Annotated in this window: 803 protein-coding genes, 7 tRNA genes, 3 other RNA genes, 9 pseudogenes, 2 riboswitches and 2 other annotated features (1 of these 826 running past the window's edge); of the genes and pseudogenes, 427 read left to right on the forward strand and 395 right to left on the reverse strand. The window is 55.4% G+C overall.

The window, feature by feature from the left end:
* Nucleotides 1-169: 169 nt before the first annotated feature.
* Nucleotides 170-1,012 carry a DMT family transporter gene (locus ACL2XO_RS14000; protein WP_413742988.1) on the forward strand — a complete coding sequence of 281 codons (843 nt, stop codon included), beginning with the start codon at nt 170-172 and terminating at the stop codon, nt 1,010-1,012.
* 253 nt (nt 1,013-1,265) lie between these two features.
* On the forward strand, nt 1,266-2,426 hold the full coding sequence (locus ACL2XO_RS14005; protein ID WP_413742989.1) for a serine hydrolase domain-containing protein: 1,161 nt from the start codon (nt 1,266-1,268) through the stop codon (nt 2,424-2,426).
* Here the strand turns inward: ACL2XO_RS14005 and ACL2XO_RS14010 are convergent.
* The 4 genes from ACL2XO_RS14010 to ACL2XO_RS14025 are packed head-to-tail and all read right to left on the reverse strand — an operon-like array spanning nt 2,392 to nt 11,503.
* Entirely contained in the window at nt 2,392-3,834 is a 1,443-nt protein-coding gene (locus ACL2XO_RS14010; RefSeq protein WP_413742990.1) for an efflux transporter outer membrane subunit, read from the reverse strand. The genes ACL2XO_RS14005 and ACL2XO_RS14010 overlap by 35 nt on opposite strands.
* A complete protein-coding gene (locus tag ACL2XO_RS14015; RefSeq protein WP_132921755.1) occupies nt 3,831-7,133 on the reverse strand; it encodes an efflux RND transporter permease subunit in 3,303 nt (1,100 codons plus the stop codon). Before ACL2XO_RS14015 ends, ACL2XO_RS14010 begins: the two co-directional genes overlap by 4 nt.
* Nucleotides 7,130-10,246, reverse strand: coding sequence for an efflux RND transporter permease subunit (locus tag ACL2XO_RS14020; RefSeq protein ID WP_413742991.1), 3,117 nt, complete (start codon nt 10,244-10,246; stop codon nt 7,130-7,132). The genes ACL2XO_RS14015 and ACL2XO_RS14020 overlap by 4 nt, the downstream gene beginning before the upstream one ends.
* An 18-nt stretch (nt 10,247-10,264) precedes the next feature.
* On the reverse strand, nt 10,265-11,503 hold the full coding sequence (locus ACL2XO_RS14025; protein ID WP_413742992.1) for an efflux RND transporter periplasmic adaptor subunit: 1,239 nt from the start codon (nt 11,501-11,503) through the stop codon (nt 10,265-10,267).
* Nucleotides 11,504-12,072: 569 nt separating this feature from the next.
* Between ACL2XO_RS14025 and ACL2XO_RS14030 the strand changes: the two genes are divergently transcribed.
* The 4 genes from ACL2XO_RS14030 to ACL2XO_RS14045 all read left to right on the forward strand — a co-directional run bounded on the left by ACL2XO_RS14030 (nt 12,073) and on the right by ACL2XO_RS14045 (nt 18,526).
* Nucleotides 12,073-12,519, forward strand: coding sequence for a GNAT family N-acetyltransferase (locus ACL2XO_RS14030; RefSeq protein WP_132921752.1), 447 nt, complete (start codon nt 12,073-12,075; stop codon nt 12,517-12,519).
* A gap of 349 nt (nt 12,520-12,868) precedes the next feature.
* The gene (locus ACL2XO_RS14035; protein WP_413742993.1) at nt 12,869-16,597 is read left to right on the forward strand and encodes a hypothetical protein; all 3,729 of its coding nucleotides are present in this window, start codon (nt 12,869-12,871) and stop codon (nt 16,595-16,597) included.
* A gap of 193 nt (nt 16,598-16,790) precedes the next feature.
* Nucleotides 16,791-17,357: a hypothetical protein gene (locus tag ACL2XO_RS14040; RefSeq protein WP_413724353.1), complete on the forward strand. Its 567-nt coding sequence runs from the start codon at nt 16,791-16,793 to the stop codon at nt 17,355-17,357.
* Nucleotides 17,358-17,503: 146 nt separating this feature from the next.
* On the forward strand, nt 17,504-18,526 hold the full coding sequence (locus ACL2XO_RS14045) for an LLM class flavin-dependent oxidoreductase (RefSeq protein ID WP_132921749.1): 1,023 nt from the start codon (nt 17,504-17,506) through the stop codon (nt 18,524-18,526).
* A 421-nt stretch (nt 18,527-18,947) separates the two neighbouring features.
* Here the strand turns inward: ACL2XO_RS14045 and ACL2XO_RS14050 are convergent, their stop codons facing one another.
* Nucleotides 18,948-20,102: a cobalamin-independent methionine synthase II family protein gene (locus ACL2XO_RS14050; RefSeq protein ID WP_413742994.1), complete on the reverse strand. Its 1,155-nt coding sequence runs from the start codon at nt 20,100-20,102 to the stop codon at nt 18,948-18,950.
* A gap of 456 nt (nt 20,103-20,558) precedes the next feature.
* Here ACL2XO_RS14050 and ACL2XO_RS14055 point away from each other — a divergent pair, with 456 nt between their 5' ends.
* Nucleotides 20,559-22,013, forward strand: a complete 1,455-nt coding sequence (locus ACL2XO_RS14055) for a DASS family sodium-coupled anion symporter (RefSeq protein ID WP_132921747.1) — start codon at nt 20,559-20,561, stop codon at nt 22,011-22,013.
* An 11-nt stretch (nt 22,014-22,024) separates the two neighbouring features.
* Here the strand turns inward: ACL2XO_RS14055 and ACL2XO_RS14060 are convergent, their stop codons facing one another.
* Complete coding sequence (locus ACL2XO_RS14060; protein ID WP_413724355.1) at nt 22,025-22,933, reverse strand: SDR family oxidoreductase; 909 nt, start codon at nt 22,931-22,933, stop codon at nt 22,025-22,027.
* A 391-nt stretch (nt 22,934-23,324) separates the two neighbouring features.
* Between ACL2XO_RS14060 and ACL2XO_RS14065 the strand changes: the two genes are divergently transcribed.
* Complete coding sequence (locus ACL2XO_RS14065) at nt 23,325-24,176, forward strand: PA4780 family RIO1-like protein kinase (RefSeq protein ID WP_132921745.1); 852 nt, start codon at nt 23,325-23,327, stop codon at nt 24,174-24,176.
* Between the two features lie 23 nt (nt 24,177-24,199).
* Here ACL2XO_RS14065 and fsa read toward each other — a convergent pair whose 3' ends face one another.
* Nucleotides 24,200-24,862: a fructose-6-phosphate aldolase gene (fsa, locus tag ACL2XO_RS14070; protein ID WP_413742995.1), complete on the reverse strand. Its 663-nt coding sequence runs from the start codon at nt 24,860-24,862 to the stop codon at nt 24,200-24,202.
* A 355-nt stretch (nt 24,863-25,217) separates the two neighbouring features.
* Here fsa and ACL2XO_RS14075 point away from each other — a divergent pair, with 355 nt between their 5' ends.
* From ACL2XO_RS14075 to ACL2XO_RS14085, 3 genes are read left to right on the forward strand one after another with little or no spacing between them, the layout of a single operon-like run.
* Nucleotides 25,218-27,515 carry a formate C-acetyltransferase gene (locus tag ACL2XO_RS14075; protein WP_413742996.1) on the forward strand — a complete coding sequence of 766 codons (2,298 nt, stop codon included), beginning with the start codon at nt 25,218-25,220 and terminating at the stop codon, nt 27,513-27,515.
* The gene (locus tag ACL2XO_RS14080; protein ID WP_203521557.1) at nt 27,481-28,359 is read left to right on the forward strand and encodes a [formate-C-acetyltransferase]-activating enzyme; all 879 of its coding nucleotides are present in this window, start codon (nt 27,481-27,483) and stop codon (nt 28,357-28,359) included. Before ACL2XO_RS14075 ends, ACL2XO_RS14080 begins: the two co-directional genes overlap by 35 nt.
* A gap of 28 nt (nt 28,360-28,387) precedes the next feature.
* Nucleotides 28,388-28,732, forward strand: a complete 345-nt coding sequence (locus tag ACL2XO_RS14085) for a PTS fructose-like transporter subunit IIB (protein WP_413742997.1) — start codon at nt 28,388-28,390, stop codon at nt 28,730-28,732.
* 50 nt (nt 28,733-28,782) lie between these two features.
* Here the strand turns inward: ACL2XO_RS14085 and ACL2XO_RS14090 are convergent, their stop codons facing one another.
* The 4 genes from ACL2XO_RS14090 to ACL2XO_RS14105 form a co-directional block, all read right to left on the reverse strand.
* Nucleotides 28,783-29,649, reverse strand: a complete 867-nt coding sequence (locus tag ACL2XO_RS14090; protein WP_413742998.1) for a helix-turn-helix transcriptional regulator — start codon at nt 29,647-29,649, stop codon at nt 28,783-28,785.
* A gap of 203 nt (nt 29,650-29,852) precedes the next feature.
* The gene (locus ACL2XO_RS14095; protein ID WP_413742999.1) at nt 29,853-30,620 is read right to left on the reverse strand and encodes a phytanoyl-CoA dioxygenase family protein; all 768 of its coding nucleotides are present in this window, start codon (nt 30,618-30,620) and stop codon (nt 29,853-29,855) included.
* Between the two features lie 245 nt (nt 30,621-30,865).
* Nucleotides 30,866-31,270, reverse strand: coding sequence for a nuclear transport factor 2 family protein (locus tag ACL2XO_RS14100; protein ID WP_413743000.1), 405 nt, complete (start codon nt 31,268-31,270; stop codon nt 30,866-30,868).
* Between the two features lie 24 nt (nt 31,271-31,294).
* On the reverse strand, nt 31,295-31,834 hold the full coding sequence (locus ACL2XO_RS14105; protein ID WP_413743001.1) for a nuclear transport factor 2 family protein: 540 nt from the start codon (nt 31,832-31,834) through the stop codon (nt 31,295-31,297).
* 128 nt (nt 31,835-31,962) lie between these two features.
* Here ACL2XO_RS14105 and ACL2XO_RS14110 point away from each other — a divergent pair, with 128 nt between their 5' ends.
* Complete coding sequence (locus ACL2XO_RS14110) at nt 31,963-32,856, forward strand: LysR family transcriptional regulator (protein WP_413743062.1); 894 nt, start codon at nt 31,963-31,965, stop codon at nt 32,854-32,856.
* A gap of 53 nt (nt 32,857-32,909) precedes the next feature.
* On the opposite strand, the gene ACL2XO_RS14115 is transcribed toward ACL2XO_RS14110, so the two are convergent.
* Nucleotides 32,910-33,383 carry a winged helix-turn-helix transcriptional regulator gene (locus ACL2XO_RS14115; protein WP_203521542.1) on the reverse strand — a complete coding sequence of 158 codons (474 nt, stop codon included), beginning with the start codon at nt 33,381-33,383 and terminating at the stop codon, nt 32,910-32,912.
* A 262-nt stretch (nt 33,384-33,645) separates the two neighbouring features.
* Here ACL2XO_RS14115 and ACL2XO_RS14120 point away from each other — a divergent pair, with 262 nt between their 5' ends.
* The 4 genes from ACL2XO_RS14120 to ACL2XO_RS14135 all read left to right on the forward strand — a co-directional run bounded on the left by ACL2XO_RS14120 (nt 33,646) and on the right by ACL2XO_RS14135 (nt 36,432).
* Complete coding sequence (locus tag ACL2XO_RS14120; RefSeq protein ID WP_413743002.1) at nt 33,646-34,584, forward strand: SDR family oxidoreductase; 939 nt, start codon at nt 33,646-33,648, stop codon at nt 34,582-34,584.
* A 72-nt stretch (nt 34,585-34,656) separates the two neighbouring features.
* Nucleotides 34,657-35,298, forward strand: a complete 642-nt coding sequence (locus tag ACL2XO_RS14125) for an NADPH-dependent F420 reductase (protein WP_413743003.1) — start codon at nt 34,657-34,659, stop codon at nt 35,296-35,298.
* 232 nt (nt 35,299-35,530) lie between these two features.
* Entirely contained in the window at nt 35,531-35,902 is a 372-nt protein-coding gene (locus ACL2XO_RS14130) for a hypothetical protein (RefSeq protein WP_413743004.1), read from the forward strand.
* The gene (locus ACL2XO_RS14135; RefSeq protein ID WP_413743005.1) at nt 35,899-36,432 is read left to right on the forward strand and encodes an RES family NAD+ phosphorylase; all 534 of its coding nucleotides are present in this window, start codon (nt 35,899-35,901) and stop codon (nt 36,430-36,432) included. Before ACL2XO_RS14130 ends, ACL2XO_RS14135 begins: the two co-directional genes overlap by 4 nt.
* A gap of 337 nt (nt 36,433-36,769) precedes the next feature.
* On the opposite strand, the gene ACL2XO_RS14140 is transcribed toward ACL2XO_RS14135, so the two are convergent.
* Nucleotides 36,770-37,507 (reverse strand): metallophosphoesterase, encoded by a 738-nt coding sequence (locus ACL2XO_RS14140; RefSeq protein WP_413724368.1) that lies wholly within the window; start codon nt 37,505-37,507, stop codon nt 36,770-36,772.
* Between the two features lie 318 nt (nt 37,508-37,825).
* Nucleotides 37,826-37,901, reverse strand: a tRNA-Asn gene (locus ACL2XO_RS14145).
* A 440-nt stretch (nt 37,902-38,341) separates the two neighbouring features.
* On the opposite strand from ACL2XO_RS14145, the gene nifH (ACL2XO_RS14150) reads away from it, so the two are divergent.
* The 5 genes from nifH (ACL2XO_RS14150) to ACL2XO_RS14170 all read left to right on the forward strand — a co-directional run bounded on the left by nifH (ACL2XO_RS14150) (nt 38,342) and on the right by ACL2XO_RS14170 (nt 43,351).
* Nucleotides 38,342-39,226, forward strand: a complete 885-nt coding sequence (gene nifH / locus ACL2XO_RS14150; RefSeq protein ID WP_132921731.1) for a nitrogenase iron protein — start codon at nt 38,342-38,344, stop codon at nt 39,224-39,226.
* Between the two features lie 80 nt (nt 39,227-39,306).
* Entirely contained in the window at nt 39,307-40,755 is a 1,449-nt protein-coding gene (gene nifD, locus ACL2XO_RS14155; protein WP_413743006.1) for a nitrogenase molybdenum-iron protein alpha chain, read from the forward strand.
* Between the two features lie 58 nt (nt 40,756-40,813).
* A complete protein-coding gene (gene nifK, locus ACL2XO_RS14160) occupies nt 40,814-42,385 on the forward strand; it encodes a nitrogenase molybdenum-iron protein subunit beta (protein WP_413743007.1) in 1,572 nt (523 codons plus the stop codon).
* Nucleotides 42,386-42,434: 49 nt separating this feature from the next.
* Complete coding sequence (gene nifT / locus ACL2XO_RS14165) at nt 42,435-42,671, forward strand: putative nitrogen fixation protein NifT (RefSeq protein ID WP_132921728.1); 237 nt, start codon at nt 42,435-42,437, stop codon at nt 42,669-42,671.
* Nucleotides 42,672-42,673: 2 nt separating this feature from the next.
* Nucleotides 42,674-43,351, forward strand: a complete 678-nt coding sequence (locus tag ACL2XO_RS14170) for a NifB/NifX family molybdenum-iron cluster-binding protein (RefSeq protein ID WP_413743008.1) — start codon at nt 42,674-42,676, stop codon at nt 43,349-43,351.
* 67 nt (nt 43,352-43,418) lie between these two features.
* Here the strand turns inward: ACL2XO_RS14170 and ACL2XO_RS14175 are convergent, their stop codons facing one another.
* Nucleotides 43,419-45,548, reverse strand: coding sequence for an ankyrin repeat domain-containing protein (locus tag ACL2XO_RS14175; RefSeq protein ID WP_413743009.1), 2,130 nt, complete (start codon nt 45,546-45,548; stop codon nt 43,419-43,421).
* A 313-nt stretch (nt 45,549-45,861) separates the two neighbouring features.
* On the opposite strand from ACL2XO_RS14175, the gene nifE reads away from it, so the two are divergent.
* The 10 genes from nifE (at nt 45,862) to nifM (ending at nt 54,506) form a co-directional block, all read left to right on the forward strand.
* Nucleotides 45,862-47,232 carry a nitrogenase iron-molybdenum cofactor biosynthesis protein NifE gene (gene nifE / locus ACL2XO_RS14180; RefSeq protein WP_413743063.1) on the forward strand — a complete coding sequence of 457 codons (1,371 nt, stop codon included), beginning with the start codon at nt 45,862-45,864 and terminating at the stop codon, nt 47,230-47,232.
* Between the two features lie 18 nt (nt 47,233-47,250).
* Nucleotides 47,251-48,630: a nitrogenase iron-molybdenum cofactor biosynthesis protein NifN gene (gene nifN, locus ACL2XO_RS14185; protein WP_413724372.1), complete on the forward strand. Its 1,380-nt coding sequence runs from the start codon at nt 47,251-47,253 to the stop codon at nt 48,628-48,630.
* Nucleotides 48,627-49,094 carry a NifB/NifX family molybdenum-iron cluster-binding protein gene (locus ACL2XO_RS14190; RefSeq protein ID WP_132921725.1) on the forward strand — a complete coding sequence of 156 codons (468 nt, stop codon included), beginning with the start codon at nt 48,627-48,629 and terminating at the stop codon, nt 49,092-49,094. The genes nifN and ACL2XO_RS14190 overlap by 4 nt, the downstream gene beginning before the upstream one ends.
* A gap of 151 nt (nt 49,095-49,245) precedes the next feature.
* The gene (locus ACL2XO_RS14195) at nt 49,246-49,587 is read left to right on the forward strand and encodes a hypothetical protein (RefSeq protein ID WP_132921724.1); all 342 of its coding nucleotides are present in this window, start codon (nt 49,246-49,248) and stop codon (nt 49,585-49,587) included.
* A 15-nt stretch (nt 49,588-49,602) separates the two neighbouring features.
* Nucleotides 49,603-50,454, forward strand: coding sequence for a Fe-S cluster assembly protein NifU (nifU, locus tag ACL2XO_RS14200; protein WP_413743010.1), 852 nt, complete (start codon nt 49,603-49,605; stop codon nt 50,452-50,454).
* Between the two features lie 9 nt (nt 50,455-50,463).
* Nucleotides 50,464-51,675, forward strand: coding sequence for a cysteine desulfurase NifS (gene nifS / locus ACL2XO_RS14205; RefSeq protein ID WP_413743011.1), 1,212 nt, complete (start codon nt 50,464-50,466; stop codon nt 51,673-51,675).
* A gap of 16 nt (nt 51,676-51,691) precedes the next feature.
* Complete coding sequence (gene nifV / locus ACL2XO_RS14210; RefSeq protein ID WP_413740906.1) at nt 51,692-52,852, forward strand: homocitrate synthase; 1,161 nt, start codon at nt 51,692-51,694, stop codon at nt 52,850-52,852.
* 1 nt (nt 52,853) lies between these two features.
* Nucleotides 52,854-53,219, forward strand: coding sequence for a nitrogenase-stabilizing/protective protein NifW (locus ACL2XO_RS14215; protein WP_413740907.1), 366 nt, complete (start codon nt 52,854-52,856; stop codon nt 53,217-53,219).
* Entirely contained in the window at nt 53,216-53,659 is a 444-nt protein-coding gene (locus ACL2XO_RS14220) for a nitrogen fixation protein NifZ (protein ID WP_132921719.1), read from the forward strand. Before ACL2XO_RS14215 ends, ACL2XO_RS14220 begins: the two co-directional genes overlap by 4 nt.
* A 16-nt stretch (nt 53,660-53,675) precedes the next feature.
* Nucleotides 53,676-54,506, forward strand: coding sequence for a nitrogen fixation protein NifM (gene nifM / locus ACL2XO_RS14225; RefSeq protein ID WP_413740908.1), 831 nt, complete (start codon nt 53,676-53,678; stop codon nt 54,504-54,506).
* Between the two features lie 36 nt (nt 54,507-54,542).
* Here the strand turns inward: nifM and ACL2XO_RS14230 are convergent, their stop codons facing one another.
* A complete protein-coding gene (locus ACL2XO_RS14230) occupies nt 54,543-54,878 on the reverse strand; it encodes a hypothetical protein (RefSeq protein WP_132921717.1) in 336 nt (111 codons plus the stop codon).
* 557 nt (nt 54,879-55,435) lie between these two features.
* Here ACL2XO_RS14230 and ACL2XO_RS14235 point away from each other — a divergent pair.
* The 8 genes from ACL2XO_RS14235 (at nt 55,436) to ACL2XO_RS14270 (ending at nt 81,111) form a co-directional block, all read left to right on the forward strand.
* The gene (locus ACL2XO_RS14235; RefSeq protein WP_413740909.1) at nt 55,436-56,734 is read left to right on the forward strand and encodes a condensation domain-containing protein; all 1,299 of its coding nucleotides are present in this window, start codon (nt 55,436-55,438) and stop codon (nt 56,732-56,734) included.
* Between the two features lie 461 nt (nt 56,735-57,195).
* A complete protein-coding gene (locus ACL2XO_RS14240) occupies nt 57,196-62,814 on the forward strand; it encodes an SDR family NAD(P)-dependent oxidoreductase (protein WP_413740910.1) in 5,619 nt (1,872 codons plus the stop codon).
* Nucleotides 62,807-68,119 carry a type I polyketide synthase gene (locus ACL2XO_RS14245; protein WP_413740911.1) on the forward strand — a complete coding sequence of 1,771 codons (5,313 nt, stop codon included), beginning with the start codon at nt 62,807-62,809 and terminating at the stop codon, nt 68,117-68,119. Before ACL2XO_RS14240 ends, ACL2XO_RS14245 begins: the two co-directional genes overlap by 8 nt.
* 99 nt (nt 68,120-68,218) lie before the next feature.
* Nucleotides 68,219-71,566, forward strand: a complete 3,348-nt coding sequence (locus ACL2XO_RS14250; protein WP_413740912.1) for a non-ribosomal peptide synthetase — start codon at nt 68,219-68,221, stop codon at nt 71,564-71,566.
* Between the two features lie 13 nt (nt 71,567-71,579).
* Nucleotides 71,580-75,743, forward strand: a complete 4,164-nt coding sequence (locus ACL2XO_RS14255; protein WP_413740913.1) for an SDR family NAD(P)-dependent oxidoreductase — start codon at nt 71,580-71,582, stop codon at nt 75,741-75,743.
* On the forward strand, nt 75,740-77,467 hold the full coding sequence (locus ACL2XO_RS14260) for a beta-ketoacyl synthase N-terminal-like domain-containing protein (protein WP_413740914.1): 1,728 nt from the start codon (nt 75,740-75,742) through the stop codon (nt 77,465-77,467). The genes ACL2XO_RS14255 and ACL2XO_RS14260 overlap by 4 nt, the downstream gene beginning before the upstream one ends.
* Nucleotides 77,468-77,497: 30 nt before the next feature.
* Nucleotides 77,498-79,351 carry an aminotransferase class III-fold pyridoxal phosphate-dependent enzyme gene (locus ACL2XO_RS14265; RefSeq protein WP_413740915.1) on the forward strand — a complete coding sequence of 618 codons (1,854 nt, stop codon included), beginning with the start codon at nt 77,498-77,500 and terminating at the stop codon, nt 79,349-79,351.
* 242 nt (nt 79,352-79,593) lie between these two features.
* Complete coding sequence (locus ACL2XO_RS14270; protein WP_413740916.1) at nt 79,594-81,111, forward strand: MFS transporter; 1,518 nt, start codon at nt 79,594-79,596, stop codon at nt 81,109-81,111.
* 72 nt (nt 81,112-81,183) lie between these two features.
* Here the strand turns inward: ACL2XO_RS14270 and ACL2XO_RS14275 are convergent, their stop codons facing one another.
* The 12 genes from ACL2XO_RS14275 to rsxA (ACL2XO_RS14330) all read right to left on the reverse strand — a co-directional run bounded on the left by ACL2XO_RS14275 (nt 81,184) and on the right by rsxA (ACL2XO_RS14330) (nt 90,546).
* Nucleotides 81,184-81,948, reverse strand: coding sequence for a creatininase family protein (locus ACL2XO_RS14275; protein WP_413740917.1), 765 nt, complete (start codon nt 81,946-81,948; stop codon nt 81,184-81,186).
* A gap of 1 nt (nt 81,949) precedes the next feature.
* Nucleotides 81,950-82,834, reverse strand: a complete 885-nt coding sequence (locus ACL2XO_RS14280) for a dihydroorotate dehydrogenase (protein ID WP_203521520.1) — start codon at nt 82,832-82,834, stop codon at nt 81,950-81,952.
* A gap of 91 nt (nt 82,835-82,925) precedes the next feature.
* Entirely contained in the window at nt 82,926-83,672 is a 747-nt protein-coding gene (locus ACL2XO_RS14285; RefSeq protein WP_413726931.1) for a thioesterase II family protein, read from the reverse strand.
* Nucleotides 83,662-84,270, reverse strand: coding sequence for a DUF1062 domain-containing protein (locus ACL2XO_RS14290; protein WP_413726932.1), 609 nt, complete (start codon nt 84,268-84,270; stop codon nt 83,662-83,664). The genes ACL2XO_RS14285 and ACL2XO_RS14290 overlap by 11 nt, the downstream gene beginning before the upstream one ends.
* Before the next feature lie 403 nt (nt 84,271-84,673).
* Nucleotides 84,674-85,204, reverse strand: a complete 531-nt coding sequence (locus tag ACL2XO_RS14295; RefSeq protein ID WP_413740918.1) for a flavodoxin — start codon at nt 85,202-85,204, stop codon at nt 84,674-84,676.
* A 115-nt stretch (nt 85,205-85,319) separates the two neighbouring features.
* Nucleotides 85,320-85,580, reverse strand: a complete 261-nt coding sequence (locus ACL2XO_RS14300; protein WP_132921705.1) for an RnfH family protein — start codon at nt 85,578-85,580, stop codon at nt 85,320-85,322.
* Entirely contained in the window at nt 85,580-86,353 is a 774-nt protein-coding gene (locus tag ACL2XO_RS14305; protein WP_253073600.1) for an electron transport complex subunit E, read from the reverse strand. The genes ACL2XO_RS14300 and ACL2XO_RS14305 overlap by 1 nt, the downstream gene beginning before the upstream one ends.
* Nucleotides 86,350-87,006 carry an electron transport complex subunit RsxG gene (gene rsxG / locus ACL2XO_RS14310; RefSeq protein WP_243701405.1) on the reverse strand — a complete coding sequence of 219 codons (657 nt, stop codon included), beginning with the start codon at nt 87,004-87,006 and terminating at the stop codon, nt 86,350-86,352. Before rsxG (ACL2XO_RS14310) ends, ACL2XO_RS14305 begins: the two co-directional genes overlap by 4 nt.
* Nucleotides 87,003-87,980 carry an RnfABCDGE type electron transport complex subunit D gene (locus ACL2XO_RS14315; protein ID WP_132921704.1) on the reverse strand — a complete coding sequence of 326 codons (978 nt, stop codon included), beginning with the start codon at nt 87,978-87,980 and terminating at the stop codon, nt 87,003-87,005. The genes rsxG (ACL2XO_RS14310) and ACL2XO_RS14315 overlap by 4 nt, the downstream gene beginning before the upstream one ends.
* Nucleotides 87,974-89,422, reverse strand: a complete 1,449-nt coding sequence (gene rsxC, locus ACL2XO_RS14320) for an electron transport complex subunit RsxC (protein ID WP_132921703.1) — start codon at nt 89,420-89,422, stop codon at nt 87,974-87,976. Before rsxC (ACL2XO_RS14320) ends, ACL2XO_RS14315 begins: the two co-directional genes overlap by 7 nt.
* Nucleotides 89,415-89,960 carry an RnfABCDGE type electron transport complex subunit B gene (locus tag ACL2XO_RS14325; RefSeq protein ID WP_132921702.1) on the reverse strand — a complete coding sequence of 182 codons (546 nt, stop codon included), beginning with the start codon at nt 89,958-89,960 and terminating at the stop codon, nt 89,415-89,417. Before ACL2XO_RS14325 ends, rsxC (ACL2XO_RS14320) begins: the two co-directional genes overlap by 8 nt.
* 7 nt (nt 89,961-89,967) lie before the next feature.
* On the reverse strand, nt 89,968-90,546 hold the full coding sequence (rsxA, locus tag ACL2XO_RS14330) for an electron transport complex subunit RsxA (protein WP_132921701.1): 579 nt from the start codon (nt 90,544-90,546) through the stop codon (nt 89,968-89,970).
* A gap of 342 nt (nt 90,547-90,888) precedes the next feature.
* Between rsxA (ACL2XO_RS14330) and nifL the strand changes: the two genes are divergently transcribed.
* The 5 genes from nifL (at nt 90,889) to ACL2XO_RS14355 (ending at nt 98,614) form a co-directional block, all read left to right on the forward strand.
* Nucleotides 90,889-92,397: a nitrogen fixation negative regulator NifL gene (gene nifL, locus ACL2XO_RS14335; RefSeq protein WP_413724391.1), complete on the forward strand. Its 1,509-nt coding sequence runs from the start codon at nt 90,889-90,891 to the stop codon at nt 92,395-92,397.
* The gene (nifA, locus tag ACL2XO_RS14340) at nt 92,397-93,983 is read left to right on the forward strand and encodes a nif-specific transcriptional activator NifA (RefSeq protein ID WP_413724392.1); all 1,587 of its coding nucleotides are present in this window, start codon (nt 92,397-92,399) and stop codon (nt 93,981-93,983) included. The genes nifL and nifA (ACL2XO_RS14340) overlap by 1 nt, the downstream gene beginning before the upstream one ends.
* A 437-nt stretch (nt 93,984-94,420) precedes the next feature.
* The gene (locus ACL2XO_RS14345) at nt 94,421-96,385 is read left to right on the forward strand and encodes an ArnT family glycosyltransferase (protein ID WP_413740919.1); all 1,965 of its coding nucleotides are present in this window, start codon (nt 94,421-94,423) and stop codon (nt 96,383-96,385) included.
* A gap of 274 nt (nt 96,386-96,659) precedes the next feature.
* Entirely contained in the window at nt 96,660-98,069 is a 1,410-nt protein-coding gene (gene nifB, locus ACL2XO_RS14350; RefSeq protein WP_413740920.1) for a nitrogenase cofactor biosynthesis protein NifB, read from the forward strand.
* On the forward strand, nt 98,069-98,614 hold the full coding sequence (locus ACL2XO_RS14355; protein WP_413740921.1) for a nitrogen fixation protein NifQ: 546 nt from the start codon (nt 98,069-98,071) through the stop codon (nt 98,612-98,614). The genes nifB and ACL2XO_RS14355 overlap by 1 nt, the downstream gene beginning before the upstream one ends.
* A gap of 221 nt (nt 98,615-98,835) precedes the next feature.
* On the opposite strand, the gene hutG is transcribed toward ACL2XO_RS14355, so the two are convergent.
* The 3 genes from hutG to hutC are packed head-to-tail and all read right to left on the reverse strand — an operon-like array spanning nt 98,836 to nt 101,681.
* Nucleotides 98,836-99,636 (reverse strand): N-formylglutamate deformylase, encoded by an 801-nt coding sequence (gene hutG, locus ACL2XO_RS14360; protein WP_413740922.1) that lies wholly within the window; start codon nt 99,634-99,636, stop codon nt 98,836-98,838.
* 44 nt (nt 99,637-99,680) lie between these two features.
* Nucleotides 99,681-100,901, reverse strand: a complete 1,221-nt coding sequence (hutI, locus tag ACL2XO_RS14365) for an imidazolonepropionase (RefSeq protein ID WP_413740923.1) — start codon at nt 100,899-100,901, stop codon at nt 99,681-99,683.
* 30 nt (nt 100,902-100,931) lie between these two features.
* Nucleotides 100,932-101,681 (reverse strand): histidine utilization repressor, encoded by a 750-nt coding sequence (hutC, locus tag ACL2XO_RS14370; RefSeq protein ID WP_132921693.1) that lies wholly within the window; start codon nt 101,679-101,681, stop codon nt 100,932-100,934.
* Nucleotides 101,682-101,824: 143 nt separating this feature from the next.
* On the opposite strand from hutC, the gene ACL2XO_RS14375 reads away from it, so the two are divergent.
* The 8 genes from ACL2XO_RS14375 to ACL2XO_RS14410 all read left to right on the forward strand — a co-directional run bounded on the left by ACL2XO_RS14375 (nt 101,825) and on the right by ACL2XO_RS14410 (nt 109,820).
* Entirely contained in the window at nt 101,825-103,198 is a 1,374-nt protein-coding gene (locus tag ACL2XO_RS14375; RefSeq protein ID WP_413740924.1) for a formimidoylglutamate deiminase, read from the forward strand.
* Nucleotides 103,195-103,815, forward strand: a complete 621-nt coding sequence (locus tag ACL2XO_RS14380; protein WP_413740925.1) for a HutD family protein — start codon at nt 103,195-103,197, stop codon at nt 103,813-103,815. Before ACL2XO_RS14375 ends, ACL2XO_RS14380 begins: the two co-directional genes overlap by 4 nt.
* Before the next feature lie 65 nt (nt 103,816-103,880).
* Complete coding sequence (locus tag ACL2XO_RS14385; protein WP_413740926.1) at nt 103,881-104,063, forward strand: hypothetical protein; 183 nt, start codon at nt 103,881-103,883, stop codon at nt 104,061-104,063.
* 72 nt (nt 104,064-104,135) lie between these two features.
* Nucleotides 104,136-105,113: an ABC transporter substrate-binding protein gene (locus ACL2XO_RS14390; protein WP_132921690.1), complete on the forward strand. Its 978-nt coding sequence runs from the start codon at nt 104,136-104,138 to the stop codon at nt 105,111-105,113.
* An 11-nt stretch (nt 105,114-105,124) separates the two neighbouring features.
* Complete coding sequence (locus ACL2XO_RS14395) at nt 105,125-105,988, forward strand: ABC transporter permease (protein WP_132921689.1); 864 nt, start codon at nt 105,125-105,127, stop codon at nt 105,986-105,988.
* The gene (locus ACL2XO_RS14400; RefSeq protein WP_203521503.1) at nt 105,985-106,770 is read left to right on the forward strand and encodes an ABC transporter ATP-binding protein; all 786 of its coding nucleotides are present in this window, start codon (nt 105,985-105,987) and stop codon (nt 106,768-106,770) included. Before ACL2XO_RS14395 ends, ACL2XO_RS14400 begins: the two co-directional genes overlap by 4 nt.
* Before the next feature lie 241 nt (nt 106,771-107,011).
* A complete protein-coding gene (hutU, locus tag ACL2XO_RS14405; RefSeq protein ID WP_413740927.1) occupies nt 107,012-108,697 on the forward strand; it encodes a urocanate hydratase in 1,686 nt (561 codons plus the stop codon).
* Between the two features lie 37 nt (nt 108,698-108,734).
* Nucleotides 108,735-109,820 carry an iron-containing alcohol dehydrogenase family protein gene (locus ACL2XO_RS14410; RefSeq protein ID WP_413740928.1) on the forward strand — a complete coding sequence of 362 codons (1,086 nt, stop codon included), beginning with the start codon at nt 108,735-108,737 and terminating at the stop codon, nt 109,818-109,820.
* A 59-nt stretch (nt 109,821-109,879) separates the two neighbouring features.
* Here the strand turns inward: ACL2XO_RS14410 and ACL2XO_RS14415 are convergent, their stop codons facing one another.
* On the reverse strand, nt 109,880-110,737 hold the full coding sequence (locus tag ACL2XO_RS14415) for a DMT family transporter (protein WP_413724401.1): 858 nt from the start codon (nt 110,735-110,737) through the stop codon (nt 109,880-109,882).
* Between the two features lie 215 nt (nt 110,738-110,952).
* Between ACL2XO_RS14415 and ACL2XO_RS14420 the strand changes: the two genes are divergently transcribed.
* Together ACL2XO_RS14420 and ACL2XO_RS14425 are read left to right on the forward strand one after the other, a co-directional pair.
* The gene (locus tag ACL2XO_RS14420; protein WP_413740929.1) at nt 110,953-111,633 is read left to right on the forward strand and encodes a metallophosphoesterase; all 681 of its coding nucleotides are present in this window, start codon (nt 110,953-110,955) and stop codon (nt 111,631-111,633) included.
* 172 nt (nt 111,634-111,805) lie between these two features.
* Complete coding sequence (locus ACL2XO_RS14425) at nt 111,806-112,060, forward strand: GlsB/YeaQ/YmgE family stress response membrane protein (protein ID WP_413724403.1); 255 nt, start codon at nt 111,806-111,808, stop codon at nt 112,058-112,060.
* A 255-nt stretch (nt 112,061-112,315) separates the two neighbouring features.
* Here the strand turns inward: ACL2XO_RS14425 and ACL2XO_RS14430 are convergent, their stop codons facing one another.
* Both ACL2XO_RS14430 and ACL2XO_RS14435 read right to left on the reverse strand, forming a co-directional pair.
* Complete coding sequence (locus tag ACL2XO_RS14430; RefSeq protein WP_132921684.1) at nt 112,316-113,470, reverse strand: ABC transporter ATP-binding protein; 1,155 nt, start codon at nt 113,468-113,470, stop codon at nt 112,316-112,318.
* A gap of 665 nt (nt 113,471-114,135) precedes the next feature.
* Entirely contained in the window at nt 114,136-115,626 is a 1,491-nt protein-coding gene (locus tag ACL2XO_RS14435) for a PLP-dependent aminotransferase family protein (RefSeq protein WP_413740930.1), read from the reverse strand.
* Nucleotides 115,627-115,755: 129 nt separating this feature from the next.
* Here ACL2XO_RS14435 and ACL2XO_RS14440 point away from each other — a divergent pair, with 129 nt between their 5' ends.
* The 8 genes from ACL2XO_RS14440 to ACL2XO_RS14475 all read left to right on the forward strand — a co-directional run bounded on the left by ACL2XO_RS14440 (nt 115,756) and on the right by ACL2XO_RS14475 (nt 125,144).
* Nucleotides 115,756-117,024 carry a 4-aminobutyrate--2-oxoglutarate transaminase gene (locus ACL2XO_RS14440; RefSeq protein ID WP_413740931.1) on the forward strand — a complete coding sequence of 423 codons (1,269 nt, stop codon included), beginning with the start codon at nt 115,756-115,758 and terminating at the stop codon, nt 117,022-117,024.
* 23 nt (nt 117,025-117,047) lie between these two features.
* Complete coding sequence (locus ACL2XO_RS14445; RefSeq protein WP_413740932.1) at nt 117,048-118,508, forward strand: NAD-dependent succinate-semialdehyde dehydrogenase; 1,461 nt, start codon at nt 117,048-117,050, stop codon at nt 118,506-118,508.
* 300 nt (nt 118,509-118,808) lie between these two features.
* On the forward strand, nt 118,809-119,837 hold the full coding sequence (locus ACL2XO_RS14450; protein WP_413740933.1) for an ABC transporter substrate-binding protein: 1,029 nt from the start codon (nt 118,809-118,811) through the stop codon (nt 119,835-119,837).
* A gap of 34 nt (nt 119,838-119,871) precedes the next feature.
* Nucleotides 119,872-121,146: an ABC transporter permease gene (locus tag ACL2XO_RS14455; protein ID WP_413726933.1), complete on the forward strand. Its 1,275-nt coding sequence runs from the start codon at nt 119,872-119,874 to the stop codon at nt 121,144-121,146.
* 14 nt (nt 121,147-121,160) lie between these two features.
* Nucleotides 121,161-121,985 (forward strand): ABC transporter permease, encoded by an 825-nt coding sequence (locus ACL2XO_RS14460; protein WP_132921680.1) that lies wholly within the window; start codon nt 121,161-121,163, stop codon nt 121,983-121,985.
* 40 nt (nt 121,986-122,025) lie between these two features.
* Entirely contained in the window at nt 122,026-122,757 is a 732-nt protein-coding gene (locus ACL2XO_RS14465) for an SDR family NAD(P)-dependent oxidoreductase (protein WP_132921679.1), read from the forward strand.
* 53 nt (nt 122,758-122,810) lie between these two features.
* Nucleotides 122,811-123,854: a phosphotransferase gene (locus ACL2XO_RS14470; protein ID WP_413740934.1), complete on the forward strand. Its 1,044-nt coding sequence runs from the start codon at nt 122,811-122,813 to the stop codon at nt 123,852-123,854.
* 12 nt (nt 123,855-123,866) lie between these two features.
* Nucleotides 123,867-125,144 (forward strand): aspartate aminotransferase family protein, encoded by a 1,278-nt coding sequence (locus ACL2XO_RS14475; RefSeq protein WP_413740935.1) that lies wholly within the window; start codon nt 123,867-123,869, stop codon nt 125,142-125,144.
* Between the two features lie 7 nt (nt 125,145-125,151).
* Here the strand turns inward: ACL2XO_RS14475 and ACL2XO_RS14480 are convergent, their stop codons facing one another.
* Nucleotides 125,152-125,826 (reverse strand): GntR family transcriptional regulator, encoded by a 675-nt coding sequence (locus tag ACL2XO_RS14480; protein WP_132921676.1) that lies wholly within the window; start codon nt 125,824-125,826, stop codon nt 125,152-125,154.
* A gap of 290 nt (nt 125,827-126,116) precedes the next feature.
* Here ACL2XO_RS14480 and ACL2XO_RS14485 point away from each other — a divergent pair, with 290 nt between their 5' ends.
* The 7 genes from ACL2XO_RS14485 (at nt 126,117) to ACL2XO_RS14515 (ending at nt 133,452) form a co-directional block, all read left to right on the forward strand.
* Nucleotides 126,117-127,124, forward strand: coding sequence for a zinc-binding alcohol dehydrogenase family protein (locus tag ACL2XO_RS14485; RefSeq protein ID WP_132921675.1), 1,008 nt, complete (start codon nt 126,117-126,119; stop codon nt 127,122-127,124).
* 79 nt (nt 127,125-127,203) lie between these two features.
* Nucleotides 127,204-127,773, forward strand: a complete 570-nt coding sequence (locus ACL2XO_RS14490; RefSeq protein ID WP_132921674.1) for a TetR/AcrR family transcriptional regulator — start codon at nt 127,204-127,206, stop codon at nt 127,771-127,773.
* A gap of 75 nt (nt 127,774-127,848) precedes the next feature.
* Complete coding sequence (locus ACL2XO_RS14495) at nt 127,849-128,703, forward strand: SDR family NAD(P)-dependent oxidoreductase (RefSeq protein ID WP_413724411.1); 855 nt, start codon at nt 127,849-127,851, stop codon at nt 128,701-128,703.
* 138 nt (nt 128,704-128,841) lie between these two features.
* Nucleotides 128,842-130,533, forward strand: coding sequence for a LytS/YhcK type 5TM receptor domain-containing protein (locus ACL2XO_RS14500; RefSeq protein WP_413724412.1), 1,692 nt, complete (start codon nt 128,842-128,844; stop codon nt 130,531-130,533).
* Nucleotides 130,534-130,564: 31 nt separating this feature from the next.
* Nucleotides 130,565-131,290 (forward strand): two-component system response regulator BtsR, encoded by a 726-nt coding sequence (gene btsR / locus ACL2XO_RS14505; RefSeq protein ID WP_413740936.1) that lies wholly within the window; start codon nt 130,565-130,567, stop codon nt 131,288-131,290.
* A 174-nt stretch (nt 131,291-131,464) separates the two neighbouring features.
* Nucleotides 131,465-132,508, forward strand: a complete 1,044-nt coding sequence (locus ACL2XO_RS14510) for an aldo/keto reductase (RefSeq protein WP_203521487.1) — start codon at nt 131,465-131,467, stop codon at nt 132,506-132,508.
* Between the two features lie 173 nt (nt 132,509-132,681).
* Complete coding sequence (locus ACL2XO_RS14515; protein ID WP_413724414.1) at nt 132,682-133,452, forward strand: N-acetylmuramoyl-L-alanine amidase; 771 nt, start codon at nt 132,682-132,684, stop codon at nt 133,450-133,452.
* Between the two features lie 41 nt (nt 133,453-133,493).
* Here the strand turns inward: ACL2XO_RS14515 and ACL2XO_RS14520 are convergent, their stop codons facing one another.
* Nucleotides 133,494-134,426 carry a LysR family transcriptional regulator gene (locus ACL2XO_RS14520; protein ID WP_413740937.1) on the reverse strand — a complete coding sequence of 311 codons (933 nt, stop codon included), beginning with the start codon at nt 134,424-134,426 and terminating at the stop codon, nt 133,494-133,496.
* Nucleotides 134,427-134,542: 116 nt separating this feature from the next.
* Between ACL2XO_RS14520 and ACL2XO_RS14525 the strand changes: the two genes are divergently transcribed.
* Both ACL2XO_RS14525 and ACL2XO_RS14530 read left to right on the forward strand, forming a co-directional pair.
* The gene (locus ACL2XO_RS14525) at nt 134,543-135,307 is read left to right on the forward strand and encodes an SDR family NAD(P)-dependent oxidoreductase (RefSeq protein ID WP_413740938.1); all 765 of its coding nucleotides are present in this window, start codon (nt 134,543-134,545) and stop codon (nt 135,305-135,307) included.
* Nucleotides 135,308-135,458: 151 nt separating this feature from the next.
* A complete protein-coding gene (locus tag ACL2XO_RS14530) occupies nt 135,459-135,893 on the forward strand; it encodes a GNAT family N-acetyltransferase (protein ID WP_413724416.1) in 435 nt (144 codons plus the stop codon).
* A 137-nt stretch (nt 135,894-136,030) separates the two neighbouring features.
* On the opposite strand, the gene ACL2XO_RS14535 is transcribed toward ACL2XO_RS14530, so the two are convergent.
* Nucleotides 136,031-136,495, reverse strand: a complete 465-nt coding sequence (locus ACL2XO_RS14535; protein WP_413740939.1) for a nuclear transport factor 2 family protein — start codon at nt 136,493-136,495, stop codon at nt 136,031-136,033.
* A 107-nt stretch (nt 136,496-136,602) separates the two neighbouring features.
* On the opposite strand from ACL2XO_RS14535, the gene ACL2XO_RS14540 reads away from it, so the two are divergent.
* Nucleotides 136,603-136,998 (forward strand): winged helix-turn-helix transcriptional regulator, encoded by a 396-nt coding sequence (locus ACL2XO_RS14540; protein ID WP_413726934.1) that lies wholly within the window; start codon nt 136,603-136,605, stop codon nt 136,996-136,998.
* 43 nt (nt 136,999-137,041) lie between these two features.
* Here ACL2XO_RS14540 and ACL2XO_RS14545 read toward each other — a convergent pair whose 3' ends face one another.
* Complete coding sequence (locus ACL2XO_RS14545; protein WP_413740940.1) at nt 137,042-137,671, reverse strand: TetR/AcrR family transcriptional regulator; 630 nt, start codon at nt 137,669-137,671, stop codon at nt 137,042-137,044.
* Between the two features lie 76 nt (nt 137,672-137,747).
* Here ACL2XO_RS14545 and ACL2XO_RS14550 point away from each other — a divergent pair, with 76 nt between their 5' ends.
* Complete coding sequence (locus ACL2XO_RS14550; RefSeq protein WP_413724419.1) at nt 137,748-138,482, forward strand: SDR family oxidoreductase; 735 nt, start codon at nt 137,748-137,750, stop codon at nt 138,480-138,482.
* 162 nt (nt 138,483-138,644) lie between these two features.
* Nucleotides 138,645-140,543 (forward strand): pentapeptide repeat-containing protein, encoded by a 1,899-nt coding sequence (locus tag ACL2XO_RS14555; protein WP_413724420.1) that lies wholly within the window; start codon nt 138,645-138,647, stop codon nt 140,541-140,543.
* 74 nt (nt 140,544-140,617) lie between these two features.
* On the opposite strand, the gene ACL2XO_RS14560 is transcribed toward ACL2XO_RS14555, so the two are convergent.
* From ACL2XO_RS14560 to pth, 9 genes are all read right to left on the reverse strand, one after another.
* Entirely contained in the window at nt 140,618-141,295 is a 678-nt protein-coding gene (locus ACL2XO_RS14560; protein ID WP_413740941.1) for a DUF1989 domain-containing protein, read from the reverse strand.
* Nucleotides 141,296-141,308: 13 nt separating this feature from the next.
* Nucleotides 141,309-141,974, reverse strand: coding sequence for an amino acid ABC transporter permease (locus ACL2XO_RS14565; RefSeq protein WP_132921664.1), 666 nt, complete (start codon nt 141,972-141,974; stop codon nt 141,309-141,311).
* Nucleotides 141,974-142,627: an amino acid ABC transporter permease gene (locus tag ACL2XO_RS14570; protein ID WP_413724422.1), complete on the reverse strand. Its 654-nt coding sequence runs from the start codon at nt 142,625-142,627 to the stop codon at nt 141,974-141,976. The genes ACL2XO_RS14565 and ACL2XO_RS14570 overlap by 1 nt, the downstream gene beginning before the upstream one ends.
* A gap of 3 nt (nt 142,628-142,630) precedes the next feature.
* Complete coding sequence (locus ACL2XO_RS14575; protein ID WP_413724423.1) at nt 142,631-143,278, reverse strand: urea carboxylase-associated family protein; 648 nt, start codon at nt 143,276-143,278, stop codon at nt 142,631-142,633.
* Nucleotides 143,262-143,891, reverse strand: a complete 630-nt coding sequence (locus ACL2XO_RS14580; RefSeq protein WP_413740942.1) for a DUF1989 domain-containing protein — start codon at nt 143,889-143,891, stop codon at nt 143,262-143,264. The genes ACL2XO_RS14575 and ACL2XO_RS14580 overlap by 17 nt, the downstream gene beginning before the upstream one ends.
* Before the next feature lie 3 nt (nt 143,892-143,894).
* Nucleotides 143,895-144,731 carry a transporter substrate-binding domain-containing protein gene (locus tag ACL2XO_RS14585; RefSeq protein ID WP_203521475.1) on the reverse strand — a complete coding sequence of 279 codons (837 nt, stop codon included), beginning with the start codon at nt 144,729-144,731 and terminating at the stop codon, nt 143,895-143,897.
* 251 nt (nt 144,732-144,982) lie between these two features.
* Entirely contained in the window at nt 144,983-145,834 is an 852-nt protein-coding gene (locus tag ACL2XO_RS14590) for a MurR/RpiR family transcriptional regulator (RefSeq protein WP_132921659.1), read from the reverse strand.
* Between the two features lie 147 nt (nt 145,835-145,981).
* Entirely contained in the window at nt 145,982-147,073 is a 1,092-nt protein-coding gene (gene ychF, locus ACL2XO_RS14595; protein ID WP_132921658.1) for a redox-regulated ATPase YchF, read from the reverse strand.
* A gap of 135 nt (nt 147,074-147,208) precedes the next feature.
* The gene (gene pth / locus ACL2XO_RS14600) at nt 147,209-147,793 is read right to left on the reverse strand and encodes an aminoacyl-tRNA hydrolase (protein ID WP_203521473.1); all 585 of its coding nucleotides are present in this window, start codon (nt 147,791-147,793) and stop codon (nt 147,209-147,211) included.
* A 671-nt stretch (nt 147,794-148,464) separates the two neighbouring features.
* Here pth and ychH point away from each other — a divergent pair.
* Nucleotides 148,465-148,743: a stress-induced protein YchH gene (gene ychH / locus ACL2XO_RS14605; protein ID WP_132921656.1), complete on the forward strand. Its 279-nt coding sequence runs from the start codon at nt 148,465-148,467 to the stop codon at nt 148,741-148,743.
* Nucleotides 148,744-148,920: 177 nt separating this feature from the next.
* On the opposite strand, the gene prs is transcribed toward ychH, so the two are convergent.
* The 3 genes from prs to lolB all read right to left on the reverse strand — a co-directional run bounded on the left by prs (nt 148,921) and on the right by lolB (nt 151,444).
* The gene (prs, locus tag ACL2XO_RS14610) at nt 148,921-149,868 is read right to left on the reverse strand and encodes a ribose-phosphate diphosphokinase (protein WP_132921655.1); all 948 of its coding nucleotides are present in this window, start codon (nt 149,866-149,868) and stop codon (nt 148,921-148,923) included.
* 95 nt (nt 149,869-149,963) lie between these two features.
* Nucleotides 149,964-150,824 carry a 4-(cytidine 5'-diphospho)-2-C-methyl-D-erythritol kinase gene (ispE, locus tag ACL2XO_RS14615; RefSeq protein WP_413740943.1) on the reverse strand — a complete coding sequence of 287 codons (861 nt, stop codon included), beginning with the start codon at nt 150,822-150,824 and terminating at the stop codon, nt 149,964-149,966.
* Nucleotides 150,821-151,444 (reverse strand): lipoprotein insertase outer membrane protein LolB, encoded by a 624-nt coding sequence (lolB, locus tag ACL2XO_RS14620; RefSeq protein ID WP_203521472.1) that lies wholly within the window; start codon nt 151,442-151,444, stop codon nt 150,821-150,823. The genes ispE and lolB overlap by 4 nt, the downstream gene beginning before the upstream one ends.
* Before the next feature lie 242 nt (nt 151,445-151,686).
* Between lolB and hemA the strand changes: the two genes are divergently transcribed.
* The 5 genes from hemA (at nt 151,687) to kdsA (ending at nt 156,886) form a co-directional block, all read left to right on the forward strand.
* Nucleotides 151,687-152,973 carry a glutamyl-tRNA reductase gene (gene hemA / locus ACL2XO_RS14625; protein ID WP_132921652.1) on the forward strand — a complete coding sequence of 429 codons (1,287 nt, stop codon included), beginning with the start codon at nt 151,687-151,689 and terminating at the stop codon, nt 152,971-152,973.
* Between the two features lie 32 nt (nt 152,974-153,005).
* Nucleotides 153,006-154,088: a peptide chain release factor 1 gene (prfA, locus tag ACL2XO_RS14630; RefSeq protein WP_132921651.1), complete on the forward strand. Its 1,083-nt coding sequence runs from the start codon at nt 153,006-153,008 to the stop codon at nt 154,086-154,088.
* Nucleotides 154,088-154,921: a peptide chain release factor N(5)-glutamine methyltransferase gene (prmC, locus tag ACL2XO_RS14635; protein ID WP_132921650.1), complete on the forward strand. Its 834-nt coding sequence runs from the start codon at nt 154,088-154,090 to the stop codon at nt 154,919-154,921. Before prfA ends, prmC begins: the two co-directional genes overlap by 1 nt.
* Before the next feature lie 184 nt (nt 154,922-155,105).
* Nucleotides 155,106-155,915, forward strand: a complete 810-nt coding sequence (gene sirB1 / locus ACL2XO_RS14640) for an invasion regulator SirB1 (RefSeq protein ID WP_203521469.1) — start codon at nt 155,106-155,108, stop codon at nt 155,913-155,915.
* Nucleotides 155,916-156,031: 116 nt separating this feature from the next.
* A complete protein-coding gene (gene kdsA / locus ACL2XO_RS14645; RefSeq protein ID WP_413724427.1) occupies nt 156,032-156,886 on the forward strand; it encodes a 3-deoxy-8-phosphooctulonate synthase in 855 nt (284 codons plus the stop codon).
* Nucleotides 156,887-157,089: 203 nt separating this feature from the next.
* On the opposite strand, the gene dauA is transcribed toward kdsA, so the two are convergent.
* Nucleotides 157,090-158,802, reverse strand: a complete 1,713-nt coding sequence (gene dauA, locus ACL2XO_RS14650) for a C4-dicarboxylic acid transporter DauA (RefSeq protein WP_413724428.1) — start codon at nt 158,800-158,802, stop codon at nt 157,090-157,092.
* Between the two features lie 199 nt (nt 158,803-159,001).
* Nucleotides 159,002-160,093, reverse strand: a complete 1,092-nt coding sequence (gene chaA, locus ACL2XO_RS14655) for a sodium-potassium/proton antiporter ChaA (RefSeq protein WP_132921646.1) — start codon at nt 160,091-160,093, stop codon at nt 159,002-159,004.
* Between the two features lie 396 nt (nt 160,094-160,489).
* On the opposite strand from chaA, the gene chaB reads away from it, so the two are divergent.
* Complete coding sequence (chaB, locus tag ACL2XO_RS14660) at nt 160,490-160,720, forward strand: putative cation transport regulator ChaB (RefSeq protein ID WP_413724429.1); 231 nt, start codon at nt 160,490-160,492, stop codon at nt 160,718-160,720.
* A 347-nt stretch (nt 160,721-161,067) separates the two neighbouring features.
* Complete coding sequence (locus ACL2XO_RS14665; protein ID WP_132921644.1) at nt 161,068-161,769, forward strand: gamma-glutamylcyclotransferase; 702 nt, start codon at nt 161,068-161,070, stop codon at nt 161,767-161,769.
* A 106-nt stretch (nt 161,770-161,875) separates the two neighbouring features.
* Here the strand turns inward: ACL2XO_RS14665 and ACL2XO_RS14670 are convergent, their stop codons facing one another.
* On the reverse strand, nt 161,876-163,171 hold the full coding sequence (locus tag ACL2XO_RS14670) for an acyltransferase family protein (RefSeq protein ID WP_132921643.1): 1,296 nt from the start codon (nt 163,169-163,171) through the stop codon (nt 161,876-161,878).
* A 682-nt stretch (nt 163,172-163,853) separates the two neighbouring features.
* Between ACL2XO_RS14670 and astA the strand changes: the two genes are divergently transcribed.
* The 4 genes from astA (at nt 163,854) to osmE (ending at nt 167,645) form a co-directional block, all read left to right on the forward strand.
* Nucleotides 163,854-164,900, forward strand: coding sequence for an arginine N-succinyltransferase (gene astA / locus ACL2XO_RS14675; protein ID WP_413724430.1), 1,047 nt, complete (start codon nt 163,854-163,856; stop codon nt 164,898-164,900).
* Nucleotides 164,901-164,920: 20 nt separating this feature from the next.
* Nucleotides 164,921-166,246, forward strand: coding sequence for an N-succinylarginine dihydrolase (gene astB, locus ACL2XO_RS14680; protein ID WP_413740944.1), 1,326 nt, complete (start codon nt 164,921-164,923; stop codon nt 166,244-166,246).
* Between the two features lie 366 nt (nt 166,247-166,612).
* Nucleotides 166,613-167,104: an ATP-independent periplasmic protein-refolding chaperone Spy gene (spy, locus tag ACL2XO_RS14685; protein ID WP_132921640.1), complete on the forward strand. Its 492-nt coding sequence runs from the start codon at nt 166,613-166,615 to the stop codon at nt 167,102-167,104.
* A gap of 208 nt (nt 167,105-167,312) precedes the next feature.
* A complete protein-coding gene (gene osmE / locus ACL2XO_RS14690; protein ID WP_413740945.1) occupies nt 167,313-167,645 on the forward strand; it encodes an osmotically-inducible lipoprotein OsmE in 333 nt (110 codons plus the stop codon).
* Nucleotides 167,646-167,732: 87 nt separating this feature from the next.
* Here osmE and katE read toward each other — a convergent pair whose 3' ends face one another.
* The 4 genes from katE to kduI form a co-directional block, all read right to left on the reverse strand.
* The gene (gene katE, locus ACL2XO_RS14695) at nt 167,733-170,009 is read right to left on the reverse strand and encodes a catalase HPII (RefSeq protein ID WP_413724433.1); all 2,277 of its coding nucleotides are present in this window, start codon (nt 170,007-170,009) and stop codon (nt 167,733-167,735) included.
* Nucleotides 170,010-170,201: 192 nt separating this feature from the next.
* Nucleotides 170,202-170,783, reverse strand: a complete 582-nt coding sequence (locus ACL2XO_RS14700; protein WP_132921637.1) for a metal-dependent hydrolase — start codon at nt 170,781-170,783, stop codon at nt 170,202-170,204.
* Between the two features lie 278 nt (nt 170,784-171,061).
* Entirely contained in the window at nt 171,062-171,823 is a 762-nt protein-coding gene (gene kduD, locus ACL2XO_RS14705; RefSeq protein ID WP_132921636.1) for a 2-dehydro-3-deoxy-D-gluconate 5-dehydrogenase KduD, read from the reverse strand.
* Nucleotides 171,824-171,907: 84 nt separating this feature from the next.
* The gene (kduI, locus tag ACL2XO_RS14710) at nt 171,908-172,744 is read right to left on the reverse strand and encodes a 5-dehydro-4-deoxy-D-glucuronate isomerase (RefSeq protein ID WP_132921635.1); all 837 of its coding nucleotides are present in this window, start codon (nt 172,742-172,744) and stop codon (nt 171,908-171,910) included.
* 238 nt (nt 172,745-172,982) lie between these two features.
* On the opposite strand from kduI, the gene ACL2XO_RS14715 reads away from it, so the two are divergent.
* Nucleotides 172,983-173,318: a cupin domain-containing protein gene (locus ACL2XO_RS14715; protein WP_132921634.1), complete on the forward strand. Its 336-nt coding sequence runs from the start codon at nt 172,983-172,985 to the stop codon at nt 173,316-173,318.
* 23 nt (nt 173,319-173,341) lie between these two features.
* Here ACL2XO_RS14715 and hxpB read toward each other — a convergent pair whose 3' ends face one another.
* Nucleotides 173,342-174,007, reverse strand: coding sequence for a hexitol phosphatase HxpB (hxpB, locus tag ACL2XO_RS14720; protein WP_413724435.1), 666 nt, complete (start codon nt 174,005-174,007; stop codon nt 173,342-173,344).
* A 169-nt stretch (nt 174,008-174,176) separates the two neighbouring features.
* Here hxpB and ACL2XO_RS14725 point away from each other — a divergent pair, with 169 nt between their 5' ends.
* Nucleotides 174,177-174,722: a YniB family protein gene (locus ACL2XO_RS14725; RefSeq protein ID WP_132921632.1), complete on the forward strand. Its 546-nt coding sequence runs from the start codon at nt 174,177-174,179 to the stop codon at nt 174,720-174,722.
* A 46-nt stretch (nt 174,723-174,768) separates the two neighbouring features.
* Here the strand turns inward: ACL2XO_RS14725 and ACL2XO_RS14730 are convergent, their stop codons facing one another.
* The 3 genes from ACL2XO_RS14730 to ACL2XO_RS14740 all read right to left on the reverse strand — a co-directional run bounded on the left by ACL2XO_RS14730 (nt 174,769) and on the right by ACL2XO_RS14740 (nt 178,587).
* Complete coding sequence (locus ACL2XO_RS14730; RefSeq protein ID WP_132921631.1) at nt 174,769-175,641, reverse strand: fructosamine kinase family protein; 873 nt, start codon at nt 175,639-175,641, stop codon at nt 174,769-174,771.
* 348 nt (nt 175,642-175,989) lie between these two features.
* Nucleotides 175,990-176,931: a 6-phosphofructokinase II gene (pfkB, locus tag ACL2XO_RS14735; protein ID WP_132927743.1), complete on the reverse strand. Its 942-nt coding sequence runs from the start codon at nt 176,929-176,931 to the stop codon at nt 175,990-175,992.
* A gap of 723 nt (nt 176,932-177,654) precedes the next feature.
* On the reverse strand, nt 177,655-178,587 hold the full coding sequence (locus tag ACL2XO_RS14740; protein ID WP_413740946.1) for a hypothetical protein: 933 nt from the start codon (nt 178,585-178,587) through the stop codon (nt 177,655-177,657).
* Between the two features lie 341 nt (nt 178,588-178,928).
* On the opposite strand from ACL2XO_RS14740, the gene ACL2XO_RS14745 reads away from it, so the two are divergent.
* The 15 genes from ACL2XO_RS14745 (at nt 178,929) to ACL2XO_RS14815 (ending at nt 192,897) form a co-directional block, all read left to right on the forward strand.
* On the forward strand, nt 178,929-179,102 hold the full coding sequence (locus ACL2XO_RS14745; RefSeq protein WP_413743064.1) for a YnfU family zinc-binding protein: 174 nt from the start codon (nt 178,929-178,931) through the stop codon (nt 179,100-179,102).
* 496 nt (nt 179,103-179,598) lie between these two features.
* On the forward strand, nt 179,599-181,527 hold the full coding sequence (gene thrS / locus ACL2XO_RS14750) for a threonine--tRNA ligase (RefSeq protein WP_203521458.1): 1,929 nt from the start codon (nt 179,599-179,601) through the stop codon (nt 181,525-181,527).
* Nucleotides 181,528-181,530: 3 nt separating this feature from the next.
* Nucleotides 181,531-182,073, forward strand: coding sequence for a translation initiation factor IF-3 (gene infC / locus ACL2XO_RS14755; RefSeq protein WP_132921627.1), 543 nt, complete (start codon nt 181,531-181,533; stop codon nt 182,071-182,073).
* Between the two features lie 97 nt (nt 182,074-182,170).
* On the forward strand, nt 182,171-182,368 hold the full coding sequence (rpmI, locus tag ACL2XO_RS14760) for a 50S ribosomal protein L35 (RefSeq protein WP_132921626.1): 198 nt from the start codon (nt 182,171-182,173) through the stop codon (nt 182,366-182,368).
* A 42-nt stretch (nt 182,369-182,410) separates the two neighbouring features.
* Entirely contained in the window at nt 182,411-182,767 is a 357-nt protein-coding gene (gene rplT / locus ACL2XO_RS14765; RefSeq protein WP_132921625.1) for a 50S ribosomal protein L20, read from the forward strand.
* Between the two features lie 107 nt (nt 182,768-182,874).
* Nucleotides 182,875-182,998 (forward strand) — a sequence feature (Phe leader region).
* On the forward strand, nt 182,880-182,924 hold the full coding sequence (pheM, locus tag ACL2XO_RS14770; protein ID WP_106120997.1) for a pheST operon leader peptide PheM: 45 nt from the start codon (nt 182,880-182,882) through the stop codon (nt 182,922-182,924). It overlaps the preceding feature by 45 nt.
* A gap of 94 nt (nt 182,999-183,092) precedes the next feature.
* Nucleotides 183,093-184,076 (forward strand): phenylalanine--tRNA ligase subunit alpha, encoded by a 984-nt coding sequence (gene pheS, locus ACL2XO_RS14775; RefSeq protein ID WP_132921623.1) that lies wholly within the window; start codon nt 183,093-183,095, stop codon nt 184,074-184,076.
* Between the two features lie 15 nt (nt 184,077-184,091).
* The gene (pheT, locus tag ACL2XO_RS14780) at nt 184,092-186,479 is read left to right on the forward strand and encodes a phenylalanine--tRNA ligase subunit beta (RefSeq protein WP_413740947.1); all 2,388 of its coding nucleotides are present in this window, start codon (nt 184,092-184,094) and stop codon (nt 186,477-186,479) included.
* A 4-nt stretch (nt 186,480-186,483) separates the two neighbouring features.
* Nucleotides 186,484-186,780 (forward strand): integration host factor subunit alpha, encoded by a 297-nt coding sequence (ihfA, locus tag ACL2XO_RS14785; RefSeq protein WP_011411244.1) that lies wholly within the window; start codon nt 186,484-186,486, stop codon nt 186,778-186,780.
* Nucleotides 186,781-187,003: 223 nt separating this feature from the next.
* On the forward strand, nt 187,004-188,227 hold the full coding sequence (locus ACL2XO_RS14790; protein ID WP_413740948.1) for a DUF2502 domain-containing protein: 1,224 nt from the start codon (nt 187,004-187,006) through the stop codon (nt 188,225-188,227).
* A 170-nt stretch (nt 188,228-188,397) separates the two neighbouring features.
* Nucleotides 188,398-189,399, forward strand: a complete 1,002-nt coding sequence (btuC, locus tag ACL2XO_RS14795; protein WP_413740949.1) for a vitamin B12 ABC transporter permease BtuC — start codon at nt 188,398-188,400, stop codon at nt 189,397-189,399.
* Nucleotides 189,400-189,459: 60 nt separating this feature from the next.
* Nucleotides 189,460-190,011, forward strand: a complete 552-nt coding sequence (locus tag ACL2XO_RS14800; RefSeq protein ID WP_132921620.1) for a glutathione peroxidase — start codon at nt 189,460-189,462, stop codon at nt 190,009-190,011.
* Nucleotides 190,012-190,065: 54 nt separating this feature from the next.
* Entirely contained in the window at nt 190,066-190,860 is a 795-nt protein-coding gene (gene btuD / locus ACL2XO_RS14805) for a vitamin B12 ABC transporter ATP-binding protein BtuD (protein ID WP_413724440.1), read from the forward strand.
* Nucleotides 190,861-190,909: 49 nt separating this feature from the next.
* Entirely contained in the window at nt 190,910-191,380 is a 471-nt protein-coding gene (locus tag ACL2XO_RS14810; protein WP_132921618.1) for an NlpC/P60 family protein, read from the forward strand.
* Between the two features lie 65 nt (nt 191,381-191,445).
* Nucleotides 191,446-192,897 carry a protein adenylyltransferase SelO gene (locus ACL2XO_RS14815; RefSeq protein WP_413740950.1) on the forward strand — a complete coding sequence of 484 codons (1,452 nt, stop codon included), beginning with the start codon at nt 191,446-191,448 and terminating at the stop codon, nt 192,895-192,897.
* A 19-nt stretch (nt 192,898-192,916) separates the two neighbouring features.
* Here the strand turns inward: ACL2XO_RS14815 and ACL2XO_RS14820 are convergent, their stop codons facing one another.
* From ACL2XO_RS14820 to ACL2XO_RS14835, 4 genes are all read right to left on the reverse strand, one after another.
* The gene (locus ACL2XO_RS14820) at nt 192,917-198,835 is read right to left on the reverse strand and encodes a hypothetical protein (RefSeq protein WP_413740951.1); all 5,919 of its coding nucleotides are present in this window, start codon (nt 198,833-198,835) and stop codon (nt 192,917-192,919) included.
* 75 nt (nt 198,836-198,910) lie between these two features.
* On the reverse strand, nt 198,911-204,748 hold the full coding sequence (locus ACL2XO_RS14825; protein WP_413740952.1) for a hypothetical protein: 5,838 nt from the start codon (nt 204,746-204,748) through the stop codon (nt 198,911-198,913).
* Between the two features lie 277 nt (nt 204,749-205,025).
* On the reverse strand, nt 205,026-206,072 hold the full coding sequence (locus ACL2XO_RS14830) for a 3-deoxy-7-phosphoheptulonate synthase (RefSeq protein ID WP_203521439.1): 1,047 nt from the start codon (nt 206,070-206,072) through the stop codon (nt 205,026-205,028).
* A gap of 107 nt (nt 206,073-206,179) precedes the next feature.
* Nucleotides 206,180-207,001, reverse strand: a complete 822-nt coding sequence (locus tag ACL2XO_RS14835; protein WP_132921612.1) for a pyruvate, water dikinase regulatory protein — start codon at nt 206,999-207,001, stop codon at nt 206,180-206,182.
* Between the two features lie 148 nt (nt 207,002-207,149).
* Between ACL2XO_RS14835 and ppsA the strand changes: the two genes are divergently transcribed.
* A complete protein-coding gene (gene ppsA / locus ACL2XO_RS14840; protein ID WP_413740953.1) occupies nt 207,150-209,528 on the forward strand; it encodes a phosphoenolpyruvate synthase in 2,379 nt (792 codons plus the stop codon).
* Between the two features lie 142 nt (nt 209,529-209,670).
* Here ppsA and rprA read toward each other — a convergent pair.
* An RNA gene (rprA, locus tag ACL2XO_RS14845) (antisense sRNA RprA) lies at nt 209,671-209,775 on the reverse strand.
* A gap of 309 nt (nt 209,776-210,084) precedes the next feature.
* Nucleotides 210,085-211,185: an AI-2E family transporter YdiK gene (gene ydiK / locus ACL2XO_RS14850; RefSeq protein WP_132921610.1), complete on the reverse strand. Its 1,101-nt coding sequence runs from the start codon at nt 211,183-211,185 to the stop codon at nt 210,085-210,087.
* 269 nt (nt 211,186-211,454) lie between these two features.
* Here ydiK and ACL2XO_RS14855 point away from each other — a divergent pair, with 269 nt between their 5' ends.
* Together ACL2XO_RS14855 and ACL2XO_RS14860 are read left to right on the forward strand one after the other, a co-directional pair.
* The gene (locus ACL2XO_RS14855; RefSeq protein WP_413740954.1) at nt 211,455-214,508 is read left to right on the forward strand and encodes an FAD-binding and (Fe-S)-binding domain-containing protein; all 3,054 of its coding nucleotides are present in this window, start codon (nt 211,455-211,457) and stop codon (nt 214,506-214,508) included.
* A complete protein-coding gene (locus ACL2XO_RS14860) occupies nt 214,508-214,927 on the forward strand; it encodes a hotdog fold thioesterase (RefSeq protein WP_413724446.1) in 420 nt (139 codons plus the stop codon). The genes ACL2XO_RS14855 and ACL2XO_RS14860 overlap by 1 nt, the downstream gene beginning before the upstream one ends.
* Before the next feature lie 27 nt (nt 214,928-214,954).
* On the opposite strand, the gene ACL2XO_RS14865 is transcribed toward ACL2XO_RS14860, so the two are convergent.
* The gene (locus tag ACL2XO_RS14865; protein ID WP_413740955.1) at nt 214,955-216,166 is read right to left on the reverse strand and encodes an MFS transporter; all 1,212 of its coding nucleotides are present in this window, start codon (nt 216,164-216,166) and stop codon (nt 214,955-214,957) included.
* Between the two features lie 770 nt (nt 216,167-216,936).
* Between ACL2XO_RS14865 and sufA the strand changes: the two genes are divergently transcribed.
* From sufA to ACL2XO_RS14900, 7 genes are all read left to right on the forward strand, one after another.
* Entirely contained in the window at nt 216,937-217,308 is a 372-nt protein-coding gene (sufA, locus tag ACL2XO_RS14870; protein WP_132921606.1) for a Fe-S cluster assembly scaffold SufA, read from the forward strand.
* Nucleotides 217,309-217,322: 14 nt separating this feature from the next.
* Complete coding sequence (sufB, locus tag ACL2XO_RS14875; protein ID WP_132921605.1) at nt 217,323-218,831, forward strand: Fe-S cluster assembly protein SufB; 1,509 nt, start codon at nt 217,323-217,325, stop codon at nt 218,829-218,831.
* A 66-nt stretch (nt 218,832-218,897) separates the two neighbouring features.
* Nucleotides 218,898-219,644 carry a Fe-S cluster assembly ATPase SufC gene (sufC, locus tag ACL2XO_RS14880; protein ID WP_132921604.1) on the forward strand — a complete coding sequence of 249 codons (747 nt, stop codon included), beginning with the start codon at nt 218,898-218,900 and terminating at the stop codon, nt 219,642-219,644.
* Nucleotides 219,619-220,917: a Fe-S cluster assembly protein SufD gene (sufD, locus tag ACL2XO_RS14885; RefSeq protein ID WP_132921603.1), complete on the forward strand. Its 1,299-nt coding sequence runs from the start codon at nt 219,619-219,621 to the stop codon at nt 220,915-220,917. The genes sufC and sufD overlap by 26 nt, the downstream gene beginning before the upstream one ends.
* On the forward strand, nt 220,901-222,124 hold the full coding sequence (gene sufS / locus ACL2XO_RS14890) for a cysteine desulfurase SufS (RefSeq protein ID WP_413724448.1): 1,224 nt from the start codon (nt 220,901-220,903) through the stop codon (nt 222,122-222,124). The genes sufD and sufS overlap by 17 nt, the downstream gene beginning before the upstream one ends.
* Nucleotides 222,125-222,151: 27 nt before the next feature.
* The gene (sufE, locus tag ACL2XO_RS14895) at nt 222,152-222,571 is read left to right on the forward strand and encodes a cysteine desulfuration protein SufE (protein WP_413724449.1); all 420 of its coding nucleotides are present in this window, start codon (nt 222,152-222,154) and stop codon (nt 222,569-222,571) included.
* 400 nt (nt 222,572-222,971) lie between these two features.
* Nucleotides 222,972-224,003 carry a L,D-transpeptidase family protein gene (locus tag ACL2XO_RS14900; RefSeq protein WP_413724450.1) on the forward strand — a complete coding sequence of 344 codons (1,032 nt, stop codon included), beginning with the start codon at nt 222,972-222,974 and terminating at the stop codon, nt 224,001-224,003.
* Between the two features lie 205 nt (nt 224,004-224,208).
* Here ACL2XO_RS14900 and ACL2XO_RS14905 read toward each other — a convergent pair whose 3' ends face one another.
* From ACL2XO_RS14905 to ACL2XO_RS14925, 5 genes are all read right to left on the reverse strand, one after another.
* Nucleotides 224,209-224,445 (reverse strand): major outer membrane lipoprotein, encoded by a 237-nt coding sequence (locus tag ACL2XO_RS14905; RefSeq protein WP_413724451.1) that lies wholly within the window; start codon nt 224,443-224,445, stop codon nt 224,209-224,211.
* Nucleotides 224,446-224,884: 439 nt separating this feature from the next.
* Complete coding sequence (pykF, locus tag ACL2XO_RS14910) at nt 224,885-226,297, reverse strand: pyruvate kinase PykF (RefSeq protein ID WP_203521431.1); 1,413 nt, start codon at nt 226,295-226,297, stop codon at nt 224,885-224,887.
* Between the two features lie 508 nt (nt 226,298-226,805).
* Nucleotides 226,806-226,882 (reverse strand) — tRNA-Val (locus tag ACL2XO_RS14915).
* A gap of 8 nt (nt 226,883-226,890) precedes the next feature.
* Nucleotides 226,891-226,967: transfer RNA gene (locus tag ACL2XO_RS14920), tRNA-Val, on the reverse strand.
* A gap of 166 nt (nt 226,968-227,133) precedes the next feature.
* Nucleotides 227,134-228,507 (reverse strand): MATE family efflux transporter, encoded by a 1,374-nt coding sequence (locus ACL2XO_RS14925; RefSeq protein ID WP_413724453.1) that lies wholly within the window; start codon nt 228,505-228,507, stop codon nt 227,134-227,136.
* A gap of 252 nt (nt 228,508-228,759) precedes the next feature.
* On the opposite strand from ACL2XO_RS14925, the gene ACL2XO_RS14930 reads away from it, so the two are divergent.
* Complete coding sequence (locus ACL2XO_RS14930) at nt 228,760-229,413, forward strand: riboflavin synthase subunit alpha (RefSeq protein WP_413740956.1); 654 nt, start codon at nt 228,760-228,762, stop codon at nt 229,411-229,413.
* A gap of 101 nt (nt 229,414-229,514) precedes the next feature.
* Here the strand turns inward: ACL2XO_RS14930 and cfa are convergent, their stop codons facing one another.
* Together cfa and purR are read right to left on the reverse strand one after the other, a co-directional pair.
* Nucleotides 229,515-230,666, reverse strand: coding sequence for a cyclopropane fatty acyl phospholipid synthase (gene cfa / locus ACL2XO_RS14935; protein WP_132921597.1), 1,152 nt, complete (start codon nt 230,664-230,666; stop codon nt 229,515-229,517).
* Between the two features lie 427 nt (nt 230,667-231,093).
* Nucleotides 231,094-232,110: an HTH-type transcriptional repressor PurR gene (gene purR, locus ACL2XO_RS14940; RefSeq protein ID WP_413724455.1), complete on the reverse strand. Its 1,017-nt coding sequence runs from the start codon at nt 232,108-232,110 to the stop codon at nt 231,094-231,096.
* Between the two features lie 199 nt (nt 232,111-232,309).
* Here purR and ACL2XO_RS14945 point away from each other — a divergent pair, with 199 nt between their 5' ends.
* Complete coding sequence (locus ACL2XO_RS14945) at nt 232,310-232,399, forward strand: YnhF family membrane protein (RefSeq protein ID WP_132921595.1); 90 nt, start codon at nt 232,310-232,312, stop codon at nt 232,397-232,399.
* A gap of 25 nt (nt 232,400-232,424) precedes the next feature.
* Here ACL2XO_RS14945 and ACL2XO_RS14950 read toward each other — a convergent pair whose 3' ends face one another.
* A complete protein-coding gene (locus ACL2XO_RS14950; protein ID WP_413740957.1) occupies nt 232,425-233,321 on the reverse strand; it encodes a C40 family peptidase in 897 nt (298 codons plus the stop codon).
* Nucleotides 233,322-233,402: 81 nt separating this feature from the next.
* Complete coding sequence (locus ACL2XO_RS14955) at nt 233,403-233,582, reverse strand: hypothetical protein (protein WP_413740958.1); 180 nt, start codon at nt 233,580-233,582, stop codon at nt 233,403-233,405.
* A 131-nt stretch (nt 233,583-233,713) separates the two neighbouring features.
* Between ACL2XO_RS14955 and ACL2XO_RS14960 the strand changes: the two genes are divergently transcribed.
* Nucleotides 233,714-234,061: a Grx4 family monothiol glutaredoxin gene (locus tag ACL2XO_RS14960; protein WP_132921592.1), complete on the forward strand. Its 348-nt coding sequence runs from the start codon at nt 233,714-233,716 to the stop codon at nt 234,059-234,061.
* A 126-nt stretch (nt 234,062-234,187) separates the two neighbouring features.
* Here ACL2XO_RS14960 and rnt read toward each other — a convergent pair whose 3' ends face one another.
* Together rnt and gloA are read right to left on the reverse strand one after the other, a co-directional pair.
* Nucleotides 234,188-234,853, reverse strand: a complete 666-nt coding sequence (gene rnt / locus ACL2XO_RS14965; protein WP_132921591.1) for a ribonuclease T — start codon at nt 234,851-234,853, stop codon at nt 234,188-234,190.
* Nucleotides 234,854-235,104: 251 nt separating this feature from the next.
* Nucleotides 235,105-235,512 carry a lactoylglutathione lyase gene (gene gloA, locus ACL2XO_RS14970; protein ID WP_203521428.1) on the reverse strand — a complete coding sequence of 136 codons (408 nt, stop codon included), beginning with the start codon at nt 235,510-235,512 and terminating at the stop codon, nt 235,105-235,107.
* Between the two features lie 167 nt (nt 235,513-235,679).
* On the opposite strand from gloA, the gene ACL2XO_RS14975 reads away from it, so the two are divergent.
* Together ACL2XO_RS14975 and slyA are read left to right on the forward strand one after the other, a co-directional pair.
* Nucleotides 235,680-235,925: a DUF1289 domain-containing protein gene (locus ACL2XO_RS14975; RefSeq protein WP_413724457.1), complete on the forward strand. Its 246-nt coding sequence runs from the start codon at nt 235,680-235,682 to the stop codon at nt 235,923-235,925.
* Between the two features lie 525 nt (nt 235,926-236,450).
* Entirely contained in the window at nt 236,451-236,885 is a 435-nt protein-coding gene (gene slyA / locus ACL2XO_RS14980; RefSeq protein ID WP_132921588.1) for a transcriptional regulator SlyA, read from the forward strand.
* Nucleotides 236,886-237,030: 145 nt separating this feature from the next.
* Here the strand turns inward: slyA and ACL2XO_RS14985 are convergent, their stop codons facing one another.
* Nucleotides 237,031-237,498 carry a glycine zipper 2TM domain-containing protein gene (locus ACL2XO_RS14985; protein ID WP_132921587.1) on the reverse strand — a complete coding sequence of 156 codons (468 nt, stop codon included), beginning with the start codon at nt 237,496-237,498 and terminating at the stop codon, nt 237,031-237,033.
* Nucleotides 237,499-237,825: 327 nt separating this feature from the next.
* Here ACL2XO_RS14985 and anmK point away from each other — a divergent pair, with 327 nt between their 5' ends.
* The 4 genes from anmK (at nt 237,826) to tyrS (ending at nt 241,349) form a co-directional block, all read left to right on the forward strand.
* On the forward strand, nt 237,826-238,929 hold the full coding sequence (gene anmK, locus ACL2XO_RS14990) for an anhydro-N-acetylmuramic acid kinase (RefSeq protein ID WP_413740959.1): 1,104 nt from the start codon (nt 237,826-237,828) through the stop codon (nt 238,927-238,929).
* 43 nt (nt 238,930-238,972) lie between these two features.
* On the forward strand, nt 238,973-239,299 hold the full coding sequence (locus ACL2XO_RS14995) for an MliC family protein (RefSeq protein ID WP_413724459.1): 327 nt from the start codon (nt 238,973-238,975) through the stop codon (nt 239,297-239,299).
* 58 nt (nt 239,300-239,357) lie between these two features.
* Nucleotides 239,358-240,008 carry a pyridoxamine 5'-phosphate oxidase gene (gene pdxH / locus ACL2XO_RS15000; RefSeq protein ID WP_413740960.1) on the forward strand — a complete coding sequence of 217 codons (651 nt, stop codon included), beginning with the start codon at nt 239,358-239,360 and terminating at the stop codon, nt 240,006-240,008.
* A 66-nt stretch (nt 240,009-240,074) separates the two neighbouring features.
* The gene (tyrS, locus tag ACL2XO_RS15005) at nt 240,075-241,349 is read left to right on the forward strand and encodes a tyrosine--tRNA ligase (RefSeq protein ID WP_132921583.1); all 1,275 of its coding nucleotides are present in this window, start codon (nt 240,075-240,077) and stop codon (nt 241,347-241,349) included.
* A gap of 49 nt (nt 241,350-241,398) precedes the next feature.
* On the opposite strand, the gene gstA is transcribed toward tyrS, so the two are convergent.
* From gstA to ACL2XO_RS15065, 12 genes and pseudogenes are all read right to left on the reverse strand, one after another.
* The gene (gstA, locus tag ACL2XO_RS15010) at nt 241,399-242,019 is read right to left on the reverse strand and encodes a glutathione transferase GstA (RefSeq protein ID WP_132921582.1); all 621 of its coding nucleotides are present in this window, start codon (nt 242,017-242,019) and stop codon (nt 241,399-241,401) included.
* A 138-nt stretch (nt 242,020-242,157) separates the two neighbouring features.
* The gene (gene nth / locus ACL2XO_RS15015) at nt 242,158-242,793 is read right to left on the reverse strand and encodes an endonuclease III (RefSeq protein ID WP_203521421.1); all 636 of its coding nucleotides are present in this window, start codon (nt 242,791-242,793) and stop codon (nt 242,158-242,160) included.
* Nucleotides 242,790-243,482: an electron transport complex subunit E gene (locus tag ACL2XO_RS15020; protein WP_132921580.1), complete on the reverse strand. Its 693-nt coding sequence runs from the start codon at nt 243,480-243,482 to the stop codon at nt 242,790-242,792. The genes nth and ACL2XO_RS15020 overlap by 4 nt, the downstream gene beginning before the upstream one ends.
* On the reverse strand, nt 243,475-244,110 hold the full coding sequence (rsxG, locus tag ACL2XO_RS15025; RefSeq protein ID WP_413724462.1) for an electron transport complex subunit RsxG: 636 nt from the start codon (nt 244,108-244,110) through the stop codon (nt 243,475-243,477). The genes ACL2XO_RS15020 and rsxG (ACL2XO_RS15025) overlap by 8 nt, the downstream gene beginning before the upstream one ends.
* A gap of 10 nt (nt 244,111-244,120) precedes the next feature.
* Entirely contained in the window at nt 244,121-245,173 is a 1,053-nt protein-coding gene (gene rsxD / locus ACL2XO_RS15030) for an electron transport complex subunit RsxD (RefSeq protein ID WP_413740961.1), read from the reverse strand.
* Between the two features lie 27 nt (nt 245,174-245,200).
* Nucleotides 245,201-246,853 (reverse strand): annotated as a pseudogene (gene rsxC, locus ACL2XO_RS15035) (electron transport complex subunit RsxC); the annotation flags it as partial.
* Nucleotides 246,846-247,421, reverse strand: coding sequence for an electron transport complex subunit RsxB (rsxB, locus tag ACL2XO_RS15040; RefSeq protein WP_413724464.1), 576 nt, complete (start codon nt 247,419-247,421; stop codon nt 246,846-246,848). The gene rsxB and the pseudogene rsxC (ACL2XO_RS15035), both read right to left, overlap by 8 nt.
* Entirely contained in the window at nt 247,421-248,002 is a 582-nt protein-coding gene (gene rsxA / locus ACL2XO_RS15045; RefSeq protein ID WP_132921576.1) for an electron transport complex subunit RsxA, read from the reverse strand. The genes rsxB and rsxA (ACL2XO_RS15045) overlap by 1 nt, the downstream gene beginning before the upstream one ends.
* Before the next feature lie 146 nt (nt 248,003-248,148).
* The gene (locus tag ACL2XO_RS15050; protein WP_203521416.1) at nt 248,149-248,619 is read right to left on the reverse strand and encodes a DUF2569 domain-containing protein; all 471 of its coding nucleotides are present in this window, start codon (nt 248,617-248,619) and stop codon (nt 248,149-248,151) included.
* The gene (gene ydgT, locus ACL2XO_RS15055) at nt 248,601-248,816 is read right to left on the reverse strand and encodes a transcription modulator YdgT (protein ID WP_132921574.1); all 216 of its coding nucleotides are present in this window, start codon (nt 248,814-248,816) and stop codon (nt 248,601-248,603) included. The genes ACL2XO_RS15050 and ydgT overlap by 19 nt, the downstream gene beginning before the upstream one ends.
* Before the next feature lie 145 nt (nt 248,817-248,961).
* Nucleotides 248,962-250,467, reverse strand: coding sequence for an L-arabinose isomerase (gene araA / locus ACL2XO_RS15060; protein ID WP_413740962.1), 1,506 nt, complete (start codon nt 250,465-250,467; stop codon nt 248,962-248,964).
* A 72-nt stretch (nt 250,468-250,539) separates the two neighbouring features.
* Nucleotides 250,540-252,225 carry a ribulokinase gene (locus ACL2XO_RS15065; protein ID WP_413740963.1) on the reverse strand — a complete coding sequence of 562 codons (1,686 nt, stop codon included), beginning with the start codon at nt 252,223-252,225 and terminating at the stop codon, nt 250,540-250,542.
* A gap of 377 nt (nt 252,226-252,602) precedes the next feature.
* Here ACL2XO_RS15065 and ACL2XO_RS15070 point away from each other — a divergent pair, with 377 nt between their 5' ends.
* The 7 genes from ACL2XO_RS15070 to ACL2XO_RS15100 all read left to right on the forward strand — a co-directional run bounded on the left by ACL2XO_RS15070 (nt 252,603) and on the right by ACL2XO_RS15100 (nt 261,058).
* Nucleotides 252,603-253,583: an arabinose ABC transporter substrate-binding protein gene (locus tag ACL2XO_RS15070; RefSeq protein ID WP_132921571.1), complete on the forward strand. Its 981-nt coding sequence runs from the start codon at nt 252,603-252,605 to the stop codon at nt 253,581-253,583.
* Between the two features lie 174 nt (nt 253,584-253,757).
* Nucleotides 253,758-255,287: an L-arabinose ABC transporter ATP-binding protein AraG gene (gene araG, locus ACL2XO_RS15075; RefSeq protein ID WP_132921570.1), complete on the forward strand. Its 1,530-nt coding sequence runs from the start codon at nt 253,758-253,760 to the stop codon at nt 255,285-255,287.
* A gap of 17 nt (nt 255,288-255,304) precedes the next feature.
* Nucleotides 255,305-256,288: an L-arabinose ABC transporter permease AraH gene (gene araH / locus ACL2XO_RS15080; RefSeq protein ID WP_132921569.1), complete on the forward strand. Its 984-nt coding sequence runs from the start codon at nt 255,305-255,307 to the stop codon at nt 256,286-256,288.
* A 118-nt stretch (nt 256,289-256,406) separates the two neighbouring features.
* The gene (gene araC / locus ACL2XO_RS15085; RefSeq protein ID WP_132921568.1) at nt 256,407-257,342 is read left to right on the forward strand and encodes an arabinose operon transcriptional regulator AraC; all 936 of its coding nucleotides are present in this window, start codon (nt 256,407-256,409) and stop codon (nt 257,340-257,342) included.
* A gap of 94 nt (nt 257,343-257,436) precedes the next feature.
* Nucleotides 257,437-258,483: an oxidoreductase gene (locus ACL2XO_RS15090; RefSeq protein ID WP_413740964.1), complete on the forward strand. Its 1,047-nt coding sequence runs from the start codon at nt 257,437-257,439 to the stop codon at nt 258,481-258,483.
* Nucleotides 258,484-258,551: 68 nt separating this feature from the next.
* A complete protein-coding gene (locus ACL2XO_RS15095) occupies nt 258,552-259,568 on the forward strand; it encodes a bile acid:sodium symporter family protein (RefSeq protein WP_413724468.1) in 1,017 nt (338 codons plus the stop codon).
* Between the two features lie 428 nt (nt 259,569-259,996).
* The gene (locus ACL2XO_RS15100; RefSeq protein WP_413740965.1) at nt 259,997-261,058 is read left to right on the forward strand and encodes a hypothetical protein; all 1,062 of its coding nucleotides are present in this window, start codon (nt 259,997-259,999) and stop codon (nt 261,056-261,058) included.
* A gap of 208 nt (nt 261,059-261,266) precedes the next feature.
* On the opposite strand, the gene add is transcribed toward ACL2XO_RS15100, so the two are convergent.
* The 3 genes from add to manA form a co-directional block, all read right to left on the reverse strand.
* Entirely contained in the window at nt 261,267-262,277 is a 1,011-nt protein-coding gene (gene add / locus ACL2XO_RS15105; protein WP_413740966.1) for an adenosine deaminase, read from the reverse strand.
* Nucleotides 262,278-262,396: 119 nt separating this feature from the next.
* Nucleotides 262,397-263,920 (reverse strand): YdgA family protein, encoded by a 1,524-nt coding sequence (locus ACL2XO_RS15110; RefSeq protein WP_413740967.1) that lies wholly within the window; start codon nt 263,918-263,920, stop codon nt 262,397-262,399.
* Between the two features lie 151 nt (nt 263,921-264,071).
* Nucleotides 264,072-265,250, reverse strand: coding sequence for a mannose-6-phosphate isomerase (gene manA, locus ACL2XO_RS15115; RefSeq protein ID WP_413740968.1), 1,179 nt, complete (start codon nt 265,248-265,250; stop codon nt 264,072-264,074).
* A 155-nt stretch (nt 265,251-265,405) separates the two neighbouring features.
* Between manA and fumC the strand changes: the two genes are divergently transcribed.
* The gene (gene fumC / locus ACL2XO_RS15120) at nt 265,406-266,806 is read left to right on the forward strand and encodes a class II fumarate hydratase (RefSeq protein ID WP_132921561.1); all 1,401 of its coding nucleotides are present in this window, start codon (nt 265,406-265,408) and stop codon (nt 266,804-266,806) included.
* Between the two features lie 19 nt (nt 266,807-266,825).
* On the opposite strand, the gene tus is transcribed toward fumC, so the two are convergent.
* Entirely contained in the window at nt 266,826-267,758 is a 933-nt protein-coding gene (tus, locus tag ACL2XO_RS15125) for a DNA replication terminus site-binding protein (protein WP_413740969.1), read from the reverse strand.
* Nucleotides 267,759-267,870: 112 nt separating this feature from the next.
* Nucleotides 267,871-269,085: an MFS transporter gene (locus ACL2XO_RS15130; RefSeq protein ID WP_413743065.1), complete on the reverse strand. Its 1,215-nt coding sequence runs from the start codon at nt 269,083-269,085 to the stop codon at nt 267,871-267,873.
* 155 nt (nt 269,086-269,240) lie between these two features.
* Between ACL2XO_RS15130 and ACL2XO_RS15135 the strand changes: the two genes are divergently transcribed.
* The 4 genes from ACL2XO_RS15135 to bioD all read left to right on the forward strand — a co-directional run bounded on the left by ACL2XO_RS15135 (nt 269,241) and on the right by bioD (nt 273,553).
* The gene (locus tag ACL2XO_RS15135) at nt 269,241-270,149 is read left to right on the forward strand and encodes a LysR family transcriptional regulator (protein WP_132921558.1); all 909 of its coding nucleotides are present in this window, start codon (nt 269,241-269,243) and stop codon (nt 270,147-270,149) included.
* 212 nt (nt 270,150-270,361) lie between these two features.
* Nucleotides 270,362-271,579, forward strand: a complete 1,218-nt coding sequence (locus ACL2XO_RS15140) for an ROK family transcriptional regulator (RefSeq protein ID WP_132921557.1) — start codon at nt 270,362-270,364, stop codon at nt 271,577-271,579.
* A 171-nt stretch (nt 271,580-271,750) separates the two neighbouring features.
* Nucleotides 271,751-272,605 carry a hypothetical protein gene (locus ACL2XO_RS15145; RefSeq protein WP_413740970.1) on the forward strand — a complete coding sequence of 285 codons (855 nt, stop codon included), beginning with the start codon at nt 271,751-271,753 and terminating at the stop codon, nt 272,603-272,605.
* A 258-nt stretch (nt 272,606-272,863) separates the two neighbouring features.
* Nucleotides 272,864-273,553, forward strand: coding sequence for a dethiobiotin synthase (bioD, locus tag ACL2XO_RS15150; protein ID WP_132921556.1), 690 nt, complete (start codon nt 272,864-272,866; stop codon nt 273,551-273,553).
* A 125-nt stretch (nt 273,554-273,678) separates the two neighbouring features.
* Here the strand turns inward: bioD and ACL2XO_RS15155 are convergent, their stop codons facing one another.
* Both ACL2XO_RS15155 and ACL2XO_RS15160 read right to left on the reverse strand, forming a co-directional pair.
* Nucleotides 273,679-273,942 (reverse strand): DUF1161 domain-containing protein, encoded by a 264-nt coding sequence (locus tag ACL2XO_RS15155; protein ID WP_132921555.1) that lies wholly within the window; start codon nt 273,940-273,942, stop codon nt 273,679-273,681.
* A gap of 99 nt (nt 273,943-274,041) precedes the next feature.
* Nucleotides 274,042-274,389, reverse strand: a complete 348-nt coding sequence (locus ACL2XO_RS15160; protein ID WP_203521396.1) for a DUF1283 family protein — start codon at nt 274,387-274,389, stop codon at nt 274,042-274,044.
* A gap of 155 nt (nt 274,390-274,544) precedes the next feature.
* Here ACL2XO_RS15160 and ACL2XO_RS15165 point away from each other — a divergent pair, with 155 nt between their 5' ends.
* Nucleotides 274,545-274,874: a YnfA family protein gene (locus ACL2XO_RS15165; protein ID WP_413724476.1), complete on the forward strand. Its 330-nt coding sequence runs from the start codon at nt 274,545-274,547 to the stop codon at nt 274,872-274,874.
* 120 nt (nt 274,875-274,994) lie between these two features.
* Here the strand turns inward: ACL2XO_RS15165 and ydfG are convergent, their stop codons facing one another.
* Together ydfG and ACL2XO_RS15175 are read right to left on the reverse strand one after the other, a co-directional pair.
* Nucleotides 274,995-275,741 carry a bifunctional NADP-dependent 3-hydroxy acid dehydrogenase/3-hydroxypropionate dehydrogenase YdfG gene (gene ydfG, locus ACL2XO_RS15170; protein ID WP_132921552.1) on the reverse strand — a complete coding sequence of 249 codons (747 nt, stop codon included), beginning with the start codon at nt 275,739-275,741 and terminating at the stop codon, nt 274,995-274,997.
* Nucleotides 275,742-275,806: 65 nt separating this feature from the next.
* Nucleotides 275,807-276,865, reverse strand: coding sequence for an aldo/keto reductase (locus ACL2XO_RS15175; RefSeq protein ID WP_132921551.1), 1,059 nt, complete (start codon nt 276,863-276,865; stop codon nt 275,807-275,809).
* A gap of 394 nt (nt 276,866-277,259) precedes the next feature.
* Between ACL2XO_RS15175 and guaD the strand changes: the two genes are divergently transcribed.
* On the forward strand, nt 277,260-278,588 hold the full coding sequence (guaD, locus tag ACL2XO_RS15180) for a guanine deaminase (RefSeq protein ID WP_413743066.1): 1,329 nt from the start codon (nt 277,260-277,262) through the stop codon (nt 278,586-278,588).
* Here guaD and ACL2XO_RS15185 read toward each other — a convergent pair.
* On the reverse strand, nt 278,572-281,562 hold the full coding sequence (locus ACL2XO_RS15185; RefSeq protein ID WP_413740971.1) for an autotransporter outer membrane beta-barrel domain-containing protein: 2,991 nt from the start codon (nt 281,560-281,562) through the stop codon (nt 278,572-278,574). The genes guaD and ACL2XO_RS15185 overlap by 17 nt on opposite strands.
* Nucleotides 281,563-281,787: 225 nt before the next feature.
* Between ACL2XO_RS15185 and ACL2XO_RS15190 the strand changes: the two genes are divergently transcribed.
* The 3 genes from ACL2XO_RS15190 (at nt 281,788) to dcp (ending at nt 285,149) form a co-directional block, all read left to right on the forward strand.
* Entirely contained in the window at nt 281,788-281,916 is a 129-nt protein-coding gene (locus ACL2XO_RS15190) for a hypothetical protein (RefSeq protein WP_279433130.1), read from the forward strand.
* On the forward strand, nt 281,909-282,958 hold the full coding sequence (locus tag ACL2XO_RS15195; RefSeq protein WP_413740972.1) for an NAD(P)-dependent alcohol dehydrogenase: 1,050 nt from the start codon (nt 281,909-281,911) through the stop codon (nt 282,956-282,958). Before ACL2XO_RS15190 ends, ACL2XO_RS15195 begins: the two co-directional genes overlap by 8 nt.
* 130 nt (nt 282,959-283,088) lie before the next feature.
* A complete protein-coding gene (gene dcp / locus ACL2XO_RS15200) occupies nt 283,089-285,149 on the forward strand; it encodes a peptidyl-dipeptidase Dcp (RefSeq protein ID WP_413740973.1) in 2,061 nt (686 codons plus the stop codon).
* 99 nt (nt 285,150-285,248) lie between these two features.
* Here dcp and ACL2XO_RS15205 read toward each other — a convergent pair whose 3' ends face one another.
* Entirely contained in the window at nt 285,249-285,521 is a 273-nt protein-coding gene (locus tag ACL2XO_RS15205) for a DUF3811 domain-containing protein (RefSeq protein WP_203521390.1), read from the reverse strand.
* Between the two features lie 109 nt (nt 285,522-285,630).
* On the opposite strand from ACL2XO_RS15205, the gene ACL2XO_RS15210 reads away from it, so the two are divergent.
* Both ACL2XO_RS15210 and ACL2XO_RS15215 read left to right on the forward strand, forming a co-directional pair.
* Nucleotides 285,631-286,524 (forward strand): PhzF family phenazine biosynthesis protein, encoded by an 894-nt coding sequence (locus ACL2XO_RS15210; RefSeq protein WP_413740974.1) that lies wholly within the window; start codon nt 285,631-285,633, stop codon nt 286,522-286,524.
* A 461-nt stretch (nt 286,525-286,985) separates the two neighbouring features.
* Nucleotides 286,986-289,403, forward strand: a complete 2,418-nt coding sequence (locus ACL2XO_RS15215; RefSeq protein ID WP_413740975.1) for a GNAT family N-acetyltransferase — start codon at nt 286,986-286,988, stop codon at nt 289,401-289,403.
* Nucleotides 289,404-289,789: 386 nt separating this feature from the next.
* Here the strand turns inward: ACL2XO_RS15215 and ACL2XO_RS15220 are convergent, their stop codons facing one another.
* Nucleotides 289,790-290,755, reverse strand: a complete 966-nt coding sequence (locus ACL2XO_RS15220; RefSeq protein ID WP_413740976.1) for a LysR family transcriptional regulator — start codon at nt 290,753-290,755, stop codon at nt 289,790-289,792.
* A gap of 176 nt (nt 290,756-290,931) precedes the next feature.
* On the opposite strand from ACL2XO_RS15220, the gene ACL2XO_RS15225 reads away from it, so the two are divergent.
* From ACL2XO_RS15225 to ACL2XO_RS15235, 3 genes are all read left to right on the forward strand, one after another.
* Nucleotides 290,932-291,636, forward strand: a complete 705-nt coding sequence (locus tag ACL2XO_RS15225; RefSeq protein ID WP_413740977.1) for an SDR family NAD(P)-dependent oxidoreductase — start codon at nt 290,932-290,934, stop codon at nt 291,634-291,636.
* A 129-nt stretch (nt 291,637-291,765) separates the two neighbouring features.
* Nucleotides 291,766-292,254: a hypothetical protein gene (locus tag ACL2XO_RS15230; protein WP_413740978.1), complete on the forward strand. Its 489-nt coding sequence runs from the start codon at nt 291,766-291,768 to the stop codon at nt 292,252-292,254.
* A 56-nt stretch (nt 292,255-292,310) separates the two neighbouring features.
* Nucleotides 292,311-292,589 (forward strand): hypothetical protein, encoded by a 279-nt coding sequence (locus ACL2XO_RS15235; protein WP_214514101.1) that lies wholly within the window; start codon nt 292,311-292,313, stop codon nt 292,587-292,589.
* Nucleotides 292,590-293,036: 447 nt separating this feature from the next.
* Here the strand turns inward: ACL2XO_RS15235 and ACL2XO_RS15240 are convergent, their stop codons facing one another.
* The 4 genes from ACL2XO_RS15240 to ACL2XO_RS15255 form a co-directional block, all read right to left on the reverse strand.
* Entirely contained in the window at nt 293,037-293,945 is a 909-nt protein-coding gene (locus ACL2XO_RS15240) for an EamA family transporter (protein ID WP_132921545.1), read from the reverse strand.
* Between the two features lie 324 nt (nt 293,946-294,269).
* Nucleotides 294,270-295,292 carry a sugar kinase gene (locus tag ACL2XO_RS15245; protein ID WP_413724488.1) on the reverse strand — a complete coding sequence of 341 codons (1,023 nt, stop codon included), beginning with the start codon at nt 295,290-295,292 and terminating at the stop codon, nt 294,270-294,272.
* Nucleotides 295,293-295,421: 129 nt separating this feature from the next.
* Nucleotides 295,422-295,958, reverse strand: coding sequence for a cytochrome b561 (gene cybB / locus ACL2XO_RS15250; protein WP_413740979.1), 537 nt, complete (start codon nt 295,956-295,958; stop codon nt 295,422-295,424).
* A gap of 142 nt (nt 295,959-296,100) precedes the next feature.
* Nucleotides 296,101-297,582, reverse strand: coding sequence for a mannitol dehydrogenase family protein (locus ACL2XO_RS15255; protein ID WP_413740980.1), 1,482 nt, complete (start codon nt 297,580-297,582; stop codon nt 296,101-296,103).
* 337 nt (nt 297,583-297,919) lie between these two features.
* Between ACL2XO_RS15255 and ACL2XO_RS15260 the strand changes: the two genes are divergently transcribed.
* The 7 genes from ACL2XO_RS15260 (at nt 297,920) to ACL2XO_RS15290 (ending at nt 310,974) form a co-directional block, all read left to right on the forward strand.
* Nucleotides 297,920-298,678, forward strand: coding sequence for an FCD domain-containing protein (locus tag ACL2XO_RS15260; protein ID WP_132921540.1), 759 nt, complete (start codon nt 297,920-297,922; stop codon nt 298,676-298,678).
* A gap of 78 nt (nt 298,679-298,756) precedes the next feature.
* Nucleotides 298,757-299,947: a mannonate dehydratase gene (gene uxuA, locus ACL2XO_RS15265; protein WP_203521380.1), complete on the forward strand. Its 1,191-nt coding sequence runs from the start codon at nt 298,757-298,759 to the stop codon at nt 299,945-299,947.
* A 313-nt stretch (nt 299,948-300,260) separates the two neighbouring features.
* Nucleotides 300,261-302,468 (forward strand): glycoside hydrolase, encoded by a 2,208-nt coding sequence (locus ACL2XO_RS15270; RefSeq protein WP_413740981.1) that lies wholly within the window; start codon nt 300,261-300,263, stop codon nt 302,466-302,468.
* Between the two features lie 177 nt (nt 302,469-302,645).
* A complete protein-coding gene (locus tag ACL2XO_RS15275) occupies nt 302,646-303,701 on the forward strand; it encodes an alkene reductase (RefSeq protein WP_132921537.1) in 1,056 nt (351 codons plus the stop codon).
* A 202-nt stretch (nt 303,702-303,903) separates the two neighbouring features.
* Nucleotides 303,904-305,523, forward strand: coding sequence for an SrfA family protein (locus ACL2XO_RS15280; protein ID WP_413740982.1), 1,620 nt, complete (start codon nt 303,904-303,906; stop codon nt 305,521-305,523).
* Nucleotide 305,524: 1 nt separating this feature from the next.
* On the forward strand, nt 305,525-308,512 hold the full coding sequence (locus ACL2XO_RS15285) for a virulence factor SrfB (RefSeq protein ID WP_413740983.1): 2,988 nt from the start codon (nt 305,525-305,527) through the stop codon (nt 308,510-308,512).
* Nucleotides 308,509-310,974 (forward strand): virulence factor SrfC family protein, encoded by a 2,466-nt coding sequence (locus ACL2XO_RS15290; RefSeq protein ID WP_413740984.1) that lies wholly within the window; start codon nt 308,509-308,511, stop codon nt 310,972-310,974. The genes ACL2XO_RS15285 and ACL2XO_RS15290 overlap by 4 nt, the downstream gene beginning before the upstream one ends.
* A gap of 192 nt (nt 310,975-311,166) precedes the next feature.
* On the opposite strand, the pseudogene ACL2XO_RS15295 reads toward ACL2XO_RS15290, so the two are convergent.
* The 6 genes and pseudogenes from ACL2XO_RS15295 to ACL2XO_RS15320 form a co-directional block, all read right to left on the reverse strand.
* Nucleotides 311,167-311,499, reverse strand: a pseudogene (locus ACL2XO_RS15295) (helix-turn-helix domain-containing protein); the annotation flags it as partial.
* Nucleotides 311,500-311,923: 424 nt separating this feature from the next.
* A pseudogene (locus tag ACL2XO_RS15300) lies at nt 311,924-312,235 on the reverse strand (helix-turn-helix domain-containing protein); the annotation flags it as partial.
* Nucleotides 312,236-312,326: 91 nt separating this feature from the next.
* A complete protein-coding gene (locus tag ACL2XO_RS15305; protein ID WP_132921529.1) occupies nt 312,327-313,658 on the reverse strand; it encodes an LLM class flavin-dependent oxidoreductase in 1,332 nt (443 codons plus the stop codon).
* 80 nt (nt 313,659-313,738) lie between these two features.
* On the reverse strand, nt 313,739-314,923 hold the full coding sequence (locus ACL2XO_RS15310; RefSeq protein ID WP_413740985.1) for an MFS transporter: 1,185 nt from the start codon (nt 314,921-314,923) through the stop codon (nt 313,739-313,741).
* 141 nt (nt 314,924-315,064) lie between these two features.
* Nucleotides 315,065-315,970: an NADP-dependent oxidoreductase gene (locus tag ACL2XO_RS15315; RefSeq protein ID WP_413740986.1), complete on the reverse strand. Its 906-nt coding sequence runs from the start codon at nt 315,968-315,970 to the stop codon at nt 315,065-315,067.
* A gap of 22 nt (nt 315,971-315,992) precedes the next feature.
* The gene (locus ACL2XO_RS15320) at nt 315,993-316,631 is read right to left on the reverse strand and encodes a TetR/AcrR family transcriptional regulator (protein WP_413740987.1); all 639 of its coding nucleotides are present in this window, start codon (nt 316,629-316,631) and stop codon (nt 315,993-315,995) included.
* 138 nt (nt 316,632-316,769) lie between these two features.
* Between ACL2XO_RS15320 and ACL2XO_RS15325 the strand changes: the two genes are divergently transcribed.
* Nucleotides 316,770-317,963 (forward strand): TCR/Tet family MFS transporter, encoded by a 1,194-nt coding sequence (locus ACL2XO_RS15325; protein WP_132921525.1) that lies wholly within the window; start codon nt 316,770-316,772, stop codon nt 317,961-317,963.
* Nucleotides 317,964-317,972: 9 nt separating this feature from the next.
* Here ACL2XO_RS15325 and ACL2XO_RS15330 read toward each other — a convergent pair whose 3' ends face one another.
* The 22 genes from ACL2XO_RS15330 to pocR all read right to left on the reverse strand — a co-directional run bounded on the left by ACL2XO_RS15330 (nt 317,973) and on the right by pocR (nt 338,655).
* Nucleotides 317,973-318,560: a TetR/AcrR family transcriptional regulator gene (locus ACL2XO_RS15330; RefSeq protein WP_132921524.1), complete on the reverse strand. Its 588-nt coding sequence runs from the start codon at nt 318,558-318,560 to the stop codon at nt 317,973-317,975.
* Between the two features lie 200 nt (nt 318,561-318,760).
* On the reverse strand, nt 318,761-320,305 hold the full coding sequence (locus ACL2XO_RS15335) for a DHA2 family efflux MFS transporter permease subunit (protein ID WP_413743067.1): 1,545 nt from the start codon (nt 320,303-320,305) through the stop codon (nt 318,761-318,763).
* Nucleotides 320,306-320,349: 44 nt separating this feature from the next.
* Complete coding sequence (locus tag ACL2XO_RS15340; RefSeq protein ID WP_413724501.1) at nt 320,350-321,432, reverse strand: HlyD family secretion protein; 1,083 nt, start codon at nt 321,430-321,432, stop codon at nt 320,350-320,352.
* Nucleotides 321,433-321,441: 9 nt separating this feature from the next.
* Nucleotides 321,442-321,984, reverse strand: coding sequence for a winged helix-turn-helix transcriptional regulator (locus ACL2XO_RS15345; protein ID WP_132921521.1), 543 nt, complete (start codon nt 321,982-321,984; stop codon nt 321,442-321,444).
* 299 nt (nt 321,985-322,283) lie between these two features.
* Nucleotides 322,284-323,339, reverse strand: a complete 1,056-nt coding sequence (gene cobT, locus ACL2XO_RS15350) for a nicotinate-nucleotide--dimethylbenzimidazole phosphoribosyltransferase (protein WP_413740988.1) — start codon at nt 323,337-323,339, stop codon at nt 322,284-322,286.
* Between the two features lie 20 nt (nt 323,340-323,359).
* The gene (locus ACL2XO_RS15355) at nt 323,360-323,959 is read right to left on the reverse strand and encodes an adenosylcobalamin/alpha-ribazole phosphatase (protein ID WP_413740989.1); all 600 of its coding nucleotides are present in this window, start codon (nt 323,957-323,959) and stop codon (nt 323,360-323,362) included.
* A 16-nt stretch (nt 323,960-323,975) separates the two neighbouring features.
* The gene (cobS, locus tag ACL2XO_RS15360) at nt 323,976-324,725 is read right to left on the reverse strand and encodes an adenosylcobinamide-GDP ribazoletransferase (protein ID WP_132927740.1); all 750 of its coding nucleotides are present in this window, start codon (nt 324,723-324,725) and stop codon (nt 323,976-323,978) included.
* Nucleotides 324,726-324,768: 43 nt separating this feature from the next.
* Complete coding sequence (cobU, locus tag ACL2XO_RS15365; protein ID WP_413740990.1) at nt 324,769-325,338, reverse strand: bifunctional adenosylcobinamide kinase/adenosylcobinamide-phosphate guanylyltransferase; 570 nt, start codon at nt 325,336-325,338, stop codon at nt 324,769-324,771.
* A complete protein-coding gene (locus ACL2XO_RS15370) occupies nt 325,335-326,855 on the reverse strand; it encodes a cobyric acid synthase (protein WP_413740991.1) in 1,521 nt (506 codons plus the stop codon). Before ACL2XO_RS15370 ends, cobU begins: the two co-directional genes overlap by 4 nt.
* 58 nt (nt 326,856-326,913) lie before the next feature.
* Nucleotides 326,914-327,630: a cobalt-factor II C(20)-methyltransferase gene (locus ACL2XO_RS15375; protein ID WP_413740992.1), complete on the reverse strand. Its 717-nt coding sequence runs from the start codon at nt 327,628-327,630 to the stop codon at nt 326,914-326,916.
* The gene (gene cbiK / locus ACL2XO_RS15380; RefSeq protein ID WP_413740993.1) at nt 327,627-328,415 is read right to left on the reverse strand and encodes a sirohydrochlorin cobaltochelatase; all 789 of its coding nucleotides are present in this window, start codon (nt 328,413-328,415) and stop codon (nt 327,627-327,629) included. The genes ACL2XO_RS15375 and cbiK overlap by 4 nt, the downstream gene beginning before the upstream one ends.
* A 3-nt stretch (nt 328,416-328,418) precedes the next feature.
* Nucleotides 328,419-329,207, reverse strand: a complete 789-nt coding sequence (cobK, locus tag ACL2XO_RS15385; protein WP_413740994.1) for a precorrin-6A reductase — start codon at nt 329,205-329,207, stop codon at nt 328,419-328,421.
* 20 nt (nt 329,208-329,227) lie between these two features.
* On the reverse strand, nt 329,228-329,965 hold the full coding sequence (locus ACL2XO_RS15390; RefSeq protein WP_132921513.1) for a precorrin-3B C(17)-methyltransferase: 738 nt from the start codon (nt 329,963-329,965) through the stop codon (nt 329,228-329,230).
* Nucleotides 329,965-331,038 (reverse strand): cobalt-precorrin 5A hydrolase, encoded by a 1,074-nt coding sequence (cbiG, locus tag ACL2XO_RS15395; RefSeq protein WP_413740995.1) that lies wholly within the window; start codon nt 331,036-331,038, stop codon nt 329,965-329,967. Before cbiG ends, ACL2XO_RS15390 begins: the two co-directional genes overlap by 1 nt.
* Nucleotides 331,019-331,792, reverse strand: coding sequence for a cobalt-precorrin-4 methyltransferase (locus tag ACL2XO_RS15400; RefSeq protein WP_132921511.1), 774 nt, complete (start codon nt 331,790-331,792; stop codon nt 331,019-331,021). Before ACL2XO_RS15400 ends, cbiG begins: the two co-directional genes overlap by 20 nt.
* Entirely contained in the window at nt 331,789-332,361 is a 573-nt protein-coding gene (locus ACL2XO_RS15405) for a decarboxylating cobalt-precorrin-6B (C(15))-methyltransferase (RefSeq protein WP_413724510.1), read from the reverse strand. The genes ACL2XO_RS15400 and ACL2XO_RS15405 overlap by 4 nt, the downstream gene beginning before the upstream one ends.
* A complete protein-coding gene (locus ACL2XO_RS15410; RefSeq protein WP_413740996.1) occupies nt 332,351-333,031 on the reverse strand; it encodes a cobalt-precorrin-7 (C(5))-methyltransferase in 681 nt (226 codons plus the stop codon). The genes ACL2XO_RS15405 and ACL2XO_RS15410 overlap by 11 nt, the downstream gene beginning before the upstream one ends.
* The gene (gene cbiD, locus ACL2XO_RS15415) at nt 333,028-334,149 is read right to left on the reverse strand and encodes a cobalt-precorrin-5B (C(1))-methyltransferase CbiD (protein ID WP_132921508.1); all 1,122 of its coding nucleotides are present in this window, start codon (nt 334,147-334,149) and stop codon (nt 333,028-333,030) included. The genes ACL2XO_RS15410 and cbiD overlap by 4 nt, the downstream gene beginning before the upstream one ends.
* Nucleotides 334,149-334,793 carry a cobalt-precorrin-8 methylmutase gene (locus ACL2XO_RS15420; RefSeq protein WP_413740997.1) on the reverse strand — a complete coding sequence of 215 codons (645 nt, stop codon included), beginning with the start codon at nt 334,791-334,793 and terminating at the stop codon, nt 334,149-334,151. The genes cbiD and ACL2XO_RS15420 overlap by 1 nt, the downstream gene beginning before the upstream one ends.
* A 23-nt stretch (nt 334,794-334,816) precedes the next feature.
* Nucleotides 334,817-335,785: an adenosylcobinamide-phosphate synthase CbiB gene (gene cbiB / locus ACL2XO_RS15425; RefSeq protein ID WP_413743068.1), complete on the reverse strand. Its 969-nt coding sequence runs from the start codon at nt 335,783-335,785 to the stop codon at nt 334,817-334,819.
* Between the two features lie 85 nt (nt 335,786-335,870).
* Complete coding sequence (locus ACL2XO_RS15430) at nt 335,871-337,235, reverse strand: cobyrinate a,c-diamide synthase (protein WP_413743069.1); 1,365 nt, start codon at nt 337,233-337,235, stop codon at nt 335,871-335,873.
* A gap of 128 nt (nt 337,236-337,363) precedes the next feature.
* Nucleotides 337,364-337,547: riboswitch (cobalamin riboswitch) on the reverse strand.
* Between the two features lie 181 nt (nt 337,548-337,728).
* Entirely contained in the window at nt 337,729-338,655 is a 927-nt protein-coding gene (gene pocR, locus ACL2XO_RS15435) for a transcriptional regulator PocR (protein ID WP_413724513.1), read from the reverse strand.
* A 540-nt stretch (nt 338,656-339,195) separates the two neighbouring features.
* Here pocR and pduA (ACL2XO_RS15440) point away from each other — a divergent pair.
* The 22 genes and pseudogenes from pduA (ACL2XO_RS15440) to ACL2XO_RS15545 all read left to right on the forward strand — a co-directional run.
* The gene (gene pduA / locus ACL2XO_RS15440; RefSeq protein WP_132921504.1) at nt 339,196-339,480 is read left to right on the forward strand and encodes a propanediol utilization microcompartment protein PduA; all 285 of its coding nucleotides are present in this window, start codon (nt 339,196-339,198) and stop codon (nt 339,478-339,480) included.
* Nucleotides 339,477-340,286, forward strand: a complete 810-nt coding sequence (gene pduB, locus ACL2XO_RS15445) for a propanediol utilization microcompartment protein PduB (protein WP_132921503.1) — start codon at nt 339,477-339,479, stop codon at nt 340,284-340,286. Before pduA (ACL2XO_RS15440) ends, pduB begins: the two co-directional genes overlap by 4 nt.
* A gap of 18 nt (nt 340,287-340,304) precedes the next feature.
* Nucleotides 340,305-341,969, forward strand: coding sequence for a propanediol dehydratase large subunit PduC (gene pduC, locus ACL2XO_RS15450; protein ID WP_413740998.1), 1,665 nt, complete (start codon nt 340,305-340,307; stop codon nt 341,967-341,969).
* 12 nt (nt 341,970-341,981) lie between these two features.
* Complete coding sequence (locus ACL2XO_RS15455; protein ID WP_413740999.1) at nt 341,982-342,725, forward strand: propanediol/glycerol family dehydratase medium subunit; 744 nt, start codon at nt 341,982-341,984, stop codon at nt 342,723-342,725.
* 64 nt (nt 342,726-342,789) lie between these two features.
* Complete coding sequence (gene pduE, locus ACL2XO_RS15460) at nt 342,790-343,308, forward strand: propanediol dehydratase small subunit PduE (protein ID WP_413741000.1); 519 nt, start codon at nt 342,790-342,792, stop codon at nt 343,306-343,308.
* Nucleotides 343,309-343,380: 72 nt separating this feature from the next.
* On the forward strand, nt 343,381-345,207 hold the full coding sequence (locus ACL2XO_RS15465; RefSeq protein ID WP_413741001.1) for a diol dehydratase reactivase subunit alpha: 1,827 nt from the start codon (nt 343,381-343,383) through the stop codon (nt 345,205-345,207).
* Complete coding sequence (locus ACL2XO_RS15470) at nt 345,204-345,560, forward strand: glycerol dehydratase reactivase beta/small subunit family protein (RefSeq protein ID WP_413741002.1); 357 nt, start codon at nt 345,204-345,206, stop codon at nt 345,558-345,560. The genes ACL2XO_RS15465 and ACL2XO_RS15470 overlap by 4 nt, the downstream gene beginning before the upstream one ends.
* 48 nt (nt 345,561-345,608) lie before the next feature.
* The gene (pduA, locus tag ACL2XO_RS15475) at nt 345,609-345,899 is read left to right on the forward strand and encodes a propanediol utilization microcompartment protein PduA (protein ID WP_132921497.1); all 291 of its coding nucleotides are present in this window, start codon (nt 345,609-345,611) and stop codon (nt 345,897-345,899) included.
* A gap of 15 nt (nt 345,900-345,914) precedes the next feature.
* Nucleotides 345,915-346,397: a BMC domain-containing protein gene (locus ACL2XO_RS15480; protein WP_413741003.1), complete on the forward strand. Its 483-nt coding sequence runs from the start codon at nt 345,915-345,917 to the stop codon at nt 346,395-346,397.
* Nucleotides 346,397-347,026, forward strand: coding sequence for a phosphate propanoyltransferase (locus ACL2XO_RS15485; protein WP_132921495.1), 630 nt, complete (start codon nt 346,397-346,399; stop codon nt 347,024-347,026). Before ACL2XO_RS15480 ends, ACL2XO_RS15485 begins: the two co-directional genes overlap by 1 nt.
* 2 nt (nt 347,027-347,028) lie before the next feature.
* A complete protein-coding gene (gene pduM / locus ACL2XO_RS15490) occupies nt 347,029-347,577 on the forward strand; it encodes a PduM family microcompartment protein (protein WP_132921494.1) in 549 nt (182 codons plus the stop codon).
* 2 nt (nt 347,578-347,579) lie between these two features.
* A complete protein-coding gene (locus tag ACL2XO_RS15495; RefSeq protein ID WP_132921493.1) occupies nt 347,580-347,852 on the forward strand; it encodes a EutN/CcmL family microcompartment protein in 273 nt (90 codons plus the stop codon).
* A gap of 19 nt (nt 347,853-347,871) precedes the next feature.
* Nucleotides 347,872-349,041 carry a cob(I)yrinic acid a,c-diamide adenosyltransferase gene (locus ACL2XO_RS15500; protein WP_413741004.1) on the forward strand — a complete coding sequence of 390 codons (1,170 nt, stop codon included), beginning with the start codon at nt 347,872-347,874 and terminating at the stop codon, nt 349,039-349,041.
* On the forward strand, nt 349,041-350,429 hold the full coding sequence (locus ACL2XO_RS15505) for an aldehyde dehydrogenase family protein (protein ID WP_413741005.1): 1,389 nt from the start codon (nt 349,041-349,043) through the stop codon (nt 350,427-350,429). Before ACL2XO_RS15500 ends, ACL2XO_RS15505 begins: the two co-directional genes overlap by 1 nt.
* 31 nt (nt 350,430-350,460) lie before the next feature.
* Nucleotides 350,461-351,570, forward strand: a complete 1,110-nt coding sequence (locus ACL2XO_RS15510) for a 1-propanol dehydrogenase PduQ (RefSeq protein ID WP_413741006.1) — start codon at nt 350,461-350,463, stop codon at nt 351,568-351,570.
* 17 nt (nt 351,571-351,587) lie between these two features.
* Complete coding sequence (gene eutS / locus ACL2XO_RS15515; protein ID WP_132921489.1) at nt 351,588-351,938, forward strand: ethanolamine utilization microcompartment protein EutS; 351 nt, start codon at nt 351,588-351,590, stop codon at nt 351,936-351,938.
* Nucleotides 351,939-351,941: 3 nt separating this feature from the next.
* Nucleotides 351,942-352,370, forward strand: coding sequence for a EutP/PduV family microcompartment system protein (locus tag ACL2XO_RS15520; protein WP_413741007.1), 429 nt, complete (start codon nt 351,942-351,944; stop codon nt 352,368-352,370).
* Between the two features lie 16 nt (nt 352,371-352,386).
* The gene (locus ACL2XO_RS15525) at nt 352,387-353,574 is read left to right on the forward strand and encodes an acetate/propionate family kinase (RefSeq protein WP_413741008.1); all 1,188 of its coding nucleotides are present in this window, start codon (nt 352,387-352,389) and stop codon (nt 353,572-353,574) included.
* 42 nt (nt 353,575-353,616) lie between these two features.
* The gene (gene cobA / locus ACL2XO_RS15530) at nt 353,617-354,348 is read left to right on the forward strand and encodes a uroporphyrinogen-III C-methyltransferase (protein WP_132921486.1); all 732 of its coding nucleotides are present in this window, start codon (nt 353,617-353,619) and stop codon (nt 354,346-354,348) included.
* 13 nt (nt 354,349-354,361) lie between these two features.
* The gene (gene cobD / locus ACL2XO_RS15535) at nt 354,362-355,441 is read left to right on the forward strand and encodes a threonine-phosphate decarboxylase CobD (protein ID WP_413741009.1); all 1,080 of its coding nucleotides are present in this window, start codon (nt 354,362-354,364) and stop codon (nt 355,439-355,441) included.
* A gap of 121 nt (nt 355,442-355,562) precedes the next feature.
* The gene (locus ACL2XO_RS15540; protein ID WP_413741010.1) at nt 355,563-356,423 is read left to right on the forward strand and encodes a GHMP kinase; all 861 of its coding nucleotides are present in this window, start codon (nt 355,563-355,565) and stop codon (nt 356,421-356,423) included.
* A gap of 581 nt (nt 356,424-357,004) precedes the next feature.
* Nucleotides 357,005-357,313, forward strand: a pseudogene (locus ACL2XO_RS15545) (fibronectin type III domain-containing protein); the annotation flags it as partial.
* Between the two features lie 28 nt (nt 357,314-357,341).
* Here ACL2XO_RS15545 and ACL2XO_RS15550 read toward each other — a convergent pair.
* The 7 genes from ACL2XO_RS15550 to ACL2XO_RS15580 all read right to left on the reverse strand — a co-directional run bounded on the left by ACL2XO_RS15550 (nt 357,342) and on the right by ACL2XO_RS15580 (nt 365,501).
* Nucleotides 357,342-357,518: a hypothetical protein gene (locus ACL2XO_RS15550; RefSeq protein ID WP_413743116.1), complete on the reverse strand. Its 177-nt coding sequence runs from the start codon at nt 357,516-357,518 to the stop codon at nt 357,342-357,344.
* A gap of 579 nt (nt 357,519-358,097) precedes the next feature.
* On the reverse strand, nt 358,098-358,811 hold the full coding sequence (locus ACL2XO_RS15555; protein WP_413724525.1) for an RES family NAD+ phosphorylase: 714 nt from the start codon (nt 358,809-358,811) through the stop codon (nt 358,098-358,100).
* Nucleotides 358,805-359,209: an MbcA/ParS/Xre antitoxin family protein gene (locus ACL2XO_RS15560; protein WP_132921481.1), complete on the reverse strand. Its 405-nt coding sequence runs from the start codon at nt 359,207-359,209 to the stop codon at nt 358,805-358,807. The genes ACL2XO_RS15555 and ACL2XO_RS15560 overlap by 7 nt, the downstream gene beginning before the upstream one ends.
* 86 nt (nt 359,210-359,295) lie before the next feature.
* A complete protein-coding gene (locus ACL2XO_RS15565) occupies nt 359,296-362,514 on the reverse strand; it encodes a hypothetical protein (RefSeq protein ID WP_413741011.1) in 3,219 nt (1,072 codons plus the stop codon).
* Between the two features lie 431 nt (nt 362,515-362,945).
* Nucleotides 362,946-363,722: a trans-aconitate 2-methyltransferase gene (gene tam / locus ACL2XO_RS15570; RefSeq protein ID WP_413741012.1), complete on the reverse strand. Its 777-nt coding sequence runs from the start codon at nt 363,720-363,722 to the stop codon at nt 362,946-362,948.
* Nucleotides 363,723-363,804: 82 nt separating this feature from the next.
* On the reverse strand, nt 363,805-364,371 hold the full coding sequence (smrA, locus tag ACL2XO_RS15575; RefSeq protein ID WP_413726942.1) for a DNA endonuclease SmrA: 567 nt from the start codon (nt 364,369-364,371) through the stop codon (nt 363,805-363,807).
* 215 nt (nt 364,372-364,586) lie between these two features.
* A complete protein-coding gene (locus ACL2XO_RS15580; RefSeq protein ID WP_413741013.1) occupies nt 364,587-365,501 on the reverse strand; it encodes an L-lactate dehydrogenase in 915 nt (304 codons plus the stop codon).
* A gap of 205 nt (nt 365,502-365,706) precedes the next feature.
* Here ACL2XO_RS15580 and fnr point away from each other — a divergent pair, with 205 nt between their 5' ends.
* Both fnr and uspE read left to right on the forward strand, forming a co-directional pair.
* Nucleotides 365,707-366,459, forward strand: coding sequence for a fumarate/nitrate reduction transcriptional regulator Fnr (fnr, locus tag ACL2XO_RS15585; RefSeq protein WP_132927736.1), 753 nt, complete (start codon nt 365,707-365,709; stop codon nt 366,457-366,459).
* A 125-nt stretch (nt 366,460-366,584) separates the two neighbouring features.
* Nucleotides 366,585-367,538 carry a universal stress protein UspE gene (gene uspE, locus ACL2XO_RS15590; protein ID WP_203521337.1) on the forward strand — a complete coding sequence of 318 codons (954 nt, stop codon included), beginning with the start codon at nt 366,585-366,587 and terminating at the stop codon, nt 367,536-367,538.
* Nucleotides 367,539-367,750: 212 nt separating this feature from the next.
* Here the strand turns inward: uspE and pntB are convergent, their stop codons facing one another.
* Nucleotides 367,751-369,139 carry a Re/Si-specific NAD(P)(+) transhydrogenase subunit beta gene (gene pntB, locus ACL2XO_RS15595; RefSeq protein ID WP_132921477.1) on the reverse strand — a complete coding sequence of 463 codons (1,389 nt, stop codon included), beginning with the start codon at nt 369,137-369,139 and terminating at the stop codon, nt 367,751-367,753.
* Between the two features lie 11 nt (nt 369,140-369,150).
* Nucleotides 369,151-370,680 (reverse strand): Re/Si-specific NAD(P)(+) transhydrogenase subunit alpha, encoded by a 1,530-nt coding sequence (gene pntA / locus ACL2XO_RS15600; RefSeq protein WP_132921476.1) that lies wholly within the window; start codon nt 370,678-370,680, stop codon nt 369,151-369,153.
* Between the two features lie 327 nt (nt 370,681-371,007).
* On the opposite strand from pntA, the gene ydgH reads away from it, so the two are divergent.
* Nucleotides 371,008-371,964 (forward strand): DUF1471 family protein YdgH, encoded by a 957-nt coding sequence (gene ydgH / locus ACL2XO_RS15605; protein WP_132921475.1) that lies wholly within the window; start codon nt 371,008-371,010, stop codon nt 371,962-371,964.
* A 135-nt stretch (nt 371,965-372,099) separates the two neighbouring features.
* Here ydgH and ACL2XO_RS15610 read toward each other — a convergent pair whose 3' ends face one another.
* The gene (locus ACL2XO_RS15610; protein ID WP_132921474.1) at nt 372,100-372,525 is read right to left on the reverse strand and encodes a hypothetical protein; all 426 of its coding nucleotides are present in this window, start codon (nt 372,523-372,525) and stop codon (nt 372,100-372,102) included.
* A gap of 253 nt (nt 372,526-372,778) precedes the next feature.
* Between ACL2XO_RS15610 and rstA the strand changes: the two genes are divergently transcribed.
* From rstA to ACL2XO_RS15630, 4 genes are all read left to right on the forward strand, one after another.
* Complete coding sequence (gene rstA / locus ACL2XO_RS15615; RefSeq protein ID WP_413724529.1) at nt 372,779-373,504, forward strand: two-component system response regulator RstA; 726 nt, start codon at nt 372,779-372,781, stop codon at nt 373,502-373,504.
* Nucleotides 373,501-374,814 carry a two-component system sensor histidine kinase RstB gene (gene rstB, locus ACL2XO_RS15620; RefSeq protein WP_203521332.1) on the forward strand — a complete coding sequence of 438 codons (1,314 nt, stop codon included), beginning with the start codon at nt 373,501-373,503 and terminating at the stop codon, nt 374,812-374,814. Before rstA ends, rstB begins: the two co-directional genes overlap by 4 nt.
* A gap of 218 nt (nt 374,815-375,032) precedes the next feature.
* The gene (gene asr, locus ACL2XO_RS15625; RefSeq protein ID WP_132921471.1) at nt 375,033-375,371 is read left to right on the forward strand and encodes an acid resistance repetitive basic protein Asr; all 339 of its coding nucleotides are present in this window, start codon (nt 375,033-375,035) and stop codon (nt 375,369-375,371) included.
* 397 nt (nt 375,372-375,768) lie between these two features.
* Nucleotides 375,769-376,632: a trypsin-like serine peptidase gene (locus ACL2XO_RS15630; protein WP_413724530.1), complete on the forward strand. Its 864-nt coding sequence runs from the start codon at nt 375,769-375,771 to the stop codon at nt 376,630-376,632.
* Between the two features lie 528 nt (nt 376,633-377,160).
* Here the strand turns inward: ACL2XO_RS15630 and hrpA are convergent.
* The gene (gene hrpA / locus ACL2XO_RS15635) at nt 377,161-381,045 is read right to left on the reverse strand and encodes an ATP-dependent RNA helicase HrpA (protein WP_413741014.1); all 3,885 of its coding nucleotides are present in this window, start codon (nt 381,043-381,045) and stop codon (nt 377,161-377,163) included.
* A gap of 230 nt (nt 381,046-381,275) precedes the next feature.
* Here hrpA and ACL2XO_RS15640 point away from each other — a divergent pair, with 230 nt between their 5' ends.
* Nucleotides 381,276-381,878 carry an FMN-dependent NADH-azoreductase gene (locus ACL2XO_RS15640; protein ID WP_132921468.1) on the forward strand — a complete coding sequence of 201 codons (603 nt, stop codon included), beginning with the start codon at nt 381,276-381,278 and terminating at the stop codon, nt 381,876-381,878.
* Nucleotides 381,879-381,930: 52 nt separating this feature from the next.
* On the opposite strand, the gene ACL2XO_RS15645 is transcribed toward ACL2XO_RS15640, so the two are convergent.
* Nucleotides 381,931-382,164: a YnbE family lipoprotein gene (locus ACL2XO_RS15645; RefSeq protein ID WP_413741015.1), complete on the reverse strand. Its 234-nt coding sequence runs from the start codon at nt 382,162-382,164 to the stop codon at nt 381,931-381,933.
* Nucleotides 382,161-384,812 carry a YdbH family protein gene (locus ACL2XO_RS15650; protein ID WP_413724533.1) on the reverse strand — a complete coding sequence of 884 codons (2,652 nt, stop codon included), beginning with the start codon at nt 384,810-384,812 and terminating at the stop codon, nt 382,161-382,163. Before ACL2XO_RS15650 ends, ACL2XO_RS15645 begins: the two co-directional genes overlap by 4 nt.
* Nucleotides 384,813-384,885: 73 nt before the next feature.
* On the opposite strand from ACL2XO_RS15650, the gene ACL2XO_RS15655 reads away from it, so the two are divergent.
* Entirely contained in the window at nt 384,886-385,878 is a 993-nt protein-coding gene (locus ACL2XO_RS15655) for a 2-hydroxyacid dehydrogenase (RefSeq protein ID WP_132921465.1), read from the forward strand.
* A gap of 315 nt (nt 385,879-386,193) precedes the next feature.
* On the opposite strand, the gene ACL2XO_RS15660 is transcribed toward ACL2XO_RS15655, so the two are convergent.
* Both ACL2XO_RS15660 and ACL2XO_RS15665 read right to left on the reverse strand, forming a co-directional pair.
* Complete coding sequence (locus ACL2XO_RS15660; RefSeq protein ID WP_132921464.1) at nt 386,194-386,460, reverse strand: DUF333 domain-containing protein; 267 nt, start codon at nt 386,458-386,460, stop codon at nt 386,194-386,196.
* 139 nt (nt 386,461-386,599) lie between these two features.
* A complete protein-coding gene (locus tag ACL2XO_RS15665) occupies nt 386,600-387,247 on the reverse strand; it encodes a hypothetical protein (RefSeq protein ID WP_413741016.1) in 648 nt (215 codons plus the stop codon).
* Between the two features lie 191 nt (nt 387,248-387,438).
* Here ACL2XO_RS15665 and nifJ point away from each other — a divergent pair, with 191 nt between their 5' ends.
* From nifJ to ttcA, 3 genes are all read left to right on the forward strand, one after another.
* On the forward strand, nt 387,439-390,966 hold the full coding sequence (gene nifJ / locus ACL2XO_RS15670; protein ID WP_413724536.1) for a pyruvate:ferredoxin (flavodoxin) oxidoreductase: 3,528 nt from the start codon (nt 387,439-387,441) through the stop codon (nt 390,964-390,966).
* Nucleotides 390,967-391,083: 117 nt separating this feature from the next.
* Nucleotides 391,084-391,563: a hypothetical protein gene (locus ACL2XO_RS15675; protein ID WP_413724537.1), complete on the forward strand. Its 480-nt coding sequence runs from the start codon at nt 391,084-391,086 to the stop codon at nt 391,561-391,563.
* 106 nt (nt 391,564-391,669) lie between these two features.
* Nucleotides 391,670-392,605, forward strand: a complete 936-nt coding sequence (gene ttcA, locus ACL2XO_RS15680; protein WP_413743070.1) for a tRNA 2-thiocytidine(32) synthetase TtcA — start codon at nt 391,670-391,672, stop codon at nt 392,603-392,605.
* Between the two features lie 29 nt (nt 392,606-392,634).
* Here the strand turns inward: ttcA and ACL2XO_RS15685 are convergent, their stop codons facing one another.
* The 4 genes from ACL2XO_RS15685 to ACL2XO_RS15700 form a co-directional block, all read right to left on the reverse strand.
* Nucleotides 392,635-392,832: a hypothetical protein gene (locus ACL2XO_RS15685; protein WP_203523182.1), complete on the reverse strand. Its 198-nt coding sequence runs from the start codon at nt 392,830-392,832 to the stop codon at nt 392,635-392,637.
* 376 nt (nt 392,833-393,208) lie between these two features.
* Entirely contained in the window at nt 393,209-394,192 is a 984-nt protein-coding gene (zntB, locus tag ACL2XO_RS15690; RefSeq protein ID WP_132921458.1) for a zinc transporter ZntB, read from the reverse strand.
* A 24-nt stretch (nt 394,193-394,216) separates the two neighbouring features.
* The gene (gene corA, locus ACL2XO_RS15695) at nt 394,217-395,188 is read right to left on the reverse strand and encodes a magnesium/cobalt transporter CorA (RefSeq protein ID WP_413724539.1); all 972 of its coding nucleotides are present in this window, start codon (nt 395,186-395,188) and stop codon (nt 394,217-394,219) included.
* Between the two features lie 35 nt (nt 395,189-395,223).
* Nucleotides 395,224-396,840: a peptide ABC transporter substrate-binding protein gene (locus ACL2XO_RS15700; protein ID WP_413741017.1), complete on the reverse strand. Its 1,617-nt coding sequence runs from the start codon at nt 396,838-396,840 to the stop codon at nt 395,224-395,226.
* A 201-nt stretch (nt 396,841-397,041) separates the two neighbouring features.
* Between ACL2XO_RS15700 and mpaA the strand changes: the two genes are divergently transcribed.
* A complete protein-coding gene (gene mpaA / locus ACL2XO_RS15705; RefSeq protein ID WP_132921455.1) occupies nt 397,042-397,749 on the forward strand; it encodes a murein tripeptide amidase MpaA in 708 nt (235 codons plus the stop codon).
* A gap of 24 nt (nt 397,750-397,773) precedes the next feature.
* Here mpaA and ycjG read toward each other — a convergent pair whose 3' ends face one another.
* Nucleotides 397,774-398,742: an L-Ala-D/L-Glu epimerase gene (gene ycjG, locus ACL2XO_RS15710; RefSeq protein ID WP_132921454.1), complete on the reverse strand. Its 969-nt coding sequence runs from the start codon at nt 398,740-398,742 to the stop codon at nt 397,774-397,776.
* A 149-nt stretch (nt 398,743-398,891) separates the two neighbouring features.
* Here ycjG and tpx point away from each other — a divergent pair, with 149 nt between their 5' ends.
* A complete protein-coding gene (gene tpx / locus ACL2XO_RS15715) occupies nt 398,892-399,413 on the forward strand; it encodes a thiol peroxidase (protein WP_132921453.1) in 522 nt (173 codons plus the stop codon).
* A gap of 54 nt (nt 399,414-399,467) precedes the next feature.
* On the opposite strand, the gene tyrR is transcribed toward tpx, so the two are convergent.
* The 6 genes from tyrR to pspA all read right to left on the reverse strand — a co-directional run bounded on the left by tyrR (nt 399,468) and on the right by pspA (nt 405,192).
* Nucleotides 399,468-401,039, reverse strand: coding sequence for a transcriptional regulator TyrR (tyrR, locus tag ACL2XO_RS15720; RefSeq protein WP_413741018.1), 1,572 nt, complete (start codon nt 401,037-401,039; stop codon nt 399,468-399,470).
* 137 nt (nt 401,040-401,176) lie between these two features.
* Complete coding sequence (locus ACL2XO_RS15725) at nt 401,177-402,283, reverse strand: YcjF family protein (protein WP_413741019.1); 1,107 nt, start codon at nt 402,281-402,283, stop codon at nt 401,177-401,179.
* Nucleotides 402,280-403,665 carry a YcjX family protein gene (locus tag ACL2XO_RS15730; RefSeq protein ID WP_413741020.1) on the reverse strand — a complete coding sequence of 462 codons (1,386 nt, stop codon included), beginning with the start codon at nt 403,663-403,665 and terminating at the stop codon, nt 402,280-402,282. Before ACL2XO_RS15730 ends, ACL2XO_RS15725 begins: the two co-directional genes overlap by 4 nt.
* Before the next feature lie 111 nt (nt 403,666-403,776).
* Nucleotides 403,777-404,136, reverse strand: coding sequence for an envelope stress response membrane protein PspC (gene pspC / locus ACL2XO_RS15735; RefSeq protein ID WP_413724545.1), 360 nt, complete (start codon nt 404,134-404,136; stop codon nt 403,777-403,779).
* 1 nt (nt 404,137) lies between these two features.
* Complete coding sequence (pspB, locus tag ACL2XO_RS15740) at nt 404,138-404,371, reverse strand: envelope stress response membrane protein PspB (protein WP_132921449.1); 234 nt, start codon at nt 404,369-404,371, stop codon at nt 404,138-404,140.
* A 155-nt stretch (nt 404,372-404,526) separates the two neighbouring features.
* On the reverse strand, nt 404,527-405,192 hold the full coding sequence (gene pspA / locus ACL2XO_RS15745) for a phage shock protein PspA (RefSeq protein WP_132921448.1): 666 nt from the start codon (nt 405,190-405,192) through the stop codon (nt 404,527-404,529).
* A gap of 196 nt (nt 405,193-405,388) precedes the next feature.
* Between pspA and pspF the strand changes: the two genes are divergently transcribed.
* The 7 genes from pspF (at nt 405,389) to fabI (ending at nt 412,875) form a co-directional block, all read left to right on the forward strand.
* Nucleotides 405,389-406,378 carry a phage shock protein operon transcriptional activator gene (gene pspF, locus ACL2XO_RS15750; protein ID WP_413724547.1) on the forward strand — a complete coding sequence of 330 codons (990 nt, stop codon included), beginning with the start codon at nt 405,389-405,391 and terminating at the stop codon, nt 406,376-406,378.
* A 227-nt stretch (nt 406,379-406,605) separates the two neighbouring features.
* Nucleotides 406,606-408,258, forward strand: a complete 1,653-nt coding sequence (gene sapA / locus ACL2XO_RS15755; protein WP_203521317.1) for an ABC transporter substrate-binding protein SapA — start codon at nt 406,606-406,608, stop codon at nt 408,256-408,258.
* Nucleotides 408,255-409,220, forward strand: coding sequence for a putrescine export ABC transporter permease SapB (sapB, locus tag ACL2XO_RS15760; protein WP_203521316.1), 966 nt, complete (start codon nt 408,255-408,257; stop codon nt 409,218-409,220). Before sapA ends, sapB begins: the two co-directional genes overlap by 4 nt.
* A complete protein-coding gene (gene sapC / locus ACL2XO_RS15765) occupies nt 409,207-410,097 on the forward strand; it encodes a putrescine export ABC transporter permease SapC (RefSeq protein WP_132921444.1) in 891 nt (296 codons plus the stop codon). Before sapB ends, sapC begins: the two co-directional genes overlap by 14 nt.
* A complete protein-coding gene (sapD, locus tag ACL2XO_RS15770) occupies nt 410,097-411,089 on the forward strand; it encodes a putrescine export ABC transporter ATP-binding protein SapD (RefSeq protein ID WP_132921443.1) in 993 nt (330 codons plus the stop codon). Before sapC ends, sapD begins: the two co-directional genes overlap by 1 nt.
* Before the next feature lie 2 nt (nt 411,090-411,091).
* Nucleotides 411,092-411,904 carry a putrescine export ABC transporter ATP-binding protein SapF gene (gene sapF, locus ACL2XO_RS15775; RefSeq protein WP_132921442.1) on the forward strand — a complete coding sequence of 271 codons (813 nt, stop codon included), beginning with the start codon at nt 411,092-411,094 and terminating at the stop codon, nt 411,902-411,904.
* Between the two features lie 182 nt (nt 411,905-412,086).
* Entirely contained in the window at nt 412,087-412,875 is a 789-nt protein-coding gene (fabI, locus tag ACL2XO_RS15780; RefSeq protein ID WP_132921441.1) for an enoyl-ACP reductase FabI, read from the forward strand.
* Nucleotides 412,876-412,893: 18 nt separating this feature from the next.
* Here fabI and ACL2XO_RS15785 read toward each other — a convergent pair whose 3' ends face one another.
* Together ACL2XO_RS15785 and ACL2XO_RS15790 are read right to left on the reverse strand one after the other, a co-directional pair.
* Nucleotides 412,894-413,808 carry a LysR family transcriptional regulator gene (locus tag ACL2XO_RS15785; protein WP_413741021.1) on the reverse strand — a complete coding sequence of 305 codons (915 nt, stop codon included), beginning with the start codon at nt 413,806-413,808 and terminating at the stop codon, nt 412,894-412,896.
* A 208-nt stretch (nt 413,809-414,016) separates the two neighbouring features.
* The gene (locus ACL2XO_RS15790; protein WP_132927733.1) at nt 414,017-415,615 is read right to left on the reverse strand and encodes a PTS transporter subunit EIIC; all 1,599 of its coding nucleotides are present in this window, start codon (nt 415,613-415,615) and stop codon (nt 414,017-414,019) included.
* Nucleotides 415,616-415,922: 307 nt separating this feature from the next.
* Here ACL2XO_RS15790 and ACL2XO_RS15795 point away from each other — a divergent pair, with 307 nt between their 5' ends.
* Nucleotides 415,923-418,229 (forward strand): FdhF/YdeP family oxidoreductase, encoded by a 2,307-nt coding sequence (locus ACL2XO_RS15795; RefSeq protein ID WP_413741022.1) that lies wholly within the window; start codon nt 415,923-415,925, stop codon nt 418,227-418,229.
* Nucleotides 418,230-418,372: 143 nt separating this feature from the next.
* On the forward strand, nt 418,373-420,307 hold the full coding sequence (locus ACL2XO_RS15800) for an exoribonuclease II (RefSeq protein WP_413724550.1): 1,935 nt from the start codon (nt 418,373-418,375) through the stop codon (nt 420,305-420,307).
* Nucleotides 420,308-420,702: 395 nt separating this feature from the next.
* Here the strand turns inward: ACL2XO_RS15800 and ACL2XO_RS15805 are convergent, their stop codons facing one another.
* The 3 genes from ACL2XO_RS15805 to araD form a co-directional block, all read right to left on the reverse strand.
* Nucleotides 420,703-420,987 carry a hypothetical protein gene (locus ACL2XO_RS15805; RefSeq protein ID WP_413741023.1) on the reverse strand — a complete coding sequence of 95 codons (285 nt, stop codon included), beginning with the start codon at nt 420,985-420,987 and terminating at the stop codon, nt 420,703-420,705.
* A 285-nt stretch (nt 420,988-421,272) separates the two neighbouring features.
* Nucleotides 421,273-422,274 carry a 2-keto-3-deoxygluconate transporter gene (gene kdgT, locus ACL2XO_RS15810; RefSeq protein ID WP_413724552.1) on the reverse strand — a complete coding sequence of 334 codons (1,002 nt, stop codon included), beginning with the start codon at nt 422,272-422,274 and terminating at the stop codon, nt 421,273-421,275.
* Between the two features lie 420 nt (nt 422,275-422,694).
* Complete coding sequence (gene araD, locus ACL2XO_RS15815) at nt 422,695-423,390, reverse strand: L-ribulose-5-phosphate 4-epimerase (RefSeq protein WP_413724553.1); 696 nt, start codon at nt 423,388-423,390, stop codon at nt 422,695-422,697.
* Nucleotides 423,391-423,634: 244 nt separating this feature from the next.
* Here araD and ACL2XO_RS15820 point away from each other — a divergent pair, with 244 nt between their 5' ends.
* Nucleotides 423,635-423,844, forward strand: coding sequence for a glycine zipper 2TM domain-containing protein (locus ACL2XO_RS15820; protein ID WP_132927732.1), 210 nt, complete (start codon nt 423,635-423,637; stop codon nt 423,842-423,844).
* A gap of 29 nt (nt 423,845-423,873) precedes the next feature.
* On the opposite strand, the gene yciH is transcribed toward ACL2XO_RS15820, so the two are convergent.
* The 4 genes from yciH to ACL2XO_RS15840 all read right to left on the reverse strand — a co-directional run bounded on the left by yciH (nt 423,874) and on the right by ACL2XO_RS15840 (nt 426,677).
* Nucleotides 423,874-424,197: a stress response translation initiation inhibitor YciH gene (gene yciH / locus ACL2XO_RS15825; protein WP_132921434.1), complete on the reverse strand. Its 324-nt coding sequence runs from the start codon at nt 424,195-424,197 to the stop codon at nt 423,874-423,876.
* A complete protein-coding gene (pyrF, locus tag ACL2XO_RS15830) occupies nt 424,187-424,939 on the reverse strand; it encodes an orotidine-5'-phosphate decarboxylase (protein WP_413724554.1) in 753 nt (250 codons plus the stop codon). The genes yciH and pyrF overlap by 11 nt, the downstream gene beginning before the upstream one ends.
* Before the next feature lie 250 nt (nt 424,940-425,189).
* On the reverse strand, nt 425,190-426,359 hold the full coding sequence (lapB, locus tag ACL2XO_RS15835; RefSeq protein WP_413741024.1) for a lipopolysaccharide assembly protein LapB: 1,170 nt from the start codon (nt 426,357-426,359) through the stop codon (nt 425,190-425,192).
* A gap of 6 nt (nt 426,360-426,365) precedes the next feature.
* Nucleotides 426,366-426,677 carry a LapA family protein gene (locus ACL2XO_RS15840; protein WP_132921431.1) on the reverse strand — a complete coding sequence of 104 codons (312 nt, stop codon included), beginning with the start codon at nt 426,675-426,677 and terminating at the stop codon, nt 426,366-426,368.
* 280 nt (nt 426,678-426,957) lie between these two features.
* Here ACL2XO_RS15840 and ACL2XO_RS15845 point away from each other — a divergent pair, with 280 nt between their 5' ends.
* Nucleotides 426,958-427,911 carry a sugar-binding transcriptional regulator gene (locus ACL2XO_RS15845; protein ID WP_203521305.1) on the forward strand — a complete coding sequence of 318 codons (954 nt, stop codon included), beginning with the start codon at nt 426,958-426,960 and terminating at the stop codon, nt 427,909-427,911.
* Between the two features lie 401 nt (nt 427,912-428,312).
* Here the strand turns inward: ACL2XO_RS15845 and ACL2XO_RS15850 are convergent, their stop codons facing one another.
* From ACL2XO_RS15850 to pgpB, 9 genes are all read right to left on the reverse strand, one after another.
* A complete protein-coding gene (locus ACL2XO_RS15850) occupies nt 428,313-429,740 on the reverse strand; it encodes an L-fucose/L-arabinose isomerase family protein (protein ID WP_413724555.1) in 1,428 nt (475 codons plus the stop codon).
* A gap of 4 nt (nt 429,741-429,744) precedes the next feature.
* Nucleotides 429,745-431,244, reverse strand: a complete 1,500-nt coding sequence (locus ACL2XO_RS15855) for an FGGY family carbohydrate kinase (protein WP_413741025.1) — start codon at nt 431,242-431,244, stop codon at nt 429,745-429,747.
* Between the two features lie 2 nt (nt 431,245-431,246).
* Nucleotides 431,247-432,191 carry a transketolase family protein gene (locus tag ACL2XO_RS15860; RefSeq protein ID WP_413724557.1) on the reverse strand — a complete coding sequence of 315 codons (945 nt, stop codon included), beginning with the start codon at nt 432,189-432,191 and terminating at the stop codon, nt 431,247-431,249.
* Nucleotides 432,184-433,014: a transketolase gene (locus tag ACL2XO_RS15865; protein WP_413726946.1), complete on the reverse strand. Its 831-nt coding sequence runs from the start codon at nt 433,012-433,014 to the stop codon at nt 432,184-432,186. The genes ACL2XO_RS15860 and ACL2XO_RS15865 overlap by 8 nt, the downstream gene beginning before the upstream one ends.
* Before the next feature lie 190 nt (nt 433,015-433,204).
* Nucleotides 433,205-434,308, reverse strand: a complete 1,104-nt coding sequence (locus ACL2XO_RS15870) for an ABC transporter permease (protein WP_132921426.1) — start codon at nt 434,306-434,308, stop codon at nt 433,205-433,207.
* A gap of 1 nt (nt 434,309) precedes the next feature.
* The gene (locus ACL2XO_RS15875; protein WP_132921425.1) at nt 434,310-435,830 is read right to left on the reverse strand and encodes a sugar ABC transporter ATP-binding protein; all 1,521 of its coding nucleotides are present in this window, start codon (nt 435,828-435,830) and stop codon (nt 434,310-434,312) included.
* Entirely contained in the window at nt 435,827-436,489 is a 663-nt protein-coding gene (locus ACL2XO_RS15880) for a DUF2291 family protein (RefSeq protein ID WP_413741026.1), read from the reverse strand. Before ACL2XO_RS15880 ends, ACL2XO_RS15875 begins: the two co-directional genes overlap by 4 nt.
* 48 nt (nt 436,490-436,537) lie before the next feature.
* A complete protein-coding gene (locus tag ACL2XO_RS15885; protein WP_132921423.1) occupies nt 436,538-437,479 on the reverse strand; it encodes a D-ribose ABC transporter substrate-binding protein in 942 nt (313 codons plus the stop codon).
* A gap of 215 nt (nt 437,480-437,694) precedes the next feature.
* The gene (gene pgpB, locus ACL2XO_RS15890; RefSeq protein ID WP_203521299.1) at nt 437,695-438,450 is read right to left on the reverse strand and encodes a phosphatidylglycerophosphatase B; all 756 of its coding nucleotides are present in this window, start codon (nt 438,448-438,450) and stop codon (nt 437,695-437,697) included.
* Between the two features lie 266 nt (nt 438,451-438,716).
* Here pgpB and ribA point away from each other — a divergent pair, with 266 nt between their 5' ends.
* Nucleotides 438,717-439,307 carry a GTP cyclohydrolase II gene (ribA, locus tag ACL2XO_RS15895; RefSeq protein WP_132921421.1) on the forward strand — a complete coding sequence of 197 codons (591 nt, stop codon included), beginning with the start codon at nt 438,717-438,719 and terminating at the stop codon, nt 439,305-439,307.
* Between the two features lie 69 nt (nt 439,308-439,376).
* On the opposite strand, the gene ACL2XO_RS15900 is transcribed toward ribA, so the two are convergent.
* The 4 genes from ACL2XO_RS15900 to topA form a co-directional block, all read right to left on the reverse strand.
* Complete coding sequence (locus tag ACL2XO_RS15900) at nt 439,377-440,678, reverse strand: HAAAP family serine/threonine permease (protein ID WP_413724559.1); 1,302 nt, start codon at nt 440,676-440,678, stop codon at nt 439,377-439,379.
* A 498-nt stretch (nt 440,679-441,176) separates the two neighbouring features.
* Nucleotides 441,177-443,849, reverse strand: coding sequence for an aconitate hydratase AcnA (gene acnA / locus ACL2XO_RS15905; RefSeq protein WP_413724560.1), 2,673 nt, complete (start codon nt 443,847-443,849; stop codon nt 441,177-441,179).
* Between the two features lie 135 nt (nt 443,850-443,984).
* A complete protein-coding gene (gene cysB, locus ACL2XO_RS15910; protein ID WP_132921418.1) occupies nt 443,985-444,959 on the reverse strand; it encodes an HTH-type transcriptional regulator CysB in 975 nt (324 codons plus the stop codon).
* Between the two features lie 306 nt (nt 444,960-445,265).
* Nucleotides 445,266-447,854 (reverse strand): type I DNA topoisomerase, encoded by a 2,589-nt coding sequence (gene topA / locus ACL2XO_RS15915; RefSeq protein ID WP_413724561.1) that lies wholly within the window; start codon nt 447,852-447,854, stop codon nt 445,266-445,268.
* A gap of 423 nt (nt 447,855-448,277) precedes the next feature.
* On the opposite strand from topA, the gene ACL2XO_RS15920 reads away from it, so the two are divergent.
* Nucleotides 448,278-448,529, forward strand: a complete 252-nt coding sequence (locus ACL2XO_RS15920; RefSeq protein ID WP_132921416.1) for a YciN family protein — start codon at nt 448,278-448,280, stop codon at nt 448,527-448,529.
* 40 nt (nt 448,530-448,569) lie between these two features.
* Here the strand turns inward: ACL2XO_RS15920 and sohB are convergent, their stop codons facing one another.
* Nucleotides 448,570-449,616: a protease SohB gene (sohB, locus tag ACL2XO_RS15925; protein ID WP_413724562.1), complete on the reverse strand. Its 1,047-nt coding sequence runs from the start codon at nt 449,614-449,616 to the stop codon at nt 448,570-448,572.
* A gap of 306 nt (nt 449,617-449,922) precedes the next feature.
* Here sohB and ACL2XO_RS15930 point away from each other — a divergent pair, with 306 nt between their 5' ends.
* Nucleotides 449,923-450,681, forward strand: a complete 759-nt coding sequence (locus tag ACL2XO_RS15930; RefSeq protein WP_132921414.1) for a YciK family oxidoreductase — start codon at nt 449,923-449,925, stop codon at nt 450,679-450,681.
* 15 nt (nt 450,682-450,696) lie between these two features.
* Entirely contained in the window at nt 450,697-451,287 is a 591-nt protein-coding gene (cobO, locus tag ACL2XO_RS15935; RefSeq protein ID WP_132921413.1) for a cob(I)yrinic acid a,c-diamide adenosyltransferase, read from the forward strand.
* A 176-nt stretch (nt 451,288-451,463) separates the two neighbouring features.
* Here cobO and rluB read toward each other — a convergent pair whose 3' ends face one another.
* Complete coding sequence (gene rluB / locus ACL2XO_RS15940; protein WP_413741027.1) at nt 451,464-452,351, reverse strand: 23S rRNA pseudouridine(2605) synthase RluB; 888 nt, start codon at nt 452,349-452,351, stop codon at nt 451,464-451,466.
* A 502-nt stretch (nt 452,352-452,853) separates the two neighbouring features.
* On the opposite strand from rluB, the gene ACL2XO_RS15945 reads away from it, so the two are divergent.
* The 9 genes from ACL2XO_RS15945 to ACL2XO_RS15985 all read left to right on the forward strand — a co-directional run bounded on the left by ACL2XO_RS15945 (nt 452,854) and on the right by ACL2XO_RS15985 (nt 460,819).
* Entirely contained in the window at nt 452,854-453,843 is a 990-nt protein-coding gene (locus ACL2XO_RS15945) for a hypothetical protein (protein WP_413741028.1), read from the forward strand.
* Nucleotides 453,844-454,298: 455 nt separating this feature from the next.
* Nucleotides 454,299-455,051 (forward strand): GntR family transcriptional regulator, encoded by a 753-nt coding sequence (locus ACL2XO_RS15950; protein WP_165934100.1) that lies wholly within the window; start codon nt 454,299-454,301, stop codon nt 455,049-455,051.
* Nucleotides 455,048-455,971 (forward strand): carbohydrate kinase family protein, encoded by a 924-nt coding sequence (locus ACL2XO_RS15955; RefSeq protein ID WP_413741029.1) that lies wholly within the window; start codon nt 455,048-455,050, stop codon nt 455,969-455,971. The genes ACL2XO_RS15950 and ACL2XO_RS15955 overlap by 4 nt, the downstream gene beginning before the upstream one ends.
* Before the next feature lie 17 nt (nt 455,972-455,988).
* Entirely contained in the window at nt 455,989-456,840 is an 852-nt protein-coding gene (locus ACL2XO_RS15960) for a BtpA/SgcQ family protein (protein ID WP_413724565.1), read from the forward strand.
* On the forward strand, nt 456,837-457,571 hold the full coding sequence (locus tag ACL2XO_RS15965; protein ID WP_413741030.1) for a hypothetical protein: 735 nt from the start codon (nt 456,837-456,839) through the stop codon (nt 457,569-457,571). The genes ACL2XO_RS15960 and ACL2XO_RS15965 overlap by 4 nt, the downstream gene beginning before the upstream one ends.
* A gap of 9 nt (nt 457,572-457,580) precedes the next feature.
* Entirely contained in the window at nt 457,581-457,904 is a 324-nt protein-coding gene (locus tag ACL2XO_RS15970; protein WP_413724567.1) for a hypothetical protein, read from the forward strand.
* Nucleotides 457,885-458,649, forward strand: a complete 765-nt coding sequence (locus tag ACL2XO_RS15975) for an ATP-binding cassette domain-containing protein (RefSeq protein ID WP_413741031.1) — start codon at nt 457,885-457,887, stop codon at nt 458,647-458,649. Before ACL2XO_RS15970 ends, ACL2XO_RS15975 begins: the two co-directional genes overlap by 20 nt.
* Complete coding sequence (locus ACL2XO_RS15980) at nt 458,646-459,845, forward strand: ABC transporter permease (RefSeq protein WP_413741032.1); 1,200 nt, start codon at nt 458,646-458,648, stop codon at nt 459,843-459,845. Before ACL2XO_RS15975 ends, ACL2XO_RS15980 begins: the two co-directional genes overlap by 4 nt.
* Before the next feature lie 23 nt (nt 459,846-459,868).
* Nucleotides 459,869-460,819 carry an ABC transporter substrate-binding protein gene (locus ACL2XO_RS15985; RefSeq protein ID WP_413741033.1) on the forward strand — a complete coding sequence of 317 codons (951 nt, stop codon included), beginning with the start codon at nt 459,869-459,871 and terminating at the stop codon, nt 460,817-460,819.
* A 181-nt stretch (nt 460,820-461,000) separates the two neighbouring features.
* On the opposite strand, the gene ACL2XO_RS15990 is transcribed toward ACL2XO_RS15985, so the two are convergent.
* Together ACL2XO_RS15990 and rnm are read right to left on the reverse strand one after the other, a co-directional pair.
* Complete coding sequence (locus ACL2XO_RS15990) at nt 461,001-461,621, reverse strand: L-threonylcarbamoyladenylate synthase (RefSeq protein WP_132921402.1); 621 nt, start codon at nt 461,619-461,621, stop codon at nt 461,001-461,003.
* Nucleotides 461,622-461,677: 56 nt separating this feature from the next.
* Nucleotides 461,678-462,577, reverse strand: coding sequence for an RNase RNM (rnm, locus tag ACL2XO_RS15995; protein ID WP_413724571.1), 900 nt, complete (start codon nt 462,575-462,577; stop codon nt 461,678-461,680).
* A gap of 245 nt (nt 462,578-462,822) precedes the next feature.
* Nucleotides 462,823-462,926 (forward strand) — a sequence feature (Trp leader region).
* A gap of 24 nt (nt 462,927-462,950) precedes the next feature.
* Here rnm and ACL2XO_RS16000 point away from each other — a divergent pair.
* The 6 genes and pseudogenes from ACL2XO_RS16000 to ACL2XO_RS16025 all read left to right on the forward strand — a co-directional run bounded on the left by ACL2XO_RS16000 (nt 462,951) and on the right by ACL2XO_RS16025 (nt 469,912).
* Nucleotides 462,951-464,513, forward strand: a complete 1,563-nt coding sequence (locus ACL2XO_RS16000; RefSeq protein ID WP_132921401.1) for an anthranilate synthase component 1 — start codon at nt 462,951-462,953, stop codon at nt 464,511-464,513.
* Nucleotides 464,513-466,106: pseudogene (trpD, locus tag ACL2XO_RS16005) on the forward strand (bifunctional anthranilate synthase glutamate amidotransferase component TrpG/anthranilate phosphoribosyltransferase TrpD). Before ACL2XO_RS16000 ends, trpD begins: the two are co-directional and overlap by 1 nt.
* 3 nt (nt 466,107-466,109) lie before the next feature.
* Nucleotides 466,110-467,468: a bifunctional indole-3-glycerol-phosphate synthase TrpC/phosphoribosylanthranilate isomerase TrpF gene (gene trpCF / locus ACL2XO_RS16010; RefSeq protein ID WP_413741034.1), complete on the forward strand. Its 1,359-nt coding sequence runs from the start codon at nt 466,110-466,112 to the stop codon at nt 467,466-467,468.
* A gap of 33 nt (nt 467,469-467,501) precedes the next feature.
* Nucleotides 467,502-468,692 (forward strand): tryptophan synthase subunit beta, encoded by a 1,191-nt coding sequence (gene trpB, locus ACL2XO_RS16015; RefSeq protein ID WP_132921397.1) that lies wholly within the window; start codon nt 467,502-467,504, stop codon nt 468,690-468,692.
* A complete protein-coding gene (gene trpA / locus ACL2XO_RS16020) occupies nt 468,692-469,498 on the forward strand; it encodes a tryptophan synthase subunit alpha (RefSeq protein WP_132921396.1) in 807 nt (268 codons plus the stop codon). Before trpB ends, trpA begins: the two co-directional genes overlap by 1 nt.
* A 99-nt stretch (nt 469,499-469,597) precedes the next feature.
* A complete protein-coding gene (locus ACL2XO_RS16025; protein WP_413741035.1) occupies nt 469,598-469,912 on the forward strand; it encodes a BON domain-containing protein in 315 nt (104 codons plus the stop codon).
* A 231-nt stretch (nt 469,913-470,143) separates the two neighbouring features.
* Here ACL2XO_RS16025 and ompW read toward each other — a convergent pair whose 3' ends face one another.
* Nucleotides 470,144-470,779, reverse strand: coding sequence for an outer membrane protein OmpW (gene ompW, locus ACL2XO_RS16030; RefSeq protein WP_132921394.1), 636 nt, complete (start codon nt 470,777-470,779; stop codon nt 470,144-470,146).
* Between the two features lie 267 nt (nt 470,780-471,046).
* Here ompW and ACL2XO_RS16035 point away from each other — a divergent pair, with 267 nt between their 5' ends.
* Genes ACL2XO_RS16035 through yciA form a run of 4 tightly spaced genes read left to right on the forward strand, consistent with a single transcriptional unit; the run spans nt 471,047 to nt 473,323 of the window.
* On the forward strand, nt 471,047-471,454 hold the full coding sequence (locus ACL2XO_RS16035) for a YkgJ family cysteine cluster protein (RefSeq protein ID WP_413741036.1): 408 nt from the start codon (nt 471,047-471,049) through the stop codon (nt 471,452-471,454).
* 46 nt (nt 471,455-471,500) lie between these two features.
* Nucleotides 471,501-472,256 carry a YciC family protein gene (locus tag ACL2XO_RS16040; protein ID WP_132921392.1) on the forward strand — a complete coding sequence of 252 codons (756 nt, stop codon included), beginning with the start codon at nt 471,501-471,503 and terminating at the stop codon, nt 472,254-472,256.
* Nucleotides 472,257-472,295: 39 nt separating this feature from the next.
* Nucleotides 472,296-472,841 carry a septation protein A gene (locus ACL2XO_RS16045; RefSeq protein WP_203521270.1) on the forward strand — a complete coding sequence of 182 codons (546 nt, stop codon included), beginning with the start codon at nt 472,296-472,298 and terminating at the stop codon, nt 472,839-472,841.
* A 56-nt stretch (nt 472,842-472,897) separates the two neighbouring features.
* The gene (gene yciA, locus ACL2XO_RS16050) at nt 472,898-473,323 is read left to right on the forward strand and encodes an acyl-CoA thioester hydrolase YciA (RefSeq protein ID WP_413741037.1); all 426 of its coding nucleotides are present in this window, start codon (nt 472,898-472,900) and stop codon (nt 473,321-473,323) included.
* A gap of 45 nt (nt 473,324-473,368) precedes the next feature.
* Here the strand turns inward: yciA and ACL2XO_RS16055 are convergent, their stop codons facing one another.
* Nucleotides 473,369-474,109: a TonB family protein gene (locus ACL2XO_RS16055; protein ID WP_413724574.1), complete on the reverse strand. Its 741-nt coding sequence runs from the start codon at nt 474,107-474,109 to the stop codon at nt 473,369-473,371.
* Nucleotides 474,110-474,339: 230 nt separating this feature from the next.
* Here ACL2XO_RS16055 and ACL2XO_RS16060 point away from each other — a divergent pair, with 230 nt between their 5' ends.
* A complete protein-coding gene (locus ACL2XO_RS16060; RefSeq protein WP_132927729.1) occupies nt 474,340-474,636 on the forward strand; it encodes a YciI family protein in 297 nt (98 codons plus the stop codon).
* A gap of 588 nt (nt 474,637-475,224) precedes the next feature.
* A complete protein-coding gene (locus ACL2XO_RS16065) occupies nt 475,225-475,467 on the forward strand; it encodes a hypothetical protein (RefSeq protein WP_413741038.1) in 243 nt (80 codons plus the stop codon).
* 102 nt (nt 475,468-475,569) lie between these two features.
* Here the strand turns inward: ACL2XO_RS16065 and ACL2XO_RS16070 are convergent, their stop codons facing one another.
* Nucleotides 475,570-475,746, reverse strand: coding sequence for a YciY family protein (locus ACL2XO_RS16070; RefSeq protein WP_132921387.1), 177 nt, complete (start codon nt 475,744-475,746; stop codon nt 475,570-475,572).
* A 196-nt stretch (nt 475,747-475,942) separates the two neighbouring features.
* On the opposite strand from ACL2XO_RS16070, the gene cls reads away from it, so the two are divergent.
* Nucleotides 475,943-477,403 (forward strand): cardiolipin synthase, encoded by a 1,461-nt coding sequence (gene cls, locus ACL2XO_RS16075; RefSeq protein WP_132921386.1) that lies wholly within the window; start codon nt 475,943-475,945, stop codon nt 477,401-477,403.
* Between the two features lie 36 nt (nt 477,404-477,439).
* Complete coding sequence (locus ACL2XO_RS16080) at nt 477,440-477,763, forward strand: HI1450 family dsDNA-mimic protein (RefSeq protein WP_132921385.1); 324 nt, start codon at nt 477,440-477,442, stop codon at nt 477,761-477,763.
* Between the two features lie 87 nt (nt 477,764-477,850).
* Here ACL2XO_RS16080 and oppF read toward each other — a convergent pair whose 3' ends face one another.
* The 5 genes from oppF to oppA all read right to left on the reverse strand — a co-directional run bounded on the left by oppF (nt 477,851) and on the right by oppA (nt 483,484).
* Nucleotides 477,851-478,867 (reverse strand): murein tripeptide/oligopeptide ABC transporter ATP binding protein OppF, encoded by a 1,017-nt coding sequence (gene oppF, locus ACL2XO_RS16085; RefSeq protein WP_132921383.1) that lies wholly within the window; start codon nt 478,865-478,867, stop codon nt 477,851-477,853.
* On the reverse strand, nt 478,864-479,883 hold the full coding sequence (locus ACL2XO_RS16090; protein WP_413743071.1) for an ABC transporter ATP-binding protein: 1,020 nt from the start codon (nt 479,881-479,883) through the stop codon (nt 478,864-478,866). Before ACL2XO_RS16090 ends, oppF begins: the two co-directional genes overlap by 4 nt.
* Before the next feature lie 17 nt (nt 479,884-479,900).
* Nucleotides 479,901-480,809, reverse strand: coding sequence for an oligopeptide ABC transporter permease OppC (gene oppC, locus ACL2XO_RS16095; protein ID WP_132921381.1), 909 nt, complete (start codon nt 480,807-480,809; stop codon nt 479,901-479,903).
* A 16-nt stretch (nt 480,810-480,825) separates the two neighbouring features.
* Complete coding sequence (gene oppB / locus ACL2XO_RS16100; protein WP_132921380.1) at nt 480,826-481,746, reverse strand: oligopeptide ABC transporter permease OppB; 921 nt, start codon at nt 481,744-481,746, stop codon at nt 480,826-480,828.
* A 100-nt stretch (nt 481,747-481,846) separates the two neighbouring features.
* Entirely contained in the window at nt 481,847-483,484 is a 1,638-nt protein-coding gene (gene oppA, locus ACL2XO_RS16105; protein ID WP_413724577.1) for an oligopeptide ABC transporter substrate-binding protein OppA, read from the reverse strand.
* A 1,212-nt stretch (nt 483,485-484,696) separates the two neighbouring features.
* Here oppA and adhE point away from each other — a divergent pair.
* The gene (adhE, locus tag ACL2XO_RS16110) at nt 484,697-487,417 is read left to right on the forward strand and encodes a bifunctional acetaldehyde-CoA/alcohol dehydrogenase (protein WP_413724578.1); all 2,721 of its coding nucleotides are present in this window, start codon (nt 484,697-484,699) and stop codon (nt 487,415-487,417) included.
* A gap of 585 nt (nt 487,418-488,002) precedes the next feature.
* On the opposite strand, the gene ACL2XO_RS16115 is transcribed toward adhE, so the two are convergent.
* The gene (locus tag ACL2XO_RS16115; protein ID WP_413724579.1) at nt 488,003-488,635 is read right to left on the reverse strand and encodes a thymidine kinase; all 633 of its coding nucleotides are present in this window, start codon (nt 488,633-488,635) and stop codon (nt 488,003-488,005) included.
* 560 nt (nt 488,636-489,195) lie between these two features.
* Between ACL2XO_RS16115 and hns the strand changes: the two genes are divergently transcribed.
* Nucleotides 489,196-489,603 (forward strand): histone-like nucleoid-structuring protein H-NS, encoded by a 408-nt coding sequence (hns, locus tag ACL2XO_RS16120; protein WP_132921376.1) that lies wholly within the window; start codon nt 489,196-489,198, stop codon nt 489,601-489,603.
* 305 nt (nt 489,604-489,908) lie between these two features.
* On the opposite strand, the gene ACL2XO_RS16125 is transcribed toward hns, so the two are convergent.
* The 4 genes from ACL2XO_RS16125 to rssB form a co-directional block, all read right to left on the reverse strand.
* Nucleotides 489,909-490,916: an NAD-dependent epimerase gene (locus ACL2XO_RS16125; RefSeq protein ID WP_413741039.1), complete on the reverse strand. Its 1,008-nt coding sequence runs from the start codon at nt 490,914-490,916 to the stop codon at nt 489,909-489,911.
* A gap of 7 nt (nt 490,917-490,923) precedes the next feature.
* Complete coding sequence (locus tag ACL2XO_RS16130; protein ID WP_132921375.1) at nt 490,924-492,267, reverse strand: UDP-glucose dehydrogenase family protein; 1,344 nt, start codon at nt 492,265-492,267, stop codon at nt 490,924-490,926.
* A gap of 46 nt (nt 492,268-492,313) precedes the next feature.
* Nucleotides 492,314-493,222, reverse strand: coding sequence for a UTP--glucose-1-phosphate uridylyltransferase GalU (galU, locus tag ACL2XO_RS16135; RefSeq protein ID WP_132921374.1), 909 nt, complete (start codon nt 493,220-493,222; stop codon nt 492,314-492,316).
* 211 nt (nt 493,223-493,433) lie between these two features.
* Nucleotides 493,434-494,447, reverse strand: a complete 1,014-nt coding sequence (gene rssB / locus ACL2XO_RS16140; protein ID WP_132921373.1) for a two-component system response regulator RssB — start codon at nt 494,445-494,447, stop codon at nt 493,434-493,436.
* 458 nt (nt 494,448-494,905) lie between these two features.
* Here rssB and ACL2XO_RS16145 point away from each other — a divergent pair, with 458 nt between their 5' ends.
* From ACL2XO_RS16145 to xthA, 6 genes are all read left to right on the forward strand, one after another.
* Nucleotides 494,906-495,370: a YchJ family protein gene (locus ACL2XO_RS16145; RefSeq protein WP_413724581.1), complete on the forward strand. Its 465-nt coding sequence runs from the start codon at nt 494,906-494,908 to the stop codon at nt 495,368-495,370.
* A 68-nt stretch (nt 495,371-495,438) separates the two neighbouring features.
* Nucleotides 495,439-496,287, forward strand: coding sequence for a formyltetrahydrofolate deformylase (gene purU, locus ACL2XO_RS16150; RefSeq protein ID WP_132921371.1), 849 nt, complete (start codon nt 495,439-495,441; stop codon nt 496,285-496,287).
* Between the two features lie 187 nt (nt 496,288-496,474).
* Nucleotides 496,475-496,559, forward strand: a tRNA-Tyr gene (locus ACL2XO_RS16155).
* A 43-nt stretch (nt 496,560-496,602) separates the two neighbouring features.
* Nucleotides 496,603-496,734: non-coding RNA, RtT sRNA (locus tag ACL2XO_RS16160), on the forward strand.
* Nucleotides 496,735-496,777: 43 nt separating this feature from the next.
* A non-coding RNA gene (locus ACL2XO_RS16165) (RtT sRNA) lies at nt 496,778-496,893 on the forward strand.
* A 27-nt stretch (nt 496,894-496,920) separates the two neighbouring features.
* The gene (xthA, locus tag ACL2XO_RS16170; RefSeq protein ID WP_413741040.1) at nt 496,921-497,727 is read left to right on the forward strand and encodes an exodeoxyribonuclease III; all 807 of its coding nucleotides are present in this window, start codon (nt 496,921-496,923) and stop codon (nt 497,725-497,727) included.
* A gap of 207 nt (nt 497,728-497,934) precedes the next feature.
* On the opposite strand, the gene ACL2XO_RS16175 is transcribed toward xthA, so the two are convergent.
* Together ACL2XO_RS16175 and ACL2XO_RS16180 are read right to left on the reverse strand one after the other, a co-directional pair.
* On the reverse strand, nt 497,935-499,866 hold the full coding sequence (locus ACL2XO_RS16175; RefSeq protein WP_413741041.1) for a DNA topoisomerase III: 1,932 nt from the start codon (nt 499,864-499,866) through the stop codon (nt 497,935-497,937).
* Between the two features lie 48 nt (nt 499,867-499,914).
* Entirely contained in the window at nt 499,915-500,466 is a 552-nt protein-coding gene (locus ACL2XO_RS16180) for an NAD(P)H nitroreductase (protein ID WP_132921368.1), read from the reverse strand.
* 249 nt (nt 500,467-500,715) lie between these two features.
* Here ACL2XO_RS16180 and sppA point away from each other — a divergent pair, with 249 nt between their 5' ends.
* The 3 genes from sppA to pncA all read left to right on the forward strand — a co-directional run bounded on the left by sppA (nt 500,716) and on the right by pncA (nt 504,414).
* Nucleotides 500,716-502,566: a signal peptide peptidase SppA gene (gene sppA / locus ACL2XO_RS16185; protein ID WP_413724584.1), complete on the forward strand. Its 1,851-nt coding sequence runs from the start codon at nt 500,716-500,718 to the stop codon at nt 502,564-502,566.
* Nucleotides 502,567-502,747: 181 nt separating this feature from the next.
* A complete protein-coding gene (gene ansA / locus ACL2XO_RS16190) occupies nt 502,748-503,782 on the forward strand; it encodes an asparaginase (RefSeq protein WP_203521254.1) in 1,035 nt (344 codons plus the stop codon).
* Nucleotides 503,779-504,414, forward strand: a complete 636-nt coding sequence (pncA, locus tag ACL2XO_RS16195; RefSeq protein WP_413724585.1) for a bifunctional nicotinamidase/pyrazinamidase — start codon at nt 503,779-503,781, stop codon at nt 504,412-504,414. Before ansA ends, pncA begins: the two co-directional genes overlap by 4 nt.
* 136 nt (nt 504,415-504,550) lie before the next feature.
* Here pncA and ACL2XO_RS16200 read toward each other — a convergent pair whose 3' ends face one another.
* The gene (locus ACL2XO_RS16200; protein WP_132921365.1) at nt 504,551-504,829 is read right to left on the reverse strand and encodes a YeaC family protein; all 279 of its coding nucleotides are present in this window, start codon (nt 504,827-504,829) and stop codon (nt 504,551-504,553) included.
* A 74-nt stretch (nt 504,830-504,903) separates the two neighbouring features.
* Nucleotides 504,904-505,317 carry a peptide-methionine (R)-S-oxide reductase MsrB gene (msrB, locus tag ACL2XO_RS16205; RefSeq protein WP_203521251.1) on the reverse strand — a complete coding sequence of 138 codons (414 nt, stop codon included), beginning with the start codon at nt 505,315-505,317 and terminating at the stop codon, nt 504,904-504,906.
* Nucleotides 505,318-505,667: 350 nt separating this feature from the next.
* Here msrB and gapA point away from each other — a divergent pair, with 350 nt between their 5' ends.
* A complete protein-coding gene (gene gapA, locus ACL2XO_RS16210; protein WP_165934099.1) occupies nt 505,668-506,666 on the forward strand; it encodes a glyceraldehyde-3-phosphate dehydrogenase in 999 nt (332 codons plus the stop codon).
* An 83-nt stretch (nt 506,667-506,749) separates the two neighbouring features.
* The gene (locus ACL2XO_RS16215; RefSeq protein WP_413741042.1) at nt 506,750-507,625 is read left to right on the forward strand and encodes a D-hexose-6-phosphate mutarotase; all 876 of its coding nucleotides are present in this window, start codon (nt 506,750-506,752) and stop codon (nt 507,623-507,625) included.
* Nucleotides 507,626-507,750: 125 nt separating this feature from the next.
* On the opposite strand, the gene ACL2XO_RS16220 is transcribed toward ACL2XO_RS16215, so the two are convergent.
* The 3 genes from ACL2XO_RS16220 to ACL2XO_RS16230 all read right to left on the reverse strand — a co-directional run bounded on the left by ACL2XO_RS16220 (nt 507,751) and on the right by ACL2XO_RS16230 (nt 510,786).
* A complete protein-coding gene (locus tag ACL2XO_RS16220) occupies nt 507,751-508,887 on the reverse strand; it encodes a DUF4765 family protein (RefSeq protein ID WP_413741043.1) in 1,137 nt (378 codons plus the stop codon).
* A gap of 203 nt (nt 508,888-509,090) precedes the next feature.
* On the reverse strand, nt 509,091-509,939 hold the full coding sequence (locus ACL2XO_RS16225; RefSeq protein WP_132921360.1) for an aldo/keto reductase: 849 nt from the start codon (nt 509,937-509,939) through the stop codon (nt 509,091-509,093).
* A 97-nt stretch (nt 509,940-510,036) separates the two neighbouring features.
* Nucleotides 510,037-510,786 carry a MipA/OmpV family protein gene (locus ACL2XO_RS16230; RefSeq protein ID WP_132921359.1) on the reverse strand — a complete coding sequence of 250 codons (750 nt, stop codon included), beginning with the start codon at nt 510,784-510,786 and terminating at the stop codon, nt 510,037-510,039.
* Nucleotides 510,787-511,224: 438 nt separating this feature from the next.
* On the opposite strand from ACL2XO_RS16230, the gene yeaG reads away from it, so the two are divergent.
* On the forward strand, nt 511,225-513,159 hold the full coding sequence (yeaG, locus tag ACL2XO_RS16235; RefSeq protein WP_132921358.1) for a protein kinase YeaG: 1,935 nt from the start codon (nt 511,225-511,227) through the stop codon (nt 513,157-513,159).
* Between the two features lie 36 nt (nt 513,160-513,195).
* A complete protein-coding gene (locus ACL2XO_RS16240; protein ID WP_132921357.1) occupies nt 513,196-514,470 on the forward strand; it encodes a YeaH/YhbH family protein in 1,275 nt (424 codons plus the stop codon).
* 144 nt (nt 514,471-514,614) lie between these two features.
* Here the strand turns inward: ACL2XO_RS16240 and ACL2XO_RS16245 are convergent, their stop codons facing one another.
* The gene (locus ACL2XO_RS16245) at nt 514,615-516,003 is read right to left on the reverse strand and encodes a diguanylate cyclase (RefSeq protein WP_413724589.1); all 1,389 of its coding nucleotides are present in this window, start codon (nt 516,001-516,003) and stop codon (nt 514,615-514,617) included.
* Between the two features lie 477 nt (nt 516,004-516,480).
* Between ACL2XO_RS16245 and ACL2XO_RS16250 the strand changes: the two genes are divergently transcribed.
* Entirely contained in the window at nt 516,481-518,208 is a 1,728-nt protein-coding gene (locus tag ACL2XO_RS16250) for a potassium/proton antiporter (protein WP_203521247.1), read from the forward strand.
* Between the two features lie 2 nt (nt 518,209-518,210).
* On the opposite strand, the gene ACL2XO_RS16255 is transcribed toward ACL2XO_RS16250, so the two are convergent.
* Both ACL2XO_RS16255 and ACL2XO_RS16260 read right to left on the reverse strand, forming a co-directional pair.
* Nucleotides 518,211-518,645 carry a MarR family winged helix-turn-helix transcriptional regulator gene (locus ACL2XO_RS16255; RefSeq protein WP_132921354.1) on the reverse strand — a complete coding sequence of 145 codons (435 nt, stop codon included), beginning with the start codon at nt 518,643-518,645 and terminating at the stop codon, nt 518,211-518,213.
* Nucleotides 518,646-518,754: 109 nt separating this feature from the next.
* Nucleotides 518,755-520,041, reverse strand: coding sequence for a D-amino acid dehydrogenase (locus ACL2XO_RS16260; protein WP_413741044.1), 1,287 nt, complete (start codon nt 520,039-520,041; stop codon nt 518,755-518,757).
* 313 nt (nt 520,042-520,354) lie between these two features.
* Here ACL2XO_RS16260 and ACL2XO_RS16265 point away from each other — a divergent pair, with 313 nt between their 5' ends.
* Nucleotides 520,355-521,890, forward strand: a complete 1,536-nt coding sequence (locus ACL2XO_RS16265) for a SpoVR family protein (protein WP_413724591.1) — start codon at nt 520,355-520,357, stop codon at nt 521,888-521,890.
* A gap of 72 nt (nt 521,891-521,962) precedes the next feature.
* Here the strand turns inward: ACL2XO_RS16265 and fadR are convergent, their stop codons facing one another.
* Nucleotides 521,963-522,682, reverse strand: a complete 720-nt coding sequence (fadR, locus tag ACL2XO_RS16270) for a fatty acid metabolism transcriptional regulator FadR (protein WP_132921351.1) — start codon at nt 522,680-522,682, stop codon at nt 521,963-521,965.
* Nucleotides 522,683-523,054: 372 nt separating this feature from the next.
* Between fadR and dsbB the strand changes: the two genes are divergently transcribed.
* Nucleotides 523,055-523,585 (forward strand): disulfide bond formation protein DsbB, encoded by a 531-nt coding sequence (gene dsbB / locus ACL2XO_RS16275; RefSeq protein ID WP_413741045.1) that lies wholly within the window; start codon nt 523,055-523,057, stop codon nt 523,583-523,585.
* A 205-nt stretch (nt 523,586-523,790) separates the two neighbouring features.
* Nucleotides 523,791-524,882: an acyltransferase family protein gene (locus ACL2XO_RS16280; protein WP_413741046.1), complete on the forward strand. Its 1,092-nt coding sequence runs from the start codon at nt 523,791-523,793 to the stop codon at nt 524,880-524,882.
* 13 nt (nt 524,883-524,895) lie between these two features.
* Here the strand turns inward: ACL2XO_RS16280 and ACL2XO_RS16285 are convergent, their stop codons facing one another.
* The gene (locus tag ACL2XO_RS16285) at nt 524,896-525,315 is read right to left on the reverse strand and encodes a hypothetical protein (protein ID WP_413741047.1); all 420 of its coding nucleotides are present in this window, start codon (nt 525,313-525,315) and stop codon (nt 524,896-524,898) included.
* Between the two features lie 682 nt (nt 525,316-525,997).
* On the opposite strand from ACL2XO_RS16285, the gene ACL2XO_RS16290 reads away from it, so the two are divergent.
* Together ACL2XO_RS16290 and ACL2XO_RS16295 are read left to right on the forward strand one after the other, a co-directional pair.
* Nucleotides 525,998-526,333, forward strand: coding sequence for a hypothetical protein (locus tag ACL2XO_RS16290; RefSeq protein ID WP_413741048.1), 336 nt, complete (start codon nt 525,998-526,000; stop codon nt 526,331-526,333).
* Nucleotides 526,330-526,689: a hypothetical protein gene (locus ACL2XO_RS16295; RefSeq protein ID WP_413741049.1), complete on the forward strand. Its 360-nt coding sequence runs from the start codon at nt 526,330-526,332 to the stop codon at nt 526,687-526,689. The genes ACL2XO_RS16290 and ACL2XO_RS16295 overlap by 4 nt, the downstream gene beginning before the upstream one ends.
* Before the next feature lie 71 nt (nt 526,690-526,760).
* Here ACL2XO_RS16295 and ACL2XO_RS16300 read toward each other — a convergent pair whose 3' ends face one another.
* From ACL2XO_RS16300 to ACL2XO_RS16320, 5 genes are all read right to left on the reverse strand, one after another.
* Nucleotides 526,761-527,207, reverse strand: coding sequence for a YcgN family cysteine cluster protein (locus ACL2XO_RS16300; protein ID WP_413726948.1), 447 nt, complete (start codon nt 527,205-527,207; stop codon nt 526,761-526,763).
* Between the two features lie 108 nt (nt 527,208-527,315).
* Nucleotides 527,316-527,765: a YcgN family cysteine cluster protein gene (locus ACL2XO_RS16305; RefSeq protein ID WP_413741050.1), complete on the reverse strand. Its 450-nt coding sequence runs from the start codon at nt 527,763-527,765 to the stop codon at nt 527,316-527,318.
* A gap of 88 nt (nt 527,766-527,853) precedes the next feature.
* Nucleotides 527,854-528,510: a fumarylacetoacetate hydrolase family protein gene (locus ACL2XO_RS16310; protein WP_132921345.1), complete on the reverse strand. Its 657-nt coding sequence runs from the start codon at nt 528,508-528,510 to the stop codon at nt 527,854-527,856.
* A 93-nt stretch (nt 528,511-528,603) separates the two neighbouring features.
* Nucleotides 528,604-529,674 (reverse strand): lytic transglycosylase domain-containing protein, encoded by a 1,071-nt coding sequence (locus ACL2XO_RS16315; RefSeq protein ID WP_413724598.1) that lies wholly within the window; start codon nt 529,672-529,674, stop codon nt 528,604-528,606.
* A 119-nt stretch (nt 529,675-529,793) separates the two neighbouring features.
* Complete coding sequence (locus tag ACL2XO_RS16320) at nt 529,794-530,066, reverse strand: YcgL domain-containing protein (RefSeq protein ID WP_132927726.1); 273 nt, start codon at nt 530,064-530,066, stop codon at nt 529,794-529,796.
* Between the two features lie 134 nt (nt 530,067-530,200).
* Here ACL2XO_RS16320 and minC point away from each other — a divergent pair, with 134 nt between their 5' ends.
* From minC to minE, 3 genes are read left to right on the forward strand one after another with little or no spacing between them, the layout of a single operon-like run.
* On the forward strand, nt 530,201-530,881 hold the full coding sequence (gene minC, locus ACL2XO_RS16325) for a septum site-determining protein MinC (protein ID WP_413741051.1): 681 nt from the start codon (nt 530,201-530,203) through the stop codon (nt 530,879-530,881).
* A gap of 22 nt (nt 530,882-530,903) precedes the next feature.
* Entirely contained in the window at nt 530,904-531,716 is an 813-nt protein-coding gene (gene minD, locus ACL2XO_RS16330) for a septum site-determining protein MinD (RefSeq protein WP_413741052.1), read from the forward strand.
* A 3-nt stretch (nt 531,717-531,719) separates the two neighbouring features.
* The gene (gene minE / locus ACL2XO_RS16335; protein WP_132921341.1) at nt 531,720-531,989 is read left to right on the forward strand and encodes a cell division topological specificity factor MinE; all 270 of its coding nucleotides are present in this window, start codon (nt 531,720-531,722) and stop codon (nt 531,987-531,989) included.
* A 123-nt stretch (nt 531,990-532,112) separates the two neighbouring features.
* On the opposite strand, the gene rnd is transcribed toward minE, so the two are convergent.
* The 5 genes from rnd to ACL2XO_RS16360 all read right to left on the reverse strand — a co-directional run bounded on the left by rnd (nt 532,113) and on the right by ACL2XO_RS16360 (nt 538,591).
* Nucleotides 532,113-533,267, reverse strand: coding sequence for a ribonuclease D (rnd, locus tag ACL2XO_RS16340; protein ID WP_413724599.1), 1,155 nt, complete (start codon nt 533,265-533,267; stop codon nt 532,113-532,115).
* A 115-nt stretch (nt 533,268-533,382) separates the two neighbouring features.
* Nucleotides 533,383-535,050 carry a long-chain-fatty-acid--CoA ligase FadD gene (gene fadD / locus ACL2XO_RS16345; RefSeq protein ID WP_413726949.1) on the reverse strand — a complete coding sequence of 556 codons (1,668 nt, stop codon included), beginning with the start codon at nt 535,048-535,050 and terminating at the stop codon, nt 533,383-533,385.
* A 149-nt stretch (nt 535,051-535,199) separates the two neighbouring features.
* Nucleotides 535,200-535,808, reverse strand: a complete 609-nt coding sequence (locus ACL2XO_RS16350; protein ID WP_413724600.1) for a Slp family lipoprotein — start codon at nt 535,806-535,808, stop codon at nt 535,200-535,202.
* Between the two features lie 60 nt (nt 535,809-535,868).
* A complete protein-coding gene (gene tsaB / locus ACL2XO_RS16355) occupies nt 535,869-536,570 on the reverse strand; it encodes a tRNA (adenosine(37)-N6)-threonylcarbamoyltransferase complex dimerization subunit type 1 TsaB (RefSeq protein WP_413724601.1) in 702 nt (233 codons plus the stop codon).
* Between the two features lie 119 nt (nt 536,571-536,689).
* Nucleotides 536,690-538,591 (reverse strand): ATP-dependent DNA helicase, encoded by a 1,902-nt coding sequence (locus ACL2XO_RS16360; protein ID WP_132921337.1) that lies wholly within the window; start codon nt 538,589-538,591, stop codon nt 536,690-536,692.
* Nucleotides 538,592-539,121: 530 nt separating this feature from the next.
* Between ACL2XO_RS16360 and ACL2XO_RS16365 the strand changes: the two genes are divergently transcribed.
* On the forward strand, nt 539,122-539,466 hold the full coding sequence (locus tag ACL2XO_RS16365; protein ID WP_132921336.1) for a RidA family protein: 345 nt from the start codon (nt 539,122-539,124) through the stop codon (nt 539,464-539,466).
* 69 nt (nt 539,467-539,535) lie between these two features.
* Here ACL2XO_RS16365 and ACL2XO_RS16370 read toward each other — a convergent pair whose 3' ends face one another.
* Nucleotides 539,536-539,793, reverse strand: coding sequence for a YoaH family protein (locus tag ACL2XO_RS16370; protein ID WP_413741053.1), 258 nt, complete (start codon nt 539,791-539,793; stop codon nt 539,536-539,538).
* A 164-nt stretch (nt 539,794-539,957) separates the two neighbouring features.
* On the opposite strand from ACL2XO_RS16370, the gene pabB reads away from it, so the two are divergent.
* The 3 genes from pabB (at nt 539,958) to ACL2XO_RS16385 (ending at nt 543,768) form a co-directional block, all read left to right on the forward strand.
* Nucleotides 539,958-541,328 (forward strand): aminodeoxychorismate synthase component 1, encoded by a 1,371-nt coding sequence (gene pabB, locus ACL2XO_RS16375; protein WP_132921334.1) that lies wholly within the window; start codon nt 539,958-539,960, stop codon nt 541,326-541,328.
* The gene (locus ACL2XO_RS16380) at nt 541,315-541,899 is read left to right on the forward strand and encodes a CoA pyrophosphatase (RefSeq protein WP_413741054.1); all 585 of its coding nucleotides are present in this window, start codon (nt 541,315-541,317) and stop codon (nt 541,897-541,899) included. Before pabB ends, ACL2XO_RS16380 begins: the two co-directional genes overlap by 14 nt.
* Before the next feature lie 507 nt (nt 541,900-542,406).
* Nucleotides 542,407-543,768 carry an L-serine ammonia-lyase gene (locus ACL2XO_RS16385; protein ID WP_413741055.1) on the forward strand — a complete coding sequence of 454 codons (1,362 nt, stop codon included), beginning with the start codon at nt 542,407-542,409 and terminating at the stop codon, nt 543,766-543,768.
* A gap of 33 nt (nt 543,769-543,801) precedes the next feature.
* Here the strand turns inward: ACL2XO_RS16385 and ACL2XO_RS16390 are convergent, their stop codons facing one another.
* Nucleotides 543,802-545,340 carry a TerC family protein gene (locus ACL2XO_RS16390; protein WP_413743072.1) on the reverse strand — a complete coding sequence of 513 codons (1,539 nt, stop codon included), beginning with the start codon at nt 545,338-545,340 and terminating at the stop codon, nt 543,802-543,804.
* Between the two features lie 560 nt (nt 545,341-545,900).
* On the opposite strand from ACL2XO_RS16390, the gene manX reads away from it, so the two are divergent.
* The 5 genes from manX (at nt 545,901) to mntP (ending at nt 550,114) form a co-directional block, all read left to right on the forward strand.
* Entirely contained in the window at nt 545,901-546,869 is a 969-nt protein-coding gene (gene manX, locus ACL2XO_RS16395) for a PTS mannose transporter subunit IIAB (protein ID WP_413724604.1), read from the forward strand.
* 90 nt (nt 546,870-546,959) lie between these two features.
* Nucleotides 546,960-547,763 (forward strand): PTS mannose/fructose/sorbose transporter subunit IIC, encoded by an 804-nt coding sequence (locus ACL2XO_RS16400; RefSeq protein ID WP_413741056.1) that lies wholly within the window; start codon nt 546,960-546,962, stop codon nt 547,761-547,763.
* Between the two features lie 12 nt (nt 547,764-547,775).
* Nucleotides 547,776-548,618 (forward strand): PTS mannose transporter subunit IID, encoded by an 843-nt coding sequence (locus tag ACL2XO_RS16405; protein ID WP_132921329.1) that lies wholly within the window; start codon nt 547,776-547,778, stop codon nt 548,616-548,618.
* Nucleotides 548,619-548,679: 61 nt separating this feature from the next.
* Complete coding sequence (locus ACL2XO_RS16410) at nt 548,680-549,141, forward strand: DUF986 family protein (protein WP_413743073.1); 462 nt, start codon at nt 548,680-548,682, stop codon at nt 549,139-549,141.
* 391 nt (nt 549,142-549,532) lie between these two features.
* Nucleotides 549,533-550,114, forward strand: a complete 582-nt coding sequence (mntP, locus tag ACL2XO_RS16415; protein ID WP_132921327.1) for a manganese efflux pump MntP — start codon at nt 549,533-549,535, stop codon at nt 550,112-550,114.
* Here mntP and rlmA read toward each other — a convergent pair whose 3' ends face one another.
* Nucleotides 550,115-550,933: a 23S rRNA (guanine(745)-N(1))-methyltransferase gene (gene rlmA, locus ACL2XO_RS16420; protein ID WP_413741057.1), complete on the reverse strand. Its 819-nt coding sequence runs from the start codon at nt 550,931-550,933 to the stop codon at nt 550,115-550,117.
* Nucleotides 550,934-551,081: 148 nt separating this feature from the next.
* A complete protein-coding gene (ftsI, locus tag ACL2XO_RS16425) occupies nt 551,082-552,845 on the reverse strand; it encodes a peptidoglycan glycosyltransferase FtsI (RefSeq protein WP_132921325.1) in 1,764 nt (587 codons plus the stop codon).
* Between the two features lie 189 nt (nt 552,846-553,034).
* Here ftsI and pgeF point away from each other — a divergent pair, with 189 nt between their 5' ends.
* Nucleotides 553,035-553,736 (forward strand): peptidoglycan editing factor PgeF, encoded by a 702-nt coding sequence (gene pgeF, locus ACL2XO_RS16430; protein WP_413741058.1) that lies wholly within the window; start codon nt 553,035-553,037, stop codon nt 553,734-553,736.
* Between the two features lie 158 nt (nt 553,737-553,894).
* On the opposite strand, the gene cspE is transcribed toward pgeF, so the two are convergent.
* From cspE to kdgR, 7 genes are all read right to left on the reverse strand, one after another.
* Nucleotides 553,895-554,104 (reverse strand): transcription antiterminator/RNA stability regulator CspE, encoded by a 210-nt coding sequence (cspE, locus tag ACL2XO_RS16435; protein WP_005968829.1) that lies wholly within the window; start codon nt 554,102-554,104, stop codon nt 553,895-553,897.
* A 23-nt stretch (nt 554,105-554,127) separates the two neighbouring features.
* Nucleotides 554,128-554,262 carry a DUF2627 domain-containing protein gene (locus tag ACL2XO_RS16440; RefSeq protein ID WP_413724609.1) on the reverse strand — a complete coding sequence of 45 codons (135 nt, stop codon included), beginning with the start codon at nt 554,260-554,262 and terminating at the stop codon, nt 554,128-554,130.
* An 815-nt stretch (nt 554,263-555,077) separates the two neighbouring features.
* Nucleotides 555,078-556,064 (reverse strand): MBL fold metallo-hydrolase, encoded by a 987-nt coding sequence (locus ACL2XO_RS16445; RefSeq protein WP_413741059.1) that lies wholly within the window; start codon nt 556,062-556,064, stop codon nt 555,078-555,080.
* Nucleotides 556,065-556,274: 210 nt separating this feature from the next.
* Nucleotides 556,275-556,547, reverse strand: coding sequence for a YebO family protein (locus tag ACL2XO_RS16450; protein ID WP_132921321.1), 273 nt, complete (start codon nt 556,545-556,547; stop codon nt 556,275-556,277).
* Nucleotides 556,548-556,706: 159 nt separating this feature from the next.
* The gene (locus ACL2XO_RS16455) at nt 556,707-556,799 is read right to left on the reverse strand and encodes a PhoP/PhoQ regulator MgrB (protein ID WP_132927723.1); all 93 of its coding nucleotides are present in this window, start codon (nt 556,797-556,799) and stop codon (nt 556,707-556,709) included.
* Between the two features lie 213 nt (nt 556,800-557,012).
* Complete coding sequence (locus ACL2XO_RS16460; RefSeq protein WP_413724611.1) at nt 557,013-557,261, reverse strand: DUF2766 family protein; 249 nt, start codon at nt 557,259-557,261, stop codon at nt 557,013-557,015.
* A gap of 21 nt (nt 557,262-557,282) precedes the next feature.
* A complete protein-coding gene (kdgR, locus tag ACL2XO_RS16465) occupies nt 557,283-558,074 on the reverse strand; it encodes a DNA-binding transcriptional regulator KdgR (RefSeq protein WP_132921319.1) in 792 nt (263 codons plus the stop codon).
* 211 nt (nt 558,075-558,285) lie between these two features.
* Between kdgR and ACL2XO_RS16470 the strand changes: the two genes are divergently transcribed.
* Nucleotides 558,286-559,677, forward strand: coding sequence for an MFS transporter (locus ACL2XO_RS16470; RefSeq protein WP_132921318.1), 1,392 nt, complete (start codon nt 558,286-558,288; stop codon nt 559,675-559,677).
* A gap of 4 nt (nt 559,678-559,681) precedes the next feature.
* Here ACL2XO_RS16470 and htpX read toward each other — a convergent pair whose 3' ends face one another.
* From htpX to ACL2XO_RS16490, 4 genes are all read right to left on the reverse strand, one after another.
* Nucleotides 559,682-560,563 carry a protease HtpX gene (htpX, locus tag ACL2XO_RS16475; protein ID WP_203521221.1) on the reverse strand — a complete coding sequence of 294 codons (882 nt, stop codon included), beginning with the start codon at nt 560,561-560,563 and terminating at the stop codon, nt 559,682-559,684.
* Between the two features lie 158 nt (nt 560,564-560,721).
* Nucleotides 560,722-562,773, reverse strand: coding sequence for a carboxy terminal-processing peptidase (gene prc / locus ACL2XO_RS16480; protein ID WP_413741060.1), 2,052 nt, complete (start codon nt 562,771-562,773; stop codon nt 560,722-560,724).
* Between the two features lie 19 nt (nt 562,774-562,792).
* Nucleotides 562,793-563,494 carry an RNA chaperone ProQ gene (proQ, locus tag ACL2XO_RS16485; RefSeq protein WP_132921315.1) on the reverse strand — a complete coding sequence of 234 codons (702 nt, stop codon included), beginning with the start codon at nt 563,492-563,494 and terminating at the stop codon, nt 562,793-562,795.
* 95 nt (nt 563,495-563,589) lie between these two features.
* Complete coding sequence (locus ACL2XO_RS16490) at nt 563,590-564,087, reverse strand: GAF domain-containing protein (protein ID WP_413726951.1); 498 nt, start codon at nt 564,085-564,087, stop codon at nt 563,590-563,592.
* A gap of 233 nt (nt 564,088-564,320) precedes the next feature.
* On the opposite strand from ACL2XO_RS16490, the gene yebS reads away from it, so the two are divergent.
* From yebS to ACL2XO_RS16515, 5 genes are all read left to right on the forward strand, one after another.
* Nucleotides 564,321-565,568, forward strand: coding sequence for a membrane integrity lipid transport subunit YebS (gene yebS / locus ACL2XO_RS16495; protein WP_413724613.1), 1,248 nt, complete (start codon nt 564,321-564,323; stop codon nt 565,566-565,568).
* The gene (locus ACL2XO_RS16500) at nt 565,540-568,167 is read left to right on the forward strand and encodes an MlaD family protein (RefSeq protein WP_413741061.1); all 2,628 of its coding nucleotides are present in this window, start codon (nt 565,540-565,542) and stop codon (nt 568,165-568,167) included. The genes yebS and ACL2XO_RS16500 overlap by 29 nt, the downstream gene beginning before the upstream one ends.
* 128 nt (nt 568,168-568,295) lie before the next feature.
* Complete coding sequence (locus ACL2XO_RS16505; protein WP_132921312.1) at nt 568,296-568,541, forward strand: DUF1480 family protein; 246 nt, start codon at nt 568,296-568,298, stop codon at nt 568,539-568,541.
* Between the two features lie 174 nt (nt 568,542-568,715).
* Nucleotides 568,716-569,291 (forward strand): hypothetical protein, encoded by a 576-nt coding sequence (locus tag ACL2XO_RS16510; protein ID WP_413741062.1) that lies wholly within the window; start codon nt 568,716-568,718, stop codon nt 569,289-569,291.
* An 81-nt stretch (nt 569,292-569,372) separates the two neighbouring features.
* Nucleotides 569,373-569,585, forward strand: coding sequence for a KTSC domain-containing protein (locus ACL2XO_RS16515; RefSeq protein ID WP_413724616.1), 213 nt, complete (start codon nt 569,373-569,375; stop codon nt 569,583-569,585).
* Nucleotides 569,586-569,720: 135 nt separating this feature from the next.
* Here the strand turns inward: ACL2XO_RS16515 and fbaB are convergent, their stop codons facing one another.
* Nucleotides 569,721-570,773: a class I fructose-bisphosphate aldolase gene (gene fbaB, locus ACL2XO_RS16520; RefSeq protein ID WP_413724617.1), complete on the reverse strand. Its 1,053-nt coding sequence runs from the start codon at nt 570,771-570,773 to the stop codon at nt 569,721-569,723.
* 356 nt (nt 570,774-571,129) lie between these two features.
* Between fbaB and ACL2XO_RS16525 the strand changes: the two genes are divergently transcribed.
* On the forward strand, nt 571,130-571,372 hold the full coding sequence (locus ACL2XO_RS16525) for a DUF6429 family protein (RefSeq protein ID WP_413741063.1): 243 nt from the start codon (nt 571,130-571,132) through the stop codon (nt 571,370-571,372).
* A gap of 216 nt (nt 571,373-571,588) precedes the next feature.
* Here the strand turns inward: ACL2XO_RS16525 and ACL2XO_RS16530 are convergent, their stop codons facing one another.
* The 8 genes from ACL2XO_RS16530 to ACL2XO_RS16565 form a co-directional block, all read right to left on the reverse strand.
* Nucleotides 571,589-571,885: a hypothetical protein gene (locus ACL2XO_RS16530; RefSeq protein WP_413741064.1), complete on the reverse strand. Its 297-nt coding sequence runs from the start codon at nt 571,883-571,885 to the stop codon at nt 571,589-571,591.
* A 127-nt stretch (nt 571,886-572,012) separates the two neighbouring features.
* Entirely contained in the window at nt 572,013-572,888 is an 876-nt protein-coding gene (locus ACL2XO_RS16535) for an SDR family oxidoreductase (protein ID WP_413741065.1), read from the reverse strand.
* A gap of 78 nt (nt 572,889-572,966) precedes the next feature.
* Nucleotides 572,967-573,266, reverse strand: a complete 300-nt coding sequence (locus ACL2XO_RS16540) for a hypothetical protein (RefSeq protein ID WP_132921306.1) — start codon at nt 573,264-573,266, stop codon at nt 572,967-572,969.
* A gap of 379 nt (nt 573,267-573,645) precedes the next feature.
* A complete protein-coding gene (locus ACL2XO_RS16545; protein ID WP_413741066.1) occupies nt 573,646-574,167 on the reverse strand; it encodes a hypothetical protein in 522 nt (173 codons plus the stop codon).
* Between the two features lie 969 nt (nt 574,168-575,136).
* On the reverse strand, nt 575,137-575,403 hold the full coding sequence (locus tag ACL2XO_RS16550; protein ID WP_413741067.1) for a hypothetical protein: 267 nt from the start codon (nt 575,401-575,403) through the stop codon (nt 575,137-575,139).
* Nucleotides 575,400-577,511, reverse strand: a complete 2,112-nt coding sequence (locus ACL2XO_RS16555) for a hypothetical protein (protein ID WP_413741068.1) — start codon at nt 577,509-577,511, stop codon at nt 575,400-575,402. The genes ACL2XO_RS16550 and ACL2XO_RS16555 overlap by 4 nt, the downstream gene beginning before the upstream one ends.
* Before the next feature lie 781 nt (nt 577,512-578,292).
* Nucleotides 578,293-578,502: a hypothetical protein gene (locus ACL2XO_RS16560; protein ID WP_413741069.1), complete on the reverse strand. Its 210-nt coding sequence runs from the start codon at nt 578,500-578,502 to the stop codon at nt 578,293-578,295.
* Between the two features lie 145 nt (nt 578,503-578,647).
* Complete coding sequence (locus ACL2XO_RS16565; protein ID WP_413741070.1) at nt 578,648-580,321, reverse strand: phage tailspike protein; 1,674 nt, start codon at nt 580,319-580,321, stop codon at nt 578,648-578,650.
* Between the two features lie 352 nt (nt 580,322-580,673).
* On the opposite strand from ACL2XO_RS16565, the gene ACL2XO_RS16570 reads away from it, so the two are divergent.
* Complete coding sequence (locus ACL2XO_RS16570; RefSeq protein WP_413741071.1) at nt 580,674-582,692, forward strand: hypothetical protein; 2,019 nt, start codon at nt 580,674-580,676, stop codon at nt 582,690-582,692.
* A 622-nt stretch (nt 582,693-583,314) separates the two neighbouring features.
* Here ACL2XO_RS16570 and ACL2XO_RS16575 read toward each other — a convergent pair.
* Nucleotides 583,315-583,467 carry a hypothetical protein gene (locus tag ACL2XO_RS16575; protein WP_413741072.1) on the reverse strand — a complete coding sequence of 51 codons (153 nt, stop codon included), beginning with the start codon at nt 583,465-583,467 and terminating at the stop codon, nt 583,315-583,317.
* Nucleotides 583,468-584,026: 559 nt separating this feature from the next.
* Between ACL2XO_RS16575 and istA the strand changes: the two genes are divergently transcribed.
* Together istA and istB are read left to right on the forward strand one after the other, a co-directional pair.
* The gene (istA, locus tag ACL2XO_RS16580) at nt 584,027-585,049 is read left to right on the forward strand and encodes an IS21 family transposase (protein ID WP_413741073.1); all 1,023 of its coding nucleotides are present in this window, start codon (nt 584,027-584,029) and stop codon (nt 585,047-585,049) included.
* Entirely contained in the window at nt 585,046-585,828 is a 783-nt protein-coding gene (gene istB, locus ACL2XO_RS16585) for an IS21-like element helper ATPase IstB (protein ID WP_413743074.1), read from the forward strand. The genes istA and istB overlap by 4 nt, the downstream gene beginning before the upstream one ends.
* A 49-nt stretch (nt 585,829-585,877) precedes the next feature.
* On the opposite strand, the gene ACL2XO_RS16590 is transcribed toward istB, so the two are convergent.
* Nucleotides 585,878-586,030: a hypothetical protein gene (locus ACL2XO_RS16590; RefSeq protein ID WP_413741074.1), complete on the reverse strand. Its 153-nt coding sequence runs from the start codon at nt 586,028-586,030 to the stop codon at nt 585,878-585,880.
* Nucleotides 586,031-586,414: 384 nt separating this feature from the next.
* Here ACL2XO_RS16590 and ACL2XO_RS16595 point away from each other — a divergent pair, with 384 nt between their 5' ends.
* The 4 genes from ACL2XO_RS16595 to ACL2XO_RS16610 all read left to right on the forward strand — a co-directional run bounded on the left by ACL2XO_RS16595 (nt 586,415) and on the right by ACL2XO_RS16610 (nt 588,087).
* Nucleotides 586,415-586,552, forward strand: coding sequence for a hypothetical protein (locus ACL2XO_RS16595; protein WP_413741075.1), 138 nt, complete (start codon nt 586,415-586,417; stop codon nt 586,550-586,552).
* Nucleotides 586,553-586,705: 153 nt separating this feature from the next.
* Complete coding sequence (locus ACL2XO_RS16600) at nt 586,706-586,915, forward strand: tyrosine-type recombinase/integrase (protein ID WP_413743075.1); 210 nt, start codon at nt 586,706-586,708, stop codon at nt 586,913-586,915.
* 492 nt (nt 586,916-587,407) lie between these two features.
* Nucleotides 587,408-587,677, forward strand: a complete 270-nt coding sequence (locus ACL2XO_RS16605; RefSeq protein ID WP_413741076.1) for a hypothetical protein — start codon at nt 587,408-587,410, stop codon at nt 587,675-587,677.
* Entirely contained in the window at nt 587,677-588,087 is a 411-nt protein-coding gene (locus ACL2XO_RS16610; protein ID WP_413741077.1) for a type II toxin-antitoxin system death-on-curing family toxin, read from the forward strand. Before ACL2XO_RS16605 ends, ACL2XO_RS16610 begins: the two co-directional genes overlap by 1 nt.
* Nucleotides 588,088-588,285: 198 nt before the next feature.
* Here ACL2XO_RS16610 and ACL2XO_RS16615 read toward each other — a convergent pair whose 3' ends face one another.
* From ACL2XO_RS16615 to ftnA, 6 genes are all read right to left on the reverse strand, one after another.
* The gene (locus tag ACL2XO_RS16615; RefSeq protein WP_413741078.1) at nt 588,286-589,152 is read right to left on the reverse strand and encodes an RES domain-containing protein; all 867 of its coding nucleotides are present in this window, start codon (nt 589,150-589,152) and stop codon (nt 588,286-588,288) included.
* Nucleotides 589,153-589,285: 133 nt separating this feature from the next.
* The gene (locus ACL2XO_RS16620) at nt 589,286-589,768 is read right to left on the reverse strand and encodes a hypothetical protein (protein WP_413741079.1); all 483 of its coding nucleotides are present in this window, start codon (nt 589,766-589,768) and stop codon (nt 589,286-589,288) included.
* Nucleotides 589,769-589,776: 8 nt separating this feature from the next.
* Nucleotides 589,777-590,643 carry a helix-turn-helix domain-containing protein gene (locus ACL2XO_RS16625; RefSeq protein ID WP_413741080.1) on the reverse strand — a complete coding sequence of 289 codons (867 nt, stop codon included), beginning with the start codon at nt 590,641-590,643 and terminating at the stop codon, nt 589,777-589,779.
* Between the two features lie 379 nt (nt 590,644-591,022).
* Nucleotides 591,023-591,364 carry a YebY family protein gene (locus ACL2XO_RS16630; protein WP_413741081.1) on the reverse strand — a complete coding sequence of 114 codons (342 nt, stop codon included), beginning with the start codon at nt 591,362-591,364 and terminating at the stop codon, nt 591,023-591,025.
* 42 nt (nt 591,365-591,406) lie between these two features.
* Nucleotides 591,407-592,291, reverse strand: a complete 885-nt coding sequence (gene copD, locus ACL2XO_RS16635) for a copper homeostasis membrane protein CopD (protein ID WP_413741082.1) — start codon at nt 592,289-592,291, stop codon at nt 591,407-591,409.
* Nucleotides 592,292-592,621: 330 nt separating this feature from the next.
* Nucleotides 592,622-593,137, reverse strand: coding sequence for a non-heme ferritin (gene ftnA, locus ACL2XO_RS16640; protein ID WP_413724714.1), 516 nt, complete (start codon nt 593,135-593,137; stop codon nt 592,622-592,624).
* A 368-nt stretch (nt 593,138-593,505) separates the two neighbouring features.
* Between ftnA and ACL2XO_RS16645 the strand changes: the two genes are divergently transcribed.
* Both ACL2XO_RS16645 and exoX read left to right on the forward strand, forming a co-directional pair.
* Complete coding sequence (locus ACL2XO_RS16645) at nt 593,506-593,733, forward strand: DNA polymerase III subunit theta (RefSeq protein WP_203521207.1); 228 nt, start codon at nt 593,506-593,508, stop codon at nt 593,731-593,733.
* Nucleotides 593,734-594,150: 417 nt separating this feature from the next.
* The gene (gene exoX / locus ACL2XO_RS16650) at nt 594,151-594,834 is read left to right on the forward strand and encodes an exodeoxyribonuclease X (RefSeq protein ID WP_413741083.1); all 684 of its coding nucleotides are present in this window, start codon (nt 594,151-594,153) and stop codon (nt 594,832-594,834) included.
* Between the two features lie 26 nt (nt 594,835-594,860).
* On the opposite strand, the gene ACL2XO_RS16655 is transcribed toward exoX, so the two are convergent.
* Both ACL2XO_RS16655 and ACL2XO_RS16660 read right to left on the reverse strand, forming a co-directional pair.
* Entirely contained in the window at nt 594,861-596,903 is a 2,043-nt protein-coding gene (locus tag ACL2XO_RS16655) for a S9 family peptidase (RefSeq protein WP_413724715.1), read from the reverse strand.
* Nucleotides 596,904-597,153: 250 nt separating this feature from the next.
* Nucleotides 597,154-597,990, reverse strand: coding sequence for a YebF family protein (locus tag ACL2XO_RS16660; protein ID WP_413741084.1), 837 nt, complete (start codon nt 597,988-597,990; stop codon nt 597,154-597,156).
* 230 nt (nt 597,991-598,220) lie between these two features.
* Here ACL2XO_RS16660 and purT point away from each other — a divergent pair, with 230 nt between their 5' ends.
* The gene (gene purT / locus ACL2XO_RS16665; RefSeq protein ID WP_413724717.1) at nt 598,221-599,402 is read left to right on the forward strand and encodes a formate-dependent phosphoribosylglycinamide formyltransferase; all 1,182 of its coding nucleotides are present in this window, start codon (nt 598,221-598,223) and stop codon (nt 599,400-599,402) included.
* Nucleotides 599,403-599,620: 218 nt separating this feature from the next.
* Here the strand turns inward: purT and ACL2XO_RS16670 are convergent, their stop codons facing one another.
* Both ACL2XO_RS16670 and zwf read right to left on the reverse strand, forming a co-directional pair.
* Nucleotides 599,621-600,262, reverse strand: coding sequence for a bifunctional 4-hydroxy-2-oxoglutarate aldolase/2-dehydro-3-deoxy-phosphogluconate aldolase (locus ACL2XO_RS16670; protein WP_132921285.1), 642 nt, complete (start codon nt 600,260-600,262; stop codon nt 599,621-599,623).
* 48 nt (nt 600,263-600,310) lie between these two features.
* Complete coding sequence (gene zwf / locus ACL2XO_RS16675) at nt 600,311-601,786, reverse strand: glucose-6-phosphate dehydrogenase (RefSeq protein WP_413724718.1); 1,476 nt, start codon at nt 601,784-601,786, stop codon at nt 600,311-600,313.
* 327 nt (nt 601,787-602,113) lie between these two features.
* Between zwf and ACL2XO_RS16680 the strand changes: the two genes are divergently transcribed.
* Entirely contained in the window at nt 602,114-602,983 is an 870-nt protein-coding gene (locus ACL2XO_RS16680; protein ID WP_132927720.1) for a MurR/RpiR family transcriptional regulator, read from the forward strand.
* Between the two features lie 199 nt (nt 602,984-603,182).
* A complete protein-coding gene (gene pyk, locus ACL2XO_RS16685) occupies nt 603,183-604,625 on the forward strand; it encodes a pyruvate kinase (RefSeq protein ID WP_132921283.1) in 1,443 nt (480 codons plus the stop codon).
* A gap of 83 nt (nt 604,626-604,708) precedes the next feature.
* Here the strand turns inward: pyk and lpxM are convergent, their stop codons facing one another.
* From lpxM to znuA, 3 genes are all read right to left on the reverse strand, one after another.
* The gene (gene lpxM / locus ACL2XO_RS16690) at nt 604,709-605,665 is read right to left on the reverse strand and encodes a lauroyl-Kdo(2)-lipid IV(A) myristoyltransferase (RefSeq protein WP_413724719.1); all 957 of its coding nucleotides are present in this window, start codon (nt 605,663-605,665) and stop codon (nt 604,709-604,711) included.
* A 130-nt stretch (nt 605,666-605,795) separates the two neighbouring features.
* A complete protein-coding gene (gene mepM, locus ACL2XO_RS16695; RefSeq protein WP_413724720.1) occupies nt 605,796-607,124 on the reverse strand; it encodes a murein DD-endopeptidase MepM in 1,329 nt (442 codons plus the stop codon).
* Nucleotides 607,125-607,136: 12 nt separating this feature from the next.
* Nucleotides 607,137-608,081, reverse strand: coding sequence for a zinc ABC transporter substrate-binding protein ZnuA (gene znuA / locus ACL2XO_RS16700; protein WP_413724721.1), 945 nt, complete (start codon nt 608,079-608,081; stop codon nt 607,137-607,139).
* A gap of 74 nt (nt 608,082-608,155) precedes the next feature.
* On the opposite strand from znuA, the gene znuC reads away from it, so the two are divergent.
* Nucleotides 608,156-608,914: a zinc ABC transporter ATP-binding protein ZnuC gene (gene znuC, locus ACL2XO_RS16705; RefSeq protein ID WP_413724722.1), complete on the forward strand. Its 759-nt coding sequence runs from the start codon at nt 608,156-608,158 to the stop codon at nt 608,912-608,914.
* On the forward strand, nt 608,908-609,693 hold the full coding sequence (gene znuB, locus ACL2XO_RS16710; protein ID WP_132921278.1) for a zinc ABC transporter permease subunit ZnuB: 786 nt from the start codon (nt 608,908-608,910) through the stop codon (nt 609,691-609,693). Before znuC ends, znuB begins: the two co-directional genes overlap by 7 nt.
* A gap of 66 nt (nt 609,694-609,759) precedes the next feature.
* Here znuB and ruvB read toward each other — a convergent pair whose 3' ends face one another.
* From ruvB to aspS, 6 genes are all read right to left on the reverse strand, one after another.
* A complete protein-coding gene (ruvB, locus tag ACL2XO_RS16715; protein ID WP_132921277.1) occupies nt 609,760-610,767 on the reverse strand; it encodes a Holliday junction branch migration DNA helicase RuvB in 1,008 nt (335 codons plus the stop codon).
* A gap of 8 nt (nt 610,768-610,775) precedes the next feature.
* On the reverse strand, nt 610,776-611,393 hold the full coding sequence (gene ruvA / locus ACL2XO_RS16720) for a Holliday junction branch migration protein RuvA (protein WP_132921276.1): 618 nt from the start codon (nt 611,391-611,393) through the stop codon (nt 610,776-610,778).
* Between the two features lie 320 nt (nt 611,394-611,713).
* Complete coding sequence (gene ruvC, locus ACL2XO_RS16725) at nt 611,714-612,235, reverse strand: crossover junction endodeoxyribonuclease RuvC (RefSeq protein ID WP_132921275.1); 522 nt, start codon at nt 612,233-612,235, stop codon at nt 611,714-611,716.
* Nucleotides 612,236-612,281: 46 nt separating this feature from the next.
* On the reverse strand, nt 612,282-613,025 hold the full coding sequence (locus tag ACL2XO_RS16730) for a YebC/PmpR family DNA-binding transcriptional regulator (protein ID WP_413741085.1): 744 nt from the start codon (nt 613,023-613,025) through the stop codon (nt 612,282-612,284).
* A 23-nt stretch (nt 613,026-613,048) separates the two neighbouring features.
* Complete coding sequence (gene nudB, locus ACL2XO_RS16735) at nt 613,049-613,492, reverse strand: dihydroneopterin triphosphate diphosphatase (RefSeq protein ID WP_413741086.1); 444 nt, start codon at nt 613,490-613,492, stop codon at nt 613,049-613,051.
* Nucleotides 613,493-615,283, reverse strand: coding sequence for an aspartate--tRNA ligase (gene aspS / locus ACL2XO_RS16740; RefSeq protein WP_413741087.1), 1,791 nt, complete (start codon nt 615,281-615,283; stop codon nt 613,493-613,495).
* Between the two features lie 383 nt (nt 615,284-615,666).
* Between aspS and ACL2XO_RS16745 the strand changes: the two genes are divergently transcribed.
* The 4 genes from ACL2XO_RS16745 (at nt 615,667) to cmoB (ending at nt 618,961) form a co-directional block, all read left to right on the forward strand.
* A complete protein-coding gene (locus tag ACL2XO_RS16745; RefSeq protein ID WP_413724726.1) occupies nt 615,667-616,236 on the forward strand; it encodes a hydrolase in 570 nt (189 codons plus the stop codon).
* Nucleotides 616,237-616,278: 42 nt separating this feature from the next.
* Nucleotides 616,279-617,094 (forward strand): DUF72 domain-containing protein, encoded by an 816-nt coding sequence (locus ACL2XO_RS16750; protein WP_413743076.1) that lies wholly within the window; start codon nt 616,279-616,281, stop codon nt 617,092-617,094.
* A 143-nt stretch (nt 617,095-617,237) separates the two neighbouring features.
* Nucleotides 617,238-617,993: a carboxy-S-adenosyl-L-methionine synthase CmoA gene (cmoA, locus tag ACL2XO_RS16755; protein WP_132921270.1), complete on the forward strand. Its 756-nt coding sequence runs from the start codon at nt 617,238-617,240 to the stop codon at nt 617,991-617,993.
* A complete protein-coding gene (gene cmoB / locus ACL2XO_RS16760; protein ID WP_132921269.1) occupies nt 617,990-618,961 on the forward strand; it encodes a tRNA 5-methoxyuridine(34)/uridine 5-oxyacetic acid(34) synthase CmoB in 972 nt (323 codons plus the stop codon). Before cmoA ends, cmoB begins: the two co-directional genes overlap by 4 nt.
* Nucleotides 618,962-619,047: 86 nt before the next feature.
* Here cmoB and cutC read toward each other — a convergent pair whose 3' ends face one another.
* On the reverse strand, nt 619,048-619,806 hold the full coding sequence (gene cutC / locus ACL2XO_RS16765) for a copper homeostasis protein CutC (protein WP_413724727.1): 759 nt from the start codon (nt 619,804-619,806) through the stop codon (nt 619,048-619,050).
* A gap of 98 nt (nt 619,807-619,904) precedes the next feature.
* Here cutC and ACL2XO_RS16770 point away from each other — a divergent pair, with 98 nt between their 5' ends.
* The gene (locus ACL2XO_RS16770) at nt 619,905-621,047 is read left to right on the forward strand and encodes a MalY/PatB family protein (RefSeq protein WP_413741088.1); all 1,143 of its coding nucleotides are present in this window, start codon (nt 619,905-619,907) and stop codon (nt 621,045-621,047) included.
* A 56-nt stretch (nt 621,048-621,103) separates the two neighbouring features.
* Here ACL2XO_RS16770 and ACL2XO_RS16775 read toward each other — a convergent pair whose 3' ends face one another.
* The gene (locus ACL2XO_RS16775; RefSeq protein WP_413743077.1) at nt 621,104-621,664 is read right to left on the reverse strand and encodes a VOC family protein; all 561 of its coding nucleotides are present in this window, start codon (nt 621,662-621,664) and stop codon (nt 621,104-621,106) included.
* A gap of 707 nt (nt 621,665-622,371) precedes the next feature.
* Here ACL2XO_RS16775 and argS point away from each other — a divergent pair.
* Complete coding sequence (argS, locus tag ACL2XO_RS16780; protein WP_413724729.1) at nt 622,372-624,102, forward strand: arginine--tRNA ligase; 1,731 nt, start codon at nt 622,372-622,374, stop codon at nt 624,100-624,102.
* Nucleotides 624,103-624,594: 492 nt separating this feature from the next.
* Here argS and ACL2XO_RS16785 read toward each other — a convergent pair whose 3' ends face one another.
* On the reverse strand, nt 624,595-625,236 hold the full coding sequence (locus tag ACL2XO_RS16785; protein ID WP_413724730.1) for an HD domain-containing protein: 642 nt from the start codon (nt 625,234-625,236) through the stop codon (nt 624,595-624,597).
* Between the two features lie 118 nt (nt 625,237-625,354).
* On the opposite strand from ACL2XO_RS16785, the gene ACL2XO_RS16790 reads away from it, so the two are divergent.
* Nucleotides 625,355-626,380, forward strand: coding sequence for a GlxA family transcriptional regulator (locus ACL2XO_RS16790; protein WP_413741089.1), 1,026 nt, complete (start codon nt 625,355-625,357; stop codon nt 626,378-626,380).
* An 18-nt stretch (nt 626,381-626,398) separates the two neighbouring features.
* On the opposite strand, the gene murJ is transcribed toward ACL2XO_RS16790, so the two are convergent.
* The 4 genes from murJ to rimJ form a co-directional block, all read right to left on the reverse strand.
* Nucleotides 626,399-627,934, reverse strand: coding sequence for a murein biosynthesis integral membrane protein MurJ (gene murJ / locus ACL2XO_RS16795; RefSeq protein ID WP_413724732.1), 1,536 nt, complete (start codon nt 627,932-627,934; stop codon nt 626,399-626,401).
* Nucleotides 627,935-628,079: 145 nt separating this feature from the next.
* Complete coding sequence (locus ACL2XO_RS16800) at nt 628,080-636,599, reverse strand: GH36-type glycosyl hydrolase domain-containing protein (protein ID WP_413741090.1); 8,520 nt, start codon at nt 636,597-636,599, stop codon at nt 628,080-628,082.
* Between the two features lie 423 nt (nt 636,600-637,022).
* A complete protein-coding gene (locus tag ACL2XO_RS16805; RefSeq protein WP_413724734.1) occupies nt 637,023-637,928 on the reverse strand; it encodes a Gfo/Idh/MocA family protein in 906 nt (301 codons plus the stop codon).
* A 17-nt stretch (nt 637,929-637,945) separates the two neighbouring features.
* On the reverse strand, nt 637,946-638,530 hold the full coding sequence (gene rimJ, locus ACL2XO_RS16810) for a ribosomal protein S5-alanine N-acetyltransferase (protein ID WP_132921261.1): 585 nt from the start codon (nt 638,528-638,530) through the stop codon (nt 637,946-637,948).
* A gap of 304 nt (nt 638,531-638,834) precedes the next feature.
* Here rimJ and mdtH point away from each other — a divergent pair, with 304 nt between their 5' ends.
* Together mdtH and ACL2XO_RS16820 are read left to right on the forward strand one after the other, a co-directional pair.
* Nucleotides 638,835-640,040: a multidrug efflux MFS transporter MdtH gene (gene mdtH, locus ACL2XO_RS16815; RefSeq protein ID WP_413724735.1), complete on the forward strand. Its 1,206-nt coding sequence runs from the start codon at nt 638,835-638,837 to the stop codon at nt 640,038-640,040.
* A gap of 126 nt (nt 640,041-640,166) precedes the next feature.
* Nucleotides 640,167-640,733, forward strand: a complete 567-nt coding sequence (locus tag ACL2XO_RS16820) for a lipoprotein (protein WP_413741091.1) — start codon at nt 640,167-640,169, stop codon at nt 640,731-640,733.
* Nucleotides 640,734-640,769: 36 nt separating this feature from the next.
* Here the strand turns inward: ACL2XO_RS16820 and ACL2XO_RS16825 are convergent, their stop codons facing one another.
* Both ACL2XO_RS16825 and ACL2XO_RS16830 read right to left on the reverse strand, forming a co-directional pair.
* Nucleotides 640,770-641,318: a molecular chaperone gene (locus ACL2XO_RS16825; RefSeq protein ID WP_413724737.1), complete on the reverse strand. Its 549-nt coding sequence runs from the start codon at nt 641,316-641,318 to the stop codon at nt 640,770-640,772.
* A gap of 89 nt (nt 641,319-641,407) precedes the next feature.
* Nucleotides 641,408-642,349 (reverse strand): 2-hydroxyacid dehydrogenase, encoded by a 942-nt coding sequence (locus ACL2XO_RS16830; RefSeq protein ID WP_413741092.1) that lies wholly within the window; start codon nt 642,347-642,349, stop codon nt 641,408-641,410.
* A 967-nt stretch (nt 642,350-643,316) separates the two neighbouring features.
* Between ACL2XO_RS16830 and ACL2XO_RS16835 the strand changes: the two genes are divergently transcribed.
* From ACL2XO_RS16835 to ACL2XO_RS16850, 4 genes are all read left to right on the forward strand, one after another.
* Nucleotides 643,317-644,033, forward strand: coding sequence for a winged helix-turn-helix domain-containing protein (locus ACL2XO_RS16835; protein ID WP_413724739.1), 717 nt, complete (start codon nt 643,317-643,319; stop codon nt 644,031-644,033).
* 446 nt (nt 644,034-644,479) lie between these two features.
* On the forward strand, nt 644,480-645,790 hold the full coding sequence (locus ACL2XO_RS16840) for a flippase (RefSeq protein WP_413741093.1): 1,311 nt from the start codon (nt 644,480-644,482) through the stop codon (nt 645,788-645,790).
* Nucleotides 645,771-646,619: an ATP-grasp fold amidoligase family protein gene (locus ACL2XO_RS16845; protein WP_413741094.1), complete on the forward strand. Its 849-nt coding sequence runs from the start codon at nt 645,771-645,773 to the stop codon at nt 646,617-646,619. The genes ACL2XO_RS16840 and ACL2XO_RS16845 overlap by 20 nt, the downstream gene beginning before the upstream one ends.
* A 622-nt stretch (nt 646,620-647,241) precedes the next feature.
* Nucleotides 647,242-647,331: transfer RNA gene (locus ACL2XO_RS16850), tRNA-Ser, on the forward strand.
* 71 nt (nt 647,332-647,402) lie between these two features.
* Here the strand turns inward: ACL2XO_RS16850 and phoH are convergent.
* Nucleotides 647,403-648,194 carry a phosphate starvation-inducible protein PhoH gene (gene phoH / locus ACL2XO_RS16855; protein WP_203521181.1) on the reverse strand — a complete coding sequence of 264 codons (792 nt, stop codon included), beginning with the start codon at nt 648,192-648,194 and terminating at the stop codon, nt 647,403-647,405.
* A gap of 66 nt (nt 648,195-648,260) precedes the next feature.
* On the reverse strand, nt 648,261-648,509 hold the full coding sequence (locus tag ACL2XO_RS16860; RefSeq protein WP_413741095.1) for a hypothetical protein: 249 nt from the start codon (nt 648,507-648,509) through the stop codon (nt 648,261-648,263).
* 391 nt (nt 648,510-648,900) lie between these two features.
* Here ACL2XO_RS16860 and putA point away from each other — a divergent pair, with 391 nt between their 5' ends.
* Nucleotides 648,901-652,971 carry a trifunctional transcriptional regulator/proline dehydrogenase/L-glutamate gamma-semialdehyde dehydrogenase gene (gene putA / locus ACL2XO_RS16865; RefSeq protein WP_413741096.1) on the forward strand — a complete coding sequence of 1,357 codons (4,071 nt, stop codon included), beginning with the start codon at nt 648,901-648,903 and terminating at the stop codon, nt 652,969-652,971.
* Nucleotides 652,972-653,307: 336 nt separating this feature from the next.
* On the opposite strand, the gene fliZ is transcribed toward putA, so the two are convergent.
* The 3 genes from fliZ to ACL2XO_RS16880 all read right to left on the reverse strand — a co-directional run bounded on the left by fliZ (nt 653,308) and on the right by ACL2XO_RS16880 (nt 656,576).
* The gene (gene fliZ, locus ACL2XO_RS16870; RefSeq protein ID WP_132921252.1) at nt 653,308-653,817 is read right to left on the reverse strand and encodes a flagella biosynthesis regulatory protein FliZ; all 510 of its coding nucleotides are present in this window, start codon (nt 653,815-653,817) and stop codon (nt 653,308-653,310) included.
* A gap of 98 nt (nt 653,818-653,915) precedes the next feature.
* Nucleotides 653,916-654,638, reverse strand: a complete 723-nt coding sequence (locus ACL2XO_RS16875) for an RNA polymerase sigma factor FliA (protein WP_413726955.1) — start codon at nt 654,636-654,638, stop codon at nt 653,916-653,918.
* Between the two features lie 246 nt (nt 654,639-654,884).
* On the reverse strand, nt 654,885-656,576 hold the full coding sequence (locus ACL2XO_RS16880) for a flagellin (protein WP_413724744.1): 1,692 nt from the start codon (nt 656,574-656,576) through the stop codon (nt 654,885-654,887).
* 280 nt (nt 656,577-656,856) lie between these two features.
* Between ACL2XO_RS16880 and fliD the strand changes: the two genes are divergently transcribed.
* The 4 genes from fliD (at nt 656,857) to ACL2XO_RS16900 (ending at nt 659,854) form a co-directional block, all read left to right on the forward strand.
* Nucleotides 656,857-658,341 (forward strand): flagellar filament capping protein FliD, encoded by a 1,485-nt coding sequence (gene fliD, locus ACL2XO_RS16885; protein ID WP_413724745.1) that lies wholly within the window; start codon nt 656,857-656,859, stop codon nt 658,339-658,341.
* Nucleotides 658,342-658,384: 43 nt separating this feature from the next.
* Nucleotides 658,385-658,777, forward strand: a complete 393-nt coding sequence (gene fliS / locus ACL2XO_RS16890) for a flagellar export chaperone FliS (RefSeq protein WP_413724746.1) — start codon at nt 658,385-658,387, stop codon at nt 658,775-658,777.
* A gap of 140 nt (nt 658,778-658,917) precedes the next feature.
* A complete protein-coding gene (fliT, locus tag ACL2XO_RS16895; protein WP_413724747.1) occupies nt 658,918-659,295 on the forward strand; it encodes a flagellar protein FliT in 378 nt (125 codons plus the stop codon).
* Between the two features lie 304 nt (nt 659,296-659,599).
* Nucleotides 659,600-659,854 (forward strand): CsbD family protein, encoded by a 255-nt coding sequence (locus tag ACL2XO_RS16900; protein WP_413724748.1) that lies wholly within the window; start codon nt 659,600-659,602, stop codon nt 659,852-659,854.
* Between the two features lie 49 nt (nt 659,855-659,903).
* Here ACL2XO_RS16900 and ACL2XO_RS16905 read toward each other — a convergent pair whose 3' ends face one another.
* Nucleotides 659,904-660,134 carry a hypothetical protein gene (locus ACL2XO_RS16905; RefSeq protein ID WP_413724749.1) on the reverse strand — a complete coding sequence of 77 codons (231 nt, stop codon included), beginning with the start codon at nt 660,132-660,134 and terminating at the stop codon, nt 659,904-659,906.
* 640 nt (nt 660,135-660,774) lie between these two features.
* Here ACL2XO_RS16905 and ACL2XO_RS16910 point away from each other — a divergent pair.
* Nucleotides 660,775-661,017 carry a general stress protein gene (locus ACL2XO_RS16910; RefSeq protein ID WP_132921246.1) on the forward strand — a complete coding sequence of 81 codons (243 nt, stop codon included), beginning with the start codon at nt 660,775-660,777 and terminating at the stop codon, nt 661,015-661,017.
* A gap of 105 nt (nt 661,018-661,122) precedes the next feature.
* Here ACL2XO_RS16910 and ACL2XO_RS16915 read toward each other — a convergent pair whose 3' ends face one another.
* Nucleotides 661,123-661,962: a hypothetical protein gene (locus ACL2XO_RS16915; protein ID WP_413724750.1), complete on the reverse strand. Its 840-nt coding sequence runs from the start codon at nt 661,960-661,962 to the stop codon at nt 661,123-661,125.
* Nucleotides 661,963-662,107: 145 nt separating this feature from the next.
* On the opposite strand from ACL2XO_RS16915, the gene ACL2XO_RS16920 reads away from it, so the two are divergent.
* Entirely contained in the window at nt 662,108-662,323 is a 216-nt protein-coding gene (locus ACL2XO_RS16920) for a hypothetical protein (RefSeq protein ID WP_413724751.1), read from the forward strand.
* Between the two features lie 166 nt (nt 662,324-662,489).
* On the opposite strand, the gene fliE is transcribed toward ACL2XO_RS16920, so the two are convergent.
* On the reverse strand, nt 662,490-662,804 hold the full coding sequence (fliE, locus tag ACL2XO_RS16925; protein ID WP_413724752.1) for a flagellar hook-basal body complex protein FliE: 315 nt from the start codon (nt 662,802-662,804) through the stop codon (nt 662,490-662,492).
* A gap of 235 nt (nt 662,805-663,039) precedes the next feature.
* On the opposite strand from fliE, the gene fliF reads away from it, so the two are divergent.
* The 13 genes from fliF to fliR all read left to right on the forward strand — a co-directional run bounded on the left by fliF (nt 663,040) and on the right by fliR (nt 674,083).
* Entirely contained in the window at nt 663,040-664,740 is a 1,701-nt protein-coding gene (gene fliF, locus ACL2XO_RS16930) for a flagellar basal-body MS-ring/collar protein FliF (protein WP_413741097.1), read from the forward strand.
* Entirely contained in the window at nt 664,737-665,729 is a 993-nt protein-coding gene (gene fliG, locus ACL2XO_RS16935; RefSeq protein WP_413724754.1) for a flagellar motor switch protein FliG, read from the forward strand. Before fliF ends, fliG begins: the two co-directional genes overlap by 4 nt.
* The gene (fliH, locus tag ACL2XO_RS16940) at nt 665,722-666,411 is read left to right on the forward strand and encodes a flagellar assembly protein FliH (protein WP_413741098.1); all 690 of its coding nucleotides are present in this window, start codon (nt 665,722-665,724) and stop codon (nt 666,409-666,411) included. Before fliG ends, fliH begins: the two co-directional genes overlap by 8 nt.
* Nucleotides 666,411-667,769: a flagellar protein export ATPase FliI gene (fliI, locus tag ACL2XO_RS16945; RefSeq protein ID WP_413741099.1), complete on the forward strand. Its 1,359-nt coding sequence runs from the start codon at nt 666,411-666,413 to the stop codon at nt 667,767-667,769. The genes fliH and fliI overlap by 1 nt, the downstream gene beginning before the upstream one ends.
* A gap of 18 nt (nt 667,770-667,787) precedes the next feature.
* Nucleotides 667,788-668,228 (forward strand): flagellar export protein FliJ, encoded by a 441-nt coding sequence (gene fliJ / locus ACL2XO_RS16950; RefSeq protein WP_413741100.1) that lies wholly within the window; start codon nt 667,788-667,790, stop codon nt 668,226-668,228.
* Entirely contained in the window at nt 668,229-669,761 is a 1,533-nt protein-coding gene (locus tag ACL2XO_RS16955) for a flagellar hook-length control protein FliK (RefSeq protein WP_413741101.1), read from the forward strand.
* Between the two features lie 148 nt (nt 669,762-669,909).
* Nucleotides 669,910-670,392 carry a flagellar basal body-associated protein FliL gene (gene fliL / locus ACL2XO_RS16960; RefSeq protein ID WP_413724759.1) on the forward strand — a complete coding sequence of 161 codons (483 nt, stop codon included), beginning with the start codon at nt 669,910-669,912 and terminating at the stop codon, nt 670,390-670,392.
* A gap of 5 nt (nt 670,393-670,397) precedes the next feature.
* Nucleotides 670,398-671,399, forward strand: a complete 1,002-nt coding sequence (fliM, locus tag ACL2XO_RS16965; RefSeq protein WP_132921236.1) for a flagellar motor switch protein FliM — start codon at nt 670,398-670,400, stop codon at nt 671,397-671,399.
* Nucleotides 671,392-671,811 carry a flagellar motor switch protein FliN gene (gene fliN / locus ACL2XO_RS16970; protein ID WP_132921235.1) on the forward strand — a complete coding sequence of 140 codons (420 nt, stop codon included), beginning with the start codon at nt 671,392-671,394 and terminating at the stop codon, nt 671,809-671,811. Before fliM ends, fliN begins: the two co-directional genes overlap by 8 nt.
* Nucleotides 671,812-672,222, forward strand: a complete 411-nt coding sequence (fliO, locus tag ACL2XO_RS16975) for a flagellar biosynthetic protein FliO (protein WP_413741102.1) — start codon at nt 671,812-671,814, stop codon at nt 672,220-672,222.
* On the forward strand, nt 672,219-672,992 hold the full coding sequence (gene fliP, locus ACL2XO_RS16980) for a flagellar type III secretion system pore protein FliP (protein WP_413741103.1): 774 nt from the start codon (nt 672,219-672,221) through the stop codon (nt 672,990-672,992). Before fliO ends, fliP begins: the two co-directional genes overlap by 4 nt.
* Before the next feature lie 33 nt (nt 672,993-673,025).
* Nucleotides 673,026-673,295: a flagellar biosynthesis protein FliQ gene (gene fliQ, locus ACL2XO_RS16985; RefSeq protein ID WP_413724762.1), complete on the forward strand. Its 270-nt coding sequence runs from the start codon at nt 673,026-673,028 to the stop codon at nt 673,293-673,295.
* A 2-nt stretch (nt 673,296-673,297) separates the two neighbouring features.
* Nucleotides 673,298-674,083, forward strand: coding sequence for a flagellar biosynthetic protein FliR (gene fliR / locus ACL2XO_RS16990; protein ID WP_413741104.1), 786 nt, complete (start codon nt 673,298-673,300; stop codon nt 674,081-674,083).
* Between the two features lie 104 nt (nt 674,084-674,187).
* Here fliR and flgL read toward each other — a convergent pair whose 3' ends face one another.
* From flgL to flgB, 11 genes are all read right to left on the reverse strand, one after another.
* The gene (flgL, locus tag ACL2XO_RS16995) at nt 674,188-675,168 is read right to left on the reverse strand and encodes a flagellar hook-associated protein FlgL (protein ID WP_413741105.1); all 981 of its coding nucleotides are present in this window, start codon (nt 675,166-675,168) and stop codon (nt 674,188-674,190) included.
* A 44-nt stretch (nt 675,169-675,212) separates the two neighbouring features.
* A complete protein-coding gene (gene flgK, locus ACL2XO_RS17000) occupies nt 675,213-676,889 on the reverse strand; it encodes a flagellar hook-associated protein FlgK (protein ID WP_413724765.1) in 1,677 nt (558 codons plus the stop codon).
* Nucleotides 676,890-677,107: 218 nt separating this feature from the next.
* Complete coding sequence (gene flgJ, locus ACL2XO_RS17005) at nt 677,108-678,103, reverse strand: flagellar assembly peptidoglycan hydrolase FlgJ (protein WP_413724766.1); 996 nt, start codon at nt 678,101-678,103, stop codon at nt 677,108-677,110.
* Nucleotides 678,103-679,230 carry a flagellar basal body P-ring protein FlgI gene (locus tag ACL2XO_RS17010; RefSeq protein WP_413741106.1) on the reverse strand — a complete coding sequence of 376 codons (1,128 nt, stop codon included), beginning with the start codon at nt 679,228-679,230 and terminating at the stop codon, nt 678,103-678,105. Before ACL2XO_RS17010 ends, flgJ begins: the two co-directional genes overlap by 1 nt.
* A gap of 16 nt (nt 679,231-679,246) precedes the next feature.
* Complete coding sequence (locus tag ACL2XO_RS17015; RefSeq protein WP_413726956.1) at nt 679,247-679,909, reverse strand: flagellar basal body L-ring protein FlgH; 663 nt, start codon at nt 679,907-679,909, stop codon at nt 679,247-679,249.
* A 242-nt stretch (nt 679,910-680,151) separates the two neighbouring features.
* Complete coding sequence (gene flgG, locus ACL2XO_RS17020; protein ID WP_413724768.1) at nt 680,152-680,934, reverse strand: flagellar basal-body rod protein FlgG; 783 nt, start codon at nt 680,932-680,934, stop codon at nt 680,152-680,154.
* A 21-nt stretch (nt 680,935-680,955) separates the two neighbouring features.
* Nucleotides 680,956-681,714, reverse strand: a complete 759-nt coding sequence (locus tag ACL2XO_RS17025) for a flagellar basal body rod protein FlgF (protein WP_413741107.1) — start codon at nt 681,712-681,714, stop codon at nt 680,956-680,958.
* A 19-nt stretch (nt 681,715-681,733) separates the two neighbouring features.
* Nucleotides 681,734-682,978: a flagellar hook protein FlgE gene (flgE, locus tag ACL2XO_RS17030; RefSeq protein ID WP_413724770.1), complete on the reverse strand. Its 1,245-nt coding sequence runs from the start codon at nt 682,976-682,978 to the stop codon at nt 681,734-681,736.
* Nucleotides 682,979-683,040: 62 nt separating this feature from the next.
* Complete coding sequence (flgD, locus tag ACL2XO_RS17035; RefSeq protein ID WP_413724771.1) at nt 683,041-683,718, reverse strand: flagellar hook assembly protein FlgD; 678 nt, start codon at nt 683,716-683,718, stop codon at nt 683,041-683,043.
* 12 nt (nt 683,719-683,730) lie between these two features.
* Nucleotides 683,731-684,135, reverse strand: a complete 405-nt coding sequence (gene flgC, locus ACL2XO_RS17040) for a flagellar basal body rod protein FlgC (RefSeq protein ID WP_413724772.1) — start codon at nt 684,133-684,135, stop codon at nt 683,731-683,733.
* Nucleotides 684,136-684,138: 3 nt separating this feature from the next.
* Nucleotides 684,139-684,552: a flagellar basal body rod protein FlgB gene (gene flgB / locus ACL2XO_RS17045; protein WP_413724773.1), complete on the reverse strand. Its 414-nt coding sequence runs from the start codon at nt 684,550-684,552 to the stop codon at nt 684,139-684,141.
* Nucleotides 684,553-684,821: 269 nt separating this feature from the next.
* On the opposite strand from flgB, the gene flgA reads away from it, so the two are divergent.
* The 3 genes from flgA to ACL2XO_RS17060 all read left to right on the forward strand — a co-directional run bounded on the left by flgA (nt 684,822) and on the right by ACL2XO_RS17060 (nt 686,420).
* Complete coding sequence (gene flgA, locus ACL2XO_RS17050) at nt 684,822-685,526, forward strand: flagellar basal body P-ring formation chaperone FlgA (RefSeq protein WP_413724774.1); 705 nt, start codon at nt 684,822-684,824, stop codon at nt 685,524-685,526.
* A 135-nt stretch (nt 685,527-685,661) separates the two neighbouring features.
* Nucleotides 685,662-685,964 (forward strand): flagellar biosynthesis anti-sigma factor FlgM, encoded by a 303-nt coding sequence (gene flgM, locus ACL2XO_RS17055; protein WP_413724775.1) that lies wholly within the window; start codon nt 685,662-685,664, stop codon nt 685,962-685,964.
* Between the two features lie 12 nt (nt 685,965-685,976).
* A complete protein-coding gene (locus ACL2XO_RS17060) occupies nt 685,977-686,420 on the forward strand; it encodes a flagella synthesis protein FlgN (RefSeq protein ID WP_413724776.1) in 444 nt (147 codons plus the stop codon).
* 53 nt (nt 686,421-686,473) lie between these two features.
* Here the strand turns inward: ACL2XO_RS17060 and ACL2XO_RS17065 are convergent, their stop codons facing one another.
* Nucleotides 686,474-686,806 (reverse strand): flagellar protein FlhE, encoded by a 333-nt coding sequence (locus tag ACL2XO_RS17065; RefSeq protein ID WP_413741108.1) that lies wholly within the window; start codon nt 686,804-686,806, stop codon nt 686,474-686,476.
* Nucleotides 686,807-686,921: 115 nt separating this feature from the next.
* Here ACL2XO_RS17065 and ACL2XO_RS17070 point away from each other — a divergent pair, with 115 nt between their 5' ends.
* Entirely contained in the window at nt 686,922-687,137 is a 216-nt protein-coding gene (locus ACL2XO_RS17070; RefSeq protein ID WP_413741109.1) for a hypothetical protein, read from the forward strand.
* Nucleotides 687,138-687,382: 245 nt separating this feature from the next.
* Here the strand turns inward: ACL2XO_RS17070 and flhA are convergent, their stop codons facing one another.
* The 16 genes from flhA to otsB all read right to left on the reverse strand — a co-directional run bounded on the left by flhA (nt 687,383) and on the right by otsB (nt 707,042).
* On the reverse strand, nt 687,383-689,464 hold the full coding sequence (gene flhA, locus ACL2XO_RS17075) for a flagellar biosynthesis protein FlhA (protein ID WP_413724779.1): 2,082 nt from the start codon (nt 689,462-689,464) through the stop codon (nt 687,383-687,385).
* Nucleotide 689,465: 1 nt separating this feature from the next.
* On the reverse strand, nt 689,466-690,608 hold the full coding sequence (gene flhB, locus ACL2XO_RS17080; protein WP_413724780.1) for a flagellar biosynthesis protein FlhB: 1,143 nt from the start codon (nt 690,606-690,608) through the stop codon (nt 689,466-689,468).
* Between the two features lie 238 nt (nt 690,609-690,846).
* The gene (cheZ, locus tag ACL2XO_RS17085; protein WP_413724781.1) at nt 690,847-691,482 is read right to left on the reverse strand and encodes a protein phosphatase CheZ; all 636 of its coding nucleotides are present in this window, start codon (nt 691,480-691,482) and stop codon (nt 690,847-690,849) included.
* Between the two features lie 12 nt (nt 691,483-691,494).
* Entirely contained in the window at nt 691,495-691,884 is a 390-nt protein-coding gene (gene cheY, locus ACL2XO_RS17090) for a chemotaxis response regulator CheY (RefSeq protein WP_203521154.1), read from the reverse strand.
* Between the two features lie 38 nt (nt 691,885-691,922).
* The gene (locus ACL2XO_RS17095; RefSeq protein WP_413724782.1) at nt 691,923-692,969 is read right to left on the reverse strand and encodes a protein-glutamate methylesterase/protein-glutamine glutaminase; all 1,047 of its coding nucleotides are present in this window, start codon (nt 692,967-692,969) and stop codon (nt 691,923-691,925) included.
* The gene (gene cheR / locus ACL2XO_RS17100; protein ID WP_203521152.1) at nt 692,966-693,826 is read right to left on the reverse strand and encodes a protein-glutamate O-methyltransferase CheR; all 861 of its coding nucleotides are present in this window, start codon (nt 693,824-693,826) and stop codon (nt 692,966-692,968) included. The genes ACL2XO_RS17095 and cheR overlap by 4 nt, the downstream gene beginning before the upstream one ends.
* A 33-nt stretch (nt 693,827-693,859) precedes the next feature.
* Nucleotides 693,860-695,479 (reverse strand): methyl-accepting chemotaxis protein, encoded by a 1,620-nt coding sequence (locus ACL2XO_RS17105; protein ID WP_413743078.1) that lies wholly within the window; start codon nt 695,477-695,479, stop codon nt 693,860-693,862.
* Between the two features lie 41 nt (nt 695,480-695,520).
* Entirely contained in the window at nt 695,521-697,215 is a 1,695-nt protein-coding gene (locus ACL2XO_RS17110) for a methyl-accepting chemotaxis protein (RefSeq protein WP_203521150.1), read from the reverse strand.
* 243 nt (nt 697,216-697,458) lie between these two features.
* The gene (cheW, locus tag ACL2XO_RS17115; RefSeq protein WP_132921207.1) at nt 697,459-697,956 is read right to left on the reverse strand and encodes a chemotaxis protein CheW; all 498 of its coding nucleotides are present in this window, start codon (nt 697,954-697,956) and stop codon (nt 697,459-697,461) included.
* A 163-nt stretch (nt 697,957-698,119) separates the two neighbouring features.
* Complete coding sequence (gene cheA / locus ACL2XO_RS17120; RefSeq protein ID WP_203521149.1) at nt 698,120-700,276, reverse strand: chemotaxis protein CheA; 2,157 nt, start codon at nt 700,274-700,276, stop codon at nt 698,120-698,122.
* Nucleotides 700,273-701,736, reverse strand: coding sequence for a flagellar motor protein MotB (gene motB / locus ACL2XO_RS17125; RefSeq protein WP_413741110.1), 1,464 nt, complete (start codon nt 701,734-701,736; stop codon nt 700,273-700,275). Before motB ends, cheA begins: the two co-directional genes overlap by 4 nt.
* Nucleotides 701,733-702,620: a flagellar motor stator protein MotA gene (motA, locus tag ACL2XO_RS17130; protein WP_132921205.1), complete on the reverse strand. Its 888-nt coding sequence runs from the start codon at nt 702,618-702,620 to the stop codon at nt 701,733-701,735. Before motA ends, motB begins: the two co-directional genes overlap by 4 nt.
* A 129-nt stretch (nt 702,621-702,749) precedes the next feature.
* Complete coding sequence (flhC, locus tag ACL2XO_RS17135; RefSeq protein WP_413741111.1) at nt 702,750-703,331, reverse strand: flagellar transcriptional regulator FlhC; 582 nt, start codon at nt 703,329-703,331, stop codon at nt 702,750-702,752.
* A gap of 2 nt (nt 703,332-703,333) precedes the next feature.
* On the reverse strand, nt 703,334-703,684 hold the full coding sequence (gene flhD / locus ACL2XO_RS17140) for a flagellar transcriptional regulator FlhD (protein WP_132921203.1): 351 nt from the start codon (nt 703,682-703,684) through the stop codon (nt 703,334-703,336).
* Nucleotides 703,685-704,835: 1,151 nt separating this feature from the next.
* Entirely contained in the window at nt 704,836-706,257 is a 1,422-nt protein-coding gene (otsA, locus tag ACL2XO_RS17145) for an alpha,alpha-trehalose-phosphate synthase (RefSeq protein WP_132921202.1), read from the reverse strand.
* Complete coding sequence (gene otsB / locus ACL2XO_RS17150; protein ID WP_413741112.1) at nt 706,254-707,042, reverse strand: trehalose-phosphatase; 789 nt, start codon at nt 707,040-707,042, stop codon at nt 706,254-706,256. Before otsB ends, otsA begins: the two co-directional genes overlap by 4 nt.
* Before the next feature lie 1,020 nt (nt 707,043-708,062).
* Here otsB and rcsA point away from each other — a divergent pair.
* Entirely contained in the window at nt 708,063-708,695 is a 633-nt protein-coding gene (rcsA, locus tag ACL2XO_RS17155; RefSeq protein ID WP_132921200.1) for a transcriptional regulator RcsA, read from the forward strand.
* A gap of 121 nt (nt 708,696-708,816) precedes the next feature.
* Here rcsA and dsrB read toward each other — a convergent pair whose 3' ends face one another.
* Entirely contained in the window at nt 708,817-709,014 is a 198-nt protein-coding gene (dsrB, locus tag ACL2XO_RS17160) for a protein DsrB (protein ID WP_132921199.1), read from the reverse strand.
* Between the two features lie 203 nt (nt 709,015-709,217).
* On the opposite strand from dsrB, the gene ACL2XO_RS17165 reads away from it, so the two are divergent.
* The 4 genes from ACL2XO_RS17165 (at nt 709,218) to ACL2XO_RS17180 (ending at nt 712,627) form a co-directional block, all read left to right on the forward strand.
* Nucleotides 709,218-709,451, forward strand: a complete 234-nt coding sequence (locus ACL2XO_RS17165) for a DUF2525 domain-containing protein (protein ID WP_132921198.1) — start codon at nt 709,218-709,220, stop codon at nt 709,449-709,451.
* 506 nt (nt 709,452-709,957) lie between these two features.
* A complete protein-coding gene (locus ACL2XO_RS17170; RefSeq protein WP_413741113.1) occupies nt 709,958-710,785 on the forward strand; it encodes a mannosyl-3-phosphoglycerate phosphatase-related protein in 828 nt (275 codons plus the stop codon).
* 45 nt (nt 710,786-710,830) lie between these two features.
* A complete protein-coding gene (locus tag ACL2XO_RS17175) occupies nt 710,831-712,051 on the forward strand; it encodes a glycosyl transferase (protein ID WP_132921196.1) in 1,221 nt (406 codons plus the stop codon).
* Nucleotides 712,052-712,252: 201 nt separating this feature from the next.
* Nucleotides 712,253-712,627, forward strand: coding sequence for a helix-turn-helix domain-containing protein (locus ACL2XO_RS17180; RefSeq protein ID WP_413741114.1), 375 nt, complete (start codon nt 712,253-712,255; stop codon nt 712,625-712,627).
* 375 nt (nt 712,628-713,002) lie between these two features.
* Here ACL2XO_RS17180 and ACL2XO_RS17185 read toward each other — a convergent pair whose 3' ends face one another.
* The 8 genes from ACL2XO_RS17185 to ACL2XO_RS17220 form a co-directional block, all read right to left on the reverse strand.
* The gene (locus tag ACL2XO_RS17185; protein ID WP_279433127.1) at nt 713,003-713,134 is read right to left on the reverse strand and encodes a hypothetical protein; all 132 of its coding nucleotides are present in this window, start codon (nt 713,132-713,134) and stop codon (nt 713,003-713,005) included.
* Nucleotides 713,135-713,551: 417 nt separating this feature from the next.
* Complete coding sequence (locus tag ACL2XO_RS17190) at nt 713,552-713,905, reverse strand: DUF305 domain-containing protein (protein WP_413726959.1); 354 nt, start codon at nt 713,903-713,905, stop codon at nt 713,552-713,554.
* Between the two features lie 177 nt (nt 713,906-714,082).
* Nucleotides 714,083-715,144, reverse strand: a complete 1,062-nt coding sequence (gene apbE, locus ACL2XO_RS17195; RefSeq protein WP_203521144.1) for an FAD:protein FMN transferase ApbE — start codon at nt 715,142-715,144, stop codon at nt 714,083-714,085.
* A 272-nt stretch (nt 715,145-715,416) separates the two neighbouring features.
* A complete protein-coding gene (locus tag ACL2XO_RS17200; RefSeq protein WP_132921192.1) occupies nt 715,417-715,719 on the reverse strand; it encodes a hypothetical protein in 303 nt (100 codons plus the stop codon).
* 182 nt (nt 715,720-715,901) lie between these two features.
* A complete protein-coding gene (locus ACL2XO_RS17205) occupies nt 715,902-716,078 on the reverse strand; it encodes a general stress protein (protein WP_132921191.1) in 177 nt (58 codons plus the stop codon).
* A 482-nt stretch (nt 716,079-716,560) separates the two neighbouring features.
* Complete coding sequence (locus ACL2XO_RS17210; protein ID WP_413724788.1) at nt 716,561-716,983, reverse strand: DUF6515 family protein; 423 nt, start codon at nt 716,981-716,983, stop codon at nt 716,561-716,563.
* Nucleotides 716,984-717,512: 529 nt separating this feature from the next.
* Nucleotides 717,513-718,421, reverse strand: coding sequence for a cation diffusion facilitator family transporter (locus tag ACL2XO_RS17215; RefSeq protein WP_203521143.1), 909 nt, complete (start codon nt 718,419-718,421; stop codon nt 717,513-717,515).
* 214 nt (nt 718,422-718,635) lie between these two features.
* Entirely contained in the window at nt 718,636-719,016 is a 381-nt protein-coding gene (locus ACL2XO_RS17220; protein WP_413741115.1) for a S24 family peptidase, read from the reverse strand.
* A 291-nt stretch (nt 719,017-719,307) separates the two neighbouring features.
* Here ACL2XO_RS17220 and ACL2XO_RS17225 point away from each other — a divergent pair, with 291 nt between their 5' ends.
* Nucleotides 719,308-719,643, forward strand: a complete 336-nt coding sequence (locus tag ACL2XO_RS17225) for a hypothetical protein (RefSeq protein ID WP_413741116.1) — start codon at nt 719,308-719,310, stop codon at nt 719,641-719,643.
* 140 nt (nt 719,644-719,783) lie between these two features.
* On the opposite strand, the gene ACL2XO_RS17230 is transcribed toward ACL2XO_RS17225, so the two are convergent.
* Nucleotides 719,784-719,873 (reverse strand) — tRNA-Ser (locus ACL2XO_RS17230).
* 93 nt (nt 719,874-719,966) lie between these two features.
* Between ACL2XO_RS17230 and mtfA the strand changes: the two genes are divergently transcribed.
* The 4 genes from mtfA (at nt 719,967) to ACL2XO_RS17250 (ending at nt 721,442) form a co-directional block, all read left to right on the forward strand.
* A complete protein-coding gene (gene mtfA, locus ACL2XO_RS17235) occupies nt 719,967-720,776 on the forward strand; it encodes a DgsA anti-repressor MtfA (RefSeq protein ID WP_413724790.1) in 810 nt (269 codons plus the stop codon).
* 145 nt (nt 720,777-720,921) lie between these two features.
* Nucleotides 720,922-720,997, forward strand: a tRNA-Asn gene (locus ACL2XO_RS17240).
* 162 nt (nt 720,998-721,159) lie between these two features.
* Complete coding sequence (locus ACL2XO_RS17245; RefSeq protein ID WP_413741117.1) at nt 721,160-721,366, forward strand: Arm DNA-binding domain-containing protein; 207 nt, start codon at nt 721,160-721,162, stop codon at nt 721,364-721,366.
* On the forward strand, nt 721,341-721,442 hold the full coding sequence (locus ACL2XO_RS17250; protein WP_413741118.1) for a hypothetical protein: 102 nt from the start codon (nt 721,341-721,343) through the stop codon (nt 721,440-721,442). The genes ACL2XO_RS17245 and ACL2XO_RS17250 overlap by 26 nt, the downstream gene beginning before the upstream one ends.
* A 66-nt stretch (nt 721,443-721,508) precedes the next feature.
* Here the strand turns inward: ACL2XO_RS17250 and ACL2XO_RS17255 are convergent, their stop codons facing one another.
* A complete protein-coding gene (locus tag ACL2XO_RS17255) occupies nt 721,509-722,060 on the reverse strand; it encodes a TetR/AcrR family transcriptional regulator (protein ID WP_413741119.1) in 552 nt (183 codons plus the stop codon).
* A gap of 82 nt (nt 722,061-722,142) precedes the next feature.
* On the opposite strand from ACL2XO_RS17255, the gene ACL2XO_RS17260 reads away from it, so the two are divergent.
* Nucleotides 722,143-723,183 carry an aldo/keto reductase gene (locus ACL2XO_RS17260; protein ID WP_413741120.1) on the forward strand — a complete coding sequence of 347 codons (1,041 nt, stop codon included), beginning with the start codon at nt 722,143-722,145 and terminating at the stop codon, nt 723,181-723,183.
* Between the two features lie 267 nt (nt 723,184-723,450).
* Here ACL2XO_RS17260 and ada read toward each other — a convergent pair whose 3' ends face one another.
* The 6 genes from ada to ACL2XO_RS17290 all read right to left on the reverse strand — a co-directional run bounded on the left by ada (nt 723,451) and on the right by ACL2XO_RS17290 (nt 726,777).
* A complete protein-coding gene (ada, locus tag ACL2XO_RS17265) occupies nt 723,451-724,515 on the reverse strand; it encodes a bifunctional DNA-binding transcriptional regulator/O6-methylguanine-DNA methyltransferase Ada (RefSeq protein ID WP_413741121.1) in 1,065 nt (354 codons plus the stop codon).
* A 48-nt stretch (nt 724,516-724,563) separates the two neighbouring features.
* Nucleotides 724,564-724,887 (reverse strand): hypothetical protein, encoded by a 324-nt coding sequence (locus ACL2XO_RS17270; protein WP_413743079.1) that lies wholly within the window; start codon nt 724,885-724,887, stop codon nt 724,564-724,566.
* Nucleotides 724,797-725,285: a methylated-DNA--[protein]-cysteine S-methyltransferase gene (locus ACL2XO_RS17275; protein WP_413741122.1), complete on the reverse strand. Its 489-nt coding sequence runs from the start codon at nt 725,283-725,285 to the stop codon at nt 724,797-724,799. The genes ACL2XO_RS17270 and ACL2XO_RS17275 overlap by 91 nt, the downstream gene beginning before the upstream one ends.
* A gap of 65 nt (nt 725,286-725,350) precedes the next feature.
* Nucleotides 725,351-725,545, reverse strand: a complete 195-nt coding sequence (locus tag ACL2XO_RS17280) for an alpha-ketoglutarate-dependent dioxygenase AlkB (RefSeq protein ID WP_413741123.1) — start codon at nt 725,543-725,545, stop codon at nt 725,351-725,353.
* A gap of 90 nt (nt 725,546-725,635) precedes the next feature.
* Entirely contained in the window at nt 725,636-726,208 is a 573-nt protein-coding gene (locus ACL2XO_RS17285) for a 2OG-Fe(II) oxygenase (RefSeq protein WP_413741124.1), read from the reverse strand.
* The gene (locus ACL2XO_RS17290; RefSeq protein ID WP_413741125.1) at nt 726,205-726,777 is read right to left on the reverse strand and encodes a methylated-DNA--[protein]-cysteine S-methyltransferase; all 573 of its coding nucleotides are present in this window, start codon (nt 726,775-726,777) and stop codon (nt 726,205-726,207) included. Before ACL2XO_RS17290 ends, ACL2XO_RS17285 begins: the two co-directional genes overlap by 4 nt.
* 276 nt (nt 726,778-727,053) lie before the next feature.
* On the opposite strand from ACL2XO_RS17290, the gene ACL2XO_RS17295 reads away from it, so the two are divergent.
* Complete coding sequence (locus tag ACL2XO_RS17295; RefSeq protein ID WP_413741126.1) at nt 727,054-727,437, forward strand: ester cyclase; 384 nt, start codon at nt 727,054-727,056, stop codon at nt 727,435-727,437.
* Between the two features lie 405 nt (nt 727,438-727,842).
* Here the strand turns inward: ACL2XO_RS17295 and ACL2XO_RS17300 are convergent, their stop codons facing one another.
* The 9 genes and pseudogenes from ACL2XO_RS17300 to ssuD form a co-directional block, all read right to left on the reverse strand.
* Entirely contained in the window at nt 727,843-728,649 is an 807-nt protein-coding gene (locus tag ACL2XO_RS17300) for an ABC transporter ATP-binding protein (RefSeq protein WP_413741127.1), read from the reverse strand.
* 23 nt (nt 728,650-728,672) lie between these two features.
* On the reverse strand, nt 728,673-729,509 hold the full coding sequence (locus ACL2XO_RS17305; protein WP_413741128.1) for an ABC transporter permease: 837 nt from the start codon (nt 729,507-729,509) through the stop codon (nt 728,673-728,675).
* Between the two features lie 8 nt (nt 729,510-729,517).
* Nucleotides 729,518-730,483, reverse strand: coding sequence for an aliphatic sulfonate ABC transporter substrate-binding protein (locus tag ACL2XO_RS17310; RefSeq protein WP_203523196.1), 966 nt, complete (start codon nt 730,481-730,483; stop codon nt 729,518-729,520).
* A 227-nt stretch (nt 730,484-730,710) separates the two neighbouring features.
* Nucleotides 730,711-731,547 (reverse strand): hypothetical protein, encoded by an 837-nt coding sequence (locus ACL2XO_RS17315; protein ID WP_413741129.1) that lies wholly within the window; start codon nt 731,545-731,547, stop codon nt 730,711-730,713.
* 501 nt (nt 731,548-732,048) lie between these two features.
* Nucleotides 732,049-733,287 (reverse strand): acyl-CoA dehydrogenase family protein, encoded by a 1,239-nt coding sequence (locus tag ACL2XO_RS17320; protein ID WP_413741130.1) that lies wholly within the window; start codon nt 733,285-733,287, stop codon nt 732,049-732,051.
* Nucleotides 733,284-734,744: pseudogene (locus ACL2XO_RS17325) on the reverse strand (MFS transporter). The gene ACL2XO_RS17320 and the pseudogene ACL2XO_RS17325 overlap by 4 nt, the downstream one beginning before the upstream one ends.
* Before the next feature lie 271 nt (nt 734,745-735,015).
* Nucleotides 735,016-736,446 carry an LLM class flavin-dependent oxidoreductase gene (locus ACL2XO_RS17330; protein WP_413741131.1) on the reverse strand — a complete coding sequence of 477 codons (1,431 nt, stop codon included), beginning with the start codon at nt 736,444-736,446 and terminating at the stop codon, nt 735,016-735,018.
* A 103-nt stretch (nt 736,447-736,549) separates the two neighbouring features.
* A complete protein-coding gene (locus ACL2XO_RS17335; protein WP_413743080.1) occupies nt 736,550-737,980 on the reverse strand; it encodes an FAD/NAD(P)-binding protein in 1,431 nt (476 codons plus the stop codon).
* Complete coding sequence (gene ssuD / locus ACL2XO_RS17340; protein WP_413741132.1) at nt 737,980-739,152, reverse strand: FMNH2-dependent alkanesulfonate monooxygenase; 1,173 nt, start codon at nt 739,150-739,152, stop codon at nt 737,980-737,982. The genes ACL2XO_RS17335 and ssuD overlap by 1 nt, the downstream gene beginning before the upstream one ends.
* A 312-nt stretch (nt 739,153-739,464) precedes the next feature.
* Between ssuD and ACL2XO_RS17345 the strand changes: the two genes are divergently transcribed.
* Nucleotides 739,465-741,384, forward strand: coding sequence for an aliphatic sulfonate ABC transporter substrate-binding protein (locus ACL2XO_RS17345; protein WP_413741133.1), 1,920 nt, complete (start codon nt 739,465-739,467; stop codon nt 741,382-741,384).
* A 211-nt stretch (nt 741,385-741,595) separates the two neighbouring features.
* On the opposite strand, the gene ACL2XO_RS17350 is transcribed toward ACL2XO_RS17345, so the two are convergent.
* The 8 genes from ACL2XO_RS17350 to nifH (ACL2XO_RS17385) form a co-directional block, all read right to left on the reverse strand.
* Nucleotides 741,596-742,579, reverse strand: coding sequence for a sulfonate ABC transporter substrate-binding protein (locus tag ACL2XO_RS17350; protein WP_203523202.1), 984 nt, complete (start codon nt 742,577-742,579; stop codon nt 741,596-741,598).
* Between the two features lie 323 nt (nt 742,580-742,902).
* A complete protein-coding gene (locus tag ACL2XO_RS17355) occupies nt 742,903-743,889 on the reverse strand; it encodes an ABC transporter permease (protein WP_413741134.1) in 987 nt (328 codons plus the stop codon).
* Nucleotides 743,882-744,913, reverse strand: a complete 1,032-nt coding sequence (locus ACL2XO_RS17360) for an ABC transporter permease (RefSeq protein ID WP_203523203.1) — start codon at nt 744,911-744,913, stop codon at nt 743,882-743,884. The genes ACL2XO_RS17355 and ACL2XO_RS17360 overlap by 8 nt, the downstream gene beginning before the upstream one ends.
* A complete protein-coding gene (locus ACL2XO_RS17365; RefSeq protein WP_413741135.1) occupies nt 744,910-746,463 on the reverse strand; it encodes a sugar ABC transporter ATP-binding protein in 1,554 nt (517 codons plus the stop codon). Before ACL2XO_RS17365 ends, ACL2XO_RS17360 begins: the two co-directional genes overlap by 4 nt.
* Complete coding sequence (locus ACL2XO_RS17370; RefSeq protein WP_413741136.1) at nt 746,453-747,478, reverse strand: sugar ABC transporter substrate-binding protein; 1,026 nt, start codon at nt 747,476-747,478, stop codon at nt 746,453-746,455. Before ACL2XO_RS17370 ends, ACL2XO_RS17365 begins: the two co-directional genes overlap by 11 nt.
* A gap of 158 nt (nt 747,479-747,636) precedes the next feature.
* Nucleotides 747,637-748,995: a nitrogenase component 1 gene (locus tag ACL2XO_RS17375; RefSeq protein ID WP_413741137.1), complete on the reverse strand. Its 1,359-nt coding sequence runs from the start codon at nt 748,993-748,995 to the stop codon at nt 747,637-747,639.
* A gap of 12 nt (nt 748,996-749,007) precedes the next feature.
* Nucleotides 749,008-750,534, reverse strand: a complete 1,527-nt coding sequence (locus tag ACL2XO_RS17380; protein ID WP_413741138.1) for a nitrogenase component 1 — start codon at nt 750,532-750,534, stop codon at nt 749,008-749,010.
* Nucleotides 750,535-750,623: 89 nt separating this feature from the next.
* A complete protein-coding gene (gene nifH, locus ACL2XO_RS17385; protein WP_413741139.1) occupies nt 750,624-751,475 on the reverse strand; it encodes a nitrogenase iron protein in 852 nt (283 codons plus the stop codon).
* Nucleotides 751,476-751,905: 430 nt separating this feature from the next.
* Here nifH (ACL2XO_RS17385) and ACL2XO_RS17390 point away from each other — a divergent pair, with 430 nt between their 5' ends.
* The 4 genes from ACL2XO_RS17390 (at nt 751,906) to ACL2XO_RS17405 (ending at nt 758,390) form a co-directional block, all read left to right on the forward strand.
* Nucleotides 751,906-753,204, forward strand: coding sequence for an O-acetylhomoserine aminocarboxypropyltransferase/cysteine synthase family protein (locus ACL2XO_RS17390; protein ID WP_203523209.1), 1,299 nt, complete (start codon nt 751,906-751,908; stop codon nt 753,202-753,204).
* A 13-nt stretch (nt 753,205-753,217) separates the two neighbouring features.
* Nucleotides 753,218-754,279: a homoserine O-acetyltransferase family protein gene (locus ACL2XO_RS17395; protein ID WP_413741140.1), complete on the forward strand. Its 1,062-nt coding sequence runs from the start codon at nt 753,218-753,220 to the stop codon at nt 754,277-754,279.
* Nucleotides 754,280-754,311: 32 nt separating this feature from the next.
* Nucleotides 754,312-755,895 carry a nif-specific transcriptional activator NifA gene (gene nifA / locus ACL2XO_RS17400; protein ID WP_413741141.1) on the forward strand — a complete coding sequence of 528 codons (1,584 nt, stop codon included), beginning with the start codon at nt 754,312-754,314 and terminating at the stop codon, nt 755,893-755,895.
* A 110-nt stretch (nt 755,896-756,005) separates the two neighbouring features.
* Complete coding sequence (locus tag ACL2XO_RS17405) at nt 756,006-758,390, forward strand: DMSO/selenate family reductase complex A subunit (RefSeq protein WP_413741142.1); 2,385 nt, start codon at nt 756,006-756,008, stop codon at nt 758,388-758,390.
* Between the two features lie 73 nt (nt 758,391-758,463).
* On the opposite strand, the gene ACL2XO_RS17410 is transcribed toward ACL2XO_RS17405, so the two are convergent.
* Genes ACL2XO_RS17410 through ACL2XO_RS17425 form a run of 4 tightly spaced genes read right to left on the reverse strand, consistent with a single transcriptional unit; the run spans nt 758,464 to nt 763,296 of the window.
* Nucleotides 758,464-759,708, reverse strand: coding sequence for an LVIVD repeat-containing protein (locus ACL2XO_RS17410; protein WP_413724877.1), 1,245 nt, complete (start codon nt 759,706-759,708; stop codon nt 758,464-758,466).
* A 9-nt stretch (nt 759,709-759,717) separates the two neighbouring features.
* The gene (locus ACL2XO_RS17415) at nt 759,718-760,782 is read right to left on the reverse strand and encodes a sugar ABC transporter substrate-binding protein (RefSeq protein ID WP_413724878.1); all 1,065 of its coding nucleotides are present in this window, start codon (nt 760,780-760,782) and stop codon (nt 759,718-759,720) included.
* A gap of 19 nt (nt 760,783-760,801) precedes the next feature.
* Complete coding sequence (locus ACL2XO_RS17420) at nt 760,802-761,797, reverse strand: ABC transporter permease (RefSeq protein ID WP_413724879.1); 996 nt, start codon at nt 761,795-761,797, stop codon at nt 760,802-760,804.
* Nucleotides 761,794-763,296 carry a sugar ABC transporter ATP-binding protein gene (locus ACL2XO_RS17425; RefSeq protein WP_413741143.1) on the reverse strand — a complete coding sequence of 501 codons (1,503 nt, stop codon included), beginning with the start codon at nt 763,294-763,296 and terminating at the stop codon, nt 761,794-761,796. Before ACL2XO_RS17425 ends, ACL2XO_RS17420 begins: the two co-directional genes overlap by 4 nt.
* A gap of 162 nt (nt 763,297-763,458) precedes the next feature.
* Here ACL2XO_RS17425 and ACL2XO_RS17430 point away from each other — a divergent pair, with 162 nt between their 5' ends.
* The gene (locus tag ACL2XO_RS17430; RefSeq protein ID WP_413724881.1) at nt 763,459-764,574 is read left to right on the forward strand and encodes an oxidoreductase; all 1,116 of its coding nucleotides are present in this window, start codon (nt 763,459-763,461) and stop codon (nt 764,572-764,574) included.
* A 215-nt stretch (nt 764,575-764,789) separates the two neighbouring features.
* Here ACL2XO_RS17430 and ACL2XO_RS17435 read toward each other — a convergent pair whose 3' ends face one another.
* The 4 genes from ACL2XO_RS17435 to ACL2XO_RS17450 all read right to left on the reverse strand — a co-directional run bounded on the left by ACL2XO_RS17435 (nt 764,790) and on the right by ACL2XO_RS17450 (nt 768,033).
* Nucleotides 764,790-765,710 carry an alpha/beta hydrolase gene (locus ACL2XO_RS17435; RefSeq protein WP_203523777.1) on the reverse strand — a complete coding sequence of 307 codons (921 nt, stop codon included), beginning with the start codon at nt 765,708-765,710 and terminating at the stop codon, nt 764,790-764,792.
* Between the two features lie 121 nt (nt 765,711-765,831).
* Nucleotides 765,832-766,560, reverse strand: coding sequence for an SDR family oxidoreductase (locus ACL2XO_RS17440; RefSeq protein WP_413724882.1), 729 nt, complete (start codon nt 766,558-766,560; stop codon nt 765,832-765,834).
* Nucleotides 766,561-766,760: 200 nt separating this feature from the next.
* Nucleotides 766,761-767,555: a siderophore-interacting protein gene (locus ACL2XO_RS17445; protein ID WP_413741144.1), complete on the reverse strand. Its 795-nt coding sequence runs from the start codon at nt 767,553-767,555 to the stop codon at nt 766,761-766,763.
* 64 nt (nt 767,556-767,619) lie between these two features.
* Nucleotides 767,620-768,033 (reverse strand): GlcG/HbpS family heme-binding protein, encoded by a 414-nt coding sequence (locus tag ACL2XO_RS17450; protein ID WP_132921044.1) that lies wholly within the window; start codon nt 768,031-768,033, stop codon nt 767,620-767,622.
* Nucleotides 768,034-768,157: 124 nt separating this feature from the next.
* Between ACL2XO_RS17450 and ACL2XO_RS17455 the strand changes: the two genes are divergently transcribed.
* On the forward strand, nt 768,158-769,054 hold the full coding sequence (locus ACL2XO_RS17455) for a LysR substrate-binding domain-containing protein (RefSeq protein ID WP_413724884.1): 897 nt from the start codon (nt 768,158-768,160) through the stop codon (nt 769,052-769,054).
* Between the two features lie 154 nt (nt 769,055-769,208).
* Here ACL2XO_RS17455 and ACL2XO_RS17460 read toward each other — a convergent pair whose 3' ends face one another.
* Genes ACL2XO_RS17460 through ACL2XO_RS17480 form a run of 5 tightly spaced genes read right to left on the reverse strand, consistent with a single transcriptional unit; the run spans nt 769,209 to nt 773,977 of the window.
* Entirely contained in the window at nt 769,209-770,102 is an 894-nt protein-coding gene (locus ACL2XO_RS17460) for a MurR/RpiR family transcriptional regulator (RefSeq protein WP_413741145.1), read from the reverse strand.
* Nucleotides 770,103-770,114: 12 nt separating this feature from the next.
* Nucleotides 770,115-771,062, reverse strand: a complete 948-nt coding sequence (locus ACL2XO_RS17465; RefSeq protein WP_413741146.1) for an ABC transporter substrate-binding protein — start codon at nt 771,060-771,062, stop codon at nt 770,115-770,117.
* 16 nt (nt 771,063-771,078) lie between these two features.
* On the reverse strand, nt 771,079-772,131 hold the full coding sequence (locus ACL2XO_RS17470) for a FecCD family ABC transporter permease (protein WP_413724887.1): 1,053 nt from the start codon (nt 772,129-772,131) through the stop codon (nt 771,079-771,081).
* Entirely contained in the window at nt 772,128-773,153 is a 1,026-nt protein-coding gene (locus tag ACL2XO_RS17475; RefSeq protein WP_413724888.1) for a FecCD family ABC transporter permease, read from the reverse strand. Before ACL2XO_RS17475 ends, ACL2XO_RS17470 begins: the two co-directional genes overlap by 4 nt.
* On the reverse strand, nt 773,153-773,977 hold the full coding sequence (locus tag ACL2XO_RS17480; RefSeq protein ID WP_413724889.1) for an ABC transporter ATP-binding protein: 825 nt from the start codon (nt 773,975-773,977) through the stop codon (nt 773,153-773,155). Before ACL2XO_RS17480 ends, ACL2XO_RS17475 begins: the two co-directional genes overlap by 1 nt.
* Nucleotides 773,978-774,500: 523 nt before the next feature.
* On the opposite strand from ACL2XO_RS17480, the gene ACL2XO_RS17485 reads away from it, so the two are divergent.
* On the forward strand, nt 774,501-776,627 hold the full coding sequence (locus ACL2XO_RS17485) for a TonB-dependent siderophore receptor (RefSeq protein WP_413724890.1): 2,127 nt from the start codon (nt 774,501-774,503) through the stop codon (nt 776,625-776,627).
* 15 nt (nt 776,628-776,642) lie between these two features.
* On the opposite strand, the gene ACL2XO_RS17490 is transcribed toward ACL2XO_RS17485, so the two are convergent.
* Nucleotides 776,643-777,314, reverse strand: a complete 672-nt coding sequence (locus tag ACL2XO_RS17490; protein ID WP_413724891.1) for a TetR/AcrR family transcriptional regulator — start codon at nt 777,312-777,314, stop codon at nt 776,643-776,645.
* Between the two features lie 180 nt (nt 777,315-777,494).
* On the opposite strand from ACL2XO_RS17490, the gene ACL2XO_RS17495 reads away from it, so the two are divergent.
* The 3 genes from ACL2XO_RS17495 to ACL2XO_RS17505 all read left to right on the forward strand — a co-directional run bounded on the left by ACL2XO_RS17495 (nt 777,495) and on the right by ACL2XO_RS17505 (nt 780,506).
* On the forward strand, nt 777,495-777,764 hold the full coding sequence (locus ACL2XO_RS17495) for a hypothetical protein (RefSeq protein ID WP_413741147.1): 270 nt from the start codon (nt 777,495-777,497) through the stop codon (nt 777,762-777,764).
* Between the two features lie 137 nt (nt 777,765-777,901).
* Entirely contained in the window at nt 777,902-779,137 is a 1,236-nt protein-coding gene (locus tag ACL2XO_RS17500; protein WP_413741148.1) for a hypothetical protein, read from the forward strand.
* 13 nt (nt 779,138-779,150) lie between these two features.
* The gene (locus ACL2XO_RS17505; protein WP_413741149.1) at nt 779,151-780,506 is read left to right on the forward strand and encodes a peptidase; all 1,356 of its coding nucleotides are present in this window, start codon (nt 779,151-779,153) and stop codon (nt 780,504-780,506) included.
* A gap of 2 nt (nt 780,507-780,508) precedes the next feature.
* On the opposite strand, the gene ACL2XO_RS17510 is transcribed toward ACL2XO_RS17505, so the two are convergent.
* A complete protein-coding gene (locus ACL2XO_RS17510; RefSeq protein ID WP_165934086.1) occupies nt 780,509-780,988 on the reverse strand; it encodes a PadR family transcriptional regulator in 480 nt (159 codons plus the stop codon).
* Nucleotides 780,989-781,643: 655 nt separating this feature from the next.
* Here ACL2XO_RS17510 and ACL2XO_RS17515 point away from each other — a divergent pair.
* The 9 genes from ACL2XO_RS17515 (at nt 781,644) to ACL2XO_RS17555 (ending at nt 792,356) form a co-directional block, all read left to right on the forward strand.
* Nucleotides 781,644-782,777: an efflux RND transporter periplasmic adaptor subunit gene (locus ACL2XO_RS17515; protein WP_413741150.1), complete on the forward strand. Its 1,134-nt coding sequence runs from the start codon at nt 781,644-781,646 to the stop codon at nt 782,775-782,777.
* Nucleotides 782,777-785,896: an efflux RND transporter permease subunit gene (locus ACL2XO_RS17520; RefSeq protein ID WP_413741151.1), complete on the forward strand. Its 3,120-nt coding sequence runs from the start codon at nt 782,777-782,779 to the stop codon at nt 785,894-785,896. The genes ACL2XO_RS17515 and ACL2XO_RS17520 overlap by 1 nt, the downstream gene beginning before the upstream one ends.
* A gap of 6 nt (nt 785,897-785,902) precedes the next feature.
* The gene (locus ACL2XO_RS17525; RefSeq protein WP_413743081.1) at nt 785,903-787,273 is read left to right on the forward strand and encodes an efflux transporter outer membrane subunit; all 1,371 of its coding nucleotides are present in this window, start codon (nt 785,903-785,905) and stop codon (nt 787,271-787,273) included.
* Between the two features lie 258 nt (nt 787,274-787,531).
* Nucleotides 787,532-787,789, forward strand: a complete 258-nt coding sequence (locus ACL2XO_RS17530) for a 5'-nucleotidase (protein WP_413743082.1) — start codon at nt 787,532-787,534, stop codon at nt 787,787-787,789.
* Nucleotides 787,746-788,108 carry a 5'-nucleotidase gene (locus ACL2XO_RS17535; protein ID WP_413741152.1) on the forward strand — a complete coding sequence of 121 codons (363 nt, stop codon included), beginning with the start codon at nt 787,746-787,748 and terminating at the stop codon, nt 788,106-788,108. The genes ACL2XO_RS17530 and ACL2XO_RS17535 overlap by 44 nt, the downstream gene beginning before the upstream one ends.
* Nucleotides 788,109-788,486: 378 nt before the next feature.
* A complete protein-coding gene (locus tag ACL2XO_RS17540; protein ID WP_413741153.1) occupies nt 788,487-790,049 on the forward strand; it encodes a PTS sugar transporter subunit IIA in 1,563 nt (520 codons plus the stop codon).
* A gap of 27 nt (nt 790,050-790,076) precedes the next feature.
* Nucleotides 790,077-791,096 carry a PTS fructose transporter subunit IIC gene (locus ACL2XO_RS17545; protein WP_413741154.1) on the forward strand — a complete coding sequence of 340 codons (1,020 nt, stop codon included), beginning with the start codon at nt 790,077-790,079 and terminating at the stop codon, nt 791,094-791,096.
* A gap of 19 nt (nt 791,097-791,115) precedes the next feature.
* On the forward strand, nt 791,116-791,970 hold the full coding sequence (locus ACL2XO_RS17550) for a helix-turn-helix domain-containing protein (protein WP_203523227.1): 855 nt from the start codon (nt 791,116-791,118) through the stop codon (nt 791,968-791,970).
* Nucleotides 791,970-792,356, forward strand: coding sequence for a PTS fructose transporter subunit IIB (locus ACL2XO_RS17555; RefSeq protein ID WP_253073338.1), 387 nt, complete (start codon nt 791,970-791,972; stop codon nt 792,354-792,356). Before ACL2XO_RS17550 ends, ACL2XO_RS17555 begins: the two co-directional genes overlap by 1 nt.
* Here ACL2XO_RS17555 and ACL2XO_RS17560 read toward each other — a convergent pair.
* The 3 genes and pseudogenes from ACL2XO_RS17560 to ACL2XO_RS17570 all read right to left on the reverse strand — a co-directional run bounded on the left by ACL2XO_RS17560 (nt 792,343) and on the right by ACL2XO_RS17570 (nt 793,468).
* Nucleotides 792,343-793,107, reverse strand: a complete 765-nt coding sequence (locus ACL2XO_RS17560; protein ID WP_413741155.1) for a phosphatase — start codon at nt 793,105-793,107, stop codon at nt 792,343-792,345. The genes ACL2XO_RS17555 and ACL2XO_RS17560 overlap by 14 nt on opposite strands.
* 122 nt (nt 793,108-793,229) lie before the next feature.
* Nucleotides 793,230-793,328, reverse strand: a pseudogene (locus ACL2XO_RS17565) (hypothetical protein); the annotation flags it as partial.
* Nucleotides 793,329-793,342: 14 nt separating this feature from the next.
* A complete protein-coding gene (locus ACL2XO_RS17570) occupies nt 793,343-793,468 on the reverse strand; it encodes a hypothetical protein (RefSeq protein WP_413741156.1) in 126 nt (41 codons plus the stop codon).
* Nucleotides 793,469-793,874: 406 nt separating this feature from the next.
* Between ACL2XO_RS17570 and ptsP the strand changes: the two genes are divergently transcribed.
* From ptsP to atzF, 11 genes are all read left to right on the forward strand, one after another.
* The gene (gene ptsP / locus ACL2XO_RS17575) at nt 793,875-796,385 is read left to right on the forward strand and encodes a phosphoenolpyruvate--protein phosphotransferase (RefSeq protein WP_413741157.1); all 2,511 of its coding nucleotides are present in this window, start codon (nt 793,875-793,877) and stop codon (nt 796,383-796,385) included.
* Nucleotides 796,386-796,427: 42 nt separating this feature from the next.
* Nucleotides 796,428-796,748 carry a fructose PTS transporter subunit IIB gene (locus ACL2XO_RS17580; RefSeq protein ID WP_203523231.1) on the forward strand — a complete coding sequence of 107 codons (321 nt, stop codon included), beginning with the start codon at nt 796,428-796,430 and terminating at the stop codon, nt 796,746-796,748.
* A gap of 156 nt (nt 796,749-796,904) precedes the next feature.
* Entirely contained in the window at nt 796,905-798,008 is a 1,104-nt protein-coding gene (locus ACL2XO_RS17585) for a PTS fructose transporter subunit IIC (RefSeq protein ID WP_203523232.1), read from the forward strand.
* 9 nt (nt 798,009-798,017) lie between these two features.
* Nucleotides 798,018-799,277 carry a class II D-tagatose-bisphosphate aldolase non-catalytic subunit gene (locus ACL2XO_RS17590; protein WP_413741158.1) on the forward strand — a complete coding sequence of 420 codons (1,260 nt, stop codon included), beginning with the start codon at nt 798,018-798,020 and terminating at the stop codon, nt 799,275-799,277.
* A 452-nt stretch (nt 799,278-799,729) separates the two neighbouring features.
* A riboswitch (guanidine-I (ykkC/yxkD leader) is annotated at nt 799,730-799,847 on the forward strand.
* Nucleotides 799,848-799,915: 68 nt separating this feature from the next.
* Complete coding sequence (locus ACL2XO_RS17595) at nt 799,916-800,983, forward strand: putative urea ABC transporter substrate-binding protein (RefSeq protein WP_203523234.1); 1,068 nt, start codon at nt 799,916-799,918, stop codon at nt 800,981-800,983.
* A 15-nt stretch (nt 800,984-800,998) separates the two neighbouring features.
* The gene (locus ACL2XO_RS17600) at nt 800,999-801,811 is read left to right on the forward strand and encodes an ABC transporter permease (RefSeq protein ID WP_132921029.1); all 813 of its coding nucleotides are present in this window, start codon (nt 800,999-801,001) and stop codon (nt 801,809-801,811) included.
* A gap of 10 nt (nt 801,812-801,821) precedes the next feature.
* Nucleotides 801,822-802,601: an ABC transporter ATP-binding protein gene (locus tag ACL2XO_RS17605; protein ID WP_132921028.1), complete on the forward strand. Its 780-nt coding sequence runs from the start codon at nt 801,822-801,824 to the stop codon at nt 802,599-802,601.
* 21 nt (nt 802,602-802,622) lie between these two features.
* Nucleotides 802,623-803,423, forward strand: coding sequence for an urea amidolyase associated protein UAAP1 (locus ACL2XO_RS17610; protein ID WP_413724900.1), 801 nt, complete (start codon nt 802,623-802,625; stop codon nt 803,421-803,423).
* Nucleotides 803,416-804,054 (forward strand): urea amidolyase associated protein UAAP2, encoded by a 639-nt coding sequence (locus ACL2XO_RS17615; RefSeq protein ID WP_132921026.1) that lies wholly within the window; start codon nt 803,416-803,418, stop codon nt 804,052-804,054. Before ACL2XO_RS17610 ends, ACL2XO_RS17615 begins: the two co-directional genes overlap by 8 nt.
* A 175-nt stretch (nt 804,055-804,229) precedes the next feature.
* Nucleotides 804,230-807,844, forward strand: coding sequence for an urea carboxylase (gene uca / locus ACL2XO_RS17620; protein WP_413741159.1), 3,615 nt, complete (start codon nt 804,230-804,232; stop codon nt 807,842-807,844).
* An 87-nt stretch (nt 807,845-807,931) separates the two neighbouring features.
* Complete coding sequence (gene atzF / locus ACL2XO_RS17625) at nt 807,932-809,740, forward strand: allophanate hydrolase (RefSeq protein ID WP_413724904.1); 1,809 nt, start codon at nt 807,932-807,934, stop codon at nt 809,738-809,740.
* Here the strand turns inward: atzF and ACL2XO_RS17630 are convergent.
* Nucleotides 809,727-811,355 (reverse strand): sigma 54-interacting transcriptional regulator, encoded by a 1,629-nt coding sequence (locus ACL2XO_RS17630; protein ID WP_413741160.1) that lies wholly within the window; start codon nt 811,353-811,355, stop codon nt 809,727-809,729. The two genes, atzF and ACL2XO_RS17630, sit on opposite strands and share 14 nt — an antisense overlap.
* Before the next feature lie 274 nt (nt 811,356-811,629).
* Between ACL2XO_RS17630 and ACL2XO_RS17635 the strand changes: the two genes are divergently transcribed.
* The 12 genes from ACL2XO_RS17635 to ACL2XO_RS17690 all read left to right on the forward strand — a co-directional run bounded on the left by ACL2XO_RS17635 (nt 811,630) and on the right by ACL2XO_RS17690 (nt 822,274).
* Nucleotides 811,630-812,433 (forward strand): ABC transporter ATP-binding protein, encoded by an 804-nt coding sequence (locus ACL2XO_RS17635; RefSeq protein WP_413741161.1) that lies wholly within the window; start codon nt 811,630-811,632, stop codon nt 812,431-812,433.
* Nucleotides 812,430-813,206: an ABC transporter permease gene (locus ACL2XO_RS17640; RefSeq protein ID WP_203523241.1), complete on the forward strand. Its 777-nt coding sequence runs from the start codon at nt 812,430-812,432 to the stop codon at nt 813,204-813,206. Before ACL2XO_RS17635 ends, ACL2XO_RS17640 begins: the two co-directional genes overlap by 4 nt.
* A 24-nt stretch (nt 813,207-813,230) precedes the next feature.
* Entirely contained in the window at nt 813,231-814,214 is a 984-nt protein-coding gene (locus ACL2XO_RS17645) for an ABC transporter substrate-binding protein (RefSeq protein WP_413741162.1), read from the forward strand.
* Between the two features lie 6 nt (nt 814,215-814,220).
* Nucleotides 814,221-815,888 carry a carbon-nitrogen hydrolase family protein gene (locus ACL2XO_RS17650; protein WP_413741163.1) on the forward strand — a complete coding sequence of 556 codons (1,668 nt, stop codon included), beginning with the start codon at nt 814,221-814,223 and terminating at the stop codon, nt 815,886-815,888.
* Between the two features lie 403 nt (nt 815,889-816,291).
* Complete coding sequence (locus ACL2XO_RS17655) at nt 816,292-817,287, forward strand: ABC transporter substrate-binding protein (protein ID WP_413724909.1); 996 nt, start codon at nt 816,292-816,294, stop codon at nt 817,285-817,287.
* Nucleotides 817,284-818,081 (forward strand): ABC transporter permease, encoded by a 798-nt coding sequence (locus ACL2XO_RS17660; protein WP_413741164.1) that lies wholly within the window; start codon nt 817,284-817,286, stop codon nt 818,079-818,081. Before ACL2XO_RS17655 ends, ACL2XO_RS17660 begins: the two co-directional genes overlap by 4 nt.
* Nucleotides 818,082-818,083: 2 nt before the next feature.
* Nucleotides 818,084-818,839 carry an ABC transporter ATP-binding protein gene (locus ACL2XO_RS17665; RefSeq protein WP_132921017.1) on the forward strand — a complete coding sequence of 252 codons (756 nt, stop codon included), beginning with the start codon at nt 818,084-818,086 and terminating at the stop codon, nt 818,837-818,839.
* Nucleotides 818,840-818,861: 22 nt separating this feature from the next.
* Nucleotides 818,862-819,542, forward strand: coding sequence for a nitrile hydratase subunit beta (nthB, locus tag ACL2XO_RS17670; protein WP_413741165.1), 681 nt, complete (start codon nt 818,862-818,864; stop codon nt 819,540-819,542).
* An 11-nt stretch (nt 819,543-819,553) separates the two neighbouring features.
* Nucleotides 819,554-820,171 (forward strand): nitrile hydratase subunit alpha, encoded by a 618-nt coding sequence (gene nthA / locus ACL2XO_RS17675; protein WP_413724912.1) that lies wholly within the window; start codon nt 819,554-819,556, stop codon nt 820,169-820,171.
* Nucleotides 820,168-820,554, forward strand: a complete 387-nt coding sequence (locus ACL2XO_RS17680; protein ID WP_413741166.1) for a nitrile hydratase accessory protein — start codon at nt 820,168-820,170, stop codon at nt 820,552-820,554. Before nthA ends, ACL2XO_RS17680 begins: the two co-directional genes overlap by 4 nt.
* The gene (locus ACL2XO_RS17685) at nt 820,551-821,276 is read left to right on the forward strand and encodes a cysteine hydrolase family protein (protein ID WP_132921013.1); all 726 of its coding nucleotides are present in this window, start codon (nt 820,551-820,553) and stop codon (nt 821,274-821,276) included. The genes ACL2XO_RS17680 and ACL2XO_RS17685 overlap by 4 nt, the downstream gene beginning before the upstream one ends.
* 41 nt (nt 821,277-821,317) lie before the next feature.
* Entirely contained in the window at nt 821,318-822,274 is a 957-nt protein-coding gene (locus ACL2XO_RS17690) for a LysR family transcriptional regulator (RefSeq protein ID WP_132921012.1), read from the forward strand.
* Between the two features lie 100 nt (nt 822,275-822,374).
* On the opposite strand, the gene ACL2XO_RS17695 is transcribed toward ACL2XO_RS17690, so the two are convergent.
* Nucleotides 822,375-823,394 carry a LacI family DNA-binding transcriptional regulator gene (locus ACL2XO_RS17695; protein WP_413724915.1) on the reverse strand — a complete coding sequence of 340 codons (1,020 nt, stop codon included), beginning with the start codon at nt 823,392-823,394 and terminating at the stop codon, nt 822,375-822,377.
* A gap of 318 nt (nt 823,395-823,712) precedes the next feature.
* Between ACL2XO_RS17695 and ACL2XO_RS17700 the strand changes: the two genes are divergently transcribed.
* Genes ACL2XO_RS17700 through ACL2XO_RS17710 form a run of 3 tightly spaced genes read left to right on the forward strand, consistent with a single transcriptional unit; the run spans nt 823,713 to nt 825,734 of the window.
* Nucleotides 823,713-824,156 carry a PTS sugar transporter subunit IIA gene (locus tag ACL2XO_RS17700; protein WP_413741167.1) on the forward strand — a complete coding sequence of 148 codons (444 nt, stop codon included), beginning with the start codon at nt 823,713-823,715 and terminating at the stop codon, nt 824,154-824,156.
* A gap of 19 nt (nt 824,157-824,175) precedes the next feature.
* The gene (locus ACL2XO_RS17705) at nt 824,176-824,442 is read left to right on the forward strand and encodes a PTS sugar transporter subunit IIB (protein WP_132921010.1); all 267 of its coding nucleotides are present in this window, start codon (nt 824,176-824,178) and stop codon (nt 824,440-824,442) included.
* Nucleotides 824,443-824,474: 32 nt separating this feature from the next.
* Nucleotides 824,475-825,734 carry a PTS ascorbate transporter subunit IIC gene (locus ACL2XO_RS17710; protein WP_132921009.1) on the forward strand — a complete coding sequence of 420 codons (1,260 nt, stop codon included), beginning with the start codon at nt 824,475-824,477 and terminating at the stop codon, nt 825,732-825,734.
* Nucleotides 825,735-825,904: 170 nt separating this feature from the next.
* On the opposite strand, the gene ACL2XO_RS17715 is transcribed toward ACL2XO_RS17710, so the two are convergent.
* Nucleotides 825,905-826,210 (reverse strand): hypothetical protein, encoded by a 306-nt coding sequence (locus ACL2XO_RS17715; RefSeq protein WP_413741168.1) that lies wholly within the window; start codon nt 826,208-826,210, stop codon nt 825,905-825,907.
* Between the two features lie 92 nt (nt 826,211-826,302).
* Here ACL2XO_RS17715 and ACL2XO_RS17720 point away from each other — a divergent pair, with 92 nt between their 5' ends.
* The 7 genes from ACL2XO_RS17720 to ACL2XO_RS17750 all read left to right on the forward strand — a co-directional run bounded on the left by ACL2XO_RS17720 (nt 826,303) and on the right by ACL2XO_RS17750 (nt 833,585).
* The gene (locus ACL2XO_RS17720; protein WP_203523253.1) at nt 826,303-827,034 is read left to right on the forward strand and encodes a GntR family transcriptional regulator; all 732 of its coding nucleotides are present in this window, start codon (nt 826,303-826,305) and stop codon (nt 827,032-827,034) included.
* 335 nt (nt 827,035-827,369) lie between these two features.
* Nucleotides 827,370-828,257, forward strand: a complete 888-nt coding sequence (locus tag ACL2XO_RS17725) for an ABC transporter substrate-binding protein (RefSeq protein ID WP_413741169.1) — start codon at nt 827,370-827,372, stop codon at nt 828,255-828,257.
* Nucleotides 828,258-828,364: 107 nt separating this feature from the next.
* The gene (locus tag ACL2XO_RS17730) at nt 828,365-829,414 is read left to right on the forward strand and encodes an ABC transporter substrate-binding protein (protein WP_413741170.1); all 1,050 of its coding nucleotides are present in this window, start codon (nt 828,365-828,367) and stop codon (nt 829,412-829,414) included.
* Nucleotides 829,411-830,331: an ABC transporter permease gene (locus tag ACL2XO_RS17735; RefSeq protein ID WP_413741171.1), complete on the forward strand. Its 921-nt coding sequence runs from the start codon at nt 829,411-829,413 to the stop codon at nt 830,329-830,331. The genes ACL2XO_RS17730 and ACL2XO_RS17735 overlap by 4 nt, the downstream gene beginning before the upstream one ends.
* Nucleotides 830,328-831,134: an ABC transporter ATP-binding protein gene (locus tag ACL2XO_RS17740; RefSeq protein WP_132921004.1), complete on the forward strand. Its 807-nt coding sequence runs from the start codon at nt 830,328-830,330 to the stop codon at nt 831,132-831,134. The genes ACL2XO_RS17735 and ACL2XO_RS17740 overlap by 4 nt, the downstream gene beginning before the upstream one ends.
* On the forward strand, nt 831,134-832,015 hold the full coding sequence (locus tag ACL2XO_RS17745; RefSeq protein ID WP_413741172.1) for a carbon-nitrogen hydrolase family protein: 882 nt from the start codon (nt 831,134-831,136) through the stop codon (nt 832,013-832,015). Before ACL2XO_RS17740 ends, ACL2XO_RS17745 begins: the two co-directional genes overlap by 1 nt.
* 25 nt (nt 832,016-832,040) lie before the next feature.
* Nucleotides 832,041-833,585 (forward strand): amidohydrolase family protein, encoded by a 1,545-nt coding sequence (locus ACL2XO_RS17750; protein WP_413741173.1) that lies wholly within the window; start codon nt 832,041-832,043, stop codon nt 833,583-833,585.
* A 43-nt stretch (nt 833,586-833,628) separates the two neighbouring features.
* On the opposite strand, the gene ACL2XO_RS17755 is transcribed toward ACL2XO_RS17750, so the two are convergent.
* Nucleotides 833,629-834,651: a LacI family DNA-binding transcriptional regulator gene (locus ACL2XO_RS17755; RefSeq protein ID WP_413726967.1), complete on the reverse strand. Its 1,023-nt coding sequence runs from the start codon at nt 834,649-834,651 to the stop codon at nt 833,629-833,631.
* A 430-nt stretch (nt 834,652-835,081) separates the two neighbouring features.
* On the opposite strand from ACL2XO_RS17755, the gene ACL2XO_RS17760 reads away from it, so the two are divergent.
* Together ACL2XO_RS17760 and ACL2XO_RS17765 are read left to right on the forward strand one after the other, a co-directional pair.
* Complete coding sequence (locus ACL2XO_RS17760) at nt 835,082-836,278, forward strand: L-talarate/galactarate dehydratase (RefSeq protein WP_413724921.1); 1,197 nt, start codon at nt 835,082-835,084, stop codon at nt 836,276-836,278.
* Nucleotides 836,279-836,390: 112 nt separating this feature from the next.
* Nucleotides 836,391-837,689 carry an MFS transporter gene (locus tag ACL2XO_RS17765; protein ID WP_413724922.1) on the forward strand — a complete coding sequence of 433 codons (1,299 nt, stop codon included), beginning with the start codon at nt 836,391-836,393 and terminating at the stop codon, nt 837,687-837,689.
* 38 nt (nt 837,690-837,727) lie between these two features.
* Here ACL2XO_RS17765 and ACL2XO_RS17770 read toward each other — a convergent pair whose 3' ends face one another.
* The 5 genes from ACL2XO_RS17770 to ACL2XO_RS17790 all read right to left on the reverse strand — a co-directional run bounded on the left by ACL2XO_RS17770 (nt 837,728) and on the right by ACL2XO_RS17790 (nt 843,563).
* Complete coding sequence (locus ACL2XO_RS17770) at nt 837,728-838,486, reverse strand: ABC transporter ATP-binding protein (RefSeq protein WP_413724923.1); 759 nt, start codon at nt 838,484-838,486, stop codon at nt 837,728-837,730.
* Nucleotides 838,483-839,379, reverse strand: coding sequence for an iron chelate uptake ABC transporter family permease subunit (locus ACL2XO_RS17775; protein WP_413726968.1), 897 nt, complete (start codon nt 839,377-839,379; stop codon nt 838,483-838,485). Before ACL2XO_RS17775 ends, ACL2XO_RS17770 begins: the two co-directional genes overlap by 4 nt.
* Nucleotides 839,380-839,476: 97 nt before the next feature.
* Nucleotides 839,477-840,439 carry an ABC transporter permease gene (locus tag ACL2XO_RS17780; RefSeq protein WP_132921109.1) on the reverse strand — a complete coding sequence of 321 codons (963 nt, stop codon included), beginning with the start codon at nt 840,437-840,439 and terminating at the stop codon, nt 839,477-839,479.
* A gap of 22 nt (nt 840,440-840,461) precedes the next feature.
* The gene (locus tag ACL2XO_RS17785; RefSeq protein ID WP_413726969.1) at nt 840,462-841,403 is read right to left on the reverse strand and encodes a siderophore ABC transporter substrate-binding protein; all 942 of its coding nucleotides are present in this window, start codon (nt 841,401-841,403) and stop codon (nt 840,462-840,464) included.
* A gap of 231 nt (nt 841,404-841,634) precedes the next feature.
* A complete protein-coding gene (locus ACL2XO_RS17790; protein WP_132927697.1) occupies nt 841,635-843,563 on the reverse strand; it encodes a bifunctional 5-dehydro-2-deoxygluconokinase/5-dehydro-2-deoxyphosphogluconate aldolase in 1,929 nt (642 codons plus the stop codon).
* A gap of 442 nt (nt 843,564-844,005) precedes the next feature.
* Here ACL2XO_RS17790 and ACL2XO_RS17795 point away from each other — a divergent pair, with 442 nt between their 5' ends.
* Nucleotides 844,006-845,517 carry a CoA-acylating methylmalonate-semialdehyde dehydrogenase gene (locus ACL2XO_RS17795; RefSeq protein WP_413741174.1) on the forward strand — a complete coding sequence of 504 codons (1,512 nt, stop codon included), beginning with the start codon at nt 844,006-844,008 and terminating at the stop codon, nt 845,515-845,517.
* Nucleotides 845,518-845,577: 60 nt separating this feature from the next.
* Here ACL2XO_RS17795 and ACL2XO_RS17800 read toward each other — a convergent pair whose 3' ends face one another.
* Complete coding sequence (locus ACL2XO_RS17800; RefSeq protein ID WP_413741175.1) at nt 845,578-846,747, reverse strand: iron-containing alcohol dehydrogenase; 1,170 nt, start codon at nt 846,745-846,747, stop codon at nt 845,578-845,580.
* A gap of 486 nt (nt 846,748-847,233) precedes the next feature.
* On the opposite strand from ACL2XO_RS17800, the gene iolB reads away from it, so the two are divergent.
* Nucleotides 847,234-848,070 carry a 5-deoxy-glucuronate isomerase gene (gene iolB / locus ACL2XO_RS17805; protein ID WP_132927694.1) on the forward strand — a complete coding sequence of 279 codons (837 nt, stop codon included), beginning with the start codon at nt 847,234-847,236 and terminating at the stop codon, nt 848,068-848,070.
* Nucleotides 848,071-848,167: 97 nt separating this feature from the next.
* Here the strand turns inward: iolB and ACL2XO_RS17810 are convergent, their stop codons facing one another.
* Nucleotides 848,168-849,031 (reverse strand): MurR/RpiR family transcriptional regulator, encoded by an 864-nt coding sequence (locus ACL2XO_RS17810; RefSeq protein ID WP_413724925.1) that lies wholly within the window; start codon nt 849,029-849,031, stop codon nt 848,168-848,170.
* A 750-nt stretch (nt 849,032-849,781) separates the two neighbouring features.
* Between ACL2XO_RS17810 and iolD the strand changes: the two genes are divergently transcribed.
* From iolD to ACL2XO_RS17840, 6 genes are all read left to right on the forward strand, one after another.
* Nucleotides 849,782-851,722 (forward strand): 3D-(3,5/4)-trihydroxycyclohexane-1,2-dione acylhydrolase (decyclizing), encoded by a 1,941-nt coding sequence (gene iolD, locus ACL2XO_RS17815; protein WP_413741176.1) that lies wholly within the window; start codon nt 849,782-849,784, stop codon nt 851,720-851,722.
* A 595-nt stretch (nt 851,723-852,317) separates the two neighbouring features.
* On the forward strand, nt 852,318-853,331 hold the full coding sequence (locus ACL2XO_RS17820) for a Gfo/Idh/MocA family protein (protein ID WP_413741177.1): 1,014 nt from the start codon (nt 852,318-852,320) through the stop codon (nt 853,329-853,331).
* Between the two features lie 83 nt (nt 853,332-853,414).
* Nucleotides 853,415-854,311 (forward strand): myo-inosose-2 dehydratase, encoded by an 897-nt coding sequence (gene iolE, locus ACL2XO_RS17825; protein ID WP_413741178.1) that lies wholly within the window; start codon nt 853,415-853,417, stop codon nt 854,309-854,311.
* Between the two features lie 117 nt (nt 854,312-854,428).
* Complete coding sequence (locus tag ACL2XO_RS17830; RefSeq protein WP_413741179.1) at nt 854,429-855,550, forward strand: Gfo/Idh/MocA family protein; 1,122 nt, start codon at nt 854,429-854,431, stop codon at nt 855,548-855,550.
* Nucleotides 855,551-855,753: 203 nt separating this feature from the next.
* Nucleotides 855,754-857,157 (forward strand): sugar porter family MFS transporter, encoded by a 1,404-nt coding sequence (locus ACL2XO_RS17835; RefSeq protein WP_413724929.1) that lies wholly within the window; start codon nt 855,754-855,756, stop codon nt 857,155-857,157.
* 53 nt (nt 857,158-857,210) lie between these two features.
* On the forward strand, nt 857,211-857,642 hold the full coding sequence (locus tag ACL2XO_RS17840; RefSeq protein WP_132927687.1) for a PTS sugar transporter subunit IIA: 432 nt from the start codon (nt 857,211-857,213) through the stop codon (nt 857,640-857,642).
* A 260-nt stretch (nt 857,643-857,902) separates the two neighbouring features.
* Here ACL2XO_RS17840 and ACL2XO_RS17845 read toward each other — a convergent pair whose 3' ends face one another.
* The gene (locus ACL2XO_RS17845) at nt 857,903-859,801 is read right to left on the reverse strand and encodes a DNA/RNA non-specific endonuclease (protein WP_413741180.1); all 1,899 of its coding nucleotides are present in this window, start codon (nt 859,799-859,801) and stop codon (nt 857,903-857,905) included.
* Between the two features lie 774 nt (nt 859,802-860,575).
* On the opposite strand from ACL2XO_RS17845, the pseudogene ACL2XO_RS17850 reads away from it, so the two are divergent.
* Together ACL2XO_RS17850 and ACL2XO_RS17855 are read left to right on the forward strand one after the other, a co-directional pair.
* Nucleotides 860,576-861,021: pseudogene (locus tag ACL2XO_RS17850) on the forward strand (transaldolase family protein); the annotation flags it as partial.
* 77 nt (nt 861,022-861,098) lie between these two features.
* Nucleotides 861,099-861,182: pseudogene (locus ACL2XO_RS17855) on the forward strand (hypothetical protein); the annotation flags it as partial.
* A gap of 532 nt (nt 861,183-861,714) precedes the next feature.
* On the opposite strand, the gene ACL2XO_RS17860 reads toward ACL2XO_RS17855, so the two are convergent.
* Nucleotides 861,715-862,650, reverse strand: coding sequence for a quinone oxidoreductase family protein (locus ACL2XO_RS17860; RefSeq protein ID WP_413741181.1), 936 nt, complete (start codon nt 862,648-862,650; stop codon nt 861,715-861,717).
* A 63-nt stretch (nt 862,651-862,713) separates the two neighbouring features.
* Between ACL2XO_RS17860 and ACL2XO_RS17865 the strand changes: the two genes are divergently transcribed.
* A complete protein-coding gene (locus ACL2XO_RS17865; protein ID WP_413741182.1) occupies nt 862,714-863,196 on the forward strand; it encodes a MarR family winged helix-turn-helix transcriptional regulator in 483 nt (160 codons plus the stop codon).
* On the opposite strand, the gene ACL2XO_RS17870 is transcribed toward ACL2XO_RS17865, so the two are convergent.
* Complete coding sequence (locus ACL2XO_RS17870) at nt 863,165-863,842, reverse strand: SDR family oxidoreductase (RefSeq protein ID WP_413743083.1); 678 nt, start codon at nt 863,840-863,842, stop codon at nt 863,165-863,167. The genes ACL2XO_RS17865 and ACL2XO_RS17870 overlap by 32 nt on opposite strands.
* A 239-nt stretch (nt 863,843-864,081) precedes the next feature.
* On the opposite strand from ACL2XO_RS17870, the gene ACL2XO_RS17875 reads away from it, so the two are divergent.
* A complete protein-coding gene (locus ACL2XO_RS17875; protein WP_413741183.1) occupies nt 864,082-864,417 on the forward strand; it encodes an AraC family transcriptional regulator in 336 nt (111 codons plus the stop codon).
* A 1-nt stretch (nt 864,418) separates the two neighbouring features.
* Here the strand turns inward: ACL2XO_RS17875 and ACL2XO_RS17880 are convergent, their stop codons facing one another.
* A complete protein-coding gene (locus ACL2XO_RS17880) occupies nt 864,419-865,408 on the reverse strand; it encodes an aldo/keto reductase (protein ID WP_413724937.1) in 990 nt (329 codons plus the stop codon).
* A gap of 693 nt (nt 865,409-866,101) precedes the next feature.
* Here ACL2XO_RS17880 and ACL2XO_RS17885 point away from each other — a divergent pair.
* Together ACL2XO_RS17885 and ACL2XO_RS17890 are read left to right on the forward strand one after the other, a co-directional pair.
* A complete protein-coding gene (locus tag ACL2XO_RS17885; RefSeq protein WP_413741184.1) occupies nt 866,102-867,331 on the forward strand; it encodes an MFS transporter in 1,230 nt (409 codons plus the stop codon).
* Nucleotides 867,332-868,024 (forward strand): cyclase family protein, encoded by a 693-nt coding sequence (locus ACL2XO_RS17890; RefSeq protein ID WP_132927667.1) that lies wholly within the window; start codon nt 867,332-867,334, stop codon nt 868,022-868,024.
* A 3-nt stretch (nt 868,025-868,027) separates the two neighbouring features.
* On the opposite strand, the gene fhuB is transcribed toward ACL2XO_RS17890, so the two are convergent.
* The 7 genes from fhuB to ACL2XO_RS17925 form a co-directional block, all read right to left on the reverse strand.
* Nucleotides 868,028-870,019 carry a Fe(3+)-hydroxamate ABC transporter permease FhuB gene (fhuB, locus tag ACL2XO_RS17895; RefSeq protein WP_413741185.1) on the reverse strand — a complete coding sequence of 664 codons (1,992 nt, stop codon included), beginning with the start codon at nt 870,017-870,019 and terminating at the stop codon, nt 868,028-868,030.
* 23 nt (nt 870,020-870,042) lie between these two features.
* Entirely contained in the window at nt 870,043-870,939 is an 897-nt protein-coding gene (gene fhuD / locus ACL2XO_RS17900) for a Fe(3+)-hydroxamate ABC transporter substrate-binding protein FhuD (RefSeq protein ID WP_132927665.1), read from the reverse strand.
* A gap of 17 nt (nt 870,940-870,956) precedes the next feature.
* The gene (gene fhuE / locus ACL2XO_RS17905; RefSeq protein ID WP_413741186.1) at nt 870,957-873,146 is read right to left on the reverse strand and encodes a ferric-rhodotorulic acid/ferric-coprogen receptor FhuE; all 2,190 of its coding nucleotides are present in this window, start codon (nt 873,144-873,146) and stop codon (nt 870,957-870,959) included.
* 239 nt (nt 873,147-873,385) lie between these two features.
* Nucleotides 873,386-874,276 (reverse strand): oxidoreductase, encoded by an 891-nt coding sequence (locus tag ACL2XO_RS17910; RefSeq protein WP_413726971.1) that lies wholly within the window; start codon nt 874,274-874,276, stop codon nt 873,386-873,388.
* Between the two features lie 94 nt (nt 874,277-874,370).
* On the reverse strand, nt 874,371-875,198 hold the full coding sequence (locus ACL2XO_RS17915) for an EamA family transporter (RefSeq protein WP_413741187.1): 828 nt from the start codon (nt 875,196-875,198) through the stop codon (nt 874,371-874,373).
* Nucleotides 875,199-875,272: 74 nt separating this feature from the next.
* Nucleotides 875,273-876,178, reverse strand: coding sequence for a transcriptional regulator GcvA (gcvA, locus tag ACL2XO_RS17920; protein WP_413741188.1), 906 nt, complete (start codon nt 876,176-876,178; stop codon nt 875,273-875,275).
* A gap of 130 nt (nt 876,179-876,308) precedes the next feature.
* Nucleotides 876,309-876,974: a helix-turn-helix domain-containing protein gene (locus tag ACL2XO_RS17925; protein ID WP_413724943.1), complete on the reverse strand. Its 666-nt coding sequence runs from the start codon at nt 876,972-876,974 to the stop codon at nt 876,309-876,311.
* A gap of 143 nt (nt 876,975-877,117) precedes the next feature.
* Here ACL2XO_RS17925 and ACL2XO_RS17930 point away from each other — a divergent pair, with 143 nt between their 5' ends.
* From ACL2XO_RS17930 to ACL2XO_RS17960, 7 genes are all read left to right on the forward strand, one after another.
* Nucleotides 877,118-878,584, forward strand: a complete 1,467-nt coding sequence (locus ACL2XO_RS17930) for a M81 family metallopeptidase (protein ID WP_413741189.1) — start codon at nt 877,118-877,120, stop codon at nt 878,582-878,584.
* On the forward strand, nt 878,581-880,158 hold the full coding sequence (locus tag ACL2XO_RS17935; protein ID WP_413741190.1) for a serine hydrolase domain-containing protein: 1,578 nt from the start codon (nt 878,581-878,583) through the stop codon (nt 880,156-880,158). Before ACL2XO_RS17930 ends, ACL2XO_RS17935 begins: the two co-directional genes overlap by 4 nt.
* An 18-nt stretch (nt 880,159-880,176) precedes the next feature.
* Nucleotides 880,177-881,745 (forward strand): ABC transporter substrate-binding protein, encoded by a 1,569-nt coding sequence (locus ACL2XO_RS17940; protein WP_413724946.1) that lies wholly within the window; start codon nt 880,177-880,179, stop codon nt 881,743-881,745.
* Between the two features lie 62 nt (nt 881,746-881,807).
* A complete protein-coding gene (locus tag ACL2XO_RS17945; protein ID WP_413724947.1) occupies nt 881,808-882,731 on the forward strand; it encodes an ABC transporter permease in 924 nt (307 codons plus the stop codon).
* A 10-nt stretch (nt 882,732-882,741) separates the two neighbouring features.
* Nucleotides 882,742-883,635 (forward strand): ABC transporter permease, encoded by an 894-nt coding sequence (locus tag ACL2XO_RS17950; RefSeq protein WP_413724948.1) that lies wholly within the window; start codon nt 882,742-882,744, stop codon nt 883,633-883,635.
* 9 nt (nt 883,636-883,644) lie between these two features.
* A complete protein-coding gene (locus ACL2XO_RS17955) occupies nt 883,645-885,471 on the forward strand; it encodes an ABC transporter ATP-binding protein (RefSeq protein ID WP_413741191.1) in 1,827 nt (608 codons plus the stop codon).
* 15 nt (nt 885,472-885,486) lie between these two features.
* Nucleotides 885,487-886,623 carry an alanine racemase gene (locus tag ACL2XO_RS17960; protein ID WP_413741192.1) on the forward strand — a complete coding sequence of 379 codons (1,137 nt, stop codon included), beginning with the start codon at nt 885,487-885,489 and terminating at the stop codon, nt 886,621-886,623.
* Here the strand turns inward: ACL2XO_RS17960 and tehA are convergent.
* Complete coding sequence (tehA, locus tag ACL2XO_RS17965; RefSeq protein WP_413741193.1) at nt 886,616-887,611, reverse strand: dicarboxylate transporter/tellurite-resistance protein TehA; 996 nt, start codon at nt 887,609-887,611, stop codon at nt 886,616-886,618. The genes ACL2XO_RS17960 and tehA overlap by 8 nt on opposite strands.
* A gap of 418 nt (nt 887,612-888,029) precedes the next feature.
* Here tehA and ACL2XO_RS17970 point away from each other — a divergent pair, with 418 nt between their 5' ends.
* The 5 genes from ACL2XO_RS17970 to ACL2XO_RS17990 all read left to right on the forward strand — a co-directional run bounded on the left by ACL2XO_RS17970 (nt 888,030) and on the right by ACL2XO_RS17990 (nt 895,148).
* Nucleotides 888,030-888,560 carry a pyridoxamine 5'-phosphate oxidase family protein gene (locus tag ACL2XO_RS17970; protein ID WP_413741194.1) on the forward strand — a complete coding sequence of 177 codons (531 nt, stop codon included), beginning with the start codon at nt 888,030-888,032 and terminating at the stop codon, nt 888,558-888,560.
* 93 nt (nt 888,561-888,653) lie between these two features.
* Entirely contained in the window at nt 888,654-890,207 is a 1,554-nt protein-coding gene (locus ACL2XO_RS17975) for an amino acid adenylation domain-containing protein (RefSeq protein WP_413741195.1), read from the forward strand.
* Between the two features lie 65 nt (nt 890,208-890,272).
* Nucleotides 890,273-893,305, forward strand: a complete 3,033-nt coding sequence (locus ACL2XO_RS17980) for an amino acid adenylation domain-containing protein (RefSeq protein WP_413741196.1) — start codon at nt 890,273-890,275, stop codon at nt 893,303-893,305.
* A 137-nt stretch (nt 893,306-893,442) separates the two neighbouring features.
* Nucleotides 893,443-894,207: a class I SAM-dependent methyltransferase gene (locus tag ACL2XO_RS17985; protein ID WP_413741197.1), complete on the forward strand. Its 765-nt coding sequence runs from the start codon at nt 893,443-893,445 to the stop codon at nt 894,205-894,207.
* Between the two features lie 176 nt (nt 894,208-894,383).
* Entirely contained in the window at nt 894,384-895,148 is a 765-nt protein-coding gene (locus ACL2XO_RS17990) for an SDR family NAD(P)-dependent oxidoreductase (RefSeq protein WP_413741198.1), read from the forward strand.
* Between the two features lie 275 nt (nt 895,149-895,423).
* Here ACL2XO_RS17990 and bcsC read toward each other — a convergent pair whose 3' ends face one another.
* The 5 genes from bcsC to bcsR form a co-directional block, all read right to left on the reverse strand.
* Nucleotides 895,424-898,894, reverse strand: a complete 3,471-nt coding sequence (gene bcsC / locus ACL2XO_RS17995; protein WP_413743084.1) for a cellulose synthase complex outer membrane protein BcsC — start codon at nt 898,892-898,894, stop codon at nt 895,424-895,426.
* A 71-nt stretch (nt 898,895-898,965) separates the two neighbouring features.
* Nucleotides 898,966-901,239 (reverse strand): cellulose biosynthesis cyclic di-GMP-binding regulatory protein BcsB, encoded by a 2,274-nt coding sequence (gene bcsB / locus ACL2XO_RS18000; protein WP_413741199.1) that lies wholly within the window; start codon nt 901,237-901,239, stop codon nt 898,966-898,968.
* A 16-nt stretch (nt 901,240-901,255) separates the two neighbouring features.
* Nucleotides 901,256-903,865 (reverse strand): UDP-forming cellulose synthase catalytic subunit, encoded by a 2,610-nt coding sequence (bcsA, locus tag ACL2XO_RS18005; RefSeq protein WP_413741200.1) that lies wholly within the window; start codon nt 903,863-903,865, stop codon nt 901,256-901,258.
* Nucleotides 903,862-904,599: a cellulose biosynthesis protein BcsQ gene (gene bcsQ, locus ACL2XO_RS18010; protein WP_413724956.1), complete on the reverse strand. Its 738-nt coding sequence runs from the start codon at nt 904,597-904,599 to the stop codon at nt 903,862-903,864. Before bcsQ ends, bcsA begins: the two co-directional genes overlap by 4 nt.
* 3 nt (nt 904,600-904,602) lie before the next feature.
* Entirely contained in the window at nt 904,603-904,833 is a 231-nt protein-coding gene (gene bcsR, locus ACL2XO_RS18015; RefSeq protein WP_132927649.1) for a cellulose biosynthesis protein BcsR, read from the reverse strand.
* 178 nt (nt 904,834-905,011) lie between these two features.
* Here bcsR and bcsE point away from each other — a divergent pair, with 178 nt between their 5' ends.
* The 16 genes from bcsE to ACL2XO_RS18095 all read left to right on the forward strand — a co-directional run bounded on the left by bcsE (nt 905,012) and on the right by ACL2XO_RS18095 (nt 920,474).
* A complete protein-coding gene (gene bcsE / locus ACL2XO_RS18020) occupies nt 905,012-906,589 on the forward strand; it encodes a cellulose biosynthesis protein BcsE (protein WP_413741201.1) in 1,578 nt (525 codons plus the stop codon).
* Complete coding sequence (gene bcsF / locus ACL2XO_RS18025) at nt 906,586-906,780, forward strand: cellulose biosynthesis protein BcsF (protein ID WP_132927647.1); 195 nt, start codon at nt 906,586-906,588, stop codon at nt 906,778-906,780. Before bcsE ends, bcsF begins: the two co-directional genes overlap by 4 nt.
* Complete coding sequence (gene bcsG, locus ACL2XO_RS18030) at nt 906,777-908,417, forward strand: cellulose biosynthesis protein BcsG (protein WP_413741202.1); 1,641 nt, start codon at nt 906,777-906,779, stop codon at nt 908,415-908,417. Before bcsF ends, bcsG begins: the two co-directional genes overlap by 4 nt.
* 143 nt (nt 908,418-908,560) lie before the next feature.
* Nucleotides 908,561-908,929 carry a YidH family protein gene (locus ACL2XO_RS18035; RefSeq protein ID WP_132927645.1) on the forward strand — a complete coding sequence of 123 codons (369 nt, stop codon included), beginning with the start codon at nt 908,561-908,563 and terminating at the stop codon, nt 908,927-908,929.
* Nucleotides 908,930-909,253, forward strand: coding sequence for a DUF202 domain-containing protein (locus ACL2XO_RS18040; protein ID WP_132927644.1), 324 nt, complete (start codon nt 908,930-908,932; stop codon nt 909,251-909,253).
* 675 nt (nt 909,254-909,928) lie between these two features.
* Nucleotides 909,929-911,071 carry a cupin domain-containing protein gene (locus ACL2XO_RS18045; RefSeq protein WP_413741203.1) on the forward strand — a complete coding sequence of 381 codons (1,143 nt, stop codon included), beginning with the start codon at nt 909,929-909,931 and terminating at the stop codon, nt 911,069-911,071.
* Between the two features lie 10 nt (nt 911,072-911,081).
* Nucleotides 911,082-912,212: an LVIVD repeat-containing protein gene (locus ACL2XO_RS18050; protein ID WP_413724961.1), complete on the forward strand. Its 1,131-nt coding sequence runs from the start codon at nt 911,082-911,084 to the stop codon at nt 912,210-912,212.
* A 9-nt stretch (nt 912,213-912,221) separates the two neighbouring features.
* Nucleotides 912,222-912,617: a RidA family protein gene (locus tag ACL2XO_RS18055; protein WP_413741204.1), complete on the forward strand. Its 396-nt coding sequence runs from the start codon at nt 912,222-912,224 to the stop codon at nt 912,615-912,617.
* A complete protein-coding gene (locus tag ACL2XO_RS18060) occupies nt 912,610-913,239 on the forward strand; it encodes a glutathione S-transferase family protein (RefSeq protein ID WP_413741205.1) in 630 nt (209 codons plus the stop codon). Before ACL2XO_RS18055 ends, ACL2XO_RS18060 begins: the two co-directional genes overlap by 8 nt.
* 29 nt (nt 913,240-913,268) lie before the next feature.
* On the forward strand, nt 913,269-914,087 hold the full coding sequence (locus ACL2XO_RS18065) for an ABC transporter ATP-binding protein (protein ID WP_132927639.1): 819 nt from the start codon (nt 913,269-913,271) through the stop codon (nt 914,085-914,087).
* Nucleotides 914,084-914,908 (forward strand): ABC transporter permease, encoded by an 825-nt coding sequence (locus ACL2XO_RS18070; RefSeq protein ID WP_132927638.1) that lies wholly within the window; start codon nt 914,084-914,086, stop codon nt 914,906-914,908. Before ACL2XO_RS18065 ends, ACL2XO_RS18070 begins: the two co-directional genes overlap by 4 nt.
* Nucleotides 914,909-914,963: 55 nt before the next feature.
* Nucleotides 914,964-915,995 carry an ABC transporter substrate-binding protein gene (locus tag ACL2XO_RS18075; RefSeq protein ID WP_413724964.1) on the forward strand — a complete coding sequence of 344 codons (1,032 nt, stop codon included), beginning with the start codon at nt 914,964-914,966 and terminating at the stop codon, nt 915,993-915,995.
* 86 nt (nt 915,996-916,081) lie between these two features.
* A complete protein-coding gene (locus ACL2XO_RS18080) occupies nt 916,082-917,584 on the forward strand; it encodes an aldehyde dehydrogenase family protein (protein ID WP_413741206.1) in 1,503 nt (500 codons plus the stop codon).
* 3 nt (nt 917,585-917,587) lie between these two features.
* Nucleotides 917,588-919,234 carry a GMC family oxidoreductase gene (locus ACL2XO_RS18085; RefSeq protein WP_413741207.1) on the forward strand — a complete coding sequence of 549 codons (1,647 nt, stop codon included), beginning with the start codon at nt 917,588-917,590 and terminating at the stop codon, nt 919,232-919,234.
* 24 nt (nt 919,235-919,258) lie between these two features.
* Nucleotides 919,259-919,708 carry a hypothetical protein gene (locus ACL2XO_RS18090; protein ID WP_413741208.1) on the forward strand — a complete coding sequence of 150 codons (450 nt, stop codon included), beginning with the start codon at nt 919,259-919,261 and terminating at the stop codon, nt 919,706-919,708.
* A gap of 55 nt (nt 919,709-919,763) precedes the next feature.
* Nucleotides 919,764-920,474, forward strand: a complete 711-nt coding sequence (locus ACL2XO_RS18095; RefSeq protein WP_413724968.1) for a FadR/GntR family transcriptional regulator — start codon at nt 919,764-919,766, stop codon at nt 920,472-920,474.
* Between the two features lie 26 nt (nt 920,475-920,500).
* Here ACL2XO_RS18095 and ACL2XO_RS18100 read toward each other — a convergent pair whose 3' ends face one another.
* Together ACL2XO_RS18100 and ACL2XO_RS18105 are read right to left on the reverse strand one after the other, a co-directional pair.
* Nucleotides 920,501-921,694 carry a CdaR family transcriptional regulator gene (locus tag ACL2XO_RS18100; RefSeq protein ID WP_413741209.1) on the reverse strand — a complete coding sequence of 398 codons (1,194 nt, stop codon included), beginning with the start codon at nt 921,692-921,694 and terminating at the stop codon, nt 920,501-920,503.
* Between the two features lie 465 nt (nt 921,695-922,159).
* A protein-coding gene (locus ACL2XO_RS18105; RefSeq protein ID WP_413743085.1) for a glycerate kinase crosses the window boundary here: on the reverse strand, nt 922,160-922,746 show its 3' portion. The gene runs 553 nt beyond the window's last position; the window shows 587 of its 1,140 coding nt (coding positions 554-1,140); its start codon lies beyond the right edge, outside the window — the gene reads right to left on this strand; it ends in the stop codon at nt 922,160-922,162.

Raw genomic sequence — 922,746 nt, forward strand, 5'->3', positions numbered from 1 at the left:
GAATGGCGAACGTGGGCCAGCGATGCTTCGGGCGGTAAATCAGCCCCATCAGACCCATTACTACAGTGAGACGTCTCGATGATGTATTCCTATGGCTGCGTCCGTAACAAAACGTTATCTTATATGCCGTTGTTGAAATTTTTTTTGCCGATACGGTCAATCAGGATTTATGATGGCAATATTAATGGGATTGCTTTCAGCACTGTGCTGGGGCGGTACGGATTTTTTGGCGGGCTCCGCCGCTCGAAAAATAGGTGTTTATAAATCGCTTTTTTTCAGTCAGATTTTTGGTCTGCTGCTGCTTTCCATCATTGTGCTGTGTTCGTATAAGCCGGTTAGCGCCAGCGTAGCAAGTCTGTCAATATGTATCGCCGCATCCCTTTGTAATCTTGCCGCCATGGTCTTTCTCCTGAAGGCCCTATCTATTGGTAAAGCCGCTGTTGTTGCTCCAATAGCGTCGCTTTATGGCGCCATAACCACGCTGCTTTCCCTATTTTCCGGAAATTCCCTTTCTTCCTTGACGCTGTTCAGCCTGATTTTATGCGTGCTGGGGGCCTGCCTGACCAGCATCCCGAAATCTGGGGATGGCAAGCGTGAAACGCCGGCATCCATTATTTTTGCATTTCTTTCCGCAGTACTGTTTGGCGCGGGATTTTGGCTACAGGGCGAGTTTGCGGTGCACGCTTTTGGCGTGATAATCGCCTTATGGATTTATTATTGTACTGCGGTGATCCTGTTATTCATTTATTTATCCGTGAAAAGAGACTTCGCCGCACCGCCTGTGTCTCTGTTGTCTTTGCTTTTCTCAATCAGCTTTTTTAGCTTGGTAGGGTTCTTCTCATTGGCCTATGGCGCAAAATCAGGGCATGTGGCAATAGTGACTGTTTTAAGCTCCCTGGCCAGTGGAGTGACTGCGCTATTAGGTTTTTTTATACGAGGGGAGCGCCTTAGCCGATTGCAGGGAGTAGGGTTGGTGGTGATCATTACCGGCGTTATGCTGTTAAAAGTGTAGCAATGATCGCTGTTTCCCTTTGTTAAAGGCCAGTGGAGCGGCGTGAGTCGTTTGCGGATAACTATTGCTGTTTATAAGGGACCGGCATTGGATTATCATGCTGCCGATTCCCGTTCTCCTGTTCCGGCTCATTTTGGCCGATGGCGTTTCAGTTGGCGTATTTGATTGCTCGGAAATAATGATAAAAATAATATTATTTGCATCGATGTTTTGCGGCGCTTTATTGCTCTCTGCCTGCGGAACGCTATCCCGCATGCCCGTGGATACCTCCAGCGCCGCCGGCCGGGATTTCGCCGCCAACGGAAACCTGCGGGCACAGGTGGACAGCCTGGCCCGGCCTTTACTGGCCGCAAAACAGATGCCGGGGCTGGTGGTGGGGGTGCTGCGGGGGGACGGCACAAAAACGACTTTTAGTTACGGTGTCACTGACGCGGAACGCGGTTATCCTATCACCGGCGATACGCTGTTTGCCGTCGGTTCGGTCAGCAAGGGTTTTATTGCCGAAATCACGGAGATCCTGGTGCGCAAAGGCGTGTTTCGCTGGGATGAGACGTTGCAGACCCTGCTGCCTTCCACCGTGCGCCTCAGCGCCGATGCGCGCAAGATTACCCTGCTGCAGCTGGCGACCCATACTTCCGGCCTGCCGAGGCAAATGCCCTCGATGGCAATATTAACCGCCTTTATTGACTATCTGTTTACCGGTGAAAATTTCTACCATTCCTTGGATAATGACAGCATGCTGGATTATCTGGCGGATTTTCATAAGCCGGGGAAAGCTGAGCCGCGCTATTCCAATCTGGGATATGCTTTGTTGGATTATATCCTGCAAAAACGTACCGGTAAAAATGTCAATCAGCTACTGGCGGAGAATATTACCGGGCCGCTGGGGTTGACCCATACCGGCTACGACCCGCGGCTGCTGCCGGGGTATTCCCGGCGCGCCATCGGCCATGCCGGCGACCAGCCCAAATTTATCCGCCGCGGGCAGCCGGTGCCCGATTGGTGCTTTTCCTCCTCCATGGTGGGCGCCGCGGGCCTTTACACCAATGCGAACGACTTGCTGTCCTATGCCCAGGCGCATATGCGGGCCACGGGCAATCCGGCGCTGGATGCGGCGTTGCGGGATTCGCTGAATGTGCGTTTCCATCGCAGCCAACAGGCGGCGGCCATTGCCTGGGTTGTCGATAACGTGGGCCGGCAGCGCATTACTTACCAGGTGGGATTTATCGGCGGCTACTCCAGCTATATCGGCCTTGATACCCGGCATAAGACCGCGGTGGTGGTGCTGCAAAACAGCTTTAACTGGACAAATACCATCGGCCATCGCTTGTTGCAGCGAATGGGGGACGCCGCCGATGCAAAGGCGGCATCGGATCAACTCAGCGTTTCGCCAGCGCATGGGCCGTATCGTTAAGGGCATCGGCCGACCAGCCGCCCCCCATATCCCCTATCAGCGACACCGAATCCAGCAGACGCTGTTCCTGTACGCTCAGCGCGTTTTGCTCTGCGCTCAGCTGCGTCACCTGGGCGGTGGCGGCGGTGGTGTAATCCACCGTGCCCACCTGATACTCATTGAAGGCGATCTGGGCGCCGCGGGTGGCGTCGGTAACCGCGCTGTCCAGCACCGCCGCCTGCTGGGCGAGAATATGCAAACCGGACAGATCGTCTTCCACGTTCTGGAACGCCGTCAGCACGGTGCCGCGGTAATTGGCCACCGCGCCGTCATAAGCGGCCTTGGCGGCGGCGACCTGGCCTTCACGGGCGCCAAAATCGAACACCGTATCATCCACCTCGGCGCCCAGAGACCAGATATGGTTGGCGGCATGCAGCAGGCCGCTGAGCGGCGTTTGGGAAAACCCATCGGCGGCGGACAGGGAAAGCGTGGGATAATAAGCCGCCTCGGCAACCCCCACCGCGGCGTTTTGCGCCGCCATCTCGCGTTCGGCCACGGCGATGTCCGGCCGCCGCTGCAGCAAGGTTGAGGGCACCACCAGCGGAACGGTGGGCAGCGTAGGCATGGGGGCGGATTCGATGGTCAGGTCTTCCGGGTTCTTGCCCACCAATACCGCAATGGCGTGGGCGTATTGGGCGCGCGCCACGCCGAGGGCGATGAGACTGGACTGGGCGTTCTCCAACTGGGTTTTCGCGGTGATGACATCGGACGGCTTCGCGGTGCCGAGGGCGCCCTGATTGGTCAACACCCGCAGGTACTCTTGATAGGCCGCCACCGTTTTTTGCAGCAGGGCAATATTGGCATCGCTGGTGCGCAGTTCAATGATGGCGCTGGCCAGGGCGGTCTGCTCGGACAGGGTGGCATTGGCCAGCGTGGCTTCGCTGGCCTGGGCGTTGGCCTTGTTCTCTTCGATGGTGCGGCGAACCTTGCCCCACAGATCGATTGACCAGCTGGCGCTGCCTTCCAGCGCGCCCGAATTGCTCACGGCGCCGGAGCCGCCCAGGCTGCTGGCGCCGGCGGTGCGCTGCCGGGTTGAGGAACCGGTGACGCCTATCGTGGGAAACAGGCTGCTGCGGGCGGTTTCCACGTCGGCCAGGGCTTCCCGGTAATTGGCGTAATCCTGGCGCACGGTCTGGTTGGAGACCGACACCGCCGGTTCCAGCCGGTTTATCAGCGGGTCGTTAAACACCGTCCACCAGTCGCCCTTGGGGGCCTCGGCGGAGGGCGCCGCCACGGTCCAGCCGGGCAGCGGTTTGAATCGGGCCGGTACCGGCACCTGCGTGCGATGGTAGTCGGGGCCCACCATACAGCCGCCGAGCAACAGCGCAAGGGAGGTCATCAGGGCGATGTGGGACATTTTCATATTCATAGGCTCGCGTTCGTTTTATTCCACGGCAGGCCGGCCGACCACTTGGCGAGTCTGGCGCGCAAACGGTCGAGATAGAGATAAATAACCGGTGTTGTATACAGCGTAAAGACCTGGCTGAAAATCAGGCCGCCCATCACGGTAATGCCCAGGGGCTGTCGCAGGGATGCCCCCTGGCCGATGCCGATGGCCAGCGGCACCGCCCCCAGCACGGCGGCGGCGGTAGTCATCATGATGGGCCGCAAGCGCATCACCGCCGCCCCGTGAATGGCTTCCCTCGGGGTATAGCCCTGATCCCGCTGCAATGTAATGGCAACGTCAATCATCATAATGGCATTCTTTTTTACGATGCCAATCAGCAAAATAATGCCGATAAGGGCGATAACCGAGAACGGCGTACCGAACAGCAGCAGCGCCAGCGTAGCCCCGATGCCGGCGGACGGCAGGGTGGAAAGTATAGTGACGGGATGTATCGTATTCTCATACAGTATGCCCAGCACGATATAGACCGCCGCCAGCGCCGCCAGGATCAGCAGCGGCATGGTGGACATGGATTGGCCGAATGCCTGCGCGGCGCCGGCGAAACCGCCGTGAATGGAGGCAGGCACCTTGAGTTCCCGCATGGTCTGATCGATGGCCGCGCCGGCGGCGCTCAGCGAGCCGTCGGGGGGCAAATTGAAGGAAATGGTGGCGGCCACCAGGCCGTCCTGATGGTTAACCTGGGTGGCGGTATGGTTTTGCGTATAAGAGGCCAGCGCCGGGAAGGGCACCAGGCTCTCGGCGGAGGTGCTGTCGGCGCTGCCGCTGGAGCTGCCGCCCCGGGAGTTGGAAATGGCGTTTGTCAACTGGTTGGCTTCGGCATCGGCATTCAGGGCGTTGGTGGAGGTAGACGAACCCTGCGCGGAGGTTTGCGTGGCGCCACTCACCAGGCTTGACGACATCTGGGTTTGATCGGTGCCGCTGGCATTTCCCGCCGCCGGGCTGAAACGGATGCGATTGAGCATTTGCGGATACTGCCAATACTGCGGCGCCACTTCCATCACCACATAATACTGATTGAGGCCATTGTAGATGGTGGAAACCGCACGCTGGCCAAACGCATCATAGAGCACGCTGTCCAGCTGATTGGGGGCGAAGTTATAGCGGGCGGCGGTAGCGCGGTCGAAATGAACATAGGCCTGCAGGCCGTTTTGCTGCAAATTCGAGTTCACGTCCAGCAAGCTGCCGCGGTGTTTAGCCAGCGCGGTCACCAGCCGCGGTACCCAGGTATAGAGCGCCTGGGCGTCGTCGCTGGTCAGGGTATACTGATACTCCGCCGCGGACTGGCGTCCGCCGATGCGCAGATCCTGCGCCGCCTGCAGGAACAGCCGCGCGCCGGATACGCCGTTGAGTTTTGGCCGCAGCCTTTGCGCCACCCCGGCGGCGGATATTTTACGCTCCGCCAGCGGTTTGAGCTCGATAAACACATTGGCGGTGTTAAGGGCGCGGCCGCCGGTGAACCCGGATACCGAGGCCACCGCCGGATCCCGTTGCACAATGGCCTCCAGCCGCGTGAGCTTTTCCTTCATGGCCTGGAACGAAATGCTCTGGTCGGCGACTATCTGGCCAATCATCACGCCATTGTCCTGCTCCGGGAAAAAGGTCGAGGGCACCAGCTTGATGAGAAAAACATTAAGCACGATAAGCCCCACCAGCGTCAGTCCCACCAGCAGCGCATGATCCAGCACCACCGTCAGCGAACGGGCGTAGGCATGTTTGAAACGCTCAAACTGACGTTCGCACCACAGCGACCAGCGCGCCTTGCCCTTGGCGCCCGCGGCCTGTTTGCGCCTGAGCACGCAGGCGGCCAGGGTCGGGGTAATGGTGAGGGAGATGAGCAGCGAGAACAGAATGGCGATGGAGAGCGTCATGGCGAATTCGTGAAACAGCCGTCCGACGATGCCGGGCATCAGCAGGATCGGCAGGAATACCGCGATAAGCGACAGGCTCATGGAGATCACGGTGAAGCTCACCTCGGCGCTGCCGCGCAGCGAGGCCTCGCGGACGCTCATGCCCGATTCAACATGGCGGACGATATTCTCCAGCACCACCACCGCGTCGTCCACCACAAATCCGGTGCCGATGGTCAGCGCCATCAGCGAAAGATTGTCCAGGTTATAGCCCAGCAGATACATCGGCCCAAAGGTGCCGATGATGGAGAGCGGCAGCGCCACCGTGGGCACCAATACCGCCCGGGGCGACTGCAGGAACACGAACACCACGCCGATAACCAGCAGCACGGCGATAAACAGGGTCCGTCCCGTATCGCCGACCGCGGCTTTAACCGATTGCGACAGATCGATGGCGATATTGAGATGGATATTGCCCGGCAGGGTCGCCTGGATCGACGGCAGTACCTTGCGGATCTGCGCGACGGTATTCACCACATTGCCGCCGGGCAGCGGGTAAACGATGACCAGCACCGATGACTTGCCGTTGTACAGCCCGGCGTTGCGAAGGTTTTCCGCCGAATCCTGAACGCTGGCCACATCCCCCAGCATGACCGGCGCGTTATTGCGATAGGCAATCACCAGGTTGCGGTAGGGTTCCGCTTTGCTGAGCCGATCATTGGACATGACCTCGTAACGCTGGCCGTTCTGGTCGATATGTCCTTTAGCGCTGTCGGCGTTGGCGGCGCTGATGGCGGCGCGCACGTCTTCCAGGCCGATGCCGTAACTGTTCAATTGATCCGGCTGCAGCTCAACGCGCACCGCGGGCAGGGCGCTGCCGCCAAGGGTAATTTCACCCACGCCGCTCACCTGCGACAACTGCTGTAAAATCACCGAATCCGCCGAGTCATAGAGCTGGGCGCGGGTCAGGGTGTCGGAGGTGAGCGCCAGGACCATCAGCGGCGTACTGGCCGGATTGTACTCGCGATAAATCGGGTTGTTGCGCAGCGTGGTGGGCAAATCGGCGCGCGCCGCCTGGATGGCGGCCTGCACATCACGGGCGGCGCCGTTGATATCGCGATTCAGCCCGAACTGAATGACGATCATGGCGGAACCCACATAGCTGGTGGAGGTCATTTCCGTCACGTCGGCAATGGTGCCCAGCCGCTTTTCAAGGGGCTCGGCCACGGTGGAGGCCATAATGTCCGGACTGGCCCCCGCCATGTTCGCCTGCACCACGATAACCGGAAACGCGACATTGGGCAGCGACGACACCGGCAGGTGAAAAAACGCCAGCGTTCCCGACAGCAGGATGGCCAGGGCCAGCAGCGCGGTGGCCACCGGCCGGCGGATAAACAGGGCGGAAATATTCACCGGGTCTCACCCCGGCCGCCGTCGGCTAACTGCGCGGGTTGGCGGCGAAAGCGTTTTGCCAGGCGATCGAAGCACAAATAAATTACCGGCGTGGTAAACAGGGTCAACAGCTGGCTTAAGCTCAGCCCGCCGATGATGGCCAGACCCAGCGGACGGCGCAGCTCCGAACCGGTGCCGGACCCCAGCAGCATGGGCAGGGCGCCGAGCATGGCGGCCAGCGTGGTCATCAGTATCGGCCGAAAGCGCAGCAGCGAAGCCTCCACTATAGCTTCCGCCGGCGATTTGCCGTGCTCCCGTTCCGCCTCCAGCGCGAAGTCCACGATCATGATGGCGTTTTTCTTCACGATGCCTATCAGCAGCACGATGCCGATAATGCCGATAACGTCCAGATCCCCTCCCACCAGCATCAGCGACAGCAACGCGCCGATGCCGGCGGAGGGCAGGGTGGACAGAATGGTCACCGGGTGGATAAAGCTCTCGTAAAGCACGCCGAGCACGATATAGACCGCCACCAGAGCCGCTATCAGCAGATAGACTTCACTGGACAGGGAATCTTTGAACGCCTGTGCCGCCCCCTGGAATGAGGACGTGATGGAAGGGGGCAGATTCACCGCCTTTTCGGCCTGGTTGATTTGATCCACCGCCTTGCTCAGGGAGGCTCCCTGCGCCAGATTGAACGAGATGGTCACCGAAGGGAATTGCGACAGGTGGCTTATTACCAGCGGCGACCTGGTGATGTTGATTTTGGCAATGGCGCTCAGCGGCACCTGGCCGGTGCTGCTGGTTTGACTGGGCAGGTAGAGTTCACCCAGGGATTGCAGGGTCGGCAGCTTTTCCGGTTTGGCCACCAGGATCACCCGGTACTGGCTGGACTGATCGAAAATGGTTGAGACAATGCGCTGCCCCAGCGCGTCGTAAAGGGCATTATCGATAGTGGCCGCGGTGATACCGAAGCGCGCCGCCAGCGGCCGGTTCACCTCGACATTCACGCTCAGGCCGTCATTGTTCAGGTCGCTGGTCACGTCGCGGATGGACGCGATCGCCTTCATGCGATCGATAAGCGCCGGTACGTACTGCTGGAACGCCTGCTGGCTGGGCCCGCGCAGCACAAACTGATACTGGTTCGGCGACACGGTGGTATCCAGGGTCAGATCCTGTTCCGGCTGCAGGTAGAGCTTGATGCCCGGCACGTTGCCCGCCTCGGTCTGAATCCGGCGGGCGATGGCTTCCGCGCTCTGGGAGCGCTGGGCGTTGGGCTTGAGGTTAATCAGGAACCGGCCGTTATTGAGCGTGGTATTGGTGCCGTCGATGCCGACATATGAGGTGAGATTATCCACGTCGGCGTCCTTGAGAATCGCCTGGGCCAGCGCCGCCTGCCGGTCAACCATGGTGCCGTAGGAAACGGAATTGTCGGCGGTGCTGATGGCCTGGATAACCCCGACATCCTGCACCGGGAACAGTCCCTTGGGGATGGTGATATAAAGGGCCACGGTAATGACCAGGGTAACGGCGAAAACAATCATGGTGAGGGTCTGGTGGCCCATCACTACCCGTAATCCGCGCTCGTAGGCCGCGAGGATTTTGTTGAACATCCCCTCGCTGACGCGTTCGAAACGGCTCGGGCGGCGATCGGCCCGGGCGCGCAGAAGGCGGGCGCACAGCATCGGCACCAGGGTCAGCGAAACCACCCCCGACAGCACGATGGTAATGGCCAGCGTCACGGCGAATTCGCTGAACAAACGGCCGATAACGCCGCCCATGAACAGCAACGGGATCAGCACCGCTATCAGGGAGACCGTCAGCGACAGGATGGTAAATCCAATCTGCCCGGCGCCGTGCAGGGCGGCGTTGAGGGGCGACTCACCCTCCTCCAGGTAGCGTACGATATTCTCGATCATCACAATGGAATCATCCACCACAAAGCCGGTGGCAATGATTAACGCCATCAAGGAGAGATTATCGATGGAGTAGTTCAGCTCATACATGATGGCCAGCGTGCCGATAAGGGACACCGGCACCGAAATACTGGGAATGATGGTCGCCGGCAGATTGCGCAAAAACACAAATATCACCAGCACCACCAGTATCACCGACAGGATAAGCTCGAAGGCGGCATCGGTGACCGAAGCGCGGATCACCCCGGTGGAATCGGACACGATCCGGACATTGACCCCCGCCGGCAGGGTGGATTCCAGCTGCGGCAGTTCCTGTTTGATGCGCGCCACCGTGGCGATGACGTTGGCCCCCGGCTGGCGCTGCACATTCAGCACAATGGCCGGGGTATGATTGTACCAGGCGCCCTGCTCGTTATCCTGGGCGGCCAGGGTCACCCGGGCAACGTCGCGCAAATAGACCGGCGCGCCGTTTTTATAGGAAACCACCGTATTAAGGTAATCGTTGGGATCCTGGATCTGGTCGTTGCCGTTAATGGTGTAGTCAAGCTTGGGCCCGTCGAAATTGCCTTTGGGCTGGCTGACATTCACCTGTGCGATAAGTGATCGGAGATTGTCAATGGAGAGCCCATAGGCCGCCAGCTTCTGCGGATCGGCCTCGATCCTCACCGCCGGAACATTGCCCCCCGCCGGCGTCACCAGACCGACACCGGGGACCTCCGAAATTTTGGTTCCCAACCGGTTGTTGGCCACGTCTTGTAATTGAGGCAGCGACATGGAGCGGGAAGTGATGGCCAGCGTCATAATGGGCTGGTCCGCCGGGTTGACTTTCGCGTAGGTCGGCGGCGAGGGCAGGCCGCTTGGCAACAGGCTGTTGGCGGCATTGATGGCTTCCTGCACATCCTGCTCGGCCACATCCAGATTCAAGGAAAGATCAAATTGCAGCGTAATAATTGAGGCGCCGGCGGAGCTGTTGGAGGTCATCTGCTGCAGCCCCGGGATTTCACCCAGCTGCACTTCCAGCGGCGCGGTCACCGTGGTGTTCATCACATCCGGACTGGCGCCGGGATAAAAGGTTTTGACCTGAATCGTGGGATAATCCACGCTGGGCAGGGACGAGACCGGCAAAAAGCGCACCGCCACCAGACCTAACAGCACCAGAGCGATCATGATGAGCGACGTGGCCACCGGCCTCATAATGAACAGGCGGGAAATATTCATGGCAAAGGCACCTGTCCGTTATGATTGTGCGTGAGAAGAGCCATGGCCCCGTTTCCCGCCATGGCGCTGCGTCGTTGCAGCGGCGGGAGCCTGCGCGCTTCCCGCCGCGTCAGGCTGCGCTACTTTGATCCTGGCGCCGTCGCTCAGGCGGTCCATGCCGTCCATCACCACGGTTTGACCCGCCTGAAGGCCGGAAAGAATGACGGTATTCCGGCCGTCGCTCGGCCCGGGCGTGACCTTATGCACCGAGACGGTATTATCGGCATTCACCAAATAGACAAAATCGCCCGGCGCCCCGGTCTGTATCGCCGGCGTCGGCACCAGGACCGCGTTTTGCAGCGTATCCACCAGCAACTGCACATTCACGAACTCGTTTGGATACAGTTGCTCGTCGTCGTTGGGAAACGTGGCGCGCAGCGTCACCGTGCCGGTGCTGGTAGCCATCTGGTTGCCGATGGCATACAGCGCGCCGACGGCCAGCTGTTTGCTGTTATCGCTGTTGTACACCGTTACCGGCAGTTTTGCGCCGGCGCCGAACTGTTCCAACACCTTACCCAGGGCATTTTGCGGTACGGTGAATTGCACGGTGGTGGGTTTCATGCTGGTGATCACCACAATACCCGTGGAGCTGGATTCGGTGACATAATTGCCCACGTCCACCAGCCGTAGGCCGACGCGTCCGTCAATGGGCGCGGTAATACGGCAATAGGCCAAATCGAGGTCGTACTGGGCGATACTGGCCTCATCGGCCTTTACCGCCGCCGCGTCCTGTTCAACGGTGAATTTCTGATCGATAAAGGTCTGTTCGGCGATGGACTTTTGGGCATGCAGCTGAGTATAAAGCGCCATGTCGGCACGCGCCTGGTCAAGACTGGCCTGATCCTTGGCTAACTGCGCCTGGGATTGCTGCTTGTCAATCTGGTATTGCCGCGGATCGATTTGAGCAAGAAATTGCCCTTTTTTGACATCCTGGCCTTCCTTATAGCCCACCTCAGTAAGATAGCCGCTTAGCTGGGGCAGCACGGTTACCGTGGAAACCGGCGTCACCGTGCCCAGTTCGTTGAGCATTTCCGGCATGCTGCCCAATGTCGCGGCGGCGGCGCTCACCACCTGCGGCGGCAGACCGGTTCTTTGTTTCTTGCCGTTAAGGTGATGGTACAAAATGACGATGACCAGCACGACAATGACAACCACGGCTATTATCATGCCGCGCCTTTTGTGACCCTGTTTGCCTACTGTCGGGCCGTTGGTACTCATATATCCTCTCCCGGGAAATGATAAAAAACGCCGCGCTGTTCCTCTCTTCGGCCACCGCCGGAACGGCTCTCAAACTATCCGCATGCATTGAGGCGGTCAAATTATTAAAATGCTTATTTATGTCATGCCTTTACTATTTTCTTTGCCGCCAGATCGTCCGCTGCCCGTATTTATCGCCGGGAACGCCGGCTTCTCTCCTTACGGACTTAAAACAAATTTCCAGGCTGCACAAGGCTGTAATACCCGGCAATCCGCCGGCAGAGGCGCTATCGGATGACCTGCCTGACCCGGTAAAACGGCCCGCGGCGTTTACAAGCAAAAGTCATTAATGTTTACATTTGCAATATCGAATGCGCTTCCCATTAAGAGCCTATGCTGGAATGGTATAATCTGGAGAAAACATAGCGGCAGCCTGGTGCCAGGTTTATGATCCGACTAAAACAACACAGCAGGAGGCAGATAATGGACTCGGCCTCAAAAGAGCCGGCGGGGCTGTTTGATCCTGCAAATGCACGTGCCGATGCTTCGCGCATCCACCGTTTGACATTGACCAAGAGGAGTCGCGGCATATGACAATGCGGCGGGCGACGGCGCAGGATGTACCGGCCATCCTGGCATTGACGTGCGCCGCTTATGCCAAGTGGATTCCGGTGATTGGCCGCAAGCCCAAACCCATGGTGGCCGACTACGCCGCCGCCGTCAGCGAACATTTTATCGATTTGTTCTATACAGGCGCCACCCTGGCCGCGTTGATTGAAACGATACCGGCGTCTGATCATCTGCTCATTGAAAACATCGCCGTCGCGCCGGAGCAGCAGGGTAAAGGGTATGGACGCCAGCTTATGGGCCATGGAGAGAAATTAGCACTCTCCCTCGGGGTAAAGGAGATCAGGCTATACACAAACCAGCTCTTCAGGGAAAATGTGAGATTCTATTTGCGGTTAGGCTACCGATTGGACCGTGAAGAGCCTTTCAGCGGCGGCGTTGTGGTTTATATGAAAAAATCGCTCTGTTAACACCGGCTATTGCGGCGTTATTTTTTTTACGATGACGTAATTTCTGGTATAGGGCTATATTTCATATTATAATTTTCACCCTAAAAAGACCAATTAATTACGTAAATAATTACTAAATAAATTGAATGCAAAGCATTGTTTCTCCAATGGATATCTATGTCATAATAATATTCTCAAACTCACTTAATAGATGTGAATAATATGGATAGTATTGGTAATGCAAAAAAACCATTACGCCTATATTTGGCTTGTTAATGAAAAATGAGAAAACGGGAAACTTTCTGGGATCACGGAAAATATTCGGCTAGCAAAGACTCAAATGGAATGGCAATGATATTAAGGAACGTTGATGAATTCATTGAATATGCCGGTTTGGAAAAAATATTCGGAAATTGAACAGCAGCTGTTATCCAATGATATGTCGCCACAAGGGCAGCAGGAAATGGAGCTATTGTTCGGCGTACTGCGGCATGCGCGCAATGAGCCCCGGCGGCGAATCGCGTCCTCGGCTCCTGATACCGCCGTCAGTGGCAAGGGCATCTTTATGGGCTTGCTTTATGCCGGCGGCCTGCTGGGACGGATGGGCCGGGTTTCCGAGGCATGGTCATCCATTGCCGGAAAAGAAAACGGTTCGGGCGGGTTAATGAACCCGACGACGGAGCCGATGGCGGAACATGGCCCCTATACCGCCTGGAGCGGCCTGCACAAGGACATTGATGGTCCCGGCCCGGTAATAGCGGCTCCTGCAGCCGCCGCGGCGTACCGGGAGCGTCGCGAAACGGCGCGAGGGCATCGCTTTCCCGCGCCGGATGTGACGCGGCAGAATAATCATATCGCCCGATTACTGAATTTGACGACGGCGGCCGGCAACGGCAAGGCACAGAATCGTTCCGAGCCGGACAATCCTTATATACTGGTGAAACGCGCGGCGGGATCGCTTGCGGGCAGACCTGAAGGGTTGGCCAAAATGGCCTTTACCTTATTACAGGGGTCCGGTCTATATGGCGCTTCTCCCGGCGAAAAAATGACGCAAAACGTCATGCATAAAATCGTTAATGATTGGAGCATGAATAATTTGTTCGGCTCCTCCGTTGAAACATTTGTGGTGCGGCAAATGGCGGATGTCATTGCCGCACAAGTTAACGGCCACCGGCAAACCATCATCGCTTTTGATATCAAAACCTGCCGTGACGCGGTATTTAAAAAGCTCTTGCCGTTACAGGACGTTGGAGCAGAGGAGGATGGCAAGAGCAATCCGGCTTATCAATATGTGCTCGACAAGATTATTGTCCCGTCGCTGCCCACGCTGTTTTTTGCCGGAGGCGATAGCATGGAAATGGGCACTCTGGACTGGTGCTATCTGCATATCGGACTCGCTTTTGCCGCCAAAAACGCGGTAGACATCGGCGATATGGCCCTGCGGGACGTCATTGAAATCGGCTGTTCAATATCGGCCATGCTAATGATGGGTTCATTGCCGGCCGGAGTAATAGAACTTTTTGGCTTCCCGGCGGTGCTGCATTATCTCAAATCAGGTCTTGATAAAGATAAAATCGCCGACCTGCTTATTGATTGGCGAGATGAAGACATTAAGCAGATCGCGCTGCAGCACTTTTTTTCCGCGGGGGAAACCAGGGAGTATGCGGTTAATCCATTCAGGCAATTCGGCAAAGCTATCAGCGGCTATAAATCACGCACGGAACTGGCCAAGGAGATATTGACAAAGCTCTGTGGCGAGCTGAAGCCGGAGGAATTTACGACCTTGGTGGAAAATTATAAAACCAACGCGAAAGATTATCATTGTCCCTCCGCGTTACACCACAACGGGCACCATCCCTCAACTTGTCTGCCGAATCTCAATCAGGCCTTTGATCAACAAAATGAAGTTATTACCGCGAAATTTGTCGTTATCGATCGGCTAATGATTCTGGATGTCATGGCGCAGCTCTCCGAGGATGAGAAGCAATTTCTTATCATGTCGACGATCAGGACGGCAGGAGCGGATTTCTCACGGCTAAATTATCTGACCGGGTTGCCGGAGGAATATTTTATCAACGGAGCGAAACCGGCGGTGCAGCTCTTGCCGGGCATCGACCTCTTTTTGGCCTCCACGGCGAAAGCGGAGCATATCTTTGCCCTCGGTCGCGATGAGTCGGGCTATTGGCTCAAACGTATCGATCGGCGGCTGGAAAACTATTTTCCGCTGATGGAAAAGAATGTGGCGGGAGAGTATCGATTCTATCGACTTAACATTTATTCCAGCGAGGGAACAGGGGGTGTTTATAAGACCGCGGGTAAAGACGTGGATGCTCTCTGTGAAGCCCTTGTCGCGCTGCACGGTAAAAAACTGTCAACGCAGCTTTATACCCGGGGTTATGAAGAGACCACCCGTGAAGCCTTCAACCATTTCATGCTGTCATTTATTCCTTTTTATCACTGTGCCGCCTGGGACCCCCACCGGCGGGAACAGGCGTTGATATCGTGCGTAACGGACGGCCTCACTCTGGTACCGCTGGCCAGTCAGGTCGCCAGCCAGTCCATGCGCATTCTGTTGAAAACCGGGTTGGGCGGCGCGGCTTCCCTGCGGGCGGGCGCGGCGGGCCTGAAGGCAGGTTATACCGTGGGCGGCGCCTTAAACACCGTTTTCCGGACGTTTGTTGAACTTGCCCTGGTATCGGCGTCGGAAGAGCTGGACCGCCAGATGCTGACCGGTTTGCTGCTGGATCTGGCCCGGGCCTTCGATCCCGGCATCGAGGCGGCAGGCATGCTGGGCCAGGCTGCGTTCCGCCAGACGCAACAAGCTATCAGGCTATTGCGTAACCATAGCCCGTCCATGGAAAAGTTTTTTTTGAAAATGGACCATGCCGCACCGGCTGATAAGCTGCCTGTCGGTCCGGAGGGGTATACAACCGCTCGTCTGGCGGGCTTAAATGATGATATTCCCATCGTGATGCTGGGGGGTGACCGGTATCTTGACCAGCCGGTGTACGCCAGGATAAGTCCCCATACCGGCGACGTTATCGGCAGAAAGTATACTTTATCCGCAGATAATCAATTGGCGGCCATCCCCACGCCGGCGGCAGTGCGCTTGAGGAATATTTTATCTCATGGATTGAGCGGGCGGGGCGCCTCGGCGGCGGCCAGGGTTTGGCAACAGCAGAAAAGCATCGACACCCTGTCCCAGGTGCATCTGAACGGTGTGGAATGCACAGCGCATATATCGCGGTACGGCGAGCCGGGGGGCGAACATTTGCTGTTTCCCGAGCAGGGTATTCCGTTGGCTCAGGAATCGCTGGATATAGACGCTTATGTGCGAATGGTGAAGGCATTGCCTGCGAGGGAGAGGATGGCATTGCGTTTTTGGACATGGCACAACGAAGACAGTATTAGTTATATTGAGGGTTCAATGACGATTGAACTGACGGGGAATATGCCCTCCAAGAGAAGGATAAATGAAAATCTCTGGCACGACATCCCGGTAAACGATTGGCAATTTTCCGACAAACACAGTTATTTATCTATGGTTAACTTAATTAAACGTTCGCTCCCCCGGCAATCAGGAAATTATCTGGGTATGGGGCAATATCCTTTAGGGTTTACTATTCCATGGGGCGAAAGTATTGGTCCTGGTGATATCGTCACCAATTACCCTACCTTTTTAACCGTTCACGCGCGAGATCTTTATGCAAAAAAATTTACCGCCCTAACCGATGGTGAAGGACTATCGGGTAAGAAACACAGGCAGGCTTTGCTCTATTTTAAAATCGAGAATGGACGGCAATGTATTCCCCTGCTGAGCGATACCGTTACCGCCGACGGCGAATTGACCCTCAATGGCTACGATATCAACCTTAGGGAATATTTATATCCGCCCAATACATTTTTCCGCGTCAAAAGTATTGCTACCGCTTATATGATTGAAGGAGAAATGCACCCGGCGCAGCGTATCGGCGTGGTGCTGGAAGAACTTACCGGTCCGGTAAACGAGGCGAAAAATATTCATACCGGCGAAAGTGTGCCGGTGACCAGCGAGGATTGGACAAACATGGTCAAACAATACCATATGTCGCTCATATAGGCAGCAGATGTGGTCAATCTCCGCGATGGTCGGCAGGATGCTAAGTTGACTTAGATTAAGGCTTGACGGGCTGAAATTACACCAGCCCTCAATAACTGTTATCACAACACTCTGGATGATGTCCGGAAGAACGTTTTTATAGAATCACTGTGGACGGCAATCGACAGTTTCAGCTATTTAATGGATGGTAATTTTGATCATATCAGACGTGAAATCAACAAAATCCGAATACAGTACGAAAATCAATGAAAATAGACAGCAGGATAACGTTTTATCAACGTTATTGCGGGTTAATGCCTCGGATGTCTGTTTTCATCCCACCAAGGCAATATACTCAAGCACTCCAGGATTAGGCGAAACAGAATGGTTTTTCCATGAGAGCGGGGCAAGTATGGTGAATCTTGCCCTAAGGCAATTTCATGTTAAACATCTTTGTAAAAAATTCACGCCCAGTACCGCGTCATTTATGATCTCGTATGAAAAAAACTCGCGCCCGCCGTTTATTGAGGTTTATGGCAGAGGCAGAATGATGCCCTACGCTGAAGGAGAAATTATCGTGCTGAATACCGAAGCGATGGCTATCACCTTTTGGGCAGGGGGTATCTATAAAATGCGAAACGTCACCGGCATTGAGCTTTTTGGCCTAGAGTGCGAGACGTCCCGCTTTTCAGAACAAAAGCTGTCCGGGCCATGCTCTGGTCAACCGTGGGTTGAATCCGACGGCCTTGACGTTACCGTCCGCCAATGGCGGCAACCGTGATTTGCGCTTCAGAGGGGGGGGCTTTATTATCGGGACAACAGTGCTTAACCGGTATGTTGCGCCGGACTGGCGGTTATAGGTGGGCCCGGTTTCAGCAGTAGGGCCTCATACATTAATAAGCCAATGATAATAAGGGCCTTAATTCCATGAAGAAAATCGGTTTTTTGTCGTTCGGCCATTGGACTCCTTCACCGCAATCCGGTACCCGCTCCGCCGCTGACGCGCTGCTGCAATCCATTGAACTTGCCGTGGCCGCGGAGGAGTTGGGGGCGGACGGCGCCTATTTCCGGGTGCATCACTTTGCCCGCCAGCTCAGTTCCCCCTTTGCCCTGCTGGCGGCGGTGGGCGCCCGAACCAGCCGCATCGAGATTGGCACCGGCGTTATCGATATGCGCTATGAAAATCCCCATTACATGGCCGAAGACGCCGGCGCGGCCGATCTTATCTCCGGCGGACGCCTGCAGTTGGGCATCAGCCGCGGCTCCCCGGAACAGGTCATAGACGGCTGGCGCCATTTTGGCTATCAGCCCGCCGAAGGCGAGTCGGACGCCGACATGGGACGACGCCATACCGAGGTCTTGCTTGACCTTCTGCGAGGGGAGGGTTTCGCCAAGCCCAACCCGCAGCCGATGTTCCCGAACCCACCGGGCTTATTGCGCCTCGAGCCCTTTTCCGCCGGCCTGCGGGACCGGATTTGGTGGGGCGCCGGCTCCAATGCCACCGCGGTCTGGGCAGCCAAATTGGGTATGAATCTGCAAAGTTCAACGCTTAAGGACGACGAAACCGGGGAACCTTTCCACATTCAGCAGGCCAAGCAAATTCGGGCCTACCGTGCCGCGTGGCGGGAAGCCGGTCACGCGCGCGAGCCCAGGGTGTCGGTGAGCCGCAGTATCTTCGCCCTGATGGATGAGCGGGATCGCGCCTATTTCGGCAATAGCAGCCGCGATGGCGACCAAATCGGTTTTCTTGATGAAAAGACCCGGGCTATATTTGGCCGCGGCTACGCCGCCGAACCGGATGTCCTGATCGCGGAGCTAAAACAGGATGAAGCCATAGCCGAAGCCGACACCTTGCTGTTGACCGTGCCTAACCAATTGGGGGTCGACTATAACGTTCACGCCATCGAGTCAATCCTGACCCATGTGGCGCCCGGCCTGGGATGGCGCTGAACGATAAAAAAAAGCGGCCAACAGATCTCTGTTAGCCGCGAAAGCGTTGCCTGGCGTCAGGCCTGGTCTAGCGTCTTTCGATAACGACGGGGTGATGTCTTTTAATCGGGTGTTTTACCACATGATGGCGATGCTTATGGACCACAACGACCTTTTCATGCCTGACGGGAGCTGCCCAGCTTATGGTGGTTATCGGCAGCGTAAAAACGGCTAAAGCCAAGCAAAGTGCAATTTTCTTCATGGTGTTCTCTGTTGAAGATAGTTAAGAAAGTTGATTATAGATCGTAATGCGTTTTTGTATGCCGGACTATTCCTTATTTTAATTCAGGTTCCATAAAATTTACCGCCGCCGCCGCCGCCGCCGCCGCCGCCGCCGCCGCCGCCGCCAGTGCCGCCGGCGGCGATCTGGGTATTTTTTATTTTAACGCCGCCATAATTTCTTGCTGGCGATATCCGCCCCGGCCCGCAGTGCCCTGAACTTCTCCCGGACGATAGTGGGATGCACCTCGGTTTTATAGGTTGCCTGTGAAGAGAAGCCGCAATCAGCTCCTGCCAGCACATTGTCTCTTCCGACGCGCTCAGCGAAACGAATCAAGCGTTCAGCGATGAGCTCAGGGTGTTCGACGGTATTACTGGCGTGGCAGATAACCCCCGGGATGAGGCGTTTCCCTTCCGGCAGTTTCACCTGTTCCCATATATGGTATTCATGTTCATGGCGAACATTCCCGGCTTCAAAGGAGTAATCCGAGACATTAAGATCCAGCATATAGCGTACAAATTCGATAAAAGGCACGTCATGGATACGCGGCCCCTCATTGATGCTATAGCAGGTATGATAGCGTATTTTTTCCTGGGGAATTCCGCGCAGCGCATGATTCAGAATGGTGACATAATCAGTGGCTTTCTGACGGATCTGGACGCTGGTGAGATGCCGGTCGGCAAAAAGATCGGGTAAAAAGGGATCGTCAATCTGCAGGGTAAATCCGGCATCGATAATGGCTTTATATTCGACTCGCAGGGCTTCGGCAATAGCTGACAGATAGTCCCCCTCATTTTCATAAAAAGCGTTGCTGCCGACGCCTGTGGGCGCCACCGAAGGAACAAAGGCGGAATGAGCGGGAGTGATTTTCAGCGCATCCGCCAGATTGCCCAGATCGCGCTTGAGCTGCGCGACGCCATGATAGGACACCGGCCCGGTACAGACGACCGGAACAAAAGGCACCAGGTTTCCTCCCAGCATTGCTTTGCCGAAATACTCGCTGTAATACTCGGGAAACGCTTCGACTTCAGCTTCAAAAGCGGCATAACCCGCTCCCGGACGAGGCTCGAAACCGGAGATACGATCGCGGACGTAGGCGAAAAAACCCACTTTGGACATTTCGCCGTCCGTGACAATATCAATCCCATCAGCCAATTGCTGCTGAACTGACTCGATCACCGATTCCCGGATGCAATTTTCAAGTTCGGCCCGATTGTCCGTGCCTTCGATATTGGCCTTCATAAGATCCAGCAATCGAGTCGGGCGCGGCAGGCTGCCGACATGGGTGGTTAAAATGCGAGGTTCTTGTTGCGACACGTGCAGACTCCTCTGAGATAATTTTTTCTATTATGAGTGGATGAAACCACCGCGGTTATTCTAGGGGAGGAAGGGTGAATTGTCGACCGCCAATAATACCGGGACAGCGTCACGGTGATGTTAATAACAGAGATTCACGGAACGAATTCAATCGCATTTAATCATGACGGATAATTAATCGCCGCCGGCCATTTATTGCGAAGGAGGGTAGGGGAAATAATCTTTCCCTTAAATAGGGCGTTGCCGGCCGCAACAATAGGCGATGAAAGTCCACCCATCAAAATGAATTATTGATAAGTGACTTGATCAAGATCAATAAAAAAATAATGCTTTCTAATTAATGAATAATTGTCATGTTCAGGGTTTATCCTGTCTTATAATGGTAAATATCCGCAATACAGGCGCCGTTCTAAGGGAATAGACTGAAATCCTAACGTTAAACAAAGGGATCGTCCGTTGAAAATCAAAACATCCTATGGTCTGAGTTGGCTGTCGCTGGCCGTCATTGTCGTGGCCGGCCTGGCGCTGTGGCGGGTTGTGCCCCCCACCGGACTCAGTGTCCACGCCTGGCATTCAGCGGTGATATTTGTGGCCACCATTATCGCCATTGTGGCTAACGTCCTGCCCATCGGCGCCATAGGCATTATCAGCATCACTCTTTTTGCGCTGACCTATGCCGCCGGCGACAAGAGCGCCGAAGGCGCCATCGTTACGGCGCTAAGCGAACTTAACAGTTCTCTGATTTGGCTTATCGTCGTGGCCTTTATGATTGCGCGCGGGTTTATCAAAACCGGCCTCGGGCGACGGCTGGCCCTGATGCTGATTCGGCTGCTGGGAAAACGTACCCTCGGCCTGGCTTACGGGCTGGCGTTCGCCGATCTGCTGCTGGCGCCGGCAATGCCCAGCAATACCGCGCGCTGCGGCGGGGTAATTTATCCCATCGCCGATTCGCTGGCGCGCAGCTTTGATTCTCATCCCGATAACGCATCGCGCAGTAAAATCGGCACGTTCCTGATCGTTTGCATCGGCAATGTCAACGATATCACCTCCGCGCTGTTTATGACCGCCTATACCGGCAACCTGCTGGCGGTGAAACTGGCAGCCGACGCCGGCGTGTCTATCTCTTGGTTCGAATGGTTTCTCGCCGCCGTGGTGCCCTGCGCGGTGTCGCTCGTCATTGTGCCGCCATGCGTTTATTTCCTGGTGCGCCCGGAGATTAAAAAGACGCCGGATGCGCCTAAGTTCGCCGCCGCCGAGCTGGAAAAAATGGGCCCGCTGGGCCGTTCGGAGTGGCTGATGGTCGTCACGGTATTACTGCTGCTGATACTGTGGATTTTTGGCTCAACCCTCGGGGTGGATCCCACCACCGGTTCGTTTGTCGGCCTGTCGTTTCTCTTGCTGACCGGCGTGTTGACCTGGGAAGATATCAAAAGCGAAAAGGGCGCCTGGGACACCCTGGTATGGTTCGCCGCATTGCTGATGATGGCCAACAAGCTGAAGGATCTGGGATTCACTACCTGGTTCGGCAATGTGGTAGGCTCGAATATCGGCCATCTGATGTCCGGCACGCATTGGGTGTGGGTGTTGCTGCTGTTAAATGCCGCCTATATGTACACCCATTACTTCTTTGCCAGCGGCAACGCGCAGATCGCCGCGCTGTATGCGGTGTTTCTGGCCGTCGGCATAGAGCTTGGCATTCCGGCGCTGCCGATGGCCTTTATGCTGGCATTTACCAGCAGCCTGTATTGCTCCCTGACCCAATATACCCATGCGCGCGGTCCCATCCTGTTTGGCGCCGGCTATGTGCCCACCAATGTCTGGTGGCGCACCGGTTTTATCATCAGCATAATCAACCAGGCGATATTCATGGCGGTGGGACTGGCCTGGTGGCGGATTCTAGGACTGTTTTAGCCGGCGATTGATTATTGATGTCCGCCCGCCGGCAGCGAATAGTCCATCCGCTTCAGATCGTCCAGCAGCCCCGGGCCGGTCGGCTCCCAGCCGAGCTGTTCGCGGGTCCATGCGCCGGAAGCCCGCAGGTCCATGCCCGCGAACATGGCGAACCAGCCGAAATGCTGCGGCGCCTGTTCGGGCGATAGGGACACCACCGGCACACCGAGTCCTGCTCCTACCACCTCCGTTATGATGCGCGCGCAAACGCCCTCCTCGGCAACGGCATGATACCTGTCCCCCCGGCGCCCCTGGTCCAGGACCAGCGCATAGAGCTTCGCCACATCCAGCACATGGGCCGCCGGCCAGCGGTTGGCTCCTTCGCCGACATAGGCCGCCACGCCTTTCTCCCGGCAGATCGCGATGAAGGGCGAGATAAGCCCCTGCTTGAACGTATCGTGGACCTGCGGAAGCCGCACCACGCGCACGTCGACGCCGGCCGCCAGCAGTGTATTGCCCTCCAGCTCGGAGGCCACGCGCGGATTGGGGTTGTTGGCGTTGAACACGTCTTCCGTCGCCGGCCGGCCCAGTCCGGCATCGCCCATGCCGGTTCCGGATGTTATGATGAGGGGCCGGGCGGAGCCTTTGAGAACGGAACCCAAGGCGTTAATGACCCGCCTGTCCTTTTCGCAATTGGCCACAAAGCGCGAAAAGTCATGATCGAATGCGGTATGAATAACCGCATCGGCCTTGGCCGCGCCGTCGCGAAGGCTGTCCAGATCCTCCAGATCGCCGCGATGCGCTTGCGCGCCGGCGGCCTCCAGGGACCGGGCGCCGGCATCCGATCTCGCCAGACCGAGGACGTGATGCCCGGCGGCAAGCAGTTCGGGTACGATGCGTGATCCGATGAAACCGGTCGCACCAGTAAGAAATACGCGCATAGAATACCTCCAGTGTTGTGTGAAGGAAGTGTTGCCTGAAAGCGGCCGCTATAAAAGTAGTGAGTTTATCGTAGTATAAATAGCAACAGGATCGCGTCGCCGGAGGGATTGCCACGGGGCGGGCCATCAACGTAAAAACGCCCGGAATCCGGCGATTTTCAGGGCGTTAGCCCATCGGCTCCCACCCTGGCAGCGATAACCGTCTTGATTGACACCGAATACACTACGCGGATATTGCCCAGTAACAATAAATAGTGTGGCATAATGGAGGCAGTCTGGCATATGCGAGATAACAGATAAAGCGACTCATCAGTGCTACAAGATAGATCCTTCGCGGCAAATATAGTGCGCAGGTCATTCCCTCATGCGCTGAAATAAGGTACAAGGCTGCATGAAAATACCAAATAGAATCCAACCGCTGGTGGCTGACGGTCTGATAGACGATGTGGTCCGTCGATTGAAAAGCGGCAAAGAAGCCGACGTTTACACTGTGTTATGCGGTGAAGAGATCCGTTGCGCCAAAGTTTACAAAGAAGCCACGCAGCGTAGCTTCAAGCAGGCCGTGCAGTATCAGGAAGGCCGTAAAGTCCGTAACAGCCGCAACGCGCGGGCTATGCAAAAAGGCACAAAGTTCGGCCGCAAGCAGCAGGAAGAGTCCTGGCAGACGGCGGAAGTCAATGCGCTATTCCTGCTGGCGGATGCCGGGGTGCGGGTACCGCAGCCCTATATCTGTCTGGACGGAGTGCTGCTGATGGAGCTTATCACCGACGCCGACGGCGTGGTCGCGCCGCGTCTGAGCGAAGTGATTCTGACGGAAGATGAAGCGGTAGCCGATTTCGACACCATGATCCGCAATATCGTACGAATGCTGTGCGCCGGTATCGTGCATGGGGATTTATCAGAATTCAACGTGCTGATGGACGCCAAAGGGCCGGTCATTATCGACCTGCCCCAGGCGGTGGATGCCGCGGCGAACAACCACGCCGAATCCATGTTCGAACGGGATGTCAACAACATGACCGAATACTACGGCCGGTTCGCGCCGCGGCTGCTGGAAACCCGTTATGCGAAAGAAATCTGGGCGCTGTATGAAGACGGGAAGCTGACACCGGAAACCATTCTCACCGGGCGGTTCGCTGAAAATACCCAGAAAGCCGATGTGGATTCATTGCTCGATGAAATCATTTCCGCTGAATATGAATACTACGATCGCCAGCGGGCACAGAAGGAGCGCGACCTTTAAAGCCCGCCGGGATGCCGCCTTGTTTATAGGTTCAGGTTTCCAAACGCACCACTCCAATCATGCTCGAATTTATCGATGGCGGCGTCCACCGCCGGAGAACTGATTAATTGTTGCGCCACGTCCAAAGGCAGGGTAATGGCCTCACAGCCTGCCAACAGGCAATCCAGCGCCTGGCGCGGGGTTTTGAAACTGGCGGCCAGCACTTTACAGCGCGGCGCGTGCAGGTCGAGAAGCGCCTGCAATTCCTGTACGGTTTTGATCCCGTCGCCGCCTTGCGCATCTACCCGGTTGACATAAGGGGCAACATATTCCGCGCCGGCCAGTGCGGCCAGCAGTCCCTGCGCCGGGCTGTAAACCGCGGTGCCCAGGGTTGTAATCCCGCCGGCGGTTAAAAGCTTGATGGCGGCGAGTCCTTCTGAGGTCACCGGGACTTTTACCACAATTCCCGGAATGCGCGCCACCAATTGCTTCGCCTGAGCAACCATTGTTGCCGCGTCGCGGCCCAATACCTGAGCAAACAAACGGCCATCTTTTCCCACGGCTTCCCGCAGGCGCGGCAAGACTTCCCATAACGGGACCTTACTGGCGGCAACAATGCTTGGATTGGTGGTAACGCCGGCAAGGGGGAATATACGCGTCAGTCGTTCTACTTCCGCGACATTCGCGGTATCCAGATAGAGTTCCATCGGTTTTCCTTTCATTCAATCGTCATAGTCACTTTCACGTTCGCGCTGATGCCAGATTAAAAAACATGGCGCTATTAAGCTATGCGTCAAAAGTGTCAAACACTGGATAAATGTATTCAACGCAATAAAACGTGCTTCAAGTCACACTTCGCATTGGATTTGACTTGAGTCCCTATGGGCAAGAGGGTTGAGCAAGCTCGCATTTTTATTTTAACAGTACAAAAGTCCAGTAAATGCCCTTTTTCTCGTCTGTCATCTTCCGTGGCGTATGCCTATTGTTTAAAGCGCCGGCTACCTTGAAAAAGCGGCCGGCCTGGTGGGTGTTTTCACGCCATTCTTTTAATGAGGGGTCTTCATGACGAATCGAGTCCAACAGCTGAAAAGCGCAATGCTGGCCCATCCCCGCGAAATTTCGCTTGAGAGGGCATTGCTCTATACCGCCAGCCATCGACAAACGGCGGGGGAGTCGGTGTTAATGCGTCGCGCCAAGGCAACCGCCTATATTCTTGATAACGTTGATATCGCAATTCGTGATGGCGAATTGATTGCCGGCAACCGCACCGTAAAACCGCGGTCCGGGATTATCTCTCCGGAAATGGATCCTTATTGGCTGCTTACCGAGCTGGATCAATTTTCCTCTCGCCCTCAGGATCGTTTTGACATCAGTGACGAAGATAAACAGATTTATCGCGAGCAGCTTTATCCTTATTGGATAACGCGATCGATGAAAGACTTTATTAATGGTCAGATGAGCGACGAGGTTAACGCTGCCGCCAGTACGCAGATTTTCAGCATAAACCAGACCGATAAAGGCCAGGGCCATATTATTATTGATTATCCGCACCTGTTGAATAACGGCCTGGCGAAGCTTATTGCCGAGATGAAAAGCCGCTGCGCCGAGCATCAGGATAACGTCTTCTTTCAGGCCGGCTTGCTATTACTGGAAGCATCACAGCGACATATATTGCGTTATGCCGCCTTGGCCGACCAATTGGCGGAAAGGTGCACAAACGATACCCGCCGTAAGGAGTTGCGGTCGATTGCGGATATTTCCCGTCATAATGCACAGTATCGCCCGGAAGATTTCCGGCAGGCCTGTCAGTTGTTTTGGTATATGAACGTAATATTGCAATATGAATCTAACGCCAGCTCTTTATCACTGGGGCGTTTTGACCAATACATGCTGCCATTTTACCAGTCCTCTTTGAGCCGTGGCCACAGTCCGGCGTTGCTAAAAGAGTTGCTGGAATCACTGTGGGTAAAATGTAATGACGTAGTATTGTTGCGTTCAGCCGGCAGCGCCCGCTATTTTGCCGGATTCCCAACGGGTTATACCGTGATATTAGGCGGCTTGACGGAAAATGGCCGCAGCGCGGTGAATATACTCTCTTTCCTGTGTCTTGACGCCTATCAAACCGTTCAGCTTCCGCAGCCGAATATCGGCGTACGGGTAAATGAATTTATCGATCGTCCGTTCTTGCTGAAAACGGCGGAAACCATCCGGCTGGGAACCGGCATTCCGCAGATCTTTAATGATGAAGTGGTGGTGCCCGCGTTCCTGAATCGGGGCGTTTCACTAGAGGATGCTCGCGATTATGCGGTGGTAGGCTGCGTCGAGCTTTCTATTCCCGGCAGAACCTACGGTTTGCATGATATTGCCATGTTCAATCTGCTTAAAGTCATGGAGATTGTCTTGCTGGAAAATGAAGGCAGCGCGGTTATCACCTGGGACAGCCTGCTAAGGCAGATACGCGATAAGATTCGCCACTATATCAAGCTGATGGTGGAAGGCAGCAATATTTGCGATATCGGCCACCGCGACCGGGCGCCGGTGCCGCTGCTTTCTTCGTTTATCAGCGATTGCATGGCGAAGGGCAAGGATATAACCGAAGGCGGCGCGCGCTATAATTTCTCGGGTGTCCAGGGCATTGGCATCGCTAATCTCAGCGATTCGTTACACGCCTTGAAAGGTATGGTATTTGATCAACAGCGTCTGAGCTTTGATGAGCTTCTGGCGGTGCTGAAAGCGAATTTTGCCACTGCGGACGGGAAAAATATCCGGGCCCGGCTGATTAACCGCTTTGAGAAATACGGCAATGATATTGATGAGGTGGATAATATCAGCGCTGATTTACTGCGCTTCTATTGCAAAGAAGTCGAAACCTGGACCAACCCCCGCGGCGGGCATTTCTCGCCGGGGTCTTATACCGTATCCGCCCATATACCCTTGGGTGCGGTGGTCGGGGCAACGCCGGACGGACGTCTCGCGAGTGAACAGCTGGCCGACGGCGGGCTATCGCCGATGCTGGGGCAGGACAGCAATGGACCTACGGCGGTATTAAAATCAGTCAGTAAACTGGACAACTATTTGCTGTCGAACGGTACGCTGTTAAATGTGAAATTTACCCCGGCTACGCTTGCGGGTGACGGCGGGCTTAATAAACTCAGTGACTTTTTGCACGCCTTTACCAAACTGAAACTGCAGCATATCCAGTTTAACGTGGTGAATGCCCAAACGCTGCGGGAAGCACAGCAGCGTCCGCAGGATTTTGCCGGCCTGGTGGTTCGCGTTGCCGGTTATAGCGCCTTCTTTGTGGAGTTGTCGAGGGAGATTCAGGATGACATTATCCGCCGCACGGCGCATCAATTGTAAATGCATTGACTATCCGGCCGATGAAACGGCCCGCATTTTCAATATCCAGCGCTACTCCCTTAACGATGGACAAGGGATCCGTACGGTGATTTTTTTCAAGGGATGCCCGCATCGCTGTCCATGGTGCGCCAACCCTGAATCCATTTCCGGCAGTATTGAAACAGTGCGCCGTGAAAAAAAATGCCTCCATCGCGCTGTCTGTCTCAATGATGCGGATGAATGTCCCTCCGGCGCATTGGCGCGTATCGGCCGCGACGTGACGCTGGATGGTTTGGAAAAAGAGGCACTGAAGGATGATATCTTCTTTCGTTCATCGTCCGGCGGAGTGACGCTTTCGGGGGGAGAAGTATTAATGCAGGCTGAATTTGCCACGCGTTTTCTTGCCAGGTTGCGGCGATTGGGAATCAATACCGCGATTGAAACAGCCGGCGATGCGCCTGCCGCTCGTTTACTGCCCCTTGCGCGTCAATGTGATGATGTGTTATTTGATCTGAAAATCATGGATGAAAAACAGTCAAAAGAAGTGCTTCATATCAATCTGCCGCGGGTGCTGAAAAATATGCGCTTACTGGTGGCTAACGGTATCCACGTTATTCCGCGCATTCCTTTGATTCCGGGATATACAATGACGCGGGAGAATATGTGCCGGGTACTGGATGTGTTGGCGCCTTTGGCAATAGATGAATTACATTTATTGCCTTTCCACCCCTACGGAGAGCCCAAGTATTCTCTGTTAGACCGGCCATGGCAGATGAAAGGCGTGCCTGCGCCGGATGAAAGCGACATCGCTCCGTTGCGATTAATGGCTGAATCCGCCGGCTATCGTATTAAGGTCGGCGGCTAGTCCGCTAAGAGGATAGGAAGGTGACAGAATGACGCGTTATCTTGTTGCGGTAACTGCCTGTATAAGCGGCGTCGCCCATACGTATATGGCGGCGGAACGTTTCGAAAAATTATGCCAGCAGGAAAAATGGTCCGTGAAGGTTGAAACGCAAGGCGCATTAGGCACGGAAAATGCCATAACGGCGGAAGATATAGCGAGAGCAAATGTGGCGGTGCTTATCACTGACATTGTCATTGACGGCGCGGAACGGTTTGCAACGTGCAGAAGCGTTCAGACCACCACCCGCATTTTTTTGTTAGAACCCCATAAAGTCATGTCAGTAGTTGAACAAGCGTTTAATGTGCCCAATGGCACACATCTTAGAGTGAGCTGAAGAATAGGTAATATAAAGGGATGTGATAGGAATGGCGGTATCCATACCCTTCATCGGGGAGATATGTCGTGACTCTCTTTATTGTCACATTGGCTTCGCCACTGGCTTCTGTATTGGGTTGGGGATCGGGCCGTACTTTTACGAAAAATACGACAAAAATAATTACTGTCGATGAAACCACAGCTGCTCGCGATTTCTTTAACCTTCATATCATAACCTTTAAGTAATAACTTAGCGCGTTCCAGACGAACGTGGTTAAGGTATTCGTTGAAACCAATGCTGCCGGTTTTTCTAAATAGATGTGAAAGATAATTGGGAGAAATATGAAAACGTTTAGCAACATCATCGCGGGTGAGTTGAAACGAGGCGTTATCGTCAATATATTCCTGAATGACCTCAAATAACGCCCGGCTGGGGGTTAATTTTTGCGCCTGGTTGATGAGTTGGTCTGAGCAGTGGCTCAGCAAGCCGGCGAGAACCAATCGCGCTGTTTGCTGATCGTCCAGGTTGGAAACAATCTCATTCATCGCTTGCAGCAGAAAAGAACCGACCCGCGGGCCGAGGCGGGCGACGTTTTGTTTATCAACGTAGATGAGGTTATCGCCATCCCATTGCTGAATGCTAAAGCCTAATTTATTTTTGCTAAATAGAATGCTTAATAATGTCGCAGGACGGGTCCAGCTTATCAAATTCCATTTGCCCGCGGGTATATAAAGCGCATTGTATTTTTTTAGAATTCCTTGGGCCTCCGGCAGACTTTTATCTTGAACTTCTCCTTCTATCACAATTTCGAGACGAGGAAAGCTTACTACGCTAGCCAAAGGCGGAGCAGGGAGCGAGTTATTCGGGAATTTTAAAGTCATTGCATGATGACGGGAAATCAACCGAGCAATGATGTCTATAACGTCTTGCTGCATAGCCAGATCTCTTTTAAACGATAACGGGGATCTTAAAAGGTTTCATGAGGTCTTTCAAGCGAGACAGGATGGGTCATTTTATGATTAAGAGCCTGAAGAAAACCGTCAGGCCCGTGAACAATGAAACCGAACATTTAGCCTCAGGGCCGCAGTCATCGTTAATAACAGGCTTGGGACATAAAACTATGGCTATCCCCTGTCTTTTATAAGACATCAAGCAGCCACTTTTGCGCCGGCGTCAGACGGGAGGCGGTTTCCGGCTTCAGCCATTTGCGTTGATCCTGCTGCTGCGCATCCTCGCGATCGCAATATAAGCCATGTAAAACTCTGCGCCGGGTACCCACGGTATTGGTGGTCCCGCCATGCCAGGCATGGGCGTTATAAATCATCACGCTGCCCGCCGGCGCTGCAAAAATGGCTTCATCAGGATGCGGTAAGGCGGGGTCGGGCAAGATATCTTCGGGCAATTCCGGTCGACGGTGGGTACCGGGAATAATACGCGGCGCGCCGTTGGCCGCGCTCAAGTCATCTATGGCCCAGATTGCGTTGACCAGATGGACCTTTGGAAAATCGGGCCGGGGTTTTTTCCAGTCCGCATGCAGGGGCTGATGGCCGCCATGGTGAAGCGCTTCTCTGCCATTCAGGCTGGAGACCTTAAATGGTCCCTGGAAAATATGGCGGCATACCGACAGAACAACCGGATGTGCCCAGACTTTCTCCCATACCGTGCCTTTGTTGATCATGTTGGCAATCCGGGTGGCGGTCTCTTCCTGGTGATGCTCTATCGCGAGATTATCTCCCTCCTTTTTTACCAGCCCGTCAAACGCCGCACGCATATCTTCCAGCCAGTCCGGGTCAATAACATCGCGGATAACGACGTAGCCCTTGGTCTCCAACTGGTCAATCATATCGCGGGATAAATCAGCAGTGGCGCCAAGAGCCTCAAGATAGCTTTCAGATTGGGTTTTCATATTAGCTCCTTCATTTTCACGTTTTTGTAACGTATTAAAAAATACGCGATCATGAGCAATAAAGAAGCAGGCTAATGCAACGAAAATCTGGACATATGTGGCATGGCGGCAAAAATGTGATTTATATTGGAAATCCACTCATGGGACAGTGCGGCAACATCCGCAGAACATCGCGGCTAAAACGCCAGTCCTTTGCGCTTTGCCATATCAATAAAAGCCCATAGCATTCGAGAGTGAGATTGTTATTATATGTTAAAAAGCTCATTCATCTTGAATGCATCGTAATACCCCCATATTTTTGTAATCTGCTGATTCTCGATATGTAGCACCCAGCAATAGCTCATATTAAAATCCGCACCGTTTTTTCCCTTTCCACCTGTAGCATGGAATTGCAGGCAGGCAAGGTTGCCATCGACGATCATCGTATCGATTATTGGGACAGGCCAGGATTCCAGCTTGTCATCAAGTCGTTTAATAAGTTGACTACGGTAAGCCTCTTTCCCTTGGTAGGTCCCGGATAAGGGCGAAGTTCCCATTGCATTGAACTCCAGATCTTCATGCAGTGCAGACATAAAATTATCTCCCCATCCCTGGCTTGCAATCGTCTGGAATAGGGACGTCAGAAACCGGCGATTTTTTTCGCTCATCATTTTCCTCGTAACTGTAGATGATAATTAGCGTGCGGCTTTGAGAATATCTGAGAGGCCGCGTGTTAATAACTGGCGTGGCGCATCGGTCCCATCGACCGGAAGAAGGGTTCTGCTGCGTATTTTCCAGCGCCCCGCATGGCGTTCGAGCTCCCAACGGTTAACCACAACCCGGTGGATACGGTACCCGGTTGATAAGCCATGATTAGCCATCTCGCGCATTTCACCCTGTTTATCCAGCTGTAAAAGTTGCAAGTAGGAGGTGACAATAGCCTTATCGCCGCGTAGGTCGATTAGCGGTAACCCGGCAAAGTGTGCCAGTCCGCCTTTGATTGCCTCCTCATGGGCTTGCCTGATAATAAATGCCGCGATAGCCTCCACGCCTTTTGCTCCATCCAACCCCTCTCCGCGATTAAAAACCCCATCCTCCATATAGACAGCAGCGGTATATTCGGCGAGGCCGGTATCAGCGCTGGGAGGGTGAGAAGCGACAAGTTCATAAATGGCTAATGTATCCTCTATCATCTGCAGCCGCTGCTCTACGGTAGGCTGATTTTCATCGGTCATTGGTTCTCTCTCCTGTTTTTTACAAGCTTGCCTGAAGCGGAAGCTACATTATAATTATTCTTTCAAATTACATAATCCCGCATAAACTAAGTGCAGTGATTATCCATGCTTAACAATAAGGGCAATTGATGATTGAAGGTTCGGATTTTTTGGCGCTAAAAACATTTATTTTGGTCGCGGAGAAATTGAACTTCAGGGCTGTCGCTGCCATGTTGGGCATTTCCGCGTCTGCCGTTAGCCAGCAGATTAATGGGCTTGAGGGACGCTTGGGACAGCGGCTTTTCAACCGCACAACGCGCTCCGTGGGCCTTACTGAGGATGGAAAATCACTTTATCTGCAAACCGCGCCGTTACTGGAGAATCTGGCAGGGGCGCTCGCACAGGCGCGCGCCAGAAGTCATATCATAAGGGGAAATATTTGCATACATGCCTTTCGTTCGGCAGCGATGATGTTCCTGGATCATAAGGTACCCGGTTTTCTGAGCTCTTTTCCCGATGTACATATTGATATCACCATTAACGATTCACCTACTGACCTTATCGCGGGAGGGTATGATCTTTCCCTACGGCTGGGCGATGTGCTTGATCCCGGATTGATTGCGGTACCCGTTGGCGGCCGGTTGCATCAGATAGTGGTGGCCGCGCCGTCTTATCTTGAAACTCATGAAGATATCAAACACCCCGAAGATGTAAGGCAGCACAATTGCATTGGCTGGCGCTGGCCGGGAACGGTAACGCCGGAGCCATGGCAGTTTTTTTATGACGGCCAGATCAAAAACATTCCGGTAACGGGGAATCTGGTGGTGGACGATCGCGAGCGACAATATCAAGCCGCCATCGCGGGAATCGGTATTGCCCAGGTGACCGCGGAAAGAGTGAGCGCGCATCTTTTATCCGGCGCGCTACATCCTATTCTCAATGAATGGGATGTGGAGTTTGCCGGCTATCATCTTTGCTGGACTGCCGGCAAATCCATGTCTCCGGCGATGAGAGCCTTTATTGACTGGTTACGTCAGGATTAACGTATTTTTTGCTCAGAATAACGCTGCTCGCGTGCGCATATCGTTTGCGGGAGTTAACAGGCATGCTTGCCGTCTTGTTCACCCGTTCCATTGGGGAATATATATCCGCCATTGCGAACCAGCGCCTTTACCTCTTCGCTCACTTGCACGGGATGCTGACTGATTCTCGCAATGAACTCCTTTTGTCCCCGCACGTACGACTTCGCATCGTGCTGCGCGCTCCACAGGACAATGCTCAGCATGATGGGAATGAGGTCCAGGCCTTTCTCGGTCAGCGTGTAGAAGTCCTTGCGCCCGTCATCGGGGCTGGGCACCCTCGAGAGAATGCCTTGCGCCTCAAGAAAGGCAAGGCGGGAAGCAAGGACATTGGTCGCGATTCCCTCTTCCGATTTCAGGAACTCGCCATAGGTCTTCTTACCGGCAAAAACGATGTCGCGAATGATCAAGAGCGACCACCGGTCGCCAAAGATCTCCACGCCGTAGTTCACCGCGCAGTGTGACCTGATTTCTTTACCTGTCGTTTTCATGGCGAAATCTTAACATTACTTGCATATCGCAAGCAAATGCCGTGATTACTTTCTTTTTACAAGTAATTTTACTTGCTTATTGCAAGCGATATGTCTAGCATGGTTTGTATGTTGAGCGCGGTCGCTGGTACACGTCTGCTTGCTGTCGCTGGGCCTGCTCGCCCACGCCATCAAGCACACCAACTTTTCAATCGGGGCCAGCCTTCCCGGCTGAGCTCGCCCGTAGCACTATTTTTTCATCTCACTTACAAGGAACAGCAACATGCGCGTTTTAGTTACTGGAGGAACCGGCCATATCGGTTCGTACATCATCCCTGAACTGGTCGCGGCCGGACACGACGTTATCGGCCTGGCCCGCTCGGACAAGGCCGCAGAGGCGGTGGCCGCACTTGGCGCCAAGGCGCGGCGCGGGGATATTTCCGACCTTGAGGGGCTCAAGGCCGCGGCGGCGGACGCCGACGGCGTCATTCACGTCGCCCACAGACAAGACCTGCTTCCCTCCGGTGGGATCGACGCCGTGGCCGCCGCGGAACTCCAGATCATGCTCGCGTACGGCGAGGCGCTGGCTGGAAGCGGCAAGCCGCTGGTCGTGTCGGGGAGCATCGGCGCGCCCGGGTGGGAAAAGCTGGGCCGGCCGGCCACCGAGGAAGACCCGTCACTTCCCGGCGGCGATGCGTATAAAGGGACCCTGCGGGTGCGTAACGTCGTCGATCTCGCCGTCATCGGCCTCGCCGAGCGGGGCGTGCGGTCGTCGATCGTGCGGATCCCTACCATCGCGCACAGCACGACCGACGTCGCCTTCCTGCCATTGTTGATCGGGCTGGCGAAGGAAAAGGGCGTCATCGGTTATCCGGGAGAAGGCGCGAACCTGTGGCCGGCCGTACACGCCCGTGACCTCGCCATCTTGTTCCGCCTGGCGCTGGAGAAGGGTGGGGCAGGCAAATATTGGCATGGGGTCGAGAGCGAGGGCATCCCGTTCCGCGCCATCGCCGAGGCCATTGGCAGCCGCCTGAACGTGCCGGCCGTGAGCATTCCCGCAGACGTGCTGATGCTGCCGGGCTACTTTGGCTTCCTGGCAAACCTGGTCACGCTCGATCTCCCAGCATCGAACCTTATCACCCGGCAGGCCCTGGGCTGGGAACCCACTCAGCCCGACCTGTTCGCCGATATGGATAACGGCCACTATTTTCCGGCTGCCTGACGCGCGCTGTATTACCGGGGCGATGTTCCGGTAATACATGACGAGCAACCTGTTAACTGACGAGGAAACAATATGAGCACTCCCATCAGCACCATCAGCATCATCGGCGCCGGCGGCATGGCCACGGCAATCGCGGGCCGTAGCGTCAAGGCTGGTCACGTAGTCGAGGTGATCGGCCGCGACCAGTCCAAGGCGCAGGCGTTTGCCGATAAGCTTGGCGCTGGCGCGACCACCGGCACGTACGGCGCCGCACCAAAGGGGGACATCGTCATCCTCGCCGTGCCATACGGCAGTGCGGCGTCGGTGGTGGCCGATTTCGGGGCGGCGCTGGGCGGCAAGGTGATCATCGACATCACCAACCCGATAGCACCCGACCTCTCGGGCCTGGTGTCCCCCAATGGCAGTTCCGGTGCGCAGGAGACTGCCAAAGGTCTCCCCGCCGGTGCGCATGTCGTGAAAGCGTTCAACACTCTCTTCGGCCCTGTGCTTGCCAAGGGTGGTCGGCTCGACGCGTTCATCGCAGGCGACGATGGAGAAGCCAAGGCTCGCGTTGCGACTTTCCTTAGGAGCCTCGGCCTGAGGCCTTTGGATATTGGCGCCCTGCACATGGCCCAGACGCTCGAATCGCTTGGCCTCTTGATGATCGGCCTGGCAAAAAACGGCGCCGGCACGTTCGATATTGCCATGCACGTCGATATCGGATTGGCGCGATGAGCACGCAAGGGAACGCGCAGATCGTGAAGGCACTATTTGCCGCACTGGGCCGCGGCGGCCTGGTTTAAATCTCACAAACAAGAAGTACTGATGGCTTATGCAATTGCCGCCGTTTACGATCTAAGTGATAAATGTCAACTGCGCGTTTATGAGATGTATCTACCTTGGTATTGGAATATTTGCAATGTTAGTGCATAATAAGTGCATGTTGGTTGCATTGAAAGGAGTGACTATGAGTGCATCACTTCCGAACCCGCTGAGCGTTCAGTTTCGCGAGCCTAACACCGCCTACCTATCACCTGCCAGAGTAGGGGATTTTTTTGGCTTCCGAATCCAGGAACTGGCCGAGCGCGCGCATGTACATCGCAATACTCCTTCTTCACGGCCTCAAGCACAGCAATTGCAGCAGTATCTGGTGGATTTGGTGCGGGTTCTCGCGGTGGCCACCGAGATGACGGGAGATGCTCAGCAGGCCGTATTTCTCATCCGTAACGAACCCTTGCGCGCGTTCGGCTATAAGACGGCTGATGCCCTGCTCAGAGATGGTAGGGCCGATGACGTCATCGCCTATCTGGAATCGCTCGCCGACGGTGCCTCTGGATGATTGATGTTGTTCTTGACGGCGGGCGGTTCCCGGCGTTCTATCGGGTTCTTGTACCGGCCTTTGCCTCTACGCCCCGTTCCGGCATGGGGGCCGCCAGGCAGGGGGGACGCTTCAATCGTCCCCGTCAAGAAGCGCTATACCTGTCGGCTGATGAAGTCACGGCATTGGCCGAATACAAACAGGACAATCCCTGGCTGCAGCCTGGCACGATCTGCACTTTTTTCGCTAAAAAACTGCGGGTGGCTGATTTGAGCGCCGGATTCGACCCTGAGCACTGGGCCGAGCTGTGGGCCGACTTTGCCGTCGATTGGCGCACGGAACGTTTTGGCAACGGTGTCGAACCCCCCACTTGGTATATGGCCGACGACGTGGTTGCCGCTGGCCTGGATGGCATCCTTTTTCCCTCCCAAGCCCGGCCGGGCGGAATCAATCTGGTGATCTATCGAAGTTCCCAACTGAGCGACATACAACTGTGCGTATATGATCCTGCCAGTAACTTGAAGAGTATTCCGCCAAATACTCATACGTAGCGCGCAGCATAGCGATGGCGCATGGATGAAAAACACCAAAACCGTTGTAACAAACCAAAATGACAGGTTAAACGAAGTGGTAATACCCAATAAGGGCGAAGCTAATTCGGGTTCGTGTCGATGATAAATATTACAATCTTGGTTAGGCTCGCGACGGATTAACTAGTAGGGGGGAGGTCAACCCGGACGTAATCTGGCATCCTCGCTACTCTGGGTCCAATCACATCTGGCGGTCAGCGCTGTGCCAGGAGCAGACATTGCTCCCTCGCATCATTATGTATTAATCACTTGGGGTCGAGGCGTTTTCTATGAGAACTATGCATTTTCAGAATGCCAGTTAAACGCAAACGTGATGACTTGTAAGATAGTTACAGACGTAGCGGTGAATCATCAACGCTGGCGGGTCATTCGCAGGAGGAACGTTAACTGTTCCAAACCAGACAGGATTTGCCGGGCAGACTGAGCCACAAATGAAGGCAGGTATGCCCGCAAACTTACCAGCTATCGGTCTGTGGACATGCCCTGTAGAAATGGCTAGCAGTCTCGCCGGGGCGCGTCTAATCAAATCTTCCATATCAGGCAGACCTCTGCACATCGTTTTGTCTAGCGTTGGTATGCCAGATGCAAAGACATGATGGTGCATAAACAGCAATGACGGAGGGCCGCCTGCGTCGCTAAGTTGATTATCCAACCATTCCAGATGGTCAGTCACACTGCCGTATTCCTTATATTCAATCGTCGAATCCAGACCAATCAGGCGAATGACACCTGTGTTATGGATTAAGTGCAGGGCCTCTCCTTGGGCATCGTGCTCCCACCTGTTCTCATCCCAAATCGAACGTATCAGACTGCGGTCGTCTGAGTTACCCGGCAGGATCAACGAAGGGTAATTCTGCTGATTCAGGCGGTCAGCTATTTGTTTATAACCTTCCTGCCAGTGCCCATCCGTTAGATCACCTGTAAGTACCAGTACGTCCGGTTGCAGATGCATAAGCCAATTAAGTACCTGGTCGAACCGAAGCAGGTGATCATTTTCGGGTGAGGCGTGAATATCTGAAACCTGTGCTATCAGCATAAAGACCTCATACGATTGTTGTGGGGGGAACAAGAGCGTGATTCATGGCCATGAATCCGGTTCTAAACTGCATGTTGTTCACCACTATGACAAAAATAGACAGATTAATCAGGATCAGTAATCCAAAAGTTACGGTAAATCAGGCTTGCTGCAAAGGCGGTCGGAAATTCACAATGAATCGCTTAGCTCAATTCCGATTACTCAGAGCCAATGTTAGCAAGGATGCATAAGGTCCGCTTCTCGCTCTTAGCCGACTGTCATAAACCGCTAAAAACAAAAAGCCCGCATCAGTTCCCTGAGCGGGCTTTTCAATAATCTTGGCTCCTCTGACTGGACTTGAACCAGTGACATACGGATTAACAGTCCGCCGTTCTACCGACTGAACTACAGAGGAATTGTCGGAACGCCGCGAATACTAATGATGCCGGCCGGATTTGTCAAAGCGCATTTTCTTTTAGGGGCGCGTTTGACCAAATTCTCGCCAGGATGCTGATTTTACAAGCAAAACCCCATTATCTCAAGGTTCATAGGCAGTTAACATGGCCTATCTCCTTTCCGGACGTCTGCCCAGGCCGGGTTGGGCCGGGCTCGCGACTGATTGTCCAGTCATCGTCACGCCATTGTCCATTGTGTCCACAATGTCCATTTTCCCGCCCCGCTAGGCACATCTTGTGTCCGGTTCCCGACAAAAGGTTTGCTGTTTGTTCATAACCCGGTCCTAAAATAATAACCGTTTTAAAATAAATATATAAAAATCAATAAATTGTATATGACGTGCTTTTGGTACATTCCCTGCTTGATAGAAAAGGTCAATCCACTCACAGGAGAATGTTCATGGCTATCCGTCAATGCGCCATTTATGGCAAAGGTGGCATAGGTAAATCCACTACGACCCAAAACCTCGTGGCCGCCCTGGCCGAGATAGGCAAGAAGGTCATGATCATCGGTTGCGATCCGAAAGCGGACTCAACCCGGCTGATCCTTCATGCCAAAGCACAGAATACCATTATGGAACTGGCCGCCGAAGTCGGCTCGGTTGAAGATCTGGAACTGGAAGATGTCTTGCAGGTGGGCTATGCGGGCATCCGCTGCGCGGAGTCAGGCGGCCCGGAGCCGGGCGTGGGCTGTGCCGGCCGCGGCGTCATTACCGCCATTAACTTCCTGGAGGAAGAGGGCGCCTATGAGGACTCCCTGGACTTTGTTTTCTATGACGTACTGGGGGATGTGGTGTGCGGCGGGTTCGCCATGCCCATCCGTGAAAACAAGGCGCAGGAAATCTATATCGTCTGTTCCGGCGAGATGATGGCCATGTATGCCGCCAATAATATCTGTAAAGGCATCGTGAAATACGCCAAATCCGGCAAGGTGCGTTTAGGCGGACTGATTTGCAATTCCCGCCAGACCGACCGCGAAGATGAACTGATTATCGCCCTGGCGGAAAAACTGGGCACGCAAATGATTCATTTCGTACCCCGGCACAATATCGTGCAGCGGGCGGAAATCCGCCGCATGACCGTGATCGAATACGATCCTACCTGCGATCAGGCGAATGAATACCGCACCCTGGCGAAAAAAATCGTTGATAACAAACTGATGGTAATCCCGACGCCGGTGACTATGGACGAATTGGAGGCGCTGCTGATGGAATTCGGCATTTTGGATGTGGAAGACGAAAACATCATCGGCAAAACCGCCGCGGAAGAAGCGCAGTCCGTCTGATATCAACCTGCGTCAGTCCCTGAGCCGGCTACGGCTGGCTTAGGACATCAAGCCCACTATTTCTCGTAAAGGATATCGCCATGACCGATATTACCGGCGAACAAACCCTGGCGCTGATTCAGGAAGTGCTGGAAGTTTTCCCTGAAAAAGCCCGTAAAGAACGTGCCAAGCATTATATGCTGAGCTCCCCGGAAATGGAGAGCGTCGGTAAATGCATCACCTCCAACCGGAAATCGCAGCCTGGCGTCATGACGGTGCGCGGCTGCGCCTATGCCGGCTCGAAGGGGGTGGTGTTCGGACCTATCAAAGACATGGCCCATATTTCCCATGGCCCTATTGGCTGCGGTCAATATTCCCGCGCCGGACGCCGTAACTATTATACCGGCTACAGCGGCGTAAATGCGTTTGGTACGCTGAATTTCACCTCTGATTTTCAGGAAAAGGACATTGTGTTCGGCGGCGATAAAAAGCTGGCCAAGCTGATAGAAGAGATGGAAACGCTGTTTCCGTTAACCAAGGGGATTTCGGTTCAATCGGAATGCCCGGTGGGCCTTATCGGCGACGATATCGAAGCGGTGGCGCGGGAAGCGCAGAAAAAACTCGACAAACCGGTGGTGCCGGTGCGTTGCGAGGGGTTCCGCGGCGTGTCCCAGTCTCTGGGCCACCATATCGCCAACGATGTGGTGCGTGACTGGATCCTGTCCAATCGTGACGAAAAAGAGTTCGAAACCACCCCTTATGACGTCGCCATTATCGGCGATTACAATATCGGCGGCGATGCCTGGGCTTCACGGATCCTGCTACAGGAAATCGGCCTGCGCGTAGTGGCGCAGTGGTCCGGCGACGGCACCCTGGTGGAAATGGAGAATACGCCGAAGGTGAAATTGAACCTGGTGCACTGCTACCGCTCAATGAACTATATCTCCCGTCATATGGAAGAAAAATACGGCATTCCCTGGATGGAATACAACTTCTTCGGCCCGACCAAAATCGCCGAGTCCCTGCGCAAAATCGCCGCGCTGTTCGATGAGCATATACAAGCCCAAACCGAGCAGGTCATTGCCCGCTACCAGGGGCAAACCGAGGCCGTGATTGCCAAGTACCGTCAGCGTCTGGAAGGCAAGCGGGTGCTGTTGTATCTCGGCGGCCTGCGCCCCCGTCATGTTATCGGCGCTTATGAGGATCTGGGAATGGAAATCGTCGGCAGCGGCTATGAATTTGCCCATAACGACGACTATGACCGCACCTTGCCGGATCTGCATAAGAGTACTTTATTGTTTGACGATGCCAGCAGCTTTGAGCTGGAAGAGATCATCAAAATCCTCAAACCCGACCTGATAGGTTCCGGCATCAAAGAGAAATACATCTTCCAGAAGATGGGCTTCCCTTTCCGGCAGATGCACTCCTGGGACTATTCCGGTCCTTATCACGGCTACGACGGTTTTGCCGTTTTCGCCCGGGATATGGACATGACGTTGAACAACCCGAGCTGGACCCAAATGACTGCGCCGTGGCTGAAAACCGCCTGAGATTGCCTGCTTGCTAAACCCGTCGGTTCACAGATTTGTGGCGCGGGAGGAGAGAATCATGAGTCAGAGTGTTGAAAAAACCAAAGCCTGTTACCCGCTGTTTGAAGAGGCGGAATATCAGGCGCTGTTCACCAGCAAACGCGACCTGGAAGAAGCTCACGGCGAAGCCCGGGTGAAAGAGGTCTTTGCGTGGACCACCACGCCGGAATACCAGGAGCTGAACTTTAAACGGGAAGCCCTGACCATCGATCCGGCCAAAGCCTGTCAGCCGCTGGGGGCGGTGCTCTGTTCCCTGGGGTTTGCCAAGACGCTGCCGTATGTGCACGGTTCCCAAGGCTGCGTGGCGTATTTCCGCACCTATTTCAACCGGCATTTCAAGGAGCCGGTGGCCTGTGTTTCCGATTCCATGACCGAGGACGCGGCGGTGTTCGGCGGCAACAAGAATATGAATGATGGCCTGCAGAACGCTTCCGCGCTCTACAAACCGGAGGTTATCGCCGTCTCCACTACCTGTATGGCGGAAGTCATAGGCGACGATATCAGCGCCTTTGTCGCCAACGCCAAAAAAGACGGTTTTGTGGACAGCAAGATAGCGGTGCCCTTTGCCCATACCCCGAGCTTTATCGGCAGCCACATTACCGGCTGGGATAATATGTTCGAAGGATTCGCCCGGGAATTCACCGACAAGAGCGCGGGCCGGGATTACCAGCCGGGCCGCAACGGCAAGATCAATCTGGTGACCGGCTTTGAAACCTACCTGGGCAATTACCGGGTTATTAAGCGCATGATGGAACAGATGGGGGTCGGCTACAGCCTGCTGTCCGATCCCTCCGAGGTACTGGATACCCCGGCGGACGGAGAATACCGCATGTACGCCGGCGGCACCACGCAGGAAGAGATGCGCGACGCCCCCAACGCCATCGATACCTTGCTGCTGCAGCCCTGGCATCTGCTGAAAACCAAAAAAGTGGTGCAGGAAGAGTGGCAGCAGCCGGCGACCCCGGTCAGCATCCCCATGGGATTGAACGCCACCGACCGGTTTTTGATGACCGTCAGCGAACTCACCGGCAAACCCATTCCCGCTGCCCTTACGCTGGAGCGGGGGCGGCTGGTGGATATGATGCTCGATTCCCATACCTGGCTGCACGGCAAAAGCTATGGCCTGTACGGCGATCCGGACTTTGTCATGGGCATGACCCAAATGCTGCTTGAACTGGGGTGTGAACCGACGGTTATCCTGTGCCATAACGCCAACAAGCGCTGGCAGAAAGCCATGAAAAAAATCCTGGCGGATTCCCCTTACGGCCAGGAGAGCGAAGTCTACATCAACTGCGACCTGTGGCACTTCCGTTCACTGATGTTTACCCGTAAACCGGATTTCATGATCGGCAACTCCTACGGCAAATTTATTCAGCGCGATACGCTGGCGAAGGGTGAGCAGTTTGAGGTCCCGCTGATTCGCATCGGTTTCCCGATCTTTGACCGCCACCATTTGCACCGCCTTTCCACCTGGGGCTATGAAGGCGCCATGACGGTATTGACCACCTTGGTGAACGCTTCGCTGGAAAAACTGGATCGCGACACCATGAAACTGGGCAAAACCGATTACAGCTACGATCTGATTCGCTAAGCCCTCCGCCCCGGATCTGTGCCGGGGCGGCTTTTGCTGGAGAACTGTGATGCCGAGTGTATTGTTCAGTGAAAAAAAAGATGGCTTGTATTGCTATATTGCCAAACAAGACCTGGAAGCGCGGGTTTTGCACATTGAGTTTGACGACGCGTCGTGCTGGGGCGGCAATGTCGAACTGGAGGGCGGCAAGTCCTATTATATTTATCCGCAACCGGGAAAACCGTCTCTTCCGGTGCGTCTGCGCGCCAGCAAAAGCGGCGGGGATGCTTCGGGAACAGGAGTATAAAAATGAATGTGCCAACAGACGATCCCTTATTCTGGCGCTTATTCGCCCTTGCGCAATTACTGCCGCAGTTTGCGCCGCAGGCCTTGATCCTCTGGCTGGAGCGGGAATGCCGGCAGCCCTTGTCGCCGGCTCTGCTGGCGCGGCTCGATCCCGCCGCGCTGGCACGGGACTTTCCCGCCGATGTCCCGCCGCCGTCGGCGGCGCAATGGCAGCAGGCGGCGGCCTGCCTGAAAGGTGATTTGCCAAGCCATCTCATTACGGACCCTGAGCGCGGGCAACCTTTGCAGCTGCGCGCCGCCTTTGCCTCCAGCAACGGCCTGATGGTGGACGGCCACTTTGGCCAAAGTACGTTGTTCTTTGTCTATGCCTTTGACGGACTCGAGCCTTTCCTGTATCAGGTACGCCGCTATCGCGACTTGCCTGACGGGCCGGAAGAGGGCAATGAAGCGCGGGCCAGGCTGTTAAGCGATTGCCATTTGCTGTTTTGCGAGGCCATCGGCGGCCCGGCCGCGGCCAGGGTCATCAGAAATAATATCCATCCGATTAAAATTAAGCCGCCCACGGATATCGGCCAACAGCTGCAAGCGCTGCAAACCATGCTCGGCGGCCGGATTCCGCCCTGGCTGGCGAAACGGCTGGGTAAGGCATCCCCTTATATCCAACATGATTTTTCTTTGTAAGCCAATTGATTTAAAGGACTTGGAATCATTTGCCAGCCGGTATCCGCGGGCTGGCTTTGTTATGGGTTCATTTTGTAATAAGCAATATTTTTTTGATATTTTCATTCCCGTGTTTTATAGCTAACTCCAATGGCGTCAAATTATCACCATCCTTGATATCCATATTGATATGACGATTTTCCAAAAGTGCCTCGACAATATCTTCACTGCCCATGGCGACGGCGATATGCAATGCTGTGCTGCCCGCCGTATTGCACCGGTTGATATCAAGATTGGGAAAAGGCAGTAACAGTTTAACGATACTCAATCGATTCTCTGTTACTGCTTTTATCAAGGGAGTAGTACGAGGGTTATCACCGTTAATGTTTATGGACTTATGGTTTATGATTTTTTTCGTGATGGAAAAATCTTTCGTCAAAGATAAAAACAAGGCCGAGTGCCCATCATTGTTGATGATGTTGATGTCGGTGCGTTTGTCATCTATAAGTTGCCTGATAATGATTTTTTTGCCACTGAATATGGCATAAATTAAAGCGGTATTCCCTTTGCAATCTTGAATATTGATATTGATATCACCATGTTTGAGTAATTTATTGCTTATCGCAAATATGCCCGTTTGTATCGCCATCATCAAGGGTGTTTTTCCTTTGTTGTCTTGAGGGTTGACGTCAATTTTTTTATATGAAAGCAAGTCAAGAAGTATTTCCCTTGAGTCTAACTTCACGGCCAAAGCCAACGCTGTTAATCCACTATTATCTTTGACGTTGATGTCGAGATCTGAACGAGTAAGAATGTAATCTATTAATATCCTATTTCTAAAAATAATTGCCGCCATCAATAGCGTGGTGCCATTTTTGTAAGTATTATTTATAGGAAGCCTATTCTCTGTAAAGAAATGCGTGGCGGCTATAAAAATCGCAGGATGTTCTATTTCATAAAAGACATTTTCTGGATTATCAAGCCATTCTACATTTAAATTATTTGTGATTTGATTAATATCAGAATTGATAATAGAAAATTTAAGTAAATCTTCATCGAGAACGCCGCTTATTTTTTCTCTTTTCAGAATGTTCAAAGTAAGAGGAAATTGGATACAGTTTGACTTGTTCTCAATCCAATAAAAACCTTCAATGTATCTGATTCTTATTTTTATTGTCTCCATTGCCAACTGAATCTGGAAATAACGCTGGCTGATATCATGTTTCGCTAAAGCAGTAGCAATAGCGCTATAAATCATTTCAGGATATTCCAAAACAAACTCATTGATGCCTTTGTCAAATTTAACACAATCCGTAAAACATAAAAAAGGATAGTTTTTCCGCAAATAATTATTTATATTACTTGTTTTCTCTGAAGACAGGACTTTTTCTTTTGCTTTACAGTGGCGTTTTTTTAAGATAGTCAAAACGCCGTTATAAACTTCGTTCCCTAGGGAACTGATGATTTTCCCAAGGGAAATATCCCTAGTCAAATTCTGCATTAAATCACAAAGTGTGTCATCTGTCTCGGCGATTTTTTCAAAATCAATGGTTTTATCGCCAATCACATAATCAATGCCCCAAGGGGTGTCTCTTAACTGATACTTATATGCATTGATATATTCATCATTGCGGGATAATCCATGCATTTTTATGGCATATTCAAAAACTTTTTTTTCGATGAGTTGTTTTTTGATTATCCAGATTTTTTCGTAGATTTCGTTAGTGACTATACTGTTTATTTTTTCAAAAAATGCAGGGATGATATTCAATGCTATTCCAAGACCTTTTTCAATATAAATGTACATCCTTCTCAGGTCATCTTGAATCTCAGGAGTGTTTTTTTTTGCCACCAGCAGCATGATGCTATGCAAATATCGCCAGGAATCATGAAAAAGGTTCAGTTTTAAGGGTTCGGGAATGCAGTCCGTGCACGAAAGTTCTTCAATAAATTGATTGATTATTTTGTCAACATTACCTGCTGCATTCCCTTGGCGTGAAATTTCATGCAACAAAATTTCAATCTGGGATAAATAGAATTGATACGGTTTATCTGGATTGTCTTCGGAAATATTATCATTGCGCTGAAGAATGTGATACATCTGCGCATCAGGGGAATCAGCATGAGAGAAGGATGTTCTTGTTAAAGAAGAGGCTGGAGTCTGTTGTAAATTGAATGGCACAGTTATATTGCCATTTATATTGTTTTCTATTGGCATAGTTACTCGCTGCAATAATATTTTATAGTAAGAGTAGAACGTTGTTTATGACCGTGCCCGGAGCTTAATGTATTAACATTCAATCATAATTCAATCTTCCCAGCTTCCAATTTATTTTTTCTAAAAGAGATTTGTCCATTGGCGGCGCGCTGCTTGCCGATACCCGCATCTTCGGCGATCTGTTTTATCCATTGTCTGGTTTGTCGTATTCGTGACAATAAAAATAACTTATAAATCAGCAGGTAAAGGCTGGCCTCTGAATTGCATTGGATGTGCAATGGGTAAAATAACGCCGCTTGGCAGAGAGTTCATGATGAATAATAACGACATTGCCGCCCTGTTTGTGGAACCCGCCTGTGAACACAATGGCAAACACAAAACCGGTTGTAAACCGCCCAAGCCCGGCTCCACCGCAGGCGGCTGCGCTTTCGACGGCGCGCAGATCACGCTGCTGCCGGTGGCGGATGTGGCCCATCTGGTGCACGGTCCCATCGGCTGCGCGGGGAGTTCCTGGGACAATCGCGGCAGCCGCAGCTCGGGACCGGAGTTGAACCGGCTGGGTTTCACTACCGATCTCAGCGAGCAGGATGTCATCATGGGGCGGGGAGAGCGCCGACTGTTTCATGCGGTCCGCCACATTGCCGAACGCTACCGGCCGGCGGCAATCTTTATTTACAATACCTGCGTACCCGCCATGGAAGGGGATGATATCGAGTCAGTGTGCCGCTCGGCATCCGCCGCCGGCATTCCGGTGATTGCGGTGGATGCCGCCGGTTTTTACGGCAGTAAAAACCTCGGTAATCGTATTGCCGGCGACGTCATGCTGCGTCAAGTGGTGGGGCAACGCGAGCCGGCGCCCTGGCCCAGCGATTATCCGGTAGCGGAAAGCCTGGGGCATAGTATCGGCCTTATCGGCGAATACAACATTGCCGGTGAGTTCTGGCAGGTGCTGCCGCTGTTGGATGAATTGGGAGTGAGGGTGTTGTGCACCCTTTCCGGCGATGCGCGCTTTGCCGAAATCCAAACCCTGCATCGTTCCGAAGCCAATATGCTGGTATGTTCCCGCGCCTTGATCAATGTGGCCCGCCAGTTGAAAGAACAGTACGGTACTCCCTGGTTCGAGGGAAGTTTTTATGGTCTGCGCGAAATGTCTTCCTCCTTGCGCCAACTGGCGGGATTGCTGGGGGATGAGGATTTAATCGCCCGTACCGAGACCCTTATCGCCCGCGAAGAAGCCTTCGTCCAATCGAAATTGGCGCCCTGGCGCGATCGGCTGCGGGGGAAACGGGTTCTGCTCTATACCGGCGGGGTTAAATCCTGGTCGGTAGTGTCGGCGCTGCAGGATCTGGGGATGGACGTGGTGGCCACCGGCACCCGCAAATCAACCGAAGAGGATAAGGCCCGCATCCGCGCGCTGATGGGCGAGGACGCCCTGATGATGGATGAGGGCAATCCCCGCCTGCTGCTGGACACCGCCTATCGCTACGGCGCCGATATGATGATTGCCGGCGGCAGGAACATGTATACCGCTTATAAGGCCCGGCTGCCGTTTCTTGATATCAACCAGGAGCGCGAAGAGGCCTTCGCCGGTTACCAAGGCATGGTAAATCTGGCGGCGGCGGTATGCCGTACATTGGAAAGTCCGGTCTGGCCGCAGGTCAACCGTCCCGCGCCCTGGCACTGAAAGGCTGAGGAGAAGAAAATGACACAGGTCGTCCGTTCCGTTAAACCGCTAGCCGCCAGTCCGATCAAAAGCGGACAGCCCCTTGGGGCCATCCTGGCCGCTATGGGGCTGGAAAATTGCATCCCGCTGGTTCATGGCGCGCAGGGGTGCAGCGCTTTCGCCAAAGTATTTTTTATCCAGCATTTCCATGAGCCCATCCCCCTGCAATCCACCGCCATGGAGCCGATTACCACCATTATGGGGGCTGACAATAATATTTCCGCCGCGCTGCAAACCTTATGCGAACGTAACGCGCCGCGCATTATCGTGCTGTTAAGCACCGGCCTGTCGGAAGCCCAGGGCAGCGATTTAAGCCGGGCGGTGGCATTATTCCGCGAAAGCCATCCCAAGCACCGGCAGGTGGGGATATTAACCGTCAGTACGCCGGATTTTTACGGCTCGATGGAAAACGGTTATGCCGCGCTGCTGGAAAGCTTGGTACAGCAATGGATACCCGCCGTACCTCCGGCGGGTATCCGCAATAAACGGGTGAATGTGTTTCTCAGCCATATGATGACCCCCGGCGATCAGGAGCTGATTCGCAGCTATGTGGAAGCGTTCGGCTTGCAGCCCGTCATGGTGCCGGATTTGACCCAATCCCTGGACGGCTATCTGGCCTGCGGGGATTACCACTCTCTAACCCAGGGAGGAACGCCGTTTCGTCTGATGGAGCAACTGGGACAAAGCGCCGCGAGTTTCATTATCGGCGTCTCGCTGCAGCGGGTGGCCGCGCTGCTGGAGCCCCGTAGCCGGGGAGAATGCTTTCGTCTGCCGCATTTGATGACGTTACAACAAATGGATGAATTTATCCTGCAATTGCACCGTATTTCCGGGCGGGAGGTGCCGGCCTGGATCGAGCGCCAGCGCGGGCAATTGCTGGATGCCATGATTGATTGTCACGGCGCGCTGCAAGGCAGCCGGCTGGCGATGGCCGCCGAGGCGGATCTGCTGCGGGCATGGGTGGATTTCGCCCGGAGTCAGGGAATGGATGTGGGCAGCGTGGTGGCGCCGGTGAACCAGCCGGGCCTGGCGGCGCTGCCGGTGGAAACCGTCGTCCTGGGGGATTTGGAGGATTTGTCGGATTTGCTGGCGGCTAACCCGGCGGATATGATTTTTGCCAACTCCCATGCCGCCGGCCTGGCGGAGCGGCTGGATATTCCGCTTATACGCACCGGCTTTCCCATTTATGATCGGCTGGGGGAATTTCGCCGTACCCGCCAGGGATATGCCGGTATGCGCGATACGCTGTTCGAATTGGGCAATGTCATGGAACATCGCCGGCATCACCAGCCGGTTTATCACTCTCCCCTTAAGCAGGATTTTTCCCGGATTCCCGCCGAACAGGACAGCGGATTATGATTAACTTCCAGCGCAATTTGCGGGTGACCACCGATTCGGACTCGGATTATACCCTGCGCGTCGCCTTCGCCAGCTCCGATTTACATCATGTCAATCAGCATTTCGGTTCGACGCCCCGACTGGCGATTTACGGCGTGAAGCCGGATCGGGTCAATCTGTTGCAAGTAACGGATTTCATGATTCAGCCAGGGCACGATTTGGATAAATTGGCCGGCCGCATCGCTGCGCTGGACGGCTGTCTGTCGCTGTATTGCGTGGCGGTGGGGGAGAGCGTATTCCGGCAACTGCTGCGGGTGGGCGTCAGGGCGGTAAGCGTTCCCGCCGCCACGTCCATCGCACTCCTGCTGACGGAGATACAGGAAAACTGGAATGCCCCCTGTCTGCAACGCCATCAGGCCAAACGGGATCCGCACCGTTTCGAGCATTATCAACAGGAAACCCATTGGGAAGAGGACGAGTATTAATTGTGTCATTTCTCTGACAAAACCGACAACCCACCCCGACATGTTCGGGGTTTTTTATCGGCAGGGTGCGGCTATCTTATTGAAAAATCGCTAAAGATGTGACTGGCATCACATTTGCTCCTTATCTATGACCCTCTTGCGGAGCGACAACATGATTCAGATCGAAGCGGAAGCCTTGCAACAGCTCCTGGCCTTACAGCAGCAACTCACCGAACCCTGCGCCGGTTTACGCATCAGGCTGGAAGGCGACGGTTGCCAGGGCGGGCAGGTGACCCTGGAGTGGACGCGACGGCTACGGGAAGAGGATTACCCCGTCAGCTATCAGGGGCTGGTCTTGATAGCCGCCATCACGCACTGGCCCTATCTGCACCGGGCGGTGATCCAGGCGGGTGCCCAGGGGCAGGAGCCGGGAATATGGATTGAACTACAACTGCAGGGGACAGCCTGTCACTGCGACAATCAGGTATGCGCAACACCACAGACAATGCTGTGAGTAGGAGAAAAATTTATGTGGAATTATTCAGAAAAAGTTAAAGATCATTTTTTTCATCCGCGTAATGCCAAAGTCGTCGAACAGGCGAACGCTATCGGGGATGTCGGCTCCATCAGCTGCGGCGATGCGCTCCGGCTGATGCTGCGTGTGGATCCGGCCACTGAAATCATCGAAGAGGCAGGATTCCAGACCTTTGGCTGCGGCAGCGCCATTGCGTCGTCGTCCGCCCTGACCGAACTGATTATCGGCCGCACCCTCACCGAAGCCTCGCAGCTGACTAATAAACAGATAGCCGACTATCTCGACGGTTTGCCGCCGGAAAAAATGCATTGTTCGGTGATGGGTCAGGAAGCGCTGCGGGCCGCTATCGCGCAATTTCGCGGCGAAGCGCCGGAAGCGGATCATGAGGAAGGGGCGCTGATCTGTAAATGCTTCGGCGTTGACGAAGGCCATATCCGCCGGGCGGTGTTGCAAAACAACCTCACGACGCTGGAGGATGTGATTAATTACACCAAGGCCGGCGGCGGCTGCACCTCCTGCCATGAAAAAATCGAACAAACCCTGAGCGAAATCCTGAGCCAACAGCCGGTGGTGGCCAAGGCACCGGAAAAACCCCGCGACGAGAACTGGCTGGCGGTGGAGGAGGTGATTGCCGGGCTGCGTCCGCATATCCAGGCCGACGGCGGCGATATGCGGCTGCTGGATGTCACTGAAAAGCAGGTGACGGTATCCCTCTCCGGCAGTTGCAGCGGCTGCATGATGACCGATATGACCCTGGCCTGGCTACAGCAGAAATTAATCGAACGCCTGGGCCGTTTTATGCATGTGGTGTCGGATACGGCCACCCTTTCCACCAGCGCAGTGTGAGGCAAACCGATGAAACCTGTTTATCTGGATAATAACGCCACCACCCGTATCGATCCCATGGTGTTGGAAGCGATGATGCCGTTCCTGAGCGAACATTACGGTAATCCTTCGTCCATCCATGATTTCGGCCGGCCCGCCGGCATCGCGCTGGAGCGGGCGCGGGAGCAGGTAGCCAGCCTGCTGGGCGCCCGCCACGACAGTGAAATCATTTTTACCTCGTGCGCCACCGAGGCCACCTCCACGGCTATCTTGTCGGCGGCGGAAGCCTACCCGGAACGCCGGGAAATCATCACCACCGTCGTAGAGCACCCCGCGACGCTGCAGGTGTGCGAACGTTTGGAGCGCCAGGGCTACGTTATTCACCGCGTGCCGGTAAACGGCGAAGGGGCGCTGGACTTAGGCATTTACCGGGCGGCCTTGAGCGATAAAGTGGCGCTGGCCACCGTGATGTGGGCCAATAACGAAACCGGGGTCATCAATCCGGTACGGGAGATGGCGGAGCTGGCCCATCAGGCGGGCGTCCTGTTCCATTGCGATGGGGTGCAGGCGGTGGGGAAGATTCCGGTCTCGCTGGCGGATACTGAAATCGATATGCTGTCCTGTTCCGGTCACAAGTTTCACGGCCCCAAGGGCGTCGGCGCGCTCTATGTCAGGCGCGGCACCCGCTTTAGGCCCCTATTGCGCGGCGGGCATCAGGAACGGGGCCGGCGCGCGGGTACCGAAAATATCGCCGGCATCGTCGGCATGGGGACGGCGGCCGAGCTGGCGGATATTCATCTGCCGCTGATGGCGGCCCAGATTGCCGTCCTGCGGGACCGACTGCAGCACAGCATCACCAGCGCCATTCCTTATACCCTGGTAATGGGCGGCACCCAGCCGAGAACGCCGAATACGGTGAATATCGCCTTTGAATATATCGAAGGGGAGGCGATTTTGCTGTTGCTCAATCACTGCCGGATCGCCGCCTCCAGCGGCAGCGCCTGCACGTCCGGTTCGCTGGAACCTTCCCACGTCATGCGCGCCATGGGCATTCCTTATACCGCCGCCCACGGCACTATCCGTTTCTCCTTATCCCGCTATACCCGCGAAAAAGAGATCGAGTATGTCATTGAGCAGCTGCCGCCGATGATTGCCCGCCTGCGGGCGCTTTCACCCTACTGGCAGGGAGATCACCCCATGATGGCGGCGGATGCCGGCGGTTTTGTCCCCACTTACGGTTAAGCACAGGAACAGACCAATGACCGCTATCGTGATTAACGACACCACGCTGCGCGATGGTGAACAAAGCCCCGGCGTGGCCTTCAGCGCCGTGGAAAAGCTGGCCATCGCCGTCGCGCTGACCGACATCGGGGTGGGCGAGCTGGAGGTGGGGACGCCGGCGATGGGTGATGAGGAGTGCCGGCGCATCGCCCAGGTGAGGCAGGCGTTGCCGGGCCAGACGCTGATGGCCTGGTGCCGCCTCAATCGCAAGGAGATCGGGCTGGCGGCGGATCTGGGACTGGATTGGGTGGATGTATCGCTGCCGGCCTCGGCCCAGATGCGCGATTATAAATTGCGCTTGAACTGGCCGCAAATGGCGCGGGAACTGGCAAGCCATATTCTTTACGCCCGCCGGTGCGGGCTGCGGGTGAGCGTGGGCTGTGAAGACGCCTCCCGCGCCAGCGACGAAGAGTTGGGACAGATAGCGCGAGTGGCCGGCGATGCCGGCGCGCTGCGGCTGCGTTTTGCCGATACCCTGGGAGTACTGGATCCTTTCGCCACCTACGACCGCATTAAGGCGTTACGTTGTCACTGGGATGGCGACATCGAAATGCACGCCCATAACGACCTGGGCCTGGCCACCGCCAATACCCTGGCGGCGGTGCGGGCCGGCGCCACCCACGTCAATACCACGGTAAACGGCCTGGGCGAAAGGGCCGGAAACGCGTCGCTGGAAAGCGTGGCCATGGCGCTGGAGACCTGTCTGCATAGGGACACCGGCATCCGTTTCGAGCAATTGCCCGCCCTTTGCCGTCAAGTGTCCGCGGCGGCCCGCCGCCCCATCGACCCGCAGCAGCCCCTGGTGGGGGAACAGGTGTTTACACATGAATCGGGTATTCATGTCGCCGGTTTGTTGAAGAATGCCGCCTGCTACCAGAGCATCGATCCGGCCCGTTTCGGCCGCCATCATACCCTGGTGCTGGGCAAGCATTCCGGTCGTCACGCCGTGACGCGCATTTTTGCCGATTTAGGCTATACGCTGGCGGCGAGTCAGGCAGAGCAGCTGCTGCTGGTGCTGCGCAGTCGCGCCGAGGTGTGGAAACACAGCCCGTCGGAGGCGCAGTTGCAGCAATTATATAACGAATTATTCGGCGTTCCGGGACCGGACATGGGGCTGGCGCTCTGCTCAGGGGGGTGATATGGAATGGTTTAACGCAATACCGGGCATTGATGAGATTGATACCGCCGAGGGCTTTTTCGACTTTTTTGACTTGCCCTACGATCCGTCGGTTATCGTCGCCAAGCGCATGCATATCATGGGGGATTTTCACCAGCGGCTGGCCGCCATTATCACCGTGCCGCTGCGGGATATACCGGAGGGGGAAGCCGGGGCGGCGGCGCGTAACAAGGCGTACTGGTCCCTGGCCCGGCATCTGCTGGGGTTGAGTTACGACCACTTTTTACAGGGCACGCTGGCCGCACAGTCCGGTCTGGCGGTGTACCAGCGCAATAACGACAAGCGCTATTTCATACCGTTGAACGCCTTGAGCGAGGTGCGGCCATGAAACCCAGCTATGATTTCGGCTCCAGGGTCAGGGTTATCCGTTCGTTGCGCAATGACGGCACTTTCCCAGGCAAACCCCGCGGGGCGCTGCTGGTGCGTAAGGGCAGCATTGGTTATGTGCGGGAATGGGGCAGCTTTCTCCAGGATAATCTGATCTACCAGGTCCATTTTGTGGAAGATGACTGTATCGTCGGTTGCCGGGAGCAGGAACTGATTTCCGGCAGCGCGCCCTGGATTGCCGGCGAATTCCAGTACGGCGATTGGGTCAGCGCCGCGCTGCCCCTGGCCATTGCCGGCCAGCCGGTGGTGGTGGCGGGGCAGGTGGGGCAGATCATGGATGAAATCCGCGATCGGCAGCCCATGTCCTATGTAGTGCTGTTCGACGGCCGGTTATTCCAGGTGCCTGAAGCGGCGCTGGCGCCACAGGTTTGCGAAAGCTAAGGGGAGGCGGACCGCAATGCAGCAATGGCAGGTTTATACCCGTTTGACATTATCACTGTCTCTATACCGCAATCCGCCGTGGTTATTGAGCGCGGAGCAGTCCGACGAATTCGAGCGGCAATATCACCGCCAGGTCAGCCTCGAAAGCCGGATAGAGGAACAGGCCGCCGCATGGGACATGTTCGCTTCTGAAGGTGAGGTTCAGGCCGCCCTGGACGCATTGAATCTGCGGGTGGCCGCTCAGGAGGAGTGGCCGGCGCAGCTGGCGCGCAGCGGTTTGGATCGCAACGGCCTCTATCGGGCCATGGCTCATCAGGTCCTGCTGGAGAAAGTCCTGGCACAGGTAGCCGAACAGGCCCCAGGGCCGGACGAGCAGCGGGTGGTTGAGTGGTATAAAGCGCACCAGGGGCAGTTTATCCGGCCTGAGCAGCGCCAGTGCAGCCATATCCTGTTGACGGTGGACGAAGATCAGCCGGATTGCCAGCCTCGCGAGGTGCGCCAACGCATAGACGAGATACATGCTCGCCTGGCGGAGGACTTCGGACAGTTTCCCCTGCTGGCCCAGCGCCACTCCCAATGCCCCACCGCGCTGGACGGCGGCAATCTGGGCTGGGTCAGCCGCGGCTTGCTGTTTGAATCCCTGGATAAAACGTTATTCGGAATGACGGCGCCGGGCATCAGCGGGGTGGTGGATAGCCCCATCGGGCTGCATATCCTCCATTACCGCGACATCCGCCCCGCCTCCACGCTGCCCCCTGACGAGGCCATAGCGTCGATTCGCCGGCAGTTCCGGGAAAAACTGCAAAAGCAGCACCAGCGGGTATGGCTGAAGGGGCTTCGCCCCTGATAGCGCTAATGATATCAGGCGCGGCAGTCTACAATGTTAATTAACCGGAAGCGGCGCATCGGTTAATAAACGATAATCCATAATGTCCCACCAGTCCTGTTGTTCAATATAGCGGTTGCTCCATTCCGGGCCTTCACACAGCTCAACTACCGATTTGCAATATTCTCCCAAGGCTTCGCTATCGGCGAACGAGACATAATGTTCCAGACAATAATCATCTTCACCCACGGTCCTTATATACCAGCGTTTGTTTTGTGCCATGGACAGTCGCCCATAGAACCATTTATCACGATCTGAAACCCATTGCCAAAATGCCGTAAGATCCCGGCGGGCACGCAAGGTGGGTTTATAAAGATACATAAGGTGCAGCATAACGTTATCTCCTCGCCATCAAGATGTATTTATTTTATCTACCTTTCTAATGACATGCCCGGTTAGTGCACCAATGAAAAGTATCCCTGGATATTTTTTTAATCGGCACGGCCGGAGACAAAGGTCACTTTTTTTTTATACGAAAATTATCTAAGTATTTTATCGATTAAAATTTGATAATGATCACGTTGTGAGATGCCTAAGAGAGAATGTTAAAAAAGAGTATGCGACAGGGCTGGAAAGGACATAGGAAGGCGTGTCAATCACTTTTTTTAATACTCAAGCGTGAAAACCATGAATAGACTGGTTATTGAGAAATTATATAATAAACCTATGAAGTAGATTTTATTCATAGTCGTTTGATATTTCCCAGGGAGTACTACTGTTTCAAAGAAAATGAAAAGACATCATATTATGAGCAGACGTTTTCGGTCCTCTCTCTGGTTATATGATCTTTTTTTTGCTAGCCTGTAGACCGATAAAAAGGCAAGAATGCATAATGTCCCCCTAAGCTTTTTCGTATTTATTCATCGACCTTCCACGGACGGAGTAATCCCATGATGCGTCTACAACTTGGCCAGCTCTATGATATTGAATATTCTTTAAATCCGATGAATCTTTTTTTCGGCGAAGTTCTGCTGCCATTAGAGAGGCTGAATCCAGCCTATGCCGATGAGGCCGTACGGCATCTGGCGGCTACATTCGAAATGCTGAGGGCCTGTTTCATTTTTAACGGTATCGACAGCCGGACAAATATCCTTTCCGCCGATGATCCCTGCTTCAACCAAGCGTTCGAATGCCGTCCATCATCCGTCTGCGCGGATACGCGACAGGCAGATCTTACGGAGTATGTGAATGAAACGAGAAAGAAAATGTCCGTCGGGATACCGCCTTTGTTCCGGTATTGTCTTTTCACCAGCCATAACCCCCAACATCAGCGCGTGATATTTATCATCAGCCATTTGATATGTGACGGCATTTCCAGCAGGATCCTCTGGCGAGAATTTTCCCGGGCCTACCGGTGCGCGGCAACAGGGGGCGTCATTCCACGGCAGTGCAACCGGCATTACCGCCGACTTGGGCAGGAATTGATTAACCGGCACTATTCGCTGATGGGGCAGGAACGCATGTGTTTAACGCCCACGGCGGGTAAACGAATCGATATTATGGCAAGCGCGCTATCGAGGGATCGCCCGGTCTGCTTAATGAAGAACCGGCGTACCGAAACCCGGCGCTTTCATGGCGAATCCCTTGCGCAGCTGCATTTTGCGGCTCGCGGCCAAGGATTGAGTTTATCGGAGTTTTTTCTGATGCTTCTGCTGCGAGCGCTTGCCTCAGTCTATGGCGAAGGTTTCGTCGCCGTCACGCTCTGGTTCGCGCCGCATTTTATCGGTGAGTGGCGAACGCCGGTATATGACCTGGTGGGCTCGGCGGCATTTCCAATGCCCGCATGGTTCTCAACGCAAGTTCATCAGGAGACAGCGGACGCCACCGTTGCCCTGAAACAGGGGTTATATGCCGCCATGGCGTGCGCCGCAGATTATGCCGCCTGGTTTTACGCGCCGGTCGCCATGGTACAAAGACCGACAATGCCGTCCATCAGCTTTAATTTCGTCGGCGATCCCCGGTTCTCGCCGGATATTCTTGCTTACCGGCTGGCCCCTGAAGAGGTGCGCATCGGCCGGGCCGATAATGAACTTGCCGAGTCCCCTCTCAGTTGTGAAATTGAGACCTACGGCGATATGCTTGAACTCACTTTGGCGGCGTATCCCGATGGGGGGCTGGCTTCTCTCCCTTCCTTGCTTTTATTCAATATAGAAAAGGAATTATTTCCGCTGCTGGCCGCTAAAAAATAAAAAAGCCATTATAAGCTTGTGATTGTTGGGAACTTCATATTACCAGTAATTAACTTAACCGTTTTCTCCTTTTGGTGAAGTTACGAGTGCCATTACCAGACTTTATGCTATATATATATTATAAAAAATAGTGAGTCTCAACGGCATCAATAATGCCAATAATGAGTGTGATTATATAATGTGGCAACTCGAAATTTTAGTGAAATTTTTTTTTGATAAAAAGTGAATAAAACAAGGTATTTTAAGATCTACATCGGGTGTTAATATCTATTAGGATGATTTTCTGCTTGCCTAAATCGGTTGATTTTATCAAAACCGGATTGCTATCTTTCTGCGATAATGGTATTTCTTGGGTGCCATTAAATTTCAGCATGAAAAATCATCCTCTTTCATAGGATGGCAAAATTATATTAAATATACAATATTAAACTGATGGGACTATTACGCAAAGGGAATGTTGCATGAATATACAGTCTGGCTTCATCCATATACAAAATATTATTCTTCAAGAACTGGATCCGGGCTGTACTGACTCTATTTCCCCGCACGACCGCATGGGATCGCGGATAACGGATTCCGTTGCCGCTGCCGCTTTTATCGGCCGCCTGTCACGACGGCTTGATCGAGCCGTACCGCTGAGGGTGTTTTGGGACTATCCCACTGCCGCTGAACTGGCCGGATATCTCGCCGAACCCTCTCCGGCGCCGGCGAGTTTCCCCCCGGATGGAATCAAGAGCGCGCGGGCGACCTCCCTTGAACCCATTGCCATTGTCGGGTTGGCCTGCCGCATGCCGGGCGCCGGCGACGCGGCGGCGTTTCGGCGCTTGCTCAGGGCGGGGCGTTGCGCAGTGGGACCGGTACCCGAGGGCCGTTTCATTGCCGGCGCGTTGCAGCAGCGGTGGAGCAATCCATCATACCGAGGAGGCTTTTTGCCTGATGTGGCGGGCTTTGATCGGCGGATTTTCGGCATCTCCCGTCATGAGTCTTCCAAGATGGATCCGCAGCAGAAATTGGTGCTCGAGGCGGGCTGGTCCGCTATCGAAGACGCAGGGCTTGATCCGGTTGGCCTCAAAGGGGCGCGAGGCGGAGTATTTATCGGCGCCATGTGGAATGATTTTGCCCATTATGCCGTGTCGGGGGAGATGTCCGCACACTCCGCCACCGGAATGGATCCCAGTATCATTTCGGCTCGCCTATCGTTTCTGCTCGGGTTATCGGGGCCCTCCCTGACGATAAATACGGCATGTTCTTCATCGTTGGCGGCCGTCCATTTGGCCTGCCAAAGTCTGCGGGCGGGAGAGTGCGAATTCGCCTTGGCGGGTGGGGTGAATGTGATCCTGTCCGAGCACAGCAACGCGGCCATGCACGCGCTCGGCGTGTTATCGCCGACGGGCGCCTGTCATGCCTTCGCGGCACCGGCCGACGGCTACGCCCGTGCCGAAGGCTGCGGCATCCTGCTGTTGAAGCCCCTGTACGCGGCTCTCGGGGACGGCAATCCAATCTATGGAACGGTATGTGCCAGCGGGGTCAATAACAACGGTTACAGTACTTCCCTGACCGCTCCATCGGCGCGGGCTCAGGCGGCCCTGATGCGGGAAGTCTGCCGTCAGGGGGAAATTAAGCCCGGTGATGTGGACTACCTCGAGGCTCATGGCACGGGAACACTGCTGGGGGATCCCATTGAGGCCGCCGCGGCCGCCGAGGTGTATTGCCGGGGGCAAAACAGGACCCGGCCCTTGATTGTCGGTTCGGTGAAGGCCAATATCGGCCATTGCGAGGCCGCGTCCGGCGTGGCCGGCTTGATTAAGATTCTGCTCGCCATGCATGACGGCGAGATACCGCCGCAGGCTAATTTTCAGCATCCCAACCCCCATATCGACCTGTCGGCATTGGGCATAACCCTTCCCCGGCAACCGGTTCCCTGGCCAGCGGGCAACGGCAGGCGCCTGGCGGCGCTGAGTTCTTTTGGGTTCGGCGGGACCAATGCCCATGCCATTATTGCCGATATCTGGCAGAGTCAACGCCGTTTTAGCCGGCCCGCGCGGAAGACCGGCGATGCCAAGGACGACCGCCGCAGCATGAGTGAGAAAACAGGCGCGCCGGTCAAGGAGACAATGGCATCGAACATCGCCTTTGTGCTGGGCAAGGAAACGATGGCATCGAACAAAGGCGGTGCGGCGGGCATTCACTCCAGTGTTGATATGGTTGCCGATAATAGCCGTGGCGCGACGCTGTTATTCTCCGGGCAGGGATCGCATTGGACCGGTATGGGGTTAGCGCTGGCCGCCGTCGATCCGGTTTTTCGGTTCAGGATAAAAACCTGTGATGGCGTGGTACGTCAAATTGCCGGTTGGTCCCCGGCCCAACGGCTGTACTCGCCCAATGAGGACTTTACCGACATCCGTATCGCCTGGCCGTGCCATCTGGCCATTCAATTGGCTATTGCCGATGTCTGGCGCAGCCGGGGAGTGTCGGTGACCGCCGTGGCGGGGCACAGCATCGGTGAACTGGCCGCGGCTCATTGGGCGGGCATGCTGTCTCTCGAAGAGGCCTTCGCCATCTCTTTGGCCCAGGCGAAGTGGGCCGCCGGCCAATCTGGCGTGATGGCGTTAATCGGCCTGGACTGGATTCGGGCCGGCGCATTGTTAAAACAAATCGGCTTGCCAATCCATTGCGCGATTCAACACCAAGAGAACGCCACCGTGGTGTCGGGCAATGTGGAAACAATGGCCTTTCTCAAATCGGCTTGTATCACCCATCGTATTGATTTTACGCCGGTAAATACGGCGGCCGCGGTTCATCGGCCGGTGACGGATGCTGAGCTCGAAGGGCTGGAGGCGGTACTGCCAAAAATAACCGCCGCGCCGCCGGCAATGAGGTTTTTTTCAGCCCTGGCCGGGGAGGCAGCGGCGACAGACGGTCTGCCATGGACGCATTGGCGCGATCTGCTGATAAAGCCGCTTTATTGGCGTGATCATTTGAACATCGTCATGGCCGAAGAACGCTCGGTATTTATCGAAATTTCACCTCATCCCGTGGTGCTGTCGACGCTGCCGCCGGAGAGTGACGGGAAAAGGGTCGCAGTCGCCAGCGCCCGCAAAGATCAATCCGCCCCACAGATTATGGATGAGGCGATGGCCATGCTGATACGTCACGGTGTTGAGCTTTCTCAACCCATGACCTTCGGCGCTTCCGCCGGCGACGGCCCGAAGCGGCGAGCCCTTCAGAGGGAACATGCCCTTAGGCTGCTGCCGGTGTCGGCGCGCTCCCCGGATGTTCTTGGCGCGCGATGTTGCCAACTGGCGGCATTGCTCGATGATCCGGCCGTGTCGTTATCCGATCTCAGCTTCACCCTGGCGACCCGACCGGTACATTATGCCCATAGGGCGGCGTTTGTCGTTGCCGATAAGAAGGATGCCATTCGGGCATTGACGGCTTTCGCCGGTAACACGGCAAGGCCCGCATTAGCCAAATTGGAACACACGGCTGTCAAACGGGTCGCATTGCTGTGCTCCGCCCGCCACTGGATGTCGTCCGGGGATGTGGCGGCATTGATTGAGCAGCCGGCTTTTCGTTTGACCTATCATCGCGGCAGGCAGGCTCTGCAAACGCTTTCGGTATCTGACAAAAGCGGTATCGGCGCCGCTTTCCTTCAGCAAATTTCCCTGGCTGCGCTGCTATCTTGGTATGGCGTCGAACGGGCTGAATTTATCGGCCTCGACGAGGGTGGGGTGATCGCCGCCCATTTGAATGGGAACCTGACGTTTTCCGACGCCGTGGCGCAATTGCGCCAAAGCGCGGAACGACCGGTGCAGCCGTCGTCATATGACCGTCCGGCCGATGGGGGGGAAATAAACCTGGCGCCGGCGCCAGGAGACCCGGATGAACAAGGGGAAACACTGCCGGCGGCGCGGGAAAATCATTTCCAGGCAGTAATACCCCTGACGCTTTGCGTGGATAACAACGTGTCGCCTGAGAGGGGGGACGCGCTTACCGCAGGTTATGGCGCACAAGGTTTCCAACCCGTACCCGGCGCGGCCCATGAACGTTTATTGAGGCTGTTGGGCACGTTATATTCGCTGGGTTCAATAGAAGACCCGCGCCGGCTGGGCGGACCGGGCCATAACATCATATTGCCGGAACAGCCCTGGAGGCATGATAAGTCAGACTATCCGGACAGCGCGGCAGCCGATGATGTCAACGGCCCGCCCGGTAAGACGCCGATAAAGCTGTATGAGCCGCAATGGATTGCAACGCCGCGCGCTTGCGCTTTACCTGGCCGGAGCCGTGCCTGCGACGATAAGGACGAAGACAACGGGGAGGGCATCCCCGGCTCTGCCGGGGCGGGGATGGTGATTTTTGCCGAGCCCGACCTTGAAAAACAGCTGAAGGCCCGGGGTTTTGGCAGGCAGGCGTTTTGGGTGGCGTGCGGCGACCGCTACCGCGTCCATCGGCATAACGTGACGGTTGATCCCGCCGAACCAGACCACTTTTCCAGAGTGCTTGCTGCCTGTTCCGCCGCCAAAATCCTCTATCTCCTTGGACTGTCCCCGCCCGCCGGTCAAGACGTGGCGACGCGTTACCTGCTGGAGCCTCTTCTCACCCTCGTTCGCGCCATTGCGACAAAAAAAACCGGTAATACCGAACTTTATCTCGTCACGACCGGCTGTCAGCCGGTGGGGAACATGCCCGTAAACCGGCCGGAACAGGCATTATTATGGGGAGTGGCCCGCACGCTGCGGCTGGAACACCCTGAGATGAATTGCCGCATTATCGATATCGATCCGGGCGATGGCCACGCCCCGCTGTCCGGGCTTGCCTTTACCGCTCTTATGCGGGGCATCAGCGAACAATGCCTCCATGAAAGCGCCTGGCGCGGCAATCAATGCTATGTGCCGGCGCTCTCCGTTTGCCCGGTGTTTCCCCTTGAGGGGCGGCAATCAACCTGTGCCGGCAATGTTACGGGATTCTATCTGATCAGCGGCGGACTGGGGGCATTCGGCCTGCGTCTGGCGCATTGGCTCATCGATCGCGGTATGACAAACATTGCCCTCATGGGCCGCGGGGGCGCCGGGGAAACGGCGCGACAGGCCATCGCCGGGCTTGAACAGCGCGGTGCCAGAATAAGCGTCTATGCCGCCGATGTGGCGGATCTCACGGCGTTGGAAAATGCCGTCTCCCACGCTGAAGACGCTTTCGGCCCGTTAATCGGCATTATCCACGGGGCGGGGATTTTACGCGGCGGCTTTCTGCAGCAGGATAGCGCCGCTACCCACTACCAGGTCATGCGTCCTAAAGTGGAGGGCGCCATGAATCTTCACCATATTACCCAACGGCGGCAAGTCGCGGAATTCATCCTTATCTCGTCCGCATCGTCGGTGTTGGGGTTGTCACGCTACGCCGGTTACGCCGCCGCCAACGCCTTTCTGGATGCATTAGCCTGGAGGCGCCGCGGCTCGGGACTGCCCGCTCTCAGCATCGGCTTCGGACCTTTCTTAGACGCGGGCCTGGCGTTATCAGAGCCGGCGCTGATGCACTCATCCCGCTTACCGGCGTTAACCATGTCCCAAGGCATCCACTGGTTGTCCCGCGCGCTGTGCTCAGGGTCGGCTCATGTGATTGCCATGGCGTATGACGCCCCGGATCCGTCCCATGGGATTGACAAGGCCCACGGGACCATGGACCCGTCCCATACCGTCGCCAAGGCTGTAGGAGCGACGGACCGAGCCACCCTGGACGTGGCCGGCCCCCACCTCGCGGCAAAGGCTGCCCGGCCACCCGCGTCATTATCTTCTTTCACTCCCGGCCAGCGGGCCGCTCAAATCGTTCAATATATCCGGCGCCAGGTCGCCGAGCTGGCGGGCGGTGACGGCGAGGGCTTCTCCCACCGGCGGCCCTTGCGTGACGTGGGTATCGATTCATTGACCGGAGTAGAGCTGCGCAATCGGCTACAACGGAAATTCGGCATCCCGCTGCCGGTGACGCTGCTATGGGATTATCCGACCCTGGCTGAATTAACGGCGCTTATCCTTAACCGCGTCCAGATGACTCTTACTCAAGGGGAAAACCACCATGAATAAACCTTCCGCCCCCAGGCCCTCATCGTCATTGAAAAAAGCGGTTTTTACCCTGTGCTCCCAGAGCGCGGCGCGGGCGGACCGCCGCGCTGAACCCATAGCGGTCATCGGGTTGGCCTGCCGGGTGCCCGGCGCCGATACCGCCGACGGGTTCTGGCGACTGCTGGCGGCGCAACGGGATGCCGTTGGAGAAATTCCTTCAGACCGGTGGGATAACGCCGCTTGGTATCATCCCGATCCGCAGATGCCCGGAAAGCTTGCCACCCGCTGGGGCGGCGTGATTGCCGCCGAGGCATTCGACCATGATTTTTTCGGTATATCCCTGGAAGAAGCACGGCAGATGGACCCGCAACAGCGAATATTTCTGGAGGTGGCCTGGGAAGCGCTGGAAGATGCCGGTCTGACCCAACAGGATTTGGCGGGGAGCCAGACCGGGGTCTTCGTCGGCGCTGTGAATTATAATGGCGATTACGCGCGGCGCGTCTTTTCGGATATCCATCGAATCAACGCCTTTAGCGGACCGGGGGTGGCGAACAGCGTCCTGTCCGGCAGGCTGGCCTATTTGTACGACCTGAAAGGGCCGAATATTACCATCGATACAGCCTGCTCCTCTTCGCTGGTGGCGCTGCACCTGGCCTGCCAAAGCCTGCGGCAGCGGGAGTGCGACCGGGCGATCGCCGGCGGCGTTAATGTGATTACCGCGCCGGAATTTACCCTGGCCACCTCGCGCATGAATCTTATGGCGGCCGACGGACGTTGCAAACCCTTTGACGCCGCCGCCGACGGTATCGTCAGGAGCGACGGCTGCGGCGCGGTGGTGCTGAAACGGCTGTCCGACGCGCAACGGGCGGAGGATCGCATACTGGCGGTCATTCGTGGTTCGGCGATTAACCAGGACGGCAGGACCAACGGGCTCACCGCGCCCAGCGGCCATGCCCAGACCGCGCTGATAAAACAGGCCTTGTCCCGGGCGCAGACGGCGCCGGGGGATATCGGTTATATCGAAGCGCACGGTACCGGGACGCGGCTGGGGGATCCCATTGAAATCGCCGCCATCTCCGACGCGCTGGGTGAGCAAGCCGAACGGTATCCTTGTTATGTCGGCTCGCTCAAGGGCAATGTGGGCCATTGCGAGGCGGCGGCGGGGATCCTGTCTTTCATCAAAGTGGCGCTCTCCCTGCAACACGGCGCTATCCCGCCGCAGGTACACCTGAAAGACGTTAACCCGCATATTGATTTGTCCCGGCGGCGGGTAATTTTTCCGACAACATTGACCCCCTGGCCGGTGGCGAACGGTTTACCACAATGCGCGGGGGTCAGCTCATTCGGTTGGTCCGGCACCAATGCCCATGTCATCGTCGCACCGGCCCCCGCATGCATTGCCGAAGAAAAGCCGCGGCCAACGGCCCTCATCCTGCCGCTGTCCGCCGCCAGCGCACCGGCACTGCAACAGCAGGCCCGGCGGTTTGCCGATTTACTGGCCCAACAAGACTCAACGCAGACAAGGGCATCCGCCGATCTCTGCTTCACCGCGGCTACCGGTCGAACTCATCATCCCTATCGTCGGGCGTTTGTCGCCGACGACGCGGCCGGGCTCGCCTGCGCCATCACCCGCTGGCTTGAGACCGGGCAGCCATTGGCGAAGGGTGCTTCCCGCGGGCTTGCCGTGATTTTTAGCGGGCAGGGAGAACAATGGCCCGGCATGGTGGACGAATTGATGGCCTGTGAACCGGTTTTTCGCGAGGGGATGCTGCGCTGTGATGATGAAGTCCGTCGATTGGCCGGATGGTCGGTGCTGGAGGCGATACGGGCGGGGAGCAGCATTGATTTAAGCGCCACCGCCATCGCACAACCCTGCATTGTGTCCATTCAAACCTCGCTTTTTTCACTGCTCGCCGGCTGGGGCATCCAGCCGGCGGCGGTAGCCGGCCACAGCGTGGGCGAATTCTCAGCCGCCTGCTGTGGGAGGGTTCTTACCCTGGAGCAAACGCTGGCGGCGGTGATCGCCCGCGGCCGGATTATGGAGGCCATCCGTTCGGACGGCCAAATGATCGCGGTCGCCGCCACCGAAGAACAGCTTTTTTCGCTGTTAAAAGAGTGCGCGGGAGTCACGGTGGCGGCTCAGAACAGCCCGAAGTCGACGGTACTCTCGCTGGATGCGGCACAGGCAGACAAAATAAAAACGCTGCTGGACGGCGCCGGATTGGCGGTTTTTCCCGTCAATCCCCATTACGCTTTCCATGGCCCGCAGATTGAACCGCTCAGCGACCCGCTGTTGGCGGCGTTCAAGTATTTGCAACCCTCCGATAGCCCTATGATCGTGGCCTCCACGACCAGGGGAGAGATCATCGAGGGTAGCCGCATGGATGCCCATTATTGGGTCGCCAATGCCCGGCGGCCGGTACGATTCGCGACGGCAATCGCCTGCCTGCTCGACGCCGGTATGGATGATTTTTTGGAAATCGGGCCCGGCGCTACCCTGACGCCGCATATCAATCATTGTGTCATAAAAGCCGGACGTACGGCCCGGGCCGCGGGTTTGTTGCCACGGGGCAGAACGCAGTATACGGCGCTGCTTGATTGCGCCGCGCGGCTCTATTCCTCCGGCCATGAACTCCACTGGCGGGGCCTGATGAAAGGGCGCGGCAAGCTTGTCTCCCTTCCGCCACCGCCCTGGCGACACACCCCATGCTGGCTGCCGTTGACGACGATAGCCGGTCCGGCCGCTTCACTGGCGGGGGAGGCGCAAGCGCCTGCGCTGGAACATCTCTCTTTTCGGGCCGAATGGGGAGGGAAGGCGCAGCCGCTTCTGGCGGATCACTGCATGTTCGGCAACCTGGTGGTGCCGGGGGCGGTTCACATCGCGGTCATTGCCACACATCTTAACCGCTATCTGCAAACCCATGATTTTACCCTTGCCAACCTGGTGTTCATCCGGCCGCTTATCCTGAAATCCGATGACAGCGCCATGGCCACTCTGGCCTTTGGGCCGCGCCATAAAAACGTCGACGCGGTGGATTTCACCCTTGATGCCGCCGATGGGCGCGGGCAAGGGCGATCGCCTCTCTCCCGGGGGACGATAAATCTGCGGGCCGACGGCGATAATCCGGACTCACCGCCACAGCGGCTCAACGAACGCGTCATATTACTTGAGCGTCAAAACGTTAACGCCTTTTATCAGCGGGCACATGCCGCCGGGCTAGAACTGGGGCCGTCGTTCCGTTGGTTGAACGAACTCTGGTGCGATGCCGTCGCGGGCCGCTCCTGTTTCACCCTGGGCAATGAAGGGGACGACCCGGCCGTCCCTCCTCTGGCACTCTCTCCCGGATTGATGGACGCCTGCTTCCAGGCCATGTTCGCGGCGTTCTGGCGACTCTTCCCCCAGAGCGACCTTTTTATTCCCCTGAGCGTGGACCATCTGCGCGTCAAGCAACAGCTGACCGCCCCCCTGTGGGGAGAAGCCATCCTCGCCTCATCTCTTAAGGCCGATGTGGAAACCCTGTGCGGCGACATCCGGTTGTATAGCGACGACGGCGCTTGCGTCGCGTGTTTCCAGCGAGTCACCCTGAAACGGGTGAGGGCGGCGTCATTGACGCCGCTGTCTACCGGCCCGTCCAGCGCCCTTTACCGTTTTGAATGGGATGGGCTTCCCCTCCCGCCGCCGGCCGCGGCGCCGCGGCTGACAAACTGTACGGTAATTGCCCGCGACGGCGATGATGCACGGGCGTTTGCGCAAGCCATGACGGCGGCGGGGGTCACCTCGGCCATTATCACTCCCAAGGAGGATGAACTGTCGGCCGCCCATTTTACCGACCTGGCGGGGACGGTGATTTATCTTGCCGGCTGTGGGGATGAGTGCGAGACCTTCACGGCACGGGAGTGGCTAGACCACCAGATACAGGCTTTCGGCGACCTGAAACGGATAGCCGATATCAGCGCCCAAACCGCGACCCATCGCCAACTGCGAGTATGGGCCGTCACGCTGACGCGGTCCGAAGATCACTGTTGTGACTTGGGAGGCGCCGTTGTGTGGGGCCTTGGGCGAACCATAGCCAAAGAGTACCCGTCTATTTGGGGCGGTCTGCTGGCGTTGCCGGTCCGGGCGCTGGCAGGCGAGGGGGGAATTGAGCCGTTACCGGCATTGCTGGCCTCGGTGGCTCGCGTGCCGGAGTACCGGCTGCGGGCCGGCCAAGTCTATGGCCGCAGAATGATCCCCCTGAAGCAGGATCCGGCGCCACTGCCGCTGCGCCGTGACGGCAGCTATCTTATTACCGGCGGCTGCGGCGAAACCGGACGTATGCTGGCCGAGCGGCTGTTTTCCCAAGGCGCGGGCGGCGTTATGCTGCTGGGCCGATCCGCCCTGACGCCGGAATTGATAAGGCTGGCGCGGGACTATAAGCAGCGGGCCCTTCACTTGCGCCTGTTCCAGGGGGATGTCGCCCGTCCAGAAGATATCGACGCCGCGTTGCGCGCGATGGATCGTTTTATGCCGCCGCTGGTCGGCGTTTTCCATCTGGCCGGCGTGTTGGCCGACGCCCCGCTGGCGAAGACGACCGAGGAAAAGGCCCGGCGGGTTTTTCGGCCAAAGATCTGCGGCGCATGGAATCTGCATCGCGCCACGATTAACAGAAAGCTGGAAATCTTCACGCTCTTCTCCTCTGTGTCGGCGATTATCGGCATCCCTGGACAGGGCGCTTATGCCGCGGCCAATGCTTTTATGGAGGCGTTGGCCCGCTATAGGATTGTCAAAGGACTGCCGGCGACGGCCATTTCCTGGGGACCCTGGGGGAGCGGAATGACCGCACGACTTGATCCGGCGCAGCAGCGGAGGTTCACCGAGGCCGGCCTGGGTTTGCTTGACCCCGGCGAGGTCATGGCCTGGAGCGGTCGGTGCCAGCCACAGACAGTGGTTCATCCTATTGTGGCTGATATTAATGCGCCTGATTTGGAAAAATGGCTTGGCCGCGGCACGACTTTCCATGAGTTCCCTTGCGGGGATGCACGCCAGTCGCCGGACACGCCGGATATCGTCAGCAGTGTGACCGCGCTCCCCTCATCCGAAGCGCGACAGGCCGCCGTCCTGCACTATTTGCTGAGTGAGATCGGCAAGATGGTCAACATGGGGCCCCTGCGGGGGGATATGCCGTTGCATTCTCTGAGGCTGGATTCCCTGACCGCCGTCGCCATTGTGCAAAATATTCGCGGCCAAACCGGCTTGCCCATTCCCATCGCCCTGCTCTTCGACAGTGATGATTTGCATGAGGCCGCCGTAAAGCTTGGCTGCATTTTATGCCCGGACGTTGAGTGAGCAGGCTTAAATCCGTCATGGTTCCGGTTGCAGGTGCAATTGCTGGGCTTTCCCGCCCCTGGATCTATTTGGATATAGCACAAAGGATTGAGCAAACTTATGACAGAACGCTTCTTTAATCAAAAACAGCCGGGGCCGGTTGACGCAACATGTCGCCGTGAACGCCCGTTAAGTGAACAACAGGCCGCGTTATGGTTCCTTTCCCGCCTCGCGCCGGATGACGCCGCCTACAATATCGCTTGCGCCTGCCGCGCGACCGGGAAGCTGGATTTTCCCGCCCTGCGGGACGCCATGCATCGCCTGGCGGGCCGGCATGATGTCCTGCGCAGCGTTTTTACCGATGAGCAGGGGGTGCCGAAGGCGGTAAGCAGGGACGATCTCCCACCGCAGGTAAATTTCTTCGATCTGCGTGGCCAAACGGCTGATGAGCGGGATGCCGCCGTGCACGGTTATCATCAACAACCGTTTGATCTGGCGCGGGGGCCCTGCATCAGGCTGGGACTGTTCCAATGCGGCGAGCGTGAATATCTTTGGCTGCTGGGCATACATCACATTATCGCCGACTTCTCCACTCTGGCTCTGGTCATGGATGAACTGGAGGTCTTGTATATCGCCGAAATCGGGGGTGACGCCGATACCGCCGTTACGAAGAAGCGTACCTTTGATCATTTTATCGCCGAAGAACGACGTTTTCTTAACGGCGGCGGCGCATTGTGCGCGCAAAATTACTGGTCGGCGCTTTTGGCTTCGCCGCCGCCGCTTCACTGGCGCGGGGTTGAAGAGGGCGGAGCGCGTGGCGGAGAATCGGTGTTTTTCACTCTCCCCGATGAACTTGGCCGGCGGCTCGGATTGTGTTCTCAAGAGTACGGCGTATCGCTATTTGCCCTGATGCTGACGGCATGGGCCGTTTTTGTCGGGGATCGCACCCATTCCACGGACATCATTATCGGCGTACCGATTTCACGGCGCGACGGTGATTTCGATGATGCCCTCGGCTGTTTCTTCAATATGCTGCCGCTGCGTCTGTCCATGGCGGCCACGACCTTCAGGACGCTAACCGTCCGGGTACGCAAGTCATTGGGCGCGGCCCTGGAGCATCGTCATTATCCGTTTGGCAATATCATCAAAGACCTGCGCATCCCGCGCTCCGCGGCGCGGAACCCGCTCTTGCAGACGACGGTCAATATGCCCGGCTCGCCGCGGATGTCCAAGAGCGGAGGATTGATGCTGGGGGATGAAGCGCTGAGCCTCTCCTGGGGGAATATGACGTTACGACCCTACCGTTTACGCCAACAGGAAGGGCAGATGGACTTGGCGCTGGAATTCGCCGAAGGGCCCTCGGGACTGACCTGCGTTATCAAAGGACGAAGCGCGCTGTTTTCCCGGTCGGATCTTGAGCGGGCTTGCGAAGATTACCTGGCTACGGTTCAACGGCTTATCGCCGCCCCGGATGAGAATGTGGCGGCGGAGGACCGCAAGCCGGGAAACCCAGGGGTTTTTGCGACTATCAACACAAGGCGCCTGATCGCCTGCGCCGACGACGACATTGTCAGTCGCGTCGGTCGCTGGGCGCGGGATGCGGGGGATACCGTCGCGGTAACCGATGCGTCAGGGGCGACCACCTATGAGCAATTGTGGCGAGCCTCTATTGCCATTGCGCGGCGGCTTGTCCGCGCGGGCGTCGGCCCGGGCTACCGCGTCGGGCTGGGCATGGCCCCCGGCGCCGATGCTCTGGCCGCTATGCTGGCCATTATGCGCACCGGCGCCGCTTATCTGCCCCTGGAGCCGATGAATCCGCCGGCGAGACTGCAAAAAATGGCGCTCAACGCCGGTGTGCGGGTGATAGTGATCGCCGGTCAACGGCACCGGGCGGTATTCGGCGGTCTGGGCTGCGAAGTGCTGGACATCCATGAGAAGACTGACGCGTCGGACGGCTGCCCGGGGCCGGCCCATGGCCCGGACCCTGCCTGGGGGAGCGATGAAGCGCCGAATCACGCCGCCCCGTGTTTGACGGCCTATACCCTGTTTACGTCGGGGTCCACCGGCTGTCCCAAGGGAATAGACGTGCTCCACCGTAACGTCACCGCCTTTCTCGATGCCATGGCGGAGGAAATTGTTTTGCCCGCCGGGCAAAAATGGACCTGGTGTCATGCCGCCAGCTTCGACCTGTCGGTGTGGGAAATCTGGGGCTGCCTATGTTCCGGCGGCGAGCTTTTGGTCATCCCGGCCGAACTGCGATCCCGTCCCGATGCGTTATTGACCTTTCTTCAACGGTCAAAAGCGCAGGTGGTGTCTCAAACGCCATCGGGACTGAAGGGGTTATTGCCCGAGCTGCTTCGAGGGCAAATCGTGCTGCCGGTACGTCATTTTATGATTTCCGGCGAAGCGCTGCCCGGCCGGATTGCGGCTCCTTTCCTAACCGGCGAGACAAAAATGTGGAACCTTTACGGCCCCTCCGAGACCACGGTATTCGCCATGATCGAACAGGTCACCGCTGATTTGACCCGGCGCGAAACCGTGCCTCTTGGCCGCCCCCTGCGGTTTGCCACGGTGGCGGTGTTGGATGAACGGCTCCGGCCGGTGCCGGCAGGTGAGGCCGGAGAGATCTGTATCGGCGGTCTGGGCGTCAGCCCGGGATATGTCGGACTGCCTGAACTGACCGCTGAACGTTTTGTCCCCGATCCTTTTGCCAGCGGCGCCAGGATGTACCGCAGCGGCGACCGCGGCTTGTGGGACGGGCAACGGCTTCACTATCTGGGCCGCATGGACCAGCAGATCAAACTCAATGGCTATCGTATTGAACTCGGCGAGGTTGAACATGCTATCGGCGGCTATCCGGCGGTGACCGAGGCGGCGGTGCTGCTGGAACAGGCTGCCGGCGGCGGCCAACTGACCGCCGTCATGGTGCTTGATTCACCCTTCACCGAGGCTATGGAGGAGGATTTGCGCCGATTCCTTGCCGGCCGGCTGCCGTTCTATATGTTGCCGGGGCGACTTCTGCGGGCTCAAGCGCTGCCCCGCAACGGCCATAATAAACTCGACCGAAATAAACTGCGTGAGGAGGTGGACCAAGGCCGTTTTAATGCCTCGACGGCGGACGCCGCCGGGACAGGGGGAGACGCGATGCCGCTGCTCTCCGCGCTACAGGATATCTGGTGTGCGGTATTGGGCCGGAGGGAAGTGGGCCTTGACGATGTTTTTTTCGACGTCGGCGGTAATTCGCTGACATTGATGCAGGTCTTTTCACGGCTGCTGACCCTGCCGGGATGCGGCGCCCTGACCCCAGCGGATCTTTTTCGCTTTCCCACCATCAGATCGCTGGCGGCGCAACGGGCCACGGCGTCCGTGGCGGATCGCGGCGCCGGCCGGGACGCAGACTGCGGCGGACCCACGTCGTTGGATGCCATGGCGGCCTTGCGCAAACGGGCACGACACAATCCAACATAAAGGACGACATATCATGGATGATCACGCCATCGCCATCATCGGGATGACCTTTCGGCTGCCCGGGGCGGACAGCCTGCCCGTGCTTTGGTCAAATCTTGTCAACGGACGGGTCGCTATCCGGCATTTTCAGCGGGAGCACTGTGTCGCGCAGGGCATAGACAGCCCGTTATTTGAAGATCCCCGCTACGTTTTTGCCGACGCCGCACTACCGGGCATCGACCTGTTCGACGCGGATTTTTTTGCCTTCAGCCAGCGAGAGGCGGCGTTGCTCGATCCCCAGCAGCGGATTTTGCTGGAGTGCGCCTGGGAGCTGTTGGAAACCGCCGGTTATGGTAATCCGCTGCGGCGTCCGCGCATTGGCGTCTATGCCGGCGCGTCCATGAACACTTACCTGCCGAATGTCATCAGGTCTCGCTGTGATTTGATGTCTCTGGCGGGTACGGAATTAATGCTCACCAACGATAAAGATTATCTGTGCGGCAGGATTTCCTACAAACTCGGTCTCACGGGTCCCAGCGTGTCCGTTCAAACCGGCTGTTCCACGGCGTTGAGCAGCATGCATTGTGCGGTGCAAAGCCTGCTGGGCGGTGAGTGCGATATGGCCATAGCCGGCGGCGTCTCGATTCAGGCCGTCTTGCGGCCGGGTTATCTGTACGAACCTAACCTGATGTTCTCGCCGGACGGCATGTGCCGACCCTTTGATCATGCCGCTTCGGGTACCGTTTTCGGCGATGGCGCCGGCCTGGTGGCGTTGCGCCCCTTACGCGACGCGAAGGCGGCCGGCGACACTATTCTGGCGGTGATCCTGGGCTCGGCGATGAACAATGAAGGCGACGGCAGGCTTGGTTTCACGGCTCCAGGGGTTGAAGGTCAATGCCGGTTAATTGCTGAAGCCCAAGGAGTGGCGGGAGTTGCCCCGGATGAAATCGGCATGATAGAAGCCCATGGCACCGGCACGGCGTTAGGCGATCCGGTGGAGTTTGCCGCGCTGCGTGAAGTTTTTCGCCCCATCGGGCATCGAACGGAACGCTGCGCGCTGGGTTCGATTAAAGCGAACGTCGGGCATTTGGCGGCGGCGGCGGGCATAGCCGGACTGGCCCGGGCGGTCCTGGCGCTGAAACACGGCGTTGTCCCGCCGCACCCCACCTTCAGCCAGGCAAATCCCGCCCTCGCACTGGAGGAGAGTCCGTTTATCATCAACCGGACGGCCGTGCCATGGCCCCTGAGCGGGACACGGCGCGCCGGCGTCAGCTCTTTCGGCGCCGGGGGCACCAATGTTCATATGGTTCTCGCTGAAGGGCCGCCCGCCGTAGCAAAACGCGGCAGCGTCGGGCTGCACGCCATTCCGCTCAGCGGGCGGGATCCCGTCAGGCTCAAAGAGCTCGCCGCCGGCATGGCGAAGCAGCTTGGCGAACAGCCGGATACCAGGCTTGACGACATTGCCGTTACGCTGTCACAGGGACGGCGGGCCGACTCCTGTAAAACAATGGTGTATGCCCATGATCGGCACGAATTGATAGCGCAGCTCAACGAGGGCGCCTTTGATATCGCTACGGACATTGCGGCCCCGCATCTGATCCTTATCATCGGCGGCGGCCTGTCTTACGCCGCCGCGGCCAATCATCCGATTTTCAACCGGGAATTAACCGCCCTGCTGGCGTGGCTAAATGAACATCATCCGGCGCTAATTACCCGGCAAGACGTGTTGGGCACGTGCAACACCGAGGGGGAGGCATGGGGCCTGGCGCAAACTGTGGGTTACCTGTCTTATCTGCTGATGTGGCGGTATGTCATTAACACGCCGTTGCTTATCTTGACGCCGGAGGAGATTAACGTAAGGGCGGAGGGGATATTTTCCGTCACCGATGTGGTCCGCGCCCTTGCCGGTCCGCGGCGGGGATCGGATGCCCAAACAGCGATACCTGAACCGCCAATGGCCAAGGTGTACTCCTTAATCGGCGATTATCTGGCGCAGTCGGCCCCCGCGAACCACAGCGGAATACCCCCCGCGGCCGGTTATTTTTCGGCGCGGTCAATCAATCCCGGCGATCGGGTATTCATACCGGCGCACCGGGGAGGTTTTGATCGCCTGGCCCGCCAGACCTGCCGGGATCGGGGGGTGGAGGCCGTGCTCGGTCCCAAGGCCGATGATATGCCGGCCTTGCTACGCTGTGCGGGCGCGCTGTGGTGTCGGGGAGTAAATATTGATTGGCAGTACCTTTGCCCTTATCCCAATGCCGGGCGTATACCATTGCCGGTCCAGCCGCTGCGGCGTCGCAGATGCTGGTATCAACCGGAATCGGTGGAAGAAAGCGGTCTTACATCGCCCGCGATGCCTGCTGCCGATGGGCGTTTCCCCGTGGACGCAAATGACCGGCCGCAACTGTATGTTGAAAGATGGCGCCGCGCCGGGCGTTGCGCCGTGGAGACCGGTATGACCGGCTCGTGCCGAAGGCTGGTGATAGCCGAACCGGCCTGCCGTTATGCCCCGTCGCTTAAGAACGCGCTGAAAAAGCGGAGCGGGCATATCACCACTGCGATCCTGGGTTCCGCCAGGGTTGCGGGTGCCGGCGGATATTGCCTGGACCCACATGATCCCCTGGCCGCCGACCGGCTCGCCGACACTCTGCGCAATGACCATCTGATGCCCGATCACCTGATGCTGCTGTTTGGCGACGTGCGAGAGGCGGAGTTGACCGTAGCGACGTTTGAGGTCGTTTTCATCCTATTGGAACTGGCCAAAGCCCTTTCAATACACCGTCGGACGCCGCTGTTCATCGATGTCATCGGACCGGGTTTTGTCGATGGGCCGGGCAGCGGAACCCTTTGTCCTCAACGTGCCGCCGCCTGGGCGGCATGCCAGTCCCTGATGCAAGAAATTCCCTTTGTTTCATGCCGCTGCGTGGATGTCGACGAACAAGACCCCCTTGCCGCCCATGACGTCATGGCGGAGTTAACCGGCACACATCGCCCCTCCCTCGTCGCCTTGCGTAACGGCTGGCGATGGGAACGTTATTTCGAGACGCTCAAAAGCGCCGCCGCGCCGCCGGACTGGGGAAATCCCACCTGCCTGGTGACAGGCGGCCTGGGGCAGGTGGGGTATCAACTGGCGCGGTTTATGGCGACTCACCTTCACGCCAAGCTGGTTATCCTGACCCGTACGGCTTTACACACCTTACCGCAGAACGATCGGCGCAGGGAACGGCTTCAGGCGCTGCGGGCCGTGGCGGTGGCGGTGGAGGTCGTGCATGCTGATATTGCCGATCTCGGGCAGGTCACGGAGGCCGTCGAACGAGCGGAACGGCGGATCGGCGAGATCACCTGCTTTATCCATGCCGCCGGCGTTTCCGGCCCGGGGACGCTGCATTGGGTGCAAAAGTCCACCCGCGAGCAGTGGCAAAGGCTCATGGGACCGGGCTTTATCGGTGCGTCGGTACTCCATGCCCTATTGGGCCGCCGATCGCTCAGATTCGGCTGTTTTACTTCATCGCTGGCGGCCTACGTCGGCGGATTGGGACTGTCGGCCTATGCGGCGGCCAACGAAGCCTGCGCATCTTTCGCCCTGCGTCACGGACGCCGTCACCCCTACCTGTGCATTGATTGGGCCGGTTGGCAGGGATGGGATAGCGGCGGCAGCTTCAAATACAGCGCGAACCGCGCCCGTCCGTTAACCGACCGCGAAGCTTCCGCCGCCTTCGGCATCGCCCTGAATAATCTGCATCAGGGCCGATTGGCGGTGTCCATCGGATCGCCGGACGGGATTTTCAATAACGTTATCTCCGCGCCGGCGCGACGGCATATTCCCGCGGACGACAGCGGTCCTTATCCCATCGGTTCGGAGGCTGTCGTCAGCGCGGCCCCCGCCGCATTGGCGGACGCCACCGGATCGTCTTCCATCGACCCGGCTGACGTTAGCGAAGCCCTGATGGTGATTTGGCGCAACCTGCTGCACTGCGAGGTGGATAAGCGCGCGAACTTTTTTGATTTGGGCGGCGACTCACTGGTGGGCGCCGAGCTGGTGCGCCGGATTAACGCCCATTTCAACATCATGCTGACCATGGTCGATCTGTTTGAGTCCGCCGCGGTGGAGACTCTCGCGCAGAAAGTGGCCCGGACTTTATCGGCGCCGCCGCGGGGCATCGGGTCGAGCGAAAGCGGCAGAGGATCAGGGGCATGACAAGGGTCAACGATCACGCTTACGCCCAGCGCGATATCGCCATCACCGCCGTCGCCGGCCGTTTCCCCGGCGCGCCGTCTCCCCAGGCGTTTTGGCGGTCATTATTGGATGGGCGGGAGCTTATTCGCGATTATCCGGCCCACCGGTTGCCCGGCGGCGTCCCGTTTTCCCCTGTCGCCGGGGCGTGTTATGTGCCGCGCGGCGCGTTCCTTGACGATACCGATGCGTTTGATTACGGATTTTTTCATATCACCCCCAGGGAAGCGGTGCGGATGGATCCGCAGCAGCGGATTTTTCTTGAAGTGTGTCATGAGGCGCTGGAATCCGGCGGTTATGGCCGTGGCAGCGACGCGGGTATCGCCTCGGTGTTTGCCGGCACCCGTAAAAGCGGTTGGGAACCCTATCTGCCCGCCGCCGCCGATGCCACCGATGCCATGCTGGCGTTGGGAGGAAATAGCCCGGATGCATTGGCTTCGCGCACTGCCTACAAGTTAAACTGCACCGGTCCGGCGGTGAGCGTGGCGACGTTCTGTTCCGGGTCGCTGGTGTCGGTTCATTTGGCCTGTCAAAGTCTGCTGGCGGGAGAAAGCGATCTCGCCATTGCCGGCGGCGCCTGTGTCCGTTTTCCCGCCCACCAGGGGTATTTCTGTCATCGCGGCGGCATTTTATCCGCCACCGGTCGGGTGCGCGCTTTCGATCAAACCGCCGACGGCACGCTGTTCTCCGATAGCGTGGCCGCCGTGCTGATGCGCCGGCTGGAGGACGCCCAAGCCGCCGGCGAGCCGATACTGGCGGTGATTAAAGGCTCGGCGGTGAATAATGACGGCGCACGGCGGGCCGGGTACAGCGCGCCGGCGGTGGACGGGCAAGCAGCGGTCATCCAGCGTGCGTGGGATCGCGCGGGGATAGCCCCGGACCGGGTCGGCATGATTGAAGCCCATGGCACCGGCACCTCCATTGGCGATGCTATCGAGCTCAGCTCGCTGCTTCGGGTTTTCGCTCTCGCGCAACCCCGCGCCTGCGCGCTCGGTTCCCTTAAAACCAACCTCGGACACGCTGATTGCGCCTCCGGCATAACCGGATTGATCAAGACCATTCTGGCGGTTCAACAGGGTATTATCCCGCCGACGCTGTATTGCTCCCGACCAATGAATGCGTTGACCGCTCCGCACACGCCTTTTTACCTGCCTCATGCCGCGCAGCAGTGGGACACCGCCGGTTCGCCCCGTCTTGCCGGCGTCAGCTCCTTCGGCATCGGCGGCACCAACGCCCATGTGGTGGTGGCCCAGCCCCCGCCCTATGCGGCGGACAACACCGGCCATGAATCCGTGCATCTCATCCCCCTCAGCGCCCGCAGTCCCGAGGCATTACGGCAGATAACCGAAAACCTGCGTGCCTACCTTCTCGCCCATCCCGGGACCTTTGCGGACGATGTGGCCTATACCCTCCAGCGGGGAAGATACCCTCTCCCGGTGCGGCGCATTGTCCTCGCACGGGATGTTCCGGGGATGCTTTACGGACTCACGCAGGAGCGCGGGGTGGCTGTCGCATGCGATGGCCTCATTGATGAACAGCGTCTGGCGATGGCCACCGCCTGGCAGCAGGGAGGGGAGGCGGACTGGTCGCGTTTTTACGCCCTTGAACGGCGTCGCAGGCTGCCCCTTCCCACCTATCCGTTTGTTCGCAGCCGCCTCGGTAACGACATGGACGGGCCGGCTGCATAAGTCTCTACCCGCTAAACATAAGGAGCCTCTATGGCAAGCGCAATTTCAATTGAACGGGAACTGGTCACACTATTCGCCGCCGCGTTCGGCCTGGCCGAAAATGAAATGAATATCGCTACGCCGCTGGTGGAAATGGGCGCGGATTCCCTGCTGCTGTTTGACGTTGCCGACGCATTGCGGCGACGTTACGGCGTAAGGCTGACGGTCCGGCAATTCTTTGCCGATATCCCCACCATCGGCAAGGTGGCGGAGTATCTTTCACGTTCCGGCGCCGAATCTGGGTGCGACACCCCCGAAGAGCCCGTGGGGATAAATGCCGGCACAGATGCGGAGCCAGCCCCTGAATCCGGCGCGCGCTCCATTCATCATGCCGCTTTATCGCCTGACGTAACGAAACATTCTGCAGATGAGGGAATTTTGCCGGCCGGGGAGAGGGCTGATGCGTCGCGCAAGCTTTCATCGGCGCCGACTCCCGTCGCCGTTCCCGTCCCTTTTCGCTGGCTGTCGCGCGGCGCGTTGCCGGACGAGACCACGGCCCGGCATGATTATCTGGCGCGTTTTATTCCGCGCTATGCCGGAAAAACGTCCCGTTCCAAACAGCACGCCGCCGATGTTCGCCGGATCATTGCCGACAGCCGTTCAGGTATTGGATTCAAACCCTCGGTCAAAGAGCTGCTTTATCCCCTGGTATGCGACACCTTCAGCGGCGCGGAGGTAGGGGATATCGACGGTAATGGCTACGTCGACATGACCATGGGCTTTGGCTCGCACCTGTTCGGCCATCAGCCGGACTTTATCATCGGCGCCCTGCAAGAACGCCTAGCGCACAGCTTCGGATTGGGTACCCGCAGCGAAGCGGCGCTTACCGTCGCCGGACTGATTACCGAACTCACCGGTATGGATCGGGTAGCGTTTGTCAACAGCGGCACCGAAGCCGTAATGAACGCCGTACGCGCCGCCAGGGCCTATACCCGACGGGATCATGTGGTGATCTTCGCCACCAGTTATCACGGCCATTGGGATGCCGTGCTGGCGACCCCGGGTGATTTTCCGGGCGCCTACGGCGCGCGCGCTCTCTCGGTGGGAATACCCCAAAATATGGTGGCCGATGTGTCGGTATTGGCGTTTGGCAGCGAAGCCGCGCTTGAATTTATTGAAAAACATCGCCACCGCATCGCCGCGGTGATGGTGGAACCGGTGCCGACCCGCGATCCCAGGCTGGCATTGCCTGACTATTTGCGCCAGTTGCGAACGTTAACGGCCAATCACGGAATCATGCTGATTTTCGATGAAATCGTGACGGGATTCCGGGTTCATCCCGCCGGCATTCAAGGACTCTACGGTATAAAGGCAGATATCGTCACCTACGGCAAAACCATCGGCGGGGGAATGCCGCTCGGCGTCATTGCCGGCCGGGGTAATACCCTTGATGCCATTGACGGCGGCGGCTGGTCGTTTGGCGACCACAGCTACCCGGCGACGGAAGCGACCTTCTTCGGCGGCACCTATTTTCAGCATCCCCTCTCCATGGCGGCCGCGCAAGCCACCTTAACCGAGATCAAGGGTCAGGGCGTCGCATTATCTCAGGCGCTGGCGAAAAAAACCGACGGACTGGTGGCAAGGTTGAATCAATTATTCCATGAACGCCGAGTGCCTATAACGGCGTGTTCATTCAGTTCTTTCTTTCGATTAATCCATCGTGAGAACTTCGACCTGCTTTATTATAATCTTTTATTACGAGGCGTTTATATTTGGGAGTGGCGCTGCTGGTTTCTCTCCGTCGCCCATGAGCAAATCCATCTGGATCGGGTCGTTAAGGCTTTTAGCGACAGTCTGGATGAGCTGGCGGAACACCGACTGTTGCCGCAAATGACCGGCCATTGATTGTTATGGAGTTCTCAGTCCAGATATTCTAAGACTAATTAGGGAGGTATATATTGCATGGCATATAAAGGCATTTAGTATATGACTTATTTGCCGTCTGATTTATTTAATAGATATTGCTTTGCAGGATTGATGCATATTATTCTCTTCTTTTTTCATTGAGCCGGAATAAAGCGATGTCAAATGCGCCGGCAATAATCTTGCGAACGCAATAACTGTATCTATTACTTTGGGTGAATTTAATGCAATCTTCCAAACGGTGGCTGGTATTGTCGGTTGTTTCAGTCGCCTTGGTGCTTGTTACGGTAGACATGACGGTTCTTTATATCGCGCTGCCGCAGCTGACCCGCGACCTTACCGCCTCCGCGTCCGCCAAACTCTGGATAGTGAATATCTACCCGCTGATAGTCTCCGGTCTGCTGCTGGGCGCCGGCACGCTGGGGGACCGACTCGGCCACAAAAAGCTCTTTTTGCTGGGACTGACGGTATTTGGCCTGGCTTCTTTGCTGGCGGCCTATTCCGGCTCGCCTCAGCGGCTTATTGCCGCCAGGGCGCTGCTGGGGGTGGGGGCGGCCATGATGATGCCCGCCACCCTGGCCATTATCAGACTGACCTTTCCCGATGAGAAGGAACGGGCGATGGCCATAGGCATCTGGTCCGCGGTGGCCTCCGGCGGGGCGGCGGCGGGTCCGCTGGTGGGCGGGGCGCTGCTGGAGTATTTCTGGTGGGGATCGGTCTTCCTGATCAATATTCCTATCGTTGTGCTGGCGCTGCTCCTGACATGCTGGGGTGTTCCCGCCGACTCGGCGGATCGGAGCCGGCCATGGGATCTGCCGGGATCATTGCAGGTGACGACGGCATTGGTTTCACTGGCTTACGCCATTAAAGAATTTGCCAAACCCGCGCCTTCCTACGGATATCTCCTGGCGGCGCTGGCGACGGGCATCGGTTTGCTGGCCATTTTCATTCTCCGGCAGCGGCGCAGCCGGCATCCCCTTATCGATTTCGCCATTTTCAGCACACCGCTCTTCACTGCGGCCATCATAGCGGCGATGATTTCATCCGCCTGTTTGATGGGTATCGATCTGGCCCTTAGTCAACGGCTGCAACTGGTGATGGGATTGACCCCGCTGCAAACGGGGCTCTTCTTCCTGCCGCTTTCATCAGCGGCGATTGTCGGCAGCCTGCTGGCCGGATGGTTGTTGACTCGAATGAAGCGGCCATTGCGTTTGCTGGTGGCGGCGCTGTTGCTATATAGCCTCGGGGCGGCCGGTTTTCTTTTCTGCTACGACGCACCCATGGCAAGCCAGCTGTTATGCCTGCTGCTGCTGGGTGCGGCGGTGGGGGCTACCACCACCAGCGTGTCGAATTTCATTATGCTGAACGCGCCGCCCCATCGCGCCGGCATGGCGGCCTCGCTGGAAGAAACATCCTATGAGCTGGGCGCGGCATTGGGGATCACGGTAATGGGCAGTATCATGTCGGCGGTCTACAGCGATACGGTGGGGCCGTCCCATGGGGCGGATATTCGGGACAGCCTGGATCAGGCGCTGATGGTGGCCGAAAGCCTGCCGCCGGAAACGGCGGCGGCAGTCACAATGCTGGCCAGGTCCGCCTTCGACCAGTCATTTTCAGCCGTCATGGCCACGGCGATGGCCGTCTTGCTGATGACTGCCGTGCTGATCTGGCTCAGTGCCCGCGTCCGGTCGACCCGCCGCCCGCTTGTGGCGCAAAGCCCCTATGATGCCGAAAGCCATTGAGCGGAAGGCGAAAAGGCTTCCATAGGAGCAATGGCTTAAGGGACAGAAATTGTCGCCATGGCCCTAAGCGCGTTATTTATCGTTTTGACGGCGTTCAACCAGGGCAATCATTTGCTCCGTCACCAGATCAAAAAGCTGCTTGCCCAACGTCGCCGATGAACCGGAGGTCCGCGACAATACGCCCCGTGTGGACGCCGAGTCGCCATCAAGCGGCAGCCGATAAATTCCCGCCATGGGGGGCGACGGGTGATCCGGTCGTTCCGACCTGACCAGGTCGGGATGCAAATGCAGCATCAAACTGGTTTCGGTGATACCGGCATGTTCGGCGTGCCAGCCGGGGAAGTCAGGCAGGTTGGCCGCTATCCAGGCATCGGGCACCAAACTCCACCAACTGAATGCGGTTACCGCTCTTTCGCCAAAGGCGCCGTTCCCGCTGAGTTCGTCTATCGCCTCGAAAATAAACGCTTCGTTTTCGTAATGCCCGTTGATAATCACCAACTGCTTGAACGGCAGACGGCACAGGCTGGCTAGGGTGCATTGCAGGTAACGGGTAAACGTGCCGCCGTCGATATATATCGTGCCGGGAAAGATCAGACCGCCGCCGCTTTGCGGCAATGAACGCACGGAGAGGGGCTGTACCGGCAGATAAAACCCATCAATTATTGCTGCCAGGCGGTGGGATAACGCCTTGGGAATGAGGCTATCGACATTTAAGGGCAAATGAGGACCGTGTTGTTCAATTCCGCCGATAGGCCAGATCAGGGTCTTACCCACCACCGCCCGTTCGATTTCTGCGCTGGTCAGTTCCGCCAACGCTTTTGCCGCCAAGGATTCCATATCAAATTTCCTTCTTTTGACCAGGGGCCGCCGGCATGATGCCGGCAATCCCCTGATATTCATCAATGATGCGTTTCAGCGTCTTGCCGCATTTATAATGCAACGCGGTATAAACCTGGACGGCATCGGCGCCCGCGAGCAGATAATCCCGCACATCGCGGCCGCTTTGTACGCCGCCGGAGCCGATAATAGGTAATGTGATCCCCTTTTTTCGCAGATGGTATATCGCCGCCAAGACCAACGGTTTGATGCCGGCTCCGGAATAACCGCAGGGACCGCCCAAGGCCGGCAGCTCGGTGACGGGATCAAAGGCCAGGCCAGAAATGGTATCGCTCAGGGTAAGGGCCTGTGCGCCGCCGGACACGGCGGCCTCTACCCGATTCACCAACTCATCCCCGAGCGCAAGTTTTACCGAAAAGGGCGCATCGGTGTGGCGGCGGACAGCATCTGTATATCGGTAAACCCGATCGGGTGTGTCTTCGCCGGCGGTAAGATCATGGGGACAGGAGATACCCAGTTCCAACGGGGCATCGGTAACCGTGGCGATTTGTCCGGCCATCGCCGCCAGCCCCTCCGGGGTATTGGCATGTACTGAAACGATAATGGGTAATTGTTCCTCGGCAAATAACTTCAGCATGAGCAGCCATTGCTGAATAGGGCGTTTTGAATAGGTGGTATTATTCAGCATGCCGGACTCCAGAGGATAAATATTCTCATCTTGACTATCGATGTGAGAAGGGTAAAGGGTTTTGGTGACAACCGCCCCGGCGCCGATGTCGGCAAACTGCCGAATAAGCTTTACACGATCCGTCAGCAGGCCTGAGCCCACGATCACAGGATTACTCAAGCGTAGATTCAACAGGGATCTCGTTGTTGACTGCTCCATGTTTTATTCGCTCCTTAGGTGATGAAAAAATTTAATTCAATAGCGAATGAGACCTTAGCGTTTAAAAAATGTATTTGCGCGAATGTGTTTTTTACTCACGGCGAGGGTGCGTATCACCCTTGCCAAATGAAATAAGCTCAAGGAGATGGTTGAAAAAACCGGGGTCGGGATTTTCAATAAAAAAATGGTCTCCCGGCACGGTGGCCAGACGAAAAATGCCGGTCGTCAACGTTTGCCATTGCTGCATAGAGGCTTCCAGGGCGATATTATCCCGTTGACCGCGAAAACCATAAATAGGAATAGGCAGTTTGTATGACTCGTCCGGCATCCAGTTCAGGCATAATTCGAAATCTGCCCGGAGGATCGGCAAAAACAGCGACGCCAGTTCCGGGTGTTGTAATATATTCCGTGACGCTGGGTTAAACGTAGCCATGACCGCCAGGGTTTGCGCATCGCTCAAGCCCGCGAGGCGCGGGATAAGGGCGCGGTCCGCCGGACAGGCCGCTGAACAGACAAATAATGATGCCGGATGCCGTCCGGAGGCGAGGCACAGTTTCTGGGCCAGCCGAAAGGCAATCCAACCGCCCATACTGGTGCCGAGCAGAGCAAAGCGGGTATGAAACAGACCGCTCAGCTGAGACAGGATAAGGTCGGTTAATCTCTCCATATCGTCAATCGGCGGGAGGCCTATGTCTCTGCCTCGTCCCGGCAGCCGCACCGGATGCAGCTTGACGCCGGGTAAAGCGGTTTGCCATCGTCGATAAAAATCCGCGCTTGCGCCGGCATACGGCAAGCAGATGAGATTAAGCTTCGCGGGATCGGGGGGGTCATGGAGCATCACGGCTACCTCCCGGTTCCGGCAAACAGCGGGGTCCCCCGGCGGCCATCACCCCACCCACATCCAGGGCAATCATCTGAACGGGCCTGGCTTTGCGGTTAAGGTCCCGCCCGGAGACGCCCGTTATCATGCCGGCCTCCATCAGGTTAACGATGTGGCTGCGGGAAAGATTGAGCTTTTTCGCTAAAATAGTCACCAAACGTACCGGGATAGGGTACTGGAGCTTTATATCGACGCTGAGCTGCGGCGTGCCGGCAAAAGCGGTGAGATCATCGCCGTCCACATCAAAATCCGGTGGCGGTCCCAGGACATTGTTTGCACGCAGCAAGGCGTTGTAATCAAATGCCCGGCGGCATATCTCCTCTTGATCGTTAGACAGGAAACGTTCATATAATGCTTGATCTATTTTGCTAATATTTACCCTGGAAACAATATCAATATTCCATGTATATTCACATATTTCGCATTTATAAATACTCCATATATCCAGGATTTTCTTTTGCGCATTCACGCGAAACGTACCACCGGGGAAAAAATGACGTTTTAGGGCACATCTCGGACAACGTCTGATGAGTGCCTGAAATCCAATAGGCCGCACCAGCCACTGGACACATCCTTGTGTCGGAATCAACCCGCACCTCGATTTTAAATTAAATTAACAAAATCGATGTTACACAACCGAATCGGCAAATACAATAAAATTACTTTTTAAGACGGGAATAGGTAGATTAAATGTATTATTTATAGATGTTTCGATAACGGGTTAAGCTATTAATCATCAGGCCGGGATAATTTAAATAACGTTTATATTTATGTCGTTGTTCAATGACAATATATCATTAACGAAAATGAAAGCGAAAAATAAACGCTAATGGAATTATGTCATGAATTTACGGGAATGTGCGCCACAGCGCGGTAGGCACGCGATCACCAAGCGTGCAACGAACCTGTTAAAGGGAGATCACCCACAGCAGCCCAGGCCCGCCGGCCCGGGCAACGCCCTAATTTATAGCGCTTTTAAGCTGCTTAACCCAGCTTTCCACCCGCCCGGCGCTCAGATCCGACTGATTGTCCTGATCCAACGCCAGCCCGACAAACACATCATCCTCCAGCGCGGCGGAGGCGGTAAAAACATAGCCGTCACGGGGCCATTCACCGATAACCGTCGCGCCGGCATCCGCCACGATATCGTACAGCTCGCCCATGGCGCTGACGAAATTATCCGGATACGCCTCCTGATCCCCCAGACCGAACAGCGCCACGGTTTTGCCGCTTAAATCCGCCTGCGCCAGGGTATCGGCGAACTCCGCCCAGGACTCGCTCTGGCACTCCGCCTCCAGACCGGGCAGTTGCCCTTCGCCCAAGGTGGGCGTCCCCAGTATAAGTATCTCATAGGCCAGCAAGTCATCAATTGTCGCCCGGTTGATATTAACCGGTTCCGCCGCCTCGCCTTCAAAATGCTGGTGAATCAGCTTGGCGATCTTGCGGGTTTTACCGGTGTCGGTGCCGAAAAAAATGCCGATTTTAGCCATGATACGCTCCATAAAGTTCGCTAATCGCTACAGGGTAATACCCATCATCTTTCGAGCCGCAACTCGATATCTATCGGGTATAATTTCAAATTACGTTTGGCGGGCTCAGACGGCGTTAATCCCCATCGTCGTCGTCCTCGCTGTCTTTCCTGGCGGCCGGCAGATAAATTTCCACCCGATCCCCTTCGTTTACCGGCGTATCGGGCGAACATAAACGGCCGTATATTCCGGTACGGTGGCTATCGAGGTCCAGGTAAGGAAACAGTTGCGGCAGCGGCGAGGCCAGAATGGCTTCCCGCACCGTTACCGGCCCGTCCAGCTTCATCTGGATGCAGCGGCCCTGGTCGCCGTTAACATGGGCTACGGAGAATTTCATCAATGACATCCCCCGGCGCTTTCACGGGCCAGCTCAACCGCGCTGGCGCGCAGGGTCAAACGTTTCACCAGCCTGATGCCGCTGAGCAGCATGCCCATCACCACAAATCCCCCCGGCGGCAGCAGCATCAATAAAAAGCCGCGATACCCAGGCAGCAGGTGCATTTCGAGAAAGCGGAAATGACTGCCCAGCAACAGAGACGCGCCGCTGAATAACGTCCCGCTGCCGATAATTTCCCGCACCGCGCCGACGCTGGTGAGGCCCAGGGTAAAGCCTAGACCGGTGGAGAGCCCGTCCAGCGCCGCCGGAATAGCCTTGTTGTGGGCGGCAAAGGCCTCGGCCCGACCCAGCAGGGCGCAGTTGGCGACGATAAGGGGAATAAACAGCCCCATGACCTTATGCAGATCGTGCATCCAGGCGTTCATGGTCAAATCAAGAATCGTCACCAGCGAGGCGATGATGGAGATATAGACCGGAATGCGAATCTGGCTGGGGGTGATTTTGCGCAGCGCCGACACGATAAAATTCGAACAGGCCAGCACCATGGCGGTCATCAGTCCCAACCCCAGTCCGTTGGTGGCGGTGGTGGTGATGGCCATCAGCGGACACAGGCCGAGAATCTGCACGAAGGTGACGTTATTGGTAAAAACGCCGCTGAGCATAATGTCCCGCAATAGCGGCTCAGTGCTTACGCTTATGTCCGGCGACGGCGGCCGGCCGTTTTCATCACTCATGTCACTCAGGTTCTTTTCACTCATGGCTTTTTCACTCATTGCCCCGGCTCCTGTTTACCCAGAAATTGCGCCCGGTACTGGCGATATTGCAGCAGATTCTCATGCACCCCTTTGACCACCGCCCTTGGCGTAATGGTGGCGCCGGTGAAGGCATCGAACTGACCGCCGTCTTTTTTCACATGCCATTGCTGTTCGGTGAGATTGGCCAGGGATTTGCCGTTAAAGCTTAAAATCCACGGGCTGCGGCCCAGTTCGATGGCATCCCCCAGCCCCGGTGTCTCTTTATGGCTGATGACCCGCACGCCGGTGATGGTCCCGTCGGCGGCGATGCCGGTAAGCAGCTCTATCGGCCCGCCATAGCCCTGGGTGACGCTGGTGAGAATGATTCCGCTGGGCCGGCCTTGCAGGCTGGCGCGGTAAAAATGAACCGATTGGCCGCCCATAATCAGGGACTGTTCCGCATCCGCCAGCGCATTGTCGTAGCCGGCGGCGGGGAAGACTTGCGACAGCATGCTCTGGGTGTCCTCTTTTTCACGCTGGATAATCTGCCCGTGGGTCAGCCACCAGCAGCCGGCCACCAGCAAACAGACAATCAGGGTAAACGCACCCAGTAAAAAGGCCTGGGTAAGGGGACTTTCCCGTTTCGGTAGCAATAACGTTAACCCGCGGCTTACCATGGCGGCGGCATTCATAATGATTTCTCCTTGCCGCTCACGTGGCCGTAGGCTTTTGGCTGGGTATAGTTGTCAATCAGCGGGGTCACCGCGTTCACCAGCAGCACGGCGAAGGCCATCCCCTCAGGGAAATTGCCGAAGGCGCGGATGCAATAGGTAATAAAGCCCGCCAGCGCGCCGAAAATCAGCCGGCCGCGCACGCTGCCGGGGCCGGTAACCGGATCGGTGAGGATATAGAACGCCCCCAGTATCAGTCCGCCGCTGGTGAGCTGGGCCAATGGCGGGACGATGCCGGCGGGGGAGATAAGCCAATGCAGGGTGCCGGGCACCAGGCAGCCGAGCAGCGTCGCCACCGGAATGTGCCAGCTGAACACCCGCTGCCACATCAGCCACAGGCCGCCGGCCAGCAGCAGCAAAAATGAGCTTTCCCCCAGGCTGCCGTTGCGGTTGCCCAGCAGGTTGGCCAAGAGGTCGAGGTGCTGACGGCCGCTCTCCTTGAAGCCGCCCAACAGGGTGGCGCCGGTGACGCCGTCCACCCCCAGGCGGTAAAAGGCGCCGTCGTAAAAGGCGGCGGGATCTACCCAGCGGGTCATTTCCACCGGAAAGGCAATCAATAACACCACCCGGGCCAGCATCGCCGGATTAAACAGGTTCTGTCCCAGTCCGCCATAGATATGTTTGCCGAACGCAATGGCGATGAAGCTGCCCAGGGCGCCCAGCCATAAAGGAGCATGGGGCGGCAGGCTCAGGGCCAGGATCAGGGCGGTTAATATCGCCGCGCCGTCCAGCGTATGGCCCTGGGCGTTGGGATTGAGCTTCAGGCACAGGGCTTCACAAACAAGCGCCGTCAGCAGGCAGCAAAAAATCAACAGCACCGACTGTGGACCATACTGCAAAAACGCCAGTATCACTGCCGGCAACAGGGAGAGATTCACCCGGTACATCAGCGTATCGACGCTGAGACCCTGATGGGCGTGCGGAGCGGTCAGCATGAGGGATCCTCTGGTGTCGTGGCGGCCCGGCGGGAGCGCCGTGCCGGTTTGGCGGCCAGCGCCGCCGCTTTCGCGGCCGCTTCTTTTGCCAGCCGCGCCTGCCGGTTGGCGCTGTTTTGCCGGGTACGTTCCATTTTGTCTTCTTGGCGTTTCAACAGCCGCAGCTGCTGCTGTCCCCAGTCAAAGAACTGGGTCAAGGGCAGCGCCGCCGGACAGACGTAGGCACAGGATCCGCACAGCAGGCAGGCATTCAATCCCTGCTGTTGCGCCTTGGCGAAACCGTCGTTTTTCAGTTCCGCGAAGAGAGACAGGGGTGCGAGGCTCATGGGACAGGCATCCAGACAACGGCCGCAGCGCAGGCAGGCGCTGGGCTTGGTTTGCGGTAGTTCGTCCCCGGTCAGCAGCAGCAGCCCGCTGGTGCCTTTATTGATGGGAACATCCAGGTCGTCCACGGCGCGGCCCATCATCGGTCCACCCAGCACCATGCGGGCCGGCTGGGTTTTCAGACCGCCGCATTGGCCGATAATTTCCTTGATCGGCGTGCCGATGGGCACCAGGAGATTGCCCGGCTGCTCAATGGCCCGGCCGCTGACGGTAATCACCCGGTGGGTCACCGGCTTGCCGAAGCGTATGGCATGGAAAATCGCGATACAGGTGCCGACGTTTTGCACCAGAACGCCCATTTCCGTGGAGCGGCGATTTTGCGGGATTTGCCGGCCGGTCACCGCCTCAATCATCTGTTTGGCCGAGCCGATGGGATAGAGGGAGGGCAGTATCACCACCTCGATGTGATCTTCCTGCCGGCAGAGCTCGTCAAGCCGGGCGATGGCTTCGGTTTTGTTATCTTCGATGCCGATATAGACCTGCCTGGCCTGGGTAATGGTCTGCAGATAGCGGATACCGCCGATGATAAACTCCGCCTGCTCGCGCATCAGCCGGTCGTCGGTGGTGAGATAGGGCTCGCACTCTCCGCCGTTAACGATGAGGGTTTCAATGGGATAACGCAGGCTCATCCTGATTTTATCGGCGGCGGGGAACATGGCGCCGCCCATGCCGACAATGCCCGCCTGTTCAATAAGCGACAGCATGGTTTGTGTTTCGCTGAGTCCCTCGGCGGCGGTTAACCGGGGTGCCGGCGATTGCTGGTCGGAGACCTTGATGGTGATACAGCCCTGATCGCCGGTGGTCACCGAGGTCACGACGCCGGACAGGGCGCTGTGAACCGGCGCCGACATACGCTCGCGCGCTTCGGCTATCAATTGTCCGGCGGCTACGCTCTCCCCCTCAGCCACGATGGGCACCGCGGCGGGGCCGGTATGCTGGCGTAAGGGAATAATCAGTCGGCGCGGCGTCGCCAGCGGACGAATGGCGATTTCGCGGGTCAAGGATTTATGGCTGTAAGGACGAATACCGCCATGGGGTTTCATTCTGGCGTTAAACATACGAAGCCTCGCGGATAGGAAGGCGGGGTTTGGTCGCCGTAGGCGTCAGCAGGGGATCGGCCCGCAGCTGTATCGCTTGTTGCGGACAAACGCTGAGGCAGGCGGCGCAGCCGGTGCAATCCTCGGCTAAAATACCGTGCCGCTGGCGGGGGGCGCCGATAATGGCATCGAAATTACACTTCTTCTGGCAACGGCCGCAGCCGTCGCACATCTCGGCGCTGATAAGGGCCACCATCGGCCCGTCGTCATCGCCGCCATCCACAGGCACATCCAGCAAAACGGCGATGCGTTTCGCCAGGGCCGCGCCCCCTGGCGTGCAGGCGCTCACCGGCGCCTCGCCGCGCACCATGGCCGCCGCCGCCTGTACGCAGCCGGGGAATCCGCACTGTCCGCACTGGCCGTTGGGCAGCAGCGCCGCTACCGATTCGATGCGCGGGTCTTTATCCACCTTGAAATAGAGGGCGGCGAAACCCAGCAAATAACCGATGACCATGCCAATGGCGGGAACCGCCAGAACCGGTAATATCCCATTCATCATTATCTCCTTATCCCGCCAGCCCGGCGAAACCGGTAAAGGCCAGCGCCAGGATGCCCGCGGTGATAAAATTTATCGGCGCGCCGCGAAACAGCAGCGGCGAGGAGGCGTTGCTTTGCCGCTCCCGCAGACCGGAAAAAATCACCATTACCAGGGAGTAACCCAGGGAGGAACTGAAGCCGAACACCACGCTGTGCAAAAAGCTCAGATTGTCGTCCAATACCAGCAGCGCCACGCCGAGCACCGCGCAGTTGGTGGTGATAAGCGGCAGGAAAATTCCCAGGGTGCGGTACAGGGCCGGACTCTGTTTGGCCAGAAACAGCTCCAATAGCTGCACCAGAGACGCTATCACCATAATCAGCGAGAGCAGGCGCAGATATTCCATACCCAGCGGCACCAGGATCCAGTGATAAATCATCCAGCCCAGGCCGGCGGACAGGGTGATGACAAAGGTGGTTGCCATGGACATCCCCAGCGCCGAATCCACTTTATTGGTCACGCCCATAAATGAGCACAGGCCAAGAAAGCGCGACAGAACGATGTTATTCACCAGGCCATTGGCCAAAACAATCAGCAAAATTTCTTTCATACCTTCCCCGACAGCCTTTGACGTCTTTCCGGGAGAGTATTGCGAAAGCTGTGCCATATCGCATAGAGCAAAAAATGTTCAATGATAGTGCAGGAACGTGCTTCACGCTGGCGCGCGGCGGGCGCAGGCCGGGGGCATAAGACGCGCGGGACGGGTGCGAAAGGCGGTTTTTGGGCTAAAAACCTGTGTTCAGATCAATGTTTGTCGCGGTTTTTTGTCGGTAGGTATCAAACTTGCACAATTTACATTGTTAATTGTGCTTCATGTCATCCTGTCGCGATACCTGACAAATTGTCGTGAAACGCACAGTACGTTTTTGAGCCAGATCAGGCAGGAGTTTTTATGCGTCTACCTTTATTTGATGAGACATCGCTGCTGGAAAAAACCGCCCACGCACCGACGTTGTCGGCACTGCGTCCGGGTTTGTTTTATACGGCGGTGGAGCAATCATCGGTGGCTATCTCTATTACCGACCCCCAGGCGAACATTGTCTACACCAACCTGGCTTTCCGTCAGTTGACCGGTTACAGCGAAGCAGAGCTGACCGGGATAAATCATAACCTGCTGGCCAGCCGCCAGACGCCGAAAAGAAACTATAGGGAAATGTGGAATTCCATCACCCAGGGCCTGTCCTGGGTCGGGCAACTGATCAATAAACGCAAGGACGGCAGTCTTTATCTGGCTGAGGTCAGCATCTCCCCCATCTTCAGTCCGGACGGCCAGATCGAGCATTACCTCGGCATGCACAAAGATATCAGCGACAGCTATGCCCTGATGCAGCGTTTGCGCAATCAGATGACCCTTATCGCGGCGGTGCTGAACAATGTGCCGGCGCCGGTTATCGTGCTGGATGAGCATGACAACATCGTGATGGATAATCTGGCCTATAAAACCCTGTGCGCAGATTGCGGCGGCGGGGAGCTGCTGGCGGAGCTCGGCTATCCCGCCAATAAAACGCAGTTGGCGGAGGGGGAGCGCGTTTCGCTGAATCATTGCGGCGTCACCCGCACGTTCGGCATGAGCATCTGGCCGCTGTCGGAAGTGAACGAAGAAGTCAGCCGCTTTTTTACCAATGTCGCGCCGCCCCGTACCCTGATAACCCTTATCGATGACAGCGAGCGACAGCGACAGCGCGCGCAGCAGCGTCTGGAGCAGCTTAAACACCGCCTGGCGTCCGGGAAACTGCTGGCGGCGATCCGCGAATCGCTGGATGCGGCCATGGTCCAGCTAAGCGGTCCGCTGAATATGCTGGCCGCCGCCCGGCGTTTAAATCCCAATGGCGATACGCATCCCGGACTCGATGCAGCCTGGCAGGAGGGACAACAGGCGCTGGCCCGGCTGCAGGCTTGCCGTCCGTCGCTGGAACAGGAAGAGCATGATTTCTGGTCGGTGGGGGACGTTTTGCAGGATCTGTCGGATCTTTATCAGCCGCGCATCCGCGGGCTGGGCAAGCTTAGCTGGCATTGCCGTCCGGAAATCCTGCTGGGCTGGGGACAGCGCCACCAGGTGCTGGCATCCCTGAGCCTGTGGCTGGACCGCTGCCTGACACTGGCGGGAGAGCATCCCTCCACGCCGCTTAATATTGCCATCAGCGCTTACGCCCAGGACAATGCGTTCTTTTTCACCCTGCAGGATAACCTGTCGATGCATCCGGTGCAGACCGCGGCCCAGCCGCAAACCTTCACCACGCCGGGGCACGGCATGGAGCTGCGGTTGATACAAACCCTGATCGGTAATCATCAGGGCATGATTGATATCCATACCCAGGCGGAGGGCGGTACGCATTTGACCCTTCGTCTGCCTTTGCCTGCCAAGTTGTTCAGGCATCCGGTCATAGCAGGAGAATCCTAATGAATCATCTCCCCACCTCCGAGCACGTTTCGCGGCGTTTTGATCTTTCTCAGCAGTTTACCGCGCTACATAAAATCAGCGTGGCCTTGAGCCGTTCATTGGATATGGGGCAAACGCTCCAGTCGATGATCCAGGCTTTGTATGAACACGCCTTTATGCAGTACGGCATGGTCTGCCTGTTTGACAAAACCCGCAGCGCTTTATTTATCGAAGCGATCTACGGCGCCGATAGTGAAGTGGTGAAGGGATTCAAAAATGTGCGCTACCGTATCGGCGAGGGCATTCTGGGAACGGTCATGAGCCAGCAGCGTTCGCTGGTTTTGCCACGGGTTTCGGACGATCCGCGCTTTCTCGACCGGCTTAATCTTTATGATTACAACCTGCCGTTTATCTGTGTGCCGATTCCCGGTCCCGACGGCATCCCCCTCGGGGTGTTGGCGGCGCAGCCGATGGAGCTACACGAAGACAGGCTGCCGGCCAGCACCCGGTTTCTGGAAATGGTGGCCAATCTGATTTGCCAAACCGTCCGGATGGTGGGGCACATGAGTATCGAAACCGAAGCCCTGCGCCAGGAACGGGATACCCTGCGCCGTAAGGTCAAGCATCAGTACGGCTTTGACAATATGGTGGGTAAAAGCCAGTCCATGCGGCAAATTTTCGATGTCATCCGTCAGGTGGCGAAATGGGATACCACGGTATTGGTGCGCGGCGAGAGCGGCACCGGTAAAGAGCTCATCGCCAACGCGATCCATTATAACTCGCCGCGTACCCTTGAGCCGTTCGTGAAATTCAACTGCGCGGCGCTGCCGGATACCCTGTTGGAAAGCGAATTGTTCGGCCACGAGAAAGGCGCGTTTACCGGTGCGGTGCGCCAGCGTAAAGGACGTTTTGAACTGGCCGACGGCGGCACGCTGTTTCTCGATGAAATCGGTGAAAGCAGCGCTTCTTTTCAGGCGAAATTGCTGCGCATTCTGCAAGAGGGGGAGATGGAACGCGTCGGCGGCGATACCACCCTTAAAGTCAACGTGCGGATTATCGCCGCCACCAACCGCAACCTGGAAGAGGAGGTGCGCGCCGGTCATTTTCGCGAGGATCTCTATTATCGCCTGAACGTGATGCCCATCAGCCTGCCGCCGCTGCGGGAACGGCAGGAGGATATCGTCGAACTGGCGCAATTCCTGATCGCCAAACTCGCGGCCAAGCAGGGACGTGAGCTGCGAATCAGCGACGGCGCGCTGCGTCTGCTGATGAGCTACAGCTGGCCCGGCAACGTGCGTGAGCTGGAGAACTGTCTGGAACGGGCGTCGGTGATGTCGGAGGAGGGCCTGATCGACCGCGATATCATTTTATTCAACCACAGTGAATCCGCCGCCATGTCCCCACCGGCGGCGCTCCACGGCCTGTCTCAGTCTTCGCCCCATTCGCAGTCCCAGGGGGACGGCGATATGGACGACCGGCAACGGCTTATCGCCGCACTGGAAAAATCCGGCTGGGTGCAGGCCAAGGCCGCCCGCCTGCTGGGCATGACGCCGCGTCAGGTCGCCTACCGCATCCAAATCCTCAATATCAATATGCATCGATTGTAGATAAAAAGCGTTTTCCCGCTTTCGGTTTGGGCCGGGAGCGGGGAAAATGCTATTTTACACGTATTGCGTTCTGTGGTTTATTCCGTCCCGCCAGGTTTGCTATTCGCCGGCATAGCTCGATACGGATAAAATAAAGTGTGAATATATTATCTTATATCCTGCAAAATTATATTAATTAAGTTAAGATTAATTTATATTAATTGTATTTTTTATTCGGTTATTTTTTTAAAAATACCCGGTCAAAAGTGTCTAACGGCGATAAATGCTGTTATTCTTCTTTAAATAAAAATTTCTCCAGACACCCCGGAAGATAAAGGGCCAGGTCTATTTTTTATAATTAAATAAGGTGACACCCTAAATAATTCGAGTTGCCGCCTTCCTGCAACGTGAAGCATGACGGGTATAGGCTAATAAAATTGAACCAGGTCACTAATAAGTTGAAATATGCATTCAATAGATTACTGCTGCCGAAAAATAAGCTGAACCGTTATGATTCTACCACCCACCAGCCCGGCGAAGGTTTGTTTACTTCCATGGCCGCCTATCTGCTGTTTGCCGCCTATTTTCTTATCGGCATATTCGGCCGGTTTCCCTGGAAGGCGGACGAACCTTATTCGTTCAGCATCGTCTGGAATATCATCCTGCAGGGCGAATGGCTGGTGCCTTATGTGGCCGGCGATCCTTTTTTGGAAAAGCCGCCGCTGATGTTTTGGCTCGGGGCGCTGTTCGCCAAGGCGTTGCCGGCTGCGGCGGCATACGAATCGTCCCGCCTGGCGGTGGTGCTGTGTATCGCGGTGACGGTGGGTTCGCTCTTATGGGCGGCCGCGCATCTGCATCGGGAACTGGCGCAGGAGCGGCAATACCGGGTCTCGGCGCCGCCGACGCCGGCGACATGGCGATTGAACGCGCTGGCCTTGCTGGTGGGCACGCTCGGTTTGGCGGAGCATGTGCATAAATTTACCGCTGACCTGGGCCAGATGGCCGGTGCCACCCTGGCGCTGGCGGCATTGGCGGCCGGCACCGCCCCTCGCGCCGCGCCAAGAGAAATCCAATCAGCGCCGCTGCTGCCGGGGATCCTGTTTGGCGCCGGCACGGGTATCGCTTTTCTGTCCAAGGGATTGTTGGTGGCGGGTATCGCGGGCCTGTCCCTGCTGTGCTGCCTGGCGGTATTGCCGGCTTTCCGTCGCCGCGGCGGGGTGGGGTTCTCCCTGGCCGCCCTGCTGGCGGCGCTGCCATTCGCGGTGCCTTGGCCGCTGGCGCTGTATCTGCGGGAGCCGGAGCTGTTTATGCAGTGGTTCTGGGTAAATAATGTCGGCCGATTCGCCGGTTTTACCGAATTGGGGGGCCACCATAATCCTCTGTCCAACCGCCTGCTGTCGCTGATGGCGGGCGGAGCGCCGCTGTCATTTTTGCTGCTGGCCGGTCTGGCGGCAGCCGCGGTCCGCGGGAAGGCCGGCCGCTGCCGGCGGCGGTTGTACCGCCTGTTGCGCCGCCGCCCGGCTTATGGCTCGGTAACGATCTTTCTGGCGGTAGGGCTGGTCACCTTGCTGTCCTCGGCCTCCATGCGGGATATCTACCTGCTGCCCTTGTATCCCGCCATGGCGCTGGCGGCGCTGCCCATACTGAACCGGCACGGCCGGCAGGGACCTAAAGCGCAGAAATCCGAGGCGCGTAACGCGGATATACAGAGATACGGGGCGCTGCGGGCACCAAAGGCGCAAAACCCCAAGCGGAACGGGACAGACCGGCATCTCAGGATAATGCGCGGAGTCATCAATGCCCTCTGCGCGGCGCTGTTGGCGCTTATCCTTATTACCTGGTTCCAGCTGAGCCGGTATGGCGAACCCCGCCTCCTGCGGCTGCTGTGGCCAAGGGTAATCGGGGTGTTTCCCATGTCCTTCACGCTGCAGACTTCCTGGTTGATGCAGGGGGCGGCGGCGGGATTGATTGTTCTGTGGTGGCGGGTTATCCGCGCCGGCAACGGGAACCGGGTGCTGATGTCCTGGTCCGCCGGGCTGGCAATGCTGTGGGGAACCGCGTTTTTACTGCTGATGCCGTGGTTTGATGCGGCACGCAGCTATCGCGACACCTTTCACTCCCTAACCCCCCTGGTTAGCCAGGAGCATTGTCTGGCCACCGACGGACTCGGCGAATCGGAACTGGGGCTGTTGCATTACGTCACCGGACGGGCCGGGACGCGGATCTACGCCGGCTGGTCCGGTGAAGGTGACGGTGTCACATTGAACGGGGCCTCGTTGCGCTGCAACCTGCGGCTGGTACAGGATTCATTGAAAAATCCAGGTAAAAAGCTCCCCGCTGACTGGCATGAAATCTGGCGCGGGCACCGCCCGGCCGACGGCAACGGCTTTATTCTCTACCGTCGCAACGGCTCTGACGACTAACCGCGGGCCGGGGCGACATTGCATGTTTAACAGGGGACGCGTTCTCCTTGGCATGGCAACGGGCTGACGTTTAATCGCAGAATGAGCGAGACATACGGGGCCGAATGGTTTTGTCGTATTCAAGACAATGTCGGCAAAGCGGGTTGTACAACACAGGGCCTCCAACGGGCAGCATGATCCAACTATAAGAAATATAAGCTATTAAACGCCAGAATTTCCAGGCATGGCATTTGCACCATGACAGCCATATGTCGTAATGCATAAGGCGGTTTACATGGCATCCTGTCACTCCTCAACTAATCCGGGCTGCGGCGCTTCCGGCGGAGCGGAATTAACCCCGCTCCAGGCGGATAAAATAGCGCAGCACCCCTGTTACTCCCGTTCCGCCCATCATCGCTACGCGCGCATGCATCTGGCGGTGGCCCCGGCCTGTAATCTGCAATGCCACTACTGCAACCGTAAATACGATTGCAGCAATGAATCCCGGCCGGGGGTGGTATCGGAAGTCCTGTCCCCCGCACAGGCGATTGCCAAAGCCCGCCATGTGGCCGCCGCACTGCCGCAGCTGGCGGTTATCGGCATCGCCGGCCCGGGGGATCCGCTGGCCAATATCGCCCGCACATTCAACACCCTGGAAGGGCTGCGCTCGGCTCTGCCGGATATAAAACTCTGCCTGTCCACCAATGGCCTCGCTCTGCCGGAGGTGGTGGACCGGCTGGCGGATGTCGGGGTGGATCATGTGACCGTCACGGTCAACGCACTGGACGCGGACATCGCGGCGCAAATATACCCCTGGCTGTGGTTCGACGGCGAGCGCCTGGAAGGACTGGAAGCGGCGGCGCTGCTGCTGGCGCGTCAGGAAGAGGGGATACGTAAACTGACCGCCCGGGGCATCATGGTAAAAATCAATTCGGTGCTGATTCCGGATATCAACGATCGCCACTTGCCGGCGGTTAGCGAGAAAGCGCGGGAATGGGGCGCCATGTTGCACAATGTCATGCCCCTTATCTCCCGGCCGGAGCATGGCACCGTCTTCGGTTTGCAAGGACAGCGGGAACCGAGCGCGCGGGAAGTCGCCGAGGTACGCGCCAACTGCGGAATGTCCATGCCGCAAATGGCCCATTGCCACCAGTGCCGGGCGGATGCCATCGGTATGCTGGGTGAAGATCGCAGCCAGAGTTTTCCCCTGTCGGCGATACCCCAAACCGCCGAACCCTATCTCCCGGTCATGTACCGGCGCGCGCAAATCCAGGCCGGCATCGCCACCGCCGGAGAATCCGAGTCCGCGGACGCCTGCCTGGTGGCTGTGGCCACGCGGGAAGGGGTGCTGATTGACGAACATTTCGGCCACGTACAGCGGTTCCAGATTTACAGCGCGTCCGCGGCCGGCGTAACACTCATCGGAGAGCGGTTCACCCCGCCTTTTTGCACCGATAAGTCCGAATGCGATGATGAAGTCAACCGGCATGAACAGCGGCTTGACGCGGTGGTGGCGCTGCTGGCGGATGTCTCGGCGGTTTTTTGCGCCCGCATCGGCTTAAGCCCCTGGCAGCGTCTGGAACAGGCCGGCATCGAGCCTTGCGTCTCCGGGGCCTGGCAATCGGTCACCGAAGTGATCGCGCTATGGTGGCAACAACACCGGCTGGTGCCGTCGGCCGGAAAAAATCGCATGGGGGCGGCCTGATGGTTAACCGGCCCACCGATAATCTGCTGCACGCACCGGCGGAAATCTGGCTGCGGCGGTTAATGCTAAACCATTTGCAAGGCCGGGCGCGATTCCCTGCGGATATGGGGCTGTCCCCCGCCGCTTACCGCCAACTGGCGCAGCGGGTACTGCTCGCTCCCGCCCCCCGGCCGCACAACCTGCGCCAGCAGGACGAGTTGATCGCCATGCTGCAACGCTCCCGCCGACAGGAACGCCAGGGACTGGCTGAGTGGCTGCAGCAATATATGGTACCCCGCGGCGCGCCGTTGAATCAGCTCATCGCCCGCGGCTCCCTGGGTTTTAACCATCTCTGGCAAGACCTGGGGCTATCCTCGCGAGAGGAGCTGCGGGAATTGATGACCGACTGCTTCCCCGAGCTGGTGCGAATGAACCATCGCAACATGCGGTGGAAAAAATTTTTCTACCGCCAGCTGTGCCTGGCCGACTCAGGGGAAATCAACTGCCGCTCGCCAAGCTGCGAACAATGCATTGAACAGGAAAGCTGCTTCGCCCCGGAAGACTGAGCGCCGGCTATCCCAGCGATCGCCGATCGTGCAACGAACGTGTTAAAACGTGTTAAAGGGAAACCGTGCTGATGGGGTCGAATCGGGCGTGGTTTTCCCGCCCGACCGAGCGCCCCACAGCGCGGTAAGCCCGCGTTCGCCGATCGTGCACCGAGCGTGTTAAAGGGCGCCAGCGCCGACGAGCGACGAAAGCGGCCGGCCCGCCGCAACGGGCCAAACCGCTATCCTTGCGTCTTACCCCACGCAACCATCATGGTCAACAGCGCCTTAAGCACCGGCTGCAACGACTCCGCCCGCTCCGGCAGATAATCAAAAGGGATCTCCTCTTGCATATAATTACACTGCGCCAATTCCAACTGCACCGCATGCTGCCGAGCATGGGGCTGGCCATAGGCCCGCGTGATATACCCCCCCTTGAAACGCCCGTTGATAACATAGCTAAAAGGCTGCCCCTGGCAAAACGCGCTCAATTTTTCTCCCAGGGACGGGGCGCAGCTCGCACCCTGATTGGTGCCCAGATTCAAATCCGGCAATGTGCCGTCAAACAGACGTGGGATCACCGAAGCAATGGAATGCGCATCAAAAAGCAGCGCATAGTCATGGCGCGCCTTGATTTCACTCAAACAGTCCTTGATTTTCTGATGATAAGGATGCCAGATTTCATCCAGATAACGTTTGCGTTCCTGCGCCGAAGGGACTTTACCCTCCACAAAGGTCGGGGTACCGTCAAACAGCGTATCGGGATACAGGCCGGTGGTGGCGGTTGCGTAAAGTGGCTTGTCGTCCGGCGGCCGGTTCAGATCGATAACCATCCGCGAATAATTCCCCACCAGAATATGGGCGCCCATCTCGCGGGCGAAATCATACAGCCGGGGGATATGCCAATCCGTATCGGATAGCGGCCGGGCTGCCTCGCTAAGACCCGCTTCCACCGCCGGCGTCAGTTTGGTGCCGGCATGGGGTATGCTCACCAGCAACGGTATTGTCCCGGGTTCATAACTGAAAGCATCTTGAATTTGCATTCCTCAACTCCTCCTGATTAAGACGTTACCATCGAGTAAGGTTATTATCGGCGACGTTCGCCCCGATACACTACTGTTACCGGCATTTGCCCCCCGAGCCAGTAGGCCAGTTCCGCCGGATGCTTCACCGGCCAATGCACGAAATCAGCCAATTTCCCCGTTTCCAGCGAGCCCAGGGTATCCCCCAGCCCCAGCGCGCGGGCGGCATTGAGGGTCACGCCCGCCAGGGCTTCTTCCGGCGTCAGGCGAAACAGGGTACAGCCCATATTGATCATCAAACGCAACGAGCAGGCGGGGGAGGTGCCGGGATTGATATCGCTGGCCAGGGCCATCGGTACGCCGTGCCGCCGAAACAGCGCCACCGGCGGCAGCTGCGTTTCGCGCAACATATAACAGGCCCCCGGCAGCAGCACCGCCACTGTCCCGGATGATGCCATAGCGCGGGCATCATCCTCGGTGGCGTACTCCAGATGATCCGCCGACAGCGCCTGCCAGCGGGCCGCCAGCGCGCTGCCCCCCAGAGACGATAGCTGCTCGGCATGGAGTTTCACCGGCAATCCCGCCTGGCGGGCGGCGGCAAACACCCGGGCGATTTGCGCCGGCGAAAACGCCAGATGCTCGCAAAAGCCATCCACCGCGTCCGCCAGCCCCAGGGCCGCCACCTCAGGAATCCAGCGTTCGCACACCACATCGATATACTCATCCGCCCGGCCCCGGTATTCCGGCGGCAGCGCGTGGGCGGCCAGAAAAGTGGTACGAACCTGAATGGGATATTTTTGTCCGATTCGCCGGGCCACCCGCAGCATTTTTATTTCGTCATCCAGGGTCAGCCCATAACCGGATTTGATTTCGATACAGGTCACGCCGTCGGCCATCAGCATGGCCAGCCGGGCTTCCGCCGTCGCCAGCAGTTCCTCCTCCCCGGCCCCGCGGGTGGCGTTCACCGTCGAGAGAATCCCGCCGCCGGCGGCGGCGATGTCGGCATAGCTGACGCCCTGGAGCCGCTGTTCGAATTCCAGGCTGCGGTTACCGCCGAACACCAGATGGGTATGGCAATCGATAAAACCGGGGGTAATCACCCCCCCGCCGAAATCATGCCGCGCCGCGCCGGGGGACGCGGGCAGGTCAGCCCGGGGGCCGACCCAGGCAATGCGGCCTTTTGCCACGGCAACGGCGCCGTCTTTTATCATGCCGTACTGGCCCTGGCGTAACGTCGCCACATCGGCGCCCAGCCAGATACTGTCGAATCTTTGCGTTGCAGGCATTACCGGTTCCCCCTTAAACAGTCCATTCAGTTAAGCAATAAAGCTGCCAAAAAGTTGATATCGCGATCCGGGATAGAGCAGGCGGGCCGACGTCACCACCAATTTGCCGAACCAGGTGCGGCGATGAATAAGCAGACAGGGCTCGTTGTCCGCCAACTGCAACAGCTCCCGCTCCAGGGCGCTGGCGCAGACCGCCTCCACCCGATGCTCGCCGGCGGTGAGCGGGGCGGCTTGCGTCAGATAAAAATAGGGCGTGATATGGTTAAAATCCTGCTGAAGATAATCGGGAGCGGTGAGGGGATTGACGCAACGGTCCTCCAACTGCACCGCGATATCATTTTCATAATGCACAATCATCGAATGGAACAACCGCTGGCCGGGCTGGATACCCAGCGACAGCGCCTCTTCGCCGGTGGCGGGGCGGGCATTGAGCTCCAACAGCCGGCTGCTGTGGCGATGGCCGCGGGCGGCGATTTCATCGGCGATATTGCGCACTTCCAGCATGGCGGTCTGGGGCTTGAGCTCGGCGACAAAGGTGCCGACACCCTGCATACGCAGCAAATAGCCTTCGCTGGTGAGCTCCCGCAGGGCCCGGTTGATGGTCATGCGGCTGACGTTCAGCTCCGCCACCAGCTCGCTCTCCGAGGGAATGCGCTGATGGGGCGTCCAGGTGCCGGAGCGAATCTGCTGGATGATGGCTTGTTTGACCCGCTGGTAAATCGGCGCGGGGGTATCGCTCATTATGGCGGACAATTGTGCTGCGGACTGTAATTCAGCCACTTTCCAACCTCGGCTCGCAGGGAACATAATAAAACAGTTTACTGTTAGATTAAGCGTATGTATATGTATAGACAAGTGGATAAGCATTTCGTCTGGATGACCGCAATAACAACCCTTGTTTTCAACCTGAACCGGAAACCGCCATGCCCGTTTTTTTTGCTTCCCGAGCGCTGTTGGCGCAGGGATGGACCCGAAACGTCCGTCTTACCGTCGATCCCCAAGGCATCATAAAAACCGTCGAAGCCGACGCCCCGTCCGCGGACGCTGTCCTGCTTAACGGCCCCGTGCTGCCGTCCATGCCTAACCTGCATTCCCATGCCTTCCAGCGCGCCATGGCCGGATTGACGGAAGTGGCGGGCGATCCCCAGGACAGTTTCTGGACCTGGCGCGACGTGATGTATCGCATGGTGCGGCAACTGACGCCGGAGCAGGTGGGGATCATCGCCCGCCAGCTCTATATCGAAATGCTGAAGGGCGGTTATACCCAGGTGGCGGAATTTCATTATCTTCACCACGATCCCCAGGGACAACCTTATGAAAACCCGGCGGAAATGGCGTTGCATATCAGTCGCGCGGCGACGGAAAGCGGCATCGGCCTGACCCTGCTGCCGGTGCTCTACAGCTATGGCGGCTTCGGCGCCCAGCCGGCCCAGGAAGGGCAGCGGCGGTTTATCCAGCAAACCGAAGGCTATCTGCGCCAGCAGCAGGCGCTGATAAAACATCTGGCGGGCCGCGATAGGCAAAACCTCGGCGTGTGCTTTCATTCGCTGCGCGCGGTGGATGAGCGGCAAATCGCCGAGGTGTTGCAGGCGTCGGGACAGGATTTACCGGTACATATCCATGTGGCTGAGCAGGAAAAAGAGGTTAGCGACTGCCTGAGCTGGTCGGGACAGCGGCCGATCCAGTGGCTGCTGGAGCATTTCCCGGTGGACGATCGCTGGTGCCTGATTCACGCCACCCATATCGACAGGGCGGAATTAACCGCCCTGGCCCAAAGCGGCGCCACGGCGGGATTGTGTCCCACCACCGAAGCAAATCTGGGGGACGGCATTTTTCCCGCCACGGATTATCTCGCTCTGAACGGACGCTGGGGCATCGGCTCCGACAGCCATGTCTCCCTGAATGTGGTGGAAGAGCTTCGCTGGCTGGAGTACGGACAGCGCTTGCGCGATCAACGGCGTAACCGCATCGCCGGCGCGCGGCATAAAGCAGTGGGAGATACGCTTTATCTCGGCGCCCTGCAAGGGGGCGCCAAGGCCTGCGGCGAGCCGTTAGGCCAGTTGGCGCCGGGATATCGCGCCGACTGGCTGGTGCTGGATGACCAGGATCCCTATATCGGCACCGCTGCCGACCCGGCGCTCATCAATCGCTGGCTGTTCGCCGGCGGGCCGGGACAAATCCGGCATGTGTATGTGGGCGGACAGCAGCTGATAAGCGACGGGCATCACCGGCTCGAGCAGGAAAGCGCCCGGGCTTTTGCCGAGGTACTGCGCGACCTGAGCCGGGAGGCGCTATGAGCCCGCCGGTACGCTTCTCTTTCGATAGCCTGCCGGTCAGCCGATGGCGAAACGGCGGCGGCGAGACCCGCGAAATCGTCAGCTGGCCCGTGGACGAGCTATTGCCCGCCCACAGCGGGCCGCTGCCGGCCCTGGATGATTTTGCCTGGCGCGCCAGTATCGCCACCATCGATCGGGACGGCGGATTTTCATCTTTCCCCGGCGTTGACCGCGTCATCACGTTGCTGGAAGGGAACGGCGTGGTCTTGCACGGCGCAAATGGCGTCGCCCATTCCTTGACCCGGACGGGGGAACCCTATGCCTTCGCCGGCGAAGAGTCCGTGACCGCGGTGCTGGCGGGCGGGGCCAGCCGGGATTTCAATATCATGACCCGGCGCCTCGATTGGCGGGCAAGCGTGGTGCGGATGGACCATGAATTCATTCTGCCCGCCGTTCACAGCGGGGTGCTGTATGTGCTGGCGGGGACGTGGCGCCAGGGGAACGATGATCAGGCGAAAGACGATAAGCCGCTGGCGGCGCGGGACGGCTGTTGGTGGCATCATCTGCCGTCGCCCCTGCGCCTGCGGCCGCTGGCGCCGGAGAGCCTGCTGCTGTGGGCGGATATCAGCGCGTTGTAACGGCTACCGGCCTAGGCTTGCGGTATCTCATGCCGCCCCTTCACCAATAGATGGCAAAACGCTGCATGATTTCAGTGCGCGGCGCGTCATTATGGTTCAATCCGTTGGCGGCCGTCGGCATCGAGCCACCCATGAAGGCGGGCAAGAAGGCCGGCATTACCTTTGGGGGCCATGGATGGTTGGGCGGCATGGCGGTGCGCTATTCTGGCATAGGCTTTGCTTTGGTTAAAGTACCGGGTCTTGTATAGACAAGTCGATACAGTCGCATGGCCCGGCTTTTAGCCGGCCATCTTGGCCGTCTGTCAACTCAGGAGTGGGATATGAACAGTGTCGGTACCGGAAAATCGTTCTTAGGTCGCGTCAATCTCCTTGCCCTGGCCCTGGGCCTTATCTGTGCCGCCCCGGCCATGGCGGCCGATACCCCGGTGGCCATCGGCGTCTCCGGCTGGACCGGCTTCGCGCCGCTGACCCTGGCGGATAAAGCGGGAATATTCAAGCGCCACGGCCTGGACGTCACGTTGAAAATGATCCCGCAAAAAGACCGGCACCTGGCTATTGCCTCCGGTGACGTTCAATGTGCGGGCACTACCGTGGAAACCTATATCTCCTGGAACGCCAACGGCGTACCCATCACCCAGATTGTCCAGTTGGATAAATCATTCGGCGCCGATGGCCTGGTGGTGCGCAACAATATCAACAGCATCAAGGACCTGAAGGGGAAAACCATCAGCGTCGACGCTCCCGGCACCTCGCCCTATTTTACCTTGGCCTGGATGCTGGATAAAAACGGCATGAGCCTCAAAGACGTCAAGATAACCACCCTGGCCCCTGACGCGGCGGCCCAATCCTTTATCGCCGGCAGCAACGACGCCGCGATGACCTACGAACCTTATCTCTCATCGGTGCGGCAGAACCCGGCCAAAGGAAAAATTCTCGCCACTACCCTGGATTACCCTATGGTGATGGATACCTTGGGCTGTACCCCCGCCTTCCTGAAAAAGAATCCCCAGGCCGCCAAAGCCCTGGTGGAAAGCTATTTCGATGCGCTGGACATGATCCGCAAAGAACCGGATAAATCCAATGACATCATGGGCGCGGCGGTAAAAGAATCCGGCAAGGCCTTTGCCGAAGAATCCAGCTACCTGCGCTGGCAGGATCGGGAACAAAACAAGGCCTTCTTCAACGGCGAGATTAAAAGCTTTGAAGAAGAGGCGGCCAACCTGCTGCTGCAGATGAAAGTCATTCGCAAAAAACCGGATCTCAACACCCTCTATGATGCCAGCTACGTTAATCAATAAAGGGGTAAGTTATGTCCGTGGATAAGGATGTCGCCGCTCTGGCGGCCAAAGAGCCGGCGCCGTTGCCGACGGCCAGGCAGATTCGCCACAATCCGCTGCTGGTGCCGCTGCGGCCGGTCTCTTCCGGCCAGCGCTGGTTCCTCGGTATCGGTTTTTTTGTGCTTTTTTTCGCCTTTTGGGCCATTGCCACCTTCGGCGGCTGGGTGTCGCCGACCTTTTTGGCCGACCCGCTCACCATGGTGCATGAAGGTTATCTGCTGTTCACGGAATATAATTTTTCCCTGGATATCGGCATGACGGTCATGCGGGTGCTGGGGGGCTTTATCCTGGCGGCGGTGCTGGCGGTGCCCCTGGGCATCATGATGGGCTCCTACAAACTGGTGGAAGCCTTTGTGGAACCCTTTGTCTCCTTTTGCCGCTATCTGCCGGCCTCGGCGTTTATTCCCCTGTTGATCCTGTGGGCCGGCATCGGCGAAACGCAGAAAATATTGGTGATTTTCATCGGCTCGTTTTTCCAGATCGTACTGATGATCGCGGTGACCGTCGGCGGGGCGCGGCGGGATCTGGTGGAGGCGGCCTATACCCTCGGCGCCTCCAGCCGCAGCATTGTGCGCCGGGTGCTGATACCGGGGGCGGCGCCGGAAATTGCCGAGCTGCTGCGTCTGGTGCTGGGCTGGGCCTGGACCTATGTCATCGTTGCTGAGCTTATCGGGTCATCCAGCGGCATCGGCCATATGATTGTGGACAGCCAGGCATTGCTCAATACCGGGCAGATCATTTTCGGCATCATTACCATCGGCTGTATCGGGCTGCTGTCGGATTATTTATTCAAGGCGCTTAATCGCCGCCTGTTCGCCTGGAGCGTAGCGCCATGAACTACAGCAAGCTAACCGTTCGTCAGGTTTCCAGGACCTTTACCGGGCCGAAGGGCCAGCAGACCCAGGCGTTGCTGCCTATCGATTATCGCGTGGAGGAAAATGATTTCATCACCATTCTCGGCCCATCCGGCTGCGGTAAATCCACCCTGTTGCGCATCATTGCCGGACTGGATCGGCCCAGCGAAGGGGAAGTGTGGCTGGATGGCGGCCTGATAGACGGGCCCGGCGCCGATCGCGGCATGGTCTTCCAAAGCTATACGCTGTTTCCCTGGCTGACGGTTGAGCAAAACATCTGCTTCGGCCTGCGGGAGCGGGGCTTGGGCAGCGCCCTGCAGCGGGAGCGCTGCGACTATTTTATCGCCAAGGTCGGACTGCGGGGATTTGAGCAGCACTATCCGCGCCAGCTGTCCGGCGGCATGCAGCAGCGCACCGCCATTGCCCGCGCCCTGGCCAACGATCCCAAGGTCCTGCTGATGGACGAGCCCTTCGGCGCCCTGGATAACCAGACCCGGGTGCTGATGCAGGAGCTGTTGCTCAGTATCTGGGAGTCGTCGCGCAAAACGGTGTTATTTGTCACCCATGATATTGATGAAGCAATTTTCATGGCCAATAAAGTGGCGATTTTCAGCGCACGGCCCGGAAGAATCAAAACCGAAGTGCCGGTTAACTTTCCGCATCCGCGGGATTATACCTTGAAGACCACGCCGGAATTTATGGCGTTGAAAGCGCGGGTCACCGAGGAAATCCGCAGTGAAACGCTGCAAAGCATGGCCGGCTGAGCCGGGCTGGCCGGGGCGGAAGGCCGTGCCCCGGCGGCCACGATAGACCCCGCTGGTAAACGGCGGCGGCAAAGCGGTATCGATTATTTTTTTAAATCGGCTTTACTTGTATAGACAGGAATAGATTATGCAAATTTCGTCGCAGCAACCGTGATGACAAGGGGGCGGATATCAACCGCCGCCAGCCCGGTATTTGTACTTCGTCATTAATATCAAGCCATGAACAATGAAGGAACCCGTAATGAAAAAAGATTTTAGCCAAGCCGTCGCCCGTCCGGTCAGCGCCCCCCGCGGCACTGAACTGACCTGCAAAAACTGGCTTATCGAGGCCCCGTACCGCATGATCCAAAATAACCTGGATCCGGATGTGGCGGAGCGCCCGGACGATCTGGTGGTATACGGCGGTATCGGTAAAGCGGCTCGCAACTGGCCCTGTTTCGAAGCGATTCTCCAGAGCCTGCGGGACCTGAACGAAGACGAAACCCTGCTGGTGCAGTCTGGCAAGCCGGTGGGGGTATTTCGCACCCATGTGGACGCGCCGCGGGTAATGATCGCCAACTCCAACCTGGTACCGCACTGGGCGACCTGGGAGCATTTTCATGAACTGGATCGGGCCGGGCTGATGATGTACGGCCAGATGACCGCAGGTTCCTGGATTTATATCGGCGCCCAGGGCATCGTGCAGGGCACCTTCGAAACCTTTGCCGAAGCCGGCCGCCAGCATTATGGCAGCGATTTGTCAGGTAAATGGATCCTCACCGCCGGACTCGGCGGCATGGGCGGGGCGCAGCCTTTGGCCGGCGTGCTGGCGGGGGCCTGCGTACTGGCCATTGAATGCCAGGAATCCCGCATCGATTTTCGCCTGCGCACCCGTTATCTGGATAAAAAAGCCTATAATATCGACGAAGCGCTGAACATGATCGAAACCGCCTGCCGCCAGGGAGAAGTTATTTCCGTCGGCCTGCTGGGCAATGCGGCCGAAATTATGCCGGAGCTGGCGAAACGCGCCGCCGCCGGCGGACCCCGTCCCCATATCGTCACCGACCAGACCTCGGCCCACGATCCGTTGAACGGCTATCTGCCGGCGGGCTGGAGCCTGGAGCAGTGGAACGACGCCAAAAAGAGCGCTCCGGAAAAAGTCATCAAAGCCGCGCGCCAATCCATGGCGGTGCACGTTAAGGCCATGCTGGAGTTCCATAAAATGGGCGTGCCGACGGTGGACTACGGCAACAATATCCGCCAGGTAGCCCTGGAGGAGGGCGTGGAAAACGCGTTCGACTTCCCCGGTTTCGTGCCGGCCTATATCCGTCCGCTGTTTTGCGAAGGCAAAGGCCCCTTCCGCTGGGTGGCGCTGTCCGGCGATCCGGAAGATATCTACAAAACCGACGCCAAGCTCAAAGAGCTGTTCCCGGACAACGCGTTATTGCATAACTGGCTGGACATGGCCCGCGATCGCATCGCGTTCCAGGGCTTGCCGGCACGGATCTGCTGGCTGGGCCTGGGCGAACGTCATCTCGCCGGGCTGGCCTTTAACGAAATGGTGCGCACCGGCGAACTGAAAGCCCCCATCGTCATCGGCCGCGATCACCTCGACTGCGGGTCGGTGGCGTCGCCCAACCGGGAAACCGAAGCGATGCGCGACGGCTCCGATGCGGTCTCCGACTGGCCGTTATTGAACGTCATGCTCAGCACCGCCGGCGGCGCGACCTGGGTCAGCCTGCATCATGGCGGCGGCGTCGGGATGGGCTTTTCCCAGCATGCCGGCATGGTTATCGTCTGCGACGGCAGCGAAAAGGCCGATGAACGCCTGGCGCGGGTGCTGTGGAACGATCCCGCCACCGGCGTTATGCGCCACGCGGATGCCGGTTATCCCGAAGCCATTGCCTGCGCTAAAAAGTATGGACTTAAATTGCCGATGATTGGATAGTAAATCCATGGGAACACAGCAAAACAGGAAAGCCACTGTGGATGTTCATCAGCTAAGTTTCCCGGCCCGCGTCGTCCGCGGCGCCGGCGCCATCAATAAACTGGGGGAACTGTGCGCCGGCCTGGGCCGGCGTGCCATGGTCATCGGCGGCCGCCGCGCGCTGGCGTCAATCGAACAGGCGGTGTTCAGCCAGTTGGTCACCGCCGGCGTGACGGCGGCGGCGATGCAGTGGTATGGCGGCGAATGCAGCGAAACCCATATCAACCGCCTGGTCCTGGAAGCGAAGGCAGAGGGGATCGATGTCATCATCGGCGCCGGAGGCGGCAAGGCCATCGATACCGCCAAGGCGGTGGGCGCGTCCCTGGGGGCGCCGGTGGTGACGCTGCCCACCATCGCCGCCACCTGCGCCGCCGTGACGCCCTTGACCATTCGCTATTTCGACGACGGTCATTTCCGGGATCTCTACCCGCTGCCGCAGGCGCCGGCGGCGGTGGTCATCGATACGCAGCTATTGGCTTTATCTCCGTTGCGCTGGCTGGCGGCGGGGCTGGGGGACACCTTGGCTAAATGGTATGAATATCGTTCCATCGCCCATCCCGCCGATCTGAACGGGCTGTCGGCGTCAGCCAGCGCCAACAGCCGGATCTGTTATGATCTTATCCTGCAGTACGGCCAGGGGGCCTGCGGCGCATTGACCGAAGGGAAGCCCGCGCCGGCTCTGGAACAGGCGGCGGACGCCATTTTTATCTTCGCCGGCCTGACGTCCATCATGGGCAGCGGCGCCCACGCCTCGGCGGCTCATGCCATTTATGAAGGATTTACCGTTAACGACAAAACCCGCCAGTTCGGCCATGGGCTGCTGGTGGGTTACGGTAACCTGTGTTTACTGGCGCTGGAGCAGCGCAGCGATGAAGAGCTGCTGGCGGCCATCCGCCTGGCGAAGGCCTGCGCCGTGCCGACCCGGCTGGAGGAGATTTGCGCTGATTTGACTGCCGCCGAGCTCGGCGCCATTTGCCGCTCTTGTGCCGAGGCGCCGGATATGGCCAATATGCCCCATACCGTCAGCGCCGACGATGTCCGGTCGGCCATGAATCGGGTGGACGCACTGGCGGCCAGAGACTGACGATACTCATTATTGACACTGAAGCGGCATAAACCCCGGCTGATATAGCCTGTAAGGAATCAGCCATTTTTCCCTTTACGGGAAAACAGTACCACCGACACAATAATCAACGCGGCGCCGGCGACCATTTTCGCCGTCGGCCGCTCATTGAACAACCACCAGGCGAACAAAATGGCATACACCGGCTCCAGGGCAAAAAACACCGAGGCCGAACGCGCCTTGACGAAACGCAGGCTGGTCACCATTAAACTGTGCGCCGCGCCGGTACAAAACACCCCCAGCAAGGCCAGGTAAAACCAATCCATCGCCGCTGCCTGGGGCAGCGCCCGAAAGGCGAACGGCAGCATCAGCAGGGATATTACGACGTTCTGGCACAGCGCGGCCTGTACCGGACGAACGTTGGCGGCGGTGATGCGATTGCACAGGATCAGGCCGGCCAGCAGCGCGCCGGATAGAATGCCCCACAAAAAGCCCAGCGTGCTTTGGCTGCTGAAGCTGAACGCCGGGCATACCATGACAAGGCCAAGGCAGATGACGCCGATGAGCAGCGCTTCACGCCGGGTAATGCGTTCGCGGAACGCCAGGCCTTCAAACAGGGTGGTAAAGGCCGGAAAACTGGCGAAACCCAACGTGGCGACGGCCACTCCCGCCGCCTTTACCGAGATAAAAAAGGTCAGCCAATGGCCGGCCAGCACAATGCTGGACCCCAGGATCAGCAGCAGCCCCCGCTGACCGATCCGCTGCCAGCGAAACCCCCTGACGCACAGCATCAGGACCGCCAGCACCAGCCAGGCAAACCACGCCCGGCCGAAGACGATGGCGGCGGGAGACGCATTAACCGCCTTGCCCAGAATGCCGGACAAACCGAAAAAAAACGCGGAAATATTCAGTGCGATATAGGCGTGACGTTTATCCATAGAATTCAGCGGGCCCTGTTATCCATCCCGGCCGCAGCTTACCGGCGGAACTGTGCGGCACGTTGGTTTGCCGACAATGCAAAGGGAAGGTTCCATGCTGCCTGCCAGCGAACTGTTTTAATAGTCTTTTTTCATTAATTTAATAGGCTGCTATGCTTTAATTCAGAAGGTCGCCATCATTGGGCGCTCTGTTTATCCATTGACGGGGAGAGGCGATGTATCAGTATGTTCCTGGCGCGGTGTACCGAAAAATCGATGCACAGAAATGGCGCCGGATTTTTATCGTAGGGGATCTGCACGGCTGTTTTGATCTGCTTTTGGAAAAATTGGAACGGCAGGGATTCGACACCGAACAGGATCTCCTGGTGTCGGTGGGGGATTTGATTGACCGCGGCCGCCAAAACCTGGAATGTCTGTCGCTGCTCAGGGAAAAATGGTTCTGCGCGGTGCGTGGCAATCACGAGCAAATGGCCATGGATTCGTTGGCGGACAACGATCCCGGACTGTGGCTGGCCAACGGCGGCGACTGGTTTGCCCGTCTTGATTCAGCACGGCAACAGCAGGCGAAAGCGCTGATTGCCGAGTGTGCCGGGCTGCCGCTGGTGATTGATATCCCCATGGACCAACGGCACGTGGTGGTGGCCCATGCGGATTATCCCGCCGATAACTACTATTTTGATCAGCCGGTGGACAGTGAAGAGCTGGTATGGAGCCGGCGCCGTATTCACCGAAATCAGCAGGGGCGGGGCGTCCCCATTACCGGCGCCACGCACTTTTTTTTCGGCCACACGCCGCTTAACCGGGTCAGGCATTTCTTCAATCAGTACTATATTGACACCGGCGCGGTGTACGGCGGGTCGTTGACCTTGGTGGAAATCAATACCCTACCGGTATGATTGACTATAATAAACCAGGTTTCTCGTTTTATCCGACTGTTGGGATAATGTGAACCGAGGCTAAAGGTAACGGGCTATACTCGCCATACTTCAACTTGCCGTCCTCCGGCAGGTTGAAATAGTGAGGGTATATAACGGCTAGAGGATTAGCCAACGACGAAGGAGTTTAACAATGGGCATTTTATCCTGGATTATTTTTGGTCTTATTGCCGGTATTATCGCCAAATTCATCATGCCGGGCAGAGACGGCGGCGGTTTTATTCTTACCGTGATATTAGGGATTATCGGTGCGGTGGTGGGGGGATATATCAGCACCTTCTTCGGTTACGGCCGGGTAGACGGATTTAACATCGGAAGCTTTGCGGTGGCGGTGGTGGGCGCTATTGTAGTGTTGTTGATCTATCGGCTGGTGGCCCGTAATGATTAATGGTCAGAGGATGTAAATTTTTCTTCTGATCCCCGGCGCCGTTAATGCGAATAATCAATAACGGCGACCGGTTCCTGAATCTCCCTTGCTTATATACTCCCGCCATTTCCAGCCTTATGGGTTAGAGGCGCGTTTGTCATCTGCGTCATACATGTCATGAAAACATCACGCCTGAAATAAATACCATCGCCGAAGAGACAATGATATTTATTTGGACGACCACGCATATCGCCATACCATGGAATTTCAACGCCTTCAGGCGGCCTGGCTGTTGTCAGGGACATCCGTATTTTTCGTCATCTGCTCAGGCACGGGGCTTAACACCGCATCCAGGGCCCGCAGATGCCGCTCCTGCCAGGACAGCATCACCTCATTGCCGGCGACCCAGCCGGGGTCGACTTCGGCGGCGCTGAGCTTCACCATGAAACCGGGCTGGCCGGCCACTTCGGTTAACATCCGCACATGATCACCCAGATAGATATATTGCTGTATCCGGGCGCTGATTTGCTGGCTGCCGGCGGGAAGCTGGTGTTGCGGCACATTGACCCGCACCCGTTCGGGGCGGATGCACAGCATGATTTTACGCCCCGGCGAACTGGGGCGGACCTTGAGCGCCCGCAGCATGGTGCCGTCATCCAGGGCGGCGCGATAATAGTCGCCTTCGCTGCCGGCCTGGGTGGCCAAAAGGCCGTTGTTTTCGCCGATAAACTGCGCCACGAAGGTATTCTGCGGCTCTTCATACAGCTTGCTGGGCCTGTCGATCTGCTGGATGATGCCGTCGTTGAATACCGCCACCCGGTCCGACATGGTCATGGCTTCGCTTTGATCATGCGTGACATAGACAATGGTCAGCTCCAGCGCCTGGTGCAGCGCCTTGATTTCCATCTGCATATGTTCGCGCAACTGCTTATCCAGCGCGCCCAAAGGTTCATCCATCAACACCAGCTTGGGTTCGAATACCAGCGCCCGCGCGAGGGCCACGCGCTGCTGCTGCCCCCCGGACATCTGCGCCGGATAGCGGTTGGCAAGATCGGTGAGTTTGACGCGATCCAGCACCCGGTCCACTTTTTCCTTGATATCGCTGCGGTTCAGCCGACGTATGGACAACGGAAACGCCAGGTTCTCCGCCACGGTCATATGGGGAAATAACGCATAGTTCTGGAACACCATGCCGATATCCCGCTGGTGGGGCGGCAGATGGTGCAGCGGCTGGTCCCGCAGGAAAATTTCCCCCTGGGTCGGGTTTTCAAATCCCGCCAGCATCATCAGGCTGGTGGTTTTTCCAGAACCTGACGGGCCCAACAGCGTGAGAAATTCACCTTCGGCAATATCCAGGTTCAGGTTTTTGACCACCAGCTTGTCGCCGTCGTAGGTTTTTTGGATATTTTTGAAGCTTACATAGCTTTTCATGGCAGAACTCTACCCCTCTTAGCGGTATCCCGACGGGCGGCCTTACTGCATTGGATCGTGCATTGGATAACGCGATAAAAATGCAATAAAGCGGGTTTTCCCGCCATCGTAAATAGATAGACCGTTACGGAAACGACAACCTGTTAATGGGAGTTAAGCAGGGCGATCGGTTTGCCGACGAGGATGTGGCACGGGTTATGCTTAACCCATGGGGGCGGCGGCTTCTCCACCCGATGCCCCTATCTTTACCACTGCTTTTCAGCGACGACAAGGAAATTCAGGGGCAAAAACAAAAATTCTTACGGGTTGATGCGAAGGTGCCAACTCTATGATTGTTATTGCTTTTTTAAAAGCATAAGCCAACGATTTCTATCATCGCGCTCTGATGGGCGCAAAGCGGCGGGACGATCGCCCGTTCCGGAGCGCCGGGCACCAAAATAAGGCAGGCGGAAGTTAACAGCGCACACCGAAGCTGGCATAAAGGTGTTAAAGGGAGACCGTGCTGATGGGGTCGAAGCGGGCGTGGTTTTACCGCCCGCCGTAGCGCCCCACAGCGCGGTAGGCCCGCGATCGCCGAACGTGCAACGAGCGGGTGTTAAAGGGAGACCGCCACAAGGCCGGGTCGAGCCCGCCGCAGCCAGCCACCGTTTCTACCCGCCTCGAGCCTAAGAAGCACCCGCGCCGGTTTGCCGCGCCAGACAGGCCATCAACACGCTGAACGCCGGTTCGATAGCGGCTTCATCCACACAGGCATAGCCCAGCAACAATCCTTTTTTACGCTGTGACGTCAGATAATAGGTGGAGAGCGGCCGGACGTAAATACCTTGCCGTCCCGCGTCCCGCGCCAGGCGCTCGTCATCCACCTCCTCCGGCAGCGACATCACCAAATGCAGACCGGCGTTGCTATCGTCCCGCAGCGCATCCTCCCCCAGATGCTGCAGAATCAGACGGCTCAGCACAGTACGCCGTTTACCGTACAGCAGCCGCATACGGCGGATATGGGAGGCATAATGCCCCTCGGCGATAAACTGCGCCAATACCAGCTGGGTAATCCAGTGGCCGCCGCGGTACAGCTCCGCATGGGCCACACGCATCTGCTCGGCCAGCGCCAGGGGCAGCACCATATAGCTGATTCTCAGTCCCGGATAGAGGGTTTTACTGAAGGTGCCGATATAGATCACCGGCGCCTGCGGCGTCAGGCTTTGCAGGGCGGGAATAGGGTTGCCGGAATAGCGGAATTCACTGTCATAATCATCCTCCACCACCCAGGCCCCGCACTCCTGCGCCAGGGCCAGCAGACGCTGGCGCCGGGTAAGGCTCATCACCGCCCCGGTGGGATATTGATGTGACGGTGTCACGCATATCAGCCGAGGCGCATCCCCCTCCGCCGGCACATCCGGCAGGCTGATCCCTTGATTATCCACCGTCACGGGAACCACTTCCACGCTATTGACGGTGAGCACGTTGCGCAGCCCCCAATAGCAGGGTTCCTCAATCCAGGCGCGATCGCCGGGATTGCACAGCATCTTCGCCAGCAAATCAACGGCCTGATGGGTGCCTTCGGTAATAATAATCTGCTGCGCCTCGCAGTTCACCGAGCGCGCCACCCGCAGATAATCCACCAGCGCCTGCTGCAGGTCCGGGCTACCCCCCATGCGCGAGTAGGTCAGATAGTCCGGCTTGATACGCCTTATCAGCCGGGAATGAATGCGCCGCCACAGGCCGTGCGGAAAATTGGACACGTCCGGCACCCCAGGCATAAACGCGCCCCACTGGTGCGGCGACGCGCCGGTTTTAGCCAGCAGATGGGCCCCTCTTTGGGAAAATTCGTTTTCCGCCAGCCGCCGGGAGGCCGGCGGCTGCTCGTTAACCGGCGCCATGGCGCCGTCGGGCATATGGTCGGTGACAAAGGTTCCGCTGCCGGCGCGGGTAAAGGTATAGCCCTCCGCCAATAATTGTTCATAGGCGGTACTGACGGTATTGCGCGACAGCGACAGCGCCCCCGCCAGGTCGCGGGTGGGGGGCAGACGGCTGCCGGCGCCGATGACGCCCTCCAGGATAGCCAGGCGGATACAGTCGTATAAGCGGCGGTGCAACGGGCCCTGGGTATGGGCGGACAAGCGCTGCAGCAGCATATCGGTAAGAAGCGATCTCAATTGGCACCTTCATTTTTTCAGAACTGGCTCTGGATTATAGAGCCACAACGGGGATAAATAGCAATCGGGAGTTAGGCCAGGGTCCGTGTTGGGTATTTTATGCCGCATCATATCGGGAGTCATCGCAGCATGAACAATAGTGAAATGAATCAACGTCGTCTGTCAGCCACGCCGCGCGGCGTGGGGGTAATGTGTGATTTTTATGCCGCCCGGGCGGAAAACGCCACCCTGTGGGACATTGAAGACCGACCCTTCACCGACTTCGCCGCCGGCATCGCGGTACTCAATACCGGTCACCGCCATCCGAAAATCATCGCCGCCATCAAGGCGCAGCTGGATCTCTTTACCCATACCGCCTATCAAATCGTCCCTTACGGCAACTACGTGACCCTGGCGGAAAAGCTTAACGCCATCGTGCCGGTGGACGGACCGGTAAAAAGCACCCTGTTCAGCACCGGCGCCGAAGCGGTGGAAAATGCGGTGAAGATCGCCCGCGCCTATACCAAACGGCCCGGCATCATTACCTTCGGCGGCGCCTTTCACGGCCGTACGCTGCTGACGCTGGCCCTCACCGGCAAAGTGGCCCCCTATAAATTGGGATTCGGCCCGCTGCCGGGACAAATTTTCCATGCCCGCTATCCCAATGCCCTGCACGGCGTGTCCGTTGAACAGGCCATTGACAGCATTGACTCGCTGTTTCATACCGATATCCCGGCGGATCAGGTGGCGGCCATTCTGTTTGAGCCTATCCAGGGGGAAGGCGGATTCAACGTCGCGCCCCCCGAATTTATCATCGCGTTGCGCAAGCTGTGCGACCAGCACGGCATCTTGCTGATAGCCGACGAAGTGCAAAGCGGTTTTGCCCGCACCGGCAAGATGTTTGCCATGGAGTATTGCCCGCAGGTGAAGGTGGATCTGATCACCATGGCCAAGAGCCTGGGCGGCGGCATTCCCATTTCCGCCGTGGCCGGCCGCGCCGAGGTGATGGATGCGCCCGCGCCGGGCGGACTGGGGGGCACCTATGCCGGTAACCCGCTGGCGGTGGCCTCCGCCCTGGCGGTGCTGGAGGTGATTGAGGAAGAACAGCTTTGCGCCCGCGCCCGGCGCCTGGGGGCCCATCTGACGGAAACCCTGAACAAGGCCCGGTCATCCTGCCCGGCAATCTCCGCGGTGCGCGGACAGGGATCCATGGTGGCGGTGGAATTCGCCGATCCGGCCACCGGCAAGCCCGATCCGGTCTTTACCAAGAAGATCCAGCGCCAGGCCCTGGAGCAGGGGCTGCTGCTGCTGACCTGCGGCGTTCATTACAACGTCATTCGTTTCCTGTACCCGCTCACCATCCCCGATGACCAGTTCACCGCGGCGCTGGACCTGCTGAGCCGGTTGCTTAAATCATAACAAGACCGAGGAAGATCAAGACTATGCAGCTTAATGACCCGACATTGTTTCGCCATCAGGCTCTGATCAACGGCGAATGGCGCGACGGCGACCATGGCGCCGTTGAAGCAGTGACCAATCCGGCCACCGGTGAAGTGCTGGCGGAGGTGGCGCAATTGAGCGCTGCCCAGACCGGCGCCGCTATTGGCGCCGCCGCCGATGCGCTGGTCTCATGGCGCGCGCTGACCGGTAAGCAGCGGGGAGTGGTTCTGCAAAAATGGGCTGCCCTCATTGAGCAACATCAAGAGGATCTGGCGGTTATCCTGACGGCGGAACAGGGCAAATCCCTGGCGGAAGCCCGCGGCGAAATCGCCTATGCCAACAGCTTCATCATCTGGTTTGCCGAAGAGGCCAAACGGGTGGAAGGGATGGTATTACAATCCCCCCAGGCCCATCAGCGGTTGCTGGTGATTAAACAGGCCATCGGCGTCACCGCCGCCATCACGCCGTGGAATTTTCCGGCGGCGATGATCACGCGCAAGGTTGCGCCCGCGCTGGCGGCCGGTTGCACCATGATTGTCAAACCCGCCGAGCAAACGCCCCTCACCGCCCTGGCGCTGGCGGAGCTGGCGCAGCGGGCCGGCATTCCCGCCGGCGTTCTGCAGGTAGTGACCGGGCCGGCGGCGGCGGCGGGCAAAGTGCTGTGCGACAGCCCCGTTGTGCGCAAGCTCAGCTTTACCGGCTCCACGGAAGTGGGCCGTTTGCTGATGGCCCAATGCGCCCCCACCATCAAAAAGCTCTCCCTGGAGCTGGGGGGCAACGCGCCGGTCATTGTGTTCGACGATGCCGATTTGGACAGCGCGGTGGCCGGCATTATGGCGTCGAAATTCCGTAACAGCGGGCAGACCTGCGTGTGCGCCAACCGTATCTACGTGCAGCGGGGTATCTACCCGGCGCTGGCCGCCCGGCTGGTGGCAAGCGTCGAGGCCCTGAGAGTGGGCAACGGCATGGAGCAGGGCGTGACCCAGGGGCCGCTTATCGACGATGACGCCGTCGCCAAGGTGCGCGCTCATATCGACGACGCCCTGAGCCAGGGAGCGACCCTGCTCACCGGCGGGCGGCCGCACGCATTGGGGGGCACCTTTTTCCAGCCTACCGTTATCGGCGATGTGACGGCCTCCATGCGTTTCGCCCGGGAAGAGACGTTCGGCCCGGTGGCGCCGCTGTTTCCTTTTGACGATGAGGCGCAGGCCGTGGCCATGGCCAACGACACTGAATTCGGCCTGGCGGCCTATGTCTTCACCCGCGACGCGGCTCGTCAATGGCGGGTGCCGGAAGCGTTGGAGTACGGCATGGTGGGCATCAACACCGGTCTGATTTCCAATGAGGTGGCGCCGTTCGGCGGGGTGAAACAATCCGGTCTCGGACGGGAGGGATCCCGCTTCGGCATTGATGAATACCTGGAAATGAAATACCTGTGCCTGGATCTTTCCCCGGCCCGGTGAAACATGGCCCGGCCCGCGGGGTTTCCTCGCGGCGCCCGGCCCGGATCGGGCTGCATCCCAAAGGTGCAACCGCTGCCCGCACTGCACATATTTAACGCACAAATTGTAGGGTTATTCCGCTTTTCCTTCCCGTCAGCCCGCCTCCGTAGCCTTCCGCTGGAATTTGCCAAAGTGGCACGAAAGATGCTTGATGTATGATGCATCATTTAACCTGGCGATAGCGCCCGGCCAATGATGACGAATCATTAAACACATAAACCATTTTGCTCACTTTGTTGGCTGACATTATAGGGGTAGGGTATGTTGAAAAAATTAGCGGTCACCGCACTTCTCGTGGGCTTGGCTTGCCAGGCACAGGCTGAATCCCTGACGGTTATTTCGTTTGGCGGACAGAACAAGGACGCCCAGGACAAGGCGTTCTATAAGCCGTTCAGCGCGGCGGGCAAGGGCACTATCGAGGCGGGGGAATACAACGGCGAAATGGCCAAGATCCGCGCCATGGTGGAAACCGGCCAGGTGGGCTGGGATGTGGTGGAAGTGGAAGGGCCGGAGCTGCGCCGGGGCTGCGACGAAGGTCTGTTCGAACCGCTGGACTGGTCCAAACTGGGGGATAAAAGCGAATACGTTAACGGTGCCGCCAGCGAATGCGGCGCCGGCATTTTTCTCTGGTCCACCGTGCTGACCTATGACGCGCAAAAGCTGAAAAAAGCCCCCACCAGCTGGGCCGACTTTTGGAATGTCAAAGACTTCCCCGGTAAACGCGCCTTGCGCAAAAGCGCCAAATTCACTTTGGAAATCGCCTTGTTGGCTGACGGCGTAAGACGGGAAGACGTCTACTCCCAATTGGCCACCAAGGTCGGGGTGGATCGGGCCTTTAGAAAACTTGATGAAATCAAACCGCAAATCCAGTGGTGGGAATCCGGCGCGCAGCCCCTGCAGTGGCTGGTTTCCGGCGATGTGGTCATGACATCCGCCTATAACGGCCGCGTCGCGGCGGCGGATAAAGAAGGGCATGACTTCCGGATGGTCTGGGACGACAGCCTGTACGATCTCGACAGTTGGGCGGTGGTGAAGGGTTCCAAGCACAAAGCCCTGGCGGAACAGTTCATCGCGTTTGCCAACCTGCCGGAAAATCAAAAGGTGTTCGCGGAAAATATCCCTTACGGCCCCACCAATAAAAAGACCATCAGCCTGATTGATCCGGCCATCGCCAAGGGTTTGCCCACCGCGCCGGATAATTTGGTGAACGCCCTGCCGGTGGATACCCAGTTCTGGATCGATCATGGCGAAGAGCTCGAACAGCGGTTCAACGCCTGGGCGGCGCAATAACCGGAATTTCGCCATGCAAACCGGAGAAAAAGCAATGATAGCCACTGACATTATCGCGGCGGGCCAACCTCCCGCCGGCGCTGAAGGCACCGATACGCTCAAACAGCAGTTGCATCGGTCGCAGCGGATTTACAAGCGGCGCACCTGGTTGCTGGTGGCGCCTTTACTGGCGTTCATCCTCATTATCTTTGTGGTGCCCATTGCCTCGATCCTGATAAACAGCGTGGCGAACCCTGAAATCCGCGACGGCATGCCCAAGGTAACGGCGGCGCTGAAACAATGGGACGGCGCCGGCATACCCAATGAGAATACCTTCCGGGCGGTAGTCGCCGATTTGCGCAAGGCGCGGGCCGAAGGGCAGATAGCGTCCGTGGCCAAACGCATGAGTTATGAGGATCCGGCCTATCGGGGACTGATCATGCGCACCCTGCGGGCGGCGCCGGAAAACGACGCGGCCCCGGACACTCGCGAAGCGCTGGTAGGCGCCCTGCCGCTGTGGGGGGAAAATACCACATGGCGGTCGCTGCAACGGGCCTCGCGGCCCTTTACCAGCTATTATCTGCTCGCGGTATTCGACCGCAAAGTAGACCCTCAAACCGGGAATATCGTTAAATTGCCCGACGGGGACGCGCTGTTCGTCAACGTACTGCTGCGCACGCTGCTGATGGCGGCGGTAGTGACCCTGCTGTGCGTAGGCCTGGGCTATCCGCTGGCGTATTGGCTGGCAAAGCAGCCGGCCGGCCGCGCCAATCTGCTGATGATCATGGTGCTGCTGCCGTTTTGGACCTCCCTGATAGTCCGTACCGCCAGTTGGATTGTCCTGCTGCAATCCGGCGGCCTTATCAACGGCGCTTTATTGCATACCGGCATCATCGATAAACCGCTGGTATTGGTATTCAACCGTATCGGCGTGTATATCGCCATGACCCATATTCTATTACCGTTCATCGTATTGCCGCTGTACGCGGTGATGAAGGGCATCTCGCCGAATTATCTGCGGGCGGCCATCTCTTTGGGCGCGCATCCCTTTATCGCCTTCTGGCGGGTCTATGTGCCGCAAACCTACGCCGGACTGGCGGCGGGGGGACTGCTGGTATTCATTATGGCCATCGGCTATTACATTACCCCCGCGCTGCTGGGGGGGCCGGGGGACCAGATGCTGAGCTATTTCGTGGCGTTCTTCACCAATACCACCATGAACTGGGGGATGGCGGCGGCGCTGGGCAGCCAGTTGCTGGTTATCGTATTGCTGCTGTATATCGTCTATATCCGGGTCACCCGGACCCAGGCTGAACTTGCCACCCACTGAATCAGGAGGCCACCATGGTCAGGCAACAGGGCATGCTGTTAATGCGGTTATGGGACGGGCTGTTTAATTTGTACGGCGCGGCGGTGCTGCTTTTTCTGGTGGTGCCGGTGCTGATTATCGTACCGCTGTCATTTAACGGCGGCTCTTTTTTAAGCTATCCGCTGAACGGCTTTTCGCTGCGCTGGTACCAGGCGTTTTTTCACTCCCGCGAATGGCTGGGGGCCTTGGGCAACAGTCTGCTGATTGCGCCGCTGGCCACCTTGCTGGCTACCGTGCTGGGGGTTCTGGCCTCGGTGGGGCTGGTGCGCGGCGAGTTCCGCGGCAAGTCGCTGGTGCTGGCCATCATTATTTCGCCGATGATTGCCCCGGTGGTGATTGTGGCGGTGGGCATGTTTTTCTTTTTCGCCCGCATAAACCTGCTTAACAGTTATCTCGGCCTGGTGCTGGCCCACGCCATGCTGGGGGTGCCGTTTGTGGTGATTACCGTGACGGCAGTGCTGAAAAACTATGACCTTAATCTAACCCGTGCGGCCGCCAGCCTCGGCGCGCCGCCCTGGCAGGCGTTCAGGCGCGTGACTTTGCCGTTGATTGCCCCAGGGGTCTTCTCCGGCGCGCTGTTCGCCTTTGCCGCCTCGTTTGACGAAGTGGTGGTCACGCTCTTCCTGGCCAGCCCCTCCCAGCGGACATTGCCTATTCAGATGTTCGCCGGTATCCGGGAAAACCTCGATCCCACCATTGCCGCCGCCGCGTCATTAATGGTGGGGGCCGCGCTGATACTGCTGCTGGTGATGGAAATGCTGCGCCGCCGGTCGTCCCGTATCCGTGGGAATGCCGGTTAGTGTAAGATCGATGCATCAAGTATCGTGTGGAGGTGAGTAAATGGAGCAGAAAACATTGTTATTGACCGGGGCCAGCCGCGGAATAGGCCACGCCACCGTCAAATATTTCCACGCGGCGGGGTGGCGTATTTTTACCGCATCCCGCCAAAGCTGGGTGGAGGAGTGTCCCTGGGCGGAGAAAATGCTCAATCACATCCACCTGGACCTGGAGGACATCGCCGGCGTCGACGGGGCGCTGCCGCTGCTCAAGGAGAAGCTGGAAGGGCGCCTGGACGCGCTGGTGAATAATGCCGGCATTTCTCCCAAGGCGGAAGACGGCGGGCGCCTCGGCGTGCGCGAGACCTCCTACGCCACCTGGCTGCAGGTATTCAACGTGAATCTTTTTTCCACCGCCCTGCTGGCCAACGGACTGTTCGACGAGCTGAAGGCCGCCCGTGGCAGCATTATCAACGTGACCTCCATTGCCGGCACCCGGGTCCATCCGTTCGCCGGCGTGGCCTACGCCACGTCCAAGGCGGCTTTGTCCGCCCTGACCCGCGAGATGGCCTACGATTTCGGCCGGCACGGCATCCGCGTCAACGCCATTGCGCCGGGGGAAATCGATACCTCCATTCTCTCCCCCGGCACGCAGGATATTATTGAACGCCAGGTGCCGCTGCAGCGTCTGGGCAAACCCGATGAAGTGGCTTCCCTTATCTATTTCCTGTGCACGCAGGCCGCCTCGTATGTCAACGGTGCGGAGATACCGGTGAACGGCGGCCAGCATGTCTGAATCCTGTGCATCCGGTGCCGCTGATGTCGATGCAATGAAAAATGGTGGACGGCATGTCTGAACCGGCCGCCGATGCCGGCCTGTTATCCAGCGATGCGCCGGTGGTTAACCTCGGGGATGCGCGCCGGGCGGCGCGGGAGCTGTACGGGCTTGACGCCGTCGCCACGCCGCTGGCGGGGGAGCGGGACGCCAATTTTCTGTTGACGGCGGAAAATCGGCCGCGCTGGATGATGAAGTTTATCAATCCGGCGGAAAGCCCGGCGGAGAGCGATTTTCAGGAAGCCCTATTACGCCATGTGGCCGGTCGCGATCCCCATCTGCCGGTGCCGGACCTGATAGAGCGCTCCCACGGGGGAAAGGGTCCGTTCTGCTCGGTGAAGGGAAGGCCGCTGCGGGTCCGGCTGGTGACCTGGCTGCCGGGAACGCCGCTGCATCAAGTGACGGCGTCACCTGTGGCGCTGGGTTCCCTTGGCCGGGGTCTGGCCGCTCTCGATCTGGCCTTGGCGGGATTTCATCATCCGGCGGCCAGGCGGACGCTGTTATGGAACAGCAGCGATCCGGGCCGGGTTCGGCCTTATTGGGCGGAAATACAGGAACCGGCGCAACGCCGGCTGCTGGGGGAGATACTGGATCAATTCGAGGAGCGGATGCCCCAAAGCCTGGGGATGGTGCGCCATCAGGTCATTCATAATGATTTTAATCCCCACAATGTCCTATTGGACGCCAGCGCATCCGTTCTGGCGGGGATTATCGATTTCGGCGACGCGCTGTATGCGCCCTTGGTCAATGAACTGGCCACGGCCCTGGCCTATCAGGTAAGCGATACGGACGATGTCCTGGCCCGCATGCCGCCGTTTGTCGCCGGTTACCACCAGGTTTTGCCGCTGACCGATGAAGAAATCCAACTGCTGCCGATGCTTATCGCTTCCCGCTTGGCGCTGTCGGTTATCATCACCCAGTGGCGGGCGCGGCGCTATCCCGCAAACCGCGCGTATATCCTGCGCCATAGGGCGCGGGCTTGGGACGGTGTGCAAAAATTATGGCTGTTAGGCCCCGATGAGATTGCGGACCGGCTGGGCGCGGCGCGTTTTATTTAGAAAGGTAAAGCGATGCAAAATGGTAGTGTGACAACGTCACAAAAACTGCTGGCCCGGCGAAAGAGGGTGCTGGGGGCGGGTTATCGCCTGTTTTATCAGGAGCCGCTGCATGTGGTGCGGGCAGAGGGCATGTGGCTTTACGACGAACAGGACCGGCCTTATCTGGATGTTTATAATAACGTGGCGTCGGTAGGTCATTGCCATCCGGCGGTGGTGGCGGCTATCGCCGAACAAAGCGCCCGCCTGAATACCCACACCCGCTATCTTAATGACGCCATCGTGGACTTTGCCGAGGATTTTCTGCAGGAGTTTCCCGCGGAGCTGGGGAATATCACCCTGACCTGCAGCGGCAGCGAGGCTAATGACCTGGCCCTGCGCATCGCCCGCTTCGCCACCGGCGGCAGCGGCGTACTGGTGACCCGCTGGGCTTATCACGGCGTGACCGCCGCGGTGGCGGAAGTCTCTCCGGCGCTGGGGGACGGCGCGATACGCGGCCCGTCGACGGTGCTGATCGATGCGCCGGACAGCTATCGCCGGGGAATTTCCCTTGCCGAGAGCGTGGCGGGAGCCCTGCGGGATATGCGGCAGCGGGGCATCAAGCCGGCGGCCTTGCTGGCGGACACCATTTTCTCCAGCGACGGGATATTCTGCGCGCCTCCCGGACAGTTGCGCCAGGCGGCGGAGCTGGTGCGCCAGGCCGGCGGCCTGTTTATCGCCGATGAAGTACAAGCGGGCTTCGGCCGCACCGGTAACGACATGTGGGGCTTTACCCGCCACGGCGTCACGCCGGACATGGTTACCGTGGGCAAGCCGATGGGCAACGGCCACCCGGTGGCGGGGCTGGTGGGACGGCCGGCGCTGTTCGATGCCTTTGGAAGCAGCCAGCGCTATTTTAATACCTTCGGCGGCAATCCGGTCTCCGCCCGCGCCGCTCATGCGGTGCTAAAGATTATTCGAGAGGAAAAGCTGGCGCAAAACGCCGCCCGGGTGGGCGACTATCTGGCGGCGGGACTTCGCCGGCTGGCGGCCCGCTATACCGCCATCGGCGACATTCGCGCCTACGGATTGTTTATCGGCGTTGAGCTGGTGCTCGACCGGCAGACCAGGGAACCGGCGTCGGAGCTGGCTTTTCAGGTCGTGAACCTATTGCGCGGACGCCGAATTTTGACCAGCACCACCGGTCCCCGGGCCAATATCCTCAAAATCCGGCCGCCGCTGGTGTTTCAAACGGAGCATGCCGATCTGCTCCTTGAACAGTTGGATCGGGTACTGGCGCAGTGCCATGCCTGATGGCCGTTCAGAGCGCGGGACGGTCCCTGGCGATAAACGCCAGCAGGGTATCGTGGCTGTCCATAATATCCTGCCGGATGGCCGACGCCGCGGCGGCGCAGTCATGGCGGCGCAGCGCCGCCAGCAGTTCCTGATGATGCCCCACCGCCATCTGCGGCGAAATCTGCATATAGGCTTGGGCTATCAGCGGACCGATGCGCATCCACAGCCGATCGATAAAGCTGCTCAATAACGGCATCTGGGCGCTGTGGGCCACCAGTAAATGAAATTCGCTGTTCAGACGCAGCGCGTTCGCCAGATCCTCTTCGGTAATGGCGCGGATATTGCGGCGGATATTAACGGTCAGTTGCTGCAAAACGGCGGGAGAGATATGCTGTGCCGCCCGTTGGGCGCCTAATCCCTCCAGGTCCAGCCGCAGGGTGCGAATTTCCATATATTGCTCCTGGGTCAGGGACGGCACCCGGATATCCTTAGGCGTGCGCATCTCCAGCGCCTGCTCCTTTGCCAGTTGCAAAATCGCATCCCGCACCGGCGTGACGCTGGTTCCCACCTGGGACGCCAATTCCCGGATACGCAGACGTTCATCGGGCTTAAGCTGGCCGGTGATCAATGCCTGACGCAACGTGGCATAGACGCTGGAACCCAAATAGGAATGCTCAATAGGACCTGGTTGGTAACTCACCTGCTCACCTGTATCAACGCCGCGGACGGCAAAAGAATTTCAGTGCATCGAATATACAACATGATGCGTCAAAAGACAGCCGGATACCCCTGCGTGCCGCCGGATCCGGCCTGATGATTTTAACTCTTACAGAGCAAGTGCTACTCTGTTACAACCATATTCATTTATCTTCAAAGGGCTTAGGATGCCAATATCAGTCCGCCGCGGTGCCCGAAGGCATTCTGGCAACGGAGCGTTTCATCCCTGCGCCGCGGCGGGTTAAATCACCATAATACGGGGAATTACCATCGATGAAAGCCATTGTTTATACCCAAAAAGGGTTACCGATTGAAGATCCGCACTCCCTGTTCGACACCGACCTGCCGAAGCCCGCGCCGGGTCCGCGGGATTTGCTGGTGGCGGTTAAAGCCATATCCGTCAATCCGGTGGACACCAAGGTCAGGGCCAGGGCAGCGGTGACCGAACCACGGGTGCTGGGCTGGGATGTGGCCGGCGTCGTCACTGAGGTCGGCCCGCAGGTCACCTTGTTCAAACCGGGCGACGAGGTCTTCTATGCCGGCGCCATCACCCGTCCGGGGTGCTACAGCGAATTTCACCTGGTGGACGAACGCATTGCCGGGCATAAACCCGCCAGCCTGGGGTTTGCCGATGCCGCCGCGCTGCCGCTGACTTCCGTCACCGCCGGGGAATTGCTGTTCGAACGCCTGGGCGTCAAGGAAAAGGGCGGCGAGAATGATATTCTGCTGATTATCGGCGCCGGCGGCGGGGTAGGCTCCATCCTCACGCAGCTGGCCCGGCAGTTAACCGCCATGACCATCGTCGGTACGGCATCCCGGCCGGAAACCCGCGAATGGGTCTCATCTTTGGGAGCCCATCATGTTATCGATCACAGCCGGAATCTGGTTGAGCAATTACATGCCCTGGGTATAAAAAACGTGACTCATGTCGCCAGCCTGACCCACACCGACAGCTATTACCCGCAGCTTATCGAGGCGCTCGCACCCCAGGGACGCCTGGCGCTGATAGACGATCCCGCCACCCTTGACGCCATGCCGCTGAAGGCCAAAAGCCTGTCGCTGCATTGGGAATTGATGTTTACCCGCTCCACGTTCCAGACCGACGATATGATAGAGCAACACCATTTGCTGGAGCGCATCTCCTCCCTGGTGGATAACGGTACGCTGAAAACCACCCTGGGCCAGCACTTCGGCGTGATTAACGCCGCCAACCTGCGGCGGGCCCATGCGCTGATCGAAAGCGGCAAATCTCGCGGTAAACTGGTGCTGGAAGGTTTTTAACCCGCCGTTCTTGCGCATAATGCCTGGGGGCGTTATGATTGAGTGAATACTCATTTAACAGCTCCGATGCATTATTTCCATGGCCAGACCCAAAAGTGAAGACAAACGCCAGGCCATCCTGGCGTCTGCCATAGCCATTTTCGCCGCCCAAGGGCTGGGGGCGCCCACGGCGAAAATCGCCCGCCGGGCCGGGGTGTCGGAAGGTACGCTGTTCAATTACTTCAGCAATAAAGATGAATTGCTTAATGCGTTATATCTGCTGCTGAAAGCGGAATTAAGCGAGGTCATGCTGCCGGGGTATCCGGATAGTCAGGATCTCAGGAGTAAGGCGCTTCATATCTGGCGGCGTTATATCGGCTGGGGGGTAGACCATCCGGATAAGCGCAAATGCATGGCGCTGCTGACTTTATCCGATCGGGTCGGCGAAAAGACGCGCGAGCGGGCGATGGAGGGATTCGCCGAGATCAACCTGGTGATTCATCACAGCGTGGCCGGGGGATCCTTTTGCGGCCGCTCCCCGGATTTCGCCGGGGCCATAATGGCAGCCCTGGCGGAAACCACCATGGATTTTATCCAGCGGGAACGGGATAACGCCGAATTCTACACATCAATGGGCTTTGACGCCTTTTGGCGGGCCATAGCCGGGTGAAGTTGAAATTCATTTTTTTTCATTCATTAATGAGTGATTACATACTCATTAAAAATCGTCCTGAAGGAGAATATCATGAGTCAAGTGTGGTTTATCACCGGAAGCGCCGCCGGTTTGGGCCTTTCCATCACCGAAGCCGCGCTGGCGGCGGGAAACAAGGTTATCGCCAGCGCCAGAAAGCCGGAAAGGCTTGCCGGTTTGGTGGCAACCTATGGCGATAGGATCCTGCCGGTAGAGCTGGATGTCACGGATTCCGCTGCGGCGCAAAGAGCGGTTGCGGCCGGCATCGCCGCGTTCGGCGGCATTGACGTATTGGTGAATAACGCCGGTTACGGTCATATGGCGCCCTTTGAACAAACCCAAGAACAGGCGTTCCGTACGGAAGTGGAAACCAATTTTTTCGGCGTGGTGAATGTCACCCGCGCGGTGCTGCCGTTTATGCGGGAACGCCGCGCCGGCTATATCTTCCAGGTATCATCGGTGGGAGGACGCATGGGCATGCCGGGCATGAGCGCCTACCAATCCGCCAAATGGGCGGTGGGGGGCTTTAGCGAAGTGCTGGCCAAAGAGGTGAGTCCGCTGGGTATCCGGGTCTGCTGCCTGGAGCCGGGCGGCATGAGCACCAACTGGGGCGAACGCGCCCTGCAGGATGTTCCGCCGATAATGCCTGAATATGAAAGCTCAGTCGGCGCCTTGCTGGGCTTTCTCAAACAGTATATTGACCATGAAAACGGCGATCCGGCCAAAGTGGCCCAGGTCATCCTGGCCCTGGCCGGGCATTCGGTCCTGCCGGAGCATCTGCTGCTGGGCAGCGACGCTGCGCAGTACTGCGCGGCGGCCGAGCTGACGCGGCAACAGGAGGCCGAACGCTGGATCAAGGTGAGCAATTATATCGACAAAGGCCAGGATATTCCCCTGGAACTGCCGTAAACTCAGCAACCGGCCGCATCGGCCGGTTTGCCAATTAGTGAGACCTGTCAAAGAAAGCGCGCTCGGACTCCGGTATCTTAGCCAAGTTATACTTGACCTGAGTCAAGTGTCGTTTGCGTGGTATAAAACGAGCCTGCGATGCACGAGTTCAATTTAGTCTTACTGCTGCTACAGCAGATGTGCGTATATTTGGTCATTGCCTATCTGCTCAGTAAAACGCCGCTGTTCATCCCCCTGATGCAAGTCACCGTCCGTCTGCCCCATAAGCTTTTATGCTATGTCATGTTCTCCATGTTCTGCATTATGGGCACTTACTTCGGCCTGCATATCCAGGATTCCATCGCCAACACCCGCGCCATCGGCGCGGTGCTGGGCGGCCTGCTGGGGGGACCGCTGGTGGGCGTCCTGGTGGGGCTGACCGGCGGTCTGCACCGCTACTCCCTCGGCGGGATGACCGCCGTCAGCTGCATGATATCCACCGTGGTGGAAGGGTTGCTGGGCGGGCTGGCCCATCGGTTGCTCATCCGGCGCGGTCGCATTGACCGCCTGTTTAATCCCGTTACCGCCGCCGGGGTGACCATCACGGCGGAAATCCTGCAAATGCTGATTATCCTGGCGGTTGCCCGTCCTTACGATGAAGCCCTGCGCCTGGTAAAAAGCATCGCCTTGCCGATGATAGTCACCAACAGCGTCGGCGCGGCGATGTTTATGCGCATTCTCCTGGATCGCCGGGCGATGTTCGAAAAATACACCTCGGCGTTTTCCGCCCGCGCGCTGAAAATCGCCATCAGTACCGAAGGCTTCCTGCGCCAGGGCTTTAACCAGGAAAACAGTATGAAGGTGGCCCAGGTCATTTATCAGGAGCTGGATATCGGGGCGGTGGCCATTACCGACCGGGAAAAGCTGCTGGCGTTCATCGGCATCGGCGACGACCACCATCTGCCGGGTACGCCCATCGCCTCGGCCCACTCCCGCCGCGCCATCGATAATAACGAAGTGGTCTATGCCGACGGCAATGAAACCCCCTATCAATGCTCGCTGCAGCGCAACTGCAAGCTGGGATCGACCCTGGTTATCCCGCTGCGGGGCGAAAATGATGAAGTCATCGGCACCATCAAATTGTATGAAGCCAAGAACCGCCTGTTCAGTTCCATCAACCGCACGCTGGGGGAAGGCATCGCCAGCCTGCTGTCGGCTCAGATCCTCGCCGGCCAGTATGAACGGCACAAACTGTTGCTGACGCAATCTGAAATCAAACTGCTTCACGCCCAGGTCAATCCTCATTTTCTGTTTAACGCCCTCAATACCCTGGTGGCGGTGATCCGCCGCGACAGCGATCAGGCCGGGCATCTGGTGCAAAATCTGTCCACTTTCTTTCGCAAAAACCTTAAGCGGTCGGAAGAAGTCGTTACGCTGGCGGATGAAATCGAGCATGTCACGGCATACCTGGAAATCGAAAAAGCCCGTTTCCAGGACCGGCTGCAAATTCGCTTCGAACTGCCGCAGCCTTTGCTAACCCTGCGGTTGCCCGCTTTCTCCCTGCAGCCCATCGTTGAGAACGCCATCAAGCACGGCACTTCCCATCTGCTGGGCCCGGGGATCATTACCCTGCGGGCGCAGCAGCGGGGAAATCACCTGGTACTGAGCATTGAGGACAACGCCGGCCTTTACCGGCTGACGCCGGGCAATACCGGACTGGGCATGAATCTGGTGGATAAACGCATTCGCATACGCTACGGCGACGATTACGGCGTCAGCGTGGAATACGAACCGGAACACTTTACCCGTATTATCTTGAACCTGCCGCTGGAGGATAAAGCCTTATGCTGATCCGGGGCCTGCCGCTGAAGGATAACGCCTTATGCTGACCGTGCTGATTGTGGATGACGAACCCCTGGCCCGGGAGAACCTGCGCTGCCTGCTGCAGCAAGACTCCCGGATATCCGTCATCGGCGAATGCGCCAATGCGGTGGAAGCCATTGGCGCGGTACACCGGCTGCATCCCGACGTGGTCTTTCTCGATATTCAGATGCCGCGCATCAGCGGCCTGGAAATGGTGGGCATGATTGATCCCGCCAGCATGCCCTATATCGTATTTCTCACCGCTTACGACGAGTACGCCGTCAGGGCTTTTGAAGAGCATGCCTTCGATTACCTGCTTAAACCCATCGAGGCGCCAAGGCTGGCGAAAACCCTGAACCGCCTGCATGAGGCGCGCCCGGAGCAGAACCTGCAGGCCCTCGGCGGCGAGGAAAATGGCCTGCAATATATCCCTTGCACCGGCCACAGCCGCATCTATCTTTTGAAAACCGACGAGGTGATTTTCGCCAATTCACGGCTGAGCGGCGTCTATGTCACCGGCACGGAAGGGGGCGAATGTTTTACCGAACTGACGCTGAAAACCCTGGAAAACCGCACGCCCATGGTGCGCTGCCATCGCCAGTTCCTGGTGAATATGGCGCATCTGCGGGAAATCCGCCTGGAAGAGAGCGGCCAGGGGGAAATTGCCCTCAGCAACGGCCACTCCGTGCCGGTCAGCCGCCGCTATCTGAAATCCCTCAAACAGATGCTTGGCCTGAAGGGCTGACGGCTCCCGCCGGCCTTTCGTACTTTCGGAGAAACAGGCAAACATCAAACAGGATTGCACAGGGAAAATCCCGCCGCGTGCTACATAATTCAAACAGTCGCTTTTTATACGGCAGCGCCATTCTATGGCCCGAAGCGTTTTAAACGTTTCGTCTATCACATGAGGATTCTTCCAATGCGCTACAAAAAATTCGGTAACACCGGTCTGTTTGTTTCGGAACTGTGCCTGGGTACCATGACCTTTGGCGGCGAAGGCGGCATGTGGGGCAAAATCGGTAATCTGCAGCAAGGGGAGGTGGATAAGCTGGTGGGCCACGCCCTGGATAACGGCATCAATTTTCTGGATACCGCCAACGTCTATTCCGAAGGACGTTCGGAAATCATGACCGGCCAGGCCCTGAAAAATCTTAAAGTGCCCCGTGAAAACGTGGTCCTGGCCACCAAGGTTTTCGGCGAAACCGGCACCGGCGGCATCAATTCCCGCGGCTCTTCCCGCTTTCATATCATGGAATCGGTAAAAGCCAGTCTCGGACGGCTGCAGCTTGATCATATCGATCTGTACCAACTGCACGGTTTTGATCCCGCCACCCCCATTGAGGAGACGCTGCGGGCCATGGATGACCTGGTGCGGGAAGGGCATATCCGCTACGTCGGCGTATCCAACTGGGCGGCCTGGCAGATAGTGAAAGCCCTGGGCATCTCCGAACGGCTCGGCCTGGCCCGCTTTGAGTCCCTGCAGGCCTATTACACCGTGGCCGGACGGGATCTGGAACGGGAACTGGTGCCGATGCTGCAAAGCGAAAACGTCGGGTTAATGGTCTGGAGTCCGCTGGCCGGCGGTCTGCTGAGCGGTAAATACGGACGCGATGTGCAGGCGGAAGAGGGCAGCCGGCGCGTCTCCTTTGATTTCCCGCCGGTTAACCAGGAGCGGGCCTATGACTGTATCGACGCGATGCGGGTTATCGCCGACCGCCACGGCGTCTCGGTGGCGCAAATCGCCCTGGCCTGGCTGCTGCATCAGCCGGTGGTGTCCAGCGTGATTATCGGCGCCAAACGGCTGGAACAGTTGGAAGATAACCTGGCGGCCACCGGCATTACGCTCGGCGACGAGGAACTGGGCGCCCTTGACCAGGTCAGCGCCCTGCCGGCGGAATATCCCGGCTGGATGCTGGAACGCCAGGGCGGAGCCAGAAGACAACAATTAAGCGACGCAGAATAATACCGCACCCGGCGCGGCCCAATTGCTGGGCCGCGCCGCCGGAAATGTATTTTTGTCCGCGCTATTTTCGATATATAAAGCCTTCATAAATATCCCTTGGATTGACTTTGTATACCCTTGATTGTCATTCACGGTGGTATTAAAGAATGATATTAAATGATGGGGGTTTTCCTATGTATCAAATCGATTATAATAGCTATCGCTCTGTAAAGGGTTTTAATCGCCGGGTTCGTTTTCTGGTATTACATTATACTGCAATTGATTTTAAAGCATCCATCAACGCTTTGACAGGTTCTTCGGTCAGCGCTCATTATCTCGTTCCCGATCCTTTGGATAAGACTTATATTGAAGCGGGCTTCAAGGATATGCGTATTTTTAATCTGGTGGATGAAAACGAACGTGCATGGCATGCAGGTGTCAGCGTATGGGCCGGACGCGTTAACCTGAATGACACAGCAATTGGGATTGAAACGGTGAATTTAGCGACTGATAATAATGGAGTTTTTAATTTTCCACCTTATAATCCTACGCAGATAGAAGCAATAAAACAATTGACCTGGAATATCCTCCAACGCTACCCCGATATCACGCCATCGAATGTGGTTGGGCACAGTGATATCGCGCCCGGAAGAAAAAGCGATCCGGGAGCTGCTTTCCCGTGGAAAGAGCTTTATGACGCAGGTGTCGGCGCATGGTATGAAGATGCGGCCCGGCAGCGCTACCAGGCACAGTTCAGTGAGACTCCTCCCGCCAAAGCGGACATTGTTGCTAAACTGGGCACATACGGATACGACACCTCGGCCACAGGCACCGAAAGCGGATACAAGAATGTGATTCGGGCATTTCAGCTTCATTTTCGTCCACAAAACTTTGATGGAGTTCCGGATGCTGAAACAGCCGCAATCCTTTATGCATTGGTAGAAAAGTATTTCCCCTCAAAATAACGGCACTACGGCGCAATTATCATTGGAAGGGTCAATCGATACTAGCCACCTGAATGAGGTCTTCTAGACAATTCTCTTCCGACTTCCTGCGCCACCGCCCTGGCGGTGGCCAAAAAATCATCTGGAACATCTGCTTTTCTGTATGCCATCGCCAGTTCATACGGAATCGGCGCTCCTTCTCCCGCCAAATGAACAAAAAGCATACCGCGAGGCATTGATGTTCCAAGAAATAAATTGGGCATCAGGGCAACCCCGATCCCACCGGCAACCAGACCTGCGGTAGTATGCATTTGGCGAACATGCTGAACCACTTGCGGGCTGAACCCCGCCGCAGCGCAGGATTTAAGAATAAGGGAATGCATACCGGGGCCATAGTGTGACGGGAAAGTGATCCAGTGTTCTTCAACGAGTTCGTTCAGTCGAATCCGACGTCGTTTGGCCAGGCGGTGGGATGCCGGCAAAGCCAGCAACATGTGGCCTTGCAGTATGGGTTCGACCGTAATGTGGGACGGCACGTCGCCAACGGGGAGCACCAGCAGTCCGAGATCAAGCCTCTCGTCTCTCAATGCATTCAATTGATCCGCGGTTGTTGCCTCTTCCAAATGAAACGTCACATCAGAGCGCCGCTGCCTGTAGCCTATGAGCAATTGCGGCAACAGCCTTGGGATGGTGCTATCGACAAAGCCGATACGCAACGTTGTCGTTTTACCCAAACCGGCCTGTCGGGCAACCAGTACGGCTCGTTCCGCTTGTTCGATGGAGCGGCGAGCCTCCAGTAAAAACGCCTGGCCCGCATCAGTCAGTCGCTGAATCCGGTTAGCCCGTTCGATAAGCATGACGCCCAGCTCCTCTTCCAGTTTCTTGATTGCTGTCGTCAAGGGGGGTTGGGCCATGTGCAGCCGTTCTGCGGCCCGTTTGAAATTCATTTCCTCGGCGACGGCGATAAATTGTCTAAATTGGCGAAGATCGGGCATCCGATATTTTCCATGTATCACGGGTTCATATAGTTAATATTTTACATATAACAGGTCTCGATAAACAATTGTCGTTGATAGAGACGATAACCACGTTTTCATCCGCGAGGTATACAATGCTCAATTCAACGAATCATGACAGAACCGCCATCGTCACGGGCGGATCGAGTGGAATAGGATTGGCCATTGCCCAGCGTCTGCACGCCGAGGGGTATCGGGTCGGGGTAATCGCGCGCAATGAACGCCGGCTCAAGGACATTACGCAAAAGCAGGGCGCGGGCTTTATCTGGCACGCGGCGGATCTCAGTAAAAGAACGCTGGCTGAGTATGCCCTCAATGATCTATCAGCGCGGCTGGGCGGCATAGATGTTCTTATCAATGCGGCCGGCTCGACGCTCCCGGTAACGGCACAGACATCGTTGGAACAAGCCGAAGCCGCCTGGGATTGGGTGTTAAACGCTAACCTGAAAAGCGCCTTCCTTGCCACAATGGCAGCCATTTCCCATCTTCGCATACCCGGCAGCAGAATTATCAACATCGGTTCTATTGCCGCGCAGTCCGGCAGCAGCCGTCCCGGAGGTCTGGCCTATGCCGCGGCAAAAGCCGGCGTGCAAGGCTTTACAGCCAGTCTTGCCAGGGAATTGGCGCCCCGAGGCATCACGGTCAATACGATTACGCCGGGGTTGATTGCGGGGACAGGGTTCTTTGGCTCAGCGGGTATTCCCAGCGAACGCATGGCGGAAATCGTCAGTGAAATTCCCATTGGACGAGCCGGTCGTCCTGACGATGTTGCCGCGGCGGCTGTATGGCTTGCCGGCACCGAGACGGCATTTGTCACCGGAGCGACCATTCCGGTGAACGGCGGATGGCGTATAAGTTAGCCTGGCAAAACGATGGGTGGCCTTACCGCTGGGTCGGGGCAAGGTGAGCGACTAAAAGAAAGGACAGTGAGGTTTGCTCGGTATTGACAACAAACACACTCTGCCGCATAAGTTTCCCCTCTGTGAAGGCTTTTCTACGAGGTCATAAATCATGGCAGTAATCCGGTCCGCCTTACTCTCAGATGCTCCCGCTATTGAAACGTTGCTTTCCGATCTTGGTTATCCCGGCACCGGCGGTTTTATCAAAGAGAGGATTCAGCAGCTTCTGGCTCATCCCGACGAAGAGCTGCTGGTGGCGGAAGAAGAGAAGATCCTCGGCGTCATCTCACTGCATTTTATTCCCCAGTTGGCGCTGGCCGGTGATTTTTGCAGAATCAGCTATTTTTGCGTGGACGCGGCTGCCCGCGGCAAAGGGATTGGGAATCTGCTTGAATCCCGTGCGCAAGAATTGGCCCGTGCCCGTCACTGTGACCGAATCGAGGTGCATTGCCATGCCAGACGGACCAATGCCCACCGTTTTTATGAACGGCAGGGGTACGTTGAGTCGCCCAAATATTTCTTTAAACCGCTCAAAAGCGATAGCTGAAATACCTGGATAACGCTTTCAGGCAGCGTAATTAACAAACTTGACAACCTAACCCAGGTCTATTGCTTTTTGGCAATACATCACTCGGTCTTTCAACGCGTCTCAAAAGTGAAAGGGGATCTAACTCGCAAATTTGTCTAAACACCAGCGAGGACGGCTGGATCGCCCGTACGCCAAACATTGTCGACGGTATTGCGCTGAATAAGCCAAACCTCCCCCCGCCTCACCAATTCGACATTGTATCGATTTTTCATGAGGTAGTGCCGCGAGGGATCGTTTCTAGGCACGTGTTGCGCTTCCACTATCGCTTCCAGATGCGCCTTGTCGCCGTCGATGCTCACCCGCGGATTGCTCACTGAATGGGTCGTATCAAAGGGAATGAGTGAGGTGGATAGGGCGGACACGATATTTTCCCTGCCTTCCAGCACCGGATACTCGAACCCCGCCTTTGCCGCGGCGGGCCTGAAATCGGAAATCGCATCATCCGCAAGCGCGGAAGCAAGAAGTACCTGATCTCTCAGGTCAATGCCGGCGGCGAATCGGTAGAGGGCCTCAATGACCGCGAATTTATCGGCGACTTTTTCATGGGATGTGATGGACATAGGTAACTCCTTATTTGAAATGAACCTTGATGGTATATTATGTATACTTGGTGTCAATAAGGCACTAATATGCAATCAGGTATCGTGAAGGAAACCCTATGTTGAAAATGGAAAAGAGGATGGCTCACGTCGAAGCGCCTTCCCAGGTTCGTGATCCCGGCGATTCAAGCCGTCTGTTGCTGGATCAGATAACCGACAAATGGTCAATCCTGATATTGGCGGCGCTATGCAAGAAGCCGCTGCGGTTCAATGAAATCAGACGCTCTCTGAACGGCATTACGCAGAAAACGTTGACTCATAGCCTTCGCCGCCTCGAGCGCAGCGGCATTCTCGCCCGCCGAGTTATTCCTTCTTCCCAGGTCGCGGTGGAGTACAGCGTCACTGAGCTGGGCCGGACGTTGGAGGAGCCGTTTACGGCTTTATTCAACTGGACCATCCATTACTCAGCGGAGGTTTTACGAGCGCAATCGGAGTTTGACAAGCGCACAATCAAGCCGTTATAACGACTGCGACAGCCCGGCTTGGCTATCTACAATGAGGGCTTTTCTATTTCGCCTTGTCCAGATAGGCGCAGATCATATACGTCAGCTGCGATTGCAGGCTGCCGTCCGCTAACAGCTCTGACTGATTCCTTTCAAAAACGGTGCGAACGGTGCCGCAAAGGACATTCGACAGCATCAGGTTCACCCGGGGGAGATCTCTGAACTCCGCGTCCGAGGCGCTGGCAAACATGGCCTCGCTCGCCGCTTCGACACGCCGTAGCATCGCCTCCACTATCTCGGCGACATTCACCTCCGCCGCCGCGCGATAGAGGGCGCTGGTCACATCACGGCGCTCAATCTTGACCTTGATATAGGTGCTCACCAGCGCTTCGCTCATCAGCCCGTAAGGTTTGCCATGATGTGCCAGGCAGGCTGCTTCCACCCGCTCGGCCAGCATGGTCAGATATCTCTCGTTCAGCGCATAGAACAACGCCTGCTTATTGGGAAAATACTGGTAAAGCGAGCCGACGGACACACCCGCTCTTTCGGCCACGAGCGTTGTTGTCAAACGGGAGGGGCCCTCCGCCAGTAAAACCTGAATCGTTGCCTCGAAAATGGCTTCCACGGTTGAGGTGGATCGCGCCTGCCGCGGCGTTTTCCGGGCGCTTTGAGAGAGTGGCTGTCTGGAAATCATATGCGAATTCAAAACCTGAAGGATTCTTCTTATTCTTAATGTGATCGTAATATCCTCACTTTTCAAGGAACTTTACATGACAAATATAACTCAGCGTGTAGCCCTCGTAACGGGCGCCAACAAAGGCATCGGCTACGAAATCGCCAGACAGCTTGCCCAAGCCGGTGTCTTTGTCCTGTTGGGCGCGCGGGACACAGGCCGGGGTGAATCCGCGGCCAATGAACTGGCTTCCCTGGGCCTTGGGGTGTCGTTTATTAAGATTGATATTTGCGACGGGGAGAGCATTGCCGCGGCCGCTGCCAAGATAGATGCCGAGCATGGCCGCCTCGATATTCTGGTGAACAACGCCGGCATCGCCGACTATACCGACGGCGCGCCAGGCGTTGCCGCTCTGGATGCCGTGCGTCGCGAGCTGGAAACCAATTTCATCGGCGCGCTGGCGGTGACGCAAGCCATGCTGCCGCTGCTGCGCAGATCCGACGCCGGGCGTATCGTCAATATGTCCAGCAGCCTTGGTTCTTTGACCCTCAATGGCGACCCGAGCTGGCCATTCTATGACGTCAAGCTAATCGGCTACAACGCATCAAAGGCCGCGCTGAACATGCTTACCGTCCAGCTCAACGCCGAGCTGGGAGATACCAGGATCACCGCGGTATCCGTCTGCCCGGGATTGGTGAACACCGATCTCAGCGGACATCGCGGCGACCGAACCCCCGCCGAGGCGGCGGCGTTTGTGGCGGGACTGGCCCGGCTTACAGAACACGATGCTCTGGGGGCTTATCAAAGCGAAGAGGGCACCGTTCCCTGGTGATTTACCTGCATCATGGATGATGCTAAAGTTTTCATATAACCTATAATCAGATACCTCTGCAAAGAAAAACCCGTTTTCAAAGAGCGCACTTTACTTTCCGTTACTGCAAGACGGTTTAAACTCTCTGGGGTCATCCCCTTCCAGACCTGAGAGAGTAAAACTATGGACAGTGATATCGTCACTCACATCAATAATGTTCCTCTTGAAGAAGTATCAGTACATCGAAGCAACGGCTGCTTTCAGTTTGTCACTCGATTTAGAAAAATTCGCCAATCCGATAATAATGTCGCTGACAATACATCATCCCCGGTTTCATATATCGGCATCGGTCGTTTTTTTACTCTTTTCCAGCGGGCACGCCCGAAAGAGTACCATCCAAAAGGGCCAAATCTGCGGGGTGTATACCTTTGCAAAGCAGACATAAGAGGTGAAAACCTGAGGAACGCGAATCTAAAACGAGCAAACCTTCACAAAGCAAACCTCTGCAATGCGATACTGCACAAGGCGGACCTGAGGCATGCAGACCTGCGTAAAGCAAATCTGTACAAGGTAGATCTACGCAAAGCAGATCTGAGCTATGCGAACCTGCGCAAAGCAAACCTGCATGGGGTAAAACTACGTAAGGCGAACCTGACCGGTACAAATCTCACCGATGCGACGTTAACCATTGGTCTTGATAATTGGTGGGGACTCCTTTCAATCAAGCCGTCGCCGAGACAGTTAGGCAAGGCTAACCTGCGGTTGGCGCTGCCCGGCAGGTGGGATGCAAATTTGTTGGAACGGCATTTAAATCACCTTAATAATACCCGTGGCGGCAGCGTGCTGACATTAATTGACAGCCTGGGTCATCATGGGCAAAAGGTAAAATTGCTTTTACAGCTGATGGATTCATTGATCGCGACAGATATGTCTATCGTTGCGTTATCCCTATTGTCTGTTCTTGGCAAATCAGCTTATTCCGGCGAAGAGCGTCTTTGCGCGTGGCTAAACCGGATTTGCGCCGATTTCCTGCTACAAGGTGCCGATAACATCATGCCGCCGCTGGATGAGCCGGTTATTAATGCTCTGCTTGAGCATTTCCGCCGCGATCAAGCATTGGCGTTGAAATTTAACGGCGTATTTATCCAGGTAATCAGCCAAGGTATTGCAGGGGAAGGGCGCCTGCGTGAGAAAACAATTAAAATTTATCAAAGCTACCTAAGCCACGAAAAGGTTATTCTTTACAGTTTACAGCACACCTTTGGCGATTTTAAAGGCAAGCCGGATTGGTCGGATAGACATGCCGCGAATTTGATACTCCTTTCAAGCAGGAGCAATGGCCGTGTCATGCTGCTTTCGCAAAATACCCTTGCCGGTATGTTGGCGCCTGACCGGGCCAAGCCTGTTTGGAACCATATGTATGTCTATCAGGGTCTGGAAAACCTGAGCGAGGGTGAATATCAATTATCCGCGCTGTTTGAGGAGGATTTCCATCTGTTTTTGAAACCGTTTATGGCAGCGGAAAGAGCAGCAGGTTTCAACAAATTTTTCAATGCCATACCGCTTGGTGATTTACGCACGACGTTTGAATCTGCAACAAAGCACAAACTCTGTCGGGAAAAGCTGGTCAGCCTGGACAAACAGCTGAAGCTTGCGGAAATATTCGCCCCCTTATTGGAAGAAAATCCGCAGAGGGAGCGTTTCATTTTGCATGAAAAGCATTATCAGGATGTCATCGCCGCATTTGGCATTTCTGATGCTGACCTGACCCGCCAGGCCCAGACGCTGCTTTGCCTGGCCGCCGTAATGGCAAACTATACATCGAGCGCTATTTTCGGCACGGAATGTGAATCACCACTAATGTTGAGAAGCTATGCCTGGGCCATGATGGAGAAAGCGTATCAGCGTGACCCGGCTATCTTTGACTCGCAAGAACAGTACACAGACTGGGAAAGTCATCTGCTGGGCCTGGCGGGAGAAAGTTCCAGTTGTACCGCTTCTTTATCCGAACAGATGATTACCCACGCAAGAAAACGGTTCCCGGTGATACTGGCGAGCGTAATGCCGCCGGCCTGGTATTGAAGGTGACCGACGACGACCTCATTTTTTACCTTGCTGGAAGTTTATAATGAAACTCACCCCTTCATGCGGACGGATTAGCCATGGTCCGGCACCCAGGGCCCTTGCAGTTCTACCTGCGGAAATCCCGCGGTAAGCACGCGCAGCTCGGCGTCGCGCGGCGTGTTATCACCCTGTCCCTGAATGCTGACAATATCCTGCGGACAGGCCGAGAACGCCACATAGCAGTCCATCTCAGCACGCAGGATAATGTAATCCCCCGGACGCGTGACCGTCGGCAGCGTTTTCAGCGTGCGTCCGTCAGGTTGCACCCGGATATTCATAAAGATGTTGAACGAAGCCAGATTGCCATGGGGCAGGGCCACGCCCAGTTCCGCCATGGCTTCAAACAGGTTGTCATGGCAGTTGCGATGCGGTTCGGTACAACCCAGTAGCTCATAGCGCCGGGCATCGCACGCCGCCATAAAAGTGTCATGCACCCCCGGCGAGGTATCCGCCACCAGCGTCAGGATGGGATGGCGCCGGCTGGTGATAAAACTGTCGCCTACCTGCGGATTAAGCCTCTGATTCCATACGCGCGTCGCTTCCATACACATATATTCACTGACATCGCCGGCGTTGTACGCCCAGCAGTCCACCACCTGCGTACCGTGCAGGTTCACCACCTGCACCGCTTCACCCTTCGCCAGACGCACTGCTTTGCCGTGGCGCGCGGGAATTAACTGGATATCACGATGATGAGATACAGCCGACATGTTCTTCTCCTGGTTAATGTTGCATGCCGCGACGATAGCGTGTCATGCGATATTCAATATGGCGCGCCAGCCAGTCAATCAGGCTGTTCAGCACCCAGTAACACAGCGCCACGGTAAGATAAATTTCCAATGGCGCGTAAGTATCGGAAATCGCCTGCTTCGCGGCGTACATAAACTCCTGCACCGACACAATCGACAGCAGCGCTGAGTCCTTGATGAGCCCGATCATCAGCCCCACCAGCGGCGATAACATCTGCGGCAGCGTTTGCGGCAGCACGACATCCCGCAGCTGTTCACTGCGGCTCAGACCCAATACGCGGCAGGCTTCCCACTGGCCGTGGGGCAGGGCCCCGATGGCGGAGCGGATCACCTGTGCGATGTACGGCGCGTAATAGAGCGTCAGCGCAAGCACGCCCACCTGCGGCGAGGTAAAGGTGATGTCATATTCCGGCAGCACGAAGTAGAGCAGATAGACAACCACCAGCAGCGGCAATGCCAGCGTCAGGCTGGTGTAGATCTGCAGCAACCGCCGCCAAAAAGGCGGCGCGCGTAATAATGCCACCGCCATCAGCGCGCCCCACGACAACGAACAGAACGCCGCTATGGCACAGAGTTGGAGCGTGGCAATCATGCCGTCGCCCAGGGACGGTAATGACCTGATGATCGCCTGCCAGTCCATTACGCCGTCCTCCGTTTTGCTTCCAGATGGCGTACCGTGCCAATCAGCGGCAGCGCAATCAGCAAATAACCCGCTGATACCAGCAGCAGTACCTGAGTCGCATCGTAAGTGCGGGCAATCACGATTTGCCCCGCGTAAGTCAGTTCGGTGAGCGCCACTACCGACGCCAGAGGCGTGGTTTTCAGCAGAATGGTGAATTCGTTCACCAGCATGGGCAGGGCGGCATGCATCACCTGCGGATTGATGACATACCACCACGTCATCACGCGACTCAAACCCAACGTGCGTGCGGCTTCGCGCTGACCCCGCGTCACCAGGCTTTGATTCACCCGGAGAATCTCCGCAACATAGGCGCCGCTGTTCATGCCGATTGCCAGCACGGCGGCCAGCATTGGCTGGCCGCCGAGGCCCAGGCGCGGCAAGGTGAAAAACACCACAAACAGCTGTACGATTGCCGGTGTACCGCGCATCAGACTGACATAAAGCCGCCCAACGGCGCGCCACGGCCAGGCGCGGCGAAGCTGAAGAAAACAGATGAGCTGTCCCAGCACCAGGCTGAGCAGCGCCGCCAGCACGGTTAGGATAAGCGTCATCAGCAGGCCGCGTCCTAATTCCGGCAATGCGGCCAGCACCTGTTCATCCAGTCCCGGCATGGGTTACCCCTCGCCAAAAGCCGACAGGTTTTCCGCCGCCGACAGACGCAGCGGCGCCGGTTTATCGTTGCCCTCGATGCCGGTACAGCAGGCCGAGACGATGAACAACGTATCCATCACCACGCGGCAGGTAATGCTGTCCCCCGGCTGCGTGTGGTTGATTTCCGGCAGGATTTCCCCTTCACGGGTCAGATGGACGTGCATAAACAGGTTGATGGGATCCGGCAGTTTAGGCACCGACCTGCCAAGGCGCGCCAATTCTCCCTTCACCGCTTCCATGCAGCCTTGGCCCTGATAACCGCGCTCCGCCAGCCACGGGCGAGTGGAGCCCGGCAACAGCAAGTCATGACGTTTTACGCTGTCTTTGCCAAGCACCATCATCGGACGACGCCGGTTGTTCACCAGCCGCATCCCCGAACCCAGCAGATAGCTGTTGCTGAACACGCGGGTGTGATGCACAGAGAGCCACACGGCGGGATCGGCCAGGCTAAAGCCGAATAATGATGCCACCGCCCCTTCTCCCATGGCGGTAATTCGCAGCAGTTGACCGCGCAGCACGGGGATCGAACCCGCTTCGCCCGCGTTAACGTTGACCGGCGCGGCAAGTGAACGTACTTCATTTTCGGCCCAGGCTTCACGCATTAACAACATGCCGTACCTCCTCGTCATAACCGTTGCCGATTTTTATCTCAATGGGTGTTACCTGCAAACCGTTGCCGGGAATGATGTCCTGCGGGCAGGACGAGACCGCACAAATCAGATCGCAGAGCGCTTCAAATACAATACGATCACCCGCTTTGCTGTTGGGATCGGTGACTTCCATACGGCCATCGGCGGTAACCGGCCCATTCTGGAACAGGTTGAACGGTTCCGGCAGGCTAAAGTAGGTCACGCCATGTGCGTTCATACCTTCGAGCAGGTTATCGACGCAGTTACGATGGCCCTCCACGCCGAAATCGATACTGTAGCGGGTGCGATCGCAGGCGGGCACATTGGCATCGTGGATGCCGATGGTATCGGCGACGATGCGCAACATTGGGCGGTTTTCACTGGACCAAAGCGCATCCCCCGGCTTGAAAAACAGCGATCGAAGATGCTGGCGCGTATGTACCGGTGAGAGTTTTTCATTAAGGTCATCAGCGTTGACCGCCACAAAATCGGCGGCCTGCTGTCCTTCGGCGTCAATGACGGTAATGAATTGCCCCTTGTTCACACGGAAGGTTTTACCGTGACCCGCGGGCACCGTCAGCGTTGATTGACACATAACTTACTCCTGAGGAATAAAATTGCTTTCGGGCACGGTAAAGGTGGTGCCGAGATACTGTTTTTGCAGAGCGGCGAGTTCGCCATCTTTCTGCATGGTCAGGATGTGTTCGCTGATGGCTTTGTTCAGGCTGATGTCATCTTTACGCGTTGCCCAAGCCATCCACTGGGATGGACCGGCTTCCCCCACCTGTACCACTTTGTTAGGGTATTTTTTCACGATGGGCGCCAGTACCGAGATATCGTCAAACACAAAGTCGGCGCGTTTGGTCATCAGGGTGCTGACGGTTTGATCCAGCGTATCGACGCTGATGATGGTGATGGGCTTCTTGCCTTCCTTGCTCAGCGTCTCGTTAAAGCCTTTGAGCAACTGCTCCGGCACACTGGCGCTTTTCACCGCGCCCCGCAGGCCTGAAAGATCTTCAGCAGCCACCGTTTTACCGTTGAATGTTTTCGCTTCGCTTTCACGAACCAGTACGCCATTAACGGTTTTGCTGTACGGCGTGGTGAACAGCACTTTCTTGGCGCGCTCGGCGGTAACGTTAAGAGACGAACCTTCGGCATTGAACGAGCCGGAAATCAGTCCCGGCAGAATGCCGCTGAAGGCGGTTTTCTGAAACTCCAGTTTCACGCCGAGGTCTTTGGCGAAAGACTCCATGATAGCCACGCTGTAGCCGGTGATCTCGCCTTTATCATTGGTGAACTCATAAGGCGGAAAGGTGGGATCGATGCCGACCGTGATTTTGCCGCTGCTTTTGATATCCGACAGCGTGTCGGCCTGAGCGGTTGTTGCTGCGCCAAGGGTGAGCAACGTGGCGATCAGCAGCGCTGTTTTTTTCATTATGGTGATTCCCTGAGATGGGTGAATGGTCATGAATGACCGAGCAGTTTTCATGCCAGCTTTGCTCTGGGCATAGAGCGGGGTTGAGCTTAGAAACCGCTTTTTCTCAAGGAATCAATAAGAAACATAAGTTTCAATTATTGTAATTTATATTTCTATGGTTTCACATAGATGGACGACAAAGCGGCGTCGGATCCTGCCGCTGCACTTGTTTGGTGAGAAAATGATTATATCGTGCACCAATGGAGACATCATTCCAGTTCGTCGAGGCTCTGATGCAGAGCTTCAATGGTAGCGAGATGGTCGTTGCTGACTTTGCCCATGCTGCGTGCCACCAGTGAACAGAGCAGATTGCAAACGGCGGACAGCGACACGGTGCTGTCGAAAATCAAGCTGCCGTCGGTATGGCAGCGCAATACCCAGCGCGCATGCTTCGCCGGCTTGCCGGCCAGCACGTCGGAGATATAGAGCATGGGCACGCCAAGTTCCTGAAGGGTATTCATTGCGGCTTCCAGCGCGGGCATACGCCGCCGCAGACCGACGCAAATGACCATATCCTGCGGACCGAGCGCGGCCATATGCTCAGCCAGTGAATCGCCGGCACGGGGCAGCAAGCGTACGTCTGGATGAACGTGGACCAGATCGCGGTAGATCAGCATCGCAATGGTTTGACTATGGCGCCAGCCCATCACCACCACGCGACGCGCTTTTGCGATTGCATCAACACAGGCCTCCAACTGGTGGCTTTCCAGCGAACGGAAGGTGTTAACCAGGTTGGTAACCTCTTTCTCCAGATGGCTTTGCATCAAACTGTCGAGGGGCGAAGAGTTGGGCGCGGCTTGCAGATAAAGGGGAGAGCCGCTGCTCTGCATATCCCGCGCCTGACGGCGTGCGGCATCGTAGCTTTCATAGCCGAGGTGCCGGAAAAAACGCGTCGCGGTGGCTTTGGATACGCCCGCGCTTTGCGCCAGTTCGGTTGCGGTGTTCATCGCCAACTGGCCGGGCGCCGCCAATAAGACATCGGCTAAACGCTGTTCGTGCAACGAGAGCTGATCCCAGTGTTGCCGGATACGGCCTTCCAGCGATGCCGTTTTTACGCTCATGAATGATCCCTGATATGGAAAAGTCTCATCCTGCACAGAACGTGCCGTGTTGTCATCCGGAATCTGCTTCTCACACCCGGCCGAACAGCTCGGTTTCGCGCCGGTTGCGCTAGGGCCGCTAAACGATCATAAGGATCGAGAAAATCGTTAGACGTTGAACAGGAAGTTCATCACATCGCCGTCTTTGACGATATATTCCTTGCCTTCGGAGCGCATCTTGCCGGCTTCTTTGGCCCCTTGCTCGCCTTTGTAATTGATAAAGTCGTCAAAGGCGATGGTCTGGGCGCGGATAAAGCCCTTTTCAAAATCGGTATGAATTTTACCCGCCGCCTGCGGGGCGGTGGCGCCCACCGGAATGGTCCAGGCGCGCACTTCTTTGACCCCGGCGGTAAAATAGGTTTGCAGATTGAGCAGCTCATAGCCGGCGCGGATCACGCGATTCAGCCCCGGCTCTTCCAGGCCCAGCTCAGCCATGAATTCGGCTCGTTCGTCTTCTTCCAATTCGGCGATATCGGATTCCACCGCCGCGCAGACCGGCACCACCACCGAGCCCTCGGCTTCGGCAATCTTGCGCACCGTATCCAGGTATGGATTGTTGTCATAGCCGTCTTCATTGACGTTGGCGATATACATGGTGGGTTTCAGCGTAAGGAAACTCAGGTAGCGGATGGCCGCTTTTTCTTCATCGGTGAGGTTCAGCGTGCGCAGCATGCCGGCCTCGCTCAGGTGGGGCAGGCATTTTTCCAGCGCGGCCAGCTCGATTTTGGCGTCTTTATCGCCGCCTTTGGCGCGCTTTTGCACCCGGAACAGCGCCCGTTCGCAGGCTTCCAGATCCGATAGCGCCAGCTCGGTGTTAATGACGTCGATATCCTCCGCCGGATCGACCTTGCCCGCCACGTGGATGATATTATCGTTTTCAAAGCAGCGTACAACGTGACCGATGGCCTCGGTCTCGCGAATATTGGTCAGGAATTGGTTGCCCAATCCTTCGCCTTTCGACGCCCCTTTTACCAGTCCGGCGATATCCACGAATTCCATGGTGGTGGGAACGATACGCTGCGGTTTAACGATAGCGGACAGCTGGTCCAGGCGGACATCGGGCATCGGCACCACGCCGGTATTCGGCTCAATGGTGCAGAATGGGAAATTTGCCGCCTCGATTCCCGCTTTGGTCAGCGCATTAAACAGCGTGGACTTGCCCACGTTCGGCAGACCCACAATTCCGCATTTGAAACCCATGGTTAACTCACCTTAAATAGCTTTATTATCAATTGGTTAATATTGGCCGCATCATAAACCACAGCCCAAGGCATTATTATACACACAAACCGTCTATAACTCGATTGCCCGCAAGGCGCCGGGCTGCTGGGCGGGTCATTCGGCTTTGAAGGTGTGCAGGCGGTTCATGGCTTTGACCGCGCCGTCGGCGATTAATATCGGCGTGCATTTCACCGCCTCGTCAATAGCCTTATCTATCAGACCCTGCTCGCTTAACGGCGGTCTGCCCAGGACAAAACCCACCACTTTATTTTTATCGCCGGGATGGCCGATACCGATGCGCAGGCGGTGGAATTGCTGGGTGTTGCCCAGGCAGCTGATGATGCTTTTCAAGCCGTTATGGCCGCCGGCCCCCCCCCCAAGCTTAAGGCGGGCGTTGCCCGGCGGCAAATCCAGCTCGTCATGGGCCACCAGGATCTCTTCGGGTAAAATGCGGTAAAAAGTCGCCATTGCCGCCACCGCTTTGCCGCTCAGGTTCATGAACGTGGTGGGCACCAGTAAGCGGATATCCTGGCCGGCGATAAGCAGGCGGGCGGTGTAGCCGTAAAATTTGCTCTCTTCCTTAAGGTCGAGGCGGGAGTTCCGGGCCAGCGCATCCACATACCAGGCGCCGGCATTGTGCCGGGTCGCGGCGTATTCCGCACCGGGATTGGCCAGACCCACAATTAATTTGATCGACATGACATTTACATTCTCACTATGTACAGCTTTTTGACGGATTAAAGGCGTGGCGCTATGCCTGATATCGCTGCTACCCGGCGATTTACAAGAAAATCCGGCGCTTATAATAGCAGATTTCAACGCCGGTATTTCACGGCTGTGGCGGGACCTTCACGAACCCTGGCAGACGTCCCCGGATCGCAATAAAAGTGCAATAAGACAGGTCCTATTGTGTATAATCAAAACTACCCCTCGGCAGAGCTAACACCACCTTCAGTGAGTGCCGGAGATAAGCGCCGGAGAGGGGGCCCCTTTTAAGCCTCGGCCTTGTGCCGGGGCTTTTTTTATCAGGCGATTGCGCCTCACTCCCAGGCGGCCAGTGAATCTGGTTAATCGATGCATCCGTTACCTTTTGATACACTCTATAATTTGATATGTCTTGGCTGACATAATTTTATTTCTGTTGCCTTGGCGAGGACAGGGCCTTTCTGTGCCCGGGCCTTTTAATGACTGCCATTTCGCCGTATGGCATGGACTGAATTGAAAACTGAAAAGTGTTTAATTGTATGACCAAATCTTGACATTGTGATCGCAGGCACGATGTTCATCGCCCCTTGCTGACTATACTTTAACCAGTAGGACTCAATGAGATACAAGATTGCCGATTTCATTGATGAACCCGGAGGTGGACGATGAAACGTAAATCAGCATTAATGATGGGTAATGGTTTAATGGGCGTCGGGATGGTCATGATGATAGCCGGGCTCGCCTGTTCAGTCATGAATCAATTACCACAATTACATATGAATCCGCTGCTGGCCAACGGCGCTATCATGGGCATATTTATCGGAGCGCTGCTGTGGTTGACCGGTGCCCGTGTGGGCGGCCATGAACGCGTCACCGACCGTTACTGGTGGCTGCGCAGGTTTGACGAACGCTGCCGCCGCGCCGGCCATCATTTACCCAAATAACCAACCCCTGCATCGTTGATGCCATAGGGTTGCGCAATCATCATGACTTGCGCCCGAAAAGCGTAAGAGCTTGTCCCCTTGTCCCGAACTTGTCTCGCAGGTTCGGGCTGATTTTTTTACGGGCGGGTCCAGAGCGCCCGCCTAGCGCAAATTTTTAACGTTTAAAACCCTGCTGCATCAATGCTCAAACATGGCGGAAATTGATTCTTCATTGCTGATACGGCGTATGGCTTCAGCCAGCATGCCTGACAATGTCAAGGTACGGACATTGGGCAAGGCTTTGATAGCGGGCGACAAGGGAATCGTATCGCAAACAATCACTTCATCAATCACCGAGCTTCTGATATTGTCAATGGCATTGCCGGAAAAGATAGGATGGGTGGCATAGGCGAAAACACGCTTGGCGCCACGATCCTTCAGCGCTTCAGCCGCCTTGCACAAGGTGCCGCCGGTATCGATCATGTCGTCAACCAAAACACAGTCACGGTTCGCCACGTCGCCGATGATATGCATCACCTGCGAAACATTGGCGCGGGGACGGCGTTTATCGATGATGGCCATATCGGTATCATTGAGCAATTTGGCAATAGCGCGGGCACGAACCACGCCGCCGATATCCGGTGAAACGACGATGGGGTTTTCCAATTCCTGCTGCAACATGTCTTCCAGCAGGATCGGGCTACCGAACACGTTATCCACCGGCACATCGAAAAAGCCCTGAATCTGTTCGGCGTGCAGGTCAACCGTCAGAACACGATCGACCCCCACGCTTGACAAAAAGTCGGCCACGACTTTTGCGGTGATGGGTACCCGGGCGGAACGTACGCGACGATCCTGGCGGGCATAGCCAAAGTAAGGGATAACGGCGGTGATGCGTCCGGCGGAGGCCCGGCGCAACGCATCGACCATGACCACCAGTTCCATCAGGTTATCGTTGGTTGGCGCACAGGTGGATTGGATAATGAAAATATCCCCACCGCGCACGTTCTCATTGATTTGCACGCTGACTTCGCCGTCGCTGAAGCGACCCACAGCGGCGTCCCCTAGGCTGGTGTATAAACGGTTGGCAATACGTTGTGCTAGTTCCGGGGTGGCGTTACCAGCAAAAAGCTTCATATCAGGCACGAGAAGAACCTCAGGCTTGCGTCCAGAGAAGGTATTGCACAGGATAACACTCGGGACTGGAGCGCCATACGGGGCAATGCCACACGGGTAAAATCTCAATTCGCCCCGGCCAACGTGTCATATAATGGAGAAACGTTGACGCCACGAGTTACAAAACCATGCATCCATGCCGGGGCTTGCTCAAGCACCTGGCGGGCATCGGTCTCGGTATCGAATTCAGCGAATACACAAGCGCCGGTGCCAGTCAGTCGCGACGGCGCGTATTCTAACAGCCATGAAAGATGCTGTTCAACCTCGTAAAAATGTTTTCTTGCGATTGGTTCACAAACATTCTGAAACGGCTCACGTAATAAGGTCTCCAGAGAGCGTGCCGGCGAGTCTCTTTTCAACGCCGGATCGGCAAAGATAACCGGGGTGGAAACGGACACCGGCGGCATCGCCACCAGATACCATTTCTCCGGCGGCGAGGCAGGGGTCAATATTTCCCCGATACCCTCGGCAAACGCCGCGCGGCCCCGCACGAACACCGGCACGTCGGCGCCCAGGGATAGCCCGAGACGGGCCAATTCCATGTTATCCAGCCCACATTGCCACAAATTATTGAGGGCTACCAGCACCGTTGCCGCGTTGGATGAGCCGCCCCCCAATCCGCCCCCCATCGGCAGCCGTTTCTCCAACCATATATCGGCGCCGGGCCGGGAAAATTTATTTTTTGCCGCAAGAGGATGGCGCCGCAATAATTCCGCGGCCCGCACGATGAGATTCTCCTCCGCCGCCACGCCGGGAAGCGGAGTAAGCAGCCGAACGACGCCGGTGTTCACCGGCTCGATGGTAAGCTGGTCGCCGTAGTCGAGAAACTGAAACAGCGTTTGCAGCAGATGGTAGCCGTCGGCCCGGCGACCGGTGATATAGAGAAATAAATTGAGTTTGCCCGGTGACGGCCAGCGATGAATCATTTCAGGTCCCAGCTATCCATTCTGAGCTTGATCCGCTGATCGCCCTGGCGAAGCTCCATATTGGCCGGCATCGCCGGCTGCGTGCCGTCGCGATAGTCCTGGTAGGTCACCGTCCAGGACTGCCCGTTCCGGCTGTAGTTAACCTGCTTGAGCAATCCCCTGTCATCCAGGGTGAAGTCCTGCGCATCCCCCGGCAGCCCGAGCATCCACTTGCGAAGATTATCCAAAGGGATGTCCATCCCGGTCAGCTTATGGATCATCAGTTGGGCATCGTCGCTGACATATTTTTTGCCCTCGCTGTTAATCACCTGGGCCACGCCTGGCTGAACGCTGAGATCCATTTCGGTGCTGCCTAGGGGACTGGTGAGCAGCAGCCGATAGCGGTCGGGACCGGTTTGCTGCCAGTTGAACCGGGCATAGACCTTTTGCCGGGTGGAAATATAGGCGAAGGAACCGCGGGTTTGATAATGCGTTAATTGTGATACCGCTTGTTCATGTTGCCGCCATTCCGGCGAGGTTTGGCTCTTTGCCGGACCGGTGGGCGTATGAACGCTACACGCCGCCAGGAGCAGGGCGGCCAGCGGGAGGACCCGGAAACAGGCTGAAATACGCTTCGGCATGGGGAACAGCTTCCTTAATTATTTGTTGGTTTTATGGTTTTCATCACGCTAACGGACCGCTAGGATAGCGTCAATTTCTTTGATAGGTGGTATTTTAATCCCACACAATATATATAGTTTAACAAGCTAAACAGTCTAATGGTGCGAAAATGCGGTGCGACTTTTATTGAAAGCCGGCATCAAGTAGAATGCACCTAAACCATAACCATACAATTACTCGTATTATTTATCAGCCGTATTCTATGACTTTGCTGGCCTTAGGCATCAACCATAAAACAGCGCCGATCGCACTTCGCGAGCGGGTGGCATTTGCACCCGATACCCTTGATCAGGCCCTGGCAAGCTTGCTTCAGCAGCCGCTGGTGCAGGGTGGTGTCGTGCTGTCCACGTGTAACCGCACCGAATTATACCTCAGTGTGGACCAGCAAGAGAATCATCCGCAAGCGAATCCCCAGGAAACCGTTCTCCAGGAAAAATTGATACGATGGCTGTGTGATTATCACCAACTTTCCCCCGAAGACCTGCGCCAAAGCCTGTACTGGCGCTTGGGCGATGAGGCGGTCAGCCATCTGATGCGGGTGGCCAGCGGGCTGGATTCGCTGGTGCTGGGTGAACCGCAGATCCTCGGGCAGGTAAAAAAAGCCTTTGCCGATTCCCAGCGCGGCCATGTCCAGGCCGGCGAACTGGAACGGATGTTCCAGAAAGCCTTTTCCGTGGCCAAGCGGGTACGCACCGAAACCGAGATAGGCTCCAACGCCGTGTCGGTGGCCTTTGCCGCCTGTACCCTGGCCCGGCAGATATTCGAATCCCTTGCCGAGGTGACGGTGCTGCTGGTGGGCGCGGGTGAGACCATCGAACTGGTGGCGCGGCATCTGCGCGAACATAAGGTCAAATCCCTGATTATCGCCAATCGCACCCTGGAGCGGGCCCGGCGCCTGGCGGATCGGGTGGGGGCCGAGGTTATCGGCCTGGAGGATATCGACGATATGCTTGCCAAAGCCGATATCATCATCAGCTCCACCGCCGGCACCCTCCCTATCATCGGCAAGGCCATGGCCGAGAGGGCCATGAAGCTGCGCCGAAATCAGCCGATGCTGCTGGTGGATATCGCGGTTCCGCGGGATATTGAGCCGGACGTGGGCAAGATTCCCAACGCCTATCTTTATACGGTTGACGACCTGCAGGCCATCATCGAAAAAAACATGGCTCAGCGGCAATCCGCCGCCGTCAAGGCGGAAGCCATCGTTGAGCAGGAATGTCTTGATTTCATGGGCTGGCTGCGCGGGCAGAACGCGGTGGAAACCATTCGCGATTACCGCAGCCAGGCCGATACCCTGCGAGCCGATATCGAGGCGCGCGCCCTGGCCGCCCTTAGTCTCGGCGCCGACCCGCAAGACGTGATCCGGGAAATGAGTCATCGCTTGACCAACCGCCTTATCCACGCTCCAACCAAATCGCTGCAACAGGCCGCCCGCGACGGTGACGTCCAGCGGCTGCAAATCCTGCGGGACAGTCTGGGACTGGACTAGCTCATTATACTTACAAGGTAAAACCACCATCCATGAAGCCTTCTATTGTTGCCAAACTGGAAGCGTTACAAGAGCGCCAGGAAGAAGTCGAGGTTCTCCTCGGCGATCCCGGCGTCATTACCGATCAGGAGCGTTTTCGCGCGCTGTCCCGGGAGTATGCGCAACTGACCGATGTTACGGCGTCCTTTCAGCGCTGGCGGCAAGTGCAAGACGATATCGACACGGCTGAAACGCTGCTGGACGATCCGGAAATGCGCGATATGGCGCAAGATGAGCTGAAACAGGCCAAAGCGCTGCAGGAAGAGCTGGAGCGTGAGCTGCAGCTGCTTTTGCTGCCCAAGGATCCTGATGACGAACGAGGCTGCTTTCTGGAAGTCCGTGCGGGCACCGGCGGTGACGAAGCCGCCATCTTTGCCGGCGATCTCTTTCGCATGTACAGCCGTTACGCCGAAGCGCGCCGCTGGCGTATCGAAATCATCAGCGCCAGCGACGGCGAGCAGGGCGGTTACAAAGAGGTCATCGCCAAAATCGAGAACGACGGCGCCTACGGCCAGCTTAAATTCGAATCCGGCGGCCACCGGGTACAGCGGGTGCCGGAAACCGAATCCCAGGGCCGCATTCATACCTCCGCCTGCACGGTAGCGGTGATGCCGGCCATTCCTGAAGAAGAGTTGCCGGTAATCAACCCCGGCGATTTGCGCATCGACACCTTCCGTTCCTCCGGCGCCGGCGGACAGCATGTCAATACCACTGATTCCGCCATCCGCATTACCCACTTGCCCACCGGGCTGGTGGTGGAATGCCAGGATGAGCGCTCACAGCACAAGAACAAAGCCAAAGCGCTGGCGGTGCTGGGCGCCCGCCTGCGTGCCGCTGAAATACACCGGCGCCAGTTGGAAGAGGCGTCGACCCGCCGTAATTTGCTGGGCAGCGGCGACCGGTCCGATCGCATCCGCACCTATAATTTCCCGCAGGGGCGGGTGACGGATCATCGTATCGGCCTGACGCTGTATCGGCTGGATGAAGTTATCGAAGGCAAGCTTGATATGCTTATCCAGCCGATTATGCAGGAGTATCAGGCCGATCAGCTGGCGGCGCTGGCGGATCAGTCCTGATGGAGATACGCGAGTGGCTCAACGTCGCCACCCGGCGACTGGCGGCGGGGGAAAGCCCCAAACGGGACGCCGAGATTTTGCTCGGTTTCGTGATGGGCCGCCCGCGTACCTGGCTGCTGGCCTTTGACGAAACGCCGCTGACGCCGCCGCAGGTTTCCCTGCTGACGGACCTGCTGGCGCGGCGCGAGGCCGGCGAGCCCATCGCTTATCTTACCGGCGAGCGGGAATTCTGGTCACTCAGGCTCAAAGTCTCGCCGGTGACGCTGATACCGCGACCCGATACCGAATGCCTGGTTGAGCAGGCCCTGGCGCTGGTGCAAGAACCGCAGGCGGATGTGCTCGATTTGGGCACCGGCACCGGCGCCATTGCGCTGGCGCTGGCGAGCGAACGTCCGGGCTGGCGGCTCACCGGCATCGACGTGCAGGCCGGGGCGGTGGCCCTGGCGCGGGAGAACGCGCGCAGCCTCGGTTTGACCAATGCCGCATTCGCAACGGGAAGTTGGTTTAAATCATTGCAGGGACAGCGCTATACCCTTATTGTGAGTAACCCCCCCTATATTGATGCCGAAGACCCGCATTTAGGCCGTGGCGATGTTCGTTTCGAGCCGCGCGGCGCACTGGTGGCGGCGTCATCGGGGCTGGCGGACCTGGCGAGCATTATCAACGGCGCCGGCGGTCATTTGCACCCTGGGGGCTGGCTGGCGCTGGAGCATGGCTGGCAACAGGGCGAGGCTGTGCGCGGCCTGTTGTCCCGGGCCGGTTTTGATCGGGTAGGCAGCCGGAACGACTACGGCGGCAATGAACGTGTTTCAATGGGACAATGGCCGGTGTGAGACGCCGATCATGACGATGATGATGGAGCAATGATGAGTGCTTACATGGCAATCAAGTACTTTCATTTAACGACGGTATGGACCTTCCTTTCATTTTTTCCCCCGCGCTTTTACCGGCGCTGGCCCGTTTTTACATTTATTACCGTCTGGCAACCAGCAAACAGCCTTTGCTGACAGGATTACTATGAGTAATATTGCGGATTTTGAATACAACCTCTCACCGCTTAGCGAGGGTGTCATGCGTATCTCTCTTGCCATCCGCCAGGACTTCCCCGCCGAGAGCGTCCGCCAGCAGCTGGCAAAGCTGACAGGAGAGGCGCGGGAATATATCCCCGAGGATATGCGGCCGGACCAACAGCTCGATTTATTGCTGAATCTATTTTACCGAATCTGGGGCTTTGGCGGAGTGGGGGGCGTTTACCGTCTCTCTGACGCGCTATGGCTGGATCGGGTGCTGGAGCGCCGCCAGGGGCTGCCCACCTCCTTGGGTATCATTCTGCTGCATATCGCCCAGGGCCTGGGAATTCCCCTGTTGCCGGTAATATTCCCCACCCAGATGATCCTGCGCGCCGGTTGGCTGGACGGCGAAATGTGGCTTATTAATCCCATCAACGGAGATACCCTGGATGAACACACCCTGGACATCTGGCTGCGCGGCAATATCGGCACCGGTATAGAGCTGGTGGACGAAGACCTGGAGGAAGCGGACAACGGCACGGTGGTGCGAAAACTGCTGGATACCCTGAAATCCGCGCTGATGGATGAAAAACAGATGGAGCTGGCACTGGGCGCCAGCGAGGCCATGCTGGAATTCGATCCCGACGATCCTTATGAAATACGCGATCGCGGTTTGATTTATGCGCAGCTGGAATGCGATCATGTTGCATTATCCGATCTCAATTATTTCGTTGAGCAGTGTCCTGAAGACCCCATAAGCGAAATGATCAAAGTACAGATCCATTCAATTGAGCAGAAATCGGTGACGCTGCATTAATGTCTATAACGCTATACCCTGGATAATTCGAGTTGCGGCAAAGCCCGCGTACCCGCAACTTGGAGTATGACGGCTCTATAGCGCCGCGGTTCGATTTATGATAATAAGGCCCTGATATGAAGCAAAAAACAGTTAATATTGGCGAAATTCCCGTAGCAAACGATCGCCCCTTTGTCCTGTTCGGCGGCATGAATGTGCTCGAGTCCCGCGAACTGGCCATGCGTATCTGCGAACACTACGTTACCGTCACGCAAAAACTCGCCATACCTTACGTGTTCAAGGCATCATTTGACAAAGCCAACCGCTCCTCTATCCACTCCTATCGCGGTCCGGGGCTGGAGGAGGGCATGAAAATCTTCCAGGAGCTCAAAGCGCAGTTCGGCGTCAAAATCATTACCGACGTGCACGAAGCGGCGCAGGCGCAAATAGTGTCCGAGGTGGTGGATGTGATTCAACTGCCGGCGTTTTTAGCCCGCCAGACCGATTTGGTGGAGGCCATGGCCCGCACCGGCGCGGTGATCAACGTGAAGAAGCCGCAGTTTATCAGCCCTTCCCAGGTGGGAAATATCGTCGATAAATTTCACGAAGCCGGTAATGACCAGGTTATCCTGTGCGACCGCGGCAGTAATTTCGGCTACGACAACCTGGTGGTGGATATCCTGGGTTTTAACGTGATGAACCGCGTTTCCGGCGGCTGTCCGGTGATTTTTGACGTTACCCATGCCCTGCAAACCCGCGACCCGTTCGGCGCCGCTTCAGGCGGTCGCCGAGCACAGGTGGCGGAACTGGCCCGCGCCGGCATGGCGGTGGGCATCGCCGGCCTGTTTATCGAAGCGCATCCGGATCCGGAGCATGCAAAATGCGACGGCCCCTCGGCTCTGCCGCTGGATAAGCTTGAGCCTTTCCTGGTGCAGATGAAAGCCATTGATGATCTGGTGAAAAGCTTCCCGGCGCTGGATACCAGCCGGTAAGATAAGCGGGATACCTAGGCCGGCGATCGTCGATCGCGCAATGAACGTGTTAACGGGAAACCGTGCTGATGGGATCGAGGCGGGCGTGGTTTTACCGCCCGCCGGAGCGCCCCACAGCGCGGTAAGCCCACCATCACCGTACGTGCACCAACCCCGTTAAAGAGAGCTCTCCCGTGGCGCGCTGCGGATCGGAATACCGCCTATCAGGCGACGGCGGGCTTTGTTTCCGCCAGTTCCTGCAAGGCCTGGGTCAGCGTCGGATAAAACGCCAGCCGGCCCTCGATGGGATGGATATTGGCTCGGGCCAGGGTTTTCAGCGGCCCAAAGGGAATATCGGTGACGATAAGCTGTTTATCCGCCGCCAGGTGTTCACTGAAACGCACAAACGCCTGCAGACCGCCGGCATCCAATACCGGAACCGCATCCCACTGCAGGACAATAAGCCGATCGTCGCGGGTCAACACCGCCAGTTCATCAAAAATGCGCTCGGCGGCGGCAAAAAACAGCGGCCCGTTAATCCGGAACACCCGATATTGCCCGGCGGCGCTTTGCGGCAGCTCGCTGATGCGGGTCATACTGGCGATGCGGCGCATAAACAGCAGCGAAGCCAGGACAATACCCACGGTGATGGCGATGACCATATCGAAAAGCACCGTCAGGGACATACACAACAGCATGACCGCGATATCGTCCTTCGGCGCCCGCCGCAGCAGGTAAATAACCTTGCGCGCCTCGCTCATGTTCCAGGCCACCAGCAGCAGCAGGGCCGCCATGGCCGACATCGGCAGATAGGACAAGGCGGGAGCCAGTATCAGCAGCGCCAGCAGCACCAAACCCGAATGGACCAGCGAAGAGATCGGCGACGTCGCGCCGGCCCTGACATTGGCCGCCGAACGCGCGATGGCGGCGGTGGCGGTAATGCCGCCGAAAAAGGGTGCGACGATATTTCCCAGGCCCTGGCCAATCAGCTCGTTATTGGACTGATGTTTAATGCCGGTCATCCCGTCGAGCACCACGGCGCATAATAACGATTCAATAGCCCCCAGCATCGCCATGGAAAACGCCGCCGGTAAAAGAGCCGAAATGGTGTGCCAGTCAAACGCCATTGGCTGGCCGTGGGCATCCGGCAGGTTCCAGGGCAATATCCACTGCGGCAAAATGGGCGGGATGCCCTGACCGTGGGCGCCGTTTGCCAGCACATAACCGAACCGGGTACCGATAGTGGCCACCGGCAAATGAAATGCCCATAGCACCACCATGACGCCGGAGCCAATCAATAGCGCCGGCAGGTGCGCCGGGAGACGGATACCCAGGCGCGGCCAGTAGACCAGTACCGCCATGGTGGCCACCCCCACCAAGGTGTCGCCGAGGTTGAAGGTGGGTAATGCTCCTACCAGCGCCGCCAGCTTGCCGAGATACTCCGCCGGTATCGTGTTGAGCTGGAGACCGAAAAAATCCTTTATCTGCATGGTGCCGATGGTGATGCCTATGCCGGAGGTAAAACCCAGCGTCACCGGCAGGGGAATAAATTCGATAAGCTTACCCAGCCGGGCGAACCCCATAAACATCAGGATCAGTCCGGAGAGCAGGGTGGCAATGAGCAATCCCGCCAGGCCGAACTGTTGCGACACCGGATAAAGGATCACCACAAAAGCGGCGGTGGGGCCGGAGACGCTGAAGCGCGATCCGCCGAACAGGGCGATAATGATACCGGCAACGGCGGAAGTATACAGACCGTATTGCGGCGCGACGCCGCTGCCGATGGCCAAAGCCATGGAAAGGGGGATGGCGATAATGCCGACCGTGACCCCGGCGATAGTATCTTTGATAAGGCGCTGTAAACTATAGGGCTCTTTCCAGCAGGCTTCAATAAGGGCACTGAACGGGCGGATACCGGTAAATATATGACTTTTCATTGGAACGACGAACCAAAACGTAACTGAGGCGGGCCGTGGGTCCGTCTTGAAGAAGTACTAAAATAACAGTTTTTACAAGGGTAAAACCAGTGAAAACTTTATCGCGCCTGAAAAAAGAGCCTCCTCCCGGCCCGACGGCCGGGGATGTTAACGGAATATCAAGAGTTGGGGCCCGCCAGGGCCACGCCGGAAGAGGAGGTCACAGCATCAGCGTCATCAGGTAGGCGCCGAATAACGCTAAATGAGCGGTGCCGTTCAGCACGTTGGTGCGCCCGGTGGAAAATGAGATTTGACACAGAATCAGGGCGGTGGACAGTACCACGATTTGCGACAGATCCAGTCCGAAGGCCAAGGGATGGTCGGTGAGGATGGAGATCACCGTCACCGTCGGCACGGTAAGGGAGATGGTGGCCAGTACCGAGCCGAAAAACAGATTCATTGCCCGCTGCACCTGGTTTTTCAGCACAGCCTTGATGGCACCTAATCCTTCCGGCGAGAGGATAAGCAAGGCCACCAGAAAGCCGGTGAACTGCGGCGGGGCATTCAGATCGCCAAGCAATTGTTCCAGCGGCCCGGCGTTGAACTTGGTAACCGATACCACCGCCAGCAAATGAACGATTAACCAGCCGGCATGCCATGTGGAGCTGTGGGCGGAAGGTTTACCGTGGGCATCGTCGTCGCCGTCTTCATGCTCATACACGAACCATTTCTGGTGCGTTTTGGTTTGGATGACCAGGAACACGCCATACATGGCCGCGGAAATCGCGGCGGCGAACAGGGCCTGGGCCGTGCTGAAATTACCTTTCGGCAAGGCGGCGGGCAGCACCAACACGATAATCGCCAGCGGCACAATGGCCATCAGGTATTGCTTGATACCCGCCAGATTAACGAACTGGGTGGCGAACTTGCGTCCTCCCAGCAATAGAGAGAAACCCACCAGGCCGGTGGTGACAATCATGATGACGGAAAACAAGGTATCACGCATGATGGCAGGCGAAGCGTTGCCGGTGGCCATCAGCGCTGAAATCAGGCTGACCTCGAGTATCACCACCGACAGGCTTAATATCAGCGAGCCGAAGGGCTCGCCCAGCCGGTGGGCCAGCACATCCGCATGGCGCACCACGTTAAAGGCGCTCACCAGGATCGCCGCCAAAGCCAGCAGATTGATAACCAGAGTAGCGTAAAAAGTGGAGGCGGAACCCCAAAATATCAATATTGCCAGCGCGGCGAGGGGAAATAACAGGGTATATTCTTTATGGCGTGTTTTGATCCCTTGTTCGGACGACTTCATAATAGGTAATCTCCTTGCAGGTAAGGCTGGTTACCGGACGGTGAATTAATCGGGTTTCAGCATTTATCGTCTGGAGAATATTACCAGAAAACAATGCGAAATATGTCAAGATATGTATAAAATGAACGTTAAAAAAATATAATGGGCGAAACCGGTAAAAAAACCTCTTTTTCATCGCAATTTAATAGAATGAACACATATTTGATATATTAAAAATATTTAATTATTTGCTATTAAACGGCATGTTAGACCAAAAAGTCGCTGAATCCGCCTGTCAAATACAATTCCCAATCTGCCGGCTTAAAAAGCCGCTTCTTATAATACGTTGCCGCCTGCCGTTTGGCTTACGCCGGCATTTGCCGCTACACTTTAATGAGATTGAGCCAGGAGGACCCTATGCCTTACAAATCTAATCATTCATTACCTGACAGCGTCAGTCACGTTCTGCCAAAACACGCCCAGGATATTTATCGCGAGGCGTTTAATCATGCCTGGGATCAATATGAGGAAAAGGCCGAACGCCGTGGAGACGAATCCCGCGAAGAGACCGCTCATAAAGTGGCCTGGGCTGCGGTAAAACACAAATACCAGAAAGGTGAAGACGATCGTTGGCACCCTAAATCATAACCCGCGCCCGCAGTGATATCCATACTAACCCTTTTCAAGCCCTGGCCGTTGTCCGGCATCTGCCCGCAATAGCGTCTATTCCCTGAAACATGCCCCGGCGATAGGGATTATCGCCGCGGTTCAAATCGCCATGCCGTTGGCCTTACCCGCCTTTTAATTCATTTACGTGCTGATTAGCACGGCATAAACATAGTGTGACACAGATCAAGCTTGATAATAGGGTAAGAAACTTATATGGTCATTTTAATAGTGTTTTATTAATGAGCTATTACATGATAAGGAATTCAAATATTCAACTGGCGGCTTTACCCTGACGGGCGGCGTATGTGGTTAGGAGAATATCATCAGTGTTAACGCGTGATTTCCTGCAAAAAGCTGATTGTAAAACTGCCTTCGGCATCATTGAAGAGGCATTGTTGTTAACACCAGAGCAGCGTCGCGCTTCCTTGCAAAGCACGCTGGAGCGTCGGCCGGATAATAGCCCGGTGTGGATTTTCGGTTACGGTTCCCTGATGTGGAATCCCATATTCGAGGCGGAAGAGGTCCGTCCTGCAACGTTGTCGGGCTGGCACCGCGCTTTTTGCCTGCGTTTGATCGCCGGGCGCGGCACCGTTGCCCAGCCCGGGCGGATGCTGGCGCTGAAAGAAGGCGGGCAAACCACCGGCCTGGCCTTTCGGCTGCCTGAAGATCGTTTGCATGAAGAACTGGAACTGCTGTGGAAACGGGAGATGCTTACCGGTTGCTACCTGCCGACCTGGAGCGAACTGACGCTGGAAAACGATGAAAAGGTCACCGCGCTGGCATTTGTCATGGATTCCCAGCACCCTTTCTTCGAGGCGGATACCCGTTCCCAGATTATCGCGCCGTTAATCGCCTGCGCCAGCGGTCCGCTGGGCACCAACGCACAATATCTGTTCGCGTTGGAGCAGGAGCTGAATAACTACGGCATGCATGATGAATGCATGGTTGAACTGGTGCATCAGGTCCGGCAACTGCTGCGTGGCAAATCCGCCATCAATCAGAACCTGTTTGACGGTCCGCCGTTTTAACGTTCACTTCAATCAAAACCTGTTCGCAGGTTCTCCGTTGACGCCTTGGCACGCTCAGAGGCCCGGCCGCTGTAGCCGGGCCTCTAAACCGATTGCGCCTAGACCCTTAGGAATTTGAGGTTCCGGCCCTGCTCAGCCGGGGCATCGGCGGGCTTTTTTCCAGAAAGCGCGTCACCAGGCTTTTGCGCATGCGGGTCACGAACTGCTCCTGGAAAACCACGCATACCATGATGGTCAGCACCAGATAAAGAGCATAGCCGCTCAGGGACAGCTGCACGTTGCCCGCCGCGGCGATGCTTCCTTCCCAATCACTGAAACAGGCCGCGGGGTTGCCGCGGAAAAATTGTTCCAGGGTACGAAAGAGATTAAACAAAGGAACATGCAGGGCGAACATCGACAGTGAGGCGGCGCCGAGCCGGGGCGACCAGCGCTGCAGCCAGGCGCTTTGCGGCGTGCGGGCCAGGGCGCAAAGATAGATCAGGGCTATTTGGGACGGCAGCAGCAGGCCGTTATGCAGCAGGAAATACCAGAATTTCGCCCCGTGGGTGAACAGTACCGTGGCGGCCAGGAAACAGCAGACGATAAAAATCACCAGGGCCCGGCGTTGCCATATCGACATGAACTGTTGCCGGAGCCGGGCCCGGCGGAATAGGGCATAGCCCAAAATACCGCCGAAGAATTCCGGTATACGGAAAAGAGGCACCCGTTGCAGCATGCCGGTGTAAGGTACGCCGTAGAGATGTTTCCAAATGACCCAGACCGGCGGCAGCAGGTAAAGGATCCAGATAATGGCCAGCCACGTCCAGGTCCGCCGGGCGTTCATCAGGCGCGGGGCAAAATAGGGAAAGAGAATATAAAAGAAAAACAGCGTCGATAGCGACCACAGGGGCGCATTGAACGTCAGGAAGTAGGGATTCCAGGCCTGCAGCAGGAAAAGCTGCAGTAAACTGTTAAAGGCCAACTGGATATTATCCATGTAATGCTGGAACAGCTCCGGGTGGGTTCGTCCCAGGATTTCATTAGTGTCGTAAACCACAAACCGCACGCTGCTGCCGGGCCCATCCGGCGGAATGGCCAGCCACTGCATCAGGGCTATCACCAGAACCGACGACACCAGGGCCACGATATGAATGGGATAAAGATTGAATAAGCGCTTGGCCCAAAAACGCGGGGCCGGGTCGCGCAGGGTATTACCCCGCACATAGACGTGGGCAAGCAGGAAACCGGATAATACAAAAAAACTGCTGGTGGCGAAAAAACCCATACTGGTCAATTCACTCAGACCGAAAATTCCTTGGAACTGCGGATAGTTATGGGAAGTATGGTAAAGCATGACATAACAGCCGAGTAGAAAGCGCAGCCATTCAAGGCCGATAAAACGTTCTTTTTCTAATGGTTTCATAAAAATCTCTCCGGGCTGAGGCCTTGTCTGGCCAATCAGTGGCGGGCAGGTGTCAGTAACTACCTAGCAGAAAAACAATTCTAGTTTAAAAATATTAACTGTCTTATGGGTGGCCCGGCTGAACGCTTGTTATCCATTTATTCAACGTCCCGGCCATCGCGGCGATGTTGAGTCCGACACTTGATCGGCAGCGGAAGAGGGCAGCGATTCCCGTTTCCTCTCGCCATATCGTCGGACCACAATCCACTATCCCAGCGCAAGATGACAGTTTGGTTACGGTAACGGCCGCTTTTATTACCAAACTTGTCAGGCGCAAACACAAATGCGGTGCGTTCTGCTCATGGCTTCGCTCCAAAAGGATTATCCACAGCGACGGTCCGCAAGGCTATGGGACATTTCCTGAACCCGGCACAAACATCCCGTCATGGGCCGTCTGAAGTTGATCTTGTCTGAACGAGAATATCAGGCCGTGCATAATTTTTCGGATTCAAAACGAAGAAGGGGGCTTTATGCATTATATTCATTTTTTATGCAGTAAAAATGAATAATATGGTGAAGTAAGCTATTGTTTTAAAAGAACCAGAGTTATTTTATTCATTGGTATTACGTTGCTGGCATGTTTTGTACGGATTATACTCATCCTAAGCGATGGGCGAATTTCCGCGTCTTGAGGACTCTTATCATGATGACGATCCGTCCGGTGGAAGCCGGCGATTTAATGGATATAATGAGTCTGGCGGATAAAACCGGCGCCGGGCTTACTTCCCTCCCCACCCACCGGGACGTGCTGGCCGCCCGTATTGATCGTTCCTTGCGCACTTGGCAAGGCGCGGCGGAACGCGCCGAGCAGGGCTACCTGTTTGTGCTGGAGGACAGCGAGCGCCGCAAAGTGGTGGGCGTAAGCGCCATTGAAGCCGCCGTGGGCCTGAATGAACCCTGGTACAATTTTCGCGTCGGCACCCTGGTCCACGCTTCTAAAAGCCTGAATGTCTATAAAGCGGTACCGACGCTGTATCTGAGCAACGATCATACCGGCCAGAGTGAGCTCTGCACATTGTTTCTCGATCCGGATTACCGTCACGGCACCAACGGTCAGTTACTGATGAAAGCGCGCCTGCTGTTTATGGCGGCGTTCCGGCAGCATTTTGCCCAGCGGGTGATAGCGGAGCTGCGCGGCTATTGCGATGAGCAGGGACATTCTCCTTTCTGGGCCAATCTGGGCCAGCATTTCTTCTCCATCGATTTTGCCCGGGCGGATTACCTGAGCGGTACCGGCAGCAAGGCTTTTATCGCCGAACTCATGCCTAAGCATCCTTTATATGTGGATTTCCTGGCGCCGGAGGCCCGTGCGGTGATTGGCAAGGTACACCCGCACACCGAGCCGGCGCGGGCGGTGCTGGAGTCTGAGGGACTGCGTTATCAGGGGTATATTGATATTTTCGACGGTGGTCCGGTTCTTGAAGCTGACATCGATAATATCCGCACGGTGCGGGAAAGCCGGCTTTGGGTCACTGCGTTATCGGAAGACGCCGGACCGGACCGGGACGCGCCATGGTATCTGCTGGCGAATGACGATTACCCCGCTTACCGGGTGGTAGCGGCACAGCCGAGACCGGAACGGGACCGGCTGATGATCAGCGCTGAAATCCATGCCTCCCTGCGCCTTTCTCCCGGACGGCAGGTGAGGGCGGTGCCCGTCAGGCTGCCGTCCGGGACGGCACAGACATAAGGGTGATTATGAAGCGAAGCATGGAAGTCAATTTTGACGGGCTGGTGGGACCGACCCATCATTACGCCGGGCTGTCGTTCGGGAATGAGGCATCCACCCGTCACCGCAATCATGACGCCAATCCGCGCCTGGCGGCTCAACAGGGTCTGTTGAAAATGAAATCCCTGTCTGACGCCGGCTTCCCGCAGGCCGTGCTGCCGCCCCACGAGCGGCCGCACTTGCCCGCCTTGCGGCAGTTGGGTTTTAGCGGCACCGACGGGCAGATATTGGCCGCCGCGGCCCGATATCCGCAGTTGCTGTCGGCGGTCAGTTCCGCCTCCGCCATGTGGGTCGCCAACGCCGCCACCGTCAGTCCGTCGGTGGACAGCGCGGACGGCCGGGTGCATTTTACCGTCGCCAACCTGAACAATAAGTTTCATCGGGCGCTGGAAGCCAAGACCACCGGTGCCGTTCTTGCGGCGATATTCGCCGATGGCCGCTATTTCCGGCATCATCCCCCCTTGCCGTCCGTGGCGCTGCTTGGCGACGAAGGCGCGGCCAACCACAGCCGTCTGGGACGTTATGATGAGCCGGGCATCCAGCTGTTTGTCTATGGGAAAGACGGCTACGGCGGCGGCGCGGAGCCCGGCCGTTATCCCGCCAGACAGACCCGCGAGGCCAGCGAAGCCATCATCCGCTTGCATCAACTGGCGCCGGAGCGAACTTTGCTGGTGCAGCAAAATCCGGCGGTAATCGATGAAGGGGTTTTTCATAACGATGTGATTGCGGTGAGTAACGAACAGGTCTTGTTTTACCATCAGCATGCGTTTATGGACGGCGTCTCGGTACGCGATCGGCTCCGGCGCCGCCTGGCCTTGCTGCAACAGGACTTCCTGCCTGTGGAAGTGCCCGCGGATCGTGTTTCCGTGGCCGATGCGGTGCAAACCTATTTGTTTAACAGCCAGCTATTAAGCCGGCAAGACGGGCATATGACGCTGGTGGTGCCTGAAGAGGCCCGCCGCAACCCTGGCGTTTGGCGTTATCTGGCAGAGCTGGCGGCGGAAAACGGCGTTATTGATGATATCCGCGTAGTGGACCTGCGGGAGAGTATGCGTAACGGCGGCGGGCCGGCATGCCTGAGATTAAGGATCATTTTGACGCAGGATGAGTACCGGGCGGTGAATCCGCGGGTACTCATGACTGAATATCTGTTTTTGCAATTGAGTCAATGGGTGGACAGGCATTATCGCGACCGCCTGAATCAGCAGGATTTGGCCGATCCGGCTTTATTGAATGAAGTTCGTACCGCGCTGGATGAATTGACCCAATTGCTTGATTTGGGGTCCGTCTATCCTTTCCAGCAATAGGCCGGTATATATTTCAGCGACAGCCTTGACTTGTACGAGTAAAAGGTAACATCCATTTCCGACGGCAAGAAAATTGTAATAACAGATGTCGTCAGGGCTCCTCAATGGTATTTTCCCTGGTAGGAATATGATTTAATCGTTATGATATAAATCAATGCAATAGATATTATTTTGACGGATCTCATTACGAATATCCGACACAATCTTCATGATTTCTCCACGATCGCCTTAAAAGTGAATCACAGGCTTTAAGTTATTTACGCATAATGTCATTACTTTAAGTTATCTAGAGTAGACTTGTTTCTGTAGCGCACACTGTCGCTAAGAAAAGTTCCCGACAGAATATAAGCAGACATTGAGGAAATTATGCGTAAATTAACCGCTTTATTCATGGCCACTACCCTGGTATTAGGTTCAGCTCAATTAGCCTCCGCCGCCGATACCACCACCACATCCACGACGACTACCGATGCGCCGGCTAAAGGCGAAATGATGATGCACCATAAGGGTAATCATCATGGACCAATGATGGACATGATGTTCAAGGGCTTGAAATTGACCGAACAGCAGCATCAGCAGATGCGCGATATTTTCAAGGAAACCCGCAAAGAAGTGAATATGCCTTCTGCGGCTGAACGTCAGCAAATGCACGAGATCATCGCCTCGGACAGCTTTGACTCCGCCAAAGCCCAGGCATTTGTCACTGCCCAGTCGCAGGAACAAAACCAGCGTATGCTGGCTCGGCTTGAAATGCAGAACAAAATGTACAATGTCCTGACACCGGAGCAAAAAAAGGAATTTAATGCCAAATATCAGCAGCATGCGGAAAAAATGGCCCAAAAGGATGCTGCTAAATAACCCCCCGGTTTTTGAGTAAAACGTTTAATGGCAATCGCGGCTTCCGGCCGCGATTTTTTTTGTGCAAACAAAAACGCTGTCGACCGCTGAAAATCATAAGTCAACTTAAAGAAAAATCGGAAAATACACATTACCGTTGCGCTTGAATTTGTAAAAAAGCCTTTTGCCATCTAGACTTATCGGTACATACAACAAAAGAGGTGACATTATGAATAAGAAGATCGTTATAGCTTTTACCACCGCTACCGCATTAACCCTGCTTTCCGGCTGTACCTTGTTTGACAGAGCCGACAGTTATATGAAAAAACCCGTGGTTAGCGACGTTAAAAAGGGTATGACCAAACAACAAGCCCGCGCCATCGGCGGTGTGCCGTCAACGTCAGCCACCATGATTAATGCTCGCGGCACCTGTGACAGCTATGTTTTAGGTACTCGCGACGGTAAACCCATCAATTACTTTGTCAGCTATGATGATACCAACCACGTCCTGAACAAAGGGTTCCAGAGCTGCCAGGAATACGATACCAACCCGCAGCAATAACGGCCACGAAGCAAACCCGGCGCTGTTGGGGTGAGTGATGGGCGATAAGTGAAATATTCACTTATCGCCCATTTCTTTTCTAGTCAATCAGGCGGGTACGCCGGCAATCTTGCCGATACGGGACCAGACGCGATGCAATTTCAACTGGTCAATAAAATCCTGCATCAAGCCTCCCTGGGCGGCGGTTCCTTCGCATAAGCCTTCTTCCGCTTTGTCGTCCGCCAGCCCAAGCTGTTGTTTAAAACGCTTGGCATCGCCGCTTAAGGCGATAACCTTCAGATGCTTGTAGGATTCGAGGATATAATGACTCGCTTCCCCATCCAGCAGCAACGCGTCCATATTGCCGTCCGGTACGATGACGCCGTCGACGCTTATGGAAGGAGATGCCTCGAACGTGGCATCCACGGGCAGCGTTGATCCATCATTGGCGACGACGTTACCCCCATGGGCGGCCAGCAGTTTGGCATGGACTCCCGCGGCTTTCAGCCCTTGCAGCGCATCCAGAACATCGGCGGCATTTACCCCGTCGCTGAGCAGCAACGCTACCTGACGTCCCTTAACGCTGCCGCTGCCGCTGGCATACAGGCTAAGGGTAGGATCCTGGCTAATACCGTTCACCGGCTTGGGCGGGGCGGTTTTTAACGCGTCCGCCGAGAGCGCTAAGCCGAGCTTGGCGGCTACCCGCTTTGCGAGCTGCACATCTACCCGGGTCAGCAGATCGACGACCCGTTCACGAATATAGGGCCGTGCGACTTTGCCCAGTTCGAAACTGAAGGCATCGACGATATGCTGCTGTTCCGCCGGGGTCTGGCTGAGCCAAAACAAACGCGGGTGGGAATAATACTCAAGGAAAGAGTCGCTGCGCTCTCGGATTTTATGGCCGTCAATGCGTTCCTGGTAGGTTTCAAACCCGCCATTCTGCGCCGCCGGTGCGGTTTCGCGCGGCCAGTTGTCGTTAATGGAATTGGGCTCGTGGGCCGCGGGATTGGTATCGATATCCTGCCGGTGCATGCCGTCGCGCTGGAAATTGTGGTAAGGACATACCGGCCGGTTGATGGGAATTTCATGGAAATTCGGCCCGCCGAGACGGCTGATCTGGGTGTCGGTATAAGAGAATAACCGGCCCTGCAGCAACGGGTCGTTGGTAAAGTCGATCCCCGGAACGATATGGCCCGGATGGAAAGCTACCTGCTCGGTTTCAGCGAAAAAGTTATCCGGGTTGCGATTGAGCGTCATCTTGCCGACGATTTCCACCGGCACCAGCGCCTCGGGGATAAGTTTAGTCGGATCGAGCAAATCAAAATCGAATTTATGCTCATCCTCTTCCGGTATGAGCTGCAGTCCCAGCTCATATTCCGGATAGTCGCCGGCCTCAATGGCCTCCCAAAGATCGCGTCGATGGAAATCAGCATCCTTACCCGCCAGTTTCTGCGCTTCATCCCATACCAGCGAGGCTTTGCCGGCCAGCGGTTTCCAATGGAAACGCACAAAGGTCGCTTTGCCTTCGCCGTTAACCAGACGGAAGGTATGAATGCCGAATCCTTCCATGGTGCGATAGCTGCGGGGGATACCACGATCAGACATGGCCCAGAACACGTTATGCAGGGTTTCCGGCTGCAGCGACACATAATCCCAGAAGGTATCATGAGCGGAGCCGCCCTGTGGTATTTCATTATGCGGCTCGGGTTTTACCGCATGGACAAAATCGGGGAATTTCAGCGCATCCTGAATAAAGAAAATCGGGGTATTGTTGCCTACGATATCGAAATTGCCTTCCTGGGTATAAAACTTAGTGGCAAAGCCGCGGATATCCCGTACGGTATCCGCCGATCCCCTCGAGCCCTGCACAGTGGAAAACCGGACATACACCGGCGTTTTTACCGAAGGATCCTGTAAGAATGCCGCTTTGGTGATATCGCTCAGGGAACGGTATACCTCAAAAACACCGTGTGCGGCTGAACCGCGGGCATGGACGATGCGTTCGGGAATACGTTCATGATCAAAATGGGTAATCTTTTCCCGCAGGATAAAATCTTCCAATAATGTCGGCCCGCGCGTCGCCCCGCGCAGTGAATTTTGATCGTCGGCGATTTTAAGCCCCTGATTGGTGGTCAGCGGCTGGTCTTTGCCTGACTTGCGGTAGGGTTCCAGCGCGTCGAGTTTGGCATTGCCGTTTTGCGGACTCTTGACCGATCCCGGGGCGGTGGGCTGTTTACCCGGCTCCGAGACGCCGGGCTTGGGCAAGTGGCTGTTATCGTCGGGGGCCAGATGTCCCAATCCCGGTTGGGCCGAACTGGCGCCGGGGGCGGGAGCGGGGTGGGAAAGAGGTATTTTGTCATGGGAGGGATCTGTGGGTTTAGACATTAACATTGCTCCTCTTATCGAGTTGAAATGACAGATAATGGCCGTCCGTGGCTTATATATATGGGGCGGTAGATCAACTATAGAACAGATTCCGATGCCGACAGCCGTTAAAGCCTTATTTTCCTCAAGGGTATGATCGTCGGCGCAAAATAGGCCCACCGGCATGACAAGCGGTCCTTGCAATAACAATATTTAAATAAGAGGAAATAACGTGCCGCGGACTTTGTGCCAGAGGACGTAGACTGAATCGGGCACCGGGATATTACCGCTCAGGGGCATCCCTTGCGGGTGCTGTACGGCAAAGACTAATATCGCCGCGCATAATATCCGTTCCCATTGATTGCCCTTTTGCGAGGTGATAATAGGCAAACGGAAACGCCATCGGCAGGGCCATAATAAAGGCACGCCGGCGGGGGTCAGCATATCGGCGACAATGTGGCTGAGATAGCCGATAATCATGCCGTGAAAAGCATCCAGGGGGATGAGCATATCCGGCGCGAGCTTGAGGGTGAACAGTAGGATCCCGGCGATTATGGCCAGCAGACTGTGGGTAAAGCCGCGATGGCCGAACACCCTGGCGATGGGCAGGGATAGCCATTTCAGCCGCTGACCTAAGAAGGATTGGGGATGATCGATATCCGGCAGCAAACAGGTCAGTAATCCGCCCGCGATGATATGCCACCAGTCGCCATGGGCAAGCGCAGGGGATAGCTCCATTTTTTTCGCTAAAATGGTGCTGGCCAATGCAAATATGAGATGCCCCTCGGCGGTCATGGCTATGTGGAATCTTTATGGCTGGTCATTTGTCCAGTATAAAGCAATCCGTCCGGTTCGGAAATGGGTTACCTTGTAACTTTTACATCTCAATTTATGTCTATGGGAGACCGGCGCTCACCCTTTACAGGTTAGTTGCACGTCTGGTGATAGCGGGCTACCGCGCCATAGGGCGCTCGGCAGGCGGGAAAACCACGCCCGCTACGACCCCATTGGCACGGTCTCCCTTTAACACGCTCTTCCTTTAACACGCTCGATTTAGCTTCGGGGATGCATCCTTAACGCGCCAACCAACCGCCGTCCACGGCGATGGTGTAGCCGTTGATGTAATCCGATGCGGAGGAGGCGAGGAATACCGCCGGGCCCTTCAGGTCGGCGGGCAAACCCCAGCGGCCGGCGGGGATGCGTTCCAGGATTTCTTTGCTGCGGTCTTCATCGGCGCGCAGTTGCTGGGTATTGTTGGTGGCCATATAGCCCGGCGCCAGTGCGTTGACATTGATATTATGCTTAGCCCATTCATTGGCCAGCAGTCGGGTAACGCCCATTACCGCGCTTTTCGAGGCGGTATAGGAAGGAACACGAATACCGCCCTGGAAGGAGAGCATGGAAGCGATATTGATGATTTTGCCGCCTTTACCCTGCTTGATGAACTGGCGGGCCACGGCCTGGGACATAAAGAACACGGTTTTGATGTTGATATTCATCACATCGTCCCAGTTCTTTTCACTGAATTCAATGGCGTCTTCGCGGCGGATGATACCGGCGTTATTCACCAGGATATCTAAATGACCGTACTCCGCCACCGCTTTTTCCACAATAGCGGGTATGCCGTCGGTTTTCATCAAATCGGCGGTCAGGCTCAGAAAACGACGGCCTAAGGCGGTCACTTTGGCGATGGTTTCTTCCGGATCGACGATATTGACGCCGACGATATCGCAGCCCGCTTCAGCCAGACCGATAGCCATACCTTGGCCTAAACCGGTGTCGCAGCCGGTGATCAACGCTACTTTTCCTTTAAGATCAAACGTGTCTAAAATCATACCTTGCCTCATTGATGGCGGCCAAATCCAGACGCCAATGCATATCGTAAATAACGCCGGAACGGGCCGGCACGAAGAGCGGCTTCAGCGAATTTCGCTGACTTTGACGTGATCCATATCGTCAAATACCTGATTTTCTCCCACCATACCCCAGATAAAGGTGTAATTCTTGGTGCCGACGCCGGCATGAATAGACCAGCTTGGCGAGATAACCGCCTGCTCGTTATGCACCAACAGATGGCGGGTTTGCTGCGGCTGGCCCATCATATGGAATACCGCGGTTTCTTCATCCATATCGAAGTAGAAGTAAACTTCCATACGCCGTTCATGAGTATGGCAAGGCATGGTATTCCAAAGATTGCCTTCCGCCAGTTTGGTCAGACCCATGGTCAACTGGCAGGTCGGCAAGACATCGGGCACAATAAATTTATTGATGGTGCGCAGATTGCTGGTGGCGTTGTCGCCGATGGTTTGCGGCGAAGCCTCCGCCAGGGTGATTTTCCGGCTCGGATATGTGGTATGCGCCGGGGCGCTGTTATAGTAGAACTTAGCCGGTTTTGCGGCGTCCACGCTTGAGAACTGAACGTCCTTGGCGCCCATGCCGACATACAGCGCTTCCTGGTGGCCGATTTCATAGGTCTTGCCGTCCACCACGATAACCCCCGGGCCGCCGATATTGATAACGCCCAATTCACGGCGTTCCAGGAAATAGCTCACGCCCAATTGCTTACCCACTTCGCTGCCGATACTCACCGTTTTCGCCACCGGTTTAATCCCGCCGACAATGATGCGGTCGATGTGGCTATAGGTCATGGTGTACGCATCGGCTTCAAAAATCTTTTCAATCAGAAATTGGCTGCGCAGCCCTTCCGTGTCCAGTTGCTTCGCGTGGTCACTGTGAATGCTTTGGCGGACTTGCATAATGGTAATGCCTCTCTATCAGAACATGTTCGGGAAGAGGGTGTTCTCTCTATTGATGCTGGAATCATAGAGCGAGAGGGATATGAATTCAATAAAAATGAAATAATGTTTTATTTATTTTTTGAGAGAAGTCATGATTTTGATGCTTTCAGGTTTTCTTACCGCCGCTATCCGTTACAATCGTATTATAAGGCCGTAATTTTTCTTGATTTGTTGCCTATGGGCTAACGGGAGCAGTATGAAAACCTTTTTTATTGATGATGAAACCCCTTGGGAAGTTGTCGGCGACGGCGTTAAACGCAAGGTAATGACCTGGAGCGATGAGTTGATGATGGTATGCGTCCATTTTGCCAAGGGCGCAGTGGGCACTGCCCATCGCCATGAGATCCACGACCAGATTGCCTATGTGGCCGCCGGCAGTTTCGAGGTGGAAATCGAAGGAGAAAAACGGCTGCTGAAAGCCGGGGATGCCTATCGGGCGGTGAAACACCAAATGCACGGCGTGGTCGCCCTGGAAGACAATAGCGTCCTGATTGATACCTTCACACCGAAACGGGCCGATTTTCTATCATAATATCCCGCCCGGGCGGTAGCGGTTCAGAGAATATGTTCAGTGGTCAGATTCAGCAGCGAGTCTAGCTTGATATCGGCGACTACCCAGCGCGGGTCGGCGCGGTAAGCGGGGTCGGGCACCACGATGGAACGCATGCGCGCCGCCTTGGTGGCAATCATGCCGTTAAACGAATCCTCCAGGGTGGAACAGCGTTCCGGCAGCGCATCAAGTTTGGCCGCCGCCTGGAGATAGACTTCAGGGTGCGGCTTGCTATAGGGAAGATGTTCCGCTGAGGCAATTTCGGCAAAATAGTGGCGCAAGGAGAAAATCTCAAGCACGTTTTCCAGCATAAACAGCGGCGATGCCGAGGCCAGGGCGATCTTCAGCCCGCAGTCACGGGCGGTTTCTAACGCATATTGCACGCCGGGCAGCAGCGGCCGCTGCTGTTCTATCAGCGTAACGGCGCGCCGGATTATCCGTAGGGTGACGTCGTCCAGTGTGACGCCTTGCCAGGGGCTGACCTGATACCATAGTTTCACCACCTGGTCGATACGCAATCCCAAGGTATCCGGCAAATTTTCCCCTTTGGCGGTATCCACTCCCATCGCCGCGAACACATCCAGCTCCGCTTGGTGCCATAGGGGTTCTGAGTCAATAATCAAGCCATCCATATCAAAAATAAGGGCTTCCTGCGGGATTGATGCGGGCATTCGACATGCTCCTGTTCGGTGAAAAAAAGAGGGGAATAGAGTACCATTCTTCTTTGCATAAGGGGATGGCAAGCCGCTGTAACAGATTCATGAAAAACAACGCAGCAAAAAAGGTAAATTATAGATAAACTTAAGCGTTCTGGTTGGCGTCGATTAACAAGGGGAGCACATGACGTATCAACAAGCTGGTCGCCTGGCCGTAATAAAACGGTTAGCGGGATGGATAATATTTATACCGGCTTTACTTTCCACACTGATTTCTTTACTGAAATTCCTTTACCAGCACAGTGAGCAAAATAAAGGCATCAATGCGGTAATGGCCGATTTTTTTCACGTTATCATCGATATGATGCGATTTAACACTTCTTTTCTGAATGTGTTTTGGTTCAACTCCCCGCAGCCGGCGTTTGAGAATGGTTATTTCGTCGGCAATATTGGTTTCTGGATTATTTATTTACTGATCTTTGTCGGTCTGGCATTACAGGCTTCAGGCGCCAGGATGTCGCGTCAGGTCAGGTTTATCCGTGAAGGGATCGAAAATCAGATGGTGCTGGAACACGCGAAGGGAACCGAAGGCTACAGCCGTTCGCAACTGGAGGAAAAAATTGTCATGCCGCGCCATACCATTCTGCTGCAGGTTTTTCCCCTCTATATCCTGCCCATTATTATTGCGGTAGCCGGTTATTTCATTCTGAAACTGCTCGGCATGCTGTAAAACGGCGCCACGCTGTCCGGGGACATTATTCCCCGGGCCATTCTCGCTACTCTTGCGGTTTCTGGCTTAATACCCGATCCAACGCCTGACCGGCCAGGTTGATATGCTGGTCGCCGAACAGATTGGCGCGGTTAAGCAAGTAATAAAGCTGGTAAACAGGCTGCCGGCGGATAAAACCTTTATCCAGCGGCCAGACGCTTTGGTAGCCGTCATAAATTTGCGGCAGCAGCTCCGGATATAAAGGCAACATCGACAAATCACATTCCCGATCGCCCCAATAACAGGCCGGATCGTATAAAAAACTGCCGCCGGCGCTATTGGCGCAGTTGTCAGGCCACAAATCACCGTGCAGAAGAGAGGGTTGCGGTTGATGCTCATGAAGCATCTCCTCTATTCGGGTAATTATCCCGTCGATATCGCCATAAACCAGTCCCTTTTCCGCCGCCAGTTGTAACTGCCAGCCGATACGCTGTTCCGCGAAAAATGTCGACCAGCGCCGCTGCCAGGCATTGGGCTGGGTGAGGGTGGAAAGATCGTTATCAAAATCCAGGCCGAACTGCGGCTGCTCGCTCCATTGATGCAAGCGCGCCAATTGTTGCCCCAGGCAATAAGCCCCATGGGCGTCAAAAGGACGTTCCGGAATATATTCCATGACCAGAAAACTGCTGTCCCGTTCGCTGCCGACGCCATAGACTTTCGGTACGCGCACGGTTTTACTGCGCCCGAGCATATCCAGTTGATCGGCCTCGTTAGTGAATTTTTGCAAAAGCTCGCGGCTATCGCTTTTTACGAAAATTTCCGCGGAGCCGTAGCGGAGATACCAGGCGCGATGTAATTCTCCCCCCGGTAATTCGCGGCGCTCACGTATTTCATCACGGGTAAAAGTCTCGGCCAGCATATTGTCAATGGCGTGCCACATCGTCGTTTCCCCCTAAGGTTGCCTTACCGATTAATGTCCGAATCGCTTTACTGACCATGGTCGGATCGGCCCACCCGCCAATAAAGGGGCGGCGATAGCCGATTGAACAAAACCGGTAACGCCTCGGCCGTTAATACCAGCTCGAACCGGGTTCAAAAGAGAAGGGCGCGCCAGGGAAACCCAATGTACTCCGCGTAAGGGATTCTCACTGGTGGCGCTAGAAATGAGTGTTGAGGCTAAGCCCCACAATGTCAATACTTTATTAAAGGGCTTTGTTCGTTTTTTGACCGAGAAGGCCGGCTAAAGTGAATATGGCCAATCCCCGGCCTCTCCTCCGTTTGTCTCTGCTCAGGCGGTAAGATCTTGGCACAGATAATCGTAAATACGCCGCGTGTCTTCCAAGGCGCATAACCGGGTGCCTTTGTGCAGGGTGGCCGCGCTGCCCGCCGCCACACCGTATCGCGCCATATCCAGCAAATCCGCGCCCTCGGCCAGCTTCAGCGTCATTGCGCCCACCATACTGTCCCCGGCGCCCACGGTGCTCATCTTTTTAACCGGTGGCGGCACGACCTGGAATACCCGATCCTTATCCGCCGCCAATGCCCCCTGAGGACCGAGGGATACCACCACGCGCTCGGTTTTGCCCTGGGCAATAATTTCCAGGGCCGCTTGCCTTACCGCATCGGGATCGTCCAGATTACGTTTCACCAGTTCCGCCAGCTCTTTTTGGTTAGGTTTGACCAGCGCCAGATTGCCGATATCCAGACATGCTTTCAGCGCCGGACCCGAACTGTCCACAACGCAGCGTAAACCACAGCGCTGGGCCTCTTGCAGCAAATGCTGCAGATTCTCCACGCTAATGCCCGGCGGCAGGCTACCGCTGATAACAAACAGGGAATTTTTAGGGAGGCCGGGCAGCCGCTGTTCAAACAGAGCAAATTCTTCGCCGGTCAGATGCGCTCCGGGCATAACGAAACGATACTGCTCGCCGGTGCTTTCTACGTGTACATGGAGATTCTGCCGGGTCCAGTCCTTGGTTTCGATGGCATCGGTGGTTATTCCTTCCGCCCTGAGCAGTTCGGTCAGATGGCGGCCTGTAGGGCCGCCAATAGGAAACAGCGCGGTGGCGTCCCCCCCTAAATGCACAATCGCCCGCGCCACATTGATGCCGCCGCCGCCCGGTTCAAACAGCGGGGCGGTGCAGCGCAGCTTGCCTTCGGCGTAAAGCCGATCGGTGGTCGTGGCGCTGTCCAGGGACGGCGCCAGGGTCAGGGTCGTTATCGGTATCATCATTCTCTCCTTGCAACCAATGTAACCGCCAGCATAGCACTCTTTGCAGACCGTCTCGTTAGGGTAAAAAGGGTTTTGCTCTTTTTTAAAAATAAAGGCTAAAGATTTTTAAGCGGCGTCCGATATATCCGTATACAACAAAACGGGGGATACCATGAGTGCAAAAAGTGAACAACGTTGGAAGTGGATTAGTCTACTTTTGCTGGCAGTGCTGGTGGGATTGACTGGCGTGTTATTCAAAACCACCCCGCCCATGTGAAATGGAAAGATAAGCGCCATACAAGGCTGTTTGCTGCGGTAAATCCTAGATGGGATGTGATCCAGCACATGCATTTTATGAAAAAAAGGGTCTAAAAAATGATCCCGCTCCTATTTTTTGCACCGAGAAAGGTGTAGGATTTTTCTTAAAAGATGTCAGGTAAATGTGAGGTTGTTATGGATTATTTCTATCGTTTAACGCTGCCAAGCATAGTATTGATATGTATGGCGTTTTGGATCGCTGTCGTTACTGCGTTGGTGTAAAAAACCCCATAATGACCCAGCTGATTCTCGCAAACCCGCTACGGCGGGTTTGCTGCATTATGGTGCAATCGATTATATTTCACTTGACACCACTGCTGACATGATAAAGAGCTGTTGAGCATGAATTAAAAGGATGTTAATCCTTTTTGTGAAATCGCTACAGTCCTGGGCGTCTCATTAACATCTCTTACTTTGATATCCTCACGGCCTTTGGTAGAGGATCTTTCCCGGCAGTACCCCAAGAATATCCCTGCCTGTTTCAAGTAGCCGTGAATAGCGAAATAACGCTTCGTTTATCTCAAATCCGCTGAGTCCGGCGAGGTTGTTTTTCTTGAGACAGACGGCAAATCGCATCATCAAAAATATTAATCCATATTTTTCCAGCAATGGCGCATTAGCGGCCTGCTCATCGGCCACTTTAAGTAAAATAGCAAAATTTTCATGATTCAGCTCGGTTTTATATATAGGTATGGAGAGAAGGGAAGCATCCTCTTGAAAGGGAGTTAACATAACACTGCTTCCGCCGACAAATAGTCGCTTTAGTGCATCGTTTTTTGCCATTACCTCCTTTTTCCACTTAAGCAGCGCTGTGGCTATCGGGTCATTTCCCACCAGGTTAAGGGGAAGAGGGGTGCCGTCATAGTAGTCTACATAATGAACAATTCCGGCGTGGGAATTCTGTCGGCGAATGAGACAACCCAGCGCAATAGTGCCCAGAGGAAAAGGGACATAAGGTTTTTGTTCACTTTGTGTTAATTCAACGATAACAGTTTTTTTTAAGCTGTCGGACAGTTCTTTTTGTTGCAGCTGCAATGCTATGCGCAATTGCCTTTCATGGGGACGCAAAGCGTCGAGAGGAAGATTTTTTTGCTGGTGTACCCGATAAATTTCCTTTAGCGGACGTAGGGATGTTCCCTTTACCGCGGCGACAAAATTGGAATAATCAGGCTCTTTCAGGTATGAGGCTATGGCCTCGGTGATAGCCGGTATGCGATGGAAAATAGCTTCAGGACTGTTTTTAACCGCGATAACACCCCCGATGCGGTTCTGCCGCGTGCCTGAGGAAATTGATGATTGCTGAATATTATTTTCGTGATTATTGGTTACTGGTAATGCTGATATTATTGCGTTCATTATTGGTATCTTTCTTTGGGGAAAAAATTATAAATACAATATCGGCCGGCAACGTCTTTAAAAAGATTTTATCGCCGGGCACGTCACCGCTGCCATGGGGCACTCATCAAGCCATTGCTTGGCGGGCCGACCGTGGCAGGGAGCTCATCCTTTATGCTGGTGGCTGTATGAACCCGATACGGGGCGGACTTTGATGTTTAAAAATCATGAGCGATTATAATTTTGACACTATTTTTTACAATTTTGATAAAAAATGCGTAACTGCTTCTTATGTAGCATATTTAAACGTTAGCCAGGCTTATGATAAAATAAACCATCTGTTTTTATTCGGCCGTCTTTTTATGTCTTATCTTTCTGATTTGTTGAATAGAATCAATGCAATACAAATGGATTATCAATGTCCTGATTGTAAGATGACCTCAAAACAGAATTTACGAGATATTAGAGAAGGGCGGGTTATAATTTGCCCTCATTGCAAAGCATCATCATTACCTACAACACATTTCAAAAAATAACTTATCTCTTTTCCAAGGTATCACCCGCGGCCTTGGAACACTTCTATTACCACCAAGACTATAAATCGACTTCCTTGTAAACAAGATGCGGCCTACGGCCACTAGACAAAACTTCAACAAGATTCCGCCGACTGCGGAGGTACAAATGCGCCCGCCATGGAAAATTGCCCCCGTTACAGGACAGCGAAGATACCCAGGGCCCGTTCTGCTGGGCGTTATGACTTAGGTGCTTAACGACAAGAGAACCGGCGAGTTTGAGCATCGTCCGCCTATGTGGGGAGGTTATGATAAATCAGCTTTGATATGCCACAAGAAATGTTAATATGCTCGTTCAAATCGCACAGCCAAAATGATGACTTTGCCATTTGTGTATCGACTTGTGTACCAATTTAACGATTGTCGGTTAAATGGTTATTCAATCTATTAAAAAACCAAAGTAAATTTAATTGTATGTGATCTTGCGTGTGGATCACCACTGCAAATTAAGGAAACGACCATGCCAGTGATTACCCTTCCCGACGGAAGCCAGCGTCAGTACGACCACCCCGTATCCCCCCTTGATGTAGCCCGCGACATCGGTCCCGGCCTGGCGAAAGCCTGCATCGCCGGACGGGTGAACGGTGAATTGACGGATGCCGTCGATATGATTACCGAAGATGCCCAGCTTGCCATCATTACCGCCAAAGATGAGGCCGGATTGGAAATCATCCGCCACTCCTGCGCGCATTTACTGGGGCATGCCATTAAACAGCTGTGGCCCGATACCAAAATGGCTATCGGCCCGGTAATCGATAAAGGCTTTTATTACGACGTCGATCTGGATCGAACGCTGACCCAGGAAGATATCGACCTGCTGGAAAAGCGCATGCACGAGCTGGCCGATAAGGATTACGACGTCATCAAGGAAAAAGTGAGCTGGCAACAGGCCCGGGATGTGTTTGTCGCCCGCGGCGAACAGTATAAGGTGGCGATACTGGACGAGAATATCAGCCATGACGATCGTCCCGGCTTGTATCACCATGAAGAGTATGTCGATATGTGCCGCGGGCCGCATGTGCCGAATATGCGTTTCTGCCATTATTTCAAGCTGCAAAAGACCTCCGGCGCTTACTGGCGCGGTGATAGCAACAACAAGATGCTGCAGCGCATCTACGGCACCGCCTGGGGCGATAAAAAGCAGCTCAGCACTTACTTGCAGCATCTGGAAGAGGCCGCCAAGCGCGATCACCGTAAAATCGGCAAGCAGCTTGATCTTTACCATATGCAGGAAGAAGCCCCCGGCATGGTGTTCTGGCACAATGACGGCTGGATTATCTTCCGCGAGCTGGAAGCCTTCGTGCGCACCAAGCTGCGGGAATACAAATATCAGGAAGTGAAAGGGCCATTTATGATGGACCGCGTCCTGTGGGAAAAAACCGGTCACTGGGAAAACTATGCCGAGCATATGTTCACCACGTCATCGGAAAACCGTGAATATTGCATCAAACCGATGAATTGTCCCGGCCACGTGCAGATATTCAACCAGGGATTGAAATCCTACCGCGATCTGCCGCTGCGCATGGCTGAGTTCGGCAGTTGCCATCGTAATGAACCTTCCGGATCGTTGCACGGTTTAATGCGCGTGCGCGGATTTACCCAGGATGATGCCCATATTTTCTGTACCGAAGAGCAGGTGCGGGATGAAGTAAACAATTGCATCAAAATGGTGTATGATATTTACAGCACGTTTGGCTTCGAAAATATTCTGGTTAAACTTTCTACCCGTCCCGAGAAACGCATCGGTAGCGATGAGGTGTGGGACAGGTCGGAGAAAGACCTGGCGGCCGCTTTAACCGAAAACGGCATCGCATTCGAATTTCAGCCGGGCGAAGGCGCATTTTATGGTCCTAAAATCGAATTCACTCTTCTGGATTGCCTGGATCGCATGTGGCAATGCGGCACGGTACAGTTGGACTTTTCATTACCCGGTCGTTTAAACGCTTCATATATTGGCGAAAACAACGAGCGCCTGGTGCCGGTAATGATACACCGTGCCATCCTGGGGTCGATGGAACGTTTTATCGGCATACTGACGGAAGAGTACGCTGGTTTTTACCCGACCTGGCTGGCGCCGACACAAGTTGTGGTGATGAATATCACTGATAATCAATCGGAATACGTCGCAAAAGTGACAGAAAGATTGTCCGCAGCCGGCATTCGTGTAAAAGCAGACTTGAGAAATGAGAAAATAGGCTTTAAAATCCGCGAACATACTTTGCGTCGGGTGCCCTATATGCTGGTCTGCGGAGATAAAGAAGTGGAAGCGGGCAAGGTTGCCGTGCGTACACGCCGTGGTACAGACCTGGGCAGTATCGACGTTACCGAGATTATCGAAAAGCTGCAGCAAGAGATACGCAGCCGTAATCTTCATCAACTGGAGGAATAAAGTATTAAAGGCGGAAAACGAGTTCAACCGGCGCGTCCTAATCGCATTAACCGAGAAATCCGCGCCGCAGAGGTTCGTCTGACGGGTATCGATGGCGAGCAAATTGGTATAGTCAGCCTCAATGAAGCGCTTGAAAAAGCCGAGGAAGCGGGCGTAGATTTAGTTGAAATCAGTCCCAACGCCGAGCCGCCGGTTTGCCGAATTATGGATTACGGCAAGTTCCTCTATGAGAAGAGCAAGTCCACCAAAGAGCAGAAAAAGAAACAAAAAGTTATTCAGGTTAAGGAAATCAAGTTCCGGCCTGGTACGGATGAAGGCGACTATCAGGTAAAACTACGCAACCTGATTCGTTTTCTGGAAGACGGCGATAAAGCCAAAATCACCCTGCGTTTTCGCGGACGTGAAATGGCGCACCAGCAAATCGGTATCGAAGTGCTTAACCGCGTTCGCGACGATTTGACAGAACTGGCGGTAGTTGAATCCTTCCCGAGTAAAATCGAAGGACGCCAGATGATTATGGTGCTCGCACCGAAGAAGAAACAATAAGGCCTGCAAGTAAGACGGCGTGTCGTGCGGTTTATCGGCACGTTGTCTTCGCCTCATTGGTTCATATTATCAACAATGCGCAGTAGAGAATATATTCATGCCAAAAATCAAGACAGTGCGCGGTGCTGCCAAGCGCTTCAAGAAAACCGCCTCCGGCGGCTTTAAGCGTAAGCATGCTAACCTGCGTCATATTCTGACCAAAAAAGCCACTAAGCGTAAACGCCACCTGCGTCCTAAATCCATGGTCTCCAAAGGCGATCTGGGTTTGGTCATCAGGTGTTTGCCGTACGCATAAGCGTCACTTTCAACGGTTTTCGAATAAGACTTAGGAGAGCATATGGCTCGCGTAAAACGTGGTGTGACAGCTCGTGCACGTCACAAAAAGATTTTGAAAAAAGCGAAAGGCTACTACGGTGCCCGTTCGCGTGTTTATCGTGTCGCCTTCCAGGCGGTCATCAAAGCAGGTCAATATGCTTATCGTGACCGTCGTCAGAAGAAACGCCAGTTCCGTCAACTGTGGATCGCGCGTATCAACGCCGCGGCCCGTCAGAACGGCATATCTTACAGCCGCTTCATTAATGGCCTGAAAAAAGCCTCTATTGAAATCGACCGTAAGATCCTGGCTGACATCGCCGTATTCGACAAAGCGGCTTTCGCTGCCTTGGCGGAAAAAGCGAAAGGTTCGCTGGCATAAACTTTATGAAAGAGGGGGCTTGTCCCCCTCTTTTTTAAACTATTGGCCGATAGGGTTTGTTATATCGTTATTTGATTCATTCAGACAATATCAATCACAAGGTAATGCAAGCATGAATGCTGCTATTTTCCGTTTCTTTTTTTACTTTAGCGCCTGAATAACGGGGGCTTGCGCGTAAGGAAAGAAACGAAAAATAGCGCTAAAGCCTCCCGGTGTGGAGGCTTTTTTTTGCTCGTCGCCAGCCTGGATGACCAGCCTGGGTCGCAGTACAGATCAATCAGTCCATTTACGATTAAGCCATAGAGGCCGGAAAAAGAGGAACGCAATGCCACATCTCGCAGATTTGGTTGTGCAAGCCAAAGCAGCCATAGAAAAAGCTCAGGATATAGGCGCGCTGGATAGCGTGCGCGTCGAATATCTCGGCAAAAAAGGTCATTTTACCCAGCAGATGACAACCCTTCGCGATTTGCCGGCAGAGGAGCGTCCCGCCGCGGGAGCGGTGATTAACCAGGCGAAGCTTGCGGTGCAGCAGGCGCTGAACGAGCGCAAAGAGTATCTGGATTCCTCGGCGCTCAACGCGCGGCTGGCGGAAGAGACGCTGGACGTGTCTCTTCCCGGCCGGCGCAAGGAAAACGGCGGCCTTCATCCGGTAACGCGGACGATTTCGCGCATTGAAACCTTTTTTGGCGAGTTGGGCTTTTCCGTGGCCACCGGGCCGGAAATCGAAGACGATTATCATAACTTCGATGCATTGAATATTCCCGCCCATCATCCGGCTCGCGCGGATCATGATACCTTCTGGTTTGATGCCACCCGGCTGCTACGCACCCAGACGTCGGGGGTGCAAATCCGCACCATGAAAAACCAGCAGCCGCCAATCCGCATTATCGCACCGGGCCGGGTCTATCGTAATGACTACGATCAGACCCATACGCCGATGTTTCATCAGATGGAGGGGCTGATTATCGACACCAATATCAGCTTCACCAACCTGAAGGGCACTCTGCATGACTTCCTGCGCAACTTCTTTGAAGAGGATTTGCAGGTGCGATTCCGTCCCTCCTATTTTCCCTTTACCGAGCCGTCGGCGGAAGTTGACGTGATGGGTAAAAACGGTAAATGGCTGGAAGTACTGGGCTGTGGCATGGTCCATCCGAATGTGTTGCGCAATGTCGGCATCGACCCGGAGGTTTACTCCGGCTTTGCGTTTGGCATGGGCATGGAGCGGCTGACGATGCTTCGTTACGGTGTCACGGATTTACGGGCATTCTTCGAAAATGATCTGCGTTTTCTTAAACAATTCAAATAAAGGCGGGATGAACACATGAAATTCAGTGAACTTTGGCTGCGTGAATGGGTGAATCCCGCAATCAGCAGTGACGCGCTGGCGGAACAAATCACTATGGCCGGACTGGAAGTGGACGGCGTGGAGAAGGTGTCCGGCGAATTTTCCGGCGTGGTGGTGGGACGGGTCATTGCCTGTCAGCAGCACCCCAACGCCGACAAACTGCGGGTCACTAAGGTGGACGTGGGTGGTGATGCGCCGCTGGATATTGTGTGCGGCGCGCCCAATTGCCGCGAAGGCCTTACGGTGGCGGTGGCCACCATCGGCGCCGTGCTGCCGGGGGATTTCAAAATAAAGGCCGCCAAGCTGCGCGGCGAACCTTCCGAAGGCATGCTGTGTTCGTTCCGTGAACTGGGCATGTCGGAGGATCACAGCGGAATCATCGAACTGCCCGCTGACGCCGCGGTAGGGACCGACATTCGCGATTATCTCAAGCTTGACGATACTATCATCGATATCAGCGTTACGCCGAACCGGGCCGACTGTCTGGGCCTGCTGGGTATTGCCCGTGACGTGGCGGCGGTGAATCGCCTGACGCTGAATCAGCCGGCAATCGACCCCGTGGCTCCGGTGGCGGCGGACGTCATCGACATCCGTGTGGAAGCGCCGCAGGCCTGTCCCCGCTATCTGGGACGGGTTGTAAAGGATATCGACGTCACGGCGCCGACCCCGCTGTGGATGAAGGAAAAATTACGCCGCTGCGGTCTGCGTTCGGTGGATGCGGTGGTGGACGTCACCAACTATGTCCTGCTGGAACTGGGCCAGCCGATGCACGCCTTTGACCGGCAGAGCATTGAAGGCGGGATTGTGGTACGCCTGGCCCGTGAAGGTGAATCCCTGACGCTGCTTGACGGTACCGAAGCGGCCTTGAATCCGGATACGCTGGTGATAGCCGATCGCCAAAAAGTTCTGGCGATGGGCGGCATTTTCGGCGGTAAATATTCCGGCATCAATAGCGCCACCCGGGATGTGGTGCTGGAATGCGCATTTTTTAATCCGTTGTCCATCACCGGGCGTGCCCGTCGCTACGGTTTGCATACCGATGCCTCGCACCGTTATGAACGCGGTGTCGATCCGGCCTTGCAATACCGCGCCATGGAGCGCGCCACCGGTTTGCTGCTGGCTATCTGCGGCGGCCAGCCCGGGCCGGTGATTGATGTTACCGATTCCGCCGCTTTACCTCAATGCGCCGCCATTACCCTGCGGCGTGAAAAACTGGATCGCCTGATAGGCCATGGCGTGCCGGATGAGGATGTGACGGATATACTTACCCGCCTTGGCTGCGAGGTTAGGGTCGGCAAGGGGCAGTGGCAGGCGGTTGCCCCCAGTTGGCGTTTCGATATGAGCATCGAAGAGGACCTGGTGGAAGAAGTGGCCAGGCTGTTCGGCTATAACACTATTCCCAATGTTCCGATTCGCGCGAATCTGCAAATGACCCGTCATCGTGAAGCGGCGCTGCCTTTAAACCGGGTGAAAACCATGCTGGTGGATCTGGGTTACCAGGAAGCCATAACCTACAGTTTTGTCGATCCGGCGATTCAAAGTCTGCTCCATCCCGGCCAGACGGCGCTGACGCTGCCCAGCCCCATTTCAACGGAAATGTCCGCCATGCGTTTATCGCTGTGGAGCGGATTATTGGGTGCGGTAATTTACAATCAGAACCGTCAGCAAAATCGTATACGTTTATTCGAAAGCGGTTTGCGCTTTGTTCCTGATAATGAAGCGGACCTTGGCATTAGGCAGGATCTTATGCTGGCGGGAGTCATTACCGGCTCACGTTATGATGAACATTGGGATCTGGCGCGTCAGCCGGTGGACTTCTATGATTTAAAGGGCGATCTTGAATCAATACTTGAACTTACCGGTAAACTTGCCGATATTGAATTTCGCAGCGAACAGAATCCGGCTTTACACCCAGGACAGAGTGCGGCATTGTATCTGGCAGGGGAACACATTGGATTTATTGGCGTTATCCACCCAGAATTGGAATCTAAGCTGGATTTAAATGGCCGAACCGTTGTCTTTGAACTACTCTGGGATAAGGTTGCCACGCGTAAAGTGCCTGAAGCCAGTGACATTTCCCGCTTCCCGGCGAACCGTCGCGATATCGCAATAGTCGTCGCGGAAGACGTCCCAGCAGCAGAAATTATGGCAGAGTGTAAGAAAGTTGGCGCAAATCAGGTAGTTGGCGTAAACTTGTTTGATGTGTACCGGGGGAAGGGCGTAGCGGAAGGATTTAAGAGTCTGGCTATCAGCCTGATATTACAGGATACCGCTCGTACACTGGAAGAAGAGGCTATTGCCGCCACCGTTGCCAGATGTGTGGCGGCACTAAAACAGCGATTCCAAGCATCCTTGAGGGATTGAACCTATGGCGCTTACTAAAGCTGAAATGTCAGAATACCTGTTTGAAAAGCTTGGGCTGAGCAAACGGGATGCCAAAGAGATAGTGGAACTATTTTTTGAGGAAGTCCGGCGTGCGCTGGAAAATGGCGAGCAGGTGAAATTATCGGGATTTGGTAATTTTGACTTGCGCGACAAAAATCAACGTCCGGGCCGTAACCCCAAGACTGGCGAAGACATTCCCATCACCGCCCGCCGGGTAGTGACTTTTCGTCCGGGACAGAAGTTAAAAAGCCGCGTTGAGAATGCTTCACCTAAAGAGTGACGTATTTCCGCTAAAGGCCGCGTAATGCGGCCTTTTTTTTAATAAGACCACGCCGGGTTTTTTTCCCGCGGATTAACTTTTTGGCCCTTAGGGCTTTCTGTCGTCATAAATGTAAAGATTCCATTAAGTTTCCCCTCGGAAACCGTAAACCATCTTTATCTGATAGTGGCGCATTTTGCCGGCTGATATAACGACAGCACGAGATGGCTGCCAAACAGGTCATATGATGAAAAAGAACAGCGTATTGCTTGCTATAGCTCTGGTTTTGCCCTGGGGCGTGATGGCGGACGATTTCTCCGCCGGTGCGCCGGGTGTGGTAGTCCAAATCGGGGCCCAGGATCAGCAAGGGTATTTCTGGGACGGTGATACCTGGCGCTCTCCGCAGTGGTGGTACGACCATCAGGATAGTCATATTGGCGAGCGCAACGATCGCGGCTGGTATTGGGATGGTTTCCAGTGGCGCACCGAGCAGTGGTGGGATGACCATCAGGACAATGATTTTGGTGAACGGAACCTTAGCGGCTGGTATTGGGACGGTTATGAGTGGCGTTCACCGCAATGGTGGGAAAGCCATCAGGAAAATTATTATGGCGAGCGTAACGAATTCGGCTGGTACTGGGACGGCTGGCAATGGTTACCCTATCTGCCGCAGGGATTCAGGGATAATCGGGGCCGATACTGGGATCACGGCAATTGGTCGCCGAGACGTCCCAGTGATTATGATCGCCATTTTCAACAACCCGGCCGCGGCGAAGGCCATCCCGGTTACCAGCATCCCGGACGGCCACAGCATAACGGCGGCCGGCCGTTCCAGGGCGGGGGCCAACAGCATAACGGTGGGCAGCCGTTCCAGGGCGGGGGCCAGCAGCACAACGGCGGGCAGCCGTTCCAGGGCGGGGGCCAGCAGCACAACGGCGGGCAGCCTTCCCAGGGCGGCGGTCAGCAGCATAGCGGCGGCGGCCAGGTATTCCAAACCGGCGGCCAGCGGCAGGAGCCTAATGGCGGTCAGCGGGAGCATAACGGCGGCCAGGTATTCCAAACCGGCGGCCAGCGGCAGGAGCCTAATGGCGGTCAGCGGGAGCATAACGGCGGTCAGGTATTCCAAACCGGCGGCCAGCGGCAGGAGCCTAATGGCGGTCAGCGGGAGCATAACGGCGGTCAGGTATTCCAAACCGGCGGCCAGCGGCAGGAGCCTAATGGCGGCCAGCGGGAGCATAACGGCGGCCAGGTATTCCAAACCGGCGGCCAGCGGCAGGAGCCTAATGGCGGTCAGCGGGAGCACAATGGCGGCCAACAGCAGCACAGCGGTGGGCAGCCGCTCCAGGGCGGCGGGCAGCGCGAACATAACGGCGGCCAGCAGCGCCAAGGCGGCCAGCAGGAGCATAACGGCGGCCAGCAGCATCAGGGCGGCGGCCAACGTGAAATCATCAAGCCCCCGCATAACTGACATCTCATAAACCTGCCATCCATGCGGTGCCGCCGGCACGTCTTCCGGGCACCGCATTTCTTGTTCGGCTGTAATGCCGGCAAACCGCCAAGCGATGTTACCGCGCTACCCCTTTACTCTCAATACCGGTAGGATAAGAGCAGTTTACCGGTCCGGGCGGAACAAGGAATATGTCTGTAAACAGTCCGATTTTCAGCGCATTGAAACAGCGGCAGCAGCGTCGGGATGCTATCCGTGTCCGCTGGCTGTTCCTGTTCCTGGCGATAGCCGTTGTGATAAGCCTTTGTGCGGGCGATGTCTGGTTTTGGCCGACACAGTGGTTTAGCGATGCCGCGGAGGTATTTATCTGGCAACTCAGATTGCCGCGCACGCTGGCGGTTATCGCCGTCGGCGCCTCACTGGCGCTGGCCGGGGCGGCAATGCAGAATATTTTCGAAAATCCTCTGGCCGAACCCGGGCTGCTCGGCGTGGCGAACGGGGCCGGCGTCGCCTTGACGCTGGCGGTATTTTTAGGCCGGGGGCTGGTGCCGGTATGGGGGCTGGGAGCGTGCGCCGTAGGCGGCGCGCTGGCCATTACCGCGCTGTTGTTATGGTTTGCGCGCCATAACGCTTCGAATGCCCGGCTGCTGCTGATTGGCGTGGCCTTGGGCATTTTATGCAGCGCGGTAATGACCTGGGCGGTCTATTTCAGCTCCAGTCTCGATCTGCGCCAACTGCTCTATTGGATGATGGGAGGATTCGGCGGCGTGGACTGGCGTGACAAATGGCTGGTGCTGACCTTGCTACCGTTCATTCTTTGGGTTTTATGCCAGGGAAGGGTCATGAACCTGTTGGCGCTGGGGGAACAGCAGGCTATGCAGTTGGGGTTGTCGGTCTTCCTCTGGCGCAATCTGTTTGTCCTCGCCTTCGGCTGCATGGTGGGAATAAGCGTGGCGCTGGCGGGCGCGATCGGCTTTATCGGATTGATTATTCCCCATATATTGCGCCTGGCGGGCTTGACCGATCACCGGTGGCTGCTTCCGGGCTGCGCCCTGGCCGGCGCCGGGGTGCTGCTCTTGGCGGATGTCGTCGCCCGGGTAGCCCTTTACTCTGCTGAATTGCCTATCGGCGTGGTTACCGCCACCCTGGGTTCGCCAATATTTATCTGGCTATTAATCAGGATAAGAGGCTAAGCTAGATCTATCAATTCAAGTTAACCTGCTGATTTCCAGCAACACCTGGAGGGCACACCGATGAGTGATAAACTGTATTCTCTGCCGCTTAAGACCATTACCGGGGAAACCACCACCCTGGAGAATTTTAAAGGTTCGGTACTGCTGATAGTGAATGTCGCCTCGAAATGCGGACTGACGGATCAATACGAGGCGTTGGAAAGCCTTTATAAGGAAAAGCACCAGCATGGTTTTGAGGTGCTGGGCTTTCCCTCAAATGAATTCGCCGGTCAGGAACCGGGCAGCGATGATGAAATACTGGCGTTTTGCCGCGGGACATTCGGCGTTGAATTTCCGATGTTCAGTAAAATCGAGGTCAACGGCGAGCATCGTCATCCCTTGTACCAAGCCTTGATCGCCGCGCAGCCTAAAGCCGTTACGCCACAAGGCAGCGGATTCTTTGAACGGCTTGCCGGCAAGGGGCGCACCCCTAAGCATCCGCAGGATATCCTGTGGAACTTTGAAAAATTTCTCGTCAGCCGCGACGGCCAGGTTCTGCAACGCTTTGCCCCGGACATGAAACCTGACGATCCGATTATCCTTGAGGCGATAAACGGGGCGCTGGCAAAATAAAATGCCGGTTTTTCCTGGGCGCTCGCACGCGCCGCGACCGGGCGGCAGCCGCCGGTGACGACATCCCTGGTCCTCGACCTGCGGCAGGTTGCGGTGCGGCAAAGACTGCGGCCGCTATCGCTGCAGGTCCCTGCCGGCAGCCTGATTCATCTTATCGGTCCTAACGGCGCAGGCAAAAGCACGCTGCTGTCCGCCATCGGCGGTCTGACAAGCTGCGAAGGGGAAATCCGTCTGCTGGACCGGCCGCTGCGGCAGTGGAGCAGCGCAGCGCTGGCACTGCATCGGGGCTATCTTTGCCAGCAAGCCTTGCCCTATGCCCTGATGCCGGTATTCCAATACCTGACATTACATCAGCCTCGCAACGCCGCCGAGCGGGACATCGATGGCGCGGTCGGGTATCTTGCCGAAGCGCTCTCTCTGGCGGATAAGCTCAATCGCCCCCTAAACCGGCTCTCCGGCGGCGAATGGCAGCGGGTGCGCCTGGCGGCGGTACTGCTGCAGGTGTGGCCGGCGATTAATCCGCGCGCCTCGCTGCTGCTGCTGGATGAACCAGCGGCGAGTTTGGATATTGCCCAGCGAGTGGCTCTGGACTCCCTGCTATCGGAGCTCACCGCCGCCGGCCTGGGCATCTTGGTCTGCGCCCACGATCTTAACCATAGCCTGCGCCATGCCGGGGAAATCTGGCTGCTGTCCGCCGGGGAGCTGGCAGCGCGGGGCCATCCCCGGGATGTGATGCAGCCGGCGATACTGTCACCGGTATTCGGCGTGAAATTCGAACTGTTGCCCGCCGGCGGTACGCCCTGGCTGGTGGCATCCGGCCTGGCGCCGCAAGCCGCGACAGCGGTATGATACCTTGACCTGTCCAGCGGTTGGACAGCGTTATGCTGATGGGCAAAAAATGAGACGGATATCTTTTTGTTGGCTGTTCCTGTTTAGCTTAATTCTTACCGGCTGCAGTCATCACGCGCCGCCGCCGGATCCCCGGCTGGCAAATTCCAGGGTGGTGAGAGCGCAGCTTAACGATCAGTTACGGCATTGGTACGGCGTTCCTTATCGATATGGCGGGTTGGATCAAAACGGCGTGGATTGTTCGGGGTTCGTGTATCGCACTTTCCGCGATCGGTTCGGTATTGTGCTGCCGCGTTCCACCCAAGACCAGACCAAGGTCGGTACCCGCATATCCCGCGACGATCTGTTGCCGGGGGATTTAGTGTTTTTCAAAACCGGCAGCGGCGGTAACGGCTTGCATGTCGGTATCTTCGATACCGGTGATAAATTTATCCATGCCTCCACCAGTCGCGGGGTGATCCGTTCATCGCTGGATAATGTCTATTGGAGCAAAGCTTATTGGCAGGCCAGGCGAATCTGATACTGACGCCTTATACAGTCAGCCCGGATGCCGCCTGACGAGCTACAATAAAAACAGGAGGCGCCATGGCCAATACCCCTATCTTCAATAACAGTTATCACCGGCAACTTCCCGGGTTCTATACCGAACTGATGCCGGCTCCCCTGCGCGGCGCGCGTCTGCTCTACCATAATAGCGAACTGGCGCGAGAGCTGGCGCTGGATGACGACCTTTTTGCCGAGCCTCATTCCGCCATCTGGAGCGGGGAGCGGTTGTTGCCGGGAATGCAGCCCTTGGCGCAGGTTTACAGCGGCCATCAATTCGGCGTCTGGGCCGGGCAACTGGGGGACGGGCGCGGGATCCTGCTTGGGGAGCAGCAATTGGCGGATGGCCGTTCGGTAGACTGGCATCTGAAAGGCGCCGGTAAAACGCCTTATTCGCGCATGGGGGACGGACGGGCGGTGTTGCGCTCAGTGGTGCGTGAATTCCTGGCATCCGAGGCGCTACATCATTTGGGCATCGGCACCACCAGGGCGCTAACCATCGTCACCAGCGACGAGCCGGTGTGGCGTGAAAAGCCGGAACCGGGGGCCATGCTGTTGCGGGTGGCGGATAGCCATGTGCGGTTCGGGCATTTTGAACACTTCTATTATCGCCGCGAGACGGAGATGGTCAGGCAACTGGCGGACTATGTCATCGGCCGTCATTGGCCGCAGCTGGTGGGTCAGGCGGACGCCTATCGTTTATGGCTGACCGACGTGGTGGAACGCACGGCGCGTACCATAGCCCAATGGCAGGCGGTGGGGTTTGCCCATGGCGTAATGAATACCGACAATATGTCCATACTGGGCATCACCATTGATTATGGCCCCTATGGTTTTCTCGATGCCTATCGTCCGGGCTATGTTTGCAACCATACCGATTATCAAGGGCGTTATGCTTTTGATAATCAGCCGGCGGTGGCATTGTGGAATCTGCATCGCCTGGGGCAGGCGCTGTCGGGACTGATGCCGATAAGCGACCTGGAACAGGCGCTGAACTGTTATGAACCGGCGTTGATGCATGCCTATGGCGACGAGATGCGGGCCAAGCTAGGCTTCGCTACGCGTGATAAACGGGATAACGATATACTCACCGGCCTGCTGAGCCTGATGGACCGTGAAGGCAGCGATTATACCCGGGTGTTTCGCCTGTTAAGCGACAGCGAGGCGGCGAATTCCCGCTCCCCGCTGCGCGATGAGATGAAGGATCAGGCGGGGTTTGATCGGTGGTTTGAGGTATATCGGCAGCGAGTTCGGGAAGAAGACCGGGACGACGAAAGGCGACGGCAGACCATGCGGGCCAAAAATCCCAACTTTATCCTGCGCAACTATCTGGCCCAGCAGGCTATTGACGGCGCCGAACAGAACGACACCGCTTTTTTACACCGGCTCCTCCAGGCATTGCGCCATCCCTATGATGACGATCCGGCTCTGGACGACCTGGCGGCGCTGCCGCCGGAGTGGGGCAGGCACCTGGAGATTTCCTGCTCCAGCTGATAAGCGCGAGCCTGAATTTTTATGGGGTAGGGATCGGTGTTAATGATTCTTCATGATATTCGGTGTCTAGATTGAACCAGTCAGATAAATATTTGAATTCCTCTATGGAAAGCAATATATCCAAAAAAGCCTGTTGGGCAAAAATGCTTTCTTGATCATCTTCAAGGTTGTAGTCAGCGACTATTTGCTCCAAAACCTGCAATGAGGTAGGGCTTAGCTGGATATCACCCACGGCATGGGGAAGGTCGGGATGTTTGTTATACAGCAGCTGAAATATATCAAAATAGATGAGGGGCGCTTGCCAGGCTTCGGATGCCGCGGCAAGAGGAAGCGAAGTATTAGAAGAATCACTTTCTGCTTTTTCGGATAGTTCGTCGCGTTTGTCGCGGCTAAGGGAGAATTTTTGGTTCATCCTCAGCACGAAATCGATCAAATCATGCAGCCGACGATGTATTTTCTGCGTTCGCTTATACTCTTTGGCATTGAAGTTCGGCATATTTTGGCGGCTAGGGCCCGGGTCGCTAGTTGGCCCCCAAAGACGCTCATCAGGAGTGAACCAGCGAAACCACTGGGGCCTTCTTTCTTCCATTCGCCCGCCATCGATGACTTTATAGGGATAAGCCTTGATTTTTATCCCTAGCTCATCGGCTAGGGTTTGCGCCGTGGAATAGCGGTAGCCAAAACCGCCATAACAGGAGTGAAGATCAATACTTTCCAATTGGTGCAATATAAACGGTGAATCTTCAAGAAATTGCAATCCCTTTATGATATCTGAAAATTCAATTGCATCCATATGATTAACGTTAAAAGGCGCTCCGTGCAGCTTTATTCGCAAGCGCGTTTTAACGTCATTAAGCAACTCAATATGGCAATCCTTTCCTAACAAGAGATTTTTACGCGGTATGGCTTGTTCCCGATAACCCTTTATTCTGCCATCGCTTAAATAGGTTGTGATTTTTTCATGGGGAATATCACTATATACAGCGGTAGACACACTTGACCCATGCGCCTCACCCACGATGACAAAAAAATTCTGCTCTTTGTGGCGTAATCTTAAAAAACCGCCGTGAAATGTACCCAATTGTTCGGCAATAACGATAGATGCTCTTTCCGGCAACGCGGGATCGAAGAAAGAGTTGCGCATGCCGATAAATCGCCCGTGTTTTATGCTTAGCAACAGATGCTCGAGACAGCCGGAAGTGTTATATATTCCCAGTAGTATCCCGTCATTGACTTTTAACAGGCTCTCTGTTGAAGACAGTCGCTCTTTATTGATGAAGAAGGCTTGGCTATGCAGATTTGATTTTTTAGCATCCATCACCATCCTGAGCAATTGTCTGGCACTCTCTTCATCGATTTTGTTACATTTCAATAAAACATCTAAAGGAAATTGTTCAGGGAATGAAAAATGTCGAGAATCCCTACGCAAAGCCCTTGCCGCGTATCGGATTTCATTCACCCCGTCATGCACAAGTGTATATGTTTTTTGCTTATGAGAGCGGTTGTTTGACAATAAAGAGGGCTTATACCAGGCGGGTTCCTTCAAGAGAAAGCCATTTTTAATGATAACGCTCGGAGAGGTGGCTTCACGATAGCTGAAATATTCAGCATCCTCCATAAAATCAAAGTCTTTATATTTTATTAACTCAAATGCCTGCGGGGAACGTTTATACATCATAAGCCACTCGTTTTCCGTGAACACATCCCTATTGTCCCGGGTCATGATGGCCTTACGTATCTCTTTAATGTCAATAATGAATTTATTTTTGCCTATGTCTATTCTCAGTGCGAAATAACCTTCCGGCGAAGCGTCAAATTGATTACGCCAGGCGCTAACGGCACGAAAGCGCATTATTCCTTCTTGTCTTTCGTCAAGCGCCCTGGAGGCGGAAACGATAAAACTCTCATCGCGGCTATAGCCGTTGGTTTTAATGGCAGCAATGATCTCGTTGCGAAAGAAGAAGGTGCGGTTGAATCGCATCAAAAAATGTTCACGATGGGCCTTATTTAAAAGAAGATCATGCACAAATTTATTATTATATAGATAAAATCGCAGGATGCGTTTGTGGAAGTTGATTGTGCCTTTATCAATGGCGTCCGGCTCCGCCAAAACGCACATCGGCTCTGGTTTTATCAGGCCGAGTTCCGTTATCTTGCGACCTGAAGGGTGATATCTATCAAAAGAGGGGGCAAGGGGGGCCGGCAACTTGCTTATACTGGTAATCCACTCCCCGGAGGGGCTTCTTGCTACCGGGACGGCAAAAGCTCTTTCATTGGGCATGTGGTGGTTAGCGATACGCCACACATCGCTGTCGCTTTCTCTAAAGACGGGAAAAAAGTCGTGATCGTTAACGACATAGTAATTTGTCCTCTCGGATGTTTTATCGGCATAAATTCCTATTGCCTGGGTTTCAAGCGTATGGGTATCGACATTCACCTTCCAGCTTTGCCTGAGAAGTTTTTTTCGCAATCTTTCGGCTCGAATGGCAATGTTGGCAACCAAAATAGATTCCTGTACTTTGTGATGGAGTTTTTCGGTAATTGAGATAAACGAGGAGCTTGACGGTTGAAGCGGGCATAAGAAAGAAAAGAATTCTTTGGCGGCGACCCTGGACATATCCATTCCGGCTTGAGAAGATTGGGCTATTAACTCCCGGATCATGAATTGTTTTAGCGCGGCCTGTTTGATGTCGTTTTGCAAGGCATTGTGCAAAGCATGCTTGAGCGTATTTTCAGAAATTTTTTTGAAATTGCCGCCTAGCTGGACTATAAGCAACATCAGGTCAAAGAGGTCAAACATAATGTCTTTGAAACGAATTGTATGATCTTTATCATACCAATTTCGGCAAAGGGCTTCAAAAAAGGGAATAGTGGAAGAGATGAAATCGACCCATGAATAATAACGCAATACTTCCTTGAGACGATCGGAAAGCGTTATCAGCGTGGCTTGGGTCAGGAAGTCGATATTTTTGATAAAAGGCGCATCAGGATGAAGCGCCTGCTGTCTGTCATCCAGACTAAAAAGATAAGGTTTGACGACCTTCATAATATCCTGCCCTTTAACTGCCACCAGGGTGTAAGGAGGTCGGGGCAGGGTGGCGGAGTCTTCCTCCGGCGATTTCAGCACTATGTCCAGCAGGGTCGTCAGTTGTGCGCTGTTAGCATCGATGGGGGGGAATAGATGCGCCATTACGGTTTCGTTGACGCTGTAAGCCGGTCTGCTTAAAACATCAATATTCTCATTACTCTGCAACCAGAAATCCTTTAATTCCAGTAAATGGGGATCATTTTCTAACCTTTTGATATCGCTAATGAAAACAAACCCGGCTAAGGTCGATAATAAAATAAGCTTTCCACTATACAATCTTGCAATGGTGAGAAAACCTGGATTTTTTTCAGGCATCGAGTAATGATTGAAGGGGGAGAGGCTATTGGATATATAGTTTCTTGAGAATACCATGAATGCAAAAATTTCCTTTGGCGGATAAATAGCATCGATATAATCTACCGTTGAGCTGGCGATCGCATTCATAGCCATATTTCGGGCTTCATGGAGAGAATACTGAAGTTTATAATCATAGAATTGATTATAATAATCTTCCAACGACTCTTTTTTATTGGATGCCTGAAGTTCAAAGACGCTTGTGAACTCATGATGAAGGCGGGATTTATATTTAACAAATAAACTTTGCTGCGCGCTGATGAATTTTTGTAAAACAAAAAAAACATTAAAGGAGCTGAGATGTTCATCATCATGGTGTGAAAAACGGGAAAAAAACCAAAAAACCGCGGCCCTAATCATTAAATCATAGTCTCCGGATTCCAGACGCCTCTCATACTCCTCAAGTAATCCATACGCGTTAATTTTTTTATCAGCAAAATCCGCATCTAGCTTCATGGCCTCGACCTTTGCTGCGGCAATGAACTGTTCTTCGGAATCAGCCTGTAAGATCATATCTTGATCAAAATAATAACGAATCATCTGAACAAATTCTTGTTGAGCATTGATACAAAATGTCATTAAGACAAATACGGTTTTATCATGGCGTATTAGTGTTCTGAAATCCTCGCGCCATAAAGTATGATGAGTGAATTTCTCTTTCTCATACGTATTATTCTCAATTAATTCTTTAACGATCTGCAACGTTTTTTGCCAAGGGAAAAGGTTTTTTTTATACCACGCTTGATTGGCGTCGTGCTGTTTCTCATTCAATCGGAATACTTCAACCAAATTCATAATGAGATCCAGATAGGGATGATTATCATCCTTGCGATAAATATAGTTGTGCAACTCAGTGGAAAATACTTGCTTCATGGTTGAAAAGTCAATTTCATGCTCATCTTCTGAAAATAAATACCAATGGTCCGTCATCTCTCCAGGTAAAAGAAAATTATGGCTATGAATACTGATTCCATTAACGCGTGTATATTCTAAAATATGATAAAATTTCAATTTTATTAGCGCGTCAATCAAAAATTCCCGATCCCCTGTCATCAAGGCGAAATAAATATCTAGAGTGTTAACATGGTTCATTTTATCGAAGGGTGATATTTCATCTAATACCAACTGTTTACTATATTCTTCATGAGATTCCTTTAATAAATACAAATTGCGCAAGATATTATGCAAATGCGCGTGTTCATTAAAACTGGCGTTGTGCAATTTCTCTATAATAGCAGTTTCGGCTAAGGCGAAATTTTTATTTTTGAGAGAAGATATCGTTTCCACAATGACATCTATATTAACATGTTCGTAGGCGTCAGCGATTTTTTTATTGATGTCTGGTATATGATCGGTTATTTCACTATATGAATTTAAATGGGAAGAAATTTTGATTTGAGGTTCAAGTTTGTCATATAATAGATCATTAAACTTTGTGATAATATTTTCTGTATAAGATTTAAGGATGATCATATTTAAAGAGTAAGACTTGTCTTTAAATAATAAGCCATTATAGATAATCTCCGCCGTTTTTCCGGCGATAAGCATGTCCAGCTTCAGCAAATACGATAGCTCATCCTGCGGAGTGTTTTCCAGGGACAATGTCGAGTCAAGCTGTGCCAGCAGCGCAGCGGCAATTTTATTCGCAGGGTTCAATTCAAGTTGATGTCCGCCGATGTCGAACATAATTCTACCACGACCCGGCAAGATCTCGGCGATATCCTTTGCCAGCGCCAGAGGGTTGGTTATGGCTGAAACATGAAGGTGAGGGTAGATGATGCCTGTTTCAGGCTCTGTGATATTTATTACCGCCAATTGGGCCTGGAATTCCGTTGCTGACCTATAAAGTATATTCTGAAGAGGCCGTATGCCCGCCGTCTCCGTCATCTGTCCTTCCGCGCCTGGAAACATCAGCGGATCGCGCAGGCCGGCAAACCATGCGAACAGGCTATCCATCCAAGCCGGTTGATTGGGGGTTGAATATTTCCATTGATGACCTCCAATAAAATGGGCCAGTAAATTTCCCATTGAACCCAGGAAGGTTATATTAGGTCGTATCATGGCCTCAATATGATAAATTTCGCCATGGCTCACAATGAGCCTGTCATCTAAAAATCCAGCATAAATGGCGTTGCCACTGGGTAGCTGCACTCGTACGGTGGAGATAATATAGGTTTCTTCAGCTATGTGTATGCGGGTGAATTTCGTATCTTTAGCCTGGAGTAAACAGTCAGGATTGTTCTTAAGTTCACTGACGCATTGGAATAGATAATCAGCTTGTTCTTTTTCCTCCGCTGTTTCATTTTCTGCGCTCCAATCAGTTGTTGCCTGAAAAAAAAGTTTCTCCCTCCCTGCAGGGAAGTGTTTACACACATTATCTGCACGTCTAAGCCCCAATAGGTAACTGCTTAATGAAGATTTAATCTCAATATTACCTGAATGTGTTGCTGTACGTAAATTTAAATTATTGGTGAAGGATATAGCTTCATTTAACATTGTTATGTCCCTATTAATCCGTTAACTGCCGAGGGTGGTGATATTGTCAACAAAAGAGAGCGATTATTGCTTAGCTTACATATGATGAAATCGCTCGGATAAATATTTAAATTCATCAATGGATAAAATAATATCCAGCAGTGCCTGTTCAATAAATTCGATATCCTCAGACCCGTCAATGTCATAATCCTCCAGTATTTGATCGAGTATCGACAAGGACTCCTTCTTTAAAAGGATATCGGCCACTACGCGAGGGTGATACGGATTTTGTGGATAGATTAGCTGCAAAATGTCAATGTAAATGAAAGGAATATGACGTTCAACCGGGCTCAAATGGATATTTTTGTGATTATTTTTCTGCGCATGCTGGATAAAAAATTGTATAACGTTACGGACAGATATCATGATATCCCGTAGCTCCTGCTGCATGTTCAGGGTACTGACAAGCTGCGGGGAACTCCGTTTTACCGGCTCTTGACAACCATTATCAATCAGAGGGAATCCGCCTGCCGCAGGCCGATACTGGCGAAACCACTCAGGTCTTCTTTGACGGATCCCGCCCTCAATTTTATGAGGAAAAGTATGGACCGCAAGCCCCAGCTCATCAGCCAGGATCTGAGCGGTGGAATAATCGGAACCATAGCCGCTGTAACAGGAGTGCAACTCAATACTCTCGATGTCTTCTAATGTGAATGTCGGGTCTTTAACGTAAGCCAGGCCCCGGATGATATCCGCCAGTTCGACGGCATCCATATTGTTGATAAGAAACGGCTCGCCATAGTGTTTGATGCGAATACGCGGTTTTTCTTCACTGCTCCAAGGCACTACAGAAATATAACAATCTTTGCCGAAAAGGACCTCCTCGCGGGGGATAAAATGGCGTCGATAACCCGTAATGCGACCATCGATATGAAACTCGGGCCTCATCTCGCTCGGGAGTTCATACGCCAGAATTGGCGTATTATCCATTGCGCCGAATGCGCTGCCGGCCATCACAATGAAGTTTTTATCGCCACGGTGCAAGGTTAACAAATTTTGGTTAAACGTTCCCAATTGTTCGGCAATGACCAACGAAACTCGCTGCTGTGGGGTAAAACCATATAAGTTATTATTTAGGCCAATGAATCTTCCCTGACCGATGCATAACATCAGATGCTCCAGTCGATTCGAGTAATCATAGAGCGCCAAAAGCTTACCTTGATTTATTCTTAATAAATCAGATGTTGTCGATATCTTATATTCATCAACAAGTATGGCATGGCTATTTATAAAATCGTTTTTTGCTTGTTTTATCATTTCCAATAAATGATTTGCACTTTTAGGGGACAGTAATCCACAGTGTAACAATATATAAAGAGGAAGCTCTTCTTTCAATTCAAATGATAACGCTTCGTGGCGAATCGACCTTGCCACAAGATGAGGCAAATGCTGATCTATCTCGCTTATAAAAGCCTTAGATTTCATTAGATAACTATTATGTTTAAGCAGTAGCGGCCTATACCAGGCCGGCTCTTTAATCAGGAAGCCATCTTTAATGAAAACATAGGGCGCCGTGGCTTCACGATAGCTAAAAAACCTGGCATCTTGCATATCATCAAAATCTTTGTATTTAATTAATTCGAAGTCAGTCGGTTGCTGGCTAAACATCATCAGCCACTCGTTTTCCGTAAAAATATCCCTATTATCATTAATGCCAAAAGACAAGCGATTATTGGCAAAGTCAATAATATAACTTTGATTGGCTATGTTAACAGTGATGGCAAAATAGGTTTCCGCGGCCCAATGAAGAACGTCGCTCCAAGCGCTTACGGCACGAAAGCGGATCCTAACGCCATCCTTGCTTTCTAACGCTTGTATTGCGAGAACCGCGGACGTTTTATCATATACAAATTTATTATTAAATTGCATAGCTAAGATGTCTTTTTTCAAAGAAAAGTTTCGATGAAAATCATTAAATATTGAAATGACGCGGTCTCCCGCATTTGTAAATATAGTTTCCCTCTGGTGACGTTCAAGTGAGAAGCGCAGTATGGTTTTGTGAAAATTCACCAAATCGCAATCAGAAAATTGATCAATGCCCGATACGCGTAGGGGTTCAATCTCAATCAATTTTGTGTCCTGAGCATTGTTAGGATGGAAATGATTGACTGGGAGGGGCGAAATCCTTATGTCAACGACTTGCCGTGCGCTGGCGACCCAACCTCCGGAGTGGCTTTGTACAATGGGAATGGCAAAATCTTTGTCGTTGCCGCCTTTCAAGTTGATGATTCTCCATTCACCATGATATTTATCCCAAAAAACGGGGAAATAGTCATTGTCGTTAACAATATAGTATGACTCTGCAGAACCCGAATTTTTTACTAAAATGCCACTGGGCAAGGTTTCGAGTTGATTTTCATCCACTTCTGCTTTCCAGTATTGCCGCAGGTCTTTCTTCCTCGAACTAAACAATCTAATGGCGACGTTGGCTTTTGCTAGCACATCCTGTATTTTAAATTGTAGCGTATCATCTAAGATTGTTAACACTTTGCCTGACGGATGTATGATGTTATAAAATGATGATATTTCATCAGAAAAAGACTTGGCCATTTTGTATCCAATGTTCGGTGTTGAGCCTATAAGTTCATGAAAAACAAAATTCCTTATCATATGATGTTGTACCTTTTCTTTTGTAGCTTTATAAAGAGCATGCTTAAATGTGTTTTCGGATATTTTTTTAAACTGTCCTGAAAGAGCTACAACTGTAGTAACAAGATCATAGAGATCAAAAATGATATCTGCAAACTTGATTTCATGTTCTTCATCATACCATAGCTGGCAGAGTGTGGTAAAAAAAGGAATAAATGAAGCCGTGTATTCCAGCCAGGTATAATGACGCAATGTTTCTTTGGAATTTTGAGCTATTGCAACCAACGTAGCCTGATTGATATTATCGATAGCGTTGATAAATGGGACCTTAAAACTTATAGGCTCAGATGTTTCATCCTTATTGAAGACATAGGATTTTATGATGGAATATAAGTCTGAATCTTTAACCGCAGCAAGAGAATATGCCGATGCAGGAACATCAAAAATTTCTTCTTCAGGAACGTGAAGTAAAATATCTATCATAGAGGTTAATGACTCGCTATTCGCATCGATTTCAGGAAAAAGTGATGCTAAGGCAGTTTCATTAATATGGAAATGAGGACGATGTCTTATATCGAGGCCAGTGGAACAGTTTTCCCAATATTCTTTGATCAGCGCTAAAGTATCGCCATTTTTGAGTACATTGAAATCAGTGATGATCACGAAGCCGTTAAAAGTACTTAATAATACGGTCTTATCATTATGCAGCGTAGCAATAATGAGATATCCTGTATTATCCTTCGGCAGGGAGACGAAGGTGAATGGGGTTAAATCATTCTTAACGTAATTTCGTGAAAAAACTTTAAAGCATAAAATTTTCTTAGCAGGATATACGATATCTACATAATGCAAACTAGATTTTTCTAATGCTTGCATCGTAAGCTTTCTCGCCTCAATAAATGAATGATGCTTTTTATAGTCGACGAATTGATTATAATATTCTTCTAACGATTTCTTTTCGGAAGAGGATTCCAACTTATAAACACTTTTGTAGGGTTGCTGTCTACGGGAGTTATAGTCCATGAAGATCTGCTGCTGTGACATTATAAATTGTTTTAGAACATAAAGTACGTTTAATGAAGATAAAAAACCTTCACTAAGCGTTTTTTTCTGAGAAATGAACCATATTGATGCAGCCTTGATAAAAACATGTAAATCTCCTTTCTTTTCCAAATCGATATATTTTTTTAACATCTCTAGATTGTTTTGATTAAAATCAGGGCTTGCTTGGTCTCGAACGGCTTCGATTTTAGCCGCCACAATACGTTGCTCTTGGTTACTTGCGTTAAGTTTAGTATTATGTTCTATAAAATCTGTAACACAATTTATAAATATCTTTTGCATATTGATAAAATAGCTTAATAAAACAAAAAGAATTTTATCGTTCTTGATGATACCTGTTAGTTCATTATGCCATGCATAGTAATTAGTAAATTTACTCTTTTCTTCATGATTATTATCGATCATGTCAGACAATATATTATGTGTCTGTTCTAACGGAGCAATATTCCTTTGCTGCCAAGATGAAAGAGAACTATTGCTTGATCCGTCTGCTCTAAATAGCTCCGCTATATCCAGAAGACGTTCAAAATAAAAGTTTGCTGAAGGGCGCTGGTAGATGTAATTTATCAATTCCCGATAAAAAAGAGTATCCATATTTTCATTGGTGAGCATCTGTTCGTCAGCGGTAAAAATATCTCCTATATCAGTGATCTCACCCGGCATAATAAAATTTAAACTGTATATGCTGATAGCATTCGTTCTGGTGTAATCAAATATTGAATAGAATTTTGATTTTATCAGGCAGTCTATCAGATGTCTTTTATCGTGATTAATTAGTGCGTGATAAATTTGTTGTGCGTTTATATAGGTTACACGCGACAGGGGAGGATGATCACCTGGGTACAAATGTAAGCGATATTCATTATATGCTTGTTGACATAAATTAAGGACGTGCATCATTTTTTGATAATAGGATTTCCGTCCAAGGGTTTTTTCTCTGACTTTGTGCGCGATTTCCGACTTTGCCATATCAAAGGTTTTATTTTTAATAATTAAAATGACGTCCTTGATTATTTCTGTATTGATGCGGCTTGAAGCTTCTTTCAATTGCTTAACAATATTGCTAATAAAATCTTCGACCATGAAATTTTCAGCGACATGACGTTTTAGTCTTTTCAGTTGAGCTGTATTCTCTTGTGTTAACTCTTTAAGGGACGAAATGATGTCCTCAAACTGGACTTTGGAAATAATGATATTTAGAGAGGTAAATTTATCTTTAAGGTAAAGGCCGCCATGAAAGATTTTTGCCATTTTTTTGCCAATAAATTTATCGAACTCCAGCAGGTTACTCAATGGATCGGATAATGGTGGGTTACTGGCCCTGACAAAGTCTTGAAACATATTAAGAAGCAGAGTTTGAGCCTCCCTATTGGCGAGAGAAATCTGGAATTCGAGGCCATCAATACTGAATAATAATCGGCTGTTGGCGTCAATTTCTCCGCTGCTATACTCTGCTTGCGGCGGCAGCGTCTCGCTTAGCGCGGATGCGGTGGGGGAATTTACGGCCTGGTTAAGGTCTTCATCAGATTCGTGGTCTTTTACCGTTCTTAGCCGCGCTGAAAATTCCGCCTCTGCCGTATGTATGATTGTGCCGGGATAAAAAACCGAAGATGTTGTGGGCTGCCCCTCCGACTGAGGGAATATCAGCGGGTCACGTAAGCCGCTGAACCACTTGGCGGTGCTTCCCACCCAATCAGGCCAATTATATACGCCGAGCCATCCCCCGCCTTGAACAAGCTGGCTTAATAAAAGGGAAAGCGACCCATAGAAGGGTAGCGGTTTGTGGTAATCTTGCTGAATATGGTAATTATTGCCATCTGAAACCACCAGTGATTTGTTAAAATAGCCGGCAAAAATCAGGTTACCGCTCGGTAGCATTATTTTTTTTGTCGCAACGCTGAATTTTTTGTCGTGCAATTCAATCTGTATATATTTTGTATGACCCGAAGTTAACAAACAATCCATATTATTTGTAAGTTCATTTACGCATCTGAATAAATAATCAACTCTTTCTTCCTCAATATTTTTTTCACAATTATTTATGTCGTGAGATTCATCTGCTTTATTATCAATAGATGAAAGGGAATCTTTAATTTGAATATTGTTTATTTTTTTTATGGAATAAGTGTAATAATGTAATACATTAGTCTTTTGAGAATGTTTGATTTGATAATCAATATGATATATTTTATTATTTTCTAATAAACAAGTTTCTTTTGTCATGGCAAGATCCTTATATATGGATAGGGTTATCTGAATATAAAATGGAATTGTTTTCGTGATGAGTGAAATAAATTAGCGGTCTACTTTTTTAAATTTGATGAAATAATTTTCTCTAGAAGATAATCGATTTTTCACTGACCCATAGAACATATCATCAAACATTCGCATGTGGAATTAAAGAGTAAAAATTAAGGGTTTTATCGCTTCTCAGACGAAGAAAATAATTAGGCCGCCTGTCGGCGGCCCAATGGGTAAATAGGAGGGTAGCGAAAAGGATTTAGAAACGACTATCAACGGCGCCCGCCAGCATGGCCAGCAGCCTTTCGCTGTCTTCCCAGCCAAGGCAGCCATCTGTGATGGATTGACCATAGGTCAACGCTTGGCCGGGTATCAGCGCCTGGCTGCCTTCAACCAGAAAACTCTCGGCCATGATGCCTGCTACCCGCCGGCTACCGTCGCTTATCTGCCTGCATACGGATTCCGCCACGTCCAGCTGGCGGCGATACTGCTTCTGGCTGTTGCCATGGCTGAAATCCACCAGCAGATGCGGCGGCAACCCATGCTCCTGTAGATGCCCGCAGGCCTGCTGGACATCGGCGCTATGATAGTTAGGCGTGCGGCCGCCGCGCATAATGATATGGCCATAGGGATTTCCCGCCGTTTGGTAAATGGTCATCTGGCCCTGTTTATCCGGGGACAAGAACATATGAGACGCGCGGGCGGCGCGTATGGCGTCGATGGCAATCTGCGTATTGCCGTCGGTGCCGTTCTTGAATCCAACCGGGCAGGAGAGGGCAGACGCCATCTCACGGTGGATCTGGCTCTCGGTGGTGCGGGCGCCGATGGCGCCCCAGCTGATTAAATCGGCAATATACTGGCCCATCACCATATCCAGGAACTCGGTGGCGGTGGGCAATCCTATCTCATTGACCGTGAGCAGCAAGCGCCGCGCCAACTCGAGCCCGTCATTGACCCGATAACTGCCGTCAAGACCCGGATCGGAAATCATGCCCTTCCAGCCCACTACCGTGCGGGGTTTCTCAAAATAGGTGCGCATGACGATTTCCAGCCGATCCCGGTAGCGAACGCGCAGGGTATTCAACTGCCGGGCATAGTCGATGGCGGCGTCGGTATCGTGGATGGAACAGGGGCCAATCACCACCAGCAGGCGGGGATCACGGCCGTGCAGAATCCCTTCGATACGGTGGCGCGCGGCGGTAACGCTTTCCGCTACTATGGCGCTAAGAGGCAGTTTGTCGGCTAACGTTGCCGGCTCAATAAGACGACCAATGCGCCTGGTGCGCAATTCATCTGTGTTAAACATGAACAATCTCTAAAATGGCTTCTTCTCAACGGTGAAATACCGGGAAGTGATGGCGATCACAATAAACCAAAACCAGATGAATTCAACAATAATAATGACCAGGCGGATTAGTACATACGACGGCTCAGGCCAAGTAAATCCATTATTTTGGTGGCTATCTCCTCTACGGAGTGATTGGTGGAGTTTAGGTAGCGGATTTGGTTATTCCGGAACAAGAGCTCAACCTCGCTGACCTCGAAACGGCACTGGCGCAATGAAGCGTACTGACTGTTGTTCAGTCGTTCATCCCGAATGGCGGCCAGACGCTCCGCATCGATGGTCAATCCGAATAATTTATCATGAAATGGTTTCAACGCCGCGGGCAAACGCAAATTATCCATATCATCGGCGATAAACGGATAATTGGCGGCGCGGATGCCGTATTGCATGGCCAGATAAAGGCTGGTAGGGGTTTTTCCGCAGCGGGAAACGCCCAGTAGAATGATTTGCGCCTGGTCGAGATTGCGCAGCGAAATCCCGTCGTCGTGGGCGAGGGTATAATCAATGGCCGCGATGCGTGCATCGTATCTGTTCAGATTGGTGGCGGTCAGCCCATGGGTGCGGTGCGCCACCGGATCCGGCGATAACCCCAGCTCCTGTTGCAGGGGCGCCACCAGGGCTTGCACCACATCCTGGCAAAAGCCGTCGCTGGCTTCCACGATGGTGCGGACAACCGGCGACACGATGGAATAAAAAACCAGGGGCCGAATGCCGCTTTGCTTATAAATCGCATTTATCTGTTCGCTTACGGCAATAGCGCGGGATTCCGTTTCAACAAAAGGCAACGTATAACTGTTGGTGGTCACCGGGAATTGCGACAGCACCGCATGGCCGACCACTTCGGCGGTAATGGCGGTGCCGTCCGAGATAAAAAATACGCTTCTTTCCATATGTCGCTCCCGCGGTTTGTTGGGCTAAACTCTGAATTTTAGCGCTGGCTCGATTCATCCCGGGCCCGCGTATTAGGCTTTATGCTACGCTCACTGAATAACGCTTTTCCCACCAGACTTTTTCATTATAAGTAAAAGGATGACGCAGATGTCTATAACTGACAATGATACTGATAATATACTCTGGTATAACCAACTCGGGATGCATGATGTTGACCGGGTAGGGGGTAAAAACGCCTCCCTGGGAGAAATGATAACCCATTTATCCGGGCTGGGAGTCTCGGTGCCCAACGGTTTCGCCACGACCGCCGACGCATTTAATGACTTTCTTAACCAGAGCGGCATCAACCAACGTATATATGACCTGCTGGACCGCCTTGATGCCGATGATATCGGCGAGCTTTCGGCGGCCGGCAATCAGATCAGGCAGTGGATAATCGACACCCCGTTTCAGCCTGCCTTGCAGGCGGCCATTACGTCGGCCTACCGGACATTGTCCGCTGACGACAGCGAGGCGTCTTTTGCCGTGCGCTCGTCAGCCACCGCGGAAGATATGCCTGACGCGTCATTCGCCGGCCAGCAGGAAACCTTTCTGAATGTTCAGGGTATCGATGCGGTAATGACCGCCATCAAGCATGTCTACGCTTCCCTGTTCAACGATCGCGCCATCTCCTACCGGGTACATCAGGGCTACGATCACCGCGGCGTGGCGCTCTCCGCCGGCGTGCAGCGCATGGTGCGTTCCGACCTGGCTGCATCCGGGGTAATGTTTACCATTGATACGGAATCCGGTTTCGATCAGGTGGTATTCATTACCGCCGCCTACGGACTGGGCGAAATGGTGGTGCAAGGCGCGGTGAATCCGGATGAATTCTACGTGCATAAACCTACGCTGCAGGCCGGAAAACCGGCCATAGTGCGACGGAATATCGGTTCCAAAAAAATCCGTATGGTCTATGCCGGCAGCCAGGAACATGGAAAGCAGGTCCGCATTGAAGATGTGCCGGAAGCAGAACGGCATCGTTTTGCCCTTACCGATGATGAAGTCCAGGCGTTGGCCCGTCAGGCATTGCAAATAGAACAGCATTATCAGCGCCCGATGGATATTGAGTGGGCCAAGGACGGCCATACCGGTCAATTATTCATTGTCCAGGCCCGGCCGGAAACGGTGCGGTCACGGGGGCAGGTCATGGAGCGCTACCAGCTCAAATCCCGCGGCGAGGTGCTGATCGAGGGGAGGGCCATCGGCCATCGCATCGGCGCCGGTCCGGTCAAGGTCATCCATGACATCAGCGAAATGAACCGGGTTGAAGCCGGCGACGTGCTGGTCACCGACATGACCGATCCGGACTGGGAACCCATTATGAAAAAGGCCGCCGCCATCGTCACTAACCGCGGCGGACGCACCTGTCACGCGGCCATTATCGCCCGCGAATTGGGCATCCCGGCGGTGGTGGGCTGCGGCGACGCCACCGAGCGCGTCACGGAAGGCCAGAATGTCACGGTATCCTGCGCGGAGGGAGACACCGGTTATGTTTATCATGAACTGCTGGATTTTGACGTCAATAGCGCCAAAATTGAACAAATGCCGGCGCTGCCGCTGAAAATCATGATGAATGTCGGCAATCCCGACCGGGCATTCGACTTTGCCTGCCTGCCCAATGACGGCGTGGGCCTGGCGCGGCTGGAGTTTATCATTAACCGCATGATTGGCGTTCATCCCCGGGCATTACTGGAATTCGACCAGCAAACGCCGCAGTTGCGCGAAGAGATCGGGCGGATGATTCAAGGTTACGCCGGTCCGAAAGAGTATTATATCGCCCGCTTGACTGAGGGCGTGTCTACCCTGGCCGCGGCGTTCTGGCCGAAACGGGTCATCGTGCGTCTTTCCGATTTCAAAACCAACGAATATGCCAACCTGGTGGGCGGCGATAAATATGAACCCTCGGAAGAGAACCCGATGCTGGGCTTTCGCGGCGCGGGCCGGTATATCGCCGACAGCTTCAAGGCCTGTTTTGCCTTGGAATGCGATGCCATCAAGCGGGTACGCAACGAGATGGGGCTGACCAATGTGGAGATCATGATTCCGTTTGTCCGCACCGTCGCCCAGGCCGAGGCGGTGGTGGAGGAACTGGCGCGGCAGGGATTAAAGCGCGGCGAGCAGGGACTTAAAATCATCATGATGTGCGAGATCCCCTCCAATGCCCTGCTGGCGGAGCGATTCCTTGAGCACTTTGACGGTTTCTCCATTGGTTCCAATGATATGACCCAGCTGGCGCTGGGACTGGACCGGGATTCAGGTCTGGTATCGGCCCTGTTCGACGAACGGGATGAGGCAGTGAAAGCGCTATTGTCCATGGCGATTGTCGCGGCTAAAAAACAGGGTAAATATGTCGGGATTTGCGGTCAGGGGCCGTCGGATCATGAGGATTTTGCCGCCTGGCTCATGGAACAGGGCATCGACAGCCTGTCGCTGAATCCGGATACGGTAGTCAAAACCTGGCTTAGCCTGGCGGAGATTAAATAACCTTATTATCAATCCGGATTAATATCGGGAAGAACAGCCGGGCATGCCCCGGCTGTTTTGTATTAGGCGCTGTATTAGGTTGTGTATTAGCTTAAAAAAAATTGAACAGAATAAATTAATTTAAGTAAGAATATTTGGCGGAATAAAAAAAAGCCCATCCTATGAGACGGGCAAAGACTACACACAGCAATTCATTTAACTCAGGGGAAACCGTGATGTAAAATCAGAGAGTTGAGTTAATTGATGCCCCAATGATATGAATTGCGGGGCATTGAGTCATTAAGAATCATCCTAATCATTGAATACTAATTAATTATTATCAATATAATAAGAAATATGTCTGATGCCCAGAACAATCGCGGTCGTTATATCTTCTGACCGGAAATAGAGACAGTGCAGGAATAATAAGGCTGGCTGAGAAATTAATCCGGAAAATCCAAAGGGGCTTTCTGATATGGAACCCGGCGTCGATATCGCGGCCGGGCGTGGATGGGGACTTAGCCGGCCTTGCCCGCTACGAGCCGCCGGCGGTTGCGGTCATAACCGCAACCGTGCCTTAAGGAATATCCCGCAGGTGTTTACCCGGATCGTGTATTTCACCGGGCTCCGGCGCTTCGTGAACCCAGGCAAAGCACAGGCGATAGGATACCGCCAGCACCACGGGACCAATAAACAGCCCGATCATGCCGAAGGCGAGCAATCCGCCGATAACGCCGCACAGCACCAGGAGAATAGGTAAATCCGCCCCCATGCGGATAAAGACCGGCCGCAGGAAATTATCCAGCGTGGCTACTACGCAGCTCCATATCAGCAGCAGGGTGCCCCAGGTGGTCTCACCGCTCCAATAGAGCCAGATCATGGCGGGAATCAAGACCAGCAAAGGGCCAAGCTGGGCGATGCACAGAATAAACATCACGATGGTCAGGATGGTGGCAAAGGGGATGCCGGCCACCGCCAGGCCTATTCCTCCCAGCACCGCCTGGACAATGGCGGTTAACACCACCCCCAGCGCCACCGCGCGGATGGCCTGCGCCGCCAGCAGCACAGAGGCGTCTCCCCGTTCGGCTCCCAAACGGATGGCGAAATGGCGCACCGCCAGTCCCACCCGCTCACCGCGGATATACAGCAGGACGCTGAACAGGATCATCAGGCCGCAATGGATGAGAAAGCTGCCCACCTGCGCCACCTGCGCCAGCAGCCAGGTGGCCGATTGGCCGATATAGGGTTGCACTTTGCTCATGAGCAGGCTGCCGCCGCCGGAGATCATGGCCTGCCAGCCGGAATAAAGCTTGTGGCCCACCAGGGGGATATCGTGCAGCCAATGCAGTGTCGGCAAGGTTAATCGATTCGGCTGAGTGGCCCAGGCAAGCAGTGGAGCGCTATTGTCAATCAGGCTGCTCACCAAAAAGGATACCGGCAGTACAAAAAGCAGCAGCAGCAAAATGGTCATCGCCAGGACCGCCAGTGAGCGTCGTCCCCAAAACAGGTTTTGTAATCTTATCAGCAGCGGCCAGGTGGCAATCACCACCATGCTGGCCCAGGCGAATCCCAGGATAAAAGGCTGTACCACCCAAAAGCAGGCCAGGCTCATCAGTGCGATAAACGCAACGCCGAACAGCATTCTGGGCAGATCGATCAGTTGACGCGGGTAATCCATGTAAGCGTTTTTCACCTCAGTTAACAGGCAGGTCAAGAGATATACTAGGTCCTTCGGCTACAGCCTTAATGATGCGTTATTTCACGCTTTTTTGACAGCTTGCGCTAAAAACTTTAACGCCGATATTACAGTGACTCCCTGTATGCCGATGTGAACGGGCTCCGCAGGAGAAGATTTTTTCCTCACAGCGCGCAAGGTAAAAAGAAATATGATAAAACAACCCTACCATGCCGATACCACTCACTTTCGAAAAAACAGGCTCACCGTTAATGATTCCTCAGATTTCCCAGGCCCCTGGGCTTGCCAAACCGGTAATTGATTTTCTCCATGAACTGAAATTCAACGGCTTTGCCGGCGACAGCGCCACCAGTTATGCCGACCGGCTCACCATGGCCACCGATAACAGCGTTTATCAATTATTGCCCGACGCGGTGGTTTTTCCCCGCAGCACAGATGATGTGGCGCTTATCGGCAAGCTGGCGGCAGACCCGCGGTTCGCCTCGATCACCTTCACCCCCCGCGGCGGTGGAACCGGCACCAACGGCCAGTCTCTCAATACCGGTATCGTAGTGGATATGTCCCGTTATATGAACCGTATCCTGGACGTGAATACCGAGCAAGGCTGGGTCAAAGTGGAAGCGGGGGTCATCAAGGATCAGCTGAATCTGTTTTTAAAGCCGCTGGGGTATTTTTTCGCTCCCGAATTATCCACCAGTAATCGCGCCACCCTTGGCGGCATGGTGAATACCGATGCCTCCGGGCAGGGGTCGCTGGTGTATGGCAAGACTTCGGATCATGTTCTGGGCCTGCGTGCCGTGCTGTTGGGCGGCGAGCAGATTGAGACCCGCGCCATGAGCATTGCCGACGCCGAGGAGCTTGCCGCCGGGGAGGGAGCTGCGGGGCGTATTTACCGCACGGTGCTGGACAGCTGCCGGGCGCGGCGGTCGCTGATTCTGGAAAAATTCCCCAAGCTTAACCGGTTTCTCACCGGTTATGATTTGCGCCACGTCTTCAGCGACGATATGCAGACCTTCGATCTGGGCCGGATTCTCACCGGATCGGAAGGGACGCTGGCCTTTATCACCGAAGCCCGGCTGGATATCACGCCGTTGCCGAAAGTCCGGCGGCTGGTTAATATCAAATACGACTCTTTCAATTCCGCGCTGCGCAGCGCGCCTTTCATGCTGGAAGCCCATGCATTGTCGGTGGAAACCGTCGACTCCAAGGTGCTAGACCTGGCGCGGGAAGACATCATCTGGCATTCGGTGAAAGAGCTGATACAGGACGTACCGGGGCGGGAGGTATTGGGACTGAATATCGTCGAGTTCGCCGGTGACGATCTTTCCCTTATCAACCAGCAGTTGGCCGCCCTGTGCCAAAGATTGGACGGGCTGATGGCCGCGCGGCAGGAAGGGGTTATCGGTTACCAGATCTGCGATCGGCCGGCGGATATCGAGCGTATCTACGCCATGCGTAAAAAAGCGGTGGGGTTGCTGGGCAACAGCAAAGGGCCCGCCAAGCCTATCCCGTTCGCCGAGGACACCTGCGTACCGCCGCAGCATCTGGCTGACTATATTGTCGAGTTCCGGCAATTGCTCGACAGCCATCATCTGCAATACGGCATGTTCGGCCACGTGGATGCCGGGGTGCTGCACGTCAGGCCGGCGCTGGATATGTGCGATCCGGCGCAGGAAGTATTGATGAAAACGCTGTCGGATCGGGTGGTCGCCCTCACCGCCAAGTACGGCGGGCTGCTATGGGGCGAGCACGGCAAGGGTTTTCGCGCCGAGTACAGTCCGGCATTTTTCGGCGAAACGCTTTATGAAGAATTGAGAAGAATAAAATCGGCGTTTGATCCCTATAACCGCCTCAACCCCGGCAAAATCTGCTCTCCACTGGAGAGCCGCGCGCCGATGAAAACCGTCGACGGGGTGAAACGGGGCGCTTATGACCGGCAAATCCCCATTGCGGTCCGGAACTCTTTTCGCGGCGCGATGGAGTGCAACGGCAACGGGCTTTGTTTCAATTTCGATGCCCGCAGTCCCATGTGTCCGTCGATGAAAATCACCGGCGACCGCATCCATTCGCCCAAAGGGCGGGCGACGCTGGTACGGGAGTGGCTGCGGCTGCTGGCGGAGCAGGGCGTGGACCCGCTGGAGCTGGAAAAGAATCTGCCCGCCGGGATGGCGAGCCTGCGCGATTTGGTGGCGCGGGCGCGCAACAGCCGGCGGGCCGACCGCGGCGAATATGATTTTTCCCATGAGGTCAAAGCGGCCATGTCCGGCTGTCTGGCCTGCAAGGCCTGTTCTACCCAATGCCCCATCAAGATTGATGTGCCGGGATTTCGGTCGCGCTTTCTCCAGCTTTATCACAGCCGCTATCTGCGCCCCTTGCGCGATCACCTGGTGGCCGGCGTGGAAAGCTATGCGCCTTTGATGGCACGAGCGCCGTCATTTTTCAATTTTTTTCTAAAACAGCCCTGGTTGAATGAATTGAGCCGCAAACGCATCGGCATGGTGGATTTGCCGCTGCTGTCGGCCCCTTCGCTGCGCGCGCAGCTGGCGGGGCATCGCGCCGCCGATACCACGCTGGAACAGCTGGAAGCCATGAGCGCCGAACAGCGGCAAGGACATGTGCTGGTGGTGCAGGATCCCTTTACCAGCTATTACGATGCCGGCGTGGTGACGGATTTTATCCGGCTGGTGGAAAAGCTGGGTTTTAAACCGGTGCTGCTGCCTTTTTCGCCGAACGGTAAAGCCCAGCACATCAAAGGTTTTTTGCAGCGCTTTGCCAAAACCGCCGCCAAAACCGCCGATTTTCTTAACCGTACCGCGCTGCTGGGCTTGCCCATGGTGGGTGTGGACCCGGCTCTGGTCCTTTGTTATCGCGATGAATACCGGGAGGCGCTGGGTGACGGGTTGGGAAATTTCAAGGTTATGCTGGTACATGAATGGTTGATGGGCCTGCCGCAGACCCTGTCCCCGGCGCCGTCAGCGGAAAATACCTGGTATCTTTTCGGCCACTGCACCGAATCCACCGAACTTCCCGCCAGCGGCCAGCAATGGGCGTCCATCTTTTCCCGCTTCGGCGCCCGGCTGGAGAACGTCAGCGTCGGCTGCTGCGGCATGGCCGGCACCTATGGCCATGAAAGCGCCAATGTGGAAAATTCTTTGGGTATTTATGCCCTTTCCTGGCAGCAGCCCCTGCAGCGTTTGCCGCGGACGCGTTGTCTGGCCACCGGCTACTCCTGCCGCAGCCAGGTGAAACGCATCGAAGGCGAGGGCATTCGCCATCCTTTACAGGCTTTACTGGAGATCATGTGATGATTTGGAAACGACCGGCCTCCCTTGAGGGTCTTAATCAACATAGCCGGAATACCCTGGTCGCCCATCTGGGCATTGTCTATACCCGTATCGGCGACGACGAACTGGAAGGGGTGATGCCGGTGGACCACCGGACCCGTCAACCGTTCGGTTTGCTGCACGGCGGCGCTTCGGCGGTGCTGGCGGAATCCCTGGGCTCGGTGGCGGGTTATCTTTGTACCGAAGGCGGGCAGCGGGTGGTGGGGCTTGAAATCAACGCCAATCACCTGCGCGGCGTTACGGAGGGCAGCGTACGCGGCGTCTGCCGCCCCCTACACGTCGGGCGTACCCACCAGGTCTGGGATATCCGCATTCATGACGACCAACAAAGATTGACCTGTATCGCCCGCCTCACCACGGCGGTGCTGGAACCACGCTAAGCTGACCCTGGCGGAGCGGTTGGCCGCTTAACCCTGCTGACGGGCGTGCGCGTCGGCGCGGAACTTCAGGCGCACCATCAGCAACGCGGCGAGGGCGGCCATCATTGCCGCGCACAGGTAAAGATAGGACATGCCCAAATGGGACATGACAAAGCCCGCGGCCGGGCCCGCCAGGCTCAGTCCGAGATCGAGGAAAGCGGAATAGGTGCCCAGGGCGGTGCCCTGGTTTTGCGGCGGGACCTGTTTAACCGCTTCCACCCCCAGCGCCGGAAATACCAGGGAAAATCCCGCACCGGTGAGCAGTGCGCCCAAATCCGCCACCATGGCGTCGGGCGCCGCCCAAATCAGTAACAATCCCAGCATCTCGCAAATAAACGACAGGAGCGAGACGGTCAGTCCGCCGTAAATGTTAATAACATTGCCGGAAATCAACCTTACGCCGACAAAGGCACAGCTCATTAGCGTCAGGGAAAACGCCGCTCCGCTCCAGCCGAGATCGGCGAAATAGAGCGTGATAAAACTGACAATCACCCCAAAGCCCATGGTGCCCAGGCCCAATCCGAGGCCATAGGGCCAGATTTTGCCCACCACGGTGGTGAATGCGATGCGCTTTCCGGTAACGATGGAGACTGCCGGTTTGCGCAACGCCACCGCCCAGGCGCCAAGGCCAATGAAAAGCACAAACACGCCCACCGCCCCGATCCCGCCGAGGAAGTTGAGCCAAACGCCGAGGGGGGCGCCGATGGCGATGGCGCCATAGGTGGCTACGCCGTTCCAGGATATGACCCGGGCGGTATGGAACTGGCCGACCCGGGCGATGCCCCAGAGCGTGGAGCCGGTGCTGGCAAAGCTCTCGCCGATGCCCAGCACCAGCCTGCCGATGAACAGCAGCCCGAGGCTGCTCCAGGGCGTTGCCGTCATCCAGGCGGCCAAAAGATACATCAGTCCGCTAAGACCACAGCAGCTCAATCCGATCAAGACCACTTTCTTGGGTCCCAGCATGTCGGCATAGCGTCCCGCATGGGGGCGGCTGAGCAGCGTGGCGATATATTGTATACTGATGGCGAAGCCGGCGATGACGGTGTTAAAGCCCAGCCGGTTATGGGTAAAACCGGGAATAATGGCCAGCGGCAGGCCGATGGACAGGTAGCAGATAAAGGTAAAAAAGACGATGGGTATGATAAGTTTGTTGAGCTGAGGCGTGGTTAAGACGGGCTTGGGAACCGCTGACGAAGGCATAAGCGTGAGAGATCCGGCAATTGACTGTTTTCAATAGCATAACGCGAGCGGGCCGGACTATCTCCTTAAAAAATGCTAATAATTGTATTATTATTGCCGGCCGCCGGTCTGCCACATGGGCTAAATGGCGGAAATGTGATATAATTGTATTATAATTGTAACGAAAGAAAAAGACGGTTTAGCAGGTCGGCGCCTCCCCGGCCATGAGCGGGCCGGGAGTAAAGGTTCCGGCGCTTATGGCACGGATTGCTTGTTAAAAACCCTGCGCGCGGGGGTAATGTAAAGTAGCATGGCGGGACCGGATCTTATTATTGTTTATTTGTTTTAGTTGCATAAACCGAACGGGTAAATAATGATGGTAATCATTATCAATTAACGCCCTGGTGCTTTATTCGGCAATACCCCTATATTCAGCGCCTGATGATGGTTCCTTGTACAAAAATGTACATAACGGCGACGTTCGGTTCGCCTGTCATAAAAATAGTTTTTTTCGATGAATTATTTGTCACTGTAAGAAAAAAAAAGATCTGATAATTATTTTGTGGTTTTTATTTTGATCAAACTACTTTAAAATCAATATAGTATAAATATTTAGTTCATATATTATAACAACTTAAATCGTTAAAACATCGCCGCCAATCCGAATAGACCGGCATTTACCGCCGCTTTTGTCTATTCCCCTGCTAAGGGCAAGGTTGCAGTGTTAATTGATATCACTAACATAGAGAGATTGCGGTTTATCAATCTTGTCATATTGAGAGGTCAGTTTTATGCAAACGGACACCGTTGAAACTTTTTCACTCGAGGATAATACCTGGCAAGGCCTGACCCTGAGCGAAGCAGCAGCCAAACAGATACGTCGCCTGGCGGAGCAGAATGCCGAAATGCGGGGGTTGCGCCTGGGTGTGAAACAATCGGGTTGCGCCGGCTTCGGCTATGTGGTGGAGATGGCTACCCGTCAAGAGGATAGCGAACTGGTTTATGAACGTGATGGGGCCCACCTCTATGTGCCGCTTAAAGCCATGCCTTTTATTGACGGCACGGAAGTGGATTATGTGCAGGAAGGCCTGAATCACGTATTTAAATTCAATAATCCCAAAGCTCAGCATGCCTGCGGGTGTGGCGAAAGCTTTGGTCTTTGAGCGGATGAACCATTATGGCACGAAGCAATATTGAAACTCCCGAGCCCATCAATGCCGCGCCGGAGCCCTGGGTAAAAAGCGCTAACTATAAAGAAGGCTTTTTTACCCAACTGGTCACTGACGAGCTGGCCCATGGCATCAGCGAAGAGGTGGTGCGGGCTATTTCGGCGAAACGCAACGAACCGGAATGGATGCTGGAGTTTCGCCTTAATGCCTATCGCGCCTGGCTGAATATGGAAGAACCGCACTGGTTGAAAGCGTACTATAAGCCGCTGGACTATAACGAATACAGCTATTATTCCGCGCCTTCCTGCGGCAGTTGCGATGATAACTGCGGCTCCCAGCCGGGGGCGATGCAACAGCCCGGCGTCGACGCGGCGAACAGCTATCTCACCACCGAGGTGGAAGCGGCGTTCAACCAGCTGGGCGTACCGGTACGGGAAGGCTCGGAAGTCGCCGTGGACGCTATTTTCGACTCGGTGTCGGTATCCACCACCTATCGCGATAAGCTGGCGAAAGAGGGCATTATTTTCTGCTCCTTCGGCGAGGCCATTCACGAACATCCGGATCTGGTTCGCCAGTATCTGGGCAGCGTAGTGCCTCCCAACGATAACTTTTTCGCCGCGCTGAATTCCGCTGTGGCCTCGGACGGCACCTTTGTCTACATCCCGAAAGGGGTGCGTTGTCCCATGGAGCTTTCCACCTATTTTCGCATCAATGCGGCGAAAACCGGCCAGTTCGAACGGACAATCCTGATTGCCGATGAAGACAGCTACGTCAGCTATATCGAAGGATGTTCGGCGCCGGTGCGCGACAGCTATCAGCTGCATGCCGCGGTGGTGGAGGTCATCGTCCACAAGAATGCCGAGGTAAAATATTCTACGGTGCAGAATTGGTTCGCGGGCAGCGAAACCGAGGGGGGCATCTTGAACTTTGTCACCAAGCGGGCACTGTGCGAAGGGGAAAATTCCAAGATGTCGTGGACCCAGTCGGAAACCGGCTCGGCCATCACCTGGAAGTATCCTAGCTGTATCTTGCGCGGCGACAATTCGGTAGGGGAATTTTTCTCTGTAGCCCTGACCAACGGCAACCAGCAGGCCGATACCGGCACCAAGATGATTCACATCGGTAAAAATACCCGCTCCACCATTATCTCCAAGGGTATTTCCGCGGGTAAAAGCGAGAATACCTACCGCGGCCTGGTGAAGATTATGCCCACCGCCACCAATGCCCGTAATTACACCCAGTGTGATTCGATGCTTATCGGCAGCGAAAGCGGCGCGCACACCTTTCCTTATGTGGAAGTGCGCAACAGCACCGCCCAGTTGGAGCACGAGGCCACCACCTCGCGCATCGGCGAGGATCAACTGTTTTATTGCCGCCAGCGCGGCATCAGCGAAGACGACGCCATTTCGATGATTGTCAACGGCTTCTGCAAGGACGTGTTCTCTGAATTGCCGTTGGAATTCGCCGTGGAGGCGCAGAAACTTTTAGCCATCAGTCTTGAACATAGTGTGGGTTAAGCCATTGACCACACAGTAAGTATTCTGCCTGATTGCTGGTCTGGATAGTCGGGTAAAGGAAAAAAAATGTTAACAGTTCGTAATTTGAACGTGAGTGTGGAAGATAACAGCATCCTCAAGGGCCTGAACCTTGAAGTTAAACCCGGCGAGGTGCACGCCATAATGGGGCCGAACGGTTCCGGGAAAAGCACCTTGTCCGCCACGCTGGCGGGACGGGAAGATTACCGGGTCACCGAGGGGGAAGTGCTGTTCAAGGGCAGGGATTTGCTGACGCTGGATCCTGAGGAGCGCGCCGGGGAAGGGATTTTCATGGCCTTCCAATATCCGGTTGAAATCCCGGGCGTCAGCAACCAGTTCTTTTTACAGACGGCGGTGAACGCGGTACGCAAATATCGTGGTCAGGAACCGCTGGATCGTTTTGATTTTGCCGATTTCATTGAAGAAAAAATCGCCTTGCTGAAAATGCCGGCGGATCTCCTGACCCGGTCGGTAAACGTCGGCTTTTCCGGCGGTGAAAAAAAACGCAATGACATTCTGCAAATGGCGGCCCTTGAGCCTTCCCTCTGCATCCTGGATGAAACCGACTCCGGTCTGGATATCGATGCGCTGAAAATCGTGGCGCACGGGGTCAATACCCTGCGTAACCAAAATCGCTCATTTATTATCGTCACCCATTACCAGCGTATCCTGGATTATATCAAACCGGATCAGGTCCATGTGCTTTATCAGGGCCGCATCGTGAAATCCGGCGATTTCGCCCTGGTGAAACAGCTGGAGGAGCAAGGCTATGGCTGGCTTACCGAACAAGAATAATGCCCGGACACTGCAGCAGTGGCATCATTTATTCGAAGGCCAGAGCGTTTCCCGCTCAGCGCAATCCTACGCCCATTGGCAAAACGTGGAACGGCTGGGTTTGCCTACGCGCAAGCACGAGCAGTGGAAATACACCCCTCTGGAAGGATTGCTGTCCCATCGTTTCTCCCAGGCGCAGGCACAGTCCGTTACCCCGGAGCAGCGCGACCGGCTGAGTCTGCCGCTGGATGCCGTGCGGCTGGTGTTTATTGACGGACGGTTCGAGCCGGGCCTGAGCGACAGCGCTACGGGTTCCTGGCTTATCGACATTGAGCGCGGCGCGGCGCGCACGACCCTGCCCGAGCCTATCCAGCCGGAAATATTTTTGCATCTGACCGAGAGCCTCAGCCGCGAAACCACCCGTATCCGGCTGCCCGCCGGCAAAACGGCGGAAAAACCGCTCTACCTTCTGCATATCAGCAGCGGCGTTGACGATGCCGAAGAGCTGAATACCCTGCATTACCGCCACCATGTTGATGTGGAACGCGGGGCGCAGGCCGAGGTTATCGAACATTTTGCCAGCCTGGACGGGCAGGGGCATTTTACCGGCGCCCGCCTTACCATGACGGTGGGGGATAACGCGCGGTTAAGCCATATCAAGCTGGCGTTTGAAAATCGCGCCAGCTACCACTTTGCCCATGATGATATCGTTATCGGCCGCGACGCCTTCGTACGCAGCAACAGCTTTTTGCTCGGCGCCGGTCTGACCCGTCATCAGGTAAGCGCCCGGCTTGACGGCGAGGGATCCGACCTGGCCATTAACAGCCTGCTGTTGCCGTCGGAAAATGACGTGACCGACACCCGGACGTATCTGGAGCATAACAAAGGATATTGCCTGAGCCGCCAGCTGCACAAAATCATTGCCCGCGATCGGGGCAAAGGCGTATTCAACGGTCTTATCAAGGTGGCCAAATACGCGGTGAAAACCGACGGACGGATGACCAACAATAATCTGCTGTTGGACCGGCTGTCCGAGGTGGACACCAAACCACAGCTGGAAATTTACGCTGACGACGTCAAATGCAGCCATGGGGCTACCGTGGGCCGGATAGATGATGAGCAGATGTTCTATTTACGCTCACGGGGCATTCCCCGCCAGGAAGCGCAGGAGATGATTATCCATGCGTTTGCCGCCGAAATCACCGAGGCGATGGACAACCAGGTCGTGCGGAAAACCGTATTGGCCCGTATCGCCGATGCTTTGCAAGGAGGGAGTCATGTCCTATCCCATTGAACGAGTGCGTGGGGATTTTCCCATTCTGGCACGAGACGTTAACGGACAGCCGCTCACCTATCTTGATAGCGCGGCCAGTGCGCAGAAACCCAATATCGTTATTGATACCGAACGGGATTATTACCGCCAGGGCTATGCCGCCGTGCATCGCGGCATCCATACCCTAAGCGCGCAAGCCACTACCCGGATGGAAGATGTCCGAGCCCAGGCGGCGCGCTTTATCAACGCGGCATCGGATGAGGAAATCATCTTTGTCAAAGGCACCACCGAGGGTATCAACCTGGTGGCCAACAGCTACGGGCGTCAATTTTTCCAGCCTGGGGATAATCTGATCCTGACGGAAATGGAACATCACTCCAATATCGTTCCCTGGCAGCTTATCGCCGCGGAACGGCAGGTGGAAGTCAGGGTATTGCCGTTGCTGGCGGACGGTACGCTGGATGAGGAAAAGCTATCCTCGCTTATTGACGATCGTACGCGGTTGCTGGCCATCACCCAGGTTTCCAATGTGCTGGGCACCGTAAACCCGTTGAAGAGGCTGATCGCACGGGCTCGCGCTGCCGCCGATCTGGTGGTGTTGGTGGACGGAGCCCAGGGCATCATGCATGGCAAAGTGGATGTGCAGGCGCTGGATTGCGATTTCTATGCCTTCTCCGGCCATAAGATTTATGGTCCGTCCGGTATCGGTATCCTGTATGGTAAAAAAGCGCTGCTGGACCGGATGCCGCCATGGGAGGGGGGCGGGTCGATGATCCAATCCGTCAGCCTGACGGAAGGCACCACCTTTCTCGAACCGCCCTGGCGTTTCGAAGCGGGTTCTCCGAATACCGCGGGCATGATGGGCTTGGGGGCGGCGCTGAGCTATGTGGAAAGCCTGGGCCTGGATAATATCCGGCAGTACGAGGGCGAGCTGATGCACTATGCCTTGGAGTCATTGCAGCAGGTGCCGGATTTGATCCTGTATGGTCCCGCGGATCGGGCTGGGGTTATCGCGTTCAACCTGGGCAAACACCATGCCTATGATGTGGGTAGCTTCCTCGATCAGTACGGTATTGCCATTCGTACCGGCCACCATTGCGCGATGCCGCTGATGGCTTATTATCAGGTGCCTAGTATGTGTCGCGCCTCCCTGGCCCTGTATACCACCCGTGAGGACATTGATCGGCTGGTGACCGGTCTGGTACGAGTCCGGCGTTTGCTGGGCTGAATCCGTCGCCTGTGGAGAACATGAGTCATGGCGAATCTGCCGGATAAGAATAAACTACTGCGTAACTTTTCCCGCTGCAGTAATTGGGAAGAGAAGTATATGTATATCATTGAATTGGGCGCTCAATTGGATCCGCTGCCCTCGGGAACCCGTATTGCCGGCAATTTGATTTCCGGCTGCCAGAGCCAGGTGTGGATCGTTATGAACCGTGATCCCCAGACGGGGGAAGTGAGGTTTTTCGGCGACAGCGACGCGGCCATTGTGAAGGGACTGATTGCCACGGTATTCGTTTTTTATCACGGCCTGGCGCCTTCGGAGATTGTCGCAGAGGATGTGCGGCCGTTTTTCAGCGAACTGGCCTTGAGCCAGCATCTCACTCCGTCCCGCTCCCAGGGGTTGGAGGCCATGGTGCGCGGCATTCGGAAAAAAGCCGCCGCATTGCATTAATTTCCGCCCTTCCGGCCCTGGTGATAGCGGGCCTACCATGCCATGGGGCTACTCCGGCGGGCGGTAAAACCGCGCGCGCTTCGACCCCATCGGCATGTTCTCCCTTTAACAGGCTCGCTGCACGTTCGGTGATCGCGGGCCTACCGTGGCATGGGGCGCTCCGGCCGCCGCAAGACGGCGGCTTCGACCCCATTGCCGCGGTCTCCCTTTAACAGGCTCGTTGCACGATCGGCGCCGGCGGGCCTACCGTGGCATGGGGCGCTACGCCTGTCTCTTTTTATCGGCGAATTCTTATTGCAGGGGTCGGCAGGCGGCTGCTATTGGTGGTGAGGTTTATTGTCCGCCGGTGAGAAGTCTGCCGGAAACCGGATTTGAAAATAAAAACTGCTAGGAAGACACTATGAATCGAACCTTGACCCTAATAGGTTTTGCCATGGCCGCCTGCTTGGCGGGAGCCATCGGCAGCGCGGCGGCTACCGAGTATCCGTTGCCGCCGCCTGACAGTCGCCTTATCGGTGAGAATACCATAGCCACGGTGGCCAATAACGGCGGTTCGCTGGAGGCGGTGGCCGCGCAATATAAAATTGGTTTATTGGCGATGCTGGAGGCCAATCCCGGCACCGATCCCTATTTGCCGACACCGGGTACCGAGCTCACCATTCCCGCGCAGATGCTGTTGCCCGATGCTCCGCGAAAAGGCATTGTCATCAATCTTGCCGAACTGAGGCTATTTTATTATCCCCCGGGGGGCAACAGCGTCATCGTTTACCCCATCGGCATCGGCCAACTGGGTCGTAATACGCCGGTCATGGTTACCTCCATCGTCAAGAAGATCACCAACCCTACCTGGACGCCGACCCCAAATATCCGCAAGCATTATCTGGCTGAGCAGGGTATTACGCTGCCGGCGGTGGTTCCGGCCGGCCCGGACAACCCCATGGGATTGTTCGCCCTGCGTCTGTCGGCGGGCGGCGGGACCTATCTTATCCACGGAACCAATGCCAATTTCGGCATCGGCATGCGGGTCAGCTCCGGGTGTATCCGGTTACGTCCCGATGATATCCAGGCATTGTTCGAGCAGGTGCCTGTCGGCACCCGGGTGCAGGTGGTGAATGAACCCATTAAGGTGGCCGTTGAACCCGACGGCAAGCGATATATGGAAGTACATCAGCCTTTGTCCCGCAACGATAAGGACGATCCGCAGACTATGCACATCGCCCTTACGCCAAAGGTGAAAAAATTCATCGGCGACAAAGCCTCGGATAAAACGGTCGCCGATGAAGCGATAGTCCGCCGCGCCGGTATGCCGATCCTGATTTCCTCCGGTATTGCCGAAGACAGTTTGCCGCCGGCCGATATGTCCGCGCCGGTACCCCAATCATCTCCCGCGGCGACCGTTAGTCGGGTTGCTGAAAGCGATGGCGCGCTCTAGCGTGTAAAGGCTGCCAAACGGCAATCCTGGCCATTGTGGGTCATTGGTCGTGTGGTGGGGTCAGTCAGAGGATAAAACAGCGCTATGAGGGGATTTGGGGCTTGCAGCGCAGCGGCAGAAAGGGTTCCTAAGGATAAACGAGAAGGCAAACCCGGCACAAAAAAAATGGCGCACAATGTGCGCCATTTTCTAAACAAGGAAGCTCTTATTTACGATAAGAGTGAGCTTGGTTATCCAAACGTTGGTTAGCACGGGCAGCGTCGTCTTTAGCAGCCTGTACGTCGGAACGAATAGCGTTCACATCGTTGCTGAGCTGGTCAACTTTCGCGTTCAGAGTTTGAACGTCAGAGGACAGCTGATCGATTTTAGCGTTGCTTGAACAGCCAGCAAGCATAGCAGAACATAAAATTACCGCGCCCAGTACCAGTTTAGTACGATTCATTATTAATACCCTCTAGATTGAGTTAATCTCCATGTAGCATTACAAGTATTACACAAAGTATTTTCGAAAGAGAAATAATTTTACTAGTAAAACGATTAATTTCGACCGAATGCTCAAAGAAACGTCTTGTTTTACAGAGACGTTAAAAAAAAGAGGCGTAACTTCCAGGTGCCATAAGATAACTCTGATTAAAGGGGAGATAAAAAGTATCGTTTATTTTGTGCTGTGCGGGTTGATTTTATTGGCGGGACTGGTGCGAATCGCGAGAATTAACATATTTAAGACGGTGAGCAAACAGTTGTGCAAATCTATGGCTTATACCTGTTGCTATAACAAGGCGGAGCTGGGATGAAAGCCCGTGCTTAAACCTCGAGGGTAGCGAACAGTCGGCAAAAAAAAAGCCCCCGACAAGGCGGGGGCTCGGTTTAAACAGGGTGAATTACAGCTGATGGACGGAAGCGGTATTGGTGGTGCCGCTCGGCACCAGGGCTCCGGAAACCATCACTATGATGTCGCCTTTTTGCGCCAGGCCGCATTCCAGGGCCATCGCCTTGCCGATACGGTAGAAATCATCGGTTGAAGCGATCTTGTCCACCAATTGACAGGTTACGCCTTTGGTCAGCAACAGCTGGCGGGCGGTTATTTCGTTGGTGGTCAGCGCCAGGATTTCGGCTTTAGGGAAATATTTACGCACTGCTTTGGCGGATTTGCCGCCTTCGGTCGCCACGACAATCAGCGGGGCTTCCAATTTTTCAGCAGTTTCCACCGCACCGCGGCAAACCGCCTCGGTAATGCGAAGTCTGCGGCTGTCGTTGATGCTTTCGATACGGCTGGGCATAACGCGGTCGGTACGATCGCAAATGGTGGCCATGATGCTGACGGCTTCATGGGGGTATTTGCCCTTGGCGCTTTCACCGGACAGCATAACCGCATCGGTGCCGTCGATAATGGCGTTCGCCACATCACCGGCTTCAGCGCGGGTAGGGCGGGGGTTTTTGATCATGGAGTCGAGCATCTGGGTCGCGGTAATCACGACTTTACGAGAGCGATTACATTTTTCGATCATCATCTTCTGGGCGAAGATAACTTCTTCCACCGGAATTTCCACGCCCAGGTCGCCGCGAGCCACCATGATGCCGTCGGATGCTTCCAGAATTTCGTCGAAATTGTTCAGGCCTTCCTGATTTTCAATTTTCGATATGATCTGGATATGTTCGCCGCCATGCTGTTTGAGATGTTCACGGATTTCCAGAACATCAGAGCGTTTGCGGATAAATGACGCCGCGATGAAATCGACGCCTTGTTCGCAGCCGAAAATCAGGTCGCGTTTGTCTTTTTCCGCCAGGGCCGGCAGTGCAATGGAAACGCCCGGCAGGTTAACCCCTTTGTTTTCACCCAGGTCGCCGTTATTCAGGACCTTACACACCACGGTGGTATCGGTCTTTTCAGTAACGACCATGCCCAGTAAACCGTCATCCACCAAAACGGTGTTGCCGATGGAAAGATCCTGCGGGAAGCCGGTGTAGGTCACCGCAACGCGTTCCTTGTTGCCGATAACGCTTTGATCGGTGGTAAAGGTAAAGCTCTGGCCGGCCAACAGCGAAACGTCGCTGCCGTTTTCCAATTTCATGGTGCGAATTTCCGGGCCTTTGGTATCCAGGAGGATAGCCGCTTTTTTGCCCGTGTTTGCCAGGATGGATCGCAGATTCTTGATACGTTGACCATGTTCTTCATAGTCGCCGTGGGAAAAATTCAGACGCATAACGTTCATGCCGGCGTCCAGCAGTTTGGTCAGCATCTCTACGGATTCAGATTTCGGGCCTATGGTACAAACAATTTTTGTCTTTTTCATAACAATGGTATCTGCAAGTTGTGATGGATGATGAATCTGGTGTATCGCCGGTGAGTATCGACGATGAAAATATGCAGCTCGGCGAGCCTGTTCCCTACGTTCAAGGATAGGTGACAAAAGTGAGAAAGAGATGAAAAAAATGTAAACAAGTCGCCCGGTAAAGCGGGGGACGTTTAACAGGCAAGACTATTTTAATTAGTATGGGGCTAATCAATCGGCTGAAACCATTCAATTGAAATAACGTTTCGTATTATAGTTATTGAGGCGGCGGACACAAGATAAAAACAGCGCAAATAATGCTTTAGGCGTCAAAAAGCGACTTTTTTGGCATATACGCAAAATTTTGTTATCAACTATTGTACATATGTACTACGGAATTAACTCATGTCCCACCGTCCCATGTTACAAATATATTAAAGCATCGGCGCAAACGGCCTGATGATGGGGGTGAGATGGAAGTTTAAACGGAAAAAAGGGTTAAATCAGAAAAGAAAGGAAACAATGGATATGGTGCGTCCGAGTGGACTCGAACCACCGACCCCCACCATGTCAAGGTGGTGCTCTAACCAGCTGAGCTACGGACGCACTAAGGATGGTGCGTTCTAATGGACTCGAACCATCGACCCCCACCATGTCAAGGTGGTGCTCTAACCAACTGAGCTAAGAACGCATACCGGACAACACTGCCAGTCTGACAGCGGGACGAATATTAACGGGCATTATCAACCCTTGCAAGGGGAAAAACCGTTTTTTCCCCGCCAGGTCATCCAACTGCCGACGTAATGTGCAGGAAGCCGTTTTTTTGTCCACGCCGGGACGCGTTGCCGGCGATGGTTTCAGCGCGCCGCGCGGTGGAGAATCTGCAGCGGCGGCTGACGTTGCAGCCAGCGTATGCGCATTGACATCATGATTGCCGCCGAGGTCAGGCCGATAATAAAACCTATCCAGAAACCGCTGGGGCCCATAGCGGGGACCGCATAGTCCGTCAGCGCCAGAACATAGCCGCAGGGCAGGCCCAGCAGCCAGTAAGCGGTAAAAGTGATAAAAAATATCGACCGGGTGTCTTTGTAACCGCGCAGGATGCCGTTGCCAATGACCTGGATTGAGTCGGAAATCTGATAAAGCGCCGCCAGGGACATCAAATGCGATGCCATGCTCACTACCGCCGGGGTGGCATTATACCAGCTGGCGATATGCACCCGGAACCGGTAGGTGAGTATCGCCGTCACGCAGGCCAGCATCACACCGGCGGCCAGGCTGGTCCAGGCGGCGACCCGCGCTTCGTCCACCTTGTTTTCACCCAGGCGGAAACCCACGCGGATCGTGGCCGCCACCCCGATTGACAAGGGCAGTACGAACATCAGCGCGCTGAAGTTCAGGGCGATTTGATGACCGGCTACGGACACAATGCCCAGCGGCGTCACCAGCAGCGCCACCACGGCAAACAGCGTCACCTCGAAAAAGAGCGAGGATGCCACCGGCAATCCCAGCGAGCACAAACGCCGCAGGGTCGGCCAGTGCGGCAGCACGATAGCGACGGCGGTACGGAAATCCGCAAAGGTGCCGGCCCGGCGCACATACAGCCACATGACCCCAAACATAATCCAATACACCGATGCCGTGGCGATGCCACAGCCCACACCGCCCAGGGCCGGCATACCCAGCTTGCCGTAGATAAACACATAATTGATCGGGATATTAGCCGCCAGGCCGAGGAAACCGATGACCATGCCTGGCTTGGTTTTGGAAAGACCTTCGCATTGGCCGCGCAGCACCTGGAAAAACAGATACCCCGGCGCCCCCAGCAGCAGAAAATGCAGATAGGCGACGGCTTTTTGCGCCAGGGCGGGATCGACATGATGCATCCTGCCGATGACAAACCGGGAATGATACAAAAGGAACATAATCAGCAGCGAGACGGACAAGGCCAGCCAAAACCCTTGGCGCACTTGAAAGGCGATGCGATCGCGCCGGCCGGAACCGTTTAGTTGGGCAATGACCGGCGTCAGCGCCATGATAAGACCGTGGCCGAATAAAATAGCGGGCAGCCAGATGGAAGTACCGACGGCGACGGCGGCCATGTCGGTGGCGCTTACGGAGCCGGACATCACGGTATCCACCACGCCCATGGCGGTTTGAGCGATTTGCGCAAGGATCACCGGTAAGGCCAGCGACAATAATGTACGCGCTTCGAGGAAATACTTCTGCACGCAGGCACCTATGATGTTATGGATTAAAAATAATACAAGCTGCAGATAAATTAATGATTATGAGTGAATTTAAGCGGTAATTTATGCGGCGTTTCTGAGGCATAGTGTAATGGATTCCCTGCTTTATACCAGTGCAATAATGCACATTTTCCGTGCATAGCGTTTCGCCGCGGGAGGGTATTTGGTTTTCACCTGAAATTGGGGCAATATAATACCCATCTTTTTAAGGTGTCATTAAAAGAGGTCAAGGCCATGTTTACGGGTATTGTTCAGGGCACCGCGTCAGTGGTGGAAATTGATGAAAAAACCAACTTCCGCACACATTACATTAAACTGCCGCCGGCGCTGCTGGACGGGCTTGAGACCGGGGCATCGGTGGCCCACAACGGCTGCTGCCTGACGGTGAGCGCCATCAAGGGAGATGTGGCGAGCTTCGACTTGATGAAAGAAACGCTGCGCATTACCAACCTCGGGGAATTACAGGTGGGGGATGAGGTGAACGTGGAGCGTGCCGCTACGTTCAACGCCGAGATTGGCGGCCATGTCATGTCCGGCCATATCATGTGCAGCGCGGAAATCGTTAAAATCGTCACCTCGGAAAACAACCGGCAGATTTGGTTTAAAATGCCGGACAAGGAGTTGATGAAATATGTGCTGTACAAAGGCTATATCGGTATCGACGGCATCAGCCTGACCATCGGAGAGGTTGCCGCGGATAAATTTTGCGTCCATTTAATTCCGGAAACCCTCACCAGGACAACACTCGGCAAGAAACGCCTGGGAAACCGGGTGAATATTGAAATCGATCCGCAAATCCAGGCGGTTGTGGACACCGTTGAACGGGTTTTGGCGCAGCGGGAGGCCGCACTGGCCGTCGCTGCCGGACACGAAGTTAACATGAGGTAAAACGCTGTATCCCGACTGTCGGGATAGGGACGCCTTATTGCCCGCCCAGGGCAATAAGGCGTTGGAGCGGAAAGTCCAAAAGAACGTACCGCAATGGACGTTTAGCGGGGCACACGAATCCCGCCTTCAACCCCTTGCGGGCTGAACAATACCTGCCATAAATGGATGTTACGGGCGCGAAAAGCGCCGGCACAGGCATTCAGGTAGTAGCAGAACATCCGGAAAAATCGATCCGAGTAATTTCCCGATAACGTCGGCCAGGCGGCGAGAAAACGTTCATACCAGGCCATTAGCGTTTTGTCATAATCGGCACCGAAATTATGCCAGTCCTCCATAACAAAATGCTTCTCGCTGGCCCGCGCGATATGCTGCACGGAAGGGAGGCAGCCATTAGGGAAGATGTACTTGTCGATCCAGGGGTCCACGTTCATATCGGTCTGGTTGGAGCCGATGGTATGGAGCAGGAAAAGGCCGTCGCGTTTCAGGTTGCGATCAATGACGTCGAAATAGGTGGCGTAGTTTTTCGGACCTACGTGCTCAAACATGCCCACCGAAACGATACGGTCGAATTGCACGTTGAGGTCGCGGTAATCCTGCAGCGAGATAGTGACGTCCAAACCTTCGCAGCGATCCTGCGCCAGTTTCTGCTGTTCAGCGGAGATAGTCACCCCCTGAACCGAAACACCGTAGTTCTTGGCCGCATAAGCGGCAAGCCCGCCCCAGCCGCAGCCCACATCCAGCAGCGTCATGCCCGGTCTTAACTGCAGCTTTTCGCAGATCATCCTGAGCTTGTCCTGCTGCGCTTCCTCCAGGGTGGTGGCCTTGTTCCAATAGCCGCACGAATACTGCATATAGGGATCCAGCATCAGGCTGAACAGGTCATTACCCAAGTCATAATGCTCTTTGCCGACAATCCAAGCCCGTTTTTTAGACTGAAGATTCATGAGCCGCGCGGCGGCAACGCGCATAACATCCTTGAAATGCCGGGGAAGCTTATTTTCCAAACCGGCTCTTAAAACGCGCTGAAAAAAGATATCCAGTCGCTCGCATTCCCACCAGCCGTCCATGTAACTTTCACCCAACCCCAATGACCCGTCCTCTAGCACGCGTTTAAAAAATTCCGGGTTCTTGACATGAATATCAAACGGCCTTGCGCCGTTGATCTTTACACCTGCCTCAGCAAGCATTTCATGGATGATTCGATACCAAGCATTATCATGAAAGCTCAGGTCTTCAACACACGAGGAACTCATAGCTTCTCCATCACCTTTCTTCTGTTATAACCCCGTCAGGAAAAGCGTAGCCGATACCTGCGGGCTTTTATAATCATCCACGGGTATCCGTGGTGTCGGATGTACCACAATAAACAGAGGAATATAAAAAACACCAATAGACTGTTTGTCAGACGGGCGCTTCATAAATAGGATGACGCCATGTAAAAACACGACATTCTTTTAAAGCAAAATTATTAGACAACTCGTTATATTTGTTAACGATATTGAGTATAAGCCTGCATTCCGGTTTAGACAATAGCTGACAGAATAATGTATTTCACAGATAAGTTAATGATTTCCTATCGAAACAATAACTCATCAGGCACATTCGGCGGTATGAAATATATTATTACATTCGGGAGCGAATCACCTTTGATAAGGGGCTCAGGAGGCCGTGCGCCGCCCTTCAGGAGCGAAACGGGCCGTCGGCCACCGAACGGCGTACAATCAGGGCGGGATGCACTTCGATAATCCTGGCGTTTTCCCGTTTGCTGGTGATACGGTCCAGCAGCATGGTCAGCGCGGCCTCGCCCAGCTCTTCTTTGGGTTGATGAATGGTAGTCAATGACGGGGTAAAAAAGCACGAATTGCGCACATTATCATAACCGATAATTGAGATGTCATCGGGAACCTTCATGCCCATTTCATCAATGGCGCACATTGCACCCATGGCCATGATATCACCGCCGCAAAATACCGCCGTGGGCCTTTGCGGCCTGGACAGAATGAGTTTCATGGCCTGATAGCCGGATTCCGGTTCGAAATCCCCCTGCACAATCCATTGATGGGGAATGGCGATGCCGGCTTCTTCCAGGGCCCGCAGGTAGCCGCGATGACGGCCGCCCCCGGTATTGCGCGCCAGTTGGCCGGGTATGGCGCCGATATCGCGATGCCCCCTGGAAATCAGATAGCGGGTCGCCATGTAACCCCCGGCGAAGGCATTGTCGATAATGGTATCGGTGAAATCCCGGCGAGCTTCGCCCCAATCCATGACCACCATGGGGATATGGCGATACTCTTCCAGCATATTCAGCAACGGTTCGGGATATTCGGCGCACATCACCAGCAACCCGTCCACCCGTTTTTGCGCCAGCATCGCCAGATAGGCGCCCTGTTTGTTCAGATCGTTATGGGAGTTGCACAGCACAAGGGTATATCCCCGCACAAAACAGTGGTGCTCAATCGACTCGATAATTTCCGCGAAGTAGGGCGCTTCGCTTGAGCTGGCCAGCAGGCCGATGGATTTTGTGCGGTTGATCTTAAGGCTGCGCGCCACGTCGCTGGGGGAATAGTGCAGCTGCCCGATGGCCTCCAAAACGGCGATCTTGGTCTCTTGCGCCACAAATCGCGTCTTATTGATGACATGTGACACCGTAGTGGTGGATACCCCGGCGCGTTTCGCCACGTCTTTAATGGTTGCCATGCGTGTAGAACTCCTGTACGCCGAAATAAATAAATCGCCAATTTTCCTTGATTCGGCACTAAAGTGAAAGCGATAAAGATAAATATGCTCGGGAGTTGCTGCCCGGCAAGCTTTTTTAATCGGGTTATGCGACACTGCTTACAACCTACGGGTGTAAAGATATCCCGTTCAGCGATAGGTGTAGTGATAAGGAGAAGTGATGAGCAGCGATTTCAAATTGTCATTAATGACCACGGTATTTTCCTTGCTGGTGATCATTGCGTTCAGCTTTACCGCGGTAATGAATTAAGGCGCCCAGGCGCCTTTTTTTCCTTTCAGCGAATGGTTTTCGGCGTCACGACCCGGCGGGCGCCGACATAGTGATCCGCCCAATAATCTTCATTCAGATAGCTGATGCGGATATCGCGGCCGGTGCGGGGGGATTCGATAAACCGTCCGTTGCCCAAATAAACGCCCACATGATCCGCCGCGCCGCGGTTGGTGATATGGAAGAAAACCAAATCGCCGCTTTCCAGATCGTCTTTCTTCACCGGCGCCGCATCGCGTAAATGGAACATTTCATTGGCGGTACGGGGCATATGAATCCGTACCACGTCCTTATAAGCATAATAGATCAGGCCGCTGCAATCGAACCCGGTATTGGGCGACATGCCGCCCCAGCGATAAGGCTTGCCCATCTGGGACATCAGCTTGTTCATCGCCGTCAATTTGGCATGCTGATAGCGTTTTTTGTGGCTATCGCTCATGATGATGGGTTGATCGTTGGCAATGAGATCGAGCGTGGCGCTTTCTTTCATCCGATGCCTGCCGTAACCCTTTTTGTAGCCTTTTTTCGGCGGGGTAAACTTGGCTATTTTTTTTGCGGGGGGCATTGGATGCAATTTTTTAACGTGGTTTTTTTCGACGGCCGGCTCTTTCGCTTTGGCGACGGGTAGGGAATGTAATTTTTTATTGCTGCTTTTTTCAGCAACGAGCTCTTTTGGTTTGTCTGTGCTATGACGGGTGATTTTCTGCTCGGTCACCGGTTTGCTTTTTTTGGTTATCTTCAACACCTCTTTAAGAGGTTTTCGTTTGCGTCGGTCACCTGTTTTAGCCGTACTGGACTGTGATTTTCGCTGGTCGGCATTGATACCGGCATTGGGCGCGGCATGCGCCAAATTGAAAAATAACTGAGTAAAAAGCAACACAAAAAGCGTAAAGCATAAACGCATGATTAACGCTATCCTCTGTGGCCCCAAAGAGGGGGTTATAAATGCCTCAAAGGAATTTAAGCTATTTACCCCTACTTTGCATCATGAATTATCATCATATTGTGAATAAACGTGAACGACTGCATATTTGTTGCATTCATCGGCATAATTTGGCGCAAAATTCAACAGTTTTTCAATTGTTAAAAAAGAGTTTGGCAGCCATGCCCCGGTGCCAGGTAAAAGGCCGCCTTTGGTGTTATCCTTTATTAAGGTGCTGCGCATCTTTGTCCGTGCGGGCTATGGCGGGCAAAAAAACGTTTATCTATTTATACGGTAATCGTTAGAATAGTGATTCTGAGCATAATCCCGCCCAGAGCAGATAAGGCCAGCTTATGGCTTGAGGAAGCGAGACAATGACGACGATTGAAAAAATTCAGCAGCAAATTGCTGAAAACCCGATTCTTCTTTATATGAAGGGCTCTCCGAAATTGCCTGGTTGCGGTTTTTCCGCGCAAGCGGTACAGGCGCTTTCCGCCTGCGGCGAGCGTTTCGCTTATGTGGATGTCCTGCAGAATCCGGATATTCGGGCCGAACTGCCGAAATTCGCCAATTGGCCGACCTTCCCGCAATTATGGGTGGATGGTGAACTGATTGGCGGTTGCGATATCATTCTTGAAATGTATCAGCACGGCGAGCTACAGCCGCTTATCAAAGAAACCGCGGTGAAATACGGTTCTCAGGAAGATCAGCCGTCCAATTGAGTCAGTGAGGGCTTCTAGCCTGAGCGTTCAGAACAGAAAAAGCCAATCCTATCGCTGGGATTGGCTTTGATTTTATGGTCAAAACAAACATGCTCTCCCGCTGTTCGGCCATCTCCGTGATTTGATTTAATCAGTTTCGCCGCTGCTATCGTCGCCGAGCGGCGGTACCGGCCAACCTCCGAGACGCTTCCAGCGATTCACCAGTTCGCAAAACAGCTCGGCGGTCCGCTCGGTATCGTACAGCGCCGAATGGGCCTGGCGGCTGTCGAATTCAATTCCTCCGGCGGCGCAGGCTTTCGCCAATACGGTCTGCCCAAGCACCAGTCCGCTCAGCGCCGCGGTGTCGAAGGTGGCAAAAGGATGAAACGGATTGCGTTTGAGATTGGCGCGTTCCGCCGCCGCCATCAGGAAACCATGATCAAAACCTGCGTTATGGGCCACGATTACCGCACGGTTGCAGCCTTGATCCTTTATGCCTTTGCGCACCATCTTGAAGATTTCATGCAGCGCATCGTATTCGCTTACCGCACCGCGTAAAGGATTGGACGGATCGATGCCGTTAAACGCCAGCGCCTCCGGCTGTAACAGCGATCCGGGGAAAGGTTCGACATGAAAGTGCAACGTTTGGTCCGGCACGAGCCAGCCTTCTACATCCATGTTCAATGTCACGGCGGCAATTTCGAGCAAGGCGTCGGTAGCGGCGTTAAAGCCTGCGGATTCTACATCAATGACAACCGGATAAAAGCCGCGGAAACGGCCGCGAAGGGAATTTACATCGTCTATTTCAGCCATGCCTGTTCTTACTATTTAGAAATACAGCCCGCATTATGGCAAATTTTGTTCCGGTATGCATGGCGAATCCATTTTCATTGGCTGCCCGCAATGGAATAGTGCGGTGATTAAACGGAAAATGGGAAGATAATCCTGAAAAGGGACCCCTGTCTTGGGTCCCGTCCGTTACGATGTAACTTTAAGCATTCGCGGATTTATGATGTGCGGCGCATTACCGACCGCCACCGCCGTGCCCGGCCGTGGCCAATATGTCAGTGCCCGAGGCCCAGGCCGGCGTGACGCTGCTCGATCAATTCTATTTTATAACCGTCGGGATCTTCGATAAAGGCGATGATGGTCGTGCCGCCTTTCACCGGTCCGGCTTCACGGGTAACCGTGCCCCCGGCCTGGCGGATGCGTTCGCAGGTAGCGGCGACATTATCTACGCCCAGGGCGATATGGCCATAGGCGCTGCCGAGATCGTAGCTGTCGACTCCCCAGTTATAGGTTAATTCAATAACTGCGCCTTCGGTTTCTTCGGTATAGCCGACAAACGCCAGCGTGTATTTATATTCAGTGTTCTCACTGGTGCGCAATAGGCGCATTTCGAGTATTTTAGTATAGAAATCAATAGATCTTTGTAAGTTTCCAACTCGTAGCATGGTATGTAGCAGGCGCATAATATCCTCTTGGGATCATGACGGGGTAATGTCCGCCGCAGAAAAGGTAGTCGCCAGTATAGACCGTGGGACGGCGGTTTTACAGTATGTCGGACGGGCGGGCGAGGGCAATAAATCTTGCCAGTTGGGTAAATAACGTCTTCAATGAAAGTAAATAAGGAGGGCCTGTGCCGGAACAGCTTGAGTTTTTCACCATACCCAGTCCCTGTCGCGGTATCTGCCAGTCGGACGCCCGCGGCTACTGCATTGGCTGTTTCCGTTCCCGGCAAGAGCGCTTTGACTGGATGGGGATGAATGACAACCAGAAAAAGGAGGTACTGCGTTTATGCCGCCTGCGTTATTTGCGCCTGGCGCGGGCCGCTAAAACGGCGGAGTCTCTTGGGGACGCCCCGGATCAACCCAGCCTGTTTTGACGCTGAGGTGAGTATAGATGAGGTATTAGTGGTACTGATTAATATTATTTTACGAACTAATTAGTAGCTACTTATATATTAAAATTACATTATTACCCTGAATACATGAAATATTGATATTTGTTATGTCTTCATTTAACTTAAATTAACAATAAATCACGCTGAATGACAATAATAGTGTTACAGTTATGAATAATCCGCTTGGCATATGATCTGCCTCAATATGAAAGGGTTAAGGTAGTCGCAAAGAGGAACGGATTATTGAACGTTTCCAGAGATTACCCTAGACCAGGTGGGAAAATGCGAAGGAAGGAGAGTGAATTCATCCGATTCACCGGATGTTTCGAAAACATATGCGCTCTTCGGTAACATCCATTTTATCAAAGGAATAACATGCATATTACATCCATCTCAACTTAAGTTTCACCATATTTATATATATATTTGTATTTTGCCATTCCACCCATTAGAATGGATGGGAATCCAGGGAACAAGCTTAATCAGCTTAATTATAAGGAGAGAGAATTGGAATCGCCATTAGGATCTGATTTGGCGCGACTTGTTCGTGTTTGGCGCGCACTGATTGACCATCGCTTAAAACCTTTAGAGCTTACACAAACGCATTGGATCACGCTGCATAATATTTGCCAATTGCCCCCTGAGCAGTCGCAAATTCAATTGGCAAAAGCCATCGGCATCGAGCAGCCCTCCTTGGTCCGGACGCTTGATCAGCTCGAAGAGAAGAAACTCATCACCAGGCATACCTGCGCCAATGACAGGCGGGCGAAACGTATAAAATTGACGGAGTCCGCCGAGCCAATCATCAAAGAAGTTAATCATGTTATAAATAGTACCAGAGATGAAATCCTGGCGGGTATCTCAGAACAAGAAATTCAATTTCTGAGTAATATGATCGCCAGGCTAGAGAAGAATATCCTGGAACTTTATAATAAATCCTGATCAGTTTGGGTGTGTTGCATATGTTCCATATAAAAAACCGGCATATTTTGCCGGTTCTTTATATAGACAGATGTGAATGATGTCGTACCATTGATTTTCACCCACCGCCTTAACAGTAGGGGAGAAATCACGACATGCCGCTGTGTCAGCGGGGCGAAACGGTCACGCCGCGTCCGTTGCCGGCCATGGCGACGCGTTGGCCCACGCTGAAGCGGGTCGGCCCCTGTTTTTGTACGACGATGATGGTTCTGCCGTCGTCTTCGCGAATGGTCAGCTCCACACCCTGGGTACGGTTCATGGCGCTGCCGACGTTCTGTCCGGCGACGCCGCCCACTACCGCGCCGGCGGCGGTAGCGACACCTCTGCCGGCGCCGCCGCCGATGGTATTGCCCACCAAACCACCCAATACCGCACCGCCGATGGTGCCGATAATGTTTGAATCTTCCCCACCCTGGATCTGCACCGGACGGACCCCAACCAGGGTACCGTAAGTCACGCTTTGAACTTCTTTGGCTTCGGAGGCAGAATAGACATCACCGGATAAGCCGTTGTTATTGGCACATCCTGCCAATGTCAAACCAGCCAGGGTGACCACGAGCAAACGTTTCATCATTGAAAACTCCTATTGTACGACGTTCGTCCAAGGCAAACCCAGACGGAACTCATGCTAATATAGCTGCGCTGATGGGTGATGCTACATCAGACAAGGCTAGTTTAGTTACTGTAGTTGATAATATTGAAAAAATCATAAACTGCGAATAAACGGACGCCAATTTGTGACTTTCGCAATGATTTTACGGCTAACCTTTTTCTTATTTCGTCATGATTTTGTAACAAGTTTAATTATTTGCCTGCTTTTGATGGTCTCATTCGGTAAAAATGTTAACGTTATTACAGTATGATAACCAAAACCCTCTTTATAAGGAACAAGGCCGGCTCAATGAAAACAGGTCGCTATGTGGGAGTCATGTCAGGAACCAGCCTCGACGGCATCGATGTGGTGCTCGCCGCCATAGATGAGCATACCGTCGCGCAGCAGGCCAGTTACACGCATCCGATTCCGCTGGACATCAAACAGCAGATACTCTCCATGTGCCAGGGGCAGGCGGTGACTTTATCCCAATTAGGGGAATTGGACACCCGGTTGGGCAGGTTGTTCGGCGAGGCGGTGATAAAAATGTTGCGCAACGCGGGGGTCAATGGGAGAGAGGTCACCGCCATCGGCTGTCACGGCCAGACGGTATGGCATCAGCCCGGCGGCGATTTTCCCTGCACCCTGCAAATCGGCGATAACAACCTGGTTGCCGCCATGACCGGGATTACCACCGTGGGAGATTTTCGCCGCCGCGATATGGCCTACGGCGGACAGGGGGCGCCGTTGGTGCCGGGTTTCCATCACGCTCTGCTGGCCCATCCCACGGAACGGCGCATGGTGCTCAATATCGGCGGTATCGCCAATTTATCGCTGTTGCTGCCGGGTCAGCCGATTCGCGGTTACGATACCGGCCCGGGCAATATGCTGATGGACGCCTGGATTTGGCGCCAGAAAGGTAAGCCTTATGACCTGGACGCGATCTGGGCCGCAGGCGGAAAAATTCATTCGGAGCTGTTGCGCCGGATGCTGGCCGACCGCTACTTTTCCCTGCCGGCGCCGAAAAGCACCGGACGGGAACACTTTAACCTGGGCTGGTTGAACCAGCAACTGAGCCAGTTTATGCCGATACCGCCGAGGGATGTTCAGGCGACCCTGGCTGAGCTCACCGCCCGGAGTATCTCCCAGCAGGTCATGTTATCCGGCGGCTGCGAGCATTTGCTGGTTTGCGGCGGCGGCGCCCGCAATCCGCTGGTGATGGCCAGGCTGTCGGCGCTGCTGCCGGGAATTGAGGTAAGTCCTACTGACAAATACGGCGTCAGCGGCGACGATATGGAGGCCTTGGCATTCGCCTGGCTTGCCTGCCGCACGCTGTCGAGTTTGCCGGGGAACTTGCCTTCGGTGACCGGCGCCAGCCGGGAAACCTTGCTCGGAGCGATTTATCCGGTCTGAACAGGGACATCGTTTATCCACATGTTCAACCGGGAGCAAAATAATGAAAAGAGCGATTTTCTGCCTGACCGTGCTAAGCGTGCTCGCCACCGGCGCCTGTTCCCGTCTGCACCGCGGCCCCGACGTGCAGGCGCTTCATTATCAATGCGGCACCACGCCGTTGACGGTACGGCAAAATAACCGGCTGTCGCAGGTCAGCCTGATACTTGACGGCAAACAGTTAACCTTGCCGCAGGTGGCTTCCGCTTCGGGCGTTCGCTACGATAACGGCCACTATGGCTTCTGGTCGAAAGGGAATCGGGCATTTATCGAGCGCGATGGACGCGTCATCATTGATGACTGCATCCTGAACGGGGAGAGCGGTAAATGATTGAGATTTTTAACCACGCGGCGCACAATAAAGCCACGGTTTCACGCTATATACCATTATGACTGAACAGAAAATTGATATCGCCGACCTGCGTCGGGAATATACCCGCGGCGGCTTGCGGCGGGCGGATTTAACGGCGGAACCGATGGATTTGTTCGAGCTTTGGCTCAGGCAGGCCTGCGAGGCGCAGCTCGCCGATCCCACCGCCATGTGCGTGGCGACCGTGGACGAGACCGGACAACCCTATCAGCGCATGGTTCTGCTCAAGCACTTCGACGCCGCCGGCATGGTATTCTATACCAACCTGGGCAGTCGCAAGGCAACGCAGCTGGCGCACAACAACCGCATCAGCCTCCATTTTCCCTGGCATAGCCTGGAGCGCCAGGTTATGGTGCTGGGTCGCGCGGAACGCTTGTCGGTGTTTGAGGTCTTGAAATATTTTCACAGCCGGCCCAAGGACAGCCAAATCGGCGCCTGGGTCTCGCAACAGTCCAGCCGCATCTCCACCCGCGGGGTGCTGGAGAGCAAATTCCTCGAGCTGAAACAGAAATTCCAGCAGGGCGAAGTGCCGCTGCCCAGTTTTTGGGGCGGTTATCGCGTGGTTATCGATACCATGGAGTTTTGGCAGGGAGGTGAACACCGGCTGCACGATCGGTTTATCTACCAGCGCCAGGACGCGGGCTGGAGCATCGACCGCCTGGCCCCTTAATCCCTTTCTTCATTATGCTATTCGCAGCACTTTATCACTCAATTTGTATATTACGGAGTTTTTTTGATGGCAAGCAGCAACCTGATACAACAATTGCAAGAGCGGGGCTTGATAGCCCAGGTAACGGATGAGGCCGCGCTTTCCGAGCGGCTGGCTCAGGGGCCGCTCTCGTTGTATTGCGGTTTCGACCCGACCGCCGACAGCTTGCATTTGGGACATTTGGTGCCGCTGCTGTGTTTAAAGCGTTTCCAATTGGCCGGACACCGTCCGGTGGCGCTGGTGGGCGGGGCTACCGGGTTGATTGGCGATCCCAGCTTCAAGGCCGTTGAGCGCAAATTGAATACCGCCGAAACGGTGCAGGAGTGGGTGGATAAAATCCGCCGGCAGGTATCGCCGTTCCTGGATTTTGACTGCGGCGAGAACAGCGCGGTAGCGGCAAATAACTACGACTGGTTTGGTAGCATGAATGTCCTGACCTTCCTGCGGGACATCGGCAAGCATTTTTCCGTCAACCAAATGATCAATAAAGAAGCGGTGAAGCAGCGCCTCAACCGTGACGATGTGGGAATTTCCTTTACCGAGTTTTCCTACAACTTGCTGCAGGGCTATGATTTTGCCTGTTTGAACAAGCAATATGGCGTTGAGCTGCAGATCGGCGGGTCCGATCAGTGGGGGAATATCACTTCCGGCATCGATTTGACGCGGCGCATGCATCAAAAGACGGTGTACGGTTTGACCGTGCCGCTCATTACCAAAGCCGACGGCACCAAGTTCGGTAAAACGGAAGGCGGCGCGGTATGGCTGGACCCGCTGAAAACCAGTCCCTACAAGTTTTACCAGTTTTGGATCAACACCGCCGACGCCGACGTTTACCGGTTTTTAAAATTCTTCACCTTTATGCCCATTGAAGAGATCAATGCCCTGGAAGCGGAAGATAGCAACAGCGGGACCGCACCCAGGGCGCAATATGTGCTGGCGGAGCAAGTGACGCGCCTGGTGCACGGAGACGCGGGGCTGGCGGCGGCGGTGCGTATTACCCAGAGCCTGTTTTCCGGCTCATTGCAGGATCTTACCGCCAACGACCTGCAACAGCTGGCCCAGGACGGTATGCCGGTGATTACGCTGCAAAACGGCGCGGATCTGCAACAGGCGCTGGTGGATGCGCAACTGGTGCCATCCCGCGGTCAGGCCCGTTCGCTGATCTCTTCCAACGCTATTGCCGTGAACGGTGAAAAACAGTCCTCGGCGGAATATGTCTTTACGGACGCCGACCGCCTGTTTGAGCGTTATACCCTGTTGCGGCGCGGCAAGAAAAATTACTGTTTGATCAGTTGGAATTAAACGTATCGGCAGGGGACCGAAACCGGCCCCTGCGATTTTGTCGCTGGTGTTAATCAACCGCCTGGGATTCCGCCCGTTCGGCATGCAGCGCCGCAACCACGGACGGGCGAAGTTTTATCCGCTGGTAAAAATGCCCCACCGTCGGGGTGGCGTAGAGATCAAATCCCAACCGATCGGCCCAGGTCAGCATGGTGAACAGATAGGCATCCGCTACGCTGAACCTGCTGCCGAGCAAATAATCCTGACCGGCCATTTCCCGGTCGAGATAGAGCAATTTACTCTCCATTTGCTGGTGTACCTGCTCTTTGTAGTCCGGCGGCAGGTGGGTATCGAATAACGGGCTCAGGCCTTTATGCAGCTCGCTGGCGACATAATTGAGCCATTCCATGGCCTGATAGCGCGATAGGGTGCCCGCCGGCGGGATCAATTGACGGTCCGGCACCAAATCCGCCAGGTACTGCACTATGGCCACGACTTCGGTCAGCACGGTGCCGTCGTTCAACAACAGCGCCGGTACTTTGCCCTTCGGATTTATCGTCAGATAATCTTCGCCGTGCTCGGTTTTTTTAGTGCGAAAATCCACTTTTTCAATCGTGAAATCCAGTCCGGCCTCGCGCAGGGTAATGTGAGCGGTCAGCGAGCTTGCACCAGGCATATAGAAAAGCTTCATAAACGACCCCCCACGATGATGCGTTCTCATAGAATACGTCCAACTTAGGTGGCAGGATAGCGATGGTTGCATCGCTGTCATAGTTTTTCATTCTGAAAGGCAAACAACGGCTGTTTTGCGGTAGCGCAACAGGGCAAGTCAGGCATAGACTTTTTCCCTGAACTCGCAGAGATCCTCAATCAGGCAAGAGCCGCAGCGCGGCTTGCGGGCGATACAGGTGTAACGTCCATGGAGAATCAGCCAGTGATGGCAATCAACCCGGAATTCAGCCGGCACGACCTTGATAAGCTTTTGCTCCACTGCCGCCACGTCCTTGCCCGGCGCGAACTCAGTGCGATTACAAACCCGGAAGATATGGGTATCAACGGCAATGGTAGGCCAGCCGAAGGCGGTATTCAATACCACGTTGGCGGTTTTCCTGCCTACGCCGGGCAGCGCTTCAAGCGCGGCGCGGTCTTCAGGTACCCGGCCCTGGTGCTGCTCCAGCAAAATCCGGCAGGTTTTGATGATGTTTTCCGCCTTGCTGTTAAAAAGCCCGATGGACTTGATATGGCTTTTTATCCCTTCGGAGCCCAGAGCCAGCATGGCGGACGGGGTGCCGGCCACCGGAAACAGCGTGGCGGTGGCCTTGTTGACGCTGACGTCGGTGGCCTGGGCCGACAGCAATACGGCAATCAATAATTCAAACGGCGATCCGTAGCGCAGTTCGGTGGTGGGATGGGGATTGGCCTCCCGCAAGCGGCTTAAAATGGCTATACGTTTAGCCTGATTCATGATCCTGCCTGTTCCTGTTCCGTCGTTTGTCTTACCGCCGCCTGACGCTGCCGGGCTTTAAGCCGGTGGTCGATGACATGTTTTCCCGCCAGCATAAATCCCAGCCCGATAAAGGCGCCGGGGGGAAGCATGGCTATCAGGAACGGGGTTTGCAGATGCAAAATGTCTATTCGCAGCGCTTTGGCCCACGGCCCCAGCAGCCGATCGGCGCCGTCGAACAGGGTACCGTTCCCCAGCAGTTCGCGGATGCCGCCGAGCACCACCAGGGCGCCGGTGGACCCCAGCCCCATAGCCAGTCCGTCCAGGGCCGACAGCGCCACCGGATTTTGCGAAGCGTAGGCTTCCGCCCGTCCCATGACTATACAGTTGGTGACGATAAGGGGAATGAAGATGCCCAGCGACTGATAAAGGCCGTAGGCATAGGCATTGATAAGCATCTGCACCGTGGAGACCACCGAGGCGATGATCATCACATAAATAGGAATACGAATCTCGGCGGGCACGAAGCGTCGCAGCGCCGAGACAGCGCCATTGGTGCAGGTCATTACCAGCGTGGTGGCTAAACCCAGGCCGAGGGCGTTGGTCACGGTATTGGATACCGCCAGCAAGGGGCACAGGCCCAATAACTGCACCAGCGAAGAGTTATTTTCCCATAGGCCCTGGCGCAAAAGTCGTCTGGCTTCACTCATTTTCTCTCCTCCCGCATGTGGCAACGCCCTGCATATCTTCCGGCAGGGTCTCCAGATAAAGCGCCGTGCGTTTCACCGCGTTCACCACCGCGCGAGGCGTGATGGTGGCGCCGGTAAACTGATCGAAGCCGCCGCCGTCTTTTTTGACCGCCCAGAAGCCATCTTCCGCCGAATCAACCCTTTTACCGCTGAAATAGGTTATCCAATCCGAGACGCGCAGTTCAATCTTGTCTCCCAGCCCCGGCGTTTCATGATGTTCGGTAACCCGTGCGCCCAATACGTTGCCGTGAAAGTCCGCGCCCACCAGTAGCTGGATGGAGCCGGAGTAGCCGTCCGGCGCCGTGGACTCTATGGCCGCCGCCACGGCTTTACCCTGTTTGCGGGCCAGGTAGAGCCGGTGGGGGTTCGCATTGCCCAGTGCGCTGTCCGTCACCAGATAGCACTCCGCCAGCATATCATTATCATGCAGCCCCGGCGGCACCACTTCATCGAGCAATTGCCGCTGCTGATTGACGGCCTGTTGCCGGATGGCGGGTTCGGTGAGGGCGTGCACCAGGGCGGTAAGCGCGGTGAACAGGGCGGCAAAGACCGCCAGGGTAATGCCGTGCTTGCGCATAATGCTCAACATCCGGCGCTCCTCATGGATGTCCGTAGGCACGGGGCTGGGTATAATGATCGATAAGCGGCACGCAGATATTCGCCAGCAATACGGCAAAAGCCACCCCTTCGGGGTAGCCGCCGTAGGTGCGGATAAGCCAGACCAGACCGCCGGTCAGCGCGCCGAATATCAGTCGCCCGCGATGGGTGGTGGAGGCGGTTACCGGATCGGTGGCGATAAAAAACGCCCCCAGCATGGTGGCGCCGGAAAACAGGTGCAGCATCGGCGGCGGCGCGGCCTGGGGCATCAACAGCCAGGCCAGGACGGCGCAAAAACCCAGGCTCGCCAGAAAGGCGATGGGGATATGCCAACTGATGATGTTGCGCAGCAGCAGATACAAGCCGCCCGCCAGGAAACCAAGATTGACCCATTGCCAGCCCAGCCCCCCCATCCAGCCGTTATAAAGCGGCTGTCGCAAAAGCCGGGCCGCATCGCGGCCGGCATGCAGGCCGGTTTTGTAATTATCCAGCGGGGTGGCCTGGGTAATCCCGTCAAACCCCTGGCGCACCTGCTGTAAATCCAGATCCAGGGACGTATGGCCGGAAAAAATAAGCCCCAGGGTATCCGCCAGTCCGGCGGGGTGCAGCCGCATGCTCTCTTCCGGCAGCCAACTGGTCATTTGTACCGGAAAAGAGATAAGCACTATGACATACCCCACCATGGCCGGATTGAAGGGATTATGCCCCAGGCCGCCGTAAAGCTGCTTGGCAATGATAATGGCGCACAGCGTCGCCAGGACAATGACCCACCAGGGACCCAAGGGCGGCAGGCTTAACCCCAGCAGGACAGCCGTCAGCAGCGCGGAGTAGTCGGTGAGTTTTGCCGGTACGGATTGTTTGCGCAGCGCCGCCGCCGCCGCCTCGGCCAGCAATGCGGTGATGCAGGCCAACACCACCTGAATCAACGTGCCGTAACCGAAGAAATAGCTCAGGGCGAGGAAGCCCGGCAGGCATGCCGCAATCACCTGCGACATGATCTGGCCGGTGGTTAACCGGTTATGGGTAAAAGGTGAACTCGCTATTCTGAAAGCCATTTATTCCTCTTGAGGCTGTTTTGCAGCGGCGGCTTTACGGGCTTTTACCCGGGCAATGGCGGCGGCGACGGCATCCTGCTGCTGATGATGCAGGTCAGAAGTGACGCCGTCACCGTCAGCAGCAGGTCGCTGCGGCGCGCCGGACGCCATGGACACGACTTTTGTCGCGCTGGAGGGGGCGGTATCACCAAGGGATACTTTTGCCGGCATCCGCGGGACGATTTCGTCCAGCTTCACCGCCGCCTGCCGGTGGCGCAGTTCTCTGGCTGTTTTTTCCCGTTCGCGCCGGGCAAGCTTGGCCTCATAACGCGCCCTGGCGGTGGCTGATTTTTCCGCTTCCCCATCGAGGGCCCGGATCTCCGCTTTTTCCCGACGGTAATAGTGCACCAGCGGGATATTGCTCGGGCAAACATAGGCGCAGGCTCCGCATTCTATGCAATCGAACAGATGATGGCGCCGGGCCTTGTCGTGCTCCTGGCCGCGGCTGAACCAATAAAGCTGCTGGGGCAGCAGTCCGGCCGGGCAGGCATCGGCGCACAGGCTGCAGCGAATGCAGGCTTGCTCGGGCTGCGCTTTGGCCAGCTCCCCGGCGGCGGGGGCCATGATGCAATTACTGATCTTGACGATGGGGACATCGAGAGACGGCAGGGTAAATCCCATCAATGGCCCGCCCATGATAACCAACTGCTCCCCTTCGGCAACAAAGCCCGCATGGCGCAGCAGATGCCCCACCGGGGTGCCGATGCGCCCCCAGACATTGCCCGGCTGTTTCAAGGCGCCGCCGGACAGCGTCACCACCCGTTCGGTAAGAGGCTCCCCGTCTATTACCGCCCGCTTGATGGCGAAAACCGTGCCCACATTCAGCATCAACACGCCGATGGAGGCCGAATGTTGACCGAAGGGCACTTCCCGCCCGGTAAGGATTTTCGTCAGCTGCTTGGCGCCGCCGGAAGGATATTTGGTCGGCACAACCCGCAGCAGGTAATCCGGCCGCTGCGCCAATGCCTGCTCCAGGGCGGATGCGGCGGCCGGTTTGTTATCCTCGATGCCGATGAGTACGCGCCCGGGGGCGACGGCATGGGCCACCACATCAATGCCCGCGACAATTTCATGGGCCCGTTCCCGCATCAGCCGGTCGTCGGCGGTAATATAAGGCTCGCATTCCGCGGCGTTGATAATCAGGGTCTCAACGCTGCCGCCGCCGGTGATTTTGGCGGCGGTGGGGAAACCCGCGCCGCCCAAACCGGCGATGCCGGCCTGATGTATCCGATTCAGCACCCACTGGGCGTTATGCCGGCGGAAATCGGCCGCCGGCTGCAACGGGCACCAGCTGTCCAAGCCGTCGGCGCGCAGGATGATGCAAAGCTCAGCCAGCGCCGACGGATGAGCGGTGATATGGGAAGTAATAGACTCAATCACCCCGGAGGTGGGAGCATGGACCGGCAAGGTGCGCCCCAGGCCGCGGGTCAGGGGCTGTCCGCGCAGCACCCGGTCGCCGGCGGCGACGCACAGTTCACCCTCCGGTCCAAGATGCTGCTTGAGAGGGATAATGAGCTGGTCCGGCAACGGCACCACGCGCAGCGGCGTACCGCTGGACTGCTCCTTCATTTCCGGAGGATAAATGCCGCCGTCAAATTCCCAGATGCGGTCTTTGCGCAGTTCGGCGAATAAATTAAACATGGTGCTCCAGGGAAATGACCTGAACCGGGATGCGGGAAAGATCCCACTTCCAATTTTGCGCGGTGTCCGCCAGCGGCCGCATTTCAATGCAGTCGGTCGGGCAGGGCGCGACGCATAAATCACAGCCGGTGCAGAGCTCGCTCACCACCGTATGCACCGCCCGGGTGGTGCCGATAATGGCATCCACCGGACACGCCTGGATACATTTGGTGCAGCCGATGCAGTTGGCCTCATCGATCCAGGCCACGGTGGCCACGGGGCGGGACGCCTCGCCGCCGCCGTCCAGCGGCTGCGGCTCCACGTTCATCAAACCGGCGATTTTCAGCATCACCGGTTCTCCGCCGGGGGCGCACTTGTTGATTTTTTCGCCATGGACCGCCACCGCTTCGGCATAAGGCTTGCAGCCGGGATAACCGCACTGCGCGCACTGGCTTTGGGGCAGCAGGGCATCGATCTGTCCGGCGACCGGATCCTCTTCTACGGTAAAGCGGCGGGCGGCAAACCCCAGCAGGGCCCCGCATAGCAAAGCCAGCAGGCTGAGCGCGCCGACGGCATAGACCAAGACCATCAGAATTTCACCAGCCCGCTAAAGCCCATAAAGGCCAGCGACATCAGTCCGGCGGTCACCAGGGCGATGGACGAACCCTTGAAGGGCGCCGGTACGTCGGCCACCGCCAGGCGTTCCCGGATGGCGGAGAACAGGATCATCACCAGTGAGAAGCCCGCCGCGGCGCTGAAACCATACACCGCGGACTGCAGGAAGTTATGGGCAAGATTGATATTGAGCAGCGCCACGCCGAGTACCGCGCAGTTGGTGGTGATAAGCGGCAGGAAAATGCCCAGCAGACGGTAGAGGGAGGGGCTGGTCTTTCGCACCACCAGTTCGGTGAACTGCACCACCACCGCGATAATAAAAATAAAGGAAAGGGTACGTAAATAGGCCAGATCCAGGGGTTGCAGGATAAAGTCATTTATCAGCCAGGCGCAGATGGACGCCAGCGTCATGACGAAGGTAGTGGCCATGCCCATACCCATTGCCGTTTCCAGCTTTTTGGATACGCCCATAAATGGGCATAAGCCGAGAAATTTGACCAGGACGAAATTATTTACCAGCACCGTGCCGATAAACAGTAGCAGGTAACCATTCATTGCCGTACCCATTTAAAAAGACGCGGGCTATTATCCGGCATAGGTTCCCTTTCGACAACACAGTTTCCGTAGGGTTATTATCCGCCGGCGGCCGGTATGCCCTATGCCGATAGCGGATTTCCGCCTTCCGGTGGCCATGGCCGATATCATGGCTGGATAAAGGTATGCTTAACCCGCTGCGAGCGTTTTATGTAAGGCACGCCGAGAGCCGCCGCCAGCAGCGGCCAGTATAGCTGGTGCAGCGCCAGCTGGTCGGTGATAGGGGAAAAGGCAAAGGCCTTCAGGGCCAATAAAACCCCCGCCAGCAGCCAGAGGATAAATATCTTGGGAAAGCGCAGGGAGCGTCGGAGCATCAGCCGCAGCGTCCAGAAGGTAAAACACCACATGGCGGCGGCGGTGAGCAGCGAGGCCAGCCATTGCAGACCGAACATGGAGTGTTGCGCGGACTGTGAAAGCGCGTCCCAGTGGTTCACCAGCGCCAGCAGGAAGATAATGATGATAAGGCTCGCGCTGATAAGCGCCACCCCAAGGTAGGCCGTCGCGACCCACAGCCAGCCGCCGATACGCGGCGGGGAGCCCGCCGGAGCGTGGCCGGCGTTCAAATCACGAACCGCCATACGGATTTAGGCACCTGGCCGAGATCGAACAGACGGCCGCCGGAGGCCAGTTCCGCCCTGCGGTGGTCCGCCGCCCGGTACATATTGATGATTTCACCGCTGTCCACCAGGGAGTAATTCAGATGATCGAACAGCTTTTCCAGGCTCTCGGGGGTGTTTACCTTACGGAATTTTAATAAGTACTCTTGCGCAGTCATTGTTGAGCGTTCAGGGAAGGAAATATAAGCAAAGTAGTATATTCAGTGCGGCTCCGGTGTCCATATATTCCGCGATAAAAAGCTAAAAAAGCGCGGGGCGTTCAGGCCGGGAACGGATTGTCCCCGGCCTTATAAACAAAACGTCTTATTTCGCCGCTAGCTTATAATAGAGTTCATTCCAGCGCAGGGCCTGCTTGAAGTCGGGAATGCGGGTGTCATTATCGATAACCAGCAGTTCGATACCGTTCATTTCCGCATAGAGCCGGATATGATCCAGGCTCAGGGCCTGGCTGAATACGGTATGATGCGCACCTCCGCCCAGGATCCAGGCTTCCGCCGCCACTTCAAGGGACGGCTGGGCCTTCCAGATGGCGCGGGCCACCGGCAGCTTCGGCAGGGGATGGGGCTGCTCGATGGTATCCACCACGTTCACCAGCATACGGAACCGGTCGCCCATATCGATAACCGAGGCGTTAACCGCCGGGCCGGCCGGGGTGGAGAACAGTAGCCGCGCCGGGTCCGCCTTGCCGCCGATACCGAGGAATTGCACGTCCACGGTGGGTTTTTCTTCTTTGGCGATACTCGGACACACTTCAAGCATATGTGAGCCAAGGGCGAGGTTATTCTCCGGCTGGAAGTTATAGGTATAATCTTCCATAAACGAGGTGCCCCCGGGCAGACCGGCGGCCATGACCTTAAGGATGCGCAGCAGGGCCGCGGTTTTCCAGTCCCCTTCGCCGGCGAAGCCATAGCCTTGCTGCATCAGGCGTTGCACCGCCAGCCCCGGCAACTGCTTGAGTCCGTACAGATTTTCAAAGTTGGTGGTGAAGGCTTTACAGCCCGCCTGCTCCAGGAAGCGTTTCATGCCCAGTTCGATACGGGCCGCATCCAGCAGGTTCTGGCGTTTTTCGCCATTGTGCTTGATTTTGTCGGTGAGGATGTAGGAAGCTTCATACTCTTCCACCAGCGCGTCGATATCGCCGTGCGAAACTTCATCCACCACGCTCACCAGATCCCCCAGGCCGTAAGCGGTAACCGAGTAGCCGAACTGGATTTGCGCGCCAACCTTATTGCCTTCGGTCACCGCCACTTCACGCATGTTGTCGCCGAACCGGGCCACCACCAAATGCTGGCTCTCTTCGCGGGCCACCGCGGCGCGCATCCATTTGGCGATGCCTGCATGGGCCTGCGGGTCTTGCCAGTGGCCCACCACGACCTGATGATTCAAATGCATCCGCGCGCCGATGAAACCGAATTCACGGCCGCCGTGGGCGGTCTGGTTCAGGTTCATAAAATCCATGTCCATGGTTTCCCACGGGATTTGCGCATTGAATTGGGTATGGAACTGCAGCAGGGGTTTATTCAGGATGCTCAGGCCGCCTATCCACATCTTGGCCGGAGAAAAAGTGTGCAGCCAGGTGAGCAAGCCGATGCAGCGGGTATCGTAATTGGCCTCGCGGCACAATGCCAGGATTTGATCCGGCGAGGTGACCAGGGGTTTCAAAACCAGCTTGACCGGCAGGCCTGCCTCATCATTCAGGCCCTTGACCACGGTCTGCGCATGTTCGGTGACTTGCCGCAGCGTTTCCGGGCCGTAAAGATGTTGGCTGCCTATCACAAACCAGACTTCGTGCTGTTGAAAATTTTCCATAATGACTCCTGTGCGTCTCCGTCAAAGGGAGGTTTCGGGCGGCGGTCTTTCCCGCGGCCCGGCTTTTGTTGGTTAATGCCCGATGGCAGCCGTTACGGCATAGGCGGGTTCAGCGATTTCGCTCCAGTGCCGGTAGCGTTCATACAGGACCTGGAATGAGGCGACTTTGTCAGGGTCCGGCTGTAGGACGCGTTCGATTTTACTGGCCATGTGCTGCTGGGCCGTGGCGATATCCCCGTAGGTTCCCGCCGCCACCGCGCCGAAAATCGCCGCTCCCAGGGCACAGCATTGGTCGGAGGCCACCAGCTGCAGCGGACGATTCATGACATCCGCCAGCACCTGCATGATGATCGGCGATTTGCGGGCAATGCCCCCCAGCACCAGCACGTTCTCCACCGGAATGCCCTGATCAACGAAGCACTCCATGATGGCGCGCGCGCCGAAGGCGGTGGCGGCAATCAACCCGCCGAACAGCGCCGGCGCGTCGGTGCCCAGGTTAAGGCCGGTGATAACCCCTTTCAGGCGCTGGTTGGCATAAGGAGTGCGGCGGCCATTGAACCAGTCCAGCACCACCGGCAGATGTTCCAGCGACGGTTCCTCAGCCCAGGCTTCGGCCAGCGCCGACAGCATGTCGGTTTCTATGGCCTCGAGCGCCGGCTGTAGGGAAGGATTTTGCCGTGCGGCCCGGCGCAGGGGCCAGCCCAGCACCTTGCCGTACCAGGCATAAATATCGCCAAAAGCCGACTGTCCCGCCTCCAGGCCGATAAAGCCGGGAATGACGCTGCCGTCCACCTGGCCGCAGATACCGGTAATGGAGCGATCGCCGACTTTTTGTTCATCGGCTATCAGGATATCGCAGGTGGACGTGCCGATGACCTTTACCAGGGTATAGGGCTGAGCGCCGGCGCCCACGGCGCCGATATGGCAGTCAAAGGCTCCGCCGGCAATGGTTACGGAAGGCGGCACGCCGAGCTTTTGCGCCCATTCGGCGCTGATGCGGCCCACCGGCAGGTCGGCGGTATAGGTGTCGGTAAAGAGCGGGTATTGCAGATTTTCCGTCAGTACCGGATCAAGGGCATGGAGAAACGCTTTTGGCGGTACGCCGCCCCATACCGGATGCCAGAGGGATTTATGTCCGGCGGAGCAGCGGCCGCGCCTGATTTCCTCAGGACGCGTGGTGGCGGACAATACCGCCGGGATCCAGTCGCACAGCTCAATCCAGGAGACCGCTTCCTGGCGGACCTGGCGGTCCTGGCGGGTGATATGGAGGATTTTTGCCCAGAACCACTCCGATGAATAGACACCGCCGATATAGCGGGAATAGTCGGGGAATTCACCGCTGCGGCACAGTTGGTTGATGGCTTCAGCTTCTTCTATGGAGGTATGGTCCTTCCACAAAATAAACATGGCGTTGGGATTATCGGCGAATTCCGGCCGCAGGGCCAGAACCCGGCCTTCGGCATCAATGGGGGCCGGCGTCGAGCCGGTGGTGTCCACCCCGATGCCGACGATGCTTTCCCGCTGCGCCGGCGACAAATGCGCCACCACGGCGCGGATCGCCTGCTCCATGGACTCCAGATAATCCGCCGGATGGTGGCGGAACTGGTTATCCGCGGGTTTGCAATACCGGCCCTCGCGCCAGCGCGGGTACCAGACAACTTCGGTGGCCAGCTCTTTACCGCTGCCGCAGGCAACCGCCAGGGCGCGCACTGAATCACTGCCGAAATCAAGCCCGAGGCTAATGGCCTCTTCAGTCATGCTCGTATCTCCTGTTAACCCGAAACCTGATGATGTCGATAACCATAAGGGGGTTTTAATCGGGCAGTGAGGAGACGTTAGCTGGAAGTATGCACTTTCCTGCCGCCAGTGACTGAAATGTGATGTTCCTCATAAAGTCCTTCACAGATGAATTTTGCTGTATCTATGCACAAAACTGCTGTTATTGAGAACTGTGATAACGCTCTACATTTTGGTAACACGTAAACGTTAAAACTACATCCGTCTAAAGGGCCCGATTGGATAAATGGCGACTCATAGGCCGCCTGGCAGTACCACCGGGTAAAATCTTACCGACTGATAACGCTTACACGCTTCAGCATTTCGAAGCAGAGCGATAATAATTACCGGAGAGTTCCATGCATAAATTCACTAAGGCACTGGCGGCAATTGCAGTAGCCGCTGTTATGTCTCATTCGGCTATGGCGGAGAACATGAAGTTGGGTTTTTTGGTGAAACAACCTGAAGAACCCTGGTTTCAAACCGAATGGCGTTTTGCTGACAAAGCCGGCAAAGATATGGGCTTTGACGTGATTAAAATTGCCGTACCCGATGGTGAAAAAACACTTAATGCGATCGATAGCCTGGCGGCCAGCGGTGCCAAAGGGTTTGTCATTTGTACCCCCGATCCCAAACTTGGCTCGGCGATTGTCGCCAAAGCACGCAGCTACGATATGAAAGTCATGGCGGTGGATGACCAGTTCGTCGACGCCAAAGGCAAACCCATGGTTAACGTTCCCATCGTCATGATGGCCGCCACCCAGCTGGGCCAGCGCGCCGGCCAGGAAGAGTTCAAGGAAATGACCAAGCGCGGCTGGAAAGTGGCCGACACCGGGGTCATGGCCATTACCGCCAATGAGCTCGATACCGCTCGTCGCCGCACCACCGGCGCCATGGATGCGTTAAAAGCCGCCGGCATACCGGATAAACAAATCTACCAGGTCCCCACCAAGTCCAATGATATCCCCGGCGCGTTTGACGCCGGCAACTCACTGCTGGTCCAGCATCCCGGCGTGAAACACTGGCTGATTGTCGGCATGAACGACAATACCGTGCTGGGCGGCGTGCGCGCCACCGAAGGTCAGGGATTCAAGGCGCCTGACGTTATCGGCGTCGGCATCAACGGCGTGGATGCGGTGAATGAGCTGTCCAAAAACGAATCCACCGGTTTCTACGGTTCTTTATTGCCCAGCCCCGACGTACACGGTTACAAGAGTATCCAGATGATGCATGACTGGGTAACCAAGGGCGTTGAACCGCCGAAATTCACCGAAGTCACCGACGTGGTATTGATTACCCGCGATAACTTCAAAGAAGAACTGAAGAAAAAAGGCCTGTAATTTTTAACCGACATTTTTAACGGAACAAGTGTTTGCCGGGACGGCCGAGGCCGTCCCGGTCCATGACGACGTCATTCATCAAGAGGATGTGTCCGTGTCAGTCAAAACCCCTGATAGTTACCGTAGCGGGATTGCCGGCGCACTGTCCGGATCTGTTAACGCGAGGATGTGTTCATGACAATTCAGACACCTTATCTATCGTTTCGCGGCATTGGTAAAACCTTTCCCGGCGTGAAAGCGCTGGACGATATCAGCTTCGATTGTTATTCGGGTCAAATCCATGCCCTCATGGGGGAGAACGGCGCCGGGAAATCGACTTTGCTGAAGATTCTCAGCGGCAGCTATACGCCGACGCAGGGCGAAATCCTGATCAAGGGGCAGCCGGTTCATTTCAATACCACCACCGATGCGTTGAACGCCGGGGTAGCGATTATTTACCAGGAACTGCATCTGGTTCCCGAGATGACGGTGGCGGAAAATATTTATCTGGGTCAATTACCAAACAAGCACGGTTTTGTTAACCGCGGCATTCTGAATTATGAAACCAAGCTGCAGCTGGAGCATTTGGGGCTGGATATCGCGCCGGAAACGCCGCTTAAGTATCTGTCCATCGCCCAGTGGCAAATGGTTGAAATCGCCAAGGCATTAACCCGTAATGCCAAAATCATCGCTTTTGACGAGCCCACCAGTTCATTGTCGGCGCGGGAAATAGAGCAGTTATTCCGTGTTATCCGCGAGCTGCGCGCCGAGGGACGGGTCATTCTTTACGTTTCCCATCGTATGGAAGAAATCTTTACGCTGGGGGACGCCATCACGGTATTCAAAGACGGCAAATATGTGCGCACCTTTGACGACATGACCGCCGTGGACCACGACATTCTGGTGCAGGCCATGGTGGGGCGTAATCTGGGGGATATTTATGATTATGTTCCCCGTCCCCACGGCGACGTCAGGCTGGAGCTGGACAAAATAGAGGCGGTGGGGGTGAAGACTCCCATTTCCTTATCGGTACGCGCCGGTGAAATCGTCGGTCTGTTCGGACTGGTGGGAGCGGGGCGCAGCGAACTGATGAAAGGCCTTTTCGGCGGAACGCTGATTACCGGCGGCCAATTGCTGCTGGACGGCAAACCCATTTCCATCCGTTCCCCCATCGATGCCATCAGCGCCGGACTGATGCTCTGCCCGGAAGACCGCAAGGCCGACGGCCTGATTCCGGTACATTCAGTGCGGGAAAATATCAATATCAGCGCCCGGCGCAATACCGTTAAAGCCGGCTTTTTGATAAACGATCAATGGGAAAAATCCAATGCCCTGGAGCATATTCGTGCGTTGAACATCAAAACGCCTTCAGCCGAACAGTTGATCATGAACCTCTCAGGCGGCAATCAGCAAAAGGCTATCCTCGGCCGCTGGCTGTCGGAGGACATGAAAGTGATCATGCTCGATGAACCGACGCGCGGCATCGATGTCGGCGCCAAGCATGAAATCTATCACGTGATTTACGAATTGGCGAAACGGGGAATTGCCGTATTGTTTGCATCCAGCGATTTGCCGGAAGTATTAGGCCTGGCGGACCGTATTGTGGTGATGCGCGAAGGGACGATATCCGGCGAGCTCACCCACTCGGAAGCCAGTGAACAAAAAGCCCTGAGCCTGGCAATGTTACATACAACCCATACCAGCCCCGCGGATGCGGTTGCCTGATTGTGAAGGAGTCAAAGATGTCAACGGTCACTACATCTTCGCCAAAGGCGAATAAATCGTTAAGTTTGTCTCGGGTTTGGGATAACTACGGCATGCTGGTGGTATTTGTCGTACTGTTTGTCGCCTGTACCATTTTCGTTCCCAATTTCTCCAGCTTTATCAATATGAAGGGCCTTGGCCTGGCGGTTTCAATGTCCGGCATCGTCGCCTGCGGCATGCTGTTCTGCCTGGCTTCCGGCGATTTCGATTTGTCGGTGGCCTCGGTTATCGCCTGCGCCGGCGTCACCACGGCAGTGGTCATCAATGCCGCAGACAGCTTGTGGCTCGGTGTGCTGGCGGGGCTGGTGCTGGGGGTAATCTGCGGCCTTGTAAACGGTTTCGTCATCGCCAAGCTGAAAATCAACGCCTTGATAACCACCCTCGCCACCATGCAGATTGTGCGCGGTCTGGCCTATATCATTTCCGATGGTAAAGCCGTGGGCATCGAAGATGAACGATTCTTTGTGCTGGGCAATTCCAACTGGCTGGGCCTGCCGGCGCCGATATGGATCATGGCTATTTGCATGATCATTTTCGGTTTTCTGCTGAACAAGACCACTTTCGGCCGCAACACGCTGGCCATCGGCGGCAATGAAGAAGCCGCCCGCCTGGCAGGGGTGCCGGTGGTTCGCACCAAGATCATCATCTTTATCCTCTCCGGCCTGGTGTCGGCGGTGGCGGGTATTATCCTGGCCTCGCGCATGACCAGCGGCCAGCCGATGACCTCGTTGGGATATGAACTGATTGTCATCTCCGCTTGCGTGTTGGGCGGGGTATCGATGAAAGGCGGTATCGGTAAAATCTCTTACGTAGTGGCCGGGGTGCTGATTCTCGGTACGGTGGAAAACGCGATGAATTTGCTGAATATTTCACCGTTCTCCCAATACGTGGTGCGCGGGGTAATCCTGCTGGCGGCGGTAATATTTGACCGCTACAAACAAAAGGCGAAACGCACGGTGTAAGGTTTTGCGGGCCGCCGCGGCGAAAAGCGCCGGTCCGCTCACAGTTTTATAACCGTTGCAGGCTATTCCACGCTCTTGCGGATATTCTCAATCAGACGACAACCTGTCCGGAGGTGAGATGTATCATAGAATGACTCACGAGACGCAATCAAATCCGCTCTTGCCCGGCTATATGTTCAATGCCTATTTGGTTGCCGGCTTAACGCCGATCATTGCCGGCGGGCCGCTGGATTTTTTCATCGATCGTCCTGATGGCATGAAAGGGTTTATTCTTAACCTGACCATCAAAGGCCAAGGAAAAATATTCGAAGGCGACCGTTCATTTGTTTGCAACCCCGGCGATCTGTTGCTGTTTCCGCCGAAGTCGGCGCATTATTACGGCCGTTCTCCGGACAGCGACTGCTGGTATCATCGCTGGGTCTATTTCCGCCCCCGGGCCTATTGGGCCGATTGGCTGGAGTGGCACAGCAAGATTCATGATGTGGGACGGCTTTCTTTGGGCAATGACAATTTGCTCACCGAGTTCGACCGCCTGCTGGCCAACATAGAGCAGACCCAGCGCTCCGGCCGGCGTTTTTCCGAAGAGCTGGGCATGAATCTGCTGGAACGCCTGCTGCTGCGCGCCATGGAAGAGGACCCGCAAAGCCCCAGCAAAATCATGGACCCGCGCATTATCGAGGCTTGCCAGTTCATCACCGGTAATCTGTCCGGCGAGCTGCGTATCGACGAAGTGGCCCGTCACGTCTGTTTATCCCCTTCGCGCCTGGCGCATTTATTCCGCGAACAGGTGGGAATCAATATCCTGCGCTGGCGGGAAGACCAGCGGGTTATCCGCGCCAAACTGCTGTTGCAGACCACGCAGGAATCCATTGCCACCATCGGCCGGGTGGTTGGGTATGACGATCAGCTCTACTTTTCCCGGGTATTCCGCAAGCGCGTGGGGGTTAGTCCGAGCGATTTCCGTCGGCGCAGCAGCGAGATCAATTATCCCGGCCGCAGCATCCAGGCCGCCAATAACTGGCAGTTGCAAAGCGAAAAGGCTATCGGAGAATAATAATTTATTGCTACTGTTGGTCCGGTAAAGATTGATTTGCCGTCTTCCCATCGAGGGCGGCTCCATCGAAAATAAGCCTAAAAGAGGAATAACGATGGCTGAAAATATCGGAATCGGACTGATTGGTTATGGTTTTGCCAGTAAAACCTTCCACGCTCCTTTGATCAAGGGCACTGACGGCCTGCGGGTGGCGGCGGTCTCCTCCAGCGATGCGGGTAAAGTTCAGGGGGATTTGCCCGGCGTAAAGGTGGCGGCGGATCCCAATGAGGTTATCAACGACCCGGCGGTCCAACTGGTGGTGGTTCCCACCCCGAACGAAACGCATTTTCCGCTGGCTAAACAGGCGTTGCTGGCGGGCAAGCACGTTATCGTGGATAAACCCTTTACCGTGACGTTGTCACAAGCACAGGAATTGAAGCAGCTGGCGGAAAATCGCCAGGTGCTGCTGTCGGTATTCCACAACCGCCGCTGGGACAGCGATTTCCTTACCGCGCGCCAGCTTATCCGCGACGGTATCCTCGGCGACGTGTTGTATTTCGAGTCCCATTATGACCGGTTCCGCCTGGAGGTGAAGGACCGCTGGCGCGAACAGCCCGGCGCCGGCAGCGGTATCTGGTACGATTTGGGACCGCATCTGATTGACCAGGTCTTGGTGCTGTTCGGTATGCCGGTGGCGATAAACGTCGATTTGGCGCTGCTTCGTCCCGGCGCGCTCACCGATGACTATTTTCACGCCACGCTAACCTATCCGCAACGGCGTGTGGTGCTGCACGGCTCCATGTCGGCGGCGGCGCCCACTCCCCGCTATACCATTCACGGCACCAAAGGCAGCTTCGTTAAGTTCGGTCTCGACGCTCAGGAAGCGCGGTTGAAAAACGGTGAAGTTCCGCCGCAGCCCGACTGGGGCGTCGATACCCAGGACGGCGTGCTGACGCTGCCGAAAGGCGGCGTCATGACCGAGCATACCGTCCGCACCCAGCCCGGTAATTATCCTGCTTATTACGCCGCTATCCGGGATGCTATCCTGGGAAAAGGCGATAATCCGGTAACTCCGTCCGACGCCATTCGCGTAATGGAGTTGATTGAGCTGGGTATCTCCTCATCGGAACAGAAAAAAACATTAGCGGTAAAGAACAGTTAATGACATGGTAGGGGTTTTGGGCGATCCTGGGATCGCCCTGGTTTCGGTCGACGGTAAGGGTAGTGGTCATGTCGTGGTTGCAACGTTTACGTATTGATAAGTTTTTACTGGTGTTGGTTTCAGTGGTTATTTTGGCGTCTCTTTTCCCTTGTCGCGGCGTTTTCAAAACATTGTTTGAATACCTCACCACCGCCGCCATTGCTTTACTGTTTTTTATGCATGGCGCCAAGCTGTCGCGGGATGCCATCATTGGCGGGATGAGCCATTGGCGTTTGCATCTGGTGGTTTTCCTCAGTACTTTCGCACTGTTCCCGCTGCTGGGTCTTGCCATGAAGATTTTTCAGCCGTCTCTATTGTCCACGCCGGTCTACCTGGGCTTTCTTTATCTGTGTGCGCTGCCCGCTACCGTTCAGTCCGCTATCGCGTTTACTTCCGTGGCCGGCGGCAACGTGGCGGCCGCTATCTGCAGCGCCTCCGCCTCGAGTATTTTAGGGGTATTTTTATCGCCGGTGCTGGTGGGCCTGCTGATGAAAACCCAGGAAGGCGGCGGATCGAACAATACGCTGCATGCCATCGGTTCAATCATCCTGCAACTGATGGTGCCTTTTGTGGTGGGCCATCTGGCGCGGCCGCTGATTGGCGGCTGGGTGAACCGTCATAAAAAGCTGATTAATATTACTGACCGGTCATCAATACTGCTGGTGGTTTATACCGCCTTCAGCGAAGCGGTGGTAGGGGGCATTTGGCACCAAATCACCGGCTGGTCGCTGGTGTCGATTCTGGTATACTCGCTGATGCTGCTGGCCATTGTGCTGGTCATCAATACCTGGACCGCCCGTTTGCTCGGGTTCAGTACCGCCGATGAAATCACCATCGTGTTCTGCGGCTCCAAAAAGAGCCTGGCCAATGGAATCCCCATGGCAAACGTTTTGTTCCCGGCGGCTGCGGTGGGAACCATGGTGCTGCCGCTGATGATCTTCCATCAGGTCCAACTGATGGTGTGCGCGGTGCTGGCGCAGCGCTACGCCCGCAAGCAGGCGTCACAGCGGGAGAAAAGCGCGCTAAGCGCCACGCCCGGCGAGTAATTATAACTCTTATAATTTTGGCAATTGTTGCGACTGTAAAATTAAAAAGCGGACCGAAGCCATGGCGGCTCATTCAGTCCGCTTTTTTTCAACAATAATCTCGGATATTGATTTTGCTAAGAGGATTAATGATGCGGCCGCAGCTTATCCAAGATTATTTTCAATGGGTGATCGGCTTCTAAAAGACTTTCCCTTTGAAAATACAATGAAAATAAAAAAAACATATTAAATTGTTACATGGTTGTGAAAGATCGTATAATGAATATGGTTTGGATTGTCTTTTAAATGAGTGAATTTTCATGTAACCCTGCGTGATGTAAAGTTCCATTTTAAAGGATCTCTCATTATTTAAAGTGGAATTTCAATAATATTTAAAATTTTTTATTTCACATATAAAAATTTAATTAATCAAATGGAGATGATTAACAGTGATTCCTTCAACGGTCAAAAATAGGGATTTACCTACCTCTGCTCCCCAACAAGATGTCAAAATGGCTCCTTTAACCGTCGGCGATGTTTTGAAAATGACCCGCTTGGAGCATGGCGATCCTTTAAATCATCGCCGCATGAGACATTTCTCCTGGGTGGAGAACGAGTGTTCTTCCCTTAAGGGCCGAATCGATTACATCAACAAGACCACCTCGCGCATCATTGAGTCCATCCCGCTGAGGGAAAGCCCCGTTACGCTCGTGTCCCTCGGTTCGGGTGGTCTCCTGACTGAATATATTATACATCAGCAACTTAAAAAAGCGGCCTATCGGCAGTTATACTGGCGCGTTATCGACCTGGACTATCAAAATAGCGGCTACGAGCAGTGCCGGAAGGATTTCAAGGTTGAGGCGGGAAACGAAAATGTCAAGGCATTCACCACTGAACAGGCCTATTTTAGAAAATCAATTGACCATAACTTTTTGTCGGATAACGACAAAAATCAAGGCGCGGTTGTGGTGTTAAATGTCTCCCCACCGAGAGCGATAACAGATTCCTCTTCCACGGCGGATTATGATTCTGATTGCATGCTTATTCGAGGAAGGCCTATAGAAGAGGCCGAAAAGGCGAATGGTATTTATCTGTTAATGGCATCGCCTGCGTCTAAAGAGGATCTGCTAAACGTGAAAAAGGCATTATCCGAAGGTGACTCAATCGTTTATCTGGATTGCGCCTTGAATTGCTCGGTTAATAGCAGCGGAAAGGTCGTGGTAATACACAGTCCATCACCGACTGGACGTGCTCTGAATGAGGGAATTAAGCCTTATGTGGATAAACTGGAAGGGGTGGCCAATTCTGTAGGCCGGAAAATTGACCTCCTTAACCTGAACAAATCGCTGGAAGGGTTTGTTGATGAAATGAATAGCAGAGGCGCATTTGCCTTGAAATTTCTGGTTTCTGATTATGATACAAGTTTAGACAAATTGCGCGAATATTTTCTCGACGGTAATAACCCGGTTATATTTGCGACTTTTGATAATAATGAGTGTTCTTTTACATAAAAAAGAAAGGGGAAATTCCCCCCAGGCGCTGCTCATTTTAGCAGGTTACCTGTGTGCTTGGACAACTTGCTATAGTTCGCATGAGGGATCGTTTTATTCCCTTTACAGCGCATTGGGCATCAGCTGCCGTTTTTCCGCCTCGTTCAGGAAGGCTATCCAGCCGCGTCCATTCGGGCATTGTCCTATGAACGTTGTGCCAAACGGGGATTTACCTGCTCCCTCGGGCATGGGCCTTTTTACGCAGCATCTCCTTCTCCGCTTCGCTGATAAACGCAAGAGTCAATCCGTTTTGCTGCGCTGTGCGGATTTGCTGTGGGCTCAACCCGGCCTCGGGGGCAGCGACCCGATACTCATAATCCAGATCGATGCCCTGAACCGCCGGGTCGTCTGAATTTATTGTGGCCAGTATGCCATGCTCTAAAAAACGTTTCAGCGGATGCTGCTCGAGAGAGGGCACGGTGCTGGTTTGCACATTAGAGGTGAGGCAACTTTCGATGCCGATACGGTGCAGCGCCAGAAAATCCATCAAATGCGGATCCTCAATGGCTTTCACCCCATGCCCGATGCGCTGGGCTCCCAGCTCGTTGATGGCTTGCCAGATGCTCTCCGGCCCGGCGGCTTCGCCGGCATGAACGGTGATATGCAGACCCGCATCCCGGGCGCGGGTAAAATGCGTTAAAAACAGGCTGCCGGGAAAACCCAGCTCGTCACCGGCCAAATCCAGCGCGGCGATGCCGTCGCCGCCGGACAGGATGGCATCAAGCTCCTGCGTACAGGCGTCCTCGCCAAAAGTCCTGCTCAAAATGCCGATTAAACGCACCATCACGGGATAATCTTCGCAGCCGGCGCGTACGCCGTCTATTACCGCTTCAACCACGCCCGGCAGCGGCAGTTGATGCTTCATAGCCATATAGTAGGGTGAGAAGCGCAGTTCGGTATAATCCAGTCCCAGCGCCGCGGCATCTGCCACGTTCTCGTAGGCGATGCGTCGGCAGGCATCCAGGGATCCCAATACCGCCACGCCCCAGTCCAGCTTTTGCAAAAAGCTCACCAGATCGGGTTCGGTGCGGGTGACCTGAACATGTGCGAGCAGTCCCTCAAGATTGTCCGCCGGCAAGGGCAATCCGAATTGGCGGCCCAGTTCCAGTATGGTTTGCGGGCGGATATTACCGTCCAAATGGCGATGGAGATCGGTTAACGGCAGGGATTTATCAATCATGGGAGCGGTTCTCCGAACGTGGCGGGGGATGACCGGCATTGACCGGGCCATCGGCGCCGCGAGGCTCAAATGAGGCTGTCGGGCCCCCGATCTGGCGATAGGGGGCTCTGGTTTTGCCGTTAAGGCTGCGGCACGGCCTGGGGCTGTACCGGCTGCGTCGGGCTGTCCGGTGCGCCGAACAGGCCGAACAAACCTAAAAAGCTCTGCAATGACATCTTCTGGCCGTTCAGATTCACCTGATTGTCGGCATAGTGAAAACTGCTGCTAAGAACATTATCATCCACGGTGGTCAATTTGAACATCTGGCCCATGGCCGCCAATCCCTGCACCTGCTGCTTAGCCAGTTTTTGCGCTTCATCGGCGTTATAACCCTGGATTTTGGCGAACTGAGTGGTTAATTCAGTGGCCATATCCAGCGGGATGGTCAGCTTGGCATCCAGCTTATTGACAAACCTCGCCAGTTGCAGCTCCGGCGTCGTCGCCGGCGCGCCGGGCGGCAGCTGGGACGGGTCGTTGACATTCAGCGTCAGGTTGAAGGCGCTTTCGCCCTTGCTGTTTTTCCAGCTCAGGGGGGCGATAGACAAATAGGGACTGCCCTTAAGGGCCAGCGGCAGGCTGGTAATCAACGCCTGGGTGATCTGTTCCTGCTGCACAGCCGGATCGGCGGCGCCGGTCTGCTGCATGATCTGCTGTACCTGATTATGGTACCGATCGCTGAATTGCGCGATGGCCTTGGCATCAAGGTTGGACAGCTTGACGGTCAATTTACCGGAACCGAATTCCTGACCCTGCACATGGAGCATATCCAGGCTGTAGGCGACCTGTACATTCAGCTTATCGCCGTCTTCCGTGGCGGTGGTTACCTGGGACAGGTTGTCGGTGTTGAGCATGTCCTTGCCATCAAGGTTGTAAATCAGCGATTTTACCTTAAGGGTATTGTCGCCGATGCTGTAACCCTGCTTACCTTTATGGGTATCGCTGTCGACGCTCACATCATGCAACGTCACCTGTTCCCGCTGCTGGAATTGATTAATCCCCGCCACCACCAGGCTGGAAAGGGCGCCATCCAGCGTAACCTTGTTCAGGTCGTGATCAATGGCGGCATTAAGCTGGCCGCCGCTGGAGCGGACCAGCGAATCGGCATCTTTATAATCGAGGGGGGCGAAATCGATGGCCGACACCGTATCGCCGCTATAGCCGACGCGGGTGACGGCGGATACCGGCGACTTACCCTGGCTGGCGGCTATCAGCGGCTTGACGAACGGCGTCTCGGCCAATCGGCTCTGGACAGACGCCATACTGGGGATAAACACGCCTTTTTTCAGCTGGGCGAAGGGAAAAGGACCGTGATCGACGTTTTCCCTGATGACGATTTCGTCGCCGGGTTTTAGCGGCTTATTGTCACCGGTGCTGCCGTCCGACAGCAATACCACGTTCAGACGGCTGGAGAACAGCGCCCGGTGGTAATCTTGCACCGCCAGTTTCACCCCGGCTTCGGGAAAGGTGGTTTTGATGCGGGCGTTGGCTTCATCCAGCAGGGCGGGCAACCGTTGTTCAAACTGTTTGCCGGTATACCAGGCCGAGCCGGTCCATGCCGCGCCTAAAATGACAATAACGCCGACGGCGATAAGTGATTTTCTCATTGTCGATTCATCCTTATTATTATTTCCCATTCCAAGTTGTTGTAACGAGCCAATAAACGAACCCTGCCTTATACCCTTCCTGTTACAGGCTGTCGGGTACACCTGCTATCAATAATAGCAGCAATAGCGGGCCTTCCTGACGGAACAACCGTTAAAGTTCGTTAAAAACACGGGCCAGCCGGCCGGTGCCGCTGGCGTTGACCGGCGACTCCTCCGCGCCGATAAATGCCGATTCGCCGGCGTTGAGCCGCAGGGATTGCCCCCCTTTTTCCAGCACCGCCTGGCCTTCGACGCAAAACAGAATGGCCGCGCTATGCTGTGCCAGCGCCTGGGGGTTCGAAGACAGGTTATGCAGCGAAAAAGCGAAATCCTCCACCGGAATCGGGAAGCGCAGGGCGGCGCCGCCGCTGCCGGTGGGCTGGGTCAGCAATTCTTCCTGCGGCTTGGCGATAAATTTCACGTTCGCCAATAATTCAGGCACGTCGATGTATTTCGGCGTCAGTCCGGCCCGCAGCACGTTATCCGAGTTGGCCATGACTTCCAGCGCCACGCCGTGCAAATAGGCATGGGGCGTTTCGGCATAAAGGAACATGGCCTGGCCGGGTTGCAGGGTAATCACGTTGAGCAGCAGCGGGGAGAACAAACCGCTGTCATCCGGATAATCACCGGCAATCATGCGAATGGTGTCCCATGGCTCGCCGTGCTGATGGCCCAGGGCATTTTTCAGGATATCCAGCGCCAGCGATTTTTCCTCGCCGGCCATACTTAACAGGTCGCCGAACAGCTGAGCCAGATGCGAGGGATCCGGGTGCTGTAAAAACGCGGCGATGGAGGGATGGGCGCCGGCCACCGGCTGCAGCAGGGAAACCATCGATGACAGTTCGCGAAAGCCGTTCATGGCCTGAAAAGGCGTCAGGGCAAAAACCAATTCGGGCTTGTGGTTAGGATCCTTGTAATTACGATTAGCGGCGTCAAAGGGTACGCCCCGGCGGTTTTCCAGCTCGAAACCACGCTCGGCGGCGGATTTGCTGGGGTGGACCTGAATGGACAAGGGTTCCTGGGCGCACAGCACCTTGAACAAAAACGGCAGCTCGCCGAAACGTTCGGCCACCGCCTTGCCCAGCAGCGCCGCCGGCTGCCGGGCTATGTAATCCCGCAGGCTGATGTCATGGCCCTGTTCATCGCTTATTACGGAGCTGCTTTTGGGGTGCGCGCCCATCCAGAGCTCCGCCATCGGCTGGTTGTCCGGATTGGCGATGCCGTACAGTCTGGACAAGGCATCCTTACTGCCCCAGGCGTAATGCTGAACAGAGTTGATCATTTTTTTCATTGTTAACTGCCCTTACTGAATCCCAAATGTGATATCGCGAGCCGGTCGCATGATGGTAAGCTTTTCTACGGCACTATACTATCAATGTCCGGCGTTGGCTTGGAACCGTTGCCGGGCAGGATATTGATCATTAGGAAGAATACCAGGAGGCATTAATGACAGCTACCCGCGTCGAAAAAGATTCCATGGGACCGATCGAAGTACCGGCCGAACGTTTGTGGGGAGCGCAAACCCAGCGCTCCCTGGAACACTTTCGTATTTCCAGTGAAAAAATGCCGCCAGCCCTCATCGCCGCCCTGGCCCGGACCAAACGCGCGGCCGCGCAGGTCAACAAGGATTTGGGCCTGTTGCCCGCCGATCGCGCCGACGCCATTATCAGCGCGGCGGACGAAGTGCTGGACCACAAGCATCCGGAAGAATTTCCGCTGGCTATCTGGCAAACCGGTTCCGGCACCCAGAGCAATATGAACATGAATGAAGTGCTGGCCAATCGCGCCAGCGAACTCCTGGGGGGACGACGCGGCGCGGAAGGGCGCCTGGTGCATCCCAACGACGATGTTAACAAAAGCCAGAGCTCCAACGACGTCTTTCCTACCGCCATGCATGTGGCGGCGGTCATCGCCCTGAACGAACATCTGCTCCCCAAAATCAATGCATTAAGGGAAGTCCTGGCGCAAAAGTCCGCCGATTTTCGTGATATCGTCAAAATCGGCCGCACCCATTTGCAGGATGCCACCCCCTTGACCCTGGGTCAGGAAATTTCCGGCTGGGTATCGATGCTGGACCACAGTCTCACCCATATCGAGCAGAGCATTCCTCATTTATGCGAGCTGGCGCTGGGGGGCACCGCGGTCGGTACCGGCCTGAATACCCATCCCGAATACGCGGTGCGGGTGGCGAAAGCCCTGGCGGAGCTCACCGGACATCCCTTTGTCACCGCCCCCAATAAATTCGAAGCGCTGGGCACCTGCGACGCGCTGGTTCACGGCCACGGCGCGCTGAAAGGGCTGGCGGCGTCAATGATGAAAATCGCCAACGATGTGCGCTGGCTGGCTTCCGGCCCCCGGTGCGGTATCGGCGAAATCAGCATCCCCGAGAACGAACCGGGCAGCTCAATCATGCCGGGCAAGGTCAATCCGACGCAGTGCGAAGCCATGACCATGCTGTGCTGCCAGGTTATGGGCAATGACACGGCGGTGAATATCGGCGGCGCCTCGGGCAATTTTGAATTAAACGTCTATCGGCCGATGATCATTCATAATTTCCTGCAATCGGTACGGCTGCTGGCGGACGGCATTGACAGCTTTACCCGCCACTGCGCCGTGGGAATCGAGCCCAACCGGCCCCGCATCGAACAGCTGTTGAACGAGTCCCTGATGCTGGTTACCGCCCTCAATACCCATATCGGTTATGACAAAGCGGCGGAGATCGCCAAAAAGGCCCATAAAGAGGGGCTGACCTTGAAGGCCTCGGCGCTGAAGCTGGGCTATTTGACCGAAGAGGAGTTCGATCAATGGGTCCGGCCGGAAGATATGGTGGGCAGTCTTAAAAATTAATCAGCCGCAAGCTAAGGCGTTAGTCTTCGGCGACATACAGATGCAATCGTTCAATAACCAAATGCGCCGGCCGTGAGGCCGGTTTGTATTTATGCCTAATGGTATCGCGTCGATAATCTGTTAATTCCCCCAGTTGGGGCACCGGCGCCCCGGCATGCCGCCGGCACAAAACGATAAGCGGGGAAGGGCAGGCGTACTGAATCTGCCGCTGCTGTTCCTGATACCACACGCGGGCGATGGGCTGTACCTTCACCGGCCGCCTTATTTTCAACCGGATATCCGGCGGCAGTTTGCCGATGACATCCATCTCCTGCCGTATCTTCTCGCTCCACTGCTCTTTACTGTAAGGGGGCACCGCACGGCCTGCCTCCAGGCTCTTTTTCAGCATGGCCAGCACCTCCGCCCGGGTCAGGTTTTTTATTATCTGCTTATTGGCCCAGCCGAAACGGACGCTCCAGGGATCGACAATAACCTGTAATGCCCGATAGGCGCTCAGGGTTTTCAAGCCGCGCAGGTGAGTATGGACAAACTCGAAACGCTGTTCGGGAGGCAATGCCGATTCCACGGTAATCATATGGGATAACTCGGCTTTTAGGCGATTAATTTCCGCCGTCAACGCCAGCACATTCTCAAGCAAAGCCTCATCAACATCAAAACACAGGGCGCCGGGCAGGCGAATGGCCGCCTTGGCGCTGCTGTTCTGATTCTGATGGTAGATAAACATCCGCTGGAAGTGCTCCAATCCCCGGCTGAGGGCCTGCGCCCCGAGATGCTGAATAACCGGGATACCCGTAACGGGTTGATGCTCGCGGCCTTTTTCCACTTCCGGCAATTCGAAAACCCGGCCGGTGAGCCAGGGGGCGTCAGTGAGCAGGAACTGGAAATTCCTCAGGCGTTCTTGCAGCGTAGTGAAACGCTCATTAAGCCGGGCTATAAGGTCAAGAGGGCGCATAAGAAAGACTCCTTTAGTTACAACATACAATATATAGCAAACAAAGCCACCCCTTAACAACCGAGATCCTCTTCGCTTGGCAGGATCTCGGGGATTTTGAAGAAGAGCGCGTTTAAAGCCTGCGTAGCTCAGGTAGATGACGCAACCGCCGCGCCACAAACAGGGCTATGAGCAGCAGGCAGGATAGGAACAGCACCACGCCGGTCCAGCCGAAACTGTGCCAGAAAAATCCCCCCAGCGTGCCGGCGGTGCTTGACCCGACATAATAGCAAAAGAGATAAAGGGAGGATGCCTGTCCCTTGGCACGGCGCGCGCGCCTTCCTATCCAGCCGCTGGCGGTGGAGTGGGCGGCGAAAAAACCGGCGGTGAACAGCATCATGCCGATGAGGATGATAATCAGGGAATTAAACCAGGTAATCAGCAGCCCCGCCAGCATAATCATAATCGACACCATCAATACCGGGCCGCGGCCGTAGCGGGCGGTCAGGGCGCCGGCTTTGGGTGAGCTGTAAGTGCCGGTGAGATAGACGACTGAAAGCAGGCCCACCACCGCCTGGCTGAGAAACCATGGCGCGGCCAGCAGGCGATAACCGATGTAATTAAACAGCGTAACAAAGGCGCCCATCAACAAAAAGCCTTCGGCGAACAGCATCGGCAGACCGGCATCACGAAACTGCAGCCGGAAATTAATAGCCAGCGTATGGGGTTTTAGGGAAGACGGGCGAAAATGACGCGATGCCGGCAGGATCCGCCAAAACATCACGGCGCTGGCCAGCGCCAGCAGGCCGATAACCCCGATGGCGATACGCCAGGAAAAAAAGTCGGTCAGAACCCCGCTTAACAACCGGCCGCTCATGCCGCCGATGGAGTTACCGCTGATATAGAGCCCCATGGAGAAGGCCACCACGCTTGGGTGGATCTCTTCGCTCAGGTAGGTCATCGCCACCGCCGCCACACCGCTTAAGGATAACCCGACCAACGCGCGGATTATCAGGATTCCCTGCCAACTGGTCATAAACGCGCTCATTAGGGTAAACAGCGCCGCCAGCAAAAGCGCCACTACCATCACCGATTTGCGTCCGACGGCATCGGACAGCGGACCGGTTATCAGCAGTCCCAACGCCATCAGGCCGGTGGACACCGAAAGCGACAGACTGCTGGTGGCCGGCGATACGCCGAAATCCTGTGACAAGACCGGCAAAATAGGCTGAACGCAGTAGAGCAGGGCGAACGTGGCCAAACCGGCGGAAAAAAGCGCTAACGTCAACCGCATAAACTGCGGCGTACCACGTTCAATGAAGGCGAGTTTAACCGGAAGATGATGAATGGCGGCTGACGTTTGATGAGGCGTCGCAGGCTCATGCGCGGTGTTACGCGATGGGGTGTTCACACTATATCCTTTGGAAGTATTTGAGGGAAATCATAGGAATATTTGTCTTTGTTGTCTAATATATTAATAATCTCAATTGATATGTTTAAAGTATGAATACTGAGTTGCGTCATATTGAACTGCGCCATTTACGCTATTTCATCGCCGTCGCTGAAACGCTGCATTTCGGCCGCGCCGCTGAAAAGCTGCATATTTCTCAACCCCCGTTAAGCCAGCAGATCCAGATACTGGAACAACAGGTGGGCGCCCAGCTTTTGGAACGCAATAATCGCAATGTGCGCCTGACCCCGGCGGGAAAACTATTTTTGCAGCAGGCGTGGCTGATTATCGAGCAGGTCAATCAGGCGGCGGACCGCGCCGCCCGGATCCATCGTGGTGAGCTGGGAGAGATTACCGTTGGGTTTACCTCATCCACCCCCTTTATCAGAAGCATCTCCGCCAGCCTGCTGGCCTTTCGGCAGCAGCATCCCGATATCCATATTCAAATGGTGGAAACCAACACGAAGCAGCAGATTGAACCCTTGCTTAACGGTAAATTCGATATCGGGTTGATGCGTAATACCACTCTGCCTGATGGACTGGATCATCAATTATTGCTCCGCGAACCGCTGATGGCCTTGGTACACCAGGATCATCCGCTGGCCAAGGAGCCGGATAGCGTGATTTCACTTCGGCAATTGGCCCGTGAGCCGTTTGTCTTTTTCGACCGCAAGGTGGGAACGGGCCTGTATGACGATACGCTGCTGTTGCTAAAACGGTTCGATATCCAGCCCTATATCACTCAGGAAGTAGGCGAAGCAATGACGATTATCGGCCTGGTTTCCGCCGGACTGGGGGTATCCATACTGCCGGCTTCCTTCGCGCGAATCAGGGTGGACAGCGTGCGTTATCTTACTTTAAAGGAGCCCGAAGCCAAGACGGAGGTCTGGCTGGTCACCCACCGGCAGCGCACACTTTCCGCCGCGGCCAAGATGTTGATCAATTTAATGTTAAAAGAATAATGGTAGACTTGGTATCAAGGAAAGACCTATAGCGGGCGCGAGCGTCACGAATGTCCTTTTCCGCCATGGCTGCTACGGTAAAAGACGCCGAACACAGCTGATAATGTGCGTTAAATCACATAACTAATCAAATATTTGACGGTTAAATCTAAAAGTCTCACCATAGCCGGAATCAATTATTTTATAGCGTGAAAATATCAGGAGCAGGGTGAGTGATTGGCCATGGTCAACCGGGGCATATCGATCAAATCAAACAGACCAATGCGGGTGTTGTCTATCGTCTGATTGATTCTTTTGGTCCGATTTCGCGTATCGCCTTATCGAAAGAAGCCCGGCTCGCCCCGGCCAGCATCACCAAGATTGTCCGTGAACTGGTGGAAGCCCATCTGGTGGCGGAAACCGAATATCAGGAAAACGGGCTGCGCGGCCGGCCGGCCATCGGCCTGGTGGTGGAAACCCAAGCCTGGCATTTTCTTTCAGTGCGTATCGGACACGGCACTATTACCTTGGCCCTGCGTGAACTCAGCAGCCATCTTATCGTTGAAGATACGGTCCCTTTGGCGGCACAGGCGCCTGAGCCATTACTGGTACGCCTGATACAGACCATCGACCAGTTTTTTATCCGCCATCAAAGCCTGTTGGAACGGCTGACGGCTATCGCCGTGACCCTGCCGGGCATTATCGACGCCTCGGCGGGCATGGTACACCGCATGCCCTGGTACAATGTGGATAACCTGTCCCTGGGGCCCGCCCTGAGCGAGCATATCGGCGTACCGGTCTACCTGCAGCATGATATCTGCGCCTGGACCATGGCCGAGGCGCTGTATGGCGCGGCGCGGGGTTGCAACGACGTCATCCAGATCGTCATCGATCACAATGTCGGCGCCGGCGTAATTACCGGCGGAACCCTGCTGCATGGCGGCAGCCGAAGCCTGGTGGAAATCGGCCACACCCAGGTGGAGCCTTATGGCAAACGCTGCTACTGCGGCAATCGGGGCTGCCTGGAAACCGTGGCCGGTATCGAAAGCATTCTTGACCTGACCCGCCAGCGCTTGGCCCTTAATATGGATTCCGCCCTGAACGACACCGGCGTCAGCGTGGAGTCACTCTGCGCCGCGGCCAACGCCGGGGATACCCTGGCCCGCGACATTATCGTCGGCATCGGCAACAGCGTGGGGCGGATACTGGCCATTATGGTCAATTTGTTCAATCCGGAAAAGATTCTGGTGGGTTCGCCGCTCAACCCGGCTTCAGACATTCTCTTCCCGGTGATCCTGTCCAATATCCGTCAGCAATCGTTGCCGGATTACAGTAAAAACATCACAGTACAAGCGACGCGCTTTATGAACCAGGGCACCATGCCCGGCGCCGCCTTGGTAAAAGATGCGCTTTACGACGGTTCGCTGCTGTTGAAACTGCTGCAGGGTTAATTTCGTCAATACCAAATAATCCTATCTATCTCCCTTTATACATCAGCCATCATTTTAAGATATCACACTTTATTTAAAGAAGGTTTATTGGAAATCGTCTTCTGTTGTTATTAAATAGAGTTGTCCTAAGAAAAGCTTTTCATAAATCATCTGTTGTTAAAAGGTTAACACATGAATAATTCAACTACCGCTATATCGTCGTTTGTATTCCCCCAGGAGCGTCCTGGCAATGTGACTTCCAAAAACGATATAAAAATCAGCAGTAACTCGAAAATTTCTCAGCATATTAAAAATGTTCATTCGGAGTTTGGCGGAGTCTTTATAGACTCTGACAACCCCGAAGAGCCTTATTTTGTCACTGGGAAAATCCATGCGGACAAAAATATCGAAATACGCAATGCTGTCATTATCGATGCTAACATTGAATCAAAATTTGGCAATGTTAAACTTGAGGGGTGCTTGATTGGTGCAAATGTCAAAGCTCACAAAGAACTTACGACAATAAATTGTGACCAAGCATCAGAAAAATATTTGACATCAGAATTCTCCAATGTGAATCTCATTAACTCTAATGCTGGTCATGTCAAAGCGCATAAAGATATCAGCATAGACCACTTATCAACTTACCAATCAACTCACTCAAATTTTGGCACGGTATTCGATCAAGGTACCGGCTGGCAATATCCCACACGGGTTTCTAACCCTGATTTAAATGGCTTTTCTAACGTGAATGACCTTATTGCAATAATATCAAACTATTACCCTCCTACACAGCAACTCCCTACCAGACCCGCTTTAACCAATGGGAATACCCGTGGGAATGAATTAGTCAGGGTTAATACTCCGTTTTCCCAACAGCCTTCCTGGCGTGCGATAGCCAATCCTCAAGGGAATGAATTAGTACCAGCAAATACTCAATTTCCCGAGCAGCTATCCAGACCAGCAATAACGAATGGAAATGAGCCAACCAGAGACCCCCGTGAGCATTTGAAGAATGCTATGCAACAGTTCTTATCCAGGAGATGAGATGCAATGTCCGTAGCAGCCAACAAATCAATGCATGCGCGGGGGAGAGTTTGCCTTTCCTTATGCATGCTTGAACCAACCCTTATGTATACGGCGGCGGCATAGCGACACACGCTTTTCGGCCTGAATTCGTATCATAAGCGCATCTTCCGATAAAATATTGAGCTAACGCAAGCCGTGCCGGGAGAATATCACGTACATTTCTCTTATCCGATCATTTAAACATGTCCAATGGATTAACGACAGGCTGGAGTTGTCATGTTGAAGCGTATTTTTGTTGCCGGTACTGATACCGCTGTCGGCAAGACCATTGTCTCGCGCGCGCTGTTGCAAAACCTGGCGGCACGCAAGCTGACCGCGGTAGGGTATAAGCCCATCGCCCGGGGCAGCGAGGAAACGTCCGAAGGCTTACGCAATAAGGACGCGGTGATCCTCGGTGCCTCTTCTTCCATTAAGCTGCCTTATGCTGAGATAAATCCTATTACTCTGCGGGAAGAGGAAATCAGCGCCTATACCGGCGGTGAAATCAATTACGGCCTGATGTCCCAAGGGCTGCAGCATTTGAGCGAATTAGCCGACACGGTGGTGGTGGAAGGCAGCGGCGGATGGCGGACGATCATGAGTGACTACCGCCCTTATTCAGATTGGGTGATCCAGGAGCAATTGCCGGTAATATTAGTGATCGGTATTAAACTTGGCTGCATTAATCACGCTTTATTAACCGCGCAGGCCATTATTCATGATGGCTTACCATTATTAGGCTGGGTGGCCAATCGTATCAATCCCGGATTAGCCCATTATGCGGAAATTATGGATGTTCTGAGAACCAAAATACCCGCACCTCAATTAGGTGAATTGCCTTATTTACCTCGGCCGGAACAGCGCGATCTCTCCGGTTATATTGAATTAGGCAGCATCATGGATCAAAAAGATATAGCGTTCGCTTGATCTTGAAGTTGATTTGCTCGCTTAACAAATTATGCAAAGCGTAATGAGTTTTGTGCTGTCGGCACAGTATATCTATGCGTGATAGCCAGGGCGAGGGGAGCCGCCCTGATGTCATATCGTTTGTGCTAGGGGCTGGGGGCGCTGTTGGTATCGGCGCCGGTACGCAGATAAACTATTTTCTGCGTATCATTGTCGCAATGGCCCACAACCTGTCCGCCGGCCTGGTCAGCCTGATCGCTGGGAACTATATCCAAATGGAAGCTGGATTCCTCCACGCCGTTGGCGACAATCTTCTGGGTGATATCCGCTTTAACGCTTTCACAGGAGGCCTGCGCCGCTACAGGTATCAACAGGGCCAGCAGCGTCCCTAACATGCTTAACTTATTCATCTTATCGTCCTTATCAGAAAATGTAACCTTGAAATGTGACCTTAGAAGAATTACCGATTTAAGGATAGCAGCCCCACTGGAATTGGGTAATTCATCAGGTTAAGGCATCATTACCGGGCGACCGGTACCGCGGTCCAGGCAGCGGCCGTTATTGGGCTCCCAATAGGCGTTAAGATTATCACTGTTCACGCATTGGTCCCGCAGGTCCGCCGTCCGGTCATATTTATCAAAATCCTTTTCCGCCCGGCTGTTTATCTTATTGCGCAGACTGCGCGTCGCATCCCATTGCTCCCGGTTTTCCCTTGCCTCTTCTCGGGTCATGGCATTATCGCCTGAGTCGATAATAATGTGTTGGCTGCGGCTTGCCGCGCCGGTGGCGGCGGAAAAGACCAGCAAAGCGACCGGCAGCATCCCGCGGAACAGTCGTTGATGTGAAGTGGTTTTCATACTATCTTCCCTTTCGTCTATGAGTAGGTACAACTAGGTAAATACAGCTGCCGGCGCCTGTGGCTCAACTATTTATTGCCATAATAACATTGCCTTACCCTATATGACATCTTTGTTGTACACATTTTGTTACCTATAGTGGAGAAAAACTGTCAATGCTGAAAACCACCCTGTTGTTTTTCGCCACCGCCGTCGCAGAGATTCTTGGCTGCTATCTTCCCCATCTTTGGGTACAAAAGGGCGGCAGTATTTTATTGCTGATCCCCGCCGCAGCCAGTCTTGCAGTCTTCGTCAGCTTGCTGATGCTGCATCCGGCCGCCAGCGGACGCATTTATGCCTCTTATGGCGGGGTATATATCCTGACGGCGTTTTTATGGCTCAGATTTATCGACGGGGTGAAATTGACGCAGCAGGATTGGCTGGGAGCGGCGGTGATCTTTGCCGGCGTATTGATCATTGTTTCCGGTTGGGCCAAAAGCGTCTAAACGCCGCTGATCAGGCTAATGGAAGCAGGGGATGGGGAGATAAAAGGGAGGAAACCACAGATAAATCCCGAGGGGGACGAAATTTCGGCGGGCCGGCGATATAAGCGGCCCGCCGCAGGATTAATCCCGATGAACGCTCAGTCCGGCAAAGGACTGGTTGACCGGCATCATTTCAAGCACGTTGATATTGACATGGGCCGGTAGCGTCGTGACCCAATACACCGCCTCGGCAATGTCTTCCGGCATGAGCGGGTCGGCATTTTTATAGGTATTGGCGACTTTGTCGTTATCCCCTTTGAACCGCACCGCCGAGAACTCAGTACCGCCCACCAAACCCGGCTCAATATCCGTCACGCGCACTTTCGTGCCCACTAAATCGGTGCGCAAATTCAAACTGAACTGGCGGACAAACGCCTTGGTGGCGCCGTAAACGTTACCGCCGGCATAAGGCCAGCGGCCGGCGGTGGAACCAAGATTGACTATATGCCCGCGGCGGCGCTCCACCATACCGGGCAGCAGGGCGCGGGTCATATAGACCAGTCCCTTGTTATTGGTGTCGATCATGCTTTCCCAATCATCGAGACTGGCTTTGTGCGCCGGCTCCATGCCCAACGCCAGGCCGGCATTATTCACCAGCACATCCACTTCACGCCACTGGGCGGGCAGGGAGTCCACCGCCTTCTGAACCCCTTCACGATCGCGTACATCAAGCTTTAGGGTGAACAGCGCTTCCCCCAACTCGGATTTCAATTCATCAAGGCGTTCCTGACGGCGGCCGGTAGCGATAACCTTATGGCCCTGCTGAATAAACCGACGGGTGATGGTTTCACCAAACCCAGCGGTTGCGCCGGTAACGAAAATAATCATCTAGCGGTTCCTCGTAACGTACGGTAAAGCGACTCGTTTTAAATCGGCTCGCAATGCTTTGCGGACTACGGCTTGCGTAAATAAGGCGCAATCAAAGAGAGATCCGCCGCCGATAATCTGTCGGAAGCGGTTTGCGCCTGATGCCAATAAGGATAGATCAACGGCGGGCGGCTGACATCGGAGAGGCGATTGATTTCATCGCTGTTAAGGACCAAATCCGCCGCCAGCAGATTATCCTTCAGCTGATCTTCGGTACGCGCGCCGATAATGACCGAGGTCACCGAAGGACGGCTAATCAGCCAGGCCAGGGCTACCTGCGCCGCTGAAACACCCCTGGCATCGGCGATATCCACCAAAACGTCGATGATGTCATACAGCGCGTCCTGATTGTAAATCGGCGGCTCATTCCACTCCTCCAGATGGCGGGTGCTGCCTTCCGGCTGGCGATCGCGGCGGTATTTCCCCGATAACAGGCCGCCGGCCAGCGGACTCCATACCAGTACGCCCAAACCCTGATCCTGCGTAATGGGCAGCAGTTCATATTCGGCTTCACGGGATTGCAGGGAATAGTGGATCTGCTGGCTGACCGGCCGAATCAGCTTCAGCCGTTCCGACACGCCCAGGGTTTTCATCAAATGCCAGCCGGAAAAGTTCGATACGCCCACGTAACGCACCTTGCCGCTGTCCACCAAATGCTCCAGGGCATAAAGGGTTTCTTCCAGGGGCGTCACCCCATCCCATTCATGCAATTGATACAAATCGATATAATCGGTCTTCAGCCTCTTAAGGCTGGCTTCACAGGCGCGAATCAGATGATGGCGGGACGAACCGCGATCGTTCGGACCGGTGCCCATAGGGAAACGGGCCTTGGAAGCAACCAGAACACTGGTGCGTTTTTCCTTCAGGACCTCGCCCAGGATCTCTTCCGATACTCCCTGGGAATAAACATCGGCGGTGTCGAACAGATTTATACCCGCCTCGACACACAGGGCGAGCTGGCGGCGGGCTTCAGCCACGCCGGTATCGCCGACTTTGGCAAATTTGCCTTTACCGCCGAAGGTCATGGTGCCGAGACTCAATACCGATACTTTCAGGCCGGAACGGCCAAGTTGACGATATTCCATATGAATTCTCCTAGCAAGGGTACTTTAAGGGCTGATTGATATCGCAATGCGTCATTTTAGTGCGCGGGTTTTATCATCGTGCGTTTTGTTAACATAGCCAAGCTATATAGTGGCTGATTATTGCCTAATTATGCAGCGCTTTAGAAATATGAATCGTCATACAAAGTACAATGAAAATGAAATGAACGCGAGGAATGGATTACAACAAAAAGCAACCGTTTGCTTAGCATCAATTCAAGGCCGGCAGTTTCTGTTTATCCGCAACTTGCCATACATTTGGTGGTAATACACTGATAATTAGATTCTTTATCATGAATTCCGCTGTAGCGACAATGGCATGGAATTTGCCATGTTTACCAAGAGCATAATGCTGCAAATGATAAAGGCCGATGCCATGAGTGATATCAAAGCCGTCCGCGGCCGCTTTTTTGACTTTACCCAACCGGTTTCCCATGCCGGTGAGCTGGCGCAATCCGCACGGATTATGGATGACGGCCTGCTGCTGATGGAGCAGGGCAGAATCCTTTCTTTACGCCCCTGGTCCACTGCCGCGCCGGATATTTCCCCTGGTATGGAGATATGCCATTTCCCAGGGAAAATCATCGTGCCGGGCTTTATCGACAGCCACCTGCATTATCCCCAGACGGAAATCATCGGATCGTACGGCAACCAACTGCTGGAATGGCTGAACACCTATACTTTTCCCGCCGAGGAGCAGTACCACTGTCCGGAACACGCGGGGGAAATGGCGTCGTTTTTTCTCGACCAGTTGCTGCGCAACGGCACCACCACCGCGATGATTTTCGGCACCGTACATGCCCAATCCGTCGATTCATTGTTTGCCGCCGCATTGGAACGCAATATGCGCATTATCGCCGGAAAGGTCATGATGGATCGCAATGCGCCGCCGGAATTGCTGGAAACCCCGGAACACAGCGAAGCGGAAACACGCGCCCTCATTAACCGCTGGCATCATAAAGGACGTTTAAGCTATGCGTTAACGCCCCGGTTCGCCCCTACGTCATCGCCGGATCTGCTGGCCATGGTCGGCGGATTGCGCCGGGAATTCCCGGACCTGTATTTGCAAACGCACCTCAGTGAAAACCGCCATGAAATCGCCTGGGTAAAATCCTTGTTTCCCGACCATGCCGGTTATCTGGACGTGTATCACCACTATGGCCTGACCGGCCGCAAAAGCGTTTTCGCCCACTGTCTGCATCTGGACGCCGAAGAGTGGCGTACCTTGGAACGCTCCCACTCCTCCATCGCTTTTTGCCCCACCTCGAATCTTTTTCTCGGCAGCGGATTATTCAATCTGCAAAAATGCTGGGATCACCACATCCCGCTGGGCATCGGCACGGATGTCGGCGCCGGCACCACCTTTAATCTGTTACAAACCCTGGCGGAAGCCTATAAGGTCGGCCAGCTGCAGGGCTATTGCCTGTCGGTGTACGAGGCGTTTTATCACGCCACGCTGGGGGCGGCGCAGGCGCTTGCCCTGGATGGCGTATTGGGTAATTTCATGCCCGGCAAAGAGGCGGATTTTGTGGTGCTTGATCCGGCCGCGACCCCGCTGCAACGGCTGCGGCAGCAAAAAAGCACCGATTTTGCCGAACGGATGTTCGCGCTGATGATGCTCGGCGACGATCGCAATATCTATCAAACCTGGATCGAGGGTCAGCCCGCCTATTGCCGGGACAGTACGGTTAAAAGCGGGCTTTAATACCCAAGGTGCCGACGGTATTACTGAAACCGCCGGTCCCGGCCTGGTACCCCAGGCTACCCCAAACGGCAACGCGGCGGTTCGCTTGTCCTTCATGGCCGATTTTCACCTCGGCGAGGTTTCTTCCGCCTTCCTGCCGCAACCGATCGCCGTTTATCGACACGCCAAATGCACGGGTATTATGGACCCAGCTGGTTTCAATATAGGGTTTAAATATATGCTGGCGGCCATTGAGTCCCTGGACATGCTTCTCAATGTAGACTCGGTTGCCTAAACGGGACTGTATGTTACCGCTGCCAAGCAGGACAAACCTGTCACCGTTTATTTCAGTATGCGCGGCCCGCACACCCATCCAGGTCAATTGCAACCGGGGCTGCAGATAGGCATTAACCTGCGAGCCTTCATGGAATTTCCTGTGATAACCGGCTTCAACGCTTCCTGCCAGGCCCTTGGAGCGGTAGCGCTCCTCCGCCAGCGATTCGCCTTTGACCCGGTTATTGAACCAGCCATAGTTCAGCGAGACGTCCAGGTACGGCCCTTTCTGCCCGCAATCGTTTTGATGCCAGGTACCGTAAAGGCCCACGGCGTAACCTTCGATTCCCCCGGCTGCCTGATAACCGGTAACGGCGGCGCGGCTCCGGCTGCGGCTTTGTCCGCCACCGGCCATCAGCCCTATATGCGTGCCTTGGGACCCGTTGCCGCCGATATGCAGAATTTCTCCGCCAAGCTGGACCAGCTGACTATCCGTTCGCGTCGCTATCTGTCCGTTCGCCATGGATGCCTTATTGCGTCCGCCGACCATCCTTATCCATAGGCCGGGATAAACCGATTCCTCGAGGGAAGCCAAGGCGCCGGGGTAGGCGGGTTCGCCTATACGGTCGTGCATGCCGGTGATAAAAAGCGTATTTGCCGCGGCCAGATTGGCGGCATAAATGCCCGGTTCCGGCCGCAGCGGCGCTTGCCCGGCCATTACCGACACGACGGGAAGAGGGTGGTAATCACTTTCATCAGCCGTTGCCGGCGGGTCAATCTCTCTTGCCATCGGCTTTACCGCCGTTATGTCCGTTTCAGCCTCTGGCGCCATCCACGTGAAAGGAACCTCATCCATTGTTAAACAGGCAACATCCGGGTGTTTCGTTTCAGCTAAGGTATCCGCTGCGGTAATGCCCTGGTCATGGCGTGTGAATGCAGTAACAAGAACTTGATTCGTTTCAGCCGTCGCCGATTCATCTAACTGATTAAAGGTACGCGGGGGTTTTGGCGGAGGCGGGGATTTTTGCGCTTCCAGGTCCTCTTCCGGCGCCTTATGGGAAAAACTACGCGGGGGTTTGGGCGGAGGCAGGTTCCCTTGCGTTTGTTCGGATGCGGATGTTGTCGTTCCAACGGGAGGGGAGACGGATTGTCCCGGCAAATCGGTGCTGAGCAGCCAACGATTGCCTTCCTGTTTAAGAAAATAATCATATGCACCCGCCACAACCCGGTGACTCAGGCTGAAGGTGTCCGCCGGCGGCGGGTTATTACCCGGCTGCGCCTCGATGATGAGAATGCCTTTATTCGTCCTGGCGCCGGCGCCGCCAAAATTATTGATTTGCACCAGGCTATGGCCGGTAATTTTACCTCGGACGACCAGCCGGTCGGTCAGGGAATCGTCCCCCTCCAGCCGAGTATTGAAGCGGATAAGGGAGTCCTGCTCGCCGTGATAATCGCCCTCGATAATCAGGGACTGAAAAGGGGCGAGAGGCTGCATTTTACCCATATAAAGCGTCCCGGCATTTTTCACGTTGCCTCTGATGGTCCCGCTGCCGCCTAAAAAAGCAGCCGGGCCATTGTACACTTCACCGGCGGATAATATCGCCGTTTTGGCCAGGGTCAAGCTCCCGTGTTTTACGGCAACCTGTTCCAGACCGCCGGCGGCAACATTATTATTATTCAGCGTCCAGTTTCCCTCGCCCATTTTATCAAGCGCGGAAAATCCCTGCCGATTATTGGCTATATCGATAATGCTTAGGTCAAAGCTATTTTCATCTTGATTAGCGCTCATTAAATTCAGCCGATTGTTTATTCCGTCCGCTGCGATCTTACCCTGTAGATTAAAACCATTACGTAACGTCAAGGTATTATTATCTCCACTGAACAAAACGGCATAACGTCCTCCTTTTACCGTTCCGCTTAATTCCACGCTGCTGCCGTGACGGGTGTAAATACCGATGCCGCCATTCTTGCCCCCATCAATTTTACTGGTATTATCCACGCGGATAAGAGTGGGGCCAGTTACCCCGATACCCGCGGCGCCATGGCTTTTAACCAGGCTTTTAACCACAGTGACAGAACCACCGCCAGCGTTAACGGCGTCCCCTCCACGGCCATTGTTACCGCTGAGGACAGCGGCGTTGTTGAGCAAAATATCAGATCTTCCCATCACCGCAAGGCCATTGCCGACTGAGTCAAGAAGATTACCGGCTCCGGATGCCGCGCCGCCGGTAATCGTACTGTTATTAATCGTGATATCAACGGCCTGGAGGGGCGGGGCTTGACAAAATATTCCGGCCCCGCCGACAAAAACAGGGCTTTTTAAGTCTTCCGGCAAGAGAGTCTTTACTTTTTTAACCGCGCCGCCGGTTATGGTGCTGCCGTCCATATTCAGCTTTTTTACCCCCCCATAGGCGGCGACGCCATGGCCGCCGCTATTACCGGCGCCACCCGCCGAGATGACGCTTTTCAGCGAGGCATGGCCTAATAAGGGTTTGATTAGCAATCCATCGCCGCCGTGGGTTTTATTATTTGTCTTTTGCGCGTTTTTTCCCTGAAAACGCTGATTTGAAATGACATCCGCCGAAGTTTTCCCTCCCGGGGGCGCTTTATTGGATGACTTTATCGTTTTTACTCCCGAGGGGACCGTATCATCGCCATACAGAGGCATCATACTTCCCATAAAGGTAAGCATGCCCATCAGGGCTTTATTTATTTTTTTCATGTTGGCCTGTTGCAAAAAATGAAATAATCAAGAAAGTGAACATTATGTATAATTAAATTATTAGTTCATATATCTAAATATATCGTTATACCGGCGTATTTTAACCAGAACACATTAAAAATCAGCTGAAACGGATTTATTGTTTATCCGCCATTAACCTAGAGTTTTAATATAGATAATATGTGCTGTTTTTCAGCTCTATCGGCGATTTTGCAGGATCAGGCAATGATGAAACAATATCAGTCTACCCTGGCGCCGCCGTTGTCAGGCAAAGTGGAAGGCCTGTTAGACAGAGTGACGGAGCTGTGCCGTCAACTTTACAACCAACCAATCGGGAGTTCGCTGTATGTCTAAAGCAAAAGGTTATGCCGCGCTGGCTGCCAAAGCCCCTCTGACACCCTACTATTTTGAACGCCGCGCCCCGAACAAAGATGATGTGGTGATAAAAATCGCCTATTGCGGTATTTGTCATTCCGATATCCACCAGGCCAGGGATGAGTGGGGCGGCGCGATTTTCCCCATGGTGCCGGGGCATGAAATCGTCGGGGAAGTGGTGGCCAAGGGTGACGCCGTAACAAAATTCAATATCGGCGATCGCGTCGGGGTCGGCTGTTTTGTCGACTCCTGTACCCATTCCGCCGAACGGGATGTGGATCTGGAACAGTACCGCGAAGGGCTGGTGTTAACCTATAACAGCCTGGAGCGCGACGGCAAAACTCCCACCATGGGCGGTTATTCCGATCATATCGTGGTAAAGGAGGGCTATGTCCTTTCCATTCCCGACAACCTGCCGCTGGATGCCGCCGCGCCGTTGCTTTGCGCCGGCATAACGCTCTATTCTCCGCTGCGGCACTGGCAGGCCGGGCCCGGTAAAAAAGTGGCGATTGTCGGTCTCGGCGGCCTGGGCCATATGGGGGTCAAAATTGGTCACGCCATGGGCGCCGAAATCACCGTACTCAGCCAGAGCCTATCGAAAAAAGAGGACGGTCTGCGCCTGGGCGCCGATCATTATTACGCCACACAGGATCCGGCCACCTTCGAAAAGCTGAAAAATACTTTCGACCTTATTGTCTGCACGGTAGCGGCGGAAATTGACTGGGGAGCCTATCTTTCCCTGTTGAAAATCGACGGCTCGATGGTACTGGTGGGCATTCCGGAGAATAAGGTTCCCCTGGCGGCCGGTGCGTTGATTCATGGACGGCGCAGCCTGGCGGGATCAGGCATCGGCTCCATCAAGGAAACCCAGGAGATGCTGGATTTCTGCGGTGCACATGACATTGTCTCCGATATCGAGATGATTGGCGTCCAGCAAATCAATCACGCCTACGAACGGGTCGTGAAAAGCGATGTTCGCTATCGGTTCGTTATTGATATGGCATCCCTGGAAAACGCCTAAGAGGGCATAAGCGCCATCGGCCTATCCATGCCCGATATGCTTGGGGTAAACTGACGTAAATACCGCGCTTGTCGCCATGCCGATAATGGTGATACGGCGCGGTAACCCTTTATACGTGCAGGAGCCGAGCATGACGCAACAACCGCGCTACCAGAACCCGTTTTTTCAGGCCAGCACCCTGCCATATCAAGCGCCGCCGTTTAATCTGATCTCGGAAGAGGATTATAATCCGGCAATAGAAGAGGGGATCCGGGCCTATCTGGCTGAAGTCGATGCAATAGCAAATCAGGTTGCGCCCCCCACTTTTGAAAATACCTATGCCGCGCTGGAACAGTCCGGATTACTACTAAAGCGGGTAATGAGTATCTTCGGGGCGATGTCCTCCGCCAATACCAGCGACACGCTGCGGGGGATTGATGAACATCAATCGCCTAAACTGGCGGCCATGAACGATGCCATCAAGCTTAACAGCGCATTATTCAACCGTTTGCAGACGGTATATGAGGGCCGCAACGAGCTGTCCCTCTCCGCGGAATCCCGGCGGCTTATCGACATCACCTACCAAAATTTCCTGCTGTCAGGCGCGCAATTGTCCCCCGCGGACAAACAGCAGCTGTCGCTGCTCAATCAGGAAGCGGCGACATTAAGCACTCGCTTTACCCATCTGTTGCTGGACGCCGCCGGTCAAGGCGCGCTGGCGATAACGGACCCGGCAATGCTTGAAGGGTTGACCGCCGCCGAGCTTGCCGCCGCGCGGCGCGCGGCCGATGAACACGGTTTGCAAAATCAATGGCTGCTCGTATTACAAAACACCACACAGCAGCCATTGTTGCAGTCATTAAGCCGTCGCGATACCCGAGAGGCGCTTTTTAAAGCGTCCATCAGCCGGGCGGAAAAAGGCGATGAGCATGATACGCGGCGCATCATCCTCAGGCTGGCCCAAATACGGGCTGAGCAGGCCAGACTGCTGGGGTTTGCCGATTACGCCAGCTGGGCGCTCCAAGATCAAATGGCCAAAACGCCGGCGGCGGCGCTGGACTTTATGCGCAAGATTGTCCCGGCAGCCACGGCAAGGGCTCGCCGGGAGGCGGCTGATATTCAGGCTTTAATCGACGGGCAGGGGGACTGTTTTGAGCTGGCCGCCTGGGATTGGCAATTTTATGCCGATCGGGTACGTAAAAATAAATACGATCTCAATGATGCCGAAATAAAACCCTATTTCCCGCTTAACCAGGTGCTGGAACAGGGCGTATTCCACGCCGCAAGCCTGTTGTACGGTATCAGTTTTACGCCACGCGCCGATATTCCGGTTTACCATCCGGATGTCAAGGTCTATGAGATCCTTAATCTAGACGGCTCCCCGCTGGCATTGTTTTATACTGATTATTTTCAGCGCGATAACAAAGGCGGCGGGGCATGGATGGGCAATTTTGCCGATCAGTCCACCCGGCTCGGCACCCGACCGGTTATCTACAACGTGGCTAATTTCAGTAAACCCGCGGACGGCGAGCCGGCGCTATTGTCCTGGGATGATGTCGTTACCCTGTTCCATGAATTCGGCCATACCCTGCACGGTCTGTTCGCTGACCAGGAGTTCCCCAGTCTGTCAGGCACCGCCACGCCACGGGACTTCGTGGAATTTCCCTCTCAGTTCAATGAACACTGGTCCGATGAACCGAGCATCTTTGCCCATTACGCCCGGCATTATCAAACCGGAGAATCCATGCCCGATGTCCTGGTGAAAAAGATTGAAAAAGCGTCTCGATTCAATAAGGGCTATGACATGACTGAACTTTTGGCGGCCGCTCTGCTGGATATGCATTGGCATACTCTGGAAGAAACCCGGCCGGATATGGATGTTGCCGCCTTTGAAGCCGCCTCGCTGGATCGGGATAACGTTAATTTGCCTTATGTGCCGCCGCGCTATCGTTCCAGCTATTTTCAGCATATTTGGGGCGGCGGCTATGCCGCAGGATATTACGCCTACTTGTGGACACAAATGCTGGCGGATGATGCATTCGACGCGTTTAAGGAGCGGGGAGGGCTGACGGAGGAAAATGGCCGGGATTTTCGCCATAGGATTTTATCCCGAGGCAATAGCCAGGATTTGGAACAGCTCTATGTGAACTGGCGTGGAAAAATTCCCGCTATCGAACCGATGCTTAATTATCGCGGTTTGAAAGACGACTAAAAGAATCGTCCGCAATGAAACGAGTTAAATCATTTCTCACCTTAGGCCAGCGCCCCGGGGCGTTGGCCTGCTTTTCAAGACATATCCGTACCGAGAAATTCAGCGGCGACCACGAGTATGCATATTGGAAGTCCATTCATACGTTGCTGAGATATCAGGCTTAAGTTTTTTCTTTTTATGTTCGGCCCTGGCCTTTTTGGCGATCGTTTCCCGTTCCGCCATGAGTTTGTCGATATAATCATCCTTGATATGATTCGTTTCAGAGTTTGTCAGCGGACGACCCTGTGCTATACGGGCCTTATCAAGTAAAGTCTTCAGTTGGCGTTGCTCGCTTTCCGTCATGTCTTGCTGCGTCAGCTTTGGAATAGGCATAAATATTTACCTGAGGATGGCAAGGACAATCATTGTAAAGGAAAGTGAGCTCAGGCTCAGTAAAAAAAAAAGCATAAACATAATTTAAGCTCTATTTAGGAAGAAAAAATTGGAAATTCGCACCCAAAAACCGCGGAAATTTAAACAAGTCGACGTATTTAGCGCCAAACCGTTAAAGGGTAACCCTCTGGCGGTGATCCTGGATGGGGAAGGGTTGACCGACGCCGAGATGTCGTCTATTGCGCGCTGGACCAATCTTTCCGAAACCGCCTTTGTGCTTAAGCCCGTGGATCCCGCGGCGGATTACCGGGTGAGAATCTTTACCACCGATAAAGAGTTGCCCTTTGCCGGGCATCCGACCCTGGGCACGGCCCATGCTTTGCTGGAAGCGGGCTTGAAACCCAAACGGCCTGGATTTTTATTGCAGGAGTGCGGGGTCGGACTGGTGCGGGTAAAATTGCAAGGCGATGACGGACTGGCATTCGCCGCACCGCCCGTTACACTCCAGCCAATATCTGACGAGCAACAGGCGCTGCTAAAAAAAGCCTTGCCGGGCGGTACGATCCTTCCCGGCGGCGTGCCGACGATCGCCGACATGGGAGTAAGCTGGCTGATGGTGCGCATGGCCGATGCACAATCCTGTCTGGATATCGCCGCGGATTTGGCGGCAATTGAATTGTTACAGTCAGTACTCAATGTGAATGGCGTCGCGGTGTATGGTTTGCATGAGGCGAACGGTCCGGCGGATTATGAGGTTCGGGCTTTTATGGTTGAGCATCATACCCTGGTGGAAGATCCGGTTACCGGCAGCGCCAATGCCTGTTTGGCGCGCATCCTGAAAAGCGCCGGTTTTCCCGATGGCGGCAACACAGCGGTAAAATATCTTGCCCGACAGGGTACCGCATTAGAGCGTGACGGACGGATTTCGGTACGCTTCGTTGATGACGAGGTCTGGATAGGCGGCGAGGTGCGCACGTTGATTGACGGAACGCTCCGTCTTTAAATCAAGCCTTTATCGCCATTGCAGACGAATCGTATAAACCTGCCTGAGCGCGGGTTTATTTTATTTCATAAATCGGTATATTCAGGTTTTTAACCTGATTAATATTTTTTCTATAAGGAATGCGGCGATTTTGCAAAACAGAATTATATCAGGCTCTCATATCGTCGCGGAAAATACGGCGTCTTGTCGTCAGATAATCTATTTATATCAGTACGCTTCAACATATTAAAGAAAAAATATTATAACTGTAAAAAGAGATTGAAGAAGGGGGATGTTCCAATTTTTTAGAATTGGTGATGATGAGATGCTGATCAAGATCCACATGAAAGATGTATGCTACAAAATATATCCAATCCACCGAATTATCTGCCAGCCTATTTTAGTCAACTTGAGTACAAAGTCGTTACGGTTATGCCATTCAGTCAAATTATCTGCCAATCCGATAAACTATGGAGGATTTAATGACGACCACCCTTGATATTCTCAATAGTGCTAAAGACCTAGATCCGGCTGAGTATCGCGCGTTTTTTCTTCAAAGCAAGGCGCCCATATTTTACGATCTGCGATTTCTTATCGCGGCTGAGCAGTCACCCTTGTTAAACGTCATTAAAATCTTCTATTTGCTTGCGCGGGACGAGGGAAGGCTGGTTGCTCTGGTCCCGATTTATCTTCAAGAATTTCGGTCCGTTGATCCGTTAGGGTTATTGGTTTCCTCCGCTAAGCTCTCGATAGAATCTGAAGAGCGCGGACTGTTTAGTCATTTTATACATTGTACGGACACCACAATACCGATGTTGGGCGATGCCCCTATTCTGTATGCCCAAATATTCGATGCTCTTACGGGTATCGCACAGGCTGAGCAGGCGCGTTATTTCTGTTTTCTCAATGTACAGGATGGTGTGCTCTTGCGTGAGGCTCAACGTTATGGGCTAGATATAAACTACATGGTGGATAAATTTTCAATCGAACTGGATGCTTTTCCGGATTTTGACAGTTTTATGCAGTCTTTGCCCAAATACGGGCGTTACGAAATGGTACGCCAGCTTCGTATCTTTAACCGCAGCGATGCGAGAGTTCGAATACTTGCTCCTCCCTTTGATAATGAAATTGAGAAACTGGCCCTGTTGTGTTATCCGACCGCCAAACGGCTTGGAACGCCCCATTATTGGCCAGAATCACAATTGGCCGGTTTTTGCCGTCTTTGCGGCGATCTGGTTCGCCTTAGCGTCGTAGAACAGAACGGGCAAATTGTCAGCGGCTTTATCTGCTTCGAGGAAGATGGCGCTCTCCATATCTGGTCGGCAGGCATGGATTATGAGAGTTCCGATTTCAGCCCTTACACCCTGGCCGCATCTGCCGTGTATCGCTATGCATTCGAAAGAGGAATTAATCTTATCGAGTGCGGCCGCTTGAATTCCCGCATCAAGACTCACTTGGGGTTTAAACCGAAACGACTCTATTCCATCATCAGTCAGGATCCGGGAATATCCGCCGCTACGCAGACTTCTCTGTCTCGACTGAAGCTGGCTTCGCAACTGGATGGCGAGGTTCGTCTTGCTTCGCATCCCGCCTTTGATGAGTGGTATCTCACCAGTGCCTGGAAAAGTCGAGGTCCAACACGTAGACCTGCGGTAATAGTACGCGCCGCGACTGAGGCCGATGTGATTCGCGCGATTGTATTTGCCCAGGAGCGAGGCATGGAAGTGAGCGTACGTGGCAGTGGGCACAACTATTCCGGTTGTTTTCTTCGCTTTGATACGCTGATGTTGGACATTTCCGGCTTGAAGGGACTTGATATCGATAGCCGGCGCAAGCGCGCCATCGTTGAACCTGGGGTCAGTAGCGGTCAATTGAGTCATGCACTGGCTTTGCACGGTTTGGCTTTTCCCACAGGGCATGTAAAAGATGTGGGTATCAGCGGATTCCTGTTGGGGGGAGGGCTCGGAATCAACTGTAGCCAATGGGGAGGGATGAGCGTATTCAACGTACAAGCCCTGGACATTGTCACCGCGGACGGTCGTCTACGGCATGTTTCCGAAACCCAGGAGCCAGACTTGTTCTGGGCCGCCCGTGGCGCTGGACCCTGTTCGTTTTTTGTTGTGACCCGTTTTTACCTCAGCTGCTACTCACTGCCTCGGGTAATAACCAACAGCTTATACACGCTACCTTTCACGCATTTGCACGATTTATTGGCGCGGTTTGAAGACGCATCTCCTCCTACAAATCTTCAGGCAATGGTGTCTGTCAGCCCCCCGACATCGGGTGGCACACCAGCAGCGCTGCTAAATATCTTGGCGTTTGCCGATAGCCCACAACAAGCGCAAGCGCTACGCGAATCTTTTGAAACCAGCCTGGAGCTGCCACTTACAGCTTTGGCCATCGATCAGCCCTCAAACTTCGAGGCCATTTACGAGCAGTTCAACAACATGGTGGCATCAAAAAGGTTTTGTGCCGACAATATCCTTACAGATAACACGCAGGAATTGGTTTCCATCCTATCCCGGTATTTTTCAGACGCGCCTTCCCAGCGTACCCTTGCAGTGATTCTCTGGCGGGGTGTGACCACCTATCCGCAAGCAGCATTTTCGGCATACGGCAAGTTTTTTGTAACGACCTATGCCCAATGGAACGATGCGAAAGATGACAGTATGAATCGAAATTGGTTAAAACGGATGTATGACGAGCTTCAGGAGATTGCCCGCAGCAGTTATATCAATGAGTACGATCTTGAGACCAGGGCCAGCGAGACCAGCAGGTGCTTCGCCGCTGAGAACTGGGAGCAACTGCAAAGGCTCCGGCTGGAATACGACCCTGGCGGCGTATTTGTTGACGTGCAGCAGTTGGAGGAGCATGGCGATCAGCCAGGAACAAACAACTAAAAAACAACTAAATGGAATGTCAGCGCCTTGGTTCGCCGCGCCAGTCGCTGCAATGACGTGGCTGATGTATACGGGGCTAGCGGCGGACATGTGGGATCCAGATGTCTGCCCGCGGTCATATCCGGTGACCTTGAACCAGCTTAAAAGCAGCATAACAATTTTGCCTCTGCTTTATTGGTGCGTATAATGTATATTATGTTAAATTGAATCCATGGTTTAAAGAACTGATAAAAGCCCGGGCGAATCAGTCTAAACACCCTCCTCTTATGATGACGATACTTGAAATCTGAAACTAACTGGCTACCATTTCCTTGCAGATTTCACGTAGCGCACCGTTAAATTGATTTTTTCCACTCTGTTTCTTTTCGTTCACAGCGGGCCTGAATTCAGCGCACCTCAGTCTTTAAAGCAGAACCGTTATGCAGCTCCGGCGCCCGCTGGCGACAAACGCTTAGCACCAACTGCCGGAGCCAGCGATGAGCCGGATCAACTTCTGAACGCGGATGCCACATCTGCGATACCGTAATCCCTTTGGTTTTCACAGGAAGCTCGAAGGCATAGAGCGTGCCGGAAGCTACGCCATCATTGTCAATATATTGATATTTAAGGAAAGATTTCGGCACAAGCGCAACTAAATCTGACGCCATGGCCACAGCCAGCGCGGCGGAAAAGCTCGGCACCACGGCAGCAATCTTCCGTTCCAACCCTAATTCGGCCAGTGCCTCATCTACCGGTCCGCTTATCCGTCCGCGGCGGGAAGCGACAACATGCCCGAAAGAAACATATTGCCCGGCTGTCACCTCAGGCAGCAGTGTCAACGGATGGCCCTTTCTTACAATTCCCACGAACCGGTCCTTGAACAGCATTTGTAAACGTATTTCCGGCCCCATTTCCCCCAAGACGCCTATCTCAAGATCAACCAGTCCGTCGCGTAAAGGCAATGAAGTTTTCTCTGGCTTTGGCGCAAAACGCAGACGCACCGAAGGCGCTATTAACGCCGCCTGGGTGATAAGCAAAGGGCCGAAAACCTCCACAAAACCCTCGTTGGTACGCAGGGTAAAGGTTCGCGCAAGCGTTGGTAAATCCAGTTCTGCCGTGGAGGGGCTCAGTATGGCGCGAGCCTCCGCCACCGCATGCTGAGCGCGTTCGCGTAGCGCTTCGGCATGAGGCGTTAACACCATGTGACGCCCTGCCCTGACCAGTAACGGATCCCCGGCTACGGTGCGAAGACGGCCGAGGGTTCGGCTCATTGCCGAGGCGCTTAATCCAAGACGGCGCGCTGCGCCGGCCACGCTTCCCTCGGCAAGAAGCACATCAAGGGCAATGAGTAAATTGAGGTCTGGTTCAGTCATACCGCATTGTATCCTGGCCTGAAAAAGGATGAAAGGCGTCTGATGCATGTTATCAGTGCAGATGCTGCGCCTTCCGCCTGGTATTAAGCATGATAAAATCCGATGAAATCACCAGCCAAAGATGGCCTTGATTCCGGAGTCATCGCCACCAGGCGCAAACCATGAGGAAATGATTGATGACAACACATTCTACGCAGAAGACGGCTCTTCTCATCGGCGCATCCCGTGGCCTGGGTTTTGCTATGGCTTTGGAGTATCTGCAGCGCGGCTGGCAGGTGGTCGCAACCGGGCGTGATTCTTCGAAAGACCGGCTTAACCAGATTGCTGAACAGTTTTCCAGCCTGCTGGAAGTTGAGACGGTGGATATTACGGACCCCCGCCAGGTCAATGAATTACACGCACGACTGGCACATCGCCGTTTTGATCTGCTGTTTGTGAACGCCGGCGTCAAAAATAACGATGGCGAAACCATAGCGGACGTCTCCACCGATGAGTTTATCAGGGTGATGGTAACGAACTCTCTGAGCCCGATGCGGGCGATCGAGACGTTGCAGGATCTTGTTGCGCCCACCGGGACCATTGGCGTGATGTCTTCAGGACAAGGTAGCATCACCAATAATACAAACGGTAATTACGAGGTGTATCGGGGCAGCAAAGCAGCGCTGAACATGTTTATGCGCAGCTTTGCCGCGCGGCACAGCGGAGATTCCCGGACATTGCTGCTTATGGCACCCGGCTGGGTACGTACGGACATGGGGGGACCGGAAGCACGTTTGAGCATACAAGAAAGCATTCCGGCACTCATAGGCACCATCGAGGCGCACGAGGGGCGCTCCGGGTTGCATTATCTTGATTATCTTGGAAAAACCGTACCCTGGTGAGTAATCGGGTTTTGATACCTTCGCGACAATATTTGACAGCGGCGCATACCGGGGATGCGCCGCAGAAGATCATGACAATGGAAAAGAGACCTGGCGGCAATCTTTTATCACTGTGATGCCGGCGTCGTGGTGGTTGCCGGCGTCGTGGTGGTTGCCGGTGTCGTGGTGGCCGCCGGCGTCGTGGTGGCCGCCGGTGTCGTGGTGGACGCCGGTGTCGTGGTGGACGCCGGTGTCGTGGTGGTTGCCGGTGTCGTGGTGGTTGCCGGTGTCGTGGTGGTTGCCGGTGTCGTGGTGGCCGCCGGTGTCGTGGTGGCCGCCGGCGTTGTGGTGGCCGCCGGTGTTGTGGAGGCCGCCGGTGTCGTGGTGGCCGCCGGTGTCGTGGTGGCCGCCGGTGTCGTGGTGGTTGCTGGCGTTGTAGTGGTTGCTGGCGTTGTGGTGGTTGCCGGTGTTGTGGTGGCCGCCGGTGTCGTGGTGGTTGCCGGTGTCGTGGTGGCTGCCGGCGTTGCGGTGGGTGCAGGTGTCGTGGTGGGTGCAGGTGTTGCCGCAGCTGTCTTCTTCTTTGATTTCGCGGCGTCATCCCGTTCGGCAAATACCGGTTTACCGTTCACTAACGTATAAACGACATGCTTCTCGCTGTCGGGTGTGGTAGTGACCTGAACCGAAGGGATGGTGACATGGCCGACCAGCGACCGGGCATAGCCGCCGATCTGATGCTTGCCTGCAGGTACATGCAGCGATACGCTTTCTCCACCTATCAGTGCCGCTGCGTCGTTACCGTCAACGGTGACGTATACGGTCGAGCCATCGGAGGCCGTTGTGGGGACATCAGTAATAGTGACCAGGGTTTCACCGGCGGAAAAATCAGAAGCGGATTTATTGGCCGCTTGATTTGCACAGCCTGTCAGCGCAAAGGCAGCCGCAATAGCGGCCAGGGCGAATCGGTTAATCATTGAGCGGTATCGTCCTATAAGGTATTTAGTGATCTGGACGTCAATATAACAGAAATCCATATTGAGATGAATGCATCAAAGGGGGAACTAAGAGAATTCTGCTGTTAGCCGGAAGGATGCTCACGCAATCCGCCGGCGCGATTTACCAGGACAGTATGTATGTTAAACAGCCGATAATGGTATCAAAACATTTCGATCAAAAGCCATATACCATAAGAGCAATGCTTTTACTGAAACTCATTTTTTTGTTACCGTAAACCCCCTATTTTATAAAGGGATTAATAACAAATCAACTTTGCATAATGGATGCTATAGAAATATGAATTTAAATATCTACCAAAGAGCATCAATAATGTTTAAGCGGTTTTTTATCACCTGCCAATATAGCAAAAAATCATGTGATGCAATAAACAACCAATTGATACCATTCTATACAGAAGTGTCAGGATATTAAATCTGATGCGCCGCTTTTCGGTTCATCAAGCGGGGGCCGAAAACATTAATCAGCAGCCCCAGCATAATGACGGCAACGCCGATAAATTGCAGGCCATTGAGCATTTCACCCAAAATCAACGCGGCGCTGGTGAGTCCCACAACCGGCACAAGCAGCGCAAACGGCGTCACGCGCCAGGTTTCATGGCGGGACAATAGCTTACCCCATAAGCCGTAGCCGATAATGGTGGAAATAAAAGCCAAATAAATCAGTGAAAATATCGTGGGCGCTTTAATATTGACGAGACTGTCAACGATGGCCTTGGGCCCTTCAAATAGCCAGGAACACAATAAAAAGGGAACAACCGGAATCAGCGCGCTCCAGACGACCAGCGAAAGAATCGGCGTCTTGGGCGAGTTGGTCATAATGATTTTATTGCTGATATTGCCAAACGCCCAGAACAGCCCGGCGGTGAGTGTCAATAACAACCCGAGCGGCGGAATGGCGGACAAGGTATTGGTCATGCCGCCCTCAACCAGTATCCCTATGCCCGCCGCCGCGATGAGCGTACCCACAATCTGCATCGCCTTGATTTTTTCCGACAGGAAAAACGTGCCCAGAATAATGGTGAAGAAAACCTGGGATTGAAGAATCAATGAGGCGATGCCGGTGGGCATGCCGATATTGATGGCGCCAAACAGGAAGGCAAACTGCAGGAAGCTGATGGTTAACGCATAAAACGCCAGCCATTTTAGGGGGATTTTGGGGGCCGGGATAAAAAAGATGGCCGGAATCGCAACCAGCAGGAACCGCAAACAGCCCAATAAAAAAGGCGGCATGCCGTGCAGGCCTATCTTGATAATCACAAAATTAACGCCCCAAATGACCACCACCAACAGCGCCAACAGCGTATCTTTTACCGACATCCCCGGTTCCTTTCATAATAACGACATCACTCAAATGCCTTGTATAGGACATCCCGGCCGGCCGGACCATGCGCGTCGCGTTTCTTAACGTATTAATACAAAATACAGGGGAAACAACTTCTTTTCTATAGACAGTTGCGATTGAAAAAAAGCAGTACAGTCTGAGGCGATATGCGGGATGAATGGCTATATCTGTATATATATTGAGCAATTAATGAGATCGCAATATCTGTCCATGCGATATTTATCAGGGGGATACCTGGTTGTATCCCCTTCTCACTATTCGCATTAAACGCGTGCTAAAGAGTCAATCCTTGCAATAACTCACCGGCTCATGCTGGCGCCGCCTCCCTTTTTCATCACTGAGCGTATTTCAGATTCCTGCACCAGATTTAAATCGCCGCTGACGGTCAATTTTAATACGCTGGCGGCAATGGCAAAATCAATATTTTCCTGTGCGCCAAACCCATGCAGCAGTCCATGCATCAACCCGGCGCCAAACGCGTCGCCGGCGGCCACCCCTTCCATGACGTGCAAATTATAGCGGGTGGTTTCGTAAAACTCGCCATCTTTGAGCAACAGTCCCATCCATTGGCTTTCTTCCACTGAGTGGATGTTTCTCAGGACGCTGGCTACTATTTTACAGCCCGGATACTTTTTGGCGACGGCAAGCATGCCGGCTTTGAATGAATCTTTTTGCTCAATGCCGCGGGACATATCGCCGTCGAAGGCTTCTATGCCCAGCGTCGCTTCAAAATCTTCATCATTGGCGATACAAATGCTGACATAATTCATCAGCTTGGACATGACCACCTGGGCTTTTTCAGGCTTCCACATCTTGCCGCGGTAATTCATATCGCAAACAACCGGTATGTTATGCGCCTTGCAATAAATGCAGGCGTCGGTAACCACCTGCTCTAATTCTGCTGAAATGGCCGGGGTGATGCCCGAAAAATAAAAATAATCAACGCCCTTGAGCAGCTCATCCCATTGGAACTCATTACGGGCAGCTTCGGCGAAGGCGCTGCCGGCCCGATCGTACACCACATTGCTGGAGCGAACGCTGGCGCCTTTTTCAAAGAAGTAAATGCCCAGACGGCTGCCGCCGCGTAGAATTTTCGAGGTATCCACGCCGTATTTACGCAACGCGGACAGCGCCGTGTCTCCCAGCAGATTGCCCGGCAATTTGGTCAAATACGCAGCGTCATTGCCTAAAAGGGCTAAAGATACGGCGACGTTGGCTTCAGCGCCGCCGTAGGTTGCTTCCAAAACATCCGACTGAATGATGCGATTGTTGCCGAGCGGTTTCAATCGAAGCATCATTTCACCAAAAGTTAACACTTTCATTTTGTTACTCTATGTTCAATCCAAGGCGATAATTGTATCACCTAAATAACGTCGATGGACAATAACCAAATTACCCGCGGTGCATCGATTGATTAAAAAATCTGATAATGTTTCGCCGGAACCTTATTTTTAACGGGGCTTGCCGGGCAGCATTCGCTCCAGGGTGTTGTCGCGCATTATATAATGATGAAACAGCGCCGCCGCCGCGTGCAGGCCGATAATAAAATAGCCGGTGTTGGCAATCAGCTCATGGATATCGCGCAACCGGGACTGCATATCGGCGTCCGGGATATCCCGCACCGGCATGGTATAACCGAAAAAGACCCACTCCCTGCCGCCAAAATAGAGCGTCAGCAGCCCGAGCAGCGGCAAGCAGACAAACATCAGGTACATCACGCCGTGTACCAGGTGTGCCAGAATCATCTGCCAGCGCGGCGGTTGCGGAACAATGGCCGGCGTTTGAGCGGCAAGACGCACCAGGATGCGCAGTACCATCAGGATCAGTACGCTGACGCCGGCGGTATAATGCAAGGTCGTTATCCCTTTTCGCAGGGCGCTGTCATAGGGGGCGAAGCCTCTGAGTTCCATGGCGGCGTAGGCAGTGGCGATCAGAATGAAGATAACCCAGTGAAAACCCATTTGCAGCGATGAATACTTTTTCCGCATAGCGCTTTTCCCCTAAGAAGATCAGACTGCATTTCCTATCATAACGGGTTCCCGGACCATTATATGCCTCGCTCTCCACGCTTTGGAATTATTGCCTGTTTTTTGCCGGTTTGACGCCCGCGGCTTGGCTAACGCTCCTGGATTAGCGGATACCCTCTTGCACCAGTTGGCTAACGGTTTTCTCCGCACCCTGCTGCTGCAACAGCAAGTAGGCTCGGGTCACGCTCTGGACAAAATCATTGTCTCCCGGCAGGTCCGTACCAAAAATATGCCCCAGTGACAACAAGGCTTTGACCCGTTCAGCTCCGTCGGAGCCGGTTTCGCAGACGGAACGGATCTCTTTGAGCAACGGATCGCGAATATCGATGGGTTGGCCGCGGTCATCCTCCCCGCTCACATAACGCATCCACCCCGCCACGCCAAGCGCCAGGAAATCAAACCGGCCGCCGTGGCGCAAATGCCAGCGAATCGGATCCAGCATGCGCTGCGGCAGTTTCTGGCTGCCATCCATGGCGATTTGCCAGGTCCGGTGGCGCAGCGACGGGTTGGTGAACCGCTCAGCCAACTGATCCGCATAGGCGGCTAAATCCACGCCGGTGATACTCAGCGTCGGCGCCTGTTCATTCATCATCAGCGCGCGGATAGCCCGGCGATAGGTATCGCTGCCCATAGCGGCGTCAATATATTGGTAGCCGGCCAGGTAACCCAAATAGGCCAGGAACGAGTGACTGCCGTTCAGCATCCGCAGCTTCATCTCTTCATAAGGCAAGACTTCCTTTACCAGCTCGGCGCCGACCTTTTCCCACGCCGGACGTCCGGCGACGAAATTGTCTTCCACCACCCATTGGATAAAGGGTTCGCAGGCGATACCGCAGGGATCCCGGACCCCCAACACCCGTGCGATATCATTTAGCGTATCCTGCGTCGCGGCGGGCACGATACGATCCACCATGGTATTGGGAAAAGTGACCGAGGATGCTATCCACTGCGCCAGGCCTGCGTCCTGCGCCTGGGCCAGTTCAAGCACCGCATGCCGGACCACATGGCCGTTTTCCGGAATATTGTCGCACGACAGCACGGTAAACGCCCCCAGGCCTCTTTCCCGGCGGCGGCGCAGCGCCTCAACGATAACGCCCGGCGCGGATGAGGGATTTTGCGGCGCGGCTAAATCGGCAGCTATCATGGGATTGTTTAAATCAAGATGACGGCCGCCCGCGAGCATGCAATAGCCCTTTTCGGTTACGGTCAGCGAGACGATGGCCACCTGGGGTTCGGCCAGTTTATCCAGTACCGCTTCCATGCCGTCGAAAGCGGGATGCATTGATTCATGTACGGACCCGATAACATGTCCATGACTCGCTTCGGCGCCCTTTTCCAGCACCGTATACAGATGGTCCTGTTGGCGCAAAGCGCTAATCAGCTCCTCGCCGCCCACCAGATTGATTTCACAGATGCCCCAATCCCCACCCTCGAGCGATAAAACCCTGTGGGTCAATAAAGCCTGGTGGGCCCGGTGAAAGGCGCCGAATCCCAGATGGACGATACGGCTGCGCAGCATGCCGCGATCGTAGGCAGGCTGGGAAATGGCGGCGGGAAGTTCGGCGGTGGCTATGGTGGTGTCCATGTGTTCTCCATGAAGAAAGGACAATAAAGAGAGCCATCAGGATCATGTCGGATCCCGTGGTGCCTATGATGTGACCGCGATAGATATCATACCAATTTTGGTAAAAATACCATATTGGTCTGTTTAATTTATTAGATTTGTGAACCTGATCAACCAATTCAGCCGGAACTTTTGACTTTGCTGTCCGGAGCCAGCATCCTGTCTGGCAATGACCGCTAAATTGGATAACCAATTTAGACTACGGGCGACTATCGAGCCCGCTATGAGATTATCAGCGGTTAAATGAAAGAAATTGCCGCATCGGCGCGATCCAGTCAATCAAAGGAAGAGTTAAGCAATGGCGGAACCGAAACGGTTGTATCAAAAGGTCGGTGCGCAGTTGAAAACACTGCTGGCATCAGGTCAGTATGCGGTGGGTTCCAGATTGCCCCCCGAGCGGGATATCGCCGAGCTGTTGGGCGTCAGCCGGGTGGTGATTCGCGAAGCGCTGGTAATGCTGGAGGTGGAAGATATTCTCGAGGTCCGCCGCGGCTCCGGCGTCTATGTGCTGCGCTTGCCGTCACAAGACAGCAGCCGGCAGAGTGATTACCAACCCTTCGGCGATGATGTCGGCCCTTTCGAAATGCTGCAGGCGCGCCAGCTGCTGGAAAGCCAGGTGGCGGCTTTCGCCGCGACGCAGGTGAATAAATCCGATATCGCCGAGATGCGGCAGGCGCTGGCCCACGAACGTCAATCGCTGGAAGCGGGCCTGACCGATTATGACGGCGATGAAAAATTCCATTTGCTGATTGCCCGCGCCACGCAAAACGCCCTGCTGGAGGAGATGGTCTATACCCTGTGGCTGCGCCGGCAAAGCAGTCCCATGTGGCAAAAATTACACACCCATATTGTCGGGCAGGATTACCGCCTGAAGTGGCTTGAGGATCATCATGGCATACTGATGGCTTTACAGCAGCGGGACCCGAAAAAGGCCCGGCAGGCGATGTGGCAGCATCTGGAAAACGTCAAACAGACTTTATTGACCTTATCCGACAGCGAGGACCCGGGGTTCGACGGCTATCTTTTTACCTCCATCCCCGCTGTTATAAACGAGTAGCCGACTGTTTTGCTGAAAAACCGCCGGTTGACTGGCCGGCGGTTGCGGCTTAATTACCTGTATGATGAGGATTGAACTATGGAACAAACATGGCGTTGGTACGGACCAGGCGATCCGGTTTCCCTTGACGATATCCGCCAGGCCGGCGCAACCGGCGTGGTGACCGCCCTGCACCATATTCCCAACGGCGAAGTCTGGTCGGTAGAGGAAATCGAAAAGCGCAAAGCGGAACTGGCGGCCAAGAATCTGGTTTGGTCGGTAGTGGAAAGCGTGCCGGTGCACGAGGAAATCAAAACCCAAACCGGCAACTATAGGCAGCACATTGCCAACTATCAGCAAACACTGCGCAATCTCGGCCGATGCGGTATCGATACCGTCTGCTATAACTTTATGCCGGTGCTGGACTGGACGCGTACCGACCTGGGCTACGAATTGCCGGAGGGCTCCAAGGCGCTGCGTTTCGACCATATCGCTTTTGCGGCGTTCGAGCTGCACATCCTGCGGCGGTCCGGTGCTGAGGCGGATTATAGCGATGATGAGAAAAAACAGGCAAAAGCCTATTTTGATCATATGAGCCAGCAGGATATTACCCAACTGACCAATAACATCATCGCCGGCCTGCCGGGGGCCGAAGAGGGTTATACTCTCGAGCAGTTCAGGGCGCGCCTGGCGGAATATGCCCATATCGATAAAGCGGCCCTGCGCGAACATATGGCCTATTTCCTACGGGAAATCGTGCCGGTGGCCGAAGCGTCGGGTATCCGTCTGGCGGTACACCCGGACGATCCGCCGCGTCCGATCCTGGGCTTACCGCGCATCGTCTCCACCATTGAGGATATGCAGTGGCTGAAAGAGGCCGTCCCCGCCCCCACCAACGGCTTCACCTTCTGTACCGGTTCTTACGGCGTGCGGGCGGATAACGACCTGGTTAAAATGGCGGAAACCTTCAGCGATCGCATTTGGTTTACCCATTTGCGCTCTACCGTCCGCGAAGAGAACCCCAAAAGCTTCCATGAAGCGGCGCATTTGCAGGGCGACGTGGATATGGTGGGAGTTGTTACCGCCATTTTACGGGAAGAACAGCGCCGGCAGGATATGGGCGACCAGCGCCCTATTCCCATGCGCCCGGACCATGGACACCAAATGCTGGATGATTTGCATAAGAAAACCAACCCCGGCTATTCCGCCATCGGTCGGTTAAAAGGCCTGGCCGAAGTCAGGGGTGTGGAACTGGCGGTGCGTCGCCTGTGTTTTCCTAATCTGAAGTAGCAGCCGGCCTTTATTTTAACCCAGGATAACGGCGTTATTCCCCCCTTTCCGGACAGCGGCCGGTCAGGGGACCTTATAGAGCGCCACCGCCCCTGGCGGAAAGTGTGGTTTATCAAATGTAGCTAATGAAAGAATTATAATTATACATATGTATGTTGTAACTAAATTAGCTATCCTCCCTCATACAGTACCCCCTTCATGGTATTAATCTGCTTTGTGGGCTATGCCGCCTGTCTTGATGCTCCGTTTATGCTTTACACCGTATCGTGGCCACGCTGAATTCCGTTTAATCATAAGGTGAACTTTCCCCCTGATGAAAAAAAATCCGTTCTCTATCACTTTGGTCGCCGGTCTGATCCTGTTCGCCCTTACCCTTGCCCCTGCCCCTGCCGATGCCGTGCGATTGCAGCAGGGATCCGCGCTGTTTGATATTGATCCGGCCACGCTGCAAATCAGCGCCGGCGACAGGCTGGTGAATAGTCCTAAGATACCCCATGAAGTGAGTTCATTACGGCAATCTATGGCGTCGGCCCACTGGGAGTGGCCGGAATGCGGCATGCAAGTTACCGCCGTGCTGGAAGGCAACGATTTGCGCCTGAGTTTCAGCAGCGGACAGCCGCAGGCATTGGATTGGTTCACCCTGCCGTCACAGGCCTCCGCGCTGCTGCTGCCCATGGGAGAAGGCAGCCGGATACCGCTGGATAATCCTCTCTGGCAGGAGTATATAGTCAGTGAACAGTCGCCGATGGACACCAACTGGAACCTGAAGCTCCCCTTATGGAGCCAGGAACAGGAGGGAAAATTCTATAGCTGGCTGCTGCTCACCCCGTTTAGCAATGAGATCACTTTCAGTGTTGCCGACGCCCGCCTGCAGATGCATAGCCTTCACCGATTCAATCGCTTTAACCGACAGCACGCCTTCGAGGTCTTGCTGCATGTCGGAGACACGCCGCTTTCAGGCGCGATACGCTATCGTGAATACCTCCGGCAAAGCGGACAATTCAGCTCGCTGTGGGATAAAATCAAGATTGCGCCGGAAGGCGAAAAACTCATTGGCGCCACCCATCTCTATCTGTGGGGCGGCATGCTGCTGGACCAGGCAGATGTAAAAAAATGGCCGGAATTGATGGATTACCTGCAATCTCCGGCCGGCGCCGGGCTGTGGGAAAAGATGGAAACGGAAGCACGGGACGCCATAAAACGGCTCAAAGGCCGCGCCCCCGCTTCCTGGCAGCAACCGGCCCTGGTAGAAGCCCTCAATCAGGCCCTGCTGGCGCAGGTGCCGCAGGATCGAGATTTTTCACTGCCGGCGCAGCAGCGGCACGCCGTCGGAGTACGCCATCTGGCGCTACGCCAGCTGGGGGCCTATCTCTCGCCCGCCGAAAGCTGGGGCCAGGGATTGTCCACGCCGCTTCTCGAATCATTGCATCAGGCCGGATTGCCCAGGCTATGGTTAGGCACAGACAACTGGACCGCTGAATTTCTGCACCCGCAGGCGGTAGCCGCCGCTAAAACATCAGGCTACCTGATAGCCAGCTACGACTCCTATGATACCGCGATTCCTCGCGGCGTTAACGATAGCTGGCTTACCGCGCAAGTACCTTCGGCGCTGCGGGAAAAATGCGCCATCGTGGAGTCAGACGGCAGCAAAAAACCCGGTTTCGGCGGCGAGGGGTACTATCTCAATCCCCACTGCATGCTGTCCTTTTCACGGCAACGCATGGCCGAGCTGGTAAAACTGGCCGGGCTCAACAGCCTGTTTCTGGATGTCGACGGTACGGGCATGGTGTCTGACGATTATCATCCGGAACACCCCACGGGAGCGGCGGATATGGCGCAGGCACGCAACGCGCGGCTTGCCTGGTTCAGCAATACCGTTAAATTGCCGTTGGGCTCCGAAGATGGCAATGCGGTGAACGCGCGCCACCTCATGTTTGCCCACGGCATGGAAACCTGGGGTTTCGGCTGGGGGGATAAGGATATGCATCAGAATAAACAATCTCCTTTTTATCTCGGCGGCTGGTGGCCCAACGCGCAGCCGGATCTCTTCTTTCGCCCGGCAAAGGTGAAGCAGCCTTATCTCACCGTCCAGTTTGACCCGCGCTACCGTCTGCCGCTGTATCAGGCGGTTTATCATGATGCGGTGATAAGCAGCCACCACTGGAACTATGACAACCTCAAATTCAGCGATGTCAAAACCGTCCGTGCATTGCTCAGCCAGCTCTATAACACTCCGCCGTTGTTCAACCTCAGCCGCGGCACCCTGCGGGACCGGCTGCCTGAAATCAAAAAAGCGGATGCGGCCTTCCGGCCGCTGCACCAGGCGCTGTGGGATAAGGCGCTGACCGGTTTTTGCTGGCTGGACCAGGCCGGCTGGGTGCAACAGACATCATTCAGCGACGGATCGCAGCTGACAGCCAATTTTGGCGACCGGCCTTTTGGCGATGTGGCTGCCCACAGCCTGCGAGCCCGACTGTCTGACGGCCGTATCCTGGATGTCAGTTACGGCGACCCGCAATGATAAAGGCATCAACCTGCGTTTGCCCGGCCTGTTATACCGCGCCGTATCGCACATGCAGTAACACCGGCCGTGACAAAAAAGGCTTAAATGAATCTTGCATCAGAAATATAACGGCTTTTCCTTACCGGTAAGATTAATCGACGGCTAGCCCAGCCTGTTTTTCCATGGAGAACATATATGCCTTCTTTATATGAGCCCGTTAAAATCGGCGCCCTTGAACTGAGCAATCGCATCGTCATGGCCCCATTGACCCGCATGCGGGCCGTCAATGAACGCAGTCCGGGACCGGTGACCAAAGAATATTACGTTCAGCGTGCCGGCGCCGGCCTCATCCTCACCGAGGCCACGTCGGTATCGCCGCAGGGAGTGGGTTATCCCAATACGCCGGGGATCTGGTCGGAACAGCAGGTTGCCGCCTGGCGCGAGGTTACCGAGGCCGTGCACCAGGCCGGCGGCAAAATAGTCATTCAGCTATGGCATGTGGGACGGATTTCCGATCCGGCGTATTTAAACGGCGAATTGCCGGTGGCTCCCAGCGCCATCGCGCCGGCAGGCCATGTCAGCACGCTGCGGCCGCAGAAACCCTATGAAGTGCCCCGTGCGCTGGAAACAGAAGAAATTCCCGGTATCGTGGAGGATTTTCGCCGCGGGGCCGAAAATGCCAAACGCGCCGGTTTTGACGGTATTGAAATCCACGCGGCCAACGGCTATCTGTTCGATCAATTCCTCCATGACGGCTCGAACAAACGCACCGATCGTTATGGCGGTTCCATCGCCAACCGGGCGCGTTTCCTGCTGGAAACCGTTGATGCGCTGTTAACCGTCTGGCCGGCGGACCGGTTCGGCGTGCATCTGAACCTGATGTCCAGCTCCTATTCCATGCATGACTCCAATCCCCGCGCCATGTTCGGCTACGTGGTGGAAGAACTGAATAAGCGCCGGCTGGCCTTTATCTTTGCCCGCGAATCGCTGGATTTTCCCGATCGTATCGGGCCGCAGGTGAGAAAAACCTTCTCCGGCGCCTGGATTGCCAACGAAGGATTAACCAAAGCTTCCGCCGAGGCGTTGATAAGCCAGGGGGCGGCCGACGCGGCGGCATTCGGCAATCTCTATATCGCCAATCCCGATTTGGTGCAGCGGTTTAAACAGGACGCGCCGCTTAATCCCCTTAACAAAGGAACGATTTACGCTGAAGGCGGCATCGGCTATACCGATTACCCGACCCTGTCCTGAAAAAAGGCGATGGCTCAAATATTCAGACGTTTTGCCGCTTATTCGGCCGTTTGATTTACCCGTAATCGTACTAGAGTATCCATTGTTGCAGATAGCGCATTATTTTCTGCTTTAGACATTTCTCACAATGGGTCTCTTTTGCGTGGCGAAATCATTTTTAAGCAGTGCATTCTTACGCAGTGCTTTCTTACGCAGTGGAAGTTTGGACGGTCTCCTCGCGCTGGGGGAAGACGGGCTGCCGGTTTATGCATCGGCGGTACAGCTGCGGGAAACCTTGCGCCTGCGGGGGCAGCAGCAGCTTCTTGATTGCCTGGCCATTCCCCAGCCCCATGAGCAGGATGAAAGGCTTGACTGGTATGCACCCATTGAAGGAAAGGTCACGACATGGGCCGCCGCCGACGATAGCCAGCGCGCTTCGGCCCTGCGTCAGCTGGAGCAGTGCCAGGCCACGGTAGCCGATATCAGCCGCCGGGCGCAAAGGGCGGAAAAAGCCGCGCAAAAACTGTTCGGTATGCTGTTGGCTAAAGCTATTCAGTTTCCCGATCAGAATCATGTTTACCTGGTGGGCGAAAAAGCGGTGCTCACCTTCTGGGGCTTCGTTAAACTCGATGAAAAATCCCGCGCCGATCCCCTCGACTGCCTGCGCCCGCCCCCGCCGGCTCCCGAACCGGTAATGATCCCGGTCCGGCACGATCCTATTGACATTCCCCCGACCGTTGCCCGGCAATCGTCCCCCCGGCTCATCGGACAACCTGATATTCCCGAACCCGCCAGCGTGTCGAACATGGAATCCGGCATGGACGAAACCGTCCAACGGGCGCAACCGGAAACTACCACGGCGTTGCCAAAAACCAAGGGCCGGCGGCACAGGCGCCGGCTGTGGTGGATTTTGCCGGCCCTGGCGCTGGCGGCGATTCTGGTCTTTCAGCTGTACGGCTATCTGGCGAACAGTCCGGAATGGCCTCCGGTATCGGCCCCGGTGATGGTGCCGCAAGTCGTGGCGCCCACTACGCCCATGAGCGCCACGCCCGCCGGTCAAACCAACCATCAGACAGACTCCGTCCCTGCGGCTACCGGCAGGAACCGGCCCACCACGGCCATTAGTCCGGCCCCGGCTGCCGACGGCAGCGGTGTCCCGGTGGGGGGATCCGCCGCCGCCAGCAACGATGTTTTATCAGGGACGGCCCAGGCCGCCGGTAATGCCGCTGAGGGTAAGATGAATGCCGGACCGGCCTATGCCACCGCTAATGAAGCCCGTGCTTCAGCCGATGGCAAAGCCGTCGCCGGCGCTGAAAACACCGCCTCAGCCCAAGGCAATCGCAGCGCAGCGGCGAATGATGAAAGTGCCGCGGGCGCGACCCATTCCTCTATTGTGCCGACAGAGCAAGTTACGGTGTCACAAATGGGTGCACCCTTATCTCCCTCGCAGATGAAAAACGCCCTGCGGCTGCCTGCCGAGGCGGTGAAGGCGGGCTCCATCACATTTTTCAATGGCCGCTGGCAGGTCAGCGTCGACAGCAAGAATCCGGTGACCGGCGGCAAGGCGGTGAGTTTCGAGTATCAGGTTAAAAACGGCGGCGGCGTGGCGAAGATACGGTATGGAGACGGCACCATCTGCCGGGCGGATGTGCACGCCGGCCTGATGAAATCGGGCAATCTGGTGATCAAAAGCCGGCAAAATGCCCGCTGCAGCGACGGTTCCACCTACCGCATGCCGCAAATTGTCTGTAAACAAAGCCTGACCGGGATAGCGGACTGCCAGAGTCGTTATGACAACGGCCAGGCCTTTCCCACCCAGATAAAGCGTGAGAATGTGAAATAATATGCTGGCTTCCATCACAGACTATAAACAGAAAATTGCGCTTATTCAGAACAGCGGTATCCAGTTTCTGGATTTTGCCCTGAAACCGGCCGTTGACGACGACAGTCCGGCCAAGTTCGTACGGCAAAGCGTCAACGGTCCGTTGCTGCGTCTAACCTATAACGAACAGACCGGCAAATACCTGCTGCCCGGACCGGCGGGCACGGCGCCGGAGGTGGTAAAACCCGAATTCAGCTTTTCGCTGCAACAGTCATTAACGCTGTTGGATAAACTTTGGCTGCCGCTGCCCTTTTTCCGCTTCAACCCGCCGCGCACTTTTCTGGGGGGACCGGATAACTGGGCGCGGGTGCAAATCATCGCGTTGGACGCACCGGATCAACACGGCAATACCCACCGGGTCAGTATGGCCTTCGATACCAAAGTCTATGCCGAGGACCAGGGCAACGAAGGGCTGGCCCCTAATGAAAGCGATGGCAAGACCGGACTCGGTTTCGCCCTGGCCTACCGCAATAATGAATTGGGCGAATTTCTCGATCAAACCTGGGTGGACGGCTGGCTGCGGGAGGTTTTCAGCCAGCGGGCGGGGTCGCTGGAACAGCGCAGCAGCGGTGAGATAGGCCTGGCCCTGCGGACCTTCGAGTACCAGGCGCATTACCTGAACATACTGCATATGCTGGGCAGTCAATTAACCGTGCCGGAAATAAAGCTCAGCGCCGAAACGCTGCAGGAACCGGCCGTCAGCGTAGATCTGATCCTGGATGTGGGCAACTCCCATACCTGCGGCATCCTGGTGGAGGATCATCCCGAGGAAGTGGACGGTTTAAAAAACGTCTATGAACTGCACCTACGCGATTTAAGCCGGCCGCATTGTCTCTATAATGAACTGTTCGAAAGCCGGGTGGAGTTCGCCCAGGCCGTCTTCGGCAAGCAAAATTATTCCGTGGAGAGCGGGCGGCACGACGCATTTGTCTGGCCGTCCATCACCCGGGTGGGCCGGGAAGCCGCCCGTATGGCCATCATGCGCCGGGGCACCGACGGCGCCACCGGACTATCCAGCCCCCGCCGCTACTTATGGGATGAGGAGAGCTATGCCCCGGGATGGCGCTTTGGCGGCGGGCTGCCTAACGCCCCCCTTGAGCCGCCCGCCGTCGCCATGCCGCTGACGGTGCTGATGAATGATGAGGGTCAGCCGCTGTACGGCCTGCCCCCCGATGAACGTCTGCCGGTTTTCTCCCCCCATTATAGCCGCAGTTCGTTAATGACCTTTATGCTCACCGAACTGCTGGCTCAGGCGCTGATGCAAATCAACAGCGCGGCGCAGCGGCTCAAAATGCCGCATTCCGCCGCGCCGCGCCGGCTGCGAACCATTATTTTGACCCTGCCCTCGGCGCTGCCGAAACCGGAGCGGGAAATTTTCCGTCGCCGGATGAATGAGGCTATCGGTTTGGTATGGAAAGCCATGGGCTGGCATCCGGCGGACGATGATTTTTCCACCCCCGGCCAGCGACAGCAAAGCCGGATGCCGGTGCCTGAGGTCCAGATGGAGTGGGATGAGGCCACCTGCGGGCAGATGGTATATCTCTATAACGAGGCCCGGGTGAACTTCGCCGGCCGCACCGAGGCGTTTTTCTCCAGCATGGCGAGACCGGATAAAGCGCCGTCCGAGGGCGTGCCGGCGGGTAAAACCCTGCGTATCGCGTCAATAGACATCGGAGGCGGCACCACTGATTTGGCCATCACCGATTACCGGCTGCTGGAGAAAGGCCGCGGCAATGCCAGAATCAGTCCGCAGCTGCTGTTTAGGGAAGGGTTTAAAGTGGCCGGCGACGATATCCTGCTGGATGTGCTGCGGCTTTATGTGCTGCCGGCGCTGCAAAGCGCCCTGAAGCAGGCCGGCGCGGCCGATCCGGAGTCTCTTATGGCCCGGTTGTTCGGCGACCAGGGGCGAAACGACGGCCACTCCGCGCTGCGCCAGCAGGCGACATTGCAAATTTTCATGCCGGTGGGGCGTTCTATCCTGGCAGCCTATGAGGGTTTCGACCCGCTGGACGGCAGCGCCGAAATCGAGACAACCTTCGGCGAACAGCTGGCACAGCGGCCCACGTCCGGTGTTCTGGATTACATTCATAACGAAATCAGGGGAGAGCTGCGCGCCGGGAACGGCTCATTCGATATATTGCGCGCCCCTCTGGTGGTCAGTCTGCAAAATCTGCACGGGGACTTTTTATCCAACCGGCTGTCCATAACCCGCCATCTGCGTTCGCTGACGGAAGTGGTGTCGCTGTATTCCTGCGATATATTGCTGCTTACCGGACGTCCGTCCCGTTTTCCCGGCATCCAGGCCCTGTTCAGGCACCTGCAGCCACTGCCCATCAACCGCATCCTCCCACTGGACGGTTATCACACCAGCGATTGGTATCCGTTTAACACCGACGGTCATATCGACAATCCGAAATCCACTGCCGCGGTAGGCGCGATGCTCTGTCTGCTGGCGCTCAATCTGCGCCTGCCGGGTTTTTATTTTAACGCCGGGGATTTCCAGCCCTATTCCACGCTGCGTTATCTGGGTACGCTGGACGGCAATCGTGCCCTGGCGGACGAAAACGTGCATTACCGCGATATCGATCTTGATGCCCCTGACTTTGCACTGGATCCCAAAGCCGGATTTACCCTGCGGGGCGCTGTGTGCCTGGGTTTCCGTCAGCTTGACAACGACCGCTGGCCGGCTTCGCCCCTGTATACACTGTCCATTGCCGACCCCGATCTGGCGCGGCGGGTAGCCGGCGGCAATGCGCTGCACGTCAGGCTGAAGGTTACCGGGGGCGGAACGCCGTCCGGCCCGGAGCGTTTCGCCATCGGGGAAGCGATACTGGACGACGGACATCGTGTTCCCGCCCATCATTTGCGCCTTACCCTCAATACCCTGGCCGGCAATGGTTCAGGCACCACTTCTTATTGGATCGACAGCGGGAGCGTATTTAAGCTATGAATCCATCCCTTCTCCACGTTCTGCCGGACCCCATTGATACCACGCTGCAAAGCATCGACGGGCTGTGCGATTGGCTGCGGCAGGCCCGCCGGAACGCGCCCAGGCTGGATATGGAGGCGGATCGTCTACTGATTCAACTGCGTCGCGCCCACAACCAGGCCGAGGGCTGGCGGGACGGCTATTCCCACCGACCCGCCATCGGCTTTTTCGGCCGTTCCCAGGCGGGAAAAACGCTGCTCATCTCGGCGCTGGCCGCCGGCGGAAACCATCGGCTGGAAACGGCCCTGGCGGGGGAAACCCTGGATTTCGCCGCCCACATCAATCCGGATCATCAGTCCGCCGGGCCGGCTATTCGTTTCAGCCGGCAACCGGCGCCGCGGGATGAGGCATTTCCAGTACAGCTTCAGCTGCTTGATGAAGCGGATATTCTCAAAATCTTGACCCTGGCCTTCCTGCTTGACTCACGCCCCGGTCTCTCCCGGCCCGTGCCGGAGGATGGGGAGATAGCCGATCGTTTGCAGGTTCTCTCATTGCATCGCCAGGCTGAGCCGGCGGCGGGCATTAGCGGCGACGGGGTCATCGCGCTGTGGGATTTTCTATCCCGCCACGACCGTCGCCGCCAACAGCGATTAGCGTCCCGCTTCTGGCCGGCGGCGGTAGAATTGTGTCCTTATCTGGCGGTTGACGATCGCGCCCGGCTGTTTTCGGTAATATGGGACGACATTCCCGAACTGACTGAGGCCTACCGCCGCCTGGCCCATGCGCTGGCCCCCCTGGCCGGCGCCGTAAGGGTCCTGGCGCCGCGTTCGGTGCTGGTGGACGATACCCGCCTGCCGGCGGATGCTCTCCTTGACGCCATGGCGTTTACCGGCCTGGGCACGCCGGAGGATGCGGCGATTCCGGTCCGCCCGATTTCCGGGTCCGGCGCAGCCAAGCCGGTGGAATTGTCGTTGGCGGAATTGAGCTTCTTAACCGCCGAGCTGCTGATACCGCTGCAAGCATCCCCCCGTGAAGGCGTGTTCGATGAGGTAGATATGGTGGATTTCCCCGGCTATGGCGGCAGCCTGGACGCCGGCACGGCGCGGGATCGCCTGCTGTCGCCGGGAACGTTGCTGGCACCGTTTGCCGATGCCATTGTCCGCGCCAAAAGCCTTTGTCTGCTTGAACGCTATGCCGATCGCCAGCAAAACCATCTGCTGCTGGTTTGTACCGCGGCGGGCGACCGGCGAGATGCCAAGATTGTCGGCCGGACGCTGGAGTACTGGGTCAAGCAGACCCAGGGAGAAAATGCGCGTCTGCGCGGCCGCCATAAGCCGGGGCTTGTCTGGGCATTAAGCGAATTCGACCAGCGGGTGACCCAGGGGCAAAACTGCGACGAGGCGGTACAGCGCTATGTGGGCAACCCCGGCGACAGCTGGGGCACGGTGCTGGCGATGGACGAACGGGGCATAAAGCGAATGGCGGCCCACCTGGCGGCGGAGCTGAACAGGGATATCAGACAAGAACGCATTGCCGAAGGCTTGCGGGAACTGCAGCGGGATATGCGGCATAATCTGCTGGCCGGCTGGTATCGTCCCGAAGGGGCCGAGCACCCGGCGGACAAGGAGCGGGTGGCCGATATGCTGCTGAAAACGCTGCAAACCCGCGCCGGCATGCACGGTGAATTGCTAAAACAGCTACTGCCCCCACGGCAGGCGTTGTACCGATTTTATTCACAGCAGTCGCGCCAGCGTGACAACGTCACTCTGGCGGCCCACGGTGAAATAAACGCCTCAGCGGACAGCGCCGCGCCTTACGGCATCGGTTTTGAAATCGACCTGTTCAGCGAGGGTCCGGTGGCGGACGCGGGAGCATCTGTTGCCGGCGACGCGTTGACCGGCTATCCGGCCGCCGCCGCGAGTGATGAACGGGAATACGCCCGCGGCCTGTACCGTTATTGGGTCAACCACCTGCGGGGCCTGTCGGAAAACAATAGATTGACGTCCCTGCTGGGCGTCGATAAAGTCACGCTGGAACGACTGGTGGAGGAATTCATTATCGCCAGCGTCCGGCTGGATATTCCCGGACTGCTATATGCCCGCTTGAACGAAGCCGATTCGGCGGACCTGCCGCCGGAAAGCCGGGCCGACCGCCAGGTGACCAAAGCGCTCACCGTGCTGGGAGATTTTGTCGCCTGGCTGGGGTTCCCGCAAACTGACGAAGCGCTGCGCCCCGAAAGCCGCGTTAACCGCGGCCACAAGATTTTCGCCCGGCCGGAAAAACAGGCGGTAAGCTGGGATGCCTCCCGTCGTCTGACCAAACTGGCCCCCACCCCTGCCAATATCACCGCTTTTTATATTTACGACTGGCTGGTGGGATTAAAGGAAATGATTATCCAAAACGCGGGATTTTCCAGCGGCGCCGAATTAACCGCTGAACAGCGGACCCAACTAGCCAGAATACTGGACGGCATGGCCGGTTAGCCCGCAGGACGCCGGACTACCACAGACAAGGGCGGCGCACCCGCGCCGTCCTTCTATAATATAAATGAATCTATGGTTTGCAGGTTATCAATAGGCCGGCTGTTACCAGGCCGGCTGCGGTTCCCGAATGCCAATTTTGTTCCTGGCCTTATTGTCCGCATATCTGCCGTCGGCATATTCACCATAGGGATAGCTATGGTAAGCCATTTGTGACCGGTAGGCGCCGGGGGTCTGGCTGAACTGCCGCTTAAAGGCCCGGCTGAAGGACTGCTGGGAATCAAAGCCGCTTTGCAATGCGATATCCAGGATGCTCTGATCCTGCCGGCCAAGCTCGGTCGCCGCCCGTGAAAGGCGTCGGGTGCGGATATAGGAGCCCAAAGCATTGCCGGTAACGCTGCGGAACATCCGCTGCAAATGCCATTTTGAGTAACCCGATCTTGCGGCGACTTCATCCAACGATAAGGACTTATCCAGATTATTTTCCAGCCAGTCCTGTAAGTCTCGAATTATGACGTCCTGATTCATCGCGATTTCTCCGCAAAAGATAATGATGTACTAACAATATGACCGGTCGTATTGATAGTCAACTTCTTTTTATTAACGAACGATAATATTTTCACTACTGCTGAAAAAACGCGTTTTCCGGACGCGCTAATCCGAGGTGATCCCGCAGGGTCGTGCCGGTATAATCCCGGCGGAAAATACCGCGCCGCTGCAGTTCCGGCACCCCTTGCTCCGTTGTCCACGTATCATTGCTGTCCCTGTCATGCCATGTTTTTCGGGTTAAAAAATGTGTATCAGAAAATTTGTAATTTCCAGATTATCTAAGCGCCTATGGTTACCACACCGGCTGCGGTTCCCGACTGCCAATCTTGTTCTTGGCCTTCTTGTCCGCATATCTGCCGTCGGCATATTCACCATAGGGATAGCTAGGGTAAGCCATCTGCGACCGGTAGGCGCCGGGGGTCTGGCTGAACTGCCGCTTAAAGGCCCGGCTGAAGGACTGCTGGGAATCAAAGCCGCTTTGCAATGCGATATCCAGGATGCTCTGATCCTGCCGGCCAAGCTCGGTCGCCGCCCGTGAAAGGCGTCGGGTGCGGATATAGGAGCCCAAAGCATTGCCGGTAACGCTGCGGAACATCCGCTGCAAATGCCATTTTGAATAACCCGATCTTGCGGCGACTTCATCCAACGATAAGGACTTATCCAGATTATTTTCCAGCCAGTCCTGTAAGTCTCGAATTATGACGTCCTGATTCATCGCGATTTCTCCGCAAAAGATAATGATGTACTAACAATATGACCGGTCGTATTGATAGTCAACTTCTTTTTATTAACGAACGATAATATTTTCACTTCTGCTGAAAAAACGCGTTTTCCGGACGCGCTAATCCGAGGTGATCCCGCAGGGTCGTGCCGGTATAATCTCGGCGGAAAATACCGCGCCGCTGCAGTTCCGGCACCACTTGCTCCACCATGTCCTCCAACCCTCCCGGCAAGTAGGGGAACATAACGTTAAAGCCGTCTGACCCCTCCTCCGTCAGCCATTGCTCCATCTCATCGGCAATGGTCTGCGGGGTGCCGACAAATGCCAGCCCGGCATAGCTGCCGGCTTTTTGCGCCAGTTGGCGAATAGTCAGGTGTTCTGCGCGGGCGAGATCGAGGATGCGCTGCTGCTGGCTCTTGCTGGTATTGGTGGCAGGAATATCCGGCAGCGGGCCGTCCGGATCATAGCCGGAGACATCATAATCCAGCATACCGTTCAGCGAGCCGATACCGCTGTCGTAATGCACCAGGCTGTCCAAATGGGCGCGTTTTGCCTGGGCATCGGCCACCGTATCCCCCACCACCACAAAGGCGGCCGGGAGGATTTTTAGCGAGCGGGGATCGCGGCCGAGCGCCGCCATCCGCTGATGGATATCGGCATAGAATGCCTTGCCGCCGGTTAATGACGCTTCGGCGCCGAATATCACCTCAGCGGTTTGGGCCGCCAGCCGGCGACCGGCTTCGGACGCGCCGGCCTGGACGATAACCGGCCAGCCCTGTACCGGCCGGGCGATATTCAGCGGGCCGCGCACCGAAAAAGACTCGCCTTTGTGATTTAACACGTGCATGCGCCGGGGATCAAAAACAATACCCTGCTCCACGTCCCATAAAAAGGCATCGTCGGCGAAACTGTCCCATAACCCGGTTACCACATCGTAAAATTCCCGGGCGCGCTCATAGCGCGCGTCGTGATCCATCTGGCTTTCATAGCCGAAGTTCAGCGCGGCGTCGGGATTGGCGGTGGTGACGATATTCCAGCCCGCCCGGCCACCGCTGAGATGATCCAGGGAAGCGAAACGGCGCGCGATATGGAAAGGCTCGTCAAAGGTGGTGGAGGCCGTGGCCACCAGGCCGATTTTTTCCGTGGCTCCAGCCAGTGCGGACAGCAGGGTAAAAGGTTCAAACGAGGTGACGGTATGGCTGCGTTTCAAGGCGTCCGGCGGCATGTTCAGCACCGCGAGATGATCGGCCATGAAAAAGGCGTCGAATTTGGCCGCTTCCAATCGCAGGGCGAAGTCCCGCAGGTGGCGGAAATTGAAATTGGCGTCCGGATACGCGCCGGGATAACGCCACGCGCCGGTATGAATACTCACCGGGCGCATGAAGGCGCCCAGATGTAATTGACGGGATGAATCCATAACATCACCTCTGTTCACGGGCCTTGGTTAACAATTGCCAGCGATAAACCCTGGGGTTAGCTGACCGTCTGTCCGAACCGTCAGGCCAGCGCCCGCCTCCGGGCACCGAGCAGCACGGAAAAAACGCCGAACAGACTGACCAGCAAAATAACGACGGCGCCCGCGTCAATGGCCGTGGCCAGGCTCCAATGGGCGGCCACCGAACCCAGCGTCAGCGCGAAACCGCCCTGCACCAAATACGCCACCAGATAAAGGGCCGAAAGCGTTCCGCCGCGATGATGGGTGGGCGCGTACATATTGATAAGACCCAGCCCGCCCATGAACATAAGACAGTACGCCATACCCGCCATCATCAGGAAAGCCATAAATATCGCCAGGGAGTGTTCCGCCACGGACCAGGCCAGCAGGCCCATACCGCTGGCGGAAGCCACCACGCCCAGAGTAATGGCCGGGCGGGACGCCAGGCCTTTGGCCACCAGCCCGGTTGCGCCGGAAGAGAAGGCGAATACAGCGAGGGTGGCGCCGTTCAACAGGACATTGCCGGAGCCTATCAGGTCGCGGGCAATCTGCGCCCCCAGGGACAAGCCCAGGGCGCCGATGGCATAAGCGCTGGACACCGCCGCCGCCGATGAGATAAACACCGGCAGCAGTTCGCGGGGGATGGCGGGGGTTTTCGGCCGCCAACGTCCCTTCGCCTCAGCGCTGGTGTGCCGGGGTAAAAACCAGGCGGCGCCGAAAATCAGGGCGATAATCACCAGTAACAGCCAGAAATTCAGCCGGGTGGGCAACGGAGCGTATTCGATGAGCGCCCCGCCGATAAGGGTGGCCAGGGCCAGTCCGGCGGACTGCGCTACCGTGGTGATGGCGCTGGCTTTTTTGGCCTGGCCGGCCGCGCTGAATTCAATCATGGCCGCCGTGGCCGGTCCGGCCGAGAGGCCGACGCCGATGCCCATAAACCCACGGCCAATGTAAATCCATAACAAATCCGGGGCGACGGCAAACAGCATGACCCCCAGGAATGATGCGGCCAAGCCGAGCAGCATGGTGGTACGGCGCCCGATATAATCGGATATATCGCCGAAACAGATGAGCATGCCCACCACGACGATGGGATAAATGGCGAAAATGGCGGCGGTCTGGGTGGTATTCAGCCCCCACTCGACGGCATACAGCGGGTATGTCATCGCCGGGGCCGCACTGGTCCATATGGTATGCGCCACAACCGCCGCCGCGACCCAAAAACTGGCCCGTTGTCCAAGCATCATTATCCTTCCCGTCATGCCAAGATATCCGGCAGGGTTAAAAATATGTGAATAAGGATAATCAGTATGGATGTGCGTATTATTATCGTCAATAAAAATATGACCGACCGTATTATTTTTCATGATCGGGAATAGCGAGGGTATCTAAGGTAGGGTTATCACGATTTTGCCCGTGACATGCCCCGCGGCGCTAAGTGTGTACGCCTCTGCGGCCTGTGTGAGCGGGAACGTTTTTTCCAGGGCCACGCGGAAAGCCCCTGCCGAATAAAGCCGCCCTGCCTCGGCCAAGACCCGCTCAGGATTTTTCTGGGCCGCGAAAGATCCCTGTGCGCCGTATTGCGGCGCGGTAAAATCGGCGATGGAGAGGACGCGGGAAGGGTCTCGCACCAGGGCGATAAGCGTCGGTATAACGCCCGATCCCGCGAGATCAAGGGCGGCATTGACGCCGGTGGGCGCAAGTTTCCCCACCCGTTCAACGAGACCCGGCCCATAGGTGGTCGGGATGGCGCCGAGCCCGCGCAGGTAATCATGCTTAGGGGCGCTCGCAGTCCCTATCACGGTGATGCCGTGGTAACGCGCGAGCTGGATCGTTGCGGAGCCAACGCCGCCGGCCGCGCCGTTCACCAAAAGCGTCTCGCCGGGCTTTATTCCGACCTGGGCGAGAATGCGCGTCGCCGTTTCGACGATCACCGGGAACCCCGCCGCCGCGTCGAACGGCAGGCAGTCGGGCTTGCGGGCCCAGTGTGTCAGCACCGCGTATTGCGCCATCGTGTTGATACCGTAGCCGAAGACGGCGTCGCCAATGGCAACGTCTATGACGCCCGCGCCCACTTCATCCACTATGCCTGCCCCCTCAACCCCGACACCGGAAGGAAGCGGAATCGGCCTGTCCCGCCAGCGGCCGGCCCGAATCTTCAACCCGTCCGAAGGATTGACCCCGGCAGCCCGGACGGCAATCCGCACCTGTCCTGGACCTGCATGGGGCTCAACCGCGTCCACCACCCGCAGAACCTCGGGACCGCCATATTCACTAAATTGGACTGCTTTCATGAAAAACTCCTAAGTTGCCTGCTCAGGCGTAGGGCGTGCCTGACATTGCCGCTTTCACGCCGGCGGTGCCCTGATCAATAATGGCGAGAAAGACGGCTGTAGCTTGCGCTGTATCCCGCTCCCGTCGAAAGGTCCGATGAGCCTGGATAAAGGCCACGGTCCACGTCGCCAAGAGCAGGCCGGCCGCCAACCGGGCGTCGGAGTCGGTAGATTCCCGCCCTGCGCATTCGGATAGCGCAGCCGTAACCTCTTGCGCGAGCTCGTCACGTATCGCCCTGGCCCGGCCCTTAAGGATTTCGCTGCCCTCGATGGTTTCGATGAAACCTTGACCTGCGGCGGTAAACCTGACCAAAGGGCTCTGTTCCGCGACCAGCCGATGCGCGAGCAGTCGTAACGTCTCGATGGGAGTGACGCTAAGATCGCGCTGGCGCAGCGCGTCGCGCAGGATTTCGCGGCCCTCTTCGTCGCGATCAAAGAACATGTCTTCCTTGCGGGGAAAGTGATTGAATACCGTCATTCTTCCGACGTCGGCGGCTGCCGCGATTTCGTCTACCGTCACATGATCAAAGCCCCGCTCAAGGAAAAGACGCGTGGCGACAATGGAGATACCCTGTCGTGTGGCGAGGCGCTTGCGGGATCGACGGTCGGATGGCATTGACATGATGCTCCTGATGGCATATTTTTATACTCAGTATAAATTGGTATCAAGTATATTAAAATACCTATAGGAGAACAAGTTGATATTTATGTCAGGGGGCTCCCCAGCGGCGCCGCATGCTCCCATCTATCCAGGATCGCTATGAACAAACCGCTTATCGTTATCTTCACGACCATTGTCTTGGATGCCGTCGGCATCGGCCTTATCTTTCCGATTTTGCCTTCGCTGCTGCAGAGCGTGACTCACGCTGAAAACGTGGCGCTCTACATTGGGATTATGACGGCCCTTTATGCGGTGATGCAGTTCATTTTCGCACCGGTGCTCGGTTCGCTCAGCGACCGGCTCGGCCGGCGCCCGGTGCTCCTGATCTCGCTGGCCGGCGCGGCCGTCAACTATCTGGTACTGGCCTTTGCGCCCCATCTCTGGATGCTGCTGCTTGGCCGCGCCATTGCCGGCCTGACGAGTGCCAACATCTCTGTGGCGACCGCTTACATCACCGATATTTCCTCCGAGGATAAGCGCGCGCGCCGCTTTGGCCTTTTTAACGCTATGTTCGGCATAGGCTTCATCATCGGTCCGGTCCTCGGCGGCGTCCTCGGCGACTATTGGCTGCGGCTACCCTTTATTGCGGCGGCGGCGGTGAATGCCTGTAATCTCCTGCTGGCAATATTCATGCTGCCGGAATCGCGCACGCCTACCAGGGAGAAAATCAATCTGGCGGCGCTGAACCCTCTGCGGCCGCTGCGTTGGGTGTTCTCGGAAAAAAGCCTGTTGCCCGTCGCCATCATCTTTTTCATGTTCAGCGCCACCGGCGAAGTCTACGGTACCTGCTGGGCTCTATGGGGGAGCGACACCTTTCAGTGGAACGGACGTTGGATCGGCCTTTCACTCGGCGCCTTCGGTGTCTGCCAGACGCTTGCCCAGGCGTTCCTACCCGGCCCTGCGGTGAAGCTGCTGGGGGAACGCGCGGCCATTTTGACCGGCGTCGCCAGCACGTGCATCGCCCTGATAGTCATGGCCTTTGCCACCGAGAGCTGGATAATTTTCGCTATCATGCCGCTATTCGCCCTCGGCGGCATTGGCGCGCCGGCCCTGCAATCCCTGGCGACCCGACAGGTTGATGAGAGCCGGCAAGGCCAGTTTCAGGGCGTGCTGGCATCGGCCGTGAGCCTGGCCTCGATCCTGTGCCCACTGGCGTTCGCAAGCATCTATTTTACCGTCAGGGAACAATGGCCCGGCGCGATCTGGCTATCGGTCGTCGTCGTTTACGCTGTCATTGTGCCCCTCGTGCTCGGCTTGCGCTTTAAGAAGCCGGCAGAGGTCCCAACGCTATAACGCGTGGTATCAGGATGCCGCCGGCCGGGTCAGCAGCAGCGGAAAGGCCACGGCGAAGAAATCTTCCAGCGGCTGCCGGCAGCGGACGATTTTCATGCGCACCACCGCCCCTTCCCAGCTGTTGATGAGAAACCGGGCCATTTTTTCCGCGTCGAGAGTAGGAACGATACTGCCGTCCAGTTGCCCTTCATGCAGGGTAGCGGCCACTTGCGCGGTCCATTTTTCCAATGACTGGCCGATGGCCTGGCGTAATAGCGGGGTATTATCGGACATTTCGGCGGCGAGATTGGCGATTAAGCACCCTTTTTCATAGCCGAACTCGGCGTAATGGGCGGCCATAAATTCGAAATGGCCGCGTAATCGATCGATGGGGGGCAAAGCGGTGTCGGAAAGTATCTGTCGATTGCAATCCTTGCCGTAGATGCTGAGAACCTCAAGGGCCAGCAACTCTTTGGCTTTAAAATAATTATAAAACGAACCTTTCGGCACCCCGGCGGTATCCACGATATCCTGCACGCTGCATGCGCTGAAGCCGAGGGTGTGGAACCGGTCCAGTGCGGCGTCGACAATCTTGTCGCGTACGCTTGGTTTTGCCATGGGTTAACGTCTCTTGCAAACAAATACGGCCCGATTATAAGTACGGCCGGCCGGATTAAGCAAGAGCAGGCAGCCCGTTCTGCCACATCCGGCCGGGTAGACAGCCCATTCGGTCACAACCGGCCGGTCTTATGTGGCAGGGACGCCGACGATAACGCCACGGCAGCTTTATCCGGTACCCGCGGCCGCCATAGACGTTATCAGTGCGCAGCGGAGGACGGCGCGGCGGGTTTGCCGATTTTATGCATCAGCGGCACCATGGCGGTGGCAATCATAAAGCAGATCATGATGGCCATAAACGTGTCGCCGAAGGTCAAGGTGCGCGCTTCGCGGTAGGTCAGTGACCAGAGCTGCTGCAGCGCGGCGGTGGCGGCGGATGACGTATCATAGCCGAGTCCGATAAACCGTGCGGACAGGGTGTCCAGCAGCGTGTTCATCCCCTCATTGGGTTTGGTAAGGTATTCAGCCAGCCGGAAAAAATGCAGGTTGGTGCGATCGTTCAATAAGGTGGCGCACCAGGCGATACCGATGGCTCCCCCCAGGTTGCGCATCAGGTTGAATAATCCCGAGGCCATTTTCAGCCGCTCCGGAGCCAGGCTGCCGAGCGTGAGTGTCACCACCGGGGCGACGGAAAACTGCTGCGCCATGCCGCGAAACGCCTGAGGGATCAACAGTTCCCTCGCCCCCCAGTCATGGGTGATGGGCATGAAATTCCACATGGAAAAGGCGAAACAGGCCAGACCGAACATCAGCAGCCAGCGCAGATCCACGCGGTTGGCGAAATAGGAGTACACCGGAATGGACAGGATCTGGAAAATGCCGGTGGAAAATATCGCCAGGCCGATTTGCAGGGCGCTGTATCCCCTGACCTGGCTGAGAAAGAGCGGCGTCAGGTAGATGGTGGCGAAGATGCCGAGGCCCGCGATAAAGGAAAAAAAGCAGCCGAGGGCGAAATTTCGTTCTTTCAGCGCCCGTAAATCCACAATCGGCCGGGCAAAGGCCAGTGAACGCCAGATAAACAGTATCCCCGCTACGGCGGAAATCCAGGCGGTGGCGGTAATGGTGCCGTCGCTGAACCAATCCCAGCGCGGCCCCTCTTCCATAGTGTATTCCAAACAGCCCAGGCTGACGGCCATCAATACCATGCCCGGATAATCGGCGCCCCGCAGCAGGGAGAGATTGGGCCGGTCGATTCTGACCATCAGCGGAACCGCCACCGCGACAAAGGCTCCCGGCAGCAGATTGATAAAAAACAGCCAGTGCCAGGAATAGTTGTCGGTTATCCAGCCCCCTACCGTAGGCCCCAGGGTCGGGGCCAGCGACGCAATGCCGCCGACGGTGGCGGCGGCGAAAACCCGCTGCTTGCCGGAGAAAAAGATAAAGGCGGTGGTAAAGACCAGCGGAATCATCGAGCCGCCGAGAAATCCTTGCATGGCGCGGAACAGGATCATGCTCTGGATATTCCAGGCCCAGCCGCACAGCAGGCTGGAGAGGGTAAATCCGATGGCGGAGACGCTGAACAGCCAGCGGGTGGACATGACGTGCGCCAGCCAGCCGGAAAGGGGGATCACGATAATCTCGGCAATCAGGTAGGCGGTCTGCACCCAGACGGTTTCATCAGTGCCGGCGGATAATCCGCCGCCGATATCCTTCAGGGAGGCGGAGACGATTTGAATATCCAGCAGGGCGATAAACATACCGACGCACATGGTGGAGAAGGCGAATATCCTGCCCGGCAGCGTCATGCCTGCCGGCAGCGCCGCGACGGCGGACGACAGGGCGGCGTCGCTCATGGACGCTCCGTGCCGCGGCTGTCGATAGCGGCGGTCACCGACAGGCCGGGCCGCAAGAGTCCCAGCGTGCCGTCGTCTTTATCCAGCGTGATGCGTACCGGCACCCGCTGGACGATTTTGGTGAAATTGCCGGTGGCGTTTTCCGTCGGCAGGACGCTGAACTGAGCGCCCGTGGCCGGCGCCAGGCTGGCTACCGTACCGTGAAACAGCCGCCCCGGCTGGATATCGGCCCGCACGGTGGCGCGCTGCCCCGGCCGCATCTCCCCGAGCTGATCTTCTTTGAAATTGGCGTCTACCCACAGCCCCCGCGCCGGGATGATTTCCAGCAATTGGCTGCCGGCCCCGGCCCAAGCCCCCAGTCTGGCCCGGCGGTTACCCACCACGCCGTTAATGGGGGAACGGATCTGGGTGTATTCCAGATTCAGCCTGGCCAGATCGCGGCCGGCCGTGGCTTGATCCAAGGCGGCCAGTATCTGTCCTTTCTGGCTGTCGATAACCGACAGCTGGCGCTGGGCCGCCAGTAAAACCGCCTGTGCCTGCTGCCCGTCCGCTACCGCTTGCCGAAAATCGGCTTCGGCTTTTTGCAGGCTTTGTACCGAGACGGCCTCGCCCTTTTGCAATGTTTTATACCGCGCCAGATCGTCGCGGGTACGCTGGATCTGCGCGTCGTCGCCGGCGATGGTGGCCCGTGCCTGCTCAACCAGCGCTTCCTTCAGGCTGCGGGTAGAGGCAAGATTCACCAGGGCCGCCTGCTGGGCGGCTATTTCCCCTTCCGCCTTGGCCAGTTCCGCCCGGTAGTCGCGATCGTCCAGTTGGAGCAGCAGTTCGCCGGCCCGCACCGCCTGATTATCGGTGACGGCAATATTGGCAACATACCCCGCCACCTTGGCGCTGATGGTGGTGATATCGCCGCCGACATAAGCGTCGTCGGTGCTTTCCACGAAGCGGCTCTGGGTCCACCAATAATAGCCATAACCCAAAAGAATTACCGCGCCGGCCACCGTCAATCCCACGGTCAGCCTGTGGCGCTTTTTGGGACGGCGTTCCTGTTCGTCCGGTTGGTTTTGGGGAGTGGTCATGAATAATCCTTAAGCATCGGCTTTAGCGGGCGGGTTGAAACGCAGGTTTTCATTGCCGGCTTCCTGCTTTAAACGCAGGAAATCCATGCGGTAGCGCATTTGTTCGCTGGCTGCCGGCCCCGGCCCTACCCGATAGTTTTCGGAGGTGATTTTTTCGCCGGTATTCGCATCGATAAGAACCGGCTGCGCCGGCACGCCGGTATGGCGGTTAACCAGTACCGACGCCGCTCCTTCCGGTGAAAAATGCGCGTTGCCCCAGGCCACCAGCGCCCAGATAACCGGCCGGAAATCTTTGCCGGCGTCCGTCAGGTGGTACTCGAAGCGGGTCGGCGTCTCGCTGCAGGGTTTGCGCTCCAGCAGGCCGTTTTCCACCAGATCATTGAGCCGGCGGGTCAGCATGTTGGGGGCGATGTTCAGGCTGGTTTCGAATTCGGAAAAGCGCGTAAGGCCGTAGAAAGCATCACGCAGGATTAAGATGCTCCACCACTCCCCGACTCTGGCCAAACTTTTGGCAACGGGGCAAGGCATATCGCTGAAATCGGTTTTGTTCATGAGCCGCGGCTCCGGTGGTTAGTCACTATCAAGTTGATAGTAATGTAGGCGAAGTTACTATCAAGATGCAAGTCATATTTAAATTGGCGAGAAATTTATCGGGGATGGGGGATGAAATGAGGTTTGTGAGGGCACGGTCTCCCTTTAACAGGCTCGTTGCACGATGGAAGATAGCGGGCCTACCCTGGCATGGGGTACTCCGGCCGCCGCTGGACGGCGGCTTCGACCCCATTGCCACGGTCTCCCTTTAACAGGCTCATTGCACGAGCGATGCTCGCGGGCCTGGGCCGCCATGGGCGTTATTTGGCCGGCAATTCGATCTCGCTGGCCGATAGGGTGCCCATGTTGTGGTACATGGCGCAGGCGGCATCCACCAGGTTCATGGCCAGGGCTGCGCCGCTGCCTTCACCCAGGCGCATCTCAAGATCAAGATAGGGGCGGAGATCCAGCTGCGCCAGGGCGATTTTCGCCCCCTTTTCGGCGGACAGGTGGGAAGGAATCAGATAGGCGCGCGCCAGAGGCGCGATGCGGCAGGCCACCAGCGCGGCGGCATAGGACAAGAATCCGTCCAGGATAACCGGTAGCCCTTCGGCGGCGGCCCCCAGCATAACGCCGGCCATGCCGCCGAGATCATATCCGCCTACCTTCGCCAGTGTGTCGACGCCGTCCCGGGGGTCGGGACGATTGACGGCGATGGCCCGTTCCACCACGTCGATTTTGTGTTGCAGCAGCGCTACGGGCAGATTGGCGCCGCGCCCCACCACATCACCCGCCGCGGCGCCGGCCAGAACGCTGACCAGCGCCGCGGCCGGCGTGGTATTGGCCATGCCCAGCTCGCCGACGCCGAACAGGCTTACGCCCCGAGACGCATGCTCTGACACCAGCGCCGCCCCGATCTCCAGGACCTTTTCCGCTTCATCGCGGCTCATGGCCGGGCCGGCGGCGATATTGCCGCTGCCTCGGCCCATGCGCCGGTCAATCAAACCGGGCAGCGGAAGATCGCTGTCGATACCTAAATCCACCGCCGTGACCTGCGCGCCGGCATTGGCCGCCAGCACACACACTCCGGTAATGCCTTTCACCATATTCACCGCCTGGATAGCGGTGACGATACGCGGCGAAATGGCGACGCCCTCTTCATAGACGCCGTGATCGGCAATCATCACCATGATCTGTTTGCGGTCAAACTGCAGCGGACGGTCGCCCATGATGCCCGCCAGCTGCACGGCCAGCTGCTCCAGGCGGCCAAGGCTGCCGGGAGGTTTCAGCAAACCGTCCAGCCGTTGCTGCGCCGCCGCCATTGCGCCGGTATCCAGCGGCCTGATGGCATCGATAACCTGTTGCAGTGTGTTCATGATATCTCCTGAAAAAACGGTTAAGGGGCGGTTTTCCGGCCGCTGTCGTTTAAGCATGTCAATACGCAAAATCCGTCCGTCAGGGTGACCTGGCTAAAGGCGTTCTGACGAAAGCGAAAGTGCCACATGGCGTCGGGGGGGAGTCCCAGCAAGGTGGCCAGCAGAATACTCAACACGCCCTGGTGCGCTACCAACAGAATATTGCCGGCCTGTTCGCCGGTGAGACGCGCGGTGGCGTCAACAACCCGGCGGGAGAACTCCTGAAAACCTTCCCCGCCGGGGGGAACGGTATGCCGCCAGTCATCGCACCAGGCGCGATAACGCTCCGGGTCTTCCCGGCGCAAATCGTGGTGGTGGCGCAATTCCCACTCGCCAAAGGCCATTTCATTCCACTCCGGGGAACATTGCGGCTCCAGATGCGGGCGCAGGATGTTCGCCGTTTCCCTGGTGCGCCTCAGGGCGCTGGCGGCTATCATCTCGAACGGCACCTCGGCGAGTTGCCAGGCCACATGCTGCGCTTGCCAGCGCCCGTTCTGCGTCAGGGGAAGATCGCTTAGGCCGCAGTAGACCCCATCGTAATTGGCCTGGGTCTCGCCGTGCCGTACCAGATAGAGATTCATGCCGCTCTTCCCCCGTTCATGCCATGACCCCCAGCGCGGCCAGTAAAAACAGCCATTCAAACAGCTCGACGCCGCAGCCAAGGGTGTCGCCGGTCTGGCCCCCCAGGGTACGGTTGATTTTGGCGCGATAGATAAAAGACAGCGCCGCCGCGATAAGCGCCGCCAGGGCGCCGGTGAGACCGGCGATAAGCAGGGTCAGCAGCATGCCGATGAGCAGGGTCAGGGCGAAGGATTCACCGCTGATTTTACCGATATAGACATTGCCGAGGCCGTTCTCGCGGGCATAACGCTGGCGATACATCAGTACGGTGATCAAGGCCCGGCTGATAACCGGGGCGGCGATAATAAAGGGCAGAGCGCCGAGGGGATGCCCGGCCAGGGAGGCCAGGGCCACGGTGCGCAGTCCGACGGAAAAAATCAACGCCAGGGCGCCGTTGGTGCCGATGCGGCTGTCGCGCATGATCTCCAGCATCTGCTCGCGTTTGCGCGCCGAGAAAATGCCGTCGCAGGTATCCGCCAGTCCGTCGAGATGAAAGGCGCCGGTCACCATGGCGTTGGCCATAACCGTCAGGAACGCCGCCACCGGCGCGCCGAACAGGCGCTGGGCCAGGATGAAGACCAGTGCGCACAGGGTCCCCACCATCAACCCCACCACCGGTAGCCACATGACGCCGCGGGCATAGGAACTGAGCGGCAGGTCCGCCGTCCAGCGCGCCGGCACCGGCAGGCGCGTCAGAAACTGCATGGCGGCAAAAAGCTGTTTCATTGCACCGCCCCCGGTATGTCTATGTTTTTGCATAATCGTTTCATTACACCGCTCCCTGAATGCCGGCGCCCTTGATATGGACCGGAATGCCGGAAATCACCAGCCAGACGTCCTCGGCGGCGGCGGCCAGCCGCTGGTTGACCCGTCCGGCGATATCCCGGAACCGGCGGGCCAGCAGATTTTCCGGCACGATACCCATGCCCAGTTCGTTGGTGACCAGGATAACCCGGCATGTCGCCTCGGCGCAGGCGGCCAGCAACTGGTCGATCTCGCTGGCGATATGCCGTTCGATGGCGTCGAAATCCATGGCTTCCGGCGGGGTTTCCCCCGCCTCATCAAATAACAGATTGGTGATAAGGGTAGTGACGCACTCCAGCAGCACCGCGGTGACCTGCGGGTCATGGTCGCGGATAACCTGATGGAGATTCCGGTGCCCTTCCCAGGTCAGCCAGTGGGCGGGCCTATGGCGCCGGTGCTGCTCTACCCGCGCCGCCATTTCCCCATCGGTGACCCGGGAGGTGGCGATATACAGCACCGGCCCGTTTTGCCTTTGCGCCAGGGTTTCCGCCAGACCGCTTTTGCCGCTGCGGGCGCCGCCGGTAATAAGAATCATATGTCCGCCATAATGCGATAAATACGGGGTATATCGATATGGGCGCGCATCTGCGCCGCCAGGGCGTCGAACGAGCGCTGCTTGCGCTCCTGCCAGCCCATTACCGGCATATTCAGCGGACTGAGCCCCCGCCGCTCCCGCAGGGCGTCCAGCAGTGCACGGGTGAACTGCGGCGTATCGAACAGGCCGTGGATGTAGCTGCCGGCCACATCGCCCCGTAGGTTGATGGCGCCGTCGTCCTGGCGTAACGCCCGGCCGTTTTGCCGGGTCAGGCAGGCGAAAGGACGCACCCCGGCCCCCAGAATGGTCCGGCCCATGTGGATTTCATAACCGCCGAGGGTAAGCCCGCCGCCGGCGGCGAACACCCCGTCGGGCAACGCCAGCACCTCGGCCTCCACCTGGGTGGTCACCTTGCGCGGTTCGAAATGGGTTTCGCAGTTCAGCAGCCCGAGCCCTTCCGTTTCTTCCAAACCGGATTCGATACCGTCGGTGACCCGCCGGCCCAGCATCTGGAAGCCGCCGCAGATGCCCAGGATCGGCACGCACCGGTCGTGGGCGCCGCGGATCTCTTCATCGATGCCGTTGGCCCGCAAATAGAGCAAATCCCCGAGGGTATTTTTACTGCCGGGAATAATCAGCAGGTCCGGCACGCCAAGAGGGGTACCGCGCTTAACATAGCGCAGCCGCACATCGGGCTGCGCCGCCAGGGCGTTAAAATCGGAAAAGTTGGCGATGTGGGGCAGTTGCAGCACGGCGATATCCAAATCACGCCCCAGGTCCCGGCGGTATTTATCCCCCTGCAGGGCGACGCCGTCCTCGTCTTCCAGCGGTTCGTCAAACCAGGGCATCACCCCCACCACCGGCACGCCGGTAAGGGCTTCTATCTGGTTGATGCCCGGCTGCAGCAGCGCCGGGTCGCCGCGGAACTTATTGATGATCACGCCTTTTACCCGCGCTTTTTCTTCCGGACGCAGCAACGACAGCGTGCCGTAGATTGCGGCGAACACGCCGCCTTTGTCAATATCCGCCACCAGCAGCACCGGTGCGCCGGCCTGTTCCGCCATGCCCATATTGACGATATCGCGATCCCGCAGATTGATTTCCGCCGGACTGCCCGCGCCTTCCAATACGATGATATCGTTTTCCGCCGCCAGGCTGCGGTAAACTTCCCCTACCCGCTGACGCAGCTGCGGTTTGTATTGGTGGTAATCCATGGCATCCATATGGCAAAGCGCCTCCCCCATGACGATCACCTGGGATTTCCGGTCGCTGGTGGGTTTAAGCAGCACCGGATTCATCCGCACGTCCGGTTCGATACCCGCCGCTTCGGCCTGGAATACCTGCGCCCGGCCCATTTCGGCCCCGTCGCGGGTGATCCAGGAATTGAGCGCCATATTCTGCGCCTTGAACGGCGCGGTGCGATGGCCGTCCTGGGCAAAAATCCGGCACAATCCCGCCGCCAGCACGCTTTTACCCACATCGGACGCGGTCCCTTGCAACATGATTGAGAGTGTCATAATGAATCCTTGGGAAAATGCCGAACCGTCCGGCGACTGCGCGCCTTGGCAAGACGTCTCATGCGCTTTGCGCCGGCCAGCGCTTGTTCACCAGCACGGTGGAGAAATAGGGTAGCACCCGATCCGCCGCCATGTCGCCGAGGGCGCGGAAACACTGCTCCTGCGGCAGCGAGGCATCCGCCATCAGCAGGGCGTGATCCAGCAAATCCAGCCGCCGCAGCAATGCCTGGATACGGGCAAAGCGGCCGTAGACCTTCATCAGCACCACGCAATCATGGGTGAGCAGCGCCTGCTCCAGCGCCTCGTCGTTATCTGTGCAGGCCATGACCGCCAATGACTGGTTTTCCATCGCCAGGGGCACCTGGGCGCGTGCGGCAATACAGGCAAAAGAGGTGACGCCGGGAATAATCTCGATGGCGACGCGGTGCTGCAGGCGCGCCAGCAGGAAGACCCAGGTGCTATAAAGCATGGCGTCGCCGAGGGTGATAAACCCTACCCGTTTCCCGCTCGCCGCGTCGGCGGCCATCTCCTCCGCCACCGTATCCCACGCCGCGTTTTTTTCCGCCTCATTCAGGCTCATGGGAAAATGACGGGATTTAATCTCCACCCGGTGGGAAAGATATTCGCTCACAATACTCAGAGACAGGCTGTCGCCGCCCTTACGCCCCGCCGGCGCATAGAGAATATCCAGGATGCCAAGGATGCGCGCGCCGCGCACGGTGATGAGATCAGCGGCGCCCGGTCCGGTGCCGATGGCGTAAAGAGTGCCGCTCATAAGGCCGTTTCCTCGGGGATACGATCCAACAGGTGATCGACGAACATCTGCTGGATCAGGGGATTTTCCCCCAGCCCCTGCAGGTGGCAGCGGCAGTGATAGCCGGCCTGTTCCAGCCGGCTTTTCCACGAGCCAGGGTCATCGGAAGCCATGTCGTTGACCGCGTGATCGCCGGCCACCAGCATCAGGGGCATCAGATGCACAGTGCGCACCCGCTGTCTTTTCAGGCGGGCAATGACCAAATCCAGGTCGGGATAACTCTCCACCGCCCCCACCAGCGCCGGGATCCCCTCGGCGTCCAGCATATGATCCAGGCAGGCATAAGCGGAGAAAGCCGGATGCCCGGTGCCATGCCCCATGAATACCACCCGTTCATCATCGGCCAGGGACGGCATCTGGGCCCGCAGCGCCCCTATCAGCCGGCCATAATCCCGCTGATGATTGAGCAGCGGCGCGCCGATAAACAGGGCCTCGAAGCGGCCGTCCCAGCTTGAGGCATGGCGGACCAGCTTTTCATATTCATCGCCGTGGATAATATGCAGGGATTGTATCGCCACATCCTTGTAGCCCTGCTGCCAGAGTCTCTCCAGCGCCTGGGCCGGCGTATCGATGATAAGCCCGTCACGCTGCGCGAGTTTGCGCAGCACCATACCGGAGGTGAAGGCGCGAAAAGGGGTCCGGTCGGGAAAGGCCCCGGCGAGGCGCCGCTCGCAGGCGTCGATATTCCGGACGCGCGCGTCGCGGTAGGTGGTGCCGAAACTCACGGTTAATAGCGCTTTTTTCATTGCTTATTCCTTCAGGCTGGCGTCTGCGGCGCAAAGCCACCGATCCAGGCGCCGTTCAAATTCGTCCGGCGTGGAAATCACATCCTGCCAGTGCATGACCGGCCGGCGGAGGACCACACAGGGGATATTCTCTTCCAGGCAGGGGCGCACCTTGTCGATATAGCCTCCCTCCCGGCCCGACTCTTTGGTAATCATGACGTCCGGCCGGTAGCGGCGGTATAAGGCCAGGTTCAGCTCGGCGCTGAACGGGCCGGTCATGGCGACTATCTGATTGACTCCCAGTCCCAGCGCTTCGCACTGTGCGAGGATGCCGGACAAAGGCAGTACGCGGGCGATAAGGGTTTTGCCCGGCAGCAGCCGCACGTAGTCCGCCAATTGCTTGCTGCCGGTGGTCAGCAGCACCCGCGGCCCGAATTGCCCGGCCCGTTCGCAGGCCTGTTCGATGCTGTCCACCGGGAACAGGCAGGGATGGACAATGGCGTCGATGTCGCTGGGCCTTTCATAGCGGGTCAGCGGCACCCCCCGCTGCCGGCAGGCCTCGGCCAGGGTGAGGGATGCCTGTTCCGCATAGGGATGGGAGGCATCGATAACCCGGTGGGCGCAGCGCAGCCACTCCGCCATACCGTCGATATCAAGCCGTCCCACCTGCCGCCCGCCCCCCACGTCCTCCGCCAGCGCCTCGCCGGTGGCGGTGGCCACCGACAGGCTGTAGGGCACGCCCCGGCGCGTTAATATCCGGCATAGGGCCAGCGCGTCCGAGGTGCCGCCGAGAATATGGATATTGATACTCACTCTCCTTCCCTCGACCCCATTTAGTCCGCCGGCTCAAATTGATAGCCGCGGGGGGTAATCATCAGGCCGTCCCGGCAATAGGTGGAGCGGTTGCCGACAATCACCAGGCAGGTCATGTCCACCGGCTCAAAGTCCATGTCGCCGAGGGTGGTTGTCCATTTTTCCTGTTTTTTTCGTCCGGCGGCGCGCACCACGCCCACCGGCGTCTCGGCGGGCTTGTAGCGGCGCAGCGCCGCAAAGGCATTGGCCAGATGATCCTTTCGGCCGTTGCTGCGGGGATTATAAAAACAGATGACGAAATCCGCCTGCGCGGCGCACAGGATGCGTTTTTCAATCACCGGCCAGGGCGTCATCAGGTCGCTGAGGCTGATATGGCAATAATCATGCATCAGCGGCGCCCCCAGCAGCGAGGCGGCGGCGGTGCTGGAGGTGACGCCGGGTATCAGTTTTATCTGCACGTCCAGCCGCTGCTGGGTGGTCAATTCGAGAATCAGCCCGGCCATACCGTAAATACCGGCGTCACCGCTGCTGATCAACGCCACTTTGTTGCCCGCGGCGGCCAAATCCAGCGCCGCCTGGCACCGTTCGATCTCTTTGCACATGCCGGTTTTTATCACCTGCTTATCGCCGGTGAGGTGTTTAACCAGGTGGGTGTAAGTTTTATAGCCGACAATGATGTCGGCGTCCGCAATGGCGTCAAGGGCCTCCAGGGTCATGGCGCCCTGGTTGCCCGGACCGATACCGATAACATAAAGCATCAGCAGGCTACTCCTAAAGTGATGGTGACGCCTTGGGTGCGCAGCGTGTCGCCCACCAGGCGACCGTTGCTCATCAACCAGGCCACGGGCTGGGACACGCTGCCGATACCGGTAATGCGGCGAACGAATTCGGAGACCGGGAAACGCGCCGCCACCGGTTTGAGCACCTCGATGGAGTAGATTTCAAAGGGTACGCAGCATTGGTTGGCGAGATGGCGCAGCGCCGGCTCATCCTGTTTAATGGACACGCTGCCGATGGCGGATAGCGCCAGGGGATCGATATGCTGGCTGGCCAACTGCTGATTGAGCAGGCGCGACACCGTAGACGGCGGGGTATCCCGTCGGCAGCCGATACCGGCCACCACGCAGCGGGGGATCAGTTTATATATCGGCACCGGCAGCGCCGGCACCGTATCCCGCAGGCTGACGTACAGCAATGCGTCCAGCTCCGGCAAGTCGTCCAGATCGGTCACCAGAATCAGGCCGCGGGTATCGCAATACTCTTCGGGCCAGTGCATCTTGACGGCGGCCAGGGAGCTCCGATCCCAAAACAGGCCGACCTTGCCGCCGCTCACCAGCAGCTGATTGAGCTTTTTGCTGTTCTCGCGAAAATCCGTCATGGTGGCGTTCAGCTGCTGCGCCAGCATATCCACCGCCGCCAGCTGATTAACATCGGTGGCGGTGGTAATGACGGGCGCGGCGCCGATAAGACCGGCGATATAGCGGGTCAGCGCGTTGGCGCCCCCCATATGGCCGGACAGCAGGCTAATGGCATGGTGTCCCTGGTCGTCAAGCACCACCACCGCCGGATCGCTGAATTTATCTTTGATAACCGGCGCGATGACCCGCACCGTCAGCCCGGTGGCGCAAATGAAGATCAATGCCGAATACTGGTGGAAGATCTCGGCGACGGTTTGCGACAGGGTGCCGCGAAACGGTTCGAAACCGGGCTCCAGCAGATTTTGGCTGGTAAAACAGGTCATGGGCAGCCGGGCGGACAATCTTTTGGCCAGCCGTATTCCCCCCGGCGTCAGGCAAAACAGGGCGACCGACTCAGGCTTGACGATATTCATGAGAGAATCCGGCATGATAAAGTTTGGAATAATGGTATTCGTCGCCCATAAAGGCACCGACCAATATCAACGCGGTTTTGCCGATATCCGCCGCCCGGGCCAGGCCGGCGATATCGCTTAAGGTCCCGCGCACGGTTTTCTCTTCCGGCCAGGTGGCCTTGAAAATCACCGCCGCCGGCGTGTCGGCGGGATAGCCCCCGTCCATCAGCCGCCGCGCTACCCGTTCGATGGCCTGCACCGACAGAAAAATCGCCATGGAGGTGCGATGGGCGGCAAAAGACTCCAGGGATTCCAGCGGCGGCGTCGGCGTGCGCCCTTCCATGCGCGTAATAATCAGGCTTTGGGACACTTCGGGCACGGTATATTCCACCCCCATTTGCGCCGCCGCGCCGAGAAACGCGCTGACGCCGGGCACGGTGCTAAAACCGATTCCCAGTTTGGCCAGTTCTTCAATCTGCTCGCGGATAGAGCCGTACAACGACAAATCGCCGGTTTGCAGCCGCGCCACCAGCCGCCCTTCGGCTATCCCTTTATGCATCCGCCGGATAATGTCTTCCAGGGTCATGCCGGCGCTGTCATAACACTCCGCCTCCGGTTTGCAGTATTCCAGCAGAGCGGGGTTGATCAGGGAACCGGCATAGATAACCACATCCGCCCGGCACAGCAGCCGGTACCCTTTAAGGGTGATAAGCTCCCGGTCCCCCGGTCCGGCGCCGACAAACCACACCAACCGTCGATCAAATGACTCTGTCATACCTTCTCCTTCTGACAGGAAAGAATAAAAGCGGGATTGTTCGGCTTGAAATAGTGACCGTTACCCAGACGGGCCAGAGACGATACCTGGATTTGGATACAATCGGGCCGGCTAAAACCCCGTAGGGTTAAACTTTTCAGCGCCTCATTGAGGTTTTCCAGCAGGATGAGGTTAATCACCAGCCGTCCCCCCGGCGCCAGCAGATCGCCGGCCCAGAGGATAATCTGTTGAAGATTGCCGCCGCTGCCGCCGACAAAAACGGCGTCGGTCTGTCCGGCAAAAGGAAGCGGCAACGGCAGCGGCGCCACGCCCTCGACGACCTGCACCCGGCCAAGACGGAATTTGTCGCAATTGCGGCGGATCAGGTCCAGGGCCTCGGCGTTGCGCTCTATGGCCGCGACCTTCAGCGCCGGGTAGCGGCAGGCGGCTTCAACGGCCACGCTGCCGGTGCCGGCCCCCACGTCCACCATCACCTGCGCTTGCGCCAGATCCAGCCGCTCCAGCGCTATCTGGCGCACTTCGCGTTTGGTCATCGGCACGGCGCCGCGAATAAAGTCTTCATCTTTCATCAGGGAAACCTGTCCATTTGTCCGGTCCGCTTCGCAACGCGCCATGGCCGGCGGTAAGGTAGTGTTCATCGAGGATCGCCACCACATTCATGTCATATTCCCGCGCCACGTGTTGGGGAGACAGAATATGGATACGCTCGTCGGCATAGGAGAGATTTTCTCCCACCGCCAGGGTACGGCGCAGGCCGCGCGACAGGATCTGGCGGGCGATTTCATAGGGTCCGATATGCCGGTCGGTCATCATGGCCACTTTGCCGTGCCGCAGTATAAAATCGAAGTCCGGTTCGCGGCCGTGGCTGCTGGTAAGATAAATATCGTTCATGGACAGCCCCAGGCGCGAGAACAGGTATTGCACCGCGCTGATGCCGGGCACCACCAGCAGCGGCCCGTCCGCATGGCGGCTCAGGTAATCGCCGATGCCGTATAACATCGGGTCGCCGGACGCCAGCACCACCACCCGCTGCTCCCGGTGGGCGGCCAGCCAGGCGGCCAGGGCCGGGAGGGAGGCGTCCAGCAACCGTTTCTCCTGGCGTACTTCCGGGAAGCAGGCCAACTGGCGCGGGCTGCCGATAAGCACGTCGCAGCGTTCAATCAGCCCTCTGGCCCGGGGCGTAAGATAACCCACATCCCCAGGCCCCAGTCCCACCACGCTCAGGCGGGCATCGTTCATCGAAACGCCTCCGTTAATTCCGCCACCGGCCGGCTGCTGCCCAGCACCTGCTGATCGAAAGAGAACAGCAGCGCATCGCAGCGCGGCGGCCGGGGGGAGAAACGCAGCAGCTCGGTCATACGCTCCGCCACCCGCCGGGCAATGGCCGGATAGACCCGCTGCCAGCCGGCATCGTTTATCAGCGCCATCGCCTCCTCGGTGGTAAGGCAGGCCGCCACCCGGTGCATCAGTTCATGGGGAGCGTCGCACAGGGCCAGCCAGGCTACCAGGGTTTCCATCCGCCCGTCGGCGATATGGCTGTGCGTATGGAAAATTCCCGCCGCCACTTTTATAAGCTTACCGAAATGCCCCACCATCAATACCTGCCGGAAGCCCAGCCGCTCGGTCTCTTTGAGCATATAACCGACAAAATTGCTCATGGTGACAACGTCACCTGGATCCAGTCCCAATTGCTCGCGCACAAAACGCTCGCCGTGATTGCCCGGCACCAGGATCACCCGTTCGCGCCCTTCGGCCCGCTTCATGCCCAGCTCCAGCGACAGCGAACTTTTCCAGCTCTCCTCGGACATCGGCGTGACGATGCCGGTGGTGCCGATAATGGAAATCCCCCCCAGGATGCCCAGCCGGCCGTTGTAGGTTTTTCGCGCCCGCTCTTCCCCTTCGGGGGCGAAAATTTCCACGTCGGCGCCGCGCCCGGGACCTATCACCTCGCGCACCGCCGCCTCGATGGTTTGCCGGGGAGTTTTATTGATGGCGGCCTGGCCGATGTCCAGCCCGATACCGTTGCGGGTGACCCGGCCGACGCCGGCGCCGCCGTCAATGACGATGGCCGGGTCGCCGCGCAGGCTGACCCGGGCGAAAATCAGCATGCCGTCGGTGGCGTCCACATCATCGCCGCCGTCCTTGCGAATGGCTGCGGTGGCCTGTGCCGGGCTTATCAGCGGCCGCTCCACGTTCAGGTGCAGCGTGGCGCCGGACGGAGTGACGATGGAGACGTTGTCGATGATTTGCTGGCGCAGCAGCATCAGCGCGGCCACCTTCGCCGCGGCGGTGGCGCACGAACCGGTGGTATAGCCCTTGCGATAGGCCTTGCCGTTATGCCAAATCACCTCGTCCATCAGGCCTCCCGCAGCTGATACAAAATGGCGTTGACGATGGCGGCGGCGATATTGCTGCCGCCTTTGCGTCCCAGGGCGGCGATACAGGTGAGGCCGCTTTCCGCCAGCGCCTGTTTGGACTCGGCGGCGCCGACAAAACCCACCGGCACGCCGATCACCGCTTCCGGCCGGGCGCCGGTGCCCGCGGCCTGGTGTTCCAGCAAACGAAACAGCGCCGTCGGCGCGTTGCCGAACACAAACAGGCTTTTGCCCGGTTCGCCGACGGCCCGGTCCACCGCCGCCATGGAACGGGTGATGCCCTGCCGGCGCGCCTGTGCCGCCACCAGCTCGTCGCCGATAAAACAGTGGATCCGGCAGCCCAGGCGGGTCAGTTCATGCTTATTGATGCCAGACAGCGCCATGGTGGTATCGGTATACAGCGTACATCCGGCCGCCAGGGCGCTGGCGATGCCAGCGGGTGCGTCGGCGGAAAAATGCAGGATATCCAGCCAGTCGAAATCCGCGCTGGTATGAATGGCGCGCAGGATGATCTTCTCTTGCCATGGGTCGGAGAAATGAAATTCAGGCCGCTCGCGGGCAATAATGTCCCGGATAATATCGAAACTGGTCTGTTCGATTTGCTGCGGTTGCTTGATATAAGGCATTCTTTTCATCGCTCCGGGCGTTGTCACAGATTCGGTTGCAGATAATGTGCCGCGACAATACGCAGCAGGCACAGCAAGACCAGCGTTATGGCGGAAGCCAGGTACATCAGGCGAATGGCGGCGGTGATATCTTCCAGATCGATTTCACGGGTTTCCTCGCCGATCCAGGGTTTTTCCACCCACTCATTGAAATAGCGGTTGGGGCCGCCCAAACGCACCCCCAGCGCCCCCGCCACCGTGGCTTCCGACCAGGCGCAGTTGGGGCTTTTATGCTGATAGCGGTCGCGCCAGCCGATGCGCCAGGCCCGGCGCCCGTCCAGGCGCAGCGCCCCCGCCGACAGCGCCAGCACTATCCAGCCCAGCCGCGCCGGCAGCCAGTTGGCCAGGTCGTCCAGTTTTGCCGAGACATAACCGATGGCCCGGTATTTCGGCGTGCGGTAACCCACCATGGAATCCAGGGTATTTACCGCCTTATAGGCCATGGCCAGCGGCACGCCGCCGATAAACAGCCAAAACAGCGGCGCGATAACGCCGTCGACGCTGTTTTCCGCCACGGTTTCCACCACCGCCCGCATGATTTGCGGCCGGGATAAATGCTGCGTATCGCGCCCGACGATATAGGAGAGCTGCCGGCGGCTCTCTTCCAGGGTATCCGCCCGCAGGGCGTGATACACCGCCATGGCGGCATCGCGCAGACAGCGGGTGGCCAGCAGGGTATAGGTTAACCAGGCCTCCGCCAGCCACTGCAGCCAGGGATTGAACGACAGTAACCGCAACACCAGGTCCGCTATCAGCCAGGTTCCCCCCACCACCGTCAGCCACAGTATGCCGCCGCCCGCATAGAGCGTGGATTCGCCGGGGCAACAGCGGCGGATCAGCCGCTGCATTCCGCTGATGGCGTTGCCCATCCAGCGTACCGGATGGGGCCAATGGGGAGGGTCCCCCAGCCACAGATCGAGAAAATAACCGACAATATAGGCGCTGAGCGTCAACATGCCGCGTCTCCCCGCACCAAAAGCATACCGGCATCGCTCATGGATATGACCGCCTGTTGAACAGGCAATATCGCAGCAGTCGTCATAATTGCGCGCATCCCAGATCAAGCCAGCGTTTCACCATGGCGGGCCGCTGGTAGAAGTGCACGTGGAGATAGCTGGCGAAAATGTTGCCGCCGCCGTACCCGCCCGCCCACTGGTGGACGTCCCCGTTGGCGGCGGTTTTGCTCATGCGAAACAGCGGCGTTTCATCGGTGATGTATTCGGAGTGGTGGAACTCGTGCCCGCGCAGGGTTTCACCCCGGCCCGCCAGCAGATTGTCGCTTAACGACCGGCCTTCACAATAACCGAAGCGTTTAAGCCCCTGGGTCATGCGGCTAAAGCCCTGCAGCAGTCCCACCATGGGATAGCTGGTGCCGTCCTGTACTATCAGCGCCGCCCCCAGATACATCAGGCCGCCGCATTCGGCATAGATGGCGGCGCCGTTCTGTCCGGCGCGCAGCAGCGCCTGGCGCATGGGCCGATTATCCGCCAGCTGGGTCGGGAACATTTCCGGGAAACCGCCGCCGAGGTAGATCATTTGGCAGGGAGGTAAAACCCGATCGTGCAGCGGACTGAAACGGATAATTCGTACGCCGATATCCTGCAGCATCCGCAGGTTGTCGGGATAATAAAAATTAAACGCCTCGTCGTCCGCCAGGGCCAGGGTCAGCCCGGAATAACGCTCATGGCCCGGCAGCGCGGGCAGCCGGCCTACATCGGGGCGGCACTCGGCCAATGCCAGCAATCTATCCAGATCGATATGTTGCTCAACGCCGTCAGCCAACTGCTCCCATTGGGTTTGCCCGCGTTCGGACTCCCGCGCCGGAATCAGCCCCAGATGGCGGGAGGGTAAATTCCAGTCAGGCAATGGCGGCAGGTAACCCAATACCGGCACATTGCAGTAGCGCAGGATGGCGGTTTTGATGAGGTTGAAATGATTTTCCGAGGAAACGCGATTGATAATGACGCCGGCGATATTTACCGCCGGGTCAAACTGCTTGAACCCCAAGACGACTGCCGCCGCCGAGGTGGAAACCGCTTTGCCGTCGATAACCAGTATCACCGGCACCCTCAGCTGCTTGGCCAGGGATGCGCTGCTGCACCGATCCCCATCGCTGCCCAGCCCGTCGTAAAGACCCATGACGCCTTCAATGATACCGATATCGGCATCGGACATATGACGGTTGAACAGACCGTTCAGCGTTGACGATTCAAGCATATAGGCATCGAGATTGTGCGAGGGAATACCGCTTACCGCCTGATGCCAGCCGGTATCGATATAATCCGGCCCGCATTTGAAGGGCTGCACCCGCAAACCTCGCCGCGCCAGGGCGCGCAGCAGTCCCAGGGTGAGCAAGGTCTTGCCTGTCCCGCTTTGCGCGCCGCCGATGAGTATCGCTTTCATCTTCATCCCGTTACTCCCCAGAGGCGCCGCTGGGGATTGTCGCAAACAAAGGCTGCGGGAGACTCACTGTCCCGACGGCATTGTTGGGACAACCCGCTTCCCGCCGAAGGAGTTGTTACCGAGCCTATAAAGGCTATAGGCAATCAGGCAGGTTTTCTGGCTTGGCGTCATCCTTCTCCGAACCTTCCCAATCGGCTGAGATCAGTGGTTATCACGGAGTCGTCGGCATCACAGCAGCGGGGGCTGCGGAGGATTTTCACCTCCTTCCCTAACGGCCTTGCGGCACGTTTCACCTGAATGCAAAATGTACTTTTCCACAGCGGCCGGCGGCCCTGGTGAAGCCGGGCAATCGGCCGTTGATGACTAATGTAAAGTATTCAAAGGTGAATATACCCCCTTTCGGATCAAAAAAAATGTTCGCGGCGGCGGATTTATTTGGAATTTATCGGATGGCGATAACATTTTTTTGTTACGTCAATTTAAAGGGATAAAATTAATTAAATAAAGCAACGATATCTTTATTTTCCGGCGGCGAAAAGCGCTGTTCACGATAGGCCTGAGGAGTAATACGGTAGGTTTGGCGAAATAACTTGCAAAAGTAGCTTGCCTGAGAAAATCCGAGATTGCGGGCAATAGTGGCGATGGGCCAATCGCTTTGTTCAAGCATCTGCCGGGCGCTTTGCATACGCAATTGATTAACATAAGCGTTGAAGCCGACCCCCTGGTATTTCTTGAACAGTTTGCTGAAATAATAGGGACTGAGGTAGACCATCGCCGCCACGTCTTCCAGCCGCAGATCCTCGAAGTAATGATTGTCGATGCAGCGCAACGCTTTTTTCATCTTGCTCTCGTGCTGGCTGGGAACCGCCGTCCGGCGTTCTAGCGGCCCGTCGCCGTGCTCCTTGAATACCACCACTTCCAACTGCTGTTTCAGGTAGTTATCCACAATCATTTTCAGCAAATCGGCGGATGAGATGAGGCGATCGAAATCCACCACCGGAATTTTTTCATAGCTTTCAGTTAATTGATAATCTTTTTGCCAAGCCCTGCTGGTACAGTCCTGCACCGAAGGCAGGGTTACGGTGTCATGCACCCGGACCTGTCCGCATAAGACAAACCCAACCAAATGTCCGCTGATAAGCAGCGGAATGGAGAAGTCGGTCAGGCCGGCGTGGCAGCGGTAAATGCAGGGCTGATTGGATTTTGACGCTTCCAGTCCGCCGCACCTGTCGCTCATACGGCAGCGCCGGCTCATCTCCGGATCCTGGCGCATTAATTGACAAAAAGGGGTGAAGTGATATAAATCCGAGACTTCCTCGCCGTGAATATTCACCACCACAACCGCCAGATTGGTGGCATTAGCGAAATCCTGCGCGATTTTATTTATCAAATCTGAATCCATGAAACTGCCGGAATTCATATTCCCCCCTTTCTTCTTCAAAGCTACCTTAGATTCAATCATTTTTTACCCATTTGATAATGTGCTCCGGTACACAATTATCAAAACGGGGGTTCGATAGCACATAAGGCAAAACGCCGTTTCCCGCCGCGCCGGGAGAACGCCGCAGGTAATAAATAGTAAAACCATAATCAATTTTAAGCGCCCATCGGACTACAGATACCGTCAATGCTGGGTTTGTCGTTTTAAATCAGATAACACTTTTTCGTTATTATTCATTTTCTGTGGAATGAACATTATCAGCTCAGATCATAACTTTTCTTACTTTTCAAGTCGGTTAATTGAATACTGAAACTTCAATTACGGATATTTGCTATGGCTGTTCATTTCCCCCTGACCGATCACAGCTCGCTTTATTAAATAATCAAACCTAATTTTTGCTATAGCCGCGCCAATCATTTTCGCTATTTACAATGCAGGACGGCCATTAATTTTCACGGCGTTTGGGTATATTTCCAGCCGGACACCCAACGCATATCAACGATTGGTCGAGGTAACAAAATGCAACAAGAAGCCCTGGGTATGGTTGAAACCAAAGGTCTCACCGCCGCCATCGAAGCGGCCGATACGATGGTGAAGTCGGCCAATGTCGTGTTGGTCGGTTATGAAAAAATCGGCTCCGGTCTGGTTACGGTGATTGTACGCGGCGACGTAGGGGCGGTGAAAGCCGCCACCGACGCCGGCGCCATGGCCGCGGCCAACGTCGGCGAAGTGGTGGCGACCCATGTTATTCCGCGCCCCCACGGGGATGTGGAGAAGTTTTTGCCGAAAGGAATACGTGAATGAACACCGATAAAGCCATTGAGGAGATTTTGGCTAAGGTGATGGAAAAAATCGGTGAAGGCGCCACGGCGTCTCCTTCCCACACACCCTTGGATAAAGGTCCGGATATGTCGGAGAAAACCTGTAACCTGACTGAATTTGTGGGTACGGCCATCGGCGATACCATTGGCCTGGTGATTGCCAATGTCGACAGCGAGGTGCTGTCGGCGATGAAGCAGGAAAAACATTACCGCTCCATCGGCATTCTTGGCGCGCGTACCGGCGCCGGTCCGCAGATCATGGCGGCGGATGAGGCAGTGAAAGCCACCAACACCGAAGTGGTCAGCATTGAGCTGGCGCGCGATACCAAAGGCGGCGCCGGCCACGGCTCTTTGATTATCTTTGGCGGTGAAGATGTCTCCGATGTCAAGCGGGCGGTGGAAGTGGCGCTTAAGGAGCTGGATCGGACGTTTGGCGACGTTTACGCCAATGACGCCGGCCATATCGAACTGCAATACAGCGCCCGCGCCAGCTATGCGCTGGAAAAGGCCTTCGGCGCGCCCCTGGGCAAAGCCTGCGGCGTGATTGTCGGCGCGCCCGCCGCCATCGGCGTGGTGATGGCCGATACGGCGGTGAAATCCGCCAATGTGGATGTGGTGGCCTACAGTTCCCCCGCCAAGGGCACCAGTTTTAGCAACGAAGTCATTCTGGTGGTATCCGGCGATTCCGGCGCGGTCCGTCAGGCGGTGATCTCCGCCCGTGAAATCGGCAAAACGCTGCTCGGTACGCTGGGCGCCGCGCCGCAAAACGATCGCCCGTCTTATATCTGATTCCTTAGGGGGGATGGCATGAAATCCAAGCGATTTGAAGCATTGGCGAAACGGCCGATTAACCAGGACGGATTCGTCAAAGAGTGGGTGGAAGAAGGCTTTATAGCCATGGAAAGCCCCAACGATCCCAAGCCGTCCATCAAGATAGTCAACGGCAAAATCACCGAACTGGACGGTAAGCCTCGCGAGCAGTTTGATCTGATTGATCATTTTATCGCCAACTACGGCATCAACCTGCCCCGCGCCGAAGAAGTCATGGCGATGGACTCGGTGAAACTGGCCAAGATGCTGTGCGACCCGAATATATCCCGTGGGGATATCATTCCGCTCACCACCGCCATGACGCCGGCAAAAATCGTCGAAGTGATGTCGCAGATGAACGTGGTGGAAATGATGATGTCGATGCAGAAAATGCGTGCTCGCCGTACTCCGTCGCAACAAGCCCACGTGACCAATATTCAGGATAACCCGGTGCAAATCGCCGCTGACGCCGCTGAAGGCGCGTTCCGCGGTTTCGATGAACAGGAAACCACCGTGGCGGTGGCGCGCTACGCGCCGTTTAACGCCATCGCGCTGCTGGTAGGCTCGCAAGTGGGCCGTCCCGGCGTATTGACGCAATGCTCGCTGGAAGAAGCCACCGAACTGAAGCTGGGCATGCTGGGCCATACCTGTTATGCGGAAACCATTTCCGTCTACGGTACCGAACCGGTATTCACCGACGGCGACGACACGCCGTGGTCAAAAGGCTTCCTGGCCTCTTCTTATGCCTCCCGCGGTTTGAAAATGCGCTTTACCTCCGGCTCCGGCTCGGAAGTGCAAATGGGCTACGCCGAGGGCAAATCCATGCTGTATCTGGAGGCGCGCTGTATTTTCATCACCCGCGCCGCCGGCGTGCAGGGGCTGCAAAACGGTTCGGTCAGCTGTATCGGTATTCCGTCCGCGGTGCCCTCCGGCATAAGGGCGGTGTTGGCGGAGAACCTGATTTGTTCTTCTCTTGATTTGGAATGCGCGTCCAGCAACGACCAGACCTTTACCCATTCCGACATGCGCCGTACCGCCCGTCTGCTGATGCAGTTCCTGCCGGGAACCGACTTTATCTCCTCCGGTTATTCCGCCGTGCCGAACTACGACAATATGTTCGCCGGTTCCAATGAAGACGCGGAGGATTTCGATGACTACAACATCCTCCAGCGGGACTTGAAGGTGGACGGCGGCCTGCGGCCGGTGCGGGAAGACGAGACGGTGGCCATCCGCAATAAAGCGGCGCGGGCGCTGCAGGCGGTATTTACCGGCATGGGCCTGCCGCCCATTACCGATGAGGAAGTCACCGCCGCCACCTATGCCCACGGCTCAAAAGATATGCCGCCGCGCAATAAGGTGGAAGACATCAAGTTCGCCCAGGAAATCATCGAAAAGAACCGCACCAGCCTGGAAGTGGTGAAAGCCCTGGCGGAGAACGGTTTCCCCGATGTGGCGCAAAGCGTGCTGGATATGCAAAAGGCCAAGATCGCCGGCGACTATTTACACACCTCGGCCATCATCATCGGCAAGGGCCAGGTGCGGTCGGCGGTGAACGATATCAACGATTATGCGGGTCCGGCCACCGGATACCGTTTGGAAGGCGCGCGGTGGGAAGAGATCAAAAACATTCCCAATGCGCTCGATCCCAACGAATTGGGCTAAAAGGCGGCCATAATGGAAATTAACGAAACGCTGTTGCGGCAGATCATCGGCGACGTATTAAACCAGATGCAGACCGGGGACAACCCTATCTCCTTTGCGCCCTCGCCCGCCGCCGGAAACGGCCCTGCTGCCGGCGCCTCCAGAGGCGCCGCAGGCAACGGTATCTCCGCTAACGGCATTCCCGGCGACAACATTCCCGGCGATAAACAGCCCAGCGGCTTTTTAACCGTCATCGGCGACGCCAAACCCGGCGCCCGCAAGGATGAAGTGGTCATCGCCGTCGGACCGGCGTTCGGCCTGTCGCAAACCACCAATATCACCGGCGTGCCGCACCAGCGGATTCTGCGGGAGCTGATTGCCGGCATCGAGGAAGAAGGGATCCGCGCCCGGATCATCCGCTGCTTTAAATCCTCCGACGTAGCCTTTGTGGCGGTGGAAGGCAATCGGCTCAGCGGCTCCGGTATCTCGGTGGGCATTCAGTCCAAAGGCACCACGGTTATCCATCAGCGCGGCCTGCCGCCGCTGTCGAATCTGGAGCTGTTTCCCCAGGCGCCGCTGCTGACGCTGGAAACCTATCGCCTGATCGGTAAAAACGCCGCCCGCTATGCCAAAGGCGAATCGCCTGATCCGGTGCCGACCCTCAACGATCAGATGGCCCGGCCCAAATACCAGGCCAAGTCGGCGGTGCTGCATATCAAAGAAACCAAATATGTAGTGACGGGTAAACAGCCGCAGGAACTGCGCGTCGCGCTCTGAACGCCGCCATGTCACCTGTCTCAACGTGGACCGCTCCCGGCGGGAGCGAATAAAGGTAACGACGATGAATGCACAAGCAATTGAAACCCTGGTGCGCGACGTGCTGGCGCGCATGAACAGCCAGGATACGGCGCCCGAGGCGGCGGTCCCCACCACGGCGGGCCGCATTCGCGCCGGCGTGGCGGACTATCCGCTGGCGAATAAACATCCGGAGTGGGTAAAAACCGCCAGCGGCAAAACCCTGGACGATTTGACCCTTGAAGGCGTGCTGAGCGGGAAGGTCACGGCCCAGGACGTGCGCATTACGCCGGAAATACTCCGCATCCAGGCGGATATCGCCCGCGCCGCCGGCCGTGGTTTGCTGGCAATGAACTTTGAACGCGCCGCCGAGCTTACCGCGGTGCCGGATGAACTGGTGCTGGAAATCTACAATGCTTTGCGCCCTTTCCGTTCCAGTAAAGAAGAACTGCTGGCTATCGCCGATGAGCTGGAGAGCCGCTATAACGCCGCCATCTGCGCCGGTTTCGTGCGTGAAGCCGCCGAACTTTATGTCCAGCGCAAAAAGCTGAAAGGCGACGATTAACCACAGATCTCCCACTACAGATCTCCAACTACAGATTTTTAACGACAGGATGACCGGCGGGCGGAGCGACTCATGGTTTATATCGTAGGTGTGGATATCGGCAACTCGTCCACCGAGGCGGCGCTGGCTGAAGTCTCCCCCGGCGGGGAGCCGCGCTTTATCGCCAGTTCATTGACCCAGACCACCGGGATCAAAGGCACCAAACGCAACCTGTCGGGCATTTTGCAAGCGCTGAACAGCGTGGCGGCGCAGGCCGGCATAGCTCTGGGGGATGTGAGCGCCATAAGGCTGAACGAAGCGACGCCGGTAATCGGCGATGTGGCGATGGAAACCATCACCGAAACCGTGATAACCGAATCCACCATGATAGGCCATAACCCGAAAACCCCCGGCGGGCTGGGCCTCGGCGCCGGCATTACCATTGGCTTCGGCGAACTGCTGTCCCGTACCCCGGACCAGCCCTATATCGTTGTCGCACCGGCCGAGCTGGATTTCGCCGATATCGCCGCCATGATCAACGCGGCGGTAAAGGCCGGTTTCCGGATTACCGCGGCGATACTGCAACGGGATGACGGCGTACTGGTGAGCAACCGGCTGGATAAACCCCTGCCCATCGTGGACGAAGTGCTGCATATCGACAGGGTCCCGCTGGGCATGCCGGCGGCGGTGGAAGTGGCGGCCCAGGGCAAGGTGATTACCCAGCTTTCCAATCCTTATGGCATCGCTACCGTCTTTAATCTCACCGCCGACGAAACCCGCGCCATCGTACCGGTGGCCCGCTCGTTAATCGGTACCCGCTCGGCGGTGGTGGTGAAAACCCCCAAGGGCGATGTCAAGGCGCGCACCATTCCGGCCGGGCACCTGGAGCTGTATGCCGGTAACCGCATAATCCGCATCGACGTTCACCAGGGGGCGGAAAAAATCATGAGCGCGGTGTCCGCCCTCGGCAGGCTCGACAATGCCGGCGGCGAATCCGGCACCCATATCGGCGGCATGCTGGAGCAGGTGCGCCAGACCATGGCGGAACTGACCAATAAAGAGCCGGCGGCGATAGCTATCCAGGACCTGCTGGCGGTGGATACCTTTGTGCCGGTGAACGTCAAGGGCGGTCTGGCGGGGGAGTTTTTTATGGAACAGGCGGTGGGCATCGCCGCGATGGTGAAATCGGATCGCCTGCAAATGGAGGATATCGCCCGTGCGCTGCAAAGCCAAACCGGAGTACGCGTCGCTCTCGGCGGCGCGGAGGCGGAAGCGGCCATCCTCGGCGCGCTGACCACCCCGGGCACCCGGCCGCCCCTGGCTATTCTTGATTTAGGCGCCGGCTCTACCGATGCCTCGATTATCAATGGCGACCGCCGCATCGTCGCTACCCATCTGGCGGGGGCCGGAGACATGGTAACGCTGCTAATCGATTCGGAGCTGGGGCTGGAACAGCGCCAACTGGCGGAGGACATCAAAAAATACCCCCTGGCCAAAGTGGAGAGCCTGTTTCATATCCGCCATGAGGACGGCAGCGTGCAGTTCTTCGATACCGCCCTGCCCCCGGCGGTGTTCGCCCGGGTGGTGGTGGTCAAGGAGGACGGGTTGGTGCCCCTGCCCGGCGATATGGCGCTGGAAAAGGTCCGGCTGGTGCGCCGCGCCGCCAAGGAGCGGGTGTTTGTCACCAATGCCCTGCGGGCGCTGGCCCAGGTCAGCCCCACCGGTAATATCCGCGATATTCCCTTTGTGGTGCTGGTGGGCGGGTCGTCGCTGGATTTCGAGATCCCGCAGCTGATAACCGATGCCCTGGCCCGCTACGCCCTGGTGGCGGGTCGCGGCAATGTTCGCGGCACGGAAGGACCGCGCAATGCCGTCGCCACCGGTTTGGTACTGTCCTGGAACCGGGAAGGCGCGTCATGAGCCTGACTGAAATGACCCGGCCGGCCATTTTGCTGCTGGCCGATACGGCGGCAAAACAGCCGGGGTGGCGGCAACTGCTGCTGGGCATGGAGGAAGAAGGTATTCCTTTCGTCATCAACGACATGGACCAGCAGGCTATGCCGCTAGCGGATCGGGCCCATCTGGCCGCATCGGTTTCACCGCTGTCGGTGGGCATCGCAGTGGGCACGGAAGATATCGCGGTGCACGATCCCCATTTGCCCGCCCACCAGCCGCTGTTTGTGCTGACGCGGTATCCAAGCCGCCCGGCGGAGGAAATCCGCCGGCTGGGCTGCAATGCGGCGCGGCTGGTAAAAGGTCTACCGTTCAAATAATACCGGGCAACACGCCTTTTTTGCGTCGCCCTAAACAGGAGAAAAGTGATGAATAACGCGTTGGGACTAATCGAAACCAAAGGTCTGGTGGGCGCCATTGTGGCGGCGGATGCCATGGTCAAATCGGCCAATGTTCAACTGGTGGGCTATGAGAAAATCGGATCGGGCCTGGTCACGGTCATGGTGCGCGGCGATGTCGGCGCGGTCAAGGCGGCGGTGGATGCGGGCGCAGCGGCGGCGGAGGGAGTGGGCAACGTTATTTCCACCCACGTTATTCCCCGGCCCCATTCGGACGTGGAGGGTTTCCTGCCGAAATCCGCTCCGGTATCGGGTGAATAAGCCGGAGGCGGCGGTATGAAAACCTCCCTGGGTTTACTTGAAGTCGCCGGCCTGGCGCTGGCGGTCAAGGCGGCGGACCGCATGGTCAAAGCGGCCGACGTCAAGATAACCGGCATCGAGAGAACCAACGGCTCCGGCTGGATGCTGGTGAGCGTGACCGGCGACGTGGCCTCGGTCAAGGCGGCCATTACGGACGGCGCGGCGCTGGCCCGCCTTGAGCACGGCTGGGTGGCGGACCGGGTGATTGCCCGCCCCGCCGCCGCGCTGGCGAGCTGGATAGCGCCCAAGGGCGCATCCGCGGTTTCGGAACAGGAGACCGGCGATACCGAACCGTCGCCGCCAGGGCCGGCGACGGCCCACAGCGAGTCGGCGGTCATTCCCGCACCGGCGGCCGGCTGTAATCTATGTCATGACCCGGCGTGTACGCGGCGTAAAGGCGAACCCCGCGGGGCATGTCTTCACTATGCGCTTCACCATGCGCAAAGAGGCGACCTGTGATGGAAACCCTGGAACTGCGGTCTCTGGTGGAAAACGTACTGCTCGATATGCAACGGCGGCCCATACCGCTGGGCATCTCGAACCGGCATTTGCATTTATCCCTTGAGGATTACGAGCATTTATTTCCAGGCCGGCCCCTGATTTTCAAAAAGGATTTGTATCAGCCGGGCCAGTTCGCCTCCGAACAGGTGGTTGACCTGGTGGGCCCCAAAGGCCAGCTAAAAAATGTGCGTATTCTCGGCCCGCTGCGCGGCAGGTCGCAGGTGGAAATTTCCCGCACCGATGCCCGTTTGCTGGGCCTTGATGCTCCGCTGCGGTTGTCCGGCGACTTACAGGATACCCCCGGCATACGGCTGGTGAGCGCCAACGGCGAAATGGCATTGCCCCATGGCGTCATCGTGGCGCAACGGCATATCCATATGTCGCCCCTGGATGCGCTGCTTTTCGGCGTCAAACAAGGTGATCAGGTGCGGGTTGCGCTGCGTGGAACCGGCCGCGGGCTGATATTCGACGACGTGGCGATTCGGGTGGGCGAGCATATGCGCTTGGAAATGCATATCGACACCGACGAGGCGAACGCGGCCGATGCCGGTGCCGCCGGCGCATCGGCGGTGCTGGTGGGGCGCTGAGCATGGCCGCCGAACTGATGCAGCGGCAGGATGCTACGCCGGGCACGGATGCCGGGCCGGCGCGGGAGCAATGGATAGCGGAATGCGTGGCGCGGGTGATAGCCCGTTTGCAGCTGCGTCGGCACGCCGAACTGGTGCTCACCTTGGCGTCGCTGGCGCGGGAGTGGTCGGATGACGCCCCCCTGGGCCATGCCCGTCTGCGCGTCACGCACACCACAGCGGCTTTTTTGCGCCGGCTGGCCGCCGGCACGGAAGAGGACGCGGCCATGGACGTGCTGCGCCAGGCCTGGCGTTGCGGTTTAATCGTAACCCTGGAGCTCGATCCGGCAGAATTCGGCCGGCTACCGGTAAGCGGATTGGCGCGCCTGCCGCTGCGTTACTGCACCGCTGACGGCATGGCGGTGCATTTACTGGCCCGCCGGGTGGCCGGCTACGCCGATATCGCAGCCCTGTCGCCGGGTTATCTGGTGCTGGCCCGCGCCGTGCTGCTTACCGCGCTGGCCAGGGACGAGGCAGCTAAACGAGGTCTACAACTTTACAGGCAGGAGTAAACATGCAATTGGCGCGCGTTATCGGCTCGGTGGTCTCGACCCAGAAATCCCCTTCGCTGCTGGGCAAGAAATTGATGGTGATCGAACCGGTCAACGCAGACGGTTCCTCTCCCGCCGGCATCTACCAACAGGAAGTGGCGGTGGATTCCGTTGGCGCCGGGGAAGGCGAGATCGTGCTGGTGGCGCGCGGCGCCTCGGCGCGGTGGGTTTTTGCCGAACCGAACCAGGCCATCGATTTGGCCATTGTCGGCATCATCGACAGTTTTGTTCCTTAACGAGGTATAAGGAGCTGGCATGAGCATTTATACCAAAACCGGCGATAACGGCACCACATCCCTTATCGGCGGGCAGCGGCTGAAAAAGTATCATCCGCGGGTTGAGGCCTACGGCACGGTGGACGAGCTTAACGCCTGCCTGAGCGTGGCCGCCCGGCAGATGGAGGATCCGCTCAACCGGCAACGGGTGCTGGAGATACAGCATCAGCTGTTCTGGCTGGGGGCCGAACTGGCGGACGCCCAGCCGGAGCAACGGAACGCCGTGGTGCAGCGTATCGGCGCCGAGCACATCGAGCGGCTGGAACACACTATCGATCGCTGCATGACGGCGCTGCCGCCGGTGAGCGGTTTTGTCTTGCCCGGCGATACGCCGGCGGGCAGCCAGCTTCATTTGGCCCGCACCGTGGCGCGGCGGGCGGAGCGGCTGGTGGCGCGGTTGGCGGACGAGGCGACAATCCGCCCTGAAGTGCTGCGCTACCTTAACCGGCTGTCGGATTGTCTCTACGCCCTGGCGCGCAGCGAAGATCAAAACGGGAAAAACGAGGCGGTCATCGGCGAAGTGATGCGGCGCTATCTGGCGGCGGCCGGCGTTGAACAAACCATTGCCGATGGAGAAAGTCCATGGCGTCGCGACAAACCGGGGACCTTTCTGGAAAGCGACGTTATCGCCGGGCCGAATGCCCGGCACCACGACACATCGCAATCCGGCACGAAAAGCCACTATCTCACTGAGCAAAGCAGTCCGCTGCCGCCGTCTGCTCCTCTGAGCACATCGGATGGTCCTGATTTCGCCCTGGTGCACGGCCTGATGCGGGCGGTCCTGGACGCGGCGCGGGAGCTGGCGGTGCCGGTGGTGATATCCATCGTCGATCCCCACGGCAATCAGGTTATGACCTATCGTATGCCCGATGCGCTGCTGGCCTCGCTGGAGCTGGCGCCGAAAAAGGCCTTTAGCGCCGTGGCGCTGAAAACCGCCACCCACAATCTCGCTCCGGCGGTACAGCCGGGGGCCGCGCTTTATCAACTGGAAGCCTCGATGGGCGGCAAGATTGTCACCTTCGGCGGCGGCTATCCGCTCTATCGCGCCGGCCGGCTGGTGGGCGGGCTGGGCATCAGCGGCGGAACCGTCGACCAGGACCGGCAAATCGCCCAACGGGCCATCACGCAATGTCATGTGGGGAAAGAGTAATGAATAGCAATGAACTGGAAACGCTGATCCGGACCATCCTGAGCGAAAAGCTCGAACCCGCCCGGCGGGATAATACTACCTCGGCGCTGTTCGATGAAGTGGATCAGGCGGTAGGCGCCGCCCGTGCCGCTTTTCTCACCTATCAGCAATGTCCGCTGAAAACCCGCAGCGCGGTGATAGCAGCCCTGCGCCGCGAACTGGCGCCCCATCTGCAAGCGCTGGCGGAACGCGGCGCCGAGGAGACCGGCATGGGCAAGGTGGAGGATAAGCTGCTGAAAAACCGCGCAGCGCTGGAAAACACCCCCGGCGTTGAGGACCTGGTGACCACCGCATTTACCGGCGATGAAGGCATGGTGCTGTTCGAATATTCGCCGTTCGGCGTCATTGGCGCGGTAGCCCCCAGCACCAACCCCACCGAAACCATCATCAATAACTGTATCAGCATGCTGGCGGCCGGCAACACCGTTTTTTTCAGCCCGCACCCCGGCGCCAAAAATGTATCGTTATGGCTCATTGAACAAATTGAAGCCATTATGTTCACCGCCTGCGGTATTCATAACCTGGTGACCTGCCTGCGCGAACCGGGCTTCGAGTCGACGCAGCAAATGATGAAACACCCCGACATCGCCCTGCTGGCCGTTACCGGCGGTCCCGGCATCGTCAATATGGCGCTGCACAGCGGCAAAAAGACTATCGGCGCCGGCGCCGGCAATCCGCCGAGCCTGGTGGACGAAACCGCGGTTATCGATAAAGCCGCCCAGGATATCGTCAGCGGCGCGTCGTTTGATTACAACCTGCCCTGCACCGCTGAAAAAAGCCTGCTTGTGGTGGAAAGCGTGGCCAATGCGCTGCTGGCGGAAATGCAAAAATGCGGCGCCATGCTGATAACCGGCGGCGAAAACATCGATAAGCTGCGCCGGCTGGCCATCATCGACGATCACGCCAATAAAGCGGCGGTGGGAAAAAGCCCCGCGACATTATTGAAAATGGCCGGGCTGCCGGTGCCGGATAAAGCGCCGCGCCTGCTGCTGGCGGAAGTGCCCGCCGATGACCCGCTGGTAATGGTGGAGCAGCTGATGCCGATCCTGCCGGTGGTTCGGGTACGGGATTTCGACGCCGGACTGCAATTGGCGCTGAAGGTTGAAGGCGGCCTGCACCATACCGCTACCATGCATTCGCAAAACGTCTCGCGCCTGAATAAAGCGGCACGGCTGCTGCAAACCTCGATATTTGTCAAAAACGGTCCCTCCTATGCCGGGATTGGCGTCGGCGCCGAAGGTTTCACTACCTTCACCATCGCCACGCCCACCGGCGAAGGCACCACGTCGGCGCGCAATTTCGCCCGCCACCGCCGCTGCGTCCTCACCAACGCGTTTTCAATCCGTTGAGGGCCATACGTTGAGCAAAAAAGGTAAAGCCATGAAACGTTTTTGGATCCCGACGCGGGTCTACAGCGGCACCGACAGCCTGGACCAGCTGGAGCGGTATCGCGGCAAGGACGTCTGGGTGGTGTGCGACGCGTTCCTGGCCCGGAGCGACGCCATAACGCGCCTGACGGCGCATCTGGACGCCGATCGGGTCAGCCTGTTCAGCGATATCATGCCCGATCCCCCCGTCACCACGGTGGTGGCGGGAATCAGCCTGCTGCAGGCCATCAAACCGCAGGTGGTGATAGGTTTCGGCGGCGGCTCCGCCATTGACGCCGCCAAAGCCATGGTCTTTTTCGGCCGCAAGCTGGGCATCACCATTGAAACTTTTATCGCGATTCCCACCACCAGCGGCACCGGCTCTGACGTCAGCAGCGCCAGCGTGATAAGCGATCCGGCGCTGGGGGTAAAATATCCGCTGTTCGACGAAGGGATTTATCCCGATATCGCCCTGCTGGACCCCCAATTGACGGTATCGGTGCCTCAGTCAGTGACCGCCAATACCGGCATGGACGTCCTGACCCACGCCATCGAAGCCTATGTCTCCACCGGCGCCAGCGATTTCAGCGATGCGCTGGCGGAAAAGGCCGCCCAACTGGTGTTTCACTTTTTGCCCACCGCCTGCCGCAAGGGAGATTGCCTGCCATCACGGGAAAGGATGCACAACGCCGCTACGTTGGCCGGCATGGCGTTCAGCCAGGCCGGGCTGGGCATGACCCATGCCATCGCCCACCAGTTCGGCGGCCAGCTGCACGTGGCGCACGGCTTGGCCAATGCATTGCTGTTAACCGAGGTGATCCGCTTTAACAGCCGGGATAACCGGGCGGCGAAAAAATATGCCCGCCTGTCCCGGTTATGCGCGCTGGCGCCCTGGCAAAGCGACGACCGGGCCGCCTTGCAGCAGTTACTCAATCATATTGCCCAGATGAAGCGCGAAATCGGCATAGCCCCGTCGTTAAGCGCCTTATCCCTGGGGAGTGAAAAAATACGCCTCGCCAGGCCGGCGATGGTAAGCGCGGCATTACATGACGCTACCCTTGCCACCAATCCGCGTCCGGTAGCGGACAGGGATATCGAGGCGATAATAGACGCCGTTGTTTAGCTCAAAAGCAGGCCAACATGAATACCGATGGTAAAACCGAACGCGTGATTCAGGAATATGTCCCCGGCAAACAAATCACGCTGGCGCATTTAATCGCCAATCCCAATAAAGATATTTATAAAAAGCTCGGCCTGAATGAAGATGACGATGCCATCGGTATTCTTACCATCACACCCAGCGAAGGGTCGATTATTGCCAGCGATATCGCCACCAAGTCCGGCGCGGTAAAAATCGGCTTTATCGATAGGTTTACCGGCGCGGTGATTATTTGCGGCGACGTCTCGTCAGTGGAGTATGCCCTAAAGCAGGTGATATATACCCTGGGGGACGTAATGAAATTCACGCCCTGCCCACTGACCCGGACCTGAGGAATGAAACGTTTGCTGCTGCTGGGACCGAGCCGGTCGGGGAAAACCACCTTATTGCAGTGTTTACGCGGCGAGCCGCTGGTGTACCGGAAAACCCAGTCAATGGTCTATTTGGATGACGCCATCGACAGCCCCGGAGAATATATCGAGCACCGCCATTTCTATAATCCGCTGCTCTCCAGCGCCTATGAAGCCGACGTGGTGGGGCTGGTGCAAAACCTTGACAGTGAAAATGGTTATTTCTCACCCATGTTTGCCACCCTGTTTAATAAACCGGTTATCGGCATCATCACCAAGATGGATATTCCGGTAAGTGAAAAACAGCGGGAATTTATTATTTATCAATTAAAGCAGGCCGGCGCAGATCCGCTTTTCTGCGTATCGGCCACGGGGCGGAAAGGTTTAACGCCGCTGCTGACGTATCTGAAATAATATTTCGGAGCAACAGATGACACACCTTATTTTGGCGGTTAATTCCGGCAGTTCCTCGCTTAAATTTGAATTATTTTCAATGCCGGATGAAATCACCCTGGCTAAAGGGCTGTTTGAACGGTTGGGCACCGGCAGCGCGTTATTTACCCTGCAAGCCGACGGCAATAAATACCGGGTCACCCTGCCCATCAGCAATCATCAGCAGGCGGCGGATTATCTGCTGGATGCGCTGGTGAAGCACGGCATCGTCACCGCCCTGGCAACCATCAGCGGCGTCGGCCACCGCGTCGCCCACGGCGGCGAATATTTCAAGGATTCAGCGCTGATCGACCCGTCGTCGCTGGCGGAAATTGAAAAACTCGGTGATTTGGCCCCCAGCCATAATCCCATCAATGCCCGCGGCATCAGAGCATTTTCCCGGCGGCTGCCGCAGGCGGTAACGGTGGGGGTGTTCGACACCTCGTTTCATCAGACCCTTGGCGAAGCCGGCTATCTTTACCCGCTCCCCTACCGCTATTATGCGGATTACGGTATCCGCCGCTACGGTTTTCACGGCACCAGTCATAAATACGTCGGCGAAACCTGCGCCCGCCTGATGGGCCGGGACAGCCGGCAGTTACGGATGATTTCCTGCCACCTGGGCAACGGCGCCAGTCTGTGCGCTATTCAAAACGGGCTTTCGGTGGCCACCACCATGGGATTTACTCCCCTGGCCGGGCTGATGATGGGCACCCGCTGCGGCGATATCGATCCGTCGATTTTGCCGTTTATCGCCGAACGGGAAAATAAATCTGCACAACAATTGCTTGAGATCATGAATAACCAGTCCGGATTGCTTGGGATATCGGGAATTTCAAATGACTGTCGTGATATTGTAAACGCCGTTACGGCCGGTCATCACCGCGCCGAACTGGCGCTAACCATGTTTACCGATCGGATCCGCAGCGCTATCGGCGGATATGCCGCGCACATGGGCGGACTTGACGCGGTCATTTTCACCGCCGGGATTGGCGAAAATTCCGCCGAGATTCGCCTGCGGGTATGCCGTAATCTCGGATTCTTCGGCATCCGGTTGAACGAGGATAAAAATCAGCGCCATGAGACGTTTATTCAGCAGGACGGGGCGCCGGTAACCGTAGCGGTAATCCCCACCCATGAAGAGTTGATGATCGCCCGCGACGTTCTGCGGGTCGGTCTTTGTTAATAATCAGTGCAATAATAGACGGTGCAAATCAAGAGGTGCGGCATGTCGGGTAAGGTTTGGCTGGTGGGCGCCGGTCCGGGCGATCCGGGACTGATGACGGTGATGGGGATGCAGTGTCTGCGCCAGGCGGACGCGGTGGTATACGATCGCCTGGTGAACCCCGTGCTGCTTAAGGAGACCGCCCCTCACTGCGTGTTGATAGACGTGGGCAAGCGAGCCGATCACCACCCGATCCCCCAGGAACAGATTAATGCCATTTTGATAGAACAGGCCGGACTGGGTCGCAAGGTGGTGCGCCTGAAAGGCGGCGACCCCTTTGTCTTCGGGCGCGGCGGCGAAGAAGCCGAAGCCTTGGCCCGCGCCGGCATTGCCTGCGACGTGGTGCCGGGCATTACCTCGGCCATCGGCGGCCTGGCCCGGGCCGGTATCCCGGTTACCCACCGTGATTTCGCCTCGTCTTTCCATGTGATAACCGGCCATCTGCGCGATGGAAAAGATCCCCATAACTGGCGGCTGCTGGCGCAGCTGGAGGGCACGCTGGTTATTTTGATGGGCATGTCGCGACTGGCGGATATTTGCCGGCAGTTGATGGATCACGGACGGGCAGCCGACACCCCGGCGGCAGTGGTGATGAACGCCAGCCATCCCGAACAGCGCATGGTGCTGGCCACCCTGGCGACGCTCCCGGAGCAATCCCGCCTGGCCGGATTGGGGGCGCCGTCGCTGATCGTTATCGGCGAGGTGGCCTCGCTGGCGCTGCTGCAAATGATGTAAGGAGGGTTCTACTATGGCGGATCCCGGTCAGCACGGCGGAAACGTGCTGGAAACGGCGTTAAAACTGGGCATCGATGCAAATTCTCTCACCGATTTCAGCGCCAATATCAATCCCCTCGGTATGCCGGCGCGCCTGCGCGAGGCCTTGGCGGCACAGCTGGCGCTGGCGGAGCGCTACCCAGACCCTTTATACCGCCGCTTGCACCAGCGTCTCGCACGGCATCATGGCTGTCCCGAATCCTGGATACTGGCGGGCAACGGCGCCACGGAGCTTATCTTTGATCTCGCTTGCCTGCTGCGACAGAAAACCGTACTGCTGCTGACGCCGGGCTTTGCCGAATACCGCCGCGCCCTGCAGTGGATGGAATGCCGCATCGTGGACTATCCGCTGGCGGAGCAAGACGATTTTCGTCCCGATCACCGTTTACTGTCGGCCCTGCGGCCGGGTATTCACGCCCTGTTCCTGTGCACGCCCAATAATCCCACCGGCCAGTTAATCGAACCCGATCTGCTGCTGGCAATCGCCCGGCGCTGTCAGGAACAGAATATTTTGCTGGTAATTGATGAAGCGTTTATGGATTTTATTCCCGACGCTGTCGGCATGATCCCGGAACTGGGTCATTGGCCCAATATCTTCGTATTGCGCTCCCTTACCAAATTTTACGCCATTCCCGGCCTGCGGCTCGGTTATCTGGTGAGCGGCAATAGCCAAGGGATGCAACAATTACGCAGCCGCCGCCCGCCGTGGACCATCAATGCTTTTGCCGCCCTGGCGGGAGAGATGGTGCTGGATGACCGGGAGTATCAGCAGCGCACCCGGCAATGGCTGCGGGAAGAGCAGTCCTACCTGCAGGCGGGACTGCAATCGCTGCCCGAGATAAAAATCTGGCGGCCGGCCGCAAACTATATCTTCCTGCGCTGTCTGCGCCAGGGGTTTGATCTGCAGACCGCCCTGCTGGACTATCGTCTGCTGATACGCAGCTGTGGCAATTATCCCGGACTCACCGCCGACTATTATCGGCTGGCTGTCCGCGGCCATGAGGAAAACCGCCGCCTGCTGGACGCCATGACACGGATTTTCTCCCATGGCTGATAACCATTACCCGCCCGTCCGCGGGGAAATTTCTCATGGCTGACGCCCCTTATCCGCCCGTCCGCGGGGAAATTTCTCGTGGCTGACGCCCCTTATCCGCTCGTCCGCGAGGGAATTCCCCATGGCTGACGCCCGCTGTCCGGCCTCATGCGGCGAGCTTATCCAGGGCTGGATCGCCGGCGGCGAGAAGCTGGTTTCCTGCCCCATCGATTGGTACAGCGAAGTGGAGGTCAGCGAAGGCGAGCCGGCGGCGGACGAACGCCCCCTGAGCCGGCGTATGCTGCAGCAGGTCATCGACTATTTCGGCTATCAAACGGGCGATATTCCTCCACTGCGTATAGACTGCCGCTCCACCATCCCCATCGCCAAGGGGCTGGCCAGCAGTACGGCGGATATTGCCGCCACCGCCATCGCCACCGCCCGCTTTTTGCACCGATCGCTGGATGAATGCCAACTGGCGGATCTCTGCCTGCGTCTGGAGCCCACCGACAGTACGGTATTCCGGGCGCTGACGCTGTTCGATCATCGCCATGGCACCTGCCATATTGCCCACCCATGGTTGCCCATGCTGGACATAGTGATTCTGGAGAGTGCCGATACCCTCACCACCGCCGCCTTCCATCATCACATCGGCACGGGACAGCTGCGCAGACAAGCCGAACGCTTGGATCGCGCCTGGCAACTCTTCCAAACCGCCTGCCGCAGCGGGTCCCGCCGAAAACTAGGGGAAGCCACTACCCTGAGCGCCGCTGCCAGCGAACTGTTCCTGCCCAAACCGGCGTTTGACGCCCTGCTGCGCGCGGTGGAGCGTCATGACCTGTTCGGCCTGAACGTTGCCCACAGCGGCACGGTGGTGGGACTGCTGCTGGATCCCCAGCGGCATGACCCGGGCCGGCTAATAGCCGAATTGGCGCAAAGCGGCGTTTTGCGGTATTATCCACGCCAGCATGTCACCCGTATGGTGCCGGGCGGGGTACGCTAGGGCTGATAAAAATCGCTTATCAAATTATGCAATTGGCAATTATAGGCTAAGTGCATGCTATATTATGCACTTGATGATCCTGATGAAAATTATAATACTAGGAATATTCATTATTCTATTATGGCGAGTAGATATGAATATTCACGAAAATTCATGGCAGTGATTATTTTTATTATATACACCAACGGAATATTTTATAATCGAACACGTTTTCACGTAGATGACTTCACGAGAGGAATTTTTATGCGATATTACCCCTATGCATATAACAATCCTATCGGCAATAATTGGAAAACAGCATGGCATTCTAAGTGTTTGACAAGAAAAGATGATTTATCTGCTATTTTAAGCAATTGACGGATTATGGGCAAATGATATCTTTCTAATATGCCATTTAGGCCAATTAATACTATACCAGCGGTGTAATATGTTAACCGTAAAAACGATATAGATTCTGGATGAATGAAATACTAAAAATATTTTTTGGATATCAACGGAATCAGTGGGGCATTTTCGATTTAATTTCTCATGAAGACAAATTTTTTCAAGCTCTTATGCTTTAAATTTAGAGGAATTTTATAATGACAAATAAAGATTACCCCTGTAATGGTCGGCCATTCGCAAACCCGCCGGCTAAGCCAGAAAATTTTCGTATTATTGAACGTGGTCAAAATTTCGTGCAGGTACAGTGGACAGCCGGTCAGTATGGCGCGCCCGTTTACAGTTATTCAGTTTTTGTATCGGCTCCGGCAGGCGCCGGTTACCCTCGCATTGTCACAGCCGCCTATCAGAATGCAACCTATGCCAATGTATCGGGTTTATTGCCGAATGTGACCTATTATTTCTATGTTGTGGCCACTGGCTACGATGGCCTATTTAGCCCCCTGTCGGACCCTCTTCAGGTTGTGGCAACATTACCTATCCCTTCTCAACCACCCTATTGCTGGCCCCGCCCACAGCCGCGGCCGCCCTATAATCCGCCGAATCCCGGATGCTGCCCGCCACCGCGGCCGCCCCATAATCCGCCGACTCCAGGATGCTATCCGCCACCGCGGCCGCCCTATAATCCGCCGAATCCCGGATGCTGTCCGCCACCGCGGCCGCCCTATAATCCGCCTAATCCCGGATGCTATCCGCCCCCGCGGCCGCCCTATAATCCGCCTAATCCCGGATGCTATCCGCCCCCGCGGCCGCCCTATAATCCGCCGAATCCCGGATGCTATCCGCCCCCGCGGCCGCCCTATAATCCGCCGACTCCCGGATGCTGTCCGCCACCGCGGCCGCCCTATAATCCGCCTAATCCCGGATGCTGTCCGCCCCCGCGGCCGCCCTATAATCCGCCGAATCCCGGATGCTATCCGCCCCCGCGGCCGCCCTATAATCCGCCGAATCCCGGATGCTATCCGCCCCCGAGGCCGCCCTATAACCCGCCGAATCCCGGATGCTATCCGCCCCCGCGGCCGCCCTATAATCCGCCGAATCCCGGATGCTATCCGCCCCCGCGGCCGCCCTATAATCCGCCGAATCCCGGATGTTGTGATCATGATGGCCGAGGCTACTAAGAAACTGTAAGTGGCTAAAAGACGTTATTTTGATCCCGGCTATTATCGCTGCCCCGTAACGGGGCAGCAAATCAGACGCCTAAAAGCGAGGGCGCATTTTGAAAAATACGGATTACTTGAGCGTCCGCGAGGAGACGATGCGGTCAATCTTGCTGATTTTTTTACCATCCCAGATAAATTCATAGTGAGCGCTTTGCTGAACGCTTTTTACCCCCTTCGGGGTGAACAGTCCCCAGCACACCGCGCCCGGCCGTCTGACCGAGCGATAGCGCAGCGTCCTGCAGCCTTGGCTTTTCAAAGACCGCCCCAACGCCCTTGCGGCGCTATAGCTATGGGCATCGTAAACCGGATGGGAAAGCGGTAGCGCCAGCGCATCAATCGCCGGCTCCGGATCAAAGATAAACAGCAGGCTGCGCATCACCATGCGATCATATTTCAAACCGTCGATTAATTGCCAGTAATGTTCCTGATGATAAGTCACCTCCGTCAAGGCGGTAGCCATCTCATCGGCAATATACAACATGCCGTACGAGCCATCGGAAAAGCGGCTACCCAAGGGATTGACATGGGTAAATGGCGCTACCGCATAGGAGCAGCCGGTTATGCCGAAGGGAATATCACCGGCAGGCAAAAAACCCGGCGACCCGGCGCTGTTTCGCAAACGTGGATTCGTCAGCGCCTGCAACTCATAGAGGGTTTCAAACTCCTCCTCATCGGCGACGTCGTCAAACAGCGCGATCGGCGGATATTTTGAATTGATTAAGCGATAACCTCGCTGGCGTTGAACACTCAGCGAGGGAAGAACCACCGGTTGTTCTGTCACCATATGCCGCCACGCAAGGCATCGATATGCTTATAGACTTCGTACAGGGTACCAAAATGGCCAGTGCCAATCAGTTCCAGCGGCGCTTGCCCGTTAAAATAAGGGGTGTGATTTTTCATGGCCATAAAACCGTAGACGTTTTCCGGATTTTCAAACAGCGTACGCAGCGCGCCATGAATATTGAGCAGATAACTTATGCGCTCAAACTGATCGTGGCTTAGTTGCGCCGCCGCCGGGTCCTTCCTCAATTTGTAAAAGGACGCTTTAGACATTTGAAGTATGGCCTGCATCTGTTCAGGAGTGCTGCCCCATTTTTCCAAAATGGACATCGCCGTCTTCAAACCGACGGCGGCGGCCCTTTTTTTATCTTGATAGCGCTCTAATTTCTGCGGTATCGCCATGTCATGCCCCCTTTCGTTTTGGTCTTAGAATAGACTATATTCTTATTAAAGTCTATATGGAGACAAACATTGGGAGATTAGCGACGCTACCTGTAAAACAGATCCGGCATTATTTTGGCGGACGAGATAAATTTATAGGGGAACAACTCACCTTCGCGGTATTCAAAATTGATGGTGGAAAGGGATTTGGAATAGACCAACTCGTTTTTGCGGGCAATATGCAGGATGGTAAATGGCAGAGTACTGACCTCGTAAGTAATGGCGTTTTGCCTGACCAGGGCGATGTTGTCCAACTGATAACAGGGGCTTTTGCCTGATTTATCCACCGTCAGAAATTCATTGAGATCCTCAAGCCATCTTAGCTCGCCCTCTGTAATCCGCCCCGTCTCGCTATTTCGATTCACGGAATCACATATCCGGCCAAACACATCACTTAACAGATCGCGGGAATGCTTTTGCAAGCGGTAAGTGGCGATCACCATGACAGCGGATCGCTTTCCATTACTTTTCCGATCGCTTCGCGCCGAATATTCCTCCATCGCCTTGATGAAATCAGACGCCGTGCGCGCAGAGCCGGCGGCGGTATTATCATTGGAAACGATCTTTCGGGACTCGTGCTCCAAATATTCTCGCAGGGTGACTTTCAGGATCCGGTTAATCTGCGGCCGAACGATGCTTTTAGCCTTATGGGCAGACTTCGACGCCTGCGACCGAAGATTTTTAGCGTCTAACAGTAAATTTTCATTGAAGTCCCCCGGTGAAATGATAAAGCTGCCGAGACTTTCTCCGGGTTTTATAGATTGATAGCCATGTTCATCGGAGCTTGCCCGTTGCAATGCCAGTTTGATGCTTTCAATCAACGCTGCCACATTGCCGTCGGCGCCAGTGACGATGAGAGGAATATCCGAGCGATCCGGGCCGCTGATTTGCGCCCCGGAGAAGTTGCAGTCTTCAACGGGTGTATTTGTTGTATTTCTTTCCAAAACGCCCAGAGGGGAGAATTTCCGATGCAGCGACTTGTCATCTAAATGAAAATATCTGGAAATTTTATTATGACTCAAAGGTAATCGTTGATTCGATTCCTCAAACAGCGGCAGCGGATAACACATGATTTGCTTTCCGGGCGTATCCAAACCAGTCATGGCGATAGGCATGATCTTTCTTTCATGAAACGCATTCAACGATGAACTCAGGTAAGTGGTTTTGGCAGATTTTTCTTTTAGAAGATTATTTGTATCTCCTAAACCGCTTATGGTGATGCTTTCCTTTTTGGCATAATCGCAAAAATTCATGGTGGCGGCGGCGCCCAGTGCGGTACGAGGCAGCACAAGATAGGTATTAGCGTTTGCCATAAAACCCATCTGGCCCCGAAGTTCACTTTTGGCCTCCAATGACAGAGTGATGTTTTTGTCCCTGGTTTTTTTCAGCGTTGCATCGGTTATCCACTTCTCTACCTGTCCATTCATAGTGTTGGGGCTAAACAGTATTCCCAAAAACAAGTCGATATGGCTCCATTCGATTTTAAAACTGAAATTATGCTCGTTTTCCGCATTCCCTGCCGCGATGAAATTGGCCTCCACCGGGAGAACGGTGATGAGATCAATACCCCCTGCCGAGAGAAGCTTGCCTTTCTCTTCCAGACCCTGGCCGGTACCGGCCAATGCCACGAGTGAGCGGGCTTTGTTTCTGATGAAGCTAAAAGAGATCTTGCCGCTTTCGCTTTTGGTAAGGGTAAGGCTATCCTGTTTACCCCAACGCGCCAATGTCCCGGCAAACCATCCTGGAATAGGCAATCCAGCTGCCGCGACACCTATAAAAAACGCAGTACTTTTGCTTATATTCAAAGAAATAGATTCATTTTCCTCTAATGAGCTCAACGAAAGCTTTAGCATCTGTTCTAAGGACTCCGCCGGTCCAATGTAATCGGTGGCGGAAGAAAACACCTTCCTGAGCCTCTTATCCTGAACAAAATCGGTAAGCGGCAGAACCTCCTGAATGACCCCGTGGCGCGGAGTTAAACCTGAGGGTGTTTTTTTTGGCCAGACAACCTCCCTCGCCGTTTCAAACATGCATTGCAGACCGGGATCAAAGGCTTTTGCCATAAAGCGTCCAGTTCGGTATTTGTCACCGGCAAAATGGGCGTTTTTGGCTTTTTTGAAATTCCCGCGAAAATTATCAATCACAGAAGAAAACAAGGGAATATTTTTGCTACTGAAATTACCCAGCCGTTGTCTGTCAAATGGCAAACCGGAGTGAACTTTTTCATAAGGATCCGCGCCGGTTCCCGAATAAAAATTTTGCACTGGCTTATGGCTTAAATGCTTGACATGGCAGGTTTGCATATTGACATGATGGGGTGAGAAATACATGATACTGGTTCCTCCATCCTGCTCAATGCATAATTTAACTTGATTAGCCACTTTTGTTGCCGATAAAATTTTCGCTCTGGAGGGCAGAGGCATAGTAAGCCGATGCTTCATAAAATCATAATTATATCGATATTTATCATTCCAAATCTCATTTAAATATAGGGATCCATTTGTAAAAAAAAATTCGATCGAATTTCTTTCATCCAGGCTAAATTGCAATAATAAAGATTTATGGAAAGGTTCAGACAATTTTATTATCTGTAATCCAATATATGAAGCGGTATCCAATGGTCTATCTACATATATTTCTTTTGTTATACCTTCCATAGTGAAATTAATTTCATATTGCACTTTTTCGTTTTTTCCCCAGGCAATCAGCTTCCCTTCCTGGTTGATATTTAACCGAGAAAATTGCATTTTACGCTCTTCCCACAGATCAATTTTGGCAATATAAAACTTTGTGTTCTGGGTAGCCTTCAGCCAGCACCTTTTAAAAAAATCACTGCTTTTCCCTTTAATTAACAATAAATTACCCTGTTCATCCAAGGTGAGCCCTTGATGTAACGGCGGTCCGCCATACAGGGATCCAAGATAAACATAATCGATGGCGTTTAATCGTCTGCTATCATTTATACATTCATAAGCGAGTTTCACTTTGACGCTGACACAATGTATGTTCGCCATTTTTTCCGAGCGACGCAGCGGACGTTCGGTTGAACCGGGAATAGACACATCATACAAATTGCAGGCATTAAGGGAGTCCGGCATTGAAAGAAATCTTTGCAAAAAGGACTTTTCGCAGTTATATACCTTTTCCAGTTTTCGATATAGACAGGCATTAGCCTTCACCTTAAAATGATCTACATTACTCAATGTTTCCCGTCTACCATATTCATTCCCGCTGTAGCCAGGATTAATATCTTCTATTACTTTCATACCCCTCCCTTAGTTGCATTATAATTATCGCCTTACTTTATTTGTTAAGCAAGGAAACACTATATTGACTATACAATAGGTACATAATAAAAATTTAGATATTTCGACTATAATGGAATTGCATTGCAAAGTTATTCATCCCCGGTTCAATCTTCATGGCGCGCGGCGGTAAGATATGACATTATTTTTTGCTGGTTAAGCATATATTTAACTTAGATAAGTATACGTTTTTGATGTGTGTTTATGGCAAGCGCGGTTCAAACGGCTATTTATAGTACTGGAAGTGATATATAACATTAATGAAGGGATTCACTATTTTAGCAAACGCCGGGTAGATGGGAAAAATACCGCGGGCACGGGATGGCGCTCTTACCTGAGAGCCATCGCCACCGATTGGTTTAGGCATCGGTTTAATAAGTGTCCTTACCGTTTTATCGGCTCTTGCGGGCGACGATAAACAGCCGCGGAAACGCCAGCAGCACGCTGCCGTCGACACGAGGAGGATAAGCGTCTTCAATGGCTTGCAGATATTTTTTCAAGAATTCCGGCCTTTGCTCATCGGTCAAGGGCTCCAGAAAAGGCCGCAGGCCGGTGGCGCGGACCCATTCCACAACGGCCTGGTGCGAGGGCATGACATGAAAATAGCTGGTCCGCCAGATATCCACCCGCTCGGCATGGGGTGCGAGCAGATCATAATACTCCGCCGCGCTCAGGATCTTGACCCTGACCTGGGCCGCTTCGCCGATGCGATCGCGCCACGGCCCTTCGTCAGCCACCCGGCGCATTTCCCGATGGCTGGGCTCCTGGCGATTATCAGGCATCTGTACCGCCAGGCTGCCGCCGGGCGCCACCATGGAAAACAACCGCGGGAACAGAATCTCGTGATCGGGCACCCATTGCAATGACGCATTGGCATAGACAATATCCTGCGCCGCCGCCGGTTGCCATCGCAAGATATCTTCCCGGCTGAAACGGCACGCCGGCAACCGCTGCCGGGCATGTTCCAGCATGGCCTCCGAGCTGTCTACGCCGGTCACCGTCGCCTGCGGGAATCGCTCGAATAATCCCTCGGTGGAGTTACCGGGACCGCAGCCGAGATCGGTCACCTGGCGGGGATTTTCCGTCTCGATGCGGGCGATGAGTTCCAGCGCGGGCCGGGTTCTTTCTGCTTCAAATTGGCGGTAGAGCTGCGGATTCCAGTCTTGCATGTAACGACCTCGTCTCAAAGAACTGCTTGGGGAATATGTCCCTTGCCACTGCCGGGAAAACCCTACCGCCGGCACCCGGAGTTCAGCATTTGCGCCGGGCAAAGCGTTCACGGTTTTCACTGCTGGCGGCGGCGGATTTCTTCAACACCACATAACAGGCGCCGGTGCCGCCATGGACGGGACGAGCGGCGCAATAGGCCTGCACCTGCTCAAACTGAGTCAGCCAGCGGGCGACCAGACTGCGGACAATATTGGCGTGACTGTTGTCATGGCGTCCTTTGCCATGGATGATAAGCAACGTACGTAACTGCTCCGACTGCATGCGGCGGATAAAGGCGAACAAATGCTGACGGCAGGTTTCCACCGGGGTACGGGTAAGATTCAGGCTGGCCTCAACGGCATAGCGTCCCTCACTCAGTTTATCCAGTACGCCCTGTTGAATGCCGTCCTGTTTATAGCTGAGGGGAACATCAAGAGGTAACGCATCGATATAACCGGCGACGAGAAAATTTTCCGCGGCGTCATCCGGTTCCTGCCGCCGGTGGCGACATGGGGGCTTATGCTGCAAAAAAACCACGTTGGATAAATCCTTTAGCGGTTTGACATCTTCCATGGCCTCTTTGAACAAATCGTTATCATCACCGGTCATCATTCGTCACTCGCGCTTGCTTGGCAGGAGCGGCGATGCAGCGGGCCCGCTCCCAACAGGTTGATACCGTTTTACTATAAACCGGCTATGGCGGGATTTCATCAGATTCGCCGATATTTAAGCAAACACCGGCAGAGGAATTTACCGTTAAAGGTGGGAAACGAAACCTTGTATACCCACTAACTGCAACCTGAAGATGACGGGTATCGCGGGAACTATAAAGCAATAGTGCCGAACGCTCGGCCTATAACCTTGGCGGAGGCTTCAAATGCCAGCTGCTCCTCTTCGGTTAAGGGCACCGCGACGGATTGTACAATACCGCCGGCGCCGACCACCGCCGGCCGGCCGATATACACCCCCTGCCGTTCATCCCAAACGGAGACCGGGAAAACGGTACGCCCGTCCGACAGTACCGCGTCCACCAGACGGGCCGCGGCGGTGCCGATACCGAAGCTGGTCCAGCCTTTGCCCTGCAGAATTTGCCAGCCGCCCGCACGCACCTGATCTTTCATCGCCGGCAGATCAAGAGTCTTGCCGGCATCAAACCCGCCGATGGGAACTCCGCCAATCCGTACCGTGCTCCAGGCGACAAACTGGGATTCTCCGTGCTCACCCATAACATACCCGTCCACGCTTTTCGGATCGACGGCAAAAAATTCCCCTACCACCCGCTTCATACGCGCGGTATCCAGCGATGTGCCGGTACCGAACACCCGGGACACCGGCAGCCCGCTGATATGCTGGATCAGGCGGGTGATGACATCGCAGGGGTTGGTGATATTAATGAATACTCCCTGAAAGCCGCCGGCCATAATGCGGGGTACCGCCTGCCCGACCGCCGCGCTGGTTTCCAACAGCTCCTCCATGCGATCTTCCCGCAGCGCAGAGGTGGGTCCTACCGCCATCACCACCACCTGGGCCCGTTTTAACGCGGCATAATCATTCACCACAATATGCACGCGCGAGGACACCAGCGAGGCCATATCACGCAATTCCAGACCCTGGCTATGCGCTTTGGCTTCATTTTCGTCGATTAATATAATCTGATCGCATAACCCCTGCGTGACCAACGAAAAAGCCGTATCGGCGCCGACATGGCCCGCGCCGATGATTCCCACGATCCGCTGCATATCCTTTCTCCTGATTTTAAACGGGTTAATGGCTGGTTTTTCGTTAACACTACTCCTTTTGCCGGTCAAAACCCAGCCGAAATACCCCTGTTGGTACGCTCGCGTTTTGACTAAATGTGCACCTGCGTCGTTGGACACTTTATCAACGACACGAAATGATGTTAAAATTGACCCAAATCAAGTAATGCATGAGCGGCGACATATGATCATCCAGGAAAAGCGTATTATCAGACGAATCCAGTCTGGCGGTTGTGCCATCCATTGTCAGGATTGCAGTATCAGCCAATTATGTATTCCTTTCACGCTTAATGAGCACGAGCTGGACCAGCTCGATAATATCATCGAGCGTAAAAAGCCGATTCAAAAAGGCCAGGCGCTGTTCAAGGCCGGCGATGAACTCAAATCCCTCTATGCTATCCGCTCCGGCACCATTAAAAGCTACACCATTACCGAACAGGGCGACGAACAGATCACCGGTTTTCACCTGGCGGGGGATCTGGTGGGTTTTGACGCCATCGGCGCCGGTCAGCATCCCAGTTTCGCCCAGGCGCTGGAAACCTCGATGGTGTGCGAAATACCGTTCGAGACCCTGGACGATCTCTCCGGCAAAATGCCCAATTTGCGCCAGCAGATGATGCGGCTGATGAGCGGCGAGATCAAAGGCGATCAGGATATGATCCTGCTGCTTTCCAAAAAGAATGCCGAAGAGCGCCTGGCGGCGTTTGTGTACAATCTTTCACGCCGTTTTGCCCAGCGGGGATTTTCTCCGCGTGAATTCCGGCTGACCATGACCCGGGGCGATATCGGCAATTACCTGGGCCTGACGGTGGAAACCATCAGCCGCCTGCTGGGCCGCTTTCAAAAGAGCGGTATCCTGGCGGTAAAAGGCAAATATATTACTATCGAAGACGGCGACGCGCTGTCTGAATTGGCCGGAACGCCGCAAAAAGTCGCCTGACGCCCGGCCGGATACGTAATTTTCTTATTTTATTGATCCGGCTGCGTTTCTCTTCTGTCCTGGTTTGCTTCAATGAGTTACTCTGATTTAACATTCTGTCGAGTTGCAGAAATGAGGAGACTCTCATGGCCAAGTATAACAATCTATTAGTAGCAATCGACCCAAATCAGGATGATCAACCGGCGCTTCGCCGTGCAGTTTATTTAGTGCATAAACTGGGCGGCACCATTAAAGCCTTCCTGCCCATCTATGATTTCTCCTATGAAATGACCACCCTGCTTTCCCCTGACGAACGCACCGCGATGCGTAAAGGTGTGATAAGCCAGCGCACCGCCTGGATTGAGGAGCAGTGCCAGCACTATATTCACAGCGGCGTGCCTATCGATATCAAAGTCATCTGGCATAACCGGCCGTTCGAAGCCATTATCCAGGAAGTCCTGGCCTTCAAACACGATCTGGTGCTGAAAATGGCCCATCAGCACGATCGCTTCGAATCGGTGATATTCACCCCCACCGACTGGCACCTGTTGCGCAAATGTCCCTGCCCGGTATGGATGGTTAAAGACCAGCCCTGGCCGGAAGGAGGCAAAGCCCTGGTGGCGGTGAATCTGTCCGGCGAAGAGCCCTATCACGATCCCCTTAATATCAAGCTGGTAACCGAAACCCTGGCGCTGGCGGAACAGGTTAATCAAACCGAAGTGCATTTGGTGGGCGCTTATCCGGTGACCCCCATCAATATCGCCATCGAGCTGCCGGATTTTGATCCCAGCGTCTATAACGATGCCATTCGCGGACAGCATCTGATCGCCATGAAAAGCCTGCGGCAAAAATTCCAGCTGGATGAAAAATTCACCCATGTGGAAAAAGGCCTGCCGGAAGAAGTTATCCCTGATTTGGCCGAGCATCTCGACGCCGGTGTGGTGGTATTGGGCAGCATCGGCCGCACCGGCTTTTCCGCCGCCTTTATCGGCAACACCACCGAACTGGTGATCGATCATCTGAAATGCGACCTGCTGGCCATCAAGCCGGACGACTACGTCTCGCCGGTCACGCTGGAAGCGGGCGATCAATACGAATAAAAAAGGCCCCGTTCGGGGCCTTGCAGACTGCTGACAAACGCACTCGGAGTCAATAAGGCGGGACAGGCTACCAGAAGAGTAAACCGTCCGCGCCATGGATGGCGCGGATCGAGCCTACAAGGACGTATTCACGGCGTGTTTACGATCTGGCAGCCTGTTCCGACGGGCACTTTGTCAATAAGCTCAAAGGCCCCGGTCGGGGCCTTGTCAGCTTATAGCGCCCGTAGGATATCCTCGACGCTGGCTTTGGCGTCGCCAAACAGCATCTGGGTATTTTCCTTGAAGAACAGCGGATTCTGCACTCCGGCGTAGCCGGTGTTCATGGAACGCTTGAAGACAATGACGTTCTGCGCTTTCCAGACTTCCAGTACCGGCATGCCGGCGATGGGGCTGTGGGGATCTTCCTGCGCCGCCGGGTTAACGGTATCGTTGGCGCCGATCACCAGTACGGTATCGGTATCGCTGAAATCATCGTTGATTTCGTCCATTTCCAGCACCACGTCATACGGTACTTTGGCTTCGGCCAGCAACACGTTCATGTGGCCGGGCAAACGACCGGCAACGGGATGGATGCCGAACCGCACCTTCACGCCACGGGCAATCAGCTTATCGGTGATATCGTGCACCGGATATTGCGCCTGCGCCACCGCCATGCCATACCCCGGCGTGATGATAACCGAACTGGAGTTTTTCAGCAGTTCCGCCACTTCTTCCGCCGTGGTTTCCCGATATTCGCCCATTTCGGTGTCTTCGGCGCCGCCGGAACTGTCGGTGCCGAAACCGCCGGCAATCACGCTGATAAAGGAGCGATTCATGGCCCGGCACATAATATAAGACAGTATCGCACCCGAGGACCCCACCAGCGCGCCGGTGACGATGAGCAGGTCGTTGCTGAGCATAAAGCCGGCCGCCGCCGCCGCCCACCCCGAATAGGAGTTAAGCATGGAGACCACTACCGGCATATCGGCGCCGCCGATGGAGGCCACCAGATGTACGCCGAATACCAGGGCAATCAGCGTCATCAGCAATAAGGCAATAGACTGCAGGGCCACGCTGTCGGTTCTGACAAACAGGACCAGCAGCAGGAAGGAAACAACCAGCGCCGCCAGGTTCATATGATGGCGAAAGGGCAACATCAGCGGGCGGGAGGAAATTTTCCCGCGCAGCTTTCCAAACGCCACGATGGAACCGGTAAAGGTAACCGCACCGATAAAGATGCCTAAAAAGACTTCGGTGAGATGGATATTGATCATCACCGCGTCCAGGATTTCACCATGATCGAGATAACTGTTATACCCTACCAGTACCGCCGCCAGGCCGACAAAGCTATGCAGTATCGCCACCAGTTCCGGCATTTCGGTCATCTCGACCTTACGCGCCAGATAAACGCCGATGCTGCCGCCGATAACCATGGCGACGATAATCCAGCCGATATTACCGGCATGAGGCCCGACAATGGTCGCCAGCAAAGCAATCGCCATGCCGCAAACGCCAAACAGATTGCCCTGCTTTGAGGTTTCGTGTTTGGACAATCCCGCCAGGCTGAAAATAAATAAAATAGCGGCAACGATATAGGCCGCCGTCACTAATCCTTCAGACATGGGTTAACCCCTTAATTTTTACGAAACATTTTCAGCATGCGCTGAGTCACGGTGAAGCCACCGAAGATATTGATGCTGGCTATCAGTACGGCGATAAAAGACAGGAAAGAGACCCATCCGCCATGACCGATTTGCAATAACGCACCAACGACAATTATCCCGGATATGGCATTGGTCACCGACATCAGCGGGGTGTGCAACGCATGACTGACATTCCAGACCACGTAATATCCGACGATGCAAGCCAGGGCAAACACGGTGAAATGCGACAGGAAGTCGCGGGGGGCGACGCTTGCCAGCCAGCCGAATAAAATAATCGCGATAGCGATCAGGATATATTTTTTCAGCGGCGAACCGGGTTTTTCCACCGGTTTCGCCAGGGGCGCCGCGGCCTTAGCCTGCTGCGGCTGGGCGGAAACCTGAATCGGCGGCGCGGGCCAGGTGAGTTCGCCATTTTTTACCACGGTAACGCCGCGGATCACGGTATCGTCGAAATCCACCACGATTTCGCCGTTTTTCTCTTTACACAGCAGCTTCAACAGATTGAGCAGATTGGTGCCGTAGAGCTGGGAGGATTGGGTCGGCAACCGGCTGGGTAAATCGGTGTAGCCGATGATACGCACGCCGTTTTCGGTCATGGTCACGGTATCGGCTACGGTTAATTCGCAGTTACCGCCGGTCTGTGCCGCCAAATCGACGATGACGCTACCCGGCTTCATGGAAGCGACCATCTCTTTGGTGATGAGTTTGGGCGCCGGTCTGCCGGGGATAAGCGCGGTGGTGACGATAATGTCCACGTCCTGCGCCTGGGCGGCAAACAGGGCCATTTCGGCTTTGATAAAGGCCTCTGACATCACTTTGGCATACCCGTCCCCGCTGCCGGCTTCTTCTTCAAAGTCCAGCTCCAGAAACTCCGCGCCCATACTGTTGACCTGCTCTTTCACTTCAGGACGGGTATCGAAAGCGCGGACAATAGCGCCCATGCTGCCTGCGGCGCCGATAGCGGCAAGTCCGGCCACCCCGGCACCGATTATCATGACCTTGGCCGGCGGCACTTTACCCGCCGCCGTAATTTGCCCGGTGAAGAAACGGCCGAATTCATGAGCCGCCTCCACAATGGCGCGGTAGCCGGCGATATTCGCCATGGAGCTCAAGGCATCCATTGACTGCGCGCGGGAGATGCGCGGCACGGCATCCATCGCCATCACGGTGATATTATTGGCGGATAGCTTCTCAAGCAAAGCCGGATTCTGCGCCGGCCAGATAAAGCTGACCAGGGTACTGCCGTTTTTGATTAAGGGTATTTCATCATCCGCCGGCGCGTTAACCTTCAGAATGATATCGGATTGCCAGACATCGGAGGCGTCTGTGATTGAAGCGCCGGCCGCTACAAAAGCGGCATCTTCAAAGCTGGCAAGTTTGCCTGCGCCGCTTTCAATCGCTACTGTAAATCCCAGTTTGAGCAATTGTTCAACGGTTTTAGGCGTTGCGGCAACGCGGGCCTCGTTGGCCAAGCGTTCTTTCGGTACACCAATACGCATAGCTTTCCCTTTTAACTGTTCTTTCTGAAAATAACCGTCATCCTGACCCAAGTGTCAAATGTGTCATACCGCAGACCCTGGGATCACCCTACAAGAGCCATACAATAACCTACTTAAAATAAAAACAGCGGTCTACAGATTGTGCCGGTTAAGCACTTTTTCAGTAAAAAAACCGGCATAGTTTACCGCTCTTTCGCAATTGTTATTCACACTGACATAAATTGCTGAGACACTTGCTATTATTACATGCCATAATCGGCAGCTAATCTGTTATACATCAACAGTTCAGCATGTTTAGCGTGAAAGCGTACGTCGAAAGGACTTTTTATGAAGCTGAAGAAAGCATTACTGGCATCTGCGTTATTGACGTTAACCACATTGTCGACGCAGGCCGCCCAAGAGCTGACACCTGAAAAGGCAGCCAGCCTGAAACCTTTTGACCGGGTCTATGTTACCGGTCATTTTAATTCTATCGGCGATGCCGCCGACGCCGTCTCAAGACGGGCCGATGAGGAAGGGGCCGCCTACTTTTACATTCAGGGCTACGGCGATAACAGCAGCAGCAGCGGCAACTGGCGAGTGGCCGCCGATATCTACCGTAAAGACGCGCCGTCTGCCTCCACCGCCACGCAATATCGGTACTATAACGGCGTAAAAGAACTTCCCAAGGACGAGGCCAACCTGCTCGAGCCTTACGATACCGTCACCATCAGGGGCTTGTTTCACAGCCAGCCTGATGTTAACGACGCCATCACCAAGGCCGCCAAAGAGAAAGGCGCCGCCTCATTTTATATTGTGAGGCAAATCGACGCTAACGAAGGCGGCAATCAAAGCATCACCGCCTTCATTTATAAAGCCGATGCGCCGAAACGCGTCCTGCAAAGCCCTGACGCCATTCCGGCTGACTCCGAGGCGGGACGGGCCGCGCTGGCCGCCGGCGGCGCCGCCGCCGCCAAAGTTGAAATACCCGGCGTAGCATCGTCCGGTACCCCCAGCTCCGCGGTGGGCCGCTTCTTTGAAACGCAGTCAACCACCGGTAAGCGTTACAGCGTCACGTTACCTGACGGCACCGTTATTCAGGAAGTCAATAATGTAACCGCCGCGGAAATGGTGCCTTTTGATTCGGTCACCTTTACCGGACACTATAACAGCACCACCGACGTCTCCGAGCAGGTTGCCCGTCTCGCGGCCAAGAAAGGCGCGAAATACTACCATATCACCCGGCAATGGGAACAGAATGCCAGCGGCGGCAACCTGACCGTCTCCGCGGATTTGTTCAAATAGTTATTGATTGATTGTTCGATAAACAGGGCGAGGATAACTCGCCCTGTTTTTGTTGACTCAGTGCCCGGTCGGAACAGGCTGCCGGATCGTAAACACGCCGTGAATACAATCACTGTAGGCTCGAACCGCGCCAGCTCAGGCGGCCGGTATTTCAGGAATGGTCGTCAGTTGGATGGACAGCCGTTCGTCGTGCTGTTGCAATGAGAGATGATCGCCGAATTCATGTTGAATGGCGCCGAGCTGACCTTTTTCCAGCGCATAGGGTAACCGGATTTCAAAGCGGAAAATACCTTGCTGCTCCGCCAGGGCGATAAGGCGGATGATATTGGTTTCGTCGTTGACCTGGGTGGAAAGCACCTGCAGCGCCAAGGCCTTGAGCTGTTCCTGGTGGGTATGGGAATGTACGGGCGGGGTTTTGGTCACGATGCCGAAAATCGGCATGACGCCATAAATGGCATCAATGAAGCTCCAGCGCTTTTTGCAGCTGGCGGATAAATAGTGCGTATAATCAAAGCAGAAACTTTCGCCCTGAACGCCAGCATCGAGCTGATATTTTGCCATTTTGCCCCATCCCCCCCTCGCTGTCCCGGCGTAATCCCCGCCACACAATGTGCCGATAACTATAGCATAGGGTAATGAATAATAGGTGAATAGGCGGGCGGTTCAAGGGCAACAGAATAGTAATATTTTATTTATTATTTAGGGTATATACCCTTCAGGACATTTCCTAACGCATATCCGATGGCGCAATAACGTCTCAGGCGGTATGCTCAGTACCATTTGTTTCACCTAATGTACGCAGATTATCGGCACAATGAATAAGATTGTTTTTGTTGAAGATGACACCGAAGTCGGCAACCTTATTGCAGCATGGCTCGGTAAACACGATTTCGAGGTTACTCTCGAACCGCGGGGAGATCGCGCCCAAGAGGTGATTATGCGTGAAAACCCCGATCTGGTGTTGCTGGATATCCTGCTGCCGGGCAAAGACGGTATGACGATATGCCGGGATTTACGCCCGGTCTACAACGGTCCTATCGTTCTGTTGACTTCCCTGGACAGCGATATGAATCATGTTCTGGCGCTGGAAATGGGCGCCAATGATTATATTTTGAAAACCACCCCGCCGGCGGTACTGCTGGCGCGGCTGCGTTTGCATCTGCGGCAGAGCGCCTTTGTTCCCCGCGAGGTATCTCCTGCGACGGGCAGTACCGGCAGCGTGCTGCATTTCGGGCAGTTAAGTATCGATTTAATTAACCGGGAAGTGATTCTGGGCGCAGAAACGGTTTTGCTTTCCACTTCCGACTTTGAACTGCTGTGGGAACTGGCGACCCACGCCGGCCAGATCATGGATCGCGAGGCGTTACTGAAAAATCTACGCGGCGTCAGCTACGACGGCCTTGACCGCAGCATCGACGTCGCCATTTCCCGGCTGCGTAAAAAGCTCTATGACAATGCGCTTGAGCCCTTTCGCATCAAGACCGTGCGTAATAAAGGCTACCTGTTCGCGCCGAACGCCTGGGAGAGCGCCCGGCCATGAGGAAGTTGTTTATCCAGTTTTATTTGCTGCTGTTTGTCTGTTTTCTGGTAATGACGCTGTTGGTGGGCTTGGTTTACAAGGTCACCGCCGAACGCGCCGGCAGGAAATCCATGGATGACCTGATGAAGAGCTCCCTTTACCTGATGCGAAATGAGCTGCGCTCCATTCCTCCCCGCGATTGGAACAAGACCATCAATAAGCTGGACATCAATCTCTCCTTCAGTTTGCACATCGAACCGCTGAGAAAATATCAGCTCAACCCCGGTGACGACTTGCGGCTGCGCCGCGGCGAGATTGTCGCGCTGGACGACGAATACACTTTTATCCAGCGCATTCCCCGCAGTAATTACGTGCTGGCCGTGGGGCCGATCCCTTATCTGTTTTTCATTCATGAGATGCGCTTGCTTGACCTGGCGCTGCTGGTTTTTATCGGCCTGTCGCTGGCTCTGCCCGTGTTTATCTGGATGCGGCCCCATTGGCAGGATATGCTCAGGCTGGAAACGGCGGCACAACGGCTCGGCGCCGGCTTCCTGGATGAACGGACCCATTTCGACAGCGCTTCCAGCCTTTATCGGCTTGGGGTGGCGTTCAATCAGATGGCTGACAATATCAATACCCTGATTGCCAGTAAAAAGCAGCTTATTGATAATATCGCCCATGAACTGCGCACGCCGCTGGTGCGATTACGCTACCGGCTGGCCATGAGCGAAGGGCTGTCCACGGAAGAACAGGAACGGCTGAATCATGATGTCAGCCAGCTGGAAGGACTGATAGACGAGTTGCTGACTTTTGCCCGTCTCGATCGTCCACAGGTTACCCTGAACCTGACGTCGGTGGATCTGCCGGGCTGGCTGGCTGAGAAGCTGGCCGATATCCGATTGGTGCACGGAGAACGGGTGATTCATGAGGACATTCCCGACCAAGGGAATTTCGGTCAGGTGGATGCCCGGCTTATGGAACGGGTGCTGGATAATCTGGTGAATAATGCCCTGCGCTACAGTCAGCAAATGATCAGCGTGAAATTGGGCGTAGAAGACCAATACGGTTACCTGCAGGTGGATGACGACGGTCCCGGCATCCCCGAAAGCGAGCGCCAGCGGGTGTTTGAGCCTTTTGTCCGGCTTGACCCCAGCCGCGATCGCAGCACCGGCGGCTGCGGACTGGGCCTGGCCATTGTCCGCTCCATCGCCCAGGCCCATGACGGACAGGTGATCGCCGATACCAGCCCCCTGGGCGGAGCGCGGTTGCTTTACCGCTGGCCGGTCAACAGCCATCCCCTCGCTATTCCGGTCATAAAAAGCCCCTTTTGACCTGCGGAGCCAGCTTTGCGTACCGTGCGCCAATGCTCCGCCGGGGCATGGGTTCTCTAAAAGTATGTTGTAACTAAAAAGGGTAATTCCTCTATTGTACATTCGGTTACACGCCGATACCAAACACTCACGGACGCCATGGTTTTATTCCCCTATTGTGTGTTCACCGGCCCCGATCCGGGGTTGTAAATAGAAACCGCAATTCTGAGGATTTGACAATGAAAAAAGTACTTGCACTGGTTATTGCTGCTGCCATGGGATTGTCCAGCGCGGCTTTTGCCGCTGATACCACTACCTCTACTACTACCCCGGCGTCTACCACCACCAGCACCACGGTGACCAAGACTCCGGCTAAGACCGTAACTCATAAGAAACATGTTAAAAAAGCCAAGAAAGCACCGGCCCAGACTGCCCAAGCAGCCAAAAAACATGTGAAGAAAGCTCATAAGAAAGCCGCCCCGGCGCAAACTGCCCAGGCTGCTAAAAAACACGTGAAGAAAGCCCATAAGAAAGCCGCTCCGGCCGCTGCTGCAGCCACTACCACTCCGGCATCTTAATAACGGTTTAGCCTTAATCGGCTTACCGGACCGCGTGCGGGTTTAACCATAGAAGTGCGGCGGTAAAAGCTGAAGAAGTTAACATTTTAGCGGATTATCATTAGCTATTCGACACCCGGTTAACCGGGTGTCGGTTTCTTTAGGGTCTCGCCTATGCTGCGCCGCTACTTATATGAAATCATTTTAGGTTGCCTGATTCTTTGTGCGGTCATCAGCGCCTTCTTTTATATTTAATTGCTACATGCCCCCGCAGGTTCGTCGCGTGTTTTTGTGCTGATTAGCTATTTAGCGTCCTGAAACACAACGTAATTCTCTTCATTTGCATCGTTTTCCACTATAGTAAGATAATCATTTTTTAATGGATGATATTCCAACTTATCATAAGGCGAGCTTGTTTATGCGCACCTTCCCGCTGTTGCTGCTGTGCCTGTTATCCGTGAGTATCCATAACGCCGCTTCAGCCAGCCTGACCAAAGAGCAAAAAGTGCTTTTTTTCGGCCATGACAGCCGCCAGCCCATCACCAAGCCTGATACCAGACCCTGGCAGGCCATAGGTCAGATAGAGACCGCCAGCGGCAATCTTTGCACCGCCACCCTGATTTCCCCTCATCTGGCGTTAACCGCCGGCCACTGCGTTCTGGCGCCGCCGGGGAGTATCGACAAAGCCATCATGATCCGTTTCGTCGCCGTGCACCAAGCCTGGCGCTACCACAGCAACGCCATTGAAACCCTGGTGGACAAGAATCTGGGCAAGCGGCTCAAACCCTCCGGCGACGGCTGGGTCGTCCCGCCCGACGCCGCGCCCTATGATTTTGCGCTTATCCGCTTAGACAAGCCGTTTCGGAAAATCATTCCGCTGCCGTTATGGCAAGGGGATCGCGCACAGCTCACGGCACAGCTGAAACAGGCCGACCGTCTGGTGACCCAGGCCGGTTATCCCGAAGACCATCTCGATACCCTGTATGTCCATCAGGATTGCCAAATAACCGGCTGGGCGCAAACGGCGGTGTTATCCCACCGCTGCAATACCCTACCGGGAGACAGCGGATCGCCGTTGATGCTCAACACCCTGGCCGGTTGGCAATTGATTGCGATACAAAGCTCGGCGCCGCTGGCCAAAGACCGCTATCGAGCGGACAACCGCGCCCTGGCGGTAACCGGCATCCGCAGCGAACTGCTGGCCCTGGCGGGAGATACGGACGGCGCGGCCAATGCCCCGGCCGACAGCCAGCCCAAACTGCAAAAAACCGCGGCAAAATAATCCTGGAATACCCCGCGTTCGCCGGACGTATAACGAGCGTGTTAAAGGGAGACCGTGCTGCTGGGGCCGAAGCGGGCGTGGTTTTACCGCCCGCCGGAGCGCCCCACAGCGCGGTAGGCCCGCGATCGCCGATCGTGCAATGATTCGTGTTAAAGGGAGACCGTGCTGCTGGGGCCGAAGCGGGCGTGGTTTTACCGCCCGCCGGAGCGCCCCACAGCGCGGTAGGCCCGCGATCGCCGATCGCGCAGCGAGCGTGTTAAAGGGAGACCGTGCTGATGGGGCCGAAGCGGGCGTGGTTTTACCGCCCGCCGGAGCGCCCCACAGCGCGGTAGGCCCGCGATCGCCGATCGTGCAATGATTCGTGTTAAAGGGAGACCGTGCTGATGGGGCCGAAGCGGGCGTGGTTTTATCGCCCGCCGGAGCGCCCCACAGCGCGGTAGGCCCGCGATCGCCGAACGTACAACGAACCGGCCAAAGGGAGACCGCGCCATCACCGGACTAAAACGTGCCCGGCGGCACGAGCCGCCCCTACAACTCCACCTGATCCATCGCCTGCAGAATACGTTTTTCTGAAATAGGATACGGCGTACCCAGCTGCTGGGCAAAATAGCTGACCCGCAGCTCCTCGATCATCCAGCGAATCTCCTTCACGTCCTCATCCTCGCGCCGAAGGGGCGGCAGCTTCGCCAGCCACTGCCGCCAGGTCTGCTGAATTTGTTCAATCTTCAGCATCTGCGCCCGATCCCGGTAAATATCAACGGACAATTTCTCCAGTCGACGCTCAATAGCCCGCAGATAACGCAAAGTATCCCCCAACCGCTTCCAACCGTTGCCGGTAACGAAACCGCGATAAATCAGGCCGCCCATCTGGCTTTTGACATCGGATAACGCCAGGGCAAGGGCGATATCCACCCGGCCCTTCAGACGCTGATTGATAGCAAACACCGCCGTCAGTATCTGCTCCACCTGACTGGCGATAGCCACCACTTCCGCATTGAGATTGGCCCGCACATGCTCCTGCAAGGCGGCGTACTCTTCCTCGCTCCACACCACGCCTCCCCGCTCGGCCATCAGTTTATCGATGGCGCAGGAAATGCAGTCGTCTATCAAATCAAGCACCTTGCCGTAAGGATTGAAATAAAGACCCAACTTGGCTTTATTGGGCAATTTTTCATGCAGGTATTTGATCGGCGAAGGAATATTAATAAGCAGCAGCCGGCGGATACCCAACCACATGGCGCGGTGCTGGTCATGCTCGGTTTCAAACAGGCGGATGGCGACGCTCTGTTTCTCATCCACCAGGGCCGGGTAGGCTTTCAGCGAATAACCGCCCTTTTTCTGTTCATAGCGCTTGGGTAAAGTACCGAAACTCCATAAATGCAGATCCCGCTGCTCCAGGCCGTCATCGGCTACCGCCGACAGGGTTTGTTGCACATCCGCCTTGAGCTTGAGTTTAAGGGCATCCAGATCCTTGCCTTCAGCCAGGGTCTTTTGCCGATCGTCGATCACGCGAAAAGTCATTTTCAGATGATCCGGCACCTGGTCCCACTGCCAGGCATCCCTGTCCACCGTCACGCCGGTCATACGGCGCAGCTCCCGCTCGAGCGCATCCAGCAGGCCGCCTTCCCCTGGCGTTACCCGCTGCAAAAAGGCCTCGGCGTAATTCGGCGCCGGCACGAAGTTACGGCGTAACGTTTTTGGCAGGGATTTGATCAAGGCAATGACCAGCTCGCGGCGAACGCCGGGGATCTGCCAGTCAAATCCCTGTAAAGAGACCTGATTCAACAGCGGCAGCGGAATGTGCACCGTCACGCCGTCGGCGTCGGCTCCCGGTTCAAACTGATAGCTCAGCCGCAGTTTAAGGTTACCCTGTCGCCAGACATTGGGATAATCCAGGGCGCTGATATCGTCCGCTCCGTCTTTGATCAGCATATTTTTTTCAAAATTGAGCCGGTCGGGATCCTGCCGGGACACCTCTTTCCACCAGCTGTCGAAATGCTGCGCCGACACGACCTCTTGGCCGATGCGTCCGTCATAGAACGCAAACAGCGTTTCATCGTCCACCAGAATATCCCGGCGCCGGGATTTATGCTCAAGCTCCTCCACTTCACCCAGCAGTTTGCGGTTGGCGTGAAAGAACGGATGGCGGGTGAGCCAGTCCCCCTCCACCAGCGCATGGCGGATGAACAGTTCGCGACACAGGGCCGGGTCGATCTGGCTGTAAGTGACTTTGCGGCCGGTGACGATAGGCAGGCCCAGCAGGGTCACTTTTTCCACCGCCATCACCGAACCCGCCGCTTTTTCCCAGTGCGGCTCGCTGTAGCTGCGTTTGACCAGGTGCTGGGCCAGCGGCTCAATCCATTCCGGATCGATACGGGCGGCAATGCGGCCCCAGAGGCGGCTGGTTTCCACCAGCTCAGCCACCATGGTCCATTTTGGTGGTTTTTTGAACAGACCGGAGCCGGGATAAATAGCAAAGCGGGCATTACGCGCGCCGGTGTATTCGTGCTTATCAACGTCCTTCTGGCCGATGTGGGATAATAAGCCGGTCAACAGGGCGCAATGCAGACCGCGATAGTCCGCCGGCTGGGTATTCACCGGCAGGCCGAGGGTTTTCACGGTTTGACGCAGCTGGGTATAGACATCCTGCCACTCCCTGACCCGCAAATAGCTGAGAAAATCGGTGCGGCACAGCCGGCGGAACTGGCTGGAGGGCAGCAATTTCTGCTGCTCCTGCACATAATCCCATAAATTCACGAACGCCATGAAATCCGACTCTTTATCGGCGAAGCGGCGGTGCTTTTCATCGGACGCCTGCTTTTTATCCATAGGCCGCTCGCGGGGATCCTGGATAGACAGGGCGGAGGCAATCACCATGACCTCCCGCACGCAGCCGTTGTTCCTGGCTTCCAACACCATCCGCGCCAGGCGCGGGTCCAGCGGCAATTGCGCCAGCTGCCGTCCGAGAGGGCTCAGGCGATAGCCCCGCGTGGTTTCAGACCCCAGGGCCCCCAGCTCTTCCAGCAGCCGCACGCCGTCCTGGATCTGGCGCTTATCCGGGGCTTCCACAAAAGGAAACGCTCCGATATCCCCAAGCCCGAGGGAGGTCATCTGCAAGATAACCGACGCCAGGTTGGTGCGCAGAATCTCCGGATCGGTAAATTCCGGACGGGAAAGAAAATCCTCCTCGGAGTACAGCCGGATACAGATACCGGCGGAGACCCGTCCGCACCGGCCTTTACGCTGGTTGGCGGATGCCTGGGAAATGGGTTCGATAGGCAGACGCTGCACCTTGGTGCGAAAACTGTAGCGGCTGATGCGCGCGGTGCCGGGGTCAATGACATATTTGATCCCCGGTACGGTTAACGAGGTTTCGGCCACATTGGTGGCCAGCACGATACGGCGGCCGCTATGGGACTGGAACACCCGGTTCTGCTCGCTGTTGGATAAACGGGCATAAAGCGGCAGCACCTCGGTATGGGGTAAATCCAGCTTGTTCAGGCCGTCGGCGGTATCGCGGATTTCACGCTCGCCGCTCATGAAAATCAGAATATCCCCCGGCGACTCCCGGCTCAATTCGGCCACCGCGTCAAAGATCGCCTGGGACTGATCGTTATCTCCCTCCCCCGCGCCGTCCGCCACCGGCCGGTATCGCACCTCCACCGGATAAGTGCGCCCTGAGACTTCAATTATCGGGGCGTGGTTGAAGTGACGGGAAAAGCGCTCGGGATCGATGGTGGCCGAGGTGATAATGATTTTCAGGTCGGGCCGTTTGGGCAACAGTTGATAGAGATAGCCGAGGATGAAATCGATATTCAGGCTGCGCTCATGGGCTTCATCGATAATCAGCGTGTCGTACTGGAGCAGCAGCCGGTCCTGCTGAATTTCCGCCAGCAGTATGCCGTCGGTCATCAGCTTCACCAGGGTGTTATCGCCCACATGATCGTTGAAACGAACCTTGTAGCCCACCGCTTCTCCCAGCGGCGTCGCCAGTTCCTGGGCGATGCGATCGGCAACGGTGCGCGCCGCCAGCCGCCGCGGCTGGGTATGGCCGATAAGGCCGGTGATGCCTCGCCCCAGCTCCAAACAGATTTTCGGGATTTGGGTGGTTTTACCGGAGCCGGTTTCACCGGCGATAATCACCACCTGATGGTCGCGAATGGCCTGCAGGATATCGGCGCGCTTCTGGCTTACCGGTAAATCTTCGGGATAGGAAATAGCCGGACGGGCCGCCCGCCGGCTTTCCGCTCGCTGTACGGAAAGCCGGATATCGGCGGCAATGTGTTCGGTTATGGCGGCTTGCGCCTCGGGGCTCTCTTTCATGGCGCCCTGCAAACGACGGCGCAAACCGGTTTTATCGCGGAGCATTACCGACTCCAACGAAGCGGACAGCGCCGCCAGCGGTGACTTCACGTTATCTTTCCTCAAAACCTGCGGCCGGACAGTGCTTAATGTGCCGGCCCGGATGCTTTCATTTCGCCAGCTTATCATATCTGCCGGCAGGACTTTAACTCTGCCGCCGGTTTGTTCAGTAAATTCGAACAAACAACTCGAAATATTGCGCTTTCACTGACCGGGGTTTGTGAATAGAGTGTTACTCATTGCCTAAGGGTCAATCCCCATTGAAGAATAAGGAATGAAAGATGAGTAAGGTATTAGTGATTAAATCAAGTATTTTGGCTACGTTTTCACAATCCAACCAATTGGCCGATCATTTTATCGAACAATGGAAGCAAAACCACAGCGGCGATGAGATTACCGTGCGCGACCTTGCCGCACAACCGATACCGGTGCTGGATGGCGAATTGGTGGGCGCCCTGCGGCCGGCGGATGCTACCCTGACGCCCCGCCAGCAGGAGGCCCTAACCCTGTCCGATGAGTTGATTAACGAACTGCAGGCCCATGATGTGATTGTTTTTGCCGTCCCCATGTACAATTTTAATATTTCCACCCAGCTTAAAAACTATTTTGACCTGATTGCCCGTGCGGGCGTGACCTTCCGCTACAGCGAGCAGGGTCCGGAAGGCCTGGTCAAGAATAAACGCGCGTTTGTCCTCACTACCCGCGGCGGCATCCATAAAGATACCCCCAGCGATCTGGTAACCGCCTATCTGCGGTTATTCCTCGGATTTATCGGTATCACCGATGTGCAATTCGCCTTTGCCGAAGGCATCGCCTATGGTCCGGAAGTGGCCGGCAAGGCGCAGGACGAAGCCAAAGAACAAATCAACCAGTTTGCCGCCTGAGTATTCCCTCTCTGCCATGAAGCACTGTTGCGCATCTTCGGATGCGCTTTTTTTATTTGGCCGGCGGGCAGGCGTTGGCGTTGGCGTTGGCGTTGGCGTCGGGACAGACCACCGGCTGCAGCAAGGCGGCGCTGCGCTTGTCCGCCGTAATGTTGATGTCATGTTCAATTCTGACATTCATATTGATGGTAATGGGTTCCTTGGGCATCGCCAGCTCGATACGCGGAACGCATGCGCTCACCGGCAGCGCGGCCAGAATTACCATGAGTTTGATGCCCGATGTCATTGCGCTCCCCTTGTAGTCAGCGCAGGCTGCGCCGCCTGTTTTTCCAGCGTCTGTTCAACCTGGGTGCCGAAGCGCAGGCTTCGCCACAGTTGAAACAGGTTTTCCTGATGACGGTAATTCAGCCGGACTTCCCGCTGAGCATTGATTTGTGAATTGGTGCCGGTGATGTGCGCCAGCAGCAGCAGATTCCCCGATCGATCCAGGTCTACCTCGGCGCGAGTGCGGGTGATTTCCATATAGCGCAGCCAGTCAATGGCCGCACGGGTCGCCAGATTACTGCTGCCCAACTGGTCGGCGAACTGTTTATCCAATCGCAAGGTCATATTACCGTCGTTGGCCAGCCAGCCGTGGCGAATATAGCCGGCCGGGTCGGCGAAATTCAGCGGCAATTCGCCGCTGACCCGGCCTGAGACGGCAAATTGCCGGGTATTAAGCACGGTGACGAGTTCGCTCATTTCAATGGATTTCAGGCTGAGCACCGCCGCCTCCCGCTGCGGCAGGCGTAGCGGCGACAGGCGGATGCTGCCGCCGAGGGTATCCACCGCCGCCTGGGTCAGCGTCAGGGGCCGCCTTTCGTCGTAAGGATAATAGCCCTGCAGCCCGAGCGCCAGGTGGTCGAGGTTAATTGGCGTTACCACCTTGTGGATATTCAGGGTGACGGGCTGTTTGACCCCCAGCAGCCAGCGCTGGTCCTGCAACCGGTAAGACAGACCGAGGGCAATGCCCTGTAAATGGTTTTCCTGCATCCAGACATCGCCCTCGCTCACCACCGCATGGCCCCCCGCCAGAAAACCTTGCCCGGGCGCGGCTGAAAAGGCGCTCTGGGCGTGGAATTCACCGTCCCGCAGGGTCATTTTCAGCTCCGGCGCCAGCAGGGTCTGAAATACCCGCAGCGGCTGCTGCGGCCACCAGGCCTGGCCGCGCAGGCGCGTTCCGTCCCAGCGTCCGTTTACTCTTACCGGACCGATGGCGCCGGCCTGTAGCTTGCCCCGCCAGAGAAAATCCTGCGGGTCGCGCCCCGACAGTTGCAATACGAGGCGCGGCTGCGGCATGTATCCGCCCCGTTTGATGTCTATGCGCCGGGCGGACAGACTCATCCCGCCGCTAAACGCCGGCTGCGACGCCTTGCGCTGCCAGCGGAACGGGGTTACAAGCTTCAGGCGGGGTTCATCCACATGCACCAGGCCGTATTCCAGCCCATCGAAGCCGCTGTTCATTTCGCTCAGTTCAATCATATCTTCCAGCCAACTGCCCCGTCCGTTGATATCCCAGCGGGCGTGAAACGGCGAGAGATAACCGTTACCCCAATAGCGCCAGCGCCACTGCCCCTGGTCAGGCAAAAAGTTGCTGGCCCGTCCGTCGAGATGCAGGGTTAAATTCCCCATACGGGCGGCATCCGCCAGCAGGATGGCCTGCAGGCGGCCGCTCAGGCCGCGGGAGGAGAGCTGCATGCCCGCCAGCGGTAAACGGGCGCTGGTGATATTCAAAACATTGAACAGCGGCCCCACCACCCTCAGCAGCGCGCCGGGGGACATTACCAGGACAGGATCGCTCAAGGGGCCCCTCAGTTGGCCCGGGATCGAGGCATCCAAAGACAAATCACCCTGATTGGCCAGCCCGGTCAGGCGAAAATCCAGCGCGTTATCCGTCAGGCCGATTTTGCCCGGCCCCAGGTTCAGAACCGCGTTGGCTTTACCCCGCAATCCCTCGGTGAGGACATTCAGCCGGGCGCTGATTTCCAGGCCGACCAGCCCGGCTTGCCAGTTTTTCAGGTTAAGGCTGATATGGCCCGCCAGGGGCTGTGACGCATAGGGCCAATGCCATTCGCCCCCGGAGATGGCAATGGACTCATCGCTCACCTGCCAGGGTAAGCGCGCCAGGGTGAAATCCGTCTGACTGTCGCTGATAGTCAGCTCGCCGTTTTGCTGCCGCCAGTCAAACCTGGCGATGAGCGGCGTACCGTCGGGAGAAGCCATGCCGGCCGTCAATGCGCCCCGCTCCGGCGGCAGCAGTATCTGGGGGGACAGGCCCAGGCTGCCCTGTAAACGTACCCACTGGCGGCCGGCGGCATCATTGAGGGTTAAATCATTCACCGTCAGCTGCCGGTCCAGCATGCGCAGATCCGCCGTCACCTCGCCGCCGCGGTAGTTCAGCCGCGTGTCGTTTCCCCGGTGAACCAGTTGCAGTTCGCCGCCATAGGCTTGCCAGGGGGCCACCGACAGCCGCTGGATATGCAGCGAGAAGAACGGCAGCTCCCCCAGCACCCCTTGCCATGTCAAAGGCGCTCCGCTATCGGCTGCGGACGCAGCGCAGAGGGTATTCGCCGTGACCTGTCGCGCATCAAGGCGCCAGCCGCCGTTGCCGCGGCCAAGAGAGACACCGCTGCCGTCCAGCCAATCGCAATTCCCCCGGACTAACCGGATATCCGGCAACGCCAGCTGACCCTGCCGCCAGACGGGACGTCCGTCGAGGATTAAACGAACGTCGGCGGGCAGGTAGCGCTGCGCCCATAGCGGCAGCCAGGCCGGCGTAAAATACCAGGCAGCGCCCACCAGCACGAAAATAACCACCAGCAGCGACAGCAGAAAACGGTGGGCCTTGAAAAAAAAAGCGCCTTTACGCCCTAAAGTGCCCGATACTGTGGTCATGCCATTCCTTTATTGTCCCGATGTCTGCAAGATATCATACTTGGGTTGAAAATTTTGCTAGCGAGAAGAGTGTATGAAAATCGCCGTCTACAGTACTAAAAATTACGATTTGAAATATTTATCAAAAGTGAATGAAGAGTATGGTTACGATCTGGAATTTTACGAATTTCAGTTAACCCCGCGTACCGCCAAAACCGCCGAAGGATGCGATGCGGTATGTATCTTCGTCAATGACGACGGCGGCCGCGACGTGCTGGAAATACTGGCCGCCCACGGCGTGAAGACGGTGGCGCTGCGCTGCGCCGGGTTTGATAATGTGGATTTGGACGCGGCGAAAAAACTGGGCATTGCGGTGGTGCGCGTACCGGCCTACTCGCCGGAAGCCGTGGCGGAACACGCCATCGGCCTGATGATGTGTTTGAACCGGCGTATCCATCGCGCTTATCAACGTACCCGCGACGCCAATTTTTCGCTGGAAGGGCTGATAGGCTTTAATATGCATAACCGCACCGCGGGCGTTATCGGCACCGGTAAAATCGGCGTGGCCGCCATGCGGATCCTGAAGGGCTTCGGCATGCGGCTGTTGGCCTACGATCCCTATCCGAGCGCGCAGGCGCTGGAGCTGGGGGCAGAATACGTAGACCTGCCGACGCTGTTCGCCCAGTCCGACGTCATTACCCTGCACTGCCCTCTGACGCCGGAAAATCACCATCTGCTGGACCGGGAAGCCTTTGCCAAAATGAAAGACGGCGTAATGATCATCAACACCAGCCGCGGCGGGCTCATTGATTCCCAGGCGGCCATAGAGTCGTTGAAGCTTCAGAAAATCGGCGCCCTGGGGATGGACGTATATGAAAATGAGCGGGATTTGTTCTTTGAGGATAATTCCAACGACGTGATCCAGGACGACGTCTTTCGCCGCCTGTCGGCCTGCCATAACGTGCTGTTCACCGGCCACCAGGCATTCTTGACGGAAGAAGCGCTGACCAGCATCGGCGAAATAACCCTGCAAAATCTCAGGCAAATCAGCGGCGGGGAGCACTGCCCGAATCTGCTGAACGGCTGACGGTTTTAAGGCGGCGGCGTAGAGTGATGTGAGACAGCCCGCTGGTTTAGCGGGCAAGCGCTTGTTGACAACGTGCCCGGCCGGGACAAGATGCTAGATCGTAAACACGCCGTAAATCCATCCCTGGAGGCTCGATCCGCGCCATCCCTGGCGCGGACGGTTTACTCTTCTAGCATCCTGCCCCGCCGCATAGACTCCGAGTACGTTTGTCAGCACTCTGAAGACGCTGGTTTAGCGGGCTATCACTTTTGTCCGGTCTTGACTTTGGCGGTTGAACTTTTTCCCGGTTCCCCGCACCTTTCATTACAGCTGTGACTACAGCGCGTTGCGGGCCAGGCTTTCCATGGGTTTGCGCTTGCCGTCCGCCAGCTGGCACATCTCCACCGAGCTGCCGTCCAGCTGCTGCGCGGTGGTGGGACTGCCCCCCGCATTGATACAGCTGGCCTCGATAACCGTCATCGCCCGCTGCTCAGGCGGCAAGTGGGCCGACGTGCCCTGCTGTTCAGGTTCCTGATTGGAATGACTGCTGCAGGCGACCAAAAACAGCGCCGACGTCGCCAATAACCACAGACTCACCTTCATCAATGTGCTCCGGAAAGAGGTATTAGGAACAATCTTAAGGCTGTCAGTGTAGTCGCACAAAATGTATGCGTCGAGACTCAATTGCGTTTTTGATTATAAAATCATCAGACCGGCCAGTCTTTTCACTCGCTGCCCTGCTTTATAACTGCGCCAGGCTGATTATCGCCTCATGGGCAAGCACCGCATCCAAAGGGGTTATTCGGTAGTTCCCCGGTTTTTTGCCTGACGCTTTATCATCAGCAGCGCCGGGCGCCAAAGCCCCCTCATCTAAGGTGGAACCCTCATATTTCTCATCATCAGCGGGAACGTCTTTTAGAATGGCCTGTTTTTTATCCATACAGGCGGAAAATGACTTTATGGTCATTAAGAGCTTCTCATCGTGTATTCCATGCTTCTCGGCAACGCTCTGCCATTTTTCTCCTTTTTTCAGCATCGCCCCCGCTGAACCGTCATGACCGGCCATCAGGGAGGCGGTGTGTATTTTTCGCAGGGAATCTTTATTTTTTATACAGTATTTGTCGACGGTAGCTTGGCAGTTGCCGCCATTCAAAACCGCTTCTATGGCGAGTTTTAGATAGCGTTGCGTCATCTCTTGTACTTCAAGCATCACTTTTTCACTGAATTCGCTATGACTGGCGCGACGACCGATATTCGGGCTGGCGTTCTCGTTATTCACCGCTGCTACAGGCAGAGCGTTTTTTAAAGGTTTCGTTTGAACCGTGCCCGGCGTAAGCGAACTTCCCACAGATAATGCAGCTGATTTCAGGCTTGTTATGTTATTCATCATTATATCCCACAGGGTTAAAGGGAGTGTAATATAGTGAATACTGTTCAAACAATTCCGCAACTGCCCTGGGATAATTCATCCCCGTCGCACAAAAGCAAAAATACCCTGCGCCCGCTACTGTTATACTCATGGCTAATTATGATAACCCGATGATTTTATGGTTATCATCCGTTGAGCAAATAAGGCAGAACATGATCACCACAGACGGTAATAACGCAGTCGCCTCGGTGGCTTACCGTGTTAACGAAGTTATCGCGATATATCCCATCACCCCCAGCTCAACCATGGCGGAACTGGCTTCCGCCTGGTCTGAAGCCGGCACCGCCAATATCTGGGGCGACGTGCCGCGGGTGGTTGAGATGCAATCCGAAGGGGGCGCCATCGCCACGGTACACGGCGCCTTGCAGACCGGCGCCTTGTCCACTTCCTTCACCTCATCCCAGGGATTGCTGTTGATGATCCCGACCCTGTACAAACTGGCGGGGCAATTGACGCCGTTTGTACTGCACGTGGCGGCCCGCACGGTGGCCACCCACGCACTGTCGATTTTCGGCGATCACTCCGATGTCATGGCGGTACGCCAGACCGGCTGCGCCATGCTGTGCGCGAGCAATGTGCAGGAAGCGCAGGATTTTGCGCTGGTCTCCCATATCGCCAGCCTGAACAGCCGGCTGCCGTTTATCCATTTTTTCGACGGTTTCCGCACCTCCCATGAAATCAATAAAATCGCGCCGCTGTCTGACGATACGCTGAAAACCCTGCTGCCGCAGGCGGGCATCGACGCCCACCGGCAGCGGGCGCTGACGCCGGATAACCCGGTCATTCGCGGCACCTCCGCCAACCCGGATACCTATTTCCAATCGAGGGAAGCCACCAACCCCTGGTACAACGGCGCGTTTGCCCATGTGGAACAGGCAATGGACGCGTTTGCCGGCGCCACCGGCCGCCGTTACCAACCCTTTGAGTACTACGGCCATCCCCAGGCCGAGCGGGTGATAATCCTGATGGGATCGGCCATCGGCACCTGCGAAGAGGTTATCGACAGCCTGCTGGCGCGGGGTGAAAAGGTGGGCATGGTGAAAGTCCGTCTTTATCGCCCGTTTTCCGCCGAACATCTGCTGGCGGCCATCCCGGACAGCGCGCGTAGCATCGCGGTGCTGGATCGCACCAAAGAGCCGGGAGCGCTGGCGGAGCCGCTTTATCTGGATGTGATGACCTCCCTGGCGGAGGCCTACAGCCAGGGCCGGCGCGACAGCCTGCCCCGCACCATCGGCGGCCGCTACGGCCTGTCGTCGAAAGAGTTCGATCCCGCCTGCGTCCTGGCGATCTTTAATGAGCTGGCATTGCCCCGGCCGCGGCCGCGTTTCACCGTCGGCATCTTTGACGATATCACCCATTTGTCCCTGCCGCTGCCGGAGGCTGATTTACCCCATCGCGCCAAACTGGAAGCCTTGTTCTACGGCTTGGGCAGCGACGGGTCGGTTTCCGCCACCAAGAACAACATCAAAATCATCGGCAACAGCACGCCGCTGTTCGCCCAGGGTTATTTTGTCTATGATTCGAAAAAGGCCGGCGGCCTGACGGTTTCCCACCTGCGGGTCAGCGAACATCCCATCAATTCGGCCTACCTCATCAGCCACGCCGACTTTATCGGCTGCCATCAGTCGCAGTTTATCGACAAGTACCAAATGGTGGAGCGCCTGCGGCCGGGAGGTATCTTCCTGCTGAACACCCCCTATGCCGCTGACGAAATCTGGGCGCGGCTGCCGCAGGAAGTGCAGGCGCTGCTGATTGCGCGCCAGGCGAAGTTTTATATTATCAATGCGGCGCAGATTGCCCGCGAATGCCAGTTGGGAGCGCGCATCAATACGGTGATGCAGATGGCCTTTTTCCAATTGACCGACGTATTGCCCCAGGACAGCGCCCTCGCCGCCCTGCAGTCGGCCATTGCCCGTAGCTACAGCAGCAAGGGGCAGGAACTGGTGGAACGCAACTGGCAGGCCCTGGCGGCTACCCGGGAAGCGCTGCACGCCGTGCCGCTGCGGGAAGTCAATGAACACAGCCCGCTGCGCCCGCCGGTGGTGTCCGACGCGGCGCCGGATTTTGTCAAAACCGTCACCGCGGCAATGCTGGCGGGTCTCGGCGATGCGCTGCCGGTTTCCGCCCTGCCGCCGGACGGCACCTGGCCGGTGGGCACCACCCGCTGGGAAAAACGCAATATCGCCGAACGCATCCCTCTGTGGAAACCGGAGCTGTGTACCCAGTGCAATCACTGCGTGGCGGCCTGCCCCCATTCGGCGATCCGCGCCAAGGTGGTCTCCCCCGAGTCCATGAGCGCGGCCCCGGCCGGACTGGCGTCCCTGGAAGTGAAATCCCGCGATATGCGCGGCCAGAAATACGTTTTGCAGGTGGCGCCGGAAGATTGTACCGGCTGTAACCTGTGCGTGGAGGTCTGCCCGGCCAAAGACCGGCAAAACCCGGACATCAAGGCTATCAATATGGCTTCGCGGCTGGAGCATGTGGAAGAGGAAAAGATCCATTACGACTTCTTCCTGAATCTGCCGGAAATGAAACCCGAGCAGCTGGAACGCATCGACATCCGCACCTCTCAGCTGATTACCCCGCTGTTCGAGTACTCCGGCGCCTGCTCCGGCTGCGGCGAGACGCCGTATATCAAGCTGCTGACCCAGCTGTATGGCGACCGGCTGCTGATAGCCAACGCCACCGGCTGTTCTTCCATCTACGGCGGCAATCTGCCCACCACGCCCTACACCACCAACGCCGAGGGGCGCGGTCCGGCCTGGGCCAATTCGCTGTTTGAGGATAACGCCGAGTTCGGGCTGGGATTCCGGCTGACGGTGGATCAGCACCGCCGCCGTGTCCTGCGTTTGCTGAACCAGCATCGCGATCTGCTGCCGGAGGGCTTGCTGGCCGGATTGCAGGCCGACGGAGTGGCCGTGCCGGAACGCCGCGCACAGATCGAACAGTTAAGAGTCCTGTTGAAACCCCATACCGGCGGCGACAGCAGGCAACTGGCCGCGGACGCCGATTATCTGGTGGATAAATCCATTTGGCTTATCGGCGGCGACGGCTGGGCCTATGATATCGGCTTCGGCGGCCTGGACCATGTGTTGAGCCTGTCGGAAAACGTCAATGTTCTGGTGCTGGATACCCAATGTTATTCCAATACCGGCGGCCAGCAATCCAAAGCCACCCCGCTGGGGGCGGTAACCAAATTCGGCGAACAGGGCAAGCGCAAAGTCCGCAAGGATTTGGGGGTGAGCATGATGATGTACGGCCATGTCTATGTGGCGCAAATCTCCCTCGGCGCCCAGCTCAACCAGACGGTGAAAGCCATTCAGGAAGCCGAGGCTTATCCCGGCCCGTCGCTGATTATTGCCTACAGTCCTTGCGAAGAGCACGGCTATGATTTGGCGTTAAGCCACGACCAGATGCGCCAGCTCACCGCCACCGGCTTCTGGCCGCTGTATCGTTTCGATCCCCGCCGCGGCGATGAAGGCAAACTCCCCCTGTCCCTGGATTCACGCCCGCCCAGCAGCGAGTTAAGCGCCACCCTGCTCAATGAGCAGCGCTTTAAGCGGCTGAACAGCCAGCAGCCCGAGGTGGCCAGCGCGCTCTATCAGGCGGCGGAAAAGGATTTGAAGGCGAAATATGACTTCCTGGCCCGCATGGCGGGCAAAGGGGAGACGGCGGAATAAGCCGGCTGGATTTATTGACAACCTGTCCGGCCGGGAGCGGCCGGCCGGCGATTCCGGACTTTTCAGCCGGCGGCAGAGGCGCTATTATGCCCGCGGCTGGATTGATACGGATGAAAAATGGATCGCAACGATATTGTCGAAGTGCCCCGGCACGGCAGGTTTTTTCTTTCATGGGTTGCCTATGTCCGCCCCTGGATATTGTTCGCCATGCTGACCGCCATCGGCTTGCTGGTATCCCAGTCCGCCAACGCGGCCAATATCATCCTGGCCGGTTACGTCATTTTGTTTATCGGCATCGTTAAGCTGATTTATGATCTGGCCTGGCGCCGGCGCTTTCGGTTTTTTTATGACCTGGAAGGCGTTTGGCTGGTGCGCGGCCTGCTGCCTGGGCGCCGGGGTAAAAAGGGGCTGTCCTGGCTGGAAATCGACGAGGTCGCCTGTGACAGCGGTCCGTTCAGCTGGCTGACAAAGTCCTACGGCATCACCATCAGCCATCGTTTCAGCGCCACCCGCCAATTGCACATCAGCCAAATCAAACATGGCGATCGGGCGGTGGCGGCCATCAATGAAAGGCTGATGCAGGAATTCACGGACTGAGCGATGTCTGCCCGACCCGCCTCATCCATTCTCCTGCGTTGCCGTTTTATAGAATCGCATTACCGCGCCGCTGTCAGACACAGTCCCGTACATAACACCTTAAGGCATAATTACCGTGGTTGATCAAAAACAGATTTATAACTTCAATAAGCTTCAGAAGCGCTTGCGGCGCAATGTGGGCCAGGCCATCGCCGACTTCAACATGATTGAGGAAGGGGATCGCATCATGGTCTGCCTGTCGGGAGGCAAGGACAGCTACACCATGCTGGACATCCTGCGCAGTCTGCAGCAAAACGCGCCGGTGAACTTTACCTTGATAGCGGTGAATCTGGATCAGAAACAGCCCGGCTTCCCCGGCGATGTATTGCCCGCCTACCTTGAATCGCTGGGTATCGAATATCACATCGTTGAAGAAAATACCTATGCCATCGTTAAGGATAAGATTCCCGAGGGCAAAACCACCTGTTCCCTGTGTTCAAGGCTGCGGCGGGGAATTCTCTACCGCACCGCCGGCGAGCTGGGCGCCAATAAGATTGCCCTGGGCCACCATCGCGACGACATGCTGCAAACGCTGTTTCTGAATATGTTCTACGGCGGTAAATTAAAGGCCATGCCGCCCAAACTGATGAGCGACGACGGCAAACATATTGTCATTCGCCCCCTGGCCTACTGCCGGGAAAAGGATATCGAACGTTTTGCCGCCGCGCGGGAATTTCCCATTATCCCCTGTAATTTGTGCGGCTCCCAGCCCAACCTGCAGCGGCAGGTGATCGGGAATATGCTGCGGGATTGGGATAAACAGTATCCGGGACGGATAGAAACCATGTTCCGCGCCATGCAAAACGTGGTGCCCTCCCATTTGGCGGATAGCAATCTCTTTGACTTCAGGCAGTTGAATGCCGGCGATCCGTTAATAGCGGGCGGAGATCTGGCCTTTGACCGGGAAACGCTGCCGGCGATGCCGGTGGGCTGGCAGGATGAACCGGAGGAGTTATTGCAGCTCTCTGTTCACCAGCGTTTGCCGGTGACGGAAATCAAATAAGTTAACGCCGCCCGCGGGCGGCGGCCTGATCAAAAAAGATGAGGCGGCGGGTCGTTGATGGGTTTGGGATCGGGATTATAGGGCGGTTCCAGCGGCGGCTCCGGCAGCGGATTGGGGATCGGCGGCGGATCGGTGGGTATGGGCTCATTGGGAATCGGCTCGGTGGGTATACTGAACCGATATTGATTAGCGCGTGCCGTGCCAGAGGGCGTAGTAGTCAACGACATAGTGTCCACCTCGTAGGGAAATATCGAAATAATTGCATAAATTACAGCGGCAAGTCATGGCTATGCCGTCGGATTCAGCCATTGGCGCTGCACTCAAGTCATGTTAATGAAATACTCTTTAAGGATAGCCGGGAGGGGTTAAAGCGCAAAAAAAATGCCAGGTTCTAAAACCCGGCATTATATGAATTAAATATGCTATGCAATAATTCAAAAAAAGGAAGTAAGACAATATGGAGCGCAACGCCCATCGCTTGACGTTGCATTCACCTGCACAATGGATAATGCCTGATTCTAAGCATCGGCTTTTTGATATTGCTCAATATTGATGAGCTTTTTGGATACTTTTTACCGAATATATTTCCATAAAACGCCAATGTTATAGCCATTTACGACGTTTTAACCACCATGCAACCCCCAGAACCAATAAAACCAACAGCAGACAAAACAGGCTAAAACCATAACGCATATTGCCGCCGGGAATGCCGCCCAGGTTAACGCCGAACAGGCCGGTGAGGAAGGTGGTGGGCAGGAATACCATTGCCATCAGGGACATGGTATAACTGCGGCGGTTGATGGCTTCCGCCGTCAGCGAGTTGATTTCATCGGCGATGACCGCCGTGCGCGCGATGCCGCCGTCAATATCCTCTATGCCCCGCCCCAGCCGGTCGGCGATATCCTGCATCCGGCGCCGGTCGTCCTTGTCCATCCAGGCCAGATGCTCGCTGGCCAGACGCGAGAACACGTCGCGCTGGGGCCCCATATAGCGGCGCAGCACAATCAACTGCTTGCGCAGCTGCGCCAGCTGGCCGCGCGGCGGAATGCGCTGTTCAAGCAGGTCGTTTTCCAGGGCGATTATCCGATCGTGCATTTCATCGATGAAATCACTGGTATGATCGGTCAGGATATCGCTCATCTCCACCAGCCAGGTACCGCTGTTGACCGGGCCCTGTTTTCTCTGCAGCCCTTCAAGAATCTCTTCCACCGCCTGTATAGGCTGACGCCGGGTGGTGACAATCAGCTTATCGGTGATATAGATGCGCAGTACGATCAGCTCTTCGGGGTACTCTTCGGTATTAAAATTAATGCTCCGCAATATAATCAGCGCCCCTTCGGGCAGCCGGTTTATCCTGGGCCGCGTGCTGTTGCCCGCCAGCGGCTCACGCAAGGGGTCCGGAACCAGCGGCGTATCATTCAGCCATTCCATGCTGGCCTGGTGCTCAATATCCAGATGCAGCCAGCACGGGTGGTCGCAATGGGCAATATCCGCCGCTTCAATGGGCCGGATACCCCCGGCGCCGTCCAACTGGCCGGCATAAACCACACCATTGATATGCAAAGCGTTTTGATCAATAACGTCCAACGTCTCACACCTTTTTTCCACTGACTATAACCAACCTGAACGTTTGAGTTTCCGATGCAGGGCAACACAGCCGGCAAGGGTCACCAGCAGCGTGACCGGATATCCCCAGGGCATTTTCAATTCCGGCATCGAGGCGAAGTTCATGCCGTACAGACTGAAGATAACCGTTGGCACCGCCAGGATAGCGCCCCACCCGGCCAACCGTTTTACCACTTCGTTTTGCCTGACCGATACCATCGCCAAATTCACATGCATCGCATTGGTCAACATTTCGCGCATATCATCGGTAAGCGTGATCACCTGATGAGCATGATCCTGGACGTCGCGGATATAGGCCCTCAGCTCTTTGGGAATAACGGCTTCATGCAGATGAATCAACTGGTTGCAAATATCGTCGATGGGCACGGCGGCATTGTGCATAGCCAGCAGATCGCGGCGCAGTCGATAAACCTCTTCCACCGCCTGCGGATCGAACTCGGACTTGAACATGGCCGACTCGATGCCGTCAAATTGCGTCTCGTACTGGCCGATGATTTCCCGGTAATTATCCACCACAAAGTCCAGTATAGAATAGAGCGCGAATCCCGGCCCTTTGGCCAGCAGCTTGGGCGTTTCCTCCGCGCGCGCGCGAATGGCGGCGTAGCTGGAGGAGGCGCCGTGACGAACGGTAATCAGAAAATGCGCGCCGACGAAAAAATGTGTCTCGCCATACTGTATTTTATCATCCACCCGCTGGGCGGTTTTCACCACGATAAACAACGAGTCGCCGTAGGTTTCCAATTTTGGCCGCTGATGGGCGGTAAGCGCATCTTCGATGGCTAAGTCATGCAGATGGAATTCTTGCTGTATTTTTCGCATGAATGCATCATCGGGCGCAAACAGGCCTAACCAGACAAACGCGTCGGGCTGTTTTAACACCTCGCTGATGTCGTCGATGGTGACTTCACCTATTCGACGTCCCGCTTGGTAAGCAACGCTGTTTATCACCTTGTCCATTATTTATCCTGTACCATTCACCAGAAACGCCATTTTCAGTGCTTGAGAATATACATGCTTTGGCTGTAAGCCACATCCTCGGGATTATTAATTGGGTAGCCCTGCACCCAGGGCTTGATGAGCCGGCCGTTGGTATATTGATAAATCGGCGCTATGGGCGCCTGTTCGGCGATAATATCCTCCGCCTTGTTGTAATCCGCCGCCAGCAGTTTGGCATTGGTTTGCCGGCTGGCCTGCTCCAGCAGGCGATCGTATTGGGGGTCGTTGAATTTGGCGATATTGCCGCTGTGCGCCGCGGTGAGCAGCGATAAGAAGGTGGAGGGCTCATTATAATCCCCAACCCAGGACGCGCGCACCACATCGAAATTACCGGTATTGCGGCTGTCGATATAGGACTTCCATTCCTGGTTTACCAGCTTGACATTCACCCCGAGTTTTTTCTTCCACATGGAGGCGACGGCGATAGCGATTTTTTCGTTGCCTTCGGAAGTATTGTACAACAGATTCAGGGTAATAGGTTTATCCGGGCCGTAACCCGCCGCCGTCATCAGTACCTTGGCTTCGGCATCCAACTCCTCCTGGGAGTGCTGCTGCAGATAATTCGGCACGGGCTTATAACCGGCGGTGACGTCGGGGGTCAGGTGAAAGGCGGGTTTTTCGCCGCTGCCCACCACCTTCTCCGCGATAATCCGGCGGTCGATGGCGTAAGACAGCGCTTTGCGCACCCGCACGTCGCTGGTGGGCGCGCGCCGGGTATTAAACGCGTAATAGTAAGTTCCCAACTGGGGAGGGGTATACACCTGGCCGGGAATATCCTTTAGCAGTTGCTGATAGCGGGGTTTCGGAAAGGATTCGGTAATATCGATATCATTGGCGAGATAGCGGTTCAGCGCCGAAGACTCCTGATTGATGGGAATAAACGTTACCTGCGTTAATACCGTATGCCGATGATCCCAGTAGTACGGGTTGGGCGCCAGCACCAGTTTTTCATTGACTACCCGTTGCTGGAGCTGAAACGCGCCGTTGCCCACCAGGTTGCCCACTTTGGTCCAGTCATTGCCGTATTTCTCTACCGTGGCGCGGTGGACCGGGAATAAACTGAAGTTAGCCGTCAGGCTGGCAAAATACGGTACCGGTTTATCCAGCTCCACTTTCAGGGTGTAGTCGTCCGGTGCGCTGACCCCAAGCCGCTCGGCCGGCGCTTTGCCGGCGATGATGTCGCCGGCGTTGGCCAGCCCCGCCAGTTGGGTAAACCAGGCAAAGGGAGACAGATTTTTCGGATCCGCCAGCCGCCGCCAGCTGTAGACAAAATCACCGGCGGTGACAGGGTCACCATTAGACCAGCGGGCGTCATGGCGCAGATGAAAAACAAAGGTGCGGTTGTCGTTGGTTTGCCAGCTGACGGCCACGCCCGGAATCAAATGCCCGTCGGCGTCCTGGTTAACCAGCCCCTCGAAGAGATCCCGCGTGACTTCCGCTTCCGTCAGGCCGACGCCTTTGATGGGGTCCAGCGAGGCCGGTTCGTCTTTGATGTGCCGGACGATATGCTGTACCGGGGACAGCTGAACGCCGGGCGGCGGCGTGGCGCCGCGGGCGATGCCGCAGCAGGCAATGATTAAGGAGGCACAGAGTGCTAATTTGGAACCAGGCATAAGCTTTTCCTTGAAGTCATAATCGGCGCATCACCCGGGCGCGGGCCGGATAATGGCGGCCGTGCCGTGCTTTAGCATAAAAAAGTTCGGGACTAAAAGTGTTAAAACTAAAAGTCTGCCGACAAAAGTCGTAAGGCGAAGGTCTTTTGCGATAAAGTATTATCAGTCAATGTAACTCATTAGATTATGGCAGAAAACCCCATGACCGTATTCCATCCCCGCCCGCAGCGGGGCAAGCTTATTTTTCCCGGGACCCCCTTTGGCAAATCGGTACTGGGCGCGCCGATGCTGTTTTTCCGCGCCGCCGACGCCGGTCCGGATACCGGATTAATCATTGCCGGCACCCACGGCGATGAAACCGCGGGGGTGGTGGCGCTGTCCTGCGCGCTGCGCACTCTCGGCGCAAAGCCGCCGCGCCATCATCTCGTTTTGGCGGTGAATCCGGACGGCTGTCAGTTGGGATTGCGCGCGAACGCCAACGGGGTCGATCTGAACCGCAATTTCCCCACCGGCAACTGGCGGCCCATGGATACCCTTTACCGCTGGACCAGCGCAAGCGAAGCACGGGACGTGGCGCTCTCCCCCGGCACCGCGCCGGGTTCGGAGCCGGAAACCCGTGCGCTGTGCGGGTTGATAGCGCAATTAAAACCGGCCTGGGTGGTTTCGTTCCATGAGCCCCTGGCCTGTATCGAACAGCAGGCCCGTTCACCCCTGGCGCTATGGCTGGCGGAGCGGCTTTCGCTGCCGCTGGTGGACAGCGTCGGCTACGCGACCCCGGGTTCCTTCGGCAGCTGGTGCGAGGAGCAATCCCTGCCCTGCATCACCGCCGAACTGCCCGCCGTCTCGGCGGATGCCGCCACCACGGATTATCTGGACGCCCTGGTGGATTTATTGCGTTACAGATCCTGAAAACCGCCCCCGGAACGGATAACGTTATTCCAGCAGGATAGACCCGCAGCCGAACGTCAGATGGGGTTGCGCATCCATGGAGAGCCAGGTCGGCCCGTCCAGGTCGATAAACCGCGCCGCCGGGGCCAGCGGCAAGGCGGCGGCAATGGCCCTGGATGTGCACAGCATGCAGCCGAGCATAATGCCGAACCCCTGCTCTCCCGCCTGCCGGGCCAGCAGCAGCGCTTCGGTCAGGCCGCCGGTTTTGTCCAGTTTGATGTTCACCATCTCATAGTTGTCCTTAAGCGCCGGTAATTGCTGTCGGGTATGGCAACTTTCATCGGCGCAGATCGGCAGCGGATGGATGAAATGCTGTAACGCGGCATCCTGCTCCGCGGGCAGCGGCTGTTCGAGCATCGCCACCCCCAGATCCGCCAATAATTGGCAGCGGGAGGCTAATCCTTCGGGATGCCAGGCTTCATTGGCATCGACAATGAGGGTCGCCGCCGGAACGGCGGTACGAATAGCCACCATCCGCTCGGTTATCAGCCGATCGTCGAGCTTGATTTTCAGCAGCCTGGCGCCTTTTTGCCAGAATGCCTGCGCGGCTTCGGCCATGGCCTGGGGTTCATCGATGCCCAGGGTCTGCGCCATGGCGATGGTCGCCGGCAGCTGGACGCCGGCGTACTGCGCCAGCGTTTGTCCGCTCAACTGGCGCTCCACATCCCACAGCGCGCAATCCACCGCGTTGCGGGCCGCGCCGGCGGGGAGCAATTGCTGCAGTATTTCCCGCGAAACGCCCTGTTCGATGGGATGCAGCACCGAGGTCAGCTGTTCCAGCACCGATTGTTCGCTCTCTCCGTAACGGGGATAAGGGGTGCATTCGCCGATACCCTTAACACCGTCCTGCTCTATTTCCACCACCACCACTTTTGCTTCCGTACGGCTGCCCCGTGAAATCACAAAAGGCGTATGGAGCGGCCATGCTTCGGCATAAAAACGCATTACTCTCATCGTCGGTCCTCGGATTGATGGTTGCCATAGGATCCTCCCGGCCCATAAATCCTGTTAATTTAGAAAGTTATTATTGTAAAAATCCGGCTATCTTCGCTTTTCGTCATCTTTTAGACTGGATTTGATGTTAAGCAGACAAGGAACCCAGTATGGCAGAAACAGTTTATTTTCAGGGTAATCCGGTCAGGGTGGCGGATTCGCTGCCACAGCCCGGTGATACGGCTCCGGACTTTTCACTGGTGGCCAAAGATCTCTTAGACATAACGTTAAACAACCATACCGGCAAACGCAAGTTGCTGAATATCTTCCCCAGTATCGACACCGCCATTTGCGCGGCCACGGTGCGCCGTTTCAATCAAATAGCCGTCGATCTGGAAAATACCGTGGTGCTGTGCATTTCCGCCGATTTACCGTTCGCCCAGTCACGTTTTTGCGGTACGGAAGGATTGCATCGCGTCATTACCTTATCCACCCTGCGCGATCGGCAATTCATGCGCCGCTATGGAGTGGAAATCACCGATGGCCCGTTGAAAGGGCTGACCGCGCGGGCGGTCATGGTGCTCGATGAGCGCAACAAGGTGCTGTACAGCCAACGGGTGGCGGAAATCACCCATGAGCCGGATTATGATCGGGCGCTGTCTGTCCTGCGGGAAGCGCCGGCCCGCAATTGACCCTGCGGGCCGGGCAATGGAGGAGCAGGCGGGCGCGAACGGCGCGGCGTGGTTTTATGCTTCCTCGTCCTCGCCGGGCTTTTTGCTGCTCAGTCCGTACTCGCGCAGCTTGTTGGCGATGGCGGTGTGGGATACGCCCAGTCTTTTCGCCAGCTTTCGGGTACTGGGATAGGTGCGATAAAGCCGGGTGAGCACCGAGCGCTCGAACCTTTTACTGATATCGTCCAGGGAGCCGTCCAGCACCTCTTCGGACGTCGGCAGCGACAGGGCAAAATCCGGCAGGTCGATGTCGTCGACGCCTAACGCCGGACCATCCAACTGCGCCATGGCGCGATAAAGCACATTTTTCAGCTGCCGGACGTTGCCCGGCCAGGCGTACTGCGCCAGCATGGCCGTTAACTCAGGGGCCAGCCGCGGACGTGGCACGCCCTGCTCGTCGCAGAACCGGGCGATAAAGAGCGACGTAAGGGGCATGATGTCATCCGGCCGCTCCCGCAGCGGCGGCAGATTCAGGGTCAATACGTTCAGGCGGTAATAGAGATCCTCGCGAAACTGCCCTTTATGCACCAGCTCCAGAAGATTTTTCTGGGTCGCGCAGATAACCCGGACATCCACATGCATTTCCTGATCTTCGCCCACCCGGCGAAAGGTCCCGTCGTTGAGGAAACGCAGCAGTTTCGTTTGCATGCGGGGGGACATCTCGCCGATCTCGTCCAACAGCACCGAACCGCCGCCGGCCTGTTCGAAAAAGCCCTTTTTGCTTTCCAGCGCGTTGGGATAAGCGCCGGCGGCGTGGCCGAACAGTTCGCTTTCCGCCACGTCATCCGGCAGCGCGGCGCAGTTAAGGGCCAGGAATGGCTGTTTGCCGCGCGGGCTGCGCAAATGGCAGGCATGGGCCATCAAATCTTTACCGGTGCCGGTCTCGCCGACGATCAGCAGGGGCGCGTCCAGCATGGCCAGTTTGCGCGCATGCTCCACCACCTGGCGCATTTTGACGCTGGCGGCAATGATATGTCCGAATTCGCTGTCGTCATTGGGGCCGGTTTCCTGTAACTGCCGTCCCATGCGGACTGCGGACTTCAGCAAGATTACCGCCCCCGCCGCCGCCGGTTTGCCGTCATCGTCCGCCAGCCGGACGGGCGTGATGTCCATTAGAAAATCCTGCCCCGCCAATACCACCCGCCGGCTATCGGCCGCGGGACGCTCATTCTCCAGCCAACGGGTAAAATTGAACCCGCCGATAAAGCCGCCGATGGGCTGGCGGCGCATTTTTTCCGCCGGCAGGTTGAACAGCGCCAAGGCCGCCGGATTGGTCAGTTCCACTTTGCCTTTAAGATCTACGGACAACACCGGTTCAGGCATGGCGGCCAACAATGCTTCCAGGGCGCGATGCTCCCGTTCCGAAGGCATGAAGGCCAGGGTACGGACATCGGTCACGCCCTGGATCCGGCGAATCTCCGCCATTAACCCGGGGAAAGTGTCTCTTTCCACCAGTGCAACATTTAAATAGATCCTGCCGGCGGGATCGATTTCGATGCCGCGTAAATCAATATTGCGCGATGCCAACAGGTCCAGCAGTTCCCGGGCCAGGCCGAGGCGATCTTCACAAAAAACTTCTAAACGCATGCCGCGCCTCTTGACGATTGATGGGCGAATCCTGGGGATATCATACGTTGCGGCGCAGCCGGGATGAAGCCGTCTGTCACAAAAAGTTGACAGACGGAAAGAAATTCAGCCATCGGACCGGAAGCGCCCGCCGCCGGTCAGGGAAGGTTTTTCCGCTCAAGGAGAGATTTCAGCTGGCCGATGAGTTCACGGCGGTAAACGCCCAGGCGCGGCTTGTCGCCGTTTAGCCAGGGCAGCGGGCGGCAAAGCTCCATCGCTTTGATACCCAGCCGCGCGGTCAGCAGCCCGGCCCCCATGCCCTGCGCGATGCGGGCCGAGAGGCGGGCGGCCAGATCCTGCGACATCCAGTCCATACCCATTTCGCGGACCCATTCGCTGACGCCGGCGAATGCGATATTCAGCAGCACCAGCCGGAACAGACGTATACGGCTGAAATAACCCACCTCGATACCGTATATCGCCGCGATTCGATTGATTAACCGCAGGTTGCGCCAGGCGATAAACCCCATATCCACCACCGCCAGCGGACTGACCGCGATCATCAGGGCGGATTCGGCGGCGGAGCGGCTGATTTCCCGTCGGGCGCGGCGGTCGATAACCGGCTGCACCATGCGGGCATACAATTCCACCACCTCCCGGTCGCTGTGGGTATCCTGCAGCGCGGCCAGCCAATGCACCAGGGCCGGGTGGCCCTGTCGGATACCGGCCCGTCCGGCCAGGCCAAGGCAAAACTCCCGGCCCTGGCCGAGGGCGTGGCTGCGCAGCAGCTCGCCGGCGCGATCGCGCTCTTCGGCCCGCTGCCGCAGACGATAGAGCCGGCGCCATTCAGCCGCCAGCGAACCGGCGCCGGCCAGGATAATCAGGGCGCCCGCCCCCAGCGTACCCAGGGCGAACCAATCCTGTTGCTGCCAGGCCCGGCCAAACCACGATCCCATCTGCGCCAGTGCGCTTATGGCGAACAATCCCGCGCCGGCCGTCACCAGGCGGCGCCAGATACTGCGTTTGGGCTTTAACGCGTCGTCCAGCCAGCGCTCAGGCCGCCCCGGTTTATTTTCACCGGCATCGGTTTCGTCGGCGTCCCCCAGCGGCTCGAAGACTATTTCCTGCTGCGGATCGAAAACCTGCGCGCGCCTCAGCTCGGGCTCTTCGGGGGCAACAACCGGTTGTTCAAAATCAATGCGGGCTTGAATGGCATCCTCACCGGGACGATGAGCCTCCATGCCGGGTTTAATAGGTTCGGTCATCGCAATTTATCCCCCAACAGAAACTCCATCACCGCATCCAGGCGGATATGGGGCAGCGGCATATCCGGGTCCATCTGCCGCGGCCGGAAATCTTCGAACTGAAAACCCTGCTTATGCCAGAACGCCGCGCCGGGCAGCCGCGGGGGGACGTCGCCGGGATAGAGCGTCAGCGGCTGGCCGTCCCGCAGGCGGAACCCCTTCAGCGCCGGGATGTTTTTCCCCTGCAGGGCCACCGTGCCGCCCTCGGTGGCCCGCACCGAGGCCAGGCCGGCGCACTCCATGGCGATGCCTTCAAAGGCGGCGTTACGCCAGGCATCCTGAATTAACTGCTGCAGCAGCGACACCAGATTGGCCTGCTGATCGGCGGTGATGTGATCCGCTTTACTGGCGGCGAACATCAGCTTGTCGATGCAGGGAGAAAACAGCCGGCGGTAGAGCGTACGTTTGCCGTAGTGGAAACTGCGCATCAGCTGGCTCAAGGCCAGACGCATATCGTTAAAGGCATCGGGGCCGCCGTTCAGCGCTTGCAGGCAGTCCACCAGCACTATCTGGCGATCGAAACCGGTAAAATGATCTTTATAAAACCCTTTTACCACGGTCTGGCAATAATAGTGATAACGCTCCCGCAGCATACCGAGATTGGTGGTTTTCGGCGCCTGGAGCAATTGGCTTTCCGGCAGGGTTCCGCCCGCCGGCCAGGGGAAAAACTGCAGCGCCGGCGCATCCGCCATGTCACCGGGCAACACAAAACGTCCCGGCTGGATAAAATACCGGCCCTGCTGTTTGCAATGCAGCAGATAACGGGTGTATTGCGCGGCAATCTCCGCCAGCGCACGCTCATCCGCCGGCGCCAGCGGATCAAGGGCGGCGCATTTTTTCAGCCAGGGCCCGGCCCATAAAGCGCGATCTCCCTGCAGTAATCCGGCCATTTGACCGGACCAGCCCAGGTAATCCTGCTCCAGCATCGGTAAATCCAGCAGCCACTCCCCCGGATAATCAACGATTTCCAGATAGAGGGTGCCGGTATCCTTGATATGGCGCCACAGCGCATCCCGGGACCGGTAGCGCAGCGCCAGCCGCATTTCGCTGACGCCGCGGGTAGGCAGGGGCCAGGCGGGGGGCGTGCCGTATAACGCGGCGATGCCTTCATCGTAGGCGAAACGGGAAATGCCCAGATGGCGCTGCGGCACCCGCTTGGCCCCCAGCAGGCGGCCGCCGTCCGCCGCTGAAAACATCGGCAGGCGCGCGCCGTTGTTCACCATCAGCAGTTGATTGACAAAAGAGGTTATAAAGGCGGTTTTGCCGCTGCGGCTTAATCCGGTTACCGCCAGGCGCAGATGGCGATCGATGCCGCGATTCAGCCATTGATTCAGAGCGTCCATTCCAGTTTTCCACATGGCAAAAGTTGATTATGTCGTGGATTGCATCCCCAGACAAATCCGGCTCTTTGCCCGTTGCTTCATCATCAGCCGGCAAACCCGGCGCCGCGCGTGTTATAGGTGGCGGAACCGGTTACGCAGGCCAAAGGTTTCGGAGGTGACATAACGTTCGACCCGGCGCAGATGCTGCTCGCTGTCCTTAAGCTGCATTTCCAGCACGTCCAGTTGCCGGCCGGGGGGCATGGCGGCGGAATCAGAACCTTCGGCACCCGCCGGCGCGGGTTCCAGCCAATACGCCAGGATGGCGTAAGCGATGATGGTCAGCATAAACAGTCCGAAAAACATCGACAGCACCACGATAATCCGCACCAGCCGCACCGGAATATCAAAATAGTGCGCCAGGCCGGCGCAGACCCCTTTGATCATGCCCTCGTCGGGCCGGCGGAACAGCTGTTTTTTCATTATTCCATTCATCCTATTGTTGCCTCCAGTCGGGGTATTCCGCATCCAGAATATCCTCCAACGCCCGGATACGCGTCTGCATCCGCTGCGCCTCTTCCTGGAGCTGCGCCAATCGCCGGGCATCCTGCGTCTGAAAAAGCGACCCCTGCCGACGGCGATTGCCATAATGCAACCACAGCCATACCGGCGCCACAAACAGCAAAAACACGGTCAAGGGTATGGCGAGCACAATCAACACTGCAGTCATGATGACTCCTTATCATCGGGAAGGCGGCAACTCGCATTATTTAGGGTAATTGCTCATTGATGAATCTGTTGCCAACGTGCTCGGCCGGGACGGTTTACTCTTCTGGCAGCCTGTCCCGCCTTATTGACGCCGAGTACGTTTGTCAGCGGCCTGCATTATTCGGTTTTATTCATTTGCGCTTTCAGGGCCGCCAGCTGTTGGCTGATTTCATCATCCGCTTTCAATTCGGCGAACTGCTGGTCCAGCGATTTTTGTTTGCCGAAGCCGACGCTTTCGGCCTCGGCCTCCATGCTGTCGATACGGCGTTCGAACTGTTCAAATCGGGCCATGGCTTCGTCGATTTTACCGCTGTCCAGCTGACGGCGGATATCCCGGGAAGAAGCGGCGGCCTGATGGCGCAGCGCCAGGGTTTTCTGGCGGGCGCGGGTTTCCGCCAGCTTATTCTCAAGCTCGCCTATTTCACGTTTCATGCGATCCAGCGTTTCTTCAATCACCGACACGTCCTGATGCAGGGCGGCGACAATTTTGGTGAGGCGCTGCTTTTCCATCAGCGCGGCGCGCGCCAGGTCTTCTTTGTTTTTGGTCAGGGCCAATTCGGCTTTTGCCTGCCAGTCGGCCTGCTGCGTTTCCCCCTGGCTGATACGCCGCAACAGCTGTTTCTTTTCCGCCAGCGCCTGGGCGGAGGTGGTGCGCACCTCGACCAGGGTATCCTCCATTTCCTGAATCATCAGGCGGACCAGTTTTTCCGGATCTTCCGCCTTATCCAGTAAGGCATTGATATTGGCGTTCACGATATCGGTGAAACGAGAAAAAATACCCATTGCAGATCCCCTTTATATCTAGCCGGTTAACGACTGAAAATGTGTTCATAATGAACATGCCCTACAGAGGGGATTACAAATAGCGTGCCAATAATGCACGAATTTTAATGCATTGATTTTATATGTTTTTTATAATTGCTCTTCATTGGGCTTCCGCTATAGTGATTATATATACCAACTGTTGGCGAAATTCACCATGGCGGATCATCATGAAAACCTGCTGGGGCAATCCAATAATTTCCTGGAAGTGCTGGAACAGGTCTCCCGGCTGGCGCGGCTGAACAAGCCGGTGTTGGTCATCGGCGAACGGGGAACCGGTAAAGAGCTGATAGCCCGGCGGCTCCATTACCTCTCCCCCCGCTGGCAGGGTCCGTTCATCTCCCTTAACTGCGCCGCCTTGAATGAAAACCTGCTGGATTCGGAACTGTTCGGCCACGAGGCAGGGGCCTTTACCGGCGCGCAAAAACGTCACCAGGGACGGTTCGAGAGGGCGGACGGCGGCACCCTGTTTCTGGATGAGCTGGCCACCGCGCCGATGATGGTGCAGGAAAAATTACTCAGGGTGATTGAATACGGCGAGCTGGAACGGGTGGGAGGCAGCCAGCCGCTGCAAGTGGACGTCCGGCTGGTGTGCGCCACCCATGCCGACTTGCCCCGCCTGGCCAAAGCCGGCGATTTCCGCGCCGATTTGCTGGACCGGCTGGCGTTTGACGTGGTGGCGCTGCCGCCGCTGCGGGCAAGGCAGCAGGATATTATGGTCATGGCGGAGCATTTTGCCATCCAGATGTGCCGGGAAATCGATTTGCCGCTGTTTCCCGGCTTTACCCCGGCGGCGAGACAAACGCTGCTGGCGTATTACTGGCCCGGCAATGTCCGGGAGCTGAAAAACGTGGTGGAGCGGTCGATTTATCGTCACGGCAGCAGCGATCGTCCCTTGGACGCAATACTGCTCGATCCCTTCGCGGCGGTGAACGCCGCCGCCGACCCGGACGAGACGCCCGACGGCGCCCCGGCGGCGCTGCCGCTGGATTTGAAAGCCTGGCTTGAACAACAGGAGAAATACTGGATAGAGCGCGCGCTGGCGCAGGCACGGTATAATCAGCGCCAGGCCGCCGATCTGTTGTCATTGAGCTACCACCAGCTGCGGGGGATAATGAAAAAACACGCCGTTAAGGTCAGCGCATAGCCCTGATGATAGGGCGCCAGGTGTCTGCTAATGCTTCTCACTATCATTTGCAAAGCTTTTTGATGATAACCGTTCTCATCCTTTTATTCCGGTGGCGGCGTTTTCAGGCGCAATCCGGCCAATTGGCGCTTTTAGCGCCGATCCCGCCGGATTATTGACGGCATAAATTGGGTGTCGCGCCAGAGTGAGGTAAACTGGAACCATTATCCGGTAGGATCCAAGTGGTTATGGGAATAAAACGTTCTTCTATACTGGCGCTGTTATGGGTAACCGTCATGGCGTCGTCGGGGCTGCCCACGATGGCGGCCCAGACGCCCTCCCCGCCTGACATTCGGCAAAGCGGCTTTGTTTATTGCGTGAACGGCTTGCTGAATACGTTCAACCCGCAAATGGCCAGCAGCGGGCTGACGGTGGATACCCTCTCGGCGCAAATCTACGATCGTCTATTGGATGTGGATCCCTATACCTATCGGCTGATCCCCGAACTGGCGCAAAGCTGGGAAGTGCTGGACAACGGCGCGACTTATCGTTTCCATTTGCGCAAAAACGTTCCGTTCCAGCGCACCGCCTGGTTTACGCCCACCCGCAATTTGAACGCGGACGACGTGGTGTTCAGCTTTGCCCGCATGTTTGATATCCACCACCCTTACCACGATGTCAACGGCGGCGACTATCCCTACTTCGACAGTCTGCAGTTTCCCGACTCGGTGCAAAGCGTGCGCAAGCTGGACAACGACACGGTGGAGTTTCGGCTCAACAGCCCGGATGCTTCCTTTCTCTGGCATATCGCCACCCACTACGCGCCGGTGCTGTCGGAGGAGTACGCCGAACAGCTCACCGCCGCCGGCCGGCAGGAACAAATCGATCGCCAGCCGGTGGGCACCGGACCATTCATGCTTAACGAATACCGGGCCGGCCAGTTTATCCGCCTGCTGCGCCATGACGCCTACTGGCGCGGCCGGCCGCGGATGTCGCAGGTGGTCATCGATTTGGGCGCCGGCGGCATCGGCCGCTTGTCCAAGCTGCTGACCGGGGAGTGCGACGTCCTGGCCTATCCCGCCGCCAGCCAGCTTCCGGTGCTGCGCGACGACCCGCGCCTGCGGCTGACCCTTAGGCCCGGAATGAATATCGCCTATCTGGCGTTCAATACCGCCAAACCGCCGCTGGACGATGTGCGGGTGCGCCAGGCCATCGCACTGTCCATCAACAATCAGCGCCTGATGCAGTCCATCTATTACGGCACCGCCGAGACCGCCGCCTCGATCCTGCCGCGCGCCTCCTGGGCCTATGACAACGAGGCCAAGGTCAGCGAATATAACCCCGACAAGGCGCGGGCGCTCCTGCACGCCATCGGCAAAGACAACATGGAGCTGCGTTTATGGGTGCCCACGGCCTCGCAATCCTATAATCCCAGCCCGCTGAAAACCGCTGAGCTTATCCAGGCGGACCTGGCGCAGGTGGGCATCAAGGTGATTATCGTCCCGGTGGAGGGCCGGTTCCAGGAGGCCCGGCTGATGACCATGAACCACGACCTGACGCTGGCGGGCTGGTCTACCGACAGCAACGATCCGGACAGCTTCTTCCGGCCGCTGCTCAGCTGCGCCGCCATCCGCTCGCAAACCAACTATGCTCACTGGTGCCAGCCCCTGTTCGACCAATTGCTGCGCTCGGCGCTGCTGTCGCAGCAGCTGGCCGGACGCATGGAGACCTACCGGGATGCGCAGCGAATGCTGGAGGAGCAGTTGCCGGTACTGCCGCTGGCATCGTCGCTGCGCCTGCAGGCCTATCGCTACGATATCAAAGGATTGGTGCTCAGCCCCTTCGGCAATGCCTCCTTTGCCGGGGTTTACCGGGATGACTCCCAGGAACCGAAACCATGATTATATTTATCCTGCGCCGGCTGCTGCTGCTGCTGATTACGCTGTTTTTCCTGTCGCTGGTGGGCTTTAGCCTCAGTTATTTCACCCCCAGCGCGCCGTTGAGCGGCGCGGCGCTCGCCGATGCCTATTTCTATTACTTCAACGGCCTGCTGCATCTGGATTTCGGCGTGTCCAGCATCAATGGCCAGTCCATCGGCCAGCAGCTGCGCGAAGTGTTCCCCGCCACCCTGGAGCTATGCATACTGGCCTTTGTCCTGGCGCTTATCGTCGGCATCCCCCTGGGCATCGTCGCCGGGGTGACGCGCAATAAATGGCAGGATATCGGCATCAGCATCTTCGCCTTGCTGGGCCTGTCAATGCCGGTGTTCTGGCTGGCGCTGCTGCTGACGCTGTTTTTCGCCCTGCATCTGGGCTGGTTTCCGGTCTCCGGGCGTTATGATCTGCTCTATCAGATTAAACCGGTTACCGGCTTCGCCCTGCTGGATGCCTGGCTTTCCGATTCCCCATACCGCCACGAAATGATAACCAGCACCCTGCGGCACATGGTGCTGCCCATCATCGCCCTGGCGGTGGCCCCCACCACCGAGGTGATAAGGCTGATGCGCATCAGTACCGACGAGGTGTTCGCCCAGAATTACATCAAGGCGGCGGCGACCCGCGGCTTGACGCTGACCACCATTATCCGCCGGCATGTTGTGCATAATGCCCTGCCCCCCATTATCCCCAAACTGGGATTGCAGTTTTCCACCATGCTGACGCTGGCCATGATTACCGAGGTGGTCTTCAGCTGGCCCGGCGTGGGCCGCTGGTTGATCAACGCCATACGCCAGCAGGATTACGCCGCCATTTCCGCCGGCGTCATGGCGGTGGGATCGCTGGTGATTGCCGTCAATGTTCTGGCGGATGTGGTGGGCGCGCTGGCCAATCCGCTGCGCCATAAGGAGTGGTATGCTCTCCGATAATATTTATCGCGAAAAACGCATGGCCAGTCCGCTGCGTTATATCTGGCGCATCTTTTACCATGACGCCATGTCGATGATCGGCCTGTACGGTTTTATGCTGCTGATCCTGCTGTGCGTGTTCGGTTCGGTGGTGGCGCCTTATGCCCTGGATCAGCAGTTTCTCGGCTACCAGCTCCTGCCGCCCTCCTGGTCGCGCTACGGCGATGTCTCCTTCTTCCTGGGCACCGACGATCTGGGCCGCGATGTGCTCAGCCGCCTGTTAACCGGCACCGCCCCCACCTTCGGCGCGGCGCTGCTGTTAACCATACTGGCTTGTGCCTTCGGACTGCTGCTGGGAGTGCTGGCGGGCATTAGCCGCGGCCTGCGCTCGGCGGCGCTCAATCATGTGCTGGACACGCTGTTATCCATTCCGTCGCTGCTGCTGGCCATCGTGGTGGTGGCGTTTATCGGCCCCTCCCTCGGGCACGCCATGCTGGCGGTGGGGCTGGCCATTTTACCGCGTATCGTGCGCACGGTTTACGGCGCGGTGCATGACGAACTGGAAAAAGAGTATGTGCTGGCGGTGCGCATCGACGGCGCATCGATGCCGCATATCCTGCGCTATGCGGTGCTGCCCAATATCGCCAGCGTCCTGGTGTCCGATTTCACCCGCGCCCTGTCCATGGCCATTCTGGATATCGCCGCCCTCGGCTTTCTCGATCTCGGGGCGCAGTTGCCGTCGCCGGAATGGGGCGCCATGATGGGGGATACGCTGGAACTGGTCTATGCCGCGCCTTGGACCGTGATGCTGCCGGGAGGCGCCATTATGTTAAGCGTGCTGATCGTGAATATACTGGGCGACGGCATTCGCCGCGCCATGATTGCGGAGGTGGAATAATGCCGTTAATGGATATCCGTAATCTCACTATCGAATTCATGACCGCCGAAGGGCCGGTGAAAGCGGTGGATCGGGTTAGTTTCACCCTGGTTGAAGGGGAAGTGCGCGGTCTGGTGGGTGAATCCGGCTCCGGCAAGAGCCTGATAGCCAAAGCCATCTGCGGCGTCACCAAGGATAACTGGCGGGTCACGGCGGACCGGTTTCGCTTCGACGACATCGATTTATTGCAGCTGAGCCCGCGCCAGCGGCGCCGGCTGGTGGGCCATAACGTCTCGATGATTTTCCAGGAGCCGCAATCCTGCCTCGATCCGTCGGAAACCATCGGCCGCCAGCTGATTCAGGTGATCCCGGGCTGGACCTATAAAGGGCTGTGGTGGCAACGGTTCGGCTGGCGCAAACGCCGGGCCATCGAGCTGCTGCACCGGGTGGGCATCAAGGATCATAGCAATATCATGGGCAGCTATCCTTACGAGCTCACCGAGGGGGAGTGCCAGAAGGTGATGATCGCCATCGCCCTGGCCAATCAGCCCCGGCTGCTGATTGCCGACGAGCCCACCAACGCCATGGAACCCACCACCCAGGCGCAGATATTCCGGCTGCTGGCGGGGCTGAACCAGAATAACAACACCACCATCCTGCTGATCAGCCACGATATCCAGATGATGAGCAAATGGGCCAACCGTATCAATGTGCTCTACTGTGGCCAGACTGTGGAGAGCGCTACCTGCGAGGAGCTCATAGCCACCCCCCATCATCCCTACACCCAGGCGCTGATCCGCGCCATTCCGGATTTCGGCCGATCCATGCCGCCGAAAAGCCGCCTGAATACCCTGCCCGGCGGCATTCCCTCCCTGGAGCATTTGCCCATCGGCTGCCGCCTGGGGCCCCGCTGCCCTTACGCGCAGAAAACCTGTATTGAAATGCCGCCGCTGGAGCCGATAAAGAACCACTGGTTCGCCTGTCATTTCCCCCTCAATATGGAAGGGCAATAAGCATGGAAACCCTATTGGAAGCCCGCAACCTCACCAAAACCTTCCGTTATCGCAGCGGCTTGTTCCATAAACACCAGGTTGAGGCGGTGAAGCCCCTGAGCTTTATTCTGCGGGAGGGGCAAACCCTGGCGATTATCGGCGAGAACGGTTCGGGCAAATCCACCCTGGCGAAAATGCTGGCGGGCACGGTGGAGCCCACCGGCGGCGAGCTCTTGATCGATGACCATCCGTTGACCTTCGGCGATTACCGCTATCGCAGCCAGCGCATCCGCATGATTTTTCAGGATGTGGGCAATGCCCTGAATCCCCGCCAGCGCATCGGACAGCTGTTGGACGTACCGCTGCGGCTCAACACCGCCATGACGCCGACGGAGCGTGAACAGGCTATTAACCTGACCCTGCGGCAGGTGGGGCTGCGCCCGGATCACGCGTTCTATTACCCCCATATGCTGGCGCCGGGGCAGAAACAGCGCGTGGGCCTGGCCAGGGCGCTTATTCTGCGCCCGAAGGTTATCGTGGCCGACGAAGCGCTGGCCTCCCTTGATATGTCGATGCGCTCGCAAATCATCAACCTGATGCTCGAGCTGCAGGCCAAACAGGGTATAGCCTATATCTATGTCACCCAGCATTTGGGCATGATGAAGCATATCAGCGACCAGATCATGGTAATGCAGGACGGCGAGGTGGTGGAGCGCGGCAATACCGCAGACGTGCTGGCCGCCCCGCTGCACGATCTCACCAAGCGGCTGATAACCAGCCACTTCGGCGAGGCCCTGACGGCGGACGCCTGGCGGCGCGATGCCGCCATGCCATAGCAAACCCGGAGTATATCCGGCGACGGCGGGATATGGCCCGTTTATCCGCGGCGGATATTCCAGAGAGGCGGGGTATACACTTGTAACGGTTGTTCATGGTACACTCCGCCGGTTTATAAACGTCGAATGTCGCGTCGCTGGCGCTACGATCGCATGTAAAAATGATTACAAGGATTAATGCTATGGGTTTTCTTACCGGTAAGCGCATTCTGGTCACTGGCGTAGCCAGCAATCGCTCCATCGCCTTCGGTATCGCGCAGGCGATGCATCGCGAAGGTGCCGAACTGGCATTTACTTACCAGAACGATAAACTGAAATCACGGGTTGAGGGATTCGCCGGTGAATTGGGTTCCAGCATCGTATTACCCTGCGATGTGGCTGAAGATGCCAGCATCGAAGCGCTGTATGTCGAACTGGCCAAGGTATGGCCGAACTACGACGGTTTCGTGCATGCCATTGCCTTTGCCCCGGGCGAGCAGCTGGACGGCGATTATGTGAACGCCGTGACCCGCGAAGGCTTTGCCATCGCCCACGATATCAGCTCCTACAGCTTTGTCGCCATGGCGAAAGCCGGCCGCCATATGCTGAATCCGAATTCGGCCCTGGTGACGCTGACTTACCTGGGCGCCGAACGCGCCATACCCAACTATAACGTCATGGGACTGGCCAAGGCGTCCCTGGAAGCCAATACCCGCTACATGGCCAACGCCATGGGCCCGCAGGGCATACGCGTCAACGCCATTTCCGCCGGCCCCATCCGGACCCTGGCGGCTTCCGGCATCAAGAACTTCAAGAAAATGCTGTCTTACTGCGAATCGGTGACGCCGCTGCGCCGCGTGGTGACCATCGAGGACGTGGGCAATACCGCCGCGTTTCTGTGCTCCGATCTGGCCTCAGGCATCACCGGGGAAGTCATTCATGTGGACGGCGGCTTTAATATCGCCTCCATGAACGATCTGGAACAGAATTAACCCCCCGCCCGGCCCTGCTTACACCTCCCTGTTTATCCTGTCCGCCAGCCAGACGGCGGCGAAGGCGAACAGGGTTTTCGCCAGCGGCGTTGCCCGGCCGGGCTCGGCAACCACCACGGCGCCCTGTCGTTTCATGGCGGGCAGCCGTATCGGCGCGCTGAGCAAATCCGGTGTCATTCCGGGCAGCAGATGCCCGCGGGGCATGATGCCGCAGCCCAGCCCGACAAAAACCCCCTGCAGCAAATGAAAGATCGAGGCGCTTTCCAGAGCGATATGCGGATGCAATCCCTCGCCCCGGAAATGTTCGTCCAGATAGCGCCGGAAGTAGCGGCTGGGTTCGGCCAGGCACAGGGGAAAGGCGGCCGCCTGCGCCAAAGTCACTGCGGACTCGGGGGAAAGCCCGGTGAAGTGCGCGGGATGGAACACCAGATCCACCCCCCGGTCCGGCAGCGGCGCCACCTGGAAATGCAGTTCCTGCAAGAGGTTCAGCTCAAAGAAGCCAACGCCGATATCCACGCTGTGATTAATCAGCGCTTCCAGCAATTGATCGGCGCTGAGCACGTTGACCTGATATTCGAGAGCGGGGTATTCCAGCCGGGCATCGAATAACAGCTGAGCCAGGGGAATGCCGCACTGCGGCACGATGCCGATGCGCAGCGTGCCCGCCAGTCCCTGCTTGAGGGACTCCACTTCCAGCTTCAGCCCCTGGTAGACCGAGACGATTTCCCGCGCCCAGGACAATACCCGTTCCCCTTCGGCGGTAAACCCCTGGAAACTATTGCCGCGATGGATCAGCGCCACGCCGAGCTCCCGCTCCAGATTTTTCAGGCGCGCGGAGAGGGTCGGCTGGCTGACGAAGCTCGCTTCCGCGGCGCGGCCGAAATGACGCTCCCGCTCAAGATTGCATAAGTAGATTAGCTGTTTTATATCCATCGGTTCCTTCCGGCCAAAGGCGGTAATATTGATAGCCCTGATTGAATGGGTGACTGGTGGGGACAGGATGCTAGATCGTAAACACGCCGTGAATCCGTCCATGGCGCGGGCGGTTTACTTCTCTCACATCCTGTCCCGCCTTATTGACCTTGGGCGAATTCATCAGCAATCTAATTATTATACCTTAAGGTTGTCGATAATTGTCCTGTTAGGTAGTGACCCCCAGGGTAACTTTGACATCCTGGGCGATTTTTTCCACCTGCGGACCGTAGATCACCTGGACATCGTTGTCGCTGACCCGTTTAACCCCGCTGGCGCCGGTAAGCATCAGGGTCCGGTCGATTACCTGCTTCATATCCTTGACCCGGACCCGTAGGCGGGTAAAACAGCAATCCACATCGGCGATATTCTGCTGGCCGCCGAGGCCGGTGATGATATTTTCCGCCCGCTCGTTGGCCAATAGAGGTTTGCGCTCGGTGGCCTCCTCTTCCTGGGTCTCGCGGCCGGGGGTTTCCACCCGCAGCCGGGTAATAATCAGCCGGAAGCCGAAGTAATAGACCGGAAAATAAATCAGCCCCAGCAGTACCGCATACCACCAGTGGGTTTTGCTGCCGCCGAGCACGCCGAACACTACCAGGTCAATGGCGCCCCCCTGAACATTGCCAATCATCAGATGGAAAACGTCCATGAGCATAAACGACAGGCCGCACAGCACCGCATGAAAAAGATACAGCACCGGTGAAACGAAAACAAAACAGAACTCCAGCGGTTCGGTGATACCGGTGGTAAAGGACGCCAGGGCGCCGGCCATCATCAGGGCCTTGACCCGCTTTTTATGCTCGGGACGGGCGCAATGGTACATCGCCAGCGCCGCGCCGGGCAGACCGAACATCATTACCGGAATTTTACCCTGCGCCAGGAACCGGGTTGACTCGCGCACCTGCTCGTCGCTCAACAGCCCCGGATGGGTCAGCGTGGTATTGAAAATATTCAGCGCGCCGACGATGGCATGGTTATCCACCGTCACCATGCCGCCTATGGGGGTAAAGCGCACGGTTTCATTAAGGATATGATGCAGGCCGGTGGGAATCAGCAGCCGTTCGAAAAATCCCAATAAGAAGGCACCGTACTGGCCGCTTTGTCCGATCAGGTTACCCACCCAGGCGATGGCCGCGCCGATGGTGGGCCAAATAAGCGACAGGACTACCCCCAGCAACGGCAGCACCACCACCGTGATGATGGGGACGAACCGCCGTCCGCCGAAAAAGCTCACCGCCGTCGGCAATACAATGGTATAGAAACGGTTATGCAGCGCCACCACCGTCAGGCCGGCAATTACCCCGCCCAATACGCTCATATTGAAAGTGAATATCCCCAGCATCGGCGTGAACTGAGCGGAAAGCATCTGTGCCGCGGTGGGCGTCATGCCTTTGGCTATCAATGCCGGCACGGTGGTGGTGGCGGCGGTGAGATTCTGCGCCGCCAGGCTGGCGCTAACCCCCACATGCATGGCGATAAAACCGATGACCGCCGCGAAGGCCGCGGTGGGTTTTTCCGCCTTTGCCAGACCTATGGCGCTGGCCACGGCAAAAAACAGCGGCAGGTTGGCGAACAGCGCGCCGGCCACCTGCCGGATGAACCCGATAACCAATTGGGGATATTTCAGGCTGGCGAACGCGTCGCCGGTTACCGCCGGATTCTGCATGGCCGCCGCCACCCCGAGAAAGATCCCGGCGGCGGCAATCACCGAAATCGGCATCATTAACGCTTTGCCGAATCCATGCACCTTACTGCTTAGATCGTTCATCAGCATTGCTCTCTTCCTCATAATTAACCAGGTAAGTATGAGCCAGTATTGGCTGCGCCTGATCCCGCGGCGGCGGCAATGGCTGAAAATATGAACGCTATCACAAAAGCTTAACCTGCCTTGGTGCGGTTTAAAGCATGGAAAATTAAAAGATGAAGGGACTTTAGGCAATAGCCGCCGTCTATCCTGCGATTAGGCTATTCAATTAGACGGTGTTATCAAAACTGCCTAGAATTAACCTCATTAACCCAAATAGCTAAAAATATTTTAACAAATATTTATCTTCATTCACCTGCGAAACGAACTTATGAAATTTAAACCTGCGATTAAACCTTATACCGGCGCGGCGGGTGGCTGGGGTTCTTTGGAAGCAACCACCCGTTATGTCAGGGACAGTAAACAGACCTTCAAAAATATCCGTAATTTAATGCGGGTAAACAAATCAAAAGGCTTCGACTGTCCCGGCTGCGCCTGGGGCGATGACAATACCAGCACCTTCAGTTTTTGCGAAAACGGCGCCAAGGCGGTGAGCTGGGAAGCTACCCGCAAGGCGTTGGACGCGGATTTTTTCGCCCAGAACACCGTCAGCAAACTCTATGAGCAAAGCGATTATTTCCTTGAGTACCAGGGACGTCTGACGGAGCCGCTGCGCTACAACCGGGAAACCGATCGCTATTACCCGGTAAGCTGGCAGGAGGCGTTCGACCTCATCGCCAGCCATATGCGCGGACTGGACAATCCGAACCAGGCGGAACTTTATACCTCCGGCCGCGCCAGCAATGAATCTTCCTACCTTTATCAATTATTCGGCCGGATGTTCGGCACCAATAATTTCCCCGACTGTTCAAATATGTGCCATGAGGCCAGCGGCAGCGGCCTTAAGCAAAGCATCGGCGTGGGCAAAGGCACCATTCACCTGAATGAATTCGAACAGGCGGACGCGATTTTCGTTTTCGGCCAGAATCCGGGCACCAACCATCCGCGTATGCTGCACAGCCTGCGCCACGCCGCCGATCGCGGCGCGCGCATCGTCACCTTTAATACCTTGCGGGAACGGGGATTGGAGCGTTTTGCCGATCCGCAGAACCCGCTGGAGCTGCTGACGCCAAAATCCGGCCGTATCAGTTCCAGCTATCTGCAGCCCAATCTCGGCGGCGACATGGCGGCGGTACGCGGCATGGTGAAAGCCCTGCTGGAAATCCATCGACGGCAGTTGGCGGAAGGCCGGCCCGGCCTGTTTGACCAAACGTTTATTGACAGCCACACCCAGGGCATGGAGGCTTACCTGGCGGCGGTGGATGCCACCCCGTGGCAGCATATCATCCGGCAGTCGGGCCTGAGCGAGCAGCAGCTTCGCGACGCTGCGGACATCTACCGCGGCGCCGATCGGGTCATTTGCACCTGGGCCATGGGTATTACCCAGCACAAGCATTCGGTTCCCACCGTGCGGGAAATCGTCAATCTGCAACTGCTGTTCGGGCAGCTTGGCAAACCGGGGGCCGGATTATGTCCGGTGCGCGGCCACAGCAATGTGCAGGGCAATCGCACCATGGGCATCGACGAGAAGCCGCCGGCGGCCTTGCTGGACAGTCTGGCGGCCCATTTCGGCTTTACGCCTCCGCGCGCCCCCGGACACAGCACCGTTGAGGCGCTAGAGGCCATGCTGCGCGGCGAGATCAAGGTACTGATTGCCCTGGGAGGCAACCTGGCGGCCGCGGCGCCGGATACCGCCCGCACCGAGCAAGCCTTGCGCCGTTGCGAACTGACGGTACATATCAGCACCAAGCTTAACCGCAGCCATCTGGTTACCGGCGGCGATGCGCTGATCCTGCCGACCCTTGGCCGCACCGAGCTCGATATGCAAACCGCCGGCAGCCAGTATGTCACCGTGGAAGATTCGTTCAGCATGGTACACGCCTCGGAAGGGGTAAATCCGCCGCTCTCCCCCCTGCAACGCTCGGAAACCGCCATCGTCGCCGGCATTGCCGCAGCGGTGCTGGGTAACGAAAAATTGGACTGGACCGCCCTGGCGGGTGATTACCGTCTCATCCGCGATCATATCGCCGCCACCGTGCCCGGTTTCACCGATTTCAACCTTCGCTGCGAACAGCCGGGGGGATTTTACCTCGGTAACGCCGCGGCTGAACTGCGCTTCAATACGCCCAGCGGCAAAGCGGAATTCAGCGACGCTCCCCTGCCGGATACCCTGTTTCCGCAAATCGCCGGCCGGACGGTGCCGTTTACCCTGCAAACCCTGCGCTCCCATGACCAGTACAACACCACCATTTACGGACTGGACGATCGTTATCGCGGCGTATATGGCCAGCGGGAAGTGGTGTTTGTCCATCCGGAGGATTTGGCGGCGCTGGGCTTGCACGACGGCGATCGGGTGGACATCGAAACCCTGTGGCACGACGGCATCAGCCGAAAGGTCAGCGGTTTCAAGGTCATTAGCTATGATATTCCCCGCGGCAACCTGGCGGCCTATTATCCGGAAACCAACCCGCTGGTGCCTTTGTCCAGCTTTGGCGACGGCACCCATACCCCGACCTCCAAATCCATCCCGGTGCGTCTGCTGGCGAACAAGGCAACGGATACGGCGCGAATTATTTAAACCGTCGCATCGACACCGCCCGCCCCTTCCCGGGGCGGGCGGCTTTTTTATGGCTTTAATGGCGCGTTACACTTGCCGCCAACCGTCGATTCGCGTAAAACTGTCTGCCGTTATTGAAGCCTTTTTACACTCTTCTGGACATTATGTTTCAAGATAACCCGCTGCTCGCGCAGCTAAAACAGCAACTTCACTCTCAGACGCCGCGTGTCGAAGGCGTGGTCAAAGGTACTGAGAAAGGGTTTGGCTTCCTTGAAGTCGATGCTCAAAAAAGCTATTTCATCCCGCCGCCCTTTATGAAAAAAGTGATGCACGGCGACAGGATTGCCGCCGTGGTGCGCACGGAGAAAGAGCGGGAGATAGCCGAGCCGGAAACCCTCATTGAACCTTCCCTGTCGCGCTTTGTCGGCCGGGTGCAGTTCAAGGATGACCGCCTGTCCATCGTGCCCGACCATCCGCTGATCAAAGAAGTGATCCCTTGCCGTCCGGTGCGCAACGTAGAGCATGAATTCAAAACCGGGGACTGGGCGGTGGCGGAAATGCGCCGCCATCCGCTAAAAGGCGATCGGCATTTTTATGCTGAGATTACCCATCTGGTCACTACCGGCGACAATCATTTCGCCCCCTGGTGGGTGACGCTGGCCCGCCACAATCTCGAACGCGAAGCGCCGGCCATGGTGGACGGACTGACCCTGCAGGATGATAACCTGGTGCGCGAGGATTTGACCGCCCTGGATTTCATCACCATCGACAGCGCCAGCACCGAAGATATGGATGACGCCCTGCATGTGGCGGCCGGTGAAGGGGATACGCTGGTGCTGACCATCGCCATCGCCGATCCCACCGCCTATGTTCAGGCCGGCAGCCCGCTGGACAACATAGCCCGGGATCGGGCGTTTACCAATTATCTGCCGGGATTCAATATCCCGATGCTGCCGCGCATTCTCTCCGATGACATCTGTTCGCTGCATGCCCATGAACGCCGCCCGGCCCTGGTTTGCCGGGTTACGGTCAATGCGGACGGCTCGCTGGCGGACAAACCCAACTTTTTCGCCGCGTGGATTGAGTCAAAAGCCAAGCTGGTTTATGACCAGGTCTCCGACTGGCTGGAAGACGCCGGCGACTGGCAGCCGGAAAACGAGGCAGTGGCCCAACAGATTCGTCTGTTGCAGCGCCTGAGCCTGGCCCGGGCCGCCTGGCGCCAGTCCAATGCCCTGGTGTTCAAGGATCGCCCCGACTACCGCTTCGTGCTGGACGATAAAGGCGATGTGCTGGATATCCAGGTAGAGCCGCGCCGTATCGCCAATCGGATGGTGGAAGAAGCCATGATCACGGCGAATATTTGCGCGGCGCGGGTCTTGCGGGACGGCCTGGGTTACGGCGTTTATAACGTGCACCACGGTTTTGATGAAACTCTGGTGGAACAGGCGGTCACCGTACTGGCCAACAATAATATCCAGGCCGACGCCGCCACATTGATGACGCTGGAAGGTTTTTGCGCGCTGCGGCGCCGGCTGGACGCCCTGCCCACCTCATATCTCGACAGCCGCATCCGCCGTTTCCAGACCTTCGCTGAAATCAGCGTCGAACCGGGCCCGCATTTCGGCCTGGGCCTGGATGCCTATGCCACCTGGACTTCGCCTATCCGCAAGTACGGCGATATGGTTAATCATCGCCTGCTGAAGGGATTACTGGGCCAGGGCACCCCCGCCCGCCCGACGGAAGACGTGATGCTGCGCCTGGCGGAGCGCCGCCGCTTGAACCGCATGGCGGAACGGGATGTCGGCGATTGGCTTTATGCCCGTTATCTCAAGGACAAAGCCGGCAACGGCACGCGCTATGCGGCGGAGATCATTGATATCTCCCGCGGCGGCATGCGGGTTCGCCTGTTGGAGAACGGCGCGGTGGCCTTTGTCCCGGCGCCTTTTATCCACAGCGTGCGCGATGAACTGGTGTGCAGCCAGGATACCGGCACCGTGCAGGTGAAAGGCGAAGAGCGCTACCGCCAGGGGGACAGCATTGAGGTCACCCTTGAGGAAGTGCGCCAGGAAACACGATCGGTGATTGCGCGGCCGGTTTAAGAGCATCTTTGAAAAGTGGGAATGATATGGAAGTATCATTCCCTATTTGGATGACAAACAGCGCAGTCAATGCGTTGTTGCTGGCGTTCAGCTCTTCTATACCGGCCGGCAGCCCAGGAAGTTCAGTCAAACCTAATCCGCTGAGGTCCAAGGATAATGCGTTCCTCTTTTGGCAATCAAGCAATCTCATCAGGGCTAATTCTCTGCATTCTCCCAAGCCGGTAGCGAGTTCTGACCAAACAGCCCATTTTTGGAGAAGATCATTACCCTGGGTAGTATCGATAGGTTTCTCATGGAAAATTAGGTAATGTGGGTTATTAGAAAATTTACTGATAACAAATAAAAATCATTTTATTTTAGCTAATCCAAATAAAGAATTGAGTCCTAATTTTTAATCAAATTTCTGAATATTCCTTTTTGTTATTTTCAATATATACCCATCTTCCTTTAGCATCAATCCCTTTACTACAGGAAAATCCTTGCTTTGTTTTATTTAACTTGCCAAAAATAGCGCTATTACTGATCGCTATGGCACTCATCGGCAGGTTTGAATTATAAATATCATTTTCATCAGCCTGAGTATAACGGCTCAATTTATAATTAATTCCCTTTGAATGATAGTATCTATAAATCAGATTGGCGGGGTTAAAATAATTTAAACCAGAGATTGAATTATACATAGAGATATCCATTATATTTTAATCGAGTCAATTTTTATCAATGCGGATGGTGGTGATTTATTGGCGCAGGTAACAAGTTTATTCGACTCTCCCGCAGGTAAGCGCTGACAATTTTCAAATGAAAATTAATATATTTAGAGGAGTAGATAGCATCTTAGCTCATTTATTCCGCGAGCGAATTCTGTCCCATTTAGAAATGTCCTGCAATCGCTGTAAGACGGGATCAGCTAAAAATGCAAAAAACCCCGCGGAGGGGTTTTCTGTGGTTCAACTATCTTCGTACTCCTAGCGTTCAATGGCCTGCGATTTCAATTCTGCCTGCGCAAGTGCGGCGACCTCTCCTTTTCTCACCCGCTTGGAATAGAGCGCGGTGATAATCGGCACCAGGATGGAGGTGACGATAACCGACGTGGCCACCAGCGCGGTGGCGGCCGGCGCCATGGGTTTGAACGCCGGGATCATCTCGGCTATCAGCACCGGCGTGGCCACTGCGGCGCCGGCGGAGCTGGAGGCGGCGATACCCGCCGTGCCGTCGCCGCCGCCGATGTATTTATCCGCGAGGATCAACGGAATGCCGGTAACGATAATCACGCCGATACCCAGCAAAATCCCCAGCAGCCCGGTTTGGGCGATAACGTTAAGATTAATGGTATTGCCCAGCGCGAAGGCGAAGAAAGGAATCAGGGTCTGTACCGCCTTGCTGAAGAAGTCCCGCAGCTCGGGATCCAGGTTGCCCAAGGCAAATCCAATCAGAAACGGCAGTACCGCGCCGACGAACACATGAGGTTCAAACGAGGCGATGCCGGCGGTGCCCAGAATAATCATGGTCATTAGCGGGCCGGATTCCAGCGACATCAAAACAAAGGCGCCGGATTCCTCCTTGGTGCCGTATTGCTGCATGATGGACGCGTAGAGGCCGCCGTTGGTCATATCCATGGAGGCTACCAGCGCCAGGGTGGACAAGCCGGCGAAAAAGCCGATTTCCACGCCATTGGCCGGCAGCAGCCTCGACGCCACCGCGGCCACTACCCAAGCAACGGCGATTTTGGTCACCACCAGGGTACCGGATTTACGCAGCACGGTGCCGGTGGCGCTGAGCTTGATGGAGGCCCCCATACAGAAAAACCAGACCGCCAGGATAGGGACGGTGCCGGAAATCAAACCATTAGTGAAGGAGCCGAAATATTTACCCGAATCGGGTGCAAATGTATGACACAGCGCGCCGATGAAGAGCGGCACCAGCATCATGCCACCAGGGATTTTGTCAATTGCACGTTTGATTTGCATCTGGATTCCACCTAAGTTCGAATTATCATCCATCTTTGGTACGGAGCCGCCCCGTGGACGCTCCGTGCATTGATAAGATCGGTTAGGCGCTACGTTAGCCATTTACATCTTGTCATACAGTGATCTGCGACATAAAAATGAAACGTTGTTTCTTTTTTATAAAAAGATCATTTTAACTAAATGGGCATTGGGTTTTGAAATGAGATCCAAATCACATTCCCAAAGCGGTAACAGGGTACGACACCAGTAAAAAGATTGAGGTTTTCAGGATTCAAACATTCATCAGGAAGGGAAAAGAGTGGAATAAAAACCCGCCGGCGCATTCTGTCGCCGTTATGTTGAACGCACGCCTGTTGAGCTTTACATGACGCCGGCATAGCGGCATAACCGGCGCCACAGAGCCATTATCGTGAGTTTTTGCTATTGTCCGTAATAAGCGTTTTTACCGTGTTTACGTAAATAATGCTTGTCCAGCAATTCCGATTGCATCGGCGGCAAATCGGGCGTCAATTGGCGGGAGAAGATGCCCATATAGGCAAGCTCTTCCAAGACCACCGCGTTGTGGACCGCATTATCGGCATCGCTGCCCCAGGCGAAGGGACCGTGTGAATTTACCAGCACCGCGGGAACCGCCTCGGGATCAATACCGCGGGAGACGAAGGTATCCACAATAACCTTGCCGGTTTCCCATTCATAGCGGCCCTGTATTTCCGCCGGCGTCATCAGCCGGGTACAGGGAACGGCGCCATAAAAATAGTCGGCATGGGTGGTGCCCCAGGCAGGAATGTCTTGTCCGGCCTGCGCCCAGATAGTGGCATGGCGCGAATGGGTATGGACGATACCGCCGATGCCGGCAAAATCCAGATACAGCACCCGATGGGTGTCGGTGTCGGAAGAGGGTTTTTTCTGTCCTTCCACCACCCGCCCGGTTTCCAATTCCACTACCACCATATCTTCCCGGGTCATCTCTTCGTAACTGACGCCGGAAGGCTTAATCACCATCAATCCCTGTGGGCGGTCCACCGCGCTGACATTTCCCCAGGTAAAGGTCACCAGGTGATGGCGCGGCAAAGCAAGGTTGGCCGCCAGGACCTGTTCTTTCAATTCGGTAAGCATCGTTAAGTCCTCTTGAACGCTAGAGGACATTGTCCCGGCAGCCAGAAGCAACCGCTATGGCCTAATCGGCTAAAGATCCGCCCTACTTCTGCTATTGACCGTTTTTCGCGACCGTGGGCATGCCGAGGCGAGCCAGGAGAGCAGGCAGATATATTATTGTTAATCCGGGCTAAACAAGCGGAACGTACTATAATTATTAACTAGCAATCAATAACAACAGCAATCTATGGAGAAATTGATGATGATGAAATATTCAACCAAACGTATTACCGCGGCCGCCGTGGCGATCGCCCTGGTTGTTACCCTAAGTGCGTGTGAAACGAGACGTGGGCGTAACACCGCCATCGGTGCCGGCGTCGGCGCGGTGGGCGGCGCGGTTCTTACCAATGGCAGCGCTTTGGGTACCTTAGGCGGCGCGGCGGTTGGCGGCGTTGTCGGCCATCAGGTGCATTAAGCCGGTCCCGCCGGCGTTAACCTGCACGGTTAACCGCCGGCCAGTTTGACTTTCAGTCCCTTGGCTTCCAGGAGCTGTTTCAACAGTTCCCGTTTATCACCCTGTATTTCAATCACGCCCTCCTTCACCGACCCGCCGCAGCCGCACTTTTTCTTCAGCTCCGCCGCCAGCGCCGCCAGCGCATTATCATCTACATCCAGGCCGCTAATCAGACAAACGCCTTTTCCCTTGCGTCCGCTGGTCTGGCGCTGAATCCGCACCACGCCATCACCCTTGGGACGGGCTACCGGCCGGGACGGCTCGGTTATCCGCCCGCTCTCGGTGGAATAGACCACACGGCTGTTATTGTCCATCGTTTCCTCCCACGTCGCGCAATGACATCAATATGCCTTGCAGCGTTGCGGCCGGATCCTGTGAACGGGTAATAGGACGCCCGATCACCATATAATCCACCCCGGCCCGCAGGGCTTCCACCGGCGTCAGGACCCGACGCTGATCGCCGGCGTCGCTGCCTTCCGGCCGGATACCGGGGGTGACCAGCAGAAATTCAGCGCCGAATCGCTGTTTAAACACCGCGGCTTCCCGCGCGGAACAGACCACGCCGTCCAGCCCGCAGCGCCGGGCCAGGTCCGCCAGTCGTCCGGCATACTCAAAAGCCCCGTATGGAATGCCCAGGGCCGTTAAATCTTCATCCGCCATGCTGGTAAGCAGCGTTACGGCGATAAGTCTAGGCGCTTGGGCACCGAACGGGGCAAGGGCCTCTTTCGCCGCCGCCATCATCCGTTCCCCGCCGCCGGCGTGCACATTCACCATCCACACGCCCAGCTCCGCCGCCGCGGACACGGCCTTGGCGACGGTATTGGGAATATCATGAAATTTCAGGTCGAGGAAAATATCGAAGCCCAGCCGCTGCAGATCGCGAACGAAATCCGGGCCGAAGCGGGTAAACATCTCTTTTCCGATTTTCAGCCGGCACTCATTGGGGGAAACCCTATGGGCAAAGGCCAGAGCCTCGGAACGGGAGGCATAGTCCAACGCCACGATGATGGGTGAGGAAAATCCCGGCGGCACAGACGACTGGAAGTCGCGGGTCATGAGGGTACCTTTTGATGGGAAGGCTGGCGGTGCCGGCGCGGCGGTTGACATTCGCCGCCGATAAAATAACCTGCGCACAGCGCCAGTTTAATGGATGCGGAGTATTTTACCTGCCGGCAAGAAAAAAGCCCAGCGCCGGCAAACGAGAGCGTTGGAGATGATAACCGTTCTTCGTCTGCAAGATTGCAGCCGGTATTACCCATACCCGTGATGCGGTAAACTCATCCTCACCTTCACGGCTTGTCACGGATTACTGTTCGTCAAGGCCGCGGATGGGTTTGATGGAGGCCCAGGATTTACAGGAGGGACAATGCCAGTACAGGCTGTGGGAGGTGAATCCGCACTTATTGCAGCGGTAACGGGGCTTGGTCCGGATCTGTTCCCCCACCATATCCCGCAGCACCTGCAGACTCTCTTTGGCCCGTCCGTCTTCCGCTTCGTTCAGATGGAAATCCATCAGACGGTGGAACATCCTCATCGTGGGATGCTGGCGCAGCTGCTGATTGATATAAAGCTGGGCGTTTTCCGTGCCGTCGTTTTGTTCGATAACATCCGCCAGCAGCAGCTCCGCCGCCGCGCCGGTGTTCATTTCAACGCAGCGGGTGAGAAATTCGGCCCAGGCCTCAGGCTTTTCGAGATGCTGATAGCAGGTTTGCAAAATAGGCAAAGTCTCGCTGACCATCTCCTTGTCCTGATCCAGCACCCGCTGCAGGGCGGCCACCGCGGCAGGGTAGTCCTGACGCGCCATAAAAATGCGCCCCATCATGATCGAGACGCGGGAGCAGTTCTTATCGGCCGCCGCGCCCTTTTTCAACTGCGCCATCGCCTTGTCCAGATCGTCGCTGCCCATGGCCTGCAGCGCCAGCTCGCAATAAAAATGGGCAATTTCCATCCGCAGAGGCTCTTTGCCCAGCTTCACCAGCTTTTCCGCTATCTCGATTGCCTTGTTCCAATCGCTGGTGTCCTGGTAAATCTGCAGCAGCTGCTGCAACGCCCCGGTGCGAAAATCATCTTCGTCCACCAGCTGGCTGAACATTTCCTCGGCGCGATCGTAGAAACCGGCGGCCATATAGTCACGGCCCAATTGCTGGGTGGCCAGCAACCGCTGCTCGAAACTCAGCGCGGTACTCTCCATTAACGCCTGGTGAATACGGATGGCCCGATCCACCTCCCCCCGGGATCGAAACAGGTTCCCCAGCGTAAGATGGGCCTCGACGGCGTTGCTGTCCTCCTTGAGCATGTCAAGAAACAGGTCCACCGCTTTGTCCTGCTGATTGGACAGCAAAAAATTCACCCCTGCCACATACTCGCGGGAGAGGCGATTGGCGTCCTGTTGCTTATCCTGCTGCGCGCTTCTGCGCCCCATGTACCAACCGTAAGCGGCAGCCACGGGCAACAACAGAAACAGCAGTTCTAACATAACGCGTTATTCCTTACTGACAGCGGGCGCGGTAGCGACGGGCGCCGCGCTGTTAACCGGCGCCGGCTGCTGTTCCAGCCGTTTGACCCGGCGCTCCGCCCGCATCAGGGCGAAACGGACGCGCAGATAAAACAAACCGCAAACGGCCCAGCCCAGGATAAAACCCAGTGCGAATATCCAGGTCAACAAGGTGGAAACCCGATATTGCCCCTCTGCCAGCAAGTAGTTAAAGGTGACGATTTGATCGTTATGCGCCCCAAAGGTGACGGAAATAATAAAAATCACCAGAACCAGCAAAAATATCAGTACATATTTCACATGATTTCCTGCAACTGCGTTATTTAAATGGATTACACCGGTATACCGGTACCCAGAGCCTATAAATTAGCATTTCCCGCGTTACGAAGGAAATCCCGCAGACAACTTAACTGCATTATCTGCTGCCCACCGGGTTGAATCCGGGGCCGATGGTTAAAATCACCGCGTTTTGCCGCCCCCCATGAAACGGTCATCGCCGCCCTGCAGCCCCTTGTCTCTTGTTATTTATTCAGTTATGCATAAAAATGATGCCACCGTATGGCGAGTCTGGGGACGCCGCATGTCTAAGCAAGACGAACAGCGATTATTGGTTAAAATCGCCACGCTTTATTATACCGAAAATCAAAAACAAGCGGATATCGCCGCCGCGTTGCATTTGTCACAATCTTTCGTTTCCCGGGCCATCACCCGTTGCATCAAAGAAGGGGTGGTTAAAATCAGCGTGGTACAGCCGCCCAATATGTTTATGGGGCTGGAGTCGGCCATCCAGCGGCGTTACGGCATCGACCAGGCGATTGTGGTGGATGTGCCGGATGATGCCGAACCTCAGCAGATCAAACAGGCCATCGGTTCCGCCGCCGCCCATTATATGCAGACCAGCATCCGCCCGAACGATCTGGTGGGTATTTCCTCCTGGAGCAGCACTCTGCGGGAAATGGTGGATAATCTGCATCCGCTGGCGGTCAAGGCCAGCGGCGTCATCCAGCTCCTCGGGGGCGTGGGTCCCAACGGCAATGTCCAGGCCACACTATTGACCCAACTGCTGGCGGACCAGCTGAACTGCCCGGCCTATCTGCTGCCGGCGCAAAGCATTGAACGCTCGGTTGAGGATCGGCTACGGCTTATCAACAGCAGCGAGGTGGCCGATGTAGTGGCCAAATTCAGCGAAGTGGACGTCGCGCTGGTAGGTATCGGCGCGCTGGAACCTTCGCAGTTGCTGATGAATTCCGGCAACTATTACCACGAAAAAATGCTCAGGCTGCTGGCGCAGCGCGGCGCCGTGGGGGATATCTGCCTGCATTATTTCAACAGCAAAGGCGAAGCGGTGCTGGCGGACGAAGAAGACCCGGTGATCGGCATGCCGCTGCCCCAGGTGCGTGAATGCGAACGGGTAGTGGCCCTGGCGGGGGGACATGAAAAAGTCGCGGCCATCAAGGGCGCCCTGGAAGGCCGCTATATCGATGTGCTGATCACCGACCGGCTGGTGGGTGAAAAGCTCATCTCGCTCCCCTAGCATCTCACAGCGCGGTAGCCCCGCACCCACCGATCGCGCAGCGAACATGTTAAAGGGAGACCGTGCTGATGGGGTCGAAGCGGGCGTGGTTTTACCGCCCGCCGGAGCACCCCACAGCGCGGTAAGCCCGCTATCACCGATCGCGCAGCGAACATGTTAAAGGGAGACCGTGCTGATGGGGTCGAAGCGGGCGTGGTTTTACCGCCCGCCGGAGCGCCCCACAGCGCGGTAAGCCCGCTATCACCGATCGCGCAGCGAACGTGTTAAAGGGAGACCGTGCTGATGGGGTCGAAGCGGGCGTGGTTTTACCGCCCGCCGGAGCGCCCCACAGCGCGGTAGGCCCGCCATCACCGATCGCGCAGCGAACATGTTAAAGGGAGACCGTGCCTGCCGATCGTACATTACGCCTTGGCATGCCAATAACACTCAATCCCCAAATATTTGGTAAACGCCTCATGCAGCACCGCCGCGGTAGCGGAATGGTTCATAGCCACATGATGCTCAAAGCCCTGCTCGCAAATATACCGCAGCAGCGGCTCCATGGCGGGGATCTGCACCACCGCGCGGCAGCCCACGGTATCCAGCGGGTCGTCCACCACCGTCCCCTCGCCCACATAGGCCCGCACTTTGCCGGTAAAATCGTCCGACGACAGCCGGAAATACGTAAGCGGACCGGCCTTCATCCGGCCGTGCACCGCGCCGCAGGTATTCTCGCACCCCACCGTAGTACCGATAATATCCGCCGTACCCATCACCGGACTTTCCAGGCTTTCAGCGGGGAAATTACCGCAATGGAACAACACGCATTTATCCTGCTCATCGCCGAAATTGTTATTCCAGTCGGCGATGGACGCCGGCGACAGCGAGCAGCTGGCCAGCGCATACATGGACAGCGCGCCCATCACATCCACCTCGCAGGCGCTGGGCATCAGCTGACCGGACATCACGCTCATGATAGAACAGACATTAATACCCAGATTTTCCTGCAGCGAGGTCCAGCACTGAATAGCGGTCGTATCAATATCGTTAGCCAGCACCCATTCGCTAATCACCACAAACAGTTTCGCCATGGTATGCAGCTTCTGGGCCGGGATAGCGGCGGTATCGGCGTTATCCTTCAGCAGCGCCAGCTTTTCATCCACCCGCAAATCATTGTCGCTCAACCGGCCGACCCGGGTAAAAATCTCCGATAAATCCAGCGTCTCCACCGACACGCCCATACGCTCCAGCAGCTTTTCGCTGTAACGCACCGTATTAAAGGCGGCGGGCCGGGCGCCGATAGCGCCGATGCGCACGCCTTTCATAGCGTGCACCAGCCGGCAAAGCTGGGTAAACCGCTGTAAATCCCGCGAAAAGTCCTCGCCCGCCACCGCGCAGACATGGCGGCTGGTGAGCGTAAAGGGGATACCGCACTGGCGCAGATTATTACACAGGGAAATTTTGCCGCAGAAACTGTCGCGCCGGGTCGCCAACCCCATTTTATCCAGGCTGTCCTGCTCCGCCTGCACCAACACCGGCACGGTTAATCCCGACAGGCGAACGGCGTCCGCCACGGCTTTTTCATCGCCGAAATTAGGCAGCAGTATCACCACGCCGTTAATCTCGTCGCGATGGCGGTGAAACAGTTCAGCGCAGGCTTTGGCGTCCTGCCAGGTTTCCACCCCGCCCAGCTTGCTCTGGTTTTCATCCAGGATAACCGTCTTGATGCCCAATTGCTCAAACACCTGCGCCGCATCGCGCCGCGCCTCGGTGACCAGATAGCTGGGGAAAAAGCCCCGATTGCCGACGATCACGCCGAAGGTTAATTGTTGTAGAATTTTTCTCGACATTACTTCACTCCCGGTAGGGTTGTTCTACTTGATAACGGGCCCGTGCTACGGCCGTTTGCCAATTTTTATAATTGTCTTGCATCTCCGCGGTCTCGGCCCGGGGTTCGATATACTCCACTTCCCTCGGCAAGACCGCGATATCCTCGTTGGTCCACCAGCCCAGGGTTTTGCCCGCCAGATAAGCGGCGCCCAGGGCCGACACTTCGGCGTTGAGATTGCGAATCAGCCGCCGCTGCAGCACATCGGCCTGAAACTGCATCAGCCAGGCATTCTGCGTAGCGCCGCCGTCTACCCGCAGCGCCGGCAACGACCGTCCCGCGGCGCGCTCCATGGCAAAAAACACATCGGCAATCTGGTAGGCGATGGACTCAAGGCCGGCGCGCGCCAGTACCGCGGGCGTGGCGGCGTCGGTCAACCCGCAGATCAATCCGCGCGCCCGGCTGTCCCAATAAGGCGCCCCCAGCCCGGACAAGGCCGGGACAAAATAGACGCCCTGATTACCCGCCTGGCTCAACGCCATAGCGGAGAGTTCCGTCAGAGAGGATATCCCCAGCAGGCGCGCCACCCAGGCCAGCCCGGAGCCGGTATGGGTGATATTGCCTTCCAGCGCGTAGCACAGCCGGCCGTCATGCCAGGCCACGGTGGTGCTCAGGCCCGTTGCCGGCGCACCGATGTTCTCCAGCGCCATCATCAGGGATGAGCCGGTGCCGTAGGTGGCTTTCACATCGCCGGCCTGATTGCCGCCCTGGCCGTATAACGCCGCGTGGGAATCGCCGATTAACGACGCCACGGGAATTTCTCCCGCCAGTCCCGGCACCCGGCCGGCCAGGGTATAGCCCTGTACCGCCGCCGAGGGCCGCACCTGTGGCAAGCAGGCGGCGGGCACGGAAAACAGCTGCAGCAGCGCGTCGTCCCAGCGGCCTTCACGGATATTAAACAATTGGGTGCGGGCGGCATTGGCATAGTCGGTGACAAAGGCCCGTCCGCCGGTGAGCTGCCAGTTAAGCCAGCAATCAAGGGTACCCACGCACAGCTCTCCCCGGCCGGCGCGGGCAAAACCGTCCGGTAGCGCCGCCAGCAGGCCGCGGATTTTCGCAGCGGGGAATAACGGATCGATGGGCAGCCCGGTAAGGTGATAAATCATTTCCCCACGGCCGTCCTCATGGAGCCGGCGGCAAAAGTCCTCGGATCGGCGACATTGCCAGCTGACGATGGGCGTCAACGGCCGTCCGCCGGCGCGCTCCCATACCAATACCGACTCCCGCTGATTGCTGATGGCCACCGCCGCCACCTGAACGTCGCCGAGGGCGGACAGGCAACCCGCGATAGCCTGGCAAACACCTTGCCAGACCGCGTCGGGATCCTGCTCCGCCCAGCCCGGCCGCGGATGAATCAGGGCCAAGGGCACCGCCGCTTTAGACAGAACCCGGCCTTCGGCATCGACAGCAATGGCCTTGGCATTGGTGGTGCCCTCGTCAATAGCCAGAATGATGGGCGTGGCCATGGTCAGTTCCCCCGGCAAACGCGCAAGGCGGTATTGACTACGCCCTGAGCATCGAAACCGTGGTGGGCGCGGGTGGCGGCGCGATCCGCCGCAATGGCGTACTCGCCGTCGCCGATGCCCAGCCGCACCAGGGGAATAGCGCAGCCCGCTTCCGCCAGCACTTCGGCCACCAGGCTGCCCACGCCGCCGTTAATGTTATGTTCTTCGATGCTAATCACATGTTTACTCTTTGTTAATAAGGAGAGTAGCTGACGAGTATCGCACGGGCGAATGGAGGATATATTGATGACCGCGGCAGAAACGCCCTGCTCATCCAGAATCCGGGCGGCATCCACCGCTTCATGTACCGTTGATCCCATCGCTACCAGCGCCACGTCTTCGCCATGGCGCATCACATCGATTTGACCGGGTTTGAACCGGTAGGTCTCGTCATGCAGGGCGGGCAAGGCTTTGCCATCCAGCCGGATATACACCGGCCCGACATAGGCGAGGGCATAATCGATGATTTGGCGGCACTCTTCCGGCGACGACGGCGCAAAAATCTGGATATTGCCGAAACCGCGCATGATGGCGATATCGTCAATACTGTGATGGGTGCTGGCCAGGGGCCCGTAACTGGCGCCGGCGTTCAGGCCGAACAGTTTCACATTGCAATTGTTGTAGCAAACGTCCACTTTTACCTGCTCGTTGGCGCGGGAGATCAAAAACGGCGCCGCATTGCAGGTGACGGCGATTTTGCCGCCGATGGACAGGCCCACCGCCGTACCCACCATGGTTTGTTCCGCAATGCCCACGTTCACGATGCGGTCGGGAAAACGGGCGATGAACGGGCCTATTTTGGCGGTGGAGGTGGAATCGGCCAATACCGGCACCACGTCCAGGCCGTTATCCACCGCTTTGATCAGCTGTTCCACCATGACGCTGGCTAAATGTTCTGCATTACTCATCTTTGAGTTCCTCCAATGCCAGGGTGATTTCATCGCCTTTAAATACCCGGTGATGCCATTCGGCCCGCCCCTGGGTAAAGGAGATGCCGGCGCCCTTTTCCGTGTTGGCGATCACCACGTTCGGTTTGCCGTTGGACGGCAAGTTTTCCAGCGTGTCCACCACCGATTGCATATCGTTACCGGCGCACTCGGTGACATTCAGGCCGAACGCCCGCCATTTATCCCCCAGGGGATCGGTATTCATAATGGACCGGGTGGATCCCGCCAGCTGAAGCTTGTTCTTATCGTTGATGATCACCAGGTTATCGAGGCCGTAATGGGCGGATACCAGCGCGGCTTCCCAATTGCTGCCCTCAGCCAGTTCGCCGTCGCCGGTGAGCGCGAAGACCCGGCGCGGACTGTTATCCCGTTTTGCCGCCAGCGCGATACCCACCGCCACCGGCAGCCCGTGCCCCAGCGCGCCGGTATTCAATTCAATGCCGGGGGTCTTATGGCGCACCGGATGGCCCGGTAGATGGGAATTGGCATGTTGGTACGTGGGCAGCCAGTCGAGGGGGAAATAGCCCGCTTCCGCCAGACAGCAGTAATACCCCCCCACGCCATGGCCTTTCGACTGGATATAGATATCCCGTTCGGGGTCATCGAGCCGGTCCGGCGCGCAGTTCAGCAGGCGGAAATAGAGCGCGGTGAGAATTTCCACCTCGGAGAGATCGGCGCCGGTATGGCCTCCCGCCGGACTGCCTGCATTCAGCTGCACGATGCGGCGGCGGATATGCCGCGCCTTGGTCACCAGATCATCGATGGACAATGAATAAGGATTCATCATATTACCTCTTGATTATCAATTTCTTGCCCATGTGAATTTTTATCCATATGGGAATATTTATTCATGCGTGGCGTAAAAAACTTCCCGCCGCCCCCATCCCTTCGGGCAAATCCCCCTCGTCTCGCCGTTTTGTCGCTGCCTCCCAGCCCTCGTTACGGCATCATCGTAAACGGCACGGGAACGGGGGTTACTCGGTGGCGGCCTCTTCTTTGACGATCTTTTGCGAGACGATGGCCGCCTTATGCTGCATCCGGTTTTGCATTTGATCGATAATGACCGCCACGATAATCACCATCCCTTTGATGACCATCTGCCAGAATTCACTAACCCCCATCATTACCAGGCCGTCCGCCAGGATGCCGATAACAAAGGCGCCGATAAGGGTGCCGACAATGGTCCCGCGCCCGCCGGCCAGCGACGTCCCTCCTAATACCACCGCCGCGATGGCGTTCATTTCAAATGACGTACCGGTGGCCGGATGGCTGGCCACCAGCTGCGAGGTCACCACAATGCCCGCTACCGCGGCGCACAGGCCGGAAATGGTATAAACCCAGATTTTTACCTGCTTCACCTTGATACCGGACAGCTCCGCCGCCCGTTCGTTATCGCCGATGGCGTAAACATGGCGGCCAAACGGCAGGCGGCGCGCAATATAGGCAATGATCAATGCCAGCACGAACATCAGCCAGATACAGTAAGGCACCCCCAGCAGCGAACCGGAACCGATGAAATCAAAACCGGTATTGCCAAGCCGCGGGTTGCCGTCCAGGCCGGGGAAGGTCTCGCCGTTGGACAGCAGCATCGCCGCGCCCCGCACGATATACATGGTGCCCAGGGTGCAGATAAAAGGCGCCACGTTATAGCGGGTGATGATCCAGCCGTTAACGGCGCCGATAAGCCCGCCGAGCACCAGTACCGCCGGCACGATGACCCAGACGCTGGGGAAGATGGCGATGCCGAACATCGGCAACACAATGCCGTGGGTGATCATCCAACCGGCGAACATGCCGCACAGGCCAAGGGTGGCGCCGATGGACAGATCGATGCCGGCGGTGATGATGACAAAGGTGATGCCCAGCGCCAAAAAAGCATTGATGGAGATATGCTTCAACATAATAAGAATGCTTTCCGTGGCCAGGAAGCCGGACACGGTAAAGGTGAAAAAGCCTAAAATCAAAAACAGCGCGATAAAAGTGCGTAGCTTAAGCAGGAGCAGCAGAATATTTTCCCGCGACCGGAATGACCGGCTGGCCGTAAGAGGCGCTAACGCGGCGGTATTGATTGCTTTCATATCAGAATCCTTTTGCACTCGCCGTGACCAATGCCGATTCCTGGGCGGACTGACGCTCCACGTTCGCCGTCAATTTCCCGTTCGACATCACCAGAATACGGTCGGAGACCGCCATGATTTCTTTTAAATCCGAGGTGGAAAACAGAATGCCGATCCCCTGTTCCGACAGGGCCACCATCATTTCAAACACATCCGCCTTGGCGCCCACGTCAATGCCGCGGGTGGGTTCGTCCAGCAGCAGCAGCTTCGGATCGGTGAGCAGCGAACGGCCAATCACCACCTTTTGCTGATTGCCGCCGCTCAGGGCCTGGATTTCCACGTCCGGCGAAGAGACCTTGATGGACAGGTTGCCGATGGTGGACGCCACCACCCGCTCTTCATCCCGGCGCATAATGCTGATACCGTTTTGCAGTCGCCGCCACAGGCTGGAGATAGTCAGATTCACCGCTACCGAGGAGGCGGGAAAAATGCCCGATTTTTTGCGATCCTCCGGCACCAGGGTCATGCCGAGCTTGATGCGGTTGGCGGTGGACATACCGGTGGAGATGGGTAAATCCCCCAGCCAGATTTTGCCCAGGTAGTTTTTTTCGGTGCCCAGCAGGCACTCGAACAGTTCGGTACGACCGGCTCCCATCAGGCCGTAGATGCCGACGATTTCGCCGGCGCGCACGGTAAAGGTCACATCGTTCACCACCGGATGACCGGCATCGTTGACGCAGGTGATATGGTCCGCCTGCAATACCGGCAAGCCGAATTGGCGGCCGGGCTTGAGAAAAGTTGTGACAGGGTCACCGCCAAGCATCTCCCGCACGATCCAGGGCACGTCGATTTCCCCCACCACCGCCTCGGCCTGAAAGCGCCCGTCGCGCAGAATCGTAATGTAATCGCCGATGGCCATCAGCTCCTCCAGGCGATGGGAGATATAGATAATGGATACGCCCTGGCGGGTCAGCTCGCGAATTACCCGAAACAGCACGTCCACTTCGTTTTTACTGAGGGCCGAGGTGGGCTCGTCAAGGATCAGGATATCCGCCCGCTCCGCCAGCGCCTTGGCTATCTCTATCATTTGCTGCTGGCCGACCTTGAGATTGGACACCAGCTCACGGGGAGAGATGGGCTGATCCAGCCGTGCCATCAGTTCGGCGGCCACCCGCTCCTGTTCAGCCTGATTAATGGGCCACAGGCCGGTTTGCTGTTCGCGGCCGAGGAAGATGTTTTCCGCCACATTGAGGTTTTCCGACAGGTTCAGTTCCTGATGCACCATGCCGATGCCTTTCGCCGCCGCCTCGCGGGTATTGCCAAAGCTCACCCGCTCGCCATTGAGCAGGATTTCGCCGGCGGTGGGCTGTTGCACGCCCGCCAGCACGTTCATCAGGGTGGATTTACCGGCGCCGTTCTCGCCGATTATCACATTCACTTTGCCGCGATAGACGTTGTAATTTACGTTGTCCAACGCCAGGGTGCCCGGATACATCATGGTGATGCCTTGAGCGCGCAGCACCACCTCAGGTTTATCGCTCATTGACTCGCCCCCCGCTTGATATCCAGCGCCACGCCGTCATCGATACTCCCATGGCTCAGGGTAAACGCCGCCAGCACGTCCACCGGCTGTCCGACCCAGCTTGGGTCAATGGCCGGCAGGCCGCCCAGCGCCTGTTTATTCAACGCCCTGGACACCTGGGCGAACTGCACCTGGTTTTTGAAATCCTCAAAATGGATAAACCCGGCGGCATCACGTACCGCGTTACCCTTGATGACGGGTCCCAATTGTAGCAGCACGGTATCGCCGTTGACGTTCAAGGTCAGTTTGCGTTCCATGCCGTCGGCATCCACCGCGCCGACCTTGGCGGAAAATTTACTGTAGACGCTTTTGGTGTCGGTACCGGCCAGTTTTTCCTGCGCTTGCTTCAGCGCCGGCCAATCCAGCGCCTGGCTGCGGGCGGCGGGCAGTATTTTCGGTCCCCAGAATTCCTGGGCTATCTGCTGCGGCGTCTGGTTGGAATAATCCGGACCCGCCGTGGGATCCGCCGGAATAATCGGCTTACCGTCGCTGCCCAGTTTGACCACGTCGCAGGCGGACAGCAGTAACAGGGCCAGAGCCCAGGTGGCCAGTTTTTTGCCTGTGCCCGGATTGCCCGATGTGGCCTGTTTGCCCAATATGCGTAATACGCTGAGTTGCATACCCTCTCCTGTTTTGAAGGGGCCGCGCGGCCCCTTCCGGTACGTCACTTAAGGCTGAACGCCGAAATTTTTCAGGTTTTTGGCATTGGTTTCATCAATCAATACGCAATCCATCAGCTGCTTCTCTTCTTTCTGGGCTTTACCGGTTTTCAGGTAGGCATCAGCCTGTTCCACCGCCATTTCCGCTTCGCGCCAGCCCGGCTGCAACACCGTGGCCTTGATATTGCCTTTGGCCAGGATGGAATCCCGCACATAGTCGCTGCCGTCAAATCCCACCACGATAATATCTTTACGTCCGGCGGCCTTCAGCGCGGCTTCCGCTCCCAGGGCCATGGTATCGTTGCCGGAAATCACGCCGGTGATATCCGGATGGGCCTGCAGCATGGATTCCATACGGGAGAAGGCTTCGGTCTGGCTCCAGTTGGCGGTTTGCTGGGCCACCATCTTCAGGCCGGTATAGTCGTCAATCACATCGTGATAGCCCTGTGAGCGCACATGGGCGTTGGTATCGGACTCCTGGCCCAGCAGTTCCACGTAATTCCCCTTGCCGTTCATCAGCTTGACGAATTTTTCCGCCCCCAGCTGCGCGCCCTGGTAGTTATTGGAGACAATCTGCGCCACCGCCACGCCGGTGGCATTGATTTCGCGATCGATAAGAAACGCCGGGATGCCGGCGGCCTTGGCCTTCTTCAACGGCCCGATGGTGGCATCGGCGCCGGCGTTATCCAGCACTATCGCTTTCGCTTTGCGCGCAATGGCGGTTTCAATCAATTGGTTTTGCTTACTTACGTCATCGTCATGGGACGCCACCAGCGTGGTATAGCCCAATTGGGTGGCCTTGGCGGTGGCGGCATCCGCTTCCGCTTTAAAGAACGGATTGTCATGGGACGGGGTAATGATGGCGATTAAGCCTTTGTCGGCGGCAAAAGACGCCATGGACAAGGACAGTAAAACGGCGGCAAGACAAGGTTTGAGTAGGTAGGTGTTCATTGTTGTTCTCCGTTATGAATATATATTCACTTTTGATTTTATATTCATATGGAGTGTGGCAATTCTAATGATGATTGTCCATGGCGAATTTTAGGAATAGCGATAGATATCACAAAAGCAACATTATCGTTACATTCCGGAGGATGGCGAGAGGGTGACATTTTGAGCAGGGCCGCGGCGCGCATCCTTGCGCGACAGGCAGTATTCCATGGGGGCTACATACGGGATTTGATATCCCGGGCTTCATCGGGTTTGGGCACTAAAGGCCCAATCCAGCGCTGCACCAGCCAGCAGGCCGATGCGATCACCAGCCAGCTCAGCAGGATGCCCATCAGCACATCCCGCGGCCAGTGCATACCCAGCACCATGCGGCTGCTCAACACCGCCACCGACCAGACCATAATCACTATCACCGATTTATAATGCCGCCGAGGCCACAGCAGCCCCCAGGCCAGTAAGGCCCAGCTGGCGGCAAACACCGTGTGGCCGGAGGGAAAAGCGAAGCCGGTTTCATGCTGCCAATGTTTACGCAGCCAGCGGGGAATTTCCTGTTCGTTCTGCAGCTCTTTTTTCACCAGCATCGACCGGGCCTTGCCCGGCAGGGAATAAAAATCCCGGCCGTCCATATCGTGGGTCTGCTCCAGCCATATCACGTAGGGCCTCGGCTCCCGCACCCGGTCCTTGATGGCCGACTTGATACCCTGGCCCGCCAGCAGCGCGACGCCGAGAATGCAGGCCAAAACCAGCGCAGGCCCCAAGCGAAACCGCAAACACCATAGGAACCAGGCAAACAGGACGATGCTGGTGATAAAGCCCCAGGGAGACGTCACGGTTTGGGTCGTCCAAAACAATACCCGCCACCACCACACTTCGTTATCCGGATGCCACTGCCAGCCACTGACCCAGGCTAAAATAGGGATTACCATAAGTACTATCGCGCCAAAACCGGTGCGTTTCGCAATATCAAACATGTGTCTTTCCGCTGAAAAAGCTTTGCCGAGAAGAATAGAATCCCAAGACCGAAGGGGGGAGGCTTATAAATTGCCCGTCGTTGTAGGGAATTGTGACAATCAAATGACTATTTTGCCAATAATAAGCATGATCAATCGTCAGATTTTAATGAACTTGTGGCAAAATACCTTATTAACGGATTTTCGCGTATCACTTTGCGCCACGCTGGTCAAACAGCAAGATAATAAGTAGGATGCGCGTCAGTATTTCGGTTTTGGAGAGTAAAATGCAGCTTAAACGTGTGGCAGAGGCCAAACTGCCGACACCCTGGGGCGACTTTCTGATGGTGGGTTTTGAAGAGATAGCCACAGGACACGACCATCTGGCGCTGGTGTTCGGTGATATTACCGGCGTGGAGCCGGTGCTGGCGCGGGTGCACTCGGAGTGCCTGACCGGTGATGCCCTGTTTAGCCTGCGATGCGACTGTGGATTCCAGCTCGAAGCCGCCTTGACGCATATCGCCGAGGAAGGCCGGGGGATTTTACTGTATCACCGCCAGGAAGGCCGGAATATCGGGTTGCTGAATAAAATCCGCGCCTACGCGCTGCAGGATAAAGGGGCCGATACGGTGGAAGCCAATCATCAGCTGGGGTTTGCCGCAGATGAGCGGGATTTCACCCTATGCGCCGATATGTTCAAGCTGCTGGGCGTGGACTCCATCCGTCTGCTCACCAATAATCCGCAGAAGGTGGAGATTCTCACCGAGGCCGGCATTCATATCATCGAACGCGTCCCGCTGATCGTCGGCCGCAATCCGAAGAATGAACGCTATCTCAATACCAAAGCGACCAAAATGGGCCATTTGCTGGACATCTGATCTCTGCCCGTTACTTCATCCGCCGCTGATGGAAGGGCAGGAAGCGGGCCGGGACGACCCGCCGTCCCTTTAGCCCAGCAGGTTATAGACGATTGCCGACATGGCCACCAGGCCCACTAACGCCACAAATACGTTACTTAATACGTTAATGATAGTGCCGCTGTATTTTTTCATGGCCGGGACCTTATGCATGGCATACATCGGCATCAAAAACAGCAGCATGGCGATAATCGGTCCGCCCAGGGTCTCGATCATGCCCAGGATGCTGGGGTTCATCGTCGCCACCAGCCAGGTGGTCAGCAGCATGAAAATGCCGGTAATACGGTTAAGCGTTTCTTCGGAAGCGCTCTTCCCCCGGCTGCGCAAGGATTTGATCATCATGCCGTTGAAACCCTCGCGCGCCCCCAAATAATGGCCGAGGAAGGATTTGCTGATGGCGACGGTGGCGATGATAGGCGCCACCCACTCGATCAGCGGGTTATTGAAGTGGTTCGCCAGATAGGACAAAATGGTAATATTCTGCGCCTTGGCCTGGGCCAAATCGGCGGTTGACAGGCTCAGCGCGCAGCTGAAAACGAAGAACATCACCGTCAGCACCATCATCACATGGCTGCAGGCCAGGATGCGCGAACACTTCTTCTCCGCGCCGTCGCCATACTCCTGACGCTTGGCCACCGCAAAGGAGGAGATGATCGGCGAATGGTTGAACGAAAACACCATCACCGGAATTGCCAGCCAAAGTGTAACCATCAGGCTATGGCCGGTCATGCTGCCGGCAGCGGAGGCGCTGTCAAAAATAGCCGAGCTCCAGTGCGGAATCAAATAAACCGCCAACAGCATTAACGCCGCCACAAAGGGGAAAACCAGGATGCTCATCGCCTTGACGATCATTTCTTTACCGAAACGCACAATAGTCATCAGCCCGAGGATTAATATCAGCGCTAATATTGCACGCGGCGGCGTCGGCAAATGAAGCTGATGGATAATAAAACTATTAACGGTATTCGTAATAGCCACGCCATATACCAGGCAAATAGGGTAAATAGCAAAAAAATACAGCAAGGTGATTAATTTACCCGCACCCACGCCGAAATGTTCCTCAACAACTTCGGTGATATCCCCACCCCCTTTTTTACCTGACAAGACAAAACGACATAATCCGCGGTGGGCGAAAAAAGTCATGGGGAAAGCCATAATGGCCATGATAATCAGCGGAACCAGCCCGCCGATACCCGCGTTAATGGGTAAAAACAGCACGCCCGCGCCAATGGCCGTACCGTACAGGCCCAACATCCACATGGTGTCGCTTCTGCGCCAGCTGGAGTCCGGAGACGCCTCCAGCACCGAGGCGCTTTCCGTGATGCTATTCATTATAATGTTCTCCTCAGGGAACGTTTCGATAAAAATGCCGTGAATATGCTAAAGATATTCTGCTAGCGTTAAGCATAGCCATTCATGAAAATAACAGTCTATTTTCACATATCTGCTCTTTATGCGGTGGCGGCATTCTATATCAAACGGTAAATTTAATTACCCTATCAGGATCACAAAAATGAATGTATTAACGAAGTAAACAACAAAGAAGCCAAATTTTAAAAAATCAATATTGATACTTTAATATTGTCAGTCTGTAAGATAGATAATTTGATACTTTATCCTTAATAATAATCACAGAAATAATTTTATAGACTAATATAGGTGTTAGATTAATATAGGTGTTAGATTAATATAATAAGGTGAAATAGCTACCACCACAAAATAATACACCCCGTATTAACAATGATTCGAGGATCCATCGGTACTCTCATGCCTGCCCCCCTAACGTCTCGCCGGACGCTAAGGGGGGAGGCGAAGCTTATGAAACGCCGATTACAGCATTCGGCGGATGACATAGTTCAGAATACCGTCATGCTGGTAATAGGTAAGCTCGTTGCCGGTATCGATACGGCAGCGGGTCATCACCTGCTCGCTGCGGCCATCGGCATAGTCGATGGTCACCGCCACCGTCTGGCCGGGAGCCAGCTCGCCCAGGCCGCCGATGCTGATACGCTCATCCCCCTTCAGCCGCAGCGATTGCCGGGTCACGCCGGCCGGGAATTCCAGCGGCAGAATCCCCATGCCAATCAGATTCGAACGGTGAATACGTTCGAAGGTTTCGGCAATCACTACCCGGATGCCCAGCAGCCGCGGGCCCTTCGCGGCCCAATCCCGGCTGGAGCCGGAACCGTACTCTTTACCGGCAATAACCGCCAGCGGCACCTGTTCCCGTTGGTAGCGCATGGCGGCATCGTAAATCGGCATCTCATCGCCGGACGGATAGTGACGGGTTATCCCCCCTTCCACACCCGGCACCATTTCGTTCCGGATCCGGATATTGGCAAAGGTGCCGCGCGCCATCACTTCGTAGTTGCCGCGCCGGGATCCGTAGGAATTGAAATTTCCCGCTTCCACGCCGTTTTCCCGCAGATAATGTCCCGCCGGGCTGTCCGCTTTGATATTGCCCGCCGGGGAGATATGATCCGTGGTCACCGAATCGCCGAGCAACGCCAGAATACGGGCGCCGCGGATATTTTCCACCGGCTCGGGCTGATGCCGCATCTGGTCAAAGAACGGCGTCAGGCGGATATAGGTGGAGTCATCCTGCCAGTGGTAAGTTGGGGTGCGATTGACCTCGATCTCCTGCCAATCCCGGTTGCCGTTGAAAATAGCGCTGTATTCCTTATGGAACATGGCGCTGTTAACCAGGCTCACCGAATCGGCGATTTCCGCCGAACTCGGCCAGATGTCCTTGAGATACACCGGCTGCCCGCCGGCGTCGGTGCCCAGCGGATCGGTGCTCAGATTCACCAGCATATTACCGGCCAGGGCATAGGCCACCACCAGCGGCGGCGACGCCAGCCAGTTGGTTTTCACCAGCGGATGGATACGCCCTTCAAAGTTACGGTTGCCGGACAGCACCGCTCCCACGGTCAAATCCCCGGACTTGATGGCCGCCTCGATGGGTTCCTTCAGCGGGCCGGAGTTACCGATGCAGGTGGTGCAACCGTAACCCACCAGGTTAAAACCGAGCTGATTCAGATAAGGCGTCAATCCCGCCGCCGCCAGATAATCGGTCACCACTTTGGATCCGGGGGCTAACGAGGTTTTCACCCAAGGCTTGGTCTTCAGCCCCTTTTGCACCGCGTTGCGGGCCAGCAGGCCGGCGGCCATCAGGATATTGGCATTGGAGGTATTGGTGCAGGAGGTAATGGCGGCAATCACCACCGCCCCTTGATGCAGTTGGAAGGATTCCCCCTCCAGCTCCACGTCCTGGAAATCCGGATGATGGGTACGCTTGGTGAAATCCAGCTCATCGCTGGCGCGGAACGCCGCCGCCACACCCGGCAACGGCACCCGGTCCTGCGGCCGTTTCGGCCCCGCCAGGCTTGCCACTACCGTTCCCATATCCAATACCAGCGTACTGGTGAAGCGCGGTTCATCCCCAGCATTGCGCCAGAGGCCCTGTGCTTTGCTATAGGCTTCCACCAGCGCTATCTGCTCTTCGCTGCGGCCGGTCAGTCGCAGATAATCCAGGCTGATGGCATCTACCGGGAAAAAACCGCAGGTGGCGCCGTATTCCGGCGCCATATTGCCGATGGTGGCGCGATCCGCCAGGGGCAGCACGTCCAGCCCATCGCCATAAAATTCCACGAATTTACCCACCACGCCGTGTTTACGCAGCATTTGCGTTACGGTCAGCACCAGATCGGTGGCGGTGATGCCCTCATTAAGCTTGCCGATAAGCTTAAAACCCACCACGTCCGGAATCAGCATGGATACCGGCTGGCCGAGCATGGCCGCTTCCGCTTCGATACCGCCCACGCCCCAGCCCAGCACGCCGAGGCCGTTGACCATGGTGGTATGGGAATCGGTGCCCACCAGCGTGTCGGGATAGGCTACTTCTTCACCATCCTGCTGCTCGTGCCAAACGGTTTGCGCAAGGTATTCGAGATTGACCTGATGGCAGATACCGTTTCCCGGCGGCACGACCCGGAACCGGCTGAATGCCTGCTGCCCCCAGCGCAGGAATTTGTAGCGCTCGAGGTTCCTTTCCATCTCCAGATGGTTGTTTTCTACATAGGCTCCGTCGTTGCCATAGCTGTCGACGGTGACGGAATGGTCGATAACCAGGTCAACCGGCGACAGGGGATTGACCTTGTTTACATCGCCGCCCAGGCGCTTTACCGCCTCCCGCATGGCGGCAAGGTCCACAACCGCCGGCACGCCGGTGAAATCCTGCATCAGCACCCGGGCCGGGCGATAGGCGATTTCACCCTCGGCATGGGCGTTTTCCAGCCAGCCGGCCACCGCTCTCAGATGCTCTTCGGTGACAATGTCACCGTCCTCGTTGCGCAGCAGGTTTTCCAGCAGCACTTTCATGGATTTGGGCAGCGCGTCAAGATTACCCAGCGTCCGCGCAGCGTGGGGCAGGCTGAAATAGCGGTAGGTTTTATCCCCGACCACCAGGCGTTCCTTACTGGTTTCTCGAATTGTTGACGACATAACTCCTCCAGACTTTTATTTCATTATAGTCATAACCCCATTGGGTTTGAGGCGATCTGTCATCATTTTACAAGATTAATGTAACGTTTTCATAACAAGTGATGCGGTTAGGCTAGCCCTAAAAGGCGTTATGGCTTATTTAACCGGCAGTTTGATATCTTTGAACATGGCCTCTATTTCCTCATTGGAGCGCAGGGCAATGGCCGTATCCACCACGTCGCGGGTTAAATGAGGCGCAAAGCGCTGGATGAAGTCGTACATATAGCTGCGCAAAAAAGTGCTGCGCCGAAAGCCGATTTTGGTGGTGCTCAGGGCAAACATTGCATCTGCATTGATTTTAACCAGGTCCGGATCGGCTTCTTCGCTTACCGCCATATTGGCAATTACCCCAACGCCCAGCCCCATGCGGACATAGGTTTTGATCACATCGGCGTCGGTGGCGGTAAAGACGATGCGCGGCGTCAGCCCGGCGCGGTTGAAGGCGGTATCCAGTTCGGAACGGCCGGTGAAACCAAAGGTATAGGTCACCAGCGGATAGGCCGCCAGCTCATCAATGGTGATGTTGGCCTTGTTGGCCAACGGATGATTGGGAAGCACCACGATAGCCCGGTTCCAGTGATAACAGGGCAGCATCACCAGATCTTCATAGAGATGCAGCGCCTCGGTGGCGATGGCGAAGTCCGCCACGCCTTTGGATACCGCCTCGGCGATTTGTGTGGGGGAGCCCTGATGCATATGCAGGGAAACCCGCGGATAGCGTTCGATAAAGCCTTTGATGACTTCAGGCAGCGCGTAGCGGGCCTGGGTGTGGGTCGTGGCTACATACAGCGAGCCTTTATCGGGGTAGGTATGTTCGCCGGCAACGGCTTTTATGGCGTCGACTTTCGACAGGACTTCGCGGGCAATGCGGATGATCTCTTGCCCCGCGGGGGTCACCTGGGTCAGATGTTTGCCGCTGCGGGCAAAAATCTGCACCCCCAGTTCATCTTCCAGCATTCGCACCTGTTTGCTGATGCCGGGCTGCGAGGTATACAGCCCCTCGGCAGTGGAAGAAACATTCAGATTATGATTTACCACTTCAACAATATATCGAAGCTGCTGCAATTTCATATTTGTCATCCTGGCATAACAGGTGCAAGAATCCGGTGCAAAAGTACCGTTTGGAGTCGCTGTCACCATGAGGCAGCCGGCTTTTGTCAGCATCGGGGGCAAAAGTAATATTTTGCAATAATACTATTTAATCATAAAAAATCGCTATATATAACTTATTTATAAAGCATAAAAAAACCAACCCGGAGGTTGGTTGTGGTAGGCGGCAGGGCGAGATAATCCCTTTAATACGGCTCATGCAAGCTTCAGTGATAGCGGGCTGATTGTGCCGTGGGGCGCTGCGGCGAGCGGTAAAACCATGCCCGCTTATTTTTTGCTGACCTGCCATTTGCCGTCGATGTAAAACGCGCTCCAGCCGGTGGCCTTGCCGTCTTTTTCCGACGAGACATATTGCTGTTTGGTCTTGCGGCTGAAACGAACCATGGTTTTATTCCCTTCATCGTCCTTCACCGGCGCGTCGGCCAAATAACGGAGTTTTTCCGGTAAACGATCCTTGAAACGGGCCAGTTCTTCCACCAGCGGCGCGCGGGTTTCCCGGGATTTCGGGAAGGTATTGGCGGCCAGGAACACTCCCGCGGCACCGTCGCGAAGGACAAAATAGGCGTCTGATTTTTCGCAGGGCAGTTCCGGCAGCGGCACCGGATCCTCTTTCGGCGGCGCGACGTCGCCGTTACGAAGGATTTTGCGGGTGTTCTTGCACTCGTCGTTGGTACAGGCCATGTATTTTCCGAAACGCCCCAGCTTCAAATGCATTTCGGAACCGCATTTTTCGCATTCCACCACCGGGCCGTCATAGCCCTTGATGCGAAATTCCCCCTGCTCTATTTCATATCCGTCGCACAGAGGGTTGTTGCCGCAGACGTGGATTTTGCGATTGTTATCGATAAGATAACTGTCCATGGCCATGCCGCATTTCGGGCAACGTCGGCGGGCGCGCAGCGCATTGGTTTCAGCGTCATCCCCTTCGAGTATGTTCAGGGTCTCGGCTTCGGGGATCAGGTTGATGGTGGTTTTACACCGTTCTTTCGGCGGCAGGGCATAACCTGAGCAGCCGAGGAATACGCCGGTGCTGGCGGTACGGATGCCCATTTTACGTCCGCAGGTGGGGCAATCGATGCTGGTCATCACCATCTGGTTGAGACGCATGCCCCCCTCTTCCGGGTCTTTTTCGGCGATTTCCAGCTGATGGGTGAACTCGGTGAAAAACGAATCCAGCACCGCTTTCCACTCTTCCTTATTGTTGGCCACCTGATCGAGCTTGTCTTCCATGCGGGCGGTGAAATCATAGTTCATCAGCTCGCGGAAATTCTCTTCCAGCCGGTCGGTGACGATTTCGCCCATTTTTTCCGCGTAAAAGCGCCGGTTTTCCACCTGGACGTAACCGCGATCCTGAATGGTGGAGATGATCGACACATAGGTGGAAGGCCGGCCGATACCGCGTTTTTCCAATTCCTTCACCAGCGAGGCTTCGCTGTAACGGGCGGGCGGCTTGGTAAAATGCTGGCTGGGCAGCAATTTTTCCAGGGCGAGCTCTTGCCCCACTTTCACGGCGGGCAGGGTGCGGTCTTCATCGCCCTTGCGCAGCGCCGGCATGACTTTGGTCCAGCCGTCGAACCGCAGGATGCGCCCTTTGGCGCGCAGGGAAAAATCACCGGCTTTTACCGTCAGGGTGGTGGAATCATACAGCGCAGGCATCATCTGGCAGGCAACAAACTGACGCCAGATGAGCTGGTAGAGCTTTTGCGCGTCCGGTTCCATATCACTGAGCTGTTCGGCCAGGTTGCCGACGTCCGAGGGACGAATGGCTTCATGGGCTTCCTGTGAATTTTCCTTGCTGGCATATTCATTGGCCTGTTTGGGCAGATACTTGGCGCCAAACTGCGCGCCGATGTAGTCCCGGGCCATCGTAAGCGCATCCTGGCTCAGATTGGTGGAGTCGGTACGCATATAGGTGATATGCCCCGCCTCATACAGACGCTGGGCCAGCATCATGGTTTTTTTCACCCCGTAGCCCAGGCGGGTGCTGGCGGCTTGTTGCAGGGTAGAAGTGGTAAAAGGCGCCCCGGCTTTGCTGCTGGTGGGTTTATCCTCGCGATCGGCGATGATATAGGTGGCGTTTTCCAGCTGTTTGACCGCGGACTGGGTTTGCTCCTGGTTCACCGGTTTGAAGGGCTTGTCCCCTTCATGGGTAACCTGCATCTGCAGTTGCGCTTTGGCGGACACCTTAAGATCGGCGTGCAGTTCCCAGTACTCTTCCGGTACAAAGGCCTTTATTTCCCGCTCGCGTTCCACCACCAGCCGGACGGCCACCGACTGCACGCGGCCCGCGGACAGCCCGCGGGCCAGCTTTTTCCACAGCAGCGGCGACACCATGTAACCCACTACGCGGTCCATAAACCGGCGTGCCTGCTGGGCATTCACCCGATCGATATTTAATTCGCCGGGCTGTTTAAACGCCTGGGTAATGGCATTACGGGTGATTTCGTTAAACACCACCCGGCTGAACCGTTTATCATCGCCGCCAATCACTTCCCGCAGGTGCCAGGCAATGGCTTCCCCCTCGCGGTCAAGGTCGGTCGCGAGATAAATATGGTCGGCATTTTCCGCCAGCGCTTTCAGCTCGGTAACCACTTTTTCTTTGCCGGGCAATATCTCGTAATGGGCCTTCCAGCCATGATAAGGGTCGATTCCCATACGATTAACCAGCGCGCTTTGCGCATCGCTTTTTTCTTTTTTCTTTTTAGTTGTGTCTGCGCTTTTCTTACTGGCTGAACCACTGGTGGGCAAATCGCGGATGTGACCGACGCTGGACTTGACCACGTAGTCATTACCTAAATATTTATTAATCGTTTTGGCTTTCGCCGGGGATTCAACGATAACGAGAGCTTTACCCATTTTTACCTTTACCTGAATGATTTCTTCTCTGAAAAGAAGCTTTTTGTGCGCCAGACCCTGGCTGGGCATACCTCTGATTTTATATTGCGGCAGTACCGTCAAAAATCAACCTCTTTCTAGCCGGTCTGTTCTTTCACTAGCGACATGAGATTAACCTACTGATAAATATAATAAATTTATCAATATTAGCCTATGATATTGATAAATCCATTGCCGGTTTGTGCCCATCGGCATCCCCAGAGTCATGAAGGCCCACACTCTACATGATAAAAAAGTTGGCGCAACTTATTAGCGATACAAAAAAAGCGGCTGTTGTAAACCAATTAAGAAAAAAAGGCGCCAACGGAATAAACCTTAGTCTGTTTGCAGCCAAACACAACCGGGTATTACAATAGGCTCTGCATTAACCAAGGAGCAAAATTTATGTACGCAAAAACCACCCCCATTGATCGCAAAAACCTGTTGATTGAAGCGAATAGGATCATACGTGAACACGATGAATATATGCACGGTATGGAAGCGACCGAAGTAGAACAAAAAGACGGCGTGCTGGTTTTCCGCGGCGAATTTTTTTTCGATCAGGACGGAATACCCACCCGTAAAACCACAGCGGTGTTTAATATGTTTAAACATCTGGCCGTGGTGCTATCGGAGAAATATCATCTGCAGGATTGAGCGTTGTGGGTAACGGGCCGTATTCCCGGCCCGCCTATATTCATAATAAGGGCTTTTCCCCTTTCTGCCACCAATGCAGCAGCCGCTGTTCGATACTCAAGGCCGCACTGTCGGTGAATCGCGAAAGCAAACGTTTCCGGCGTGCATATTTGATGTTGATGACCTCGTGATTAGCCATTTCGGCAATCAGCAGTTCATCGCTGGTGCCGATGCCGTCCACCAGCCCCTTCTCCCTTGCCTGGCTGCCGTACCAATGCTCGCCGGTAGCCACGGCTTCAATATCCAGCGACGGACGCATCTCATGCACGAATTGTTTAAATAATTGATGTGTTTCATTGAGATCTTGCTGGAATTTCTGACGGCCCTGCTCGGAATTTTCGCCAAACAGCGTCAAGGTTCGTTTATACGCACCGGCGGTATGCAGTTCCACATCTATATCGTTGCGCTTTAGCAGGCGGTTGAAATTAGGAATTTGCGCCACCACCCCAATGGAGCCGATAATGGAAAACGGCGCGGCGATAATGCGGTCGGCAACGCAGGCCATCATATAGCCGCCGCTGGCGGCCACTTTATCCACCGCCACGGTGAGGCGAATGCCTTTGTCGCGCAGGCGCTGCAGCTGCGAAGCGGCCAACCCGTAACCATGCACCACCCCGCCTGGGCTTTCCAACCGCAGCAGAACTTCGTCCTGCGGTTTGGCAACCGCCAGCACCGCGGAAATTTCTTCCCGCAGCGAGGCCACTTCCCCCGCATCTATGCTGCCCTTGAAATCAAGCACATACAGACAGGATTTCAGCGGCGTTTTTTCGCCGCGTTTGGCGCGATTGCGCGCCAGTTTGGCATCGTGCTTTTCCTCTTTTTTGTAACGTTTGTGCCAAATGCGCTGTTCCGCCTCTCCCATGCGGGCCAGCTGCATTTCGCGCTGCATTTCGCGGTAATGCTTACCCAAATCGGTGACCTGGAGCTCACCCTTGCGTCTGCGCTGCCGCTGGCGCAGCCCTACCGCCAGCAGCATAACGGCCCCGATAGCCGCCACCACGGTAATGGCTTTCGCCAAAAAAAGTCCATAGAGAGAGAGGAATTCCATTTTGCCACCTTGCTGAATTGTTTTCGTTGTGGCTTATTCTAGCTAACAGCCGGGGTCTCGTCGTCAGAAAATTCGGAATATTCCGCCCTATAATAGTGATAAATCTTGTTTTTCCCGCCGGCCCGCCTCCGGAGGGGAAATCGCGATGGGACATCCGCCGGCATTGGCTGGGCATACATTGAAATCACCCACCGTTTCAGGCATAAAAGAGAGATCCTTCCGGCCATCGCCCGGGTAATTAAGCGTCCTGCCCGCAAAGCAAATAAAAATAAGCGCAGTAAGCAATAGTAAGCAGAGGAGTCCGACGTGTATTACCAGCCCGCAAACAATCTACTGCAGCAGCGTATCATTATGGTTACCGGCGCCGGCGACGGCATCGGGCGTGAAGCGGCGCTGACCTATGCCCGTTACGGCGCATCGTTGCTGCTGCTGGGCAGAACGGAGGCGAAGCTGGCGGCGGTGCGGCAGCAGATCGCCGATGAAGGCGGTGCGGATGCCCGTGTGATCACGCTGGATTTATCACAGGCCGGCGAGCAGGAGTACCGGCAGTTGGGGGAAGCGTTGATGCGGGAAATCCCCCGGCTGGACGGGCTGCTGAATAACGCCGGTTTGCTGGGAGAAATAGCGCCCATGGCGCGGCAATCCGCCGACAGCTGGCGTAACGTCATGGAAGTGAACGTCAACGCTACCTTTTTATTGACCAGGGCCATGCTGCCGCTGCTGCTTAAAGCTTATCGGCCGTCGCTGATATTCAGCAGTTCCAGCGTCGGCCGGCAAGGCCGTGCCAACTGGGGGGTTTACGCGGTGTCGAAATTCGCCACCGAAGGCATGATGCAGGTACTGGCGGATGAATATCCCGCCGCCCGGCTCCGGGTCAACTGCATCAATCCCGGCGGCACCCGGACTGCCATGCGCAAAAATGCTTTTCCCGGCGAAGACGCCGAAAAACTCAAAACGCCGGCGGATATTATGCCGATTTATCTGTATCTGATGGGTGACGACAGTCACCGCAAAACCGGCATCAGTTTTGATGCCCAGCCGGACCGTAAACCGGGACCGGCGTGAAAACAGGATGACACCATGAGCGAAGAAAGGCACCAGCAGCGCCAACAGCGATTAAAAGAGAAAGTGGATGCCCGTATCGCCGGGGCGCGAGAGGAGCGGGGAATCGTGATCGTTTTTACCGGCAACGGCAAGGGGAAGACCACCGCCGGTTTCGGCACCGTTACCCGGGCCGTCGGGCACGGTATGCGCGCTGGGGTAATTCAGTTTATCAAAGGTCAATGGCCGAACGGTGAACGCAACCTGCTGGAAGCCCACGGCGTGGAGTTTCAGGTGATGGCCACCGGTTTTACCTGGAATACGCAAAATCGGGTAACCGATCGCGCCGCCGCACAGGAGGTTTGGCAGCATGGTTTGCGGATGCTGGCGGATGAAACGCTGGATTTGGTGCTGTTGGACGAACTGACCTATATGGTGACGTACGATTATATCGATTTATCCGAGGTCATTGAGGCGCTGCTTCGTCGTCCCCCAAACCAGACGGTGATTATTACCGGGCGCGCCTGTCATCGGGAGCTGTTGGATCTGGCGGATACGGTGAGCGAACTGCGGCCGGTTAAACACGCTTTTGATGCCGGGATCAAGGCTCAGCAGGGTATTGATTGGTAGGGACGGTGACCCTTTAACAGGTTCGCTGCACGATCGATGTTAGCGGGCCTACCGTGCCATGGGGCGCTCCGGCGGGCGGTAAAACCACGCCCGCTTCGACCCCATCAGCGCTGTCTCCCTTTAACATGCCGGCATGAAGCTTCCGTGATTAGGATTTAGCTGGCCCTGGCCGCACATTATGCGCCGGAATTGCGTTTGCTGCTTTGGCCGCCGCCGCGGCGGGTGGGAGCTACCTGGCTGTGGCGTTTAACCGCCCGGCGGATCTGGTTGGCTTTCATGCGGCGGCGTTCACGCTCCACCGGCATTTTGCTGACCGTCTCGGCGGGCAACTGCACCATTTCACGCAGGTAGTTGATTTCCAGCAGGCTGAGTTCGGTCCAGCCGCCGCGGGGCAATCCCTTGGGCAGGGGAATATCGCCGTAGCGGGTACGAATCAGGCGGCTGACCTGTACGCCCACCGCTTCCCATAACCGCCGCACTTCGCGGTTGCGCCCTTCATTCAAGGTGACGTTGTACCATTGATTCAGGCCTTCGCCGCCTTGGAAGCTCAGTGACTTGAACGCGGCGGCGCCGTCTTCCAGCTGAATGCCTTTGGTCAATTGGCGAATTTTCTCATCGTCCACCTGACCGAACACCCGCACGGCGTATTCACGTTCCACCTCGCACCGGGGGTGCATCAGGCGGTTGGCCAATTCGCCGTCGGTGGTGAACAATAACAGGCCGGAGGTGTTGATATCCAGGCGCCCTACCGCCACCCAGCGTGAACCGGAAATTTTCGGCAGACGATCAAAGACCGTCGGGCGTCCGTCGGGATCGCGGCGGGTACAGAGTTCTCCCTCGGGTTTGTAATAGGCCAATACCCGGCATACCGATTCCTCGGTGGCGGTAATGCTGACCACATGACCGTCCACGCGAATTTTCATTGAGCCGACGACTTCGACCCGATCACCCAGCGTGGCGATTTTACCATCGACGCTGACGCGGCCTTGTTCAATCAGGGATTCAATTTCTCGGCGGGAACCATGCCCGGCGCGGGCCAGGACTTTTTGCAGCTTTTCGCTCATTGAGCAACCTCGATTGTCGCCTTCACAGGCGTCTAATGTTAATAAACAAGGGATTGAACAAATTCTACCCATTGCTATACAATGAAATTCAGCGTTTAAGAGTGTCATAAAGCCTGTTGCGGAATAGCATGCACACTCCTTTTTGCGGGCGAGTATAATACCCTAACTTAACGCTAAAAGCTTGTACGCATTTCATCGGCCGGCATTGGACGTTCCCCGATCTCGCGACATGCCGTGACTAAAACGGTATCCATGCGGTAAGGGCCCTGATAGTAGCGAGGACGCCAGGGGCCCCCTGGAATTCGGTCAAACCAATAATATATGTTGAATATTTTTCATAAAATAGAGTCAAAATTTGAAAGTTTTATTTATAGTAAATGAAATATAATTTAATAAATTAAATATGATTGCATTATCAAGGCTGTAGCATCATGCAGATTAAAGTATATACGCGGCATTGACACAATTTTATACTTACTTGCGCAAAACAAGGAATTTAATAATGCATAATATTTCGGGCCCAGCAAATTGGGACATACCAACCAGTGCTAAAGAAACTGTTGAATTTACCTCAGGTAGCAATAAAGAATTACATTTTTTAAATACCCTTAAAAATATTGGAAATACCGCGGATGATCTTGTCGCCGGCGCCCCATACCATAAAAAAACAGGGGATGACTTACTGTTAAGTATTTTTTCCACAGGCATACTTAAGGCTGATTTCGCCAGCAGGATGGGCATACCATCAGATGCGATCTCCGAGGCTTCGTCTATTGACCATGGAGAGATGGGGAAAGCCCTGACAGCGGATGAAACATTAAAAGTGCTTGAAAACGTGTTGAAAACCGTGCGTTTTTTGTATAAAGGGAGCAGTATAAAATCTTCTAATAAAATAAAAACCAATCGCGATATGTATCATATTCAAGAAACGCTTTTTTATGAAATAGAGTCGCAAAAACTGTTCGAAAGATCTACCCAAAAAGCATTGGAATATTGCGTTACGCATGAATTTGGAAACTGCGGTGTAATGGCACGTATCGCCTATGCGTTGTGTCATAAGCTTGGGTTGAAACCAGGATTGGCTTTGTTCAAATCAGATGGAAGTTTCGCGCATGAAGTATGCCGAGTGAAGGTAAACAATGAATTTTATATGGTTGAAGCCTGGGCTAATTATATATGCCATGAAAATGATTTTTTATCCATGTTAAGAGATAAAATGGTCAAATGGAATTTGGCTGGGAAAAGCATTACAAATGGGACACCTTTCGATTTTATTGGGGAAGAGGAATTTGAAATACCGAAGAATGCGCTGGCATCTCCTGATGATGCTTTGAAATTAAAGTTAGTAAAATCTCAGCCAATTAAGGGAGAGCATAATATTGTCAGCGCGGATTTCTTCACTTTTTTGGGAGATAAGCTCGCCGAGAAATTTTCCACAAAAAGATTAAGCGCTAGCGGCGCGGCAGTTCAAGCAACCGCCCCTAGCGTGTAAGCTAATCCTGCGGATAAGCAGGGCATAAGCTCTCTCTATTGGCCTCATTCGGGTCTTGAAATACGCGGGAGCTAGTTTTGGTCCTACGGGCAAAGCACAGCTCCGCGTGCTCGTGATTATCGTTATCCCCTGCCTTTGCATCCCGTCAAAGCCCTAAACCTTCAAAAATCAGCGCTGTCTTGAGATTCTCATTATCCGTATTCGTCTCATACGTAGATTCGCATCACCTTGTCATAATTATTTCCTATCAATCTTTACACAACGCTTTTTAATGTTAACAAGAAATTCATTGTCATCTTTCAACTGGCTGTTTCTTTTCCATAAAACCCCGAATGTCTTGCCGTCATAACGCCAGAACCATATGATTTTAATAATGATTTATCCTAACTGCCTATATTGACAACAATGTCATGACATTCAATTATCATGACATTAAGGTTAACAAGGCGTTAATTATGGATTGGGATCAGCACGGGTTGCTCTCCGGCCCGCAGCCTCTTTGGTGGCAGATAGCCGAGCGATTGCGGCGGGAAATCGAGTTTGGCGGATTTAAGCCCGGCGATATCCTGCCCTCGGAAGCGGCGTTGAATAAGACCTTCGGCGTCAGCCGCACCACCGCCCGCACCGCACTGGACAAACTGGAGCAGGAGGGATTGATTACCCGCCGCGCCGGCAAAGGCTCAATGGTGCTGCCACCCCATGTGTTGCAACCCTTGAATCAAATGTCCAGTTTTGCCGAGGATATGCGGCGGCGGGGATTCACCGCCGGTTACGCCACCCTCGCCGCCCGTATGGCCGCTATGCCGCCGGAAGCGGCTGCCGCACTGGGCATGGCGGAAAACGTCAAAGCCTTTATGGTATCGCGCCTGTTAAGCGCCGACGGGTTGGCCATGGCGGTATCTCACTCCTGGTTTTCGCCGTCGCTGTTCAGCCGGCATCCCCTTCCCACCGTCGCCGAACTCAATTCCGGCTCTCTCTACGCTTGGCTGGAGCAGCACTGCGGCTGCCGCATTATCGGCGCGCGGGAAACCATCAGCGCCGGCATCGCCGACGGCGAGCTGGCGCGACTGCTTACCATCGCTCGCGGTACGGCGGTGCTGATTGCCCGTCGGTTAAGCCATGACAACCAGCGACAGCCGGTAGAGTTTGCCACGGTGAGCTACCGCGCCGATCGCTACAGCTTCACCATCGATCTGGTGCGATCATGACGGCGGACGGCAAAGCTTTATTTGTGGGAGATATCAGCCTGGATACCACTCTGCTGATGGAAAAAATGCCCCAGCCCGATGAAAAGCTGCTGGTGAGCATTACCAATGAAATGCCCGGCGGCGTGGTGACCAACGCGGCGCTGGCCTGCCGGCTGGCCGGCGCCTCGGTCGGCCTGGCGGTGGAAACCGGCGATGATTTATTTGCCGAGGGCTTGCTGGCGCCGCTGCGGGCGGCGGGTATCGACGTTACCGGCGGACGCAGACCCGGCCGAACCTGCCGCGCCATCGTTTTACTGGACGCCCAGGGAGAAAAGCGGCTGCTGCTGGAACCGGGCGTATCCATGTACCCCGGCGCCGATCTGCTGAGCGGTCTTGATTGGCGTGGGGTGGGCTGGCTGCATACCGCCGTTTACAGCGCCGCCGCCGAAAGCGTCATCGAACATTGCCGGCATGCGGGTATACCCTGGTCTATCGATTTGGAACCGGCCACGTTTATGGCCGGCCTGGCGCCGCTGCATCCTGTGCTGAACGGCGCCGAAACGGTGTTTTGCAACCAGCGGGCCCTGGCGCAAATCGGCGATGAGCCGGTAGCGCGGTTACTGGCGCTGGGGGTCAGATCGGTGGTTTGTACCCTTGGTCCCCAGGGCGCACGTTATGTTTGTGCCGAAGCCAGCCATGATGCCCGTTTTATCGGTACGCCCGCCGTGGTGGATACCACCGGCGCCGGCGACTGCCTGGCGGGCTGGTTTATCGCCCGGCGCCTGGAGGGTTTATCCGTTCCCCTGGCGCTGCGTGAGGCGGTTTACGCCGCCACCTACAGCTGCGGCGGGATGGGGGCGCAGTCTTCCTACCCCACCCGCGAACAATTGATTCGATTCGAGAACGCCCCGGCCGGCTATACCGCCGGGACAAATGAATAATGACCAAGAGAGAGATTATGGCCGCACCCATCGTACTGCCCGAGAAACCCGATATGCTGGCAGCGCTTTTCCCGGTGAAAAAACCGGTGATAGGCGTTATCCATCTTAATGCGCTGCCCGGCGCGCCCCGTTACCAAGGGGAGACCATGAAGTCCATCGCCGCGGCGGCGGTGAGGGATGCCCTGACCCTGTCAAAAGGGGGCATCGACGGCATTATCGTGGAAAATGCCAGCGATCTGCCCTTCTCGCGGCCGGAACATATCGGCCCGGAGACCGTGGCGGCGTTAACCGCCGTCTGCATGGAGGTCCGTGGCGCGGTGAACACCCCCATCGGCATCACCTGCGTGGCCAACGGCGCCATTCCGGCGCTGGCCATTGCCAAAGCGGTGGGCGCACGCTGGGTGCGGGTAAATCAATGGGTCAATGCCTATGTCGCCAATGAAGGTTTCATCAACGGCCCGGCGCCGGAAGCCATGCGCTATCGCGCCATGATTGACGCCCGCGACGTGGCCATCTTCGCCGATGTCCACGTCAAGTTCGGCGCCCATGCCATCACGGCGGATCGCAGCATTCCCGAACAGGCCACCGACGCGGAATGGTTTGACGCCGATGTGCTTATCGCTACCGGTACCCGCACCGGCTCCCCCACCGAGCCCCGCGAAGTCGACGAAGTGCGCGGCGGCACCAACCTGCCGGTCATCGTGGGCTCAGGGCTGTCGCCGAGCCAGGTGCCGACCCTGTTCGCCGCCGCCGACGGCGCCATTATCGGCCAGTGGCTGAAACAGGATGGCCGCTGGTGGCTGCCGGTGGACGCCAAACGGGTGGAGGAGCTGATGAATGCGGTAATAAAAGTCCGGGAGGCGTTATGACCCTGCTCACCGGCGAGACCGAGGTATTCAGTTCAGAGCCGGCCGCCTCCAGTGGCTGTGTGGTGGCGTTTTTGGCCAAACGGCAGACGGACGGCGGACCGGCGATTTATGGCGACGGGGATTACCGGCGGCTGATGGCGGTGCTGGAGCAGCTGCGCGACGAGGGATGGCTGTTGTCGTTTCGGGCCATGTTCGACCCGCAGAGTAACGTGCGCCCTATGGCCCTTGACAGCGGCTTCGCCCATCCATGGGATCTGTCCGGCGCCTTCGAAGCGCCGGGATTGAGCGCGGCGCTGGCGGGCACGGTGCGCCTGGAACAGGCGGGCTGGGGCCGGCTGTTCACCACCGAATGGCTGCTAGGCCCCCGTGAGTTCGCCACCGTCCGGGGTTCAGGGCCGGTCCTGGAGCGCAACTGGGGGTTTATGGCCCTCTGGGAATGGAACGATGCCTGGTGCGAGGCGACGGCACAACAGCGGCGCGACTATGACGCGGAATGCGATGTCGCCTTTAAAGGGGATTTGGCGCTCAACATCAATATCGCCGGTCGCCACCGGCTGGACTGGGCCCATAGCTGGCACCACCTGGGCATTTGGGAAACGGACCGGCCCGAAACCGTCGATAAAGCCATCAGCGGCCATGAAGACGCCGCCGATTTTATGTTTACCACCTCTCGGCACGTAGTGGGCAAAGTCCGCCCGCTGGCCGAACTGCTGCTGCCTGAACGCGCATAAGGAAAACACATGTCAAACAGTCTCTGGATTCATTATGCCCGCCCGCGGCCCCATTGGTACCGCCTGTCCGAAACGGAGCGGCGGGAAAAACAGGCCCGCTGGGACCAACTGGCGAAACAGGCAACCCAGGCCGGCGCGGCGCGCATCGGGGTATATCATATTCGCGGCCAACATGATTTCCAAACCGTGGAGCTTTGGCATTTTCCCGACGCGGAAGCCGCCTTTGCCCATTGGGCCAATTTGACCGCCGCGGCCTACAACGAATGGTTCGCGTTTTCCAATAATATTGGCTTGCCGCTGGAGAATTCCGCTTATGAGCACGCCGGTTCTTGAAGCCCGCGGCATCAGCCGTCATTTCGGCCATGTCAAGGCGCTGGAAGGAGTGAGTTTCCGCGTCTATCCGGGCGAGATCTGCGCCTTGATCGGCGATAACGGCGCCGGTAAATCGACGCTGGTGAAAATCCTTTCCGGCGCCGACCGGCCCGACGGCGGCACGATCCTTATAGACGGTCAGCCGGTGAGCCTGGCCTCCCCCTCTGTGGCCCAGCAGTTGGGTATCTCCACCGTTTACCAGGACTTGGCGCTGGCGCCGGAGTTAACGCCGGTGGACAACCTGTTTTTAGGCCGCGAGGAGCTTTTGCCCGGTCTGCTGGGAAAACTCGGCTGTCTGGACCGGGCCTCGATGCGGCGCAAGGCGGTGGGCCAGTTCGCCCGGCTGGGCGTGTCGCTGCGTTCGCTGAAAGTGCCCATATCCACCCTGTCCGGAGGCCAGCGGCAGTCGGTGGCCATCGCCCGCGCCGCCATGTGGGCGGACCGGGTCATCTTCCTGGATGAACCCACCGCCGCCCTGGGGGTAGTACAGACCGAACGGGTGCTGGAATTGATAAGACAGGTTCGCGCTTCAGGCATCGCGGTGGTGCTGATCAGCCACAATATGCCGCAGGTGCTGGAAATCGCCGACCGGGTGGAAGTGCTGCGCCTGGGACGCAGCGTCGGCCAGCTCTCCACCGCCGGCGCGCGGGTGGAAGATTTGGTCACCGCCATGACCAGCGGCACCGCCGCCGAGGAGTCCCGATGAAAAATACGCTCTCTCCGTCCGATTCAGACCCGGTACAGTTGGCCGGTGAACCGTCCCAGGGACCGGGCAGCCGTCACGGGGCGGCGTATTCCGCCGGTGATCCGCCCCAGGCGTCGGGCAGCCCTCGCGGGACGGCGGACAACGGTCATCACGGAGAACAGCAGCGTCCGTCAACGGACGGTGCGTCACCCGCCGGCCTGCGGGAATTCCTGGCGAAACTGCTGGGGGGCGGCTGGATCTGCCTGCTGCTGATTGCCCTGATTGCGCTGTTCTGGCTGCTGCGTCCGGCGCAGTTCGGCTCAGCCTACAATCTGTCGCAAATCGCCATCAATGCCGCCATCCTGCTGGTGCTCTCGGTAGGCCAGACTTTCGTCATCATTGCGGCGGGCATTGATTTATCGGTGGGGGCGGTGCTGGTCTTTTCCTCGGTCATCTCTGCCCAAACCATGCTCTATCTCACCGGAGGCGCAGGCACTACCTTCGGCACCACCGACGCGGGCTGGGGCATTATCGCCCTCGGCACGCTGGTATCGCTGCTGGCCGGCGCCCTGTGGGGCGCGCTGAACGGCTTTCTGATCGCGGTGGCCCGCATTCCGGCCCTGATTGTCACCCTCGGCACTTTCGGCATGGCATTAGGCCTGGCGCAAATCATCAGCGGCGGCGTGGATGTCCGGGCCATTCCCGAACGGCTGGTGGACGTTATCGGCAGCGGCGATATCGCCGGCATACCGATGCTGGTGGTCATCGCCGTCCTGGTGACCTTAGCGGCGGCGGCGGTACTGCATCTTACCCGCTTCGGACTGCATGTCTTCGCCACCGGATCCAATATGGAGGCGGTCCGCCGCGCCGGGGTCAATGTGCGCAGGCGGCTCGTCGGGATTTACATGATTTCCGGCGCGCTGGCGGGCATGGCCGCCGTCATGTCCAATGCCCGCTTTTCCACCACCACCATCGGCGGCCACGCCATGGACAATCTCTCCACCATATCGGCGGTGGTATTAGGGGGAACCAGCCTGTTCGGCGGCATCGGCAGCGTGGCCGGCACGGTAATCGGCGTGTTTATCCCGATTATCCTCTTGAACGGTTTTGTCATTCTCGGCATACCGCCTTTTTGGCAAACCGTCGCCATGGGCGCGGTATTGATTCTGGCTGTGTGGATCGACCAACTGAAACGTCGGGCGAGAGAACGCGGTTAACCTTTGACCTTAACGGAGTATATATGATGCGTAAAACAGTTCTGTCGACTCTGATCTGCACCCTGGCCATGGGACTCGCCCTGCCGGCCGCCGCCAAGCCCGCCGGCAGCGTCGCGCTGGTATTGGGGGTAAAGGGCAGCCCCTTTTACCAGGCGCTGCAATGCGGCGCCCAGGAAAAAGCCAAACAGGCCGGACTCTCTTTAACCGTCTTCGCGCCGGATCAATTCGCCGCCGACAGCCAGATTCCGGTGGTTAACGCCGTCACCGCCACCCAGCCGGCGGTAGCGGCCATCGTACCCACCGATATGCAGGCGCTGGTGGCGCCCATGAAGCAGTTGGCTGCCCGGGGCGCCAAGGTGCTCACCGTCGATCAGACACTGCACGATACCTCGTTCCTGGCGACCCAGATTATCACCGATAACGAACAAGGCGGCAAAATGGCGGCGCAAGCCATGAACCGTTTGCTGAACGGCAAAGGCAAAGTCCTGGTGATTACCCAGCCCCCCGGTTCGGCGGCGCAGGATGCCCGTGAACGGGGCTTCGCCGAACAGATCAAGGCCTATCCCGGCATAACCTATCTCGGCCCGCAGTACCAAAGCGACGACCCGCAGAAAGCGGCGGAAATCGTCACCTCCGCCCTGTCGGCCCATCCGGATTTGGCCGGGGTGTTCTCCACCAACGATCAGGGGGCCATCGGCGCCATCACCGGCCTGCGTCAGGCCGGCGCGGTGAAACGCGTCAAGCTGGTGGCCTATGACGCCGCCACGGCGGAAGTCAATGCGCTGAAAAACGGCACTATCGACGTGCTGATCGCGCAAAATCCGAAACAGGAAGGGGAAGCGGTGGTGGATATCGCCCTCCAGCTGCTGGCGGGCAAGACAGTGGCGAAAACCACATTGACCGACATTGTCGCCATCGCCGCCAACGAGCCGGAGAAAGCGGATCGCTACGAATACAAGGCGGATTGTCTTTAAGCCGGAGCGCCACATGGCCCGGTAACCCGCGATCACCGGCGCCATAACCGGGCGTGTTAAAGGGAGAGCGCGCCGATGTGGTCGAAGCGGGCGTGATTTTCCCGCCCGCCGGAGCGCCACATGGCACGCTAGGCCCGCGATCATCGGAGCATGAACCACGCGTGTTAAAGGGAGACCCCGCTCAGAGAAAAGGCGAAATATCCCCGACCCCTTCCCGCACCACGCGCGGCGTATCGTCGGTAAGATCGATAACGGTAGTGGGCTGCTGACCTAAAAAGCCGCCGTGAATCACCACATCCACCTGTTTGGACAGATGATCCTTGATGCGCTCCGGATCGGATTCCGCAAAATCGTTACCCGGTAACATCAGGGTGGTGGACATCAAAGGCTCATTCATGTTTTCCAGCAGGGCCAGGGCAATGGGGTTGGACGGCACCCGCAAACCGATGGTTTTACGCTTCTCGTTCATCAACCGCCGCGGGACTTCCTTGGTGGCCTTCAAAATAAAGGTATATTTGCCCGGAGTATTGTTTTTCATTAATCGGAACGCCTGGTTATCCACATGGGCGTAAGTTGAAAGCTCGGACAGATCGCGGCACATCAGGGTAAAATTATGATCGCTGTCCAGCTTGCGGATCCGGCAAATACGCTCCATGGCATTTTTGTCCTCCAGACGGCAGCCCAGGGCATACCCCGAATCGGTGGGATAAACGATAACCGCGCCTTTACGCAGCTGATCCACGGTTTGGTTAATCAATCGCGGCTGTGGATTCTCTGGATGAATGGTAAAAAACTGACTCATTAACACTCCTTAGCTCGTCTAGCGGGGATAATCCCCGGCAAACCCTGTTTATCCTTTTAAAATAACGACGGCTGGATGGCACTCTGCGTCGGCCAGTCCCGCCATATCGGCTCGACTCCCCCCGGGAGCCAGAGCTTACGCCCCAATTCAATCCAGGCACAGGGCATATGGAAATCCGACCCCTGGGAACCCAGCAACTGCCGTTCACGGGCGTACCCGGCCAGCAATATCCTTTCCTGCAAAGACTGTTGGCAAGAAGCAACCTCCATACCGTCGCCGCCCGCGGCCACAAAATGATCCAGCAAACGCTTGAGCCATTTGGCGGAAAGCTGATACCGGCCAGGGTGAGCCACCACCGTCTGCCCTCCCGCCTGCCGAACGGCGTCCACGGCCTCCTCGATAGTACACCACCGCGACGGCGTATAGCCGGGATTCCCTTTCGACAGGTATTTTTTGAACACCGCGGCCAGATTATCGGCCTTGCCGATACTCACCAGATAACGGGCAAAGTGCCCGCGGGTAATCACCCCCTCGCCGGCAAACGCCCGGGCCCCCTCCCAGGCGCCGGAAATTCCGGCGTGCTCCAGGCGCTGGGCAATGATCATGGCCCGCTCCAGGCGTTTTTCCCGCTGGGCCGCCAACAGCGCGGTCATGGCCGGATGGGCGGCGTCCACGCCCAGTCCGACGATATGGATTTCATGGTTTTGCCACAGAGTGGAAATTTCCACTCCCGGTATCAGCATCAGCGGCAGGGATTGCCGGATAATAGCCTGACCCGCCGCCGCCACGCCTGCCAGGGTATCGTGATCGGTAATCGCCAGCACATCCACTCCCATGGCAACCGCACGCTCCACCAGCGCCTCCGGCGCGAGCATACCGTCCGAGGCGGTAGTATGGCTGTGCAGGTCATATAGAGTGAGCAACGATGATTTTGCACCCAACGGTTTATCAGTCAAAAAATTACCTTCAAAATAGAGATCCTATAGCTTTAAAATTGCAGCCAACACAGCCGCAAGACAAAAGGTGACGGGTACAACGGCCATTGCATGTCCCTATCATAGCGTTTATCGCCCATGAATCGAACAGGTAAGATTATTTACCGATTTTAAGCAACGGTTGTTGACATTTCATTGCTGAACTAGTTTACTAGTACATATTCAATCTAAGCGAGAATCTGATGATGATGTCCAATATGTTTATGCTTCGCTGGTGGCGCACCTCCCTGTAGCGGGCGGTGTAATCATGCGTAGCTGTCATCAGACAGAGCAAGATCCCGAAAGCCCGCCCACAAGCGGGCTTTTTTATGGGCGAAAAACAGGAAAACGAACAATGCAAACCATGCGACCACCATTGGAACTCTTACAGGCAACGGCCGCCTACCGGGATGATCCCACCGCGATGTTCAACCATCTTTGCGGCGCGCGTCCCGCCACCTTACTGCTCGAATCGGCCGAAATCGACAGCAAGCGCAATCTCAAAAGCCTGATGGTACTGGACAGCGCCATGCGCATCTCCGCCCTGGGCCGGCAGGTGACCATCCAGGCGCTCACCGCCAACGGAGCGGCGCTGCTGCCGCTGCTGGATGCCGCATTGCCCGCCGAGGTCCTGGTTCGCGCGCATCCCAACGGCCGCGAACTGACATTCCCAGCGGCGGAAAACCACATGGACGAAGACGCCCGCTTGCGCGCCCTGTCGGTGTTTGATTGCCTGCGCCTGCTGCTGACGCTGGTGCAGGTTCCCGAGGATCGGCCGGAAGCCCTGTTTCTCGGCGGCCTGTTCGCCTACGACCTGGTGGCGGGTTTTGAATCCCTCCCAGAGGTGCGCCAGGATCAGCGCTGTCCGGATTTCTGTTTTTACCTGGCGGAAACCTTGCTTATTCTCGATCACCAGCGCCAGTCCTGCCAAATCCAGGCCAGCCTGTTTTGTCCCTCCGCCGGCGAGAAACAGCGTCTGCAGGCCCGACTTGAGCAACTGCAGCACCAGCTTCAACAGGTGCCGGGCCCCATCCCCCATCAAACCATCGACAGCATGACGCTGGAATGCAACCAGAGCGATGAGGAATTTTGCCGGGTGGTGGAAAAAATGCAGCAGGCGATCCGCGAAGGGGAAATTTTCCAGGTGGTGCCTTCCCGCCGGTTCTCGCTGCCCTGCCCGTCGCCGCTGGCGGCCTACCACACACTAAAAGAGCACAATCCCAGTCCCTATATGTTCTTTATGCAGGACGATGAATTCACCGTGTTCGGCGCATCGCCGGAAAGCTCTTTGAAATACGACGCGGCGAACCGGCAAATTGAAATCTATCCCATCGCCGGTACCCGCCCCCGCGGCCGGAAACCGGACGGTCAGCTTGATGCCGATCTCGACAGCCGCATCGAACTGGAGATGCGGTCCGATCATAAAGAGCTGGCGGAACACCTGATGCTGGTGGATCTGGCGCGCAACGACCTGGCGCGGATTTGCGAAGCCGGCAGCCGCTATGTCGCCGATTTGACCAAAGTGGATCGCTATTCGTTTGTTATGCATCTGGTGTCCCGGGTGGTGGGAACCCTGCGGGGAGACCTGGATGCGCTGCACGCCTACCGCGCCTGCATGAATATGGGCACCCTGAGCGGCGCGCCGAAGGTGCGCGCCATGCAGCTTATCGCCGAAGCCGAAGGCACCCGTCGCGGCAGCTACGGCGGCGCTATCGGCTATTTCACCGGCCAGGGGGTACTGGATACCTGCATCGTTATCCGCTCCGCCTACGTTGAGGACGGCATAGCCACCGTCCAGGCGGGCGCCGGCGTGGTGCTGGATTCCGTCCCCCAGGCCGAAGCCGACGAAAGCCGCAATAAAGCCCGCGCCGTGCTGCGCGCCATTGCTACCGCACATCATGCCCGGGAGGTGTTCTGATGGCCGATATCCTGCTGCTCGATAATATCGATTCCTTCACCTACAATCTGGTGGATCAACTGCGCGCCGCCGGTCACCGGGTCATGGTTTACCGCAACCAGCTGCCGGCGCAAACCATCATCGAACGGCTGCAACTGATGGATAATCCTATCCTGGTGCTTTCTCCCGGCCCCGGCGCGCCGGCCAATGCCGGCTGCATGCCGCAGTTGCTCAAGCAGCTGCGCGGCCGGTTACCCATCATCGGTATCTGCCTCGGCCATCAGGCTATCGTCGAAACCTATGGCGGACACGTGGGACAAGCGGGAGAGATCCTGCACGGCAAAGCGTCCCTTATCGAACATGATGGACTGGGCATGTTCGCCGGCATGCCGAACCCGCTGCCGGTAGCCCGCTATCATTCGCTGGTGGGCAGCGAAATCCCGGCCGGGCTGACGGTCAACGCCCATTTCAACCAAATGGTGATGGCGGTACGCCACGACGCCGATCGCGTCTGCGGATTCCAGTTCCATCCCGAATCCATTTTAACCACCCAGGGTGCGCGTTTGCTGAACCAGACGCTGGACTGGGCGTTGGCTTAATTGTAAGGAAACCGCCATGCAACAGATTTTTGACAAACTCTTTCGGGCCGAGCGCATCAGCCGTGATGAAAGCCAACGGCTTTTCAGCGCGATTATCCAGGGACAGCTGGAACCCGCACAGCTGGCGGCGGCGCTGATCAGCATGAAAATACGCGGCGAACATCCCGATGAAATCGCCGGCGCCGCCGGCGCTTTACTGGCGGACGCCATGGCATTTCCCCGGCCTGACTATCCGTTTGCCGATATCGTCGGCACCGGCGGCGATGGCTCCAACAGCATCAATATCTCCACCGCCAGCGCCTTTGTCGCCGCCGCCTGCGGCGCCAGGGTGGCCAAACACGGCAATCGCAGCGTCTCCAGCCGCTCGGGTTCGTCGGATTTGCTGGCGGCGTTCGGTATCCGTCTGGATATGCCGGCGGAGCAATCCCGCCAGGCCTTGGATGAGCTGGGGGTCTGCTTTCTATACGCGCCGCAATACCACACCGGTTTCCGTTACGCCATGCCGGTCCGCCAGCAACTGAAAACCCGCACGTTGTTCAACGTGCTGGGGCCGCTCATCAATCCAGCCCGTCCGCCGCTGGCGCTGATCGGCGTTTACAGCCCCGAACTGGTGCTGCCCATTGCCGAAACCCTGCGGGTGCTCGGCTATGAACGCGCGGCGGTAGTACACGGCGGCGGTATGGATGAGGTGGCGCTGCACGCGCCGACCCAGGTGGCGGAACTGAACCATGGCGAGATTAGCCGCTATGAACTGACGCCGGAGGATTTCGGCTTGCAAAGCCAGCCGGTGGAAGCGCTGCTGGGCGGCTCGCCGGAAGAAAACCGTGACATTCTGGCACGGTTGTTACAAGGTAAAGGCGAGCCGGCCCATGAAGCCGCCGTCGCCGCCAATGTGGCCCTGCTGCTAAAATTATTCGGACGGGAGGATCTTCGCGAGAATACCCGGCAGGCATTGACGGCGATCCGCAGCGGCGGCGCCTACGAATTGGTAACCGCTTTGGCGGCTAGAGGATAAAACATGCAGGATACGGTACTGGCGAAAATCGTCGCCGATAAAAAAATCTGGATCGCAGACCGTAAGCAGCAACAGCCATTATCCGCGTTCCGCGATGAGGTTAAGCCCAGCAGCCGCAGCTTTTACCATGCTCTGCAAGGCTCGCGGACGGTCTTTATACTGGAATGCAAAAAAGCGTCGCCGTCCAAGGGACTTATCCGGGCCGATTTCGATCCGGCGGCCATCGCCGGCATCTATAAGCATTACGCGTCGGCCATCTCGGTCCTTACCGACGAGAAGTATTTTCAGGGCAGTTTTGACTTTCTGCGCCAGATAAGCGACGTGGTGACGCAGCCGGTGTTATGCAAGGATTTTATCATCGATCCTTACCAGATCTACCTGGCCCGCTACCACCAGGCGGACGCCATTTTGCTGATGCTGTCGGTTCTCGATGACGACAGCTACCGCCAACTGGCCGCGGTGGCCCACAGCCTGGAGATGGGGGTGCTCACCGAAGCCATCAGCGAAGAGGAGTGCCGCCGCGCCGTGGCCCTCGGCGCCAAGGTGGTGGGAATCAATAACCGCGACCTGCGGGATTTATCCATCGACTTGAACCGTACCCGCACCCTGGCGCCGAAACTTCCCGGCGGCATCACGGTTATCAGCGAATCAGGCATTACCTCCTATCGGCATGTCCGGGAGTTGAGCCATTTCGCCAACGGCTTTCTTATCGGCAGCGCATTGATGTCCGAACCGGATCTGGACAGCGCCGTGCGCCGTGTGCTGCTGGGTGAAAACAAGGTTTGCGGACTGACCCGGCCCCAGGATGCCCGGGCGGCCCTGGATGCCGGCGCCCTGTACGGCGGACTGATTTTCGTGGACGCCTCCCCGCGCCGGGTGGATATGGAACGCGCCCGTACCGTGATCGCCGGCGCGCCGCTGCGGTATGTGGGAGTCTTTCGCGACGCCGATATCGGCGAAGTGGCACAAACCGCTGCCGCGCTGGGACTTTACGCCGTGCAGCTGCACGGCAGCGAAGACCAGGATTATATCACCGCCCTGCGCGGCCGCTTGCCCGCCGCCTGCCGGATTTGGAAAGCGCTGGACATGCGGAAGCACTCGCCCGCCAGGGACTTTACCGGCGTCGATCGCTACCTGCTGGACAATGGCGGCGGCAGCGGCCAGCGGTTCGACTGGTCGTTGCTGGCGGGGCAAACCCTGGACAACGTCATGCTGGCGGGAGGGCTGGCGGCGGATAACTGTGTGGCCGCCGCGCAGCTGGGCTGTGTGGGACTGGATTTCAACTCCGGCGTCGAAAGCGCGCCCGGGCTAAAGGATCATCATAAACTGGCCACGGTATTTCAGACGCTTCGCGCCTATTAATTCCCGGTCCGTATCATTAAGAGACATGAAAGCATGACACTACTTAACCCCTATTTTGGCGAATTCGGCGGCATGTACGTACCGCAAATCCTGGTACCGGCCCTCTTGCAGCTGGAAGAAGCCTTTGTCAGCGCCCAAAGCGACCCGGTATTCCAGGCTGAATTCAACGACCTGCTGACCAATTACGCCGGCCGGCCGACGCCGTTGACCCTGTGCCGCAATCTCACCGCCGGCACCAAAACCAAGCTCTATCTCAAGCGGGAAGATCTGCTTCACGGCGGCGCCCATAAAACCAACCAGGTGCTGGGCCAGGCGTTGCTGGCCAAACGCATGGGCAAAACCGAAATCATCGCCGAAACCGGCGCCGGCCAGCATGGGGTGGCCTCCGCCCTGGCATCGGCGCTGCTGGGCCTGAAATGCCGGATTTACATGGGCGCCAAGGATATCGAGCGTCAGTCGCCGAACGTGTTCCGCATGCGGCTGATGGGCGCGGAAGTGATCCCGGTACACAGCGGCTCCTCCACCCTTAAGGATGCCTGTAACGAGGCCCTGCGCGACTGGTCCGGCAGCTATGAGAAAGCGCATTATATGCTGGGGACCGCCGCCGGCCCGCATCCTTATCCCACCATCGTGCGTGAATTCCAGCGCATGATAGGCGAAGAGACCAAGCAGCAAATGCGCGAGCGGGAAAGCTGCCTGCCGGATGCGGTGCTGGCCTGCGTCGGCGGCGGTTCCAACGCCATCGGCATGTTCGCCGACTTTATTGATGAACCCTCGGTACGCCTAATCGGCGTTGAACCCGGCGGCCTGGGTATCGAAACCGGACAGCACGGCGCCTCTCTCAAGCACGGCCGGCTGGGCATCTACTTCGGCATGAAATCGCCGATGATGCAATCGTCCGATGGGCAAATCGAAGAGTCCTACTCCATATCCGCCGGCCTGGATTTCCCCTCGGTGGGGCCGCAGCACGCCTACCTCAACAGCATCGGCCGGGCGGAATATGTCTCCGTTACCGATGATGAAGCGCTGGAAGCGTTCAAAGAGTTGTCACGCCATGAAGGGATTATTCCGGCGCTGGAATCGTCCCATGCCCTGGCACATGCTCTAAAGATGATCAAGGCGGAACCGGAGAAAGAGCAAATTCTGGTGGTGAACCTTTCCGGGCGCGGCGATAAGGATATTTTTACCGTTCACGATATTTTGAAAGCGCGAGGAGAGATCTAATGGAACGCTATGAGCAGTTATTCGCCGCGCTGCAAAGCCGCAAAGAGGGCGCTTTTGTGCCGTTCGTCACCCTTGGCGATCCCTCCCCCCGCCAGTCGCTCAGCATTATCGACACGCTGATTGAGGCGGGCGCCGACGCGCTTGAGCTGGGCATCCCCTTCTCCGATCCGCTGGCGGACGGTCCCACTATCCAGAACGCCAATCTGCGGGCATTTAGCGCCGGCGTCACGCCGGACCAGTGTTTCGACATGCTGGCGGCCATCCGTCGCAAATACGCCGATATTCCCATCGGACTGCTGATGTATGCCAATCTGGTGTTCAATAAAGGCATCGACACCTTTTATGCCCGCTGCGAACAGGTGGGCGTCGATTCGGTGCTGGTGGCGGACGTCCCGTTGGAAGAGAGCCTGCCGTTTCGCACCGCCGCCCTGCGGCACGGCGTGGCGCCGATTTTTATCTGTCCGCCGAACGCCGATGCGGGCCTGCTGCGTGAAATCGCCTCTCACGGCCGCGCTTATACCTACCTGCTGTCCCGCGCCGGCGTCACCGGCAGCGAAAACCGCGGCCATGTTCCCCTTGAACATCTGGTAAATACCCTCAAAGAGTATCACGGGGCGCCGGCGCTGCAGGGCTTTGGCATCGCCGAACCCGCGCAGGTGCGGGAAGCGCTGGCGGCGGGGGCCGCGGGGGCTATCTCCGGTTCGGCCATCGTAAAAATCATCGAGCGCAATACCGGCGATCCGACGGCTATGCTTGATGAACTCAGCACCTTTGTACGGGAAATGAAAGCGGCGACGCGCGGCTGAGGTTGAAAATACTCATTTTATCGGTAACACTCTGATGGCCGCGTAGAGATACCGGCCTTAACACCGGCAATAAACGGATAAAAATACCGAGGAGCTAAAATGAGAACCTTCAAAATGCTTTCCGCCTTTGCCCTTAGCGCCGTATTGGCGACATCGGTCATTAGCTGCGCCCCTACCCCGAAATCCGAAAGCACCGGCGGCTATATCGACGACACCGTGATAACCACCAAGGTGAAATCGGAACTGCTGCGGGACGACGAAGTCGCGTCCCGCAATATCCACGTGGATACCTATAAAGGACGGGTGCAGTTAAGCGGTTTCGCCGGTTCATCGCGAGAGGCCAGCCGCGCCATCTCCATTGCCCGCGGCGTGCCGGGGGTAAGGGAAGTGGAAAATCACATCAGTATAAAATAGGCTTAAGGGTCGCGGCTGAGCGCCATGTCATGGCAAGCCCGACGCACGTCGGGCTGAAACCCGTGCCCGGTCGGAACAGGATGCTAGATCGTAAACACGCCGTGAATCCGTCCATGGAGGCTCGATCCGCGCCGTCCTGGCGCGGGCGGTTTACTCTTCTAGCATCCTGCCCCGCCCCAGAAACTCCGAGCAAGTTTGCAAAAAACCTGACCAGCGGAATAGCACGCCACGCTAAAACCGATACCCCACCGCGAACATAAATACCCACGGATTGATATCGGTATGAATCGACTGCTGCTCTTCGCCGGCCTTGAACCGCACTTTCGTATCGATATCCATATACCACACCGACATATTGATCAGCCAATTGTCATTCAGGTTGTAATCCAGCCCTGCCTGGCCGGCTATCCCCCAGGAATCCTTAAGGCTAAGATCGCTTAATCCCGCATCACGTCCGGTTTGATTGAATTTTTCATCGAAAAACGTAGTGTAATTCAGACCTACGCCGATATAGGGCCGTAATTTATCCTGCGCCTCGCCAAAATAGTATTGCGCCATCAAGCTGGGAGGCAGCTGTCTTACCGAGGCGATATCACCGGTGCTGTTCAGGCCCACCTTATGGCGAAACGGCGTCGCCGCCAGCAGTTCCACCCCGATATTATCGGTGGCCATATAGGTAAATGTCAGTCCGAGCTGGGTATTATTATCAATATTGAATCCCCCCAGTCCCAACACGTTATCGGAACTCTCCGTCGGCCGCACCGTAGCGGAACCTGCCCGGACGATGAAATCCCCCGCCTGCTGAGCCGACACCGCCGTTGAAAACAGAACGCCCGCCAATGCCGCGCCAATAACTGTTCTTTTCATGCCCCTCTCCTTATTGATATTTTGCTTTTAGGTCGCAAAATTGATCCACATGACAATAAACACTATGCCACGGCAGCGGGTCCGTTTGCGTTGAAGTGTATTTAACTACTTTTATATCAATTCGTTAATGCATCTTGGATTGATCCATATCAATTCAAAGTGATTGATTATAAAAAAAGCGACATTAGAGAAATTCCATTGATTTCCCGGCGTACGATGGGTAGTTTCAGTTCAGGCTTGTAACGGCGGGAGCGGGCATTAAACACCATGCGCGAAAGTGACAATCCTTGTATGAATTGCGGCGCCTGCTGCGCCTGGTTCCGTGTGTCCTTTTATTGGGCGGAGGGGGACGACGGCGGCGGCATCGTTCCCCATGAGCTCACCGAACCCCTCACGCCGTTCCTGCGCTGCATGGCGGGCACCAACGACAAAAAACCGCGCTGCCGCGCATTGGCCGGCGAAGTAGGCTCCTCGGTGCATTGCTCCGTTTATGCCGCAAGACCTTCCCCTTGCCGGGAATTTATCCGGACCGGCGAACAAGGCCAGGCCAACGACGCCTGCGATCGCGCCAGAGCCGCCTACGGCTTGCCGCCCCTGCCGTTAAACGCACCGGGCCGGCCGCTGAAAAACGAAACTCGCACGGATATGACCGCGGGGTGCCAACGGTCGGATTAACGGGTAGAATACCGACCTAATCAGAATGTTTTGCCAAGGAGTCGTCATGCCAATTATGGCAAGTACCTTATACCGTGATATGTTGAATTTCACCCGCAATCAATTCGTCAGTATTGTGCTATTGGCACTGCTGACGGCGCTGATAAGCGTCTCGTTGGGTCACGCCTTATCACCGAATACCGATCAATTGCTGGTTCTCAACGGGGAAGGTACGGCAGCTACGGATACGGCCAATATGAGTTTGCAGGAGTTGGTGCAGCAAATGACGCCGGAACAGCAACGGGTATTGCTCAGGGCTTCCGCCGCCGGCACCTTTGCCGGCCTGGTGGGCAACGTCATACTGGCCGGGGCGTTATTAACCATGATTCGGCTGGTATCCAACCGGCAGCCCACCAGCGTGCTTCGGGCGGTGGGCCTTTCCGTGCCGATTCTTCCCCGTCTGTTATTATTAATCTTTATCACCACGCTGTTGGTGCAATTGGGACTATTGTTAATAGTGATACCCGGCATCCTGCTGGCTATTGCTTTCAGCCTGGCGCCTGTCATTGCCGCCAGCGAGAATCTGGGGGTATTTAAGTCCATGCGACTGAGTAGTAAACTGGCGTTTGCCAATCTTCGCCTGATTACGCCGGCGGTGCTGGTTTGGCTGCTGGCCAAAGCCGCGGTATTGGTTCTGGCGGCGCAATTTACCCAGGTATCATCTCTGGTTGCGGCGGTACTGCTTAATGGATTAAGTAATATTATCTCCGCCTTGTTGCTCATTTATTTGTATCGTCTGTATATGCTGCTGCGTCAGGCATAACGCGCGGCCAGACCCATTTAATCAACCACGGATTTGTCTATGAAGCAGTTTCTCGATTTTCTGCCGTTAGTGGTTTTTTTCGTCGTTTATAAACTGTACGACATTTATATCGCTTCCGGGGCGCTGATTGCCGCCTCTGCACTGGTATTGGCTTTTACCTGGATCAGATATCGCAAAGTTGAAAAAGTGACGTTGCTAACCTTCATTCTGGTGGCTATTTTCGGCTCCCTGACCATGTATTATCACAATGCCGAATTTATAAAATGGAAGGTGACGGTCATTTACAGCCTATTCGCCATCGCGCTGCTGGTGAGCCAGTTCGTTATGGGAAAACCGCTGATACAGCGCATGCTGGGCAAGGAGATGACGCTGCCGCCCCAGGTATGGAATAACCTGAATGTGGCATGGGCGCTGTTTTTTATCGCCTGCGGCGCGCTGAATATCTATATCGCCTTCTGGCTGCCGCAAAATGTCTGGGTTAATTTCAAGGTATTCGGCCTGACCGGTCTGACGCTGCTGTTTACCCTGCTGAGCGGCGTTTATGTCTATCGTCATATGACGGAAGATCAAAAAGATCCCCATTAATGCCTTAAAGTCGGTCTGCATACTGTGGGCCGCTTTTTTTAATAGCGGAAAGCACGATGAGCGAAAAACCGGTTTTACCCAGCGGCGAGCTGGTGCTGCGAACCTTGGCGATGCCTGCCGATACGAATGCCAACGGTGATATTTTCGGCGGCTGGCTTATGTCGCAGATGGATATGGGCGGGGCCATCCTGGCGAAAGAAATCGCCGAGGGCCGCGTGGTGACGGTAAAGGTGGACGGCATGACCTTCCTGAAACCGGTGGCGGTGGGGGATGTTATTTGCTGTTATGCCCGCTGTACGCGTACCGGCACCAGTTCGCTGAACATCAATGTGGAAGTGTGGGTGAAAAAAGTCTCGTCCGAACCCATCGGCCAGCGATATCGCGCCACCGAGGCGGCATTTACCTACGTGGCGGTGGACCCGGAAGGCAAAGCCCGCCCCCTGCCCGACGGCAAACGCCATTATCTGCCGGATGAAATCTGATTAGATTGGGCCGCCGCCGGCGGCCTGTACTTATCGGCTGCGACCTCAGTTATCGCCGCTTTCGATGCCCGACAGTTTAAACACAATGGTCATATTGACATTTTTACCCGGCCTTCCGCTTTGATAACGCCATCTGCGCGTTACTTCCTTGATGCCTCTTTCGAACATATTGGGGGGCGATGCTGAAATAATGCGCAGATTTTCCACCTGTCCGTCTGAATTGACATCAAACTGAATCTGCACCCGCCCTTCAATCCCCAATGCCCTGGCGCGATCGGGATAGTCGGGATCTTGCCGGTTCAAGGCAACCGGCCCGGTATCGGCCTTGGACTCGGAGCGCGCCGGCGCGGCGGCCGGGGGAGTTACCGACCTCACCGGCGTCTCGCTGGCGGCTACCGGCGAAGGCGACTCTTTTTGCAAAACCGGGTCCTTGTGAAGACGTGGCTTTGCTTCCTTTTTGATAACCGGCCTGGGCTTAGGCTTGGGTTTCGGCAACTGCACCGGCGCCGGCGGTTCCGCAACGGGTTCGGGCTTTGGTTCGGGTTCAGGTTCAGGGGCCGGCTTCGGAGGCTCCACCGGCTGGGGCTGGGGCGGCTCAGGCACAGGCGGGGCCGGCGCGACAACCGGCTGCGGGGCCGGGGCCACCAGCGTGACGCTCATCGGCTGTTCAACGGCGATGGACGGAGAGATCCGATTGATGGAAGCGTAGAGCAAACCCGCCACCAGAGAGGTATGCAGCCCCACGGAAACGACATACGGCCACATAAATCGACGAGTGGTTTTCAAAATAGTTAACGCCATCTCAACTAAAGTTATCCTATAGAGCGAAGTTTAAATGCAAATGACAATCATATTCAATAACTCATATCAACGTCTTGGCTGATTGACGTCAAAAAATATCTTTTAGCCCGTTCTGGCGGTGGATTTTCCCCGGGAGAAATTTTTCATTGCGCTCATGACCCCTTTGTCATAACGTGAATCACTTTGTAAAAGCCTATTCGATGGGAGTATTAATCGTGCTCTATGTTATTTATGCTGAAGATGTCGCCGATTCCCTGGAAAAACGTCTGTCCGTCCGACCCACCCACGTGGCGCGGTTGCAAATATTGCGCGACCAGGGCCGTTTACTCACCGCGGGCGCGCTGCCGACGATAGACAGTAACGATCCGGGCGCCGCCGGTTTCAGCGGTTCCGTCATAATAGCCGAATTCGACTCGCTGGAGATGGCCCAAGCCTGGGCTGATGCCGATCCTTATGTTGCCGCCGGCGTCTATAATAACGTGTCGGTAAAACCTTACCGTAAAACCTTCTGAAAACAGCCCGTTTACACTCTTATGTCACCTGCGGGAGCGGGATTAAAACACCCTCCCGGGGGTGTGAAAGCATCTTAAATAAACCAGCGGCTAAAAGCATTATTAAAACTTAACTATTTCGCGAGAAAATCTTCTTTATCGTAGAAATATTTATCGCTTTTCATCTTTCAAAAAGAGAGACTGCCGGCTTATATGGCCAATACCTCCATATTATCAGCAACTTGATGAATAGAAAGAATATTCCCGCAAAGTAAAACGCCGATTATTGAACAAACGACTGCTTTTGAAATGGTTTAATGGATATTAATAATTTGCTGAACATTTCACTAATATGACACTTGAATATTTTCTTGTTCCCACCCGAAAATAAGAAATGCCCCCGTTAGGAAAAATGGCTAGGATATTCATTTAGGAATTATCTTAGTACAAAAAATAAACAACCACGAATCAGTGCGTTGACCCCGCTTTTAGCATGATCGACTGAAAAAAACCATATACCATAGCGGCTTACGATTTGTCTGCGACGCGAATATCTAATACCTTGTAATGGCTGTACTCCCTTTGAGTTTCTAACCATAGGAGGTAATTATGTCCAGGAAAATCTTAGCGGCACTACTCGTGTTGTATGCCGCCGGCACCACCACAGCGATGGCGGCGGGTGCAGCGGGAACGGCCGATGCGGCGACGCAAAGCGCATCCGGTCCCGCGACCACCGCCGACGCCGGGTTTGTTTCCGGATCGGTAGCCGTGGTAGCATCGGCCAGCGATCCGGAAGGAGGAACCGGTACATCAACATCGACATCCACCTCCACCACCACTTCAACCAGGTAATTCGCCTGGAAATGGTATGGAGGACCTGGCGAGAAGATGAAAGGATCTCAGCTAGCGCAAACCGGCCTAAAGCCGGTTTTTTTTGTCCACCTGCACCGCGGGTTATAGTCCGCTGGTCATTGAAAAGAGCAACGAGCGGCGCTGCTTCTTAAGCTGGAGATGCCCCAAACGGGTCAGATGACGATAAGTGCGGGACTGTGCTTCCACCCACTGGCTCCGACGACGCTGCGCTTGCCTTAACATACGCCAACGGCTGACTTCATTTCTGCTTCTTTTCATGCACGAACCGGCTCTACCGACCTCTACCGACGATGATTAAGAGCCGCCATTATAGCCTTTTCTGTGGGTTAGCCAAGCCGCCCGATCCCCTGCTGCGGGAGAGAAGAGGCAGCGCCCGGTTTAAAAGAATTTCCTCTTTTCGTCCCTTATGCGTACACTCAGGTTTCAAGCATTGCGAACAGGATTTTTCGCCCTTATGGCAACTCTTTATAATGTAATCAATTGGCTACTGGTGTTCGGCTACTGGTTACTAGTAGCGGGTGTCACCCTGCGGGTATTAATGAAACGCCGGGCGGTTCCGTCCGCAATGGCCTGGCTGCTGGTGATTTACATTCTTCCCCTGGTGGGAATAATCGCCTATTTACTGTTCGGCGAACTGAATCTCGGCAAACGCCGCGCCGAACGCGCCAAGGCCATGTGGCCCTCCACGGCTAAATGGATGCAAGACCTCAAACAATGCAAACGGATTTTTGCCACCGAAAACAGCGAAGTGGCGCGGTCTTTGTTTCAGCTGTGCGAACTTCGCCAGGGCATGGGCGGTCTTAAAGGCAATCAATTGCAACTGCTGACCGGCACCGACGATACGTTGAAAGCCTTGATCAAGGATATCGGGCTGGCGCAAAACAATATCGAGATGATGTTTTACATCTGGCAAGCCGGCGGCCTGGTGGATCAGGTGGCGGAGGCATTGATGGCGGCCGCGCGGCGAGGAGTCAGCTGCCGGGTGATGCTGGACTCCGCCGGCAGCGTGAAATTTTTCCGCAGCCCTTATCCGGCCATGATGCGCCAGGCGGGGGTGGAGGTGGTGGAAACCCTGCACGTCAGCATACTGCGGGTGTTCCTGCGCCGTATGGATTTGCGCCAGCACCGCAAAATGATACTTATCGACAATTATATTTCCTATACCGGCAGCATGAACATGGTGGATCCCCGCTTTTTCAAGCAGGACGCGGGGGTTGGACAGTGGATAGACCTGATGGCCCGGATGGAGGGACCGGTCACCACCGCAATGGGCATCATTTTTTCCTGTGACTGGGAAATTGAAACCGGAAAACGCATCCTGCCGCCGCCGCCGGATGTGAATATCATGCCGTTTGAGCAGGCCACCGGGCATACCATTCAGGTTATCGCTTCCGGTCCCGGTTTTCCCGACGGGGTTATTCACCAGGCGCTGCTGACCTCCATCTATGCCTCGCGCCAGCAGCTCATCATGACTACGCCCTATCTGGTGCCCAGCGACGATCTGCTGCACGCCATATGCACCGCCGCGCAGCGGGGCGTCGATGTGCATATCGTTGTGCCCCGTTATAACGACTCGATGCTGGTGGGCTGGGCCAGCCGTGCCTTCTTTGCCGAGCTGCTTGAGGCGGGAGTGAATATTCATCAATTTGAAGGCGGACTGTTGCATACTAAAAGCGTGCTGGTAGATGGGCAGTTAAGCCTGGTGGGCACGGTGAACCTGGACATGCGCAGCTTATGGCTGAATTTTGAAATCACTCTGGTGATTGATGATGACGACTTCGGCAGCGACCTGGCGCGAGTGCAGGAGGATTATATCGCCCGCTCCCGGTTGATAGATCCGGCGAAATGGGCTCAGCGGCCCTACTGGCAGCGGATTATCGAGCGTCTGTTCTACTTTTTCAGTCCGCTGCTGTAATGTGACCGGCGGCGGCGAAACACTAAGGGACACAGCATGGATTTGGATAATCGCCTGACGGATGACGAGGTCATTGAACAGGCATACGATATTTTTCTCGAGCTGGCGACGGACAATCTAGACCCGGCGGACGTACTGTTGTTCAATCTGCAGTTTGAACAGCGCGGGGCGGCGGAATTATTCGACCCTTCCGAGCAGTGGCACGAGCAGGTGGATTTCGACCTGAATCCGGACTTTTTCGCCGAGGTGGTCATCGGACTGGCGGAGCAGGACGGCATGCCGGTTAACGATATCTTCGCCCGCATGCTGCTGTGCCGCGACCGTTCGGAAAAGATTTGCCATATTATATGGAAGGAGTAGCGGGCCGATAGCCCGCTGGACAGCCCCTCGGTTCAAAGTTCGGTGTTGGCAGGCCTAGCGCGCTGTGCGTTTCGGTGATAACGCACCCTACTCCGCCAACTGGCTGATATCCACCTTGATGCAGGAGCAGGCGTGGCGAAAACTCCCCTGCAGTATCGGCCGGGTGACGGCGCACTCCTCGCTGGCGATGGGACAGCGGGTGCGGAACACGCAGCCTGAAGGCGGGTTGATGGGGGACGGCAAATCTCCTTCCAGCAGCTGAATCTTTTTGTTGCGTTCCTTATCGGGATCCGGAATCGGCACCGCCGACATCAGCGCTTTGGTGTAGGGATGCTGCGGATTATTGTAAACCTGGTCATAGGTGCCCAACTCCACCGCATGTCCCAGGTACATCACCAGCACCCGATCGGAAATATGCTTCACCACCGCCAGATCGTGAGCGATAAAAATCAGCGACAGCCCCATTTCCCGCTGCAGCTGCTGCAATAAATTCACTACCTGCGCCTGGATGGATACATCCAGCGCCGAGACCGGCTCATCGCAAATCACCAGCTTCGGTTCGAGTATCAATGCCCGCGCGATGCCGATACGCTGGCATTGTCCGCCGGAAAATTCATGGGGGTAACGGTTGATGAGATTGGGCAGCAAACCCACTTTCATCATCATGCTGCGGACCTTCTCCTTCACTTCCAGCCGCGGCATCTTGGGATGATAGGTATGCAAAGGCTCGGCGATTATCTCGCCGATGGTCATTCGCGGATTGAGCGAAGCCAGGGGATCTTGGAAAATCATCTGTATATTGCTGCGGGTATCGCGCCATTCGGCGTTGGTCAGGTCCTGCAATTCTTTACCGAGCCAGGCGATGCGGCCGCTGGTGGATTTAACCAGCCCGATCAGCGCCCGGGCAAAAGTGGATTTACCGCAGCCGGATTCCCCCACCACCCCGAGGGTTTCCCCTTCGTACAGGCGCAGGGAAACCCCATCCACCGCCTTTAGGTGTTTAACCGGCTGCCAAAACCACTGCTTATCCCCCTTCACATCGAAATACACTTTCAGGTTATCGACGTCGAGGATCACTTTTCTGTTTTCGTCCAGGGCATTCATGCCAGTTCCTCCGCAGGCTTGTAGCAGGCACGGATACGGTCATCGCCAAAAGGTTCGAGGGCGGGCATGGTTGAGCAGATATCCATGGCAAAAGGGCAACGCGGCTGAAAGGGGCACCCTTTAGGCAACCGCAGCAGATTGGGAGGATTACCGGGGATGGTTACCATCATTGAGGAACCATCGGCATCCAGGCGCGGCACCGCCGCCAGCAGTCCGATGGAATAGGGATGGCTCGGCCGGTAAAAAATATCCGCGGACCGGCCATACTCCATAGTGCGGCCGGCATACATCACCAGCACCCGATCACAAATACCGGCCACCACGCCCAAATCGTGGGTAATCATGATAATGGCGGTATTGAATTCACGCTTGAGATCGTTAAGCAGCGTCATTATCTGCGCCTGCACCGTCACATCCAGAGCAGTGGTGGGCTCATCGGCAATCAGCAGCTTGGGACGGCACATGAGGGCCATGGCGATCATTACCCGCTGGCGCATCCCGCCGGAAAATTCATGGGGGTACATGCGCATCCGTTTGCGGGCCTCGGGCATTTTCACCGCGTCCAGCATGCGCACCGATTCTTCGAATGCTTCATGTTTACCCATCTTTTTATGCAGCATCAGGACTTCCATCAGCTGCTCACCCACCCGCATATAAGGGTTCAGCGACGTCATGGGGTCCTGGAAAATCATGGAAATTTCTTCGGCGCGCAGCTTATTGAGCTGTTTCTCCGGCAGGTTGAGAATTTCACGCCCGTTGAAAGCGGCAGACCCGCCGATACGGCCGTTTGCGGCCAGCAACCCCATCAGGGCAAAGGCGGTTTGGGATTTGCCCGAGCCGGACTCCCCCACAATGCCCAAGGTTTCCCCGGCGCGCAGGGTAAAATTCAGGTCGTTGACCGCGGTAACATCTCCGTCGGAGGTGGCGAAGGTCACCCTTAAGTCCCGCACATCCAGCAATACCGGCTCTTTTGCTCCCGCCGCGGGCCCACGGGCCGGCGTGGAATTATCAATCATGCTCATCACGGCGCTCCTTAACGATCTTTCGGGTCGAGGGCATCACGCAGACCGTCGCCGATAAAATTAAAACAAAACAGGGTAATCACCAGGAACAGCGCGGGAAACAGCAGCAGCCACGGCGAAACTTCCATTGAATTGGCGCCGTCGCTAAGCAACGCCCCCCAGCTGCTTAAGGGTTCCTGCGTGCCCAGCCCGAGGAAACTGAGAAACGACTCGAACAGAATCATGCTGGGCACCAGCAACGAGGCGTAAACCACCACGACCCCGAGCACATTGGGGACGATGTGACGCAAAATGATATTGCGGGAAGAGACGCCGCTGACCACCGCCGCCTCGATGAATTCCTTGCGCTTGAGGCTCAGGGTCTGTCCGCGCACGATACGCGCCATGTCCAGCCAGGACACCATGCCGATGGCAATAAAGATCAGGAAGATATTCTGGCCGAAAAACGTCACCAGCAGGATCACGAAAAACATAAACGGGAAGGAATTGAGTATTTCCAGCAGACGCATCATCACCGAATCGATTTTACCGCCAAGATACCCTGACATGGCGCCGTAAAGCGTCCCCAGCACCACCGCCACCAACGCGGCCGCAATACCCACCATCAGTGAAATCCGGCCGCCGATGGCGACCCGCACCAATAAATCCCGTCCCGATGAATCAGTACCGAAATAGTGGGCGGACTCCACGCTCGGCGCGCTCGACATCATGCCCCAGTCGGTATCGTCATAGGCAAACTGCGACAAAGACGGCGCCAGGGCGACAAATAAAACAATGAACAGCAAAACGATGAGACTGGTTAATGCCGCTTTATTATGTATAAAGCGCCGGCGGGCGTCCTGCCAAAGGCTGCGCCCCTCCACTTCCAGTGCTTCGCTGAATTTCTCCAGAGCCTCGCTGTTTTTATTATTTACCATCATAAAGCGTGCTCCAGCATCAATAGCGTATTTTAGGATCGATGACCGCGTACAATACATCGACAATGGCGTTAAAAAGAATGGTCAGGGTCCCCACCAGAATGGTGAGACTCAGCACCAATGAATAGTCGCGATTCAGCGCGCCGTTGACGAACAGTTGGCCGATGCCCGGCAGGCCATAAATGGTTTCAATGACCATAGAGCCGGTGATGATACCGACAAACGCCGGTCCCATATAAGAAATCACCGGCAGCAGGGCCGGCTTCAAGGCATGGCTGAGGATAATCCGCCGCATGGGCAGGCCTTTGGCCCGGGCGGTGCGGATAAAGTTGGAATGCAATACTTCGATCATCGAACCGCGGGTAATACGCGCTATGCTGGCAATATAGGCCAGGGACAACGCAATCATCGGTAACAGTATAAATTTGGGTCCGCCGCCGTTCCAGCCGCCCGCCGGTAGCCATTTCAGCGTAATGGCGAAAATCAGCACCAATAGCGGAGCCACCACAAAACTGGGAATAACCACCCCGGTCATGGCGAAACCCATGGCCAGATAGTCCCATTTGGTATTTTGCCGCAGCGCCGCCATCACCCCGGCAAACACGCCCAGCACCATGGCCATGATGAAGGCCGCCAGCCCCAGCTTGGCCGAAACCGGAAACGAATTTGCCACCAGGTCGTTGACGGAATAATCCTTATATTTGAACGAAGGGCCGAAATCGCCATGGGCCAGTTGCAGTAAATAGTCGCCATACTGCTTCATTATGGGATCGTTAAGATGGTATCTGGCTTCTATATTGGCCATGACTTCCGGCGGCAGGCTGCGTTCGCCGGTAAACGGACTGCCGGGCGCCAGCCGCATCATAAAAAACGAAATGGTGATCAAAATAAACAGCGTCGGGATCGCTTCCAGAAACCGGCGAATAATAAACTTTAACATTACTAATACCTATGACATACATTTAATGCCGTTCGGACTGAACAGGAAAAACAGGGCAAGGCTTATACGGCCCTGCCCTGTTTACGTCCCAAAATTTTTCTTAATGCTTGATAATATACAGATCTTTCACGTACACATTATCCAGCGGATCTTTACCGGTATAACCGCCGACATAAGGTTTCACCAAACGGGCGTTCACATAATAATATACCGGGACAATAGCAGAATCTTTGTCCAGTTGCTGTTCGGCCTGCTGATAAATTTCGCTGCGCTCGTTTTCCGACTTCGCCGTTATCGCGCTGGCAATCAGCTTATCGAAAGCCGGATTTGAATAATGCGCGGTATTACTGGAACCGTTGGTCAACATAATGTTCAGGAAGCTGGTGGGCTCGTTATAGTCAGCGCACCATCCGGCACGGGAGACATCAAACGTTCCCTGATGACGGGTCTCCAGGAAGGTTTTCCATTCCTGGTTTTCCAATTTGACATCAACGCCAATGTTTTTCTTCCAGATGGAGGCAACGGCAATGGCCAGCTTCTTGTGCAAATCGGAAGTATTGTATAACAGATCGAATGTCAGCGGCTTGTCTTTGGTGTAACCGGCTTCCGCTAACAGTTTACGTGCTTCTGCGTTGCGTTTTTCCTGCGACCAGCCAAACCACTCCGGCGGCGTCAATTTGGCGCCGTCGGTATAAGGCGGGGTAAAACCAAACGCCGGCAGGTCGCCCTGGGCCTTGACCTTATTAACAATGATATCGCGATCCAGGCCCAATTTCAGCGCGGTACGAACACGCACATCAGTAAACGGCGCTTTTTGGTTATTGATTTCATAATAATAAGTGCAGAGATAGGGATCCACATGCACTTCTTTAGGAATATCGTGTTTCAGTTTCTGGAACAGTTCGATAGGCAGATTGTTATACGACATGTCGGATTCGCCGGAGCGATAACGGTTGACGTCGGTCACTTCCGAGGAAATCGGCAGATAGGTCACCTGATTGATAACCGTTTTGCTGTTGTCCCAGTATTGTGGATTTCGTTCCAGCACGATATGTTCATTGACGACCCAGTCCTTTAATTTATAGGCGCCGTTGCCCACCCAGTTAGCCGGCTGGGTCCATTTATCACCGAATTTTTCCACCACTTTTTGCGGTACCGGCGACATGGACGGGTGGGTCAGCAATTTGGGGAAATAAGGCACGGGCTCGCTGAGATCGACTTCCAGCGTATTGGCGTCAATCGCTTTCACACCCAAGGTATCGGGTTGCATTTTGCCGGTGATGATATCGTCAATATTAACGATATGGGCATACTGGGGATAACTTTCATACGGGGACGCCGTTTTCGGGTCCGCCAAACGCCGCCAGCTATAGACAAAATCCTGCGCCGTCACCGGCGAGCCGTCGGACCATTTTGCGTCTTTGCGCAAATGGAATATCCAGACCTTGGAATCCTTGGTTTCCCAGCTTTCCGCCACACCCGGCTGCGGATGGCCTTGCAGGTCGCTAATGACCAATCCTTCCAGCAAATCGCGATTGACATTGGCTTCCGGCACCCCTTCAATCTTATGGGGATCCAGTGATTGCAGTTCGGCGCCGTTTCCACGTACCAATTCCTGTTTGTCACTCAAGGTGACGCCGGCGGGTACCACCGCCGCGAAAGAAGTACCTACGGACACCACTCCCAGGGCGGCGATAATACCTGCTGCCAATAGAGTTCTTTTCGTGATGTTGGTCATTATTAATGCACTCCAGTTTTTTATTATTGCATGACGCATTTTCAGCTGTCTGCAGATTCCCGATGAACGGGTATGGGCACTCCTCGGCCAATTACGGCGAACGAAACCGCAAGGTAAAGAAGCGATATTCCTTATTCATTGAATCTATATGGGAAACAAGCCGGCGTAAGGCTGGCAAAAAAATTGATACGGCGGAACGCAGATTCGGAAAGAAGTTATTTGCTATCATAATCAAATCAAGAAATGTCGACCTTGCTTCAAAAAACATAATCAAATTATTGATTGTTACAATAAAACACATCAGGGCAATAAATGACCTGGAAAGAGAATAAATCCCTAATGATTCATGAATTAACACTAATAACATCTGTACCGCATCGTGACAAGTGGCTTTGTGAGATAGTCTAAAAAAAAATCGCCACGGGTTTTAGCCTGCATTGCATCCCGCTGAATATTCGACGTTTTCACTTAATTTATCCGGCTAATAGACTAATTGAGCATTTAATAATCTATGCCGCTTTTGGGTGCGATTTATCAGCATTGGAGCAACATTTGCTCTACGGCGAGGCGTCCGAAAAACGCAGGGCGTGCTCCAGCGCTGTTACTCATCATCATTTATCTGTACAGTAGTGCTCTTGGCCGCGCCATGGGAGCATATGGATTGTTGAGCTGCCGCTTCTGCCCCGGCGCCGTTCCTTCACCTTTAATTTTACCGCTATACTTTTTGACATTATTCATATTGTGCCGTTGCTTTATAACCCGTAACCTAAGCAGCAAGTAAAATTTTTGCTGTTATTTGCAAATAGAATGTTAATGGAATGCGGATTACATTGGCACGGCATTTCATCCCTTAACGAGACTGTAGTGAAATTGTAACCTTTGCTCCAAATTGTCGTTGCTGAAAGGAGTCAGCATGAATAAAATGTGATTTGAATCACAATTACTGGCCTCAATACTCTTTACTATTTCTCTATACAGTTAATCGATAATCCCATGGACATAGGGGGCTTGGAAAAAAATCGCCTGGAAACGAAGATCGCTAACTGATTGAACAAACTCGTTAAGTAAATAGCCCTTTGTGCCACTGCCTATCTGTCCTTGTGCAGATAAACTAACCTTAATCTCCGCGTCTTTCACAACGACAGGGAATGGCTTTTTACTTAAAGAGTTTAACAATTTAACCGAAATTTTAACATTTATTAGGAGAGCACTATGGCTGTTACTAATGTCGCTGAACTGAACACCTTGATGGAAAAGGTTAAAAAAGCCCAGCGCGAATATGCCAATTTTAGCCAGGAGCAGGTGGACAAGATTTTCCGCGCCGCCGCCCTTGCCGCTGCCGATGCCCGCATTCCTCTCGCCAAAATGGCCGTTGAAGAATCCGGCATGGGTATCGTGGAAGACAAAGTGATCAAGAACCATTTTGCTTCCGAATATATCTATAATGCCTATAAAGATGAAAAAACCTGCGGCATCCTGGCCCGGGACGATACGTTCGGCACCATCACCATTGCCGAACCCATCGGTATCATCTGCGGCATCGTGCCGACGACCAACCCCACTTCCACGGCCATTTTCAAAGCGTTGATATGCTTGAAAACCCGTAACGGCATTGTTTTCTCGCCGCATCCCCGTGCGAAGAAAGCCACCAACAAGGCTGCTGAAATTGTCCTGAAAGCCGCTATCGCCGCCGGCGCGCCGAAAGATATCATCGGCTGGATTGACGAACCTACCGTTGAACTCTCCAACCAGCTTATGCACCATCCGCTGGTTAACCTGATCCTCGCCACCGGCGGGCCGGGCATGGTAAAAGCCGCTTACAGTTCCGGTAAGCCCGCCATCGGCGTCGGCGCCGGCAATACCCCGGTGGTTGTGGATGAAACCGCCGATATCAAACGGGTGGTAGCCTCCATCCTGATGTCCAAAACCTTCGATAACGGCGTCATCTGCGCCTCCGAACAATCGGTTATCGTCGTGGACGAAGTCTATGACGCGGTGCGTGAACGCTTTGCCAGCCACGGCGGCTACATGCTGCGCGGCGAAGAGCTGAAAGCGGTTCAGGGCATCATTTTGAAAAACGGCGCGCTGAACGCCGGTATCGTCGGCCAGCCGGCGGTGAAAATCGCCGCCATGGCCGGATTGACCGTACCGGGCTCCACCAAGGTGCTGATTGGCGAAGTCACCGTTGTGGACGAAACCGAACCCTTCGCCCATGAAAAGCTCTCGCCGATGCTGGCTATGTATCGCGCCAAGAACTTTGAAGACGCGGTGGTCAAAGCGGAAAAACTGGTGGAAATGGGCGGCATCGGCCATACCTCCTGCCTCTATACCGATCAGGACAATCAGACGGACCGCGTGAATTTCTTCGGCGAAACCATGAAGACCGCGCGTATTCTGATCAACACTCCTGCTTCCCAGGGTGGTATCGGTGACCTGTACAACTTCAAACTTGCACCGTCGCTGACGCTGGGCTGCGGCTCCTGGGGCGGTAACTCCATTTCCGAAAACGTCGGCCCGAAACACCTTATCAATACCAAAACCGTGGCCAAGCGAGCTGAAAATATGATGTGGCATAAGCTTCCCAAATCCATCTATTTCCGTCGCGGTTCATTGCCGATTGCCCTGGATGAAGTGGCCAGCGACGGCGCCAAACGCGCCTTTATCGTGACGGACCGTTATCTGTTTAACAACGGCTATGCCGATCAGATCACCTCCGTACTGAAGGGCCACGGTATTGAAACCGAAGTCTTCTTCGAAGTGGAAGCGGATCCGACCCTGAGCATCGTTCGTAAGGGCGCAGAGCAGATCATGTCCTTCAAACCGGACGTCATCATTGCCCTGGGCGGCGGTTCGCCGATGGATGCCGCCAAGATCATGTGGGTAATGTACGAACACCCGGGCACCCCGTTCGAAGAACTGGCGCTGCGGTTTATGGATATCCGTAAACGTATATATAAGTTCCCGAAAATGGGTGTTAAAGCCCAGATGATCGCCATCACCACCACCTCCGGTACCGGTTCTGAAGTCACGCCGTTCGCCGTGGTGACCGATGATGCCACCGGCCAGAAATATCCGCTGGCGGATTATGCCCTGGTGCCGAGCATGGCGATTGTGGATGCCAATCTGGTGATGAACATGCCGAAATCCCTCTGCGCCTTCGGCGGTCTGGATGCGGTAACCCATGCCTTGGAAGCCTATGTGTCCATCATGGCCACCGAGTTTTCCGACGGCCAGGCGCTGCAGGCCATCAAGCTGCTCAAAGAGTATCTGCCTGCCAGCTATCACGAAGGGGCGAAAAACCCGGTGGCCCGTGAACGCGTTCATAACGCCGCCACTATTGCCGGCATCGCGTTTGCCAACGCCTTCCTGGGCGTCTGCCACTCCATGGCCCATAAACTGGGTTCGGAATTCCATATTCCCCATGGCCTGGCCAACGCCATGCTGATTTCCAACGTGATCCGCTACAACGCCAACGACAACCCCACCAAACAGGCGGCGTTCAGTCAGTATGACCGTCCGCAGGCCCGTCGTCGTTATGCCGAAGTGGCCGACCATCTTGGCCTGAGCCAACCGGGCGACCGTACCGCGCAGAAGATTGAAAACCTGCTGGCCTGGCTGGATGAAATCAAAGCCGATTTGGGTATCCCAACCTCTATCCGTGAAGCCGGCGTGCAGGAAGCGGATTTCCTGGCGAAGGTGGACAAGCTGTCCGAGGATGCGTTCGATGACCAGTGTACCGGCGCCAACCCGCGCTATCCGCTGATTGCCGAACTGAAACAAATTCTCCTGGATACCTACTACGGACGTAAATACGTCGAGCCTTTCGCAGATGCCGCCGCAGTGGCCCATGCTCCGGCTCTCCCGGCTGACGCGGTGAAAACCGCGGCTCCGGAAGCGAAAACCGAGAAAAAAGGCAAAAAAGTGACCAGCTGATCGCGGCGATAACCATCCCGCGTTGAGAACGGTCACCGATACAACCCCCGGTAAGTCAGTCGGGGGAAACAACACAGGCCCCTTTTGGGGCCTGTGTTGTAAGTTTGTTGACAAAGTGTCCGGTCGTGGCAGGCTGCCAGATCGTAAAGAAGCCGTGAACCCATCCCTGGGGGCTTGATCCGCGCGATTATGACTCTCTTCCCCGAGAGCCACCCTAATTAAGTCCGAGTACGTTTGTCAGCAAGCCCCCATATACGGCCTAAACGCCGCGCTACGGAGCTTAATCGCCGTTAAGCCGCCATTCCCTTTACTGAACGAAAAAAACGCGCCACGCAATCCCCTGCCGGCTAATCTGAATTGAAGCGGCCATGCCGTAAACCGCCGAACGCTTCCGTCTCACGGAATATAACCAAAACCGCATATCCGGCCCCACAGGGCTCTTTTGACCGCAACCGGTGCAATCCCCCCGGTGAAAGCCTAAAATCGCTCCTGTGCCCTTTATGGCGGTTATATAGCGGCAGAAGCAGATGGCCGCGCTGATGGCGCCGGCGTCAAAATACACAACCGCCGCCGGATAACAAAGACCTACGGCTGACGCGGTTCGGACGCGGCCATGGAGATATAGCCGGGCACCTGGCTATCCTCCACCATGGCCTGTTTGTAATGCTTGCGGCATACCGAGACATACCGTTCTTCGCCGCCGATAACCACCTGTTGGCCGTCATGCACGGGTTTACCGTCTTCACCCAGGCGAATGACCCGGTTTGCCTTGCGGCCGCAATAACAAATGGTTTTAAGCTCGATAAGCTTATCAGCCCATGCCAACAGATAATGGCTACCGGGAAACAGCTCGCCGCGAAAGTCAGTGCGCAACCCATAACACAATACCGGAATATTTAGAAAATCCACTACGTCCGATAATCCGGCAACTTGTTGACGGGTTAAAAACTGACTTTCATCCACTAATATGCAGTGCAGCGCCTGCTGCTCATGGGACTGACGAATAACCGCCAGCAAATCGGTATCCGGGCGGTAGAGCTCTGCCGGCGAGGAAAGGCCGATACGGGAACTGACCTGGCCGCGAGCAAAACGATTATCTATTTCAGCGGTAAATACCAGGGTGCGCATGCCACGCTCCTGATAATTATACGAGGACTGCAGGAGCGCAGTGGATTTACCCGCATTCATCGCAGAATAATAAAAATAAAGTTGAGCCATCAGCCCCTCACTTCGGAAAAAATCAATGACATAATAAATAAGGTGCCCAGTGTATCATAAACTTTAAGCCGTCTGCTGTGCCCCGCCGCCCTGATTTTAACATCGCCGGGCCCCGTAGGCGACGCAGCCGGCAGGTAATTAGCCCCGGCGGGTGTTACTTTAAATTAGTCCTCTGCTTTAATGAATCATAACCAAAGTGACTGCGCTACATCACCTAACATTTGCTTCGAGCACGACGCCGGATGCGAACGCTATACGCGCAATAGCGCCCTGGTTTTAAACATTGGTTATAAAAACGCAAAATTTTTCTACGATATAAACGTGGCTTATAATGAAACGCGCTGTGCAATATGCACTCCATTAACGGGTGAAGCGGGAAAACGCAACATAGTGAATCAATTTGTCATTACCATGCAAAGGGCATATATTTAGCGCTGTCGGGCTCTGCGGTAAAAAAAAAGATTATTTTTTACCTTACTTACAAACTAGCTATTGCAGAAAAGAAACTACCGCTCTATTATTACTCCGACGCCCCATTTATATTATTCGAGATTAGGACAATGAGCGAAGCACTTAAAATTCTTAACAACATCCGAACTCTGCGTGCACAAGCCAGAGAATGTACTCTTGAAACTCTGGAAGAAATGCTGGAGAAACTTGAGGTAGTCGTCAATGAGCGCCGCGAGGAAGACAGCCAGGCACAGGCTGAAATCGAAGAACGTACGCGCAAATTACAGCAATATCGTGAAATGCTGATTGCCGACGGTATCGATCCGAATGAATTGCTGCAAACCATGAGCGCATCAAAAGCTACTGGTAAAACCAAGCGCGCAGCTCGTCCGGCTAAATATCAATATACCGATGAGAACGGTGAAAGCAAAACCTGGACCGGCCAAGGCCGTACACCTGCTGTCATCAAAAAGTCTATTGAAGATGAAGGCAAAACGCTGGACGATTTCCTGCTGTAATCCGTTATATCCTTTATTATAAAATGCCCGTTTGAATACTCAGCGGGCGTTTTTCTATCTCCCTGCCGGATGAATTTTAACCATCCGATGAATTTCCGCCAACGGCATGTCTGCACTCTTTCCTCTGTGGCAGTAATGGTTTCGTCCCTGTGCATTAGCGCGTAAAAAATCAATAAGCGTATAATTTGTGAGCAGGACAATGATTCCTTTTGCCGATGTCTATGCGGTAATGCCGTTCCCTCAGACGTTAAAAGCGGCCTTCTGGCCGCTTTTAACGTCTGTATGGCTCACATTGTCACAATTAGTTATTGGTGGTAATAATTCCGATACCATTGGACAAAGCGCCCTATTCCCTCGTCTATCCCGGTTTGTGGTTTAAAACCGATAGCGTTATACAAAGCCTCGGTATCGGCGCTGGTTTCCAGCACATCACCTGGTTGCATCGGCATTAAATTTTTCACTGCCGTAATGCCCAGCGCTTTTTCCAGCGCCTGTATGTATTCCATCAATTTAACCGGCTGGCTATTGCCGATATTATATACACGATAGGGTGCGGAACTTGTGGCGGGGGATCCCTGCTCAACCGTCCAAGACGTATCCGCTACCGGTGGAAGATTTTGTAAACGAATTATGGCTTCGACGATATCGTCTATATAAGTAAAATCGCGGCGCATTTCACCATGGTTATAGACATCAATGCTATGTCCGGCGAGCATTGCCTCGGTAAATTTGAATAATGCCATATCAGGTCGTCCCCATGGACCATAGACGGTAAAAAACCGCAATCCAGTGGTGGGAAGCTGATACAAATGTGAATAAGTGTGTGACATTAATTCATTAGACTTTTTCGTAGCCGCATATAACGACACCGGATGATCCACGGAATCGTCGGTTGAAAATGGTATTTTACGATTCAGGCCATAAACTGAGCTTGACGAGGCATAAAGTAAATGCCCTACCTGGGTATGACGACACCCTTCCAGGATATTCAAATGGCCGATAAGATTGGAATCCGCGTAAGCAAGGGGGTTCTCCAAAGAATAACGGACTCCCGCCTGAGCGCCCAGATGAATCACTCGTTGAAACCACTGTTGATCAAAAAGCTCGGCCATCCCCTGCCGATCGGCTAAATCCAGTTTAAAAAAACTAAAGGATTGCTTATCTTTTAATCTCTCAAGACGAGATTGCTTGAGGCGCACGTCATAATAATTATTAAGATTATCGATACCAATGACCTGATGGCCGTCAGCGAGCAGACGCTCGCTGACATGGAAACCAATAAAGCCCGCGGCACCGGTTACCAGAAATTTCATGTAACCTCTACTTGTAGGAAGTCAGCGAAGCTCCCCGGCCTATGCCGTAATAAACAATGCCCCGATGAGCCAAACGTTCGGGATCATATAGGTTACGGCCGTCAAAAATCACCGGCTGAGTTAACATGGACTTGATCATATCGAAATCCGGCGCACGGAAATTCTGCCACTCGGTACAGATAACCAAGGCATCAGCCCCCTGCAACGCGGATTCTTTGGTACCCATTAATTTTAAATCACCGCGATGCCCGTAAATACGCTGGGTTTCATTCATCGCTTCCGGATCGAATGCCTGCACTTGCGCGCCGGCCTGCCATAATGTTTCCATTAAAACCCGGCTGGAAGCCTCACGCATATCATCGGTATTGGGTTTAAAGGAGAGTCCCCACAAGGCAAACGTCTTACCCTGCAAATTTTCACCGAAATGACGCTTGATGAACTGCGGCAGTTTGCTCTTTTGCTGATAATTTACATCTTCCACAGCCTGCAATAATTTCGGTTGATAACCAATTTGCTGGGAAGTCCGAATCAGCGCTTGCACATCTTTGGGGAAACAGGAGCCGCCATAACCACAGCCAGGATAAATAAAGTGATAGCCGATACGGGAATCGGAACCGATGCCCTGCCGCACTTTCTCAATATCCGCCCCAAGCAATTCAGCCAGATTGGAAATTTCGTTCATAAAGCTGATTTTAGTGGCCAGCATGCAGTTAGCCGCGTATTTGGTGAGCTCGGCGCTGCGGATATCCATCAAAATCATCCGGTCGTGATTGCGGTTAAAGGGTTCGTACAGTTCCCGCAGCAGCTCCACCACCTGTTCATTGTCGGTACCCACGACAATACGTTCCGGACGCATGCAGTCGGCGACCGCGGCGCCCTCTTTCAGGAATTCAGGGTTTGATACAACATCGAATGTCAGCGTGCTCTTGCGGGCATGCAGGGTCTCTTGCATAACGGCGCGAACTTTATCTGCGGTCCCCACCGGCACGGTGGATTTATCCAGCACGACTTTATGATCGTCCATATATTGGGCAATCGTCCGCGCCACCGCCGTGACATATTTCAGATCCGCCGAACCGTCTTCGTCGGGGGGAGTGCCCACCGCGATAAACTGCATTACGCCGTGCCTGACGCCGGCTTCGGCATCAGTGGTGAACTTCAGTCGACCGGACTCATAATTCTGCTGCACCAAAGGTGTCAAACCAGGCTCAAAAATCGGGATATTCCCTTTTTTCAGGTTTTCCACTTTTTGTTCGTCGACATCCACACAAAGAACATCATGACCGACTTCCGCCAAAACAGCCGCTTGCACCAAACCAACATAGCCGATACCAAAAACAGTCACTTTCATGTTGAATATCCTGGTTGAAATTTAACCCTGAAAATTTTTAAGTGTATTAATCTACAATGGTTTCTTTGAGCCATTGTGAAAATTCTTTTCCGAGAGTTTCATGACGGATACCATATTCAACGAAAGCTTCCATATAGCCCAATTTATTACCGCAATCATGGCTAATGCCTTTAAGGTGGTAAGCTTCAACGGTTTCTTTTTCCATCAGCAAAGCGATGGCGTCAGTGAGCTGAATTTCATTGCCCGCTCCCGGAGGCGTTTTTTCCAACAGGGTCCAAATATCGGCGGACAAGACATAACGACCCACTACGGCTAAATTGGACGGAGCTTCATCGGCGGTAGGTTTTTCAACCACATTAACCATAGGCGCGCTTTCACCCGGTTTCAGTTCTTTGCCCTGGCAGTCCACTACGCCGTAATTGGTCACATCGACAACCGGCTCAACCATAATCTGGCTGCGTCCTGTTTCTTCGAAGCGGGACAGCATTTCGCTTAAATTGTCAGTTTTCAGATTGGATTCAAATTCGTCGATAATCACATCCGGCAAAATTACCGCCACCGGTTCGTCGCCCACTAACGGATGCGCGCATAAAACCGCATGGCCCAGGCCTTTGGCCAAACCTTGCCGAACTTGCATGATAGTCACATGGGGCGGACAAATCGCCTGGATTTCAGCCAATAATTGCCGTTTAACACGTTTTTCAAGCATCGCTTCAAGTTCAAAGCTGGTATCGAAATGGTTCTCAATGGAATTCTTGGATGAATGGGTCACGAGGATGATTTCATTAATGCCCGCAGCGATACACTCATTCACTACATATTGAATCAGTGGCTTATCAACCAGCGGTAACATCTCTTTCGGGATGGCTTTGGTCGCAGGCAGCATTCGTGTTCCTAATCCCGCCACCGGGATTACCGCTTTTGTTACTTTGAAATTTGTATTAATAGCAGACATCAACCACCTCTCTCATTTCGCCAAGATAATAAAATTTCATTTATCTAATTTTAAACCCGATAAGTATACCAGTTTAGACTGTTGGCGGGCGGCGTAAGGCGGCATATGACAAAAAATTAGGACAATTACCCATTTTTATAAGATATTGAAAAAAGAATAGATTGGATAGAACTTAGCCCCATTACCGGCATCAGCATTCAGCCGCCGGAATTTAATCGGTAGATAACATTAACCTTAAACGTCCCCCGGCGCCCCAGACCTGGCATTGCCATTCGGTGCAATGTTCACTCACCTGGTTGAGATAGGCATTGTTCATTGTGCCCAGAGGGACGCCGCTATTGAGTTCGATTTGATGATCATTGGCGGTAAGCGTAGCGTTCAGGCCAGCCGACACTAAAATCAACTTATTGAGTCCGCGGTGATAATACCCCACCAGCAATGGGAACTGTCCGTCCAGATTGGCCTTGCGCAACAGCTGATTTACCTGTCTTAGCAAGGTGGAGAGCTCCGGCAACCGGTGCGAACGGTTGGCAATATGCGCCTGCAACAATCCGTTAAACAAGGCCCGGAGCAGTAGGGCCGCCAATACGCCTTTTTCTTCCGCCCGGGTGACATCCAGGCAATAAAAGGCTAAATCGTGCTCGGACAATGCGGCGATATCCAGTACCAGCCCCGGCTGTTCAGCCATGGTCAACTGGCGATAATTAACCCGGCAACGGGCAATATTCTGCTGTACCGGCGGCTGTAGCTGTTTCAGTAGTTTGGCGGCGGCGCCGGGATGTTGGCTCAGTGCATCCCAATCCTGGAATAATTGTTCTTCTTCATCCACTTGCGAAGTAAACATGTCGGGATAAAGACAGCCAAGCACGGTTTCCCGTAAGCGGCCAAAATCGTCAAGGGGCTTGAGCAAAACGTCTTGCACGCCCAGGCGCAGTACCTTGGCAATATCGGTCATCTGATCGGTACCGGATACCACCAGCACCGGAGTGGCGGCATCAAACGCACGAAAACGCTCTACAAAAGTCAGCCCGTTCATTTCAGGCATTTCCAGGTCGCAAATCACCAGATCGGGACGCGTGGAGGGCAGCATATCCAACGCTTCCCTGCCATGAGACGCTTCATGGACTTCGGCACCCATCGATTGCAGAAATTGAGCCAGCACGGATCTGAATACCGCCTCGTCCTCAATCACTAATATTTGTTTGTTTTGTAATGGCTTTACCATCAAAGACCCCTTATTTCAATCAGCTTAATAGTGGCTCAGTCTCACCACTTTTACTTATAAGAAATGTCAGGGGCTGATTAGTCTGTCACTCATTATTCAATCAATCACTTGTCAACCGTACACAGGGTCCTTTTTTGTCCTGATACCCCTTACTCTCAACCGGTCGGATAACCCTAACCTTAGCAAAAAAACGTTCTTGCCTAAGTAAGGAGCGTAGTAGCCATTAGGTAAAAATGCATCTTATCCGGGCAAAATGATGTCCGTTCCCGCCCCCATTGACAAGGACAATCTACCATTCCTTTGAAATAGTTGGAGTTTGGAAAAACAACGGCATCGTATTTTGCAATGATCAAAATCAACATTTACGCTCGTTGGCACGGGATGGCCGATGACTGGGATACAAGCATAGGGTAAAGTCTATTATCCTCTGATTTCTATCGTTATCACCAGGGAGTTTTGTGGAAGATTTATGTCACTGCGGCAGCGGTTTACTTTTCGATGAATGCTGCAAGCCGTTCATCAACGGTTACCGCTTTCCGCTTAAGCCGGTGCAGTTAATGCGCTCCCGTTATACCGCTTATGTATTACACAATCTTGATTATTTAATCTCAACCTGGCATCCCGATTGCCGCGCTGAACAATGGCGAGACGATATCGCGGCGAATTTTCCCCTCACAGAGTGGAAGGGATTAACCATTAAAGATGAACGTGCCGGTAAAAACGGCCATGAATCCTATGTGGAATTTATCGCCCTTTTTTATGACCGGCACAACCGGCGGCCCGGTTTTATTCATGAACGGTCACGCTTTGTTCAATTGAACGAACGCTGGTATTATATTGACGGCATACATCAGCAGCCCCTGAGGAATGCCCCTTGCCCTTGCGGCTCGGGTAAAAAATACAAAAAGTGTTGCGGGCAATAACCCGGTGGGATTTTATCCGACCGCTTGTTAAAACGGATTCCATGAGTTTGTATAGGATTGGCACGTCAATGCAGTCGCAAATAATCCAGAGAAAAATATTACGTACCATTTGCCCGGATGCCAAGGGCCTGATAGCTCAAATCACCAGCATTTGCTTTAATCATCAATTGAATATCGTGCAAAACGACGAGTACGTTGATCATCGCAGCGAACGCTTTTTCATGCGCACCGAATTGGAAGGCCGGTTTGACGATGAGCGCTTGCTGAACGATTTGGACCGGGTCTTGCCGGAAGGCACAATACGGGAACTCAATCCCGCCGGACGTCGCAGGATAGTCGTTCTGGTCACCAAGGAAGCGCATTGCCTGGGTGATTTGCTGATGAAAAGCGCCTACGGCGGACTGGACATGGACATCGCCGCGGTTATCGGCAATCACGATACCCTGCGCACGCTGGTTGAACGTTTCGATATTCCGTTCCATCTGGTGAGCCACGACGGTTTTAACCGCGAAGAGCATGACGCGCGCATGATGGCGCAAATCGACGCCTACGCGCCGGATTATGTCGTGCTGGCAAAATACATGCGTGTTCTGACACCGCATTTCGTGCGTCATTACCCTAATCGGGTAATCAATATCCACCATTCATTCTTACCGGCTTTTATCGGCGCACGCCCCTATCAGCAGGCTTATGAGCGGGGCGTTAAAATCATCGGCGCCACGGCCCATTACGTGAATGATAATCTCGACGAAGGCCCGATTATCTGCCAGGACGTGATCAATGTCGATCATACCTACACCGCGGAAGATATGATGCGCGCCGGGCGGGATGTGGAAAAAAATGTCTTGAGCCGCGCGTTATACCGCGTATTGGCGCAAAGGGTCTTTGTCTACGGCAATCGGACCATTATTTTTTAAATGAATTGACGGCCCGGCCGCCGCCTTTACGGCCGGTTTGCCGTCAAAAAAGCAGCTTAACAGGGAATTTCTCCGGTTCGTGTCGAAAAAATCGGCAAGTGAATAATTTCCCGGTTATTTTTTCTTTACAGCGGCGTTTCATTTGATATGATGCGCCCCGCTTGATGCGTTATTTGTTTCAAGGCCTGGTGGGGTTCCCGAGCGGCCAAAGGGAGCAGACTGTAAATCTGCCGTCACTGACTTCGAAGGTTCGAATCCTTCCCCCACCACCATCTAAAGAATATCTCCAACAAACCCGTCTACTCCGTACACAGCATATTCCCCATTGGGGGACGGATGAGAACCTTCGACCAAGGTTCGAGTCGAGCAACGCGAGACAACGTCGCGCTCGCGCGACGGCCCGAAGGGCGAGGAACGAAGTGACGAGTAATCCTTCCCCCACCACCATCTAAAGAATGTGTCCGATAAACCCGTCTACTCCGAACACGCCATATTCCCCATTGGGGGATGGATGAGAACCTTCGACCAAGGTTCGAGTCGAGCAACGCGAGACAACGTCGCGTCCGCGCCGGCCGTTTGAATGGCGCCGCTTTTCTGCTACCATCATTGAAATCCCCCGATATGGCGCAAAAAATGAAGTTTGTCTCCTTTAATATCAATGGACTGCGTGCCAGACCCCATCAGTTAAGCGCGATCATTGAGCAGCATCGGCCTGATGTGATCGGCCTGCAGGAAACCAAGGTCCATGACGATATGTTTCCTCTGGAAGAGGTGGCGCAACATGGCTATCACGTGTTCTACCATGGACAAAAAGGCCATTATGGCGTGGCACTGTTATGCCGGGAGCAGCCGCTGGCCATTCGCCGAGGTTTTGCCGGTGATGATGCCGACGCGCAGCGGCGCATTATCATGGCCGACTTCGTGACCGAAAAAGGCATACTCACCGTGGTGAACGGCTACTTTCCACAAGGGGAAAGCCGCGATCATCCGGTCAAATTCCCCGCCAAAGCCCGTTTTTACCAGGATTTGCAGGACTATATCCAGCAGAATCACCATGGGGATTCACTGCTCCTGGTGATGGGGGATATGAACATCAGCCCCACCGACCTGGATATCGGCATCGGCGAAGAGAGCCGCAAGCGCTGGCTGCGCACCGGCAAATGCTCTTTCCTGCCGGAAGAGCGGGAGTGGATGGCGCGGCTGCTGGATTGGGGCATGGTGGATACCTTCCGCAGCCGCAACCCGGACTGTCGCGATCGCTTCTCCTGGTTCGACTATCGCTCCCGTGGTTTTGATGAAAATCGCGGTCTGCGCATCGACCTGCTGCTGGCTTCGATACCGCTGGCGCAAACCTGCCTCGCCACCGGCATTGATTACGATATACGCGCCATGGAAAAACCCTCGGATCATGCGCCTGTCTGGGTGGATTTTGCCCTGTGACAGGACCCAATCAGCGGGTGCTGAACGTGGTGGCCGCGATAATTGAGCACGAGGGCAGGATTTTGCCGGCCAGGCGTGATGACCGGCGGGATAAGCCGGGTCTGTAGGGATTTCCCAGCATATTGACGTTACACTGTCACAGTGAATTTCACTGAATTGACCCCATGGACGATGACTCATATGCCTTGGCAAAGGCCGATACTTCACTTACTCCGCTGCTCCCTTACCGGATTTTCGCGTCCGCCGCCTGGGCTTGGCGTCCTTGCCGGCCGGCGAGGTCGCCGGTAACCCGCGCAGCGACGGGGGCGGCGGCTGTTGCCGCACCTGATGGATCAATCCGCGCAGCGTCTCTGTCAGCGGCACCATAAAATCCTGATAGCGGCACTGTTTCTCACTGATCTTGGTTAAGGTCGACTCCCATTGCGCAGTCATATCCGGACTGGCCGCGCTCTCCGGCAAGGCATGAATCAGGCCGCGGCCGCTTTCGCTGGACAGGATGTTACGGCCCTTTTTATATAAAAATCCCCGCTTGAACAATAATTCGATGATACCGGCCCGGGTGGCTTCGGTACCCAGCCCATCGGTGGCCCGCAGGATTTTCTTCAATTCCTTATCCTGCACGAACCGGGCGATACCGGTCATAGCGGACAATAAAGTCGCGTCATTGAAGGGCCTGGGCGGCTGCGTTTCCCTAGACACCACCTCTCCCGACTCGCATAACAATTCATCGCCTTTTTTCACCACCGGCAGCGGCGTACCGTCGTTCTCCTCATCGCGCTCTTTTGCCCCGAGCAGGGTACGCCAACCGGCATCCGCCAGAAAACGGGATTTAGCCACAAACTTGCCGCCGGCGATGTCCAGGTTAATGATACAGCGCCGAAATACCGCATCGGCGCAAAACTGCATAAGGTATTGACGGCAGACCAGTGCGTAGATTTTTTTCTCATCGTCGCTCAGAGCGATTTTGCCACTGCGCGCGGTGGGGATGATGCCATGGTGCGCATCCACCTTTTTATCATCCCAACAGCGGTTTTTTTGCGTCGTATCCAATGTCGCCTGGGCCATCAGCTCCGGCATATGCGCATTGATAGCGTTCAGCACCCCCTGCCGGCCGGAAAAATGCTCTTCCGGCAGATAGCGGCAATCGGAGCGGGGATAGGTAATCAATTTGTGGGTTTCATAGAGCCGCTGGCACACATCCAATACCTGCTGTGCGCTCATGCCGTGGCGTTTTGCCGCTTCGATTTGCAACACAGACAGGGAAAACGGCAGCGGGGGCGTTTCTGACTCCCGTTTATCCGCAAAGAGCGTAACGACGGCCGGTTGTCCGGCAATGCGGGATACCACATGATCCGCCAGCGGCCGGTGGAGCAGCCGCCCCTCCTCGTCCTGATAGGATTCGCAGGCTTCACTCGGCACCCAGAGCGCGATGAACCGTTCCTGTGACGGTGTCACAATATGTGCTTTGACTTCAAAAAAGGTCTTCGGCACAAAATTTTCGATTTCCTCATCGCGGCGGACCACCAGCCCCAGTACCGGCGTTTGTACCCGTCCGACGGACAGCACTCCCTGGTAGCCGGCGTTGCGGCCCAGCAGAGTATAGGCGCGGGTCATATTGATACCGTACAACCAGTCGGCCCTGGCGCGCGCCAGGGCCGATACGCATAACGGCACAAATTCCCGGTTTTCCCGCAGGCGGCTTACCGCTTTGCTTACCGCCGCCGGATTAAGATCGTTCACCAGGCAACGTTTGGCGTTACGGCGCTTTTCATCGTCCAGCGCCAGATAATCCAGCACCTCATCCACCAGCAATTGCCCTTCGCGATCGGGGTCGCCGGCATGAATGACTTCCGACGCCCCGGCCAGCAGCCGTTTGACCACATTCAACTGTTTCAATACCGAGGGACGGGGCTGTAGCTGCCATTTGTCCGGCACAATGGGCAAATCCGCCAGGGACCAGCGGGCATAGCGTCCGTCATAGGCGTCGGGCTGGGCCTGTTCCAGCAAATGTCCGATACACCAGGTCACCATATGATCCTGGCCGCAGGCGATGAACCCGTCGCCCCGGCGATGGGGCTGCGGCAGCACGTCGGCGATGGCCCGCGCCAAACTTGGTTTTTCAGCGATAAAAAGCTGCATTTCTCACCCTGGAAAGAAATTGTTACTGAAAATTTTACGCTCTCCGGGTCAGAAATGACGGACAAAAGGCTCGGTTTCAGGAGGTAATATGGTGGTGGATGCCTTCAGCTGCGGCGTGCCTAGATAAAGAAATCCGACGATTTCATCCTGCTCGCGACAGCCGAAAGCCGCTTTAACATCCGGCTGGGTCGCCCATAGGCCGGTGCGCCAGATACCGTTGAAGCCCTGGGCTAATGCCGCCATCTGCATCGCTTGCACCGCGCAGCCGGCGGAGACCACCTGTTCCCAGCGGGGGACCTTGGTTTGGGTATCGCACCAGGCCAAAACCGCTATAATCAGCGGGGCCCTGAAAGGCGCTTGCCTGGCTTTTTCGACGCCCTTTTCATCCATTTTCGCGCCTAGGGCGGACTGATACAGCAGTTCGCTCAGCCGCGTGCGGCCTTCGCCTTCGATAATGACAAAACGCCAGGGCTGCAATGTGCCATGATCCGGCGCACGCATACCGGCACGGATGATATTATCCAGTACGGTGCCTGCGGGGGCAGGTTCAGCCAGCCGAGATGCGGAACGGCGATTTAGCAAAAGTTCTAATGCATCCATTACTTACTCCCGATGTTATTCATGCTTATAACGTTAACATACGGCCGCCGACGGTAACAGCATGACGCTTTTAAACCGAATTTTTATCTTTTTTCATGCTGACATTTAGCGGGCGGATCTTTAGGATACCTGACAATGAACCGATATCGCCATTATGAGCGAATAATGACCCGTTCACGCGTTGATCGCCGGCGCCATGGTTAAATTTTACAATACGAATCCTGCACTAGGTTGTTTTATGGAGAGCACATGCGCACATTGTGGCGAATAATATCCAGCCCGTTTCGTTGGGCCTGGCGTTTGTTGAATTTTATCCGCGAATTTATCCTTAACCTTTTTCTGATTTTTATCATCGTCATCTGCGTCGGTATCTACCTGCAGGTGCACCGATCCGCGCCGGAACCGGGCAAAGGCGCGCTGCTGGTGGATCTCACCGGCGTGGTGGTTGAAAAACCCTCGATGAACAATAAATTCCGCCAGATTGGCCGTGAACTATTAGGCGCTTCCAGTAACCGTTTGCAAGAGAATTCCCTGTTTGATCTGGTGAATCTGCTGCGGGCGGCCAAAGAAGATCAGAACATTACCGGCCTGGTGCTTTCCTTGAAGGATTTCGCCGGGGCGGACCCCACCTCGCTGCAATATATCGGCAAGGCGCTGCGTGAGTTCCGCGACAGCGGCAAGCCCATTTTTGCCGTGGGGGACAGCTACAATCAGTCACAATACTTTTTGGCCAGTTTCGCCAATAAAATCTATCTGACGCCGCAGGGCGCGGTGGATCTACACGGACTGGCCACCAATAATCTCTACTACAAAAGCCTGCTGGATAAATTAAAGGTTAACACGCATATTTTCCGCGTGGGCACCTATAAATCAGCGGTGGAACCTTTCCTGCGCGACGACATGTCGCCGGCGGCCCGAGATGCGGATAGCCGTTGGCTGGGCCAGATATGGGCGCATTATCTCGATACCGTCGCCGCCAACCGGCAGATTACGCCACAGCAGCTGTTCCCCGGCGCGCCGGCGATGCTGGCGGATCTGAAAGCCGTCGACGGGGATACCGCCCAGTTTGCCCTGCACAATAAATGGGTGGATACCGTGGCGTCCCGTTATGCCATCGAAACCGAGCTAACCAAGACCTTCGGATGGAACAAGCAGAAAAAGGCCATAAATGCCGTCAGCATGTATGATTATCAGATGCAGAAGCCATCGGAAAAAGGCGAACAGATCGCGGTTATTTTTGCCGACGGCGCCATTATCGACGGACCGGAAACCCCCGGGTCGGTAGGCGGCGATACCACCGCCGGTCAGATTCGCGATGCCCGGCTCGATCCACACATCAAGGCTATTGTATTTCGCATCAACAGCCCCGGCGGCAGCGTCAGCGCCTCGGAACTGATACGTTCGGAACTGGAAGCGGCCCGTGAATCCGGCAAGCCGGTTGTGGTGTCCATGGGCGGCATGGCCGCTTCGGGGGGGTATTGGATTTCCACCCCGGCCAATTACATCATTGCCGCCCCCAGCACGCTTACCGGCTCCATTGGTATTTTCGGCGTCATCAATACCTTCGAAGATACGCTGGGCAGCATCGGCGTGCATACCGACGGGGTGTCCACCTCGCCGTTGGCGGATTTGTCAGTTACCAAAGCCCTTCCGCCGGAGTTCTCACAAATGATGCAGCTGAACATCGAGAACGGTTATAAAAACTTTATCACCCTGGTGGGTAAAGCCCGCAACAAGACGCCGGAAGAGGTGGACAAAATCGCCCAAGGGCATGTCTGGATCGGTAGCGATGCCAAAACCAACGGACTGGTGGATCAACTGGGGGATTTCGACGATGCCGTGGCGAAAGCCGCCGAATTGGCCAAATTGAAGCAATATCACCTCAATTGGTATATCGAAGAGCCCAGCCTTATTGACTTGGTGTTATCGCAAACCAGCGCTTCGATTTACGCCCGTCTCCCGGCGACCATCCAGGCCTGGCTGCCCGCGCCGTCCGGCCAGATAGCCGCACTGTTTTCCGCCCAGCCGGGTTTGCTCACCAACCTGAACGATCCGCAAAACCGTTATGCCTATTGCCTGTCTTGCGGCGACATTCAATAAGCGGTCATCGCCGGCGGCCCGTCAATGCCGCCGGCACCCTAGGCCATGGGGCTGGTGTTATTGCTCCGTGGCCGTATAATTGAGGCTATACACTAAATAATTCACCTTGCAGGTAAGCCAACGCACCTGCAAGGTGAAAGATGACGGGTATATCGCCCCGTGAGAGGCCGTGCCTTTCCCCATGCAAAAAAAATCCATTTATGTCGCCTATACCGGCGGTACCATCGGCATGCAGCGCTCTGATAACGGCTATATACCGGTATCGGGCCATTTGCAGCGCCAGTTGGCGTTGATGCCGGAATTCTATCGCCCGGAAATGCCCGATTTTACCGTTCATGAATACGCCCCGCTGATTGATTCCTCCGATATGACGCCAAACGACTGGCAGCATATCGCCCAGGACGTGGCGGAACACTATGAGAACTATGACGGTTTTGTCATCCTGCACGGCACCGACACCATGGCCTTCACCGCCTCGGCGCTGTCGTTTATGCTGGAAAACCTGGCCAAGCCGGTCATTGTCACCGGATCCCAGATCCCCCTGGAGGCGCTGCGCTCAGACGGCCAGACCAATTTGCTCAACGCGCTATACCTGGCGGCCCATTATCCGGTAAACGAGGTCAGCCTGTTTTTCAACAACAAGCTGTTTCGCGGCAACCGTACCACCAAAGCCCATGCGGATGGTTTTGACGCCTTCGCCTCCCCCAACCTGCCGCCGCTGTTGGAAGCGGGTATCCATATTCGTCCCGTGGCGCCGCCGCTGCCCCACCGCCCCGGCGCCGAACTGATTCTTCATCCCATCACCCCCCAGCCGGTGGGTGTGGTGACGCTCTATCCGGGCATTTCCGCCGATGTGGTGGGCAATTTCCTGCGACAGCCGGTAAAAGCATTGATTCTGCGATCCTATGGCGTCGGCAACGCGCCACAGCATCCGGCGTTGCTGGATGAGCTGCGGCAGGCGGTAGCGCGCGGCAGCGTCGTGGTGAATCTCACCCAGTGCTTCTCCGGCCGGGTGAATATGGGCGGCTATGCCACCGGCAACGCTCTGGCGCGATCGGGCGTTATCAGCGGCTTCGATATGACGGTTGAAGCGGCGCTGACCAAACTGCACTATTTGCTCAGCCAATCGCTCCCGGCCGATGAGATACGGCACATCATGCAACAGGATTTGCGCGGCGAGCTGACCGGCGATGATATAAGCGGAGAAACAGCATGAAACAGGCTTTGCTGCTGATTGATTTGCAAAATGACTTTTGCCCGGGCGGCGCTCTGGCGGTTACCGATGGCGATAAAGTCATTGCGGTGGCGAATCGAGCCATAGCGTTCTGCCGCCGGGAAGACATACCGGTCGTGGCATCACTGGACTGGCATCCCTCAAATCACGGCAGCTTTGCCGTGAACTCCGGCGGACGGGTGGGTGAAATCGGGCTGCTGGATGGTCTGTCCCAGGTATGGTGGCCGGTGCATTGCGTACAGGATACCACCGGGGCGCAGTTGCATCCCGAACTGGATGCAGAAGGCATCCGCCGCCGCATCTATAAAGGCCGTCAGGCCGGCATCGACAGCTACAGCGCTTTTTACGATAACGGTCATCGAGCCCAAACCGAGCTACACGCCTATCTGCAGGCCCAAGGAATCCATAGCCTCTCCATCATGGGCCTGGCGACGGATTATTGCGTGAATTATACCGTGCTGGACGCCCTCTCGCTGGGCTACGCCGTGGATGTTATCTTAGACGGCTGCAGGGGCGTGGACCTTCATCCCGGCGACAGCGCCAGGGCATTGGAAGAGATGCAGCGCCTCGGAGCGGGACTTATCACCCTGGCAGAGTTCACCGCCGGATGCTGAAGGCCGGGTGGTAGACATCTGCGGTGCCGGATCGCCGCGATACCCGTCCCTGCCCGCGCCGAATCGCTATCTATGCAGGCATGCCCTAACCGCGTTTATCCGGCTTGAACCGATACAAAAGCAGGCCCGCGCCTCATTAATCCGGCTTGGCTCGAAAAATCTCCGGCGGCTCGCCGGTGAATTCCGCCAGCAGTTCCCGCTTGCTTTTCATTACAATGCTGCCGTCGGTACCGATGCTCATATGCTCCGGCCGGTGATTGTTTCTGGCCTGCCAAAGCATGACTATTTGCAGGCAATGCTCTTTTTGTTCTTCGGTAAGGCGAACGCCGTCAGGCCATTTTCCCAACTCCACCGCCGTCAACAGCCTCTGGTAGATTTCCGGGGTCAGGGTTGCCATTAGCGCGTCGACATCCATGAATTTCTCCTTAGGGGAATATCTGCAACATGAATAATTAGCTGAATCGTTAAAGCGATAAACATGACAGAGTGTCAGCCGCTGATCTCTTCGCCATTGTCCTGGTCTTTGAAACGCAGGGAGGCGGAATTCACGCAAAAGCGGGCACCGGTAGGCTGCGGTCCGTCAGGGAAAACATGTCCCAAATGGGCATCGCAGGCGCCGCAACGGATCTCTACCCGGTGCATGCCGTGGGAGTCGTCATCCAGATAGCGGATGGCGGTATCGCTTACCGGCTCATAAAAACTCGGCCAGCCGCAGCCGGAGTCATATTTGCTTGCAGAATAAAACAGCGGCGCATTGCACACCAGGCAATGGTACTGCCCGGTCCGCTTGTTCTCCAGTAATTTACCGCTGTAGGGCGGCTCGGTGCCCCGCTGCTGCGTGACATACCGCTGCATTTCGGTCAATGAGTCCGTAGGCGGTCGTATCGATTCGTCGTTAGCCATAAGTGCGATTCCCGGACGGTTAATGGAATAGAGCAGGTCAAAACCGGCTCATTATAACAAATAATTAACAACATCGGAGACATTTTTAGCTTAAACTAGGGAACGAGAAACAACGTGAGCGGTAAGTGTGATGAACATCACATTTAACTGCCAGGTGCAGTTTTAATTGAGGTCGAACGACCTCATATTATTCGTAGCTGAGCAGGCAGCGGAACGAACGATTAACGTTCGAATGGTATTGTCGGGTTTGATTTGTAGCAACTATTGACACGATTCCGCTTGACGCTGCGTGAGGTTTTTGTAAATTTACAAGCAACCTTTTATTCACTAACAAATAGCTGGTGGAATATATGACTATCAAAGTAGGTATCAACGGTTTTGGCCGTATCGGCCGCATTGTTTTCCGTGCTGCGCAGGAACGTGACGATGTGGAAATCGTCGGAATCAACGACCTGTTAGATGCTGACTACATGGCTTACATGCTGAAGTATGATTCAACCCACGGCCGTTTCAACGGCACCGTGGAAGTCCAGAATGGCCATCTGGTTGTTAACGGTAAAACTATCCGTGTTACCGCAGAGAAAGATCCGGCTAACCTGAAATGGGGCGAAATCGGCGTCGACGTAGTCGCAGAAGCCACCGGTATCTTCCTCACCGACGAAACCGCTCGCAAGCATATCACCGCCGGCGCAAAGAAAGTGGTGTTGACTGGTCCTTCCAAGGACAATACCCCGATGTTCGTCATGGGCGTCAACCACAAGTCCTATGACGGCCAGGATATCGTTTCCAACGCCTCATGTACTACCAACTGCCTGGCCCCGCTGGCTAAAGTGCTGAACGACAAATTCGGCATCGTCGAAGCCCTGATGACTACGGTCCATGCCACCACCGCTACCCAGAAAACCGTTGACGGCCCGTCCCACAAAGACTGGCGCGGCGGCCGCGGCGCATCCCAGAACATTATTCCGTCCTCTACCGGCGCGGCTAAAGCAGTGGGTAAAGTTATCCCTGAGCTGAACGGTAAACTGACCGGTATGTCATTCCGTGTTCCGACGCCGAACGTGTCCGTAGTGGATTTGACCGCTCGCATCGAAAAAAGCGCAACTTATGAAGAAATCTGCGCCGCGATGAAAGAAGCGTCCGAAGGCGAACTGAAAGGCATCCTGGGCTATACTACCGATGACGTCGTCTCTACCGATTTCAACGGTGAAAAACTGACTTCCGTATTTGATGCCAAAGCCGGTATTGCTTTGAACAAGAACTTTGTCAAACTGATATCCTGGTACGATAACGAAACCGGTTACTCCAATAAAGTGCTGGATCTGATTTCCCATATCGCCAAGAAATAATTGCCGATAGCAAATATGTAGGGGGCGACAGCGATGTCGCCCTTTTTATTTGATCCGTTTCCTCATTTCAATAGGGCCCGAAAATGTACGACACTCTTTTTGCGTTACCCGTTAAAGAACAGCTTTCTTCATCGGTCAGCCTGCGCCAATTGGATCAACTGCCGGTCATCGTTATCGATCATCCCCTGGTTCGGGCGGCGGTCACGTTACAGGGCGCACATCTTATCGCCTGGCAACCCGCCGGCGAGGAAGCGGTTTTATGGCTGAGCGAAGCCAGTGCGTTCAAAGACGGCGTGGCCATTCGCGGCGGCATTCCTATCTGCTGGCCCTGGTTTGGCAAAGTAGCCAGCCCGAATCACGGCTTTGCGCGTATTTTGCCCTGGCAGCTAAGCGAACATCACGAAGACGAGGGTCAGGTCACGTTAACCCTGACGCTGCATGACAGCACCGCCACCGAACAGTATTGGCCGAAACCCTTTACCCTGACGGCAAAATATGTCCTTGGCAAGACCTGTAGCGTCGAACTTGAAGCTCAGGGGGATTTCCAAAACACCACTGCCCTGCACAGCTATTTCAATATCGGCGACATTACCCAGGTCAAAATCAGCGGCTTAGGCGATAGCTATATAGATAAAGTCAAAGACGGCATCACCGCGCAGCAAAAAGGCGAGCTGGGGTTCAGCGGGGAAGAAGTGGACCGGGTTTATACCCATCCTGAATCGGTTAGCCAGATCCACGATCCGCTGCTTAAACGGATTATTGTGATTCACCACCACAATCACAGCGACGTGGTGGCCTGGAATCCCGGCGCCGCGTTAGCGAAGCAAATAGGCGATATTACCGATGAAGGTTATAAAACCTATGTCTGCGTCGAGACCGCGCGCGTTAACGACCCGCTGACGGCCACCGCCTCCGCCCCGGCCCGTTTGTCCACGGTGATCAGCCTGCGCAAGGCATAATGGCAGGACGGCATGGCGTTGGAAAGCGTAGTGCAGGATCTGTCGTCACGCTGTCGCCAATCTGAATAAGGCACTGGTTGCAGTGGGAAATAATCATTGCAACCAGGCTGCGCTTCATGGCTGAATTACCCCGCCGCCCGCGCCAACAATAGGTGTCCCCGTTTTGTCAGGTTCCCGTTTTTGTCTACATAATGCCGCCAGCGATAAAGGGTCAGGCCTCGTGTTTTGACATACCCTTTCTGTCCGCCGGAGGCCCAGCGCAGCTCTTCGGACATACCCGCCCAGGCACGTACGTTTGACGCCAACAGTTTTTCATCCATTGGGGCGGCGGCCTGCGCCATCAGCCTGTTGCCACGATTCGTCAGCCGTCCGGTTGCCCCGATGTACCGACTCAGCTCCCGGTAAGCCACTCCCTCGTCTTTGGCGAAGCGGGCCATTTCACCCCGTGGCAAAGCACCCTTTCCCGTTAGAGCGCTCCAACGCAGGACTTTGTTTGTGATGTCCCTTTTACCGAAATGATCCTTCGAATACAATTTAGTCGAGAACGTGACCGCCGGCGGAGTTTCAACACTGGCAGCGGGGGAGATACAATGCGAGACCACCAGCAATGGCATATAACGCATCAGAGAGGGGAAGGGCCATGCCGTTTCCCGCATGATCAGGTTAGTATATTCCGCCGCGCCGGCCCAGCACTCAACCTCGTTGGCGTTGAAATTTTGCAGGAGCGCCCAGACCATTTGAGACAGCAGGATCTGCAGCGCATTGGACACATCGAGCCCTTTAACCGGATAACATGTTTGCTGGCGTCCGCTACCGCCCCGCATAAAGACGAACTCCGCCTTTGGCCGGCCCTGAAATGAGGGCGTAATGCCTTCTTGAAGCAATAATTGCCAGCGCTCGGGGGCGCCCCCCTTCTCCAGAACAACTTTCCAATGATTAAAAAGCCGCCGAAACGTCCGGCTGAGCCGGTATATTTCCATTAACGGCTCTTTCACCCAGGTTTCTATTACCGGCTCCGCAGGTAAAAAAAATTTATCATAGAGGGCGAGAGAAGCGATGATCCGCTCTTCTCCCCGTGCAATGAGATCCAATTGACGCCGCAGGTCCGAGGGATTGCGCGCCTGCAGATCAAGTACTTCATCTTTTGGATAGCGCCTTGCCATCGCTCTTGCGTACGCTTCGGTATCCCAAGAAGGAATACCCGATGGAAGCTGGACGGTACGGGGACTGTAAGAGGACAGACCGTTCAAAATTGAAAGCATATCTCACCGTTTTTCATCCTTGTTCGGCACCCAGTTCTTATCCTGTTACCTTAGCGTTTAATGCTGTAAGTTGCGTTTGATTTTCCGTTAATTAAATATTTCATCAAAGGGCAGGAACAAAGCGTCAGCGCCGCGCGGGACCGCGCGGCGGATTGAGGTCGATGGTGACGCCCGCGGCGCGCAGGAGCTGGCGCGACAGAGGATCAAACGATATCGAGATGTGTTTTTCGCTTGGGCGCCGGAAAAGCTTCATCCAGCGCCTGTAGCTGGCGGGGGCTTAATTCTATGCCCAGCGCCCCGGCATTTTCCTGAACGTGGGCCTCGCTGCCGGCTTTGGGTATGGCAATCACTCCGGGTTGACGTATCACCCATGCCAGCAATACCTGTGCAACCGTTACCTCCAGTTCCTGGGCAACGGACAATACCGCCGGGCTATCCATTAGACCGTTACGCAGTTTCCCGGCCTGCGCCAGGGGGCAATAGGCCATTACCGGCAGTGACTTTTGCTGACACCAGGGCAGCAGGTCATATTCGATGCCCCGGGAAGCGAGGTGGTATAAAACCTGATCGGTCATGCAGGCGGTTCCGCCAGGCAACGACCACAGTTCCCGCATATCCGACAAATCCAGGTTGGAGACACCCCATCGTTTGATTTTTCCCGCCTGCTGTAAATGTTCCATGGCGGTTATGGTATCGGCCAGGGGTATATTCCCTCGCCAGTGCAATAAATAAAGATCGATAACATCGGTTTGCAGGCGGCGCAGGCTGTTTTCACAGGCGGTGACGGCTTTCTGCCCCCCGGCGTTCTGCGGGTAGACCTTGGACACCAGAAAGACCTCGTCCCGCCTGCCGCGAATGGCTTGGGCCACTACTCTCTCCGCCCCGCCGTCGGCATACATCTCGGCGGTATCAATTAATGTCAGTCCATGATCGAGACCAAATTGTATCGCGCGCGCTTCCTGCGCCATATTGCCGGACCGTTCCCCCATATACCACGTGCCTTGGCCAATGGCGGGCACGGAATATCCGTCGGGAAAAATCACCTGTTTCATGGTTATAGGCCCTCCTGTTCTCATGAATCACGGTAATCGCACTATTTTGATGCAATAAACTTTAAACGCTTTATAATGGTGCAAGGTCTGCACTATATTAGAAGCGATAGGTCAATCCGACCCCCACTGTGGTTGTGGAATTGGCGTTTACCATCGGACTATCTTTAACTTCGCCATTCAAGCGCGCATACCGGGCCACCAGCGAGGCGCGCCAGCTATCAGTCAAGGCGTAGACAGCAGTCATTTCCAGGTAAGGGGACCAGCCGTCATCGGCCTGGTATTCGTTTAAGCCGCTGCGCCGGGACTCATGCGGGCTGACGCCGAAGTAATAATCGTTTTGCTTGCCGCTGGCCCAGGCAGCTCCAATACCCGGCAAGAGCGTCAGCCTGTCAAAGGTAAACGGGTAAAGATAGGCTAAATCAGCGGTAAAGCCATTGCTTTCATTAAGGATATCACCGAGGTATTCGGTGCGGATAATTCCCCAACTGGCGTTGAATCGGTAGCGTAATCCGGCCATAGCGGTGGAACGGCGTTTATCCAGCTGTTTCATATAGCCGTAATCGTCATCGCCAGGCTTGAAACGGAAGGGGGAATAGGCTACGGCTAATGATAATTGATTTTGTTGATCTTTCCACAGGTAATAACCGGCGCTGAGCCCTTGCAGGTAGACGCTGTCGCCGTCGTAATTGATAAGAGGAAAGGGAAAGATTTTTCCATCTTCCCCTTTATACGGAGAGGTAGAATAGAGCGCCGAAGCGCCCAAAGACCACGTGCCGGCTAAGGCAGTCGGCACATAGAGCGCCACCGCAGCGGCTATAGCCCCTATTTTAAACGTGTTACTTTTCACGATGTCAGTTTCCCTTAATGTAAAAAAGCACAACGGCTACAACCAATCTAAATTAGAAGTGTAAAGTAAAGCCTTGGTCATTGTCGGTTATTTACAGAAACGAACAATTAACATCTAAATTATATCCTAATTTTCTATAAACTATAACGGAATCTGTTGACAGCCTCACAGACCGCGCCACAATGGGATCTGATAGATATTTCGGCAACTGAGTCATTGATATATCTTAAAAAAAGCGTTAACACTTAAATGACATTTCCAAGATGCCAACTAAACTTTATCTTAGAGAAAGATTTTACCTGAGAGCGGTTACGGCAAAGCGGCTACAAGTTGGCATAGTGGTTGCTGTACTCAGAAGGGATCTTTTTTTTCAGGAGCCGCAAAATACCAATTTAGCTCCTTTTTAACCTGTGCTAATAACGAAGGACGGGCATCGCCATGAACATATTTGACCAGTATCGTCAGCGCTACGAAGCTGCCAAGGACGAAGAGTTCACCTTGCAGGAATTCCTGGCTATCTGCCGCCAGGATCGCAGCGCGTTCGCCAATGCGGCTGAGAGGCTTTTAATGGCAATCGGTGAGCCAGTTATGGTTGACACCGCTCAGGAACCGCCTCTCTCCCGGCTATTTTCCAACCGCGTTATCGCACGCTACCCTGCCTTCGAAGAATTTTACGGCATGGAGGAAGCCATTGAGCAAATTGTCTCGTATCTGAAACATGCCGCTCAAGGGCTGGAAGAAAAGAAACAGATTCTGTACCTCCTCGGCCCGGTGGGGGGCGGTAAATCCTCCCTGGCGGAACGCTTGAAGTCATTGATGCAGCGTGTGCCTATTTATATACTGAGCGCCAACGGCGAACGCAGCCCGGTGAACGATCATCCGCTCTGCCTGTTCAACCCGCTGGAAGACGCCAATATCCTGGAAAAGGATTATGGCATCCCCCACCGTTATCTCGGCACCATCATGTCGCCTTGGGCGGCCAAGCGCCTGCACGACTTCGGCGGCGATATCACCCGCTTCAGGGTAGTAAAGGTATGGCCGTCTATCCTTGAGCAGATCGCCATCGCCAAAACCGAACCCGGCGATGAAAATAATCAGGACATTTCCGCTCTGGTGGGCAAGGTGGATATCCGCAAACTGGAAGACCATGCCCAGAACGATCCCGACGCCTACGGTTATTCCGGCGCACTGTGCCGGGCCAACCAGGGCATCATGGAATTCGTGGAAATGTTCAAGGCCCCCATCAAGGTGCTGCATCCGTTGCTGACCGCCACCCAGGAAGGCAACTATAACGGCACCGAGGGCATTGCCGCCCTGCCGTTCAACGGTATCATCCTGGCGCATTCCAATGAATCGGAATGGGTACAGTTCCGCAATAATAAGAACAATGAGGCCTTCCTCGACCGTGTTTATATCGTCAAGGTGCCTTATTGCCTGCGGGTATCGCAGGAAATCAAGATTTATGAAAAACTTATCAGCAACAGTGAACTGGCGGAATCACCCTGCGCGCCCGGCACGCTTGAGACATTAGCGCGTTTTTCGATTCTGTCGCGCTTGAAGGAACCGGAAAACTCCAGCATTTATTCCAAAATGCGGATATATGACGGCGAAAGCCTGAAAGATACCGACCCGAAAGCAAAATCCTACCAGGAATACCGCGACTACGCGGGTGTGGATGAAGGCATGAACGGATTATCAACGCGTTTCGCCTTTAAAATCCTCTCCAGGGTATTCAATTTTGATCACGGCGAAGTTGCCGCTAACCCGGTACACTTATTCTATATTCTTGAACAGCAAATTGAGCGTGAACAGTTCCCCCAAGATATTGCTGAAAAATATCTCGAACATTTGAAAGGGTACCTTATCCCCAAATATGCCGAATTCATCGGCAAGGAGATACAAACCGCTTATCTGGAATCTTATTCCGAGTACGGACAGAATATATTTGATCGCTACGTTTCTTATGCGGACTTCTGGATTCAGGATCAAGAATACCGCGATCCCGATACTGGCCAATTATTCGATAGGGAAGCATTGAATGCCGAACTGGAAAAAATTGAAAAGCCCGCCGGGATTAGCAATCCTAAAGATTTCCGTAATGAAATCGTTAACTTTGTCCTTCGCGCCCGCGCCAACAATAGCGGACGGAATCCGAATTGGACCAGTTATGAAAAGCTCCGTACCGTGATTGAGAAAAAAATGTTCTCAAACACCGAAGAGTTGTTGCCTGTTATTTCATTTAATGCGAAAACATCTACAGATGAGCAGAAAAAACACGACGACTTTGTGGATCGCATGATGGAGAAAGGCTACACCCGCAAACAGGTGCGCCTGTTGTGCGAATGGTATCTGCGGGTAAGGAAATCGTCTTAAACGCGGCGCTAAGACGCTGTCGTCCGGAGGAGATATATGGCCTACTTTATTGACCGACGACTTAACGGCAAAAACAAAAGCATGGTTAACCGCCAACGCTTTTTGCGCCGCTATAAGTCACAAATCAAACAGTCGATTGCCGGGGCCATCAACAAGCGTTCGGTTACCGATGTAGAGAGCGGGGAATCGGTATCGATTCCCAACACTGACATCAATGAGCCTTTTTTCCATCAGGGACGAGGGGGCATGCGTCACCGCGTGCATCCCGGCAATGATCACTTTGTCCAGAATGACCGTATAGAGCGCCCGCCGGGAGGCGGGGGTGGCGGCAGCGGACAGGGGAACGCCAGCCAGGACGGCGAGGGGCAGGATGAATTCGTCTTTCAGATCTCGAAAGACGAATACCTTGACCTGCTGTTCGAAGATTTGGCGTTGCCCAATCTGCAGAAAAACCAGCACAAGCAGCTTAATGAGTTCAAAACCCACCGCTCCGGCTATACCTCTACCGGGGTTCCGGCCAATATCAGCGTGGTGAGGTCGCTGCAAAACTCCCTGGTCCGGCGTACCGCCATGACAGCGGGTAAACGGCGCGCCATCCGGGCCCTGGAAGAAGAGCTGGCGCTGCTGGCCAACAGCGAACCTGTGCAGCTGTTGGAAGAGGAGCGTATCCATAAGGAAATTGCGGAACTCAGGCAAAAAATCGCCAGGGTGCCTTTCATTGATACGTTTGATTTGCGCTATAAAAATTTTGAACGCCGGGCCGAGCCTTCCAGTCAGGCGGTGATGTTCTGTTTGATGGACGTTTCGGGTTCCATGGACCAGGCCACCAAGGACATGGCCAAACGCTTTTATATTCTGCTGTATCTGTTTCTCAGCCGGACCTATAAAAACGTGGATGTGGTCTATATTCGCCACCACACCCAAGCCAAGGAAGTGGATGAACATGAATTCTTTTATTCCCAGGAAACCGGCGGCACCATCGTTTCCAGCGCGTTGAAATTAATGGAGGAGGTGGTTAAAGATCGTTACAACCCGGCACAATGGAATATTTATGCCGCACAGGCGTCTGACGGCGATAACTGGGCGGATGACTCCCCGTTGTGTCATGAACTGCTGGCTAACAGGCTGTTGCCAATGGTGCGTTATTATAGCTATATCGAAATAACCCGGCGGGCGCATCAAACCTTGTGGCGCGAATATGAAGACCTGCAAGCCAAGTACAGTAACTTTGCCATGCAGCATATTCGCGATCAGGAAGATATTTATCCGGTGTTCCGTGAATTGTTTCACAAACAGGTAAACGAAAGATAACCGCACATTCATAAATCAGCCAGACAGCAGGCGGTTTCTGGCTGATTTCGGATACGGCGTCCCTTCCCCCGTCAAGCTCCATGGCCGGCTGCCATCGGCCCCTCCCACTTTGTTTCCTGGCGCACCTCTCGAATGGAAATAATGTCATCCTTTAGGATGATAAGTTTCCGCACGGTTGCGGCCGTTTTGCTTGGCCTCATACAGTGCGCTGTCGGCTCTGCGGATCAGGCGTTCATAATCCGGATGCCCGTCGAACACGCACAGGCCCACGCTGACCGTCAGGTCGATTTTTTCGCCGGCGGTGGGATACGTCGGCCGACCGGCGATTTTTGCGCGAATCGAATCGATGATCAGATTGGCCTGGTTTTCAGTTATCTCCACAAAAACCAGCATAAATTCCTCCCCGCCGTAGCGAAAGACATAATCGCTGCTGCGTACGCTTTCATAGAGGATCGCGGCGATATTTTTCAATGCCGCATCGCCGGCATCATGCCCGTATTTATCGTTTATTTTCTTGAAATAATCTATATCCAGCATGGCCACGACAAAGGACGTATTGGTACGTATGGCCAAGGCTATTTCCCGCCGAAGGATAGTGGGGATAAAACGCCGGTTCAGCAGGTTCGTGAGGGGATCTTTGCCATTTTCGAATTTCGCCAGCTCTTCAAATAACGAGGACAGGAGAGATGTCAATTTCATGATCCGATTACGCACGGTTCGTAACAACACATAGCGTTGTTCCGCTATGGCAATCATGTCGGGGGTAAAGGTCTTGATAAATTCATCCGTACTGCCCAATAGCGCGGTAATTTCCGATACTTCATCCACCTGGGCAAAAACATGCCTGCCTTTATGCTGGAACCATAATCCGAATTCCGATTCCTTCAGTTCCTGAATTTCGACGGCGGGGGAGCCGGTGGCGACATTATAGATAAAGCGGTTTTCCCAATTCAGCAATGCGGCGAGTTGCCGTTCGCGCTCAACGTTAACGTTATCCAAGATCGAAAATAACCGATAATTTTCCTGATCCTTGGTGGTGCTTTCATGGGTTCGGGAATAGGCGGTAGTCATGACTTCGATGGCGGTATCCATGGCAAGGGAGCAAAAACGCATGGCGTCATAACATAATGCCGGATCCATCTTTTCCCGCCGCAGCCGGCTGTAAAGGCTTTGTTTGACCCTGCGGGCGCCGCGGGCCACCAAATCAATAGGAATACCGATGCGGGCGTGGATATTCCCCACTTTACGCTGTTGGGCAATCAGTTCCGCCAGGTCGGCGGTGGAACTGTTTAAAACCTGTCTAATCCAATTCAATAGCGTGGCATGCAAACGATCTTTCACCAGTTGGTTGGAAAGAAACAATCGAGCGTCGTCGTCATCCAGCATGTACGCATAAAAATCATCCACCAGCAGACTAATATCGTCGTCGGAAAGCGACTTTAATAACGAGTGGGCGGCAGCACCGGTGATGTCAATCAAGTCATGCCACTCGCTCATAATCAGCGCATCGTAATATTGCCCGTTTATTTTCATTGGCAGTCAATTTTAAGACTAATAATTTTCGTTGTTCTATAATAGCATAATTGAAGAACGGCTGAAGCCATCAATGATGAGGACCGCCCGCACTTTCGACGGTTTACCACGACAAAAACATAATTTACAGCACAACAGGTTATGATTTTCAGGGGTTATGCGGCCGGAAATACGCTAAATGGCCAAAAGCAGCCCTTTCATCCTCAACGACTTTTGTGATAACGTTAAAAAGAGCCGGTTTTCAAGCCGGCATTGAAAGCGGCTTGACGCAGGTTTACTCCCTCCACAACTATGGCACGTCGACGCGGGAAAGCAGATTCAACGGGAAAAAGGGCAATATCCCTCTCATTTTGCCACTGATGGCTAAAAACAGGGTTTCGTGTCAGTGTTGGCGGATCTGCCTGCTATTCTCTTCACAAGAAGAGGGTTCGATAATTATTATAAAGACTGACTATTATAAAAAAAGGAGAGCGACGATTGGATAGCGGCACCATAATCAATTTATTTATTATCGGCTCTCTGCTGGTGGGCGGCAGTATATTGCTGAGTTCGTTCTCCTCGCGTCTGGGTATACCCATCTTGGTCATATTTCTCGCCATTGGCATGCTGGCGGGGGTGGACGGCATCGGCGGCATCGGCTTCGACAATTACCCGGTGGCCTATTTGATCAGTAACCTGGCGCTGGCGGTGATTTTATTGGACGGCGGCATGCGCACACGCGCCACGTCTTTTCGCGTGGCTCTGTGGCCCGCCCTGTCGTTGGCCACGGTGGGGGTCATCATCACCGCCGGCTTGACCGGCATGGTCGCCGCCTGGCTGTTCAAGCTCAATCTTATCGAAGGGCTATTGATAGGGGCCATCGTCGGTTCGACGGATGCGGCGGCGGTGTTTTCGCTGCTGGGCAATAAAGGCCTCAATGAACGCGTCAGCTCAACCCTTGAGATTGAATCCGGCAGCAATGACCCGATGGCGGTCTTTCTTACCATTACCCTGATTGCGATGATTCAGCAGGGGCAGACTCATCTGAGCTGGATGTTCGTACTGCACCTCATCCAGCAATTTGGACTGGGAGTATTGTTCGGTCTCGGCGGCGGCTGGCTGCTGCTGCAAACCATCAACCGCATTTCCCTGGCGGGAGGGCTTTATCCCCTGCTGGCGGTGAGCGGCGGCATCATGATCTTTGCCCTCACCACCGCCCTGGAGGGCAGCGGCATCCTGGCCGTCTATCTGTGCGGTTTTTTGTTGGGAAACCGGCCGATACGCAGCCGTCACGGTATTTTGCAAACCTTTGACGGCATGGCTTGGCTCAGCCAGATATGCATGTTCCTCGTGCTGGGACTGCTGGTGACCCCAAGTGATTTATGGGTTATCGCCATTCCGGCGTTACTGCTGTCGCTGTGGCTGATGCTGGTGGCCCGGCCGCTATCCATCCTGGTGGGTCTGTTGCCGTTTCGTAATTTCACGACCCGGGAACGGGTCTTTTTGTCCTGGGTCGGCCTGCGTGGCGCGGTTCCCATCATCCTGGCGGTCTTCCCCATGATGGCGGGCCTGGACAACGCCAAACTGTTCTTTAACGTCGCGTTCTTTATCGTGTTGATTTCGCTGCTGCTGCAGGGTACGTCCTTGGGCTATGCCGCCAAACTGGCCAAGGTAGTGGTGCCCCCCACCGCCTCCCCCATCAATCGCGTCGGGATGGATATCCATCCCGAAAACCCCTGGGAGCAGTTTATTTATAAGTTAGGCAGTGAAAACTGGTGCGTCGGCGCGGCATTGCGGGATATGAAAATGCCGAAAAACACCCGTATCGCAGCGCTTTTTCGCGATAATGTGCTGCTGCATCCCACCGGCAATACCCGTCTTAAAGAAGGAGATGTGCTGTGTGTCATCGGCCGCGAACGTGATTTGCCCGCGCTGGGCCGGCTGTTCAGCCAGTCGCCGCCGGTGGCGCTGGATCAGCGGTTTTTTGGGGATTTCATTCTGGAAGCCGATGCAAAACTCACCGATGTGGCGGCCATATACGGCTTGGACTTTGATGAAAAATATGAACAGGATCTCACCCTCGGCGAGTTTGTTCTGGGCCTGCTTGGCGGCGGCGAACCGGTAGTGGGGGATAATGCCGTTTCTGAAGGGCTGGTGTGGACCATCGCGGAGAAAGAGGACCAGCGGGTCAATAAAATCGGTATCAAGATAATCGAGGAACAATAATCTCAGGAAAGGGATTCCGTTGCGGCGTAGACTTCAGCCAGCACGCGCATCGCCACCTGCAAATCCGACTCCGCCACCTTGTCCAGGATCTCTTCCCCCAGCGCATCCGCTTCGCTGCGGACCTTTTCATATAACGCCTTGCCGTCCGCCGTCACCACCAGTAATTTTTTTCGCCGGTCGGCGAGCGTAGGCACGCGCTGTACCAGGCCGGTTTTCACCAGCCGGTCCACCATGGTAACAATAGTAGCCCCCTCCACGCCAAGAAATTGCGCCAGTTCGCTTTGAGACAAGGGCGTTTGCGCGCCGGCGATGGCGGCCACCGCCACCCAGCTCGCCTGGCTTAAGCCGAGATATTTCAGGCGGCGATCAATGGCCATCCGCAGCGCACGGGAGGTAAGATGTAATAACCTTGAGAAATTTTTGTATTCAGTATTCATCAGCAGAAAATAAATTTAGTCATAATATGACAAAAATTAACACATTTTCACCGGCATGACCATTGGCCAGTGGGTACATACCATACAGAGCCCCCCGGTCCGCAACGACTCAAGCCATGGTAGGCTCGACGCCGGGCCGGAAACCTTCGATGTAACGCGCGACGGAGAGATCGTCGTAGGGAATATCGGGCGTCCGGCCGCTGATGATATCCGCCAGCAAACGCCCCGAACCGCAGGCCATGGTCCAGCCGAGAGTGCCGTGGCCGGTGTTCAGGTAAAGATTAGCGAACGGGGTTTTGCCGACAATCGGCGTTCCGTCGGGGGTCATCGGCCGCAATCCGGTCCAAAAGGTCGCCTGCTGTATATGTCCGCCGCCGGGGAACAAATCCCGCACCACCATTTCCAGCGTATCCCGCCGCGCCTTGGCCAACTCGGTGTTGAACCCGACTATCTCAGCCATGCCTCCCACCCGGATCCGCTTATCGAAACGGGTAATGGCGATTTTATAGCTCTCATCCAAGACCGTAGACACCGGAGCGGCCCGTTCATCCGCCAGGGGAATGGTCAGGGAATAGCCTTTCAGGGGATAAACGGGAATAGACAGGATATGGCGCAGCATGGCGGTGGAGTATGAACCCAGCGCCATGACATAGGCATCCCCCTGCATTACCTCGCCGCCGCACTTGACGCCGGTTATCCTGCCGCCGGAGCTAAGCAGGCCGGTAATATCGCAGCCGTAGCGGAATTCCACACCCAGCTCCGCCGCCATTTTTGCCAGGCGCTGCGTGAACAACTGACAATCGCCGGTTTCATCATTGGGCAGCCGCAGGCCGCCGGTCAGCTTGTGCGCTACGCCGGCCAAGGCGGGTTCAACGGCGGCCAACTGCCGGGATTCCAACAATTCGAACGGTACCCCTTCGTCGCGCAGCACCGCGATATCCTTGGCAGCGCTGGCAAATTGCTGTTCGGTACGAAAAATTTGCAGCGTTCCGCCCTGGCGGCCTTCGTATTGGATGCCGGTGTCGGTGCGCAGGGCTTTCAGGCAATCGCGGCTGTATTCCGCCAAGCGCACCATCCGGCTTTTATTAATATAATAATGGCGGCTATCGCAGTTGCGCAGCATTTGCCACATCCAGTGGAGCTGATGATGGGTGCCGTTAAGGCGTATGGCCAGGGGAGCATGGCGCTGGAACATCCATTTTATCGCCTTCAACGGTACACCGGGCGCGGCCCAGGGCGCGGCATAACCGGGAGAAATCTGGCCGGCGTTGCCGGCGCTGGTTTCCAGCGCCGAGCCGGGCTGTCTTTCAAGCACCATAACGTCATGCCCCGCACGGGCAAGATACCAGGCGCTGGCGACGCCGATCACACCGCTTCCTAAAATGATAACCCGCATTGTCAAGTGTCCCTTTTCGAATTCAACAGCAGAAGAGTCGCAATAGAAAGATAAGCCCCGGTCCAGGCCGCGTCCCGCAGGCCGTCAAAACCATGCGCTGGTTCACAATTCATTAGATACTCAGCGGCAATGCCATTTCAAGGACTAAATCGGGATATTCAATACCGTCCGGTTGTGCTCTGAAATGCATACAAACAAATCGCAATTATTTGCATGCTAATACTGTGTCAGGCGCCGCGTAAATTTCATCTTGCACTAGGATTAATAATAAGCCAGCATGATGATGTACTGTCTGTAACGATGAGGTGCGCTGATGACGATTTCCATTGATGAACGTTTAAAGGATTCCACTTGTCTTAGCGATGGACCCGACTGGACATTTGAGCTATTACAGGAGTATTTGGACGAGATTGACCGGGTGGCTAAACTCTATCGGCTGGATACGTATCCCCATCAGATAGAAGTCATTACCTCGGAACAAATGATGGATGCTTACTCCAGTGTCGGTATGCCGATTAATTATACCCATTGGTCATTCGGCAAGAAATTTATCGAAACGGAACAACGTTACAAACAGGGTCAGCAAGGGCTGGCATATGAAATTGTCATTAATTCCAACCCCTGCATCGCCTATTTGATGGAAGAAAATACCATGACCATGCAGGCGCTGGTGATTGCCCATGCCTGTTACGGCCATAATTCCTTCTTTAAAAATAATTATTTGTTCCGCAGCTGGACCGACGCCAGTTCCATTGTGGATTACCTGATTTTCGCCCGTAATTACATCACTAAATGTGAAGAGCGATACGGCGTCGAACAGGTGGAACAGCTGCTGGATTCCTGCCATGCCTTAATGAACCACGGCGTGGATCGTTACAAACGGCCGCAGAAAATTTCCCTGGAGGAAGAGAAATCCCGGCAGGAAAGCCGAGAAGCCTATTTGCAAAGCCAGGTCAACGATCTTTGGCGTACCCTGCCCCGCCGGGATAAAGAGGAGTCTCCCGCCGAAGCCAGCCGCTATCCCCATGAGCCGCAGGAAAACCTGTTGTATTTCATGGAGAAAAACGCCCCCTTGCTGGAACCTTGGCAGCGGGAAATTTTGCGTATCGTCCGTAAAGTCAGCCAATACTTTTATCCGCAAAAACAGACCCAGGTCATGAATGAGGGTTGGGCCACATTCTGGCACTACACCATTCTCAACCATCTCTACGATGAGAAAAAGGTGACCGACCGGTTCATGTTGGAATTCCTTCACAGCCACACCAACGTGGTGTATCAACCGCCGTACAACAGTCCCTATTACAGCGGCATCAACCCGTACGCACTGGGATTTGCCATGTTCCAGGACATCAAGCGTATCTGCCAGTCGCCGACGGAAGAAGATCGCCGCTGGTTCCCGGATATCGCCGGCAGCGACTGGCTGGAAACCCTGCATTTCGCCATGCATAACTTCAAGGATGAAAGTTTTATCAGCCAATTCCTGTCGCCGAAAATCATGCGGGATTTCCGTCTGTTTACCGTGTTGGATGACGATCATAACAATTACCTGGAAATTGCCGCCATCCACAATGAAGACGGCTACCGGGCGGTACGGCAGGAACTCTCTTCCCAGTACAATTTAAGCAATCTCGAACCGGATATTCAGGTCTGGAATGTGGATTTGCGCGGCGACCGCTCGCTGACTCTGCGCTATACGCCGCAAAATCGCGCGCCGTTAGCAAAAAACCGTCGCGAAGTGATGAAGCATATTCATCGGCTGTGGAGTTTTGATGTGTATATGGAACAGCTTAATGAAGACGGAAATGTGGAATTGATTGAGCGTTGTCCCGCGCGCAACTTACCCTTGTGATATTTTATCCCGTACCAAAACCCGGTGAAGGTCGGTCACGGCCTTCACACCCTTCTTCGGAATGATGCCGGCTCAGCGTCCGGCTTCGGCGATATCATGGGGTATGGAGGACTGCATGCTGTTCCAGATGGCCCCGCTCTCATTGCCGTAATGACGCACCAGATCAATAACCTGATCATATAATCCCTCCCGGCACAGGGCGGAAAGACGGGTGTAAAAATTGCGAGCCAGCTCGCGGGCCTGGGGATTGGAAAAATAATAGCGCCCTACCCGCAGGTATAACCCCCTCAGTCCGTTGAAAATCAGGCCGTATATCGGATTGCCGGAGGCAAAAGCCAATTCATGAAAAATGCGGTAATCCATTTCGGTGAAGGCATCGGCCTGATCTTCCAGATTTGCCGCCTGCGCCAGAACCAGCTGCGCTTTATCGGGATAAAACCGTATCGCCATGCGAATGAATATCGAAGCGATATTGGTGCGTACCGACAATAAATTATCAATGAGCTGCGGAACGCTGTCATGATCGAGGCGGGCCAGCGTCTCGAGAATATTCAGGCCCGAGGTTTCCCAGACGTTGTTTACCCGGGTCGGTTTACCATGCTGGATGGTCAGCCAACCGTCCCGGGCCAGCCGTTGCAGCACTTCCCGCAAAGTGGTCCGCGTAACGCCAATCACATCTGAAAGTTCTCGTTCCGCGGGCAGGATGGATCCCGGCGGGAAACGATTATTCCATATGCTTTCAATAAGATACTCTTCCGCGAAACCGGCGGGACTTTGCGCCTTGATAACCATAATAGTATGTTCCGTGCAGCATGCGTAAGTAAGCTAAAACGGGCTAATCATAGCAGATAGCGTCAAGCTGATATAGGGAGATGAAGGGACTTAAGGTAAAACCTTGTCGGTGATGGCAATAACGAGGCATATTTGTCACCTTATGATTAATTTTGATAATGTTTTCTTTAAACATAATACCTGTATCAGCTTCAGATTACGTTAAGAGACCTCGCAAAAATATCACTTAAGATGAATTCTTAATGACAAGAGTTTCAATGAAAACGAAACAAGCTGGAGAACGAATCGTACTTTACTTAAAAAAGAGGCTGGCATCTGTCATTAATTGATTTAAACTGCGTGTTTACAAGCAACTGGCCTGGATAATAATATATGTTGCAATTTCTCAACCGCTGCTCGCGAGGTCGTGGCGCCTGGATATTGATGGTGCTTACTGCCCTGGCGTTGGAGCTGGTGGCGCTTTATTTTCAGCATGTGATGTTATTAAAACCCTGTGTGTTATGCATTTATCAAAGGGTTGCTCTTTTTGGCGTCATGGGGGCGGGGATCATCGGCGCCATAGCGCCGGCCACGCCGTTACGCTACGGTGCATTGATTATCTGGTTGTACAGCGCTTGGGAAGGCTTGAAACTGGCTATGAAGCATACTGATATCCAGTTGAACCCCTCACCGTTCGTCACCTGCGATTTTTTTGTCAGTTTTCCCTCGTGGCTGCCCCTGGACAAATGGCTGCCGTCGATTTTCAGCGCCACGGGCGATTGCGCCGTCCGCCAATGGCATTTCATGTCGCTGGAAATGCCGCAATGGATGATCGTGATCTTCGGCGCCTATTTGCTGGTAGGCATCCTGGTGCTGATTGCTCAATTTTTCCGCCCGAAAAAACGCGACCTGTTCAACCGTTAAAGGTTAAAGGACCCGCAGGGGCCCTTTCTCCCGAGGCCGCGTAAAGCTTTTCCGGGTTATCGAGCCGGCATGCGGCCTGTAATACCCGTAATAAATGAAAAGTGAAATCGCCGTTAAAACCCCGATTTCACTTTGATCCCCCCTCCTCTTCCCGCTACCCTCCGTTTTAAGTTCGCTCAACATCACCGTCGACGGGGAGTTTTGCATGCCTGCCTCTGCCAAAAAAATCCAATGGATTAATTCTCTGAAAGGCGTCTGCATCTTGCTGGTGGTATTAAACCATATCATCACCACCAGCTATATCCCGTCGCTATCGGTGATCAACCAGCACCAGTTCATTACCAAAGTCTGGGTAGGGATTAACCATTATCTGGTACCTCTGCGCATGCCGGCCTTTTTCTTTATTTCCGGTCTGCTGGCCGCGGACGGCGTTCTCGTACGCTCCTGGAATGAGGTATTGACCAAAAAAGCGGTTAACCTGTTTTATCTCTATCTGCTGTGGTGTCTTGTACAGTGGCTGTGCGTGAGTTTAATCAACCGCGACCTGGCCTTTGACGACTGGCGGCTGATGGCGCACAACGCCGCCTATGCAAGTTCCGCGGGCCAATTCATACTGTACGTAGCGGCAGCCATGTCCAGTCCCTGGTATCTGTATGCCTTGGCGCTCTATTTTGTCATCTGCAAACTGTGGCGGAATCACTGGGTCTTACTGCTTGGGCTGGGAGCAGTGCTGAACTACGCCTGCGTTTTGGGCCTGGTTCCCTGGTGGGGTCCGGCAAGCGTGGCGCAAAACGGCATATTCTTCTTTACCGGCTGTTTTCTGGGTTCGCGTATCGTGGCCTTGCTGGCGGACAGGCGATCCCGCCTGACGCTGCTGGCGGCGCTTACCGGATTGGCGCTTTTCCATTGGATGCTGACGATGGATAAGAGCCTGTTTACCAGCGCGCTGGCGGTCTGCGTCGCCATATTATGCTGTCAGTGGGTGAACCGCCATTGGCTGTGGCACAGCGGACCGTTGACGGCCCTTAACTGGATAGGTAAAAATACGCTGCAGATTTATGTACTGCATAAATTGCTCACCGAACTGATGGCCGTGCCGGCGCTGGGAGCGCTGGTGCGCTATCACGCCTTCGATAATAAGCTGTTCTCCCAGCTGTGGCTGGCATTTTACCCATTGGCGGCCACGGCCTTATGCGCGGCGGGAGCAATTGCAATCTGGTGGGCCCTGAATCGCGGCGTCGGCCGCGTCCTGTTCCAGTACCCGTCGCTGGTTCGCACTGAAAAGGCGCTGGTTTGAGAGGTTATTTCAATCATTCATCCCGGGATGATTGATTTGTTTTGCCGGAACCTTCCCCACCATGAAACCGCCCGAACAACCGCGCGGAGATGATCGCCATCAATAACGCTCCGAGGCCGGCCATGCCGGCGTCCGCCGTAACGCGCAGATCGAAATCGCCAACCCGATAGATGAGAAGGTAACCCAGCGCGATGTTGACTGCTCCCCACAATACATTAACCGTTGATGAAGACAGCCCTTGTCCCGGAGGACTGGCAAACGGACTTTGGAAAGACCGCCCCATCATGCCGCTGACAAGGTGTGGAATGGCATTGGAAACAAACATGCCGCCAAAAAAATAGGAAAGATATTGATGCCAGGGCATGAGTAATTCTCCGATGATACGACAATGGATAACGCAACAAGCGGCCAAGTGTATGGCCTGGCTGCCCATCGCGCGGCCGCCTATCCGCCACGACTAAAAGCGGCAAGCACAAGGGTCGAGGTTGTCACTAACCCGCTAAACTTGCAAGTTAAACTTACAAGTTTAGCTGTTCATAAAGACCATCTGTTATTAAAGAATTGCTTGATATTTTCCACTACCAGATCTTAAACATGCTGTGATAGCGCTTTGATCAGATAGCCAATAAATAATCCAATTCTAAAATTCCATTTCAATCCATAATACTTTTAAGTTTACTCACTGCCGATAAGTTTTTAATTTATTCGCTCATTCGGTTTAACCTTTTTTTAGACTCCCTGTGGTTAATTACTTATTGTATTTTATTTTTTTGATCATAATCCTGATATTAATCTTAATTATTATCTCAAGAATAAATAACACAAACGCCATTTAATTTTTATTAATTAATCTAAGGAAAGACTATGAATAATAATTTTACAGGCGGGTCAATAAATCATGGCAACGGCTGGACCACCACGCAAGATCCGAGAGGGGATATCCGGCATTATACCGGCGAACAGCGTAGCCCGGCCCCTACACCCTCCATTTCGCACAATTTCCAAGGCGGCCATAACACTGCTTATACCGGCAGACACTGGAGCGGCGCCAGAGGCACAAACCGCTATGAGATGCAGCAAAGGCGGCGGGAGGCAAAGGATCCCCCGCGCTGGGGGTGTTGGATAAGAACAAAAAAACCCACCAACCCAATCAAGGCGCGGTCGGCAATATGGGTGAGTTCTTTAAACAAAACGGGTTTGGGGAGAACGCTAAGACGCATTCGCAAAAAACAGGTAAAATCTATCAGGGACAGACGGTTTACAAGGCCACAACGAATATCAATGAAAACATCAAGAAAGGAGACCAATTTTATTTGGATGGCAAGCATAAAGACCATATTGAGGTATTCGATAAGAACAATAAAATTCGCACTGTGCTAAACTTGGATGGCAGCGTTAATGTTGAAAAATTAAAAAGAGCACAAAATGAAGGAAGGACATTATCGGAATGAAAAAATATATTTTTTTAAATGAATTAAAGGATAATTATATTCAACTTTTGAATGAGTTTTATTCAAGTGAAGATAAAGATTTATCTATAGATACCAATTTAGATCTTGATCGCGATCTTGAAGAGCAGATTTCCTGTCTTAAAGATGCCGTCGTCCTATTGAAAAAAACAAGAGACGCTGATGATAAAATTGCGACTCAGGCTGCTTTGATTTTTATCAGAATATATGCCATGGGCCTTTCGGGTTTTTTTGAAAATATCAAAGATGACGCTGATTTTTTGAACAACGCACCGCAATGGCCTGCCATACCGGAAAATTATAAGATCCCCGAACATTATCATTTTCCCCATAAATGATTCTAGGCGCCCGGCCTCGGCCGGGACCTACACGTTGCCGGATAAGTATCGGTACGGAGTAATAATGGCGGTTACCTCGCCCATTCCGGTTTATTTAAAATATGATCCTCCCAGTCCTCCACCTCCCTTTCCGGCACCGCGATATACCGCACCGAAATACGCTCGCCGTGCATAGCGGCCTTGGAACCGGTAATCAGCGGATGCCACGGCGGCAGGGGCTTGCCCTCCTCCCGCAATCGATAGGCGCAGGTGGGCGGCAACCAATCGAAGGTCACCAGATTTTCCCGCGTCAGCTTGATGCAATCCGGTTCATATTCAAACCGCGTCTCATAGTGGCGGCACTGGCAGGTTTTGATATTAAGCTGGTTGCAGGCGACATTGGTGAAGTACACCTCTTCGGTATCTTCATCAATAAGCTTATGCAGACAGCAGCGGCCGCAACCGTCGCATAAAGACTCCCATTCCTGATCGGTCATCTCCGCCAGCGTTTTTTCCTGCCAAAAGGGGCGTGTCGTCATCATTACTTCCGGTGAGAGGGCCTAGTGGCTTTATATAAAGCTTTCTGGTAGAGGTTGCAAATTTTTTTGCCGATCCGCTGATCGCCGATGCCAAGATTAATGCACCCGCTATTCTGCCGGCTGCGCCTTAGGCACAACAAATTTTACCTTTTTATTCAAAGAGCTTGCAGGTACCGCAATATGCCGCACGGAAATGCGCTCAGCGTGCATGGCCGCTTTGGAACCGGTAATCAACGGATGCCAGTTCGGCAGGGGTTTGCCCTGCGCCAAGAGCCGATAGGCGCAGGTGGGCGGCAGCCAATCCAGCGTGGTGATATTTTCCCTGGTCAGCTTAATACAACCACCCTTCATGCGCTCCAAACGCTTATCATAATGGCTGCACTGGCAGGTTTTGATATTAAGCAGTTTGCAGGCGACATTGGTGGATTGGAGCGTTTTGGTTTCGCTATCAATGTATTTATACAGACAGCATCGACCGCAACCGTCACACAAAGACTCCCATTCCTTGTCGGTCATTTCATCCAGAGATTTTTCTTGCCAAAAAGGAATGGTGGCCATCGTTACCTCCGGTAAAAACAGGACGACTTTATATCAATAATGATGATACTTTGCCGCCCCGGTATTACAAGAGGCATACACCTGAATGCTAAATTATGCGGGTTGTCAGGGTATGATCGTTGACGGAGACCGTTAAGCTGTCGCCGGGCGATAGTTTTGCCACACCCTGTGGAGTGCCGGTCAAAATAATATCGCCGGGGCGCAGCGTGAAATAGCGGCTCATATAGGCAATCAGCGGCAGGATTTTCGTGATCATATCCCGGGTATTCCCCTGTTGCCGGATTTCATTATTCACTTTCAGCGTCAGATCGGCCTGTTGGGCATCACCGAATTCCGCCACCGGGATAAAACCGGATATCGGGCAGGCGCCGTCAAAGCCCTTGGCTTTTTCCCACGGCTGGCCGGCTTTTTTGAACTTGGCCTGCTGCTCCCGCAGCGTCAGATCCAGCGCCACGCCATAACCGGCGATGGCCCGCGCAACATGATCCTCATCGGACTGTTTCAGAGGCATGCCGATAAGGACGGCAAGCTCCACTTCGTGATGGACTTCACCCTGATCGCCGGGGATGGCAATTGGCTGACGGATATCGCACAGCGCGGTTTCAGGTTTGATAAACAGCACTGGTTCGGTGGGCGTAGCGCTGCCCATTTCCTTTATATGATCGGAATAATTGCTGCCGACGCAAACCACTTTACTGACCGGAAAATCCAATAACGCCCCTTGCCAATCTCTGTGTTGATACATGTCGTGTCGCTCCTGCCTGCCGGCTGAAATTTTTTTTGTTAACGAGTAGTAAACATCATCCTACATCGGCCGCAAAAAAGGAACAATGGGATGTCACTGCGCCAGCGCATCCGCCAGGGTACCGATGCTGATGGCAAAGTAATAGGAACGGTTCCAGCGCATTAGGGTACGGAAATTATCGTAAACGAGATAGCCGCGGTTAGGGGTATCGTCCGGGATAATCACCCAGGCCCGCTGTGGGGAAGCCTGTAGCGGGCCGCCATCGGGCAAGGAGATGCCCTGGCGGCTCCAGTCGCTTACCGTTTGCCCCTGCGGATCCTTCAGGCCGGCTTTATCGGCGGGAAATCCCGCCGGCAGCCGAACCGCCCTGCCCCAGCCCTGATCGCCGTTCCAGCCTTCAGTGGCCAGATAATTGGCGGTGGAGGCAAAGACATCCGCGACGTTATTCCAGATATCAATCTTACCGTCATTATCGCCGTCGGCGCCATAACGCAGATAGGAACTGGGCATAAACTGGCTTTGTCCCATCGCGCCGGCCCAGGAGCCCTTTAGTTGGTCAAGGGTAATATTATTTTGTCCGAGAATGCGCAGCGCCGCGAACAGTTCGTTTTTGAAAAAGGCCTCGCGTCGCCCTTCAAATGCCAGGGTCGACAAGGCTGAGATCACATCTTCGTGTCCTTGAATTTTGCCAAAGCCGCTTTCCATACCCCACAGAGCCACGATATAACGGGCCGGTACGCCATAACGGGCGCTGACGGGGGCGAGCTGAGGCTGATAGAGACGATACATCTCCTGCGCGCGGGCAATTTTCCAGGCCGGCAATGTCCGCTGCAAATAGTCGTCCAGCGATACTTTTTGTTCCGGTTGGTTGCGATCGGCGCTTATCACCCGGTCGACAAAATGCGCTTGGGCAAATGCCTGCTGAGCGATGCCGGCGTCGATGCCCTTGGCCAAGGCCTCGGTTTTCAACTGATCCAGATAGGCCGGGAACAGGGCCGGATCGCGCCCTTGCTGCGACAGCGGGGCCTTACTGCCTCCGGCGGCGGAGGGGGCTAGGGAAGCCGCGGCGCTTGGTACCGCGCCTTGCTGCACACTATTTTCATGCCGACTGCACCGCGTCAGAAATATAACGGCCGCCAAAATAGCAATGGTGGATAATTTCACGTAGCGGTTCCTTACCGAATTGGACATGCGTCGTGGATTTTGCGGGCGCCATTGCGCCCTCGAGAAAAAATATTCACACGGCTTAACGCCTTGGCGGAAAACAGTGGATTAATGATCAGTTATTTTTTAGCGGAATTCAGGTGAATTGCCATTAAATTTTCAATAGGCGGCGGCAATTGCAGATAGTAACCCTGTTCTTTCAAATCCTGTTTTACTTTATCGATATCCGCAGCGACCAGTTTTTTGCTACCATTTAACGGGAATAGCATTGAAAGCACCGGTTTACCGAAACGAGCCATTAACTCCGGCGGAACCCTGGAAAAGTCATCTCTGTTTTCCACATAAAGGTAAGTTTGTTCTTGTTTGCTACTTCGGTAGATCACACAAAACATATTTTCGCTCGGTTTACTTGGTTTAGTGACTTGCCTGAATATAGTAGTAACTATAACATGCATGCTGTGCTTCGGAATATCGCTTACCGGTAGCTTACCGGGTAAATACATGTGTTAAGACTGAGTCAGGATAGATGTCACAGACACCCATTGAGTTGAAAGGCAGTAGCTTTACCTTATCGGTAATTCATGTTCATGACGCCCAACCTGAGGATATTCGTCAGGCTTTGCAAAAGAAAATCGAACAAGCACCCGATTTTTTGAAAGAAGCACCGGTGGTTGTCAATGTGTCGGCCTTACCTCATGACGTCAATTGGCCACAGCTTCGGCGGATATTTTCCGCCACCGGCCTGTATGTCGTCGGCGTCAGCGGGTGCCGGGACGAGCAGCTTAAACGCGCTATCGTACGCAGCGGTTTGCCGCTGTTGAACGAGGGCAAACCGCAAAAACGCGCGGCCGCCGCTTCTATCGCCCCGGTGGTGGCGCAGAAGACCAAACGCATCGATGTACCGGTGCGTTCCGGGCAGCAAATTTATGCGCGCAACTGCGATCTCATCGTCACCAGCAGCGTCAGCGCGGGGGCGGAACTTATCGCCGACGGCAATATCCATATTTACGGTATGATGAGAGGCAGAGCATTGGCAGGAGCGTCGGGGGATGCGTTATGCCAGATATTTTGCACGCATCTTTCTGCCGAACTCGTTTCCATCGCCGGTCAATATTGGTTGAGCGATCAAATCCCGGCGGAATTTGCCGGAAAAGCCGCTCGGCTCAGCTTGCAAGACAATACGCTTACCATTCAACCTTTAAATTAAGCCCTTGACAAGGAATCCATTTATGGCACGCATTATAGTTGTTACTTCGGGTAAAGGGGGCGTTGGCAAAACCACATCGAGCGCGGCTATTGCTACCGGCCTGGCCCGGAAAGGCAAAAAAACCGTCGTGATCGATTTTGATATCGGCTTGCGCAACCTTGACCTTATCATGGGATGCGAGCGCCGGGTGGTGTATGACTTTGTCAACGTCATCCAGGGTGACGCCACGCTGAACCAGGCATTGATTAAAGATAAGCGCACCGACAACCTTTACATCCTGCCGGCCTCGCAGACGCGGGATAAAGATGCCCTGACCCGCGAAGGCGTGGAAACGGTGCTGAACGGCCTAAACGAGATGGATTTTGATTTTGTGGTCTGCGATTCGCCGGCGGGTATCGAAACCGGCGCGCTGATGGCGCTCTATTTCGCCGATGAGGCTATTATTACCACCAATCCGGAAGTCTCTTCCGTGCGTGACTCGGATCGCATTTTGGGGATATTGTCGTCTAAATCCCGCCGCGCCGAAAACGGACAGGATCCGATAAAAGAACATTTGCTGCTAACCCGTTATAACCCGGGGCGCGTAAGTCGCGGCGATATGCTCAGTATGGAAGACGTCATTGAAATTCTCAGAATTCCCCTGCTGGGTGTGATTCCCGAGGATCAGTCGGTCCTGCGCGCGTCCAATCAGGGTGAACCGGTCATCCTCGATGCGGAGTCTGATGCGGGTAAAGCGTATGCAGACACGGTTGATCGCCTGTTAGGAGAAGAACGTCCCTTCCGCTTCATCGAAGAAGAGAAGAAGGGTTTCTTAAAACGCCTGTTTGGGGGATAAACCATGGCATTACTCGATTTTTTTCTCTCCCGCAAAAAAACGACAGCCAATATAGCCAAGGAACGGCTGCAAATCATCGTTGCGGAACGCAGACGGGGCGATAGCGAACCTCATTATCTGCCGCAGTTGAAACGGGATATCCTTGAGGTTATTTGTAAATACGTGCAAATCGACCCGGAAATGGTCTCGGTGCAGCTTGAACAACGGGAAGGGGATATTTCCATTCTCGAGCTTAACGTCACGCTGCCGGAAGCGGAAGAAAGCCCGAAATGATACTTAGCCAATGATTCCCCTGCATTGGGCAGGGGATCGTGCCGCACGAAACCGCTGAATCCTGCGGTACTCCCACCCGTCCTGAATTCCCGGCACCGGCTTGTCGCTTACCCTTACGCTACGTTACAGTACAGAGCTTGTCGCGTCTGTTTCACCGTCTCTCGCGAGTAGTTCCCGCAGCGCAGCGCCAAAGAGCTGTTCACGCCAGCCGCTCAACAGTTCCGGCGATCTTTGATCGGGAATCAGATGCCAATGCCAACTGAGCAATTGATTGATTTGCCGCCTGGACGCCAATAATTCCACGCTGAGCCCCGATTGCTGACTGACCTGCACAATGAACTCCTTGATCCTCTTGAACAGGGCTCGATAGCCCGGCTGGTCGATAATGTTTACCAGCGGCGCCGGCCACTGCTCCTCCTGCAGCGCCGCCGTTTGCTGCACCAGGCTCAGCAGCATTTTGCCATGGTAACGGATTTCCGGCCCGCTTAAACCCAACTGATCCAGTTCACCCAGGGAACCCGGCATATAACGCGCCACCTGCCACAGGTTTTCTTCCCGCACCACAAAATTCACCGCCATGTCCCGCTCGCGCGCCTTGCGCAAGCGCCAGGAGGCCAGTTTTTGCAAGCACGCCAGCTGGCGGGTACGTAATTGCCAGGCATTACCGATATCGCGATAAGCCAGTTCGGGATCGACAATCTCCTGGCGCCGCCGGCATAGGGCTTCGCACTCATGCCGGGCCGCTTCGCTCCAGCCTGCCTCGGCGGTTTCCTCAATCAGACGCGCGGCCATCGGCAGCAGCCAATACACATCCGCGGCGGCATATTCGCACTGCTTCTCGCTCAGGGGACGCGCCAGCCAGTCGGTACGGGACTCGCTTTTATCCAGCACCACCTGCTGATACTCCGCCACCAGGGCGGCGAAACCACAGGAAAGAGGCCGGCCGTTAAAGGCGGCCAGAACCTGGGTATCCACCATCGGCGTCGGCAATTGGGAAAACGCATGCAGGAACACTTCAAGATCTTCGCTGCAGGCATGAAGAATCTTAACCACTTCCCTATCTGCCAGTAAATCGACAAAAGGCTGCCATTGTCCTATCGCCAGCGGATCGATAAGGGATAAATTCTGGCCGTCGTAGAGCTGGATCAAGCCTAACTGCGGATAGTAGGTTCGGGTACGGACAAATTCGGTATCGAGCGCAACCCGCTCGTGGCGCCGGGCAAGTTCGCAGATTTGCTGTAAATCGATATCGGTGGTGATCAATCGGTAATTTAACACTGCTCTCTCTTACTTAAGTTCTAATAACAAAAAAACGCCGACGGTATCATTCGATACCGCCCACGTTAAATAGAATTTATCCCGGCGGCCTTCCGCCGCCAAGAACGGTTACCGCTCATCGGTCTTGTTCGTCGCGTAACTGTTTGCGCAGTATTTTACCGACGGCGGATTTAGGTAGTTCAGTGCGAAATTCCACCCGTTTCGGCACCTTATAGCCGGTGAGGAACAGTCGGCAGTGGTCCAGAACATCCTTACCGGTGAGGGTAGGATCTTTTTTCACAACATAGAGTTTTACCGCCTCGCCCGTGTCATCGTTGGGAACACCTATGACCGCCGCTTCCTTGACCTTGGGATGGCGGCTCACCACGTCTTCGATTTCATTGGGAAAAACATTAAAACCTGACACCAGAATCATGTCTTTTTTACGGTCCACGATACGGATAAAACCCTGTTCATCCACTGTAACGATATCCCCGGTAGAAAGCCAGCCGTCTTTAAGCACCTCGGCTGTGGCCTGCGGCTGGCGCCAGTAACCCGCCATCACCTGGGGTCCCTTGATCAATAACTCGCCCCATTGCCCGGCCGCAACATCATTTCCCGCCTCATCCACCAGACGAATATCGGTGGACGGCACCGGCAGGCCGCTGCTGCCGCTAAATTGCCGCAAATCATAGGGGTTGCCCGCCACCAGCGGCGAACACTCCGTCAGGCCATATCCCTCGATGATGGCGTCGCCGGTCAGGGCCTGCCAATTCTCGGCCACCGTCTTTTGCAGCGCCATGCCGCCCCCCACCGATAGGTGCAGGGCGGAAAAATCCAGCCGGCGAAAGTCCTGATTATGCAGCAGGGCATTAAACAGGGTATTGACTCCGGTGATGGCCGTGAAACGATAGCGCCTCATTTGCTTTATCGCGGCGGGCAAATCCCGGGGATTGGTAATCAAGAGATTACAGCCGCCCACCGCCATGAACAGCAGGCAATTGATCATCAGAGCGAAAATATGGTAGAGCGGCAGCATGGTCACCATAAGCTCGCTGCCGGCGCGCAATATCGGTCCATAGGCCGCCTGGGTCTGCGCCAGGTTGGCCAGGATATTGCGATGGGTGAGCATGGCGCCTTTCGATAGGCCGGTGGTGCCGCCGGTATATTGCAAAAAAGCCAGATCGCCGCCGGTAATGGCCGGCGGGACAAACGGCATGTCCGCTCCACGGCGCAATGCCCGTCGCAGGGGGATGGCATTGGGCAACCGGTACGCGGGCACCCCGCCTTTCAAGTATTTCACGGCAATATTTACCAGTGCGCCCTTAAGCGGCGGCAATAAATCGCCGACCCGGGTCAAGAGCACGTGCCTGATCGGCGTATCCATCAACACCTGTTCGAAGGTATGGGCAAAATTGGCCAAAATCACAATGGCGACGGCGCCGCTGTCGGTTAACTGATGGCGCAGCTCTGGCGGGGTATAGAGGGGATTAACGTTTACCGCCACCATCCCTGCCCGCAGTATGCCCAGCAGCGCAATGGGATATTGCAGCAGGTTGGGCATCATCAGCGCCACCCGATCCCCCGGCTGCAAACCTAATCCCTGCTGCAGATAGGCGGCGAAAGCCCGGCTTTGCCGCTCCAGGTCGGAAAAAGTCAGCTGCTCGCCAAGGTGTATATAGGCCGGCAAGTGCGCGAAACGCGCTGCTGAATGCTCAAAAAGCGCCGGCAGCGTCTCGTAAAATCCCGGATCAATTTCAGCCGGGACATCCGCCGGATAACGGGTTAGCCAAACTCGGTCCAGGGCTCGCCCGGAGGGATTGCCGGTGGTGTTCATCGCAGGCTCATCGTACTTTATGCCATAATCCTAATGATAACCCAGCGGTAGCAATTATGTTAACGGGATGCCTATATTGAGCGCCCTGTCACTTTCAACCTCCTGCCCTTAGGGGTTTATTCGGTGAGTATGGTTTCGACCCGGGCATCGCCGCCGTAATATCCTCCCCAGCCCATACCACCGTAGCCCCAGCCGCGATCGTATGGACCGCCCCAGCCCCAGGGCGTCAGCGGCGGTCCCATGGGCGCAACGACCTGCTGCGCCAGCTGCCAGCGTTTGTAGCCCGCGGCCTGTATCACCACATAATCATACGCGGCCTGATCGATGGTTCCTTTCTCGGTACCGGTAATCGGCCCCACTACCGTTACCCACTGGCGGTTGAAATCCGTCGGTTCGAGAAAGCCCGGAATATACGCGACGATGCGGCCGATGGAAGGCTGATGAATCATGGGTCGTGCGCCGTCATCCAGCGGCACGGTGGCGATTTCCAGGCGGGTGCGTCCGCTCAGGTTGTCTACTTTGACAACCTTGCCGCCAAAACGCGACTCCTGGCCGACATACAATGCCGGGGCGTTCATGACCCGCACCAGATCCTGCTGCGGATTGGCCGAGTTGCCCCGGATGGATTCCGGCACGGTCACACAGCCCGTCAGAACGAGGACCGACGACGCCGATAACAATACCGCCAGGCGCAACAAATATTTCACTACCGGTGCAACAGACATACGACAACCCTTTTGCAATGCTTAACCTTTATGACATGCGGCTGGGACATAAGTTGCCGCCTAATCCCGGCCCGGCAGTTTTTTCCACGCCACTTCGTTACGTAGATACGTGGGTTGCGTGAGTTCAACCGGCAACGCCTCGCCGTGCCGCAGGCTTTGCGCCGCCAGAGGCAGCATATCGGCGGCATGAGGTAAGCTTATATTGCCGTTCAGGATTTGCAATTGCGCGGACTCCACTAACGCGGGATAGGTTTCCCAACCGGTACCGGCGCTGGCCCACAGCCCGCGAAGCCCTGCCACTGACACAGCCAGCCGCTCGGGTTTGATCACGACCTCGCTTTCTTCGCCCTGCCAGCGGCCGTCGCTATCGCGCCGATACGCCGCCCAGTAGACTTCCCCCATGCGCGCGTCAATGGCGGCGAATACATTTTCGATACCGGTTTGCCGCCAGGCGCCCTGCGCCAGCGCCGCCAGGGTAGAGATGCCCAGCATCGGCAAATCGGCCCCCAGCGCCAGACCCTGAGCGATCCCTATCCCGATCCGCACGCCGGTAAAACTGCCCGGCCCGCGGCCGTATGCCACCGCGTCAAGCTGCGGCAGCGCGATACCGGCCTCCGCCAGCAAACTGTCCACCATGGGCAAAATGCGGCGGGTATGTTCCCGTGGACAAATTTCAAAACGCGCGGTGATTTCGCCGTCCAGCCAAAGAGCGGCGGAACAGGCTTCGGTTGCGGTATCAAGGGCTAAAATTCGCGTAGACATGCCAAACCTCAGGCGGGAAAAAAAACGTTATACCCATCATATTTCGCGGGTATATAACCTAAAACGGGTCTGCATAATAGCATAATCCCGCGGGACCTATCGTGAAAACGCACAGGCCGCTAGCGGTTTTGCAGAAAATCGATGGCCCGCTGCAGTGAACGGGTACGGGGGGCCGGCGGCAGACTTTTAAGAAAGATCTCCCCATAGGGCCGGGTCACCAGACGCTGATCGCAGATAATCAGCACCCCCCTGTCATCACTGTCACGAATCAACCGGCCCACGCCCTGTTTAAGGGCTATCACCGCTTCCGGCACCTGCACCTCGATAAAAGGATCGCCGCCGCGCAGCTGGCAATCCTCCACCCGGGCCTTCAATAAGGGATCATCGGGGGACGTAAAAGGCAGTTTATCGATAATAACGCAGGATAGCGCCTCTCCGCGCACGTCCACTCCTTCCCAAAAGCTGTTGGTGGCCACCAGCAAGGCATTACCGGCGGTCACGAACTGCTCCAACAGCTGGCGCTTGCCGGTTTCGCCCTGCAGCAGCACCGGCAACGTCAGCGCTGCGCGGAACTCCGCCGCCAGGTCCCGCATCATCTGATGGGAAGTACAGAGGAAAAAACATCGCCCGCGGTTGGCCACGATAACCGGTATCAGCATGCGCGCCAATTGCACCGCCGCGCCGCGCTGATTGGGTTCGGGTAAAAAACGCGGAACGCACAGCAACGACTGGGAGGCATAGTCAAAAGGACTTGCCAGCAGGAGGGTCCTGGCATCTTCCAGTCCTATACGCCGGGTAAAGTGATCTAATCGGTCGTTTACCGATAGGGTGGCGGAGGTGAAAATCCAGGTTCCCGCCTTCTCGCCCATCACCTCGCGAAAGCGATCCGAGACCGATAGCGGCGTCAGGGCGAGGATAAAATGCCGGGCGTTGCATTCGTACCAATAGCTGAAGCCCGGCTCCTGAATGTTTTTCAAGCGCTTGAGACGGGTACGATACAGCGCGGCGCGCTCGAAAGCGGCATCCAGCAAAGCCGACCGCCCAAGAGCCAATTTGGCCACGTCGTGGCATAATTCCAAGGCATCATCCAGCAGCAGCAGAGCGCGCTGCAGGGAGGGTTGCGCCAGCACATCGCGCAGATTGCCGCGAAAGCCCGGCTCGCCCAAAGCCAGCCGGAAATCCTGGGTGCGAAACGTCAATTGATCGGCGCTCTTTTGCAACTGAGCCATATCCCGCAGGTCGGTGCGGTAGGCTAGGGTCATATCCCGCGCCAAATCCGTCAGTTGCCGGCTGGTGAGCTGCTGACCGAAATACTGGCTGGCGATATCCGGCAATTGATGCGCTTCATCGAATATCATGACGTCGCCCTGGGGGATCAGTTCACCAAAGCCCCCTTCTTTCACCACCATGTCCGCCAGGAACAAATGATGGTTCACCACGATGACATCGGCATCCATGGCGTTACGACGCGCTTTCACCACAAAACACTCTTTGTAGAGCGGGCAGTCGCTTCCCAGGCAGTTATCATTGGTGCTGGTGACCAAAGGCCACACTGGACTGTCCTCCGGAATACCGCTGCAGGTAGCGATATCGCCGTCGGTGGTTCGGGACGCCCAACCGCGGACTTCCGCCAGCTCCCCCAGAGTCTCCGGCGCCACGTTGCCTCCCGCCAGGGTTTGCTGCTCCATACGTTCCAGACAGAGATAATTAGACCGCCCTTTCAGCAAAGCGGTAACGCCCAGGTATTTCAGCGCCGCGGCGACCTTCGGCAGATCGCGGGCATACAGCTGATCCTGCAATGCCTTCGACCCGGTGGAAATAATCACTTTGCGTTTAGCACGCAGCGCCGGCACCAGATAAGCGTAGGTTTTACCGGTGCCGGTGCCGGCTTCCACTACCAACGGCTGGTGGTTTTCAATGGCTTCTTCAATCGCTTCGGCCATCAGGCGCTGCGACTCACGGGGTTTAAAACCGGTGATGGCCGCGGCCAACGCGCCTTCCGGCGCAAAATCATCTGTCACACTGACTCTCTGTGGTTCGGTTGCTGACGGATTATGCCAAGTAAGGGGGCTTGAAACCACTATCTACATTCAATTATGGCTGTGGTCAAATAAGCACTACGGCGGGAGCCGCCGCCCTTTGCGGGAGCTCGAGACAATTTAAGCAGGCTGTTTCAGCGCCATATATCCCTTATCGCCAGCCGGACCATGTAAAGCCGATCATAGCATTTATCACTGATGAAAAACGACAGATGATTGGAAGGATGAATACGCCTTTAACAAACGAGTTATCGATGCAAATTCAATAGCGCAGACAAAAAGGACAAAAAATTTTAAATCCTTCAAACATGATTTTCAAATATGCAAGTCTCTTATCATTACGGTTCCACAAGGGATCATGTATAAAAATTATTAAAATAGCACAGGTAATATTTAATTTATGATAAAGCCTAGATCCTATATTCTGATTACATCCGTTTGATAGGCAGCTTCCAAGGGCGTAGCACTATGCTATGCTCTGCCGACTCTTTACTGCCAAAAGGCGAGCAGCTGTGAATATACAACGAATAGACCCCGGCCCCAGGATGTCGGAAGCGGTCATCCATAACCAGACGCTGTATTATACCTGCGTACCGGAAAATCTGGCCGGCGATGCGGGCGAACAGACCGCCGACGCGCTGGCGGTTATCGACAGAATGCTTAAACAGGCGGGTTCCAATAAGACCCGCCTGCTGGACGTGACGATTTTTTTGGCCGATGGCGATGATTTTGCCGCGATGGATGCGGCATGGAACGCCTGGGTCGTGCCGGGCTGCGCACCGGTGCGCTGTACCGTCGAGGCCAGGCTGATGAACCCGCTTTATAAGGTTGAAATCAAGGTCATCGCGGCTATTTGAACCACGATTGACAAGCAAGAATCGGCGTTAAAGCAAACCGTGCCGGGCAGATGGCGCCGGTACCCGGACTCAGAACTCTTCCTTCTCGTCCACGTCCCAGCTGTTGTCGGGCTGGGCCGCGTTGCCAGCCTCGTCGTCGGCCGGTTCGTCATCTTCCTCGTCATCCCAGCGTATCGATACCCGTTCACCGGTATGATTGGCGCGAATTTCGGTGGACACCTGCCGGATGGCTTCGCCGCTGCTCATACCTTCAGCCATTAATTCCTGGATGCGTTCAACCGCCTGCTGCTGCTGTTCATGGGTTAACGCGGGCATATCGGTGAGCATGGTGTTTCTCCAGAGAGGGATCCGGACGTTATTGTCTCACGTTGGCAACCGACGCGCCAATCAATGCGCCTGCGCCGAACAATGCGCTTTATGTTAGGCCCGTGAACCGCTATCATTCCCTTCGCTTCGTCCGGCGCGCTCAGCCGGCAAATTGGTTGGAGCCTATGACTACACCGCAATTGATTGATTTACCCTACCACCCCGATGCTTTGGTGACGCTTTTCGCCCCTTACTCCTCACGGCCGTGGTCGACCCTGCTTCATTCCGGTCACGCCGACCATCCTGACAGCCGTTTCGATATCATGTCGGCGGATCCTGTCGCCACTCTGGTCACCCGCGGAGACAGCACGGAAATATCCCGCGCCGGGAGGACCTACAGCAGCGCCGCCGATCCTTTCGCTTTGGTGCGACAGGAGCTGGACGCCGCCGGTATCCATACCGCCCCCCTGGACAATCTGCCGTTCCTCGGGGGCGCCCTGGGCCTGTTCGGCTATGATCTGGCGCGCAGGCTCGAGTCGCTGCCCCAGCGGGCGCAGCAGGATATCCGGCTGCCGGATATGGCGGTGGGCATTTATGACTGGGCGTTGATAGCGGATCATCATCTTCGCCGCCTGACGTTGGTTTGCTACAGCGATGCCCCCCGGCGGCTGGCTGAGCTTATGTCCTCCGTGAGCGGACCAGCGGCACCGTTCAGGCTGACGACGGCCTGGCGGGCCAATATGACCCGCGAACAGTATGGCGAAAAATTCCGCCGGGTTCAGCAGCATTTGCTTGCCGGCGATTGTTACCAGGTATGCCTGGCGCAACGTTTTAGCGCCGCTTACAGCGGGGACGAATGGCAGGCGTTTTGCCATTTGCTGTCATTTAACCGCGCGCCGTTCTCCGCATTTATGCGCCTGTCCGGCCATGGGGTGCTTAGCCTGTCGCCGGAACGCTTTTTGCAGCTGCGCCACCGGAAGATCCAGACCCGGCCGATAAAAGGCACCCTGCCCCGTCTGGCGGACCCTGAGTCGGATCGTCTTCAGGGTGAAATCCTGGCGGCATCGCCGAAAGACCGGGCGGAAAATTTGATGATTGTGGATTTACTGCGCAACGATATCGGCCGCATTGCGGTACCTGGTAGCGTACGGGTGCCGGAACTGTTTAAGATTGAAGCTTTCCCGGCGGTACACCATATGGTCAGCACCATCACCGCCGAACTGCCCGCCGGTTGCCATCCCTGTTCCCTGCTGCGCGCCTGTTTCCCCGGCGGATCCATTACCGGCGCGCCCAAGGTGAGCGCAATGAATATCATCGACGCTCTGGAGCCGCAACGGCGCAACGCATGGTGCGGCAGCATCGGTTACGTGAGCTTTTGCGGTTCCCTTGACAGCAATATCGCCATTCGCACGCTGCTCACCGAGGAGCAACACATTTTTTGCTGGGCCGGCGGCGGCATTGTGGCCGACAGCGACGAAGAGGCGGAATATCAGGAAACATTATCGAAATTGGCCACTATCTTACCGCGACTGGAGACGTTGAATGCCGTTGAATGACACTGGACAGGTTTTGACATTGGCCGATTTCATTACCCGTTTTCAACTGCAGTTGCCCCGCTACAGCGAACCTGCGCGCAATGTCCGCCAGGCGGCGGTGCTGGTGCCGATTATCTGCCGGCCGACCCCCACCATGCTGCTGACGCGGCGGTCGGCGGCGCTGCGTAAACATGCCGGCCAGGTGGCTTTCCCGGGGGGTTCCGCTGACTGGGAGGATGAAAACCTGATTGCCACCGCACTGCGGGAAGCCTGGGAAGAAGTTTCCATTCCCCCCCGGTCGGTGCATATATTGGGGCAACTGCCGCCGGTGGACAGCAGCAGCGGTTTCCAGGTCACGCCGGTAGTGGGGTTGCTCCCCGCGGATACCTGCTTTAACGCCAGCCTGGACGAAGTAGAAGAGATGTTTGAAATGCCGTTGAACCAGGCGTTATCGCTGGCCAGCTATACTCCGCTGCAGATTTTGCGGCGCACCCGGCAGTTACAGGTCTATTTTTCCTGGTACCGCAGCCATATGGTGTGGGGAATGACCGCACAAATCCTTTACCGCCTGGGGCAGCATATACAGCCCTGAAACGGCGCCGCGATCCCCGTCACGCCCCACTGAAAAACCGCTTCCCAAATTTTTTTTTCACGTTAAAATCCTCTGCGAAATCCATTTAATACAGAATATAAACCCATTTCTATTTTATTATTTGGTTATTTATATTACTTGTTCATGTTTTTTTCTCTTGGAGTTGTCGCTAAGATGCCGGGACCAAATCCAGGAAAGTCAAACGGATGAATGTGAACATTGTAAGAAAGACGCTGACATTAGGGCGCGTTCACATTAGCCACGTTCGGTCTCAATTCCCTAAAGGAGTGGCTGGAAACGCAGCTTCAGCGCTGGTAGACCGAGATAAATGATATCTAGTCCATTAGATTTTATCATGTGAAAGTACGAGCCTGTTTCGGCTTGAGTCATTACAATTAAGGCATTGCCGCCAGACGTGTATATCGCAGGTCATGGGTTCGCGGACATAGCGATGGCGGAGGCCGTGAAGAGCGACGCTGTGAAGGCAGGCGTTGTGAGGAGAGCAGCATGATAAGCGTTTTCGACATGTTCAAAATCGGCATCGGGCCGTCCAGTTCCCATACTGTGGGGCCAATGAAGGCCGGTAAACAATTCGCTGACGATCTGGCTGCGAAACAGCTTCTGGAGAGTGTCACCCGTGTGGCTGTTGAGGTCTATGGCTCGCTTTCGCTGACGGGTAAAGGCCACCATACGGACAGCGCCATCATTCTCGGCCTGGCGGGCAACCGGCCGGATACGGTGGATATCGACGCGGCGCCGGCGTTCATTCGCGATGTTGAGCAGCGTCAGCGCTTGCTGTTGGGCGGCACTCATGAAGTGGATTTCCCGCGCCGGGGCGGCATGATTTTTCACAACGACTGTATGCCGCTCCATGAAAACGCCCTGCGGATTCTCGCTTATGCCGGCGAGGAATGTATTTACAGCCAGACCTACTACTCGGTTGGCGGGGGATTTATCGTTGACGAGGCCCACTTCGGCCAGCCGGTGCTTGATATCATCAGCGTGCCCCACCCGTTCGATAGCGCCCAACTGCTGCTGGAACAGTGCAAAAGCACCGGCCTCTCTTTATCCGGTCTGGTCATGCAAAACGAGTTGGCGCTGCACAGCCGCGAGGAAATCGGTGATTATTTTGCCGCTGTCTGGCAAACCATGCGCGCCTGTATCGACCGCGGACTGAATACCGAAGGGGTGTTGCCCGGTCCGCTGCGGGTACCGCGCCGGGCCGCGGCCTTACGACGCATGCTGGTGTCGTCGGATAAACATTCCAACGACCCCATGGTGGTAATTGACTGGGTGAATATGTTCGCCCTAGCGGTGAACGAAGAGAATGCCGCCGGCGGCCGGGTCGTTACCGCCCCCACCAACGGTGCCTGCGGCATTGTGCCGGCGGTTCTGGCCTATTACGATCATTTTATCGAGCCGGTGACGCCGGAAATACACCAGCGCTATTTTATGGCTTGCGGCGCGATCGGTATTCTCTATAAGCTGAACGCCTCGATTTCCGGCGCCGAAGTCGGCTGCCAGGGAGAAGTGGGCGTGGCCTGCTCCATGGCGGCGGCCGGCCTGACCGAATTGATGGGCGGCAGCCCGGAGCAGGTATGCGTGGCGGCGGAAATCGGCATGGAGCATAACCTGGGGTTGACCTGCGATCCCGTGGCCGGGCAGGTTCAGGTGCCATGCATCGAACGCAACGCCATCGCCTCGGTGAAGGCCATCAATGCGTCGCGCATGGCCTTGCGGCGTACCAGCGCTCCCCGTGTATCGCTGGATAAAGTCATTGAAACCATGTATGAAACCGGCAAGGATATGAACGCCAAATACCGGGAAACCTCCCGCGGCGGTTTGGCAATCAAGGTCCAGTGCGACTGATTGCGTCGAGAAGAAGACCCAATGGGTCTGGGTCTATTCTTCCTCCGAACCGGGCAATGGCGCGATACGTTCAATCTTCACCAGTTCAATGCGGTATTCCAGCATCTGTATGATGGTAAAGCGCCATGGTCCTATAATGATTACTTCCCCAACGGTGGGCATCTGATCCCGCTCGTGCAGCAGCATGCCCGCCAGTGACGCCATATTATGATGCGTAACCAAGTCATCGCCGAGAGCCTGCTGCAGGGCATGCAAATCGGTGCCGCCTTTTACCAGCCAGCCATTTTCCTGCGCCACGATATCCGGCGTTTCATCTTCGTCGGGAAACTCGCCGGCAATGGCTTCCAGCACATCCAGCGGCGTCACCAGCCCCTGAATCACGCCGAACTCATTGGTCACCACCACCAGGCTGCCTTTAGCCCGGCGGAGCACTCCCAGCAGATTGAGCACATCCAGGGTTTCCGGCACCACGATAGCCGGGTTTTGCGCGGCGTAGGCGCTGATATCCTCGCCGTTATCCAGCGCCACCAACAGATCCTTGGCGCGGACTACTCCCAGAAGCTGGTTAAGTTCCCCGTCGCATACCGGGAACATGCTATGGGGGGTGGACAGCAATGTGGCCCGTAATTCCTCCACCGAGCGCCGGCAATCCACCCAGGATATTTCATTACGGGGCGTCATCACGCTGCGCAAGGAGCGGGAAGAGAGCGACAGAACGCCGGTTATCATATAGCGCTCCTCGTCCACAAAGGGTTTAGGACTATCTGCCGTTTCCTCTGAGTTCTCGCGCCGGGTCCGGTCGCCACCCATCAGTCTGAAAATCGCCTCGGCGGTACGTTCCCGTATCGGCAACCGAGACTGATTTTTCATAAAATTATGCCGGGCAATCTGATTGAACATCTCGATAAGCACCGAGAAACCAATGGCGGCATACAGATATCCTTTCGGAATATGAAAGCCGAACCCTTCCGCAATCAGGCTTAACCCTATCATCAACAGAAAACTTAAGCACAGCACCACAACAGTGGGATGGGCGTTCACAAACCGGGTCAGGGCTTTGGAAGCCAGCAGCATAATGCCCATGGCAACAACCACGGCGGTCATCATTACCGGCAGGTTGTTGACCATCCCCACCGCGGTAATAACCGCATCCAGGGAGAATACCGCGTCCAGAATCACAATCTGCGCCACTACCGACCAAAACCCGGCATAATTCCGGTTGGCGCCGCCGTGTTCCTGATTTTCCAGCCGCTCGTGCAGTTCCACCGTGGCCTTGAACAGCAAAAAAAGGCCGCCTGTCAACAAAATCAGATCCCGGCCGGAAAATTCAAACATTGCCACCGAAATCAACGGACGGGTCAAGGTTACCATCCACGAGATAAGCGACAGCAATGCCAAACGCATCAGCAGCGCCAGTCCCAGGCCAATCAACCGCGCTTTGTCACGCCTTTTCGGCGGCAATTTTTCAGCCAATATGGCGATGAACACCAGATTATCGATGCCGAGCACGATTTCCAGCAGAATAAGGGTCAGCAAACCGACCCAGAGAGTGGGATCCATCAGCAAGTCCATGGTGAACTCCGCAACGATAGCCGGGTTACGGGAAGCGCCGGGAGCAGAAACGGCAAACCGGCGCGCCGGGAGAGGAACAGCACGCATTCGCCCGATGCCGGGGAAATAGAGAGAAACGGGGTGGGGATACGATTCGGCAAGGCCGATAAATCAACAGCAACGTCAAACGTTTTTCGGTGACAGTCCATAGGGGGGGCTGCGGCCCTTCGCTCCTAACAAATATGTAAATTTTACTTTAACAGGGATGTTGGAAAAGGCATAAAACTTTTTGTCTAAAAGATGTCATCACCCTCGTCTACACTGCTTTGTGCGATGATTCGTTTTCTCATGCACAAATAACTGAGCGCCGTCACAATTTTTATTTTTTTACACACTAAAATAAATCGCGTTTAACCGCTATTGAATCGGTTATCTACCTGAATCAATTCATTCTAAATGGCGGACATCAAACAGGGTGGCTTGGTACCCTGGCTAAGAAGTATAACCACCGACAAATTTGCTTTTCATCACAGCGGGTGGCTTTACTGCTTAACCCAATTTGTTAACAGAGGAGGTATCCAGTGAGTATTGCTATCGTAATTGGCACTCACGGGTCAGCGGCCGAACAACTACTTAAAACGGCTGAAATGATATTGGGCGCACAGAGCAACGTCGCCTGGATTGATTTTGTTCCCGGGGAAAACGCTGAGACATTGATTGAAAAATATACGGCAAAGTTAGCACATCTAGATACCAAGGAAGGAGTCCTGTTTCTGGTGGATACCTGGGGAGGCAGTCCGTTCAATGCCGCCAGCCGTATCGTCGTAGATAAAGAAAACTACGAAGTTATTACCGGCGTCAATATCCCCATGCTCGCCGAAACCTTTATGGCGCGTGATGATAACCCTGCCTTTGGGGAGTTGGTAAAGATTGCATTGGAAACCGGACGTGCCGGCGTGAAGGCTTTGAAAGCGCCGGAACTGAACGTAGAAACACCGGTGGCATCCCCTGCCCCGAGACAGGCCGCAGCGGCGCCGGTCCATCCGTCCGCCGGCGGACATATGACCATCGCCCTGGCGCGTATCGACGATCGGCTGATTCACGGTCAAGTCGCCACTCGCTGGACGAAGGAGACCAATGTCAAACGTATCATCGTTATCAGCGACGAGGTTGCCGCCGATACCGTGCGCAGGACCTTGTTAACCCAGGTGGCGCCTCCAGGGGTAACCGCCCATGTGGTTGATGTGGCAAAGGCTATTCGTGTTTATGAAAACCCGAACTATGCAAAAGACCGCGTGATGCTCTTGTTCACCAATCCCACCGATGTGCTGCGTGTGGTTGAAGGCGGAGTAAAAATCACTTCGGTCAATATCGGCGGTATGGCCTTCCGTCAAGGCAAAACCCAGGTCAACGGCGCGATCTCCGTGAGCGATGAAGATATTGCCGCATTCCACAAGCTGAATGATTTAGGGATCGAACTGGAAGCCCGTAAGGTTTCATCAGATAACCCATTAAAAGTTATGGATTTAATCACCAAACTCGGTAAATAAATTTTCGCCGTGAAAAACTAACAATCAAGAGCGTATGTATTTCAAAGAAATAATTTACCGCTCTCTTACGTTTGTCTGAGGAGAAGTACAATGGAGATCACCACGCTTCAAATTGTGCTGATTTTTATCATAGCTTGTATAGCTGGTATGGAGTCGGTGCTGGATGAGTTTCAGTTTCACCGGCCATTGGTGGCCTGTACCTTAATCGGTCTGGTACTGGGAGATATGAAAACCGGTATCATCATCGGCGGTACGTTGGAAATGATTGCGCTGGGCTGGATGAATATCGGGGCCGCCCTGGCGCCGGACGCCGCCTTGGCGTCCATCATCTCCACCATTCTGGTGGTGGCCGGTAACCAAAGCGTCGGCGCGGGTATTGCCCTGGCGATACCGCTGGCCGCTGCCGGGCAGGTACTGACCATTATCGTTCGTACCTTGACCGTGGCATTCCAGCATGCATCCGACAGCGCCGCCGAACGCGGCAATCTCAGCGCGCTGAGCTGGCTGCACGTTACGGCCCTACTGTTGCAGGCCATGCGCGTTGCCATCCCGGCGGTTATCGTTGCCGTCTCCGTGGGTACCGATGCCGTACACGCCATGCTGAGCTCGATCCCGGCGGTTGTCACCAACGGTTTGAGTATCGCCGGCGGCATGATCGTGGTAGTAGGTTACGCAATGGTGGTGAATATGATGCGTGCCGGCTACCTGATGCCTTTCTTCTTCCTGGGTTTTGTTACCGCGGCCTTCACCAACTTCAACCTGGTCGCCCTTGGCGTCATCGGTGTGGTTATGGCCATCTTCTATATCCAGTTGAGCCCGAAATACAGTCATCCCCAGGGCGGACAGGGTACGCCGGCACAGGGCGTTAACGATCTTGATAATGAACTTGATTAAAAGGTGAGAGAAATGGTCGATACAACTGGTCAAAAGAAATTGACTCCCGGGGATATACGCGGGGTATTTTACCGCTCGAACCTTTTCCAGGGATCGTGGAACTTCGAACGTATGCAGGCCCTGGGCTTCTGCTTTGCGATGGTTCCGGTAATTCGGCGTCTTTATCCGGAAAACAACGAAGATAGAAAACAGGCAATCCGGCGTCATTTGGAATTTTTCAACACCCATCCTTATGTGGCGGCACCCGTACTGGGCGTTACCCTGGCGATGGAAGAGCAGCGGGCCAACGGCGCGCCTATCGACGACGCGGCCATCAACGGCCTGAAAGTCGGCCTGATGGGACCGCTGGCCGGGGTGGGCGACCCGATTTTCTGGGGTACCGTCCGTCCGGTATTCGCGGCCTTGGGCGCGGGTATCGCCATGAGCGGCAGCCTGTTGGGGCCGTTGCTGTTCTTTGTGCTGTTCAACTTTGTCCGTCTGCTGGTGCGCTACTACGGTGTCGCCTACGGCTATCGTAAAGGCGTGGATATCGTTAACGACATGGGCGGCGGCTTCCTGCAAAAACTGACGGAGGGGGCGTCCATTCTCGGGCTGTTTGTCATGGGGGCCTTGGTAAATAAATGGACCCATGTCAATATACCCTTTGTCGTGTCGCGTATTACCAACCAGAACGGTCAAACGACGGTTACCACAATACAAACCATTCTGGATCAGTTAATGCCCGGTCTGGTGCCGCTATTGCTGACCTTCGGGTGTATGTGGCTGTTGCGCCGCAAGGTTAATGCCTTGTGGATTATCATCGGCTTCTTCGCTATCGGCATTTTCGGTTATTGGATTGGCCTGTTGGGCCTGTAATCCGCATTATCCAAAACCGGGGTTTGACCCCGGTTTTTTTATGGCAATTTTTGGAGGAAAGATGTCTGTCACCGATATCGGCTTAATGGTAATAATCGCCTTGGCGCTGCTGTTTGCTATTTACGATGAATTTATTGTTGACTACTTTCTTAAAGGCAAAACCCGGCTGAAAATCGGTTTGCATCGTCTGAACCGCGTTGATGCCCTGATTTTTATCGGCCTGGTGTGTATTCTGATCTATCAAAATATCACCTCGAATGGTACGGTTTTCACCACAACCCTGCTATTAGTCCTAGTACTCATGGCCTGTTATCTGGCCTATATCCGCCGGCCAAAACTAATTTTCAAGGCGGACGGTTTTTTTTACGCAAATTTTTTTATTAAATATGACCGTATAAAAAACATGAACTTATCGGAAGATGGTTTTTTGGTGATCGGCTTGGAAAAACGCCGTCTGCTGATAAAGGTAAAACGGTTGGATGACCTGGAAACCATATACAATTTCTTTATGACGAACAATTAACAAAAAATTAACATAAAACATGCGGAAAAATTATTTCTAATAAATAAATCATAGTAATTTTGTATTTTGACTATAAAAGATCCTTAGGTATACTGGCTTAGTGAATATCCTTCAATTCCCTCATTTTAGTGAAAATAATTATCGATTACATTCCATAATCCCCCTCTTTTTTTGTAGTTGTTTTGTCGTTAATTATTATGTTAAGGTTGGCCCGTCATTAGGGAGTAGCCGGTTTCCGTCGTCAGTGCGGGAATGTCCGTATCAACATACTCGTTTGTTTTAAACGTGGTGCGGACGACCAGGATGGTTGGCGAGACTATAGACACGACGAACCATCGTAAGGTTGGGAGATGGGGAAGCGTGGATATTGGCTCCCAGCCGAGGTTATGGTATGAACCTTTCCGCAACATTGATTCTTGCTTTCGGCATGTCCATGGATGCCTTCGCCGCGTCCATTGGCAAAGGCGCTACCCTTCATAAACCCCCCTTGCGCGAAGCGCTGCGAACCGGCCTTATTTTCGGCACCATTGAAGCCATTACCCCGTTAATCGGCTGGTCGCTGGGTTTACTCGCCAGCCATTATATTATGGAGTGGGATCACTGGGTCGCCTTCGTCCTGCTGGCCTGTCTGGGCGTTCGTATGATGATGAGCGGTTTCGGTAAACAAGCGGAGGCAAAACCCCCTATAGGCCACCACAGCCTCAAGGTGCTGGTGTTCACCGCTATCGCCACCAGCCTGGATGCGCTGGCGATTGGCGTCGGTCTGGCCTTCCTGGAAGTCAATATTCTCCATACGGCGATGATCATCGGCCTGGCTACCATGCTCATGGCCACGCTGGGTATGCTGCTGGGCCGCTTTATCGGGCCGATTCTGGGCAAAAAAGCGGAAATCATCGGCGGCGTCATTCTGATAGGCATCGGCTGTAATATCCTTTACGCCCATATCGGCCCGGCGCTCATGGCCCGCTTTTAATCACTCTTCCCGCCGCCAGGCGCGGAGAATAAAATCCGTTTCACAGGTAAATTCTTCCAGGGCGGTTAATGCCGCCATCACATCCGGCGTCGCCCGCCAGGCAAACGGCGTCATTTGAAACAGCGCGGCCGCCGCTTCACCGGGTAATGCCAGTTCAAAACGCAGCCGCTCTTCGGCCAGCGGGGCAAAGCCGGGAAAATGCTCGTCTTTCAGCGGATGCAGCATGACCTCGGAATAGATTCGCGCCTTGAGCTGCAGGAGGTGTCTTGGTCCAGGCGCCACCGTTACCACGATGCCGCCCGGTTTCAGTACGCGATACATCTCGGCGGGATTACAAGGCGCATAAATGCGCAGAATGCCGTCGAGGGAAGCGTCGAGAAAAGGCAAGCGCTGGCTGGACGCGACGCAAAACCGTACCTCGGGATAGCGCTTTGCCGCGGCGCGCACCGCGTTCTTGGCAATATCCAGTCCGTAGACCCGGCCCGTACGGGCCGCCACGGCCGCTGCCAGCGCCGAGGTGTAATAGCCCTCTCCGCAGCCGATATCCAGCCAGCGGACGTACCGGTCCGGCTGCAGGCGGTTTATCAACGCGATGACGCCATCGCGCATCCGCCGGTAATGGCCTGCATCGAGAAAGGCCCGGCGGGCCTGCATCATCCCCCGGTCATCGCCGGGCTCCCGGCTGCGTTTGAATTGCACCGGCAGCAGATTTACATACCCTTCCCGCGCGCGGTCAAAACGGTGCCGTCCTTCGCAGGCCCAATAACCCTCGGCGGGCAACAGCGGCAGATGACACAGCGGGCATTGGTAAATAGACATAGGGCATTCCGTAGAGGACGACAATAAGGCAAGCATATTACCTTAAAACCTGGCCGGGATGGTCATTTTACCGGTCCCGGCCAGGCGCGGCCGACCGGCACTAAGCCGGCGCACGGGGCTGCGCGCGACTCAGCGGCGGTAAGACCGGTCATGAGGGATGATTATCGGTCTTCGAGGCCACCACGATGCGATTATTGTCTTCCGGCAGAGCATCAGGTTCTACGTTCATGGTGCGCAAGACCTCGGACATAATGGTACTGAATACCGGCGCGGAGACCGCGCCGCCATAATATTTCCCCCCCTGGGGGTTATTGATAACCACCACCAGGGCAAATCTCGGACGGCTGGCCGGCGCGATACCGGCGGTATAGGCAATATATTTATCAATATACTGTCCGTCAGGCCCGATTTTTTTGGCGGTACCGGTTTTAACCGCCACCCGGTAACCGCGCACCGCCGCCTTGATGCCGCCGCCGCCGGGCAACGCGACGCTTTCCATCATATGTTTAACCTCATGCACCAGCCCCTCCTCCATCACGCGCTGTCCCACGACCGGCGGATCGATGCGGGTAATGGATAGCGGCCGGTAGATGCCGTCGCTGGCGATGGTGGCATACACACGGGCAAGCTGCACCGGCGTCACCATTAAGCCGTAGCCAAAGGAGAAGGTGGCCCGGTCCAGCTCGCTCCAGCGCTGCCGGTGCGGCATCAAGCCGCTGCTTTCCCCGGTTAGGCCCAGATCGGTGGGTTGTCCGAGGCCGAACGCCAGATAGGTCTTCAACAGGGCGGTGATGGGCATGGCCAAGGCCATACGGGATACGCCGACGTCGCTGGACTTTTGCAATATGCCGGTGAGGGTCAATTGGGGATAGAACGCCACGTCGCGGATCAGATGGCCGCTAAGCGTGTAGGGATGGGTATCCAGCAGGCTGTCCGGTTTAACAATGCCCTGTTTTAAGGCGGTCATGACCACCATGGGTTTTACCGTCGAACCGGGTTCAAAAATATCGCTGATGGCTCGATTACGAAAATCATCTTCCTGGGCGCCGGTTCGGTTGTTGGGATTAAAGGTAGGATAATTGGCCAGGGCCAGGATTTCGCCGGTATTCACATCCACCAGCACCGAGGCGCCGGAATCCGCCTTGTTGAATGCCACGGCGTTGCTTAAGGCTTCCTCCGTGATACGCTGCAAGCGCAGGTCGATGCTTAGCGCCACATTATGCGCCGGGGAACTGTCGGTGGAGGAAAGCGTCTCTACCACCCGGCCGAAACGATCCTTACGTACCACCCGCTGCCCCGCCACGCCCGTCAACAGGCGATTAAAGCTTTTTTCGACCCCTTCGATACCCTGATCGTCGATATTGGTAAAGCCAACCAGGTTAGCCGCCGTCTCTCCCGCCGGATAAAACCGGCGGGATTCATCCTTGCAATAAATCCCCGGCAGTTTTAATTGTTTGACGTAATCCGCCACGTTGGGTTCTATTTGGCGACCCAGATAGATAAAGCGCATATGGGGATCGTGGTTAATGCGCTCCGCCAGTTCGTTGAACGGCATATTCACGGTTTGCGCCAGGGCCTGCCAGCGGGATGAGTTCTCCACGCCGCCTTTTTGCGCCACTTCATAGGGATCGGCCCAGACCGCGTCCACCGGTACGCTTACCGCCAGCGGCTGCCCGTTGCGATCGGTTATCATGCCGCGGGGAATAGGCGTTTGCTCAACCCGCAACGATCGCATGTTCTCCTGGGCCACCAGATTATCCGGTTTGATTACCTGCAGCCAGGCTATGCGCATTAACAGCACCGCCAGGATGAGCGTGATGCCGACACACATTAAGCCAAAACGCCACTGGATAAAATTCTGCTTGCCCTGCCCCGAATTATTTTTCACATTGTTCTCGCGTCGCCATCCCATTGACTGAAAGCATTAAACCCTAACTTTCGGAGCTATATCGTCAAAACAATGCTACAAGACATGCTTTTTTGCAACAAAGCGCGAATTTTATCTTAATGCCGGCCTGGATGCTTTTTTGTCACTGGCCGGCGCGTTGAAAAAAGCTAAAATGGTCTCATCCTTTTCAATGCAAGAGCCTTTCTTAACATTATGACAGTTTACTCCCGCCTGATACAGAACGTTGCGGGCGTACGTCACGGCTTTGGTGACGCCGCCACGCTATTGCCGGTCCCATTGCAGCCCTGGCTGGACACCGCTCCGGTTAAAAAACAGGTACACGGCATCGATATTCGCCGGGTCTACCGGCCGGCGGAGCCGTGCGGAGAGGCGGACGGATTGATCACATCCACCCCAGGCATACTGCTGCATGTGCTCACCGCCGATTGTCTGCCTATTCTTTTTTGCCGCCGCGACGGTAAAAGTATCGGCGTGGTGCATGCCGGCTGGCGTGGATTGCTGGCAGGGATCGTGGAAGCCTTTGCCGCGCAGTTGGCTTATCCCGACGGTCCGGCTAACTGGGTTGCGGCCATTGGCCCGGCGGCCGGACCTTGTTGTTATGAAGTCAGTGAAAGCCTGGTGGAGGATTTCCTGCAGCAATTAGCCATACCGGCGAATATTGTTCGGCCCAGGCCGCTGCATCTGGATTTGGCCGCCATTGCGCGCCATAAATTACAGGTTCTGGGATTTCAGGGGGTAGACGTGCTGCGCCAATGCACTATCTGCGGCACCGCCGCCGGAGGCCACCGCTACACCAGCTACCGGCGATTTTGCCGCCAGCGGGCAATAGATCCCGCTTACCCTTCCATCAGTGGACGCAATCAGCATTCAGGGCTGGTGATTACCGGAAAATAACATCTGCGAAGGCCGGACACGCAAGCATTTGGCGAATAGGGGCAGGCAATAACAGGATAGAATTTTGGAAATGGAACACCCTGCCAGTTCAGTACTGGCAGGGGGGATTACATGTTATCCATCAATCAAATGATTGACTGTCACCGAAGCAACGCGGATTACAGGGCAGTTACGTTAACTGCTGAAGGGCCTTTTTGGCCATCCTGGATTTCGAATTCTACGTTCTGGCCTTCGGCCAGAGTTTTGAAGCCGTTACCCTGAATAGCGGAGAAGTGTACAAACACATCTTTGCTGCCATCGGCCGGAGTGATGAAACCAAAACCTTTAGACTCGTTGAACCACTTCACTTGACCTTTGATCTTTGCCATCTTGCATATTTCCTTTGGAGTGTTTAAATCGCCCTGAGGCGAGACAGAGACAAACTGGAGTCGTTACTGCTTGAGGCACTAAGATTAGGATCGGCAGAGAAGCGGTATGCAACGTTATCGTCTTTACGCAAAACTTCTTTACTGAAAATGCCATTCATATACAGAACTGTACCTCGTTTTACCCAAATGCGTTATCACATACTCTGTAATCAATGGCAAGCCATTTTTGATCAGGGCCGGATATGTCGCACATAATTAAATCGTTCAGTTGCATCCGGTTGCCCACCCCCGCATCAAAGAGTTGAAAAAACGACCCCTTGTGTGCCGAGTGAAACCACCATCATGATATCTGTACCATTTATCGTTAACCTTAGCGCAAACCTTTGTCAACGTCCAATGCATTATTCAAGAATAACTATTCATTTCCCAATTAAAGAAAACAAGGGGGCCAGCTCACATTTTTCCAGTTTTCTTATACCGGATTCGACTATCGTAGTAATAGAAATTAGCAGTGCCGCTTAACATAAGCAACGGTTAATTATCCGCCATTGCCCTGGGCCCGCCACAGGCTCCACGCCAGCCGGGCGATCAGACCGGCCCCAACGCCCGGCACCGCGCCCTAAAGACCGTGGCGGGCTAATAAATTATGCGCTATTTGTGATCACCAATATTGTGCAACGGCAAGTTCTCCCGCGGCCGTAAGCGGGATTAATAATGTCATCCCCATTGAGCAGGCAACTTTATCGCTTATGCCTGATTGTCATTATACTGCAATATATACTTCTGAAGATATTGCTAATAAAATAACCTTTGGATTGTTTGGCTGACTAAATAGTGTCTTGGTGTCTATCCGGTATTAATCTGAAATATAAAATCATCATTGCGCATTTCTATTTTTTTTGTATAAATCCACCCGGTAGCCCTAGGGCGCGGTCTGAGGCGATGATCGAGCCGCTATTGAGAGGCTATAAAGCTATATGTCTATTTTGGCGCCGATTTTCAACGGTATAAAGCGATGATCGGCAATGCCGGCGTTTAATAAGGCCTGCGCCAGCTCCCGCGGCGGCTCATCCAGGGATTCGTCCGCCAGTTCGAATACCCCCCAATGAATCGGAATAACCAGCGGACAGTTCAGCTCTTGGTAAAACTTTACCGCACTGGCGGGACTCATGTGGCTTTCTGCCATGAACCATTCTGGTGCATAGGCTCCGATGGGCAAGGCGGCAATGTCAAAAGGTCCCAGGCGCTGTCCGATCTCTGCCAGGCCGGGGGTATAACCGCTGTCGCCGGAAAAGTAAAAACGCCAGCGCCGGCTTTCCACGACCCAGCCGCACCACAGACTGCGGTTCCGGTCTTTGAAAGTACGCATGCTCCAATGGCGCGCAGGAACGCAGTGAAGGCGAAGATCGTGAAAGGTGATGCTCTCCCACCAATCACATTGGGAAACAGTCTTGACGCCCCGTTTTTCAAGCCATTCCCCCATGCCCAGCGGGGCCATCACCTGTAGATCGGGAAAACGCTTCAGTAACCGGCGCAGAGTGCTTCTATCCAAATGATCATAGTGATTATGAGAATAAATCACCGCATCAATGGGAGGCAGCTCATCAATCCCCACCGCCAGGGGCGTTCTGCGTTTGGGGCCGACAAAGGGTATTGGCGAGGCGCGCTCGCCCAGGGCGGGGTCGAGCAGTAGATATCGCCCGGAGGCGCGGATAAGCAGGCAGGCATGGCCCAGCCACCAAATAGCATCCTCACTGCCGCTGAAATTAGCGGGTTGCCACCAGTCCCGGATGAATTGAGCATAGCCCCCCTGCGGAGGCCGGGGAAAGCCTTGTTTTTTGCGCTCTCGATGCCATTTTTTAAACGCATCGGGGGTTCTTACTGAAGGTTCAAGATTGCGAAAGCCTAACGGCGTATGGTGTGGTTTGGACTCATCGTACCAAGGATTGTTTTTCGCCATTGTCTCTTCGACTCTCCTGTTTACTCGCTTTATCCCCTGATAATGCAAGATCCGGCAGTAGAATAATATAGAATGTTGACTAAATGTGAACACAAAACCTTGACCCGGTAAATATTTTCCTTTGCAAGGGCGAGCCTGTACATGCACAAGGAGGACCGGATCAGGATTGGGTATCGCAGCAGGCAGCAAGGGAGGCGGGCCCGACGAAGTTTAACGCTCGGCGATAAAGTCTTTGAACATGATAGGTTCGCCGGCGGCAGGGACCTTGGCGTCATTTTGCGGGGAATTCATCTGACCTAACCGCATCAATAATTCGGTTTGTTTTTTCTGCTGTTCGAGTAGCTCATTAAGCAACATGATTTGTTCATTGGCCCTGACGCTGGCGCGGTTGAGGAAAAACCAGACCACTAGACCGATAATAAAAACAAGTAAAAACAGCCCCATTGAGGCGATATTGAGGGTATTAAATCCTAAATCGTTCATAACATGACCTAATCACTGATAAAACCAAACGCTATCTTAACACCCTCTGCTCAGCAATGTATCCTGAAACGACTCTTTGGCCCTGCTCTCCATTCAAGATAGTTTCATGCATTAAACACCTATGGACAAAAGCATGACGGCAATCGCCCATGGCATCCGTCACCATGGCATCCATTTCGTGACAAAACACATACCGTTGAAAAAATCACCGCCCTGATCACAAAAGCTATTCAATGCCGACAGCCATAACATCAAGCACAGTAGTAAAATGCCCAGTATTGATAGTGCCGTGTTTTTTTTCAAAACCCAAGTCCTGTACTTCCTCGATGAATATATTTTATCTAGGATAACTTAAACAAAGACTAACCATGGTCCATTTTATTACCAGAATAATGATTTAAAGGACGATGATATGTGTTACAGATTATAAAAAAAATCTTTGCGATAAAATATATATAATAAAAATCAATGGGTTGGTGCCTGATCAAATTTGAGATCGATTAGCGTTATGGCTTTTTCGATAGCGCGGCGGGTGATAGGATCCCGCGCCGCGGGATGGCTGGTTACATCGATGCTTTTTAGCTGTTGCGACATTTTATCGCGAACATGGGCAGGGGCTATCACATCGATAACGTCGAGGATTTGCTTGATAACCAGCTGACAGGCCACGAGATCGGAGATCAACTCCTGGTCGTGGGTGAAGGATTCCGACATGGTAATGTCTCCGGTCTTCCCTTAAAAAGGATATTCGCGATAGCCGATTTGGCGGGAAATATTGCGTGCCGCCTCATGCAGCATGGCGACATAGTCGTTTTTGCTTTCTTCAGCGAAACGGATGGTGGGAAAAGAGATGCTAAGGCCGGCAATCACCACGCCGAAACGGTCAAATATCGGCACCGCGACGCAGCGCAAGCCATCCTCCTGCTCTTCGTTATCTTCGCCGAAGCCTTGCTGGCGCACTTTAATCAATTCCGGCATCAACGACGCAGCATCGGCGACGGTGCGGCGGGTGCTGCGATTAAAAACCACGCCTGAAAGGATACGCTGCGCTTCATCCGCCTCGCGCCAGGCCAGCAATACCTTGCCGATTGCCGTGCTGTAAAGGGGATTCCGGCGGCCGACGCGGGAATACATGCGCAGATTGTACATTGAATCGATTTTATGGATGTAAACGATGCTGTCTTCATCCAGCGAGCCAAGATGGATGGTTTCACGGGTTAAATTGGACAGTACCCGCATTTGAACATCGGCGATGCGAATCAGATCGATATTCTGTAAAGCCTTGGCACCCAATTCGAATAGCTTCAGCGTCAGGGAGTATTTCTCCGATTCGCCTTCCTGGGAGACGTAACCGAGGGATTTCATGGTTTGGAGAAAGCGATACACAGTGCTTTTTGACATCAACACCCGCTGGGCCAGCTCGGTAATGCCGATTTCCCGCTCTTCCCCCAGCGCCTGGAGAATACCAAAAACCTTCAATACTGACGATACGGAGTCGGGTTGTCTGTCTAAATCTGCAATCGTCATTTTTATGGAAATCCTGATAAGCGTTTTGTTTTAAAAAAACTAGAACATAATTTCCATTATAAAGGTATGACTCCAAATTTCGCAATGGCTGTGCTGAATAAAGCCGGCTTTAATGTCCAGTCAGTAATTATTACATTTCTCCGGCGGCCTGCTGATCCGTTACAGCAGGGTTTAATGCTAGGATAAGGGTTTTGACGGTTGTTAAACATTCATGATTGATAAAATTGCTGATGGCGTTCCTACGCCTCAGCGCTATGGTGCGATCATCACCGTAGCACTCAGCATCACCGTCGCCGTGCTGGACAGCGCCATCGCCAATGTAGCCCTTCCTACCATCGCGCGCGAACTTCACGCCAGTCCGGCCGCCTCAATCTGGGTGGTCAATGCCTATCAGCTCGCCATCATTATGACCCTGCTCTCCTTCGCCACCTTGGGGGATATTTACGGTTTCCGACGGGTATATCAATGCGGTCTGGTGGTGTTCAGCCTGATGTCTCTGTCATGCGCCTTATCCCAAAACCTTTGGATGCTGATAGGCGCCCGCGTGCTGCAAGGGTTTGGCGCCGCGGCCATCATGAGCATCAATACGGCGCTGATCCGTATTATTTATCCCACGCGCCTGCTGGGGAAAGGGATGGCTATCAACACCCTGATAGTGGCGGTATCCACCGCGGCGGGGCCCACCGTGGCCGCCGGCGTGTTATCCATCGCCACCTGGCAGTGGCTGTTCGCCATCAACGTGCCCATCGGCCTGCTGGCCTTTTATCTTGGTCATCGATTCCTGCCGGCAAATCCAATAAAAAACACCGGACAGCGGTTCAATTTCGCCAGCGCCGGCATGAACGCCCTGACCTTCGGCCTGTTATTGTCAGCCCTGGGGGGCTTTGCCCAACGCCTGAACGGATATATGATTTTGACCGAGCTTGCCGGCGCGGTGATAGTCGGCACCATTTTTATCCGGCATCAGCTTCGTCAACCCTGGCCGCTGCTGCCGGTTGATTTGCTGCGTATCCCGCTCTTCTCCCTTTCCCTCTGCACGTCCATCTGTTCTTTCTGCGCCCAGATGCTGGCCATGGTTTCCCTGCCGTTTTTTTTGCAAAGCATACTGGGCCGCGACGAAGTGGCTACCGGGTTATTGCTGACGCCCTGGCCGCTGGCGACAATGCTGTTCGCCATGCTGGCGGGCAGGCTGATAGGCCGTGTCCATGCCGGTTTGCTGGGGGCTGTGGGGTTGGGTATCTTTGCCGCCGGGCTTTTCTCCCTGGCCTGGCTGCCGGGATCGCCGGCCAATGCCGACATCGTCTGGCGGATGATGCTGTGCGGCGCCGGGTTCGGCTTATTCCAGTCCCCCAACAACCATACCATTATCACGTCCGCGCCACGCAACCGCAGTGGCGGCGCCAGCGGGATGCTGGGGACCGCGCGCCTGGTGGGACAAACCTCCGGCGCCGCCCTGGTGGCGCTGATGTTTAATTTATTGGGCACCGGCGGCACCCATGCCTCTTTGCTGCTGGCCGGCGGCTTTGCAACGGCGGCAGCCATGGTGAGCGCACTGCGTATAAGCCAACCCAATCCGCAGCGCCAAAGCACCGCCGGCAGGTAGCCGGTTATTTCAAATAGGCGCCGGACCGCAGGGCCTCGATACGTTTATCCAACGGCGGATGCGACATAAACAGCTCGCTGAAGGATTTTGATTTACCGTTGATGCAAAACGCCAGCATGCCGCCCTCTTCCTGGGGTTCGTAGCTGGTTTTCAGGCGCTGCAGCGCGGCAATCATCTTATCGCGCCCCACCAGCCGCGCCGAACCGGCATCGGCATGGAATTCGCGATGTCGTGAGAACCATAGCGTAATCAGGCTTGCCAGCACTCCGAACACCAGCTCCAGCACCATGGACACGGCAAAATAGATCATCGGATTGCCGCCGTTGCTTTCCCCTTCATCACGGTTCGATGACAAAAAGCCGGCGGCCAGCTGCGCCAGGATCCGAGAGACAAAAATCACGAAGGTATTCACCACGCCCTGTATCAGGGTCATGGTGACCATATCGCCGTTGGAGACGTGGCTGATTTCATGGGCGATGACCGCTTCGGCCTCATCGCGGCTCATATTTTGCAGCAGGCCGGTACTAACCGCCACCAGAGAGGCGTCGCGCCGGGCGCCGGTAGCGAAGGCGTTGATATCCGGCGCCGGGTAGACCGCCACCTGGGGCATGACAATGCCCGCCTGCTGCGATTGGCGCTGCACGGTAGCCAGCAGCCAGCGTTCGGTTTCATTGCGCGGGCGCTCGATGACTTCCCCGCCCACCGAACGCAGCGCCATGGACTTCGACAGCCACAGCGAAACGAAGGCGCCGCCAAAACCAAACAGGCCGGCCATGATCATCAATCCGGCGGCGCTGGAAGATTGTATCCCCGTCAGGCTCAGCACCAGACCGAATACCAGCATAACCGCCAGGTTGGTAAGCAGAAAGAGAGCGATGCGCATCATATAGAATGTGGTCCCCTGATAAAAATCACGCCGATTGCGTTAAAGGGATCGTATGGGCTTTCAGAGGGTTTTCAAGCGTAACTTGCCAATAAGTGCTTAAAAAGACATAACTTTACATTTTGTAAAAAAATAAAGGCGCCGGTGTGGCGCCTCGGTTTTTATTTTACCGCCGCCGGCTGCAGCGGCTGCTGGCCGCTTTGCGCCTTGGCGAGGTCCAATGCAATATGCACGGTCTCGTCCAGGTAGGGATCGGGTTCGTGGTAATCTTTCGGTATGTCGTCCAGGGATTTCACCGGTTTTTTGCCTTCCCGCTGCAAGCGGTCATTGATACGCTGCAAACGAATGGCGTCATCCTCGTGATTTTCCTTCTCGCGCTGCGCCAGATTCAGGGACGCGATATTGCGTTTATCCTTCATGGCATTGAGGCGGGCAATATCCTGAGCGATATATTGGAACTCAGGGTCCGCCGCGATCCGCGCCTGGTGCGCCTTCAGCAGTTCAGCGGCAAAGGGCTTCAAATCACCGCTCTTAGTGTAGGTAGCCGCATTGATGCTGTCCCAGGGCAAGGCGTTATCTTCAAATTTCTCCCCGGTTTCAATGTCCGTCTCATAGCCGGTAGGCATGATGATATCCGGCACAACCCCTTTACGCTGGGTGCTGCCGCCATTGATCCGGTAGAATTTCTGGATAGTGTACTGGATTGAGCCCAGCGGCGGCCAGTCGGGACGCAGCATCTGATCGTAGATGCGGTTAAGGGAGCGGTACTGCTGCACCGTGCCTTTGCCGAAGGTCGGCTCGCCGACTATCAACGCCCGGCCATAATCCTGCATGGCGGCGGCGAAAATTTCCGATGCCGAGGCGCTGAATCTGTCCACCAGCACCACCAGGGGTCCTTTATAGTACACGATACCGTCGTTATCGCTGTCTTCACGTATCTTGCCGTTATTGTCGCGAACCTGGACTATCGGTCCGCTGGGAATAAACAGCCCGGACAGCGACACGGCTTCGGTCAAAGCGCCGCCGCCGTTGGTGCGCAAATCGATAATCACGCTGCTGACGTTTTGTTTTTCCAGTTTTTGCAGCTGGACCTTGACGTCATCGGTCAGGCCCACGTAAAAGCCGGGAATATCCAGCACCGCAACCTTTTGCTGACCCACCTGTTTGATGGTCATCTTCACCGCGCGATCCTCAAGACGGATACGCTCGCGGGTGACGGTGACGATACGCGTCTTGGTTCCCTTGCCCGCCGGCAGAATTTCCAAACGGACCTTGCTGCCCTTCGGACCTTTGATAAGCGATACCACATCGTCCAGGCGCCAGCCGATGACGTCGACCATGGGCTTGCCGGTCTGGCCGACGCCCACCACGCGATCCCCGACCATAATGGTTTTGCTTTTCGCCGCCGGCCCGCCGGGCACCAGCGAATTGATGACGGTATAGTCGTCATCCATTTGCAACACCGCGCCAATCCCTTCCAGCGACAGGCTCATTTCAGTATTGAACTGCTCGGTATTGCGCGGGGAAAGGTAATTGGTATGCGGATCGATTTCATGGGCGAAGGCATTCATCACCATTTGAAATACGTCTTCACTGTTGCTTTGCGCCAGCCGGCGAATTGCGAACTGATAGCGCTTGGTCAGTATGTCGCGTATTTCATCGTCTTTTTTGCCGGTAAGCTTGAGGCTTAACTCATCGTATTTGACCTTGGCGTCCCAAAGCTTGTTGAGTTCGGCTTCGCTTTGCGGCCAGGGCGCTTTGCTGCGGTCGAGATCAATGGTGTCGCTACCGGTAAAATCCATGGGTTTGGCCAATTGGGCCAATGCATATTCATAACGCTCGAAGCGCCGTTGCTGCGCCAGATTATAAAGCGCAAAGGGGACATCCAGTTTTCCGTTTTTCAGTTCGTCGTCAAGCTGATCTTTCTTATCCGAAAATCGGGCAATGTCCGATGCCAGCAGCACATTGTGGCTGTAATCCAGCATATTGAGATAACGAGCGAAAATTTTCTCCGAGAAGGCATCGTCCAAATCAAACTGGCGATAATGGGAACGGGTAAAACGCGCCGTAACACGTTCACTGACCGTTTCTTGCTGTGCTTCTTCGTGAAGCTGGGGAATCTGATCGGCACGGGTTATCTTCACCTCTGCCGCCACCACCGATCCCGCCAGTAACAACCCTGCAAGTGCAGTTACTCTGACAAATTTGTTCATGCCCTGGTTGGCCTCCGTATCAGAACTGCAGGTGTTCTGCGCGCACTATCAAAGCCATCCCGGAAGAAAGCTGCACACGTACCCCTTCTTTGGCAATTTCCATCACGGTTGCTTCCATGGGATCTTTGCCTACCTTGATTTTGATGGCCTGACCGATTTGCAGTTTGGAAATATCGGTAACCTGCACCTGACGGGCGGGCGCGGGTTTTTTAACCTCTTGAGAGGGACGTTCATTTCTTGGCCGGGAGGCGGGACGCGGCCTGCGAGGCGTATTCGCTCCATCGGGGCCTTTGCGTTCAGCAGCGGCCGGATTGGCGGGCGCGGCACGCCGTGGAGCGGGCGCTTCGCCGTTTTCACGTTTTTTGGCCTGCTGCGCGGCGCGTTGCTGCTGCACGCGGGCTTTGGCTTCCTCGAGCTGCTTGCGGGCATGCTCCACATGCTGCGCTTCCAATTCTCCACAGGGATTGCCGTCGAGATCCACGCGCTGAGCGCCGAGTTTTATGCCGTACAGATAGCGCCAGCTTGAGGTATAGAGCCGCAATGCGGAGCGCAGCTGCGTTTTGCTCAGGTTATCTTCTTCCTGGATGCGGGCGACCAGATCCGCAAAAATGCCTATTTTTAATGGCCTCGCCTCGCCCTCGGCGGTAAAGCAGAGCGGGAAACGCTCAGCCAGAAAGGCTATCACTTCTTTATTACTGTTCAACTTGGGTTGATTTTCCATGAAATTTCCTGATTACAACGGGTTTGCCAACCAGCGCAGGCATGAACAGGCGTCATTATAATGACGCCATCGGCAAATGCCACGTTATCCGTATATCAATATAAGGTATTATTGATAAATCTTCGCAGATCAGTTTGATTTAATTGCTGGCAAAGCCGCTCCACCAAAGCTTTCAGGCCTTCTTCGTCCTCATGATCGAAGCGATGATAAATCGTGCTATCGATATCGAGTACGCCAACCACCCGGCCGTCCAGGGTAATAGGCAGGACGATTTCAGCAAGACTTGCAGCGTCGCAAGCGATATGCCCGGGAAATTCGTGGACATCGTCCACCCGCAAAATTCTGTTTTCCGCCACCGCCGTACCACAGACTCCCTTGCCTACCGGAATGCGCACACAGGCGATTTTACCTTGGAACGGTCCCAGCACCAGTGTATCACCGTCCAGCAGATAAAAACCGGCCCAATTAACGTCTTCGAGGTGTTCAAAAAGCAAGGCGCTGACGTTCGCCAGCGCCGCGATAAAATGGGTTTCGCCGTCAATCAGCGCCGACATACTTTGTAGTAATTCACTATAGAATTGTTGTTTTTTCATATGTAAACCAATAAATGAGCTAATCTGTCTGATATCAGCCGGAATGCCAGCCTCTATAAAATAAGCAATAAATGCCCAAGGCCACAAGATTAATCCTTTATTGCTTCACAAAGCCAGCCTCGGCAGGTATGTTTGCGCAACGTCGCCGGCATTATATTCCCGCTGTGACTCGCCGCACCGGCGTCTACGAGGCAGGTATAGAGGCATGTGAACGAGTTCAGCGTCGGTAGAATATGAAAATAAAGCACATCCATTATGCCTTGCCCCAAGGCCGCTACCAGCGTTGCGCTCAATGCGATACCTTGTTCATTTTGCCGACATTGCATCAGAATCAGGACGCTTTTTGTCCGCGCTGCCGGGCCAAGGTCGCCCTCGGCCATGAATGGACGATAAATCAGCTGGCGATCCTGGCACTCACCATGGTGGTACTGATGCCCTTCGCTTATGGGGAACCGTTAATCAGCATCCGCCTGCTGGGTACCTCCATCAATGCCACGCTGGTGCACGGTATCTGGCAAATGGCCATCCAAGGCCAGCCTATTACCGCCAGCATGGTGGCATTTTGTACCGTCGGCGCTCCCTGTACGCTGGTTATAGCCATACTCTACCTGAATGTCGGTGAGCGGTTGGGAATGAATCTGCGGCCGGTTTTGCTGATGCTTACCCGCCTGAAAGAATGGGTCATGCTGGATATCTATCTGATCGGCATGGCGGTGGCGGCCATCAAAGTCAAGGATTACGCCGATGTGGATACCGGCCTGGCCTTGCCGGCATTCATCGCGCTGGCGCTGCTCAGCGTGGTGACCATGACCCACCTGAATATCGGCCAGCTCTGGGAACATTTCTACCCGGAGCCCGTCCCCCCTTTTCGCACGAATACCGCCGGTCTGAAAGTTTGCCTGGGCTGCAATTTCACCGGTTATGCCGATGAACGGGGCCGCTGTCCGCGCTGTCATACCCCCCTGCGGCTTCGCCGCCGGCAAAGCCTGCAGAAATCCTGGGCGGCGTTAATCGCCTCGGTGGTATTGCTTATCCCGGCGAATCTCTTGCCGATTTCGATTATCTATATCAACGGCGGGCGTAATGAAAGTACCATACTTTCCGCCATCGGTTCGTTGGCGAACGATAACATACCGGTGGCGGCGGTGGTTTTCATCGCCAGCATTCTGGTGCCGTTTCTCAAGGTCATCGTCCTGCTGACCTTATTACTGAGCATTCATTTTAAAGTGCGGCAAGGATTGAAAACCCGCATCCGCCTGTTACGCTTTGTCAGTTGGATCGGCCGTTGGTCAATGCTGGACTTGTTTGTTATTTCCATCACGATGTCGCTGGTGGATCGCGACCAGCTTTTGGCTTTTACTATGGGACCGGCGGCGTTTTATTTTGGCTCCGCCGTTATTTTGACAATACTTGCTGTCGAGTGGTTAGACAGCCGTCTGATATGGGATGCACATGCCGCAAACGCCGACTACACCGATTAACGCGGAGGTCAAAAACAAGCGCCGTATTTCGCCCTTTTGGCTGTTGCCGTTTATTGCCTTATTGATTGCCGGCTGGCTGGTATACAGCACGGTCCAGGAGAAAGGCGCCACGGTGACCATTGATTTTATCTCCGCCGACGGCATTGTGGCCGGGCGGACCCCGGTGCGTTACCAGGGGGTGGAAGTCGGCACGGTGCAAAACATCAAGTTAAGCAACGATTTGCGCACCATCAAGGTAGAGGTCGGCATCAAGCGCGATATGCGCGATGCCCTGCGCCAGGGTACCCAGTTCTGGCTGGTGACGCCCAAGGCGTCACTGGCGGGGATTTCAGGGCTTGATGCCCTGGTGGGCGGCAACTATATCGGCATGATGCCCGGTAAAGGCGACCCGCAAACCCATTTCACCGCCCTGGACACCCAGCCGAAATACCGGGTCAATACCGGCGAATTGCTGATCCACATGCATGCGCAAAACCTGGGGGCGCTGAATACCGGCTCTTTGGTGTACTACCGGAAATTACCGGTGGGCAAAGTGTATGACTTTGATATTTCCAGGGAAAAGGGCGACGTCAATATCGATGTTTTGATCGACCGGCGCTTTACCGATTTGGTGAAAAAAGACAGCCGCTTCTGGAATGTCTCGGGTATCAAGGCCAGTGTGGATTTCCACGGTGCCCAGGTGGATATGGAGAGCATGGCGGCCTTGGTGAACGGCGCCATCGCCTTTGATTCGCCGCAAAATAGCGAACAGGCCCGCACCGACGACACTTTTACCCTTTATCCCGATCTCGCCCACAGCCAGCGGGGGGTGATAATCACGGTGGACCTGCCCAACGGGGATAACCTCAGCGAAGGCCATACCCCCCTGCTCTATCAGGGACTGGAAGTGGGCACACTCACCAAGCTGAATCTGGGCGGCGATAATAAGGTAACCGGGGAGCTGGCCATCAATCCCTCCATAAAGGATTTGATGCGCAGCGGCACCCGCATTGAAATGGAAACGCCGCAGCCTTCCCTCAATAACCTCAACCTGAGTAATCTGCTCACCGGCACCACGCTTAATCTGATTCCCGGCGGCGGGGCGCTTCAGGAGCATTTCACCGTGCTTGACAGCAACCATCGCCTGTTGCAGGAACCGGGAGTGAAAACCTTCACCCTCTCGGCGCCGGAAAGCTACGGTATCGACAGCGGCCAACCCCTGACGCTGTATGGCGTTGCGGTGGGCAAAGTCATCAGCCGCAAACTGGACGGTAACGGCGTGCTGTTCGAGGCGGCTATTGAGCCGGAATACGCCGGACTGTTGCATAAAAATACCAAATTCGTCGTTAACAGCCGGGTAGACGTGAAGTTCGGCCTGGACGGCGTTCGGGTGCTGGGCACCAGCGCGCAGGAGTGGCTGGACGGCGGCATCGTGATGATCCCCGGCACCCAGGGCGCGCCCCTGGATCATTATCCCCTCTATGGCAACCGTGAACTGGCAGAACAGGGCATACAGGGGGAAAAACCCGCTGCGACGCTGACGCTCACCGCCGACAGCCTGCCGGATATACAATCCGGTTCCATCGTGATGTACCGTAAATTCCAGGTGGGGGAAATCACTGATGTCCGCCCCACCGCGAAAAGTTTTGATGTGGATGTCTATATCCGCCCGCAATACCGCAAGCTGCTCACCGACCACAGCATCTTCTGGGCGGAAGGCGGCGCCAGAGTGCAGATTAACGGCAGCGGCATTAGCGTACAGGCATCCCCTCTCGATCGTGCGCTGAAAGGCGCTATTAGCTTTGATAATCTGGACGGCGCGGTACAGGTCAAAGGCCAGTTGCGCAGGCTCTATGCCTCGGAAAACGCGGCGCGGGCGGTGGGCAGCCAGATTGTGCTGCAAACCTTCGACGCCAGCAAGCTCTCGCCGGGCATGCCCATTCGCTATCTTGGCATCGATGTCGGGCAGGTGGAAACCCTTAAGCTTTCGTCTCAAAACAGCGAAGTGCTGGCGCAGGCCGTGCTTTATCCGGAGTATGTCCAGGCATTCGCCCGGGTCGGCACGCAGTTCTCAGTGGTGACGCCGGAAATCTCCGCCGCCGGGGTCACCCATTTGGAAACCCTGTTCCAACCTTATATCAACGTTGAGCCGGGCAAAGGACAAACGACGCGCAACTTCACCTTGCAACAGGCCACCATCAGCGATTCCCGCTATCTTGACGGTCTGAACATCGTGGTGGATACGCCGGAAGCGGGTGCGCTGCAGGTGGGTACTCCGGTGCTGTTCCGCGGCATTGAAGTCGGCACCGTTACCGGCATGTCGCTGGGGCCGATGGCGGATCGGGTCTATGTGTCGCTGCGCATCAGCAAGCAGTACCAGCATCTGGTGCGGGACAATTCCGTGTTCTGGCTGGCGTCGGGATATGATCTGAAGTTCGGCTTGACCGGCGGTTCGGTTAAAAGCGGCACCTTCCAGCAGTTTATCCGCGGCGGTATTGCGTTTGCCACCCCGCCCACCACCCCGCTGGCGCCTAAAGCCAGCGCCGGCAAGCATTTCTTGCTCAACAGCGAAGAGCAGAAAGAGTGGCATGACTGGGGCACCGCCGTACCGCAGGAATGAATGGCAGCCAGATCGCCGGCTTGCCCTGGGGCAGCCGGCTTTAAGCAATTCGTGTGATCTTGACTATGCTTAAAACGTGAGAAGCCAAGGGAATTTGCTCCGGGCAAGAAACGATAAAGGGCATAGCCATGACCAAGACCACAGTCAAAATAGGCAGTTTTAAAGTTGACGATGCGGAGTTAACGAGCGGAACAAATCATAGCGTCGAGAATATCCTGAGTATCCCCTGCAAATCGGATCCCGATCTTTGCAAGCAACTGGACGGCTGGGATGAACAAACCAGCATTCCCGCTTTCCTTGACGGTAAAGAGCACGTTCTTTACCGGCAGCATTATGACCATGACAACGACGCCTGGATCATGCGGCTGGAATAGCCCTCAACGGCTTGCCACCGGGCCGGCCCGATGAGCCCAAGGCCCTGCGGACACTCTTTCCCCGACGCGCCACTCCGCGACGGCGGTTTAACCCTGGTCGTGAAACGAAAAAATATGCTGACGTTTAATAAAAAAAAATCAGCCCGAAGGCTGATGACTGAAGGCAAGTCGGAAATGGCTCGTACCGAGGGTAATGAAACCATTATAGAACCTGACGCGAGCATAGCGACCTATCACTCCGATAGCCGGGATGCGTATAACGTAAAAGTTTCAAGGGGAGACCGCGTCATTCAAACCTTGGAGGAATTGGAGCAGGTACGCCGGGAGTGCCGCAAAATGGTGACCCGGCGTGCCGGTTTATCCGCCGGCGCGGCGATTATTCCGATACCCGGCCTGGATATCGGCACCGACGTTTCGTTACTGATGACCTTACTGCCGGCCATAAATGAAAAGTTCGGTCTAACGCCGCGGCAAATCGATGCACTGCATCCGAACCGCAAAAAATACACCATGATCGCCATCTCCGGCATCGGCAGCCGCGTTATCGGCAGCACCATTACCCGTAAAATCGTATCCCTGCTGCTCAAACGGGTCGGCTTCAAAATCACCGCCAAAACAGCGCTGCGCTATGTGCCGATAGTCGGCCAGGCCGCTGCGGCCGGTTTGAGCTTCAGCGCAATGAAGGTCCTGGGGAATGCTCATATCGAAGATTGCTACCGGGTAATAAAAGAGGTGCTGGCGAAACTTTAATCATGATCTCTGACAAAGTTGCCGCGAAAAAAATGTTTTACGATTTTCCTGAGTTTTTCTCTTCCAGCGGAGGAACAGCACGTGGAACGTCAGCGAGTAGTATCTGAAGAGATCCAGTCCGTAGGATATGATGTTGCCCATCGCATGCTTGAAATAAAATTTCAAACCATCGGCGTATATCAATATCCCGGGGTTTCTTTGAGCGTTTATCACTCCTTGATGGAAGCCCCATCAAAAAGCGAGTGTTTTAAAAACCTGATCAAACATAGGTACCTTTGCCGAAAAGTCGGTTGATTACACCCTTAAGCGGAGGTTCAAGCCCGGCGTTGTTGGTAAACCGAATGTCTTCTCTCCAATTTTATTTCTTTGAAGTCATTGGGCCTCACCCTGGCCCATTTTTTATCTATTCGAACAGCGCCGCAGCCCTCATCAGGCAATGGTAATGGTTTTGTCCAGATAAACATCCTGCACTGCATTAATCAGGGCCACACCCTCTTTCATAGACCGTTTGAATGCTTTACGTCCCATAATCATACCCATGCCGCCGGCCCGCTTATTGATGACCGCCGTCCGAACGGATTCCGCCATATCGGTCGCGCCTGCCGACGCGCCGCCGGAGTTAATCAGGCCGGCGCGGCCCATATAGCAGTTAGCTAATTGATAACGCACCAGGTCGATAGGATTATCCGATGTCAGCGTACTATAAACCCGTTCATCGGTATAACCGAAGTTAATGGCTTTATACCCGCCGTTGTTCTCGGCCATCTTCTGCTTAACGATATCGGCGCCAATGGTGGCGGCAAGATGATTGGCCTGACCGGTCAAATCGGCGCTGGTATGATAATCCACCCCGTCTTTTTTAAAGGCTGAGTTGCGCAAATAGGCCCACAATACCGTAACCAGGCCCAATTCATGAGCGCGGGCAAACGCGGCGGAGACTTCTTCTATCTGCCGGCGGGACTCCTCCGAGCCGAAATAGATGGTGGCGCCAACCGCTACCGCCCCCAAATCAAATGCCTGATCGACGCTGGCATAAAGGGTTTGGTCGTATTGAGTGGGATAGCTGAGGGTTTCGTTATGATTAATTTTGACCAAAAACGGGATACGGTGAGCATAACGGCGTGAGACCGCCGCCAGCACGCCGTAGGTTGAGGCGACGCAGTTACAGCCGGCTTCCAACGCCAGTTCAACGATGTTCTTCGGATCAAAATACAGCGGATTAGCGGCAAACGACGCACCGGCGGAATGTTCGACTCCCTGATCCACCGGCAGGATGGAGAGATAGCCGGTACCCGCCAGGCGGCCGGTATTGAACATCGTTTGCATATTGCGCAGGACCACGGGCGAACGGACATTGTCCATCATTACCCTGTCGACATAATCGCTGCCCGGCAGGCACAGATGTTCGGCGGGGATAGTTGTACAGCGGTGTTCCAGCAGCGTTGCGGCGTCTTTACCCAAAAGTGATGAAATATCGGTCATGTGATAGCCTCCTTTGATTGATACTAAAGTACGGCATAAAACTGTCGAAGAGTCATAACGGGGAAAACGTTCGCAACGGGAAATTTTCCCTGCTAAGCAGAGCAATCCTAGTTCCGATTGCCGCCGGTTGCCATAAATAGTTCGTAAGCGCCGATGTCTCGGCAGCGGCATTTAAGGGCCGGCCTCGGTCCCGGCTCATGCCTGCAAGTTAGCCGGCAGGTGCCTCTTTAGCGGTAATTGCTCTTGCCATGAATTAAAAATTCACTCATAAACGATATTTTATAACAAGGTTTTTTATACCAGCCCACTCTCTGAGGGTTTGACCGCGCGGGCAGAAAAGCACAGGGGATAACGACATGAATATCAATACAAATGCCATTGATGAATCCGTTCTGGCACTGCTCTATCTTACGCTCCATGACTATGACCGGGCCTGGAAGGGCCATGACTGGGATGCAATGGACCGCCTCTACGAGCGAGGTTTTATCTGCAATCCCGCCAATAAGACAAAATCCGTTGTGTTTACCGAAGAGGGCTTGCATGAATCCAAGCGTCTTTTCGAACGCTATTTCGTGATTGCCGATAATAAAGGCGAATAAACGGAATTTTTCGTTTAGGCCTGCGCCGCGTCCCGCCAGAGTTTGCCCGAGTGGAGAAATGACGCAGGAAAGAATATCGTTCCCGCTCGGGATAGCTGAAGAATAAGCATTCAGCGCAAGGCAGTAAAATGCTCACCGCGACCGTATGACGGAGCCAGTTAGCGGCGAGCAAAAAAAATGTCTCAACCCTATAGAGGATAAGTGATCAAGGCATCATTATCCCGCCGACGAAACGTTAAGCTCCGAATGCGCCGCAATGCCCTGAATATGCCTTTTTTCAAAGCTTATCCGTTCCTCCGGGTGAAAGAAATCACCCGGTCGTTCATGATCGTCGGCATTTTCGACCGATGTAATAAAGCCTTGGTAAATGCCGTCGTGTATGGAAGAAATTCTAACGCTGATCCTGTATCTTTTTCGTGGTTCTCCTACAGGTTTTGATAGCAAAATCACATGGTCGTTGCGTCTGAAAACGCTGCCAATCGGCAGAGGTGCTTCCTGAAAGTTTTCACCCATGATTTCATTCTCCTGTTTCCCCAAAGTCCAGAAACAATATCATGAGCCATCACCTCGCAGACCTGCCGTAAATCGCAAAAGTCAGAATTGCCATGGACATAGCTTTGCTGATATTTGCCCCACCCCGCTATAACCAGCCGTCAGCCATTTCACGACAAAAATCCCGATAGCGCCGGGGAGAGTGGCCGAGCAATCGGGCAAAACGCTGGACGGTCATTGCGTCGGCAACAGCGCCATCCTGCTGATAGCGCTGCAACATAAGGCGCATATCATAAGCCAGCCAACCGGGCTGCCCGGCCTGCAGCATCTGCTGCTCAAAGAGATCGAGATCGTTGCCGGCGTAATGAATGTCTTTATTGAGCACCTGACTCCACAATTCCGCCACCCCCTGTCCCGTCAGCGCATCGGGGCCGACGCACTCATATATTTCATTCGGTGCCGGTTGTTGCTCGCCATGCCTGCTTATCAGCGCTTTGGCGGCGGCTTCGCCGATATCACGCACATCAACCATCGACAGGCCTTTTTCACCCACCGGCATGGCATATAATCCCTTATCCAGCAGGACTGTTCGCTGGCGCTTGTCATTCTGCATAAAATAGCCGGGCCGCAAAATGGTGGCGGGGATACCCGAGTGTTCGATCATGCGCTCCACCGTATACTTACTGGTAAAGTGCGGCACATCAACAAACGTGTCCGAGCGTATGACGGAAAAATAAACCAGCCCCTTGACGCCTTTTTCCCGGGCAACATTTACCGCCTGTATCGCCTGGGTCAGCTCATCAGGCGCATTGGATACCAGCAAGAACAGCGTATCCACACCGTCCATGGCGGCGCGCATGCTCTGTGGATCGGTGAGATCGCCTTTGACAGGGTCTATACCCGCAGGAAAAGAAGCACGTTCCGGAGTACGCGTCAGAGCCCGGATGTTGATTTGCTGTCCCGCCAGATTGTCCATAACCTGCCGACCTATGATGCCGGTACTGCCCGTTATCAATATCGTCATGTCGTTTCCCCCGCTACAGTTATTGGCATATGGATATCCCATAACTGTAGACGTTCACTCCCGGAGGCGGTGGCAATCTCAATCAATAGGCTTTACGGGCGGGTCAGATTGAAGAAGAAGATTTTCGATGTCATACCCTGCTTTTGATTTCAAAATCGCGAGAAGATACGTCTTGCCGTTGTAGACGAACCTTTCAACCTTGTAATATTTCCCGGCTTTTTTGCTTAATTTTTCAGCAATAGAAGGGGCAATAAACTCTATGAGCGGCTGTATCTGTGCTTTAATAAAAACTTCATTTTCTTCCTGTAGCTCTACATACCTTTCGCCGTGACGTTTTCCGCCAATCACCAGATAATCCACCCAAAGTTTCCCATTCATGACTGATTCCTTTTTTCATTTATTTATCCCAGTATATTTTAATCATAAGTTAACCATAGCGGTGGTTTGATTCGCACTTTCTCTGTCACAATTTGCGCAACTGCCATGAGCAGAGAATGGCACAGCGCCTTGTTTGTTAAAAACCCCCCTCCGGCGACCAAAGCAGAAGTACGCATCCCTCAGCTTACATCATGAAATCATTAAAAAGTTGTAGCAAAAAACTTTAACAGCATCTGAGAAACATGAGCTGGCGCGCTACGCCGCGACGGGACATCAGGACAGCGAACGGCGCGGATGACGAATTGTGGGTATCAGCCGAAGCCTGTTGCCTGACAGCCCGAACAAGGGATGGGCTGACCCCGGACCGTGAACATATCAGTCAGAATCTGAACTGTAGGCTCATGATAACAATACCAGGCAGAAGAAGACCTGACCTTACACTGATATAGCTATTCAAATCATATTTAACGCCATGATAAATATAGGGGGCAAAACCTATACCGGTCGCCCTTTTAACATCGTGGTAGAATCCATCATCTCCGCAATGCTCAAAGGGTTTGAATACAAATTCGCCTGCGTACGCGTATAACCCTTCAAAGCTCCAATTGTTGTACCTTACCCAATTTTTCCCCATACCCAACAATACGCATCGGTTGCTTTCACTGTTGACGAAAGTACCAGCCAAATAAAAATAATCTGAATTGTTATGCACTTTTTTTTCAATGGCAAACAGTTGGTTTTTAAAGTATTGATTGTCCCCCTCCTTCGGGGCATAAACGTGATACGCAAAGGATGCAGTATCTAATGAATAGAGATCCAAATCGTTCGCAAATGTTTGTGAAAAGTAAGACAACAGGCACATTAAACATATGAACTTTATCCATTGGGATTTACCAGACACTTTTACCCCCTATTCCAGAGACTGGTCTATGGCCTTTTATTTAATAAACAAAACTGCATTGTTACTTTTTTTAGTTCATGTCACGAAGAGAACCGCGCCCTCGATGTTGCTACGCCGACCGCGTAAAAAATATTAATATCAACATGTTACAAAATTTAGGTCAAACATGAAGGGAGCGCATCTTTGTCTTACTGCTTAACAATACTTTACAATATGATGTATTTAGATGTTTTTAAAGAAAAAATCAAGCCATCTGGATGCTGAGATAAAAAATAAGCGTTACTTTAGTGACAGGGTAAGCGGACAGCAGAACTTCAGCCGCGATGGGTCGGCTTAGCAATGGATCTGGCACTAGTTACCGGTCAACACCATGAGGATGTGACGACTAAGAAGTTTTCAGATACATCAGATGGGCGTCTGCACGCTGAGTAGGGTCAAACCGGGATGTTGCTTGCAATTCTCCTCGCCCTAACGCTGGATCATGTTTTAATTGACCGCATACAGGTTTTCGTGAATTTATGGTGTATTATCATTTACTCCCTTAAAAACCATTATAAATCAATAAATAAAAAAGACATAATATGATTCTTGTTTTCATTGCACCGTAGAATTAGATATATGTTTCATAGAGATACGTTTCAAATCCCCTTAAAAACACTTACTAACGCTTATCATTACATCCTTTACTTATCAAACGCTTATCAACTATTTCGGGATCGCTAGGAGAAAATTTCGGGATCCTTTTTTTACCGACCTAACTTTCTCGGATCATCACTAAACCCCGGCCTATACTAACCTCGTTTACTTCAGTTATACCTTTCCACTAAGACACGCCATGTGCGGCCAATTTGCTCAATTTGAAACGCGCGAAGAGGACTTTGAATTTTAAAACGCTAGTGTTGAAAAGGCGGACCCTTTTTCAGTTGATCACTGATTCGGGTCCAGCCACAACACATAGTTAGGGAAAAATCAATCAATACAATCTTTTATAGAGTTAAAAGATGGATAATCTATTTTATCTTTACCATTAGCTAATCGATAAGCATTTATTGAATCCACTAATTCATTATACCGCCAGGCCCTACCTAAAAAATCATCTGCAATAAATCCATCCGTTGAGTCCATTGCATGAGCTGCTATATAGAAATCAGTCATATCAAGCAATAATGCATCTTCGATAATTTTCTTATCAATTCCGTATCGAGTTGCTAAAGGATCTATAAAGTCTGTAATCATAAATACCATCCCCATACTTTTAGGCCTACGGCTACAGTATTACCGGTTACCGTTATTCGCGGCGAGTTGTTGGCACCCCAACTAACGCTCAATGAAACATTATTTACGACTTTTGTTATAGGTGCTACTTTTACAACATTGGCGTCAACATCATACACTTCTCCTTTAAGCATTTCGAAAATAGCTGTAGATGCCTGTGCCGCTGAGGCGTCGGCATTCGTTACATGAACCATTAACCGGAGATAACCATGCTTTGGTGATAACGAAGTTGCTCCCTGCGGCTGTATTCCGTCTATGCTTACATAGCCTCCCACAGTAATATTTTTAAATATATTGAAAAATAGAGTTGGACCATATATACCAAATACAGGGTCTATAAACCGTATATTACTAAAAATTTGCGGCGCTTGGCTGTAATCGACAGTATCTCTTTGTGTCATTTGTGAGATTACACCGAACGCAAGGGACTCAGCTGTCGTATTCGTGCCCAGAGGATTGTGTCGATAGGCAGCACGGCGTAAATCATTATTGCCAAGTTCAAAAACACAGCATGTTGAAAGTTTAACTGATTCGGTTCGATGGCCCTCAAGCAGCGTGTCGGTCTGATCGCCTGAGAGATGATATAGGGCTATCGAATTAAGGGATATATTGCCACTGATTTCACCTAGTTTTGAGTCGTAGACAGAAGTACCAAATTCCATATAACTACCATAGGTATTACCAGAGAAAAAATCCCCTTCTGATCTAAATCGTGCAAAACTGTTTAGACCAGATCCCCTTTGTGGCCTAGTAAATCTCCTCATTGTCTCGCAACCAGTTGCCCATGCTTTAATGTCAGTAATGTTTTCTGACCAAGCGATTAAGTTACTCAAGAGCAATCGATCGCCATTGGTTAAATTATAGACATTAAGACGTTCCAATGTCGTTCCTCCCATATCATCTAAGCGCACACCTGCCTGCAAACCGGCTTGCGCGATAGGGGTTGGATATATATTCAAATCAGAAATTAATAGGTTAGTCCAACTCGCACTCGAACCGCTCGCGTAGCATCTCAGAGCTGCTCCCCCAGTACGAATACGAACTCGATTAATGGTCATTATCAGCCCGTTGCCACCTTCAGCTTGGATGATAATGCGATGTGATGCTTGGGTTGCTATAAATTCAGCATGATAAATTCCGGGTCCCCGTTCACCACGTCGGAAAATAGCTGTTTGTGCCGACCCATCAGAATTAGCACAATAAATTCCTGTTAGCCCCGTTTGCGTGGTGTTATAGCCGCTGATAAAAAAATCGGCACTATATAACGTGCCCACGGTCAAACCAGTAAGGTAATAATAAGCAAACGGCGGGGCTGTTTGGGCAATTTGTGTAAATACTATATGATTGCTACTATCAATAGTTACACTAGGATCTAAAATCCAGCCGGTTGAAAAATTCGTAGTATCATAAAGGACTGTACCAAAGTCAGGAATTAAAGCGGCCCCTTCCCAGCGTAGGCCAAATCCAGATTTTTTATTACCTGCGTGATTATAATTAAGTTGGCTCGTAATTCGCCATTTTGCGCCGTGCCCTCCTCCTGACCATTGACAGCCTACTGATAAGTTAACTGCATCTAATGAAAACTGTACAGCACTAGTGTCATCAGCCACACCATCCCCAATGCCACCAAACATATAAGGATTTATTGTAGCATGGCTAAGCCATTCATAAAGATTTGTCTGCACCGCATTAGCTAAACCATTCAAATAGCCTAAATAAGCAGGACCGGTACCTGATGCTAAGTTTAGTGCCAGAGCCGCAGAATCATCGGCAACCCAAGCCCCCGAGCGGTAAACTTTATAAATATTATCCGTGGTGTTGAAATACTGATCCCCTTCCTTTGCCGTCTCAGGGTCAGTGTTGCTTGGAGCCACGATATGAGCTGTTCTGGTTTTATCTGCTGCAAATCGGTCTTCTACCGTACCAGACGTGGTTCCGACTAAGGTTCCGCCACTGGATGATGACAGTTCATTTGACAGAGTACCTATAGCGGCTGTCAATTCTTCTTGCGTTACTAGGTCATTATACTCTTCGGCAGTTGGGATCACGCCGGTAACTGATGTTGGCATAGCTTACCTCCAGATGGTGCTGTCGATGAAGGCAAGACCTCCCACAAAGAGAAGCCCTGCTTTGCAGTTATACACAAACTACTGTATATAATTACAGGCTATGCTTTCCGATATGATTTGTGAAGCATTGAAACAGCTGTTAAACGTAGATTATTGAGATCTGGATGAATTTAGCTGTTTAGGCATGATGAGCTCCTTTCCATTAGATTCCATTTTCTGCGGACGTTTGGGACACACCCTGGCCCTTTTTTTAACCCTCTCGCTAAGAGATTCTCTGATTTTCTTCCTACTCTTTTAGCCGGATCGCCCACAGGAAAGCCGTTGCGCAAGCACTTGAGGCAAATAACTGTCTTGACCAGAATCACATCCCGTCCAGCCTACTTGAAAAAATAGAGGAAACACCTGAATTCATAGTCGCAAAATGGCTGAAGCGATATTCTGTAATACTCGAGCGAAGGGAATTAAAACCCAACACGATGAAAGTGATGAAAAATCAGCTCATTACAATCAAAGAGGAATTCGGCAATATGGCTTTAGATCTGATAACTACTAGTCAAATAGGGTCGTCGTCGGTATGATCTGCAAGCGGTGTTATCACGCCTATGCTTATCGCGCTTGTCGGCACGGGGATGCCCAGACGGAAGTACACTGCCGGATAATTGCCGGTGCCTTGCGTCGCTGTAGTGCTACTTGTGACCTTCGGGTAGACGCCGTCAGTGTAATAGACTCGCCCATAATCATCGTTCGCCACAGGGCTGCGTATGGCATTAACGATACCGCTTCACGCGAACCAAATGTCATCCCGATAGTTGAAAATCGTTATAGGCGTGAACGAAAAGGCCTTGGCTTGTTTCGTGTCAGTTTTGATCGGCGAGATTACACCATGGCGAAAATGGCAATCCTGGGCAAAGACAGCGGCAGACTGAGGCAACATATGCGCAACCACGCGCGGAGTCTCCCCACTCATAGCGGTAATATCAATCGCGGCCATAGGGATTCACTTCAGAAGAGGGAATAAAAAAGCCGACCACGCTTTAAGCGCAAATCGGCATCTTAGGATAATGTAGTAAGCTTTAATTTTCGTCGAAACATATGTAAAAGGACCATTGAAACTTACAGGACCTCAATTCCCCGATTTAGCCCTGAAAAACATACCATGCGGCGCCACCATATAAAAGTGTATATTTGGTATAGGCTGCGACCGCTAATGAATAAGATGAAGCATTATTTATAGTTGAATCAGTAGACAAAAGAGTTATAGCACCGGATGAAATGTTAAATAATTCTATTTGGTGACCAGCCTGCACGTTTGTCTTTTTGGGAATAGTAATAGCTATTCCAGAGACCAACACAACGAGTGATGGTAGCAGTGAATTTAGTGAAATATCTGCCGAAATATTAGTGAGAAATTTAGGGAGTTTACGAACACGCCCAGCACCATCAATTCTGGCATTTGTATTGACTTCCGTGAGATCCGTTGTGCCAACATTATTACACCAGTTTATAGAGGCAACAATATTTTGTCCTCCAAACCTCAACCCAACTTGGCTACTTGAAGCGTCCTGAAATCCATTCCAAAAAGTACCGCTTGCTGATCCACTTGAAAAGAAGTTAGCATTTTTTGCAGAAACCGAGTCGAAACCATACAACCAATTTTGAGTTCCAGATGGATGTACATACACACCCGCAGTACCACCATATGTTGATTGGGAAAGCAACACAACATCAATCCCGTTAATATTGGTAGGGGAAGAAACTTTATTGTTTATAAGACCATATTCTGCGATTACAGCATTCGATGTTCTTGTCGTCGCCCCTATCGTCACATTTGCATTATGGGCCCAAATTTTTGTTAATGGGTTTAGGTATAAGCCAATTCCACTCGTTGGCGTTGATGCCACCGACGATGAAGCTTGCCACCATCCATCAGCAAGAGTAATTGTAGTAGAAGTGACGGACGAAATTATCCCCCACCAGGGTGTGGAATGATTGGTTAAGACAACCATTCCAACTTTTACATTAGCTGTATCGATACTAGTTGCTGTAAACCCCGTAGCAGAATAAACCGGTGAAGAAAAAATTTCCCATGAATTATAAGGCGTACTACTTGCATCAGAAAAACTCGCCACTCCATCAACTGACCCATAATTAGCTAATGCCTGTGTTGTTGATGCGCCGGCAACTTGCGGAAAAAAAGAAAGGTTTGAAGCATTTAATCTTGCTGATATTACACAATTATTTCGCCCAATACCGAAGCCGTTTTTACCAATATATATACCCCCATAATGCAATAAATCTTGGTCACCTGTTTGCTCGGCGATAATATTGGCATCATCAACAGAACTTTGTCCATACACAAAAGGATATGCCCCACCATAATCCGTTGATGTCAGCATGTGGTTGAGTGAGGAATAAACAGTTGAATACCTAAAGCCAACCAATTGTGCACCATTTTGCCCTGCTAGAGATACAGAAAGCTGGTCTGGGTCATATTTCAACACGTCAGGATAATAAAACTGCTGTACACCATTAGCATCCAAAACGGCCATTGATTGGCCTTCCATTGTCACGAACTTGGAAACAGATCCATTGTATTCAGGATAGCCCCCGGCCCCTATGCTGATAGGTTGACTCACAGCAGTTGTACTGCCGTCGTTGTTCTGGACATAGACCTGTATTTGATTAGCGGCCACGGTCGGATCGGTATTGATTTGGCCAATGTAAATCGATCCACCCGCTACCGCTGCAAAAGAGTTGGGTAAGGTGAAAAGCTGAGATGGAGCGGATACCACTACGTTAGGAATAGCCATAGCCTACCTCATTAAGATGCTGTCGAAGGGGCAAAGCACCCGTGAAAAGGATTTCAACTCTGCCATCATATACAAAATACTGTATATAATTACAGGCTATGCTTTTGAATAGGATTTGGGAAGCATTGAAATGGCAACTAAACGTAATAGATTGAGTTCACGATAAATTTGACCGCTTCGGTATGATGAACTTGTTTCCATTAGGTTCCATTTGCTGCGGACTTGGGCCATACCCTGACCATTTTTTAACCTTCTCGCTAAGACATACTCTGATTTTCTTCCTACTCAATCATATAAGCATCAAATGAGAATATCGTTAGATTTCCAAATGATTACTAAGTAAGGAAAAATCATGCCGGGTAATCCATTGCTAGATATCAATAATCTGTCCGATGTAAGCGACGCCGCAACGGCAAGAGATAACTTGGATGTATATAGCCAAGCTGAATCAGACGAACAACTCACGAACCAAGTCGGGCTACCTGTAGGAACAGTTTCACAAGCGATTAGCTATGTCACGCCTTCGATGTTCGACTCAATCCAAGATGCCGACAGCTATGCCATGGAGCATGGACTCGAACTCGTTTTCACGGCTGGAACATATACATTAACTGGTTATACAAACACTTCTGACCTGCCCGTTAGGTGGAGAGCTCAAGGTGAAGTGATCATAAATGTTCAAGGTTCACCGTTAGGTTTTAACTCAACAAGGAAACAAGTTACCTTAAATGGCAGCAGCTTACGTGATCAAAATGTTGTGACAATTTTAGACTCTTCAATCGTTTCAGTTGGTGCAATACTTTTGCTCAAAGCTGACGAGCGAGTGGAGACAAGGCGTTCAGACGAATATATTAAACGAAGTATAAAACGTGTTAAATCTATTGCGACAGGATCTGTAATTCTTGACAGTAATCTTTTTTTTGATCACTCCGCCACAGATACTTCGGTTAGTGCCTATGTATATAATACCCCAAGAAAAGTGTATCTCAAAGGTATCCATTTTCATGCAACAACGGGTGTTCAATATGCCTTGGCCTTCACTGGAATAGCAGATTGTGAAGGATTGATAAATTGCAAGTTCAGTTCCGATGACAATGCAACAATAGACGCATTTCATTGCCAGGAGTCATATAATATTTCGGCCTACAACATTGAACTAGTGAATGTTCGCTATGGCTGTAAAAATATTACAACAGCGAATTGTCGGACCGATAAAATTCGCGGAAATAATTGCCGACATCTTACATATTCAGCCGACTGGGCAGAAAACACTATATATAATGATATTATTGGGAGAGATAATATAGCGTCTGTAGATAGTCATAATGCTCTATTTACAACCATATCAAATGTATTTTCTGAAGGAGACAGCGAAATATCGAACAATAGAAGCTATGGGGGCACGATTGAAAATTGGAAAATACAAGTATCGACTTTCCCAACAGGAACTGAGGAACTGGGTCTATTAACCCTATCCAACCAGGTTTGGACTAATGGCACGAACGGGGTTGATTATAGAAATCGTTGGAAAAAAATAGGTGATGTAAAGATAAAAAATATAATCATAGAATCAAGTGATGGCAGCTTACCTTCAAACGGAATAGCTTTGTTAGTAACGGGAGGCAGGTTTTTGCAGGCTGATAATTTATTTATCGGGGATATTGACATAAGTCAAGGAGCACAGATAGGAGATCAGGGGGATAATTTTAAATACGTAGTACTGAATAAAACAAATATTAATTTCAATCAATCATATACTTCTTCTTTAACAAAAACATTAATAAGAATAGATAATGAAATATTACCAGATGGTAAGATAAATGCTTCTTTTTCCAATGGGATATTTAGTATATATCTACCATACGATGGAAAATATGGGGTTTTGAACAGGTCGGCACAAAGAACCGAAGGTGAGATACCCCTTAAAGATTACCTAACTTTCGCAAATCCTATGAGCATTACCTTGAACGTTTTTGATCATCCTAATCCATTTGGTCATGGCTCCGGACAAAAAGGAATAGTTATTGCTCATTTAAAAATTCTTGTTATTCAATCTATTACATCAGCCATCCGTTTTGATATGCTTTCTACTGAATTGGCTTGGAAGCATAATTTCGCAACAGATACTGCAAGTAATAAATTAAACATTACTAGCTTATATAATTTTCAAGGTCCTTCGTCACAAGCAGGAGATGGTTTATCTATAACATTAACTTCCACTCCTACAGTAATCGATCCTATACGCGACGGAACTGGGGTATTTTCCGATTTTGGCGTCAATATACCTTTGACGATATCAAATACTAACCCTTCATATATAGGAGATTTTAGAATTTTTTATGAGCTTGAATTGTTTGAGATGGATCAATAGAATTAATTATACATACAATATAGCGATATCTTTCGGGCCTATCCTGGCCCGATTTTTTAAGCACAACAGACCGGAGCAACTAAGGCCACTTATTTTTTAAGGGTCATCTAAAGTGATACTAGAGGTAGCAGAATCACCAGGATTTATATTAGACGGTCTATTCCAATGGCTCCCAAGGAGAGCATTCTCTGACGCATCCGGCTTCGGCCCATACTTATTAAGTGAATCGTCCGGCATAGTATTAGATGTTTCATTGGATGAATCATCAGGACTTGGTCTGACTGTGACGCCTTTATCGCTCAAAGTATATTCTATACCTGTATCATCTTGATAGGTGCTAGTCGATTTGCCGTTGCTATAATGGGTATCTTGCCAACCCTGGTCATTGGGAATGCTATTAGACGTGGTACCATCATCGTTTATGTAGTAAGAGCCCCCTGATTCATTCGGCTGACACTCGACTGCATAAGCTGATTGCAAATACGGTAATAACAAAAATTACTAATAATGCTTGCTTATTAATTTTCATTACCATTCATCCCAGTAACATCAGACAGTTTAATCGTACGTAATCAGGACGGAATGTTACAAATCAAGATAGTAAGCATAAGTAAGACTCCCTTTAATTTTGCTTGCGCGGTACCACCGAACGCTGCGGGTGATCAAATGGAAGGGATGCATTGCTGATGTAGGTTTGAGCAAGCAGCCCCTCTATTTTCTGAACAGAAACGAATTTGCTCTCCAGCGGCAATACCGAACGCGCCAATGCCAACATTGACCAACGCGGTTATTTTCATGTAATGCATTCCATGAGGTTAATGATAATTAATCCTCATAAGATATCGCTTTACCAATGGTATTCATTGGTGCACATCATAGATTTGCTTTTCAATCAGCCTTTTTATGTTCGTGCGCGCATTTTTTTGGCTTTGCTGGCTGGTAATGGCCCATCATGAAACAGTTCACTTGCCGCGTGCGGTCGTCTGCAACTCGATAATCTCGGGCATCCTTGCAAACTCCATATTGCAATGCCGGACGCGGTAGCTCAGAAAGTACGTACCGGGCTCATCGTTAACCAGGTCGTGTTGGCTTTCTGCCCATTCGTAGATGGCGTTCATAGCGTGATAACACTCATGGCTCAGATTATCGATATAGCCATCCAGATTAGCGACAACACCGATAAGCACTAGATTCAATCCATTGTCTTTCCATGATAGACATCGCCTCTTTCCTGTCGCCTTCTCTTGCTGTCGCCATCGGTGCAAAAGTGATCCACCCCAGCGGTTGAAATTTGATCCAGGGGTTAATCTGCTCTCCTCTGAACGGGAGAGCTTATGGTTACTTTTGAGACTGCTATGGAAATCAAGATCCTGCATAAGCAGGGAATGAGTGCCCGACACATTGCCAAAAAACTCGGTATTTCACGTAACACGGTGAAACGTTACCTTTCGGCTGATCCTGAGCCGCCGCGTTATTCCCCCAGGCCGAGGGCTTCTTCCGTTCTGGATGATTATCGCCAGTACATACAACAACGTATCCAGGATGCTCGTCCCTGGAAAATTCCTGCTACCGTGATTTATCGTGAGATTGTTGAGCATGGATACCAAGGCCGGATGACGGTGCTTCGGGAATTTATTCGCTCACTATCCCAAAACACGTTACCTGAACCTGTTATTCGTTTTGAAACCGAACCCGGCCAGCAAATGCAGGTGGACTGGGGAACCATGCGCAGCGGTAAATCACCTCTGTATGTGTTCGTCGCGGTGCTAGGGTTCAGCCGGATTTTGTATATCGAATTTACCGACAATATGCGCTATGAAACGCTGGAACTGTGCCATCGCAATACTTTTGCCTTTTTCGGCGGCGTTCCCCGGGAAGTGTTGTACGACAATATGAAAACCGTGGTTGTGGAACGGGACGCTTATCAACCTGGCCAGCATCGCTTTCATCCGTCGTTATGGCAGTTCGGTAAGGAAATGGGGTTCTCGCCTCGCTTATGCCGCCCCTTTCGGGCTAAGACCAAAGGGAAAGTTGAGCGAATGGTGGGATATACCCGCCACAGCTTCTATGTCCCGCTGATGACACGGCTCAAACCCGCCGATGTCCAACTTGATATTGAGACGGCCAACCGCTACGGCTTGCGTTGGTTATATGACGTTGCCAATCAGCGGAAACATGAAACTATCCAAGCTCGTCCTTGCGATCGGTGGCTGGAAGATCAACAGGCCATGCTGACGTTGCCGCTACTGCGGCAGAGTACAACCCCCTTGGTAGTGCAAAACACGGCAACCTTGGACTGTACTCCGCTTCATCATCCGCTGTCGGTCTATGATATGTTCTGTACAGGGGTGCTCTGATGGTCGAACTACAACAGCAACGGTTGATGGTACTTGCAGAGCAACTTCAGCTCGAAAGCCTAATCGGTGCAGCGCCGGCGTTATCCCAACAAGCGGCAATGCAGGAATGGACCTTCATGGACTTCCTGGAGCATCTGTTGCATGAAGAAAAACTGGCCCGACATCAACGTAAACAGGCGATGTATACAAGGATGGCAGCCTTCCCAGCGGTAAAAACCTTCGAAGAATATGACTTCACCTTCGCCACCGGTGCGCCACAAAAACAACTTCAATCGTTGCGATCACTGAGCTTTGTTGAACGTAATGAAAACATAGTGCTGTTGGGGCCATCCGGTGTTGGCAAAACACACCTTGCGATAGCGATGGGCTACGAAGCGGTGCGTACTGGCATCAAAGTCCGGTTCACTACGGCAGCCGATCTACTGCTTCAGCTTTTAACGGCTCAACGCCAAGGGAGGTATAAAAACACACTCCATCGGGGAGTAATGACGCCGAAGCTACTGATAATAGACGAGATAGGCTATCTGCCGTTCAACCAGGATGAGGCGAAACTGTTCTTCCAAGTGGTGGCTAAGCGTTATGAAAAAAGCGCAATGATCCTGACATCGAACCTCCCGTTCGGGCAATGGGATCAGACGTTCGCGGGAGATGCCGCGTTAACATCTGCCATGCTGGATCGGATATTACATCATTCACATGTTGTGCAGATCAAAGGAGAAAGCTATCGGCTGAAGCAAAAGAGGAAGGCTGGGGTGATCGCTAACGCGAAAACCGACTAAAAAGGTGGATCAATATTCAACCGTTGCTAATGAAAAAAATGGATCAGTTTTAAACCGTTATTGACACTTGCTCTGTAATTTGGCATATCTTTTCTTCGATTTTACCGACGATGACATAACATTCTACCTGCGATGTGTATGGGTAGGTATTGAAGAAACGAACCCCAGCGCGACGCAGCTTACCGTATTGAGTAGATGCCATGCGGCACTCCTTAATTATTGCGTGTTCATGCGCACATTCTTCTGTCATGGCCTGCGCAGCCACTATGAGCCTGTCATGGGCGGTATTCGCTGTTTGCTTAAATCCCCTCGCTCAGCAGATAAGAGAAGCTGCGTCATGGCTAACGAGGTACGCTTCCGACAACGCAGCGACATGAAACCGTAAGATTTTATTCAAGTAATGTAACTACATGAAATAAATGAACTAATCAGTAATTATTTAGTACTATTCGCATTGTGTATTACTTCTTGAGATGAATAATCAACATGACTTAATAAGGAGTAAATATGCGACGATTATTGATGATATTAAGTATCATGATGCTTAGTGTGGCCTTAAGCGGCTGTATTTGGTGGCCAGGGCCGGATGGTGGGGACGGTGGTGGTCCTGGTGGCGGTCAAATGGGTGGGCCTGGTGGTGGAGGCGGTGGCGGACCGGGTGGTGGTGGCCTTGGCGGCCATGGTTAATACATCACTCCATGCAAATACCAAATCACGTTGGTAAATTACTGTCAGAGCCCATCAGGAAAAGGTAATGGGCTCTTGCAGTGATTAAATGGTCGGCCGTAATGGCAGAATGTCGGTAGAATAATCCCTCTGACTTCCTCTTATATTCGGATGTTCGCTGCGGCGGCCGGGTCCGCTGACAGCGGATGGCCTGACACAGGCGTTTTCAGATGTCGGGGCTACGGGCGGGACCCAGTTCAGCACAAACCCACCTTCATTTCACGAAATAAGCAGTCTGGCCGGGCGACTTTATGAGATCGAATATGAGGCGGAATTTGCGCAAAAGTTGCTCGGACATAAGAACATGTCGATAACACAAAAGTATCTGGAAAACCGTGGTTCGGAGTACGTTTTCATTTAGACCGAATACAAGTTTGCGGGAATATTTCGGAAGTAACCAAAAAATATCGTTATAAATCAATGATAAAAAAAGACCGAATACTATTAACGTTGATAAAAAATACAATAAATACAATAAGTTAAATAGATTATATCAAAAAGTGTTTACAAAATGGCTACCGTAAATCATGACGGTGGCCGCCTTGCCTACACTCAACGGCAAATCAGCAAATAGGCGGTCAAATATCGCGGTTACCAACAGTGAAATGGTAGGCCTTGATGGCACGTCAATATCTTTTGCTCAGTTGGTTAGCACAGCTTAGGCTTAACCTTGGGTACCAGGCGGTCATGTCCCCTCAGTAAGGGCTACGGCAACGCATACTCGCCTTATCTTATTGATAAATATGTGATTAATAATGATAAGAAATTATGTTCCAGTACCCTACTCCCATAGCCGCATTTTCTCTTGATAGGCTGTATGCTATCATTGCGGGATACGATAAAGGAGGTGCCTATGAAATCAATATCCTATGAAGAATTTCAGCAAAACCTTCCCTACTGGCTGGCCTATCTACGCGATGGCGGGGAATTATCCGTCAAGCAGGCAGCGCAGAAAACTGTTAAACCGTCTGCTAATGACGCAAACTCTGGCCGAAGCAAAGACATTGCTCTTTCGTCTAATTCAGTCAGAGTTAGAGACAATAAAAAATTATCGTTTAAGGATGCCCTTGAGACCACAAGAACCCGGCATGCCAATACCATAAAGATCTTGGGTGATAAATAATGGATTTTGATTTCCTGACGCAAGAACAAGTGATTGAAATCCAATTATTAACGCTGCCACAATCAGGTCTACCGGATATCAATAAACTTGCCGGGGCGTTAAACCGCGTCGAGACATTACATTATTATGAAAATTGCGATGACGTCTTTAAATTGGCCGCCATGTATTTGATCGGCATCGCTAAAGCACATGCGTTTAATGATGCTAATAAAAGAACTGCATTCCAGGCAACATCCGTATTTCTGTTGATGAATGGCATTGAATTAAATGAATCACTTTATCTGGTCAAGCTGACTCTTTTCGCCGCTATGGATCAAGCCAATATAGAGGAAACGACCTTTGCTTTACGTTTGCTGTCTAATTATATGAATGAATCATTGGAAGAGAATATCGATTACTATGCCGAGTAGTTTTTCTTTGGTGCTATAGTTGATCATATAGTTCAGATAAAAAAAGCACTGCAGGTGTAAATTCATTTTGTTAACAAATAACCAAATACTAAACTTGATGTTTAAAATCAATAGGTTAAAACAGATAGTGCCTAAAAAATGGCTACCCCTACTTTCTTTCTAACAGTGTTGATATTGTGGGTTAGTCTTTTCAATACATTATTCAGGATACCACGGTGGCTCAAGCCGATGAGATGAACTATTATCAATAATACCTTTTTCCCAAATAAGCTTGCCAAGTCGAGTAATTCCCATAACATGCTCAGTACGTGATGATTCGTAATAGCCTAATGCCAAATTTCTTACATACATGCGGCGAGCTCCTATTATCGCCCATGATTTCCAAAAATTATCAACCCTAACAGCCAGATTTACAGCGCCATATTGCTTTGCACTAGGATATGCAATCGCGGAGTTTTTCCTGTCTTTTTCAAAAATAGATTTAGCTACGAATGACGAGATCTGATATTGATCATCATCTTTTATCATGCATTCAAATAAAAATGCATCTGTGATAAGAAGCGATTGAGCGTCTTCTCGCCTGCAAGAATTCAATATATTATTTATCGCAAACGACAGATCTCCAGTTAATGTTCCTCTACCCGTACGCTGTATTCTGAGAAATTCACCAATAGGCACAATCCTGCACTTAGTGCCCTCTCGAATTTGCAGTTCGGTCAGCAAAACGAAATGACCATCAATATGTATCTCGCCAAATGCTGTATCTTGTCTATCAGCTATATACAACACTGGGAATCCTTCTGGATTTGCCCTACCAGTCCGAGCAACACCTTCCACCCTCCAAAGCAAATCCTGTACCAGTTCAGGGTAATCTTCTTCATTAATCATCCGTGCCCGCTTAAATACAGAGCCTTTAGAAAAATCTACGCCAATAGTGGGATGAACTCTAATTAAATCAGTAAGTAATTCATATTTTTCTTCCAAGGATGAAGTTTCAAATTGTTTTATACGAGTAATTAATTCCTCAAGTGGCAATGGTGGGAATTTAGTTGTAATCGTTTGCATAATTCTCCCTATTTTATTTTTAAATATCTGATTTAAATGATGTTTTTAAGACAAATTGTTAACATGAAAGTTAGAATGTGGCGACATTACATCGCCATAATACATCGATGATTAAATCGAGGCATACCTTTCACTACGCATCAGCGATTTCTCCGGTCTCAAGCATTAGGCCGAACTCATCTTCATTAAGGATGATAACGCCTTGCATTCGGGCTGCTGTGACTTTGGTCGGCCCAGCATTATACCCACAACATAAAAATTGCAGATTTTGCGTTACCGAGCTTCTCACCAATAATTTGTTTTCTTCCGCCAATATAATTAGCCGCTCTTTATCACCTTTCTTGAAACCGGTAAAACAAACTTCAAGGAGGGATGGTTTCTTATTTGATGCGCTAACCAAATGATTATAAAGCGATTTATCGAGGGTTTCATAACGCGATAACGCATCATCAAGGGAATTGAATTCCTCGATAATGCGATCTTTTCGGAAAGTTTTCAACGTGTTCGATTGACTGCATATTCCCTGAATGTGTAATTCCGAGTCGCTGACCTGCAACAAAGAAAAAACATTCACATTCCGCTTAGCATTGATATAAATAAAATTTCTACTGGCCATAAACATCCTTATAAAAGTTGCTTTATGCAACTGGCCACTACCCCCCTTGCTTTGACCTCATCAACGGAACATTCGAACTCACCATCTTTACCCGAAACGCGTAGGCGATTTCCTGGCCGCCTCGAAACACTGTACACATCTAGCGTCCCATCAATATCCAGCAACCATGTCCCATTTGATAGCTCAAAGCTATCAAAACTGATTAACCACGCCCTACTCCCAGAATAAATATAACGTAACGAATCCTGGCTTATGTCTTTAGGTAAAAATCGATTATCGACAATGCACTGCCCTTGCGGCTCAAGTTTGCCAGCGACCAATTGCAAACACTCCAACGTTATCGCCCCTGGGACTGAATTCTTTACACCTGCTGGCAGATCTTGCATGGCGCCTGAACCAGTCGATAGCCATTCCAGGGATACACCGGTATCAAGAGCGCAAGCGATAACCACATCACCGGGGAAAAAATTGCGCCTTACCCAGGTACTGATTGTACCGGATGAAATGTTTAATAAATCGCCAAGCTCTTTTTGAGTATCGAATCCGTAGGCATCGAGAATACGGCGCAGCACGGCTTTGCCGCCAGATGCCAGGATTTTGTCGTAGAGCGGTTTACCTTTCAGCGCCCTACTCGGCTGACTGGAGTCTGCTTTTGCAAGCTCACCCGTAACCAACCACCTTGCGTCCGCACCAGTATCAACAGAGCATTTCAGAATGACATTGCTTGGTACGCTATTACGCTGGACCCAATTGCTGACAGTGTTTGTCGGAATGCCGGTGGCCTCACTAAGCGCCTTTTGAGTGGCGACGCCGTAGCTTGACATGATCCGTTCCAATACCAACGAAGCATTCCCGTCAAAATTATTAATATCCAATAAATACACTCCATGAGTATTTAAAAACACACACAGCGTGATCTAAGTGGGTAGAATAGGTAGCGCAGGATGGGCTTAAGTGACTGATTTGTTAGGTAAGTAGTTGATTACCCTACCTTATAAAAAAAAGACCGAATACGATTCCTATATTCGGTCCAGGGAAATGGCTCTTGGATAGAGCCGTGCGCTAAAAGTTGGCATTAATGTAAGCTGTTTAATCTTACGTAACTGAGTATAGAAGTTTACGGGGGGTTTTCCATCGACAGCGTCGCATTAAGCGCCTACTTCATTCACAAAATCATAACTTTGTGATATCACGCACGATTACAATTATTAACACTGTCAATTGTTATCATAGTAATCACGTAGGGTATTACTCTTACTTATCGCAGAGCTGCTCCGCGCGGGCAGTGAAGGGGGCAATGCTCATCTTCCGGCCGGGTATTGCCGGGTCGTCCAAAAGAATGGTTTCGACGGGCAGGGCTTTAACCTGACCGGATTGCATTTCGCTGTTGGCTTTTTCATTAAGGGGATACTGCATCAGCGTGCTCATGTTCAGGGCGAATACGGAGCGATCCGCTCGACACAGAAGCTGCAGCTCTTCCTTGTCAAAAGCCCATTGTTTGCCGTATTGAAACTTGCTGATAGTCACTATTTGCGCCGCCCCTGCCGTTTGGGCAATCAGCGCAACTAAAACGAAGAGAGACTGGATTTTCATCATCAAACCTATTCTTGGTTGAAAGCCAAACGCCGGAACGGTTATCTAGGGTTCCAGTGTGGCAAATATACTCACTAAAATCAGTACCGCATTCCCCAGCACCACTTCCGCCAGTGTCAGCATCGTCAGATAATGAATACTCCTCGGATGATGGCGCGCCATCATGGGTACGATCCGATAGCGGTTGGTCACCGCCAACAGGACCATTATGGCCACCACGGCGATTTTAATCATCAACATGCGCTGATAAAGGACGGAAAGATCCAGGGGCCATTGCCCGACGATCAGGCAGCTATTGGCAATACCGGTCAATATGACCAGCGCTACCGCCCCATGGGCGCTCTGGGAAAAATGTATCAGCGCCCGCATCGCTTCCGGCCGTGTGGCCTGGCGTAGTTGCGGCAGGCACCAAAGCAGAGGCGCCAGACAGCCCAGCCACCAGGCGGCGGAAAACAGATGAATAACCTGATTGGCTCTTTGCAGCAGACCGCGCAGACCCTGGCTCATGGCGGTATGGCCGGTAAGCGCCAGGGTGACCAGCAACGCGCTCGCCGCCGCCAGCAGTAACCGCTGGCGCCAGGGACCTAAACCGGAACGCCCGATAATCAGTACGGAGGCGAGGGTGATGAATAGATGCCAAATCCACACCATGCCGAATTCGGTGTGGATGACCGCCAGCCAGATGCTTGGGCGCAGCGTATCAGGCCACCCCTGCCCCATTTGTCCGCTCTGCAGCGCCAGGATGGCCGCCGCGGTCAGCAGGCAGAGCCACCCCAGCACGCGTACCGTGCGGGTGAAAGCGCAGCGCAGGCGCTGCCGAAGTCCCGGCGGCGCAAGATACTCGCTAAACAGGGCGATTCCGAACAGTTGCATCACCGCAGCAACGTGAATAAAACGACTGGCCGAAAAACAGGCTTCCAGGATTAGCATTTATTTGACGTTAAAACGCGAGCGGCAGCGCGAAGAAAGGCAGGACAATACGTTTCATTGGCATCTACGGCTGTTCCTTATACTGAATATTAGCAATGTCGGATCAACCGACACTGTGCCGTCCAACGCGCCGTTACCGGTTTTCCTTCAGTATGCCAGAAACAAAAAAGCCCCGGCAATGTGACTCCGCTAAGCTGGACGCCAGCAGATAATAACGATTGCAAGGACTTAAGTCGAGCATACTCTAATACTGCCGCCATCTTCACCTGATAGAATCCCAACCGGCTTTAGCCGGCCGGATCGCCACCGGCGGGGGCTATCATTCAGCTTTTAGACCGGCGCGCCGGTGCTCTCGCCGCCGTTCATTTTTTTCAAATCCTGATCGATAAAGAACAGGCCGCTGCTACTGGTATTCACCAGGGACAATTTGTCCAGGATGGACTTGAACAGTTTTTCTTCTTCATGCTGTTCGGCAACATACCATTGCAGGAAGTTGAAGGTGGAATAATCCTGCTGAGTCATGGCGGCATGAGCCAGTTCGTTGATCTTGAGCGTGATCATCTGTTCGTGATCATAGGTACGCTTGAACAATTCCGCCAGGGAGGCAAAATCGGTGGGCGGCGCTTCAATGGCGCCCAGGACCGGCATGGATCCGGTGTCGTTGAGATAATCGAACAACCGCCGCATATGATCCATCTCTTCCAGGGACTGGGTCTTTAAAAAAGCGGAAGCGCCTTCGTAACCTTTATCGCTGCACCAGGCGCTCATCTGCAAATAGAGATTGGCGGAAAAGAATTCCAGATTTAATTGTTCATTCAGTTTTTTTGCCATTTCTTGTTTTAGCATGGGCGAAATTCCTGTGATTCGTTAAAAGAAAATATACTCAATCATTATGCCTACATGGTAACAATTTTTAAACCTTTAACTAACCTGTCATAAAAAATAATAAAAATACCTAATTTTATCAATACATTGAAATTATCCCTTTTTGTGAAATGTTCTTTTATGTATAAAATCCTAACTGAGATTGATTAGTATTATGATTAAGATCAAACTTTATTGAAAAATAACAGCATGCGAATTAAATCTTATTCTCATTATATCAGCTAATACAAACGATTATTATTTGTATTGTGAGGCAGTAAGTCTCCTTGCGTTTTTTTGCCGGGTACTTTATTTTTAGCAGCGACCCCATAAGCGCTTGCGGAGGAGTGATGGCGTATAATCTGGCTAAACTTGACAGCGAAACGATGGACAAGATCAACGTTGATTTGGCCGCTTCCGGGGTGGCCTTTAAAGAGCGTTATAACATGCCGGTGGTAGCCGAGCAGATTGAACGGGAGCAGCCGGAGCATTTGCGTGCTTACTTCCGTGAACGGATGGGGGAGTATCGTAAAGCCTCGCTGGGGTTTTCACGCTTGCCTTACGAACCGAAAAAATGATGCCGAATCGCGGGTCCCCTCTCGCCTCGGCGGGACGGTGGTACAGGAGCGCCGTATTGTTCGCCAACCCTTGCCGCGCGGTGCCCCGTTGAAAAACGGATGTCAGTGAACGACGTTTTTGAAGGTATCAAATAGCACGATTTGACTTGATTATCGAGGCCAACAGGCAGTTAATCATTCCTACATTTCCGATTCTTTTACAGAGAGGTAAATCATGAGTAAGGGAATGGATCGTAAGAAAGACGCAAAAAAGAAACCGCAGAAGTCACCTGAAGAAAAGCGTGCCGAAAAGCGCAACAAAAAGGTCCAGCCGGATATCGTATAAGGCAACCGAAATTAAACCCGCATCTGATGCGGGTTTTTTGTTTTTGCCGATGGGGTCATAATAGGACTTTGACTCTCGACACAGGAAAGGCCATGACATTTCGTGTCATCGATACAGAAACCTGCGGCCTCGACGGCGGCGTGGTGGAAATCGCCTCGGTGGACGTCATCGACGGAAAACTCGCCAACGCAATGAGCGACCTGGTCAATCCCGGACGGCCGATTGGCTATGAGGCCATGGCTATCCATCATATCACCGAAGATATGATTGAGGATAAGCCCCGGATCGCCAAGGTCATAGGCCGTTATCACGGCAGTCCCTATTACGTCGCCCACAATGCCGCTTTCGATCGCCGTATGCTGCCCGAAATGCACGGGCAGTGGATTTGCACGGTGAAACTGGCGCGCAAGCTCTATCCCGGATTGAAATACAGCAACCAATACCTGCGCTACGCCCTCAATTTGTCGGTTGCCGTGCCTGACGGGCTCTATCCCCACCGCGCTTTGTATGACTGTTACGTCACCGCGGCGCTGCTGATGAAAATCATCAATGATTCCGGCTGGAGCGCGGAGCAAATGGCGGCAATGAGCAATGAGGTTACGCTCTTGACCACGCTGAAGTTCGGTAAATACCGGGGGCAATCCATGGAGCGCATCGCACGGGAAGATCCGGGCTATCTTGACTGGATGTTGAAAAACCTGAAGGACCTGTCGGCAGATATGCGCTACAGCATTAATCATTTTCTTAGCGCGGCGTCGCAGGACCGGAGCATTTGACGGCAACGGCCCTGTAACGGCAGGGTTTACTCCACCAGGGAAAGAATAAAGGTGTATTCCATCGATACGCCCTCATAGCCCTTAAAGCGGCCCGATTTACCGCCATGGCCCGAGTCCATGTCGGTACAGAGCAGCAGCAGATGGTCATCGGTTTTATTGGCCCTGAGCCTGGCGACCCACTTGGCCGGTTCCCAATACTGCACCTGGGAATCATGCAGGCCGGTGGTCACCAGCAAATGCGGGTAAGCCTGGGGCTTGACCTGGTCATAGGGGCTGTATTGCTTCATGTAGTCGTAATAGGCCTTCTCTTCCGGATTGCCCCATTCATCGTATTCGCCGGTCGTGAGGGGGATGGATTCATCCAGCATGGTGGTGATGACATCAACGAACGGCACCTGCGCCACGACGCCTTTGAACAGATCAGGCGCCATGTTGATAACTGCCCCCATCAACAGCCCGCCGGCGCTGCCGCCCATGGCGAAGGCTTGTTTGGTATCGCCGTAGCCTTGCGCAAGCAGCGCGCGGCTGACATCGATAAAATCATTGAATGTATTCATTTTGTTGAACAACTTGCCGTCGTCATACCACTGCTGGCCGAGTTCGCCGCCGCCGCGAATGTGCGCCAGGGCAAAGACAAAACCGCGATCCAGCAGGCTAAGACGACTGGCGCTGAAATCGGGATCCATGCTGCTGCCGTAAGATCCGTAACCATAGACCAGTAACGGATTATGGCCGGGTTTGAACAGATCCTTGCGATAGACCAGCGATACCGGAACATCAGTACCGTCCCGGGCGGCGATCCACAGCCGTTCGCTGCGATAATTTTCCGCGTCGAAATTCTTGACCTGGGACTGTTTGAGCAATTTTCGCTCGCCGGTATCCATATTCAATTCAAACAGTGTGGTGGGCGTGGTCATGGAAGAGTAGCCATAACGCAGCCATGGCGTTTGCGGGTCGGGATTGTACGCCAGCCAGGTTACGTAGGTGGGATCGTCGAATGCTATGCCCTTTTCCTCGCCGCTTTGCCAATGGATTTGGCGCAGGCTGGTGAGGCCTTGGTGGCGCTCTTCGAGGACCAGCCAGTCGCGAAACAGCGTGAAGCTCTCCAGCACCACGTCGTCCCGGGCCGGGATCAAAGTTTCCCAAAAGGATTCATCCGCGGTTTCGCTGCGATAGAGGGCGAAGTTTTTCCCCTCCCGGTTGGAGCGCAGGTAAAAATGCCCGCCGAAATGATCCAGCGAATATTCATGGTCGTGGCGGCGCGGCAGGAAGAGCTGCGGCCGGGCATGTGGGGAGTCTGCGTCCAGCAACAGGATTTCCCCGGAGGTGGTGCTGCCCAGGGCAATGATAATGTAGCGTTCAGACGTGGTTTTATGGACGCTGACGTAAAAGGAGTCGTCTTTTTCCTCATAGATAAGCTCGTCCTGCTCGGTTGCGGTTCCCACCTTGTGGCGGTAAACCTGGTAGGGCAGCAGCGTTTTTTTGTTTTTACGCACGTAATAGAGGTATTGGGAATCGTTGGTCCATTCAAAGCCTGACGACGCGTTTTCAATGACTTCCGGATACCAGGAATCCCGTGCCAGGTTTTTGAAGCGGATACCGTAAAGCCGCCGCGACAGAAAATCTTCGGCGGCGGCGACAATGGAATTGTCCGGGCTGACATCCAGCGAACCCATGGTGTAAAACTCGCTTTGCGCCGCCCGTTTGTTGCCGTCGAGTAATACCTCCCACTCGTCCTGCTGTTCGTCCAGATCCACGGACTGGCGGGTGTAGATGGCATATTCATTGCCCTCTTCATAACGGCTCTGGTAACGATAGCCGCGCCGGACATAGGGTACGGATCGATCCTGTTGCGGAATACGCTCCACCATTTCGGTAAACAGCTTATGGCGCAATTCTTCATGGCCGGTCATCATGGCCTCGCCATAGGTATTTTCTTTGGCCAGGTAATCGAGCACCGCCGGGTCTTCGCGCTTATCATCACGCAGCCAGTAATAATCATCCACGCGGGTATCACCGTGCATGGTGAGGCGGTGCGGTCTTTTATCGGCTATTGGTGGAAAAATCATACATACCCTTACTTAAATTCTGCATAAGAAACAGAGTGGCACGAATATTCCAGGATGCCAAGCGGTGCCGGGCCACAAGTGATGCGTCGGGGAAAACAATGACCGGGGAGCTTGCGGATGCACCTCAATGAAACAGGCATTCGGCGGTATTCAGTTTATACCCCCATACTTCGAGTTGCAGGCGCGTTAGCGTTCCTGCAACTCGAATTATTTAGGGTATATTGAGACAATTATGGGGAAAAATATTAACTCATTTACTCAAGGTATAGCTGATTACGCCTTTCTGGCAGTCAAGGGTAATCCCGTAGCTGCGATCGGCGGTTTGTCCGCGGATTTTCAACGGCGCCTGCCAACTGTCGCCGGTGCCCGTCACCTCTTCCGGATTGATCCAGGCCACCATGGTGTCGCCTAAAGCCTGTTTATCATCGGCAAAACGTGGGAACCGGTTTTGGGTGTAATCCTGCTGGATTAATTCCGCTACTTGCGTCGCATTCAAATCCGGGCAAGGCGCTACGGCGAAGGTTTGCACCGGCGGATTCCTGGCAGCTGTTTTGGCCTGTTCCGCCGCGGTGGTTTTGGCCGCGTTGGATTTATCGCCGGTAGCCTTTTTCACCGGAGCCGGTTTGGCGGGCGCGGGTTTGGCCGGTGCGGGTTTAGCCGGTGCGGAAGAATTATTGGCCGGCGCCGGCGGTTGGGCGGGTACGGCGTTGGCCGGTGCGGAAGGCTGAGCCGGCGCAGTATCGGTCGGGGCCGGCGGCGGTACCGGCGAGGTATCGGCCGGCGCTGGAACGGCGTTGGCCGGGGGCGATGGCTGCGCGGGAGCGGCGGCGGACGGCGTCTGGGGTGTCGCGGCCGCAGGGGCGCTGTTTTGCCCCGTCGCCGGTGGCTGGGGGGTGGCGTTATCGGTAGCGTTCGGCGTCGCCTGGGTTTGGGCGGAGGGTGATTGCGCCGCAGAGCCGGCGTCGGACGATGACTGGGCGGCGGGTTCCGCCGTACCTGACTGAGTCTGATCGGCCGCCGTCGCCAGAGGGGACAAGATCAGTCCCAGCACCAATGCCCCCAACAGACCGGGTCCCGTTTTATGCATAGATCCTCCACATGTACTGTTTATCCGTATTTCAGGGTATTAGATGATAATAGCCTGTTAAAATTCGCTTGAGAAAGGGATTTATAGTTACCGAAGCAAAAGATAACACTTTAACCGTTTGGCTTAGCCATTGATACAAAGGGATTTACCGGCATGCTACCTAGTCCTGCTGCATAGGCAAACGATTTCGTTTATACTGCGCGCAATTTTTATCAGGTCAGGGGAAAAAAATGGTAACTATCGGAACGGCTTTACGTCCCGGCGCAACCAAAGTCATGCTGTTGGGTTCCGGCGAGCTTGGCAAGGAAGTGGCCATTGAGTGTCAGCGGCTGGGGGTAGAGGTGATTGCCGTCGATCGGTATGCCGATGCGCCTGCGATGCATGTGGCCCATCGTTCCCATGTCATCAATATGCTGGACGGTGACGCGCTTCGCGCGCTCATCGAGCGGGAACAGCCGGATTTTATCGTGCCGGAAATCGAAGCCATCGCCACCGATATGCTGGTAACCCTTGAACAGCTCGGTCATCGTGTCGTCCCCTGCGCCCGCGCCACCCGGCTGACCATGAACCGCGAAGGCATACGCCGCCTGGCGGCGGAAACGCTGGCATTGCCCACTTCGCCCTATTGTTTCGCCCAGGATCCCGCGGAGCTTTTACAGGCGGTGGCGACTATCGGCTTTCCGCTTATTATCAAGCCGGTAATGAGCTCATCCGGCAAGGGACAAAGCCTGGTAAGGGATGCCGATACCTTGGACGCCGCCTGGAATTATGCCCAGCTCGGCGGTCGGGCCGGCGGCGGCAAGGTGATTGTGGAGGGGCTGGTGCAGTTCGATTTTGAAATTACCGTGCTGACCATCAGCGCCGTGGACGGCATTCACTTTTGCGAACCCATCGGCCACCGTCAAGAGGACGGGGATTATCGGGAATCCTGGCAGCCGCAGGCCATGAGTCCATTGGCCTGGCAGCGGGCGCGGGATATCGCGCAAAAAGTGGTGACGTCCCTCGGCGGCTTTGGCCTGTTCGGCGTTGAGCTGTTTGTGCGCGGCGACGAGGTGATTTTCAGCGAAGTCTCACCCCGACCGCACGATACCGGCATGGTCACCCTGATATCACAGGATTTATCCGAGTTCGCCCTGCATGTACGGGCTTTTCTGGGATTGCCGGTGGGCGGCGTTAGGCAATACGGTCCGGCGGCCTCGGCGGTGATTCTGCCGGAGCTGGAGAGTGATAACCTGACGTTCAGCGGCCTGGAGCAGGCGCTGTCGGCCGGAGTACAAATCAGGCTGTTCGCCAAGCCCGCCATCAGCGGCAAACGCCGTCTGGGCGTGACTCTGGCCATGGCGGATACGGTGGAAGACGCCGTGAGCGCGGCTAAAGCAGCGGCGGCGGCGATTAACGTGCAGGGGAAGTGAAGCAAAGGCCCCAATGCAGGGGCCTTTGAGCTTGTTGACAAGGTGCCCGGTCGAGACAGGCTACCAGATCGTAAACACGCCGTGAACCCGTCCCTGGGGGCTCGATCCGCGCCATCCCTGGCGCGGACGGTTTACTCTTCCGGCAGCCTGTCCCTCCTTATTATCGCCGAGTACGTTTGTCAGCAGTCTGAAAGTCTTCCTTGAAGGAGCCTTTGTTATTACGCTTTAGCGCCGGCGACCGCTTCTTTCGCCAGTTCGGTGATGCGCGCGTAGTCGCCCGCTTCCAGCGCGTCGTTGGGCACCAACCAGGAGCCGCCGATGCACAGCACGCTTTTCAGCGCCAGGTAATCACGGTAGTTCTTGGGTGAAATCCCGCCGGTGGGGCAAAAACGGATCTGGGAGAAGGGTCCGGCGATGGCTTGCAGCGCTTTCACGCCGCCGTTGGCTTCAGCCGGGAAGAACTTGAACTCCCGTAAACCATATTCCATACCCAGCATCAGTTCGGACACGGTGGCGATCCCCGGAATCAGCGGGATGTTGCCTTCAGTGGCGGCTTTCAGCAGCGGCTCGGTTACCCCGGGGCTGATGATAAACTGCGCGCCGGCGGCGGTCACTTCGGCCAATTGCTGAACATTGGTAACGGTGCCGGCGCCGACGATGGCTTCCGGCACTTCTTTGGCAATGGCGCGGATGGCATCGATGGCGCACGGGGTGCGCAGGGTCACTTCCAGCACCCGAACGCCGCCGGCCACCAGCGCTTTCGCCAACGGTACCGCCTGTTCCAGCTTATTGATAACAATAACCGGCACAACCGGACCCGCTGTCAGGATGCTTTCCGCGCTTGTTTTCCAATTCTTCATTACTTGGTGTCTCCAGTCTTGCCTGTTAGGCAAAGGGTATAAGTTAACTTATTCGAATTCATTCCAGGAGCGGCCGTCACGGGTTATCATGGCCACCGAGGCCACCGGTCCCCAAGTGCCCGCCTGATAAGGTTTCGGCGCGTCATTGTCCGACTCCCAGGCTTCCATGATGGAGTCCACCCATGTCCACGCCGCCTCAACCTCATCGCGGCGAACAAACAGCGCCTGGATGCCGCGCATGGTTTCCAGCAGCAGCCGCTCATAGGCGTCCGCCAGATGCTCCTGGTTGAAGGTTTCCGTAAAGCTCAAATCCAGTTTGGTGGTTTGCAGGCGATGCTTGTGATCAAGACCAGGGACTTTATTAAGGATCTGAATATCCATCCCTTCGTCCGGCTGCAGGCGGATGGTCAGTTTGTTTTGCGGCAGCTGTTGATAGGAGTCGCGGAACAGATTGAGCGCCGGATTCTTAAAGTAGATGACTACTTCGGAACATTTGGTGGGCAGGCGTTTACCGGTGCGCAGGTAAAAAGGAACCCCCGCCCAGCGCCAGTTGTCGATATCCACCCGGATTGAAACAAAGGTTTCGGTATGGCTGGCCTTATTGGCGCCCTCTTCTTCCAGGTAACCCGGTACTTTCTTACCCTGGACAAACCCGGCGGTATATTGTCCCCGAACGGTGGTGTCGCGCACGTTGGTATGATCAATGGGCCGCAGAGAGCGCAGTACCTTCACTTTTTCGTCGCGGATGCGATCGGTGGTTAAATCCGACGGCGGCGACATGGCAATCATGGTCAGAATCTGCAGCAAATGGCTTTGAATCATGTCGCGCATCTGGCCGGCTTTATCAAAATATCCCCAGCGCCCTTCAATGCCCACTTCTTCGGCCACGGTTATCTGCACATGATCAATGGTGCGATTATCCCAGTTGCTGGCGAACAAGGAGTTGGCGAAACGCAGCGCCAACAGATTCAACACGGTTTCTTTACCGAGATAATGGTCGATGCGATAGACCTGGCACTCTTTGAAGTACTTCGCCACCTGATCGTTAATGACCTGAGAAGAGGCTAAATCGGTACCCAGGGGTTTTTCCATGACGACCCGGCTCGGCTCTTTGTTCAGCCCGGCTTCTCCCAAACCCTGGCAAATGGCGCCGAAGGTATTGGGCGGCATGGCAAAGTAGTTGATGGTAACACGGTTTTCCTGGTCGAGCTTTTCCCCCAGGCGGGAGAAATGTTTGGTTTCGTTTACATCGAGATTACAAAAATCCAGGCGCGCGCTGAGCGTCTTCCAGAGCTTTTCGTCGATAGTCTCTTTCATGAAGGTTTCCAGCGCTTCGCGTACCACCTTGGTATAAGCTTTCACGTCCCAATCGGCACGGCCTACCCCGATGATACGGGTATCAGGGTTTATGGATCCGGCTTTCTCCAACTGATACAACGAAGGCAGCAGTTTTCTCCGGGCCAAATCGCCCTTTGTGCCGAAAATCACCAGATCGCATGCCTGGGCAATGGATGTTAACGCCATGTTCCTCTCCTCGTGCAGGATGTTTGTAATTTTATTACATTTTAAAAGGTTTTTTTTGACGCCAACCAGTAAATCACCAGAAAAATCCCCAATAAATCACATTTTTCAGCATGCAACATCTTACTTACCGCAAACAAAATGTAATTTACAAACAATAATGTCAATATATTACACTTTTGAAAGTTAGACACGGGTCATAGTCTGGTAAAAAACTCGTTGTGTTCGCCGGATTAGCTGCCTTTGCCTTCCGGCTCGTAGTATATTTCATCAAATCGGTAATGATTTCTCCTTTGTGTGAAATCGGTTAAAACCATGAGCAATCCACTTATGAACATGCTGGAAAAGATTAATAGCCATATGGAGTTGCTGAGTAAGTCTGAACGTAAAGTGGCGGAAGTCATCCTCGCCACGCCCCAGACCGCTATCCATTCCAGTATCGCCATTCTGGCCCGGATGGCCGAAGTCAGCGAGCCCACAGTCAACCGTTTTTGTCGTCGTTTGGATACTAAGGGTTATCCTGATTTTAAATTACAGCTTGCTCAGAGTTTGGCTAATGGTACACCTTATGTAAACCGTAATGTGGATGAAGACGACAGCGTCGATTCCTATACGCTGAAAATTTTCGAATCCACCATGGCCAGTTTGGAGCAGGTAAAAACCCGGTTGGATATCGCCGCCATCAACCGGGCGGTGGATTTGCTCACCCAGGCCAAAAAAATCTCCTTCTTCGGCTTGGGGGCTTCCGCCGCGGTGGCGCATGATGCGATGAACAAATTTTTCCGCTTCAATATCCCCATTGTCTATTCCGAGGATATTGTTATGCAGCGCATGAGTTGCATGAATTCCAGCGAAGGGGATGTGGTGGTGCTGATATCCCATACCGGCAGAACCAAAATGCTGGTGGACCTGGCGCAGCTGGCGCGCGAGAATGATGCAACCGTTATCGCGGTAACCTCGCCTTATTCGCCGCTGGCTCGTGAAGCTTCTTTGACGCTGGCCCTGGATGTGCCCGAGGATACCGATGTCTTCATGCCCATGATATCGCGTATCGCGCAATTAACGCTGATAGACGTTCTGGCCACCGGCTTTACCTTGCGCCGCGGGGCCAAATTCAGGGATAACCTGAAGCGGGTCAAGGAGGCCCTGAAGGAATCACGCTTTGATAAGGTAGACTCAGCAGCATATAAATTTGATTGATACGGTATTATATGAAAAATAACCTCTCACTGGGGTACGAAAAAAGCTACGGAAAGAGCTTTGTATGCCACTAAGACGAGGAATGCTTTAACACAGCCGAATCAGTTTCATCCGCAGTCGAGAATAAACCATGACCGCGATGAAACGATGATACGACGTTTTTGCTACACCAATAATGTCCAAGTCAACGGAGTTATCCATGTCCAGACGGCTCAGAAGAACCAAAATTGTAACCACGCTGGGGCCAGCCACCGATCGTGACAATAATCTTGAAAAAGTTATTGCTGCCGGCGCCAATGTGGTTCGCCTTAATTTTTCCCACGGGACTGCTGAAGATCACCTGATCCGGGCCAACAAGGTACGCGAGATTGCGGCAAAACTGGGACGGCATGTGGCGATCCTGGGTGATTTACAGGGGCCAAAAATCCGTGTGTCTACCTTCCGGGAAGGCAAAGTGTTCTTGAGCCTGGGGGACAAGTTCATACTTGACGCCAATCTGGGCAAGGGTGAAGGCGATAGGGAAAGAGTCGGTATCGATTATAAGGGGTTGCCCGCCGATGTGGTGCCCGGCGACGTTCTGCTGCTTGATGACGGGCGGGTACAGCTGAAAGTGCTGGAAGTCATCGGTACGCAGGTGTTTACCGAGGTCACCGTGGGCGGCCCGTTGTCCAATAACAAGGGCATCAATAAGATGGGCGGCGGGTTGTCGGCCCCGGCCCTGACTGAAAAAGACAAACTCGATATTCTAACCGCCGCGAAAATCGGCGTGGATTATCTGGCGGTTTCCTTTCCGCGTACCGGTGAAGACTTGAACTACGCTCGCCGCCTGGCCCGCGATGCCGGCTGTAACGCCAAGATTGTCTCCAAGGTGGAACGCGCCGAAGCGGTGGCCAGCGACGAAGCCATGGACGATATTATCCTGGCTTCCGATGTGGTCATGGTGGCGCGCGGCGATCTGGGGGTGGAAATCGGCGATCCGGAGCTGGTGGGTATCCAGAAAAAATTGATCCGCCGCGCCCGTAAACTGAATCGCGCGGTGATAACCGCCACTCAGATGATGGAATCGATGATCACCAACCCGATGCCCACGCGCGCTGAGGTGATGGATGTGGCGAACGCGGTGCTGGACGGGACCGATGCGGTGATGTTATCCGCCGAGACCGCCGCCGGCCAGTACCCGGCGGAAACCGTGGCCGCCATGGCCCGGGTATGCCTGGGCGCCGAAAAAATCCCCAGCATCAATGTGTCAAAGCACCGCCTGGACGTACAGTTCGACAACATCGAAGAAGCTATTGCCATGTCCAGCATGTATGCCGCCAATCACCTGAAAGGGGTGAGCGCTATTATTACGCTGACGGAATCCGGCCGCACACCGCTGATGATGTCCCGTATCAGCTCAGGTTTGCCGATCTTCGCTCTGTCCCGTCATGAACATACGCTGAACCTCACGGCGCTGTACCGCGGGGTAACGCCGGTCTATTTCAACAGCGACGGCGAAGGGGTGTTCGCGGCCACCGAGGCGGCTAATTTGCTGCGGGATAAGGGCTTTTTGATGTCGGGGGACTTGGTGATTGTTACCCAAGGGGATGTCATGAGTACCGTTGGCACCACTAATACCAGCCGGATCCTGCGGGTGGAGTAACCCGCCCAGGCGACCGTTGCGTCAATACAGGAAAAGCCGGCCATCAGCCGGCTTTATTTTGCCCTATTGCCGCCGCGGCGGGACTAGCGCTTATAGGGATCCGGGTCGCCGGGTTTGCGGGTTTTGAGTAATTTCAGGATCCAGGCGTACTGTTCCGGGTTCGGCCGAACCAGCATTTCAACTTCTTCATTCATGCGGCGGGCGATATCATGATCGCTGGCATCGGCGATATCGTCCATCGGCGGTCGAATATGGATATGCAGTTCTCCGGTCTTGCCGTTGTATACCGGAAAGAGCGGAATCACCGCCGCCCGGCATATCTTCATCATGCGGCCGATGGCCGGCAGCGTGGCTTTATAGGTGGCGAAAAAATCCACAAATTCGCTGTGTTCGGCGCCATGATCCTGATCGGGCAGATAATAGCCCCAATAGCCATGGCGTATGGAGAAGATGAACGGTTTTATACCGTCGTTACGGGCGTGCATGCGACCGCCGAAACGGCGGCGTACCCGGTTCCACATATAGTCCACCAGTTCGTTGCGCTGATTGTGGAACATCGCCGAGACCTTTTGGCCGGTTGAGGACATGAGAATGGCCGGGACATCCACCGCCCAGCCGTGCGGCACCAGAAAGATGATATTGCGCTGCTGCGCCTGTACTGCCTCGATGACGTCCCTGCCGTGCCAAATGACTTTTTTTTGCAGCCGTTCCGGGCTGCGGCAGGCCAGCTCGGCCAGCAGCACCGTGGATTGCGGCACCAGGGCGAACATGTCGTCGATGATGGCTTCCCGCCGGTCATCGGTAAGTTCCGGCAGGCAGTAGCGCAGGTTAACCCGCGCGCGATGGCGGGCGCCCTTGGAGAACCGCCCCACCAGGCGTCCCATGGCGCCCAACATCGGATCCCGCCAGCGGGCCGGAATAAATGCCGCGCCGGTAATCAAGGCGATGGCGCACCAGACGCCCCAGTAACGGGGCAAGAAAAATTCCCTCTTGAACTCGGGGACAAATTCCACCACGTTGGTTTTATTATTCTTTTCCATGCAAATCTCAACTGTCTTTTGTCTACTGTCGATTACCGGAGGGTGCCAGCCTCTTCTTCCCATTTACGCCGCTCGGTTAATAAACATCATAAGGCAACCAATGACTTGTCGGTTGCCCTAAGATACCATATCAATCGAATTGCAGCTGCGGCATTGCTTCCCTGACCTGCGCCAGATAGTCGAGCCGATCCTTGCCGGTCAACCCTTCGGTGCGGGGCAGCTTGGCCGTTAACGGATTCACCGCCTGCTGGTTTATCCAGATTTCATAGTGCAGGTGAGGACCGGTGGAACGGCCGGTATTGCCGGACAAGGCGATGCGATCGCCGCGTTTCACCTGTTGCCCCGGCTTCACCAACAGTTTTTTCAAATGCATATAGCGGGTCATGTATTGCCGGCCATGGCGGATGGTCACATAGTTGCCCGCCCCGCTGCCGTTTTTACTCTCAACCACTTCGCCGTCGCCCACCGCCAACACCGGCGTGCCCACCGGCATGGCGAAATCCACGCCGCGATGGGGGGCGATATGACCGGTAACCGGATTAAGGCGCCGGGGACTGAAATTGGACGATACCCGGAATTGCTTGACGGTGGGAAAACGCATAAAGCCCTGCGCCAGCCCGGCGCCGTCCCGGTTGTAAAACTCTCCGTCGCTGGCGCGGAACGCATAAACATCCTTGTCGCCGGTGCGCAGGCGCACCCCGATCAATTCGCTCTGTTCGCTGCGGCCGTTAAGCATTTCCCTTGATGTCAGCACCGCGAACCGATCGCCCTGCTGTAGCTTACGGAAATCAAGCTGCCACTGCAGCGCTTTGATAACCGAATTGATTTCCGGGCCGGACAGGCCGGCGGCGCGCGCGCTGGTGACGAAGCTGCCGTCCACGGTGCCGGTCAGCATGGCATTGCTCCATTCGCCGGCCTGATTGGCCACGCTCTCCTTGAAACCGCCGTCGAGGCGATCGTAGGTATGGGTTTCCCGGCGCGACATCTCCCAGCTCAGGCGCTGCAGCTCGCCGCCGCCATCCAGCGTCCAGGAGATTTTCTGGCCTATCTTCAGATTACGCAACTGGGGAAACCGCTGGGCCAGCAGCGAAACATCCGACATATCGATGCCGTATTGGGTCAATATGCTGCCCAAGGTATCGCCGGTGGAAACGACATATTCATGCACACCGGTTTCGCCGGCGACTTTTTCGTCAAGATCGTCGGCAAGGGGAACATCGTCGTCGTTATCGGCGGGGGACTGATCAATGGGTTCGCTGGCTTCCGGCGCCAGGTCACGCGCGGGCTGTGCTCCCGCCGGCACGGTGCGGCTGGTGGAGGGTCCCATAACGGGAGAGTAGACATAAGGCCGCCATACGGCCACGGCCAGAGTGATGACGGTTAATGACCCCAACATCACGCGATGGGGTCTTGGCAGATTGTTATACGCCAAGGTAATAGAACGAACTAACTGCTGCACCGATTCCTATCCTCATGATTTTTTATTCAGGCAGCTCATATATTGGTTCGCCAATTGAAACAAGAAATGGCTATAACTGTCCTTGCCCAAAGCGATACCGCTTCCCAGGGGATCCAGCGTGCCCATGCGCACATCGGTCCCTCTGGCCACGGCATTGATGACGGCCGGCCTGAATTGTGGCTCAGCAAAAATGCACAAGGCTTTATGCTCAACCAACTGAGTTCGAATGTTATGTAGTGCCTGGGCGCCGGGCTGTATCTCGGGATTGATGGTGAAATAACCCAAGGAGGTTAAACCGTAGTGTTTTTCAAAATAACCATAGGCATCGTGAAACACGAAATACCCCTTCCCGCTCGCTGGCGATAGCATTGTAGCGATTATTTTGTCATTTTTTGTCAAGGATGTGGTGAAAAATAGCAGATTTTCGTCTATTTGGGCTTTCTTATCCGGCCACAGCTGCACTAAACGATCGTGGATGGCAATGGCGACTTGCGCGGCTATTTCCGGCGACAGCCAGATATGCATATTGTATTCGCCATGATGGTCGTCGGCATCATCCGCCGGATCATGGGCGCCGGAGGCATCGTCGTCATGGTCGCCGCCTTTCATCAGCAGCGGTTTAATCGCCGGGATCGCGGACAATGTCAGCGCCTTGGCCGCGGGCAGCGCCGTCACCGGCCTGGCCATAAACGCTTCCAATTCCGGCCCGACCCAGACCACCAGGGAGGCATCCCGGATGCGCCCGATATCGGAGGGGCGCAGGGCGTAGTCATGAGGCGATGCGCCGTCCGGCAGCAGCACATCTGTCCCGGTAACGCCTTCACCGATGGCCGAGGCGATAAACCCCAACGGACGAATGGAGACCAGTATATTCGCCCGTGCCTGGCCGCCGATGGCGCACAGGAGTAAAATGCCGGCCAGCCACAGCCGGAACCCTTTTTTATGGCGGGGATTCATAATGATAATTCTCTTCGGCAACTCTTGGGCGTGTGATATTATAACATTCTTGCCGTTTCGCAACCGTAATTAACATGTCAACTCTGGTCACACTCAACCATATATCCGTCAGTTTCGGCGCCAGGCGCGTCCTCAGCGATATCTCGTTTTCCCTGCGTGCCGGACGGATCCTGACGCTGGTGGGGCCCAACGGCGCAGGCAAGTCCACGCTGGTTAGGGTGGTGCTCGGCCTGATACCCGCTGACGCGGGTACGCTGGTGCGGGACCCCAGGCTGCGTATCGGTTATGTTCCGCAAAAAATTTATCTGGACACCACCCTGCCGCTGACGGTAGAGCGTTTCATGCGCCTGCGTCCGGGCGTGGAAAAGCAGGAATTGCCCGAGGCGCTGGCGCGGGTGCATGCGGCCCATTTGCTGGCGCAGCCGATGCAGAAACTGTCCGGCGGCGAAATGCAGCGGGTGCTGCTGGCCCGCGCCCTGCTCAATCGGCCGCAGCTGCTGGTGCTGGATGAGCCGACCCAGGGCGTTGATATCGCCGGCCAGGCGGCGCTTTATGAGCTTATCCAGCAAATCCGCCATACCCTGGGCTGCGGCGTACTGATGGTTTCCCATGACCTGCATCTGGTCATGGCCAAAACCGATGAAGTACTGTGCCTTAATCAGCATATCTGCTGCTCGGGCACGCCGGAAGTCGTTTCCGCCCATCCCGATTATATCGCGATGTTCGGTTATCAGGGCGCGGATGCGCTGGCCGTCTACCGTCACCACCACAACCATGGCCACGACCTGAGCGGAGAGACGGTAGCGGAACGGGAGAGCTGCCGGTCATGCTAGCGCTGCTATTGCCGGGCTGGCTGGCCGGCATCCTGCTGGCCATGGCGGCGGGTCCGTTGGGATCTTTCGTGGTCTGGCGCAAAATGTCCTATTTCGGCGATACGCTGGCCCATGCGTCGCTGCTGGGAGTGGCTTTCGGATTGCTGCTGAATGTCAATCCGTTTTACGCGGTGATCGCGGTGACGCTGGTATTGGCGTTGGGCCTGGTGTGGCTGGAACGCTTCCCGCAGCTGGCCATTGACACCGTGCTGGGGATTATGGCGCACAGCGCGCTTTCACTGGGACTGGTGGTGGTAAGCCTGATGTCTAACGTGCGGGTGGATCTGATGGCCTATCTGTTCGGCGATTTGCTGTCGGTGACCCTGGACGATATCGTGCTGATCGCCTGCGGCGTGGCGGTGGTGCTCGCATTGCTGGCCTGGCGGTGGCGGGCGCTGCTCTCGGTAACCATCAGCCCGGAGCTGGCCCATGTGGACGGTATCCGCCTGCCGCGGGTCAAGCTGCTGCTGATGCTGCTGACCGCGCTCACCATCGGACTGGCGATGAAGTTTGTCGGCGCCCTTATCATCACGTCGCTGCTGATCATTCCGGCCGCCGCCGCCCGCCGGTTTTCACGTACGCCCGAACAGATGGCGCTGCTGGCGATAGCGGCCGGCATGATTGCCGTCACCGGCGGACTCGCTTTCTCGGCGTTTTACGACACCCCCGCCGGGCCGTCGGTGGTGCTTTGCGCCTCCGTGCTGTTTTTGCTGAGTTTGTTCAGCAGGCAACGGGCCTGAACTCAGGGCACGGCTTTACGGTTCGCCGGGGGCGATGATAAGCCCCGCCATGACGCCAATGAGCAGCTACAGCTCGTCCCGCGCGATACCAAAATGCTTATAGGCCTGGGCGGTAGCGATGCGCCCCCGTGATGTGCGCTGCATAAATCCCTGCTGGATAAGAAAGGGCTCCAGCACATCTTCAATGGTTTCTTTCTCTTCGCCGATGGCCGCCGCCAGGTTATCCAATCCCACCGGGCCGCCGACGAATTTATCGATAATGGCCAACAATAGCTTGCGGTCCATAAAGTCGAAGCCCTCGGTATCCACATTCAGCATATCCAGGGCATTCACCGCCACATCGTCGGTAATGACGCCCTGGGCGCGCACTTCTGCGAAGTCCCGCACCCGGCGCAACAGCCGGTTGGCGATACGCGGCGTACCCCGCGCCCGTTTGGCGATTTCATGAGCGCCGGATTCGGTGATGCTTAATTCCAGGCAGTCGGCGCTGCGTTTGACGATATGCTGCAGATCCGCTACCTGATAGAACTCCAGGCGCTGCACGATACCGAACCGATCGCGCAGGGGCGAGGTCAGGGAACCGGCGCGGGTGGTGGCTCCCACCAGGGTAAAGGGCGGCAGTTCGATTTTAATTGACCTGGCCGCAGGGCCGTCGCCGATCATGATATCCAGCTGGTAATCTTCCATCGCCGGGTAGAGAATTTCCTCCACCACCGGGGAAAGGCGGTGGATTTCATCAATAAACAGCACATCGTGGGGTTCAAGATTGGTGAGCATGGCCGCCAGATCGCCGGGTTTTTCCAAAACCGGCCCGGAAGTAGTGCGTAAATTCACGCCCATTTCATTGGCGACGATATTGGCCAGGGTGGTTTTACCCAGGCCGGGCGGGCCGAAAATCAGCAGATGGTCCAACGCGTCGCCGCGCAGCTTCGCCGCCTGGATGAAAATCTCCATCTGCTCGCGCACGTGCGGCTGTCCGATGTAATCGTCGAGGGTTTTCGGCCGGATGGCCCGGTCCACCACCTCGTCGGGGATCACCACGGAAGGGGACATTAAACGATCTGCTTCAATCATCCATTACCTCACAGCGCGGCGCGCAGGGCGTCGCGGATTAGCGATTCACAGTCGGCATCAGGCCGCGCCACTTTGTTCACCATCCGGCTGGCCTCCTGAGGTTTATAACCCAATGACACCAAGGCGGCAACCGCTTCAGATTCAGGATCGTCCGCAGACGCAGCGTTAACGGGGATACTGGCGGGAAGATCGCCGCCGCCGAGGGCGAATAATTCACCGTTCATCCCTTTAAAGCGATCTTTCATTTCCACCACCAGCCGCTCGGCGGTTTTGGTGCCGACGCCGGGCAGCTTGATCAAGGCGCTGATTTCCTGGCGCTCAACCGTATTGACAAACTGCTGCGCCGACATGCCGGATAGAATAGCCAGCGCCAGCTTCGGGCCGACGCCGTTGACCTTAATCAGTTCGCGAAACAGGGCGCGCTCCTGGCGGTTAGTGAAACCGAACAGCAGTTGCGCATCCTCGCGCACCACAAAGTGGGTATACACAATGGCTTCCTTGCCGGTTTCCGGCAGGACGTAAAAGCAGGTCATGGGCATTTGCACTTCATAGCCGACTCCCTGAACTTCAAGCAACACCTGCGGGGGCTGCTTTTCCAGAATGATGCCTCTTAGGCGTCCAATCACGTTGACCTTCCTTTTAATTGTCGTTGAGTCAGCGACCCATGGCTAACATTTATAACATAATAAAGGCTGGATGAATATCCAGCCGTATAGCCTGACAGGCCCGCGATCATCGGACGTGCAACGACCGTGTTAAAGGGAGACCGTGCCGATGGGGTCGAAGCAGGCGTGGTTTTCCCGCCTGCCCGAGCGCCCCATGGCACGGTAGGCCCGCGATCACCGGACGTGCAAAGGCCGTGTTAAAGGGAGACCATGCTGATGGAGCCTCGACGTGCCCGGCCGGCACAGGCCCCGCAACCCCGGCTGGCGCCAGCCCCCACCCCTCAGCTTAACCGGCCGCGGGCCAGATTCAGCCGGCTATTGCCCGCCCGGATAGCGTTCTGGCTGACATGGCAATGGGTAATGGCGATGGCCAGCGCGTCGGCGGCATCCGCCTGCGGGCTGGCGGGCAGCTTCAGCAGCAGCTTCACCATATGCTGTACCTGGCCTTTGTCCGCCGAACCATTGCCCACCACCGTTTGCTTCACCTGACGGGCGGCATACTCGAACACCGGCAGCGATTGGTTCATGGCCGCCACGATAGCCACCCCGCGCGCCTGACCCAGCTTCAGCGCCGAATCGGCGTTTTTCGCCATAAAAACTTCCTCGATGGCGAAAAAATCCGGCTGAAATTGCGTAATGATCTCGCTGACGCCGGCATAAATAAGCTGCAGCCGGGTAGGCAAATCATCCACTTTGGTGCGGATGCAACCGCTGCCGAGATAGGTAAGCACCCGTCCCTGCTGACGGATGATACCGTAACCGGTGATGCGCGAACCGGGGTCGATACCGAGAATAATCGTCATCGCCCGATACCGGCCGCCGGGTTTGGCCGCCAAGCCAACATGCCGGTCACAGGGTCGCCGCCACCTCATCGGAGATCTCGCCGTTATGATAGACTTCCTGCACATCGTCCGAATCTTCCAGCAGATCTATCAGGCGCAGCAGCTTGGGGGCGGTTTCCTCGTCCAGATCCGCCTTGGTGGACGGAATCAGCGCCACCTCGGACTCCTCGGCGTGCAAACCGGCCGCTTCCAACGCATCTTTCACCGAACCGAACGTCTCCGGCGTCGTGTAGACATCGATGGCGCCGTCGTCATAGGTGACCACATCATCCGCACCGGCTTCCAGCGCTGCGTCCATCACCCGATCCTCGTCCAGGCCGGGCGCAAAGGAGATGACGCCTTTTTTGGTGAACAGATAGGAAACCGAGCCATCGGTACCGAGGTTGCCGCCGGTTTTGGTAAAGGCGTGCCTGACCTCGGAGACGGTACGGTTGCGGTTGTCGCTCAGGCATTCAACCATCACCGCCGTTCCGCCGGGGCCGTAGCCTTCATAGATAATGGTTTCCATCTGGGTATCGTCATCGCCGCCCACGCCCCGCGCGATGGCGCGATTGAGGGTATCGCGCGTCATATTATTGGCCAGGGCTTTATCCACCGCGGCGCGCAGACGGGGATTGGTCCCCACGTCGCCGCCGCCAAGCCGTGCGGCGGTCACCAATTCACGAATGATCTTGGTGAAGATTTTGCCGCGTTTACTGTCTTGGGCCGCTTTACGATGCTTGGTATTGGCCCACTTGCTATGACCTGCCATAACTCTCTCCGAAATAAGCCTCTTCAGGCCGGATAAATAACAAATTCTTCAATCGCCTGCCGATTACTCCAGGATTTGGTCAGTAAGGCAGCCTGTGGGGCGCGGAGCCATTGGAAAGCGAGATGCTCGCTTATCTTAGGCTCCCGCTCAGAGGGTAACGTCAAACTGAACCAATATTCTGTATTACGCGTCACTCCCGGCGCATATCGGTGGCGCAAATGACTGAAAATTTCAAACTCGACGCAGCGCTTGCAATCCAGCAACGGGAGGCGCTCGGCATCGATATTGATGCCGGTTTCCTCGCACACTTCCCGTTTCGCCGCCTCGGCGGGAGTTTCCTCTCCTTCCAGGCTGCCGGTGACCGATTGCCAGAAATCGGGATCGTCCCGACGCTGCATCATCAAGACCCGGCCGCTATCCCGGGCGTAAATCACAATCAACACCGAAACCGGTCGCTTCCAGGCCATTTATTGCTGTCCGCGTTCCGCCGCTTCCTTGCCTTTGCCGATGACAGCGATGGACAATTCCGCCAGCGCGTCAGGATTGCCAAAACTCGGCGCATCGGTCATGGGATCGGCCGCGGCGGTGGTTTTGGGGAAAGCGATAACGTCGCGGATATTATCGGTGCCGGTCAACAGCATCACCAGGCGATCCAGGCCGAAGGCCAGCCCCGCGTGGGGCGGGGTGCCGTATTTCAGCGCATCCAGCAGGAAGCCGAACTTATCCCGCTGCTGCTGTTCCTCGATACCCAGGATGCTGAATACCGTCTGCTGTATTTCGCTGCGATGGATACGCACCGAGCCGCCGCCCACTTCATAACCGTTCAATACCATATCGTAGGCATTGGCCACCACCGACAGCGGATCGGCCGCCAGCGCTTGCGGGTCGACATCCAGCGGCGCGGTGAAGGGGTGATGCATGGCCGCCAGTCCGCCTTCGTCGTCCTGCTCGAACATCGGGAAATCAATGACCCACAGCGGCGCCCAGCGCTGCTCGTCGGTGATATGCAGGTCGCGGCCCAGCTTCAGGCGCAGCGCTCCCAGCGCATCGGTGGTGATTTTGGCACGATCGGCGCCGAAAAAAATCATGTCGCCGTCGCGGGCGTCGGTACGCGCCAGTATCGACTCCAGCACGCCGGCATCGAGGAATTTGGCGACGGGACTTTGCACCCCTTCCAGACCCGCCGAGCGCGAATTAACCTTAATATAGGCCAGACCTTTGGCGCCGTAAATTTCGATAAACTTGGCGTACTCGTCAATTTGCTTGCGGCTTAACTGCGCGCCGCCGGGTACGCGGATCGCCGCCACCCGCCCCTTGGGGTCATTGGCCGGCCCGGAGAACACCTTGAATTCAAGGTTTTTCACCAGATCGCCCACATCAACGATTTCCATCGGGTTGCGCAAATCGGGTTTATCGGAACCAAAGCGGCGCATGGCTTCGGCGTAGGTCATCACCGGAAAGGCGCCCAGGTCGACGCCTTTGATTTCTCGCCACAGTTCGCGAATAAGGCGTTCCATGACTTCCCGCACCTGGGGCGCGGTCATAAAGGAGGTTTCGACGTCGATCTGGGTGAATTCCGGCTGGCGATCGGCTCGCAGGTCCTCGTCGCGAAAGCATTTGACGATTTGATAATACCTGTCGAAACCGGACATCATCAGCAACTGCTTGAAGAGCTGCGGTGACTGCGGCAGAGCGTAGAACTTGCCTTTATGCACCCGGCTCGGCACCAGGTAGTCGCGCGCGCCCTCCGGCGTCGCTTTGGTAAGCATCGGCGTTTCGATATCCAGAAATCCTTCGCCATCCATAAAGCGGCGCACAAAACTGCAGATGCGGGCGCGGGCTTTCAGCCGCGCCGCCATTTCCGGACGGCGCAAATCCAGATAACGGTATTTCAGCCGCTGCTCTTCGGTATTGTTTTGATTGGAATCCAGCGGCAGCGGCTCGGAACGGTTGAAGACCGTGAGCGATGTTGCCAGCACCTCCACTTCGCCGGTGGCCATTTCGCTGTTGATTTGACTGTCGGGCCGCGCCCTTACCGTGCCGGTAAGCTGAATACAAAATTCGTTGCGCAGCTCCGAGGCGCGAGCGAACGCCTCCTGGCGATCGGGGTCGAAAAACACCTGCACCAGCCCTTCCCGATCCCGCATGTCGATAAAAATCAGGCCGCCCAGGTCCCGGCGGCGGTTAACCCAGCCGCACAATGTTACTTCCCGGCCAACATGGGACAGATCGAGCTGTCCGCAATATACAGTACGCATCACGATATCCTTAAAATTAAGCCCATGCCGTCCTGCCATTTTTAGCGGGTAAAGGCTGTAATATCCCTCATCGTTCACATTGCAGCCGGATGGGCCGCAACGTAAAAGCTATTGGGTATAATCATTGGGGCTGACGGCTGTGCATTGGCATTTTGCCGACATTCGAAAGGCGGCCATTATAAAGTAATTTCCCGCACAGGATAAGTCCGAAGGCCATTCCCCCCCTTGGTCAGGTCAAATAATTAATCATTAACATATTTATTAACAAAATTTTCCCGCCGGGGGCTATTCCCATGTCCATCGACTAACATACCCTTTCCCGGTCACTTTCTGAATAGACTGACACCCGTTGGTCCGGTTTTATGAATTATAGGAGACGTATTATGCTGGAACTCGATCCCAAAGGTAGCGCGCTGGTATTGATTGATTTGCAACAGGGTATCCTGCCCTTTGCCGGCGGACCGCATAGCGCCCAGCAGGTGGTGGCCAAAGCCGGAAAGCTGGCCAGCCGCTTTCGGGAGATCGGCGCGCCGGTATTTCTGGTGCGGGTGGGCTGGTCGCCGGATTTTGGCGAAGCGTTGAAACAGCCGGTGGATGCCGCCATGGGCGGCAACGGATTGCCGGAAAACTGGTGGCAATTCCCCGAAGAGCTAAAGGTACAGGAAAGCGATATTCGCATTATAAAACGTCAATGGGGCGCATTTTACGGCACCGATCTTGAGATGCAGCTGCGTCGCCGCGCCATCGATACTATTGTACTGGCGGGTATCTCCACTAACATCGGCGTGGAATCCACCGCGCGCAACGCCTGGGAAATGGGTTTTAAACTGGTGGTAGTGGAAGATGTCTGCAGTGCCCATGATAAGGAGCAGCATGATAACAGCATGCAGAATATTTTTCCGCGCATCGGCCGGGTACGCAGCAGCGACGAGGTGCTTGCCGCCCTGGGGTGAGTTTTGTCCGCAACGGGCCGGCCGGCGAGGGCCCAGGCCATGATGTATATTGGCTTGCCGCAATGGCAGCATAGCGGCTGGGGTAAGCTTGGCATGCGCACCCTGGCGGATTACGCGCGTTATTTCAACTGCGTGGAAGGGAATACCACGCTCTATGCCCTGCCCGCCCTTGATCGCGTCTACGACTGGCGCGCCATGACGACGGAAGATTTCCGGTTTTGCTTTAAATTTCCGGCGACCATCAGCCATCAGGGCGGGCTGCGGGATTTTCAGCAACCCCTGGCGCAGTTTTACCAGACCCTGGAGCCCCTGGCGGACAGGATCGGCCAATACTGGCTGCAGCTGCCGGCGACCTTCGGGCCGCCGGACCTTCCCGCCCTGTGGACCTTTCTCGACGCGCTCTCCCCCGCATTCAGCTATGGCGTGGAAGTCCGCCATGAGCAGTTTTTCGCCAAAGGCGAAGACGAACTGGCGTTAAACCGCGGTCTGCGGGAGCGGGGGGTCAATCGGGTGATTCTCGACAGCCGTCCGGTCCATCTGTCCCGCGCCTCCAGTCCCGACCTGCTGGCGGCGCAGCGCCAGAAACCCAAAGTGCCTCCTCATGCGCTGCTTACCGCCCACCGGCCGCTGATTCGTTATATCGGCAATGACGACATCAAGGACAGCCTGCGGCTGTTTCAACCCTGGCTGGACAAACTGCCGCAATGGCAAGCGCATCAGACGCCCTTCCTGTTTATTCATACGCCGGACATCGCGCAGGCGCCGCGCCTGGCCCAGCATCTGTGGCCGCTGCTTGAAGCGAGAATTCCCGCCATCGGCCCGTTTCCAGGCTGGCCGCAGCAAGATACGCTGTTCTGAACGCCGGCCGCCGCGGCGAGACGCATCCAGACGAAAGAGGGCCGCCGCAGCGGAATGCTTACACCTAGATGCATGCCGCCGCATGCTTTGTGCCGGGGATCTGGTAGAATATGGCCTTTCCATGAATAATCCCCGATATCGCCATGACTAACCCAGATAAGCTTTTCTCGACGCCCATTGCCAATTTGGGCGATTGGACGTTCGATGAACGTGTCGCCGAAGTCTTCCCGGATATGATCCAACGCTCGGTGCCCGGCTACGCCAGCATCATTTCCATGATCGGCATGCTGGCCGGACGATTTGCCCGCCCCGGCTCCCGGATTTACGATCTCGGCTGCTCCCTCGGCGCGGCGACCCTGGCCATGCGCCGCGCCGTTACCGCCGAGGACTGCCGGATTATCGCAGTGGATAACTCCGCCCCGATGGTGGATCGCTGCCGGCGGCATCTCGAGGCATTTCGCGCCGATATCCCGGTAGAAGTGCTGCATGCCGACATTCGCGATGTGCCGATAAGCAACGCCTCGCTGGTGGTGCTGAACTTCACCTTGCAGTTTCTTGAGCCGGAGGATCGCCAGCAAATGCTTAATCGCGTTTTCGCCGGCCTCAATCCCGGCGGCGCCGTGGTATTGTCTGAAAAAATGAGTTTTCAGGACGCGGAAATTGGCGAACTGCTGTTCAATATGCATCATGACTTCAAGCGCGCCAACGGCTACAGCGAGCTTGAGATCAGCCAGAAACGCAGCATGCTTGAAAACGTCATGCTGACGGACTCGGTGGAGACCCACAAGGACCGCCTGCGGCAGGCCGGATTCGGCCACGGGGAAATCTGGTTTCAGTGTTTCAATTTCGGCTCCCTTATCGCTATCAAACCCGCCCATAGGCCGGAGAACGCGGGATGACCGATTTTGGTGATTTTTATCAGCTGATTGCCAAAGGTCCCCTCAGCCCCTGGCTCAACACCCTGCCCGCTCAGTTAAGCGCCTGGCAGCAGGAATCCCTGCACGGCAAATTCAGACAGTGGTTTAACGCTGTGGAAAGATTGCCGGTGATGACGCCGGCGCGGCTCGATTTGCTGCACGGCGTCACCGCCCAGGGCGAGACACCGCTTGCCGCGGGCCAGAAAGAGGGTATTGAAGCCTTGCTGCGGCAATTGATGCCCTGGCGCAAGGGCCCTTTTTCCCTTTACGATATTGAAATAGAGACGGAATGGCGTTCGGATTGGAAATGGGAGCGGGTCTTGCCCCATATCGGCCCCTTGGCCGGACGGCTGATCCTGGACGTGGGCTGTGGCAGCGGTTATCACCTGTGGCGTATGGTGGGCGCCGGCGCGCGGCTGGCGGTGGGAATCGATCCGATGCAGCTGTTTTTATGCCAATTCGAGGCGGTGCGTAAACTGCTCGGCGGTGATTTGCGGGCGCACCTGTTGCCGTTGGGCATCGAGCAATTACCGGATCTGCGGGCGTTTGATACGGTATTTTCCATGGGCGTGCTTTATCATCGCCGCTCGCCGCTGGATCATTTGTTGCAGTTGCGAAATCAATTGGCGGATGACGGCGAACTGGTGCTGGAAACCCTGGTGATTGAAGGGGATGACCGGCAGGTGCTTGTGCCGGGAGAACGTTATGCCCGGATGCGGAACGTGTATTTCATCCCCTCGGTAAATGCATTGACGGCCTGGCTGGAAAAATGCGGCTTCGGCCAAATCCGGCTGGTGGATATGACGGCAACCTCCACCGAGGAGCAACGCCGCACCCCCTGGATGACCAGCGAATCGCTGGAGGATTTTCTTCACCCGGACGACCCGCGTAAAACGGTGGAGGGTTACCCCGCGCCGCTGCGGGCCATCATGGTTGCGCGCAAAGCCTGATCAAAAAAAAGCCCCAAGAAAAATGTTGGGGCTTGGTACTTGCAAGCATCACGTGGGTTAGTTCGTGTGCGCGGCAAAAACTGTCTTCAGGCCAAACGAGGAGAGAGAGTGGATAACGTCAGCGCATGTTTCATCGCCGCCACCATGTCGCCGTCAACACAGTAATGGCTGAATTCATCCGCTTCGTAGTCAACGCTCATGCTGACCCCCGCTTTCCGGTAACGCATACCGGACGGTATGACCTGCCTTGCCGAACTGTGCAATTCACGTATGCCGCTTTGCTGAAACTTATGCAAATTGGTTAAGCGTACGCCCGCACCGGCCATAATGATTGGACCACGACTACGCCCCGTCAGTTCCCTTAATAATGCCAAACCAGCTTCGGCGCTCTGCTGCTGACCGGATGTCAGGATGCGGGCCACTCCCAGATCGGTTAACTGGATTAATGCCTGATGCGGGTTGAAGCACATATCAAAGGCACGATGAAAGGTCACCGCCATCCCTGAACATTGCTGCATAATCAGCCGCATGCGGGCTAAATCGATGTGCCCTTCGGCATCCAGCACGCCCACCACCACGCCGGGAAAACCCATGTCGCGGATAAAGGCCAGCTCATTAAGTATGATTTCGAACTCAATGTCGCTGTAGCAAAAATCGCCGGCCCGGGGCCGGACAATGGGATGCACGGGTATCGTTACCCTCTCGCGGGCCAGCTTTAACGTCCCGTAGCCTGGTGTCAAACCGCCTTCTTTGGGCGCCGAACACAGCTCGATACGATCCGCGCCCGCTTGCTGCGCCGTCAACGCACACTCGACGCTATAGCAGCAGACTTCCAGTTTAGGCATTGTATACTCCTTCTTGACACGCCAGGTTAACAGGCATATGAAAACGTGACCATCCATCTGTTGCGATAGATTCTTATTTATCGCCCAAGGAAATTACTATGGCATTCAACTTTGACGAAAGTATCGACCGACGTCACAGCGACAGTTTTAAGTGGCAAAAGTATTATGAACAGAATGTCATTCCTCTTTGGGTCGCCGATACCGATTTTCGCTCACCGCCCTGCATTATCGAGGCACTGCAGGCACGTATCGCCCATGGCGTCTTTGGTTACGGTTTCCCTCCTCCGGAATTGACGGAACTGTTTATCGCACGTATGGCCGAGCGCTATCACTGGCGGGTGCAACCGGAATGGCTGGTCTTTTTGCCCGGTCTGGTGAGCGGTATTAATCTGGCGGTCCGCGCTTTAACCGGGCCGGATGAAGGCATTGTCATCCCTACCCCTATTTATCCGCCGTTTCGCGCCGCGGCGCGCGGCGCCGGCCGTCAGCAACGCCTCGCCCCCATGGTGTTGAATGACGGGCGCTGGCTGGCGGATTTGACCGCGGTTGAAACCGAACTGACCGGCGTTGAAAAACTGCTGATGTTATGCAATCCCCATAATCCCGGCGGCACCGTTTATCGCCGCGAAGAGCTTCAACAGCAGTTGGCCTTTGCCCAACGCCACGATTTATTGGTGTGTTCCGACGAAATTCACTGCGATCTGCTGCTGGAATCCGGGGTGGAGCATATACCGTTCGCCTCGCTGGACAGTGACGCGGAACAGCGCTCGGTGACCCTGATGTCGCCGTCAAAAACCTTTAATATCGCCGGACTGGGCGCGTCGCTGGCGGTGATCCCCAATCCCGGGCTACGGATGCGTTTTATCGCACAACGCAGCGGCATCGTCCCAAGCGTAGATGTGCTGGCTTTTGTGGCCGCCACCGCAGCCTGGCGTGACGGGCAACCATGGCTGGACGAGCAGTTGGCCTATCTGCGTGGGAATCGGGACTGGCTCAGGGCGCGCATCAATGAATTACCGGGTTTGCATATGGCCTCTCCCGAAGGCACTTATCTGGCGTGGATAGATGCGCATGAGCTGGCGGTGGAAAATCCTCAGCGCTTTTTTGAACAGGCGGGCGTCGGTCTCTCTCCCGGCGCCGAATTCGGCGACCCGCGATTCGTCAGGCTAAATTTCGGCTGCCCACGGGCATTGCTGGAAGAAGGCGTTGAGCGCATGGCTGCTGCCGTCAATGCCGGCTGATTCTTGTCCGTCTTAGGAGGGGTATGGAATGCCGGGCCAGAATGATGCCGCAAAAATTAATCCCCCTCCCCGGCCACAATGGAGCGCAGGCTATGGGGATGAAACTTGATGGTCACATTGCCATCGGTCACCGCCAGCGTCGGGTTGGGTAAAGATTCATTTTCTCCCTGCGGCGCACTGTGCCTGATCCTGATATCGGGAGACGCCAGCGCCCCGTCGCTCAGCAAGGATAGCGCGCGTTGCGCCAGTAAAGGCGCCGGTCCCGGCAGGACTATCTCAATATGCTCCCAGCCTTCGTGGGGATAACGGCGTTTACCAGGCCAGGGCAGCTCCACACAGTCGGTGCGTAACCCGCCGAATTCAATGGGTTCAGTCAAATGGAACAGCACAATGTCCCGGCCGTTAACGGCGCTCTTTTTCAGACAGAGGCCGCATTGCTCCCAGCCGTCGAACCATCGCCGGGCGGTGGTATCCTGATGGCAGCGCAGCGCGATATGATCGATATGACAAACGCTGAGATCCAAACCAAGGCGGTGAGCCAACGTTGCCAGTTGCATTCCGAACCCTATTATATCTTCGGATAAATCCGTTAATTGGTCTATTTGTTGCCATTTCATTTTTTTCACTTTTCTTTCCGGCATATTTTATGTTAGGGCTAAAGTAAAATTAATATAAAATTAACTATTACAAATATTATTATTAATTTTGTAATGATCATATTGCTAATGATTAAGCTTATTTGTTATATGGGAATAGCGCCCTCATTTGACAAATTGTGCTGTAAAGCCCGTCAGAAGCGGGCTTGCGGCCAAGATGGACTTTTAATGCTCAGTATAATCTTAAAGCTCTGGAGGGGGATTGTATAGACATTGGAAATAAGTTAATTTCAAGATCAATAGTGATATGAGAATATAATTATGATGTTACTTATATTGTGTATGGTACTTGTTGTAATTGCTGTATTTTCTATTATATTACATCTTCGTACCAGGAATCGTAATCAGCTGGGCGTCTCACGTAAAAGCCGCCGCCGCTAGCAATTTATCTCCTTTCGGGTTATGGCGCTGCTCACCGAATCCTTTTGTCCTTTCTTTCACCTGCTCATATCCATCGGTTTGACCGGATCTTACGACGCTGCAACTTTCTGCTAAGCGTAGCCGGCCATACTGACGCGGGCCGCCATTTATGGTATAAGCGGTGTTTCTTTTTACTTAACGGCTTGCGCCGGGGCCTTCAGCCATCGGTCGGCAGGGATCGTTATATCAAACGGCCGGGATGTGAGGCAGCGCCTCGCAGCCACGGCGCGGGTAACAAAGGTAATACGGTGAATATTCAGGCTCTCCTTTCAGATAAAGTCAGTCAGGCGTTATTGTCCGCCGGTGCTCCCGCGGCAAGTGAAGCGCAGGTGCGTCAATCCGCAAAAGTGCAGTTTGGCGATTATCAGGCTAACGGTGTGATGACCGTGGCCAAAAAACTCGGTATGCCGCCGCGACAATTGGCTGAAAAAGCAGTAGCGCTGCTGGAGCTTGAAGGCATTGCGGATAAAGTCGACATCGCCGGACCGGGTTTTATCAATATCTTCCTGAACCGCCGCTGGCTGGCGGCCCAGGTTGAAGCCGCCCTGGCTTCGCCGCGGCTGAATATTTCGCCGGTGGCGCCGCAGACCCTGGTGGTGGACTACTCCGCGCCAAACGTGGCGAAAGAGATGCACGTGGGCCATTTGCGATCCACCATTATCGGCGATGCCTCGGTGCGTACCCTGGAATTTCTGGGCCATAACGTTATCCGCGCCAACCACGTGGGTGACTGGGGCACGCAGTTCGGCATGCTGATAGCCTACCTGGAAAAGATTCAATCCAGCGGTGAGCCGGATATGCAGTTGTCCAGCCTGGAGGAGTTCTACCGGGCCGCCAAGAAAACGTACGATGAGGATGCCGCGTTCGCCGAGCGCGCCCGCGGCTATGTGGTGAAGCTTCAGGGCGGCGACGACTATTGCCGCCGGATGTGGCGTAAGCTGGTGGATATCACCATGGCGCAAAACCAGAAGATTTATGATCGCCTGAACGTCACCCTGACCCGCAAGGATGTGATGGGCGAAAGCCTGTATAACGACATGCTGCCGGGTATTGTGGCCGATCTGAAGGCCAAGGGGCTGGCGGTGGAAAGCGACGGCGCCACCGTGGTCTACCTTGAGGAGTTCAGGACCAAGGAAGGCGAGCCGATGGGGGTGATTATCCAGAAAAAAGACGGCGCCTACCTTTATACCACTACCGATATCGCCTGCGCCAAATACCGCTACGAGACGCTGAAAGCCGATCGCGTCCTGTATTATATCGATTCAAGGCAGCATCAGCATTTAATGCAGGCCTGGGCCATCGTGCGCAAAGCGGGCTATGTGCCGGAATCCGTTCCGCTGGAACACCATATGTTCGGCATGATGCTCGGCAAGGACGGCAAACCTTTCAAAACCCGCGCCGGCGGCACCATCAAGCTGTCGGATTTGCTGGATGAAGCGCTGGAACGCGCCCGCCGCCTGATAGCCGGTAAAAATCCGGATATGACGGAGGAGGAATTGGAAACGCTGGCGCAGGTGGTGGGGATCGGCGCGGTGAAATATGCCGATTTGTCCAAAAGCCGTACCACCGATTATGTATTTGATTGGGATTATATGCTGGCCTTTGAGGGCAATACCGCGCCCTATATGCAGTATGCCTATACCCGCGTGGCCTCGGTGTTTAAACGCAGCGGTTTGGATGAAGGTGAATTGACCTTACCGGTAGTGCTGAACGACGATCATGAGGCGCTGTTGGCAACCCGCTTGCTGCAGTTTGAGGAAGCCGTTACCACGGTTGCGCGCGACGGGACGCCTCATGTTATGTGCGCGTATTTATACGATCTGGCGGGGTTGTTTTCGGTGTTTTACGAGCGTTGTCCAATTCTCACCGCGGACAGTCAGGATATTCTGCAAAGCCGTTTGAAGCTGGCGCGGCTGACCGCCCGCACGTTGAAGCAGGGTCTGGATTTGCTGGGTATACAGACGGTGGAACGGATGTAGGGAGGTGGGTCCGCTCTCCCTTTAACACATTCGTTGCACGATCGGTGATGGCGGGCCTACCGCGCCATGGGGCGCTCCGGCAGGCGATAAAACCACGCCTGCTTCGACCCCATCGGCACGCTCTCCCTTTGACACGTTCGTTGCACGATCGGTGATGGCGGGCCTACCGCGCCGTGGGGCGCTCGGGCAGGCGGTAAAACCACGCCTGCTTCGACCCCATCGGCACGCTCTCCCTTTAACACGTTCGTTGCACGTTCGACGATCGCGGGCCTACCGCGCCATGGGGCGCTCCGGCAGGCGGTAAAACCACGCCTGCTTCGACCCCATCGGCACGCTCTCCCTTTGACACGTTCGTTGCACGTTCGACGATCGCGGGCCTACCGCGCCATGGGGCGCTCCGGCAGGCGGTAAAACCACGCCTGCTTCGACCCCATCGGCACGCTCTCCCTTTGACACGTTCGTTGCACGATCGGTGATGGCGGGACTACTAGCCTAGCCCTGCCAGCGTGAGGCGCGAATCACCGAGCAGAAATTGCCTTTTACGAAGTCAGGCTCTTTGTCGGCAATGACGTCGGCTTTGACATTGCCGAAGGTCGTTTGCGGCTTGTCTTTAATGCCCTCATAAAACGCCTGGATGATCTCTTCCTTGAAATTCAGGCTGCGGGGGTGTTCGGCCACGATCTTCCGCCGGATGTCATCTTCATATCCCTCGTAGTTAATACCCAAAACGTCCATCTCAACGCCGGCGGTGACCAGCGCGATAACCGGATCCATGAATTCCGGGATACCGGGCGTGGTATGCAGGGCAATGGCCGTCCAGACCTTATCGATATCCGCCTTGCCGATGCCGTGGCTGTCCAGGAATTCCCGCGCCGTATTCGCGCCGTCTACTTCAAAACGTTTATCGCAGCTGCAGTGTTCATGGGTGAGTCCCATATCGTGGAACATGCAGCCGACGTACAGTAGTTCGGGATCGAACGCCAGTTGACGCTGGCGGCCGGCCAGCGCGGCAAAATAATAGACCCGGCTGGAGTGATGAAACAACAGCGGCGACTCTGTGTCACGTACCATTTCAGTGGCGGCGCGGGCCAGCCGGCTATCGGGGATGCGGATGCCGTTAACGGTGAAAGTCATGATTAAATTCCTCCTGTGGGTTGATAACGTCCAGCATAAAGCGCAAAATTAATGTCCTCAATCGTATTAAAGATACGTTTTAGGACATTCCTACCGCTGGGGACATGGGGACCGACGAATGATCAAGAATATGGTTATCCTGGCTTTGCCGGGGGTGCAGCTGCTGGATGTTTCCGGTCCCCTTGATGTATTCGCCGAGGCGAATGAACAGCGGGGTCGGGAGGTGTATCGCCTTCGGGTGATGGGCTGGCGGCGGGAGGTGATTCACTCCTCTTCCGGCGTAAGGCTTATGCCGGATCTGATGCTGGATGATGAATTGACCGAACCGGTGGATACCTTCCTGGTGGCGGGGGCGCCGGGAATTCGGTCCTTTATCGACGACACGGCCTTGCTGGAGGGCCTGCGCCGTTGGGCGCTTAACAGCCGCCGGTTCGGGTCGGTTTGCAGCGGTGCGTTAATGCTGGCGGCGGCGGGCCTGCTTAACGGGCGCCATGTGGCCACCCACTGGGCGGTAGCCGGCTATTTGGCCGACAGCTATCCCGAAGTGGTGGTGGATACGGATGCCATCACCCTGTCTGACGGTCCGGTGCGCAGCGCGGCGGGCGTGACGTCCGGCCTGGATTTGGCATTAAGCATGGTGGAAGAGGATGTCGGCCGGGAAACCGCCCTGGCGGTGGCCGCGCAGCTGGTAATGTATTTCAAGCGTCCGGGGGGCCAGTCGCAATTCAGCCGCAAGGGGGAGGCCTCATTGAGCGGGCGTTCGGCGCTGCAGGATGTGCAACGCTACGTACAGGCCCATATCAGCGAAAGTCATAATGTGCAGACCATGGCGGCGAGAATGGGACTGAGCCCGCGTCATTTCAACCGGCTCTATCAGCAGCAAATGGGTTTGACGCCGGGAGAGTGGCTGGAGCAGGCACGAGTCGCTCATGCCCGCCGCCTTTTGGAAAGCGTCGGGTCACCCCTCAAGCAAATTGCCGCCCACTGCGGTTTTTCCAGCACAGATATTCTGCGGCGTGCCTTTGTTCGACAATTGCATATCACACCGGCGCAATACCGTAAGTATTTTGCCAGCGAGGCGGAATCATCTGACGAAAAGGCACGGGGCCGCCAGTTGACGGACATGCACGGGACCGTCAGTTGACGGAAATGCTCGGGACCGTCAGTTGACGGAACGGGCGAAATCCCGCACCCGGAATCCCATGGCGGCCAGCGCCGCAAAATAGGATGTAGCCCCCACCGCCACCACCAGCGCCAATCTCAGCAGTCGGGCCAGCATATTGCCCTGGGCCCAATCGGGCATCACCCAGAGCATGCCCAGCAACACCGCCGACATCACCAGTACCGCGATCACCAGACGAATCAGGAACGAGGTCCAGCCCGGCTGCGGCTGGAACATATTCTTTTTGCGTAGTTGCCAATACAGCAGCCCGGCGTTCAGACAGGCGGCCAGCCCGATGGAGAGGGACAATCCGGCGTGCTTCAGCGGACCGATAAACGCCAGGTTCATCACCTGCGTCATGATCAGGGTGAAAATCGCCACTTTTACCGGCGTCTTGATATCCTGCCGGGAGTAAAAGCCCGGCGCCAGTACCTTGACCATAATCAGCCCGATAAGCCCCACCGAATATGCCATCAACGCCCGCTGGGTCATTGAGGCGTCAAAAGCGGTAAAACGTCCGTACTGAAACAGCGCGACGGTAAGTGATTTCGCCAGGATGCCGAGGGCGACGGCGCTGGGCAGCGCCAGAACGAAACAAAGCCGCAGCCCCCAATCCATCAGGCGGGAGTATTCATCGTGATTGCCGCTGGAGAAGCTTTTCGCCAGGGAAGGCAATAAAATCGTCCCCAGAGCCACACCCAGCACCCCGGAAGGAAACTCCATCAAACGATCGGCATAGTACATCCAGGAAACCGAGCCGGACACCAGGAACGAGGCGAAGATGGTATTGATAATCAGCGATATCTGGCTCACCGAAACCCCCAGGATTGCCGGGCCCATTTGCCGCAGTACCCGCCAGACGCCGGCATCCTTGAACTGTAGGCGCGGCATCACCAGCATGCCGATTTTTTTCAGATGGGGTAGTTGATAACCCAGCTGCAATACGCCGCCCACCACCACCGCCCAGGCCAGCGCAAGAACCGGCGGGTGGAAATGGGGAGCGGCGAACAGGGCAAAAAGGATCATGCTGACGTTAAGCAAGGTCGGGGCGAACGCCGGCACCGAGAAACGGTTCCAGGTATTGAGGATCGCTCCCGCCAAGGATGCCAGGGAGATCAGCATGATATAGGGAAAGGTAATACGCAGCAGCGATGAGGTTAGGACAAACTTGTCCGGCGAATCCACGAAGCCGGGGGCGGTGACCATGATAACCCAGGGCGCGGCCAGCATGCCGGCCACGGTCACCAGCGCCAGCGCCAGCGTCAGGAGGCCTGCGATATAGGCGACAAACGTGCGGCTGGCCTCATCTCCCCGCTGGCTTTTGTATTCCGCTAAAATGGGAACAAAAGCCTGGGAAAAGGCGCCTTCGGCAAAGATCCTGCGCAGCAGGTTCGGCAGCTTGAAAGCGACAAAAAACGCATCCGTCGCCATACCGGCGCCGAAAATACGGGCAACGATAGCATCGCGGGCAAAACCCAGCACCCGCGAAAAAAGGGTCATGGAACTGACGGCGGCCAGTGACTTCAATAAGTTCATAGAATGATTTCTACTACGCCCGGATGCCGGGGGTAAGCAAACGCAACCGGCCCCCGCCGACATCCTTATCTTTTATGGTGCGCCTAGTCTACCCTCTGTTTCAGAAATCGCTACCATCAGTTGTAACCTGCGGTAAAGACCAGGGCTACAATTTCAGCACCAGCAGATGGCTGCCGCCATCCAATAGGGTGTGTACCCGGCCTTCGGTCAAGTCCAGCGGATGATTGTCCAACAGCGCCTCGGTAATGCCGCGGGAGCGCAACCCGCTGTTGGTGACCTCAATACTGAAGCGGGTATTCATGACGTTCACTTCGGCATCGAAGCCCGGCCAGCTGGACGGGATGCAAGGATCGACCACCAGCCTATCCCCTTCCCGGCGGATGCCCAGGATGCCTTCCACCCCGGCGCGGTACATCCAGCCCGCCGAACCGGTATACCAGGTCCAGCCGCCGCGGCCGACATGGGGCGCCACTGAGTAGACATCGGCGGCGATTACATAGGGTTCCACCTTATAGCGCGCCACGTCGTCCGGCGTGCGGGCGTGATTGATGGGATTGAGCAGCGAGAACAAATCATGGGCTTTATCCCCTTGATTGAGCCCGACGAACGCCAGGATGGCCCACATGGCGGCATGGGTATACTGACCGCCGTTTTCCCGCAGTCCGGGCGGATAGCCCTTGATGTAACCCGGATCGTGCTCGGTTTTATCGAAGGGCGGCGTAAACAGCAGCGCCAGCATATCCTCGCGACGGATTAACAGCTTGTCCAGCGATGTCATGGCCTGGGCGGCCCGCTTGGGATCGGCCGCGCCGGATAATACCGACCAGGATTGCGCAATGGAATCAATGCGGCATTCGTCGTTATCCTTGCTGCCCAGCCAGGTACCGTCATCGAAGGTCGCGCGGCGATACCATTCTCCGTCCCAGGCTTCCCCCTCGATGGCGGCGCGCAGGGCTTCAGCACGAATCCGCCATTGGGCTGCCCGTTCCGGTTCCCGCTGCTCAACCCAGGGAGTAAACAGCGCCAGGGTTCTGATCAGCAGCCAGCCGAGCCAGACGCTCTCTCCTTTTCCGCCCTCTCCCACCCGGTTCATACCGTCATTCCAGTCGCCGGTTCCCATCAGCGGCAGTCCATGCTCGCCAAAGAGCGTCAGGGTCTGCTCCAGGCCCTGCACACAGTGCTGGTAAACGGTGGCGCTTTCGGCGGCGGCCATCGGCTGGAAGAAAGCATCATGCTCTTCCGGCGCCAGATGCGGCCCGTCCAGATAGTACAGCACTTCATCCAGCACCGTTTCGTCGCGGCTGCAGTTGATATAGGTGGCAACGGCATAGGACAGCCAGACCCGGTCGTCGGAAATGCGGGTGCGGACGCCCTGGCCGGAATGCGGCAACCACCAATGCTGTACGTCTCCATCGATAAACTGGCGTCCCGCCGCCCTTAGCAGATGGCCGCGGGTCAGCTGGGGCTGGGCAAAGGTCAGCGCCATGCCGTCCTGCAGCTGATCGCGAAAGCCATAAGCGCCGCTGGCCTGATAAAAGCCGGACCGGGCCTGGATTCGGCAGGCCTGGGTCTGATAGAGCAGCCAGCCGTTAAGCATGATGTCCATGGCGGGATCCGGCGTGGTGACCTGTATCGCCCCCAACCGCTGCTGCCAATGCTGGGTGACCTGATTCAGCACCGCGTTCAGATCGGCGGCGCGGTAGGTTTCAATCATCTGCCGCGCACCCTGCGCCGAGTCGCTTTGACCAATAAACCACACCACTTCCTGGCTTTGATTGGCCCCCAGCTCAATATGGGTTTGCAACACCGTGCAAGGGTCGAAACCGGCACCGCATGCGCCGCTGAGACGGCTGCCGTTCACCAGGGCGGCCGGGGAATTCATGCTGCCGTTGCGGCCGAGGAATTCGGTACGATCGGCGGTAAAGCCATCCTGCCGCCCGTCGAGATCGGCGAATGCGACGCGGCCCTGGAAGGCCGTGGACCACGAATTGCGCACCAGCAACGCGCCGGTGCTTTCATCGCGCTCGGTAATAATGAAGGGTCCCGACGCGCCGCGGGAGGTGCCCAGCACCCATTCCGTATAGGCGGAGATGGATAAGCGCAGCGGCTGATCGCCAAGGTTATGTATGGTAAGCCGGGAAATTTTAATGGAATCTTCCAGCGGAACGTACTGCAACAGTTCGACGGCGGTGTGCTGGGTATGGTGTTCAAAACGTGAGTAGCCGAAACCATGGCGGGCCAGATAACGGCCGCCATCGTCGATGGGGTGCAGCGTGGGGCTCCATAGCTCGCCGGTGGCTTCATTACGGATATAAATGGCTTCGCCGCCATTGTCCGCCACCGCATCGTTCAGCCAGGGAGTGAGCTGATTTTCGCGGCTGTTTTGCGACCAGCTGTAACCGCTGCCCCGGGCCGATACCAGAAACCCGAAGTCCGGATTGGCGATAACGTTAATCCAGGGCGCGGGCGGCCTCGTCTGGGCATCCATGACCGTGACATATTCACGACCGTGGCGGGCAAAGCCGCCGGTGCCGTTGAAGAACGCCAGATCCGCCGGCAACGGGATCTGCGCCGCCACCGGCAGTTTCAACCTGCGCTGCGGCAGCATCGTCACCGGCGGCAGTTCCAGCTCCGCCAATTGGGTGGAGATGCGGCCCCGTCTGGCCAACAGCGAGACCCGTGCCACGGATTGCAACAGCATCCGCGCCTCATGGCTTATCAAATCGGCGCGCAGCGTATAGACGCTGCCCCTGGAAGATTCACCGGCGTAACGCGGACGCGACTGGCTGCTGCGCACCGCGGTATCGATGGCCACCTGCAAATCCTGCATATAAGAGGAAGAGTGCTCATTGATGATCACCACATCAACGCTTAACAGCTTCATGTGCCAATATTCCTGGGCGCGCAGCAGCTGTTTCACCTGGGCGATGTCCTGGATATCGTCGATACGCAGCAATACGATGGGCAGATCGCCGGAGATGGACAAAGGCCAAAGATCGGATTGTTTGCCCGCCCCACGGATAATGGTATCGGAAGGCGGACGGAAACGGGCGTCGGTATACAGCAGCGGCGCGGCCAGGCGCTGGAAATCCGCCGCCTCTTCGGCGTTGATGCCCAAATGGCGCAACTGTACCTGCGCCTGGGTCCAGGCCAGGGTCTTTGCGCGCTTATAGGCGCTGCGGTCATGATGTTTATCAATCAGGGCCAGTAATTCCGCTTCGCTGCCGGCCACCAGCGTCCAGAAGGTGACGCGCACCGAACTGCCGGCGGGAATACGCACCTGGCGGCGCAGGGAGAAGATGGGATCAAGCACCGTGCCGACGGTATTGGACAGCGGCTGCCGGCCCTGGATCGCCTCGCTGTGAAGTGGTGAAATGCCGGTGCCGATAAAACGCGCCCGATCGGTTTCATATTGCGGGTCAGCGATGCTTTCCCCTTCGACAATGGCCAAATGGGCCGCCCATACCCGCGGTTCCTGCGGCGTGCGGGGGCGGCGGGTGGCGATAAGGGCAGTGAACTCCGGCAAATAGTGGGTCTGTACGAACATTTTAGCGAACGCCGGATGGGCGGCATCGGTATTGGCGGAGGCCAGCACGAGCTCCGCGTAGGAGGTCAGCTCCACTTCCCGCACGCGGCGGCCGCTGTTGGTGAGCATGACGCGCCTGACTTCACCGTCGTCCTCGCCGGACACCAGGACATTCAAGGTGGTGGTAAGGGTACGGTCATGGTGAATGAAGGTCGCGTCGTCTTCGCTGAAAATCACCTGGTTGAAGGACTTGCCTTGCAAGGCGCGAACCCGTCGTTCGCTCATGGCGGTCATGCCCTGGGTTTGCAAACCCGCCGCCCAGATTTTTCCGCTGCGCAGATCGCGAAAACGGATAAACGAGCGGGCGTCGTCACGGGTGACGTCTTCCCGCCAGCGGGTGATGGCGATATCGCCCCAGCGACTGTAACCGCCGCCGGCGACGGTAAGCATCACCGCATAATGCCCGTTGGAAACCATATGGACCACCGGCGCGCCGGCGGGTATGGCGGAGAAACGACGTTGGCTCATCAGGTTGAGGCCGGATTTATCCACTGCCCGTTTCACTTCTTCGGCATGGAGTTTGGCCATGGCCACTTCGCGCGGCATTCTTTCCTGCAACAGCAGTTCGCACGACTGGATCATCGGTTCCCGATGGAAACGTTCACGCATAATACCCTGCTGCAGGGTATTATTCAGCGCCACCAGCGTCATGCCCTGGTGATGCGCCATATAGCTGCGCACCACCGCCACCTTCTGTTTTTCAGGCAGTCTGGCGGCGGTAAAATCCAGGGCCTCGTAAAAACCGAATGTACCCTTCGCGCCCAGCTGCGCCAACCGGCGGTAGTTTTCCACCGCCCCCAGGCTGTCCACCATGGAGGCCAGACCGGTGGCGTAGGGAGCGATTACGCTGTTTTGCGCCAATCCGCGCTGCAACCCCAGGCCCGGCACGCCGAAATTGGAGTATTGATAGGTAAAGTCCAGATCGCGGGCATTGTAGGCCGACTCCGAAATCCCCCAGGGGATATGCAGGGAGTGGCCGTAGGCCTGCTGATGCGCCACCACCACCCGGTTGGTTTGCTCCAGCAGGGTGCCGGCCGCCGCGCGCATCACCAGCGACGGCATCAGGTATTCAAACATGGAGCCCGACCAGGAAATCAGCGCGGCGCCTTTGCCGGAGCGGATAGCGGCGCGGCTCAGCCGGAACCAGTGCTTGGTGGGTATATCCCCCTTGGCGATGGCGAACAGGCTGGCCAGGCGGGCTTCGGACGCCAACAGGTCATAGCAGCTGCTGTCGAGCTGGTTATCGGTGAATGAGTAGCCGATGGACAGCAGTTTGCGTTCATCATCCACCAGGAAACGGAAATCCATGTCCAGAGCCAGCGCGCGGGCGGTGTCCGCCAGCGATTGCAGACGAACGTTCAGGGTCGCCGCCGGCGCCAGGGCGATTTGCAGATCTTCATAGTGGGCGGTCAGACCGTTTTTAAGGGACTCCAGCCAGAACAGCAGGGTGGACTCGGGGGTCTCCTCCATCAAGGCCAGCATATCGATAACCAGCCCGTGCGCCTCTTCCGCCAGTACCTGTAGCTTTGGCAGCAGGATTTCCTCCGGCTGGCCTTCCGTCAGTTGGCGATCGATTTCATCCAGGGCCACCGTCAGCGGCAGATTGTCCAGTTCCGGCGTTACTTTCAGCGCCTGGCGGATCAGCAGCAAATGATCGCGGGTGCCGGCGCGCCAGGTGGGAGCGATGGGGTGATTCAGCCACTCTTCGCAGGCATTGGCCAATGCGATGAGGTGGCCGGCCAGATTGCCGCTGTCAACCGACGAGACATAGGCCGGCGTCAATGCCTCAAGCGTCCGGGTTTCGTACCAATTGAAAAAGTGCCCGCGGTAGCGCTGCAGCTTGAGCAGGGACTCAAAGGTCGCTTCAAGCCGTTCCAATGTCGCGCCGGTTCCGGTCCAGCCAAAATCCCGCGCCGTTACCGAAGACAGCAGATACAGGCCGATATTGGTGGGTGAGGTACGGTGGGCGATAACCGGCCGCGGATCTTCCTGGAAGTTATCCGGCGGCAGCATATTGTCCTCCGGCGTCACAAAGGTTTCGAAAAACCGCCAGGTACGGCGGGCAATCAACCGCATTTCCTGGGTTTCATCGGCATCAAGCTTAGACTTCGGCTTGATGACCGGCGCCCGGCTGGCCCAGTACGCCATCACCGGCGCCGAGAGCCACAGCAGGACAAATACCCCCGCCAGCGGCCAATTCCAGGGTGCGAAAACCAGTACCGCCGCCACCATGACCAGCGCCAACAGGAGACTAAACGACATGTGCCGGCAATAATTCCATAACGTCGGACGCGGGCTGCCGCCGGTCTGTGCAGAGGTGGTCCACTCCAGCAGTTTGCGATGGCTAAAACAGATGCGATAAATCGAGCGGGCAATGGCGTCGCACATCTGCCAGCCATGATCGGCCATAAAAACCACTTGCATCAGGATCCGCAGCAGGGCATAGCGAAAATCGCTGGCGACATTGATTAAATGCTTGCTCAGGGGAATCCGACGGCGGCGCGGCAGAAGATCGCAGAAAATGGGTATTAGCGAAGGAATGGCGATAGCCGCCAGGATAAACCCGGTGGCCGTCAGCGCCAGAGGCGCGGGCAGCAGCCAGCTCCAGCCCAGGGCCAGCAGGCAGCAGGGCGCCATCAGCGAACGGCGCAGGTTGTCGATCATTTTCCAGCGGCCCACGGCGGGAACCGGGCTTAATCCACCGTGTCCGTTGAGGATCCAGGGCAATAATTGCCAGTCTCCCCGGGTCCAGCGATGCTGCCTTTTGAGCACCACGTCGTAACGTGCCGGAGAATCTTCCACCAGTTCCACATCGGATGCCAGCCCGGCCCGGGCATAGATACCTTCGAACAGATCGTGGCTGAGCAGCGTGTTGGCGGGGATACGATTGTTAAGGGCCGCTTCAAAAGCGTCCACATCATAGATGCCTTTACCGGTGTAGGAGCCTTCGCCGAATAAATCCTGATAGACATCCGACACCGCCGAGGCATAAGGATCCAGGCCGCCCGGGCCGGAGAAGACCCGTTGGTAGACTGAACCGTCGGTACCCAGCGGCAAGGAAGGGGTCACCCGGGGTTGCAGGATGCCGTAGCCGGCGATGATGCGTTTACCCAGGCGGTCGAATTTCGGCCGGTTAAGGGGATGGGCCATTTTACCCACCAATTGCAGCGCGGTATCACGCGGCAGGCGGGTATCGGCATCCAGGGTTATCACATAGCGCACGTTTTCAGGCACCCGGCTGCCGTCAATAAAACTGGTGTCGGCAGCGCCGCGCAAAAAACGGTTCAGTTCATGTAGTTTTCCCCGTTTACGCTCCCACCCCATCCAGCAGCCTTCCTGTTCATTGAACACGCGGCGGCGGTGCAGCAACAGAAAACGTTCCCCCGCCGGGCCGGGACCGTGGCGCTGATTCAGCCGGTCGATCCCCTCCCTGGCGCAGGCGATCAACGCCTCGTCCCCAGGCAGATTTTCCAGCGGGGCATCCAAACTGTCGGAGAGCAGCGCAAAGGTTAAATCCCCTTCGCCGCTCGCCAGAAAATGCACTTCCAGGCGTTCAATCTGTTCATTGATATCATTTTCATCGCCGAGCAGTACCGGTACCACAACCATGGTGCGAAGCCGGGTCGGCACGCCCTCGTTCAGGGCCAGTCCCGCCAGGGGCGAGGCGCCGAGCCGCCAGTTCACCAGGCGGTTGACCAAGGCGCAGGCGGCCTCGCTGGCCACGGGCAGCACCAGGATGACGAATCCGATAAGCCAGCCGATCCCGGCGGCGTGACGGAACAGAGCCGCCGTTTCCACCGCCGCCAGCAATCCCAGCAGGACGATTGCGCCGGCATAGCCGGTAATGCCGGGTTGGATAACATAGCGGCTGATACGCAGGCGCCAGGGCGCCTTGAAGCCGAGATCCCTCTCCAATGCCTGCCGTCCGCCGGCAATGAGATGATAACCCGGATCGCCCACGCGGGCGGCTTCGTCAGGGTCGGTTTGATCGGCGGCGGCGTCATGGGCCAGGGATAATACCCGTCCGGCAATGTCCAGTTCGCTGTAAGACGAACCGCGCGCCAACAGTTCGATGGCGCTGCGGTAAAGATTTCGGGTGGTGAAATTCATCTCGTCAAAGGTGCTGTGCTGACCGAGCCGTTCATCCACCAGGCTGACGCTTTCAAACAGCGTCGCCCAATCAATATCCGAAATTAAGCGCATGCTGGTAATGATGTTGCGCACCGTGACGTTGGATGCCCCCAGACGCTGCTGGGCATTCTGCACGATGGCTTCAATGGAACTGTCCTGCTGGGCTAATCGTTTTTCCAGCCAGCTCAATGCCGGTGTGGTGCGTGGATCCTGATTACGCAAGCGTTTAGCCAGCTGCGCGGCGAAATGTTCGTTCAGCGGCGAGGCGTAACTGTCCAGATGCGCCGCAGCCATGGCCGCCAGCGCGTCGCCTTTGGTCAACAGGCGGTTGGCAAGATTTTCCGCCCGCTGGCGGGCCTCGCGCCCTTCGTCTATCTGATCCGCCAGCCGCCGCAAATTCTCAATCAATACAATGCGCAGGGTAATGGCCACCGCCCAAAGTTCACCGATGGTCAGGGGCTGGACCCGCTGGTAGGCATTGATAAAGCGTTTGAGGTTTTCCGGGTCGAAATGGCTATCGGTATGGGCGATAAACGCCCAGGCCAGCCCGAATACCCTGGGATAGCCGGCAAAAGGCCCTTGAGACAGTTTCGGCAGCAGACGATAAAAACTGGGGGGCAAATCCTCGCGGATTTCACGTATTTGAGCTTCAACCAAATGATAATTATCCAGCAGCCACTCGGCGGCGGGAACCACGGTATTGCCCTTTTCCAGCTCCATGGCGCTGGAGCGATAGGCGGCCAGCAATACCGTCGCATTGTCATTCAGGCGCTCATGCAGCGACAACACCTTCGGCGGCCGGTCCGTGACGTCCTGGGCCGCCGCCAGGCTCTCGGCATGCTGCTCCAGGCGTTCGGCGCCGAATAATTCTTTCCTGACGGGAGCGCTGTCATTCCAGGGGGACGTGGTTTTATGCAAATGCAGAAAATCAGCGAGCATCTTTTTCATAGGAGCCTTAAACCTGCGGCATCGTGTCACAGGGGGGTGAATAAAATAATAATAAAAAACGAAATACCGTTCCGGCGGATAATACATTCCGCCATGTCATGGCCGGTTTCTTAACCCTGGGAAAAGCAGCACTTTACGGCAGTGCCGGGATGAGATATGCCTTTTGAGGCATAAATGACATGTGATAATAAATATGAAGGCAACCGGATTGCCAGACCCGCTCGGCCTGTGCGTTTATGCAGTGAAACCTTGAGGCAGTGAGCGGGTCCTCTGAATATGGACCATAAACCCCATTTGCGCCAATCAGCCGATAAAAATTTGCATCCGCTATCGCAAACAGCATAAAAAATAGGCGGTTTGCGGCACGACATCACGCCGCCCCGCCGCGTTGACAAGGAGTGGATACCGGACCGGAGACCAGGTCTACACCGGCAACCGTTCTATCCAGGACTGGGCGAGTATGGCCTGCTCGCCGCTCACCGAAGGGGAGGTCTGATTGCTCACCGCCTCGATAAAATGCCGCACCGCGCCGGTAAAGCCGCGCTGGGTTAAAATGGTCTGCCAGGGGGGGACCGGTAATTCACTGATAATCCCCCGGCTTTCGCTGCGCCACAGCCGCATCTCTTCAATATGATACAGCGCGCCCGAGGTCACCGCGTCCACCGTTTCGCGCTGGCTGCCGGCCTGGCGATGCATGCTGGTGGTAACGCTGCACTCTCCCTGCTGGAAATGGTGCTCCGCGTAGAGCATCTGGCCGGCTTCGTTGGCCCGCACCGTACCGCTGAGCAGTGTCGCCGCTCCGCCCCCCAGCCACAGCGCGGTATCCACCACGTGAAGGTAATCGTCAAGCAGCGTGAATCGCAGATCCCGGGGACCGATACTGTCCTCGCGGTGTTTATCCATCCGGATGGAGGCCGGCTGGCGCAAGGTTTGTTTCAACTGCAGATAAAGCGGCGCGAAACGGCGGTTGAACCCCACCATGAGCGCGCATTTGTGGCGCGCGGCCAGGGCCACCAGCTGTTCCGCCCGTTCCAGGCTGTCCGCCAGGGGTTTATCCACATAGACGTGAATACCGCGGGTGAGCAGAGACGCCACCACGTCGAAATGGGTGGCGGTGCTGGTATGCACGAATACCGCATCGCACCGTTGCGCCAAGGCGTCCAGGCTACCGAAACAATCAATGCGGTAACCCGCGCAAAGGGCCTGCGCCTTGGCCTGGTTGGGAGAGAACGCGCCCATTAGCCGCCAGTCCTGCTCCTGGCACAACAGCGGCAAATAGACTTTTTGCGCAATGCCGCCCAATCCGACAATGCCGATGCGTAGGGTCATATATTCTCCAGAGAATGTCAGCGTCCCGGCGTCCAGCCGGTATAGGTCAGCGCGGTCAACACATGGTCCCGCCATTTGCCGTCGATCATCAAATAATCCTTGGCATATCCTTCCCGTTCAAACCCGAGCCGCGCCAGCAGATTGCCGCTGCGCTTATTGTGCGGCATATAGTTGGCCATAATGCGGTGCATCTGCTGCTGCCGCTGCATATAGCGGATGGCGGATTGCAGGGCTTCGTACATCAGCCCCTGCCCTTGCCATTTTTCCCCCAGCGAGTAACCGAGAAAACAGGCATGGAAAGAGCCGCGCAGCACATTGCTGAAATTGGCCACGCCATAAATTTCATTTTCTTCCGGATCGAGCAAAATGAAATAGTAGGCGGTTCCCTGCCGGTGCATCTCGGTTATCAGCCCCAGTCGCGCCTGCCAGCCCGACGGGAAACAGTGGCTTTCATCACGAATGGGTTCCCAGGGCTTCAGGAAGGCCCGATTGCCGGCATAATAATCGGCCAGGCGATACGCGTCGCGTTCGTGGACCAAACGTACCACCATTCTGGCGGTAACCAGTCGCACCTTCGGCGACGCTGAGCGATAGCCAAACATCTTTCCTCCGCTATCAGGGCTATTTAACAACCATCATGGGGCACCCCGATCATGGGCCATCATCACCCTTACGGCAAGAGCCTCGTCGCGCGCTGTAATAACTATAACCTTTTCATTTCACCATAATAAAAGCCGGCGGGAACTTTTTTTTCATCTCAGGGGGACAGAAAAGAGATCGTCCTCATAAATTATCGTTTTTACTATTATTTTTCGATGAAAAATATCCTGTCGGCAGGGGTTTCGTTATGGCGTCATAACGGTCAGAATGAAGATCCTTTGCAAAGATTTAACCTTTTGGTGAAGTATGTCATCGGTTTCGCAAGCTAGGAGCTTGGGTAAATATTTCCTCCTCGTGGATAATATGTTGGTGGTGCTGGGTTTTTTTGTGGTGTTTCCGCTCATTTCCATCCGATTTGTCGACCAGTTGGGCTGGGCGGCGATGATGGTGGGCATCGGCCTCGGATTACGCCAATTTGTCCAACAGGGGCTGGGCATCTTTGGCGGCGCCATTGCCGATCGCCTGGGGGCCAAACCGATGATCATCGCCGGCATGCTGCTGCGCGCCGTGGCATTCGCCCTGATGGCCATTGCCGACGAACCCTGGCTGTTATGGCTGTCATGCGTCCTTTCCGGCCTCGGCGGGACGCTGTTCGATCCGCCCCGGACCGCAATGGTGGTTAAGCTTATCCGTCCTAACGAACGGGGCCGCTTTTTCTCGCTATTGATGATGCAAGACAGCGCCGGTTCGGTGATAGGGGCGCTTATCGGCAGTTGGCTGCTGAAATATGACTTCCACCTGGTATGCTGGGCGGGCGCCCTGCTGTTTATACTGGCGGCGATATTTAACGCCTGGATGCTGCCGGCCTACCGTATTTCCACTACCCGCGCGCCGATCCTTGAAGGCATGCGCAGGGTGCTGCGGGATCACCGCTTTGTCACCTTCGTCCTGACCCTCACCGGCTATTATATGCTGGCGGTGCAGGTGTTGCTGATGCTGCCCATCAAAGTGAATGAGGTGGCCGGCCGGCCCTCGGCGGTGAAATGGATGTATGCCATCGAAGCCATGCTGTCCCTGCTGTTCCTGTATCCCGTCGCCCGCTGGAGCGAGAAGCGCTTCAGCCTGGAGATGCGCTTGATGGCGGGTCTGTTTATCATGTCCTTAAGCATGTTCCCCATCGGGCTGGTGGATAGCCTGCAGACCCTGTTCGGCCTGATCGGCCTGTTTTATATCGGGTCAATCATCGCCGAACCGGCGCGGGAAACCCTGGGGGCCTCGCTGGCGGACAGCCGCGCCCGCGGAAGCTATCTGGGTTTTAGCCGTCTGGGCCTGGCCCTGGGAGGCGCCATCGGCTACAGCGGCGGCGGCTGGTTATACGATGCCGGGCACCGGCTGGACCTGCCGGAACTGCCCTGGTGCATGCTCGGCGCTATCGGGCTGGCGACGCTCTTTGGTTTATACCGGCAATTCCGCCAGCGGCGCATCGAACCGGCCATGTTAAGCGGCCACTGATTCCCTTCGGTCGGCCGCCCGGCGATTATCCCAGGTGATATTGCGGGCTGTTTCGCTCTTATCCCGCCGCGTCGCATGATATGCTGCGGCAAGTCAAATCATGTGACGAGCTAAAACGGAAAAGGAATGAAAAAAAGAACTTTTGCGGCGCTGGCCGTGATATTGAGCCTGGCATTGACCGGCTGTAATAAGCTGACCGAATACCGGCTCAGCGAGCAGGACGTTAACGGCTATCTGCAAAAACATAATAATTTCCAGAAGGCCATCGGCGTGCCTGGCTTGCTGAATGCCAATATCGTACTCACCGATCTCAGCAGCCAGATTGGCCGGACCGAGCCGGATAAAGTCCGCCTGTCCGGCAATGCCCATTTAGATATCCAGTCATTGTGGGGTTCCCAACGGGCGGATTTGAAACTCACCCTGCAGGCGCAGCCTTATTACGATAGAGATCAGGGAGCTATTTATCTCAAAGACATGCAGTTGGTGGATTATCAGGTGCAGCCGGAAAAACTCCAGTCGACGTTCAAGGTATTGGCGCCTTATCTTAATAATTCTCTGAAGTCTTATTTCGATAGTACGCCGGCCTACGTGCTGGAAGCCGACCGCAGTAAAACCGAGGCGCTGGCCAAAAAGCTGGCCAAGGGACTGGAAGTAAAACCCGGCGAACTGATTTTTCCTTTCACCGGCGGCTAAACGGCGTGATGCCGGTTAACGGAGCCGGCTTCGCACCTACTCGGACTCCTCCGCCAGCTCTTCTCGCATCGCCTGCAAGGCTTCCCGGCTGATAGCCGCCAGGACCCGATAAAAATCGGTGCCGGCATGGGCTTCCACCTTGCCTAAAAAGAGGTCGCTCCAGGGCAGCAGGAACTCATCGAACAGCCGGGACTGGGCGATAATCTCATCCTGCTGTGCATGATCTTCCAACCATGAAGCCGTCAGCAGCAGCGCTCCGAAATGGTCGGTGGCGGATTCCGACACCGGCATGCCTACTTCTCCCAAAAAAGCGCGGACGTCGCTTTCCGGAGCGTCGAGCCAGGAAGAGCGAAAAGGCGGCACCTTGGCCGTTTCTCCGGCGAACAGGGCGGAAAAGTCGTCCGCTAACGCCTGAGGCACGCAGCTCTTGCCAAGGCGAGCCAATAACGCATCCTGCTCCAGGGGCCAATGTTCGGTCAGCTTGCCTTCCGTGATAAGCACCATCAGCGGCGCCAGTACCGCATCCTGCGGCGACCGGTAAAACAGGGTTCCCAATACCCGGCAAACCATCGAAAAATCATTCATTGCAATACCCGCATTATTAAACGGTTGCAGACCTTGTCATAATTTGATGAATTCCGCAATGGGCGGCTTGTTTTTTTGCTCGTGTAAATTCAATATCCTTCGTCGCGATCCACCAAGCCAACGGGAGGTTCGCCGGCCTCAATGCGCCTTATGTTTTCGGCTATGCTATCCATCGCTAAAGAGGATACGGTGACGGCGGCGATATGCGGCGTCAGGGTGATCCGTGGCGTATGCCAAAACGGGTGGTCGGGCGGCAGGGGCTCTTGACGGCAAACATCGAGCGTAGCGGCGGCGATTTGCCCCTGCGCCAACGCCGCCAGCAGATCGGCCTCCACCAAATGGGCACCGCGGGCGACGTTAATCACAAATGCTCCCCGATTCAGGAGGGCGAAGAGTTCCGCGTTAAGTATGCCTTCGGTCCGGGGCGTGTTGGGTAAGAGGTTCACCAATACCTGGAGTCCGGCTAAAAAGCCAGGCAATTGCCCGTCGCCGGCAAAGCTGTCGACGTCAGGTATGCTCTTGCGGGTCAGGCTCCAGCACCGTACCGGGAAGCCGCAACCGGCCAGGGATTTCGCCACCTTCTGTCCCAGGACCCCGGCCCCCGCCACCCCAATGATAAAGCGGCGCTTATCGTACAACGGCAGCTCCCGCCATGTTCCTCGGGATTGGCACAACAGGTATTCGTCCAGCCGGCGATAATAACGCAGCACTGCGGCCAAAACATACTCAACCATTTGTTCCGCCATGCCGGCATCCTCCAGGCGCATCAGAGGAATGCTCTCGGGCAGCACCAGCGGATGAAGCCGCAGGGTCTGCATTAACGCATCGACCCCGGCCCCCAGAATAAACACGCCCTTCAAGGCGGTACGCCCGGTCAACATGCCCGCCGGCGGATGCCAAACCAGGGCATAATCCGCCGGCAGCCTGTCTTCAGGCAGCCATGCCCGCAGATGTGCGCCGGATAAACGCGCCTCCATGCCGGCTATCCACGGTGCCACAGGCTCGGAAGGATGATAAAAGATAATGTCCACGGCGCGGGTCCTTTTGACGGATTCGAAGCTTTCATCTATCTGAACATACCGTCTGACGAGGCGGTGAACAATCCCTGCAGACAGTCGGCCTAAAAGAGCTGCACGCATTGGCAAGAATCATGAATACGACACCACATGACGTTTTACGAAAAAAAATGAGGAAATCAGGATTTGATTTAACATTTAATGCTCTTTTTTTGGGATTTTTTTGCCATCCCATTGCCAGGATTTGTCCATAAAACCGGAAGGACGCCATAAAAAAAGCGTTGGTCCCTTAAGAAAAGACTTAGGTTTATGAAAAACAATTATGAAGAAAAAATAATTTGTATGATGTCATTAAATTTATAAGCATGCCAATCGTTAGCGTTTTTTACCATAACTGGATCGCATTAATTATGGACTGGCTTGAATAATTATTCATTTTGATGAATTTAAAATAGCTTTTTAAAAAAAACAACTTCCTCCATGAATTTTAAGATCTTATTTTTCATATAGTTATATCATCTTTATCGCAAGCGTTTTCTCTTCCTCCTTTTTGAGACAGATTTTTCTTACTTTTTTTAATCATCATACCTAAAGACCATTGCTAAAATTTAAGTCAATATAAAATTCAGTTTGATAGATGAAATCTAATAAAATTTCAATGAAATTTATTTTATATCCACATAAAAACCAGGTCAAAAAAAATTTCATAACGGCAAGTTTCACGCACTGACGTCAGATCAATTTCAGATTTATTACCCTCCCATAGCCTGACGGCCTCAGCTATCGTTATATGCGTTCTATTGAATAATTTTTATATCAAGCATAACGCTAACAGGAGGGGTCAATGACATGCCAATAACAGATGAAAAAAATAAAATAGCCATATTTGGTAAGATTAGGAGTTCTTGAAAACTTTTTTTTTACATGTAACGCTTTCAACAGCAATGCCATAAAAAAAAATCTAAAAGTGAGGTATTTTGAGATGAAACCTACACCAACTATCATCATCGATCATCTCGATGTAAGAATTGCACCTGATTTACATACACGACTACGCTGGAAAGAGTATCAAATTCTAAGTCTATTGGTCCAAAACTCACCCCAAGTGGTGACGCGAGAACAGCTGGTAAACCATATTTGGAAAGGCACGTATTGCTCAGACTCGACGATTAATCAAACCATCAAATCTGTACGTCAAAAACTGGGCGATCATGAGCATAGGATCATAAAGACCATACCGCGCATTGGCTATATTATTGAAGAAAAACAAATGGTTAATATAAGTTTCGACAAAATATCCACCGAAGGCCCGCCGACGCTCGACCTGCCGAAGCAGGCCATAGAGACGGCTGCAAAACCGACCCGGTCAGTTGATGAGGAGATATATTCAGGGCCCATGTGGGATTTCCCGACCCACGCTCGGCTGTCGAGAACCGTTTCCAGGCCAACAGTGTTCCAGTTGAATAGATTTAAAAAGATTTTTTATATTTATGCAGAGAAATTTTATCAATATAAAAATAGATTAATCCTTGTTTTTTTAACTTCAGTTATCTTAATGATAGTTCTAGTTTATTTCTATACCATCATCAAAATATCCCTTGCCTCTTACAATCTGGAATGGCTGAACTTTAATAACAGGTTTTCATCGGTGCAGCTAACCTGCCCTTTAGGTTTCAAATACGAACCTGATGGCTCATGAACATAATTCGCTAACAGTCAATGCTCAATTTTAATATTGATACTGCTAATTAAAGCAATTAAGTCGAGATTGAGCATTATTAACTGGGTTTTCCTCCAAACTACCCCTAAGCCCGCGTTGTATAGCGGGCTTTTTTTGATCCGATATAAAAAATCAACGTGCAGAAAAAATAAAATTCACTTCTTATTAGATAAATTTCATACCATTTTATAGTGAGATATATTTCATTTTATGTCACCCACTCCGTTTTATACTTTTTCACTTGTACAAACTCTCTTAGTCCGCTATTTGTTAACCATTCGATAAAGTTATATCTAAGAAAACATAACAATGCGTATTGACGACAGCCTGATGCTGGCATGACTGCTTATTAAGGGTTCTAAATTGAGCTGTTCAATTTAAAGATAATCTTCTGTCAAATGGCGAACGTGAGAAGTAAGGGGATTATGAAGGAAATCATTTTTAACTCTTTATGGGTTATCTTGGAGAAATCGTGCTTCGCGTTAGCCGGCATCATTTCCGCCATGTATGTAGCCCGTTTTCTTGGGCCAGAAAATTTCGGCACATTAAGTTATTTACTTTCCATCATGGCGCTGGTATCACCCTTTATCCAATTAGGCAGCGATAACGTTTTATTTAATCGCATCGCCAAAAAACCTGCCAGCGGCGTATTGCTAATGGCCGCCTCATTACGATTGAAGCTGGTTCTGTTTATAGTATTTAGCCTGGGGTTATTGTTATGGGCAAAGCATGCGTTGCCGATTGCCCAGCAAAAAGTGATGATAGTACTGATTGTGGCGAACTTCTTCACGCTACGAGATATCTATAAGCTTTATTATGACGCCACCCTGGCGTCAAAAACCAACCTCATCATTAACAATGTCTCCTTGGTTATTTTTGTTTGCCTCAATCTCATCTGGGTGCATTATCAATTCAGCCTGATCTGGTTTGCTTTTTCAATGGTCGTACGCAGCTTTATACCCTATTTATGGCGTAGAGTATTATTCAATCGCACCCAGAAAAAAGCACGGGCAGTGTTAAAAAAACCTTTGAAGGTTAAATATTTCGATTTTTATAATATTTATCTGCTGAAGGTCGGCATGCCTTTGCTGATTTCCAGCCTCTCTATTGTAATTTATACCCGCATTGATCAGATTTTACTGGGTAAATTTTTAGGCTTCCAGGCGGTGGGGATTTATAACGCCGCGTTGACGTTAAGCCAGGGCTGGGCCATCGTGCCGATGGCCTTCATTACCTCTTACATGACCATTATCGCCGCAGAGCGGGATAGCCGCCGAAGCACTGAGAGGATTCGCTCGCTTTATTTGATTATTCTGGTTTTATCGCTGCCAGTGATACTGACATTTTCAATATTTAGCAATAAAATCATACTGTTAATCTATGGCATTCGTTTTGCCGACGCCGCGGATATTCTCTGGATGTGTGCCTTGACCTCACTTTGCAGCGTATTGGGCACGCTGTCTTACCGAGTCATCCTTCTGCACTCCGGCTATCATTTTGTCTCCGTGAAAATGGCCGTGATTGCTTTGCTTAATATTGGTCTGAATTATTTTTTTATACCTCTCTATGGGATTAAGGGCGCTGCTCTGTCCACCTTAACCGCCGAAATGGTCTCATTAATATGTCTTAATGCGTTGTTCAAAAATGGGCTCGTTACATACCCGCTGTTTTGTGCCTATAAAAGCGTCCCACTCTTAATAAACGAGGTTCGAAGCTATGTTAAATCCGCTCGCTAAACAGGCCAGTAAGCTGTTACCCGATGTATTATATCATCAGATAAAATATGCTCGGGTCTTCAAACAATGGCCAAACGTCATCAAGCCCAAGACCTTTAGTGAAAAAATAATCGTGCGCAATTTTAAGCCTAAGTCAATTTATACCGAGCTGGCGGACAAATTAAAAGTGCGGGATTATATCGCTAATACCATTGGTGAAAAATACCTTATCAAGCTTTATGCCGCCTGCCCGGTATTGACGCGGCCCATTTTTGATAGTCTACCCGATGCATTTGTTATCAAAGCCAACCATGGCTCAGGTTTTAACCGGATAGTTTATGACAAAAACCAGATTGCGTTTGAAGAATTAAGCAGCGAAACCCAGCAATGGACGGCCAGCAATTTTTACAAAGCTACTCGAGAAAAACATTATAAGACCATTCCTCCCTGCGTTATGGTTGAACAATTATTGCTTCATAAGGGCAAGGTTCCTAACGATATAAAATTTCATTGTTTTAACCGCATGGGAGAAATGCATATATTCATCCAAGTGGACTACGATCGGTTTGGCGTGCATCGCCGGGATATATTCGATACCCAGTGGAACAGAACCAATATACGGATGGGGCTGCCCAACAATCCGGAACCTATGCCCGCTCCAGACAATCTGGAAGAAATGCTATCCTTAGCCACGCGTATCACCGAGCAATTTTCTTATTTGCGAATTGATTTTTATGAGGCTGACGGCAAAATTTATTTTGGCGAATTGACATTCACTCCAGGCGGTGGACTTTGCAAAATGTATCCGCAGGAGACGCAGCGGCAATGGGGTGACTTTTTCACCGATTGATTAATAATATTTATATTTATCGACCCGATTGTTCAGTGCCGCTTGTTGTTGTGATGCTTCTTATCTCGCCATTTCGGTGCTTGAAGGCCGGGGGAAAAACTATGCCGCTGCAGGAAGGAAATTTGCGGCCGGTCTCCCCCCGTTTTACACGTGTTCAAATCCGGTTGTCAAAGTAGGGTTAGCGTTTTTTTTGCAGCTACAGGCTTGCCTTGGCTGTTTTATGCCGGTCAATCTTATGCAAAGGAAAATAGTATCGCCGATTCAGCACAACACCGCACGGCGTTGCGCAGCCATCTGCAGATGCAATCCGCTATGGCAGTACTTGAAAAGCCCCCTCCCCTGCCCCGGATGAGACTAACAGAAGTTGTGAAAATTTCCCTGATTTACCCGAGGTCGGGAAAATTGCCAGGCCGGAGAGCTTTTTAGCCATAGTAAACAGCCAAGGTGAATACCGGCAGCGATCAACGTTAACGGCCTTGTATTTCTTTTAGGCCGCCGGACATTAGAAATTCGTCTCCTACGCTCAAAGCCTGAGCAAACAGGCGGTGAGCGAGAAATTATACTTGACCGGAATGGACCGAATCCCTATAGTACCGCCCCGTTACCCCTGCGGTAACGACGTGGTGAGGTGTCCGAGTGGCTGAAGGAGCACGCCTGGAAAGTGTGTATACGCGAAAGCGTATCGAGGGTTCGAACCCCTCTCTCACCGCCAGAATAAAAAAAGCCCGGCTTTTATGCCGGGCTTTTTATTACCTGAACGCGGGGAAGTTGTTTCCCCGGTCTTTATCGATAGGCGTTAAGCGTGCGCTGGCACAGTGCCGAACGAACGCAGTCCTGTTTACCAAAACGCACGACGGCAATCATGTCGTCCTCTTCGGTAAATCGCTCCAGGGCATCCTCCAGACCCGATTTAACGCCGCGAGGTAAATCGCACTGGGTGATATCGCCATTCACAATTACCGTGACATTTTCCCCGAGGCGAGTTAAAAACATTTTCATTTGATTGACGGTGACATTCTGCGCTTCATCCAGGATGACCACCGCGTTTTCAAAAGTCCGACCCCGCATATAGGCAAATGGCGCTATTTCCACTTTGCCGATTTCCGGTCGCAGGCAATATTGCATAAAAGACGATCCCAGCCGGCGCAACAATATATCGTAGACCGGTCGAAAATAAGGGGCGAATTTTTCAGCAATATCCCCGGGCAAGAAACCCAGATCCTCATCGGCCTGCAACACCGGCCGGGTAACAATGATGCGCTCGACCTCTTTATGTATTAACGCATCCGCCGCCTTGGCGGCGCTCAGAAAGGTTTTACCACAACCCGCCTCGCCGGTTGCGAATATCAACTGTTTGGTTTCTATGGCAGTTAAGTAATATTCCTGAACTTCATTACGTGCCTCAATTAACTTAGTGTCGCGGGAATCCCGCGCCATGCCAATCGATTCAATCCCGCTCATATGAACAAGAGAAGTGACCGAGTCCTCTTCACGCATTTTATGGTTGCGTGACTCACGCCGGATAACGCGTTTAGCTTCGCGACGAGCTTTGATCACTACTTTTTGTCTTCCCATAAGTGGCACCTTACAGTTTGTTTCACCATTCACAAGGGAGTAAACCCCGGTGATTACGCTTCACATTCAGATGAGGTTGTGGCTTCCTTTAAAGCCATAGCGAGCCGTTGGACGGGATGAAATAAACCCTTTGCATATGTCTGAAAAATGCGTGGCGGTTTTTTCATCAGGAGGAAAATAGGGATATCGGGAATTGCGGGGGGCGAAAGCGTTGCCGTAAATCGGGAATAGTGTTGAGGTGGTAATCGCCGAGCGCTTCGGTGGCGATTGAAAAACATCCGGTGGTATAGTCAGCCCATAAAAGGACACTGTCATTAGCGATCCCCATAGTGAGGTTTATATTTCGCGTCGCCACTACTGCCGGAACTGACGCGCTTGCTAACTGGCGCTTCCTAACTTGAGTATAATGACATTGCTACAAACTGCTGCCTCATTGCAACAATTTTTTTTGCAAGAGGCCAATAAATAATCAATTCATCGCTAAATGGGGAATTACCGCTTCGCTTTACGGTGAAATTATTTATTACAAATAAAATGGTTAGATTATGAATCATATTATATTTATATAATAATCGCAGCCGGACAATTCTCATTTTCACTGCGGTCGGCCAAGACTTTAACCATAAGTTAAACATTTCTTAACTGAGTTGCACTTAGTTGCAACTTTAGCGATAGTGTTGCATCTATTGTTCAGCAGGGTGTCAGCATGGCAAGCACGACGATGGGGGTTAAACTGGATGAGGCGGCCAGGGAACGGATAAAACTGGCGGCCCAACGCATTGATCGTACTCCGCACTGGTTAATAAAACAGGCCATTTTCCGCTACCTTGAGGTATTGGAGCGCGACGGCGCCATGCCGGATAATGATGCCGACAGCGCCGCCGCTGAGATAGCCGACAGCGAAAATATCGTCGACCTTGGCTTGGAAGCGGCGCCTCGCCCTTTCCTAGATTTTGCTCAGGACATTCTGCCCCAGTCCATATTGCGCGCCGCCGTCACCGCGGCGTGGCGGCGGCCCGAACCCGATACGGTCCCGCTACTGCTTGAGCAGGCCCGCCAGCCGGCTTCCCAGGCGCAGGCCGTAAACCGGCTGGCCGCGCGGCTGGCCGAAACGCTGCGCACGCAAAAAAGCGGCACCGGCCGGGCCGGGATGGTACAACATTTATTGCAGCAATTTTCCCTGTCGTCACAAGAGGGGGTAGCGCTGATGTGCCTGGCGGAGGCGTTGCTACGTATCCCTGACAAAGCCACCCGCGATGCGCTGATCCGAGACAAAATCAGCCAGGGCAACTGGCAGGCCCATGTCGGCCGCAGCCAGTCGATGTTCGTCAATGCCGCTACCTGGGGCCTGCTGTTTACCGGCCGTTTGGTCTCCACCCATAACGAAGCCAGCCTTACCCGGTCTTTGAACCGTATCATCGGCAAAAGCGGCGAACCGCTGATACGCAAAGGGGTGGATATGGCCATGCGGCTGATGGGGGAACAGTTCGTTACCGGCGAAAATATCGGCGAGGCGCTGGCCAATGCCCGCCGGCTAGAGCAAAAAGGCTTTCGCTATTCGTATGATATGCTGGGGGAAGCCGCCCTGACCGATGCCGACGCGCAGACGTATATGGTCTCGTATCAGCAGGCCATTGACGCCATCGGCAAAGCCTCCAACGGCCGAGGAATCTATGAAGGACCGGGCATCTCCATCAAGCTGTCGGCGCTGCATCCCCGTTACAGCCGCGCTCAATACGGGCGGGTAATGGAGGAGCTCTACCCGCGCCTGCTGGCGCTGACCCTGCTGGCGCGGCATTATGATGTCGGCATCAATATCGATGCCGAAGAAGCCGATCGGCTGGAGCTTTCCCTCGATTTGCTCGCCAAACTCTGTTTTGAGCCGGCGCTGGCGGGTTGGAACGGTGTGGGTTTTGTGATCCAGGCCTACCAGAAGCGTTGCCCCTGGGTTATCGATGAATTGGTGGATCTGGCCAAAAGAAGCCGCCGCCGACTGATGATCCGGCTGGTCAAGGGCGCCTATTGGGACAGTGAAATCAAACGCGCCCAGCTTGACGGGCTGGAGGGCTACCCGGTATTTACCCGCAAGGCTTACACCGATATTTCCTATCTGGCCTGCGCGCGCCGTTTGCTGGCGGTGCCACAATATATTTATCCACAGTTCGCCACCCATAACGCGCAAACCCTGGCGGCGATATATTACGCTGCCGGACTGAATTATTACCCTGGCCAGTATGAATTCCAGTGCCTGCACGGCATGGGCGAACCCTTGTACGACCTGGTGGTGGGCAACGCCACCGAGGACAAGCTAAACCGTCCCTGCCGCATCTATGCGCCGGTGGGTACCCATGAAACCCTGCTGGCCTATCTGGTGCGCCGATTGTTGGAAAACGGCGCCAACAGTTCTTTTGTCAATCGTATCGCTGATCCCGCCATTCCCCTGGACCAACTGATTGCCGACCCGGTGGAGGACGTGGTCCGGCTGGGGGAGCAGGAGGGCTGTATCGGTCTGCCGCACCCGGCCATTCCCCTGCCCCGCCATCTCTATGGCGCGGATAGGCTCAATGCCGCCGGTCTCGACCTGGCCAATGAACACCGTCTGGCGTCCCTCTCCAGCGGCCTGCTTAACAGCGGTCAGCGTCTGTGGCTGGCCGAACCGGTCATCGCCGGCGGCTTGCCCAATGACCCGGCGGCTAACCAGCCTGTTTTTCCGGCCGTTCACGACAGTCCCGATGCCCCGCTAATCGTCCCGGCGGAGGGACTGCCCAGGGGCGAATCCCGTCCGATCGTGAATCCCGCCGACCGCCGCGACCGGGTAGGCATTTGCCGCGACGCCACCGAGAGCGAAGTGCGCCGCGCCATAGACGCTGCGCTGCATTATGCCCCTATGTGGGCGTCCACGCCGGCCAATGAGCGGGGGGCAATCCTGGAGCGGGCGGCGGCGCTGATGGAGACGCGGATGCAGACGCTGATGGGCTTACTGGTACGCGAGGCCGGTAAAAACCTGGCCAATGCGGTTGGCGAAGTACGGGAAGCGGTGGATTTTCTCCGTTATTACGCCGGCCAGATTCAGTGCATCGACGACGGCGATCTAAGGCCATTGGGCCCGGTGGCCTGTATCAGTCCGTGGAATTTTCCACTGTCGATTTTTATCGGCCAGGTTTCGGCGGCGCTGGCGGCCGGTAATACCGTGCTGGCCAAACCGGCGGAACAGACTCCGCTGATTGCCGCCCAGGCCGTCGCGCTGCTGCTGGAAGCCGGAGTGCCTCCCGGCGCGGTGCAGCTGTTGCCCGGCGACGGAGAAACCGTCGGCGCGGCCCTGGTGGCGGACTCAAGGATACGCGGCGTCTTGTTTACCGGGTCCACCGCCGTGGCGGCCGCCATTAATAAAACCCTGGCAACCCGCTTGAATCCCCACGGACGCACGGTGCCGCTGATTGCCGAGACCGGCGGGCTGAACGCCATGGTCGTGGACTCCTCCGCCCTTACCGAGCAGGTGGTGACCGATATTATCGCCTCGGCCTTTGACAGCGCCGGCCAGCGCTGTTCGGCGCTGCGGTTGCTGTGTCTGCAGGAAGAGGTGGCCGAACGCACTCTCACCATGCTGCGGGGCGCCATGGCGGAGTGCGTACCGGGGGATCCCCGGCGCCTCTCCACCGATATCGGGCCGGTCATTGATTTGTCAGCCAAACGGTTGATTGAAGATCATATTGCCGCCATGGGCGAGGCCGGGCATCCTGTGTGGCAGGCTCCCCGGGGCGATGCCGATACTCAGGCGGCCCCACTGCCTGAGAACCTTGAAGCGGGCACCTTTGTGCCGCCGACGCTGATTGAACTGGAACATGTCGGCCAGCTGGATAAAGAAATCTTTGGTCCGGTGCTGCACGTGGTGCGCTACCGGCGCAGCGATTTGGCCCGGTTAATGGGCCAAATCAATGACAGCGGCTACGGGCTTACCCTGGGGTTGCATACCCGCATTGATGAGACCATCGAGCAGGTGGTGTCGCTGGCGCGGGTGGGCAATGTTTATATCAACCGCAATATGGTAGGCGCCGTGGTGGGCGTACAACCCTTCGGCGGCGAAGGCCTTTCCGGCACCGGTCCCAAAGCCGGCGGTCCCCTTTATCTTTATCGCCTGCTGTCCCACCGCCCGATAGACTGCCCACCGGCATCGCTGCGGGTGCTGGATAACGGCCCGGCGGCGGTGCAGCCGATGGAAGAACTCACGCCGGCGCTCCGGGCGCTGGCGGTTTGGGCGGAGGAAGAGTACGGCGCCGAGCGGGCCGCTCTGTTCCGTCGTTTCGGCACGCTGTCCCAGGCCGGGACAACGCGTCTGTTGACCGGCCCCACCGGAGAGCAGAATGCCTATCGCCTGCTGCCCAGGGAGCGGGTGCTGTGTCTGGCGGAAGACGATACGGACCTGTTGACCCAACTGGCCGCTGTGTTCGCCATGGACGCCACCGCGCTGTGGGCCGATACGCCGGCGGCGCGTTTATTGTTCAACGCCCTGCCATTGCCTGTCCGGCAAAAAATCCTGTTCAATCCGGACTGGGCCGCCGCCGCCGAACCCATACATGCGGTACTGTTTCACGGCGATTCGGATAAACTGCTTACCCTGTGCGGCGCTGTGGCCCGGCGCCCCGGCCCCATCATTCAGGTGCACGGTTACGCCCGGGGCGACACGGCCATTCTGCTGGAGCCGCTGCTGATTGAGCGTTCGGTGAGCGTGAACACCGCCGCCGCCGGCGGCAATACCAGCCTGATGACGTTGGGGTAGGGATTTTAAGCGGCATCGGCGCGGTTTCATCGTGACAGGTTCGTTGCACGATCGGCGATCGCGGGCCTACCGTGCCATGGGGCGCTCCGGCGGGCGGCAAAACCACGCCCGCTTCGACCCCATTGGCGCGGTCTCCCTTTAACACACATTCGTTGCGCGACCGGCGATCGCGGGCCTACCGTGCCATGGGGCGCTCCGGCAGGCGGTAAAACCACGCCTGCTTCGACCCCATTGGCGCGGTCTCCCTTTAACACGCTAGATTTAAGCCTCGGCGCTGTTCGACTGAATGAATATTTCGCAGCGGGTCCGGAAGGGAAGGATTATTTCCCCTGCATATCAGAAACTGCGTTGCCAATCCAGATATTGGTTATATTTTCGCAGCGCTATGCGATAATTGCTTTGCCCGGCATCGGGCACTTCGTCGATAAGGTTTTGCGGTCCGCTCGGGCGCTCAAACTTATCATGGGGATAATTCCTTGCCGCCAGTATTTCATCCAGGCGCCGCAGGCGAACCACATATTCGCGAATAGTGCTGTGGCTCATTGCCGTCTGCTCAAATAGATATTGTTTGAAAGCTTTGATGTCGAAATAATTTGGCTCGGCATGGCAGGATATTACGCTGCAAAACCGGCATAATGCCATGAGTTCTTTATTCAGATTGTGCCAGACCTGATCGTCAATCAGCTGATCCATGCCGGCGATGGCTTCTTTATTGATGATCTGTCCGCGAAATACCAGGGTCATGCGGTCCAACGGCTTGCCGCATTGGCAGCAGTGCGTTTGGCTATGCTTGAAATCTTTTAAATAGCGGCTCAGCGGCCGCTTTTTTTCCACTTTGGCTAACATAGTGTTTTCCCTAGTGCTGATAATAGAGCTAATAAATAGCGATGTTAAAGAGTGTTGGTAAGGGTATATAAACTAAAACCGCCCAGGTAAGAATGCGGTCAGATATCGCTATCTAATCGCGACCTTAAACGTTTAATTGCCTGACTGTGCAATTGGCTTACCCTCGATTCGCCCACTTCCAAGACCGCACCGATCTCTTTCAGATTCAGTTCTTCCTGGTAATAAAGCACCAACACCATTTTTTCTCTTTCAGGTAATGCGTCTATGGCTTCTATTACACGTTCGCGTAACTTGCCTTCCATTAATACATTAAGCGGATTGGCTTCTTCGTGCCCCGGCAGTAAATTATCGACGCTGTCGCCATGATCTTCACACCATTCATCATAGGAGAAGAGCTGGCTATTATTGGTATCCAATAATATCTGCCGATATTCCTGCAGCGAAATATTCAGCGTCTGAGCCACTTCCTGTTCCGAGGCGGACCGGCCCAATTGCTGCTCGGCCTGATGGATGGCCTGTGCGACTTCCCGCGCATGGCGCCGCACGCTGCGCGGCACCCAGTCCCGGCTGCGCAGTTCATCAAGCATCGCGCCGCGGATGCGTTGTACCGCATAGGTGGTAAAGGCCGTTCCCTGCAGGGAATCGTACCGTTCCACCGCGCTCAACAAGCCGATTCCCCCGGCCTGCAATAAATCGTCCAGCTCTACGCTGGCGGGAAGCCTGACCTGTAATCGCAGGGCCTCGTGACGGACCAGGGGGATATAGCGCTGCCAAAGGGTCTGCTTATCGATTACGCCCGCGGCAGTATACAAATCGCTCACCATGCCTCACCCTACATTGATCCCGTTATCGATGTTATTATCCCTTCACCGTGCCGGATCAATCGTCGGAATAGTCACTCAATTACCCTCTATTTACACCTTGTCACCCAACCGCAGTGAAAGCCGACGATGAGATAACGCTTTCTTTGCATTCAAAAAAAGTAAATATAAAAGCACGCTTTTAGCTAAAAACCCCGACGAAGCGGGGTTTGAGTTAGCATGACCAAAAAGCGTTTGAGCCGTTTATTATTTCAACAGCGATAATACGGTTTGCGGAATCTGGTTAGCCTGGGCCAATACAGCGGTACCGGCCTGTTGCAGAATCTGCGCCTTGCTCATGGCGGAGACTTCTGTCGCATAGTCGGCATCTTGAATTTGTGACTGTGCGCTGCTCAGGTTGGTGGTGGTATTGCTAATGTTATCGATGGTAGAATCCAGACGATTCTGGATAGCACCCAGGTTGGAACGCATGGTATCCACTTCGGAGATAGCCTGGTCCAGAGTGGCCAACGGATCCGAGGAAGCCGGATTGGAGATGGCTTTGGTGGAATCGGCGGTTACCGTGGCCACACCGGTGGTATTGTCGATGGACACGGTGGCGGCGTAGTCATTGCCCTGTGCATCCTGCACATAATAATTGCCGTCGCTGTCTTCAGTCAGCGTCCCGCCGGTGAGGGCGGAGCTGTTATTGCCGCTCATATCTGTGATATTGATGGCGGAAACATCGGTGCCATCGATAGTGCTGGCGGAAGTGCTTACCGTAAATTTGGTGGGAGCGGTGGCGTCATCGACAGTACCGGCAGTTTCATTACCCATGGTGATGGTGGTGCTGGTAGTGCCGCCTGATGTACTCTGCGAGACGCCCGCAACGCTGTAGAGGCCGTTTTTGGTAGCGACATAATAGTTATTGTCACCGTCTTGCACTAATGTGCCGCCAGAAATGGTTTTACCCGATGCATCCTTAAAGGTTAAGGCAGAGCCTGATGCGATCGATGTCGTGGTCCCGCCGGCAGTCAAGGTGACAGCCGAAGTAGTGGCGCCGGCAGCGCTCAGATCAGTGAGGCTTTTATCGCTATTGGCTGTAAAATCAAGGCCGTCAAGCTTACCGCTGGTGGCATCGCCGACCGTAATGGTTGAACCATCGCTGCTAATGCCTGTGGCTTTATACATGGTGGTATCGCCATCAGTATCAGATGTTGTCACATAATAATTATTATCAGCGTCTTTTACCAAAGTGCCAGTGACGGCATTACCGGAAGCGTCTGTAAATGACACCGAGCTGCTGAGTGTGGCTGTGGTACCGCCTATGCTAACTGAACCAGCAGTCACCGCAGTGGGAGACGTAGTACCAGCCAAGCTTACATCGCCAACGCTCCCCGCCTGCACAGTGGTGGTTTGACCCTGAGTTCCGTTCACATTAAATGTGCCCAGGCCCAAAGTCTGGGAATCTACCTGCTTTAAATTGATGCTGATGGTCTGGCCGTCATCGGCGCCCACCTGGATATTCAGGGTTTTGTTATCACTCAGCACCTTGACGCCGTTAAAGTCGGTTTGCTGGGAGATACGGTCGACTTCAGCCAGACGCTGAGTGATTTCATCCTGTATGGATTGCAGGTCGCTGGCGGAGTTGGTGCCGGTTTGCGCCTGGGTGGTCAGGGTACGGATGGCCTGTAAGTTGTCATTGATTTCATCCAGCGCGCCTTCAGTGGTTTGCGCCAGGGAGATACCGTCGTTGGCATTGCTTGAGGCCTGGGTCAATCCATTGATATTCGAGGTAAAGCGGTTGGCGATGGCTTCGCCGGCGGCGTCATCCTTGGCGCTGTTGATACGCAGGCCCGACGATAAACTTTCGATGGCGTTGCCCAGCGCGGACTGCGATTTGGCCAGATTGTTTTGCGCAATCAACGAAATGGTATTTGTGTTAATAAACTCTGCCATGGCAATGTTCCTTTTAAAGAAGCGTCAAAACTGAAGTAATAAATTCAGGCACTTATGCCGCAAGGCCTGCATGCCCGTCCCCCCTTGTATCGGCGAACCCAAGGCAACCTTTAGCTAAAATCATAAATTTTGATTTTGACCCTTAAAAAACCAATAGGTGGAATTACCCTAACAACAGCGGTTTTTTTCCTGCCTTTGCCACATAAAAAATCCGATAAACTTCCTTCCTTCCTTGCCGATAACTGCTGTGCTTATCATGCATGCATAAAGAGGGAACAAAATGACAGCAGCCATCACTTCATTAGGTGTCGGATCGGGTTTGGATCTCAGCAGTCTGCTGACGTCGTTGCAGACCAACGAAGAAGAAGCTCTGACACCGATAACCACGAAACAAACCGCCGAGAATACCAAACTTACCGCTTACGGCACGCTCGCCAGCGCGCTTGAGTCCTTCAACACCGCCTCAGCCGCGCTGGCGGACCCGACGCTCTATACTCAGCAGGTCGCCAGCACCAATGACGATTTCACCGCCACGGTAGGCACCGGTGCCACCAGCGGCAACTACAGTATCGATATTTCGCAGCTGGCACAGGCGCAATCCCTGGTGAGCGGACAAACGTTTTCCAGCATTTCCACCCAGTTAGGCACCACCGGCGCCACCGATCGCAGCTTATCCATTCAGGTAGGCACCGGCGCCGCGGTTAACATCAGCCTGTCCGATAGCCAAACCAGTATGTCCGGCCTGATAAGCGCCATTAACGGTGCCAACGCCGGCGTCACCGCCAGCTATGTGCAATCCGGCGACAGCGGCTATCAATTGGTGATCACCTCCAACGCCTCCGGCGCCAGCTCAAATATCAATATGAGCGTCAGCGGCGACGATACCCTGAATGCCATTCTCGGCTACAGTTCCAGCGCTGATGTGACTTCCAGCACGGGGACCAGCGCCACCGCCACCACCGGCACCGGTTCAGGCATGACGCAGACCGTGGCCGGGCAAGATGCCTTGTTGACGGTTAACGGCGTGTCCATCGATCGCAGCAGCAACACCATCAGCAATGTGCCCCAAGGCGTAACCTTGACGCTGAATTCCACCACTTCCTCGACGCAGACCCTGAATTTACGCCTAAGCGTTACCGACGCCGACTCCGCTATTGACGATTGGGTCAGCGCTTACAATAGCCTGCTGACCACCTTTAATACCTTGGGCCAATACACCGCGGTGACCGCCGGGCAGACACAGTCTTCCACCAACGGTCCGTTATTGGGCGATAGCGTGCTGGATTCGGTGGAAAATCAGGTTAAGAGCGCACTGACTACCGCCCAGTCTAGTTCCACCTTTAAAGTGCTATCCCAATTAGGCATCACCCAAGACGTTTCCACCGGCGAATTATCCACGGATGAAACCACGCTGGTGGACAGCCTCACCAACAATACCAGTCAGGTGTCGGCCTTTTTCGTCGGGGACGGCAAGACCACCGGTCTGGCCACCCAACTGGTGAATATCACCAATGACTTTACCGGCACCAGCGGAGTCATCAGCGGGGCCGAAGCCGGCGTCAACAGCGTACTGACCGATCTTGGCAAGCAATACACCCAGGTCCAGGACAAAATCACGTCCGATATTGCCCGTTACCAAACACAGTTCACCAATCTGGACGTGCTGATGTCCTCGTTGCAGCAGACCAGTAACTTTCTGACGCAGCAGTTTGACAGTTCAAGCAGTTCCAGCACCTCCTTAGGCACCAGCAGCACCAGCAGTTGATATGCCATAGTTGCGATAGCGGGAAAAACAAAAGGAATTTCGTATGTATGGTTCACAAGCCTACGCCACTGTCGGCTTAGAAAGCGGAGTGATGAGCGCCAATCCGCATAAATTGATTACGCTGTTATTCGACGGGGCGCTTAGCGCCCTGGCTAAGGCGGATATCTATATCCAACAGAACAATACCATCGCCAAAGGCAAGGCCATCACCCATGCCATCAATATCATTAATAACGGCTTGAAGCTGGGTTTGGATATCGAGAACGGTGGGGAACTGAGCCGAAATCTTTCTGGTCTTTACGATTATTTCGTTCGTAAATTGATCCGGGTTAATCGGGATAATGACCGTGAGCTCCTTCAACAAATCCGTCAATTGTTAAGCGAAATCGCCGATGCATGGAAAGAAATCGCTCCGGGAAGCCCCGTTAAATCCTAACAATAAGAAGGATTTAGCGAGATTAGACATGTTACACTGCTGATAATGGTTATCCCAATATATTGAGACGTGTGATGAAAGTCGCGAGTGAATGAGCAGGAATAACCCACTTTTTGTGTTAAATACCTTTTAGGATAGCCATGATGGATGCTTGCCCCTCCCTTTTAGCTCATTATCAGCAAATACTTCTATTAAGTGAAAACATGCTGTTAATGGCTCGTCAATCAGAATGGGATAACCTGGTCTATATCGAAGAAAAATATGTACATGCTGTAGCGAAGATTTCCGAATTGAATGTCAAACAAGAGGACCCGCTTTCCGGCGCGACGCAGGACGAAATTACTCTGATATTGCGTCAACTGCTGGATAATGAAAAGGAGATTAATCAATTATTACAGGCGCGTCTAAACCAGTTACGCAATCTCATTGGCCAATCTAATCGCCAGCAAAAGATCAACTCCACTTATCACAAATTTTCAGATAGAACTTCCATGTTGCCGGGTGAAATAAAAAAATAACCTCATGCATAACTGGTTAAAAATCCTGCAGCCCAGTATGAGAAGTTGGTCTGAATGCCTATATCAAACAGTGATGCCTACTCATTCAGCAGGCATCACTCCCCGATTAATGCCGGCGCAAAGGCAATCCCTTCGTTGATCCACAGAACTTCATTTTGAAACGTCATGTGGAAATCCTGGGCCCATTACTTGATAGAGCGCGTATGGAATGCTCTTAAAAGCAGCCCCCGCCCCGCCTATTCAAGAAAACATACAAATTTTCGCCTATATTTAAATGGGTTCCATATATAGAAGGAAATTAACCATGTTCGATAAAGCCAAAAATAAAGCGGAAGAAGTGACCGGCAAAGGTCAGGAAACACTGGGCAAGGCCACCGGCGACAGCGCTATGACGCTGGAAGGAAAAGTGCGCAAACAGGCGGCGAAGGCTTGCTACAGCGTTAATGATTACATTGATTCCATCAAAGCCAAAACTTCAGAGGACCCGATACCGGCATTGTTGATTGCCGGCGGTGTGGGTTTCTTGCTGGCAAAAATCTTCCGGGCTCGCCATCATTAGAAAAATCAGCCTCAGCAATAACCGGACTGATAAGCTCCTGTCGGCCAGGTCAGATTGACAACAGGCCGATGGCTAAGCCGATGAAAAACCGCCTGGCCTCGTCGGATTCTTTTTCCTGTTCGCCGGTCAGGTAAGCCAGAAGATTGCCTAGCTGAATGTTGACCCCTTGCCGGTGCAGCTCCATTATCGCCTGACCGATGATCTGGCTTAAGGTTTCATGGCTATGCTGCAACGCTTGTCCGGGTATGCCCATTATCGCCTCCCAATCATTCCTGCCCACTTTACCGTCCCTTTATGACAGAAAAATGAAGACGCTCTTCGTTCAATGCGCCGGCTAAAGACACGACGGCGCCGCTGGATACGTTAACGGCATAGACCGCCCTCGTCCCTGTGGCGAGGCGACCCGGACACCATGCGCATTGGGGCATTGGGGCATTGGGGCATTGGGGCATTGGGGCATTGGGCAAATATTTATTTGCTAATACAATAATGAGACAACCTTAAAAATTTTCATAAGGTTATGCCTATTTTAAGTGACTTCCAACCGCATCGAAGCGGTTAATTTAGCGTAAGCGAAGCGGCTAATAAATTTACCATGTCAAAATTTAATTTGCCGCTTCGCTATTTAATAAAATCAAGATTAATGAACGAATATAATGGTTTGAATTGAAATGAAAATATTAATGACATACACAATCGCCGCTAAAAATAATTAACATTTACGGCTGAGATTAATCCTAAACGATAGCTTTTTATTGCGAGACATCCCAACCTCTTCTAATATTTAAAAGGTGAAAAGCATTAATATATTTTATGCTTTATCACATAATAGCTTTATATTTCCATCTAGGTATCTTAAATGATGCCATTTATAATTATCAATTTCTCAATAGCATCATCAACTAGAGCAGGAGTTTATCATGACAGAACATCGCGGTGGTTCAGGTAACTTTGCCGAAAATAAAGAGAAAGCATCAAGCGCGGGCCAGAAAGGCGGCCAGCACAGCGGCGGCAATTTCAAAAACGATCCTGAACGAGCTTCCGAAGCCGGCAAGAAAGGCGGGCAGCATAGCGGGGGCAACTTCAAGAATGACCCTGAAAAAGCGTCGGAAGCCGGTAGAAAGGGCGGTGAACACAGCCATGGCGGCGGCCGCAGCTCTTGAATAACCTTTTGATATAAAGCCACCGGTTATTATTGCCGGTGGTTTTGTATTTCATCATCTTTTCCCGTCAGAACACCTTAAAAGATAATTATTTATTTTCTAGGCTTAGGACTTATGGCATAAATCCACACTGGCATTGGTTGCTGAAAGACATTGATTCAATGCCTTAAGTGAATCATCCTTGCTATTATGAACGATACGGATAGATTGCCTCGGAATGCCGTCATCGCTTTCATTCAAATTACCGCTAAAGAGAATCCAATCATTTTTTAAGTGGAATTTATTCACCGTAATGACGCCGGCTTTTTCATCGGCTTTATCGTAATCCACTCCGCTATCGATAAGCTTTTGATTTGTTTTATCGAAAAAATTATTGATATCGATATCTCTCTTGGTAGCGATATTTTTTTCCTTTGCCACGTAGATTTCCCATTTACTTTTTATTGCGTTACCCCAAATGCTCTTTTTTTGGTTCGGGGCATAATATACATTAGATAATTGCCGGAACATCGTTGATTGATCGGCAGGTATTTCATTTCTATTCAGCAATACCTCAATAGAATCAGCCCCGGTCCTGGAGGCGATTTCGGCGATGGCGATGGATGTCGCCGCCCACTCCATCCTGTTCCCGCCGGTAACGCCCGCTTCGATTTTCACCAGCCGGTGATTATCCTTGAAGGCGTTATTGAGGGTAATATGTTCAATGACGAAAGGCAGGGATTTGGCGGGTTTTGGGACGCTTGACTTGCAAGAAGATGAAGCGCAATTAGCCGTATTCAAGAATTTATTTACCGCGGCCTTTGCCGGCTTCGCCTGCGCCGGCGGGTTAACAGCGGGCATGGCAGGGGCTGTTGTCTCCTCCCCGCCGCTATTGAGGTAGGCCACCACGCCAAAAAAAATCACCGCAACCAAAGTGACTATGGGTTTCAATTCATTCATCTTCATAACACAAAGTCCGTATTCAACACTGCGTCACATCCTAGCACTGACGGATCGCAAAGGGATGCAATTGATCACTGATTTTTTATCAAGATACCTGCATGCTCGAAGCAGCCTAAGGTCAATTTTGATTCAACATAAGGAGATTGTTATGAAGTTGGAAAATGAAGCTGCTTACGAGCTGGCAAAATCGTATGTTCTAACACAGAATTTGTCGACTCATCATGTGTTCTTCCGTACTTTTATGGAGGTGTATGAGGATTACGACAAATGGCTAAGCACGGGTGACCCAAAAGCAGCGGAATTGAAAGATAAGCCGGGATCTCAAGTGATTAAAACACATCCACTAAACTTAATGGGGCGTTAAGAGAAACTCTGGCGAGCATCAAGCGGTTGCTCGCCGAATTGTCCCCGGTAGCCGCCTCGCTCGGAGCGCTTTGTGCCGGCGGGGCTCAATTCCCAACGTTATCGTCTTTGGCCCCCCAGCGAAATATGCAATGATTTAACTCATATTAATCATAGCGTTGATACTATTATACCGACATATTCATTATATCCTGATAAGCGGCAACCAGTTTGTTGCGCACCTGTACGCCGGTTTGCAGGGAAATGGAAGATTTCTGCATATCCACCATCACGTCATTCAGTCCCAGCGGCGAGTTGCCGGTGGTGTAGGCTTGCGATTCCATGGTGGCCTTGTTTTGCGAATCGCTGATATTATCCAGCGCCGCGCTGAGCTGATCGGCGAAGCTGCCGCCGGTCACCGGTGTATCGCCGGCGTTGCCCGCCGCCTGGGACGCCGCGCGATGCAGCTGCTGTACCGCTGATTCAATGCCTGGAATAGCCATATGATCCCCCTAGATTTTTTTACGATAAGCTAACTTACCAGAAGGCTAAATCGGCTAACGGGCTAAATAACGCTAAAAAACCCGGTTATTTCAGCCATCGAATGCCTCACTAAAAGCAAATAATGACATCCACATAAATCCAGAACCGCCGGCAACGCCCGATAAGCACAAGCATGGAGAGTGTTTTGTTATTAGCCATTAAGCAGCCCCGTTCAATTCATGCCAGGACAATGTCATGAGTACGGTTAAAAACGGTTCCGGACCGGGCAAGAATTTGTTCATGCCGATATTGAAACATCTGCGCAGCCATCCAAAAATTTCCGCTGCAATCGCCGCCGCCGCCGCGATTGCGATAGTAGTGGTAATGGCGCTTTGGGCAAAAAGTCCCGATTACCGCGTGTTGTACAGTAATCTTAACGATCGGGACGGCGGCGATATCGTTGCGCAATTGACCCAAATGAACATCCCCTATCATTTCAGCGACCAGGGTACCGCCTTGCTGGTACCGGCGGAGTCGGTGTATGAAACCCGGCTCAAACTGGCCAGCCTGGGTCTGCCGAAAGGCGGTTCGGTGGGTTTCGAATTGATGGATCAGGAAAAATTCGGCATCAGCCAATTCAGTGAACAGATTAATTACCAGCGCGGCCTGGAGGGCGAGCTGGCGCGGACCATTGAAACGCTGGGGCCGGTTCGGTCGGCGCAGGTCCATCTGGCCATGCCGAAACCTTCATTGTTCGTCAGGGAGCAAAAAAACCCAACCGCGTCGGTCACCCTGGTGTTGCAACCTGGTCGCGCACTTGATGATGGACAGGTCAACGCCATCGTTTACATGGTTTCCAGCAGCGTGGCCGGGTTGCCCCCCGCCAATGTCACGGTGGTGGATCAGCAAGGCCACCTGCTGACCCAGGCCGATGCCAATGGCCGGATGCTTAACGCCAGCCAGCTGAAATTCAGCACTGAATTGGAAAGCCGCTATCAGCGAAATATTGAAAATATCCTAGCCCCGATGGTGGGCAGCGCCAACGTGCATGCGCAGGTTACCGCGCAGATAGATTTTGATGCTCAGGAACAAACGGATGAACACTATCAGCCTAACGGCGGTAATGACAATTCGGCTATTCGCTCTAAACAGGATACGCAAAGCGAACAGTTAGGGGCGAACCAGCCGGGGGGAATACCGGGGGCTTTATCCAACCAGCCGTCGGTCGCCGCGACCGCGCCTATCAACGGCACGGTCGCCACGCAAACCGGTCGACAGCCAGCCAATAATCCCAACGGAGTAAACGGCGCGCAAAACCGCAACGCTCCGGCAACACTGTCCGTGCCGTCCAATACGCATCATGATGAAACCATCAATTACGAATTGGACCATAAAGTGGTTCATGTGGAACGCAGCGTAGGCAACCTGCAGCGGCTATCTGTGGCGGTGGTGGTAAATTATCTGCCGGGAGAAGGCGGTAAACCACTGGTGGCGTTGACGCCGCAGCAATTGACGCAGGTGCAAGATCTGGCGCGCGAAGCCATGGGCTTTTCCGCTGAACGGGGAGACACGCTCAATGTCGTTAATACACCGTTCGTTGATTCTGAACTCAGCGTAGGTGACCTACCGTTCTGGCAACAGGCCGGATTTTTTGATGGCTTGATGACCGCCGGACGCTGGCTACTGGTACTGCTGGTGGCCGTGATCCTTTGGTACAAGGTGGTCAGGCCGCTACTGAGGGCTAAAGCAGCTGAGCCTGTAGCGCCGCAGCCCCCGGCTCCTCGCGCGGCGGAAGATGTGGTGGTCAAGCTCAGCCGCGACCAGCAAGACGAGCAGAAACGGGCGCAGCAGCGTGAAAATACCGAGGCCCGCAGTCAGCGCATCCGGGATATGGCGGATGGGGATCCACGAATTGTGGCGTTAGTGATTCGCCAATGGATGAGCAACGAGCAATGACGATGAATGGAACCGAAAAAAGCGCCATCCTGCTTATGACGCTGGGCGAGGACCGGGCAGCGGAGGTTTTCAAGCATTTATCGACGCGGGAAGTGCAGCAGCTCAGCAGCGCCATGGCCAACATGCAGCAAACTTCCCAGCAGCAGCTGCTGGAGGTGTTGAAAGAGTTCGAGGCGGAATCGGAACAATATGCCGCGCTGAGTATCAATGCCGGAGATTTCTTGCGCTCGGTGTTGATCAAAGCCCTTGGCGAGGAGCGCGCTTCCAGCCTGCTGGAGGATATTCTCGAAACCCGGGAAACCACCACCGGCATGGAGACCCTCAACTTTATGGAGCCGCAAAGCGCGGCGGACCTTATCCGCGAAGAGCATCCGCAAATTATCGCCACCATTCTGGTTCATCTGCGCCGCGGCCAGGCCGCCGATATTCTGGCCTTGTTTGATGAAAAACTGCGCCACGACGTGATGCTGCGTATCGCCACCTTCGGCGGCGTACAGCCTTCCGCTCTGGCGGAATTGACCGAGGTGCTTAACGGCCTGCTCGACGGCCAGAACATGAAACGCAGTAAAATGGGCGGCGTGCGTACCGCGGCCGAGATAATCAACCTGATGAAAACCCAGCAGGAAGAGGCGGTTATCAGCGCCGTGCGGGACTTCGACGGCGAATTGGCGCAAAAAATCATCGACGAGATGTTCCTGTTCGAAAATCTGGTGGAAGTGGACGATCGCAGCATCCAGCGTTTGCTGCAGGAAGTGGAATCGGAATCCCTGCTTATCGCGCTGAAAAATGCCGCCCCGCCGCTGCGGGAAAAATTCCTGCGCAATATGCCGCAGCGTTCCGCGGAGATTCTGCGCGACGATTTAGCCACCCGCGGACCGGTGCGTATGTCTCAGGTGGAGAACGAACAAAAGGCTATTCTGCTGATTGTCCGCCGTTTGGCGGAAAGCGGCGAGATGGCTATTGGCGGTGGGGAGGATACGTATGTCTGATGCATTCAATCATTTACCCTGGCGGCCTTGGGCATTGGACGATTTGGCCCAGCCGGTATTGCCGCCGGTAATGCCCTCGCCGCTGGATGAACCGGCGACGGAAGAATCCGCCCAGCAGGCGGCGCTTAATGAGATGCGCAAAAAAATCCAGGCGGATGCGCAGCGCAACGGATTTGATGAGGGCTTTAAGCAAGGCCGGCAGGACGGATATCAGGCCGGGCTGCGGGCCGGCCAGGAGGAAGGCCGCCAGCTGATATTCCAGGAGCAGCAGCCCGCCGTGGCGCAGCTGCAGCTGCTGGTGAGCGAATTTCAGCATACGCTGGATGCGCTGGACAGCGTGATGGCGGAACGCCTGGCGCAGTTGGCGCTGACCGCCGCCAGAAAGGTTTTGGGCCAGGCCCCGGTGGGAGAAGGCACCGCCATGCTGCGGCAGATTCAGCAATTAATGCAGCAAGAACCGATGCTCAGCGGGAAACCGCAGCTGCACGTGCATCCGTCGCTGGTGCCTCTGGTGGAAAAACAATTGGGGGCGACGCTTGATTTGCACGGCTGGCGGCTCATTCCCGATAGCGATGTGCATCCCGGCGGCTGTAAGGTAACGGCGCAGGAAGGGGACCTTGACGCCAGCCTGGCTACCCGCTGGCATGAGCTGTGCAGACTGGCCGCTCCGGGAGAATTATAATGACCGCGCGCCTCGGGCGTTGGCTGAAGTCGCTGGATTCCCTCGAACAGCGCCTTGAAGGGACGCCGATGGTGCGTCATTACGGTCGTTTGACCCGCGCCACCGGCCTTATCATGGAGGCCACCGGCTTGCAATTGCCCCTCGGCGCGCCCTGTCTTATCGAACGCCTGCGCCAGGATATTATTGACGAAATTGATTGTGAAGTGGTGGGTTTCAATGGCGATAAGCTGTTTTTGATGCCGCTGGAAGAGGTGGAGGGTATTGTGCCCGGCGCCCGGGTCTATGCCCGCGTACGTGAAGACGGCCAGTCCGGCAAACAGTTGCCCCTGGGCGTCGAGCTGCTGGGCCGGGTGCTGGACGGCAGCGGAAAGCCGCTGGACGGTTTGCCCGCGGCGGATACCGGTTATAGCGCGTCGCTGAACACCGCGCCGGTGAATCCGCTGCAGCGCACCCCCATCGCCGATGTGCTGGATGTAGGAGTGCGCACCATCAATGCGCTGCTGACCGTGGGTCGCGGACAGCGTATGGGGCTGTTTGCCGGTTCCGGCGTGGGCAAAAGCGTTTTGCTGGGCATGATGGCGCGCTACACACGGGCGGATGTGATCGTGGTGGGCCTGATTGGCGAACGCGGCCGCGAGGTAAAGGATTTTATCGATAATATCCTTGGCGCTGAGGGCTTGAAACGGTCGGTGGTGATAGCAGCCCCGGCGGATGTCTCGCCGCTGCTGCGAATGCAGGGCGCGTCATATGCCACCCGTATCGCCGAGGATTTTCGCGATCGCGGTTATCACGTTTTGCTGATAATGGATTCCCTGACCCGCTATGCCATGGCGCAGCGGGAAATCGCCCTGGCGGTGGGGGAACCGCCGGCCACCAAAGGATATCCTCCTTCGGTCTTTGCCCGGCTGCCCGCCCTGGTGGAGCGCGCCGGCAACGGGGTCAGCGGCGGCGGCTCCGTTACGGCGTTCTATACCGTGCTCACCGAGGGAGACGACCAGCAGGACCCCATCGCCGACGCGGCGCGCGCCATTCTGGACGGCCATATCGTCCTGTCGCGCCAGCTGGCGGAATCAGGCCATTATCCGGCCATCGATATTGAAGCGTCCATCAGCCGCGCCATGACCGCCATCGTTCCTCCGGAACAGGAACAATTGGTGAGGCAATTCAAACAGCTCTTGTCCCGGTATCAGCGCAACCGGGATTTAATCAGCGTCGGCGCCTATGCCGCCGGCAGCGACCCACTACTGGACCGGGCCATCGCGCTCTATCCGGCCATAGAGGCTTTTTTGCAGCAGAATATGCATCAGCGCAGCGATTATCCGCAGGCTTGCGAGCAGCTGCAGGGATTATTTGGCTAAGTCGGGTAACGAGGTTAGATGAACAGTCACACTGCCCTTGATATTTTGCGGGAAAAGGCGAAAGAAGAGCTGGACCAGGCGTCGATCCGATTGGGTGAAGTCCGCCAGTCCCAGCTATCGGCCAAAAATCAACTGGAGCAATTGCAGCAATACGAAAAAGAGTACCGGCAAAAATTGCAAAGCGGCATGACAAAAGGCATGGCCTCCGCTAGTTGGTATAACTACCAGCAATTTATCAACACGCTGGAAACCGCCATTGAGCAGCATCGCAATTTATTGACCCAATGGGGCCAGCGGGTGCAGCAGGCGATCCAGCAGTGGCAGACCAAGCAGCAGCGTCTCAATGCCCTTTCCACGTTGAATTCCCGCTATATGCGGATTCAGCAGTCTAAAGAAAATCGGCTTGACCAGAAACAAATGGATGAGTTTGCCCAGCAGGCTACGGCGAGGAAATTATAAATGATAACACTGCCCAATGAGATCACCCCGACGGCGGGAGTTGCCGCCGTCGGAAGCGTGACGGCGGTGGCTGCCGATGGCGGCGACCAGGGTTTCAGCTCGCTGTTGAACAGCAAGCTTAACAATCGGCAACCGCAGCAGCCTGCTTCGTCCGCTGAAAGCAGAACCACGTCCGCCAATGATTCCTCCGACGCCTCGCCGTATGTGCAGGGAACGCCTAACAGCCTATCGACACAGACGGATTCCGCGGCGCGTCAACGAAACGAGCAAGAAGATCGCGATGGCAGTAGCGATTCGGACGTAATTACGCCGGCGCCCGCCGGCATCACTAAGAGTATTGACCCCGCAACGAAAACCGCCGCCGGCGGCGCGGCGGAAAAAAACGCCGATCCCGCCCTGGACAGCAGCGCCGCACAAAACCTGATGGCATTATTGGCTCAGACCAGTTCGGTCTCGTTGCCGATTGCCCAGACGATTTCAGACGGGCAAGCCCTGGCGGCCGACGTCAGCGGCATCCCTTCCCTTGCTGACACCGCGGCGAGTGCCGCCATCGGCACGGCGTCAACGTTTTTCACCGCCGATAACAGCGCCGCGGACGATACTGCGCCGGACAAAAACGCAGACAGTGGTAATGCAGCACCGGAAGCGACGACGCAAAATCAAACGTCCACCGCGGCGGATAACAGTGCACTCCTCGCACAGACCAACGCCGATTATCATCAAACCGTCGCCAATAACCACAATGCGTCCAAGACCACGATTCCGGCGGCCCTGAAAAAATCCACCACCGCCATGGCCCTCGAGTCCCAGGACAACAAGGCTTCACCCGTGGCCACGGAGGCCAAGGAACAACCTTCGACAACCGACAGCGACGCCGCTCAGGCGGCGGTAGTTCCCGTTTCCCTTGAGACCACGAATTCAGCCCAGACCAATAGCGGAACAAACGATACCGTTATCACCCTGAAAAAAATCGGCGATATGTCTATGGACAGCGGTTCATCCCAGGGCGGCACCGCGTCGGTAGTCATGCCGACCTTAAGCGCCCCCGGCGGCAATGCCGCTACCACGCCGACGCCCGCCAGCGCCTTGATAAGCGCGCAATTAGGCAGTGATGAATGGCAGCAAGCCATCGGCCAGCAAGTGGTGATGTACAGCCGCGACGGTCAGCAAAGTGCCGAACTGCGCCTGCATCCTGACAGTCTCGGCACGGTGCAAATCAGTATGCAGGTGGACACCAATAACCAGATGCAAATCCACCTGGCGTCGGGACATAGCCAGGTACGCGCCGCTCTGGAGGATGCGCTGCCGCAGCTACGCGACTCGCTGGCGCAAAGCGGCATTAATCTTGGGCAAAGCAGCGTCGGCGGCGATGCCATGCCTAACTGGGGAGGCAACGGCCAGAATGCCTCCTCCGGCGGTCAAACGGGTGAGACATTTTCCATCAACAGAGTTGCCGCCCAGGCCGATAATACCCAGGTAACGCCGACGCAGCCCCCCATCGGCCGCGCCGCCGGCATCGATACCTTTGTCTAAGTCAGCAAACGCTCAAGTTAACGCAAATTATCCCGTCTATTCGTCCTATTGAAATCCAATGGAGACGGGATAATGCCAACAATAATCGGCATTTTGCGGGTTCTGCAAAGGAAAAATGTCGTCATGATTATAGGAATATCTAAACGTTATGTCTCAGAATGTGCTTCCTTCGGCTGGTAAAAAAACCAAATGGAAAGTAGTTTTAGCAGTCATTATTTTGGCTGCCGGCGGAGCAGCGGGTTATTACTGGTGGCAACACCGCTTGCCCGGTGAGCTGGCCACCGTCACCAGCGCCCCGCCGGTGCCGCCGACCCCCATCTTTTTGCCGCTGGACACCTTTACGGTAAACCTGGTTAATCCGACCAACGATCCCGACCGGGTGCTTTATATCGGTTTGACATTGCGCTTGCCGGACGAAGCAACGCGCAAGGAATTTAACGACTTTTTACCCGCAGTACGCAGTCGACTGTTATTACTGCTTTCCCGCCAGGACGCGGACGCCCTGGCCAACGACCAGGGTAAGCAACGGTTGGTGGATCAAATCAAACAGGTGCTGAGCGAACCCTTGGTGAACGGTCAACCGCGACCGGTCGTCAACGATGTTCTTTTTACCGCCTTTATATTGCGCTGAATACCATGGGCGATAGCATTCTCTCTCAAGCTGAAATCGATGCGCTGCTGAACGGCGACGACAATGAGCAACTGCCGGTGAGCAGCGGCAGCGACAATGATGTTAAACCCTACGATCCCAATACCCAGCGCAGGGTGGTGCGCGAACGGCTGCAAGCGCTGGAAATCATTAATGAACGCTTTGCGCGATCTTTTCGCATGGGTTTGTTCAACCTGTTGCGCCGCAGTCCGGATATTACCGTCGGCGCCATCAAGATCCAGCCTTACCATGATTTCGCCCGTAATTTGCCGGTGCCCACCAACCTGAATCTGATCCACCTCAAGCCGCTGCGGGGCACTGCGTTATTCGTCTTCTCACCGAGCCTGGTGTTTATTGCCGTGGATAATCTGTTCGGCGGCGACGGCCGGTTCCCCATCAAGGTGGAAGGCCGTGAGTTCACCCATACCGAACAACGGGTCATCCGCCGGATGCTGAAGCTGGCGCTGGACGGCTATGAAGACGCCTGGAATGCCATCTACAAGCTGAACGTGGAATACGTTCGCGCCGAAATGCAGGTGAAATTCACCAATATCACGACTTCTCCCAACGATATCGTGGTCACCACCCCCTTCCATGTGGAAATCGGTTCGATGGTGGGTGAGTTTTATATCTGTATACCCTTCTCCATGATCGAACCGTTGCGGGAATTGCTGACCAATCCGCCGCTGGAAAACTCCCGTATGGAAGACCAGGGCTGGCGCGAAAACCTGGTGAAGCAAGTGCAGCATTCTGAACTGGAGCTGGTGGCCAACTTCGCCGAAGTCACCCTGCGGCTGTCGGAAATTCTCAAACTGACGCCCGGTGATGTACTGCCCATAGATAAACCTGACTATTTGATTGCCCATGTGGACGGCGTGCCGGTGCTGACCAGTAACTACGGCACCCTGAACGGTCAGTACGCACTGAGCGTAAAACAACTGATTAATCCCGTATTGAACTCCCTTGATGAGGAACTGCCCGATGAGTGACCCAAAGAAACCGTCCGGTGAAGATAAGCCATCCGCCGACGATCTGTGGGCAGAGGCGTTTGACGAACAGCAGGCCGTGAGCAAAGAACGGCCGGCGTCCACTGACGGCATATTTCATCAACTGACCGCGGAAGACAGCGCCGGACCGTTGCAGGATATCGATATGATTATGGATATCCCGGTGAAACTCACCGTTGAGCTGGGGCGCACCAAAATGACCATCAAGGAATTGCTGCGGCTGTCGCAGGGTTCGGTGGTGGCGCTGGACGGCCTGGCGGGAGAACCGCTGGACATTCTCATCAACGGCTATTTGATAGCCCAGGGAGAAGTAGTGGTGGTGGCGGATAAATACGGTGTGCGGATTACCGATATTATCACTCCCTCCGAGCGTATGCGCCGGTTAAGCCGCTAAATGAGCGACGCGCAGCCCCAATCCGCCGTCCAAATCGCCGTACCCGTTGCCCGTGGGTTTGACGCCGCCGGCGCCTTGACCCAGGTGGGCAGCGCGCTGGGCGGCATACTTTTGGTAATCATCATCGTGGCCTGGCTGGTGCGCAAGCTCGGCCTGGCGCCGGCAGCCAAACAGTCGCAGCGGCTGACGCTGCAGGCCAGCTGTTCCCTGGGACCGCGGGAGCGGGTGGTGGTGGTGGAAGTGGAAGGCACCTGGCTGGTGCTTGGGGTGACGGCGCAGAACATCACCCCGCTGCACAGCCTGCCCGCGCCGGCTGCCGATGCGGATGCGAATGCCCGCTCCGCCGCCCTGGCGGGGGATTTTCGCCAGCGTTTGCGCCTGGTCATGCGCCGGACAGGAAAGGATCAATGAGCAACAGACGGCTTCGGCTATTTTTACCGTCCCGCGGCGTCGCGCTTGCGGCCCTGGCCCTGGGGTTACTGGGCCTGTCCCCCGCCGGTTGGGCGCAATTGCCGGGCATCGCCATCCATCCCTTGGCCGGCGGCGGTCAAAGCTGGTCGCTGCCGGTACAAACCCTGGTTTTCCTCACGTCCCTGGCCTTTATCCCGGCAGCGTTAATGTTGATGACCAGCTTTACCCGCATCATCATTGTGCTGAGCCTGCTGCGCAGCGCCATGGGCACGCCCTCTGCGCCGCCCAATCAGGTGTTATTGGGATTGGCGCTGTTTCTGACCTTTTTTGTGATGGCCCCGGTATTCGATAACATATATACCGAGGCCTATTTGCCCCTGAGCGAAAACAAAATCACCATGCAGGACGCCATTGATAAAGGCGCGCAACCCCTGAAAGCCTTCATGCTGCGGCAAACCCGGCAGGCGGATTTGGCGTTGTTTGCCCGTTTAGCCAATCAGGGCCCGCTGCAGGGACCGGAAGCGGTGCCGATGCGGATTCTGTTGCCCGCCTATGCCACCAGTGAACTGAAAACCGCCTTTCAAATCGGGTTTACTATTTTTATCCCATTTTTAATTATTGATTTGGTGGTGGCCAGCGTATTGATGGCGCTGGGGATGATGATGGTGCCGCCGGCCACCATTTCACTGCCGTTTAAACTTATGCTGTTTGTGCTGGTGGACGGCTGGCAGCTGTTGCTCAGTTCGCTGGCGCAAAGTTTTTATACCTAACCCAGAATATTCACCCATAACCCAGGCAAAAAAATGACACCGGAATCAGTGATGTCCATGGGCCATCAGGCAATATTGGTGGCGTTGGCATTGGCGGCGCCGTTATTGATCGCCGCGCTGCTCAGCGGGTTGATAGTCAGTCTGCTTCAGGCCGCCACGCAAATCAATGAAATGACGCTATCGTTTATCCCCAAAATCCTGGCGGTGGTTGCCACCGGCGTTATCGCTGGTCCCTGGATGCTCAACCTGATACTGGATTATATGCGCGCCCTGTTCGCCAGCCTGCCCTCCCTCGCCGGTTAACGATGATGCCCTTTGATATTGCCCAGTTGTCCCATTGGATCACCCAGGGTTTCTGGCCGCTGGTCCGCATTTTGGCGCTGATCGGCACCGCCCCGCTTTTCAGCCAGGCCAGCATTCCCTCCTGGGTCAAGGTGGGATTGGGGGTTGCCGTAACCTCGCTTCTCGCGCCGTTGCTGCCCGCTGTGGCGACGCCGATTTATTCGGTGGCCGGTTTCTGGCTGGGTATCCAGCAATTTCTGATTGGGGCCGCCCTGGGGCTGATGATGCAGTTTGCGTTTGCCGCCATTGAAATGGCGGGGGAAGTGATCGGTTTGCAAATGGGGCTCTCTTTCGCCACCTTTTTGGACCCCGCCAGCGGCCTGAATATGCCGATACTGGCTCAGTTCATGAACATGCTTACCCTGTTGGTTTTTCTCAGCCTGAACGGCCATTTGTGGATGATATCTTTACTGGCCGATAGTTTTCAAACGCTGCCCATTAACGCCTTGCCGCTGAACGCCGAGGGATTTATGGCACTGTGCCGCGCCAGTGGGATGATTTTCATCAACGGCCTGATGCTGGCGTTGCCGATGATAACCTTGCTGCTGACGATGAATATCGCCTTGGGCCTGTTGAACCGTGTCTCCCCGCAGCTGACGGTGTTTGTCATCGGCTTTCCGCTGACCCTGACCATCGGCATATTGGTTTTTAGCCTGCTGCTGCCCTTGATGGTGCCTTTTTGGGAAAGGCTGATGGGGGAAGTCTTTGATTTAATGGCCGGCATGTTGCGGGAATTGCCGCAGGGATAAAAAATGTGCCGCCCGTCGCCAGACGCGCGGCATAATATAGGAGGCGTAAGCGTTAGCCTCCCAAAGAACCCGCCAGAGCCACCGGACGGGTTGGGGCGCAGTGCTTAACTGTTCATCTGGAATAAAGACAGCTTGCTCATGGCGCTGAAGGTGGTATAGGAGGCCTGCAGGGCCGCTTGTTGCATACTGTAAGCCGAGATGGCCGAATACCAGTCAGTCCCGGTCAAATCGCCGATTTGCGTCTGATACATGGTGGAACGATCGGTACTGATGCTGTCGATAGCGTCCAATTGATTCAGCTTGGTGCCGGCGGATGACTGGACGGCCAGTACATTGTTCAGCGAGTTGCCCAAACCGCGGGTGGCTTTGGCCATGGCGGCGGTATAGGCGGCGGCGGTGTCCGAATCCGCGTCATCCTGCGGCGTCGTCAGCGCGGTAAGCGCATCGTCGATAGTGCTAAAGATATCCGCGTCGCTGTCCGAGCCGTCCGGTTCCGGCGTAGCGCCCGCCTGCAGGCGATCGAACACATCCGAGCCGACATCCCCCACCGCCATGCTGGTGGTGGCATCTACCTGCTGGGTGATGGCCTGGTTCCCCCCGCTGTAGCTGACGACGCCGCTGATGGCGCCGGTGGACGCAGCTTCGCTATAGGGCGCGGAACCGGTGTCATAACCGGCAAAGATATAGTTGCCGTTGCTGTCTTTGGTATTGGCCAGTGACAATAGCTGCGCTTTATAGGATTCAAGCGTGGTCGCCAGCGACTGGCGATCCGAGTCGCTCAAAGTGCCGTCTCCCGCCTGGATGATCAGCGTTTGGGCATTTTGGATCACGGTGGTGATCTGGCCGAGCACCGAACTCTCCAGCGAAAGGCTGTTGTTGGCCGAGGTGCTCGCCGCGCTGTATTCAGTGTTCATCGATTGAGTCTGATTTATGATCACCGCTTGCGACGCGGCGATGGGATCATCGGAGGGCACATTAACCCGATTGCCGGTGGAAAGCTGCATCTGGCTGGACTGCAATAAGCTGTAGTTGTTATCAATGGCATTCAAACTTTGCTGATAAATCATGCTGGTGCTCATGTGCATGGCGTTTATCCTTTACGATAATACTGAAAAAAGCGGACGGCCGCTTAACCTGCCACCGCCGATAACAATGAGTTGAACAAGTCGCTGGCGGTGGAAATCACCTGGGCATTGGCCTGGTAATATTGTTGATAGCGCGTCAAATCAATGTATTCATCATCAAGGTTGACACCGGATGACGATTGCTGCTGATTGGTCAGCGCGGTAACGATATTGGCCTGGGCGGTGCTGGTGACCTCGGCATTGCTGGTTTCGGTGCCGACATTGCTTACCAGCGTGGCATAGGCGGTGCTCAGGGTGGCGGAACCGCCGACGATCTGGTCGTTTTGCAGCGCCAACATGTTTTCGGCATTGCGGTTATCGCTGGCGCCGGTTTCGGTGCCGTCATCGTCATCATCAGGCAGGCCGGCGGCGATATCCCCCGGGTCGGTAATCGCCACCTTCATGCTGCCGATCACATTGGACACCGGATCGACGGTAAAACTGTCGTTGTTGGCCGGCGTACCGGTTACGGCCACGTTCAACCCGTCAAAGGTCAAGGTCGTAACCCCTGTGGTGCTATCGGTAACCTGCTGGACATCGGCCGCGGCGAGGACAGTGCCGGTACTGCTTTGGGTTACCTGCCAGTTGCCGTTAACGTACTTGACCTGATATTGGCTGGCCTGCACCTGGTCGGTATTGTCGCCGTCATAAGTGGCGGAGGCCTGAGCAGTGCCACTGTTTTTGCTATTGGCCGTAACGGTAGGATCGGCATAAGTGAAAAACGCGCTGCCGGCGTCACCGTTCAAATCGACCCCCGCCTCGTTGGTTTGATTCATATTGCTGGCCAGGCTTAGGGCCAACTGGCCGAGTGCGTTGGTGGCATCGGTCAGTGCCCCGTCCCGGAACGACAGTAGCCCGCCGAGGCTGCCGGTGGTGATACTGGCATCATTAATCTGCACCGGGGTGCCGGTTCCCCGATCATAGGCCAGAACGGTTTTAGACGCATCGGCGCTGGAGGGCACCGCTTGCACCTGATAGGCGCTGCTGCCCTGCACCAGCGTCATGCCGTTGGCAAAGGTCAGATTGACGGAGCCGTTATCCTGCACGCTGGAGGTCACGCCGACGATACCGTTGAGTTCGCTTACCAGCTCATCCCTTTGATCCAGCAGGGAATTGGGCGCCTGGCTGCCGCCGGAGCTGACAATCTCGCTGTTAAGGCTGGCGATTTCCTTGGTGTAATTATTGATTTCAGCCGCGCTGGTGCTCACCTGCTGATTCACCGACGTACCCATGCTTTGCAGATAGGTAGCGGCGCTTTGGAACTGATCCACCATGCTGCCGGCGCTGCCGATGACGGTTTGCCGCGCGGAGGTATCAGAGGCGTTGCTGCTCATCGATTGGATGCTGGTGAAAAATGTACTCATCGCCGAGGACAAATCGGTATCGCTGGTAGAGAGCATATCGTCTATCTGAGACACCTGATTGTAATAAGTAGTAGTGGCATCGGCAGTGGCCGACGCGGTTTGCAACTGACTCACCACCAGCGAGTCATATACCCGGGTCACTCCGGTGACTGTCACGCCATTACCGCTCAACCCGGATCCCAGGCTTTCGGAAAGCTGGGTTTTTTCCTCGTTATAGCCGGCAACCGGCTCATTGGAGATATTGTTCCCCACCGTATTCAAAGCAATCTGCGCAGCCTGGATACCGCTGGCGGCTATATTGGTTAATGAACTGGACATCGTTTTTCCTTATTCCGGGGAGCGTATACCCGTCATACTTCAAGCTGTGGGTACGTAGGTATCCCTCAGCCGAACTATCCAGGGTTTATAGCGCCGTTCTCAATCGCGGCAATCCGCCACACCCTTTTTTGTTATATCGTCCCGGCCGGGCCAAACTTGAGTGTCGGAAAAAAAAATCGTGGCCGGCAGTGGCTGCTTGCTGTGATTTCACGGCGGCGCTAAAACAGCCCGCCGATATCGCGGGTATACGCGGATGCCCCGCGGGCGGCGGCGTTCTTCAACTGACTGATGATCTGCACCAGCTTGGCGCCGTAGTCGGGATCGGTGGCGTAACCCGCCCGCTGCAATGCGTAAGCGGCCGCTTCAGGCTGAACGGCGTTCACCACCTCGCGATAACGGGGATTATCGGTGAGCACATGGACATAGTCCTTGATGGCGTCCAGGTAGGAGTCATACACGCGAAAGCGCTGCATGACCTTAACCGATTGGCCGTTTTGATACTCCGTGGTCATCACGCTGGTGGTTTTACCATGCCAATCGCCGGAGGCTTTGATACCGAACAGGTTATAACTGGGCTGGCCGTTGGCGGCGGGGATTTCCCTCCGTCCCCAATCCGATTCCAGCGCCGCCTGGGCCAAAATCAGATGGTGCGGGATACCGCTTTGCTGACTGGCGACCATGGCCGGTATGGTGAGCTTGTCGGTAAAACCCTGTCCGCCGGCGGTGTTATTGCCGGATTCTTCACCCTGCCGGGATTGGCGCTGTCCCTGTTGATAGGATCCCCCCGGCATCGACCAAGGGCTGTAGGCCACGCTGCCGGCGGCGTGACCATGGACGATGGTCATATCCATCGGCGCCGCCTTGGCGGAGTCCCCGGCGGCGGCGACCCCGGCATCGTCCGGTCCGCTGCCGTTGCGGCTCAGTTGCTTGACCATCATATCCGCCAGCCCCAGGCCTTTTGAAGACATCTGCTGGGACATTTGCTGATCGTAGAGGCTGGTATAGAGATCAGCCTGGCTGCTGTCGGTCAATCCGCCCTTTGGCAACGCCTCGCGCATGCTCTTGAGCATCATCTGCACAAACAGCCCCTCCACCTGCTTCGCCACGGCCTTAAGCGCCTGCGGAGATGACTGTGCCGCGGCGGTATGCAGCTTTGCCAATGAATTGGCGTCATAGGCGGCGGAGGTGGGATCGACCGGGTCATTCACCCGCATCAGATGATCTCCAGTGAGGCCTGTAAACACCCGGCGCTGTGCATGGCTTGCAGGATGGACATCAGGTCGTTTGGCGTCGCGCCCAAGGCATTTAACGCGCGCACCACGCTACTGAGATTGGCGCTGGATCTGACGTTTTTCAACGAACCGCCGCCCTGGTTGACCGAAATCTGCGTTTGCTGGGTCACCACCGTTTGTCCTCCCGCCAGCGGCGTATCCGGCTGGCTGACGTTTTGCTGGTTATCTACCACCACCGACAGGGAACCCTGGGCCACAGCGCAGTTTTCCAGCATCACGTTGCGGTTCATCACCACTGACCCGGTGCGTGAATTGACGATGACCTTGGCATCTATTTCACCGATATCGATATTGATATCTTCGATTTGCGATAGGAAACGTACCTGGCTGCTATTATTGGCGGGCAGTTGCAATTCAATGGTGCGCGCATCCACAGCTCTGGCCAAACCCATGCCCCCTTGTCCGTTAATGGTATCGCTGACCCGCTGCGCCAGGCTGAAATTTTCCTGTTTCAATTGCAGCGTAAGCAGACGGCTGCTGCCGAACGTGTTGGGCAGTTCCCGCTCGATGACGGCACCATCGTTAATGCGCCCCCCGGCCAGCTGATTGACCTGCACCCGGCTGGCGCCGGATGAGGCCCCCGCCCCGCCCACCAGCAGGTTGCCTTGCGCCAGCGCATAGACCTGGTTATCCGCGCCTTTTAGCGGCGTCATCAATAAGGTACCCCCACGAAGGCTTTTGGCCGACCCCATGGATGACACCACCACATCGATATTTTGCCCGGCGCGGGCAAAGGCCGGGTAATTGGCGGTCACCATCACGGCGGCAACGTTCTTAAGCTGCATATTGGTGCCGGTGGGGACCGTAATGCCCAATTGCGACAGCATATTGGTCAGACTTTGGGTGGTGAACGGCGTTTGGGTGGTCTGATCACCGGTGCCATCCAGACCCACCACCAACCCGTACCCAATCAGCGGATTCCCCCGCACGCCCTGGATATCCACCAGATCCCTTAACCGTTCCGCGCCGGCGGGGGTGGCCAGCACCGTCAGCGCCAGCAAAAAAATCCCACGGTAGCGCCGGAAAAATATCAAGGCTGAAATCCACATGCTTATCGTTACCTGTTTAAAAAGGCGACCATTTAAGAAAAAAGCGTTGCAGCCAACCCATTTCCTGCGCTTCATTGATATAACCTTTGCCGACATATTCGATCCGGGCATCCGCTACCTGCGTCGACAGTACCGAGTTATCGCCGGTGATGGTGCGCGGGTTAACCACGCCCGAGAAACGGATAAACTCCGTTCCCTGATTGATAGCGATTTGTTTCTCGCCCACCACCCTCAGATTGCCGTTTGACATGACCTGGTCAACGGTTACCGTGATCGTGCCGGTAAAGGTATTCTGGGCAGTGGCGCCCCCTTTACCTGAGAAGTCATTGGTGCCGTTGGTATTGACATCCGCTTTACCATTGCCTATCAGGCCATTCAATGCCGTCGGCGCCGTGGTGACTTTCAGGGTACCGCTGCCCGCCCGATCGGCGCTGGCGGTGGAGCTCTTGCTGGCGCTGACATTTTCCTGCAGGGTAATGGTCAGAATATCGCCGACATTGCGCGGACGGCGGTCTTCAAATAACGGCTGGTAGCCGTAGTTCATCGGCTGTACCGATTGAAAAATCGAACCGTTGGCCACCGGCACCGACGCCGGTGCCGGCTGCGCGGTGGTCTGCCCCTGCACCAGAGTTTCGTGGTGTGAGCCGCACCCGGCCAATATCAGCACGGCCAGCGCCATAAAGGCGCCCGTCGTGGATAAACCGTCGCATCGCGCCCCGCGCGGCGGCGTGGTGAAAATCGTCTCTTTTTGTTTCATAAGGCCCGTTGCGTCCTGATCGGCAGACATACCCACCAGAGACGCGCATATGTTACAGCGTCACTTTATCTGACCATGATCGCCGTGAATTATTCCAAGACAACCGCCGCACTAGCGCCGCTCTATCGCAAAAACGCGGTTGGCAATCCCGCTTTGTTCAGCCATTACATCTGAGTCAGCTTTTCAAGCATATCGTCGGAAGTGGTTATGGCTTTGCTGTTGATTTCATAAGCGCGCTGCACTTGAATCATATCCACCAGCTCTTCGGCCACGTTGACATTGGAGGTTTCCACGTAGCCCTGATAAAGCAAACCGGCGCCATTTTGGCCGGGATTGGATTCCGTTGGCGCCCCCGAGCTTTCGGTTTCCTGATAAAGATTTTCACCCAGGCTTTCCAGCCCGGCGTTATTGACAAAGTTGCTTAAGGTCAGTTGTCCCACCTGCTGGGCATTGGTTTGCCCCTGAACGGTCACGCTCACCGCCCCGTCGCGGGAGACGGTAATAGTTTGTGCATTGGCCGGAATGGTAATGGCCGGCTGAATGGTATAGCCGCTGGAGGTCACCAATTGCCCGTTGGCATCCACCTGAAACGACCCGTCGCGGGTATAGGCCGTGGTGCCGTCCGGCAGCAGTACCTGGAAAAACCCTTGACCGTTGATGGCCAAATCCTTGGACTCGGACGTCTGTTGCAGGTTTCCCTGGCTGAATAGCCGCTCGGTGGAAACCGGCCTGACCCCGGTGCCTAGTTGCAGGCCGGAGGGCAGCGTGGTTTGGTCAGAGGATTGCGCGCCGGGCTGGCGCACGGTCTGGTACAGTAAGTCCTCGAACACCGCCCGTTGGGCCTTGAATCCGTTGGTGCTAACGTTAGCCAGGTTGTTAGAAATAACATCCATGTTGGTCTGCTGAGCGTCCAGACCGGTTTTGGAAATCCATAGTGAACGGATCATCCGTTGGTACTCCCGAGTAATTTAACTGCTCACCGATAACAGTTCGTTGGCTTTATCCGCGTTATCATCAGCGTCGGAAATCACCTTCATTTGCATTTCAAAGCGTCGCGCGGTGCCAATCATGTCCACCAGCGATTCAGCGGTATTCACATTGCTGCCTTCCAGTACCCCCGGCATCACCTTGACGGTGTTGTCCGCCGGCAAGGCTTGGCCCACCTGCGCCGCGGCGGCGGCGGTCAAATGAAACAGACCGTCATCGCCGCGCACCAATTGACCGTCGGTGGGTTTGACCAGCTTCAGCTGTCCCACCTCTTCGACGGTATTGGGCTGATCCCCGGCCCCCAGCGCTGACACCGTGCCGTCGGCCGCCACGGTGAGGGACGCCTGGGTAGGCACCACCAGCGGTCCGTTTTGTCCCACCACCGGATAACCCTGGTTCAGCAATTGGCCGGTATTGTCTTCTTGGATATTGCCGTTGCGGGTATAGGCTTCCTGTCCATTGGGCAACTGCACCGCCAGCCAGCCCTGATCCTGCACCGCAACATCCAGCGGTCGCGCGGTGTAGTCCAGCGGCCCCGGCGTGGTCAGCGTGCCGGGGGTTGAGGCCACCACCAGCGTACGCGTCGGCAAGGTCTCTCCCTGGATGGGTACCGCCCGCATGGCCGACAGTTGGGCCTGGAACCCGGTGGTGGAGGCATTAGCCAGGTTGTTGCTAATAATGGCCTGCTGTTCAAGTGACTGGCTGGCCCCGCCCATTGCGGTATAAATTGCGTGATCCATGGTGAGTCCGTCCGGGCTATCAGCTCATGCTGACAAGGGTCTGCATGATGGTATCCTGCGCCTTGATGGTCTGCGCATTCGATTGGTAATCACGCTGCGCGACGATCAAATCCACCAGCTCGTTGCTGAGATTGACGTTGGAGCCTTCCAGCGCGCCGCTGGTCATGGTGCCGAAATTACCGGTGCCGGCGGTGCCGAGTACCGCCGGGCCCGACGCGGAGGTGGCGCTGTAGACGTTATTGCCGTCGGAAGTCAGGCCCTGCGGGTTGGCGAAGTTGGCCAGCACAATCTGACCCAGCAGTTGGGTCTGACCGTTTGAATAGGTGCCGGTAATGGTTCCGTCGTCGTTAATGGTATATTTAGTCAAATCACCGGCGGGGTAGCCGGTGGCATTCTGGGCGCTGACGCTGCTGGCGGAGTTGTATTGCTGTTGGCTCCCGGCAAAGTTAAGCGTGAAAGTGGAGGCTGCGGAACCGTCCAGACTGGCCATGCTAATGGTACTGATACCGCCATTAGCATCGCCGGCGGCATCGGTACAGTCAGCGGTGTCCAGCGTGCCGTTGGTATTAAATTTCAGGGTGCCGAGATCCTGTTGCGAGGCGGGGGAAACGCTGCCGTCCACGGCTTTAACATCCCAGGTATTGTCCGCGGTTTTGGTAAAATACAGGCTGATATTATGCGGATTGCCCAGGCTGTCATAGGTGGTCAACGGCTCGGAGAAACTGTATGTGGAGGAATCATTGGCGTCAAACGGAGTCGCGGTTGTGTCAATCGTGGTGGAGTCGGAATCCAGATCCAGCGCCATGGTGGCGGTGGTGGTGGCGGTAGCCGACATGCCGGTCAGAGGGATACTCAGATTCACCGGCGTGGCGCCCTGTTGAACGGTGGGGGGCGTGCCGCTGACGGGATACCCGGTCACGTTCATGCCGGTGCTGGTGAGCAGGTTGCGATTGTCATCCAATTGGAAATCACCGTCGCGGGTGTAATACACCGTGCCGCTGGAGTCCACCGCCCGGAAAAAGCCATTATTGGAAATGGCGACATTCAGCCCTTCACCGGTGGAATTCACCGAGCCGTCACTGAAATCCTGCGTCACTCCAGTGACCTGCACCCCTAACCCCACCTGGGAACCGGCGTAAATATCGGCAAACGAGACGGTGCCGGCCTTGAAACCGGTGGTTTCCGAGTTAGCGATATTGTTGCCGATCACATCAAGATTGCTGGAGGCGGCATTTAGCCCGCTGACACCTTGTGCAAAACCCATAAGACTCTCCTGTGGTAATAACGGCAGGCATGCCGCGACCGGGCACTTGTGCCGGTTACCGGTTAAATGATTTGGACGATTTTATCGAGGGTGACATTACCCGTCAGACCGAGATTCAATTCCGTTGCGCCGCTGCTGTCGGTGCTTACGCCATATACTTCCGCGTACTCCAGCGGCGTGGTTACCACCGTGCCGCCGCTGGAAGAGGTTGAGGTTGCCGACACGGTATAATTGCCCGCCGCCACTGCCGTGCCTGAATCGTCGGTACCGTCCCAGGTGTAGCTGTGCGCGCCCGCGCCTACCGCGCCAAGCTGTACCGTACGAACCGCTTTGCCGGTGGAGTCGCTGATGGTCACGGTGGTATTGGCTGAGGCGGAATCAAGCTCGATGCCGAAGGGCGTCGTGGAGCTGTCGCTGCCTACCTGAATGGACGTCCCGTCAATCATTACCCCGTGCCCCACCAGCGTATCGGCCTGCAGCGACTGGGAAGTATTGATTTGTCCGGAAATGGAACCCAGAGTGGTATTGAGGTTCTCAATACCATTCAAGGTGCTGATTTGCGCCAGCTGGCTGGTGAGCTGGGAATTGTCCATCGGGTTGGTGGGATCTTGGTTTTGCATTTGCGCCACCAACAAGGTCAAAAATTGATTTTGCAAATCCGCGCTGCTGTCACCGGTGCTGCTGGTATTCGTAACTTGCGTGTTGTCCACCGGGTCATTAAGACTGACTGAGACGCCCATTCGATCCTCCGGTTATTGGCCCAATGTCAGGGTTTTTTGCATTAAAGTTTTAGCGGTATTCAACACTTCGACGTTGGCCTGATAGCTGCGCGATGCCGACATGCTGTTGACCATTTCATCCACCACGTTCACATTCGGCATCCTGACATAGCCATTACCGTCGGCCAACGGATTGCCCGGTTCATAGATCAATTTGTCCGCCGCCGGTGATTCCACTACGCCGCTGACCTGTACGCCGCCAATCTCCTGTCCGGCGGGCGCCGCCACCTGAAAAACCACTTCCTTAGCTCGATAGGGTTGGCCATCCGGTCCGGTAACGCTGTCGGCATTGGCCAGGTTACTGGCGGCCACGTTCATACGCTGCGATTCGGCGGTCAAAGCCGAACCGGAAATATCGAAAATGGAGGTCATACTCATGGCTTATGAATCCTGTAGGACAGCGAGCATGTTTTTAATCTGGCCGCCCAATACCGTCAGGCTGGTTTGATATTGCAGGCTGTTGTCGGCAAAAGCGGTTCTTTCCCTGTCCATATCGACGGTATTGCCGTCAAGAGAAGGCTGATCCGGCACGCGATAAAGCAATTGACTGAAAGATTCGCCTGCGCCGGAGGCCTCAATGTGACGGGGAGAGGTGGTGGTTAAAGAGAGTCCGCTACCGCTGTCTCGGCCCTGTGTCAGGGCTTTTTTTAATTCGCTGGCGAAATCGATATCCCTCGCCTGATAACCAGGGGTATCTGCATTGGCAATATTGGCAGCCAGGATATCCTGACGCTGAACACGCAGGTTAAGGGCCTCCTGCTGGAATTGCAGGGCGGCATCGAGTTTATCAAGCATGGTATTTCCGCGAGACAGTGATAATTATTGGATGTCAGCTTAGACGCAACACCCTCTTACCTATCGTCGGAATAAGCATTAATTGCAGCGCTATTTTCGCCATTGGCCGGAAAAGGAATCAGTACACTATGATTGCCCGATCGCATTGACGCGCTATATGAGCGACGCGGCAACCTTCAGGCGAAATAACCGATCAGAGGCAAGACGTGAGCGTAATCAAACTATTTGATGCAGGTGTCAACAGTGACGGCTGGCAATTAATAAGTTCTATGACCCCGGCCAAAAACGGCCAAGCTCCGCGGCACCGACTTGCTTCCTTTCGCTGCCGGGAACTGACGGCGATTTGCCTGCTGCTGTTCTCGGCGATCAGTGCGGCGGATCCCTTAACCGATCAATTAACCACGTTTATGCAAAGGCAATTTGCCACTCCGCCGGTCTCTTTAGCGGTAGTGGTTAAAACTCCCGCCAGACAACGACCGGATTGCGAGGCGCCGCAGTTTTCACTGCCCTCCCGCAATCGTGTTTGGGGCAATATCAGTATCGCCGTGGTCTGCGGCACGCAAAAGCGTTATCTGCAGGCTGAGGTTGAAGTGACCGATCGTTACCTGGTGGCCGCACGGCCCATCTCCGGCAACGAGACCTTGTCGGCGGATGATATCGCCTGGCAAACCGGACGGTTGGATCTGCTCTCTTCGCTGCCGTTAACCGACAAGCTCTGGGCGACCGGCAGCGTCGCCGAAAGAGCCATCGGCAGCGGCCAGCCCCTCACCGCCGCCATGTTGCGGCGACCTTGGCTAATAAAGATGGGCCAGCCGGTACAGGTGTCGGCTCAGGGCGAGGGTTTTGCCATACGAAGCACCGGCAAGGCGATGAATAACGCGGCGGTTAACGATGCCTTGCAAGTACGCATGGATTCCGGCCAGGTAGTCAACGGCCGGCTGATGCCCGACGGCAGCGTCCGGATGGGCTTATGAACACGCATTGTTATGAATAAATGCTATATTTATTATTCTCTGGTAACGCTATAAAACATTAAAGTTTCCCTTACTAAGACCGATAACTCTAAGCAATCCAACAGTATTACAAAACATGGCAATAAGCGAGGCTGTATGAGTATTGATAGTACCCGTCCAATCACCCCGCTGACCCCGATACAGGGTTCAGAAATAGGTACTCTCCAGCCGCAAAAAAACAAAGCGACCGGCAGTACGGGGGCCACCGGCGAAGAGACCCAGGTTAATCTCAGCGACGCCCAAAGCAGCTTGCGCCAGTCAAGCAGCCTGGATATTGATAGCGCAAAGGTAGAAAGCCTAAAACAATCCATCCGCAACGGCGAGTTAAAAGTGGATACAGGTAAAATAGCCGATGCGCTCATCAGCCAAACACAAGAGATGCTGAATGACCCGGAATAAATAAGCAAACCCATGAACGAATTGGAAAAACTTTGCAGCCGAATGCTAGGCATCCTGCAACAGCTGGAATTGATTTTGATAGAAGAACAGCGTTTGCTTAGCGCCGGTCAGGTGAATTCTGCCCTATTGCATCGCGTGACGGAAAATAAAAACGAGCAGTTGGCGACCCTGCAATATGCGGACGGGCTGCGGAAACAGGCGGCGCAATCCTTGGGCGCAGGCGCTCCACCCTACAGCAGCTATCCGGAATTGCATCAGTTATGGCAGACCATTACCCAATTGACCGCAAGTTTACATCGCAGCAATACACGTAACGGTATGTTGTTGAATCAGCATATGCAACAAAACCGGCAAATCATGGCGGTACTGGAAGAATATCAATCCCGGCAGCGCCTTTACGGACCGGACGGACAAGCCCAGGGCGGCTATATTCTCGGCCGCAAGTTCAGCGTGTAGACCCACCTGTTATTGAGTGCATACCGCTTGTTGCGTAGCGTTTAACGCATGCTTTAGCGTATCGTCCCGGTGCGGTAATTCACCTGTATCTGGTAGGATTTCAGCATTACCGGCGGGACGATAGCCCCGCCGCCCGCCATATTGAGCTCCAGCACCAGCGGATTATCCGCCGGTATACCGGCCAGGGCATCGCTTCGTCCGGCCAGCCCATCCAGCGGCAAGCATTTACCCGGCATGCAAATCATCATGGACACTCCCGGCGGCAACGCGCCGTCCGTGGTAATCCGCCAATACACCGACGTCACCTGCGCGGCGGCGGGCAGATGGCTTAGCGGACGCATCGGCGGACTGCTTTTAACATACCCGCGCTGGCTCAATATCAACATATGCCCTTCTGCGGACCACCCCCCGTCAGCGCTGCGCTCTATTGACATGATGCCTTTTGCCCATGAGATCGGATGTCGCTTGGGGGCAACGGCGGCGCCTGTCGGGGGCGAAGAGGTGGTTAATGTCGAATCCAACGTTGATGTTGAGGTCAAGGCGGGGGGCAGGCCTGCTTTGGCGGACCCGGCGGCGGATAAGATTGGATGTGATTTAGCGGCCAGGGCGGAGGACAAGGTCGATTTTGCGGTTCCGGATAAAGGTGATTTTGCGGCCAGTGTGTTTGTGCTGCTGCCGTTACTCACCAGCGCCTTGATACCCGGCGGCAGTTGCTGATTCGTCTCCTGCGCCGCGACTCGCTGCGGCAAGAGGAACAAAATCGAGTAAAATAAAAAAAGCAGATGCCTTGAATGATGGCATGGCGTTTTATTAAGTTTCATCCCGGTACCCCGGTCCGGCGTCCGGACCGGGCCTTAGTGAAGCCCTGTTGCGGCAACGATCGCCTGCCGTATGCTTTCGCCCGGCAAAGGCCGTGCGGTTCCGGCGTTCGCGGATGCGGTATGCGCACCATTGCCGATCCGTCACTTGCTTCCCCCCAGCATGGAGGTCATGCGGATCTGTCGTTGGTCGCTCACTTCCAGATTGGACAGTACCGCCAGCTGCGGCAGCGTGCGGCGCAGAAAACGGGCCAACAGCGGACGCAGGCTGTGATTAACCAATAATACCGGCGGCGCGTTGAGGCTTTCCTGTTTTTGCAGCGCCTCTCTGGCCTGGGCCAATACCCGATCCGCCATGCCGGGCTCCAGACCGCCGCCATTTTGCAGTGCCTGCAATAACACCCGTTCCAGCGCCAGATCCAAACCGATAACCTGTATTTCGCTCTCCCCTGGGAACCAGCGCTGGGTTATGGCCCGACCCAGGGCAACCCGCACTACCACGGTTAATTCAGCCGGGTCTTTTTGAATCGGCGCATGTTCCACCAGGGTTTCGATAATGGTGCGCATATCGCGGATCGGCACATTCTCCGCCAGCAAATTCTGCAGTACCTTGTGGAAGATGGTCAGCGTCAACACGCCGGGGATAAAATCTTCCGTCAGCTTGGGCATATCCTTGGTTACCCGATCCAGTAACTGCTGGGTCTCTTGCCGTCCCAACAGTTCGCTGGCATGTAAATTGATCAGGTGATTAAGATGGGTGGCCACCACGGTGCTGGCTTCCACCACGGTATAGCCTTGGGTCTGCGCCAATTCTTTCAGGGCGCTGTCAATCCAGACCGCCGGCAGACCAAAGGCCGGGTCCTGGGTTTTATCCCCCGCCAGCTCTCCTACCGCGCTGCCCGGATTAATCGCCATCCAGCGCCCGGGATAGGCTTCCCCATGTCCCATCTCAACGCCTTTGAGCAGGATCCGGTAGCTGGCGGGTTGTAACTCCAGATTATCGCGGATATGCACCACCGGCGGCAGATAGCCGGTCTCCTGGGCGAATTTTTTCCGGATACTGCGAATACGGGCCAATAATTCGCCATTTTGCTGAAAATCCACCATAGGGATTAATCGGTACCCCACCTCCATGCCAAGCGGGTCCTCCAATTGGACATCATTCCAACTGGCCTCCTTGGCCTGGGCGTCGTCGCGCTTGGCGGGAAGGGCCCCGGCCGCCGGCTCGGTGGTGATTTTACCCCGCAACCACCAGGCCAGACCCAGCAACATGGCGGTGAACAGCAAAAACACCATGTTCGGCATGCCGGGCACCAGGCCCAGCAATCCCAGAACGCCGGCACACAACACCATGACTTTCGGGTTGTTGAACAATTGGCCGACCATCTGCTGGCCGACATCTTCGTTGGTGCCCACCCGGGTAACAATGACCCCGGCGGCGGTGGAAATCACCAGCGCCGGGATTTGCGCCACCAGTCCGTCGCCAATGGTCAGCAAAGTATAGCTCGAGGCGGCGTCGCCCAAGGCCATGCCGTGCTGAATCATCCCCACCAGCAAACCGCCTATTAGGTTGATCACCATGATCAACAAGCCGGCGATGGCGTCGCCGCGGACAAATTTACTGGCGCCATCCATTGAACCGTAAAAGTCCGCTTCCTGCGCCACCTCGCTGCGTCGGTTTTTTGCCTCGGCCTCGGCGATAAGTCCGGCATTAAGATCGGCATCAATGGCCATTTGCTTGCCCGGCATACCGTCGAGGACAAATCGCGCTCCAACCTCCGCGATCCGCCCCGCCCCCTTGGTGATAACCATAAAGTTAATCACCACCAGGATAATGAATACCACGATACCGATGGCGAAATTACCGCCCACCAAAAAATGGCCGAATGCCTCAATCACCCGTCCTGCCGCCGCGGTACCCGTATGACCATGCAGCAAAATGATACGGGTAGAGGCGATATTCAAAGACAGGCGCAATAAGGTGGAAAACAGCAATATGGTGGGGAACGCGGCGAACTCCAGCGTACGTTTGGTGAACATCGCCACCAGCAGCACCAAAATCGACAGGGCAATATTAAAGGTGAACAACAGGTCCAGGACGAAGGGCGGCAAAGGCAGCACCATCATCGACAAGATCATCAAGATCAATACCGGACCTGCCAATATTTGCCATTGGATGGATTTGATGTCGCCGGGCAATCGTAATAACGCTATCAGGTAAGCCATGTCACTCTTTCTCGTGAGCAAAATCCAGTGCCGCCGGCACCGGTAAATGTGTCGGTGATTTTGGAATCAATCCGCCTTCTCGGCGCCAGCGTTTCACCTGGTAAACCCAGGCCAGCACTTCAGCCACGGCGGCATAGAGCGTGGTCGGGATCGATTGGCCGATATCGCAGTGCCGATAGAGCGCTCGGGCCAGCGGCGGAGCTTCCAGCGTCGGAATACGGTAATTTTCCCCTAATTCGCGAATGCGCAAGGCAATTTCTCCCGCCCCTTTGGCAATGACCTTCGGCGCGCTCATTTTACCGTCTTCATAACGCAGCGCCACGGCATAGTGGGTGGGGTTGGTGACGATAACATCCGCCTTCGGCACATCGCTCATCATGCGCCTGCGAGACAAGGCGCGCTGTTGCTGGCGAATGCGCTGCTTGACATGGGGATCGCCTTCTTGTTCCTTGAACTCGTCCCGAATGTCCTGACGGCTCATGCGCAGCTTTTTGTTATGGCTCCATATTTGCCAAAACACGTCAAATGCCACGATTGGGGTAAGGGACAAGATAATCATCAGCAGGCAAACGGCGATAAGCTTCAGCGCATCGCCCATGGCCGTTACCGGCGGTTCCATCACCAGATGCAGCATGCGCGGCCAGTGATACCAGAGATAGTATCCGGTCACCCACCCCACCAGCAGTGATTTTAAGACGGCTTTGAACAATTCAGAGAGGGACTGGGAGGAGACGAGGCGTTTGAGTCCCGGCAGCGGATTGAGCTTGGCCAGATCGAATTTAATCGATCCGGGGTTAAACATAATGCCGCCCAGCAACGTCGGCGCAGCCAAGGCCATAATCACCAGGCCGATAAACACCGGCAGCAGCGCCCATAGCGTCTGCTTGAGCAGCGAGACGACCTGGAACAGAATATTGCGATCGTCACTGATAATACCGTGGTCAAAACGCATTCCCTGCGCGATCATCGCCGCCAGCTGGCGGGCCAATGATTCGCCACCCATCCACAGTATGGCCAGCCCGGCCAGCAGCATCAGCACCGAGGTCAATTCACGGGATCGGGGAATCTGCCCCTCTTCGCGGGCCTTCTCCAATCGGTGGGCGGTGGGCGCCTCGCTTTTTTCCAGATCGCTGTCGTCCGCCATCAATTGTCCCGGTCAACCCTTGGCATGCAAATTCGCTGTATAGCATGACAAAAACGCCCCGATCTTATGGCGTGAACAACGGGCTAAAGGGGGGGCTATTTAACGGATAGCCGCGCCTGGACAGCGCGGTAAGCCCGCTATCGCCTAACGTACGACAAACCTGTTAAATGGAAATCGTGCTGATGGGGTCGAATCGGGCGTGGTTTTCCCGCCCGACCGAGACGCTCGTCAGAACCTGTCAGAAACCGAGGCTGTCAAGCAGGTCGTCCACCTGATCCTGATTGGCCACCACTCCGTCGACGCTGTGATCGAGCTGCGGACCGTTAAGCAAACCGTCGCTGGCGCGTTTGGCCTGAACCGGCTCAGGCATATTCTCCAACAGCACCATCAGCAGCTGCTTTTCGATTTCCTGGATCACATCCATCATGCGCTTGATCACCTGGCCGGTGAGATCCTGAAAATCCTGCGCCATCATGATTTCCAGCAATTGCTTATGGGTAAAAGCGGTATGGTCAGGCACTTCTTTCAGATAACGGCGGGTATCGGTCACCAGTTCACGGGCATCCGCCAGTTCAATAGGATTTTCAAACCAATCGTCCCACCGCGTGGTCAGGGTCCTGGCGCCCTTTTCCATTTCAGTCTGCCGGGGCTGGGCCGCCTCGACGCTGTTAAGCGCCCGTTCAGCCGCCTGAGCGGTCATCTGCACTACATAATCCAGCCGGTCACGGGCATCGGGAATGGCTTCAGCAGCCTGGGCAATAGCCTGATCCAGACCTAATTCCTTCAGACTATCCCGCAACATGCGGGTCAATTGCCCGATGCGGGCAATAAGATCCGTGGCGCTGGCGTTCGGCATGGCTGGTGTATTATTCATACTCTCTCCTGATTACATCCCCAACTTTTCGAATATTTTATTCAGCTTCTCTTCAAGCGTGGCCGCGGTAAAGGGCTTCACCACATAACCGCTGGCCCCCGCCTGGGCGGCGGCGATGATATTCTCTTTTTTGGCTTCCGCGGTGACCATGAGCACCGGCAGCGAAGCCAGGGCTCCGTCCTGGCGGATACTTTTCAGCAATGTCAGACCGTCCATATTCGGCATATTCCAGTCGGAAATGACAAAATCGATGTTGCCGGCGCGCAGCTTGGTGAGGGCATCAATGCCATCCTCAGCTTCGTCCACGTTAATGAAGCCCAGTTCTTTCAGCAGGTTACGAACGATGCGACGCATTGTCGAAAAGTCGTCCACCACCAGAAACCTGAGTTCTTTATCAGCCATACCTACTCCTGTTATCAATATTGCCCGCTATCGGGTCGCTAAATACGTAATGCCTGGCCGGCGCTTATCTGGGTCATCATCCGTTGGCTCATTTGATGTAACGGCACGACTTCGTTACTGCCCCCCATGGCGATAGCCTCCCGGGGCATGCCGAATACCACGCAGCTGGCTTCATCCTGCGCCAGGGTATAGGCGCCGGCATTGCGCATGGCCAGCAGCCCGGCCGCGCCGTCGTTGCCCATGCCGGTCAGGATGACGCCGACGGCATTACGACCGGCATATTGCGCCACCGACTTGAACAGCACATCCACCGACGGGCGATGCCGGTTTACCGGCGGGCCGTCGTGCAGTCGGATCTGGTAATTGGCGCCGCTGCGCGCCAGCTCCATATGCCGCGCGCCGGGGGCGATATAGGCATGTCCCGGTAATATACGTTCCCCGTCTTCCGCTTCTTTTACCGTGATTTGGCACAGCTTATTCAAGCGTTCGGCGAAGGATCGGGTAAATCCGGGGGGCATATGCTGGGTGATGAGCAGCGCCGGACTGGTGGCGGGCAGCGGTTCAAGCACATGCCTGATGGCCTCCGTACCGCCGGTGGACGCGCCGATGGCGATCAATTTTTCACTGCTCAGCAGCGGAACGTTCAGCACCGCCGGCGCGCTGCCCCCCTGCCGTTTGGGCAAACGGGCGCGGGCGGCGGTGCGGATTTTTTCGGCAATGGATTCGCTGTAGGCCAACATGCCGTCACGCAGGCCGCTTTGCGGTTTGGTGACAAAATCTATCGCGCCCAGCTCCAGCGCCCGCAGGGTAATTTCCGATCCGCGGCCGGTGAGGGATGACACCATCACCACCGGCATCGGCCGCAGGCGCATCAGCTTTTCCAAAAAATCCAACCCGTCCATGCGCGGCATTTCCACATCCAGCGTTAATACCGCCGGATTGAGTTTTTTAATCAGTTCCCGCGCCACCAGGGGATCAGGGGCGGTTGCCACTACTTCCATATCGGGAAAACCATTAATGATTTCAGTCATTAATTGACGCATCAATGCGGAATCATCAACACACAGCACCCTGATTTTATTCATCTTCTTTCCTTAGTCAGCTGATAGACCGTCTGTCCGCGCAGCTTGAAGTCATCACTGATCTGGCTGAAATTTTCCGAATGGCCGGCAAACAGCAGGCCACCGGGTTTCAGCAGCGGCGCAAAACGGCGCAGGATCCGCTCCTGGGTCACTTTATCGAAGTAGATCATCACATTACGACAAAAAATAGCGTCAAAAGGACCCGGCAGGGCCCAGTCCGAGGCCAGGAGATTCAGGTACTGAAAACGCACCAGCGCGCTCACTTCCGGACGAACCCGCGCCAGACCGTCATGGGGACCCGTACCACGCAGGAAAAACCGTTGCCGGTGCGCGGTACTGAGCCCCCGCAGCTCCTCATGGCGATAAACCCCGGCCCGGGCCTTCTCCAACACCTGGGTATTGATATCGCTGCCGATGACCTGCACCTGGCTCAGGGAACCCGGCAGCGTTTCCAACAGCGTCATGGCAATGGAGTAAGGCTCCTCGCCGGTGGAGGCCGCGGTACTCCAGACGCTGTAGGCCCCCGGCCGCTCCTTGGCGTGGCGCGCCAGGATCGGGAAATGGTGCAGCTCGCGAAAAAAAGCGGTCAGGTTGGTGGTCAAGGCGTTAATGAACACCTCCCACTCTTCACCGTTGGCGTCAGCTTCCAGACGCGCCAGATAGGTGCCGAAATCGGACATCCCAAGGGTGCGCAACCGCCGCACCAGGCGGTTGTAAACCATCTCCCGCTTGTGGCTGGCCAAGACAAGGCCGGCCCGCTGATATATCAACTGGCAGATGCGCTGGAAATGCGCATCGGATAAGGGCACAGGAAGTGCCAAATTTGACCATGGTGCGGCATTTTCAGCCTGATTAGGCATACGCTTTCTCATTGAGCCATGCTTGCGCCGGGCTTAGGTTGATTGCCCGATGGGACGGGAAATGAGATCCACTGCCTGCTGCTCGCCGGCGTCTTCCTGCTGGTCATGATGCTGCAGTCTGAAAACGCGTACCGCCTGCATCAGGGATTCCGCCTGCGACTCCAGAGCCCCGGCGGCGGCGGCGGATTGTTCCACCAGCGACGCGTTTTGCTGGGTAGCGGCGTCCATCTGATTCACGGCGGCGGCCACCTGGTCGATACCGCGGCTCTGCTCATCCGAGGCCGAGGCGATTTCAGCCATAATATCGGTGACGCGGCTTACCGAGCGGACAATCTCGTCCATGGTATTGCCGGCGGAGGCCACCAGTTCGGACCCCTGCTGCACCCGTGACGCGGATTCGTCAATCAATCCCTTGATTTCCTTGGCCGCCTGGGCGCTGCGCTGCGCCAGACTGCGTACTTCTCCCGCCACTACCGCGAATCCCCGGCCCTGCTCGCCGGCCCGCGCCGCTTCTACCGCCGCGTTCAGCGCCAGGATATTGGTTTGGAAGGCGATACCGTCGATAACGCTGGTAATATCGCTGATTTTACGTGAACTGGTGGCTATGTCCGCCATGCGCTGCACCACGTTGCCGGTAAGCTCGCCACCCTTATGGGCGGTGGCGGAAGCATCCCGGGCCAATTGCGTGGCCTGACGGGCGTTTTCGGCGTTTTGTTTCACGGTGGAAGTCAGCTCCTCCATGCTGGTGGCCGTCTCTTCCAGCGATGCCGCCTGCTGTTCGGTACGAGATGATAAATCGTTATTACCGCTGGCTATCTCCTGAATACCGCTCAGCATGGAATCGGTTCCCTCGCGTACGGCATATACCGTTTTCGCCAGTTCGTCGCGCATGGCTTCCAACTGGTGAAACAGCCGGCTGATTTCATTACGTCCGCTCGCGACGATGGGATTGCCCAGATCGCCGCCGGCGATGGCGTTAAAATGCCCGCTCATCACCGCCAGCGGGCGCAGCAGCATATTTTTCAGCCATACCAGGGACAGCAGGATAAGGACAAGGGTAACCCCGGTAACCCCGACAAGTATCCAGCCGGACAGCCGGTAGGCATGGAGATTGTCGTCACCGGAATCGGCAATGATACCGGAGAGATAATTCATGTTGGCAGTATACTGCTGCTCAAAAGCGTCCTGGAATTGTTGGGTCGGCTGCGCCATAAAGGCCTGGACGTTACCGTTATCCAGCATGCCCACCGCATCATTTAGCGCGCCGATCAATTCATTGAAACGTTTGGCGGTCTGGGCGCGCAGCGCTCGTTCCGTATCGTTGCTTACCGGCGAATCGTTAAATTCCTTATACACCGTTTGTGAATGGGCAAGGGTCCGTTTAGCCTCGTCCATAATCGGCGTAATCTGCTCCAACGGCGTATAGGACGCAAAGCGGGTGGCGGCCCGGTTGAGGGAATTACGGGTCTGCAGTATTTCCGTCCAGCTCAGACTCAGGGAATTCCGTTTCAGGTTGTCCGTCTCAACGCGAGTGAAATTTTCGTTGCTGTGCCTGAATGCTTCAAAGGAGAGTCCGCTGCTTAACAATTGCATTAAACCAAAGATCAAGACAATCATGATCAGGCTGGTGGAAATCCGAATACGCGTTAACATCATTAACCTCTTGCTGGTTTTTCAACTAATACAATGCGTAATTAAAAGGTTTCCCAATTTTCCTGAGACGTTGCTTCAAGCGTTTTTATCGGCGTCCGGGCCGGGGTTTTGGCCGGACCGGCGGGGGGAACGGGGCGAGGGGCGTCTGCTTGCGCGTTCCCTTCCGCCGGGGCCGTGTTATCAGCCAGGCTGAAGACGGAAACCGCCTGGGTCAATAGCCCGGCCTGGGTTTCCAGTACCGCGGCGGCGTCGGCGGACTGCTGCACCAGGGCAGCGTTTTGCTGGGTGGCGCGATCCATTTCAGCCACCGCTTCCCCCACCTGATCGATGCCACGGCTCTGCTCATCTGAAGCAGAAGCAATTTCCCCCATGATGTCGGTTACGCGGGTCACCGAGTTAACGATTTCCGACATGGTTTCACCCGCGCTTTCCACCAATGTCGACCCCACATCCACCCGATTCACCGAGTCGTCGATAAGCCCCTTGATTTCCTTCGCGGCCTGGGCGCTGCGCTGCGCCAGACTGCGGACTTCACCGGCCACCACCGCAAATCCCCGGCCCTGTTCACCGGCCCTTGCCGCTTCCACCGCTGCATTGAGCGCCAGGATATTGGTCTGGAAGGCAATACCGTCGATCACGCCGGTGATATCGGCGATTTTCTGCGAGCTGCCGGCAATTTCATGCATGGTCTTCACCACGTTATCCACCACCTTGCCGCCCTTTTGCGCGGTTTCGGAAGCGTTTAACGCCAGCTGTTTAGCCTGGCGCGCATTCTCGGCGTTCTGTTTTACCGTAGCGGTAAGCTGTTCCATGCTTGCGGCGGTTTGCTCGAGTGCGGAAGCCTGCTGTTCGGTGCGGGAGGAAAGGGAGTTATTGCCGGCGACAATGCCGGTGGCGCCGCTGTAAATGGTGTTGGCGCTCAGGCGCACGGATTGTACCGTGCCGGCCAGCGATTGCTGCATATCCCGCAGGCTTTCCGCCAGTTTTCCCATCTCGTTACGGCTTTGCACTTCCAGCTCATGGGTTAAATCCCCATCGGCGATACCGCGGATATGCTTAATGAGATAATTCAGCGGATGCAGCAGAAGGCGGCGGATACCCAACCAAACCAGCAGGGAGATCAAAACCACCAAAACCAATACTCCCGCCAAAACGCTGATGGACTGGGTATAAGCCTGGTTGCTGCTGTCCACCGCATCGTTGTACAGCTGGATATTACCCGCCAGAAACCGGTTATAATAATCCTCGAATTTATTTTGCAGATCCTGCGTACTCTGGGCATTAAATGCATTGATATCGCCGCCGCTCAGGCTGGTATTCAGCGCCGCCAGCGCGGTATGCAGCAGGTCATATTGCTGCTTAAGCGACTTGAGCGTGCCTTCATCCTGCCCGGCAACCGGGGGCATAGCCGCAAAAGCGGCGAAGGTCTGTTCAGAGCGGGTCAGGGTTCCCTGGGCTTCCGTCAAGAGTTCGGTCACCGTCGGGCCGCTGCCCATCTTGTTGGCATCCAGCAGAAAACGTATGCCCGCGCGGTTCAAGGTATTGCGGGTTTGTATCAGCGCCACCCAGCTTGCGCTGAGGGAGGTTTGCTGCTTACGGATATTCTGATAGATATCAAAATACTGTTGATCTTTATTTAGCGAGCGATAAAACACGCCTCCCGATGAGATTTGCAATAAACCAAAAATGATCAATATAAGAACTAAGCCGGTAACAACTTTTATTCGGTTAAACATGCCTGAAGTCCCACTACACCTGGTGTTATTTTTATCGGCAGGGGGCAGGCAAACTTTATCGCTAATTGCATATCCCCGTCATCTTTCACGCTGCAGCGGTGTTGGCTGCGCCCGCGCACCCCAGTCACTTAGTTATCTAAGCTCCTGGGGTGAGCGAGTTTGCCGCCTTGCTGCAGCGTGAAAGCTATAGGGTATATAAGCGCGCATAGGTGGATTCAGCCGATTCCGCCGGCGGGCAAACACTCAATGAGCGGCGGCGGTATCCACCAGCGCCATTTCCTCGCTGTTCAATAAACGTTCGATATCCACCAGAATCAGCATCCGTTCCCCCAGCGAGCCGAGACCGGTGAGATACTCGGTGGCCAGAGTAACGGCAAATTCCGGCGCCGGACGAATCTGATCGGCAGTGAGGGAGAGCACGTCCGAGACGCCGTCCACGACGATTCCCACTACCCGTTGGTTCAGGTTCAGTACAATAACTACCGTGTTGTCGTTATACAAAACGTCTGTTTGCGCGAATTTAATCCGCAAATCGAGAATCGGCACGATAACGCCGCGCAGATTGGTGACGCCTTTGATAAAGGCCGGCGTATTGGCGATACGCGTAACCTGATCGTAACCCCGGATCTCCTGGACCTTAAGTATATCTATGCCATATTCTTCATCGCCCAGGGTAAAGATCAGGAATTCCTGCCCTACGGTTTCCCCCGTCAGCGCGGTGACGTTTGCGAGTCCTGCCATGGTTTTCACCTTTTAATCAGTCGGCTATTCCCGTCATGCTTCAAGTTGCAGGTACGTTGGCTTTTCTCGCTCACCCCAGTCACTTACTTGAGTAAGCTCCCGGGGATTCGCTGCGTCGCCGCCTTCCTGCAACTCGAATTATTTAGGGTATAAATTTAAAAAATTAAGCAGCACCGGCCATCCGTTTATTACGGTTCAGGGCCTGTAATGCGGATACATCAATGATCAACGCCACGCTGCCGTCCCCCAGAATAGTGGCGGCAGAAATACCCGGTACCTTGCGGTAATTGCTTTCCAGGTTTTTCACCACCACCTGGTGCTGGCCGATTAACTGATCCACCAGCAGTGCGTAGCGACGGCCCGCACTTTGCAAAATCACCACAATACCCTCGGTGGGGTCGGTTTTGGCGTCGGAAACATCAAACAAACGGTGCAGTTCAACCAAGGGCAGGTATTCCCCCCTGACCTGCAATACCTGCTCGCCGCCGGCCAGGGGATGCAAATCCTCCGCCTGCGGCTGCAGGGACTCCATCACCGTATTCAGCGGCAGGATAAAGACATCCTGATTGACCCGGACCGACATCCCGTCGAGGATGGCCAGGGTGAGCGGCAGCAGAATACGGATAGTGGTGCCCTTGCCCGCCTGGGACAAGATATCCACATGGCCGCCCATCGCTTGGATATTACGCTTCACCACGTCCATGCCGACGCCGCGCCCGGAAACGTCAGTGACCTGTTCAGCGGTGGAGAACCCCGGCGCGAAGATCAGCATGCCCACCTCCTCGTCGGTCATGCTGTCGCTCACCGCCATGCCCTGAGACAGCGCCTTGGCCAGAATTTTTTCCCGGTTCAGTCCGGCGCCGTCATCAATGACTTCGATGCAGATATTTCCCCCTTGATGCTCGGCGCGCAGCAACAGATTGCCGACGGGATTTTTACCCAGCCCGCTGCGGATATCGGGGGATTCAATACCGTGATCCAGGCTATTGCGCACCAGGTGGGTCAGGGGATCGATGATCCGCTCAATCAGGCTCTTATCCAGCTCCGTGGAGCTGCCCTCAAGAGTTAGCTGTACCTGCTTATCCAGCTTGGCGGCCAGGTCGCGCACCAGCCGGGGGAACCGGCTGAAGACATATTCCATCGGCATCATACGGATGGACATTACCGATTCCTGCAAATCGCGGGCGTTGCGCTCCAGTTGGCCCATGCTGTTGAGCAAATCACTGTGGCGGGCCGGATCCAGATTGCCGGATCGCTGGGCGATCATCGACTGGGTTATAACCAGTTCCCCCACCAGATTGATGAGCTGATCCACCTTCTCCACCGCTACCCGAATACTGGTATCAGCCGGCTTTATGCGCGGCGCGGCAACGGCGGTGTCCGCCTGCCGGCCCGATTGCTGGGCCGCGGCATGGATTGGCGTCACGTTATCCCGGCTGCCGTCGCCTTCGCCGGCGGCAATGTTCGTTGGCGGATCCAGCGGCATAATAGTATCGGCCACCGTGTCGCCGGCAGCATCATTCATCACGGCGCCGCCGTGCTCGGGCAAGGATTCCGCCGTGTCGTTTTCAAGCCCGCCCGCGACGCTTACGGGTAAGTCCCCATCGTCCTCGGACGCAGTATTGCCGCCCTTCTCCGGCGTATCATCCGCGATAACGGCTTCATCGAAATGGATTTGTTCCGCATCCAGTACAAAGCAGAGCACCGCGCAGATATCGTCTTCGCTTACGGTGGTCTGCAGCGTGGCGCTCAGGCTGTCACCGGTTTGACCGTGCTCGAGCACGGTGCCCAGATTGCCCAGTTCATCGAGCATCAGGGGGATCTCGGTTTCCTTCAAGGCGCTCAAGCGAATATGCAGCACCGCGTCCGACGATATCAGCGCGCCAGGTTCCGCACCGCTTTTCGACCCGTCGTCAGCCGCCACGCCTTTGGCCTCCAAAGCCAGCTGGCGCAGCGCGGCGCAAATGTATTCAAAGCTCGCCGCATCCGGTTCCTGAGCCGTCTTGTAGGCATCTAGTTGATCCTGCATGATATCTTTGGTTTCCAAAAAGAGGTTAACGATTGCCGTGCTGAGGGCCATTTCACCCCGACGCGCCTCATCCAGCAGGTTTTCCAGTAAATGGGTCGTCTCCTGCAATACCGTAAAGCCGAACGTCCCCGCCCCGCCCTTGATGGAATGCGCCGCGCGGAATATCGCATTCAGCTGCTCGCTATCCGGATTTTCCGGATCCAGTATCAGCAGGTGCTGCTCCATATCCGCCAGCAGCTCGGCGGCCTCATCAAAAAATGTTTGGTAAAATGCGCTAATATCCATGCTCATGACATTACCCCTGCTGAATCACGTCCCTTAGGCCACAAGGCCGTCGGCGACGCTGTTATATCCTCGTTAGGCAGATGAACCCTGACTCCGTAGAGGGTACCTGACAATCTGTTGACCCGGGCACCTGAAGCGGAGGGCACCGGAGCGCTTTGGCGTTTGGCCGGCGCCGCCGGAAAAGCATTCGGTGCCGGGGGAATGTCTGTGGTTATCCTGGCGCGGGCCGCGGCCGGCGGATTCGCTGCCGGAACCGTCGGCTGGACCTGCGGCGCCGGCGGATTCGCTGCCGGTGCCGGCGGCTGGGCCTGCGGCGCCGGCGGATTCGCTGCCGGTGCCGGCGGCTGGGCCTGCGGCGCCGGCGGATTCGCTGCCGGTGCCGGCGGCTGGGCCTGCGGCGCCGGCGAATTCGCTGCCGGGACCAACGGCTGGGCCTGCGGCGCCGGCAAATTCGCTGCCGGTGCCGATGGCTGGGTCTGCGGCGCCGGTGCATTGGCTGCCGGCGCCGGCGGCGGGACCTGCGGTGCCGGTACATTGGCTTGCGTTGCCGGCGACGCGCCTCTGCGGGCATCGGCCGCTTCCTTGAGGGCCGGCTGCGCCGAGAGCTCTTTAGATCCGTTTACCTCTACCGCCGGGTTTTGCACATTTTCATGTTCGATCATCTCTTCCGTTTGCTTATTCAACACCACCAGGCTGATACGGCGATTTATCGCGGCATAAGGCTGTTTCGGCGCAATGCTCATGGTGGAAGACATCCCCACCACCCGCAGAATTTTCCCCTCGGCCAACCCGCCGGAAATCAGTTCACGCCTTGAAGCGTTAGCGCGGTCGGCAGACAATTCCCAGTTGCTGTAACCCCGCTCGCCGTTAGCGTAAGGGGCGGCATCGGTATGGCCGGAAATGCTGATTTTATTAGGAATATCATTAAGAATGGGGGCAATGCCGCGCAATACATCGCGCATATAGGGCTCTACCAATGCGCTGCCGGTTTCAAACATCGGCCGGTTCTGACTGTCCAGAATCTGTATCTGCAATCCCTCTTGCACCATGTTAATCAGCAATTGAGGCCGCAACACCCGCAGGCGCGGATCGGATTCGATAAGTTGATCAAGCCGTTCACGCAGGTGATTGAGCCGCTTCTTTTCCAATTTTTCCATCAGATTATCGAGACTCTTGTGCACATCCCCCTGCTGGCGGGTCGGATCGTCGCCACCGCCCGGAATCGGGCTGCTGTCCGTACTGCTTCGCGGGCCGCCGGTCAAGGCCACATTAAGCGGCGTACGAAAATACTCGGCTATGGTGGTCAATTCCTGCGGACTGGCGATGGACAACAGCCACATCACCAGGAAAAACGCCATCATGGCGGTCATAAAATCGGCGTAGGCAATCTTCCAGGCCCCGCCATGCTGCGCTTGGCCAGGGGACGACCGGCGTTTGCGTATCACCACTACCGGCTGGTTCTTCATGCATCTTCTTCCGCCGGAGCCTTCACCGGCTCTCTGGCATGCCTGACGTGTTCCTCAAGTTCGGTAAACGAAGGACGTTCCGCGGAATAAAGCGTTTTGCGTCCGAACTCCACCGCAATCTGCGGCGCATAGCCATGTATACTGGAGAGCAAGGTAATCTTGATGCATTGCATCATTTTGGTGGTTTCAGCGCGTTTTTGCCGTAATAACGACGCCAGGGGCGAAATAAAACCATAAGACAGCAAAATGCCCAAAAACGTCCCCACCATCGCCTGGGCGATTAACGCGCCCAGTTCAATGGCCGAACGATCGGCCGAGGCCAGCGCATGCACCACGCCCAGCACGGCGGCAACGATACCGAACGCCGGTAGCGAATCCCCCATCTGTCCGAGGCTCCCGGCCGGAATCTCGCACTCATGCTCATAGGTCTCGATTTCCTCATCCATCAGCGATTCGATTTCAAAGGCGTTCATATTGCCGCCAATCATCAGCCGCAAATAATCAGTAAGGAAATCAACCAGTAAATTATCCATCAGAATACGCGGATAGCGCTTGAATATTTCACTGTTCTGCGGACTGTCGATATCGAATTCCAACGCCAACATTCCTTGCTGACGCGATTTCGCCATCAATCGGAACAGCAGCGCCATGAGATCCATGTAAAGAGATTTATTGTATTTTGAGCCGCGGAAAAGGAGCGGAAGGGCATGAAACGTTGATTTGATCGCTTTCCCATTGTTACCGACGATAAACGAGCCGATTCCCGAGCCTGCGATAATCAAAAATTCGGAAGGTTGATACAGCGCGCCCAAATGACCGCCAACCAAGGCATAACCGCCAAACACCGCGGCAATGACGACTAAGTATCCCAATATCACTAACACGCCTGATCCCCCGGTAAAAAGATGTCGGCTAACACGTAGTCAAATCGGCCGGAACCGAAAGACGTTAACCATGGCGACCTCCTTCCGAGGCGACGCCATGAGTGTTGTCATCCAGGGAAAACGACCCGTTCAGACCGCGCGTATTGCCGGTTCATCCAGCAGCTTGGGGTTAATATCGGCCGTGCTCGGCAAAAGTTTACGTCTTTTTACTGCTCGTGAAGGGGGCTGGCATAAACTGCAGACAAACCCGTATTCTGGTTGGTGGGCATAGGTGATGAAATGGCCATGGCAATGACTGCATGGCGTCAACTGCAGCATTCCGCTATCGACAAATCTTACCAGCGTCCAGGCACGGGTCAGCGCCAGCAGCGGCACTTCACCGTCCGCTTGCGGACATTGTTCCAAATACAGGCGGTAGGCGCCAATGACAGCTTCGACGCCGAGTGACTGACCATTCTGCATCAGAACCTGATAGATATTATAAAACATGGAAGAATGGATATTCTGCTCCCATGTCATGAACCAATCCGTTGAAAACGGTAACATTCCCTTGGGCGGCGGGCTCCCGCGCAGTTCTTTATACAATTTGATTAACCGACCGCGACTCAGCTGCGTCTCGCTTTCCAGCATTTGCAATCTTGCCCCCAGCGTTATCAACTCCATTGCAAGCTGGATATCTTTCGCCTCTTGCACAATACTTTTTCCGACCATCGCTAAGCCCTTTTTTTCGGCATTTGACTTTCTTTCGAGGCCAGCCGTTCTTGTAATTGGCTCGATAATAAAATACCGGTATGTATTTGCTGCAATTCGTCCACTCGCGAATCTTGCGTGAGCTGTGTTATGGTTTGATGATCGTTAAAGCGGAACAGGCATAATAACTGATTCGTTTCAGCCAATTTGACCATTTGCGGCAAAGTCAATTGCAGTAATACATCCGCCATTCTTTCATCTATACCCAAACGGAACATAGCTGATGCTTTTTCTTGATTGATTAGTCGTTGCGCTAATAAAAGATACGATAAATTAATATCGTAAACATGCTTGCGTATTTCACTCGTATTCATTTTCCCATCCCTCTAGACTATGTTTAAAAACATAACTTGGGTGATAAAAATATCGCCCGGTATCCGGGGATCTTTCCCCTGGGTGGCTAATGAAAATCAGCGGTACCAGACGATGATTTAATTATCCGGCAAGCCCAACGGCCAATTTTTTAAAGCCAAACCGTTAATAGTCTTCCGAATAAGTTTGCCCACAATCGTCCTGGTTCATTAGGGTTTCTTCCCTGAAACATATTTACAATTTAGTGAGATTATTCCTAATAGCGCCGCAACTCTAACGCTGAATCCGTCGTTCATACAATCTACCCCCAGGCAAATTTTAGATAAAGTGTGATCTACATCACAGAAAATGAGTTCACTTGATCAGAATTGCTACTGGTCAGACATGATGGGTGATTAAAAAATAAGCACACGACCGGTTTAAATGATAATAATTATCATTTACAATGATTTCCTCAGCGCTTTATGCCAAATTGACGCAAAATGACAGAATATCATTCCTTTATTCAAATTCTCGGCCTAAAATATGTTGTTAAAAATGAATTCCCAGCAGATATGCTGTTTATGGCTGATTTCTACTTTGAATGCATCAATAACATTCATGAAACATATGCTTACGGGCGACAGGAATTGCCCACTGAGAGTTGTACATTTTTTAACCGAATTACCAAAAAACGTTAAGACTGTTCATATTCAATCATTATGGTGAAATCAATGGTAAATCAGTGTGTGGAGATAGCGGAGGCGTAATGAATACCACGGCAGAAATTAGCTGTGTCACTCTATCATCGGCGTTGATAACCAAAACTTGAGTCAAAAATTGATCAATATTTTAGCAGCGGACAGACAGAAAATTTAATTTAGCTTAATTCTTATACCAAAGACGGAATAAAAGAAGGCCTATCGATTGAAATGCGTCAATAGGAGCAAATCCTTGTCATTACTCAACAACCGGATATGGATTTATTGGCTAAAGCTTCCCGGAAGCCGGTATGAACGGTATTACAGCGCCTGGAAATGAACACGTAGGCTATGCAGAGAGGGGAATCATTTTACCTTGCCACAGGCGCCCGGCGGATACGGCGCATACCGCCGTCCTGTAGCCACAGGACGGACGGCACACGGCGAGAAAGCCTCTTTATATAGAAGACACTTTATGCAGGTTTAGGCAGCGACCCTTCTTTCAGCGGCTGCTGTCCGGGCTCAAGCTGGTGCGGTACGGCTTTCAAATCATTCAGGAAGGATTTACGCCAATGGACGATATCATTCTTGGTAATGACGTCCATCATCGCCTTATAGCGTTCGATTCTTTCCGCCTGCGGCATACGGAGCGCTTTATCAAGGGCGGAGGCGACACCGTCGCGATCGTAAGGGTTGACCAGCAAGGCCGACGTCAATTCGTTGGCCGCGCCGGCGAAGCGGGATAAAATCAATACCCCGGGATCGGCGGGGTTCTGGGAGGCCACATACTCTTTCGCCACCAGATTCATGCCGTCGCGTAAAGGCGTCACCAGTCCGACATCGCAATGCCGAAAAATTTTCATCAGCAGGCTGCGCTCATAATGCTGATTCAGGTAAAACAGGGGGGTCCACTCCAGGGTGGAGAAATGACCGTTAATGCGCCCTGCTTCCATCTCCAGCTCGTGGCGGATATCCTGATAGGCTTGAACGTCGCCCCGGGAAGTCGGCGCAATTTGGAAGTAGCGTATGTTGCCTCGATGCTGAGGATAATTTTCCAGCAGGGTTTCGTAAGCCTGGAATCGCTCCGGCAGGCCCTTCGAGTAGTCAAGCCTGTCGACGCTGATAATCAGCTGCCCGTTGAGCTTATCCCGCAAATGGGCCAGTTTGGGCGGCAGCCGCCCTTCCGCCAGTTCGCGAATACTGTCCGGCTCGACGCCGATGGGATAAACGCGGACAGTAACAAATTTCCCGTATGCGGAAAATTGATCTTCCCCAAGTTCTTCCACGTCGGTCACTAACGATAAATTTTCAATAAATGCCAAACGATCGGTTTCGGCCTGGAAACCAATCAGGTCATATTCGCATAACATTTCGAGTAATTCTTTACGCGGCGGCAGCGCATTGAATATTTCCGAGGTTGGAAAAGGGATGTGCAGGAAAAAGCCGATACGATTGGTCATGCCTAATTTGCGGCACGCGGCGGCAAAGGGTAATAAATGATAATCATGGATCCATAAGATATCATCTTTTTTAACCAAAGGTTTTAAACGTCTTGCCAATTTTTCATTAACATGGCAATAACCATCGTAATCCTCCCGCTGATATTGCACCAGATCGAGACGGTAATGGAAAGCAGGCCAAATCACCGTATTGGAGAAATTCAAATAATACTGATCGTATTCACTCTGCTTGAGACTAAAAGCGGCAAACGAGATATTATCCTGTTGATGATGTTCCAGCGGGAGTTCCTCCTCGCTGATATTCCCATTCCAGCCGAACCACAAACCGCCGGCGTCCTTTAATGAATCCATAATGCCAACAGCAAGTCCGCCCGCACTTTCTTTTTTGCCTTCCATGGCGGCAATGCGATTTGAAACGACCACTAAGCGACTCATAAATCCTCCCCAACCGAGATGATGGTTTTAATAGATTGACTCTCTTGTTGTTTTGCCAATGACAACAGCCATTGATGGACTTGGCCAACATCATCCAAATGATATCGCGCGGTGGTTTCTCCTGGCCCTACCTTGATGGAAACGCCGTCAAGGGCGTTAACCTGCGAAAAACCGGCTTCGTCAGTGAGATCGTCGCCGATAAAAAGCGGTGTTCGGCCGGCAAAAGGCGCTTCGTGCATAAAAGCGTGAATGGCGGCGCCTTTATCTACACCACGGGGTTTAAGTTCGACCACGCATTTTCCCGGCTGCAAGGCCAGTTCCGGGTAGCGTTGGGTAAAGGTTTCAGCCAGAGCCAGTATCTCATCGGCATAAGCCTCAGCCTGCCGATAGTGCAACGCATATGCCATGCCTTTTCCTTCCACATGGCACCCGGGATAGGCGGCAATGGCCACGTTAAGTTCCGTACCGAGCGTTGCCATTAACGCCGGCGATAATTCGGTCCGATGGATATGCCCCCGTGCATCCCGCCGTTCAGCGCCGTGCACTCCCGCGGCGGGACACTTCAGCGGCGCGCACAGCGCATCCAGCTCTTCCAAGGCGCGGCCGGAGACCAGCGCTACGGCCCCGCCCGTTAAAGAGAGAAGTTCCATTAATGCCTGCTTGATATCGTTGGGAATGGACACCCACTCAGGCCGTTTTTCGATACCGGCGAGCGTGCCGTCCAAATCAAAAAATAGCGCAAATGATTTCAGGGGGATCGGGGGTAATGGTTCACTGTCAGTCATACCTTTTATCCTCGTTTAAAACCGCAAGCGAACAGCGTGCCAAACGCCTCGCGAACAAGCGGACAGCGCTGGTGCACCTCGCTGGATAAGCGCGCAGCGCTGTAGGCGCTTCGCAGATTAATTATTGGCGCGCTATCGTTTTACGCAAACAGCCCGACGGAGATAGGTGAAAAGGTAAGCGGGTAACAAAGGAGTACACATGATAAGGGAGTGAATTCTGATAATCGTCATTCTCCTTGAAACAGCGCCGTCATGACGCGAAGCCAGCTTTGAAACCGCTTTCTATCCCGCCTATCCCTCGGACGGCTAAAGACATTAGTTAGTATAGACAATAATGTAGGGTATGTCATAAATCCCCGCCCTTCACCTTTTAAGCCGTCCGGATACTTCAATAATTCCGATAAGTCCACACAGTTTGTGCCACTTAGCACAGATGATTTGTATGCTATCCACGCTTTAAAAGGAAAAAAATGTTTAAAATTTTGTCATTTTATTTACATATCTGCGTAATAATTAGCCTATGTGGATGTTTATTGAGCAATGGTAAATGATTATCAATACCGTTTGATATGCATTCTTCATTAATAAATTGATAAATTTAAAAAAAAACATCCTGTCAAAAGCGTTACAAGCGATTTCCGTTGGACAGATATGTAAAGAAAAGCCCATCCAAAAAAGGTGAATTTTTCTTATGTTTAGTTAGATAATTTTATAATATGATTGCGTATAAAATCTGCTTGCCTTTACATGAAAGCGCGCACGGCTTGATAATTTTCTCGACCCCCCTGCCGTCATGTAGAGGTAGCAAAAGGGTAAGTTTCTAAAAGCGCCCACTTCAGACTTAAGTCAAATTTATAGATCTTCTTTTGGGAGACTGATCCCAAAAAAATGTCGTTGAACTCGCTTATAGATTGTTGATAAAACATTGGCTAACTGTGACGCTTTATGAAATTTTCAGGCCAGAGAGAAGCATTTTATCGTTGATTAAAACAGATAAACGAATTTAAATGAGGGTGCGCTATGCCAACGATCATCATGGATTCATGCAGCTATACCCGCCTCGGTCTAACGGGTTTTCTAACCGATACCGGCGTAAAAAAGCGAAATATCAACACGGTAAACGACTTCAGCCAGTTGCAAAGCAAATGTGCTCGTATCAAGCCCGATGTGGTTTTTGTTAACGAAGAGTGTTTTATTAACGAGCCTGACGCCACGGAAAAGATCAAAAGGGTCATCACCCAGCATCCCGACACGCTGTTTTTCATCTTTATGGCCATGACCAATATTCATTTTGAAGATTTTCTTTTTGTGCGCAAGAACTTGATTATCACCTCCAAGTCCATCAAACCCGAGACGCTGAACTCGCTGATCCTGGGCTGCAGCAAGAACAAAGCGGCGGACAATTCCCATAAATCCCCGCTGGATCTCAACCCGGTCCGTTTAAGTCAAACCGAGTCAAATATGTTGCGGATGTGGATGTCCGGCCACGATACCATCCAGATTTCCGACAGTATGCAAATCAAAGCCAAAACGGTCTCTTCCCATAAAGGCAATATCAAACGGAAAATCAAGACGCATAACAAACAGGTCATCTATCACGTGGTCAGGTTAACCGATACCGTCACCAGCGGCATCTATGTCAATGTGCGATAGAGTGCGCCATGACTACCGCTGGCCGAAGGGAACTGAAAAAACCGGTATCCTGTTTAACATGATACCGGCCCGTTGTCTTTCCACCTCTTTGCCCTGGTGATCAGGGCGCAGGGGAATCCGTTCAGGCATCGCCTGCCAGCTGCTCCACAAAAATGCCATCTGGATGGCTGGTTTCATTGAAAAACCAGATCCCGGTGGGATAATCATCCAACGCCACAAGATACATGGTCCCCTCGCTGAACTCTTCAATGGCCAGGATGGTTCCTTTTCTGCGCGGTCCGCCGTCGGTTTTGACCGACACCCGATCATGTAATTTCATGACTTACCTCATAATATGCCAAGCTAATAGTTTAGTACAAAAGGCCCCGAGCGGTCAGCCGGTGATGGCTTTATACCTGTAAATTCCCGCTTTTTGGCAAAACGGAGATCTCACGCGCAGCGGTCATGCGCCCGCGAGCCTAGGCGCTATACTTAATAAAGGGAACAATAGGCAAAAATGACAGCTAAGATGAGGAAAATACCATGCCTTTCGCGAAAGAGTATAACCAACATTTGCAGCGGGAAATCAGCATTGATGTGGATTCATTGCTTAAAGCGGTAAGAGAGGCCGCCGGCCATGATGTGCATGAACATCAAAGCAACGATCACGCCCATATGGTGACGGCTGAAGGTAAACGTTATAACAACTATGGCGCGTTGGCCGAAGCCTACCATCTGGACATCCGCAACTATACCGTCACGGAAGTTAACCGTTAGCGGTCACCTATGCCCGCTTGCGCCAGGCAACCACGCCCTGGGCAAAAAAATCCCCGGCAAAAAGCTCCGGGGAAACTGCCCGCCGTGCGGGATGATTTTAAAGTTCGTTACACAGGGAAATCAGATTGCTTTTTAATAATAATCAGCCAAGAGGGATTGGCAAGTTTGATTACGCCAGCTACTGAATCGTTTAAGGCTACCACCGGAGCGGCAAACGGGAATCAACCTGGCGGAAAGAAAATAAAATACATGTATATCAATGTATAACATTCCCACCATTCTGATTTTTTCCGGTTATCGTCCTGGATAAACATAACGCTCAGGCAATTTATAATTAGGATTTTTCCCAATATTAATTAGCTAAAATACAGTATTTTCCAAGCGTCAGGCAAGAAACGTGACCGGCCCGGCATAATCTCCCATAGTATAGCGAAGCATCGTATATACTCATGAGTAATAGAGGTGACAGAAAGATTGTCACTATTGACGGACAAGGCGGACTCAAAATGCCCAGCTTAAAAGATCCCTTATTAGTCGTGACCGATTTGGATGGTTCGTTGCTTGACCATCATACCTATAGCTGGCAAGCCGCCGCGGGCTGGCTGGAAAAACTCAAGGCCCACCACATCCCGGTGGTTATCTGCTCAAGCAAGACCTCGGCGGAAATAAAAACGCTGCAAACAGGCATGGGCCTGGAAGGCGCGCCTTTTATCGCTGAAAACGGCGCTCTGCTGCATGCCGGCGCCTTAGGACAAGGGCAACAGCCCGACGAACCGGTAACCACCCTATTGGGGCAGGATTATGCCGCCATCAGGGAGGCGCTGGAAACGCTGCGCCGATCCCATGGATTTAAATTTTTTGGCTTCGGCGACGTTAATGAACAATTGATTGGAGAATGGACCGGTCTGGCTCCCCACGATGCGCTCCTGGCTCAACAGCGCCAGGCCTCGGAAGCGTTGATCTGGCGCGATAGTGACGAAAGGATGACCGAATTCGTCCAGGAGCTTGAAGCCCGGTCCCTGGCGCTGATTCAAGGCGGACGCTTTTACCACGTGTTGTCAAAAGGCAGCAACAAAGGCGCCGCGGTACGCTGGCTATTGAGTCTGTTTCGCCGGAATGACGGACGCCCATGGCAATCATTGGGTTTGGGAGACGGCCCTAATGACGTCTTGATGCTGCAGGCGGTGGACTATGCGGTTATTATCCGCGGTTACAGCAAAACCCCGCTGGATCTCGGCCCATCACAAAAAAATGTCTACAGAACCGCTGCCTATGGTCCCGAAGGCTGGAGCGAAGGATTGGAACATTTTATCACTTCAGACGGATTGGAGTGATTGACAATAATTCAAAAGAAATTTTTATGATTGGGGAGAATATTTATGAGTGATTTTCATCAAAATGGGATCATTGCAAATTTTCATAATCTATCGGATCGCAACGTCACCGAGTTGGAAACCGAACTGATTGGATTTTCCAAAAAACGCAAAATGGGATTGATACTCCCCTCGCTGTTTTCAGAGCTGGAAGGTCCGGCTTTGGCCAACATTATCGATGAGATCGCAAAAGTACCCTATCTGGAAGAAATAGTTATCGGGCTCGATCGCGCCGACCGCGATCAGTTCCTCTATGCCCGTGAATTTTTTTCCCGGTTGCCTCAGCATCATCGCATCCTGTGGAATGACGGCCCGCGTTTAAAAGCCATTGACGCCGAGCTTGAAAAAGAGGGCCTTTCTCCCACCGAACCGGGAAAAGGCAGGAACGTCTGGTTTTGCACCGGCTACACTCTGGCCTCGGATCGTACCCTGGCGGTGGCATTGCACGATTGCGATATAGTCACCTACGAACGGGGCATGCTGGCCCGTTTGCTTTATCCGGTCGTGCATCCCAAATTCAGCTATGAATTCTGTAAAGGATTCTATGCACGGGTGGCCAACGGCAAAATGAACGGCCGGGTGGTAAGGCTGCTGGTGGGTCCGTTATTGCGTTCCCTGGAGAATGTCTACGGCCAGTCGCCCTATCTCGATTATCTCAATAGTTTTCGTTATCCCTTGTCAGGTGAGTTTGCCATGCGTACCAGGGTTATGCATGACATGAAAATTCCCGGCGACTGGGGATTGGAAATCGGCCTGCTGTCGGAGATCTATCGCAACTATTCACCGAACCATATTTGCCAGGTTGAAATCGCCGATAACTACGACCATAAACACCAGCCCCTGGCGGAAGAGGATGGCTCGGGCGGGTTAAAACGCATGAGCAACGATATTATACAGTCGCTGTACCGTAAGCTGGCCACCATGGGGGTCAATCTCACCAGCGATTCATTCCGGGTGCTAAAAGCCACCTATTACCGCAATGCTCTCGATATTCTGGAATTCTATCACCATGATGCCATTATGAACGGGCTCAAGTTTGATCAGCACAGCGAGGAAGCGGCGGTGGAATTATTCATGCAATGTATTCTGGATGCGGGACAGGCGTTTATCGAACGGCCCAACGATAAGCCCTTTATTCCCAGTTGGAGCCGGGTGCAATCCGCCTTTCCCGATATTATGCAACGCATCTACGACGCAGTGGAAGAAGACAACAAAGGGGATGTCTGACCCCGGAAGGCACAGGCGCGACATTATAGGGCTGGCGGCTGCGCCGTTGTCGTAAATCACTCCCCTGCCCGGCGGGGGATATTTCCCACGGTGAGTTCGTGATGCCGCTGAAAAAGACGATGTTTTAACTTGCTCCTGAGGGGATGACCTTTAGAATGAACGTCTCTCTCTTCAGTAGCCGCTATAGCGGAAAGTGCCGATATGCGCGAACTTAAACCCAATGAACCTCTGGCGGCGGCCCTCGCCGGCTGGATAGAGGTTCATCTGGACCGCGATATAGCCCTGCCGGAATTGGCGGAACGGTCCGGCTATTCGGTCTGGCATATGCAAAGCGTGTTCCGTGCCACCACCGGTATCGCCGTTGGCCGCTATATACGGGAACGTAAACTGACCGAGGCCGTGCTGCGTTTGCGCAATACCGATCACCGTATAATTGACATAGCGCTGGATTATGGATTTAATTCACAATCTCAATTTACTACCTTGTTCAAAAAATATTTTGGCGTGACGCCTCAACTGTGCCGTAATGATCCTTCATTACCCCTTAACTTAACTCACCCGCTTCGTTTCAAATGATCTAAAAAGTAAATAACTTATGTTATTTACTTTAGTTATATAGTTTTTTGATTGATCCTCTTTAGCTTTTTACGGCAATCATATTATAAATCAACATAATCAATCAGCTAACCAGAATTGTTCAGTTTTGTGTTTTGATCAAGCAAGAAATTATTAAAAATTAATGATATAAAACAGCACAAACCTCACGAGGTCCTATAGTAATTCTGAAAATTTGGCGTAGTATACCCTGATATCTCCAATTTCCCTGGTGTAACTTAAGCAATTATTCGCCCGCGTTTTTAGCGGGCCTTTTTGTGTTGCCTAGATATGATCGGCTACCCAAGGTCAAGAGCGCTTTTATCTGGTGATATTAATGTCTCCGGTGGGCAAAGGTTAAATCTTGCAGCCTTCACAATCCTCTTCTTCTGCCGGCGGTTCCGGTATTGCCTGCGCTTTTTTTCTGGCGTTTTCTTCCGCTACGGCCAATTCGGCATCAATATCAAATTCAAATACGTCGTCATTCATGGCTTCAAGCCTCCTTTTCAACTGTCGGTACAGTATAACGACTTTATGGGTAAAAGAGACACAATCATGGCCTTTGGCGGAGCAAGAAAGGCGCCGCGAACGCGGGTCTTGAGTTGAGTGAAAGCGCCACGTTCAGTACGACGGCGGCCTGTCGGGCCAAAAAAACCCCGCATGGCGGGGTTTGGGCAGCAAAAAAATCAGACTATATTTCAAGCCCCTTTTTGCTCTTTTTATCTGCCCGTTTTTCCTTCAGTGTTTTCTCCGGCTTCTTCTTGGCTGACTTATCCTTACCTCTACTCATAAACGCCTCGCTTATTTGTCAGATTAGGTGGTTAGTCCAAAAGGCTCCCCGATAACACCTGGGTACTCTAGAGTTACCAAACCTGGGGACGAATTGCAAGCCGGCTGTACGTCTCGTCAGTCCGCCGCCTTTGGATGTGCCGCCAGCCAGTCCCGCATGGTCTTGATCTCCCCTTTCTGCGCTTTAATCACATTCTCCGCCAACTGCCGCATATGAGGATCTTTACCGTATTGCAATTCGGTTTGCGCCATTTCAATAGCGCCCTGATGATGAGGAATCATGCCCTGGGCGAAGGCAACGTCCGGATCGCTTGCTTTCACCCCCTCAGCCATCTTAGCGTGCATGTCTTTCATTGAATTCATATAAGACTGGCTGGCGGGACTTAATCCCTGCGCGTTATCCATCTTCATGCCGGCCATGTTATCGTCGGCCACGGCGACCTGCGCCACCAGGGGGAACAAGATAGCCATTAACGATCCGACCATGCTTTTTCTCATGATTTTCTCCTGTTTATTGTCTAATACCGCATGCTCCGAACACCAAGGCGTCCGCTATGGCGGCATCCCGCATCACAACATCCGCTTGATTCGCCTTAAGAACCATAGCCTAACGCAACGCCGGCCGGGTAACGTCGATCCGGCGACAATTCAACGCTTCTCCGGCTGCGTATCCGTTGCCTGAATAATAAATGGCCTGAATTGCGGCGACATCCAGGTCTCAAATCCCGTCTCGGTTTTAGTGATGAGATACACCGCCAATCCCTGCTGTTCCGCCAGTGCCTTTGCCTTTTCAGTGCCAAGCACCATCAGGCCTGTATCCCAGCCATCGGCCTCCATCGCGGTGGTGGCGATAACGGTCGCGGACACCAATTTATGATCAATGGGCCTCCCGGTGGCGGGATCGATAATATGGGACAACCGTTTACCCTGTAATTCATAGTAATTACGATAACTGCCCGAGGTGCTGATGCCGTGCCCCTGTAAATCCACAACGGCCTGTGCATCCACCTCGCGATCGGTGGGCTTTTGAATGGCCACCCGCCAGGGTTTATCCTGTGGCGACAGCCCCCGGGAAATTACCGCCCCGCCCACCGAGACCAGATAGCGGGTGATGCCCCGGCGTTCCATCAAAGCCGCGAGATGATCGGTGGCATATCCCTCACCCAGCGTTGAAAGGTCAACGTACAGGTCCGGCAAATCTTTTTGCAGCCATTGTCCGCTTACCTCTTCGGTCAGACGGAGATGATGCAGCCCCACCCGCGCCCGCGCGCTGTCGATCTGGGCCTGGGTCGGCATCAACACCGGCTGTTTATCCGGCCCGAACCCCCAAAGATTAACCAAGGGACCCACGGTGATATCCATTGCCCCGCCGGTTTTGGCGCCAATGCGCAGCGCGGTGGCTATCAGGTCGGCCATAGCGGCGGAAATCGGCTGCGGCGCGGTACCATTATAGTGATTAAACCGCGACAACACCGAATCCTGTCGGTAAGTAGACAATTCATGATTGTCCTGTTCCAACACCTGGCTTATCTGCTCCTTCAATCCCACCAGCGCGTCCGCCGGCGGCGAAGCCAACGTAACCCGATAAAACGTGCCCATGGTTTTCCCTTCCGCCATCCAGGCCTGATTGTCCGCCGAGGGCGGCGAGGGTTTATCGCAGCCGGCCAATAACATCACTGCGCCGGTTATAATCACCGCATACTTGTTCATTGTTCTTCCCTATTGTAAAAATCCACATCAGGCCATGCAGCCAGCACCCTATTATTACCTATTATGGGCTTTGCAAAAATCAGACCGATCCGCCTAAAGGCACAGCGGAGTCGCAGCGAGCGGAACGAAGAAGGGATGCGCGGAGCTAAAGCGGCAGGCTGACGGGGAAATAACGGGGTCACCGGACTTGCCAGGCACGGTGAAGGCAAAGGAGTATGCTTGAGATAAGGACCATCACTAACCCAAGCGTATGCCGCCCCGGGATGATGAGGTTACGACAGGTCGGAGTGAGACCCGCCCTGGGCATAATTAAACATTCGCTGCACGATTTCATCAGCGCCTTTGATAATTTCCGACAGATTCTTGTCGCTGCGGTTGACCGCCTGTGAATAGGCAATTTCATGCGCTTCATCCACCATGCTGATAATACGGCCGCGTGTTTCAGCATCCAGATTACCCAAAATAGTGGTGATCACTACCTGGTAGGCATGGGACGTTACGGTTAACTGCCGTTCGCGGGCCTCCAATACTTTAATGCGTTCGAGCAGTGCTAGATAGTGCGGATCATTATCCATCTCGGCTTCCCCCTGGTAGAGCCGGCGCCGGCACGAGGCAATGTATGCATATGCATCACGCCGGCTAAAAAACTGAGTATACAACAAATGCCCGATACAGAGATCGCGGGGGAGCGAAGCGCGGGTGAGAACTGAATAACTGTCGTGACAGGTCACGACAGTTTATCGGGTGGAACCATCAATTAAGAGTGGTTGCCGCTATTGCTGCTTTTACCGCCTTTTTTACCGGCTTCTGACGCCTTTTCCGGGTTGTTTTTAAAACCCCCGCTGCCGCTGTGCTGGCCGCCTTTTTTACCCGCTTCAGATGCTTTTTGTTTATCGTCCGCAAAATTACCAGAACCTTTACGTTGATCTGCCATGTAAACCTCCAAACGTGAATGTCGAAATCAATAAATTGATATTTCACCAGGTCTTTTGCCAAGACATTGAAGAAGCGTGATGTTATGCCTCTCAACGTTTTTATCCTAGAACATGATTCTTATTATTGCCAAAGTGATTCTCAACCTAATTCTCATTTAAAAACGAAAAACCAGCCAAACATCTATCACCTTGCGTCATTTACATTCATAGATTAATTTATAACGCATTGAAGAATATATATTTTAATACACTCAAGAATCTAAGCTTTAACTGCAATATTCAATTAAATAATTTAACCCTTTGATTATCGTGATTTATTAACCATTATTGCAAGATAGCGGAAATAATCGGCAAAAACCAACAATCAGTCAATAACTTATTATTATTTATTCATTAGCGTATTAAGTATATTGATAATGAATGGCGTTAGCATGGCTAAAAAAAATGCCTGCGTTGAGCAGGCATTGTGGATAAAGTGGCTTTAAAGACCGGCTGGTCTGGGCACTTCGAGATATTGGCCGTTAATATCGCGACGATAATAATGTCCTTGATTGACATAATATCTTTCGCCATTCATATCCAATACCGTCATATTGCCGGGTCCGGAAACATAAGCCTGCGGCGCGGGCACTACGGCCGGTGGATTGACTACCACATACTCATTGTTCTGGCGTTGATAATAAACCCCGTCCAACACATAATAGGTCAGACCCGCTGCTAAGATGGTCGCCGCCACCCCAGGCAAAAAACCAAACCTTTCGCCATAGTGAGGCCGGCCACCTATCCAGCCATGGGGGCCGTAATGATAAGGATAATGACCGCCGTGCCAGCCGGGCGCGGCAAAACCGGCTACCGGCATAACCAGGCTAAGGGAAAATAAAAGAATCAGAACTTTTTTCATCATAATTTACCTATTAAGACTCTCACCTATTAATACATGCCGATGCTTTCATAACAGACCTTCCCTGACCATTATGCAAGACCATTTACGCATCTTTTGTCAGGTTTAACGAAATCCTTACCTATACGTAAAAGTGTATTGCAAATCAATACCATCCCTGTGTTTCACCCTCATTGAAAGCGGTAAACACGCGGCATTCCTTTGCCCCGGGCTTTATCTGAATTTTAGTCGATAGCGAAGCTTTGCGGATATAAAAGCCTGAACAAAACCATGACTTTTTCATTAGCAATTGTGAATGACGGAAAGCTGCCGTTGATATGCTAAGGTTTGGTAAAGTCTTGAAAGGTTGTGTAAACTTATAATATATATGAATATTATTGACATAATAATTAATCATTATGATTTGATGCATTGAAGGCCAGATGTTATTTTGCCATTACCCCTCTCGCTCCAGAGCGGGGTAATGTGATGTTGGACACCCACTTTTGTTTTGTGTGGGTGTTTTTTTTGCCTGAAGACCGGGGGTGGGGTTTCACTTCACCAGATTGTCGAGACGTTCATCGTCAATACCCGCCGGTTCAAGGTGGGCTGAAACTTCCGCCGCCGGGAAAAGTTTTCTCACCGCCGCTTCAGCGGCATCGCCGATTTCATGGCCCACGTCGACGGTAAGCTGGCCGTCCACTTCCACATGTAATTCAACAAACACCCGATCGCCGCCGTTACGGGTTCGGATATCATGGACACCCTGCACCCCCTCGCAGCTCAGGGCGGCAGCCCGAATGCGCCGCCGGTCCTTCACGTCCAGTTCCTGATCCAAAAGCTGGATAAGCGCGGAGAGCACCATGCCGCGGGCATTCCATAGCATATAGCAGGAAATGCCAAGTGCCCCCGCCGCATCGGAGCGCGCCCAGCCGAACAAGCCGTCCAGAACCAGCGCCGCCAGCACGGCGATATTGACGGCGATATCGGTGACATAATGCGCGCGATCGGCGGCTATGGCGGTGGAACCGGTCCTCTTGACCACAAACGTCTGCATGGTCACCAGTACGCCGGCGCAGAAAGTACTGCCGACTATGACCCAGATACCCAGGCCTTGCTGCGAAAGCGGCTGAGGATGGATCAGGCGTCCCACGGATTCAATACCCAGCACCAGCCCGGCCCCGGCAAGCAGCAGCGCCTGGACAAAGGCCGCCACCGCCTCAGCTTTGCCGTGGCCGTAGCGGTGCCCCTTGTCCGCCGGGCGCTGCGCATAATAAACCCCCGCCAGGGTGACGATGGATGCCATCACGTCAACCAAACCGTCCGCCGCGGAAGTCAGCATGGAAATGGAACCGGTAAGCAGCCATGCCCAGATTTTAATGCCCACGAGCATCAGCGCAACGCTAAGAGATATTAATGAGGCCAGGCGCGTGAGCTTTTTGCTTGGGAGATTAAACAGCATTGGCGAATCCCCAAGTATCAGTTTTAACATTCATATGTTTACCGATTAAATAGCACGCTGCGAAAGCGAATATATTGGATGAAATTCGCTGTTGCTAAAACAGCCAGCGAAGACATGTGAAGGATTTACATGGCCCAACTTCAACAAGGGTGCAATATATTATCAAAATCAATGTCTTTCAGTCTATGTAAATTTATCTGATGCCGGACGCATATCATAAACACGGATTCTCTTCTTCTTTTACCTCCTGCAGATCGTTTATGGCAAAAGTGACCACCCCGAAAATCACCAGCTCTCCCTCCTCCAGATCGATGGTGGTGATTTCGCCGCGTTTTCCCAGGCTTTCCAATGCGGGCAACGGAAACAAACGCAGGCGCCGAATCACATAAGCCCCGTCGATCACCGCAACAACGATACTGCCATGGGCCGCTTTTACCGCCGCATCCACCACCAGGATCGCGCCGTGCAAAATGCCCACCGCCATGCAGCCCTTCTCTACCCGCACCAGATAGGTCGAGGCTGGACGGAGAATACAGGTTTTGTCCAGGCTGATCCTGCTATCAATGTAATCCTGTGCCGGAGAAGGGAAGCCCATGGTCAAACACCTTAATACTGATTTTTTATACAGTATAAACACGGTTGCCCAGCCTGTGAAGGGTTCTTTGGCGGTAAAAGTATAGCCGACTGATCCAGCGGATAAAATTATGGCCCGGCGCAGGGTAGGCCGATGCCGCCAAGGGAAGGCTATCATTTATGTACATCCAACCGCACCGTGCCGCAGCGTTTCGCTTAAGCGCGGCACACTTTAAAAAAAACGGACTATAATTGCTTCATTAATCAAGATATTTAATCAATCCTCTAATCCGTCTAAGGAAGAAATGAGCTTATGAACCGGTTATGGATATCAGCTCCGGCGATTTTATTGCTGATTTCCGGCTGTTCGCCACATTATCGGGGGGTGCAATGCCAAGGGGATATAAAAAGTCTGGCAGGCCAGCCGCTGGGGGCTACCAGCGCATTGATTGAGGACAGATACAATTCGTTTTCGGTAGCTATGCCGCAGGAAAAGGTTGAAAGCGGAACGCTTCAGTCCGCCGATCGCTCCCTTTATATTCCCTCCGCCGTTACAACAGAAGGTTATCTGGCTCAACGTGTTTCGGATAAAAAATTCACGCTTATCGATTCACGCAAGGATAGATGGATATCTTACACCTGCCCCTAGCTTTCGTCCTGTAGCGCGCCTTCGCCGCCGCTGCTGTTTGATATGCTTGTGAAGTGAGATTATGAGTGGGGAAACAAGGACAAACAATCGTTCCGCGGGCTTTTCGTCACAAAAAACAAAGGGGATAAGTGCTTGAATAGTGGCGGAGAGAGAGGGATTTGAACCCTCGGAAGGATTACTCCTTCAACGGTTTTCGAGACCGTCCCGTTCAGCCGCTCCGGCATCTCTCCTTTTTAGCGGTTGCTATCATGCCCTGTTTTGCGGCATTTTAATAGTGTTTAACCGCGCCTGACGATTCAAGTGACGACTTATCGAGCAAGTAGATGATGAAATGGCCTTGGAAAAGCTCTGCCCCCTCGCCGGAGACGCTTGCCTTATGGCAAGAGGCCTTGGCGATCCCGTTATTCTCGCCTTTGTCTGCTGAAGAGCGGCATCGCCTGGTCCTGCTGGCCGACAAATTCTTGGAGCAAAAAAAGCTGGTCCTCCTGCAGGGGCTGGTGCTCAATGATGTTATGGAGGCGCGAATTGCCCTGCTGTTTTCGTTGCCGGTGTTGGGGTTGGGGCTGGACTGGCTGGATGGTTTTCATGAAATACTGATTTATCCATCGCCCTTTGTGGTTAACGATGAGTGGCAAGACGACGCGGGACTGGTGCACCGCGGCGAGATGGTGCATTCCGGCCAAAGTTGGGATCAGGGGCCGATAGTGCTTAATTGGCAGGAAATTCAGGATTCGTTCGATCTTTCCGGCTTCAACCTGATTATCCATGAAACCGCGCATAAGCTGGATGGACGCAATACCGGCGTGGTGAACGGTATGCCGCTGATCCCCCTGCGTGAGGTGGCCCGCTGGGAAAATCTCCTGCGCTCGGCAATGGAGGATTTGCAGGACGAAGTGGATTTGGTGGGAGAAGACGCGGCCAGTATGGATGCTTATGCCGCCAGCGATCCGGCGGAATGTTTTGCCGTGCTGTCGGAGTATTTTTTCAGTTCGACGGAATTGTTTTCCGACAGGTTTCCTGAACTTTATCGCTGCTTTGTACAGTTTTACCGCCAGGATCCGTTGGCGCGGCTTAACGCGCAGCGTTCCTCTCCGACAGCCTCTCCCGGCGATTTAGCCGCGCCGGAAAACTAAAACAGCCGTCTAAGCGCCCTAAAACCCCCTTTTACAGCGCCAATGATGAACAATTTGGCTAAGGGTTAGGCAATCACGCTGCAAGTTTTTATTTTGCATTGACACCTTTGGAGGGGCCGGATATGATTCGCCCCGTTCAAACGATTCCTCTGTAGTTCAGTCGGTAGAACGGCGGACTGTTAATCCGTATGTCACTGGTTCGAGTCCAGTCAGAGGAGCCAATTTCTGTTCTGTGGATGTCTGCTGAAATCCATGAAAGCTTCAAAATCAATAGATTAGATTCTAATACGGTGCCACTCAGTTCCGTATTGTTCTATTGACTGCCACATCATTTGGGAGCTTTATTGGGGGCCTTGACCGGTTCGATTTTCACAAAGTCCCAAATGTCACTCACCCATATCACCCTTCGTTATGCCAAGCTCCGATCAACAGTCTATAAGTTGAGTGATACTCAGGGCCTCTACCTCCTCGTCAAACCCAATGGTTCAAAACTCTGGCATCTTAAATATCGCTACGCGGGCAAAAAAAAAGAAACTGGCATTTGGAGCCTACCCTGCAGTTTCGTTGGTTCAGGCCCGGCAACAGCGTGACAGTGCCCGTAGGCTACTCAGTCAAGATACCGATCATTCTAAATTTAACCCTAACTCTAGCACCAAAATTCGCTGAATCACGCCACGGCAGGAGGTAGCACCCTTCCTTGGCGCTGCGGCGACGCCAAGTGTTTATTTCTCGTTACTGTTCTGCGCCCATGGCGCGGAAGGTGAGTGTGAGGACTCTATTCGCCTGTGCTTCGCCATCATCGGTGGGTGGAATGCGCCATAGGCAAGACAGAAGGACCAATATGTCAGCCGCGTTGTTTCCTGGCAAAATCTCGCCAGAGGCTTCGCAAGCTAACATCAGCTTTTGAACTGCGTCAAGCATCGGCAGGTAGGCGTCCTGGGAATCTTTGTCTGAAAGCGTCGCGTGAAGCGACGCCGCGATCGCATGTTTAACCCTCCCTAGTTTAGCGAGCCGGTAGCACCACAGACGAAACGCCATGAGTGGTCTATGTTTGGCCAGCAACGCCGGTGCGAGTTGGACTTGAGCGTCAATCTCGTTTTTATACACACCCAATACCAGGGCTTCCCGGCTCGGGAAGTGGCGATAAAGCGTGCCCGGTCCAACGCCTGCCATCTTGGCGACGGAGTTCATAGAGACCTCTGGATCGGTAGTCAGCATGTCCCGCGCCACTTCAAGAATACGGTCACGATTGACACGCGCGTCAGAACGTAGTTTTTCGTTCACTTTTAACTTTCCTCTTGACTAAACGGAGACATCTCCGCTAAAAACGGAGAGCACTCTCATTTTCAACGGAAGGCACACAATCATGCAATACAAAAAACTCGGCAATTCTGGTTTGGACGTATCCCCCATCTGCATCGGCTGTATGGGTTTCGGCCACCCGGCACAGGGGCATCCGGCATGGTCCCTCTGCGAAGACGCAAGCCGCGTCCTGATACGGCATGCTGTCGAAGCAGGCATCAATTTTTTCGACACTGCCAATATGTATTCGACAGGATCAAGCGAGGAATTCCTGGGCAGGGCCCTAAAGGATTTCGCTAACCGTGACGCGATGGTCATCGCCACCAAGCTGTCCGCGCCCACGCGTAATGGTCCCAATGCTCTCGGCTTGTCACGTAAGGCGATAATGACTGAGGTGGATCACAGCCTGCGCCGGTTGGGGACAGATTATATAGATTTGTATCAAATTCATCGTCGCGATCAACTGACGCCTTGGGAAGAAACACTTGAGGCGCTGCATGACTTGGTGAAGATGGGCAAGGTGCGGTACATCGGGGCCTCTTCGATGATGGGCTGGGAGTTCAGTAAGGCGCTGCATTTGCAGGAAAAAAACGGTTGGGCGCGTTTCATCTCCATGCAGGACAATTACAACTTGCTCGCTCGGGAGGAAGAGCGAGAAATGCTGCCGCTTTGCGCTGATCAAGGCGTGCAAACCATGGTCTACAGCCCGCTTGCGCGCGGCCGTCTTGCCCGCCCATGGGGCCAAACCACCGAGCGGTCAAAAACCGAACCGACGGGCGCCGAGCAAAACTCGATCACAGCGGCAAGCGATCAGAAAATCGTAGAAGTAGTCGGCGCTATCGCGGCGGAACGCGGCGTAAACCAGGCACAGATAGCGCTTGCATGGCTCCGCCGCAATCGCGTAGTCGCCGCACCGATTGTAGGGGCGCTCCAAACCAAGCATATTGATGACGCGATAGCGGCGCTCTCCATCACTTTGACTGAAGATGAGGCGAAGAGGCTGGAAAATCCTTACACCCCTCGCGTGGACCACCAAGGAATCTCTGTACCGGCCCAGTTGCGCCGTGCTGCGGAAGCGGCCACAGGGTTTAGCGCTGACGTTTGAATTTACAAAGACGTTGCACTTCGCCATCAGCTTGTGGCGTCATTCAAATACCGGGCTATATGATTAATCAGCTGTCGGTGCCGGATGGTTTAGCGTCACCGCCAGGGGAACGACAAAGCTGGTCTTCAAGCAGTGGTTGAACCGCTCAAGTTCGCGTGCCGTACCCGCGGCAACACGGTGTAACCTTCGATGTCCAGTTGCGTGGAAATGCCAACCCAATCCAATCGTTCAATATTCGTGTAGCATGCGGTCATTTGAAGATTATCCTCAGCTCTTGGCTTCGCGGCGCAGCAGTTCGCGCTTGCGATCCACGCCCCAGCGATAGCCGGCAATGTCGCCATTGCGCCGTACCACGCGATGGCAGGGAATAGCCACGGCCAGGTGGTTCGCGCCGCAGGCCTGCGCGACGGCACGCACCGCTTTTGGCGACCCGATGCGCTCGGCTACCTCCGTGTAGCTCGCGGTTGTGCCCGGGGGAATTTCACGCAGCGCCAGCCAGACACGCTCCTGGAAGGCCGTGCCCTGCACATCCAGCGGAAGATTCAGGCCGATTTCCGGCGCTTCGATGAAACCTACAACCTGGGCCACCAATTGCTCGAACTCACCGTCACAACCAATGAGCTGCGCCTTGGGAAACTGGTCCTGCAGACCGCGCACCAGAGCGTCCGGGTCATCGTCCAACAGAATGGCGCAAATACCGATCTGACTCTGCGCGACCAGAATGGCGCCTAGTGAACATTGTCCCACCGCGAAACGGATGACCGCTCCTACACCGCCCGCCCGGTAGTCCCGGGCGCGCATGCCCAATAGTTGCTCGGATGTTTCATAGAAGCGGCTGTTGGAATTGAAGCCGGCATCATAGATGGCGTTCGTGATAGAGGCTTTTGGGACGCTCAACTCCTCGCGCAGCTTGCGGGCGCGGTAGGCCGAGCAATAGGCCTTGGGCGTCAGGCCCGTTTCAGCTTTGAACAAACGATGAAAATGAAACGGACTCAACTCGACCTCGGCGGCCAGAACGTCGAGTTGGGGCGGCGTCTCCGAGGTTTCGATCAGCCGGCAGGCGCGCGCTACCAGCGCGGCGCGCTCTGACGCGGCACTGGTATGGTCGCCGTGCGCGCGGCGGCTCGATCGATAGCCCGCCGCTTCAGCCGCCTCGACCGAATCGAAGAACTCCACATTCTTGCGCTTCGGTAGCCGCGCCGTGGAACTGGGGTGGCAGTACACGCCAGTGGTACGCACGGCATAAATGAAGTGTCCGTCGGCGGCTGCATCCCGCGTTCGGACTGCTTCCCAGCGAGCATTGTCCGTGTCGTAAGGAGTCGTCGTTTTCATGGCGGTAATCCTGAATTCGTTAATCACTGCGCCAGTATAGGCGGGACTTCATTCGCAAGAACTCTGATTCTTGCGAATGAATTTCATCGGCTGGATAGTCGCCACAAATACCAGGCAGCCACTGTGCGCCAAGGGCGCCAAGCCTCGTCCAGATTGGATAGAAACTTGATGGCCCGCCGGTACGCACGTTGCGATAGGTCTGCGGCAATGGTTCCCGTCAAGGTCAAAATCCCGGCAGCATGGTGGTATGCGGCTCTTCGGACTCAGGCGCCATTGCCCGCTCATGTTCGAGCAGCCAGCGCTTGCGATGTAAGCCCCATGCGTATCGCCATTACCGGCGATAACTCGATGGCACGGTACGATGATGGCAATTGGGTTCGCGTGGCGCCATTGGCCGCCCCCACGTCGATGGCGGCCCGCGGGTCGTCAAAGCCCAGCTCCTTGGCCAGCCTGCCGTAGGTGGTGGTTGTCGCCGTCGGGATACGACGCAATGCGGCCCAGACCCGACGTTGCAACTCTGTACCATTGGTCTTTGTCCTCAGCACGTCCAGTGCCTCCAGTTCCCCCGCGAAATAGCGATCAAGAGCCCAGACTATCTCGGTGGGTGCCGGAATCTCCATCAACTCAACGTCGCCATAGTGTTCACGCAAGCCGCGATGCAGGCGAGCCTTGTAGTCTTCGAAATCGAGTGCGCGCACGATTTGCTGCGCATCAGTGACGAGCAGCATCGACCCCAACGGCGACGCCACATGACTCAGGAACATTTTCATGATGTATTCCTTATTGGATGAATCGAAAGTAAAAAACTCCGTTGTTTGCGGTCGAATTCCGAAAATCATCCCGCCTTGCGAAACGTGAAATTGATGCGTTGGCTTCCTAGCAACGAATGATCTTTGTCCTTAAGCGGCATCACGCCATGATAGCGCAGCCGATCGACGCCGCCCCACACCATTACGTCACCGTGCGACAAAGACACTTTGATTGTTGGGTCGAAGCGCTCATGACCACCAAAAAGAAACCTGGCGCTCATGCCCAGTGAAACCGAAACGATGGGTGCCGCGTAATCTGTTCGTTCTTGTCCTGGTGTAACGGGAGACGCGTCCCTCTTTCCATGTTCGTCTCACTTGGCATCGTGGAAGATAAGGCCCACGGTGTGGCGCTTGCCGCTGCGAATGCGGCTTAAGCCGTGCCGCATGGCCACCCTGCGCACGCCTCGCAAGCCCACGGCAGGCCGTTGATTGACCGCAAATACCACCGCGTCACCTTGGCGCAGCGCGACCACATCAGCTCGTTGGCCCTTGGTTGAAAGCTCCGTCATGACGAATTCGCCACCGGCGAAATCCCTGTCGGGCTCCGACAACAGAATAGCCACCTGCAACGGAAAGACATGCTCACCGTAGAGATCCTGGTGAAGACAGTTGGAGTCGCCTTCACCGTATTCGAGGATCAGCGGTGGCAACGGGTACGAGAAGTACTGGTATTCGCCGCGCCCGAACCCGTGGCGAGCCATAACGATTCGTGCGCGGTAACCCCCATCCCGGGCATAGCGCGAAGCAAGTACATCGCACTGCTTCGCTGTCAGCAATCCGGGCAGTATGGCATTTCCGTGGGTATCGAGCGAACGCTCCATACCCGCCCAGTCGTATGTCGCCGCGGGCTGCATGGCGCTGCTTTGACTCGACGCGGCCTTCATACAGCCGACTCCTCGGCCGATTCTTCGGCCAACAGCGCACGTTTGCGCTCAATACCCCAGCGATAGCCGGAGATTGAACCATCGCTGCGCACTACGCGATGGCAGGGAATGGCGATGGCCAATACATTGGCTGCGCACGCGCCCGCTACGGCCCGAACGGCTTCCGGCGCGCCGAGATTTCGCGCCACCTCGCTGTAGCTGCGCGTCTGCCCTGTGGGTATACTGCACAGTACCCGCCAAACCTTCTGCTCGAACGCGGTCCCGCCGATGTCGAGGTTGATCACGCCCTCGGTCACGTCCTGGTCGATAAAGGCGACGATCTGATTGACTTCGTGCTGAAGCAACGGTTGATCAGCTTGCAGTTCGATTGCCGGGAACGCCTCGCCGAGTTGATCACGTAGCGCTTGCACATCTTCGCCAAGAAAGATCGAGCAAATACCGCGCTGGCTCCGGCCAATGAGAACGCTGCCCAGCATCGTCTGACCGGCGGCGAAGCGAATAGGACCTTCCACCGGGCTGCCTGGAGCACGGTAATTGTATTTGAATGTCGAAAAGGAACGAGTTTTCATGGCGCGTCACTCACTTTGTTAAAGAGAGCGATCAGTTTAGAATTCCACGCCTTCTTTGAAACTCCGCTCCTTGCGGTTGAATTTTTTATTGCAAAGATGCCGCTTACCCGTCGGTAAATAACCGGATATTTCTGACTAAAGAGTAGTCAGTAACGTTGACAGGTCCCCAGTCCTAACGGGGTTCCTACCTATACTGCATAGCGCGCATTAACATTTGTGCAGCCTCCATCCACGAATTAAACTTTAGATTCAGAACCGTTTTGGGGAAAAACGAACATGACTTTGCACGCGTTTTATCACGCCTATATAGACTGCCTAAATAAGCAGGATTGGGGTGCGCTTTCGCAATACGTCGCCGAGGATGTCCATCACAATGGCCGACCGCTAAAGTTAGCGGGTTATCGTGCGATGCTGGTAAAAGACTTCCAGGACATCCCCGATCTTCACTTTGTCATCGATCACTTAATATGCGAGCCGCCTTTTATTGCCGCGAGGCTGGCGTTTGACTGCTCGCCCAAAGGCGATTTTTTAGGGTTGAATATCGATGGCCGGCGCGTTTCATTCGCGGAAAATGTATTCTATGAGGTGAGGAGCTACCGGATCGTTGAAGTCTGGTCAATTATCGATAAGCACGCGATCGAACTGCAAATCATGACCTGAGTGACTATTGCAGTATTTTTCCAGCGTTTATATGACTCACAAAATCAGTATTTATGCGACAGGCAAGACGTTATGATTCCCATAGAGGTTTAGCCAGATATCCCGCGCGGGAATAAGCACCCTCAAAGCCGCCAAACTTCGCCACGCAATTTTGAACTGCGAACTCCACCTGTTTTGCAGCCGTGGCATCGCACACCATAAATTGCCGAGCCTGAATCTGGATGGCTTAAAGACCGGATTGCTCTCCCACCTCGGCGTCCACGCGGACCCGGAGCACGCCGGCACATAACCGCCCGGTACAATCCCGGACACCGTCAGTCCCAGTCAAACGCCCGTGCAATCCCGAGCGTATGCGCATACACCGCTCCCCCTTCAGGATTACCGCAATGGCATAACCCTCATCCCTTAAAGGCTCTCCGGCGCACTATCCCGGCTGAAGAACTCGCGGTAGATACTCTGGCGCAGCGCCGTGAGATGTGCGCCGGCGCGGTCTCTGGGCCGCGGTAAATCCACTGAAACAATGCGCTTGATGGTCCCCGGCCGCGGCGACATGATGACAATGCGGTCGGCCAGGAAAAGGGCTTCGTCGATATCGTGGGTCACCAGGATCATGGTGGTGCGCTGCGTCTGCCAGATCCGCAACAGCTCCTGCTGCATGCGGATCCTGGTTAGCGCGTCCAGCGCGCCGAACGGCTCGTCCAGCAACAGCAGTTGCGGACGGCTCGCCAGCGCGCGGGCGATGGCCACCCGCTGCGCCATCCCCCCCGAGAGCTGATGGGGATAACTTTGCTCGAAGCCCGGCAGTCCGACGAGGTCAATATAGTGCGCAACCAGCGCGCTGCGTTCATTCGCGGGCAGATCGCGGATGCCGAACTCCACATTCTTCGCCACCGTTAGCCAGGGCAGCAGCCGATGCTCCTGGAACACCAGTCCGCGGTCCCGCCCCGGTCCGGCAATGGGGTTCTCCCCCAGCGTCACGTTACCGCGGTATCCGCGCTCCAGTCCGGCAATGATGCGCAGCAAGGTGGTCTTGCCGCATCCGCTGCCCCCCACCACGCAGGTGAACTCTCCCGGCGTAATGTGCAGGTTGATGTCATCCAATGCCAGCAATCCGCCCTCGTCCGGACCGAACGCCCCAAACTCCTTGGTCACCCCACGGATTTCCAGGGGCAGGCTCTGGATGTCAAACGCACCGTTACCTACATTGCCCATGCTATTCTCCACGCCGATGCCCATCACCGGGTTTTGTAACTCAGCAGCCTGCGCCCGGCCATTTCCAGCAGGAAATCCGATATTTTCCCCAGTATGGCAAACAGAATCACGCTGGCCAGAATCACCGACGCGCGTCCGGTCATCTGCCCGTCGATCATCAAAAAGCCAAGTCCGCGGCTGGCACCCATCATTTCGGCCGCCACCACAAACATCCATGCCAGCCCCAACCCGCTGCGCAGCCCGACGATGTATTCCGGCAGCACCGCCGGCAAAATCACCCGCCGGATCATCTGCAACCCGCTCAGCCGGTAAATTTTGCCGACCTCCAACAGTTTCGGGTCCACCTGGCGCATTCCGCTGGAAAGATTCAGATAGACCGGAAAAAATGCTCCCAGGGAGATAAGCCCGATCTTCGATGATTCATCGATGCCGAGCCACAGCAAAAACAGCGGCACCCACGCCATGGAGGGGATGTTGCGTAACGATTGCAGCAACGGATCCAGCAACCGGCGGGCCGGCGCGACGTATCCTGTAAGCCCCCCCAGCAGCGTGCCCACCGCCGCCCCCAGCAGAAAGCCGGTGATAATGCGCCATAGCGTAATCGCCGTATGCCGCCACAGATCCCCGCTCAGGCCCAGGTCCAAAATAGTTTGCCCAACCACCGTAGGCGCCGGCAAGGTATTCGGCGGCAGCACGCCCGCACGGGCCAGCGCCTCCCACAGCACCAGTCCGGCGGCCGGGACAATCAGGCCGACGAATTGATTACCGCGGGGCTGTTTTTTCCGGCGGACCGGATGCGTTGTCTGTTCGCGTAATGCCGGAAGCCGCGTCACGGCCTGGTTTTGCTCTACGGTACTCATAGGGTTTCCTATTTGGCTGCGATGACTTGATGAACATACTGCGGATCGATAAGATCGTTAACCGTGGCATTCACATCGGTTGAACCGCTGATAACGCCGCTCTTCTTCAGTACGTCGCCGCTGGCGGCAATCACTTTCTTTTGCTCATCCCCCAGCGTCGAACTGCCTAGGTCTGTCCGTTCCAGCACTTTAGCGGCAATCGCATCGCTGATTTTCGCGTCCCGCACGAACAGCGCGCGAAACTCCGCCGGATTTTGTATCGCCCATAACCGCGCCTTCTCATAGGCCGCCAATACCCGGGCGACATAGGCCGGATACTCCTTGGCAAACGCCTCGCGCACGTTCAGCACGCCATAGCTGTTGAGCGCCACGTCGCGATGGAACAGCCTGGATCCATTCTCCACTTCCGCTTGCGCCATCAGCGGATCGAGTCCCGCCCATGCGTCCACGTCGCCGCGTTCCAGTGCGTTCTTGCCATCGGGGTGCTGCAACGGCACCAGTTCGATATCCTTTTCCGTCAGGCCGACCTGGTCGAGGGAGCGCAGCAGGAACACATAAGGATCGGTACCGCGCGTGACGGCCACTTTTTTGCCCTTCAAGTCTTCCACCTTGGTAATCGGGCTGTCCTTGCGCACCACCAGCGCCGTCCACTCCGGGCGCGAATAGACATAAATGGTTTTGATGGGGTTGCCGTTTGATTTCCCAATAAAGGCCGCCACGCCGGCGGTGGATCCGAAATCAACGCTCTTGCTGTTCAGCAGTTCCAGACTTTTGTTGCTTCCCTGGCTCAGTGTCCACTCCACGGAAATACCGTCTTTAGCGAGTGAGTCCTCCAGGAAATGCTTGTCTTTCAACACCAAGCTCACCGGGTTGTAATAGGCGTAATCCAGCTTGATAACTTGCGGCTTTGTTTCGGCTTCCTTTTTGCAAGCGGTAAGCGAACTCAAACCCATAGTCATAAGAATCGCTACCATAACGGCTCGTGAACGTACCTTCACTGTGTTCTCCCTTAAATCGTCAATGAAAATACCCGTCATACTTCACGTTGCAGATAGGGTGGCTTTCCTGCAACTCGACATATTGAGGGTATAAATTCGAGTGTATGGTCATATCTCGTTTTCAACGCACGTTAACCGGGCTCAACGAGAGCTGCATTCCATTTTTAACGCCTGTTATCAGAGTCGTTGGATATCTGGAAGAATCAGTATTTCCGGTCGCCCCCTGAGCCATGCACGCGCATATGAACCAAATGCTTGTAATCCGGGTGGGACGGATCTTTTTCGATCGCCGCCCGCTCTTTCTGATACAGGCGAATGCTCAGGCTGCCATAAAGCTTGCGGTCTTCTCCCACCGGACACACCTTGGCGCACACGCCGCAAGGCCAACGATTCTCCGACTGCAATACCTGGTGAAACTGCGTGCATTTAATAGCGTCCAGCTCGCAAATCCGCGAGCCCGGCCGCTCGCTCATTGCCTGCGCCGGACAAAGCTGGGAGCAGACCGTGCAGCCTTTCTTGCACAGCTCGCCTTCCACCAGCGCATCGCCTTTCACTTCCACCGAGGTCAGCACCGAGACATAACGGGCCCGCGGCCCGTACTTCGGATTCAGCAGATTGTGGCTATAACCAATGGTGCCCAGGCCCGCATATTTACCCGCGTAGACCTGGCTAAAGCAGGCCGGCATCTTTTTCAATAAAATATCCAGGCTGCCATAGCCATCGCGCGGCATAAAAATGGAGGCGTGGCCCAGATTATTCAGGTATACGGCCAGCCGGTAGCCCATCTGGTCCAGCAGGGTGTTCGTCGTGTCGTACAATACTGTATGGTTGATGGATGGCGTGCTTTCCACAATCGGCAGCAGCATGGGAACACCCAGCACGATAACGGTTTGGGTTTTGCTCCAGATAGCTTGCGGCCAATACTGCGGTTGCAGTTCATTCGCCTCGCTCCAGCGTGAGACCGGTGCAAACCCCACCAGCTCCGCGCCAAGCTTTTTGGCTTCGCGTATAATCTTTCTCTTCAAACCCACTTCGTCCATACCCGGAAATACCCCTTTGTTTTTTTACCTCTATTACCGGCCACAAACGGGCGTACTATTCCTCAGAAATTTATTCTGACAAATTTATCCATCGTTAAACGCTTCGGTAATAACTATCGGCCCAAAAACCGCCATTGCTTGAATAATTAGTACTGCCTAATTTATAAAGCGATAGCGATTATGGGCAACGATTTTTTTAGGCTATGCTTTGCCGGAAAATACCTTATACTGCCTACCCATGCACCGTCATGGGGAAAATCGCCAAGAAACGAATAACGCCCGTAAATTAAAATGCAGTGAAACACTATTATGTAGAAATAATGACTTATCGGTGATACATAATGTATTTTTTTTGCTACTACGGTGTTAGAAAAATATATCCTTAGCGAAAAATAAAATAAGTTTTCCTTCCGGCGGTACGGCGATGGGGATATTGCGCTACTCATCTCCCCGGCCCGGCGCACCTTCTGGTATTTGGTCGTCCTGGAGTGATACCGGCGGCTAAGCCGGTACGGGTTTATCCGGTCCGTTGCCGATTTGCCAGATAAAGGTCGGCTCATGCCCGTTAATCAGATAGTCCCCCACGATACGCGCTTTATAGATCACCGGATTATGGGATGACAGGGTGCGCGCATTGCGCCAATGCCTGTCCAGCGCCTTTGCCGCCCGCGTATCCGACGCACCCAGCGCGTTGAACAGCTCGCCGGCGGCACGCTGCACCCACTGCGTGGCGATAACCTGGGCCTTGTCGGCATCGACTTCCGCCAGGATATTGGCCTGGCGCTCTTGCTGCCCGTCGCCGCTGAAATGCGCCTCATAAGCCTGCTGCAAGGAGTCGGCGGCGCGCAATACGGTGGCCTCCACCGCAAAGGCCCAGGCGCCTATTTGCCCGACCACCTGCTGAATCTGCGCATCATCGCGGGCAAAATCCGCGTTGCCGTGGCTGTAGATGCGACGGCGGCTGCGTACGCCCTGCGCCACATCGCGCTGTACGGCCCGGCCGATACCCGCCAGCGTCGCCAGCAGCACATGTTGATAAAACGCGGTTTGGTAGCGAAAGCGGTCGGCAAAATCATAAACATGTTCCGGCGCCACCTGCGCATGATGAAAACGGGTGGTGCCGCTGCCGGTAGTACGCTGGCCGAAGCCATCCCAATCATCTTCCCGCAGTACCCCCGCCTGGTGGGTGCCCACCAGGGCAATCACACTGCCTCCGGTGTCCGAACGCTGCGCGAATACGTCAATCCAGTCGGCAAACAGCGCGCCGGTGCTGTAGAACTTCTCCCCGTCCAGCCGCCAGCCTTGTTCAGACGGCGTGACCTTGGTCTTCACTTCACCGAGTTTTACCTCGCCGATCTCCGTCCAGCCGCTGCCGACGATGTCTCCGTCGATAAAACGACGAAACCACTGTTCGCGTTCAGGGGAATCAGGCGCGTTCAGCCGGTCTTCCACAAAGGCTATATGCGCCCGCAATGCCTGCGGCAGATTGGAATCCGCCTCCGCCAGCTCAATCAATAACTGAAACAGCTGTGGCAGTGAGGCCCCATAACCGCCCTGTTCTTTAGGGATGCGCAGCGTGCCGAACCCCGCCTCCTTCAGCCAGCGAATCGGTTCCGTGGGCAACGAACGCGTGCTTTCGCGGTCGATAGCGCCCGCGGCGATTTTGCTGAAGATGGGTCTGAACCGCGCGGCAAGCTGCGCGTAATCCGTTCCCGTGGAAATCAAATGCTTATCTGTCATGGTGCCTCCGTAACCTCGTCGTGGTCGTCAATGTCCTGACGGGTGGGCTCATGGCGCACCGCCAGCAGGAAAATAATCGGCAAAATGGCGCACAGGGACACAACCCAGAACATATCGGTGCCGAGACCGGCCTTGAGGATGGGCAGGATAAACAGCGCCAACGCGCTGCCGATACCGGAAAGCGAGCGGCTAAAACCGACGCCGGTGGCGCGTATTGAGGTGGGATAAGAGAGCGCCGGATAGATCATCAGCTGCGCGCCGGGGCCGAAGCCTTCGGCAAACAGCCATAGCCCGAGCATCAATATCGCAAAAACGATGCCGACCGTTGCCTGCGGATGACCAATCAGGGCCAATGCAATCAGCGCGATGAACTGCAGGGCAAAACCGGCGATCGCCACATGGCGCGACGGGTATTTCCAGGCCAAACGCATACCGAGCAGACCGCCGGTAAAGGCAAACAGCGCGTTGAGTCCCAGGGACGCCGAAATGGTTTCGAATACCCCGGCCCCAAGGAACTGCGCCAGGATAGACGGCAGGAAGAAGGCAATCGCGGTGTATTCAAAAGAAATGCAGACATTCATCACTCCGGCAACGATGGTCCGTTCACGATAGGGCTTTTCAAACAGTATCCGAAAGCTGACCCTGGCCGGTTTTATCGCCTTGTGCGCCGGCGTTTCCGCCGCCACCTCATGGGCCTGAATACCATAAGAATCCCGCAGGATGCGTACCGCGCCCGTCAAGTCGCCCTGATTGGCGGCCCACAGCGGTGATTCATTCATAAACTTGCGGCGCACGGCGATAATCAACAGCGCCGGCACCGCGCCAAACAATAACGACGCGCGCCATAGCCAATCGATATGCTCTTTCGGCAGCAGGAAATAGAAGCCGAAAATAATAAAAAAGCATACCGATGAGGCGGCGTACCACATTGGGCACCAGGCGGCAAGCCGGGCCGCTTTATTGCCCTTGCCGGCGAATTTCGAAAATTCGGCCAGGTAGGCCATGGCCACCGGCAAATCAATGCCGACACCGATCCCCATCAGGAAACGCGCGCCGATTAATACCCAGACGTTCGGCGCCAGTCCCGCGGCGATGGCCGAGACTACGAAAAACAGCATATCGGCCATGAAAATCGAATAGCGGCCATACCGGTCGGTAAGCCAACCGCCCACCAGATTGCCGATGATGGTGCCGATCATAATGGATGAGGTAACCAGCCCGGTCAGGGCCGGCGTCAGGCTGAAATCCCTCACCACATCATCTATACCCTAAGAAAGGGTGGTAAGATCGTAGGCATCGAGAAATACCCCGCCCAGCGCCAGAAATACAATCATGCGCGCATAGCTGCTATTATCGCTGCGGGTATTAATCAGCCGCGCCACATCGCTGACCGAGCCTACCGGCGACGATGGAAACGCCGCTTCGGGGGAAAGATCATCTATATTTATCGCACTCATAATATCCTCACTATATTGCTAATAGACACCCGTTATAAAAAAACATTTTTATTAAAACAAATGATGAAAAAACATTATTAAATACGCAAACTACATTTGGGTAAAAAATAAAAGCCGTCACGTATTTTAAAAACGAAGGTAATATTACCGCCGCCGTATTTATCTACGGCTGCGGTTGGGTGATATAATTAACTTCCAGGCGAAACAGTCCTAACCCGTATCATATTCGGTATATGGAATTCTGATACCGCTACGAGCGGGCAGTAGTATTTCAACCATGGCGTCCGTCCCCCTGCCTGTCGGCAGCGAGGCCATCCGCGGCCGCTACGGGACCGGTGTGACGATAGCCCGCCGCCGGATGAGGGGCATACAGGCGTGGACCCTGCCGGAACAGTTTTTCCCGCAGCGTGCCGGCGGCGTAGTCGCGCTTGTAGACCCCGCGCTTTTGCAGTTCCGGGATCAGATGCTCCACCACATCGCTAAAGCTCTCGTGCGTCACGGCATAGGCCAGATTAAAACCGTCGACATCGGTTTCCTCGACCCAGGACTGCAATTCGTCCGCCACCGTCTGCCCGCTGCCCACCAGCAGGGGGCCGAACCCCCCGATGCCTACCCAGTCCGCCAGCCCCTGTACCGTCCATTGCCGGTGCGGATCGGCGGTGGAGAAGGTTTCCACCGCGGACTGAATGGCATTGGTATGCAGGTGTTTTAGCACTTGCTCTGGTTGATATTGGCCAAAATCAATGCCGGTCCAGCCGGAAATCAGCGCCAGAGCGCCCTCATAACTGACATAGGATTTATACTCATTCCACTTCGCCTGCGCCTGCCGGTCGGTTTGGTCAACGATGGCGGTCTGTAGATTGAAAATCAGGATGCCCCGGGGATCGCGGCCGGCTTCGGCGGCGCGGCGGCGAATATCCGCCACGGTTTTCTTCAGTAATACTTTAGAGGGAGCGGCGATAAACACGCATTCGGCGTGTTCGGCGGCAAACTGTTTACCCCGGCTGGACGCACCCGCTTGGTACAGCACCGGCGTGCGCTGCGGCGAAGGCTCGCACAGGTGGATTCCCGGTACCTGGAAGAACGTTCCCTGGTGGTTGATGGGATGGATTTTAGCCGGATCGCTGAAGATGCGCCGCTCGCGGTCGCGCAGCACGGCGCCCTCTTCCCAACTCCCCTCCAGCAGCTTATAAATCACCTGCAGATATTCGTCGGCATAGTCATAGCGGGCATCATGGTCGGTTTGCGCCCGCTGGCCGATATTGCGCGCGCCGCTCTCCAAATATGACGTCACGATATTCCAGCCGATGCGTCCCTTGGTCAAATGATCCAGCGTCGACAGCCGACGCGCAAATGGATAAGGATGCTCGAACGAGAGCGAAGCCGTCAGGCCGAAGCCCAGGTGTTCGGTGACCAGCGCCATGGGCGTGATCAATGCCAGCGGATCGTTGACCGGCACCTGGGCGGCCTGGCGTATAGCCGCATCGCCGTTGCCGTTCAGCACGTCATAGACGCCCAGCACATCGGCGATAAACAGGCCGTCGAATTTTCCCCGCTCCAGCAGGCGCGCCAAATCGACCCAATACTCCAGGTCTTTGTATTGCCAGGAGCGGTCGCGGGGGTGGGCCCATAAACCCGGCGACTGGTGGCCGACACAGTTCATATCAAACGCGTTCAGGCGAATTTCTCGTTGCGATGGCATACTATTATATTCTCCAGGGTTGCAATCCCCTCGTCCAGGCAGGGCCGGCGGGGTCATTATTATCGGATAGCCAAAAAGCAGGCCCGGGTTTTAACTGCCAAAACTAACGCCGGGAAAGGGGACATCGCCCGTCGAGGGCGGGTGAGGTCAACAGGGCAAGCAGCTGGGTGGCAAGGGCCTGGGCATGTTCCGCCACCTGCGGCAAGCCGATCAGTTCGCCAAAACGACCACGCGCCGCCGGCCCCGCCACCAGCAGGCGCGGGTCGGCCAGGCCGTCGCTGCCGATGGCCTGGCTGTCTGCGTTCACCCACAGCCCCAGCCCCAGGGGATCCGCAACAATAAGGCCCTGTCCGGCCAGCGCGCGCAGCAGCGGAAGGCTATTGATCAGCGACCCGTGGGCCGGCCCGGTGGAAATGATGACCTTCTGGGCCGCCACGCGCTCGGCGCCGCCCTGCCGAAGGGCCAATTGCAAGGTAAGGTCCTTTTCGCCGCCAGCAATTTTGTCCAGCCGGGCGGCCAGCACGCGCAACGTGCCGTTATCACGCCGTTGCCGCAGCAAGGCGCTGACCTGCGGCGCGATGCGATACCGATGGACATCCCAATAGGGGCGCAGATGGCGTAAGAACCGCCGCTGTTCCACCGGCGGCAATCGCTGCCAGAGCGTCTGCCCGTTGGCGCGCACGTCGTCGATGACCTTTTGCCAGGGGACTCCGGCATCAGCGGCGGCAACGACGGTCCGACGTATCCGGCGCAGCCAGCGGCGCACGGTTTCAGGGGCGGCAAGGGGCGGCTCAACCGGCCAGGACGGATAGTCGCCGGTGACATTGGGACGCGGCAGCAGGCCGCGGCGCGAAAAGGCGGTAATTCGGCCGCGATGTCCGCGCAATTGCAGCGAGGCCGCCACATCGGCCATGGTCAATCCAGTGCCGATAATCACCAGCTCATCCCAGGTTCCTATCGCCGCCAGCGCATTGTCCTGCCAGGGATTGGCGATCAATGCCGGATGTTGTCCCACCGCCTGTGAAATCTGCGATGGCAGCGCCGGCGGCGGATGACTTATGGCCAGTACCATGGCGTCGGCATGGATCCGCACGCCGCCGGCGGTGGTGACAATCGCTCCCCCGGGCACTGGTTGCAGGCTTATGGCCCGATCGCGCAGGTGATGCAGGTTAAGGCGGCTGGCGGCGGCGGTTTCGCTAAAGCGCTCGGCGATGTAGCGGCCAAACGCGCCGCGCTGCGGATAAAGGCTGCCGTCACGCCACAGTGCCTCGGGATCCCGCGTCAGCTCATCACCGGCGCGGCACCATCGGTCAAAATCCCCCTCCTCGGCGGCGGAAAGCTGCATTTTATCCGCCGGCACATTGATGCGATGGGCCGGATCACGGGTAGAATATGCCACGCCGCAGCCCAACATAGCGCGCGGTTCGATAACAGTGACATCCCCGGCCAGCCGTCCCTGGCGTCCCAGATGGATAGCCAGCGCGGTGCCGGTAAAACCGCCGCCGATAATAACGATATGCGGATGGACGGCCATCATGAACCCTTGCCGGTCTTGCCGGGACGTTTGTCCCCACCGATGGTTTCGCCGAAGGGGCCGGTGTTGACGCCGCGCACGTCATGAAGCGCGTGCGGTGCCAGGGGCAGCAGCGGCATGACCAGTTCGGCGAAACGATGCGCCTCTTCCAAATGGGGATACCCTGACAGTACGAAATTTTTAATCCCCAGCGCCTGGTACTCGCGGATGCGTTCGGCCACCTGCTGCGGACTGCCCACCAGCGCGGTGCCCGCCCCGCCGCGCACCAGGCCGACGCCAGCCCAGAGATTGGGACCGATGCGCAGGTCGTCGCGCGATCCGCCGTGCAAAGCGCTCATGCGCTGCTGACCGGTGGAGTCCATGCGGGCGAAAATTTTCTGCGCGCCGGCAATGGTGTCATCGTCCAGATGGCTGATAAGCCGGTCGGCGGCGGCCCAGGCCTCCTGCTCCGTTTCCCGCACGATAACATGCAGCCGAATGCCATAGTTCAAGGTGCGCCCCCGCTGTTCGGCGCGCCGGCGCACCTCGGCCAGCTTTTCCGCTACCTGCCCGACCGGTTCGCCCCAGGTCAGGTAGGTATCAATCTGTCCGGCCGCCACCTCAATCGCCTCGGGGGAGGAGCCGCCGAAAAACAGCGCCGGACCGTCGGGCTGAACCGGCGGGAATAACAATTCAGCGCCTTCGACATGAATATGTTTACCGTTGAAATCCACCTTTTCGCCCTTCAGCAGACGCTGGTAAACCGTCAGGAATTCATGGGTCACCTCATAACGCTCGGCGTGGCTCAGAAAGATCCCGTCGCCTTTGTTTTCCACCGGATCGCCGCCGGTCACCACGTTAATCAGCAATCGCCCCTCGGAGAGGCGATCGAGCGTCGCCGTCATCCGTGCCGCGAGGCTTGGCGGTTGCAGGCCCGGACGCACCGCCACCAGATAACGAAGGCGGCGGGTAATGGGCGCCAGGGCGGCGGCGATAAGCCATGAATCCTCGCAGCTTTTGCCGGTGGGGATCAGTACGCCGTAATAACCCAGGTTGTCCGCCGCCAGCGCCACCTGCTGGAGATAAGCTAAATCCACCGGCCTGCCGCCCTCGGTGGTGCCCAGGTAGCGTCCGTCGCCGTGAGTGGGCAAAAACCAGAATACGTTTATTTCATCGCTGCTTGGCTGGCTCATTATGCAATCCCTATATAACTATATTCGTAATTTATCGAAAGCCGATTAGCCTTTGGTTATAAAAGAGATAGCACAAGGCATGCCAAAGTTGGGATGTGTTTTTTTTGATATATATCAACCTTTTGAGGTGATGGCTTTCCCCCCCCCGCTGCTGCCTATGCAACACGACGGGGTCGAAGATTGCTGCATTGGCAGCAGCGGGGTCGGGGAAATGCCTCGCCCCGCCGGGTGCCTTGAGATAAGCTTTTTCGGCCAGCAACCATGTAGTGGCGAATTGATTTCCTGTTCAGCCAAATGACCTGGAGCCGTCTTATGCCGCATCCGCAACCCGCGTTTTCTCCCGCCGCCCCCGACCTTATCGACCCGGCGTCGCAAGCGCTGCAAAGCGTGCTTGATCGCCTCGCGCCGACGGAGGCAACCGTGCTTATCGTCGGCGAAACCGGGACCGGTAAAGAGGTGGTGGCTCGTTACCTGCATCACCATAGCCTGCGTAGCCATCGGCCTTTTCTGGCGGTCAACTGCGGCGCGCTGACCGAAAGCCTGGCGGAGTCGGAATTGTTCGGCCATGAAAAAGGGGCGTTCACCGGCGCGGTGAGCGGCCATCAGGGATGGTTCGAGGCGGCCGGGGGCGGTACATTGCTGTTGGATGAAATCGGTGAGTTGAGCCTGCCCTTGCAGGTTAAACTGCTGCGCGTACTGCAAGAGCGCGAGATAACCCGCGTCGGTTCACGCAAACCCATTAAAATCGATGTGCGGGTCATCGCCGCCACGCATGTGGACCTGGCCAATGCCATTCGTGAACGGCAGTTTCGCGAAGATTTGTACTATCGGCTGAATGTCGCGGCCGTAACCCTGCCGCCGCTGCGCCGGCGTCCGGAGGATATCCCGGTGCTGGCCGGTCATTTCCTGCGGCTGTATGCCCGGCGTTTGGGCCGTCCCGAACCTCGGCTGGCGCCGGAAACTCTGCAAATGCTGCTGGCCCATCCCTGGCCAGGCAACGTGCGCGAACTGGAAAACACCCTGCATAACGCGGTGCTGCTCAGCAAGGGCGCGCTTATCATGCCGCAACAGCTGAGGCTCAATGAGCACATCAGCCACAACAACATAGATAGCGGCCACGATCGCGATTTGGAACAGTTCATTCGCCGGCAGCTGCGTAAAGAACCGGCCCGGCTGTTCGATCGCCTGGTGACGACGCTGGTGAAAAGCGCCCTGGAGCTTAACGGTGGCAACCAAATCCAGACCGCCGCCCTGCTGGGTATCAGCCGTAACTCACTGCGCACCCATCTGGCGCATATCGGTCTGGTCAAACCACGGCGCAAAGAAACATCGCTAGCCGTCCGGGGCGTTACTACCGCCGCCCCGCCCCCCGACCGGGAGATTCGCATCGGTTACCAGAAGTACGGCAACCTGGGGATCCTGAAGGCGCGCCAGAGCCTTGAACAGCTTTTCGCGGCCCAGGACGTCAACGTGCTCTGGAGCGAATTCCCCGCGGGGCCACAATTATTGCATGCCCTGGCCAGCGATGAAATTGACTTCGGCACCACCGGAGAAGTCCCGCCAATCTTTGCCCAGGCACAGGGTTCATCGCTGGTCTATATCGCCTATGAACCCCCGGCGCCCCAGAGCGTGGCGATGGTGGTGCCCGCTGACAGCCCTATCCGCGGCGGCACGGATTTGAAAGGAAAACGTATTGCGGTAAATAAAGGTTCAAATGTCCATTACCTGTTGATTCAAATACTGGAAGAGCATGGGCTGTCAATGGACGATGTGCGCATTGTCTATGCCCCGCCTAAATATCCGCTTACCCAAACCGATATTACGTCGGTGGACGCCTGGATGATGTGGGATCCGTTATTAAGCGATGCCCAGGGTTCAGGAAATATGCGGGTGGTGGCCGACGGCACGCATCTGGTGCTTAATCAGCAATTCTATTTGGCACGCCGGCAATTTGCGGAACAATCTGGTGATATCGTGCAGCAGATAATCCAATTATTGCAGCAAACCGGCCGGTATATTGCCGCGTCGCCGGGAGAAGCGGCGCAGTATTTATCCATTGAGCTGGGACTGCCCCCCGCCTCCCTGGAAGTCGCGCTGTCGCGCTGCAGCCACGAAACGCGCGCCATTGATGCCCGCGTTATCCGCGAGCAGCAAAAAATCGCCGACAGGTTCTACGCGCTGGGCCTGATCCCCAAGGCTATTTTCGTTCGCAATGCGGTATGGCTGCCTTGACCCTCCCCAATAGATAACATTCGGGACAGATCCCCAAAGCGATTTTCGTTCGCACCACGGTAGGGCTGCCCTGACAATCCCTAACGGATAACATCCGGGACAGGTCGTCGACGCCCCCGGCGTATGGCAAGACGCCTGGTCCACGGCGACGCGGGCCCATGGGCGGAACTCGATTAAAATCCCGCTCCCGTTTATAGGTTCCTTCCCCCGCTTATTGGCCGGCGTGAGTATTTTTATCCTGCGACCAGCGCGCCTGGTTGACGTCGATTTTCGTTGGGATCAGGCCGATGCCGGTAAAGGTATCCGCCAGCGTCTGCTGCTGGCGGAATACATCGTCAGTCATGCGTTCGGTGCCAAAAGGCATCCGCGCCAGCGCCCGCAGCCATATCGGCTGCGGCAGACCGGTACTTTTGGACAGGGTTTGCGCCACCTCGTCATGATGATCGTTGGCCCAGGTACTCAATTGGGCCAGCTGTTCGACGACCAGTTTGGCGATATCGGGATGGTCTTCGGCAAACCGCCGGCTGGCGAGATAGAATGTGTAGTGTGGCACTATGCCCTCGGCATCCTGGAGCCGGCGCGCGCCGGCGTTGGTTTCAACCTCGGCGTAAAACGGGTCCCAAATCACCCAGGCATCAACGCTGCCGCGTTGGAATGCCGCCCGCGCATCGCTGGGCGTCAGGTAAACCGGCGTAATATCGCTATAGGCCAAGCCGGCCTTTTTCAGCGCTTCGACCAGCAAATAATTCACATCGGAGCCTTTATTCAGCGCCACCCGCTTGCCTTTAAGATCCGCCACGCTCCGCACCGCTGAATCTTTCGGCAGCAGGATCGCTTCGGTTTTCGGATTGGGAATATTGTGCGCCAGATAAATCAAATCGGCCTTGGCCGCCTGGGCGAAAGCCGGCGGGGCATCGCCGGTGGCGGCCAGATCGATACTGCCGACGTTTAGGCCCTCGAGCATTTGCGGACCGGCGGTAAACTCGGTCCAATGGGTGGCGATACCTTGCTTTTTAAGCGCCTCGTCCAGCGTACCGCGGGCTTTAAGCAACGCGAGAATATTGGCTTTTTGGAAACCGATATTCAGCTGCTTGAGGGGTTGCCCCTCGGCCAGCGCCTGGCTAAACAGGCCCATGGCAAGCAAAGCGATCGTCAAGCGCAGGGCGCGTCGCGCTAAAGAATATCCATAGGTCATAAAACCTTCCTGTTATTATGTGTTGTGATGTCAGATGAATCAGCCCCAACAATATAGACAGGGTAAAATCCTGTGAAATAAAAATAACCCCTAGTCTTAGCAATAAATATTCTTATGGCGGGACACACCCCTCGTACAGGTCATGCTAAAAGCAACTATACAAAGCAGAAATAGACATTTGTAGTTAAATAAAATAGATATATCCATATTATCTATTTAAAGAAGAAGCAATTAATTTTCTGTCATCTTTATTCAAGATTAACTATGAATGAATTAAATATAAGCTGAAAAGCGAGGTTTTTTATCCTCTCCTACGGGTACATTTATAGCTGGCTGCGGCCGCGCAGCGCGCCTACCGCCAGCACGATAAAGATTAATACTCCCGTCGCTACCTGCTGCCAGTAAAAGCTCCAGCCAATCAGCAGCAGGCCGTTGGCGACAAAACTCAGCAGCCCCACCCCCAGCAGCGTGCCGGGAACATTTGGCCGGCGCGAGGCGGAGAAGGTAGCCCCGATAAAAGCGGCGCCGATAGCGTTAAGCAAATAAGCGTTACCCGAGAGCGGCACCCAGGCCTTGACATTCGAGGCGAGCATCAGCCCTACCACCCCGGCTATCAGCGAACTGAGCACAAAGGCCGCAGCCGTCAGCCGTGCCACCGGCAGGCCCGAATAGCGCGCCACGCTGGCCTGCGCGCCCAGCACGCTGAAGGCGCGGCCGTAACCTGTGCGCTGCAATAGCTGATGCAACGCCACCGCCAACAGCAGCACATACCACAACGGCAAGGCAATCCCCAGCAGTGTCCCGTGGCCGATGGCGGAAAAGGACGGCGGCAACGCCTGGCTGAGCAGATAGATGGGTTGGCCGCCGTTCGAGGAGAGTTGCTGCACGCTTTGCCCGATAAACAGCGTGCCCAGGGTGGCGAGAAAAGGCTCGACGCCGAGCACCACCACCAAAAACGCATTGAACAACCCGACGCCGAGTGCCGCCAGCAGCGCCGCGGCGACGGCCAGCGTCAGCCCTGTCTTATGCAAAATCAGCGTCACCAGCACCAGGCAGGCAAAATCGATTGCGGTGCCTATGGAGAGATCTACCGCCCCCAGCACCGCGACGACGGTGATCGCAAGGGAAGCGATGGCCAGCGGCGCGACATTGTTCAGCAGCACGCTTTCAACGTTGGATAAGGTGGCGAAGCCCGGCGCGTAGAGGGTGAAAAACAGCAGCAGCGCCAGGAAGGTCGCCGCCATCACCACCCGCAGCAAATTACCGTAGCCGTTTTTTGCCGGCGTCGCCGGCGCGGTTATCTCAAACACTGACTTTTCTCCTCTGCTGACGGCGGCGAAGCTGTGCGGTAAGTGAGACCACCAGCAGGATCAGCACACCCTCCACGCCGTTAATCCAATAACTTGAGATATTGATAAGCTGAAAGCCGTTGGCGATAAGCGTAAGAAACAGTCCGCTTATCAGCGTGCCGCCGATGGTGGGCACCAGCCGCCGCGAGAACACCACGCCGAGCAGCGCGGCGGCAATGACCATCAGCAAATTGTCGTTGGAACCCGGCGAGCTGCCGCTCAGCACCGCCACCGAGGCCAGGGCGGCAATACCGGCGCAAAGACCGCACAGCACATAGCTCAGGGCGACATAGCGAAAGACAGCCACTCCCGCCGCCCGCGCGGCCAACGGATACCCTCCCACCGCCTGCAGTCGCAGGCCGAAACGGGTGAAATGCGCCAGGACAATAAACAGCAGCGCCGCCAGCGCGAAGGCCCAGGAAAGCCAGGGAATCGCCAACGGCCCCGCTGAAATAAGCAGGTCCAGCAGTGCGCCGGTCGCCGGCACCGGGGCATTCTGCGTGATGACCATCTCCAGGCCGATGGCGATATTCATGGTGGTCAGCGTGGCAAGCAGCGGTAAAATGCGCAGCCAAACCACCGCCGCGGCGTTGAGCAGTCCAAGGGCTACCCCGGTCAGCAGCGTACCAAGCATCGCCAGGCCCGAAACATACCCCTGCCTGAGCAAGACGGCATACACGGCGGCGCACAGGCCCAGATTGGCCGCGATGGAAAGATCGATGCCGCCGGTCAGCGAATGGGCACCGCCGCCTATCAATACCAGCGTCAGGCCAATGGCCAGGATGCCGATGACCGCCGTTTGCTGCAACACGTTGCCCAGGTTGCCCAAGGTCAGGAACAGCGGCGAAAGTACGGCGAACACGGCCAATACCGCCACGATAATCAGTATGGCCCCGCCCGGCATCCAATAGCGGCCGGCTTGGGCGGCGAGTGATGGACGCACCGTATAACCGGCGCCGCGCACGTTCGGCGATAGATCTGTCATGACATAGCCACTCCGGCGGGCAACACCGCCTCGGCCGGCGTTTGCTGATTAACGGCGCCGGTGGCCCAGGCGAGGATTTCCTGGTGATCGGTTTGGCGGGCATCGAGGGTTTTTACCAACTGGCCGCGCGCCAGTACCAGGATGCGATGGGTTATCGTCTGCAGCTCCAGCAGGTCGGTGGAAAAGATGATAACCAGCGCCCCGCGGGCCGCCAGCCGATCCAACTCCTGGTAAATCTCCGCTTTGGCGGCAACGTCAACCCCCACCGTCGGTTCATCCAATAAATAGAGCGCCGCGCCGGTGTTAAGCCATTTGGCCAGTACCACTTTTTGCTGGTTACCCCCCGACAGCTGACGCACCGGCGCCTCGATGCCCGGCGTGCGAATCTGCAGTGCGCTGACGTTTTCCTTAACCAGCGCGCGTTCACGTCCCCTATGGATCACGCCGTGTCGCGCCAGCGCACCCAGGATGGTCAATGCGATGTTCTCGCGGACGCTGAGATCAAGGGCAATGCCGTTGATACGGCGATCTTCCGGTACAAAGGCGATCCCCTGGGCTACCGCGTCACGGGGCGAGCGCGGTAAAAAAGCGCGGCCGTTCAGCTTTACGCTGCCGGATAGACCGTTTTCAAGGCCGAACAGCGCGCGCAGCAGCGCTTTACCGCCGGAACCGAGCAGGCCGGTGATACCTAGGATCTCGCCGCGCCGCGCGCTGAAAGAGACCTGCTGAAAACGGTCCGGCGCCGACAGGCCTTGTACCCGCAGCAGCGTCTCGCCCTCAGGTTGCGTCTCGCGCCGCAGCCGGTTTTTTTGCTCCTGCCCTACCATCGCGGTAATCAGCTGCTGCACGCGGATCTGGCTCACCGGGTGCCGGGCCACATCGCGGCCGTCGCGCAACACGGTGACCTGTTGGCAGAGTTCAATAATTTCATTGAGATAATGGGAAACATACAGGATCGCCAGTCCGCGCAAGCGCAGCGCCTGAACGGCGGCAAACAACGAGGCGGCCTCATGGCTCGCCAGCGCCGCGGTAGGCTCGTCGAACACCAGAATGCGGGGTGAACGGCGCAAAACGCGGGTAATCTGTACCACCTGCTGCTCCGCCACGCTGAGTTCGGCAATCAGGCGGTCCGGATCCAGCGTCATGCCGAAATGCGTGAAAATGGCCTGCTGCGCCTCGCGACGCATTCTGCGGCGATGCAGCAGCGGCAGGCCGGCGAGCCGGGGTTCTTCACCCAATAACAGCGACTCCGCCACGGTGAGCGTCGGCGCCAGCAGGCGATCCTGGTGGACAATTTCAATGCCCAGCGCCTGAGCCGCCCGCGGCGAGCCGATAGAGACCCTTTCCCCCGCCACGCTTACCTCGCCGCTGTCCGCCGGGTAAATACCGCCGAGAATATTAATCAGCGTCGATTTGCCCGCGCCATTATGGCCGATAAGGCCATGGATGCTGCCGGCCTGCAGCGACAGCGAGACGCCGCGCAGCGCCGGGACGCCGTTGAAGGCTTTGCTGATATTGTTCAGCGTCAGCAGCGGCGGATTATTTTCCATCGCTCTGGCCCAAGGTTTTTTGCACCTCGGCCGCATTCTCTTTGGTTACCAGAATGGCCGGTACATAGGTGGCAGGCGGCAGCGACCGATCGCCCGCAAGATAGCGAGCAACGCTCTGAACGGCGGTTTTGCCGATCAAGTAAGGCTGCTGGGCAATAACCGCCGCGGCGCTGGATTTGGGATCTTTCACCAGCGAAACCACATCCGGGCTGCCGTCCACCGCATAGGTTTTGATCTCGGTGCGGCCGGCAGCGTCAACCGCCTGAGTCGCGCCGATTTGCGGAACATCCCACCCGGCCCAAATCGCCTGTACGGAACCTTTCGGATATTTATTTAATAATTGGCCGATCTGGCCATAGGCATCCTGTACGGTATTGGGAATGACATCCCGTAACTCAGGCTGAATAATATTAATTTTCGGATACCATTTCAGCACCGCCCGCAACTGGTCATAACGCATGGCAACCACCGGCACGCCATAAAATCCGTTAAAAACCAGAATATTCCCTTCACCGTGTAAATCATTGACCAATTTTAGCGCCAACTGCTCGCCAATATAAAAATTATCCGAGGTCGTCACGTTAATACTTGACGGGCTGGCGGTATCAACGGTAAATAACGGAATATTGGCGGCGCGAATTCTTTTAAGCCAAGGCTCCAGTACCGAGGCGGTGCCCAGCGTCTCAATGATGGCATCCGGCTTCTGCGCGAGAAGCGTCTGAATCTGAGCGATTTGCTGCGCGTCCTTGCGGCCGCCGTCCAGCGCAATGGGCGTGCCGCCCAGACGTTTTACTTCATCTATCTGCCCTTGGTAGGCTTTCAGATCCCAGTAATGTTCGGTGCCGGCGACGGTAATGCCGATACGTTTACCTTTCAATGACGGGACATCATTATTTTGCTGCTCCGCCAGCGAGGGCAACGCAAAAACTATGGCTATGGCGGCCAGCAGGCCCGCCAGTATCCGGCGGCATTTTTTTCCTTCTTTATCCTTTGGCTTGAATTTATCTATTATCATTTTTATTGTGCCCCTGATTATCCTGTCTGGAATTTTCAAATAGCATTATGGGTGTTAACGCGTTAAAGCTTTCCACCAACGCATTGACCGGATAAATAGAAATAGCCGGCAGGTTGAATGAATTTCAAAAAAATAAAACCCCGTTTTATTAGGGGTGGCTAAGCGCTCTTGCTAATAGCTGTGGTAAAGATTTTTTCCAATAAGGTCAACGCCCCCCGATAACCGATATAGCTCTTATTCAGGACAACTTCATAGGAGGCCGGAAATCCCACCTCAACGATATATCCCTGCAATTCCTTTGCCGTATCGCGCTCCCAGGTGGTACCGAAAAGAATCGGCGGCTTATGTCCAAAATCCACAGAGTGCAACGTTTTCCCCACCAGGTAGCCGTCCTCGATAAAGGCCACATCCGAACGTACATCGTCGGCCAGGTGTTCATACTCAGAGGCGATTTGCGCCCGGTATTTTTCCGGTACATTATCCGTAATGATTTGTTTGCCCGGAATCAGCCCCAGCTGATTGACCAGGAATTTATTGAGCGCCAGATTATAGGCGCTATCACCGACGACGGCATAGGATGCCGGCAGCCCCCACCAGTATTCGGCATAAAAATCGGTAAAGGACTCCAGATAATAATAATATTGCGCATCTTCATGCCGTATAAATTCTTCTGATTGTTGCTTATCAATGCCCGCGAATTCCACCACCTGGCGCAGGAATTCCGCCGACTGGCCGGCGCCGATGGGTAAAATCGGGATATGCAGATAAGGCTGTTGATATTTTTTCTTCAAGTGTATCGCCGTCTGCAGTCCCAACCAAGGCGAAACCACCAGGTTAAACTGGGCGTTTGGGATGGTTTTCCATTCTTCCACACCGGCGGACCCATTGCCAAAAAGAATATTTACCCTGAATCCGGCTCCCTGCAAAATACGCTTTAGTTCTTGTAAATCCCCGCGCCAAAACGTATTTTGGAAAGGCAGCTCCGCCCAAACATTGATAAGTCCCTTGATTTTTTTATCTTTATTTACGGCATATTTATCAACGTATTGATCAATAATGGCCTCCGTGACGATTTCATGCCCGATGAAATTATTACCCTTAAAGCCTCCGGTTTCAGCATACACAATCGGTACGCCTTGATCCTGGAATTTGCTCACCACTGAAGCGACATCATCGCCGACGATTTCGCCTATGCAGCCGTTAAGCACCACAAACAAATCCCCTTCCATCATCTTCAGGGTGGCTTTGATAAGATTATCCAAGCGTTCGGCCCCGCCGAAAATGACCTCGTTCTCCCGCAAATTGGTGCTAGGGGCAACGGCGCCGCCGGCATAGCCGCCGCCCTGGAACCCGTTGTAAAAACTCAGGGCCATATATTGTTTATCCACGCATCCCGGACCGCAATGGGCAATGGGAATAGCACCCGGAATCGCCTCCACCGAATGCATGGCGCCGAGCGCACAGCCATAACGCACCTGACTGATTGAATTTGTCTGCTCGCATATAATATCCACCATCACAACATTCCTCTAATCGTCAATTAATTCCGGATGCCGCGCTAAAATATAGGGGTCTTTTTGGTCCAACCACCATTTTTTATAAGGCAGCTTGATATGTTTTTTTATATCGTCATGAAACTTCTTATGCGCCAGAATATCCAGAATGGATTCACCCAGATTAATGATCCCTTGATAGCCGATGGCGATATGCTCGTCCCCCAGCGGAGCCGCCGGAATACCCAAACGCGAGGCCAACGGCGCCAGTCCGTTATGACGAATCAACAGGAAATCCGGTTTGACCTGTTGCAGAAAACCATAGAGCTGGTACTGCTGGCGGTTGCTGACCTGGAAATGTTTTACATCGCCATAATTTTCGGTCAAATGCCCCAGGGAATCTTCCCTGACATCTCCGCTGTCATAGACCGGATCATGATGAAATACCAACGAACCATCCACCTGGACGCCCAGTTCCCGCAAGACCTGAATCAGCGCGTGTGAATAAGCGGAACCGGTCGCCACGTATCCCTTGATACCCTTGAGTTTTTCCTTTAATTCCGCTATGCGTGGGGCGACGCGCGCATGCTCGGATGCAATGTATTTTTCCGCCAGCGCTTCTCTGTGCGTGACCTTGCCGATTTCCCTGAGCCAGGCATCCGTACCGACAAAACCATACGGCATAGGCGCTTTGATTTCCGGTACGCCGAAATGCTGTTCCAGCGCCGCGGCCATATAGGAAGACAGCGTATAGCAAAAACCCACGGTGGCGGCGGCTGACGACAATTGCGCCAAATCGTCAACCGAAGCTAAATCAATGACATAATTGACGCGCAGATTGAGGTTGGCCAGCATCGGCGTAAAAACATCCGATCCCCAGAGGTTAATGACATTGATCAGATCCTCCTGTTTTTGCGGATTACGCTTGACGATCTGGCGCAAGATGCCATGCTGCACCGCATCAAACCCGGTACTCCAATGCTTGGAACGGAAACCTTCGCACGCCAGCGGTATCACCGGAATGCCGTATTGCTCTTCCTTTTCTTTGGCAACGCTTTCCATATCCTCGCCGATAATGCCGGTGGCGCAGGAAGAGGAAAGAAACACCGCTTTGGGCCGATAGCGCGCCACCGCGTCATCTATGGACTGCCGCAGTTTATCCGACGCGCCGAAGACCAAATCATTTTCCAGCAAATTGGTGGTGATACAGTGGATGTTCTCAACCGGGTGCCCGCGCATGGCCAGTCCGTTGCGGTAGATTGAATTATAGGGAACCTGACCCGCCCCGCAGCCGATAGGCGCATGCTGAATGAGCACCGCATCGCGCACATGTCCCGCCTGGCATTCAACCATCTGCTCACTGCACACCGAACCCTGGGTAAACGGCCCTTCTAATTCGCATAATTGACAGCCGCCTTTCCCCGGACCGCCGCCACAGCCCCTCGCCTCGAAATTGGATTGTTTATGCAGCTCACTGGCGGTGCCCGACCAGGCAATAATTGTTCCCAACCGCTGCTCGCGATTTTCAACTTCCGCAATGTCCAAATTAATCTTCTTGGGCATACCGAGTCCTCTCTTAAATTCTCTGTTTATAAGCTATATAAGCGAACGGTCCATGGTCGCGCCAGCCGGCCACGGTAGGATTACCAGCGCTAATCTTCCGCCAGGGCGGCGATGAGCCCAAATTCTTTGAAAATTTCTTCCAAACGCTCTTGCGTCATTGGCGTTGGAATTGAGAATCTCGTATTGGTTTCTATTTTTTTCGCCAATCCTCTATATTCATTGGCCTGTGCGGCGTCCGGCCGATATTCGATAACCGTTTTACGATTAATTTCAGCCCGTTGCACAATATTGTCGCGCGGTACAAAATAAATAAGATTGGTATTTAGCTCTTCAGAAAAAGCCTTGAGCAATTCAATTTCACCATCTACCTGGCGGCTATTACAGATGATACCGCCTAACCTCACATCGCCTTTTTTCGCATATTTTTCGATACCTTTGGCAATGTTATTAGCCGCATAAAGCGACATCATTTCCCCGCTGGCGACAATGTAAATTTCCTTGGCCTTTCCCTCGCGAATGGGCATGGCGAATCCGCCGCAAACCACATCGCCCAAAACATCGTAAAAGACATAGTCCAAATCCTCCGTGTATGCCCCCAGGCGTTCCAAAAGCCCAATGGAGGTGATGATGCCGCGCCCGGCACATCCGACGCCCGGCTCCGGGCCGCCGGATTCCACGCACCGCGTACCTTGGAAGCCCTTTTTCAGAATGCGCTCCAATTCCACGACTCCGCCGCCGATTTCGCGCAAGGTATCCAATACGGTCTTCTGCGCCTGCCCCCCCAGCAAAAGCCGGGTTGAATCAGCCTTTGGATCGCAGCCAACGACCAAAACCTGCTTGCCGAGTTCAGCGAGGCCCGCGGTCAGGTTTTGCGTGGTCGTCGATTTTCCGATACCGCCTTTGCCGTAAATCGCAATCTGTCTTAAGGTATGTTCGGCCATAAATGAATTCCCCTGTTATCACATTTATCACGAGCGTTAGGCAGCAAATAACCGCGTCCACGGGAGCAGTGCTCACGATAACAATCCCCTGTGCCATAAGAGAGTTTTGAGTCTAAGGATTTCTCATAGCCAAACAAACTAATCAATCCGCATATTCATATGTAAAAGTTACCCATGGGACTCTTTGCAATCCTTAAATATGTTTTTTTGTGGAAAATTGATATAAACATGCATTAAGAAGATTGCGGAAAAATATTAATTTGATATCAATTTGATTTAATCACGAGAATAAATACATCTTCAGAAATTTATTTAGAAAAAAAAAGCATAGTACGAAATTAACAATCAATATCCTTTTTAGTCAGTTAACAAATTATCCCACCTATGTTTTTCTGAAGTCCTGACTCTTCTACCTGATTGCGACTATATTATGACATCCTTAAAATTTGAAACCTTGCAGCTTCACGCCGGCCAAGAACCCGATCCCACGACCGGGGCGCGGGCGGTGCCAATCTACCAGACCACCTCCTATGCTTTCGAGAACGCCCAGCAGGGCGCGGACCGGTTTGCATTGCGGGAATTCGGCAATATCTATACCCGGATTCAAAATCCCACCACAGACGTATTTGAAAAGCGCATTGCCGCCTTGGAGGGAGGCGTTGCCGCGCTGGCGGTGGCGTCCGGCCAAGCCGCGCAATTCATCGCGTTAAACAATATCCTCCAGGCCGGCGATAATTTTGTCACCTCCCCCAACTTGTACGGCGGCACATGGGCGCAATTTCACCTATCATTTAAACGCCTAGGGGTGGAGGCCCGCTTTGCCAAGGATGATAGCGTCGACAGCTTTGAAAGCTTGATTGATGCAAACACCAAAGCCCTTTACCTCGAAACCATCGGCAATCCACGCCTGGGTTTTCCTGATTTCGACCATTTCGCCGAGCTGGCGCAAAAACATAACTTGCCTTTGGTGGTGGATAACACCTTCGCCGCCGGCGGATATCTGTTTCGTCCCCTTGAACACGGCGCACATGTGGTGGTGGAATCCGCCACCAAATGGATCGGGGGTCACGGCAATAGCATCGGCGGCGTCATCGTCGATGGCGGCAATTATCCCTGGGGCAACGGCAAATTTCCGCAATTCTCAACGCCATCAGAAGCGTATCACGGCCTGGTTTATAACGACGTCTTTGGCCCGGGCAGTGAATTGGGCAACATACAGTTTATTATCCGCGCCAGGGTGGAAGGCCTGCGTGATTTCGGCCCCACGCTGTCGCCTTTCAATGCCTTCCTGCTTTTACAAGGGCTGGAAACGCTCTCCCTGCGGGTGGAACGCCATGTGGCTAACGCGCTGGAACTGGCCCGCTGGCTGGAAAAACATCCCGAAGTGGAAAGCGTGAATTATCCGGGGTTACCCTCCAGTCCGGCATACGACATTGCCCATAAATACCTGAAAAAGGGATTTGGCGGCGTGCTGTCCGTGGAAATCCGCGGCGGTAAAGAGCGTGCCGGCCGTTTTATCAATAGCCTGCAACTGATTACCCATCTGGCAAATGTGGGGGACGCAAAGACCCTCATTATCCAGCCTTCGGCCACTACCCATCAACAGTTAAGCGATGCGCAGCAGCTCTTGGCCGGGGTGACGCCGGCCGGGCTGCGGATCTCGGTGGGCATTGAGCATATTGATGACCTGAAGTCGGATATCGAACAGGCATTCAAGGCCAGTAAATAGCCTGGCTATCCCTATGACATTGCGACATTTTCACTCCGCTGCGTCCTTTGTCCTGGAGAACGGTTCCGTTCTCCAGGATATTGATATCGCTTTTCACACCTATGGTACGCTGAATGCCGATAGATCCAATGTGGTATGGATTTGTCACGCCCTGACAGGCAGTTCGGATGTTATCTCCTGGTGGCCCGGCCTGGTGGGCGAGGGAAAATGTTTTGATCCCGGTCGTTGGTTCATTGTCTGCGCCAATGTGCCAGGCTCGCCTTATGGCTCAACCAGCCCGCGTAGCCTCAACCCGGCCACCCATCAGCCTTATCTACTGGATTTTCCGGCCATAACCATTCGGGATATGGTTTTTGCGCACAGCCTGCTCGCCGATGCGCTGGGGATAGCGAATATACATTTACTGATTGGCGGTTCCATGGGCGGCCAACAGGCGCTGGAATGGGCCATTCATGAGCCTCGGCGAATAAGCCGGTTGGTGCTTCTGGCCACCAATGCCGTTTGTTCTCCCTGGGGAATTGCTTTCAATGAAAGCCAGCGGCTGGCATTGCTGGCAGATAAAACCTTTGACGGTGTCGACCCCAACGGCGGCATGGCCGGACTGAAGGCAGCCCGAAGTATTGCCCTGCTGTCCTATCGTTGTTTCGATACCTACCAGCACACCCAGGCAGAAAGCGACCGGCATAAACAAGACCGTTTTCTGGCCGCCGCTTATCAACGTCATCAAGGGGAAAAATTCATCCGGCGATTTAACGCCTATTGTTACTGGTGCCTGCTTAACGCGCTCGATAGCCATAATATCGGCCGCCAGAGAGATAAACCGGAAGCCATGCTGGCTAAAATAACGGCCAGAACGCTGATTATCGGCATCACTTCCGATCTGCTGTTTCCGATCAGGGAACAGCAATATCTGTCTAGACATATCAAAAGTGCTCAATATGCGGAAATTGATTCCCTTTATGGACATGATGGTTTTCTGACCGAAGCGCCAGCGCTGGAAAAACATCTTTTCCCGTTTTTATATGGGCAAGAGATTAAGCCGGAAAAGAAAATAGCGGCTATGACGAGGCGTTAAAGCCCGAAAACGTAAGCAGCAGGAGAATCATCATGAATAATCTCCCCATCGTCGATCGGGTATCACGGCATTTTGATCTCTCCCGGCAGTTCACCGCACTGCATAAAATCAGCGTAACGCTCAGCCGCTCGCTGGAAACGGGACAAACACTCCTGGCCATAATCCGGGCGCTGTATGAAAACGCCGATATGCAGTACGGCATGGTTTGCCTGTTCGATAAAGCCCGCAGCGCATTATTTATCGAAGCGTTATACGGTGCCGATAGTGAAATGGAGAAAAAATGCAAAAATGTGCGCTATCGCATCGGCGAAGGCATCCTGGGGGCGGTAATGAGCCAGCGGCGTTCACTGGCCTTGCCGCGGATTTCGGACGATCCGCGCTTTCTTGACCGGCTTAATCTGTATGATTACAGTCTGCCGTTTATCAGCGTGCCGATCCCGGGTTCGGACGGCATCCCGCTGGGGGTGCTGGCGGCACAGCCGATGGCAGCAGGCGAGGATCAACTGCCGGCCGCTACCCGTTTTCTGGAAATGGTGGCTAATCTGATTTGCCAAACCGTCCGGCCAGTGGAACACCCGTGTGATGTAACCGGCGCCCCGAAACAGCAAAGGGGCACACCGCGCCCCTTGGTAAAGCAGCGATACGGCTTCGACAATATGGTGGGCAGTAGCCGATCGATGCGGCGAATTTTCGACATGATCCACCAGGTGGCCAAATGGGACACCACCGTCCTGGTGCGCGGCGAAAGCGGCACCGGTAAAGAGCTTATCGCTAACGCGATTCACTATAATTCACCCCGCGCTCGCGAACCTTTTGTCAAATTCAACTGCGTGGCGTTGCCGGATACCTTGCTGGAAAGCGAATTATTCGGTCATGAGAAGGGAGCATATACCGGCGCGGTACGCCAGCGTAAAGGGCGGTTTGAACTCGCCGACGGCGGTACGCTGTTTTTGGATGAAATCGGTGAAAGCAGCCTCTCTTTCCAGGGGAAATTACTGCGTATTTTGCAAGAAGGGGAAATGGAGCGCGTCGGCGGCGATACCACTATCAAAGTCAACGTGCGCATTATCGCCGCCACTAACCGTAATCTGGAAGAGGAAGTGCAAAGCGGTAACTTCCGGGAAGATCTCTATTACCGCCTGAATGTCATGCAGATTAACTTGCCGCCGCTGCGCAAACGGCAGGAAGACATCGTCGAGCTGACGCAGTTTCTCATTGCTAAACTGGCGGCAAAACAGGGGCGGGATCTGCGCATCAGCGAGGGCGCGCTGTGTTTGCTAAAGAATTATAGCTGGCCCGGCAACGTCCGCGAGCTGGAGAACTGCCTGGAGCGCGCGTCAGTGATGTCAAAAGAAGGCTTGATTGACCGCAACATCATTGTGTCCAATCAGAGAACACCGGCACGTCAGGCGACCCAGGCCTTACGGCGTAACCTGCCGCACCCGCAATCTGCCGAAGGCCAGGACGATGACGATTTGGACGATCGGCAGCGGCTGATTGCCGCATTGGAAAAGTCCGGTTGGGTCCAGGCGAAAGCTGCCCGTTTGTTGGGCATGACTCCGCGTCAGGTTGCCTACCGGATACAGAACCTGAATATCGATATACCACGGTTATGATGATGCCTTTTTACGTTGGCTCAATGCGCATATATCGGCGCATTCCCTTTCAAGCAAGATGAATATCGATAGTTGCCGTGCGGCGCTACAAGCCTCTATGGAGGAGGAGTATGTTGAACAATAGCTCTCGCAGCGGATTCGCCTTGGCGGCATGCGCAGGAGCATTGCCTTTCAGCCGAGATGCCGGCGCGGTTCCGCCAACGGCGGAGAAGACGGAGAATGTGGTCTGGAGCGCCTGCACGGTCAATTGCGGCAACCGTTGCCCGTTGCGTATGCATGTGGTGGATGGGGAAATTACCTACGTTGAAACAGATAATATCGGCAACGACGGCTTTGATGAACCGCATCAAGTGCGCGCCTGTCTGCGCGGGCGATCCATTCGGCGGCGCGTGTATCATGCCGACCGGCTGAAGTACCCCATGCTGCGAGTGGGTCGGCGCGGAGCAGGGAAATTCAGGCGTATCTCCTGGGACGAAGCCTTTACCTTAATCAGCGATAATCTTAAACGCATCATCAAACAATACGGCAATGAAGCGGTTTACCTGAATTACGGCACCGGCACATTGGGAGGCACCATTACGCGTTCCTGGCCGCCCGGCAAAACGCTTATCGCCCGGCTGATGAATTGTTGCGGCGGATACCTCAATCATTACGGCAATTACAGCGCGGCGCAGATAGAGGCCGGCCTGAATTATACCTATGGCGGCGGGGCCGATGGCAATAGCCCGACGGATATCGTTAACAGCAAACTGGTGGTGATGTTCGGCAATAATCCGGCCGAAACGAGCATGGGCGGCGGCGGCGTCGCCTATTTGCTGGAGCAGGCGCGCGAGCGGTCCAATACCCGCATGATAGTCATCGATCCCCGTTACACCGATACCGCGGCCGGCCGCGAGGATGAGTGGATACCCATCCGGCCGGGTACGGACGGGGCCCTGGTTGCCGGTCTAGCGTATGTGCTGATTAACGAAAATCGGGTGGACCAGCTTTTTCTGGACAAATATTGCGTCGGCTATGACGAGAAAACCTTGCCGGCCGGCGCGCCGGCCAACGGGCATTATAAGGCCTATATCCTCGGCAAGGGTCCGGATGGCGTGGCGAAAACCCCGGACTGGGCGTCCAGCATCACCGGCATTCCCAGCCGTCGCATCATAAAGCTGGCCAGGGAAATCGGCGCCGCCAAACCGGCCTATATCTGTCAGGGGTGGGGGCCGCAACGCCATGCCAACGGCGAGCTGGCTAGCCGCGCCATCGCCATGCTGCCGATCCTCACCGGTAATGTCGGGATTTCGGGCGGCAACAGCGGCGCGCGGGAAGGATCTTATGCTCTGCCGTTCGAGCGCATACCGACGCTGGATAACCCGGTGAAAACGGCTATTGCCATGTTTACCTGGACCGACGCCATATTGCGCGGCGCGGAAATGACCGCCAGACACGATGGCGTCCGGGGCAAGGACAAGCTGGATGTACCGATTAAATTTATCTGGAACTATGCGGGCAATTGCCTGGTCAATCAGCATTCCGATATCAACCGCACCCATGGGATTTTGCAAAACGACAAAAAGTGCGAAATGATTGTGGTGATTGATAACCATATGACCTCATCCGCGCAATACGCGGATCTGGTTTTGCCCGATTGCACCGCCTCGGAACAAATGGATTTCTGTCTGGATGCCTCCAGCGGCAATATGGCTTACGTTATTTTCGCCAGCCAGGCGATAAAACCGCGTTTCGAATGTAAAACCATTTACGAGATGACCAGTGAAATCGCCCGCCGGATGGGGGTTGAGCAGCAATTCACCGAAGGACGAAACCAGGAAGAGTGGCTGCGTTATATTTATCAACGGTCCAGGGAAAAAATTCCGGCCTTGCCTGAATTCGAACAGCTCCGGGCGCAGGGCGTTTTCAAACAGCGCGACCCCGACGGTCACTTTATCGCTTATAAAGCCTTCCGCGCCGATCCTGCGGCGCATCCGCTGACCACCCCTTCGGGAAAAATCGAGATTTACTCGGCTGCGCTGGCGGAACTGGCCGCGACCTGGGAACTGACGCCAGACGATGTCATACATCCGTTACCCGTCTATAGCGCCGGCTTTGAAAGCTATAACGATCCGCTGGCCCAAAAATATCCGCTGCAATTGATCGGTTTTCATTACAAGGCACGCACCCACTCCACTTACGGCAATGTGGAGGTATTGAAAGCCGCCTGCCGGCAAAATATATGGATTAATCCCATTGATGCGCAAGCGCGCGGTATCAAGAACGGCGACGTGGTCCGGATTTTCAACGATCGCGGCGAAGTACGAATCGATGCCAACGTCACGCCGCGGATGTTGCCCGGCGTGGTTGCTCTGGGCGAAGGCGCCTGGTATTCCCCCGACGGTAACCGGATCGACCATGCCGGCTCTATTAATGTACTGACGACGCAACGTCCATCGCCATTGGCAAAAGGAAATCCTTCCCACACCAATCTGGTACAGGTTGCCAGACTGTAGGTATCGCCCATAATGAGCCAATATGGCTTTTTCCCGATATTGGCTCATAAAAGATTTTCAGGAAAAAGTTTCTCTATCCCAAATACTCTATTATCGACAAACCGCCGTTATAGTCGGTGCTGTAGATTATCCCCTGCGCATCCACAAACACATCGCAGGACTGGATAACCCTGGGGCGGTTCGGCCGGGTATCCATCATCTTCGCCGGCGCCGCGGGCACCAGTGCGCCGGTTTCCACCGGGCGGTACGGATTGGAGATATCGTAGGCGCGCACGCCCGCGTTCTGGTACGTGGCGAAAATCAGCGTTGAACTGATAAAGCTGCCCGGCCGGTTTTCATGCAGGTTATGCGGTCCGAAATGGGCGCCTTTGGCGACATAATCCGTTTCATCCGGCTGCGGGAAAGTGGCGATGCTCACCGGATTGGCGGGTTCACGGATATCGAACAGCCAGATAAGCTTCTCGCCGTCCTCCTGGTTATCCAGCACCGCTTCGTCCAGCACCACCAGCAGGTCGCGATCCGGCAGGGGTAGCGCCGTATGCGTACCGCCGCCAAACGGCGGGCTCCAGTTGCGATGGCTGATAAGCCTGGGCCGTGTACGGTCTTTGACATCCAGGATGGTCAGGCCGCCATCGCGCCAACTGCCATAGGCGGTATCGCCGCTGATAATGGCGTGGTGAAGTGCGTAGCGTTTTCCTCCCGGCCAGACCGGCGTTTCCCCCGCCGCCTGGTTCATCCCCGGCAGCCACCAGCGCCCCGCCACCTCCGGTTTACGCGGATCGGCCAAATCAATGGTCAGGAAGATATAATCGGTAAAACCGTCTATCAACGCGGACACGTAAGCCCAGCGGCCACCGACATACCAGATGCGGTGGATGCCGATGCCATTGAGCGGCAGAAAGCCGATTTCCCGCGGCTGGTCCGGGGTGGAAATATCAAAAATACGCAGGCCGGCGCTCCAGCCCCGATCCCACACATCGCTTACCGTCTCGCTGACCGCCCGGGTGTAGTAGACCTTTTCATCTGCAAACCGGACATCGGCGAACAGATCTCGGGCGTTAATCACCAGCAACAGGTCGTCATACGCCTGTAAATGTACATTCCAGGTGCCCGGCGGCGCGGGTACATACCCCGCCGCCTTGGGATTCTTCGGATCACGCACATCGACAATGGAGAACCCCTGCGACACCATATGGCCGATGTAGGCAAAACCGCGATGCACCATCAATTGTACGCCGTCGGGGCGCCCGCCCTGATCGCTGTGGCCTAGAAGCCGCATATTGCGGCTGTAGTCCGGGCGCGGTAATTCGTTAACCATAGCCGCTCCTTAGTGGTTTTTCTCTTCAAGCGTGGCAAACCAAGGGGCGATAAAGTCCTCGGTCTGTCCCCAGCCGGGGATTATTTTCCCCAGGCCGGCCACACTCACCGGTCCCGGCTGGCCGGCGACCAATGCCTGCGGAATAACCGCCGCCTTGAAATCATAGGTGGCGGGGGTTTTCTCACCGGCCAGCTTATTGGCAATCAACCGCACGTTGGTTGCGCCGATAAGTTTCGGGTCCACCGCCACGCTCACTTTCCACGGGCTGTTGGCTTCACGGATCAATTGCAGATCCTGGTTGGACACATCGATGCTATAAAGCTTGATTTCAGTACGGCCATTTTCTTTCAACGCTTTGTAGGCGCCCTGGCTGAAGGCATCCCAGGTTCCCCAGATAGCGTCAATCTTTCCTTTCGGGTATTTCGCCAGTACCGCGCCCAGTTTATTGGCGGTGTCGCCCTGGACATCGCTTGATACCGCGCCGATGGATTCCAGCTCTTTGATGCCCGGATTCTGTTTCAGCAAAGCCTCATACGCTGCCTGGCGGCGCTCCATTGGCGGGAAGCCGGCGACCCATAGCTTGATGATATTCGCCTTGCCATTGAAGTCTTTGATCAATTGGCCAAACGAGAGCTGCGTCAGCGAAACGTCATCCTGCTGCGTTACCGTCACGCCCGGGATATCTCCATTAACCGCCGTGTCGAACACCGACACGGCAATCCCGGCATCCGCCGCGCGTTTGACCAACGGCGTGGAATACGGGTCGCGTCCCTGGGAAAGAATGATACCGTCATATTTCTGGCTGATGGCCTGATTCACAAAATCCTGGAATTTGGCATCGTCGCCGTTACTGAGAAAGGTACTGACTTTGAAGCCCAGCTTTTTACCTTCCTGTACAGCCCCTGACACAAATTGGGTGGTGTTATCGTCAGAGCCGAGGTTGCGGATAATCGCGATACGTATCGGACCGTTATGATTGGCGATGGCTGACGGTACCGGCGCCGGCACGGCGGCATGGCCAGGCATGGCGGCCAGCAGCCCGAGCATCAGCAATGAACCTGCGAAATGTTTCATTATTCTTCCCCTGTTGAAGTTAACGTCGCTGGAAATAGGTCAATGCAAGAGCGCCGGCCAGCACCAGTCCCTTGATAATGTCCATGGCATAATACGGGACGGACAGCATCACCAGGCCGTTTTGCAACACGCCGAGGATAACCGCCCCCACCAATGTGCCCAAGGCGTTGGGTTTGCCGGACCCCGCCAGTGAAAACCCGATCCAGGCCGCGGCGACGGCGTCCATTAAATAGCTTCCGCCGGCGTTGACCTGTGAAGAACCGATACGCGATGCCAGCAGAATGCCGCCCAGGCCGGCCAGCAGCGATGAGAGCACATAGGCAATGACTTTGTAGCGCGTGGTGCGGATTCCGGATAAGCGGGCCGCTTCCGGGTTGCCGCCGATGGCATACATACGGCGGCCGTGGGTGGTCAACGACAGCCCGAGCTGCGCCGCCACGGCCACCGCCAGCATGACGATGACGATGGTCGGCACCTGCCCCAGCAGGCCAAAGCCGGGCGGAATGGTCCCTTGCGCCATGTCGCCGCTCGGCAGCACCATATTTTCGGTAATGGAGCCGCCATAGCTGTAGGTCATCGCCACGCCCTGGATCACAAACAGGCTGGCGAGGGTGGCGAGCATATCCGGAATGCGCAGCACCACAATCAGTAAGACGTTGAATAATCCCACCAGCGTACACAGCGCCAGCGTCAGCACAATGGCTTCGGTGGCGCCGAAACCGTGCCAGACAAACATCGAGATAACCAGCGCATTCGCCAGCGAAGCGGTGGAGCCCACCGACAGATCAAACCCGCCCACCGTCAATGAAATCGACACGCCGATGGCGATAACCGTCACGATGGCGATAGACCGCAGGATATTGATGATATTGAAAGGATCGAGGAAATTATCCGACGCGACGCCAAAGATGGCGATAAGCGCCACTACGGTCAGCAACATGCCCCATTTATAGAGAAAATCGAACATCAGTTGACGGAGCGATACCGTCTTCTTCGCAGTAAGAGCCTTGCTCACGACGCCGCGCCTCCGGTCGAGTAGTACAATAATGTGTCTTCACGGGCGTCGGCGCCGGCGATTTCCGCCACCACGCGGCCGTCCCACAATACGCAGATGCGATCGCATAAACCCACCAGTTCGCCGAACTCTCCGGAGGCATAAATCACGCCTTTTCCCTCCCTGGCCAGGCCGTCGATCAAATTGAATACATCAGTTTTCGCTTTTACATCCACGCCCTTGGTGGGTTCATCAAAGATCAACACCCGCGCATCGGCGCGCAGCCATTTGCCTATGGCCACTTTTTGCTGGTTGCCGCCTGACAAACGGCGCAGGGTTTGCGCCGGTCCGGTGGTTTTCACTCCCAGACGGGTTATCACCTGTTGCGCCCAGTGCCAGGCTTGGCGATGGCCAAAGATACTCCAGCGCGAGAAGCTGTTATCGGCGCTGACCGACAGGTTCATACTGATGGATTCATCAATGAAAATACCCTCTTTACGCCGCTCCTCCGGCACCAGCGCGAGGCCCCGACTGACCGAATCAGCCGGGTCGTGCGGTCGCCACGTCCGCCCCTGCAGCTCGCCGCGGTCCAGACGGCTTTTACTGGCGCCGAACAGCGCCTTGCACAGCTCGGTCTTCCCGGCGCCGGCCAGCCCGGCAATGCCCAGGATTTCACCTTTATGCAGATGCAGGGAGATATCTCTCAATAATCCTTCGTCATGCAAACCCTCAATCCGCAGCAGCGTTTCGTTGCTGTGCGGCGGCCGGCGCGGGGGGTAGATATCGCGTATTTCATGTCCCAGCATCTTTTCGACGATGGCCTCGCCGCTGAGACTGGCCATCGGGCCGGATTCAATCAGCTGCCCATCGCGCAATACCGTCAGGGTATCGCAAACGGCTTTCAGTTCATGGATACGGTGGGAGATGAAGACCACGCCAATTCCCTGCGCCTTCAGGCGTCTCACCACGGTGAACAATCGTTCGCTTTCCTGCTGATCGAGCGGCGCGGTGGGCTCATCGAGTATCAGAAAACGGCAGTGATGGGACAGGGCGCGCGCCAGCATGATGTGCTGCTTTTGCGCCAGCGAGCAGCCCGCCGCCTTGCGCCCGACATCCATCTGCATATCCAGCTGGGCCAGCGCCGCCCTCGCCCGCTGCCGCACATCCCGCCAGTGGAAACGATGGCCGCCCTCGGCCAGCCGGTCGAGCATGATGTTTTCCGCGACGCTGAGCCCCGGCACCAGGGCCACATCCACTTCCTGCTGCACCAGGTGGATACCCAGCCGTTTCGCCTCGCGGGGATGGCGAATCGTCACGCTCTCATTATTTATGGCGATATTGCCCTCATAATGGCTGTGGGTGCCGCACAACACCGCCATCAATGTCGATTTGCCCGCGCCGTTGGCGCCGGTCAGCGCATGTACGGAACCGCCCGACAGCGTGAAATCCACCTGCTTTAATGCCTGGAACCCCGAAAAGGCCAGACTGACTCCGCGCATCTCAAGTCGGTTGGCTACCATCCGCGGCGAATCCTTGTGATTAATGGTTTGATTTAACGAATTTTTCATAGTGTCCCTTGACTGGCAACGACGTAAAATGCATAAGATAAAGCAAAATGTTATTAGCCATCCAGGCGTCCAGACATAACATAGGGTTAGCCGTACACCAACAGGACAAGATTCATGAGCACTACCACCGATATCCGCGTCGTCACCGGGCCGGCCAACTACTATTCGCACAGCGGCAGCTTGACGCGGCTGGGCGATTTTTTCTCCGCCGGGCAATTGGCCCGCGCCGTCTGGATTTTCGGCGAACGCGCCATCGAGGCCGCGCGCCCTTATCTGCCGGCGGCCTTTACTGCGCCGGGGGCAAAGCAGCTGTTGTTCAAAGGCCATTGCAGCGAGAGCGATGTGGCCCGGCTGGCGCAGGACGCCGGCGATGACCGCGCGGTAGTGATCGGCGTGGGCGGAGGGACGGTGCTGGATACCGCCAAAGCGGTGGCCCGCCGCTTGGGACTGCCGGTGGTGAATATACCGACCATTGCGGCCACTTGTGCCGCCTGGACGCCGCTTTCCGTCTGGTATAACGACGCAGGCCAGGCGCTGCATTTTGAAATTTTCGATGACGCCAATTTTCTGGTACTGGTGGAGCCGGAAATCATCCTGAAGGCGCCGGCGGAGTATTTGCTGGCCGGGATCGGGGATACGCTGGCGAAATGGTATGAAGCGGTGGTGCTGGCGCCCGAGCCGCAGAATCTGCCGTTAACGGTGCGGCTTGGCATCAATGGCGCGCTGGCGATTCGCGATGTACTGCTCGAAGGCAGTGAAACGGCGCTCACACATCAGCGGCAAGGCGAACTCAGCCAGGTTTTCCGGGACGTGGTGGACGCCATTATCGCCGGCGGCGGCATGGTCGGCGGGTTGGGCGAGCGCTATACCCGCGTAGCGGCGGCGCATGCGGTGCACAATGGTTTGACGGTATTACCGCAAACGGAAAAATTCTTGCACGGCACCAAGGTCGCCTACGGCATTCTGGTGCAAAGCGCCCTGCTCGGCCAGGACGATGTATTGGCGCAGCTGATTGCCGCCTACCGCCGTTTTCACCTGCCCACCACGCTGGCGGCGCTGGAGGTGGATATCCATAACCGCGCGGATCTGGATAAAGTCATCGCCCATACCTTGCGTCCGGCGGAATCTATTCACTACCTGCCGGTGAAGCTGACGCCGGAGACCCTGCGGGCCGCTTTCGAAAAAGTGGAAAGCATCGGCCATCCCCGCTCAATACCCGCTCATTCATAGCCGATACCTTTCTCGCCAGTCTGTTCCGGCAACAGGCCGGCGACCACATCACCATGCATTGCCAAGGGATAAACTCATTAACTCATAATAATATTTCTGATAGCACATTCATTTTCAATATGTATTATTAATATTATTCCAGAGCGCATTCAGGGAGGGTGCTGTTGGGCACTATCCCTGAGTGTTAGAATGAGCAAACACAATGCCATTTATGGCTAATAGATATGACGCGCCAAGAATTGATAGTTACGCTCGAGGTTATTGGTCGTATGGAAATATAAATCTTCTGCATGATGAGCGCTCATCAATAAATTATATTCAACATTATCGCTACCAATGGCCTTTGCAAGGCGAACAGCGAACTCTTGGCTTTGCAAGCGTGGAATGGTGTCATCCAAATAGCCATGCTGGATAAGGAACGGTGGAGCATCTGCAGTAATATAGTTTTCTGGGTTAGTTGTATCCATTACGCTCTTATCAACTTTGGTTATCTGTTTCCTCATTAACAAAGACTCAAATGAGTCTTCCGTTGAATGCTTCTGTCCATCTATGCCGATTTCTTTCCATTGTTGATCCATCGTCAAAAAATTGATCGGAGGATACCAGGCAATAACCGCCTGTACGCGCGTTGAAACATCGGCATTACCCAGTTTAGGATCTTCCAGGGATTTTACATCGGCAGAAACACCCGCCAGCGCCACCAGGTTGCCCCCGGCTGAACCGCCCATCAGGATGATATTATCCGGGTCGAAGTTATATTTATTCGCATTGGCGCGAACGAATTTTATTGCGGCTTTCACATCGTTGATCTGCGCTGGCCAGGGTGCTTCAGGGCTGAGACGATAGTTGATGTTCGCTACGGCATAACCTTTCTGTAAACCATAGAGCGCGGGAACCAACTGGTTGTCCATTTTATCACAACCAAAAAACGCGCCGCCGTGGACGTTGATAATGACCGGGTATTTTAACTTCCACTGTTCCGGAAGAAAGATATCCATCTTTTCCGCAGGCGAAACATTTGCATAACTGACATCGAGATACTTGTTTTTAATCCGAGAAATATCCGGGGCCTGACCGCAAGCGTTTGGTCCTTGCGGTGGGCCAATGATTTTTTTGCCATGCCAATCTGATGGCATCGGCACATCTGCCGCATGACTCAATGGGATGCCAGCGAAAAATGCGGCAAGCAAGAGATATCCAATCCTGTTTTTCATTCTTATTACGCTCCTTAAGGCGGTCTGCATATAAATTAGATGCTCAAGCGCCGAGCATGATCCCGCCGTCCACGGCAATATGCTGACCGGTGACGAAGCCATTTTTCATTAAAAACAGATATGCTGAGGCAAGTTCATCGATACTGGCCAACCGGCGCAAGGGGATGTTTTGTTCAAAATGTTGGCGCGTGGCATCAAGCTGCCGTTGCGGCACGTCGCGCCAGAAAGGGGTGAGCGTCCAGGTCGGCGAGACCGCGTTGACGCGGACTTTAGGCGCCAGCTCGGCCGCAAGTCCCTCCACCAGAGCATTGATACCCATATTGCCCACGTAGCTCGCACAGGCGTCCTGCGCCCTTCCGCCCGTTCCTGAGGTGAACACCATGCTGCCACCCTCATTGATCTTGCCGGCAGCCAATTGACCGATGCGTACGTTGGTAAAGAACTTTGACTCGATGACATGACGGATGACCGCGATGTCGGAACGGGCAAAGCCGCCCCCCATTACATCGCCAACCATCGAGACGAGATGGTCGAATGCGGGAAGCTTTTCAAACAGGTCTGCAAGCAGGTCGTGGTCATGGGCATCCGCCAGATATGTTTGCACGTTGGTCCCGCGCCGCGTGAGAAAGTCAAGTGCGGCATCCAGCCGTTCCTGATGCCGCCCGACGATGATCAGCCGTGCGCCTTCATCCGCGGCCATATGCGCCACGCGCAGCCCGATGCCGGAACTGCCGCCAATAACGACCAGCGTCTTATCTTTCATGGTATACATATACATTCCTGATAGGTTCTTGTTTAAACACCGATATAAACCGCTTTACAAAGCTGTTTAGCCGTTTTTATAGTATTCATATTTTATCCAGTAGGCCCCATCCAGGCACCGGCCATGCCTGGAATAAAAATGAAAGAAATTTGCTGGTCATGCGCCGCCGTCCAAAACGCCGCCTTGTCGGCAGCGAATTAAATGTGCGCTTATTTATGGTGCCAGTAAGCCACCGCGCGAACAAAAGCCTCATCACAGCCACGGCGCTGGGTAAAATAATCGCTCAGCATCTTTACCGTCTCTCCTTCGCCGGTCAGCCAGATAAAATAGTCCTCAGCTGGCAAAGAAACCTTATCGAGGGCGCCTATAAGCATACCGAGATTATCGGTATGCATCATTCCGCTTCCCAGCCAGTTGACGTCGACGCCATTGAGATCGTTCAGATAATCACGGCCAGTGGATTCATTCGCATAGGCAAACAAATGGAGTCGCTCAGCTTTGATGGCGGGCTTGCGGCGCTTGAACGCCGGCAGGCCGGTTTCATCACAGATATAGAGCTGGAAAAGATAATCATCCGGTACGATAACCGATCCCCGGGGACCACCAATCACCAAATCTTGTCCGGGCCGCGCATGCTCGGCCCAATCGCTGGCGACACCGCCCTGGTGGATATAAAAATCCAGCGTCAAGGTGTTTTCAGCGTCAAATGCCAGCGGCGTATAATCGCGCGCCAAAGGACGCACCCCGTCTTTCCAGACAACGCCTTCTGAGGTCACCTGGGGCAGATTCAGGGCACCGGTCTTCGGATCGGGAAAGAACAGTTTGACGTGATCGTCAAAACCAGGGGAGTTAAAACCTTTTAAATCCGAACCGACGAACTCAATGCGCCAGAAGTCCTTCGCCACGCGAGTTTTGTTGGCAATCTTAATGCGTCGGAAACACAATTCGTGGCGTACGCGCTGCGGTTCACGGCTATGATTATCGTCAGTCTTTTTTTTACCCAAAAGAAAACTCCTTGCGTCACGGTGGAATAAAATGTCCTGGTTGGCGCACACGGCCATTAGCGCTTCAAAGCGCGGCGACAATACATTTAGCCAAGCTCAGGTCGCCTTCACTCGTGGATCCGCTGACGCCCACGGCGCCGATAATCTCACTGTCGGCACACAGCGGCAGGCCGCCCTTTAACGGCACCAGATGCGGCACGGAAAGCATCGCCACCTCCCCTCGATTGATCATGCTTTCAAACAGCTCGGTACTGTCCTGAATGGCGGCGGCGGTGCGGGCCTTACCTTCCGCTACGCTGGCTGAAATCGGCGGCGCGGCGTCCATTTTGCCGAAGGCCACCAGCTGTCCGGCGCGATCAACCACCGCAATACTAACGGAGATGTTTTGCTTTATGGCGGTCTCGATGCCAACGTTAAGTAATGCCTGCGCCGCCATGAAAGTAATATTATTAGCGGCATAATAATTTAAATTAGACATGGCTATTCCTTGAAAAAGCGGGAGACATTACACTGCCGTGTTCAATGGGCTAACCTAACAGTTGTCCGGGCCATGCGGTACCGTCATTCCTGGTAACAGAGCATTGACTAAAAGGGGAGTCATCATGCCGGTACTGGATGATATAAAGGGATTCGTCACCGTTGCGCAAACCGGTGGATTTACCCGCGCGGCCAGAAAGCTGGCTATTTCAACCTCCGTGGTCAGCCGTCGTATTGATCGGCTGGAAACCGAGCTTGGGGTCTGTTTAATGCTGCGCAATACCCGCGGCGTCACGCTGACCCCGGCGGGCAATGAATTTTACCGTCGGGCGCAGTTGATCCTCCGGGAGCTGGATAACGCCTATCAGGCCGTTGCCGAAAGAAAAGAAGAGATCACCGGCTGTTTACATATCAGCACGCCCTATTCTTTCGGCATTCGCCATTTAGAGCCGGTGCTGACCCGGCTGAGCACCCGTTATCCTTTGCTGGAATTTGATATCTCATACAACGATCGCTACGTGGATTTATTAAAAGAATCCTTTGATGCCGTCATCCGTATCGGCGCCATTAGCGAACTGAGCTTTGCCGCGCGCCGTATCGGCCCCATACCTACCGTCCTGGTGGCCAGTCCGGCCTATTTGGAAAAGCACGGGACATTGCAAACGCCTGATCTGATTTCGGGACACCAATGCCTGATTTATTCCGGCCGGACCCATGCCGAGTGGGTCTTTCAGCAGGGCGAAAACAGGATTTCCCTATTGCCCTCGGGGCGTTTCCATTCCGATAGCGGGGAGGTGCTGCTCAAGTGGGCATTGAATGGGCGCGGGATCGCCGTATTTCCCCATTTCATGGTCAAGGAGGCCCTGTCCGGGGGCGGGCTGGTGCGGCTGTTGCCGGACTATGCCATGCCGGAACACGATCTGTATATTTTGCGTCCCCCGGGCGTGCGGGTGGCGGGCAAGGTGCGGGTGCTGTTTGATGAAATGGTGGCCTATTGCCGGGATGCGCTGCAGGGACCCTGACAGCCGCAGGCAATTCTCCCCTGTTTTGCATCGGCTTTTCAGGCGATCAAAAATAGTTATATGGCATTATAGAATGACCTTCCGGTGATGGCGGGTTTGTACGTCCCCGCCAAAATCAGCCGGCCGGCGCCGCCCACCGTTTCAACGGCTGACGTCAGGGCCTCTTCGTACCGGATTTAAGTCCTTTGTGCAGTTCCTGCAACCGTTTCATCGACTTCATCGTGCGTTGCGATGCCAACGATGCGACGGATAACACCAGCATTTCCAGACAAACCAATACCGTACCGTGCAAGGGTAAGCGGCCATTTTCCCCGCCGCGTGGCACATTGAGCGTGACATTGGCTTCCTGGGAGAAGCGTGAATCCATCGCATTGGTCAACAGGATAACAGGCAGACCCAGCCGCTTTGCCTCACGTAGCGTGGTCATTCCTTCACGGTGTGCGGATTTTTGCGCCATCATCACCAGCACATCGCCGCGTTGCAGTGCCAGCAACTGTTCCGCCAGCCCAATGCCGAGTCGATTGAGTGATATCGCCGGCTGACCAATGCGATTAAATAGCCGCACGGTATAATCGGCCAGAATACCCGAAGCATTAATACCAAATATCGCCACCTGTCGAGCCTCCAACAGCAGGGAGACGGCCTGAGAGAAAGCGACTCGATTATGGGGGGCCGACAGTACTTCACAGGCATGCCTATGCCCTTCCAGTACAAAATCAATGCTTGAATCGACGTCGCTGGTAAGCTCGCTCACCGTGGTGCACATCTTCTCGGTAGAGGTCATCACCGGATCAAACCACTGGCTGAGGATTTTCTTTAAATCACGCAATCCAGCGAACCCCAATGCCTGGACAGCCCTTACGACGGTGGCGTCAGAGGTTTTGGTCGCGGCAGCAATCTCCATTGCCGTACACTCCAGCACCACTTCCCTATTCTCATTGATATATTGCAGTACTGTTTGCAAACCCGGCGATAGCTGATGCGCGCGGGTACGAAAGCGTTCGCCATAGATATCTACTCGATTCTTGGTCTTTTTAACTGGCAGCATGATGGATTCCGTTTATTTCACTTCAGACAGCGCCCGCCCGGCAATTTGGGATTGTACTATAGCGGTCATCAGGCTTAGCGCGGCAAAGGAGTTGGAAATGGCTTCTTCGCGCGACACCAGAATAAAGCGCCCGCCTTTACAGGCGGTCAGGAAATCACACCAGCCCGGTAGCGCCGTATTCATGGCCGCTATCTCATCCTGGGGTTTACCGCCGGTGTCAGCGCGCCAGGTGTCAAAAACAAAGTCAGCATCGACCTCAGGTAGACACTCGGCGCTCACATCCATACGCCCTCCGTCGGGGATGGCATCGATAAGCTTAGGGAATTTGAAGCCCGCATCACGCAATACGCGTCCAAGAGACTGATAGGTGTGCAGCACGTTGATTTTGCCTTTATTGGCCTGAATCACCGATACGGAGATATGTTGGGTATCCACCGCGTGTTTCAATTGATTTATCTGCTCCTGGTAACGCCGCTGCAAAATCGCCAACCGTGCCTCAGTGCCAGTTAGCTGCGCCAGCTTGCTGTAAATACGGGGGGCGCCCCCCTGCAGATGGTCGATGCTGACGGTGGGAGCGATTTTCTCCAGCTGCGCTATCGAGACATTACGGGTCGGCTCGGTAATAATTAAATCAGGTTTTACCGCGGCGATAGCTTCGATATCTATGTCGGTAGAACCGATAAATTTGATGTCCGAGTTATCAAAATCGATGCCGGTCAACAGTTTGCCGGAACGAATAAAATGGCCGCCATCGGGCGCTGTGCGGCCATGACTTGCCACCGGCAATACGCCCAACTCAATTAGCGGTATGGTGATATCGAGGTCATGCAGTGAGACAATGCGCTGCGGATGCAGCGGCACGGCCACGACGCGACCTAAGTCATCGGTAAACCGTTGGGTCGCCGGCGCGGCCGCCGAAAAAAAACTCAGTACCAGCAACAGTGAACAAATAACGCGCATAACCTTCCTTAAGAGATCAGAACCTGTCTCGGCGTTGCCAGAGCAGTAATAGGAAAAAGGGGGCGCCGAGTAGCGAGATAATAATACCGGCGGGAAGCTGAAGCGGTGCAAACGCCAAGCGCCCGACGCTGTCCCCCAGCAGTACCAACAGGGCGCCTACCAGCGCGCTACCGCTTAGCAGCGCCGTCTGACCGCCCCGCATAAGCAAACGAGTAAGATGAGGCGCCATCAACCCGACAAAACCAATGTTGCCGACGCAGGAGACACAGGTGGCGGTCAGAAGCACCGGCGCGATAAACCGCAGTAATGTCAGTTGCGGCAAACGCACGCCCAGTCCGATCGCCGTTGGATTACCCAGCAAGGCGACATCGCCGGCCCTGGCGGTGCAAAATAGCAAGATTGCGGCGGGGACGGCCCAACAGACGGCAATAGCCAGCAGCGGCCAGGTGGCCGCATTCAGGCTACCCGCCATCCATACCAATGCGGTTTGCACATCCCTGGCATCAGCGGTAGTTATAAAAACACCGATACCGGCAGCGAATATCCAGGAGATGCCGAGCCCCGTCAGTATAAAGCGGGGGCGGGAAAAATCCCGCGCCAGCGCCGCCACCATCAAGGCGGCGAGCAGGCCGCCGGCCATGCCGGTCAAGGGCCGCCAGAACTCGCTAACCGAGGGAAACAGCAAAATTTGCGTTAGCACCACCACACTGGCGCCCTCTTTCACCCCCAGTAATCCCGGATCAGCCAGTCCATTACCCGTGACGGATTGCATAGCCGCACCGGCCATGCCCAGCATGGCACCGACCAGCAGCGCCATTAACAGCCGCGGCAGACGAATATCCCAGACAATGTACTGCTGCGATGCGCTCAGGCTTTGCGGGTAAAACAGGGCTTTACCAATAGCAGAAACCGGAACCGGCAAGCTGCCGCGGCTGATGCCCCATAGCAGTAGCGCCAGCGCGCCAAGCAGCAACGCAGACAGCAGACGCAACGCGGCGGGCCGCAGCAGCAGCGAGTAACCCGCGGGCCGGATCGCCCGTAATCCGGCCCGTTGCAGTATGCGGTTCATTTGAAAAACCTCGAAACAATGAACAGAAAGACCGGGGCGCCGACCAGCGCGGTCATCACGCCGGTCGCCAGTTCATGGGGCATAAACAGGGTACGGGCGGCGATATCGGCCACCAGCAGCACCAGAGTTCCACAAAGCGCCGAGAGCGGTAAAGCCAAACGAAGATCATCGGTCACCAGGCGGCGCACAATATTCGGCACAATCAGGCCGACAAAACCAATCGGTCCGGCCATCGCCACCGCCGATCCGCTTAGCAAAGCAATGGCGGCAATAGCCAATAATCGGGTACGCAGCAGATTTACGCCAAGACCGCTGGCGATCTGATCCCCTAGCGCCAGCGCGTTAAGCGAGGGGATCAACCAAATGCCCAGTAACATCGCGATGGCGATAGGCCATACGCCGGCACGCACAATATCCCAGCTTAAGCCCGCCAGATCGCCCACCAGCCAGGTGCGCAGCTCCAGCAGGGTCTGCTCATCCAGAATCAGAATGGCGGCGGTCAATGACGAAGCGAAGGCGGAAAGCACTACGCCGCAGAGGGTCAACTTTAACAAGGTTAATCCGTTGCGCCCGGCGGAAGATAAACTTAACACCAGTGCAAACAGCGCTGCCGCGCCCCCTGCCGCTGCCAGAGGGCGGGCATATGTCAACGTCATCCATGAGGAGCCCCATAGCGCGCTGATAACGACGGCCAGCGCGGCGCCGGCATTCAAGCCCAGAATATGGGGTTCCCCCAAAGGGTTGCGGATCACCGATTGCAGCAACAACCCGGCCACTCCCAACGCGGCGCCGACAAGCAGCGCGGCGGTTAAGCGCAGCATGCGGAGATCTATGATGATGCGATGGGAGAAGTTATTCGGATCGTAATGCAAAAACGCCGCTAGCACGGTGCGAGCGGGTATATAACGTGCGCCGATCGCCAGATGGAACACCGCCGCAACCAACACCAGCAACGGCATAATGCATAGCGCAATCAGAAATCGTCTATCGCGGCGAGGCGCGATAAAGGCGGCCATGGACATTACACGTCACCGGCAGGGATGGGGAACGGCATAAAGAGTGGCTTTCCCGTCAGCGGATTGCGTAACATCTGTACCTCGACATCGAATATCGAACGAATTAATTCCGCGGTACAGTCATTGCTGTCATGGATAACGCTTTGCAGCTTCCCCGCCTTAAGCAACACCAGCATATCGGCGTAGTTAACCGCAAAATTAAGGTCGTGCAGTACCATCACCACCGTTCTGCCATGGTGGCGAACCAGATTTTGCAGTAATTCGAGGATCTCCACCTGATAACGCAAATCGAGAAATGTCGTCGGTTCATCCAGTAAAATCACCGGCGTTTCCTGGGCAAGCGCCATGGCTATCCAGCAACGCTGACGCTGACCTCCGGAAAGACTCTCCACCGGATGATGGGCAAATGCCTCTGTCCCGGTCAAATATAAAGCCTGTCTTACCGCCTGTTCATCGGCTTCTGACCACTGATGTAAAAAGCGTTGCCAGGGAAAGCGTCCACGGGAGACCAGTTCCATCGCCGTCAATCCTTCCGGCAGCAACGGCGATTGGGGCAGGATCCCCAACTGCTGCGCGACGGCCTTGGTCGGCTGCTGATGAATGGATTTACCGTCCAGCGTGATACAGCCGCCAAGCGGCGCGAGCATGCGGGCAATGGTATTTAACAATGTGGATTTACCAGAACCATTGGGGCCAATCAGCACCGTCGTTTTGCCCGATGGAATAACCAGATTGATATCATCGATAATGACTTTTTTTTGATAGCCCGCACGCAGATTTTCAACCATCAAACCGCGTTTTTCCAAGCTGTTTTCCACCTGTTGTGGCATGTTCGCTCCCACGCCGTAACCCGGTGGTTTACCTGCGTGCCATCTACTCGGTAAATAGGAATAAGTATCATTTCTCTTTTATCTTATGGGAGCGGAATGTAGTAGTCAAGAATAATGTAGCAACAGAAAAAAGTCTTTTTTGCTTTATTTTTTTATAAAAAATGGTCTGATGGTCTTAATTTAATTCTGTTAAATATAAATAAGTTAAAACACAATATTGCTCAGAAAACAGCCGTTAATCCCTGATATACCCCAGCAAATTGATAAATGTTGTTTTAGCATTTACTACTACATTTTTTCATGTTTGAATGATTCTCAATTACATGTAGGGCACATTTTGGCGCCTTTTTTCGGCCAGCCGATGGAAATTTGGGAAGGAGATGGAGATGCGGGGAATAATTTGCCGTCAGTCAAGGCCAGTCTAACCCGCTTTTATCAGGGTTGGGCTACGTTCTATAACCGCAGGCCATCGCTATTTCGCGAAAAGTTAAAAGATTTCTTAGATTATGGATAGCTGATCAAAATGAGTAAATGTACGCAGGGTCCTGGTAATAAAATCTATCTGGGAAAAATATTGGTCGCGATTTACAGCAGCGCGCTTATCTCCTCTGCCAACAGCAATGCCGCCGAAGAGAGTAATACCATCACGGTCACGGCGGCAAAACAGGCTAGAAACGCCTACACCAGTCCAACAAGTTCCATCGCCGGCAAAACACCGACTTCGCGCCTGGATGAAGCACAATCCGTTAGCGTGGTTACACAGCAGCAGCTCGACGATTACCAGACCACCAACCTGTTTGATGCCATGCGCTTTGTCAGCGGCGTTACCCAGACCAATACCCTGGGGGGCACTGAAGATGGTCTGGTTCGCCGCGGCTTTGGTACCAACTCTGATGGGTCAATCTTCCGCGACGGTATCCGTAGCAGCCAGGGACTGAACCTGGATGCCACTACCGAGCGCGTCGAAGTGCTAAAGGGCTCGGCATCTTTATTGTATGGCATTCTCAATCCTGGCGGTTTGGTGAACACCATCAGTAAAAAACCGCAATACCAGTGGCATACTATCGTCGCTGGCCATTACAACAGTACCGGCGGCGGCGCGGGAAGTATTGATGTCACCGGCCCCTTGGGCAATGGTTTTGCTTTTCGTCTCATCGCTGAAAAACAGGCGCAAAATTACTGGCGCGGATTCGGCAACGACAAACACAACCTTATCGCACCGTCATTACAGTGGTACGGAGACAAAGCCAGCTTCGATATCAGCTATGAAAGTTTTCAGTACGATATACCTTATGATCGCGGCACGGCTTTTATTAACGGCAAGCCAGTTAATGTCGGGTATAAAACGCGACTGGATGATTATGCTAACCATGCGTGGGGCCGAAATCAGACCTTCAGTTCGCACTGGAATTATCAATTCGACGATATATGGAGCACGCGGGTTACCCTGGGGCTTAATCAGCGGCAATACAGCAATAACGAAGTCAGGGTAACGGCTATTGACCCGACCACGGGAGTGGTAACCCGACGCGCAGACGCCAACCGCGGCTTTAACCATAAAACCGAGTATGTATCCTGGGATGCTATCGGCACGCCGATAGTGGCAGGTATGACACACAATATGGTCGTTGGGACCGACTATGAAATGGATCAAACTTACCGTGCACATAGCTACACTGGCAAAACGAATACCGATTTTACGCTGAGCGATCCGGTTTATGGCATGACGCCCGTTACCGACGGCACTACCGAAAAGACCGCTGCCGGTAATTTACTGAATCGAATTCATACTCGTTCCATTTATACAAAAGATAGTATCGACCTGACGTCTCACTGGATCGCAGTACTTGGCGCGCGTTATCAACATTATGAGCAGCGCGAATCGGAAGGTTTTGATTCAGTTACCGATAATTACGTGGATAAGGGGAATAAGTTTCTGCCGCAGACCGGCCTAATTTATAAAGTGACGCCCAATGTTTCGGTGTATGGCACCATGAGCCAGTCATTTACTCCTTCGACCAATGTGGATGATGACGGCAACGTCGGTAAACCAGAGCATGGCACAACCTACGAAGTCGGTGGAAAATGGCAAGCAACGCCTGCACTGTTTGCCAGCCTTGCCCTTTACAGCATTGATGAAAGGGATGTTTCGTTATCATTAAATGGCTCTACCTACGCCGTGGATAAAGCCAAATCAAATGGTGTCGAAATTGAAATTAATGGCGAGATCTATCCGGGCTGGGATATCAGCACCAATTACAGTTACGATCAGGCGAAAATTATCGATGACCAAAATAACGCCGACAATAACGGCAATCGTCTGCAGAACGCGCCGCGCCACTCAGGTGCGCTATATCTGAGCCACAACCTTGAGCTGCATCCTCTGCCGGGCAGATTCCGAGTGGGCGGCGGCGCCCGTTATGTGGGGTCTCGTGCGGGCGATCCCGATAACAGTTTCACATTACCCGACTATACGGTCGCTGATAGTTTTATCGCTTGGGATAATCAGCTGCTAGGTAAAAAAACGCACCTGCAATTAAATCTTAATAACATGTTCAATAAGCACTACTACACCTCTAGCGGCGGTAATTTGCGTGTGGCGGAGGGGCAAACACGTAATGTGGTGCTGACCACCAGCATAGAATTTTAGCGGGACGTAGGCCCATCAAAGGGGTGCATTTTGAGAGGTAGCATCCGGATCATTTCGAATACCCCGTAAAAATATCTCAAGTCGTTTCTTGATGTGCTCCGTCCTATCGGCCCGTTCCGCAGCATTATGCAGCCTTCTTCGCGGCAAAAGCGCGCCAAAGACGCAGTCCATCAACATGCCGGCGCAAACCGACGTGTCGTCGCTCTTCATGCGGCCGCGATCCATCTCCGATTGCAGCCATTCAATCAGCGCTTCACGGGAACGAATGACTTCGTTTTCATACAGATAGTCGGACAGTTCCGGAAACAGTACTGACTCTCTGACGAGCAGGTTGAGGATCGCTTCCCGGGCACGGCCGGCTTCTTCGCTGATATCCAGGCGGAAAATTCTGACCAGCGTATCCAGGAGTGGAAGCTCCTCGCCGCTGGGGCGCGGCAGATCGAGAATGAGATGCCGCTGCTCGCGGATAACGGCCGCGAACAGTTCGGTTTTATCGCCAAAGGACTCATAGATGGAACGCTTCGAGACCTTCGCCCTGGCCGCAACCATAGCCGTGGTCGTTCGCGCGAACCCTAATTCAACAAAGGATTCGTGCGCGGCCCGGAGGATGGACCGTCGGCGTTCCTCATCCCCGATAACCTTCGGCCGTCCCCGTTTTGTGGCAAGCTTGTCATCGGCGTCTCCCATCCCCTTCTCCGCTTTTCAATTGACAATATGATCTGTTCACAATATGGTACTATACAAGTACCGAATATACCAGCGGCAGACCTTGCCCGCGGATAGCGTAAGTTGACACCTGCTTCGCGCCGCCTATACGTTTCGTCAAAGCGCTAGCGCCCGGGTTTAACTGAGTTAAGGAGAATTGATATGCCACATAATCAAGCGTCCCAGGGAACCGGATCGAGTCCAATACGGGATCCCCGGATTCTTGACGTCATTGCGCGAATGCACAGCTCGCGCCGTTCTCCTCCTCCCGATGCGTTCCAGGGCGCGCCGCAGCTGCGAATCGGCGGTTATGTGCTTAACGATAACGCCGAGCCGGATTTTCTTGCTTACATCCGCCATCCGCAGAACGGCTTTATTTCCATTTCGCTGCCCATTAAACGCGGTACGGAACTGGCCCTGAAAGTAGCATGAAGAGAACCAAGTGGTCACGGCGGAAGTTCCTGGCGGCAGGATGTGCAATAGCCATCACGGCTATACTCTTGCCCCGTCTGGTATCAGGCCGTGCGGCGGATACACCTTCACTTAGCGCCGGCGCAGGGAAGGCTCAGGTGGCGTTCCCAGCCGGGCTTTTTCCCCTGGACGGTTTTGCCGGTGAACATGATCCCCTCTTCGGGCGTGTTCTGCTGCTGGATGACGGCAGGCAGCGCGTGGCAATCGTCGTCATCGACTTGACGTCGGTGTCGGATGAAATGATTACCGGCATGAAGACGATCCTCACCGATATCGCGGGCGTCCCGGCCGAAAATACCCTCATTTGCGCCAGCCATACCTTCTCTACCCCGCATCTGTTTTCCCCCGGCCATGCTCCCGCCGGCACGGATATGGCGCGCAACGATGCCATGTCGCGCGCTTTCGGCGCGGCAGTCAGAACGGCCGCAACACAGGCGGTCGCAGCCTTGCAACCGGCACATCTGGGTTATGGTTCCGGCACCAGCCGGGTCAATGTCAACCGGGACCTTCCCACGCCGGCCGGATGGTGGCTGGGAGCCAATGAGTCAGGCTTCGCGGATCCCTATCTCGGCGTGCTGCGTATCGACGATGTTGAGGGCAAGCCGCTGGCTATACTGATGAACTTCGCCGTCCAATCCTCGGTCATGGACGGCTCTCAGCGCGCGGCGGGCGGCAAGCTGATTTCCGCCGACCTCGCCGGATCGGCGGCACGCTATGTTGAAACGCATTATAGCGCCGATACGGTGGCGCTGTTTCTGGTCGGCGCGGCCGGCGACCAGGCGCCTTATTTTCAGGCGAACCGGCAGATCTTTAACCGGGATGGCAGCCTCGGCCAAAGCGACCTGCACGAGACGGGTTTCACGCTGGTGGATCTGCTTGGCGAACGGCTCGGAGCGGATATCGTGCAGGTCTGCGAAAATATATTGACTAAACCCTCAGGTCATCTCCGGATACAACGGGAGAAAATTGAAGTCACTTCGCAAGAATTTTCACCTGCCGACAAACCGGTGGGCCCCGTGACCGCTTTCGATTACCGGCTCGGAGCACAGGTCATGATCCCGGTCGTGCTGCTGCGCATCGGCGACATGACGCTGGTGGGTATCCAGCCCGAGCTTGCCGCCATTATCGGCGCACACATCCGGGCTAATTCGCCCTCTTCGCCCACGATAGTGGCGACGATGGTCGATGGCGCCGCCAAGTACCTGCCCGATGCGCAAAGCTATGACCGCTTCACCTACGAAGCGCGCAACTCCCCTTATGCCAAAGGCGCGGCTGAAACTGCCGCCGCCGCGATTGTCGGCAGCCTGAAACGAATGAACGCATCCTACAAATAAAGGAACATAAGACATGCCATCCCGTCGTGATTTTCTGATCGCCAGCGCAGGGGCACTGCTTGCCATCAGCGTACCCGCCTTCGCCCGCAACGGCGCCTCGTGCGCCAAAAGCGCCATAGCCGTCACGCAGGTGTTCGGCGACGGTATCCGCCTGACGGCGGTGGCCGTGGAATATGACGCGCCGGTAACCGATAAAAACCTGTCTGCCGCCAGTTTCCGTGTCGAAGGCCGGACCGTCACCGGGGCCTTCGTCAGCACCTCTGCCGACCCCGCCCTCCGGGCAAACTCGGGCCACTTTATTATTGTGACACTGTCACCAGAAGACAAAAACGCTGTTCTTGCCGAAAAAATAGCGCCGAAAAACGGCAGCCCGTTGTCGCCGATGGCTGGTGGAGGACCCGGCAAAGCCGGAGATATCCCCGTCTATGATACGGTTTACCGGCGAGCTGAAGCCGACATCGTTCAGTCCGGCCCGGTGACCAGGGTCGACGGCCATGCCATCTCCGCGAGCCCTCGGGCGCTGAAAACAACGCAGATCGAGAATCTCATTGTCGACGACTTCCAACAGCTGGAATTCAATGACCCGAAGACGGGGAAAATGCTGCGGTACAACCTGTTCGTGCCAAAGGATTATCGCGCGGGCACATCCTGGCCGCTGGTATTGTTTATGCATGATGCCGGCGCCACCAGTGACGTGACGCGCACCACTTTGTTCCAGGGTCTGGGGGCGGTGGTATGGGCGAGTCCGGAGGATCAGGCCAAGCGGCCCTGCTTCGTCCTGGCGCCGCAATATGCTGAAATCATCGCTGACGATGATGCCCATACCTCGGACATGCTCGATACCACCATTAACCTCATCAGCATGCTGGCCGGCAAATATAGCATTGACCGTAACCGGCTTTATACCACCGGTCAGTCGGGTGGCTGCATGATGTCTATCGCCATGGATATCAAGTATCCGGACTTTTTCGCCGCGTCCTTCCTGGTCGCAGGCCAGTGGGATGCCTCTCTGGTGCAACCTCTCGCGCGGCAGAAACTCTGGATCCTGGTTTCCCAGGACGATGACAAAGCCTGGCCCGGTCAAAACGCCATTACCGCCACGCTGGAAAAGAGCGGTGCAAAAATCAGCCGCGCCACATGGGACGGGACCTGGACGCCGGCAGAATATCGAACCGCCTTCGAGAAAGTGGACGCCGAAGGTTGTTTTATCAACTACGTGACCTTACGCAAAGGCACCGTCATTCCAGCCGGCCAATCATCGGCGGGAGCCGGCGGCCACCGGAACACCTGGCGCATTGCCTATACTATCGAACCCATCCGGGAATGGCTTTTCCGGCAGCGCCGGGTAGGTTCAAATTCGTTGAAGTAACGTCATATTTTGTCAATACTTGAAGCCGCATTCAATATTATCAGGCAAAATAATTCGATCTCTTCATCTGTTAATGACCTTTCACGTAATTTTTTCCGCAGGCTTATTTTGAGATTCTCCATAGCCAAATCTATTTTTTCAATTCTTTGCGTGCTGATGCCATGCATCATTTTTCGGAGCGTTAAAAGCGCGGCATTGAGTTCTTCTTCATGAGAGTCAAGGTATCCAATCCCTTCAGGCGAAGCCAGATATCTTTTTTTTCCACTCACTGTGTTTTCTGCCCTGACATACTTTTTATCTTCAAGAGCCGTCAGCAGCGGATAAATCACGCCAGAGCTCGGGATATAAGCTCCCATCGAGTAATCTTCAAAAGATTTTATCAACTCGTAGCCATGTTTGGGGTTGAGTTTGATCAAATATAAAACGAGCAATGCAAGCTGCTCACCGGTAAATTTTTTTGGCTGGCGCTCTGGCTTTAACATTCGCATTTACTGAACCCCTATATCGAGCGATGGCAAGTCCTCCCCCACAGCTAATTTCTAATTCTTTATCATTGTAAGAATAGTGCCTGGCCAAAGGGTACTGCAAAATTAAACAGATGGAAAGCGGTGGCAACCCCAATTAACGATGAATCCCAAGGCCTGGCTAACGTTAAAGACTCATTAATAAAAGGGACCAAGCACATCGCAATGATAATTTACGCTTTTCTTACACGACCTTTTCATACGAGGCACATTGCCATGATTTTTAAGTAGTTTTTTTAAAACAAAAAAATAATATATTAAAAAACAAATGGTTATGGAAAGCATTCATCAACCAAAAACATCTTCGCCTTAACAATCCCCTTTCATTTCACTGGGGACATTAATTGTTATTCATATAACATACTAATAAATAAGTGGTTTTAACCAAACGCACATCATCAAGACATATCTTGTGAAACAGTATAAGATACTCACATATTATATTACCCTTGCCATTAAAAGAAATATTTCCCGCTGGATAGCCGTACGGAAATTTTTAATTTCTCTCACTGTGGATAATATAAATATAATTTTCCGTTTTTATGAGACTTGATTTTATTCTCTTTATTATCAGTCTGTGCAATTCACTCCACAGGTATATCGGAAGATGTTTATGAAGGATTTTATTCTATGCCCGGCGTTATGTTTACTTGCCATACTGGGCTTGGCAAGCTGCGATAATTCCACAAAGCCAGCGGCTGTAACAATACCGGAAGTCGGCGTTGTTACGCTCAGAGCCGCGCAGGTCATGATAACCAGTAATCTTACCGGACGGACCACCGCGACGCTTTATGCTGATGTTCGCCCCCAAATCAGCGGCATTATTCAAAAGCGCCTGTTTCGCGAAGGCGATAATGTCCGTACAGGCCAACCGTTATTTAAAGTGGATGATTCGAGCTATAAAGCCACCTATGACCAGGCGTCAGCCAGCCTTGAAAGTGCCAAAGCGCAAGTGTTGACCGATTGCCTGAAGGCCCGCCGTTATGCCGGTTTAGTGAAGCTTCAGGGGATTTCACAGCAGGATGCGGATGATGCGCGGGCGGCCTGTGCGGTGGATAAAGCGGCCGTGGATGAAAAAGCCGCCGCGCTTGAAAGCGCAAGGGTCAATTTACAGTGGACGACTATCACGGCCCCCATCTCCGGCCGCATCGGTATTTCAGCCGTCACGCCGGGGGCCCTGGTGACCGCCGAGCAGGACACCGCCCTCGCAACCATTCGTTCCCTTGATGAAATGTATGTCGACTTGACGCAATCGAGTAAGCAACTCTTGGCATTGCGCAAACAGGCGCTGGCCGTCAACAGGGACAGTCTCAACGTCACGCTGACCCTTGAGGATGGCACGGTCTATCCCAGCAAAGGCCGGCTGGAACTGACGGAAGTGGCTGTAGATGAATCCACCGGATCAGTGACCATGCGCGCCGTCTTCCCCAATCCTGCACATCTCCTGTTGCCCGGCATGTTTGTTCACGCAAATGTTGAGAACGGTACGATCGCCGACGGCATTCTTGTGCCTCAGGCCGCCATCAGCCGCGATGTCAAGGGCAATGCCAGCGCACTGGTGGTTTCTGCCGATAGCAAAATCGAACAGCGCAGCGTGACGACCGGAGATGTCATTGATAATAAATGGCTGATTCTGGCCGGGATGAAATTGGGCGAGCGCGTGGTTGTGGAAGGCAGCGGCAAAGTGACCGCCGGTGAAACGGTGAAGGCCATCGAAGTGCAGTCCACAGATGGAGACGCCAACTGATGTTAGCTCGATTTTTTGTCCGTCGTCCGGTTTTTGCCTGGGTTATCGCCATCCTTATCACGATGGCAGGAATTATGGCCATCCGTACCCTTCCCGTCGCTCAATACCCTGACGTTGCCCCGCCTTCGGTGAAGATAACCGCCACCTACTCCGGCGCGTCGGCGGAAACGCTGGAAAATAGCGTCACGCAGGTTATTGAGCAGCAACTCACCGGGCTGGATAACCTGCTCTATTTCACCTCCACCAGCAGCTCTGACGGTGAGGTGGATATTACCGTGACGTTTGCGCAGGGTACCGATGCGGATACCGCCCAGGTGCAGGTGCAAAACCGTGTCCAGCAGGCAGAGTCACGTTTACCCAGCGAAGTGCAGACCGCCGGGCTAACCGTGACCAAATCCATGTCTAATTTTCTGTTGATCATGGCGCTGTATGACAAGACCGATAAAGCCGGCACCTCGGATGTGGCCGACTGGTTGGTGAGCAACCTGCAAGATCCCCTGGCGCGGGTAGAGGGAGTGGGGTCACTGCGCGTGTTCGGCGCCGAATACGCCATGCGCATCTGGCTGAACCCCACCCGGCTGGCGGCCTATGATTTGATGCCGTCCGATGTGGAAACGGCCATTGAGGCGCAGAACGTGCAGGTGGCCGCCGGCAAGATCGGCGATCAGCCCTCGCCGGACGGCCAGCAACTGACCGCGACAGTCAGGGCGCAATCACGTCTGCAGACCCCGGAACAGTTCCGTCAGATTATTGTAAAAAGCGAGTCCGACGGCTCGGTGGTCCATATCAGCGACGTGGCGCGTGTGGAAATGGGCAGTGAGGACTATACATCCAGCTCAATGCTTAACAATCATCCCGCCGCCGGCGTGGCGGTTATGATGGCCCCGGGGGCGAATGCGCTTGACACCGCCGAACGGGTCAAGGCCAAGGTAGAAGAGTACCGCGGCGGCATGCCGGCAGGATACGACGTAGCCTATGCCAAGGACAGCACGGCCTTCATCAAGCTTTCTGTCGAAGACGTTATACTTACCCTCATTATCGCCATCGCACTTGTCGTGGCGATAATGTATCTCTTTTTGCAAAACATACGCGCCACCTTAATCCCTGCCCTCGCCGTGCCGGTCGTCCTGCTGGGTACGTTTGGCGTTCTGACGCTGTTCGGCTATTCAATTAACACGCTGACGCTGTTCGCGATGGTGCTGGCCATCGGACTTCTGGTGGATGATGCCATCGTGGTGGTGGAAAATGTCGAGCGCATCATGCGCGATGAGCATCTCGACGCCAGGCTGGCGACTGAAAAATCCATGGGGGAAATATCCGGCGCACTGGTGGCCATTGCCTTGGTGTTAATCGCGGTGTTCCTCCCTATGAGCTTTTTTGGCGGCTCTACCGGGGTGATATACCGTCAATTCTCCGTCACCATCATTTCAGCCATGACGTTATCCGTTATTGTCGCCCTGACGCTGACGCCGGCGCTTTGCGGCCAGTTTCTTAAGCACTCCCCTCCCCGCCAACATGGTTTCTTCGGCTATTTCAACCGTTTCTACAGCCGCACTGAAAAGGGTTATAGCGGCCGCGTGCATTGGGCATTGCGCCGTCCCGTCATCATGGTGTGCTTCTTTATCCTCCTTGCGGGCCTCACCGCGTTACTGATGCGGCACCTTCCTACCAGCTTTCTCCCCAGCGAAGACCAGGGGGAAGTGATGGTTCAGTTCACCCTTCCGGCCGGCGCCAGCGCAAACCGCACCAACCAGATCCGGGACCAGATCACTCATTGGTTTCTGACCGAGGAAAAGGCCAATACCAGCGTCATTTTTGCCCAAACGGGCTTCAATTTCAGCGGTAGCGGGCAGAATGCGGGTATGGCTTTCGTCTCATTGCAACCCTGGTCTACTCGTTCCGGTAGCGATAACACCGCCAGCGCCATTGCGTTAAAAGCGACAAAAGCCTTGTCAGCCATACGGGATGCCCAGGTGGTTGTCTCTACGCCTCCCCCCGTTGACGGTATGGGGCAGACCAACGGCTTTACCTTGGAGTTGCTGGCCAGCGGCGCCACGGATCGCACTAAGCTTCTGGCGCTGCGTAATGCGTTGCTGAAAAAAGCGCAGGCGGACCCGCAGCTGATGTCGGTACGGGCCAATGACCTGCCGCAGACGCCCCAGCTGCAGATCGATATCGACAATAACCGGGCCGTTGCGCTGGGTTTGTCCGTTGCCAATGTGACGGATACCCTCAGCAGCGCGTGGGGGGGAACCTATGTGGATGATTTTATCGATCGCGGCCGGGTGAAAAAAGTCTACATCATGGGGGATGCCCCATTCAGGGCGCAGCCTGACGACCTTAGCAAATGGTTCGTCCGCGGCGCGGATGCCAGCGGTAACACGACGATGACGCCATTTTCCGCCTTCGCCGGCAGCAGTTGGACCCAGGGCCCCGATACGCTAATGCGCTATAACGGTGCGGCCGCCTATGAAATTACCGGCGACAGCGCGCCCGGCTACAGCTCCGGTAGTTCGATGGCCAGCATGGAAACATATGCTGCCGCCCTTCCAGCGGGATCGACCTGGTCGTGGAGCGGCCTGTCGCTGCAGGAGGAAATGGCGGGCGGCCAGGGAACGATGCTGTACGGCGTTTCCATACTGGTGGTTTTTCTCTGCCTTGCCGCGCTTTATGAAAGCTGGTCCGTGCCGTTTTCCGTGGTGCTGATCATTCCCCTGGGCATTTTTGGCGCCGCGCTGGCGGCCGCGCTGCGCGGCTTGAGTAACGATGTCTATTTTCAGGTCGCCTTGCTGACCATCATAGGTCTGTCGTCGAAAAACGCCATCCTGATAGTCGCGTTCGCCGAGCGGGCGGTTCAGCAAGGCGTGCCCGCCGCGAAGGCGGTGTTTTGCGCCGCGCGCGTTCGTCTGCGCCCCATATTGATGACATCCATCGCGTTTATTGCCGGCGTACTGCCGCTGGCGCTGGCAACCGGCGCCGGAGCTAACAGCCGTATCGCCATTGGCACGGGCATCATCGGCGGCACCCTGACGGCTACCTTGCTGGCAATCTTTTTTGTCCCGCCCTTTTTTGTGTTGATCAACCGCCATTTTGTCCGTCGCCATGCCGACAAGGAGTAAGTCATGATGTATAGAATGGGTATGATGATATTCCCTCTGCTGCTGAGCGGCTGCCTCTCTTTAGATCCGGCCTACCAGAGACCGGCCGCGCCGGTGCCCACCACATGGCCCGCAAGCACGTCCAGCGCGGCCGGCGTCCCTGAACTGGTTGGCTGGCAGCAGGCCATCGATAATGAGCGTCTTAGAGATGTGGTGGAACGTGCGCTTAAAAGCAACCGCGACCTGCGCAAAGCCATTGCCGATATCGAAGCGGCCCGCGCGCAGTATGGCGAAGAGCGGGCCACGCTATTCCCCACGCTTAATGCCGGACTGGACAGTACGCACAGCCGCACGCTGGATTCAGGCGTAAGCGGCACCGCGGAGGCCCAGGGAAGCATCAGCAGTTTTGAGCTCGATCTGTTCGGCCGCAACCGCAGCCTGGCCAGGGGGTACAAGGAACTCTGGCTTGCCAGTGAAGAGACGACAAGCAGTACCCGGCTCACGCTGATAGCCGAAACCACCACCGCCTGGTTGACCCTCGCGGCGGACAAAAGCAACCTGCAGTTGACCCGCGAAACCATGAGAAGCGCGGCTGACACGCTTCGCATCACTCAGGCAAGGCTGAGTGCCGGTGTCGCCGCGGCCACCGACGTCAGCGAGGCAATGACGATTTATCAATCCGCCCGTGCCAGCGAGGCGAGCTATCGCACGCTCGTCCTGCAGGATATTAATGCGCTGGATCTCCTTGTCGGGGATGCCCTGCCTGACGAGCTCCTGCCGGATGCGCTCGATACGCTTCCCGAGCAGACCGTCAGGCTGGTTCCGGCGGGCCTGTCTTCAGCGGTTTTGCTCAGGCGGCCTGACGTACTTGAGGCGGAACATAATCTGAAAAGCGTCAATGCCAGTATCGGTGCGGCACGAGCCAGTTTTTTCCCTTCGCTGACGCTGACCGCCAGCGCAGGTACGGCAAGCAGTTCGCTGTCAAACTTGTTCAGCGGCGGGTCAAAAGTATGGTCGTTTGCCCCCTCCCTGACCTTGCCGCTATTTACCGGCGGCAGCAATCTCGCCGCGCTTCACTACGCCCAAGCGGAGAAAAAGGGCTATATAGCGACGTATGAAAAAACCATTCAAACCGCTTTTTCCGAGGTTGCCGATGCGCTGGCGCGCAGGGCCACCCTTAATGATCAACTTGATGCCCAGCGGGAATATGTGGCGGCGGCCCAGCGTAGCCAGGTGCTTGCCCTAAATAGTTACAAGTCAGGCGTAGGTGATTATCTTTCGGTTCTCACTGCCCAGAGGACGCTTTGGACTGCGCAATTGGAGTGGATAGCCCTTAAACAGACAGATTTCAACAATCGTATTACGTTATGGCAGGCCCTGGGAGGGGGCATCGGTTGATAAGCCGCCACCTCCGCGCCGGACCACGCGTCCTCCAGCACATAAAACGGTGGGCATTGCCGGGACAGGGTCTGTGCAAAAGGTCTGTTTTGGCTATACAGGCTGACCTGGATGCAGGCCGCCTGGTGGAAGTCCCGGGGAGCGGGCTATGAAACAGTAATTTAATCAATTCATTATAGCATGGATCAGGTTTAGTCAGAGGAGCCAAAATTCCAGAAAAGCCCGCTTCAGTTTTCTGAAGCGGGCTTTTTACATTCTATTAAGGCAGGATTCCCAGCGGGGCAAGTATTAAATTCAAGAATAGTCGACGATGAAACGGATACATCTCTTAGAATCGCCTTCGATTTTGACGGCGTTCTGGCCGATGACGCCTCTGAGTCTGTCATGCAAACCTCCGGGCTCGGTGAATTCCATGCTAATGAAGTAAAGAACGTTATGCAGCCTCATAATCCCGGACCACTCAAAGAATTCCTTGTCAGGATGTCAAAAAATCCAATCCGAGGAAGAAAAATATAAGATAAAACACCCCGGTTATGAGAATCGGCTGAGAATTTCAATAGTGACGGCCAGGAACGCGCCGTCCCATGAAAGAGCATTAACGACATTAAAAAGCTGGGGCGTTATGGCAAATGACGCATTCTTTCTTGGTGGTATTGAAAAGGGTAAAGTATTAAAGATTCTTAAACCACATATCTTTTTTGATGATCAATCTCGGCATTTGCTGGGCACGAGCGCTGTTGTACCCTCCGTCCATATTCCTTTTGGAATAATCAATAATCCATCAAGCAAAATTGTCGATCCTCCAGCAGCACCGCAGGCGAACGATTCCAGGTAGGCGGAATACAGCGCATAAACGCACATCTGACGCTTATCACCTGGAGTGCCGGCAAGGACAACATTCCTCAACGCGCATAATTTGGACTGATTATCAGTTCGTTATAGTCGGGGAATTTCCTTAGGGATAAATCCACACCGTTGGCTTCAGGATATGAAGAGGCGTCAGTCAAGACGTGACGGCTTATTCCACGCTATCCATTCATTAGCTTATTTATAAATATGACAACTGTCACAAACTCCGAAACAGGTAACAATTTTCTAGTAAATAGCACGTTTTTACCATGTCGGCCCCCACGCGAACAGTTAAAGATAGGGTGCATAAGACGTTTGCGCGAGTACCAACTGATGGCCAAAGCGTGCAATCCCGGGGGTTTGAATGGCGCTGGAAATTACCTATCAATGCGAACTGAGCGAAGGAATCCATGCCAGGCCTGCCGGGCATATCGCTCGTCTTTGCAATGGTTTTCATGCCGACATTATCTGGCATAACACGCGTACCGTGCTGGATGGGAACGCCAAAAGCTCCCTCGCGTTGGTGTCTACCGATACCTTGCTCTATGATGAATGCCGGATTACGCTTTGCGGTTGTGATGAAAAAGCCGCTGCGGCAGAGCTTATCGCTTTGCTCAGGAATCTGACGACCTTCGCTGCTGAACAGGTATCTAAGCCGGTGCGGGGCGCAAGTTATCTGCCCCGTTGTTTGCGCGAGCTGCAGCCGACGTATCTGCGGGGAACCGCCATTAGCGCCGGAATCACCATCGCCAGGCCCGTTATCCTGCAGGGCGTCACCTTTTCCGAGTTGCTGGCGCGCAGTCCCGCGGCCCCGGTGACCCCGGAAGGTGAAAAGCGGCGCCTGACGCAGGGGCTGGAAAACCTGCGCCGCGCCAAAACGCGTGCGCTGACGCAAGCCGAAGGCATTGAGTACAACCTGCTTGAAGCCCATTTATCATTAATTACCGATAGAGCTTTTCTGGAAAGCATCATCAGTTACCTTGATGAGCATATGAATGCCTGGTCGGCCATCGTCAAAGTGGCCATTGATTTTAGCGCCGTACTCGAACGTTCATCCAGCCAATACATCCAAGAACGAACCCTGGATGTTCTCGACATCGCGACGCAGATTCTTGCCCAGCTTTATGGCGAACAATCACTGATGCAAAACGCGCTGGTGTTGGACGGACCGGCAATAGTTTTTGCCAGTACGCTGACGCCAAGCCAGTTTCTGGCTATCGACAAAACGCATCTCGCGGGTCTGGTGCTGTCATCAACCGGAAAAACGTCGCACACGGCGATCCTTGCACGCTCACTCAACATTCCCACCCTTGCCGATATCGATATCGCCACTCTCAATATTTTGTCGCAGCAGGAGGTTGTGCTCGACGCAGAAGCGGGAATTCTGATTACCAAGACCAATGAATCGATTCTTCGCTATTACCGCAATGAAATGGCTGTGCAGCGGCAAAAGACACTGGCGGTAGCCCTGCCCGACACCAGCAAACCCCTGCTGGTGCCGGAGGCAATTCTGTGGGGTCTGGACGCGGCGGATAAAAACGAAGCGATCAAAATGATGGTGGACAACCTCTGGCTGCAGCAACGCACCGATTGCCGGGATAAGCTGTGTGAAGATATCTGGGCCAGGGAAGTGCCCTTTCCCACCGTTGTCGGCTCCGGCTTCGCAATCCCGCATGCCAGGAGCGAGGCGATCCTGCACTCCTCCATCAGTATCGCCAGGCTCAGACAGCCGATCGCCTGGGGCGGCGTACAGGTGGATACGGTATTTATGCTCGCTATCCGCCAGGCCGCCGCGGAAAACGAACACATGAAATATTTTTCCACCCTCGCACGGATGCTGATGAATGAAGAGTTTGTCCAAAAGACCAAAGCCGCGCAGACGCCCATGGCACTTTACAACCTGATATTCAGTACATTATCACCCTAAATAGCCGAATCATGATTTGAGGCTGGTATGTTAAAACTATTAAAAAATACTAAAAGACATTTTATGACCGGGGTATCCTACATGATCCCGTTTGTGGTGGCCGGCGGTGTCCTGCTGGCACTGGCGGTGATGTTCAACGGTCAGGCGGCCATTCCCGATCATGGTTTTCTCAAGGCGATGTCGCAAATCGGCATCGCCGGATTGACGCTGTTTATTCCGATTCTCGCAGGCTTTATTGCCTATTCGATGGTGGATAGACCCGGCATCGCACCGGGCGCCATTGGCGGATTAATGGCTTACCAGATGGGGGCCGGATTCTTAGGCGGGATGCTGGCCGGGATTATCGCCGGGCTGATTGTCTGGTCACTGTTGAATATCATTGCCCGCTTAAAAATCCCCCATTTTCTCAGAATGGTTCTGCCGATTTTTATTATTCCGCTGCTCGGCACTTTCCTCACCGGGATGGCGATTTACTACATCATCGGCGATCCTATTGCCGGATTGATGAAATGGCTCAGCGCCTGGCTTGCCAATATGCAGGGGACCTCTTTTATCATTCTCGGCAGCGTATTGGGCTGTATGATCGCCGTCGATATGGGCGGCCCGATGAATAAAACCGCCTTCTTCTTCGCTGTCGCCCTAATCTCCACCAACCCGCAATTAATGGCCGCTGTGGCCGTCGCTGATTGCACCCCGCCGCTTGGGCTGGCGCTGGCCACCTTCTTATTTAAAGGGATCTTTAACGATGTGGAACGGGAGGCGGGCAAACCGGCGGTGATTATGGGTTTTATGGGCATTACCGAAGGCGCCATCCCCTTTGCCGCCGCCGACCCGGTACGGGTGATCCCGGCGATTATGCTGGGCAGCGCGGTCGCGGCAGTGCTGTCGCTCTGGTTCGGCGCCACCAACGCAGCCCCTTGGGGCGGGCTTATCGTTCTGCCGGTGGTCAGCAATCATTTCGGTTACATCATTGCCGTTATCGCCGGAACGCTCACCACCGCCGTGGCCGTTAAAGTGCTGAAAACCGTCGTCAAACCCAAAGAATAGCAACCGGGGCAGAGAGAAGATGGCCGCATTTATTCAGTCGATTTTGAGCGAATTCAGCACACAGTGCGCCAGCGCGGAGAGTGTTCTGGTCGCCAATGGCAACGCGCCGGCTCCGGCAATGGCTTACCATCTGCACGTACCGCGCATCGAGCTGACGGTGAAAGGGATCATGAGCATGCTTATCCCCAAAGGGGCCGATCGGGTAGTCAAATATGTGCGTCCGGTGGGCACCATCACCTACATTCCGGCCAACAGCTGGAACTCGCCCCAGTGGGAAAGCCCGGTGATCTGCATGTCGATTGTTTTCTGGAAGCAGGATGTCGGTTTCAGTATCAGCAACTGGGATGGCAGCCAGTTTAAAGAGGTGGAGAAGTTCAATCTGCAGAATTCCAGCAGTGCCGTGCGTGATCACCTGCTTGAAATGGCAGAGTCACTGGCGTGGGGGCAGAACACCACCGGCGAAACCTTTTCCCATATCATCTACGCCCTGCTCAACGACCTGCTGTACCAGATGACTGAGGGAATGGACAACCCCAAAGGGCCGTTCTCTTTGTTTGATGAAATCAAAAACCATATCGATAGCCACTATCACACCGACATCAGCCGGGAGAGCGTCGCGGAAGCCTTTAATATCTCACCCGGCTACCTGTCGCGGCTTTTCTCCCGCGAGTCAGACATGAAGTTTAATGAGTATCTGAGGTTAGCCCGGATCTCACGCTCGAAAACGCTGCTCACCAACACCAATATGAAAATCAATGAGGTCTCATGGAGGTGTGGTTTCACTGATACCAACTATTTCTGCAAGGTGTTCCGGGATATCAATGACTGTACGCCGCTTGAGTACCGACGTAAGAACAAGGGAGCAAATGTATAATGATCCGTGCAGCAAAAGATGAAGTGCACCCCTTCTCCAGCGATCGCAACCTGCATATCGTGGCGGTGACCGCCTGCGCCACCGGCGTGGCGCATACCTATATGGCCGCCGAACAGCTGGAAAAACTGGCGAAAGCCTATCGTTTCTCCATCAAAATCGAGACCCAGGGCGTGCTGGGGCTGAAAAATCCTATTACCGAGAGAGACATACTCTGCTCGGAGCTGGTTATCATCGCCTCCGATATCGCCATCGATAACCCCGGGCGCTTTGACGGCTGCCGCCTTCTGAATGTATGCATTAACTCTTTGTTGCTTAAACCTTCCGAGGTCATCTCCGCTATCCGCAAGTCGCTGAATCTACCCAGGGGAAACATCATCGACCTGTAGCCTGACCATATCCTGTTAGTAAGGTATAAATCTCGGTAATTCTCGCGCCGCCGCGCTGTTCAAGGAATTCCAGAACGCGCAGCGGCGACGCATTTAGGATTTGCGCTTCAGGGAAGTCGGCTTCATGCAGAAGATGCAGACAGCCACTGAAGTCCCCCACTGAAAACGCACTGTGCGAATCGGTTCCCAGGGCGATCATCCCGCCGCTATCCCGCATGGCAGCCACGATTTTCCGGCAATTCGCTTCGCTACCCTTCCTGGAGTGCACAAATGAGGCGTTGTTCACCTCCAGCGCAACATCGCAGGCTTTAGCCGCCGCCGCCACCGCCGGGATATCAATGGGATATTCGGGATTCCCCGGGTGGCTGATGATATGCACCTTCCCGCTGGAGATCACCGCGATCAGCGCATCGGTATTGGTGACCGTATCGGCAGGCGCGAAAACCTGCTTGTGGAACCCGGCGATGATTAAATCCAGCGAGTCGCGCATTTTGTCGCTGCAATCGGTAGAACCGTTGGTTTTGATGTTGGCCTCAATGCCGCGCAAAATCCCCACCCCATCAACCACACGCGGCAAAACACGCAGGTTGGTAAAATGAAACGCATGGGGTGCATCCACCATTTCCGGGCCGTGATCGGTAATTGCGATAAGCTTGAGGCCGTTACGCACGGCGGCGGCAATATAATCATGAACGGTGCTATAGGCGTGGGTGCTGGCCAGGGTATGCATATGAAGATCGACATTGTACATCGTAACTCCTTTCCATTGTGCCAAGGCCCCTATCACAGGAGACGCTGTATTTGCCGCAGCAGTGCTTTAGCCTGATGCGCCACCGCTTCAGATCTGATACCAAACGCCGCGTAGCGCTGTTCCATCCTCATCGGCGCACCCGGATGACCGGATTTTGCCTGCTGCACCGCATCAATACTGATAAAGCGAATCGCAGCCGCCAGGGTCTTTGCTGATAACAATTCAAACCCCACCGTTACAGCCTGAGCAGAAAATCGCCACCGCGCGTAGGGCTGACGTCGAGGCCGAGGTAATTGCTGATGGTGGCGAAGGTAGCGATATCGTGCGCCGTTGATTGCGGGGTGACGACCTCCACCACCACACTGCCCGCGTTTCCGGCCGACAGCAGGCCCGCGCGGGAGTCTTCAAAGGCGATACAGCATGAAGCCGGTACGTTAAGCCTTTCGGCGCCACGTAAAAAAGGAGCCGGATCAGATTCCCACCATCTGACTAATAAAAAAAGATATCTATTTTTTATCCCATCAGCCGGTAAACAATATATAGAAATAAAAAGGCATTCATAGCAATCAAATTACCCATCTACGGCAATGATTTACTCTGTGCACGTCATCACATAATTATAATCAGGCGGTTTTTTTCGAGTAAAGGTCACTTTTTTTATATTTAAAAAGCAGTGCGGACGGCAAAGACTATTAATCATGAAATACAGGGGATGACGCCTGTTTATAAAATTACTGAGCTTTCGTATAAAGATTTTGGGAGTCGTTATGTCAGAAGTAATAATTTATCAATGTGAGCTTAAGGATGGCATTCATGCCAGACCCGCGGGACATATCGAGCGTCTGTGTAATTCTTTCCTGGCCGATGTGCGCTGGAAAAATATCCGCACCGGCCTCGAAGGCAGTGCAAAAAGCGCCCTGTCTATTGTTGCCACTGACACATTATTAAATGATGACTGTGAGATTACCCTCAGCGGTGAAGATGCGCGCGCTGCAGCAAAATTGCTTGCGGCACTGCTAAGGCAGTTGCCTGCTTTTGAAACCGCGGAGGAAGCGGAGCCCGCCGCGCAGACGGGCTATCTGCCACGTTCATTGCGTGAAACACATTTGAAGTTTATTCAGGGCACCCGCATCAGCGCCGGCGTCGCGATTGCTAAACCCGTATTGGTACAAAGCCTGACTTTTGCCGAGCTGCTGGCGCGCAATCCAGCGACAGCTCCCCCTGATGCCCATGAGAAAATCGTCGTCATTGAGGGGATTGAAGCGCTGAAACACGAAAAGCAGGTGGCGCTGGAGAGTAAAAACGGGGTTGAACACGATATTATTCAGGCGCATCTATCGATTATCTCCGATGCGGTTTTCCTGAGCGCCATCACCGGTTTTATCGATAAAGGTAAAAATAGCTGGGAAGCCATTATCCTGGCAGCAATGCATTTTTGTGATACTCTCAGCCGCTCATCCAGTAAATATATTAAAGAACGAACCCTGGATGTGTTTGATATTACCGCACAGTTATTAACGAATATCTACGGCACTGACACACTGCCGCAAAATAGTCTTGCTTTGCAGGAACCCGCAATAATTCTGGCCGACAATTTGACGCCCAGCAAATTTCTCGGCATCGACAAAAGTTTGCTGGCGGGCATGGTGCTGTTGTCCACCGGTAAAACATCGCACACCGCGATCCTTGCGCGTTCGCTCGGCATCCCGGCGTTAAACGATATCGATTTTTCCGCGCTGCACCTTGATCCGCAGCAGGAGATCATTATCGACGGAAATCCCGGAATTCTGATCAGCGCACCGGATGAAAAAGTACTGCGCTACTATCGCAATGAAATGGCGGTGCAGCGGAACATGCAGCAACAGATGCTGGCCAACGCCACCCTGCCGGCCGCCACTGCTGACGGGTATCGCATTGAGATCGCCGCGAACATCGCCAGCCTGGCGGAAGCCGAATCCGCGTTCGGCAACGGTGCTGAGGGCATCGGCCTGTTTCGTACGGAAATCTCGTTTATGGACCGGGAAACATCGCCGGATTATGCCGAGCTGGCCGATCTTTATACCCGGGTGATTAAGCTTGCCGACCACAAATCGGTTATCTTCCGCACCTTTGATATCGGCGGGGATAAACCGGTCAATTATCTCAGTATCGGCGAGGAGGCGAACCCGTTCCTGGGCTTTCGCGCAGTTCGCACCTATCCGCATTATCGGGAGCTGTTCGCCATGCAACTGAAGGCAATTCTCACCGCCTCTGCGCACGGCAACGCCAAAATCATGATCCCGATGATTGCCAACGTCGACGAAGTCATCTGGTGTCGCGATGCGCTGGAATCCGTCAAAGGGGAAATGCGCAACGCGGGACTGACGTTCAACGATAGCATTGAATTAGGTGTCATGCTGGAAGTCCCTTCCGTGATCTTCGCTATCCAGGAAATTGCCGACTATGCCGACTTCTTTAGCATCGGCAGCAACGACCTGACGCAGTACTTTTTTGCCGCCGACCGTGGTAATACCCGGGTGGCTGGCGTTTACGACAATTATTCCCCCGCCTTCCTGCGCGCCATGCGGTTCGCCGTCGACGAGGTACACCGCGCGGGAAAATGGATTGGCATCTGTGGGGAACTGGGTGCCAGCAAAGATTTTCTGCCACTGTTTACCGGCATGGGCTTTGATGAACTCAGCATGAGCGGTACCGCTATTCCAGAGGTAAAACACGCTCTGCGGGAGCTGAATTTCGACAAATGCCGGCGGCTGGCCGAGGAAATCGTCACCCTCCGGCGTTCTGATGAAGTGAAAAGCGCTCTGCGCGCCCCTGGCGTCAAAACAAAGAGTACAAGACCGCTTCTCGCACCGGAGTTTATCCTTAGCTGTCTGGCGGCCAGCGATAAAAATGAAATCATCAAGATGATGACCGATAACCTCTGGCTACATCACCGGACCGATAACCGGGATCGGCTCTGCGATGATATCTGGACCCGGGAAGACGCCTTCTCGACCGCCGTGGGATATGGTTTTGCCATCCCCCATACCAAATCCGACCATATCCTCTATTCCACTATCAGTATGGCGACGTTGGATAAACCGGTTATGTGGGGCGACCAGCAGGTTGAAACCGTATTTTTGCTCACGGTGAGTAAATCCGCCGAACCCAATGAACATATGAAATATTTCTCCACCCTTGCCAGAAAGCTCATGAAAGAGGAATTCCGTCATGAAATAAAACATGCCGAAAACGCCACGGTACTCTACAACCTGATGGCCAGAACCTTAGAGATATAAATCCAGGTCATTTTTAAAATAAGCATAACTCAGGAGTCACTCATGAAAATCGTCGGAGTCGCAGCATGCATTACCGGTGTCGCTCATACTTATATGGCTCAGGAAGCGATTGAGCAGGAATGCAAAAAAAGAGGTTATGAGGTTAAGGTCGAAACCCAGGGCGGTATGGGGATTGAAAACGAATTAAGTGAAGATGAAATTGCTGCAGCGGATGTGGTGATCCTGGCTATTGCTATCGGCATTGAAGGCGTGGAGCGTTTTGAAGAAAAAGAAAATGCTGGGCTGGTTATTTCATTAAATCCGGCAGAAGTCGTGCGCGACCCGGCGGCGATTATTGATAAGGCCGTAAAACTGGCGCAATAACTTCGCTTATTTCGCGATTAAGCAGTGCATTACAAAAATTAATAAATATCTGTGAATCCTGGATATTCCCTGGCAAAGCAATATTGCCCGAGGATTAGCACGTCCCTACTCGTGGTAATCCCGTCCGGAAATAGAAGGGTTCGGGAGGAATAAATAATGTCCGATACGATGAAAGCCATTAAGAATGATTTAGTCAAAGCGTTCAGCACCGGCGTGTCCTATATGATGCCCGTGGTGGTGGTGGGCGGGATCTGTCTGGCGCTGTCGCTGGTTGGCGGAGAACCGACCCCCGGCAAAGGGATGGTGGTCACCAATCCATTTTTATTAAACCTCGGTGCCATCGGTAGCGCGGGCCTCGGAATGATGATCCCGGTATTGGCCGCCTATATCGCCTACTCCATTGCCGGTAAACCGGGGCTAACGCCGGGCTTAATCACCGGTTTCATGGCCAGCACACCGTTGGGCGACAACCACGTGGTCACCGGCTTCCTCGGCGCGATGCTGCTCGGCATTCTGAGCGGCTACGTTGTCAAGTGGGTGAAAACCTGGAAGGTCGGCAAGGCGCTGATGCCGGTCATGCCAATCATGATTATCCCTATCGTCTCCACCGGCCTGGTCGGCATGCTTTATCTGTATGTGCTGATTGGCCCCATCGGGGTGGCGATGAGGTGGCTGGTTTCAATGCTCTCGGATATGCGCGGCAGCAGTGGACTGGTACTGGGGCTGATTCTCGGTGCGATGGCCGCCTTTGATATGGGGGGACCGGTCAATAAAACCGCGACCGCCTTTACCCTGGCGCTGATGGCAGAAGGTATTTACGGACCGAATGGCGCTTACCGTATCGCCTGTGCTATTCCACCGCTGGGCCTTGCTCTTTCGACATTTATTTCACGCCGCAAATGGTCTGAAGATGAAAGAAGGATGGGCACCTCCGCCGCTTTTATGGGGTTGATTGGTATTACCGAAGGAGCCATCCCCTTTGCGGTTAAAAACCTCAAAACGGTTCTGCCGTCCATTATTATCGGCAGCGCCGTGGGTGCCGGTCTGGCAATGATTCACGGCGTTGAATCCATGGTGCCCCATGGCGGATTAGTCGCGATTGCCGGCGTGAATAAAGGCGCGCTGTGGTACGTCATCGATATGGCTATCGGCGTGATTATCACGGCTATTTGCCTGCATATTTTACGACCCAATATTAGCGAAGCCGTTAAAAAAGAACCGGCAAAGAAAATCATTAATTCTGACATGAACAAAGCCTGAGGAGTTATTATGAAAAACACAATGAAACAGTACGTCGATTATATCGTTAACGGTGGCAAGTCTACTATGCTGGGTATTGGTCCTATGTCCCCAGCGCTTATCCAGGCCTGCTTTGAACTGGGTAAAGAAAAAGATCTGCCGCTGATGTTTATCGCCAGCCGCAACCAGGTCGATGCTGATGAATTTGGCGCCGGATACGTGAATAACTGGGATCAGTTCCGGTTCGCGGCTGATTTAAAGGCGATGGCAGATAAAGTCGGTTTTGAGGGTGACTACTTCCTTTGCCGCGACCACGGTGGCCCGTGGCAGCGCGATAAAGAACGTAAAGATCACATCCCGGAAGCAGAAGCGATGGCGCTGGCGCGTCGTTCCTATCAGGTGGATATGGATGCCGGTTTCGATCTATTGCATATTGACCCCACCAAAGACCCGTATGTAGTGGGTAAAGTCATTGATATTGAATTGGTTCTCAGCCGTACCGTTGAACTGATCCGTTTCTGCGAAGATTACCGTAAGGCCAACAAGCTTAAGGAGTTCTTCTATGAAGTAGGCACCGAAGAGACAAATGGCGGCCTGACCGATATCAACGCTTATGAAGCCTTTATTAACGAACTCAATCAACGTCTGTCCGCCGAAGGCCTGCCGCAGCCGTTGTTCATTGTTGGCCAGACCGGGACCCTGACCCGCCTGACGCGCAACGTGGGTCACTTCAATGACAAACAATCGGCTGAACTTTCCGCTATCAGTACCCGCTACGGCGTGGGGCTGAAAGAACATAACGGGGATTATCTGCCCGATGAAATCCTGCTAAAACACCCGGGGCTGAGGATCACCGCGATGAACGTCGCGCCAGCGTATGGCACCATCGAAACCCGCGCATATCTCAAACTGGCCGAGGTGGAAAAAGATTTAGCAGCCAAGGGCTTTATCTCTTCGGCCTCTGATTTGAAAAATGTCCTTGCCCGTGAATGCGTACTTAGCCACAAATGGGAAAAGTGGATGACCGATGAGCATAAAAACAAATCAGAAGAACAAATCTTCAGCGAGCCTGAATTACTGAAAGAAATCCTTGAGCTGAGCGGACATTATAATTATGAAAAGCCCGCCGTGGTGAAAGAAATGCAAACCCTGTTTGCGCACCTGAAATCATTTGGCGTCGAACCTGAGCGCTATGTGGTGAATAAAATCAAGGATATGATTCAGAACGAAGCGGAATGTTTTAATATGCCGGGACTGACGTCACGGGTCGCCAATGCTAACAACCGCTAACCCGATGTAATTTAATAAGGAGAGGGCCCCTCCTTATTAGTACCCAGCGATATTGACTAAACAGGTAAGGTAAATGAATCAAATTGAGCAACTCAAGCAGTGGACAATTATTGTCGCTGGCAATGGGGCTATTGATAGCATTGTTGCTTATCAACCCGACGACCTTCCCAAGCGGGAGAAGTAAAACGTGCAATATGCCAGGCGTTGCCCCGTCATGGAACAATTCACCAATAGAGTGCGTTTCCACGCTGTTTTTTTAATCGATCGGGTTCAAGGCGATTCAGACTACCCTTCGCAACGTTTGATTTTTTTATCCATCATCTAATTGATAAAAAACGAATTATTTTCAAAATTTTATTCCCATCCTTTAACATCATTACCAGATGGCAAGTTTTTTGCTTATTTTCCCACAGCAGGAGCGATAGCGGGTAACCGGTGTCGCCATACAATTTGCAACAGGTCACTAGGGTTCCGGTTCGGTTAACGAATGTCTGGTCCGAGAGTGACCGACCACCATATGACGGTTAATACCCTCTGGCGGTTACACGGCGGGATAAAAGCCCGGGAGGCCAAGGTGAGACGTTTTCTCGCCGCCGACCTCCTGTGTCTATTTATCGTCGTTAACGTCAGAGGTGTATATGGTTACTGTTGTCAAAAGACTGCTGCTGCTCGCAACGCTCTGTTTCACCACCCTGTTCAGCCCCATTGCGCCGGCCGCCGATAAGCCGGTTTTTAAAATCTGCTGGTCTATTTACGCCGGCTGGATGCCCTGGGACTATGCCCAGCAAACCGGTATCGTCAAAAAGTGGGCCGATAAGTACGGTATCGACATCCGCTTCGTCCAGGTCAACGATTACATCGAATCCGTCAACCAGTATACCGCCGGCGGCTTCGATGGCTGCACCATGACCAATATGGACGCCTTGACCATTCCCGCGGTCGGCGGCGTCGACAGCACCGCGCTGATTGTCGGCGACTATTCCAACGGCAACGACGGCATTCTGCTAAAAGGCCAAGGTGATATCCGCTCCCTGAAAGGCCGGCCTATCAACCTGGTGGAGCTTTCGGTTTCCCACTATCTTTTGGCCCGCGCGCTGGCGAAAAACGGCATGAGTGAAAAAGACATCAAGGTGGTCAATACCGCCGATGCCGATTTGGTCGCGGCTTTCGGCACTGCCGATGTGAATGCCATTGTGACGTGGAATCCGCTGCTTGCCGAGGCGGAGAAACAACCCGGCAGTCATGAAATTTTCTCCTCCGCCCAGATCCCCGGCGAAATTCTCGATTTGCTGGTGGTGAACAGCGCAACGTTAAAAAAGCATCCGGAACTGGGTAAAGCGCTCACCGGCGCCTGGTATGAAACCCTCAACACCATGCACGGCGACAACCCGACGGCCGTTGCCGCCAGGACCATGATGGGAAAGAGTTCCGGCACCGATTTGGCGGGCTTCGACGCACAGCTGGCGGACACCTACCTGTTTAGCAATCCCAAGCAAACGTTGGATTTTGTACAGAGCAAGGCGCTCCTCACGACCATGCAGTCGGTGGCCGAATTCTCCTTCAAACATGGACTGCTGGGCAACGGCGCGCCGGGGGCCGATGCCGTGGGGATCGGCGCGCCCGCCGGCGTATGGGGAAACACCGCCAATATCAAGCTGCGTTTCTCCGACGAGTTCGTAAAGCTGGCCGCGGCCGGCCAGCTATAAAAGAGGGATCCGCCGATGCGCAAGATGATCAACAGCCACCCCCAGCGTCTGTCGCGAGGCCTGCTGGGTTTGCTGCCGCTGTTGCTTTTGTTACTGGTCTATCTGGTTGCGTCGGATGCCCGTTTGGCGATCAACCCCCTGGATAAGCTGTTGCCGGGGTTCAATGATATGAGCAGCGCGATTTACCGTATGGCGCTGGAGCCGGATGCCCGTACCGGCGAATATCTGCTGTGGACCGATACCCTCGCCAGTCTGACGCGGCTGCTGAGCGGTATCTTTATCAGCGCGCTGCTGGGATTGCTGCTGGGATTGTTCTGCGGCGGCCTGCCGCCGGTCGGGGCGCTGCTGTCGCCGCTGGTCATGCTGGCGGCGCTGATACCGCCGCTGGCGATACTGCCGATTCTTTTTATCTGTTTCGGCCTGGGAGAACTGTCCAAAGTCATGCTGATAGTGATAGGGGTAACGCCTTTTATCGCCCGCGACCTACAGCAGCACGTGCAAAACATCCCCCGAGAGCAGGTGATCAAAGCCCAAACGCTGAACGCCCACAGCGCACAGATCCTCTGGCGGGTGATCCTGCCGCAACTGCTGCCGCGCCTGCTGGAATCGGTTCGATTATCGCTGGGCTCGGCCTGGCTGTTCCTTATCGCCGCCGAGGCTATCGCCTCCACCGAGGGGCTGGGTTATCGCATATTCCTCATGCGCCGATACCTGGCCATGGACGTCATTTTGCCCTACGTCGCCTGGATTACCCTGCTGGCCTTCATGCTTGAGGCTGTCCTGCGCATCTATGGCCGCCGGCAATGGCCCTGGTATTACGTCAAATAAGGACCGCATCATGAGTTTAGTGAGTCTGCGCCGGCTGGAGAAACATTATGGCGATCAAGTGGTGTTGGAACGTTTAAACGCGGAGGTAAACGAAGGAGAGTTTGTGTCCATCGTTGGCGCATCGGGCTGCGGCAAGACCACTTTCCTGAATATGATGCTGGGCATCGAGCCGCCCAGCCGAGGCGCGTTGCTGTTGGACGGCAAGCCGATCCCGCAGGAGCCGGGGGCCGATCGCGGCGTGGTTTTCCAGCGTTACTCGGTATTTCCCCATCTGACCTCGCTGGAGAATGTGATGCTGGGTACCGAGTTTACGCAGGCGCGCTGGCTGGGGCGAGTCTGGGGATCCGCCCGGCGCGACATCGCCGCGCAGGCCCTCGCCATGCTGCAACAGGTTGGATTGGGACAAGCCGCCGACAAATATCCCCACCAGCTCTCCGGCGGGATGCAGCAGCGTCTGGCGCTGGCGCAGGCGCTAACCAAAAAACCGCGGATATTGTTGCTGGACGAACCTTTCGGCGCCCTCGACCCGGGTATCCGCCGCGATATGCATCAATTGATCACCGATTTGTGGCGGCAGCACCGGCTGACCATTTTCATGATCACCCACGATCTTAAAGAGGGGTTTTCCCTCGGGTCCCGCCTGTGGGTTTTTGACAAAATCCGTCACGACCCGCAAGCCCCCGATCGCTGGGGCGCCAGCATTACCTATGACATTCCGTTAGACCGTAAATCCACCGGGCTGGAACGACAGCTCGACGACATTGTTTATCCGCGGCAGGACGTAGCCTGAATCCGCTGATAAGGAGGTATCATGACCGACAGCAGTAAATTGTTATATCGAACCGTATTGCCGGCCGGAGCGCACTGGTCGCTCCGGCTGCGGCGCGGCACCGCGTTGCGCCTGACCGATATCCGGGGCGGCGCCAATGTGGGCATGCTGTTTTATAACCCTGAGAACCTCTTGGAGCGTTATAACGCGCCGGACACCATGAAGTGCCAGCATACGTTCCGCCTCACCACCGGGCATTGCCTCTATTCAGACATGGGCCGCATTTTCTGCGGAATCGAACAAGACAGTTTCGGCTGGCACGATACGGTATGCGGCACCATGAACGCGCAGCTCACCGAGCAGCGTTTCGGTGCGTCCGATTACCAGCAGGCGCGCAACGATCGTCACCAGAACGGTTATGACTGTTTCCTGGTGGAACTGACCAAATACGGCCTGGGTAAACGGGACCTGGCCGCCTGCCTGAATGTCTTTTCCCGGGTCAGCGCCGACGAACAGGGCAATTTGCGGCTGGAATCGCCCGCCCTTCCCGGCGCGTCCGTCACGCTGCGTTTCGCCATGGATACCCTGGTAGTGCTGCATACCTGCCCCCATCCCCTCAGTCAGGCCGGGGCTTATCCCCGTTCGCCGGTGGAGATAGCCCTGCCGGCCGACCTTGCGCCGCTGCCGGAAGCCTGCCTGACCCGCGAGGAAAACCGGCGCGGACAGGCGAATAACGCGCTGTACTATTTAGGAACCATAGCCCCCGCAGGAACCATAGCCCCTGCCGGAACAATGCTCGGCGACAGCCATGCCGCGCCTGCCCAGGAATGCCATCATGATTAAAACCAGCCCTCGCCGGACACAGGACACCCTCTACCGGCGCCAAATCAATGCGGGGGATTATTGGCTCTACCGCCTGGAGGCGGGACAGACGCTGAGGATCACCGACAGTGAAGGCAATCAGGCGGTGGATACATTGTTTTTCAACGCCGACGATACCGCCGAACGCTACAGCATGACGGACACCGTGCGGGGACAAAACAATCTGTTCCTCACCACCGGCAGCGTGCTGCGCTCCGGCGAGGATCGGCCGATGCTGAAGATCGTCGCCGACACCTGCGGCCGGCACGATACGGTGGGCGGCGCCTGCGCCACCGAGAGCAATACCGTGCGCTACTCGCTGGAAAAACGCCACATGCACGCTTGTCGAGACAGCTGGATGCTGGCGCTGGCCGAACACCCGGAATTCGGCCTGACCAAACGGGACCTGGGCCATAATATCAACTTTTTCATGAATGTACCGGTCACGGCCGAGGGCGGGCTGACCTTTGCCGACGGCATTTCCGCGCCGGGCAAGTATGTCGAGCTGGAGGCGGCGATGAATGTATTGGTACTGATTTCCAATTGTCCGCAGCTCAATAATCCCTGTAACGGCTATAACCCAACCCCCATTGAGGTGGCGGTCTGGTCATGAACAGGGGATATCGGGCGATGCCGGCGGGGCATGATGCCTAACGTCGAGGAAGGTCGGCGGTGGATATCGCCGCCTCGGTGTGAAGCGGATCGGTCAATGCGCGACGCGGGACGTCCCGGGAAAATACGCGCCAAAGAGATGCAGGACGACCTGCCGTTAGCCAAGAGAGTTAATCATGTTTACATGCATTTTGATCGCCAACCGGGGCGCCATCGCGGTGCGCATTATCCGCACGCTGAAAACATTAGGCATCCGGTCAGTGGCGGTCTATGCCGAATCGGACAGCCATTCGCTGCATGTCCGCCAAGCGGACGAAGCCTATAGCCTGGGGGAAGGAACCGTCCGCGAGACCTATCTCCACCAGGATAAGCTGCTGGCCATAGCCGCCCGGTGCGGCGCGCAGGCGATTCACCCCGGTTATGGATTTCTCAGTGAAAACGCCGATTTTGTGCAACGTTGCCAGCAGAACAGCCTGGTGTTTCTCGGTCCCACCGTCCGGCAGATGGTTACCTTCGGTTTGAAACATCGCGCCCGCGAACTGGCAAAGATCAACCGTGTGCCGCTGCTGCCGGGCAGCGGACTGTTGGCGGATGCGGATGATGCGCTGCGGGCCGCCGGGGACATCGGCTATCCGGTGATGCTAAAGAGTACCGCCGGCGGGGGCGGCATCGGCATGCAGCGTTGCGATGACGCCGCTATGCTCCTTGAGGCATTCAGCCGGGTTAAACGGCTGGCGGGCCATAATTTTGCCGATGACGGCGTTTTCGTCGAAAAGTACATCGGCGCGGCGCGCCATATCGAGGTACAGATTTTCGGCGATGGCGCGGGCAATGTCATTGCCCTGGGCGAACGTGACTGCTCCACGCAGCGCCGTAACCAAAAGGTACTGGAGGAGTGTCCCGCGCCGAATTTGCCGGCCCCGGTGCGCCGGGCGTTACATGCCGCCGCCGTGCGCCTGGGCCGGGCGGTCGGTTACCGCAGCGCCGGGACGGTGGAATTCGTGTATGACGCCGCCACGGAAGCGTTTTACTTTCTCGAAGTGAATACCCGGCTGCAGGTTGAACATGGCGTCACCGAGATGGTGTACGGCGTGGATCTGGTCCAATGGATGATTGAACTGGGCGCGGAATGCCTGCCGCCGCTGGAGACGCTGGCGCCTAACGCGCCGCATGGCCACGCGATTCAGGCCAGGTTATATGCGGAAGACCCGGCCAAGCAATTTTCTCCTTGCGCCGGGCTGCTGACCCGGGTGGTATTCCCCCGGCAGGCGCCCGGCGGCGCAGAACTGCGAATTGATGGCTGGGTTGAGAGCGGCAGCGACGTCTCACCCCATTATGATCCGCTGCTGGCGAAGGTCATCGTTCGGGGAGAAACCCGCGACGCCGCCCTGGACGCCCTGGCCGCCGTACTGGCCGACAGCGAATTATACGGTATTGAAACCAATCTCGTTTACCTGCGCCATCTGCTGGAACTGCCGCTGGTGCGGGCGGGCGAAATCCGCACGGCGTCCCTGGGAACGGTACGGTACCGCCCGGCGACGCTGGATGTCGTCTCGCCGGGCACATTGACCAGCATCCAGGATTTCCCCGGCCGTACCGGCTACTGGCATGTGGGCGTACCGCCATCGGGTCCTTTCGACAGCCGCGCTTTCCGTCTCGGCAACCACCTGCTAGGCAACGGCGCTGATGCCGCGGGGCTGGAAATCACCCTGCGCGGGCCGGTGCTGCGCATCAATCATGACTGCTCGCTGGTCATCACCGGCGCGGATATCGAAGCGGCCCTTGACGGCGCCGCCCTCCCCATGTGGCGTGTATGCCGGGTCCGCGCCGGTCAAACGTTAGCATTGGGCAACGTCTACGGCAACGGCTGCCGCAGCTACCTGCTGCTGGCGGGGGGATTGCGTTGCCCTGCTTATCTTGGCAGCCGAAGTACCTTTACGCTGGGCCGTTTTGGCGGACATGGCGGGCGTCAATTGCGCAGCGGCGATGTTCTTCACTTTACGCCGCCGGACATCGACAGGACCCAACCGGACGTGCGGCCCATGGATCTGCGGCCGGCCCTGGCGGATATTCGCCAACTGCGGGTGATATATGGCCCCCAGGGCGCACCGGACTTTTTTACCCCACAGGACATCGACCTGTTTTTCGGCGCGGTCTGGCAGGTTCACTATAACTCCAGCCGCACCGGCATCCGGCTGATCGGTCCGAAACCGCAGTGGGCGCGGAGCGACGGCGGCGAAGCGGGTATGCACCCGTCCAATATCCACGATAACGCCTATGCGTTCGGTACCGTGGACTTTACCGGCGATATGCCGGTGATCCTAGGTCCCGACGGGCCATCCCTGGGCGGGTTCGTCTGCCCGGCGACGGTTATCCATGCCGACCTGTGGCAACTGGGCCAGCTCAAAGCCGGCGATCGGGTGCGTTTTGTACCGGTATCGCTGGAACAGGCCGACCAGCTGGCGCAACAGGCGGAAGAGGACATCGCCGCGTTGCGGGGTTGGGAACCGGGCGCGGCGGCCCGCTGCCGTACTTCACCATTGCTTTGGCACCGGCCCGCGCTATCCCCCTACCCCGCGGTGAGCTACCGCGCCGCCGGCGATCGCTTCATCCTGGTGGAATACGGTGAACAGGTAGCGGATATTTCGCTGCGTTTTCGCGCCCATGCGTTAATGCAATGGCTGGAACGGCATACCTTGCCGGGGATGCAGGAGCTTACGCCGGGGATCCGCTCCCTGCAGATTCACTTCGACAGCCTGCAGTGCCCGCGGGACGCCCTGATCGCGCATTTGCAGCAAGGGGAGCAGGCATTAGGGGATTTATCGCAGGTCGACGTCCCCTCACGCACCGTCTGGCTTCCCTTAAGCTGGGATGATGACGCCTGCCGGGAGGCCATCGATAAATACAGCCAATCGGTACGCCCGGGCGCGCCATGGTGTCCCAGCAATATCGAATTCATTCGGCGGATCAACGGCCTGGACTCGGTGGATCGGGTCAAGGACATCGTCTTCAATGCCCGTTATCTGGTCATGGGGCTGGGAGATGTCTATCTCGGCGCGCCGGTTGCCGTCCCCCTCAGTCCCCTTCACCGTCTGGTGACCACCAAATACAATCCGGCGCGGACCTGGACCGCGGAGAATTCAGTGGGTATCGGCGGCGCCTATCTTTGCGTTTACGGTATGGAAGGCCCCGGCGGTTACCAGTTTGTCGGACGAACCCTGCAAATGTGGAACCGTGATCGCAAGACCGCTGAATTTACCCAACCCTGGCTGCTGCGTTTTTTCGATCAAATCCGGTTTTATCCGGTGAGCGCCGCCGAACTCCAGGATATCCGCCAGCGTTTTCCCTACGGACTTTACCCGCTGCGCACCGAACCGGGACATTTTCGCCTGGCGGATTACCAGCGGCTGTTAGCGGAACAGCATCAAGACATTACGCAATTCACCCAGCGGCGCCGGCTGGCGTTCGACCAGGAACTGGCGCGCTGGCGCGCCGAAGGCCAGTTCACCTTTGACAGCGCCCCGCCGGAAGAATCCATCGCGGATACGGATATGCTGCCGCCGGGCTGCCTGGGCGTTGACAGCCAGGTGGCGGGCAACATCTGGCAGTGGCAGGTAAAACCCGGCGACCGGGTGAAAGAGGGCCAGACCCTGGGAATCCTTGAATCGATGAAAATGGAAATTCCCATTCCGGCCCCTGGCGCGGGCCGGGTGCGCCGCGTAGTGCGTACGGCGGGACAGCAGGTCCATGCGGGCCAACTGCTGCTGATACTTGAACAGGAAGGAGATTAACCCTCCCGATGAAAACCTGGGCCAGGCGCTCGATCCCGATAATCGGCGCCAAAATCATTTCTTTACCGACCTGACAGGAATCGGATTATGCAACCTATGACCCTTGGCACGCTGCATGAATGGCAACGGCATTACCAAAACGATCCGGACAGCGTAAGGGCGACCTTAACCGCCCTGCTGGACGGACTTCCTAAACACGATACGGCATGGATTTATCTGCCCGGCGCCGAAGGTTTGGCGCCGCAGTTGGCCGAACTGGCGCGGCGCTTGGCGGATCTGGGGGGAGATCCGCTGTCGTTACCGCTCTACGGTATTCCCTTTGCGGTCAAAGACAATATCGACGTGGCCGGCTGGCCCACCAGCGCGGCTTGTCCTGATTTTGTTTATCAAGCGGAACGGGATGCGGAAGTGGTCGCCCGGCTGCGGGCATGCGGCGCCATCGTCATCGGCAAAACCAATCTGGATCAGTTCGCCACCGGACTGGTGGGTACGCGGTCTCCATACGGTGCCGTACCCAACAGTTTCAATCCCGCCTATGTCAGCGGCGGCTCAAGTTCCGGATCGGCTTCAGTGGTGGCGCGCGCGCTGGTTCCTTTCGCGCTGGGGACGGATACCGCCGGCTCCGGTCGCGTTCCGGCCGGATTCAATAATATCGTCGGGCTCAAGCCCACCAAAGGGTGGCTGTCTACCTCGGGCGTGGTGCCCGCCTGCCGCCTGCAGGACTGCGTCTCTATTTTTGCGTTGACCGTCGACGATGCCCAGCGGATAGCCCATCTGGCCGGCGGTTATGATAAGAATGATGCCTATTCACGCGGCAATCCCCACACCACGCCGGCGGCAATGCCCGCCGCGCCGCGCTTCGCCGTACCGCAACGTCTGGAGTTTTTTGGCGATAGGCACAGCGAACAAGCTTTCCGGCAGGCTTTACGGCAATTGGAAGCCAGCGGCGCCACGCTTGAAAGCATCGATTTCGCCCCTTTCGCTCAATTGGCGGAACAACTCTACAGTGCCGCCTGGGTAGCCGAGCGCACCGTGGGAATCGGCGATCGTTTGCAGACCAACCCCGATTCATTGGATCCGGTGGTGCGCGCCATTGTCGCCAACGGTTTTAACTTCAGCGCCTGCGATGCCTGGCGGGCCGAATACCTGCGCGCCGAACTGGCACAAACTATCAACCGGGCGCTGGCGGGGTACCATGCGCTGGTAGTGCCCACCTCCCCCACCATCCGTACCCTGGAAGAAATGAAACAGGAGCCGGTTCGTTATAATTCGCAGTTCGGTACTTACACCAACTTTGTTAATCTGGCCGATCTCTGCGCGCTGGCGCTCCCTTCTTTCTTACGGGATGACGGTTTGCCGGCCGGCATTACCCTGATAGCCCCTGCCTGGCATGACCACGCGCTGGCGGATTTCGGCCGGCGTTGGCAACAGGCCCTCGGTCTTACGCTGGGGGCGACCGGCCGCCCATTGCCGCCGCCGGACGCAGGGTTACCCGCTGCGCCGGCCCATCAGGTGCGGGTCGCGGTGGTGGGCGCCCATCTCAGCGGTATGCCGCTCAATTTCCAGCTTACCGACCGGAATGGAGTACTGGTGGAAAAAACGCAAACCGCGCGGCAATATCGTCTCTATGCCTTGGCGAACACGCAGCCGCCTAAGCCCGGGCTGGTAAAGACCGATGATGGCGGGTTCATTGAGGTGGAGCTGTGGGATATCCCTCTGGCGCGCTTTGGGGAGTTCGTCGCCGAAATACCAGCCCCCCTGGGCATAGGCACCCTGACGCTGGCGGACGGTCGCCATGTTAAAGGTTTTATCTGCGAACCGGAGGCGCTGCGCAATGCGAAGGATATTACCGCCTATGGCGGCTGGAGAAACTATATGGCCGCTATCCCGAAGTAAGGCCGAATTTGCGTAACCGGTAGACCAGCTGGCTCAGCGTCAGGCCCAGTTTCTGCGCCGCACGGGACTTATTACCGTCCGACTGGCGAAGCGCCTGCAATATTGCCTGCGCATCGTCGGCTTCGATGCGCGCCGCCGGCACCCCCATCCATTTTTTCTCCGGTTCCGGCGCCGGATTTTCCGCCGGCGCGGACGTGGTGCCCTCTTCGTTTGCCAAGATGGGCGCCACCTCGGCCGCGTCAACCAGGGGCGACTCGGACAGCAGGACCAGCCGGTTTACCACATTTTGCAATTGGCGAACGTTTCCGGGCCAGGAATAGCGGATCAGGGCGGCTAAAGCATCCCCCGAGCAGTGAACCCGCCGTTGAAAAGCAACATTGGCTTCCTCGATAAAATGCTGAATCAAAATCGGTATATCTTCCGGCCGATCCCGCAGCGAGGGCAGGAAAATCGGCACCACATACAGCCGATAGAAGAGATCCAGCCGAAATCGGCCTTCCACCACCCGCTGGCGTAAATCCTGGTTGGTGGCGGCGATGATCCGCACGTTCACCGCCCGTTCCCTGCCACCGATGCGCTGTATGGTTTTCTCCTGCAATACCCGCAGGAGCTTTGCCTGCAAGTTAAGCGGTAATTCACTTATTTCATCTAAAAAAAGAGTCCCATTGTCAGCCTGTTCAAACTGTCCGGCTTTTGCCGTCATCGCACCGGTAAAGGCCCCTTTTTCATGACCGAATAATTCGGACTCGAACAGACTTTCCGGCACCGCTGCGCAGTTCATTTTGATATATTTGCCCTCGGCGCGCCGGCTTGCGATATGCAACGCGTTGGCAAAAAGCTCCTTGCCGGTGCCCGATTCCCCCACCAGCAATACCGTGACATCGCTAGCCGCCACCTGTTCGATTTGCCGGATGGCGGTACGGACCTTGCCGGAATCGCCATAGATGCCGTACTTGAGCGTATCGTGCTTCAAGGCTTGGCGTAATGCCCGGTTTTCATGCTCCAGCGCCACGGTGTGGGTTTGCACCCGTTCGGCAATCAGTTCTTCAACCCGCAGCATCTGGCCAATATGTCCCACCACCTCGTGCATGATCCCGATATCCGCGGTCAGGTTGCGCGATATGCCGCGAAAACGGTTGGCGCAAAACACCCCGCGGGTTTTACCATCCAGGACTATAGGGAAAAAAAACATTGATGTCGTGCCGCTGGGCATCGCGGAACGGGCCACGGACCGCCAAAGATAGGTGGGCTCGGAGTCAATATCCTGAACGATGGTCATCTGGCCCGAGACAAAGACCTTGCCGGTGACGCCCTCATCCGGACGGAGTATCCCACGGGCTTTTTCCTTTTCGGTCAGGCCATAGGCGCAACGGATGGATAACAATCCGCTATTGTCGTCATAGATAAATAGCCTGCCGCGGTTCAGGCCTAAAATCTCCGACAGCAGATGGAAAACTTCCCGCAGATTTTGGTCGGTATCGGTATACCGGCTATATATCTTCGCCATCTCCCGCCGAAAAAACAGCTCATGCTGCGCCCAGTCGACATTCACATGCACATCGGGCGTCAGCGCGGCGCGCGCGGATGAGACCTGCTGATGGAAAGCGCGTTTCATGGCATACCTTGTGGGAAGCGTTAAGACCGAATAGCAGGCTAATGTTAAATTATTAATAATTTATTAACTTGTCAATAATATTGATTTCCTAGACCAGCCAGCCTACCCCAATCCGGCGCACACCTTTCCCATTGGTAAGGACAAGCTGCTGATTTAATTTGTATTATAAATAAAAAAAAGAAATTAACCCCATTTGGCGCAACTCTTGCTTTATTCAATATCACAGGATTCATTCATTTTTAGTTTAATGCTTAACAATGCTAAGGGTAGATTAATGCACGCGACGGTAACCGACTCGGCTAACTCCTATTCATCGGGGCCAAACACCTCCGTGGTCACCCTAACCCATCTTTGTAAAAATTTCGGTTATGAGATCATCTACGACGATTTCAACTTCGATTTCAAATACGGCACCTTTACCTCCATCTTCGGCCCGAACGGCTGCGGCAAATCCACCTTAATCAACATGATGGCCGGTTTGACGCCTTATGACGGGGGACAGATACTCTATAATGGCCGGGATATCAGTAAAGCCACCATCGGGTATGTTTTCCAAAATTATCGCGAGGCGCTCTTCCCCTGGTGGAAGGCCTATGAAAATATCGAATATCCCCTCAAAATTAAAGGCATGCCGGCCGCTGAACGGCATCAGCGGCTCGATGAACTCATTGAACAATTCGACATTAAATTTGATCTCAACCGCTACCCCTATGAATTTTCCGGCGGGCAGCAACAGCTTATATCAATATTACGGGCCTTAGCGCCCAACCCGGAAATTGTTTTCCTGGATGAACCTTTCTCCGCTCTGGATTATGAAATGACTCTGTTCATCAGAGATAAATTACAGTTGATATTTACCCAAAGCAAAATTGCCATGGTATTGGTCTCTCACGATCTTGAGGACGCGGTATTTTTGGCTGAACAAGTATTAATGCTCAGTAAAAGACCTACCCGTGTGGTTGAAATTGTGCCGGTGGACCTACCCTATCCCAGAAACGACCGAACGCTGCAACTGCCTGAATTTTTAGAGGCCAAACGGCGCAGCCTGGAAATTTTCCAGCAAGAGGTTCATAAATGATCAGGCTTTCATTACGGCGTCACTCTCGTTTTTTTCGCCCCGGTTTTATCGGTCCAATCGTACTGGTTATTATCTGGAGCCTAGCGCATACGGCCCATTGGGTCACGCCGCGCCTGTTGCCCGGTCCGCTGGAAACCTTTAACGCATTCTTGCAAAGTATCGCCGACGGCAGCCTGTGGGGCGATTTTATCCAAACGGTATTAAGAACGGTCTATTCTTTCTTGATTGCGGCTATTATCGGCATACCCTTGGGTATTACCATCGGTTCCAGCAAGCTGATATATCGCAGCGTGGAATTTATAATTGATTTTTTTCGCTCCACCCCCGCTACCGCCTTATTCCCTTTGTTCCTGCTGATTTTCGGCATCGGCGAAGAGTCAAAAATCGCCATCGCTGCGTTCTCCGCCTGCCTGGTAATCGTATTCAACGTGGCCTACGGCGTCATGAACGCACGGCAAACCCGCATCCTGGCGGCCAAGGTCATGGGTGCATCCCAATGGCGCATTCTGCGCGACGTGCTGCTGTACGAATCGCTGCCGCAAACGTTTATCGGTTTAAGGCTCGGGGTTTCTTATGCCCTGGTGGTCATTATTGTCGCTGAAATGTTTATCGGTTCATCCACCGGGATGGGACACCGGATCATTGACGCGGAACAAGTCTATAACCTGGCCGAGATGTACAGCTCAATTATAGTAACCGGATGCATCGGCTATTTAATCAACTTCATTTTTCTTATTGTCGAACGCCATTTTATTAAATGGTCTGGTAAATAAATCATCACCCCATAAGGAAATTGTATGAAACGACTGACGTTGCCGGCGGCGGCAACCTCGATGGTTCTTTTATTCTCCGCTCTGCCGTCATGGGCAAATGAAAAAGTTACCGTCGCCTGGTTGCCCATTATGCAAACCACCGCTTTTTATATTGCGATGCACGATAAATTATTTGAAAAAGCGGGAATCGATATTAACGCGGTCAAATTCGAGAACCCGAATCAGATTATCGATTCACTGGTCTCGGGACAGGCCGATGTCGGCGCGCCGGGCTCGGCCGCCGGTATAGCGGTACTGGCCGAGTCCCGTTTTCCCGGCACCTTCAAGGTGTTCGGCCTGCAGGGGGGAAGCATCAAATACCATCGCATCAATGACGGCCTGATTGTCGCCAAGGATTCCTCTATAAAAAGTTTCGCCGATCTCAAAGGAAAAAACATGGGCCAGCTGCCGGGCATTCAGTGGCGGACCCTTGCCCGCTATATGGTGCGTCAGTCCGGCCTGGATCCGGATAAAGACGTGCATATGCAGGATATCGCTACCGGCCTGCAGGTGCCGTCGGTGGTTTCCGGCAGCGTTGACGCCACCCTGTCACTGGAGCCGGTCGGCTCCATCGCCGTGGCCGACGGCGAAGCCAAACGGGCATTGACCAATCCCGCCGAGACCCTGATAGCCGATCCGTTTTATTCCGGCGTCTCGTTATTAACCACAAAATTCATCAAGGAACGGCCCGAAACGGCGAAAAAGGTGGTCGCGGTATTGGATGAGGCCACCCGCCTGGCCAATGAACGCTTTGATCAATACCGCCCGGTTATCGCCGACTTCACGCCCATCAAGCCGGATCAGCTGCCTTTGGTGGCGCAGCCTTACCTGCGGGCCTGGAAAGATATCGATGCCGAGGATATCCATTCTTATCAGGCCCTGGTGGATGTATTCGAAAAAGAAGGCGTGCTGAAAAAACCTATGGATGTCAAACCGATGATCCTGAACAACAATGATTTTACCAAGTGAGAAACCATGACTATCACCTTTAATGCCGCCGTCATTCAGACACTCGCCGTACTCGGCGATATCGAGGCCAATATCGCCCTGGCCGCCGCCGGTGTGCGCGAGGCGGTAAGGCAAGACGCCAAACTGATCGTACTGCCGGAATGCATGAACACCGGCTATCTATTTGACTCGGCGGCGCACTGCCGGGCATTGGCCGAACCGGTGGACGGCCGCTATTGCCGGGCGTTGGCCGCCTTGTGCCGCGAATATAATGTCTTCATCGCCTCCGGCATGACCGAAATAGCCGAGGATGGCAAAATCTATAATTCCGGTGTGCTGTTCAATCCGGCGGGAGACCTTATCTGCCATTATCAGAAACAGTTCCTGGCCACCCATGATCAGAACTGGTTTGAAGTCGGCGTGAAGGGCAATCCCTTTGTGGATACCGAACTGGGCCGGTTGGGGTTGCTTATCTGCTTTGACGGGCGCATTCCGGAAATCGCCCGCTGCCTGGCGGCGCAAAAAGTGGATGTGGTGATTGATATGGCAAATTTCTTCGCCATGGACCAGGCGGAAATGTGGGTACCGGCCCGGGCATATGAAAATGGCAGCTGGTATGTGGCCGCCACCAAATCCGGCGTAGAGCGGAGTATCTACTACCCGGGAGGCAGCATGATTGTCGACCCGCAGGGCCGGGTGCAGGCCAAGGTGCCTTATGATGTCCACGGCGTGGCCACCGCGCGGATAAGCCTGCCGGACCGGGACCGTAAGCCATGGCAATTCGGCGGCGACAAACTGACGGATCGCCGGCCGGAAACCTACGCTATCATCAATCAGCCGTTTGCGACCACCCCCCTGGCGGCATTGATGGGGGAAGCGCTGATACCTGAAAACAGCACCGTCAAACTGGCGGCGGTTCAGGCCCATGTGAGCGAAAGTCACACCCTGGACGACGCGCTGGAGATGATTGAACACGCGGCGCTGCTGGGCATCAGGGTTATGGCGCTGCCCGCCTGGTTCGCCGCCCCGCTTTGGCGCCCGGATGCCGATAATGCCGCCCTGTTGGCCCGGGACAGCGGGGCTGTCGTCGCCCGCATCGCCGAACTGTGCCGGCGTTACGGCGCTATAATAGCCCTGCCCACCGTAGAGGAACGGCAAGGCGCGCTGCTGCCGGAAATGGTTTTAGTCGGCCCGCGGGGCGTTATCGGACGCCAGGCCCAGGTGCATGCCAACCCCGGCACGCGCGATTGGGCCGCGGTGGCGGACGGAGGCTTCCAGGTATTCGAGACCGATTTTGGCCGTCTGGGACTGCTTAACGACTACGACGGAATGTTTCCCGAATCCAGCCGCGTGCTGGCCTTGCTGGGGGCGGAAATTATCCTATGGAGCTGCGCCTGGCGACACCCGAACCAAAGGAACCTGCTGGCGGTGCCGAAGGCTGAGGATAATCGCGTTTATGTCGTCTGCGCCAACCGCTGCGACGCCCCCGCCCCCGGCGGTTCGTTTATTATTCCCCCGGCCGGTTTCCCGTCCTGGGATATAGACGCCTTGCTACCGCCCAATCCCCGCTGGGGCGCGGTAACCCCCCTGTACGCCAACCGCGCCCTGACCCGGCAAAAAGAGATGATTCCCGGGGTAAATATGTTGCGCAACCGCCTGACGGACAGTTATGGGATCCTATCGCGCCAACCTTAATGGGATAATCTCCATGGGTTAACGACAATAGCGTTGTCCGCTGTTGAATGGATTTCGTTTTCAACGTTGTTTAAATACTGATTTATACAAAAAACCATCATCGATGCAGGAATAAATAATGAATAGCCCAAGATAACCCTTTGGATATTAATATCATATTAACATCAGCGGCCTTAAATATTTATCGAAAAGAATTTCTTATGGTAAGAGACGGTCCCATATTTTGTATGATTCAATCAAAACCACTATTTCGGATAAACAGTCAGTTCAAGAAAATCGATGTTTACATTGAGTCGCCGCTATATAACCCGTCAACAATGTCGGGGTATTACTAATTGAACCCAATACTCTTCCCTGTGCTTGATGCCATAGGGAGAGTAATATCTCAATTACCGGAGCCAGCATGAAACCTAACGTCGGATTAATCATTGGTGCCACGTTATTAGGCTTAACTATTATGCCTGTTCAAGGGGCGGAGACATTAACCCATGTCAAAGTCGGCCATTTGGTGGCGCTGGATATGGCGCCGCTTTTTGTCGCCAAGGAAAGCGGCTGCTTTACCCGCCAAGGGCTGGACGTGGAGACGGTGTTTTTTGCCAATCCCGGCGACAATAACGCGGCGCTGGCAGGCGGCGCCATCGATTTTAGTATCAATCCATTTACTCTGCCGTTTTTTGCCGCCAACAGCGGTGTGCCGATCCGGGTGATTTCCGCCGCCGGGGGCTGGGGCATCATGGAGGTGGTGGCTAAAGGCTCGCTGGGTTTACACAGCATGGCGGATTTAAAAACCTATATCCAACAACACCCCGGCCATCCCTTGAAGATAGCCACGCTGCAGGGGGATACGCTGGAGCTGATCCTTGACCGGCAATTCGCCCGCAACGGTATCGATCCCAAAAGCGTGCAACTGGTCTATTTCAATGATTTGCTGGCGATGGTGGAAGCCTACCGCAGCGGCCAGGTGGATATTCTGAGCCATATCAAGCCCTATACCACCGATATGGAGGTGAATAAAGGCTCCACCTTGTTAACCAATAATGCCGAAACCTGGTCGTTATATTCCCCCAATGCAGTGGTTAGCGTGCTGGATAAAACCCTTAGCCAGCGAAAAACCGTGGTCAGGGAATTTCTGAGCGGGCTTATCTGCGGGGCGGACATTATCAATAAAAACCCCGACCAGGCGGTGAGCTATCTGGATAAGGGCCACTATTTCCGCGTCTCCCCCGCCGTACTGACGCGGGCGTTCAAGTCCGCTCCTGCTCCCATCAGTTTCACACCGGATCTGGCCTCGATTCAGAGCGTGGTGGACGATCTGGGTAAACTCGGCTACATCAAAGGCGGTGCGCGCGCCGAGGATATCTTCCGTCTGGATATGATCCGCGGTCTGGAGAAGAAATGAGCCAGTCAGACACCGGCGTTCAAAGGTACCTGCCCGTGATGGTCGGTACCGCCTCCATCGCCTGCCTGGTGCTTATTTGGGAGTTCTGCGCCGGCAACAGCGATTCATCACTGGCGGCGGTCTTGCCTCCGCCGAGCCATTTCCTCGCCGAGATTGCCCAAAGCGATTTTCGCATCGGGCTCGGCAGCCAGTCCACGCCGGTAAGCCAGTCGGTGCTCGCCACCTTCGTCCGGGTATTTAGCGGATTATTTATCGCGTTTATCGCCGCGATTTTAACCGCCATGCTGCTGAGCCTGTCAAAAGTCGTCAACTGGGTTGTCAGTCCCTTGATCTATTTACTGTCGCCCATCGCGCCCATTGCCTGGATCCCCACCGCCATTACCCTGTTCGGCATCGGTAACCTGACCGCGGTCTTTATCGTCTTCATGGGCGTCTTTTTTATCCTGACCATCGGCACGCTGGCCGAGATCCGCCGGTTGCCGGAGGAATTCCATATCATCGCCGACGATCTCGGCGCCGGACCATGGCAACGCTGGTTATGGGTGGTGCTGCCCGCCATCCTGCCCGGCGCATTCACCCTGCTGCGCACTAATTTTATCGCGGCCTGGATGGCGGTGCTGGTGGCGGAAATGGTCGGCCTGCATGACGGTATGGGCGCTATTATCATGATGGGCCGCAATCTTTTTAATAACGATCTGATCATGTTCGGCATGGTGATTATCGGCCTGTCCGGCTTTGTCGTGGATCGCATCCTGGCCTTTATCGGCAAACATCTGCTGTGGTGGAGGGTCTAGGAATGAACAGCGCGTCTGATAACCCTCTGTTCCGCATCGCTGATTTCAGCGTGATGTACCCCGGCGCCACACCGCTGAGCCACCTTGATCTGACGATCCGCCCTCATGAGATTACCTGCATTCTGGGTAAATCGGGATGCGGTAAAACCACGCTGCTCAAAGCGCTGGGAGGATTTATCGCCGGCAACGCCGGGGGCGGCATCTTCTTTGACGGCGACCGGCTGACGGGACCGAACAGGCACAGCGTAATGATTTTCCAGGAAAACAACCTCTACCCCTGGCTGACGGTGAAGGGCAATGTGGCTTTCGGACTGCGCTTTTCAGCACCGGGGTTATCCCGTCAACAGCGCGATAAACGGGTTGGCGCCATGCTGGAAACCGTTGGTCTGACCGAGTCGGCCGGACGCTATCCCCATCAGTTATCCGGCGGCATGCGGCAGCGAACTGCGATTGCGCGGGCACTGGTGGCGGATCCCCGGGTGCTGCTGCTGGACGAACCCTTCAGCGCCCTGGATATCAGCCTGCGCCGGCGGATGCAGGGGCTGCTCGGGCAGCTGTGGCGGGAGACCCGAATGTCCATGGTGATGGTCACACATAATATCGAGGAGGCGATCACCGTCGGCCACCGGATTATCGTCATGGGCGGACAACCGGCGGCCATCCTGCTTGAGCAGGATACCGGCGCCGCGGAATTCGGCGATCGGTATTCGAACGCGTTTCTCCAGCTGCAACAGCACATCGAATCCATTATTTACTGACATTATTTACCGGGAGGCGGCGATGAACGGTATTCATGATATGGGCGGCTTGCATGGATTCGGCACGGTGGAAGTCGAATTTGATGAACCGGTTTTCCATAGCGAATGGGAAAGCCGGGTATTCTGTATCACCCAGGTACTGGATACGCTGGAAATCTGGAACCTTGACGAGCATCGCCATGAGATAGAGCGGATGAATCCGGTGGATTACCTGGCCGCGGGTTACTACGGCCGCTGGCTGTTTGCCATGGAGCAACTGCTGGACAGGAAAGGCATCGTCAGCCGGGAGGAAATGGAACGGCGGATCGCCGAATATCGCGCCGATGTACGTCATTACAGCCCCCTGGACAATTCCCGCCGCCGTTGGCCGCTGGCGCCGGGGGAACGGGTACGTTGGGGCGCCTGGCGCAAAGAAGTGCAGGTAACGCCGCGCTTCGCTCCACAACAACAGGTTCGGGTACGTAATATCCATCCCCCCGGCCATACCCGGGTGACGAATTATGTACGGGGAAAAACCGGCACTATCGTCCAGGTCTATGATCAGGCCTGGGTGTTTCCCGACACCCGCGCCCATTATCAGGGAGAGAATGTCCAGCCGGTGTACAGCGTCCGGTTTTCGGCCCGGACCTTGTGGGGCGTGCAGGCCGAAGCGGACGTTTTTAATCACATCGACCTTAGCGAAGATCATCTTGAATCCCTGTAAGGAAAATAGTCATGAGTGATAAATCCAGTCAGGAAAAACCCTGGCAAGCCGTGCGCATCGAAGCGATGGAGAGTCTGCTGGCGGGCGCCGGCATCATTGATCCCAATCGTGTCGACGATATCGTCCATCATTACGAAAAAAACGTCGGCCCTCACACCGGGGCGCGGGTGGTGGCCCATGCCTGGGTCGACAGCGGCTTCAAACAGCGCCTGCTGCGGGACGGGCTGGCCGCCTGCGCCGAACTGGGCATCGGCGGGCCGGAAACCGAGTATCTGAAAGTCGTGGAAAACAGCGCCACTGTCCACAATGTGGTGGTATGCACGCTCTGTTCATGCTACCCATGGCCTATCCTCGGCCTGCCCCCCGCCTGGTATAAATCCAGCGCCTACCGCTCGCGTATCGTCCGAGAACCACGCCGGGTGCTGGCCGAAATGGGGCTGGCATTGCCGCCGCAGGTCACCCTGCGCGTCTGGGATAGCGTATCTGAAATCCGCTATCTGGTGTTGCCGGAGCGGCCGGCGAATACCGGCCATCTTGATGAAACGGCCCTCGCGGCGCTGGTTACCCGTGATTCCATGATAGGCGTCGCCCGGCTGAGCACGCCGGAGCACGGAGGAACACGACCATGAATTCGCCGGAAATGTTAAAAGACGCCTTAAACGATGCGCAGGCGTTGCGGTCCATTGTCTTTCCCAATCCCTGGGCCGCGCGGGCCTTCGGCCTGACCCTGGCGGCGATGGAGAAAAATCTGTTCAGTTTGCAGGCGTTTCAGCATGCGCTAATCGAACGGATCGCCGAGTCGGAATCCCGGGGCGAGTCCATCACCGACGAAGAGCGCTACTATAGCTGCTGGGTCGATGCGTTAACCGTGCTTCTGGATGGAACGCCGCAGATAAGCCTGGCGTCGCGGGATGAGGAGGAGCGGAAAATCCGCGAACATACGCACCAGGCGCATTTGCATCAGGAGGCCCATTTTCCCCCACGGCCATTACTCATCGTGGAGGGAAAATGATTATTACCGGCGAGCCCTATGATTTTCCTATTTCAGGGGAGATGATCCCGGCGCGCAGCGCGCTGCTGATCATTGATATGCAGCGGGATTTTTGCGATCCGCAGGGTTACATGAATCATCGCGGCGATGATATTACCGCCGCGCGGGCGATTATCCCGACTATCGTCCAGGTGCGCGCGGCGGCCACCCAAGTGGGCATCAGGGTCATTTATACCCGCGAGGGACATCGCCCCGACCTGTCCGATTTGCCGCAGAGCAAACGGCTTAAAACCGCCAGGGCGGGTGCGGAAATCGGCATGCGCGGCCCATTGGGCCGATTGCTGGTCCGCGGTGAACCAGGCTGGGATCTGGTTCCGGAACTGCGGCCGCGGGACGGGGAAGCCGTGATAGATAAACCGGGAACCGGCGCCTTTCATGGTACCGATCTCCATCATATCCTAACGACAAGCGGGATCCAGAACCTCATACTTACCGGCGTCACCACCGGCGTATGCGTTTCATCCACGGCGCGGGAAGCCAGCGATCGGGGCTATGGCGTACTGGTGCTGAGCGATTGCTGCGCCGAACCGGATCCCTCCAACCATGCCATGGCGATAAGGTTGCTAAAAATTGAAGGGGGGTATATGGCCACCGTTTCCACTTCATTGCGGTTCCTCTGCGCCTTAAGGAATTATCCGCCGACCTTGCTGCCCACCCCGTCGAAAGACGGTCATCATGAGTGACGCACCCAGGTATTTTCTTCGGTGCAGAGCAGGTGAGAATAATGATTATCAGCGATATCGATTTGAAACTGCTTAAGGTCTTCAAGATGGTCGTGGAAGCCAATGGATTTTCGAATGCCCGTGCGTTGCTTAACGTTTCCCAGTCCACCATCAGCGCGCAAATGTCCCAACTTGAGATCAGGCTGGGATTTATACTCTGCCAGCGTGGACGCGGCGGCTTTCAGCTTACGGCCAAGGGAGAGGAGTTTTACCGCTACACGCTGCAGTTTTTTCAGTCTTTACATGAATTTCAGGTCAGAACCACCGAACTCAAGGATGGATTGACCGGCACATTGCGTATCGGTTTTTTAGATAATGTCATTACCGATCCGGAAAACCCGCTCAGTCGGGCCATAGAAAAATTGATGTCGCTACCGCAAAACACCCTCCATCTGGTTCTGGAGACGCTTTCGCCGCCCGAACTGGAAAAAAGGGTCTTCGACAATAGCCTGGATGTGGCCATAGGAATATTCCCCAGCCGTATCCCCGGCCTCTGTTACCAATCGCTGTATTATGAGCGCGATATTCTTGTTTGCCGCAAGGATCACCCGCTGACACGGATGGATAGCGCGCAACGTATCATCGAAGCGATCCCCCGAATACCCCGCGTGGTTCGAACCTTTTTCGACGATAACGAATTCCCTCTGCAAATATTCAATGACACAGTATCCGCCAGCGTGACTAATCTGGAAGCCTCCGCCATGCTGGTAATGACCGGTCATTACATCGGCTTTTTCCCAAACCATTATATCCAGCGCTGGCTTGAAACCGGTGACTTAATCTGCCTGATACCGGATCGCATCAGCCGTCAGTCGCACTTTGAACTTATCATCCGCGACAGGAAGCAGCCATTGCCCATCGCGCTGGATGCATTTTTGCGCTGCGTATACAGTATTCGGGACCAGCGGGAAAGAAACCGGGCGCTCAATGAAGAGCGGGCCGCAAGCGGCGATGGATAGCAGGGTTTATCTTTCCAGCCAGGCTTTCAAGGAAGCAATATCGATGACAAAGCGATACTTCACATCCCTTTTCAGCATCCGTTTCCATGCGTAAAAGGAGCTAGGGCATGGCGGTGCTGGCGCGCATGACCAGCTGCGTGGCAAGTGTAGCGGAATCATCCGCTTTCCTGCCCTGAAGCGCCGACCAGATTTGTTTGCCGGCCAGGATGCCCATCTCCTGGTAAGGTAGCTCTACGGTGGTCAAGGCCGGTGAGCAAATTTCGGCAAGGACGCCCCCGCCGAGGCTCGCAACGGCCAATTGCGCAGGCACGGATATTCCCCGCGCATGGCAGGAGGAGATGGCCCCGCAGGCCACCTCGTCAGACGTGCAGATCAGTAAATCCAGCTCGGGCCAGTCAAGCAGGATCTTCGGCAAAAGATTTTTCCCAGTGCTGAAATCGGGCGGTAGAGAAGAACTGACAACCCGATGGGGCGACTGATTTAACGACAGCATAGCCGAATGCCAGCCGCTGAGGATTTGCTGATGTATGTGGTGCTCATGGGCGGCACACAGCAGAGCGATATTTTTAAATCCCTTGATGGCCAGGGCATTAATCAGTTGTTTGATGGCCAGGCCGTAATTGGCACCGACGCTCATCATGACGGGCGCAGGAGTAACGCCGCCGATTTCCAGCACCGGGATGCCGGCGGTGAGCAATAGCCGGCGGCTTTCCAATGAATTATCGAAATTATATAGCACCATGGCGGCCGGATTATAGGACAGCAGCTTTTCAATTAATCTGGATCCATGGGGGGCGGCGTAGTTATCCTCCGACAATAGCACGTCGTAACCACGAGGCCGGAGCACCGATTGAAGGGCTTGAGAAATAATGGCGCAGCCAGGCGAGGTCAATGCCGGCGTCGCCATGGCTACCAGCCGCGAGGATGCCGAAGCCAGGGTGCTGGCTGCAAGATTGGTGACATAGCCGAGTTCGGTTACCGCCGCGTCGATCTTTTCCCGGAGTTTTGGCGACACTTTTTCCGGTTCCCGTAGCGCACGCGAGGCGGTCATGGTGCTGACACCCGCCATATTTGCCACATCAGCCAGGGTACTTTTACCAGAATTGCGACGCTGCTTCACCTTTTTTTCTTTCCTTTTCGGCAGTTAATTGGCCCGGTTTTTAAAAATGGATTTTATCATAACTACAGCGCAAGGACTGCCCGACTGACAGACGATCGCAACATTCCCGTTATTTTCCATGGCAATCCTGTATCGGTCCCTATCACTGTCCCTTGATAGGTTTCCCCTCACTGTATAACAAAATCAGCCCCAAAATGTTAGCGGTAACAAATTTTTCCCTTTCACCTTTGTTAGCGCTAACTTTTGAGATTTATATCACAGAATAAGGGTTACTTTTTCGCCTACACTCCAAGCATCTTCAGCAAATAGGGATTCGTGATGCTTGCCAAATGGTTAACCGCCGAAAGGATCGCCATTGTGGAACAGGTCGTCGACTGGCGCGGCGCTATTGAATTGTCCGCCCGTCCATTACTGTCGGAAGGCGCGATTGCCCCTGGCTACATTCAGGCGATTTTCGCCTCACATGAGGCAATTGGGCCCTATTATGTGTTAGCGCCCGGGCTGGCGATGCCCCATGCCCGCCCCGAAGAAGGTGTTAACCGCACGGCGCTATCTCTGCTGCATATTCGCCAGGGCATCAGTTTCGGATCCCTGGAAAATGACCCGGTGCATGTGGTGATTTTGCTCTGCGCCCAAAACGGTGATGAGCATCTGAGCATGATATCCCAGTTGGCCGAACTGTTCAGCAACGAAGAAGATCTCCAGGCACTCCTTGGCGCGGATACCCTTGCGGCTATCCAGGTTTTGATTGATAAATACTGATGTTTATTAAGGGATATATATGAAAAAGATTCTGATCGTATGTGGTAATGGTTTAGGCAGTAGTTTCATCGTGGAAATGAATGTCAAAAAAATCCTTAAAGAATTAGGTAAGGAAGCGGAAGTCAGTCATACGGATTTAAGTTCGGCCAAATCCGAATCTGCGGATATTTATATTGGGTCCAATGATATCATTTCCGGATTGGATAATGGCGTTCGTCATGTTTTTGGTCTGAGTAACCTTTTAGATAACAATAAAATAAAAGAGATACTTGCCAATAATTTATAATTCCTCTACATGGTAGTTCCATGGAGTTTACAATGCTCTCATTTATTATTAATGATGTATTAGGTACGCCTGCAATACTGGTGGGATTATTCTCTTTTTGCGGATTGCTGCTGCAGAAAAAATCTTTCTCCGATACGATATCCGGTACGCTAAAAACAATTATGGGGTTCCTGATATTAATCGCTGGCGCAGGTGTCATTGCCACCACCTTGACCAGTTTTAGTGAACTCTTTATCCATTCCTTTAATATCCAGGGCGTTGTGCCGAATAATGATGTGGTAGCCGCGCTGGCACAGAAAAATTTCGGCACCTCCACCGCCATGATCATGATATTCGGCATGCTTGTGAATATTATCCTGGCTCGGATCACTCCCCTTAAATATATTTTCCTGACCGGACACCATACCCTGTATATGGCGGCCATGTTATCGGTAATCCTCACCACCGGCGGACTCAGCGGAGGAGTGCTGGTCACTCTTGGCGCCATTATCCTCGGGGCGCTAATGGTCATTTCACCGGCCATGCTGCAGCCGTTTACCCGCAAAATCACCGGCAGTGATGATTTTGCCCTAGGCCACTTTGGTTCGACGGGTTATTTATGTGCCGCTCTAGTGGGCAAAATTGTCGGCAAAAATAGCCGATCGACCGAAGAATTCAATGTACCGAAATATCTCAAATTCCTGCATGACTCGTCCATCGCCATCGCGTTGACAATGACGATCCTGTTTGTCATCCTGGTTTTGGTAGCCGGTAAAAACTTTACCGAATCCGAAGTCAGCGGTGGACAGAACTACATTATTTTCGCCATTATCCAGGCGATTACCTTTGCTGCGGGGGTTTATATTATTCTGGCCGGGGTGCGCATGGTCATTGCAGAAATCGTGCCGGCCTTTAAAGGCATTGCCGATAAAGTAGTCAAGGATGCCAAGCCGGCCCTGGATTGCCCGACGGTATTTCCCTTTGCGCCCAACGCGGTGATTATCGGTTTTTTAAGCAGCTTTTGTGCCGGGCTTATCAGCATGTTTTTCTTCCCGCTATTGGGGTTAAGCATTATTGTCCCGGGCCTGGTGCCCCATTTTTTCACCGGCGCTACGGCGGGCGTGTACGGTAATTCCACCGGTGGATGGCGGGGAGCGATTATCGGCGCTTTTGCCAACGGCTTGATCATTTCGTTCCTGCCGGCAATATTATTATCGGTACTGGGGAATCTTTCCGCCTCCACCACCTTTGGCGATGCTGATTTTGGTATCGTCGGTATTGCGCTGGGTAAATTCATGATGCTATTTCATTAAATAACTTTTGATTAAACCATCCCCCATTGATTGACCCGGCCGCTTGCTTACCCTGTAGCCGGGTTAGTCCGTTATTCCCTGATAACGGATTGTCCATCCATTCATCCTCTACCGTCGGCGCCGGCTCAGGATATGTCACATGAAGACTATCGGATTTCAAATTCCCTTTACTACCCCGGCGGAAAACAGCATACACAGGCTTTCACGTTGCTCAGCAATGCCTTGCGGTACCGTAACTCAAAGTCCCGGACCTGTTTCAAAAGCTTAAAGGCACGCCTAATACTCCATGTATAGTTGGTATACTGAATATGGAGGTAGATGGTGCCCTTGCCAGGCCGGTTATTCACAACCACCACCGGGTTAGGGTTGGCATGGGCAAAATCTTTGATGGCCCAGTCCATACGCGCGGCGAAACCGTGCTGCATGCCTCCCGCCAACGCCAAACGATAGACATAATTTATTTTGATAGTAAACAATTTTCCTTGTGGATATATACATCCTGGTGTCATGATTGTCATTAATACTGATATTCATTTCCGCTACCGGTTAGGAGGCTTAGTTTTTAAACATGGCCAGAGCAAAACGTCCGACAGATGAAAATATGCAGGCCGCGGCCACACTGTGCGCCAGGGATCGCAGCGCGGTTTATGAAAAATTGATGAATGCCATCTCGGAACACCGCCTTAAGCCGGGGACCAAACTTACGGAAGAAAAGCTGGCGGCCATTTTCAAGGTTTCCCGCACCGTGGTCAGAGAGGCCCTGCAGCAAATGGCTTTCGAGCGGGTGGTGGAAATCCTGCCCAACCGCGGCGCGTTTATTGCCAGCCCCACCATTGCGGAAGCTAAAGAATTTTTCCAGGCCCGGCGCTATGTCGAGGTTCCCTTGCTGGAAAATATATGTAAGCGAGTGACCGCGCAGGAAATCACGCTGCTGCGCCAGCACGTTAAACAGGAAGAAAAAGCCAGGCATTCAGGCGATCGCCGCAAGATTGTGCGCTTGTCCGGCGAGTTTCATGTGCTGCTGGCCTCCCTGGCGGGAAATCGTTTTCTTGAAAGAACGGTACGCGGCCTGCAGTTATTGACGTGCTTGACTATCCTGCTGTATGACACCCCCACGGACGTTACCTGCCAGCACAATGAACATGAACGGCTGGTGGATGCGGTAGAGGCGCGGGACAGCATGCGCGCGCAAAAACTGATGCTGGATCACCTGCTGGGGATCGAAAATTCGCTGCATCTGGATGAGCCGGAAGAAAAGGAGGAAGATCTGGAAGAGATCCTGCTCGGCACTGGAAACTAAATTTCTTATATCTAGGGCATCTGGCCCCGAAGCCTTAATTTCCCCCTAGCCCTTACATCCACCGGTTTTTCCCTGTAGAAAGAGCGCGTTAGGCGCTCTTTTTTTCACTTTATACTTTTATTTCTTTTCGCTCGGAAAACGCTAAATATAAGAAATGCATATCACAAAAATAAAACTGATGAACAATTTAAATAATTATTGACTTCAATTTTGCATGATCTTATTGTCAAAATTAATCCATATCCTCTGCCGCAACTATCTCGACGCCAATTCGCTCGACGCCAATTCGCCGCAGATAATTGTTAACAATCTTTGAGTCTTTTGTGGAGCACTGCATGTCTGAACTGGTATTGGCTCATGGTGAAGCGCTTTCCAATCTGCCGTTATTCGTGGCGCAGGCATGCGGTTACTTTCGCGACCGGGGATTGACGGTAACGGTGCCGAAACTCAGCGGCACGGCGTCGACCATTGCATTACTCAGAAGCGGCGCGGCGCAAATAGGCACCACGGGATTTACCCAGCCGCTGAGGGATTTCAACGCCGCTGATCCGTTGCGCATTATCGCTGGAAGCGGCGTCGGCGGCATGGCGGTAATGATTCATCCGGACAGCGTGGCCGCGGCGCCCGCCACCCTGCGCTTCGGCACCTTCTTCGAGGATCCGATGGAGGTGCTGCTGCACGATGCGATCAACCATTACCAAGGGGTCTGGCAACGCAGCGATATCCGCTATTTCAACACCCTCCAGCAGGGGATAACCGCCATGCAGCGGCGTGAAATAGACGCCTGCACCTTTATCGAGCCGGTAATAAGCCAGCTCGAACTGCTGGGATTCAAAAAAATGTGCGACGCCGCCGACGTCTGGGGAACCGGTTATCCCGATACCGTATTGGTCACGCGCCAGAGTTTTTTGCATCAGTATCCAGATGTGGTGGATGCGGTGATAAAGGCTCTGCTGCAGGCGGAAAATGCGATAAAGGCCGATCCACAGGGCGCCTTGTCAAGCGTGGCGCGATTTTACCCCGGCGTTTCCCTGGCGGTGATGACGCAGGGTCTGTCACGACAGCCTTCGCAAATCGATATCCGTTCCCTTGCCGGCACCATTATCGGCCGGTTCGACGCTCTGGCGGCAATGGGCAGGCTGGTACCGCCGGATAATCCGTATGCCGTGCTTGATTTCAGCCGCTTATCCGCCCTGCTGTCACAAACGGAATATACGCACTAACACGCGGCTTCGCCGAACCTTAAACCGCGACAGCTATCCGCTGGACGCTATGCCTTGCTGGCAGGGGTTCGTTCGCACTTTTATCAACACCAGGAGACAAAAAGATTATGTCAACAAAACGTGTTTTACCGCGGCTTCATGGCTTTGATATCAATCGCCGCCATTTTCTGAAACACAGCGCGCTGGCAGCCGGCGGCCTGGCGTTGGGCAAGTACCTTATCAGCGCCCCCGCCCAGGCGGCGGATATAACAACTTTCAAGGCAACGCACGGCACGGGCTTGTGCAATTGTCCCTTCTTCCTGGTAAAGGAGCGCGGACTGGCGAAAAACGTCGCTCTGGATTTTGTCACCACCCCGACCAATGCCGATATAGCCGCCTTGTTCGGCGCCGGTCTGGTTGACGTAACCGTGGTGCCTTACACCAACTTCATTACGCTTTTCGCTCAAGGCGCGCCTATCAAGATCGTCGCCGGCTCAGGGGTACAAGGCTGCGTGATAGTCAGCCAGCAGGGTATCGATTCCGCCGAAAAGCTGCGCGGCAAGACGCTGGGAACCTTTCAGGCGGATACGCTGGAAATGCTGCCTTACGACTATCTGAAAAAAGCGGGCATGAGCTTTGCCGACGTCAAGGTACGTTACTTCGGTACCTCGCCGGAGCTGGCTCAGGCCTTTATCAACGGCAATATCGACGCCATGTGCCATATCGAGCCTTACGCCACCCAGGCGCTGCAGGCGCGTCCGGGCGCGGTACGTCTTTCCGACGGCGTCGATATCTATGGCAAGAACTATAGCGATTGCGTACTGGCGGTACGCGCCTCCGTGCTGGCAGAGTATCGCGAAGCGGTGAAGGCGCTTATCAAGGGCATGATGATCGGCCAGCACCAGGAAGAGACCGACCGCGCCTCGGCGGTCAAAGATACCGTGGGCAAATACTTCAAGACCAGCTACGAAGCCACCCTGGACGCCGCCACAAAACAGCCGGCGATGATCGACCAACGGCAGAACCAGGATTTTATCCTGCAGCGCGCCAATAACCTCAAAGAGCTGCGTTACATCCAGAAGGTGCCGGGAGCGGATATCTTCGACTGGTCATTGCTCAATGAAGTGATTAAGGAAAATCCCGACTTGTATGCCTCGCTGGAGCTGAAAAGCGCATGAATGTGAATACCCTGCCAAAGCCGGTAAAAGCGAGCGGTGTTTCACCGGTCGCAGTCAATCCTCCGGTGAGGAAAACCCGCCGCCGCGGCTGGGCGGATTTTTTCTCGCGCCTCGGCTGGGGCGTGGCTTCCGTCGCCCTGTTTGCCGGGATTTGGGAAGCGATATGGGCTTTTGGGGGATTGAATCCGCTGTTATTACCGCCGCCGCATATCTTCCTGGCGAATTTTGCCCAGCAGGCGCAATATTTTATCCCCACCGATGTTATCGGCCAGGTCACCAACGACACCGCCTTGTTGTCGTTGGGTAAAACCATCATCGCCACGGTTGGACGCGTGATGGCGGGCTTGGCCCTGGGTTTTGTCCTAAGCCTGATAAGCGGGCTGGCCATTTGCTATTTCCGCCTGTTCGGCAAGCTGGTATTGCCGACCATCACCCTGCTGGCGCCCATCTCCCCCATCGCCTGGCTGCCGGTGGCCATCTTTATCTTCGGCATCGGCAATCCGCCGGCGATTTTCATGGTGTTTATTTCACTGTTTTTTGTCATGACGGTATCCACGATCAGCCAGATTGAGAGTGTGAGCAAAACGCACCTCAACGTGGCGGCGGTGATGGGGGCAACCCGGGCGCAGACTTTCCGTTACGTCATTATCCCCGCCATCCTGCCTTCGTTATTCTTCGTGTTGCGCATGAACCTGTTCGGCGCATGGATGATTGTGCTGGTGGCGGAAGCGACAGGCGTAGGCAGCGGACTGGGACAAATCGTTATGCAGGCGCGCAATACCTTTAATTCCAGCCTGTCATTTTTCACCATGACCATCATCGGCATTACCGGATTCGTTTTCGATCTGCTGCTGCGCTATGTGCAGAAGAAGCTTCTTTACTGGATACCTGAAAACAACGCCGGAGGCCGGAAATGACGAACAATACCAGCACGCAACCGCCATTGATCGATTGCAGCCGCGTGGGTAAAACCTGGGTTGATGCGCAAGGCGCTGCCGTCGTCGCATTGAATAATGTCGATTTACAGGTAGCGCGGGGGGAGTTTGTCGTGCTGCTCGGTCCCAGCGGCTGCGGTAAAAGCACCCTGCTGTATATGATAGCCGGGCTGGAATCGGTCAGCGAAGGATCGATCCGCTGCGGTGGAGCCGAGGTGTCCCAACCGGGCACCGATCGCGGATTTGTCTTTCAGGAAGCGTCTCTCTATCCCTGGCTGACGGTAGCGGAAAATGTCGCCTTCGGCCTGAAGATGCAGGGCATGTCTAAAGAACAAAGGTTGAAACGGGCGCAGTCCATCCTGCAAAACGTCGGCCTTGCCGATGCCGCGGATAAACGACCCGATCAGCTTTCCGGCGGCATGCGCCAGCGGGTGGCGATGGCCAGGGCGCTGGCGCTAAATCCCGAGGCGCTGCTGCTGGATGAACCTTTTGCGGCATTGGATGTGCAAACGCGGGCGAAAATGCAGGATTTTCTGATCCGTATCTGGCGGCAAACCGGCGTATCAATGATTTTTGTCACTCACCATATTGATGAAGCCGTAGCGCTGGCCGATCGCGTGGTGGTCTTTACCGCGCGTCCCGGCGGCATTAAAGAAATCATCCCAATCGATCTCCCGCGGCCGCGCGATCCCAAAAGCCCCCTGTTCCATCAGCTCAGCGATCATCTAATCGACTTGCTGCGTGATGAAGTCGATCGCGCCTTTGCCGAACAGGAGGTGGGCTGATGACATCTCCCCGCCTGCCGGTTGCCGCGCTGCAAATGCCGCCGGGCCGCGAGGACCTGGCGTTTAATCGCCAGATGCTGGAGGCGGCCATTACCCGCGCGGCTAAAGACGGCGCACGGCTGGTGGCGCTGCCCGAGCTGGCCTTGACGCCCTATTTCTGCGCCGCGCCGGCGGAAAAATACCGACGGTGGGCCGAATCCGTCCAGGGTGAGAGCAGCGGCTGGTGCGCGGAGCTGGCCCGACGGCTCGGGTGCGCCATATTGCTGCCGCTCTATGAGCACCACAGCCAAAGCGGCTGTTATCACAATGCCGTTATCGGCTTTGACCGCCAGGGGAAAAGGCTGGGCAACGGCGCCCTGGCCAGGAAACTGCATTTGCCGGTCAACGATTATCCACCGCCCGGTTTTGACGAGGCCGCGCATTTCACCCCAGGCGACGAACTGCAAACATTTGAAATCGAAGGCTGGCGGTGCGCGGTGCTGATTTGTTATGACCGGCGTTTCCCCGAATGCTGGCGCGCGATGCGACGGGCGGGCGTTGAACTGGTTATCGTGCCGGTCGCCGGCAGCGGCGGCGATGATGCGGCATTCTTTTTAGGCGAGCTGCGTACCCATGCCAAAGAAAACGGCCTGATAGTCCTTTGCGCCAATAAAGTGGGCGAGGAATGGCTGGACGGTATGGCGACGGACAATTACGGCGAGTCATGCGTGATCAATGCCGACGGCGCAATCCTGGCGCACCGTTCCCGAACGCAGGGACCGGGCGTGGTGAACGCTACGCTGGAGCATCAGCAACTCGTTCAGATTCGCAAGCAGCTACGCTATTTCGACGATCGCCGCGGCGATTTATTTGGGCCCGTGCCGCACGGCTGGGTGCGTTGATTTTACCGCTACAGGATATCCCCCTATGACTGAGTCACTGATATTAGCCGGCACGCTGATCCAGGGGATCGGCGATGATGGTCGCCCGATCGCTGTGGAACAGGCCGCGCTTTACCAAAAAGACGGCGTCATCCGTGACATCGGCAAGGCCGATGATTTAACAGCCGCCTATCCGCAGGCCCGGCGTTACGGTTCCATGCAGCACGTCTTGATGCCGGGATTTGTCAACAGCCATCATCATGTGGGTTTAACCCCGTTGCAGCTGGGTTCGCCCGATTATGCGCTGGAATTGTGGTTTGCCAGCCGTATGGGCGCGCGCGAGGTGGATTTGCGGCTGGATACGCTCTATTCCGCTTTTGAGATGATCGCATCCGGCATCACCACGGTACAGCATATCCACGGCTGGCGGCCGGGAACGCTGGAAACGATACACCAGGCGGCCGGCGCGGTGCTTGCCGCCTACCGTGAGATTGGCATGCGCGCCTCCTATAGCTTTGCGGTGCGTGAGCAGAATCTACTGGTCTATGAAGCCGATGAGCAGTTCGTGGCCCGCGTGCCGGCTGAAATCCGCCCGCAGTTGGCCGCCCATCTGAAAAAGCAGCGGCTGCCGCTGGACGATCATCTTAAGCTGTTCCGTATGCTGGCGGCAGATAATCATGGACAGCCGCTCACCCGGATCCAGCTGGCGCCCGCCAACCTGCACTGGTGCGGCGATGAGGCATTACAGGCCATTAAAGCGGAAGCGGATAATGCCGGCGTGCCGATGCATATGCATCTGGTCGAGACCGCCTACCAGCGTGAATATGCGCGCAGGCGTACCGGCGGCACGGCACTGGCGCATTTGCATAAGCTGGGTTTGCTGGGGCCGTCGCTGACCCTCGGACATGGCGTCTGGCTAAATGAAGCGGATATCGAGCTGGCGGCGGCGACCGGCACCTGCGTGTGCCATAACTGCAGCTCCAATCTGCGCCTGCGCAGCGGCGTGGCGCCGCTGAACGCCTTTCGCCGACATGGGCTGACCGTGGGATTGGGGCTGGATGAAGCCGGCATCAACGATGATCGCGATATGCTGCAGGAGATGCGTCTGGCGTTACGCGTACACCGCGTACCCGGCATGGACGACGATGAAGTGCCATCCTGCGGCGAAATCGTGCGCATGGCAACGGAAGGCGGCGCCAAAACCACGCCCTTCGCCGGGCGCATTGGCCGTCTGGAGCCGGGTAGACTGGCGGATGCGGTGCTGTTTGACTGGAAAAGTATTACCTGGCCCTATCAGGATGACGATATCCCCCTGCTGGATGTGCTGGTCCACCGTGCGCGCGGCAAGGATATCGAGAGCGTATTTATTGCGGGGGAAGAAATCTGCCATCAGGGTCAATTCACCCGGGTGGATCGCACGGAGGTGCTCAATGAAATCGCGCAAAAACTGGCCGCGCCACGCACCGCCGACGAGCAGGCGCGCCTTGAGCTGGGCAAAGCGGTCTTCGCGCACGTGAAAGACTTTTACCGCGATTACCTGGCGCAGGAAACGCCGCGCGAACCCTTCTACGCGCCGTCGTCCCGGCGTTGATGGGATAGCGCCCCGGAAGCACTGCGGCCCATGACGGCGGGAATCAGGTAGATTCCCGTTCAATCAGTTCAAAACCGATATCTCTCACCGCGTCAATGGACTCTTTTCCCTCGATTTTATCCGCCAGCATAGTCGCGGCATCTATGCCGACACGCCAGCGATCGATTTTCACCGTTGAAATGGAAGGACTATGATGCTGGGAAAAATCCAGGTCGCCAAAACCCATGACGGCTATATCCCTAGGCACTTTTAGCCCCCGATGGTTCGCCTCGATGATGGCGCCCTGGGCGAGCGTATCGGAGCTGCAGATGACGGCATCAATCTCATGCCCGGATTCAAGCAGCTGGCGCAATCCGCTCCGTCCCTTCGACAGAGCGGCCGGCAGCGGAACGGATACTGACGGGATAGCGTCCAGCTTGTTTTCGTGCAATACGTCGAGCACCCCTTTTTTACGCACCGCCGCCCGTTTGTCCTCGGTCCAAATGAGGCCGATGTTTTTATAGCCTTTTTCACACATATACCGGGCTATTTTATTGCCTACCCTTTCATGGGAGAAGCCCACCAGCATATCCAGGGGAGTGGGGGTTAAATCCCATATTTCCACCACCGGCAGCTCGGAAGATAAAAGAATGCGTTTTAACCTCGGCGAATGCTGTATTCCGGTTAATACCACGCCTTCCGGGCGCCGCGAAAGGATCGCCGAGACGATGTCGGCCTCCCGTTCTTCCGTATAGCCGCTTACGCATAACAGCATATGATAGCCGCGTTCCGCCAACCGATCGCTTAAGGCCTGAACGGTATCCACAAACATATTATTATTGATTTGCGGCACTACCACGGCAATCAGCTTACTGCGCCTTGACGCCAGTCCCCCCGCCAGCAGGTTTGGGATATAGCCTGTGGCGGCAATCGCCTCCCTGACCTTTTCCAGCGTAAGGGCGCGCACAAGATGAGGATTATTTAACGCCCGGCTCACCGTCATGGGAGACAGGCCGGCCCTGAGCGCGACATCTTCAAGGGTGGGAGACTTCGCTTTCCCCGCGTTTTTCTGCGTATTTTTAGCCATCATACCGGTCCTTGAGCGACGCTTAAACAGTGTTACCGCGGATAGAGTACCGTAAAAACAGTGCATAACCCAATAACATAGACTTGCCTTCTTAGCCCCCGCCGTGAAGAAAAGGTCACCACCGCCCCGGCCGCGAAAGCGATTGCCATCGTCTAAATTACCCGCGTTTCCGGCGTCCTTGGCATCGGTATCGGCCGGAGCCGCGCATTGTTATAATGATTGCGCAATCATTTACCATATGAATTAATTGTTTATGCCCATAACGGTGTAATATCGGGTGATTTACCCGCCGATTATCCAGAAATATTTTGTGATCAGCCCCGCACATAAACCCGGAAAATATAGTGTATTTCTGCGGTTCGCGCTAAAAATGTTAGCGCAATCATTTACTGATAAATTGAATAAGTCCCCCCTATGAGGAGAAATGAATATGACAGCCAGTGCTAACTCTGATGCGGTATCCTACGCCAAGGTATCGCATGTGCGTACCGCCGCTGAAAGCGGGGATCGCATCGTATGGGTCAAAATTTCGTTGGCGTTTTTGCCCCTGGCAACCCCCGTCAGCGATGCCAAGGTACTGACCGGTCGGCAAAAACCCCTCACCGAAGTGGCGATTATTTTTGCCCAGCTTCTCACCCGCGACGGTTTCGAGGGCATTGGCTTTAGTTATTCCAAACGCGCCGGAGGCCAGGGCATCTATGCCCATGCTAAGGAAATCGCCGATAACCTGCTGGGTGAAGACCCTAACGATATCGATAAGATCTACACCAAGCTTTTGTGGGCCGGCGCCTCGGTGGGCCGCAGCGGAATGGCGGTGCAGGCCATTTCGCCTTTTGACATTGCCCTTTGGGATATGAAGGCCAAGCGGGCCGGATTGCCGCTGGCGAAATTATTGGGCGCCCATCGGGACTCGGTCCGGTGCTATAACACCTCCGGCGGCTTCCTGCACACGCCGCTGGATCAGGTGATAAAGAATGTGGCCATATCCAGGGAAAGCGGCATCGGCGGCATTAAAATCAAAGTCGGGCAGCCGGATACCGCCGAGGATCTGAAGCGGTTAACCGCGGTGCGTCAAGAGCTGGGGGATGATTTCCCGCTAATGGTGGATGCGAATCAACAATGGGATCGGGAAACCGCCATGCGTATCGGACGGAAGATGGAGGCCTTCAATCTGGTGTGGATTGAAGAGCCGCTGGATGCCTATGACGTTGAGGGCCACGCCGCGTTAACCACCGCCCTTGATACCCCCATCGCCACCGGAGAAATGCTTACCAGCTTCCGCGAACATGAACAGCTGATCCTGGGGAATGCCAGTGATTTCGTTCAACCCGACGCCCCGCGCGTAGGCGGCATCTCGCCATTCCTGAAAATCATGGACCTGGCCGCCATAAACGGCCGCAAACTGGCGCCGCATTTCGCCATGGAGATCCATTTGCATCTTGCGGCGGCATATCCCATCGAGCCCTGGCTTGAGCATTTCGAGTGGCTGAACCCGTTGTTCAATGAGCAGTTGGAGCTACGCGACGGCCGCATGCTGATTTCCGACCGCCATGGCCTTGGATTTACCTTAAGCGAACAGGCCTTGGCATGGACGGTGCAACAGGCCGAATTCGGTAAGCGTCCTTAATTTACTGCATTTCAAATGCCGATGTGTTTTTTAATACATCGGTTTTTAGGGCATTTTTATTAAAAAATAAAAAAATAACCTTCTAGACTTAACATTATGTCAGAGGCCCTACATGAAAGAAAAACTGGTAAAGAAAACCAACATAAGATATATAACGCTGTTTTTCCTGTTTGCCGCCACCGTATTTAATTATTCCGATCGGGCAACGCTTTCTGTCGTCGCGCCTTTTATGAGTAAAGAATTTAATTTCTCTCCCGAAATGATGGGTGTGGCGTTTTCAGTATTCGGCATTTCATACGTAATAATGCAAATACCCGGCGGCTGGTTATTAGATAGATTCGGCTCAAGGCTGGTTTATGGCTACGCCTTAATAGGCTGGTCCCTGGTCACCATGCTGCAAGGGACGATATATTTATTTTCCGCGCCGCTGATGGCTCTAATCATTTTAAGATTACTCATGGGGGCGATTGAAGCGCCGGCTTTCCCCGCCAATAGCCGCCTGAGCGTTCAATGGTTTCCCAATAATGAGCGTGGCTTCGTCACGGCGATTTACCAGGCGGCACAATATATATCGTTAGCGCTTATAACGCCATTGATGACCTTTATATTAAACATAGGCAACTGGCATCACGTTTTTTATTATATAGGCTTAATTGGCATCATACTGGGCGGATTATGGTTGACGTATGTCCGAGATCCCTTGCGCCACAAAAACGTCAATCAGGCCGAGATTGACTATATCAGGGACGGCGGCGGCGAGCCGGAATTAGGTATTAATACGCAAAAAGGAACCGTGACGCTTGAACAGATAAAAAAAGTCTGCATCAACAGAATGATGATCGGCGTATACATCGGCCAATTTTGTTTGACCTCCATTACCTGGTTCTTTCTGACCTGGTTTCCTACTTATCTTTATCAAGCAAAAGGCATGTCGATACTGAAAGTGGGGATGATAGCCTCTATTCCCGCCGTCGCCGGTTTTATCGGCGGCATTATCGGCGGCGTTTTTTCCGATTACCTGCTCACGAAAGGCTACAGCCTTACGGTGGCAAGGAAAGCCCCTATAATCTGCGGCATGCTATTGTCATGCGCCATTATCACGGCAAATTATACGCAGTCAGATATTCTCGTCGTGGGCGCCATGAGTATCGCTTTCTTCGCAAAAGGATTTGGTAACCTCGGCTGGTGCGTGTTGAGCGACACATCGCCGAAAGAGGTGCTCGGCATCGCCGGCGGCGTATTTAACATGTGCGGCAATCTGGCGGGCATCGTAACACCGCTGATCATCGGGTTTATTTTGTCTTGGACCAAATCCTTTGATATGGCGATTCTTTATGTAGGCTCCATGGGGCTGCTGGGCCTGCTCTCCTATCTGCTGATTGTCGGTAAAATAGAGAGGCAGCACATTTAGTCTCTCTTGGGCATCCGCGCGCGGATGCTAGGCGGTCGTCAGCGGTAATACACGGCGATATGCTGATTATTCAGCCATTCAATGGCTACCGGCGTATCAAAAATGTCCTCCAGGATCGCCGGCGTCATGATGTGCGCCGGCGTCCCCTGATAAATCACCCGGCCTTCCTTCATGGCGATGATGTCATCCGAATAAACCGAGGCGAAATTGATATCATGGATCACCAGGACGATGGTTTTACCCAGCTCATCCGCCGCGCGGCGGAGCTGCTTCATCATCGCCACCGCGTGTTTCATGTCCAGGTTATTAAGCGGTTCGTCCAGCAGGACATATTTCGTATCCTGGCACAGCACCATCGCCACATAGGTCCGCTGGCGCTGCCCGCCGGAGAGCTCATCCAGATAGCGATGCTGCAAATCGGTCAGGTTCAGGAAGTCCATCGCCGCGGCGATGCGTCCGCGATCGTCCTCATTCAGCCGTCCCTTGGTGTAGGGATAACGGCCGAACCCCACCAGATCCGCCACGGTTAAACGGCTGGTAAACTGATTCTCCTGCCGCAATACCGACAGGTATGTCGCCAGCTTATCCCCCGGCGTGGTGGCCACATCCAGGCCATTGACCCTTACCTGTCCGCCATCCGCCGGCAGCAGGCGGCTGATGACCGAAAGCAGGCTTGACTTGCCCGCGCCGTTGGGACCGATTATCGAGGTGATCCCGCCCTCGGCAATGGTCGCCGTAATCCCTTTCAGTACGGCGACATCGCTATAGCGTTTGCTGACATTCCTGATCTCAATCACAGGGTGGCCTTTTTCAATAGCAAATACAGGAACAGGGAACCGCCGAGGAACTCAATGACCACCGACAACGCACCGGACATTTTCAGCAGGTGTTCCAGAATCAATTGGCCGCCCACCAGGGAAATGATGCCGAGCAGGAAGGCGGTGGGCAGCAGAAAACGGTGCTGATGGGATCCGCCGATGAGATAAGCCAGGTTCGCCACCATAAACCCCAGGAAGGTCAGAGGGCCCACCAGCGCGGTGGAAATGGCCACCAGCACCGACACCAGCAGCAGGATCACGGTCACGTTGTGCCGGTAATCAATGCCCAGGCTAACGGCGGTATCACGCCCCAGCGCCAAAACATCAAAGCGAAAACGCATGCGCCAAATGATAGGCGCCGCCGCCAATACCACTGCCGCCGATACCCCCAGCAGCTCCGGCGGCGCACGGGTAAAGGTGGCGAACATCCGCCCCTGCAGGATGGCAAACTCGCCGGGGGTGAGCAGCCGCTGCAACAGAGTGGCAAAACTGCGAAACAGGGTGCCGCAGATAATCCCCACCAGCAGCAACAGATGCAGGTCATTGCCCCGCCCGATAAACAGCCAGCGATACAACAACGCGGAAAACAGCACCAGCAGCAGCGATTCGCAAAGGAATTTCCCGGCGACACCGAGCAAAATGATGCCTGGTGCATCGATAAAAAAAATCATGGCGGTCTGCAGCAGAACGAACAGCGCCTCAAAACCCATAATCGACGGCGTCAGGACTCGATTATGGGTGACCGTCTGGAATAACAGGGTTGAGACGCCGGCGGCAAAGGCCACCAGCAGCATGGTGGCCAGGATCAGGGCGCGATGCACCAGGATATAGTGCAGATTGCCGCCCAGATTTACCGTCATGAACAGCGCCATGACCGCCAGCGACAGGCCCCCCAGCAGTAATAACCGCTGTTTCGGCGATACTTTTCGATTAAGGGAGATGATGACCGGCGATAGCGCCGGCCTGGCTTTATTCTCTGACATGGCGTTTTTGGCTGAGCAGTAACATAAGAAAAACCACGGCGCCGATAACACCCAGGATCACGCTGACCGGAATTTCAAAAGGGTAGCGGATAATCCGCCCGATCATGTCGCAAAACAGTACCAGGCCGCCCCCGAGCAGGCATACCCACGGGACGGTCTTGCGCATATTATCCCCCATCAGCATGCGGACAAGATTGGGAACAATCAATCCCAGGAACGGCAGCGCTCCCACCACTACCACCACCACGCCGCTGACCAGGGCGATAATCGCCAGTCCCATCAGCATAACGCGCCGGTAGTCCAGCCCGACGTTGACGGCGAATGCGCGTCCCATCCCGGCAACCGTAAACCTGTCGGCGACCCAGCAGGCCAGCAGCGTCAGCCCGCCAACCAGCCACAGCAGCTCATAACGGCCTGCCAGCACACCGGAAAAATCCCCGCTTTCCCAGTTGCCCAGCGACTGCATCAGATCGAAATGCAGGGCGGCGAATGTGGTCATGGCGCTGATCACCGCCCCAAACATAATACCCACCAGGGGAACCACCAGCGCCGATTTCAGCACCACCCGCGTCAAAAGCTTCATGAACAGCCAGGTTCCCCCCAGGGCGAACAGGCTCGCCACCGCCATTTTCATCATGATCGACGCCGACGGCATAAGCACCATCATGATCAGCAGGCCCAGGCTGGCCGATTGCGTCGTGCCGGCCATGGAGGGCTCAACGAAACGGTTTTGGGTCAGCAACTGCATGATAAGGCCGGCCACGCTCATGGCGCTGCCGGCCAGCAGCAGGGCCAGCGTGCGCGGGACGCGGCTGATGAAGAAAATGTCTTGCATGATGGGGTCGGACCATACCGCCAGCGGGCCGACCGCCCCTGCTCCTGTAAACAGGCTGGCGGCCACCAGGCACAGCAGCGCCATAAGGCTCAATGCCAGGGGAAGCGGTTTCATGCTTCTATAGCGGTAAAGATGTTCATTTCCTGTCCAACGCCTGGTTCACGGTACTCATCAACTGAGTATAACTTTGCAGGCCGCCGGCGATATACAGGGACGCCGAGTCCAGATAGACCACCTGCCGCTTTTGCCAGGCAGTGGTTTTGGCGATCAGGGGATTATCAAGCACCTGTTGCGCCGACTCCCCGGCCGGGCGGCCGATGGCGCTGTCGCGATCCAGTACGAACAGCCAGTCGGGATTGATGCTGAGCACAAATTCAGAGGTGACGATGTTGCCGTGCTTGCCCGTCTCGGAGAATACCGTGGCCGGTTTGAATCCCAGTTCATCAAAAATGAAGCCGAAACGGGACCCCGGGCCATAAGCCGATATTTTCCCGCCGCTGACCATCAGCACCAGGGCGCTGCCCGCATTGGCCGTTTTTCCCTTGATCAGGGCTATCTGCTGCCTGAAGGCGTCCAACTGCGTTTTAGCTTGCGCTTCTTTGCCGAAAATAGCGGCCAACTGCTCGGTACGTTGGGTAAAACTGGCCAGGAAGTGCTGATCGTCCACATCCAATGCAATAGTGGGCGCAATAGCGCTCAGTTTATCGTAGGCATCATGGGCGCGGCCGCCGGCAATGATCAGATCGGGGTTGGCGTTGCTAAGCGCCTCGTAATCCGGTTCAAACAGCGTGCCGGCATTCAAATAGCCGCCGCCGCTGTATTTGGCCAGAAAGGGCGGCAGATGTGTGCTGGTCTGCGGCACGCCTGCCACCGCAATCCCGAGCGCATCCATGGTATCCAGCGTCTGGGGGTTTAACACGATAACTTTTTTCGGCCGCAGCGGGACTTTTGTCGTGCCCTGCGCATGTTCAATGGACAGCGTTGCAGCCTGTCCGGCGGCAACGGCCTGCTCATAGCCCCCCGCCAGCGCCAGCATTGACGCCAATAGCGTTATTTTTAAAGCCAAACTCAAGCGCATCATAGACTCCTTGATATCCCTTTCATGCATCATGTTATAAACATAATTTTAACATTGAATAATTCTCATTCTTATTAAAATGAGTGTAATCCCATATTTTTTCCATTTAAAGAGTCTTGCTTCACTATTTTGTTCATAACGCCGATTCGCTTGACGATTTGTGTCCAAAGCTGCGCGGGACGGCCATTATTCCCGCGCTGAGATAGTGCTGAGATAGTCTTGATGGCCGGTTCAGGATTTTGCGGGACGATAAATTCGCCAGTAGCCGATAAGCCTGAGGAAATTTTGTTTCACTTCCCTTACCAACTGAGCGTCATCCAGCTCGCCCCGGAACCATTTGGCGGACGGCTCGCCAAAAATAGTCCTGCCCACCGCGAAGCCCTTCACACACGGCGTGTCCGCCGCCGCCGCGAAACCGGCCTTCAAGGTGGCTTCCGGCGCATCCAATCCCAAGATCACCACGCCCCGGCAATGGCTATCATGACGCTGGATAATACGGCTGATATCCTGCCAGCCGGAGGGTGACTGCGGCGGCAGCTTCCACCAGTCCGGCTGGATCCCCAAGGCATAAAAACGCGACAGGATCTGCCCGTAGTATCTTTCATCCCGGTCTGGGTTATCCTCCGGCAGGATCACTTCCAGCAACAGTTCATGGCCGGACAGGCAGCAGGCCTGATACACCTCGGTAATCAACGCCTCCTGTTCAAGGCGCATCACCTCACTGTCCTTGGGATGATAAAACACCAGGCATTTGACCACATGCTCCAGCGGCCAACCCCTGAGCTGCGAGCCGATATCGCCATGTTCCAGGCGCAGCGGCCGCGAGCCCGGCAACTCGATCGGGCGGCCTATCCACCATCCCTGGCCGGTGATATCGTTAAGGGCCGCCTGGCCGAATGTCGTGTCCGCCAGGATACCGCCGTTGTTTTTCAGTCCTGCCTCGGCCGCCGCCGCCCGGGCCCCTTGCAACAACAGGAGTTTCAACCGGGGGATATCGCTCTCGCTCCGCCCGGCGGCTCGGGCCATATCCACCAACTGTTTGCGATGATCAAACGCGAAAACGCACAGCTCGTCCCACTGCTGCTTGCGGGTCGTTACCCGGTGCAGATGATTCAACCGCACATCTTTATCCGGCCGCGGTACCGTTTGCTCGCGCAGCAGGTAGTCGTCCAGTTCAATGCGGGTCGGCATCGCCGGCGCGCAGCCGTGACGCGACACCACCAGCGCGCCGCAGGCATTAGCGTAACGGCAGGCCTTCTCCCAGCCTTCATCGTTCAGATAGCCGCGCAGCAGACCGGACATAAACGCATCCCCCGCCCCCAGCACATTGAGCACGTCCACCCGTACGCCGCTGTAGAGCGCCACCGCGTCCCAACCGGCCGGGATATCCCCTTCAAACACCGAGCATCCCTGCGCGCCCCGCTTGCAGACCAGAGTCGCTTTACTGACCCGGCGAACATTGCCCAGCGCTGTCAGCGTATCGGTGCTGCCGCCGGCAATATGGAATTCCTCTTCGGTACCGACAATCAGATCAAAATGATGCAGCACGTCCTGGAGCTCGCGGGTGACGCGTTCAGAAGAGATAAAGCGGGTCTCGCCGTCTCCCAGAGCGGTCAGGCCCCACAGCACCGGCCTGTAGTCGATATCCAGCGCCCGGCGCAAACCGTGGCGCTCTGCTAACGTCAGCGCCTTAAGCACCGCGGCGCGGGTATTCGGGTGTGAAAGATGGGTACCGGTTATGGCCACCGCCCGGCTGGAGGCAATATAGTCCTCGTCGATATCTCCGGGACTCAGCGCCATATCCGCGCAATTCTCGCGATAGAAAATCAGCGGGAACGTTTCCTGATCTTTTACCCCAAGGATAACCAGCGCCGTAAGCCGCTCTTTGTCGGTAATGAGATAACGGGTGTCCACTCCGACGCGCTGTAGCTCCTCCCGCAGGAAACGGCCCATATGCTCGTCCCCCACCCGCGCCAGCATGCCGGACTTCAGGCCCTGTACCGCCGTACCGTAGGCGACATTGCCCGACGAACCGCCAAGATATTTCGCAAACGTGGCCATATCCTCCAGCCGGGCGCCGATTTGTTGTCCGTACAAATCAAGCGCGATGCGCCCGATGCATATGACATCAAGCGTTTTGTGCTGCTGCGCCGTACTCATAATGATCAATCCCCTCGTCAATAAAAAGCCTGTGGACATTATGAGGAGTAAAAATTTCATTTTCAATCACATTAAAACGAATATCCCTTATAAAAAACCTTAGATTGGAAGGGTTTCTCCAGCAATTTGGAGCATAATTTGCTGGCATCACCCATTGCCCTAACCGGCGCTGCGCCGGTTATCCGTTACGATAAAAATATTTAATATATTGATATAAATAAATTTTATTTGAATACCCCCTCCGTTATGTTGGGATCAATTCTCATATAAACACGCAAAGAAATATAAGTTTCATTTTCTTGATTCATATCTCATAAATGAAATTTATATTCTAAAATTGATTTATCTAAAACCCTGCAACCCTATAATGCCGTCAGGGCCGTTGAGCAAGATAGCGCCTAGTAAATGAAGAGAGATTTATCAAATGATGGAGTGTATGGATATGTCTACAGTAAAAACACTGCAGTATCTGGTTGACGGCCGTTGGCTCGATTCCAAAACCACCCGCTTTATGGACGTGCGTAATCCCAGCACCGGCGAAATTATCGCCAAAGCGCCCTGTTGTACGGAAAATGAAGTCAAAACCGCCATCGCCGCCGCCCGCAAAGCGTTCCCGGCCTGGTCAAATACCCCGGCCATCAAACGGGCGCAGATCATGTTCCAGTTACGCGAGCTGCTGATTAAACATGAGGAACGCCTGACGGAACTGGTCGCCAGGGAAAACGGCAAAGCCTGGGGCGATGCCCAGGGCGATGTACTGAAAGCCAAGGAGGGTACGGAGCTGGCCTGCTCTATTCCGACATTATTGGCCGGTGAAAGCCTCATGGATGCCTCGGTGGGTATTGATACCACCCTGTACCGTGAACCCATTGGGGTGTTCGCCGGTATCGTGCCGTTCAATTTTCCCGCCATGATCCCCATGGGATGGATGGCCCCGCTGTGTATCGCCTCCGGCAATACCATTGTGATTAAAGCGGCCAGCATGACGCCGATGACCTGTATGGAAATCGCCAAACTCTACCAGGAAGCCGGCGTACCCGACGGGGTCATTAATATTGTGACCTGTTCGCGCAACGAAGCCGATCTGTTCCTGACCCATCCGGATGTCAACGGCGTCTCCTTTGTCGGCTCCACCTCAGTGGGACTGCATGTCTATTCCAAAGCGGCGGCGCACGGTAAACGCGTCCAGGCGCTGTGTGAAGCCAAAAATCATGCGCTGGTGCTGGCGGACGCCCCTATTGCCCGTACCGCGGCAGGCATTATCAACGCCGCCTTTGGCTGTGCGGGAGAACGCTGCATGGCATTGCCGGTGGTGGTGGTGCAGGAAGAAATCGCCGATCGGCTGATTGCGGCGGTTTTGGAAAAAGCGCAGGCGCTGAAGGTGGGACCGGGTTACCGCAAAGAGACGGATATGGGGCCGGTTATCTCGGCTGAACATAAAAAGTCGGTGGAAAACTGGATAACCAAAGGAATCGAAGAAGGCGCCAAGCTGGTGCTGGACGGCCGTGGCTTTCAGGTCGAAGGATTTGAAAACGGCTATTATGTCGGCCCGACGCTGTTTGATCGGGTAACTGAAGAGATGACCATCGGCACCGAGGAAGTGTTCGGTCCGGTGCTATGCTTCAAGCGAGTAAAAAATTTCGAAGAAGGGCTGCAAGTGATGAACCGCAATCCGCTGGCCAACGGTTCGGTTATCTTTACCCAGAACGGCCACTATGCCCGGGAATTCCAGAAACGGACCCACGGCGGCATGGTGGGCATTAATGTGGGCATTCCGGTACCGGTGGGCGTGTTCCCCTTCTCCGGCCATAAAAACTCCTTCTTTGGCGATCTGCACTGTCTGGGCAAAGACGGCGTACGTTTTTATACCGAAACCAAGTGTGTTACCAGCCGCTGGTTCGATGAGGAGGAGCGTAAACGCGAAAAAGTGGATTCCTGGGATGGGACGATTTAACGACAATTATTGATATTGGGTTCAGCCTTACGGGGCGGTCGCCCGACCGCCCCGTTTGCGTTAATTTACCAAAAACATAAACGCTTCTTCTCCATAATAGCTTTGCTGATAGAGTATTCTGACATCCTCCACATCGGGATGGCCCGGATTGGTTAAGGTACAAGGATCAGCCAGGGCGTTTTTGCTCATTCTTTCCAGCACAGCATTGAACTTTCTCTCTTCGATAGCCGTTTCCCGGCATTCTTTCAAGGTGGAGGGAATATTCAACCGCCGATTGAGATCTCTAATCACATCAATCAAATCATTGATTCTCAGCGTTTTTTCCAACTGACGGTATTTATCGGTGGAAAGGCGATTATATTGGATGATATAGGGCAGCATAATGGCATTGGCCAGACCGTGGGTAATGCCGAACTCACCGCCGATTTTATGCGCCATGGAATGCACCAGGCCCAGCGAGGCATTGGTAAAGGCTATACCGGCCAGGGCGGAGGCGTTATGCATATTGAAACGGGCAGTCATGTTTTCCGGCTGCAGATAAGCGGTTTCCAGATTTTCAAACACCAACCGGATTGCCTCGACGGCATAGGGGTCGGTAAATGAGGTCGCCGCGGTGGAAACATAGGCTTCCAGCGCATGGGTCAATACATCCATGCCAGTGTGAACGGTAACGTCCGGCGGCATTTTCGCTGGAATAAGCGGGTCGAGAATCGCTATATCCGGCACCATATCCGCAGCGACGATGGGATATTTGATATGGTTTCGGCTATCGGTGATCACGGAAAAAGCGGTGATTTCAGACGCGCTGCCGCTGGTGGAGGGAATGGCAACAAAGCGGGCTTTCGTGCGCAGGGGCGGCATGGCGCCAACGGGGATGGTGTCCTCGAAACTCAAGTGCGGATGCTCATAAAAACACCACATGACTTTGGCCGCATCCAGCGCCGATCCGCCTCCGATAGCCACGATCCAGTCCGGTTGAAAGTCCAGCATCGCTTTCGCGCCTCTGCGGACGGTTTCAATCGAGGGATTCGGCTCCACGTTATCTATAATGATGCAGTCAAATTTTGCTTGTTTTAGCAAATCCTCGGCGCGCTGCAAAAAGCCCAGGCGTTTCATCGAACTGCCGCCGGTCACCAGGGCGGCTTTTTTACCGGTTAATTGCGATAAATGATCTAACGCGTTTTCCCCATAGATAATATTGCGGGGCAGAGAAAAAGTTGAAATTGTCATAGTCAGGTCCTTGAGTATGTGAATAAAGAAAGCATCATCCAACCCACCCCGCCTGCCCGATTCCATCGTTGATAATAGGAAGCCATGCTTAAGGGGGGCATCGCCGGGAGATATTTCGTTTCCCATATTAGAACATTCATTTCAAAAAAATTAATAACGAAATTCTAATTATTAGATCCGCCGCATAAAAATCCGGCGGGTAATACCCGATGGCGCGGCGTTACCCGGCGTAAACCGCTTTACCCATCACCGGCGGCCGGTCTTGCTGTTTCTTCCGCGCCCCCACGTCGCTTCGTCCAAGGAAATGTGCGAGGCATCCCATTAAATTAAAATTTCAAAACAATACATTTGAAATGTTTATTCCGTAAATGTATGGTGGTAAAAATTGTACAATGCGTACCACTTCCCCTCCTTGCCTTAACCGGGACGCAGAATTGTCAGGTCAACGCATCGGGACGCTGAAGTGGATTCGGACAGGAGGACTGTGTGACCACATTATTATCCAAGTACCATACCGGGGATGCCAGCGGACGTATTCAGCACATCACTCCGGCAAATGCCGGCTGGCGTTATGTTGGTTTTGACGCCTATCAGCTCAAAAAAGGACAGACGCTGGAGCTTGACAGCGGCGGCCAGGAGCTTTGCCTGGTGCTGGTGGCCGGTTTGGCCGCCATCACCACCCGCCATGCCGATTTCGGCCCTATCGGCAAACGCATGAGTCCCTTTGAGCGCACACCGCCTTTTTCGGTTTACGTTCCTCATCACGATCAGGCGCATATCGCCGCATTAACCGATCTGGAACTCGCGGTGTGCCGCGCGCCCGGCAGCGGCAATTTACCGGCGCGGCTTATCGCACCGGGGGATGTCGGGGTTGAACAACGAGGCAAGGGACGCAACAAGCGGCTGGTGCATAATATTCTGCCGGAAAACGCCCCGGCCGATAGCCTGCTGGTGGTGGAGGTATTTACCGCGGAAGGGGATACCAGCTCCTACCCCAGCCATAAGCATGATACGGAAAACTCGGCCCATGAAACCTATCTGGAAGAGACCTATTATCATCGTCTCGATCCGTCCCGGGGGTTTTGCCTGCAACGGGTTTACACCGACGATCGCTCCCTTGACGAATGTATGCCGGTGTATGACCGGGATGTGGTAAAGGTCCCGCGCGGCTACCACCCGGTGGCCACCCTGGCGGGTTATGACGATTATTATCTCAATGTGATGGCCGGTCCCGTACGGAGATGGCAGTTTACCTGGGAAAAGGACCACGCCTGGATCAACTCGGCGGAATACCCGAAGGCGCCTTTAGCGCCATCCGAGTAAAACGGGTTTTCGGTCGACTCAAGCGCCCCTGCGGGGGCGCTCAGACTGCTGACAAACCTACTCGGGGCAATAAGGCGGGACGTTGTCCACCGGGCCGTCAGCCTGCTTTTTGCCTGTCGCCGGACAAGTGGCTGGCATTTTGCATCGCCAGGGACAGCATCAGCGTCTGGGACAAACACATGGAAGACACCTGGGAACGAAAGCCGTCCACTTGCGCCTCACGCACCACAAAGCAGACTTCGCTGAATGCGGCGAGCGGACTCACCAGGCTATCGGTAATGGCAATTTGCTTGGCGCCGCTTCTGGCGCCCATCGAGACCAGTTCCACCACTTCCTGAGCATACGGCGAATAGCTGATGGCAATCACCACGTCATCGGATTGCACCATGCTCAGTTGCTCGGCAAACATACCGCCCAGCCCGTCGATAAGAAAAGCGCGGCGTTCCAGATGGCGCAAGGCGTAAGTCAAATAAGCGGCGATACTGAAGGAGCGGCGCAGCCCGATGACATAGATATTGTTGGCATCCGCCAGCAGCTTCACCGCATGGGCCAAATCCTCTTCTTTGATCTGCCCCGGCAGTTGCTGAAGCGCCAGGCTGTTGACCATACTGAACATGCTCAGTATTTCCATCGGCGTTTCCGGCGCATTGGCCTCTTTGCCGGCGGTCTGGCGAAATAACCGGGCGCGTTCGGTATAGCTGCCGGTATCTTCCATCATGAATTGACGAAATACCTGTTTCATTTCATTGAAACCATCAAAACCGAACGCATTGGCAAATCGGATCAGCGTTGAAGGAGGAACGTTGGCTTTTGCAGCGATAGAGGCAACGGTGTCAAAAGGGATACTGGTACTATTATCCAGCATATAGCGCGCCACCTGCTTCAATCGCTTACTGAGCGTATCGTAGCGGTTGCGTATGTCATCCTGTAGTGCCGAGAGCTGTGAAGAAGAAGTTGTCATGAAAACTACACACCGTCAATGTCAGCGAAAGCGCTAGCCTCGATTATTACGATTGAAAATTTCAAATCAACCTATTATTGAAAATATCTCGTCATTTTATTAAGTGCATCATGCTTGCGTTCCACAAAACCCCGGGGAGATGAGTATCTCCGCCATGGGCGGTCTCCAGGCGGCCCAGAGGCATTCGCCGCAGATCCTGCCGATGCCCCGCTTCTTTTATGGACCGGCCCGCAGCCTGCCAACCAGTGGGTTTAAAAGACATTGTTTGACTGGAAACGTCGGACCATTATCAGAATTTAAATTTCATTTTCCATGAAAACAGAAAATAATTAAATATTTAACATAAAAGTAACAAAATCTCATTCTATTCCCCTATATCCATTTATTAAATTGATTATAAACGATAATTATTAAATGGAATTAAAAATTTCATAGTATGCCAATATAGATAAAAAAAATATTTATTTTGTTTATTTTCAATATATTAACTACATTATCCTTCAAAAAATGTTACTGGAAGCGCCTTTTCATAAAATGAAGGCAATATTTCCAATGTTTGATATTTCTCTCATAAATGAAATTAAAATTTTGTTTTTGGTTTTTTTAGATATGGAAATACCTATAATCGTTCCAGGTCTTCATCACCCTAGTCACCACATCATAACCCTTGTCTTTCACGGATCCTGTTACGACCGGCGGTTATCCCGGCCGGTGGGATCTCCCGCAGGCCAGGGATAATGGAAGGAAAACATGAATAGAATCAGATTGACCGTGGCACAGGCGCTGGTACGTTTTTTAGATAATCAGTATGTGGACGTTGACGGCGTCGAAACGAAATTCATCAAAGGAATTTTTGCCATCTTCGGCCATGGCAACGTCCTGGGGCTCGGGCAGGCCTTGGAGCAGGATTGCGGACAACTGCATATCCATCAGGGCCGAAATGAGCAAGGCATGGCCCATGCGGCCATCGGCTATGCCAAACAATCCTTGCGCCGGCAGATATATGCTTGTACCTCTTCCGTCGGTCCCGGCGCCGCCAACATGATTACGGCGGCGGCCACCGCCACCGCCAATCGTATTCCCCTGCTGCTGCTGCCCGGCGATGTCTACGCCACCCGCCAGCCCGATCCGGTACTGCAGCAAATCGAACAGTCCCATGACCTCAGTATCAGCACCAACGATGCTTTTCGCACCGTAAGCAAATATTGGGATCGGATTTCCCGCCCTGAACAATTGATGAGCGCCTGTATCAATGCCTTGCGTGTGCTGACCGACCCGGCGGAAACCGGCGCCGTCACCCTGTCCCTGCCGCAGGATGTCCAGGGCGAGGCGTATGATTATCCGGATTATTTCTTTCAGAAACGCATGCATCGCATCGAGCGCCGGCCCGCCACGGCAGACATGTTGGACAAGGCGGTGGAATTGTTGTTACGTAAAAGCAAACCCCTGCTGATTTGCGGCGGCGGCGCTAAATATTCAGATGCCGGGCAGGCGCTGAGGGATTTTGCCGAACGTTACCGCATCCCCTTTGCCGAAACCCAGGCCGGGAAAGGCACGTTGCTTTCCGACCACCCGCTGAATGTCGGCGGCATCGGCGAAACGGGGGCCCTGTCCGCCAATCTGCTGGCCAAGGAAGCGGATTTGATTATCGGTGTTGGAACGCGTTATACCGATTTCACCACCTCATCCAAATGGATTTTCCAGAATCCGGCGGTCTCGTTCCTGAATTTGAATATTAACCGTTTCGACGCCTTCAAGCTCGACGGCTGCCAGGTCACCGCGGACGCACGCGAGGCGCTGCTGGCCCTCAATCAATGCCTGGCGTCGCAAGAGTGGCATGGGGACTGGGGGAACCGTATAAAGGAGGTACGCGACCAATTGCAGACGGAACGGGAACGCGTTTATGCCATTAATTATACCGGCGATGATTTTGTGCCCGAAATCGAGGATAGCCTGGACCGCAAGTCCGTCTTTGCCGAATTCAACAAAGTTACCGGTTCGTGGCTTACCCAAAGCCGCGTCCTGGGTATTCTCAATGAAACTCTCCCGGAGAACGCGGTGATCGTCGCCGCTTCAGGCAGTCTGCCGGGGGATTTGCAGCGGATCTGGCGTACGACATCCATCCAGAGCTATCACGTTGAGTACGGCTACTCGTGCATGGGCTATGAAGTCAACGCGGCGCTTGGGGTCAAAATGGCCGAGCCGGAACGGGAGGTGTACGCGCTGGCAGGCGACGGGGCCTTCATGATGTCCCATTCCGAACTGGTTTCCTCCCTACAGGAAGGCTGTAAAATCAATGTGATTCTGTTCGACAACATGACCAACGGGTGCATTAACAACTTGCAGTTGGGACACGGTATGCACAGCTTTTTCACCGAATTCCGCTTTCGGGGGACATCGCCGGCCCGGCTTGACGGCGCCTTTGTACCGGTGGATTTTGCCAAAATCGCCGAGGGCTACGGCTGCAAAAGTTACCGGGTCTCCACGGTGGAGGAGTTACGGGATGCGCTGGAAAATGCCAAGCGGCAGACCGTCTCGACGCTGATTGATATTAAAGTGCTGCCAAAGACCATGATCCACGGTTATTTCAGCTGGTGGCGGGTCGGCGGCGCGCAGGTCTCCGCCAGCGCTGATATACAGGCCGTGGCTCGCATGCTGGAAGAGAATATCGGCAAGGCCCGTCAGTACTGAACCATCGGGCCGCAGCATCGGCGGTTTAGGGTATCTAACCGCCGATGCTGCGGCCCTGGTCAGTGCCTACCATTAATGCTCAGAACCGGCGCTGGCTGTGCCGGCGTAATCAACGCACGTTTTTTAATCAGCAAAAACCTGTTTCCGCTTTATCTCCCTCGGTGCCTTCCCACCGCCCTTTCCTACCCTGCGACCTCACGGACATCGTGCTCAGATGATGACTATATAAAACAATTATTTCATATTTTTAATTTTTAAAAAATTTAAGTTTTAAAAAAAATGGCTAAAAAAATGCATCGCATTGATTGCTCATCAATATCCTTTACCTTTTCTCCCCCTGTTCTCCTTGCCGGCCAGAATATCCTGATAGGATTACACTATTTTTTATCCTTTTTATTAATTAAAAATCATATAGTTATATTAAATTATCATGTTTCTTCAACTAGGATAGCCAGGGTCCCATCAGGGGCTGAAGTAAAAAATAACCTTCAATGTATGATCTTCATCTCAGAACAGAACGTTTTTTCTGCATTAATATAATATGAAATATATATTTTCATATAAGTGAAATAAACATATTACGAGGAGAAAAAACATGACGCTGAAATTAGGGGTGATCGGTACCGGGGCCATTGGCCAGGAACATATCCGCCGTTGTAGCCAGGTATTGCAAGGGGCAACGGTCGTTGCCGTTACCGATATCGACCTTAAAAGCGCCTCCCAGACCGTAGGTAGGTTCGGCCTGGATGCCGTAGTGCTGCCGGACGGCAAGGAGGTGATTAATGCCGCCAATGTGGACGCGCTGATTATCACGTCCTGGGACCCCACCCACGAAGCGTTTGTTTTGCAGGCCATCGCCGCCGGCAAGCCGGTATTTTGTGAAAAACCGCTGGCCGTCACCGCCGCCGGCTGCAAACGCATCGTCGATGCCGAAATTGCTTATGGCCGACGTTTGGTACAGGTCGGATTCATGCGTCCTTACGATCAGGGATACAGGGCGCTGAAAAAAGTGATCGACAGCGGCGAAATCGGCCGGCCGCTAATGCTTCATTGCGCTCACCGCAACCAGAAAGTGGATGAAAATTATACCACCGACATGGCCATCACCAATACCATGATCCATGAATTGGGCGTGCTGCGCTGGCTGCTGGACGATGATTATGTTTCAGCGCAGGTGATTTTCCCAAGGGCCTCCGCTCATACTCATGCCAAATTGCGCGACCCGCAGATCGTTTTGCTGGAAACCGTCAAGGGCGCCCGGATAGATGTAGAGATTTTCGTTAACTGTCAATACGGCTATGACATACAAACCCAGGTGGTGGGCGAGGAAGGCATCGCCAGCCTGCCGGAACCCTCCAGTATCTTGTTGCGCAGCAAGGCCAAGCTTTCCCATACCATTCTCACCGACTGGAAGGATCGTTTTATTGATGCTTATGACGTCGAGCTGCAGGACTTCATTAACGGTGTGACAAAATCGGAACTGACCGGCCCTTCCGCCTGGGACGGCTATGCAGCCTCAGTAGCCGCGGACGCCTGCATAGCGGCGCAAAAAACGCCTGGCGTGGTACAGATATCGCTGCCGCCCCGTCCGGCATTTTACCCACATTAAATCTCAATGCCCTTTTATTAAGCGCAGCGGGCAGCCGCGCTGGACAATCATTCTATTATCGTTCAATTCAAGGTGCCATTATCATGGATAAAAACAAAGTCAAACTCGCCATCGCCCCCATCGGCTGGACCAATGACGACATGCCCGATTTAGGCAAGGAAAATACCTTTCAGCAGACAGTGAGTGAAATGGCGCTGGCCGGTTTTATCGGCAGCGAAGTGGGCAGTAAATATCCCCGCGATCCTAAAATCCTTAAACCGATGCTGGATATCCGGGGTATTCAGATTTGCAACGCCTGGTTCAGCACTTTTTTTGCCGACGGACTTAAAGCCAAAACCATCGATGAATTTATCACCCACCGCGATTTTCTGCATGCCATGGGGGCGAAAGTCATCGGCTGTTCCGAGCAATCGCGCAGTACCCAGGGGACGCCAAAACCGGTACTGGAGGGACGTCCCGACTTTACCGACAGGGAGTGGAGTTTGGTGGTTAGCGGCTATAACGAGTTGGCGGATCTCGCCGCTGAAAAGGGGATGACCGTCGGCCTGCACCACCATATGGGCACCGGCATCCAGACCGCCGAGGAAATAGACCATTTTCTGGATCTGGTGGATGACGATGTTTACCTGCTCTATGACACCGGCCATGCCTACTACTCGGAAGGTTCGCAGGAAGCGATGCTTCGCATCCTGGAAAAGCATCTGCCGCGCATCAATCATGTTCATCTGAAAGATGTGCGGGATAAGGTCGTGGCCGAGGTTCGCGCCCATAAGCTCAGTTTTCTGGACGGCGTAAAGAAAGGCACCTTTACCGTGCCGGGCGACGGGGTGATTGATTTCAAGCCGGTATTCAGGCTGCTGGATGATTTTGGGTATAAAGGTTGGCTGGTGGTGGAAGCGGAACAAGACCCTGCCAAAGCCAATCCTTTTGAATATGCGGTTAAAGCCAGGCGATACATTCGCGAGGTCGCGGGCATTTAACGCCGGTCATCCTTGCATAATGGTTAAATACTTTCCGCCAGGCTTTTTTGCCCCGCGGTTATCGGTTGCCCCCTATGACGCATTTGATGGGCAAAATAAAAGTACGGAGAATCATTCATGAAAGAAGTCAGAATTGGATTAGTGGGTACGGGTTATATTGGCCGTTGCCATGCAATTGCCTATGCCCAGGCCCCCACTGTTTTTCCGTTAAAAGGAATAATAGTCAAAGAAATGCTGGCGGAAATAAATGAAGACCTGGCGGAAAAAAAAGCAAAGGACTTTGGCTTCACGCGTTTTACAGCTGACTGGCATCAGTTGGTAAGCGATCCGCGCATTGATGTCGTTGATATTTGTGTGCCCAACTTTCTTCATAAAGAAGTCGCTATTGAAGCCATCAAGCATGGCAAACATGTCTATAGCGAAAAGCCTTTGGCACTGACTGCGGCCGACGCCGCTGAGATGGTTGCAGCCGCCAAAAAAGCCAACGTCAAGACGCTGGTGGGTTTTAATTATATGAAAAACCCGGCGGCACAGCTCGCCAGGCAGATCATAGAAAATGGTGAAATTGGCGAAATAGTGCATTTTTACGGGACGCATAACGAGGATTATTTAGCCAGCCCGCAGACGCCCATTGATTGGCATTGCAAGAGAGCATTAGCCGGCCTGGGCGCTCTGGGGGATCTTGCGGCGCACATTGTTAATATGGCTCATTACCTTATCGGCAATATCCGTGAGGTTGCCGGCGATATGCAAACTGTTATCGCTGAACGCCCCGATCCTCAAGCTCCGTCTAAACGGGCCAAAGTGGAAAATGAGGACCAAGCGAGCGCGTTAATCCGTTTTGAGTCCGGTGTCATGGGCGTGATTGAAACATCACGGATCGCCAGCGGTTGCAAGATGGGATTAACGTATGTGGTCACCGGAACGAAGGGATCAATTACCTATACGCAGGAGAGAATGGCTGAATTAAAACTATATCGGCATGATGAGCCCGTGGAAAGGCAGGGTTTCAAAACAATCTTGGTCGGACCTTCATATCCTGACTATGCCCCTTTCTGTGTCTCTGCCGGGCATGGATTTGGTTTTAACGATCAGAAGACGATCGAAATCAGGGATTTGATTAATGGTATAGCAGCCGGCGATAAATTGTGGCCCGACTTTGAAGAAGGCTTGCGGGTTTCAAAAGTGCTGGAAGCTATTGCCCAGTCAGCGCAGGAACGCCGGTGGGTCCAGCTATAGAATTCGATAATGGCGAAGGGGCAAGGGTGAGAAATCAAACCAGTGGTACCACCGGAATCAATCTCACTGCTGACTCATATGTAGGTAATATAAATTTATTTAAGGAAATAATTAAGAACACTCGACCCCTTCATCACCTTTAATTCACTAGCGGCTAAAGATGTTTTAGCCGCCGGTAGAGAATAAAATAAAAAGGTAGAAAAATGACTCTTATCTCTCATATCGATCTCAATATAGACCAAAGAAAACGGCTACACCAAATAACGCTAGTTGCTACTTTTGGCGGTTTGCTTTTCGGTTATGATACGGGTGTTATTAATGGTGCTTTCCCTTCCTTAAAGGAAGGTATGGCCCTCACACCGACGACAGAAGGCCTCGTCATGAGCGTACTGTTAATCGGGGCCGCTATTGGCAGTATTTGTGGCGGCAAGCTGTCCGATTATTTTGGACGTCGTAAATATCTATTATATCTATCCTTTGTTTTCTTTTTCGGCGCCATGATCTCTGCATTATCACCCACGATCACCATCCTATTGATTGCCCGTTTTTTACTTGGTTATGCCGTAGGGGGAGCATCGGTCACAGCGCCAACATTTATATCTGAAGTTGCGCCGACAGAAATGCGAGGGAAACTCACCGGCTTGAATGAAGTAGCCATTGTCATCGGCCAGCTGGCCGCCTTTGCGATCAATGCCATCATTGGCTACATCTGGGGGCACCTGCCTAACGTTTGGCGATATATGTTAATAGTCCAGGCAATACCCGCCATGAGTTTGCTTATCGGCATGTGGCGCGCACCGGAAAGCCCCCGCTGGCTGGTGAGTAAAAATCGTAAGGAAGAAGCTTTAGCAATTTTAAAACAAATTCGACCCGTAGAAAGAGCAAAAAAGGAATTTGAAGATATCGTAACATTAATTAATATTGAAGCAGAAAAAAAGCTGCATTCCGGAGGATCGCTGTCAATTATTCTTAACACACCCTGGATTTTCAAACTACTCCTGGTTGGTATCGCCTGGGCAGCTTTGCAGCAAACAACCGGGGTGAATGTCATCATGTATTATGGTACGGAAATACTGCGAACAGCAGGTTTTTCCGAAAGAACTTCATTAATCTGCAATGTGTTAAACGGTGTCTTTTCTGTCGGCGGCATGGTTATTGGGGTGGTGTTTCTGGTTGATCGGTTTAAGCGCAAGACGCTGATTATTTCTGGTTTCGCCCTTATGGCAACGTTGCATCTTATCATAGCGGGCGTTGACTATTACCTTACGGGTGATTTGAAAGCCACGGCTATTTGGTTGCTAGGAGCATTATTTGTCGGCGTCATGCAGGGTACCATGGGGTTCCTTACCTGGGTGGTATTGGCTGAACTTTTCCCACTGAAATTTCGCGGGCTATCAATGGGCATTTCGGTATTTTTTATGTGGATCATGAATGCCATTGTTAGCTATTTATTCCCGGTCCTTCAGGCCAAGCTCGGTTTAGGGCCCGTATTCCTGATCTTTGCGATCATCAACTATCTGGTAATTCTATTTGTCATATTTGCATTACCGGAAACATCAAATAAATCATTGGAACAATTAGAAGAAGAGCTGTCTTCCGGCAAGTAAAAAAAGTGCTCTACGCGCAATCAATATAAATTATATCGTAAAGGAGACAGATTATGATAGACAATGTTTCAATCGATAACCTTCACTTAGGTTGTCAAGCCAAAAACAAAGCTGAAGTCTTGGATATGGTGGCGAGGGATTTTTTGGAAAAGGGATACGTAAACCAGGCCTGCGCTGCTTTTCTCAACGAAAGAGAGCAACAGGTATCGACGTTCTTAGGGAATGGTATTACCCTTCCTCATCTGCCAAAATCGGCCAATAATATCATTATCAAAAAAGGCGTTGAGATTTTTCAATTTCCGGATGGCGTCATCTGGGATAGAAACAATGTCATGTTTATCGCTATTGGCGTTATTGCTAAAGAAAAGGAGCATATAGATGTGCTAAAACAAGTCGCATCGATTTTTAGTGATGAGATCATTGCAAATGCATTATCACTCATCTCAAATAAAGAGGATTTTCTTCGAGTGCTAAATCGAGGATAGGTGTAATTTCAGTTAATCTGCATACTCATAGACACCGATCCGTACCCCGGTATCTATGAGTAGCCCCCTTTTTATCCCTCGAATTCCCATTTGTTTGCCCTACTTATCCTACCCCTGCCCTGGCGCGGGAGATTGCCGTCGGTTACCTAACCACTGGCTCGTGCAATGAAATGCCAGTCCATGATTAAGCGCTCCGCCGGCGCGTCGGGATTATCAATTTTTTAAGCAGCAGCGTATTAGTGTATTGACCGCCATTGTCGTTAAAAAACGATCTCGGCGCTGGAACTGATTTCCACTATGGTCCTCGGCTCGCGCATAAAAGCGTTGATACCCTGCCCGGTAGTCGCCATTTCGGGATGCTGCATGACATCAACCGCCCCATAGGCGGAGAAGTCGAGCGCGGTTCGTGCAGTGAGCTGCGGCACGCTGACCTGGTAGATGCGAAAAGGGTCCAGGTCGAGGCTTTCAAGATCGTTTAGCAGATTGTCTTGCGAAAGGATGAAAGCCGAGCAGCGCAATTGACCGTCACCGGCTCGATAAGCAATCAGCTTCCAGAAGGCGCGAGGTAAGCGTATCTCGCGGTAGGCGGGATCCTCGTTGCCGAATACCGGCCCGCCAAGGATGGCAAGCTTGAGGTCCTGCACATCCGCCTGATCAAAAACCAGGTTCTCCAGCTCACCCCACAGGCCCTTGCGGGACGACTGGTTAAAGCGTTGGTGCTGGGGCGTAATGTTGGTGAAGTAGAAGGAATCCTTGTTTGCCTGCCTTGCCTCTTCAATATCGCCCCAGCAGAGATCCGCCCGGCGGGCGATATGCCCGCGATCAAGCCGGTTGTCCTTGTACAGCTCATCTCCAATCTGATATTTGCCGTCGATGCGCGGATCAAGCGCAAACCCTAGCCTGGGAAGCTTGACCATCCGCGAGCCATCAATATTCCAGGCCACATAGCGCGCCATGCGGCGGGCAGCGCTGAGGCACACCGAAAAATGGGTATAGGGGAGGGTCTGGCCGCGGCCGAAATTCACCGCGTCGCGCTTGAAGGCCGTTGAAAGACCTGGTTCCGGAGCAGGTATTCCAAGAAAATCAGGATCATAGCCGTTTCGGACAACGGCCGTTTCAATAAAAGGCAAATTTTTCGCATCAGAATGAGGCGGCGTAAGCAAGAAGTCGAGCTTCTTCTGTACTGATGCCGGATAGCACGCGAGCGCGTACTCGTCCGGATTGCCGTCGGCGTTGCCGGCGAAGTGCAATCCCGCGAATATATCGCTCGGTTTGCCATTCTCGGCGATAAGCCAGGCCGAGCCGGAATCGCCGCCCTTGCTGACACCGCCATCCGAGGAAGGATGAGCCGGATCGGGGCCGATTTCAAAGCCGCCGATCGCCTGCTCGCCCTTGGGAAGGCCATAATTGATACGCGCCATTACATCAATGCGGCGAACCTTGCCATAGGTCACCCCGGTGGTGCGCCCCGACTTGACGACCGGATCGCCGAGCTCGACTTGCGCCATGCGGGTCGGCATCACATCCAGCTCCAAAACCGAAGCGTCATACCCGCGCAGGCGGATTCCGGCAAGGGCGCAGTCCCCGGCCGGCCCCAGATGACTGCGCAGGAGTTCGCCGACCACATTGCGGGCAGTGTTGTTATCGTCGAAAGGCCCTGGTTGAACGATGGCGCCGCCGACCTGACCGGCATTCCCGTGCAGGACATGCCAGTTCGACAGAATCACGGGCATGCCGGTGGATCGATCGTAGACAATCAAACCGATCGTCCCCGCCGTCCCCGCCAGATGAGAAACGCTGACGCCCGGACGGATGGGATCGATGCGTTCCCGGCGCGCATCCATTTGTTCCGGCTTGACGAGCTTGAACGAAGGATCATAAGAACGCTGTATTACGTCGGTGGGTATCATAACGCCTTCGATTTCGATAGCCTGCGGAATCGGCAGGCTACCGAGGGACTGTAGGGCGGATTCGCCCTTCGCTCCGACGGTGAATTGAATGCAAACGGGTCCATCCCCATTCTTCAAGCCAATGCCCACGGACGTGATATTGGGATCCTTGAGGTAGTCGACGCCCTTTGCCCGTATGTGCCTGCGCAGGGCTTCTAGATCCGGCCCCGGCGATCCGCCTTTCTTGCGTGATGATTTAGCTTTGGCCATCCGGCGTTCTCCCATGATTATAACCTCCCTGTATTGAATACCCTCATTAGGCCATCATCGCGGAACACTGCCCCCATTGGCAACCCCGAACCGTTCCATTTTGGATTTTGCGAATCACCCCTTATTCATGAACAATCGTCCGCCCCTGCATTGCCCGGCAGGAAACCCGGCGCTAGCTTGGTTATCTAAGGTTGCCTATGAGGCGCCGCCGAAAAGATTGGGATCGGCGGTGGGAATTTTCTGGTTCGTTTACAGCGGCGGCGTTATTTGGATTTATACCGGCCTATACCTTTTTGCCGGCGCATTGATGAAATTTATTACCTTGCCAAAGGCGCTCCCGGAAACGACAAAGGTAGCGGTGGCGGCATAGCATTCCGGGCAGGCCTTTACATATACCAGAATCTCGTCTTTAAACATATGAACAACTACAAAACATATGAACAATCAATTCATTGTCAAAGACTGCCCACGCCTACGGATAAATTTCGCTACACACCTCGAACCTTTTCTTCTAGTCGCTTAAAATAGCGACAAACCCCGCATAATGGCAATCTCTCTAAAGAATGGCTCGCAAATGGCAAAAGAAATGATTTATCATAAGAACAAATAATGAACATATGAGCATATGAACAGATGAGAGAACGATATGAAAAACTCTTCAGCCCCCAAAGTAGAAAAAATCGGCTACTACGAACGCCTCGTCGGCCGGAACTGAAACCGCTGTGCAGAGGTACCCTAGTTTCATTTCTTTAGATTGAGTTAAGGAACTTCCAGATGAATCAATTAGACGCACTCAAGCAAATGACCGTCGTGGTTGCCGACAGTGGTGATATCGACTCTATCCGCCGGTTTTAACCCCAGGACGCCACAACCAACCCTTCCCCTTCCTGAAAGCCGCCGCGCTGTCTCAATACAAGCCCCTGATTATCGAAGCGCTGGATTACGCCCGCAAGCAGGGCGGCTGCAAACAAACCCGGCTCATCAACGCCTGTGACAAGCTGGCGGTCAATATTGGTCTTGAAATTCTGAAAACCGTGCCCGGCCGTATCTCCACTGAAGTTGACGCCCGCATGTCGTTCGACCGCGGCATGTGCGTCGCCAAGGCCCGCAAGCTGATAGCCCTGTATCAGCAACAAGGCATCGATAAATCCCGCATCCTCATCAAGCTGGCTTCAACCTGGGAGGGCATCAGGGCGGCGGAAAAGCTCGCTGAAGGTATCCGCCTGTTTGCTGTCGATCAGCGCAAACTGGAAGACTTGCTGACCGCTGAACTGTAATTATCCCGGATAACATAGCTATGTTATCCCGTAAAAGGCTTGCCAACGCCATCCGCGCCCTTAGCATGGATGCGGTAAAAGCCAAATCCGGTCATCCGGGCGCCACCTTCCCTCGCCACGACCCCGAGTTCGGCCTTTAACCGGAGAAGCCGGTATTAGCGCTCAAATGGTGTGGTAGCAGACGACACGCGGCGGGGATCATTCAACCGGCGGATAGCCGCGGGGATCCTGCGCCGCGCTCAGTTCAGCAGGCCATTGCAGATAAGCATCGCCAGCATACCGCCGATGGCGGGGATAAAGGTCCGCCGGACAATCAGTACGGAAGGGAAAGAAAGTGCTTATCAAGATAATCGATGACGCGCCGATCGGTCGCAGTCAAATTATCCAATTGAGCGACACGTTGAAAGAATTCAGTTTTGTTCATGCCATTCTTCCCCGATGTAAATCCCTGAGATATTAATAACGCAACCCAAAAGTTATTAAAGGGGAATTAGGAATTCCCCTTTCAGAATGTGCGTCATCTCTCATTCCCAGGGTTCGGTCCGATCCCTGGTGTCAGGATACATGTCCCCCCATCAAAAACTCTAATGGAATAATGGGGACACGCTGTAGCGGTGGGAGTAAAACATCTGAATATCAGAGGGTAAACACAGTGCGGCAGCGGCTGTCATCCTCATTCCAGGCATTTTCTACTTCGCTTAACGGACGCAAACGGAATGGAATGGAGAAATCGCTCTGTGCAGCGGCTCGCAGAAATTCACCCACTGAAGCAACCAACTCTGCATTTGATACGCTACCCAGACCACTCCCCATTAAGGTCAACCCTGATGAGCGCAGCAATTTGCTGTGCAATGAAATTTCTTGGCCGCTCAACGAGCCGATTTGCACAAAGCGCACCACCTTGTCGCCTCCGGCAACGGCAGACATCATGATATCCAGTGCGCTCTGACCCCAGAGATAATCCAGTACCACATCGATACCCGCCTCCATCAATGCCGGCAGTTGCGCCAATAATTCATCCAGCGCAAGAGTGATATCCGCGCCTTGGGTACGGAGTTTTTCCAGTACTTCCTTATTACGTCCGGTGGCAATGATTTTACCGGCGCCCAAGTGACGGGCTATCCGCACTGCCAGGCTGCCGGATGTGCCGGTGGCACCATTAATCAGAACCGTTTCACCTTTGCGCAGCTGCGCCCGGCGCGTTAATCCCGTCCAGGATGACATACCGGGATTACCTATTGCAGCCGCCATTGAAAGGTCAAGCGTTTCCGGCAGCGGCACGATACTCTTGGCCGTCACCAGCGTCATCTGCGCCATACTGCCAAAGGGAGAACCAAATGCGAAAAAAAAGACCGGATCGCCGTTACCGAGATAACCGGCGCCATCGATCCCGGGTATAAACGGATATTGTATGTCGGAGCTGTAATGGGTACCCGCAGCCCGTGCTTTAGCCAACTGACTTATCGCGGCAGCTTTTACCTTGACCACCAGATGCTGTTCGTCAGCGAGTGGATCGCGGAAATCACCGTAGATCGGCGTTTCACCTTTCCCATTGACAATGGCTGCTTTCATTTTTATCACCTTCTCTTTATGAAATATAAGTGTATAATACACACATCAACCTGGACGGCGTCAATGAAAAAAGTGCAAAATACACATAAAATCGCAAATTTCGAAGAATTACATGATGCTCTGCTGGCTATCGTCGGTGCTTTTAACCGTCCGCAACGGGATGAAGTGATGATAAAAGAATCCGGTATTCATCTTGATCGCGCATTGTTTCCACTTCTGGTGCTGATAAGCCGTTTTGGTCCAATGGGCGTTGGAGAGCTCGCCGACCGGGTAGGCCGTGATTACACCACGGTGAGCCGTCAGGTGGCAAAACTAGAGAAAACCGGTCTGGCGCGGCGACAAAAGAATCTAAAGGACAAACGGATCAATGAAGCCGCCATTACCGCAGAAGGGAAAAGGATGACCGATAAAATTGATGAAACGCGCGCGCAAATTTATGGCAGCATCTTCCGCAACTGGCCAAATGATGAGAGCAGTGAACTGGAAAGACTGTTGAAAAAGTTTATAGCGGATTTCACCACGCTGGAGGGAAAAAAAACCGGTTGAATCGAGGGCAGCCCCCGGAACGTCCACGATCCCAGGGGCTGTCTATTTCGCCCAGTCCGCTTACGGTCAGGGCAAGGTTCTCTTTTCTTACTTGATCCCCATCCTGGTTGTGGTTCGCATTATCGAGAGCCTCGCGCTTAGCCCGGCTCGACCGTTGATAATCATCCACGACGAGATCGCCATAGCTCACCGAGGTGGACTCGAGGAAATCGGTGCGAAAAGGCCCCGGATGGATGCAGGTCGCCTTGATGCCGAAAGGTTCAAGTTCGATGCTCAGGGATTCGGACCAGCCCGAGACCGCAAACTTCGTCGCGCAATAGATGGATGCACCGTCGAATCCGGTGATACCGCAGGTGGAAGAGACGGTAATGATATGGCCGGAACGCTGCGCTCGCATTAAGGGCAGCACTGCTCGCGTGACATTGAACACGCCGAACACATTCGTCTCGAACTGTTTACGAATAAGTTCTGGCGACAGCTCTTCAAACGCGCCCAGTTGACCGTAGCCGGCGTTATTAACCAAAATGTCCAGTCGGCCAAACTGCCCAACCGCCGCGTTCACCGCCCTTTCCACCGATTCATCGGACGTAACGTCCAACTGAACCGCGCACAACCGCGCGCCATATCCCTCCAGTGCGGCAAGTATTTGCCCGGGCCGGCGATACTAAATCCTGCGCCGAAACCGGCAAAGACACGTTCCTTCCCATTCGCTGCCTGATTCTCTTGCTGCCGCCCTGCACAGGCCGTAGCCTGACAATTTAATGCGTACCAAAGGCCGGCTGGCGCAAAGCCTATAGACGGGAGAGGGATTGGCGGGATTTATTGCCCAATAGTATTGATCGCCCTATAATTTGTGGCGCCTTAGCTTGTGTCGGCACTTTCACTGTGTTTCAGGAGATCCCGGCCATACCCGCCCCGCCCATTCATTGTTCACGCCAAAGGCTGGCCGCCAGGATCCTGGCGCTGACTGCCAATACCGAAGTGCTGCCCACGGCAATTCCCCATGTCACCCTGTTCAGGCGACCGGGTCCGGTGGCGCCACAGGCGGTGGTCTATGAGCCGAGTCTTGCGATTATCGCCCAAGGTAAAAAAAGGACCCTTGTCGGGAACGAGACCTATATTCACGACGATGCCCATTTTTTGCCGACATCCATAGACCTCCCCACGATTGCGGAGGTGCTGGATGCCAGCAGGGCACTGCGAAGCAAAGACACAGCGTAATTCAGCGGCCGGTGCTCTTTTGCAGATGGCTTGGATAACGATCCCCCTGCACGGTGATGTTCGCCAGGGCGCTGTTAATGTCACGCAAATCGTCCGCGGTGAGTACCACCTCGACGGCTCCCAGATTTTCCTCCAGACGATGCAGTTTAGTGGTGCCGGGAATGGGTACAATCCACGGTTTTTGCGCCAGCAGCCAGGCAAGGGCGATTTGCGCGCGGGTTTTCTGCTTGCTTGCCGCCAGATCGCCAAGGAGCTTCACCAGGGTCTGGTTAGCGTCCCGCGCCTCCTGGCTAAAGCGGGGTAGACCGGTGCGAAAGTCGTTACTGTCGAAGGCGGTATTCTTATCAATGGTGCCGGTAAGGAACCCTCTGCCGAGAGGACTGAAGGGGACAAAACCAATGCCCAGTTCTTCAAGGGTCGGCAGGATTTCCGTCTCAGGTTCCCGCCACCATAATGAGTATTCGCTCTGTAACGCGGTTACCGGCTGAACGGCGTGGGCGCGGCGGATGGTCTGCGCGCCCGCTTCGGAAAGCCCGAAATGTTTTACCTTGCCTTCCTGGATCAACTGCCTGACCGTACCGGCGACATCCTCAATGGGGACGTCCGGATCCACCCGGTGTTGATAAAGCAGATCGATAACGTCGGTTTTGAGCCGCTTGAGCGAAGCTTCCACCACCTGCCTGATATGATCCGGCCGGCTGTTCAGATGCTGTTTGCCGTCCGGGCTCGGCAGCACAAAACCGAACTTGGTGGCAATCACCACCCGATCGCGAAACGGCGCCAGCGCCTCTCCCACCACATCTTCATTGGTGTACGGACCGTAGACTTCCGCGGTATCAAAAAAAGTGACGCCACGCTCCACCGCTGCACGGATAAGCGCAATGGCTTCCTGCCGGTCCTTCGCCGGGCCGTAGGCATGGCTCAGGCCCATACAGCCCAGGCCGACCGCCGATACTTCCAGGTTACCGTTGCCAAGCGTTCTTTTTTGCATTTTTTTTCTCCAGCAAGCATAGGTTGAACAGGACAGGCCAGCATGAGGCCGGCCTGTTGTTTTTAATCGATTATCTGATGCGGATAATCAACGTTAGCAGACCGAAGCTCTGTACGGTAGCGTCCTTGGGAAAATGCCCTTATGAAAAAAATTCATTTATAGAACACTGCGGAATTGGGCATGTCCTGGTGAATGAGGCCAACGTAATGTGAAAGAAATGTGATTTACATCTAAAATCGGTGTTTCCATTCTTGTATGGTAGCATTCAAGCGCTTATCTTTACATCAACAACCTTGCTTCCAGGTGTTTTCGGTACGCAGTTCATTCTCAAAAAGGAGACATTATGGCTTGACTTGATATTAGCGTTAATAACAAAACTGATCTCTGTTATTGGAGCTTAGATATTTCACCTTATCTTTAGAGGACATTTATCATGATTGTCTTTTATTGATCAAAGGTTGATTTTTTACGTCTATTATTTCCTCGTCTCGTTACGAATGTCATTGGGGCGAAAAAAAATTGGATAAAAACTATTTGCCTTACAATAAAGAGGTTTTAGAAATGGGAAAAGAAGAATTATCTTTACTCAACCCTGAAGAAAATAGGCGTGAACCTGTGGCGAGCACGAATGACACATTGAATTCTACAGGAAAGCGTCGCTTTTTTCCCAAGGCACACCCATTATCGTGGTGGATGTTGGTAATAACGACATTAGCCATTTTGATGAACTCAATAGACAGAATTATATTGCCCACATTATTGCCCGCCATAATGAAAGATTTCAACCTGACGGAAATACAAGTCGGCTGGCTCAACTCGTTAAGCTTTTTCGGTACGCTGAGCGGCGCGGTTATTTTCGGAATATTTTCCGATTTTGTGGGAACCGGTCATAAACGCTGTTATAGCTGGACGGTGGCGGTCATTGTTGAAGTCGTATCCGGAGTGGCCACCGCATTTTGTAAAACCTTGGGCGCATTCCAGGCATTGCGGATTTTCATGGGAATGGGGACCGGCGGATCCGAACCCATCAATGTGGCATTATTAGGCGAATGGTGGCAAAAAGAGAACCGGGGCTTCGCCATCGGCGTCCACCATACCGGTTTCCCGTTAGGCCAGTTTATCGGACCGGTACTGATTGCGGGGATTTTGGCTTTCGGTACCTGGCGTCAGGCATTTCTCTTCATTCCGCTCATTGGCCTATCCATTGTCTTTATACAATATTTCGTCGGGACGAAAAGAAATCATCAAAAGGTGATGCAATGGATTGCGGAAAATAAACTTACCCAGCCCATCGAGCCTGTTACCGATGTAAAACGTGATAGTTTCAGAACCGCGTTGGGTAAATCCTTGTCTTGCCTGAAAAACCGCAACTGTCTGCTGGCGATTTCGTTAATTTTCGGTTTTACTTGGGCGGAAATGGGGATAGCCAACTTTCTTACCCTCCAACTGACGCGCGAAGTGGGCTTGCCGCTTTCCACCGCGGCCATCATTTCCGGCGCGTCGGGTCTTACCGGCTGGATCGGCCAAATTTTATGGGGCGGCTATTCTGATGTTAAAGGCCGTAAGAGCTCGCTGGGCATTATCATTTTTGGCTGGATGATTGCCACCGCCCTGTGCATGTATATCCATTCCGCCGCATTTGGCTGGGGAATACTGATCTTCTGGGGATTGTTCAGAAACTCGCCTTATCCGGTCGCCTATGCCTTGCTGATAGATTCAGCGCCTAAAGCGGCCGCATCCAGCATGGGTTTAATGATTGGTTTGGCCGTCGGGATCGCGGGCATCCTGGTCGCCCCCGTGACCGGCTGGATTATCCGTGACTATGGCTTCAATGTGCATTATATGATTATCGTCGGCGTTCTGATCCTGTCCTGCTTGCCGCTTTTTTTCATTAAAGAAACCATTACCCATAAGAGCGCCTAAATGAATAATGAACTGTTGACCTTATTGCATCACTGCGAACTTATTGAACTGAATTATTTTTATGACTCCTCCATGCCCGTATGGCCAACCCATCCGAAGTTTATGCTGAACGACTGGGAAACACATGCCGCAGGAGACGGAAATTATAATAACCTATTGCAAATGGGCGATCACTGCGGTACCCATGTTGACTCACCCTCGCATTTTATCCCCGCCGGGAACACCATCGAAAAAATCGATGTCCGTCAATTGATGGGCCGGGGCGTTAAAATAGACGTTTCCGGTTATCCCGCGGATACGGAAATTACCGTCGCCATGATCCAGTCTTGGGAAGCGAGAAATGGAGATATCCAAGCCGACGATATTGTATTATTCCGCACCGGCCATGATAAAAAATGGCAATCTCGGCCAAATCATAAATCCTTTTTATCGGGTTGGTCCGGTTTGTCTGGGGCGGGGGCGGAATACTTATTAGCAAAAGGGGTTAATGTCATCGGTTCTGACGCCCTGTCGCTGGATGCCTGGTCAAATTCCACCTATCCCGCCCATCAGATTATTCTTGGATCCGGAAAACTTATCATGGAAAACCTGGCGAATCTGGACAAGGTTCCCGAGACGTTTATCTTTATAGCTTTACCCTTGAGAATAAAGGGAGGTTCGGCCTCCCCTGTCCGCGCCATTGCATTGATTTAAAGTTCAGACGGCGGTTTTGCCCTGCCGCCGCAGCAGGAAAACAAAATAGGGCGCGCCGATAAACGTCGCCAGCAGCCCCGCCGGGATCTGGTTCGGGAACATCACCATGCGGCCGCACCAGTCGGCCGCCAGCATCAGCGCGGCGCCGATGATCGACGCCACGGCAAGCTGCGGCATGGCGCGCCGAAAACCAAGCATCCGCGCCATATGGGGCGACATCAGCCCGACGAAGCTCAGCGGCCCGACGGTCAGCGTCGCCCCCGCGGTCAATACCGAGGCCAGCAGCAGGATGATGAGGCGGGACCGCGCCAGAGGCACGCCCAGCGACCTGGCGGTTGCGCTTCCCAGCGGCAGCACATTCAGCCAGCGGCGGCATAACGGCGCCAGCATCAGCAACACCACGGCGAGGACAGCGCTGGCAACGGCCTGCGGCGCCAGCACGCCGTAGGTCGAACCGGATATCCAGGCCAACAGGCTGCCGAGCCGGGGATCGTCGCTCGCCAGCAATAGCGCGATCAGCGCGGAAAACATCGTGCCCAGCGCGATGCCCGCCAGCAGGAGGCGCTGGCTGGAGAAATGCCGCCGCCCGGCCACCGCCAGGATGGCGGCAAGGGTCAGGGCGGCCCCGCCGCTACCCGCCCCCAGCATGGCCCCGAATCCGTAGGCAGGCAGGAAAAACATCGCCAAAATCTCAGCCGATGCCGCGCCGGCGCTGATACCCAGCACCTCAGGACTGCCCATGACATTGGAGGTCAGTTTCTGGATCAGGGTGCCGGCGGCCGCCAGCATCATCCCGGCGCTCAGCGCCGCCAGCGTGCGCGGCCAGCGCCAGGGCAACAGACGCCACAGGTCTCCCCCCGCCCAGCTTATGCCCCGGCTGTCGCGACCTATCGTCAGGACCACCGCCAGACCGGCCAACAATAGCACGGCGCCGCCCGCCACCCACAGTCCCGTGCGGGTACGCTCAGCACGTATCTCGCCATATCGGCCGGCCATCTCCGGCGCCGTGCCGTGGCGCAGCCTGGGCAACAGCCAAAGCAGGAGGGGGGCGCCAGTCAAGGCGGTGGCGGCGCCGGTGGGCACCTCCTGCCAGAGTTGCGCCAGCAGGACCATGGCCTGATCAGCCAGACACAGCAGCAAAGCCCCCGCCACCGGCGCCAGCAGCAGACGGTGGCGCAGGCGGCGGGCGCCGAGCAATTTTGCCAGTAGCGGCGCGAACAGGCCGATAAAGCCCACCACCCCCACCGCATTCACCATCATGGCGCTCAACACAACGGCCAGGGCCAGCGCCCCGAGCCTGGCGGCAACCAGCCCCAGGCCGAGCTGGCGCGCGACGTCGTCGTCTACCCCCAGCAGCGTCAACGGCCTGACCAGCAACAGGGCCAGCAACAGGCCCAGCCCGAGGCGCGGGAGCAGATAACCGGCCGCCAGCCAATCCTGCTGATTCAGCGCCCCGCTGCTCCAGAGGAACAGGTTTTGCAATTCCTGATAATGAAACAGCGCCAGCAGGCTGGTGATGGCGCTGCAATAGAGGCTGACCACCAGCCCCGCCAGGATCAGGGTAACCGGGGACAGGCGTTTTCCCCAGGCTGTTCCGAACACCAGGATACCGACGCCCAGCGCCCCCAGCAGGGCCGCCATCTGCTGACCCGCCCCGCCGCCGGGCAACATTCCCAGGCCGGCCAGGGTCACCCCCAGGTTCGCGCCGCTGGCGACTCCCAGCGTCGCCGGTTCGGCCAGCGGGTTGCGCAATACCTGCTGGAACAATACCCCCGCCAGCGCCAGACCGGCGCCCACCAGCAGTGAGACGGCCAAACGCGGCAATACGCTGTAATAAAACAGGACCTGCCGGATATCCCCGGTGTCGGGGTGCATGATTGCCCCCAGCCACCAACGGACGGGCAACACCTGCCGCGCATTATGGACGCTGAGGGCCAGGGCGGCCAGCGCGGCCAACGCCAGCAGGGCGGCGGAGAAAAGAGACCTTCGTTTCATGGCATGGTCTTTATAGGCGGGGCTCACCATTGCTCCTCCAGCGCCTGGAGCATCCGGCAAAACCGCAGCGCGGCAAGGGTAGCGCCGAAAATCCAGATGGCGGGCACGGTGCGCATCGCGTTCCGGCGTACGAACGGGATCGACCGCCACAGCGGCGTGGCGGCAACACGCGCCCTGGCGGCCCCGTCACCGTGATCCAGGCAAATGGCTCGCAGCGGTGGAAGCGTCGCCAGGCGTTCTATGCCGACCTCCGCGGTGCCCCAGAAGCTGTTTTCCCCCCGCCAGGCATTTTCGATGGCCAGTTGTCCCATGACATTCCCGAACAGACTGGTCTCACCGAGGATCACGGCATGGCGGTCGTCAATAAGCGAGAAAACCAATAACGGCTGCCGCCGATAGGAATCAAGCCGTGCCCGGGCATCCGCCAACTGCCGATCAAAATAGGCCAGGTGCGCCCTCGCCGCCGCCGCCACGTCCAGACGTTCCGCCAGGGACATCAGGCCGCCGCGCACCGTGCTTAAGGGCTGGCCCCGCGCGTCGGTAAAGTTGAACATCATGGCGGGGGCGATGCTTTGCAACTGCGCCTCACGGGGGCCGAATCCCTGGGAGTACAAAATCAGCTCCGGCTTTAATTCGGCGATGAATTCCAGATTGGGTTCCGCGCGCTGTCCAACGTCGATGACGCCGGCGGGCAGCGCCGGTTCCCGTACCCACAGGCGGTAATCATGGGTATCGGCCGCCGCCAGCGGCGTGATGCCCAGGGCGAACAGCATCTCAAGCGGCAGCCATTCAAGGGCGATGATGCGGTTGGCGGCAGGCGCGGCGGCCCGCGCCAAACCGCCCGGCAATAGGGGCGCCAGCAGCAGCGCCGCCAGTAGCCGGCGCCGGTGTGTATCAATGGCGGCCCCATGGCGCCCCATGCCACCCTCTCCCTTATTCAAAATGTATAGGAAACAGTAACGGAATAATTACGCGGTTCCCCGTAGACCGCGTAGTCGCTCAGCCAGGAGTAATAGGTGCGGTCAAACAGATTGTCGACGTTGGCCTGTACCGCCATCTGTTTGGTGACCTGATAACGGGCAAACAGGTTGGCCAGCGGGTAGCTGCCCTGGTAAACACGCGCCGTCGCGCCGTCGGGTCCGGTGGCATCCTGGAAGGTACGGTTTTGCCAATTCACGCCGCCGCCGACGGTAAGATCCGGCAGCATCGGCAGCCGGTAGCGGCTGAAAAGCTTCAGCTCGGTTTGCGGCATATTGCTGTTCAAGCGGCTGCCGGTATTATCTCTCGCCACGTAGCGCGTCGCGCCGAACGTCATCTGCAGGTTATCCGTCACCGCCCCGTTCAGCTCAAATTCCGCCCCTTTGCTCACCGTGCCTTGCGCGGCGTAGTAAGCCTGCTCGCTGGAGCCATTGACGAAGTTATCGCCATCGGCCTGGGCGACATTATTCTGCTCGATACGGAAAACGGCGAAGGTCGCCGTCAGCCGGCCGTTCATCCAGTCCGATTTCAGACCGGCTTCATAGTTTTTACCGGTGGCGGGCGCGAGATAGCGTCCGTCGCGATCGCGATAGGTTTGCGGCTGGAAGATAGAGGTATAGCTGGCATAGGCCGACCAGGTATCGTTGATGTCGTAAACCAGGCCGCCGTAAGGCGTGAGGTTGTTTTTGCGCATGTCGCCGCTGGTGCCGACGGTGCTCCATTGCGTGTAACGGGCGCCGATGATGAGCGCCAGCGGATTGGCCAGCGAGAAGCGCGCGGCGGTATAGGCGGATTTCTGCCGTACGACGTCATCCAGGTTCTGATACCAGTCGCCCCAGTCCGGTTCGGCGACATCGCCGTTCCAGCCGTTGAAACTGCCCGTTTGGTCCGTGTCCATAGGACCGTCCGCGCTGTAGGTGTCGTTATGCTGGCGGCTGTAGCTGACGCCCGCCACCAGTTCATGCTGGCGACCAAACAGATGGAACGGGCCGCTGGCATAGGTATCCACGGAATCCATTTTGCGCGTTCCCCGGTCTTTGCTGCCAAAGCCGAAAATGCCCTCCCCGGTCACCGCATCGGGGAAATCCTCGATATAGAGGAGGGTATCATCGAAGGTCTCTTCGGCATGGGTGCCGTTCAGGCGAAAGGTCCAGCCGTTGTCGAAGTCATGCTTGACGTTGGCAAAGACCTTGCGCGAGTCAATGTCGTAGTGCGTCCAGTCCGCCGAAGGATTGGTGCTGCGGTCGAAATGCGTACGCGCGCCGTTGCTGTACCACGTGGGCAAGCCGCCCCAGGTGGGATTGCCGGTGTGGCTTTGCTGATAATCGTAGCCCAGCGACAGGGTGGTGTTTTCGCTGACGTCGGCATCCACCACGCCATAAAGGAATTTTTTGTCTTTATGGTAGCGGTCCAGCCAGCCGTCCTGATCCTGATAACCGGCGATGATGCGGCCGCGGACTGTGCCCGACTCATTCAGCGGACCGGAGAGATCCGCCACATAGCGCTGTTTATTCCAGCTGCCGTAACTGGCGCTGAGATTACCGGTGAATTCGCTGCTGTCCGCATGTTTGCGCACCATATTCACCGATGCCGCCGGATTGCCGGCGCCGGTCATCAGGCCGGTTGCGCCGCGGACCACTTCGATGCGGTCATAAATGGCGGTATCCTCGGCGGCATCGCCAAAATTCCAAACATCGCTGACTGACGTGGGAATATCATCGAAGGTGTAATTGTTGATATAAAAACCGCGGGAAAAGTAAGAGGAGCGTTCGCTGTCGATAATTTCCGTGGCGATACCGGTGGTGTTGTCCAGCACCTCGCCTACCGATTCCAGGTTTTGATCCTCCATGCGCTGTTTGGTGATGACGCTGACCGACTGCGGAACGTCACGGGGCGCCAGCAGCATTTTTGTGCCGGCGCGCGTGGTTGTCACCTGGTAATCCTGCTGCTTTTGAGTGGACCCCTTTGCTGTCCCTTTGACCACCATTACCTGCTGCGGGTCTGTCGCCTTTGTTGCGTCGGCAGCACCGGTTGAAGTAGTAGCGGCAGTGCTGATTTCGGCTGCCTGCGCCACCGCGGGATTAATCAGTGCGTGAATCGCCAGCGCCAGCAATGAAACGGTGAACGCATTTTGATAACCGACGCGCATAGAACGGCGCCTTTTTCCCTGCCTTAAAGAGACACAAAGAGACATAAAGTTAGCCATGAGAAATTTTTTAAGGTGTCTAATGAGAATGCTAATGATAATTATTTTTCTTAAGATATTTCGAAAGGATTTACTAAAAAGTGTAATAAATTATTATTGTATGAATATCATAGCGATAGCCGCCGGCACAAGGCACCGATAGGCCATCGCTGGCCACGAGAATATAACCGCAGGGGGAAATCTCAGCCGGGTCCGTCGCTGGCGGCCGCCAACAGCGGCACGATCAAATCGCTTATGGGCGTCGGGATACCGCGGGATCGGCCGCATCGCTGCACGACCCCGTTCCGGCAGTCCCACTCCAGAGGACGGCCGGCTTGCCGGTCGGCGAGGATGGAGGTGCCCAGGTCAGGCGGGGAGCGATGGAATTTATCGACTATCTCCTGCGCCACGTCGTCCCCCAATGTGGCGCCCTCCGCACGGGCAACCGCCAGACATTCCCGCAGGTAGGCCATAGACAGCGCGGTAATATCGGCCCGGGCGAACATGCCGGAACGGCGGCCGGTCAGCACCATTAAACCCGCCGCCGCGTTCTGTAAAAGCTTTCGCCACGCAACCGACGTGAAATCCGCCGCGACATCAACCGTGCATCTCGTACCGCGCAACGCCTCGAGCACCACGCCGGTGGCCGGCGTGTCCGGCAAGGTGAGGCGCGCTTCGGCGCGCAGCCACACCGATGCGTCCGGTTCACGTTGAGCGGGGAACCACACCACCGAGGGCAGCACCGGGCCGCCGGACAGGAAGGGCGCGAATTGCGTTTTCTGCTCAACGCCGTTTTGCAGCACGCAGACAACCGTCTTCGCATCGCACAGTGCGGAAAGCCACGGCGCCGCCGCCTCCGTTTGTGTCGCCTTGACCGCGACGAAAACCAGGTCGAACGGGTGTTTGATCTCGGCCGGATCGCTTAGCACGGGCCCCGGGACAACGATACGACCGCCATCGAAGCGCAGCTCCAGGCGCTGGTGCGCCGTGCGGCCGCAAATCGTCGGCGTACGCCCCGCCTCATGCAGCGCTGCCGCCACGGTGGTGCCTATTGCCCCCGGCCCCACCAGGGCGACGGTTGGATATTCCGACATCATTTTATCCTCTTGTTCTGATAGTCATTTGCTGCCCTGACCGCCGTGCGGCTCGGGCCAGCCCTCGATATTCAATAGCTTCACACAACAGCGGTCAGCCGATGAGGATCGTGCCGATGGCAATCACCGCGCACGCCAGCATCTTTCGAACCGTCAACGTCTCCCCCAGGAAAAAATAACCGATCAACGCTGCAAACAATACGCTGGTTTCGCGCAATGCCGACACCGCGCCCATGGGCGCGCAGGACATGGCATAGATGATGATGCCATAGGCCAGAAGAGAGAGCAGCCCGCCGATGAAGGCCATGATAAATCCGGGCCCCCAGGTCAATAAACTGCGCGCGCCGCGCAGGCCGATGTATACCGATGGCATCAAGATGCCCCACAAGGCGCACATCCAGACCGTATAGGTTATGGGTGCGCCGGACAGACGTACGCCGATGCCGTCCGTGACGCTGTAAGCGGCAATGAAACAGCCGGTTCCCAAGGCATAGGGCAGGCTGGGAACCGCAAGCCTGCGTCCTTTGACGGCCAAGGAAACAATGCCGACCGATACCAGAACAATGCCAAGCAGGGCGCCCATCCCTATCCTCTCGCCGGCGAAAACAGATGCCGCGAGGGTGATTAAAATGGGGGAAGAACCCCGCGCAATCGGATAGGTTTGCCCGAGGTCTCCCGCCTGATAGCTCCTGACCAGAAACAGGTTATAGCCAACGTGCAGCACCGCTGAAACTACCGCATACCTCCAGCCGGCTTTGGCCAAAGGCGCCAGAAACAGGGCTATGGCGACGCTTACGATGGCCACCGCCAGACACATGATCGTCATCGACCAAAGTCTGTCGGCCCCGCCGCGCAGCAGCGCATTCCAGCCGGCATGCAACAGCGCCGCAAAAAGCGTCAGTAAAATGATATCAAAAGGCATACGCCATACTAAGCAGCCCGGCGCCGTTGTTAAAGCGAAGTCTCTTCATTTCAGCATGAGCAATTACTCATGCATTAGCGATAGTCTTGCCGGGCCTTGCTTGATTCCGTCTGCAGCCATTGACGAAAGCTGATGATGTGGGACTGGGATTCGATGCCTTTCGGACAGACAAAATAATAGGCGACCGGAGAAGGGAACGGCACGTCAAACAGCCTGACCAGGCTGCCGTCGCCGATCTCGGCTTCCACATGCCCGCTTCGCGCCAGCGCGATTCCCTGGCCCAACAGCGCCGCCTCGATAGTCATGTTGGTGTCGGCGTATCTGACGCTTTCCTTGAGGGCGGTGATGCCGACGCCTACTTGCCCAAACCAAACCTCCCATTTCGGCACCAGATCCGCGCCGTCACGCGTAAGCAGCGGGTAGCGCAGGAGTTCGGCGGGTTTGCCCGGCGCGCCGAAGCGACGCAGGAAATCAGGACTGGCAACCGGGAAAATCTGCTCCCTGAACATGAATTCCGAATACAGGGCCGGATAATTCCCGCTGCCGAAACGGATCGCGACGTCCGACTCCGCGCTTGAAAAATGAATGGCCTGGTCAGTGGTTTCCAGCGTGACCAGAATTTCCGGGTGCTGCCGGGACAGGCCCGGTAATCTGGGCAGCAGCCATTTCAGCGCGAAGGAGTAGGTCGTACTGACCCTAAGCCGGACCCTGCCCTTTTGCTCTCTCAGATCAGAGAGCGTCGCCTCCAGAGTCATGAAGAATTCACGCACGATAGGCGCGAGGGCCGCGCCGGCAGGCGTCAGGCTCAATGACTTGCCGCGCTGGAATAACTGCAGCCCCCAAAGCTCTTCGAGATTTTTCAGCTGATGGCTGACCGCGCTTTGGGTGATATGCAGTTCTTCTGCAGCGGCGGTGAATGTGGCGTGCCGTGTCGCAACCTCAAAGGCGCGCAGCGTGGCGGTGGGCGGCAGGTCTCTCATAATCGTGTTTCCTGGTGCGAGATTCGAAAATCAGCTTTATGAACAGAAACTCATGATAGAGCATTATAACCCTGCGCCGATAGATGCCGATGTCTTGGCGCCTTTAACCCCTTGCCGTCAATGGCATCGCTCAGTCCGCCGGGACTCCCACCATGCCCTCTTTAAAATGCAGCCGCTGCGTCAGGCAAATGGACAAAATGGTGGCTTCTTCGTCGCTGGCGGAAATAAAGGCATGGGGCATGGTGCTGTCAATGTACGCGCTGTCGCCGGTTTCCAGCGTCAGCGGCGCATACCAGGCGGTATACAGCACGGTCACGCCGTGGGTGACATAGATAAATTCTTCCCCTTCATGGCTTGACCATTCATTGCGCGGAGGCACTTGTCTGGCGCTGATCTGCATAATCAGCGGAATCATTCCCTTATGGGTCAATTCAGAGGAGTGCACATTATATTTGTAGTTCGGGGTATTGAACGTCAGCCCTTTTCCCGCACGGGTAAAGGTGCGCCGTCCTGAAATCGGCGCGACCGGAAGGGTGGACGGAGAGTTGGCCGGCGCCTGCTCGGTAAACAGCTCGCCAAACGTCAGATCATACGCATGGGCAATTTTCACAATGGTATCGAAGGACGCGGAAACCTGGCCGTTCTCGATTTTTGATAGGGTTGAAATGGACAACCCGCTTTTTTCCGCCAACTGTTCCAGCGTCCAGGCGCGTTCCTGGCGCATGGTTTTCATTCTCGCGCCAAAATCGAGCTCATTGGGCATCCCGGTTGCATCTTCTTGTTTGTTCCTCGCCATTTTCACCTCTGCCTCGCTTACCGCGCTCTGGCGGAAGTGTATCTAATTTTCTCGGAAGACGCTCATATTTTACTATAAGAAAATCTTTTTTTACTAAAAGAAAAATTACCTCTAGGATGTGAAAAAAATGGCTGGAGTCAAAGATGAAATTATTTATCGCCGCGCTGGGCACCGAGACCAATACCTTCTCGCCGCTGCCCACCGGACAGCAAAATTTTGATGAAACGCTATACCTGCGCCAGGATGGCAGCCGCCGGTCAGCCCACTATTTCGCGCAGCCCATGCGAATCTGGCGGGAAATGGCGCAGCGGCGCCAGGATGACGTGGTGGAAAGCCTGACGACCTTTGCCCAGCCCGGCGGCCTGACGCGTCAAGAGGTCTGGGAGCGCCTGCGGGACGATGTTTTAGCGGATTTGAAAAATGCCGGCCCGGTGGATTGGGTATTGCTAAAACTGCACGGCGCCATGGCGGCGGACCACTGCGACGATTGCGAGAAAGAACTGCTGCTGGCGGTACGCGACATCGTCGGCCCGCGGGTCATCATAGGCGTTGAGCTGGATCTGCATTGCCATCTCGATCCGGCGATGGTCGCCGCGGCTACTATGATAATCCTGTACAAAGAGTATCCCCATACCGACGTCAACGACCGGGCGGTGGAACTGTTTAATCATTGCCGGGCGGCGGCTGAAGGAAAAATCAGGCCGGTGATGGCGCTGCGGGATTGTCGCATGCTGGGCGTCTGGCGCACCCCCGATGCGCCGGTACGCGCGGTGGTGGATTGGATGTCCGCCGGCGAACAGCGGGACAATGTGCTGTCCCTGAGTTTCTGCCACGGTTTCCCCTGGGCCGATGTGCCCAACGTCGGCGCGCAGGCGCTGGCGGTGACCAATGGCGATGCCGGGCTGGCCGGGGAGATGGCCGGCGAGCTGGCAAACCGCATTCTGGCGCTGCGGGAAAATTACCACCCCCGCCTGCTGTCCGTTGACGAGGCCTGCGGGCAGTTACCCGCTCTTGACGGCATCAGCGTGGTGGCCGATATCGCCGATAACCCCGGCGGCGGCGCGGCCGGCGATTCCACCTTTTTGCTGCAGGCCATGCTCGCCGCCAAAACGGCGGGGGTGCTGTTTGGCAACCTGTGGGATCCGGTGGCCGTGCGCATTTGCCAGGAGGCGGGCGAAGGCGCGGTATTGCCCCTGCGTATCGGCGGTAAGGTCGGACCGCAGTCGGGCAATCCCGTTGACTTAACCGTCCGGGTGCTGCGCGTGGTGGAAAATGCCGGCGTCACCTTCGGCGCCGGACGGCAGCCGATGGGCGATGCGGTGCTGCTGGATGCCGGCGGCCCGCATATCGTCATCAACACCGTGCGCACCCAAACCTTTCATCCCGACGCCTATACCCAGTTCGGTATCCGCCTGGAGGACTACCGGGTCGTGGTGGTGAAATCCGCCCAGCACTTTTATGCCGGTTTCGCGCCGGTGGCCGACCGGGTGATATACGTCAGCGCGCCGGGTACCGCTTCACCGGATTTCAGGCACATCGCCCTGCCGAAAGCCGGCCGTCCGCTGTGGCCGCAGGTTGCCGATCCCTTTGCCGGCGGGGATGCGATATGAACCCGCTGGTAGAGGATATCGAGGGCGCGGCGGACAGCGTGCTGGGCCGTTTTCAGCGTCCGGGCATGCCCGGCATGAGCGTGGGAATCGTACAAGGGGACACTGTGCTGCTGCGCAAAGGCTATGGGTTGGCGGATATCGGCAATCATCGGCCCAACGCGCCGGAGGTTCCGATGCGCATCGCCTCCCTTAGCAAACAGTTTACCGTCACGCTGGCGATGATGCTGGAAGCCGAGGGCCAACTCTCTATTGATGATCCGGTGCGCCGCTATATACCGGCACTGCCCGACTATGGCGTACCGGTAACGCTGCGTGACCTGATGTCCAATCAAAGCGGCGTGCGCGACTTTCTGGAGCTGCGCCTGCTGTCGGGGGGCAATTTCAGCGATCCCGCCAGCGATGAGGAAAGCCAGGCGCTTATCTGTTCAACGGCGGAACTGAACTTCGAACCCGGCACCCGTTTCGCCTACTCCAACACCGGTTTCAAACTCCTGACCCAGGTGGTGGAGGCGCTGGAGCAGGATCGGCTGGAGGATATTCTGCGGCGGCGCATTCTAAAACCGCTGGGCATGGCGCAGACAAGCCTGGCCCGCAGCGACACGCCGTGGCTGGCGGAACGCGCGGTACCCTATGTGGTGACGGATGGGATACCCGTGCAAGGGCGCTGGTCGATACCGCTGGAAGGCGCCGGCGGCATGATCTCCACGGTGGACGATCTGCTGAAGTGGGCACGCTATGTTGCCGATCCCGCGTCGCCGCACGCCGGGCTGTTCGCAAAGATGACCCAGGCCCGTCCCTATCGGGACAACACCCCTTCCCTGTATGGCCTGGGCTTTACCGTGATGCCCTACCGGGGCTTGAATTCTTTCGGACACCACGGACAGCTTCCCGGCGTATTTGCCGAAATCGCCTGGTTCCCGGATATCGACACCACCCTGGTGCTGCTGGCCAATACCACCGAAATCAATCCGTTCCTGCTGGGCCGCCAGCTGGCGGACGCACTGTTCCCGGACGCGCTGGCGCCGCGCCTGCCCGCCCCGGATCCGCTGCCGGGATACTACTACAGCCGGGAAGAGAGCCGCGTGCTCGGCGTGAATGCCTCGGCCGAACTGGAAAGCGCCATGACGCGCACGCCCCTTGAGCGGCACCGGCCCGATGGCTTCCGCCCTTACTGGCCGATGCTGCATCTACAGTTGGCGCCGGCTGGGGACGCGCTGGCGGGAACCGACGGACCTCAGCCGGTGGAATTCGTCCGGCTGCCCGCGTTCCATCCTGCCGACCTTCACCCTTATACCGGGACATTTTATCAGCCGGCGCTGAAAAGCGTTTGGCGTATAAGCCTGGAAAATCAGCAGTTGCTGTTAACCCTGTCCGGCCCGCTGGGCAGCAGCCGCTTTCACCTGACGCCATTGACGGAGGAGGTACTGATCGCCGCCCCGGCCATCAATCCGGACGGTGATTACCGGCCCACGGTGCGCCTTTTCATGGAGAACGGACGCCGGCGGCTGCTGCTCACCACCGATCGGACTTCACGGCTGTTCGCCGATGAAATGCCGGTTACTTCTCATCGTTAACTTTTCGGGAGTTTTTTTATGCCTTCAACGTCCTTGACAACGATTATGCGTCGCACCTTGCTGGCAACGGCACTGCTGCCGGCGCTGGGAAGCCTGCCGGCGGAAGCGGCGGGAAAACTGGTTTGGGCAATGGGCGTTGACGCCGACTCCCTCGACCCGCACCGCACCACGACCTGGGAATCCTGGGCAACATTCGATCTGATTTATGACTCTCTGCTGCAATTTGACGGCAACGGCAAGGTGGTGCCCAATCTGGCGAAAAGCTGGGAGGTGACGCCGGACGGGAAGGAATATACCTTTCATCTTAATCCGGGCATACAGTGCAGCGACGGCACGCCCCTTGATGCCACCGATGTGAAATACACCCTGGATCGCGCCTTTGATAAACAAAATCCGAGCGTTATGAAGGCCGGTTTCGGCCCGGTCACGGCGGTGACGGTAGTGGATCCGCTGACGGTGAAATTTACCCTCTCCAGCCCGTTCAGCGCCTTTCTGGCTTTTATGGGCGAGCCCTTCTCTTCCATTCTGTGCGACAGCAACAAAGCGCTGGGTAAAGACTTTGGCTCCAGCAAGGCCATCGGGTCCGGGCCGTTTATGGTCAAATCCTGGGTCAAGGGCGATCGCATGGTGCTGGTACCCAATCCGCACTTCAAAAACTACGGTCGTCCGGCCGCCAATCCCGGGCCGCCGAAGCTTGACGAGCTGATTATCCGCCGCATGCCGGAAGCGCAAACGCGTCTGGCGGCACTGGAAACCGGCGAGGTGCAGATTGCCACGCCGCCGTTGGATAACGTTGACACGGTACGCAGCTCACCGAAAATGAAGCTGCTGTCCGCTGACAAAACCGGCGCCACCATTTTCTTCGAGTTTACCACCAGCCGTCCGCCGTTCAACGACGAACGCCTACGCCAGGCGGTGGCCTATGCCGTCGATCCCGATGCCGCCATCGATATCGTGTTCGGCGACGTGGCAAAACGGGAACACTGCGCGGTGGGACCGGGAGTGTTCGGCAACGATGAGTCCTGGTGCGCCACCCAGGGATACAAGTATGACCCGGAGAAAGCCAAGGCGCTGCTGAAGGAAGCGGGTTACGGCCCGGACAAGCCGCTGGACGTCACTGTCATGACCTGGCCTGATGATAACCGCGAGAAAATACTGCAGGTATTCCAGAACCAACTGCAGCAGGTGGGGATCAAGGCCAACATCGAACTGATGGATATCGGTACGCTCAACGCCCGCGTCAAGCAGGAAAACGAGATGAAAACCGGCAAGGGCTCGTTCAACATGATGGGCTGGTCATGGTATGACCCGGATATCCTTTACAACCTGTGGCATTCGCCGGGGGCCTACTCCGGCTACCAGACGCCGGAACTGGATGCCATCCTGGATAAGACCCGCACCACCATCGATCCCAACGCCCGGCTGCAGGTGGTGCGGGACGCCCAAAGCTATCTGCTCAAGCACGCCGTGCAGGTGCCGCTGTATACGCCTGGCTGGAACTGGCTGTACGCGGTGCGCAATGAAGTGCACGGCTTTAAGGTCAGCGTGTTCAACCGCCCGATCTTCAATGATGTGACGGTGCAATAGTTGGCCCCCTTTCCCCCTCACGGGGGAAGGGAACATTCGTTCCCGCTTTGCAGGAAATCACTATGCTTCAGTTTATCGCCCGCCGCAGCCTCGCCGCGCTCCTCACCGTATGGGTCGCCACCATTGCCGCGGTGCTGCTGATTCACCTGGTGCCCGGCGATCCGGTACGTACCATGTTTGCCCAGTCACAAGGCGTCACGCCGGCGCAGATTGAGGAAATCCGCCATAACTTCGGTCTGGACCTGCCCATTTACCGGCAATATTTTATGTATATTATCAAGCTGTTGCATGGGGACATGGGCGTCACCATTCGCGGCCAGCAGCCGGTGCTGAAGCTGTTGCTGATCTGCCTGCCCTACACCCTGGCCCTGACCTGTACCGCCATGCTGATAGCGCTGGTGATCGGCATGAGCTGTGGTTTTATCGCCGCCTATAAACGCGGCAGCTGGTTTGATTCCGGCCTGATGGTCACGGCGATCCTCGGCGTCTCGCTGCCCCACTTCTGGCTCGGGCTGATGCTGATACTGCTGTTCTCGGTTAAATGGGGGCTATTGCCGGTGGCCGGTACCGGCATCCAGGGGCTGATTCTGCCGGCCCTGACGCTGGGGGTCACCAATGCGGCGATCATTGCCCGGCTGACGCGCTCCTCCATGATTGAAATCTTCAGCCAGGACTTTATTCGCACCGCGCGGGCCAAAGGCTTGCCGCGCACGCTGGTGCTGTATCGCCATGCGCTGCGCGCCGGCCTGATCCCCATCGTGACCATGATGGGCATGCAGTTCACCTACCTGATGGGCGGCGCGGTGATCATCGAAAACGTGTTTAGCTGGAACGGGCTCGGCCGCCTTGCGGTCCAGGCCATCTTTCAGCGCGACTATCCGCTGATCCAGGGCTTTATCCTGATATTCGCCCTGATTGTGGCGGTGGTGTCGCTGCTGCTCGACATCCTCTACGCCTGGCTCGACCCGCGCATAAAAGTACATTGAGGAACGCAACATGAGTGTGCAGATAACCAGTGATATCGGCCGTTCACCGCTGAAAGCCGGCAATGGCGCGTTATGGCGTATTGCCCATGGCGTGCGGCATAACCGAATGGCCCTGGTGGGACTGGCCATCATCACGGTGCTTATCCTGATGGCGATTTTCGCGCCGCTGCTGGCGCCCTATGCGCCGGATCGCATGGGCGCCGGACGGCGCCTGGTGCCCCCTTGCGCGGCATACCCGTTCGGTACCGATGAATTCGGCCGCGATATGTTCAGCCGCGTCATTTACGGCTCGCGGCTGACGCTGATGATCGGCGCGATTTCCGTTGGCATTTCAGCGCTGTCCGGACTGTTGCTCGGCCTGCTGGCGGGCTACGCCGGCGGCTGGCTCGAACGCATCATCATGCGCGGCAACGACGTACTGTTCTCGTTCACCGAGGTATTGATTGCCCTGTCGGCGGTGGCGGTGCTGGGGCCGACGCTGCAAAACGCCATGATTGCCGTCGGTATCGCGGCTATTCCTTTTTATGTGCGTATTACCTATTCACAGGTGCTTATTGAAAAGAACCGTCCCTATTTTGAAGCGGCCGTTGCGGCGGGGGCCGGCCATCTGCGGCTGATTTTCCGTCACCTGCTGCCCAACGTATTGCCGCCGCTGATTGTGGTGGCGACGCTGGGCATGTCCACGGCCATGCTGGCGGCGGCCGGGCTGTCATTCCTGGGATTGGGGGCTCAGCCGCCGCTGCCGGAATGGGGGCTGATGTTATCCCAGGGACGCGACTACATTACCCGCGCACCCTGGATTTGCATCATTCCCGGCCTCTCCATCGTCATCACCGTGCTGGGTTTCAACCTGCTCGGCGACGGTATTCGTGAAGCGCTCGACCCCAGCCAGCGCCAGGGATAAGGAAAGATAATGAACCCTTCTCTACAACCCTTGCTCAGCGTCAACGACCTGACTATCGCCTTTAGCGCCGACCCGCTGAAACCGGCGATGGTTGAAGGACTGAGCTTTACGCTGCATGCCGGTGAAACGCTGGCCATCGTCGGTGAATCCGGCTCGGGAAAAAGCGTGTCGATGATGTCTCTCATGCAGCTCCTGCCCAAGCACAGTACCTTTATTCGCGCCGGCGAAGCGCGGTTCAACGGCCAGGATCTGCTGTGCATGAATGAAAGGCAGATCAACCAGGTGCGCGGGGCGCAAATTTCAATGATTTTCCAGGAGCCGATGACCTCCCTCAATCCCGTGCTGAGCATCGGACTGCAGCTGACCGAGACAATTATCGTCCACCAGAAGCTGTCGCCGGCGCAGGCGAAAGAGCGGGCCTTAGCCATGCTGGATCGCGTGCGCATCAACGATCCGCAGCGGCGCTTTCGCCAGTATCCCCATGAAATGTCCGGGGGCATGCGACAGCGGGTAATGATCGCCATGGCGCTGGCATGCCGGCCGCAAATTCTCATCGCCGATGAGCCGACCACCGCGCTGGATGTCACTATCCAGGCGGAGGTACTGGAACTGCTGCGGGAACTGAAGCGCGAATTCCATACGTCCATCATCCTGATTACCCACGACATGGGCGTGGTGGCGGAAATGGCCGACCGGGTGATCGTGATGCAACAGGGAAGAATGGTTGAACAAAATACGGTGCGCGGGCTGTTTGCCGCGCCGCAGCATGCCTATACCCGGGCGCTGATGCGCGCGGTGCCGCGCCTGGGGGAAAGCCGGGGCGCCGAGGGTCCGGTACGGTTCCGTTTGCTGGGGGAAGATGAAGACGAAACGCCGCCGATAGTCGCAAGCGGGCCAATGCCTTCCCCCCGGCCCCCCCAGCCGCTGCTGGAGGTGAAAGATCTGCACGTACGCTACGACGTACGCGAAGGTTTATTGCGCAGGTTAACCGGCCGCGTACATGCCGTGGAAGGCGTCTCATTTGTCATCTATCCGGGGGAAACGCTGGCCCTGGTGGGTGAATCCGGCTGTGGCAAATCTACCACCGGCCGTTCGCTTATCGGGCTGGAGAAGCCCGCGGCGGGGGATATCTGGCTGGATGGATATGAGGTGACGCGGCTGGACCGCCACGGTATGCAACCGGTGCGCAAACTGGTGCAAATGGTCTTTCAAGATCCCTTGGCTTCCCTCAACCCTCGTCTTGATGCCGGCAGCCAGGTGCGCGAGCCGATGGATATCCACCGGGTGGGCAGCACCGCCGAGCGTGACGCCCAGGTCAGCGAACTGTTTCGTCGCGTCGGGCTGGCGCCGGAAATGAGCCGCCGTTTTCCCCATGAGTTTTCCGGCGGCCAGCGGCAGCGTTTGTGTATCGCCCGCGCCCTGTCGCTTCGCCCCAGGCTGATTGTCGCCGACGAGGCGGTTTCCGCGCTGGATGTATCAATACAGGCCCAGGTGGTTAATCTGATGCTGGAACTGCAGGCGGAGCTCGGCATCGCCTGGCTGTTTATTTCACACGATATGGCGGTGGTGGAACGGGTAGCGCATCGCGTGGCGGTGATGCAAATGGGCCGCATTGTGGAAATCGGTCCGAAAGCGTCGGTCTTCGCCCGACCCGGCCATCCCTATACTCAACGATTGATAGCGGCGGTGCCGGTAGCGGACCCCGGCCATCAGCGGACCAACCGCTTTAGCGGCGCCACCGAACTGAAAAGCCCGATCCGCGCACTGGACCATCAGATGCAAGCGCAGAGTATGAAAGAGATTGCGCCGGGCCACTTTATTGCTATAGATGCTTAACACCGGGAGAAAATAATGGATCAGGGATTTAGCCGGCCGTTTCGCCACGACCGACTGACACCATATATCGAAATTGATGCGCAGCGTCTGGAGCGTAATCTGCAGCGGATGCAGCAAAAAGCCGATAAGGCCGGCGTCGGACTGCGCCCTCATGTCAAAACCCATAAAAGCGTCGCGATTGCCCGCCGTCAGATGGCGCTGGGGGCGGTGGGCATCACGGTATCGAAACCCAGCGAAGGCGTGGCGTTTATCCGCGGCGGCATAGTCGACCTTTTGCTGGCGTATCCGGTGGTGGAAGCGGAAAGCCTGCGGGAGCTGCTGCTGGAAGCGCAGCTGCATCAGGCCCGCGTTTCCTGTATCGCCGCCGACCTAATGGCCATCGATGCCATTGCCGGCGCGGCCCGCCGGCAGCGGTGCGAACGGCTGCCGGTCTACATCAAAGTGGATGTCGGCCTCGGACGGGTGGGCATCCCGGCCACGGATAGCCCGCTCGCCATTGCGCTGGCGCGGCATATCGAGCGGCAAGGACTGCGGTTCGCCGGGCTGGTGGCCCATGCCGGCCATGCCTATGGGGCGCACACCGGCGAGCAAATAGCCGCCATTGCCGCACAGGAGGCGCAGCAGCTGAAAACGTTAGGCGCTCTTTTGCGGCAGGCGGGCTTTACCCGCTGCGCGCTCTCGGTGGGTGCCACGCCCACCGCCCTCGGCGCCCCGCTGGCGGAGGGCATTGATGAGCAGCGTCCGGGAAACTATGCCCTGCTTGATCTCACCGCCCTGCGTCTTGGCCTGTGCCAGGCCGGTGATTTGGCGATGACGGTGGTAACGCGGGTGGTGGCGGTAAACGATCGGTATGCAATAATCGATGCGGGGTCGAAAGCGCTCAGCTCCGACCGGGGTCCACACGGCACCGGCGCCAGCGGCTGGGGCGTGGCCGTCAATGCCGATAATCATCAGCACTATCAGGTGGAAAAATTATCTGAAGAGCACGGATTTATTCCTCATCACGGAACGCCGCCGCCGCTGGGCAGTTTGATGCGGATTTTCCCGAACCATTCCTGCGCGGTGATGGCGATGTTTAATCATTATGTGCTGCGCAATGCGCAGTATGATGGCGAGATATTGCCCATTGACGCTCGCGGCGCATTTATCTAACGGTCACGTCCGGGCCGCCGCCGCTGAGCTCCGCCCGCATAATCAGCTTCCCCTGTAATAGCAGGATAACCGTACGCGCCAGCAGCAGGCCGATAATGGCATTGCTAAACAGGAACAGCGGCAAGGCGATGGCGTTGAACAGGCCGTCATTGCCGCCATGGCCGAGGCGCAGCGCGGTGTTTGCCAGTGCGGAGACGCCAAAGGAGAAACTCCAGAAAGAAACGTTGAACGGCTGCGCCGCATACCAGGGAATCAATCGCAGCATAAACAGCAGTTGCAGAAGGCCGTAGCCGAACAGCATTTTGGCGAAGACATCGGTCTGGCCGCCGTCAACGCTCAAATAGGCGCTGCAGGCCACCAGCGCCGGCGCCAGCTGGATGCCCAGCGAGGGCCGCACTGCCGGCGGCAGCTCGCCGGCAGTGCGCATCCGCTGCAGTATGACCGGTTCAAGGCTTAACCATGAGAACACCCCGGCGCCTAAAAACAGAAATCCCAGATCGTGATAACCCAATGCGCCGCACGCCATGGCGCTGATAAAGTTATTGGCCACCGTCGGCAGATAGAGGCCGGGGGTGGTGGCGGTTTCCGGGTGGCTGCCGCGCCATAGCCCGGCGGTTTTCCAGGCGGCGTACAGCAATTGCAAAGATGCGCCGAAGAGGAACAGTCCCACCGCCAGCGGCCGCAGATAAGGCGCTGCCCCGATGGAGACCAGCATGGTCGTGGCCGGAAACAAACTGACGTAGCTGCTCATCAGGGGATGGTGAATCTCAGCCATGACCGTATGGGGATATTTCACCAGTCTGGTGATAAACGTCAGCGACAACGCCAGCCAAATCAACGTCGCCAACGCCACCAGTGCTTCGCCGATGGCCGCACTGACCGGCCAGATGGTCGCCGCATAGCGCCAGGCAAAGCCCATGCCGATGATGCCCAGCACCATGCCGAAATAGCCGGCGGGAAGGTTGATAATTTGGTTTTTTTTATGCATTTTGTTTAAGTTTTAAAATGTATTTTAAATGCATATTATCCGTTTTCCAGCGCCGCTGCCATAGCCGAAAGATGACCTGCATCATGGTTCCGCGCGTTTTTTCGCCCTTGGATTACTTCGCATAACGGCCTCGCCGCTGTATAGCGGCCTTGACGTTGCCGCCAACCCGCCGCGCCCAATTGATCATATTTAGCATAACGTCGGTAATCTGCTTTTTTATGATGGAAATCACATGAAGGGAGAATGGTAAGCCTATACTCATTTAACCATGAGATTGCTTGTTTATAAGCAGCACTCATTCTATTCATTACAAAAAACATTATTAAAATCTAATAATTTTATCGATTTGTTATTGTTCACTTTTGGAAAATATTCCCACCGGTTATGTCCCACTCTACAACAAATTAATGAGATTAATATGACATCTTTAGAAAGAAGTTTATATTTATTAGAAACTGCCCATTTTTTTTCCTTGGCCAGTCGTTCTGATTATGGCGCGCCATGGTCGTCAACGCTGAATTTTGTTACTGCTTTTTCTCCGTTACGTATTATCTGGTCTTCAATGCAAACAGCCCGGCACTCACAGGATATCCGGCTAAATCCTCATGTCAGCGGCAGTCTGTTTCGCGCTGATCTACAAAATATATCCCAGGTCGGCTTGGACGGTGCGCAATTCACCGGCGCGGCGCGCGAAATTCCGTTCGAAGAAAGCGAGGAGACGTATAACTATTTCTCTGTAAAGAATTTCCCCCAAGAAGCTGAACGGCAGCAATGGATGTTGCCATTGAATGAATTCCGAGGTAAAGGTACACATCGGTTTTATGATTTACACATTGAAAAATGGTGGTTATTGGATATTGAAGGCTGGTTAGCAACAAAAGAGGATAAAAAATTAGATGTAGACGTTAGCTTAATAAACTCTGCACAAAGTAACATCTTAACTCATTAAATTCCGAAAAAATCGTTATCATTTATATTTTCCATAGGATGATTGAGGGTTATTTATTATCAGAAAAATCATGAAAATTGGAGATCATCTTATATGAATAATTCATTAACCGCCTCTAACCCGACAACAAAGGATTTCAGCTCCGCAGCGTTAATCACCCTTTTTCTGGATTATGCTGACCGCTATCCTGAATATCCCGCCATTATTACTGGCGAAGAGAGAATAAGCTATGATGAGCTGGCAAAACGGGCGAAGCAATTGGCCCATTATCTTCTACAACTTGGTGTGAAAGATGAAACACCTGTAGGTATTTTGTTTAATGCCGGTATTGAACAGATTATCTGTCAGGTCGCCGTTTTGCTGGCAGGGGGAACCTGCGTGCCTCTTAATGTATCTGCCCCTGACGAAAGGCTGAATTTCATGTTAGCGGAAGTGGAGGTTCGCTTCACTTTTGCCGATGCATTCACGGCGACGCGAGCGCTGCATACGCAGTTTATCTCTCTTGACGCTGGCCAGCCCCTGGCGCCGGTAAATGTAGAATTGCCCGGTGTGAAGATGAAACCAGACCATCGTACTCATATTTTTTTCACCTCGGGATCCACAGGAAGGCCCAAAGCCGTGGAAGTCGAGGCGCGCGGTATAATGCGATTGGTTGTCAATACCTGTTATCTCGATCTCAGCATTGATGATCGTTTTGGTAATATATCCAGTCCCGACTTTGATGCCAGTTTATTGGAAATTTGGGGGGCACTGCTAAATGGAGCAGCGATAGTCATCATCCCCCGGCATATATTGCTTGATCCTGACATGCTGGCCGATCTGATGTTCTGTAATAATGTCAGCATCTTGATGATTACACCTTCTTTATTCAACTTTATTGTCAGCCAGTGCCCCACCGCTTTTCGCACTCTGAATTATTTGATGATTGGCGGGGAAATGTTTAACCTCAAGGCCTATGGTTTACTGCCCGCCATTGAACGTCCGAAGCATATCTATCATGTCTATGGCACGACGGAAGATACGACCTTTACCCTTTATCACCCTATTGTCGCCGACGACATAAACACTGGGAACGTCCCTATTGGTCAACCCATTGATAATACTTATATATTTATTCTGGACGATCGGCTTCAGCCGACCTCAGAGGGCGTCATTGGCGAAATTTGCATAGGTGGGGACGGCTTGTCCCGCGGTTATTATAATCAGCCGGATTTAACAGCGGAGAAATTTATATATGTAAAGCTTAACGGCGATAGCAATGCTAGACGGCTGTATAAAACCGGCGATTTAGGATGGAAGAAAGCCAATGGCGATTTCATGTTTACAGGCCGAAAAAATAACATAATCAAATTACAGGGATACCGAATCGAGGCTGAAGAAATCGAAGTTCAGCTTATGGATAGCGGAATGTTGCAAGCCGCCATTGTCTGCGGAATACACCAAGATGGGGAAGAAGGTTATTTAATGGCATTTATTGTCCCCAAGGCTGCAGAAAATTTCTCCGTTAGCCAATTGATGAATGAATTGAAACAACGCCTTCCCGACTATATGTTGCCCCGGTTACAGATTGTTGACAGGATTCCTTTAACGTCTAGCGGCAAGGCCGATCGGCTATATCTTATCGAACAATCCAGAATCGCTAGATAACTGATTTTGTGAAATATTTTAATAGTCTCGCGTCAAAATCATCTATCTATCAGGGATAAATCAAAATGAATCAGCATAACCTGAATGTCGATAACGAATTTTTCCCCTCAAAAGAACACATCGAGCCGGGATTGACGGCCCTTTTTCTGCAGCAGGCTGAACGCTATCCGGATCATGCCGCCATTATCTCATCGGAGCGGACGCTAAGTTACGCTCAGGTGATGGAACGGGCTAAGTCAGGGGCGGCCTCTTTGCTGCGGGTTGGCATTACAAATGAAGAGCCGGTGGCAATATTACTGTTGCCTGGGTCAGAATATATTATTTGCGAGTTGGCGGTACTGTTAGCCGGCGGAACCTGTGTTCCCTTGAATCCGGCGTTACCAGACAATCGGCTTAATATGATGCTCCAGGAAGTCCACGCCAGACTGACCGTTACGGAAGCCGCATTTGAACAGCGGCCGTTGTCCACCCGGTTCATCAAGCTTGCCTCTCTTCCCGGAGCGCAGCCGGAGGACATTACCCTGCCGGAAACGGGAGTAAAACACCGCAGCCACGTTCTGTTTACTTCCGGTACCACCGGGCGGCCCAAGGGCGTAGAAATCGAGGCCGGCGGCATCATACGGCTGGTGGTGAACACCTGTTTTATGCAGATCGGCCGCGACGACCGCGTTGCCTGCATTGCTAACCCGACCTTTGACGCATCCTTGATCGAAGTGTGGGGCGCGTTACTGAACGGCGCCTCGCTGGTGCTGATTGCCAAAGAAACGCTGCTTGACCCGATGCTGCTCGAAGCCGTCCTTGAAAACCAGGCAATCAGTTTTATGCTGATGACAACCTCACTATTCAATTTCATGGCGCCGCGTTGCCCGCATGCCTTTCGTTCATTGAATTATCTACTGGTGGGAGGGGAAACCTTTAATCCCCATGTACTGAAAATGATCCCTGCCGATGAATGGCCAAATCATATAGTGAATGCCTATGGGCCCACGGAAGGCACGACAATCACGCTTTACCACACTATCGCGGCTGCCGATTTATCCACGGATGAAATACCCATCGGAAAACCGATTAACAATACTGAAGTTTATATACTGGATAATGACAAACACCCTGTGGCAGAGGATGCGACCGGGGAAATTTATATCGGCGGCGACGGTCTGGCCAGGGGGTATGTCAATCAACCGGAATTAACCGGGCAAAAATTCGTATTGGCGCAGCTTGGCGAAAACGACCTGCCCACGCGGCTCTATGCAAGCGGCGATTTGGGCCGGCGCCGGCGCGATGGCGCCATTATGTATGCAGGCAGACGCGACAATCAAATTAAGCTGCAAGGGTACCGTATAGAAGTTGAGGACATTGAAACGCAGCTGTTGAAAAGCGGCTTACTGCTGGCGGCGGTGGCTTGCGTAGTGAAAAAACCGGGGGCGGAGAGCTATCTGGCAGCCTTTGTGGTTCCCGTCAGCCCGGTGAATTTCAATCACGCTTTCCTGTCGCATTGGCTGAAGCAGCGATTGCCCGCCTACATGCTACCGCGGCTGCATGTCGTTGGGTCAATTCCGTTAAATGAAAACGGTAAGGCCGATCGCGCCGCGCTGGCGGATTCTCAAGAAACGGCGCCCGCATCTGCAGAACCGGCGGGAGAGGTAGAATCCGCGCTGCTGAACATCTGGCAACGGGTGCTTGATGTCCGGCACGCCACGCTTGAGGATGAATTTTTTCTCTTGGGCGGCACGTCATTGCAGGCGGCCCGGCTGGTGCTGGAGATTAAACGGCGCTTCGCAGTGCGGCTGTCCATCCAAGCCCTTTATGATGCCCAGACGCCGCGCAATCTTATAGGCCTGCTTACACAGCCTGCTGATAAAACAAATGATATCTGCACTATTTTGCTGCTGGACAGTCGTTTGCCGCAAGACATCGCCCCTTTACCCTCACCTCCCCGAGAATGGCTCGATTCTGACGCCGGCCGGGTATTTCTTACCGGCGCAACAGGTTATACGGGCGCTTTCGTCCTGCGTGATTTGCTGTTGCGTCCTGAGGTTCGCCAGGTTTTTTGCCTGGTACGCGCCGGGGACAATGAAAAGGCCATGCTGCGTATTCAGCAAAATTTGACGCAATACGGCCTGTGGAATCAGGCATTCAGCCAGCGTATCACGGCACTCGCGGGGGATATAGGACGACCGCGGCTGGGATTGGATAGGGAACAATATCGCCGGTTGGCTGCGGAGTGCGACATCATTTTTCATACAGCCTCGCATATAAGTTTTATCGAGTCTTATCAATCCCACCGGCAAGCCAACGTAACCGGCGTTATCAATATATTGCGCCTGGCGGTAGCGACCACAGCCAAGCCGCTGCATTACATCTCCACCATCGCGGTAACCGGTCCGGCCGGACTGTTATTCCCGGTGGACCGCCTGTTTGAAGAAGACGATATCTCACCCTACCTGGCCGGGATGGAATATACCCTGGGTTACATCCAGAGCAAATGGGTGGCTGAGCGCCTTTTATGTCAGGCAAGAGAACGGGGTGTTCCATTAGCCATATATCGCCCGGGTTTTATGATGGCCGATAGCAAGACCGGCGCGGGCAATCCTGATGATTTTATGGGCCGTCTTATCAAAGGCTGCATTAATACCGGCGCATATCCTTTGTTGCCCGGAGACCGCAAAGAATTTGTCACGGTAGATTACGTGTGTGCCGTATTGCTTGCCATTGCCTCTGATAATCGAAGGCTGGGGCACATTTATCATCTCATTCCTCCGGATGAGGACCAATCAATCAGTTTTAATGCTTTTTTTGAACTGTTCGAACAATGCGGTTATTCGCTGTCCCCATTGCCTTATAAACAATGGATCCAGCGTTTATATGACGATCCTGACTTATATTCGAATCCTCTTATGCCTTTGCTGCCGATGTTGTCCGAAGAGGTCTATGACAATTTGACGGTGTGGGAAACCTTCAAAAATTTACCCCGTTATGATACCGGTCAAACCCAGGCGGCGCTGGCGGGAAATGATGCGCCGAAATTTACTCAAACGGACAGAGTGCTTTTGGCCCGCTATTTATCGTATATGAAAAAAATCGGATTCCTGGAATGAAATCAATATCGATATGATGGCGCGCCACGCCAGCAGAACAATATGGAAAATGTTTCATCTCTTCCCTTGTCATAAATGGAGGCTTTATGAACGATAAAAATTCCCGGCGCAGAACGTCACTGTCTGAAACGACGCCCGTGCCGGAAACCTTCGACCAAACAACCTTCGATCGCTATGCCGAGCTTTACGAGGAAGCAGCACATTGGCCTTACCGTAAAGATTTGGAGCTTCCGGCGTTGGAAGCCTGTCTGGGGGATATCACCCGGCTGAAAATACTTGATTTTGGCTGTGGTCCGGGATTTTACAGTCGCCTGCTGAAGACCAAAGGCGCTGCCGACGTGACGGGCTATGATATTTCTGAAGGAATGTTGAATTATGCCCGGCGGCGTGAGGAAAAGGAACAAAGTGGCATAACCTATACCTCTTCACTGGAGGCGTCGCACAAGGCTGAATTCGATATTGTGCTGGCTATTTATGTCTTTCCCTATGCTCCCGACGCGCCGACGCTTTTTTCCATGTGCCAGGCCATGTTCGACGTGCTTAAACCAGGCGGGCGTCTTATAACCCAACCGATTCATCCTCAATTTCATCCCGATGCCGAATATTACCGGCCTTATGGATTCAGACTGATTGAACAACAGCCCAGACGCGACGGAAGCAAAGTACAACTCCATATATGCCATCCTCCCTATGATGAACGTATTGATGCTTATTATTGGTCCCAAGATACGCTGAATGAAACCTTGACCCGGTCCGGTTTCAAGGACATTGCATGGCGCCCGCTCCACATACCCTCACGGATAACGCGGAAACAGGAAATAAACTTTTTATTGCCTTACGCGCGTCAGCCCCACGCGGCACTGATCGAGTGCAAAAAAGGGGATTCACCACCAATCGATTGAAGAATGGACCAACAGGAAACCCGGCCGCTGTCGCATCAACCTTACCCCTGAAATCCTTCTATTGACAATTTAGATGTTAGTAATAATATAATTTAGATTATATTAGTAATCTAAATTGTCATCATCTTTAAGCCGGCGCCGTCGCGCCGGCACATCTTCAGCCATAAAGGAAACCCATGGAACTGTTAAAGAATAAAGTCGTGCTGGTCACAGGCGGCACCTCGGGTATCGGCCGGGCGAGCGCTATCCTGTTCGCCCGCGAAGGAGCAAAGGTAGCCCTCACCGGCCGGCAGGAACAGGCCGGACGCGACGTGGTGGCGGAAATAGAACACGCCGGCGGCAGCGCGCTGTTTATCCAGGCCGATCTGAACCAAACCGCTGCCATCCCGGAGATAATCGCCCGGGTGGTGGACGAATACGGCAGGCTGGACTGCGCGTTCAATAACGCCGGCGTGTCCGGCGGCGGCCCCATCGAAACCCTGAATGAAGCCGTGTGGGATAACGTGGTGGACACCAACCTCAAGGCCGCCTTTTTCTGCCTGCAGGCAGAAGTGGCGCAAATGAAACGCCAAGGCCACGGCGGCGCCATTCTTTTTAACGGATCGGTACTGGCGAAGATAGCCCAGCCGGGGACCACCATATACAGCGCCAGCAAAGGCGGCATTGTCTCTCTGGCACAGGCGGCGGCGGTAGAGTTCGGACCGGTGGGTATCCGCGTGAATTCCATCAACCCGTCCATCACCCGCACCCCCATGACCCTCTCACGCATCAGCACCGATGAACAGGGCCATGAATCCCACCCGTTCGGCGCGGGCATCCCCCTGGGCCGACTGGCGGAACCGGAAGAAATGGCCGAAGCGGCGCTGTTTCTGCTGTCCGACCGGTCCTCATACGTCACCGGCCAGGCACTGGTGGTGGACGGCGGCCAAAGCGTAGTGTAACGGCTGGCGCCCCATGGCACGCTAGATACCGTTCGGTCTTTATGGCGGAGGGAAGATAAGTCATGGGGGATGAGTCTAGCTACAGGCTTCAATGCCCAAGGCCCGCCCCCATCTCACCCATGACTTCCCGATGATCAATCGGGGATTGTTACCCGAACAGGGTAGGCAATCAAGATATAAGGCCCGCCATCACCCATGGAGCAACGACCCTGCTAAAGGGAGATCGTGTTACGGGAGACCGTCACTGCCGGCTTGCAGCGGCGAACGCCGCCGCTTTAACGAAAATCCGCATAAGGCGTCAGCGGCTGCGCAGGGGAATCCAAATCCCCCTCCCAACCCGCCAAACCATACCGCAAATAGATAAAACCATGGCTTGGGGTATAATCCTTGGCCTGCTGAATATCAATGCCCGCCCCCAGCGTCCAATGGGCATCCAAACGCCGCTCCACCATCGCCAGCAAGGTATAACCGATGCCGGAGCTGGAGCTCCCCTGCTCGATATCAGCCTTATCGACATTGCCATCGGGAATAAGATCCTGCAAAGGATAACGCAGCCCATCGCGGGTTTTCGCCTGCGAGTAGCCCACCGTCCCCCCCAACTGCCATGACCAGTTGTCGCTGCGCTGGCGATAATTCACCGGCACCGACAGCGAAACGTAGCGCTGGGGACTGTAATACCCCCCCTGGCCGAGGGCATAATCGCTAAGATCCTTTTGATAACGCCACCACATACCGTTCAGGCCCACCGTCATCCTGCGGTTATCGTCGTTGATAAACTTATGGTAATACCCCGCCATCAGCCGCACGCGCTCATTGTCGGCGACGTTTTGCCCGGTGAGCTGCTGTAGTCCGGCGTTGCTCCACAGCCCGTTGGCTTCCCCCCGATCGTAGCTGGCGGACAGGGTCACCCCGGTGGCGCGCACGCCGCCCCAGGTCGTGCCGGTGGCGGGATCGCGGGCGCCGCCGAACGCCAGCAGGGAACTGGACAGGGCCCGGCGCGACGCGGTGGCGGTCCAGCCGATATGCTGCCAGACGTCGCTGTAGCTCAATCCGCCCACCCAATCCACCACGTCGAAGCCCAGCGGCGTGGTGCCCAGATCCCCCTGCCAGCGGTCGTTTTGCCAGCCGGCGGCCAGACTGGTGCCGGAGGTACTTTGCCGGGTGTCCCCATGGCAGCCGACGCCGGCACAGGTGCCGAACAGGTTATCATAAGTCCCTTGGCGGGTGGCGAAACGTCCCGCATCCATCTGAATGGTATCGGTACGGAAAAAGGCCCGTCCGTCCCATGACGGCAGATCCACCTGCAGCATGGTGTCATGGGAGGTTAAATCAGAAACGCCGCCGGTGCCGCTGGATGAGGAGTAATCATGGGCCAGGGTAACGTTAACCTCCTCATGCCGGGCGAGATCCGCCGCGTCGCTGCGGATGCCGCTTTTAAGCCAATCGTCATCCCGGCGAGTGCGGGTCAGGCGGGTATACTCATCATGATCCGCGGGCAATCGGTCAGTGATTCCGCTGTCCACCATGGCTTGCCGATAGTCCTCAAAGGCGGCCCGGGGCTGGTTGGATTGCGCTTCCAGCCGCGCGCTGTCGCGAAATACCAGGGCATCGGCCTGCGACGGGCCCTGCCCCAGCGCCGCGGGCTTCAGGCGATTCAACAGCGCCAGCCCTTTACGGGGCTCGCCCAGCTCGGTCCAAAGCGCGGCGATTCTGCGCTGCGTATTGAGGCTGTCGTTCTGGCCGGACGCCGGGGACGCCGTGGCAGCCAGCAGCCGTTGCCGCGCCTCATCTTTTCGCCCCAGCCCCGCCAATGCCTCGATTTCCCCAAGCCGGGCGGAGCGATTGCCGGGTTCATCGGCGCTGACCCGCCGGTAATCCGCCAGCGCGCCGGCGTAGTCTTTGCGCGCCGAGGCCCAGTCCGCCAGCATCAGCCGGCTGCCGTTGTCCACCGGCGGCGCTGACAGCATGGCGATGGCCGCCGCTTCGTCGCCCCGGTCCCGCAGGCGGGAGGCATTATCCTGCCTGGCCGCCAGCCGCAGCCGCGCCGCCAGTTCCCCCATACCTTGACTCCATTTCGCCGGCGCAAGCTGTTGCAGACGGGCCAGCGTCCGATCCGGCCGGCCGGTGGAGGAAAGATACAGGGCGTAGGCATACACCTGCTGCGGATCGTCCGGCCGGCGTGCGGCCAGCGCCGCGAAAACGGCGTCCGCCCGGGGTATCTGTCCGGCGTTCTGCAATGCTTTTCCCAACCGGTAGGTTAGCCACACCCGGTCAGGGTCCAGCCGCTGGGCCCGGCGGTAGTCATCCGCCGCCTGTGCCCACTGCCGCCGGGCCCCATGTTCATCCCCCCGCGCGCTCCACAGTTCAATCTGTAAATCAACGATATTGTCATGCATGGCGGCACGGGGGGCCGGCGGCAAACCGGTGAGAAAGTCTAAAGCCTTTTGCGGCGATCGGCGCTGATAGATCCCGTCCAGCCCGCGTATCGCGCTGCCGTTGTCGGGTTCGATGCGCAGCGCCCGCAGGTAATATCCCTCGGCGGCGGCATCATCGGATCGGGCGGCGGCCGTTTCCCCCAATCCGACCCAGGCCTGGCTGCGGGTGCCGTCGATTTGCAGGGCCTGCCGGTATTGCTGTTGCGCCAGGGGCAGGTTATGGGCTTTCAGCGCGCTGTCGGCCATGTCCAACAGCAGCCAGTAGCGGTTGCTGGCGATCAGGGTGCGCCATTTATCGCCGTGAAAACCGTTCTGATCGTCCTTTTGCGCCTGCTCGAACAGCGCAATGGCCTGCCGGCGCTGTCCGGCGCGGGCGTAGGCCAGTCCCAGCGCCCCCAGGACCTGGGCATCGTCCGGGGCAAGCTGAAGGGCTTGTCGCAGGGGGGCAATCGCCCGGGTGCTTGCCCCGCCCTCCACTGCCGCCAGGCCTCTTAGCCGCGCCTGATAACGAGGGTCTTCCGCCAGGCTTTGCTGGCGGGCCAGCTCTTTTCGCGCCTCCGCCACCTGCTGTCCGTCGCCAAAAACCGCGATAAATTGCCGCAGCGCGTCGATACTCCCTTCACCCACCGGCATGGCCTTGATATTGTCCATCCAGATATCAAGCGCGTCGCCGCGGCCGAGAGGGGAATCGGCCAATTGCCGCAGCAAGGCGTAGCCTTCGGCGTCGCGGCGCTGCGCAAACAGCAATCTAGCCAGCAGTATGCGAAGATCCGCATTGCCGGGAAACTCCCGGTCCAACTGCAGCAGCCGGTCAATAGCCAGGGACTGTTGTCCGGGCAGGCGGGCCGTCAGCCGCCAGTACTCCACCGCCAGATCCACCGTCGGCGGCTGTCCCTGGAACAGGGCGTCATACCGCTCCTTGGACTCGGATAAGCGTCCCGCCGTCGCCAATAAGCGGGCCTGCTGCAACTGCTGCTGCGCCGCCGTCGTGGTGAGGCTGATGTTCAGTCGCGCCTGCCGGGTAAGGGCCGAATCCGGCGCCAGGCGCTGCAATCTATCCAGTTGCCGGCCGGCCAGGACCAGGTCGCCCTGGCGCAGGGCCAGACGCAGCCTGGCGGCTATCACCTCGGGATTATCCGGATCCATCAGTTCCAGGCGATAAAGGGACTGGCGAACCAGGAGATCGTTATGGGCGGCTTCCCCGACCCGGACCTGTTTTAGCAGCCATTGCCGCGGCGACACGTCCGCCGACGCCGGCGGCGGATAAAGAGGCAGCAGAACCGCGGCCAGCATCACGCCGCGGATCAGCATCACGCCGCGGATCAGCATCACGCTGCGGATCAGCATCGCGCCGCGGATCAGGGGCATATTATGCATCTGCCTTATTCCCGGTCATCGGGGGAGAGGCGGCGGCGGGTCAGGGTAAGCAGTCCCCGCCACAGCAGCAATGCCACCAGCACCACCGACAGCATGGCGATGATGGCCATCAGTACCGGATGCGTCGCCAGGGCATTCCAGATACGTTCCCACCATGGCAGATGCCCGACGTAGTAGATGTCCCCCACCCGCAGGCTGTTGACGCCGGAATCGCGGATAATCGCCACCGACCCGAACATGGCTGCGCGCTTGCCGCTGTCCGCCAGCGCCTGGTTAAGCAAGTCAAAACCCTGCCGGCTGTCGGCCAGCAGCGCCACGATGCTGCGTTGGGCGTGCGACGGCGACTGGACGCCGATAATGGCGGCCAGCGGCCCCTGGGCGCTGACGGTGGTTTGACTGTCCGGCGCCGCATCGCTCACCGGCAGCGCCATATCCGGCAGCGGCACCTGACGGTTGGGTTGCTCCACCCAGCTCTGGGTAGCGTCCACCAGCATGCTCATCTTGCGATCGTCCCGCAGCGACAGGGGAATGGTGCCCACCATCAGGATATCGCTGTCGAGATTCTTCGCCTGCGACCAGTCATCGCTCAGGCGCAGCCCCAGGGCCGGATAACCGGTCAGCGCGCCGATTTCCCCCAGCGCGTTTAAAAGCGTGGTGACCTGTACCGGCTCCGGCTGCCGGTTCACCAGCACCAGGGTTTCGGACAAATCCGCCATACGGCTGAAGGGAAAACCGGCGCTGGCGAAGGCGCGCAGATCCGGCATCGGCATAAAGTGGCGATAGCCGGAGAAATCCAGCGTCGAGCTGTCGTCAATCACCACATGATTGACGGCGGTGGTATAGGTGTCGCAACGCCCTACGGCGCCGCTGGACAAAAGCGTGGTGTAATCAAAATCAAATTTGAACTGATTGTTGGCCCCCAGCTTCAGGGCGGGGATGGTCAGCGCTTTCGACGAATCAAACAGCCCCTGCAGCATTTGCAGATGCAGGATTGCGCTGTCCTGATGCCGATCGGGCACCAGCGTATAGGCCTGCACGAACTGATTATTCAGGCTGATATTCAGCCGTGAATCGTTTTCCCGCTGCGGCGCGGTATAGCGATATTTCAGCCGCATATCGATACCGGAGCTGTGGATCAGGAACAGATCCGGCGGCAGATTGATGGTCAGGGGTATCGGCGCGGGCTGGATGCCGCTGGCCGCCAGCTGTTCCGGGTACTGCTTCAATTCCCCCAGCGTCATGGGCCGATCGGTACGCACCCAGTTCGGGGCGTCGTAAGGCTGGCGGGGCGCTATCTGGCTGACCTGGTCCACCGTCACGCGCGGTCCGCGGAACAGGATATTTCCCTGGGTTATGCCTTGCACCGCCCTGACCAGATCCTTGTCATCCCGCCCCATGATAAGCAGCAGCTTGACGTAGGGGTCGGCGGGATGGGCTATCATCTCCACCGTCGGACCGTCCACCGCCGCATGGCCATGGAGAAAATCCGGGCGCCGGGCATTGGTGGCGAAGATGATGCCGTGGCTGTCGGGCAACTGATTGAACAATACGGGAAAGGTCTGGCCGCGCCACTGCGCGCGGCCGCCGAACCAGGAGGCCAGTATCGCGGCGGCGCGCTGCTGTTCGGCATCCGGCGAGGCGGCGAAAACCATCGGCAGCACCAGCGGCCGGCTGTCGCGCGCATCAAAAAAAGGCTCCGGAAAATGCGACAGCTCGTTTTGCAGCGGCAACCGCTGGTAGTGCAGGTTCAGCGAACTGGTTTTGCCGATATCCAGCCACAGCGTGCTGTTGGCCGGATTTTCGCAAATATCCTGGTAGTGGCCGATAAACTCCAGGCGCAGCCGGTTGAAATCGCTGATATACAGCGGATCGATATCCATCAGGACACGATTGGATTTGCCCAGTTGATCCTTGGTTATGGTGACGATGCCCGCCAGTTGGTCGTTAAGATAGACTTTGAGATGGGACTCGATGGGTATCAGCGACGGCGACGGGGTAAACTCCAGGTCGAGCTGGGCCTTGGAGACCACTTCATCGCTGCGCACGCCGAATTCGATTTGTCCTTCGGGATTGATGCCGCGCAGTACAAAGGCGCCCGGCGGCGGCGCCACGTTGGCGAACCGCAGCTGTACATCCCGCGCCGGCGCCTGAGGCGGGGCAACCGGACGTACCGGGGCTGCCGCTTCCGGCGACGGCGTCAGATTGTCCATGCCGTGGGCGCCATAGGCGGTGCCCAGGGCGAAAACCAACAGAGTCAAACAGGTCAGGTTTTTCATCATATTATTATCATCGGCGTCAGGACGCCGTCTCGTCGTTAAGAGGGGCGGCGGGCGCGGCCGCCACGCCACGGGGCATCAGGGAGATAAACCAGGTCACCGCCGCCGCCAGGCCCAAAAACAGCCGACGGAAAAAGGGCGGAGCATACTCCGCCATCTGTTGATAGCCGCTAAAACCCAGGGCAATAACGTCGCGCAGGCTGTTGATAGGCTTGTCTTCGGGAAAACCGTCCTGCCATAACGCCCAGGTATCGGCGCGGGCAAAGGTACATTGGATAAATTCAACGTGCTGCCGGGTCGTCAGCGGGCACAGCCGCATGCCGAGCCGATCGCGGTAAACGCGGGTGATGTCGCAAGGGAACGTATATTCCTGCCGGCCCCGCCGCAAGATCAAATTGACCCGGTCGCCGTCGGCGATGGCCTCCCCATAGCTCAGCTGGACGCCGACGCCGGAATCGGAATAGTCATGCAGGGTGCAGGTGTAGATATGGCCGTCCCCCACCATCAGCGCCGCCGGCATGCTGATTTCCACCCGGTGGGCCTGGCGCAGCTGCCTGGCCTCGAAGGCGACGGCAATGGCGCCGCCGAGGATCATCATATTGTATAGCGTCCAGCCCAGGCTGATGAAAACCGTCATGACTTCATTAAGATCGCCGTATCCCAGCCGCCAGATCCCGGTGAGAAAGCCGCACAGATTCAAAAACATCAGTATCCGGTACGGCCGGGTGAGCACCCAATCGACATAGGGTTTTTCAATCAGGCCGCCTTTGGCGGTGACGTTGAATTTCCCGCTGCGGGGATTGAGCAACGCCATGGTGGAGGGCATGGCGATGTGCCAGGCCAGCACCGTTTCGTAGATTTCGCTCCAGAACGAATAGCGGTACTTGCCCTGCACCCGGGAGGTGGTCAGGCTGGCATGCACCATATGCGGCAGGACATACAGCATGATGGCAATGGCCGGCGCGAAGATGATGTAGGCATGCAGCAATAAAAAGGCCAGCGGCGCGGTAAGAAAGATAAGCCTGGGCACCCCAGACAGAAAATGCAGCATGGCGTTGGCGTAACAGAGGCGCTGCGCCAGCTTCAGTCCCTTGCCCAGCAGCGGATTATCCAGCCGGAATATCTGTACCATGCCCCGCGCCCAGCGAATGCGCTGGCGGATGTGCGCAGACAGGCTTTCGGTGGCCAGGCCCGCCGCCTGGGGAATACGGATATAGGCGGAGGAGTAGCCGTGGCGGTGCAGGCGCAGCGACGTATGCGCATCTTCGGTCACGGTTTCCACCGCCAGCCCGCCTATCTCTTCCAACGCGGCGCGCCGCATTACCGCGCACGAGCCGCAAAAGAACGTGGCGTCCCAGAGATCGTTGCCGTCCTGCACCAGGCCATAGAACAGCGAACCTTCATTAGGGGCGCGGCGAAAGCGGCCCAGGTTGCGCTCAAAGGGATCGGGGGAGAAAAAATGATGGGGAGTCTGCAGCATACCCAGCCGCCGGTCTTTGAAAAACCAGCCGAGGCTTATTTGCAAAAAAGAGCGGGTGGGAACGTGGTCGCAGTCGAAAATCGCGACAAACTCCCCCTCCGATCGCGCCAGGGCGTAATTGACATTGCCCGCCTTGGCATATTTATGGGGCGGCGGCGCGATATAGCGGATGCCTATTTCTTCGGCGAACGCCTTGAATTCCGGCCGGTTACCGTCATCCAGCAAATAGATGGCCAGTTTTTTCTGCGGCCAGTCGATACCCAGGGCGGCGTAGAGCGTCGGTTTCACCACCGCCAGGTCCTCGTTGAACGTGGGAATAAAGATATCCACCGTCGGCCAGGACGCCACATCCGGCGGCATGGGCACCGGCTTGCGGTGCAGCGGCCAGATGGTTTGGAAATATCCCAGCACCAGCACCACGCAGGAATAGGTTTCCGCCAGCAGCAGCAGCAGGCCGCAGGTCAGGCTTACCGGATCGTCCCAGTTCAGGGTCGAGGTATAGCGCCACCACATATAGCGGCAGGAAATGGTCAGGGACAATATGATAAGCATCAGCGCCGGCAGCCGTCCGGGAATCCGTCTGACCACCATGGCGATACACCACAGCAGCGAGACGAAGACAAACTGGGCCCACAGGCTAAAGGGCTGCGAGATGCAAAACAGCGTGGTCACCACCGCCACCAGTATGAGGGAGTAAAGCATCGCCCGGCGCATGCCGCGATTGAGCAGGCTCAGCCGCTGCATGGCGTCCTGCCCCACCCCCGCCCTGCCCAGGCGCTGGGGCAGCAGTTGCAGCCACAGATAATAGGATTGCCGCCAGCGAAGGATAAACCCCGGCGCCGTCAGCCACTTTTCCCGGCGCCGGCCGGATATCACCAGCAGCAGCCAGACGCCCTGCAGCAGATAGCGCAAGCCGTCCAGCAGCCGGGGACGAACCGGGGAAATATGCGGAAACCATTGCCGGCGGCGATACCGCACCCGGCGCCAGGAGGCTGACTCCAGGCGCAGGAACATCCAGCACAGGGCAATCATGCCGCTCATCAGGACCGATGCCGCCCGCGATGCCCCATGCCGGCGATAAGCCCGGTAGCGCTGCTGCAGGCCCCATGTCGCCGACGGCATCAGAAATAACCGTAGCAGGGTATTCATGCAGCGGATTCCGGGCAATGGATCAGACACCAGTTGGCCAGCGTCACGATCTCTTCGGCCGCGTTGCTGTCCGGCCGGTATTCCCCCAGGGGCTGTTTCGCCGCCAAGGCTTCGGCCACCGACTCGTCGCGATGAATGATTACCGGCAACAGGCCGTCCAGCGCCTGCAGCCATAGCTGGTTGATATCATGCTGCAGTCCGCTGGTGGGCAGATAACCATTGACCAGCAGCCGGCAGCCGGCGGGCAGCGCCTGCTGGTGCAAACGGGCATGGCAATTGGCATCCGGATTGATGACCATCAGCACATGGTCCGCCACCGGCAGGCATTGCTGCGCCAAGGGAGTGTCGGCGCCGGGCATATCCAGCAGGATCCAGCGATAGCGCTTGCCGTCGCGCAGCCGGCAAAGACGATCCCCCCAGCTCTCCCGCCCGGGCGCCGGCGGCTCAAACAGCGCAAGCCGTTCTGCCGGCGTTGTGCGCCCGAACGGTAAAAACGCCAGTCTTTCCAGGTACTCCATCGCACCCTGATGCCAGCCTTCGCCGTCAATTTCCGCCCGCGCCCATCCCCTGGCTTGCCTAAAGGGCATATTGAAATGGAGCCTCAGCAAATTATCCGGCGACAAATCCACCGCCAGGACGGATTCACCGGCCTGACATAGCGCCCAGGCCAGCGCCGCGGTGATTGACGTTGTCCCGGCGCCGCCGCGGATACCGGACAAGGCGATAATCGGCATGGGTTACTCTTTCTGAAGGGAGCCGGCGGTTGACGAAGACTGGGCATCCAGGCCGTCGGAATGGGCAAATTCGGCCAACAGCGGCCAGCGCGACAAAATATGCGGAAATTGTTCTTGCAAATTGATATCGACGTAATGAAAACTCGGCAGGGCGAAAATATGACTTAGCACAAGGACATCATCTTGTTTTTCTGCATTCGGAGTCACACCAGGGATAAATAATTTATTTTCCATATCGCGCCTTAAAATATTTCAATAACTTTATAATTTAGTTTAATCGCTGCAGAATTGGCCCAGCACATTTCTTTGAACGAGAGCTCATTTAGTTATTGCTAATAGCGAGATGACAATTTAGCATACTCTTAAAAGCGTTATTATCTCAACAGACTTTTAACTAAAAGCAAAATAACACATGGCGCTCTCCTTTTCATTTGGTCTCTATCATAGTTTTGAAGAGTTATCGGTAATGCAGTCCCGCGGCTGTTACTGGGTCAATATAGAACGCCAAGCGGATGCGCGCCAGTTATGCCGGCAAATCATTAACGCCCAGGGAGCGGCAACCCGCGGGGCGCTGATCTGCTGCGGCGATGGGCCGGAACGGCTGCTGGAAGGGCTGCCGTCCACCGGCGCGGAGGGCGCCGGACCGCCGGCCTCGCTGCCCCTGTTTACCCTGCCGGAAAAAAAATCGGCCCTTCGCCGGCTGACCGCGGATTTATCCCGGGCGATTAATGTCAAGGAACGCCTGTTTATCTTTCTATCGACCGCAAGCGCATGGAAAGACTTTTCGCAAACGGAAATTGATGACTGGCTGGGAAATACCCAGCGGTGGTTAATAAAACACAATGCCGCTTTTTTAATTCTGACTTACGGCAGCGGCATATCGCAATTAAAGAATCAACTTATTTCCCAATTTCCCACCCTCTCCGGTTTATCCAGCGTGCACTCGCTGCAAGATTGTGTACGATATCAAGTATCTTGGTGGTTTAGCGGTAAAGGATTAATTGCCAATCAGGCAATGAACTGGGAAACGGACGATCGGGAGCGGTTCGTGCAGAGCGCTCTTTTGCCCGCTTTTTCCCCGTCGGTAAATGACGAACAGCTGTGCCTGGCGGAAAAAAGCGTGCTGGAAGGCGCGCCTCCCCTGTCGGTAAACTGGCGGCTGCTGGAAGATAACGCCCTGTTGATGCAGCAGGGCATGGCGAGACACTCCGCCACCCTGATTTTCGCCCTGACCGAAAGTGAACAGGTCGCCGAATTGGCGCGGCAGATCCACACCCTGCGCCGTCAGAGGGGTATTGCGCTGAAAATCGTGGTCAGGGAAATGAAAGCCAGCCTGCGTTATACCGATGAAAGACTGTTGCAAGCCTGCGGCGCCAATCTGGTGGTGCCCTATATCGCGCCGTTATCGAGCTTTCTGACCCTGCTGGAAAGCATACAGGGGCAGCGCTTTACCCGTCATGTGCCGGCGACCATCGATCGGCTGCTGGCCGCCATCAACCCTTCGCGCATAAAAGGCGCGATGAGTAACGACAGGTTCCGCCAGGTGGTGCCGGAGCTGATTGAGAATCCCCTCATGCCGGAAGACGACAAGGGCATTCTCATCGCCCTGCGGCCGGTGCCCGGCCTGCCGCCCCGGCAGGCGCTGTCCTTATGCCGCCTGCGGCGCGGGGGCGATGTGATGACCGCCACCTCGCGCCGGATTTATCTGTTTCTCTCCAATTGCCGCATCAACGATTTGGATACCGTGCTGGGCTATCTCTTCCGCCTGCCTATCGCCGAGGCCTTCAGCAACCGCCAGGTCTGGACCCAAGACGTGCACATCATCAGCCAAGTCAAACTGATGGGTAAAACCGACCGCCGGGCAGGCTCGCCGGAGCCCGCCGATACGCCCATCACGGCGACCGTCACCTTCGCCCGCCCCGCGACGGCGCGGCATAGTCCGCGCCCCTTGACGCTGTCCCTTGCCGCCCCCCAGGACATCCAGCCATGAACCTTGACGATATTTTGCAGTTGATTCTGCTTTGTGCTTTGGTGTTTTTCCCGCTGGGCTATCTGTTTCACCGCCGGTTTCCTTTTTGGCTGCCCGCCCTGCAATCCTTTATTCTCTCTCCGCGATATTTGAAGTCAGCAGGCATCTGGACGCGCAGCGATCTCCCGTCAGGTAAAAAGAAAAAATCATGAATCTGATAAAAAAACCGGGTTTCAAACACCATTGGCGCGGTCTTGGCGCCTGGAATTATTATTTCCTGATAAAATTTACGCTGCTGTGGCTGGGCTATCTTAATTTCCACGCGCTGGACAACCTGGTATTCGCCGCCTATTTGCTGTTTCCGTTAGCTTCGCCGCGCCTGCACCGCTGGCGAAATATCATCGGCCTTCCCATCGGCTTTGCCGTGTTTTACAACGACACCTGGCTGCCGGGCATCCATTCCATCCTGTCGGAGGGATCGCAGGTGACCGGCTTCAGCGCCCTGTATCTGCTGGAGCTGATTAACCGCTTTATCGACTGGCAATGGGTCGGAGCGGCTTTTGCCCTGCTGGTGGCGTATCTGTTTATATCGCAATGGCTGCGGATTACGGTATTTACCGTGGCGATTTTGATAGGCCTCAACCTGATGCACCTTACCGGTCCGCTCATCCAACTGGGCCCGATAACATCCGTAGCCGCCGGGCCCGCCGATGTACCGGCCCCCGCCGGCGACGGCAAGGCCGCAGCGGCGGTGTCCATGAGCGCACCGCCCAACAACCAGAATCTCACCGCTTATCTCAATGATTTTTATCAGCGTGAAAGCCAGCGCGCCACTGTGTTCCCCCAGGCGCTGCCCGCCGACGCCGCCCCTTTTTCGCTGCTGATCATCCAGATCTGCTCACTGTCCTGGTCCGATCTGGAGGCAATCCAGATGAAGAATTCGCCGTTCTGGGGCACGTTTGATCTGATGTTCGATAATTTCAACTCCGGAACCGCCTACAGCGGTCCGGCGGCCATACGTCTGCTGCGCGCCAGCTGCGGCCAGGAAAAGCACAAGGATCTCTATTCTCCCGCCAACCAGCAGTGCTATCTGTTCGATAATCTGGCGAAGCTGGGATTCAGGACAGAGTTGATGCTCGACCACAGCGGGAATTTCGATAATTTTTTGCAAGAACTGCGCGAAGACGGAAATATGCAGGCGCCGCTGATGTCACAGGCCGGGATCGGACACCAGCTAAACTCTTTTAACGGCGAGCCGGTCTATGAGGATCTGCCGCTGCTGGATCGCTGGCTGGCGCAGCAAACCCGGGACGGGGATGCGCGCTCCGCCACCTTCTTTAATCTCATCCCCCTGCATGACGGCAACCGTTATGTAGGCGCCCACAGCGCCGCCGATTATGCCTCCAGGGCCGGCACGCTGTTCAGCCAGCTGGACAGCTTTTTCCAGCAGCTGGAAAAATCCGGTCGCCGGGTGGTCGTGGTGGTGGTGCCGGAACATGGCGCCGCCCTGGTGGGCGATAAAATGCAAATGCCCGGTTTGCGGGACATTCCCAGCCCATCCATTACCCATGTGCCGATGGGCATAAAATTTATCGGCATCAAGGCGCCCCACCAGCAGCCCTCGCTGCGCATATCCGCCCCCAGCAGCTATCTGGCGCTGTCCGAGCTGGTTTCCCGCCTGGTGGACGGCAAAATATTCGACTCGCCGCAAATCGATTGGGCCACCCTGACGAAAGACCTGCCCCAAACCGCCGCCGTATCGGAAAACGATGCCAGCACGGTGATCAATTACCAGGGCAAGACCTTTATCCGCCTCGACGGCGGCGACTGGGTGCCGTATCCGCAATAACCGACCGAGCCACATGGCACGCCAGGCTCGCCATCACCGGCGCTTGAATCAAGCCTGTTAAAGGGAGAGCGGGCCCAAGCGGCCATTTACTTATGGCGGGAGTATGCCTACCCTAGATCACCAGCTTCACCGCGGGAAGAGATATGTTTTTCAAAAACAAAGGCTGGCAGCAGCAGGGCAAGAACCCCGATTACCGCTTTTCGCTGGCCAATGAGCGCACTTTTCTGGCCTGGATACGCACAGCCCTCGCCTTCCTGGCGGGTTCCATCGCACTGGACCAGTTGGCCTCGGGGTTCGCCTCGCCGCTAATCCGCAGCCTGCTGGCGATATTCCTGTCGATAGGAGGGGCGGTATTGTCCCTGGTGGCCCTGCGCCGCTGGGAAGAGAATGAAAAGGCAATGCGCAACGATGGGCCGCTGCCTTATACCCGCTTATTACCCGCCATCACACTGCTGGTTGTCTTGACCGCGATGTGTTTTATCGCGTTTATCATTATCGGCGGTTGGGAATAAATGGGACGGGACCCGGGCCTGCAGCCCGAACGCACCCGGCAGGCATGGGATCGAACCCTGTTTGTCATCATGCTTGACGCGGTATTCTTCCTGCGCGTCGGGCTGATAAACAGCAATATATTCACCTGCCTGGCGGGAGGCCTGTTATTCCTGCTTACCCTGGGCGTCGTACTGGCCCGCCATTTCTCCGCCGCCCATAAACCACACGCCTTGAACACCCTTTCACCCCACATCCTTCGGGCGGTATCGCTGACGGTGATTATCGCCTGCGCCTTGACCGCTATCAGCATTATCGTATCGGATATCAGGGTATTCATCCGCTAACCTTATGCCGCGGTTTTTGACGGTATTCACCGGTATTTTTCCTTTTGTACCGGTAAGAGCGGGTTAAAAACGCGTTTTTTAAAAAAAATTTTTCTTCGCTGAAATGAGGATTTTTCTCGGTTAAACCAGACTGGCGATGCCGGTATAACCGGCTTGGCTGCCATCACTTTTTCATGTCATACCGCACGCGCCGCTGCACCGGCCAAGAGCAGCGCCCGCTGGTTGCAGGCGGCGAGCGGCGAAGCGTCTACCGCCGGCCCCTCCGGCCGCCATTGAAACCGCTCATTTTCTCACCACCATGTCACGGTTGATTTTTTTGTTTGATTATTGTGCAAGTGAAGTCAATTCCCTCAATAACGCTTTAATACAGTGCAACCATATAAAAACCATATTGCCGTTTATATCTTTTACCAGCCACAACCATTTATAGGATAACTTTTTTCACCTCTTAACAGACGTAAGTTATATTTTTATAATTATCATATAGTTATTATTATTCATTTTTCAATAATCAGGCTTTTATCACTGCTTCATCGCCGGTAATCCAAAAAACCCTGTTTCTAATCGCCAAAAAAAGAGCAACCTGATTTTGTTAATTTCAACCTATTGCCCGTTTTGGTTAATTATGGTTTAAATTTGGTTGTTCATTTTTCAAGCCCACAGCAGGAACCCAGCATGTCCGACATAACCCAGCCCGGCACCGACCCTACGGCGCGTAAACAGGCCCTCGACAGTATGTATGAGGAGATCAACCGGAAAAACATGTTCCCCTTTTGGGCCAAGCGCTCGGACGTGGAGCATGACGAAATCAGCTCCCTGATGGAGGGCCGCAAGGCGGTGCCTTTTCACTGGAGCTACAAACGCGATCTGGAGCCGTTGCTCTATCAATCCGCCAGCCTGATTTCCACCGGCGATTCGGACCGGCGTTCGCTGATCCTGCTTAATCCCGGATTAAAACCGCAGCGCGCCACGGTCACCACGTTGTATACCGCCTACCGTCTTAACGATCCCAACGAGGTGATGCCGCCCCATCGCCATACCGCCAGCGCCATTCGCCTGGGGTTGACCGGCACGCAAAACTTTACCGGCGTGGAGGGGGAGGACATTGTGTTCGGGCCGGGGGACATGGTGCTGACGCCGCGGGATACCTGGCACAACCACGGCAACCAGGGCAGCGAACCGGCCATCAACCTGTCGGTGCTGGATTATCCGCTGGTGGAGTCCCTCAACGCCTTGCAGTTTGAACACGACTACAAAGAAAACGGCGAAGCGAAAAAGCAGCAAAGCGCCCGTTTCGACCCGCACTACTCGGCGCGCATTTACGGCACCGGCGGCATGACGCCCCGTTTCGTCAATCACTATCGCGGCGTCGGCGGCTCCTCGCCGATGTTCGTTTATCGCTACGACGCCATGCGCGAGCTGCTGGAGCGCAACCGCTCCTCGCAAGCCAATCCCTATGAAGGCCTGCTGGTGGAATACACTGACCCGTTAAGCGGCGGCCCGGTCTACAAGACCATGACATTTTTCATGCAGCTGCTGCGTCCCGGCGAACGCACGCTGCCGATGAAACAAACCGCCAGCCTGCTGGTTTCGCCGCTGGAAGGTTCGGCCCGGTGCATCGTTGACCAGCAGACCTTCAGCTGCGATCCCTTCGATACCCTGGCCCTTCCCGGCAACTGCTGGATGCAGTGGGTCAACCCCAGCGCCACCCAGTCCGCCATCCTGTTTATCGCCAGCGACGAACCGGCGCTGAAAGCCTTCGGCCTGTTGCAGCGCTTCGGCAAAAACGAGGCCGGCGACATCATTCGTCTGGTGTAGGAACCTATTCATGGCACGAGCCTTTAACACGCAACTGGTGAGTCATATCGATTGTCCCGGCGGCGGGCAGGTCTGGGTGGAGAAAAATATTCTCTACGTCTCCCACATGCGGCCGCCGGACGGGACCTCCATTTATGACGTATCCGACCCACGCAGGCCCAGATTGCTCCATAAGATGGAGATCCCGCTGGGCTGGCACTCGCACAAGGTGCGGGTCCAGGACGACATCATGATCGTGAACTACGAGAAATTCCGTACCGGCGCCGATGAATTCGGCGGCGGACTGGGGATTTTTGACGTAGCCGATCCCGAACGGCCGCGGCTGCTGAACAAGTGGCGGGTCAAAGGGAAACAGGGCGGCGTCCACCGTTTCAGTTACGACGGCCGCTATGCCTATATTTCCCCCACCGAGGAGGGGTATATCGGCAATATCGTCAAAATCCTCGACCTGGCGGATCCCGCCCGGCCGGAAGAAGTGTCCAGCTGGTGGATCCCGGGCCAGCACGTCGCCGGCGGTGAAAGCTACCCGTGGGATGACTATGTCAAGCCCCGCTGCCATCACCCATTGCGTATGGGCGACCGGCTGTATGTCTCCTACTGGCATCACGGATTTTTTATTCTGGATATTTCGGATATCCGCAAGCCGACCCTGATCTCCGGCATGAACAGCAGCCCCGCCCATCCCCATCCCACCCATACCGCCCTGCCGATACCGGGTCTGCTGCGCGGCCGCCGGATCATGGCGGTGTCAGATGAGGATGTGGCCAAGCTCTACCCCGCGCCGCCGGCTTTCAGCTGGTTTTATGACATCACCGATGAGCGCCAGCCCATGCCCATCTCCACCTTCCAGGTGGAGGGCATTGACCCGGACGGGCGTCCGCAGGAACCCATGACCGGCTGCCATCAGCCGGCGGAGAAATTTTTCGGCCACGTACTGCCCTATGCCTGGTTCGCCCAAGGGCTGCGCCTGGTTGATATCTCCAACCCCTTCGCCCCGAAGGAAGTGGGCTTTTACGAGCCCGATGTGCCCGCAGGCTATGAACGGGTGTCATCCAATGACGTGACGATGGATGAACGGGGACTTATCTACCTGCTCGACCGTCAGCAGGGCCTGGACATTATACAAAGCAACGTGCTGTAAGGAGCAACCATGAGCAGCGGCAACGCCGAGGTTTTCGGCGACAAAAATCCGAACCTGCCTTTCCACCCGGCGGTGCGCGCCGGCGACTATCTGTTCGTCTCCGGCCAGGTGGCCAAAGACAGCGACGGCAATATGATAGGCGGCACCATCGAAGAGGAAACCCGCGCCACCCTGCTGGCCATTGAACGGATCCTGTCCCTGGCGGGCTGCAAGCTGGACCAGGTGGTGAAGGCCACGGTCTATCTGGCGGACGCCAGGGACTTCGGCCGCTATAACGGCGTGTTCAAAAGCTTTTTCCCCGCCGGCCGCCTGTCGCGAACCACGGTGGAAGCCCGTGCCGTGATCACCACCCGTATTGAAATCGACTGTATCGCTTACGCCCCACTGGAGAAGTCACATGTATAAACTGCTTGGCCGGGCCACGTCCGGCAATGTCCAGAAGGTCCTGTTCCTGCTGCAGGAACTGAATGCCGAATACCGGCGCGAGGATTACGGCCGCCAGTTCGGCAATACCGCCACGCCGGAGTATGCCGCCCTTAATCCCACCAGGAAGGTGCCGACGCTACTTGACGGGGATGTGGTGATTTGGGAGTCCAATACCATCCTGCGCTATCTGGCCTCCAGCTTCGCCCCTTCTTCCCAAAGCCCGGCAACCGCTGCTTCGCTTAAGACCCTGTACCCGGCGGACCCGGCCATGCGCAGCCAGATTGAACGCTGGATGGACTGGCTGCTGGCGTCCATGAACCCGGTTTATCTCAGCGGCTTTCGCGATGCCAAAAAAGAGCCGGCCGAACGGGCCGCCGATACCCGTCCCAAGCTCATCGATGAGCTTCAGATACTGGAAGAGAATCTTGCCGGACGAGACTGGATGGCGGGGGACGAATTCACCCTGGCGGATATCGCCCTGGGTCCCATCATCAGCCGCTGCGTAAAATTCCCCTTCGACCTGCCGCCTTTTCCCGCCCTGGCGGCCTGGATAGACCGGCTCCAGCAGCGGCCGGCTTTCCGGTCCGCCACCGGCGGATAGCGTTTGGTTAACCTCACGAGGCAGCTTACATGAATGCAACGATGGATACGCCCGATACCCGGCCGCATCTCTGGGCCAGGGGCGTGGCGGTGGACTTTACCCATGACGGCGTGCGCAACCGGGTGCTGCACAATATTGCGCTGGATATTCCCCGCGGCAGCTTTGTTTCCCTTATCGGCCCGTCGGGCTGCGGCAAAAGCACGCTGCTGAAAGTGCTGGCGGGCCTGCTGGCGCCCACCGAGGGCGAAGTCAGGGTGGCGGATGTGGAACCGGGGGAGGCCGCGCGCCAGCAGCGTATCGGCCTGGTATTCCAGGAGGCGACGCTGATGCCGTGGAAAAACGCGCTGGATAACGTCAAGCTGCTGATGGAAATCGCCCGCCGGGATCTGAATAACGATCAGATAAACGAACGCGCCATGGAGATGCTAACCCTGGTGGGCCTGGAAAAATCCGCCAATAAGCTGCCGTCGCAGCTGTCCGGCGGTATGCGCCAGCGGGTCTCCATCGCCAGGGCGCTGGCGCTGGATCCGGAAGTCCTGATGATGGATGAGCCTTTCGGCGCCCTCGACGCCATCACCCGCGAGGAGATGTGCGAATTCCTGCTGGAGATTTGGGCCCGTACCCGCAAGACCATCGTGCTGGTCACCCACTCCATTGAAGAGGCGGTCTTCCTGTCCCAGGAGGTGCATGTGATGGCCACCAACCCCGCCCGCATCATCGAGACGCTGCCCATCGCCCTGCCGCTGCCCCGCTGCGAGGCCACCTACGCCCTGCCGGATTTCGGCATGACCGCCGGCCGGCTCAGGGCATTGCTGAAACACGGACACGGGGCGGGGGCGGCGGCATGAACAATCCTCTACGCGCGACGCTGGCCTTCAGGCCGGCACCAGACAGTGAGAAAAAGATGTCTCATTTTCGTCATGCAGTACGTGAAACGTCGCCGGCCCTGCTGCTTATCGTCGGCATTCTGGCCTGCTGGCAAGGCATTGTCAGCCTTTGGCAACTGCCGGAATTTGTGCTGCCGGCGCCGGCGGGAATTTATCGCATCCTGGTGAACCAGCAGGGGATTTTAGCCCAGGCGGCCTGGGTCACGGCCCGGGAGATTGTCCTGGGCGTGGTGCTCTCCAGCCTGGTGGGGGTGGCGATGGCCCTGTTCATCGCCCGTTTCCAACTGGTAGGCAAAGCGGTCTATCCCCTGATGGTGCTGTTTCAGAACGTGCCGAAAATTGCCCTGGCCCCGCTGTTTATCCTCTGGTTCGGTTATGACCTGGCGCCGAAGCTGCTGCTGATCGTGGTGATGGCCTTTTTCCCGGTGGCGTTGAATATGCTGATGGGCCTGCGGGCCGCCGATCCCAATCTGATGGCGTTGCTGCGTTCGGTGGGCGCCGGCCGCACGGAGATCATGTGGCGGGTGCAGATCCCCAACTCTTTACCCTACCTGATGTCCGGACTGAAGATCGCCGTCACCCTGAGCGTGATCGGGGCTATCGTCGGCGAATTCGCCGGCGCCTCCGCCGGGCTGGGCTACCTTATCCAGTTCGCCTCGACGCAAATGGAGACCAATCTGGTGTTTGCCGCCCTGGTGGAGATTTCGCTGCTGGGCATGGTGTTTTATTACGCCGTCGAGCTGATCGAATGGCGTTATTTGTCCTGGGCGACCAAATCCTGAACGTTGGCGTACTACCCCTGGGTTTACAACCTGAATAATTCGAGTGGAGAACATCATGGCGTTATCTTATCAATTGCGGCGGCTTGCCGCCTGTGCGGGTCTGGCTATCGCGGTGTCCGGCGCCTTCGGCCGGGCCCGGGCGGCGGACGATGTCTCTGTCCAGCTCGACTGGGTGGTGCGCGGCGGCCACGCGCCGTTTTTCGTGGCGCGGGATAAGGGCTTTTTTGCCCAAAACGGCATCAACGTCACCGCCATCCGCAAAGGCTCCGGTACGTCGGACGCGCTGCGGCTGGTGGCCAACGGCAATGCCGATTTCGGCTTTGGCGACCTGCCTACCCTTATCACCAGCCGCGCCCAGGGGGTGAATGATAAAGCCCTGATCGCCTTCAACCAGAAAACGCCGCTGGCGATGTTGAGCATCAAGGCCAAACATCCGCTGGCTAAACCCGCCGACCTGAAGGGACTGAACATCGGCGTGCATCCGTCCGGATCCACCTTTGTATTCCTCAAGGCCTTTTTAACCTCCAACGGTATGAGCCTGGGGGATATCAAGCAAAGCACCGTTTCGCCGCCCTATGAAAGCTTTCTGCTGATGGGCCGGGTGGACAGCGTACCGGGTTACGTCGACGCCGAGGTGCCCGAGCTGGAGGCCAAGGCCGGAGGCGCCGGATCGCTGTCGATTTTGTACGGCGGCGATTTCGGTTACGACGCCTACGGCTCCGGCGTCTTTACCTCGGACAAGATGATCGCCGCCAAGCCCGATGTGGTGAAACGCTTTGTCAAAGCCTACCTGCAGGCCTTTGCCTACTCACTGGACCATCCCAAGGAAGCCGTGGCCATCCTGGTGAAAGATAATCCGGAGTACCAGGGCAAGGAAAACGTTCTCGCCGAGCAACTTGGGCAGGACATTCAACATACCGCCACCAGCGAATTTACCCAAAGCCAGGGGCTGGGCATTATTACCGCCGGGCAATGGAAAAAAACCGCCGATATCCTGATATCCCAGCAGGTGCTCGCCAAAGACGCCGACTATAACGCCGCCTTTGATACGTCATTTCTGCTGGCGGCCAATCCGGTGAAACGCTGACATACCCTCCAAGGCGGGGATGAATGTAATGCTGGCCCACACTGGAGGCCGATGATGAATGCAACGATGATACTCACGGAAAGCCGATGATGAATCTCAATGAATCCGGCGGACATCCGCCACCCTGGATCCTGCCCGAACACCGGGATCTCTATTACGGCGGCGGCTGGCATGCGCCCCTGGCCGGCGGTTATGAAACGATCTTCAATCCCGGCAGCGGCGAGCCCCTGGCCCGGGTGGGCATCGCCACGGCGGCCGACGCGGAGCCGGCGGTGAGCGCCGCTAAAACCGGTTTCCGGCAGTGGCGCGACACGCCGCCGCTGGAACGCGCCGCCATTATGCGCGCCATCGCCGCCGAGCTTCGCCGGCACGCCGGGGAGTTGGCCATGCTGGATGCCGCCGACTGCGGTAATCCGGTGCGTGAAATGGGGCGGGACGGCCTGGGGGCGGCGGCGCTGTTCGAGTTTTTCGCCGGCCTGATGACGGAATTGAAAGGCGCCTCCATTCCCATGGGGCCGGATGCGGTGAATTTTTCGGTGCGCCAGCCCCTGGGCGTGGTGGCGCGCATTGTCGCCTTCAACCATCCGCTGCTGTTTGCCGCCGGTAAAACCGCGGCGCCCCTGGCGGCGGGCAATGCGGTGATTATCAAGCCGCCCCGCCAGGCCCCCCTCTCCGCCCTGCGCCTGGCGGAAATCATCGGCGGCATGCTGCCCCCCGGCGTGTTCTCGGTACTGCCGGGGGACATAGAAATAGGCAACGCCCTCACGGCCCATAAGGACATCGCCATGGTGGGTCTGGTGGGCAGCGTCCCTACCGGCCGCAACGTCATGGCCGCCGGCGCCGCCCGCCTAAAGCCGGTGTTGCTGGAACTCGGAGGCAAAAATGCGCTCATCGCGTATGGCGATACGGATCCGGCCATGGTGGCCCGGGGCATCGTGGACGGCATGAACTTCACCTGGTGCGGCCAATCCTGCGGCTCCACCAGCCGGGCCTTTGTGCACCGGGATATTTATGATGAGGTGCTGCGGCATGTGGAGCGGTTCACCGCCGCCTTTGTGCCCGGCCTGCCCACCGATCCGGCCACTACCATGGGGGCGATTATCAGCGACGTTCAGCATAAGCGCATTTTGTCCTATATCGATGAGGCCAGGCAGCAGGGCGCCCGCCTGATTTGCGGCGGCGGCGTGCCCGGCGACCCGCTGCTGCGCAACGGCTTTTATATCGAGCCCACGGTGTTTGCCGACGTTACCCCGGCCATGCGCATTGCCCGGGAAGAAATCTTCGGCCCGGTGCTGGCGGTGCTGCCCTGGCAGGACGAGCAGGACATGCTGCGGCAGGTGAACGAACTGGACTACGGACTGACCTGCGCCATCTGGAGCAACGATCTGGAAAAAGCCCACCGGGCGGCACAGCGGGTGGACGCCGGCTTCATCTGGATCAATGACGTAGGCAAGCACTTTATCGGCGCGCCGTTCGGCGGCGTCAAACAATCGGGCATCGGCCGTGAAGAGTGCCTGGGGGAAATGCTCTCCTTCACCAGCGAGAAAAACATCCACATTAGCCTGCGCCGCGTGGCGGCCGAGGAGTAAGCCATGGATAAGGAATACGACTACATTATCATCGGCGCCGGCTCCGCGGGCTGCACCCTGGCCAACCGCCTGAGCGAAGATCCCGACGTCCGGGTACTGCTGCTGGAAGCGGGCCGGTGGGACAGGGATCCCTGGCTGAAAATCCCCCTGGGCTGGGGCCGGATATTGCAAAAGCGGTTACACGACTGGATGTATTTCTGCGAGGCGCAGGACAACGTGGGCGGGCGGCGGGTGGAGTGCGCCCGCGGCAAGGTGGTGGGCGGTTCCTCCTCCACCAATGCCATGGCCTGGGTACGCGGCAGCCCGGCGGACTTCGATCGCTGGGCGCGGGATTACCGGCTACCCGACTGGGGCTGGGATCGGGTCATGCCCTATTTTATCCGCCAGGAGACCTGGTCGGAACAGCCGGCGCCGGAGCGCGGCCGCGCCGGGCCGGTCAATGTGCAATTTTGCCGCTACCAGGATCCCCTTATCCAGGCCTATGCCGATGCCGCGCAGGGGGCCGGTTTCAACTGGATCGACGATTACAACCGTACGGGCAGCCGGCCGGGTTTCGCCCGGCTGCAGATGAGCATCCGCAACGGCAGCCGCTGCAGCGCGGCCACCGCTTATCTGCGCCCGGCCCTGGGGCGCCCCAACCTGGAGGTGAAGGTGGGGGTGCATGTCACCCGGCTGATGATGTCGGGTAGCCGGGCCCACGGCGTGGAATTCATTCAAGATAATCGGGTGCGGCACGTCACGGCACGGCGGGAAATCCTGCTCAGCGCCGGCGTGATCAATACGCCGCAGCTGTTGATGCTGTCCGGCATCGGCGATCCGGCGCAGTTGAAGCGGCACGGCCTGACAACCCGGGTACCCTTGACCGGGGTCGGCAAAAATCTGCAGGATCACCCCTCGGTGATTGTCATGTACCGCCGTAAGGAAGCCGGCCCCTTTCATCGCGCCATGCGTTTCGATCGCATCGCGCCGGCCCTGCTGCAGGCCTGGATGGCCGGCACCGGCTTTGCGGCGGATGTCCCCGGCGGCCTGGTAGGATTTATGAACAGCGAAGCCGGGCAGGAAGCGCCCGATCTGCAAATGCTGCTGACCGCGGCGCCGCTGGGGGCCTGGCCCTATCTTGAGCCCTTTCGCAAAGGTTTTGCCGACGGGTTCGCCTGCCGCGCCGTGCTGCTGCATCCGCAAAGCCGCGGCGAGGTCAGCCTGATGTCTGATAATCCCTTGGACGCCCCACGCATATTCCAGAATTTCCTGTCCACTGAAGACGAATGGCGTGCGCTGCGCACGGCCATCCGGCGGATCCGCGACATCGGCCGCCAACCGGCCCTGGCGCCCTTTATCGATGTGGAAACCGCCCCCGGCCCCCAAAACGACAGCGATGAAGCGTTAAATGCGTTTATCGGCCAAACCGCCATCACCGTACACCACCCGGCGGGCACCTGCCGCATGGGGGCGGAAAACGATGCCGGGGCGGTAGTGGATAGCCGATTGCGGGTCATGGGGACGGAGGGCCTGCGGGTTATCGACGCCTCGGTAATGCCGGACCTGACCTCCGGCAACATCAACGCCCCGGTCATCATGATTGCCGAACGCGCCGCCGATATGATCCGGCAGACATTCAATCAAACGCAATCCGCGCCGGTACCGGCCTGACGTCCTCTTGCATTGAGGTATAAAATGAGCTTAAGTCTACCTAAACACCCCATACTGCTGTGCACGCCCCTGGCCGCCGCCGCCGTTGAGCGCCTGGGGCTGTTCTTCCAAGTCCGCCAGGCCGGCGGCTCGGGTACGATGGACGATGAGGGGTTTTATTCGGCCCTGGCCGGCAACGCGGCGGTGCTGCTCACCGGGCAGCACTGTCTTGATGCCGGCTTGTTGGCCCGCCTGCCGTCGCTTAAAGCGGTATGCGTACTGGGTGTATTGCATCCGGCCATGGATTTGCCGGCTCTAACCCGCCGCGGGATCCGGGTCACGCGGGTGGATGCGGGGGAAGAGTGTCCGGGGTTGAGCCTTGGTCCCGCCCTGGAGGCGGCTGAACAGCTTATCGCCGCACTGGGGTTCGGCCGGGACGGCTGGCATCCCGCCGGCCTGGTGAATCCAGAGGTCGCCTGCGGCTCATGCTGTTAGCCGGCGGCTATTTTTCAACCTATCACGGTAACCCGATAGCGATATGCAATCAAACATGCAATTACATCACCATGACAGCAAAAAAGACCTGATTGAACACATTGTCGAGATCCTGACCCCGCGCCTTGCCGCGGGGGAAACCCTGCCCTCGGAGCGGGCGCTGGTGGAGGAGCTGGGGGTGAAACGCTATGCCCTGCGCAAGGCCTTGCAGCAGTTGCGGGCATCGGGCCTGATGCCCGCAGCCTCCGCCGGGCGGGCCAAAACGTCGCTGGAGGCCAGTAAAAAAAGCCTGGCGTTAATCACCAATCCCCTGGAGGTCATCGAACTGCGCCTGCTGATTGAACCCATGCTGGTGCGCCTGACCGCCGTGCGCGCTTCCCAGCAGGACATCGATCGTATTCTGCGCACCGCGGCCATGGAGGGGGGATATGACAACGGCAAGGTGGACCTGGCCTTTCATAAGCAGGTGGCCGCCGCCTCCAATAACCGGCTGGCGGCGGAACTCTACAGCCTGCTGCGGCAAATCGGCTCCGATGTCCGTCTGCATATCCAGAAAAACGATCTGCCGCTGTCAAAAGATCGCCTGACGGTGCGCAACCATGAACACGGGGAAATCGCCCTGGCCATCGCCGCCCGTAACCCGGACGCGGCGGAAAAAGCCATGCGCAACCATTTGTATAGGGTGCAGCGTCAAATACTGGATCATCTGGTGCCGCAGCCGCCGGAACCGCTGCTGCTTGAACAGCCCGCTGTCCAGGTCAAATAATCGTCAGGGCGGGTTGCCCGACGGCATCAAAGGGAGTGAACGTGCAAAGCGCCGCCGTTTTTCACTTGGCTCTCTTCGTCAAGCTGTACGGCGATATACAGCGCCAGGCGGTCGTCAAAATCCGCCAGATTGAGGCCGGTGATATCGGCGATACGGTTGAGCCGGTATTCCAGGGTATGGCGATGGATAAACAGCCCGTTGGCGGCGACGCTGGTTTGATTATTATGCTTGAACCAAATCTTCAATGAATTGAGCAACTGGCCGTTCTTGTCCATCATTTTCAATCTGGTGACCGGCAGCAGCAGTTCCGTTTCCTGCCAGCCCCCTTGCAGCCGCTGCAGCAATACCGGCAGTTTCAAATCACGGTAATTGTAGCAGCGCTCTTCCGGCATACGCCTTTTGCCGATTGACATGGTGGAATGGGCCGTTTGCCACGAACGGGCAATGCTGTTGGCGCCGGAAAAATAATTGCCCAGCGCAAAGCGTATCCGCAGGTGGCCTTTGGTTTTCAGCAGCGCCAGCGTTTCCTGAAATTGCCGCAAATGTTCATTTTCATCCCAGCGGCCGTATTTATTCAGCGCCGGCCTCAGCACCGCCAGTTCGGTGAGGGAAATAATGGCAATGAGGTTTTTCTCCCCCGGCTGGGTTAATAATGCCTGTAATTGCTGTAGCTCCTCGATGGGATTATCCACGTCCAGCTGCCCGCTGTCGATTTCAACGGCGGCGGCGACCCTGGGCTGATGCAGATCGATGCCCAGGCGTTCGGCCCATTCCGCCAGCATGGGAGAAATTTCATCGGAGCGAATGAGGTTATGCACCAGCTCTTCCCGCAGCCGGCTGTCCTGGGCCAGGAAAGAAAGCAATTTCGCCTGCTCCACCATCATCTCCGCCGCCATGCATACCAGCTCGCCGTATTGCCGGAGCTGGGAGGGATTACCGGTAAGGCCGATTACGCCGGCTATTCTGCCGTCGATTTTCAGCGGCAAATTTATGCCGGGGCGAACGCCGAACAGATGTTTAGCCATGCTGTCGTCCACTTCCACAATGCGCGCCTGGGACAGCACCAGCAACGCTCCCTCATGTAATTCTCCAATGCGATCCCGATCGCCGCTGGCAATTATTTTTCCCTGTCCGTCCATGACATTAACATTGCAGTTGATAATCTGCATCGTCTTGGCAACAATTTGCCCGGCAAGTTTAGGTTCCAGATAATCATTCATTGTAATTATTTCCAAAAATAATAATAACTTTTAATGCAAAATAAAATTCCGCATCAAAGGTAAATATATTGATGGATATTTCTCCCGGCATTATGGTGGAATGATATTTTAAAAACAGATGTTCTTCGGTCACCATTACATATATTAAAATATATTTCAACCCACAATCCCATTGGCCATCATTAAAGCACGTTTCACTTAAGTAAAAGCAGGCCGGTAAATTCCGGCGCTGTTTTAAATAACGCAACAAGATAATTCACATGTCGCTAGTTTCGGCTACGCTTTAATAACACTTATGGTCAGTACAGATATCCATAATAAAAGTATGGACTAGTGATATACCCAAAATAATTCGAGTTGCAGGAAGGCGGCCCCGTAGGGGCGAGGCTCATGGATGAGCCGAGTATTGCTGCCAGCGCACCTGCAACTTGAAGTATGACGGGTATCATTTCGGCGAATGATTTTTTACTTTAGCGTGGCTATTTTCATCAATCTGCCAATATTTTCGCTGGTTCTGGTTATATTGATTTCACCATCGGCCAATAAAGAACCAAGCTCACCGATATCCGGAATGATACCGAATATCGCATCGATACCTTCCTGGTATAACTCATGGGTACCTTTGCCGATACGTCCCGCCAGCGCAATCACCGGCACATTGCCGGCCTTGGCCGCTTTCGCCACGCCATAAGGGGTCTTGCCGAATTTGGTCTGGAAATCAATTCCTCCTTCGCCGGTAATGCAATAATCGGCGCCGGCCAGTTTTTCCTTCAATTTGCTGAAGTCGATAATAATATCGATGCCTTTTTTCAATTCACAGCGGGTAAACGCCAGCAAACCAGCCCCCAGTCCCCCGGCCGCTCCGGCACCGGGAATAGTCTCCACATCCCGGCGCAGCTGCCGGCGGATAATCTTCGCGTAATGCGCCAGATTGCCGTCCAGGGTGCGGACCATTTCCTCCGTGGCGCCTTTTTGCGGACCGAACACCGCGGATGCGCCATGCTCGCCGCATAACGGATTGGTGACATCGCAGGCAACGATAATCTCCGTCT

This window comes from Sodalis sp. RH15 (assembly GCF_047324255.1).
Taxonomy (GTDB): domain Bacteria; phylum Pseudomonadota; class Gammaproteobacteria; order Enterobacterales; family Enterobacteriaceae; genus Acerihabitans; species Acerihabitans ligni.

What these genes read in the sequence shown, in the direction of transcription:
- ACL2XO_RS14000 (WP_413742988.1), top strand. Translation starts at nt 170, where the DNA reads ATGATGGCAATATTAATGGGATTGCTTTCAGCACTGTGCTGGGGCGGT.
- ACL2XO_RS14005 (WP_413742989.1), top strand. Translation starts at nt 1,266, where the DNA reads ATGCCCGTGGATACCTCCAGCGCCGCCGGCCGGGATTTCGCCGCCAAC.
- ACL2XO_RS14010 (WP_413742990.1), bottom strand. Translation starts at nt 3,834, where the DNA reads ATGAATATGAAAATGTCCCACATCGCCCTGATGACCTCCCTTGCGCTG.
- ACL2XO_RS14020 (WP_413742991.1), bottom strand. Translation starts at nt 10,246, where the DNA reads ATGAATATTTCCCGCCTGTTCATTATGAGGCCGGTGGCCACGTCGCTC.
- ACL2XO_RS14025 (WP_413742992.1), bottom strand. Translation starts at nt 11,503, where the DNA reads ATGAGTACCAACGGCCCGACAGTAGGCAAACAGGGTCACAAAAGGCGC.
- ACL2XO_RS14030 (WP_132921752.1), top strand. Translation starts at nt 12,073, where the DNA reads ATGACAATGCGGCGGGCGACGGCGCAGGATGTACCGGCCATCCTGGCA.
- ACL2XO_RS14035 (WP_413742993.1), top strand. Translation starts at nt 12,869, where the DNA reads ATGAATTCATTGAATATGCCGGTTTGGAAAAAATATTCGGAAATTGAA.
- ACL2XO_RS14045 (WP_132921749.1), top strand. Translation starts at nt 17,504, where the DNA reads ATGAAGAAAATCGGTTTTTTGTCGTTCGGCCATTGGACTCCTTCACCG.
- ACL2XO_RS14060 (WP_413724355.1), bottom strand. Translation starts at nt 22,933, where the DNA reads ATGCGCGTATTTCTTACTGGTGCGACCGGTTTCATCGGATCACGCATC.
- ACL2XO_RS14065 (WP_132921745.1), top strand. Translation starts at nt 23,325, where the DNA reads ATGAAAATACCAAATAGAATCCAACCGCTGGTGGCTGACGGTCTGATA.
- fsa (WP_413742995.1), bottom strand. Translation starts at nt 24,862, where the DNA reads ATGGAACTCTATCTGGATACCGCGAATGTCGCGGAAGTAGAACGACTG.
- ACL2XO_RS14075 (WP_413742996.1), top strand. Translation starts at nt 25,218, where the DNA reads ATGACGAATCGAGTCCAACAGCTGAAAAGCGCAATGCTGGCCCATCCC.
- ACL2XO_RS14080 (WP_203521557.1), top strand. Translation starts at nt 27,481, where the DNA reads ATGACATTATCCGCCGCACGGCGCATCAATTGTAAATGCATTGACTAT.
- ACL2XO_RS14085 (WP_413742997.1), top strand. Translation starts at nt 28,388, where the DNA reads ATGACGCGTTATCTTGTTGCGGTAACTGCCTGTATAAGCGGCGTCGCC.
- ACL2XO_RS14090 (WP_413742998.1), bottom strand. Translation starts at nt 29,649, where the DNA reads ATGCAGCAAGACGTTATAGACATCATTGCTCGGTTGATTTCCCGTCAT.
- ACL2XO_RS14095 (WP_413742999.1), bottom strand. Translation starts at nt 30,620, where the DNA reads ATGAAAACCCAATCTGAAAGCTATCTTGAGGCTCTTGGCGCCACTGCT.
- ACL2XO_RS14100 (WP_413743000.1), bottom strand. Translation starts at nt 31,270, where the DNA reads ATGATGAGCGAAAAAAATCGCCGGTTTCTGACGTCCCTATTCCAGACG.
- ACL2XO_RS14105 (WP_413743001.1), bottom strand. Translation starts at nt 31,834, where the DNA reads ATGACCGATGAAAATCAGCCTACCGTAGAGCAGCGGCTGCAGATGATA.
- ACL2XO_RS14110 (WP_413743062.1), top strand. Translation starts at nt 31,963, where the DNA reads ATGATTGAAGGTTCGGATTTTTTGGCGCTAAAAACATTTATTTTGGTC.
- ACL2XO_RS14115 (WP_203521542.1), bottom strand. Translation starts at nt 33,383, where the DNA reads ATGAAAACGACAGGTAAAGAAATCAGGTCACACTGCGCGGTGAACTAC.
- ACL2XO_RS14120 (WP_413743002.1), top strand. Translation starts at nt 33,646, where the DNA reads ATGCGCGTTTTAGTTACTGGAGGAACCGGCCATATCGGTTCGTACATC.
- ACL2XO_RS14125 (WP_413743003.1), top strand. Translation starts at nt 34,657, where the DNA reads ATGAGCACTCCCATCAGCACCATCAGCATCATCGGCGCCGGCGGCATG.
- ACL2XO_RS14130 (WP_413743004.1), top strand. Translation starts at nt 35,531, where the DNA reads ATGAGTGCATCACTTCCGAACCCGCTGAGCGTTCAGTTTCGCGAGCCT.
- ACL2XO_RS14135 (WP_413743005.1), top strand. Translation starts at nt 35,899, where the DNA reads ATGATTGATGTTGTTCTTGACGGCGGGCGGTTCCCGGCGTTCTATCGG.
- ACL2XO_RS14140 (WP_413724368.1), bottom strand. Translation starts at nt 37,507, where the DNA reads ATGCTGATAGCACAGGTTTCAGATATTCACGCCTCACCCGAAAATGAT.
- nifH (WP_132921731.1), top strand. Translation starts at nt 38,342, where the DNA reads ATGGCTATCCGTCAATGCGCCATTTATGGCAAAGGTGGCATAGGTAAA.
- nifD (WP_413743006.1), top strand. Translation starts at nt 39,307, where the DNA reads ATGACCGATATTACCGGCGAACAAACCCTGGCGCTGATTCAGGAAGTG.
- nifK (WP_413743007.1), top strand. Translation starts at nt 40,814, where the DNA reads ATGAGTCAGAGTGTTGAAAAAACCAAAGCCTGTTACCCGCTGTTTGAA.
- nifT (WP_132921728.1), top strand. Translation starts at nt 42,435, where the DNA reads ATGCCGAGTGTATTGTTCAGTGAAAAAAAAGATGGCTTGTATTGCTAT.
- ACL2XO_RS14170 (WP_413743008.1), top strand. Translation starts at nt 42,674, where the DNA reads ATGAATGTGCCAACAGACGATCCCTTATTCTGGCGCTTATTCGCCCTT.
- ACL2XO_RS14175 (WP_413743009.1), bottom strand. Translation starts at nt 45,548, where the DNA reads ATGCCAATAGAAAACAATATAAATGGCAATATAACTGTGCCATTCAAT.
- nifE (WP_413743063.1), top strand. Translation starts at nt 45,862, where the DNA reads ATGAATAATAACGACATTGCCGCCCTGTTTGTGGAACCCGCCTGTGAA.
- nifN (WP_413724372.1), top strand. Translation starts at nt 47,251, where the DNA reads ATGACACAGGTCGTCCGTTCCGTTAAACCGCTAGCCGCCAGTCCGATC.
- ACL2XO_RS14190 (WP_132921725.1), top strand. Translation starts at nt 48,627, where the DNA reads ATGATTAACTTCCAGCGCAATTTGCGGGTGACCACCGATTCGGACTCG.
- ACL2XO_RS14195 (WP_132921724.1), top strand. Translation starts at nt 49,246, where the DNA reads ATGATTCAGATCGAAGCGGAAGCCTTGCAACAGCTCCTGGCCTTACAG.
- nifU (WP_413743010.1), top strand. Translation starts at nt 49,603, where the DNA reads ATGTGGAATTATTCAGAAAAAGTTAAAGATCATTTTTTTCATCCGCGT.
- nifS (WP_413743011.1), top strand. Translation starts at nt 50,464, where the DNA reads ATGAAACCTGTTTATCTGGATAATAACGCCACCACCCGTATCGATCCC.
- nifV (WP_413740906.1), top strand. Translation starts at nt 51,692, where the DNA reads ATGACCGCTATCGTGATTAACGACACCACGCTGCGCGATGGTGAACAA.
- ACL2XO_RS14215 (WP_413740907.1), top strand. Translation starts at nt 52,854, where the DNA reads ATGGAATGGTTTAACGCAATACCGGGCATTGATGAGATTGATACCGCC.
- ACL2XO_RS14220 (WP_132921719.1), top strand. Translation starts at nt 53,216, where the DNA reads ATGAAACCCAGCTATGATTTCGGCTCCAGGGTCAGGGTTATCCGTTCG.
- nifM (WP_413740908.1), top strand. Translation starts at nt 53,676, where the DNA reads ATGCAGCAATGGCAGGTTTATACCCGTTTGACATTATCACTGTCTCTA.
- ACL2XO_RS14230 (WP_132921717.1), bottom strand. Translation starts at nt 54,878, where the DNA reads ATGCTGCACCTTATGTATCTTTATAAACCCACCTTGCGTGCCCGCCGG.
- ACL2XO_RS14235 (WP_413740909.1), top strand. Translation starts at nt 55,436, where the DNA reads ATGATGCGTCTACAACTTGGCCAGCTCTATGATATTGAATATTCTTTA.
- ACL2XO_RS14240 (WP_413740910.1), top strand. Translation starts at nt 57,196, where the DNA reads ATGAATATACAGTCTGGCTTCATCCATATACAAAATATTATTCTTCAA.
- ACL2XO_RS14245 (WP_413740911.1), top strand. Translation starts at nt 62,807, where the DNA reads ATGAATAAACCTTCCGCCCCCAGGCCCTCATCGTCATTGAAAAAAGCG.
- ACL2XO_RS14250 (WP_413740912.1), top strand. Translation starts at nt 68,219, where the DNA reads ATGACAGAACGCTTCTTTAATCAAAAACAGCCGGGGCCGGTTGACGCA.
- ACL2XO_RS14255 (WP_413740913.1), top strand. Translation starts at nt 71,580, where the DNA reads ATGGATGATCACGCCATCGCCATCATCGGGATGACCTTTCGGCTGCCC.
- ACL2XO_RS14260 (WP_413740914.1), top strand. Translation starts at nt 75,740, where the DNA reads ATGACAAGGGTCAACGATCACGCTTACGCCCAGCGCGATATCGCCATC.
- ACL2XO_RS14265 (WP_413740915.1), top strand. Translation starts at nt 77,498, where the DNA reads ATGGCAAGCGCAATTTCAATTGAACGGGAACTGGTCACACTATTCGCC.
- ACL2XO_RS14270 (WP_413740916.1), top strand. Translation starts at nt 79,594, where the DNA reads ATGCAATCTTCCAAACGGTGGCTGGTATTGTCGGTTGTTTCAGTCGCC.
- ACL2XO_RS14275 (WP_413740917.1), bottom strand. Translation starts at nt 81,948, where the DNA reads ATGGAATCCTTGGCGGCAAAAGCGTTGGCGGAACTGACCAGCGCAGAA.
- ACL2XO_RS14280 (WP_203521520.1), bottom strand. Translation starts at nt 82,834, where the DNA reads ATGGAGCAGTCAACAACGAGATCCCTGTTGAATCTACGCTTGAGTAAT.
- ACL2XO_RS14285 (WP_413726931.1), bottom strand. Translation starts at nt 83,672, where the DNA reads ATGCTCCATGACCCCCCCGATCCCGCGAAGCTTAATCTCATCTGCTTG.
- ACL2XO_RS14295 (WP_413740918.1), bottom strand. Translation starts at nt 85,204, where the DNA reads ATGGCTAAAATCGGCATTTTTTTCGGCACCGACACCGGTAAAACCCGC.
- ACL2XO_RS14300 (WP_132921705.1), bottom strand. Translation starts at nt 85,580, where the DNA reads ATGAAATTCTCCGTAGCCCATGTTAACGGCGACCAGGGCCGCTGCATC.
- ACL2XO_RS14305 (WP_253073600.1), bottom strand. Translation starts at nt 86,353, where the DNA reads ATGAGTGAAAAAGCCATGAGTGAAAAGAACCTGAGTGACATGAGTGAT.
- rsxG (WP_243701405.1), bottom strand. Translation starts at nt 87,006, where the DNA reads ATGAATGCCGCCGCCATGGTAAGCCGCGGGTTAACGTTATTGCTACCG.
- ACL2XO_RS14315 (WP_132921704.1), bottom strand. Translation starts at nt 87,980, where the DNA reads ATGCTGACCGCTCCGCACGCCCATCAGGGTCTCAGCGTCGATACGCTG.
- rsxC (WP_132921703.1), bottom strand. Translation starts at nt 89,422, where the DNA reads ATGTTTAACGCCAGAATGAAACCCCATGGCGGTATTCGTCCTTACAGC.
- ACL2XO_RS14325 (WP_132921702.1), bottom strand. Translation starts at nt 89,960, where the DNA reads ATGATGAATGGGATATTACCGGTTCTGGCGGTTCCCGCCATTGGCATG.
- rsxA (WP_132921701.1), bottom strand. Translation starts at nt 90,546, where the DNA reads ATGAAAGAAATTTTGCTGATTGTTTTGGCCAATGGCCTGGTGAATAAC.
- nifL (WP_413724391.1), top strand. Translation starts at nt 90,889, where the DNA reads ATGCGTCTACCTTTATTTGATGAGACATCGCTGCTGGAAAAAACCGCC.
- nifA (WP_413724392.1), top strand. Translation starts at nt 92,397, where the DNA reads ATGAATCATCTCCCCACCTCCGAGCACGTTTCGCGGCGTTTTGATCTT.
- nifB (WP_413740920.1), top strand. Translation starts at nt 96,660, where the DNA reads ATGGCATCCTGTCACTCCTCAACTAATCCGGGCTGCGGCGCTTCCGGC.
- ACL2XO_RS14355 (WP_413740921.1), top strand. Translation starts at nt 98,069, where the DNA reads ATGGTTAACCGGCCCACCGATAATCTGCTGCACGCACCGGCGGAAATC.
- hutG (WP_413740922.1), bottom strand. Translation starts at nt 99,636, where the DNA reads ATGCAAATTCAAGATGCTTTCAGTTATGAACCCGGGACAATACCGTTG.
- hutI (WP_413740923.1), bottom strand. Translation starts at nt 100,901, where the DNA reads ATGCCTGCAACGCAAAGATTCGACAGTATCTGGCTGGGCGCCGATGTG.
- ACL2XO_RS14375 (WP_413740924.1), top strand. Translation starts at nt 101,825, where the DNA reads ATGCCCGTTTTTTTTGCTTCCCGAGCGCTGTTGGCGCAGGGATGGACC.
- ACL2XO_RS14380 (WP_413740925.1), top strand. Translation starts at nt 103,195, where the DNA reads ATGAGCCCGCCGGTACGCTTCTCTTTCGATAGCCTGCCGGTCAGCCGA.
- ACL2XO_RS14385 (WP_413740926.1), top strand. Translation starts at nt 103,881, where the DNA reads ATGATTTCAGTGCGCGGCGCGTCATTATGGTTCAATCCGTTGGCGGCC.
- ACL2XO_RS14390 (WP_132921690.1), top strand. Translation starts at nt 104,136, where the DNA reads ATGAACAGTGTCGGTACCGGAAAATCGTTCTTAGGTCGCGTCAATCTC.
- ACL2XO_RS14395 (WP_132921689.1), top strand. Translation starts at nt 105,125, where the DNA reads ATGTCCGTGGATAAGGATGTCGCCGCTCTGGCGGCCAAAGAGCCGGCG.
- ACL2XO_RS14400 (WP_203521503.1), top strand. Translation starts at nt 105,985, where the DNA reads ATGAACTACAGCAAGCTAACCGTTCGTCAGGTTTCCAGGACCTTTACC.
- hutU (WP_413740927.1), top strand. Translation starts at nt 107,012, where the DNA reads ATGAAAAAAGATTTTAGCCAAGCCGTCGCCCGTCCGGTCAGCGCCCCC.
- ACL2XO_RS14415 (WP_413724401.1), bottom strand. Translation starts at nt 110,737, where the DNA reads ATGGATAAACGTCACGCCTATATCGCACTGAATATTTCCGCGTTTTTT.
- ACL2XO_RS14420 (WP_413740929.1), top strand. Translation starts at nt 110,953, where the DNA reads ATGTATCAGTATGTTCCTGGCGCGGTGTACCGAAAAATCGATGCACAG.
- ACL2XO_RS14425 (WP_413724403.1), top strand. Translation starts at nt 111,806, where the DNA reads ATGGGCATTTTATCCTGGATTATTTTTGGTCTTATTGCCGGTATTATC.
- ACL2XO_RS14430 (WP_132921684.1), bottom strand. Translation starts at nt 113,470, where the DNA reads ATGAAAAGCTATGTAAGCTTCAAAAATATCCAAAAAACCTACGACGGC.
- ACL2XO_RS14440 (WP_413740931.1), top strand. Translation starts at nt 115,756, where the DNA reads ATGAACAATAGTGAAATGAATCAACGTCGTCTGTCAGCCACGCCGCGC.
- ACL2XO_RS14445 (WP_413740932.1), top strand. Translation starts at nt 117,048, where the DNA reads ATGCAGCTTAATGACCCGACATTGTTTCGCCATCAGGCTCTGATCAAC.
- ACL2XO_RS14450 (WP_413740933.1), top strand. Translation starts at nt 118,809, where the DNA reads ATGTTGAAAAAATTAGCGGTCACCGCACTTCTCGTGGGCTTGGCTTGC.
- ACL2XO_RS14455 (WP_413726933.1), top strand. Translation starts at nt 119,872, where the DNA reads ATGATAGCCACTGACATTATCGCGGCGGGCCAACCTCCCGCCGGCGCT.
- ACL2XO_RS14460 (WP_132921680.1), top strand. Translation starts at nt 121,161, where the DNA reads ATGGTCAGGCAACAGGGCATGCTGTTAATGCGGTTATGGGACGGGCTG.
- ACL2XO_RS14465 (WP_132921679.1), top strand. Translation starts at nt 122,026, where the DNA reads ATGGAGCAGAAAACATTGTTATTGACCGGGGCCAGCCGCGGAATAGGC.
- ACL2XO_RS14470 (WP_413740934.1), top strand. Translation starts at nt 122,811, where the DNA reads ATGTCTGAACCGGCCGCCGATGCCGGCCTGTTATCCAGCGATGCGCCG.
- ACL2XO_RS14475 (WP_413740935.1), top strand. Translation starts at nt 123,867, where the DNA reads ATGCAAAATGGTAGTGTGACAACGTCACAAAAACTGCTGGCCCGGCGA.
- ACL2XO_RS14485 (WP_132921675.1), top strand. Translation starts at nt 126,117, where the DNA reads ATGAAAGCCATTGTTTATACCCAAAAAGGGTTACCGATTGAAGATCCG.
- ACL2XO_RS14490 (WP_132921674.1), top strand. Translation starts at nt 127,204, where the DNA reads ATGGCCAGACCCAAAAGTGAAGACAAACGCCAGGCCATCCTGGCGTCT.
- ACL2XO_RS14495 (WP_413724411.1), top strand. Translation starts at nt 127,849, where the DNA reads ATGAGTCAAGTGTGGTTTATCACCGGAAGCGCCGCCGGTTTGGGCCTT.
- ACL2XO_RS14500 (WP_413724412.1), top strand. Translation starts at nt 128,842, where the DNA reads ATGCACGAGTTCAATTTAGTCTTACTGCTGCTACAGCAGATGTGCGTA.
- btsR (WP_413740936.1), top strand. Translation starts at nt 130,565, where the DNA reads ATGCTGACCGTGCTGATTGTGGATGACGAACCCCTGGCCCGGGAGAAC.
- ACL2XO_RS14510 (WP_203521487.1), top strand. Translation starts at nt 131,465, where the DNA reads ATGCGCTACAAAAAATTCGGTAACACCGGTCTGTTTGTTTCGGAACTG.
- ACL2XO_RS14515 (WP_413724414.1), top strand. Translation starts at nt 132,682, where the DNA reads ATGTATCAAATCGATTATAATAGCTATCGCTCTGTAAAGGGTTTTAAT.
- ACL2XO_RS14520 (WP_413740937.1), bottom strand. Translation starts at nt 134,426, where the DNA reads ATGCCCGATCTTCGCCAATTTAGACAATTTATCGCCGTCGCCGAGGAA.
- ACL2XO_RS14525 (WP_413740938.1), top strand. Translation starts at nt 134,543, where the DNA reads ATGCTCAATTCAACGAATCATGACAGAACCGCCATCGTCACGGGCGGA.
- ACL2XO_RS14530 (WP_413724416.1), top strand. Translation starts at nt 135,459, where the DNA reads ATGGCAGTAATCCGGTCCGCCTTACTCTCAGATGCTCCCGCTATTGAA.
- ACL2XO_RS14535 (WP_413740939.1), bottom strand. Translation starts at nt 136,495, where the DNA reads ATGTCCATCACATCCCATGAAAAAGTCGCCGATAAATTCGCGGTCATT.
- ACL2XO_RS14540 (WP_413726934.1), top strand. Translation starts at nt 136,603, where the DNA reads ATGGAAAAGAGGATGGCTCACGTCGAAGCGCCTTCCCAGGTTCGTGAT.
- ACL2XO_RS14545 (WP_413740940.1), bottom strand. Translation starts at nt 137,671, where the DNA reads ATGATTTCCAGACAGCCACTCTCTCAAAGCGCCCGGAAAACGCCGCGG.
- ACL2XO_RS14550 (WP_413724419.1), top strand. Translation starts at nt 137,748, where the DNA reads ATGACAAATATAACTCAGCGTGTAGCCCTCGTAACGGGCGCCAACAAA.
- ACL2XO_RS14555 (WP_413724420.1), top strand. Translation starts at nt 138,645, where the DNA reads ATGGACAGTGATATCGTCACTCACATCAATAATGTTCCTCTTGAAGAA.
- ACL2XO_RS14560 (WP_413740941.1), bottom strand. Translation starts at nt 141,295, where the DNA reads ATGTCGGCTGTATCTCATCATCGTGATATCCAGTTAATTCCCGCGCGC.
- ACL2XO_RS14565 (WP_132921664.1), bottom strand. Translation starts at nt 141,974, where the DNA reads ATGGACTGGCAGGCGATCATCAGGTCATTACCGTCCCTGGGCGACGGC.
- ACL2XO_RS14570 (WP_413724422.1), bottom strand. Translation starts at nt 142,627, where the DNA reads ATGCCGGGACTGGATGAACAGGTGCTGGCCGCATTGCCGGAATTAGGA.
- ACL2XO_RS14575 (WP_413724423.1), bottom strand. Translation starts at nt 143,278, where the DNA reads ATGTTGTTAATGCGTGAAGCCTGGGCCGAAAATGAAGTACGTTCACTT.
- ACL2XO_RS14580 (WP_413740942.1), bottom strand. Translation starts at nt 143,891, where the DNA reads ATGTGTCAATCAACGCTGACGGTGCCCGCGGGTCACGGTAAAACCTTC.
- ACL2XO_RS14585 (WP_203521475.1), bottom strand. Translation starts at nt 144,731, where the DNA reads ATGAAAAAAACAGCGCTGCTGATCGCCACGTTGCTCACCCTTGGCGCA.
- ACL2XO_RS14590 (WP_132921659.1), bottom strand. Translation starts at nt 145,834, where the DNA reads ATGAGCGTAAAAACGGCATCGCTGGAAGGCCGTATCCGGCAACACTGG.
- ychF (WP_132921658.1), bottom strand. Translation starts at nt 147,073, where the DNA reads ATGGGTTTCAAATGCGGAATTGTGGGTCTGCCGAACGTGGGCAAGTCC.
- pth (WP_203521473.1), bottom strand. Translation starts at nt 147,793, where the DNA reads ATGTCGATCAAATTAATTGTGGGTCTGGCCAATCCCGGTGCGGAATAC.
- ychH (WP_132921656.1), top strand. Translation starts at nt 148,465, where the DNA reads ATGAAACGTAAATCAGCATTAATGATGGGTAATGGTTTAATGGGCGTC.
- ispE (WP_413740943.1), bottom strand. Translation starts at nt 150,824, where the DNA reads ATGATTCATCGCTGGCCGTCACCGGGCAAACTCAATTTATTTCTCTAT.
- lolB (WP_203521472.1), bottom strand. Translation starts at nt 151,444, where the DNA reads ATGCCGAAGCGTATTTCAGCCTGTTTCCGGGTCCTCCCGCTGGCCGCC.
- hemA (WP_132921652.1), top strand. Translation starts at nt 151,687, where the DNA reads ATGACTTTGCTGGCCTTAGGCATCAACCATAAAACAGCGCCGATCGCA.
- prfA (WP_132921651.1), top strand. Translation starts at nt 153,006, where the DNA reads ATGAAGCCTTCTATTGTTGCCAAACTGGAAGCGTTACAAGAGCGCCAG.
- prmC (WP_132921650.1), top strand. Translation starts at nt 154,088, where the DNA reads ATGGAGATACGCGAGTGGCTCAACGTCGCCACCCGGCGACTGGCGGCG.
- sirB1 (WP_203521469.1), top strand. Translation starts at nt 155,106, where the DNA reads ATGAGTAATATTGCGGATTTTGAATACAACCTCTCACCGCTTAGCGAG.
- kdsA (WP_413724427.1), top strand. Translation starts at nt 156,032, where the DNA reads ATGAAGCAAAAAACAGTTAATATTGGCGAAATTCCCGTAGCAAACGAT.
- dauA (WP_413724428.1), bottom strand. Translation starts at nt 158,802, where the DNA reads ATGAAAAGTCATATATTTACCGGTATCCGCCCGTTCAGTGCCCTTATT.
- chaA (WP_132921646.1), bottom strand. Translation starts at nt 160,093, where the DNA reads ATGAAGTCGTCCGAACAAGGGATCAAAACACGCCATAAAGAATATACC.
- chaB (WP_413724429.1), top strand. Translation starts at nt 160,490, where the DNA reads ATGCCTTACAAATCTAATCATTCATTACCTGACAGCGTCAGTCACGTT.
- ACL2XO_RS14670 (WP_132921643.1), bottom strand. Translation starts at nt 163,171, where the DNA reads ATGAAACCATTAGAAAAAGAACGTTTTATCGGCCTTGAATGGCTGCGC.
- astA (WP_413724430.1), top strand. Translation starts at nt 163,854, where the DNA reads ATGATGACGATCCGTCCGGTGGAAGCCGGCGATTTAATGGATATAATG.
- astB (WP_413740944.1), top strand. Translation starts at nt 164,921, where the DNA reads ATGGAAGTCAATTTTGACGGGCTGGTGGGACCGACCCATCATTACGCC.
- spy (WP_132921640.1), top strand. Translation starts at nt 166,613, where the DNA reads ATGCGTAAATTAACCGCTTTATTCATGGCCACTACCCTGGTATTAGGT.
- osmE (WP_413740945.1), top strand. Translation starts at nt 167,313, where the DNA reads ATGAATAAGAAGATCGTTATAGCTTTTACCACCGCTACCGCATTAACC.
- katE (WP_413724433.1), bottom strand. Translation starts at nt 170,009, where the DNA reads ATGTCTAAACCCACAGATCCCTCCCATGACAAAATACCTCTTTCCCAC.
- ACL2XO_RS14700 (WP_132921637.1), bottom strand. Translation starts at nt 170,783, where the DNA reads ATGACCGCCGAGGGGCATCTCATATTTGCATTGGCCAGCACCATTTTA.
- kduD (WP_132921636.1), bottom strand. Translation starts at nt 171,823, where the DNA reads ATGATTTTAGACACGTTTGATCTTAAAGGAAAAGTAGCGTTGATCACC.
- kduI (WP_132921635.1), bottom strand. Translation starts at nt 172,744, where the DNA reads ATGCAAGTCCGCCAAAGCATTCACAGTGACCACGCGAAGCAACTGGAC.
- ACL2XO_RS14715 (WP_132921634.1), top strand. Translation starts at nt 172,983, where the DNA reads ATGAAAACCTTTTTTATTGATGATGAAACCCCTTGGGAAGTTGTCGGC.
- hxpB (WP_413724435.1), bottom strand. Translation starts at nt 174,007, where the DNA reads ATGCCCGCATCAATCCCGCAGGAAGCCCTTATTTTTGATATGGATGGC.
- ACL2XO_RS14725 (WP_132921632.1), top strand. Translation starts at nt 174,177, where the DNA reads ATGACGTATCAACAAGCTGGTCGCCTGGCCGTAATAAAACGGTTAGCG.
- ACL2XO_RS14730 (WP_132921631.1), bottom strand. Translation starts at nt 175,641, where the DNA reads ATGTGGCACGCCATTGACAATATGCTGGCCGAGACTTTTACCCGTGAT.
- pfkB (WP_132927743.1), bottom strand. Translation starts at nt 176,931, where the DNA reads ATGATACCGATAACGACCCTGACCCTGGCGCCGTCCCTGGACAGCGCC.
- ACL2XO_RS14740 (WP_413740946.1), bottom strand. Translation starts at nt 178,587, where the DNA reads ATGAACGCAATAATATCAGCATTACCAGTAACCAATAATCACGAAAAT.
- ACL2XO_RS14745 (WP_413743064.1), top strand. Translation starts at nt 178,929, where the DNA reads ATGTCTTATCTTTCTGATTTGTTGAATAGAATCAATGCAATACAAATG.
- thrS (WP_203521458.1), top strand. Translation starts at nt 179,599, where the DNA reads ATGCCAGTGATTACCCTTCCCGACGGAAGCCAGCGTCAGTACGACCAC.
- rpmI (WP_132921626.1), top strand. Translation starts at nt 182,171, where the DNA reads ATGCCAAAAATCAAGACAGTGCGCGGTGCTGCCAAGCGCTTCAAGAAA.
- rplT (WP_132921625.1), top strand. Translation starts at nt 182,411, where the DNA reads ATGGCTCGCGTAAAACGTGGTGTGACAGCTCGTGCACGTCACAAAAAG.
- pheS (WP_132921623.1), top strand. Translation starts at nt 183,093, where the DNA reads ATGCCACATCTCGCAGATTTGGTTGTGCAAGCCAAAGCAGCCATAGAA.
- pheT (WP_413740947.1), top strand. Translation starts at nt 184,092, where the DNA reads ATGAAATTCAGTGAACTTTGGCTGCGTGAATGGGTGAATCCCGCAATC.
- ihfA (WP_011411244.1), top strand. Translation starts at nt 186,484, where the DNA reads ATGGCGCTTACTAAAGCTGAAATGTCAGAATACCTGTTTGAAAAGCTT.
- ACL2XO_RS14790 (WP_413740948.1), top strand. Translation starts at nt 187,004, where the DNA reads ATGATGAAAAAGAACAGCGTATTGCTTGCTATAGCTCTGGTTTTGCCC.
- btuC (WP_413740949.1), top strand. Translation starts at nt 188,398, where the DNA reads ATGTCTGTAAACAGTCCGATTTTCAGCGCATTGAAACAGCGGCAGCAG.
- ACL2XO_RS14800 (WP_132921620.1), top strand. Translation starts at nt 189,460, where the DNA reads ATGAGTGATAAACTGTATTCTCTGCCGCTTAAGACCATTACCGGGGAA.
- ACL2XO_RS14810 (WP_132921618.1), top strand. Translation starts at nt 190,910, where the DNA reads ATGAGACGGATATCTTTTTGTTGGCTGTTCCTGTTTAGCTTAATTCTT.
- ACL2XO_RS14815 (WP_413740950.1), top strand. Translation starts at nt 191,446, where the DNA reads ATGGCCAATACCCCTATCTTCAATAACAGTTATCACCGGCAACTTCCC.
- ACL2XO_RS14820 (WP_413740951.1), bottom strand. Translation starts at nt 198,835, where the DNA reads ATGTTAAATGAAGCTATATCCTTCACCAATAATTTAAATTTACGTACA.
- ACL2XO_RS14825 (WP_413740952.1), bottom strand. Translation starts at nt 204,748, where the DNA reads ATGACAAAAGAAACTTGTTTATTAGAAAATAATAAAATATATCATATT.
- ACL2XO_RS14830 (WP_203521439.1), bottom strand. Translation starts at nt 206,072, where the DNA reads ATGTTTAACACAGATGAATTGCGCACCAGGCGCATTGGTCGTCTTATT.
- ACL2XO_RS14835 (WP_132921612.1), bottom strand. Translation starts at nt 207,001, where the DNA reads ATGGAAAGAAGCGTATTTTTTATCTCGGACGGCACCGCCATTACCGCC.
- ppsA (WP_413740953.1), top strand. Translation starts at nt 207,150, where the DNA reads ATGTCTATAACTGACAATGATACTGATAATATACTCTGGTATAACCAA.
- ydiK (WP_132921610.1), bottom strand. Translation starts at nt 211,185, where the DNA reads ATGGATTACCCGCGTCAACTGATCGATCTGCCCAGAATGCTGTTCGGC.
- ACL2XO_RS14855 (WP_413740954.1), top strand. Translation starts at nt 211,455, where the DNA reads ATGATTCCTCAGATTTCCCAGGCCCCTGGGCTTGCCAAACCGGTAATT.
- ACL2XO_RS14860 (WP_413724446.1), top strand. Translation starts at nt 214,508, where the DNA reads ATGATTTGGAAACGACCGGCCTCCCTTGAGGGTCTTAATCAACATAGC.
- ACL2XO_RS14865 (WP_413740955.1), bottom strand. Translation starts at nt 216,166, where the DNA reads ATGCCTTCGTCAGCGGTTCCCAAGCCCGTCTTAACCACGCCTCAGCTC.
- sufA (WP_132921606.1), top strand. Translation starts at nt 216,937, where the DNA reads ATGCAAACGGACACCGTTGAAACTTTTTCACTCGAGGATAATACCTGG.
- sufB (WP_132921605.1), top strand. Translation starts at nt 217,323, where the DNA reads ATGGCACGAAGCAATATTGAAACTCCCGAGCCCATCAATGCCGCGCCG.
- sufC (WP_132921604.1), top strand. Translation starts at nt 218,898, where the DNA reads ATGTTAACAGTTCGTAATTTGAACGTGAGTGTGGAAGATAACAGCATC.
- sufD (WP_132921603.1), top strand. Translation starts at nt 219,619, where the DNA reads ATGGCTGGCTTACCGAACAAGAATAATGCCCGGACACTGCAGCAGTGG.
- sufS (WP_413724448.1), top strand. Translation starts at nt 220,901, where the DNA reads ATGTCCTATCCCATTGAACGAGTGCGTGGGGATTTTCCCATTCTGGCA.
- sufE (WP_413724449.1), top strand. Translation starts at nt 222,152, where the DNA reads ATGGCGAATCTGCCGGATAAGAATAAACTACTGCGTAACTTTTCCCGC.
- ACL2XO_RS14900 (WP_413724450.1), top strand. Translation starts at nt 222,972, where the DNA reads ATGAATCGAACCTTGACCCTAATAGGTTTTGCCATGGCCGCCTGCTTG.
- ACL2XO_RS14905 (WP_413724451.1), bottom strand. Translation starts at nt 224,445, where the DNA reads ATGAATCGTACTAAACTGGTACTGGGCGCGGTAATTTTATGTTCTGCT.
- pykF (WP_203521431.1), bottom strand. Translation starts at nt 226,297, where the DNA reads ATGAAAAAGACAAAAATTGTTTGTACCATAGGCCCGAAATCTGAATCC.
- ACL2XO_RS14930 (WP_413740956.1), top strand. Translation starts at nt 228,760, where the DNA reads ATGTTTACGGGTATTGTTCAGGGCACCGCGTCAGTGGTGGAAATTGAT.
- cfa (WP_132921597.1), bottom strand. Translation starts at nt 230,666, where the DNA reads ATGAGTTCCTCGTGTGTTGAAGACCTGAGCTTTCATGATAATGCTTGG.
- purR (WP_413724455.1), bottom strand. Translation starts at nt 232,110, where the DNA reads ATGGCAACCATTAAAGACGTGGCGAAACGCGCCGGGGTATCCACCACT.
- ACL2XO_RS14945 (WP_132921595.1), top strand. Translation starts at nt 232,310, where the DNA reads ATGAGCAGCGATTTCAAATTGTCATTAATGACCACGGTATTTTCCTTG.
- ACL2XO_RS14950 (WP_413740957.1), bottom strand. Translation starts at nt 233,321, where the DNA reads ATGCGTTTATGCTTTACGCTTTTTGTGTTGCTTTTTACTCAGTTATTT.
- ACL2XO_RS14955 (WP_413740958.1), bottom strand. Translation starts at nt 233,582, where the DNA reads ATGCGCAGCACCTTAATAAAGGATAACACCAAAGGCGGCCTTTTACCT.
- ACL2XO_RS14960 (WP_132921592.1), top strand. Translation starts at nt 233,714, where the DNA reads ATGACGACGATTGAAAAAATTCAGCAGCAAATTGCTGAAAACCCGATT.
- rnt (WP_132921591.1), bottom strand. Translation starts at nt 234,853, where the DNA reads ATGGCTGAAATAGACGATGTAAATTCCCTTCGCGGCCGTTTCCGCGGC.
- gloA (WP_203521428.1), bottom strand. Translation starts at nt 235,512, where the DNA reads ATGCGCCTGCTACATACCATGCTACGAGTTGGAAACTTACAAAGATCT.
- ACL2XO_RS14985 (WP_132921587.1), bottom strand. Translation starts at nt 237,498, where the DNA reads ATGATGAAACGTTTGCTCGTGGTCACCCTGGCTGGTTTGACATTGGCA.
- anmK (WP_413740959.1), top strand. Translation starts at nt 237,826, where the DNA reads ATGAAAACAGGTCGCTATGTGGGAGTCATGTCAGGAACCAGCCTCGAC.
- ACL2XO_RS14995 (WP_413724459.1), top strand. Translation starts at nt 238,973, where the DNA reads ATGAAAAGAGCGATTTTCTGCCTGACCGTGCTAAGCGTGCTCGCCACC.
- pdxH (WP_413740960.1), top strand. Translation starts at nt 239,358, where the DNA reads ATGACTGAACAGAAAATTGATATCGCCGACCTGCGTCGGGAATATACC.
- tyrS (WP_132921583.1), top strand. Translation starts at nt 240,075, where the DNA reads ATGGCAAGCAGCAACCTGATACAACAATTGCAAGAGCGGGGCTTGATA.
- gstA (WP_132921582.1), bottom strand. Translation starts at nt 242,019, where the DNA reads ATGAAGCTTTTCTATATGCCTGGTGCAAGCTCGCTGACCGCTCACATT.
- nth (WP_203521421.1), bottom strand. Translation starts at nt 242,793, where the DNA reads ATGAATCAGGCTAAACGTATAGCCATTTTAAGCCGCTTGCGGGAGGCC.
- ACL2XO_RS15020 (WP_132921580.1), bottom strand. Translation starts at nt 243,482, where the DNA reads ATGAGTGAAGCCAGACGACTTTTGCGCCAGGGCCTATGGGAAAATAAC.
- rsxG (WP_413724462.1), bottom strand. Translation starts at nt 244,110, where the DNA reads ATGTTGAGCATTATGCGCAAGCACGGCATTACCCTGGCGGTCTTTGCC.
- rsxD (WP_413740961.1), bottom strand. Translation starts at nt 245,173, where the DNA reads ATGGCTTTCAGAATAGCGAGTTCACCTTTTACCCATAACCGGTTAACC.
- rsxB (WP_413724464.1), bottom strand. Translation starts at nt 247,421, where the DNA reads ATGGTCTTGGTCTATGCCGTCGGCGCGCTCAGCCTGCTGGCTTTGCTA.
- rsxA (WP_132921576.1), bottom strand. Translation starts at nt 248,002, where the DNA reads ATGAATGGTTACCTGCTACTGTTTATCGGCACGGTGCTGGTAAATAAT.
- ACL2XO_RS15050 (WP_203521416.1), bottom strand. Translation starts at nt 248,619, where the DNA reads ATGGCGGTTCGTGATTTGAACGCCGGCCACGCTCCGGCGGGCTCCCCG.
- ydgT (WP_132921574.1), bottom strand. Translation starts at nt 248,816, where the DNA reads ATGACTGCGCAAGAGTACTTATTAAAATTCCGTAAGGTAAACACCCCC.
- araA (WP_413740962.1), bottom strand. Translation starts at nt 250,467, where the DNA reads ATGGAAAATTTTCAACAGCACGAAGTCTGGTTTGTGATAGGCAGCCAA.
- ACL2XO_RS15065 (WP_413740963.1), bottom strand. Translation starts at nt 252,225, where the DNA reads ATGACTGAAGAGGCCATTAGCCTCGGGCTTGATTTCGGCAGTGATTCA.
- ACL2XO_RS15070 (WP_132921571.1), top strand. Translation starts at nt 252,603, where the DNA reads ATGCATAAATTCACTAAGGCACTGGCGGCAATTGCAGTAGCCGCTGTT.
- araG (WP_132921570.1), top strand. Translation starts at nt 253,758, where the DNA reads ATGACAATTCAGACACCTTATCTATCGTTTCGCGGCATTGGTAAAACC.
- araH (WP_132921569.1), top strand. Translation starts at nt 255,305, where the DNA reads ATGTCAACGGTCACTACATCTTCGCCAAAGGCGAATAAATCGTTAAGT.
- araC (WP_132921568.1), top strand. Translation starts at nt 256,407, where the DNA reads ATGTATCATAGAATGACTCACGAGACGCAATCAAATCCGCTCTTGCCC.
- ACL2XO_RS15090 (WP_413740964.1), top strand. Translation starts at nt 257,437, where the DNA reads ATGGCTGAAAATATCGGAATCGGACTGATTGGTTATGGTTTTGCCAGT.
- ACL2XO_RS15095 (WP_413724468.1), top strand. Translation starts at nt 258,552, where the DNA reads ATGTCGTGGTTGCAACGTTTACGTATTGATAAGTTTTTACTGGTGTTG.
- add (WP_413740966.1), bottom strand. Translation starts at nt 262,277, where the DNA reads ATGATTGATAAATCCCTGCCGTTAACCGATCTCCATCGCCATTTGGAC.
- ACL2XO_RS15110 (WP_413740967.1), bottom strand. Translation starts at nt 263,920, where the DNA reads ATGAGAAAATCACTTATCGCCGTCGGCGTTATTGTCATTTTAGGCGCG.
- manA (WP_413740968.1), bottom strand. Translation starts at nt 265,250, where the DNA reads ATGAAAAAAATGATCAACTCTGTTCAGCATTACGCCTGGGGCAGTAAG.
- fumC (WP_132921561.1), top strand. Translation starts at nt 265,406, where the DNA reads ATGACAGCTACCCGCGTCGAAAAAGATTCCATGGGACCGATCGAAGTA.
- tus (WP_413740969.1), bottom strand. Translation starts at nt 267,758, where the DNA reads ATGCGCCCTCTTGACCTTATAGCCCGGCTTAATGAGCGTTTCACTACG.
- ACL2XO_RS15135 (WP_132921558.1), top strand. Translation starts at nt 269,241, where the DNA reads ATGAATACTGAGTTGCGTCATATTGAACTGCGCCATTTACGCTATTTC.
- ACL2XO_RS15145 (WP_413740970.1), top strand. Translation starts at nt 271,751, where the DNA reads ATGAATAATTCAACTACCGCTATATCGTCGTTTGTATTCCCCCAGGAG.
- bioD (WP_132921556.1), top strand. Translation starts at nt 272,864, where the DNA reads ATGTTGAAGCGTATTTTTGTTGCCGGTACTGATACCGCTGTCGGCAAG.
- ACL2XO_RS15155 (WP_132921555.1), bottom strand. Translation starts at nt 273,942, where the DNA reads ATGAATAAGTTAAGCATGTTAGGGACGCTGCTGGCCCTGTTGATACCT.
- ACL2XO_RS15160 (WP_203521396.1), bottom strand. Translation starts at nt 274,389, where the DNA reads ATGAAAACCACTTCACATCAACGACTGTTCCGCGGGATGCTGCCGGTC.
- ACL2XO_RS15165 (WP_413724476.1), top strand. Translation starts at nt 274,545, where the DNA reads ATGCTGAAAACCACCCTGTTGTTTTTCGCCACCGCCGTCGCAGAGATT.
- ydfG (WP_132921552.1), bottom strand. Translation starts at nt 275,741, where the DNA reads ATGATTATTTTCGTTACCGGCGCAACCGCTGGGTTTGGTGAAACCATC.
- ACL2XO_RS15175 (WP_132921551.1), bottom strand. Translation starts at nt 276,865, where the DNA reads ATGGAATATCGTCAACTTGGCCGTTCCGGCCTGAAAGTATCGGTATTG.
- guaD (WP_413743066.1), top strand. Translation starts at nt 277,260, where the DNA reads ATGAGTGATATCAAAGCCGTCCGCGGCCGCTTTTTTGACTTTACCCAA.
- ACL2XO_RS15185 (WP_413740971.1), bottom strand. Translation starts at nt 281,562, where the DNA reads ATGAAAAAAATAAATAAAGCCCTGATGGGCATGCTTACCTTTATGGGA.
- ACL2XO_RS15190 (WP_279433130.1), top strand. Translation starts at nt 281,788, where the DNA reads ATGATGAAACAATATCAGTCTACCCTGGCGCCGCCGTTGTCAGGCAAA.
- ACL2XO_RS15195 (WP_413740972.1), top strand. Translation starts at nt 281,909, where the DNA reads ATGTCTAAAGCAAAAGGTTATGCCGCGCTGGCTGCCAAAGCCCCTCTG.
- dcp (WP_413740973.1), top strand. Translation starts at nt 283,089, where the DNA reads ATGACGCAACAACCGCGCTACCAGAACCCGTTTTTTCAGGCCAGCACC.
- ACL2XO_RS15205 (WP_203521390.1), bottom strand. Translation starts at nt 285,521, where the DNA reads ATGCCTATTCCAAAGCTGACGCAGCAAGACATGACGGAAAGCGAGCAA.
- ACL2XO_RS15215 (WP_413740975.1), top strand. Translation starts at nt 286,986, where the DNA reads ATGACGACCACCCTTGATATTCTCAATAGTGCTAAAGACCTAGATCCG.
- ACL2XO_RS15220 (WP_413740976.1), bottom strand. Translation starts at nt 290,755, where the DNA reads ATGACTGAACCAGACCTCAATTTACTCATTGCCCTTGATGTGCTTCTT.
- ACL2XO_RS15225 (WP_413740977.1), top strand. Translation starts at nt 290,932, where the DNA reads ATGACAACACATTCTACGCAGAAGACGGCTCTTCTCATCGGCGCATCC.
- ACL2XO_RS15235 (WP_214514101.1), top strand. Translation starts at nt 292,311, where the DNA reads ATGGCCGACCAGCGACCGGGCATAGCCGCCGATCTGATGCTTGCCTGC.
- ACL2XO_RS15240 (WP_132921545.1), bottom strand. Translation starts at nt 293,945, where the DNA reads ATGTCGGTAAAAGATACGCTGTTGGCGCTGTTGGTGGTGGTCATTTGG.
- ACL2XO_RS15245 (WP_413724488.1), bottom strand. Translation starts at nt 295,292, where the DNA reads ATGAAAGTGTTAACTTTTGGTGAAATGATGCTTCGATTGAAACCGCTC.
- cybB (WP_413740979.1), bottom strand. Translation starts at nt 295,958, where the DNA reads ATGCGGAAAAAGTATTCATCGCTGCAAATGGGTTTTCACTGGGTTATC.
- ACL2XO_RS15255 (WP_413740980.1), bottom strand. Translation starts at nt 297,582, where the DNA reads ATGGACACCACCATAGCCACCGCCGAACTTCCCGCCGCCATTTCCCAG.
- ACL2XO_RS15260 (WP_132921540.1), top strand. Translation starts at nt 297,920, where the DNA reads ATGGCGGAACCGAAACGGTTGTATCAAAAGGTCGGTGCGCAGTTGAAA.
- uxuA (WP_203521380.1), top strand. Translation starts at nt 298,757, where the DNA reads ATGGAACAAACATGGCGTTGGTACGGACCAGGCGATCCGGTTTCCCTT.
- ACL2XO_RS15270 (WP_413740981.1), top strand. Translation starts at nt 300,261, where the DNA reads ATGAAAAAAAATCCGTTCTCTATCACTTTGGTCGCCGGTCTGATCCTG.
- ACL2XO_RS15275 (WP_132921537.1), top strand. Translation starts at nt 302,646, where the DNA reads ATGCCTTCTTTATATGAGCCCGTTAAAATCGGCGCCCTTGAACTGAGC.
- ACL2XO_RS15285 (WP_413740983.1), top strand. Translation starts at nt 305,525, where the DNA reads ATGCTGGCTTCCATCACAGACTATAAACAGAAAATTGCGCTTATTCAG.
- ACL2XO_RS15290 (WP_413740984.1), top strand. Translation starts at nt 308,509, where the DNA reads ATGAATCCATCCCTTCTCCACGTTCTGCCGGACCCCATTGATACCACG.
- ACL2XO_RS15305 (WP_132921529.1), bottom strand. Translation starts at nt 313,658, where the DNA reads ATGGATTCATCCCGTCAATTACATCTGGGCGCCTTCATGCGCCCGGTG.
- ACL2XO_RS15310 (WP_413740985.1), bottom strand. Translation starts at nt 314,923, where the DNA reads ATGATGCTTGGACAACGGGCCAGTTTTTGGGTCGCGGCGGCGGTTGTG.
- ACL2XO_RS15315 (WP_413740986.1), bottom strand. Translation starts at nt 315,970, where the DNA reads ATGAAAGCAGTCCAATTTAGTGAATATGGCGGTCCCGAGGTTCTGCGG.
- ACL2XO_RS15320 (WP_413740987.1), bottom strand. Translation starts at nt 316,631, where the DNA reads ATGTCAATGCCATCCGACCGTCGATCCCGCAAGCGCCTCGCCACACGA.
- ACL2XO_RS15325 (WP_132921525.1), top strand. Translation starts at nt 316,770, where the DNA reads ATGAACAAACCGCTTATCGTTATCTTCACGACCATTGTCTTGGATGCC.
- ACL2XO_RS15330 (WP_132921524.1), bottom strand. Translation starts at nt 318,560, where the DNA reads ATGGCAAAACCAAGCGTACGCGACAAGATTGTCGACGCCGCACTGGAC.
- ACL2XO_RS15335 (WP_413743067.1), bottom strand. Translation starts at nt 320,305, where the DNA reads ATGACGCTGCCGGGCAGGATATTCGCCTTCTCCACCATGTGCGTCGGT.
- ACL2XO_RS15340 (WP_413724501.1), bottom strand. Translation starts at nt 321,432, where the DNA reads ATGACCACTCCCCAAAACCAACCGGACGAACAGGAACGCCGTCCCAAA.
- ACL2XO_RS15345 (WP_132921521.1), bottom strand. Translation starts at nt 321,984, where the DNA reads ATGAACAAAACCGATTTCAGCGATATGCCTTGCCCCGTTGCCAAAAGT.
- cobT (WP_413740988.1), bottom strand. Translation starts at nt 323,339, where the DNA reads ATGAACACACTGCAACAGGTTATCGATGCCATCAGGCCGCTGGATACC.
- ACL2XO_RS15355 (WP_413740989.1), bottom strand. Translation starts at nt 323,959, where the DNA reads ATGAATCTCTATCTGGTACGGCACGGCGAGACCCAGGCCAATTACGAT.
- cobS (WP_132927740.1), bottom strand. Translation starts at nt 324,725, where the DNA reads ATGAAACAGCTTTTTGCCGCCATGCAGTTTCTGACGCGCCTGCCGGTG.
- cobU (WP_413740990.1), bottom strand. Translation starts at nt 325,338, where the DNA reads ATGATTCTTATTACCGGCGGCGCCCGCAGCGGCAAAAGCGGTCTGGCG.
- ACL2XO_RS15370 (WP_413740991.1), bottom strand. Translation starts at nt 326,855, where the DNA reads ATGACACTCTCAATCATGTTGCAAGGGACCGCGTCCGATGTGGGTAAA.
- ACL2XO_RS15375 (WP_413740992.1), bottom strand. Translation starts at nt 327,630, where the DNA reads ATGAGCGGCACTCTTTACGCCATCGGCACCGGACCGGGCGCCGCTGAT.
- cbiK (WP_413740993.1), bottom strand. Translation starts at nt 328,415, where the DNA reads ATGAAAAAAGCGCTATTAACCGTGAGTTTCGGCACCACCTACCGCGAC.
- ACL2XO_RS15390 (WP_132921513.1), bottom strand. Translation starts at nt 329,965, where the DNA reads ATGCTTTATGTTATCGGTATCGGTCCGGGCAACCAGGGCGCCATGACC.
- cbiG (WP_413740995.1), bottom strand. Translation starts at nt 331,038, where the DNA reads ATGAATATCGTCAAGCCTGAGTCGGTCGCCCTGTTTTGCCTGACGCCG.
- ACL2XO_RS15400 (WP_132921511.1), bottom strand. Translation starts at nt 331,792, where the DNA reads ATGACAGAGTCATTTGATCGACGGTTGGTGTGGTTTGTCGGCGCCGGA.
- ACL2XO_RS15405 (WP_413724510.1), bottom strand. Translation starts at nt 332,361, where the DNA reads ATGAAAGATGAAGACTTTATTCGCGGCGCCGTGCCGATGACCAAACGC.
- ACL2XO_RS15410 (WP_413740996.1), bottom strand. Translation starts at nt 333,031, where the DNA reads ATGAACGATGCCCGCCTGAGCGTGGTGGGACTGGGGCCTGGGGATGTG.
- cbiD (WP_132921508.1), bottom strand. Translation starts at nt 334,149, where the DNA reads ATGGACGAGGTGATTTGGCATAACGGCAAGGCCTATCGCAAGGGCTAT.
- ACL2XO_RS15420 (WP_413740997.1), bottom strand. Translation starts at nt 334,793, where the DNA reads ATGCCTTATATCAAGCAACCGCAGCAAATCGAACAGACCAGTTTCGAT.
- ACL2XO_RS15430 (WP_413743069.1), bottom strand. Translation starts at nt 337,235, where the DNA reads ATGAAAGCGATACTCATCGGCGGCGCGCAAAGCGGGACAGGCAAGACC.
- pocR (WP_413724513.1), bottom strand. Translation starts at nt 338,655, where the DNA reads ATGAATTCCGGCAGTTTCATGGATTCAGATTTGATAAATAAAATCGCG.
- pduA (WP_132921504.1), top strand. Translation starts at nt 339,196, where the DNA reads ATGCAACAAGAAGCCCTGGGTATGGTTGAAACCAAAGGTCTCACCGCC.
- pduB (WP_132921503.1), top strand. Translation starts at nt 339,477, where the DNA reads ATGAACACCGATAAAGCCATTGAGGAGATTTTGGCTAAGGTGATGGAA.
- pduC (WP_413740998.1), top strand. Translation starts at nt 340,305, where the DNA reads ATGAAATCCAAGCGATTTGAAGCATTGGCGAAACGGCCGATTAACCAG.
- ACL2XO_RS15455 (WP_413740999.1), top strand. Translation starts at nt 341,982, where the DNA reads ATGGAAATTAACGAAACGCTGTTGCGGCAGATCATCGGCGACGTATTA.
- pduE (WP_413741000.1), top strand. Translation starts at nt 342,790, where the DNA reads ATGAATGCACAAGCAATTGAAACCCTGGTGCGCGACGTGCTGGCGCGC.
- ACL2XO_RS15465 (WP_413741001.1), top strand. Translation starts at nt 343,381, where the DNA reads ATGGTTTATATCGTAGGTGTGGATATCGGCAACTCGTCCACCGAGGCG.
- ACL2XO_RS15470 (WP_413741002.1), top strand. Translation starts at nt 345,204, where the DNA reads ATGAGCCTGACTGAAATGACCCGGCCGGCCATTTTGCTGCTGGCCGAT.
- pduA (WP_132921497.1), top strand. Translation starts at nt 345,609, where the DNA reads ATGAATAACGCGTTGGGACTAATCGAAACCAAAGGTCTGGTGGGCGCC.
- ACL2XO_RS15480 (WP_413741003.1), top strand. Translation starts at nt 345,915, where the DNA reads ATGAAAACCTCCCTGGGTTTACTTGAAGTCGCCGGCCTGGCGCTGGCG.
- ACL2XO_RS15485 (WP_132921495.1), top strand. Translation starts at nt 346,397, where the DNA reads ATGGAAACCCTGGAACTGCGGTCTCTGGTGGAAAACGTACTGCTCGAT.
- pduM (WP_132921494.1), top strand. Translation starts at nt 347,029, where the DNA reads ATGGCCGCCGAACTGATGCAGCGGCAGGATGCTACGCCGGGCACGGAT.
- ACL2XO_RS15495 (WP_132921493.1), top strand. Translation starts at nt 347,580, where the DNA reads ATGCAATTGGCGCGCGTTATCGGCTCGGTGGTCTCGACCCAGAAATCC.
- ACL2XO_RS15500 (WP_413741004.1), top strand. Translation starts at nt 347,872, where the DNA reads ATGAGCATTTATACCAAAACCGGCGATAACGGCACCACATCCCTTATC.
- ACL2XO_RS15505 (WP_413741005.1), top strand. Translation starts at nt 349,041, where the DNA reads ATGAATAGCAATGAACTGGAAACGCTGATCCGGACCATCCTGAGCGAA.
- ACL2XO_RS15510 (WP_413741006.1), top strand. Translation starts at nt 350,461, where the DNA reads ATGAAACGTTTTTGGATCCCGACGCGGGTCTACAGCGGCACCGACAGC.
- eutS (WP_132921489.1), top strand. Translation starts at nt 351,588, where the DNA reads ATGAATACCGATGGTAAAACCGAACGCGTGATTCAGGAATATGTCCCC.
- ACL2XO_RS15520 (WP_413741007.1), top strand. Translation starts at nt 351,942, where the DNA reads ATGAAACGTTTGCTGCTGCTGGGACCGAGCCGGTCGGGGAAAACCACC.
- ACL2XO_RS15525 (WP_413741008.1), top strand. Translation starts at nt 352,387, where the DNA reads ATGACACACCTTATTTTGGCGGTTAATTCCGGCAGTTCCTCGCTTAAA.
- cobA (WP_132921486.1), top strand. Translation starts at nt 353,617, where the DNA reads ATGTCGGGTAAGGTTTGGCTGGTGGGCGCCGGTCCGGGCGATCCGGGA.
- cobD (WP_413741009.1), top strand. Translation starts at nt 354,362, where the DNA reads ATGGCGGATCCCGGTCAGCACGGCGGAAACGTGCTGGAAACGGCGTTA.
- ACL2XO_RS15540 (WP_413741010.1), top strand. Translation starts at nt 355,563, where the DNA reads ATGGCTGACGCCCGCTGTCCGGCCTCATGCGGCGAGCTTATCCAGGGC.
- ACL2XO_RS15555 (WP_413724525.1), bottom strand. Translation starts at nt 358,811, where the DNA reads ATGGTGACAGAACAACCGGTGGTTCTTCCCTCGCTGAGTGTTCAACGC.
- ACL2XO_RS15560 (WP_132921481.1), bottom strand. Translation starts at nt 359,209, where the DNA reads ATGGCGATACCGCAGAAATTAGAGCGCTATCAAGATAAAAAAAGGGCC.
- ACL2XO_RS15565 (WP_413741011.1), bottom strand. Translation starts at nt 362,514, where the DNA reads ATGAAAGTAATAGAAGATATTAATCCTGGCTACAGCGGGAATGAATAT.
- tam (WP_413741012.1), bottom strand. Translation starts at nt 363,722, where the DNA reads ATGCAAGACTGGAATCCGCAGCTCTACCGCCAATTTGAAGCAGAAAGA.
- smrA (WP_413726942.1), bottom strand. Translation starts at nt 364,371, where the DNA reads ATGACCGGTGATGATAACGATTTGTTCAAAGAGGCCATGGAAGATGTC.
- ACL2XO_RS15580 (WP_413741013.1), bottom strand. Translation starts at nt 365,501, where the DNA reads ATGCAGCGGATCGTGGGAATCATCGGCGCGGGCCATGTCGGCGCCGAT.
- uspE (WP_203521337.1), top strand. Translation starts at nt 366,585, where the DNA reads ATGGCCAAGTATAACAATCTATTAGTAGCAATCGACCCAAATCAGGAT.
- pntB (WP_132921477.1), bottom strand. Translation starts at nt 369,139, where the DNA reads ATGTCTGAAGGATTAGTGACGGCGGCCTATATCGTTGCCGCTATTTTA.
- pntA (WP_132921476.1), bottom strand. Translation starts at nt 370,680, where the DNA reads ATGCGTATTGGTGTACCGAAAGAACGCTTGGCCAACGAGGCCCGCGTT.
- ydgH (WP_132921475.1), top strand. Translation starts at nt 371,008, where the DNA reads ATGAAGCTGAAGAAAGCATTACTGGCATCTGCGTTATTGACGTTAACC.
- ACL2XO_RS15610 (WP_132921474.1), bottom strand. Translation starts at nt 372,525, where the DNA reads ATGGCAAAATATCAGCTCGATGCTGGCGTTCAGGGCGAAAGTTTCTGC.
- rstA (WP_413724529.1), top strand. Translation starts at nt 372,779, where the DNA reads ATGAATAAGATTGTTTTTGTTGAAGATGACACCGAAGTCGGCAACCTT.
- rstB (WP_203521332.1), top strand. Translation starts at nt 373,501, where the DNA reads ATGAGGAAGTTGTTTATCCAGTTTTATTTGCTGCTGTTTGTCTGTTTT.
- asr (WP_132921471.1), top strand. Translation starts at nt 375,033, where the DNA reads ATGAAAAAAGTACTTGCACTGGTTATTGCTGCTGCCATGGGATTGTCC.
- ACL2XO_RS15630 (WP_413724530.1), top strand. Translation starts at nt 375,769, where the DNA reads ATGCGCACCTTCCCGCTGTTGCTGCTGTGCCTGTTATCCGTGAGTATC.
- ACL2XO_RS15640 (WP_132921468.1), top strand. Translation starts at nt 381,276, where the DNA reads ATGAGTAAGGTATTAGTGATTAAATCAAGTATTTTGGCTACGTTTTCA.
- ACL2XO_RS15645 (WP_413741015.1), bottom strand. Translation starts at nt 382,164, where the DNA reads ATGACATCGGGCATCAAACTCATGGTAATTCTGGCCGCGCTGCCGGTG.
- ACL2XO_RS15650 (WP_413724533.1), bottom strand. Translation starts at nt 384,812, where the DNA reads ATGACCACAGTATCGGGCACTTTAGGGCGTAAAGGCGCTTTTTTTTTC.
- ACL2XO_RS15655 (WP_132921465.1), top strand. Translation starts at nt 384,886, where the DNA reads ATGAAAATCGCCGTCTACAGTACTAAAAATTACGATTTGAAATATTTA.
- ACL2XO_RS15660 (WP_132921464.1), bottom strand. Translation starts at nt 386,460, where the DNA reads ATGAAGGTGAGTCTGTGGTTATTGGCGACGTCGGCGCTGTTTTTGGTC.
- ACL2XO_RS15665 (WP_413741016.1), bottom strand. Translation starts at nt 387,247, where the DNA reads ATGATGAATAACATAACAAGCCTGAAATCAGCTGCATTATCTGTGGGA.
- nifJ (WP_413724536.1), top strand. Translation starts at nt 387,439, where the DNA reads ATGATCACCACAGACGGTAATAACGCAGTCGCCTCGGTGGCTTACCGT.
- ACL2XO_RS15675 (WP_413724537.1), top strand. Translation starts at nt 391,084, where the DNA reads ATGGATCGCAACGATATTGTCGAAGTGCCCCGGCACGGCAGGTTTTTT.
- ACL2XO_RS15685 (WP_203523182.1), bottom strand. Translation starts at nt 392,832, where the DNA reads ATGTCGTTGACTACTACGCCCTCTGGCACGGCACGCGCTAATCAATAT.
- corA (WP_413724539.1), bottom strand. Translation starts at nt 395,188, where the DNA reads ATGGACAAGGTGATAAACAGCGTTGCTTACCAAGCGGGACGTCGAATA.
- ACL2XO_RS15700 (WP_413741017.1), bottom strand. Translation starts at nt 396,840, where the DNA reads ATGCCTGGTTCCAAATTAGCACTCTGTGCCTCCTTAATCATTGCCTGC.
- mpaA (WP_132921455.1), top strand. Translation starts at nt 397,042, where the DNA reads ATGACCGTATTCCATCCCCGCCCGCAGCGGGGCAAGCTTATTTTTCCC.
- ycjG (WP_132921454.1), bottom strand. Translation starts at nt 398,742, where the DNA reads ATGAGAGTAATGCGTTTTTATGCCGAAGCATGGCCGCTCCATACGCCT.
- tpx (WP_132921453.1), top strand. Translation starts at nt 398,892, where the DNA reads ATGGCAGAAACAGTTTATTTTCAGGGTAATCCGGTCAGGGTGGCGGAT.
- tyrR (WP_413741018.1), bottom strand. Translation starts at nt 401,039, where the DNA reads ATGCGTTTAGAAGTTTTTTGTGAAGATCGCCTCGGCCTGGCCCGGGAA.
- ACL2XO_RS15725 (WP_413741019.1), bottom strand. Translation starts at nt 402,283, where the DNA reads ATGACCGAACCTATTAAACCCGGCATGGAGGCTCATCGTCCCGGTGAG.
- ACL2XO_RS15730 (WP_413741020.1), bottom strand. Translation starts at nt 403,665, where the DNA reads ATGGACGCTCTGAATCAATGGCTGAATCGCGGCATCGATCGCCATCTG.
- pspC (WP_413724545.1), bottom strand. Translation starts at nt 404,136, where the DNA reads ATGAATGGAATAATGAAAAAACAGCTGTTCCGCCGGCCCGACGAGGGC.
- pspB (WP_132921449.1), bottom strand. Translation starts at nt 404,371, where the DNA reads ATGACTGCAGTGTTGATTGTGCTCGCCATACCCTTGACCGTGTTTTTG.
- pspA (WP_132921448.1), bottom strand. Translation starts at nt 405,192, where the DNA reads ATGGGTATTTTTTCTCGTTTCACCGATATCGTGAACGCCAATATCAAT.
- pspF (WP_413724547.1), top strand. Translation starts at nt 405,389, where the DNA reads ATGGCGGATCATCATGAAAACCTGCTGGGGCAATCCAATAATTTCCTG.
- sapA (WP_203521317.1), top strand. Translation starts at nt 406,606, where the DNA reads ATGGGAATAAAACGTTCTTCTATACTGGCGCTGTTATGGGTAACCGTC.
- sapB (WP_203521316.1), top strand. Translation starts at nt 408,255, where the DNA reads ATGATTATATTTATCCTGCGCCGGCTGCTGCTGCTGCTGATTACGCTG.
- sapC (WP_132921444.1), top strand. Translation starts at nt 409,207, where the DNA reads ATGCTCTCCGATAATATTTATCGCGAAAAACGCATGGCCAGTCCGCTG.
- sapD (WP_132921443.1), top strand. Translation starts at nt 410,097, where the DNA reads ATGCCGTTAATGGATATCCGTAATCTCACTATCGAATTCATGACCGCC.
- sapF (WP_132921442.1), top strand. Translation starts at nt 411,092, where the DNA reads ATGGAAACCCTATTGGAAGCCCGCAACCTCACCAAAACCTTCCGTTAT.
- fabI (WP_132921441.1), top strand. Translation starts at nt 412,087, where the DNA reads ATGGGTTTTCTTACCGGTAAGCGCATTCTGGTCACTGGCGTAGCCAGC.
- ACL2XO_RS15785 (WP_413741021.1), bottom strand. Translation starts at nt 413,808, where the DNA reads ATGGATATAAAACAGCTAATCTACTTATGCAATCTTGAGCGGGAGCGT.
- ACL2XO_RS15790 (WP_132927733.1), bottom strand. Translation starts at nt 415,615, where the DNA reads ATGAACGATCTAAGCAGTAAGGTGCATGGATTCGGCAAAGCGTTAATG.
- ACL2XO_RS15795 (WP_413741022.1), top strand. Translation starts at nt 415,923, where the DNA reads ATGAAATTTAAACCTGCGATTAAACCTTATACCGGCGCGGCGGGTGGC.
- ACL2XO_RS15800 (WP_413724550.1), top strand. Translation starts at nt 418,373, where the DNA reads ATGTTTCAAGATAACCCGCTGCTCGCGCAGCTAAAACAGCAACTTCAC.
- ACL2XO_RS15805 (WP_413741023.1), bottom strand. Translation starts at nt 420,987, where the DNA reads ATGTATAATTCAATCTCTGGTTTAAATTATTTTAACCCCGCCAATCTG.
- kdgT (WP_413724552.1), bottom strand. Translation starts at nt 422,274, where the DNA reads ATGCAAATCAAACGTGCAATTGACAAAATCCCTGGTGGCATGATGCTG.
- araD (WP_413724553.1), bottom strand. Translation starts at nt 423,390, where the DNA reads ATGCTTACCGAATTGAAAGAACAGGTCCTGGCGGCCAACCTTGCTTTG.
- ACL2XO_RS15820 (WP_132927732.1), top strand. Translation starts at nt 423,635, where the DNA reads ATGAAATATTCAACCAAACGTATTACCGCGGCCGCCGTGGCGATCGCC.
- yciH (WP_132921434.1), bottom strand. Translation starts at nt 424,197, where the DNA reads ATGGACAATAACAGCCGTGTGGTCTATTCCACCGAGAGCGGGCGGATA.
- pyrF (WP_413724554.1), bottom strand. Translation starts at nt 424,939, where the DNA reads ATGACCCGCGACTTCCAGTCGTCTGTGCCGCCGGGATTTTCCTCACCC.
- lapB (WP_413741024.1), bottom strand. Translation starts at nt 426,359, where the DNA reads ATGTTAGAACTGCTGTTTCTGTTGTTGCCCGTGGCTGCCGCTTACGGT.
- ACL2XO_RS15845 (WP_203521305.1), top strand. Translation starts at nt 426,958, where the DNA reads ATGTCTAAGCAAGACGAACAGCGATTATTGGTTAAAATCGCCACGCTT.
- ACL2XO_RS15850 (WP_413724555.1), bottom strand. Translation starts at nt 429,740, where the DNA reads ATGTCGAGAAAAATTCTACAACAATTAACCTTCGGCGTGATCGTCGGC.
- ACL2XO_RS15855 (WP_413741025.1), bottom strand. Translation starts at nt 431,244, where the DNA reads ATGGCCACGCCCATCATTCTGGCTATTGACGAGGGCACCACCAATGCC.
- ACL2XO_RS15860 (WP_413724557.1), bottom strand. Translation starts at nt 432,191, where the DNA reads ATGAGTAATGCAGAACATTTAGCCAGCGTCATGGTGGAACAGCTGATC.
- ACL2XO_RS15865 (WP_413726946.1), bottom strand. Translation starts at nt 433,014, where the DNA reads ATGAATCCTTATTCATTGTCCATCGATGATCTGGTGACCAAGGCGCGG.
- ACL2XO_RS15870 (WP_132921426.1), bottom strand. Translation starts at nt 434,308, where the DNA reads ATGAAAGCAATCAATACCGCCGCGTTAGCGCCTCTTACGGCCAGCCGG.
- ACL2XO_RS15875 (WP_132921425.1), bottom strand. Translation starts at nt 435,830, where the DNA reads ATGAGCGATAAACCTGAGGTGGTGCTGCGCGCTCAAGGCATCACCATG.
- ACL2XO_RS15880 (WP_413741026.1), bottom strand. Translation starts at nt 436,489, where the DNA reads ATGCAACTCAGCGTATTACGCATATTGGGCAAACAGGCCACATCGGGC.
- ACL2XO_RS15885 (WP_132921423.1), bottom strand. Translation starts at nt 437,479, where the DNA reads ATGAACACCTACCTACTCAAACCTTGTCTTGCCGCCGTTTTACTGTCC.
- pgpB (WP_203521299.1), bottom strand. Translation starts at nt 438,450, where the DNA reads ATGTTTGATATTGCGAAACGCACCGGTTTTGGCGCGATAGTACTTATG.
- ribA (WP_132921421.1), top strand. Translation starts at nt 438,717, where the DNA reads ATGCAGCTTAAACGTGTGGCAGAGGCCAAACTGCCGACACCCTGGGGC.
- ACL2XO_RS15900 (WP_413724559.1), bottom strand. Translation starts at nt 440,678, where the DNA reads ATGAATAGCATCACGGAAAGCGCCTCGGTGCTGGAGGCGTCTCCGGAC.
- acnA (WP_413724560.1), bottom strand. Translation starts at nt 443,849, where the DNA reads ATGTCGTCAACAATTCGAGAAACCAGTAAGGAACGCCTGGTGGTCGGG.
- cysB (WP_132921418.1), bottom strand. Translation starts at nt 444,959, where the DNA reads ATGAAATTGCAGCAGCTTCGATATATTGTTGAAGTGGTAAATCATAAT.
- topA (WP_413724561.1), bottom strand. Translation starts at nt 447,854, where the DNA reads ATGGGTAAAGCTCTCGTTATCGTTGAATCCCCGGCGAAAGCCAAAACG.
- ACL2XO_RS15920 (WP_132921416.1), top strand. Translation starts at nt 448,278, where the DNA reads ATGTACGCAAAAACCACCCCCATTGATCGCAAAAACCTGTTGATTGAA.
- sohB (WP_413724562.1), bottom strand. Translation starts at nt 449,616, where the DNA reads ATGGAATTCCTCTCTCTCTATGGACTTTTTTTGGCGAAAGCCATTACC.
- cobO (WP_132921413.1), top strand. Translation starts at nt 450,697, where the DNA reads ATGAGCGAAGAAAGGCACCAGCAGCGCCAACAGCGATTAAAAGAGAAA.
- rluB (WP_413741027.1), bottom strand. Translation starts at nt 452,351, where the DNA reads ATGAGCGAAAAGCTGCAAAAAGTCCTGGCCCGCGCCGGGCATGGTTCC.
- ACL2XO_RS15945 (WP_413741028.1), top strand. Translation starts at nt 452,854, where the DNA reads ATGCATAATATTTCGGGCCCAGCAAATTGGGACATACCAACCAGTGCT.
- ACL2XO_RS15950 (WP_165934100.1), top strand. Translation starts at nt 454,299, where the DNA reads ATGGATTGGGATCAGCACGGGTTGCTCTCCGGCCCGCAGCCTCTTTGG.
- ACL2XO_RS15955 (WP_413741029.1), top strand. Translation starts at nt 455,048, where the DNA reads ATGACGGCGGACGGCAAAGCTTTATTTGTGGGAGATATCAGCCTGGAT.
- ACL2XO_RS15960 (WP_413724565.1), top strand. Translation starts at nt 455,989, where the DNA reads ATGGCCGCACCCATCGTACTGCCCGAGAAACCCGATATGCTGGCAGCG.
- ACL2XO_RS15965 (WP_413741030.1), top strand. Translation starts at nt 456,837, where the DNA reads ATGACCCTGCTCACCGGCGAGACCGAGGTATTCAGTTCAGAGCCGGCC.
- ACL2XO_RS15970 (WP_413724567.1), top strand. Translation starts at nt 457,581, where the DNA reads ATGTCAAACAGTCTCTGGATTCATTATGCCCGCCCGCGGCCCCATTGG.
- ACL2XO_RS15975 (WP_413741031.1), top strand. Translation starts at nt 457,885, where the DNA reads ATGAGCACGCCGGTTCTTGAAGCCCGCGGCATCAGCCGTCATTTCGGC.
- ACL2XO_RS15980 (WP_413741032.1), top strand. Translation starts at nt 458,646, where the DNA reads ATGAAAAATACGCTCTCTCCGTCCGATTCAGACCCGGTACAGTTGGCC.
- ACL2XO_RS15985 (WP_413741033.1), top strand. Translation starts at nt 459,869, where the DNA reads ATGATGCGTAAAACAGTTCTGTCGACTCTGATCTGCACCCTGGCCATG.
- ACL2XO_RS15990 (WP_132921402.1), bottom strand. Translation starts at nt 461,621, where the DNA reads ATGAGTCAGTTTTTTACCATTCATCCAGAGAATCCACAGCCGCGATTG.
- ACL2XO_RS16000 (WP_132921401.1), top strand. Translation starts at nt 462,951, where the DNA reads ATGCAAACCATGCGACCACCATTGGAACTCTTACAGGCAACGGCCGCC.
- trpCF (WP_413741034.1), top strand. Translation starts at nt 466,110, where the DNA reads ATGCAGGATACGGTACTGGCGAAAATCGTCGCCGATAAAAAAATCTGG.
- trpB (WP_132921397.1), top strand. Translation starts at nt 467,502, where the DNA reads ATGACACTACTTAACCCCTATTTTGGCGAATTCGGCGGCATGTACGTA.
- trpA (WP_132921396.1), top strand. Translation starts at nt 468,692, where the DNA reads ATGGAACGCTATGAGCAGTTATTCGCCGCGCTGCAAAGCCGCAAAGAG.
- ACL2XO_RS16025 (WP_413741035.1), top strand. Translation starts at nt 469,598, where the DNA reads ATGAGAACCTTCAAAATGCTTTCCGCCTTTGCCCTTAGCGCCGTATTG.
- ompW (WP_132921394.1), bottom strand. Translation starts at nt 470,779, where the DNA reads ATGAAAAGAACAGTTATTGGCGCGGCATTGGCGGGCGTTCTGTTTTCA.
- ACL2XO_RS16035 (WP_413741036.1), top strand. Translation starts at nt 471,047, where the DNA reads ATGCGCGAAAGTGACAATCCTTGTATGAATTGCGGCGCCTGCTGCGCC.
- ACL2XO_RS16040 (WP_132921392.1), top strand. Translation starts at nt 471,501, where the DNA reads ATGCCAATTATGGCAAGTACCTTATACCGTGATATGTTGAATTTCACC.
- ACL2XO_RS16045 (WP_203521270.1), top strand. Translation starts at nt 472,296, where the DNA reads ATGAAGCAGTTTCTCGATTTTCTGCCGTTAGTGGTTTTTTTCGTCGTT.
- yciA (WP_413741037.1), top strand. Translation starts at nt 472,898, where the DNA reads ATGAGCGAAAAACCGGTTTTACCCAGCGGCGAGCTGGTGCTGCGAACC.
- ACL2XO_RS16065 (WP_413741038.1), top strand. Translation starts at nt 475,225, where the DNA reads ATGTCCAGGAAAATCTTAGCGGCACTACTCGTGTTGTATGCCGCCGGC.
- ACL2XO_RS16070 (WP_132921387.1), bottom strand. Translation starts at nt 475,746, where the DNA reads ATGAAAAGAAGCAGAAATGAAGTCAGCCGTTGGCGTATGTTAAGGCAA.
- cls (WP_132921386.1), top strand. Translation starts at nt 475,943, where the DNA reads ATGGCAACTCTTTATAATGTAATCAATTGGCTACTGGTGTTCGGCTAC.
- ACL2XO_RS16080 (WP_132921385.1), top strand. Translation starts at nt 477,440, where the DNA reads ATGGATTTGGATAATCGCCTGACGGATGACGAGGTCATTGAACAGGCA.
- oppF (WP_132921383.1), bottom strand. Translation starts at nt 478,867, where the DNA reads ATGAATGCCCTGGACGAAAACAGAAAAGTGATCCTCGACGTCGATAAC.
- ACL2XO_RS16090 (WP_413743071.1), bottom strand. Translation starts at nt 479,883, where the DNA reads ATGATTGATAATTCCACGCCGGCCCGTGGGCCCGCGGCGGGAGCAAAA.
- oppC (WP_132921381.1), bottom strand. Translation starts at nt 480,809, where the DNA reads ATGATGGTAAATAATAAAAACAGCGAGGCTCTGGAGAAATTCAGCGAA.
- oppB (WP_132921380.1), bottom strand. Translation starts at nt 481,746, where the DNA reads ATGTTAAAGTTTATTATTCGCCGGTTTCTGGAAGCGATCCCGACGCTG.
- oppA (WP_413724577.1), bottom strand. Translation starts at nt 483,484, where the DNA reads ATGACCAACATCACGAAAAGAACTCTATTGGCAGCAGGTATTATCGCC.
- adhE (WP_413724578.1), top strand. Translation starts at nt 484,697, where the DNA reads ATGGCTGTTACTAATGTCGCTGAACTGAACACCTTGATGGAAAAGGTT.
- ACL2XO_RS16115 (WP_413724579.1), bottom strand. Translation starts at nt 488,635, where the DNA reads ATGGCTCAACTTTATTTTTATTATTCTGCGATGAATGCGGGTAAATCC.
- hns (WP_132921376.1), top strand. Translation starts at nt 489,196, where the DNA reads ATGAGCGAAGCACTTAAAATTCTTAACAACATCCGAACTCTGCGTGCA.
- ACL2XO_RS16125 (WP_413741039.1), bottom strand. Translation starts at nt 490,916, where the DNA reads ATGAAATTTCTGGTAACCGGTGCCGCGGGCTTTATTGGTTTCCATGTC.
- ACL2XO_RS16130 (WP_132921375.1), bottom strand. Translation starts at nt 492,267, where the DNA reads ATGAAAGTGACTGTTTTTGGTATCGGCTATGTTGGTTTGGTGCAAGCG.
- galU (WP_132921374.1), bottom strand. Translation starts at nt 493,222, where the DNA reads ATGTCTGCTATTAATACAAATTTCAAAGTAACAAAAGCGGTAATCCCG.
- rssB (WP_132921373.1), bottom strand. Translation starts at nt 494,447, where the DNA reads ATGGTAAAGCCATTACAAAACAAACAAATATTAGTGATTGAGGACGAG.
- purU (WP_132921371.1), top strand. Translation starts at nt 495,439, where the DNA reads ATGCAGTCGCAAATAATCCAGAGAAAAATATTACGTACCATTTGCCCG.
- xthA (WP_413741040.1), top strand. Translation starts at nt 496,921, where the DNA reads ATGAAGTTTGTCTCCTTTAATATCAATGGACTGCGTGCCAGACCCCAT.
- ACL2XO_RS16175 (WP_413741041.1), bottom strand. Translation starts at nt 499,866, where the DNA reads ATGCAGCTTTTTATCGCTGAAAAACCAAGTTTGGCGCGGGCCATCGCC.
- ACL2XO_RS16180 (WP_132921368.1), bottom strand. Translation starts at nt 500,466, where the DNA reads ATGGATGCATTAGAACTTTTGCTAAATCGCCGTTCCGCATCTCGGCTG.
- sppA (WP_413724584.1), top strand. Translation starts at nt 500,716, where the DNA reads ATGCGCACATTGTGGCGAATAATATCCAGCCCGTTTCGTTGGGCCTGG.
- ansA (WP_203521254.1), top strand. Translation starts at nt 502,748, where the DNA reads ATGCAAAAAAAATCCATTTATGTCGCCTATACCGGCGGTACCATCGGC.
- pncA (WP_413724585.1), top strand. Translation starts at nt 503,779, where the DNA reads ATGAAACAGGCTTTGCTGCTGATTGATTTGCAAAATGACTTTTGCCCG.
- ACL2XO_RS16200 (WP_132921365.1), bottom strand. Translation starts at nt 504,829, where the DNA reads ATGGATGTCGACGCGCTAATGGCAACCCTGACCCCGGAAATCTACCAG.
- msrB (WP_203521251.1), bottom strand. Translation starts at nt 505,317, where the DNA reads ATGGCTAACGACGAATCGATACGACCGCCTACGGACTCATTGACCGAA.
- gapA (WP_165934099.1), top strand. Translation starts at nt 505,668, where the DNA reads ATGACTATCAAAGTAGGTATCAACGGTTTTGGCCGTATCGGCCGCATT.
- ACL2XO_RS16215 (WP_413741042.1), top strand. Translation starts at nt 506,750, where the DNA reads ATGTACGACACTCTTTTTGCGTTACCCGTTAAAGAACAGCTTTCTTCA.
- ACL2XO_RS16220 (WP_413741043.1), bottom strand. Translation starts at nt 508,887, where the DNA reads ATGCTTTCAATTTTGAACGGTCTGTCCTCTTACAGTCCCCGTACCGTC.
- ACL2XO_RS16225 (WP_132921360.1), bottom strand. Translation starts at nt 509,939, where the DNA reads ATGAAACAGGTGATTTTTCCCGACGGATATTCCGTGCCCGCCATTGGC.
- yeaG (WP_132921358.1), top strand. Translation starts at nt 511,225, where the DNA reads ATGAACATATTTGACCAGTATCGTCAGCGCTACGAAGCTGCCAAGGAC.
- ACL2XO_RS16240 (WP_132921357.1), top strand. Translation starts at nt 513,196, where the DNA reads ATGGCCTACTTTATTGACCGACGACTTAACGGCAAAAACAAAAGCATG.
- ACL2XO_RS16245 (WP_413724589.1), bottom strand. Translation starts at nt 516,003, where the DNA reads ATGAAAATAAACGGGCAATATTACGATGCGCTGATTATGAGCGAGTGG.
- ACL2XO_RS16255 (WP_132921354.1), bottom strand. Translation starts at nt 518,645, where the DNA reads ATGAATACTGAATACAAAAATTTCTCAAGGTTATTACATCTTACCTCC.
- ACL2XO_RS16260 (WP_413741044.1), bottom strand. Translation starts at nt 520,041, where the DNA reads ATGCGGGTTATCATTTTAGGAAGCGGTGTGATCGGCGTCGCCAGCGCC.
- ACL2XO_RS16265 (WP_413724591.1), top strand. Translation starts at nt 520,355, where the DNA reads ATGACGATTTCCATTGATGAACGTTTAAAGGATTCCACTTGTCTTAGC.
- fadR (WP_132921351.1), bottom strand. Translation starts at nt 522,682, where the DNA reads ATGGTTATCAAGGCGCAAAGTCCCGCCGGTTTCGCGGAAGAGTATCTT.
- dsbB (WP_413741045.1), top strand. Translation starts at nt 523,055, where the DNA reads ATGTTGCAATTTCTCAACCGCTGCTCGCGAGGTCGTGGCGCCTGGATA.
- ACL2XO_RS16280 (WP_413741046.1), top strand. Translation starts at nt 523,791, where the DNA reads ATGCCTGCCTCTGCCAAAAAAATCCAATGGATTAATTCTCTGAAAGGC.
- ACL2XO_RS16285 (WP_413741047.1), bottom strand. Translation starts at nt 525,315, where the DNA reads ATGGGCAGCCAGGCCATACACTTGGCCGCTTGTTGCGTTATCCATTGT.
- ACL2XO_RS16295 (WP_413741049.1), top strand. Translation starts at nt 526,330, where the DNA reads ATGAAAAAATATATTTTTTTAAATGAATTAAAGGATAATTATATTCAA.
- ACL2XO_RS16300 (WP_413726948.1), bottom strand. Translation starts at nt 527,207, where the DNA reads ATGACGACACGCCCCTTTTGGCAGGAAAAAACGCTGGCGGAGATGACC.
- ACL2XO_RS16305 (WP_413741050.1), bottom strand. Translation starts at nt 527,765, where the DNA reads ATGGCCACCATTCCTTTTTGGCAAGAAAAATCTCTGGATGAAATGACC.
- ACL2XO_RS16310 (WP_132921345.1), bottom strand. Translation starts at nt 528,510, where the DNA reads ATGTATCAACACAGAGATTGGCAAGGGGCGTTATTGGATTTTCCGGTC.
- ACL2XO_RS16320 (WP_132927726.1), bottom strand. Translation starts at nt 530,066, where the DNA reads ATGTTTTGTGTGATCTACCGAAGTAGCAAACAAGAACAAACTTACCTT.
- minC (WP_413741051.1), top strand. Translation starts at nt 530,201, where the DNA reads ATGTCACAGACACCCATTGAGTTGAAAGGCAGTAGCTTTACCTTATCG.
- minD (WP_413741052.1), top strand. Translation starts at nt 530,904, where the DNA reads ATGGCACGCATTATAGTTGTTACTTCGGGTAAAGGGGGCGTTGGCAAA.
- minE (WP_132921341.1), top strand. Translation starts at nt 531,720, where the DNA reads ATGGCATTACTCGATTTTTTTCTCTCCCGCAAAAAAACGACAGCCAAT.
- ACL2XO_RS16350 (WP_413724600.1), bottom strand. Translation starts at nt 535,808, where the DNA reads ATGTCTGTTGCACCGGTAGTGAAATATTTGTTGCGCCTGGCGGTATTG.
- tsaB (WP_413724601.1), bottom strand. Translation starts at nt 536,570, where the DNA reads ATGTCTACGCGAATTTTAGCCCTTGATACCGCAACCGAAGCCTGTTCC.
- ACL2XO_RS16370 (WP_413741053.1), bottom strand. Translation starts at nt 539,793, where the DNA reads ATGCTCACCGATATGCCCGCGTTAACCCATGAACAGCAGCAGCAGGCG.
- pabB (WP_132921334.1), top strand. Translation starts at nt 539,958, where the DNA reads ATGACTACACCGCAATTGATTGATTTACCCTACCACCCCGATGCTTTG.
- ACL2XO_RS16380 (WP_413741054.1), top strand. Translation starts at nt 541,315, where the DNA reads ATGCCGTTGAATGACACTGGACAGGTTTTGACATTGGCCGATTTCATT.
- ACL2XO_RS16385 (WP_413741055.1), top strand. Translation starts at nt 542,407, where the DNA reads ATGATAAGCGTTTTCGACATGTTCAAAATCGGCATCGGGCCGTCCAGT.
- ACL2XO_RS16390 (WP_413743072.1), bottom strand. Translation starts at nt 545,340, where the DNA reads ATGGACTTGCTGATGGATCCCACTCTCTGGGTCGGTTTGCTGACCCTT.
- ACL2XO_RS16400 (WP_413741056.1), top strand. Translation starts at nt 546,960, where the DNA reads ATGGAGATCACCACGCTTCAAATTGTGCTGATTTTTATCATAGCTTGT.
- ACL2XO_RS16405 (WP_132921329.1), top strand. Translation starts at nt 547,776, where the DNA reads ATGGTCGATACAACTGGTCAAAAGAAATTGACTCCCGGGGATATACGC.
- ACL2XO_RS16410 (WP_413743073.1), top strand. Translation starts at nt 548,680, where the DNA reads ATGTCTGTCACCGATATCGGCTTAATGGTAATAATCGCCTTGGCGCTG.
- mntP (WP_132921327.1), top strand. Translation starts at nt 549,533, where the DNA reads ATGAACCTTTCCGCAACATTGATTCTTGCTTTCGGCATGTCCATGGAT.
- rlmA (WP_413741057.1), bottom strand. Translation starts at nt 550,933, where the DNA reads ATGTCTATTTACCAATGCCCGCTGTGTCATCTGCCGCTGTTGCCCGCC.
- ftsI (WP_132921325.1), bottom strand. Translation starts at nt 552,845, where the DNA reads ATGGGATGGCGACGCGAGAACAATGTGAAAAATAATTCGGGGCAGGGC.
- pgeF (WP_413741058.1), top strand. Translation starts at nt 553,035, where the DNA reads ATGACAGTTTACTCCCGCCTGATACAGAACGTTGCGGGCGTACGTCAC.
- cspE (WP_005968829.1), bottom strand. Translation starts at nt 554,104, where the DNA reads ATGGCAAAGATCAAAGGTCAAGTGAAGTGGTTCAACGAGTCTAAAGGT.
- ACL2XO_RS16440 (WP_413724609.1), bottom strand. Translation starts at nt 554,262, where the DNA reads ATGAATGGCATTTTCAGTAAAGAAGTTTTGCGTAAAGACGATAACGTT.
- ACL2XO_RS16445 (WP_413741059.1), bottom strand. Translation starts at nt 556,064, where the DNA reads ATGGCGAAAAACAATCCTTGGTACGATGAGTCCAAACCACACCATACG.
- ACL2XO_RS16450 (WP_132921321.1), bottom strand. Translation starts at nt 556,547, where the DNA reads ATGAACGATTTAGGATTTAATACCCTCAATATCGCCTCAATGGGGCTG.
- ACL2XO_RS16455 (WP_132927723.1), bottom strand. Translation starts at nt 556,799, where the DNA reads ATGTTATGGCTGTCGGCATTGAATAGCTTTTGTGATCAGGGCGGTGAT.
- ACL2XO_RS16460 (WP_413724611.1), bottom strand. Translation starts at nt 557,261, where the DNA reads ATGTCGGAATCCTTCACCCACGACCAGGAGTTGATCTCCGATCTCGTG.
- kdgR (WP_132921319.1), bottom strand. Translation starts at nt 558,074, where the DNA reads ATGACGATTGCAGATTTAGACAGACAACCCGACTCCGTATCGTCAGTA.
- ACL2XO_RS16470 (WP_132921318.1), top strand. Translation starts at nt 558,286, where the DNA reads ATGATTGATAAAATTGCTGATGGCGTTCCTACGCCTCAGCGCTATGGT.
- htpX (WP_203521221.1), bottom strand. Translation starts at nt 560,563, where the DNA reads ATGATGCGCATCGCTCTCTTTCTGCTTACCAACCTGGCGGTTATGCTG.
- prc (WP_413741060.1), bottom strand. Translation starts at nt 562,773, where the DNA reads ATGAACAAATTTGTCAGAGTAACTGCACTTGCAGGGTTGTTACTGGCG.
- proQ (WP_132921315.1), bottom strand. Translation starts at nt 563,494, where the DNA reads ATGGAAAATCAACCCAAGTTGAACAGTAATAAAGAAGTGATAGCCTTT.
- ACL2XO_RS16490 (WP_413726951.1), bottom strand. Translation starts at nt 564,087, where the DNA reads ATGAAAAAACAACAATTCTATAGTGAATTACTACAAAGTATGTCGGCG.
- yebS (WP_413724613.1), top strand. Translation starts at nt 564,321, where the DNA reads ATGAAAATAAAGCACATCCATTATGCCTTGCCCCAAGGCCGCTACCAG.
- ACL2XO_RS16500 (WP_413741061.1), top strand. Translation starts at nt 565,540, where the DNA reads ATGCCGCAAACGCCGACTACACCGATTAACGCGGAGGTCAAAAACAAG.
- ACL2XO_RS16505 (WP_132921312.1), top strand. Translation starts at nt 568,296, where the DNA reads ATGACCAAGACCACAGTCAAAATAGGCAGTTTTAAAGTTGACGATGCG.
- ACL2XO_RS16510 (WP_413741062.1), top strand. Translation starts at nt 568,716, where the DNA reads ATGGCTCGTACCGAGGGTAATGAAACCATTATAGAACCTGACGCGAGC.
- fbaB (WP_413724617.1), bottom strand. Translation starts at nt 570,773, where the DNA reads ATGACCGATATTTCATCACTTTTGGGTAAAGACGCCGCAACGCTGCTG.
- ACL2XO_RS16525 (WP_413741063.1), top strand. Translation starts at nt 571,130, where the DNA reads ATGAATATCAATACAAATGCCATTGATGAATCCGTTCTGGCACTGCTC.
- ACL2XO_RS16530 (WP_413741064.1), bottom strand. Translation starts at nt 571,885, where the DNA reads ATGGGTGAAAACTTTCAGGAAGCACCTCTGCCGATTGGCAGCGTTTTC.
- ACL2XO_RS16535 (WP_413741065.1), bottom strand. Translation starts at nt 572,888, where the DNA reads ATGACGATATTGATAACGGGCAGTACCGGCATCATAGGTCGGCAGGTT.
- ACL2XO_RS16540 (WP_132921306.1), bottom strand. Translation starts at nt 573,266, where the DNA reads ATGAATGGGAAACTTTGGGTGGATTATCTGGTGATTGGCGGAAAACGT.
- ACL2XO_RS16550 (WP_413741067.1), bottom strand. Translation starts at nt 575,403, where the DNA reads ATGATTACAGACTTTATAGATCCTTTAGCAACTCGATACGGAATTGAT.
- ACL2XO_RS16555 (WP_413741068.1), bottom strand. Translation starts at nt 577,511, where the DNA reads ATGCCAACATCAGTTACCGGCGTGATCCCAACTGCCGAAGAGTATAAT.
- ACL2XO_RS16560 (WP_413741069.1), bottom strand. Translation starts at nt 578,502, where the DNA reads ATGGCCGCGATTGATATTACCGCTATGAGTGGGGAGACTCCGCGCGTG.
- ACL2XO_RS16565 (WP_413741070.1), bottom strand. Translation starts at nt 580,321, where the DNA reads ATGGCTATTCCTAACGTAGTGGTATCCGCTCCATCTCAGCTTTTCACC.
- ACL2XO_RS16570 (WP_413741071.1), top strand. Translation starts at nt 580,674, where the DNA reads ATGCCGGGTAATCCATTGCTAGATATCAATAATCTGTCCGATGTAAGC.
- ACL2XO_RS16575 (WP_413741072.1), bottom strand. Translation starts at nt 583,467, where the DNA reads ATGTTGGCATTGGCGCGTTCGGTATTGCCGCTGGAGAGCAAATTCGTT.
- istA (WP_413741073.1), top strand. Translation starts at nt 584,027, where the DNA reads ATGGTTACTTTTGAGACTGCTATGGAAATCAAGATCCTGCATAAGCAG.
- ACL2XO_RS16590 (WP_413741074.1), bottom strand. Translation starts at nt 586,030, where the DNA reads ATGGCATCTACTCAATACGGTAAGCTGCGTCGCGCTGGGGTTCGTTTC.
- ACL2XO_RS16595 (WP_413741075.1), top strand. Translation starts at nt 586,415, where the DNA reads ATGGTGGGGACGGTGGTGGTCCTGGTGGCGGTCAAATGGGTGGGCCTG.
- ACL2XO_RS16605 (WP_413741076.1), top strand. Translation starts at nt 587,408, where the DNA reads ATGAAATCAATATCCTATGAAGAATTTCAGCAAAACCTTCCCTACTGG.
- ACL2XO_RS16610 (WP_413741077.1), top strand. Translation starts at nt 587,677, where the DNA reads ATGGATTTTGATTTCCTGACGCAAGAACAAGTGATTGAAATCCAATTA.
- ACL2XO_RS16615 (WP_413741078.1), bottom strand. Translation starts at nt 589,152, where the DNA reads ATGCAAACGATTACAACTAAATTCCCACCATTGCCACTTGAGGAATTA.
- ACL2XO_RS16620 (WP_413741079.1), bottom strand. Translation starts at nt 589,768, where the DNA reads ATGGCCAGTAGAAATTTTATTTATATCAATGCTAAGCGGAATGTGAAT.
- ACL2XO_RS16630 (WP_413741081.1), bottom strand. Translation starts at nt 591,364, where the DNA reads ATGATGAAAATCCAGTCTCTCTTCGTTTTAGTTGCGCTGATTGCCCAA.
- copD (WP_413741082.1), bottom strand. Translation starts at nt 592,291, where the DNA reads ATGCTAATCCTGGAAGCCTGTTTTTCGGCCAGTCGTTTTATTCACGTT.
- ftnA (WP_413724714.1), bottom strand. Translation starts at nt 593,137, where the DNA reads ATGCTAAAACAAGAAATGGCAAAAAAACTGAATGAACAATTAAATCTG.
- ACL2XO_RS16645 (WP_203521207.1), top strand. Translation starts at nt 593,506, where the DNA reads ATGGCGTATAATCTGGCTAAACTTGACAGCGAAACGATGGACAAGATC.
- exoX (WP_413741083.1), top strand. Translation starts at nt 594,151, where the DNA reads ATGACATTTCGTGTCATCGATACAGAAACCTGCGGCCTCGACGGCGGC.
- ACL2XO_RS16655 (WP_413724715.1), bottom strand. Translation starts at nt 596,903, where the DNA reads ATGATTTTTCCACCAATAGCCGATAAAAGACCGCACCGCCTCACCATG.
- ACL2XO_RS16660 (WP_413741084.1), bottom strand. Translation starts at nt 597,990, where the DNA reads ATGCATAAAACGGGACCCGGTCTGTTGGGGGCATTGGTGCTGGGACTG.
- purT (WP_413724717.1), top strand. Translation starts at nt 598,221, where the DNA reads ATGGTAACTATCGGAACGGCTTTACGTCCCGGCGCAACCAAAGTCATG.
- ACL2XO_RS16670 (WP_132921285.1), bottom strand. Translation starts at nt 600,262, where the DNA reads ATGAAGAATTGGAAAACAAGCGCGGAAAGCATCCTGACAGCGGGTCCG.
- zwf (WP_413724718.1), bottom strand. Translation starts at nt 601,786, where the DNA reads ATGGCGTTAACATCCATTGCCCAGGCATGCGATCTGGTGATTTTCGGC.
- ACL2XO_RS16680 (WP_132927720.1), top strand. Translation starts at nt 602,114, where the DNA reads ATGAACATGCTGGAAAAGATTAATAGCCATATGGAGTTGCTGAGTAAG.
- pyk (WP_132921283.1), top strand. Translation starts at nt 603,183, where the DNA reads ATGTCCAGACGGCTCAGAAGAACCAAAATTGTAACCACGCTGGGGCCA.
- lpxM (WP_413724719.1), bottom strand. Translation starts at nt 605,665, where the DNA reads ATGGAAAAGAATAATAAAACCAACGTGGTGGAATTTGTCCCCGAGTTC.
- znuA (WP_413724721.1), bottom strand. Translation starts at nt 608,081, where the DNA reads ATGAATCCCCGCCATAAAAAAGGGTTCCGGCTGTGGCTGGCCGGCATT.
- znuC (WP_413724722.1), top strand. Translation starts at nt 608,156, where the DNA reads ATGTCAACTCTGGTCACACTCAACCATATATCCGTCAGTTTCGGCGCC.
- znuB (WP_132921278.1), top strand. Translation starts at nt 608,908, where the DNA reads ATGCTAGCGCTGCTATTGCCGGGCTGGCTGGCCGGCATCCTGCTGGCC.
- ruvB (WP_132921277.1), bottom strand. Translation starts at nt 610,767, where the DNA reads ATGATTGAAGCAGATCGTTTAATGTCCCCTTCCGTGGTGATCCCCGAC.
- ruvC (WP_132921275.1), bottom strand. Translation starts at nt 612,235, where the DNA reads ATGACGATTATTCTCGGTATCGACCCCGGTTCGCGCATCACCGGTTAC.
- ACL2XO_RS16730 (WP_413741085.1), bottom strand. Translation starts at nt 613,025, where the DNA reads ATGGCAGGTCATAGCAAGTGGGCCAATACCAAGCATCGTAAAGCGGCC.
- nudB (WP_413741086.1), bottom strand. Translation starts at nt 613,492, where the DNA reads ATGGCCTGGAAGCGACCGGTTTCGGTGTTGATTGTGATTTACGCCCGG.
- aspS (WP_413741087.1), bottom strand. Translation starts at nt 615,283, where the DNA reads ATGCGTACTGTATATTGCGGACAGCTCGATCTGTCCCATGTTGGCCGG.
- ACL2XO_RS16745 (WP_413724726.1), top strand. Translation starts at nt 615,667, where the DNA reads ATGCTGGAACTCGATCCCAAAGGTAGCGCGCTGGTATTGATTGATTTG.
- ACL2XO_RS16750 (WP_413743076.1), top strand. Translation starts at nt 616,279, where the DNA reads ATGTATATTGGCTTGCCGCAATGGCAGCATAGCGGCTGGGGTAAGCTT.
- cmoA (WP_132921270.1), top strand. Translation starts at nt 617,238, where the DNA reads ATGACTAACCCAGATAAGCTTTTCTCGACGCCCATTGCCAATTTGGGC.
- cmoB (WP_132921269.1), top strand. Translation starts at nt 617,990, where the DNA reads ATGACCGATTTTGGTGATTTTTATCAGCTGATTGCCAAAGGTCCCCTC.
- cutC (WP_413724727.1), bottom strand. Translation starts at nt 619,806, where the DNA reads ATGCCTAAACTGGAAGTCTGCTGCTATAGCGTCGAGTGTGCGTTGACG.
- ACL2XO_RS16770 (WP_413741088.1), top strand. Translation starts at nt 619,905, where the DNA reads ATGGCATTCAACTTTGACGAAAGTATCGACCGACGTCACAGCGACAGT.
- ACL2XO_RS16775 (WP_413743077.1), bottom strand. Translation starts at nt 621,664, where the DNA reads ATGAAATGGCAACAAATAGACCAATTAACGGATTTATCCGAAGATATA.
- ACL2XO_RS16785 (WP_413724730.1), bottom strand. Translation starts at nt 625,236, where the DNA reads ATGACTTTCACCGTTAACGGCATCCGCATCCCCGATAGCCGGCTGGCC.
- ACL2XO_RS16790 (WP_413741089.1), top strand. Translation starts at nt 625,355, where the DNA reads ATGATCAAGAATATGGTTATCCTGGCTTTGCCGGGGGTGCAGCTGCTG.
- murJ (WP_413724732.1), bottom strand. Translation starts at nt 627,934, where the DNA reads ATGAACTTATTGAAGTCACTGGCCGCCGTCAGTTCCATGACCCTTTTT.
- ACL2XO_RS16800 (WP_413741090.1), bottom strand. Translation starts at nt 636,599, where the DNA reads ATGAAAAAGATGCTCGCTGATTTTCTGCATTTGCATAAAACCACGTCC.
- ACL2XO_RS16805 (WP_413724734.1), bottom strand. Translation starts at nt 637,928, where the DNA reads ATGACCCTACGCATCGGCATTGTCGGATTGGGCGGCATTGCGCAAAAA.
- rimJ (WP_132921261.1), bottom strand. Translation starts at nt 638,530, where the DNA reads ATGTTTGGCTATCGCTCAGCGTCGCCGAAGGTGCGACTGGTTACCGCC.
- mdtH (WP_413724735.1), top strand. Translation starts at nt 638,835, where the DNA reads ATGTCATCGGTTTCGCAAGCTAGGAGCTTGGGTAAATATTTCCTCCTC.
- ACL2XO_RS16820 (WP_413741091.1), top strand. Translation starts at nt 640,167, where the DNA reads ATGAAAAAAAGAACTTTTGCGGCGCTGGCCGTGATATTGAGCCTGGCA.
- ACL2XO_RS16825 (WP_413724737.1), bottom strand. Translation starts at nt 641,318, where the DNA reads ATGAATGATTTTTCGATGGTTTGCCGGGTATTGGGAACCCTGTTTTAC.
- ACL2XO_RS16835 (WP_413724739.1), top strand. Translation starts at nt 643,317, where the DNA reads ATGAAACCTACACCAACTATCATCATCGATCATCTCGATGTAAGAATT.
- ACL2XO_RS16840 (WP_413741093.1), top strand. Translation starts at nt 644,480, where the DNA reads ATGAAGGAAATCATTTTTAACTCTTTATGGGTTATCTTGGAGAAATCG.
- ACL2XO_RS16845 (WP_413741094.1), top strand. Translation starts at nt 645,771, where the DNA reads ATGTTAAATCCGCTCGCTAAACAGGCCAGTAAGCTGTTACCCGATGTA.
- phoH (WP_203521181.1), bottom strand. Translation starts at nt 648,194, where the DNA reads ATGGGAAGACAAAAAGTAGTGATCAAAGCTCGTCGCGAAGCTAAACGC.
- ACL2XO_RS16860 (WP_413741095.1), bottom strand. Translation starts at nt 648,509, where the DNA reads ATGACAGTGTCCTTTTATGGGCTGACTATACCACCGGATGTTTTTCAA.
- putA (WP_413741096.1), top strand. Translation starts at nt 648,901, where the DNA reads ATGGCAAGCACGACGATGGGGGTTAAACTGGATGAGGCGGCCAGGGAA.
- fliZ (WP_132921252.1), bottom strand. Translation starts at nt 653,817, where the DNA reads ATGTTAGCCAAAGTGGAAAAAAAGCGGCCGCTGAGCCGCTATTTAAAA.
- ACL2XO_RS16880 (WP_413724744.1), bottom strand. Translation starts at nt 656,576, where the DNA reads ATGGCAGAGTTTATTAACACAAATACCATTTCGTTGATTGCGCAAAAC.
- fliD (WP_413724745.1), top strand. Translation starts at nt 656,857, where the DNA reads ATGACAGCAGCCATCACTTCATTAGGTGTCGGATCGGGTTTGGATCTC.
- fliS (WP_413724746.1), top strand. Translation starts at nt 658,385, where the DNA reads ATGTATGGTTCACAAGCCTACGCCACTGTCGGCTTAGAAAGCGGAGTG.
- fliT (WP_413724747.1), top strand. Translation starts at nt 658,918, where the DNA reads ATGATGGATGCTTGCCCCTCCCTTTTAGCTCATTATCAGCAAATACTT.
- ACL2XO_RS16900 (WP_413724748.1), top strand. Translation starts at nt 659,600, where the DNA reads ATGTTCGATAAAGCCAAAAATAAAGCGGAAGAAGTGACCGGCAAAGGT.
- ACL2XO_RS16910 (WP_132921246.1), top strand. Translation starts at nt 660,775, where the DNA reads ATGACAGAACATCGCGGTGGTTCAGGTAACTTTGCCGAAAATAAAGAG.
- ACL2XO_RS16915 (WP_413724750.1), bottom strand. Translation starts at nt 661,962, where the DNA reads ATGAAGATGAATGAATTGAAACCCATAGTCACTTTGGTTGCGGTGATT.
- ACL2XO_RS16920 (WP_413724751.1), top strand. Translation starts at nt 662,108, where the DNA reads ATGAAGTTGGAAAATGAAGCTGCTTACGAGCTGGCAAAATCGTATGTT.
- fliE (WP_413724752.1), bottom strand. Translation starts at nt 662,804, where the DNA reads ATGGCTATTCCAGGCATTGAATCAGCGGTACAGCAGCTGCATCGCGCG.
- fliF (WP_413741097.1), top strand. Translation starts at nt 663,040, where the DNA reads ATGAGTACGGTTAAAAACGGTTCCGGACCGGGCAAGAATTTGTTCATG.
- fliG (WP_413724754.1), top strand. Translation starts at nt 664,737, where the DNA reads ATGACGATGAATGGAACCGAAAAAAGCGCCATCCTGCTTATGACGCTG.
- fliH (WP_413741098.1), top strand. Translation starts at nt 665,722, where the DNA reads ATGTCTGATGCATTCAATCATTTACCCTGGCGGCCTTGGGCATTGGAC.
- fliI (WP_413741099.1), top strand. Translation starts at nt 666,411, where the DNA reads ATGACCGCGCGCCTCGGGCGTTGGCTGAAGTCGCTGGATTCCCTCGAA.
- fliJ (WP_413741100.1), top strand. Translation starts at nt 667,788, where the DNA reads ATGAACAGTCACACTGCCCTTGATATTTTGCGGGAAAAGGCGAAAGAA.
- ACL2XO_RS16955 (WP_413741101.1), top strand. Translation starts at nt 668,229, where the DNA reads ATGATAACACTGCCCAATGAGATCACCCCGACGGCGGGAGTTGCCGCC.
- fliL (WP_413724759.1), top strand. Translation starts at nt 669,910, where the DNA reads ATGTCTCAGAATGTGCTTCCTTCGGCTGGTAAAAAAACCAAATGGAAA.
- fliM (WP_132921236.1), top strand. Translation starts at nt 670,398, where the DNA reads ATGGGCGATAGCATTCTCTCTCAAGCTGAAATCGATGCGCTGCTGAAC.
- fliN (WP_132921235.1), top strand. Translation starts at nt 671,392, where the DNA reads ATGAGTGACCCAAAGAAACCGTCCGGTGAAGATAAGCCATCCGCCGAC.
- fliO (WP_413741102.1), top strand. Translation starts at nt 671,812, where the DNA reads ATGAGCGACGCGCAGCCCCAATCCGCCGTCCAAATCGCCGTACCCGTT.
- fliP (WP_413741103.1), top strand. Translation starts at nt 672,219, where the DNA reads ATGAGCAACAGACGGCTTCGGCTATTTTTACCGTCCCGCGGCGTCGCG.
- fliQ (WP_413724762.1), top strand. Translation starts at nt 673,026, where the DNA reads ATGACACCGGAATCAGTGATGTCCATGGGCCATCAGGCAATATTGGTG.
- fliR (WP_413741104.1), top strand. Translation starts at nt 673,298, where the DNA reads ATGATGCCCTTTGATATTGCCCAGTTGTCCCATTGGATCACCCAGGGT.
- flgL (WP_413741105.1), bottom strand. Translation starts at nt 675,168, where the DNA reads ATGCACATGAGCACCAGCATGATTTATCAGCAAAGTTTGAATGCCATT.
- flgK (WP_413724765.1), bottom strand. Translation starts at nt 676,889, where the DNA reads ATGTCCAGTTCATTAACCAATATAGCCGCCAGCGGTATCCAGGCTGCG.
- flgJ (WP_413724766.1), bottom strand. Translation starts at nt 678,103, where the DNA reads ATGCGGGTGAATGACCCGGTCGATCCCACCTCCGCCGCCTATGACGCC.
- ACL2XO_RS17010 (WP_413741106.1), bottom strand. Translation starts at nt 679,230, where the DNA reads ATGTGGATTTCAGCCTTGATATTTTTCCGGCGCTACCGTGGGATTTTT.
- ACL2XO_RS17015 (WP_413726956.1), bottom strand. Translation starts at nt 679,909, where the DNA reads ATGGCGCTGGCCGTGCTGATATTGGCCGGGTGCGGCTCACACCACGAA.
- flgG (WP_413724768.1), bottom strand. Translation starts at nt 680,934, where the DNA reads ATGATCCGTTCACTATGGATTTCCAAAACCGGTCTGGACGCTCAGCAG.
- ACL2XO_RS17025 (WP_413741107.1), bottom strand. Translation starts at nt 681,714, where the DNA reads ATGGATCACGCAATTTATACCGCAATGGGCGGGGCCAGCCAGTCACTT.
- flgE (WP_413724770.1), bottom strand. Translation starts at nt 682,978, where the DNA reads ATGGGTTTTGCACAAGGTGTCAGCGGGCTAAATGCCGCCTCCAGCAAT.
- flgD (WP_413724771.1), bottom strand. Translation starts at nt 683,718, where the DNA reads ATGGGCGTCTCAGTCAGTCTTAATGACCCGGTGGACAACACGCAAGTT.
- flgC (WP_413724772.1), bottom strand. Translation starts at nt 684,135, where the DNA reads ATGAGTATGACCTCCATTTTCGATATTTCCGGTTCGGCTTTGACCGCC.
- flgB (WP_413724773.1), bottom strand. Translation starts at nt 684,552, where the DNA reads ATGCTTGATAAACTCGATGCCGCCCTGCAATTCCAGCAGGAGGCCCTT.
- flgA (WP_413724774.1), top strand. Translation starts at nt 684,822, where the DNA reads ATGACCCCGGCCAAAAACGGCCAAGCTCCGCGGCACCGACTTGCTTCC.
- flgM (WP_413724775.1), top strand. Translation starts at nt 685,662, where the DNA reads ATGAGTATTGATAGTACCCGTCCAATCACCCCGCTGACCCCGATACAG.
- ACL2XO_RS17060 (WP_413724776.1), top strand. Translation starts at nt 685,977, where the DNA reads ATGAACGAATTGGAAAAACTTTGCAGCCGAATGCTAGGCATCCTGCAA.
- ACL2XO_RS17065 (WP_413741108.1), bottom strand. Translation starts at nt 686,806, where the DNA reads ATGTTGATATTGAGCCAGCGCGGGTATGTTAAAAGCAGTCCGCCGATG.
- flhA (WP_413724779.1), bottom strand. Translation starts at nt 689,464, where the DNA reads ATGGCTTACCTGATAGCGTTATTACGATTGCCCGGCGACATCAAATCC.
- flhB (WP_413724780.1), bottom strand. Translation starts at nt 690,608, where the DNA reads ATGGCGGACGACAGCGATCTGGAAAAAAGCGAGGCGCCCACCGCCCAC.
- cheZ (WP_413724781.1), bottom strand. Translation starts at nt 691,482, where the DNA reads ATGAATAATACACCAGCCATGCCGAACGCCAGCGCCACGGATCTTATT.
- cheY (WP_203521154.1), bottom strand. Translation starts at nt 691,884, where the DNA reads ATGGCTGATAAAGAACTCAGGTTTCTGGTGGTGGACGACTTTTCGACA.
- ACL2XO_RS17095 (WP_413724782.1), bottom strand. Translation starts at nt 692,969, where the DNA reads ATGAATAAAATCAGGGTGCTGTGTGTTGATGATTCCGCATTGATGCGT.
- cheR (WP_203521152.1), bottom strand. Translation starts at nt 693,826, where the DNA reads ATGCCTAATCAGGCTGAAAATGCCGCACCATGGTCAAATTTGGCACTT.
- ACL2XO_RS17105 (WP_413743078.1), bottom strand. Translation starts at nt 695,479, where the DNA reads ATGTTAACGCGTATTCGGATTTCCACCAGCCTGATCATGATTGTCTTG.
- ACL2XO_RS17110 (WP_203521150.1), bottom strand. Translation starts at nt 697,215, where the DNA reads ATGTTTAACCGAATAAAAGTTGTTACCGGCTTAGTTCTTATATTGATC.
- cheW (WP_132921207.1), bottom strand. Translation starts at nt 697,956, where the DNA reads ATGGCAGGACTCGCAAACGTCACCGCGCTGACGGGGGAAACCGTAGGG.
- cheA (WP_203521149.1), bottom strand. Translation starts at nt 700,276, where the DNA reads ATGAGCATGGATATTAGCGCATTTTACCAAACATTTTTTGATGAGGCC.
- motB (WP_413741110.1), bottom strand. Translation starts at nt 701,736, where the DNA reads ATGAAGAACCAGCCGGTAGTGGTGATACGCAAACGCCGGTCGTCCCCT.
- flhC (WP_413741111.1), bottom strand. Translation starts at nt 703,331, where the DNA reads ATGGTCGGAAAAAGTATTGTGCAAGAGGCGAAAGATATCCAGCTTGCA.
- flhD (WP_132921203.1), bottom strand. Translation starts at nt 703,684, where the DNA reads ATGAATACGAGTGAAATACGCAAGCATGTTTACGATATTAATTTATCG.
- otsA (WP_132921202.1), bottom strand. Translation starts at nt 706,257, where the DNA reads ATGAGTCGCTTAGTGGTCGTTTCAAATCGCATTGCCGCCATGGAAGGC.
- otsB (WP_413741112.1), bottom strand. Translation starts at nt 707,042, where the DNA reads ATGACTGACAGTGAACCATTACCCCCGATCCCCCTGAAATCATTTGCG.
- rcsA (WP_132921200.1), top strand. Translation starts at nt 708,063, where the DNA reads ATGCCAACGATCATCATGGATTCATGCAGCTATACCCGCCTCGGTCTA.
- dsrB (WP_132921199.1), bottom strand. Translation starts at nt 709,014, where the DNA reads ATGAAATTACATGATCGGGTGTCGGTCAAAACCGACGGCGGACCGCGC.
- ACL2XO_RS17165 (WP_132921198.1), top strand. Translation starts at nt 709,218, where the DNA reads ATGCCTTTCGCGAAAGAGTATAACCAACATTTGCAGCGGGAAATCAGC.
- ACL2XO_RS17170 (WP_413741113.1), top strand. Translation starts at nt 709,958, where the DNA reads ATGCCCAGCTTAAAAGATCCCTTATTAGTCGTGACCGATTTGGATGGT.
- ACL2XO_RS17175 (WP_132921196.1), top strand. Translation starts at nt 710,831, where the DNA reads ATGAGTGATTTTCATCAAAATGGGATCATTGCAAATTTTCATAATCTA.
- ACL2XO_RS17180 (WP_413741114.1), top strand. Translation starts at nt 712,253, where the DNA reads ATGCGCGAACTTAAACCCAATGAACCTCTGGCGGCGGCCCTCGCCGGC.
- ACL2XO_RS17185 (WP_279433127.1), bottom strand. Translation starts at nt 713,134, where the DNA reads ATGAATGACGACGTATTTGAATTTGATATTGATGCCGAATTGGCCGTA.
- ACL2XO_RS17190 (WP_413726959.1), bottom strand. Translation starts at nt 713,905, where the DNA reads ATGGCTATCTTGTTCCCCCTGGTGGCGCAGGTCGCCGTGGCCGACGAT.
- apbE (WP_203521144.1), bottom strand. Translation starts at nt 715,144, where the DNA reads ATGAACAAGTATGCGGTGATTATAACCGGCGCAGTGATGTTATTGGCC.
- ACL2XO_RS17200 (WP_132921192.1), bottom strand. Translation starts at nt 715,719, where the DNA reads ATGGATAATGATCCGCACTATCTAGCACTGCTCGAACGCATTAAAGTA.
- ACL2XO_RS17205 (WP_132921191.1), bottom strand. Translation starts at nt 716,078, where the DNA reads ATGGCAGATCAACGTAAAGGTTCTGGTAATTTTGCGGACGATAAACAA.
- ACL2XO_RS17210 (WP_413724788.1), bottom strand. Translation starts at nt 716,983, where the DNA reads ATGATGAAAAAAGTTCTGATTCTTTTATTTTCCCTTAGCCTGGTTATG.
- ACL2XO_RS17215 (WP_203521143.1), bottom strand. Translation starts at nt 718,421, where the DNA reads ATGCTGTTTAATCTCCCAAGCAAAAAGCTCACGCGCCTGGCCTCATTA.
- ACL2XO_RS17220 (WP_413741115.1), bottom strand. Translation starts at nt 719,016, where the DNA reads ATGGGCTTCCCTTCTCCGGCACAGGATTACATTGATAGCAGGATCAGC.
- ACL2XO_RS17225 (WP_413741116.1), top strand. Translation starts at nt 719,308, where the DNA reads ATGAACCGGTTATGGATATCAGCTCCGGCGATTTTATTGCTGATTTCC.
- mtfA (WP_413724790.1), top strand. Translation starts at nt 719,967, where the DNA reads ATGATGAAATGGCCTTGGAAAAGCTCTGCCCCCTCGCCGGAGACGCTT.
- ACL2XO_RS17245 (WP_413741117.1), top strand. Translation starts at nt 721,160, where the DNA reads ATGTCACTCACCCATATCACCCTTCGTTATGCCAAGCTCCGATCAACA.
- ACL2XO_RS17260 (WP_413741120.1), top strand. Translation starts at nt 722,143, where the DNA reads ATGCAATACAAAAAACTCGGCAATTCTGGTTTGGACGTATCCCCCATC.
- ada (WP_413741121.1), bottom strand. Translation starts at nt 724,515, where the DNA reads ATGAAAACGACGACTCCTTACGACACGGACAATGCTCGCTGGGAAGCA.
- ACL2XO_RS17275 (WP_413741122.1), bottom strand. Translation starts at nt 725,285, where the DNA reads ATGAAAATGTTCCTGAGTCATGTGGCGTCGCCGTTGGGGTCGATGCTG.
- ACL2XO_RS17280 (WP_413741123.1), bottom strand. Translation starts at nt 725,545, where the DNA reads ATGAGCGCCAGGTTTCTTTTTGGTGGTCATGAGCGCTTCGACCCAACA.
- ACL2XO_RS17285 (WP_413741124.1), bottom strand. Translation starts at nt 726,208, where the DNA reads ATGAAGGCCGCGTCGAGTCAAAGCAGCGCCATGCAGCCCGCGGCGACA.
- ACL2XO_RS17290 (WP_413741125.1), bottom strand. Translation starts at nt 726,777, where the DNA reads ATGAAAACTCGTTCCTTTTCGACATTCAAATACAATTACCGTGCTCCA.
- ACL2XO_RS17295 (WP_413741126.1), top strand. Translation starts at nt 727,054, where the DNA reads ATGACTTTGCACGCGTTTTATCACGCCTATATAGACTGCCTAAATAAG.
- ACL2XO_RS17300 (WP_413741127.1), bottom strand. Translation starts at nt 728,649, where the DNA reads ATGGGCAATGTAGGTAACGGTGCGTTTGACATCCAGAGCCTGCCCCTG.
- ACL2XO_RS17305 (WP_413741128.1), bottom strand. Translation starts at nt 729,509, where the DNA reads ATGAGTACCGTAGAGCAAAACCAGGCCGTGACGCGGCTTCCGGCATTA.
- ACL2XO_RS17310 (WP_203523196.1), bottom strand. Translation starts at nt 730,483, where the DNA reads ATGGTAGCGATTCTTATGACTATGGGTTTGAGTTCGCTTACCGCTTGC.
- ACL2XO_RS17315 (WP_413741129.1), bottom strand. Translation starts at nt 731,547, where the DNA reads ATGGACGAAGTGGGTTTGAAGAGAAAGATTATACGCGAAGCCAAAAAG.
- ACL2XO_RS17320 (WP_413741130.1), bottom strand. Translation starts at nt 733,287, where the DNA reads ATGACAGATAAGCATTTGATTTCCACGGGAACGGATTACGCGCAGCTT.
- ACL2XO_RS17330 (WP_413741131.1), bottom strand. Translation starts at nt 736,446, where the DNA reads ATGCCATCGCAACGAGAAATTCGCCTGAACGCGTTTGATATGAACTGT.
- ACL2XO_RS17335 (WP_413743080.1), bottom strand. Translation starts at nt 737,980, where the DNA reads ATGGCCGTCCATCCGCATATCGTTATTATCGGCGGCGGTTTTACCGGC.
- ssuD (WP_413741132.1), bottom strand. Translation starts at nt 739,152, where the DNA reads ATGAGCCAGCCAAGCAGCGATGAAATAAACGTATTCTGGTTTTTGCCC.
- ACL2XO_RS17345 (WP_413741133.1), top strand. Translation starts at nt 739,465, where the DNA reads ATGCCGCATCCGCAACCCGCGTTTTCTCCCGCCGCCCCCGACCTTATC.
- ACL2XO_RS17350 (WP_203523202.1), bottom strand. Translation starts at nt 742,579, where the DNA reads ATGACCTATGGATATTCTTTAGCGCGACGCGCCCTGCGCTTGACGATC.
- ACL2XO_RS17360 (WP_203523203.1), bottom strand. Translation starts at nt 744,913, where the DNA reads ATGACAGATCTATCGCCGAACGTGCGCGGCGCCGGTTATACGGTGCGT.
- ACL2XO_RS17365 (WP_413741135.1), bottom strand. Translation starts at nt 746,463, where the DNA reads ATGGAAAATAATCCGCCGCTGCTGACGCTGAACAATATCAGCAAAGCC.
- ACL2XO_RS17370 (WP_413741136.1), bottom strand. Translation starts at nt 747,478, where the DNA reads ATGATAATAGATAAATTCAAGCCAAAGGATAAAGAAGGAAAAAAATGC.
- ACL2XO_RS17375 (WP_413741137.1), bottom strand. Translation starts at nt 748,995, where the DNA reads ATGGTGGATATTATATGCGAGCAGACAAATTCAATCAGTCAGGTGCGT.
- ACL2XO_RS17380 (WP_413741138.1), bottom strand. Translation starts at nt 750,534, where the DNA reads ATGCCCAAGAAGATTAATTTGGACATTGCGGAAGTTGAAAATCGCGAG.
- nifH (WP_413741139.1), bottom strand. Translation starts at nt 751,475, where the DNA reads ATGGCCGAACATACCTTAAGACAGATTGCGATTTACGGCAAAGGCGGT.
- ACL2XO_RS17390 (WP_203523209.1), top strand. Translation starts at nt 751,906, where the DNA reads ATGACATCCTTAAAATTTGAAACCTTGCAGCTTCACGCCGGCCAAGAA.
- ACL2XO_RS17395 (WP_413741140.1), top strand. Translation starts at nt 753,218, where the DNA reads ATGACATTGCGACATTTTCACTCCGCTGCGTCCTTTGTCCTGGAGAAC.
- nifA (WP_413741141.1), top strand. Translation starts at nt 754,312, where the DNA reads ATGAATAATCTCCCCATCGTCGATCGGGTATCACGGCATTTTGATCTC.
- ACL2XO_RS17405 (WP_413741142.1), top strand. Translation starts at nt 756,006, where the DNA reads ATGTTGAACAATAGCTCTCGCAGCGGATTCGCCTTGGCGGCATGCGCA.
- ACL2XO_RS17410 (WP_413724877.1), bottom strand. Translation starts at nt 759,708, where the DNA reads ATGGTTAACGAATTACCGCGCCCGGACTACAGCCGCAATATGCGGCTT.
- ACL2XO_RS17415 (WP_413724878.1), bottom strand. Translation starts at nt 760,782, where the DNA reads ATGAAACATTTCGCAGGTTCATTGCTGATGCTCGGGCTGCTGGCCGCC.
- ACL2XO_RS17425 (WP_413741143.1), bottom strand. Translation starts at nt 763,296, where the DNA reads ATGGTAGCCAACCGACTTGAGATGCGCGGAGTCAGTCTGGCCTTTTCG.
- ACL2XO_RS17430 (WP_413724881.1), top strand. Translation starts at nt 763,459, where the DNA reads ATGAGCACTACCACCGATATCCGCGTCGTCACCGGGCCGGCCAACTAC.
- ACL2XO_RS17435 (WP_203523777.1), bottom strand. Translation starts at nt 765,710, where the DNA reads ATGCCATCAGATTGGCATGGCAAAAAAATCATTGGCCCACCGCAAGGA.
- ACL2XO_RS17440 (WP_413724882.1), bottom strand. Translation starts at nt 766,560, where the DNA reads ATGTATACCATGAAAGATAAGACGCTGGTCGTTATTGGCGGCAGTTCC.
- ACL2XO_RS17450 (WP_132921044.1), bottom strand. Translation starts at nt 768,033, where the DNA reads ATGTCTAATTTAAATTATTATGCCGCTAATAATATTACTTTCATGGCG.
- ACL2XO_RS17455 (WP_413724884.1), top strand. Translation starts at nt 768,158, where the DNA reads ATGCCGGTACTGGATGATATAAAGGGATTCGTCACCGTTGCGCAAACC.
- ACL2XO_RS17460 (WP_413741145.1), bottom strand. Translation starts at nt 770,102, where the DNA reads ATGCTGCCAGTTAAAAAGACCAAGAATCGAGTAGATATCTATGGCGAA.
- ACL2XO_RS17465 (WP_413741146.1), bottom strand. Translation starts at nt 771,062, where the DNA reads ATGCGCGTTATTTGTTCACTGTTGCTGGTACTGAGTTTTTTTTCGGCG.
- ACL2XO_RS17470 (WP_413724887.1), bottom strand. Translation starts at nt 772,131, where the DNA reads ATGAACCGCATACTGCAACGGGCCGGATTACGGGCGATCCGGCCCGCG.
- ACL2XO_RS17475 (WP_413724888.1), bottom strand. Translation starts at nt 773,153, where the DNA reads ATGTCCATGGCCGCCTTTATCGCGCCTCGCCGCGATAGACGATTTCTG.
- ACL2XO_RS17480 (WP_413724889.1), bottom strand. Translation starts at nt 773,977, where the DNA reads ATGCCACAACAGGTGGAAAACAGCTTGGAAAAACGCGGTTTGATGGTT.
- ACL2XO_RS17485 (WP_413724890.1), top strand. Translation starts at nt 774,501, where the DNA reads ATGAGTAAATGTACGCAGGGTCCTGGTAATAAAATCTATCTGGGAAAA.
- ACL2XO_RS17490 (WP_413724891.1), bottom strand. Translation starts at nt 777,314, where the DNA reads ATGGGAGACGCCGATGACAAGCTTGCCACAAAACGGGGACGGCCGAAG.
- ACL2XO_RS17495 (WP_413741147.1), top strand. Translation starts at nt 777,495, where the DNA reads ATGCCACATAATCAAGCGTCCCAGGGAACCGGATCGAGTCCAATACGG.
- ACL2XO_RS17505 (WP_413741149.1), top strand. Translation starts at nt 779,151, where the DNA reads ATGCCATCCCGTCGTGATTTTCTGATCGCCAGCGCAGGGGCACTGCTT.
- ACL2XO_RS17510 (WP_165934086.1), bottom strand. Translation starts at nt 780,988, where the DNA reads ATGTTAAAGCCAGAGCGCCAGCCAAAAAAATTTACCGGTGAGCAGCTT.
- ACL2XO_RS17515 (WP_413741150.1), top strand. Translation starts at nt 781,644, where the DNA reads ATGAAGGATTTTATTCTATGCCCGGCGTTATGTTTACTTGCCATACTG.
- ACL2XO_RS17520 (WP_413741151.1), top strand. Translation starts at nt 782,777, where the DNA reads ATGTTAGCTCGATTTTTTGTCCGTCGTCCGGTTTTTGCCTGGGTTATC.
- ACL2XO_RS17525 (WP_413743081.1), top strand. Translation starts at nt 785,903, where the DNA reads ATGTATAGAATGGGTATGATGATATTCCCTCTGCTGCTGAGCGGCTGC.
- ACL2XO_RS17540 (WP_413741153.1), top strand. Translation starts at nt 788,487, where the DNA reads ATGGCGCTGGAAATTACCTATCAATGCGAACTGAGCGAAGGAATCCAT.
- ACL2XO_RS17545 (WP_413741154.1), top strand. Translation starts at nt 790,077, where the DNA reads ATGTTAAAACTATTAAAAAATACTAAAAGACATTTTATGACCGGGGTA.
- ACL2XO_RS17550 (WP_203523227.1), top strand. Translation starts at nt 791,116, where the DNA reads ATGGCCGCATTTATTCAGTCGATTTTGAGCGAATTCAGCACACAGTGC.
- ACL2XO_RS17555 (WP_253073338.1), top strand. Translation starts at nt 791,970, where the DNA reads ATGATCCGTGCAGCAAAAGATGAAGTGCACCCCTTCTCCAGCGATCGC.
- ACL2XO_RS17560 (WP_413741155.1), bottom strand. Translation starts at nt 793,107, where the DNA reads ATGTACAATGTCGATCTTCATATGCATACCCTGGCCAGCACCCACGCC.
- ptsP (WP_413741157.1), top strand. Translation starts at nt 793,875, where the DNA reads ATGTCAGAAGTAATAATTTATCAATGTGAGCTTAAGGATGGCATTCAT.
- ACL2XO_RS17580 (WP_203523231.1), top strand. Translation starts at nt 796,428, where the DNA reads ATGAAAATCGTCGGAGTCGCAGCATGCATTACCGGTGTCGCTCATACT.
- ACL2XO_RS17585 (WP_203523232.1), top strand. Translation starts at nt 796,905, where the DNA reads ATGTCCGATACGATGAAAGCCATTAAGAATGATTTAGTCAAAGCGTTC.
- ACL2XO_RS17590 (WP_413741158.1), top strand. Translation starts at nt 798,018, where the DNA reads ATGAAAAACACAATGAAACAGTACGTCGATTATATCGTTAACGGTGGC.
- ACL2XO_RS17595 (WP_203523234.1), top strand. Translation starts at nt 799,916, where the DNA reads ATGGTTACTGTTGTCAAAAGACTGCTGCTGCTCGCAACGCTCTGTTTC.
- ACL2XO_RS17600 (WP_132921029.1), top strand. Translation starts at nt 800,999, where the DNA reads ATGCGCAAGATGATCAACAGCCACCCCCAGCGTCTGTCGCGAGGCCTG.
- ACL2XO_RS17605 (WP_132921028.1), top strand. Translation starts at nt 801,822, where the DNA reads ATGAGTTTAGTGAGTCTGCGCCGGCTGGAGAAACATTATGGCGATCAA.
- ACL2XO_RS17610 (WP_413724900.1), top strand. Translation starts at nt 802,623, where the DNA reads ATGACCGACAGCAGTAAATTGTTATATCGAACCGTATTGCCGGCCGGA.
- ACL2XO_RS17615 (WP_132921026.1), top strand. Translation starts at nt 803,416, where the DNA reads ATGATTAAAACCAGCCCTCGCCGGACACAGGACACCCTCTACCGGCGC.
- uca (WP_413741159.1), top strand. Translation starts at nt 804,230, where the DNA reads ATGTTTACATGCATTTTGATCGCCAACCGGGGCGCCATCGCGGTGCGC.
- atzF (WP_413724904.1), top strand. Translation starts at nt 807,932, where the DNA reads ATGCAACCTATGACCCTTGGCACGCTGCATGAATGGCAACGGCATTAC.
- ACL2XO_RS17630 (WP_413741160.1), bottom strand. Translation starts at nt 811,355, where the DNA reads ATGAAACGCGCTTTCCATCAGCAGGTCTCATCCGCGCGCGCCGCGCTG.
- ACL2XO_RS17635 (WP_413741161.1), top strand. Translation starts at nt 811,630, where the DNA reads ATGCACGCGACGGTAACCGACTCGGCTAACTCCTATTCATCGGGGCCA.
- ACL2XO_RS17640 (WP_203523241.1), top strand. Translation starts at nt 812,430, where the DNA reads ATGATCAGGCTTTCATTACGGCGTCACTCTCGTTTTTTTCGCCCCGGT.
- ACL2XO_RS17645 (WP_413741162.1), top strand. Translation starts at nt 813,231, where the DNA reads ATGAAACGACTGACGTTGCCGGCGGCGGCAACCTCGATGGTTCTTTTA.
- ACL2XO_RS17650 (WP_413741163.1), top strand. Translation starts at nt 814,221, where the DNA reads ATGACTATCACCTTTAATGCCGCCGTCATTCAGACACTCGCCGTACTC.
- ACL2XO_RS17655 (WP_413724909.1), top strand. Translation starts at nt 816,292, where the DNA reads ATGAAACCTAACGTCGGATTAATCATTGGTGCCACGTTATTAGGCTTA.
- ACL2XO_RS17660 (WP_413741164.1), top strand. Translation starts at nt 817,284, where the DNA reads ATGAGCCAGTCAGACACCGGCGTTCAAAGGTACCTGCCCGTGATGGTC.
- ACL2XO_RS17665 (WP_132921017.1), top strand. Translation starts at nt 818,084, where the DNA reads ATGAACAGCGCGTCTGATAACCCTCTGTTCCGCATCGCTGATTTCAGC.
- nthB (WP_413741165.1), top strand. Translation starts at nt 818,862, where the DNA reads ATGAACGGTATTCATGATATGGGCGGCTTGCATGGATTCGGCACGGTG.
- nthA (WP_413724912.1), top strand. Translation starts at nt 819,554, where the DNA reads ATGAGTGATAAATCCAGTCAGGAAAAACCCTGGCAAGCCGTGCGCATC.
- ACL2XO_RS17680 (WP_413741166.1), top strand. Translation starts at nt 820,168, where the DNA reads ATGAATTCGCCGGAAATGTTAAAAGACGCCTTAAACGATGCGCAGGCG.
- ACL2XO_RS17685 (WP_132921013.1), top strand. Translation starts at nt 820,551, where the DNA reads ATGATTATTACCGGCGAGCCCTATGATTTTCCTATTTCAGGGGAGATG.
- ACL2XO_RS17690 (WP_132921012.1), top strand. Translation starts at nt 821,318, where the DNA reads ATGATTATCAGCGATATCGATTTGAAACTGCTTAAGGTCTTCAAGATG.
- ACL2XO_RS17700 (WP_413741167.1), top strand. Translation starts at nt 823,713, where the DNA reads ATGCTTGCCAAATGGTTAACCGCCGAAAGGATCGCCATTGTGGAACAG.
- ACL2XO_RS17705 (WP_132921010.1), top strand. Translation starts at nt 824,176, where the DNA reads ATGAAAAAGATTCTGATCGTATGTGGTAATGGTTTAGGCAGTAGTTTC.
- ACL2XO_RS17710 (WP_132921009.1), top strand. Translation starts at nt 824,475, where the DNA reads ATGCTCTCATTTATTATTAATGATGTATTAGGTACGCCTGCAATACTG.
- ACL2XO_RS17720 (WP_203523253.1), top strand. Translation starts at nt 826,303, where the DNA reads ATGGCCAGAGCAAAACGTCCGACAGATGAAAATATGCAGGCCGCGGCC.
- ACL2XO_RS17725 (WP_413741169.1), top strand. Translation starts at nt 827,370, where the DNA reads ATGTCTGAACTGGTATTGGCTCATGGTGAAGCGCTTTCCAATCTGCCG.
- ACL2XO_RS17730 (WP_413741170.1), top strand. Translation starts at nt 828,365, where the DNA reads ATGTCAACAAAACGTGTTTTACCGCGGCTTCATGGCTTTGATATCAAT.
- ACL2XO_RS17735 (WP_413741171.1), top strand. Translation starts at nt 829,411, where the DNA reads ATGAATGTGAATACCCTGCCAAAGCCGGTAAAAGCGAGCGGTGTTTCA.
- ACL2XO_RS17740 (WP_132921004.1), top strand. Translation starts at nt 830,328, where the DNA reads ATGACGAACAATACCAGCACGCAACCGCCATTGATCGATTGCAGCCGC.
- ACL2XO_RS17745 (WP_413741172.1), top strand. Translation starts at nt 831,134, where the DNA reads ATGACATCTCCCCGCCTGCCGGTTGCCGCGCTGCAAATGCCGCCGGGC.
- ACL2XO_RS17750 (WP_413741173.1), top strand. Translation starts at nt 832,041, where the DNA reads ATGACTGAGTCACTGATATTAGCCGGCACGCTGATCCAGGGGATCGGC.
- ACL2XO_RS17755 (WP_413726967.1), bottom strand. Translation starts at nt 834,651, where the DNA reads ATGGCTAAAAATACGCAGAAAAACGCGGGGAAAGCGAAGTCTCCCACC.
- ACL2XO_RS17760 (WP_413724921.1), top strand. Translation starts at nt 835,082, where the DNA reads ATGACAGCCAGTGCTAACTCTGATGCGGTATCCTACGCCAAGGTATCG.
- ACL2XO_RS17765 (WP_413724922.1), top strand. Translation starts at nt 836,391, where the DNA reads ATGAAAGAAAAACTGGTAAAGAAAACCAACATAAGATATATAACGCTG.
- ACL2XO_RS17775 (WP_413726968.1), bottom strand. Translation starts at nt 839,379, where the DNA reads ATGGCGCTGTTCATGACGGTAAATCTGGGCGGCAATCTGCACTATATC.
- ACL2XO_RS17780 (WP_132921109.1), bottom strand. Translation starts at nt 840,439, where the DNA reads ATGAAACCGCTTCCCCTGGCATTGAGCCTTATGGCGCTGCTGTGCCTG.
- ACL2XO_RS17785 (WP_413726969.1), bottom strand. Translation starts at nt 841,403, where the DNA reads ATGCGCTTGAGTTTGGCTTTAAAAATAACGCTATTGGCGTCAATGCTG.
- ACL2XO_RS17790 (WP_132927697.1), bottom strand. Translation starts at nt 843,563, where the DNA reads ATGAGTACGGCGCAGCAGCACAAAACGCTTGATGTCATATGCATCGGG.
- ACL2XO_RS17795 (WP_413741174.1), top strand. Translation starts at nt 844,006, where the DNA reads ATGTCTACAGTAAAAACACTGCAGTATCTGGTTGACGGCCGTTGGCTC.
- ACL2XO_RS17800 (WP_413741175.1), bottom strand. Translation starts at nt 846,747, where the DNA reads ATGACAATTTCAACTTTTTCTCTGCCCCGCAATATTATCTATGGGGAA.
- ACL2XO_RS17810 (WP_413724925.1), bottom strand. Translation starts at nt 849,031, where the DNA reads ATGACAACTTCTTCTTCACAGCTCTCGGCACTACAGGATGACATACGC.
- iolD (WP_413741176.1), top strand. Translation starts at nt 849,782, where the DNA reads ATGAATAGAATCAGATTGACCGTGGCACAGGCGCTGGTACGTTTTTTA.
- ACL2XO_RS17820 (WP_413741177.1), top strand. Translation starts at nt 852,318, where the DNA reads ATGACGCTGAAATTAGGGGTGATCGGTACCGGGGCCATTGGCCAGGAA.
- iolE (WP_413741178.1), top strand. Translation starts at nt 853,415, where the DNA reads ATGGATAAAAACAAAGTCAAACTCGCCATCGCCCCCATCGGCTGGACC.
- ACL2XO_RS17830 (WP_413741179.1), top strand. Translation starts at nt 854,429, where the DNA reads ATGAAAGAAGTCAGAATTGGATTAGTGGGTACGGGTTATATTGGCCGT.
- ACL2XO_RS17835 (WP_413724929.1), top strand. Translation starts at nt 855,754, where the DNA reads ATGACTCTTATCTCTCATATCGATCTCAATATAGACCAAAGAAAACGG.
- ACL2XO_RS17840 (WP_132927687.1), top strand. Translation starts at nt 857,211, where the DNA reads ATGATAGACAATGTTTCAATCGATAACCTTCACTTAGGTTGTCAAGCC.
- ACL2XO_RS17845 (WP_413741180.1), bottom strand. Translation starts at nt 859,801, where the DNA reads ATGGCCAAAGCTAAATCATCACGCAAGAAAGGCGGATCGCCGGGGCCG.
- ACL2XO_RS17860 (WP_413741181.1), bottom strand. Translation starts at nt 862,650, where the DNA reads ATGAAAGCAGCCATTGTCAATGGGAAAGGTGAAACGCCGATCTACGGT.
- ACL2XO_RS17865 (WP_413741182.1), top strand. Translation starts at nt 862,714, where the DNA reads ATGAAAAAAGTGCAAAATACACATAAAATCGCAAATTTCGAAGAATTA.
- ACL2XO_RS17880 (WP_413724937.1), bottom strand. Translation starts at nt 865,408, where the DNA reads ATGCAAAAAAGAACGCTTGGCAACGGTAACCTGGAAGTATCGGCGGTC.
- ACL2XO_RS17885 (WP_413741184.1), top strand. Translation starts at nt 866,102, where the DNA reads ATGTTGGTAATAACGACATTAGCCATTTTGATGAACTCAATAGACAGA.
- ACL2XO_RS17890 (WP_132927667.1), top strand. Translation starts at nt 867,332, where the DNA reads ATGAATAATGAACTGTTGACCTTATTGCATCACTGCGAACTTATTGAA.
- fhuB (WP_413741185.1), bottom strand. Translation starts at nt 870,019, where the DNA reads ATGAAACGAAGGTCTCTTTTCTCCGCCGCCCTGCTGGCGTTGGCCGCG.
- fhuD (WP_132927665.1), bottom strand. Translation starts at nt 870,939, where the DNA reads ATGGGGCGCCATGGGGCCGCCATTGATACACACCGGCGCCGGCTACTG.
- fhuE (WP_413741186.1), bottom strand. Translation starts at nt 873,146, where the DNA reads ATGCGCGTCGGTTATCAAAATGCGTTCACCGTTTCATTGCTGGCGCTG.
- ACL2XO_RS17910 (WP_413726971.1), bottom strand. Translation starts at nt 874,276, where the DNA reads ATGTCGGAATATCCAACCGTCGCCCTGGTGGGGCCGGGGGCAATAGGC.
- ACL2XO_RS17915 (WP_413741187.1), bottom strand. Translation starts at nt 875,198, where the DNA reads ATGCCTTTTGATATCATTTTACTGACGCTTTTTGCGGCGCTGTTGCAT.
- gcvA (WP_413741188.1), bottom strand. Translation starts at nt 876,178, where the DNA reads ATGAGAGACCTGCCGCCCACCGCCACGCTGCGCGCCTTTGAGGTTGCG.
- ACL2XO_RS17925 (WP_413724943.1), bottom strand. Translation starts at nt 876,974, where the DNA reads ATGGCGAGGAACAAACAAGAAGATGCAACCGGGATGCCCAATGAGCTC.
- ACL2XO_RS17930 (WP_413741189.1), top strand. Translation starts at nt 877,118, where the DNA reads ATGAAATTATTTATCGCCGCGCTGGGCACCGAGACCAATACCTTCTCG.
- ACL2XO_RS17935 (WP_413741190.1), top strand. Translation starts at nt 878,581, where the DNA reads ATGAACCCGCTGGTAGAGGATATCGAGGGCGCGGCGGACAGCGTGCTG.
- ACL2XO_RS17940 (WP_413724946.1), top strand. Translation starts at nt 880,177, where the DNA reads ATGCCTTCAACGTCCTTGACAACGATTATGCGTCGCACCTTGCTGGCA.
- ACL2XO_RS17945 (WP_413724947.1), top strand. Translation starts at nt 881,808, where the DNA reads ATGCTTCAGTTTATCGCCCGCCGCAGCCTCGCCGCGCTCCTCACCGTA.
- ACL2XO_RS17950 (WP_413724948.1), top strand. Translation starts at nt 882,742, where the DNA reads ATGAGTGTGCAGATAACCAGTGATATCGGCCGTTCACCGCTGAAAGCC.
- ACL2XO_RS17955 (WP_413741191.1), top strand. Translation starts at nt 883,645, where the DNA reads ATGAACCCTTCTCTACAACCCTTGCTCAGCGTCAACGACCTGACTATC.
- ACL2XO_RS17960 (WP_413741192.1), top strand. Translation starts at nt 885,487, where the DNA reads ATGGATCAGGGATTTAGCCGGCCGTTTCGCCACGACCGACTGACACCA.
- tehA (WP_413741193.1), bottom strand. Translation starts at nt 887,611, where the DNA reads ATGCATAAAAAAAACCAAATTATCAACCTTCCCGCCGGCTATTTCGGC.
- ACL2XO_RS17970 (WP_413741194.1), top strand. Translation starts at nt 888,030, where the DNA reads ATGACATCTTTAGAAAGAAGTTTATATTTATTAGAAACTGCCCATTTT.
- ACL2XO_RS17975 (WP_413741195.1), top strand. Translation starts at nt 888,654, where the DNA reads ATGAATAATTCATTAACCGCCTCTAACCCGACAACAAAGGATTTCAGC.
- ACL2XO_RS17980 (WP_413741196.1), top strand. Translation starts at nt 890,273, where the DNA reads ATGAATCAGCATAACCTGAATGTCGATAACGAATTTTTCCCCTCAAAA.
- ACL2XO_RS17990 (WP_413741198.1), top strand. Translation starts at nt 894,384, where the DNA reads ATGGAACTGTTAAAGAATAAAGTCGTGCTGGTCACAGGCGGCACCTCG.
- bcsC (WP_413743084.1), bottom strand. Translation starts at nt 898,894, where the DNA reads ATGCTGATCCGCGGCGTGATGCTGGCCGCGGTTCTGCTGCCTCTTTAT.
- bcsB (WP_413741199.1), bottom strand. Translation starts at nt 901,239, where the DNA reads ATGATGAAAAACCTGACCTGTTTGACTCTGTTGGTTTTCGCCCTGGGC.
- bcsA (WP_413741200.1), bottom strand. Translation starts at nt 903,865, where the DNA reads ATGAATACCCTGCTACGGTTATTTCTGATGCCGTCGGCGACATGGGGC.
- bcsQ (WP_413724956.1), bottom strand. Translation starts at nt 904,599, where the DNA reads ATGCCGATTATCGCCTTGTCCGGTATCCGCGGCGGCGCCGGGACAACG.
- bcsR (WP_132927649.1), bottom strand. Translation starts at nt 904,833, where the DNA reads ATGGAAAATAAATTATTTATCCCTGGTGTGACTCCGAATGCAGAAAAA.
- bcsE (WP_413741201.1), top strand. Translation starts at nt 905,012, where the DNA reads ATGGCGCTCTCCTTTTCATTTGGTCTCTATCATAGTTTTGAAGAGTTA.
- bcsF (WP_132927647.1), top strand. Translation starts at nt 906,586, where the DNA reads ATGAACCTTGACGATATTTTGCAGTTGATTCTGCTTTGTGCTTTGGTG.
- bcsG (WP_413741202.1), top strand. Translation starts at nt 906,777, where the DNA reads ATGAATCTGATAAAAAAACCGGGTTTCAAACACCATTGGCGCGGTCTT.
- ACL2XO_RS18035 (WP_132927645.1), top strand. Translation starts at nt 908,561, where the DNA reads ATGTTTTTCAAAAACAAAGGCTGGCAGCAGCAGGGCAAGAACCCCGAT.
- ACL2XO_RS18040 (WP_132927644.1), top strand. Translation starts at nt 908,930, where the DNA reads ATGGGACGGGACCCGGGCCTGCAGCCCGAACGCACCCGGCAGGCATGG.
- ACL2XO_RS18045 (WP_413741203.1), top strand. Translation starts at nt 909,929, where the DNA reads ATGTCCGACATAACCCAGCCCGGCACCGACCCTACGGCGCGTAAACAG.
- ACL2XO_RS18050 (WP_413724961.1), top strand. Translation starts at nt 911,082, where the DNA reads ATGGCACGAGCCTTTAACACGCAACTGGTGAGTCATATCGATTGTCCC.
- ACL2XO_RS18055 (WP_413741204.1), top strand. Translation starts at nt 912,222, where the DNA reads ATGAGCAGCGGCAACGCCGAGGTTTTCGGCGACAAAAATCCGAACCTG.
- ACL2XO_RS18060 (WP_413741205.1), top strand. Translation starts at nt 912,610, where the DNA reads ATGTATAAACTGCTTGGCCGGGCCACGTCCGGCAATGTCCAGAAGGTC.
- ACL2XO_RS18065 (WP_132927639.1), top strand. Translation starts at nt 913,269, where the DNA reads ATGAATGCAACGATGGATACGCCCGATACCCGGCCGCATCTCTGGGCC.
- ACL2XO_RS18070 (WP_132927638.1), top strand. Translation starts at nt 914,084, where the DNA reads ATGAACAATCCTCTACGCGCGACGCTGGCCTTCAGGCCGGCACCAGAC.
- ACL2XO_RS18075 (WP_413724964.1), top strand. Translation starts at nt 914,964, where the DNA reads ATGGCGTTATCTTATCAATTGCGGCGGCTTGCCGCCTGTGCGGGTCTG.
- ACL2XO_RS18080 (WP_413741206.1), top strand. Translation starts at nt 916,082, where the DNA reads ATGATGAATCTCAATGAATCCGGCGGACATCCGCCACCCTGGATCCTG.
- ACL2XO_RS18085 (WP_413741207.1), top strand. Translation starts at nt 917,588, where the DNA reads ATGGATAAGGAATACGACTACATTATCATCGGCGCCGGCTCCGCGGGC.
- ACL2XO_RS18090 (WP_413741208.1), top strand. Translation starts at nt 919,259, where the DNA reads ATGAGCTTAAGTCTACCTAAACACCCCATACTGCTGTGCACGCCCCTG.
- ACL2XO_RS18095 (WP_413724968.1), top strand. Translation starts at nt 919,764, where the DNA reads ATGCAATTACATCACCATGACAGCAAAAAAGACCTGATTGAACACATT.
- ACL2XO_RS18100 (WP_413741209.1), bottom strand. Translation starts at nt 921,694, where the DNA reads ATGAATGATTATCTGGAACCTAAACTTGCCGGGCAAATTGTTGCCAAG.